Source organism: Pigmentiphaga litoralis, from assembly GCF_048632615.1.
Lineage (GTDB): Bacteria > Pseudomonadota > Gammaproteobacteria > Burkholderiales > Burkholderiaceae_B > Pigmentiphaga > Pigmentiphaga litoralis_B.
Window position 1 is genome coordinate 3791146 of sequence record NZ_CP184479.1, and the last position, 922746, is coordinate 4713891.

General features: G+C 64.9%; 792 protein-coding genes, 7 tRNA genes and 80 pseudogenes (2 of these 879 cut by a window edge). 479 read left to right on the forward strand and 400 right to left on the reverse strand.

The features are described from left to right. The 3 genes from ACNANG_RS17355 to ACNANG_RS17365 form a co-directional block, all read left to right on the forward strand. Positions 1 to 972, forward strand: the 3' portion of a protein-coding gene (locus ACNANG_RS17355) for a Bug family tripartite tricarboxylate transporter substrate binding protein (protein WP_420224031.1). 6 nt of this gene lie to the left of the window's left edge; only the last 972 of its 978 coding nucleotides appear in the window; its start codon lies off the left edge, out of view; the stop codon is at positions 970 to 972. A 128-nt stretch (positions 973 to 1100) separates the two neighbouring features. Next, positions 1101 to 1910 carry a TSUP family transporter gene (locus tag ACNANG_RS17360; protein ID WP_420224032.1) on the forward strand — a complete coding sequence of 270 codons (810 nt, stop codon included), beginning with the start codon at positions 1101 to 1103 and terminating at the stop codon, positions 1908 to 1910. A 75-nt stretch (positions 1911 to 1985) separates the two neighbouring features. After that, a complete protein-coding gene (locus ACNANG_RS17365; RefSeq protein WP_420227576.1) occupies positions 1986 to 3416 on the forward strand; it encodes an amidohydrolase family protein in 1431 nt (476 codons plus the stop codon). A 59-nt stretch (positions 3417 to 3475) separates the two neighbouring features. On the opposite strand, the gene ACNANG_RS17370 is transcribed toward ACNANG_RS17365, so the two are convergent. Then, positions 3476 to 4723 (reverse strand): multidrug effflux MFS transporter, encoded by a 1248-nt coding sequence (locus ACNANG_RS17370; protein ID WP_420224033.1) that lies wholly within the window; start codon positions 4721 to 4723, stop codon positions 3476 to 3478. 110 nt (positions 4724 to 4833) lie between these two features. Between ACNANG_RS17370 and ACNANG_RS17375 the strand changes: the two genes are divergently transcribed. After that, positions 4834 to 5277, forward strand: coding sequence for a MarR family winged helix-turn-helix transcriptional regulator (locus ACNANG_RS17375; protein WP_420224034.1), 444 nt, complete (start codon positions 4834 to 4836; stop codon positions 5275 to 5277). A gap of 14 nt (positions 5278 to 5291) precedes the next feature. Here the strand turns inward: ACNANG_RS17375 and ACNANG_RS17380 are convergent, their stop codons facing one another. Continuing rightward, the gene (locus tag ACNANG_RS17380) at positions 5292 to 6557 is read right to left on the reverse strand and encodes a lipoprotein-releasing ABC transporter permease subunit (RefSeq protein WP_420224035.1); all 1266 of its coding nucleotides are present in this window, start codon (positions 6555 to 6557) and stop codon (positions 5292 to 5294) included. A 142-nt stretch (positions 6558 to 6699) separates the two neighbouring features. Here ACNANG_RS17380 and ACNANG_RS17385 point away from each other — a divergent pair, with 142 nt between their 5' ends. The 7 genes from ACNANG_RS17385 to ACNANG_RS17415 all read left to right on the forward strand — a co-directional run bounded on the left by ACNANG_RS17385 (position 6700) and on the right by ACNANG_RS17415 (position 15997). Next, the gene (locus ACNANG_RS17385) at positions 6700 to 7809 is read left to right on the forward strand and encodes an esterase (RefSeq protein ID WP_420224036.1); all 1110 of its coding nucleotides are present in this window, start codon (positions 6700 to 6702) and stop codon (positions 7807 to 7809) included. Between the two features lie 30 nt (positions 7810 to 7839). Continuing rightward, a complete protein-coding gene (locus tag ACNANG_RS17390) occupies positions 7840 to 9027 on the forward strand; it encodes a glycine cleavage T C-terminal barrel domain-containing protein (RefSeq protein WP_420224037.1) in 1188 nt (395 codons plus the stop codon). A gap of 43 nt (positions 9028 to 9070) precedes the next feature. After that, positions 9071 to 9451: a glycine cleavage system protein GcvH gene (gene gcvH, locus ACNANG_RS17395; protein WP_420224038.1), complete on the forward strand. Its 381-nt coding sequence runs from the start codon at positions 9071 to 9073 to the stop codon at positions 9449 to 9451. A gap of 189 nt (positions 9452 to 9640) precedes the next feature. Continuing rightward, positions 9641 to 11404 (forward strand): TolC family protein, encoded by a 1764-nt coding sequence (locus ACNANG_RS17400; protein WP_420224039.1) that lies wholly within the window; start codon positions 9641 to 9643, stop codon positions 11402 to 11404. Beyond that, a complete protein-coding gene (locus ACNANG_RS17405) occupies positions 11404 to 12555 on the forward strand; it encodes an efflux RND transporter periplasmic adaptor subunit (protein WP_420227577.1) in 1152 nt (383 codons plus the stop codon). The genes ACNANG_RS17400 and ACNANG_RS17405 overlap by 1 nt, the downstream gene beginning before the upstream one ends. 4 nt (positions 12556 to 12559) lie before the next feature. After that, complete coding sequence (locus ACNANG_RS17410; RefSeq protein WP_420224040.1) at positions 12560 to 15661, forward strand: efflux RND transporter permease subunit; 3102 nt, start codon at positions 12560 to 12562, stop codon at positions 15659 to 15661. Between the two features lie 9 nt (positions 15662 to 15670). Further along, positions 15671 to 15997 (forward strand): P-II family nitrogen regulator, encoded by a 327-nt coding sequence (locus ACNANG_RS17415; protein ID WP_420224041.1) that lies wholly within the window; start codon positions 15671 to 15673, stop codon positions 15995 to 15997. 130 nt (positions 15998 to 16127) lie between these two features. Here the strand turns inward: ACNANG_RS17415 and ACNANG_RS17420 are convergent, their stop codons facing one another. Together ACNANG_RS17420 and pyk are read right to left on the reverse strand one after the other, a co-directional pair. Continuing rightward, positions 16128 to 16616 (reverse strand): dihydrofolate reductase, encoded by a 489-nt coding sequence (locus ACNANG_RS17420; protein ID WP_420224042.1) that lies wholly within the window; start codon positions 16614 to 16616, stop codon positions 16128 to 16130. Between the two features lie 114 nt (positions 16617 to 16730). Then, positions 16731 to 18161, reverse strand: a complete 1431-nt coding sequence (gene pyk / locus ACNANG_RS17425) for a pyruvate kinase (RefSeq protein ID WP_420224043.1) — start codon at positions 18159 to 18161, stop codon at positions 16731 to 16733. Positions 18162 to 18299: 138 nt separating this feature from the next. Here pyk and ACNANG_RS17430 point away from each other — a divergent pair, with 138 nt between their 5' ends. Then, positions 18300 to 18968 carry a dienelactone hydrolase family protein gene (locus tag ACNANG_RS17430; protein WP_420224044.1) on the forward strand — a complete coding sequence of 223 codons (669 nt, stop codon included), beginning with the start codon at positions 18300 to 18302 and terminating at the stop codon, positions 18966 to 18968. Between the two features lie 133 nt (positions 18969 to 19101). After that, a complete protein-coding gene (locus ACNANG_RS17435) occupies positions 19102 to 19896 on the forward strand; it encodes a thymidylate synthase (protein WP_420224045.1) in 795 nt (264 codons plus the stop codon). Here the strand turns inward: ACNANG_RS17435 and ACNANG_RS17440 are convergent. Beyond that, on the reverse strand, positions 19874 to 20602 hold the full coding sequence (locus ACNANG_RS17440) for a hypothetical protein (protein WP_420224046.1): 729 nt from the start codon (positions 20600 to 20602) through the stop codon (positions 19874 to 19876). The genes ACNANG_RS17435 and ACNANG_RS17440 overlap by 23 nt on opposite strands. A 184-nt stretch (positions 20603 to 20786) precedes the next feature. Here ACNANG_RS17440 and yccS point away from each other — a divergent pair, with 184 nt between their 5' ends. The 3 genes and pseudogenes from yccS to ettA all read left to right on the forward strand — a co-directional run bounded on the left by yccS (position 20787) and on the right by ettA (position 25854). Then, on the forward strand, positions 20787 to 23078 hold the full coding sequence (gene yccS, locus ACNANG_RS17445) for a YccS family putative transporter (RefSeq protein WP_420224047.1): 2292 nt from the start codon (positions 20787 to 20789) through the stop codon (positions 23076 to 23078). A 232-nt stretch (positions 23079 to 23310) separates the two neighbouring features. Further along, positions 23311 to 24122 (forward strand): annotated as a pseudogene (locus ACNANG_RS17450) (Bug family tripartite tricarboxylate transporter substrate binding protein). Between the two features lie 64 nt (positions 24123 to 24186). Next, positions 24187 to 25854, forward strand: a complete 1668-nt coding sequence (ettA, locus tag ACNANG_RS17455) for an energy-dependent translational throttle protein EttA (protein WP_420224048.1) — start codon at positions 24187 to 24189, stop codon at positions 25852 to 25854. A gap of 184 nt (positions 25855 to 26038) precedes the next feature. Here the strand turns inward: ettA and purB are convergent, their stop codons facing one another. The 6 genes and pseudogenes from purB to ACNANG_RS17485 form a co-directional block, all read right to left on the reverse strand. Beyond that, entirely contained in the window at positions 26039 to 27292 is a 1254-nt protein-coding gene (gene purB, locus ACNANG_RS17460) for an adenylosuccinate lyase (protein ID WP_420224049.1), read from the reverse strand. 12 nt (positions 27293 to 27304) lie between these two features. After that, positions 27305 to 27649 (reverse strand): carboxymuconolactone decarboxylase family protein, encoded by a 345-nt coding sequence (locus tag ACNANG_RS17465; RefSeq protein WP_420224050.1) that lies wholly within the window; start codon positions 27647 to 27649, stop codon positions 27305 to 27307. A 30-nt stretch (positions 27650 to 27679) separates the two neighbouring features. Beyond that, a complete protein-coding gene (locus tag ACNANG_RS17470) occupies positions 27680 to 28513 on the reverse strand; it encodes a tripartite tricarboxylate transporter substrate binding protein (RefSeq protein ID WP_420224051.1) in 834 nt (277 codons plus the stop codon). A 183-nt stretch (positions 28514 to 28696) separates the two neighbouring features. Further along, a complete protein-coding gene (locus tag ACNANG_RS17475) occupies positions 28697 to 29536 on the reverse strand; it encodes an enoyl-CoA hydratase/isomerase family protein (protein ID WP_420224052.1) in 840 nt (279 codons plus the stop codon). After that, positions 29533 to 30120: a cysteine dioxygenase gene (locus ACNANG_RS17480; RefSeq protein ID WP_420224053.1), complete on the reverse strand. Its 588-nt coding sequence runs from the start codon at positions 30118 to 30120 to the stop codon at positions 29533 to 29535. Before ACNANG_RS17480 ends, ACNANG_RS17475 begins: the two co-directional genes overlap by 4 nt. Further along, positions 30117 to 31276 (reverse strand): annotated as a pseudogene (locus ACNANG_RS17485) (CaiB/BaiF CoA transferase family protein). Before ACNANG_RS17485 ends, ACNANG_RS17480 begins: the two are co-directional and overlap by 4 nt. A 121-nt stretch (positions 31277 to 31397) precedes the next feature. Here ACNANG_RS17485 and ACNANG_RS17490 point away from each other — a divergent pair. Next, complete coding sequence (locus ACNANG_RS17490) at positions 31398 to 32180, forward strand: IclR family transcriptional regulator (RefSeq protein WP_420224054.1); 783 nt, start codon at positions 31398 to 31400, stop codon at positions 32178 to 32180. A 35-nt stretch (positions 32181 to 32215) separates the two neighbouring features. On the opposite strand, the gene ACNANG_RS17495 is transcribed toward ACNANG_RS17490, so the two are convergent. The 4 genes from ACNANG_RS17495 to ACNANG_RS17510 are packed head-to-tail and all read right to left on the reverse strand — an operon-like array spanning position 32216 to position 34653. Beyond that, positions 32216 to 32479 carry an ATP-binding protein gene (locus tag ACNANG_RS17495; protein ID WP_420224055.1) on the reverse strand — a complete coding sequence of 88 codons (264 nt, stop codon included), beginning with the start codon at positions 32477 to 32479 and terminating at the stop codon, positions 32216 to 32218. Positions 32480 to 32532: 53 nt separating this feature from the next. Then, complete coding sequence (locus tag ACNANG_RS17500) at positions 32533 to 33585, reverse strand: hypothetical protein (protein WP_420224056.1); 1053 nt, start codon at positions 33583 to 33585, stop codon at positions 32533 to 32535. Then, positions 33582 to 34247 carry a response regulator transcription factor gene (locus ACNANG_RS17505; RefSeq protein ID WP_420224057.1) on the reverse strand — a complete coding sequence of 222 codons (666 nt, stop codon included), beginning with the start codon at positions 34245 to 34247 and terminating at the stop codon, positions 33582 to 33584. The genes ACNANG_RS17500 and ACNANG_RS17505 overlap by 4 nt, the downstream gene beginning before the upstream one ends. 1 nt (position 34248) lies before the next feature. Then, positions 34249 to 34653, reverse strand: coding sequence for a PepSY domain-containing protein (locus ACNANG_RS17510; RefSeq protein ID WP_420224058.1), 405 nt, complete (start codon positions 34651 to 34653; stop codon positions 34249 to 34251). Positions 34654 to 34762: 109 nt separating this feature from the next. On the opposite strand from ACNANG_RS17510, the gene ACNANG_RS17515 reads away from it, so the two are divergent. Next, positions 34763 to 35053, forward strand: coding sequence for a PepSY domain-containing protein (locus ACNANG_RS17515; protein WP_420224059.1), 291 nt, complete (start codon positions 34763 to 34765; stop codon positions 35051 to 35053). Between the two features lie 210 nt (positions 35054 to 35263). Further along, on the forward strand, positions 35264 to 35491 hold the full coding sequence (locus ACNANG_RS17520) for a glycine zipper 2TM domain-containing protein (RefSeq protein WP_420224060.1): 228 nt from the start codon (positions 35264 to 35266) through the stop codon (positions 35489 to 35491). A gap of 107 nt (positions 35492 to 35598) precedes the next feature. Here ACNANG_RS17520 and ACNANG_RS17525 read toward each other — a convergent pair whose 3' ends face one another. From ACNANG_RS17525 to ACNANG_RS17580, 12 genes and pseudogenes are all read right to left on the reverse strand, one after another. Then, on the reverse strand, positions 35599 to 36279 hold the full coding sequence (locus tag ACNANG_RS17525) for an isochorismatase family protein (RefSeq protein ID WP_420224061.1): 681 nt from the start codon (positions 36277 to 36279) through the stop codon (positions 35599 to 35601). Positions 36280 to 36329: 50 nt separating this feature from the next. After that, entirely contained in the window at positions 36330 to 37328 is a 999-nt protein-coding gene (locus ACNANG_RS17530; RefSeq protein WP_420224062.1) for a Bug family tripartite tricarboxylate transporter substrate binding protein, read from the reverse strand. 97 nt (positions 37329 to 37425) lie between these two features. Continuing rightward, positions 37426 to 38628 carry an FAD-dependent oxidoreductase gene (locus tag ACNANG_RS17535; protein WP_420224063.1) on the reverse strand — a complete coding sequence of 401 codons (1203 nt, stop codon included), beginning with the start codon at positions 38626 to 38628 and terminating at the stop codon, positions 37426 to 37428. Between the two features lie 57 nt (positions 38629 to 38685). Beyond that, complete coding sequence (gene gtdA / locus ACNANG_RS17540; protein ID WP_420224064.1) at positions 38686 to 39771, reverse strand: gentisate 1,2-dioxygenase; 1086 nt, start codon at positions 39769 to 39771, stop codon at positions 38686 to 38688. Position 39772: 1 nt separating this feature from the next. Beyond that, positions 39773 to 40648 (reverse strand): fumarylacetoacetate hydrolase family protein, encoded by an 876-nt coding sequence (locus ACNANG_RS17545; protein ID WP_420224065.1) that lies wholly within the window; start codon positions 40646 to 40648, stop codon positions 39773 to 39775. Positions 40649 to 40926: 278 nt separating this feature from the next. Beyond that, positions 40927 to 41182, reverse strand: a pseudogene (gene minE, locus ACNANG_RS17550) (cell division topological specificity factor MinE). Beyond that, positions 41183 to 41998, reverse strand: a complete 816-nt coding sequence (minD, locus tag ACNANG_RS17555) for a septum site-determining protein MinD (RefSeq protein WP_420224066.1) — start codon at positions 41996 to 41998, stop codon at positions 41183 to 41185. 19 nt (positions 41999 to 42017) lie between these two features. Then, a complete protein-coding gene (minC, locus tag ACNANG_RS17560) occupies positions 42018 to 42887 on the reverse strand; it encodes a septum site-determining protein MinC (protein ID WP_420224067.1) in 870 nt (289 codons plus the stop codon). Between the two features lie 86 nt (positions 42888 to 42973). Continuing rightward, on the reverse strand, positions 42974 to 43390 hold the full coding sequence (locus ACNANG_RS17565; protein WP_420224068.1) for a universal stress protein: 417 nt from the start codon (positions 43388 to 43390) through the stop codon (positions 42974 to 42976). Between the two features lie 128 nt (positions 43391 to 43518). Beyond that, the gene (locus tag ACNANG_RS17570) at positions 43519 to 45285 is read right to left on the reverse strand and encodes a glutamine--tRNA ligase/YqeY domain fusion protein (protein ID WP_420224069.1); all 1767 of its coding nucleotides are present in this window, start codon (positions 45283 to 45285) and stop codon (positions 43519 to 43521) included. A 181-nt stretch (positions 45286 to 45466) separates the two neighbouring features. Further along, a complete protein-coding gene (locus tag ACNANG_RS17575) occupies positions 45467 to 47053 on the reverse strand; it encodes an ATP-binding protein (protein WP_420224070.1) in 1587 nt (528 codons plus the stop codon). Then, positions 47050 to 47805, reverse strand: coding sequence for a response regulator (locus ACNANG_RS17580; RefSeq protein ID WP_420224071.1), 756 nt, complete (start codon positions 47803 to 47805; stop codon positions 47050 to 47052). Before ACNANG_RS17580 ends, ACNANG_RS17575 begins: the two co-directional genes overlap by 4 nt. Before the next feature lie 161 nt (positions 47806 to 47966). Between ACNANG_RS17580 and ACNANG_RS17585 the strand changes: the two genes are divergently transcribed. After that, positions 47967 to 48671 (forward strand): Spy/CpxP family protein refolding chaperone, encoded by a 705-nt coding sequence (locus ACNANG_RS17585; RefSeq protein ID WP_420224072.1) that lies wholly within the window; start codon positions 47967 to 47969, stop codon positions 48669 to 48671. Positions 48672 to 48831: 160 nt separating this feature from the next. Here ACNANG_RS17585 and ACNANG_RS17590 read toward each other — a convergent pair whose 3' ends face one another. From ACNANG_RS17590 to ACNANG_RS17600, 3 genes are read right to left on the reverse strand one after another with little or no spacing between them, the layout of a single operon-like run. Beyond that, on the reverse strand, positions 48832 to 49803 hold the full coding sequence (locus ACNANG_RS17590; protein ID WP_420224073.1) for an amidohydrolase family protein: 972 nt from the start codon (positions 49801 to 49803) through the stop codon (positions 48832 to 48834). 1 nt (position 49804) lies between these two features. After that, a complete protein-coding gene (locus ACNANG_RS17595) occupies positions 49805 to 51295 on the reverse strand; it encodes a tripartite tricarboxylate transporter substrate-binding protein (RefSeq protein WP_420224074.1) in 1491 nt (496 codons plus the stop codon). Continuing rightward, a complete protein-coding gene (locus ACNANG_RS17600; protein ID WP_420224075.1) occupies positions 51220 to 51864 on the reverse strand; it encodes a hypothetical protein in 645 nt (214 codons plus the stop codon). Before ACNANG_RS17600 ends, ACNANG_RS17595 begins: the two co-directional genes overlap by 76 nt. 200 nt (positions 51865 to 52064) lie before the next feature. On the opposite strand from ACNANG_RS17600, the gene ACNANG_RS17605 reads away from it, so the two are divergent. Continuing rightward, on the forward strand, positions 52065 to 53033 hold the full coding sequence (locus ACNANG_RS17605; protein WP_420224076.1) for a Bug family tripartite tricarboxylate transporter substrate binding protein: 969 nt from the start codon (positions 52065 to 52067) through the stop codon (positions 53031 to 53033). On the opposite strand, the gene ACNANG_RS17610 is transcribed toward ACNANG_RS17605, so the two are convergent. Beyond that, positions 53030 to 53902, reverse strand: a complete 873-nt coding sequence (locus ACNANG_RS17610; RefSeq protein WP_420224077.1) for a helix-turn-helix domain-containing protein — start codon at positions 53900 to 53902, stop codon at positions 53030 to 53032. The genes ACNANG_RS17605 and ACNANG_RS17610 overlap by 4 nt on opposite strands. Before the next feature lie 2 nt (positions 53903 to 53904). Between ACNANG_RS17610 and ACNANG_RS17615 the strand changes: the two genes are divergently transcribed. The 3 genes from ACNANG_RS17615 to recQ all read left to right on the forward strand — a co-directional run bounded on the left by ACNANG_RS17615 (position 53905) and on the right by recQ (position 58118). After that, positions 53905 to 54519, forward strand: coding sequence for a carboxymuconolactone decarboxylase family protein (locus tag ACNANG_RS17615; RefSeq protein WP_420224078.1), 615 nt, complete (start codon positions 53905 to 53907; stop codon positions 54517 to 54519). 550 nt (positions 54520 to 55069) lie between these two features. Then, positions 55070 to 56272 (forward strand): cystathionine beta-lyase, encoded by a 1203-nt coding sequence (metC, locus tag ACNANG_RS17620; RefSeq protein WP_420224079.1) that lies wholly within the window; start codon positions 55070 to 55072, stop codon positions 56270 to 56272. Next, the gene (recQ, locus tag ACNANG_RS17625) at positions 56265 to 58118 is read left to right on the forward strand and encodes a DNA helicase RecQ (RefSeq protein ID WP_420224080.1); all 1854 of its coding nucleotides are present in this window, start codon (positions 56265 to 56267) and stop codon (positions 58116 to 58118) included. The genes metC (ACNANG_RS17620) and recQ overlap by 8 nt, the downstream gene beginning before the upstream one ends. 116 nt (positions 58119 to 58234) lie before the next feature. Here recQ and ACNANG_RS17630 read toward each other — a convergent pair. Continuing rightward, positions 58235 to 59155 (reverse strand): annotated as a pseudogene (locus ACNANG_RS17630) (LysR family transcriptional regulator); the annotation flags it as partial. A 222-nt stretch (positions 59156 to 59377) separates the two neighbouring features. On the opposite strand from ACNANG_RS17630, the gene ACNANG_RS17635 reads away from it, so the two are divergent. The 5 genes from ACNANG_RS17635 to ACNANG_RS17655 all read left to right on the forward strand — a co-directional run bounded on the left by ACNANG_RS17635 (position 59378) and on the right by ACNANG_RS17655 (position 63965). Continuing rightward, the gene (locus ACNANG_RS17635) at positions 59378 to 60553 is read left to right on the forward strand and encodes an ABC transporter substrate-binding protein (protein ID WP_420224081.1); all 1176 of its coding nucleotides are present in this window, start codon (positions 59378 to 59380) and stop codon (positions 60551 to 60553) included. A 2-nt stretch (positions 60554 to 60555) separates the two neighbouring features. After that, the gene (locus ACNANG_RS17640; protein WP_420224082.1) at positions 60556 to 61422 is read left to right on the forward strand and encodes a branched-chain amino acid ABC transporter permease; all 867 of its coding nucleotides are present in this window, start codon (positions 60556 to 60558) and stop codon (positions 61420 to 61422) included. Between the two features lie 98 nt (positions 61423 to 61520). Next, on the forward strand, positions 61521 to 62522 hold the full coding sequence (locus ACNANG_RS17645) for a branched-chain amino acid ABC transporter permease (protein WP_420227578.1): 1002 nt from the start codon (positions 61521 to 61523) through the stop codon (positions 62520 to 62522). Further along, the gene (locus tag ACNANG_RS17650) at positions 62519 to 63271 is read left to right on the forward strand and encodes an ABC transporter ATP-binding protein (protein ID WP_420224083.1); all 753 of its coding nucleotides are present in this window, start codon (positions 62519 to 62521) and stop codon (positions 63269 to 63271) included. The genes ACNANG_RS17645 and ACNANG_RS17650 overlap by 4 nt, the downstream gene beginning before the upstream one ends. Further along, positions 63264 to 63965, forward strand: coding sequence for an ABC transporter ATP-binding protein (locus ACNANG_RS17655; protein WP_420224084.1), 702 nt, complete (start codon positions 63264 to 63266; stop codon positions 63963 to 63965). The genes ACNANG_RS17650 and ACNANG_RS17655 overlap by 8 nt, the downstream gene beginning before the upstream one ends. Positions 63966 to 64075: 110 nt before the next feature. On the opposite strand, the gene trmB is transcribed toward ACNANG_RS17655, so the two are convergent. The 5 genes from trmB to ACNANG_RS17680 all read right to left on the reverse strand — a co-directional run bounded on the left by trmB (position 64076) and on the right by ACNANG_RS17680 (position 68048). Continuing rightward, positions 64076 to 64867: a tRNA (guanosine(46)-N7)-methyltransferase TrmB gene (trmB, locus tag ACNANG_RS17660; protein ID WP_420224085.1), complete on the reverse strand. Its 792-nt coding sequence runs from the start codon at positions 64865 to 64867 to the stop codon at positions 64076 to 64078. A gap of 1 nt (position 64868) precedes the next feature. Further along, a complete protein-coding gene (gene thiS, locus ACNANG_RS17665; RefSeq protein WP_179585089.1) occupies positions 64869 to 65069 on the reverse strand; it encodes a sulfur carrier protein ThiS in 201 nt (66 codons plus the stop codon). A gap of 141 nt (positions 65070 to 65210) precedes the next feature. Then, positions 65211 to 66347 carry an FAD-binding oxidoreductase gene (locus ACNANG_RS17670; RefSeq protein WP_420224086.1) on the reverse strand — a complete coding sequence of 379 codons (1137 nt, stop codon included), beginning with the start codon at positions 66345 to 66347 and terminating at the stop codon, positions 65211 to 65213. Then, positions 66314 to 66604, reverse strand: coding sequence for a hypothetical protein (locus tag ACNANG_RS17675; protein ID WP_420224087.1), 291 nt, complete (start codon positions 66602 to 66604; stop codon positions 66314 to 66316). Before ACNANG_RS17675 ends, ACNANG_RS17670 begins: the two co-directional genes overlap by 34 nt. 55 nt (positions 66605 to 66659) lie before the next feature. Next, a complete protein-coding gene (locus ACNANG_RS17680) occupies positions 66660 to 68048 on the reverse strand; it encodes an FAD-binding oxidoreductase (protein ID WP_420224088.1) in 1389 nt (462 codons plus the stop codon). Positions 68049 to 68258: 210 nt separating this feature from the next. Between ACNANG_RS17680 and ACNANG_RS17685 the strand changes: the two genes are divergently transcribed. The 7 genes from ACNANG_RS17685 to ACNANG_RS17715 all read left to right on the forward strand — a co-directional run bounded on the left by ACNANG_RS17685 (position 68259) and on the right by ACNANG_RS17715 (position 74739). Next, positions 68259 to 68744 carry a sigma-70 family RNA polymerase sigma factor gene (locus tag ACNANG_RS17685; RefSeq protein ID WP_420224089.1) on the forward strand — a complete coding sequence of 162 codons (486 nt, stop codon included), beginning with the start codon at positions 68259 to 68261 and terminating at the stop codon, positions 68742 to 68744. Continuing rightward, positions 68745 to 69635 carry a FecR family protein gene (locus ACNANG_RS17690; RefSeq protein WP_420224090.1) on the forward strand — a complete coding sequence of 297 codons (891 nt, stop codon included), beginning with the start codon at positions 68745 to 68747 and terminating at the stop codon, positions 69633 to 69635. Between the two features lie 2 nt (positions 69636 to 69637). Further along, on the forward strand, positions 69638 to 69769 hold the full coding sequence (locus ACNANG_RS17695) for a hypothetical protein (protein WP_420224091.1): 132 nt from the start codon (positions 69638 to 69640) through the stop codon (positions 69767 to 69769). 77 nt (positions 69770 to 69846) lie between these two features. Next, the gene (locus ACNANG_RS17700; RefSeq protein ID WP_420224092.1) at positions 69847 to 72258 is read left to right on the forward strand and encodes a TonB-dependent receptor domain-containing protein; all 2412 of its coding nucleotides are present in this window, start codon (positions 69847 to 69849) and stop codon (positions 72256 to 72258) included. A 185-nt stretch (positions 72259 to 72443) separates the two neighbouring features. Continuing rightward, positions 72444 to 72638 (forward strand): hypothetical protein, encoded by a 195-nt coding sequence (locus tag ACNANG_RS17705; RefSeq protein WP_420224093.1) that lies wholly within the window; start codon positions 72444 to 72446, stop codon positions 72636 to 72638. Beyond that, positions 72638 to 74302, forward strand: a complete 1665-nt coding sequence (locus ACNANG_RS17710; protein ID WP_420224094.1) for a PepSY-associated TM helix domain-containing protein — start codon at positions 72638 to 72640, stop codon at positions 74300 to 74302. The genes ACNANG_RS17705 and ACNANG_RS17710 overlap by 1 nt, the downstream gene beginning before the upstream one ends. Beyond that, the gene (locus ACNANG_RS17715; protein ID WP_420224095.1) at positions 74299 to 74739 is read left to right on the forward strand and encodes a DUF3325 family protein; all 441 of its coding nucleotides are present in this window, start codon (positions 74299 to 74301) and stop codon (positions 74737 to 74739) included. The genes ACNANG_RS17710 and ACNANG_RS17715 overlap by 4 nt, the downstream gene beginning before the upstream one ends. A 4-nt stretch (positions 74740 to 74743) precedes the next feature. Here ACNANG_RS17715 and ACNANG_RS17720 read toward each other — a convergent pair whose 3' ends face one another. From ACNANG_RS17720 to ACNANG_RS17740, 5 genes are all read right to left on the reverse strand, one after another. After that, entirely contained in the window at positions 74744 to 75637 is an 894-nt protein-coding gene (locus tag ACNANG_RS17720; protein WP_420224096.1) for a LysR family transcriptional regulator, read from the reverse strand. 129 nt (positions 75638 to 75766) lie between these two features. Beyond that, the gene (locus ACNANG_RS17725; protein WP_420224097.1) at positions 75767 to 75982 is read right to left on the reverse strand and encodes a cupin domain-containing protein; all 216 of its coding nucleotides are present in this window, start codon (positions 75980 to 75982) and stop codon (positions 75767 to 75769) included. Beyond that, positions 75982 to 76341 carry a hypothetical protein gene (locus ACNANG_RS17730; protein ID WP_420224098.1) on the reverse strand — a complete coding sequence of 120 codons (360 nt, stop codon included), beginning with the start codon at positions 76339 to 76341 and terminating at the stop codon, positions 75982 to 75984. Before ACNANG_RS17730 ends, ACNANG_RS17725 begins: the two co-directional genes overlap by 1 nt. A gap of 300 nt (positions 76342 to 76641) precedes the next feature. Continuing rightward, a complete protein-coding gene (locus tag ACNANG_RS17735; RefSeq protein ID WP_420224099.1) occupies positions 76642 to 77559 on the reverse strand; it encodes a tripartite tricarboxylate transporter substrate binding protein in 918 nt (305 codons plus the stop codon). A 303-nt stretch (positions 77560 to 77862) separates the two neighbouring features. Next, a complete protein-coding gene (locus ACNANG_RS17740) occupies positions 77863 to 78708 on the reverse strand; it encodes a fumarylacetoacetate hydrolase family protein (RefSeq protein WP_420224100.1) in 846 nt (281 codons plus the stop codon). Positions 78709 to 78985: 277 nt separating this feature from the next. Here ACNANG_RS17740 and ACNANG_RS17745 point away from each other — a divergent pair. After that, a tRNA-Gly gene (locus ACNANG_RS17745) sits at positions 78986 to 79059 on the forward strand. Between the two features lie 63 nt (positions 79060 to 79122). Here ACNANG_RS17745 and ACNANG_RS17750 read toward each other — a convergent pair. Next, positions 79123 to 80367, reverse strand: a complete 1245-nt coding sequence (locus ACNANG_RS17750) for a type II toxin-antitoxin system HipA family toxin (RefSeq protein ID WP_420224101.1) — start codon at positions 80365 to 80367, stop codon at positions 79123 to 79125. Next, complete coding sequence (locus tag ACNANG_RS17755) at positions 80364 to 80726, reverse strand: helix-turn-helix domain-containing protein (RefSeq protein ID WP_420224102.1); 363 nt, start codon at positions 80724 to 80726, stop codon at positions 80364 to 80366. The genes ACNANG_RS17750 and ACNANG_RS17755 overlap by 4 nt, the downstream gene beginning before the upstream one ends. A gap of 289 nt (positions 80727 to 81015) precedes the next feature. Here ACNANG_RS17755 and ACNANG_RS17760 point away from each other — a divergent pair, with 289 nt between their 5' ends. From ACNANG_RS17760 to ACNANG_RS17770, 3 genes are all read left to right on the forward strand, one after another. After that, positions 81016 to 82164 (forward strand): tannase/feruloyl esterase family alpha/beta hydrolase, encoded by a 1149-nt coding sequence (locus tag ACNANG_RS17760; protein ID WP_420224103.1) that lies wholly within the window; start codon positions 81016 to 81018, stop codon positions 82162 to 82164. After that, positions 82116 to 82739, forward strand: coding sequence for a tannase/feruloyl esterase family alpha/beta hydrolase (locus ACNANG_RS17765; RefSeq protein WP_420224104.1), 624 nt, complete (start codon positions 82116 to 82118; stop codon positions 82737 to 82739). The genes ACNANG_RS17760 and ACNANG_RS17765 overlap by 49 nt, the downstream gene beginning before the upstream one ends. A 128-nt stretch (positions 82740 to 82867) precedes the next feature. Next, positions 82868 to 83911, forward strand: a complete 1044-nt coding sequence (locus ACNANG_RS17770; RefSeq protein WP_420224105.1) for an RNA methyltransferase — start codon at positions 82868 to 82870, stop codon at positions 83909 to 83911. Between the two features lie 129 nt (positions 83912 to 84040). Here ACNANG_RS17770 and ACNANG_RS17775 read toward each other — a convergent pair whose 3' ends face one another. Then, entirely contained in the window at positions 84041 to 85039 is a 999-nt protein-coding gene (locus ACNANG_RS17775) for a tripartite tricarboxylate transporter substrate binding protein (RefSeq protein WP_420224106.1), read from the reverse strand. A gap of 230 nt (positions 85040 to 85269) precedes the next feature. On the opposite strand from ACNANG_RS17775, the gene ACNANG_RS17780 reads away from it, so the two are divergent. Beyond that, complete coding sequence (locus ACNANG_RS17780) at positions 85270 to 85518, forward strand: type II toxin-antitoxin system CcdA family antitoxin (protein ID WP_420224107.1); 249 nt, start codon at positions 85270 to 85272, stop codon at positions 85516 to 85518. Positions 85519 to 85520: 2 nt separating this feature from the next. Beyond that, positions 85521 to 85838 carry a CcdB family protein gene (locus tag ACNANG_RS17785; RefSeq protein WP_420224108.1) on the forward strand — a complete coding sequence of 106 codons (318 nt, stop codon included), beginning with the start codon at positions 85521 to 85523 and terminating at the stop codon, positions 85836 to 85838. An 84-nt stretch (positions 85839 to 85922) separates the two neighbouring features. Here the strand turns inward: ACNANG_RS17785 and ACNANG_RS17790 are convergent, their stop codons facing one another. Then, positions 85923 to 88301, reverse strand: coding sequence for a tripartite tricarboxylate transporter substrate-binding protein (locus ACNANG_RS17790; protein ID WP_420224109.1), 2379 nt, complete (start codon positions 88299 to 88301; stop codon positions 85923 to 85925). Between the two features lie 190 nt (positions 88302 to 88491). On the opposite strand from ACNANG_RS17790, the gene ACNANG_RS17795 reads away from it, so the two are divergent. Next, positions 88492 to 89472 carry a LacI family DNA-binding transcriptional regulator gene (locus ACNANG_RS17795; protein ID WP_420224110.1) on the forward strand — a complete coding sequence of 327 codons (981 nt, stop codon included), beginning with the start codon at positions 88492 to 88494 and terminating at the stop codon, positions 89470 to 89472. 52 nt (positions 89473 to 89524) lie between these two features. On the opposite strand, the gene ACNANG_RS17800 is transcribed toward ACNANG_RS17795, so the two are convergent. Further along, positions 89525 to 90736 (reverse strand): MFS transporter, encoded by a 1212-nt coding sequence (locus ACNANG_RS17800; RefSeq protein WP_420224111.1) that lies wholly within the window; start codon positions 90734 to 90736, stop codon positions 89525 to 89527. Between the two features lie 143 nt (positions 90737 to 90879). Between ACNANG_RS17800 and ACNANG_RS17805 the strand changes: the two genes are divergently transcribed. Beyond that, the gene (locus ACNANG_RS17805; RefSeq protein WP_420224112.1) at positions 90880 to 92502 is read left to right on the forward strand and encodes a PQQ-dependent sugar dehydrogenase; all 1623 of its coding nucleotides are present in this window, start codon (positions 90880 to 90882) and stop codon (positions 92500 to 92502) included. A 3-nt stretch (positions 92503 to 92505) separates the two neighbouring features. On the opposite strand, the gene ACNANG_RS17810 is transcribed toward ACNANG_RS17805, so the two are convergent. After that, on the reverse strand, positions 92506 to 93069 hold the full coding sequence (locus tag ACNANG_RS17810; protein WP_420224113.1) for a cupin domain-containing protein: 564 nt from the start codon (positions 93067 to 93069) through the stop codon (positions 92506 to 92508). 163 nt (positions 93070 to 93232) lie between these two features. Here ACNANG_RS17810 and ACNANG_RS17815 point away from each other — a divergent pair, with 163 nt between their 5' ends. From ACNANG_RS17815 to ACNANG_RS17825, 3 genes are read left to right on the forward strand one after another with little or no spacing between them, the layout of a single operon-like run. Continuing rightward, on the forward strand, positions 93233 to 94159 hold the full coding sequence (locus ACNANG_RS17815) for a Bug family tripartite tricarboxylate transporter substrate binding protein (RefSeq protein WP_420224114.1): 927 nt from the start codon (positions 93233 to 93235) through the stop codon (positions 94157 to 94159). Between the two features lie 12 nt (positions 94160 to 94171). After that, positions 94172 to 94822, forward strand: a complete 651-nt coding sequence (locus ACNANG_RS17820) for a glutathione S-transferase family protein (RefSeq protein WP_420224115.1) — start codon at positions 94172 to 94174, stop codon at positions 94820 to 94822. A gap of 7 nt (positions 94823 to 94829) precedes the next feature. After that, positions 94830 to 95624, forward strand: coding sequence for an aldolase (locus ACNANG_RS17825; protein WP_420224116.1), 795 nt, complete (start codon positions 94830 to 94832; stop codon positions 95622 to 95624). 3 nt (positions 95625 to 95627) lie between these two features. Here the strand turns inward: ACNANG_RS17825 and ACNANG_RS17830 are convergent, their stop codons facing one another. Then, entirely contained in the window at positions 95628 to 97052 is a 1425-nt protein-coding gene (locus tag ACNANG_RS17830; protein ID WP_420224117.1) for an aldehyde dehydrogenase family protein, read from the reverse strand. 49 nt (positions 97053 to 97101) lie between these two features. Beyond that, positions 97102 to 98082, reverse strand: a complete 981-nt coding sequence (locus tag ACNANG_RS17835; RefSeq protein WP_420224118.1) for a Bug family tripartite tricarboxylate transporter substrate binding protein — start codon at positions 98080 to 98082, stop codon at positions 97102 to 97104. A 435-nt stretch (positions 98083 to 98517) separates the two neighbouring features. On the opposite strand from ACNANG_RS17835, the gene ACNANG_RS17840 reads away from it, so the two are divergent. The 5 genes and pseudogenes from ACNANG_RS17840 (at position 98518) to ACNANG_RS17860 (ending at position 102676) form a co-directional block, all read left to right on the forward strand. Further along, positions 98518 to 98793, forward strand: coding sequence for an FAS1-like dehydratase domain-containing protein (locus tag ACNANG_RS17840; protein WP_420224119.1), 276 nt, complete (start codon positions 98518 to 98520; stop codon positions 98791 to 98793). Next, positions 98790 to 99248: a MaoC family dehydratase gene (locus ACNANG_RS17845; protein ID WP_420224120.1), complete on the forward strand. Its 459-nt coding sequence runs from the start codon at positions 98790 to 98792 to the stop codon at positions 99246 to 99248. Before ACNANG_RS17840 ends, ACNANG_RS17845 begins: the two co-directional genes overlap by 4 nt. Then, positions 99238 to 100818, forward strand: a complete 1581-nt coding sequence (locus ACNANG_RS17850; RefSeq protein ID WP_420224121.1) for a class I adenylate-forming enzyme family protein — start codon at positions 99238 to 99240, stop codon at positions 100816 to 100818. The genes ACNANG_RS17845 and ACNANG_RS17850 overlap by 11 nt, the downstream gene beginning before the upstream one ends. 14 nt (positions 100819 to 100832) lie before the next feature. Then, positions 100833 to 101624, forward strand: coding sequence for an SDR family oxidoreductase (locus ACNANG_RS17855; RefSeq protein ID WP_420224122.1), 792 nt, complete (start codon positions 100833 to 100835; stop codon positions 101622 to 101624). A gap of 69 nt (positions 101625 to 101693) precedes the next feature. After that, positions 101694 to 102676: pseudogene (locus ACNANG_RS17860) on the forward strand (Bug family tripartite tricarboxylate transporter substrate binding protein). Between the two features lie 51 nt (positions 102677 to 102727). On the opposite strand, the gene ACNANG_RS17865 reads toward ACNANG_RS17860, so the two are convergent. The 11 genes and pseudogenes from ACNANG_RS17865 to ACNANG_RS17915 all read right to left on the reverse strand — a co-directional run bounded on the left by ACNANG_RS17865 (position 102728) and on the right by ACNANG_RS17915 (position 116671). Further along, on the reverse strand, positions 102728 to 103759 hold the full coding sequence (locus ACNANG_RS17865) for a Rieske 2Fe-2S domain-containing protein (protein ID WP_420224123.1): 1032 nt from the start codon (positions 103757 to 103759) through the stop codon (positions 102728 to 102730). 111 nt (positions 103760 to 103870) lie between these two features. Then, complete coding sequence (locus ACNANG_RS17870; RefSeq protein WP_420224124.1) at positions 103871 to 104398, reverse strand: RES family NAD+ phosphorylase; 528 nt, start codon at positions 104396 to 104398, stop codon at positions 103871 to 103873. Beyond that, entirely contained in the window at positions 104395 to 104763 is a 369-nt protein-coding gene (locus ACNANG_RS17875) for a DNA-binding protein (protein ID WP_420224125.1), read from the reverse strand. Before ACNANG_RS17875 ends, ACNANG_RS17870 begins: the two co-directional genes overlap by 4 nt. Positions 104764 to 104990: 227 nt before the next feature. Then, positions 104991 to 110195: an autotransporter outer membrane beta-barrel domain-containing protein gene (locus ACNANG_RS17880; protein ID WP_420224126.1), complete on the reverse strand. Its 5205-nt coding sequence runs from the start codon at positions 110193 to 110195 to the stop codon at positions 104991 to 104993. A 578-nt stretch (positions 110196 to 110773) separates the two neighbouring features. After that, on the reverse strand, positions 110774 to 111499 hold the full coding sequence (locus ACNANG_RS17885) for a serine hydrolase domain-containing protein (protein ID WP_420224127.1): 726 nt from the start codon (positions 111497 to 111499) through the stop codon (positions 110774 to 110776). A gap of 18 nt (positions 111500 to 111517) precedes the next feature. Next, a complete protein-coding gene (locus ACNANG_RS17890) occupies positions 111518 to 111895 on the reverse strand; it encodes a carboxymuconolactone decarboxylase family protein (RefSeq protein WP_179585178.1) in 378 nt (125 codons plus the stop codon). 111 nt (positions 111896 to 112006) lie between these two features. Continuing rightward, complete coding sequence (locus tag ACNANG_RS17895) at positions 112007 to 113227, reverse strand: CaiB/BaiF CoA transferase family protein (RefSeq protein ID WP_420224128.1); 1221 nt, start codon at positions 113225 to 113227, stop codon at positions 112007 to 112009. Between the two features lie 157 nt (positions 113228 to 113384). After that, positions 113385 to 113630, reverse strand: a pseudogene (locus tag ACNANG_RS17900) (Zn-ribbon domain-containing OB-fold protein); the annotation flags it as partial. After that, positions 113623 to 114771, reverse strand: a complete 1149-nt coding sequence (locus tag ACNANG_RS17905) for a thiolase C-terminal domain-containing protein (RefSeq protein ID WP_420224129.1) — start codon at positions 114769 to 114771, stop codon at positions 113623 to 113625. The pseudogene ACNANG_RS17900 and the gene ACNANG_RS17905, both read right to left, overlap by 8 nt. A gap of 12 nt (positions 114772 to 114783) precedes the next feature. Next, a complete protein-coding gene (locus ACNANG_RS17910) occupies positions 114784 to 115560 on the reverse strand; it encodes an enoyl-CoA hydratase/isomerase family protein (protein ID WP_420224130.1) in 777 nt (258 codons plus the stop codon). 79 nt (positions 115561 to 115639) lie between these two features. After that, complete coding sequence (locus tag ACNANG_RS17915; RefSeq protein WP_420224131.1) at positions 115640 to 116671, reverse strand: Bug family tripartite tricarboxylate transporter substrate binding protein; 1032 nt, start codon at positions 116669 to 116671, stop codon at positions 115640 to 115642. Positions 116672 to 116883: 212 nt separating this feature from the next. On the opposite strand from ACNANG_RS17915, the gene ACNANG_RS17920 reads away from it, so the two are divergent. Next, positions 116884 to 117798, forward strand: coding sequence for a LysR family transcriptional regulator (locus ACNANG_RS17920; protein WP_420224132.1), 915 nt, complete (start codon positions 116884 to 116886; stop codon positions 117796 to 117798). Here the strand turns inward: ACNANG_RS17920 and ACNANG_RS17925 are convergent. Continuing rightward, a pseudogene (locus ACNANG_RS17925) lies at positions 117783 to 119341 on the reverse strand (sulfatase-like hydrolase/transferase). The gene ACNANG_RS17920 and the pseudogene ACNANG_RS17925 sit on opposite strands and share 16 nt — an antisense overlap. Between ACNANG_RS17925 and ACNANG_RS17930 the strand changes: the two are divergent. Next, positions 119340 to 119426 (forward strand): annotated as a pseudogene (locus ACNANG_RS17930) (hypothetical protein); the annotation flags it as partial. The pseudogenes ACNANG_RS17925 and ACNANG_RS17930 overlap by 2 nt on opposite strands. On the opposite strand, the pseudogene ACNANG_RS17935 reads toward ACNANG_RS17930, so the two are convergent. Then, positions 119418 to 120311, reverse strand: a pseudogene (locus ACNANG_RS17935) (Bug family tripartite tricarboxylate transporter substrate binding protein); the annotation flags it as partial. The pseudogenes ACNANG_RS17930 and ACNANG_RS17935 sit on opposite strands and share 9 nt — an antisense overlap. A 130-nt stretch (positions 120312 to 120441) precedes the next feature. Between ACNANG_RS17935 and pcaQ the strand changes: the two are divergent. From pcaQ to ACNANG_RS17960, 5 genes are all read left to right on the forward strand, one after another. After that, positions 120442 to 121389 (forward strand): pca operon transcription factor PcaQ, encoded by a 948-nt coding sequence (gene pcaQ / locus ACNANG_RS17940; protein WP_420224133.1) that lies wholly within the window; start codon positions 120442 to 120444, stop codon positions 121387 to 121389. Between the two features lie 127 nt (positions 121390 to 121516). Beyond that, positions 121517 to 122308 (forward strand): ABC transporter ATP-binding protein, encoded by a 792-nt coding sequence (locus ACNANG_RS17945; RefSeq protein WP_420224134.1) that lies wholly within the window; start codon positions 121517 to 121519, stop codon positions 122306 to 122308. Positions 122309 to 122364: 56 nt separating this feature from the next. Continuing rightward, positions 122365 to 123240 carry an ABC transporter permease gene (locus ACNANG_RS17950; RefSeq protein ID WP_420224135.1) on the forward strand — a complete coding sequence of 292 codons (876 nt, stop codon included), beginning with the start codon at positions 122365 to 122367 and terminating at the stop codon, positions 123238 to 123240. Positions 123241 to 123346: 106 nt separating this feature from the next. Then, positions 123347 to 124348 carry an ABC transporter substrate-binding protein gene (locus ACNANG_RS17955; RefSeq protein ID WP_420224136.1) on the forward strand — a complete coding sequence of 334 codons (1002 nt, stop codon included), beginning with the start codon at positions 123347 to 123349 and terminating at the stop codon, positions 124346 to 124348. Positions 124349 to 124428: 80 nt separating this feature from the next. Next, on the forward strand, positions 124429 to 125163 hold the full coding sequence (locus ACNANG_RS17960) for an isochorismatase family protein (RefSeq protein WP_420224137.1): 735 nt from the start codon (positions 124429 to 124431) through the stop codon (positions 125161 to 125163). An 8-nt stretch (positions 125164 to 125171) separates the two neighbouring features. Here the strand turns inward: ACNANG_RS17960 and ACNANG_RS17965 are convergent, their stop codons facing one another. Next, positions 125172 to 126164 (reverse strand): LysR substrate-binding domain-containing protein, encoded by a 993-nt coding sequence (locus tag ACNANG_RS17965; RefSeq protein ID WP_420224138.1) that lies wholly within the window; start codon positions 126162 to 126164, stop codon positions 125172 to 125174. Positions 126165 to 126416: 252 nt separating this feature from the next. Here ACNANG_RS17965 and ACNANG_RS17970 point away from each other — a divergent pair, with 252 nt between their 5' ends. Continuing rightward, a complete protein-coding gene (locus ACNANG_RS17970; protein WP_420224139.1) occupies positions 126417 to 127487 on the forward strand; it encodes a Bug family tripartite tricarboxylate transporter substrate binding protein in 1071 nt (356 codons plus the stop codon). 42 nt (positions 127488 to 127529) lie between these two features. Next, positions 127530 to 128522, forward strand: a complete 993-nt coding sequence (locus tag ACNANG_RS17975) for an ABC transporter substrate-binding protein (protein WP_420224140.1) — start codon at positions 127530 to 127532, stop codon at positions 128520 to 128522. A gap of 22 nt (positions 128523 to 128544) precedes the next feature. Here ACNANG_RS17975 and dkgB read toward each other — a convergent pair. The 4 genes and pseudogenes from dkgB to ACNANG_RS17995 all read right to left on the reverse strand — a co-directional run bounded on the left by dkgB (position 128545) and on the right by ACNANG_RS17995 (position 131137). After that, positions 128545 to 129341 (reverse strand): annotated as a pseudogene (dkgB, locus tag ACNANG_RS17980) (2,5-didehydrogluconate reductase DkgB). Between the two features lie 30 nt (positions 129342 to 129371). Continuing rightward, positions 129372 to 130274, reverse strand: a complete 903-nt coding sequence (locus ACNANG_RS17985; protein WP_420224141.1) for an NAD-dependent epimerase/dehydratase family protein — start codon at positions 130272 to 130274, stop codon at positions 129372 to 129374. 108 nt (positions 130275 to 130382) lie between these two features. Beyond that, positions 130383 to 130670 (reverse strand): enoyl-CoA hydratase/isomerase family protein, encoded by a 288-nt coding sequence (locus ACNANG_RS17990; RefSeq protein WP_420224142.1) that lies wholly within the window; start codon positions 130668 to 130670, stop codon positions 130383 to 130385. A gap of 5 nt (positions 130671 to 130675) precedes the next feature. Further along, the gene (locus tag ACNANG_RS17995; protein ID WP_420224143.1) at positions 130676 to 131137 is read right to left on the reverse strand and encodes an enoyl-CoA hydratase/isomerase family protein; all 462 of its coding nucleotides are present in this window, start codon (positions 131135 to 131137) and stop codon (positions 130676 to 130678) included. A gap of 267 nt (positions 131138 to 131404) precedes the next feature. Here ACNANG_RS17995 and ACNANG_RS18000 point away from each other — a divergent pair, with 267 nt between their 5' ends. Both ACNANG_RS18000 and ACNANG_RS18005 read left to right on the forward strand, forming a co-directional pair. After that, a complete protein-coding gene (locus ACNANG_RS18000; RefSeq protein ID WP_420224144.1) occupies positions 131405 to 132340 on the forward strand; it encodes an alcohol dehydrogenase catalytic domain-containing protein in 936 nt (311 codons plus the stop codon). After that, on the forward strand, positions 132337 to 133839 hold the full coding sequence (locus ACNANG_RS18005; protein ID WP_420224145.1) for a class I adenylate-forming enzyme family protein: 1503 nt from the start codon (positions 132337 to 132339) through the stop codon (positions 133837 to 133839). The genes ACNANG_RS18000 and ACNANG_RS18005 overlap by 4 nt, the downstream gene beginning before the upstream one ends. Before the next feature lie 99 nt (positions 133840 to 133938). Here the strand turns inward: ACNANG_RS18005 and ACNANG_RS18010 are convergent, their stop codons facing one another. Continuing rightward, positions 133939 to 134913 carry a tripartite tricarboxylate transporter substrate binding protein gene (locus ACNANG_RS18010; RefSeq protein WP_420224146.1) on the reverse strand — a complete coding sequence of 325 codons (975 nt, stop codon included), beginning with the start codon at positions 134911 to 134913 and terminating at the stop codon, positions 133939 to 133941. A 206-nt stretch (positions 134914 to 135119) separates the two neighbouring features. Between ACNANG_RS18010 and ACNANG_RS18015 the strand changes: the two genes are divergently transcribed. After that, complete coding sequence (locus ACNANG_RS18015) at positions 135120 to 135908, forward strand: IclR family transcriptional regulator (protein WP_420224147.1); 789 nt, start codon at positions 135120 to 135122, stop codon at positions 135906 to 135908. Between the two features lie 9 nt (positions 135909 to 135917). Here the strand turns inward: ACNANG_RS18015 and ACNANG_RS18020 are convergent, their stop codons facing one another. Continuing rightward, positions 135918 to 136484, reverse strand: a complete 567-nt coding sequence (locus ACNANG_RS18020; protein WP_420224148.1) for a TetR/AcrR family transcriptional regulator — start codon at positions 136482 to 136484, stop codon at positions 135918 to 135920. 122 nt (positions 136485 to 136606) lie between these two features. Here ACNANG_RS18020 and ACNANG_RS18025 point away from each other — a divergent pair, with 122 nt between their 5' ends. Then, on the forward strand, positions 136607 to 137236 hold the full coding sequence (locus tag ACNANG_RS18025; protein WP_420224149.1) for a nuclear transport factor 2 family protein: 630 nt from the start codon (positions 136607 to 136609) through the stop codon (positions 137234 to 137236). Positions 137237 to 137305: 69 nt separating this feature from the next. After that, complete coding sequence (locus ACNANG_RS18030) at positions 137306 to 138709, forward strand: MFS transporter (protein WP_420224150.1); 1404 nt, start codon at positions 137306 to 137308, stop codon at positions 138707 to 138709. Between the two features lie 31 nt (positions 138710 to 138740). Here the strand turns inward: ACNANG_RS18030 and ACNANG_RS18035 are convergent, their stop codons facing one another. Together ACNANG_RS18035 and ACNANG_RS18040 are read right to left on the reverse strand one after the other, a co-directional pair. Further along, positions 138741 to 139313 carry a DUF308 domain-containing protein gene (locus tag ACNANG_RS18035; protein ID WP_420224151.1) on the reverse strand — a complete coding sequence of 191 codons (573 nt, stop codon included), beginning with the start codon at positions 139311 to 139313 and terminating at the stop codon, positions 138741 to 138743. A 151-nt stretch (positions 139314 to 139464) separates the two neighbouring features. Next, positions 139465 to 140067: a TetR/AcrR family transcriptional regulator gene (locus ACNANG_RS18040; protein WP_420224152.1), complete on the reverse strand. Its 603-nt coding sequence runs from the start codon at positions 140065 to 140067 to the stop codon at positions 139465 to 139467. 190 nt (positions 140068 to 140257) lie between these two features. Between ACNANG_RS18040 and ACNANG_RS18045 the strand changes: the two genes are divergently transcribed. Next, positions 140258 to 141301, forward strand: a complete 1044-nt coding sequence (locus tag ACNANG_RS18045) for a tripartite tricarboxylate transporter substrate binding protein (RefSeq protein ID WP_420224153.1) — start codon at positions 140258 to 140260, stop codon at positions 141299 to 141301. A 326-nt stretch (positions 141302 to 141627) separates the two neighbouring features. After that, complete coding sequence (locus ACNANG_RS18050) at positions 141628 to 142653, forward strand: uroporphyrinogen decarboxylase family protein (RefSeq protein ID WP_420224154.1); 1026 nt, start codon at positions 141628 to 141630, stop codon at positions 142651 to 142653. 264 nt (positions 142654 to 142917) lie between these two features. Here ACNANG_RS18050 and ACNANG_RS18055 read toward each other — a convergent pair whose 3' ends face one another. The 8 genes from ACNANG_RS18055 to ACNANG_RS18090 all read right to left on the reverse strand — a co-directional run bounded on the left by ACNANG_RS18055 (position 142918) and on the right by ACNANG_RS18090 (position 154302). After that, positions 142918 to 144294 (reverse strand): heavy metal sensor histidine kinase, encoded by a 1377-nt coding sequence (locus ACNANG_RS18055; protein WP_420224155.1) that lies wholly within the window; start codon positions 144292 to 144294, stop codon positions 142918 to 142920. Then, positions 144291 to 144989, reverse strand: coding sequence for a heavy metal response regulator transcription factor (locus ACNANG_RS18060; protein WP_420224156.1), 699 nt, complete (start codon positions 144987 to 144989; stop codon positions 144291 to 144293). The genes ACNANG_RS18055 and ACNANG_RS18060 overlap by 4 nt, the downstream gene beginning before the upstream one ends. Positions 144990 to 144999: 10 nt before the next feature. Beyond that, positions 145000 to 148158: an efflux RND transporter permease subunit gene (locus ACNANG_RS18065; RefSeq protein WP_420224157.1), complete on the reverse strand. Its 3159-nt coding sequence runs from the start codon at positions 148156 to 148158 to the stop codon at positions 145000 to 145002. Then, the gene (locus ACNANG_RS18070; RefSeq protein ID WP_420224158.1) at positions 148155 to 149462 is read right to left on the reverse strand and encodes an efflux RND transporter periplasmic adaptor subunit; all 1308 of its coding nucleotides are present in this window, start codon (positions 149460 to 149462) and stop codon (positions 148155 to 148157) included. The genes ACNANG_RS18065 and ACNANG_RS18070 overlap by 4 nt, the downstream gene beginning before the upstream one ends. A 16-nt stretch (positions 149463 to 149478) precedes the next feature. Beyond that, positions 149479 to 150957, reverse strand: a complete 1479-nt coding sequence (locus ACNANG_RS18075) for an efflux transporter outer membrane subunit (RefSeq protein ID WP_420224159.1) — start codon at positions 150955 to 150957, stop codon at positions 149479 to 149481. A 114-nt stretch (positions 150958 to 151071) separates the two neighbouring features. Next, entirely contained in the window at positions 151072 to 152163 is a 1092-nt protein-coding gene (locus ACNANG_RS18080; RefSeq protein ID WP_420224160.1) for a mandelate racemase/muconate lactonizing enzyme family protein, read from the reverse strand. Between the two features lies 1 nt (position 152164). Next, the gene (locus tag ACNANG_RS18085; protein WP_420224161.1) at positions 152165 to 153151 is read right to left on the reverse strand and encodes a tripartite tricarboxylate transporter substrate binding protein; all 987 of its coding nucleotides are present in this window, start codon (positions 153149 to 153151) and stop codon (positions 152165 to 152167) included. 146 nt (positions 153152 to 153297) lie between these two features. Then, positions 153298 to 154302 (reverse strand): asparaginase, encoded by a 1005-nt coding sequence (locus ACNANG_RS18090; protein WP_420224162.1) that lies wholly within the window; start codon positions 154300 to 154302, stop codon positions 153298 to 153300. Between the two features lie 41 nt (positions 154303 to 154343). Here ACNANG_RS18090 and ACNANG_RS18095 point away from each other — a divergent pair, with 41 nt between their 5' ends. Next, positions 154344 to 155300, forward strand: a complete 957-nt coding sequence (locus ACNANG_RS18095; RefSeq protein ID WP_420224163.1) for a LysR family transcriptional regulator — start codon at positions 154344 to 154346, stop codon at positions 155298 to 155300. A gap of 51 nt (positions 155301 to 155351) precedes the next feature. Here the strand turns inward: ACNANG_RS18095 and ACNANG_RS18100 are convergent, their stop codons facing one another. The 3 genes and pseudogenes from ACNANG_RS18100 to ACNANG_RS18110 form a co-directional block, all read right to left on the reverse strand. Then, positions 155352 to 156053, reverse strand: coding sequence for an NAD/NADP octopine/nopaline dehydrogenase family protein (locus ACNANG_RS18100; protein WP_420224164.1), 702 nt, complete (start codon positions 156051 to 156053; stop codon positions 155352 to 155354). Then, positions 156038 to 156472, reverse strand: coding sequence for a 2-dehydropantoate 2-reductase N-terminal domain-containing protein (locus ACNANG_RS18105; protein ID WP_420224165.1), 435 nt, complete (start codon positions 156470 to 156472; stop codon positions 156038 to 156040). The genes ACNANG_RS18100 and ACNANG_RS18105 overlap by 16 nt, the downstream gene beginning before the upstream one ends. A 2-nt stretch (positions 156473 to 156474) precedes the next feature. Continuing rightward, positions 156475 to 157469: pseudogene (locus ACNANG_RS18110) on the reverse strand (Bug family tripartite tricarboxylate transporter substrate binding protein). 229 nt (positions 157470 to 157698) lie between these two features. On the opposite strand from ACNANG_RS18110, the gene ACNANG_RS18115 reads away from it, so the two are divergent. The 5 genes and pseudogenes from ACNANG_RS18115 to ACNANG_RS18135 all read left to right on the forward strand — a co-directional run bounded on the left by ACNANG_RS18115 (position 157699) and on the right by ACNANG_RS18135 (position 161314). Then, positions 157699 to 158472 carry an SDR family NAD(P)-dependent oxidoreductase gene (locus ACNANG_RS18115; protein WP_420224166.1) on the forward strand — a complete coding sequence of 258 codons (774 nt, stop codon included), beginning with the start codon at positions 157699 to 157701 and terminating at the stop codon, positions 158470 to 158472. A 298-nt stretch (positions 158473 to 158770) separates the two neighbouring features. Then, a complete protein-coding gene (locus ACNANG_RS18120) occupies positions 158771 to 159085 on the forward strand; it encodes a MarR family transcriptional regulator (RefSeq protein WP_420224167.1) in 315 nt (104 codons plus the stop codon). A gap of 8 nt (positions 159086 to 159093) precedes the next feature. Next, positions 159094 to 159723, forward strand: coding sequence for an MFS transporter (locus ACNANG_RS18125; protein ID WP_420224168.1), 630 nt, complete (start codon positions 159094 to 159096; stop codon positions 159721 to 159723). Further along, positions 159720 to 160523 (forward strand): MFS transporter, encoded by an 804-nt coding sequence (locus tag ACNANG_RS18130; RefSeq protein WP_420224169.1) that lies wholly within the window; start codon positions 159720 to 159722, stop codon positions 160521 to 160523. Before ACNANG_RS18125 ends, ACNANG_RS18130 begins: the two co-directional genes overlap by 4 nt. 114 nt (positions 160524 to 160637) lie before the next feature. Continuing rightward, positions 160638 to 161314: pseudogene (locus tag ACNANG_RS18135) on the forward strand (TetR/AcrR family transcriptional regulator). Between the two features lie 11 nt (positions 161315 to 161325). Here ACNANG_RS18135 and ACNANG_RS18140 read toward each other — a convergent pair. The 5 genes and pseudogenes from ACNANG_RS18140 to ACNANG_RS18160 form a co-directional block, all read right to left on the reverse strand. Then, positions 161326 to 162030: an ABC transporter ATP-binding protein gene (locus ACNANG_RS18140; RefSeq protein WP_420224170.1), complete on the reverse strand. Its 705-nt coding sequence runs from the start codon at positions 162028 to 162030 to the stop codon at positions 161326 to 161328. Between the two features lie 14 nt (positions 162031 to 162044). Further along, entirely contained in the window at positions 162045 to 162821 is a 777-nt protein-coding gene (locus tag ACNANG_RS18145; protein WP_420224171.1) for an ABC transporter ATP-binding protein, read from the reverse strand. Then, the gene (locus tag ACNANG_RS18150; protein ID WP_420224172.1) at positions 162811 to 163812 is read right to left on the reverse strand and encodes a branched-chain amino acid ABC transporter permease; all 1002 of its coding nucleotides are present in this window, start codon (positions 163810 to 163812) and stop codon (positions 162811 to 162813) included. Before ACNANG_RS18150 ends, ACNANG_RS18145 begins: the two co-directional genes overlap by 11 nt. Before the next feature lie 16 nt (positions 163813 to 163828). Then, the gene (locus ACNANG_RS18155) at positions 163829 to 164704 is read right to left on the reverse strand and encodes a branched-chain amino acid ABC transporter permease (protein ID WP_420224173.1); all 876 of its coding nucleotides are present in this window, start codon (positions 164702 to 164704) and stop codon (positions 163829 to 163831) included. Positions 164705 to 164731: 27 nt separating this feature from the next. Next, positions 164732 to 165996: pseudogene (locus ACNANG_RS18160) on the reverse strand (ABC transporter substrate-binding protein). Between the two features lie 143 nt (positions 165997 to 166139). Between ACNANG_RS18160 and ACNANG_RS18165 the strand changes: the two are divergent. Together ACNANG_RS18165 and ACNANG_RS18170 are read left to right on the forward strand one after the other, a co-directional pair. Further along, positions 166140 to 166595 (forward strand): VOC family protein, encoded by a 456-nt coding sequence (locus ACNANG_RS18165; protein WP_420224174.1) that lies wholly within the window; start codon positions 166140 to 166142, stop codon positions 166593 to 166595. Beyond that, on the forward strand, positions 166588 to 167805 hold the full coding sequence (locus tag ACNANG_RS18170) for an FAD binding domain-containing protein (protein ID WP_420224175.1): 1218 nt from the start codon (positions 166588 to 166590) through the stop codon (positions 167803 to 167805). Before ACNANG_RS18165 ends, ACNANG_RS18170 begins: the two co-directional genes overlap by 8 nt. A gap of 46 nt (positions 167806 to 167851) precedes the next feature. Here ACNANG_RS18170 and fumC read toward each other — a convergent pair whose 3' ends face one another. Beyond that, positions 167852 to 169240 (reverse strand): class II fumarate hydratase, encoded by a 1389-nt coding sequence (fumC, locus tag ACNANG_RS18175; RefSeq protein ID WP_420224176.1) that lies wholly within the window; start codon positions 169238 to 169240, stop codon positions 167852 to 167854. Between the two features lie 123 nt (positions 169241 to 169363). On the opposite strand from fumC, the gene pap reads away from it, so the two are divergent. Further along, positions 169364 to 170857 (forward strand): polyphosphate:AMP phosphotransferase, encoded by a 1494-nt coding sequence (gene pap, locus ACNANG_RS18180; RefSeq protein WP_420224177.1) that lies wholly within the window; start codon positions 169364 to 169366, stop codon positions 170855 to 170857. A gap of 219 nt (positions 170858 to 171076) precedes the next feature. Continuing rightward, positions 171077 to 172336: an MFS transporter gene (locus ACNANG_RS18185; RefSeq protein WP_420224178.1), complete on the forward strand. Its 1260-nt coding sequence runs from the start codon at positions 171077 to 171079 to the stop codon at positions 172334 to 172336. A 37-nt stretch (positions 172337 to 172373) separates the two neighbouring features. Here the strand turns inward: ACNANG_RS18185 and ACNANG_RS18190 are convergent, their stop codons facing one another. Continuing rightward, a complete protein-coding gene (locus ACNANG_RS18190) occupies positions 172374 to 173813 on the reverse strand; it encodes a M20 family metallopeptidase (RefSeq protein WP_420224179.1) in 1440 nt (479 codons plus the stop codon). Between the two features lie 155 nt (positions 173814 to 173968). On the opposite strand from ACNANG_RS18190, the gene ACNANG_RS18195 reads away from it, so the two are divergent. From ACNANG_RS18195 to ACNANG_RS18210, 4 genes are all read left to right on the forward strand, one after another. Further along, positions 173969 to 174283, forward strand: coding sequence for a hypothetical protein (locus ACNANG_RS18195; RefSeq protein ID WP_420224180.1), 315 nt, complete (start codon positions 173969 to 173971; stop codon positions 174281 to 174283). Between the two features lie 110 nt (positions 174284 to 174393). After that, on the forward strand, positions 174394 to 174612 hold the full coding sequence (locus ACNANG_RS18200) for a hypothetical protein (RefSeq protein WP_420224181.1): 219 nt from the start codon (positions 174394 to 174396) through the stop codon (positions 174610 to 174612). Between the two features lie 259 nt (positions 174613 to 174871). Continuing rightward, positions 174872 to 175066: a DUF1328 domain-containing protein gene (locus ACNANG_RS18205; protein ID WP_179585293.1), complete on the forward strand. Its 195-nt coding sequence runs from the start codon at positions 174872 to 174874 to the stop codon at positions 175064 to 175066. A 54-nt stretch (positions 175067 to 175120) separates the two neighbouring features. Further along, entirely contained in the window at positions 175121 to 177178 is a 2058-nt protein-coding gene (locus tag ACNANG_RS18210) for an ATP-binding protein (RefSeq protein WP_420224182.1), read from the forward strand. A gap of 113 nt (positions 177179 to 177291) precedes the next feature. Here ACNANG_RS18210 and ACNANG_RS18215 read toward each other — a convergent pair whose 3' ends face one another. Beyond that, positions 177292 to 177738, reverse strand: a complete 447-nt coding sequence (locus ACNANG_RS18215; protein WP_420224183.1) for a ferritin-like domain-containing protein — start codon at positions 177736 to 177738, stop codon at positions 177292 to 177294. Between the two features lie 223 nt (positions 177739 to 177961). On the opposite strand from ACNANG_RS18215, the gene ACNANG_RS18220 reads away from it, so the two are divergent. Beyond that, positions 177962 to 178309 (forward strand): hypothetical protein, encoded by a 348-nt coding sequence (locus ACNANG_RS18220; RefSeq protein WP_420224184.1) that lies wholly within the window; start codon positions 177962 to 177964, stop codon positions 178307 to 178309. Positions 178310 to 178359: 50 nt separating this feature from the next. Further along, a complete protein-coding gene (locus tag ACNANG_RS18225; RefSeq protein ID WP_420224185.1) occupies positions 178360 to 178728 on the forward strand; it encodes a hypothetical protein in 369 nt (122 codons plus the stop codon). Positions 178729 to 178813: 85 nt separating this feature from the next. Here the strand turns inward: ACNANG_RS18225 and ACNANG_RS18230 are convergent, their stop codons facing one another. Beyond that, positions 178814 to 179044 (reverse strand): hypothetical protein, encoded by a 231-nt coding sequence (locus tag ACNANG_RS18230; protein ID WP_420224186.1) that lies wholly within the window; start codon positions 179042 to 179044, stop codon positions 178814 to 178816. Between the two features lie 135 nt (positions 179045 to 179179). Here ACNANG_RS18230 and ACNANG_RS18235 point away from each other — a divergent pair. The 4 genes and pseudogenes from ACNANG_RS18235 (at position 179180) to ACNANG_RS18250 (ending at position 183177) form a co-directional block, all read left to right on the forward strand. Further along, positions 179180 to 180150, forward strand: a pseudogene (locus tag ACNANG_RS18235) (diacylglycerol/lipid kinase family protein). Beyond that, a complete protein-coding gene (locus ACNANG_RS18240; RefSeq protein WP_420224187.1) occupies positions 180147 to 180971 on the forward strand; it encodes a metallophosphoesterase family protein in 825 nt (274 codons plus the stop codon). The pseudogene ACNANG_RS18235 and the gene ACNANG_RS18240 overlap by 4 nt, the downstream one beginning before the upstream one ends. Beyond that, positions 180968 to 181822: a phosphatase PAP2 family protein gene (locus tag ACNANG_RS18245; RefSeq protein WP_420224188.1), complete on the forward strand. Its 855-nt coding sequence runs from the start codon at positions 180968 to 180970 to the stop codon at positions 181820 to 181822. The genes ACNANG_RS18240 and ACNANG_RS18245 overlap by 4 nt, the downstream gene beginning before the upstream one ends. A gap of 167 nt (positions 181823 to 181989) precedes the next feature. Then, entirely contained in the window at positions 181990 to 183177 is a 1188-nt protein-coding gene (locus ACNANG_RS18250) for a methyl-accepting chemotaxis protein (protein WP_420224189.1), read from the forward strand. Here ACNANG_RS18250 and ACNANG_RS18255 read toward each other — a convergent pair. From ACNANG_RS18255 to ACNANG_RS18280, 6 genes are all read right to left on the reverse strand, one after another. Further along, entirely contained in the window at positions 183165 to 184256 is a 1092-nt protein-coding gene (locus tag ACNANG_RS18255; protein WP_420224190.1) for a glycosyltransferase family 9 protein, read from the reverse strand. The two genes, ACNANG_RS18250 and ACNANG_RS18255, sit on opposite strands and share 13 nt — an antisense overlap. 2 nt (positions 184257 to 184258) lie before the next feature. Further along, entirely contained in the window at positions 184259 to 185302 is a 1044-nt protein-coding gene (locus ACNANG_RS18260; protein ID WP_420224191.1) for a mechanosensitive ion channel family protein, read from the reverse strand. After that, positions 185293 to 186861 (reverse strand): hypothetical protein, encoded by a 1569-nt coding sequence (locus ACNANG_RS18265; RefSeq protein WP_420224192.1) that lies wholly within the window; start codon positions 186859 to 186861, stop codon positions 185293 to 185295. Before ACNANG_RS18265 ends, ACNANG_RS18260 begins: the two co-directional genes overlap by 10 nt. Before the next feature lie 180 nt (positions 186862 to 187041). Next, positions 187042 to 190182, reverse strand: coding sequence for an efflux RND transporter permease subunit (locus ACNANG_RS18270; protein WP_420224193.1), 3141 nt, complete (start codon positions 190180 to 190182; stop codon positions 187042 to 187044). Between the two features lie 28 nt (positions 190183 to 190210). Beyond that, complete coding sequence (locus ACNANG_RS18275; protein WP_420224194.1) at positions 190211 to 191452, reverse strand: efflux RND transporter periplasmic adaptor subunit; 1242 nt, start codon at positions 191450 to 191452, stop codon at positions 190211 to 190213. After that, on the reverse strand, positions 191449 to 192933 hold the full coding sequence (locus tag ACNANG_RS18280; protein WP_420224195.1) for an efflux transporter outer membrane subunit: 1485 nt from the start codon (positions 192931 to 192933) through the stop codon (positions 191449 to 191451). The genes ACNANG_RS18275 and ACNANG_RS18280 overlap by 4 nt, the downstream gene beginning before the upstream one ends. Before the next feature lie 328 nt (positions 192934 to 193261). Between ACNANG_RS18280 and ACNANG_RS18285 the strand changes: the two genes are divergently transcribed. The 6 genes from ACNANG_RS18285 to ACNANG_RS18310 all read left to right on the forward strand — a co-directional run bounded on the left by ACNANG_RS18285 (position 193262) and on the right by ACNANG_RS18310 (position 200604). Continuing rightward, positions 193262 to 194317 carry a Bug family tripartite tricarboxylate transporter substrate binding protein gene (locus ACNANG_RS18285; protein ID WP_420224196.1) on the forward strand — a complete coding sequence of 352 codons (1056 nt, stop codon included), beginning with the start codon at positions 193262 to 193264 and terminating at the stop codon, positions 194315 to 194317. 63 nt (positions 194318 to 194380) lie between these two features. Next, positions 194381 to 196135 carry a tannase/feruloyl esterase family alpha/beta hydrolase gene (locus ACNANG_RS18290; protein ID WP_420224197.1) on the forward strand — a complete coding sequence of 585 codons (1755 nt, stop codon included), beginning with the start codon at positions 194381 to 194383 and terminating at the stop codon, positions 196133 to 196135. A gap of 335 nt (positions 196136 to 196470) precedes the next feature. Then, positions 196471 to 197448 carry a Bug family tripartite tricarboxylate transporter substrate binding protein gene (locus tag ACNANG_RS18295; RefSeq protein ID WP_420224198.1) on the forward strand — a complete coding sequence of 326 codons (978 nt, stop codon included), beginning with the start codon at positions 196471 to 196473 and terminating at the stop codon, positions 197446 to 197448. Continuing rightward, positions 197445 to 197951, forward strand: coding sequence for a tripartite tricarboxylate transporter TctB family protein (locus tag ACNANG_RS18300; RefSeq protein ID WP_420224199.1), 507 nt, complete (start codon positions 197445 to 197447; stop codon positions 197949 to 197951). Before ACNANG_RS18295 ends, ACNANG_RS18300 begins: the two co-directional genes overlap by 4 nt. A 2-nt stretch (positions 197952 to 197953) precedes the next feature. Beyond that, a complete protein-coding gene (locus tag ACNANG_RS18305) occupies positions 197954 to 199453 on the forward strand; it encodes a tripartite tricarboxylate transporter permease (RefSeq protein WP_420224200.1) in 1500 nt (499 codons plus the stop codon). 155 nt (positions 199454 to 199608) lie between these two features. Then, entirely contained in the window at positions 199609 to 200604 is a 996-nt protein-coding gene (locus ACNANG_RS18310) for a Bug family tripartite tricarboxylate transporter substrate binding protein (protein ID WP_420224201.1), read from the forward strand. A 68-nt stretch (positions 200605 to 200672) separates the two neighbouring features. Here ACNANG_RS18310 and ACNANG_RS18315 read toward each other — a convergent pair whose 3' ends face one another. Next, the gene (locus tag ACNANG_RS18315; protein ID WP_420227579.1) at positions 200673 to 201473 is read right to left on the reverse strand and encodes a LuxR C-terminal-related transcriptional regulator; all 801 of its coding nucleotides are present in this window, start codon (positions 201471 to 201473) and stop codon (positions 200673 to 200675) included. Between the two features lie 249 nt (positions 201474 to 201722). Between ACNANG_RS18315 and ACNANG_RS18320 the strand changes: the two genes are divergently transcribed. The 4 genes from ACNANG_RS18320 to ACNANG_RS18335 are packed head-to-tail and all read left to right on the forward strand — an operon-like array spanning position 201723 to position 205806. After that, the gene (locus ACNANG_RS18320; protein ID WP_420227580.1) at positions 201723 to 202238 is read left to right on the forward strand and encodes a sigma-70 family RNA polymerase sigma factor; all 516 of its coding nucleotides are present in this window, start codon (positions 201723 to 201725) and stop codon (positions 202236 to 202238) included. Beyond that, the gene (locus tag ACNANG_RS18325; protein ID WP_420224202.1) at positions 202235 to 202642 is read left to right on the forward strand and encodes a DUF4880 domain-containing protein; all 408 of its coding nucleotides are present in this window, start codon (positions 202235 to 202237) and stop codon (positions 202640 to 202642) included. Before ACNANG_RS18320 ends, ACNANG_RS18325 begins: the two co-directional genes overlap by 4 nt. After that, the gene (locus tag ACNANG_RS18330) at positions 202639 to 203208 is read left to right on the forward strand and encodes a FecR domain-containing protein (RefSeq protein WP_420224203.1); all 570 of its coding nucleotides are present in this window, start codon (positions 202639 to 202641) and stop codon (positions 203206 to 203208) included. Before ACNANG_RS18325 ends, ACNANG_RS18330 begins: the two co-directional genes overlap by 4 nt. Before the next feature lie 36 nt (positions 203209 to 203244). Beyond that, positions 203245 to 205806 (forward strand): TonB-dependent siderophore receptor, encoded by a 2562-nt coding sequence (locus tag ACNANG_RS18335; RefSeq protein WP_420227581.1) that lies wholly within the window; start codon positions 203245 to 203247, stop codon positions 205804 to 205806. Between the two features lie 77 nt (positions 205807 to 205883). On the opposite strand, the pseudogene ACNANG_RS18340 reads toward ACNANG_RS18335, so the two are convergent. Continuing rightward, positions 205884 to 206645, reverse strand: a pseudogene (locus ACNANG_RS18340) (SDR family oxidoreductase). Positions 206646 to 206756: 111 nt separating this feature from the next. Between ACNANG_RS18340 and ACNANG_RS18345 the strand changes: the two are divergent. Beyond that, the gene (locus ACNANG_RS18345) at positions 206757 to 207731 is read left to right on the forward strand and encodes a tripartite tricarboxylate transporter substrate binding protein (RefSeq protein ID WP_420224204.1); all 975 of its coding nucleotides are present in this window, start codon (positions 206757 to 206759) and stop codon (positions 207729 to 207731) included. A gap of 59 nt (positions 207732 to 207790) precedes the next feature. Here ACNANG_RS18345 and ACNANG_RS18350 read toward each other — a convergent pair whose 3' ends face one another. From ACNANG_RS18350 to ACNANG_RS18375, 6 genes are all read right to left on the reverse strand, one after another. Continuing rightward, positions 207791 to 208759 carry a Bug family tripartite tricarboxylate transporter substrate binding protein gene (locus ACNANG_RS18350; RefSeq protein ID WP_420224205.1) on the reverse strand — a complete coding sequence of 323 codons (969 nt, stop codon included), beginning with the start codon at positions 208757 to 208759 and terminating at the stop codon, positions 207791 to 207793. A 68-nt stretch (positions 208760 to 208827) separates the two neighbouring features. Further along, on the reverse strand, positions 208828 to 209766 hold the full coding sequence (locus ACNANG_RS18355) for an SMP-30/gluconolactonase/LRE family protein (protein WP_420224206.1): 939 nt from the start codon (positions 209764 to 209766) through the stop codon (positions 208828 to 208830). A 50-nt stretch (positions 209767 to 209816) separates the two neighbouring features. Next, a complete protein-coding gene (locus tag ACNANG_RS18360; protein WP_420224207.1) occupies positions 209817 to 210629 on the reverse strand; it encodes an amidohydrolase family protein in 813 nt (270 codons plus the stop codon). Positions 210630 to 210674: 45 nt separating this feature from the next. Beyond that, positions 210675 to 211724 (reverse strand): tripartite tricarboxylate transporter substrate binding protein, encoded by a 1050-nt coding sequence (locus tag ACNANG_RS18365; protein ID WP_420224208.1) that lies wholly within the window; start codon positions 211722 to 211724, stop codon positions 210675 to 210677. A 72-nt stretch (positions 211725 to 211796) separates the two neighbouring features. Further along, a complete protein-coding gene (locus tag ACNANG_RS18370) occupies positions 211797 to 212597 on the reverse strand; it encodes an SDR family NAD(P)-dependent oxidoreductase (RefSeq protein ID WP_420224209.1) in 801 nt (266 codons plus the stop codon). Between the two features lie 159 nt (positions 212598 to 212756). Continuing rightward, positions 212757 to 213380, reverse strand: a complete 624-nt coding sequence (locus ACNANG_RS18375) for a carboxymuconolactone decarboxylase family protein (RefSeq protein ID WP_420227689.1) — start codon at positions 213378 to 213380, stop codon at positions 212757 to 212759. Between ACNANG_RS18375 and ACNANG_RS18380 the strand changes: the two genes are divergently transcribed. Beyond that, positions 213300 to 214172 (forward strand): LysR substrate-binding domain-containing protein, encoded by an 873-nt coding sequence (locus ACNANG_RS18380; RefSeq protein WP_420224210.1) that lies wholly within the window; start codon positions 213300 to 213302, stop codon positions 214170 to 214172. The two genes, ACNANG_RS18375 and ACNANG_RS18380, sit on opposite strands and share 81 nt — an antisense overlap. A gap of 3 nt (positions 214173 to 214175) precedes the next feature. Here the strand turns inward: ACNANG_RS18380 and ACNANG_RS18385 are convergent, their stop codons facing one another. Beyond that, positions 214176 to 214979: an alpha/beta fold hydrolase gene (locus tag ACNANG_RS18385; protein ID WP_420224211.1), complete on the reverse strand. Its 804-nt coding sequence runs from the start codon at positions 214977 to 214979 to the stop codon at positions 214176 to 214178. A 156-nt stretch (positions 214980 to 215135) separates the two neighbouring features. Between ACNANG_RS18385 and ACNANG_RS18390 the strand changes: the two genes are divergently transcribed. Beyond that, positions 215136 to 216038, forward strand: a complete 903-nt coding sequence (locus tag ACNANG_RS18390) for a LysR family transcriptional regulator (protein ID WP_420224212.1) — start codon at positions 215136 to 215138, stop codon at positions 216036 to 216038. Between the two features lie 84 nt (positions 216039 to 216122). Here the strand turns inward: ACNANG_RS18390 and ACNANG_RS18395 are convergent, their stop codons facing one another. Both ACNANG_RS18395 and ACNANG_RS18400 read right to left on the reverse strand, forming a co-directional pair. Continuing rightward, a complete protein-coding gene (locus ACNANG_RS18395; protein WP_420224213.1) occupies positions 216123 to 217373 on the reverse strand; it encodes an MmgE/PrpD family protein in 1251 nt (416 codons plus the stop codon). Positions 217374 to 217386: 13 nt separating this feature from the next. Further along, positions 217387 to 218370 carry a Bug family tripartite tricarboxylate transporter substrate binding protein gene (locus tag ACNANG_RS18400; RefSeq protein ID WP_420224214.1) on the reverse strand — a complete coding sequence of 328 codons (984 nt, stop codon included), beginning with the start codon at positions 218368 to 218370 and terminating at the stop codon, positions 217387 to 217389. Positions 218371 to 218568: 198 nt separating this feature from the next. Between ACNANG_RS18400 and ACNANG_RS18405 the strand changes: the two genes are divergently transcribed. Further along, the gene (locus ACNANG_RS18405) at positions 218569 to 219366 is read left to right on the forward strand and encodes an IclR family transcriptional regulator (RefSeq protein WP_420224215.1); all 798 of its coding nucleotides are present in this window, start codon (positions 218569 to 218571) and stop codon (positions 219364 to 219366) included. A gap of 36 nt (positions 219367 to 219402) precedes the next feature. Here ACNANG_RS18405 and ACNANG_RS18410 read toward each other — a convergent pair whose 3' ends face one another. From ACNANG_RS18410 to ACNANG_RS18425, 4 genes and pseudogenes are all read right to left on the reverse strand, one after another. Continuing rightward, positions 219403 to 220746, reverse strand: a complete 1344-nt coding sequence (locus tag ACNANG_RS18410) for an MmgE/PrpD family protein (protein WP_420224216.1) — start codon at positions 220744 to 220746, stop codon at positions 219403 to 219405. Further along, positions 220743 to 222851: an acetate--CoA ligase family protein gene (locus ACNANG_RS18415; RefSeq protein WP_420224217.1), complete on the reverse strand. Its 2109-nt coding sequence runs from the start codon at positions 222849 to 222851 to the stop codon at positions 220743 to 220745. The genes ACNANG_RS18410 and ACNANG_RS18415 overlap by 4 nt, the downstream gene beginning before the upstream one ends. A 3-nt stretch (positions 222852 to 222854) precedes the next feature. Then, entirely contained in the window at positions 222855 to 223661 is an 807-nt protein-coding gene (locus ACNANG_RS18420; protein WP_420224218.1) for an enoyl-CoA hydratase/isomerase family protein, read from the reverse strand. Positions 223662 to 223688: 27 nt separating this feature from the next. Then, positions 223689 to 224637: pseudogene (locus tag ACNANG_RS18425) on the reverse strand (Bug family tripartite tricarboxylate transporter substrate binding protein). Between the two features lie 653 nt (positions 224638 to 225290). On the opposite strand from ACNANG_RS18425, the gene ACNANG_RS18430 reads away from it, so the two are divergent. Continuing rightward, on the forward strand, positions 225291 to 226172 hold the full coding sequence (locus tag ACNANG_RS18430) for a hypothetical protein (RefSeq protein WP_420224219.1): 882 nt from the start codon (positions 225291 to 225293) through the stop codon (positions 226170 to 226172). Further along, a complete protein-coding gene (locus tag ACNANG_RS18435; protein ID WP_420224220.1) occupies positions 226169 to 226831 on the forward strand; it encodes an N-acetyltransferase in 663 nt (220 codons plus the stop codon). The genes ACNANG_RS18430 and ACNANG_RS18435 overlap by 4 nt, the downstream gene beginning before the upstream one ends. Positions 226832 to 226925: 94 nt before the next feature. Here ACNANG_RS18435 and ACNANG_RS18440 read toward each other — a convergent pair. The 7 genes and pseudogenes from ACNANG_RS18440 to ACNANG_RS18470 form a co-directional block, all read right to left on the reverse strand. After that, positions 226926 to 227278: pseudogene (locus tag ACNANG_RS18440) on the reverse strand (VOC family protein). A gap of 106 nt (positions 227279 to 227384) precedes the next feature. Continuing rightward, positions 227385 to 227460: transfer RNA gene (locus tag ACNANG_RS18445), tRNA-Lys, on the reverse strand. A 95-nt stretch (positions 227461 to 227555) separates the two neighbouring features. Then, entirely contained in the window at positions 227556 to 228545 is a 990-nt protein-coding gene (locus ACNANG_RS18450; RefSeq protein ID WP_420224221.1) for a Bug family tripartite tricarboxylate transporter substrate binding protein, read from the reverse strand. A gap of 377 nt (positions 228546 to 228922) precedes the next feature. Next, positions 228923 to 229627, reverse strand: a complete 705-nt coding sequence (locus tag ACNANG_RS18455) for a DUF3482 domain-containing protein (protein ID WP_420224222.1) — start codon at positions 229625 to 229627, stop codon at positions 228923 to 228925. Positions 229628 to 229629: 2 nt separating this feature from the next. Beyond that, positions 229630 to 230505, reverse strand: a complete 876-nt coding sequence (locus ACNANG_RS18460) for a GTPase domain-containing protein (protein WP_420224223.1) — start codon at positions 230503 to 230505, stop codon at positions 229630 to 229632. Next, positions 230502 to 231935: a DUF2868 domain-containing protein gene (locus ACNANG_RS18465; protein ID WP_420224224.1), complete on the reverse strand. Its 1434-nt coding sequence runs from the start codon at positions 231933 to 231935 to the stop codon at positions 230502 to 230504. The genes ACNANG_RS18460 and ACNANG_RS18465 overlap by 4 nt, the downstream gene beginning before the upstream one ends. A 103-nt stretch (positions 231936 to 232038) precedes the next feature. After that, entirely contained in the window at positions 232039 to 232797 is a 759-nt protein-coding gene (locus ACNANG_RS18470; protein WP_420227582.1) for a GntR family transcriptional regulator, read from the reverse strand. 206 nt (positions 232798 to 233003) lie between these two features. Here ACNANG_RS18470 and ACNANG_RS18475 point away from each other — a divergent pair, with 206 nt between their 5' ends. The 6 genes from ACNANG_RS18475 to ACNANG_RS18500 all read left to right on the forward strand — a co-directional run bounded on the left by ACNANG_RS18475 (position 233004) and on the right by ACNANG_RS18500 (position 238837). After that, positions 233004 to 233285, forward strand: coding sequence for a UxaA family hydrolase (locus ACNANG_RS18475; RefSeq protein ID WP_420224225.1), 282 nt, complete (start codon positions 233004 to 233006; stop codon positions 233283 to 233285). Between the two features lie 69 nt (positions 233286 to 233354). Continuing rightward, the gene (locus tag ACNANG_RS18480; protein WP_420224226.1) at positions 233355 to 234530 is read left to right on the forward strand and encodes a UxaA family hydrolase; all 1176 of its coding nucleotides are present in this window, start codon (positions 233355 to 233357) and stop codon (positions 234528 to 234530) included. Between the two features lie 198 nt (positions 234531 to 234728). Further along, positions 234729 to 235742 carry a Bug family tripartite tricarboxylate transporter substrate binding protein gene (locus ACNANG_RS18485; protein ID WP_420224227.1) on the forward strand — a complete coding sequence of 338 codons (1014 nt, stop codon included), beginning with the start codon at positions 234729 to 234731 and terminating at the stop codon, positions 235740 to 235742. Positions 235743 to 235764: 22 nt separating this feature from the next. Then, positions 235765 to 236721: a hydroxyacid dehydrogenase gene (locus tag ACNANG_RS18490; RefSeq protein WP_420224228.1), complete on the forward strand. Its 957-nt coding sequence runs from the start codon at positions 235765 to 235767 to the stop codon at positions 236719 to 236721. 2 nt (positions 236722 to 236723) lie between these two features. Further along, positions 236724 to 237743 carry an Ldh family oxidoreductase gene (locus tag ACNANG_RS18495; RefSeq protein ID WP_420224229.1) on the forward strand — a complete coding sequence of 340 codons (1020 nt, stop codon included), beginning with the start codon at positions 236724 to 236726 and terminating at the stop codon, positions 237741 to 237743. A 98-nt stretch (positions 237744 to 237841) separates the two neighbouring features. Beyond that, complete coding sequence (locus tag ACNANG_RS18500) at positions 237842 to 238837, forward strand: Bug family tripartite tricarboxylate transporter substrate binding protein (RefSeq protein WP_420224230.1); 996 nt, start codon at positions 237842 to 237844, stop codon at positions 238835 to 238837. 14 nt (positions 238838 to 238851) lie between these two features. On the opposite strand, the gene ACNANG_RS18505 is transcribed toward ACNANG_RS18500, so the two are convergent. After that, on the reverse strand, positions 238852 to 239418 hold the full coding sequence (locus ACNANG_RS18505) for a TetR/AcrR family transcriptional regulator (RefSeq protein ID WP_420224231.1): 567 nt from the start codon (positions 239416 to 239418) through the stop codon (positions 238852 to 238854). 130 nt (positions 239419 to 239548) lie between these two features. On the opposite strand from ACNANG_RS18505, the gene ACNANG_RS18510 reads away from it, so the two are divergent. Continuing rightward, positions 239549 to 240796 carry an MFS transporter gene (locus tag ACNANG_RS18510; protein WP_420224232.1) on the forward strand — a complete coding sequence of 416 codons (1248 nt, stop codon included), beginning with the start codon at positions 239549 to 239551 and terminating at the stop codon, positions 240794 to 240796. A 144-nt stretch (positions 240797 to 240940) separates the two neighbouring features. Continuing rightward, complete coding sequence (locus tag ACNANG_RS18515; RefSeq protein ID WP_420224233.1) at positions 240941 to 241870, forward strand: SGNH/GDSL hydrolase family protein; 930 nt, start codon at positions 240941 to 240943, stop codon at positions 241868 to 241870. Between the two features lie 57 nt (positions 241871 to 241927). On the opposite strand, the gene ACNANG_RS18520 is transcribed toward ACNANG_RS18515, so the two are convergent. The 6 genes from ACNANG_RS18520 to ACNANG_RS18545 all read right to left on the reverse strand — a co-directional run bounded on the left by ACNANG_RS18520 (position 241928) and on the right by ACNANG_RS18545 (position 247031). Then, a complete protein-coding gene (locus ACNANG_RS18520) occupies positions 241928 to 243070 on the reverse strand; it encodes an alpha/beta hydrolase family protein (protein WP_420224234.1) in 1143 nt (380 codons plus the stop codon). A gap of 11 nt (positions 243071 to 243081) precedes the next feature. After that, the gene (locus ACNANG_RS18525; RefSeq protein WP_420224235.1) at positions 243082 to 243510 is read right to left on the reverse strand and encodes an alpha/beta hydrolase family protein; all 429 of its coding nucleotides are present in this window, start codon (positions 243508 to 243510) and stop codon (positions 243082 to 243084) included. Positions 243511 to 243574: 64 nt separating this feature from the next. Further along, positions 243575 to 244264, reverse strand: a complete 690-nt coding sequence (locus ACNANG_RS18530; RefSeq protein ID WP_420224236.1) for an alpha/beta hydrolase — start codon at positions 244262 to 244264, stop codon at positions 243575 to 243577. 10 nt (positions 244265 to 244274) lie between these two features. Continuing rightward, positions 244275 to 245249 carry a Bug family tripartite tricarboxylate transporter substrate binding protein gene (locus tag ACNANG_RS18535; RefSeq protein WP_420224237.1) on the reverse strand — a complete coding sequence of 325 codons (975 nt, stop codon included), beginning with the start codon at positions 245247 to 245249 and terminating at the stop codon, positions 244275 to 244277. 277 nt (positions 245250 to 245526) lie between these two features. Continuing rightward, positions 245527 to 246135 (reverse strand): cupin domain-containing protein, encoded by a 609-nt coding sequence (locus ACNANG_RS18540; RefSeq protein ID WP_420224238.1) that lies wholly within the window; start codon positions 246133 to 246135, stop codon positions 245527 to 245529. Positions 246136 to 246182: 47 nt separating this feature from the next. After that, positions 246183 to 247031, reverse strand: coding sequence for a LysR substrate-binding domain-containing protein (locus ACNANG_RS18545; protein ID WP_420224239.1), 849 nt, complete (start codon positions 247029 to 247031; stop codon positions 246183 to 246185). Between the two features lie 172 nt (positions 247032 to 247203). Between ACNANG_RS18545 and ACNANG_RS18550 the strand changes: the two genes are divergently transcribed. The 12 genes from ACNANG_RS18550 to ACNANG_RS18605 all read left to right on the forward strand — a co-directional run bounded on the left by ACNANG_RS18550 (position 247204) and on the right by ACNANG_RS18605 (position 258865). After that, positions 247204 to 248784 (forward strand): rhodanese-like domain-containing protein, encoded by a 1581-nt coding sequence (locus ACNANG_RS18550; RefSeq protein WP_420224240.1) that lies wholly within the window; start codon positions 247204 to 247206, stop codon positions 248782 to 248784. A 307-nt stretch (positions 248785 to 249091) separates the two neighbouring features. Continuing rightward, complete coding sequence (locus tag ACNANG_RS18555) at positions 249092 to 249874, forward strand: Bug family tripartite tricarboxylate transporter substrate binding protein (protein WP_420224241.1); 783 nt, start codon at positions 249092 to 249094, stop codon at positions 249872 to 249874. A gap of 96 nt (positions 249875 to 249970) precedes the next feature. Next, positions 249971 to 250417 carry an SRPBCC family protein gene (locus tag ACNANG_RS18560; RefSeq protein ID WP_420224242.1) on the forward strand — a complete coding sequence of 149 codons (447 nt, stop codon included), beginning with the start codon at positions 249971 to 249973 and terminating at the stop codon, positions 250415 to 250417. Between the two features lie 82 nt (positions 250418 to 250499). Then, positions 250500 to 250625 carry a hypothetical protein gene (locus ACNANG_RS18565; protein WP_420224243.1) on the forward strand — a complete coding sequence of 42 codons (126 nt, stop codon included), beginning with the start codon at positions 250500 to 250502 and terminating at the stop codon, positions 250623 to 250625. Positions 250626 to 250786: 161 nt separating this feature from the next. Beyond that, positions 250787 to 252244, forward strand: a complete 1458-nt coding sequence (locus tag ACNANG_RS18570) for a UbiD family decarboxylase (RefSeq protein ID WP_420224244.1) — start codon at positions 250787 to 250789, stop codon at positions 252242 to 252244. A 29-nt stretch (positions 252245 to 252273) separates the two neighbouring features. Beyond that, positions 252274 to 253257: a tripartite tricarboxylate transporter substrate binding protein gene (locus ACNANG_RS18575; RefSeq protein ID WP_420224245.1), complete on the forward strand. Its 984-nt coding sequence runs from the start codon at positions 252274 to 252276 to the stop codon at positions 253255 to 253257. Between the two features lie 159 nt (positions 253258 to 253416). Next, positions 253417 to 254247, forward strand: coding sequence for an alpha/beta fold hydrolase (locus tag ACNANG_RS18580; RefSeq protein ID WP_420224246.1), 831 nt, complete (start codon positions 253417 to 253419; stop codon positions 254245 to 254247). 12 nt (positions 254248 to 254259) lie between these two features. Next, a complete protein-coding gene (locus tag ACNANG_RS18585; protein ID WP_420224247.1) occupies positions 254260 to 255138 on the forward strand; it encodes an FAD binding domain-containing protein in 879 nt (292 codons plus the stop codon). Then, complete coding sequence (locus tag ACNANG_RS18590; protein ID WP_420224248.1) at positions 255135 to 257450, forward strand: xanthine dehydrogenase family protein molybdopterin-binding subunit; 2316 nt, start codon at positions 255135 to 255137, stop codon at positions 257448 to 257450. The genes ACNANG_RS18585 and ACNANG_RS18590 overlap by 4 nt, the downstream gene beginning before the upstream one ends. Position 257451: 1 nt before the next feature. After that, the gene (locus ACNANG_RS18595) at positions 257452 to 257949 is read left to right on the forward strand and encodes a (2Fe-2S)-binding protein (RefSeq protein WP_420224249.1); all 498 of its coding nucleotides are present in this window, start codon (positions 257452 to 257454) and stop codon (positions 257947 to 257949) included. Next, positions 257949 to 258488, forward strand: coding sequence for an SRPBCC family protein (locus tag ACNANG_RS18600; RefSeq protein ID WP_420224250.1), 540 nt, complete (start codon positions 257949 to 257951; stop codon positions 258486 to 258488). The genes ACNANG_RS18595 and ACNANG_RS18600 overlap by 1 nt, the downstream gene beginning before the upstream one ends. Beyond that, complete coding sequence (locus ACNANG_RS18605; RefSeq protein ID WP_420224251.1) at positions 258485 to 258865, forward strand: RidA family protein; 381 nt, start codon at positions 258485 to 258487, stop codon at positions 258863 to 258865. The genes ACNANG_RS18600 and ACNANG_RS18605 overlap by 4 nt, the downstream gene beginning before the upstream one ends. A 74-nt stretch (positions 258866 to 258939) precedes the next feature. Here ACNANG_RS18605 and ACNANG_RS18610 read toward each other — a convergent pair whose 3' ends face one another. Beyond that, positions 258940 to 260592 (reverse strand): class I adenylate-forming enzyme family protein, encoded by a 1653-nt coding sequence (locus ACNANG_RS18610; protein WP_420224252.1) that lies wholly within the window; start codon positions 260590 to 260592, stop codon positions 258940 to 258942. A 33-nt stretch (positions 260593 to 260625) separates the two neighbouring features. Beyond that, entirely contained in the window at positions 260626 to 261528 is a 903-nt protein-coding gene (gcvA, locus tag ACNANG_RS18615; protein WP_420224253.1) for a transcriptional regulator GcvA, read from the reverse strand. Between the two features lie 56 nt (positions 261529 to 261584). Between gcvA and ACNANG_RS18620 the strand changes: the two genes are divergently transcribed. The 7 genes from ACNANG_RS18620 (at position 261585) to ACNANG_RS18650 (ending at position 267959) form a co-directional block, all read left to right on the forward strand. After that, positions 261585 to 262028 (forward strand): PaaI family thioesterase, encoded by a 444-nt coding sequence (locus ACNANG_RS18620; RefSeq protein WP_420224254.1) that lies wholly within the window; start codon positions 261585 to 261587, stop codon positions 262026 to 262028. A gap of 197 nt (positions 262029 to 262225) precedes the next feature. Continuing rightward, the gene (locus tag ACNANG_RS18625; protein WP_420224255.1) at positions 262226 to 263194 is read left to right on the forward strand and encodes a Bug family tripartite tricarboxylate transporter substrate binding protein; all 969 of its coding nucleotides are present in this window, start codon (positions 262226 to 262228) and stop codon (positions 263192 to 263194) included. A gap of 163 nt (positions 263195 to 263357) precedes the next feature. Further along, the gene (locus tag ACNANG_RS18630; RefSeq protein ID WP_420224256.1) at positions 263358 to 264131 is read left to right on the forward strand and encodes an ABC transporter ATP-binding protein; all 774 of its coding nucleotides are present in this window, start codon (positions 263358 to 263360) and stop codon (positions 264129 to 264131) included. Beyond that, entirely contained in the window at positions 264128 to 264841 is a 714-nt protein-coding gene (locus ACNANG_RS18635) for an ABC transporter ATP-binding protein (RefSeq protein ID WP_420224257.1), read from the forward strand. Before ACNANG_RS18630 ends, ACNANG_RS18635 begins: the two co-directional genes overlap by 4 nt. Positions 264842 to 264871: 30 nt before the next feature. Further along, positions 264872 to 266089: an ABC transporter substrate-binding protein gene (locus ACNANG_RS18640; protein WP_420224258.1), complete on the forward strand. Its 1218-nt coding sequence runs from the start codon at positions 264872 to 264874 to the stop codon at positions 266087 to 266089. Further along, positions 266086 to 266973, forward strand: a complete 888-nt coding sequence (locus tag ACNANG_RS18645) for a branched-chain amino acid ABC transporter permease (RefSeq protein ID WP_420224259.1) — start codon at positions 266086 to 266088, stop codon at positions 266971 to 266973. The genes ACNANG_RS18640 and ACNANG_RS18645 overlap by 4 nt, the downstream gene beginning before the upstream one ends. Next, complete coding sequence (locus ACNANG_RS18650; RefSeq protein ID WP_420224260.1) at positions 266970 to 267959, forward strand: branched-chain amino acid ABC transporter permease; 990 nt, start codon at positions 266970 to 266972, stop codon at positions 267957 to 267959. The genes ACNANG_RS18645 and ACNANG_RS18650 overlap by 4 nt, the downstream gene beginning before the upstream one ends. A gap of 67 nt (positions 267960 to 268026) precedes the next feature. Here ACNANG_RS18650 and ACNANG_RS18655 read toward each other — a convergent pair whose 3' ends face one another. The 11 genes and pseudogenes from ACNANG_RS18655 to ACNANG_RS18705 form a co-directional block, all read right to left on the reverse strand. Continuing rightward, entirely contained in the window at positions 268027 to 268317 is a 291-nt protein-coding gene (locus tag ACNANG_RS18655; protein WP_420224261.1) for a hypothetical protein, read from the reverse strand. Between the two features lie 107 nt (positions 268318 to 268424). Beyond that, positions 268425 to 269342: a PA domain-containing protein gene (locus ACNANG_RS18660; protein ID WP_420224262.1), complete on the reverse strand. Its 918-nt coding sequence runs from the start codon at positions 269340 to 269342 to the stop codon at positions 268425 to 268427. A 249-nt stretch (positions 269343 to 269591) separates the two neighbouring features. Then, positions 269592 to 270572, reverse strand: a complete 981-nt coding sequence (locus ACNANG_RS18665) for a tripartite tricarboxylate transporter substrate binding protein (protein WP_420224263.1) — start codon at positions 270570 to 270572, stop codon at positions 269592 to 269594. A 122-nt stretch (positions 270573 to 270694) separates the two neighbouring features. Further along, entirely contained in the window at positions 270695 to 271657 is a 963-nt protein-coding gene (locus tag ACNANG_RS18670) for a LysR substrate-binding domain-containing protein (protein ID WP_420224264.1), read from the reverse strand. After that, positions 271654 to 273128 (reverse strand): annotated as a pseudogene (locus tag ACNANG_RS18675) (sensor histidine kinase). Before ACNANG_RS18675 ends, ACNANG_RS18670 begins: the two are co-directional and overlap by 4 nt. Further along, positions 273128 to 273859: a response regulator transcription factor gene (locus ACNANG_RS18680; protein WP_420224265.1), complete on the reverse strand. Its 732-nt coding sequence runs from the start codon at positions 273857 to 273859 to the stop codon at positions 273128 to 273130. Before ACNANG_RS18680 ends, ACNANG_RS18675 begins: the two are co-directional and overlap by 1 nt. Before the next feature lie 176 nt (positions 273860 to 274035). Further along, positions 274036 to 274593 (reverse strand): GNAT family N-acetyltransferase, encoded by a 558-nt coding sequence (locus ACNANG_RS18685; RefSeq protein ID WP_420224266.1) that lies wholly within the window; start codon positions 274591 to 274593, stop codon positions 274036 to 274038. A gap of 180 nt (positions 274594 to 274773) precedes the next feature. Beyond that, on the reverse strand, positions 274774 to 275760 hold the full coding sequence (locus tag ACNANG_RS18690) for an isopenicillin N synthase family dioxygenase (protein WP_420224267.1): 987 nt from the start codon (positions 275758 to 275760) through the stop codon (positions 274774 to 274776). Positions 275761 to 275836: 76 nt separating this feature from the next. Further along, positions 275837 to 278334, reverse strand: a pseudogene (locus ACNANG_RS18695) (ATP-binding cassette domain-containing protein). Then, a pseudogene (locus ACNANG_RS18700) lies at positions 278331 to 279205 on the reverse strand (branched-chain amino acid ABC transporter permease). Before ACNANG_RS18700 ends, ACNANG_RS18695 begins: the two co-directional pseudogenes overlap by 4 nt. 17 nt (positions 279206 to 279222) lie before the next feature. Then, positions 279223 to 280407, reverse strand: coding sequence for an ABC transporter substrate-binding protein (locus ACNANG_RS18705; RefSeq protein ID WP_420224268.1), 1185 nt, complete (start codon positions 280405 to 280407; stop codon positions 279223 to 279225). 206 nt (positions 280408 to 280613) lie between these two features. On the opposite strand from ACNANG_RS18705, the gene ACNANG_RS18710 reads away from it, so the two are divergent. The 4 genes from ACNANG_RS18710 to ACNANG_RS18725 are packed head-to-tail and all read left to right on the forward strand — an operon-like array spanning position 280614 to position 284206. Further along, positions 280614 to 281054 (forward strand): nuclear transport factor 2 family protein, encoded by a 441-nt coding sequence (locus tag ACNANG_RS18710; RefSeq protein WP_420224269.1) that lies wholly within the window; start codon positions 280614 to 280616, stop codon positions 281052 to 281054. Further along, positions 281051 to 282040, forward strand: a complete 990-nt coding sequence (locus tag ACNANG_RS18715; protein ID WP_420224270.1) for a polysaccharide deacetylase family protein — start codon at positions 281051 to 281053, stop codon at positions 282038 to 282040. Before ACNANG_RS18710 ends, ACNANG_RS18715 begins: the two co-directional genes overlap by 4 nt. Beyond that, on the forward strand, positions 282037 to 283416 hold the full coding sequence (locus tag ACNANG_RS18720; RefSeq protein WP_420224271.1) for an amidase family protein: 1380 nt from the start codon (positions 282037 to 282039) through the stop codon (positions 283414 to 283416). Before ACNANG_RS18715 ends, ACNANG_RS18720 begins: the two co-directional genes overlap by 4 nt. A gap of 4 nt (positions 283417 to 283420) precedes the next feature. Continuing rightward, a complete protein-coding gene (locus ACNANG_RS18725; protein WP_420224272.1) occupies positions 283421 to 284206 on the forward strand; it encodes a GntR family transcriptional regulator in 786 nt (261 codons plus the stop codon). 74 nt (positions 284207 to 284280) lie between these two features. Here the strand turns inward: ACNANG_RS18725 and ACNANG_RS18730 are convergent, their stop codons facing one another. Further along, positions 284281 to 284409, reverse strand: coding sequence for a hypothetical protein (locus ACNANG_RS18730; RefSeq protein ID WP_420224273.1), 129 nt, complete (start codon positions 284407 to 284409; stop codon positions 284281 to 284283). Between the two features lie 85 nt (positions 284410 to 284494). Next, a complete protein-coding gene (locus tag ACNANG_RS18735; RefSeq protein ID WP_420224274.1) occupies positions 284495 to 284911 on the reverse strand; it encodes a glutathione S-transferase N-terminal domain-containing protein in 417 nt (138 codons plus the stop codon). A gap of 159 nt (positions 284912 to 285070) precedes the next feature. On the opposite strand from ACNANG_RS18735, the gene ACNANG_RS18740 reads away from it, so the two are divergent. Continuing rightward, positions 285071 to 285775, forward strand: coding sequence for an ROK family protein (locus ACNANG_RS18740; RefSeq protein ID WP_420224275.1), 705 nt, complete (start codon positions 285071 to 285073; stop codon positions 285773 to 285775). Between the two features lie 31 nt (positions 285776 to 285806). Here the strand turns inward: ACNANG_RS18740 and ACNANG_RS18745 are convergent, their stop codons facing one another. Continuing rightward, a complete protein-coding gene (locus ACNANG_RS18745; protein WP_420224276.1) occupies positions 285807 to 286727 on the reverse strand; it encodes a LysR substrate-binding domain-containing protein in 921 nt (306 codons plus the stop codon). A 127-nt stretch (positions 286728 to 286854) separates the two neighbouring features. Between ACNANG_RS18745 and ACNANG_RS18750 the strand changes: the two genes are divergently transcribed. Together ACNANG_RS18750 and ACNANG_RS18755 are read left to right on the forward strand one after the other, a co-directional pair. Continuing rightward, positions 286855 to 287829 carry a Bug family tripartite tricarboxylate transporter substrate binding protein gene (locus tag ACNANG_RS18750; protein ID WP_420224277.1) on the forward strand — a complete coding sequence of 325 codons (975 nt, stop codon included), beginning with the start codon at positions 286855 to 286857 and terminating at the stop codon, positions 287827 to 287829. 11 nt (positions 287830 to 287840) lie between these two features. After that, positions 287841 to 289142, forward strand: a complete 1302-nt coding sequence (locus ACNANG_RS18755) for a sulfatase (RefSeq protein ID WP_420224278.1) — start codon at positions 287841 to 287843, stop codon at positions 289140 to 289142. Positions 289143 to 289159: 17 nt separating this feature from the next. On the opposite strand, the gene ACNANG_RS18760 is transcribed toward ACNANG_RS18755, so the two are convergent. The 3 genes from ACNANG_RS18760 to ACNANG_RS18770 are packed head-to-tail and all read right to left on the reverse strand — an operon-like array spanning position 289160 to position 291673. Then, on the reverse strand, positions 289160 to 289870 hold the full coding sequence (locus ACNANG_RS18760) for a glutathione S-transferase (protein WP_420224279.1): 711 nt from the start codon (positions 289868 to 289870) through the stop codon (positions 289160 to 289162). A gap of 33 nt (positions 289871 to 289903) precedes the next feature. Next, the gene (locus ACNANG_RS18765; RefSeq protein ID WP_420224280.1) at positions 289904 to 291196 is read right to left on the reverse strand and encodes a DUF445 domain-containing protein; all 1293 of its coding nucleotides are present in this window, start codon (positions 291194 to 291196) and stop codon (positions 289904 to 289906) included. 9 nt (positions 291197 to 291205) lie between these two features. Beyond that, positions 291206 to 291673 carry a CreA family protein gene (locus tag ACNANG_RS18770; protein WP_420224281.1) on the reverse strand — a complete coding sequence of 156 codons (468 nt, stop codon included), beginning with the start codon at positions 291671 to 291673 and terminating at the stop codon, positions 291206 to 291208. Between the two features lie 198 nt (positions 291674 to 291871). Between ACNANG_RS18770 and ACNANG_RS18775 the strand changes: the two genes are divergently transcribed. The 12 genes and pseudogenes from ACNANG_RS18775 to ACNANG_RS18830 all read left to right on the forward strand — a co-directional run bounded on the left by ACNANG_RS18775 (position 291872) and on the right by ACNANG_RS18830 (position 304595). Then, positions 291872 to 293413: an MFS transporter gene (locus ACNANG_RS18775; protein WP_420224282.1), complete on the forward strand. Its 1542-nt coding sequence runs from the start codon at positions 291872 to 291874 to the stop codon at positions 293411 to 293413. Continuing rightward, complete coding sequence (locus tag ACNANG_RS18780; protein ID WP_420224283.1) at positions 293401 to 293634, forward strand: hypothetical protein; 234 nt, start codon at positions 293401 to 293403, stop codon at positions 293632 to 293634. Before ACNANG_RS18775 ends, ACNANG_RS18780 begins: the two co-directional genes overlap by 13 nt. 148 nt (positions 293635 to 293782) lie before the next feature. Continuing rightward, on the forward strand, positions 293783 to 294886 hold the full coding sequence (locus ACNANG_RS18785) for an HlyD family secretion protein (protein ID WP_420224284.1): 1104 nt from the start codon (positions 293783 to 293785) through the stop codon (positions 294884 to 294886). Next, positions 294886 to 296352 carry an efflux transporter outer membrane subunit gene (locus ACNANG_RS18790; RefSeq protein ID WP_420224285.1) on the forward strand — a complete coding sequence of 489 codons (1467 nt, stop codon included), beginning with the start codon at positions 294886 to 294888 and terminating at the stop codon, positions 296350 to 296352. Before ACNANG_RS18785 ends, ACNANG_RS18790 begins: the two co-directional genes overlap by 1 nt. A gap of 95 nt (positions 296353 to 296447) precedes the next feature. Beyond that, on the forward strand, positions 296448 to 296744 hold the full coding sequence (locus ACNANG_RS18795; protein ID WP_420227583.1) for an ArsR/SmtB family transcription factor: 297 nt from the start codon (positions 296448 to 296450) through the stop codon (positions 296742 to 296744). Between the two features lie 25 nt (positions 296745 to 296769). After that, positions 296770 to 297824 (forward strand): annotated as a pseudogene (locus ACNANG_RS18800) (alkene reductase). A 148-nt stretch (positions 297825 to 297972) separates the two neighbouring features. Beyond that, entirely contained in the window at positions 297973 to 299379 is a 1407-nt protein-coding gene (guaD, locus tag ACNANG_RS18805) for a guanine deaminase (protein WP_420224286.1), read from the forward strand. After that, a complete protein-coding gene (locus ACNANG_RS18810; RefSeq protein WP_420224287.1) occupies positions 299337 to 300236 on the forward strand; it encodes an alpha/beta hydrolase in 900 nt (299 codons plus the stop codon). The genes guaD and ACNANG_RS18810 overlap by 43 nt, the downstream gene beginning before the upstream one ends. Before the next feature lie 213 nt (positions 300237 to 300449). Further along, complete coding sequence (locus ACNANG_RS18815; RefSeq protein ID WP_420224288.1) at positions 300450 to 301868, forward strand: circularly permuted type 2 ATP-grasp protein; 1419 nt, start codon at positions 300450 to 300452, stop codon at positions 301866 to 301868. Position 301869: 1 nt separating this feature from the next. Continuing rightward, the gene (locus ACNANG_RS18820; RefSeq protein ID WP_420224289.1) at positions 301870 to 302823 is read left to right on the forward strand and encodes an alpha-E domain-containing protein; all 954 of its coding nucleotides are present in this window, start codon (positions 301870 to 301872) and stop codon (positions 302821 to 302823) included. A 9-nt stretch (positions 302824 to 302832) separates the two neighbouring features. Continuing rightward, positions 302833 to 303648, forward strand: a complete 816-nt coding sequence (locus tag ACNANG_RS18825; RefSeq protein WP_420224290.1) for a transglutaminase family protein — start codon at positions 302833 to 302835, stop codon at positions 303646 to 303648. Between the two features lie 75 nt (positions 303649 to 303723). Beyond that, positions 303724 to 304595 (forward strand): annotated as a pseudogene (locus ACNANG_RS18830) (peptidase). Between the two features lie 77 nt (positions 304596 to 304672). Here the strand turns inward: ACNANG_RS18830 and ACNANG_RS18835 are convergent. The 3 genes and pseudogenes from ACNANG_RS18835 to ACNANG_RS18845 all read right to left on the reverse strand — a co-directional run bounded on the left by ACNANG_RS18835 (position 304673) and on the right by ACNANG_RS18845 (position 308401). Beyond that, complete coding sequence (locus ACNANG_RS18835) at positions 304673 to 306454, reverse strand: putative bifunctional diguanylate cyclase/phosphodiesterase (protein WP_420224291.1); 1782 nt, start codon at positions 306452 to 306454, stop codon at positions 304673 to 304675. Positions 306455 to 306634: 180 nt separating this feature from the next. Beyond that, complete coding sequence (locus ACNANG_RS18840) at positions 306635 to 307060, reverse strand: OsmC family protein (protein WP_420224292.1); 426 nt, start codon at positions 307058 to 307060, stop codon at positions 306635 to 306637. Between the two features lie 176 nt (positions 307061 to 307236). Then, a pseudogene (locus ACNANG_RS18845) lies at positions 307237 to 308401 on the reverse strand (LysR family transcriptional regulator). Between ACNANG_RS18845 and ACNANG_RS18850 the strand changes: the two are divergent. The 4 genes and pseudogenes from ACNANG_RS18850 to ACNANG_RS18865 all read left to right on the forward strand — a co-directional run bounded on the left by ACNANG_RS18850 (position 308289) and on the right by ACNANG_RS18865 (position 311691). Continuing rightward, the gene (locus ACNANG_RS18850) at positions 308289 to 309389 is read left to right on the forward strand and encodes a ring-opening amidohydrolase (RefSeq protein WP_420224293.1); all 1101 of its coding nucleotides are present in this window, start codon (positions 308289 to 308291) and stop codon (positions 309387 to 309389) included. The pseudogene ACNANG_RS18845 and the gene ACNANG_RS18850 sit on opposite strands and share 113 nt — an antisense overlap. Positions 309390 to 309601: 212 nt before the next feature. Next, positions 309602 to 309982: a porin gene (locus ACNANG_RS18855; RefSeq protein WP_420224294.1), complete on the forward strand. Its 381-nt coding sequence runs from the start codon at positions 309602 to 309604 to the stop codon at positions 309980 to 309982. After that, positions 309979 to 310698 carry a porin gene (locus ACNANG_RS18860; RefSeq protein WP_420224295.1) on the forward strand — a complete coding sequence of 240 codons (720 nt, stop codon included), beginning with the start codon at positions 309979 to 309981 and terminating at the stop codon, positions 310696 to 310698. The genes ACNANG_RS18855 and ACNANG_RS18860 overlap by 4 nt, the downstream gene beginning before the upstream one ends. Before the next feature lie 112 nt (positions 310699 to 310810). Continuing rightward, positions 310811 to 311691 (forward strand): annotated as a pseudogene (locus ACNANG_RS18865) (SMP-30/gluconolactonase/LRE family protein). 24 nt (positions 311692 to 311715) lie between these two features. Here ACNANG_RS18865 and ACNANG_RS18870 read toward each other — a convergent pair. Both ACNANG_RS18870 and ACNANG_RS18875 read right to left on the reverse strand, forming a co-directional pair. After that, positions 311716 to 312699: a Bug family tripartite tricarboxylate transporter substrate binding protein gene (locus ACNANG_RS18870; RefSeq protein ID WP_420224296.1), complete on the reverse strand. Its 984-nt coding sequence runs from the start codon at positions 312697 to 312699 to the stop codon at positions 311716 to 311718. Positions 312700 to 312775: 76 nt separating this feature from the next. Beyond that, positions 312776 to 313687 (reverse strand): LysR family transcriptional regulator, encoded by a 912-nt coding sequence (locus ACNANG_RS18875; RefSeq protein ID WP_420224297.1) that lies wholly within the window; start codon positions 313685 to 313687, stop codon positions 312776 to 312778. A gap of 131 nt (positions 313688 to 313818) precedes the next feature. Here ACNANG_RS18875 and ACNANG_RS18880 point away from each other — a divergent pair, with 131 nt between their 5' ends. After that, positions 313819 to 314790 (forward strand): amidohydrolase family protein, encoded by a 972-nt coding sequence (locus tag ACNANG_RS18880; RefSeq protein ID WP_420224298.1) that lies wholly within the window; start codon positions 313819 to 313821, stop codon positions 314788 to 314790. A gap of 69 nt (positions 314791 to 314859) precedes the next feature. Continuing rightward, positions 314860 to 315867: a tripartite tricarboxylate transporter substrate binding protein gene (locus tag ACNANG_RS18885; protein WP_420224299.1), complete on the forward strand. Its 1008-nt coding sequence runs from the start codon at positions 314860 to 314862 to the stop codon at positions 315865 to 315867. Positions 315868 to 315909: 42 nt separating this feature from the next. Here the strand turns inward: ACNANG_RS18885 and ACNANG_RS18890 are convergent, their stop codons facing one another. The 3 genes from ACNANG_RS18890 to ACNANG_RS18900 are packed head-to-tail and all read right to left on the reverse strand — an operon-like array spanning position 315910 to position 319675. Continuing rightward, positions 315910 to 317673, reverse strand: a complete 1764-nt coding sequence (locus ACNANG_RS18890) for a CocE/NonD family hydrolase (protein ID WP_420224300.1) — start codon at positions 317671 to 317673, stop codon at positions 315910 to 315912. Between the two features lie 25 nt (positions 317674 to 317698). Continuing rightward, complete coding sequence (locus tag ACNANG_RS18895; protein WP_420224301.1) at positions 317699 to 318685, reverse strand: Bug family tripartite tricarboxylate transporter substrate binding protein; 987 nt, start codon at positions 318683 to 318685, stop codon at positions 317699 to 317701. A gap of 30 nt (positions 318686 to 318715) precedes the next feature. Further along, positions 318716 to 319675, reverse strand: coding sequence for an ornithine cyclodeaminase family protein (locus ACNANG_RS18900; protein WP_420224302.1), 960 nt, complete (start codon positions 319673 to 319675; stop codon positions 318716 to 318718). A gap of 197 nt (positions 319676 to 319872) precedes the next feature. Between ACNANG_RS18900 and ACNANG_RS18905 the strand changes: the two genes are divergently transcribed. Continuing rightward, on the forward strand, positions 319873 to 320835 hold the full coding sequence (locus ACNANG_RS18905; protein ID WP_420224303.1) for a LysR family transcriptional regulator: 963 nt from the start codon (positions 319873 to 319875) through the stop codon (positions 320833 to 320835). Positions 320836 to 320863: 28 nt separating this feature from the next. Here ACNANG_RS18905 and ACNANG_RS18910 read toward each other — a convergent pair whose 3' ends face one another. Further along, positions 320864 to 321370, reverse strand: coding sequence for a RidA family protein (locus ACNANG_RS18910; protein WP_420224304.1), 507 nt, complete (start codon positions 321368 to 321370; stop codon positions 320864 to 320866). Between the two features lie 189 nt (positions 321371 to 321559). On the opposite strand from ACNANG_RS18910, the gene ACNANG_RS18915 reads away from it, so the two are divergent. After that, positions 321560 to 321877: a YciI family protein gene (locus ACNANG_RS18915; protein ID WP_420224305.1), complete on the forward strand. Its 318-nt coding sequence runs from the start codon at positions 321560 to 321562 to the stop codon at positions 321875 to 321877. On the opposite strand, the gene ACNANG_RS18920 is transcribed toward ACNANG_RS18915, so the two are convergent. Further along, the gene (locus ACNANG_RS18920; RefSeq protein ID WP_420224306.1) at positions 321878 to 322870 is read right to left on the reverse strand and encodes a LysR substrate-binding domain-containing protein; all 993 of its coding nucleotides are present in this window, start codon (positions 322868 to 322870) and stop codon (positions 321878 to 321880) included. It abuts the gene before it with no gap. A gap of 187 nt (positions 322871 to 323057) precedes the next feature. On the opposite strand from ACNANG_RS18920, the gene ACNANG_RS18925 reads away from it, so the two are divergent. Continuing rightward, positions 323058 to 324131 carry a mandelate racemase/muconate lactonizing enzyme family protein gene (locus tag ACNANG_RS18925; RefSeq protein WP_420224307.1) on the forward strand — a complete coding sequence of 358 codons (1074 nt, stop codon included), beginning with the start codon at positions 323058 to 323060 and terminating at the stop codon, positions 324129 to 324131. Positions 324132 to 324219: 88 nt separating this feature from the next. Next, the gene (locus ACNANG_RS18930; protein WP_420224308.1) at positions 324220 to 325212 is read left to right on the forward strand and encodes a Bug family tripartite tricarboxylate transporter substrate binding protein; all 993 of its coding nucleotides are present in this window, start codon (positions 324220 to 324222) and stop codon (positions 325210 to 325212) included. On the opposite strand, the gene ACNANG_RS18935 is transcribed toward ACNANG_RS18930, so the two are convergent. The 6 genes and pseudogenes from ACNANG_RS18935 to ACNANG_RS18960 all read right to left on the reverse strand — a co-directional run bounded on the left by ACNANG_RS18935 (position 325199) and on the right by ACNANG_RS18960 (position 330768). Then, on the reverse strand, positions 325199 to 326158 hold the full coding sequence (locus tag ACNANG_RS18935; RefSeq protein WP_420224309.1) for a LysR substrate-binding domain-containing protein: 960 nt from the start codon (positions 326156 to 326158) through the stop codon (positions 325199 to 325201). The two genes, ACNANG_RS18930 and ACNANG_RS18935, sit on opposite strands and share 14 nt — an antisense overlap. Before the next feature lie 60 nt (positions 326159 to 326218). Next, entirely contained in the window at positions 326219 to 327112 is an 894-nt protein-coding gene (locus tag ACNANG_RS18940; RefSeq protein WP_420224310.1) for a phosphate ABC transporter substrate-binding protein, read from the reverse strand. 19 nt (positions 327113 to 327131) lie between these two features. After that, on the reverse strand, positions 327132 to 327986 hold the full coding sequence (locus ACNANG_RS18945; protein ID WP_420224311.1) for an amidohydrolase family protein: 855 nt from the start codon (positions 327984 to 327986) through the stop codon (positions 327132 to 327134). A gap of 23 nt (positions 327987 to 328009) precedes the next feature. Beyond that, entirely contained in the window at positions 328010 to 328996 is a 987-nt protein-coding gene (locus tag ACNANG_RS18950) for a PhnD/SsuA/transferrin family substrate-binding protein (RefSeq protein WP_420224312.1), read from the reverse strand. 47 nt (positions 328997 to 329043) lie between these two features. Then, a complete protein-coding gene (locus ACNANG_RS18955) occupies positions 329044 to 329736 on the reverse strand; it encodes a 4-carboxy-4-hydroxy-2-oxoadipate aldolase/oxaloacetate decarboxylase (protein ID WP_420224313.1) in 693 nt (230 codons plus the stop codon). Positions 329737 to 329749: 13 nt separating this feature from the next. Then, positions 329750 to 330768 (reverse strand): annotated as a pseudogene (locus tag ACNANG_RS18960) (Bug family tripartite tricarboxylate transporter substrate binding protein). Between the two features lie 274 nt (positions 330769 to 331042). Here ACNANG_RS18960 and ACNANG_RS18965 point away from each other — a divergent pair. The 3 genes from ACNANG_RS18965 (at position 331043) to ACNANG_RS18975 (ending at position 334091) form a co-directional block, all read left to right on the forward strand. After that, the gene (locus ACNANG_RS18965; RefSeq protein WP_420224314.1) at positions 331043 to 332113 is read left to right on the forward strand and encodes a Bug family tripartite tricarboxylate transporter substrate binding protein; all 1071 of its coding nucleotides are present in this window, start codon (positions 331043 to 331045) and stop codon (positions 332111 to 332113) included. Between the two features lie 80 nt (positions 332114 to 332193). Further along, entirely contained in the window at positions 332194 to 333090 is an 897-nt protein-coding gene (locus ACNANG_RS18970) for an amidohydrolase family protein (protein WP_420224315.1), read from the forward strand. Continuing rightward, positions 333087 to 334091: an amidohydrolase family protein gene (locus tag ACNANG_RS18975; protein ID WP_420224316.1), complete on the forward strand. Its 1005-nt coding sequence runs from the start codon at positions 333087 to 333089 to the stop codon at positions 334089 to 334091. The genes ACNANG_RS18970 and ACNANG_RS18975 overlap by 4 nt, the downstream gene beginning before the upstream one ends. 36 nt (positions 334092 to 334127) lie before the next feature. On the opposite strand, the gene ACNANG_RS18980 is transcribed toward ACNANG_RS18975, so the two are convergent. Then, positions 334128 to 334865: an ABC transporter substrate-binding protein gene (locus tag ACNANG_RS18980; RefSeq protein ID WP_420224317.1), complete on the reverse strand. Its 738-nt coding sequence runs from the start codon at positions 334863 to 334865 to the stop codon at positions 334128 to 334130. Positions 334866 to 335317: 452 nt separating this feature from the next. Between ACNANG_RS18980 and ACNANG_RS18985 the strand changes: the two genes are divergently transcribed. The 3 genes from ACNANG_RS18985 to ACNANG_RS18995 all read left to right on the forward strand — a co-directional run bounded on the left by ACNANG_RS18985 (position 335318) and on the right by ACNANG_RS18995 (position 336337). Further along, positions 335318 to 335548 (forward strand): hypothetical protein, encoded by a 231-nt coding sequence (locus tag ACNANG_RS18985; RefSeq protein WP_420224318.1) that lies wholly within the window; start codon positions 335318 to 335320, stop codon positions 335546 to 335548. Between the two features lie 79 nt (positions 335549 to 335627). Further along, a complete protein-coding gene (locus ACNANG_RS18990; RefSeq protein WP_420224319.1) occupies positions 335628 to 336038 on the forward strand; it encodes a type II toxin-antitoxin system RelE/ParE family toxin in 411 nt (136 codons plus the stop codon). 8 nt (positions 336039 to 336046) lie between these two features. Continuing rightward, positions 336047 to 336337, forward strand: coding sequence for a HigA family addiction module antitoxin (locus ACNANG_RS18995; protein ID WP_420224320.1), 291 nt, complete (start codon positions 336047 to 336049; stop codon positions 336335 to 336337). A gap of 135 nt (positions 336338 to 336472) precedes the next feature. On the opposite strand, the gene ACNANG_RS19000 is transcribed toward ACNANG_RS18995, so the two are convergent. The 18 genes and pseudogenes from ACNANG_RS19000 to ACNANG_RS19085 all read right to left on the reverse strand — a co-directional run bounded on the left by ACNANG_RS19000 (position 336473) and on the right by ACNANG_RS19085 (position 352645). After that, a tRNA-Lys gene (locus tag ACNANG_RS19000) sits at positions 336473 to 336548 on the reverse strand. Between the two features lie 94 nt (positions 336549 to 336642). Continuing rightward, the gene (gene ybgF, locus ACNANG_RS19005) at positions 336643 to 337425 is read right to left on the reverse strand and encodes a tol-pal system protein YbgF (RefSeq protein ID WP_420224321.1); all 783 of its coding nucleotides are present in this window, start codon (positions 337423 to 337425) and stop codon (positions 336643 to 336645) included. Positions 337426 to 337437: 12 nt separating this feature from the next. Continuing rightward, complete coding sequence (gene pal / locus ACNANG_RS19010; RefSeq protein ID WP_420224322.1) at positions 337438 to 337977, reverse strand: peptidoglycan-associated lipoprotein Pal; 540 nt, start codon at positions 337975 to 337977, stop codon at positions 337438 to 337440. Between the two features lie 164 nt (positions 337978 to 338141). Next, positions 338142 to 339398 carry a Tol-Pal system beta propeller repeat protein TolB gene (gene tolB / locus ACNANG_RS19015; protein ID WP_420227584.1) on the reverse strand — a complete coding sequence of 419 codons (1257 nt, stop codon included), beginning with the start codon at positions 339396 to 339398 and terminating at the stop codon, positions 338142 to 338144. Between the two features lie 104 nt (positions 339399 to 339502). Beyond that, positions 339503 to 340201: pseudogene (tolA, locus tag ACNANG_RS19020) on the reverse strand (cell envelope integrity protein TolA); the annotation flags it as partial. Positions 340202 to 340581: 380 nt separating this feature from the next. Beyond that, the gene (locus tag ACNANG_RS19025) at positions 340582 to 341016 is read right to left on the reverse strand and encodes an ExbD/TolR family protein (RefSeq protein ID WP_420224323.1); all 435 of its coding nucleotides are present in this window, start codon (positions 341014 to 341016) and stop codon (positions 340582 to 340584) included. Next, a complete protein-coding gene (gene tolQ / locus ACNANG_RS19030; RefSeq protein WP_420224324.1) occupies positions 341016 to 341693 on the reverse strand; it encodes a protein TolQ in 678 nt (225 codons plus the stop codon). The genes ACNANG_RS19025 and tolQ overlap by 1 nt, the downstream gene beginning before the upstream one ends. A gap of 37 nt (positions 341694 to 341730) precedes the next feature. Beyond that, positions 341731 to 342192 (reverse strand): tol-pal system-associated acyl-CoA thioesterase, encoded by a 462-nt coding sequence (gene ybgC, locus ACNANG_RS19035; protein WP_420227585.1) that lies wholly within the window; start codon positions 342190 to 342192, stop codon positions 341731 to 341733. Positions 342193 to 342702: 510 nt separating this feature from the next. Next, positions 342703 to 343788 carry a Holliday junction branch migration DNA helicase RuvB gene (ruvB, locus tag ACNANG_RS19040; RefSeq protein ID WP_420224325.1) on the reverse strand — a complete coding sequence of 362 codons (1086 nt, stop codon included), beginning with the start codon at positions 343786 to 343788 and terminating at the stop codon, positions 342703 to 342705. 81 nt (positions 343789 to 343869) lie between these two features. Then, a complete protein-coding gene (ruvA, locus tag ACNANG_RS19045; RefSeq protein ID WP_420224326.1) occupies positions 343870 to 344442 on the reverse strand; it encodes a Holliday junction branch migration protein RuvA in 573 nt (190 codons plus the stop codon). Positions 344443 to 344444: 2 nt separating this feature from the next. Continuing rightward, positions 344445 to 345008 (reverse strand): crossover junction endodeoxyribonuclease RuvC, encoded by a 564-nt coding sequence (ruvC, locus tag ACNANG_RS19050; RefSeq protein WP_420224327.1) that lies wholly within the window; start codon positions 345006 to 345008, stop codon positions 344445 to 344447. Positions 345009 to 345012: 4 nt separating this feature from the next. Further along, entirely contained in the window at positions 345013 to 346602 is a 1590-nt protein-coding gene (gene purH / locus ACNANG_RS19055) for a bifunctional phosphoribosylaminoimidazolecarboxamide formyltransferase/IMP cyclohydrolase (protein ID WP_420224328.1), read from the reverse strand. Between the two features lie 101 nt (positions 346603 to 346703). Continuing rightward, positions 346704 to 346940 (reverse strand): helix-turn-helix domain-containing protein, encoded by a 237-nt coding sequence (locus tag ACNANG_RS19060; protein WP_179585725.1) that lies wholly within the window; start codon positions 346938 to 346940, stop codon positions 346704 to 346706. A gap of 21 nt (positions 346941 to 346961) precedes the next feature. Beyond that, positions 346962 to 347964, reverse strand: a pseudogene (gene dusB, locus ACNANG_RS19065) (tRNA dihydrouridine synthase DusB). Positions 347965 to 348167: 203 nt separating this feature from the next. Next, positions 348168 to 349424, reverse strand: a complete 1257-nt coding sequence (locus tag ACNANG_RS19070; RefSeq protein ID WP_420224329.1) for an FAD-dependent monooxygenase — start codon at positions 349422 to 349424, stop codon at positions 348168 to 348170. Positions 349425 to 349429: 5 nt separating this feature from the next. After that, positions 349430 to 350779 carry an aminopeptidase P N-terminal domain-containing protein gene (locus ACNANG_RS19075; protein WP_420224330.1) on the reverse strand — a complete coding sequence of 450 codons (1350 nt, stop codon included), beginning with the start codon at positions 350777 to 350779 and terminating at the stop codon, positions 349430 to 349432. A 106-nt stretch (positions 350780 to 350885) separates the two neighbouring features. Further along, complete coding sequence (murU, locus tag ACNANG_RS19080) at positions 350886 to 351566, reverse strand: N-acetylmuramate alpha-1-phosphate uridylyltransferase MurU (RefSeq protein ID WP_420224331.1); 681 nt, start codon at positions 351564 to 351566, stop codon at positions 350886 to 350888. Next, on the reverse strand, positions 351566 to 352645 hold the full coding sequence (locus tag ACNANG_RS19085) for an aminoglycoside phosphotransferase family protein (protein ID WP_420224332.1): 1080 nt from the start codon (positions 352643 to 352645) through the stop codon (positions 351566 to 351568). The genes murU and ACNANG_RS19085 overlap by 1 nt, the downstream gene beginning before the upstream one ends. Before the next feature lie 145 nt (positions 352646 to 352790). Between ACNANG_RS19085 and ACNANG_RS19090 the strand changes: the two genes are divergently transcribed. From ACNANG_RS19090 to rsmA, 4 genes are read left to right on the forward strand one after another with little or no spacing between them, the layout of a single operon-like run. Beyond that, positions 352791 to 355169 carry an LPS-assembly protein LptD gene (locus ACNANG_RS19090; RefSeq protein ID WP_420224333.1) on the forward strand — a complete coding sequence of 793 codons (2379 nt, stop codon included), beginning with the start codon at positions 352791 to 352793 and terminating at the stop codon, positions 355167 to 355169. Positions 355170 to 355220: 51 nt separating this feature from the next. Beyond that, positions 355221 to 356726, forward strand: coding sequence for a peptidylprolyl isomerase (locus tag ACNANG_RS19095; protein ID WP_420224334.1), 1506 nt, complete (start codon positions 355221 to 355223; stop codon positions 356724 to 356726). Next, entirely contained in the window at positions 356726 to 357841 is a 1116-nt protein-coding gene (gene pdxA / locus ACNANG_RS19100) for a 4-hydroxythreonine-4-phosphate dehydrogenase PdxA (RefSeq protein WP_420224335.1), read from the forward strand. The genes ACNANG_RS19095 and pdxA overlap by 1 nt, the downstream gene beginning before the upstream one ends. Beyond that, positions 357838 to 358617, forward strand: a complete 780-nt coding sequence (rsmA, locus tag ACNANG_RS19105) for a 16S rRNA (adenine(1518)-N(6)/adenine(1519)-N(6))-dimethyltransferase RsmA (protein ID WP_420224336.1) — start codon at positions 357838 to 357840, stop codon at positions 358615 to 358617. The genes pdxA and rsmA overlap by 4 nt, the downstream gene beginning before the upstream one ends. A gap of 92 nt (positions 358618 to 358709) precedes the next feature. Here the strand turns inward: rsmA and ACNANG_RS19110 are convergent, their stop codons facing one another. The 8 genes and pseudogenes from ACNANG_RS19110 to ACNANG_RS19145 all read right to left on the reverse strand — a co-directional run bounded on the left by ACNANG_RS19110 (position 358710) and on the right by ACNANG_RS19145 (position 366373). Then, on the reverse strand, positions 358710 to 359939 hold the full coding sequence (locus ACNANG_RS19110; RefSeq protein ID WP_420224337.1) for a nucleoside recognition domain-containing protein: 1230 nt from the start codon (positions 359937 to 359939) through the stop codon (positions 358710 to 358712). A gap of 180 nt (positions 359940 to 360119) precedes the next feature. Continuing rightward, positions 360120 to 360473, reverse strand: a complete 354-nt coding sequence (locus tag ACNANG_RS19115) for a RidA family protein (protein ID WP_420227586.1) — start codon at positions 360471 to 360473, stop codon at positions 360120 to 360122. 35 nt (positions 360474 to 360508) lie between these two features. Then, a pseudogene (locus ACNANG_RS19120) lies at positions 360509 to 361896 on the reverse strand (FAD-dependent oxidoreductase). Between the two features lies 1 nt (position 361897). After that, positions 361898 to 362161 (reverse strand): (2Fe-2S)-binding protein, encoded by a 264-nt coding sequence (locus ACNANG_RS19125; protein ID WP_420227587.1) that lies wholly within the window; start codon positions 362159 to 362161, stop codon positions 361898 to 361900. Between the two features lie 61 nt (positions 362162 to 362222). Beyond that, positions 362223 to 363358 (reverse strand): annotated as a pseudogene (locus ACNANG_RS19130) (NAD(P)/FAD-dependent oxidoreductase). 106 nt (positions 363359 to 363464) lie between these two features. Next, positions 363465 to 364448, reverse strand: a complete 984-nt coding sequence (locus ACNANG_RS19135; RefSeq protein WP_420224338.1) for a Bug family tripartite tricarboxylate transporter substrate binding protein — start codon at positions 364446 to 364448, stop codon at positions 363465 to 363467. Positions 364449 to 364516: 68 nt separating this feature from the next. Next, a complete protein-coding gene (locus ACNANG_RS19140; protein ID WP_420224339.1) occupies positions 364517 to 365503 on the reverse strand; it encodes a LysR family transcriptional regulator in 987 nt (328 codons plus the stop codon). Continuing rightward, positions 365478 to 366373, reverse strand: a pseudogene (locus ACNANG_RS19145) (LysR substrate-binding domain-containing protein). The gene ACNANG_RS19140 and the pseudogene ACNANG_RS19145 overlap by 26 nt, the downstream one beginning before the upstream one ends. Before the next feature lie 114 nt (positions 366374 to 366487). Between ACNANG_RS19145 and ACNANG_RS19150 the strand changes: the two are divergent. Continuing rightward, a complete protein-coding gene (locus ACNANG_RS19150) occupies positions 366488 to 367876 on the forward strand; it encodes an L-serine ammonia-lyase (RefSeq protein WP_420224340.1) in 1389 nt (462 codons plus the stop codon). Between the two features lie 39 nt (positions 367877 to 367915). Here ACNANG_RS19150 and gloA read toward each other — a convergent pair whose 3' ends face one another. The 12 genes and pseudogenes from gloA to miaB form a co-directional block, all read right to left on the reverse strand. Further along, complete coding sequence (gene gloA / locus ACNANG_RS19155; protein ID WP_420224341.1) at positions 367916 to 368320, reverse strand: lactoylglutathione lyase; 405 nt, start codon at positions 368318 to 368320, stop codon at positions 367916 to 367918. A 30-nt stretch (positions 368321 to 368350) separates the two neighbouring features. Next, the gene (locus ACNANG_RS19160; RefSeq protein WP_420224342.1) at positions 368351 to 369313 is read right to left on the reverse strand and encodes a M48 family metallopeptidase; all 963 of its coding nucleotides are present in this window, start codon (positions 369311 to 369313) and stop codon (positions 368351 to 368353) included. Positions 369314 to 369327: 14 nt separating this feature from the next. Continuing rightward, the gene (locus ACNANG_RS19165) at positions 369328 to 370083 is read right to left on the reverse strand and encodes a lysophospholipid acyltransferase family protein (protein ID WP_420224343.1); all 756 of its coding nucleotides are present in this window, start codon (positions 370081 to 370083) and stop codon (positions 369328 to 369330) included. A 1-nt stretch (position 370084) separates the two neighbouring features. Continuing rightward, positions 370085 to 370648, reverse strand: a complete 564-nt coding sequence (gmhB, locus tag ACNANG_RS19170; protein WP_420227588.1) for a D-glycero-beta-D-manno-heptose 1,7-bisphosphate 7-phosphatase — start codon at positions 370646 to 370648, stop codon at positions 370085 to 370087. Positions 370649 to 370698: 50 nt separating this feature from the next. Further along, the gene (glyS, locus tag ACNANG_RS19175) at positions 370699 to 372840 is read right to left on the reverse strand and encodes a glycine--tRNA ligase subunit beta (protein WP_420224344.1); all 2142 of its coding nucleotides are present in this window, start codon (positions 372838 to 372840) and stop codon (positions 370699 to 370701) included. After that, entirely contained in the window at positions 372841 to 373737 is an 897-nt protein-coding gene (gene glyQ, locus ACNANG_RS19180) for a glycine--tRNA ligase subunit alpha (RefSeq protein WP_179585752.1), read from the reverse strand. A 289-nt stretch (positions 373738 to 374026) separates the two neighbouring features. After that, positions 374027 to 375067: pseudogene (lnt, locus tag ACNANG_RS19185) on the reverse strand (apolipoprotein N-acyltransferase); the annotation flags it as partial. Further along, the gene (locus ACNANG_RS19190) at positions 374953 to 375642 is read right to left on the reverse strand and encodes a hypothetical protein (RefSeq protein WP_420224345.1); all 690 of its coding nucleotides are present in this window, start codon (positions 375640 to 375642) and stop codon (positions 374953 to 374955) included. The gene ACNANG_RS19190 and the pseudogene lnt, both read right to left, overlap by 115 nt. Then, positions 375563 to 376456 carry an HlyC/CorC family transporter gene (locus ACNANG_RS19195; protein ID WP_420224346.1) on the reverse strand — a complete coding sequence of 298 codons (894 nt, stop codon included), beginning with the start codon at positions 376454 to 376456 and terminating at the stop codon, positions 375563 to 375565. The genes ACNANG_RS19190 and ACNANG_RS19195 overlap by 80 nt, the downstream gene beginning before the upstream one ends. 28 nt (positions 376457 to 376484) lie before the next feature. Continuing rightward, positions 376485 to 377069: an rRNA maturation RNase YbeY gene (gene ybeY / locus ACNANG_RS19200; protein WP_420224347.1), complete on the reverse strand. Its 585-nt coding sequence runs from the start codon at positions 377067 to 377069 to the stop codon at positions 376485 to 376487. Then, positions 377044 to 378066, reverse strand: a complete 1023-nt coding sequence (locus ACNANG_RS19205) for a PhoH family protein (RefSeq protein ID WP_420224348.1) — start codon at positions 378064 to 378066, stop codon at positions 377044 to 377046. Before ACNANG_RS19205 ends, ybeY begins: the two co-directional genes overlap by 26 nt. Then, a complete protein-coding gene (miaB, locus tag ACNANG_RS19210; protein ID WP_420224349.1) occupies positions 378063 to 379460 on the reverse strand; it encodes a tRNA (N6-isopentenyl adenosine(37)-C2)-methylthiotransferase MiaB in 1398 nt (465 codons plus the stop codon). Before miaB ends, ACNANG_RS19205 begins: the two co-directional genes overlap by 4 nt. Before the next feature lie 139 nt (positions 379461 to 379599). On the opposite strand from miaB, the gene ACNANG_RS19215 reads away from it, so the two are divergent. From ACNANG_RS19215 to ACNANG_RS19235, 5 genes and pseudogenes are all read left to right on the forward strand, one after another. Continuing rightward, complete coding sequence (locus tag ACNANG_RS19215; RefSeq protein WP_420224350.1) at positions 379600 to 380178, forward strand: ANTAR domain-containing response regulator; 579 nt, start codon at positions 379600 to 379602, stop codon at positions 380176 to 380178. 413 nt (positions 380179 to 380591) lie between these two features. Beyond that, positions 380592 to 381788 (forward strand): CmpA/NrtA family ABC transporter substrate-binding protein, encoded by a 1197-nt coding sequence (locus ACNANG_RS19220; RefSeq protein ID WP_420224351.1) that lies wholly within the window; start codon positions 380592 to 380594, stop codon positions 381786 to 381788. Next, positions 381785 to 382764 (forward strand): annotated as a pseudogene (gene cobA / locus ACNANG_RS19225) (uroporphyrinogen-III C-methyltransferase). The gene ACNANG_RS19220 and the pseudogene cobA overlap by 4 nt, the downstream one beginning before the upstream one ends. A 302-nt stretch (positions 382765 to 383066) precedes the next feature. Beyond that, positions 383067 to 383143: transfer RNA gene (locus ACNANG_RS19230), tRNA-Met, on the forward strand. Positions 383144 to 383258: 115 nt separating this feature from the next. Further along, on the forward strand, positions 383259 to 383462 hold the full coding sequence (locus ACNANG_RS19235; RefSeq protein ID WP_420224352.1) for a hypothetical protein: 204 nt from the start codon (positions 383259 to 383261) through the stop codon (positions 383460 to 383462). On the opposite strand, the gene ACNANG_RS19240 is transcribed toward ACNANG_RS19235, so the two are convergent. The 3 genes from ACNANG_RS19240 to ACNANG_RS19250 all read right to left on the reverse strand — a co-directional run bounded on the left by ACNANG_RS19240 (position 383463) and on the right by ACNANG_RS19250 (position 384846). Continuing rightward, positions 383463 to 383900, reverse strand: coding sequence for a hypothetical protein (locus ACNANG_RS19240; RefSeq protein WP_420224353.1), 438 nt, complete (start codon positions 383898 to 383900; stop codon positions 383463 to 383465). A gap of 57 nt (positions 383901 to 383957) precedes the next feature. After that, entirely contained in the window at positions 383958 to 384227 is a 270-nt protein-coding gene (locus ACNANG_RS19245; RefSeq protein ID WP_420224354.1) for a KGG domain-containing protein, read from the reverse strand. A 181-nt stretch (positions 384228 to 384408) separates the two neighbouring features. Continuing rightward, positions 384409 to 384846 carry a hypothetical protein gene (locus tag ACNANG_RS19250; protein ID WP_420224355.1) on the reverse strand — a complete coding sequence of 146 codons (438 nt, stop codon included), beginning with the start codon at positions 384844 to 384846 and terminating at the stop codon, positions 384409 to 384411. 355 nt (positions 384847 to 385201) lie between these two features. Here ACNANG_RS19250 and ACNANG_RS19255 point away from each other — a divergent pair, with 355 nt between their 5' ends. The 7 genes and pseudogenes from ACNANG_RS19255 (at position 385202) to ACNANG_RS19285 (ending at position 392398) form a co-directional block, all read left to right on the forward strand. Then, complete coding sequence (locus ACNANG_RS19255) at positions 385202 to 385372, forward strand: hypothetical protein (RefSeq protein WP_420224356.1); 171 nt, start codon at positions 385202 to 385204, stop codon at positions 385370 to 385372. Between the two features lie 123 nt (positions 385373 to 385495). After that, positions 385496 to 385738, forward strand: a complete 243-nt coding sequence (locus ACNANG_RS19260) for a hypothetical protein (protein WP_420224357.1) — start codon at positions 385496 to 385498, stop codon at positions 385736 to 385738. Further along, positions 385735 to 385926 carry a hypothetical protein gene (locus tag ACNANG_RS19265; RefSeq protein WP_420224358.1) on the forward strand — a complete coding sequence of 64 codons (192 nt, stop codon included), beginning with the start codon at positions 385735 to 385737 and terminating at the stop codon, positions 385924 to 385926. Before ACNANG_RS19260 ends, ACNANG_RS19265 begins: the two co-directional genes overlap by 4 nt. Positions 385927 to 386120: 194 nt before the next feature. Further along, positions 386121 to 388243: pseudogene (locus ACNANG_RS19270) on the forward strand (alpha/beta hydrolase domain-containing protein). 115 nt (positions 388244 to 388358) lie between these two features. Then, positions 388359 to 390896, forward strand: coding sequence for a PAS domain-containing protein (locus tag ACNANG_RS19275; protein ID WP_420224359.1), 2538 nt, complete (start codon positions 388359 to 388361; stop codon positions 390894 to 390896). A gap of 139 nt (positions 390897 to 391035) precedes the next feature. Next, positions 391036 to 391482: an RcnB family protein gene (locus tag ACNANG_RS19280; protein ID WP_420224360.1), complete on the forward strand. Its 447-nt coding sequence runs from the start codon at positions 391036 to 391038 to the stop codon at positions 391480 to 391482. 40 nt (positions 391483 to 391522) lie between these two features. Then, positions 391523 to 392398 (forward strand): spermidine synthase, encoded by an 876-nt coding sequence (locus ACNANG_RS19285; RefSeq protein ID WP_420224361.1) that lies wholly within the window; start codon positions 391523 to 391525, stop codon positions 392396 to 392398. Here the strand turns inward: ACNANG_RS19285 and cphA (ACNANG_RS19290) are convergent. Together cphA (ACNANG_RS19290) and cphA (ACNANG_RS19295) are read right to left on the reverse strand one after the other, a co-directional pair. After that, positions 392373 to 394984 (reverse strand): annotated as a pseudogene (gene cphA / locus ACNANG_RS19290) (cyanophycin synthetase). The gene ACNANG_RS19285 and the pseudogene cphA (ACNANG_RS19290) overlap by 26 nt on opposite strands. Before the next feature lie 114 nt (positions 394985 to 395098). After that, positions 395099 to 397255: pseudogene (cphA, locus tag ACNANG_RS19295) on the reverse strand (cyanophycin synthetase); the annotation flags it as partial. A gap of 363 nt (positions 397256 to 397618) precedes the next feature. Here cphA (ACNANG_RS19295) and ACNANG_RS19300 point away from each other — a divergent pair. From ACNANG_RS19300 to ACNANG_RS19310, 3 genes and pseudogenes are all read left to right on the forward strand, one after another. After that, positions 397619 to 399867, forward strand: a pseudogene (locus ACNANG_RS19300) (ABC transporter ATP-binding protein). 134 nt (positions 399868 to 400001) lie between these two features. Beyond that, positions 400002 to 400481, forward strand: coding sequence for a DUF1854 domain-containing protein (locus tag ACNANG_RS19305; protein ID WP_420227589.1), 480 nt, complete (start codon positions 400002 to 400004; stop codon positions 400479 to 400481). Positions 400482 to 400576: 95 nt separating this feature from the next. Beyond that, entirely contained in the window at positions 400577 to 401557 is a 981-nt protein-coding gene (locus ACNANG_RS19310; RefSeq protein WP_420224362.1) for a Bug family tripartite tricarboxylate transporter substrate binding protein, read from the forward strand. Here the strand turns inward: ACNANG_RS19310 and ACNANG_RS19315 are convergent. The 5 genes and pseudogenes from ACNANG_RS19315 to ACNANG_RS19335 form a co-directional block, all read right to left on the reverse strand. Beyond that, positions 401544 to 402410, reverse strand: a complete 867-nt coding sequence (locus ACNANG_RS19315) for a class I SAM-dependent methyltransferase (protein WP_420224363.1) — start codon at positions 402408 to 402410, stop codon at positions 401544 to 401546. The two genes, ACNANG_RS19310 and ACNANG_RS19315, sit on opposite strands and share 14 nt — an antisense overlap. 173 nt (positions 402411 to 402583) lie before the next feature. Then, positions 402584 to 404257, reverse strand: a complete 1674-nt coding sequence (locus ACNANG_RS19320; RefSeq protein WP_420224364.1) for an MFS transporter — start codon at positions 404255 to 404257, stop codon at positions 402584 to 402586. 148 nt (positions 404258 to 404405) lie between these two features. Next, the gene (locus tag ACNANG_RS19325; protein ID WP_420227590.1) at positions 404406 to 405791 is read right to left on the reverse strand and encodes a sensor histidine kinase N-terminal domain-containing protein; all 1386 of its coding nucleotides are present in this window, start codon (positions 405789 to 405791) and stop codon (positions 404406 to 404408) included. Between the two features lie 127 nt (positions 405792 to 405918). Further along, positions 405919 to 406607 (reverse strand): annotated as a pseudogene (locus ACNANG_RS19330) (response regulator). Positions 406608 to 406667: 60 nt separating this feature from the next. Then, positions 406668 to 407675 carry a Bug family tripartite tricarboxylate transporter substrate binding protein gene (locus ACNANG_RS19335; protein WP_420224365.1) on the reverse strand — a complete coding sequence of 336 codons (1008 nt, stop codon included), beginning with the start codon at positions 407673 to 407675 and terminating at the stop codon, positions 406668 to 406670. 235 nt (positions 407676 to 407910) lie between these two features. Between ACNANG_RS19335 and ACNANG_RS19340 the strand changes: the two genes are divergently transcribed. From ACNANG_RS19340 to ACNANG_RS19365, 6 genes are all read left to right on the forward strand, one after another. Then, positions 407911 to 409110 (forward strand): CaiB/BaiF CoA transferase family protein, encoded by a 1200-nt coding sequence (locus ACNANG_RS19340; RefSeq protein ID WP_420224366.1) that lies wholly within the window; start codon positions 407911 to 407913, stop codon positions 409108 to 409110. Positions 409111 to 409121: 11 nt separating this feature from the next. Beyond that, positions 409122 to 409862, forward strand: coding sequence for a GntR family transcriptional regulator (locus tag ACNANG_RS19345; RefSeq protein WP_420224367.1), 741 nt, complete (start codon positions 409122 to 409124; stop codon positions 409860 to 409862). Between the two features lie 40 nt (positions 409863 to 409902). Continuing rightward, entirely contained in the window at positions 409903 to 410850 is a 948-nt protein-coding gene (locus ACNANG_RS19350) for an HpcH/HpaI aldolase/citrate lyase family protein (RefSeq protein ID WP_420224368.1), read from the forward strand. 38 nt (positions 410851 to 410888) lie between these two features. Continuing rightward, complete coding sequence (locus ACNANG_RS19355; protein ID WP_420224369.1) at positions 410889 to 411935, forward strand: MaoC/PaaZ C-terminal domain-containing protein; 1047 nt, start codon at positions 410889 to 410891, stop codon at positions 411933 to 411935. Between the two features lie 326 nt (positions 411936 to 412261). Further along, the gene (recA, locus tag ACNANG_RS19360; protein ID WP_420224370.1) at positions 412262 to 413353 is read left to right on the forward strand and encodes a recombinase RecA; all 1092 of its coding nucleotides are present in this window, start codon (positions 412262 to 412264) and stop codon (positions 413351 to 413353) included. Positions 413354 to 414568: 1215 nt separating this feature from the next. Next, a complete protein-coding gene (locus tag ACNANG_RS19365) occupies positions 414569 to 414856 on the forward strand; it encodes a regulatory protein RecX (RefSeq protein ID WP_420224371.1) in 288 nt (95 codons plus the stop codon). Positions 414857 to 415027: 171 nt separating this feature from the next. Here the strand turns inward: ACNANG_RS19365 and ACNANG_RS19370 are convergent, their stop codons facing one another. After that, entirely contained in the window at positions 415028 to 415948 is a 921-nt protein-coding gene (locus tag ACNANG_RS19370; protein ID WP_420224372.1) for a LysR family transcriptional regulator, read from the reverse strand. 157 nt (positions 415949 to 416105) lie between these two features. On the opposite strand from ACNANG_RS19370, the pseudogene metE reads away from it, so the two are divergent. The 5 genes and pseudogenes from metE to ACNANG_RS19395 all read left to right on the forward strand — a co-directional run bounded on the left by metE (position 416106) and on the right by ACNANG_RS19395 (position 422697). Continuing rightward, a pseudogene (gene metE, locus ACNANG_RS19375) lies at positions 416106 to 418549 on the forward strand (5-methyltetrahydropteroyltriglutamate--homocysteine S-methyltransferase). A gap of 376 nt (positions 418550 to 418925) precedes the next feature. Next, positions 418926 to 420086: an ADP-forming succinate--CoA ligase subunit beta gene (sucC, locus tag ACNANG_RS19380; RefSeq protein WP_420224373.1), complete on the forward strand. Its 1161-nt coding sequence runs from the start codon at positions 418926 to 418928 to the stop codon at positions 420084 to 420086. Positions 420087 to 420117: 31 nt separating this feature from the next. Then, on the forward strand, positions 420118 to 420999 hold the full coding sequence (sucD, locus tag ACNANG_RS19385) for a succinate--CoA ligase subunit alpha (RefSeq protein WP_420224374.1): 882 nt from the start codon (positions 420118 to 420120) through the stop codon (positions 420997 to 420999). Between the two features lie 53 nt (positions 421000 to 421052). After that, positions 421053 to 421766, forward strand: coding sequence for a TerC family protein (locus ACNANG_RS19390; RefSeq protein ID WP_420224375.1), 714 nt, complete (start codon positions 421053 to 421055; stop codon positions 421764 to 421766). A gap of 202 nt (positions 421767 to 421968) precedes the next feature. Then, a complete protein-coding gene (locus ACNANG_RS19395; RefSeq protein WP_420224376.1) occupies positions 421969 to 422697 on the forward strand; it encodes a TerC family protein in 729 nt (242 codons plus the stop codon). A gap of 257 nt (positions 422698 to 422954) precedes the next feature. Here ACNANG_RS19395 and ppc read toward each other — a convergent pair. Continuing rightward, positions 422955 to 425866 (reverse strand): annotated as a pseudogene (gene ppc, locus ACNANG_RS19400) (phosphoenolpyruvate carboxylase). A gap of 195 nt (positions 425867 to 426061) precedes the next feature. On the opposite strand from ppc, the gene hemC reads away from it, so the two are divergent. From hemC to ppa, 5 genes are all read left to right on the forward strand, one after another. Then, entirely contained in the window at positions 426062 to 427018 is a 957-nt protein-coding gene (gene hemC / locus ACNANG_RS19405) for a hydroxymethylbilane synthase (protein WP_420224377.1), read from the forward strand. 28 nt (positions 427019 to 427046) lie between these two features. Continuing rightward, positions 427047 to 427862, forward strand: coding sequence for a uroporphyrinogen-III synthase (locus ACNANG_RS19410; RefSeq protein ID WP_420224378.1), 816 nt, complete (start codon positions 427047 to 427049; stop codon positions 427860 to 427862). After that, positions 427859 to 429013 carry a uroporphyrinogen-III C-methyltransferase gene (locus ACNANG_RS19415; RefSeq protein WP_420224379.1) on the forward strand — a complete coding sequence of 385 codons (1155 nt, stop codon included), beginning with the start codon at positions 427859 to 427861 and terminating at the stop codon, positions 429011 to 429013. The genes ACNANG_RS19410 and ACNANG_RS19415 overlap by 4 nt, the downstream gene beginning before the upstream one ends. Positions 429014 to 429016: 3 nt before the next feature. After that, a complete protein-coding gene (locus tag ACNANG_RS19420; protein ID WP_420224380.1) occupies positions 429017 to 430309 on the forward strand; it encodes a heme biosynthesis HemY N-terminal domain-containing protein in 1293 nt (430 codons plus the stop codon). 80 nt (positions 430310 to 430389) lie between these two features. After that, positions 430390 to 430929, forward strand: a complete 540-nt coding sequence (ppa, locus tag ACNANG_RS19425; RefSeq protein ID WP_420224381.1) for an inorganic diphosphatase — start codon at positions 430390 to 430392, stop codon at positions 430927 to 430929. A 63-nt stretch (positions 430930 to 430992) separates the two neighbouring features. Here the strand turns inward: ppa and ACNANG_RS19430 are convergent, their stop codons facing one another. The 3 genes from ACNANG_RS19430 to ACNANG_RS19440 form a co-directional block, all read right to left on the reverse strand. Then, on the reverse strand, positions 430993 to 432369 hold the full coding sequence (locus ACNANG_RS19430) for a serine hydrolase domain-containing protein (RefSeq protein WP_420224382.1): 1377 nt from the start codon (positions 432367 to 432369) through the stop codon (positions 430993 to 430995). A gap of 211 nt (positions 432370 to 432580) precedes the next feature. Beyond that, positions 432581 to 434566 (reverse strand): sensor histidine kinase, encoded by a 1986-nt coding sequence (locus ACNANG_RS19435; RefSeq protein WP_420224383.1) that lies wholly within the window; start codon positions 434564 to 434566, stop codon positions 432581 to 432583. After that, a complete protein-coding gene (locus ACNANG_RS19440) occupies positions 434563 to 436137 on the reverse strand; it encodes a BCCT family transporter (RefSeq protein WP_420224384.1) in 1575 nt (524 codons plus the stop codon). The genes ACNANG_RS19435 and ACNANG_RS19440 overlap by 4 nt, the downstream gene beginning before the upstream one ends. Positions 436138 to 436967: 830 nt before the next feature. Between ACNANG_RS19440 and ACNANG_RS19445 the strand changes: the two genes are divergently transcribed. The 5 genes from ACNANG_RS19445 to ACNANG_RS19465 all read left to right on the forward strand — a co-directional run bounded on the left by ACNANG_RS19445 (position 436968) and on the right by ACNANG_RS19465 (position 440751). Next, positions 436968 to 437987, forward strand: a complete 1020-nt coding sequence (locus ACNANG_RS19445) for a 2-dehydropantoate 2-reductase (RefSeq protein ID WP_420224385.1) — start codon at positions 436968 to 436970, stop codon at positions 437985 to 437987. A gap of 204 nt (positions 437988 to 438191) precedes the next feature. Next, positions 438192 to 439061, forward strand: coding sequence for a fumarate hydratase (locus tag ACNANG_RS19450; RefSeq protein ID WP_420224386.1), 870 nt, complete (start codon positions 438192 to 438194; stop codon positions 439059 to 439061). Between the two features lie 10 nt (positions 439062 to 439071). After that, positions 439072 to 439707: a fumarate hydratase C-terminal domain-containing protein gene (locus ACNANG_RS19455; protein ID WP_420224387.1), complete on the forward strand. Its 636-nt coding sequence runs from the start codon at positions 439072 to 439074 to the stop codon at positions 439705 to 439707. 28 nt (positions 439708 to 439735) lie between these two features. After that, the gene (locus ACNANG_RS19460) at positions 439736 to 439930 is read left to right on the forward strand and encodes a hypothetical protein (RefSeq protein WP_420224388.1); all 195 of its coding nucleotides are present in this window, start codon (positions 439736 to 439738) and stop codon (positions 439928 to 439930) included. Positions 439931 to 439953: 23 nt separating this feature from the next. Then, positions 439954 to 440751: a Bug family tripartite tricarboxylate transporter substrate binding protein gene (locus ACNANG_RS19465; RefSeq protein ID WP_420224389.1), complete on the forward strand. Its 798-nt coding sequence runs from the start codon at positions 439954 to 439956 to the stop codon at positions 440749 to 440751. A 162-nt stretch (positions 440752 to 440913) separates the two neighbouring features. Here ACNANG_RS19465 and glgX (ACNANG_RS19470) read toward each other — a convergent pair whose 3' ends face one another. The 6 genes from glgX (ACNANG_RS19470) to metC (ACNANG_RS19495) all read right to left on the reverse strand — a co-directional run bounded on the left by glgX (ACNANG_RS19470) (position 440914) and on the right by metC (ACNANG_RS19495) (position 448704). Continuing rightward, complete coding sequence (gene glgX, locus ACNANG_RS19470; protein WP_420224390.1) at positions 440914 to 443106, reverse strand: glycogen debranching protein GlgX; 2193 nt, start codon at positions 443104 to 443106, stop codon at positions 440914 to 440916. Between the two features lie 234 nt (positions 443107 to 443340). Further along, on the reverse strand, positions 443341 to 444621 hold the full coding sequence (locus tag ACNANG_RS19475) for a D-amino acid dehydrogenase (RefSeq protein WP_420224391.1): 1281 nt from the start codon (positions 444619 to 444621) through the stop codon (positions 443341 to 443343). 10 nt (positions 444622 to 444631) lie between these two features. Continuing rightward, complete coding sequence (locus tag ACNANG_RS19480; RefSeq protein ID WP_420224392.1) at positions 444632 to 445627, reverse strand: Bug family tripartite tricarboxylate transporter substrate binding protein; 996 nt, start codon at positions 445625 to 445627, stop codon at positions 444632 to 444634. Positions 445628 to 445684: 57 nt separating this feature from the next. After that, entirely contained in the window at positions 445685 to 446464 is a 780-nt protein-coding gene (locus ACNANG_RS19485) for an SDR family oxidoreductase (protein ID WP_420224393.1), read from the reverse strand. An 18-nt stretch (positions 446465 to 446482) separates the two neighbouring features. Further along, positions 446483 to 447418, reverse strand: a complete 936-nt coding sequence (locus tag ACNANG_RS19490; RefSeq protein ID WP_420224394.1) for a 4-hydroxy-tetrahydrodipicolinate synthase family protein — start codon at positions 447416 to 447418, stop codon at positions 446483 to 446485. A gap of 98 nt (positions 447419 to 447516) precedes the next feature. After that, positions 447517 to 448704 carry a cystathionine beta-lyase gene (gene metC / locus ACNANG_RS19495; RefSeq protein WP_420224395.1) on the reverse strand — a complete coding sequence of 396 codons (1188 nt, stop codon included), beginning with the start codon at positions 448702 to 448704 and terminating at the stop codon, positions 447517 to 447519. A gap of 156 nt (positions 448705 to 448860) precedes the next feature. Here metC (ACNANG_RS19495) and ACNANG_RS19500 point away from each other — a divergent pair, with 156 nt between their 5' ends. The 4 genes from ACNANG_RS19500 to ACNANG_RS19515 all read left to right on the forward strand — a co-directional run bounded on the left by ACNANG_RS19500 (position 448861) and on the right by ACNANG_RS19515 (position 451811). Beyond that, positions 448861 to 449319: an Lrp/AsnC family transcriptional regulator gene (locus tag ACNANG_RS19500; protein ID WP_420224396.1), complete on the forward strand. Its 459-nt coding sequence runs from the start codon at positions 448861 to 448863 to the stop codon at positions 449317 to 449319. A gap of 30 nt (positions 449320 to 449349) precedes the next feature. After that, positions 449350 to 450135 (forward strand): molybdopterin-dependent oxidoreductase, encoded by a 786-nt coding sequence (locus ACNANG_RS19505; protein ID WP_420224397.1) that lies wholly within the window; start codon positions 449350 to 449352, stop codon positions 450133 to 450135. After that, on the forward strand, positions 450101 to 451774 hold the full coding sequence (locus tag ACNANG_RS19510) for a molybdopterin-dependent oxidoreductase (RefSeq protein WP_420227591.1): 1674 nt from the start codon (positions 450101 to 450103) through the stop codon (positions 451772 to 451774). Before ACNANG_RS19505 ends, ACNANG_RS19510 begins: the two co-directional genes overlap by 35 nt. Beyond that, positions 451737 to 451811, forward strand: a tRNA-Arg gene (locus ACNANG_RS19515). Before ACNANG_RS19510 ends, ACNANG_RS19515 begins: the two co-directional genes overlap by 38 nt. Positions 451812 to 451878: 67 nt before the next feature. On the opposite strand, the pseudogene ACNANG_RS19520 reads toward ACNANG_RS19515, so the two are convergent. Further along, positions 451879 to 452813 (reverse strand): annotated as a pseudogene (locus ACNANG_RS19520) (LysR substrate-binding domain-containing protein). 201 nt (positions 452814 to 453014) lie between these two features. Between ACNANG_RS19520 and ACNANG_RS19525 the strand changes: the two are divergent. The 4 genes from ACNANG_RS19525 (at position 453015) to ACNANG_RS19540 (ending at position 457100) form a co-directional block, all read left to right on the forward strand. After that, complete coding sequence (locus tag ACNANG_RS19525; RefSeq protein ID WP_420224398.1) at positions 453015 to 453848, forward strand: FAS1-like dehydratase domain-containing protein; 834 nt, start codon at positions 453015 to 453017, stop codon at positions 453846 to 453848. Next, positions 453845 to 455137, forward strand: coding sequence for a CaiB/BaiF CoA transferase family protein (locus ACNANG_RS19530; protein WP_420224399.1), 1293 nt, complete (start codon positions 453845 to 453847; stop codon positions 455135 to 455137). The genes ACNANG_RS19525 and ACNANG_RS19530 overlap by 4 nt, the downstream gene beginning before the upstream one ends. Further along, positions 455134 to 456048: an HpcH/HpaI aldolase/citrate lyase family protein gene (locus tag ACNANG_RS19535; protein ID WP_420224400.1), complete on the forward strand. Its 915-nt coding sequence runs from the start codon at positions 455134 to 455136 to the stop codon at positions 456046 to 456048. Before ACNANG_RS19530 ends, ACNANG_RS19535 begins: the two co-directional genes overlap by 4 nt. Positions 456049 to 456119: 71 nt before the next feature. Then, on the forward strand, positions 456120 to 457100 hold the full coding sequence (locus tag ACNANG_RS19540; RefSeq protein ID WP_420224401.1) for a Bug family tripartite tricarboxylate transporter substrate binding protein: 981 nt from the start codon (positions 456120 to 456122) through the stop codon (positions 457098 to 457100). Between the two features lie 25 nt (positions 457101 to 457125). Here the strand turns inward: ACNANG_RS19540 and ACNANG_RS19545 are convergent, their stop codons facing one another. From ACNANG_RS19545 to ACNANG_RS19555, 3 genes are read right to left on the reverse strand one after another with little or no spacing between them, the layout of a single operon-like run. Continuing rightward, positions 457126 to 457341, reverse strand: a complete 216-nt coding sequence (locus tag ACNANG_RS19545; RefSeq protein ID WP_420224402.1) for a hypothetical protein — start codon at positions 457339 to 457341, stop codon at positions 457126 to 457128. Then, on the reverse strand, positions 457338 to 457577 hold the full coding sequence (locus ACNANG_RS19550) for a hypothetical protein (protein WP_420224403.1): 240 nt from the start codon (positions 457575 to 457577) through the stop codon (positions 457338 to 457340). Before ACNANG_RS19550 ends, ACNANG_RS19545 begins: the two co-directional genes overlap by 4 nt. After that, positions 457574 to 458023: a MarR family winged helix-turn-helix transcriptional regulator gene (locus ACNANG_RS19555; RefSeq protein ID WP_420224404.1), complete on the reverse strand. Its 450-nt coding sequence runs from the start codon at positions 458021 to 458023 to the stop codon at positions 457574 to 457576. Before ACNANG_RS19555 ends, ACNANG_RS19550 begins: the two co-directional genes overlap by 4 nt. Positions 458024 to 458309: 286 nt before the next feature. Here ACNANG_RS19555 and ACNANG_RS19560 point away from each other — a divergent pair, with 286 nt between their 5' ends. From ACNANG_RS19560 to ACNANG_RS19600, 9 genes are all read left to right on the forward strand, one after another. Beyond that, positions 458310 to 458738 carry an AraC family ligand binding domain-containing protein gene (locus ACNANG_RS19560; RefSeq protein WP_420224405.1) on the forward strand — a complete coding sequence of 143 codons (429 nt, stop codon included), beginning with the start codon at positions 458310 to 458312 and terminating at the stop codon, positions 458736 to 458738. Next, the gene (locus ACNANG_RS19565; RefSeq protein ID WP_420224406.1) at positions 458674 to 459570 is read left to right on the forward strand and encodes an HpcH/HpaI aldolase family protein; all 897 of its coding nucleotides are present in this window, start codon (positions 458674 to 458676) and stop codon (positions 459568 to 459570) included. Before ACNANG_RS19560 ends, ACNANG_RS19565 begins: the two co-directional genes overlap by 65 nt. After that, complete coding sequence (locus ACNANG_RS19570; protein WP_420224407.1) at positions 459567 to 460514, forward strand: DUF6282 family protein; 948 nt, start codon at positions 459567 to 459569, stop codon at positions 460512 to 460514. Before ACNANG_RS19565 ends, ACNANG_RS19570 begins: the two co-directional genes overlap by 4 nt. A gap of 2 nt (positions 460515 to 460516) precedes the next feature. Further along, positions 460517 to 461383, forward strand: a complete 867-nt coding sequence (locus ACNANG_RS19575) for an IclR family transcriptional regulator (RefSeq protein ID WP_420224408.1) — start codon at positions 460517 to 460519, stop codon at positions 461381 to 461383. Between the two features lie 28 nt (positions 461384 to 461411). Further along, complete coding sequence (locus ACNANG_RS19580; RefSeq protein ID WP_420224409.1) at positions 461412 to 462488, forward strand: hypothetical protein; 1077 nt, start codon at positions 461412 to 461414, stop codon at positions 462486 to 462488. Positions 462489 to 462647: 159 nt separating this feature from the next. Beyond that, on the forward strand, positions 462648 to 463664 hold the full coding sequence (locus ACNANG_RS19585; RefSeq protein WP_420224410.1) for a Bug family tripartite tricarboxylate transporter substrate binding protein: 1017 nt from the start codon (positions 462648 to 462650) through the stop codon (positions 463662 to 463664). A gap of 135 nt (positions 463665 to 463799) precedes the next feature. Continuing rightward, on the forward strand, positions 463800 to 465170 hold the full coding sequence (locus ACNANG_RS19590; protein WP_420224411.1) for an aspartate aminotransferase family protein: 1371 nt from the start codon (positions 463800 to 463802) through the stop codon (positions 465168 to 465170). Next, on the forward strand, positions 465167 to 466303 hold the full coding sequence (locus ACNANG_RS19595) for a GNAT family N-acetyltransferase (protein ID WP_420224412.1): 1137 nt from the start codon (positions 465167 to 465169) through the stop codon (positions 466301 to 466303). The genes ACNANG_RS19590 and ACNANG_RS19595 overlap by 4 nt, the downstream gene beginning before the upstream one ends. Beyond that, positions 466300 to 467184 (forward strand): arginase family protein, encoded by an 885-nt coding sequence (locus tag ACNANG_RS19600; RefSeq protein WP_420224413.1) that lies wholly within the window; start codon positions 466300 to 466302, stop codon positions 467182 to 467184. Before ACNANG_RS19595 ends, ACNANG_RS19600 begins: the two co-directional genes overlap by 4 nt. Here the strand turns inward: ACNANG_RS19600 and ACNANG_RS19605 are convergent. From ACNANG_RS19605 to ACNANG_RS19640, 8 genes and pseudogenes are all read right to left on the reverse strand, one after another. Beyond that, positions 467174 to 467626, reverse strand: coding sequence for a DMT family transporter (locus tag ACNANG_RS19605; RefSeq protein WP_420224414.1), 453 nt, complete (start codon positions 467624 to 467626; stop codon positions 467174 to 467176). The genes ACNANG_RS19600 and ACNANG_RS19605 overlap by 11 nt on opposite strands. Next, on the reverse strand, positions 467626 to 467994 hold the full coding sequence (locus ACNANG_RS19610) for an EamA family transporter (RefSeq protein WP_420224415.1): 369 nt from the start codon (positions 467992 to 467994) through the stop codon (positions 467626 to 467628). The genes ACNANG_RS19605 and ACNANG_RS19610 overlap by 1 nt, the downstream gene beginning before the upstream one ends. Before the next feature lie 11 nt (positions 467995 to 468005). After that, complete coding sequence (locus ACNANG_RS19615) at positions 468006 to 468845, reverse strand: alpha/beta hydrolase (RefSeq protein ID WP_420224416.1); 840 nt, start codon at positions 468843 to 468845, stop codon at positions 468006 to 468008. After that, positions 468842 to 469512, reverse strand: a pseudogene (locus ACNANG_RS19620) (MtnX-like HAD-IB family phosphatase). Before ACNANG_RS19620 ends, ACNANG_RS19615 begins: the two are co-directional and overlap by 4 nt. Beyond that, positions 469505 to 470473 carry an HlyD family efflux transporter periplasmic adaptor subunit gene (locus ACNANG_RS19625; protein WP_420224417.1) on the reverse strand — a complete coding sequence of 323 codons (969 nt, stop codon included), beginning with the start codon at positions 470471 to 470473 and terminating at the stop codon, positions 469505 to 469507. The pseudogene ACNANG_RS19620 and the gene ACNANG_RS19625 overlap by 8 nt, the downstream one beginning before the upstream one ends. Continuing rightward, positions 470473 to 471246, reverse strand: a complete 774-nt coding sequence (locus ACNANG_RS19630; protein ID WP_420224418.1) for an ABC transporter ATP-binding protein — start codon at positions 471244 to 471246, stop codon at positions 470473 to 470475. The genes ACNANG_RS19625 and ACNANG_RS19630 overlap by 1 nt, the downstream gene beginning before the upstream one ends. Positions 471247 to 471251: 5 nt before the next feature. Next, complete coding sequence (locus ACNANG_RS19635; RefSeq protein ID WP_420224419.1) at positions 471252 to 472388, reverse strand: FtsX-like permease family protein; 1137 nt, start codon at positions 472386 to 472388, stop codon at positions 471252 to 471254. Then, complete coding sequence (locus ACNANG_RS19640) at positions 472385 to 473710, reverse strand: efflux transporter outer membrane subunit (RefSeq protein ID WP_420224420.1); 1326 nt, start codon at positions 473708 to 473710, stop codon at positions 472385 to 472387. The genes ACNANG_RS19635 and ACNANG_RS19640 overlap by 4 nt, the downstream gene beginning before the upstream one ends. A gap of 276 nt (positions 473711 to 473986) precedes the next feature. Here ACNANG_RS19640 and ACNANG_RS19645 point away from each other — a divergent pair, with 276 nt between their 5' ends. The 19 genes and pseudogenes from ACNANG_RS19645 (at position 473987) to ACNANG_RS19735 (ending at position 493425) form a co-directional block, all read left to right on the forward strand. Further along, complete coding sequence (locus tag ACNANG_RS19645) at positions 473987 to 474709, forward strand: response regulator (protein ID WP_420224421.1); 723 nt, start codon at positions 473987 to 473989, stop codon at positions 474707 to 474709. Then, positions 474694 to 475845 carry a sensor histidine kinase gene (locus tag ACNANG_RS19650; RefSeq protein WP_420224422.1) on the forward strand — a complete coding sequence of 384 codons (1152 nt, stop codon included), beginning with the start codon at positions 474694 to 474696 and terminating at the stop codon, positions 475843 to 475845. The genes ACNANG_RS19645 and ACNANG_RS19650 overlap by 16 nt, the downstream gene beginning before the upstream one ends. A 91-nt stretch (positions 475846 to 475936) precedes the next feature. After that, positions 475937 to 477478: an amidohydrolase gene (locus ACNANG_RS19655; RefSeq protein ID WP_420224423.1), complete on the forward strand. Its 1542-nt coding sequence runs from the start codon at positions 475937 to 475939 to the stop codon at positions 477476 to 477478. A gap of 82 nt (positions 477479 to 477560) precedes the next feature. Next, the gene (locus ACNANG_RS19660; protein WP_420224424.1) at positions 477561 to 477818 is read left to right on the forward strand and encodes a hypothetical protein; all 258 of its coding nucleotides are present in this window, start codon (positions 477561 to 477563) and stop codon (positions 477816 to 477818) included. A gap of 48 nt (positions 477819 to 477866) precedes the next feature. Beyond that, positions 477867 to 478160: a hypothetical protein gene (locus ACNANG_RS19665; RefSeq protein WP_420224425.1), complete on the forward strand. Its 294-nt coding sequence runs from the start codon at positions 477867 to 477869 to the stop codon at positions 478158 to 478160. A 39-nt stretch (positions 478161 to 478199) separates the two neighbouring features. After that, positions 478200 to 478646 carry a phage holin family protein gene (locus ACNANG_RS19670; protein WP_420224426.1) on the forward strand — a complete coding sequence of 149 codons (447 nt, stop codon included), beginning with the start codon at positions 478200 to 478202 and terminating at the stop codon, positions 478644 to 478646. A gap of 13 nt (positions 478647 to 478659) precedes the next feature. Further along, on the forward strand, positions 478660 to 479382 hold the full coding sequence (locus ACNANG_RS19675) for a hypothetical protein (RefSeq protein WP_420224427.1): 723 nt from the start codon (positions 478660 to 478662) through the stop codon (positions 479380 to 479382). A 237-nt stretch (positions 479383 to 479619) separates the two neighbouring features. Continuing rightward, positions 479620 to 480738, forward strand: a complete 1119-nt coding sequence (locus tag ACNANG_RS19680; protein WP_420227592.1) for an MFS transporter — start codon at positions 479620 to 479622, stop codon at positions 480736 to 480738. Next, entirely contained in the window at positions 480735 to 480863 is a 129-nt protein-coding gene (locus tag ACNANG_RS19685; RefSeq protein ID WP_420224428.1) for a hypothetical protein, read from the forward strand. Before ACNANG_RS19680 ends, ACNANG_RS19685 begins: the two co-directional genes overlap by 4 nt. A gap of 152 nt (positions 480864 to 481015) precedes the next feature. After that, positions 481016 to 482971, forward strand: a complete 1956-nt coding sequence (locus tag ACNANG_RS19690; RefSeq protein ID WP_420224429.1) for a DNA topoisomerase IV subunit B — start codon at positions 481016 to 481018, stop codon at positions 482969 to 482971. A 2-nt stretch (positions 482972 to 482973) separates the two neighbouring features. After that, a pseudogene (gene parC / locus ACNANG_RS19695) lies at positions 482974 to 485294 on the forward strand (DNA topoisomerase IV subunit A). Between the two features lie 3 nt (positions 485295 to 485297). Beyond that, positions 485298 to 486395, forward strand: coding sequence for an MBL fold metallo-hydrolase (locus ACNANG_RS19700; RefSeq protein WP_420224430.1), 1098 nt, complete (start codon positions 485298 to 485300; stop codon positions 486393 to 486395). Between the two features lie 231 nt (positions 486396 to 486626). Further along, positions 486627 to 486938, forward strand: a complete 312-nt coding sequence (locus ACNANG_RS19705; RefSeq protein WP_420224431.1) for an STAS domain-containing protein — start codon at positions 486627 to 486629, stop codon at positions 486936 to 486938. A gap of 231 nt (positions 486939 to 487169) precedes the next feature. Continuing rightward, a complete protein-coding gene (locus tag ACNANG_RS19710) occupies positions 487170 to 487736 on the forward strand; it encodes an HNH endonuclease (protein WP_420224432.1) in 567 nt (188 codons plus the stop codon). A 193-nt stretch (positions 487737 to 487929) separates the two neighbouring features. Next, the gene (htpG, locus tag ACNANG_RS19715; protein ID WP_420224433.1) at positions 487930 to 489834 is read left to right on the forward strand and encodes a molecular chaperone HtpG; all 1905 of its coding nucleotides are present in this window, start codon (positions 487930 to 487932) and stop codon (positions 489832 to 489834) included. Beyond that, complete coding sequence (locus ACNANG_RS19720) at positions 489831 to 490631, forward strand: spermidine synthase (RefSeq protein WP_420224434.1); 801 nt, start codon at positions 489831 to 489833, stop codon at positions 490629 to 490631. Before htpG ends, ACNANG_RS19720 begins: the two co-directional genes overlap by 4 nt. A gap of 143 nt (positions 490632 to 490774) precedes the next feature. After that, positions 490775 to 491254 (forward strand): DNA-deoxyinosine glycosylase, encoded by a 480-nt coding sequence (locus ACNANG_RS19725; RefSeq protein ID WP_420224435.1) that lies wholly within the window; start codon positions 490775 to 490777, stop codon positions 491252 to 491254. A 78-nt stretch (positions 491255 to 491332) separates the two neighbouring features. After that, positions 491333 to 492157: a GNAT family N-acetyltransferase gene (locus ACNANG_RS19730; RefSeq protein WP_420224436.1), complete on the forward strand. Its 825-nt coding sequence runs from the start codon at positions 491333 to 491335 to the stop codon at positions 492155 to 492157. Between the two features lie 98 nt (positions 492158 to 492255). Further along, positions 492256 to 493425: a diguanylate cyclase domain-containing protein gene (locus tag ACNANG_RS19735; protein WP_420224437.1), complete on the forward strand. Its 1170-nt coding sequence runs from the start codon at positions 492256 to 492258 to the stop codon at positions 493423 to 493425. Positions 493426 to 493427: 2 nt separating this feature from the next. On the opposite strand, the gene ACNANG_RS19740 is transcribed toward ACNANG_RS19735, so the two are convergent. Both ACNANG_RS19740 and ACNANG_RS19745 read right to left on the reverse strand, forming a co-directional pair. Continuing rightward, positions 493428 to 494126 (reverse strand): carboxymuconolactone decarboxylase family protein, encoded by a 699-nt coding sequence (locus ACNANG_RS19740; protein WP_420227593.1) that lies wholly within the window; start codon positions 494124 to 494126, stop codon positions 493428 to 493430. A 112-nt stretch (positions 494127 to 494238) separates the two neighbouring features. Beyond that, complete coding sequence (locus tag ACNANG_RS19745) at positions 494239 to 494877, reverse strand: (R)-mandelonitrile lyase (protein WP_420224438.1); 639 nt, start codon at positions 494875 to 494877, stop codon at positions 494239 to 494241. A gap of 21 nt (positions 494878 to 494898) precedes the next feature. Here ACNANG_RS19745 and ACNANG_RS19750 point away from each other — a divergent pair, with 21 nt between their 5' ends. Beyond that, positions 494899 to 495801 (forward strand): LysR family transcriptional regulator, encoded by a 903-nt coding sequence (locus tag ACNANG_RS19750; RefSeq protein WP_420224439.1) that lies wholly within the window; start codon positions 494899 to 494901, stop codon positions 495799 to 495801. On the opposite strand, the pseudogene folK reads toward ACNANG_RS19750, so the two are convergent. The 5 genes and pseudogenes from folK to ACNANG_RS19775 all read right to left on the reverse strand — a co-directional run bounded on the left by folK (position 495798) and on the right by ACNANG_RS19775 (position 500296). Beyond that, positions 495798 to 496285, reverse strand: a pseudogene (gene folK, locus ACNANG_RS19755) (2-amino-4-hydroxy-6-hydroxymethyldihydropteridine diphosphokinase). The gene ACNANG_RS19750 and the pseudogene folK overlap by 4 nt on opposite strands. Before the next feature lie 78 nt (positions 496286 to 496363). Continuing rightward, entirely contained in the window at positions 496364 to 497776 is a 1413-nt protein-coding gene (pcnB, locus tag ACNANG_RS19760; RefSeq protein WP_420227594.1) for a polynucleotide adenylyltransferase PcnB, read from the reverse strand. Further along, a complete protein-coding gene (locus ACNANG_RS19765) occupies positions 497763 to 498452 on the reverse strand; it encodes an HAD family hydrolase (protein WP_420224440.1) in 690 nt (229 codons plus the stop codon). The genes pcnB and ACNANG_RS19765 overlap by 14 nt, the downstream gene beginning before the upstream one ends. After that, positions 498449 to 499177, reverse strand: coding sequence for a DnaA regulatory inactivator Hda (gene hda / locus ACNANG_RS19770; protein WP_420224441.1), 729 nt, complete (start codon positions 499175 to 499177; stop codon positions 498449 to 498451). The genes ACNANG_RS19765 and hda overlap by 4 nt, the downstream gene beginning before the upstream one ends. Positions 499178 to 499225: 48 nt before the next feature. Continuing rightward, the gene (locus ACNANG_RS19775; RefSeq protein ID WP_420224442.1) at positions 499226 to 500296 is read right to left on the reverse strand and encodes an AI-2E family transporter; all 1071 of its coding nucleotides are present in this window, start codon (positions 500294 to 500296) and stop codon (positions 499226 to 499228) included. Positions 500297 to 500411: 115 nt separating this feature from the next. Between ACNANG_RS19775 and purM the strand changes: the two genes are divergently transcribed. Beyond that, on the forward strand, positions 500412 to 501461 hold the full coding sequence (purM, locus tag ACNANG_RS19780; protein WP_420224443.1) for a phosphoribosylformylglycinamidine cyclo-ligase: 1050 nt from the start codon (positions 500412 to 500414) through the stop codon (positions 501459 to 501461). Between the two features lie 3 nt (positions 501462 to 501464). Here purM and ACNANG_RS19785 read toward each other — a convergent pair whose 3' ends face one another. Then, positions 501465 to 502082 carry a TetR/AcrR family transcriptional regulator gene (locus ACNANG_RS19785; protein ID WP_420224444.1) on the reverse strand — a complete coding sequence of 206 codons (618 nt, stop codon included), beginning with the start codon at positions 502080 to 502082 and terminating at the stop codon, positions 501465 to 501467. Positions 502083 to 502191: 109 nt separating this feature from the next. On the opposite strand from ACNANG_RS19785, the gene ACNANG_RS19790 reads away from it, so the two are divergent. Beyond that, positions 502192 to 503430, forward strand: coding sequence for an MFS transporter (locus ACNANG_RS19790; protein WP_420224445.1), 1239 nt, complete (start codon positions 502192 to 502194; stop codon positions 503428 to 503430). 2 nt (positions 503431 to 503432) lie between these two features. Here ACNANG_RS19790 and hisC read toward each other — a convergent pair. The 3 genes and pseudogenes from hisC to mutL all read right to left on the reverse strand — a co-directional run bounded on the left by hisC (position 503433) and on the right by mutL (position 507921). Beyond that, positions 503433 to 504487 (reverse strand): annotated as a pseudogene (gene hisC, locus ACNANG_RS19795) (histidinol-phosphate transaminase). Positions 504488 to 504701: 214 nt separating this feature from the next. Continuing rightward, complete coding sequence (gene miaA / locus ACNANG_RS19800; protein WP_420227595.1) at positions 504702 to 505619, reverse strand: tRNA (adenosine(37)-N6)-dimethylallyltransferase MiaA; 918 nt, start codon at positions 505617 to 505619, stop codon at positions 504702 to 504704. 178 nt (positions 505620 to 505797) lie between these two features. Further along, positions 505798 to 507921, reverse strand: a complete 2124-nt coding sequence (gene mutL / locus ACNANG_RS19805; protein ID WP_420227596.1) for a DNA mismatch repair endonuclease MutL — start codon at positions 507919 to 507921, stop codon at positions 505798 to 505800. Between the two features lie 73 nt (positions 507922 to 507994). Here mutL and ACNANG_RS19810 point away from each other — a divergent pair, with 73 nt between their 5' ends. Continuing rightward, on the forward strand, positions 507995 to 508651 hold the full coding sequence (locus tag ACNANG_RS19810) for a VTT domain-containing protein (RefSeq protein WP_420224446.1): 657 nt from the start codon (positions 507995 to 507997) through the stop codon (positions 508649 to 508651). 161 nt (positions 508652 to 508812) lie between these two features. Here the strand turns inward: ACNANG_RS19810 and ACNANG_RS19815 are convergent. Further along, positions 508813 to 510290 (reverse strand): annotated as a pseudogene (locus ACNANG_RS19815) (N-acetylmuramoyl-L-alanine amidase). 80 nt (positions 510291 to 510370) lie between these two features. Then, a pseudogene (tsaE, locus tag ACNANG_RS19820) lies at positions 510371 to 510852 on the reverse strand (tRNA (adenosine(37)-N6)-threonylcarbamoyltransferase complex ATPase subunit type 1 TsaE). Positions 510853 to 510895: 43 nt separating this feature from the next. On the opposite strand from tsaE, the gene queG reads away from it, so the two are divergent. Further along, positions 510896 to 512050 (forward strand): tRNA epoxyqueuosine(34) reductase QueG, encoded by a 1155-nt coding sequence (queG, locus tag ACNANG_RS19825; RefSeq protein WP_420227597.1) that lies wholly within the window; start codon positions 510896 to 510898, stop codon positions 512048 to 512050. On the opposite strand, the gene ACNANG_RS19830 is transcribed toward queG, so the two are convergent. Continuing rightward, a complete protein-coding gene (locus tag ACNANG_RS19830) occupies positions 512019 to 512912 on the reverse strand; it encodes an AEC family transporter (RefSeq protein WP_420224447.1) in 894 nt (297 codons plus the stop codon). The genes queG and ACNANG_RS19830 overlap by 32 nt on opposite strands. Positions 512913 to 513083: 171 nt before the next feature. Here ACNANG_RS19830 and ACNANG_RS19835 point away from each other — a divergent pair, with 171 nt between their 5' ends. From ACNANG_RS19835 to plsY, 4 genes are all read left to right on the forward strand, one after another. Continuing rightward, a complete protein-coding gene (locus tag ACNANG_RS19835) occupies positions 513084 to 514076 on the forward strand; it encodes a tripartite tricarboxylate transporter substrate binding protein BugE (RefSeq protein ID WP_420224448.1) in 993 nt (330 codons plus the stop codon). A gap of 426 nt (positions 514077 to 514502) precedes the next feature. Further along, entirely contained in the window at positions 514503 to 515435 is a 933-nt protein-coding gene (xerD, locus tag ACNANG_RS19840) for a site-specific tyrosine recombinase XerD (protein ID WP_420224449.1), read from the forward strand. An 80-nt stretch (positions 515436 to 515515) separates the two neighbouring features. After that, positions 515516 to 516004 carry a Cys-tRNA(Pro) deacylase gene (gene ybaK, locus ACNANG_RS19845; RefSeq protein ID WP_420224450.1) on the forward strand — a complete coding sequence of 163 codons (489 nt, stop codon included), beginning with the start codon at positions 515516 to 515518 and terminating at the stop codon, positions 516002 to 516004. A 131-nt stretch (positions 516005 to 516135) separates the two neighbouring features. After that, complete coding sequence (gene plsY, locus ACNANG_RS19850; protein ID WP_420224451.1) at positions 516136 to 516759, forward strand: glycerol-3-phosphate 1-O-acyltransferase PlsY; 624 nt, start codon at positions 516136 to 516138, stop codon at positions 516757 to 516759. 75 nt (positions 516760 to 516834) lie between these two features. Here plsY and tsaD read toward each other — a convergent pair whose 3' ends face one another. Next, positions 516835 to 517875: a tRNA (adenosine(37)-N6)-threonylcarbamoyltransferase complex transferase subunit TsaD gene (gene tsaD, locus ACNANG_RS19855; RefSeq protein ID WP_420224452.1), complete on the reverse strand. Its 1041-nt coding sequence runs from the start codon at positions 517873 to 517875 to the stop codon at positions 516835 to 516837. Positions 517876 to 518083: 208 nt separating this feature from the next. On the opposite strand from tsaD, the gene rpsU reads away from it, so the two are divergent. The 4 genes and pseudogenes from rpsU to rpoD all read left to right on the forward strand — a co-directional run bounded on the left by rpsU (position 518084) and on the right by rpoD (position 524297). Then, positions 518084 to 518296 carry a 30S ribosomal protein S21 gene (rpsU, locus tag ACNANG_RS19860; protein ID WP_179585951.1) on the forward strand — a complete coding sequence of 71 codons (213 nt, stop codon included), beginning with the start codon at positions 518084 to 518086 and terminating at the stop codon, positions 518294 to 518296. A 334-nt stretch (positions 518297 to 518630) separates the two neighbouring features. Further along, positions 518631 to 519092: a GatB/YqeY domain-containing protein gene (locus ACNANG_RS19865; RefSeq protein WP_420224453.1), complete on the forward strand. Its 462-nt coding sequence runs from the start codon at positions 518631 to 518633 to the stop codon at positions 519090 to 519092. 46 nt (positions 519093 to 519138) lie between these two features. Continuing rightward, positions 519139 to 521249 (forward strand): annotated as a pseudogene (gene dnaG / locus ACNANG_RS19870) (DNA primase). Between the two features lie 792 nt (positions 521250 to 522041). After that, positions 522042 to 524297, forward strand: a complete 2256-nt coding sequence (gene rpoD, locus ACNANG_RS19875) for an RNA polymerase sigma factor RpoD (RefSeq protein ID WP_420227598.1) — start codon at positions 522042 to 522044, stop codon at positions 524295 to 524297. Between the two features lie 168 nt (positions 524298 to 524465). Here the strand turns inward: rpoD and ACNANG_RS19880 are convergent, their stop codons facing one another. Then, positions 524466 to 525380 (reverse strand): LysR family transcriptional regulator, encoded by a 915-nt coding sequence (locus tag ACNANG_RS19880; RefSeq protein ID WP_420224454.1) that lies wholly within the window; start codon positions 525378 to 525380, stop codon positions 524466 to 524468. A gap of 318 nt (positions 525381 to 525698) precedes the next feature. Here ACNANG_RS19880 and ACNANG_RS19885 point away from each other — a divergent pair, with 318 nt between their 5' ends. Further along, positions 525699 to 526892, forward strand: a complete 1194-nt coding sequence (locus tag ACNANG_RS19885) for an acyl-CoA dehydrogenase (RefSeq protein WP_420224455.1) — start codon at positions 525699 to 525701, stop codon at positions 526890 to 526892. Between the two features lie 74 nt (positions 526893 to 526966). Here the strand turns inward: ACNANG_RS19885 and ACNANG_RS19890 are convergent, their stop codons facing one another. Both ACNANG_RS19890 and ACNANG_RS19895 read right to left on the reverse strand, forming a co-directional pair. Next, positions 526967 to 527437 carry a GNAT family N-acetyltransferase gene (locus tag ACNANG_RS19890; RefSeq protein ID WP_420224456.1) on the reverse strand — a complete coding sequence of 157 codons (471 nt, stop codon included), beginning with the start codon at positions 527435 to 527437 and terminating at the stop codon, positions 526967 to 526969. Positions 527438 to 527644: 207 nt separating this feature from the next. Then, entirely contained in the window at positions 527645 to 529741 is a 2097-nt protein-coding gene (locus tag ACNANG_RS19895; RefSeq protein WP_420227599.1) for an ABC transporter ATP-binding protein/permease, read from the reverse strand. 170 nt (positions 529742 to 529911) lie between these two features. On the opposite strand from ACNANG_RS19895, the gene ACNANG_RS19900 reads away from it, so the two are divergent. After that, entirely contained in the window at positions 529912 to 530295 is a 384-nt protein-coding gene (locus ACNANG_RS19900; protein WP_420224457.1) for a hypothetical protein, read from the forward strand. Between the two features lie 122 nt (positions 530296 to 530417). Here ACNANG_RS19900 and ACNANG_RS19905 read toward each other — a convergent pair whose 3' ends face one another. Then, positions 530418 to 531197 (reverse strand): ion transporter, encoded by a 780-nt coding sequence (locus tag ACNANG_RS19905; RefSeq protein WP_420224458.1) that lies wholly within the window; start codon positions 531195 to 531197, stop codon positions 530418 to 530420. 171 nt (positions 531198 to 531368) lie between these two features. Between ACNANG_RS19905 and ACNANG_RS19910 the strand changes: the two genes are divergently transcribed. Beyond that, complete coding sequence (locus ACNANG_RS19910) at positions 531369 to 532061, forward strand: GDSL-type esterase/lipase family protein (protein WP_420224459.1); 693 nt, start codon at positions 531369 to 531371, stop codon at positions 532059 to 532061. A 9-nt stretch (positions 532062 to 532070) separates the two neighbouring features. On the opposite strand, the gene ACNANG_RS19915 is transcribed toward ACNANG_RS19910, so the two are convergent. Together ACNANG_RS19915 and ACNANG_RS19920 are read right to left on the reverse strand one after the other, a co-directional pair. Further along, complete coding sequence (locus tag ACNANG_RS19915; protein WP_420224460.1) at positions 532071 to 532367, reverse strand: hypothetical protein; 297 nt, start codon at positions 532365 to 532367, stop codon at positions 532071 to 532073. 65 nt (positions 532368 to 532432) lie between these two features. Further along, a complete protein-coding gene (locus tag ACNANG_RS19920) occupies positions 532433 to 533413 on the reverse strand; it encodes a diguanylate cyclase domain-containing protein (RefSeq protein ID WP_420224461.1) in 981 nt (326 codons plus the stop codon). Positions 533414 to 533616: 203 nt separating this feature from the next. Between ACNANG_RS19920 and ACNANG_RS19925 the strand changes: the two genes are divergently transcribed. From ACNANG_RS19925 to ACNANG_RS19940, 4 genes are all read left to right on the forward strand, one after another. Then, complete coding sequence (locus ACNANG_RS19925) at positions 533617 to 534054, forward strand: MarR family winged helix-turn-helix transcriptional regulator (protein ID WP_420224462.1); 438 nt, start codon at positions 533617 to 533619, stop codon at positions 534052 to 534054. A 125-nt stretch (positions 534055 to 534179) separates the two neighbouring features. Continuing rightward, positions 534180 to 534941 (forward strand): helix-turn-helix transcriptional regulator, encoded by a 762-nt coding sequence (locus ACNANG_RS19930; RefSeq protein ID WP_420224463.1) that lies wholly within the window; start codon positions 534180 to 534182, stop codon positions 534939 to 534941. Positions 534942 to 535058: 117 nt separating this feature from the next. Continuing rightward, positions 535059 to 535733 carry an alpha/beta fold hydrolase gene (locus ACNANG_RS19935; RefSeq protein ID WP_420224464.1) on the forward strand — a complete coding sequence of 225 codons (675 nt, stop codon included), beginning with the start codon at positions 535059 to 535061 and terminating at the stop codon, positions 535731 to 535733. Positions 535734 to 535827: 94 nt separating this feature from the next. Then, positions 535828 to 536082: a hypothetical protein gene (locus tag ACNANG_RS19940; protein WP_420224465.1), complete on the forward strand. Its 255-nt coding sequence runs from the start codon at positions 535828 to 535830 to the stop codon at positions 536080 to 536082. A gap of 15 nt (positions 536083 to 536097) precedes the next feature. Here ACNANG_RS19940 and ACNANG_RS19945 read toward each other — a convergent pair whose 3' ends face one another. Then, complete coding sequence (locus tag ACNANG_RS19945; protein WP_420224466.1) at positions 536098 to 536556, reverse strand: hypothetical protein; 459 nt, start codon at positions 536554 to 536556, stop codon at positions 536098 to 536100. A gap of 319 nt (positions 536557 to 536875) precedes the next feature. On the opposite strand from ACNANG_RS19945, the gene ACNANG_RS19950 reads away from it, so the two are divergent. From ACNANG_RS19950 to ACNANG_RS19995, 10 genes are all read left to right on the forward strand, one after another. Continuing rightward, a complete protein-coding gene (locus ACNANG_RS19950) occupies positions 536876 to 537265 on the forward strand; it encodes a hypothetical protein (RefSeq protein ID WP_420224467.1) in 390 nt (129 codons plus the stop codon). Positions 537266 to 537428: 163 nt separating this feature from the next. Continuing rightward, on the forward strand, positions 537429 to 538718 hold the full coding sequence (locus ACNANG_RS19955; protein WP_420224468.1) for an ABC transporter substrate-binding protein: 1290 nt from the start codon (positions 537429 to 537431) through the stop codon (positions 538716 to 538718). A 12-nt stretch (positions 538719 to 538730) separates the two neighbouring features. Further along, positions 538731 to 540473, forward strand: a complete 1743-nt coding sequence (locus tag ACNANG_RS19960) for an ABC transporter permease (protein WP_420224469.1) — start codon at positions 538731 to 538733, stop codon at positions 540471 to 540473. A 22-nt stretch (positions 540474 to 540495) separates the two neighbouring features. Beyond that, positions 540496 to 541581 carry an ABC transporter ATP-binding protein gene (locus ACNANG_RS19965; protein WP_420227600.1) on the forward strand — a complete coding sequence of 362 codons (1086 nt, stop codon included), beginning with the start codon at positions 540496 to 540498 and terminating at the stop codon, positions 541579 to 541581. Positions 541582 to 541583: 2 nt separating this feature from the next. Then, positions 541584 to 542675 carry an ABC transporter ATP-binding protein gene (locus tag ACNANG_RS19970; RefSeq protein ID WP_420224470.1) on the forward strand — a complete coding sequence of 364 codons (1092 nt, stop codon included), beginning with the start codon at positions 541584 to 541586 and terminating at the stop codon, positions 542673 to 542675. Positions 542676 to 542680: 5 nt separating this feature from the next. Next, positions 542681 to 543565 (forward strand): LysR family transcriptional regulator, encoded by an 885-nt coding sequence (locus ACNANG_RS19975; RefSeq protein ID WP_420224471.1) that lies wholly within the window; start codon positions 542681 to 542683, stop codon positions 543563 to 543565. A 209-nt stretch (positions 543566 to 543774) separates the two neighbouring features. Then, entirely contained in the window at positions 543775 to 545319 is a 1545-nt protein-coding gene (locus ACNANG_RS19980; RefSeq protein ID WP_420224472.1) for a tannase/feruloyl esterase family alpha/beta hydrolase, read from the forward strand. 327 nt (positions 545320 to 545646) lie between these two features. Beyond that, positions 545647 to 546609, forward strand: a complete 963-nt coding sequence (gene prs, locus ACNANG_RS19985) for a ribose-phosphate diphosphokinase (RefSeq protein WP_420224473.1) — start codon at positions 545647 to 545649, stop codon at positions 546607 to 546609. Between the two features lie 42 nt (positions 546610 to 546651). After that, complete coding sequence (locus ACNANG_RS19990; RefSeq protein ID WP_420224474.1) at positions 546652 to 548289, forward strand: nicotinate phosphoribosyltransferase; 1638 nt, start codon at positions 546652 to 546654, stop codon at positions 548287 to 548289. A gap of 118 nt (positions 548290 to 548407) precedes the next feature. Further along, positions 548408 to 549076, forward strand: coding sequence for an NUDIX hydrolase (locus ACNANG_RS19995; protein ID WP_420224475.1), 669 nt, complete (start codon positions 548408 to 548410; stop codon positions 549074 to 549076). Between the two features lie 66 nt (positions 549077 to 549142). Here the strand turns inward: ACNANG_RS19995 and ACNANG_RS20000 are convergent, their stop codons facing one another. After that, a complete protein-coding gene (locus ACNANG_RS20000) occupies positions 549143 to 550066 on the reverse strand; it encodes a LysR family transcriptional regulator (protein ID WP_420224476.1) in 924 nt (307 codons plus the stop codon). Positions 550067 to 550213: 147 nt separating this feature from the next. On the opposite strand from ACNANG_RS20000, the gene ACNANG_RS20005 reads away from it, so the two are divergent. Continuing rightward, positions 550214 to 552310, forward strand: a complete 2097-nt coding sequence (locus tag ACNANG_RS20005) for a 3-hydroxyacyl-CoA dehydrogenase NAD-binding domain-containing protein (RefSeq protein ID WP_420224477.1) — start codon at positions 550214 to 550216, stop codon at positions 552308 to 552310. A 15-nt stretch (positions 552311 to 552325) separates the two neighbouring features. On the opposite strand, the gene ACNANG_RS20010 is transcribed toward ACNANG_RS20005, so the two are convergent. The 4 genes from ACNANG_RS20010 to ACNANG_RS20025 form a co-directional block, all read right to left on the reverse strand. Then, positions 552326 to 553594 (reverse strand): CoA transferase, encoded by a 1269-nt coding sequence (locus ACNANG_RS20010; protein ID WP_420227601.1) that lies wholly within the window; start codon positions 553592 to 553594, stop codon positions 552326 to 552328. A 183-nt stretch (positions 553595 to 553777) separates the two neighbouring features. Next, positions 553778 to 554566 (reverse strand): enoyl-CoA hydratase, encoded by a 789-nt coding sequence (locus tag ACNANG_RS20015; RefSeq protein WP_420224478.1) that lies wholly within the window; start codon positions 554564 to 554566, stop codon positions 553778 to 553780. Next, positions 554556 to 555779 carry a CaiB/BaiF CoA transferase family protein gene (locus ACNANG_RS20020; protein WP_420224479.1) on the reverse strand — a complete coding sequence of 408 codons (1224 nt, stop codon included), beginning with the start codon at positions 555777 to 555779 and terminating at the stop codon, positions 554556 to 554558. The genes ACNANG_RS20015 and ACNANG_RS20020 overlap by 11 nt, the downstream gene beginning before the upstream one ends. Then, positions 555776 to 556780 (reverse strand): Bug family tripartite tricarboxylate transporter substrate binding protein, encoded by a 1005-nt coding sequence (locus ACNANG_RS20025; RefSeq protein WP_420224480.1) that lies wholly within the window; start codon positions 556778 to 556780, stop codon positions 555776 to 555778. The genes ACNANG_RS20020 and ACNANG_RS20025 overlap by 4 nt, the downstream gene beginning before the upstream one ends. A gap of 132 nt (positions 556781 to 556912) precedes the next feature. Between ACNANG_RS20025 and ACNANG_RS20030 the strand changes: the two genes are divergently transcribed. The 3 genes from ACNANG_RS20030 (at position 556913) to ACNANG_RS20040 (ending at position 560361) form a co-directional block, all read left to right on the forward strand. After that, positions 556913 to 557827 carry a LysR family transcriptional regulator gene (locus ACNANG_RS20030; RefSeq protein WP_420224481.1) on the forward strand — a complete coding sequence of 305 codons (915 nt, stop codon included), beginning with the start codon at positions 556913 to 556915 and terminating at the stop codon, positions 557825 to 557827. Between the two features lie 186 nt (positions 557828 to 558013). Continuing rightward, positions 558014 to 559246, forward strand: coding sequence for a hypothetical protein (locus ACNANG_RS20035; protein ID WP_420224482.1), 1233 nt, complete (start codon positions 558014 to 558016; stop codon positions 559244 to 559246). Continuing rightward, positions 559246 to 560361 carry an ATP-binding protein gene (locus ACNANG_RS20040; protein WP_420224483.1) on the forward strand — a complete coding sequence of 372 codons (1116 nt, stop codon included), beginning with the start codon at positions 559246 to 559248 and terminating at the stop codon, positions 560359 to 560361. Before ACNANG_RS20035 ends, ACNANG_RS20040 begins: the two co-directional genes overlap by 1 nt. Before the next feature lie 73 nt (positions 560362 to 560434). On the opposite strand, the gene ACNANG_RS20045 is transcribed toward ACNANG_RS20040, so the two are convergent. Together ACNANG_RS20045 and ACNANG_RS20050 are read right to left on the reverse strand one after the other, a co-directional pair. Beyond that, a tRNA-Ile gene (locus ACNANG_RS20045) sits at positions 560435 to 560513 on the reverse strand. A 42-nt stretch (positions 560514 to 560555) separates the two neighbouring features. Continuing rightward, a complete protein-coding gene (locus ACNANG_RS20050; protein ID WP_420224484.1) occupies positions 560556 to 562559 on the reverse strand; it encodes an EAL domain-containing protein in 2004 nt (667 codons plus the stop codon). Positions 562560 to 562909: 350 nt separating this feature from the next. On the opposite strand from ACNANG_RS20050, the pseudogene ACNANG_RS20055 reads away from it, so the two are divergent. Next, positions 562910 to 564039: pseudogene (locus ACNANG_RS20055) on the forward strand (AI-2E family transporter). 54 nt (positions 564040 to 564093) lie between these two features. Here the strand turns inward: ACNANG_RS20055 and ACNANG_RS20060 are convergent. The 3 genes from ACNANG_RS20060 to ACNANG_RS20070 all read right to left on the reverse strand — a co-directional run bounded on the left by ACNANG_RS20060 (position 564094) and on the right by ACNANG_RS20070 (position 567099). Further along, positions 564094 to 564594: a MarR family winged helix-turn-helix transcriptional regulator gene (locus ACNANG_RS20060; protein ID WP_420224485.1), complete on the reverse strand. Its 501-nt coding sequence runs from the start codon at positions 564592 to 564594 to the stop codon at positions 564094 to 564096. A 114-nt stretch (positions 564595 to 564708) separates the two neighbouring features. Further along, positions 564709 to 565572 (reverse strand): amidohydrolase family protein, encoded by an 864-nt coding sequence (locus ACNANG_RS20065; protein ID WP_420224486.1) that lies wholly within the window; start codon positions 565570 to 565572, stop codon positions 564709 to 564711. Between the two features lie 189 nt (positions 565573 to 565761). After that, the gene (locus ACNANG_RS20070; RefSeq protein ID WP_420224487.1) at positions 565762 to 567099 is read right to left on the reverse strand and encodes a tannase/feruloyl esterase family alpha/beta hydrolase; all 1338 of its coding nucleotides are present in this window, start codon (positions 567097 to 567099) and stop codon (positions 565762 to 565764) included. Positions 567100 to 567785: 686 nt separating this feature from the next. On the opposite strand from ACNANG_RS20070, the gene sugE reads away from it, so the two are divergent. The 8 genes from sugE (at position 567786) to ACNANG_RS20110 (ending at position 574014) form a co-directional block, all read left to right on the forward strand. Beyond that, entirely contained in the window at positions 567786 to 568100 is a 315-nt protein-coding gene (gene sugE / locus ACNANG_RS20075; RefSeq protein WP_420224488.1) for a quaternary ammonium compound efflux SMR transporter SugE, read from the forward strand. A 4-nt stretch (positions 568101 to 568104) separates the two neighbouring features. Next, a complete protein-coding gene (gene murI / locus ACNANG_RS20080) occupies positions 568105 to 569007 on the forward strand; it encodes a glutamate racemase (protein WP_420224489.1) in 903 nt (300 codons plus the stop codon). 177 nt (positions 569008 to 569184) lie between these two features. Then, entirely contained in the window at positions 569185 to 569421 is a 237-nt protein-coding gene (locus ACNANG_RS20085) for a hypothetical protein (RefSeq protein WP_420227602.1), read from the forward strand. Positions 569422 to 569469: 48 nt separating this feature from the next. Beyond that, positions 569470 to 570015 (forward strand): GTP cyclohydrolase I FolE, encoded by a 546-nt coding sequence (folE, locus tag ACNANG_RS20090; protein ID WP_420224490.1) that lies wholly within the window; start codon positions 569470 to 569472, stop codon positions 570013 to 570015. 477 nt (positions 570016 to 570492) lie between these two features. Continuing rightward, positions 570493 to 571278, forward strand: coding sequence for an ABC transporter ATP-binding protein (locus tag ACNANG_RS20095; RefSeq protein ID WP_420224491.1), 786 nt, complete (start codon positions 570493 to 570495; stop codon positions 571276 to 571278). 70 nt (positions 571279 to 571348) lie between these two features. Then, positions 571349 to 572344 (forward strand): ABC transporter substrate-binding protein, encoded by a 996-nt coding sequence (locus ACNANG_RS20100; protein WP_420224492.1) that lies wholly within the window; start codon positions 571349 to 571351, stop codon positions 572342 to 572344. After that, positions 572344 to 573204 (forward strand): ABC transporter permease, encoded by an 861-nt coding sequence (locus ACNANG_RS20105; protein WP_420224493.1) that lies wholly within the window; start codon positions 572344 to 572346, stop codon positions 573202 to 573204. Before ACNANG_RS20100 ends, ACNANG_RS20105 begins: the two co-directional genes overlap by 1 nt. A gap of 33 nt (positions 573205 to 573237) precedes the next feature. Next, a complete protein-coding gene (locus tag ACNANG_RS20110; RefSeq protein WP_420224494.1) occupies positions 573238 to 574014 on the forward strand; it encodes an SDR family oxidoreductase in 777 nt (258 codons plus the stop codon). Positions 574015 to 574162: 148 nt separating this feature from the next. Here the strand turns inward: ACNANG_RS20110 and ACNANG_RS20115 are convergent, their stop codons facing one another. Beyond that, positions 574163 to 575779 carry a sulfatase gene (locus tag ACNANG_RS20115; protein WP_420224495.1) on the reverse strand — a complete coding sequence of 539 codons (1617 nt, stop codon included), beginning with the start codon at positions 575777 to 575779 and terminating at the stop codon, positions 574163 to 574165. 5 nt (positions 575780 to 575784) lie between these two features. Further along, complete coding sequence (locus ACNANG_RS20120) at positions 575785 to 576765, reverse strand: Bug family tripartite tricarboxylate transporter substrate binding protein (protein WP_420224496.1); 981 nt, start codon at positions 576763 to 576765, stop codon at positions 575785 to 575787. 239 nt (positions 576766 to 577004) lie between these two features. Between ACNANG_RS20120 and ACNANG_RS20125 the strand changes: the two are divergent. The 6 genes and pseudogenes from ACNANG_RS20125 to ACNANG_RS20150 form a co-directional block, all read left to right on the forward strand. Beyond that, positions 577005 to 577519: pseudogene (locus ACNANG_RS20125) on the forward strand (cupin domain-containing protein); the annotation flags it as partial. 192 nt (positions 577520 to 577711) lie between these two features. Beyond that, positions 577712 to 577960, forward strand: coding sequence for a helix-turn-helix transcriptional regulator (locus ACNANG_RS20130; protein WP_420227603.1), 249 nt, complete (start codon positions 577712 to 577714; stop codon positions 577958 to 577960). An 80-nt stretch (positions 577961 to 578040) separates the two neighbouring features. Then, positions 578041 to 578883, forward strand: a complete 843-nt coding sequence (locus tag ACNANG_RS20135; protein ID WP_420224497.1) for an IclR family transcriptional regulator — start codon at positions 578041 to 578043, stop codon at positions 578881 to 578883. A gap of 2 nt (positions 578884 to 578885) precedes the next feature. Continuing rightward, positions 578886 to 579317, forward strand: a pseudogene (locus ACNANG_RS20140) (NAD(P)/FAD-dependent oxidoreductase); the annotation flags it as partial. Between the two features lie 390 nt (positions 579318 to 579707). Further along, positions 579708 to 580532 (forward strand): annotated as a pseudogene (locus ACNANG_RS20145) (TIGR03862 family flavoprotein); the annotation flags it as partial. A 213-nt stretch (positions 580533 to 580745) separates the two neighbouring features. Next, positions 580746 to 580940 (forward strand): heavy-metal-associated domain-containing protein, encoded by a 195-nt coding sequence (locus ACNANG_RS20150; protein WP_420224498.1) that lies wholly within the window; start codon positions 580746 to 580748, stop codon positions 580938 to 580940. 25 nt (positions 580941 to 580965) lie between these two features. On the opposite strand, the pseudogene dinB reads toward ACNANG_RS20150, so the two are convergent. Beyond that, a pseudogene (dinB, locus tag ACNANG_RS20155) lies at positions 580966 to 582124 on the reverse strand (DNA polymerase IV). Positions 582125 to 582542: 418 nt separating this feature from the next. On the opposite strand from dinB, the gene ACNANG_RS20160 reads away from it, so the two are divergent. Further along, positions 582543 to 583295 carry a glycosyltransferase family 2 protein gene (locus ACNANG_RS20160; RefSeq protein ID WP_420224499.1) on the forward strand — a complete coding sequence of 251 codons (753 nt, stop codon included), beginning with the start codon at positions 582543 to 582545 and terminating at the stop codon, positions 583293 to 583295. 483 nt (positions 583296 to 583778) lie between these two features. Next, positions 583779 to 585410, forward strand: a complete 1632-nt coding sequence (locus tag ACNANG_RS20165; RefSeq protein WP_420227604.1) for a DEAD/DEAH box helicase — start codon at positions 583779 to 583781, stop codon at positions 585408 to 585410. Positions 585411 to 585497: 87 nt separating this feature from the next. Here the strand turns inward: ACNANG_RS20165 and ACNANG_RS20170 are convergent, their stop codons facing one another. From ACNANG_RS20170 to ACNANG_RS20180, 3 genes are all read right to left on the reverse strand, one after another. Further along, complete coding sequence (locus ACNANG_RS20170) at positions 585498 to 586850, reverse strand: 4-hydroxyphenylpyruvate dioxygenase family protein (RefSeq protein ID WP_420224500.1); 1353 nt, start codon at positions 586848 to 586850, stop codon at positions 585498 to 585500. Further along, positions 586778 to 587461, reverse strand: a complete 684-nt coding sequence (locus ACNANG_RS20175) for a sugar phosphate isomerase/epimerase family protein (RefSeq protein WP_420224501.1) — start codon at positions 587459 to 587461, stop codon at positions 586778 to 586780. The genes ACNANG_RS20170 and ACNANG_RS20175 overlap by 73 nt, the downstream gene beginning before the upstream one ends. Positions 587462 to 587579: 118 nt before the next feature. Next, the gene (locus ACNANG_RS20180) at positions 587580 to 588521 is read right to left on the reverse strand and encodes a LysR substrate-binding domain-containing protein (RefSeq protein WP_420224502.1); all 942 of its coding nucleotides are present in this window, start codon (positions 588519 to 588521) and stop codon (positions 587580 to 587582) included. Positions 588522 to 588722: 201 nt separating this feature from the next. Here ACNANG_RS20180 and ACNANG_RS20185 point away from each other — a divergent pair, with 201 nt between their 5' ends. The 4 genes from ACNANG_RS20185 to ACNANG_RS20200 all read left to right on the forward strand — a co-directional run bounded on the left by ACNANG_RS20185 (position 588723) and on the right by ACNANG_RS20200 (position 592019). Further along, positions 588723 to 589775, forward strand: coding sequence for a Gfo/Idh/MocA family protein (locus tag ACNANG_RS20185; protein WP_420224503.1), 1053 nt, complete (start codon positions 588723 to 588725; stop codon positions 589773 to 589775). 67 nt (positions 589776 to 589842) lie between these two features. Further along, positions 589843 to 590304 carry a type II 3-dehydroquinate dehydratase gene (gene aroQ, locus ACNANG_RS20190; protein ID WP_420224504.1) on the forward strand — a complete coding sequence of 154 codons (462 nt, stop codon included), beginning with the start codon at positions 589843 to 589845 and terminating at the stop codon, positions 590302 to 590304. Between the two features lie 101 nt (positions 590305 to 590405). After that, positions 590406 to 591542, forward strand: a complete 1137-nt coding sequence (locus tag ACNANG_RS20195; RefSeq protein ID WP_420224505.1) for a porin — start codon at positions 590406 to 590408, stop codon at positions 591540 to 591542. Between the two features lie 219 nt (positions 591543 to 591761). Continuing rightward, complete coding sequence (locus tag ACNANG_RS20200; RefSeq protein ID WP_420224506.1) at positions 591762 to 592019, forward strand: RidA family protein; 258 nt, start codon at positions 591762 to 591764, stop codon at positions 592017 to 592019. Between the two features lie 28 nt (positions 592020 to 592047). Here ACNANG_RS20200 and ACNANG_RS20205 read toward each other — a convergent pair whose 3' ends face one another. The 3 genes from ACNANG_RS20205 to ACNANG_RS20215 are packed head-to-tail and all read right to left on the reverse strand — an operon-like array spanning position 592048 to position 595086. Continuing rightward, a complete protein-coding gene (locus tag ACNANG_RS20205; RefSeq protein WP_420224507.1) occupies positions 592048 to 593160 on the reverse strand; it encodes an L-dopachrome tautomerase-related protein in 1113 nt (370 codons plus the stop codon). Positions 593161 to 593209: 49 nt separating this feature from the next. Beyond that, positions 593210 to 594145: a tRNA glutamyl-Q(34) synthetase GluQRS gene (gene gluQRS, locus ACNANG_RS20210; RefSeq protein WP_420224508.1), complete on the reverse strand. Its 936-nt coding sequence runs from the start codon at positions 594143 to 594145 to the stop codon at positions 593210 to 593212. Then, positions 594142 to 595086: a LysR family transcriptional regulator gene (locus ACNANG_RS20215; protein ID WP_420224509.1), complete on the reverse strand. Its 945-nt coding sequence runs from the start codon at positions 595084 to 595086 to the stop codon at positions 594142 to 594144. The genes gluQRS and ACNANG_RS20215 overlap by 4 nt, the downstream gene beginning before the upstream one ends. A 132-nt stretch (positions 595087 to 595218) precedes the next feature. On the opposite strand from ACNANG_RS20215, the gene ACNANG_RS20220 reads away from it, so the two are divergent. From ACNANG_RS20220 to ACNANG_RS20270, 11 genes are all read left to right on the forward strand, one after another. Then, complete coding sequence (locus ACNANG_RS20220; protein ID WP_420224510.1) at positions 595219 to 595917, forward strand: pirin family protein; 699 nt, start codon at positions 595219 to 595221, stop codon at positions 595915 to 595917. Between the two features lie 321 nt (positions 595918 to 596238). Next, complete coding sequence (locus tag ACNANG_RS20225; protein ID WP_420227605.1) at positions 596239 to 597078, forward strand: IclR family transcriptional regulator; 840 nt, start codon at positions 596239 to 596241, stop codon at positions 597076 to 597078. Beyond that, entirely contained in the window at positions 597075 to 597872 is a 798-nt protein-coding gene (locus tag ACNANG_RS20230; RefSeq protein ID WP_420224511.1) for an SDR family oxidoreductase, read from the forward strand. The genes ACNANG_RS20225 and ACNANG_RS20230 overlap by 4 nt, the downstream gene beginning before the upstream one ends. Then, positions 597865 to 599556, forward strand: a complete 1692-nt coding sequence (locus tag ACNANG_RS20235) for a thiamine pyrophosphate-binding protein (RefSeq protein WP_420224512.1) — start codon at positions 597865 to 597867, stop codon at positions 599554 to 599556. Before ACNANG_RS20230 ends, ACNANG_RS20235 begins: the two co-directional genes overlap by 8 nt. 3 nt (positions 599557 to 599559) lie before the next feature. Continuing rightward, positions 599560 to 601035 carry an aldehyde dehydrogenase gene (locus tag ACNANG_RS20240; RefSeq protein ID WP_420224513.1) on the forward strand — a complete coding sequence of 492 codons (1476 nt, stop codon included), beginning with the start codon at positions 599560 to 599562 and terminating at the stop codon, positions 601033 to 601035. 22 nt (positions 601036 to 601057) lie between these two features. Further along, positions 601058 to 602020, forward strand: coding sequence for a VOC family protein (locus tag ACNANG_RS20245; RefSeq protein ID WP_420224514.1), 963 nt, complete (start codon positions 601058 to 601060; stop codon positions 602018 to 602020). Positions 602021 to 602040: 20 nt separating this feature from the next. Beyond that, positions 602041 to 602391: a hypothetical protein gene (locus ACNANG_RS20250; RefSeq protein WP_420227606.1), complete on the forward strand. Its 351-nt coding sequence runs from the start codon at positions 602041 to 602043 to the stop codon at positions 602389 to 602391. Beyond that, positions 602388 to 602609: a recombinase-like helix-turn-helix domain-containing protein gene (locus ACNANG_RS20255; RefSeq protein WP_420224515.1), complete on the forward strand. Its 222-nt coding sequence runs from the start codon at positions 602388 to 602390 to the stop codon at positions 602607 to 602609. The genes ACNANG_RS20250 and ACNANG_RS20255 overlap by 4 nt, the downstream gene beginning before the upstream one ends. A 15-nt stretch (positions 602610 to 602624) precedes the next feature. After that, positions 602625 to 603650: a Rieske 2Fe-2S domain-containing protein gene (locus ACNANG_RS20260; protein WP_420224516.1), complete on the forward strand. Its 1026-nt coding sequence runs from the start codon at positions 602625 to 602627 to the stop codon at positions 603648 to 603650. Further along, the gene (locus ACNANG_RS20265; RefSeq protein WP_420224517.1) at positions 603647 to 604066 is read left to right on the forward strand and encodes a RidA family protein; all 420 of its coding nucleotides are present in this window, start codon (positions 603647 to 603649) and stop codon (positions 604064 to 604066) included. Before ACNANG_RS20260 ends, ACNANG_RS20265 begins: the two co-directional genes overlap by 4 nt. Positions 604067 to 604085: 19 nt before the next feature. Next, positions 604086 to 605042 (forward strand): PDR/VanB family oxidoreductase, encoded by a 957-nt coding sequence (locus tag ACNANG_RS20270; protein WP_420224518.1) that lies wholly within the window; start codon positions 604086 to 604088, stop codon positions 605040 to 605042. A gap of 162 nt (positions 605043 to 605204) precedes the next feature. Here the strand turns inward: ACNANG_RS20270 and ACNANG_RS20275 are convergent, their stop codons facing one another. After that, the gene (locus ACNANG_RS20275; protein WP_420224519.1) at positions 605205 to 606029 is read right to left on the reverse strand and encodes a GntR family transcriptional regulator; all 825 of its coding nucleotides are present in this window, start codon (positions 606027 to 606029) and stop codon (positions 605205 to 605207) included. A 195-nt stretch (positions 606030 to 606224) separates the two neighbouring features. On the opposite strand from ACNANG_RS20275, the gene ACNANG_RS20280 reads away from it, so the two are divergent. From ACNANG_RS20280 to ACNANG_RS20370, 19 genes and pseudogenes are all read left to right on the forward strand, one after another. After that, positions 606225 to 607088 carry a VOC family protein gene (locus ACNANG_RS20280; protein ID WP_420224520.1) on the forward strand — a complete coding sequence of 288 codons (864 nt, stop codon included), beginning with the start codon at positions 606225 to 606227 and terminating at the stop codon, positions 607086 to 607088. Further along, positions 607085 to 607813 carry a class II aldolase/adducin family protein gene (locus tag ACNANG_RS20285; RefSeq protein ID WP_420224521.1) on the forward strand — a complete coding sequence of 243 codons (729 nt, stop codon included), beginning with the start codon at positions 607085 to 607087 and terminating at the stop codon, positions 607811 to 607813. The genes ACNANG_RS20280 and ACNANG_RS20285 overlap by 4 nt, the downstream gene beginning before the upstream one ends. A gap of 19 nt (positions 607814 to 607832) precedes the next feature. Beyond that, positions 607833 to 609287: a 2-hydroxymuconic semialdehyde dehydrogenase gene (locus ACNANG_RS20290; RefSeq protein WP_420224522.1), complete on the forward strand. Its 1455-nt coding sequence runs from the start codon at positions 607833 to 607835 to the stop codon at positions 609285 to 609287. 58 nt (positions 609288 to 609345) lie between these two features. After that, complete coding sequence (locus ACNANG_RS20295) at positions 609346 to 609537, forward strand: 2-hydroxymuconate tautomerase (RefSeq protein WP_420224523.1); 192 nt, start codon at positions 609346 to 609348, stop codon at positions 609535 to 609537. 45 nt (positions 609538 to 609582) lie between these two features. Further along, entirely contained in the window at positions 609583 to 610746 is a 1164-nt protein-coding gene (locus ACNANG_RS20300) for an ABC transporter substrate-binding protein (protein ID WP_420224524.1), read from the forward strand. A gap of 62 nt (positions 610747 to 610808) precedes the next feature. Further along, positions 610809 to 611729, forward strand: coding sequence for a branched-chain amino acid ABC transporter permease (locus ACNANG_RS20305; protein ID WP_420224525.1), 921 nt, complete (start codon positions 610809 to 610811; stop codon positions 611727 to 611729). A 21-nt stretch (positions 611730 to 611750) separates the two neighbouring features. Continuing rightward, positions 611751 to 612179 (forward strand): ABC transporter permease subunit, encoded by a 429-nt coding sequence (locus ACNANG_RS20310; RefSeq protein ID WP_420224526.1) that lies wholly within the window; start codon positions 611751 to 611753, stop codon positions 612177 to 612179. A gap of 53 nt (positions 612180 to 612232) precedes the next feature. Then, positions 612233 to 612799 carry a branched-chain amino acid ABC transporter permease gene (locus ACNANG_RS20315; RefSeq protein WP_420224527.1) on the forward strand — a complete coding sequence of 189 codons (567 nt, stop codon included), beginning with the start codon at positions 612233 to 612235 and terminating at the stop codon, positions 612797 to 612799. After that, on the forward strand, positions 612796 to 613551 hold the full coding sequence (locus ACNANG_RS20320) for an ABC transporter ATP-binding protein (RefSeq protein ID WP_420224528.1): 756 nt from the start codon (positions 612796 to 612798) through the stop codon (positions 613549 to 613551). The genes ACNANG_RS20315 and ACNANG_RS20320 overlap by 4 nt, the downstream gene beginning before the upstream one ends. A 14-nt stretch (positions 613552 to 613565) precedes the next feature. Further along, entirely contained in the window at positions 613566 to 614264 is a 699-nt protein-coding gene (locus tag ACNANG_RS20325) for an ABC transporter ATP-binding protein (protein WP_420224529.1), read from the forward strand. Positions 614265 to 614268: 4 nt separating this feature from the next. Beyond that, entirely contained in the window at positions 614269 to 615048 is a 780-nt protein-coding gene (locus ACNANG_RS20330; protein WP_420224530.1) for an SDR family NAD(P)-dependent oxidoreductase, read from the forward strand. Between the two features lie 200 nt (positions 615049 to 615248). Beyond that, positions 615249 to 615545, forward strand: a complete 297-nt coding sequence (locus ACNANG_RS20335) for a type II toxin-antitoxin system MqsR family toxin (RefSeq protein WP_420224531.1) — start codon at positions 615249 to 615251, stop codon at positions 615543 to 615545. A 2-nt stretch (positions 615546 to 615547) separates the two neighbouring features. After that, positions 615548 to 615949, forward strand: coding sequence for a type II toxin-antitoxin system MqsA family antitoxin (locus ACNANG_RS20340; protein WP_420224532.1), 402 nt, complete (start codon positions 615548 to 615550; stop codon positions 615947 to 615949). A 247-nt stretch (positions 615950 to 616196) separates the two neighbouring features. Then, positions 616197 to 616883 (forward strand): hypothetical protein, encoded by a 687-nt coding sequence (locus ACNANG_RS20345; RefSeq protein WP_420224533.1) that lies wholly within the window; start codon positions 616197 to 616199, stop codon positions 616881 to 616883. Then, entirely contained in the window at positions 616820 to 617179 is a 360-nt protein-coding gene (locus tag ACNANG_RS20350) for an amidohydrolase family protein (protein WP_420227607.1), read from the forward strand. The genes ACNANG_RS20345 and ACNANG_RS20350 overlap by 64 nt, the downstream gene beginning before the upstream one ends. Then, on the forward strand, positions 617176 to 617553 hold the full coding sequence (locus ACNANG_RS20355; RefSeq protein WP_420224534.1) for an amidohydrolase family protein: 378 nt from the start codon (positions 617176 to 617178) through the stop codon (positions 617551 to 617553). The genes ACNANG_RS20350 and ACNANG_RS20355 overlap by 4 nt, the downstream gene beginning before the upstream one ends. A gap of 85 nt (positions 617554 to 617638) precedes the next feature. After that, positions 617639 to 620793, forward strand: a pseudogene (gene dnaE, locus ACNANG_RS20360) (DNA polymerase III subunit alpha); the annotation flags it as partial. Between the two features lie 144 nt (positions 620794 to 620937). After that, positions 620938 to 621129, forward strand: a complete 192-nt coding sequence (locus ACNANG_RS20365) for a hypothetical protein (protein WP_420227608.1) — start codon at positions 620938 to 620940, stop codon at positions 621127 to 621129. 148 nt (positions 621130 to 621277) lie between these two features. Beyond that, positions 621278 to 622069, forward strand: coding sequence for a DUF429 domain-containing protein (locus ACNANG_RS20370; protein WP_420224535.1), 792 nt, complete (start codon positions 621278 to 621280; stop codon positions 622067 to 622069). 37 nt (positions 622070 to 622106) lie between these two features. Here the strand turns inward: ACNANG_RS20370 and ACNANG_RS20375 are convergent, their stop codons facing one another. From ACNANG_RS20375 to ACNANG_RS20400, 6 genes are all read right to left on the reverse strand, one after another. Next, positions 622107 to 622406 carry an addiction module antidote protein gene (locus ACNANG_RS20375; RefSeq protein WP_420224536.1) on the reverse strand — a complete coding sequence of 100 codons (300 nt, stop codon included), beginning with the start codon at positions 622404 to 622406 and terminating at the stop codon, positions 622107 to 622109. Positions 622407 to 622408: 2 nt separating this feature from the next. Continuing rightward, on the reverse strand, positions 622409 to 622708 hold the full coding sequence (locus tag ACNANG_RS20380; protein WP_420224537.1) for a type II toxin-antitoxin system RelE/ParE family toxin: 300 nt from the start codon (positions 622706 to 622708) through the stop codon (positions 622409 to 622411). A gap of 561 nt (positions 622709 to 623269) precedes the next feature. Beyond that, positions 623270 to 623749: a VOC family protein gene (locus ACNANG_RS20385; protein ID WP_420224538.1), complete on the reverse strand. Its 480-nt coding sequence runs from the start codon at positions 623747 to 623749 to the stop codon at positions 623270 to 623272. Positions 623750 to 623821: 72 nt separating this feature from the next. Then, positions 623822 to 625210 (reverse strand): ATP-binding protein, encoded by a 1389-nt coding sequence (locus ACNANG_RS20390; RefSeq protein WP_420224539.1) that lies wholly within the window; start codon positions 625208 to 625210, stop codon positions 623822 to 623824. 105 nt (positions 625211 to 625315) lie between these two features. Further along, positions 625316 to 626536, reverse strand: a complete 1221-nt coding sequence (locus ACNANG_RS20395) for an O-antigen ligase family protein (protein ID WP_420224540.1) — start codon at positions 626534 to 626536, stop codon at positions 625316 to 625318. A gap of 319 nt (positions 626537 to 626855) precedes the next feature. Beyond that, positions 626856 to 627821, reverse strand: coding sequence for a glycosyltransferase family 9 protein (locus tag ACNANG_RS20400; protein ID WP_420224541.1), 966 nt, complete (start codon positions 627819 to 627821; stop codon positions 626856 to 626858). Positions 627822 to 628053: 232 nt separating this feature from the next. Between ACNANG_RS20400 and msbA the strand changes: the two are divergent. Continuing rightward, positions 628054 to 629747: pseudogene (gene msbA / locus ACNANG_RS20405) on the forward strand (lipid A export permease/ATP-binding protein MsbA). Between the two features lie 82 nt (positions 629748 to 629829). Here msbA and ACNANG_RS20410 read toward each other — a convergent pair. The 11 genes from ACNANG_RS20410 to ACNANG_RS20460 all read right to left on the reverse strand — a co-directional run bounded on the left by ACNANG_RS20410 (position 629830) and on the right by ACNANG_RS20460 (position 640667). Next, a complete protein-coding gene (locus ACNANG_RS20410; protein ID WP_420224542.1) occupies positions 629830 to 630540 on the reverse strand; it encodes an ABC transporter ATP-binding protein in 711 nt (236 codons plus the stop codon). Position 630541: 1 nt separating this feature from the next. After that, positions 630542 to 631321 carry an ABC transporter ATP-binding protein gene (locus tag ACNANG_RS20415; protein ID WP_420224543.1) on the reverse strand — a complete coding sequence of 260 codons (780 nt, stop codon included), beginning with the start codon at positions 631319 to 631321 and terminating at the stop codon, positions 630542 to 630544. Beyond that, positions 631318 to 632247 (reverse strand): branched-chain amino acid ABC transporter permease, encoded by a 930-nt coding sequence (locus ACNANG_RS20420; RefSeq protein WP_420227609.1) that lies wholly within the window; start codon positions 632245 to 632247, stop codon positions 631318 to 631320. Before ACNANG_RS20420 ends, ACNANG_RS20415 begins: the two co-directional genes overlap by 4 nt. Positions 632248 to 632261: 14 nt before the next feature. Beyond that, positions 632262 to 633182 (reverse strand): branched-chain amino acid ABC transporter permease, encoded by a 921-nt coding sequence (locus ACNANG_RS20425; protein ID WP_420224544.1) that lies wholly within the window; start codon positions 633180 to 633182, stop codon positions 632262 to 632264. Between the two features lies 1 nt (position 633183). After that, the gene (locus tag ACNANG_RS20430; protein ID WP_420224545.1) at positions 633184 to 634083 is read right to left on the reverse strand and encodes an alpha/beta hydrolase; all 900 of its coding nucleotides are present in this window, start codon (positions 634081 to 634083) and stop codon (positions 633184 to 633186) included. Between the two features lie 3 nt (positions 634084 to 634086). After that, positions 634087 to 635256: an ABC transporter substrate-binding protein gene (locus tag ACNANG_RS20435; RefSeq protein ID WP_420224546.1), complete on the reverse strand. Its 1170-nt coding sequence runs from the start codon at positions 635254 to 635256 to the stop codon at positions 634087 to 634089. 62 nt (positions 635257 to 635318) lie between these two features. Next, positions 635319 to 636503 carry an ABC transporter substrate-binding protein gene (locus ACNANG_RS20440; protein ID WP_420224547.1) on the reverse strand — a complete coding sequence of 395 codons (1185 nt, stop codon included), beginning with the start codon at positions 636501 to 636503 and terminating at the stop codon, positions 635319 to 635321. Between the two features lie 24 nt (positions 636504 to 636527). Beyond that, on the reverse strand, positions 636528 to 637517 hold the full coding sequence (locus tag ACNANG_RS20445; RefSeq protein WP_420224548.1) for an MBL fold metallo-hydrolase: 990 nt from the start codon (positions 637515 to 637517) through the stop codon (positions 636528 to 636530). Then, a complete protein-coding gene (locus ACNANG_RS20450) occupies positions 637514 to 638029 on the reverse strand; it encodes a 3-hydroxyanthranilate 3,4-dioxygenase (RefSeq protein ID WP_420224549.1) in 516 nt (171 codons plus the stop codon). The genes ACNANG_RS20445 and ACNANG_RS20450 overlap by 4 nt, the downstream gene beginning before the upstream one ends. Positions 638030 to 638173: 144 nt before the next feature. Next, positions 638174 to 639142 (reverse strand): LysR substrate-binding domain-containing protein, encoded by a 969-nt coding sequence (locus ACNANG_RS20455; RefSeq protein ID WP_420224550.1) that lies wholly within the window; start codon positions 639140 to 639142, stop codon positions 638174 to 638176. Between the two features lie 67 nt (positions 639143 to 639209). Continuing rightward, entirely contained in the window at positions 639210 to 640667 is a 1458-nt protein-coding gene (locus ACNANG_RS20460) for a 2-hydroxymuconic semialdehyde dehydrogenase (protein ID WP_420224551.1), read from the reverse strand. A 141-nt stretch (positions 640668 to 640808) separates the two neighbouring features. On the opposite strand from ACNANG_RS20460, the gene ACNANG_RS20465 reads away from it, so the two are divergent. The 5 genes from ACNANG_RS20465 (at position 640809) to ACNANG_RS20485 (ending at position 644454) form a co-directional block, all read left to right on the forward strand. After that, complete coding sequence (locus ACNANG_RS20465) at positions 640809 to 641366, forward strand: MarR family winged helix-turn-helix transcriptional regulator (RefSeq protein ID WP_420224552.1); 558 nt, start codon at positions 640809 to 640811, stop codon at positions 641364 to 641366. A 111-nt stretch (positions 641367 to 641477) separates the two neighbouring features. Then, positions 641478 to 642296, forward strand: a complete 819-nt coding sequence (gene mhpD / locus ACNANG_RS20470) for a 2-keto-4-pentenoate hydratase (RefSeq protein ID WP_420224553.1) — start codon at positions 641478 to 641480, stop codon at positions 642294 to 642296. Beyond that, positions 642293 to 643072 (forward strand): 2-keto-4-pentenoate hydratase, encoded by a 780-nt coding sequence (locus ACNANG_RS20475; protein ID WP_420224554.1) that lies wholly within the window; start codon positions 642293 to 642295, stop codon positions 643070 to 643072. The genes mhpD and ACNANG_RS20475 overlap by 4 nt, the downstream gene beginning before the upstream one ends. A 236-nt stretch (positions 643073 to 643308) precedes the next feature. Beyond that, a complete protein-coding gene (locus ACNANG_RS20480; RefSeq protein WP_420224555.1) occupies positions 643309 to 643929 on the forward strand; it encodes a hypothetical protein in 621 nt (206 codons plus the stop codon). Between the two features lie 231 nt (positions 643930 to 644160). Further along, positions 644161 to 644454, forward strand: coding sequence for a hypothetical protein (locus ACNANG_RS20485; protein ID WP_420224556.1), 294 nt, complete (start codon positions 644161 to 644163; stop codon positions 644452 to 644454). A 127-nt stretch (positions 644455 to 644581) separates the two neighbouring features. Here ACNANG_RS20485 and ACNANG_RS20490 read toward each other — a convergent pair whose 3' ends face one another. Next, on the reverse strand, positions 644582 to 645046 hold the full coding sequence (locus ACNANG_RS20490) for a low affinity iron permease family protein (RefSeq protein ID WP_420227610.1): 465 nt from the start codon (positions 645044 to 645046) through the stop codon (positions 644582 to 644584). 284 nt (positions 645047 to 645330) lie between these two features. On the opposite strand from ACNANG_RS20490, the gene ACNANG_RS20495 reads away from it, so the two are divergent. Next, the gene (locus ACNANG_RS20495; RefSeq protein ID WP_420224557.1) at positions 645331 to 645714 is read left to right on the forward strand and encodes a hypothetical protein; all 384 of its coding nucleotides are present in this window, start codon (positions 645331 to 645333) and stop codon (positions 645712 to 645714) included. Positions 645715 to 645807: 93 nt separating this feature from the next. Here the strand turns inward: ACNANG_RS20495 and ACNANG_RS20500 are convergent, their stop codons facing one another. Together ACNANG_RS20500 and ACNANG_RS20505 are read right to left on the reverse strand one after the other, a co-directional pair. Continuing rightward, positions 645808 to 646047 carry a hypothetical protein gene (locus ACNANG_RS20500; protein WP_420224558.1) on the reverse strand — a complete coding sequence of 80 codons (240 nt, stop codon included), beginning with the start codon at positions 646045 to 646047 and terminating at the stop codon, positions 645808 to 645810. Positions 646048 to 646074: 27 nt separating this feature from the next. Further along, positions 646075 to 646254 (reverse strand): hypothetical protein, encoded by a 180-nt coding sequence (locus tag ACNANG_RS20505; protein ID WP_420224559.1) that lies wholly within the window; start codon positions 646252 to 646254, stop codon positions 646075 to 646077. A gap of 232 nt (positions 646255 to 646486) precedes the next feature. Here ACNANG_RS20505 and ACNANG_RS20510 point away from each other — a divergent pair, with 232 nt between their 5' ends. The 5 genes from ACNANG_RS20510 to ACNANG_RS20530 all read left to right on the forward strand — a co-directional run bounded on the left by ACNANG_RS20510 (position 646487) and on the right by ACNANG_RS20530 (position 648870). Further along, a complete protein-coding gene (locus ACNANG_RS20510; RefSeq protein ID WP_420224560.1) occupies positions 646487 to 646975 on the forward strand; it encodes a hypothetical protein in 489 nt (162 codons plus the stop codon). A gap of 291 nt (positions 646976 to 647266) precedes the next feature. Continuing rightward, complete coding sequence (locus ACNANG_RS20515; protein ID WP_420224561.1) at positions 647267 to 647518, forward strand: hypothetical protein; 252 nt, start codon at positions 647267 to 647269, stop codon at positions 647516 to 647518. A gap of 14 nt (positions 647519 to 647532) precedes the next feature. Then, entirely contained in the window at positions 647533 to 647778 is a 246-nt protein-coding gene (locus ACNANG_RS20520; protein WP_420224562.1) for a hypothetical protein, read from the forward strand. A gap of 178 nt (positions 647779 to 647956) precedes the next feature. Continuing rightward, complete coding sequence (locus ACNANG_RS20525) at positions 647957 to 648223, forward strand: hypothetical protein (RefSeq protein WP_420224563.1); 267 nt, start codon at positions 647957 to 647959, stop codon at positions 648221 to 648223. 101 nt (positions 648224 to 648324) lie between these two features. Next, the gene (locus ACNANG_RS20530) at positions 648325 to 648870 is read left to right on the forward strand and encodes a hypothetical protein (protein WP_420224564.1); all 546 of its coding nucleotides are present in this window, start codon (positions 648325 to 648327) and stop codon (positions 648868 to 648870) included. Between the two features lie 60 nt (positions 648871 to 648930). Here the strand turns inward: ACNANG_RS20530 and ACNANG_RS20535 are convergent, their stop codons facing one another. Further along, the gene (locus ACNANG_RS20535) at positions 648931 to 649074 is read right to left on the reverse strand and encodes a hypothetical protein (protein ID WP_420224565.1); all 144 of its coding nucleotides are present in this window, start codon (positions 649072 to 649074) and stop codon (positions 648931 to 648933) included. Positions 649075 to 649159: 85 nt separating this feature from the next. On the opposite strand from ACNANG_RS20535, the gene ACNANG_RS20540 reads away from it, so the two are divergent. Both ACNANG_RS20540 and ACNANG_RS20545 read left to right on the forward strand, forming a co-directional pair. Further along, positions 649160 to 650188: a chemotaxis protein CheB gene (locus ACNANG_RS20540; RefSeq protein ID WP_420224566.1), complete on the forward strand. Its 1029-nt coding sequence runs from the start codon at positions 649160 to 649162 to the stop codon at positions 650186 to 650188. Further along, complete coding sequence (locus ACNANG_RS20545; protein WP_420224567.1) at positions 650098 to 651780, forward strand: CheR family methyltransferase; 1683 nt, start codon at positions 650098 to 650100, stop codon at positions 651778 to 651780. Before ACNANG_RS20540 ends, ACNANG_RS20545 begins: the two co-directional genes overlap by 91 nt. A gap of 21 nt (positions 651781 to 651801) precedes the next feature. On the opposite strand, the pseudogene ACNANG_RS20550 reads toward ACNANG_RS20545, so the two are convergent. Together ACNANG_RS20550 and ACNANG_RS20555 are read right to left on the reverse strand one after the other, a co-directional pair. Then, positions 651802 to 652676, reverse strand: a pseudogene (locus ACNANG_RS20550) (MBL fold metallo-hydrolase). 63 nt (positions 652677 to 652739) lie between these two features. Continuing rightward, the gene (locus ACNANG_RS20555) at positions 652740 to 652946 is read right to left on the reverse strand and encodes a DUF2945 domain-containing protein (protein ID WP_420224568.1); all 207 of its coding nucleotides are present in this window, start codon (positions 652944 to 652946) and stop codon (positions 652740 to 652742) included. A gap of 220 nt (positions 652947 to 653166) precedes the next feature. Between ACNANG_RS20555 and ACNANG_RS20560 the strand changes: the two genes are divergently transcribed. Both ACNANG_RS20560 and ACNANG_RS20565 read left to right on the forward strand, forming a co-directional pair. After that, positions 653167 to 653550: a PAS domain-containing protein gene (locus ACNANG_RS20560; RefSeq protein ID WP_420224569.1), complete on the forward strand. Its 384-nt coding sequence runs from the start codon at positions 653167 to 653169 to the stop codon at positions 653548 to 653550. Continuing rightward, positions 653547 to 654155, forward strand: coding sequence for a GGDEF domain-containing protein (locus ACNANG_RS20565; protein WP_420224570.1), 609 nt, complete (start codon positions 653547 to 653549; stop codon positions 654153 to 654155). The genes ACNANG_RS20560 and ACNANG_RS20565 overlap by 4 nt, the downstream gene beginning before the upstream one ends. Positions 654156 to 654185: 30 nt before the next feature. Here the strand turns inward: ACNANG_RS20565 and ACNANG_RS20570 are convergent, their stop codons facing one another. From ACNANG_RS20570 to ACNANG_RS20600, 7 genes and pseudogenes are all read right to left on the reverse strand, one after another. After that, positions 654186 to 654959, reverse strand: a complete 774-nt coding sequence (locus ACNANG_RS20570; protein ID WP_420224571.1) for an ABC transporter ATP-binding protein — start codon at positions 654957 to 654959, stop codon at positions 654186 to 654188. Next, positions 654956 to 655525 carry an ABC transporter permease gene (locus ACNANG_RS20575; protein ID WP_420224572.1) on the reverse strand — a complete coding sequence of 190 codons (570 nt, stop codon included), beginning with the start codon at positions 655523 to 655525 and terminating at the stop codon, positions 654956 to 654958. Before ACNANG_RS20575 ends, ACNANG_RS20570 begins: the two co-directional genes overlap by 4 nt. Beyond that, positions 655474 to 655779, reverse strand: coding sequence for a hypothetical protein (locus tag ACNANG_RS20580; RefSeq protein WP_420224573.1), 306 nt, complete (start codon positions 655777 to 655779; stop codon positions 655474 to 655476). The genes ACNANG_RS20575 and ACNANG_RS20580 overlap by 52 nt, the downstream gene beginning before the upstream one ends. Continuing rightward, positions 655776 to 656681 (reverse strand): ABC transporter permease, encoded by a 906-nt coding sequence (locus ACNANG_RS20585; RefSeq protein ID WP_420224574.1) that lies wholly within the window; start codon positions 656679 to 656681, stop codon positions 655776 to 655778. Before ACNANG_RS20585 ends, ACNANG_RS20580 begins: the two co-directional genes overlap by 4 nt. A gap of 32 nt (positions 656682 to 656713) precedes the next feature. Continuing rightward, on the reverse strand, positions 656714 to 657781 hold the full coding sequence (locus ACNANG_RS20590; RefSeq protein WP_420224575.1) for an ABC transporter substrate-binding protein: 1068 nt from the start codon (positions 657779 to 657781) through the stop codon (positions 656714 to 656716). A 131-nt stretch (positions 657782 to 657912) separates the two neighbouring features. Then, positions 657913 to 658242, reverse strand: a complete 330-nt coding sequence (locus ACNANG_RS20595) for a 4Fe-4S binding protein (protein WP_420227611.1) — start codon at positions 658240 to 658242, stop codon at positions 657913 to 657915. A 67-nt stretch (positions 658243 to 658309) separates the two neighbouring features. Then, positions 658310 to 659890, reverse strand: a pseudogene (locus tag ACNANG_RS20600) (FAD-dependent oxidoreductase); the annotation flags it as partial. Positions 659891 to 660122: 232 nt separating this feature from the next. Here ACNANG_RS20600 and ACNANG_RS20605 point away from each other — a divergent pair. The 4 genes and pseudogenes from ACNANG_RS20605 (at position 660123) to ACNANG_RS20620 (ending at position 666517) form a co-directional block, all read left to right on the forward strand. Then, positions 660123 to 661892, forward strand: coding sequence for an FAD-binding protein (locus ACNANG_RS20605; RefSeq protein WP_420224576.1), 1770 nt, complete (start codon positions 660123 to 660125; stop codon positions 661890 to 661892). After that, positions 661889 to 662263, forward strand: coding sequence for a 2Fe-2S iron-sulfur cluster-binding protein (locus ACNANG_RS20610; RefSeq protein ID WP_420224577.1), 375 nt, complete (start codon positions 661889 to 661891; stop codon positions 662261 to 662263). The genes ACNANG_RS20605 and ACNANG_RS20610 overlap by 4 nt, the downstream gene beginning before the upstream one ends. Then, on the forward strand, positions 662263 to 662841 hold the full coding sequence (locus ACNANG_RS20615; protein ID WP_420224578.1) for a winged helix DNA-binding protein: 579 nt from the start codon (positions 662263 to 662265) through the stop codon (positions 662839 to 662841). Before ACNANG_RS20610 ends, ACNANG_RS20615 begins: the two co-directional genes overlap by 1 nt. Beyond that, positions 662838 to 666517: pseudogene (locus ACNANG_RS20620) on the forward strand (hydantoinase B/oxoprolinase family protein). The gene ACNANG_RS20615 and the pseudogene ACNANG_RS20620 overlap by 4 nt, the downstream one beginning before the upstream one ends. Positions 666518 to 666559: 42 nt before the next feature. On the opposite strand, the gene ACNANG_RS20625 reads toward ACNANG_RS20620, so the two are convergent. From ACNANG_RS20625 to ACNANG_RS20660, 8 genes and pseudogenes are all read right to left on the reverse strand, one after another. After that, positions 666560 to 668020 (reverse strand): putative bifunctional diguanylate cyclase/phosphodiesterase, encoded by a 1461-nt coding sequence (locus ACNANG_RS20625; RefSeq protein WP_420224579.1) that lies wholly within the window; start codon positions 668018 to 668020, stop codon positions 666560 to 666562. A 439-nt stretch (positions 668021 to 668459) separates the two neighbouring features. Continuing rightward, entirely contained in the window at positions 668460 to 668963 is a 504-nt protein-coding gene (locus ACNANG_RS20630) for a YfiR family protein (RefSeq protein ID WP_420224580.1), read from the reverse strand. Positions 668964 to 668965: 2 nt separating this feature from the next. Further along, positions 668966 to 671026 (reverse strand): TonB-dependent receptor plug domain-containing protein, encoded by a 2061-nt coding sequence (locus ACNANG_RS20635; RefSeq protein ID WP_420224581.1) that lies wholly within the window; start codon positions 671024 to 671026, stop codon positions 668966 to 668968. A gap of 114 nt (positions 671027 to 671140) precedes the next feature. Next, positions 671141 to 673053: pseudogene (locus ACNANG_RS20640) on the reverse strand (B12-binding domain-containing radical SAM protein). 83 nt (positions 673054 to 673136) lie between these two features. Continuing rightward, entirely contained in the window at positions 673137 to 673994 is an 858-nt protein-coding gene (locus tag ACNANG_RS20645) for a hypothetical protein (protein ID WP_420224582.1), read from the reverse strand. A gap of 86 nt (positions 673995 to 674080) precedes the next feature. After that, positions 674081 to 674839 carry an HpcH/HpaI aldolase family protein gene (locus ACNANG_RS20650; RefSeq protein ID WP_420224583.1) on the reverse strand — a complete coding sequence of 253 codons (759 nt, stop codon included), beginning with the start codon at positions 674837 to 674839 and terminating at the stop codon, positions 674081 to 674083. A gap of 27 nt (positions 674840 to 674866) precedes the next feature. Then, positions 674867 to 675490, reverse strand: a complete 624-nt coding sequence (locus ACNANG_RS20655; protein ID WP_420224584.1) for a flavin reductase family protein — start codon at positions 675488 to 675490, stop codon at positions 674867 to 674869. A gap of 10 nt (positions 675491 to 675500) precedes the next feature. Continuing rightward, complete coding sequence (locus ACNANG_RS20660; protein ID WP_420224585.1) at positions 675501 to 676478, reverse strand: Bug family tripartite tricarboxylate transporter substrate binding protein; 978 nt, start codon at positions 676476 to 676478, stop codon at positions 675501 to 675503. Between the two features lie 295 nt (positions 676479 to 676773). Here ACNANG_RS20660 and ACNANG_RS20665 point away from each other — a divergent pair, with 295 nt between their 5' ends. Both ACNANG_RS20665 and ACNANG_RS20670 read left to right on the forward strand, forming a co-directional pair. Further along, positions 676774 to 677643 carry a DNA-binding transcriptional regulator gene (locus tag ACNANG_RS20665; RefSeq protein WP_420224586.1) on the forward strand — a complete coding sequence of 290 codons (870 nt, stop codon included), beginning with the start codon at positions 676774 to 676776 and terminating at the stop codon, positions 677641 to 677643. A 113-nt stretch (positions 677644 to 677756) separates the two neighbouring features. Beyond that, entirely contained in the window at positions 677757 to 678698 is a 942-nt protein-coding gene (locus ACNANG_RS20670) for an amidohydrolase family protein (protein WP_420224587.1), read from the forward strand. Positions 678699 to 678761: 63 nt separating this feature from the next. On the opposite strand, the gene ACNANG_RS20675 is transcribed toward ACNANG_RS20670, so the two are convergent. Together ACNANG_RS20675 and ACNANG_RS20680 are read right to left on the reverse strand one after the other, a co-directional pair. Then, positions 678762 to 680942: an EAL domain-containing protein gene (locus ACNANG_RS20675; protein WP_420224588.1), complete on the reverse strand. Its 2181-nt coding sequence runs from the start codon at positions 680940 to 680942 to the stop codon at positions 678762 to 678764. A gap of 130 nt (positions 680943 to 681072) precedes the next feature. Beyond that, positions 681073 to 682704, reverse strand: a pseudogene (locus ACNANG_RS20680) (EAL domain-containing protein); the annotation flags it as partial. 305 nt (positions 682705 to 683009) lie between these two features. Here ACNANG_RS20680 and ACNANG_RS20685 point away from each other — a divergent pair. The 6 genes and pseudogenes from ACNANG_RS20685 to ACNANG_RS20710 all read left to right on the forward strand — a co-directional run bounded on the left by ACNANG_RS20685 (position 683010) and on the right by ACNANG_RS20710 (position 686863). Beyond that, entirely contained in the window at positions 683010 to 683516 is a 507-nt protein-coding gene (locus tag ACNANG_RS20685; protein WP_420224589.1) for a hypothetical protein, read from the forward strand. Positions 683517 to 683565: 49 nt separating this feature from the next. Continuing rightward, the gene (locus ACNANG_RS20690; protein ID WP_420224590.1) at positions 683566 to 684234 is read left to right on the forward strand and encodes a response regulator transcription factor; all 669 of its coding nucleotides are present in this window, start codon (positions 683566 to 683568) and stop codon (positions 684232 to 684234) included. Next, complete coding sequence (locus ACNANG_RS20695) at positions 684231 to 685592, forward strand: ATP-binding protein (protein ID WP_420224591.1); 1362 nt, start codon at positions 684231 to 684233, stop codon at positions 685590 to 685592. Before ACNANG_RS20690 ends, ACNANG_RS20695 begins: the two co-directional genes overlap by 4 nt. A gap of 57 nt (positions 685593 to 685649) precedes the next feature. Beyond that, entirely contained in the window at positions 685650 to 685883 is a 234-nt protein-coding gene (locus ACNANG_RS20700) for a hypothetical protein (protein WP_420224592.1), read from the forward strand. After that, entirely contained in the window at positions 685829 to 686086 is a 258-nt protein-coding gene (locus tag ACNANG_RS20705) for a hypothetical protein (protein ID WP_420224593.1), read from the forward strand. The genes ACNANG_RS20700 and ACNANG_RS20705 overlap by 55 nt, the downstream gene beginning before the upstream one ends. 28 nt (positions 686087 to 686114) lie before the next feature. Continuing rightward, positions 686115 to 686863 (forward strand): annotated as a pseudogene (locus ACNANG_RS20710) (MipA/OmpV family protein). A gap of 54 nt (positions 686864 to 686917) precedes the next feature. On the opposite strand, the gene ACNANG_RS20715 reads toward ACNANG_RS20710, so the two are convergent. Together ACNANG_RS20715 and ACNANG_RS20720 are read right to left on the reverse strand one after the other, a co-directional pair. Beyond that, complete coding sequence (locus tag ACNANG_RS20715; RefSeq protein WP_420224594.1) at positions 686918 to 688612, reverse strand: amidohydrolase; 1695 nt, start codon at positions 688610 to 688612, stop codon at positions 686918 to 686920. A gap of 161 nt (positions 688613 to 688773) precedes the next feature. Then, positions 688774 to 689963 (reverse strand): annotated as a pseudogene (locus ACNANG_RS20720) (LacI family DNA-binding transcriptional regulator). Between the two features lie 54 nt (positions 689964 to 690017). Here ACNANG_RS20720 and ACNANG_RS20725 point away from each other — a divergent pair. The 6 genes from ACNANG_RS20725 (at position 690018) to ACNANG_RS20750 (ending at position 695684) form a co-directional block, all read left to right on the forward strand. Further along, on the forward strand, positions 690018 to 690866 hold the full coding sequence (locus ACNANG_RS20725) for an alpha/beta fold hydrolase (protein WP_420224595.1): 849 nt from the start codon (positions 690018 to 690020) through the stop codon (positions 690864 to 690866). A gap of 44 nt (positions 690867 to 690910) precedes the next feature. Next, positions 690911 to 691930 (forward strand): tripartite tricarboxylate transporter substrate binding protein, encoded by a 1020-nt coding sequence (locus ACNANG_RS20730; protein ID WP_420224596.1) that lies wholly within the window; start codon positions 690911 to 690913, stop codon positions 691928 to 691930. A 43-nt stretch (positions 691931 to 691973) separates the two neighbouring features. Further along, positions 691974 to 692696 (forward strand): cupin domain-containing protein, encoded by a 723-nt coding sequence (locus tag ACNANG_RS20735; RefSeq protein WP_420224597.1) that lies wholly within the window; start codon positions 691974 to 691976, stop codon positions 692694 to 692696. 29 nt (positions 692697 to 692725) lie between these two features. Beyond that, positions 692726 to 693691 carry a Bug family tripartite tricarboxylate transporter substrate binding protein gene (locus ACNANG_RS20740; protein ID WP_420224598.1) on the forward strand — a complete coding sequence of 322 codons (966 nt, stop codon included), beginning with the start codon at positions 692726 to 692728 and terminating at the stop codon, positions 693689 to 693691. 9 nt (positions 693692 to 693700) lie between these two features. Further along, positions 693701 to 694246 carry a cupin domain-containing protein gene (locus tag ACNANG_RS20745; protein WP_420224599.1) on the forward strand — a complete coding sequence of 182 codons (546 nt, stop codon included), beginning with the start codon at positions 693701 to 693703 and terminating at the stop codon, positions 694244 to 694246. 151 nt (positions 694247 to 694397) lie between these two features. Beyond that, positions 694398 to 695684, forward strand: a complete 1287-nt coding sequence (locus ACNANG_RS20750) for a ketopantoate reductase family protein (RefSeq protein WP_420224600.1) — start codon at positions 694398 to 694400, stop codon at positions 695682 to 695684. Here ACNANG_RS20750 and rng read toward each other — a convergent pair. The 8 genes and pseudogenes from rng to ACNANG_RS20790 form a co-directional block, all read right to left on the reverse strand. Further along, on the reverse strand, positions 695671 to 697137 hold the full coding sequence (rng, locus tag ACNANG_RS20755) for a ribonuclease G (RefSeq protein WP_420224601.1): 1467 nt from the start codon (positions 697135 to 697137) through the stop codon (positions 695671 to 695673). The two genes, ACNANG_RS20750 and rng, sit on opposite strands and share 14 nt — an antisense overlap. Before the next feature lie 109 nt (positions 697138 to 697246). After that, positions 697247 to 697843 (reverse strand): Maf family protein, encoded by a 597-nt coding sequence (locus ACNANG_RS20760; RefSeq protein WP_420224602.1) that lies wholly within the window; start codon positions 697841 to 697843, stop codon positions 697247 to 697249. Between the two features lie 79 nt (positions 697844 to 697922). Further along, a complete protein-coding gene (gene rlmH / locus ACNANG_RS20765; protein ID WP_420224603.1) occupies positions 697923 to 698393 on the reverse strand; it encodes a 23S rRNA (pseudouridine(1915)-N(3))-methyltransferase RlmH in 471 nt (156 codons plus the stop codon). Between the two features lie 24 nt (positions 698394 to 698417). Continuing rightward, positions 698418 to 698753: pseudogene (gene rsfS / locus ACNANG_RS20770) on the reverse strand (ribosome silencing factor); the annotation flags it as partial. 3 nt (positions 698754 to 698756) lie between these two features. Beyond that, entirely contained in the window at positions 698757 to 699389 is a 633-nt protein-coding gene (gene nadD, locus ACNANG_RS20775) for a nicotinate (nicotinamide) nucleotide adenylyltransferase (protein WP_420224604.1), read from the reverse strand. After that, the gene (gene hemF / locus ACNANG_RS20780; protein ID WP_420224605.1) at positions 699386 to 700321 is read right to left on the reverse strand and encodes an oxygen-dependent coproporphyrinogen oxidase; all 936 of its coding nucleotides are present in this window, start codon (positions 700319 to 700321) and stop codon (positions 699386 to 699388) included. The genes nadD and hemF overlap by 4 nt, the downstream gene beginning before the upstream one ends. Before the next feature lie 21 nt (positions 700322 to 700342). Then, a pseudogene (gene purD / locus ACNANG_RS20785) lies at positions 700343 to 701627 on the reverse strand (phosphoribosylamine--glycine ligase). 6 nt (positions 701628 to 701633) lie between these two features. Continuing rightward, complete coding sequence (locus tag ACNANG_RS20790) at positions 701634 to 702359, reverse strand: YebC/PmpR family DNA-binding transcriptional regulator (protein ID WP_420224606.1); 726 nt, start codon at positions 702357 to 702359, stop codon at positions 701634 to 701636. Between the two features lie 297 nt (positions 702360 to 702656). On the opposite strand from ACNANG_RS20790, the gene ACNANG_RS20795 reads away from it, so the two are divergent. Continuing rightward, positions 702657 to 704264 carry a helicase HerA-like C-terminal domain-containing protein gene (locus ACNANG_RS20795; RefSeq protein WP_420224607.1) on the forward strand — a complete coding sequence of 536 codons (1608 nt, stop codon included), beginning with the start codon at positions 702657 to 702659 and terminating at the stop codon, positions 704262 to 704264. A 179-nt stretch (positions 704265 to 704443) separates the two neighbouring features. Here the strand turns inward: ACNANG_RS20795 and ACNANG_RS20800 are convergent, their stop codons facing one another. From ACNANG_RS20800 to upp, 7 genes are all read right to left on the reverse strand, one after another. After that, the gene (locus tag ACNANG_RS20800) at positions 704444 to 706075 is read right to left on the reverse strand and encodes a DHA2 family efflux MFS transporter permease subunit (protein WP_420224608.1); all 1632 of its coding nucleotides are present in this window, start codon (positions 706073 to 706075) and stop codon (positions 704444 to 704446) included. 24 nt (positions 706076 to 706099) lie between these two features. After that, positions 706100 to 707452 (reverse strand): efflux RND transporter periplasmic adaptor subunit, encoded by a 1353-nt coding sequence (locus tag ACNANG_RS20805; RefSeq protein ID WP_420224609.1) that lies wholly within the window; start codon positions 707450 to 707452, stop codon positions 706100 to 706102. Positions 707453 to 707510: 58 nt separating this feature from the next. Continuing rightward, positions 707511 to 708359 carry an efflux transporter outer membrane subunit gene (locus ACNANG_RS20810; protein ID WP_420224610.1) on the reverse strand — a complete coding sequence of 283 codons (849 nt, stop codon included), beginning with the start codon at positions 708357 to 708359 and terminating at the stop codon, positions 707511 to 707513. After that, the gene (locus ACNANG_RS20815) at positions 708347 to 708949 is read right to left on the reverse strand and encodes a TolC family protein (protein ID WP_420224611.1); all 603 of its coding nucleotides are present in this window, start codon (positions 708947 to 708949) and stop codon (positions 708347 to 708349) included. The genes ACNANG_RS20810 and ACNANG_RS20815 overlap by 13 nt, the downstream gene beginning before the upstream one ends. Positions 708950 to 709043: 94 nt before the next feature. Then, the gene (locus ACNANG_RS20820; RefSeq protein ID WP_420224612.1) at positions 709044 to 709541 is read right to left on the reverse strand and encodes a MarR family winged helix-turn-helix transcriptional regulator; all 498 of its coding nucleotides are present in this window, start codon (positions 709539 to 709541) and stop codon (positions 709044 to 709046) included. 139 nt (positions 709542 to 709680) lie between these two features. Beyond that, entirely contained in the window at positions 709681 to 710712 is a 1032-nt protein-coding gene (locus ACNANG_RS20825) for an AI-2E family transporter (RefSeq protein WP_420224613.1), read from the reverse strand. 18 nt (positions 710713 to 710730) lie between these two features. Then, positions 710731 to 711381 carry a uracil phosphoribosyltransferase gene (upp, locus tag ACNANG_RS20830; RefSeq protein WP_420224614.1) on the reverse strand — a complete coding sequence of 217 codons (651 nt, stop codon included), beginning with the start codon at positions 711379 to 711381 and terminating at the stop codon, positions 710731 to 710733. Between the two features lie 114 nt (positions 711382 to 711495). Here upp and ACNANG_RS20835 point away from each other — a divergent pair, with 114 nt between their 5' ends. The 7 genes and pseudogenes from ACNANG_RS20835 to ACNANG_RS20865 all read left to right on the forward strand — a co-directional run bounded on the left by ACNANG_RS20835 (position 711496) and on the right by ACNANG_RS20865 (position 720109). Next, complete coding sequence (locus tag ACNANG_RS20835; RefSeq protein WP_420224615.1) at positions 711496 to 712473, forward strand: quinone oxidoreductase family protein; 978 nt, start codon at positions 711496 to 711498, stop codon at positions 712471 to 712473. Between the two features lie 42 nt (positions 712474 to 712515). Then, positions 712516 to 713415, forward strand: coding sequence for a lipid A hydroxylase LpxO (gene lpxO, locus ACNANG_RS20840; protein ID WP_420224616.1), 900 nt, complete (start codon positions 712516 to 712518; stop codon positions 713413 to 713415). A gap of 470 nt (positions 713416 to 713885) precedes the next feature. Further along, a complete protein-coding gene (locus tag ACNANG_RS20845; protein WP_420224617.1) occupies positions 713886 to 715121 on the forward strand; it encodes an NAD(P)/FAD-dependent oxidoreductase in 1236 nt (411 codons plus the stop codon). Further along, positions 715122 to 716660, forward strand: a complete 1539-nt coding sequence (locus ACNANG_RS20850) for a hydantoinase/oxoprolinase family protein (protein ID WP_420224618.1) — start codon at positions 715122 to 715124, stop codon at positions 716658 to 716660. Next, positions 716555 to 717292 carry a hypothetical protein gene (locus ACNANG_RS20855; protein WP_420224619.1) on the forward strand — a complete coding sequence of 246 codons (738 nt, stop codon included), beginning with the start codon at positions 716555 to 716557 and terminating at the stop codon, positions 717290 to 717292. Before ACNANG_RS20850 ends, ACNANG_RS20855 begins: the two co-directional genes overlap by 106 nt. A 152-nt stretch (positions 717293 to 717444) precedes the next feature. Beyond that, positions 717445 to 719075, forward strand: a pseudogene (locus tag ACNANG_RS20860) (hydantoinase B/oxoprolinase family protein). Between the two features lie 35 nt (positions 719076 to 719110). Continuing rightward, positions 719111 to 720109 (forward strand): tripartite tricarboxylate transporter substrate binding protein, encoded by a 999-nt coding sequence (locus ACNANG_RS20865; protein ID WP_420224620.1) that lies wholly within the window; start codon positions 719111 to 719113, stop codon positions 720107 to 720109. Between the two features lie 100 nt (positions 720110 to 720209). Here ACNANG_RS20865 and ACNANG_RS20870 read toward each other — a convergent pair whose 3' ends face one another. Continuing rightward, on the reverse strand, positions 720210 to 720938 hold the full coding sequence (locus ACNANG_RS20870) for a GntR family transcriptional regulator (protein WP_179586371.1): 729 nt from the start codon (positions 720936 to 720938) through the stop codon (positions 720210 to 720212). A 316-nt stretch (positions 720939 to 721254) separates the two neighbouring features. Here ACNANG_RS20870 and ACNANG_RS20875 point away from each other — a divergent pair. The 7 genes and pseudogenes from ACNANG_RS20875 (at position 721255) to ACNANG_RS20905 (ending at position 728800) form a co-directional block, all read left to right on the forward strand. Beyond that, positions 721255 to 722576: pseudogene (locus tag ACNANG_RS20875) on the forward strand (Rieske 2Fe-2S domain-containing protein). Positions 722577 to 722579: 3 nt separating this feature from the next. After that, positions 722580 to 724024 (forward strand): annotated as a pseudogene (locus tag ACNANG_RS20880) (glutamine synthetase family protein). A gap of 62 nt (positions 724025 to 724086) precedes the next feature. Then, positions 724087 to 725283: an ABC transporter substrate-binding protein gene (locus tag ACNANG_RS20885; RefSeq protein WP_420224621.1), complete on the forward strand. Its 1197-nt coding sequence runs from the start codon at positions 724087 to 724089 to the stop codon at positions 725281 to 725283. 28 nt (positions 725284 to 725311) lie between these two features. Then, on the forward strand, positions 725312 to 726175 hold the full coding sequence (locus ACNANG_RS20890; RefSeq protein WP_420227612.1) for a branched-chain amino acid ABC transporter permease: 864 nt from the start codon (positions 725312 to 725314) through the stop codon (positions 726173 to 726175). After that, positions 726172 to 727350: a branched-chain amino acid ABC transporter permease gene (locus tag ACNANG_RS20895; protein WP_420224622.1), complete on the forward strand. Its 1179-nt coding sequence runs from the start codon at positions 726172 to 726174 to the stop codon at positions 727348 to 727350. The genes ACNANG_RS20890 and ACNANG_RS20895 overlap by 4 nt, the downstream gene beginning before the upstream one ends. Beyond that, complete coding sequence (locus ACNANG_RS20900; protein WP_420224623.1) at positions 727347 to 728099, forward strand: ABC transporter ATP-binding protein; 753 nt, start codon at positions 727347 to 727349, stop codon at positions 728097 to 728099. The genes ACNANG_RS20895 and ACNANG_RS20900 overlap by 4 nt, the downstream gene beginning before the upstream one ends. After that, a complete protein-coding gene (locus ACNANG_RS20905; RefSeq protein ID WP_420224624.1) occupies positions 728096 to 728800 on the forward strand; it encodes an ABC transporter ATP-binding protein in 705 nt (234 codons plus the stop codon). The genes ACNANG_RS20900 and ACNANG_RS20905 overlap by 4 nt, the downstream gene beginning before the upstream one ends. A 129-nt stretch (positions 728801 to 728929) precedes the next feature. On the opposite strand, the gene ACNANG_RS20910 is transcribed toward ACNANG_RS20905, so the two are convergent. Next, a complete protein-coding gene (locus ACNANG_RS20910) occupies positions 728930 to 729946 on the reverse strand; it encodes a class 1 fructose-bisphosphatase (protein WP_420224625.1) in 1017 nt (338 codons plus the stop codon). Continuing rightward, the gene (pepN, locus tag ACNANG_RS20915; RefSeq protein ID WP_420224626.1) at positions 729943 to 732648 is read right to left on the reverse strand and encodes an aminopeptidase N; all 2706 of its coding nucleotides are present in this window, start codon (positions 732646 to 732648) and stop codon (positions 729943 to 729945) included. Before pepN ends, ACNANG_RS20910 begins: the two co-directional genes overlap by 4 nt. 199 nt (positions 732649 to 732847) lie before the next feature. Here pepN and ACNANG_RS20920 point away from each other — a divergent pair, with 199 nt between their 5' ends. Further along, positions 732848 to 733552 (forward strand): DUF4136 domain-containing protein, encoded by a 705-nt coding sequence (locus ACNANG_RS20920; protein ID WP_420224627.1) that lies wholly within the window; start codon positions 732848 to 732850, stop codon positions 733550 to 733552. Between the two features lie 49 nt (positions 733553 to 733601). Here the strand turns inward: ACNANG_RS20920 and ACNANG_RS20925 are convergent, their stop codons facing one another. Both ACNANG_RS20925 and ACNANG_RS20930 read right to left on the reverse strand, forming a co-directional pair. Next, positions 733602 to 734228, reverse strand: a complete 627-nt coding sequence (locus tag ACNANG_RS20925; protein ID WP_420224628.1) for a TetR family transcriptional regulator — start codon at positions 734226 to 734228, stop codon at positions 733602 to 733604. 449 nt (positions 734229 to 734677) lie between these two features. After that, the gene (locus tag ACNANG_RS20930) at positions 734678 to 735040 is read right to left on the reverse strand and encodes an H-NS family nucleoid-associated regulatory protein (RefSeq protein ID WP_179586395.1); all 363 of its coding nucleotides are present in this window, start codon (positions 735038 to 735040) and stop codon (positions 734678 to 734680) included. 243 nt (positions 735041 to 735283) lie between these two features. On the opposite strand from ACNANG_RS20930, the gene ACNANG_RS20935 reads away from it, so the two are divergent. Both ACNANG_RS20935 and ACNANG_RS20940 read left to right on the forward strand, forming a co-directional pair. Continuing rightward, entirely contained in the window at positions 735284 to 735835 is a 552-nt protein-coding gene (locus tag ACNANG_RS20935; protein ID WP_420227613.1) for a YaeQ family protein, read from the forward strand. Positions 735836 to 736047: 212 nt separating this feature from the next. Next, positions 736048 to 737301: a class I SAM-dependent methyltransferase gene (locus tag ACNANG_RS20940; protein WP_420224629.1), complete on the forward strand. Its 1254-nt coding sequence runs from the start codon at positions 736048 to 736050 to the stop codon at positions 737299 to 737301. Between the two features lie 35 nt (positions 737302 to 737336). On the opposite strand, the gene ACNANG_RS20945 is transcribed toward ACNANG_RS20940, so the two are convergent. Further along, complete coding sequence (locus ACNANG_RS20945; protein WP_420224630.1) at positions 737337 to 738200, reverse strand: neutral zinc metallopeptidase; 864 nt, start codon at positions 738198 to 738200, stop codon at positions 737337 to 737339. Between the two features lie 498 nt (positions 738201 to 738698). On the opposite strand from ACNANG_RS20945, the gene ACNANG_RS20950 reads away from it, so the two are divergent. The 3 genes from ACNANG_RS20950 to ACNANG_RS20960 are packed head-to-tail and all read left to right on the forward strand — an operon-like array spanning position 738699 to position 744610. Further along, positions 738699 to 739934, forward strand: coding sequence for an efflux RND transporter periplasmic adaptor subunit (locus tag ACNANG_RS20950; protein WP_420224631.1), 1236 nt, complete (start codon positions 738699 to 738701; stop codon positions 739932 to 739934). 52 nt (positions 739935 to 739986) lie between these two features. Continuing rightward, positions 739987 to 743160, forward strand: a complete 3174-nt coding sequence (locus ACNANG_RS20955) for an efflux RND transporter permease subunit (protein WP_420224632.1) — start codon at positions 739987 to 739989, stop codon at positions 743158 to 743160. Position 743161: 1 nt separating this feature from the next. Then, positions 743162 to 744610 carry an efflux transporter outer membrane subunit gene (locus tag ACNANG_RS20960; RefSeq protein ID WP_420224633.1) on the forward strand — a complete coding sequence of 483 codons (1449 nt, stop codon included), beginning with the start codon at positions 743162 to 743164 and terminating at the stop codon, positions 744608 to 744610. A 130-nt stretch (positions 744611 to 744740) separates the two neighbouring features. Here ACNANG_RS20960 and ACNANG_RS20965 read toward each other — a convergent pair whose 3' ends face one another. Further along, positions 744741 to 745706 (reverse strand): tripartite tricarboxylate transporter substrate-binding protein, encoded by a 966-nt coding sequence (locus ACNANG_RS20965; protein ID WP_420224634.1) that lies wholly within the window; start codon positions 745704 to 745706, stop codon positions 744741 to 744743. 99 nt (positions 745707 to 745805) lie between these two features. Beyond that, on the reverse strand, positions 745806 to 746759 hold the full coding sequence (locus tag ACNANG_RS20970; protein ID WP_420224635.1) for a tripartite tricarboxylate transporter substrate-binding protein: 954 nt from the start codon (positions 746757 to 746759) through the stop codon (positions 745806 to 745808). Positions 746760 to 746975: 216 nt separating this feature from the next. Between ACNANG_RS20970 and azu the strand changes: the two genes are divergently transcribed. Then, a complete protein-coding gene (azu, locus tag ACNANG_RS20975; RefSeq protein ID WP_420227614.1) occupies positions 746976 to 747401 on the forward strand; it encodes an azurin in 426 nt (141 codons plus the stop codon). A 111-nt stretch (positions 747402 to 747512) separates the two neighbouring features. Here azu and ACNANG_RS20980 read toward each other — a convergent pair whose 3' ends face one another. The 9 genes and pseudogenes from ACNANG_RS20980 to andR form a co-directional block, all read right to left on the reverse strand. Then, positions 747513 to 747704 (reverse strand): hypothetical protein, encoded by a 192-nt coding sequence (locus ACNANG_RS20980; protein WP_179586417.1) that lies wholly within the window; start codon positions 747702 to 747704, stop codon positions 747513 to 747515. A gap of 288 nt (positions 747705 to 747992) precedes the next feature. Next, on the reverse strand, positions 747993 to 748775 hold the full coding sequence (locus ACNANG_RS20985) for a YdcF family protein (RefSeq protein WP_420224636.1): 783 nt from the start codon (positions 748773 to 748775) through the stop codon (positions 747993 to 747995). 15 nt (positions 748776 to 748790) lie between these two features. Next, on the reverse strand, positions 748791 to 750608 hold the full coding sequence (locus ACNANG_RS20990; protein WP_420224637.1) for a THUMP domain-containing class I SAM-dependent RNA methyltransferase: 1818 nt from the start codon (positions 750606 to 750608) through the stop codon (positions 748791 to 748793). An 11-nt stretch (positions 750609 to 750619) separates the two neighbouring features. After that, positions 750620 to 751042 (reverse strand): CopD family protein, encoded by a 423-nt coding sequence (locus tag ACNANG_RS20995; RefSeq protein WP_189611312.1) that lies wholly within the window; start codon positions 751040 to 751042, stop codon positions 750620 to 750622. A 9-nt stretch (positions 751043 to 751051) separates the two neighbouring features. Beyond that, complete coding sequence (locus tag ACNANG_RS21000) at positions 751052 to 752329, reverse strand: glutamate-5-semialdehyde dehydrogenase (RefSeq protein WP_420224638.1); 1278 nt, start codon at positions 752327 to 752329, stop codon at positions 751052 to 751054. 31 nt (positions 752330 to 752360) lie between these two features. Further along, positions 752361 to 753406: pseudogene (gene holA, locus ACNANG_RS21005) on the reverse strand (DNA polymerase III subunit delta). A 58-nt stretch (positions 753407 to 753464) separates the two neighbouring features. After that, positions 753465 to 754058, reverse strand: a complete 594-nt coding sequence (gene lptE / locus ACNANG_RS21010) for an LPS assembly lipoprotein LptE (RefSeq protein ID WP_420224639.1) — start codon at positions 754056 to 754058, stop codon at positions 753465 to 753467. Beyond that, positions 754055 to 756714 (reverse strand): annotated as a pseudogene (gene leuS, locus ACNANG_RS21015) (leucine--tRNA ligase). Before leuS ends, lptE begins: the two are co-directional and overlap by 4 nt. Before the next feature lie 139 nt (positions 756715 to 756853). Then, positions 756854 to 757819, reverse strand: coding sequence for an anthranilate 1,2-dioxygenase regulatory protein AndR (gene andR / locus ACNANG_RS21020; RefSeq protein ID WP_420224640.1), 966 nt, complete (start codon positions 757817 to 757819; stop codon positions 756854 to 756856). Between the two features lie 243 nt (positions 757820 to 758062). Here andR and andAc point away from each other — a divergent pair, with 243 nt between their 5' ends. The 9 genes and pseudogenes from andAc to ACNANG_RS21065 all read left to right on the forward strand — a co-directional run bounded on the left by andAc (position 758063) and on the right by ACNANG_RS21065 (position 767442). Further along, positions 758063 to 759334, forward strand: coding sequence for an anthranilate 1,2-dioxygenase large subunit AndAc (gene andAc / locus ACNANG_RS21025; protein ID WP_420227615.1), 1272 nt, complete (start codon positions 758063 to 758065; stop codon positions 759332 to 759334). Between the two features lie 18 nt (positions 759335 to 759352). Then, a complete protein-coding gene (gene andAd, locus ACNANG_RS21030; protein WP_420224641.1) occupies positions 759353 to 759826 on the forward strand; it encodes an anthranilate 1,2-dioxygenase small subunit AndAd in 474 nt (157 codons plus the stop codon). A gap of 18 nt (positions 759827 to 759844) precedes the next feature. Beyond that, a complete protein-coding gene (locus ACNANG_RS21035; protein ID WP_420224642.1) occupies positions 759845 to 760183 on the forward strand; it encodes a non-heme iron oxygenase ferredoxin subunit in 339 nt (112 codons plus the stop codon). A gap of 91 nt (positions 760184 to 760274) precedes the next feature. After that, complete coding sequence (locus ACNANG_RS21040) at positions 760275 to 761441, forward strand: ABC transporter substrate-binding protein (protein ID WP_420227616.1); 1167 nt, start codon at positions 760275 to 760277, stop codon at positions 761439 to 761441. A 98-nt stretch (positions 761442 to 761539) separates the two neighbouring features. Beyond that, positions 761540 to 762459: pseudogene (locus tag ACNANG_RS21045) on the forward strand (branched-chain amino acid ABC transporter permease). Between the two features lie 110 nt (positions 762460 to 762569). Next, positions 762570 to 763589 carry a branched-chain amino acid ABC transporter permease gene (locus tag ACNANG_RS21050; RefSeq protein ID WP_420227617.1) on the forward strand — a complete coding sequence of 340 codons (1020 nt, stop codon included), beginning with the start codon at positions 762570 to 762572 and terminating at the stop codon, positions 763587 to 763589. Then, on the forward strand, positions 763586 to 764335 hold the full coding sequence (locus ACNANG_RS21055; protein ID WP_420224643.1) for an ABC transporter ATP-binding protein: 750 nt from the start codon (positions 763586 to 763588) through the stop codon (positions 764333 to 764335). Before ACNANG_RS21050 ends, ACNANG_RS21055 begins: the two co-directional genes overlap by 4 nt. Next, positions 764332 to 765048 (forward strand): ABC transporter ATP-binding protein, encoded by a 717-nt coding sequence (locus tag ACNANG_RS21060; RefSeq protein ID WP_420224644.1) that lies wholly within the window; start codon positions 764332 to 764334, stop codon positions 765046 to 765048. The genes ACNANG_RS21055 and ACNANG_RS21060 overlap by 4 nt, the downstream gene beginning before the upstream one ends. A gap of 88 nt (positions 765049 to 765136) precedes the next feature. Next, a pseudogene (locus tag ACNANG_RS21065) lies at positions 765137 to 767442 on the forward strand (UvrD-helicase domain-containing protein). Positions 767443 to 767628: 186 nt separating this feature from the next. Here the strand turns inward: ACNANG_RS21065 and infA are convergent. The 4 genes from infA to ACNANG_RS21085 all read right to left on the reverse strand — a co-directional run bounded on the left by infA (position 767629) and on the right by ACNANG_RS21085 (position 770364). Beyond that, positions 767629 to 767892: a translation initiation factor IF-1 gene (gene infA / locus ACNANG_RS21070; RefSeq protein ID WP_420224645.1), complete on the reverse strand. Its 264-nt coding sequence runs from the start codon at positions 767890 to 767892 to the stop codon at positions 767629 to 767631. A gap of 236 nt (positions 767893 to 768128) precedes the next feature. Next, positions 768129 to 768332 carry a cold-shock protein gene (locus ACNANG_RS21075; protein ID WP_179586448.1) on the reverse strand — a complete coding sequence of 68 codons (204 nt, stop codon included), beginning with the start codon at positions 768330 to 768332 and terminating at the stop codon, positions 768129 to 768131. A 228-nt stretch (positions 768333 to 768560) separates the two neighbouring features. Further along, positions 768561 to 769346, reverse strand: a complete 786-nt coding sequence (locus tag ACNANG_RS21080; protein ID WP_420224646.1) for a BPSS1780 family membrane protein — start codon at positions 769344 to 769346, stop codon at positions 768561 to 768563. Positions 769347 to 769395: 49 nt separating this feature from the next. Next, positions 769396 to 770364 carry a homoserine kinase gene (locus ACNANG_RS21085; protein ID WP_420224647.1) on the reverse strand — a complete coding sequence of 323 codons (969 nt, stop codon included), beginning with the start codon at positions 770362 to 770364 and terminating at the stop codon, positions 769396 to 769398. Positions 770365 to 770777: 413 nt separating this feature from the next. Between ACNANG_RS21085 and ACNANG_RS21090 the strand changes: the two genes are divergently transcribed. After that, on the forward strand, positions 770778 to 772502 hold the full coding sequence (locus ACNANG_RS21090; protein WP_420224648.1) for an amidase family protein: 1725 nt from the start codon (positions 770778 to 770780) through the stop codon (positions 772500 to 772502). A 52-nt stretch (positions 772503 to 772554) separates the two neighbouring features. Here ACNANG_RS21090 and ACNANG_RS21095 read toward each other — a convergent pair. Further along, a pseudogene (locus ACNANG_RS21095) lies at positions 772555 to 773270 on the reverse strand (TIGR00730 family Rossman fold protein). Between the two features lie 82 nt (positions 773271 to 773352). On the opposite strand from ACNANG_RS21095, the gene polA reads away from it, so the two are divergent. Next, positions 773353 to 776073 (forward strand): DNA polymerase I, encoded by a 2721-nt coding sequence (polA, locus tag ACNANG_RS21100; RefSeq protein WP_420224649.1) that lies wholly within the window; start codon positions 773353 to 773355, stop codon positions 776071 to 776073. A gap of 135 nt (positions 776074 to 776208) precedes the next feature. Here the strand turns inward: polA and ACNANG_RS21105 are convergent, their stop codons facing one another. Further along, entirely contained in the window at positions 776209 to 776433 is a 225-nt protein-coding gene (locus tag ACNANG_RS21105; RefSeq protein ID WP_420224650.1) for an RNA-binding S4 domain-containing protein, read from the reverse strand. A gap of 223 nt (positions 776434 to 776656) precedes the next feature. Here ACNANG_RS21105 and ACNANG_RS21110 point away from each other — a divergent pair, with 223 nt between their 5' ends. The 7 genes and pseudogenes from ACNANG_RS21110 (at position 776657) to ACNANG_RS21140 (ending at position 784220) form a co-directional block, all read left to right on the forward strand. Further along, entirely contained in the window at positions 776657 to 778126 is a 1470-nt protein-coding gene (locus ACNANG_RS21110; RefSeq protein WP_420224651.1) for a hypothetical protein, read from the forward strand. A 180-nt stretch (positions 778127 to 778306) separates the two neighbouring features. Further along, positions 778307 to 779671, forward strand: a pseudogene (locus tag ACNANG_RS21115) (tryptophan--tRNA ligase). Positions 779672 to 779760: 89 nt separating this feature from the next. Further along, positions 779761 to 780354, forward strand: coding sequence for an L-threonylcarbamoyladenylate synthase (locus ACNANG_RS21120; protein WP_420227618.1), 594 nt, complete (start codon positions 779761 to 779763; stop codon positions 780352 to 780354). Between the two features lie 60 nt (positions 780355 to 780414). Beyond that, positions 780415 to 781062 carry a site-2 protease family protein gene (locus ACNANG_RS21125; protein ID WP_420224652.1) on the forward strand — a complete coding sequence of 216 codons (648 nt, stop codon included), beginning with the start codon at positions 780415 to 780417 and terminating at the stop codon, positions 781060 to 781062. A gap of 123 nt (positions 781063 to 781185) precedes the next feature. Further along, complete coding sequence (gene dapA / locus ACNANG_RS21130) at positions 781186 to 782127, forward strand: 4-hydroxy-tetrahydrodipicolinate synthase (protein WP_420224653.1); 942 nt, start codon at positions 781186 to 781188, stop codon at positions 782125 to 782127. A 152-nt stretch (positions 782128 to 782279) separates the two neighbouring features. Further along, positions 782280 to 783391 (forward strand): annotated as a pseudogene (gene bamC / locus ACNANG_RS21135) (outer membrane protein assembly factor BamC). Positions 783392 to 783437: 46 nt separating this feature from the next. Then, positions 783438 to 784220, forward strand: coding sequence for an MBL fold metallo-hydrolase (locus ACNANG_RS21140; RefSeq protein ID WP_420224654.1), 783 nt, complete (start codon positions 783438 to 783440; stop codon positions 784218 to 784220). A 680-nt stretch (positions 784221 to 784900) separates the two neighbouring features. Here the strand turns inward: ACNANG_RS21140 and ACNANG_RS21145 are convergent. After that, entirely contained in the window at positions 784901 to 786103 is a 1203-nt protein-coding gene (locus ACNANG_RS21145; RefSeq protein ID WP_420224655.1) for a JmjC domain-containing protein, read from the reverse strand. 129 nt (positions 786104 to 786232) lie between these two features. On the opposite strand from ACNANG_RS21145, the gene ACNANG_RS21150 reads away from it, so the two are divergent. Beyond that, positions 786233 to 786823, forward strand: coding sequence for an FKBP-type peptidyl-prolyl cis-trans isomerase (locus ACNANG_RS21150; RefSeq protein WP_420227619.1), 591 nt, complete (start codon positions 786233 to 786235; stop codon positions 786821 to 786823). A gap of 28 nt (positions 786824 to 786851) precedes the next feature. Here ACNANG_RS21150 and ACNANG_RS21155 read toward each other — a convergent pair whose 3' ends face one another. From ACNANG_RS21155 to ACNANG_RS21180, 6 genes are all read right to left on the reverse strand, one after another. Beyond that, the gene (locus tag ACNANG_RS21155) at positions 786852 to 787865 is read right to left on the reverse strand and encodes a hypothetical protein (protein WP_420224656.1); all 1014 of its coding nucleotides are present in this window, start codon (positions 787863 to 787865) and stop codon (positions 786852 to 786854) included. A gap of 56 nt (positions 787866 to 787921) precedes the next feature. Next, on the reverse strand, positions 787922 to 789364 hold the full coding sequence (mutS, locus tag ACNANG_RS21160; protein ID WP_420224657.1) for a DNA mismatch repair protein MutS: 1443 nt from the start codon (positions 789362 to 789364) through the stop codon (positions 787922 to 787924). Beyond that, the gene (locus ACNANG_RS21165; protein WP_420224658.1) at positions 789361 to 790476 is read right to left on the reverse strand and encodes a hypothetical protein; all 1116 of its coding nucleotides are present in this window, start codon (positions 790474 to 790476) and stop codon (positions 789361 to 789363) included. Before ACNANG_RS21165 ends, mutS begins: the two co-directional genes overlap by 4 nt. A gap of 260 nt (positions 790477 to 790736) precedes the next feature. Then, a complete protein-coding gene (locus ACNANG_RS21170) occupies positions 790737 to 791753 on the reverse strand; it encodes a YsnF/AvaK domain-containing protein (RefSeq protein WP_420224659.1) in 1017 nt (338 codons plus the stop codon). Positions 791754 to 791820: 67 nt separating this feature from the next. After that, complete coding sequence (locus ACNANG_RS21175) at positions 791821 to 792285, reverse strand: YsnF/AvaK domain-containing protein (RefSeq protein WP_420224660.1); 465 nt, start codon at positions 792283 to 792285, stop codon at positions 791821 to 791823. A gap of 132 nt (positions 792286 to 792417) precedes the next feature. Beyond that, positions 792418 to 793296 carry a LysR family transcriptional regulator gene (locus tag ACNANG_RS21180; RefSeq protein WP_420224661.1) on the reverse strand — a complete coding sequence of 293 codons (879 nt, stop codon included), beginning with the start codon at positions 793294 to 793296 and terminating at the stop codon, positions 792418 to 792420. 200 nt (positions 793297 to 793496) lie between these two features. Here ACNANG_RS21180 and ACNANG_RS21185 point away from each other — a divergent pair, with 200 nt between their 5' ends. Continuing rightward, positions 793497 to 794495: a Bug family tripartite tricarboxylate transporter substrate binding protein gene (locus ACNANG_RS21185; RefSeq protein ID WP_420224662.1), complete on the forward strand. Its 999-nt coding sequence runs from the start codon at positions 793497 to 793499 to the stop codon at positions 794493 to 794495. A 47-nt stretch (positions 794496 to 794542) separates the two neighbouring features. After that, positions 794543 to 796155, forward strand: a pseudogene (locus tag ACNANG_RS21190) (gamma-glutamyltransferase family protein). A gap of 16 nt (positions 796156 to 796171) precedes the next feature. Here ACNANG_RS21190 and ACNANG_RS21195 read toward each other — a convergent pair. Next, positions 796172 to 796687, reverse strand: coding sequence for a TorF family putative porin (locus ACNANG_RS21195; RefSeq protein WP_420224663.1), 516 nt, complete (start codon positions 796685 to 796687; stop codon positions 796172 to 796174). Positions 796688 to 796974: 287 nt separating this feature from the next. Between ACNANG_RS21195 and kdpF the strand changes: the two genes are divergently transcribed. The 12 genes and pseudogenes from kdpF to ACNANG_RS21255 all read left to right on the forward strand — a co-directional run bounded on the left by kdpF (position 796975) and on the right by ACNANG_RS21255 (position 810528). Continuing rightward, positions 796975 to 797064 (forward strand): K(+)-transporting ATPase subunit F, encoded by a 90-nt coding sequence (gene kdpF, locus ACNANG_RS21200; RefSeq protein ID WP_420224664.1) that lies wholly within the window; start codon positions 796975 to 796977, stop codon positions 797062 to 797064. Beyond that, entirely contained in the window at positions 797064 to 798842 is a 1779-nt protein-coding gene (gene kdpA, locus ACNANG_RS21205; protein ID WP_420224665.1) for a potassium-transporting ATPase subunit KdpA, read from the forward strand. The genes kdpF and kdpA overlap by 1 nt, the downstream gene beginning before the upstream one ends. Before the next feature lie 16 nt (positions 798843 to 798858). Then, positions 798859 to 800936 (forward strand): annotated as a pseudogene (kdpB, locus tag ACNANG_RS21210) (potassium-transporting ATPase subunit KdpB). A 9-nt stretch (positions 800937 to 800945) separates the two neighbouring features. Continuing rightward, the gene (gene kdpC / locus ACNANG_RS21215; RefSeq protein ID WP_420224666.1) at positions 800946 to 801575 is read left to right on the forward strand and encodes a potassium-transporting ATPase subunit KdpC; all 630 of its coding nucleotides are present in this window, start codon (positions 800946 to 800948) and stop codon (positions 801573 to 801575) included. A gap of 75 nt (positions 801576 to 801650) precedes the next feature. Further along, positions 801651 to 804320, forward strand: a complete 2670-nt coding sequence (locus ACNANG_RS21220; RefSeq protein WP_420224667.1) for a DUF4118 domain-containing protein — start codon at positions 801651 to 801653, stop codon at positions 804318 to 804320. Next, positions 804320 to 805024, forward strand: coding sequence for a two-component system response regulator KdpE (gene kdpE, locus ACNANG_RS21225; protein ID WP_420224668.1), 705 nt, complete (start codon positions 804320 to 804322; stop codon positions 805022 to 805024). The genes ACNANG_RS21220 and kdpE overlap by 1 nt, the downstream gene beginning before the upstream one ends. Before the next feature lie 84 nt (positions 805025 to 805108). After that, a complete protein-coding gene (locus ACNANG_RS21230) occupies positions 805109 to 805252 on the forward strand; it encodes a hypothetical protein (RefSeq protein WP_420224669.1) in 144 nt (47 codons plus the stop codon). Between the two features lie 88 nt (positions 805253 to 805340). Further along, on the forward strand, positions 805341 to 806354 hold the full coding sequence (locus ACNANG_RS21235) for a YihY/virulence factor BrkB family protein (protein ID WP_420224670.1): 1014 nt from the start codon (positions 805341 to 805343) through the stop codon (positions 806352 to 806354). Between the two features lie 66 nt (positions 806355 to 806420). Continuing rightward, positions 806421 to 807233 carry a hypothetical protein gene (locus ACNANG_RS21240; RefSeq protein WP_420224671.1) on the forward strand — a complete coding sequence of 271 codons (813 nt, stop codon included), beginning with the start codon at positions 806421 to 806423 and terminating at the stop codon, positions 807231 to 807233. Between the two features lie 333 nt (positions 807234 to 807566). After that, positions 807567 to 808337, forward strand: coding sequence for a GntR family transcriptional regulator (locus ACNANG_RS21245; RefSeq protein ID WP_420224672.1), 771 nt, complete (start codon positions 807567 to 807569; stop codon positions 808335 to 808337). 112 nt (positions 808338 to 808449) lie between these two features. Beyond that, positions 808450 to 809490 carry a Rieske 2Fe-2S domain-containing protein gene (locus ACNANG_RS21250; RefSeq protein WP_420224673.1) on the forward strand — a complete coding sequence of 347 codons (1041 nt, stop codon included), beginning with the start codon at positions 808450 to 808452 and terminating at the stop codon, positions 809488 to 809490. A 258-nt stretch (positions 809491 to 809748) separates the two neighbouring features. Beyond that, complete coding sequence (locus ACNANG_RS21255; RefSeq protein ID WP_420227620.1) at positions 809749 to 810528, forward strand: GntR family transcriptional regulator; 780 nt, start codon at positions 809749 to 809751, stop codon at positions 810526 to 810528. A 42-nt stretch (positions 810529 to 810570) separates the two neighbouring features. Here the strand turns inward: ACNANG_RS21255 and ACNANG_RS21260 are convergent. Continuing rightward, positions 810571 to 810947 (reverse strand): annotated as a pseudogene (locus tag ACNANG_RS21260) (RidA family protein). After that, complete coding sequence (locus tag ACNANG_RS21265; RefSeq protein WP_420224674.1) at positions 810944 to 811720, reverse strand: alpha/beta hydrolase; 777 nt, start codon at positions 811718 to 811720, stop codon at positions 810944 to 810946. Before ACNANG_RS21265 ends, ACNANG_RS21260 begins: the two are co-directional and overlap by 4 nt. Positions 811721 to 812013: 293 nt before the next feature. On the opposite strand from ACNANG_RS21265, the gene ACNANG_RS21270 reads away from it, so the two are divergent. The 5 genes from ACNANG_RS21270 (at position 812014) to ACNANG_RS21290 (ending at position 817032) form a co-directional block, all read left to right on the forward strand. Beyond that, positions 812014 to 812901 (forward strand): DctP family TRAP transporter solute-binding subunit, encoded by an 888-nt coding sequence (locus tag ACNANG_RS21270; RefSeq protein WP_420224675.1) that lies wholly within the window; start codon positions 812014 to 812016, stop codon positions 812899 to 812901. A 118-nt stretch (positions 812902 to 813019) separates the two neighbouring features. Then, positions 813020 to 813532 carry a TRAP transporter small permease gene (locus ACNANG_RS21275; RefSeq protein ID WP_420224676.1) on the forward strand — a complete coding sequence of 171 codons (513 nt, stop codon included), beginning with the start codon at positions 813020 to 813022 and terminating at the stop codon, positions 813530 to 813532. Between the two features lie 31 nt (positions 813533 to 813563). Next, positions 813564 to 814853: a TRAP transporter large permease gene (locus tag ACNANG_RS21280; RefSeq protein WP_420224677.1), complete on the forward strand. Its 1290-nt coding sequence runs from the start codon at positions 813564 to 813566 to the stop codon at positions 814851 to 814853. Positions 814854 to 814949: 96 nt separating this feature from the next. After that, on the forward strand, positions 814950 to 816068 hold the full coding sequence (locus tag ACNANG_RS21285) for a porin (RefSeq protein ID WP_420224678.1): 1119 nt from the start codon (positions 814950 to 814952) through the stop codon (positions 816066 to 816068). Between the two features lie 157 nt (positions 816069 to 816225). Then, entirely contained in the window at positions 816226 to 817032 is an 807-nt protein-coding gene (locus tag ACNANG_RS21290; protein WP_420224679.1) for a DUF1266 domain-containing protein, read from the forward strand. A 104-nt stretch (positions 817033 to 817136) separates the two neighbouring features. On the opposite strand, the gene ACNANG_RS21295 is transcribed toward ACNANG_RS21290, so the two are convergent. Both ACNANG_RS21295 and ACNANG_RS21300 read right to left on the reverse strand, forming a co-directional pair. Then, entirely contained in the window at positions 817137 to 818453 is a 1317-nt protein-coding gene (locus tag ACNANG_RS21295) for a methyl-accepting chemotaxis protein (protein ID WP_420224680.1), read from the reverse strand. 14 nt (positions 818454 to 818467) lie between these two features. Then, positions 818468 to 819190 carry a response regulator transcription factor gene (locus ACNANG_RS21300; protein ID WP_420224681.1) on the reverse strand — a complete coding sequence of 241 codons (723 nt, stop codon included), beginning with the start codon at positions 819188 to 819190 and terminating at the stop codon, positions 818468 to 818470. Positions 819191 to 819708: 518 nt separating this feature from the next. Here ACNANG_RS21300 and ACNANG_RS21305 point away from each other — a divergent pair. Both ACNANG_RS21305 and ACNANG_RS21310 read left to right on the forward strand, forming a co-directional pair. Further along, on the forward strand, positions 819709 to 821403 hold the full coding sequence (locus ACNANG_RS21305) for a putative bifunctional diguanylate cyclase/phosphodiesterase (RefSeq protein WP_420224682.1): 1695 nt from the start codon (positions 819709 to 819711) through the stop codon (positions 821401 to 821403). Positions 821404 to 821434: 31 nt separating this feature from the next. Continuing rightward, positions 821435 to 822910, forward strand: coding sequence for an HDOD domain-containing protein (locus ACNANG_RS21310; protein ID WP_420224683.1), 1476 nt, complete (start codon positions 821435 to 821437; stop codon positions 822908 to 822910). A 9-nt stretch (positions 822911 to 822919) separates the two neighbouring features. Here ACNANG_RS21310 and ACNANG_RS21315 read toward each other — a convergent pair whose 3' ends face one another. The 4 genes and pseudogenes from ACNANG_RS21315 to ACNANG_RS21330 form a co-directional block, all read right to left on the reverse strand. Continuing rightward, positions 822920 to 823927, reverse strand: coding sequence for a response regulator (locus ACNANG_RS21315; protein ID WP_420224684.1), 1008 nt, complete (start codon positions 823925 to 823927; stop codon positions 822920 to 822922). Continuing rightward, positions 823927 to 824928, reverse strand: a complete 1002-nt coding sequence (locus ACNANG_RS21320) for a response regulator (protein ID WP_420224685.1) — start codon at positions 824926 to 824928, stop codon at positions 823927 to 823929. The genes ACNANG_RS21315 and ACNANG_RS21320 overlap by 1 nt, the downstream gene beginning before the upstream one ends. Further along, a complete protein-coding gene (locus ACNANG_RS21325; protein ID WP_420224686.1) occupies positions 824811 to 827246 on the reverse strand; it encodes a PAS domain S-box protein in 2436 nt (811 codons plus the stop codon). Before ACNANG_RS21325 ends, ACNANG_RS21320 begins: the two co-directional genes overlap by 118 nt. An 89-nt stretch (positions 827247 to 827335) precedes the next feature. Then, positions 827336 to 827893: pseudogene (locus tag ACNANG_RS21330) on the reverse strand (MHYT domain-containing protein); the annotation flags it as partial. A 70-nt stretch (positions 827894 to 827963) separates the two neighbouring features. Here ACNANG_RS21330 and ACNANG_RS21335 point away from each other — a divergent pair. The 8 genes from ACNANG_RS21335 (at position 827964) to ACNANG_RS21370 (ending at position 834374) form a co-directional block, all read left to right on the forward strand. Further along, positions 827964 to 829115 (forward strand): ABC transporter substrate-binding protein, encoded by a 1152-nt coding sequence (locus ACNANG_RS21335; RefSeq protein WP_420224687.1) that lies wholly within the window; start codon positions 827964 to 827966, stop codon positions 829113 to 829115. A gap of 120 nt (positions 829116 to 829235) precedes the next feature. Then, positions 829236 to 830117, forward strand: a complete 882-nt coding sequence (locus tag ACNANG_RS21340; RefSeq protein ID WP_179586533.1) for a branched-chain amino acid ABC transporter permease — start codon at positions 829236 to 829238, stop codon at positions 830115 to 830117. 18 nt (positions 830118 to 830135) lie between these two features. Next, the gene (locus ACNANG_RS21345) at positions 830136 to 831005 is read left to right on the forward strand and encodes a branched-chain amino acid ABC transporter permease (protein WP_420224688.1); all 870 of its coding nucleotides are present in this window, start codon (positions 830136 to 830138) and stop codon (positions 831003 to 831005) included. Position 831006: 1 nt separating this feature from the next. After that, complete coding sequence (locus ACNANG_RS21350) at positions 831007 to 831795, forward strand: ABC transporter ATP-binding protein (RefSeq protein WP_420224689.1); 789 nt, start codon at positions 831007 to 831009, stop codon at positions 831793 to 831795. Further along, positions 831792 to 832505 (forward strand): ABC transporter ATP-binding protein, encoded by a 714-nt coding sequence (locus tag ACNANG_RS21355; protein ID WP_420224690.1) that lies wholly within the window; start codon positions 831792 to 831794, stop codon positions 832503 to 832505. Before ACNANG_RS21350 ends, ACNANG_RS21355 begins: the two co-directional genes overlap by 4 nt. Before the next feature lie 322 nt (positions 832506 to 832827). After that, positions 832828 to 833439: a hypothetical protein gene (locus ACNANG_RS21360; protein WP_420224691.1), complete on the forward strand. Its 612-nt coding sequence runs from the start codon at positions 832828 to 832830 to the stop codon at positions 833437 to 833439. 279 nt (positions 833440 to 833718) lie between these two features. After that, entirely contained in the window at positions 833719 to 834063 is a 345-nt protein-coding gene (locus ACNANG_RS21365) for a toxin (protein WP_420224692.1), read from the forward strand. Further along, positions 834054 to 834374, forward strand: coding sequence for a helix-turn-helix domain-containing protein (locus ACNANG_RS21370; RefSeq protein ID WP_420227621.1), 321 nt, complete (start codon positions 834054 to 834056; stop codon positions 834372 to 834374). The genes ACNANG_RS21365 and ACNANG_RS21370 overlap by 10 nt, the downstream gene beginning before the upstream one ends. A 41-nt stretch (positions 834375 to 834415) precedes the next feature. Here the strand turns inward: ACNANG_RS21370 and ACNANG_RS21375 are convergent, their stop codons facing one another. Then, positions 834416 to 835342 (reverse strand): LysR substrate-binding domain-containing protein, encoded by a 927-nt coding sequence (locus ACNANG_RS21375; protein ID WP_420224693.1) that lies wholly within the window; start codon positions 835340 to 835342, stop codon positions 834416 to 834418. A gap of 191 nt (positions 835343 to 835533) precedes the next feature. Here ACNANG_RS21375 and ACNANG_RS21380 point away from each other — a divergent pair, with 191 nt between their 5' ends. The 8 genes and pseudogenes from ACNANG_RS21380 to ACNANG_RS21415 all read left to right on the forward strand — a co-directional run bounded on the left by ACNANG_RS21380 (position 835534) and on the right by ACNANG_RS21415 (position 845592). After that, a complete protein-coding gene (locus ACNANG_RS21380; RefSeq protein WP_420224694.1) occupies positions 835534 to 836397 on the forward strand; it encodes an FAS1-like dehydratase domain-containing protein in 864 nt (287 codons plus the stop codon). 10 nt (positions 836398 to 836407) lie between these two features. Beyond that, positions 836408 to 837571, forward strand: a complete 1164-nt coding sequence (locus ACNANG_RS21385) for an acyl-CoA dehydrogenase family protein (RefSeq protein ID WP_420224695.1) — start codon at positions 836408 to 836410, stop codon at positions 837569 to 837571. A gap of 15 nt (positions 837572 to 837586) precedes the next feature. Beyond that, positions 837587 to 838987: an MmgE/PrpD family protein gene (locus ACNANG_RS21390; RefSeq protein ID WP_420224696.1), complete on the forward strand. Its 1401-nt coding sequence runs from the start codon at positions 837587 to 837589 to the stop codon at positions 838985 to 838987. A 106-nt stretch (positions 838988 to 839093) separates the two neighbouring features. Further along, on the forward strand, positions 839094 to 840338 hold the full coding sequence (locus ACNANG_RS21395) for a CaiB/BaiF CoA transferase family protein (RefSeq protein WP_420227622.1): 1245 nt from the start codon (positions 839094 to 839096) through the stop codon (positions 840336 to 840338). A 3-nt stretch (positions 840339 to 840341) separates the two neighbouring features. Continuing rightward, on the forward strand, positions 840342 to 841256 hold the full coding sequence (locus tag ACNANG_RS21400; protein WP_420224697.1) for an HpcH/HpaI aldolase/citrate lyase family protein: 915 nt from the start codon (positions 840342 to 840344) through the stop codon (positions 841254 to 841256). 145 nt (positions 841257 to 841401) lie between these two features. After that, positions 841402 to 842373, forward strand: coding sequence for a tripartite tricarboxylate transporter substrate-binding protein (locus ACNANG_RS21405; RefSeq protein ID WP_420224698.1), 972 nt, complete (start codon positions 841402 to 841404; stop codon positions 842371 to 842373). Positions 842374 to 842958: 585 nt separating this feature from the next. Then, positions 842959 to 843686: pseudogene (locus ACNANG_RS21410) on the forward strand (TerC family protein). Positions 843687 to 844182: 496 nt separating this feature from the next. Then, a complete protein-coding gene (locus ACNANG_RS21415; protein WP_420224699.1) occupies positions 844183 to 845592 on the forward strand; it encodes an MFS transporter in 1410 nt (469 codons plus the stop codon). 5 nt (positions 845593 to 845597) lie between these two features. Here ACNANG_RS21415 and ACNANG_RS21420 read toward each other — a convergent pair whose 3' ends face one another. From ACNANG_RS21420 to ACNANG_RS21435, 4 genes are all read right to left on the reverse strand, one after another. Further along, complete coding sequence (locus ACNANG_RS21420) at positions 845598 to 846497, reverse strand: recombination-associated protein RdgC (protein ID WP_420224700.1); 900 nt, start codon at positions 846495 to 846497, stop codon at positions 845598 to 845600. Positions 846498 to 846604: 107 nt separating this feature from the next. After that, on the reverse strand, positions 846605 to 848029 hold the full coding sequence (gene mdtD, locus ACNANG_RS21425; protein WP_420224701.1) for a multidrug transporter subunit MdtD: 1425 nt from the start codon (positions 848027 to 848029) through the stop codon (positions 846605 to 846607). 1 nt (position 848030) lies between these two features. After that, positions 848031 to 849053 (reverse strand): nickel/cobalt transporter, encoded by a 1023-nt coding sequence (locus ACNANG_RS21430; RefSeq protein ID WP_420224702.1) that lies wholly within the window; start codon positions 849051 to 849053, stop codon positions 848031 to 848033. Then, positions 849044 to 849862, reverse strand: coding sequence for a DUF1007 family protein (locus tag ACNANG_RS21435; protein WP_420224703.1), 819 nt, complete (start codon positions 849860 to 849862; stop codon positions 849044 to 849046). Before ACNANG_RS21435 ends, ACNANG_RS21430 begins: the two co-directional genes overlap by 10 nt. Positions 849863 to 850095: 233 nt before the next feature. Between ACNANG_RS21435 and ACNANG_RS21440 the strand changes: the two genes are divergently transcribed. Genes ACNANG_RS21440 through ACNANG_RS21450 form a run of 3 tightly spaced genes read left to right on the forward strand, consistent with a single transcriptional unit; the run spans position 850096 to position 852649 of the window. Continuing rightward, positions 850096 to 850752 carry a metal ABC transporter ATP-binding protein gene (locus ACNANG_RS21440; protein WP_420224704.1) on the forward strand — a complete coding sequence of 219 codons (657 nt, stop codon included), beginning with the start codon at positions 850096 to 850098 and terminating at the stop codon, positions 850750 to 850752. Further along, a complete protein-coding gene (locus ACNANG_RS21445; RefSeq protein WP_420224705.1) occupies positions 850749 to 851603 on the forward strand; it encodes a metal ABC transporter permease in 855 nt (284 codons plus the stop codon). The genes ACNANG_RS21440 and ACNANG_RS21445 overlap by 4 nt, the downstream gene beginning before the upstream one ends. A gap of 38 nt (positions 851604 to 851641) precedes the next feature. Further along, positions 851642 to 852649, forward strand: coding sequence for a metal ABC transporter solute-binding protein, Zn/Mn family (locus tag ACNANG_RS21450; RefSeq protein WP_420224706.1), 1008 nt, complete (start codon positions 851642 to 851644; stop codon positions 852647 to 852649). A gap of 14 nt (positions 852650 to 852663) precedes the next feature. Here the strand turns inward: ACNANG_RS21450 and ACNANG_RS21455 are convergent, their stop codons facing one another. Beyond that, the gene (locus tag ACNANG_RS21455) at positions 852664 to 853380 is read right to left on the reverse strand and encodes a lytic transglycosylase domain-containing protein (RefSeq protein WP_420224707.1); all 717 of its coding nucleotides are present in this window, start codon (positions 853378 to 853380) and stop codon (positions 852664 to 852666) included. A 307-nt stretch (positions 853381 to 853687) separates the two neighbouring features. After that, positions 853688 to 854731, reverse strand: coding sequence for an alpha/beta hydrolase family esterase (locus ACNANG_RS21460; RefSeq protein ID WP_420224708.1), 1044 nt, complete (start codon positions 854729 to 854731; stop codon positions 853688 to 853690). 327 nt (positions 854732 to 855058) lie between these two features. Here ACNANG_RS21460 and ACNANG_RS21465 point away from each other — a divergent pair, with 327 nt between their 5' ends. The 7 genes from ACNANG_RS21465 (at position 855059) to ACNANG_RS21495 (ending at position 860969) form a co-directional block, all read left to right on the forward strand. Continuing rightward, the gene (locus tag ACNANG_RS21465) at positions 855059 to 855274 is read left to right on the forward strand and encodes a dodecin (protein ID WP_420224709.1); all 216 of its coding nucleotides are present in this window, start codon (positions 855059 to 855061) and stop codon (positions 855272 to 855274) included. Positions 855275 to 855406: 132 nt separating this feature from the next. Then, entirely contained in the window at positions 855407 to 855826 is a 420-nt protein-coding gene (locus tag ACNANG_RS21470; protein WP_420224710.1) for a response regulator, read from the forward strand. 202 nt (positions 855827 to 856028) lie between these two features. Continuing rightward, positions 856029 to 856667, forward strand: a complete 639-nt coding sequence (locus ACNANG_RS21475) for a PepSY-associated TM helix domain-containing protein (protein WP_420224711.1) — start codon at positions 856029 to 856031, stop codon at positions 856665 to 856667. Positions 856668 to 856677: 10 nt separating this feature from the next. Beyond that, positions 856678 to 857190, forward strand: a complete 513-nt coding sequence (locus ACNANG_RS21480) for a DUF2271 domain-containing protein (RefSeq protein ID WP_420224712.1) — start codon at positions 856678 to 856680, stop codon at positions 857188 to 857190. Positions 857191 to 857263: 73 nt separating this feature from the next. Beyond that, the gene (locus tag ACNANG_RS21485) at positions 857264 to 858085 is read left to right on the forward strand and encodes a DUF4198 domain-containing protein (protein WP_420224713.1); all 822 of its coding nucleotides are present in this window, start codon (positions 857264 to 857266) and stop codon (positions 858083 to 858085) included. Between the two features lie 134 nt (positions 858086 to 858219). After that, positions 858220 to 859305: an FAD:protein FMN transferase gene (locus ACNANG_RS21490; RefSeq protein WP_420224714.1), complete on the forward strand. Its 1086-nt coding sequence runs from the start codon at positions 858220 to 858222 to the stop codon at positions 859303 to 859305. Continuing rightward, positions 859302 to 860969, forward strand: coding sequence for a sulfite reductase subunit alpha (locus ACNANG_RS21495; RefSeq protein ID WP_420224715.1), 1668 nt, complete (start codon positions 859302 to 859304; stop codon positions 860967 to 860969). Before ACNANG_RS21490 ends, ACNANG_RS21495 begins: the two co-directional genes overlap by 4 nt. 32 nt (positions 860970 to 861001) lie before the next feature. On the opposite strand, the gene ACNANG_RS21500 is transcribed toward ACNANG_RS21495, so the two are convergent. From ACNANG_RS21500 to ACNANG_RS21510, 3 genes are read right to left on the reverse strand one after another with little or no spacing between them, the layout of a single operon-like run. Then, on the reverse strand, positions 861002 to 861721 hold the full coding sequence (locus ACNANG_RS21500; protein ID WP_420224716.1) for a GntR family transcriptional regulator: 720 nt from the start codon (positions 861719 to 861721) through the stop codon (positions 861002 to 861004). 5 nt (positions 861722 to 861726) lie between these two features. Further along, a complete protein-coding gene (locus tag ACNANG_RS21505; protein WP_420224717.1) occupies positions 861727 to 863118 on the reverse strand; it encodes an AtzE family amidohydrolase in 1392 nt (463 codons plus the stop codon). Continuing rightward, on the reverse strand, positions 863115 to 863294 hold the full coding sequence (locus tag ACNANG_RS21510) for a DUF4089 domain-containing protein (protein ID WP_179586592.1): 180 nt from the start codon (positions 863292 to 863294) through the stop codon (positions 863115 to 863117). The genes ACNANG_RS21505 and ACNANG_RS21510 overlap by 4 nt, the downstream gene beginning before the upstream one ends. A gap of 348 nt (positions 863295 to 863642) precedes the next feature. Between ACNANG_RS21510 and ACNANG_RS21515 the strand changes: the two genes are divergently transcribed. Further along, complete coding sequence (locus ACNANG_RS21515; protein WP_179586594.1) at positions 863643 to 863798, forward strand: DUF3309 family protein; 156 nt, start codon at positions 863643 to 863645, stop codon at positions 863796 to 863798. Between the two features lie 134 nt (positions 863799 to 863932). On the opposite strand, the gene ACNANG_RS21520 is transcribed toward ACNANG_RS21515, so the two are convergent. Next, complete coding sequence (locus ACNANG_RS21520) at positions 863933 to 864331, reverse strand: ankyrin repeat domain-containing protein (protein WP_420224718.1); 399 nt, start codon at positions 864329 to 864331, stop codon at positions 863933 to 863935. A gap of 290 nt (positions 864332 to 864621) precedes the next feature. On the opposite strand from ACNANG_RS21520, the gene ACNANG_RS21525 reads away from it, so the two are divergent. The 12 genes and pseudogenes from ACNANG_RS21525 (at position 864622) to ACNANG_RS21580 (ending at position 887805) form a co-directional block, all read left to right on the forward strand. After that, on the forward strand, positions 864622 to 866376 hold the full coding sequence (locus tag ACNANG_RS21525) for a phospholipase D-like domain-containing protein (protein WP_420224719.1): 1755 nt from the start codon (positions 864622 to 864624) through the stop codon (positions 866374 to 866376). Positions 866377 to 866384: 8 nt separating this feature from the next. Next, a complete protein-coding gene (locus ACNANG_RS21530) occupies positions 866385 to 866792 on the forward strand; it encodes a TVP38/TMEM64 family protein (protein WP_420224720.1) in 408 nt (135 codons plus the stop codon). Positions 866793 to 867268: 476 nt separating this feature from the next. Next, the gene (gene glgA, locus ACNANG_RS21535; RefSeq protein ID WP_420224721.1) at positions 867269 to 868831 is read left to right on the forward strand and encodes a glycogen synthase GlgA; all 1563 of its coding nucleotides are present in this window, start codon (positions 867269 to 867271) and stop codon (positions 868829 to 868831) included. A gap of 38 nt (positions 868832 to 868869) precedes the next feature. After that, a complete protein-coding gene (locus tag ACNANG_RS21540) occupies positions 868870 to 872073 on the forward strand; it encodes a maltotransferase domain-containing protein (protein WP_420224722.1) in 3204 nt (1067 codons plus the stop codon). A gap of 66 nt (positions 872074 to 872139) precedes the next feature. Next, on the forward strand, positions 872140 to 875499 hold the full coding sequence (gene treS / locus ACNANG_RS21545; RefSeq protein WP_420224723.1) for a maltose alpha-D-glucosyltransferase: 3360 nt from the start codon (positions 872140 to 872142) through the stop codon (positions 875497 to 875499). Then, positions 875486 to 877690: pseudogene (gene glgB, locus ACNANG_RS21550) on the forward strand (1,4-alpha-glucan branching protein GlgB). Before treS ends, glgB begins: the two are co-directional and overlap by 14 nt. A 4-nt stretch (positions 877691 to 877694) precedes the next feature. Continuing rightward, positions 877695 to 879797, forward strand: coding sequence for a glycogen debranching protein GlgX (gene glgX, locus ACNANG_RS21555; protein ID WP_420224724.1), 2103 nt, complete (start codon positions 877695 to 877697; stop codon positions 879795 to 879797). A gap of 49 nt (positions 879798 to 879846) precedes the next feature. Then, the gene (treZ, locus tag ACNANG_RS21560; protein ID WP_420224725.1) at positions 879847 to 881643 is read left to right on the forward strand and encodes a malto-oligosyltrehalose trehalohydrolase; all 1797 of its coding nucleotides are present in this window, start codon (positions 879847 to 879849) and stop codon (positions 881641 to 881643) included. Next, positions 881636 to 883768, forward strand: a complete 2133-nt coding sequence (gene malQ / locus ACNANG_RS21565) for a 4-alpha-glucanotransferase (protein WP_420224726.1) — start codon at positions 881636 to 881638, stop codon at positions 883766 to 883768. The genes treZ and malQ overlap by 8 nt, the downstream gene beginning before the upstream one ends. Beyond that, entirely contained in the window at positions 883765 to 885234 is a 1470-nt protein-coding gene (treY, locus tag ACNANG_RS21570; RefSeq protein WP_420224727.1) for a malto-oligosyltrehalose synthase, read from the forward strand. Before malQ ends, treY begins: the two co-directional genes overlap by 4 nt. Then, entirely contained in the window at positions 885198 to 886430 is a 1233-nt protein-coding gene (locus ACNANG_RS21575) for a hypothetical protein (RefSeq protein WP_420224728.1), read from the forward strand. The genes treY and ACNANG_RS21575 overlap by 37 nt, the downstream gene beginning before the upstream one ends. A gap of 88 nt (positions 886431 to 886518) precedes the next feature. Further along, the gene (locus ACNANG_RS21580; RefSeq protein WP_420224729.1) at positions 886519 to 887805 is read left to right on the forward strand and encodes a solute carrier family 23 protein; all 1287 of its coding nucleotides are present in this window, start codon (positions 886519 to 886521) and stop codon (positions 887803 to 887805) included. A gap of 179 nt (positions 887806 to 887984) precedes the next feature. Here the strand turns inward: ACNANG_RS21580 and ACNANG_RS21585 are convergent, their stop codons facing one another. Continuing rightward, on the reverse strand, positions 887985 to 888353 hold the full coding sequence (locus ACNANG_RS21585) for a hypothetical protein (RefSeq protein WP_420224730.1): 369 nt from the start codon (positions 888351 to 888353) through the stop codon (positions 887985 to 887987). A gap of 224 nt (positions 888354 to 888577) precedes the next feature. Here ACNANG_RS21585 and ACNANG_RS21590 point away from each other — a divergent pair, with 224 nt between their 5' ends. The 3 genes from ACNANG_RS21590 (at position 888578) to ACNANG_RS21600 (ending at position 893860) form a co-directional block, all read left to right on the forward strand. Then, positions 888578 to 890305 carry an ABC transporter transmembrane domain-containing protein gene (locus tag ACNANG_RS21590; protein WP_420227623.1) on the forward strand — a complete coding sequence of 576 codons (1728 nt, stop codon included), beginning with the start codon at positions 888578 to 888580 and terminating at the stop codon, positions 890303 to 890305. 154 nt (positions 890306 to 890459) lie between these two features. After that, positions 890460 to 892043 carry a glutamate--cysteine ligase gene (gshA, locus tag ACNANG_RS21595; RefSeq protein WP_420224731.1) on the forward strand — a complete coding sequence of 528 codons (1584 nt, stop codon included), beginning with the start codon at positions 890460 to 890462 and terminating at the stop codon, positions 892041 to 892043. 152 nt (positions 892044 to 892195) lie between these two features. Continuing rightward, the gene (locus ACNANG_RS21600; protein WP_420224732.1) at positions 892196 to 893860 is read left to right on the forward strand and encodes a Na+/H+ antiporter; all 1665 of its coding nucleotides are present in this window, start codon (positions 892196 to 892198) and stop codon (positions 893858 to 893860) included. 43 nt (positions 893861 to 893903) lie between these two features. Here ACNANG_RS21600 and cls read toward each other — a convergent pair whose 3' ends face one another. From cls to ACNANG_RS21620, 4 genes are all read right to left on the reverse strand, one after another. Continuing rightward, positions 893904 to 895382, reverse strand: a complete 1479-nt coding sequence (gene cls, locus ACNANG_RS21605; protein ID WP_420224733.1) for a cardiolipin synthase — start codon at positions 895380 to 895382, stop codon at positions 893904 to 893906. Beyond that, positions 895379 to 895963: a GTP cyclohydrolase II gene (locus tag ACNANG_RS21610; RefSeq protein WP_420224734.1), complete on the reverse strand. Its 585-nt coding sequence runs from the start codon at positions 895961 to 895963 to the stop codon at positions 895379 to 895381. The genes cls and ACNANG_RS21610 overlap by 4 nt, the downstream gene beginning before the upstream one ends. A gap of 12 nt (positions 895964 to 895975) precedes the next feature. Beyond that, positions 895976 to 896788, reverse strand: a complete 813-nt coding sequence (locus tag ACNANG_RS21615) for an undecaprenyl-diphosphate phosphatase (protein WP_420224735.1) — start codon at positions 896786 to 896788, stop codon at positions 895976 to 895978. An 847-nt stretch (positions 896789 to 897635) separates the two neighbouring features. After that, positions 897636 to 898433 (reverse strand): inositol monophosphatase family protein, encoded by a 798-nt coding sequence (locus ACNANG_RS21620; RefSeq protein WP_420224736.1) that lies wholly within the window; start codon positions 898431 to 898433, stop codon positions 897636 to 897638. 78 nt (positions 898434 to 898511) lie between these two features. On the opposite strand from ACNANG_RS21620, the gene ACNANG_RS21625 reads away from it, so the two are divergent. Continuing rightward, positions 898512 to 899318: an RNA methyltransferase gene (locus tag ACNANG_RS21625; RefSeq protein WP_420227624.1), complete on the forward strand. Its 807-nt coding sequence runs from the start codon at positions 898512 to 898514 to the stop codon at positions 899316 to 899318. Continuing rightward, complete coding sequence (locus tag ACNANG_RS21630) at positions 899305 to 900444, forward strand: PrpF domain-containing protein (RefSeq protein ID WP_420224737.1); 1140 nt, start codon at positions 899305 to 899307, stop codon at positions 900442 to 900444. Before ACNANG_RS21625 ends, ACNANG_RS21630 begins: the two co-directional genes overlap by 14 nt. 24 nt (positions 900445 to 900468) lie before the next feature. On the opposite strand, the gene ACNANG_RS21635 is transcribed toward ACNANG_RS21630, so the two are convergent. From ACNANG_RS21635 to ACNANG_RS21655, 5 genes are all read right to left on the reverse strand, one after another. Next, complete coding sequence (locus tag ACNANG_RS21635; protein WP_420224738.1) at positions 900469 to 901455, reverse strand: DUF6454 family protein; 987 nt, start codon at positions 901453 to 901455, stop codon at positions 900469 to 900471. 219 nt (positions 901456 to 901674) lie between these two features. After that, positions 901675 to 902439, reverse strand: coding sequence for a UDP-2,3-diacylglucosamine diphosphatase (locus tag ACNANG_RS21640; RefSeq protein WP_420227625.1), 765 nt, complete (start codon positions 902437 to 902439; stop codon positions 901675 to 901677). Positions 902440 to 902558: 119 nt separating this feature from the next. Then, positions 902559 to 903062 carry a peptidylprolyl isomerase gene (locus tag ACNANG_RS21645; protein ID WP_420224739.1) on the reverse strand — a complete coding sequence of 168 codons (504 nt, stop codon included), beginning with the start codon at positions 903060 to 903062 and terminating at the stop codon, positions 902559 to 902561. Then, positions 903062 to 903634: a peptidylprolyl isomerase gene (locus tag ACNANG_RS21650; RefSeq protein WP_420224740.1), complete on the reverse strand. Its 573-nt coding sequence runs from the start codon at positions 903632 to 903634 to the stop codon at positions 903062 to 903064. Before ACNANG_RS21650 ends, ACNANG_RS21645 begins: the two co-directional genes overlap by 1 nt. Continuing rightward, entirely contained in the window at positions 903634 to 904299 is a 666-nt protein-coding gene (locus ACNANG_RS21655; RefSeq protein ID WP_420224741.1) for a tetratricopeptide repeat protein, read from the reverse strand. Before ACNANG_RS21655 ends, ACNANG_RS21650 begins: the two co-directional genes overlap by 1 nt. A 216-nt stretch (positions 904300 to 904515) precedes the next feature. On the opposite strand from ACNANG_RS21655, the pseudogene cysS reads away from it, so the two are divergent. The 6 genes and pseudogenes from cysS (at position 904516) to ACNANG_RS21685 (ending at position 910596) form a co-directional block, all read left to right on the forward strand. Next, positions 904516 to 905903 (forward strand): annotated as a pseudogene (cysS, locus tag ACNANG_RS21660) (cysteine--tRNA ligase). 86 nt (positions 905904 to 905989) lie between these two features. Continuing rightward, positions 905990 to 906652 (forward strand): DNA-3-methyladenine glycosylase family protein, encoded by a 663-nt coding sequence (locus ACNANG_RS21665; protein WP_420227626.1) that lies wholly within the window; start codon positions 905990 to 905992, stop codon positions 906650 to 906652. After that, complete coding sequence (locus ACNANG_RS21670) at positions 906652 to 907620, forward strand: acetyl-CoA carboxylase carboxyltransferase subunit alpha (protein ID WP_420224742.1); 969 nt, start codon at positions 906652 to 906654, stop codon at positions 907618 to 907620. The genes ACNANG_RS21665 and ACNANG_RS21670 overlap by 1 nt, the downstream gene beginning before the upstream one ends. Positions 907621 to 907758: 138 nt before the next feature. Next, positions 907759 to 909063 carry a tRNA lysidine(34) synthetase TilS gene (tilS, locus tag ACNANG_RS21675; protein ID WP_420224743.1) on the forward strand — a complete coding sequence of 435 codons (1305 nt, stop codon included), beginning with the start codon at positions 907759 to 907761 and terminating at the stop codon, positions 909061 to 909063. A gap of 75 nt (positions 909064 to 909138) precedes the next feature. Beyond that, a complete protein-coding gene (locus ACNANG_RS21680) occupies positions 909139 to 910395 on the forward strand; it encodes an aspartate kinase (RefSeq protein WP_420224744.1) in 1257 nt (418 codons plus the stop codon). A 109-nt stretch (positions 910396 to 910504) separates the two neighbouring features. Then, a tRNA-Ser gene (locus ACNANG_RS21685) sits at positions 910505 to 910596 on the forward strand. Positions 910597 to 910702: 106 nt separating this feature from the next. Here the strand turns inward: ACNANG_RS21685 and ACNANG_RS21690 are convergent. Together ACNANG_RS21690 and ACNANG_RS21695 are read right to left on the reverse strand one after the other, a co-directional pair. Then, positions 910703 to 911440, reverse strand: a complete 738-nt coding sequence (locus ACNANG_RS21690) for a hypothetical protein (RefSeq protein WP_420224745.1) — start codon at positions 911438 to 911440, stop codon at positions 910703 to 910705. A gap of 205 nt (positions 911441 to 911645) precedes the next feature. Next, the gene (locus tag ACNANG_RS21695) at positions 911646 to 911954 is read right to left on the reverse strand and encodes a DUF2442 domain-containing protein (protein WP_420224746.1); all 309 of its coding nucleotides are present in this window, start codon (positions 911952 to 911954) and stop codon (positions 911646 to 911648) included. 224 nt (positions 911955 to 912178) lie between these two features. On the opposite strand from ACNANG_RS21695, the gene ACNANG_RS21700 reads away from it, so the two are divergent. The 3 genes from ACNANG_RS21700 to ACNANG_RS21710 are packed head-to-tail and all read left to right on the forward strand — an operon-like array spanning position 912179 to position 915953. Next, complete coding sequence (locus tag ACNANG_RS21700; protein WP_420224747.1) at positions 912179 to 913618, forward strand: alkaline phosphatase; 1440 nt, start codon at positions 912179 to 912181, stop codon at positions 913616 to 913618. A 26-nt stretch (positions 913619 to 913644) separates the two neighbouring features. Then, positions 913645 to 915162 carry an alkaline phosphatase gene (locus ACNANG_RS21705; RefSeq protein ID WP_420224748.1) on the forward strand — a complete coding sequence of 506 codons (1518 nt, stop codon included), beginning with the start codon at positions 913645 to 913647 and terminating at the stop codon, positions 915160 to 915162. Beyond that, positions 915162 to 915953, forward strand: coding sequence for a hypothetical protein (locus tag ACNANG_RS21710; protein ID WP_420224749.1), 792 nt, complete (start codon positions 915162 to 915164; stop codon positions 915951 to 915953). Before ACNANG_RS21705 ends, ACNANG_RS21710 begins: the two co-directional genes overlap by 1 nt. A gap of 132 nt (positions 915954 to 916085) precedes the next feature. On the opposite strand, the gene ACNANG_RS21715 is transcribed toward ACNANG_RS21710, so the two are convergent. After that, a complete protein-coding gene (locus ACNANG_RS21715; protein WP_420224750.1) occupies positions 916086 to 917084 on the reverse strand; it encodes a LysR substrate-binding domain-containing protein in 999 nt (332 codons plus the stop codon). Positions 917085 to 917231: 147 nt separating this feature from the next. Between ACNANG_RS21715 and pcaD the strand changes: the two genes are divergently transcribed. Continuing rightward, on the forward strand, positions 917232 to 918017 hold the full coding sequence (gene pcaD / locus ACNANG_RS21720; RefSeq protein WP_420224751.1) for a 3-oxoadipate enol-lactonase: 786 nt from the start codon (positions 917232 to 917234) through the stop codon (positions 918015 to 918017). 61 nt (positions 918018 to 918078) lie between these two features. Further along, complete coding sequence (locus tag ACNANG_RS21725; protein ID WP_420224752.1) at positions 918079 to 919128, forward strand: Bug family tripartite tricarboxylate transporter substrate binding protein; 1050 nt, start codon at positions 918079 to 918081, stop codon at positions 919126 to 919128. Positions 919129 to 919179: 51 nt separating this feature from the next. Here the strand turns inward: ACNANG_RS21725 and ACNANG_RS21730 are convergent, their stop codons facing one another. The 4 genes in view from ACNANG_RS21730 to ACNANG_RS21745 are tightly spaced (at most 41 nt apart) and all read right to left on the reverse strand, a layout consistent with a single transcriptional unit that may run on beyond the window. Beyond that, entirely contained in the window at positions 919180 to 920382 is a 1203-nt protein-coding gene (locus tag ACNANG_RS21730) for a Gfo/Idh/MocA family protein (RefSeq protein WP_420224753.1), read from the reverse strand. Then, the gene (locus tag ACNANG_RS21735) at positions 920379 to 921347 is read right to left on the reverse strand and encodes a PDR/VanB family oxidoreductase (protein WP_420224754.1); all 969 of its coding nucleotides are present in this window, start codon (positions 921345 to 921347) and stop codon (positions 920379 to 920381) included. The genes ACNANG_RS21730 and ACNANG_RS21735 overlap by 4 nt, the downstream gene beginning before the upstream one ends. A gap of 8 nt (positions 921348 to 921355) precedes the next feature. Further along, positions 921356 to 922318 carry an ABC transporter substrate-binding protein gene (locus ACNANG_RS21740; RefSeq protein ID WP_420227627.1) on the reverse strand — a complete coding sequence of 321 codons (963 nt, stop codon included), beginning with the start codon at positions 922316 to 922318 and terminating at the stop codon, positions 921356 to 921358. Between the two features lie 41 nt (positions 922319 to 922359). Continuing rightward, positions 922360 to 922746 carry the final stretch of a Rieske 2Fe-2S domain-containing protein gene (locus tag ACNANG_RS21745; RefSeq protein ID WP_420224755.1) on the reverse strand. Its footprint extends 930 nt past the window's final position, so 387 of the gene's 1317 nt are visible here — the last part of the coding sequence; its start codon lies off the right edge, out of view; it ends in the stop codon at positions 922360 to 922362.

The window sequence follows — 922746 nt, forward strand, 5'->3', positions numbered from 1 at the left end:
CTGATAAAGATCCTTCTGGGCAGCCTTGTTGCTGCCGTATCGCACGCCGGCGTCGCGCAGACCACGGCCTATCCGTCGTCGCCCATCACGGTTGTGGTGCCCTTTGCACCAGGAGGCAGCGTGGACGTTGCCGCCCGGATCGTCATGCCCCGCCTGGCCGAACGCCTGAAGCAGCCCGTGGTGGTCGAAAACGTCGTGGGCGCGTCGGGCACCATCGCCACGCAGCGCGTCATTCGCGCCAAGCCGGACGGCTACACCCTGCTGTTCGCGGTGGCCAGCCCGGTCACGGTGGCGCCCCTGGTCTCGCCCAATACCTTCAAGTACGACGGTCTGAAGGAACTCCTGCCCATCGCGCCGGTGGCTTCGTCGGCCTTCGTGCTGATTGCGCGCCCCACGCTGCCGGTGGATTCGGCGGACGCCCTGGTCAAGCTGGCGCGCAGCCAGCCCGGCAAGCTCAATTACGGCACGGATGGCGTCGGCACATCGCTGCACATCACCGCCGAGATGATCAAGCAGATGGCCGCCATCGACATCATGCACGTGCCTTACAAGTCGGGTCCGCAGGTGTTGACCGAATTGGCCGGCGGGCAGATCGATCTGGCCGTGCTGCCGGTCGGCCTGGCGCAGAACTTCATTCGTGACAACAAGGTGAAGGCCCTTGGCGTGACGTCGCAGGCGCGCTGGGAAGGCCTGCCCAACGTGCCCAGCCTGTCCGAGACCGCCGAATTCAAGTCGATGAACGTGGATTCCTGGCAGGGCCTGATGGCGCCGGCGCATACCGATGCGGCGATCGTGGACCGCATTGCCAGGGAGCTGGCCGCGGTCCATGCCGACCCCGAACTGAAACGCAAACTGGCGGATGCCGGCTTTGCGCCGATGGACATGGCCCCGGCGGCGTTCGCAAGCTACCTGGCGCGAGAAAAACAGATGCTGTCGACGGTGATCAACACTGCCGGCATCCGGATGGATTGAGGGATCGCTGGCTTGGCCCCCGACCCGACCTCCGTCCGACCCTGACCCTGACCCTGGCCCTGGCCCTGACCCTGAATCGCACTGATGCCGATCTCCCGCCCTCCGCGTTGCCCACCTGAAGGTCAGTCATGAGCGCCGTCGTGCTCGCGCTGATCGTCGTGGCGGGGCTGGCGGTGGGGGCGACCAGCATCGGCGGGATCCTGGTGGTGCCGGTGTTGACGACCCTGGCGGGCATGCCGGTGGCGCAGGCCGTGCCGGCATCGACCTTCGGCTTCATGTTCACCGGCATGGCGGCCATGGCGTGGCTGCGGCGGCGCCGTAAGGCGGAAGCCGCAGCGGACGCTGTCGCAGCACGCAATGCAGGGTCGGGTGCCTTGACCCCCGCTTCGACGACGCAGCCCCTGGCTCTGTACGGGTGGGCCTTGCTGGGCGCCGCGCTGGGCGCCCTGACCCTGCAGTGGCTGCCCGCTACCGCCGCGCAACTGGGCGTCGCCGCGCTGGCCATCGTGTCGGGCTGCCAGACGCTGCTGGCTCGCAAGGCGCGCGCGGAGGGCGGCATGCCTGCGGCCCTGCATGGGCACGGTGCGGTGGCGGTGCTGGGGCTGGTGGTCGGATGCGGGTCCGCGTGGTCTGGCACCGGGGGTCCCGTCATCCTGCTTCCGCTGTTGATGTGTTGTGGCGCGCCAACGCGGCTGTCAATCGGCTGGGCGCAGGGCATCCAGCTGCCGATCGCGCTGTCGGCCACGGCGGTCAACCTTGCGACAGGGCAGCTCGACGTCCGCCTGGGGTTGTTGCTGGGCGCGCTGCTGGTGGTGGGGTGGGTGGCCGGCACGGCCATCGCCGCGCGCATGCCTACCCGGGTATTGAAGCTTGGCGTGGCCGTGGCCTTGATCGCCGTGGGGCTGGCCTATTGCCTGCGCAGCCTGCTGGCCGGCTAGCCGCGCGAACGAATGTGACGAACGAAGACGGCGAATGCGTTCGCACGGCCGTTTTCGACGAATCTGGAAAACATGATGACTGTCTACGAACCGACCGCCCGCACCTTCCCCGCCTCGTCGGCGGGACTGACCGCGTCTGCCCTGATGGCCGACGAATTGCTGTTGGCGCCCGAATGGCTGTTGCTTCCCGACGGGCCGGTCCAGGGCATGGCCGTGCGGATCGCGCAGGGCGTGTTTGCCGAGATTGGCCCGGTGGAGCGGCTACGCCAGGCGCACCCGGCGTTGACGATGCGGATGCTGCCGGGCCGTCTGCTCATGCCGGGTTTTGTCGATGCGCACCATCACCTGACGCAGTCATTCGGCAAGGCGCTGGCCTTCGGCGAACCCTCGGAGATTTTTCGCCGCATCTGGGTGCCGCTGGAAGGCAGCCTGGATGAGGAAAGCCTGTATCTGTCGGCCAAGCTGGCGTCGCTCGAAGCGTTGCGCGGTGGCTTCACCACCGTGTGCGACGCCGGGACGCGGGCGCAACTGGGGCTGGAAGCCGTGGCCCGCGCCGCCAAGGACGTAGGCGTGCGCTGCGTGCTGGGACTGATCTGCAACGACGCGGGCGCGGAAGCGCAGCGCGATGGGCTGCTGCAGGCGGCCGAGCGGCATATCGATGTGTGGGCGGACGATGCCCTGGTGCACCCGTCCCTGGCGATCTCCACACCCGAAGCGGCCAGCGATGCCCAACTGACCGATGTGGCGCGCCTGAGCGCCGAGCGCGGTGTCGTGTTCCAGACGCACGTCAATGAACACCTGGCATCCGTGGAACGGTCGCTGGTGGCGCGGGGCCTGCGGCCGCTGGAACACCTGGACAGCGTGGGCGCCTTGGGCCCGCAGACGCTGGTTGCGCATGCCACGCTGGTAACGCCGTATGAAATGCGCCTGCTCAAGGAAACCGATACGGCGGTGAGCTACAACCCGGTCGCCAGTGTCTGGAAGGGCAATGCGGTGGCGGACGCGGTCACGATGTCGGCTTTGGGCATTCGGGTTGGCCTCGGCACCGATGGCACCCGCAGTGACGGCTTTCGTCTGATGGACTCGGCAGAAACCAATCAGCGGCTGGCGTTCGGGCTGATGCGGGGCGACTCGTCGGCGGGCGGCGGCGCGCTTTGGCTGGAGCAGGCCACGGCGGGCGGGGCGGACGTTGCCGGGCTAAGGCAACGCACAGGGCGTATTGCCGAAGGACTGGCTGCGGATTTCCTGCTCGTCGACATGGATGTGCCGGAAATGCTGCCGTCGTGGGATATGAGCTGGGAACTGGTGCGGCTGGCCAACCGGGATCAGATCGATGCGGTGTTCGTCAACGGCGCGCTGCGCCTGTGGCAGGGATGGCCCGTGGACTGGGACGCCCGCGCGTTGATGGCGGAGGTGCGGCGGATCGCCGCCACGGCGGTGGCCAAGGCGCCGATCCAGAAAATCCACCCGTTGTCGGCCGCGTACCGGGCGTCGGTGCGGCGCTAGGCCCTGCGCGTCATGGGCCGGCCGGCCCGATTCGCTGTCCTTTACGCGGTGACTGCGATCTACGCCGCCGCGGCGGCCTTCGCCAGCGCCGGCTTCAGCATCCACAGGTAGACGATTGCGGCACCGGCCGCGCATAGCAACATGGTGCCGGTCATTGCGATGGCGCTTTTGCCGTCATACAGCGATGCGACCAGGCCGCTGGCGGCGGCGCCGCAGGCCATCTGAATCGCTCGCAACACCGCCGACGCCACACCGGCCGTGCGGCCCATGGGCTGCAGCGCACCGTGAGTCGAGTTGGGCATGACGATGCCCAGCGAAAACGTCGTGACGGCGATCAGGGGCACCAGCACCGGTACCGTCAAGCTGCCGGTCAAGGTCAGCACCACCAGCAGCAGGGGCGACAGCACCAGCAGGGCCATGGCGGTGCGGAACAGCATTTTGGGGTTCATCTCGCGTGTGGCGGCCCAGCCGTTGACGGACGATCCCACCACCATGGCGCCCGCCGTAATCGCAAAGATCACGCTGTAGGCCCCCGTGGACAGGCCCATGTTGGCCATCAACACCAGGGGCGACCCCGAAATGTAGGCGAACATGGCCGCGAACGTCAGCCCGTTCACCAGCGCAAAATCCAGGAAGATGCGGTGGCTGAGGACATTGCGATAGTTGCGCAGAATGTCGCGCGGACGCAGGCTGCTGCGCTGCCCGGGCTTGGCGCTTTCCCCGAATGACCAGAAGGCCACGACAAAGATGATCGCGCCGGCCACGCTCAGCGCGCCGTAGATTTCGCGCCAGCCGCTCAGCGCCATGATGCCCGCGCCCAGGGCCGGGGCGATGATCGGGCCGATACCCAGCACCAGCGTGACATACGACATGCGGGCTCGGGCCTGCGCACCGGTAAACAGGTCCCGCACGATCACCACGGGCAGCATGGCGCCGGCGCCCGCGCCGATGCCTTGCAGTACGCGAAAGCCAAGCAGCGAACCGATGGACGGCGCCATGGCGCAGCCCAGGCCCGCCACGGTAAACACGGCCACACCCCACAGCAGGATGGGACGGCGGCCGAAGCGGTCGGCCAGCGGACCCAGCACCAGCGGCGCAATGGCAAAGCCCAGCAGGAACAGGCTGAGTGTCATCGTTGCCTGGTTGGCCGTGGCGTTCAGGCTTTCCTGGACCTGGCCCAGGCCGGGCAGGCCCATGTCGATCGACAGCGGGGGCAGAGCAGCCAGCGCACCCAGGAACAGGATGAACGCGGTCGTGGCCGGATTCAAGGTAGCGCGGGAGGCGGGCAGGGGCGGCGTGTCAGGCATGATGGGATCTCGACGCAAGGGGTCGGGTTAGACCGGATGGGAGCCGGCGATAACCTTGCGGTACACTCATAGTGAGGTACCACACTATTTGTTTGCCATTATGGGGATCCATGCCAGACTCGTCAACGCCGACCGATGTGGCTGACGCGCTACTTGCCGTGTGGCGGGTGTTGCGCCCCCGTATCGATTCCGTCATGGCGGCCCATGGCCTGTCGATGTCGCGGGGAAAATTACTGACGGCGCTACAGCGCGAAGGTCCCAGCCGCCCGGGTGAACTGGCGGAGTGGTTCGGGCAATCGCCAAGGACGCTGACAGATGCCATCGATGGCCTGGAACGGGACGGGCTGGTGCAACGTCAGCCGCACCCCACCGACCGGCGCGCGCAGCTGATCGTGATCACGCCGGCCGGCGAAGCCGCGCTGGCCGCCGTGGCCGAGCCGCGGCGCGACGCCATGGATGCGCTGTTTTCCTGCATCGAGCCCAAGGACCGGGCCACGCTGGTCGACATGCTGCGCACCATCGAGCGGCACGGAAAGTCGGTCGACAAGGGCTAGGGCAGCCAAACGCCTTACGACTCGCGCAGCGCCTGGGCCGGCCGCACGCGCGCCGCGCTCCAGCTGGGATACAGCGTGGCCACGAAGGCCAGCAGCACCGCGAACCCGCCGATCAGTCCCACATCGTGCCAACGCAATTCCGACGGCAATTCGGTGATCAGGTAGATGCTCTGGTTCAGGAACTGCACGTTCAGCAGGCGTTCGATGAACGGAATGACCGTGTGGATGTTGAGGGCGAGCAGGGTGCCCAGCAGCACGCCCGAGGCCGTCCCGACCAGGCCCACCACCGCGCCCTGGATCACGAAGATCTTCATGATCGAACCCGGTGTCGCGCCCAGCGTGCGCAGGATGGCGATATCGGCCTGCTTGTCCTTCACGGTCATGACCAGCGTCGACACCAGATTGAACGCCGCCACTGCAATGATCAGGGCAAGGATCAGGAACATCATGCGTTTCTGCGTCTTGACCGCCGCGAACCACGTGGCGTTCTGCTGCGTCCAGTTGCGCAGGTAGATGCTGGGCGGCAGGTCGGCCGCCAGTTGGCGCGCCACCTCGGGCGCCTGCAGCACGTCACGGATCCGCAGCCGCACGCCGCTGGGGGCGGGCTGGTGGAACAGGGTCTGCGCGTCCTGGATATGGATGTAGGCCAGCGACGAATCGAATTCGAAATGCCCGGCGCTGAAGATGCCGGCCACCTTCAGTTGCGTCAGCTGGGGCAGGGCGCGCGACTGCAGCGCCTGGCCATCGGTCGCCATCATGGTGACCGGATCGCCCACCTTGACCGACAGGGCGGACGCCAGCTCCGCCCCCAAAATGACATTGAATTCGCCCGGCTTGAGCACGTCCAGCGTTCCCTCTTTCAGGGTGTCGACGATGTCGGTAACCTTGGGTTCTTCGGACGGCAGGATCCCGCGCATCACGACGCCGCGCAGCGTGGTGCCGCGCGTCAGCAGCACCTGGCCGTCCAGAAACGGAGCAGCGCCCCGGACTTCGGGATTGCGCTCGGCAAAGCGGGCCAGTTCCTGCCAGTTGGGCGACACGCCGGCGCGGTCGACGATTTCGATATGCGCCACGACGGCGAGCATGCGGTCGCGCACCACCGTCTGGAACCCGTTCATGACCGAAAGCACGGTGATCAGGGCGGCCACACCCAGGGCAATGCCCAGCATGGAGGTCAGCGCGATGAACGAGATGAAGGAATCCCGGCCGCTGCGCCGGCCTGCCCGTGTGTAGCGCAGCCCCACCGCCCATTCGTAGGGCACATTCTTCAACCAGCTCAACTCGGACTCCCGGAAAGAGGGTGCAGTGTGCCACAGCGCGTGGCGCGTCCGGCCGGGCAGGCTTGTCGCGGCGGCGGCGCGCCGATAGACTGGGGCCACGATCCCCGGCGCAACGACGCCGGGGCGCACCGCAGGAGACACAATGACCTTTGCCGCCCGACCCCGTCCGTCCCATACCCGCCCCGCTACCTGGTCCGATCGTTCCGCGCTGTCCATGCTGGGGCGATGGATTGCAGGCGCCGCCGTCGTCTGCGGTCTGCAGGCCTGCGCGCCCGGCATGACCTCTGGACAGAACAGCCTGTCGCCGGACACGCCCCTGACCCTGGCGCGGCAGGGGAGCTTCTTTCTGGGGGGCAAGGAAGTGACGTCCGACACGCTGTCGACCCTGCCTGCGTATGCGCCGTCCGGAACGATCACGGTCGAGCAGATGTATGTCCGCTACCAGGTGCCGGTCAATCCGCGACCTTTGTCCCTGGCCCTGGTCCATGGCTGCTGCCTGACCGGCAAGACCTGGGAGTCGACGCCAGATGGGCGCATGGGCTGGGACGAGTACTTCGTGCGCAGCGGCTTTCCGACCTACGTGGTCGACCAGGCCGCGCGGGGCCGGTCGGCGGCCACCCCGGCCGCCATCAACGCCGTGAAGATGGGCAAGGCCCCGGCGTCCACCTTGCCCACGGTCTACTCGGTGGGCCATGCCGATGCGTGGATGGTGTTCCGTTTCGGAGCGACCTACCCGCAGGTCTTTCCGGGCCTGCTGTTCCCGCTCGAAGCCCAGAACGAATTCTGGAAGCAGATGGTGCCGGACTGGATCAACACGCTGCCCACGCCCAACCCGACCGTGCCGGCGTTGTCGGAACTGGCCAAACGGGTCAAGAACACGGTGCTGGTCAGCCATTCGCAATCCGGGATCTATCCGTTCCAGACAGCGGCTCTGAACCGTGACGGCATCGCCGGCATCGTGTCGATCGAACCCGGTACCTGCCCCGCGGCCAATGGCGACCTGAAGCCCTACGCCGGCCTGCCCATCCTGGTCCTGTGGGGGGACTATGTCGACCTGTCGCCGCGTTGGGCGCCGCGCTTCAAGGCCTGCCGCGAGTTCATCGAAGCGGTGAACAAGGTGGGCGGCAAGGCCGAAATGATTTCCTTGCCCGACCTTGGCATCAAGGGGAACTCGCACATGCTGATGCAGGACCGGAACAGCCTGGAACTGGCGGGGTGGCTGGTCGCCTGGCTCGATCGCAACGTGCGGTAATGCCGCGCCTGCCCGGATAGGGATGCCGCCATGAGCCTGCTGCCGCGTCGTTCTCCCCTGGCCAGCGAACATCGCGCACTGGGCGCCCGGATGGTCGAGCATGAAGGCTGGAGCCTGCCCGGCTCGTACGGCCCCGATGATCCGGGCATCGACGAACATCAGGCCGTGCGGCATACGGCGGGCATGTTCGACATTTCGCACCTGCTGGTGGTGGACGTGCAGGGGCGAGACGCACGCGCCTACCTGCGGCACGTCCTTGCCAACGATGTCGATGGCGTGGCCGAGGCAGGCGGGGCATTGCTGTCCTGTCTGCTGTCGGACCAGGGCGGAATCATCGACCATCCCATGGTGTACCGGCTGGGCGGCGATGCCTGGCGCATCGTGCTGAACGCAGGGTGCGCCGACGCAGCCGTGGCCTGGATGGATCACGTTCACCAGACTGGCGGGTGGCGGCTCGCCATCCAGCCCCGCCGCGACCTGGCGATGCTTGCCCTGCAAGGACCCCATGCCGCCGAACGGTTCTGGGCGGCGCGCGCGGGCAGCCGGCCTCTGACGGAACCCCTGCCGCGCCGCACCTTCACGGAATGCAGTGGACTGATGGTGGCCCACACGGGCTATACCGGCGAGGGCGGCTACGAGTGTTTCGGACCGATCGACGCCATCATCGAACTGTGGCGCGACCTGGTCGCGTTGGGCGTGCGGCCCTGTGGCCTTGCGGCGCGTGACAGCCTGCGCATCGAGGCCGGCCTGGTGCGGTATGGCTGTGAAACCGGCACCGGCACATCGCCCCTCGAATCCGGCCTGGGGGATACGGTCTGCAGGCACGACGCGTCGCGCGACTTCATCGGGCGGCGGGCGCTCGAAGCCCGGCCTTCCTCCCGCCGGCTGGCGGGATTGATCGTGACGGACGCCCACGCGCATGATGAGGCGGATGACGACCTGGCTGCCGACGTCGGACTGCCTCCCTCCCGTGCGCCCGCGCGCGTGCGGCTGCCCGGTATCCTGATTGCAGGCGAACCGGCCGAAGGCGACGTGACCAGCCTGACCCGTTCGCCCACCCTGGGCGTGACGATCGCTCTGGCGCGGATTCCCGCGCGCGCGGCCGAAGGCGCGCTGGCCCAGGTCGAGATCGGCGGGGTCTGGCGCAACGCGCGCGATTGCGCGCTACCATTCGTCAGGCGCGGTCATGCGATTGCGCCTGCACCGCCCCCGCTTTGACCCTTGGAACCGAACTTTCGAATCTGCCCTGCAAGGACCGATGATGCCCACGCCCCCCGACCGCCACTATGCCGTCACGCATGAATGGATCCGCACCGAAGACGACCTGATCGTTGTCGGCATCACCGACACGGCGCAGGACCGCCTGGGCGACCTCGTGTTCGTGGGCGACGTCAAAGTGGGCGCCCGCCTATCCGCTGGCGATCCGGCCGGCGTGGTGGAATCGGTCAAGACCGCGTCCGACATCCACGCGCCTGTAACTGGAGATGTCGTGGCCTTCAACGATGCCCTGTCCGATAACCCCGGTCTGTTGAACGAGTCTCCTTACGAGACCTGGATCTTCAAGATGCGAGCGGAAAACCCTGAGGACAGATCAGGCTGGCTCGACGCGGCGGGGTACGAAGAAAGCGCCGGCGTCCGCTGAGCCAACCCTCGTTGACCCAGCAACAGCGCGGGTCACGAAGGGTTTGTAACAGCCCCGAATTGCAAAACGCCATTCAGCCGTTAAAATGCTGCAATGCGATTCGTTCTCATCATATTCACACTGGTACTCATGCCGCTGCATCTGGCGTGGGCATCTGCCGTGGATTGCCGGAACGCGCATGAGTCGGTCGTGACCTTTTCGCCCACCTCCGTGGCGTTCGCAACCGGCGGGATGGCCCAGCCTTCTTTTGGCGGGCTCAGCGACTTCGGTTTCAGCGACCTGGCCACCACTTCCGCCATCGACCTGACGGCCATGGCCTTGATGGCCGCCCAGTTCGACGACTGGGAATTCTTCGACGACGACACCCCGCATATCGTCGACCAGCTGTCGGCGCTGGACCTGCGCGACGTGAACGTCGATCGCCTGGCCTGCCGCCTGTCCACCGACACGTCATCCGCCAGCGCCGGTCCGGTCGACCCGCATGAATTCGACTTGCCCATCCTGGGCGTGATCCATACCATCGTCAGCAGCCGCGTCATCGCGCCGGCTCGCCCTCTCTCCCGTTGCCGGCCCCGGTGTTCCGCACCTATCGGCCGCCCATGGCGACGCTGTAATTCCGCTTCCTTAGTCGGGCCGGCGTGTTGCCGTCCCTGCTTTTGCGCGCGACATCTTGTCGCCGTGCCTGTTCGTCCCTTGTTGATATCAATGAAACCGATCACCCTAGCATTCGCGGTGTGGCTGGGCTTCGCCGCGCCGCAGGCGATGGCGGCCCAGGCCCCCTATACGCTCGACCAGCTCGTCAGCATTGCCCTGACGTCCAACGCAGGCGTCCGGTCCTCGGCCGCCGGCGTGGATGCCGCGCGGGCCGGCATTACCACGGCCGGCGCCTACCCCAATCCCGAAATCGACTACCAGACGGGCCGCGCATCGGCGCGCCAGACCGGTGGCGCCGCCGGTTCGCTCAACACCCTGTCGGTCACGCAGCGGATCGACCTGCCCAGCCAGCGGCTGTTGCGCACGCAGATCGCGGAACGCACCCTGGACGCGACCCTGGCCGGACGCAATGTCTTCCTGACCAACCTGATCGCGTCGGTCAAGCAGGCGTACTACGACACGCTGCGGCGCGAAGCGGAATTTCGTGCGGCGGAAGAAGACCTGGCGCTGATGCAGCAGATCTACGATCGCGTGCAAGTGCGCGTGGACGTGGGCGATGCGCCGCGGGGCGAATCGATCCGTGCCGAAACCGAATTGCTGAACGCCCAGAAGAACAGCCAGAGCGCCCTGTTGCGGGTGAATCGGGCCAAGTCCTTCCTGCGCCAGCAGGTGGGTGGCGGACTGCCGCTCAGCTTTGCGATCGAAGGTGGCCTGGCGCTGCGCACGCCGCAGATTCCGCCGCTCGATGCCCTGCGGGCGTCGATGCTGTCGATCAATCCCGAACTGCGTCAATTGCGTCTGGAACTGGAACGCGCCAACGTGGCCGTGGATTACGAACGGGCGCTGAACCGGCCCACGTTTGCCATCCGCGCCTCCACCGAGCGTGAACCCGATGTGCAGAACACCCGCGTCGGCCTGGTGGTCAGCGTGCCGCTGTGGGACCGCCGCCAGGGTCCGATCGCCGAAGCCGCCGCGCGCCTGATCCAGGTACGCACCATGGTCGAAGGGCGCGAGTTCGCCCTGAGCCAGGAGCTGGAAGCGGCCTATCAGCAGTTCCAGATCGCCGCCGCCCAGGTCGAGGCGCTGGAATCGGGCATCGTGCGCCAGGCCGAGGCCTCGTTGCGGGTGTCGGAAGCCGCCTACCGCTTTGGCGAGCGCGGCATCCTGGAATATATCGACGCCCAGCGTGTGCTGCGTGTCGCGCGTACGGATCTCATTGCCGCGCGATTCGATCTGCAACTGGCCGCCATTGACATCGAGCGTCTGCTCGCCCCCACTTCCGATTCAGGTCAACCATGATGAAGCACTCCCTTTCCTTCTCCGCGTCCCTGGTCGCCCTGGCGATCGCGTTGAGCGCGTGCGGCGACAAGGCGCCGGAAACCGCCGCGCCGGCCGCGCCGGCCGGCGATCCCGCCATCGTGACGGCCGATGAAGCCATGGCCTCGCGGATCAAGGTCGCAACGATCACGAAGCAGCCTTTCGGCGAAATGCTGCGCGTGAGCGGCCGGATCGACTTCGACATCGAACGCGTTGCGCGCATTGGCGCCACCGTCACCGGCCGGGTCACCGAAATCCGCGCCGAGCTCGGCCAGGCCGTCAAGCCCGGCGACGTGCTGGCCCGTCTGCACAGCAGCGAACTCGGCACCGCGCAGCTCGCCTACCTGAAGTCGCGCGCCTACAGCGAATTGCAGGCCAACAACCGCGAACGGGCACGTCAGCTGTTTGCCGCCGACGTGATCGGCCGCGGCGAACTGCAAAAGCGCGAAAACGAATACAACGTGGCCGAGGCGGAACGACGCGCGGCACGCGACCAGCTCAATGTCTTGGGCATGTCCGACGGCGTCATCAGCCGGCTCGGCTCCGACGGTCAGATCAGCTCGTTCTCGCCCGTGGTGTCGACCATGCGCGGTTCGGTGGTTGAACTGAATGTGTCGATCGGGCAGGTGGTGCAGCCCGCGCAGGCCCTGTTCACGGTGGCCGACCTGTCGCGGGTCTGGGCCGTGGCCGAAGTGCCCGAAGCGCAGGCCGACCTGGTGGCGCAAGGCCAGACGACCGAAATCGAAGTGCCTGCCCTGGGCAACACGAAGTTCACCGGCAAGCTGATCTACGTCGGCCAGATCGTCAATCCGACGACCCGGACGGTGCTGGTGCGCACGTCGCTCGAAAACCCTGAAGGGCGGCTGAAGCCGGCCATGCTGGCCAGCATGCTGATCGCCAGCCGCCCCAGCGACAAGGTCGTGGTGGCCAATTCGGCGGTGATCCGTTCCGAAGACAAGGACATGGTGTATGTGGAGACCAAGCCCGGCACCTACCGCGCGACCGAAGTCACCCTGGGCCAGAGCTACAACGGCACGCGCGTCGTGCAGTCGGGCGTGCGGGAAGGCGACAAGGTCGTCGTCGAAGGCGCGTTCCATCTGAACAACCAGCGCACCGGCATCGTCCAGGAGTAGTCGCATGCTAGAAAAGATAATCCGCGTTGCTCTGCAACAGCGGCTGATCGTGATCGTCCTGGCGGTCATCGCGCTGGCGGTCGGACTGGATGCGACACGCAAGCTGTCGATCGACGCCTACCCCGACGTGACCAACGTGCAGGTGCAGATCGCGACCGAAGCGCCCGGGCGATCGCCCGAAGAAGTCGAGCGTTTCGTGACCGTGCCAGTGGAAATCGCGATGACCGGCCTGCCTGGCATCGAGGAAATGCGTTCGCTGAACAAGCCCGGGCTGTCGCTGATCACCCTGGTGTTCACCGACGCCACCGACGTGTACTTCGCGCGGCAACTGGTCATGGAGCGCCTGATCGAAGTCGCTTCCACCATGCCGACCGGTGTCACGCCCGTGCTGGGTCCGGTGTCGACGGGCCTGGGCGAGGTCTTCCAGTACACGCTCGACAAGCCCGACGACGGCGACAAGGAATTGTCGGTCGAAGAGCTGACCAAGCGGCGCATCGTGCAGGACTGGGTCGTTCGTCCGCTGCTGCGCTCGATCCCGCAGGTGGCGGAAATCAACTCGCAGGGCGGTTACGTCAAGCAGTACCAGGCCTTGATGAATCCTGACCGGATGAATCACTACGGCATTTCGATTTCCCAGGTGTACGAAGCGCTGGCCCGCAACAACGCCAACTCGGGAGGCGGCATTCTGCCGCGCTTTGCCGAGCAGTACCTGATCCGCGGCGTGGGTCTGATCGAAACGCTGGAAGACATCGGCGACATCGTGCTTGTCGAATCGGGCAGCACGCCGGTCTACATGCGGGACGTCGCCGAAATCACGATCGGCCACGAAGTGCGTTACGGCGCGGTCGTCAAGAACGGGGTGACCGAATCGGTCGGCGGCATCGTGATGATGATGCGCGGCGGCAATGCCAAGGAAGTGACGTCGCGGATCAAGGCGCGCGTGGCCGAGATCAACAGCCAGGGCATGTTGCCCGATGGCCTGCAGATCGTGTCCTACTACGATCGAAGCGAACTGGTCGACGCCGCGCTGTGGACCGTGACCAAGGTGCTGCTGGAAGGCATTGCACTCGTGGTGGTCGTGCTGTTCCTGTTCCTAGGAGACCTGCGCTCGTCGATTATCGTGATCTCGACGCTGGTGCTGACGCCGCTGCTCACCTTCTTTGCCATGAACCAGTTCGGCATTTCCGCCAACCTCATGTCGCTGGGCGGTCTGGCGGTGGCGATCGGCCTGATGGTTGACGGTCCGGCCGTGGTGGTCGAGAACGCGTTCGGCCACCTTGGGCGGCCGCGCGAGCCGGGAGACAGCAAGATCCGCGTGATCCTGCGTTCCGTGACGGAAGTCGCGACGCCGGTCGTGTTCGGCATCTGCGTCATCATCCTGGTGTTCCTGCCGCTGATGACGCTGCAGGGCATGGAAGGCAAGATGTTCGCGCCACTGGCCTACACCATCGCCATCGCTCTGGGCATCTCGGTCGTGCTGGCCATGACGCTCGCGCCGGTCGTGTCGTCGTACGTGCTCAAAGGCGGCGCGGAGCACGACACCAAACTGATCGCGGTCCTCAAGAAGCCGTACCTGCGCATGCTGGCCTGGGCCGTTGCCAATGCCAAGAAAACCGTGGTGCTTGCGGTATTGCTGTTCGGCAGCTCGCTTGCGTTGCTGCCTTTCCTTGGTACGGCCTTCATTCCCGAAATGAAGGAAGGCTCGATCGTGCCATCGATCAACCGCGTGCCCAACATTTCGCTTGAAGAATCGATCAAGCTCGAAATGCAGGCGATGAAGCTGATCATGGAAGTGCCCGGCGTGAAGTCCGCGGTATCGGGCGTGGGGCGCGGCGAAAGCCCGGCCGACCCGCAATCGCAGAACGAGTCGACACCTATCGTCAGCCTCAAGCCACGCGATGAATGGCCCGACGGCTGGACCCAGGACACGATCGCCGCCGAGATCCAGAAGAAGCTGGCCGTCATCCCGAGCGCACAGGTCGTCATGGCCCAGCCGATTTCCGATCGGGTGGACGAAATGGTGACCGGCGTGCGGTCGGACGTTGCCGTAAAGGTGTTCGGCGAAGACCTGACTCGCCTGCGTCAGAAGGCCAACGAAATCGCCAAGGTGGCAAGCGGCATCACGGGTGCGCGCGACACCCGCGTCGAGCTGATCAGCGGTCAGCAGTACCTGACCGTCGATATCGACCGGCGCGCCATAGCCCGTTACGGGCTGAACGTGTCCGACGTGCACGACGTGATCGAGATTGCCATCGCAGGCAAGAACGCCACGCAGATCTTCGAAGGCGAGCGCCGCTTCAACGCCACCGTGCGTCTGCCCGAATCGTTCCGCAACAACGTGTCGGCGATTCGCGATCTGCTGGTGACGACCCCGCGGGGCGTCCGGGTGCCGCTCGACAGCCTGGCCAAGATCAACGTCCTGGACGGCCCGGCGCAGATCAGCCGGGAGGGCGGCAAGCGCCGCATCGTGGTGGCCATCAACGTGGCCGAACGGGACCTGGGCGGCTTCGTGGCCGAACTGCAGCAGGCCGTGCAGACCAAGGTGCAGTTGCCGGTGGGCTACTACCTGGAGTGGGGCGGCACCTTCCAGAACATGGAACGCGCACTGGGTCACATGATGATCATCGTGCCCATCACGGTCGCCGCCATCTTCTTCCTGCTGTTCCTGCTGTTCAAGTCCGTGCGGTACGCCTCGCTGATCATCACGGTGCTGCCGTTTGCGTCGATCGGCGGGATTTTCGGTTTGTTCGTCACGGGTGAATACCTGTCGGTGCCGGCATCGGTCGGGTTCATCGCGCTGTGGGGGATTGCCGTGTTGAACGGGGTGGTGATGGTGTCCTACATCCGCGGTCTGCGGATGGAGGGCAAGTCGCTCGATGAGTCGGTGCTGCAAGGCGCGACCATGCGATTCCGGCCGGTCATGATGACCGCCACGGTGGCCATGCTGGGCCTGATTCCGTTCCTGTTCGCCACCGGGCCGGGATCGGAAGTCCAGCGTCCGCTGGCCGTGGTGGTGATCGGCGGTCTCATCACTTCGACATTGTTGACCTTGCTCATGCTTCCGACCCTGTACAAGTGGTTCGATGAAGAAGGCAAAGAGGCTTAAGGAGCTTTCATGAAGGAAATCAAGGCAATCATTCGCCCAAACCGGCTGACGGACGTCCGCGAGGCCTTGCGTCACGTGCCAGGCTTTCCAGGCATGACCGTGTCGAAGGTGGAAGGCTGCAGTTCGCCCACCCGCAACCCGCCCCTGAACCACAAGGAAGAACTGCTGGATTACTCGCCCAAGGTGCGGGTGGAAATCGTGGCGGAGGACGAGTTCGTGGATCCGCTGCGCGCCGCCCTGGTCCGCGCCGGCACGACGCGGCATGTGGGCGACGGCATCGTGTGGGTTACGCAGGTGGAGTCGTTTGACTACCTATGGAAGCCAGCGGGGCAGTAAACACGGGGCGGCGCGGCTGCCGCCCGGAGTCGCACCCGGCTGATACGACAAGGGAGACCCGTGGGTCTCCCTTGTTTTGTCTGGCGTTGAGTGCGCGTGGGTGGGGCCGCGCGTGGGTGTGTGGCCGCAGTCAGGTGCGGCGGCGATACGTCACGAAGTCATAGCGCAGGCCGTCTTCTTCGGGTTGGGCTTCCCGGGCGACTTCGTCCCAATGACCTTCGGGCAAGGGCGGGAAGAACGCATCCCCTTCCGTGTCCACGTCGACTTCCGTGGCGATCAGTTGCGTGGCCCCCGGCAACGCCTCGCCATAGATCTGCGCGCCGCCGATCACGAACGCGTGCGGCGCATCGCCGCAGGCGGCCAGCGCCTCCGCCAGGCTCGTCACGACCACGGCGCCTTCGGCGACATACCCCGGGTTGCGGGTGATGACGATATTGGTGCGGCCGGGCAGGGGCCGACCCAGCGATTCCCAGGTCTTGCGGCCCATCAGGATGGGCTGGCCCAGGGTCGTGCGCTTGAAATGGGCAAGATCGCCGCGCAGACGCCACGGCAGTTGGTTGTCGCGCCCGATCACGCGGTTGCGTGAGTAGGCGACGATAAGCGAATAGGGCAGGGCCATGAAGCGTTCCGAACGTGACGGCAAAACGCGAATCTAGCACGCTGCCGCCGAGTTCCTGCGCCATCCTCCTGCCGCAGCATCGTCCTTCGGCCACCCCGGCGCTTAATACTCCGCTCAGCGCGCCGCTTCGCCCACCGTCGCGATGCGCAGGATATTCGTCGTCCCCGACGACGCAAACGGCAGCCCCGCCGAAATCACCACCGTCTGCCCCTGCGTCGCAAATCCTTCACGCAGCGCGATCTCGCACGCGTAATCCGTCATCTCGCCCACCGTCGCCACCTCGTGCGTCTGCACCGCGTGCACGCCCCACACCAGCGACAGCAAGCGCGCCGTGGTCAGGTTGGGCGTCATGCCGATGATCGGCGCTTCGGCCCGCTCGCGCGACATGCGCAGCGCCGAATAGCCTGACCGCGTGTAGGCGATCGTGGTGGCCACATGCAGCAGGCTGGCCACGCCGCGCACGGCCCGCCCAATCGCATTGGCGATATCGGCGGGCGGCGGCGTCTGCGATGCTTCCATGACTTCCCGGTAATGCGGGTCCGCCTCGGTCTGGACGATGATGTTGTTCATCATGGTCACGGCCTCGATCGGGAACTTGCCCGACGCCGACTCGGCGGACAGCATCACGGCATCGGCCCCGTCATAAATGGCCGTGGCCACGTCCGACGCTTCGGCCCGCGTCGGCACCGGTGCGCTCACCATCGATTCCAGCATCTGCGTGGCCACGATCACCGGCTTGCCGACCCGGCGGCAGGCCCGCACGATGCGTTTCTGGATCGCGGGCACCTGTTCCGCCGGCATTTCCACGCCCAGGTCGCCGCGCGCCACCATCACGGCATCTGTTTCGGACACGATGGAATCCAGCTCGGCAATCGCCGCCGGCTTTTCCAGCTTGGCCACGATACGGGCGCGGTCGCCCACGATCTGCTTGATCTCGCGGATATCCTCGGCGCGCTGCACGAACGACAGCGCCACCCAGTCCACACCCAGTTCCAGACCAAAGGCAAGGTCGGAACGGTCCTTGGCCGTCATGGCCGACAGCGGCAGCACCACGCCAGGTACGTTCACACCCTTGCGGTCGGACAGCGGCCCGCCATTGATGACAATGGTGTCGGCAAAGTCGGGGCCGTGCTGCTGCACGCGCAGCCGGATGCGCCCGTCGTCGACCAGCAGGTCCGTGCCCGTGGTCAGGGCCGCGAAGATTTCCGGGTGCGGCAGGGGCGCGCGCGACGCATCCCCGGGGCGGTCCGCATCCAGGTCCAGCCGAAAGTTCTGACCCTCGGCCAGCATCACGGCGCCGTCGGCAAAGCGGCCCACCCGCAACTTGGGGCCCTGCAGGTCCATGAGAATGCCGATCGGGCGGCCGACTTCGGCTTCCAGCGCGCGCAGCGTGGCGACACGCGCCTGGTGGTCTGCCTGGGTGCCGTGGCTGAAATTCAGGCGGAAGACGTCGGCGCCGGCTTGGAACAGCCGGGCCAGGGTGGCCGCATCGCTGCTGGCCGGTCCGACGGTGGCGACGATCTTGGCGTTTCTTGTTCTGCGCATAGGGTCTCCTGACGTTCGGTAAGGGCACTGCTTGGAAAAGTATAGACGCCTCAGGTTTCACAATCTGCGGTGCATCGACCCAGGGTTTGGCGGTATCGTTGCCGTCGGTAGTTTCACCTGGCAATCAAAAGGGACATCATGGGACAGATCATTTCGCTGATTTCGCAAGACGGTAACCAACTGAGCGCCTACCGCGCCGACCCCACTGGCACGCCTCGCGGCGGCCTGGTGCTGGTGCAGGAGATCTTTGGCGTGAACAGCCACATCCGCAGCGTGGCCGACAAGTTTGCGTCCGAAGGCTATCTGGTGATCGCGCCAGCCTTGTTCGACCGGATCGAAAAGGGCCTGGAACTCGGTTACACGCCCGACGACGTGAAGCGCGGCGTGGAACTAAAGGGCAAAGTGTCCCTGGACCAGGCGCTGACGGACGTGGCCGCCGCACAGAAGGTCGCCGCCGAAGCCGGCAAGGTCGGGATCGTGGGTTACTGCTGGGGCGGACTGATCTCGTGGGCCGCCGCGTCCAAGGCCGACGGTTTTGCGTGCGCGGTGCCGTACTACGGCGGCGGCATTCAGAACATGATCGGCGAACAGCCCAGGATTCCGGTAATGATGCATTTCGGCGACCAGGACCACTCCATTCCGCTGCCAGACGTGGAAAAGATCCAGGCCGGCCATCCGGAGATCCCCGTGCACGTCTATTCGGCCGGTCACGGCTTCAATTGCAGCGAGCGCGGTTCGTACGACGCCGCCGCGTCGGCCAAGGCCTATGAGCGCACCCTGGCGTTCTTCCGCAAACACATCGGCTAATGGCCGAGCCCATGGCGGCCCGTAGCGGTCTTCACGGCCTTGTCCCGGTCTTCACGGGCTCGCAGCCAGCCTTCATGTCACACCTGGCGATGCGCCTACAATGGGCGTATAAAATTCTAGACAGCTTGCTTCCATGCGCCAATACGAAGATTTCATGCGTCACGTGTACCAGCACGGGGTGCACAAGACAGACCGCACCGGCATAGGTACGCGGTCGGTTTTCGGGTACCAGATGCGGTTCAATCTGGCCGAAGGGTTCCCCCTGGTCACCACAAAAAAGCTGCACACCAAAAGCATCTTCATCGAACTGCTGTGGTTCCTGCGCGGCGATTCGAATGTGGCGTGGTTGCAGGAACGCGGCGTATCGATCTGGAATGAATGGGCGCGGGCCGACGGTGACTTGGGACCGGTCTACGGCGTGCAATGGCGCAATTGGCCCACGCCTGGCGGTGGGCACATCGACCAGATCAGCCAGGTCGTCGACCAGATCAAGAAGAATCCGGATTCGCGGCGCCTGATCGTCTCGGCCTGGAATGTGGCCGATATACCGCAAATGGCCTTGCCACCATGCCACGCCTTCTTCCAGTTCTACGTCGCCGACGGCAAGCTGTCCTGCCAGCTGTACCAACGCAGCGCCGACATTTTTCTGGGCGTGCCTTTCAATATCGCCAGCTATGCGCTGCTGACGCATATGGTGGCCCAGCAATGCGACCTGGACGTGGGCGATTTCATCTGGACAGGCGGCGATTGCCATCTGTACGCCAACCACTTCGATCAGGTCGAACTGCAACTCTCGCGCGACCCTTACCCCTATCCCAAACTGGTCATCCGGCGCAAACCTGCCACGCTCTTCGACTACGAATACGAAGATTTCGAGATACAGGACTATCAATTCCACCCGCACATCAAGGCGCCGGTGGCGGTCTGATGTCGAGCGCTTCCGCTTTGCGATCACGAACGCTGAGCGCGAAATACAGCCCCTTTTTGTTGTGCAGGCAGTCTTTGGGCGCGATGAATTCCCGGTAGTTGATATGGTGTTTGAGAAGCCAGACGTTAGGTGTGTGGAACCAGGCAACCAACGGCCATGAATCTGATACCGCGCCAAACCGTTCAAGGATATCGGCCACGATCGGCAGTGGTCGCATCGCGGCATCGAATTGATAGGCCGGGTAGAGATCCCTCCCATCCGGCCCCATCACCCCGAATATCTTTCCGCGTCGTTTCCAGTCCCCAACCGTGCGCGGATGACCATCCACGGTTTCCTGAAGCTCCAGCGCGCTGACCCACTCTGTTTCCACTGCGAGTGTGCTGACGACGCGTCGCCGCTCCATGCGTTGCCGAATCAGGGCTGACGTAGGCGTGGCCAATTCAACGAGCAGAGCCGCCAGCCGATCTGCGTCCTTCACCAGTTCCGGTCCGAGTATCCGCGCTGCCTTGTTCACGGCCAATTGCATGGTTCGCTGCGTTTCCGGCGACGTTCCGGCGGGCAGTGCGATTTGCAACGGGGCCGTGCCGGGCGCGCCGGGGGACTGTTCAAAATCAAAAATCGCCATTTTTTGCCACATTTGCCATTGGCATGCCCTCGGACGCAGATGTGGCAAATTTTCCGATTTTTTAATTTGAGTGGTGGTCACCCCAGGGTGGATCTGTCCTATCTGAACGCCACCGTGCGATGAACACCACCGTGCGATGTCGACGGGCACCTGCGCTGTCAAGCTGCGAGTCTCTGCAGCAACAACCACTAGGTGTTTTCCCTAGGTCATGCGATAGTAGGCGTTCCACCGCCGATCCCTTCGGCGCAGGCTCCTCGACGGCACTATGCGCGCACCGACACTCGTTCACTTTCTGCGTCGCCTTTGGGCGCAAGACACCTTCGTCTATAGCCTGCGGGTGTTCATCGCGCTGGCCACGGTGATGGGTGTCTGCTGGCGGATGAATGAGCAGGAAGCGCTGATTCCGGTGTTCCTGGGCATCATCGCTTGCGCCTTGTCCGAAACCGATGACAGCTGGCGTGGCCGCTTGCGGGCGCAGATTGTCACGCTCGCCTGCTTTGCCGTGGCGGCGCTGTCGGTCAAGGCCCTGTTTCCGTATCCGTGGCTGTTCGTGATCGGGCTCTCGATCTCGGCGTTCGGCCTGACCATGCTGGGCGCGATTGGCGAGCGGTATCGCGCCATCGCCTATGCCACGCTGATCCTGGCCATCTACACCACGATCGGCGTCGAACATGCCAATGGAACGTCCGACCACTTCTGGAGTGAACCTGCCCTGCTGCTGATCGGCGCGACCTGGTACGGCGCCCTGTCGGTGCTGTGGTGCGCGCTATTCGCGCACCAACCCGTGCAACAGAAGCTGGCCGTGCTGTTCCATGCGTTGGGTGATTACCTGAAGCTGAAATCGGCCATGTTCGAACCGGTTCGCGGGGTCGACATCGAAGCGCAGCGCCTGCAGCTTGCGCAGCTCAACAGCAAGGTCGTGACCGCGCTGAACGTGGCCAAGGAAAGCATCTTCAGCCGAGTCGGCCAGGCGCGGCCGGGGCAAAAAAACAGCCGCTATCTGGCGCTGTACTTCATCGCCCAGGACGTGCACGAACGCGCGTCGTCGTCCCACTATCCGTACAACGAACTGGCCGATACTTTCTTCCATAGCGACATCATGTTCCGCTGCCAGCGCCTATTGCGCTCGCAAGGACGGGTCTGCCGTCGGCTGGCGCTGGCGATCCAGATGCGCCAGCCCTTCGTGAACGACAGCGAGGCGCAGCAGGCCAAGGATGACCTTGATGCCTCCATGGCGTATCTGCGCGCGCAGAACAAGCCGGAATGGAGCCACCTGCTGCGGTCACTGTCGGCGCTGTCTGGCAATCTGGGCGCGCTGAACCGGCGGCTGTCGGGGGCAGGCAAACAGGCCACGGTCGAAGAACAGGACACCTCCCTGCTCGACCGCTCTCCCAAGTCTTTCAAGGACGCCCTGGACCGGATCAGGCTGCAGTTGACCCCGGCCGCGCCGCTGTTCCGGCACGCGCTGCGCCTGGCGATCGCACTGGCGGTGGGTTACGGCATGGTGCATCTGCTGCATCCCAGCGAAGGTTACTGGATCGTGCTGACGACATTGTTCGTTTCGGCGCCCAGCTATGGCGCGACGCGCAAGCGCACCACGCAGCGGATCGGCGGCACGTTGATCGGTCTGGTAATCGGGTGGGCGCTGTTCAAGCTGGCGCCGGGCGCGTCGTTGCAGGCGGTGATTGCGGTAGTGGCAGGCGTGGTGTTCTTTGCCACTAGGGCCAGCCGCTATATGGTGGCGACGGCGGCAATGACGCTGCTGGTGCTGATGTGCTTCAACCAGGTGGGCAATGGCTACGACCTGATCCTGCCGCGCATGGTCGACACGTTCGTGGGCGGGATGATCGCGGTGCTGGCCGTATTCGTGATCCTGCCCGATTGGCAGGGGCGGCGGCTGAACAAGCTGGCGTCGAACGCGGTCGCAAACAACGCGCGGTATCTGCGCGCGATCCTGGCGCAGTATCGCACTGGCAAGCTGGACGACCTGGCGTACCGGACGGCGCGGCGCAATGCCCATAACGCCGATGCGGCGTTTTCGGTGGCGATGTCGAACATCCTGGCCGAACCAGGCCATTTTCGCCGGGATGCCGACACGGGATTGCGTTTTCTGGTGCTGTCGCACACGTTGCTGAATTACCTGTCGGGCCTGGGTGCGCATCGGGGCGATACGGTCCTGGATGCGCCCGGCGACCTGGCCATGCTGCAGCAGGCCGAGCGCGTGGCCGCCGCGCTGGATGAAGTGGCGATCGGCCTGGCGGATCGTCGTCCCATCATGGTGCGCAACGACGAAGAAGAAAGCCTGGCCGCGCAGCTGGAAACGCTGCCCGACACCATCGATGACGCGCGCCGTCTGGTGCAGACGCAACTGGCGCTGATCACGCGGCAGCTGGCGCCGATTCGCAAAGTCGGCAGCCGCCTGCTGAACCAGGAAGAACGCATGGACGCCGCCGATCCAGCCGGCGCCGCCCCGGCTGACGGGACGCAAGCCATCGTAACCTCTGCTGGCGACGCCGCTGCCGACAAGCCGTCCCTGGAACGCGCGCATCCGGCTTGACGCCTCGGGCCGCCGGCGATCCCTTACAATGGCCGGCTTCCCTCCCGCAAGTTTTCAAGCCGTGATACTCCAGCGTTTCTGCCTGTTCCTCGCCTCTGCCGTGTGTGTCGTTGGCGCGTTGCCCGCGTCCGCCGTGACCCCGATTTCATGGCCCCTCAAACCCGTGCGCATCATCGTCGCCTATCCGCCCGCGGGCGTGAGCGACATCGTGGCGCGGGCCATGGCGGAAAAGATGGCGGTCCGGCTGGGCCAGCCCGTCATCGTCGAAAACAAGGGCGGTGCGGGCGGCACCATCGGCATGGACGCCGTCGCCAAGGCCGCGCCCGATGGCTACACCCTTGGCTTTTCCTCGATCAGTCCGCTGGCGCTGAACCCCTTGCTCAGCAAGGTCGCATACGACCCATTCAAGGACATTACGCCGGTCGCCAGTGTCATGTTCTCGCCGGTGGTGCTGCTGGGTACGCCCGGCTTTACCGGCCAGTCCATGAACGATCTCGTCGCGCAGTCCAAGGCCAAGGCAGGCGCCTTGCGCTGGGCCACGTCGGGCCTCGCCACGGTGGGGCACATCACGCTGGAGCAGTTCAAGCGGTCGGCCGGCGTCGACATCACGCACATCCCGTACAAGGGGGCGGCCAGCAGCAGAACGACGCGCTGGCCGGTCAGTTCGAAGTGCTGACGACTAATCTGGGCCCGCTGTTGAATGGCCACATCAAGGCCGGCAAGCTCCGCCCGCTCGCCGTCGGTGCGCCGCAGCGCGTCGACGTCATGCCCAACGTGCCGACGTTTGCCGAACTGGGCTATCCCAAGGCCAACCTGATGTCGGTCTTCGGCATCTTTGCGCCCGCTGGCACGCCCCCGGCCCTGGTGACGGTGCTGAATGGCGTCATCAATGACGTGTTGGCCATGCCTGATATTCGCGAGCGGCTGATCAGCAGTGACAATGTACCGACCGGTGGCACGGCGGCCGACTTCGCCAAGGCGATCCGGACCGAATACGACAACAACCGCGACATCATCAAGCAAGCCAACATCACCCTGGAATGATCGGCCAGCCGGCAGCGGACCCGCTACGCCGGCGCCTGATCCTCCTTACCTCGAGCACTCCATCATGGCCCAATACGTCTACACCATGCACCGCGTCGGCAAGACCGTGCCGCCAAAGCGGCAGATCCTGCGTGACATCTCCCTTTCGTTCTTTCCGGGTGCCAAGATCGGCGTGCTGGGCCTGAACGGGTCCGGCAAGTCCACGCTCCTCAAGATCATGGCTCAGCTCGACAAGGACATCGAAGGCGAAGCCGTGCCGATGCCGAACCTGAATATCGGCTACCTGCCGCAGGAACCACAGATCAATCCGGAATACACCGTACGCGAGGCCGTGGAAGAGGGCCTGGGCTCGGTCTTTGCGGCCAAGAAGCGCCTGGACGAGGTCTATGCCGCGTACGCCGAACCCGACGCGGACTTCGATGCGCTGGCTGCCGAGCAGGGTGAACTCGAAGCCATCATCGCGACCGGCAGCAGCGGCGGCGACGTCGAGCACCAGCTGGAAATCGCGGCCGACGCGCTGCGCCTGGCTCCCTGGGACGCCATGATCGGCAACCTGTCGGGCGGTGAAAAGCGCCGGGTGGCCCTGTGCCGCCTGCTGCTGTCCAAGCCCGACATGCTGCTGCTGGACGAGCCGACCAACCACCTGGATGCCGAAAGCGTCGACTGGTTGGAAGTATTCCTGCAAAAATTCCCGGGCACCGTGGTTGCCGTGACCCACGACCGCTACTTCCTGGACAATGCCGCCGAGTGGATTCTGGAGCTGGACCGTGGACATGGCATTCCGTGGAAGGGCAACTACAGCTCGTGGCTGGAACAGAAAGACGCGCGCTTGAAGAACGAAGAAGCCAACGAATCGGCGCGCCAGAAGACCATCAAGAAGGAACTGGAATGGGTGCGCCAGAATCCCAAGGCGCGCCAGGCCAAATCCAAGGCACGGATTGCGCGCTTCGAAGAGCTCAGCTCGCATGAATACCAGAAGCGCAACGAGACCTCTGAAATCTTCATTCCAGTGGCCGAGCGTCTGGGCAATGAAGTGGTCGAATTCACCAACGTCAGCAAGGGCTATGGTGATCGCCTGCTGATCGACAACCTCAGCTTCAAGGTGCCGCCCGGCGCGATCGTCGGCATCATCGGCCCGAACGGCGCCGGCAAGTCGACCTTGTTCCGCATGATCGCCGGTCAGGAAACCCCGGATTCGGGCGAGGTCGTGAAAGGCTCTACCGTCAAAACGGCCTACGTTGCGCAGACCCGCGACGCGCTGGAAGACGGCAAGACCGTGTTCGACGCCGTGTCCGACGGCGCCGACATCCTGACCGTCGGCCGATTCGAAATGTCGTCGCGCGCCTACCTGGGCCGCTTCAACTTCAAGGGTGGCGACCAGAACAAGATCGTCGGCAACCTGTCGGGCGGTGAACGCGGCCGCCTGCATCTGGCCAAGACGCTGCTCGCCGGCGGCAACCTGCTGCTGCTGGACGAGCCGTCCAACGACCTCGACGTCGAGACGCTGCGCGCGCTGGAAGACGCCTTGCTCGAGTTCCCGGGCAGCGTCATGGTCATCAGCCACGATCGCTGGTTCCTGGACCGGATCGCCACGCACATCCTGGCCTTCGAAGGCGACTCGCAAGTCACCTTCTTTGACGGCAACTACCAGGAATACGAAGCCGACAAGAAAAAGCGGCTGGGCGAAGAAGGGGCCAAGCCCAAGCGCCTGCGCTACAAGGCGCTGAAGTAAGCCGGAACCAAAGTAAGCACGGAAAAGCCAGCATGATGTGCTGGCTTTTTTCATGACGGTGTCGATCACCCAGTGTCTCGACCAAACTAGCCCCGCGCTGCGTGCGCCGCCACGCGGTCCACGAACACCCCGGCCATGCCAGTGTAGGCATGTGGCGCGAGCATTGCGTCGATCTGCTCGGTGGTCAGGTGTTCCGAAACCAGGGGTCGGCCAGCAAGCCCTCTTTGAAGGTTCCGCCTTCTTCGAACACTTTCATGCAGACCGCATAAACGACCTCATGCGCTTCCTGGCGTCCCAGCACGTCCCCCAATTGCATCATGACGGCTTCCGACAGCAGCAGCCCTTTCTGAATGAACAGGTTGCGTTCCATGTTGTCGCCGCGCACGGTCAGGTTCCCCGTGACGAAGGCCAGCTTGGTTGCTGCCGCGTCCGCCATACATAACATCCGGGACACGAATTCTCGCTCGACCTGCAACGCAATCTTGTCGCGTTCATGTTCAGCCATCATCGCTTCAAGACCAAGCCCGGCGGTGCTGCGAACGATCTTGGAGATGGCCACGATCGTTTCGCAGGTTGGCGGGTTGCGTTTGTGCGGCATGGTGCTGCTGCCCACCTTGCCCATGGTGAAGGGCTCCTCCAGCTCGGCCGTTTCCGTCTTTTGCAGCGCATAGACCTCGTGCGCGATCTTGCCGAGGGTCGTGGTACAGATGGCGATCACGCTGGCCAGCTCGGCGATGCCATCGCGCGAGACATGCCACGTGATCTCCGGGCAGGCCAGACCCAGCTCTTCAAATAGCGCTTTCTGCACGGCGATCCCCTGGTCGCCCAGCGCCGCCAACGTGCCGACCGCTCCGGAAAACTGCCCCACCAGCACGCGGGGTTTCAGCTGCTCAAGGCGCTGCAGGTTGCGACGAATTTCCTCCGCCCACACTGCAGCCTTGAATCCGAAGGTGATGGGCAGGGCGTGCTGACCATGGCTGCGCGCCACCATGGTCAGGTCACGATAGCGGGTCGCCAGCTTGCACACATTGCGATGCGTTTCCTGCAAGTGCCCTTCGATCTCGGCCAACGCGTCCTTGATCTGCAAGATCGTTCCCGTGTCGATGATGTCCTGGGTAGTCGCACCCCAATGGATGAATTCACCCGCCTCCCCATCGCAAACGTCTTTCATGGCCCGTAGCAAAGGCACGATAGGATGGCTCGTCCGATCCATTTCCCGCTTCAGCTTGGCAAGGTCGATGTTCTCGACCCTTGCCTTCGCGTCGATCTCGCGGGCTGCCTTTTTCGGAATGATGCCCATCCGCGCTTGCACGCGAGCGAGCGCGGCTTCTACATCAAGCCACCGCTGCACGGTTGTCTCGTCGCTGAATATCTGTCGCGTTTTTTCCGTGCTGAACTGGTCGCGGAATAACGCGCTGTCGATGACGTAAGCACCCACGTGATTCTCCGGTTAAGCGTTCTTGAATTCGCCGAAAGCTTCCATCGCATGAAGCGAATAGACGTAGGCCGCACCCGCGTTTAACGCAATGGCGGTACCGAGCGCGTCGCTCACCTCGGCTTCGGTCGCCCCGGCTTTGGCGGCTGCGGCCGCATGCGAAGAAATGCACCCGTCGCACCGGGTGGTCACCGCGACGGCCAGTGCAATGAGTTCGCGTGTCTTTGCGTCGAGGGCGCCGTTCGAGCCCTGCGCCATGCTGAGATGACGGTAGGCCTCGAGCATCTTTGGATTGGTATCGCCAAGCTTGCCGTGAGACGTGCGCAGTGTGCTGAACAATTCGGTCCATTTCTGAAACATGGTGATCTCCATTGGGAAGGGGTGAAACAGTCAGTCGATGCGGGTGCCGGAGGTCTGGATGACCTGCTTCCACCGCGCAATGTCTTGGGAAAGGAAACGGGTGAAATCCGCAGGCGTTCCGTTCAAGGGTTCCGCGCCTGCTTGCTCCAGTTGCGAGCGAAACTCCTTGGCAGTCACGGCCTCGTTGATGCTGGCATTCAGCTTGTCGATGGCGGGGCGAGGCGTGCCGGCTGGCGCCAGGATGCCGTACCACGCCGAAACTTCCATGCCTGTCACGCCTGCTTCTGCCATGGTCGGAACATCGGGCAGTACAGGCGAACGTTTGTCGCTCGTGATGGCGAGTACCTTGATCTTGCCGCCGTTCAACATGGGCGTGACCGACGGAATGTTGATGAAGGTGTAGTGGACGTCTCCGCTTTGCACGGCAAGGATGGAGGGGCCCGAACCTTTGTAGGGAACATGCGTGGCCTCGATGCCGACGGTCTGTTTGAACATTTCGGCAGAAAGGTGCTGAGTGCTCCCCGCGCCGGACGACGAAAAATTTACTTTGCCCGGATGCTTCTTTGCGTAGTCAATGAACTCCTTGACCGTGCTGACGCCCAATGATGCCGGCACGGCCAGCACGTTCGGGCTTTGCGCGAACATGGCGACCGGCTCGAAGCTCTTCACGGGGTCATAGTCAAGCTTCGGGTAAAGGCTGCCGTTGACCGCCAGCGCGGACGAACTCAGCAACAGCGTGTAGCCGTCGTTGGGAGCACGCGCCACCAGCGAGTTGGCAATGTTCTGCCCAGCACCTGGGCGGTTCTCGACCACCACGGATTCGCCGAGCGATCCGGTGATCTGTTGCCCGATCAACCGGGCCATGATGTCGGTACCGCCGCCCGGCGCATAGCCAACGATCAGCTTGACCGGTTTGTTGGGATAGGGGTGCTGTTCTGCGCGGACGCCAAAGGGGCGGACAGAACGGCCAGCGCAAGGCCGGCGTGCACAACGACTCGCATGAGTGTCTCCTTGATTAGGCGGGAGTCGTTTGCTCCCTTGCCTGGCTTACTGCGTGGGAACCTGCTGTCGGCGGAATGCCGAGATGCTGCCCATATATCCGGCAATGCGCCGGGCGAGGCCCGGCCGTGCGGCGGATGCCACCAGCAAGGCAAGGTCTTTGTCATTGGCGCGGCGACGCGTCTGCGTCAGGTCGGCCCAGGCTTCCATGCCGATGTCGTCGTGCAGCGCGTCATCAATCAGCGCAGCAGTGTACGCATCGAGTTCGCGTTGAGGGCTTGCGTCGGCAGGAGGCGGCGCGGGTGGGCCTGTCACGGTAGTGGCCAGGCCAGCAGCCAGCGCTTCGGCGGCAGTGATGCTGCGTCCGGACGTCACCCACTCGCGCGCAATGGCTGGACCGACACGGGCTGCAAGGCGGCGAGTGCCCAGCACCAGACCGAAGCCCGAAGCGCCCGGAAACGAGACGATCGCATCGCTGGTCAACTCGCGTCGGGTGCAGGCCGTCAGCAGATCGGCTCCAGCGCCGGTAGCTCGGCCGTGCACCCGGGCAATCGTCTGAAACGGCGTGTCAGCCAACGCCTGCAGCAATCGTTCGATCCGCGCGAAGCGGCCAAGAAGACAGTCGTCAGCGTGCCGTGCATCGCCGTCGTTCGGCTCAGCGTCATGTTTGCGGGTCATTGCCAAGACATCGGACAGATCGAAGCCTGTGCAGAAGTGTCGACCGGCTCCTTCAAGAGTCAGTCGCTGTGTGCCATCGCTGCAGCGAGCGTCGAGCACTTCGAGCAGTGCGCCGACCATGTCGGCGTTCAGCGCATTGCCCGCGGCCGGCCGGTTCAGCAAGACATGGCATTCGTCGCCGTTGCGCGATACGGTCAGCACGTCGGTCATGCGCCGGCTTCCAGAACAGGAGCGGCGTAGCCGGAAATAAAAGGCTTGGCAGTACCGGCGACCGGGTCATAGACATGGCGTGATTGCTTCCCGATGTCGGTGCCATATACGTGCACGCTGATCGACACCCGATCCGCATAGACGTTGCTGACCTGGTGGATATCGCCGATGGCGGGGGATACACGGCTGGTGTCGCCCGGCTTCAGGATGTCTTCGGATCCTGTTGCGATCAGCCGGCCATCCTGCAACGAAAAGCCGGCCGAGCGTTCGGCTCCACGTAACATGCCGATTACGCCCCAGACGCCGTGGTCGTGTACCGGCGTGCGTTGCCCAGGCCCCCACACGAAGCTCACAACCGAATATCGGTTCAGTGGGTCGACATGCAACGCGTATTGCTGATAGAACTGCGGGTGTGGCGCCGCGTGGGTAGCGGGCAGCCAGTCATCCACTGCGACCAGTTCTTTCAGCAACGGCTCGCATCCATTCAGCAGCTCGGCTTCGGCGCGATGGCGCTCAACCAAGGCATCCATGCCCCTCAGAAACGTTGCAAGCCTTGGTGCCTGTTCGATTGTGAGCGGCATCATGCTTTTCTCCTGATGAGGTCGCGGGCCGTTGATGTGTATTCGCCAAGCGCAGGCGGCGGTCGGGATATGGGAAGCGATTGGCCGTTCAGCCGTATGGGCGAGGCGAAAGTGCGCGTGCGTGCGCCGCCCGGCAGTTCCATGTCCTGCACCCACTCCATGTGCGTGACCTGTGGGTCGGCAAGCGCGGTTTCGTAGTCGTTGATACGCGAGTGGGGCACACCGGCCTGCTCAAACACCTTCAGCCAATGATCGACCGTGCTGTGTTGGAACTTCGCTTCCAACAAGTCCTTGAGAGCGCCCTGATGTCGCGCGCGATCGCTGACCTCCGCAAACCTGGGGTCATGTTCGAGCGTCTCCAGACCTACCGCCCGCGCGACTGCACGCCACAGCCCATTGTTTCCGGCCGCGATGGCAAAGTAGCCATCTTGTGCCGCATACGCTTGGTACGGCGCGTTGCGCGGGTGTGCCGACCCCAGCTTGCGAGGGTTCACGCCGGTTCCAAAAATTCACTGGTCTGCAGTGCGCCGATGGCCAGGGTGCATCCGAACATGGGGACATCGATATGTGTGCCGGCGTTGCCGGCGCGCACTGCTGCCAGGGCACTCGCGATCGAGAACGCGGCATAGAGTCCCGACGCAAAGTCGGCTACCGGTACCCCGCATTTGACCGGCTCTTCTGACGCGCCGGTCACGCTCATTACGCCTGCTGCCGCCTGGATGGTCAGGTCGAAGCCGCCTTCTCTTTCTCGGGGCCCGCTCTGGCCGTACGCCGAGATCGAGCAGTAGACAAGGGCAGGATGTGTTTCGGACAACGCCGCATAACCCAGCCCCAACCGGTCCATGACGCCAGGCCGGTTGTTCTCGATCAGAACGTCGGCGTCGCGGACCAGAGCGCGGGCCACATGCAGGTCCTCCGGGTCTTTGAGGTCGAGCACTGCGGAGCGTTTGCTGCGGTTGAGCGACGCGAAGTTTTCACTGAAGCCGTTTGAAATAGGAGGCCATGACCGAAGTGCATCGCCCGCGGGCGATTCGATTTTTACGACCTCGGCACCCATGTCCGCGAGCAGCATGCCGCAGAAAGGTCCGGCCGCGACCGCGCAAAATTCGATCACCTTGACGCCCGCCAGTGGCAGCTTGTTGTGTGGAAGAACCGTCATGACGCTATATGTCTCCGTGAACTGCATCGCAGCAGTGGACAAAGCTTATGAGCGTTCCCGTTTGCGGGACAACTGTTCTATAATTGAGAACTGCGTTGCATAACGTTATGACGTTGGAAGCATGAACAACACCCTCATCAAAGGCCTTGCCATCCTTGAGACCCTGGCCCGGGCCGAAGTACCCATGGGCGTGACAGAGATCGCCCTGGCGCTTGCTTTGCCAAAGAGCAACGCGCATCGGATGCTGCAGGCGCTGACAGATCAGCGCTACGTGATCCGGCACCCCGGCGGGCGCTACAGTGCATCGATCAAACTGTGGGAGTTGGGCTCAGCCGCGCTGTCCGGCTTTGACTTGCGCAGGCATGCCGAATCCGTCATGGAAGCGCTCATGGAACGCACCGGTGAATCCGTGCACTTGTCGGTTCTGGATCAGCGCGAGGTCGTGTACGTGCACAAGGTGGAAAGCCCGAACCCGGTGCGGGCCTACAGCCAGATCGGCGGGCGCGCTGCTGCACATTGCGTCGCAACGGGAAAGGCCATGGTCGCGTTTCGAGGCAGGACCGCTTTGGCGGCGATGTCTGAACACCTCGACTCGCACACCGACCGGACATTGACCAACCCCGCGCGATTCCTGGCCGAAATGGAACAAGTCCGCAAACGCGGCTACGCGGTAAACCGCGAAGAGTGGCGCATTGGCGTAAGTGGTGTGGCGGCACCCATCGGGGACGCAGCCGGGACGGTCATTGCCGCGATTGGTGTGTCTGGGCCGGCAGAACGTTTCAAGCCTGCCCGGCTCAAGCAGTTTGCCGAGGAGGTCATGCAAGCCGCGGCGGGCTTGTCAGCAGGACTTGGCGGCGGCGAATCGCATCACGTGCTGTCGCGAGTCACGAGCGCCTGGCATTAACGTGAGCCTCCGACTCGGAGCATGCTTTCGCGCCTCTACTTCTTGACCGGCATCCGAGGGCTCGGCAATTCCAGCGTCACCCGCAATCCCCCCAATTCGGATCGGTCCAGCTTCAGTCGCCCGTGATACGCGTCGACCAGGTCTCGCGTGATCGCCAGCCCGAACCCTGTTCCGGGCGTCGATTCATCCCACCGCTGACCGCGATCGATGTGAGCCGTCTCGGCTTCCGACATGCCCGGGCCGTCGTCCTCGATCACCACCACCACCTGGCCGTTGCCGGCCCGCGCCGTCAGACGCACCCTGCCGGCCGCCCACTTGCGGGCGTTGTCCAGCAGGTTGGCCAGCAGCTCGGTCAGGTCTCCTCGTCACCCGCGAAATGCAGGCCTTCCGGCACGTCGCTGTCCCAGGTCAACGCGCCCGCATCGGGCAGGGTCTTGAGCATACGCAGGGTCTTGCGGCAGACGACCGATACATCGGCGGCCTGCTGGCCCAGCGCGGCAGCCATGCCGGCGCGCGCGCGGGCCAGGGCGCGATCGACGTGGCGGCGCATGGCGTCGATCTGTTCATCGATGCCGCTGGCCAGCTTGAGTTCGCCGGCGTCGCGCGCGGTGCGTGCCATGGAGCCGAGCACGGCCAGGGGCGTCTTCAGGCCATGGGCCAGATCGGCCGACTGCGTGCGCGCGCGTTCGACGGCGGCGTCCTGAAAACCGATCAAACGGTTGAGATCGTCCACCACCGGCTGCACCTCTTCGGGCACGTCGCGGGACAGCGTGCGGCGCCGGCCGGCGTGGATGTCGCCCAGGTCGGCACGCAGGGCGCGGAAAGGGCGCAGCGCCAGGTGGATGAAGAAGGCCATGGCCAGCACCAGCAAGGTGGCAAGGGCCAGTAACGACGGTAGCAGCAGGCCCAGGAAGGACCAGCGTTCGGCTGCCAGCAGCGCTTCGTCGACCGCCACCATGATCTGCAGTCGCTGTTCGCTGGCGCCCTGCGGTACGACGATCGTGCGCTGGATCGCCAGCAACCGGGCAGTTTCCGGGCCGGAAATCTCATGCATGTCCAGATCGCGCGCGGCGGCGCTGCCTGGCGGGTCCTGCAGCACGAAGTCCCACAGAGATCGTGACCGGAGCCGTTTTCCGCCGGGTCCGTCGATCTGCCAGTACAGGCCGCCATAGGGTTGTTCGAAGCGCGGTTCCTGCGGCGGAACGTCGACCTGCAGCGCGCCGGCGGCATCCAGCCGCACCTGTGCCGCCAGGGTCTTGACGTGCAGGTCCAGTTCGGTTGCGGCGCGGCGTTCGGCCTGCTCGTCGAAAATGGCGGTCAGACCGATGCCGCCCAGCGCGAGCGCCAGCACGATCAACAGCGTCGCCGCGCCTACCAGCCGGACCCGCAACGACCGTGGGCTCATTGAAACCGGTCGGGCACGAGATAGCCGTGGCCGCGCCGTGTCTCGATCAGGTCCACGTCCAGCTTGCGGCGCAGGCGGCCCACCAGCGCTTCGATGGCATTGGTGTCGCGGTCCGAGTCGCCGGAATACAGATGATCCAGCAGCTCGCTTTGCGAGACGATGCGGCCGCGGTGATGCAGCAGGTAGGACAGCAGACGGTATTCCAGTGCGGACAGAGGCATGGCGCTGCCGTGCACGGTCACCAGCCGGGTCCGGGTATCGACTTCGACCGGGCCGGCCGTCAGCAGCGACGTCGTCTGCCCGACCACACGCCGCGTGATCGCCCGCAGCCGCGCCAGCAGTTCTTCCATCTGGAAAGGTTTGGCCAGATAGTCGTCGGCGCCCGCGTCGATGCCTTCGACCTTGTCGCGCCAGCCGTCGCGGGCCGTCAGGATCAGCACGGGCGTGGTGACGTCCGACGCCCGCAGCCGCTTGAGCACCGACAGGCCGTCCATCTTCGGCAGGCCCAGGTCGAGCACGATCGCGTCGTAATCTTCGGTGCCGGCCTGGAACCAGGCGCTCTCGCCATCGGTACAGACATCGACCGCATATTGAGCACGCTCAAGGCCGGTGCGCACATCGGCCGCAATGCGGGGTTCGTCTTCGACTACAAGGATGCGCATATCAGTCTATCTTCAGGATATCGAGCGAATGGGCGTCGACATCGACTTTCTTGCGCCGCCCGTTGGAAGTAAGCACCTTGACCTCGTACACCCACCCTTTGTCTTCCCGGTCGAGTTCGATTTCGATGATCTCGCCGGGCACCTTGTCGCGCACGGTTTTCAGCACGGCCGACAGCGGACGGATTTCGCCTTGCAGCAGCGCGTTGCGAGCCCGGTCCTGGTCCCGGTCGCGCGAGCGGTCCTTGTCCGAGCGGTCTTTGTCCCTCTCCCGGTCCCTGTCGTGGCTGTGCTCGTGGCGTCGGTCATCGTCATTGTCGCGCGCGCCAGCCGGCGGCGCGCACACGGCGAGCAGGACCACCAGCAGCAAGGCCAGCAGGGAGCTTGGAAGGGCGGGTCGGAAAGACATGCCGCCACCCTAACAAACCGAGACTGATATAACGCTGACAACGCAGGTCAGGATGGATCGCGCCGCGATTGCTACGCTGCGGTTTTGATGATCCTTTACAGGAGTTCCGATGCGTCTGCTGCCCTCCCTGTTGATTGCCGTGTCGGCCTTCGGCCTGACCCTGTCCGCCGCGCATGCCGCCGACAAATGCCCTTACCACCCGCGCGACAAGTGGATTCCGATCGACCAGGCCATCAGCAAGGCCGAGGCGCTGGGCTACGACGTACGCGACGTCGAAGCCGACGACGGCTGCTGGGAAGTCGAAGGCTATGATCGCAATGGCGCCAAGGTCAAACTCTACCTGGATCCGGTATCGGGCGAGGTGGTCAAGCCGTCCAGCTGGCTGAGCCGCCTGCGTTGATGCGGCGCGCACGCGCCACCCCAGTGTGGCTCTCGCGCCATCAGCATGAAACAGCGCGTAACCACACGTCCCGGCAGATCTGCTCATTCCGAGGGCGCGTTACGTTCTGACATGGTTATGCGATGACGCTGACACATGCCTCCATGCACATCTGTCAACCTACAGTCATGCGGTGGGTTAAACGAAAAGCATGCCTATAAGGAGTCCATCATGAACACATCCATTATTGCGAAGCTCGTCATTGGCACGACCCTGGCCATCTCGGCCGTGGGTTGCTCCACCTGGGACGGCATGTCGGGCCGTCAGAAGAGCACGGCAGTCGGCGCTGGCGTCGGCGGTCTGGTCGGCGCTGGTGTTTCCGGTGGCGGCGTGCTGGGTACGGTTGGCGGCGCTGCGATTGGCGGCGTGGTCGGCGACCAGGTCGGCAAGAACCGTTAAGCGGCTGCCCCGCAAGGGGCATGCAGGCTGCCGGGCGCTCAGGCGTCCGGAAAATAACCGCCCCGTCCATGGAAACATGGGCGGGGCGGTTTTTTGCGCGGATTTTTCTACTTGAGGCGTTCGGCCACGTCGCCCGACGTCATCACATCGCCAAATTGCTGGATGAAGGTTTCCAACGTGGCACGGTGTTCTTCATCCGACAGCGCGGCAAGGCAGTCCGATACCATGATCGGAAAGAAGTCGAGCATCATGGCGTCCCGGCCTGTCGACTCGCAGCACACATTGGTCTTGGTGCCCGCGATCAGCAGGTTGGTGATGCCCAGGCTGCGCAGGCTACGCTCCAGTCCCGACGATCCGCTGACCAGCGCGCTGTAGCGGTTCTTGACGATGTGCACGTCCGAAGGACGCACGTCCAGTTCGTGCCACAGCGCTTCCGACGTGGGCCGTGGCGCATTCATCTCTATCGTGCGTGCGCGCACGTCCTGCGCCACGAAGCGGTCATAGAAACCCGACCAGTCCGACGTGTCTCCGATCCGCGCGTTGGCATGCACCACCCAGACCACGACGCCGCCCCGTTCGCGCAACACCTGCGCCAGCGCGTTGATGTTGGGAATGATGCTGCGGGACATCGGCACCTCGCCCGCGCCGCCTTCCGCCACGAAGGTGGGCTGCATGTCGATCACAACCAGTGCCGTGGTCCTGGCATCGATGCGATCGAACAGGTGGTGGCGTCCCCGCCGCGCAACCACGCGGTCGATGATGTGGGGACGAATATCGATGTCATGCATGGCGGGTCCTTGACGATGGCTGATGAACAATCGTCAGCATACTGCGGTCTTCACTCGGGCGTGATGCCTGCCGTCTTGATGACCTGCTGCCACTTCGTGTATTCCGCCTTGGAGATGGCCTGCAGTTCGGCCGGCGAGACACGCTTCGAGATCACGCCCTGCTTGGCCAGCGTGGACTTGACCACGTCGGTGTCCGACAGGCGGTTGATCTCGGCGTTGAGCTTGGCCACGACATCCGGCTTCATGCCCTTGGGGCCCACGACCGAGTACCAGGCCTCGGCGTCGTAGCCCGTGGCGCCGACGCTCGCCAGCGGCGGGATGTTGGCGTACTGGGTGTCCTGTTCCTTGCGGGTCGACCCCAGGATCACCGTGCGCTTTTCCTGCACGAACGGCGCGGCGATGTGCACGGGCTGGAACATCGCCTTGATGTGGCCAGCCAGCAGGTCGGTCGTGGCGCCCGCCGATCCCTTGTAGGGAACGTGCACCATGTTCAGGTTCAGCGGCGCGGCCAGCATTTCCATGCACAGATGGTGGAAGGTGCCCTTGCCGGGCGAACCGTAGTTGACCTTGCCCGGATTCTTCTTCACGTACTCCACGAACTGGCCGAAGGTCGTGACTTCCAGCGACGGATGCACGCACAGCACGAAGTTCGTGTAGCCCACCATGGCGATAGGCTGGAAGCTGTCCAGCACGTCGAACGGGACCGTGTTGTAGACGAAGGGCAGGGTCAGTGCGGTGTTGGTGCTGAACGCGATGGTATGACCGTCGGCCGGGGCCTTGGCCACCGCGCCCAGGCCGATGATGCCCGATGCGCCCGGCCGGTTTTCCACCACGAATGGCTGGCCCGCGGTCTCAGCGAGGCGTTGCGAATACAGGCGCGCGGCCAGGTCGGGGGTGGTGCCGGGCGTAAAGGGCACGATCACCTGCACCATCTTGTCGCCCAGGCCGAGGGCGTCGGCGGCGGCAAAGGCGCGGCTGACGCTCAGTCCGCCAAGAACCATGGCCGCGATGAATTCGCGGCGGCCCAACCCGGTAGTCGTTTGCGACATCTCTTGTCTCCAATGCTTTTATGAATGCGGCTTTTTTATGAGCACGCCGCGACGGTCGTTGTTCCGTCGCGGCGGCAAGGCTGTCCTGCCTGCGGGCTTACGCGATTTCGTTCGCGCGGCGCACGCTTGCAATCATCGACGAATTGATGAGGAATTGTCGATGGGCATCTTTGTCTTTGGCGGTTGCGCGCATTTCGTCCAGACGCTGCTTGCGGACTTCCGGATCACGTTCTTCCAGCAGCCGCTTGTTCCGGATGGTGATGGCCTGAACGTACTCGACGTTGACCGTGCGGCGCTGGCGCTCGTAGCGGGTCAGGACATCGTCGTCGGCGCCATTCTGCATCACCTGCGCAATCTTGTCGGTCAGGTTGATGGCATCGTGAATGCCGCTATTCAGCCCCATGCCACCCAACGGGTTGTTGACGTGCGCGGCGTCGCCGGCAATGAACACCCGCTGGTCGCGGAAGTTCTTGGCCACGCGCTGGTGCACGCGGTACACGCTCTTGTAGGGAATGTCGTAATCGATGTCGGGCGACAGGAAGCCCTTGATCTTGCCTTGCACCGATTCGGGCTGCAGCACCTCGGTGTCATCGGCGTCGCCCTTGATCGGGAACGCGATCCGCCAGATGCCATTGCCGTCATGCGGCTGGATGAAGATGGCGGTCCATTCGTCCGGGTCGGCAATGTACGCGTTGCCGGTATAACCCTGCTGGCGCAGATCGTAGGGCGTCGCGAACACCAGGAAGCGTTCGGGCCAGGTAAAGCCCTCGAATTCGGTGCCCATGGTCTTGCGGACCACGCTGCGCGCGCCGTCGGCGCCGATCAGGTAGCTGCCGCGGATCTCGCCCGCGCCGTCGGGCCCGTCGAACGTGACGGTCACGCCGTCGGCATCCTGCGTATAGCCCGTGCAGCGATGGCGGTACATCACCTTGGCGTTCGAATGTTGCTGCAGTGCCTGATAGGCAATGTTCGACAGCTTGTGCTGCTCTACATGCAGGCGGAAGGGGTAGGGCGTCAGGTCGGCGATCAGGCCAAGGTCGAACTGGGCTACCAGACCGGTCTTGCGATCGCGGATCTGCCATTCGGGCACCTGCACCGCCCGGCTGCGCAGCGTTTCGCCTATGCCCAGCGTATCAAGCATCTCGACCGTGGGCGGGTGGAAGGTGCCTGCGCGCAGGTCTTCGGGAATGTGCGACTCGCCTTCGAGCAGCACCACGTCGATGCCTTTCTGTGCAAGCGAGAGGGCGGCCACGAGGCCGACCGGGCCGGCGCCTGAAATGATGACTGGGTGTTGTGCCATGTGTCTGCTTTGTTGAATGTCGTTGATGCGTGGCTGCGATGCGGGCGTGGCGCGCGCTCAGACGCGGCCGCTGCGGTTCTCGCGGTACAGCGCCAGGGCCTCTTGCACCGGCCGGTCCGAAAAGCTGAACAGCACCGCGTCTTCCCGCACTGAAAACGTATGCGCCGCCCAGCTGGGGATCACGAACACGTCGTTCGGCACGGCCGTAAACCGCGTGTCGTTCACCTGAACGTCCACCTCGCCCTCCAGCACGGCGAACACGGTGCCCGACGAACACTGGTAGGGCAGGGTGGTCATGCCGCGCGGGATCAGCTGCGCATAGGCGCCCATGGTGGGCATCGGCGCGCCGCCGGTCAGCGGATCGATGTAGCGCAGCTTGTAGCCCAGGCAGGGATCCGGCTGTCCGCCGGCCTGCATGCCGAACAACGACTCGCGGGTGCGGGCATACGGGTAGCAGAACAGCGGCGATGCCTTGTTGGGAGCAGGGGTCCAGTCGACCGGCGCCATGCCATTGCCGTAACGCAGCACGCTGTCGCCCACCGGGCGCTGCAGCTGCTGACGGTCATCGTCCGACGACTCGGCAAAGCTCGCGTCGAGCGCGGCCACCAGTTGCACGTCAAGGCCATCCAGCCACACCATCGGCTTGTCGCTGTCGTTGCCGTGATCATGGAAGGTCCATGACGGCGTGGTGACGAAGTCGCCGCGCCGCATGATGGTCTTTTCGCCATTGACGGACGTGTAGGCGCCGTCGCCTTCCAGGATCAGCCGCAGGGCCGATTGGGAATGGCGGTGCGCACGCGCGACTTCACCCGGCAAGATGCACTGCAACCCGGCATACAAGGAGGTCGTGATCGCCGCCTTGCCGCGCAGACCCGGGTTCTCCAGGATCAGTACACGGCGCTCGGCCTCTTGCGCCGTGATCAGGTCGGTCGCTTCCGTGATGTAGGCGCGGACCTGTTCGTACGACCAATGGGCCGGCACGCAGGCCGACGTCGGCGTCTTGGTCACCAGGTTGTGCAGCTGTTCCCACAGCGGCGCCAGATTGTCCTGCCCGATGCGGGCGTAGAACGCCTCGCGTTCGGCGCGGATCGCCTCGGGTGAACGCGATGGAGTCGATGCGGTTGCGGGTGGAGTCATGTCCATGTCAGCCTCGTACGGCCACGTCCATCTTGCCGATCTGGTCGATGCTGGCGTGCATGATGTCGCCCGCCTGTACCGTGCCCACGCCTTCTGGCGTGCCGGTCATGATGATGTCGCCTGGGTATAGCGTGTACACGCTCGACGCGATGGCGATCAGTTCAGGAATGCCGGTGATCAGATCGCGGGTGTTGGCGTTCTGGCGGGGTTCTTCGTTCACGTGGATCGAAAAGCCCAGCTGGCCGGATTCGGCGATTTCGTCGGCGGTGACCAGATACGGTCCGAGCACGCTGTAGGTGTCGGCCGACTTGCGATAGCTGCGGTCTTCGGTGCCGCGCACCGTCATGTCGAGGCCGATCGAATAGCCCGCCACGACCGACATCGCGTCGGCTTCCGACACGTTCTTGCACTGCTTGCCGATGATGACGGCCAGCTCGACTTCGTGGTCGTTGCGGCGGCCCGGAAAGTGGATCTGCACGCCTTCGCCCGCGCCGACGATGCCGGTCGCGTTCTTCAGGAACACGCCGAACTTGGCGACCGGGCTCTTGAAGCCTTCATAGTGCGCCACGTGCACGCCATTGTGGATGCCGGCGTCGGCCAGCGACTCATCCACGTGCGCGTGGTAGTTCAGCGGCGCGGCAATGATCTTGGCCGGCGTGGCGACCGGGCTCAGCAGCTTGACGTCGGAAATCGGGATGCCCTTGGCGCCTTCGCGCGCAGCCAGGATTGCCGGGGTCAGCCGCGACAGGTGTTCGATCAGCAGATCGCCCGGCGCCACCGGCCAGGTCAGGGTCGGCAGCTGTTCCAGTACGGACGACACGTCGTACACGGTATCGTTTTCGACCAGGCCCAGGCGGTTTTCGTTGTAACGGCAGATTCTCATGGTCCGACTTCCAGAAATTTTTGATCGTGTTCTAATTTTGAACGTGCTCAATATTAGGGTTGCGCAAGCACGGCTGTCAAGTTGGCGGGGCGTGCGGGGGCCTGCCTTGGCTTGGCATTGTTTGGAGCTGTGGAGGGGGAGAACTGCTGAAGGCGGTGGAACCGCGGAGGGGGGAACGAAAGGCCGGGGCAGTGCAGGGATGTCAGGATTACAGCGTACGGCGGTCAGGCCTGCCGCGCCACGCTCGTTGCAAGCGTTGCGCGGCGCGGAACACGTTCCTACTTCGACGGCATCTCGATCTTGACTTCGAGCACCTCGAGCGTGTCCTGCCGCTCGAGATTGACCCGGATGTCGTCGGGATTGATGTTGACGTATTTGGAGATGACCGCGATCAGCTCCTTCTGCAGCTGCGGCAGGTAATCGGCCGACGCACCGCGGTCCGAACGTTCATGCGCCAGAATGATCTGCAGCCGTTCCTTGGCGACGCCCGCCGACTGCTTTTTTCCCCTAAAAAAACGACAGGAAGGATCTCATTTATTTTCCCCCGAACAGGCGTTTGAAGAGGCCGGGCTTTTCGTAGTCGACGAAACGCAGCGGCTTGTCTTCGCCCAGGTAGCGCGCCACGACGTCGGAATACGCTTCCGACACTTCGGTGCCCTTCAGGTGGATGGCGGGCAGGCCCTGGTTCGACGCATGCAGCACGTTTTCGGATTCGGGAATGACGCCGATCAGCTTGATGCGCAGGATGTCTTCGACGTCCTTGAGCGACAGCATTTCGCCGTCGAACACGCGCTTGGCGTTGTAGCGGGTCAGCAGCAGGAATTCCTTGACCGGCGTATCCCCTTTGATCGCGCGCTGCGACTTTGCGGCCAGGATGCCCAGGATGCGGTCCGAGTCACGCACGGAAGACACTTCCGGGTTGGTCACGACCAGCGCATCGTCGGCGAAATAGGCCGCCATCAGCGCGCCGGCCTCGATCCCCGCCGGCGAGTCACAAACGATGTATTCGAAGTCCATTTCGCGCAGGCCGTCGATTACCTTCTGCACGCCTTCCTGGGTCAGCGCGTCTTTGTCGCGGGTCTGCGAGGCGGGCAGGATGTACAGGTTTTCAAGCTGCTTGTCGCGAATCAGTGCCTGGTTCAGGGTCGCTTCGCCCTGCACCACGTTGATCAGGTCGTACACCACACGGCGCTCGCAGCCCATGATGAGGTCGAGATTGCGCAGGCCCACGTCGAAGTCGATCACCACGGTCTTGTGACCGCGCAAGGCCAGACCGGAAGAGAAACTGGCGCTGGTCGTTGTTTTACCGACGCCGCCTTTGCCTGAAGTCACGACGACAATACGTGCCATGGAGAGTGGGTCCTTTGAATTAGATGTCTAGCGGATCGACCAGCAGCTTGTCGCCGGTCAGACGTACCGTAGCAGGTTTGTTTTCGATGTCGGGGGACAGCGCGGCGGTCATGCTGCGGTATACCCCGGCGACGGCGATCAGTTCGGCGTCGAACTGAGTCGTGAAGATGCGTGCGTCGGTATTCCCGCGCGCGCCGGCCATTGCCTTGCCACGGAGCGGACCATACACATGAATGTTGCCATCCGCAATCACTTCGGCGCCATGGCTGACCACGCCCAGCACGATCAGGTCGGCATGGCGGGCATAGACCTTCTGGCCCGAACGCAGCGGCTTGTCGATGATGAGCGTTGCCACGGCCATGCCGGCGGACGCGGGCGGTTCACTGACGGCGATACCGGTATCGGCCACGACATCGACCGCCTTGCGGGCGGTGGGCGCAGGAAGGGTGTCGGCCTTGGCAGCGGCATCCGGCGCGTCGGCGTTCGCGGCGTCGCCATTGGCGGCGTCGGTCCTGGCGCCGCCAACCTTCGCGGCGCTTGACGGCGTGGCGGCGCCGGCTTCGCTGGACAGCTTGGCGGCGAGCGGCGGCAGGGACACCTGAGCCAGCCCGGCGGCGCGCGCGCTGTCGGCCAGGGCATCCGGCGCCATGACACCGATCGGGGGCAGGCGATGCCGGCGCAATGCGGCCAGCAGCGGATCCCAGTCGACCGGATCGGTCAGGCGGGACGCGTCGATGACCACAGGTTCATCGTCGAAGAACCCGGCGGCGTCGGCCATGCGTTGATCGAGGGCTGCAAGAATCGCGGCGGTGTCGGCGGTGTAAAGCACCACGCGAACGGCATAGAGCGTCGTGCTCTTGAAATCGAGGACGGGACTGGAAGCTTCCATGGGGGGCGCCGGTAGGGCGCGAGCGCGCAAAGACTCGATTCTACCGGGACGCCGTCCAGTTGGGGTGAGAGTGTGTGACGCGGGGTCTATTTGACCAGCAGCACCGGCGTGCGGCCTTCGGCCAGCACCTTGGTCGAGACCGACCCTGTCAGGGCCTGGGTCAGCGTGCCACGGGCATGGCTGCCCATGACGATCAGGTCGGACTGGTCGCCATGGCGGATGATCTGTTCGACGGCATCGCCTTCGGCCACCTGCAAGGTCGCCTGGAAACCTGCCTGGTTGAGATCCGCAACGATCCGTTCCGGACCAAAATCCAGATCGTCTTCGCGCAGGACCTTGCGGGCCTGTTCGGCAACGGTCAGTTCATTGGTGGCAGGCAGATCGTAGGTGACGTGCAGGCACAGGACCTGTGGGGTACCCGCCAGCGCCGGGCGCAGGCGTTTCAGGTAGTCGACGGCATCGGCCGTGTGCTGGCTGGCGTCGATAGGCAATAGCAGCTTCATGATGGTGCTCCCTGACGTACGGCTCTTGTGAGCCTGTGTGATGTATGAACGGGGGCCGGCCGCATCCGGGCACCCCGTCATCACATGGTACGGACCCGGGCGGCCCGACAGGAAGCGAAGCTGTTTCCTTATTTAACCCAGGAGTCCTTCAGGGTGGCCGTGCGATTGAAGATCGGCGCGTCGGGCGTGGATGTCTCGCGGTCCGCAACGAAGTAGCCATACCGTTCAAACTGATACGCTTTCCCGGCCGTCGCGTCGGTGCCCGGCTCGACAAAGCCCCGGATCACTTCGACCGAATTGGGATTCAGGCAAGCAATGAAGTCCTTGCCGCCCGCATCGGGATGGGGGTCGGTGAACAGACGGTCGTACAGCCGGATTTCGGCGGCCACGGCGGCGGTGGTGCTGAGCCACGTGATGGTGCCCTTGACCTTGACGCTGTCGGCGCCCGGCGTGCCGCTGCGGGTCTCCGGCAGGTACTCGGCCTGCACTTCGATCACCTTGCCATCGGCATCCTTGGTGCAGCCCGTGCACTTGACGACGTAGCCGTATTTCAGGCGCACCATGTTGCCCGGGAACAGGCGGAAAAAGCCCTTGGGCGGGGTTTCGACGAAGTCGTCGGCCTCGATCCAGAGTTCGCGCGAGAACGGAAATTCGCGGCGGCCGGCGTCGGGGTCGTGCGGGTTGCGCGGCGCTGAACAGACTTCGGTCTGGCCTTCGGGGTAATTGGTGATCACCAGCTTGACCGGACGCAGCACGGCGACCGCACGATCCGTTTTCGGGTCGAGATCCTCGCGCAGCGCCTGGTCCAGCAGGCTGTAGTCGATCCACGAATCCGACTTGGATGCGCCCGTGCGTTCGCACAGCAGCTGGATCGATTCAGGCGTGAAACCGCGGCGGCGCAGGCCCACGATGGTCGGCAGACGGGGGTCGTCCCAGCCATCCACGTGCCCGTCGGCCACCAGCTGCCGCAACTTGCGCTTGCTGGTGACGATGTAGGTCAGCTTCAGCCGCGCGAATTCGTGCTGGCGGGGCAGGGGACGCAGCAACAGGCCCAGCTTTGCCAGGTTGTCCAGCAGCCAGTCGTAGAACGGCCGCTGGTCTTCGAATTCCAGCGTGCAGATGCTGTGCGTGATGCCTTCCAGCGCGTCTTCGATCGGGTGCGCGAAGGTATACATCGGGTAGATGCACCACTTGTCGCCGGTGCGATGGTGCGTGGCATGCCGGATCCGGTACAGCACCGGGTCGCGCATGTTCATGTTCGGCGACGCCATGTCGATCTTGGCGCGCAGGGCCATGGACCCGTCGGGGTGCTTGCCTTCCCGCATCTCGCGCAGCAGGGCGCGTGATTCATCGGCAGGACGGGCGCGCCAAATCGAGTCCACACCGGGTTCGGTCAGGGTGCCGCGCGACGCGCGCATCTCGTCGGGACTTTGCTGGTCCACATAAGCCAGGCCGGCGTCGATCAGGGCTTCCGCCGCCTGGTACATGACGTCGAAATAATCGCTGGCGTGGTAGTAGTGCTCGGTGCCAAAACCGTTCCAGTCGTAGCCCAGCCACTTGACTGCGTCGACAATGCCGTCAACGTAGCGCTGCTCTTCCTTTTCCGGATTGGTGTCGTCCAGCCGCATGTGGCAGACGCCGTCGTAATCCCGGGCCAGGCCGAAGTTCAGGGCGATGCTTTTGGCGTGGCCGATGTGCAGGTAGCCATTGGGCTCGGGCGGGAACCGCGTGCGGATGCGCGCGGGGTCGAGCGGCGCGCCTTCCTGGACCGCGGCAGGGCCGGGCTGGCCAGCCCACCGCTTGTCCGCGTAGCGACCGGCGGCCAGGTCGGCTTCGATAATGTTGCGCAGGAAATTCGTGGCGGGCGCCGGTGTGGGTTTGGCAGATGCAGTCATTGTCACTTTTGTATGGACGAGCTTGTCCCTCAGCTAATTTTGCCATGAATACGCGGGCTAACCCTCGGGTACCCATCGGTGCGTGGCAAAAATGCGGGTGGGAAGGCGAGGCGATGCGCGCTCCGGCGGCCCGGCGCCGCTTTCAAGGATGAGCATCGGCCGGCCGGTGACAGGCTCGCCGTCAGGCGATCAACGGCAGTTCCACCTCGACCTGCAGGCCGCCGCCTTCCGCCTGTTCCAGGGCGACCCGGCCACCGTGGGCGCGGGCGATGGCATCCACCAGCGCCAGGCCCAGGCCCACATTGCCGGTCCGGCTGCGGGCCGGGTCCAGCCGGGCGAAAGGTTGCAAGGCTTCGTGGCGGCGGTCCGGCGAAATGCCCGGACCGTGGTCCCTCACCCGGAGCACGGCACTGGCGCCACGCTGCGTCAGCGTCACGTCGACCGGCGGCGCCCCGTGCTGCAGCGCGTTCTGGATCAGGTTGTCCACCATGCGGGCCAGGGCCACCGCATCGCCATTCACCCGCAATTCCTGCGACGGCGCCGCCGCCAGTTCGACCGCCGTGCCTGTGCCCTTCCAGGCATGCAGGCGTTCGCTCAGCCAGTCGCCGAGGTCCATGGGATCGAAGTGATAGGCCGCCGGATCGGTGCCGCGCACGTAACCGATGAACTGATCGACGATGTGCTGCATGTCCTGCGCGTCCTTGCGCAGGCCTTCCTTCAGCGTCGAATCCTCTGCCATCTCGGTGCGCAGGCGCATCCGCGACAGCGGCCCCTTCAGGTCGTGCGGCAGTCCGGCCAGCAACGTACGCCGCACGGCATCCGACGCGTCCAGCGCATCCAGCATGGCGTTGAAGCGTTCGCCCAGCACCCGCGTTTCATGCGGCCCCGAGGGCTCGACCCGTTGCGGCTTGCCCGCCGCCAGCTGGTCGGCCGCCATCGCCAGCGACGTCATCGGCCGCGTGATATGCCACGAAAAACCGGCGGCGATCAGCAGGATCACGCCCAGGCCACCCAGCCAGATCACGAGCAGCGGCGTGGTGACTGCGGGGCTGATGCGTTCGAGCGAAATGACCAGCCACGCGCGCTGCGTAAAACCGTCTTCCTGGCCCAGGGTCGAACTCAGCGAGATATACAGCGCGGGTTCCGGACCGCGTGACAACGCAACGCGCGTGCCTTCGCCCAGTTGCTGGTTGAGCCGGCGGATCAACCCGCGCATGCCGCTGCGCGGATCGTCTTCGGCCCATCGCGGCGGATCGCGTGGCGGCGGCCGGCCATCGGGCGGCGCGCGAAATTCGAAGGGGCGGAAGTCGGGCGGCATGCGGCCCGTCGGCGCAAATCCGGGTGGACCGCCTTCACGTGGCGGACGGCGCGGTCCGGCCTCGGCGCGCCGTTCGGCCTCATTGCGCCGCGCGCGGGCGGGCAGGGCGCGCGACTCGAATCGCCATTCGCCATGCGACGCCTCGGACACGAAGTCCGCCCGATTCTCTTCGGGAATCTGCGCAATGGCCGCCCGCAAGGTGCGGATCGTCGTCGCCATCAGATCCGGCGCGACAGTGTCCAGATAGTTGCGGCGATAGTGTTCGATGGCCGCGAAAGTCGCCGCCTGCGCCACCAGCACCGCACCAAGGATCAACAGGATCAGGCGCGCCCGTAACGAGCGGGGCAGGAAGCGGGCATACGCGGCAGCGGGGCGTGCCGGAACGGAAGGGGCTGGCGGTGTGGACGCGGAGCCCGCTGCCGCCCCTGCTGACGGCGCAGGCGCGTTCATGGGAGCGCCGGCGACAGCGGCGCGGCGCCTGTATCGTCGGCCGCGCCCAGTGGCAGGAAGCGATAGCCGATGCCCCATACGGTCTGGATCCACCGCGGCTGCTTGGGATCGTCTTCGATGGCGCGGCGCAGGCGAAGGATCGCAATGTCGATCGCGCGGTCATTGCGGTCGCCGGCTTCATCGTCACGCGCCAGCGCCAGCAGGCGTTCGCGCGACAACGGTCGGCCCGCGTTGCGAAGCAAGGCCTCGAGCAGATTGAACTCGCCGCCGGTCAAGCGGACCAGTTCCTGGCCTTTGTGCAAGGTGCGCGCCTGCGTGTCGAACACGAAGGGACCGAACGTGATCGGACCGTCCTTGACCAAGGCCGACGGTCCGCGTTTGCGGCGCAGCACTGCCTCGATCCGGGCCAGCAGTTCGCGCGGATCGAACGGTTTGCCGACGTAGTCGTCCGCGCCCGACTCCAGGCCGATGATGCGGTCCACGGTTTCATCGCGCGCGGTCAGGAGGATGATAGGAAGGTCTTCGCCACGGTCACGCAAGCGGCGGCAGGCATCCGCGCCATCGCCCCCCGGCAACATGCGATCGAGCACCAGCAACGCCGGCGCATACCGCGTGATGCGTGCTTCCAGATCGGTTGCATCGGGGGCAAGCAGGGTGTCGTAACCCTGCTTGTTGAGATAGTCGGCCAGCAACTGGCGCAGGGCGGGATCGTCATCAACGACCAGCAGCTTCGGTTTCGCGGTTTTTTCCATAGGGCGAATGGTCGCGTGGCGCCAGGCAGGGCGCAAGTTGCTGAAATCGGTTGAAACAGGTGACGTGTTTTTCGGAACAGGTCCGTAACCGGTCCGCCGCAAGAATGCACTCACTGCCACAGACAGGTTGGCATTCATCCGAAACACCAGGAGTACACAGCATGACCAAGCATACCCTTCGTATCCTCGCCGCTGCCATCACCCTCGCGACTGGCGCGAGCGGTGTTGCTTACGCTGCCCCCGCCGCCGAACCGCTGGTGATCGCCCAGGCCGCACCCGCCACGACCACGACGCCGGCGGCAACGCCGGATCGCAACGCGCCTGCCGTGGGTGGCCCGCGCGCAGACGGTCCTCGTGCCGACGGTCCTCGCGGTGACGGTCCCCGCCACGGCGGTCCGCGCGGCGAACATGGCAAGGGCGGCCACCACGGCCATCATGGCCACCACGGCGGTCCGTCGATGATGATGATGCTGGGCCAGTTGAAGGCCAAGCTGAATCTGACTGACGCCCAGCAGACCCGCTGGAATGCGGCCGAATCGCAGCAGCGCGCCGTGGGTGAAGAGATGCGCGCCCGCCGCGACCTCCATCGCAAACAGATGCAGGAGCAACTGGCCAAGTCCGGCCCGGCCGACTTCCGCGCCATGACCGCTCAGCGCGAAGCCGAACACGCCGCGATCAAGCCCAAGCTCGACGCCGCGCGAGACGCCTGGCTGGTGGTGTACGACTCGCTCGACACCAACCAGAAGCAGATCGTGACGGACGCGTTCAAGCAGCGCATGCAACGCATGGGCAAGCACGACCGTCGCGGCGAGCAGCGCGGCCCTGGCATGCAACGTGGCGATCGTGCCGCGCCAGCGGTGAATTAAGCCCCCTAGGCGCTGCGCGCCTCCCCCAGGGGCGGCACTGGCGGACTGGCATAGCCAGATCCGCTGTGCCCTCGGGCTGCCACCTCCAGCTTCGGGGATCCATCGCTTATGTTTTCCGCCCCGCGCCGGGTTACCGCCGCGGGGCGGTTTTCGTTGGTGCTTAGCTGTTTGCGCTGTCCATGGGAGGGAAGTCGTAGAGGGTGGCGGGGTTGTCCACCAGGATGCGTTGACGCTCGGCGGGATGGGTCCATCGGCCGAACATGGACAGCATGGCGCCATCATCGATCGGATGGAAGGGCTCTTCGGCGTGCAGGTCGCGTGTGCGCCCCGGCCAGGGCCCGGTGTGAGGCCAATCCGTGCCCCACAGCATGCGATCCGGGTTGGCGTCGATCAGGGCGCGTGCCATGGCTTTTCCGTCTGCCCCGAATTCGTCATCGACCAGACGATATGGCGCGGACAGCTTGACGTAGGTGTGGCCTGCCTTGACTAGCGACAGCAGTTCCCGCCAGCCTGGCTGTTTTTCCAGGTTGGCCGGGTCAGCCAGGCCGAAGTGGTCAACCACAAGCGGCACTGGCAATTGCGTGATGACATCACTGAGCTGCGCGATCACTGACAGCGTGGTGTACGTCTGCACGTGCCAGTTCATGTCGGCCGCCACTCGCGCCGTCTCGGTCAGCCGCCTGGCCGCGACCTGGGGATCCGTTTCGCCAAACGATTGCAGGTTGACGCGCAGGCCTCGCACGCCCGCATCATGCAGTGCCGTCAGCGTCGGCTGATCGACGTCCGGCGCAACGACGGCGACCGCACGCACCTGCCGATCAAGGGCGCGCAGCTCGGTCATGGCGTCCAGCAGGCAGCGGTTGTCGATGCCCTGCATGCTCGCCTGGACGATGACGGTCCGGTCCACGCCAAGACGGCGATGCATGGAAATCAGGTCGTCCACTCTGGCAAGCCCGGGCACGAAGGTCCGCTCGGCGGCCAGAGGGTATTTTTCGCGTGGGCCGAAGATGTGAACGTGGCAATCACACGCGCCCTCTGGTATCGCAATATCCGGTTCGCTGTGCCAGGCGCCCAGCACGGGCTTCTGCCCATCGATCGGCGCAGCAGCCCGGTAGGTGTAGCGTTTGGTCATGTCATTGGGCCTTTATGCCGGCGTCCTGAATCAGCCTGCTCCACTTGGCATATTCGCTCTTGATATGCTGATTGAACTGCGCCACGCTCATATCTGCCAGCACGAAACCCTGAGCCGTCAGCTTTTCGCGAACTTCGGGCACGGCCAGCACGCGCGACAGTTCCGCATGCAGGCGGGCCACCACATCCTGGGGCGTGCCAGCCGGCGCAACGACGCCCAGCCAAGTGCCAATGTCGAACCCCGGCACGCCCGACTCCGACATCGTTGGCAGGCCCTCGGCAACACTGACACGCGTCGGGCTGGTCACCGCCAGACCGCGCAGGCGGCCGGACCTGACATGCGGCATGGCAGACGACGCGTTCGCAAACATCATGGGCAGCCGGCCCGCCATGATTTCGGTCATGGCGGCCTGTTCTCCGGGAAAGGGAATGCTGGTGATCTGCGTGCCGGTCATGACCGAAAACAACGCCCCGGCCATGAAGGGCGATGTGCCGATGCCGCCGTTGCCATAGTCCAGCACGCCGGGTTTGGACTTGGCCAACGCAATGATTTCGGGCACCGTCTTCGCGGGCAAGGACGGTCCTGCCACCAGCACTAACGGCGCACTGCCGATCAGGCCCACCCCTATGAAGTCCTTTTGCGGATCGAAGCTTTTGATCTTGTTGATGATCGGCGACACCGCGATGCCAGTCTGGCTGGTCAGCAGAAGGGTATAGCCGTCGGCGGGGGCCCTGGCGACAAGTTCGGTCGCAATGGCCGACGCTGCGCCATTCTTGTTCTCGACCACAACGGCCTGACCCAGTTTCATGTACTGGGCGATGATGCGCCCGACCGTGTCCGGCGCGCCGCCCGGGGGGCGCCGACCACCAGCTTGACAGGCCGATTCGGGTAGCCGGCATCCGCGGCCTGGGCAGATTGGCTGGTCATTGAGCCAGCGGCCAGCAACGACGCCAGCAACGCAGCCGGCAAGGCGTTCGATCGGGTTGTCATCATGTCTCCTCCATTGGGGTACGTCAAAGTTCAAGGCGATACGTTCGGGTTGCCGTTCCCGAAAAAGCTCGGTCTTTTGCGTTCCGTCGCAGTCAGCGGCAATGCGTTTAAAGGCGTTCCACAGCACGCCATACGCGCACATTCCCTTGTCCATGCTGAAGTTGCTTTCGAACATGCAGCGATCGTGACCAAACGCGTCCATGCAAGGCAGCAGCAGCGGGCGCAAGAGATCGGCAAGCTCTTCCGAACCCGGCGGAACGGGTCGAAGGTGCAGGTCCAGTCCACCAATGACCATACATAGGCCGCCCAGCTTGATCGACACGTTGGGCAATTGCGCCAGGGTGTCGAGGGACCGCCGCCACGCGGCCAGCACGCGCGGCCGGTCATGCCGGTACGGCCCCAGGTTCAAGGGGCCGCCGGCATGATTCAGAACGATCGTTGTTTCCGGGAATGCCTTTGCCAGTTCGATGACCTCGGGCAGTTGCGGGTGGTAGGCCCACACGTCGGCAGACAGGCCCAGGGGGCGAGCTCCGCAAAACCTTTCCAGAACGCCGGCTCACGCAGCATGCCTTCGCGGACCTTGCCGAATCCCGCGGCGATGTCGGGCGACGCATCCGCCGCCGTCATGTTTCGAACGCCTTTGAACCGGTCTGGCGCTGCACGCAGGTGCGCCTGCAGAACGGGCCGGACCGCGGCGCCGAGGGTCAGATCAGCAAACCCGACGATCCCCGCGCAGGCTTTCAGCGGGCCATAGAGTCCGCTCGCGCTCTGCGCCGCTACGCCATTGGCAAACTCGGTTTCTCCAACGGGACTCAATGCATGCTCGACGCCTGGCCGATACATACTGCGACACTGAATGAAAACGGATCCGACGATGTTGTGTCCGGTCCGCGTGTCAGCCAGAAAATCGTCGAAGAGATAGCGCTGACCCGGCCGGTCCCAAAGGTGGTGATGGGCATCCACGATGGGCAACGCCGCATCCAAGGCGCCTTCATTCACCTGGGCAAGCCATTCGGGCCGAACGGGAATCTGTGCGGGTGGAAACGTCCGGGCGATATCGGGCAGTATCACGGTAGGCAGCCAGTCGTGACGCCAGGCAATCCGGCGTCGGAGCAAAGGGAGCCCAGCGTAGGCGTGCCGGATCGCAAAGGATTGGACGTTCTTGCAGGCTGGCTTGCTGCGCAAGAACGTCCAATCCCAAAACATGCATGACCGTCACGATGCTCTCCACACCGAATCGCACATTGCAACTCGAACACGGAGACAGAGACATGCACCGTCGCACCGCACTGACCTTCATGGGGGCTTGCCTGCTGCCCGGCCTTGGCACGCCGGCATCCGCAGCCACCGGCAGGAATCCCCGCATCCTCGTCGGGTTCGCTGCAGGCGGTTCGTCAGACATCATGGCTCGTCTCATGGCTGACAAACTGTCGTCCGCCTTGGGCGGCAGCTTCATCGTGATCAACAAGCCTGGCGCGAACGGCAACATCGCCGCAGCAGAAGTGGCACGCGCCGAGCCCGACGGGGCGACCTTCTATCTCGGATCCTTCAACAACCCGGTAAATCAGGCTGCCGACCGGAAGCTTCCCTTCGATTTCATGCGCGATTTCGTGCCGGTAGGAACGATTTCCTACTTGTCGAACGTGCTTCTGGTGAGCAACCGCCTGCCCGTCGGCAACGTGCAGGAACTGCTTGACTACGCCCGCAAGAATCCCGGAAAGGTGTCTTTCGGATCGTCGGGAGCGGGCTCATCCCAGCACATGTCCGGCGAATTGTTTAAATATCTTGGCAAGGTGGATTTAAATCACATTCCATACAACGGCAGTGCCCCGGCCATGACGGACCTGATTGGCGGACAGATCGACATGCTCTTCGACAACATGCCAACCGCCCTTGCCCAGGTTAAGGCCGGCCGTGTCAAGGCGCTGGCAGTCACCAGCAAGGCGCGGGCGCCGCAGTTGCCGGACGTTCCTACCGTTGCTGAGGCTGGCCTGCCCGATTTTGAAGTGCGTTCATTTTTTGCGCTGTATGCGCCGAAGGGCACGCCTGGCGCGCAGATCGCAAGCGTCAACGCGGCCATGAATCGGGCGTTGCAGGAGCCGTCCGTGCGCCAGCGCCTGCTGGATGTCGGCGCCGAGGCGGCTGGCGGGTCGCCTGAGCAACTGCGCGCCCTGACCGAAAGTGAAGTGAAGAAGTGGCGCAATGTCATCCGTGAAGCCGGTATCCAGCTCCTGGACTAACGCGCCGCCGCATAGCGGCCCGGAGTCACCCCGACGATGCGCCGGAAATGCCGGTTGAGATGGCTCTGGTCGTAGAAGCCGGTGGCCGCGGCAGCATCGGCGGGTGCGGTCCCGCTGGCAAGCAGCACTTTGGCACGATCGACCCGCATGGCGGTCTGGTAGCTGTGCGGCGCCAGTCCGTACTCGCGGCTGAATACCCGGCAAAGCTGGAAAGGACTCAATTGAACGATATCGGCGAGCCGATCCAGACTGATGTTGTCGGCGTAGTGGTCCGAGATGAAGTCGCGTGCGCGCTCGGCCCGCTTCTTCTCCTGCGGAAGGCGTTCGGGCAGGTGCCGCGGGTCGAACGCGTGGCGCAACAACAGCGCCGAAATCGTCTGCAGGATCCAGCTGTCCTTAGCCAGTTCCGATTCACATTCGGCGCTTTTGGTGTGCGCGCGGGTCAGCTGCATGGCCAGTTGCGCATCCCGGAAGACCCGCTGGCCAAAGCCAATCGCCGACGGCGGGCGGCCTGCCAGCCCCGACGCCACCGACCGAAGCCGCGACTCGCTGATGTACAGCAACAGGGCGGGTTCGTTGCCGGGGCGTTCGCAGTCGCCCACCGTGCTGTGCACCTCGCCCGGGTGCACCGCAACGATGTCCCCTGGAAGCGCGTCCCAGCGCTTGCCATCACATACGTATCGTCCAGGCCCGCGTGTATTGACCGCGATCTGGAAGTCGTCATGCATGTGTTTGTGCAAGGTGATCGGGCGTCCGGAATGCACTTCGAAAAGTTCATTCTTGAAACGCCAGGAATTGACCTGCAATCGGTCCGCCAGCGTCTGTCGGGATGGGGTCTCGGCCCAAGGGGGCGCGGTCTTTCTGACCATTGTTGTTCTTCCGTTTATCGCCTGACTATATCCCAAGCCAAACTCAATCTGAATCCGCCTATCCGATGATTACCTCCACCGATCGATACCCCGACCTGGACGAGACCTTGCCAGCGCCTGCCAAAGCGTGTCGGGCAGGCATCCTGACGCGCAAAGGCACAGTGGCCGCGCCCTATGGCCTGCTTGTGCACAGTCCGGACGTTGCAAATGCTTTCGACGCCTTGTCGACGGCATTGTGGCAGGGCGACCTTCCACGGCGCGTAACGGAAGGGTTGTTCCTTTGGAACGCGCGGCGCCACCAATGCCGGTACCAGTGGGTGCGTCATGTCGACAAGGCCGTGGAAGCGGGCCTGGTGATCGATGTTCTCGATGCCCTAAAATCGGGCGTTGAGCCGCCGCGGGATGCCGACCTGGCGTTCCATGCGGCCTGGCAACTGGCGGAGACATTGGCGCAGTCGGGCCCGGTCGACGACACCGTGTTCGGTGGGTTGAAACAGGTCTTCAGTGACAGGGCCATCGCCGAGTTGACGGCCTTCTGCGGCTTCGCGTCTATCGTGTCCAATACGTTGCGCGTTCGCCAACCGCCGGTACCGTCCAGCGAACGGGCCCCGTTCTGATGCCGTCAGAGCCGTCGCGCAGGGACACGCGTAGCGCCTGTCATTGCCCGCCTACACCCTGTATCACCCGCCGCAGCGTTGCGGGTTTACAGTCACCGTTCAACGATGACAATTCCGGGGGAGACCCATGACTCGCACATCGCAATGGTTGGCCGTAGCCCTCATGACCGCTGGCGCCCTGGCCGGGTGCGGCCGCAAGGTCCCGGATCGCACGCCCCCCACGCCCACGATGGCGCCCACGCCATCCCCCGCACCGTCCTCCGCCCCCACCACCAAGATGCCCTCGTCCCCCGCCACATCTCCTTCGACCACCGCCCCGGGCCGCTAAGCCATTTGCATCCATTCGGAGTGATCCCCACGGCAAAACCCCCGCCGGGCACTTGACTGACGCCGCGCAAGTCCACGAAACCACACCCGCCCGAAGCGAAGCCCGTGGCCAGATGCGCTGCCTGTCTGGGGCACAGCGGATCTGGCTCCGCCAGTCCGCCAGTGCCGCCCCCTGGGGACGCGCGCAGCGCCAAGGGGGCGTCCCCGGGGCTTATAATGCCGTATGCACAAACGCGATACTTTGCTGGCGCATGCCGGCCGGTCCCCTGACGACCACGACGGCATGGTGAACACCCCGGTGTTCCGCACGTCCACCGTCGTGTTTCCCACCCTGGACGCCTACGAGACGCCCAAGGATCCCTACGGCAAGTCGGTGCGGTATGGCCGTCATGGCACGCCCACCACCTATGCGTTCGAAGAAGCCGTCGCCCGAATGGAAGGCGGGTTCCAGGCGGTCGCCACGCCCAATGGTTTTTCGGCGGTGGTCGTCGCGCTGATGACCTTCGCGCGGCCGGGCACCCACCTGCTGATGGTCGATTCGGTCTATGGGCCCACGCGCACCTTCTGCACGCGGCAACTGGAAAAGCTGGGGGTCGAGGTCGAGTATTACGACCCGCTGATCGGCGCCGGCATTGCCGATCTGCTGCGCGACAACACGTGCGCGGTGTTCTGCGAATCGCCAGGATCGCTCACCTTTGAAGTGCAGGACATCCCCGCCATCGCGGCCGCCGCGCACGCCCGCGACATTTCGGTGCTGGCGGACCAGACCTGGCCCACGCCGTACTTCCAGTCGCCCTTCGAGATCGGCATCGACGTGTCCATCCAGGCAGCGACCAAGTACATCGGCGGGCATTCCGACATCATGATGGGCGTCGTCACCACGACGGAACGGTACTGGAAACCCGTGCGGCAGACGGTGGCCGATTTTGGCTACAGCGTCAGTCCCGACGATTGTTATCTGGCCTTGCGCGGCCTGCGGACCATGGGCGTGCGGCTCAAGCAGCAGCAGGTCAATGCCTTGCGCGTGGCCGAATGGCTCGAGACACGGCCGGAGGTCAGCCGCGTGCTGTTCCCCGCGCTCCCCAGCCATCCGGGGCATGCCATCTGGAAGCGCGACTTTCGCGGCGCCGCAGCCCTGTTCTCGGTCGTGCTCAAGCCGCCGGTGGACGACGCCGCACTGAACGCCTTCGTCGATGCCCTTGCGCTGTTCGGCATCGGTTCGAGCTGGGGCGGGTTCGAAAGCCTGATCACGGTCGTGCATGCCGCATCGATCCGCACGGCAACGAACTGGAATCCGGAAGGTCCGGCGGTGCGCCTGCACATCGGGCTGGAAGATCCGGACGACCTGATTGCGGACCTGGCCCAGGCCATGTCCCGCCTGCCCAATCATCCCGCCGACTCCACCGGAGCCGCTCCGCATGTTTGATGACGATTACGCGCTGGAAGACCAGAGCCTGGAAGAACAGGCGCTGGAAGTGCTTCAGCGGGTGTTCGGATACGACGCGTTCCGGCATCCCCAGCAGGAAATCGTCAATCATGTGGTGGCCGGCAACGACGCCCTGGTGCTGATGCCGACGGGCGCCGGCAAGTCGCTGTGCTATCAGGTGCCTGCCCTGGTGCGCGCGGGCACGGGGGTGGTGGTGTCGCCGCTGATCGCGCTCATGCAGGATCAGGTCGATGCCCTGACCGAGCTGGGCGTGCGCGCGGCTTTCCTGAATTCGACGCAGGATTTCGCGCGCGTGCGCGAGGTCGAACAGGCCTTCCTGTCGGGCGAACTGGACCTGCTGTACGTGGCCCCGGAACGGTTGCTGACCGACCGCTGCCTGTCCTTGCTCGATCGTGGACGCATCGCGTTGTTCGCAATCGACGAGGCGCATTGCGTATCGCAATGGGGCCATGATTTCCGGCCCGAATACCTGGGCCTGTCGACCCTGCATGAACGCTGGCCCGACGTGCCGCGCATCGCCCTCACGGCCACGGCAACCGACGCCACGCGGGTCGAGATCGCCCAGCGGCTGGGGCTGGACAACGCCCGGGCCTTCGTGTCCAGTTTCGACCGGCCGAACATCCGCTATCGCATCGTCGAAAAGAATGATCCGCGGCGGCAACTGCTGGAATTCCTGACGACGGAACATCCGGGTGATGCCGGCATCGTGTACTGCCTGTCGCGGGCCAAGGTCGAGGAAACGGCTGAATTCCTGTCCGCGCAGGGCATTCGCGCCTTGCCTTATCACGCCGGTCTGGACCAGGCGATCCGCGCCGCCAATCAGTCGACCTTCCTGCGTGAAGACGGCGTCGTGATGGTCGCCACCATTGCATTCGGCATGGGCATCGACAAGCCCGATGTGCGTTTCGTGGCCCACCTGGATCTGCCCAAGTCGGTGGAGGGTTATTACCAGGAAACGGGTCGCGCCGGCCGGGACGGCCTGCCCGCGCAGGCGTGGATGGCCTATGGCCTGCAGGACGTCATGCAGCAGCGCCGCATGATCGACGAGTCCACTGGCGATGACGCCTACAAGCGCCGGCTGGGCGCCATGCTCGACGCCATGCTGGGCCTGTGCGAGACGGTCGAGTGCCGGCGCGTGCGGCTGCTGGCCTACTTCGGGCAGAAGGCGACGGCTTGCGGCAACTGCGACACCTGCCTGGAACCGCCGCAGACCTGGGACGGCACGCAGGCGGCGCAAAAGATCCTGTCAGCCGTGTATCGGTTGTGGAAAGAACGGGGCCAGCGGTATGGCTCGGGTCACGTCATCGACATCCTGCGCGGCAAGAAGACTGACCGTGTCACGCAATACCAGCACGACGAATTGAGCGTGTTCGGAGTCGGCGCCGACCTGTCCGAAAAGGACTGGCGCAACGTGCTGCGGCAGTTGATCACGCAGGGGCTCCTGGCCGTGGATCACGAATCCTATGGCACGCTGGCGTTGACGGAAGACAGCCGCGCGGTGCTGAAGGGCGAACGCACCTTGATGCTGCGGCGTGAACTGGCCAAGCCCGGCAAATCGCGTGAGAGCAGTGGCGGCAAGGCCAAGGTCGCGGTCAATCTGCCACCCGAGGCCGAAGCCTTGTTCACGGCGTTGCGTGCCTGGCGGGGCGAAGTGGCGCGCAATCACGGCGTGCCGGCGTATGTCATCTTTCATGACGCCACGCTGCGCGAGATCGCGCTGGCGCGGCCGTCCAGCATCGACGAGCTGGGCGGTGTCAGCGGCGTGGGCGCGCGCAAGCTCGAAGCCTATGGCGAGGAAATCCTGGAGCGCGTCTCGAAGTTCTGACGCGCCGTCGGGCCTGCGCTCGCCCCCTTGCGTGGGGCCGCTCCTTGGCGCGCCGCGCCGCCTTTGCTGCTGCCAGCCGTGGCCCGGCCATTGCCCTTCGCGGCCGGCCTGGCCGTCTCCACCCATTCGTCTTCCTTGTCGTTGAACAGCTCGGACACCAGTGACCGCAGCCATCGGCACTTTGGGTCATTGTTAAATCGTTTGTGCCAATGCTGGCGCAGGTCGAAACGCGGCAGCGCAAGTTCCGGACGCATCAACTTCAGGTTCTCGAAACTGCGCGTGTAGCCCAACGCCAACGCGTGGGGCACGGTCGCGATCAGGTCGGACCGGGCAACGATGAAGGGCAGGCTCATGAAGTGCGGCGTGTGCAGCGCAATGCGCCGCTCGATCGACTTGCGCGACAGGAAGCGTTCGAACAATTCCTGGGTGCGTGACTCGGCCTGCACGACGGCATGCTCGCAGGCCAGGAACTGCGCCATCGTCAGCGTCTCGCCCGCGATCGGATGGTCGGCCCGCGCGATGCACAGGAAGTAGTGCGTGAACAGCCGCTGCTGCAACAGCAGACGGCCCTTCAGATCCGGGAAGTACCCCACCGCCAGGTCGATCGATCCGTTCTCCAGTCCCGTTTCGGTGTCGCGCGGCGATGCCGCCACCGACCGCAATGACGCCATGGGCGCGCGCTGCCGGATCTGCTCGAGCAGGCGCGGCACGAACACCATCTCGCCGACGTCACTGAGGGTAATCGTGAAGGTACCCCGGAAGGACGACGCATCGAAGATGGCGTCATGGCGCAATCCCTGCTCGGCCAGAATCACCAGCGCCTGCGCCCGCGCGCCCAACTGGCGGCCCAGCGGCGTCGCGTCCATGCCGTGCGCCGTCCGCACGAACAGAGGGTCGTTGAACTGTTTGCGCAGCTTCGCCAGCGCCATGCTGACAGCCGGCTGGCTCATGCCCAGCATCTGCGCGGCGCGGCTGACATTGCCCGTGTCATGCACCGCCGCCAGCACGCGGAACAGGTTGTAGTCGAAGCGTTCCACGGGGTTTTCCGCCTGTCTCGTCGCATCACTGAGGCTGATACACCGTATCAGGATTAGTGGATTGAGTTATTGTTTACGCCCCTCTACTATGCAGCCCATGAGGCGCGTCATGGCAGGCGTCGGACCCTGGTGTTTTCCCGGGGCCGGCAGCGCCGCGGCAGGGCGCCTCTGATAACGATACGATGCTGGCGCCCTCCGCGCGACCAGACAGGAGAGACAGTCATGAAGCTCAGGCACACCCTTGGCGCGCTGGTCACGGCCGCCGCCTTCTCGCTTGCCGCCACGCCCGCTCTTGCACAGAACACGGTCAAACTGGGCCTGATCGCCGAGTTCTCCGGACCCTTTGCCGAGTACGGCCAGCAGATCCATGGGGGCATGAAGGCCTACATGAAGCAGCATGGCGACACCGTCGCCGGCAAGAAAATCGAGATCATCCAGAAGGACACGACCGGCCCGTCGCCCGACATTGCGAAGCGGCTCGCCGGCGACCTGATCACGCGCGACAAGGTCGACTTCCTGGTGGGCTTCGGCCTGACGCCGAACGCACTGGCCGTCGCGCCCGTGGCCACGCAAGCCAAGAAGCCGATGATCGTGATGAACGCGGCCACATCGATCATCACCACCAAGTCGCCCTACATCGCGCGCGTCTCGATGACGCTGCCGCAGGTCACCGAACCGCTCGCGCAGTGGGCGTTCAAGAACGGCATCAAGAAGGTCTATACCGTCATCTCCGACTACGGCCCAGGTCTCGATGCCGAAGCCGCGTTCACCAAGGCCTTCAAGGCAGCGGGTGGCGAGATCGTCGGCGGCGTGCGGGTGCCGCTGCAGAACCCCGAATTCGCGCCCTTCGTGCAACGCGCGAAAGATGCGAAGCCCGAAGCCGTCTTCCTGTTCCTGCCCGCCGGCGAGCAGGGCATCGCCTTCATGAAGACCTACAAGGAACGCGGCCTGGCCGAAGCCGGCATCAAGCTGATCGCCACCGGCGACATCACCGATGACGGCGTGCTCGATGCGATGGGCGACCCCACCCTGGGCCTGACCACGTCCTTCCACTACTCGGCTGCCCATGACTCGGCCGAGAACAAGGCTTTCCTGAAAGCCTATGCCGACGTGAACGGCACGCAGAAGCGCCCGAACTTCATGGCCGCCGCCGGCTATGACGGCATGGCCGCGATCTACGAGTCGCTGAAAAAGACCAAGGGTTCGGTGGATGCCGATGCGATCATGGGTGCGCTCAAGGGCATGAAGATCATTAGCCCGCGTGGCCCGATCACCATCGATGCCGACACGCGTGACGTGGTCCAGACCATCTATATCCGCAAGGTGGAGCGGGTCAACGGCGGGCTGTACAACGTCGAATTCGACAAGATTGCCGACGTCAAAGACCCCGGCAAGTAACCATGGCGGCCAACGTCATCGGAATCGTCTTCGACGGGGTGGCGTATGGCTGCCTGCTGTTCCTGATCAGCATCGGCCTGTCGGTCACGATGGGCCTCATGAACTTCATCAACCTGGCCCATGGCGCGTTCGCCATGCTGGGCGGCTATGTCTGCGTGATGGGCATGACCCGGCTGGGGATGCCTTTCCTGGCGGCGCTCGCGGTCTCGCCATTCGTCGGCGCGATCGTGGGCGTGCTGCTGGAGCGCACCTTGTATCGCCGGCTGTATGACGCGACGCACCTGGATCAGGTGCTGTTCACCATCGGCCTCGTGTTCATGTCCGTCGCCACCGCGGCCTACTTTTTCGGACCCAGCCAGCAGCCCGTGTCGCTGCCGGCCTTCATTACCGGACAGGTTTCGCTGTTCGGCGTGCAGCTGGGGTCTTACCGGCTGTTCCTGATTGCCGTCGTGCTGGTCATTACCGTGGCGCTGCATATGCTGCTCGAGCGCACGCGCTTCGGTGCGCAGGTCCGCGCGTCGGTCGATAACCCGGTCGCATCGAAGGGCCTGGGCATCAATGTCGAACGCGTCTTCAGCGTGACGTTTGCGCTGGGCTCGGCGCTGGCCGCATTGGGCGGCGGACTGGCCATCAACATGCTGGGCCTCGATCCCAATTTTCCGCTCAAGTACATGGTGTATTTCCTGCTGGTGGTCGCGGTCGGCGGCGGCGCCAGCATCCCGGGTCCGCTGGTGGCCGCCATCCTTCTGGGGCTGTTCGACGTGGCGGGCAAATATTATGTGCCGGAAGTCGGATCCTTCGTCATCTACTTCATCATGGTCGTGACCCTCGTGGTGTTTCCCAACGGCCTTTTCGGGAAACGGTCATGAACCCGGACATCCGCAAGACCGTTCCGCCTGCGGCCACCCTGACGTCATCGGATACGGCCAACGCCGTCGCCGCCGCAAACGTGGCGCCGGCCCGGTCGATGGTCTGGGCCGAGGTGCTCTTCTGGCTGGTGCCGGTCGCGGCCTTCTTCCTGTTTCCGGGCTACCGCACCCTGGGCGGCCAGATCCTGATCGCCGGCCTGTTCGCGCTGTCGCTCGACCTGATCCTGGGCTACGCGCGAATCGTTTCATTGGGTCATGCCGCGTTCTTTGGTTTGGGCGCCTACACGGCCGGCCTGCTGGCCAAGCATGGCTGGGGCGAGCCGATCAGCGGTCTGATCGCCGCCGCCGCCGTGGCCGCGGTGGCCGGGCTGATCACCAGTGCCCTGATCGTGCGTGGCAAGGATCTGACGCGGCTGATCGTCACGCTCGGCATCGGCCTCATGCTCTATGAAGCCGCCAACCGCCTGCACGATGTGACGGGTGGGGTCGATGGCCTGAGCGGCGTCGAGATGAAGCCGCTGCTGGGCCGCTTTGAATTCGGCTTCGACGGCACGACCGCCTACGTCTACATCCTGGTGGTGGTGCTGCTGATGTTCCTGCTGGCGCGCCGCATCGTCCGGTCGCCTTTCGGGCTCAGCCTGAAGGGCATCCGCGAAGGCGAAAAACGCATGCCCGCGATCGGCGTGTCGGTAGCCGGGCGGCTGGCCGCGGTGTACACCGTGTCGGCGGCGCTGGCGGGGGTGGCCGGCGGCCTGCTGGCGCAGACCACGCAATTCGTCGGCATCGACGTGCTCAGCTTTACCCGCTCGGCGGAAATCCTGATCATGCTGGTGGTGGGCGGGGCAGGGTATCTGTACGGCGGGCTGATCGGCGCGGCGATCTTCATGGTGCTGCAAGACCAGTTGTCCAATCTCAGCGCGGTGTACTGGCAGTTCTGGCTCGGCCTGCTTCTGGTCTGCCTGGTGCTGTTCGCACGCGGTGGCGTAATGGGTGCGCTGACGCGGGTACGCTCGCGCAATGACCGTAGCAAGGCCATGACCACGGCGACGCAAACTGCCAGCCCCCAAGGCCGTCGTCCGTCATCTGGAGGCCGTCCATGACCGTCGCCCTGCGTACCGAAGGGCTGGGGAAGGCCTTCGGGGATTTCCGCGCCGTCCACGACATGACCTTGTCGTTCGAGACCGGGGCGCGGCATGCGCTGATCGGTCCCAACGGGGCCGGCAAGACGACGCTGATCAACCTGCTGACCGGGGCCCTGCGTCCCACGGCAGGCAGCATCTTCCTGGAAGGCGAGGCCATTACCGGGCTGCCGCAACATGCACGCGTCAAACGCGGCATGACGCGCACGTTCCAGATCAACACCTTGTTCCCAGGATTGAGCGTGCTCGATTCTGTCGTGCTGGCGATCTGCGAACGGAAAGGCATCGGACGCACCTGGCACAAGACGGTCGCGCGCCATCATGCCGAGATCGACGAAGCCATGGCCCTGTTGACCTCATTGCGTTTGCAGGACGATGCGCACACGCTCACCCGCAACCTGGCCTACGGCCGCCAGCGGCTGGTCGAGATCGCCCTGGCCCTGGCCACCAGGCCGCGCATCCTGCTGCTGGATGAGCCGGCCGCGGGCGTGCCGACCGGCGAAAGCACCGAGCTGTTCTCGGTCATTGCCGACCTGCCGCGCGATGTGACCATTCTGTTCATCGAGCATGACATGGGGCTGGTGTTCAAGTTCGCGGACCGCATCACGGTGATGGTGGGCGGGCAGAAACTCGTGGAAGGGACGCCGGCCGAGATCGCCGCCGATCTTCGGGTAAAAGAAGTCTATCTCGGAGACGGACAGCATGGCTGAGCTGCTGCGGCTGGATCACGTCAGCGCCGGCTATGGCGATGCGGTCGTGCTCGAAGACATCTCATTGTCCTTGCGGGAAGGCGACAGCCTGGCCTTGCTCGGACGCAACGGCATGGGCAAGACCACGCTGCTGGTCACCCTGATGGGCATCACGCGCCTGCATGGCGGTTCGTTGACCTGGAAAGGCGGCGACCTGGCGGCGGTGCCCACGCATCAGCGGGCCAGCCGTGGCCTGGGGTGGGTGCCGCAGGAACGGTATATGTTCCCGTCCTTGACGGTGGAAGAACACCTGACGGCCGTCGCGCGGCCGGGGCCGTGGAATGTCGAAAAGGTCTATGCTGCGTTTCCGCGGCTCAAGGAACGGCGGCGCAACATGGGCAATCAGCTGTCGGGTGGCGAACAGCAAATGCTGGCGATTGCGCGCGCGCTGATGGTCAATCCCAGCCTGCTCCTGCTGGACGAGCCGATGGAAGGGCTGGCGCCGATCATCGTGCAGGAACTGACCAGGGTGATCCGCCGCCTGGTCGAGGACTCACAAATGGCCGTGATCGTGGTGGAACAGCATGCCAGGCTGGCGCTGGCCCTGACCCGGCAGGCCATCGTGCTGGAGCGCGGGCAGATCGTGCATGCGTCGTCCAGCCAGAGTTTGCTGGACGATCCGGGAACCCTGACGCGCTTGCTGACGGTGGCCTGAGCAGGGCGCACCTGCAGGCTGCACCTGGGGCCAACCAAACGAAAGGGGCGCTTTCTTCGCAGAATGCGCCCCTTGTCATTGCCGGCGAACCCGCCCGCCGTCAGCCCGAATTACGGCGTCACCGTCGGCAACGCCGGTGTAAACCGCGAGAACTGCGGGCGTTCAAAGATCACGTCCCACACACCGTGGCCCAGGCGCAGGCCGCGGGTTTCGAACTTGGTCTGGGGACGCCAGGCCGGACGCTCGGCAAAGCCGTCCGCCGTGTTGGCCAGCAACGGTTCGCGGGACAGCACGTCCAGCATCTGTTCGGCGTAATTTTCCCAGTCGGTGGCGCAGTGCAGGTACCCGCCCGGCGCAATGCGGCTGGCCAGCAGCGACACGAAGGCCGACTGGATCAGCCGGCGCTTGTTATGGCGCTTCTTGGGCCACGGATCGGGAAAGTACACGTGCACGCCGGCCAGCGAGTTCGGCGCGATCATGTCACGCACCACTTCGACCGCGTCGTGCTGGATGATGCGCACGTTGCTTAGATTCGATGCCTCGATACGCTTGAGCATGGCGCCCACACCGGCGTTGAACACTTCCACGCCGATGAAATTCAGTTCAGGCTTGGCCAGCGCGATCTTTTCGGTCGTCTCGCCCATGCCAAAACCGATCTCGAGCACGGTCGGCGCTTCGCGGCCGAACGTCGCCGCGACGGGCAGGTGGCGGTCGGTGTACGTGATCGACCACTTGTCGAGCAGCGTATCGAGCGCTTCTTTCTGGCCCAGCGTGATGTGGCCCCGGCGGTGCACGAAGCTGCGGATGTGAGCGGTCGCAGCCGTCGCCGCGTTGGCCGGGGCGGTCGCCAGCGTGGCGAGTCCATTGAAGGGCGCCGGGCGCAGGATATCGGAATTAGTCATGTCAGCCTCCGCCGACCGCGACGACGATCTCAAGGTGATCACCGTCGGCGAGCATGGTTTGTTGATGCACACTGCGCGGCACGATCTCGCCATTGCGCTCGACAGCTACGCGTTTACCCGCGTAGCCCAGCGTTTGGATCAGATCCGCGACAGAGGTGGGGACCTCGATCGTGCGCGATTCCCCGTTCATTACGATTTTCATGCGCCGGATTTTAGTCCGAGACAGGGCCCAGTCGGTAAACGTGGTCAAACAGACCGTAACCGAATGCGTGCGATCGATGAAAGGGGAGCTTACCCGGGGCGTGTGGCCAGGAAAACCGGGTATTCGGCCGACATTGTAGGCTCAACCGGCCTTGCGGAAGCTCCATCCTTGGGTGGGGAGGGACGACCGGCTGTCGGACGATGGAATGTCATCGAAATCCAGCTTGCCCGGATTCAGCAGCTTGTGCGGATCCATGCTGCGCTTGAAGACTGCATCGCGGTCATCGAACTGCTTGATGCCGACTTCGCGTACGCCCGTCGTGTGGGAATTGGCCACCTTGACGCCAAAGCCCTGCAGCTTCGCCACGATCGCCGCCATCTGCGCTTCGTTTTCGTACACGATGCCGGGTGAACCCATGGTCACCACCTCGCCCTGGCTCAGGAACACTTCCATTCGCAGCGGCGCCGTACCGCGCCAGGCCGCGTGCACCCGCTCGATGGTCGGCAGCAGGTCGTTGGCCGGGAACATGCCCTGAAGACCGGTGTAGGTCGGCTGGCCCTTCTGGATCTGACGCAGGCCGTGGCCGTAGGCGAATTCGTAGATCGGCGCGCCGTAGAATCCCTGGCCTTCCAGGCTTTCGTGGACGATGCTGCCGCCAAAGTCGTCGACCAGGCCCTTGAACGCGTCCAGGGTCGGCGCCGCAATCATGCAATTGACCATCGTGTGGCCATCGGGAACGATGTCGCCCAGCGCCGTCATCAGGCGCGCCACGGGCCATTCCTGCAACGAGATCAGCTTCTTCGTGATCGCCGGTTCCGACGCCAGCTGCACCCCGAAGCGGGAAGCCGCCAGGAATTCCGGAAACGCCACGATCACTTCCTTCCATGTCCAGGCAGGGGTGGTCGGCATTTCGACTTCGGTAATGATGGCGTTGGTGCCGTAGGCGTGATGCACCAGTTCGACATCGCGGCCGCGCAATTCCACGAAGCGCGGTTCGGCTTCGACGCTGACCACCTCCATGGCGGTGATGTTGCCGCGGTCACGCAGCATGCCCCACTGGCAGCTGCCCATGCCGCCGCTGCCGCCGGCCACGAAGCCGGCAATGCTCGATACCGAACGCGTCGACGGGTGGATGCGCATCTCCCAGCCTTTCTCGCGGGCGGCCCTGTCGATGTCCGCCATGCAGGTGCCGGACAGCGCCCGGACATTGCCTTCGCTGATCGATACGATGCCGCTCAGGCCGGTCATGTCCAGCAGGATGCCGCCCTGCAGCGGCACACTCTGGCCGTAGTTGGCGGTGCCGCCCCGCGCGCGGTCAGGGGAATGCGATGCCTGACCGCTGCCTTGATGATCTTCAGCACGTCGTCCTTGCTGCGCGGCGAGACCACCACGTCGGCCACCCGGCCGGCCAGCGACTGGCGCAGCAGGGGGCTGACCGCGAATTGGTCGCGGCTTTTCTTGCGGATGGTCATCGCGTCGGTGGCATGGGGCACATCGCCCACGTCGGCGCAAAACTCGGCTATCGGGTACGTCACGGCATTCCTTGAAAATCAGATGACAGATCCTGGGCGCGGCGCGCGGCCGCCCCCTTTACACGGCCTTGCGGTACATCCAGCTGTCGGTCGGCAGAGTGGCCGAAAATGCCTCGTCCTTGCCATCCGCATCGAAACGGCCCGGGTTCAGCAGGCCATATGGGTCCATGTCCCGCTTGAACGCAATGTCGCGCTCACTCACTTCCTTCTTGCCGACGGACCGCACGGACGACGTGTGGGGATTGGCGACGCTCACGCCCTCGGCCTGCATGATCTCGACCAGCCGCGCCATCTGCGCTTCGCTCTCGAAGATCACGTACGGCGATCCGCTGCCCACCAGCGCGCCACCCCAGCGCCGCAACTCCATGCGCATCGGTCCCATGCCGTCCACCTTGTCGTGCACGCGCCGCACCAGGCCAACGAGATCGTCGCTCTTGAAAAAGCCTTCGACTGACGTGCGGCGGGGGTCCGATTTCTGGACCTGCCGCAGCGCATGACCGTAGGCGAACTCGTACATGGGCACCGCATAGGGCCCTTGTTTCTCGCGGCAGACCGACGCCAGATGGCCGCCGTGTTCCGCGACCAGTTCTTCGAAATCCTGGCGGCACAACGACGAGACCATGCAAGAGATCATCGAATGGCCTTCGGGCACCAGGTCACCCAGCACGCCCACCAGGCGCGGCGTGGGCCATTCCTGCACCGATAGCAGCTTCTTGACGATCCCGTCTTCGTTGCCCAGCGCCACTCCGAACTTGACCGTGTCGATATAGTCCGGAAAGGTCACGATGGCTTCCAGCCAGTCCCAGGCCGGGGCCAGCGGCATCTCGACCTCGCTGATGATGCAATTCGCGCCATAGGCGTGATGCACCATGCGGGCGTCGCGGCCGCGCAGTTCGATCACACGCGGCGTTTCTTCCATCGAGATGACCTCGACCGCCGTAATGTTGCCGCGGTCGCGCAGCACGCCCCACGACGCACTGCCGATCCCGCCCGTGCCGCCCGCCAGAAAGCCGCCGATCGTAGCCGTGGTCTTGGTGGTCGGGAAGATGCGCAGTTCCCACCCCGTGGCCTTGGCTGCCTTGTCCATGTCGTCGACGATGGTGCCCGCCAAAGCCCGGATCTCGCCAGGGCGCGTCCATAGCACCCCTGCCACGCCGCTCATGTCCAGCAGGATGCCGCCGTGCAGCGGCACGCTCTGGCCGTAGTTGGCCGTGCCGCCGCCGCGCGTGGTGATGGGGATCCGGAATCTTGCCGCCGCTGCCACCACCTGGATCAGCTCGGCCTTGCTGGCCGGGCTCACCACCACGTCCGCGCGTTTGCCTTCGAGCATGGTCTTGAGCATGGGGCTGACCGCATACCGGTCGCGGCTCTTTGCCCGCAGGCTGATGGGGTCCGTGGTAGACGCGATCGGGCCAAGCGCGGCCACGAAGTCGGAAATGGGATACATGGGGGCCTCGTTTACCCGAAGCGGGCAACTCGTCCCATTAAAGGGGAAAAGACCCGAAGGGGTTAGTCAAGGAATTGCCATAGAGTCTATAACTGGGCGGCGAAGGGGCTGTCGAGCATGGGGATATAATGCGCCGTTAATCATTCTCATCCTCATTTGGAGGGTGCGGCGGCAATCATTTTCGCGGAGGGGACCCCATTGCAGGATCAGGTGACTACCCTCTACTGCGAGCATCGGGGCTGGCTGTTCAGCTGGCTGCGCCGCAAGCTCGGGTCCGCCGACCATGCCGCCGACCTGACGCAAGACACTTTTCTTCGGATCATCACCTCGCGCGATACCTTGCTGGGCATCCGTGAGCCCAGGGCGTTGCTGGTGACCACCGCCAGCCACTTGATGGCGGATCGCGCGCGCCGCAAGCGCATCGAAGACGCCTATCTGCACGAACTGGGGCTGGCCGCCGCGCACCTTCCGGTCTATCCGTCACCCGAACAGATCCTGGAAACCGTGCAGGCCTTGAGCCAGATCGAGGCGGTTCTGGACGGCCTCGCCGACAAGCCCCGGCAGGCCTTCCTGCTGCATTACCTGGATGGCGAAACGCAAAGCCATATCGCTGGGCACCTCGGCGTGTCCGAACGGATGGTGCGGAAATATCTGGCGCAGGCCCTGACGCACTGCCAATTCCTGATGGACGACTGAGTGCCTGCCCCACGCAAAATGCAGACGGTTGCGGAGCAGGCCGCCGAATGGATGGTGCTGCTGACCTGCGACGACCCCGGCGAACGCGCCCGGGCCGAACAGGGGTTTCGCGCGTGGCGGGCGGCGGATACCCGTCATGCCCAGGCTGCGGCGCGCATCGAAGGCTTTCTTGCACAGGTCGACACGGTGCGTCGTCGCGGTGGCGACGATGGGCGCCCGGCGCGCGCGGCGCTGGACGCGGCCCGGGCCGGAAAGCGCCGCCGCCGCACCGTGCTTCAGGCTGGCGCGGTCCTGACCGGGATCGTGGTTCTGGCGGGCGTGGCCGGCTTCAGTGGCCTACTGTCGGCGCCCGGCCTGCTGCAGGCCGACTTGCGCAGTTCCGAGCGTGAATGGCTCGAGCAGACCCTGTCCGACGGCACGCGCATCAGCCTGAGCGGGGCCAGCGCCATCAAGCTGCGGTTCGATGCATCGCGCCGGACGGTCGAGCTGCTGGGCGGCGATATCCGGGTGGACGTGGCCAAGGACACCTCGCGGCCCTTCGTCATAGAAACGCCGGATACCCGCATTCGCGCGCTGGGCACTCGCTTTCTGGTCAGTTATGCGAATGGCCGGACCGACCTCGAGATGTTCGAGTCGCAGGTGGTGGTCGAGAACACACTGTCCGAGCCGACAGGCGGGCCAGCCAGCGTCGTAGTGCAGGGCGGCCAGCGGGTGCAGGTGACGCGTCAAGGTATCGGGCAGATCGAAAGCCTGGATGCCCGGCGCGTCGAAGCCGGCTGGCAGCAGCGTCAACTGATACTGGACGAGCGGCCCTTGCCGGAAGTGCTCGCGCAGTTGGCCCGGCACCGTCCGGGGGCATCCGCTACAACAGTGAATCGCTTGCCGCGCTGAAAGTGTCCGGCGTCCTCCCGCTGGACAAGCCTGACGAAGCCCTGCGTCTGCTGCAGATCAGCTTCCCGGAATTGCGCCTGCGTTATGTCGCCTCGCGCTGGGTCTGGGTAAGCCTGGCGACTGACGCCAAATAAATCAGCACGGGCGGTTCCGGTTTTCTGGTCTGGTTCGTCATTGTCTGTGTACCCAACGAATCAGGACGCTTTTTACCGTGACATCACGCCCACCCCGGACGCCGCGCCGCCGCCTGCCTCTCTTCCAACGCGCCTTGCCGTGCACCGTTGCCCTGCTGGGCGCCGTCACATCCATCAGCGTCAGCGCACAGGGCAGGACCTTTGACATTCCCGCCGGCCCGCTCAATCCGACCCTGACGCGCTTTGCACAGGAAGCGGGCGTGTCCATCGCCCTGGACGCGCGCCAGGCCACGACGGTGCGGTCGCCCGGGCTCAAAGGCACGTATGGCATCGAAGACGGCTTTGCGGCGTTGCTGGCCGGAACGGGATTCGACATCGACCGGACGGCGGTTGGCTATCGCCTGAAGCCGGCGGCGGGCCCGGCCGCGGCTGCGGCTGCCGGACCCGGCGGCGACTCCCGCATCACCGCGATGGATGAAGTGACCATCTCGGCATCGCGGTCCAACGTGGAAGCGGCCAAGGCGCCGCAAACCGTGCAGATCATTCCCGAACGCGAGATCGCCCAGCAATTGGCGATCTCGACCAATTCGTCGGATGCCCTGAGCAACCTGATTCCGTCCTACACCCCCAGCCGCGGCAAGATGAACGGCAGCGGGGAAACGCTGCGCGGCCGCACCCCGCTGATTCTGATCGATGGCGTGCCGCAATCCAATCCGATCCGGCCGACCGGCCGCGAGGCACACACCATCGACTTTTCGATGCTGGAGCGCATCGAAGTGATCCAGGGCGCGAACGCCATCAACGGACTGGGCGCAACCGGTGGCACGATCAACCTGATCACCAAGCGGCCGGAAAACGGCAGCTTCAACCAGTATGTGGACGTGCAGACCACGTTCCCCACCTCCCATCCCGGTCGCGACGAACTCGGCTTCAAGGCCACGTACCGGGCCGACGGCCGCAAGGACAACTTCGATTATCTGTTCGCCGTCAGCGTCGAAGATCAAGGCCTGTATCGTGATGCCGAAGGCCGTTCCATTGGCGCCGACAACACCCAGGGCGACCTGATGGACTCGCGGTCACGCGACCTGCTGGGCAAGGTCGGCTACTGGATCGACGACAACCAGCGGGTGCAGTTTTCGCTGAACCATTACCGCATCAAGTCCAAGATGAACTACACGGCGGTGCCGGGCAATCGCGAGCGGGGGATCCCGACCACGTCGACCGAGGCAACGCCGCCCGGCACCGCGCCCTGGAACGATGTGTGGACCTCCAGCGCCACCTACAATCATTACGACCTGGCTGGCATGGAACTGTCGGCCATGGTCTTCCACCAGAAGTTCGAAGGCCTGTTCGGCGCCGACAATTCCTCCACCTTCCAGGACGCGCGGTATGCGCCGGTGGGTACGCTGTACGACCAGTCGCGGTCGGTGTCGTCCAAGACCGGCAGCAAGGTCAGCCTGACAAAAGACGATTTGTTCAACAAACGGCTCAAGGTCACCGCCGGCTTCGACACCCTGTTCGACGAAGGCAAGCAGGACCTGTACGGCACGGGCCGCACGTATGTGCCGCCGTCGGAATACCGCAACCTGTCGCTGTTCGCGCAGGGCGAGTTCAAACTGCTGGACACGCTGACCCTGCATGGCGGCGTGCGCCGCGAGTACGCCGATCTGTCCATCGACAGCTACCGCACCCTGGCCCGCTACAACGGCGTCGCGGTCGAAGGCGGCAAGCTCAACTTCAACAAGACTCTGTACAACGTGGGTCTGGTGTTCGAGCCGGTCAAGGACCTGAACCTGTACACCAGCTACTCCGAAGGCTTCGGCATGCCCGACGTGGGCCGCGTGTTGCGATCGATCAACCAGCCAGGGCAGGGCATCCGCAACCTCAGCACGCTGGCGCCCATCGTCACGAAAAGCATTGAATTGGGTGGCCGCTACAAGATCGGGCAGTGGGACGTCAACGCCAGCCTGTTCCGGTCCAGCTCCGACTACGGCGCGCGCGTCGTGCGCGTCGGCGATGCCTTCATGACGGCGCGCGAAGAAAACCGCATCGACGGCCTGGATGCCGGCATCGGCTACCAGATCCATCGCGCCCACAAGGTCAAGGTGTCGTACTCCAAGACCAAGGGCCGCTATGACAGCGATGGCAATGGCTCGCTGGATGCCCGCCTGGACGGACTCAACGTCGCCCCCGACCGGGTGATCGCCAGCTGGAGCGCGCAGTGGAATGACCGCATCGGCTCGTTCCTGCAGGTGCAGCACGCCATCAGCCGCGACTTCGATGATCCGCAGAAGAACTTTGGCGGTTACACCCTGGTGGATGCCGCCGCCAGCTACGCGCTGCCCAAGGGCACCGTGCGCGTCGCGGTCGGCAACCTGCTCAATCGCGACTACATCACCTACTACTCGCAAAGCGCGCTGGTCGAACCGCTGCGCTACTTTGCCGGACGGGGCCGCACCATCACGGTTGGCTACTCGCTCAAGTTCTGACGATGGCGGGAGCTGGGAAAGGGGCGCGCGCGGGTGAGAACGTTCGGGTCGGCGCTGGAGAAGGCGTTCGGGCCGGCGCTGGAGAAGTCGTTCGGGCCAGGGCTTGGGCCGGCGCCGGGGTCCGCGTTTGCGTTGCTGTCTGTGTTGCAGTGGGTGGCGGGTACGCGCTGACCGGAATGGCCGTCGTGTTGCTCGGCCAGCTCCTTGCGCGGGCGGGCATGCCTGCGTCCGAAGCGGTCGTCACGGCCGGCATGACCGGCTTTGCGATCTATCTTGGCCTGCTGCTGTGGGCGTCCGCGTGCGGCAGCCTGGCCTGCCTGTGCGGGTGGATGGGATTGGGGGTTGCGGTTGTGGGCGGTCTGGTCGGAGTGCTGCGCTGATGGCCGGTCTTCGCCAGCGTTACACCGTGGTCCACCGCTGGGCCGGCATCCTGTTTGGCGCCTTGCTCTTTGCCATTTTCTGGATGGGCACGCTAAGCGTGTTTGACCGCGAGCTGGATCGCTGGATGATGCCGGCCACGCGGCTGGCCGCGGTTCCCGGGCCGCTTCGCCTTGACCCCGTCGTTGATGCCGTCGGGCATCTGGTGCCGCCCGACGCGCGCCAGTGGCGCATTGACGTGCCCACCCCACGCACGCCGGCCTGGCGGTTCAGTGCGCTGCGCCCGGGCAGCCCACCCGTCGTCTTGATGCTGGACCCTGCCACCCTGGCGCCGCTGCCCGACCCCGGCACCTTCGGCGCCAGCGGCTTCTTCTTTCCCTTCCACTACGGGCTGCACCTGTCGTGGAACGAGATCGGCAAATGGCTGGTCGGCGCGGCATCCATGGCCATGCTGCTGCTGTTGATTGCGGGCATCGTCATCCACCGCAAGGTGTTCAAGGAATTCTTTACGTACCGCCCCGACAAACGCCTGCCGCGCAGCACGCTCGACCTGCACAACGTCACCGGTGTCCTGGGCCTGCCGTTTCACTTCCTTATCGTGCTGTCGGGCCTGGTCATCTTCTTCAACATCTACTTTCCCTTCGCCTACCAGTCCGCATATCAGGAAGGCGCCAAAGGCAAGGCGCAGTTCCAGTCGCAAAGTTATGGGCGGTACACGCGGCCACTGGCCGGTGTGGCTGCGCAAGGCCCCCTGGCATCCGTTGACGCAATGGCGGCGCAGGCTGGAGCTGTGTGGGGTGGCGGCGTGCCGTACTTCGTGCGGGTATGGAATCCGGGCGACGCGAACCGCTACGTCGAACTGCGCCGCGCGTACTTTGGCGAGGTCACCATGAACATCGACCAGCTGTATTTCGATGGCGCCACCGGGGAACTGCTGGCGCGCTTTTCCGCGGGACCCGTCATGAGCGTGCAGCGGTTCCTGTCGGGCGTGCACTTCATCCAGTTCCATCACTGGCCGCTGCGGTGGCTGTATTTCCTCCTTGGCCTGACGGGCTGCGTGATGATCGCAACCGGCATGGTGTTCTGGCTCGCGTCGCGGTCGGTGGGCGGGGCGGGCAAGCCGAACGTGGGGTTGCAAGGGGCGGGGCATCGGGATGTCGTGCAGGAAAACGTCTTGCAGCGGAAGGTCTTGCAGCAAAAGGTCGGTCTGGAAAGTGCCGGGCCGCGGGTTGCCCAGGCGACGACGATCGCCGGCGTGACCGGCATCCTGCTCGCCACGCTGGCCTACCTGGCTGCAAATCGTCTCTTGCCTGCCGGCACGAGCGCGTTCGGTGCCACGCGGGCGGAACTGGAAGTGTGGGGGTTCTTCATTGTGTGGATGATGGCCTTGGTGCATGCGCTGCGAGGGGGCCGGGCATGGGGAGAACAAGCGTGGATGATTGCCGTGCTGGCCGTGCTTTGCGTATCCTTGAATGTTGCAACGACTGACGCCTACCGGCTGAGCGGGGGTGTTGTCTCCGTGGCCGTGTGGGGAGTGGATGGCGCCCTGCTGGTGGCTGCGATCATCGCGGCGTGGGCGGCGCGGCGGCTGCGGGGGTCGGAAGTGCGGCAACGCCCGGTGCCGCATCGCTCCGCCCTCGCGGCTGCGAAAAGGGACTCGACGTGACCGCCTGGCTTTCGGCACTTGCTTTGGTCTGCTCCTTCGTCGCCTGGGGCGCGATCGCGTTGACGCAGTCCGCGCATCGAGAACTGGTTGAAGGCCTGGCACAGGGCGGCTGCCCATCACGCAGCGGGTCAGCACAAAGTGTCGTCAGGAACATGCGCCTTGGCATTCAGTTCCTGCGCTTTGGTGCCGTCCTCTCGGCCTTTGCGTCCGCAGCCATTTGCATCACCCAAAACGGCTGGAGCTTTGGCGTGCTGATGTGGATCTGCCTGACGTGCCTGGCGGCCCTTCTGGTCACGCTGACGTTGACCTGCTTGCGCGCGCGTCTGCCATCCGATAGGCGTGCACGTACGCAGGCAAGTCCGCAACCTCATTCAAAGGCTTATTCGAAGGCTCATTCGAAGGCCTATTCGCCTGCACGGCTGCGTTCGCGTGATTGACGCGTCACCCGGCCCAGTCTGCGATATAGCGCTTCAGAAAATCCGTGAATGTCGCCATGTCATCCCGCTGGCGTCCCGCACCGTTCCAGATCTGCCAGATCTCAAGCGGAACGATTGGGTCGATCAAAGCCTGCACCTGGATCTTGCGGCGCCGGAACGCAGGCAGGGCCAGAGACGGCACGACGGCCACCCCCGCGCCTGTCTCCGCCATCGCCACCTGCGTTTCGATGTGGTTGAACACCAGATCGGCATGGCCTCGCTCGATGCGGCTCAATTGTTCGTTCACGCGTTGCTGGATCGGATTGTCATCGGGCAGCAGGATCAGCGTTTCATGCGCCAGGTCGGACCAGGGGATGGCCTTGCCGCGCTTCGATGAACGGCCTGCACGCACCGCCGAGAACGACCCTTGCACCAGCGGCGCGCCCTGCACGCCGCTGCCGGGCCGCAAGAAAATTCCCACGGCCATATCCAGCTTGCCGGATTCCACTAAGGGGCAGATATTGGCGCGGTCGCTGTCGACCAGCCGCGCCTGCACGCCCCTCGACGACGCGTTGAACTCCGCAATCGCGGCCGGCATCACATAGGTCGACATGAACTGCGTCGCGCCGATGGTCAGGCAGCGTTCCTGCGTCGACGCCGACCGCGCGATCCGATGCACCGCCGATTCCAGATCCGCCAGCGTGCGTTCGACCACCGGGTGGAACTCCGCACCGAACTCCGTGAGCGACACATGCCGGGTAGTGCGGTCGAACAGCCGGAAGCCGATCTGAGTTTCCAGATCGCGAATGAGCACGCTCAAGCCTGATTGCGTGACACCGAGCAAGTCCGCCGCGCGGGAAAAATTGCGCTGCTGGGCGACCAGAAGAAACGCGCGAAGCTGTCGGGAATTGAGCTGCATGGGGGCAGCGCGGGCCGCGGGCCGGTTGATCCTGGCGGCGCGGCATGGGCGCAGTAGTGGCGATGGGGCACTATAGCCCCAGCAGCAGGCCCTACAGCAAGCCGCGACGGGTCACGCCGCAACTGCAGTTCATGGCAGCACCTCCGCCAGGTCGGGATCGAACGCCCCATCGATCAGGATGAACGCGATGCTTGCGCGTTCCGTTGACCGGTTGCTCCATGCATGATTGGTGCCCCGTTGGACGACGACATCGCCCGCGGTCAGCCGCACATCTTCGTCGTCCAACACCAGATACAGCTCGCCGCTCAACACGATCGCGTAATCAACGGACTGCGTGCGGTGCATCAGCGGATGACGCCCCCAGTGTCATAGGTGGAGGCCTGCGAATTGCCCATCGCCGAAAAGATCTTGCGGGATGTGTCGGGATCGATATTGCGCAAGGCATCGCTCTCGGGCTCGAAAAACGCGACGCGCACAATGGTGCCTTGCGGGTCGGGCATGATGCGATGGGACCCCGCGGTCGGATCCGGCTCCAGCAGCAGGCCGATACGGGCCGGCGATTCCGTCGTGCGCCAGACCTCGGTCGACTGCCAGCCCGGGCGCAGCGGGTTGGTCCGGACGGCGGTCGCGGGTCCATCCGATACGACAATGGCTTTTCCTTGCGCATCGTGGCCGGTAATCACGCGTCGTACGTCGATAGTCATGGGGTCTCCAAAGAAAGGCGTCGGCAACGTGGCCGTAGCGGTTGAGGGCAAGCCGTCTGAGTGCGAGCTTGGGTACGTGCGTGCTTGGGTGTGACCTTTGGGTCCGAACTTGGGTCTGAACTGGGGTCTTAATTTGGATCTGAACTTGGGTCTGAACTGAGGTCGTAATTTGGATCTGAACTTGGGGCTGAACTTGGGGCTGGGCTTGGGTCTGAACTTGCAGCTGGGCTTGGGTCCGTGCTCGGGCCCGTGCTCCGGGTTGCGCGTAGGGTCTCCCGTGGGCCCGCGGATGGTTCCGCCTCATTCCGGCTCGACACGGGCAATGCGGACCAGCTCGGTGTATTTGGCGATGTCGGCGTCAACGAGCTTGGTAAACGCGTCGGGGGGCAGCGTGGACGGAATCAGCCCCGTTTCCTTGATGGCCTGCGCCATTTCCGGCGTCTGCAAGGCCTTGGTCACTTCCTGCCGCAGGCGCTGAACGATGGCAGGTGGCGTATGGGCCGGCGCGAACAGGCCGTGCCATCCGGCGTCGACGTCGAAGTCCGGTACGCCCGCTTCCTTCAGCGTCGGAACGTCGGGCAGATAGCTGGCGCGCGCGTCACCCGTGAAGGCCAGCGCCCGCAACTTGCCCGCGCGGATCTGGGGCAGGGCCGTGGGAGCCGTCATCAGCATGGCCTGGATTTCGCCGCCCAGCAGCGCAGCCGCTGCCGGGCCGCCGCCTTTGTACGGCACATGCAGCATCTTCGTGCCAGCGCGCATGTTGAAACGCTCACCAGCCAGGTGCAAGGTATTGCCAATGCCAGGCGACCCGTAGGCGATCTTGCTGTTCGGGTCCCGCGCCAGCGCCAGGAACTCCGCCAATGTTCTGGCCGGCACGCCCGGGTACACCGCCAGGATAAGTCCTTCGCCCGCGGCCACCTGCGCAATGTCGACGAAGTCGCGCTTGCTGTCGTATGGCAGCTTCTTGTAGATGCTGGGGTTCACCGCGAACGAGGCAGACGTCAGCATCAGCGTGTAGCCATCCGGCGCCGCCTTGGCCACCGCGTCCGCACCAATGATGCCGTTGGCGCCCGCCCGGTTGTCCACGATGATCGGCTGGCCCAACTGCTTGCTCAGTTGTTGCCCCAGAATGCGCGCCGTGGTGTCCGGCCCGCCCGCGCCAAAGGGCACGATCAGACGTATCGGGCGATCAGGCCAGGACACCGGGGCGGCCCGCAAGGCGGCTTCCGCCTGGGCTGGTGCTTGAGCTTGGGCCGATGCTGGTGCTTGGGCTGGTGCTGGTGCTTGGGCCGATGCTGATGCTTGTGCTTGCGCTTGTGCATGTACTGGCGTTTGGACCTGTGCGCCGGCGGAGGCCGGTGCAGACATCAGCACTGCCGTCAGCACCGCCGTGAACGACGCCTGCCTGATCGCGGCGACCGCCGCTGTGCCCGCCTGCAAAAAACCCTTGGACATGCTGTCTCCTTGCTGCCGGCTCGATCGGCCAGCTGTTTGACGTTCGCAACGTTCAGTGCACTGCGTTTATTCGTCTTCGACCGTATTGGCCAGCACCCCGATGCCACTCACGGCCACCTCCAGCCGGTCGCCAGCCTTCATGAACACCGGCGGCGTCCGCCGATGGCCCACCCCAGCAGGCGTTCCCGTCGAAATCACATCGCCCGGGTGCAACTCGGTAAACGTCGATACGTAATGCACGATAGCCGCGGGCGTCCACATCAGCTGCTCGAAAGTGGTGGACTGCATCAACGATCCATTCAGCGTCGTCGTCAGCCGCATCCCGCCGGGATCGAGGATCGCCTCCGCCGTCACCATCCATGGACCGAACGCACTGCTGCGATCGAAATTCTTGCCCGCCGTCACGCTGTGCTTCTGGTAGTCGCGCACCGATCCGTCCATCAGGATCGAATACCCCGCCACGTGCGCCATGGCGTCGGCCTCCGGAATGTGCCGCCCCGCCTTGCCGACCACCAGCACGATCTCGCCTTCGAAATCGAACAGGTCCGACACGCGCGGCTTCAGGATCGGCTGCCCGTGACCGACCAGGGACTGCCGGTGCTTCATGAAGAGCGACGGCGACTCCTGGCTTGCGCGGCCCGTCTCCTCAAGATGGTCCCTGTAGGCCACGCCCAGCGCAAACACCCGGGCGCCGCTGTCAGGGATCGGCGGCAGGTAAACGATGCTATTGAGGGGAACGTCGGGCGGCGCATCGGCGCACAGGCGGCGCGCGTCGTGAACCAGATCCTGCCGCAGCAGGTCGGCCAGGCTGTGGCAACGGCCCGCGAACCGCGCCGACAGGTCAATGAATCCGCCGTCGACGACCGCGCCAAAACACGCGCGGCCGTGCACCTGCACCGAGGCCAGTTTCATAATCGTCTCCGTTGCCGTCGGCGCCGCGCCGACACCGGGCGTCTATGCGCCGTGAGCCATGACGGTAGCGCGATGCGAAGGAGGCTTCCAACGATAGTTGGTCATGAGTCCAGCAGCGTGGGTCATGAATACAGTGAGCAGATCATGAAAGCGTCCCAGCTCGCGTTGCAGGCGATTTGCCGCGCTGTCGTTTCGCGCTTAGAATGCCGTACGGCGTCGCCCAAGCGCGCACGCCGGTCTACTGCCCATCCCTAGTGCGTTTCGGATGGCGCGTCATGCGGGTGTAGTTCAATGGTAGAACGGCAGCTTCCCAAGCTGCATACGAGGGTTCGATTCCCTTCACCCGCTCCAGGCTTCCACATTTGCATACGGTAGGCAACAGATCCAAAGGTTGCCCGCACTGCTGCGCTTCCTCTACACCTTGGTCGTTAAGAACGCCCCCGCCGTCAAATCGATATCCGCACTGCTTATGCGCAACCGACGAGCAATGTCTTGCCAGCGATCGACAATCAGGGTTACCTCATTCACTACTTGCCTGGCCCGCACCTCGTCCAGTCCATAAAAAGCGGCGGTGCTCAGGACAGTATCCAGGTCAGGCCGATTGTCCACGTCGTCGATATTCAAGACGTGTTCCGCCTTGTCGATATTCGGATTGACGTCGAACGCGGGTGCAAGTCTCCAGCCTGTCTTGCCAAGCACGAATCCGTGATTGCGCAGGTGGTCGTCGCGATTGCCTACCGCGACGTTGAACGCCACGCGCCGGAATAGCTGTTCCAAATCCGCATCGGCATGCTCGGCATCGCCCTGAGCTCGGATGAACTGCGCCAGTTCCAGGTAGCTCGTGCCTTCACTTTCAGTTTTACGAAGCAATGTCATCGCTGAGGCATAAAAACGCCTTCCACCGAGTGTGCGATCGAACCTCTGCACGCAGAAGGTGTGAAAGTCGTTGTTTAGCTTGATGAGCTTTGCGGGCGGGACGTGTATTCCTGCTTCCCGCGCGAGTTGGTGAACGACAAACTCCCACGCCCCGGCGTCTCGATCGTCATCCCTGGCGGGAAACTTGCCGATCCAGAGTGAGCCATCCGTTTCGGTAAAGTTGGCTTTCGGCCTTGCTCCGCCCAAAGACGCTCCGGGCGCGACGAGCACGGCGAGCCATTTGCGCAGCGCATCGAGGTCGTCAATTCGTCGGTTGCTGAGTTGGTAGGCGACGGCTTCCAATTCTCGTAGCGTCGTTACGGGTGGCGCCGCCATTTTCTCGTCGCCCAGGAACACTTCGGTGCCTGGGCTGCGAAAGCGCAGGGCGCCTTGGCGTGTAAGGTCTTGCACGCCGACGAGAAAGTCCCAAGCGTAGAGCGTGCGGGGCGGCCGCTTGTCGTCCTTGGCCTGTAGCGCCTCGCGACGCTTCATGAGCGTTTGACCCCAACGGTCTGGCGATGAGTCCAGGAAGATCCCGAAGTTGCCCAGCTCTGGCTTTGGAAAGAAGGGGTGCTCGTCCAAGGAAAGGTCTGGATCCAGCGCAAATGCGCGAGGATCTTTTAGCCAATCTCGTTTGTACTGAAAGCGGATCTGGCCGCGGTCATGGGCGAGCGTGCCGACCTGGCATGCAGGGTATGGGGCGTCGTCAAGCCACACCTCCAATGTATTGTCCTGCGTGCTCATGTTGGCTCCTCACCATTCGAGGTCGATGCCGACTTGGTCGTGGTGCGGGCAGGAGCGCGGCGATTGGGTGCTGGCTCAAGCGCCAGATCTTGCAATTTCCGCCCGACTCTATCGTCGGCCCCAACGTGATTAAGGTCGTTCTCAAGGCCAAGCACGGCCAGTACCCGGACATAGGATCCCAGCGTGGCCCCTGCGTCTCCGGCCTCGACCTTGTACAAGGTGGTTCTTGAAATTCCTGCTCGCTGCGCGACCACAGCATTGCTCAGCTTCCGTCGCTTGCGTGCAAGACGTAGCCGCTCTCCCAGCGAGGAAAGCAGGCGTTGCTCTTGAGGGAAGACGACAGGCGGCTTGCGAGGCATGTTCGCTATTATGGGCTGTAGGAGGTTACTTTGTCCATAATAGCGAAAAAATAGCGATCCGGGGCGTTGGAACTGCGAAGAATGGCCCGGAGCGATCTGCCTTGTCCAAGTCCGTTCCCCACCCCCGCAAACCTCAGGGTTAGTCACGATTCTATGTCAAGCACGTTTATATCAAACTGCTTTACATGGGTGGCGAAGATAGGCGTGTCATCGTCGTAGCCTGCCGCTCACCTCGACAACAAACGGCAAGCCTGCGTCCAGGCGAATTGCCAGGAAGGGGGACGGGACAATGAACGAGACATCGCCGCGCCTGGGCGTGAAGGTATGGGTCGCAACCGCCTTGACCGGCTTAGGACTGTCCGCCTGTGGCGGGTCCGGACCGGATCCGGAGCCTGTGGCGGCGGTGGCCACTGAACAGGCATGCAAGGCATCGGCCACGTTGCCCGGCATCGCCAACGCGCCGGTGATCAGCGAAGCGTCGTGGGTACCCGCCAATACCGAAAAGCCGGCCAGTACGGCAACGACCTTCCTGCCTGCGCACTGCGTGGTGCGCGGCGCGATCTCGCCGCGCACTGGCGCGAACGGAATCGCCTACGCGACCAAGTTCGAGCTTCGTCTGCCAGAGAACTGGAACCGGAAGTTTCTGTTTACGGGCGGCAGCGGCCTTGAAGGTACGCTTCCGGCCGCGTACGGCGTGACAGGCGGACCCAAGACGGCGCTCGAGCAGGGCTATGCGGTGGTGTCGCAGAATGGCGGACACGACAACGCGGCCATGCCGTTGCCATGGTCGTTCGGGCTCGATCCGGACGCCCGCATCGACTTTGGCTACCGGTCGATCCAGCAGACGGCCCAGACCGCAAAGAGCTTCGTCGCCACCTACTATCAGCGGGCCGCCGACAAGTCCTATTTCGACGGCTGCTCGACGGGCGGCCGGCAGGGGATGGCGTTTGCCCAGCGTTTCCCGGACATGTTCGACGGCATTGTGGCGGGGGCGCCCGTGTTTGATTTTGGCCGCGTCGTTGCCGCGCGGCTGTGGGGCTGGCAGAAGGCCGCGGCCCTGGTGACCCAGGAGCCGGGCAGCTACCCACGCTTTCACGAAGCCATGCCCGAAGCGGATCGCCGTCTCTTCCAGCGCGGCGTGCTGGCCGCGTGCGATGCGACCGATGGCGTGGTCGATGGCATCGTAAGCCGTCCGTTGTCGTGCAATTTCCAACCCGCTTCCTTGCAATGCACCGGCGCGAAGACGGCGGAGTGCCTGTCGGCCGATCAGGTGCGTTTGTGGGAAGCCGTCATGAGCGGTCCGAAGGATTCGCAAGGCAAGCCGTTCCAGGTGCCGGGCTACCTCACGAGCCGCGAAGTGCCGGTGGCGGGATACCGGATCGATCCGGCGTGGATGACCTCGTCTGGCCAGGCCGCACGGATCACGGGGCAGGGGTGATCCTGGACATTCAGTGGAAGCTGAATGTCGACCCTACGCCGTATCTGTTCATGACGCCGCCCGACCCGGCGTTCCAGCCGCTCAGGGACATCAACTGGGATACGTGGGCGGAACGCATGACCGTCAATGCGCCGTGGCTGATGTCGAATCCCGATATCGCCGGCTACCGCGATCGGGGCGGCAAGATGATCCTGTATCACGGCAGCGGCGATTCGGGTCCCAATGCGGTTGACACCGTCAACTACTACGATGCCGTCGTGCAACGCAACGGCAGTTATGAAGCGACGGCAAAGTTCGCCCGTCTGTTTGTCGTGCCAGGCATGGGGCACTGCCAGGGCGGTCCGAGCACGGACACCTTCGATCGTCTTGCGGCGATCGAAAAATGGGTCGAGGGCGGCGTGGCGCCGGATCGTATCATCGCCACGGCGCGGGCCGGCAATGCGGACCTGACCGCCGTGACGCCAGCCATCTCGGCTAGCACCAGCCGTCCGTTGTGCCCCTATCCAAGTTACGCCCATTACAACGGGGCGGGGTCGGTGGAGGACGCAGCGAACTTCACGTGCAAGACACTTTGAAAGGCGGGCGCCAAGGTTGCCAAGGAATGATTTAAGGCAAGTACCCCTGGCGAAGCAAGCGATTGGCGGGCCTGAGTTTCGCGTTGCCGATCAGCCGCCTTTCCTAGACCGGGTAAACTTCGCGCTCCATGCGCTTCTCCGACCTCGACCAACGCCTTGCCGCACTCGGCGCCCAGCCTGCTCACCGCGGCCGGATTCTGCGCGTCTGGCTGAGCGGACAGGCACTGGACAGCGGGTCGCGCAAGGACTTCGAAAACTTCCTGCCGCTTGCCGTGCGACATGCGCTTCCAGCCTTGGCTGCGGAGCTCGACGGTCTGGCCCGTATCCACTCCGAACACCCTGGCGATGACGGCAAGCGCCTGCTGGTCGCATTGGCTGACGGCCAGATGGTGGAGAGCGTGCTGCTGCCGCGCGATGCCCTCTGCGTGTCGACCCAGGTCGGCTGCGCGGTCGGTTGCCGATTCTGCATGACCGGCAAGAGCGGGCTGATCCGCCAGGTCACCAGCATGGAAATCCTGGCCCAGGTCGTGCTGGCGCGACGGCAGCGCGCGGTCAAGAAGGTCGTGTTCATGGGCATGGGCGAGCCGGCGCACAACCTCGACAACGTGCTTGAAGCCATCGACCTGCTCGGCACGCAAGGCAACATTGGCTACAAGAATCTGGTGTTTTCCACCGTAGGAGATCGGCGCGTGTTCGACGCGCTGCCTCGGCAACGCGTCAAGCCGGCTCTGGCGCTGTCACTGCATACGACCAAGGCTGACCTGCGCGAGCATCTGTTGCCACGCGCGCCTAGGATCTCGCCCGAAGAACTGATCGAGCTGGGCGAGCGGTACGCGCGTGACACGGGCTATCCGATCCAGTATCAGTGGACCTTGCTCAAGGGGATCAACGATGGCGACGATGAACTCGACGCAATCTTGAGCTTGCTCAAAGGCAAGTATTGCGTGCTCAACGTCATCCCGTTCAACAGCCTTGAGGGCGACGATTACGAGCGGCCGGATGCCGGGCGCATTCAGGAGATCGTTCGCTATCTGCACGGAAGAGGGTTGCTGACCAAGGTGCGGAACAGCGCCGGGCAGGATGTGGAGGGCGGGTGTGGCCAGTTGCGGTCACGTGTTGTCGGGACGGAGCAGGTCATCGAGCTTCGCCGCTCGCGTGCTGCCGCACAGTAACTCGGACTCGCGTTGTGGCGGCGGCGCGCGCTGCATTGCCGACCAATAGCAAAGATGCTTCGCTGCACCGCATCCGGAAGACAGCGTGGCCAGAGTCCAGCCCGCGCCGGCGGACCTGGCAGGCCGCCATCAATCCGCCTTGATATTCCCGTCCTTGACGACCTTGCCCCACAACGCCATTTCCTTGTTCAGATACGCCGCCATGTCCTGCGGCGTCGAATCCACAATCTGCACGCCTTCCTCCGCAAAGCCTGCTTTCAGTGCCGGGTCGCGCAACGCCTTCACCAGTTCCTTGTTGAGCAGGTCCAGCGTAGCGGGTGGCGTGCCCGCGGGCGCGGCATACCCCCACCACGCCGTTGCGTCGTAGCCGGGATAGCCCGCTTCGGCGACGGTCGGCACGTCCGGCAATGCGGTCAGGCGTTGTGTACCCGTGACCGCCAGCGGGCGGGCGCGCCCGGATTTGATGTACGAAACCGCTGCGGTGTACGAGGTGAACGTGAACTGCACCTGCCCGCTGACCATGTCGGTCATGGCCTGCGCCGCGCCTTTGTAGGGCACATGCAGCACGTCGATGCCGGCCATGCTCTTGAGCAGCTCGCCCATCAGGTGCGCGCTGGCGCCGTTGCCGGTCGACGAATACGACAGCGTGGCCGGTTTGGCCTTGGCCAGCGCGACCAGCTCGGGCAGCGTCCTGGCGGGTACGGACGCATTGGCCAGAAGGATCAACGGCGCCGATGCGGCCAGGGTAATGAAGTCGAAGCTCCTGATGCTGTCGTAGGGCAGCTTGACCAGGCTGGGATTGACGGCATGGGCCGACGACACTTGCAGCAGGGTGTAGCCATCGGCCGGTGCCTTGGCAACGAAGTCCGTGCCAATGGTCGCGCCGCCTCCGGGCCGGTTCTCGACCACTACGGGCTGCTTGATGTTCTCGGACAGCTTCTGGCCGATGCGCCGCGCCAGCGTGTCGTTGATGGCGCCCGGCGTGAACGGGACGACGATCCGGATGGCTTGTGATGGGAAGGGTTTCGAGTCAGGTGCTGCCTGGGCCGCAACCGTTCCCGACCCCGCCATCAAGCTGCCGATCAGGCACGCCGCGCCCGAGAACTTCCAACGTCCGATCCTGTTCATGCCGCCTCCCGCTGTACTTATTGTTGTCACGTCTGTGCGTGTGGGGACAGTCTAGAAGCGGGAAGGGGCGCGCGATACGGCCACGCGGGCATAGCTGGTTTGCCCGGGTGGTCATCCGTTCGCCCAGGACATTCTTGGCCTAAGACTGCGCTGGCAGCCATCCAATAAGCGCTTACAATACCGTTTTATGCGCATGATCATGCGCATCGATCATGTGGATGGAGGGGCGTGTGGTCGACACCATCGCAAAGAAGCCGGGGCACAAACGCTCGGCCAATATTTCGCTGTCTCCGGATGTCTACGACGGCGCCAAGCGCCTGGGCATCAACCTGTCCCAGACGTGTGATCGTCTTCTACGTCAGGTAATACGGGATGAAGAGGCGCGGCGCTGGTCTGCCGACAATGCAGCGTTCATCGACGCCTATAACAAGGTCTTCGAGGCCGAAGGGCTGCCATTGGATCATTGGCGGAGTTTCTGACCTTGCCGCGTTTTGACATCTACCGCAATGGTGGCCCCCGGTCATCCACGACACCGTACCTCCTCGATATACAAAGTGATCACCTTTCCGCACTGAATACTCGGGTCGTGATCCCTTTGCGCCTCGTGGCCAGTTTCCCCGCCGTGAGTTTGCCGCAAGATCTTGTTCCGGTGTTTCGTATCGAAGACAAGGCGTGCTTCCTGGACACGCCAAAGCTAGCGGCCGTACCCTATCGTGAACTTGGTCAGGCGCTGGGCTCCCTAAGCGGCCAACACGACTTGATAATGTCCGCGCTCGACCGGCTCTTCGGCGCCTTCTGACACCCACTCTGCAAGTAGTTGCTGTCATCAACGATTGGCCGGCCAGGCGAGGTCCTGTACACACCCCGATCCGCCAAGACCGCATTAAGCACGGCCAGGCATCTCCAACCCATACAACTCCGCCGTGTTTTCCCAAAGAATCCGTTGCGCCAGCCATTCGGTCTGCTGCGCGCTCCACACCTTGCGTTGATACCCCTGGTCCAGCACGACGTTCAGCGAATCGCGGGCGTAGTGCGCGGCGGCCACGTGGAATTCGGGCGCGGCGGTGTCGGTGCCGAACAGCAACTTGTTGGCCGGCAGGATTTCCATCCATTCGGACAACTTCTGCCGCAGGTAGAAGTGGTGCAGATAAGGCATCCACGAAAAGTCCAGATAGACATTGCCATAGGTCTGCACCAGCGCGGCGCAGTCACTGGAAAACGGATAACCGCCATGCAGCAGGGTGATCTTGAGCCGGTTCAACGACCGGGTGTTGAGAAAGCCTTCCAGCAGAAATGGCGCGGTGTTGGCCATCAGCATGCCGGGTTCGGGATGACCCATGCCGACATGGACTTGCAGGGGCAGGCCGCGATCGCACGCATATTGCGCGGCGCGCCGTGCCAGGAAGTTTTCCAATGCCCGGCGATCGCCCGGCCGACCTGAGGCGATCGACTCGTACGCCGCTTGCGCTTGCGCATGGTCGGCCCGGCCGAAGTCGATGGGACGCACGTAGGCCGACGCCAATTTCAGCGCCACCGCACCTTCCTGCACTCGCCGGTCGAGGGACGCATCCACGAATTGCAGGTACGCATCGAAAGTGTCGGGCGGTGCGTCCATGCCGTAGTGCGTCAGCTCGCTTCGAAGCACGTTGCCGAAGGTGGTGTGAAAGCGCTGGTATTCGGTGCCGCGCAGGGTCGTCTCGGTGGTGTGAAAGGGGTACAGGTAAGCGTCGATGCGGATGACCTGCCGGTACCGCGCCGGGTTCCATCGCGTGCGATCCAGGTAAGGCACGTCGGTCAGAATGATCGGCGTGTTGGCAAGGTCAGCCGCGGCGTCGTACGAGAAGGATGGGCTGCGCGCGCCCCATTCCCGGGCGGTGCGCATCTGCGTGTCCCAGTCGGCATCGGGTCCGTACAGCTGGCGGCATCCTTCCCGCAATGCCGTCGCAAAGAAGGTCGTTGATCGAAACAACAATCCCCGGTCAAGCAGTGTCTGTGTGCCATGGTCGGCTTCCAGCTGCGCCAGGGCGGCGGCATCGCCCCGGTTGCGAGCCGCAATGAATGCGTCATAGACCTCGGCGGGCACATTGGCTTCCATGTGCGCCGTCGCAAAGTGTTCTTCGATCTGCCGCACGGTGCGAAAGCGGCTGACGGACGCATGCGAATGGTGGTCGATGGCGGGCATGCCGCCGGTGATGTCGGGTACGTGCACGGATGTCTCCTGGCCGGGGGTCACGCTATTCCGGCTTGATGTTTTTTCTTTGATGATCGCGGCCCACTGCGCGCTTTCCTTGCGGATGTGTGCATCGAACTGTTCGGGCGTGGTGGCCTGCGGACTCATGCCGAAGCCCCGCAGCCGTCCCGGCAAGTCGCCGCCAGCCAAGGCCCGGTTCGTCTCGTCATTAAGCTTCTTGACCACCGGCTGAGGCGTGCCGCCGGGCGCGCATAGCCCATACCAGGAGTTGACGTCGAAACCTTTCAGACCCAGTTCGTTGAGCGTTGGGACGTCGGGCAGATGCGGCGAGCGCTCCAGCGACGTGACGGCCAGCGCGCGCACCTTGTCCGGATGGTCCTTGATGTAGGTGCGTGCGGAGGGCAGCGGGTTGAAGTAGAAGTCGACGTGCCCGCCAAGCAGGTCGGCGATGACCGATTGCGCGCCTTTGTAGGGTGTGTGCACGGCCGACAAACCGGCTTGCCGCAGGAACAGTTCTGCGGCCAGATGCGTCACGTTGCCGACCCCGGCCGACGCAAAGAAGGCCTTGCCTGGATTGGCGTTGAGGTAGGTCGCGAATTCGGCGTAGTTCTTTGCCGGCACGCGGGCGCTGGCAACCAGCACCATCGGCGCCGTCGCGATCAGCGATACCGGCACGATGTCTTTGCCGACGGCATAGGGCAGGTTGCTCTGCAGGTTGGGATTGATGGTGATCGGGCCTGGTGAACAGATCAACAGGGTGTGACCGTCGGGCGCGGACTTGGCCACATAGCCCGTGCCGATCTGGCCGTTGGCGCCGCCCTTGTTTTCGACCACGTAATGCTGGCCCCAGGTGGCCGTGAAGTGATCGCCCAGCCCCCGTGCAACCGGGTCGAGGTCGCTGCCGGCAAAGAAGGGCACCACGATTTTCAACAGCTTGTTCGGATAGCCTTGGGCGGATCCCGCAGGGCCTCCTGCAACCGACCCGGGTTGCGGCGCCGCGCCTTGTGCGGCGGCAAGGGAGGGAAGGGCTGCAAGCGCGCACAGCGTCGCAATACGGGCAAGAGGTTTCATGAGTCGGATGCCTTCAGAACGCCGTTAATGGGGACAAACACAGTCAGCTCAGCAAAAATTGTAGCGCTACAATTTTGTCCGCACAAGCATTTGTAGTGGGGCCATCCGGCGATCGAGCGATGACCCGCGGGTTATGCTTGCGCACCTGACAGGCAGGGGCCTGGATGAGAATGAGCCTATGAAGTCCACGATGGCTGACGTCGCAGCGGCTGCCGGTGTTTCGCCGATGACCGTCTCCAACTGCTACAAGCATCCGCACAAGGTCCACGCGGAAACCCGTGAGAAGGTGCTCGCCACGGCGGCCGCGCTAGGGTATGTGCCCAATCTGATCGCCAGCAGCCTGGCCTCGGGTCGGAACCGCACGATCACGGCAGTCGTGCCATCCCTGAGCAACTCGAGTTTTGCAAGGACGCTGGAGGGCTTGAGTGATTACCTCGCGTCGCAGCGGTTCGAATTGCTGTTGGCGGTGGCCGAAGATCCCCAGCGTGAGACGCAGGCGATCCGCGGCATTCTCGGGCGGCGCCCGGCAGGCATCGTGCTGACCGGTGGCGAGCATACCGACGAAACGATCCGGCTGATTCAGCCGTCCGGCGTTCCCGTGGTCGAGACGTGGTTGTCGAGCGCGCCCAGCATCGACATGGCCGTCGGCTTTTCCCTGTCTGACGCTGCCTATGACATGGCCCGCATGGTGATCGACAAAGGGCTGCGCCACATTGGCTGGGCGGGACACAATCTGCCCAATAGCCAACGCTATCTGCAGCGGCAACACGGCTTCCAGAGGGCAATGGAAGAGGCCGGCTTGCGCGCGGATCTGATCCATCTGTCCGCCGAATCCGAGGGGTTTGCCGGCGGGCGCCTGGCGATCGACGCCTTGCTGAAGAAGGAACGACGCCTGCAGGCGCTGTGTTGCGTGACCGATGTGGTGGCCGCCGGTGCGCTGTTCGAATGCGCGCGTCGCGGGTGGAAAGTGCCTGGCCGGTTTGCCGTTGCGGGCTATGGGGACTACCAGATCGCCGCCGAAGTCCCGCCCGGACTCACGTCGGTCAAGACCAACGGCGCGGGCATTGGCCGCGCTGCCGGGGAACTGCTGGTACAGAAGATCGAGACTGGCCAGGTCGATGACCGAGTACGGCACGTGCCCTACGAGATCGTCTTGCGCGGCAGTATCTGACCGTCATGCGCCGTTGCTCGCAGGCGGCGCGTGTGCCGCCGATGGCAGCCCGTTAACGGCCGTCGCGCGGCAGGAACACCAGCACCAGCAACGAGCACACCCCCGCGCACAGGAACGCCAGGTCATATCGACCGCTGGCCGTGATCGCAATCGCAAACGCGGACGGCGCAATGATGTTGACCAGGGTTACCAGGATCGACGAGCCCGCAGCCGTTTCCGATACGAGGTCGGGCGGCGAGCGCCGCGCCACTTCCGCAATCTGCACGCCGTTCCAGCTGGCGGCGGTGCAGCCTGCCACGAAGGCCAGCAGAACGATCGTCCAGAGCGGCCAGTCAGGCTGGATGAAACCAAGAAGCGCGGTCGTCCCTGCCGAAAAGACGGCCGCCAGCGAGAGGGTGGCGGTGGCCGATTGCAGGCGATCCGAAATCCAGCCCAAGGCGATCCGCCCGAGCACTCCGCCCAACTGCATCACCGCGAAGATCGCGCCGGCCAGGCTCAGCGAAAAGTGGAGACTGTCAACGAGATAGATGACGGTGAAGGCGAACCAGCAGCTTTGCGCGACGGCAAACAGGCTGCCGACAATGGAAATGTTGAGCAGACCCCGGTTGTGGCCGAGCGATGCCAGGGGCACGGCAAGCGCGCGCAGCGATTGCAGGCTCATCGCATACCATGCGCGGCCGGGTATGCCTGGCCGCCTCTCGTCGATGGTTTCGCTTAGCCGCCACGTCAGCGCGGTGGGCAGCAGCACGATGACGGCACACGCGCACAGGGCAATGCGCCAGCCGGCGATAGCGATGATGCCAGGGATCAGGAGACCTGCCAGGATGCCGCCCAGCGGCACGCCGGCCTGTTTGATCGAAAACATCAGATTGCGCTTGCCGGGCGGCGAATACCGCTGAAGCACTTCGCTGCCGGCGGGGTTGGCGGCGCCGTTGCTCATGCCCATGGCAATGCAGGCAGCCAGCGCCACATGCACGCTGGGGTACACGAACAAGGCCATGCAGGCCGCGCCAAGGATCAAGGTCAATTGCAGCGTGCGCGTGCCGCCCAGCCGCCGCAGCAGGGCGGCGCCGGCAACGAGCATGACGAGGCCGCCCAGTGCGTTGCCGGCGGTCAGGTAGCCGATGGAACTGCCGCTCCATCCAAATTCGGCGGAGATGGCGGGGACGATGATGGGGATGAGGCGCGACAGGAAAGCCGCGATGGTCTGAAGGGCGAAGATGGCTGCCACGGGCACGAGCCAGGCAGGAGCGTTGCGTTTCATGAGGCCTGAGGATGGACGACGGGGGCGGTCTTGGGTCCGCGCAGTGTACTGAGGATCGACACTCAGTACACTGCACCCAAAGCGAAAGCGGCATGTTACCTGTCTGCCGCATCGCCCGTTCGTGCTCCGGAGACCCTCAGTCGATGAATCATGTGTTGCCGCGCGCCCTGGCGTTCATTCTGGCCGCCGTCGTCACCGGCGCCCTGGCCAGCATCGTGCAGACGCAGTTCAACCTTGCGTCCCTGCTGGCCTTCGGGGCGCCGGTCACGCCGGCGTTACGGGGCCTGACCACGGCCGAAGACCTGGCGCGATTCGGTCCGGTCATGGCGGGCATCGCCGCCGCGGCCTTGCTGCCGGCCTTCGCGGTCGCGCATGTTGTCGGCCGCGTGGTGCATGCAAGGTGGCGCCGGGGCGTGTTGATGCTGGCCGGCCTGTGCGGCATGGCCGTGGCCTTCTGGCTGATGGCGTCGGTCATCCCGATGCCGCCGCTATCCGCAACCCGCCGGCTGCCCGGCTTCGTGTCGATGTCCTTCACGGGCGTCGTCGGCGGGCTGGTGTATGCAGCCGTCCTGGCCAGACGCCAGGACCGCATCGGCAAAGGCCAAGGGCGCGCGGGCACGCTCGCCATGATGGCGGCAATCCTGCTGGTGCCGATACTGGCGTTCATCATCATGGCCCCGCCCCGAGGTGTCCCGCCCGCTCATGCCGATCCGGCAACGTATCGGGTGCAGACGGTGGCGACGGGCCTGGAACGGCCGTGGTCCGTGGCGTTCCTGCCCGATGGCCGCACGCTGGTGACCGAGATGCGGGGACGTCTTCGTGTCGTGGGCAGCCACGGCGCTTTGTCCGATATCGCGCTCGATGGCATGCCCGCGGGCTTCCACGAAGGGGGCACGGCAGGGCTGATGGAAGTCATGCCCGATCCGGATTTCGACCAGAACCGATGGCTGTACCTGACCATGAGCTATGGCGCGGCCGGGGCGAATGGCACACGATTGATCCGCGCCACCCTGGACGGCGATCGGATCCGGGACGTACGCATCCTGTTCAACGGCACGCTCAAGACTCGGGCCGGCAACAACGGCGGCCGTATGGCGTTTCTTCCCGACCGCACGCTGGCGTTGACGGTGGGCGACGGCAACCTGCAGCGCGAAGCGGCGCAGTCCACCCACGACCATCTGGGCACGGTCATCAGGATCGACAGGGAAGGGCATGCGCCTGCCGACAATCCTTTCGTGCATGTGCCGGGCGCACTGCCCGAACTCTACAGTCTGGGGCATCGCAATGCGCAGGGCATCGCGGTCGACCCCGCCACCGGCGATCTGCTCATCTCGGAACACGGTCCGCGCGGTGGTGACGAAATCAACCGGATCGTTGCGGGTGGCAACTATGGGTGGCCTGTCGTGACAGGCGGCATCGACTATCCCTTTCCCCGCGTCTCGCCGTTCCGTCGCCTTGATGGCTACCTGGATGCCCAGCTGGAATGGACGCCGTCCATCGCGCCGGCGGGGCTGGCGGTCTACAACGGCGCGCTGTTCCCGGCGTGGCGGGGCGATTTGCTGGTGCCGGCCCTGAAGGAACGTTCGGTACGCCGGGTGATTCGCCGGGAAGGCAGGATCGTCGGGCAGGAACTCCTGCTGGCGGACCTGAAGCTGCGCATGCGTGACGTCAAGGTCGCGCCCGACGGGTCGGTCTATGTGTTGACCGATGGCACCGATGCCAGGCTGCTGCGGTTGGTGCCGCCATCTGCTTCCGCGCTTCCCTGATCGTCAATCTTTTTCTTCGGCGGCTTCGGCGGCTTCGGCGATCACCAGCAGCACCGATGCCGGCACCTTGCCGACCGACGTGATCTTGTGCGGGATGCTCGAGTTGAAGTGCACGCTGTCGCCCGCCTTGAGCGTCTCGGTGCGCCGCGCCAGCTGCAAGGTGATGCTGCCCTTCAGCACGTACAGGATCTCTTCCCCCTGATGGTGGCTCATGGGATGGTTGCGGGCCGGCTCGTCGGTCGGATTCACGACGAAGGCGACCATCTTGTGGCCGGGCAAGGTGCCCGATACCAGCCGCGGCGAGCGGGCCGTGCCGGGGGGCGACGCCGCCGATGACGCAGGTGGCGCCCGGTTGATCACGACCGGATCGTCTTCGTTCGACTCGGAAAACAACGCCTCGACCTTGACGCCCAGTACCTTGGCGATCCGCAGCGCGGCGCCGATCGACGGCGTCGATACGCCGCGTTCCAGCTTCGATACATAGCTGCGTGTCAGCGCTGTCTGCTGGGCAAGCTCTTCCAGCGTCAAGCCCGCCTGCACACGCAACAACTTCAATTTCAAAGACATCTATTTCCTAAATGACACTTGTGTCCTACACTAAACACGGGTTCCGAACGTTGATCGAAGTTGGAGCTGGCTCGCGGCCGCTCCGTCACCGGGGATAGGTATGACGCTCACCAAGCGCTGTCTTGCAGCAGTTCTCATCGCCTTATGTAGCACCGCAACGGCCGTGGTGCAAACCGCGGCGGCGGCGGACGCCAATTATCCCGACAAGCCCATACGGCTGATCATTCCGTTTGGCGCCGGCGGCATTACCGACGTGGCCGGCCGCATGATCGGGCAGTACCTGGGCGAGGCCTTGTCGCAACAGGTCATCATCGACAACCGGCCCGGCGCGGGCGGGTCCATCGCCGCCCAGGCGCTGGTGGGCGCCAAGCCGGATGGCTATACGCTGTTGCTGGGTACGGTCGGCACACAGGTCGTCAACAAGATGCTCTACAGCAAGCTGAGCTACGACCCGGCTGCCATGACGCCCGTGTCGCTGGTCAGCAACTCGCCCTACGTGATCGCCATCAACGGCATCGACAAGGTCGACGATCTGCAGGGCCTGGTGCGCTACGCCAAGGCCAACCCGGGCCGCCTGAACTTTGGGTCGGCTGGCAACGGCAGCTCGCCCCACCTTGGCATCGAGCTGTTCAAGCTGGCCACGCAGACCGACATTGTGCACGTACCGTTCAAGAGCGGCGCCGAAGCGGTCAACGCGGCGGTGGGCGGGCAAGTCAACATCGTCATCGATGCGCTTCCGGTGATCGATCCCCAAGCCAAGGCTCAGCGGCTCAAGATTCTTGCCATTGCCGCCGCCGAGCGCAGCCCGGCCGCCCCCAACGTCAAGACAAGCGTCGAGCAGGGCCTGCCCCAGTTCCAGATCGGATCGTGGAATGCGCTAGTGGCGCCGAAGGGCACGCCAGACGCGGTCGTTGACGTCCTCAACAAGGCGTTGGCAACGGCGCTGCAGCGGCCGGAACTCAGGGCGAGGCTGACCGACATGGGCATCGAGACCTTGCCGACGGGCGTGGCCGCCTACCGGCAGCACGTGGCCAGCGAAACCACGAAGTGGACCAAGGTCATCCAGACCGCGGGCACGCGGCTCGACTGAGGCGCAATCGCCATGCTGCTCTATGACACCCTGCGATCGGGCAACGCGTGGAAGGTCAGGCTGATGGCCAGCCTGGCCGGCGTGCCGATCGAACGCCGCACGCTGTCCATCGATCGCGGTGACCTGGCCAAGCCGTCCTTCCTGGCGGTCGCGCCGCTGCGCCACGTGCCAGTACTGCAGTTGCCCGATGGTTCCCATCTGGCCGAATCGCTTGCGATCCTCCACTATCTGGCGCAGGGCACCCGATGGTGGCCGGATACCCTGCCCGGGCAATCATCGGTGCTGACCTGGCTCTCATTCGAGCAGGATCGCCACATGAAACCACTGGCACAATTACGCCTGATCCTGGCCTTGCACCCGGGCGGCGATCCGCAGGACGCCCTGTGCATCGCCCATGCCAGGGCAGCCCGCGCCGCGCTGTCCGTGCTTGACACCCAGCTTGCGCGGCAAGGCCAGGATGGTTGGGTGGCGACGCGGGATCATCCCAGCATTGCCGACGTGGCGCTCTATCCCTACACCTGCATGGCGCCTATGGGCGGCATCGCACTGAACGATTACCCGGCGGTCCAGGCCTGGCTGAAGCGCATCGAAAGCCTGCCTCGTTATCAGGCACTGTTTCCGGGCCAGCCCGAGCGCAATCTCTCCACACAAGAACAACCTTAGGGACATCATGAACCGAACCGATACCTTCGAGCTCGACAAGGCAACGCTGGTGGCCGAGTCCACGACTCAGCTCGACAAGCAATTCCAGGACAGCCGCTACACACTGCGGCAGAAGCTGGCGCTGACGTGCCGCATTCTGTTCGACAACGGGCATGACTCCGGCCTGGCGGGACAGATCACGGCGCGCACCGGCACGCCGGGGCAGTTCTTCACGCAGCAACTGGGCCTTGGCTTCGATGAAATTGCGGACAGCAACCTGTTGCTGGTCGACGAAGACCTGAACGTGCTCGAAGGCGACGGCATCCCGAATCCGGCCAACCGTTTCCACTCATGGGTCTACCGCGCCCGCCCCGATGTGAACTGCATCATCCACACGCACGCCGTCTACGCCGCGGCGCTGGGCATGCTGGAACAGCCGCTGATCATTTCGCACATGGACAACTGCGTGCTGTACGACGACGTCGCATTCGTCGGCAAATGGCCCGGCATTCCGGTAGGCAACGAAGAAGGCGAGTTCATTTCGGCCGCCCTGGGCGACAAGCATGCCTTGCTGCTTTCCCATCACGGGCTGTTGATCGCTGGCTCGACAGTGGAAGAAGCGTGCGTGCTGGCCATCGCGTTCGAACGCGCGGCGCGGATGCAATTGCTGGCAATGAACGTGGGCGAGATCCAGCCTATCGATCCCGCCCTGGGCCGCGAAGCGCACGACTGGGTGCTGCGCCCGAAGCGCAACACCATCGCGTTCGAATACTACGCGCGGCGGTCGCTCAAGGACGCGCGCAACGCGGACTGCCTGCGGTAAGGATCAGATCGGATATCCGACAATGGCTTTGACCTCCAGGTATTCCTCAAAGCCGAACACGCCGAATTCACGGCCATTGCCTGACTGCTTGTAGCCGCCGAAGGGCAGGCTGCGGTCGAAGGGCGCGCCATTGAGATACACCCGGCCGGCACGAATGCGGCTGGCAACCTTGCGAGCCCGCTGGAGGTCCGCGCACTGAACGAATCCGGCAAGTCCGAAAGGCGTGTCGTTGGCGATCGCAACGGCTTCGTCCTCGGTGTCGTAGCAAAGGATGGACAGGACCGGACCGAAGATTTCTTCACGCGCAATGCGCATTTGCGGCGTCACATCGCCGAACACGGTCGGGCGGACGTAGTAGCCGTGTTCCAGTCCTTCTGGCCGCCCCAGGCCTCCGACTACCAGCGTGGCCCCGTCGTCGATGCCTGCCTGGATCAAGGCCTGCACCTTGTCGTATTGCGCCTGGCTGACCAGCGGTCCCATGGTGGACGCGGGGGAGAGCGGGTCGCCCAACCGGATGGCGGCAATGGCGTCGCGCGCCGCATCGAACGCCGCGTCGCGGTGGGCGCGCGGGATCAGCATGCGCGTCGGCGACTGGCAGTTCTGGCCCGCGTTGGTGTTGCAGGCATGGACCCCGGCGATCACCGCCGCCCGGACATCCACGTCGGGCATCAGGATGTTGGCGGACTTGCCGCCCAGTTCCTGCGCCACGCGCTTGACCGTGTCCGCAGCCAGTTTCGCCACGCGAATGCCGGCGCCGGTGGATCCAGTAAAGGACACCATGTCGATGCCAGGATGCGCCGCGATGGCTTCGCCAACCGTCGGACCATCGCCGTTCACCAGGTTGAAGACGCCTGCCGGCAGGCCGGCCTCGTGCACGATCTCCGCAAAAAGCATGGCGCTGAGCGGTGCGATTTCGCTGGGCTTGAGCACGACGGTACAGCCCGTGGCGATGGCGGGCGCCACTTTGGAGGCAACCTGGTTCAGGGGCCAGTTCCACGGCGTGATCAGGCCGCAGACGCCAATGGGTTCACGCCGCAGGATGCCGCTGCCCATCTTTTCTTCAAACGGAAATTCCGCCAGCACACGCAGCGCTTCTTCGAAGTGGAAGAGGGCGACGGTCGCCTGCCGCTCGGTCGAAAACGTGATCGGAGCGCCCATCTCCAGCGTCATCATGCGGGCCAGTTCCGGCAGGCGTGCACGGAAGCCGTCGATGATGCGGCGCAGGTAGCCCAGGCGTTCCTCGACGCTGGTTTCGGCATAACTTTCGAAGGCGCGGCGGGCGGCGTCCACCGCGCGATCCACGTCCTGCTTCGATCCGACACTAATGCGCGCGAACGCGGTTTCGGTGGCGGGGTTGATGACGTCCAGGGTTGCCGGAACGGCCGGGTCGACCCAGGCGCCGTCGATGTAGAACTTCAGTTGATCCATGGTGGCGTGCTCAAGGCGGTGGTGGGGAAATGACGTGCAGTGCGGGGCGTCAGTCGACCGTGATGCGAGCTGATTCGACAACGACCTTCCACTTTGCTGCTTCGCTGCTCATCTGTTGGCTCAGTTGGGCCGGGGTGCCCGCCAGCGGCGCCATGCCCAATGACGCCAGCTTGGCCTTGCCTTCCGCCGATCGGGTGTAGGCGTTGATCTCCTTGTTCAGGGAATCGACGATGGCCTTCGGCAGGCCGGCCGGACCGACCATGGCGCTCCACACGGTGGCTTCCAGGTCGAGACCTTGTTCGGCGGCGGTCGGAACGTCGGGCATGCCCACGAAGCGGTTCTTGGACGTGACGGCAAGCGCCTTCAGTCGGTTGGCCTGGATGTTAGGGATCAGCGAGGTCACGGGCGCTGTCACGGCGTCGACCGTGCCGCCGATCGCGTCCGCCATGGCCGGCGCGTCACCCTTGTACGGCACCGACTGCAGCTTGGCGCCGGTGTGCATCCGCAGGTACTCGACAGCCAGATGACCGATGGTTCCGTTGCCGGGGTTGGACACGGTCATGGCGTTGCCGCGCGTCTTGCTCAGCGCCACCAGATCCTTCAGCGAACTGGCCTGCACCGAGGGATTGACGGCCATTACCAGCGGGATCTCGCCGATCAGCGCAATGGGTGTCAGGTCCTTTTCGGCGTCGAAGGGCATCGGCTTGTACAGCCACTTGTTGTTCGCCAGCGGGCCCGATGTCGCCAGGCCCAGGATGTAGCCGTCCGGCGCCGCCTTGGTGACGAAGTCGACGCCAATGTTGCCGCCCGCTCCGGCGCGGTTTTCCACGACGAACTGCTGGCCGTAACGGGTGCTGAGGTGCTGGGCAATCTGCCGGGCAACCAGGTCGGAACTGCCGCCCGGGGCGAACGACGCCACGATGCGGACGGTCTTGTTGGGCCAGTCGCTCTGGGCATGTGCAGCGCCGTGAAACGCAAACAGGGCGCCGAGGGCGCAGACGATGGTGCGGCGCAGAGGCAGGAAGGTCATGGTGGTCTCCGGAGGTTTTGTGTTTTTTGAGTGTGCTCAAAGTTGAAGTGCCAGCGTCTTTCTGTTTTCGCACTTTTCGCGCCGTGAAACAGACGGCGCTTGGCGCAAGGGCGGTCGGCGCGCTTTGCCTTTCACCCTGCGGAAAGCGCCGTCACCGGCGTTGTGCGGTGCCCGCCGGCGGCGCATGCTGGAAAAAACAACCTGTCAGGAGACCTTTGTGGACCCACACGCTGGCGGCGACCGCCCCGCACGCTTTCTGGAAGATTTCGAGATCGGTGAACGCTGGACGAGCGCGCCGACCGTCATCGGCGAAGCTGAAATGATTGCCTACGGGTTGGCCAACGATCCCCAGCCGATGCACACTGACCCGGTCGCCGCGGCGGCAGGGCCTTTGGCGGGCTGGTCGCCAGCGGGTGGCAGATCGCCGCATTCTCGATGCGGATGTTCGTCCAGTCCGGCGGGTACGGCAAGACGCCGGTGGTCGGCATGGGCATTGACGAACTGCGCTGGCAGAAACCCGTGCGCCCCGGCGACACCCTGACGGTCGAACGGGAAGTCGTCGAGGTCACGCGGTCGCGGACCCGGCCCGACCGGGGCATGATCCGGACGCGGGTGCAGGTGCGCAACCAGGATGGCGACGTCGTGATGACGCTCTACACGCTGGGTCGGGTGCCCGCCCGCCAGACCGGCATTGCCGGGAGCGCGGCATGATCGAGGTCGACCGCCCTGCCGACATGGCTGCCTGGGTAGGCAAGGAAATCGGGGTCAGCGACTGGTTCCAGATCACCCAGGACCACATCGACGCCTTCGCAAAGCTGACCGGTGACGATCTCTGGATCCATGTCGATCCGGAACGCGCGCGCACCGGCATGCCCGATGGCAAGACGATCGCGCACGGATTTTTCACGCTGTCGCTGATTCCCTTTCTGGTGCGCAGCGTCTATCGGATCGTGCATCGGGGCCATGGCCTGAACTATGGGTCGAACCGGATCCGCTATGTCAGCCCGGTGCAGGTCGATTCCCGCATCCGCCTGCGCCAGTCGATCACGGCAGCCGATCCGGTCGACAACGGCATGAAAATCACGTCCGAATGTGTCATTGAAATCGAAGGCAAAAGCCGGCCCGCGCTCGTCGCCGAATTCCTGATGGTGGTGTATGACAACTGATTCGTTGACTTCGGCAACGGGAAGCGGGGCCGATTTCGTGTCCTTCCCGGACCTGATCCGGCGGCATGCCGCGGCGACACCCGACCGTTCGGCATTTGTGTGCGACGGGAGGGAAACCCGCTGGGCCGAGCTAGCCGACGCCTTGCCCCGCGTGACGGCTGCCTGCCGGGCGATGGGCGTCCAAGCCGGTGACAAGGTGGCTTTCATCACCACGATATCGCTCGAGGCGCTGACGACCTTCTTTGGCGTGATCGCCGCCGGCGCCTGCACGGTGCCGCTGGCGACGTCCGCCACCCCGGCCGCGCTGCTGGGCATGTTGCGCAATGCCGATGCAGCAGTGCTGGTGGTCAGCGCCGACATGGTCCCCGTGCTGGCCGACATCATGCCCGAGATCGAGGCCATGTTCGCCGGCCGGCTCGTCGCGATCGGTTTCGGCCAGGCAGGCTGGCAGACCTGGAACGACTGGATGACGTCGGGCGACACGCGAGCCATGGCGGCCCAACTCGCGGCATTGTCCCCCGACCAGGATTTCAACCTGGTCTACAGTTCTGGCACGACCGGGGAACCGAAAGGCATCCTGCATCGGCACGGCATGCGGTCACGGCAGGCGCGCCGCCCGAGCTTCGGGTTGGGCGCGGACAGCGTCATGATCCTGGCCACGCCCATCTACTCGAACACGACTCTGCAGCCCATGCTGGCCACGCTGGCTGCAGGCGGCACGACGGTCGTCATGCCCAAGTTCAAGGCGGATGCCTACCTGGCGCTGTGCGAGCGACACCGCGCCACGCACACCATGCTCGTGCCCGTGCAATACCAGCGCATCCTGGACTGCCCCGCATTCGCCTCTACCGACCTGTCGGCATTTGTGTTGAAGCAGTGCACCGGTGCGCCGCTCGACGCGGGATTGAAGGCACGGATCCAGCAAGCCTGGCCGGGCGGCCTGCGCGAGATCTATGGGCTGACCGAAGGCGGATGTTCCTGCGTGCTGGATGCCGATGTCTATCCCGGCAAGCTGGGCACCGTGGGCAAACCCGCGGCGGATCATGACGTCCGCATCATCGATGACTCGGGCAAGGTGCTGCCGCAAGGGGAGGCCGGCGAAATCGTGGGGCACTCGCCTTACATGATGGCGGGGTACTACAAGCGTCCCGACGCCACCGAAGCCTTCTACTGGCGCGACGAAACCGGCCGGGTGTTCCACCGGACCGGCGACATCGGCCGCTTCGACGACGACGGCTTCCTGATCCTGCTCGACCGCAAGAAGGACATGATCATTTCCGGCGGCTTCAACATCTACGCCGCCGATCTGGAGTCGGTGCTGGCGGCGCACCCCGACGTGCAGGAGTCGACCGTGATCGGCATTTCCAGCGCGCAATGGGGCGAGACGCCGCTCGCGTTGGTGGTTCCGGTGGCAGGCAGCACGACGCCCGCGAGTGAACTGCTGGCGTGGGTCAACGCGCAGGTCGGCAAGACGCAGCGGTTGTCGGCGGTGGAATACCGCGACGAACTGCCTCGATCGGCCCTGGGCAAAGTGCTGAAACGCGAATTGCGTCAGGCCTATTGGAAATGACGGAGACGACAGACATGAACGCATCGACAACGGAATTGGCAGGCAAGGTCGCCTGGGTGCACGGAGCCTATGGCGCGGTTGGCCTGGCCATCGCGCAGGAACTGGTGCGCGCGGGCGCGTACGTGGTGCTGTCTGGCCGGAACGCCGATGCGTTGGCCCAGGCCACCGCGCAGACCGGCACCCCCGGACAGGCCGAAGCGCTGGCGCTGGACATCAGCCAGCCCGACAACATTTACGCCGCGGCCGACGCGCTGAATGATCGGCTCGGACACGTCGACATCCTGGTCAATTCGGCCGGGGTCAACCCCACCAGGCGGCACTTCAAGGACCTGTCCCTGGAGGAGTGGAAGAACACGGTGGACGTCAATCTGTCGGGCACCTTCTACACCTGCCAGGCCGCGTTGAAGGGCATGCGTGAACGCGGGGACGGTGTCATCGTCAACATTTCGTCGTGGACGGGCCGCTACGCCGCCTACTTTGCAGGGCCATCGTACGCGTCGACCAAACGCGCCGTGCTGGCGCTGACCGAAACCATCAATATGGAAGAGTGCGTGCATGGTATCCGGGCCACGTCGATCTCGCCTGCCGGCATCGATACGCCGCTGCTCAACAAGCGTGTGCCGCCGCCCACCGCCGAGGTGCGGGCGGCCATGCTCAAGCCACAAGACGTGGCCGACATGACGCGCTATGTCTGTGGCCTGCCGCCCCGCGTCTGCATCAACGAGATACTGATGAGCCCGACGCTCAACAGCAATTACCTGGGTGAATTCCAGACCCAGAAGCGGCCGACGCCGCGTTTGTCCTAGGTAGTCCAGGCCCGCGCACGGCGCAATGATTGGGGGTGTACTGACAAAAAAACGATATCAGGAGACCCCATGACCGTTCGCCGTGCCTTCCGGACCTGGCTGGGCGCCGCGCTATGCGCAGGCGCCCTTTCTTCCGCGGCCTTTGCCCAGACCGATTACCCGACCCGCCCGATTTCGATCGTCAGCCCGTTCGCCGCAGGCGGCACCTCCGACCTGGTTGCGCGCCTGATCGCGCCCAAGCTGTCGGCCACCTTGGGCAAGCCGGTCATTGTCGAAAACCGGGCGGGCGCTGCCGGCAATATCGGTGCGTCGTTCGTGGCGCGCGCGAAACCGGATGGACATACGCTGCTCCTTGGCAACAACGTGCTGGTGACCAACCCCGCGACGCAGCCCGTGCCCTACGACGCCGAGCGAGACTTCGCACCCATCGCGCTGCTCGGCGCCATCCCGATCGCGCTGGCCGTGCACCCATCGATCCCGGCCAATACCGTGGCTGACCTCGTCAAGATCGTCAAAGCGTCTCCGTCCAAGACCTTTGGATACTCGTCGTGCGGGGCGGGCACCGCGCAGCACCTGGCCGGCGAGATGCTGAAGAACCAGGCCGGTATTCCCTGGTGCACATCGCCTACAAGGGATGCAGCCTGGCGGTCGTCGATGGCATCAGCGGACAGGTGCCGATCATGTTCAATGCGATCAGCAACCTGATGCCGTATGCACAGTCCGGGCAGATCCGGATTCTGGCGGTGGCGTCATCGGCGCGTTTTTCTGGCGATCAACGCGTACAGACCATGGCCGAGGCCGGCTTCAAGAACTTTGATGCCGAGGTCTGGTTCGGCCTGCTGGCGCCTGCGGGTACGCCCCCTGACGTGGTGGCCCGGCTGCAGACCGCGGTGACCGATGCGATGAACGCGCCTGACGTCAAGGCCAAGCTGGACAGCCTGTACTTCGAGACCCGGGTGCGCGACGGCGCCTTCTTCAAGACCTATCTGGTTGACGACCTCAACAAGTGGAAGGCAGTCGTGAAAGAAGCGAAGATCGAGGTCACGCCCTAGGCCGGAGCGCGGAAGGCAGGCGCGGCCAGCACCTGCCTGCCGCGCCTGCCCTCAGGCAACCCTGCTTTCCTGGCGCCGCTGCTCGCTCTGGCCATGCTCTTTCAGCAGCCTGCCCAGCATGCGGCGCATCACGATGCCAGGGCGGTCGGACGGCATATGCATTTCTTCGCCGTCCTGCGTCGACAAGGGCACGTCCGCATCGCAGCTTTCCAGGATCAGCTTGTCTTCCGCCGTCACCGCGCGGTCGAAGGCGATCACCTCGGATGCGCTGACCTGTTCCTCGGTGTCGTTGCGATACACCCATTGGCAGATCATGCAGGTGTCGTCGTCCATGGGCGTCGCACAGGTGATCAGCGTCTGCTCCAGCCCATGGGGATAACGAATCGCCAGGCTGCGGGCGAAGGGCATGAACCAGGTCGCCTCGATGTGGCGCACGCTTTCGGTGTCGGTGGTGCCGACCGCCTTTTGCGCGTCTTCACTCACCACCACGGGAAGCGCGGTGGTGGTCACGAAGCCGTAGTCGTTGGTCACCACCTCGCGATTGTCCACTTCGGGGCGCGACTCGCTGCCGAAGGTGCCGCGGTGCACATAGGCCACGTGCGCCCAGTCGAACGAATTTTCCATCAGGCGCAGCGCGCCGATCTTCCAGGATTCGTAGAACTCGGGCACCAGCCGGAAGCCGGGGCGATCATGCGCCGCAATGTGCGGAATGTCGGTCAGTGGTTCGTCCAGCGCCACCCACACATAGCCGTACTTTTCAGCCACGCGATAGGATGGCACGCAGGTCTTGGCCGAGATGGGTTCGCCCGGCCGTTGCGGAATGCGCACGCAGGCGCCAGTGCCGTCAAAGGTCCAGCCGTGATAGCCGCACACGATGTTGTCATTCTCAACGAATCCCAGCGACAGCTTGGCGGTGCGATGGCAGCACCGGTCCTTCAAACAGGACAGCTCGCCGGTGCTCGATTTCCAGATGACGATGTTTTCGCCGAGCAGAGTGAACGGCTTGGGCCCGTCGTCCAGCAGGCCGATCGGCATGACGGCGTACCAGAAGCGTCGCAGGACGGGTTGTTGGGTGACGAGCATGACGGTTCCTTGGAAGACTGGCCAGATGCCGCCAGTCTATAAGGGAGCGCGCCCCAGGTATGCGGCGTGCGCCGTCATAGAGTCCATAACGGAAATGCCATGACGGGGGACCTAGCGGTCCCAGCTTGCCTGGTCTTTCGGAAGCCGGTTGTCGGGATCGTTGACCACAACAAATTGACCATCGGCAAGCCGGTCAATGTAGACCACAACGTTCGTCCCACCGGCGTTGACCTGACTGGGGAACACAATGCCACTGTGGCCGCTTGCCATCACCATGTCTGCCAACACCCAGGTGGGGGGTTCGATGTGCAGATCGAATTTCAAATGGCGCCAGTCTTCGCGCCAGTCCTGCCACAGTTCGTCCCAAGGCTCACCAGCCTTGAATTGCCGCAAATCAACCAGGCGGTGCAGCGAGACGCTGTAAGAGCACATGGTGCAGGGAGGCAAGAATGGCGAAGTCTGTTGATACTCCCGTAAAGCGGTCAGTTCCTCCAGCGACAGATAGAGCGCCGCAACGCCTTCTCGATTGAATCGGCCCCCGCGCACCGCCGCGCCTGCCCCACTGCGGGGCCGGCTTGCCCACCGGGGTGTGTGCGCCCTGAACAGAGTCGTACCTGCTGGCAGGTCGCAAAGAATCATCCCGAGAACCCTGCGCTGATCGAATCAAGATAGGCGATGGCGTCCTCAACGCGGCCTTCCTGGACCAGTTGCAACAGCGTCTTGTGACGGAAAGCCGGGATGGGTTCGTTTTTGATCAAGAAGATGGCCCGCTCCGTGTCATTCTGCAGTTCGGCAGCGGCAGACAAAAGACGCATCAGATCGCGCAGTGCCAACTGCAGCTTTGGCGATTCGGGGTGCGTGCGTAATGTGTTGCGATGGACACCTGCCAACGCGGCGAGTTCTTGATGGGGCATGTCGAGAACGTTCGCCACGCTTGTTGCTGAAAATCGCGACGTCCCTGGCTCCCGGGTCGACTCTAGGACTTCTTCAAAAACGGCGGCCATGTCAGTACCTTGCGATGAGTTAATGCACATTTTATGCACATATCCGGCACTCGACAAGTAAGGGTTGAAGCAGCCAAATGAAGGTTGATTGGGCAACATGCCGCTTCGGTACCCCATCAGTGTGACACCGAGGCGCGTCACAAATGAAAACGGGGCATCGCAAGGAACCCCTTGCAATGCCCCGTCATCACGCCGCGCCCCTCATGGCGCGCGACGCATTCTGCTGCTTACCAGCTGTAGCGGTAGCCCAACTGCCCGAACACCCCGCGGCGGTCTTCGCCACCGATGTTCTTCTGTACCTTGGCCACGGCGTACAACTGGGCGCCAGTGGTGTTGCTCGAGCTGACGCCCACACCCAGCTCGCCCCAGGTCCGGCCCAGGTCAGGGCGGATGCTGGTGGCGCCGACGTTGACGCGGCGGGCCTGCACGAAGTCGTGCAGGACGTCCACGGTCACATACGGCGTGGCGCTGCCGGTGCGTGCGGTGTCTTCCAGGGTCGGCTTGAACAGGCGCACGCCCAGACGGCCGCGGACGGCGTTGTCAGTCGTGCCCGACACGTTTGACGTGCCGTCGTTGAAGTCGCCCAGGTTCAGGTGCTGGTAGACCAACTGAGCCTGCGGCTCGATCGAGAAGGCACCATTGGCAATCGGGAAGGGCTTGCCGACTTCTTGCGACAGCGCCAGGCCCCAGCCGTTCTGGGTCGCACCCGTGCCGTAGATGTCGCCGTACTTGTTGCGGTAGTGCGTGACTTGCGCCACCGTGTCGGAGTAGCTGCGATCCTTCAGGTACTTGGTGAAGTAGCCGCCGACGCTTTGCATCTGCGTATTCACCTTGCCGGTGTCGTTGCCCAGCGTCGAGTTCAGGCTGCGGAACTCGTCGCGGAAGCGCGCATCCGCGGCCCCCAGGGTGACCGTTGCGCCAGCGTGCGTGCTGCCGCCTTCGGGGTCCTGCGACAAGGTGAAGTCCTTGCCGAATTGCGCGAAGAAGGTGTCCTGGTTGGCGCGGAAGCGGCCCGAGTCGGCGCGCAGGTTCGAGCCGACGATGCGGCCCCAGACGCCATGCTTGTTGGTTTTCTGGTTGGCTTCGGTGCTGGCGATGTCACCCACACGTTCGTGCAGACGGCCCAGGATCGCAAAGCCCTGGTCCAGGTTCAACGCCGGAGTCAGCGTGTAGCCAGGCACGGCAGGACGGTAGCTGTCCGACCCATCGCCCAGGGTCGAGCGCAGGTAGTAGTTGTCGGCGCTGGCGGCGCCGCCTCGATACAGCTGGTACTCGTACGCGCCGGCCAGCAGCGGGCCGCCGGTCAGGCGGAACGCGTTGGCGGCCGTCGTGCCTCCACCGGTCACCGCAACGACATTGATACCGTCGCCGGTCGTCTTGTCACCCAGTCCGCCAGTGTTGTTGACGCGCAGGGCGGTGGTGCCGGTGGCCGTGCCGCCCGCGATCACGACCTTGTCGGTCGGCGAATTGTCGGCGCCCAGGAAGGTGTTGATCGCCAGCGTGCCATTGGTGCCGGCGTAGCTATTGGTGGTGATGGTCTTGTAGCTGCCGGCGGCCGTGGCGGGGCCGGTGGGTGCGACGAAGGTGATCGAACCGGCATTGTTCAGAGACGTCAGCCGCGAATTGGCGGTCACGTTCCAGGCGCTGGTGCCGTCGATTGCGAGGCCCATGGTATCGACGTAACCCGTCAGGGCACTGCCATTGCGCAGGGTGACCGCGCCGGTGCTGGTCGCATCACCCAGCAGGTTGCCCACCAGGCGGGTGTTGTCCACGTTGACAGTGGCGCGGGAGGCATTGCGCAGGTTCAGCAGCGTACCGGTTGACGATGTCAACGAGGCGTTGTTGGCGATGGCAATCGCGGCGCGGGCGCCGTTGACGTCGATCGTGCTGCCGGCCGTCGCTGCCAGCGAACCGCCATTGACGTTGACCGTCGACAGGTCGCTGCTCATGGTGGTGTCGGTGATGGCGATGGCGCTGCTGCCGCCACTGACGGTCGAACCATTCAGCGTGAAGGTGCCGCCGGCATTGGACGTGGCGCCTGCGCCAAGCGTGCTGGTCAGGGCCGCGCCGGTGACGGTGGCCGAGCCCGTCGGTCCCATCACATACAGCGCGGTGGAGTTCGCGCCGCCAGCGGAAATCGTCCCACCGTTGATGATGCCGACGGCGCCGCTGTCGATCACGACGCCGCGCGAACCGGCGCCGGTGGTGGCGATGGCCGTGTTGGTGGTGTTGAGCGTGCCGCGGCCGCCAACGTAGATGCCGATCCCGTTGGTTCCGTTGGCCGTGACCGCGCCGCCCCGGACGTCGATGTCGCCATTGACGCCGAAGGAACCGATGCCAGCCGCGCCCGTGCCGTTGGCGGTGACCGTGGTGTTGGTCAGGTCGATGCTTGCGCCGGCAGCCTGGTTGTTCAGGGCCGCGCCCGAACCGTTGGTGACGATACGGCCGGCCGTGCCGGTGACCGCGCCGCCAATGGCGGTGCTGTCGATCAGGATGCCGTTGGCGGTGCCGCCTGCGGTGATCAGGCCGGTGCCGGCAAAGGCCACCGATGCGCCGGTGCCCGTCAGGTGCACGGCGGCCATGCCGTCATTGGCCTGGATCGTGCCGTCGTTGATCAGGCTGGCCGCAGCGCCCTGGACCAGCGCGCCATTGCCGTTCGCCACGGTGATGGTGCCCGAGTTGCGCACGGTGCCTTGCGGTCCGACGATCACGCCGGTCGACCGGGCGCCGTTCAGGGCCACGGTGTTGGTGTTGGACAGCACGCCGCCATTGCTGGCCACGAAGCCGGTGGTGTTGGCCGTGGACGACTGGATGGCCGCGTTGTTGGTCAGGGTGGTGGTGAGCACATTGCCGACGACGGCGCCGGTCAGGTCGCGCTGCTGGCCATTGACGACACCGGCGATCGAGCCGGGTGCGTTCAGGTTGATGGTCGTGCCGGCATCGATCGTGCCGGTCGCGCCGCCTTCGGTCGAGATCGCCACCGCGCCACCGCCCGTGCCGGTCGCACCGGTCACCGTATAGGTCGATGCGCCCGTCGACAGGGTGGTGCCCAGCCCGGTCGCCACGACGCCGCGAGCGTCCTGGCCCGACACCGTCACATTCAGTGCGCCGCCGGCCGACGAGCCGGTATAGCTGGCCCCGTCCGCCACACGGAACAGGGTGGAGCGATCCGTGTTGACGGCCATGGTGGTCGCGGCCACGTTGATCTTGGAATTCGCGCCCGACGCGAAGTAGCCGATCTGGTCCGACCCTGCCAGGAACTTGGGGTCCGCGCCCGCTGCGATATTGATGGTGCCGCCGTCTTGTGCGAAGGCGCCGATGGCGCCCTTGCCCGACAGGTTGATCGCGCCGCTGACATTCGCCACCGCGCCCGGGCCATCGACCCACACGCCGAAGTTGCGGGTGCCGCTGGCCGGATCGGCGTTGCCGTTGACGTTGATCACGCCGGTGGATTCGGCATTGGCCTGCGAACCGGGATTGGCGTTGACCTTGATGCCCACGCCGTTGATGCCATTGACGTTGATCGTGCCGGCGTTGCGGGCGATGGCGCCCGTGCCTGCCGCGCCATTGTCGTCGGCAAGAATGCCGATGTTGGCCAGGGGCGTGCCGCTGGCCGCGCCGTTGATGTCGATCGTGCCGGTATTCAGCAGCAGCGAACTTTGCGGCGCGGTCGAGTACATGGCGACGGCGTTTTGCGACTTGGACCCGATGACGATGCGGCCCGCGTTGGTGGCGGAGTCACCGAAATTGTTGATGCGCACGCCATACGACGGTGCATTGGTGCTGACGTCCACCGACGGATCGGCCAGCGAATACTGCGCGGCGCGGCCGATATAGATCGTGCCGTTGGCGGCGTTGGTGAAACTGCTGCCGCCATACACATCGACGCCGATGACGGTGGTGACGAAGTCCGGATTCACGCCAACGTTGATGTTGCCGTTGTTATTGCCGGCCGCGCCATTGCCCAGCGACATGCCGGTCGACGAGTTGTTCAGGAACGCAAAGCCGGCGGTGTTGATCACGCCGCTGTTCTGCACGGTCGAGCCCGCGTCCGTGGCGGTGATGCCCGAGCCGGTGTAATAGAAGGGGGTGGCCGTGGCCGTATTCAGTTTGTCGCCCGACAGATAGCCCGACGACACCACGCCCGTGGCGCTGTTGGTAAAGCGCGATCCGCTTTCGACGCGGACCACTTGCTGCACCACATTGCCTGACAGCGTGCCGTTGTTCGTCACAGTGGCGCCATTGGCGGCCTTGACCGCGCCCGAGGCGCGTTCGATGTCGATCTGGGCGCCCGAGGCGATGGTCGCCGATCCACGCGTGCCTTGCGCCAGGACCGCGTAGCGGTCGCCATTGGGAATACGCGTGAAGTCGCCGTCCGTGGTGTTGGTCTTGTAGACCACCGGCTCCAGACGCGTCGAGAACGCCTTGCTGAACGACTCGTTGTAGGCCTGCTGCGACGTCAGGGTGCCGTTGGCGACCGCGGCGACCAGCACGTCGTTGTAGGCCGCCAGTTGCTGCGCGTTGGTGACGTTGTAGTTCACGCCATTGAAGGACACGGTGCCTGCGTACGTCGTGACCGGGATCTCGACCAGCAGGTTGCCGTTGGCAAACGGCGTCGGCAGACCTGGATCGATGCCCAGGTTGATGGCATTGCGCGAGTTCCAGACCACGGCGCTGCTGGCCGTGCCGGTGCCGTCGGCGGAAGTCAGATAGGTCTGCTTCGACGTCATGAAAATCGGGTTGGTGGCTGGCGATGCGGCTGGCGTGGCCCCCAGGTTCACGTTCAGCGTGCCGCCGGTGGCGTCGACTTTGCCCAGCGACGCGTTGATGTACTGATCACCCTTGACGTCGGTGAATTGGTCGTAGATCTTGTCGTTGCTGTTCCGGTCGAAGAAGGACTTCGAATCAAAGGTCTGGAATACCACATTGGTGCCCGTGGCCGGGTTGCGCTGCGCCACGGCATTGGTCTGCGCGCCGGTTACCAGTTCGTTGGCCGCAAAGTTGCCGGACACAACATTCAGTGTGCTGGCAGGAACCTGCGAGTGGCCCGTCCAGCCCGAACCGTAGGTGCCCGCGCCTTGCAGGGTAACCGTGTCGCCGTTATTGACCACCGCGCTGCCGACGCCATTGTTGCTGGCGGGCGGGTTGTAGGGCGCCACCGCGCACGCGCCGGCCACCGGCGCACCCGCTGCGGTCGTGCCAGTGGCGCAGGTCGACGCAAGGACTAATCCGGGAGCGCACACGCCGGCTACCACCAGAGTTCGTGTCAGACCGGTCAGGGCTGTCCTCAGCACACGGTGCGTGGTCCCGACACTGGCGTCGGCGCTGGCTCGCGACGTAGAAGAAGACTTGCTTTGGCCACGGGTGACTTCCGAAGCGACAACGTATTGCTGTCGAGCGGTATTCCAGAGGACTCTGTGTAGCTGATTCATTTGGGGACCTGATTAGCCTGCGGGATCTGAGAGTTCCGCTTGACGTACACCATCGAGACGCAGCGGGGTTGGCTGGCATCATTGGCGTTAACCTGGTTCAGGCCAATTACCGATTCGATCTACATCCTAGAGATGACACGAAAGGGTTTTGTCATGCTGCAATGCGCGAATCGTGCGGTCGCGTGTAAAAACGCGGGTCTTTTTGCAAAGACGCGCTGGCGTTCATCGCCCTTTTTTCAAACTGGTTGAGTTGAGAACCGCGGATTCGACCAGAGGACTACAGCTTTGGTGCGACTGGGCTCATCCGCGATTCAACCTCCGACCGGTGCGGATCGATAGGGCGAAAGCTGCGATATTCGCCAATTAGCGACAGCTTTCCGTTGCGGATCCGACGACATGGCTTCGCCAGAGCTCGCGAACATGTTTGTTGGCTTTGGTGTTGTCGGACGTGAAGGCTGCAATGATTTCCCGAGCCGGATTGACCAGCAGCAACTGCTCTCCGAAGCCCGAGGCAAAAAACGTGGCGTCGTTCGGCGCCTCGTCGGTGACCCACCAAAGATAGCCATAGCCCGCATCGCCTACGGGGGGCCGCCTTCGGCGTGGGGCCGTGTGCTTGCCTGCACGTAAGGAGCCGGAAGCAGACGCCGGCCCTCCCATTCGCCCTGCTGCAACATAAGTTGCCCGACCTTCAGCAGGTCGCGTGTCGACAGCATCAGGCCGCGGCCGCCCATGGCCACGCCGGCCTCGTCCTGTTCCCAGTCGCTCTCGACGATTCCTAACGGGTCGAACAGATGATTCCGGGCATAGGCATGGGTCGGCTGCCCCGTGGCACGGGTCAGCACAATGGACAGAAGGTGCGCCGCGTGGGAGTCGTACTCGAAACGGGCGCCAGGCGGATGAGCGCGGGGACGGCCGACGATATATCCGAGCCGGCCGCCTTCGCCGAAATGGTCGCAGGCATGCAGCAGGCAGGCGTCCACGTTGCGCTCGTCCCACTCATACCCCGACGTCATGGTCAGCAGATGCCCCAGCCGGATCGGCGGCAGGGCGCGCCGTTCGCTGGCCCGGGCTTCCGGCAGCAACTCGGTCAGGGGCTGGTCGATGTCCTGGATGTCGCCCCGCTGCAGGGCGATCCCGATCAGGACGCCGAGCACGCTCTTGGTGATCGAGTTGAGCGGCTGCAGTGCATCGGGTTCGATGTCATGCCGGTAGTGCTCCAGCACGACGCTGCCTGCGTGCTGCACCACGCAGCCGCGTATGCCGGGGGTGTCCCGTAAAGCGGCAGCCAGCGCGTCTGCGTTCAAACGGTTCGCCATGACAACTTACACACCCATGTCCTTGAACACTTCCTTGGCGGTGCGGAAGCTGTCGACGCCAGCCGGCACGCCGCAGTACACCGCGGCTTGCAGGAACACCTCGGTAATCTCTTCCTTGGTCACGCCATTGGTCAGCGCGCCCCGCACGTGCACCTTCAACTCATGCGGGCGATTGAGCGCGGTCAACATCGCCAGGTTCAGCAGGCTGCGCGTGCGCCGATCGAGCCCCGGACGGTTCCAGATGTCGCCCCAGCAGTACTGGGTGACCAGCTCCTGCATCGGCATGTCGAACTCGCCGGCATTCTTGAGCGAGTTGTCGACGTACTCCGAGCCCAGCACTTCGCGGCGGGTTTTCAGGCCATCTTCGAAAAGGGGTTCGTTCATGGGGATCTCCTTGATGTCGGTGTTGGCAGGGTGGCGCGCCGCCCGGCCGGGCTGGCGCGCACGCCGTAACTTACACGGACTCGGGATCCGGAGCGAGTTGCGTGCCCGGGCTCAGGCCCGGGAAGCCAGTTCGCTCAGTACCTCGTCGGCATCGGCAGGCGACATCCCAAGCAAGCCTGTCAGGATGTCGCGTGCGTCGTGGTGCAGCGGCACGCTGGGCGCATACGGCGCCGCTGGCAGATCGGCGAATCGCAGCGGAGACTCTGGCACGACGATGGGCCCGAACGCCGGATGATCGATGTGGCGCAGGGCGCCGCGCGCATGCAGATGGGGATCGTTGACGACGTCATCGAGTTCCTGAACCGGCGCGCAGGGTGCACGATGCGCCCGGAGATGCGCCACGAGGACGTCACGGGTGTAGCCACGGGTAATCGCGCCGATGGCGTCATCCAGGGCCGTCATGTTCGCGGCGCGCTGCTCACGCGTCGCGAATTCGGGGCGTGCCGCCATTGCTTCAATGCCCAGCGCCTGCACCAGCGCGTCCCAATGCTTGTCGTTGCTGGTGATGATGGCGACATATCCGTCGGCTACCGGATAGACGTTGTAGGGCGCCAGCGCCATGCCGCCATGGTGATTGCCCGTGCGCTTGACGCCGCGATCCCGGGCCGCATGCCCGCCCAGGTTGGACGCCAGGGACGCATAGATCGCTTCCATCATCGACACCTCGACGCAGCCTCCCTGGCCGGTCCGTTCCCGATGCAGCAAGGCCGTCGCGACCGCACCATACAGATGCACGCCGGCCATGAAGTCGCAGACGGCCGGGCCGGCTTTGACCGGCGGGCCATCGGCAAAGCCCGTGATGCCGATGACCCCTGCCATTGCCTGCACCGCCAGGTCCATGGCCGGATAGTCGCTGTAGGGGCCGGTCGATCCGTATCCGGAACTGGCCGCGTAGATCAAGCGGGGATTGCGTTTACGCAATACGCTGGCGCCCAGGCCAAGCTTGTCCATGACCGCAGGCGTGTAGTTTTCGATCACGACGTCCGCCTTGTCCACCAGCGACAGGAAGACATCGCGCGCGGGCGGATGCCTCAGGTCGAGACAGATCGATTGTTTGTTGGCGTTGAGCATGGCGAACGGCACGGTCACGGCGTCGCGCAGTCCGTCGCCACGCTTGCGCAGATGCTCGCCACCGGGCGGTTCGATCTTGATGACCGTAGCGCCGGCGCGCGCCATCAGGAAGGTGGCATAGGGTCCGTTGTAGATCTGGGTCAGGTCGAGCACCACCATGCCCGTGAACGGAAGCGCCGACGTGGCAAGGGTTGCGGTCATCGTGTGGCTGCCTTGGCCGGCTGGAAACGGGCGACGCTGCATGTGTCTTCTTTCTGGATGACCAGCTCGACCGGAAGGTCTGCGGCAAGCGCTTCCGGGGGCAGAGCACATTGGTCATCATGCGTGGGCCTTCGGCCAGCTCGACCAGTGACACGTTGTAGGGCAGTCGGTCCTTGAACGCATCATTGAAGGCGGTACGGTAGACCACCCAGCTCAGCACCCGCGCTCGGCCGCTGGCCGGAACGAACTCAAACGTGGACGACAGGCAGTCGGGGCAGAAGTCGCGAGCGGGCAGCCAGCGGTGGCCCTGGTCGCATTGCTGGAAGAGCAGGTGGCCACGGTCCAGTCCTTCCCAGAAGGGACGGCTGGTGTCCGTGATGTCGGGTTGAGGAAAGTCAGCCATGCATATTCCCAAGAATGAGGGTGCCGTGCGTGTGCATCGTGCCGCCCTGGTTGCTGATCAGGCAGTTGCGCGCGTTGGCTACCTGCAGGTTGGCGCTGCCCCGCATCTGCCGCACGCCTTCGATGATGAGCTGCAGGCCCGGCATGCCGGTTTCCGACAGCAAGCCGCCGCTGGTATTCATGGGCAGGTCCCCGTCGATTTCCAGCCGGCCGCCGGCGGCCCATGCGCCGAACTGGCCCTTGGGACAGAAGCCGTAGTCTTCCAGCGTCATCAGCGCCGCGATGGTGAAGCAGTCGTAGATCTGCACCACGTCGATGTCCCTGGGCGCCAGCCCCGCCATGGCAAAGGCGCGCGATGACGCGGCCACGGCTTCGGTGGTCGTCAGGGTGCGGCGGGTCGCCAGCTCGCCCGAGGTCTGGCCCTGGCCAATGCCCAGAATGGGGACGGGATGGGGCACCCCCAGCGAACGCGCATGGTCGGCGCGCATGACCACCAGGGCGGCGCCACCGTCGGACACCAGGCAGCAATCGTCCCGGCGCAGCGGTTCGAGCTGCTGGGGTGACGCCATGTACTGATCAAGCGACAGCGGGATGCGCAACTGGGCGTTCGGGTTGGCCGCGCCATGCCGGCGGCTCGCGATCGCGATGGCCGCCAGGTCTTCCGGGCGCGTACCGTACTCGATCATGTGACGTCTCAGGATCATCGCGTACCCCGCGGCCGTCGAGAACCATCCGTACACGGCATCGTCGCCGCGTGGACGCGCATAGATCTGGCGGTTGCCCGACCGGGGCGTGTCGGCATAGCAGATCAAGGCCGCCTCGCACTGGCCGGTTTCGATGGCGCCGATGGCATGCGCGATCAGCGCGACGTTGGCGGCCCCGCCCTGGTCCCAGGCGCCGCCCAACCGGGGGCGCAGGCCCAGGGCCTCCGCCAGCTTCTGGCCGTACATGAATTCGCGGGCCGAGGTCGGCACCTTGACGAAGACGGCATCGATGGCATCCTTGGCGATTCCGGCGTCGGCCAGCGCGCCGCGGCAAGCCTCGGTGTTCAGGCTGAGGGTGCCGCGGCCGGGCAATTTGCCGAAGGCGGTGTGCCCGATGCCGGCAATGACATATCGTTCGCGCATCGTGGATAGGGGCATGGCGTGGCGTCCTCAGCGGGCGGTGAACACGGGGTCGCGCTTGTCCTTGAACGCGGCGCGCCCTTCCTTGGCGTCTTCGGTCGCAGCCAGCATGCGGTTGACCAGCTGTTCCATGCGCAGTCCTTCGGCCAACGACATGTCGCGTGACCGCAGCGCCAGTTCCTTGGCGGCCTGGACGGCCAGCGGGGCGTTGCGGGCGATACGCCCGGCAAACTCGCAGGCCGTCGGCACCAGGTCTTCGGCCGGCACGACCCGGTTCACCAGGCCCCAGCGGGCCGCGGTCTCGGCGTCGAACCGGTCGCCGGTCAGCAGCACTTCCATGGCGATCGCACGGGGCAACTGTTCCATGATGCGTTGCGTACCACCGTTGGCGGCGATCACGCCGCGCTTGACCTCGGACAGGCCAAACGTGGCGTGCGGCGCGGCAATGCGGATATCCGTGGCCAGCAGCAGGGTCATGCCGCCGCCCAGGCAATACCCGTTGACAGCCGCAACCACCGGCTTCCACATCTCCAGGCCGCGATTGAGGAGCATGCCTTTCTGCGTCTGCCAGAACTCCGACAGGGCGGGCGGATTGCCGATGAAGGTCTTCAAGTCCGCGCCAGTGCTGAAAGACTTGTTGCCCGCGCCCGTGATGACGATGGCGCGGACGGATGGGTCATCCCGCGTCTCCGCCCATGCGGCGGCCAGCTGGGCGTAATGGTCCGCGTCGAAGGCGTTCAGGGTATCCGGGCGATTGAGGGTGATGAGCGCGACGCCGTCGTCGCGTTTGTGCAGGTCAATGGACATGGAAACTCGCAAAGGAAGGTCGACTGGCCGCAAGGGCCAGGACCGGTAAGCGTTTCAGGGGGCAGCGGGTCGGACCCGTTCATTCGGGCAGAATGCCCGCCTTGGTAATGATGTCGCTCCATTTGATCGCCTCGGCCTTCATGAAACGATCGAGCTCGGCAGGCGTGCTTCCCTTGGGTTCCGAATCGTTGGCCACGAAATTCTTCAGCACACTGTCGGTATTGAGCGCGGCCAGGAAGATGCCGTTGAGTTTGGCAACCAGGGCGTCGGGCGTGCGCGCGGGGGCCAGCACGGCCAGCCAGGATCCCAGGATGACCTGCGGCAGACCCAGCTCCACCGTCGTCGGCACGTCCTTCAGCCCATTGAGCCGCGTCTGGCTGGTGACCGCCAGCGCACGCAGCCGTCCGGACTTGATGGAAGACATGACCGACGTCGTGTCCGAGAACATGACGTCGACACGGCCGCCCAGCAGGTCGGTAATGGCGGCCGGATTGCCCTTGTACGGCACATATAGCATCGGGCTGCCGATCGACTGGCTATACAGTTCCGCCGCAACCCGCGATGACGAATTGCCGCTGGCGAATGACACGCGGCCGGGCTCGGACCTGACCTTCTGCGTCAGGTCCGCCAGGGTCTTGAAGGACGAGTTCGCGCCTACGACGACCACCAGCGGGGCTTCCTTGAGCAGCGACACGCTCTTGAAATCCTGGATCGGGTCATAGGGCAACTTCTTGAACAGATACTTGTTGGCGATGTGGGTATTGCTGGTGAACAGCAGCGTATAGCCATCCGGATCGGCCTTGGCCACGGCCTCAGCGGCCAGGAAGCCGTTCGCGCCCGCCTTGTTTTCGATCACCACCGGTTGGCCGATGGCCGCGGCGATCTCATTGCCCATCACCCGCGCGGTGCCGTCCGTGCCGCTGCCCGGCGGGAAGGGCAGGACCAGTCTGATCGACTGGCGCGGAAACGCGTCATCCGCGGCGACGGCGGGCAGCGCGGCGCTGGCCAATGCGCTGGCCGCAAGCCCCGCGGTCAGCGAGCGTTTCATCAAGGACAGGAACAGCGGCACCTGCCACCCGGGGGCAAGCGCCTTGCGGACCAGCAACGTCATCGTCGTCTCCAATGTTCTGAGTGGCCTGCCGTTGGGGACCAATCCAGGGATGCTGTGATCCGCACGGGGCGCGCCTGTCATGTCGCAGGCGTGGACCGAGTATGCGAGCCGGCAAATGATTAGAGAAATACAATTGTCTGATTGCTTTGATCCGCTTTTCTGATTGCCGGCGCGGCGCCGTTTCGCCATCGCGCCCGCAGATGGAGGTCTCCATGCGCGCCCGCCTGACAGTCCATGAACTCGAAGCATTTCTTCATGTCGCCGATGCCAGGAATTTCCGTATCGCATCGGAACGGCTGCATGTGTCGCAGCCTGCCTTGACGCGCACCGTGAAGACGATGGAGGGCAAGCTGGACGTGCGGCTGTTCGACCGGAACACGCGCCGTGTCGACCTGACCAGCGCGGGGCAGGAGCTGCTGCCGATCGCGCGCCGCATCGTGTCCGAATTCGACAGTTCACTGAGCGATCTGTCGGAGTTCGTGGCGGGCCAGCGGGGCAGCGTCAGCATCGCGTCGCTGCCGTCAGTCGCGGCCGCGCTGCTGCCGCATGCGATCGCAGAATACGAACAGTCCCATCCGCACGTGGTGATCGGATTGCACTCGCTGCCGGCCGAGCGGTCGCTTGCCCTGCTGATCGACGGCACCGCGGACTTCGCCTTGTCGTCGCCGCCCTCGCACGACGCCGCGGGCATCGACTATGAGCCGTTGCTGCGCGACGAGTTCGTGCTGATCTGCGGCAAGCGCGATCCACTGGCCCGTTCGAAGAAAGCCCGCTGGTCACGGCTGACCGAACGGCCTTTTCTGGCCAGCGGAGAAGGCACCAGCGTGCGGCGCATTACCGACCGGGTGCTGGCCGAGACGGGTCAGGCCATCGTGCCCCGATACGAGTCGTCGTCGCTCGCCCTGATCGGCGCAATGGTGGCGGCGGGTCTGGGCATCACCGCCATCCCGCGCATGACCTTACGCCTGCTCGACGCATCCGAGCTTGCCGTCGTGCCGATGGAAGCGCCGCCCGTTTATCGTGAACTGGGGGTCCTGACCCGCAAGGACCGATTCCTGTCGGCGGCGGTGACGCGGTTCATCGATGTTGTGCGGCGGCAGCAGGGTGGTACCTACCACTGCCCATAGAACACGCCCGCCTTCTTGTGCGTGTTGGTCCGGCTTTCCACGAAGGCATCGCTGACCGTATCCCGGTGCCGGCGGTGCACCAGCCAATCCAAGAGTTGCGCGCGCAAGGCATCGCGCTCCGACGAAAACGCGGGATCGCGGCCCAGATCCACGAATTCATCGGGATCGGCCTGCAGGTCATACAGCTGCTCGGGCTCGCCGATCCAGTACACATAGCGCCACCTTGCGGTCCGCACCGAAAACGCGCGGCAGTCGGTGACCGACTTGCCCAGGCTCAGGCGCGCGCCGCGGAAGCTGTAGTCCAGTTCCGAAAACGCGGCATCCCGCCAGCGAGCGTCAGTGCCTCGTGTCAGTCCCAGCAGACTGCGGCCTTCGATGCGTTGCGCGGGGGCAGCAACCCCAGGGCTTCGAGCATCGTGGGCAGGATGTCGACCGCTTCGGCAAAGCGGGCGTCCGCCGTGCCACGCGTGGCGTCCGCGGCGGCGGACGGGTCGACCACGATCAGTGGCACGCGCTGCACGCAGTCGTAGAACAGTTCCTTTTCGCCCAGCCAGTGATCGCCCAGCAGGTCGCCGTGGTCGGCGGTAAAGATGACCAGGGTCTTGTCCAGGACACCCTGGCGTTCCATCGCGTCGAACAGGCGGCCCAGGTGGGTGTCCACCTGAGAGATCAGGCCCTGGTAGGCGGGCCGGACGACGCGCTGGCAGTCGTCGCGCGAAAAGCTCAGGCTTTCTTCGTGCTCGCGGTAGGCGGCGACGACAGGGTGCGCATCGACACGTTCCGCGGCGTTGCGCACGACCGGCAGGCATTGGTCCGGCGTGTACATCGCGTGATAGGGCGCGGGCGCCATGTAGGGCCAGTGCGGTTTGACGTAGCTCAGGTGCAGGACCCAGGGCTGGTCGCCCCGGCCGGCAATGTAGTCCATGGCCTGATCCGTCATGAATGCCGTTTCGGAATGTTCTTCGCGCACGCGCGCGGGCAGATGGACATTGCGCATGTGCCATCCGCTTGCGACCGCGCCATCGGGGCCGATGCCTGAGATCACGAAGTCGGTCCAGGGGTCGTCCGACACGTAACCCTGCGCACGCAGAAAGGCCGGGTAACCGCTTTCATTGCCGGGCGCGTGATGGCCGTCGTAGCGATCCACCTCGTGGAAGCCGCCGCGGGTCAGCAGCTGCGCAAGCTCGTGGCCGCCGTCGAGTTGCAGGCGGCGCATGCCTTCGTCGTCGGGCATGACATGGGTCTTGCCGGCCAGGGCGAGGTCGAGGCCACGGCCGCGCAGGTAGTCGCCCATCGTCAGTTCGCCCACCGACAGCGGCACGCGGTTCCAGGTTGCGCCATGGGTGATCGGGTAGCGACCGGTGTAGTAGCTCATGCGCGATGGGCCGCACACACCTGAATTCACGAAGGCGTTGTCGAAGCGCACGCCGCGCTTCGCCATGGCGTCGATGTTGGGGGTGCGCAGGTACGGATGCCCATAGCAGCCCAGGTGATCACGCCTGAGCTGGTCGCACATGATGAAGAGGACGTTCTGGACAGTCATGTCATTCCGGCTGGATGTTCAGGCGCTTGACGACCGCGGACCACTTGGCGGTGTCTTGCGTCAGGCGTGTGCGCGATGCGGCGGCGGTTTCTTCGACCGGGGTCAGGTCGAGCGCCTGCAGGCGTTCACGTACGGCGGGGTCGGCCAGCGCCTCGCGCACGCTGTTCTGCAGCGTACTGAGGATCGCGTCGGGCGTGCCCTTCGGCGTCATCAGGTACTGGCTGAACGAGGCATCGATATCGGGCAGGCCCACCTGGGGCAAGGTCGGCACAGTGGGCGCCATGGGGGAGGGCCTGGACGACGACACGGCCAGCGCGGTCAGGCGGCCGGCCTGGATGTTGGGTAGCACCGTCGGGGTGGTCAGGAATCCGCAGTCGACCTGCCCGCCCATGACATCGCTTAGCGCCGGGCTGGGTCCCTTGTAGGGAATGTGATCCATGGCAATGCCGGCGCCCGACAGGAACATGGCCGCGGCAAGGTGGCCCGGGGACCCGAGGCCGCCCGACGCGTAGGTCAGTGTCTTCTCACGCGACCGCGTGACCAGTTGAGCGACGGTGCCGATCTTCAACGCCGAATTGCATACCAGCATCTGGTTGAAGCTTGCCACGCGCGCGACCGGCACCAGGTCCGCGCGCGGATCGAATTCCATCTTCTTGTAAAGCAGGGGATTGACCGTCACGACCGTATCCGGCGTCACCAGCAAGGTGTAGCCGTCGGCGTCGGCGCGGGCCGCCTGCGAAGCGGCCAGGCCATTGTTGGCCCCGGGGCGGTTTTCCACCACGAACGACTGCTTGAGTTTGTCACCTAATTGCTGAGCCAGGATGCGGGCGACCAGGTCGGACGGCGCGCCAGGGGGCGACCCGGTCAGGATGCGGACCGGCTTGGTCGGATAGTGCGTCTGGGCCAGCGCGGGCGTGGCGGCCAGCGTGGCGATCAGGGCGGCGCAAGCCGCGTGCAGGGCTGGGTTCATTGTCTTCCTCCGGAGATTTTTTTCGATGGATGGCTCCGCACTGTAGGTAGTCGCTCAGGTTATGGCAAATGAATATTGTGGATGCTTGTTTTCCTTCTGGTTATGATCCGAGCACGCGGGAGGAGCGTTCATGGACCATGACCTGACCGGCTGGAATCGCACCAAACTTCGGCATCTGCATTGCGTGCTGGCCATCGCCTCGCACGGTCACATGGGGCGCGCGGCGCACGCCCTGGGTATCTCGCAGCCCGCCCTGTCCAAGACGCTGTCCGAATTCGAAGACATGCTGGGTGTCCAGCTCTTTACCCGATCGCGCAGCGGCGTGGTGGCCACCGAGGCGGGGCAGGTCCTGCTGGGCTACGCAGGCAGCAGCCTGCGGACGCTGCGCGAAGGGCTGGATCATGTGTCGTCGGCGGTGCGGCCCGAAGCGCCCACCATCGCCTTCGGCGCCTTGCCGACGGTTGCGCAAACCGTCGCGCCCGAGGCGGTGCGTCTGTTCCGGCAGAAGTGGCCCGCAACGCGCTTCAAAGTCCATATCGGCGTCAATGCCGATCTGCTTGCGTTGCTCAAGCGGGGCGAAATCGATCTGCTGCTGGGGCGACTGGCCGATCCGTCGGAGATGCTTGGCGTGTCCTATGAACATCTGTATGCCGAAGATGTGGTCATCGTCACGCGGCCCGGCCATCCGCTGGCCCGCATGCCCATCGTCGAGCCGCATGCCCTCAGTCCCTATTGCATGATGCTGCCGTTGCCCTCGACCGCGATCCGGCACAGCATCGATTCCTTCCTGATCCGGTCCAGCACATCGATCGAGGGCGGCAGCATCGAGACCATGTCGGATTCGTTTGCACGCACCTATGTGCAGTCCAGCGATGCGATCTGGTTCATTGCAGTCGGAACGGTGGAGCAGGACATTGCGCGTGGCACGCTGGTGCGACTCGCCTGCGATACGCGGCACACCACGGGATCGGTCGGCTTGACCCTGCGCAGCGATGGCGTGCGCCCGCAGGCTGTCACCGAGCTGATCGACTGCATCCGCAGCGCGGCCGCGGCGCGGCGGCACGCGCGCGAAGCATAGGCTGGCCTGACCGCGGCCACATCACCAAAACTCAATCGCCGCGCGAGGAAAAGTCGTTTGGCGCGGGCAGGGCGCATCACTACACTTTTTCTGTCAGCCCGGTTCCGGGCGCCACGCAGGAAGTCAGATGCCCGACCTTGCCCGTTTGCAGCTTGACGCGGTTTCCGTCTCCTTCCCCACGCCGAACGGCGTTTTCCAGGCCCTGGCCCCCGTCGACCTGACGGTGCCGGCAGGGCGGTTCATCAGTCTGATCGGCCCGTCGGGGTGCGGCAAGAGCACGCTGTTCAACGTGATCGCCGGTCTGCAGGCGCCGACCTCGGGTCAGGTGCGGGTCGATGGCGACGACGTGACAGGCATGATCGGTCTGGTGGGCTACATGCTGCAGAAAGACCTTCTGCTGTCGTGGCGCACCGTGCTCGACAACATCGTGCTCGGCATGGAAATCCGCGGCGTGCCGGTTGCCGAGGCGCGTGAAAGGGCCTTGCCCTATCTGCGCAAGTACGGTCTGGCCGGTTTCGAACACGTGTATCCCAGCGCGCTGTCGGGCGGCATGCGGCAACGCGCGGCCCTGTTGCGCACCTTGCTGACCGATACCGACATCATCCTGCTCGATGAGCCCTTTGGCGCGCTCGACGCTCAGACCAAGTCGCGCATGCAGGACTGGCTGCTGCAGATCTGGGCCGACTTCCAGAAGACGGTGGTTTTCGTGACGCACGACGTGGAAGAGGCCGTGTATTTATCGGATGACATCTACGTGATGGCGTCGCGGCCCGGCCGCATCGTCGAGCGCCTGGCGGTGCCGCTGACGCGCCCCCGATCACGCGCGCTGGTGTCCGACCCCCGATTCATCGACATCAAAGAGCATTGCCTGTCGCTGCTGTCGCACGACACGTCCGACGCGCCACTGACCGTGGCCTGATGTCGCGGCCGCCTGATCGCGCCGCTGTCTGATTCCGTCCTTGCAAGGAAACGTTCATGTCCACGACTACCGTCAACGACGCCGGCGTCGGCGCCGTGCTGTCCACGCCTGCGCCCGCCGCTGCCCGCCGCGCGGCCCCGACCCGCAAGGTGCGCCGCCTGCCCGTACAGAAAGCGTGGCCCATCCAGGTCATCCTTGCCGCGCAAGCGGGCCTGCTGATCGGCGGCGTGACGCTATGGGAAGCGGCCGCGGCCTATGGCTGGATCGATGCCTTCTTCTGGTCGCGGCCCAGCGCGATCTGGGCGACCTTGCTGACTTTCTTTGAAAGCGGGAATGCGTTCGTCGACATCAGCTACACCTTCCGGTCGACGCTGCTGGGGTTCTTCATCGGCACGGTGGGCGGCGCGACGCTGGGCCTGTCCTTCTGGTGGTCGCGCAACTACGCCGCGATCATGCAGCCCTACATCATCTGTTTCGAATCCCTGCCCAAGCTGGCCCTTGCGCCGCTGGTGATCCTGGTGTTCGGCATGGACCTAGCGTCCAAGGTCGCCATTGCCACCGCCCTGACGCTGGTGGTATCGACATTGACGGCGTATGCCGGCGTGCGCGCCATCGATCCGGATGGCGAGCGGCTGTTCTATTCTTTGGGCGCCTCGCGCTGGCAGGTGTTCCGCAAGCTGGTGGTGCCGGCCTGCGTGCCGTGGATCATCTCCATCCTGCGGGTCAACATCGGCCTGGCGCTGACCGGGTCCATCGTGGGCGAGTTCATTGCCTCGCAGCATGGCCTGGGCCGCACGATCATGTACGCCGGCCAGACCTATGAAATCGCCCTGGTCTGGGTGGCCGTGCTCGTGCTCGCCACCCTCTCGATCGTGATGTATGTCGGCGTGTCCTGGCTGGAACGCGTGCTGCGCAAGGGGGTGACCCATTGATGCCTGGCACGGGTGCCAAGGTCTGGCGCCAGCTGTCGCCGCCGGTTCGGGCCTTCCGGCCCGCCCCTTCTTCCTTCTTTCGTCACTCACCCCGGGATCGCACATCATGAGCTTCGGCCTTTCTTCCGTCTTTCGCGGCCTGTCCCTGGCGCTTGCATTGATCGCGACCGCCCAGGCCGCTGAACTCGAGCCGCTGGTGGTCGCCGAACCGGTGCACTCCACCGGCTACCTACCGCTATACGTGGCCATTCACAAAGGCTTCTTTGCGCAGGAAGGCCTGGCGCTCAAGGTCGTCACGATCGAAAGCGGATCGGGCCACACCAATGCCGTGCTGTCGGGCCAGGCCTTCGCGTTCATTGGCGGCCCGGAACACAACGCCTACGCCAAGCTCAAGGGCGCCGAACTGCGCACCGTCGTCAACGTGGTGGACCGGGGCAACGTGTATCTGGTCGCCAAGAAGGGGACGGTGCCCGCGGGGCAGGATATGTCCGCCTTCCTGAAAGGCAAGGCCGTTGCCACCGGCGCGGTCGGCGGAACGCCCAACTCGATCACGCGCTTCCTGCTGGACAAGTGGAAAATCGATGCCAAGAAGGACGTCGAATTGCTCGAGACGACGGCGGCGGGTGGACTAGCCGCGATGAAGGCTGGCCGCGCGCAAGTGATCGTTGCGACCGAACCGCAAATCACGCAGGGCATCCGGCAAGGGCTGTTCGAAGAGCCGTTCTACAACGTGCCGCGCGAGCTGGGCCCCTACGCGTATTCGACGTTGAACGTGCGGCTGGAATCGATCACCAAGCAGCCGGAAACCGTGGCCAAGTTCGTGCGGGCCGTGATGAAGGGGCTGCAGGCCACCTACGCCAACCCGGCGGAAGCGGCGGAGATCGCACGCAAGGAGTTTCCGACGATGCCGCCCGAAGACCTGAAAGCGACCATCGACCGCAGTTTCAAGGACGAGATCTGGAGCCGCGACGGCCTGGTCTCGCAGCAAGCCTGGACCACGTCCAAGTCCGTGGTAATGGACGCGGGCATGCTCAAGCAGGACGTGCCCTATGCGGGCGTGATCGACATGCAGTTCGTCCAGAAGCACGTCGCGGTCAAACAACCCTGATCCATCGCAACCCACCCGCAAGGAGCATTAGCCATGTCTGAACGCATCTGGGACAAATTCCTGACCCCCGCGACAAGGAGGTGTTTGCCGCCTCCGGGTATGGCGCGCGGGGCGCCTTCGGCAAACGTCCCGCGCTGCTCGTGATCGATGTGAGCTGGGCGTTTGCCGGCGATCGGCCGGACGAGCCCATCCTGGAGTCGATCAAACGCTGGCGCAATTCATGCGGAGCGGAAAGCTGGGTCGCCATCGACTCGATCAAGGAACTGATAGATACCGCGCACATGAAGGAACTGCCGGTGATCTACACCACGGGGTTTCGCCGGGAAGACAACTGGGATTCCGGATCGTGGGGCTGGAAAAACAACCGCAACGAGGAGGACGTGGCTCAGCCGGTGCCCGACCGCGATGGCAACGCCATCGTCGACGCCATCGCGCCGCAGCCGCAGGACATCGTGGTTTACAAACAAAAGCCGTCGGGCTTCTTCGGCACCAACCTGGCCAGTTATCTGACCCTGCTGGGCTGCGACAGCGTGATCGTGACCGGCACCACGACATCGGGCTGCGTGCGCGCGACGGTGCTCGATGCGTTCAGCCTGAACTATCGGGTCACGATTGCCGAAGAGGGATGCTTCGACCGCAGCGAGGCCAGCCACGCCATCAACCTGTGCGACATGAATGCGAAGTACGCTGACGTTCTGAAGACGGCCGAGATCATCGCGTACATGCGCGAGCTGCCCAATGGCATGTTCAAGCTGCCGTCGGGCGGCAGCACGGCCAACGCCAAGGTCATGCCGCCCCTGCGGGCGATCGCCTGAACGTGCCGTCAGGCATAGGCGGGCTGGCGCCGCGGCACATCGTGCCGGCTGCGCTTGACCTCGGCGCGCAGCCAGGTACGGAACAGCGCGACGTCGCTGCGTTCGTACGCGGCCGGCTTGCTGATCAGGTGGTAGGCGCAGCCCAGCGGCACCTGCAGATCGAATGGCGCGACCAGGGCGCCGGTGCGCAAGGCATCGGTCACCAGCATGGGCGTGCTCGCCACCACGCCCATGCCATCGATCGCCGCTTCCAGCGCCAGCAGCGAATGGGTGAAGCGTGGCCCGCCATCGGCATTGGGCGCGCTGACCCCCGCCGCGTCCAGCCATTGCCGCCAGAACGACCGGGTGCCATATCGCAGCCCCCGGTTGTCATGCAGCAGCAGATGCTGCAGCACATCTTCCGGATCGCTCATGCCGTGCGCGCCTTCGAGCAGCTCGGGACTGCACATCGGGGTGATGGACAGCGGCATCAGCGCTTCGACATGCAGGTCGGGCGCGGTGGCGGGCAGGTGGTCGTCACCAAACATCATCACCACATCGGCCTGGTCGGTCCACGCATGGATGTCGAGCGTGGCCTGCGGCGTGCCGCGGCGGCCCACGAAGGGACTGATGCGGGTCGAAACCTGCACGTCGATATCCGGATGGTCCAGCGCAAAACGGTGCAGGCGCGGCATCAGCCAGCGCATGGCGAACGAGGGCGCCGCATACACCGACAGGGTCTGCGACTCGGTATGTTCAAAAATCTGATCGACCGATTCGCGCAGGCAAGCCAGGCCTTCCTGCAGCTTGGGCAGGCACAGCCTGGCCGCGGCCGTCAGTTCGATGCCGTGGTTGACGCGCCGGAACAGAGGTGCTCCTATCAACGATTCGAGATGGCTCAGTTGCCGGCTGACGGCGCCGGGAGTCACGCACAGTTCTTCGGCGGCCTTCTTGAAGCTGAGGTGACGGGCAGCGGCTTCGAAGACCTTGAGGGAATTGAGGGGAGGGTGTCGGTTCGCCATGTGCTCTCGGCCAGGTTGTTGACGGAAGACCCTGTCTCCTCCTGGGAATACCTTGGTGCATGCGCTGCCGATGCGGTGCGTCGGCGGCGTGCGGTGCACGCGAGCGTGCATGACGCCACACGGTTTTTTCTACGGCGCGAAGCAGCGCCGCGGTCGGGTCCATGAACGGATTTTGAGCAAGCATAAATCGTTCCAATTCGAGGACACGCGGAAGCCATCCTGGCCTTCCCCCGCGTCCGATCAGGAGATGTCATGCACGGCAACGCATTGCTTCAACGTACGGATGAGCCGCTGGACGGCGGCCGCCGAAACCTTCCTGCTGGCTTGCGGGTTTCCCGGCAAGCCGCGCGTTTGCTTTCCATATCGGCGTCAATACTCAGTACACTGAGCTTCTCGGGTCTCGCCGCGGCCCAGGCCTTTCCGGATCACCCGGTCAAGCTGATCGTGACCTTCACACCGGGCGGGGCGGCGGATGTGACTGCGCGGATCTTTGGCGAGAAGCTGGCCGAGCTATGGAAGCAGCCGGTGGTCGTGGAGAACCGCGCGGGGGCGGGCGGGTCCATCGGCGCCGAAGCCGTGGTGCGTGCGCCGGCGGACGGCTACACCCTGCTGCTGGCCACCAACACCCACATCATCAACCAGGTCGTGTATCCGAACCTGACCTTCGACTTCACGAAGGACTTCGTGCCGCTGGGCCTGGTGACGTCGTCTCCCATGATGCTGGTGACCAATCCGTCGGCCATGCCCGCGACGACGACGCGCGAGTTCGTCGACCTGCTCCAGGCCAATCCCGGCAAGTACGCCATCGCCAGCTGCAACGTGGCCAGCCCCCACCACTTCGGGCTGGAAATGATGAAGCACGCCACGGGCGTCAAGGCGCTGCACGTGCCATACCGGGGCTGCACGCCGGCGGTCGCGGACGTACTGGCCGGGCACGTGCCCGCCGCCGCCGTGTCCGCGCCAGCCGCCATCGCCTTTACCAAGACAGGCCGGCTGCGTGCCCTGGCGCTGTTCTCGAAAGACCCCAGCGCATCGGCCGCAGGCGTACCCACCTTCCGCGAAGCAGGGGTGCCGGCGCTCAAGGATTTTTCGCTGGACAACTACTATGGCTTCATGGCGCCGCCTCGGACGCCCCCGGCCATTGCGGCCAAGCTGGAAGCCGACATCCGGCAGGTGGCGGTCATGCCTGACGTGACGAAACGGCTGAACGAGGCCGGCCTGGACATGCTGGTGATGCCCTCGGGTCCCATGATGCAGCTTATCCGCAGCGACTTCGACAAGTACCGGGTTGCCGCCAAAGAAGCCAACATCCAGGCGGAATGAGCCGCTGCCAACAAACGTCGTGACCCGACAGGAGACACATTGATGAACCGCTTGCAGCTCAGCCTTGGCTGTTGTGACTATGACCGCACCCGCGCTTTGTTCGATGGGCGCGTTACCGTGGAAGGGTGCGACCTGCTGCCGCTCGCCCTGCACCCCGAAGAGATCTTCCATCGCGCCTTCAATGGCCAGGCCTTCGACATTTCCGAACTGTCGTTGAGCAGTCATACCGTCATGACGGCGCGCGGACAGGCGGACTATGTGGCCGTGCCCGCCTTTGTCTCGCGCGTGTTCCGTCACTCGGGCATCTATATCCGGACCGATCGCGGCATCACCCGCCCGGAAGACCTGGCGGGCAAGATGATTGGCGTGCCTGAATACCAGATCACCGCCAACGTGTGGATCCGGGGCATGCTGCAGGACGAGTACGGCGTGCGTGCCAACCAGGTGCGCTGGCGGCGGGGCGGCGTGGAGCAGGCGGGCCGCCAGGAACGCGCACCGCTGCAATTGCCGGATGACATCGACCTGGCGCAGATCGCGCCGAACGCGACGCTGTCCGAGCAACTGGCCAATGGCGAACTGGATGCCGTGTTCAGCGCCAAGGCGCCGTCGTCGTTCACGCGGGGCGCGCCGAACGTAGGCCTGCTGTTCCCGGATTTCAAGCAGGTCGAACAGGACTATTACCGCCGCACCCGGCTCTTTCCGATCATGCACGTGATCGGCATCCGCCGGGCCCTGGTCGAGCAGCACCCGTGGCTGCCCGTCAGCGTGTTCAAGGCCTTCAATCAAGCCAAGGCGCTGGCCATGACCGAACTGGCGCAGATCGGCCATCTGTACACGTCGCTGCCTTGGGGCGTGTCCGAATACCACGCGTCACGCGCCTTGATGGGCGACGACTTCTGGAGCTATGGCGTCGAGGCCAACCGGCACACCCTTGAGACCTTTACGCGCTACCACCACGAGCAGGGGCTGTCGCCCCGGCAGGTGGGGATCGCGGAACTGTTCGACGCGTCCACGCTGGATCTGTCAAAGAACTGAAGGTGCGGGATGGACCCTGCGGTCAGTCCCAGTCGGGCGCGATCGACGCCGGGCTGGTCAACCGTTCGCCCTGTCCAGCGCGGCGATGCGCGCCATGTCCTCTTCCGTCAGCCGCAGGTCGATGGACCTCAGATTGCTTTCCAGGTTCTCGCGCCGCGTCGACGAGGGAATCACCGCGTGGCCTTGATGCATCGCCCAGGCCAGCGCCACTTGCGCGGGCGTAGCGCCATGATGGGCGGCAATCGCCTCCAGCAACGGATCCTTCAGCACCTTGCCATAGGCCAGGGTCATGTAGGACGTGATGTGGATGCCATGCTGTTTAGCAAAGGCTACGACTTTGTGGTTCTGCAGGTAGGGATGCAATTCCACCTGGTTCGTGGCGATCTGCGCGGCCCCCACGGCGTGGATGGCTTCCTGCATCTGGGCGGTCGTGAAGTTGGACACGCCGAACGCACGGGTCAGCCCGTCCGACTGCGCACGCGCAAGGGCCATCAGCGATTCAGCGGCCGGCACGGTGCGGGATGGCCAATGGATCAGCGTCAGGTCCACGTGGTCGGTGCGCAGGCGGTCGAGGCTGTCTTTCAGGCTGTCGGCCAGCATGTCGCGCGACAGGTTGTCGACCCAGATCTTGGTGGTGATGAACAGTTCGTCGCGCGGTATGCCGCTGTCGGAGATGGCCTTGCCGACCTCGGCTTCGTTGCCGTAGATCTGCGCCGTGTCGATGCAGCGGTAGCCCAGTTCGAGGGCAGTGCTTACCGAGTCGATGACGACCCGGTCCTTGAGGCGGAAGGTGCCCAGCCCGAATGCGGGGATATTCATGAGTGACTCCTGGTGAGGGATGACCGCGGCTCAGGCCAGCGGCATCTCGTGTTCGATCCAGTCGGTCACCGACGCATGACGCGGCGACCAGCCGAGGTCCCGACGGGCATGCACGCCGCGTACCCGGCTGTTGGAACCGAAGGAGTAACGGGCGTGACCCTGGCCCCATTCCCGGGCGGCTTCGTCTACCGTCCACGACTGGACCGGGCCCAGACCCAGGCGGCGCGCAATGGCAGCGCCGATATCGGCGAACGAGGCTTCCCCGTTTTCGACGAAGTAGAACGCGCCCGCGGGGGCGGTCTCCAATGCCAGGCGGTACAGTTCGGCCACGTCCTCGATGTGTACATTCGACCAGCGGTTCACGCCCTTGCCGACGACACGTACCACGCCACTCTTGCGCGCCTGCTCGACCAGGGGAGGGATCTGCACGCTGTCGGCATGCAAGCCGGCTCCGCGGCCGTAGATCATGGTGTTGCAGATGACGATGCCGCGCACGCCCTGGCTGGCGGCGTTCAGCACCAGCTTGTCGATGGCATAGCGCGCCTGCTTGCCGTCTTCGACAATGAAAGGCGTGTCCTCGTCGAAGATGCGGTCGGACAGGCGGTCGCCCCCCACGTCGTCGCCGATCAGGCTGGATCCGCTGGTGTGCAGCAACGGTTTGTTGCTGCCGCGCAAGCCGGCGATGAGCGCCTCGACGGCGCCGCGATGGTCGCTGTCGGCGGCATTGATGACCGCGTCGGCGCGGCGGGCCGCGTCAGCGAGCACGGCATGGTCATCCAGGGTGCCAATGACGGGCTCGATGCCCAAGGCTTGCAATTGGCGCGCCTTGTCCTCGGTGCGCGCCAGGCCGCTGATGCGATGGCCGTGTTGTTGCAGATGCCGGGCAATCGACCCGCCGATGAATCCGGTCGCGCCGGTGATGAAAACGTGCATGACACACTCCGATAGGTAGGAACAGACTGCAGTGTCCTCCTGCCGGAGTTTGCGAAAAACCCGTCATCGGTCCAATGATATTTGATCGACAGTCAAGAATGACCTTGATCAGTTGCCACGTACGCGACCGGCGCCGGGTGTATGGTTGACGACGTCACCGAATTCCTTGGAGTCCAGGATCGCAAGCCGGGCCGCGTCGATCGCTGCGGCGTGTTCACGGATGCGGCGGCGGCGGTCGAGCAGGATCAGGTGTTTGGTCTGCGCCATCGCCGCCGCCGAGTTCGCCACCAGCATGTCGGCCAATTGCAGCGCGGCCTGCCAGCTGTCGGGCACGACCTGATCGACAAGGCCGATGGCCAATGCCTGTTGCGGCGTCAGCATGCGGGCGGTCAGCATCAGATTCAGCGCCTTGGCTTCCCCACGATGCCCGGCAGGGTCAGGGCGCTGACGCCGGACAGCATGCCATGCTGTGTTTCCGGAAAGCCGATCTTGCCCGTGGCGGCGGCGATCCGGAAGTCGCAGTGGATGGCGAGCGTCAGGCCCATGCCGACCGTGAAGCCGTGCATCGCGGCAATCACGGGTTTGTTGAGTTCGACACCGACACCGGGAATGGCGCGCATCAGCGTGTCGGTATCCACCATGGTGCCCGTGGCCTGCATTTCCTTGATGTCGGAACCGGCGCAGAAGGCGCGGTCACCGGCGCCACGCACGATCAGCACCTTGACGGCGGGATCATCGTTGGCCGCCTGCCAGATGTCGCCCAGGGCCCGTTTGCTGGCCGTGTCCAGGGCGTTCATGCGTTCGGGCCGCTGCAGCAGGACTTCATGGATGCCGTTGGCAACCGGACGAAATTCGATGGTCATGGACGCTCCTTGTCTTAATGAGCGGACATTCGGCGTTGACACCATCCGGCTCGGGTCGCAAACTATATCGCAATGTGTGCAATGTAAACAGTACGTGCGTATGGCGCACATAAGCTATTGGCTGTCGCGCCGCTCAACCCGGCGCCCGCCGCTTCTTCCATCCTGGAGCCAACCCATGAAAGCCGTCATCCTTTCCGCCTTCGGCGAGCCCGCTACCCTGCAGGTCCAGGAAGTCGACACCCCCGCCCGGGGCCAGGCGACGTGCTCGTGCGGGTCCGCGCGGCGGGTATCTGCCATCACGATATCCTGCACCGCGCCGGCAAGCTGCCTGGCGCCAAGACCGGGGTGGTGCTGGGCCATGAAACCGCGGGCGAGGTGATCGAGATCGGCGCCGGTGTCATTACCCACAAGGTGGGCGACGCCGTCGTGATCTATCAGCGTCAATTCTGCGGCATGTGCCGCAACTGCCTGCGCGGCCGGCAGGACATGTGCCGCGCCCTGGGCCTGCCGGCGGTAGATACCGTGGGTGGCTATGCCGAATACGTCAGCGTGCCGGCGAGCATGGCGATCAGCGTGGCTGCCGGCCTGCCGTGGCAAGCCGCAGCGCTCGCGTGCTGCCCGATCGGGACCAGCCTGCGCGCGCTGCGCACGCTCGCCAATGTCAGCCCCGGGGACTCGGTCCTGATCACGGGGGCGAGCGGAGGGCTGGGCATCCACCAGATCCAGATCGTGAAGGCGCTGGGCGCACGGTCGATCGCGGTCACCTCCAGTCCGGCCAAGGCCGAACACCTGAAGGCATTGGGCGCCGATGAAGTGATCGTGGCCCCCGATCTGAAGTTCGGCGCGGAGGTCTGGCGCCTGACGGGCAAACAGGGCGTGGACGTGGCGATCGACAATCTGGGCATGACCTTGCCGGAGGTGCTGCGCACCATGGCGCAAGGCGGCATCGTGGTGGTGTTGGGCAATCTGGATGGCAAGCCGGTGGACGTGTCGCCGGGCTTGCTGATCGGCCGCCGCATCCGTATTGCCGGCTCGGGCAGCGCGACGCTCGAAGACATCCGCCAGGCACTGGCCATGCTGGCCAACGGACAGATCAAGCCGATCATCTCGGCAACGGTGTCCTTCGATGAGGCGTCGCACGGTCATGCCCTTGTCGATGCCAAGGCGGTGGAAGGCCGGGTCGTGATGGAAGGCTGGTCATGAACGTCGGCAGCATCCTGCGCCGGTGCGCGCAGCAATGGCCCGGCCAGATTGCGGTGATCGATGCGGACAGCGGGCGCGAACTGCCGATCGGCGCGTTCACAAGCCTGGCGTTTGGCCTGGGCGCATCGCTGTGCGAGCAGGGATATGCGTTCCAGGATCGGGTGGCGATCCTGGGGGACAACACGCCGGACTATCTGCTGTGGGATTACGGACTGATGTCCGCCGGCCTGGTACGAGTGCCCCTGGATCCAAGCCTGAGCCTGGACGAACAGGCGGCGCAGTTGCGGGATGCGGGTGCGGGTCTGCTGGCCTATGGGCAGGACCACGCCGAACGCGCAACGGGACTGCAGGCCGCCGTGCCCGAGCTGCGCATCGTTCCGTTGGAGGTGGACGTGGCTACCGCGCCGCGCCGTGTCGAGCCGTGGGCGCAACCCGCGCCCGATGCCATGGCGTCGCTCAATTACACGGGCGGCACGACGGGCGTGCCCAAGGCCGTCATCATCACGCATGGCAGCCTGACGTCCGCACTGCACAACATCGTGACAGGCCGCGGCCAGGGGCCTGGCGACGTCATGCTGAACATGCGGCCGATCTGGCCCATCGCGGCCATCGTGGTGTTCGCGCAAATTGCGGCCGGGGGCACGGTGGTGCTGGCGGGGCGCTTCCAGCCGCAGCGTTTCCTGGACCTGTTGCAGCAGTATCAGGCAGCGTCGACATCCCTGGTGCCGACCCATCTGGTGCGCCTGCTGAAAGACACCCGGCCGCAGGATGCCGACCTGTCGGCGCTGCGCACGATCGACGTAGGTGCAGCCGCGATTCCACCCGACGTCTTCCTGGCCGCCATCGAAGCATTCGGTCCGCGCATCGGCATCATCTACGGCCTGACCGAAGCGTCGTGGAGCTGTTATCAGTCGCCCGATGCGCTGCGCGATCCCGCCACGCGGGAAGCGCGCATCCGCACCGCGGGCCGGCCCCTGTTCGGCTGCGAAGTGCGCATCGATGGCAAGGACGGGTCCGCCGCGCCTGACGTGGAAGGTGAAGTCTGGATCCGGGGCGCGCACCTGGCGGCCGGCTACTGGGGCAAACCGGAACTGACGGCCCAGACCTTCCAGGATGGCTGGTTCCGCAGCGGCGACCTGGGCATGCTGGATGAAACGGGTGTGCTGCGCATCACGGGCCGCCTGAAGGAAGTGATACGCACCGGGGGCAAGTCGGTGCTGCCCGACGAGGTCGAGCGTGCGGTGTGCAGCTATCCGGGCGTGGCCGATGCGGCCGCGGCGGGGTTGCCGGATCCGGAGTGGGGCGAGCGCATCGGCGTGCTGGTCGTGCTCGAGGCGGGGGCTGACGTGGACGCCGAACGTTTGCTGGCCCACTGCGGCGCGGTGCTGTCTGGCTTCAAAAAGCCGCGCGTCGTTAGGTTCGCAGACAGCATTCCCAAATCGCACTACGGCAAGATCCAGCGCGCCAAGGTGCGGCAGATGCTGCTTGATCAGGATTGAGCGTGCTAAGTTTGATCAGGACTGGATGATCAGGGATGGACGGCAGGGCGCGCCCCGTAATAGGGGGTTTGCCCTGCCTGCATGGCTGGCCGCTACGACTTATTCCGAAATATGCGCCGCGTTCACGATCTGCTGGGACTTGACCGATTCCTGGTCGATGAATGCCCGGAAGCGCGCGCCAGAAATGCCCGACGGATCGAGCCCCTGGCTGGCGAACCAGGTCTTGACTTCGGGATTGGCCACGACCTTCTTGACCGCGCCTTCCAGGGTATCGATCACGTCTTGCGGCAGATTGGCAGGTCCCCAGAAGCCGTACCACGTCGAAAAGTTCACGTCCGGAAAACCGGCTTCGGCAAAGGTCGGCACGTCGGGGGCCAGCGGACTGCGTTTATCGCCGGTGATGGCCAGCGCCTTGAGCTTGCCACCCTTGACCGGCGGCAACGAGGTCAGCAGCGGATCGATCATGCCGCTGACCTGGCCGCCCATCAAGTCCACCAACGCGGGGGCCGTGCCCTTGTACAGAATGGTCGGCACCGGCAGGCCGGCGCGGAACTTGAATGACTCCACCGCCAGATGGCCTGCCGCGCCGAAGCCGCCGACGGCGAAATTGAAGCGCTCGGGATTGGCCTTGGCCTTGGCGACGAAGTCCTGCGCCGACACGGCATTGACGCTGGGCGCGGCAACGAACAGCAGGGGGCCTGATGCGACCAGGTTCAGCGCCGTCAGGTCCTTGATCGTGTCGAAGCGCGGCTTCTCTTTCATGATGAACGGATTGACCACCACGGTCGATGCCGTCAACAACAGGGTGTAGCCGTCGGACGGCGAACGCGCGACGGCTTCGGCGCCGATGGTGCCGGAGGCGCCCGCCCGGTTCTCGACAATCACGCGTTGGTTCAGGGTGTCGGTCAGGCGCGCCGCCACGGTGCGGGCGACGGCGTCCACCGCGCCGCCGGCCGCGAACGGCACGATGAGCCGGATGGGCTTGTCGGGGTAGGCGGCAAAGGCCGCGCCGGGTGCGGCGAACCCGAAGACGACAGCGGCGGAAATCGGCGTGAAGACGGAACGCAACGGCATGGGGCACCTTCGGAAAAAGCTGACGTGATTCGATAGCGAGGCAGTCTACGCCGCCCGACACCCGGGTGTCCCCACCGCCTCAGACGGATTTCTTATGTGTATATTGCGCACTTGCAGTGTGTAGTGTGCACACAAAGACTATCCATGCCCTGGCATTGCGTCAATTGGAAAAAGCACGGTGCGCGGCGCTGGGTTAAAACGTCGCCATGACTGCTTCCACTTCTGACGCGGCGCCTGCCGCGATGCCTTCGAACACCGCCACCGGGCGCGTCCAGGTCATCGACCGTGCGTTCATCGTGCTCAATGCGTTGCTGCCGCTGCCCGATGGCGCCTCGGCGCTGACCCTTGCCAACCTGACGCAGATCGACCGCACGACGGTGCATCGTCTGCTGCGCACACTGCTGCATTGGGGCATGGTGCAGGCGCGCGACGGCATGTACACGCTGGGGCCGCAGTGCCTGGTGCTGGGCACCGCGCAACAGGACCGGCTGGGCGTACGGCGGGCCGCGCTGCCCCACGCGATCGAGTTGCAGGAGAAGGGCGTGGGCAAGCGCCGCGCAGTGGTGTCGATCTCGGTGCCGGCGCTGGATCACGTGGTCATCATCGAACGCATCTGGACGCCGTCCACCCCGCTCAACATCATTACCGACATCGGCACGCGCTTTCCGATGGACGCGAGCGTCAGCGGTCGTGCGGTGCTGGCTGCGATGACGCCGGAGGCCGGGCGGGCACGGGTGGGCGCGCAGCGGTACGAGGCCGTCGCGGACCGTCTTGATGCGATCCGTGCCGACGGGGGCATCTCGTTCGCACTGAGCGAGATGCGGCCAGGGGTCGGCACGATGGCCTGCCCGATCCTGGGCCGCAACAACGAACCGGTGGCCGCGATCATCGTGGCGGGCCTGTCCATCGATGACGAACTGCGTGCCGATGCGCCGCTGGCGCAACATGCCCGGCGGACTGCGGCCAGCATTTCGTCGGCGTTGCGATCGGGGTGACCGTTGCGCCTAATCCTGAGCAGGTTTGACGGCGGAATCCCAGATGCCCATCGCGTGGTCGACGGCTTTCTTCATGGCGGTGTATGGGACGCCGTCGCGGGCAAGTACCGAGATACCCATGAAGAAGCTGTCGAACGCGATGGCCAGCGACTTCGTGTCGGTGGACTCGCGCAGTTCACCGCTCTTGATGCCGCGCTGCACGCAAGCGTGGAAGCCGTTGCGTGCACGCCCCCGCATACCTTGAAGCAACTGCGGGATGGCCTCGCTGCCGGATGACACTGTGCCCATGGCGCCCGACGCGACCATGCAGCCTTTTGGATGCCCCGCCTCGCAATACATCTTTGCGGCGCGGCGCAAGGTCAGCAACACCGCCTCTCGCGGTGCGATCGCATCGTCGTGGAGACTCTTGGTGAGGTCACCGTAAAGCGACATGTATCGCTCCAGCGCCTCTTTGTACAAGGCTTCCTTGGACTCAAAGGCAGCATAGAAACTGGGCGCAGAAATTCCGCCGCCCATTGCCGCTTTCAGCTGCGACAGGGACGTGGATTCGAAGCCTTGCTCCCAGAACAGATGCATCGCGGAAGTCAACGCCGCGTCACGGTCGAACGTACGGGGGCGGCCTCGTTGAGCCATCACACGCTCCGCCTATCAAAAAATTACATACTAAACGATACATAATCCATGGGCAACGAGCGTAGTTGACACAGCGCAATTCAACCCCGTATATTTGTACCGATCGGTATTTAAGTAAAACATGCGCGGCACGGTTCCAGACAGAAACGGCCGCTTTTTTTGGCACTATTTATGTACCGATTGGTATGTTTATCAATGCTATTCAACTCACCGGAATCACCATGTCAAACGACCTTGAAGCACGCCTGGACGCCATCGAAAGCCGCATTGCGATCGAAACCTTGATTGCCAATTACGCCGAAGCCTTCGATACCATGAACGAAGCGCTGCTGGCGACCCTGTGGCATCCGGACTCGCGGCTGTATCTCGGCGCGAATGGAAACTCCGAAGGGCTTGAAGCCATCCTGGCGCAGGCGCGTGTGAACATGAAGCGCATGCCACATATGCATCACTGGATGGCGAATGCGCTCATCACCGTGGAAGGAGACACGGGCCACGGAAGGGTGGCGGCGGATTGCCTTTTCTACGACGTCGATCAGGGCCCCTTGCAAGTGAGCGGCCAGTATCACGACATCTATCAGCGAAGAGACGGTCGTTGGGCGTTTCAACAACGCATCTTTGACATGCATTACGCAACGCCGCTCCAGAACTGGACGCCGGTTGCGGGAACGGAACGCTTTGGTCTTCCGGCCTGAGCGCGGCGCCCCGGCTGAACATCATGCAAACGAACACATCAGACAACGCGCCGCTGGCTGGCATTCGCGGTGTTGCTGGTCGGGGCATTTCTGCCCCCGCTGGACTTCTTCATCGTCAATGTCGCCCTGCCATCCATGCAAGCGGGCCTCGGGACGAGCGCCGCCGAACTGCAGATGGTGATTTCCGGATATGCCGGGGCCTATGCAGTCTTCCTCATCACTGGCGGGCGGCTCGGCGACATCTTCGGCAGACGAAAGATCTTCCTTTTGGGTATCGCTGGCTTTGGACTGACGTCGCTCATATGCGGGCTCGCAACCTCGCCCGACATGCTGATCGCGGGGCGCGTGCTGCAAGGGCTGAGCGCCGCCGCCATGGCGCCGCAAGGACTTGCCTCCATTCATGCCCTCTTTCCGGAACATGAGCGTTCTCGCGCCTTGGGTTTCTACGCGGCGGCGGTCGGGCTGGCGGCGGTGGTCGCGCAAGCGCTGGGTGGCGCATTGATTTCCGCAGACCTTTTCCACCTTGGGTGGCGCATCATCTTTCTCATCAACCTGCCCGTTGTTGCCGCGGTCCTGATCGGTGGGTTGCCTCTGCTGCCCGACGCCCGCGGCGACCGCCCTGCACCCGTCGACCTGGTCGGTGTGCTGCTTTGCGCTTTGACCCTGGGCCTGCTCATCGTGCCGCTGGTCGAAGGACGTGAAATGGGGTGGCCTGGGTGGGCGTGGGCGATGCTGGCCGCCTGCCCGGCCGCCGGCTTCGGCTTCTTGCGACACGAGATGGCCTATGCCCGGCGCGGCGGGGTGCCGCTGGTCAGCGTCGATCTGGTCCGCACGCCCGGCTTGATGAGCGGCCTGGGCGGCGTGCTGTTTTTCTATGTCATCTCGGCATTTTTTCTGGTCTTCTCCGTCTACCTGCAATCGGCGCTGGGCCTGGGCTCATTGGAGACGGGCCTGGTATTCCTGCCGTTCGGCATCGGCTTTTTCATCGGGCCTTTGACGACCCCGTTGGCGATCCGCGTCTTCGGTCGTTGGGTTGCCTGCATGGGTATGGTGCTGGAAGTGGTCGCTTGTGTGCTGCTGGCTGCTCTGGTCGCGGACGCCCCCGGACAGATGCCCTCGCACCTGCCACTGATCGTTGCGATAGGCCTGTTAGGCTTTGGCCAGGGTTGGGCGCTACCGACACTGGTGCGTTCTGTCATCGATCGCGCCCCGGCTAGTGGCTCGGGGATGATTGCCGGCATCACGAATTCCGCCTTGCAGATCAGTGCGGCGCTAGGGGTGGCGATCTTCGGTGGCGTGTTCTTTACGGTGGCAGGCCCGTCGCCCGATCCCCGGTCAATGGCGACAGCGTTGGTGGCCGCCATGCTGGGCCTGGCGGCCAGCCTGACGGTTGCGGCCATCCTGTCCATCGTCGCCGCAAGGGCGGCGATCCGGATGGCCGCTTATCCCGCTGCCGGCGCACCCCCGGCCTGAAGCCCGGGGCCCTGCCGACTCCGACGCACGCTCAGAGGCGCCGGAAGTCTTTCACCACCAGTGCAATGCCGGACACCAGGAAGTAGAACGCGCCGAATGCGGCGTAGGGCGCGATGTCGGCAATGCCGGGGAGGCCGGGCCCCGCAGCGCGCTGGATGAAGAGGACGCCCGCCAGCGTCGATTGCGCTCCGCTGAGGATCATGGGCCACTGCGCGCCTTGGGTCTTCCACCGCCGCACGCCTGTGGCCAGCTGCAGCATGCCGGCCAGGGCCGCCCACACGCCGAACACGCCAAGCACGGCATGCATGCTGACGGTCAGCGCAACCGCAATGGACAAGGCCACCAAGCCGCTCGCGAACACATTGAACATCTGCGTCGGGTTGCGCCGAGTGCCACCGCTCAGTCGGGCATCAAGATAGTTGGCCATGGCGTCCCATGCGGGATACGCCACGAGCAGAATCATCCCGACAACGGGCGTGTTGCGGCCGACCGTCAGCGCCGCCAGGACCCATACAAAAGAGAAAAAGGCACGCAAAAAATAATAGGTTTTCAGCCAGGTGTCGGCCGGCGCGGAGACAACAGGGGAGTTAAAGGAGGTGGTCACGAGATGCTCGACTCATTAGGGTTAAAAAGATGTTCCGACCAACTAGTTGGTCGGTTGGTTGGGTAAATAAAAGCGGCCTGGAGAGCCGCCGAGATGCCTGAACAGCCCCACATCGCTGAACAGTCCGATGTGGCTGAAGCGTCGTACCTTGTCAAGCGGGCCGGGAAAGCTGCTTCACGGCTGGACTGACTATCGCCTTGAAGATGCCTGGGTCACGGTACGCACGAGCCGACAGCATGGCTCCATGAATGGTCGCCATCAGCGTCATGGCTTCGACGTCGGGCGTTTGGCGCAACTTGAAAGCACCTGTCGTTGCGCCTGCTTGCAAGACCTTCGCCAACCATGCCGTGAGGTCGATAAAGTGCCCGCGTACCTCATCCGCCACCTGGCTGGGAATGGCCGGCAACTCCGCAGCCAGCATTGCGCACACGCACATCGATGCCGTGTCGTCGCTGATGCAGGCTTCCCAGTACCCGGTGTACGCCCCGAGCCGCCGAACCGGATCCTTGATGGTGTGGTCCATCGCCTCAATCCCTGCGCGTGCCTGTTCCCGGTAGCGCTTGAGAACTGTCTGAACCAGCTCGGCTTTGGTCGGGAAATGGTGGTGGATGGTGGCTTTGCTGATCTGAACCGACGTCGAGATGTCGGCGTAGCTGAATCCGTTGTAGCCCCCGAGACCAACAAGGTCTGGGCACAGGTGAGAATCTCGGAAGCTCTGGGCGAAAGGTCTGAATCCATGGGCGCAGTCTACCAACTAGTCGGTCAATGTCAAGTGCGCACTTGCTATCACTTAATTCGATAACAGATGTGGGTGCCGCTGCTCTTGCTGGGCGGTCACCCGGCCGGGACAATGGGTTCAAACGGCGGCGCGTCCTGCGCCGTACACATAAACATAAACGCGCGCGGATCGACGTGCGCTACCGAGAAGACCCATTGGAGACCGCATGTCCACTCGTCCCTCCCGCCTTGCCGGCGCGCCTGCCGCTGCGCGCGCCCAAGTTGCCTTGCCGCGGACCCGCCTGTTCGGCGCCACCTTGCTGGCGCTGTCGCTGACGGCGGCGGCCGCTGCCACGTCCACCGCGTATGCGCAGACCTACCCGAATCGCCCCGTGCGCGTCGTGATTCCGTTTGCGCCGGGCGGCAGCAACGACATCGTGGGCCGCTTCATTTCCGATGAGCTTGGCAAGAAGCTGGGCCAGACGTTCGTGGTGGACAACCGGGGCGGCGCAGGGGGCACCATCGGCACCGACCTGGTGGCCAAGGCGCCCGCCGATGGCTATACGCTGCTGCTGATTTCGACGCCGCACACGGCGAACTCGACGCTGTACAAGAAGTTGCCGTATCGGCCCGCGCAGGACTTCGCGCCCATCGGCCGGATCGCGACGGCATCGCAAGTCATCAGCGTCTTTCCAGGGCTGCCGGTCAAGACCCTGCCCGAGTTGATCGCGTACGCCAAGGCCAATCCGGGCAAGCTCAATTATGTGTCTTCGGGCATCGGCAGCTCGCAGCATCTGGTCAGCGAGATGTTCGCCAACCAGGCCGGCATCCAGATGACGCACGTGCCGTACAAGGGGGCGGGTGCTGCGTTGGCGGATGTGTCGGCCGGCCATGCCCAGGTGTCGGTGGGCACCGTGCTGCAGGCGTTGCCGCACATCAAGGGCGATCGCCTGCGCGCGCTGGCCGTCAGCGGGGCCAATCGGCAGGCTGTGCTGCCCGACGTGCCAACCGCCGCCGAGTCGGGAATGAAAGGCTTCGAGCCGGACAACTGGTGGGGCCTGCTCGCGCCCGCCGGCACGCCGCCCGAGGTGGTCAACACGTTGAGCAAGACGATGGGCGAGATCCTTGCCCGCCCGGACACCATCAAGAAGCTGGAAAGCGAAAGCGCCACCGTGGCCTATCAGGCGCCAGCGGACTTCAGCAAATTCATGGACAGCGAAACCAGCAAGTGGGCGGCGCTGATCCGCAAGCTGAACATCCAGGCGGATTGAGGGTTGACGGGGGCATCGGTGGGTAACGGCTCAACGCGGCGTCCGATGCAAAGCCCGATGCAAAGCTCGATGAAGGGTCCAAGCACGGACGCTCAGAGGGGCGTCAGCGGGCGCGTAAGTGGGGCGTTGACAGAGGCGTTTACAGCGATCCGCCCCACCTTTCCGACTTGAGTTTTTCTCATGTTCCATTGAAACAAGCTCAAGTTTGATTGCGCTCAATTTTGTGCAAGAATAGCCAGCCGGCCGCGGGCTCCCGCCGCCGCTCCCCACGGTCCGCGCGGGCTGTCGTCTTGCCGGGCCCCACGTCAAATCAGACAGGATTCCCGATGACGATATTGCTCCCAACTTCCCTCGTGGGTTCCTATGCCCAGCCCGATTGGCTGATCGATCGCGAAAAGCTGGCGGGCCGCTTCCCGCCTCGCGTGCGGGCGCGCGAACTGTGGCGCGTGGCGCCGGAATTCCTGGAACAGGCCCAGGACGACGCAACCATCCATGCGATCCGCGAACAGGAACGGGCCGGCCTCGACATCATTACCGACGGCGAAATGCGCCGCGAAAGCTATTCGAACCGTTTTGCTACCGCGCTGGACGGCGTGGATATCGACAATCCTGGCACGGCCCTGGATCGCAGCGGCCATCCCAATCCGGTGCCGCGCGTGGTCGGCAAGATCAGCCGCCGCCATGCGGTCCAGGTGCGTGACGTGCAATTCCTGCGCGCGCATACCGACCGCAAGATCAAGATCACCGTGCCGGGTCCGTTCACCATGGCGCAGCAGGCCCAGAACGATTTCTACGACACCGACGAAGAGATGGCGTATGACTACGCCGCTGCCGTCAACCTGGAAATCAAGGACATGTTCGCGGCCGGCGCCGACGTGGTGCAGATCGATGAGCCCTACATGCAGGCCCGTCCGGAAAAGGCGCGCGAGTACGGCGTGAAGACGCTGAACCGTGCGCTGGAAGGGGTCGAGGGCCAGACGGCCGTGCACATCTGCTTCGGCTACGCGCATGTGATCCATGAACGGCCCGCCGGCTATTCCTTCCTGCCCGAGCTGTCGGCCTGCTGCGCGAACCAGATCTCGATCGAGACCGCGCAGTCGTCGCTGGATTGTTCGGTGCTGGAAACGCTGGAAAACAAGACGATCATCCTGGGCGTGCTGGACCTGTCGACCAACGAGATCGAGACGCCCGATGTGGTTGCGGCCCGCATCCGTCGAGCCCTGCCTTACGTGTCGCCCGACCGCGTGATCATCGCTCCCGATTGCGGCCTGAAGTACCTGCCGCGTGAGGTGGCTTTCGGCAAGATGAAGGCGATGGTGGACGGCACGCGCATCGTGCGCAAAACGCTTTAGCCCCCCTTGGCGCTTCGCGCCTCCCCCAGGGGCGACACCAGCGGACTGGCAAAGCCAGATCCGCGGTGTCCTGGATCCTCCGCTTGGTACTTGTGTCTTTTTGAAGGGCAGCGCTTGCGGACCGGGGGACCCGGATCCGCTGTGCTCTGGTTGTTCAGCGTTCTTGGCGCGTTGTGTTTCTTATGCGTGCGGCACTAGCGGACTGGCGGAGCCAGATCTGCTTTGCTTTGGTGGGGCCACTTGCGCCCCGACGATAGGGATCTGTCAAGCCGCCTGCACCGTGAAGCCGATCGTGGTCAGGCCGTCTCCACTTTCCGCGAAGACCTGGCCGCCATGCATGGTGGCGACGGCTTTGACGATGGCGAGGCCCAGGCCGTGGCCGTGGCTTTGGCCGACGTCGTTGCGCGCGGCATCGACGCGGAAGAAGCGGTCGAACAGCCGGGGCAGGTGGTGCGCCGCCACGGTTTCGCCGGGATTGCGCACGGCGATGCGGACCCAGCGGTCCACCCGGCTCACCTCGATGCCGATGTGCGCGCCCCGCGCCGAATGCTGGATCGCGTTGTGCAGCAAGTTGGTCATGGCGCGCCGGAACAGGGCCGTGTCGATCGGCGCGCGCAGGTCCGCGTCGCCGTCGATCGCCGCCGTCATCTGCATGTCGTCCAGCAGGAACTCGAAGAAGTCGACCGTCTTCTGCACTTCGCACACGATCGGTTCGACCACCAGTCCGGTCGCTGCCTCGCCCTCATCGGCGCGGGCCAGGAAAAGCATGTCGTTGATGATGGCGCGCAGGCGATCCAGTTCTTCCAGATTGGATTGCAGCACCTCTTCGAACTGGGGGGCGGTGCGCGGGCGCGAGAGCGCGACCTGGGTCTCTCCGATCAGGTTGGTCAGGGGCGTGCGCAGTTCGTGGGCGACGTCGGCATTGAAGGCTTCGAGTTGTTTGTAAGCGCCTTCGAGCCGGCTGAGTGCCCCATTGAATGCCCCCGCCAGATCCGATAATTCAGCGGGTAAGGTTGCGACCTGCAACCGTTGCGACAAGGCGCTGGGCCGCAAGGCCTGCGCTTCTTGCGACAGCCGCTGCAGGGGCCGCAGTCCGACCCGCGCCACCCAATATCCAAGCAGCACCACCAGCAGCACCGCGCTCAAGCTCAATGCAACGACGGCGATCAGGAAGGTGTGCAGGGTGTTGTAGTAGGACTCGGCGTCGATCGCAATGATCATGCGGATCGGCGGGCGTTCATCGAATCCCGGGATGGTGCGGGTGATGGTGTGCAGCGGGTAGCGGCGGTTGGGGATGTGAATGGTCTCCAGCCCGTCCGCCTTGTTGCTGGGCAGTTCCAGTTCGGCAATGCCGGTGCCGTACTGGAAGCGCGGATCATCGCTCAACACCCAGAACCGCACGCTGCCATTGGCCGGTGTCTGGGCATCCAGCCGCGCCTGGAAGCGCGGCCACCGCGAGGGCGATCCCAGCCGTGCAAGCCAATAGCTCAGGTCCTGCATCATCGTGCGCAGCTCTTCCTGCTGGTGCCGCGCGAGTTCGCTTCGCAGCACGCCGTACAGGGCGGTGCCGATCAGGGTCAGGGTGACCAGAGCGGCGACCGCGAACATCACGACCAGCCGCGTGGTGATCGAACGCTTCATTCCACCGACCCGTCGGCCGTGGTGTCGTCGCGCACTTCCAGCACGTAGCCCATGCCTCGGATCGTGTGCAGCAGCTTGGGGCTGTGACCGGCATCGACCTTGGCGCGCAGGCGCTTGATGGCGACTTCGACCACGTTCACGTTGCTGTCGAAGTTCATGTCCCACACCAGTTCGGCAATCGCCGTCTTGGAAATGATTTCGCCCTTGCGCCGCGCCAGCACGGCCAGCAAGGAGAATTCCTTGGCCGTCAGGTCGATGCGGGTTGCGTCCCGATACGCCTTGCGGCTGATCAGGTCCACCCGCAGATTGCCGACGCGCAATTGCACGGGTTCCTGCGCGCGGCCGCGCCGTGTTAGCGCCTGCAGCCGCGCCAGCAATTCCAGGAACGAAAAGGGCTTGACCAGGTAGTCGTCGGCGCCGTCGTGCAGACCCTTGACCCGGTCTTCGATGCGATCGCGCGCGGTCAGCATGATGACCGGTGTCTGCTTGATGGTGCGCAAGGACCGCAGCACCGAAAAGCCGTCCAGCCCTGGCAGCATGACATCCAGCACGATGACGTCGTAGTCCTGCTGCAGCGCGAGGTGTTGCCCGTCGATGCCGTTGTGCGCCAGGTCCACCGCGCAGCCCTGCTCGGTCAGCCCCTTGCGGAGGTAATCGGCAGTCTTGATTTCGTCTTCGACGATCAGAAGTTTCATTGCAAGGCTCTTATGCCGGAGCGGGACCACCGCGGCGCGCCGCCTTGCGCGCACCGCGCGCTTCCTTGCGGCGCATGTACCAGAAGTGCGCGCGGTCCAGGTACAGATAGACAACCGGAGTGGTGAACAGAGTCAGGGCCTGCGACAGCACCAGTCCGCCCACCATCGCGTACCCCAGCGGCTGCCGCAGTTCCGAGCCGGCGCCGTGTCCCAGCATCAGTGGCAGGCCGCTGAGCAGGGCGCACATCGTCGTCATCATGATGGGCCGAAAGCGCAGCACGCAGGCCTGGTAGATCACCTGTTCGGGCGTCATGCCATGCTGGCGTTCCGCATTCAGGGCAAAGTCGATCATCATGATGCCGTTTTTCTTGACGATGCCGATCAGCAGGATAATCCCAATCAGGGCGATCACGCTCAGATCGTAGCCACCGGCCATCAGGATCAGCAAGGCGCCCACGCCCGCCGAAGGCAACGTCGAGAGGATGGTCAGCGGGTGGATGTAGCTTTCATACAGCAGCCCCAGCACGATGTAGACGGCGATCAGCGCGGCCGCGATCAGATAGGGTTGCGACGACAGCGAATCCCCGAACGCCTTGGCCGTACCCTGGAAGGCGCCCGTCAAGGTCTGCGGCGCGCCCATCTCTGCCTGCGCTTTCTGGATGGCCTGCGTGGCCTGGCCAAGCGAGACGCCCGGCGCCAGGTTGAACGAAATGGTCACTGCCGGGAACTGGCTTTGATGGCTGATCGCCAGGTAGCCGGTCCTGGTCGTATCCACCGTCACGAATGACGAGAGGGGTACCTGCTGGCCCGTGACCGGCGAATTCAGATACAGCTTGTTGAACAGGGAGGGGTCCTGCTGCAAGGCCGGCGTGACCTCCAGGATCACGCGGTAGCTGTTGATCTGCGTGAAGAACTGCGCCACCTGCCGCTGGCCGATGGCGTCATAGATCGTGGCGTCGATGACGGCTGGCGAGATGCCGAAGCTGGACGCACGCGCCCGGTCGATGGTGACGGTGGCGGTGGCCGCGGCGTTCTGCTGGTCGGACACGGTATCCGCCAATTCCGGCAACTGGCGCAGTCTTGCCAGCATGCGCGGCGCCCACTCATTCAGTTCTTCCAGATTGGAATCGGTCAGCGTGTACTGGTATTGCGTGCGCGACAGCCGGCCGCCCACGTTGATGTCCTGGCTGGCCTGCAGGAACAGGTTGACGCCTTCAACCCGCGCCAGCTGCGGCCGCAGGCGGCGGATGACCTGGTCGGCGCTGGCCGTGCGGCCTTCGCTCTTGGGGCGCAGGCCGATCTGGAAGTTGCCCGTGTTGTAGGTCGATGCGCTGCTGTTCATGCCAAAGCTCGCCACGTCGGGGTCGTCGCGGATCACCTCGGCCAGCTTGAGCATGCGGCGATTCATGGCGGCTGACGACGAATCTTGCGCTGACTCGGCAAAGCCGAAGATGAAGCCCGTGTCCTGCTGCGGAAAAAAGCCTTTCGGGATGATGATGAACAGCGCGACGGTGGCGGCCACCGTGACCAGAAAGCCCATCAGCGTCAGGAACTGATGGCGCAGCACGACATGCAGACCGCGCTTGTAGCCATTGAGCAGACGGTCGAAACCGCGTTCGAACAGGTAGTACAGCTTGCCGTGCCGGTCGCCGTGCGTGTTGCGCAGATAGCGTGAGCAAAGCATGGGTGTCAGTGTCAACGAAATCACGACGGACACGGCCACGGTGATGGTGACCGTGACGGCGAATTCGCGCAGCAGCCGGCCGACGATGCCGCCCATCAGCAGCAAGGGAATGAACACCGCAACCAGCGACACCGAGATCGACACGATGGTAAAGCCGATCTCGCCCGCGCCTTTGTAGGCGGCTTCCATCGGCGACATGCCGTCTTCGATGTGGCGGTAGATGTTTTCGAGCATGACGATGGCGTCGTCCACCACGAAGCCCACGGCAATCGTCAGCGCCATCAACGACAGATTGTCCAGGCTGTAGCCCACCACATACATGACCGCGGCCGTACCCATGATGGCAAGCGGCACGGTCAGGCACGGGATGATGGTGGCGGCCACGTTGCGCAGGAACATGAAGATGATCATGACGACCAGCGCGATGGTCAGGATCAGGGTCATCTCGACCTCGAACACCGACGCGCGAATGGTTTGCGTCCGGTCGACGATGGTGTTGACCTGGACGGTAGGCGGGATCGAGGCCTGCAGGCGGGGCAGGGCCGCCTTGATCCGGTCCACGGTGTCGATCACGTTGGCGCCGGGCTGCTTGGTAATGGTCAGCACGATGGATCGGCCATTGAGCAATGTGTTGCCTGCGGGCGCGGCCTTGCCGGCATAGGCCCAGCCGGCGATCTTGGCGTTCTCGGCCGCGTCCACGGCGACGCCGATGTCGCGCACGCGGATTGGCGCGCCGTTCCTGTACGACAGCACCATGTCGTTCCACGGTGCGGCGCTCAGCAACTGGTCATTGGTGTAGGTGGTAAACGCCTGGTTCGGCCCGTCGATGGTGCCCTTGGGCTGGTTGACCGAGGTGGTCGCGATCACGCCGCGGATGTCTTCGAGGCTGATGCCCAGGGTCGCGATCTTGGACGGATCGATCTGGATGCGCACCGCCGGCTTCTGCTGCCCGCCGATGTTGACCAGACCCACACCCGAGATCTGCGAGATCTGCTGCGCCAGGATGTTGTCGGCGTAGTCGTTGACCTGGATCATGGGCAGCACGTCGGACTGCACGGCCAGCACCAGCATCGGTGCATCCGCCGGATTGACCTTGCGGAAGGTGGGCGGGCTGGGCAGATTGGCCGGCAGCTGGCCGGTCGACGCGTTGATGGCCGCCTGCACGTCCAGCGCCGCTGCGTCGATGCTGCGATTCAGGTCGAACTGCAAGGTGATCTGCGTGTTGCCGGTCGCGCTGTTGGACGTCATCTGCGCCAGTCCGGCAATCAGCGAGAACTGCCGTTCCAGCGGCTGCGCCACGTTGGACGCCATGGTTTCCGGACTGGCGCCCGGCAGATTGGCCGTGACCTGGATGGTCGGGAAGTCGACCTGGGGCAAGGGCGCGACGGGCAGCAGGGGCCACGTCGCAATGCCGACCAGCAGGATGGCGATGGCCAGCAGCGACGTGCCGATGGGCCGCTTGATGAAGGCAGCGGAGATGCTCATTTGGCGGCTCCGCCTGTGGTGGCGCGGCCCGCGCCGGTCTCGGCGGGCCTGCCGCTGCCGCCCGCGCCACGACTGCCTGCGTTGGCCGGAGGTTCGATCACCGTCGATCCCGGACGCAGCTTGTATTGACCATCGACCACCACCCGCTGTCCGGCCAGCAGACCCTGGTCCACGACGGCCATGCCTTCCTGCATCTGCGCGACATGGACCATCTGGCGCGTGGCTTTGTTGCTGTCGTCCACGGCCCAGACGTAGGTGCCGTCCTGGCCTCGCTGCACGGCGGGCGACGGAATGGTGATCGCCTGCTGGCGCGCCCCCAGGGTCAGCCGCACGTTGACATACTGGCCGGGCCAGAGCACGTGGGACGCATTGGGAAAGCTGCCTTTAAGTTGCACGGTACCGGTGGCGGTGTCGATCTGATTGTTCACCAGGATCAACGATCCGGTGCTCAGTTCCTTGTCGCCGTTGTTGCGCGCGAAGGCATGCACGACCAGGGCCTGCTTGCTGCCCCGCTGGGCGCGCTGGATTTCCTGCACGGCTTCTTCCGGCAGGGTAAACACGACCGAGATGGGGTCGATCCGGTTGATCACGACCAGGCCCGTGGTATCGGTCGCCCGCACAATGTTGCCGACGTCAACCAATCGCGCGCCGATGCGGCCGCTGATGGGCGCGGTGATGCGCGTGAAGCTGAGCTGCACGCCAGCCAGCTGGATCGCGGCGTCGTCCGCCTGCACGGCGGCGGTCAATTGCTCGACCAGCGCGGTCGAATTGTCGACCTGTTGCTGCGTGGCGGCGTCCTGCCCCGCCAGCTGGGTGTAGCGCTGCTGGTCGCGTTTTGCGTTCGCCAGCAGCGCCTGGTCGCGGGCCTTGGCCGCCTTGACCTGGGCCAGTTGCGCCTCGAGAGTACGGGCATCCAGTTCGGCCAGCACCTGGCCTTCCTTGACTTCCTGCCCCTCCACAAAGCCGATCTTGACCAGTTGACCGTCGATCCGCGACTTGACCGCCACCGTGGCGTTCGGCGTGACGAGGCCGTTGCCAGCCAGGTAGACCGGCACGTCCTGCTGACGCGCCTGGACGGTCGTCACGCGCACGGGCGGGGTCTGCCCCTGGCCCTGCGCCGCGCCAGGGCCGGCGGCCTGGCCTTGCGATGTGGGCGCCTGGGCCTGAGCCGTTACCCCTTCGGCGGCAAGCGCCGCGGGAGCGGGCAGCGTCACCCCGGCGAGCACGGCGACCGCACCGCCGACCGACAACAGGGCGCCGGTGGCCCACCAGAGCGCGCGGCGACGGAACAAGGATTGGGACATGGGGTGGCTCACGGGGCTACCTGGCAAGGGAAGGGGAATCGGTGGAGGACACGGCAAGCGGGGCGGTGTCGGCAGTCGACCAGCCGCCGCCGGTCGCGCGGATCAGCGTGACGCTGGCCACCAGTTGCCGCGCCAGCAGTTGCGCGGCGGTACGCTGGTTGGTCAGCAGCAGGGTCTGCGCCGTGACGACCGACAGATACGTGGCGGTGCCGGCGCGGTATTGGGTCAGGGCCAGCTGTTCAGCCAATTGCGCCGCGCGCACGGCCTGATCCTGCACGGCGATCTCGCGATCCAGGACCCGCAGGGTCGACAGGTTGTCTTCCACCTCCTGGAAACCGGCCAGGGTGACCTGACGGTATTGAGCCGCCGCGGCGTCAAAGGCGGCGACCGCCTGCGCGTCGCGCGCCTTGCGCAGGCCACCGTCGAACAAGGTCTGGGCCAGGGCCGCGCCAAGCGACCAGACGCGGGTAGGGGTGGTGAGCAGGTCACCGAACACCGGACCGGCATAGCCGCCGCTGGCGCTCAGGGTCAGCCGGGGGTAATACGCCGCGCGCGCCACGCCGATGTTGGCGTTGGCCGCGGCGGCCAGGCGTTCGGCGCTTGCGATGTCCGGCCGGCGTTCCAGCAGGTCAGATGGCACACCGGTCGGAATCGTCGGCAAGGTGAAGGGCAGCGGCGCATCGGCGGGCACCGGAGGCAGGCTGAATTGCGCGGGCGCGCGGCCCATCAGCATGGCAATCGCGTGCTCATACAGGTTGCGCTGCGCTTCCAGGTCGATCGCCAGGGCTTGCGCCGTGCGCAACTGGGTTTCGGCCAGGGCGACGTCGGACCGCAGCGCGGTTCCCGCCGCATACTGCGCCTGGGCCAGCTGGGCGGAACGTTCGTAGGCGGCCAGGGTGCGCGCATACAGATCGCGCAGGCGGTCGTTCACACGCAGCAGGAAGTAGTTCTGCGCTAGGGTGGCCTGGATGCTGAGGCGCGCCGCGGCCAGGTCATCGCTGCTGCTCTGGGTGGCGGCCTGGCTGGCTTCGATGGCCCGGCGAATGCTGCCCCACAGGTCCACTTCCCAGCTGGCGGTCAGGCCGGCGCTGAAGGTGTCGGTCAGCCGGGAGCCATTGTTGTTGGTGCGGCCCCGGCCCGCGCCGGCGGTGGCGCCAACGACCGGCAACTGCGCCGCGCCGGCCGCGGCCAGGGCCGCCTGGGTCTGGCGGTAGATGGCTTCCGCGCGCTGCACCGTCTGGTTGGCCTGGTTGGCCTGGGCGATCAGCGCATCCAGCGTCGGATCGCCATAGACCTGCCACCACATGCGATTGCTGTCGATGACGCCGGGTTCGGCGAGCTTCCAGGGGCCGTCTTCACGATAGGCGGCGGGGATGTCGAGGGTGGGGCGGACATAGTCGGGCCCTGTCGTACAGCCCGCCAGGGCCGCGGCGGTCGCGAGCACGGCGGCGCAGACGATCTGCGAACGGACGGTTGGCAAACGGAAGGGGGGCATGGCCTGCGGCGGGTTCCGGAGTCGGTAGGCCACTGTAGAAGCCCCGGCTGGACGGCACGCTGTCGGCAAACTGACAGGAATGTCAGTTACGGGTGGAACGGCGACGGAAGCAGGTCAGGCGGCGCAAGCCCGGATCTGGTCCCAGTCCACGTAATCGTCGGGCGACGCGACGTCGGGCAGCACCACCCGCCCGCGCGATACTGTCAGCGGCAGCGCCGTCACCTGACGGGTCAAGGTCAGGAAGAAGGTCTGTTCGGCCGGCATCAAGCGCAGTTCGTCGGGAACGGCGGCGGCCTGCTGCAGGTTGATGAGCGTGCCCAAGGCGCTTTCCGCGTAGATGCCCACCGCGACGCGCGCGCCGCGAGCCTGCGCCAGCGCGCCGATGACACCCGCTTCCGCCATGCCGATGCGGCCCGGCTTGGTGCTGAGGGCGCGGGCCCCGCGTTCCAGGAACAGGCGGGCGTCGGTGGCCGTGGTGCACGCCCGGTCGACCAGGATAGGAATGCCGACGCTGTGTTGCAGCGTCTGGAACCGGCCGTCGGCTTCGAGCGGACAGGGGTCTTCGGCGATGGCGACGCTTTCGTCTTCCAGCATGCGCACATAGGACGCGGCCTGGTCGGGGCGATAGGCGCTATTGGCATCGACGTTCAGCACGATGGCGTCGCCCACCGCCGCGCGGATGCGGCGGATGGCCTCGCGATCCACCTCCATGCCCTGGCCGCCCTTTACCTTGAGCGCGCGCAGACCGAGCGATTGCACGCGGTCCGCGGCTTCGCGGGCCATGGCGCCGGGGGATTGGCGAGTCACGGTCCACGTGACGTCCACGCTCGGCGTGCCGCCCAGGTGCCGCCACAAGGGCTGGCCGGCCGCCGAGGCCCGCAGCATGGCGCAGGCGGTTTCCACCATGCCTTTCGCCAGCCGGTTTTCGGGAATTGGCGCCAGGGCGGCAGTGACAGCCGCAACGTCGCTCACGTCGACCTTGGCCAGTGCGGGCATGAGCAGGTCATCGAGTACGGCCGTCAGCGACCGGAACGACACCCCCGACCACGTCGCCTTGACCGTACCCTCCGCCAGTCCGACGACACCCTCGTCGGACTCGATGCGCAGCAGGCTGTAGCGGCCTTCGGACTCGATGGCGTTGGCCCAGACGATTTCCTGCTGATAGGGCAGGCGGTAGTGGAACAGCGACCACCGGGCGATCCGCATGTCAGTTGACCGTGATGCCCGCGTCTTTCACCAGCTTGCCCCACACGCCCATTTCGCGCTGGATGTGCTGCTTGAACTCTTCCGGGCTGGTGCCGAGCATTTCCACCCCTTCGGCGCTGAAGGTTTCTTTCATCTCGGCCGTCTGGAGGATCTTGACCAGCTCCTGGTTGAGTTTTGCAACGATAGCGGGTGGCGTGCCGGCAGGCGCGGCATAGCCCCACCATCCAGCGGCGTCGTAGCCGGGCAGCGTTTCGCCGATGGTCGGCAGGTCCGGCAGCGCCGACATGCGTTTGGCGCCGGTGGTTGCGATCGCGCGCACCCGATTGGCCTTGATGAAGGACTGCGCGCCCGTATAGGTGCTGAACGAGAACTGCACCTGATTGCTGACGAGGTCGGTCGTTGCCTGCGCGCCGCCCTTGTACGGCACGTGCAGCGTCTTGACGCCCCCCAGGCTGTTCAGCAGTTCGCCCATCATGTGCGCGGTGCCGCCATTACCGGTCGACGAAAAGGACAGTTGGCCGGGCTTGGCCTTGGCCAGCGCGACCAGGTCCGCGACCGTCTTGACCGGCAAGGCAGGCGCCACGATCAGCACATACGACGACGTGGCCGCCAACGTGATGAAGCTGAAGTCCTTGATCGAGTCGTAGGGAAGGTTGGGCACCAGGCTCGGGTTGACCGAATGCGACGCCGCGATCTGGAGCAGGGTGTAGCCATCGGGTGCGGCGCGCGCCACGTATTCGGTGCCGATGGCCGTGCCACCGCCCGGCCGGTTTTCGACGATCACCGGTTGCTTGAGCGCTTCAGACAGCTTGGCGCCCACGCGCCGCGCCAGCACATCGTTGATGGCGCCCGCAGTGTACGGCACGATGATGTGAATGGCTTTCTTCGGATAGCCGTCGGCGGACCCGGCGGCTTGCGCCCAGGCAAGGACGGGCAGGGTCAGGGTCGCGGCGAGCACCGCGGTCGTGAGCGTTCGGATGGCGCGCATGGATGTCTCCGTGGTCGGCTGGTCGCACCCCCGGCAGGGCGGGGATGTGCCACCGTTTTTATAGATCGTTGTCGATGTCAACTACGAGGTCGGCCAACGATACCACCAAGAAGTTGCGGAAATCAACTATTTGCCGGGCGCCGCGGCTAGGGCGTTACCCGGGGTGACGCCAGGGCGTCGAAGTGGCCCTGCAGCGCGGCCGCCGGCTCGCCGGCGCCCAGCGCGAGCATCAGCAGCACGCGGGCCTTGCCCGGATCTAGATCCCCCGAATGGAGGAAGGGCAGGTCATCGGATGACGCGCAGCGCGTGACCGCGCCACGGCCGCTGCGGCTGGCCCGCACGACCACGACGCCGGCATCGACCGCGGCCCGCAGACGGCTGGCCACGGTGGTGGGGACCGCGCCGTTGCCCGTGCCCGCCCAAACCAGTCCGGCAACGCCTTCGGCGACCAATGCGTCGATCGGCGCGGTCGAACACCCGGCATACCCAACCACGATGTCAACCGGGGCCAGCGGCGTTTGAACGGAGAACGACGGCGCGGGCAGGCGCGCCGGCAGTGGATCCCGCCAGCGGGTCGCGCCGTCGTAGACCGCGCCGACGGCATCGTCGCGCAGGCCGAAGGCGTCGACCGACGTCGTATGTTGTTTGGTCACTCGCCGCGCGGCCAGGATGCGGGCGTTCATCACCACCAGCACGCCCCGGCCCGCGGCGCGCGCGTCGGCTGCGACCCGCACGGCATCGGTCAGGTTCTGCGGGCCATCGGGCAGGGCGGCGCTGGCTGGCCGCATCGCTCCGGTCAGCACGACGGGCTTGCGGGTCCGCACAGTCAATTGCAGGTACCAGGCGGTCTCTTCGAGCGTGTCGGTGCCGTGCGTCAGCACGACCGCATCGATCTCGGGATCGTCCACGGCGGCCTGCACCCGCTGCCCGACCGCCTGCCAGAACGCGGGTGTCGCATCCTTGCTGTCAATGGCGGCGATGTCTTCGGGAACCAGGGTGGCCAGACCATCGAGCGCCGGCATGCGGGCCAGCAGGTCGGCGATTCCAAGCTGCGCGGCCCGGTAGCCGGTCAGGTCGCTGGCGTCATCGGCAAGGCCTGCGATCGTGCCGCCGGTGGCGAGCAGGGCAATCCGTGGCAAGCGGTGTGTCATGATGGTTGGACTCGTCGAGGGAACAGGAAGGGAACAGGGGTATGAATGACACGCAGCGCTTGATGGCATCGCTTCGGATGCGTCAGCTCGAACTCGTCAGTACACTGGCAGATGCCGGCACGATGCGCGCGGCCGGACTTGCACTGTGCCTGAGCACGGCCGCTGTCAGCAAGGGGTTGCGCGAAATTGAGTCGCTGTTCGGTGTCGCGCTGTTCCACCGTTTGCCGCGCGGCGTGGTGGCCACATCGGCCGGAGAGCTTGTCATTGCGCGCGCTCGCCTGTTGCTGTCCGAAGTCGGACAGCTGGCCGATGCGTTGCGTGAAAACCGCAGCGGCGCGAACCCGACCCTGAAGATCGGCGGCCCGCCCTTTCTGGCGTGGACCTGGGTCCCGGCGATCCTGCACGTGCTCCAGGCCGAGGGCAATCCTCCGCCTGTCCGCATCATCGAAGGGCGGCTCGTCGATATCTGCCGCAAGCTCGAAGCCGGCGACATCGATGTCCTCATCACCATGAACACGCCGTCGGAACTGGGGGCGCTCAAGCCCGATGGATTCGTGATCGAACGCGTTGGCAGCGAACCGTGGATTGCCGTATGCGCGCCCGGCCATCCGCTGGCGCGGCGGAGCGAGCCGATGCCGTGGGCGGACCTGCGGACGGCGGCGTGGATCCTGCCGCCCCGGCCGACCCACGCGCGCATGATGGTCGAACAGCTGTTGTTGCAGCAGGGCCTGCCACCGATCGCCCCCGCCATCGAGTCCACCAACGCCATCACCAATCTGGAACTGGCCGAACGGTCGCTCGGGCTGACCTTGCTGGCCCGCTGCGCCTGTGCCGACCGGCTGGCGCGCGGCACCCTGGTCGAGGTGCCTCTGGCGACCGCGCCGCCACCGGTGCCGATCGCACTGGTGTACCGGCTCAATGCCGCGCATCACGGCGCCGTGGCCGCGTTTCGCGCGGCGGCCCAGGCCTTGCGCGCCGCCGGGCCTGGCAGCGACTGATCCAGTACAAGGGCGGCATCCCGGCGCCGCGGGTCAACGTGCAGGCGCATCCTACCGGCACCGCGCCTGCAGGGACGCCGGCGTATCGGCCGCCAGCCCCAACGCACCCGGCAGGAAATTGCGCTGACGCCAGTCGGTCTCATAGACCGCATCGAATATCGTCAGTGCACTGCTCAAGGTCGGCGTGGGCACATTGGCCAGCCGGGCCAGGGCTTCCTGGAACGCCAGGCCAAACGGCGCATCTTCCACCACATATCGATGCGACAGGCTCGCGGGTCCATTGGGCCCCATGCCGCGTTCGTGGATCGCCTGCGCCATTTCTTCAAGCGGACCGAAAGTCACGTCATAGGACTTCTGGTAATGCTGCTGCAGCGTGGGCAAGGACAGGCCGAACGCCTGCGCCACCGCCAGGCGTTCGGCGTCGAGCCGGTCTGCCAGCCGTGCCACCGCGCGGTTGAAGCAACCGAACAGCGGCCACGTTTCGCCGCGTTCCATCCGCGACAGATTCGGGATCACTTCGGCCGCGTGCGCGATCGGGTTGATATTGGCCAGCGTCGGCGCCAGCAGGCTGTCCGATGCCACGAAACGGCTGCCGAACAGCTGCTCGCAGGTGGCAAGCGCGTCCTCCTGCCGGCCCGCGCCGGTGCACGCCAGGTCGATGCGGTCGCGCCACCGGTTCAGGTGCAGCACGCCATCGGGCCGGAAATACGCCGTGGTCAGGGTCGTGCCCCAGGCCGTCACCTGCAGTGACACCCCCGGCGCGCGGCGTCGTCGGCCATCCACAACGAGACCAGCGACAAGGCGCCGCTGACATGGATCTGCTGCCCGCTGCGCCAGTGCGGCGCCAGGGTAGCCAGCACGTCGGCGTAGGCATTGCCCGGCAGGCACACGATGACCACATCGGCGTCGGAGACCTGGCGGACGTCGGTCAGCCAGTCGACGTGAACAGGGGTCTCCAGCGCGCCGGTGCAGGTGAAGCGAGCGGTGGCGGCGCGGGACGGCCCGCTGCTGGCGGGCGACGCCGCGTCAAGGGTGAGCCGCCGGCCCGTGGGCGACCACATGGCGACGCGATGGCCGCGGGTGGCCAACGCGGCCGCGGTGGCGCAGCCGATCGGCCCGGCGCCGACGATGGTCACGCGCGGCGCACGGGCCGCCGAGGGAGAAACGATCATGGTCAATCCAGCGAGATGTGGCGGTCGCGGATGATGGCGCCCCACTTGGTGCTGTCGGTCGTCACCGACTTCGCCAGCGCATCCGGACCGGCATTGACGATCTCGACGCCCTGGCGCTGCAGCTTGTCGCGCAGATCGGCCTGGGTCATCGACGTCTGGACGGCGGCGGCAAGCCGGTCGATCACGGGCCGCGGGGTCGCGGCGGGTGCAAACAATGCAAAGGTGGTGGTCGATTCGAAGGCGGGCACGCCGGACTGGCTCACGGTAGGCACGTCCGGCAATTGCGTGGAGCGGGTGTTGCCGGTCACGCCGATCGCACGCAGCCGGCCGGACGTTGCGAACGGCACGGCAACGCCCAGGTCCAGGAACGCGGCGTCGACTTCGTTGGCCGCCACGGCCTGGGTGGCCGGGCCGCCCCCTTGTACGGCACATGCGTGAAGCTTGTGCCTGTCAACGACATGAACAGTTCGGCCGCGAGGTGGCTGGTGGACCCATTGCCACCCGACGCGATGTTGAGCTTGCCCGGCGCCTTGCGGGCCAGCGCCAGCAGATCCTGGACGCTGCGTACGTCCAGCCCCGGGCGCACGGCCAGGATCAGCGGACTGGCGGCCAGGAGGGCAATGGGCGCAAGGTCTCGTTCCTGTTGATAGGGCAGGCTCTTGTACAGGTGCTGGGCGATCGCATAGGTACTGTTGGTAGCCAGGACCAGCGTGTAGCCGTCGGCTGGGGCATTGGCCACCTGCGCGTGGCCGATGGTGCCGTTGGCGCCCGGACGGTTGTCAACGACAACTTGTTGGCCCAGCTGCTTGCTCATTTCGATCGCAACGGTGCGCGCCAGCAGATCGGTGGCGCCGCCGGGGGACCACGCCACGACGACCTTGATGGGGCGGGTGGGGTAGCCGGCGGCGGGCTGCGCGTGCGCGGTGGCAACCAGAGCGGGCGCGAGAGCGGCCAGAGACAGGGCGGCGAGCAGACGACGGCGATGCAGGGAACTCATGGCACGGATCCGGAAGGAAGTAGACCGGATCAGTGTAGGGATAGCGGCGGTTGACGCACGAACGATGAATGGTCAACGTGCGTTAACCGCGGGTTAAGGCGCCGGCAGCCCGCGTTGGCAGGCGCAGGCAGGCTCAGGCAGGACAGACCGGCTGATCATACCGTTTGACGTGTTCCCGCCAACTGGCGACCATACGCCCGTCGTTTTCTTACTTCACAGGAAGCTCAACATGGAACTCGGACTTCAAGGCAAGGTCGCCGTCGTGACCGGCGCAACGGCAGGCATCGGCTATGCGACCGCGCGCAAATTCGTGGAAGAGGGCGCCCGTGTCGCCATCTGCGCGCGCACCGCCGAATCGGTGGAACGCACCGTCAAGCAACTGCGGGATCTGGGCGGCGACGTGTTCGGCATGGCGGCCGACGTCAGCCAGCCGGCCAGCATCGAGGCATTCTTTGCCGCCGTCGACAAGGCCTTTGGCCGGATCGACATCCTGGTGAACAACGCGGGCACGTCCAAACGCGGCCCCTTCCTGCAGATGACGGACGAAGACTGGGCCGGCGACATGGAGCTCAAGGTCTATGGCGCCATTCGCTGCTCGCGCGTCGCCATCCCGCACATGAAGAAGCAGGGCGGCGGAAGGATCATCAATCTGTCGACGATCGGCGGCAAGCAGCCGGCGGCCACGTCGATGCCCACGTCCGTGTCGCGCGCGGCCGGTCTGGCCCTGACCAAGGCGCTGTCGAAAGAGCTTGCGGGCGAAAACATTCTGGTCAACGCCGTCTGCATCGGCAAGATCAAGGCCGGGCAGCACGAAAAGAATGCTGCCGCAAAAGGGGTGGCCATCGAGGACTTCTACACCGACTTTGCCAAGGACATTCCCCTCAAACGCGTGGGCGAAGCCGAAGAGGCTGCCAACGTCATCGTGTTCCTGGCGTCGTCGGCCGCCAGCTACGTGACGGGCAGCAGCATCAACCTGGACGGCGGCGCGTCGGGCGTGCTGTAACCCGATCCCCGCAAGTCTTACCGCGGACCCGCCTGGTAGCGCGCCGTCACGAGGCGTCACGCGTCGTCACCAGGCGTAATGCCCCTGGCCCCTTTCCGGCGGCGCGCAACCGGCGTATCATATAGTTAGATTAACTAACTATCCGGGGGCGGGATCCTGTTTCCGTCGCCGCCGCCATGCCCGACCTGCCTTCCCCTGAATCCGTCGAACTTGCCGCTGCGCTGCGGCCGGCCATCCTGCGCCTGAACCGCCAGCTGCGGCGCGAAACGCTGTCCTTGGGCGTCTCGCCCTGATGGTCATGGTGCTGACGACCATCGGCAAGGAACCCGGCATCGGCGTCAGCGATCTGGCCACCCGCGAGAACATGCGGACGGCCACGATGAGCACGCACATCAAGCAACTGGAAGAGCAGGGCTACGTGGTGCGTGACCAGACGCTGCACGCCGACCGCCGGCGCGTCGGGCTGGCCATCACGCCGCAGGCCGAAAAACTGGTCAGTGACGTGCGCCGGTTGCGGACCGACTGGCTGGCCAGGCAGGTTGCGGGCCTGCCGGCCGCCGAACGCGCCGCGCTCGCCAAGGCGGTCAATGCTCTGACGCTGCTCGGGAACTAGGGGACGCCATGTATCACCACACCAACGACCTGCCGCTTTTCCAACGTATCGGCGCGCGTGTGTCGCCCATGGTCGTGCCGCTGATCGTGGGCTGTGCTCTGTTCATGCAGATGCTGGACGCGACCGTGATCGCGACCGCGCTGCCCGCCATGGCGGCGTCCCTGAACGAAGATCCTGTGCGCATGAATATCGCGATCACGGCGTATCTGCTCAGCGTGGCGGTGTTCGTGCCGGTCTGCGGGTGGGCGGCCGACCGCTTCGGTGCGCGCCAGGTGTTCGCCGCCGCCATTGCCCTGTTCACGCTGGCGTCGATGGGCTGCGGGCTGGCGCAGACCTTGCCGCAGTTGCTGTGCGGGCGGGTCGTGCAAGGCTTTGCCGGCGCCATGATGGTGCCGGTGGGCCGGATCGTGCTGCTGCGATCCGTCAAGAAAAGCGAGATGGTCCGCGCCATGTCGTTCCTGAGCATGCCAGCGCTGCTGGGGCCCATCATGGGGCCGGCGCTGGGCGGCTTCCTGGTCACCTACACGTCATGGCGCTGGATCTTTTTCATCAACGTGCCGATCGGCCTGCTGGGCGTGGTGCTGGTCCTGCGGTACATCAAAAATATCGATGGCGGACAGGCGCAACCCTGGACGTGATCGGCTTCATACTGACCGGTCTGTGCCTGGCCAGCCTGGTGTTCTGTTTCGACGCCATGGCGCATGGCGTGCTGTCGCCGCTGGCCACGGGCGCGCTGGTGGCGGGCGGCCTGTTGTGCGGCTGGCTGTACATCCTGCATGCGCGCCGCACCCCACATCCCATTCTGGACTTCAGCCTGCTGAAGGTGCCGACCTTTTCCACCGCCATCGTCGGCGGCAATCTGTGCCGGCTGGCCGTCGGCGCCGTGCCCTTCCTGCTGGCCATGCAGTTGCAGGTCGGCTTTGGACTGACGCCATTTGCCGCAGGCATGCTGACCTTTTCCGGCGCGGTGGGTGCGCTGGCCATGAAGGTGACCGCGCCGCGCATCATCCAGCGCGCGGGCTTTCGCAAGGTGCTGATGGTCAATGCGATCCTGACCGGCCTGTCGATCATGGGCTGCATTCTTTTCGACGTGGACACGCCCCATATGGTGATCCTGGCTGTGCTGTTGCTCGGCGGCTTCTTCCGGTCCTTGCAGCTGACCGCAGTCAACACGCTTGCCTATGCCGATATCGCGCCGGAACAGATGGGGCGCGCCACGGGCCTGGCCAGCGTGGCGCAGCAGCTCGCGATCAGCCTGGGTGTGGCGCTGGCGGCCTTTTCGCTCAAGACCAGCATGCATGTGCGCGGGGTGACGGTGCTGGAAGCACGCGATGTCATGCCTGGGTATCTGCTGATCGGCATCGCTTTCTTTGTGTCGATCTGGTACTTCCGCGGGCTGTCGTTGACGGCGGGGGCCGAGGTGAGCGGCAAGAAGTGATGACCGTGGCTTGACGACAGACTAACCGCATGAGATCGTGCAGGTGATCGACTGATAATCAGTTGGCCGCCTGCTTTTTTCGTCAACCCGTCGCTGCATCCGATAGTCAAGGTCATGGTCAAGTCAACGAAAGCCGCCGCCCCCGTTCCCGATTTGGAGCCCGTGCCCGGCACGAAACGCCTGGCGCCCGAACAGCGTGAACAGCAGATCGTCGAAAAGGCCATCGAGCACTTCACCCGGCATGGCTTCTCGGGCAGCACGCGCGAACTGGCCCGGGAAATCGGGGTGACCCAGCCGCTGCTGTACCGCTATTTTCCAAGCAAGGAAGCGCTGATCGATCGCGTGTACAGCGAAGTGTTCAGCTGGCGCCCCACGTGGGAAACGGTGTTGACCGACCGCAGCATTCCGCTGGCCGACCGGCTCGTGTCGTTCTATAGCGATTACGCCCGCGTGATCCTGCGCGAAGAGTGGATCCGCATCTTCATCTTTGCCGGTCTGACGCGCGAAGGCATCAATACTACGTACCTGAGCAAATTGCGGTCCAAGGTGTTCCTGCCGGTGCTGGCCGAGATCCGCCACGAATACGGCATCGCGGCCCCGCGGGCGCGGCCGAACTCGAGCCCGAGATCGAACTGGTCTGGGCGCTGCACGCCAGCATCTTCTATCTGGGCGTGCGCAAGTGGATCTACGGCCTGAAGATCCCCAAGGATATCGATGGCCTGATCGAAACCAAGGTTTCCGCGTTCCTGCACGGGGCGCCCAGGGTGATGGCGGACTTGCGCAAAGGCTGAGCGGGCACGCTTCACACCGCGCAGTACCGCTCCTGGATCGACGCGTCCGCCAGCATCGCGCGCGCATCGTTGGCGTAAACCACTTCGCCCTGGTCCAGGATGTAGGCGCGGTCTGCAATCCGCAACGCCAGTTCCACGTTCTGCTCGATCAGCAGAAGGGTGACGCCGGCCCGCTTCAGGGCCGTGAAGTACTCGAACATTTCGTCGACCAGCAGCGGCATGATCCCTTCCGAGGGTTCGTCCAGCAGCACGAATTTGGGCTTGGCCGCCATGGCGCGCGCGATCGTCAGCATCTGCTGCTCGCCGCCCGACATGGTCACCGCCTGCTGGTCCAGGCGTTCCTTCAAGCGGGGAAAGGTATCGGCGATCTCGTCGATGATCGTGGCTTCCTGCCCGTGCAGCGGTGACCGCAGCAAGCCCAGGCGGATATTTTCGCGCACGGTCAGCCCGGGCACGATCCGCCTTTCTTCGGGCACGTAGGCCAGTCCGCGCGCATATCGGGCATGGGCTGGCAGTCCCAGGATTTCCTCGCCATCGAACCGGATCGACCCCTTGACCTTGGTCATCAGCCCCGCCACGCTTTTGACGGTGGTGGTCTTGCCCGCGCCGTTGCGGCCCACCAGGCAAACCAGCTCGCCCTGATCGACCTGCAGGTTCACGCCCTGCAGCACGTGGGCTTCGCCATACCAGGCATGAAGATCTTGAATGTGCAGCATGATGGTTGTCTCTTTCAATGATTGCCCTGGCCAAGGTAGACACGCTTGACCTGTTCGTCGGACCGGATGTCATCGGGCGTGCCTTCGGCCAGCAATTCGCCGTGATGCAGCACCACGATCCGGTCGCTGATGCCCATCACCATCTTCATCTTGTGTTCGACCAGCACCACGGTGCGGGCCTCGACCAGTCCGCGGATCAGATGCATCATCGTCCTGGTCTCTTCCGGACTCATGCCCGCGGTCGGCTCATCCATCAGCAGCAGCTTGGGATCGGTCGCCAGCGCCACCGCGATTTCCAGGCTGCGCTGCTGGCCGTGCGCCAGGTCATGCGCGCGGTGGCGGGCCCGGTCCTGCAAGCCGACCGTGCGCAGCAGTTCCATCGCTCGTTCTTCCAGCCCGGCCAGCGCCGCACGCCTGCGCCACAGACCGTAACGCGACACATGCGCCTGCAAGGCGATGCGCACGTTTTCCAGCGCAGTAAAACGGGGGAACAGGTTGGTGATCTGGAAAGACTTGGCAATGCCGATGTGTGCGAAGTCGTGCGGCTTCAGACCTGTGATGTCCTGGCCATCGAAGATCACCTGCCCGCCACTGGGGGCGTGCGCGCCCGACAGCAGGTTGAAGTAGGTGCTTTTGCCGGCGCCGTTCGGGCCGATGATGGATGTCAGCCTGCCGCGCGGAATGCGGACCGAGATGTCCTTGAGCGCCATGAAGCCGCCAAAGCGCTTGCTGACGCTGCGGGTTTCGATCAGCGTGTCGTGAAGGGAAGCATGAGGATGATCAGCGGTCATGGCGAAGTTTCTCCAGCAGGGTGCCCCACACGCCTTTCGGGAAGAAAAGGACGAAGAAGACGAACACGGCGCCCACATACAGTTGCCAGTTTTCGGTGTATTCCGAGATCACGTCCTGGATCACCAGGAACAGGGCGGCGCCAACAAACGGGCCGAAATAGGTGCCCATGCCGCCCAGCAGGCACAGCATCACCACCATGCCCGACGTGGTGTAGGCCAGCGTTTCGATCGCGACGCTGGACAGGTGAATCGCATACAGCGCGCCGGCCAGGCCGCAAAACGCCGCCGACAGGACAAAGGCCAGGAGCTTGCTGCGTTCGACGTTGAAGCCGCAAGCGCGCGCCCGCGACTCGTTCTCGCGTATCGCTTCGATCACGCCGCCAAAGGGCGACGCCAGGATACGCGACAGGGCGAGCAGCGCGACCGCCACGAAGGCCAGCATGAAGTAGTACTTGTGCATCGGGTCCAGCAGGTTCAGGTGCAGCCCGAACAGAGACACGTCCGACACGTTCGCCCCGCGCAGGCCGTTTTCGCCGCCCGACGCGGGCAGCTGATAGACCAGGAAGTACACGCACTGCGACAGCGCCAGCGTGACCATCGCAAAGTAGATGCCGCGGGTGCGGATGGCCAGCAGGCCCATCACCAGCGCAACCACGGCGGCCATGGCCACCGCGGCGGGGATCGCCCACCACCAGGCCGCGCCATGCTGGGCGATCAGAATGCCCGCGGTGTAACCGCCGACGCCCAGGAAAGCCGCATGCCCGAACGACAGCAGGCCGGTGTAGCCGAACAGCAGATTGAAGCCGACGGCATACAGCCCGAAGATCAGGATGTTGATGGCCACCGACTGGTAGGGCATCAGCCACGGGAAGACGGCAAAGAACGCAAGGGTGGCCAGCACGCGATGGCGCGCCACGCCGTCGAGCCAGCCGGACGCATGCAAGGGGCGGGCCGGTGCCGCCGGGATGGGAGAAGTCAGGAATTCGCTCATGGTGACTCGCTGGATATCAGGTCATGAGGCCCGCGCGGCCGAACAGCCCTTGCGGACGGAACAGCAGCACGATGGCCATGATGACGAACATCGAGACTTTGGCGGCCTCGGGAAAGAACAGCACGGACAGGCTTTCGGCAATGCCGACCAGCAGGCCGGCTACCACGGCGCCAGTCAGCGAGCCCATGCCGCCAACCACCGTCACGACAAAGGCGACGATCAGCACCGAGGTGCCCATGTCGGGTGACACGCCTTGCAGCGGCGCGGCCAGCACGCCGGCCAGGGCGGCAATGCCGGTGCCGACGCCGAACACGATCAGCCAGACCCTGGAAATGTCGACGCCCAGTACCCGTACGATGACCGGATCCCGCGCACCGGCCCGGACGATCAGCCCCAGCGAGGTCTTTTCGATGAACAGCCACAGCACCCCGAGCAGCGCGACCACTACACCGATGACGAACAGGCGATAGGTCGGAAAATCGGCAAAGCCCAGGTTGGTCGCGCCCTGCAGGATGTCGGGCGTATCGAAGGGCAGGCCCGCCCGGCCGAAGATCATGCGTACGGCTTCGACCATCATGTAAGCCAGCCCGAAAGTCAGCAGCAGGGGGTAGTCGATCCCGCGCCCGTACAGGGGCCGGATCAGCCAGCGTTCGCACACCATGCCGATGACCGCCACGATGATCGGCGCCAGCACCATGGCGAGCCAGAAGCTGCCGGTTTTCTCGGCCACGTAAAAGCCGGCGTAGGCGCCCAGCATGTAGAACGCACCGTGCGCAAAGTTGACGACCGTCAGCATGCCGAAGATCAGCGACAGCCCTACGGCCAGCAACACGTAGATGGCGCCCAGGGCCAGTCCGGTAAACAGCTGCAGGGCGATGAGATCGAATGTCATGCGGCATCCTCCTGGATCGGGCTCGTGTCAGCCCTTGAAGCCGAGCGTCGCGCACGAACGCAGCAGGGCCTCGCTGGGCGGCTCGACATGCAGCACCTTGAACACTTCATCCGGATGGCCGGCCTGGGTTGCCGCCGACTGGATCACCAGCACCGACTGCACTGATTGCTGGTCGCAGCCGCGGTAGTACTGCGGGCCTTTGTAGGTGTCGTACTTGAGCGCCCGCAGGGCCGCGGCGACCTTGTCGGGTTCGGTAGAGCCCGCCGTCTTCACTGCCATCAATAGCGACTTGACGGCGGAATAGGCCATGGCGCCGTAGTCGGACGGGTAGCGGTCCTTGTTGGCCGCGCGAAAGGCGGCGTTGAAGGTTTTGGCGGCGGGCACCGTGTCTTGCAGCTTCCAGTAATACTGCGTGCCGCCGATCACGCCGTCGTAGGTGCCGGCGCCGCCCGACACCCGCGCGGTGTAGGTCAGGATCGGCGTCACGAAGGTCATCTGCTTTTTCATGCCGAAGTCGCCGGCCTGTTTGATCGAGATGCGGTTGTCGGCGCCGAAGTTGTTGAACACCAGCACGTCGGCGTTCATGGCGCGGATGCGGGGCAGGAAGGCCGAAAAGTCGGTCGCGCCCAGCGGGTGCTTGACCTCGCCCACGACGTTGGCGCCCATCTCTTTCGCGACTGCTGTAAAGCCCCGCGTCATTTCATGGCCATAGGCATAGTCAGCCGTCAGGAAGGCGACTTTCATGCCGCGCTTGAACACATACTTGCCGACAGCCTGCGTCGTCATGTGCGGGTTCAGTGCCTCGTGAAAGGTATAGGGGCTGGCATCGGTGGCTTCGTTGATGGCATCGGACTGGCTGATCGAGACATACAGCACCTTGCGCTGCCTGGTCACGTTGTTGATCGATAGCTGCGTGGCCGCCGACAATCCCCCACGATGAAGCTGACGCCTTTCTTCTCGATCAGTTCCAGAGCCCGCGTCGCCGCCTCGCCCGGGTTGAGCCGGTCGTCGCGTACCAGCAGTTCGGCCTTGCGTCCCGCCAGGCCGCCAGCGTCATTGAACTCCTTGGCGGCCAGTTCGGCATTGCGCACCTGGTCCTGCGCTTCCGCGCCGTAGGGGCCGGTCAGCGGCACGGGCAGGCCGATCCGGATGGCCTGGGCATGCGCCACGGACCAGGCGGCCAGCAGCACGCCGGTGGCGGCCAGGCGCAGGGCAGGGCGGTAAGAGTGGGGCAGTGGCATGGGGGTCTCCTGATCGGCACGTCCCGGACGGGATGCGATATTGTTTATCATTCGATAACTTTGAGTTCCATCTGCTTATTTGTCAATTGATCAATAGAAGGGGGAAACCCTAGGCCGGTTTGAGTCGGGAAGGCTTGCAGGCGGCGGATAAAGGCGCTTAGTATTTATCCATCGATAACTTAACGGAGACGACCATGCCGATCAGCAAGCTGGCTCATTTTTCTGTCCGCACTACCGATATCGAGGCGACGCGCCGCTTCTACACCGGCATTCTGGGTTTCAAGGAAGGCTATCGGCCGGCGTTCAAGTTTCCTGGCATCTGGCTCTATCGCGGCGGCGATGAGGCCGACTACGGCGTGGTCCACATCATCGGTATTGACAAGGCGGATCCGTCGGGCCTGACCGAGTATCTGGGGGAGATGGACGAGTCCCGTTTGCAAGGCAGCGGCGCAATCGACCACGTGGCCTTCCTGGCCACCGACCTGGCGGACATGCGCCGGCGGCTGCGGGAAGCGGGCCTGGCCTTTCGCGAGCGCACCGTGCCCGATATGGGCCTGCACCAGGTGTTCGTGGAAGATCCGTCGAGCGTCACCATCGAACTGAATTTTCCAGCGGCGGAAGCCCAGGCATCGGGAGCCGGCCATGAGTGAGTCGCGCAAGGCCATCGTGGTGGGCGGATCGTTGGGCGGCCTGTTCGCCGCGAATCTGTTGCTGCGGGCGGGATGGGACGTGCAAGTGCACGAACGGGTGGCCGACGAACTAGAAGGGCGGGGCGCGGGCATCGTCACGCATCCGGAACTGATGGAGGCGCTGGCCGCCATGGGTCTGCCTGCCGATGATGCGATTGGCGTGTCGGTGCGGGAACGGGTGACCCTGGCGCGGGATGGATCGGTGCTGGGGCGGCGCGCCATGCCCCAGGTGCTGACCGCCTGGGGCCGCCTGTACAGCATCCTGAAGTCAGCGTTTCCAGCGGACAGGTATCACAATGGGCGGGAACTGACGTCCGTCGAGCAGGACGGTAGTGTCGTTCACCTGAAGTTTCGCGGCGGGTTTCGCGATCAGGCCGATCTGGTGGTAGCCGCCGACGGCCTGCGATCCACCCTTCGCAGGGCGCTGCTGCCCGACGCCCATCCGGTATACGCCGGCTATGTGGCATGGCGCGGACTGGTGGATGAATCGGCGTTGAGTGACCGGGTGCGCGAAGAACTGTTCCCGTATTTTGCGTTCGGCATTCCCCCGTGCGAGCAGATGATCGCCTACCCGGTGGCCGGCCAGCACAACGGCGTCGAACCGGGCCGGCGGCGCTTCAATTTCGTGTGGTACCGCCCGGCGGATGAAAGCACGACGTTTCGCGACATGGTGACCGATGCCACCGGCCGCGTCTGGCTGGACGGCATTCCGCCGCCGCTGATCCGGCCCGAATTCATCACGCAGGCGCGCCAGGCCGCGCGGGAAGTGCTGGCTCCGCAATTTGCCGAGGTCGTGGAGAAAACCGACAACCTGTTCTTCCAGCCTATCTTCGATCTGGAAAGTCCGCGCATGGCGATCGGGCAGGTGGCCCTGCTAGGGGATGCCGCGTTCGTGGCGCGCCCGCATTGCGGCATGGGCGTCACCAAGGCAGCAGGCGACGCGATGGCGCTGGTGGATGCGCTGACCCGCCATGCCAACGTTCCGGCGGCGCTGGCCGAGTACGAGGCGCAGCGCCGGGATGCCGGTGCGTTCATCGTGGGCCATGCCCGGGCGCTTGGTGCCTACATGCAGGCGCAGCTGCGCACGCCCGAAGAACGCGAAATGGCGGAACGCTATCGCACGCCCGAAGCCATCATGCGGGAGACGGCGGTCGCGCCGGTGAGGCACTAAGGCGGGACGAGCCGCCGAGCCATCGCGCCGGCTCGCGCCCGTCCGCTTACTTCTCGCCCGTCATCTCCGACGGCACGACCCACTTGTCGAACTGTTCTTCGGTCAGGTGGCCGAGGGCAAGCGCCGATTCCTTCAACGACAGGCCTTCCTTGTGCGCCTTCTTGGCGATCTGGGCGGCCTTGTCGTAGCCGATGTGCGGGTTGAGCGCCGTCACCAACATTAGCGACCGGTCGACCAGTTCGGCGATGCGTTCGCGGTTGGGCTCCAGGCCCACCATGCAGTTCTTGTCGAAGCTGGCCAGGCCATCGGCCAGCAGGCGCACGGACTGCAGGAAGTTGTGGATGATGACGGGCTTGAACACGTTCAGTTCGAAGTTGCCGCTGGCGCCGCCGATGTTCAATGCGACGTCGTTGCCCATCACCTGGGCGGCAATCATGGTCAGGGCTTCGGACTGGGTCGGGTTGACCTTGCCCGGCATGATGGAGCTGCCCGGCTCGTTCTCGGGAATGCTCAATTCGCCCAGGCCGGATCGCGGGCCGCTCGACAGCCAGCGAATGTCGTTGGCGATCTTCATGGCGCTGGCCGCCAGGGCCTTGAGGGCGCCGTGCGCGAACAGCAAGCCTTCGTGGGACGCCAGCGCCTGGAACTTGTTGGGCGCGGAGACGAACGGTACGCCGGTGTCCTTGGCCAGTTCGGTGGCCATGCGGGTGGCGAATTCCGGATGCGCGTTCAGGCCGGTACCCACCGCGGTGCCGCCGATCGCCAGCTGGAAGAGGCTTTTGGTTGCGGCGCGCAACTGTTCGTCGGCCAGCGCCAGCATGGCTTCATGGCCCGACAGTTCCTGGCCGAGCGTGAGCGGGGTGGCGTCCTGCAAGTGGGTGCGGCCGATCTTGACGATGTCGTCAAATGCTTTGGACTTGGCGGAAATCGTCTCGCGCAGATGGGCAATGGCCGGCAACAGATGCGATTGCACCTGCATGGCGGCGGCCACGTGCATGGCGGTCGGGAACACATCGTTGGACGACTGGCCGCGGTTCACGTGGTCGTTGGGGTGCACCTTGCGTGCCTCGCCGCGTTCGCCACCCATCAGTTCGGACGCGCGATTGGCAAGCACTTCGTTCATGTTCATGTTGCTCTGGGTGCCCGAGCCGGTCTGCCAGATGCTGAGCGGGAACTCGTTGGGCCACTTGCCGGCGATGACTTCGTCGGCGGCTTTCTGGATCGCATCGGCAATGGCGGGGTCCAGCGCCCCCAGTTCGGCGTTGACCTTGGCGGCGGCGCGCTTGACGAAGGCCAGGGCCTCGATCAGTTGCGGCGGCATCTTTTCAGTCGAGATCGCGAAGAATTGCAGGGACCGCTGGGTCTGCGCGCCCCACAGATGTTCGTTGGGGACATCGATGGGACCGAAGGTGTCTTTCTCACTGCGGGTACTCATGCTCGCGCTCCTATGCGTGGATTAGGAATCATTCCAGATTAGCAGACTCTTCCTGGCCGGCAGCTTGTGCCCCTGCTTGCGACTGTGGTAAAGCCTTCAAGAGGCCATAACCAGGAGAGCCATGTGTTCGAGTCAGCAGAACGTGATCCCGTCATGTCGAAAGACGACTTCGCGGCGCGCGAAGGCGAATTGCGTACCGCGTTGCTGCAGCGGCAGTACGCGCTGCTCGAGAAAGCCGACCGCACGGTGTTGCTGGTCGTGGCCGGCATCGATGGCGCCGGCAAGGGATCGACGGTCAACCAGCTCAATGAATGGATGGACCCGCGCAATATCCATACCCTGGCTTTTGGCGCCGAGACGCCCGAATCGGCCCAGCGCCCGCCCCTGTGGCAGTTCTGGAATGCGCTGCCGCCCAAGGGCCAACTAGGGATCGTGTTCGATTCCTGGTACGCCCCATTGATGGCGGAAGCGTCGAGCAAGCATCCCGATCCCGATGCCATCGCCTTCCTGGCCGCCGAGATCCAGCGTTTCGAGGCCCTGCTGGCGGCTGACGGCGTGCAGATCGTCAAACTCTGGTATCACCTGTCGCGTGACGCACAGGCGGGCCGCATCCGCAAGCAGTTGGCCGATCCGGCCACCGCGTGGCGCGTGTCCAAGGCCGATCGCCAGGTCCACAAACGTTTCGAGCGCCTGCGCAGGGCGGGCGAAATGGTGATTGCCGCGACCCAGTCGCCGCATGCGCCCTGGCAGGTGGTGCCGGGCGCAGACGACCGGATGCGGATGGTGACGACTGCGACCGCGCTGCTGGATGCCTTTAACCGCAAGCTGCCCAAGGTCGTGCCCTTGCCAGCGCAGATGGGTGCGCCCGCCTTCGTGCTGCGAGCGCCGCACGCAAGCATGCCGGCCGCCATGCTGCCGACGGCGCCGATGGCGCCCGAGGCCTACGACCTGCGGATGGACGCGGCGCAGGCCCGGCTGGGCCAACTGGTGCGCCACAAGGCATTCAGGGACCGGTCCCTGGTGCTGGTGTTCGAAGGCATTGACGCGGCAGGCAAGGGCGGCGCGATCCGCCGTATCACGCACGCACTGGACGCAAGGCAGTACTCGGTCATGCCCGTCAGCGCGCCCACCGACATGGAAAAGGCGCATCCCTATCTGTGGCGCTTCTGGAATCGGCTGCCGACACATGGCCGGGTCGCGATCTTTGACCGGTCCTGGTATGGCCGGGTACTGGTGGAACGGGTCGAAAAGCTGATCGGCCCCGAGGTGTGGCGCCGGGCGTATGACGAGATCAACGACTTCGAATCCCAGCTGCAGGAAAGCGGGGCTGTCGTGCTCAAGTTCTGGCTGGCCGTGTCGCAAGAGGAGCAGTTGCGGCGCTTCAATGAACGGGCCGAGACGCCCTTCAAGCGATTCAAGCTGACGCCAGACGATTGGCGCAATCGCGACAAATGGGAAGACTACCGGCGCGCGGCGGACGCCATGTTCGAACGCACCGATACCGTCGGCGCGCCGTGGCACGTGGTCGCCACCGATGACAAACGCCTGGCCCGGGTGCAGGTGATCGAGGCGGTCACGCAAGGGCTGGCGAAGGCCTTGGGCAAGCGGGGCGTGTAAGGCGGCGGCCTGGAAAGAGGCGGCTTGTGGCAATGCGGCCTTTGATCGTGCGGCTTTTCCCCGTGCCTGCGGCCTGACACGGGCGGATGGATGGCGGGGCAGGGGCGGGACCGGGTAAAGTAGAGGCTACCTTCGCATTTGATCCCGCCTCGTGATCCCGCCCAGGGAACGCACCGGCCTTCCTGCCTCGTCCTTCCAGCCCCGTCCTTCCCGTATCGCATGCCGCCCGCTTCTGCTTCACCTTCCTCCGATTCACCCTTCCAGGGCAGCCGCCCCGATCAGCCCGGCACCGTCTGGGTGCTGTTCGTCACGCTGGCGATCCAGGCGCTGGCGTCGGCCGCCACCATTGCACCGGCGGTGGTCGGCCCGGTCGTCACCCGTGAATTGGGATGGTCGCCCAGCCTGATCGGCATCTATATGGCGCTGGTGTACTTCGCGGCCATGTTCACGAGTGTGGTCGGGGGCACGCTGGTCAGCCGGTTCGGCGCCATGCGATGCAGCCAGGCGTCTTTGCTGATCAGTTCGGTCGGCATGGGGCTGTTGTGCGTGGGCAATCTGCCCTGCGCTGCGATCGGCGCGGTGCTGGTTGGCATGGGATACGGGCCCATCACGCCGGCCAGTTCCTTTCTGTTGCTGCGGACGACGCCGCCCCACCGCATGTCGCTGGTGTTCTCGATCAAGCAGACAGGCGTGCCGGTGGGCGGGGTCATTGCCGCGCTGGTGGTGCCGCAAATCGAGGCCTTGGTGGGTTGGCGGCTGGCGCTGGCGTCGACGGCGTTTGCCTGTGTGCTGTGCGCGGTGATCGGACAAACGGTGCAACGGGCACTGGACGCGGATCGCGACGCCCCCTCCGCCTTCCAGTGGCGCGACCTGATCAACCCGGTGCAACTGGTGTGGCGCACGCCCGCCCTGCGCATGATGGCCTTGTGTTCGTTGCTGTTTTCAACGATCCAGCTGGCGGTGACCTCCTACCTGGTCACCTTCCTCAACCTGTCGCTGGGCTGGACGCTGATCGCGGCGGGTGTCGCGCTGTCGATCTCCCAGGTGGCTGGTGTGGTCGGCCGGATCCTGTGGGGAATCGTGGCCGACCGGTGGGTGGCCCCGCGGACGCTGCTGGGCATACTGGCGCTGATGATGGCGGCGGCCTCGGTGGCCGTGGCGCTGCTGCGGGATTCGACGCCGTTCGGGGTCGTCGCGGTGATTGCCGCGGTGTATGGCGCGTCGGGGATAGGCTGGAACGGCGTGTTTCTGGCCGAAGTGGCGCGGCGGGCGCCGCCTGGCCTGATCGGGCAGGCGACCGGCGGCACCTTGCTGTTCACTTACCTGGGAGTGTTTGTCGGGCAACCGTTGCTCAGCACGATTGCAGTCGCCGCCGGCAGTGACGGGGTGGGCAACTACGCCGTCGCGTACGCCGTGCTGGTCGTGCCGGCCTTGACGTGCGCGTGGCTGCTGCTCAAGGGGCGCGGCAAGGAAAGCTGAGGCGATCACGGCGCGGGCCGCGCCAAGCGCCTGGCGCCTAGCGCACGCCGGCGACGACCTGCGCCACGGCCGCTGTCAGCTTCTTCACATACGCGATGTGCAGAAACTCGTTCGGCCCATGTGCGTTCGACTTCGGGCCCAGCACGCCGGTAATCAGGAACTGGGCTTTCGGAAAGAATTCGCCCAGCATGCCCATGAAGGGGATGGTGCCGCCTTCGCCCAGCCAGGCGGCAGGCTTGCCGTAGACGCTCTGCGATGCACTATCGAGCGCCTCTTTCAGCCAGGGAGCGGTCGCCGGCGCGTTCCAGCCCGTGGCGCCTTCCCCGCCCACGAAGCGGACATTGGCCTGATAGGGCGGATTGTCTTCCAGCTTGCGTTTGAGCACCTGCGCGGCAAAGTGGCCGTCGACCGTGGGCGGCAGCCGCATGCTCAGCTTGAGCGACGTTTTGGGCCGCAACACGTTGCCGGCCGCATCGATGCTGGGAAAGCCGGCCGCGCCCGTAACCGACAAGGCGGGGCGCCATGTGCGGTTCAGAATGCCTTCGACCGGGTCGGTCGTGGTGGGCATGGCGTGCGCGTGGCCATCGGCGCCGTGCGAGCAGCCCACCCATGGAAACTGCGTCCACACCTGGTCTCCCAGGATCTCGCCGGCCGTGCGGGCCTGTTCCATCCGTTCGTCGGGGATCTCAGCCTGCAGCTCGGGCAGCAGCACCGTTCCGGTGGCAGGGTCGTCGATCCGGTTCAACAACTGGCGCGCGATTCGGAAAGAGGACGGCACCAGGCCGCTGGCCATGCCCGAGTGGACGCCTTCGGTCAGCACTTCCACGGTCAGGACCCCGCCAGCCAGGCCGCGCAGGGACGTCGTGACCCACAGCTGGTCATAGTTGCCGCAGCCCGAGTCCATGCCGACCACCAGCATGACGTCGCCAAGCCGTGGGGCAAGCATCGACAGATACGGAGGCAGGTCGAAGCTGCCGCTTTCTTCGCACGTTTCGATCAGGCCGACGCATCGCGGACGGGGTGCGCCCTGGGCGTCGATTGCCGAAATCGCGGTCAGCGCGGCGTATAACGCGTACCCATCGTCGGCACTGCCGCGGCCGTACAGCTTGCCGTCTTCGATCTTGGGGGTCCAGGGGCCGAGGTCTTCGCGCCAGCCTGTCATTTCGGGCTGCTTGTCGAGGTGGCCGTAGAACAGGACGGTGCGGTCGTTGCCCAGGCCTTGCGTGGCAGGCACGTCGAAGAACAGACACGGCGTGCGGCCGTCGAGGGTGACGATCTCGACATGCAGACCGGCAACGCCTTGCGCCGCCGCCCACAGGCGGGCCGACGTGATGACCTCGGCCAGGTACCCATGCTCGGCCCAGTTCGGATCGAATGCGGGGGACTTGGCGGGAATGCGGACATAGTCCACCAGGCGGGGAATGATGTCGTCGTCGTAGCGACGGGCGATGGTGCTTCCGAGGTCGGAGAGGTTCATGGCGGGCTCTGCGTTCTGGCAAGACTTTCCAGTGTAGTCCTCCGCCGTGCGCGCCGGAAACATGGCACGAACCGTCAGCGGCACACCTTTTGCTCTGGCTATGTCCGAGATGCCCCGGCGGACGGGGCGGCCGATGACGAGACCGGGGATCGCTGATGGACAACGCAAAGCATCTTTACACAGTGCTGGCAATTATGGGTTTTGTGGCTTTGCCGGTGCTGATGAACAGTGAACGTGTCGCTGCGTTCGACGACTTCATTGCCCCTCGCGCCCAGCTCTTCGATGTGGGGCCGGCCTTTCCCGGCGGACGTGCCATGCGTCCGGTTGGCATTGCCCCCGCGGCCAACAGCACGATCGAACAACGCTGGATCGATGCTGCATCGGACAAGCGCTGCAAGACCCAGTCCGCGCCTGCCGACGGCAGCCATGCGCCTGGCCGGACGCCTGTTGCGCGCTGCCTGATCGTCTGACTCACGCACTGACTCGCACAATCGCGAGAGGCCTCCCTGGGTACGACTTTTGCGATTTGCTCGACTGTAGTTCCGCTGACTTTTTTCCCTTATTCACAGGTACTGACGCCATGGCCATGTCCAAGCACCTTTCCGCGCTCTCCCGTAAGAACGCCACCCGCCGCGACGAAACCACTCGTCGCGAAGGGGCGGAACGCCGCCGAATGAAGCCCAGGAAATTCCTGCAGAACGCCTATGAGTCGATGGAAAGCGACTTCAGCACGCTGGTTCAGACCGCCATGCGTGGCTTCTATCACGCTCAGCGGCGCCGGGACCGGGCGCAATCGTAATTTTGGGCGGCCCCTGTAATTTTTACGCCGGCCGCGGTAAGAAAGTTTTGCAGGACGGCCGGGTTGCCCTCGATGTGAACCCCTGAAAAGCCAGCAGTATCAACGTTTCAGGAACTTTGGACCGAGCTGGCACACTAGTTGCATATAGGTCTGGGCAAGCCGGTCACGGCAATGAAATTCAGACGGTTCCAAGACCGTTATTGGCAAGACACTGCAAGAAGCGCGTCAAGTTGCTTCTTGGGTAGACAAGGAGAGAAACATGTTGCGCTGGGCTACTATCTTTTTCGCGATCCCCCTGCTCGTTGCCATCGTAGGCATGGGTGGCATCGCCGCGAGTGCTGCTGAGATCGCCATGGGCCTCTTCGTCGTCTCCCTCATCGCTTTCATCATGACGTTCTTTGTGACGACGCCGGATGACGAAGAAGACCGCTACGAAGGCGAGTGGCAAAACTGAAGTTCCTGAATGTGGTTTTGAAAGTGTGGCTACCTTGTGACCGATGTCAATGCAATGAGTGATGACCATGCGCCTTCATCACACCCCAATGATTTCGGCTTCCGTGACCTGGCGGACCAAGCGCCCTGCGTCTTGTGGATGGCCGACGCGGGTGGCGACTGGCGCTTTGTCAACGCGGCGTGGACCCGGCTGTCAGGCCAGGCGACGATGCATGCAACCGGCCGCGGGTGGCTGGATGTCGTAACGGAAGAGAGCCGCGGCGCCGTCAGCGCGGCATTCGCCAAAGGCGCGGCCGACGGCGCGCCTTTCAAAGTAGAAATCTGTCTGGCCACGGCCGACGCGGCCGGCCGCAAGGTCTTGCTCCGAGCCATGCCCGTAATGCACGACCAAACGCTTACCGGGTTTTCGGGGTCGATCGCACCGGTCGACCATGCCCCCAAGGCGGTACTGTCGGACGACGAACAACGTCAACTTTTCAGGAACCGGCGAGAGCTGGAGACATTGGTCGAGAATTCTCCCGATGTCATCGCACGCCTCAGCCGGGACCAACGGCACCTGTATGTGAACCGCGCTACGCGCGATGCGTTTGGCATCGAGGCAAGCGATTTCATCGGCAAGAGCATTGCCGAAATGGGTTTTCCGGATTCGGTGGCCGCCGCCTACGACAAGGCCGCCCGCGATGTGTTCCAGTGCGGTGAGGAACGCGCGTTCAATTTCACCTTGGACGACAGCGAGTCACGCACCCGGCATTTCACTACCCGCATCCTTCCCGAATTCGAACGCGACGGCAGCATTGACTCGGTGCTGGCCGTGACCTATGACGTCACGCAGCGCACCGAAGCGCAGCTTGAACGCGACGCCTTGTTGATCCGTGAACAGGCGGCACGCTTCCAGGCCGAGGCCGCATCCCGCGCGCGCGACCAGTTCCTGGCCATCGTGTCGCATGAACTGCGGTCGCCCTTGAACGGCATCCAGAGCTGGACGCATGTACTGGAGAACCGCGTCGATACCGGCACGCCCTCCGTTGCGCGCGCGATCGCGGGCATAAAAACCGGCGTGCAGCAGCAGGTCCGCATGATCGAAGAGCTGCTTGACGCGACTCAGGTCATGACCGGACGCCTGCGGATGCCCAAGCAACCCTTTACGCTCCAGCCCGCCATCGACGCGGCGATCTCTAGCGCGGCCAAGGCGGCCGCTGAACGCAATGTGTCGGTCACGACCGCGTTTCCCGAATCGCCGATCCGTCTTGTGGGCAATGCCGAGCGGGTCGAACAGATCATCTGGAACCTGTTGACCAATGCCATCAAGTTCAGCCCGCAAGGGTCGGATGTGAAGGTCACGGTGGAAACCAGCGACATCGACGTGCGGATTTCGGTGGTGGATCAGGGCAAGGGCATCTCTTCGGAGTTCATGCCTTTCCTGTTCGACCCGTTCCGCCAGGCCGATTCATCGAACACGCGTCGCACCGAAGGTCTGGGCCTGGGACTGACACTGGTTCGCCAGCTGACCGAGTTGCATGGCGGCCGCGCGGTGGCCTACAGCGATGGCGAAAACCAGGGGTCGACCTTCTCGATTTACCTGCCGCTGCGCAATCAGGCCGATTCGGAAGACGAAGGCCCCCGCGCCGTGCAGACGATGGCCGGGGACGACAAGCCGCTGAGCTCGCTCGAAAACGTGCGGGTGTTGCTGGTGGACGATCAGAAGGAAGCGCGCGATTCCTTGTCCGAGTTGCTGACGCATATCGGTGCCCAGGTCGCGCCGACGGATTCGGGGCAGCATGCGCTCGACCACTTGCGTCAATGCGGTCCGGACGACGCGCCGCAGGTCATCATTTGCGATATCGCCATGCCCGATATGGACGGCTACGAGACCCTGAAGCAGGTGCGGCAGCTGGAGCGCCAGGTGTCGACGCGGTTTCGAGGGCCGATTCCGGCGATCGCATTGACGGCCTTCGGTCAGCGCGAAGATCGCGTACGCGCGCTGGCGAATGGATTCCAGGTCTATCTGACCAAACCCGCCAATCCCTCTGAGCTGATATCCGTCATAGCGTCGTTGACGGGTCCCGCCGCCCAGGCAACGGCTGGGCAGCGGGTGGCAAGCGGCGTGCACTGAAGGTTGTTCCTGTCAACGGTAGCCGGTGGTCATCGTTGACGGCACATAAAAAAGCGCCTCGAAATGGTCGAGGCGCTTTTTTGGCTGGTGGCCCATTGGCGGGCCACCCGAGGTCAGCTCGTTGCGCGCATGCGATCACGCAGATCGCGGATCTGGTCATGGTTGCGAACGACACCTTCATATTGCGTCTGGACGAGCGCAAGGATGTCGGCAGGCAGATCCTGTTTCAAGGCATCCTGATACCGTGCCTTGGCGACGTCTTCGCCGCGCTCGCACTCTTCCAGAATGGCCAGGTCGGTGCGGCCGGCAACAGCGGCCTTCAGGCTGACCCACCCACGGTGCACGGCGCCGCCAGCGGTGCCGCCTTCTTCAGGCTTGCCGCCCAGTGCCGTCACTTGCTGACGCAGTTGAGCAGCGCCCGATGCGCAGTCCGATGCACGGCGCAGCAGCAGGGCTTTCAGTTCAGGGTTCTTCGCGTCCTCGGCGGCCTGGCGGAAGCCTTTGTCGCCGTCGTTGCTGATTTCAATCAGTTCATTGAGCACAGAGGTAATTTTCGTCATGGCTTGTCCTTTTATCGGTACGTCGTGGGGACCGGATCGCGCTGCCAAGCAGCGCTCCGGCTTCTGCCTACCTGCTCAGCATGATTCGATCCCGGCCGACCTGCGGCAAAGGCATGTAAGCACTCGGCCTACAGGGCGTGCGGGCAGGTCCATGCGCGACGGCAATCCATAACCCCGCGTGTAAAAATGGGCATGGATATTGCATTGCGGGAGTCACCCTATTGTGATTGTGCCCGCCATGCCGATGTTGAGCGCTGTACCGCAAGCCCCCGACCATGCCGCCGTCTGCGCCGAACGCGGCCGTTGGGCCCTGGCCGGCCTGCCGTCGATCGCGCCCGGGCTGTTGGTGCCGGAAGGGCGCCGCGCCGTGGTGGTGACGCCCGATCCCGACGATGAAGTGGCCAGCCTGGGCGGCCTGATTCATGGGCTCCACTTCCTGGGTCGGCCACTTACGATCATTGCGGCAACGGGTGAAGCGGGGGCGCATCAAGCCATAACCCACCGGAATACGATGGCGAGGCGCAGGTTCAATACGCGCCTTATTCTGGGGCGCTGCATCGTCTTGGGGTGACGAGCCGTGCGGAAACGGACGCGGCGCTCTGCCGCGTGATGCACGCCGGCATGGAAAAAGGAGCGCTGCACCGGAATGAGACGGCGCTGGCGGCCTTCCTGGCGTGGCGGCTCAAGCCGGGCGACGTGTTGTTCGCAAGTTGGCGCTTCGATGGCGATCCCGACCACGAAGCCGTGGGGCGGGCCGCCCTGGCCGCGGCGGCAATTGTCGGCGCGAAGTGCATTCCCGTTCCTGTGCATGCGTGGGACTGGGCCATGCCAGGCGATACCCGTATTCCTTGGCATCGCGCTCGTCGGATCAACGTCGATCAATATGGCCTGTACGCCAAACGCAAAGCGCTGTCAGGTGACGGCGTTCCAGGCGATCCCCGCCTGGACGGCCCCAGTGCAAGGCAGCCTTACGAAATCGTGCTGCTGTAGAGGGTCATGCCGACGGCCGCCACGTAAAAAAGGCTGGCAAACGCCAGCCTTTTCTCGTCACACGGATGGGACGTTTGAACTCCCCTTATTTGTTCGGGGCCTTCTGCGGCTTGAGCTTCCAGTCCGCCTCGTCCTTTTCGGACTCGATCCGCTTTTCGGCATTCACTGCCGCACCCGGTGAAATCGGGTCGCTCGCGGGGAACGTCTGGTCCAGGGACTCGTCCAGGAGTTCCTGGTAGGTCGGGACTTTCTTGTCCTTGTCGGCCGTGCCATCCAGACGCTTGTCTTCTTCAGTCTTCTTTTTGTCGGTGGTCATCGTTCACCTCCATGTGTCAACGGCAACAGTGCTCTGCGAGTGTTACAGCAAGCGGTGTGCCCGACGGGAGTATGGGACCATCGCAGCTCATTCAATAAGACTCAACATCAAGGCATTTCTGCCAAGGCGGCATGCATGGAAACGCTGAACGTAGGCAGGACGGTCGCTGCGGACGCACCGTTCTTTATCGTTCTGAACCGTGGGTCGGGACGCAATGACGCCGACGAAACCAGCGATATCGTACGCCGGGTCATGGAAGGCGCGGGACGCCGGGTGGAATTCCTGAAGGTGGGAGACGCTTCGGAACTGGCAAATACCGCGCGCCGCGCGGTAGAACTTGCAAGGGCGCAGGGCGGGGTCGTGGTCGCCGCGGGAGGAGACGGCACCATCAATGCGGTGGCCCAGGCGGTGCTGGGGCAGGGCTGTCCCTTTGGCGTGCTGCCGCAGGGCACCTTCAACTACTTTGGCCGCACCCACGGCATTTCGCAGGACACCGAAGAGGCGGCACGCGCATTGCTCGACGCCACCATTTCTCCGGTACAGGTAGGCATGCTCAACGAACGCCTTTTTCTGGTCAACGCCAGCCTGGGTCTCTATCCCCAACTGCTGGAGGATCGCGAGACCTACAAGCGCCAGTATGGCCGCAGCCGTCTCGTGGCGTTGTGGTCGGGCATCATGACCGTCATGCGGTCGCATCGCCGTCTGCACATCGACATGGAGCAGGACGGGACCACCCGCAGCCTGCGGACCGTGACGCTGTTCGTCGGCAACAATCGTCTGCAGCTTCAGCGCGTAGGCATCGAGCAGTCCGATGACGTGCACGCCGGCCGGCTGGTCGGCATTGCGCTGCGCGACATGAGTGGCCTGGCCATGCTGGGCTTGCTGTTCCGCGGCGCGATGCGCAAGCTGGGGGCGCCGACGATGTCATCGATTTTTCATTCACGCAACTGGTGGTCAAGCCCCGCACCGGAAGCCGCTCGCGCCGCTTCAAGGTGGCCACCGACGGCGAAATTCTGTGGATGGAAGCGCCCCTGGTGTTCAAAGTGGCGGCCGAGCGGCTGCCGCTGCTGATCCCGCCACCCGATCAGCGCAAGGAGGAGGCGTGACTGTCGTCCTGCAAGTGTCGGACCCCCATTTTGGCACCGAGAAACCCGATGTCGTCGAGGCACTGCTGCGCCTGGCGCACAGCCTCGATCCGGACGTGCTGCTGCTGTCAGGCGACATCACGCAGCGCGCAAAACGATCCGAATTCGCTGCCGCCAAGGCCTTTGTCGACCGGGTCGGCGCGCGTCAGGTCATTGCCATCCCGGGCAATCACGACATTCCGCTGTTCAACCTGCTTGCCCGCGCCGTGTCGCCTTACGGGCATTACCAGGAAGCGTTTCCCGGCACGCTGGAGCCGGTGTTCTCGTCGCCCGACCTGCTGTTGATCGGCGTCAACTCGACGCGCAACTACCGTCATGAAGACGGCACCGTGTCGGCCGAGCAGATCGCGCGGGTGTCGGCCGCATTGATGAAGCGCCGCCCGGGGCAACTGGGCATCGTGGTGGCCCACCACCCGGTGCACGTCCTTTCGCCTCAGGATGGCAAGAATCTGTTGCATGGTCACCGCGCGGCCCTGGGCACCTGGGTGCTGGCCGGCGCGGATCTCGTGCTGGGCGGCCATATCCATCTGCCCTTCGTTCGCCCAGTCAATGACGCCTTGCCCGGCCTGGGCAGGGATGCCTGGGTGGTGCAGGCCGGCACCGCCGTATCGACGCGGACCCGTGCCAATGCGCCCAACTCCGTGAATGTCATTCGCTATTCGCCCACTGCCGACGCCGGCCGCTGCGCCATTGAACGCTGGGACTGTGTCGATGCGGCGCAAGGATTCACGCGGGTCGATCAGATCCTGGTCACGCCCTGCCGGGGAGTGCGTTCGTCATGACGCTGGCGTCCACCGCGCAATGGGTAGGGATGCACCCCGTGGCGTCCTACATCGCGACCACGATCGGCACCCTGCTGTTGGCGGGATGCCTGGCGTGGGTCCTGCACTGGACGGTGCGGCGGGGGCGTGACCGTTGGCGGGATCGCCTGGGGCCGCGCGTGTGGCTGGCGATTTACGCGGGCGCGGGCGCCGTGGCCCTGTTGATCGGGATGGCCGCGTTTGCCGAACTGGCCGACGCCCTGGACGCCGACGAATCGATGGGCAGGTTCGACAGCTTGCTGGCGGAGGCGCTGCGCACGGACCCGTCCACCCGCATGCTGGAAGTGCTGGCGTCGCTGACCCGCGCGGGCAACATGGTGACGCTGGTGATCGTCAGCATCGTGGTCGGGGTGGCTTTGCTGGTCGCGCGCCGGCGCCTGTTCTTTTGCGCCTGGGTGATTGCCGTCGCGGGCAACGGCGTGTTGATCCGGGTCCTGAAAGGACTGTTCCAGCGAGTGCGGCCCCTGCATGAACATGGCTTCGTGATCGAGCAGGGCTGGAGCTTTCCAAGCGGTCATGCATCGGGGTCGCTGGTGGTGTACGGGATGCTGGCGTACCTGGCGCTGCGGCTGGCGCGGCCGCCCTTGTCGCTGCTGATGGCGGGCGGTCTGGTGGCATTGTTCCTGGCCATCGGATTCAGCCGCGTGTTCCTGTATGTGCATTACTTCAGTGACGTGCTGGCGGGTTTCGTCTCGGGGGGCGCGTGGCTGGTGTTGTGCATTACCGCGTGCGAAGTGGTGATCCGGACGACCCCCGTGCGCGACGTGGATCGCGCGGCGGGCGAACCGGCGGGGCGGGCCCGGATCCCGTGAGTCTGCGTGCTGATCCGGCTGCGGTCAGGCGCCCGCCATTGCCCTGCCTGACCGCCGTGCCGACTGCTTGAATTCGCCTACGTGTCATCCCTTAATTTCCTTGGCCGGGTGCCGTTATACCGACGAAGCGCGCACCGCGTAACGTCTTGCCCCGACCAGAGGAATCCATGAAGTCTTCGCTCAAGTACGCTTTGTTCGTCACCCCGCTCGTGCAAGGCGTGCTGTTCACCACGATTGCGGTGCTGGCCTACGGGCAACTGAACCCGGGCGCAGGCGTGCCGGCCGTCCCGCCGTCGACGCTGGCCATCGTGGCTGCGCTGGGGGTGGTGGTGGCGGTGGCGTCGGCCTGCCTGGGCCGCCTGACCCTGTCGCGCCGGCAACAGGCTGTCGAACAGTTGTCGACCCACTGGTCCCGCGCCGCCACGACGGGCGCGCCCGCGCCGGCCCTGGGACATGGCGACATCGATCAGCTGGCCCTGCGCTTCGACCAGTTGATGGCGCAGTTCCGCCCGGCGCTGGTCCAGTCCTCGCACATTGCCGATGCCTTCCTTGACACCTGCGCGCAGATGTCGCAATACGGCGAGCGCGCCAACCAGTCGGTGCAGCGCCAGAGCCACGAAATCGAACAGCTGGCCACGACCATCCAGGCCCTGCAGCAGGCGGTTGCCGACGTGCTGGAACGCTCGTCGTCCGCCTATGACGCCGCCCGGAATTCCGAAACGCACATCGTGCAGGGGCGGACCATTGTCGACAGCGCGCATGCCACCGTGGCGGATCTGGCTACATCGATCGAAACGGCGGCCGGGGTGGTCGACTCGCTGGAAGAAGAGTCGGGCAATATCGGCAAGGTGCTGGTCGTGATCCAGAGCATTGCCGAACAGACCAATCTGCTGGCCCTGAACGCGGCGATCGAAGCAGCGCGCGCGGGCGAGCATGGCCGGGGCTTTGCCGTGGTGGCCAATGAAGTGCGCACACTGGCCAGCCGCACCCAGCAATCCACCGAAGAAATCAAATTGATGATCGAACGCCTGCAGGACAATTCGCAGCGCGTGGTCAATGCCATCGGCGATGGCCGCAAGAAGGCGGCGACCAGTGTCGAGCACACCCTTGCCGCCGCGGGCGTGCTGGGCAATATCTTCGACAATGTGCGGGTCATCATCGACATGAACGGCCATATTTCGACGTCGGTGGCGCAGCAGCAGAAGTTCGCGGCGGAAATCGGCAGCAATGTCAGGAATGTGCAAGACATTTCCACGCATACGTCCGAAGGCGCCAAGGAAGCGGCGCAGGCCCGCCGCGGGCTGGCTGGCCTGGCAGGCGACCTGAAGCAGCTGGTCGGGCCTTACGGCGCCTGATCTTCCAGCAGCCGCGTCACTTCCCGCGCCACATCCGTGGCGGGGATTCCTGCCATGCCGGTACCCGCCGGCGATGGCTGCAGGGGCGTGAGCAGGCGGCTGTAGGCCATGGGCGGCGATGCGCCGAACAATCCTACCGTTGGCACATTGGCCGCCACCGCCAGGTGGATGCCCATGCTGTCGTTGCCGGCAAAGGCCCGGCAGCGAGCCACCAGGGCGTGGCCCGTGGTCAGCGGTAGGGCAGACCGGGTCACGTCCAGCCAGCGCACATGCCGAGGCGCCGCCGCAAGGATGGCGTCCGCCGTGTCCGCCACATCGGCCGCGCCAAACAGCAGGAACGACAGCGTCGGATCGCGATCAGCCAACAGCGACGCGACTTCCTGCCATTGGGCCACGCCGTACCGCCTGATCACGGCTGACGTCGACAAGCCAAAGCCGACAAGATTGGGGTGATCCTGGGCCAGCACCGCCGCATGGGCCGCCGCGTCGGCCGACACGGTCAGAGACGGTTCGACCGGCCTGACGGGATAACCATACTTCTTGAACAGCCGCGGTAGCCAGGTATGGGTGTCCGGATGGGGCGTACCGGTACGCCGGACCGCGATGCGCTGGGTCATCCAGGGCGCGCGCCACAGCTTGTGCGTGCGCAGGAAACCGGCGCGCACGGGAATCCGCGCCGCGCAGGCCGCCTTCAAGACATGATCCTGGTAGCTAAACAGAAAAAGGGTATCGATGCGCAGCGGCGCCAGCAGCGCGGCCAGGCGATCCACGCGGTGTGCCTTGTCGTGATGCAGGTCGGGAATGGCAAGCACGTCACGCACGTACGGCTGCGTATGCAGCAGCGGCGTTGCGACAGGCGGGGTAGCCAGCACCAGTGTCACGGGCGCTCCGGCGTCGTCTGCCAGGGCTCTGACGAAACCCAGGTTCATCAGTGTGTCGCCGATGCCGCCCGAGATGTAGACGGCCAAATGGCGGGGCACGGTCGAGGCGCGGGTGGCGGCGCCGGCCAATACCAGATTGGGCGGCTTGCCCGGCTCGCCCGGCTTGCCTGGCTCGGTACCCGACGCGATGAACGCCACGATCAGGCGGGCTGGGCAGGAGGCGCAGCCGGCCGTGCGCCAGACGCGCCGGCATCGGCCGCGCCCGAAGCGTCACCGCCGGTCGCATCACCCGCCTTGGGCGCGGCCAGCGGACTGATGATGACGGTTTCCTGCGGGTTCGTGAGCTGGATACCCAGTTCACGGAACCGGCGCCAGATGCGTTGGTTGAAGCCGCGCTGCACGCCCCATCGGCCGCGGTCGGTGGTGCGGATCTGGCCGGCCAGGGTAATCGTGGCGCCGTCGACCTGATCCACGCCCCACAGGTCCAGGTCGGCCAGGATGGCATCCTTGAATTGCGGGTCGTCACGCATCTCGGCGCCCACCTGCTTGATCGCGGCAATGACACGATCCAGATCTTCGTCGGCGCGGACGCTGAGGCGGATCGCCGCGTTGCCGATGCCGCGATTGGTGTTGGTGACCAGGCTGACCGAGCTGAACGGAATCACGTGCAACGCCCCGTCGCCCGCCCGCAGGCGCACGGTGCGGATCGACAGGTTTTCCACGACACCGGACACGCCCGCCACGGTAACGGAGTCGCCCACCTGCATGGCGTTTTCGACCAGCAGGAAGATACCGGTGATGAAGTCCTGCACCAGCTTTTGTGAACCGAAACCCAGTGCCACGCCCACGATACTGGCCCCCGCAAGCAGCGGCGCGATGTTGATCCCCAGCTGATTGAGCGCGGTCAGCACGACCACCAGCCCGATGACAATCAGCAGCGTGGTGCGCATGATCGGGACCAGCGTGCGCAGGCGCGTGGCCCGGCCGACGTCGCCTGCCCCCGTCCAGAGCGCAATGCGGCGATTGATCCAGAAGTTGCTGCCTTCCCACGCCACGATGGCCAGCACGCACGCAACCGCGATGGTGCTGACGGCCGACAGCAGGCTACGGCCGATCGTGCCCGGCGCGAACCAGGCCAGCACGCTGAAACCCCAGACCTGCAGCAGCGTCAGGATCGCGACGATCACGACGACCGCGATCACCGCGCGTTGCGTAAACCGCTGGTAGTGCTGGATCACATGCACCGACTTGCCATCTTCGGCCGGGCTGCCAAAAAAGTCTTGTCGAGCGCGCCCAGGGCCAGGTAGCCGGTCACCACCGCCACCAGCAGCACGCCAGCGGTCAGCGCGAAGTAATGCAGCAGTTGCTGGAAGCCGTTGTCGACCCCAAGCGCCCAGACGACCCACAGCCCGACCACGAACAGGGCCAGGGCGGGCGCCCAGATGTCGGCCAACAGGGCTCGCAGGGCCACGACGCTGTCGCGTCCCTGGCCCGACCCGCGAATCCAGTGACCCACACGGTGACGGGACTGGAAAATGACGGTAATGACCATCAGATGCACCGCCAGCGCCACCAGCTTGGACATCGCATTGCGTGCGTCACCGGTCGCGCCGACCGCCAGGGCAACGTCCGTCAGGGCCGCGCCGAAAACCGCAACGACCACGATGCGCCGGAACCAGCGGCGCAGGTAGCGCGCGGTGTCGTTCGTGACCGGAGCCAGCCGCAGACCCGGGCCGGCCGGGGTGATCAGCACGCCAATGGCGCTCATGGTGACGCGGGTGGCGGCATAGGCGCCGACCAGCGGCAGGATGGCGCGATAGAACGCCGAATTGAGACCGCCCGACAGCGCGATCAGCAGGCTGGTCGTTCCCAGGAAGCCCAGCAGCGGCAGCCATTTGACGATGGCATATGCGACGGCATACGGAATGCGGCGCAGGACGCCCCAGTGCCGGTCATAGCGCTGGCGCGGCGGCGCGGCCGGAGCCGCAGCGGCGTCGGACGCGGACGCGCTGGCAGCGGCCAGGGTGATGGGCGATACGGGTACGCCGGAGGACGCCGCAGCCGGCGTGACGGCGGGTGTGGCCGCAGGCGGCGTGCTGACGGCGGTGGAGGCACCCGGTGTGGCGGAAGACGCTGCCGCCGCCGAACCGGCTGTTGCCGCCGCAGCCTGCGCCGTATCCACCGTGGGCGGTTCGACCACTACCGCCTGCGCCGCCGTGCGTTTGGCTTCTTCGGTGGCGAACCGCCGCGCGGCATGCGCCGCGACGATGTCGCGCGGACGGTGCAGCACGCGCTTGAGCAGCCATTCCACTGCCAGACCAGCGGCCAGGATCACCAGCACCGCACCGATGGCCCGCAGCGCGTTGGCGCGGGCCTCGTCGGTGCCGAAGCGGCTGTCCCACCAGACGCCGATCGTCCGGAATTCCAGGAAGGTGCGGCCCGTGACCTTCAGTTCATTGCCGACGGCGTCGAACCATTGGCCGACGCGGTCGAAGATCTGCGCGACGACGCCGGTTTCGACCAGCGCGATTGGCGCGGCCTCGGCGGGGGCTTCTTCAGCCGGTGCGTCGGCGCCCGGCGTGGCCGCCGTGGCCTGGGAGATCACGCGCAGCGTTTCTTCCAGATCGGCGCGCTTCTTTTCGTCCTGGAGCGTACCCAGCACGCGTTTGGCCTGCGACGCCGTGACCGGCGCATCGGCGGACGCCGCGGCGGGGGCCGGGTCGGCGGCCACGGCAAGGTGCATCCACAGGCTGCTGAAACACAGCAGGGCGATCAGGAACAGGCGCGATGAAGATAGCTGCATGGGACTCGTGGAACGAAAATGACTCCCAATTCTAACGACGCATCCCGACCATGGGGCAGGCCCGGGCGGACGAAAGCGTCCTACCCAGGCCTGGTTTTGTAAGAGGTTGCCACCAGATCGAGGAAAATCGCGCGCGGATCGGAAGGTGTGCGCACGCAAACCTGCCGATCCGGCTGGGGTTCAGCGAGGCGTATCGGGCGCCGGAGCGGGGGATGCGCCAGCCGCGGACGAGGCGGGCGACGAACCGGCCGCCGGCTCGCGAATGCCACGCATCCGGCGCACCGCCCGTCCGATCCAGTGCTCGACGTCGTCGACATAGGTGAAGACCGCCGGCACGACGAGCAGGCTCAGCACGGTCGACGTGATCAGTCCACCGATGACGGCAATGGCCATGGGCGACCGGAAGCTGGCATCCGCCGCGCCGAAGCCCACGGCGATCGGCAGCATCCCGGCGCCCATGGCGATGGTGGTCATGATGATGGGACGGGCGCGCTTGTGGCAGGCGTCGCGCAAGGCGTCCCACCGGCTCATGCCATGGTCGCGACGCGCGACGATGGCGTACTCCACCAGCAGGATCGAGTTCTTGGTCGCGATGCCCATCAGCATGATCAGGCCGATCAGCGACGGCATCGACAGCGCTTTCTGCCCGATGAGCAGGCCCACGAACGCGCCGCCCAGCGCGAGCGGCAGCGCGCACAGGATCGTGACGGGATGCAGGAAGTCCTTGAACAGCAGCACCAGCACCACGTAGATGCAGAGTACGCCCGTCAGCATGGCCAGCCCGAAGCTGTTGAACAGTTCGGTCATCACTTCGGCGTCACCGACTTCGGCCACCCGTACGCCCGGCGGCAGGTTGCGGATCGAGGGCAGTTCCATGACCGCCGTCTTGGCGTCCCCCAGGCCGGTACCCGACAGTTCGATCTCGAAGTTGATGTTGCGTGACCGGTCATACCGGTCGATCACGGCCGGACCGCCTTCCATGCTCAGGGTGGCGACCTGGCCCAGCATGACCGGCCCCCGCGCCCCCGGTACCGACAGCCGTTCAAGCAAGGACAGGTCCTTGCGCGCCGAGTCTTCCAGCTTGACGACGATGGGGACCTGCCGCTGCGCCAGATTCAGCTTGGGCAGCGACTGGTCGTAGTCCCCCAGGGTGGCGACCCGCAAGGTCTCGGCAATGGCAAAACTGGTCACGCCCAGGTCGGCAGCGCGCGCAAAGTCCGGCCGCACCGCGATTTCGGGCCGCACCAGGCTGGCCGTCGACGTGATGTTGCCCAGCCCGCGCACGGTGCGCAGGTCGCGTTCCACGGCCCGGGCGGCCGTCGTCAGCGCCGCCGGGTCTTCGCCACTCAACACCAGGATGTATTTCTCGCCCGATCCGCCCAGGCCCACCGTGCTGCGAATGCCGGGCAGGCTTTCCAGCGCCGCGCGGATCTGGTTTTCCACCACCTGCTTGCGCGGGCGTTCGCCGCGAGGGTCCAGCTTGACGGTCAGCGTGGCCTTGCGCGTTTCGGCCACGCCAAAGCTGGCGAACGGATCGCCGCCCGCGCTGCCGCCGCCCACGGTCGTGTAGACGCTGCGCACGTGATCGATCTTCATCAACCGCTGGCGGGTTTCTTCGGCCGTGGCCAGCGTCTGCTGCAGGGTGGCGCCAGGCGCCAGCGACAGGTAGACCTGCGTCTGGGAATTATCGTCGGGCGGAATGAAGCCGGTCTTGAGCAGCGGAATCATCGCGATCGACCCGATGAAAAACACCGTGGCCAGCAGCATCGTGGCCAGCCGATGCGTCATGCACCATTCGGCTGCCCGCATATACATCCTGAGCCAGCCAGGCTCCTTTTCCTGCGTCACGACGGGCTTGAGCATGTAGGCCGCCATCATCGGCGTCAGCACGCGGGCCACCACCAGCGACGCGAACACGGCCAGGGACGCTGTCCATCCGAATTGCTTGAAAAACTTGCCGGCCACGCCGCTCATGAAAGCCGTGGGCAGGAACACCGCGATCAGCGTGAAGGTGGTTGCGATCACCGCCAGTCCGATCTCGTCGGCCGCTTCCATGGCGGCGTCGTAGGGGCTTTTGCCCATGCGCAGGTGGCGCACGATGTTTTCGACTTCCACGATCGCATCGTCCACCAGGATGCCGACCACCAGGGACAGCGCCAGCAACGAAATCACGTTGATGGAGAAGCCGAGCAGATACATGCCGATGAAGGCAGGGATGACCGACATCGGCAGTGCGATGGCCGAGACGAAGGTGGCGCGCCAGTCGCGCAGGAACAGCCACACCACCAGCACGGCCAGCAGCGCGCCTTCATAGAGCAGGTGCAGCGATCCGTCGTACTCCTCTTGCACGGGCTGCACGAAGTTGAAGGCTTCCGTCAGCGTGATGTCGGGGTGCTGCTCCCGCAGTTCGACCAATGCCTTCTGGATCGCGGCGCCTACGGCCACCTCGCTCTGACCGCGGCTGCGGGCGACTTCGAAACCGACCACCGGCTTGCCGTCGAGCAGGGCCGCGGCGCGTGGCTGCGCAATCGTGTCGATCACATTGGCGACCTGATCCAGCCGGATGCGCCGGCCGTCGGACAGCGGAATCTGCATGTCGCGCAGCTGGTCGGCCGACTGCACGGTGGCCAGCGTGCGCACGGGTTGTTCGCTGCCGCCCAGGTCCGTGCGGCCCCCGGCGCTTTCCACCTGCACCTGCCTCAGCTGCCGCGAGATATCGGCCGCCGTGGCGCCCAGCGCCTGCAGCTTGGCGGGGTCGAGGTCGACGTGCACCTGCCGGGTCACGCCGCCCACCCGGTTGACCGCGCCGATGCCAGGCAGGGCCAGCAGTTTTTTGGTGACGTCGTTGTCGACGAACCAGGACAGGGACGGCGCATCCAGCTTGGTGGACGCAATCGTGAACGCCAGCACCGGTTGCGCGGCCAGGTCCAGCTTGGTGACGACCGGGTCGCGCACGTCGGCGGGCAGGTCGGCCCGCACCCGCTGGATGGCGGAACGCACGTCGTCGACCGCTTCCTGCACCGGCTTTTCCAGCCGGAACTCGACGATCAGTGTTGCCGTGCCGTCCTGGACCTTGGTGGTGATGTGCTTGAGGCCCTGCACCGTGGCGATCGAGTTTTCGAGCTTGCGCGCGACGTCGGTTTCCAGCTGGGACGGGGCCGCGCCCGGCAGCGATGCCGTCACGGTCACCGTGGGCAGGTCGATGTCGGGAAAGTTCTGGATCTTCATGGCTTTGAACGCCAGCAGACCGCCAAAGGTCAGCAGGACGAACAGCATGACCGCCGGAATCGGGTTCCGGATGGACCAGGCGGAAACGTTCATGGCGTCACCCGGACGAGGTCGCCGTCATTCAGGAAGCCGGCGCCTTGCACGACCACGCGGGCATCGGCGGGCAGGGGGTGATCACTTCGACGCGATCGCCGACTCGGCGGCCCGTTTCGATCTTGAGCTGGGCCACCCGGTTGTCGGGCTGGAGCAGCAGCACATGATTGAAGCCGTCGCGCGGCACGATGGACGCCTGCGGCACCGTCACGGCGCGCGCCTGGCCCAGTTCGAAATCGCCGCGCGCGAACATGCCGGCCTTCAGGCTGGTGGTCTGCGCCATGTTGACCGGGGACGCCTTGAGCTTGCCAGCCGGCAGACTGGCGGCGGCCGGTTTGGCCGACGTGGTGTTGGCCGCGCCCGGGCTGGCGGACACCGCGCCGGTCGCTGCCGCCGGTGCGACAGGGGCAGGGGCATCGGCCGGCAACACGCCCAGCACGTCCACATACACCAGCGCCGCGCGGGTCTGCGGATCGACCGTGGGTGCAATGCTGCGCACCTTGCCATGGACCCGGGCGCCGCTGGCGCCCACGATGACCGCGGGCATGCCGACGTTGATGCGGCCGAGTTCCGCCGACGTGACTTCGGCGCGCCATTCCAGGCGGCCCTGGCGGATCAGCTTGAAAAGTTCGGTGCCTGCGCCCACCACGCTGCCCACCGTGGCGGTACGGGACGAGATGACGCCGTCGTCCGGCGCCAGCACCTGCGTATTGCGCCCGCGTACCTGCTGCGCCGCCAGCACCGCTTCGGCCGCTTCGACCCGCGCGCGAGCGGTTTCGGCGTTGGTCGCGTACTGGTTGATCTGTTGCTGGCTGAGCGCACCGGTCTGTTCCAGGGTGCGCGCCCGCGAGGCGTTGTTGGCGGCGTCGGCGGCGTTGGCCTTGGCCTCGGCCAGCGACGCACGCGCCTGGGCCACATCGGCCTGGACCGTCTCGCCCGAAAACGTGGCAAGCACCTGGCCCTTCTTGACCGTATCGCCCACGTTGACCCGCACTTCCGACAGCTTCAGGCCGGCCGATTCAGAGCCCACGCTGGCTTCCTGCCAGGCGGCGATATTGCCGTTGGCCGACAGGGTGGTGGTCAGTTGGGTGGACTGCGGCGCTTCGACCGTGACGGTCAGCGAAGGCCGGGGCGCGGCGGCGGCCTGCTTGTCGGCGGGCGTTGTGCCCTCGGACGGGGCGGGGCGCCGCGCCACGAAGACGGCAACGCCGACGATGACCAGCAGGACGACGAGCGTGACGATAAGGGTGGAGCGCTTCATGGTTTTCATGGCGACGGAGCCGCAGAAGAAGAGGTCAGCGAGGCGGCGCGGGTCCAGCCGCCGCCAGTGGTGCGATAGAGGGCGACCCACGCATTGGCGCGTTCGCGTTGCAGGGCTACCCGCGCGGTTTGCGCCGCGTACAGCGTGCGTCGCACGTCTTCGAGTTCGATCAGGCTGGCCAGGCCGCTTTTATAGCGGGCCTGCATGGCGTCGAAGGCGGCCTGGTAGTTCTTGACGGCGCTGTCGGCGTCCGACGCCCGGGCATCGGTGCTCTGCAGGTTCACCAGCGCTTCCTCGACTTCGCGCACGGCCTGGCGCACGCTGCCGCGGTAGGCGGCAACGGCTTCGGCATACCGCGCCTTGGCCGACTCGACGTTCGCGCGGCGGGTGCCGCCGTCGAACAAGGGCAGCGTCAGCGTGACGGGGCCGATGCTCCAGGTGTCCAGGGACTGCTCCTGGCCGGCAAGACGGAACGTGCTGCGTCCGACCGATCCCTGCAGGGTGAGGCGAGGATAGCGGGCGGCTTCGGCCGATCCGACCTCGGCGCTGGCCGCGGCCACGCCCAGTTCATTGGAATAGACGTCGGGACGCTGCGCCAGCATGTCGGCAGGCACGCTGGCCACGGCCTGAACATTGGGCAGCGACTGCTGCACTGGCGATGCGGCCAGTTGCGCGGCCAGATCGGATTCCTCGATTCCGGTCAGCGCCACGAGGGCCTTGCGCTGCACGTCGCATTGCGCGCGTTGCTGGCTCAGACGGCCCGATGCATCGGACGCGCTGGCCCGCGCCAAGGCTGCATCGGCTGGCGCCGTGAAACCGGCCTGCGACGACAGGTCGGACAGCCGCGCGGTTTCGCTGCGCGACCGGGTATCGGATTCGGACACCGTCAGTTGCTGCACGCAGGCGCGCTCGGCAAAGTAGGCGTTGGCCGTCTCGGCCGCGACCGACACCCGCGCGTCATGCCACTTGGCGTCGGCGCTGACCAGCCGCGTCTGGGCGGCGTCGCGATCGGAACGCAGCCGGCCGAACAGGTCCGCTTCCCAGCTCGACTGCAGCGCGGCTTGCGTCGTCGTGATAGGGATGGCGATCAATCCCCCGGTGGGCGATGCGCCAAAGCGCGAACCGGAATTGCCGCGCGTGCCGGTCACCGACCCGTCCAGACTCGGCAACAAGGCTGCGCCGCTTTGCACCCGCGTGGCGCGCGCTTCGGCAATGCGCGCCGCGGCGCTGGCGATGGTCGGGCTTTCGACCTGCGCCGCGGCGATCAGGCGGTCCAGCAGCGGATCGTTCAGTTGCCGCCACCAGTCGGTCAGGGCAGGGATGGAGCCGACCGGCAAGGGCGACGCCGCCGGTCCGGGCGGCGGCAGCGGTGCGTTCCATTGCGCAGGGACGGGCGGGGGCACGGCGGCAGGCGGGCGCGTCAGGCCGCAGCCGGCCAATGCCAGGCACACGGGCAGCATGACCGCGCCGGAAAATCGGGAAAGTCTCATGGTCCTCGTCTTATTGCGGCGGGGGTGATGGCGCCTTGTGGAAGACAAAGGCGACCCCCGCTTGATCGCGGGCGAGGGTAGAGCATAGACGAGGTGACGGGTCGAAAGGTTTAAGCAGGATGAATCCAGCCGGCCATCGTGGTGAAACACAACGCGCTCGACTGCGCACGCGCCATGCCCGCCCGACCAAGGGAAAGTATGTAATAGCCGTTTATATCAGGCGGGCTTATATTTTCCGCCGGCATCCGCGCAACGCCGCTCACCTTCTGGTCCGACTTCGTTGACGCCCCTGCCGATCAAGGGACGTATCGATCCCGAAGGAGGAGGCATGAGACAGGTTCGCCCGGAAGGGACAGGCGCGGGCAGGGCAGGACGTCGGGTCAGCGGCGCGCTGGCTGGCCTTGTTGCCAGCGCCCTTGCAGCCGCCGCTGTTGCCGTGCTGCCAATGACCGCGGCTGCGCAGGGCGAGCCCGGCGCATCGCCCGGCCGCTATCCCGAACGCCTCATCAAGATCATCGTGCCCTACACGCCAGGCGGCCTGGTGGACACGTTCACGCGCACCCTGGCCGACGACATGGCGGCGCGGCTCAAGCAGCCGGTCGTGGTCGAAAACCGGTCAGGCGCGAATCAGGCGATCGGCATGGACGCCGCCGCGCGTGCCGCGCCCGATGGCTATACGCTGCTGGTCACGTCGCAGACGGGCATGATCCTGAATCCCCTGACCACCAAGGACCTGCGCACCGATCCCACGCGCGACCTGACCCCCATCGCCACCCTGTTTTCGACACCGTTTTATCTCGTCGTCAATAGCACCGTCCCGGTCAAGTCGGTCCAGGACCTGGTCGCCCTGGCCAAATCCAAGCCCGGCACCTTGACCTATGGCAGTCTGGGCCGAGGCGGCACGCACCACCTGGCTGGCGAACTGTTCAAGCAGCGCACCGGCACCGACCTGCTGCACGTTCCCTACAAGGGCAGCGCCCCCGCCATGAATGACCTGCTGGGCGGGCAGATCGACCTCATGTTCGAAGGCGGCACCTCGACCTTGCCCTATGTGCAGTCCGGACGCCTTCGCGCGCTGGCGTCGACAGGCGAGACGCGTACCGAGGTCATGCCCGACCTGCCGGCGCTGAACGAGATCGTGCCGGGCTTTTCCATGACGGTGTGGTTCGGCCTGGCCGCGCCCAAGGGCATTCCCCAGCCAGTGGCCGACACGCTCCATGCCGCCGTGCAAGCCATGCTGAAGAAACCGTCCACCCACGACAAATTCATGGCCGTGGGCATCGAAATGATGCCGGGGTCACAAGCCGATTTCGCATCGCTGATCCAGTCCGATGTTCCCAAGTGGACCCGCATCGTGCGGGATGCTGGCGTGGGCGTCGAATAAGCGCCACGGGTTCCACTGCTCCTCGCTGTTCTTCGTTCCGTCACCTTCACGCAGGAAACCGCCATGCCCAGCCATGACTTCGCAAGAAAAGGATTGAGTCTGTCCGTCGTCCTTGCCGCCACGCTGGCGGTCGCTGCCTGTGGCGGCGATGACGATCCGGCGCCGGCCCAAGGCCCCGGCCCCGGCGCCAGCGTTCCGACGGCGGCCTCGTGCGCCGCGCTGGCCACCGCAACCGGCTTTCCCAACGCGACCACGCGCATCACCGGCGCGACGTTCACGCCCGCCACCGCCACGGTCGCCGAGCACTGCCTCGTGAACGGCACGATCAACGAGCGCACCGGCGTCGACGGTCAGTCCTACGCCATCAAATTCCGCGTGCGCCTGCCCACCACCTGGAGCGGCCGCCTGTACATGGGCGGCGGCGGAGGCATCAATGGCACCGTCGTCGACCCGGTCAACACGACTGCGCAGGACGGCAAGACCTTGCTGTCGCTGGGCTACGTCACGTTGGGCACCGACAGCGGTCACGACAATGCGGTGAACACCGTGGCGGCCGCCGGCGGCACGGCCGCTTTCGGCCTGGACCCCCAGGCGCGCATCGACTTCGGCTTCAACTCGCTGGACGAAACCGCGCGGGTCGGCAAGGCGCTGGTGTCCAGGTACTTTGGCAAGGGGCCCGACAAGTCCTACTTCATGGGATGTTCCGAAGGCGGACGCGAAGCCATGATCCTGTCGCAGCGCTTCCCTACCTACTTCGACGGCATCGTCGCCGGCGATCCGGGCTATCACCTGCCGTTGGCGAGCGTGGATGGCATCAACGTCTCGCAGACCTTCGCGGCGCTGGCACGGTCGCAGAACCTGTTCGACACGACCGGAGCGCCCGCCATCAACAAGACGTTTACGGATCCCGACCTGATGCTGGTGCGCAACGGCGTCCTGGCCGCATGCGATGGGCTGGACGGACTGAAGGATGGCATCGTCGACAACATGCCGGCATGCACCAACGCCCTGGTCAAACCGGAAATGGACAAGCTGCAGTGCACGGGCGCCAAAACCGATACCTGCCTGCTGCCCGCCCAACTGACCGCGTTGAACAAGGCGCTTGCAGGCGCGCGCAATTCGCAGGGCCAGATCCTGTACAACACCTGGCCCTGGGACGCCGGCATCAGCGGACAGTCCGGCACCACCTACAACCAGGGATGGCGCTCGTGGTGGCTGGGCTCGTATGCGTCGCCCGTGAACAACTCGACCAAGCTGGTGTTTGCGGTGTCCAACCCCTTGCTGTTCACGACGCCGCCGGTGCCGGTGCCTACTTCGGGCGTCGTGAACTACGCGCTGAACTACAGCTTCGACGTCGACGCGCCCAAGGTCTATGCGCGATCCGGCATCTTCTCGCAGTCGGCGGCGCAATACATGTTTGCCGAGTCGACGGCCCTGTCGCCCTTCAGCGAACGCGGAGGCAAGCTGATCCTGTATCACGGCGGCAGCGATACGTCGTTTTCGGTGCAGGACACGATCGACTATTACAACGCCCTGGGTGCCTCGAATCAGAACGTCTCGAACTTTGCGCGGCTGTTCGTCGTGCCCGGCATGAACCATTGCTCGGGCGGCCCGGCCACCGATTCGTTCGATGCCTTGACGCCTTTGGTGAACTGGGTGGAGAAGGGCACCGCGCCTGACAGCATCGTCGCAGCCGCATCCAACCCGGGCTACTTCAACGTGGCGTCCCGTACCCGGCCGCTGTGCCCGTATCCCAAGCAGACGCGGTACAAGGGCACGGGGGATATCAACGACGCGGCGAATTTCGTGTGTCAGTAAGGTAGACAGTTCATCCGTTGCTGCCCCTTGGCAGGCGCAAGCAACTGTCCTTCGAACCCTGCATCGGCGCTCGTCGATGCAGGGTTTTTCTTGTCGACCTGAAACCGGTTGACCCTGCCTCGGCGCAATGGCATCTTGAGCGCAGCCGTGGCTTTCTGGCATTTGCCGTAAGACCGGTCCGGAACACTTTCACAAACATCTCCGGAACGGCCCGCGCGGCGGCATTTGTGCAGAGCGCGTCATGGAAAACCATAGCTCGCTCTTTGCATTTCACAAAACTAAAATGCAATCTTAAGACGCTGCGTCCGACGCATGCAACCCCTGGAGACCAAACCGTGAACTTCATCAAGAGCCCCTGCGCCGCCATCCTCACGGCGCTGGCGTGTTTCGCTGCCGCGCCTACCCACGCGGCTGACGCCACCGTACCTCGTCAAATCAAGCTGACTGCTCCGGCGGCCCCGGGCGGTGGGTGGGACGGCGCATCCCGCGCGCTCCAGCAGGTCCTCATGTCCGAAAAGATCGTGCCCTCGGTCCAGGTAGTGAACGTGCCCGGCGCGGGCGGCACTGTCGGCCTGGCTCAATTCGCCGGTGCGGCCAAGAGTGACGGCAATCAGGCGCTCATGATGGGGATCACCCTGGTCGGCGCCGTGCTGATGAACAAGGCGCCGGTAGGCCTGGACGCCGTCACCCCGATCGCGCGTATCACCGCCGATCCGTTGGTGGTGGTCGTGCCGGCGCAGTCGCCGCATCGGACCATGGCCGACCTGGCCAAGGCGATCAAGGCGGATGCCTCCAAGGTCGTCTGGGCAGGCGGCTCGGCCGGTGGCGCCGACCACATCCTGGCTGGCCTCGTGACCAAGGCAGCGGGTGGCGATACCAGCAAGCTGAACTACGTGCCGTTCTCGGGTGGCGGTGAAGCCTTGGCTGAAATGCTGGGGGGCCGCGTCACGGCGGGCGTGTCGGGCTACAACGAGTTCGAGAGCCAGATCAAGGCCGGCAAGCTGCGCGCCCTGGCCGTGTCGGGTGAACGCAAGGTCGAAGGCGAAGCGGCGGGCACGCTGAAAGAGCAGGGCTTGGATGTGGTGCTGACCAACTGGCGCGGTGTCGTGGCAGGCAGCGGCATTACCGCCGCGCAGCGCCAGGCCTTGAGCGCCGCGGTCCAGCGTGCCGTCGCCACGCCGGCATGGAAAAACGTCCTGAAGACGCGCGGCTGGGAAGATGCGTACCTGGACGGCCCGGCCTTCGACGCTTTCCTGAAAGCCGAGCGTGAACGTGTGTCGGCAGCGCTGACGTCGATCGGACTGGTGAAATGAACGACACCCGTCCCGAATCGGTATTCGGTTCATGGCGCGCGCCGTTTTTCATCGGCGTCGGCCTCTTCGCACTGGCCGCCACGCTATACATCAACGCGGGCGGTCTGCGGTCCGCCGGCACCATGGGGGTCGGTCCTTCCGCGGCCCTGCGGCTGGTCTCGGTGGCGCTGATTGCCCTGGGCCTGGCCCACTGGGTGCAGGCGTTCAAGCTGCGCCGGTTCGCGCCGCGCCCGACCGCGCCGGTCAATGTACCGGCGCTGGCGTGGTGCACCGGCGGCTGGATCGCCGCGATCGCGTGCGTCGCTTTCAACGGCGGGTTCATCCTGGCGGCGACCTTGATGTTCGTTGCCGCGGCGCGGGCGTTCGGCAAGCCAGTCGGCATCGCATCGATCGCCCTGGGGCTGGTGCTGTCCACGGTGGCCTCGCTGTTCTTCACGCAACTGCTGTCGTTGAGCCTGCCTGAAGGCGTGATCGAAGCGGTCCTGTATCGGGCGGCGGACTGACCATGGATACCTTGTCATTGTTGTTGAATGGCCTGGCCGTGGCCGCAACGCCGTCGAACCTGCTGTTCGCGGGCATTGGCGTGCTGCTCGGCACCCTGGTCGGCATTCTGCCCGGCATCAGTCCGTCCCTGACCGTTGCCTTGCTGCTCCCTGTCACCTTCCAGCTCGACCCCACCGGCTCGCTGATCATGTTTGCCGGGATCTATTTCGGCGGCATGTACGGCAGTTCCACCACGGCCATCCTGCTCAACACCCCGGGCGAAGCGGCCTCGATCGCCACTGCCATCGAAGGCCACAAAATGGCCCGCGCGGGCAGGGGCGGACCTGCGCTGGCCACGGCGGCCATCGGCTCGTTCTTTGCAGGCACGCTGGCCACGATCGGCCTGGCGCTGCTCGCCCCCTGGCTGGTCGAGCTTGCCGTGCACTTTGGGCCGTGGGACTACTTTGCGCTGATGATGCTCGCATTCGTGACCGTGGCCGCGACCTTCGGGACGTCGGTCATGCGCGGGCTCACCAGTCTGGTGCTGGGCCTGACACTCGGTCTCGTCGGCATCGACAAGCTGACCGGCCAGTCGAGGCTGGACTTTGGCGTGCCGGTGCTGCTCGATGGCATCTCGATCACGACGTTGGCGGTGGGCCTGTTTGCCGTCGGCGAAACGCTGTTCGTGCTGTCCCGCTTCAACGGCCAGGCCGAAAAGCTGATCCCGGTCAAAGGCTCGTTGTGGATGACGCGCGAAGACTGGTCGCGTTCGTGGAAGGGCTGGCTGCGTGGTTTCGGCATTGGCTTTCCCATTGGCGCCTTGCCGGCTGGTGGGGCCGAAGTGCCGACCCTCCTGTCGTACACGGTTGAACGCAAGCTGGCGCGTCATCCGGAAGAGTTCGGGCACGGCGCGATCGAAGGCGTGGCCGGACCGGAAGCGGCCAACAACGCCGCTGCCACCGGCACCCTGGTGCCGCTGCTGTCGCTCGGTCTGCCCACGTCCGCGACGGCCGCCATGTTGCTGGCAGGTTTTCAGCAGTATGGCCTTGTGCCGGGGCCGCTGCTGTTCACGTCTAATCCTGAACTGGTGTGGGGCCTGATCGCCAGCTTCTTCATCGGCAACGCCATGCTGTTGCTGTTGAACCTGCCGCTGGTGGGATTGTGGGTCAAGCTGCTCGCGATTCCGCAGCACTGGTTGTACGCCGGCATCCTGCTCTTCGCGCTGCTGGGAACGCTTGCCGCCAACCCGTCGGCGGTCGAGCTCGGCATGCTGCTGATCTTCGGCCTGGTCGGCTACGCCATGCGCTACTGGGACTACCCCGTGGCGCCCATGATCGTCGGCCTGATCCTGGGACCGATGGCCGAGATGCAGTTCCGTCGCGCGCTGCAGATCAGCCTGGGCGACCCGATGGTGTTCATCACCAATCCAGGGTCGGCCGTGCTGTTGTTGCTGGCTGTCTTTGCCTTGTTTGCGCCCTTGATTTTCAAGGGACTTCGCAAGTTCAAGGGGGCGGACGAGTAGGGGAGTGAAGGGCGCTTGCCCTTCACTTGGGTCCTTGTTTCCGTCAGGTGGAAAGCTTCGATCCCTTTCTTGCCTTCCAGGACTCGTGCCTCTACCTTGATGTCCGCCTTCGCTGCAACGACGTGGCGCCAGGCGCCGACATCACGCGAGACGACATGACCCAAACCCCATCTTCCCTTGCCCGCTGGCTGACAGCCGCTGCATTCACCAGCCTGCTTGCCAGTGCGCCGGCCACCGTCCAGGCCCAAACCCCCTTTCCTGTCCGACCAGTATCGCTGGTCATCGGCTATCCGCCTGGTGCGATCGTCGACACGGTCGCACGGCAGGTGGGGGCCGCCCTGGCCCCGATCCTGGGCCAACCGGTGGTGCCTGACAACAAGGGCGGTGCGGCAGGCGTGATCGGCGCGGGCGCCGTATCCAAGGCACGCCCCGATGGCTACACCGTGCTGTTCACCGCCTATACCTCCTTGCAGATCGCCAGCGCCATCGAACGCAACCTGGCGTTCGATCCGGTCAATGACCTGATCCCCGTCGCGTCGGTCGGGCGGCCTACCACGCTGCTGTTGGTGAATGCCGATTTCCCCGCAAAGACCTTTGACGAATTCATCGCCTATGTAAAGGGTCGGCCAAACCAGATCAACTTTGGCACCAGTGGCACCGGGTCCCCCAATCACTTCGCGCTTGAGCATCTGAATTCCGTATTCGGCACCCGCATGACGGCGGTGCCCTACAAGGGCGCTGCCCAGATGCTGACCGACATGCTGGGCGGCCGCGTGCAGGCCATCTTCAGTTCGTCATCACTCGCGGCCGGTCACTTGCAGGCGGGTGCGGTGCGCGCGCTGGCCATCGGGTCGCCCGATGCGTCGCCGCTGTTTCCTGAGTTGCCGGTCATCGCCGACAGAGGTGCACCGGAGTTCAATGCGAGCGGGGCGCTGGGGCTGTTCGCACCGCCCGGCACGCCTGCAGCCATTGTCGATCAGTGGAACGCCGCAATCGGCAAGGCCTTGCAGGACCCGACAGTCGCACAAAAGTTGGCGGGCGAAGGCATCATCGTCAAACGCCAGACGGCGTCCCAGTTTGGTGAAAGCTATCGCCGCGAGGCACGGCAGATCGCCGACTTCATCAAGCAAGGCAATCTGAAAATCAATTGATCGCTGTCCGTGCGCCCATCGTCGGGGTACCGCCAGGTATCCCGCTCCGGTGCGCACGGCGGGACGGCCTACACCAGTCCCAGCCGGGCAGCGTTGAACACCGCTTCGGCACGATTTCGCGCCCCCAGCTTGTGATACAGCTTATTGGCGTGGCTTCTGACGGTTGCAACCGTGACGCCCATTTTCTTGCCGACCGCGCGCGCATCCTTGCCGGCGGCAAGCATGCCCAGAAGCTGCGTCTGGCGCCCGGTAAGATGAGGGCGGGTAGCCGCCGTCACGACCACACCGCCACACTCCGCAAAGGACGGTGCGTCGCGCGTACCGCTTGAACGGGCACGCGCCAGCGGGGGATAACAACTGCCGCCGACGCGCAACAGGTTCAGGGACGCCTGCATGACGCTTGGTGCGGCTGCCTTCGACACATAACCCGCTACGCCCAATTGCACCGCACTGCGAGCAAAATCCAGGTCGGGATCTTCGTACAAAGCGAGGCTTCGCAACGGCGTATAACGCTGGATCGTTTCGGCCAACACTGCCTGGTCTTCGATCCGATTGGCCGAGCAACCGAAAATGAGCAGCGTGTTCTGCCGGGCGTCCACCCATTCATGCGCCATGTCGCGTCCGACCGTCGTCAGCTTCTTGAATTCGGGCATCGTTTCCACGACGCGGCGTAGCGCGTGCTGGACACTTGGCAGCTGCTCAATAATGAGTACGTTCATTAACATTGTCCTGGTAAGCGCCAAGTCGGAACTGCGCTGCGGCGACAATGATAGGAGCGTTGTGACGGGAGGTAACTCGGGATTGCGGATGAGCAAGGGATGGGGTGGGGAGAAGGAATCGGGCACTTGAACCCCTGCGCTCTTCACCACCAAGAATTAATTCCTGGATAGCACCGACAGATTATTTTTTACTGCTGGCCATTCGCTTGTGGTGAGGCTGCAAACGTAGGTATCGCGCAAGATGTCCCCTTCAACGGTCCGGTGGAAATGGCCTTCGCAACGTCAAACCGGGCATGGCATAATGAGAACCATTCTCAAACCTATGCTGTGATCCGCGTAGCCGCCTGCTATCGAGCGTCAGCAACCGTCCAGGCCTATCGGCACCGTCCGGATCCTCTCATGCACCTTGCCAGCCCCACCGAGGTCGTCACCGAACTCTACAGCGCCCACCTCGGCTGGCTGCAGGGCTGGTTGCGCAAAAAGCTGGGATGCGCGCACAAATCGGCCGATCTTGCACAGGACACCTTCATACGGATCCTGATCGCATTTGAACGGCAGCGCATTGCCGATGCCGAACTGCGCGAGCCTCGCGCTTATCTGACGACGGTCGCGACCCGTCTCGTCAGCAACCATTTCCGGCGGCAAGCGCTGGAGCGAGCGTACGCTGAAGCATTGAGCCAGATGCCTGCTGCCGCGGCGCCTCCTCCTGAACAACGTTTGATGATCCTTGAAGCGCTTGACGACATCAGCGCGATGCTGGATGCGCTGCCCGACCAGGTCCGCGCAGTGTTCTTGGCCGCGCAATTGGACGGCCTGACCTACAGCGACATCGCGCTCAAACTGGGCATCTCGCCGCGCACCGTGCGCCGCTACATGGCGGTCGCCTACGAACGATGCCTGCTCCATCAGTCATGAATGCTGGCAGCCCCGACGTCGCGCTCGACCCGCGGGTGGCGCGTGAAGCGGCGCAGTGGCTCATGCGCGTCCACCCCGCGGCCGAGCCTACCGACAAGGACCATCGCGCCTGCCAGCAGTGGCGGGCTGCGCACGCGCAACACGAACTGGCGTGGCAACGTGCGCAGCGACTCGATGCCCGGTTCGGCGTGATTCCGCCTGCGTTGAGTACGGCGGTGCTGGAACGACGGCCCGTGCAGGCCCGCCGGCGTGCCGTCACGAAGCTGGCGCTTCTGTTGACGCTGTCGCCCGCGGCGCTGATCGCCTATCGGCAGATGCCGGTCGATGCCTGGCGCGCGGATTACAAGACGGCCACGGGGAAAGGCGCCGTGTGCGCTTGGCCGATGGCAGCCAGGCGCAGATGAACGCCCGGACCGCGTTCGACACCGTGTTCGATACGGCGCAACGCCTGCTGATCCTGCACGAAGGCGAGGTGGTCATCACCACCGCGCCGGACATTTCGCAACCGGTGCGGCCGTTCCGTGTCCAGACTTCGGAAGGGCGGATCCGGGCCATTGGCACCCGCTTCCTGGTGGCGCGCGCCGACGCATGGACCGACGTAGGCGTGTTCGACGGCGCGGTCGAAGTGCAAACGAGCGCAGAAGAATTTCGCACGCGGGTCATCTCGGCCAATCAACAGCTTCGTATGTCGATGGCCGGAATGAGCGAACCCGAGCTGCTGGACGGTCACGCGGCCGACTGGCAATTCGGCATCCTTCATGCCGACAACATGGCCCTTGGCGAGTTCTGCACCCGGCTGGCGCGTTACCGGCGCGGGTGGATACGGTGTGATCCTGCCGTTGCCGACCTGCTCATTTCCGGCAGCTTTCAGGTCGACGATACCGACCGCGCGCTGCGGGCTTTGGTGGCAACGCTGCCGGTCCGCGTCACCTTCCATACGCGGTATTGGGCCACGCTTCAGCCCGCATAAAAAAATATCTGCAAAAAAACTGGCCGCTTTGTCTTGGTGACGTGTCATTGCCTAGGTGAACACGCAATGTCATTTCGTCGAATAAGGATCCACGCCATGTTTTCCCGCCATGCCGCCCCGCCATCCGGCGCGGTTCTACGCCTCAAGCCGCTGGTGCTTGCGGTCAGCTCCGCAAGCCTGACGCTCGCGTGTGTTGCTGTCCCACTGTCGGCGACGGCGGCAGCGGCGGTCGCTCCGGCATCGAATGCTACCGTCCAGGTACGGCCCTATCACATCGCGCCGGGTCCGTTGCAAAATGCGCTGGCCGACTTTGCCGCGCAGGCGCAGCTGACCGTGTCCTTCGTGCCCGACCTGATACGTGGCAAACGTTCCGCCGGTCTTCAAGGGACCTATGCGCCGGCCGATGCCCTGCACCTTTTGGTGGCCGGCACCGGGCTGGAAGCGGTGGCGCAAGGGGAGGGCATCTTCGTCTTGCGGGAACAGGTGGTTGGCGCGCCGGGTGCCGATGCAACCGCCGGCGCCGGTGCCGTCACCCTGCAGGAAGTTGCCGTGACCAGCGAGGCCGCCCGCGACAGCACGACCGAAGGTACCGACACATACAAGGCGCTCTACACCAACACGGCAACGAAGCTCGCCCTGTCGCCGCGCGAAACGCCTCAGACCATCACGACCATCACGCGCCAGCAGATGGACGATGTCGCCATGACGTCGGTCGACGATGCCCTGAAGTCCGTCAGCGGTGTGTTCGCGCAGGATCAGGGAAGTGCCGGCGCGACCTATTACAGCCGCGGGTTCACGCTGCAGACGCAGCTCGACGGCATCGTCACCCCGGCGGGCATCAACAGCGGCAATCGTTCGCCCAAGTTCGATACGGCCTTTGTGGATCGGGTGGAAGTCTTGCAGGGCGCGGCCGGATTGCTGGCCGGTGCAGGCAGCCCAGGGGGCACCGTCAACCTCGTACGAAAGCGACCCACCGAAAGCTTCCAGGCACAGGCCGAAGTCCAACTGGGGTCGTGGAATGCGCGGCGCTTCGTGGGAGACATCTCGGGACCGCTGATCGAGTCCGGCCGCATTCGCGGTCGCCTGGTCGCGCTGGATGACCGCGCGGATTCGTTCACGGACTACGTCTTCCGGGATCGGCAGGCGGTCTATGCCATTGTCGAAGCCGACCTCAGCCCGGACACCCTGCTCAGCGCCAGCGTGCAATACCAGCAGGACACCAGCCTCAACCATTTCGGTGTGCCGTATGGAAAAGACGGCCGCGACGCCAACCTGCCGCGATCGTCGTTCTGGGGTGATCCCAACTATCGCCTGGCCCGGGATTACTCGATCTACACCGTGGGCGTCTCGCAGCGGTTGCCGGGCGACTGGACGCTGAAGGGCGCGTACTCCCGTCAACGCACGGTCAATGACATCGACAACTTCAACAGCCTGACAGGCAGCCTGGACGTGACCACTGGGAATGGCCTTGCGATAGCCAGCCGGTCCAGAAACAATTCGTCCGTCTTGAGTTCCGACTCGGCAGATGTCTACGCGTCAGGGCCATTAAGCCTGCTCGGACGCAAACATGAACTGGTGGTTGGCGCGAACGGCGCCACCTATCGCGACGAAAGCACCGGCACCGGATACATCGCCGGAAGCATCCCGATCAATGTCTACGACTTCAACCCCGAATCGCTGGGCCCCGTCGCGAATGGGACCGCCAGCCGCGCCAAGTCGACCACCACCAACTACGGCATGTACGGCGTCGCGCGCTGGAACCTGACCGACGCGCTCAAGGTGATCACCGGGATGCGCATCAGCAACTACGAAGTCAAGAATGCCGTGACCGGCCGGATCGCGCCCAAGGAAAACAATCAGATCACGCCGTACGCAGGCGTGGTGTACGACCTGGACAGGCAATACTCCGCCTACGTCAGTTATTCGGATATCTTCAACCCCCAGACGAATCGCAGCATCGACGGCAGCGTGCTCAAGCCCGTCGTCGGCGCCAACTATGAAGCGGGTATCAAGGGCGAGGTCCTGGATAAACGGCTCAACGTCTCCGCCGCCGTGTTCCGGCTCGATCAATCGAACCTTGCCGTGCGCGACGATTCCATCCCGAGCGACCCCGGCAATGCCTGCGGCGGCATCTGCTACGACGCCGCCGGCAAGGTGGTCAGCCAGGGCGTGGATCTTGGGGTGAACGGCAAGATCGGCAGGAACCTGAACCTTGCCGCTGGCTACACCTTCACCGACGCCGAATACAAGGCCGGTCCCCAACAAGGACAGCGCTTCGGCCCCGAGCAGCCTCGGCACAGCCTCCGCCTTGCCGCGCACTACAGATTGCCCGACACCGACTGGTCATTCGGCGGCAACGTGGAAACGCGCAGCAAGATCTACCGCACCGGCGGCACGGGCGCCAACGCATGGACCATTCGGCAAGGCGCCTTGTTGCTGCTCGGCGTGCATGCCCGGTATCAGGTCACCCCGAAAACGCAGCTGCTGTTTGCGATCAGCAACCTGACCGATCGCAGGTATCGCGGGCTGTACTCGTTGAACTACTCCCCGTACGGCGAGCCACGCCGGGTGTCGGTGAACCTAAAACATATGTTCTAGCGCGCCGGGCACCTATCGGCGGGTACGGTTGCTCACGCGCGTGCATCAGACGAATGCGTGTCTGGTAATGCAACGGGCTATTTGCCGCCTGTCGCATCAAGGAATGTGCCGGTGACAAACGACGCATCCGCGCTTGCAAGCCAGAGGATGGCATGGGCCACTTCTTCTGGCTGACCTCCGCGCCCCATCGGAATCGTGGACTTCACCCGATCGACTCGCCCGGGCTCGCCACCGCTTGCATGCATCTCGGTGTAGATATGACCCGGCCGGACGCAGTTGACGCGGATGCCTTCCCCGGCGACTTCCTTGGCAAAGCCGATGGTGAACGTCTCGAGCGCACCTTTCGATGCGGCGTAGTCCACGTATTAATTCGGGCTGCCGAGTCGGGCCGACGCGGACGAGATGTTGATCACCACGCCGCCGCGCCCACCGTGGCGATGCGACATGCGCTTGACGGCCTGCTGCGCACAAAGGATGGGGCCGATCGTATTGACCGCAAAGATCCGCTGCATCCGCTCGAAGCCAAGATCTTCCAGGCGCGACTGCCTGGCAATGATGCCGGCGTTGTTCACCAGCACGTCAAGCCGGCCGAATGTCCGGTCAATGGTCTCGAACAACCGCACGACGTCCTCGGGCGACGCACTGTCCGCGCGGACAGCCAGGCCCCGTCGGCCCGCCTGTTCGACCTCGGCCACCACCGCCAGGGCAGCGCCTTCGTTGGACACATAGCTGATGGCCACATCGTAGCCGCGTTGGGCAGCCAGCCGGGCGGTTGCCGCACCCACACCGCGGCTTCCGCCGGTAATCAAGATCACGGGTGCATCCAGGGTCTGTTCCATGTCGTCCTCTGTCATTCTGATTGGGTATCACCGTACGCCGAATCTGGTATTGGACGCAACTGCGTGGCCTCCGCAGAATGGTTGGCAATGACAACCAGATTGGGAGACCTCATGACCCGCGCTATTTCCACGCGCACACTCATCGGCGCTGGCGCGCTGCTGTTTTCCGCATGCACTGCTTCGGTATGTGCCGCCTACCCAGACAAGCCCATCAAGCTGATCGTCACCTTCGTTCCTGGCGGCGGAGCGGACCTGCTTGCCCGTTATCTTGCCAAGGAATTGTCAGCCTCGCTCAAGCAGGTGGTGGTCGTGGAAAACAAGCCGGGTGCCGGCGGCTTGATTGGCATCGACGCCGGCCTGGCCGCCGCGCCCGATGGCTATACCCTGACGCTGATCTCGTCGAGCTACACGGTCAATCCCAGCCTCTACAAACTCAAGTTCGATCCGGTCACCGGCATCACGCCGATCGTGCAGGCGTCGTCTGGCCCGCTGTTGATCGTGACGCCACCGAATTTTCCGGCGCGCACCGTGCCGGAATTGATCGCGCTGGCCAAGGCCAAGCCAGGCGACATCAACTACGCGTCGTCGGGTCTTGGCAGCATCATTCATCTGGCGACCGAGCGCTTCAGCAGCATGGCGGGCATCCGCATGACGCACATTCCCTACAAGGGCGGCGGCAATGCGCAGACGGACCTGATGGCTGGGCAGGTGGGGGTCTACTTCGCGGCGACTGCCAGTGCGTTGCCCCACGTGGCTTCCGGAAAGATGCGCGCGATTGCAGTGACCACGCCCAACCGCATTGCCGCGCTGCCGCAGGTCCCCACCGTGGCCGAGAGCGGCTTGCCCGGTTACGACGCAACGCTCTGGTACGGACTGATCGGTCCTAAGGGCATGCCTCAGGATATCGTTGACCGCCTCAACAAAGAGGTCAATCTCATTCTGAAGACGGAAGGAGCGAAGGAAAAACTTCTGGCCGACGGCGCAGAACCCGCCGGCGGCACGCCTGCCCAATTTCGCGACACCATTCAGAAAGAAATCGGTGTGTGGGGCGCGATCGTGAAGAAGCTGGACATCAAGCCGGAGTAAACACCCCAAGGCTCGCTGGCAAGGCGGCCGCCATGACGAGCCTCGGCCGTGCGCCAGGCTCACTCCGGCTGAATGTTGCCGTCCTTGATCACCTTGGTCCACTTTGCCGTATCACTCTTGATTAGCGCATTGAATTGTTCGGGCGTGTTGGGCGAGGGCTCGATGCCCATCGAGGCCAGGCTTTCCACCACCGACGGGGCCTTCAGCGCCCGGTGAACCGCGGCGTTGACCGTGGTGACGACCGATGCAGGCGTGCCTGCCGGCGCAAACACGCCATACCAGTTGCTGGCCTCGACATTCTTGATGCCGAGCTCGGCCAGCGTCGGGACATCGGGCAAGGCGCGCAAACGTTGAGGCGCCGCGACACCGATCGCCTTCAACCGCTTTTCGTTGATAAAGCCAAGCAAGCCGGAGATATCGCCGAAGAACCCGTCGACGTGGCCGCCGATCGTGTCGGTAATGGCCGGCGCCGCGCCCTTGTACGCAACGTGCAGAACGTCGGCCTTTGTCGAGGTCTGGAACAGGGCGATGGCCATGTGCGGCATGCTGCCGATGCCCGACGACGCAAGCGTGCGCGGCTTCTTGGCCTTGCCGGCGCTGGCGACGAAATCCGCAGCGGTCTTGTCCGGGCTGGTGGGCGACACGACCAGCACTTCCGGCGTGTGCACGACCAGTGACACAGGCACGAAGTCCTTGACGGGGTCGTAGGTCAGCTTGGGGTACAGACCAGGATTGATGGCGATCGCGCCTGCGGAACTCAGGAACAGCACAGTGCCGTCTTTGGGCGAGTTCTTCACGTGTGCCGCGGCAATGGCGCCGTTGGCACCTGGCTTGTTTTCCACGATCACGTTGGTCTTGAGCTCGGAGTCGAGCTGCTTGGCCAACACGCGCGCCAGCGAATCGGCCGGGCCGCCGGGCGGGAAGGCGACGACCAGACGCACGGGGTCCGCAGCGTGGGCGGTGGCCATGACGGAGGTGACTGCCAATAAGGCGGCCGTGCGAAGTGCGGCGTTGAAAGTAAGGTGCATAAAGGTCTCCGGCTTTGAATGGGTATGCGCAGCAGGGCAAGGGGGCGGCGTCATGCGACGCGCGGCAGTCACCCCCCGATTGCCCCCTGCGTGTTGACGTAGATGGAATAGATGGACGTGCACGACGCCATGAACAACCGGTTGCGGTGCTTGCCGCCAAAGCACAGGTTGGCGCAGCGTTCAGGCAGTGCAATGTGGCCGATGGCCTGTCCGTCGGCATCGAACACCCGAACGCCATCCAGTTCTTCGGTGCCCATGCCCCATCCGCACCACAGATTCCCATCGACATCGACCTGGAAGCCATCGGGCGTCCCTTCATCCGCGTCGATGAACGGGCCGGTGTCTTCCAGCGTGCAGCCATCGGCCTTTACGGCAAATCGGCGAATCTGACGGGGACGCGCGCGCGATTCGATGACGTAGAGCAACGATTCGTCTGGAGAAAACGCCAGTCCGTTGGGACCTTGCACGTCGCCGGCGACCACCATCGCGACACCTGTCTCGGGGTCCAGCCGATAGATGTTCGACGGCAGTTCCTGTTCGGCTTTTTCGCCCTGGTAGTAGCCGACGATGCCGAAGGGCGGGTCGGTGAACCAGATCGATCCATCCGACTTCACGACCACATCGTTGGGCGAATTCAGCCGCTTGCCTTCGAAGCTGTCCATGAGCACCGTGATGCAGCCATCGTGCTCGGTACGAGTCACGCGCCGTCCCAGGTGTTCGCAGGTAATCAGACGCCCCTGACGGTCACGTGTGTTGCCGTTGGCGTGCGATGACGCCGGGCGCCACACGGATGTCTGTCCGGTGATTTCGTCCCATCGCATGATGCGGTCGTTGGGCACGTCGCTCCACAGCAGGTAGCGGCCATCTCCGAACCAGACCGGGCCTTCCGCCCAGCGGCTGCCGGTGGCCAGCCGTTCAACGAATGCTGATGCAAGGTGGTATTTTTCGAACGCCGGCGCCAGCACGCGAAAAGCCGGGTCGGGAAAGCGCTGGGTGGGTTGCCACATGGTCGTGGGCTCCTGCGGTCAGTGGCTTGCGTGCACACGGGCTGACGCCATCACGTGTACAAGCGAGCGGGATTGAGATGAAGGACAGCTTCTTCGGACGCGGTTCCGCCGCACGCCAGGGCCAGCAGGCTGCGCAGCTCGCCCATGTCGGGACGTTCCGAGGTGATGTTGACGTGAGGCCAGTCGGACCCCCAGATGGCACGTTCGGGTGCCGCGCGCAACAGGCGTTGCATGAGTGGCAAGGCATCGTCAAAGGGCCGCCGGCCGGCCGATACCCGGTCGGCGCCGGATACCTTGATCCAGACTTCCGGGCGGGACAGGTGATCGACCAGCGTATCGACCGGGGCTGATCGGTGGGCGTCCGCCGCCGGACGCCCCATGTGGTCGACGACCAGGGGCACGCCCGGATCGTTCAATGCCGCCAAGGCCTCCACCGCCTTGTCGATCGGGGCATGCAGCAGCGCATGCCAGCCGTAAGGCCGGATGCGCGCGAGCAGGTCACGATGGCGTGACGCACCTTGCGATGCGGGCAGGTGCGGCATCAGCCCCAGGCGTATTCCTCGCACGCCGCGGGCATGCATGTCGGCAAGCTTGGCTTCGTCGATATCCGGGTCGATCAAGGCAATCGCGCGATAGCGGCCGTTGCCGGCAGCCAGGGCGTCGAACAGTGCGGTATGGTCGGCACTGTAGCAGGCGGCCTGGATCAGCACGCCATGCGTGATGCCGCAGGTACGGTGCGCAGCGCGCAGCGCGTCAAAGGACGCTTCGTCCGGACGATAGGCCGGCGCGTCGGGCAGCGGAAAGCGCGACCACGGGCCGAAGACGTGGGTATGGCAATCCCAGCAAACAGGGGTATCCGTCATGCGTGTCCAGTCAGGGCGATAGAAACAGGGCCGGAATCGCCCACATCAATCCGACTTGGTGCCGGTTTCTTTGATGATGCGAGTCCATCGTTCGTACTCGGAGCCAATGAGCTTGCCGTAGTCACCAGGCGTGCCGCCGGTCGCCATGGCGCCCTGCGCAATCAGGCTGTCACGGGTGTCCGGCTGCGCCAGCACTTTGTTGACCGCCTCATTGAGCTTCGTCACGACCGGTGCGGGCAGCGCTGCGGGTCCGACAATGCCTTGCCAGGTGCCGGAATCGAATCCGGGTGCCACGGTTTCTCCGAGAGTCGGCGTATCGGGCAGGATCGAAACACGCTGCGCGGTGGTGGCTGCGATGGCACGCAGCCTGCCTTCCTTGACGAAGGGCATGAAGGCGTTAAGGCTGCCCGACATCATGAAGTCGATGCGGCCCGCCAGCAGATCGGGCAGGGCGGCAGCATTGCCCTTATAAGGCACGTGTGAAAAAGTGACGCCTGTCTGCTTGCCGAACAGTACCGCAGTAAGGTGATCAATCGTGCCATTGCCGGAGGACCCGAAATTGAGCGCGCCGGGCTTGCGCTTGAGCAGCTCAACGAATTCTTTTGGCGTCTTTGCGTCAACGGACGGGTTCACGATCAGCACCAGCGGCACTGTGGCGACGTAGGCGACCGGAGTGAAGATCTTGCGGGGATCGAGTCGCGGCGTGTTGAACAGCGCGGGCGAAATGGTGACGGACGAGCTGTTGTAGAGCAGCGTGTAGCCATCGGCTGGCGCGTTGGCAACGACGTCCGAGGCCAGATTGCCGCCGGCGCCCGGACGGTTTTCCACGACCACGGGCTGACCCAGCTGGTCGGCCAATTTTTGCGCAAACAGCCGTGCCAGTACGTCCGTCGGTCCGCCTGGAGAAAACGCCACGACCATGCGCACCGGTTTGTCGGGGTAGGCCGCTTGCGCGGCGCCTGGAAACGCGGCGGCGGAAACCGTCACGATCGCTGCGGCAGCCAGCGAAATGCTCGCCAGCACGGTCGAAAATACGGGCGTCCGAGACGTGCCGGACGCAGCCGGTCTCGCGCCCTGGGTCACGGCGATAGTCATGCGTGTCTCCTTGAATCTTGTAACGAGGGCAGGTCGATCCAGCAGCCCGCGGGCTGCCGGCGCGCACCCTTCTTAATCGCAGCGCGCGCTCATGCCGCCGTCCACCACGATTTCGGTGGCCGTAATGAACCGCGCTTCATCCGACGCCAGGAACAGCGCGGCGTTGGCCGTGTCGCGGCCATCCCCCATCCAGCCCATTGGAATCCGCGCCTGGCGTTGCTGCAGCAGCGCATCGACGTCGCCGCCCGCACGCTGGCCGGCCAGGCGCACTTCGACCATAGGCGTATGCATCTGCCCTGGCACGACCGTGTTCACGCGAATGTTCTTCTTGGCGTACTGCACGCCAACGACCTTCGAGAACTGGATGATGCCGGCCTTGGAACTGGCATAACCCACTTGCGCCGCGCCAGTCCAGCGCGTGCCGGACGTGGACGACATGTTCACGATCGATCCGCCGCCTTGCGCTTCCATGATGGGCAGCACGCTCTTGCAGGTCAGGAACACGCTCTTCAGGTTGAAGTCGATCTGGCGATCCCAGTCGGCTTCGCTCAGTTCGACCGGGCCACCCTTGGCGGAGCCGCCTACATTGTTGACGAGGATGTCGATGCGGCCGTAGGTCTCCTTGCACTTCTGGACCATGGCGGCGACATCGTCGGCCGACATCACGTCACATGTCCACGGCGTGACTTCGCCGCCGAATTCAGCAATGCGCGACAGCGTTTCTTCCATTGCAGCCAAGTCGCGATCGACGGCAAAAATCTTCGCGCCTTCCTGAGCGAACCGGACGGCCGCGGCGCGGCCATTGCCCCAGCCCGGGCCGACGCAACCCGCGCCGGTAATGATGGCAACCTTGCCTTCGAGTCTTCCTGTCATGGTGTCTCCTGAGTCGTTGAATGCGAAAACGTCATCACGCCATTTCGCGTGGCTCGCCTTCGGGCGGCTGCACGTCGAACACGTTGATGGTCATCGAAATGAGGGTGTAGTAACCGGCGATACCGACGAGGTCGATCACGCCATCCTGACCAAGCAGGGCTACTGCGCGCGCATACAGGTCGTCGGGTACGCCGCGCTGAGCGTGCAGCACCGTGACGAAGTCCACGACGACTGCTTCGCTGTCGGATGCAAACGGGGGGGCTGACGGTCACGAATGGCGTCGATGACATCGGCGGGCAGGCCTGCCTTCAGCGCGATGGCCTTGTGCGCCCACCATTCGAATTCGGAATTCCAGTGACGCGCGAGGACGAGGATGGCCAGCTCGGACAGACGAGGCGGCAGGCTGCTGTCATACCGGCAGTACTGGCCAAGCGCCTGGGCGTGTTCCGCCAATCCCGGCCGATTGAGCCAGACCGCCAGGGGACCGCGCACGCGTCCGCGAGGCCCACTGGCGATCATGTCATAGACCTTGCGCTGATGGTCTGTCATCACGGCAGGGTCAAGGTCGGGCACGCGCGGCATCGTCTCTCCAGGTTTGTCGTTGTTGTGTCGGTCCGGTATTCTGCGCAGCCTGCTTATGTCAGTCCAATTGCTTTTTAGACACTCAGTGATATTCAAACTGAATAACTGAAAGGAGACGTCATGCTCGACCTGAAGCCGCTCCGACTCTTCCTGGTCCTTGCCGAGGAACTGCACTACGGCCGTGCTGCGCAGCGTCTGCATATGTCGCAGCCTCCACTGACCAAACACATCCAGCAGCTGGAAGCGCGTCTGGGCGTTCAGCTGTTTGAGCGCAACAAGCGAAGCGTGCGCATCACGCCTGCCGGCCGCGAATTGGTGCAGGGGCTGGTCATGGCGAGCGAACAATCGCTACGCGCGGTGCAACGTGCCGAACGCGGCGAGATCGGGCGGATACGGGTGGGATTCGTTGCCGCCGTGCTGTTCATGGGGATCGAAGGGCTGGTGCAACGGATCGAGCACGACTTGCCCGGTGTGGAAAGCGCCTGGGAAGAAATGGGATCGAACGAACAGCTCGAGGCCTTGCAACAGGACCGTATCGACCTGGGTTTCGGCCAGATATCGCAGGTGGGCGACATGCGGTCGCATGTCGTGGCCCGGGTGCCGCTGGTGGTGGCGCTGCCCACCACGCACCGTCTGGCGGACGCCCCCGTGGTCGTGTTGTCGGACCTGATCAACGATGCGTTCATCGCCATCCCGAGGCAGAGCGCGCCGACTTTTCACGATCTGTCGATTTCGGTGTGCATGGCCGCCGGGTTCAGCCCGAACATCCTGCACTCGGCCAAGCATCTGGTCTCGATCGTGAGTCTTGTGGCCATGGGCCGCGGGGTATCCCTGGTGCCTGAATCGTTCGCGCGTGCGGCCGTGCCCGGCGTCTGTTTCAAGGCGATCGAAGGCTCGGACGCGCGCGCGGAATATTCGGTGGTGTGGAACCCCGCCAATACCTTGCCGGTGTTGCCGCGCGTCCTGCATGTGCTCGGGGTCCCGGATGCCTGACGATCAGGCCGCCTTGATGCCAAATCGGGTATCGAGATAGTCCAGGATGCCGTGCAGCACGGCTTCCGGTTGCTCGGGAATCAGCGCATGCGCGGCGTTGCGTATCGTCAGATTGGTCACCCGATCGCCCAGCTCGTCGCGCAACACATTGGCATAGCTCGGCGGCGCCACCACGTCATATTCCGCCTGCATATTCAGAATCGGTGCATGGCCTCCGGCAAAGAATTCGTCGACCGGCGTCCTTTTTTGCGCCAGCGTCTGCTGGGTCATCAGCCGCGTGTTGAAGCCCTTGAGCCATGCGCGGGCATCATTGCCCGGCGCGAAAAACACCCGTTGCAAATGCGCCAGCCGCTGCGCATCCGGCAAGTCCATGTTGCCGCTGCCCTCGATCGATGCACGGATGTCCGGGGGGATGGGCGCGGCCGTCATGCCCCGGGGCACCTTGCCGGCCGACCCCGCCAGCAGCATCAGTCCGCGCACCAGGTCCGGCCGGTCGGATGCCACGGTGCGGGCAATCCAGTTGCCGTGCGCATGACCGATGAGGAATGCGGGCCCGCAGTCCTCATGCTCGATGACCGCCGCAATGTCCTGGGCCCAGTCGTGTAGCGTTTTGTCTTCGAGCGGTCCCGTACTGCCGGCGTTGCCGCGTGGCTCCGGGCATACTGTGCGAAAGCCCGCTGCACTCAGTGGCGCGGCCAGTTCGTCCATGTCGCGCGCACCCCGGCCCAGGGACGGCAGCAGGACCACCAGGGGCCCGCTGCCGCGCGTCCAGCACTCGATGGCAATGCCGTTGCCACGATCAACCATGTGGCGGGCTTCGGGGGCACCGGCCTGGCGAATTGAGATGGTTGGCGAGCGGTGGGGTTCATGGGCATGCTAAGTTCCTTCAACGGAAAAAGAAGCAGACGTCGTGTCGGACACGGCATCCGTCATGATCAAAAAAATGAAGCGAGACACGACCCCATGGATCTGCGGCAACTGCGCTACTTCGTCACGGTCGCCGACGAACTGAACTTCAGCCGGGCCGCCGAAAAGCTGCATATGTCGCAGCCGCCCTTGTCGCACCAGATCAAGGCGCTGGAAGACGAGCTGGGCGTCGAACTGCTGTATCGCACGCGGCGCGAAGTCAAGCTGACCGATGCGGGCCGCGTCCTGCTCAAGCACGCGCGATCGTTGTTCGACCAGGTGGACATCGCTGTTAAAAGCACCGTCAAGGCCGCGGCAGGGGACTCGGGCGTCGTGCGGCTGGGCATGGCGACCTCGGCGGTGTTCAATGTCCTGCCGACCATTCTTGAAGCGATCCGCGAACGCTTTCCATCGGTAGAGGTGATCGTTGCCGACATGGAATCGAAAGAACAGATCCGGAATGTGGCGCTCGACAAGCTGGATATCGGCTTCATCCACGCGATGCCTCCGACCTCCGGCATGCAGCACGTCGAGTTGTTTTCCGAACCCTACGCGGCGGTATTGCCGGCTGGCCATCCCTTGGCCGACCGTGAGCCGTTGACCTTGAAGGATCTGGCGGACACGCCCATGGTCGCCTTTTCGCGCGAACATGCGCCGGCCTTGTCGGACGCGTTGATTGCCACCTGCCTGGGCGCGGGTTTTCATCCTGGCATCGCTCACACGGCCCGCCATCCACTGACCGTGCTGCAGATGGTCAGTGTCGGCCTGGGCGTCGCGCTGGTGCCGAAATCGTTCGCGCCCACCGCGTTCGGCGGGGTGCGCTTCCGGGATCTGGAAGGCGACTCGGGTCATATCCGTATCGAAGCGATCTGGCGTGACAACCACCCATCGGAGCTGGTCCAGCGCGTGATTGCCGAGGTCATCCTGCCCGCTGCTCGCCTGACGGCGCCGCAAGCCTGAGGACTTCTCGAACCGAGCTGTCCGCAAAGGCCAGGAAGCAGGCCTGCAGCCGTGTGACCGCCTCGGGTCCCAGCGCTGGCGTGGTCAGCGCCGCAAACTTCGAAAGAATGCCGTCCGCCCGACGGGGTTGTCCCCTGACCCTGACGGGTTGTCGACATCGATGCGCGAACGTCCGCCATGCCGGGTATCGACCTCGACCCAGCCACAGAATTGCGCAGGGTATCGCGCATCAAGGTCGGCATCGGCCACGATCTCGATCCGGTTGGCCAGCGCTGTCACGTCGTCGCCGGCCAGCCGCGCAGCCTCGAACTGCGCCGGAAGCACGGCTCCATCCAGCAGTGCCACAGCGATGGCGTAGCGCCCGCTCATCTGCGCATTGAGCGCCGATCCCGGTTGATAGGGGTAGCCGCATTGGATGTCGACGACACGAGGCATGCCCACCCGAACTACGCCAGATCCGGTCCAGTCTGGCCGCAATGCCAGTGCGGCATCGACATGCGCATGCACGCTGCCGCAGCAACCGTAGGGCTTGAAGTTCGTGCGGGGCGCATGCCAATGGTCGCCCAGGTCGGCCAGCAGCTTGTCGGGTTGGGGCTGGTCGACAAAGGCACGGAGCAGGCCGCCGTCGGCCGCTTCATAGATTTCTGTGGGTCCGGTCAGGCCATGCGCCGCCAGTTCGGCGGACATCACGCCCGCCTGCGCGGCACGCCCCGGATGAAAGCGTTTGGTGTCGGTGCCATCGGCCGAGAACGCATAGAGCCCGCTCGATTGCGTACCCGCCAGGCCCAAGGCCCAGGCCGTGCGTTCGGCATTGAGCCCCAGCATCACGGACGCCGCTGCTGCCGAGCCAAGCGGCCCGCACACCGCCGTCAGGTGCCAGCCGCGCAAGCGTGCCTGGGCCGGACCCAGGGCCAGCGAACTGCGGATGGCAACTTCATATCCCGCAGCCAACGCGACTTCCGCCCGGCGGCTGTCGACCTGCAAGGTTTCCGCCAACGCGAATACCGTGGGCAACATGACCGCACCCAGGTGCAGCTTGGCGTTGTGAAAGTCATCGAGCTCGAAGCCGTGTGCCGCAGCGCCATTGACCAGTGCCGCGTCGGCGGCTCGCAGGCAGGGCTGGCTGTCGCCCCACACCGTCGCCGCCTGGCTGCCAGCGGGCCTGCCGCCGGCCTTCGCCCATGCCTCGATCGCGTCGGTCCAGGGAAGGCCTCGGCCGGCGAGTGCCGAACCGAAGGTGTCGAGACTGAGCAGCCTCAGCGTTCGAACGACGTCCTCGGGGATGGCGTCGTGCGTCAAGCCTGCCACCCAAGAGGCCAAAGTGCGTGTGATCATGGTCAAGCCCCGTTCAAAAGTCGATCTTGATATTGGCGTCTTTCACCGACTTGCCGATCGTCACGATGTCCTTGCGGATCAGCGCCTTGAATTCGTCGGGGGTGCTTTGCGTCGGCACGAACGACAGTTCGTCGAATCGCGCCTTCAGCGACGGGACCTTCACTGCCTTGCCCACCTCGGCGTTCAGCTTGTTGAGAATGTCTGCCGGCAGGTTTGCCGGCGCCCAGATGCCATACCAGGACAACAATTCGAAATCCGGCATGCCGCTCTCGGCCACGGTCGGCACGTTCGGCATCTTTTCGACCCGCGTCTTGCTGGTCACCGCGATGGGCCTCAAGCGGCCGGCTTCGACAAACGAATGCACGCCTGGCATCGGCGAAATGGCGGCCGAGACGTGCCCACCGACCACGTCGGTCAATTGCGGCACGGCGCCCTTGTACGGGATGATTTCCATGTCCAGCTTGAGCGCGCGGTTGATCATCTCTTCGCTCAGGTGGCTGGTGGTGCCCAGGCCCGAGGTGGCCCAGGTGTATTTGCCAGGATTCGCCTTGGCCAGCGCCGCCAGGTCACCCAGCGTTTTTGCGGGCACGTCGTTGTTGACCGCAACGATCAGCGGCACGAAACCGATCTGCGCGATCGGCGTGAAATCGCGCTCGGCATCGTAGGTCTTCTTGCCGACCACCAGCGGCATGTAGACCTGGCTGGATGCATTGAACAGCAGCGTGTAACCGTCGGCCTTGGCGCGCTGCACGTTTGCCGAACCGATCAGGCCCGAGGCTCCGGGCTGGTTTTCGATCACGATGGTCTGGCCCAACTGCTTCTGCAGCTGTTCGGCAACGAGGCGGCCCACGGTGTCGATCGACCCGCCCGGCGTGTACGGAATGACCATCTTGATGGGCTTGTTCGGGTAGGTCTGTGCGTGGACCGCGGATGCGCCCAGCAGGCACAGCGCGACCGCGCCAAGACGGAAATAGGGGAGTGCAAACGTGCGAGTCATGTAGCGGTCTCCGGGTTTTTGTAGGAAGCATCGACTGAGTCAGCGCACTGTATGGGGCAGCCGTCCTGGCGTCTAATACCGTCTTGCTCCAACAGTTATAGGTTCCGCCGATCAACGCAGACGGCCCGTCATTCGCTGTCTAGAATGGCGACTCGTGACCGCCCATGGCCCTGGCTCACCTTGAAGCTCTCGCATCCCATGCCTCGTCTCTCCACTTCTTCCGAACCGCCTGGCCGCCTCGACATGCCGGCGCAGAATCGGTCGCTCGAACGCGGTATCGAGATCCTGCGCGCGTTCCGGCAGGGATCCGATCTTTTGGGCAACGGCGAACTGGCCGAGCGCACCGGCCTGTCGCGCGCCACGGTAAGCCGGTTGACGCAAACGCTGGTGGGCACGGGCATGCTCGATCACGACGCAAGCCAGCGTGCCTACCGCCTGGCCGCGCCGGTGCTGAGCCTGGCGCACGCCATGCGCTCGGGCTCGCCCATGCTGCACAGCGCCGCACCCCTGATGCGCAAGGTCGCCGAAAAGCTGAAGATCAATGTGGGCCTGGCGATTCGCGACCGCGAAGACATGGTCTATCTGGAGTCGGTGCGCTACAACCGGAAGGTTGCGCTGCGCAACGTCGTGGCGGGGCAGCGCGTGCCGGTCGAGCTGACTTCGTTGGGAAGAGTCTATCTTGCCGTGGCGCCGAACGACCGCAGACGTGAGTTGATGGAGCGCTTTCGCAAGCAGCGTGGGCAGGCATGGCCCGCACTGGAAACGGAGATCCGGCGGGCCATCGCCCAGGTGCACGCGCAGGGCTACTGCGTGGCGTCATGGCAGCCTGAAGTGGTTGCCTTGGCCACCCCTGTCGAGATTGAGGGCTACCCGATACACGTGTTGAATGCCAGTGTGACGACCACGCAGGCGCCGGACGATGTGGCAGCCGAACTCGCGCCCGCGTTGATGGCATTGGCGGCGCAGGTAGTGAATGCCATGCAGCGACCGGACTGACTGCATGCTCAGCAGCCGCCGGTCCCTGACGCGTGCCTACCTCTGAATCGTCAGCCCGCGCAGGTCTTTTGCGGACTCCAGCGACCAGATGCGCGCCAGCAAGGTATTTGCCTTCGACTCGCCAATGACCGGCGAAGCAAGCTCTCGCAGCTTGTCGCCCAGATCGTCGTCCGACAGGGGCAGCTCGGGATCGCCGCGGCGATCAGGCTGGAAATACTCGCCCATGCGCCCGTCCCGGGTCCGCATGACAATACGGGCGGCGCGGCGGCCCGGGAACGCGGCGTCGATGGCGGGATCGACCGACACCTTCATGCGGGCCATCAAGCCGCGTGTGACAGGATCGGCCAGCCGTTCGGGCGTATAGGCCGACAGCCGCACACTGCCATGATTGAGCGCGCAGGCCACCATGTAGCGCAGGCTAAAACGGGCTTCGTTGTCGGTGACAGGCCTGTCGTAGCAGGCAATGTCCAGCGCGGGCCGGTACGTGCCGATGTCCAGCTCGACGATATCCTCGGCCTTGACACCCAGTTGCTGCTGCAACGCCAGCGCACCGTCGACGGCGGCAAAGGTGTGTCCGCAGCCAATGTGGTTCTTGAAGGTCAGGCGACAAATGTTGAACACCTCACCCAGCGTGGCGGTGGTCGCGCTCCAGTCCGGTCCGTTGCTCATGGCTTTGCCCAGGCCTGCTTCACCTTCCAGGACATCCAACGATCCGGTCATACCCTGGCGCGCCGCCAGTGCGGCGAGCAATCCGCCCTCAGCCGCGCGGCCTGCGTGCAAGGGTTTGGACATCGAATCCATCCGAAAAGCCTGCTGAAGCGCTGCCGCGAACGTGGCTGCCGTGGCGAGCGCGTGGGCAAAGGCGTCGCCATCGAGCTTGTAAAGTGCGCCCGCCGATGCCGCCGCGCCGAAGGTGCCGACCGTGCCGGTGCTGTGCCAGTAGGTGTAATGCGGCCTGCCCAGAGTCACGCCGATGCGCGTCGACACTTCGTAGCCAAGCACGATGGCTCGAAGAAAGTCCAAGCCGTTGGCCTGTGCCGACTGTGCGGACGCCAATGCCGAGGCGATGGTTGCCGCGCCTGGGTGGTACATCGCGTCGCGGAAACTGTCATCCACTTCGGCAGCGTGCGCGGCGGCGCCATGGATCAGTGCTGCCGTTCGGGGCGGCGCCCATGGACCCGTGGCCAGTTGCGCCGAGCCATGGCCGAGGTCTTCCGCAAGGACGGCCATGAGACGTTGAACCGGCGTCGTCTCAAAGCCGGGAAACAGCGATGCATACCAGTCGACCACCGCGCGCTTGGCATGGTGCACCACGTCGTCGGACAACGCGGATTGCGCGAACGTGTCGGCGTATCGGCCAAATTCCTGGGTGATGGTCATGCCCGGGCCTCCGTAGCCGCGGGGTCAGCCAGCACCAGCACGCCGTCGGCTGCCCGCACGCCCTGTCCTTGCGGCAGCACGAACAGCGGATTGATCTCTGCTTCCACGATGCGATCGCCCAGTTGCGCCGCCATGGTCGAGAACGCCACCACGGCATCGACCAAGGCATCCACGTCGGCTTTCGGCCTGCCGCGAAAGCCATCCAGCAATGGCCAGGTCTTCAGACGTTGCACCATGGCAAGGGCTTCGGATTTGCTCAATCCTCCGTCGGCAGGCAACAGGGTCAGCGTCGTGTCGTTCAGCAATTCGGCCGTCACGCCGCCCATTCCCAACAGAATGGCAGTGCCAAGCGGGTCGCGATGCATGCCCAGGATCAATTCGGTGCCACCTGCAACCATCTCCTGAACCACGTAGCGCGTGGGCGCCGTACCCGTTTTTTCCCGCACGTCACCTTCCATACGATCCAGCCGGGCGGCAATACGGTCAGGGGAAACATTGACTGCCACGCCGCCGACATCGCTTTTGTGGGTAATCTCGCCCGACAGAATTTTGAGAACGACGTTGCTGCCGAGTTCGCGTGCCGCACGCTCGGCGCCTGCTGCATCGGTCACCACCACTTCCTTCACGCCCGGCAAGCCAAATCGTGCAAACACGTCCTTGGCCTGCGCTTCGTCCAGCGATCCCGTAGGTAGGTCATCGATGGCGATGACTTGCGCCGCGCTTGCAACTGCCTGCGGTTTGAGATTGGCCGCGTGCCACATTGCCTGCAACGCCACCGTGCAGCTTTCCGGTGCGGCAAACGCCGGCACGCCGCGCTGCGTGAGCAAGGCCGCAACGTCCGGCGCATGCGGGCTGACGTAGGCAATGACGGGCTTGTCACTTTCGGGCAGGCAGTCTGCAATGGCGCCTGCCATCAATTCCGGCATCTGCAGGCTGGACGAGCCCACGATGATCGCCAGCGCGTCGTAGCTGGGACTTGCCAGCAGCGTACGGATCGCGCCCCGCAGCAAATCGGGTTGCAGGCCCGCCAGTGTGACGTCGATCGGATTGCGGTCGAGCGCGGCGTGGTCGCCGGTCTGCAAGGCGCGCAGTGCGGCGGCGGTGGCTTCATCGGGCGGCGGGGTATCGAAGCCCGCCACCCCCAGGCTGTCGGACACTAAGGTGCCCGCACCGCCAGTCGATGTCAGGACCGCGACACGCCGACCGTTGAGCACCCGTGCCGTCGACAGCGCCGCCGGAATGTCCAGCAGATCGCTGAAGGTCTCGGCGCGAATCGCGCCCACCTGCTGGAACAAGGCGTCGTACATACGGTCCGCGCCGGCAAGCGCGCCGGTATGCGACACCGCCGCGCGCGCACCCGCTTCGGACCGGCCGATCTTGTAAACGACGAGGGGCTTGCCCGCCTGCGCAGCCTTGAGCGCCGCCGTCCGGAAGGTTGCCGTATTGCGCACAGTTTCCACGTACAGGGCAATGACCTGTGTTGCCGGATCGTCCGCCAGATAGTCGACGAAGTCGGCAAGGTCCAGGTCCACTTCGTTGCTGGTGGAAACCAGTTTGGACAGACCGATCCCCCGCGCGGCGGCTCGCGACAGCAGCGATCCCAGAATTCCGCCGCTTTGCGACACCACGCCGATATTGCCGGCCGGGAAATGGTCCATTTCCAATGCGCCGCTGGCCGACAAGGGAATGTTGTCGGTCACGTTGACCAGGCCAATTGTATTCGGACCCAGAATGCGCATGGAACCCGCGGCATCCAGCAGTTGCTGTTGCCGGCTCGCGCCGCGCTCGCCCGTTTCCGAATAGCCGCTGGCCAGCACGATGGCAGCCGCCGCGCCGCGCGTAGCAAGGTCACGCACCGCCAGGTGCGCGTGTTGCGCGCCCAGCAGCACGATGCCTACGTCCGGCACCTCGGGTAGCGACGCCACATCGGGATAGCAGCGAAGCCCGTCGATCGTGTCCGCCTTCGGGTTGACCGGGTAAATATCGCCCGTGAATCCATGCTTGCGCAGGTAGGCAACCGGCCGGCTGGCCGTCTTGGAGGGATCGCCCGACGCGCCAATGACGGCGACACGTTTGGGAGCGATCAGTCTGGAAAGAGGATTCATGTCTTATCCCTTGCTGGCACGCGCGGCATCGCGCTTGGCCAGGAATGCCGTGACCGACTCACGGTGTTCGGTGCTGGTGTAGCAGATGCCCTGGGCCTGGCTGCCCTGGGCAAACACGTCGTGGGCGGACAATTCGAAGCTCTGGTTCAGGATGCCCTTGCTCAGCGCCAAGGCCGTTGCCGAGCCTTGAGTCAACGCGGTTGCCCATGCGTGCGCATCATGCAGCAAGGTCGCCGAGGTCGAGGTTCTGTCCACGATGCCCAGCGCCACGGCCTCTTCCAGCTCGACCTTGCGGCCGGTAAAGATCAGGTCCTTGGCCTTGGCCAGCCCCACGCGGCGTGGCAGGAAATACATGCCGCCGCCATCGGGCACGATGCCGCGATGGATGTAGGACCAGGTGAAGGTAGCGGCTTCGGAGGCCAGCACGAAATCGCAGGCAAGCGCCGTATCCGCGCCCAGGCCCGATGCCGCGCCATTCACGGCGGCAATGGTCGGCTTGGGCATGTTCAGGAGCAAGCCCTGCGTGTGGTGCACACGCTGCTGGCGGGACCACCCGTTGAATGCGATTTCGCCGGTCGGCGCATTCATGCGCCGTTCCATGCCGGCAACATCACCGCCCGCGCAAAAGCCTTCGCCCTTTCCCGTCAGGATCAGCGCGCGAATGTCGGCGTTGGACGCGACGTGCTCCAGCGTTTCGATCAGCGCGGTGCGCATGTCGTCGCTGATGGCGTTGCGCTTGTCGGGCCGGTTCAGGCTAACGGTTGCGATGCCCGCGGTTACTTCAAGTTCGATCAATGGAGAGGAAGTCATGAGGTCAATCCTTGGAATTCAGTGAAATCATTCGGCGGTGATGCCCGCGGCTTTCACGACCTTGCGCCAGCGTTCCTCTTCCTGCTTGGCGTACTTGTCGAAGTCCTCGGGCGTGCCAGCACTAATGACAAGGCCTTCGTTTTCAACGCGCTTGCGAAACGATTCGGTCTGCACTGCGCTTTTCGCGGCGGCATTGAGTCTGGCAAGGACGGCGGGCGGCGTGCCGGCAGGCGCAAACAGCCCGTACCAGCTGTCGGCCACATACCCTGGCACGCCGCTTTCGGCAATGGTTGGCACCTTGGCCAGCACCGGTGCCGGGGAGCGCTGCGCCGTCGTCACGGCCAACGGACGCAGCCGGCCGCCTTCGATAGAGGTGCCCACCGACGCCGCCGTGGCAAACATGATATCTACCTGCCCGCCCATCAGATCGTTGATCGCAGGACCAGCGCCGCGATAGGGAATGTGGACGATGTCAACCTTCGCCAGGTTCTTGAACAACTCGCCCGCCAGATGCGCGGACGTGCCAGCGCCCTGCGACGCATAGGTCAGCTTGCCTGGATTGGCGCGCGCGGCCTTCAGCACGTCATCCACCGACTTGTACGGGCTTTCGGCGCGCACCACCAGCACATTCGGCGACCTGCCCACCAGCATCACGCCGGCAAAGGCATCATTGCTGTAGGGCATTTTGGGATGAATGCTGGGATTAACCACGTGAGCCAATGTCGCCATGACCATCGTGTAGCCGTCCGGCGCACTGCGCGCCACCTGGTCGGTCCCGATCAGGGTGCCGCCCCCGGCTTGTTTTCGATGATGACAGGCTGACCCAGCATCTCGGCCATCGGCTGGCCGATGCCGCGCGCCACCATGTCGGTGCCGCCCCCGGGGCGAACGGAACCACGATCTTGATGGGTTTTTCGGGGAAAGCGGCCAGGGCGCAGGGCGCCATTGCCGTGGCCCCGACGACGACGGCAGCCATGCCGGCGATGCGTTTCCAACGCGTGTTGTGAAGCGAAGTGAACATGTCTGTCTCCTGGTGACGTGGCGATATGCCCGCGAGCGGCGGTGCGGCCGCGCTCGCTTGTGTGGCGTCACTGTAGGGAGAAAGTCAGGCGGAAGCACGGGGCTATTTCCACTCTGTGGAATTGACCTGGCGCGCTCTCCGGACGGCGGCTTATTCCGAACAGGCGGCACGCAGGGGCTCTCGACGCTGGAACGAGATAACGATCCCGCCGATGTCCTTGGTCATTTGACCCCCTTCAACCCCCGCAGCTACACTCACGCCCATGATCGGTCGCCCTGTACATCCATCGCTTGCCCACGCTGCCTCGTTCCTGAGCGCAACGGGCGCGGCCGTGCGCGCCGATATCACGCCACATGCTGCATGCATCCGGGTCCGTTACGCGGGCGCAGTTTCCTAAGCCCGGCGATACCTTCCCCTTAATCTGATTTGCGCATTGTTTTCATCGCCGGGCCACACGCTCAGCGCGACTGACGCCGCTCGTTCCTTTCGAGCGGGTCGATCATGGAAACATCTATGCCGTCCTTCTTCCCGTACGGGTCCACGTTACGCGCGTTGGTTGACTTCGCCAACGATCGGCTGCGTTCGCTTTCATTGCGGAGGGCCGTGTCGTGACAGACATCGCACTTGCGGATATCACCCGCAACTTCATCAAGGCCAAGGAGCCGTGTGCTGCCGGGTACCGCTGGTTCCTGCGGCGGCAGGAGTTCGGCAGCAGCTACCAGACCCTGCTGGACGATCTGGTTGAAGAAGGACGCGTGGACGACGCGTGCTGGTTGCTCGATCAACTGGGCCCGACCAGCGACGTCCTGCGGCTGGCTGACCTCGACGCCGAAGCGATCGTGTTTGCAGGCCGCATCGAATGCTCCGGCAGCGCGACTGTCGGCACGCTGCTTCGAACCGGCCAAGGCTTGACTGCGCGCGGCGGCGTGCGTGCCGGCGATCGTCTGCACATCGGCGGCAATCTGCTGTCGGAGGGAGCCGTCCGGTGTGGTGGTCCCGTCCAGGTGGGTGGGGACATGCGTGTTGAATGGGACGTGGATGCCGCGGGCGCTGTCATGTGCGACGGCGACTTGCGCACGGGATGGAGCCTGATGTCGGGCGCCGAAGCTCGCGTGGGCGGCGCGGCCATCATCGGCCAGGATATGCATGCCGCCGGAGATGTGGTGTGCGGGCACGGCGTCAAGGTCGGCGGCGACATGACAACGCAGGGGCAGATTCAAGTCGGCCGCGGCATCCGCGCTGGCGGGTCGATTCGCGCCGGTTCGCACGTGCGAGCCGGGTGGGGGATCCGCGCGGGCGCCGACATCCTGTCAGGCGGTGCGATCCGCGTTGGCGAAAGCCTGCTGGCGGAGGGGGTGATCCAGGCCGGGGTCGGGTACGGCGTGTATGCGGGCGTGGATGTCAACATAGACAGCTGGGAGAACAGCGCCCGGGTGATGGCCAGGTACCGGCCCGAACGCCTGCTCAGTGGTTGGTGGCACGAGCCATGATCGGAGCATTGCATTGCGACGCCAATCCCTTCGACATGCCGTTCATGCGGGCAACGTCTTGCGCCCGGACACTGTTGCAGGCCTTCGCATCGGGGGTGAGTCAGTTGCGAGTCGATGTGGAGCTCCCCGAGCAGGACCTGGAGCAGGAACTCGATGCGCTGCACGCGCGTTGGATTTCGCGTGGGTCAGGCCTCACGCAGGTGGACGATCTGCACCTGCCGGGGCATGCCTTGACGTTCTGGATGCGCGAAGCGGATGGCGAGTATTTCATTTACGTCGTGGATCCGGCACGCGACCGGCTCGCGGCGTACATCGTGATGAGCCGCCTTATCGAACTGGACCGCCGGGCAGACCGGCATCTGCGTTCGCCGCATAGCAAGGTGGCCGCGGAGTACCGGCGGATGGGAATTGCGTCGACGGTTTATCGATGGTGGCTGGCATCGGGCCGAAGCCTGATTTCGGGAGCCCGTCAGTCGCCCGCCGCCGACACCTTGTGGCGATCCCTGGCGTTGGACCATCTGACGGTCTATGTCAGCATCGCTGGCAAGCGTGTGCGGACCTTGCATCCCCCGCTCTCGGCAGAGGCGCGTGACGATATCCATACCCGCCGGGTACTGCTGGCAAGTGATTCGGCGCTGGACGCGTTTGCAAGCCGATAGGAGCGTGACTGCTGGCGCGGTGTGCCGATATGTTCGGGCAACACACTGTCAAGAGTGACGTGATCGGCAGCTCCCTTCCCCGATCCAGATCGCCTCACGAGGCCGACCAGACCGCCAATTCGTAGCCGTCGGGATCGGTGAACTGGAAGCGGCGTCCCCCAGGAAAGTCGAACGCTTCGCGCGTCAGCGTCGCGCCCGCGGCGATGACGCGCGCTTGCGCAGCGGCAAGGTCATCCGCATACACGATGACAAGCGGCCCGCCCGGTCGCACCGGTTCGCCGGTCGTGAATCCCCCGTCAGCCGGCCGTCGGAAAACTCGGTGTAGGTCGGGCCGTAGTCCGTGAAGCGCCAGCCAAATGCCGCGCCATAGAAGGCCTTGCTACGTGCGATGTCACTGACGTTGAATTCGATGTTGTCGATCTGCGTGTCTGTTCCGCGTTGCGCCATCGTTGTCTCCGGTGTGGGTTCAACCGGTAGGTTAGCTGCAGACGCAAAAAAGCCGCATCAATTTGCATTGATGCGGCTTTTTTCCGGCTTCTTACACCGGCAGTTCTGGTGGGCTGTGAGTGGCTCGAACACTCGACCTACGGATTAAGAGTCCGCTGCTCTACCAACTGAGCTAACAACCCGAGAACGAAACTATAGCAAAGTTTTTAGGGGCTTGTAAAGTCGACCGGTAAAATCGTTCGCACTAGGCCCCGGTTGCCTAAAAACCAGGCAGTTGTCATTCGATCAGGACGATGTTCTGTTCCTTGGCGATACGCTTGCGCAGCTCCAGTTCCTTGGCGATCTGGGCGCCGAACTGTTCAGGCGTGTTGCCGTCGATCAGGGCGCCGCTTTCCAGAAGGCGGTCGCGCACCGACGGCATCTTCAGTGCCTTGACCGACGCTTCCTGGACGCGCTTGACCACGGCGGCAGGGGTGCCGGCCGGGGCGACGATGCCGTACCAGGCCACGTTGTTCACTTCGGGCAGGCCTTCTTCCGCGAACGTCGGGACGTCGGGCAGGGCAGGCAGGCGTCGCGGCGAGGCAATGGCCAGGGCGCGCAGCTTGCCGGCGATGACGTGCGGCATGGTCGAGGGCAGGTTGTCGAACTGGGCGTTGACCTGGCCGGCCAAGGTGTCGTTCAGCGCGGGGCCTGAACCGCGGTAGGGGACATGGACCATGTTGGTCTTGGTCACCGATTTGAAGAGTTCGCCGTCCAGGTGCGAGATCGAACCGGTGCCGGCGGACGCGTAGCTGTACTTGCCGGGCTCTTTCTTCAGGAGCGCAATGAACTCCTTCATGTTCTTGGCCGGGACTTGCAGGTTGACGGTCAGGACGTTGGGTACGTTGACCAGGTTGGTGATCGGCGTGAAGTCCTTGATCGGGTCGTAGGGCGTCTTGGCATTGGTGGCCGGATTGGTGGCCATGGTGCTGACGGTGGCGATGCCGAGGGTGTAGCCGTCGTTGGGCGAGCGCACGAGTGCATCTGCACCGATCGCGCCGCCGCCACCGCCCCGGTTTTCCACGACGACGGTCTGCCCAAGTTCCTGCGACAGGCCGTTGGCGACGATGCGCGCCACGATGTCGGTGGTGCCGCCCGCCGCGAATGGGACGATCAGGCGGATGGGCTTGTTGGGATAGGCCTGCGCCACTGCCGCGCCGCTGGCACAGATGCCGACGATGGCGGCGGTAAGAAGGGCGGTGACGCCTGGTTTGACTGTCAGCGACATGAGTTGAAGTTTCCCTGGCACAAGGTGCCGGTCAGGTAATGATGGTAATTGGATGGCAACCTGCGGGGCGGGCCGATGCGCACCACGCGTAGTTGAACCTTAAAGGATTCAACCCGATGCGGTGCGGCCGATATATCGGTGGGAACCCTAGGCCGATGGCCTATTTGGGATGAAAGCCGCGTCCCAGCCGCGTCCCAGCCTCGTCCTAGCCCCGTCCTAATCGCCTGCGTCCTAGCTGCGTCCTAGTCGTCGACGTCCTAACCGCGTCCTAGCCGCGACCGTCCTAGTCGCGTCCTAGTCGCAATCGTCCTAGCCGCGTCCCATGGTTGAGTTCGTCAACCGTCCCGGTCACGTCCCACCTGCGACCCACTCGCGTCCTACCGGCCGATCTCATCCTCGATATGCCGCAGCTTCAGCTTTTCCGCCTCCGGATACAACTGCTCCAGCAGGTGCGCCGTGGCGTCGGCCAGCAGGCGCGACAGGGCCACGACGGGGGCGTCATCCTCGGGCGCATTGCGCGCGGCGGTCCAGGCTTCCTGCAGGGGGTCGGCGCGTTCGGCCACGACGCGGGCCACGTCATCGCGCCAGAAGGCCGGCGCTTCCCCTTCCACGAAGTTGCCGCGCCCCCGGCCGAAGTGGGTGATGGCCAGATAGCGCAGCAGGCTGGCTTCGGTCAATGCCTGAAGGTAGGCGTGACTGAGCCGGGCGGTTCTTCGCTCGGCCCCACTGACCTTGTTGACGCCCCAGGCTGCGCCAGCAAACGTTGCTGCGCCAACGACAGCGCCGAGCAACATGCCGCTGCCGAGGGTGAGGCCGACGCTCAACGCATCGGCAGAGGCGCCCGTGGCGGCGCCGGACAGGATCGCCCCCACCAGGCTGGCCTGCTTGACTCCGACGGGCGCACGCACGTTGACGTGTTGACGCAGGCGTTCATTCACGCGCGCGGCCACCTTCCCATCCAGACCGTGCAGCGTCAGCACCGTCACGGTGGTTTGCGATTCGACCGCCGCGACGCGTTCCACCAAGGCGCGCATGGCATCGGTCTGCGCCGGATTGGGCCCGCGCTTGCCGGGCGTGACCACGTTCAGTGCTTTTTGAAGGGCGTCGAGGTGTCGGCGATCGGCTCCTTGTCGCGCGCCGCTACCGCCAACAGGTCCGCCAACGCACGCATGGACGTCTCGAAACGGTCGGTGTTGCGAGCTTCCCAGGTCGACACCAGTCGCCGCGCGCCCTCGCGTTTGTCGGCGGGCGCCAGGTCCACCAGGCTTTCGAACAGCACGCCTTCATGGACCCAGCACCGCGCAAAAGCGTCCATGGGCAGGACTGCGCGCACCACTGTCGACGATCGCAGGGCCCGCGACCATTTGCGGACGTCGGCCTGTTCGGCGTGGGCGGGCGCGGGCGGTCCCATCTGGTTGAGAAGTACAACGACCGGCTTGCCCAGCCATTGCAGCAACTGCATCTCCGGTACGACGTAACCGGCGTCTTGGGGGTCTTCCGAGGCATTGACGAGATACAGGACGACATCGGCATGGTCACGCGCGGCAAGCAGGGCGCGTTGGCTCAAGTAGAAGGGCCGGTCCCGCATGCGGTCCCAGACTTCGCTCAGGAACCACCCGACCGGATTGCCGGCCTGGCCCAGTCGTTTCGCCAGCCGCACCGAATCGCCGAAACCGGGGGTATCCCACAAGGTCAGCTCGTCACCGTCGGGCGAGGTAAGCAAGGTGTGGGCGTCGGCCGTCTCGGTCACGTGGGCGGCGTCCCGCACTTCACCCACGTCGCGCAGGAGCAGGGTCCGGGCCAGGGTGGTCTTGCCGGCGTTGGTATGCGAGACCAGGCACAACTGCAGGCGCACGGGCGGTCCTTGATGCGGTGACGATCCGGTAGACGACGAATCCGTGCGGGGCGGCGCAGCTTGCAATGTCGTTGCCGACGATGAACCGACAGAGGCTGAATTCATGGCCGTTCTCCTGCAAGCAGATCGATCACATGCAACTGCACCTTGTGCAGATCCGCAAAGTCTTGCCACAGTTGCCTGCGCTGCGACAGCCGCGCGCCGGCATCGCTCGCGCCGCCCATGCGCTGCGCATAGGCGGACGTATCCACGGCGATGGCGACCTTGCCGGGCAGCGACCGCGACAGGTGATCGACGAACGCCCCGTGCGTATCGATCTCGGGGGTGGCCGACAGGTTGAACAGCGCCAGCGTCATCGTTGCGGTGTCGTGCGCGACATCGGTGCCAACCAGCGCTGCATCGGGCGTATCGCCGTAGGCCGCGGCGGGCCGCAGCGTCATGTGCGCCGTATCCCCCAACACCGTCCGCGCAAAGGTCTTCAGACCGGCATCCCGGTCTTCGTCCACCGCAAAGCTGTACGGGATCACGCGCAAGACCGGGGCATGTGTGCCGAGCGCGCCCAGCACCCGGCGAAAGTACGCGTCGTCATGGCTGACCGGAAAGCGCGCCTGCAAGCGGGCCGCGCGCCAATGCGCATAACCCGCCATCACGACGCGCGGCACCACGATCCACAGCAGGAACAACAGCGCGTACCGATGGATCCAGGGCGCGCCACTGGCGGTGCCGCCACTTTCGGAAAAGCGTAGCGCCGCGATATCCGAAGGCGCCCAGTCCAGGCCTGGAAACAGCGCGGTGACCGGCCAGAACACAATCGCCAGCAGGCGATGCACGCCCGGCGCATCCATGAAGGTGCTTTCCCAGCCCACGCGATACTCCACCGTCAGTCCGCGCAGGTAAAGCGACGCCATGACGCCGGCTGCCAGTGCCGCCGCTGCAAGATGCAATGCCCTGCGCCAGCGGGCGGCCGTCAATGGCGCCGCGCGGCGTTGCCAGTCCTGTTGAAAGGCCGAAATGGCCCGGGCGAGCGCGGGGGTGGTCCGGCCATGCGCACGGCGTGTCGCGCCCGACAGCCATGCAGGCCAACCCCAATGCGGCATCCGCAGCGGCCCCGAAGGTGCGATGGCCATCACCAGCATGCCCACATAGGCCAGCAGGTTCCAGCTCACGATGCCGAGCAGGGGCAAGGACAGCAGGTCCATCCGTTGCGGATTGGCGATACGTTCGGTCAGCATGCCTGAACACAACGCCAGCGCCGGCAGCACGATCAGCAGCAGCGTGGGCCAGCGCAAGGGCTTGCGCCATGCCGCCAGGGTGGGCGTGCGCGCCGTCAGATCGGCCAGCAACAGATCGGCGCGCCGGGCAAGGAAGGCATCGGGCGTCACTGCGGCGGCATTGCCCGATGCGCCCAATTGCAACTGGCGGCGCGCGCTCAGGCTGGCTTCCCGATAGGCCGCCTCATCGAACACTGCGTGGGCCGTATCGGTGGTTTCGATCGCGCGGATCGCCAGCACGTCTCTTGCCGCTCGTTCATCCATCCGCATGCAATCCTGAAAGGTAGGGGGCGATTGACTATATATGAATCGCCTGGCCCGGGACGTAGGCGGATGCAGCAGGGTGTGTCGAGCCGTGAGCGGCGGGTCAGCTTGCTGGCGGCGTGCCGGGCGCCTGACCCAGGTACTCATACTTTTCGGTATTGACCCGCGACACCCGCCATTCCACCGGCTCGCGGTTGTAGGAGTAGGCCAGGCGGCGCACTTCCAGCAGCGGCGCACCGGGCGCCACGCCCAGCCAGTCCGCATGCGTCTCGTCGGCGCCGCAGGCGCGCAGGCGTTCGTCGGTCGCAATGACGTTGATGTTGAAGGCGTCCTGGTAGAAGTTGTAGAGCGTGCTGGGACGCTCGCGCAGCATCTGTTCGGTCAGGCCCTTGAACCGCGGTTCGGGCACCGTGATCGTGTCGACCATGACGACATCGCCATTGAGCACCAGCCGGTTCGAGAACTCGAACACCTGATCGCCGGTGCCCAATTGCAGCGCATCGCGCAGGGCGCCGGTGGCCCGCAGGCGACGGAACTTGAGCAGCGTCGTGACCGGGTAGGTCTTGACGCCATCCTGTCCCACCACACGAAAGAACTTGAAGAAGTGATGGTTGCGGTTGTGCACGGCCACGTACGTGCCGCGTCCTTGCTGTCGCACCAGAATGTTTTCCGACGACAGCTCGTCGATGGCCTTGCGCAGCGTGCCGATCGACACGCCGAAACGTTCCGCCAGCTGCTTTTCGGGCGGGATGGCCTCGCCCTGTTTCCACTCGCCATGCGACAGCGCGTCGAGCACGGCCTGCTTGACCTGGGCATAGAGTGGCGCGCCCGCGTGGGCGTCGCCCGGCAAGGCCGAGATCATGGTCGACAGATTGCTGTTCTTCATGGACGGAGGAATGAATTGCGAAGGCTGGATTGTACCGCCGACCAGAGCGCATCCTGCTAATCATTCAAATCATATAGATGATTTAGTTGACTTCGGAAAAGTCGGCCCCTAAGATGGCCGCACTGACAACCCAACAAGATGCGACGCACTTTCCGCGATCGCATCGGCAACCGGAGGAAGACATGATTCACGCCGTATTGCACGACTCGAAAGACACGGTCGCCGTGGCCGTGGTGGAAGGCATTACCGCCGGCACCGACATGAGCGCCTGGGTCATGGACGAAGACCAGCTGATCTCGGTCAAGGCGCTGCAAGACATTCCGATCGGCCACAAGGTCGCGTTGAAGGACATGGCCAACGGCGACACCATCTACAAGTACGGCGTCGACATCGGCAAGGTGGTTGCGCCCATCAAGGCAGGCGAACACGCGCACGTCCACAACATCAAGACCAAGCGCTGGTAAGCGCGTCGCTTCGTCAACGTCACAGGCGCATCGCCGCCTTCCGCGCAGTTTCCATTCAAGGATCCGATCATGGCCGTTGTTACCTCTACTTCCACCTTCCAGGGCTATCGCCGCGACAACGGTCGCGTGGGCGTCCGCAACCATGTCATCGTGCTGCCGGTCGATGACATCTCGAATGCCGCGGCCGAAGCCGTCGCCAATAACATCAAGGGCACACTCGCCCTGCCGCATCCGTATGGCCGCCTGCAGTTTGGCGAAGATCTGGAACTCCACTTCCGCACGCTGATCGGCACGGGATGCAATCCCAACGTCGCGGCCGTGGTAGTCATCGGCATCGAAGAAGGCTGGACCAAACGTGTCGTGGACGCAATTGCCACCACCGGCAAACCGGTCATGGGCTTCAGCATCGAACTGCATGGCGACCACGACACCATCATGCGGGCGTCCAAGACCGCCAAGGAATACGTGCACTATGCAACCGCCTTGACGCGGACCGAGTGCCCCATCTCGGACCTATGGGTGTCGACCAAGTGCGGCGAGTCGGACACGACCTCCGGCTGTGGCGCGAACCCGACCGTGGGCAATGCCTTCGACAAGCTCTACGGTCTTGGCAACACGCTGGTGTTCGGTGAGACCTCGGAACTGACGGGCGGTGAACACATCGTGGCGGCACGCTGCGCGAATGACGCCGTGCGTGAAAAATTCATGTTCATGTTCGATCGGTATCAGAAGATGATCGACCGCTGGAAAACGACCGACCTGTCCGAATCGCAGCCGACCAAGGGCAACATTGCGGGTGGCCTGACGACCATCGAAGAAAAGGCGATGGGCAACATCCAGAAAATCGGCAAGACGTGCAAGATCGACGGCGTGCTCGACAAGGCCGAGACACCGACATCGTCAGGCCTGTGGTTCATGGATTCGTCGTCGGCCGCGGCCGAGATGGTGACCCTGTGCGCCGCGTCGGGGTACGCGGTCCACTTCTTCCCGACGGGGCAGGGCAACGTGATCGGCAACCCCATCCTGCCCGTCATCAAGATCTGCGCGAACCCGCGCACTGTCCGCACGATGTCCGAGCACGTGGATGTCGATACGTCCGGCTTGCTGCAACGCGAGATCGACCTGGACCAGGCCGGCGACAAGCTGCTCGAGTGCATGCTGGCCACCGCCAATGGCCGGTGGACGGCTGCCGAAGCGCTGGGCCATCGCGAGTTCGTGCTGACGCGCCTGTTCGAAAGCGCGTGATCTGACGGGCGCTGGCCGGTGGGCCGGCGCCTGCTGCCGCACCCAAGCTTGGCGGCGTACCGGCGCACAGATCGCCGGACGCCGCCAAGGCGGCGACCCCGGCGATGCAGCCGGGTGGAGGAGACCTGGGCGACCCGCGTCACGCCGTTGCGGCGGGCGGCGTGCCCGCCCGCACAACCACCCACGGAGGACACCATCATGACTATCGAACGATCGGACGGAGGTTGGGACGCGTCGCGCCGGCGCGTGTTGGGTATGCTCGGGGCAGGCGGGCTCTGTGCCGTGTCGCCCTGGACGTTCGCGGCGCAGGCTGCGGGCGCATGGCCCGAGCGGCCCATCAACTATGTGGTGCCGTTTCCGCCCGGCGGGCTGACCGACGTAGCCGCGCGGCAGGTCGGCAAGGCGCTGAGTGACGCCGAGAAATGGAATGTGGTCGTCGAGAACAAGCCCGGTGGCAGCGCCAACATTGGCGCCTCCCACGTCGCGCGGGCGCCGGCGGACGGTTACACGTGGCTGGCCATCACGCTGACGCATGTGGCCAACGTGACCTTGTTCGAGAACAAGGCCGGGTACGACCTCATGAAGGATCTGATCCCGATCGCGGGCCTGGCGTCGTGCGGCATGATGGTCGTCGTCAATCCCAAGAGCGACATCAAGACGCTGGACGATCTGACCCGCGTGGCCAGGACCCGCAATCTGTCCGCGGGGTCGAGCGGCAGCGGGACGCCGCCGCACCTGGCGCTGGCCCTGTTCGAAAGCCTGACCGGCGCGTCGATGACCCACGCGCCGTACAAGGGCGGCGCCCCGTCGCTGGTGGACCTGATGGGCGGGCACCTGGACGTCATCTTTTCCAACTATCCCGAATCCCTGCCGCACGTGAAAAGCGGCGCATTGCGCGCATTGGCCGTGACCGCCAAGGCGCGCACGCCCGACCTTCCCGACGTGCCAACGGTGGCCGAAGCGGGCATGCCCGGGCTGATCGTGGACAACTTCACCGGCGTGCTGGCGCCCGCCAACACGCCGCCGCACATTGTGCAGCAGGCGGGCAAGGCGATCGTCGAACAGATGTCGCGGCCGGAAATGAAGCAGGCCATGGTCCAGCTGGGGTTTGCGCCGCAGCCTCGCGGGCCGGCCGAATTCCGGACCTATCTGGACAGCGAAGTGGTGCGCTGGCGCAAGATCATCCAGGACGCCAAAATATCGGTCGGCTGACACACATAAGGAGAACGACACCATGCGGATCATCATCACGGAGTTCATGGACGAGGCCGCGGTCGCTGCGCTGGCCCGCCGGTTCGATGTCCGGTACGACCCCGATCTGGTGGACCGGCGCGACGCATTGCTTGCCGCGCTGGCGGACGCCGAGGCGGTGATCGTGCGCAACCGCACGCAGGTGGATGCCGACATGCTGGCGGCCGCCAAGCGGCTGAAGGTGGTAGGGCGGCTCGGTGTTGGCCTGGACAACATCGACGTCGCAGCCTGCCGCGATCGTGGCATCGAGGTCATTCCAGCGACAGGCGCCAATGCCCGCGCGGTCGCGGAATACGTCATTGCGACCGCGTTGATGCTGCTGCGTGGCGCTTATACCGCCAGCGCCGAGGTGGCGGCCGGGGCCTGGCCGCGCACGGCCTATTCGAATGGACTGGAAGCCGAGCAACGCATGCTGGGCATCGTGGGATTCGGCGGCATCGGGCAATTGACCGCGAAGCTGGCGCAGGGCATCGGCATGCGGGTCGCGGCGTTCGACCCCATGCTTCCCGCGGACAGCGCCGTCTGGCAGCAGACCCGCGTGCAACGGCTGGAACTCGACGCCTTGCTGTCGGCGGCGGACGTGGTCACCCTGCATATCCCGCTCACGCCAGACACCCGCAATCTGTTCGACGGCGCGCGGATCGGCAGCATGAAATCCGGCGGCATCCTGATCAACACCGCGCGCGGCGGCATCGTCGACGAGACCGCATTGGCCGCTGCGTTGAAGAGCGGCCAGCTGCGCGGCGCCGCCATCGATGTGTTCGACCAGGAACCGGTCAAGGCGGCGGGCGCGCTCGCCGATGCGCCCAACCTGATCCTGACGCCGCATATCGCCGGCCTGACGCAGGAGGCCAATGAACGGGTGTCGAGCGTGGTCGCCGAACGGGTGGCTGCCGTGCTCGATGGCGCGGCGCACGCCTCGGCCCAGGGAGGTCGTTGATCATGGCAAACATCTCGACAAACGAACTGCTGACGCTCGCGCAGCAGGCGCTGGCGGTCAGTGGCGCCGATGCGGCCATGGCGCAGGCCACGGCGCGCGCGCTGGTCTACGCCGACACCCAGGGGCTGGCCTCGCATGGGGTGGCCCGGGTCCCGGCCTATGCGGCGCACCTGCGCAATGGGCGCGCGGTCGGCACGGCGCGGCCGCGCGTGCTGCGTGAACGGGGCGGCGCGGTCCTGATCGATGCCGGCGCGGGCCTCGCCTATCCAGCCTGCGCCGTAGCGGTCGACACGGCGGTACAACGGGCGCGCGACCACGGCGTGGCATTCGTGGGCGTGACCAACAGCCACCATTTCGGCGCGGGCGCGTATCATCTTGAAGCCGTGGCGCAGGCGGGCATGGTCGGCCTGGCGTTCAGCAATTCGCCCGCGGCCATGCCGGCCTGGGGCGGCAAACAGGCGCTGTTCGGCACCAATCCGATCGCCGCCGTGTTTCCGCGCCGCGATGGCGCGCGCATCCTGATCGACCTGTCCTTGTCCGAAGTCGCACGGGGAAAACTGATGGTTGCCGCCAAGGAGGGGCGCGAGATCCCGCTGGGCTGGGCGCTCGATGCCGATGGCCAGCCCACGACGGATCCGAAGGCCGGACTGGCGGGCAGCATGCTGCCCATGGGCGGCGTCAAAGGGGCCATGCTGGCGCTGGTCGTGGAACTGCTGGCCTGCGCATTGACCGGCGCGCACTTCGGTTTCGAAGCCGACTCCTTCCTGACCGACGAAGGCGAGCAGCCACGGGTCGGCCATGCGTTCCTGGTGATCGATCCCGGGGCGCTGGCAGGGCAGTCCGCCTATCTGGACCGAGTCGAGGCGCTGGTCGACGCCATGCAGGAAGACGAAGGCGTGCGCCTGCCGGGGGCCCGCCGCCAGGCATTGAGCGAGCAGTCCGCGGCGGCCGGCGTCGCGATTCCCGACGCATTGCTGCAACAACTGCACGAACTGGCCGGCCCAGGAAAACCCCTCAATTGACGCCACGGCGGGCCGCGCGCACTGTTCCGGCGCGGCTCCAGACAACGCATCTTCTTGTCTTTCCGCTTATGCTTATGGGTGAAAACAAGGAGACAGTTGTGATTCGCAAGGTTTTTTCGTGTCTGGGTCTGGCCGTTGTCACGTCGGCCACATTGGCGGCGTTTGGCGCGACCGCTGTGCATGCCCAGGCGCAAACGTTCCCCACCAAGCCCATCCGCATGATCGTTCCATTCCCGCCAGGGGGCGGCACGGACATCCTGGCGCGCCTGGTTGCGAACAAACTGACGGAAGTGCAGAAGTGGACCGTCGTGGCCGAAAACCGCGCCGGCGCGGGCGGCACCATTGGCATTACCGAAGCGGTTCGCGCGGCGCCCACCGGCTATGAAATGGTCATGGGCCAAAAGGACAACCTGGTCGTGGCGCCCTGGCTGTACAAGAACCTGAGCTACGACCCCACCCGCGATCTGGTGGCGGTCGCGCATGTCGGCTTCACGCCCATCATGATCGTCACCAGCGTCAATTCGCGATTCAAGACGCTGGCCGACGTGGTCACCATCGCCAAGGCCGAACCCGGCAGCGTGACCTACGGTTCACCTGGCAACGGCACCACCATCCATCTGGCCGGCGAAATCTTCAAGGGCGCCGCGCACATCGACATCCGCCACATCCCTTATAAGGGATCGAACGCGGCCATGCTCGACGTACTGTCGGGCAACGTGGATCTGATGGTGTCGTCGGTCGCATCGGCCATGGCCCAGATCAAGGCGGGCAAGTTGCGTCCGCTGGCGGTCACGTCGGCCAAGCGCAGCTCGTCGCTGCCCGATGTCGCGACCGTGGCCGAATTGGGTTATCCAAGCGTCGACGTCAGCACCTGGTATGGCCTGTTCATGCCCGCGGGTACGCCAAAGTCGGTGGTGACCACGGTCAATACCGCCGTCAATCAGCTGCTCGCCACGCCCGAAATGCAGGCCGCCGTGATTGCCCAGGGCGCCGAAGTGCAGGCCATGACGCCCGACGCGTTCTCGTCGCTGCTCAAGTCCGACTACCAGAAGTGGCGCGGCATCGTGCAGGCATCGGGCGCCACCGTCGAATAAGACGGGTAAGGGGGCTACGGCGCGACCCGCGCCAGGCACGCGGCGATCAGCCCATGCACATAGGCGGCCCGCAGTGTCTGCCCCCGGAAAATGATGCGATACATCATGGGCGAGATGATCTCGTCCATGACCGCATCGATGGACGGATGGGGATCGCCTCTGCGTTCCGCCTGATCCAGAATGATCTGAAGCTGGTCCTGCGTGTACGCGCAGCACGTGTCCGGACCATCGCCGCCACCGGCCAGCACGTCACGCACCATGATCCGGCCCGGGCCCGACGACATTTCATCCACGAACTGGTCGATCCACAGTTGCAGGTCGGTGCGCAGGTCGCCGGTCGAGATCGGCGCGCTTTCGGGCCGCAACCGTTCCACCGCAACGTCCGCCAGCAATTCGGGCAGATCACCCCAACGCCGATAGATGGTGGACGGCGTGACACCTGCATGCGCGGCAATCAACGGTACGGTCAGCGCCGCACGGCCGTGTTCGGCCGTCAGGGCGCGCACGGCGGCATGCACCGACTCCTGCACCCGCGCACTGCGGCCGCCAGGGCGAAGACGTTCTTTGGTAGCGGAAGACATGGTGGCGATCATTGACCTGCAAAGAAGCGGCGATGGAGCAGTATCCCACTAAAGCAAAATATTTGCTTTAAATCATGCTTTGATGCACCATGCATTAACGCAAAATTTTTGCTTTTACCTGATGGCCACCATGTCGCCTCGCGCTGCTGCCACTGATCCTTCCCTCTCCGGCACCGGTCCGGTTCGCGGCCTGGGGCCGACCGGCTCGGTCGTCCTGCTCGCCAGCATCCTGATCGCCTTCATGGCCGCGTCCAGCGCGCCCACGCCGCTCTATGGCCTTTACCGCGAAGCCTGGGGCTTTTCGCCCATCACCTTGACGGTGGTGTTCGGCATCTATGCCTTCAGCCTGTTGTTGTCGTTGCTGACCGTGGGGGCGCTGTCGGACTATATCGGCCGCCGGCCGGTCGTCCTGGCCTCCGTCGTGCTGCAGGCGGTGGCCATGGTGCTGTTCATCCTCGCCAATGACGTGCCCATGCTCATCGCCGCACGCGTCGTCCAGGGACTCGCCACGGGCGCGGCCATGAGCGCGCTGGGCGCCGCCTTGCTCGACGTCAACCGCACCTGGGGCGCGCTGATCAACAGTGTGATGCCTATCGTCGGCATGGCGATCGGCGCCCTGGGGTCGAGTGTGCTGGTGCAGTTCGCCCCGGCGCCTTTGCATCTGGTCTATGTGGTGCTGCTGGGGGTGCTGCTGATCCAGGGTGTCGTCACGTTTTTCCTTCGCGAAACCGTGCGCCCGCAGCCGGGCGCGCTGGCCTCGCTGCGGCCCAAGGTCCGGGTGCCGGCACAGGCACGCCGCGCATTGATGATGGTGGCCCCGGTCGATGTGGCCGTCTGGGCGCTGGGCGGATTCTTCCTGTCGCTGGGGCCGACGCTTGCGCGTGTCGTCACCGGCGAACAGGCACCCGTGGTGGGCGGGCTGCTCGTATTCACGCTGACGATCTGTGGCGCGGCATCGGTCCTTGCGTTCCGCAACACCGAAGCGCGCCGCACCATGAACATCGGCGCGGCGGCGCTGATCGTGGGCATTGCCACTGTGTTGGCGGGTGTCCATACCCATGTGTCGTTCTGGTTCTTTGCAGGCACGACGATCGCGGGCGTGGGATTCGGCGCCGCCTTCCTTGGCGCGGTGCGCACCGTCATGCCCATGGCCCTGCCTCACGAACGCGCCGGGCTGATGGCGGCGTTCTATGTGCTCAGCTACTTTGCAATGAGCCTTCCTGCAATGGTGGCCGGGGCGCTGGTCGGCCAGGTCGGACTGATTCCGACCACGGATATTTATGGCGCGGCAGTGATACTGCTTGCTACCGCCGCGCTCATCGGCAGCATGACATTGCGGCCCGTGACGCCGCATGGATCAACGCTTTCCAGCCGTTGAGCCTTGGGAAGGTGCCACCGGTCTAGGTCCGATCGGGCGTGAACCGCGGCCGAGGGCCATGTCGAGGCACTAGGCCATACGAGCGGCGCACCATTTGGCCATCGCCGGTACTGTGTACGTCGATCGCCATATGGACGGACTTGCATGACAACGCGCCCTCGTTCCCGTTTGCTTCGCTCGGTTCTGGCCGGCGGAACGCTGTTCTGCGGCTTGCTGGTCGTGGCCGAAATCGCCACCCGCCAGCTCGGCCTGCTGGACTTCCCGCTGTATGAAGCGAATGCCGACATCGGCTATGTGCCCAAGCCGAATCAACAGGGCGCTTTCCTCAACAAAAACGATTGGCAGTTCAACTCGCGCAGCATGGGTGCGCCGGAATTCGTACCCGGCCCTGGCCCTAACGTGCTGCTGGTCGGCGACAGCATTGTCGATGGCGGCAATCCGTATCGGCAGCAGGAACGGCTTGGCCCCCGGACGCAGAAGGCGCTCGAACAGTCGGGCGTGAAGGTCTGGCCCATTGCGGCGGGTAGCTGGTCGCTGCGCAATGAACTGAAGTGGCTGCAGCGCAATCCGGACGTGGTCCAGCGGGTCGATGAAGTCGTCTTCCTGCTGGGCAGCAATGACTTTGGCGATGCGTCGTCGTGGTCTTGCGAATTCAGCCATCCGCGGTCGCACCCGACCTCGTCCTTGTGGTTCCTGTTCAACAAATACGTGTACCGGCTCGAGTCCTGCGGCACGCCGCCCGCCGCGTTAAAAGTCCCGCAAGGCGATGTGCATGCCGAGCTGGAGCGCTTCATCTCGGCCTTTGGCAACAAGACGACGGTGGTGCTGTATCCGACAGTGGAAGAAAGCCGCAATCCGGCCGAACGGGCGCGCAGTTTCGAGCCCGCGCGCCAGTTGCTGCGATCCGTGGGTGTGAAGGATCCGGTGTCGATTGCGGATGACGCCCGGTGGTCCCCCGATTGCTACAAGGACTCGGTGCATCCGAAGCCGTCGGCCATGCCCGTCTTGGCCGACATCCTGGCGCCGCATATCCTGGCAAGGGTGGAAGCGGTCAGGCGGGAAGCCGAGTACTAGCCTGCGGCTCGGTGCGGCCTTGCCGACAGGATGCCAGGCAAGGCGCCGCGCCCGCGATCACAAGTGATCGGCCAGCCAGTCCGCGACGATGTTGGCGCCGACCTGCCGATTGTCTTCCTGGCAATGCTCGCTGCCGCCGTCGTACGCACGCAGTACCTTGAGCGTCTTGTCGGCCGATCCGACCGCCGCGTACAGCCGCTCGGCAAAGTCCAGCTGCACGATGTTGTCGTCTTCGCCATGGATGCAGAAGAATGGACACCGCATCTTTTCGGCAATGCCATCGAGCCGGTAGTTCTCCAGCTTGTTCATGCAGGCGTCGATGTCGGGCATGCCCAGAACCCACGGCAACTGGAAGCCCGGCGCTGAGAGCTTGGTTCCGCCCGATTCCATGATCTTGCGCCGGCGCTGCCACGACTCGTGATAGTCGAAATGGCCACCCCAGGCCACGCAAGCCGCAAAGCGCGGGTCCATTGCGGCGGCGCGCGGCGCGTAATAACCGCCCATCGAAAAGCCCATGACCGCGACGCGCGCGGGGTCGACCTCCGGCCGCTGCGTGATGTGATCGTAGGCCGCGCCCGCGGGCACCTCGTAGTCGTAGCGGCTGGGAATGCCTTGCAGCCGCAAGGCTTCGCCCTGGCCAGGACCATCGATCGCCAATACATGGATGCCGCGCCGGGCGATCTCGACGCCGCCGAACAGCACGCTCATTTCTTTCGCGTTATCCAGACCGTCGAACATGACCACGGTGGGCGCCGGGCCGCGGACATCCGCCTTCAGGAACCAGGCCGGCAAGGTCGTGTCTTCATAGGGCACGTCGACGCGTTCGATCTGCGGATAGCGCCGCTCGATCCCTTTCGTGAAGCAGCGCAGGCAGCTTCGGTAGGTGTCCCATTTGCGTTCCGACGGCGCGATGAAGCGTTCACCGCAAAAGTAATAGATGGCCGCGCGCAGGTAGTAGGCGCCCGACGTCAGCCTGTGGCCCCGGGCTTCTTCGGCATCGCCAAAGCCTTCGATGCGCCTGGCCATCGCGGTCCACTCGGTCCACCACCGTTCGTTGTCGCCTTCATGTCCACGCAATTTCTGGCCGATCTGGTCGATTTCGCCAATGGCTGCCGCGCCCCAGGCCGCCATCTCGATACCGAACATCATGCCTTGCGACCACATGTGGTTTTCGGGGAAGTACTCAAACCAATGGCTCATGCAAGCTCCTGTCAGCCGGGGGTGAAGGCCAGTGCGGCCTGGTCGATATCGAAGACGTCGGCCAGCCAGTCCAGCATCAGTTCCTGACCCAAGGTCGGGTTGTCGTGCTGGCAGTGCTCCGCACCGGTCTCTTCTTCGGTGGTCAGGCGCAGCGTGGCCTTCACGCCGTGCCTGACCGCGTAGTCGTACACCGTGCGCACCGCCTCGACACCAAGCACGTCGTGGCCGCCATGGATGATCAGGTAGGGACACTTCATGTGCTCGAGCACGCCGTCCAGCGTAAAGGGCTTGGCGATCTCGGTGGCCTCGGCCATGTTTTTCGCGCCGAACACCCAGGTCATGTGACCGGCCAGTCCATGGCTGTCGTCGCGCACTTTCCAGCGCGCGTGGATGTCCCAGATGGCGCCGTGCGAGATGCAGGCGGCCAGGCGCGGCTCCATCGCCCCCGCCCGTGCGGCGTAGTAGCCCCCAGGCTCGAACCGCTGACGGCGATGCGGGAGGTGTCTACATCGGGACGCCGTTCAAGCCAGTCGATGCAGGCGCCGATCGGCACTTCGTAGTCATAACGGGTCGGCAGCTTGTGACGCCGCAAGGCGCCCCCTGGCCCGGCCCGTCGACCAGCAGCACCGACATGCCCCGCTGCACCGCGCCGCGCCCCGTCATGAACCACAGTTCATCCTTGAAGGAGTCGAGACCGCCCACCGAGATCAGGACGGGCTGGCGGTCGCCGCCATGGGCCGAGCGGATGAAGTACGCGGGCAGGGTCGTGCCATGTTCATAAGGTATCTCCACCACTTCCGCCGCCGGCGTAAAGCGCGTGAACGCCTTGGCGGATGCCGCCTCGCACAAGGTGAAGGTGGCCAGGCGGCGCGGGTCGTGGCCGTCCAGCCAGAATTCCGCCTCGCGGTAGTAGTTGGCCGCGCGCAGCCAGCAATTCATGGCCGTGCGCACGTGGCCGTTGGCCACTGCGTCATCGCCACGCCTGTCATTGCGATCCGCGATGTGCGTCCATTCCTTGAACCAGCTTTCGCGGTCGCCCGGAATGATCTTGCTGCCCGCCTGGAACACTTCGCTGACGGCGCCGCCGCCTTCCTGGGTCTCGCCCAGCCCGCGACGGAACTGGTAGGAAAACCAGAAATCCTCGGGCCAGTGGTGCCAGCCGAAAGGCTCGTAGACCGAATGGGGTTGCTGCATGGTGTCTCCGTCAGGGCTTTGGGGTGTCGAGCTTCAGATCGCGGATGATCGATCCCCACTTGTCGTAGTCCCGCCGCCAGACCACGCCGAAGTATTGTGGGGAGCCGGGCGACGTATCCAGTTCCAGCGTCGCGGCGCGTTGCGCAACGTCCGGCATCTTGAGCGCGGCATTCACCGCGATGTTCAGCCTGCTGATGATCGCGTCGGGTGTGCCCTTGGGGGCAAAGAATCCGAACCAGCCCAGCGCATCGTAGTCGGGCACCGCTTCCTTGAAGGTGGGGACCTCCGGGGTGATACGGGAACGCTCGCGGGCAGTGATCGCGATGCCATGCAGGCGGCCCGCCTTCACATGCGGGTTCATGCTCGATGCGCCACTGATGGTCAGCGGTACCTGCCCGCCGATCACGTCGGTCACGCTCTGGTTGCTGCCCTTGTACGGAATGTGGGTGAAGGAGAAGCCGGTCTGGCGCTTGAGCAATTCGACGGCAAGGTGGGGGAAGCCGCCCTCGCCATTGGTCGCCAGGCTGACCTTGCCGGGATTGGCCTTGGAATACGCGATCAGGTCGGGAAGTGTCTTGGCGGGAAAGTCCGGATGCGACACCAGCATCAGATAGTTGGTGTAGGCCATGGCCACCGGCACGAAGGCGTCGCGCACGTCAAAGGGCTGCTTGTTGATGATGGGTGCGACGGCCATGCTGCCCATCTGGCCAAGCACAAGCGTGTAGCCGTCGGCAGCGGCCTGGGTGGCGTTCTGCAGACCGACCATGCCCGACGCGCCAGGACGGTTTTCCACGACCACCGGCTGGCCCAGCTGTTCGGTGACCTTGGGACCGATCAGCCGCGCGATGATGTCGGCCAGGTCGCCAGGTGGGTAGGGCACGATCACGCGGATCGGCTTGTCGGGATAGGCTTGCGCCGCACCGACGGAGGGAAGGGCGGCGGCGCACAGCGCGCCGGCCAGGACGGCAAGGATCAGCTTGTTCATACGGCGATTTCTCCGGACTGGGAAAACATGCTGCCGTGTCGTGGCGACGACCGGCATCCGTGAAGCAAAGACTGTCTCCGACCCGGGTTGTGACGGGCCCGGCGATGCGGGCGCCTCCCGGTCTTCAAGTCGATTGACTGAAAATCAAGTGACTTGAATTTAGCGGCGAGGCGCGCGTGGCGTCAATCGGCGTTTACATTTTTCCGGGGTGACCAGGCGTTCGCGAAGTCCGCAAGGGAACCCCCGGTGCGACGCGGCGTTCTACCCACGCGCGGCTTTAGCGCGGCTTGCGGCGCTGGCTGCGGACGTCGAAAGACGACGGATCGTTGCTGCGACGGCCGGGTGTGCTGACCCAGACCACGCGCGCGGGCTTCTTGCTGGCGTTCCGGTAATGGTGGGCGATCTCGGACCGGAAGGAAAACGAATCGCCGGCCTTGAGCAGAAAGGTTTCGTGTCCGACCGTCAATTCAAGCTGCCCTTCGACCACATAGCCGACCTCTTCGCCTTCGTGCGCAACGACGCCTTCGCTGCCGCCCCCGGGTGCGATCACATGCAGATGGCCTTCCAGCAGATGGTCGCCATCGGGCGCGACCAGCCGTTCGACATGCGATCCCTTGGCATCGATCGCAAGCGCCTGCCGTTCTCCGGCGCGCGACACGATGTGGTTGTCGTCCCGGGCCGCCAGCAGGTCGGGCACGGTGGTGCCGAAACTGCTGGCCACCTTGTGCAGCAGCCGCAGCGACGGCGTGATCTTGCCGTTCTCGACCTTGGACAGCATGCTTTCGGAACAGCCGACCCGGTCGGCCACCTCTCGCAGCTTGAGGCCTTTCAGGATCCGGGTGCTGCGGATATTGCCGCCCAGGGCGAGGGTAGTGGGATCGCTCAAGAAGACGGCTCCGCGACACGAATAGGAAAGCCATTGTAGGGGGAGTGTCAGCGCATCGATGCCTTCAGCATCTCGTACACCTGGCGTGTCAGCGGATTCAGAACGTCAGGGCGCATCCACAGGTAGTACGACACATCGGGCAAGCGGGGCAGGCCTTCCCGTTCGCCCAGCACGCGCATGTCGGGGCCGAGCAATTCGACCGAACGCGCGGTGATGCCCAGGCCGGCGCGCAAGGCAGCCTTGATGCCGATCAGGTGCGGCGCCATGTACGCCGTCCGCCAGGGCACACCCGCGGTCTCGAGCGCTTCGATCGCCAGGCGGCGGAACAGGCTGTGTTCATCGGCAATGATCAATGGCACGGGCTTGTCGGATGCATGAACGTAATCGGATGCCGCAATCCAGACGGTGGGCGACGTCCGCAACACCATGCCTTCCAGCGTGGTGTCCTTGCGCGTCGACACGGTCAGATCCAGCTCGCCACGATGGAGCGATTCCATTAGGAAAGGGCTGCGTCCGACATGGATTTCCATCGCCAGTTGCGGCGCGCTGCGGGCGATGCTGGCCAGCAGCGGAGGAAGGATGGTGTCGGCGACGTCCTGCGGCGCGCCCACACGCAGGGACCCCACCAGATCGCGATCGGTCAGCGCGCGCCAGGCTTCCTCGTTCACGGCAAGCAGGTGCCGGGCGTAAACCAGCAGGGTCTCTCCCGCTGGCGTCAGGCGCTTGTGCCGTCCGGATTTCTCGAACAGGGGCTTGCCTACCTGCGCTTCGAGCCGCTGCATCTGCTGCGTTAGCGCGGACTGCGTGCGGTGGGTTTTTTCGGCGGCTGCGACGTAGGTCTTGTGATCGACGATCGCGACAAAGGTGCGCAGCAGCCCCAGGTCAAAAAAAGCCATAGCTATTAGTAAAGACTTATAGGTTCGTTTGCCGATCTGCATTGTTCCAGCAGAATGCGCGACTCTAGAATCGGGACTGCCCCTTGGTATCCGTGAGCGCAATTCCATGCTCGGGCCTCCCCGCCTGGCAGCTTGCCTCTTTCCGATTCGACTTTCCATCAGGCATGTCCCAATGACATCAATCATCAGTGCACTGACCGTCAAGCAATGGCTGCAGGACGGCAACGAGATCGCTTTCCTGGACGTGCGTGAGCACGGTCAGTACGGCGAAGGCCATCCCTTTTTCGTGGTGTCGGCGCCGTACAGCCGGCTCGAGATCGACGTGACGCGGCTCGTGCCGAGGCGCAGCACGCGCATCGTCCTGCTCGATGACGACGATGGCGTCGCGGCGCGCGCGGCCGCCCGCCTGGCGGCGCTTGGCTATACCGACGTCCACGCCGTGGAGCATGGCGTGAACGGCTGGCGCGCCGCGGGCTTCGAACTGTTCCAGGGCGTGAACCTGCCGTCCAAGACCTTTGGTGAACTGGCCGAGCACGCGTATGACACGCCGCGCATCCAGGCGCAGGAACTGGACGCCATGTTCCAGCGCGGCGATCGGGTGGTCGTGCTGGACGGCCGGCCCTTCGAGGAATATCAGAAAATGAACATTCCGGGCGCGATCTGCTGCCCGAATGCCGAGCTGCCGTACCGCATCCATTCGCTGGTGACGGACGACACGACACCGATCGTGATCCACTGCGCGGGCCGCACCCGCAGCATTATTGGTGCGCAGACACTGATCAACGCAGGCGTGCGCAACCCGGTCTACGCCCTGGAGAACGGCACGCAGGGCTGGTACCTGAACGATCTGCAGCTGGAGCATGGCAGCTCGCGCCGCTATCCGCAGGTGGATGCGGACGACCCCCGGCTGGCCGACCGGCGCGCCGCCGCGGCCGACCAGGCTGAGCGGCATGGCGCCGTAGCTATCGATCTGGCGCAGCTGCAGGCATGGCAGAACGAATCCGGACGCAGCACCTTCCTGCTGGACGTGCGCACGCCTGAAGAGTTTGCGGCAGGCACGGTGGCTGGCGCGCAGCATGCGCCGGGCGGCCAGTTGTTGCAGGGCACGGACCAATACGTTGGCGTGCGCGGCGCGCGTCTGGTGTTGATCGACCTGGACGGTATCCGCGCGCCGTTGACGGCAGCGTGGCTGCGGCAGATCGGACACGACGCGGTGGTGCTGAAGGGCGATCTGCCGCTGGCTCCGCCGGCCGCCGCCCACGCTGGCAACGGCGGCAGCGCGGGTGTCGCCGCGCTGCCCGCGATCATCGCCGCGGAGGTCGCGGCGGGGCTTGCCGCGGGACAGCTGCGATTGGTGGACGTGCGTGCCAGCACCAAATACCGCGCCGGGCATATCGATGGCGCCGTGTGGGCGATCCGTCCGCGCGTGGCCGCGATCGTTGCGGATGACAACCGTCCGGTCGTGTGGGTGGCCGACGATGCCCGCGTGGCGGCGCTGGCCGCGGCCGACGCCGGCCTGGCGGAGGGTGGCCGCTGGCTGTCTGGCGACGCCGCTGCCTGGAGGGCCGCGGGCCTGGCCGTGGTGGCGACACCTGATGTGCCGTCCAACGCCGAGTCCATCGATTACCTGTTTTTTGTCCACGATCGCCACGACGGCAATCGCGAGGCGGCGCGCCAGTATCTGGCCTGGGAAACCGGCCTGATCGCGCGGCTGGACGCCAGCGAACTTGCGTCGTTTCGGCTTCCACACTGATTACGGAGGGGGAGGGGAGAACCATGACCATGACAACGACATTGGCCGCAAGACGGCCTGCAACCTCGCGGCCTGCAACCCTGCGGCCTGCAAGTCCAAGGCCCGCGCGAGGGGCCACGCGCCGCCGCACGCTGCTGTCGCTGGCGGCGGCATTGCTGCTACCCGGCGCGGCGCTGGCAGCGGAACCGGCGGCTGCCCCGTTCCCCGACAAGCCCGTGCGCTTCATCGTGCCGGTATCCGCGGGGGCAGCACCGACAAGATCGCGCGTGTCATTGCGGAAAAGCTGGCGGTTCAGTGGGGCCAGACCGTGCTGGTCGAGAACATCACGGGTGCGGGCGGCACGATAGGTGCGGCGCGCGTGGCGCGATCCAAGCCCGATGGCTACACCCTTTTGCTGCATAGCGATGCCGTGGTGCTGAACCTGGCCATGTATGCCAAGCCGGGCTACACGCTCGACGATCTGTCCGGCGTGATCCGGGCCATCGTCAATCCGCAGGTGCTGGTCGTCAAACCGTCGCTGGGCGTCAAGACCTTTCAAGACTATGTGGCCCTGGCCAAGAAGAAGCCGGGCGAGGTCAGCGTCGCCCTGCCCACCAGCGGCGGCATCGCTCACATCGCCCACGAAATGGTGCGGCAGCGCCTGGGCATCCAGGTCAACTACATTCCCTATGCCGGGGGCGCCCCCGCCGCGACCGACGTGATGGGGGGCCATGTGGACGCGACCATCATCACTGCCGCGGCTGTGACGGAATACATCAAGGCCGGCCGCCTGATCCCATTGGCGGTCACGACGTCCTACCGTTCGCCGGCCATGCCCGACGTCCCGACCATCGCCGAAGTGGCCGTGCCTGGCTTTGACGTCGAAAGCTGGCAAGGCATTCTCGCACCGGCGGGCACGCCTCGCCAGATCGTTGAGAAACTCAACCGCGATGTGACGGCGGTGCTGGCGCAACCCGACGTACGCAAGTCCGTCGAAAGCCAGGGCTACGGCATTTCGGGCGGCACGCCGCAGCAGTTCGATGCCGCGCTGCGCGATGACTACGCACGGTATTCCAAGGTGATCAAGTCATCGGGGATCACGCTGCAATAAGCGCCACGTTGTCAGGCGCAGGCGACATGTCGATTGTGGTGGCCGATAATCGTCGTGGGGACGGAGGGCTGTCCTCTTTCTTCAGGATGATTGATCATGACCACAACGACGGTTCGATTCCACCGTGTACTGAAGTCCACGCCCGACCGCGTGTACCGCGCCTTTCTTGATCCGGACGCCCTGGTCAAGTGGCTGCCGCCGTTCGGCTTTACCGCCAGGCTGCATGCGCAGGATGCCAAGGTTGGCGGCGCCTACCGGATGTCGTTCACCAACTTCGGCACCGGTTCCAGCCACAGTTTTGGCGGCGAATACCTCGAACTCGTGCCGAATGAGCGCCTGCGCTACACGGGCCTTTTTGATGATCCCAATCTGCCCGGCGTGATGCAGACCACGGTCACGCTGCGCCCGGTCCTGTGCGGCGTGGACGTGGAGATCGTCCAGGAAGGGATTCCGGCAATCATCCCGGCCGAGATGTGTCACCTGGGGTGGCAGGAATCGTTGGTGATGCTGGCGCAGCTGGTGGAGCCCGAGATTCCTGGCTAGAACGATGGTCGGGGCACCGGATTGCCCGGTGTGCCCAGCAATTTGCACACACCCGCCAGTTCATTCCGGTGACGTTGCCATCATGCTCAACCTTGGCACATGGCATGCCGGACCGTATTTTGACGGCGAAACGGCTTCCTTCTTCAATCTCGAACTGGCCGACATTCTGAAGCAGCGGGAAGCTCAGTTGTACGGTTCGGCGGCCTGAAGCCCGCCGGCAAGATGAGCGAATTTCATGCAGGCCATGAAAAGCTATCGTTTGCCCAAGGCCCGGCCGAGGTCCTATGGTGTGCCCTGACAGCGTTGCCGCAATGATGCAGCGCGCGTGCGGGGCAGCAGGCTCCGCCCACCATAACGATGAGACCTGTCATGACCCTTGCCGCGGATGCCCATCCCCTGGACCTGCGCGCCTGGCTCGAGCACGTGCGCGAGTTTGGCGAACTGACGGAAGTGAGTGGTGCGCACTGGAACCTCGAACTGGGTGCGATCAGTGAACTGAACGTCAAGAAGTCAGTGCCCCATGCCCTGCTGTTCGACGACATTCCCGATTACTCGCCGGGCTTCCGGGTACTGACCTGCAGCACCAGCAGTCCGGCGCGCCTGTCGTCGTTGCTGCGGCTGGATCTGCAGCGCACGCATGGCGGCCTGGTCGAAACCTTGCGTGGCCGGCCTCGGCAATGGCAGGCCGCCGCCGCCAACTTCAATCCGGTCACCGTGGAAAGCGGCCCGGTATTCGAGAACACCGACGCGGACGAAGCCGTCGATCTGTTCAAGTTCCCGTCACCCCTGTGGCACGAGAAGGACGGCGGCCGCTATATCGGTACGGGCTGCATGGTGGTGACGCGCGACCTGGATTCGGACTGGGTCAACGTCGGCACGTACCGCGTGATGGTTCACGATCGCAACCATGTGGGCCTGGACATGATCCCCGGCAAGCACGGCGCGATCCAGTACGACAAGTACATGAAGGCGGGCAAGCCGTTCCCGGTGGCGATCGTGGTGGGCTGCGATCCGCTGGGCTATCTGATTTCGGGCATCGAAGTGCCTTTCGGCATGTGCGAATACAACTATATCGGCGCCATATTGGGCAAGCCGGTCGAAGTGGTGGATGCGCCGCTGACCGGACTGCCGATCCCGTCGCATGCCGAGATCGTGATCGAAGGCTGGGCGCATCCGGGCGATGAACGGATCGAAGGCCCGTTCGGGGAGTTCCATGGCTACTACCCTGGCAAGGCCGCGACCGCGCCGGTGGTCACGATCGAGCGCATCTACTACCGCAACCGCCCCATCCTGCTGGGCAGCCCGCCGGCCAAGCCGCCCAATGACTATTCCTATTCCAAGGCGGTGATGCGGTCGGCCCTGCTGATGGATGCCTTGCAGGCGGCTGGCGTACCCGATGTGGCGGCGCTGTGGGCGCACGAGATCGGCGGCGCGCGCATGTTCAATGTAGTGGCGATTCGTCAGCGGTATGCGGGGCATGCCAGGCAGGCCGGGCACATCCTGAGTCAGTGCGGCGTCGGCGCGTATATGTCGCGCTATTCGGTGGTCGTTGATGAAGACATCGACCCGTCGAACCTGCAGGAGGTGATGTGGGCCGTGGCCACCCGCACCGATCCCGATATCGATATCGACATCATCAAGCGTGGCATGGGATCGAAGAATGATCCCATGTCGATCGCCTACACCACGTCGGCCCCGCTGACGTCCAAGGCCATCATCGACGCCTGCCGTCCCTACGACTTCCTGGCCCAGTTTCCCGCGGTGGCCGAAGCCAGCAAGGAACTGCAGCAGCAGGTTCTCGCCAAGTGGCGCCACGTGCTGGGCTGATCGCCCCGCCGCATCGTTAAGGAAGCGTTATGCACCACACATTGCACGCCGCGTGCGCGGCTCTGCTCGCCTATGGCATGTCGGCGGCGCCTGCCGCGTGGGCCCAGGCGGCGGACAGCAACTGGCCGACCCGGCCGATCACCATGGTCGTGCCATTCCCGCCGGGAGGCGTGAACGACACCGTGGCGCGCCCGGTGGCCGAGGCCATGAGCCGCGCGCTCAAGCAGCCGGTGATCGTCGAAAACCGGGGCGGAGCAGGCGGGGGCGTGGGCATTGCCCATGCCGCCAAGTCGACGCCCGATGGCTACACGATCCTGATGGCCTTGCCGTCCATTTCCATCATTCCCGAGGCCGACAAGCTGTCTGGCCGGCCGCCCATGTACCAGGTCAACCAGGTGACCCCGGTCGCGCGTTTCACGGCGGATCCGACGGTGCTGGCCGTGCGTGCCGACGCGCCGTGGAAGAACCTGGCCGACTTCGTGGCCGATGCGAAAAAGCGTGAGATCAGCTATGGGTCGTCGGGCACGTATGGCACCTTGCACATCTTCATGGAAGCGTTTCGGGCCCAGGCCGACCTGAAGATGCAACACGTGCCCTATACCGGGGCGGGGCCTGCGCTGATCGGGTTGATGGGCGGGCAGGTCGATGCCATGGCGGTATCGCCGGCCTCGGTATCGCCGCACGTCAAGTCGGGGCGAGTCAAGGTGCTGGCGCATTGGGGCGAAGGCCGTCTTCAGTCCATGCCTGACGTGCCGAGCCTGACCGAGTCAGGCTATCCCGTCGAGTTCGCGCAGTGGTCGGGACTGTTCGTGCCGACGGGCACGCCGCCCGCCGTGATCGAGAAGCTGCGCGTGGCCGCCAAGGCAGCCGCCGAAGATGACAAGGTCAACAAAGTGATCGAAGGCGCCGGCATCCCGGTCATGTACCTGGATACGGCCGAGTTCCGGAAGTATTGGGCGGCCGACGCCGAGAAGCTGACCCGCGCGGTGCAGAAGGTGGGCAAGGTCGACTGACGCCACGCCATGCCGCGGCGGCATGAAAGCCATTCATGCCGCCCATGAGAAATGATCGTTTGCCGCACTGCGCCCGGCGCTCGCATCATGGCATCACCCTGGCGGCCGGACCGTCCCGTGATCGTCCAATCCCTGCGCCATTGAACCCCCGAGACCCTGATGACTTCCCAGACTCAGCAAGACAGCCAGAGCAGTACCGTCACCACGCGCGATGGCACGGCCATCGCCTACACCCACTATCGCAACGCCAGCGCGCCGGCACGGCTGCTGCTGGTGCATTCACTGGCCATGGACCGCCACTTCTGGGACCCCGTGGTCGCCTTGCTGGCCAATGAGGCCAGCATCGTTGCGGTGGATGCCCGGGGTCACGGCCTGTCAGGCAAGCCAGGCACCCCGTTTACCGTAGAGCTGTTCGCGCAAGACATGAAAGACGTGGTGGACGCGCTGCAGTGGTCCGACGTCGTGATCGCGGGCGCGTCGATGGGCGGTTGCGTCGCGCTGCAGTTCGCGGCGGACAACCCCGATCTGACACGAGGCGCTGGCCTGATCGACACGACTGCCTGGTACGGCGAGACCGCGCCGGCCGACTGGAATGCCCGTGCAGAACGCGGGCTGAAAGAAGGTCTGGGCGCGCTGCTCGAATTTCAGAAGACGCGCTGGTTCAGCGACCGCTTTCGCGAAGAACACCCCGAGGTCGTGCAGCGCTGCATCGACACCTTTCTGCGCAATGACGTGCAGGCCTTTGCGGCCACCTGCCGCATGCTGGGCGCCTATGACGGCCGTTCGCAGCTGGGCAAGATCACCGCTGCGACGGCGGTGGTGGTGGGCGAGGAAGACTACGCCGCAACGCCCGCCATGTCTCGTGCGATGCACGAAGGCATTCCCCAATCGACCCTGACCGAGATCCCGGGCGCGCGCCACCTGACGCCGCTCGAGACCCCGGAGATCATCGCCGACCACCTGCGCCGCCTGCTTGGCGCGCGCGCCTGACAGGACGACTGTATGGCTCCCTTTGAATTCGTGGTTCCGACCACGCTGCCCGAGGCCATTGCGCTGCTGGATCCGGACGATCCAGGCGTGCGCCCGGTTGGCGGCGCCACCGCGGTCATGCTGATGATGAAAGCCGGCGTGCTCCAGCTGACGCGCATGGTCAGTCTCCGCCGCCTGGAAGCGACCCACTCCGAAGTCTCGGTGGGCGCCGACGGGCATCTTGCCATCGGCGGTTTCGCGACGCTGTCCAGCCTGGAGCATTCGCCCCTCGTCCAGCAAGGCTGGCCCGTGCTGACGCGCACCTTCAAGACGCTCTCGAACATCCGGGTGCGCAACGTGGCGACGCTGGGCGGCAACCTGGCCCATGGCGACCCGCACATGGACATGCCGCCCGTATTGAGCGCGCTCAACGCCAGTGTGGTCCTGACCGGCCCCACGGGAGAACGCACCGTCAAGGTCGAAGACCTGTACACCGGCTACTACGAAACCGTGGTGAGGCGCGACGAATTGATCACCCGGATCGTGGTGCCGCCGCAAGGCCGTCAGCATGCTGCGTACATGAAGGTGACGACGCGTGCCGCGCATGATTGGCCCGCGCTGGGGGTGGCGGTGGTGCTCGACATGGCGGGCGAGTCGATCAGGGACGCCAGCCTGATCGTTGGCGCGGCCACCGACCGGCCGACCCGGCTGACCGACGCCGAGGCCCTGCTGCGCGGCCAGTCGCTGACCGACGACCTGCTGCGTGCCGCCGGCGACAGCGCCGCGCGCCAGCTCGACATCGTCGGGGATGCGCACGGGTCGGCCGCCTACAAGAAACAGTTGCTGCGGGTGTACCTGGGCCGCGCGGTCCGCAAGGCGATCGCGGCGTCTGACAGCAAGGAACATGCATGAACGCCAATGACGCAATGACCCATGACGGGATGAAGCAGGAGACGCGCCAGGTCGGCCGGTCGCTGGGGCGCCTCGAGGCCCGCAGCAAGGTCACGGGCCGCGCCGAATACATCCATAACCTGGTGTTGCCGCGCATGCTGCACGCCAAGATCCTTCGCAGCCCGGTGGCCCATGCGCACCTGCGCGGCATCGATACGTCCGCCGCGCGCGCCATGCCGGGTGTGCACGCGGTGATCACGTCCGAAGACGTGCTGCGCATCATCCCGGAACCGTACTTCGGGCCTGCCTTTCATGACCAGCCCATCCTGGCGATCGGAAAGGTGCACTATGTGGGCGAGCCGGTGGCCGTGGTGTTGGCGGACGACCCGCACGTGGCCGAAGAAGCGCTGCACCTGATCGTTGTGGATTACGACGAGTTGCCTGCCGTGTTCGACGAAGTGCAGGCGTGGTCGCCCGACGTGGTGGTGCATGACCGGCTCAAGCCTGCCGGCACCTTTCCGGACCTGAAGCACCTGGAAGGGCGCACGCAGACCAACGTCGCGCTGGATTTCCGGGTGCGCAAGGGCGATGTGGCCAAGGCGTTTGCCGAAGCCGACCATGTGTTCGAGCACACTTTCCGGACGCAACAGGTGATGCATACGCCGCTCGAACCGATGATCAGCGTGGCCGAACCCTTTGACGACGCGATCACGCTGCACACCGCGTCGCAAAGCCCGTCGTTCGTGCGCATCGAAATCGCGCGCCTGCTGGGCTGGCCGGAGAACAAGGTGCGCGTGCGCACCGGGATCCTGGGCGGCGGCTTCGGCGCCAAGCTGTACATCAAGCTCGAGGCCCTGGCGGCCGCACTGGCCCTGCTCGTGCGCCGCCCGGTGCGCGTGGCGCTGACGATGGAAGAGCAGTTCTTCACGATCACCAAGCACGCCACCACCTTCCGCATGAAGACGGCGGTGACCAAGGAAGGCCAGATCACCGGCCGGGAATGCGAGGTATGGTGGAACGGCGGCGCGGTGGCCGACATCGGCCCGCGCGTCACGCAGAAGTCAGGCTTTACGGCCACGGGCCCTTACGAGATCGACAACGTCAGCATCGACTCGTACGCGGTCTACACCAACCTGCCGCCGGCCGGCGCGTTCCGCGGCTTCGGCATTCCGCAAATGGTATGGGCCTACGAGAGCCAGGCCGACATCATTGCGCGCGCGTTGAAGATGGACCCCGTTGCCTTCCGCCGCAAGAACCTGTTGCGCGAAGGCAGGGCGCACCCGACCGGCACCATCATGCATGACGCGGCGTTGACGTTATGCCTGGACCGGATCGCCGATCGGATGAATTGGGACGCGCCATTCGACCGCGGCACGCCCAAGCTGCGCCGGGGACGCGGTATCGGCATCGGGTTCAAGGCCTGCGTGGCGCCGACCACGTCGGTTGCGATCGTCAACCTGTCGGCCGACGGCAGTTGCGTCGTGTATTCCAGCACCGTGGACATGGGCCAGGGTTCGGACACCGCCATTGCCATGATGGCGGGCGACGTCCTGGGCATCCCAGCCGAACGCATCAAGGTGATCCATCCGGATACCGATGTGACGCCGTACGACATGGCCACCCTGGGATCGCGGTCGACCTTCCACATGGGCCATGCGGTGCGCTTGGCGGCCGAGGACGCCAAAGCCAATCTGGAAGCCCTGGCGCTGCAGGTCGGCTTGCCCGCCACTGCCACCGCCGCGCAGGTACTGCCCAGGAAGTATGGCATGCAGGCGGGCAACATCGTGGGGGTTGGCAGCTACATTCCGACCTACAAGTCTCCGGATCACGACACGGGGCAGTCCGAGAACATCACGCCGAACTGGATGGTGGGTGCCTGCGGCGTCGAGATCGAAGTCGATACCGAAACCGGCCAGCTGAAGGTGATCCGCTACGAAAACGTCGTGGACTGCGGCACGGCGATCAACCCGCTGGTCGTGGACACGCAGATTTCGGGCGCGGCCATCATGCAGCTGGGCAGCGCCCTGCTCGAAGACATGGAGTTCGATGAACAGGGGCAACTGCGCAACGCTTCGTTCTCGGAATACAAGATCCCGGGCATCCACGACATCCCGCACGTCATCGGCCGCGAAATCGCCGATGCCTATCAGACCAATGGCCCCTTCGGCGCCAAGGGCGTGGGCGAAAGCGCGACCTTTGGCGTGGCGTCGGCCATTGCCGAGGCGATCGAAGACGCCGTTGGCGTGCGCCTGACCTCACTGCCGTTGCGTCCGGAAGCGGTCTACCGCGCCATGGCCGCGGCCCGCAACGAACCCCTATCCGACGAGGAATGACATGAGTGCGACATCCACCGTGATTCACTTCGTGCTGAACGCCGAGCCGGTGTCGGTCGAAGTCGAGACCAATGAAACCCTGCTGGAAGTGGTGCGCGACCGGTATGCGCTGGTGGGCTGCCGCGAAAGCTGCGGCCAGGGATTGTGCGGGTGCTGCACCCTGATCGTGGATGGGCAGAGCGTATCGGGCTGTCTGTACCCCGCGCCGTTCGCCGATGGCACGGAGGTCATGACGGTCGAGCATCTGGATGCGTCGGGCACGCTCGACCCCGTCCAGGAGGCCTTCATCCAATGCGGCGCCTTCCAGTGCGGCTTCTGCACGTCGGGCTTCATCCTGATGAGCCGCGAGCTGCTGGATCGCAATCCGGATCCTTCGGAAGACGAGATCCGCAATGCGCTGTCGGGTAACCTGTGCCGATGCGGCGCTTATCCGGAAATCATCAAGGCCGTTCAACTGGCCGCGACCCTGCGGCGCGCCACACTCGAGGAAGTGCATTGATGGAACTCAAAGGCGAACAGATCCTGGCCCTGCCCCGCGAGCAGGTGTGGGACGCACTGAACGATCCGGCGGTGCTCAAGCAGTGCGTGCCCGGTTGCGACACCTTCGAACCGGAGGGCGACAATGCGTACAAGGTCGTGATGACGGCGTCGGTCGGCCCGGTCAAGGCGCGCTTCAACGGCGCCCTGACCCTGTCCGACATCGAACCGCCGGTGTCGTACAAGCTGGCGTTCACGGGCTCGGGCGGCGCGGCGGGCTTCGGCAAGGGCAGCGCGCAGGTGGCGCTGGCGGAGGTCGACGCGGGCACGTCGCTGACCTATTCGGTGCAGGCGCAAGTGGGCGGCAAGCTGGCCCAGGTGGGCGCGCGGCTGATCGACGGCGTAGCCAAGAAAATGGCCGACGAATTCTTCACGCGGTTTTCAAAGGTGGTCGCCGCCCCAGCCGAAGCCGAGGCGCACGCATCGGCGACGGAAGGCACGGCATCCGATGCTGCGGGCGACGCCGCGGCCAAGCCGTCGCGGTGGTGGTCGCGGTCATGACACAACGAGGAACCATGGACTTCATCAAGAGCGACAAAGTACCCGCCCCGGGCGGTCATTATTCCCAGGCCGTGCATGCCAACGGCGTGGTGTACGTGTCGGGCGTGCTGCCCGGCGACACGATCAAGGAAGACTTTGAAGCTCAGGTGCGCGAAGTACTGAACCGCTGCACTCATGTACTGGAAGCGGCTGGTTGTTCGCTGACCGATGTGGCGCAATGCACCGCCTACATCGTCGGCACCGCGCACTGGCCGCACTTCAACCGCATCTATGCCGAAGTGTTCGGTGACCATCGCCCGGCGCGTGCGGTGGTGCCGGTGCCCGAGCTGCACTACGGTGCGCTGGTCGAAGTGCAGATGGTGGCGCATCGCCCATAGTGCAGGTAAGCAGCGACTGTCGACGAAGCCAGGTGCTGGCGGATCATGATGCACCGCCAGCGGGCCGGCACCGGCTACTCCGATTCGTCGTCTGACCTGTCCCCCTGGGTGGCGGTCCACCACAAGCTCTTGAGCCGGTCGCGCAGCAGCTTGCCCCGATCGCTGCGCGGCAGGGCATCGACCACGATGATTTCCTTGGGCGTCTTTTCATTCGGCAGCCGGGCGGCGGCGTGGGCAAGCAAAACGTCCGCATCGAACGGAGCCGCCGGTGACGGCACCACGAAGCCGACCACTTCCTGCCCAAAGATGGCGTCGGGCCGGCCCATTGCGGCCGCATCGATCACGCCGGGATAGGACAGCAGCACATCTTCGATTTCCTGCGGGAGCATCTTGACCCCGCCGCGGATGATCAGGTCGTCGCTCCGGCCCACGATGCGCAGAAAGCCGGCGTCGTCTTCGACCGCGACATCGCGTGTCCGATAGGGGCCGCCGCGTATGGGGAGCAGAGTGCCTTCCATGGTCCATTGACCCAAGGCCAACTGGATGCCGCATGCAACGATCTGGCCTTCCTGGCCTGGCGCGCACCGCACGCCGTCCGTATTTACGATGCTGACATCGGCGTGCAGGGCGCGTTGCCCGACGGTGCCGAAGGCGTGGCGGTCCGGGCGGTTGCCGGCCACCCAGCCGGTTTCGGACGATCCATACAGATTCATCAGCGGCACGCCAAAACGCGCTTCGAAGCGTTCCCATTGCACGGGCGACAGGGGGCCTGTGCTGCTCGTGATGATGCGCAGGCCGCGCAGGTCGTTCACACCAGGCCCCCGGCCATCCGCCAGCAGGATATTGATGACGGCCGGAACGGCAGCGCACCCGGTAATGGCGTGCGCGGCGATCCATTGCGCAAAGCGGCTGCGAGAGAACCGCCTGGCCACATGCAGCGTCATGCCGGTCTGCAGAAAAGGCATCAGGCTGAGGATCTGTGCCGAATACCAGTTGAAGGACCGGAATTCCAGCCAACGATCGCCGGCCGACAGGTTCAGGAAGTCCACCCCCGACAGCCCGTTGTACCAATAGGCGGCATGGTCATACACGATGATCTTGGGCAACCCGGTCGTGCCGGATGTGCAGCACATGGCGGCCAGATCATCCGGTCCCGGGGCGGGCGCAAGCGGCGGGAAAGCCGCGGGAGGGTCAACCAGGATGCGGGCCAGATCGATATGAGGCGTGTCGGCAGCGGGGCTTGCCATCGGATCGGTGACGGCTCTGGATAGCGAGCCTGGCTGCCACGCCGCCGACCTGTTTTGCGGGGTCCCCCGCCCCCACAGGACCACCCGGCTGCGCCACGGCGCTGGCAGCCCCTCCACCCCGCGGTCCTCGCCGCACAGCAGCAGCAGCACCGGGTCGATGGCTTGCAGCATGGGCACCGTCGCCGCGGCGCCGATGAATGTCAGGTCAACCGGACAGACCACCGCGCCGATCCGCCATGCCCCCAGCCACATCAGCAGCTTGTCGAGGCCGTTGTCACCGACAAGCATCACCCGGCCGCCGCGCGGTACGCCCAGCGCCGCCAGCCGCGCCGCAATGGCGTCGACGGTGCCGGCCAGCGCATCGAAACCGATTTGGGCGCCGGTGTCGACGTCGACGATGGCGGGCTTGGCGCCGAAGCGCTGACGGTGCGCCTCGAGCAGGCGATCAAGAGGCGTGAAGGGCAGGGTCGAGGCGCTCATGACGGCATTGCCCGCGGCCCGGTCGCCGGCGAGTCAGGTCGCATGGCCGAAATGCGCAAGCGCCCAGTCACGAAAGGCCCGCACCTTGTCCTGCTTGCTTTTGGACGTGGGCGAGGTGACGTAGTAACTGGAACTGGAACTCACCCGCACATCGAATGGTTCCACCAACTGGCCGCGCGCCAGGTCGCGGTTGATCAGCGGCGTACGGCCGATGGCGATGCCCACGCCCTCGACGGCGGCCGAGAGCGACGTCAGTTGCAGATGGAACACCGACTCGCCATGGAATTCGGCATGCGGCAGGCCCGCGGCTTCGAGCCACTTGGGCCAGTCGTCCTGGTACATGGAATAAAAATAGGTGCGGACCTGGCGCAAGGCCTTCAGCACTTCCACCGGCTGCCGGCCCTCCAGTCCTTCAAGCAGGCGCGGTGCACAGACCGGAAAGAATTGTTCGGTATGCAGCAGGTCGGCACGCACCGACGGCCAGCGGCCCGAGCCGTAGCGGATGGCCACGTCGTAGGTGTTGCGCTCGAACTCGTCGAAGGTCGCGCTAGTGGCCAGATGCACGGTGATATCGGGATGCCGTGCCTGGAAATCGGGCAGCGCGGGAATGAGGCAGGTGGTGGCGTAGGTGGGCAGACAGGTCACCGTCAACACCGTATTGGTCTTGTTCTTGCGCGTGCGTTCGGTGGCCAGCGACAGCACCGAGATCGCATCGTTGACCGACACCAGGTATTCGCGCGCCGCGGGCGTCAGGGACAGCGCATTGCGCACCCGCACGAACAGCTTGGTGCCGAGCCGGTCTTCCAGCGTCTTGATCTGGTGGCTGATGGCCGTCTGCGTAAGCTCCAGTTCCTGCGCGGCCCGGGTAAAGCTCAGGTGGCGCGCGGCCGCTTCGAAAGCAAGCAGGCTCTGGAGGGAGGGCAGGTACGGTCTCATGGGCGATCGGTGTGCGACTCTGGACGAGGGATGCGACAGTATGCATCATCGTTGCGATGCACAACCATCCTGCGTTTATCATCCATTCCGGCCTCACCCATTCATCTTGCGAGCATGTCGTGGACAATCCTTTTCTTGAACTGCTGAACGTTGAGCATACGGTCTGGCGCGAAGGCTACTCGGAGTTCGAGATGGCGATCACGCCGGCCGTCCTGAACCGCCAGCGCGTGCTGCAGGGCGGCGTGATATCGACGCTGCTCGATGCCGCCTGCGGGTATTCCGGTCTCTACAGTCCGGACGCGGCGACACCCATCCACGGCTTTACGCTGTCGCTCACCATGAACTTCCTCGACAAAGGACTGGGCGACCGCATCACCGCCAAGGGGTATCTGGAACGCAAGGGCAAGTCGGTGTTCTTTGCGCGCGGCGAAGCCTGGGTCGACTCCCGCATCCTGATTGCGACGGCGCTGGGCACCTTCAAGTACGTGCGGAGCCGCTAGCCCGCGGCGGGCCATGAAAACCGTTCATCGCCCCCATGAGAAATGATCGTTTGCGGCGCCCGCGCGTGCGTCTGATGATGCGTCCGATATGACCGTGCCGGCCGGCGCGGGCTATCCGGGCGCAGACCCGGCCATCGACACACACAAGGGAGCACGGGATGACACGCAGCGGGCTGGGGCGCTTGGGCGCAGTGGGTATGAAGCTGGCATTGCTGGCGGGACTGGCGTCTGGATGCGCCGCGGCCCTGGCGCAGGCGCCGGCCGCCAGCTATCCGACCCGGCCGATCCGGGTGGTCGTGCCGTTCGCGCCGGGCGGGGTGGTGGACGTGACCGCTCGCCTGCTGGCGCAGAAGATGACGGAGCGGCTGGGCTGGCAGGTGGTCGTGGAAAACCGGCCGGGCGGCAACGGCTTTATCGCGGTCACGCAAGTGGCGAAGGCGCCGGCCGACGGCTACACCCTGCTGATGGCGCACACCGGCGAATTCGCGGTGAACCCCGCCATGTTCCCGAACATTCCCTATGACCTGAAGCGTGACTTCACCGCCATCACGATGGTCAACGACACGCCGATGCTCCTCGTCGCCAGCAGCTCCGCGCCATTCAACACGTTTCCGGAAATGCTGGCCGCTGCGCGCCAGGCGCCCGGAACCATCGCGTATTCGTCGCCGGGCAACGGCAGCATCAACCATCTGGCGGGTGAATGGATCGCGCTGGAAGGCGGCGTCAAGCTGCTGCACATTCCGTACAAGGGCGGATCGCCCGCCGTGGCGGCGGTGGCCGCGGGTGAGGTTCCACTGGGTGTCGTGGCGGTTCCGGCCATCCTGCCGCACCTGAAATCCGGACGCATCAAGGTGATCGGCCTGACCACCGCCAAACGCTCGCCCATCTACCCGGAATGGATCACGGCGCAGGAAGCGGGCGTGAAGAACGTGGACGCATCGAACTGGGTCGGGTTGTTCGCGCCGAAGGACGTGCCGGCCGCGGTCGTACAGACCTTGCACCGCGAGGTGGCGGCCACCCTGGCGCTCGACGAGGTGAAGAAACGGTTTGCGGAGAACGGCGCCGAAACGGGTGGCATGCCATCGGCGGAGTTCCTGGCGCGCATCGATGCCGATGCGGCACGGGTGCGCGAGGTCGTGCAAAAGGCGCAGATCAAGCCGGAATGAAGACAGGCTGAAGACAGGTCATCGATCGGCGCGCAGGGCGGGCAGGCCGCCTCCGGTCGGGACCCAGGCGGTATTCAGGGATGGGCGCTCGGGCAAACACCTATGCTCCAACGGCATGGATTTCCCCCACAATGGATCCACCCGACCCTGTGACCTGCGCCCCATGAGTGATCTGATACTGGAAACGCAGTCCCTGACCAAGGCCTTCAAGGGCTTCGTCGCTGTCAGCGACGTCAACCTGAAGGTGCGCCGCGGCAGCATCCATGCACTGATCGGGCCCAACGGGGCCGGCAAGACCACCTGCTTCAATCTGCTCACCAAATTCCTGCCGCCCACGTCCGGGCGCATCCTGTTCAACGGCGATGACATCACGCGGGAACGTCCGGCCCAGGTGGCCCGCCGCGGCATCATCCGTTCCTTCCAGATTTCGGCGGTCTTTCCGCACCTGACCGCGCTTGAAAACGTGCGTATCGGGCTGCAGCGCGCAACGGGCGAGTCTTATCGTTTCTGGCGCAGCGAACAGCGCCTGACCCGCCTCGACCCGCGCGCCCGAGAACTGCTGGCCGATGTCGATCTGGCATCGTTCGCCGACACGCTGGCGGTCAACCTGCCCTATGGCCGCAAGCGCGCCCTGGAAATCGCGACCACGCTGGCCATGGAACCTGAACTGATGCTGCTCGATGAGCCCACGCAAGGCATGGGACACGAAGACGTCGACCGTGTCACGCAGTTGATCAAGCAGGTCAGCGCCGGCCGCACGATCCTGATGGTCGAACACAATATGAAGGTGATTGCATCGATCGCCGACACGATTACCGTGCTGTCGCGCGGTGCGGTATTGGCTGAGGGCACCTATGACGTGGTGTCCCGCAATCCCGAGGTGATGCAGGCCTATATGGGCACGACCGACGCCGAACTCGAAGGGGCGCATGCATGACCGCGGCCCTCAAGCTGCAGGGACTCAACGCCTGGTATGGCGAGTCGCACATCCTGCATGGCGTCGATCTGGAAGTGCAACGGGGCGAGGTCGTCACGCTGCTGGGCCGCAATGGCGCGGGCCGCACGACCACGCTGCGTGCCGTGCTGGGCCTGACCGGATCGCGCAAGGGGTCGGTCAAGATCCATGGCGTCGAAGCCATCGACATGCCCACCCACCGCATTGCGCATCTGGGCGTGGGCTACTGCCCGGAAGAACGCGGCATCTTTTCGTCATTGACCTGCCAGGAAAACCTGCTGCTGCCGCCGCCGCTTGCGCGGGCCGAGCAGGGCAGCGCCATGTCGATCGACGACATCTACGCCATGTTCCCGAACCTGTACGAGCGGCGGGATTCGCCCGGCACGCGCCTGTCCGGAGGCGAGCAGCAGATGCTGGCCGTGGCGCGCATCCTGCGCACGGGCGCCAATCTGCTGTTGCTGGACGAGATCTCCGAAGGGCTGGCTCCCGTGATCGTGCAGACCCTGGCGCGAATGATCGTGGCGCTCAAGGCGCGGGGCTACACCATCGTCATGGTCGAACAGAATTTCCGTTTCGCGGCGCCGCTGGCCGATCGCTTCTATGTGATGGAGCACGGCGGCATCGTCGAGACGTTCGCGGCATCCGAGCTGGCCGCCCGGCAGGACACGCTGCATCAATTGTTGGGCGTCTGACCCGCTTTTCCACATGACTGGAGACACACCATGAAGACCCGCATCCTTGCCGCCCTGGCGGCGACCGGACTTGCCCTTGGCGCTCCCGCGCAGGCGCAGGCGCCCAAGATCTCCAACGACACGATCAAGATCGGCTTCATCACGGACGGGTCCAGCGTGTATGCCGACATCGACGGGCCGGCGGGCGCCGAGGCGATCCGCATGGCCATCGCGGACGCGGGCGGCCAGATCAACGGCAAGAAGATCGAATTGCTGTATGCCGACCACCAGAACAAGCCGGACGTGGCCTCGGCCCGCGCCCGCGAATGGTTCGACCAGCAGGGCGTGGACATGCTGATCGGCGGGACCAACTCGGCGGCGGCCCTGGCCATGGCCAAGATCGCAACCGAAAAGAAGAAGCCCTACATCGTGATCGGCGCCGGATCGTCGCGCCTGACCAATGAAGACTGCTCCCCGTACATCGTCCACTATGCGTATGACACGGTCGCGCTGGCGCGCGGCACCGGATCGGCCGTGGTGGCCCAGGGCGGCAAGAGCTGGTATTTCCTGACCGCCGACTACGCCTTTGGCCACTCGCTCGAAGCCGACACCAGCACGGTGGTCAAGGCCAATGGCGGGCAGGTGCTCGGCGCGATCCGCGCACCGCTCGCCTCGTCCGACTTCTCGTCTTTCCTGCTGCAGGCGCAGTCGTCCAAGGCGCAGGTGCTGGGCCTGGCGAACGCGGGCGGCGACTTCATCAACTCGGTCAAGGCAGCGAATGAATTCGGCCTGACCAAAAGCATGAAGCTGGCCGGACTGCTTGTGTTCATCAACGACATCCATACGCTGGGCCTGCAGGCGACCCAGGGCCTGTACCTGACCGATGGCTGGTACTGGGACCAGAACGCCGACTCGCGCGCCTGGGCCGCCAAGTTCGAACAGAAAGTGAAGCGCAAGCCGTCGTCGCTGCAGGCGGCCGACTACTCGGCGGCATCGCTGTTCCTGAACGCGGTCAAGGCCACCGGCACCGATGACGGCGACGAAGTCATGAAGTGGTTCAAGTCGAACAAGGTCAACGACATGTTCGCCAAGGGCGGCACCATTCGCGCCGACGGCCGCATGGTCTATGACATGTACCTGTTCCAGGTCAAGACGCCGGCTGAATCCAAGGCGCCTTGGGACTACTACAAGGTGGCGCAGACGCTGCCCGGCGACAAGGTCTACACGACGCCGGCTGAATCCAAGTGCTCGCTCATGAAGAAGTCATGACAGACATTTTCGGCATTCCGACCCAGGCCCTGCTCGGGCAACTGCTGCTTGGCCTGGTGAACGGCTCGTTCTATGCCGTGCTCTCGCTCGGCCTGGCCGTCATCTTCGGCTTGCTGAATGTGATCAACTTCGCGCACGGTGCGCTGTACATGGTCGGGGCCTTTGCCGCCTGGATGGGGCTGACCTATTTCGGGATCAACTACTGGGTCATGCTGGTGGTTGCCCCGCTGGTGGTGGGGCTGATCGGCATCGTGATCGAAAAGACGATGCTGCGCTGGCTCTACCGGCTCGATCATGTGTACGGGCTGCTGCTGACCTTCGGGTTGACGCTGCTGCTCGAAGGCCTGTTCCGCAGTTTCTTTGGCGTATCGGGCCAGTCCTATCCGGTGCCCGATCTGTTGCGGGGCGCAACCAATCTGGGCTTCATGGTGCTGCCCAACTATCGGGCCTGGGTGGTGGCCGCTTCGCTGGTGATCTGCCTGGCGACCTGGTTCGTGATCGAACGCACCAAGCTTGGCGCGTATCTGCGCGCCGGCACCGAGAACCCGCGGCTGGTCGAAGCCTTCGGGATCAACGTGCCGCTGATGGTCACCCTGACCTATGGATTTGGCGTGGCGCTGGCCGGCTTTGCCGGCGTGCTGGCCGCGCCGATCCTGCAGGTGTCGCCACTCATGGGCACCAACCTGATCATCACGGTGTTCGCGGTGGTGGTGATCGGCGGCATGGGGTCCATCCTGGGCGCGATCCTGACCGGGCTCGGGTTGGGAGTGGTGGAAGGACTGACCAAGGTGTTCTATCCGGAAGCGTCAAGCACCGTGGTCTTCGTGCTGATGGTGCTGGTGTTGCTTACCCGGCCCGCGGGCCTTTTCGGGAAAACCAAATGAACCGCCGACTTCTGGCCTGCGCCGTGCTGGTGGTCATTGCCGGCATGCTGCCGCTCATGAACGTCTACCCGATCTTCGTGATGAAGGTCATGTGTTATGCGCTGTTCGCCTGCGCCTTCAACCTGTTGATGGGGTACACGGGCCTGCTCTCGTTCGGTCACGCGGCCTTTCTGGGAAGCGCGGCCTATGCCACCGGTTATGCGCTCAAGACCTGGGGGCTGCCGACGGAACTCGGCATCTTGTTCGGCGTGGCCGTTGCCGCGGCCGTGGGCTATGTGATGGGCGCGCTGGCCATTCGCCGCAGTGGCATCTACTTTTCGATGATCACGCTGGCGCTGGCGCAGATGCTGTACTTCTTCTTCCTGCAGGCGCCATTCACGGGCGGAGAAGATGGCCTTCAGTCGATTCCCCGCGGCACGCTGCTCGGGGTCGTTGATCTGAGCAACGATCTGTCCTTGTATTACGTGGTGCTGGGCATCTTTGTGCTCGGCCTGGCGATCATCTACCGGACGGTGCACTCGCCGTTCGGCCAGGTGCTCAAGGCCATCCGCGAAAACGAGCCGCGTGCGGTCTCGCTGGGCTATGACGTAGACCGGTTCAAGCTGCTGGCTTTCGTGCTGTCCGCCGCGCTGGCGGGACTCGCCGGCTCGACCAAGGCCGTCATTTTCGTGTCGGCCACGCTCAGCGACGCGGTCTGGCAGGTGTCGGGCCTGGTGATCCTGATGACGCTCATCGGCGGCATGGGAACGCTGATCGGCCCGATCATCGGGGCCTTCATCATCGTGCTGCTGGAAAACAAGGTGGGCGAGTTCGGCACGTCGTTGGCCAGAATGACGGGCGTGGAGTGGTTTGCGGGTCTGGGCGAGTCGGTCACGATCGTGACCGGCCTCATCTTCGTGGTGTGCGTGCTGGCCTTCCGGCGCGGGATCGTCGGGGAACTGGGGGCGTTCATTGCGCGGCGCCGGGGCCAACCCGCCGCGCATTGATCGATGTGGGCCGACCATCGCGTTCAGGTCAGCCTGCCGGGGCAGCGCCTGGCGCGCGGCTTGGTGCTCAGGCGGTCCGGCGCTGCATGGCGTCCAGTTCCGGACCTGACATCGTCAGGCCGTGCCAGGCCATTGCGCACGTCACCTTCACGGCCTGCCGCAGTTCCGATTCCTTCACGACCGATGGCACGTCGCCGGGCGAGAGGATGTTGTTGACCCGTGACTCTGGCTTGTCGAAACCCGCCAGCAGGCGCATGGCCGGAATGCCGTGTGCCGCGAAGTTGGCGTGGTCCGAGTTCGGCATGAGTGGCAGGTAGGTCGCCACCGGCACGTCGGCCAGCGCCGCGCTGTTCGCCACGAATCCTTCCAGTTCCGGAAAGTCGCTGATCAGCGCGGTCAGGCTGTCATCCCCGGCGACCGTGTCGAGATTGATGTCCAGCTTGAGGTGCCCGAGTTCTTCGGCGCTCAGGCCGCCCAGGTAGCGGGCCGATCCGGCCAGCGCCCATTCTTCGGCCGAAAAAAGCAGATGCGCAGACCATGCGTACGATCGGACACGCGCGGCGCCAGGGCTCGCGCGGCAGCCAGCGCGACGACGACCCCGGTGGCGTTGTCGAGGGCGCTCTGCCCCAGGTCGTGGCCGTCCATATGCGCGCTGATGACGATGCGGTCGTCGGTCCGGCCTGGCAGGTCCAGGATGCCGACGCCAGCCAATGCGTCCGGCAGCTCTTCGCCATGGATGACCAGGCGCACGCGAGCCTGACCGGCGGCGCAGGCTGTGGCGATACGTTTGCCGGACTCGAAGTCGATATAAGCGGCGGGAATGCCCGGGCCGCCGCGCGCGCGGCCCGATGAGCCCGACAGCAAACCCTTGCCCGGCAGCGGATTGGCGATCAAGAAGCCGATCGCACCGCGCGCGACGGCCAGGTCGTACTTGCGGCGGCGATGCATGTGGGTAGGGGAGAACGGGTATTCGTGGCGGACCAGGACGATCTTGCCACGCACGGTGTCGCCCGCGCGGTCGAAGTCATCGAGGCGGCCCGGGCCGAGGTCGATAACGCTGCCGACCAGGCCGCCCTCAGGCGTGCCGAGGGAGCGAAGCAGGGGTTTGCAGGCGAGGGGGAGACCTTTGTCTTCCGAAAAAATGCCGGAAATTGCCACAGTTGCCCCAAGGTTGCCCGATGCGGCAGATGTGGCAGATTTCCCGGTTTTTTCAAATGAGGAAGACGCCGCCGACGGAGCGGACGCCGCAGGGGCTGCGGCACTTTCGTCGTCGTCCGCGACGTGACCCTCCAGCAGATGCAGGCTGGCTTCCAGGCAGCGCCAGCCGTCATACGGCACGTTCACGCGGGACACCGTGCCGCCGGTCTCGCGCAGGCGTTCCATCGCCCATTCCATCGCGGCGTCTTCCTGGCCGCTGCCGGCCAGGCGCCCGCCAAAGCCGCACAGGGTCGTGAAATCGTTCATCAAGGCCGGGTCCTGCCCGGCGCGTGCTATCCAGTCGCTCATTGTCATCCTTTGATGGTGCAGGTCGCCCGTGCTGTGCGAGGTCCATGGACGACTGGCCCGAAAGCGGGCCAGTGTGTGCTGCGTGGACCCGTGCCGGGCCCCTGCGGAGGTTGCGGTTGCTACCGCTTATTCGAGTTTGATGTCGGCGCGCTGGACGACGTCCTTCCAGCGGGCCAGGTCGACCTTGACCAGGGTTTCCAGGGCGCGCGGGCTGGTGTCGGCCGGGGCCGTGACGCCAACGGCGCTCATGCGGGCCTTGACGCGCGTGGCCTGCATGACCTTGGTCATTGCCTGGCTCAGGGTGTCGAGCACCTGCTTGTTCACGCCGGCCGGGGCGACCAGGCCCCACCAGCTTTCCACCGTCATGTTCGGAATGCCGGCTTCCTGGAAGGTCGGCACCTCGGGCGTATCCTTCTGGCGCTGCGGGCTGCTGACCGCGATCGGGCGCAGGCGCTTGGCCTGGTACAGGGCGCTGGCGCTGGCCATGGTCGTGAAGCTGGTCTGGATCTGGCCCGCGGCCAGGTCGTTGACGGCGGCGCCGGCGCCCTTGTAGGGCACATGCACCAGCTGGCTCCCGGTGTTGATCATGAACAGCTCGGCCATCAGATGGGTCAGCGCGCCATTGCCGCCTGATCCGATCGAGATCGTGCCGGGGCGTTCCTTGGCAGCCTTCACCAGTTCAGGCGCGGTCTTGACTGGGAACGACGGGTTCACGAACAGATAGGTAGGCGCGACGCCCAGCAAGGCAATCGGCGCAAAGTCCTTCTGCACGTCGTACTTCACGCGTTCGCGATAGAGCGCGGGCACGATGGTAAAGGGAACGTCGGCGATCAACAGGGTGTAGCCGTCGGCCGCTTCGTTGGCCACGTACCCGGTGCCGATCATCGACCCCGCCCCGGCGCGGTTTTCGACCACCACCGACTGGCCCAGCACGGCGCCCAGCTCATCGCTGATGGCTCGCGCGATCACGTCAGAACTGCCGCCGGCCACGTATGGCACGACGATCTTGATGGGACGGTCGGGATACGCGGCCTGTGCGGGAGCGGCGACAGCCGCGGCGGTCAGGCCGGCGGCCAGCAATGCGGCAAGGGTATTCCTGGAATTCATGACTGTGCGTGCCTGGAAGTTCATCTTGCTCGCATTGTGCGATCCACTAGGCCGACGGACCAGCGAAGAATCGGCATGCGCTATTCCTGATTGGAATGGCTGGGGGTGATGGTGGGGGCCTGCTACAAGCCGGTTTCCTGGCCGTCTTCCCGCCGACTGCCCGGGGCGCCGTCGAGATCGGTATTCCCGGCACCATCCAGCCGCTCGCCAAGCTGGGTCACCCACGTGCTGAATGCGTCCAGATAGGGCCCGCCCTGGTTCGGGCGCGGCAGCATCAGGTGGTAGCCGTAACGGCCTTCCACCGATTCACCCAGCGGTCTGACCAAGGTGCCATCGGCAAGGGCATCGCCCACCAGGCACAGCGGCACCACCGCAGCGCCCAAGCCGTGCAGCAGTGCCGGCAGCAGCAACGAAAACCCTTCGTACTCGGGCGCGCTCGGGCTGGGGCCGGCCCAGGCCGGCGCGGCTTCAGCCTTCCAGTCATCCCAGCCATAGCCACGCTGCGCCCGCTTGAGCAGCGTCACCTTGTCCAGATCGGCCACGCTGCGAAGTGATTGCCGGGCCAGCAAGGCAGGCGACGCAACCAGCGCCATTCGTTTGCCGCACAGGAGCTGCGTCGCCATGCCCGACGCATAGCCGGTGTGCAACTGGATCTCGGCATCGAATCGTTCGGCCTTGTCGCGGCCCAGCATCAGGCGCGGGCGCACGTTGATGCGGATCTCCGGATGCATCTCGAAGAATTCCTGCAGATTCGGGATCAGGCAGTACTGGGCGAAGGAGGGCGACACCGCAATGTTCAGATTGACCCGGGCATTGGGGTGCGCGACCAGCGCGTCGGCTTCGTCGATCAGGCGGACTGCGGCCGTGATCTTTTCAAGATAGAGCGCCCCGGCATAGGTCACGCGCAGGCCGGTGGGCGTGCGTTTGAACAGGGCGGTGCCCAGGCGTTCTTCCAGCGCCTGGATGTGCTTGCTGACCGCGCTCTGCGTCAGGTGCAGTTCTTCGGCGGTGCGACTGAAGTTCAGGTGGCGTCCCGCGGCCAGGAACACACGTAGCGAAGACAGGGAATTGCGTGAACCTTTCATGCGGTCGAAGGGGAAAGCGAAAAATGGAAAACCGCGCCCTTGGCGGGCACGTCGATCAATCGGATGTCGCTGTGATGCAGTTGCAGGATACGGTGGACGATCACGAGCCCCAGGCCACCCCCATCGCGCCGGGCCGATCCGCCCAGGCTGGACGGCCGCAGGAACAGGCTGTCGCGCGCGGCGGCGGGAATGCCCGGACCGGTATCGCTGACTTCCACATCCACCCCCGCCGGGCCTTTGCGCAGCACGACTTCGATCCGTCCGCCGGCCGGGCTGTGACGGATCGCATTATCCAGCAGGTTCGTCAGTACGCGTTCGATCATGCCGAGGTCCGCATGGACGGGGGCAGGTCGTGCGCAATGTCGGCCACCAGATGCTGGTCGCGGGCTTCGGCGGCCAATTCGCATTTCTGCAGCACGTCCTGGACCAGTTCGGGCAACGAGAAGGTCTCGGGTTCGGGCTGGACGGTGCCGGACTCCAGCCGCGCCAGTTCGAACAGCTCCTGCGCCAGCCGGCCCACCTTGCGGCTCTGGCCAAGCGCAATCTCCAAGTACCGGCGTCGCTCGGTTGCATCCAGGCTGTCGCCTTTCACGGCCAGTGTTTCCAGATAGCCGTGCAGTGACGTCAGCGGCGTGCGCAGGTCATGCGAAATATTGGCGACCATCTCGCGCCGCTGCTGGTCCTGGCGCGCCAGTTGCCGCCATTGCTCGGCCAGCCGCTGCGCCATTTGCGCAAAGGCCTGCCGCAAGATCACGATGTCGTCGCGTTCCTTGTCGACGTCGGGCAAGGCGCCTGGCGGAGCCAGGGCGGCCAGCGCCGCGCCGTCGGTATCGAAGTGGCGCAGGGTATCGGTCAGGCTGCGCAGTGGACGCGTGATCAGGCGGAATGCGATCAGGCCGGCGAACAGAATGCCGAATCCAGCCACGGCCAGCGACCACAAGGTCGTCCGCAGCACCGAACTGGCGGCCACGTCGGCGGCAAGCATGTCGTGCGCCTGACCTAGCAGCACCACATACACATAGCCCATGTCTTCGTCGCCCACCTTCAGCGGCGCGGCGCTGAACACCTTGCGGCCGGACGGGCTGCGCGGATCGTCGCCGAACAGGGGCAGGGCGTGGCCCGCCAGCAGTTGGCGGATCGGGGCAAGGTCGACGTGATCCCGCCGCAGCCTGCGCGGCGCGCCGCTGGCCACCACGTGGCCGTCGCGATCCAGCAGGTAGACCTCGACACTCGGATTGACCGCCATCAGCTTGTTGAACAGGTCGCGCACTGCCTGCGGCTTCCACCCGCTGCGGTCCATCAGTTCGCTGTTGCTTGCGATGTGACCGGCCAATCCGGCCGACAGGCGTTGCACGGTTTCCTGCTCGTGCTGCGTGTTGGCGCGCATCTGCAGCATGGCCGACACGCCGCAGCTGATCAGCAGCAGTACTGCGAAGGCGACAGACAGCCGCTGGGACAGGGACAGGCGCATCACGGGGTGTCCCCGTCGGCGGGTGCGGCCGCGCCCGCGAATTTGTAGCCGCGGCCCCAGACGGTCAGGATGCGGCGCGGCGCCGAGGGATCGGCCTCCACCTTCATGCGCAGCCGATTGATATGGGTGTTGACCGTGTGTTCATAGCCGTCGTGCTGATAGCCCCAGACATGATGGAGCAGGTCCATGCGCGAAAAGACGGTGCCCGGGTGCCGCGCGAAAAACACCAGCAGGTCGAACTCGCGGGGCGTCAGCTCGATGGCCACCCCGTCGACCGTGGCTTCGCGCGCCAGCGGGTTGATGGACACGCCGCCAATGTCCAGGTTGCCTGCGTCGATCTTCATGTTGCGCGCCATGGCGTCGGTGCGCCGCAGCAGCGCCTTGACCCGGGCCACCAGTTCCAGCATCGAGAACGGCTTGGCCAGGTAGTCGTCGGCGCCGATCTCCAGGCCAAGTATGCGGTGCACCTCGCTCGACCGCGCACTGATGATGATGATCGGGGTGTAGCGTGTCATGGCGCGGGCGCGGCGGCACAATTCCAGGCCGTCGATGCCGGGCAGCATCAGGTCCAGCACCAGGGCGTCCCAGCCGCTTGCCTCGAGCAGGCGCAGGCCGGCGGTGCCGTCGGCGGCGTGCTCGACCTGATAGCCCTCGTCATGCAGGTGCATGCGCAGCAGTTCGGCAATATGGGTGTCGTCTTCAACGATCAGCACCCGCTTCTGGATGTCCATGGCGCACCGGTGGGTAAAGGAGTGCCGCCCCGGTCAGCTGGCGCGGCAGTCGTCATTGTCGCCAATCACGGCGGCAGAATAGATCACAAATGATGAAATTTTCCCCCCCTAGGGGCGACACTGGCGGACCGGCAAAGCCGGATCCGCGGTGTCCCCGTTAGGACGCCGCGGTGATGTCAGGTTCGTTGCGTCTTCAGCGGCTCGGGCGGGGTGTCCGCGCCTTGGCCCAGGGGGCGTTGCATGATGACGGTGTCGACCCAGCGGCCGAGCTTGAAGCCGACGGCGGGCATGGTGCCTATCATCTGGAAGCCCAGGCTGCGGTGCAGGCCGACCGAGGCGGTGTTGGCGCTGTCGCCGATCACGGCGACCATCTGGCGCCAGCCGCCTTCCGCACATCGCTCGATAAGCGCGCTCAACAATGCCTTGCCAATGCCCTGGCCGCCCATGCCGTCGGCCAGGTAGACCGAGTCTTCAATCGTGTTCCGATAGGCCGGCCGCGCGCGGTAGGTGTTCGCATAGCAGTATCCGACGACCTGGCCGTCCCGCTCCGCCACCAGGTAGGGCAGGCCCAATGCGCGCACCGTGGATAGCCGCCGGCTCAATTCATCGATGGCCGGCGGGATTTCTTCGAAGGTGGCCAGGTTCGTCAGGACATAGGGCCGGTAGATGGCTTCGATCGCTGCAAGATCGATCTCGGTCGCGTCTCGGACGAGGAAGGATGGGGCTGAAGTCATGCGGGCGCTCTGGACGGAACTCGTGGAAACCGTCAACGATATACCAGGCGAGCGGGTGGCAGGCGAAGCGGGTCACTGTCGCCCGCTCCAGTAGTGGGCGTCACGCGGTTCGGCAGTCAAGCAGTCCGGCCGTGGCGCATTCAGGCTGTCACGCGTTCAGACTGCCACGCGTTCAGACCCTTACGCGTTCTGCGTCGCCACGAACAGAGTGCGCAGGTGTTCGCCGGACGTCGTCGCCGGATACTTGGGCGCGTCCCCGGTGCAGGTCGGAATGCAGCGGATCTCCGCGTCGTAGTTGGGATTGTGGAAGAACACCACCGACAGACGACGGCTGGCCGCACCGGCGTCGGCCGGCGGGTTGACGACGCGGTGCAGGGTGGACACCCAGGCATTGTTGGTCCAGCGGGCCATCAGATCCCCGATGTTGATGATGAAGCAGTCGGGCACGATGGGCACGTCCACCCATTCGCCCGCGGCATTGAACACCTGCAGGCCGCCGGGTTTGTCTTCGGTCGCCAGGATGGTCAGGCTGCCGTAGTCGGAATGCGCCCCTGCGCGGATCTGGCCGGGCACCGGCGTCTCTGATTGCGCCGGATAGTTGCGCACGCGCAGCCGGCTGATGTGTTTGTCCACCGACGCATCGAAGTGGTGTTCGTCCAGCCCCAGCCCCAACGCAAAGATGCGCATCAGCTGCGTCGCAAGCCGGCCCATTTCGCGGTAGTAGGTGCTGAAGGTGTCTTGCAGGTCGGCGGGCGCCTCGGGCCACAGGTTGGGCGCGAAATGCTTGCCCGCCGCGGGCGCCGACGCATAGTCCGGGTCCACCGCGTCGACCGGGCCGATCATCAGGCTTTCGTTGAGGTCACCCGCCGTCGCGGTGGCGTCGCGAGACCGGCCCACCGATTCCTGTTCGATGCCGATATAGCCTCGGGTCACATCCTTGGCAGGTTGCGCGACCTTCCGTTTTTCGGCCATGGGCAGATCGAAGAAGGCGTTGGACACGGCGCGCATCCGGGCCAGCAGGTCGGGCGCGACGCCATGGCCCGAGATGATCAGGAAGCCGATGTCACGACAGGCGCGATCCACTTCGCGGGCAACCGCGCGTTTGGCGCTGTCGTCGCCGTGCAGGAAAGGCTGGATGTCGATGATGGGAACGTGAAGCAAGGGCATGACGCCTCCGATCAGGAAAAAGGGGGAGTTGCCGCGCGGGGCGCGTCCCCGCGATCGGCACCGCAGGACAAGGGATTCAGTGGCCGCCCAGATAGGCCTTGGCCAGATCGTCGTTCGCGGCAATCTCGGCGGCGGTGCCCTGGGCAACCACCCGTCCGCCCTCGATCACGTACGCGCGGTCGGCCAGGGCCAGGGCCAGCGCCGCCATCTGGTCCACCAGCAGGATGGTCATGTTCTCTTGCCGCAACTGGTCCAGCGCGGCAAAGAGTTCGGCAATGACCTTTGGCGCCAGGCCCAGCGACGGTTCATCCAGCAGCAAGATGCGCGGCTTGGACATCAGCCCGCGCGCCACCGCCAGCATCTGCTGCTCGCCGCCCGACAGCAGGCCGGCGCGTTGATGCAGCCGTTCACGCAGGCGCGGAAAGCGCGTCAGCATCTCTTCCACGCGGTTGTCGATGTTCTCCGGATGCAGGAAGGCGCCCAGGCGGATATTGTCCAGAACCGTCAGCTCACTGAAGACCTGCCGGCCTTCGGGCACCAGCACGAGGCCCAGTCCCACCACGGCTTCGGCCGGCTTCTGTTCCAGGCTGTTCCCGTCCAGATGCAGCCCCCCGATGCCGAACGATGCAGGCCCGACAGGGTACGCATCAGCGTCGATTTGCCCGCGCCATTGGCGCCGAGCAGCGCCACCATTTCGCCGCGTTTGACCTGCAGGCTGATGCCGTGCAGCACCGGTTCGGCGCCGTAGCCCGCAACCAGATCGTCCACGCCCAGAAGGGTGGGGCCGATCAGGGTGTCGCGTGCCCTGGGGGCGGCATCGGCCGCGACCAGCGATTCGCCCAGGTAGGCCTGGCGCACGGCCGGGTCTTGCTGGATCTGCGCGGGCGTGCCGACCGCGAGCCGCTGGCCTGCGTCGAGCACCACGATCTGATCGGAAATCGCCATGACCAGCGCCATGTCGTGTTCGACCACCACCACGCCCAGGCCGGCGCCGGCGATCTGGCGGAGCAGATTCGCCAGGCGCCCCTTGTCTTCGCGCGACAGGCCCGCCGCGGGTTCGTCCAGCAACAGCACGTCCGGGTCGGTCGCCAGTGCGCGGGCGATCTCGACCAGACGGCGATCGACGTGGGCCAGGTCCGCGGCGGGTCGGTCCAGCGCCCCGCGATAGCCGCAGTAGTCCAGCAACTGCCGGCTGCGCGCCCGCACCGATGGAGATATGAATCGCCGTGCGCCGAGCAGCCCTCCCAGCACGCCCCGGTTGATGGCAAGCGCCACGTTGTCCTCGACACTCAGGCTGCCGAACAGTTGCGAGGTCTGATAGGTGCGGGCCACGCCATGCCGCGCGATGCGGAAGGCGGCGGTGGCCTGCAGGCTGCGGTCGCCCAAGGCGAAGCCGCCAGCCGTGGGGCGATAGAAGCCGCTGAGCATGTTCAAAGCCGTGGTCTTGCCCGCGCCGTTCGGGCCGATCAGGCTGGTGACCGCGCCAGCCGGCACATCGAAGCTCAGTCCACTGACGGCTCGCACACCGCCAAAGGTCATGCCGAGCTCACGGGCATGCAGGACACCGCGGGGACGGGCCGCGATCGGGGATGCGGGGGCAGGCGCCGTGCCGGAGGCCGTCCCATGTGGCATGGCCGACGGCGTGCCGCGGACCCGGGCAGCCAGCTTGCGCAGCAGACCCATCACGCCCTCGGGCGCGATCCACAACACCAGCAGCAACAGGCCGCCAAAGAACAACAGGCGATAGTCTTCCAGGCTGGACAGGACTTCGGGCAGCACGCCGACAATGGCCGCGCCGATGACAGGACCCGCGATCGATCCGGCCCCGCCGATGATGACAACCAGAACGAACAGGATCGACTGCATGAAGCTGAACGTGTCGGGCGTGACGAAGCCGGACAGGGGCGCAAAGAGCCCGCCTGCCAGACCGGCCAGCAGCGCGGATACCGCGAAGGCCACGGTCTTGACGACCAGCGGGCTGAGGCCGATCGATTCGGCCGCGATCTCGCTGTCCTTCACGGCGCGCATGGCGGCGCCCCACGTGCCGCGCGACAGGAGCGCATACCCGCCCAGCAGCGCCAGCGTCGACAGGATGGCCAGGATGGCGACGCCTTGTTCGGTGCCGATCACGCCGCCGAACGAAGGCGCGCCGATGTTCATGATGCCGTTCTGGCCGCCGGTCAGACCGCGCATTTCGACCGCGCTGTGCTGCACGATGAAGCTGAACGCAATGGTGATCATGGCCAGGTAAGGCCCTTTGACCCGCAAGGCCGGCAAGGCGAGCAGGGCGCCGAGCAGACCCGCGATCAGGGCGCCCACGGGCCAGGCCGCCCAGAAGCTCCAGCCGGCCTGGCTGGTCAGGATCGCGACCGCATATGCGCCGATCGCATAGAAGCCGATGTGGCCGAACGACACCTGACCGGTCAGGCCCAGCAACACATTGAGCCCGATGCCGACAATGGCAATCAGCGCCACATTGGCGAGCACGAACACGTAATAGCTGTTGACCGTGAGCGCCAGCGCGATCGCGCCCGCCGCGGCCAGCAGCGCAAGGAGAATGGACAGTCGGTTCATACTTTCTTCACCTCGGCGCGGCCGAAGAGGCCAGTGGGGCGGACGGCCAGCACCACGATCACCAGCGCGAAGGTGATGATCTGCGTGTAGCCGGACCCGAGCGTGACGGTGATGAGCGCTTCGGCCAGGCCGAACAGCAGCCCGGCGAACATGACTCCCCAGGCGCTGGTGATGCCCCCCAGGATGGCGACGGCAAAGGCCTTCAGGCCGAACAGCGTGCCCATGTCGGAGTTCACGTTGAACAGCGGCGCGATGAGTACGCCGGCCACACCCGCGAACAAGGTGGACAGCGCGAAGGCAATGGCGATGGCGCGGGTGATCGGGATGCCCATGAGGCGGGCGGCGTCACGGTTCTGGACCACGGCCAGCATGGCCGTGCCCCAGCGCGTACGCCGCGCGATGAAGTGCAGGGCCGCGGCCAGAGCCAGACCCAGCACCGGAATCAGCAACTGCAGGGGATAGACCCCGAAGTTGACGCCCCCAATGTCCAGCGGCGAGCCAACCAGGGGGACGGCAGGCTGCGGGGTTCCTTGCCGAAGGTGTGCATGACGATGTTGTCGAGGACGATGCCCAGGGCCACCGTCGACATGAGCCAGGCGTTGGACCCGCGCGCGGTAAAGGGCCGCACGGCAATGAACTCGACCAGCAATCCATACACCGCGCACAGCAGCAGCGCCGTCATGATGGCCATCGGCATGGGCCAGCCCAGCGTCTGGGCGAAACAGAAGCACAGCACCGCGCCGAGCATCATCGAACTGCCCTGCGCGAAATTGACCGTGCCCGAAACGGCGTAGGTGATGTAGAAGCCGAGGGCCATCAGGCCATACATGCTTCCCAGGCCCAGCCCGCTGATAAGTGCCGATAGCAGCATGACGTCTCCGCGCCGCGTCAGTTGGCCATGCCGACGGGCAGGATGCGGTTGTCGATGAACTGCGCCCACACGTAGTCGTTCTCGGTCAGCGCGTCATGCTGCGTGACGGAGAAGGGCTGCTTGTAGGACTTGATCAGGCCGTCGTAGCTCGCGATCTTGTAATAGCCCTGGCGGATGGCGTCACCGTCGGTGGAGTTGGCTTGCGCGATCGCCAGCGCGGTCAATTGCATGGCGTCGTAGGCATTGGCCACGCCCACAGCCGGGCTGATGTCGTTCGGACCCTTGATGTCGGAATACTTGGCCTTCAGTGCGCTGATGACTTTTTCACCGACCGGCGATTGCTTGCCGAAGAAGCTGTACGTCTGCACGAAGTGGACGATCTTGCCGTTGGGACCGGCCAGTTCGGTAAAGCGGCCACCGGCGGGACCCCAGTGCGAAACGACCGGCACTTTCCAGCCCATGCGGTCCAGTGACTTGACCATCTGCGCCGAAGGCCCGACGTTGCCGACCAGGAACAGGGTGTCGGCGCCCGCCGCCTTCAGGCGCGTGAGCTGGGGCACCAGGTCCACATCGCTGCCTTCGAATTTTTCGCTGCCGACCGGCTTCATGCCCTTGGCGGCCAGCGCGGCGATCAGGCCCTTTTCATTCGATTCGCCCCAGGGGTTGTTGATCATGACCAGACCGAACTTCGAAGTCTTGAAGGTTTTCTGGGCGTAGTCGACCATGCCTTTGTCCACGGTCTCGTCCACCGCCGATACGCGGAATGCGTAGTTTGGATTCGCGCCGTTCTGCGTGATGGCGGTGCCGGCCGCCCACGGTCCCATGAAGGGCACCTTGCTCTGGTTGGCGAGCGGCACGATGGCCATCGACACCGGCGTGTCCAGTCCGCCGAAAATGACCGCCACCTTTTCCTTGAAGATCAGTTCGCGCGCAGCCACCACGCCCTTCGCGGGGTTGCCTTCATCGTCGCGGCGCACCAGCGTCAGCTTGCGGCCACCCAGCAGTCCGCCCTTGGCATTGATCTCGTCGATCGCGACCTGCATGCCGCGCGTCAGCGCTTCGCCGGCCAGTGCCGATTGACCCGACAGGGCAGTGACCAGGCCGATCTTGATCGGGTCGGCGGCAAACGCGCCGGAGGAGGCGCCGATGCCGACCAGGGCGACGGCAACGGAAAGCAGGGTGCGGCGCGAAAGCTGAGTCATGGTGTGTCCTCAATGAGGTGAGTGGGTGTTCGGAAAGTGCTGGCATGCCTTATGCAAAGGCTGTGCCAAGTCCGGCGCGTGGCGGTGTGTCCGCCCCGTTGGAAAGCCATTTTTTGCCAGCAAGAAATCAAATTTTTTGCCGACAATCAAATAAACTGATCCTCACCAATAACTGCACGGTTACGGTGCGGAAAAAGGAGAAAAGCATGCATGGCGCACCATCATCGACACCCGCGAGCACAGGGTTGGCGACCGACCCGGCGGCCTTGGTCGACGCTTACCTGACCATCCTCATGAAGCCGGATCCCGAGGGCGCGCGGCGATTCGTCGCGCCCGAACTGGCGATCCGGTTCACCGGCGGCCGCGCCATGCGCGACCCCGCCGAATGCGCGGCTTTCAATGCCAGCCGCTACAAGTGGGTCAGGAAACGCTTCGAGGCGACGGAGGTCGTGGCGGGCGCCAGCGACAGCCATGCGGTGGTCTACAACCGCGGCACGCTGTATGGCGAATGGCTGGATGGCACGCCGTTCGAAGGCAACCGGTATGTGGACCGCTACGTGATCCGCGATGGCCTGATCGCGCAGATGGATGTCTGGAACGACAGCGCCGAATGGCTGCTGGTCCGCGCGGGGTTGGCGGCGCTATGACGGCATCGACCGCGTTTCCGGATACCCGCGCGACACGGGCCGCGCCCGCCCACGGCCCGCTGGCCGTGCATGACCGCTTCGACTATTCGCCCATCCATCAGCGCGCGGACTACCGGTGGCCCAATGGCGCGCGCCTGGCGGTCTACCTGGGCTTCAACATCGAACACTTCGCATTCGGTGAAGGCATGGGCGCGCGGATCGGTCCGGCCCTGGGCGAGCCCGACGTGCTCAATTACTCCTGGCGCGAGTATGGCAACCGGGTAGGCGTGTGGCGCTGCCTGGAACTGTTCGATGACCTGGGGTTGCCGTCGGGCGTGATCGCAAACACCGCGATTTTCGACCATTGCCCCGACGTGATCGCTGCCTGCGTCGCGCGGGGTGACGAACTGATCGGCCACGGCCACACCAACTCGGTTCACCAGGGTGCGATGGCCGAGGCAGACGAACGCGCGTTGCTGCGGCACTGCCGCGATCGCATCGCCGCCAGCGGCGCCGGCGCGCCGGCCGGGTGGCTGTCGCCCTGGATTGCGGAATCGGCCGTGACGCCCGACCTGCTGGCGGAGACGGGCTACCGCTATACGCTGAACTGGTGCCACGACGATCAGCCGACCCGCATGCGCACGCGGGGCGGGCAGCCGCTGTGGGCCATTCCCTACCCGCAGGAATTGAACGACATTCCGATGATCATTGCGCGCCAGATGGACGCCAAAGATTTTGCCGGCATGATCGTCGACAACTTCGACGAGATGCTGCATCAGTCGCGCCGCGAATCGCTGGTGATGGGGATCGCCCTGCATCCCTACCTGGTGGGCCAGCCCTATCGCTTGCGGCACTTGCGCCGTGCGCTGGAACACCTGGCTCGCGCCCGGGACCGCGGCGAGATCTGGTTCACGACGCCCGGCGCCATCTGCGACCACGTCGACGCAGTGATGCCCGCAGCATCGCCCCTTCTCAAAGAATCCGCATTGAATGGAGCCCGGCCATGACCGACGATTTTCCTGTTCACGACACCGTGGGCGCCTGGGTGCCGCACGGCCGCTTCGTGATCCATGGCGCGGCGCAAGGCCCGCTGGCCGGGCTGCGCTTTGCCGCGAAGGACCTGTACGACGTGGCTGGCCACGTGACCGGCGCGGGCAACCCCACCTGGCTTGCCACGCATCAGGCCGCGATGGTTACCAGCCCGGTCGTGCAGACGCTGCTGGATGCGGGCGCTACCCTGGTTGGCAAGACCTTGACCGACGAACTGGCCTACAGCATTGCCGGCGACAACGCGCATTACGGCACGCCCATCAATGCGCGGGCGCCGGATCGCGTGCCTGGCGGATCGTCGAGTGGATCGGCCGCGGCGGTGGCGGCGGGCCTGGTGGACCTGGCGCTGGGCACCGACACTGGCGGGTCGACGCGTGTACCCGCCAGTTACTGCGGACTGTGGGGCCTGCGCACGTCGCAGGGCGCCCTGCCGGCGGCCGGCCTGGTGCCGATGGCGCCTGCGTTCGACACCGCGACCTGGCTGGCGGCACGCGCCGGCGTATTCGAGCGGGTGGCCGAGGTGTTGATGCCCGCCGCGCCGCTGGCCTTTCATCGTGTGCTGCGGCTGGCCGACGCGTGCGACGAGGCGGACGCGGTATTTGCCGAGCCCCTGGCGCGCGTGACCGACGCATTGGCCGCCCTGCTCGGGCAGGCCGGGACGGCGGCCGAGGTGCAGGATGTGCGGGTCGCCGATGGGCCCCGCGGCAGCGGCGAGTCGGTTCCCGGACCGACGAGTCCCGTGACCGACGCCGTCACCGATCTGGCCGGCGGGGGCCTGGAGTCCTGGCGCATGACCTACGTAACGGCATCGGCGTTCGATGCCTGGCAGGCGCAAGGCGAGTGGATCACCTCGGCCCAGCCGGTATTCGGTGACGCGATCGCCTCGCGATGGAAGTTTGCCAGCACGGTCACGCGCGCCGCTGCCGACGCCGCGTTTGCCCGCAAGGCTGCCATCGTGGACCACATGAACGCGCTGCTCGGGCAGGATGGCATCGCGGTGCTGCCGTCTGCGTCCAGCGTGGCGCTGTTGCGCGATGCCGCGCCCGATGTCGTCGACACGGTCCGGACGCGCACCTTCCGTATCACCTGCATTGCGGGACTGTCCGGACTGCCCCAGGTCAACCTGCCGTTCATCGGAGAAGGGGGCCTGCCGGTCGGCGTGTCGTTGCTGGGACCCAAGGGCAGCGACATGGCGCTGATCCGCATCGCGGTGCGCCTGGGACGGCAGTTGGGATGCCTGGGTACCGATGGCGGCGGCGACATCGACGCGGCGGGAATGGTTGCGGATGTCAACCTTTCGTCAGGCGCCGGACCGGCCGTGGTGGCAAAATAAGAGGATGTCTTCTCTTCCCTCCGCTTCCCGGCCGCGCGGCCGCCCCAGGGTGCGCCCGACCGTCGGACCGGCCCGGCCTGCCGACAATGACGAGTCGCTGGGGATGGCCCATGCCGACACTGGCGACGCCATCGAAACCCGCATCTATCAGGCGGTGGTCGACAGTGTGATGAGCCAGCGGCTGACCCCGGGCACCAAGTTGCCCGAAGCGGCGCTGTGCGAGTTGTTCGGCGTGGGCCGCACGCTGGTGCAGAAGGTGCTGCAAAAGCTGGCGCACGACCACATCGTCGAATTGCGTCCCAATCGGGGCGCCATCGTGGCCATGCCGTCACGTGAAGAAGTGGGCAAGCTGTTTGAAGCCCGCCGCGCGCTTGAAGCGGCCATCATGCCCCTGGTGGTCGAGCACGCCACCAAGGCCGACCTGACCGCGCTGCGCCGGCAGCTGAAAGAAGAACACCATGCCATGCACCGGTACAAGCAGACCGACTGGGCGCGGTTGGCCAGCAGCTTCCATCTGCGGCTGGCGGAGCTGTCGCGCAACACGATCCTGCAGCGGTATCTGGGGGAACTGGTGTCGCGCTGTTCGTTGGTGGTGGCGCTGTTCGAGCCGCCAGGCAACGCGTCATGTGAACACGACGAGCATCAGGCGGTGGTCGACTGCATTGCCGCGCGCGATGCCGATGGTGCGGTCCGGGCAATGGAAGCCCATTTGCGGGTGCTGGAAGACCGCATCAACCTGATCGCCGAAAAGCCGGGCAAGAGCCTGGCGCATATGCTGGGCATGGAGTGACGTGGAAAGCTGACCGGCATCCATGACATGGCGGCGGAGTCGTCACGATGTCATGGATGGGGCGGTCCTGGCGATCACCCGGGAATCTTCATCCCCCGCTGCACGGCAGGGCGGTCGCCCAGGGTTTCCAGCCAGCGGTGCAACGCTTCCTTGTTGTCCAGCCGTTCTCCCAGCACCTTGCCAAGAAAGGTCGTGGCCGCCACGGTCCAGGCATAGCACGAGATGTCCGCGATCGAATATTCTTCCCCGCCAGATACGGATGGCGCTGCAACTGTTTGTCCATGACGGTCAGCAGGCGATCCGATTCTTCGGTGAAACGTTCGATGGCGGCCGGGGTCTTTTCTTCCGCGCGCACGCCGAAGTATCCGAGCTGGCCCAGCATCGGGCCAAGGCCGCCGATCTGCCAGTGCAGCCATTCGAGCACCTTGTAGCGGCCAGGGCCGGAGGCCGGCAGGAACTGGCCGCTTTTTCGGCAAGATAGGTCAGGATCGCGCCGCTTTCAAAGATCGACAACGGGCCGCCTTCGGCATCATGGTCGACGATGGCCGGGATCTTGTTGTTGGGCGCAATGGCCAGGAATTCATCGCTGAACTGCTCGTTCTTGCCGATGTTGACGGGCTTGACCTCGTACTTCCAGCCCAGCTCTTCAAGCATGATGGACGGCTTGCGGCCATTGGGGGTGGTCCAGGTGTAAAGGGTGATCACGGGCATGACTCCTGAAGAAGGTGTTGCAGCCACTGTAGCGCGTCGCGCCGCCGCGACCGATCGCCGTCGATTCCCCAGAAGGGTTTTACAGCTCGTTGCGCTCGTCAACCAGCCTGCATGTCACACTCCCTGCTCAACCACATGCAGGCAGGAGACACGATGAAGCCCGGAATTCTGGCTATCGACATTGGCGGCAGCGGCATCAAGGCCGACGTGATCGACGAAGCGGGCGTCATGCAGACCGGGCGCGTGCGCATCGATACCCCCAAGCCGGCCAAGCCCAAAGTGGTGGTCGAGGCGATCGTGGATCTGGTCAAGGACTTGCCGGCGTATGACCGCATCTCCATCGGCTTTCCGGGCGTGGTGCGCGACGGCAAGGTGCTGACCGCCGCGAATCTCGGCAAGGACATCTGGTATGGATTTCCGCTGGCCGACACCTTGTCCGAACGCCTGGGCGGCCATCCGGCCCGTTTGCTGAACGATGCCGACATGCAGGGGTTCGGGCTGATCGAAGGCAAGGGCGTCGAGCTGGTGATCACCTTGGGCACGGGGTTCGGCAGCGCGCTGTTCCGGGATGGAGAACTGATGCCGCACATGGAACTGGGCCATCATCCCGTGCACAAGGATCGCACCTACGATCAGTACGTGGGCAATGCGGCGTTCGAACGGATCGGCAAGCGTCGCTGGAACACGCGCATGGCGCGTGTGCTGCCTATTCTGCACACGCTGCTGCATGCGGATCGCATTCATATCGGCGGCGGCAATGCGCGCGAGCTGACGATCGAATTGCCCGACAACGTCAAGGTCGGGTCCAACGATGCGGGCATCCGGGGCGGGGCGGCCCTGTGGACGAAGCGGACCTGATTCGCGCCCTGGGGCCTGACCGGCTCCGCGCCTAGGACTTGCCCGCCGCGCGTTGCCGCACGATGTCCATGAAGGCCTGCACGGCCGGACCGGGCGGCGTCGCGCCCATGGTGGACAGTCCCACCGATGCCGTGGTGCCGCGGGTGTCGATGCGCAGGACCGCAGCCCGTCCGCTGGACACGTCGTGCGCGACGATACCTTCGGGGCTGAACCATACGGCATCGCTTTCGCGCATCAGCGCGCCGGCCACGCTCGATGACAGCGTCTCGGTGCAACGCGCCGATGGCGCAATGCCATTGCTGGTAAAGAAGGTGTCGGCGGCGGCGCGGATGAAGGTGCCCGGCGTCGGCAACACCATCGGGTAGGCCGCCAGGTCGGCGGGGGCGACATCCTTCAAGGCCAGCAGCGGATGGCCCGCCCGCGCCACCAGCACCATGGGTTCCGAATACAGGTGTTCAAACGCGATGCCCACCATCTGGCTGGGCTCGGCGATACGTCCCAGCACCAGATCCAGTTCACCCAGGCGCAGGCGCATCAACAGTTCCGGGTTGGCGCCGTTGTAGGCCGTGACCAGTACGTCGGGGTAGCGCGCCTGCAGGTCGATGATCGCCAGGGGCACCAGCGCGGTTTCGGCGGTGGGCAGCACGCCGATGCGCAGGTGTTCCGGCGCTTTGGCGCCGGACCCCAGTTGATCGAATCCGTCCTGCAGCATGCCCATGGCCTGGGCGGCGTGGCGCAGCAGGGTATGGCCTGCTACGGTCAATTCCAGTCCCTTGCGGTAGCGCAGGAACAGGATTTCGCCCGTGATGTCTTCCAGTTCCGACAGCGATTTGGACACGGCCGACGGCGTCAACGACAGGGCGTCGGCGGCTTTCAGCACACTGCGATGGCTGGCCAGCGCGATGAGGCATTGCAGATGGCGCAGCCGCAGGCGGGGGTCGAAGAACCTCAAAAGATTTCCTATCGCTCAATTGTCTGGCGTAACCGTCAACCTGTAGTCGGGCGCGTGCCCCTATGATCGACGCGCAGTGAGGCAGGCGTTCGCCCTGCAAGTCACGCCTATCGGAGGAGAGTTTGCCATGCTTCAACACCCGTCGCGATTTCTGGCCGCCACGTCGGTCGCCCTGGCGTGCGCCCTGGGCGCAAGCGCGCCGGCGCGGGCCGAGTATCCCGACAAGCCCGTCAAGCTCGTTGTCAACTTCACGGCGGGCGGGCCGCTGGACATCATGGCGCGCCTGATTGGCGAAAAGCTGGCGGGGCAGTTCAAGCAACCTTTCGTGGTGGAAAACAAGACGGGCAGCGGCGGCAATATCGGCGCTGCGTCGGTGGCCACCGCGGCGCCCGACGGTTACACGCTGCTGGTCGGCCTGGATTCGACCTTTACCGTGAACCCGGGGCTGTATCCCAACCTGGGCTTCAGGCTGGACCAGCTCAAGCCTGTCACCTTGTTCGGATCATCGAACATGCTGATCGCGGTCAGCCCGAAGGTGCAGGTAAGCACGCTCAAGGACCTGGTGGCCAAGGGCCGCGCCGATCCCGTCAGTTTCAGCTCGGCTGGCAATGGTTCGCCCGGGCACCTGAGCGGGGCGATGCTGGCGCAGGCAACCGGCCTGAAGATCACGCACGTGCCCTATCGCGGCAACGCGCCGGCGGTGCTGGCGCTGGTGTCGGGCGAGGTACAGGCCGCGGCGCTGGCTGCGTCGGGTCTTATCCAGCAGGTGCAGGCTGGCACAGTCACGCCGCTGGCAGTCACAGGGCGCGCGCGGTCGCCGTTATTGCCCAACGTGCCGACCACGGCCGAACTGGGCTTCCCGGACGTGCGGCAGGACGTGATCTATTCGGTCATGGCGCCAAGCGGCACTCCGCAGGCCATCATCGATAAACTCGAAGGCGCGATCACCACGGCGCTTGCCGCCCCCGACATTCAAGAGCGGCTGCGCACCATGGACATCAGCCCCATGAACCTGCGCGGCGACGCGGCCACCCGCGAGCTGGCGGCCACGCGCGACCGATACCTGAAGATCATCAAGTCCAGCGGCATGTCGGTGGACTGAAACGGAACAGCATGACCAACTTCATTTTCATCCTGGCCGACGACCTTGGCTACGCGGACCTGGGCTGTTATGGCGGCCGCAAGCCGGTGTCGCCCAACCTGGACCGGATGGCCGCGCGCGGCGTGCGCTTCACGCAGGGCTATTCCAACTCGCCGGTATGTTCGCCCACGCGCTTCGGCCTGATCACCGGGCGCTACCAGTACCGGCTGCGCGGCGCGGCCGAAGAACCCATGACGGGGCGCTTTCGCGGCAGCACCGAGATCGGCATGCCACCCGGCCATCCCACCCTGCCGTCCTTGCTGCGCGACCGGGGCTATCACACGGCGCTGATCGGCAAATGGCACCTGGGCTACCCGCCGCATTTCGGTCCGCAGAAAAGCGGTTACGACTACCACATCGGTCCGCTCTCGGGCGGGGTCAGCTATTTCAGCCACGTGGACCGGATGGGCAAGCATGACCTCGTCAAGAACGGCGAGCCGGCGCACTACGACGGTCACTACCTGACCGATCTGCTGACCGACGAAGCCGTCGACTATCTGGCCACCCGCGCCGGGGATCGCAAGCCCTTCCTGCTCAGCCTGCATTACACCGCGCCGCATTGGCCGTGGGAGCCGCGCGCACAGGGCGGACCGAACGCCCACGTCGATACCGACATTCGGCATCTGGATGGCGGATCGGTGCAGGTGTACGGCGAAATGATCAAGGCGCTGGACGAAGGTTGCGGCCGCGTGCTGCAGGCGCTGGATGATCTGGGCCTGGCCGAAGACACCGTGGTCATCTTCACCAGCGACAACGGGGGCGAGCGCTTTTCAGACACGTGGCCGCTGGTAGGCGGCAAGATGGATCTGACCGAAGGCGGGATCCGCGTGCCCTATATCGTGCAGTGGGCAGGCAAATTGCCGCAGGGCGAAGTCTGCACGCAGCATTGCATGACGATGGACTGGACGGCAACCCTCCTGGACATCGCAGGGGTGGCGCCGCATCCTGACTATCCGCTGGATGGCGTGTCCATGCTGCCCGTACTGCGGCGGCCGGACCAGGTGTTCAAGCGGCCCATGTACTGGCGCATGAACTACCGGTCGCAACAGGCCGTGCGCGATGGCGACTGGAAGTACCTGGAAGTGGACGGCAACCGCTATCTGTTCGACCTGTCGGTGGACGAACGCGAGCGGGCGAACCTGGCGCAGCGCGAGCCGGCACGGCTGGCGGCCATGCAGGCGCAGGCCGCGGCATGGGCCGGCACCTTCGGTCCGATTCCTGCGGATGCGCGCAGCGAACTGGTCTACACCGAGAAGGACATGCCGGCGCGCTAACGCCCGCGCCGCCCGGCTTACGCGTCGTCCAGTTCGGGATAGTGGCGAAAGATGCCGTCGCCGTAGGGCAGGCGGCGGTCGCTCTTGAAGTAGTCCTGCAACGCATCCAGTTCCGCCACCTTGCGGTGCAGGGCCATCACGCGGGGGTGATTCTTGGCCACCTGCGCCATGCGTTTTGGAAACGCGAACTTCAGGCCATCCACCAGAATGAACAGCGACAGGTCCGCATAGGTCCAGTCGGCGCCGCCGGCAAGCCAGTCGCCTTGCGTGTCGAGCACGCGTTCGAAGTAGTCCAGGTACTTGGGAATGCGGTTGCGGCGGAAACTATAGGCCTTGCGTTTGGCTTCGGGCTGCTGGTCTTCGTAGTACATCGACGAGTCGATGGGGTGGTGCACATCGTGGACTTCGGCAACCATATCCGCAATGGTCAGCTGCAGCTGGTTCACCCACAGCTTGCCGGCCGTATCGGTCGGCGCCAGCCCGTGTTTTTCACCCAGGAACAGCAGGATGTTGGCGGTCTGCGCGATGGTGAGCTGGCCCGCGACCAGATAGGGTGGCGCGAAGGGCGGATGCGGCCGGTCGCGCGCCATGTCATCGACCAGGGCGTTCTCGTCCACGTCGGGGCCTCTTGCCCGTTCCACGTACGGAATGCCCGCGCCTTCCAGCGCCAGCCGCACGAATTCGCCGCGGCCCGGAATGCCGTCCCAATACCAGAGTTCATAGTCCATTGCGTCCTCCTTGTCGGATGATGGCAGGGAACATCAGCGCAGCCACAGCGTGATGGCATGGATGACGAGCCCCACCAGCCCGCCCACCACGGTTCCATTGATGCGGATGTACTGCAGATCCTTGCCGATGTTCAGTTCGACCTTGTCGACCACCTCTTCGTCTTTCCATTCCTTGACCTTGTCCGAGATCAGCGCGCCGATCCGTGGCCGCAACCGGTCGAGTACGCCCGGCACCCGGGCCATCAGCTGCGTGTTGATCCAGTTGCGCATGGCCGCGTCGGCGGACAGGGTGGCGCCCGCATGGACCAGGACCGCCGTCACGCGGCCATGCAGACGCGACTGTTCAGCGGCCAGATCCCGTTCGATCCAGGCCTTGAAATCCGTCCACAGGCCTTCGACGTAGCGGCGCAGCGCCGGATTGGCAGCCATCTGCTCCTGGTACTGACGGATGGTCGCCTTCAGTTCCGGGTCGTCCTCCAGCCGCGTTGCGAAGCTGGCGATCGACGCGTCGAACCGGATGCGCAGCGGATGTTCGGGGTTCTCGTCCACCGCGGCCAGCAGTTCGCGTACCGAGTCCAGCGCGCGTTCCAGCAGATACCGCGCCGTGGAGGCCTTGATCTTGTCGAAATAGAGCGGCACCTTGGTCGCCAGCTGGTCCACCAGGCTTTCCTTGATGTCGGGCTGGCTGATGAACTGGTTCAGGCTCTTCAGCAGTTGATCGAGAATGGCCTGATGCCGGCCTTCGTGCGTCAGGGCCTGCAGCACCTTGCCGCTGAGCGCTGACAGGTCGAGTTCGCGGAACAGGTTGGACAGGTTGCGGTCCAGGAATTGCCGCACCGCGCGGTCGTCCAGGGCTTTCAGCGCCAGCAGCAACGCCTGGCGCACGGTATCGGCCAGCACGCTGGCATTGGCTGGCGCGGCCAGCCACGTGGCCAGGCGGCTGGCGGGGTCCAGCGATTGCACCATGGCCGCAATGCGCTCGTGCGCAAAGAATTCGCCTTGCACGAACGCGCCAAGGTTGTCGGCAATGCGCGCCTTGTTGCGGGGAATGATGGCGGTATGGGGAATGAAGCGCAGGCCCAGCGGATGGCGGAACAGCGCCGTCACCGCGAACCAGTCCGCGATCGCTCCAACCATGGCCGCTTCGGCAAAGGCAGCGACGTAGCTCCATGCCGGATGCATCGTGTCGAGCACCGTTGCCGCCGCATAGATGGCGGTGACCACGAAGAACATGCCGGTGGCGATCCACTGCATGCGGCGCAACTGCTGGCGCTTGAGGGTGTCGGCAGCGGATGGCGAAAGCGGTGCGGTGTCGGCGGGCTGCACGGGCAATGCTTACTTCACCGGGATGGGCGTCGCGCGGTCCACCGGCACGGCGGTCACCCCGTTCTGCGGCGACCCTTCGATAACCCGGTCGGAATACGTCAGATAGACCAGCGTGCTTCGCGGCGCGTCGACCATGCGCACCACCCGCAGCTTCTTGAACAGGATGGACAGGCGTTCGTTGAACACCTCTTCCTGTTTTGGCAATGTGCCCCGAAAGGCGATCGGGCCGACCTGACGGCAGGCGATGGACGCTTCGGCCTTGTCTTCGGCCAGGCCCAGCGCGCCCTTCACGCCGCCCGTCTTGGCGCGCGATACGTAGCAGGTCACGCCTTGCACCTTGGGATCGTCATAGGCTTCGACCACAATTTTGTGATCCGGACCGATGAACTTGAAGACGGTGTCGACCTCGCCCACCGTGTCTGCGTGGGCAGCGCCCGCCAGGGTCAGCGCAAAAAGAAGGAGCAGGTGACGTTTCATACAGGTATCCGGTAAAGCGGCCGCTGCGAATGCACGGGCCAACCTGCATCAAAGCACAGCCGGGCCAGGGACGCGACACGAACTGCTACAAAGTTATGCAAGCGGTTATGGCACGTGGCGAATGGCCGCATCGATTATCTGGCGTAATACAGGACCTGCCGCCCTGTTCTTCGGCACCGTCACCTGACCCGTCACCGCATGGCCTCGACCAACCCCTACGTCCCAAGAGACTGGCTGCCGCACGAACGGCCCATGCTGCCGGGCTCGCCATCGAGTCCGCTGCATTCTCCGCCCAAACGCGCGGCCTACGCCGTGGTGGGGTTCATCGTTGCGATGACGGGCGGCCTGGGCAACGCGCTGGTGACCGCGAACCTGCTGAATCTGCAGGGCTCGCTAGGCGCTTATGCGTCGGAGATGGCCTGGCTGCCGGCCGCGTATGTCATGACCAACGTGTCCATGAACATCCTCCTCGTGAAATTTCGCCAGCAATATGGTCTGCGGCTGTTCACCGAAGTCTTCCTGCTGTTGTACGCCCTGGTGACGTTCGCTCACCTTTTCGTTAACGACCTGGGGTCCGCCATTGCGGTGCGCGCGGCGCATGGCATGGTCGGCGCCGCCCTGACGTCGCTGGGTCTGTATTACACGCTGCAGGCCTTTCCCGCGAAACACCGGCTGAAAGGACTGGTGCTGGGCCTGGGATTTTCGCAGCTGGCGCTGCCCCTGGCGCGGATCTTTTCGTCGGAGCTGCTGGAATTTGGCGAGTGGCGAGGACTGTACCTGTTCGAGCTGGGCCTGGCCTTGCTGTCCCTGGCCTGTGTTCTGGCGCTCAAGCTGCCGCCAGGCGACCGGATCAAGACCTTCGAACCTCTGGACTTCCTGACCTTCAGCCTGTTCGCGCCGGGCGTGGCGCTGCTGTGCGCGGTGCTGTCCTTGGGCCGCTTTGGCTGGTGGACCGAGACGGCGTGGCTGGGCTGGGCGCTGGCGGGCGCCATCGTGCTGATCACGGCGGGTTTTGCCGTCGAGCATCATCGCGCGCGGCCCCTGCTCAATACCCGATGGTTGACGAGTGCAAGCATCATCCGGCTGGGGGTGGCGATCACGCTGATCCGTATCGTGCTGTCGGAACAGGCCACCGGGGCCGTCGGTTTCCTGACCGCGCTCGGCATGACCAACGACCAGATGCAGGGACTGTTCGGCGTGGTGCTGCTCGGTTCCGTCGCGGGGCTGGCTGCCAGTGCAATGACGATCCACCGCAAACGGATCGCCATGCCCATCGTCGTGTCGTTGATCCTGATGACTATCGGTGCACTGATCGATGCGCACGCCACCAATCTGACCCGGCCGGTGAACATGTACGTCAGCCAGTTCCTGCTGGGCTTTGGCGGCACCTTCTTTCTGGGCGCCGCCATGCTCAGCGGAATGAGCGGCGTGATTGCCGAGCCCCGCAACCTCATCAGCTTTTCCGTGCTGTTCGGGATGGCGCAGAATCTGGGCGGACTGCTGGGCGCGGCCCTGCTCGGCACCTTCCAGATCGTGCGCGAAAAATTCCACTCGAGCATTCTGGTGGAGTCATTGACGCTGCAAGACCCCTGGTGGCCGCGCGGATCCAGGGCAGCGCCGGCGCCACGTCCGGACTGCTGGCCGACCCGGCGCTTCGCAATGCCGAAGCGGTGGTGTCGCTGGGGACGGCGGCCACGCGCGAGGCCAATGTGCTGGCGTACAACGACGTGTTTCTGCTGATCGCGTGCATTGCGATCGGCACGCTGATCTGGGCGATGATGCGAGTGCTGATCAATCGCTACGCGCCCCCGCCACTTGCCGCGACCGTTGCGGCGGCATCGCCAGGATCCGCCGCCACGCCGCCGCCCGCGTCGGCGTCATCGCGCGCCACGCCGGGCCGGCCGCCACCGGCCGATGCCGAAGCGGGCATGGCCGTTGCCCCGATCGGCAATGCCGATTGACCGGGCCGCTGCCTGTCACGCCACGTCCCAACCTGATGCAGCCGTTGATCCTTCACATACTTTTTCACTGACGATGAGCACACCCGCCCCGCCTTCCGCACTACCGCCAGCCGCTGCCATCCCGCCTGCGCCGTCAGCGTCCGGAGGCATGGGCGGCCCGGCGGCGCCGCCGCCGTCTTCTCCGCGCCGCTTCAGCGGCCGCCGGCTGCTGTCGCTGTCCTTCTTTGCGGCCATCGCGATCATCGGTGTACTGATCGTTTTGTATGCGTGGCGCCTGCCTCCCTTCACGAGTGGCGTGCAGAGCACCGAGAATGCCTACGTGCGCGGCCAGGTCACGTTGATCGGGCCGCAACTGAGCGGCTACGTGGCCGAGGTTCGCGTGCAGGACTTCCAACGCGTCAAGGCGGGTGACCTGCTGGTGCGGATCGATGACCGCATCTACCGCCAGCGGGTGGACCAGGCGCTGGCGCAACTGTCGGCGCAGAAGGCCGCGCTGGCCAACGCACAGCAGCAGCGCCGCCGCGCCGACGCCGTCATTGCGCAGAACCGCGCGGCGATCGCCAATGCCGACGCGCAGGCGGCCCGGTCCACCGCCGATCTGCGGCGGGTCGAAGACCTGGTGAAGGACGGTTCCTTGTCATTGCGCGAACGGGACCAGACCCGCGCCGCGCACGCGCAGGCCGTCGCGGCGGCCGAGCAGGCCAGGGCCGCGCTCGAGATTTCCCGGCAGGACCGCGAGACGGTCGTCGTCAATCGCGGGTCGCTGGAGGCCGCGGTGGAAGCCGCGCAAGCCGCCGTGCAATTGGCCGAGATTGACCTGTCCAACACGCGTATCGTCGCGCCACGGGATGGCCTGCTCGGCCAGGTGCTGGTGCGGCAGGGCGCCTATGTGAACTCGGGTGCGCAACTGATGGCGCTCGTTCCCGAGCAGGTCTGGGTGATTGCCAATCTGAAGGAGACGCAGATGGCGCAGGTGCGGCTCGGGCAGGCGGCCACCCTGCAGATCGATGCGTTGAATCGCGCGAAACTGACTGGCCATGTCGAACGCATCTCGCCCGCCACGGGGTCCGAGTTCAGTGTGCTCGCGGCCGACAACGCCACCGGCAACTTCGTGAAGATTGCGCAGCGCATTCCGGTGCGGATTCGTATCGATCCCGACCAGCCGCTGGCCGATCGGCTGCGGCCCGGCATGTCGGTGGTTGCAAGCATCGACACGGCCAGCGTACCGGTCGAGATGGAGGCGCCGCGGTGATGCGGCGTTGCCTGCAACGCACCGGCCCGGCACAACGCAGCCGGGCACGGACCGGATCCGGATCCGGGTCGGCCGCGGTGTCCGCCGCCCTGACCACCACCTTCATCGCTGCCCTGGCCACGTTTCTGTCTGCCTGCACCGCGCCGCCGCAACCGCCGCCCGCACCGACCCTTGAGATACCCGCCGACTGGCGCATGCGGGTCGGACCGTCGGCGCCGATCGAAGCCGCCTGGTGGACGGCTTTTGGTGACCCGGCCTTGACTGCGCTGGTGGACCGCGCCTTGGCGGGCAATGGCGACCTGCGCGTGGCCCGCTCGCGCATGGAGGAGTTCCAGGCGCGCCTGCGGATCGCGCAGGCCGCGCGCTACCCGGCGCTGGACCTGTCGGTCTCACCGTCACGCGCCCGATCCCTCAGTGCACTGGGGATCGATCGCCAACTGACGGTGTATCAGGCAAACGTGCAGGCAGCCTATGAGGTGGACGTATGGGGCCGCATCGCCCGCCTGACCGAGGCGGCATTTGCCGACGCCGAAGCGCGTCAGGCCGCGGCCGACGCGGCGGCCTTGTCGGTGGCCGCATCGGCGGCTTCCGGCTACCTGACCCTCCGCGGCCAGGATGCCCAACTGGCGCTGGCCCAGGCCACGCTGAAGACCCGCCAACAATCGCTGGACTTCGCGCGCCGGCAGTTCGAGACCGGCTACAGCTCGCGCCTGGAATTCCTGCAGGCGCAGTCCGAGTACCGGGCCACGGCCGAGACCATTCCGCAGCTGCAACGCGCCATCCAGCAGCAGGAAAACGCGCTCAGCATTCTTGTGGGCGCCAACCCCGGGCCGATTCCGCGCGGGCCGGCACTGGGCGATATCCGGATGCCACCGCTGCCGGACAGCCTGCCGTCCGAACTGCTGCGCCGCCGTCCCGATATCTTCCAGGCCGAGCGGGCCGTGGTGGCCGCCGACGCCAGCCTGCGCGCCGCGCGCGACCAGTTGCTGCCGTCCTTGCGGCTGACCGCGACGGCGGGCGTGCAGGGCTTCACGCTGGATCAATTGCTGAATCACCCCTTCACCTTGTGGTCGATTGGCGGCAGTGTGCTGGCCCCCGTGTTCGAAGGCGGGCGGCTGCGGGCGCAGACGGAAGTGTCGGCCGCCGTACGCGACCAGGCCGTTTTTGCCTATGAATCGACCGTGCGCGGCGCCTTTTCGGAAACGAACAATGGCCTGGTTGCCGTGGAACGCCTGCGCGAGCAGGAAGTGCAGGTGGCCGAACGCCGCGCGGCGGCCGCGGAGGCCTTGCGGATTGCCGTCAACCGGCAGCGCAACGGCTATGCGTCTTACCTTGAGGCCCTGGATGCGCAGCGCACGCTCAATACCGCGGAAGTCAGCCTGCTGCAGATCCGTACCAACCTGCTGACGGCTGAAGTCGACCTGTATCGCGCCATGGGCGGAGGCTGGACCGCACCCGGCAGATAAGCTTGCTTACCAACCTCCACTGGCGCCGCGTCCGCCAATATCGTAAAGTATCGATATTAGGTTTTAGTTTTCCCGATACTGTCGTGCACACACCCATGGACATCGACGCCATCCACAAGGCGCTGGCCAACCCGGTCCGGAGACAGATCCTGGCTTGGCTCAAGACGCCCGAAGCGTACTTCGCAACGCAGGAACATCCGCTGGAATTCGGCGTATGCGCCGGCATGATCGACGAACGCACGGGCCTGTCGCAATCGACCGTCTCGGTCCACCTGGCGGCGCTGTTGCGCGCCGAACTGGTGACCTCCCGGCGCGTCGGCCAATGGGTGTTCTTCAAACGGAACGAACCTGTGATCCAGGCGTTCCTTGACCACATGAACAGCGATTTCTGATCGCCGCGTTTTTACTGGATATCTCATGCCCACTTTGTTCGACCCGATCACCGTTGGTGACCTGACCCTGCGCAACCGCATTTTCATGGCGCCGCTGACCCGCTCGCGCGCTGTCGGCGAAGGCCGCGTCCCCAATGCCTTGATGAAGCAGTATTACGAACAGCGTGCCAGCGCCGGACTGATCCTGTCCGAAGCCACCGCCGTCACCCCGCAAGGCGTGGGCTATGCCGACACCCCGGGCATCTGGTCCGACGAGCAGGTCGAAGGCTGGAAGCAGATCACCGACGCCGTGCATGCCAAGGGCGGCAGCATCTTCCTGCAGCTGTGGCACGTGGGCCGTATCTCCGACCCCATCTTCCTGAATGGCGATTTGCCGGTCGCCCCCAGCGCCATCGCGCCGGCTGGCCATGTCAGCCTGGTCCGTCCCAAAAGGAATACGTCACCCCGCGTGAACTGTCGATCGACGAAATTCCGGGCGTCGTGGCGGCATTCCGCAAGGGCGCCGAAAACGCCAAGCGCGCGGGCTTCGACGGCGTGGAGATCCACGGCGCGAACGGCTACCTGCTCGACCAGTTCCTGCAGGATGGCGTGAACAAGCGCACCGACGCCTATGGTGGTTCGGTCGAAAACAGGGCCCGCCTGATGCTGGAAATCACCGATGCATGCATCGAGGTGTGGGGCGCATCCCGTGTCGGCATGCACCTTGCCCCGCGCAGCGATTCGCATGACACCAGCGACTCGAACCTGGGCGAGACCTTTGGCTACGTGGCGCGCGAACTCGGCAAGCGCAAGATCGCCTTCATCTGCGCCCGCGAATCGCTGGACTCGCCGCGCCTTGGCCCGCAACTGAAGGAAGCGTTCGGCGGCATCTACGTGGCCAACGAAAAGTTCACGCAAGAAGATGCGCAGCGCACGCTGGACGCCGGTGAAGCCGACGCGGTGGCATTCGGCCAGCTGTTCATCGCCAACCCCGATCTGCCGAAGCGTTTCGAACTGAAGGCCGACCTGAACGCGCCCAAGCCCGAAACCTTCTACGCGCCAACCGCCGAAGGCTACGTCGATTACCCTGCACTGGGCTGATCGCGTCGATCTTCGGGGCTCCGCGCGGGGCAGCACGTTGACGGCGTGCTGCCCCGCGTTGCCGTCCGCCTGAAGCGCGCGCCGAACTCTTCTACACTTGCAGCACTTACGCCACGTCGCCAGCAGAGCGCTTCACAAGGACACCGCCATGACTGTCACGGCATTGCGCAGCTCGGTCATCACCTTCCATCAGGACCCGTTCCTGGTCGACCCGGCCAGCAGCTACCGCTTTCTGGAAGATGGCCTGGTGGTGATGGCGGATGGCAAGATCGTTGCCGTCGATCCGTATTCCGAGGCCGCCGTCGACGCGGCCAGCGGCATTGTCGGTGTGCCCCTTACGGTCACGCACTATCCGGACAGCGTGATCTGTGCCGGCTTCATCGACTGCCACGTGCACTATCCCCAGACGCAGATGATCGGCGCGTTCGGCGAGCAGTTGCTGGAATGGTTGAACAAATACACGTTCATCGCCGAACAGCAGTTCGCCGACAAGTCCCACGCCGATACCGTGTCGCGTGTATTTCTGCGCGAGTTGCTGCGCGCGGGCACCACCACGGCCGCGGTCTATTGCACCGTCCACCCCGAATCGGTGGATGCGTTGTTCGAAGAGTCCGAACGCTTCAACACCCGGATGATTGCCGGCAAGGTGCTGATGGACCGGCACGCGCCCGACGCGCTGCTGGACACAGCCGAACGCGGCTATGACGAATCCAAAGCCTTGCTGGAAAAATGGCATGGCCGCGGCCGCCAGCTGTACTGCATCACGCCGCGCTTTGCCGCGTCGTCGACCGACGATCAACTGGCCGCCGCCGCGCGCCTGTGGAAAGAACACCCCGGCACGTATATGCAGACCCATCTTGCCGAAAATACCGGCGAGATCGACTGGGTGCGCGATCTTTTCCCGCAACGTTCCAGTTACCTGGACGTATACGACCACGCCGGCCTGACCGGGCCGCGCGCCATCTTCGGGCATGCGGTACATATGGACGACGTCGACTTCGCATGCTGCCACCGCACCGGATCGGCGCTGGCCCATTGCCCCACATCCAACCTGTTCCTGGGCAGCGGCCTCTTCAAAATGTCGGAAGCCAAGCACATAGACCGGCCGGTGCGGGTGGGCATCGGTTCGGACATTGGTGCGGGCACCAGCTTCAGTACCCTGCACACCTTGAACGAAGCCTACAAGGTGTCGCAGATGGCGCAGGGCCGATTGACCGCGGCGCATGCCTTCTACCTTGCGACCCGGGGCGGAGCCGAAGCCCTGTATCTGCAGGACTCGCTGGGCTCGGTCGCGCCGGGCTACGACGCCGACCTGGTCGTGCTCGATCTGGCCGCGACGCCGCTCATCGCCTTTCGCATGGGCTTTGCACGGGACATCCTGGAAAAGCTGTTCGTGCTGATGACGCTGGGAGATGACCGTGCCGTCAGGGCCACCTATGTAGCAGGTCTGCCGGTCTACGACAGCGCGCGCGACGACCCCTTCATTTACCCAACCCAGGCGCCGGAGCCCGAATGTCCTTCTCAACGACTCGATCCTTCCGGCGTGCGTGCCTGAAGCTGGTCTGTGCCGTGTTACCCGTGCTGGCAATGGCGGGCTGTTCCTCCTTCCAGGCGATCAACGCCCTGGTGCCTGAAAGCGGTTTTACCCGCATCGACGACCAGGCCTATGGGCCGTCACCCCGGCAAGCGGTCGATGTCTATGTGCCATCGACGCCGTCGGCGGGTCTGCGGCCCGTGGTGGTGTTTTTCTATGGCGGCAACTGGGATAGCGGCCGCAGGCAGGACTACCTGTTCGTTGCCGAGGCCCTGACGTCGCTAGGCTACGTGACGGTGTTGGCGGACTACCGCATCTACCCCGAGGTCCGATACCCCGGCTTCATGGACGACGGGGCGGCCGCGGTGCGGTGGACACTGGATCACCTTGCCGATTTCGGGGGCGACCCGTCGCGGGTCCATCTCATGGGCCACTCCGCTGGCGCCTACATTGCCGTCGATCTGGTCCTTGACGAGCGCTGGCTGGGCGAACGGCGCAAGGACATCCGCAGCGTGGCGGGCCTGGCCGGCCCGTATGACTTCCTGCCTTTGACGGACCCGACGCTCAAGATCATCTTCGGCACCGCAGCGGACTTGCGCGCCACGCAACCCATCGATCACGTCGACGGCGGCTCGCCCCCGTTGCTGCTGATGTCCGGCTTGAAGGACAGTACGGTCCGTCCGGGAAACTCCGAACGGCTGGCGGCGCGCGTGCGGCAACACGGCGGCGTGGCCTTCGAGCACTATTACCCCAGTCTGAGTCACGTCACGCTGATTGGCGCGCTGGCCAGGCCCACCCGATTTCTTGGACCGGTGCTGACTGACGTGGGGCGATTCTTCAGTTCGGGTGAACCGCCCGCGGGCGGCAATATTCCGTAATCATTTCGCCCCGACTTTTGCGCGTGCCGCTGGCAATTGTGTAACCAAGGTGGTGCCGGCCAGCTTATGATGAGGACACGTGGTGCAGGGGGATCGGCACCCACGCCTCCCGATGGTGCGCGGCTGCGGCAGAACGTGCACGACGAACGGGTACGGCCTTTGCTTTAGTAGAAAAGTCACATTGCGCAGAGCGCGAAAGGCGAAAGGCATACGATGCGGTCTTACAACGAAATGCAGTTTGAAGAAGGTAAGGTCCGCCAGCATTACGAGCGTTTCGGCGCTTGGCTCTCCCGCCAGTCCCCCGAGACCATGGCACGCAAGCGGGCGGAAGCCGACCTTGTTTTCCGACGTGTTGGAATCACCTTCGCGGTCAGTGGGGACGCGGGCGGCACCGAAAGGCTGATCCCGTTCGACCTGATCCCCCGGATCATTCCGGGCGATGAATGGAGTCTGCTGCGCGAAGGCCTGGCGCAGCGGGTTCGCGCCCTCAACATGTTCATTCACGACGTCTATCACGACCGCCGCATCGTACGCGCCGGCGTGATTCCGGCCGAGCAGGTTTATACCAACGCTCAGTACCGTCCGGAAATGCAGGGCGTGTCGGTTCCGCGTGACATCTACGCGCATGTGGCGGGCGTCGACATCGTCAAGGCGGGTGGCGACAACGACGGCACCTTCTATGTGCTGGAAGACAATCTGCGCGTGCCGTCGGGCGTGTCCTACATGCTCGAAAACCGCAAGATGATGATGCGCTTGTTTCCCGAGCTGTTCGTGCAGAACAAGGTTGCGCCGGTCGCCCATTATCCCGACCTTTTGCTGGAAAGCCTGCGGTCGGTCGCGCCCAGCGGCGTCGACGATCCCACGGTCGTCGTGCTGACTCCCGGCATGTACAACTCGGCCTATTTCGAGCACGCCTTCCTGGCGCAGCAGATGGGTGTGGAACTGGTGCAGGGACAGGATCTGTTCGTCGATGACAACAGCGTCTTCATGCGGACCACGCGCGGTCCGCAGCGCGTCGACGTCATCTATCGCCGCCTGGACGACGACTTCCTGGATCCGCTTGCCTTCCGCGCCGACTCCGCGCTGGGCGTACCGGGACTGCTGTCGGTCTACCGCGCCGGCCGGGTTGCGCTGGCCAATGCCATCGGCACCGGCGTGGCCGACGACAAATCCATCTATCCCTTCGTGCCGGACATGGTGAAGTTCTATCTGTCCGAAGAACCCATCCTCAAGAACGTGCCGACCTGGCAGTGCCGCAAGCCCGACGAACTGTCGTACGTGCTGGCCAATCTGCCGGAACTGGTCGTCAAGGAAGTCCACGGCGCCGGCGGCTACGGCATGCTGGTCGGGCCGACCTCGTCCAAGGCCGAGATCGAAGCCTTCCGGGCCCGGCTCATTGCCCGGCCCAATGGCTACATCGCCCAGCCCACCCTCGCGCTCTCGTCCTGCCCCACCTTCGTCGAATCGGGCGTCGCCCCGCGGCACATCGACCTTCGTCCCTTCGTGCTGTCAGGCAAGAATGTGTCGATGGTCGCTGGCGGCCTGACCCGGGTGGCGCTGCGCGAAGGCTCGCTGGTGGTGAACTCGTCGCAGGGCGGGGGAACGAAAGACACGTGGATTACCGAGAAATAAGATGCTGAGTCGAACCGCCGATCACCTCTTCTGGATGGCCCGATACATGGAACGCGCGGAAAACACCGCGCGCATGCTCGACGTCACCCTCAAAGCCCTGCTGCTGCCGCAATCGGAAGAAAGTGCCCTGCGCAGCCAACGCGCGGTGCTGGATATTTCCGAACTCGGCCAGTCGTTTTCCGAACGGTACGATGCGCTTACGCCCGAGAACGTGTTGCGCTTCATGGTCAGCGACGCCGACAATCCATCGTCCATCCTGCGCTGCCTGCAGGCGGCGCGCGAAAACGCGCGGGCCGTGCGCGGCGCGATCACGACCGAATCGTGGGAAACCATCAACCATACCTGGCTGGAATTCGGCAACCGCCTGGCCGACAAGGGCTGGCTGCAGGATCCCAATGCGCTGTTCGAATGGGTCAAGTTCCGCTCGCATCTGTCGCGCGGCGTGACCCTGGGCACCGCGCTGCAGGACGGGGCCTTCTATTTCACGCAGCTGGGCACCTTCCTGGAACGCGCCGATAACACGGCGCGAATTCTAGACGTCCGCTTCGTGAGCGGCGGGCGCGAGACCGGCGCCGTCAGCGCCGCCCAGCTTGACGACTTCTACTACTGGACGTCCATCCTGAGCTCGGTCTCGGCCCTTGAAATCTATCGCCAGGTCTACCGCGACGTGCTCGCGCCGGAACGCGTGGTGGAACTGCTGATCCTGAATCCGTCTATGCCGCGCTCCTTGCTGGCCTCGCTCGACGGCGTCGTGACCAACCTGGCCATGCTGACCACGCAGAACTCGCTGGAATGCGAGCGCTACGCTGGAAAGCTGCGCGCCGAACTGCTGTTCTCGGACATCCGCGACGTGCTGGACCAAGGTCTGCACGAGTACCTCACCCAGTTCCTGGCCCGCATGTATGTGCTTGGCAACAAGATCAGCACGACGTTCTTGCTGCCGACGACGGTATAAGGGGCTCCCATGCGTCTGTCCATCCGCCACCAGACCCGCTACACCTATGACAGCCCCGTGCTGTATTCCATCCAGCAGATCCGGCTGACACCCAATTCGGCGCCGACCCAGTTCGTCGCCAACTGGGACCTGTCGGTGCCGGGCAAGCTCAACACATCGCTGGACGCGTACGGCAATACGCTGCAGACGCTGGTGCTGACGCGGCCGATTACCGAGATGACCTTTACCGCCACCGGCGAAGTCGAAACCACGCCCCTGCAGGACGGCCGTCTGCTCGAAGGCCCCGGCCGCATTCCGCTCGAGCACTTCACCTGCACGACGCCACTCACGGAAGTGGACGCTGCCATTCTGGACCTGGCCAATACGATCCCCGACCTGAAGTCGCCGTCGTCGCTGATCAACCTGGCGCAGAGCATCCGTGGCAAGGTGGCCTATCAGACCGGATCGACCGAGGTGACCGGTACGGCGGCTCAGGCGCTGGCGCAGGGCAAAGGCGTGTGCCAGGACCATGCGCATCTGTTCATTGCCTGCTGCCGGGCGCGCAATCTGCCGGCACGGTATGTCAGCGGCTACCTTGAAACCAGCAACGCCCCCGAGATCGGCGAGCAGGCGGCCAGCCACGCATGGGTCGATGTCTGGCTCGACGACTGCGGCTGGATTTCGGTGGACGTCACTCAGGGACGGTTCGCCAGCGAGCAGTATTGCCGGCTGGCGGTGGGGCGCGACTACGCAGCGGCGGCGCCGCTGCGCGGCATGCGGGTCGGGGGCGGGAACGAGGCGTTGTCGGTGGACGTCACAGTCCAGGTCGTGGTCAAGAGCTTCTAGCCCGTTGGGGCCAGCCTGGCGCGCGACAGACGGTAGAATGGACGGCCCATCGCGTTCCATCTGTTTTCCCACACCATGACTTACTGTGTCGCAATGAGCGTGTCCGACGGCCTCGTATTCCTGTCGGATACCCGCACCAACGCTGGCGTCGATCACGTCAGTACCTTTCGCAAAATGGCGGTGTTCGAGCAGCCGGGCGAACGCGTGCTGGTGCTGATGACGGCGGGCAACCTTGCGCTGACGCAGTCGGTGGTGCAGCTGCTGACCGAGCCGACCCACCCGGGGGCCAGACCTTGTGGACCGTGCCGTCCATGTTCGAGGCGGCGCGGCTGATCGGCGAAGCGGTGCGCGAAGTCTACAAGCAGCACGCCGCGGCGCTGCAGGAATTCAACGTCGAATTCAATTGCAGCTTCTTGCTGGGCGGCCAGATCCATGGCCAGAAGATGCGGCTGTTCCAGATCTATGCGGCCGGCAACTTCATCGAAGCGTCGACCATGAATCCGTATTTCCAGATCGGCGAAGCCAAGTACGGCAAGCCCATCATCGACCGCGTCATCACGCCCTCGACCCCGCTCGACGAACTGGCCAAGTGCGCGCTGATTTCCATGGATTCGACCCTGCGGTCCAATGTGTCGGTCGGATTGCCGCTGGACCTGCTGGTGTATGAAAAGGACAGTCTGCGCGTGACCAAGTACGCGCTGATCGACCACACCAACGAGTACTACCAGATGATCCACTCGACCTGGGGCGAACGCCTGCGCCAGGTGTTTACCGAGATCCCGGATCCGAAGTGGACGTCATCCCCGCAGTCCGTGCCGGCCGGCGAACGGTCGTTCAAGGTCGAAGCGCCGCCCCGCGCCGACATGCCGATCGCCGGGGATATCGAACTGGTGCCCACGCCAGCACAGACGCTGGCGCAAGAAGCGCCGCCGCTGCGCGACGCCTGATCGGCCAAGGGGCGTAGCGCTTGCTGCGCCCCGATCCTTCGTGTCCGCCTGCCGCCGCGCACCGCGCGGCATCCCACCTACGCCAGCGTCGACGGCCGCATCAGGGTAGCCGGCAACGGCGACAGCACGTGTTCGAAGGCCGCGGCGGTCAGCGGCCGCGAAAACCAATAGCCCTGCGCTTCGTCACAGCCCAGTTTGGTCAGGCTGTCCGCGTCGTCGGCGGTTTCGACCCCTTCGGCCGTGACGTGGATACCGAGTTCATGGGCCATCGCGATGATGGCGCTCACGATCGCGCGGCCTTGCCGGCCCGTGGACATGGCCATTACCAGGGACCGGTCGATCTTGATCCGATCCACCTGGAACCGGGTCAGGTACGACAGGCTTGAGTACCCCGTTCCAAAATCGTCGATCGCGATTTCGACGCCCATGTCCCGCAAGCCCTTCAGCGTATCCATGGCGGCCGACGTGTCGTCCAGCAGCACGCCCTCGGTGATTTCGACTTCGAGATAGGCCGGGTCCAGCGATGCCGCGTCGAGCGCGCGCTGCACCATCTTCAGCACGTCGACCTTGCGGAACTGGATGGGTGACACGTTCACGGCGATCCGGGGACAGGTGCCGAAGCGGGACAGGATCCGCGCCGCCTGGCGGCACGCCGTACGGACCACCCATTCGCCCATGGGCAGGATCAGCCCGGTGTCTTCGGCAACGGGAATGAATTCGCCCGGACCGATCGCGCCCTTGACCGGGTGGTTCCACCGCAGCAATGCCTCGGCCAGCGTGATGCGGCCGTTGGCCAGGTGGATCTGCGGCTGGAAGGCCAACGTGAACTGCTCGGTTTCCACGGCTTCCTGCAGCAGCACCTCGAGTTCCAGCCGCCGCGTCGACTGCGCCTGCATGGCGTATTCGAAGTGGCGCAGCGTGTTGCCGCCGTCGTTGCGCGCGGCGCTCAGCGCCAGCAGGGCACGCCGGATCAATGATGCCGATTCGGTGCCCGCGTCCGGAAACGCGCTGGCGCCTGCACTGACCGTCAGGCGCAGCTGGGTGCCCAGGTAGTCGACAGGCTGCGCCAGGGTGCGCAACAGGGTGGCCTCCCGTTCAGGACCAAGGGTGCGCAGGCCGGTGGTCACGATCGCAAACTGGGTCGCACTCATCAACCCGACCGACTGATTCGCCTCGCACCCGGCACGCAATCGCTCGGCCACCTGCTTGACCGCGGTTTCACGGGCGGCCGGACCCAGCGTGTCGTGCAGCTTGCGCAGGTTATCGATCTCGATGATTGTCAGCAGTACCGGTTCGCTCAGCACCTTGCGGCGCTGGATGGCCATGTCCAGGTGTTCTTCGACCCAGGTCTGGTTCGGCAGGCCGGTCAGTTCGTCGTGGTGCGACAGGTACCACAGCCGCGACTGCTGCTGCGCGCGCCGTGTGTTGTCCATCGCCATGCCCACGTACCCTTGCAGGTGGCCCGCCTTGTCGGTCAGCTGCGACATGGTCAACAACACGTGCACGCGGCTTTGGTTGCGCCGCACATAGACCCACTCGGAGTCCGGCAGGGTCACGATGTCGCGCACGGGGCCCGCCGCGTAAGCGTGTTGCACCGTAGCGGACGGCAACAGCAATTCATTGCGGCGCTGCTGCCATTCGCTGGGTTCATGCATGATGTCGAAGCCGTGTTCGCCGATCAGTTCGGCGGCGCCATAGCCGGTCAGCCGTTCATACGCCAGATTGACCAACTGGAACACGCCGTTGGCATCGCACAGGAACATGCCGCAGGGCGCGGCCTCGAGCGCAAGGCGATAGGCGGAGTCGGCCACCCATGCCGGGGTGGACCAGGTAAGGGAAGTGGCAGTGTTGCGCAGCACGCGTCGGGCTCCAGTCCGGGGTGTCGAGTGGGGGTGTCTTGCCGGATCGGCGCAAACAACAACGGGTCCACGAAGGACCCGTTCAACCCGATTATGCAGTGCTTTCCGGACGTGCGCGAGACGCGCCGCAACAACTGTTCGGGCCGTTGCGACTATCGCTGCGCTGTCATGTTTCGACCATCAATTTTCGATCTTCGAATCCATCGTGATCGTTGCGTTCAGCACCTTCGACACGGGGCAGCCCACTTTGGCGCTATCCACCGCTTTCTGAACGGCATCCTTGTCCGAACCGGGGGCCGTCACGGTCACGTCCAGATGCGCGGCGGTGATCGCGAAGCCTTCGCCGACCTTGTCGAGCGTGATCGTCGATGTCGTGGCAATGTTTTGCGCGGTAATGCCGGCGTTGCCCAATTCCAGCGACAAGGCCATCGAGAAGCAGGCGGCGTGGGCCGCGCCGATCAATTCTTCCGGGTTGGTGCCAGGGCCGGTTTCGAAGCGTGACTTGAATCCGTACGGAGCATCTTTCAGGACGCCGGTCTCGGTCGAGATCTTGCCCTGACCGTCCTTGATTCCACCTTGCCAGACTGCCGAACCTTTCTTCTTCATGAGTCGCTCCTAAAGTGAAGGGCTAGCGTAGCTCGCGTGCGCGACCGTGCGTGCGACAGGCCGTCTCGACTTGGAAAGCGCCTGTAACTCGGCCATGGGCCGACAACCTGACGTTATCGCGCCGTGCCAGGCATGGAATAGGGGCGCCTTTGGCTTGGGACCGGAACTAGCGCGTCTCAGCGGATCAACACGTCGCGCAGCGCTTCGACGAACCTTGCGGCGGGCGGGGGCAGGGGACGGCCCTTGAGCTGCGCCACCACCAGCGTGCTGCGCTCCAGCTTGCGGTCGGAGATGGGCCGCGCGACCACGCCATCCCGCGCCTCGGCCATCGGCGCCCCTAGCGGTATCTGGAAAGTGACGGCCGTAGTGCCACGGACGTAATTGCGCAGCATCTCGAAGGAATTCGATTCCATCGCCACCCTGGGCTTGAGCGAGCTGCGCGCAAAAATTGATCGAGCACGATCCTTCCCCCAGCGACCGGTCGGGCAGGGCAGCCGGATACGCCAGGCAGTCGGCCATGCTGACGCGTTGCTGCGCAGCCAGTGGATGGCCGGCGGACATGACCGCGCACAGGGCTTGGTCAACGGTGAATATGGGCAGGATGTCGGCAGCGGCGGGGGCGTGGTAGACGATGCCCACATCGGCCTGGAATTCGCGCAGCGCCTGGATGACCACGGCGTGATCCGCCACCGTGACGGTAAAGGTGATGCCGGGATGCCGTTCGTTGAACGTCTGGATCACCTGCGGCAGCACGGTGTGGACCAGGGCCTGGCTGGCGACCACCGACACGCTGCCACGTTGCAGGCCCTTGAGTTGTTCGATTTCGGCGCGCACCCGTTCGAAGTCCGCGCGCTGCGCCCGCACATGGTGCAGGAAGATCTCGCCCGCCGACGTCAGCCGCATGCCGCGCGCGTGCCGTTCGAACAACGGCGTGCCCAGTTCCGCTTCCAGGTCCTGCAGGCGGCGGTCCAGCGCGGACGGCGTCAGGAACAGGGCTTCAGCCGCCTTGCGAATGGAGCCACAGCGGGCGATCTCGTCGATGTGGCGGAAAACGCGAAGGTATTGGAGGGTCATGAGAAAGGTAAAAGCCGCTGCAGGGAGGCACCCGCGCGGCCATTCGCGAGCGTTGCCAAAAATCGAACAGGGTGCAGCGACTATAGCACTGGATATGATGCACTCCGGACGGCATGATGGGGCCATCGTTAAGGGTTTTTTCAGGAGCTTTTCCATGCAACGCGTCGGTGTCCACAAGATTCTCTGCAGCGGTCCAGGTGACCTGTCCGTCGCCCTCAAGCTGATCGACGCGGGCGAGATCGACCCGGCAGACATCGTTGCCGTCATGGGCAAGACCGAAGGCAACGGCTGCGTGAACGACTTCACGCGCGAATACGCCACGCGGGCCTGGTGCCATGCGCTTGCGCCTCGTCTGGACCTGACCGCGGACGAGGTGGAGCACCGCATTGCCTTCGTGATGTCGGGCGGCACCGAAGGCGTGCTCAGCCCGCACTTCACGGTGTTCACGCGCAAGGTGACGGAGGATGCCCATGACGGCGCGCCGCGGCTGGCCATTGGCATTGCCTTCACGCGCGCCTTCCTGCCCGAAGAGCTGGGCACGACGGTTCAGGTCACGGAAACCGCGCAAGCCGTCAAGGAAGCGATGGCGGATGCCGCCATCGCTTCTACCGACGATGTCCATTTCGTGCAGGTGAAATGCCCGCTGCTGACCTCGACCAAGATTGCCGATGCCCTGTCGCGCGGCCAGACGCCCGTTGCGCACGAAACCTACGAATCGATGGGGGCGTCGCGCGCCGCCTCGGCGCTGGGCGTGGCTGTGGCGACCGGAGAGATCGCCGAATCCGCCGTCAGCAACGACGCCATCAACGCGGACTGGTCCCTGTTTTCAGGCGTTGCGTCGGCATCGGCGGGCATCGAGATCGACTACAACGTCGTGATCGTGATGGGCATGAGCCGTGCATCGGACAGCCCTTATGTGATCGACCACGGTGTCATGGATGATGCGATCGACGCCGACAGCCTGCGCGCCTGCCTGATGCGCCTGGACATCGATCCGGGCATGGGCCGCGCGGCGCTGGCCGAGCGTATCGTCAACGTGTTCGGCAAGGCCGAGGCCTCGCCCGACGGACAGGTGCGCGGCGTGCGCCACACCATGCTCAACGATTCGGATATCAACTCGACCCGCCATGCGCGTGCCGCGGTGGGCGCGGTGGTGGCCTCGGTGGTGGGGCAGAGCGCCGTGTATGTGTCGGGCGGCGCGGAGCATCAGGGCCCGGCGGGAGGCGGTCCGTTCGCGGTGGTGGCGCGGGTGTGACGCGGGTTGTGACGCGGCTGTAAGGGCAGTGTGAGGCGAGTGTGACGCAGGTGTAGCGCGGAACACGTGCGGTGAGGCGCCTTGGGCCGCCACCGGCGGCCCAAAGTACGGTGCTTTATACTGCCGGCGCGCGGGCGTGTTGCCCGCGCGTTTTTTGCCCGTGCCGCCTGGGTGCCAGAATGCACCCAGTGCGCGCCATGTCGAGCTTTGCAATGATGTGTCTTTTCCGCCCGGCGCCAAGCGCCGTGGGCTTGTCCGCCTTGTCCGCCTTGGCCCTGTCCGCCGTCGCCCTGTGCGGCGCCCCAAGCCTGGTCCATGCCCAATCCAACGTCACCGTCTACGGCTTGATCGATTCCGCCGTGCGTTACAGCACGCACGAAGGCCCCGACGGGAGTGGCAAAGCGCAACTGTCCGACGGTGTGCTGACCGGCAGCCGGCTGGGGTTTAGGGGTGCCGAAGCACTGGGCGGCGGCTACCAGGCCGAGTTCGTGCTGGAAACCGGCTACTCGCCGGACACCGGCATCAACCAGCAGGGGGGCGCCTGTTCGGCCGGCAAGCCACGCTGGGCCTGTCGGGCGGCTTCGGCCGCGTGACGGTCGGCCGGCAGTTCACGCTCCCGCAGGACGTGATCGGCAGCTACGAAGCCACCTACCTGGGCAATCTGGTGCTGCTGGGCTACCAGGGCACGACCTACACCGGCCTGCGCCAGGACAACATGGTCAAGTACGTGGGCGCGGTAGGCAGCACGACGCTGATGGCAAGCTACACGCCCGGCGAGCGCCCGGGCCAGCCCGTCGGCACCGGCGCGACATATGCGGGCGCGGTATCGCACACGTCCGGCCGCGCCATGCTGGCCGGCGTGTATCAGGTGCAAAAGGACGTTGAAAGCTACTTCGGGTCGGTCGTGCCCGCCACCCGCCAGACCACGTGGTCGGTCGGCGGGACCTATGCGCTCGACCGCGCCAGGCTCTACCTGGGCTACACATGGAATCACCTGGCGCAGTCGGACACCGTGAACCGGGCTGTCTATACGGGGTTCAACGCCACCCTGGCGCCGGCCTGGAGCCTGATCGGCGCCATCACCTACGACCATGTGTCGCGCGGTGGCAGGTCGGGCCAACGCGTCAGCACCGGCGCCATCCTGGGCTATGCCTTGTCCAAACGCAGCGACGTGTACGTGGCGGCCGATTACACCTGGCTGCAAGGCGAGTGGATAGGCGTGGCAAGCACGCCCGGTTTCTTCACGCCGTTCTACGCGTCGAATCCGACACGGATAGGCGCGATGGCAGGTGTGCGCACGCGCTTCTAGTTGGCGCGGGATGGGTCGGGTCGATAGGTCACCTTCGCTTGCCGCGTTTCCGCCGTCTCCGATATAGTTGAGAAAATCAACGATAGGCCGTACGCAGGCCGGGAGACCTTGCATGACCCTCGACATTCACTGCGCCGTGCAGGGCGCCGACATCCTTGGCGAAGTGCCGCTGTGGTGCGATCGTACGAACCGGCTGTGGTGGGTGGACGTGCGCCGGCCGGCGCTGCAGTCCTACGACCCGGCGACCCGCGCGCATCGCGCAATCCGTCTGCCCGACGGACTGCTGACCGGCAGCATTGCCTTGCGTGAAGCCGGCGGTTTCCTGCTGGCCACGCAGCGCGGCTTTTTGTGTACGACCCCGAAACCGGCGAGCCGCCGCGCTTCATCAACCACCCCGAAACGGACCTGCCGCACAACCGGCTCAACGACGGCAAATGCGACCGGCGCGGCCGGTTCTGGGTGGGGAGCATGCGTGATGCGCAGCGCGAGCCCGAGGGCACCCTCTATCGCTTCGACCCGGACTATCAATCCACGCCGATGGCGAACGGCATCGTGGTTCCCAACTCGGTGGCATGGAGCCCCGACGACAAGACCATGTACTTTGCCGACACGCATATCCAGATCATCTGGGCGTATGACTTCGACATCGACGAAGGCCGGATCACGAACCGCCGCGTCTTCAAGGATTGGACGCATCAGATCGGCCGGCCCGATGGGTCGACGGTCGATGCTGAAGGGTATCTGTGGACGGCAATGGTGGCCTCCGGTGAACTGGTGCGTCTGGCCCCGGATGGCAGCGTGGATCGGGTAATCCGGCTGCCCGTGACGAACCCGACCTGCCCGGCGTTTGGGGGCGCGGACCTGGGCACCCTGTTCGTGACCAGCCATTCGCAACGCCTCACGCCCGAGCAACTGGCCACCGAACCCGCGGGTGCGTTGTTGATGATGGACGTGGGCGTGAAGGGGATCAAGGAGCCGCGCTTCCGCGGGTAAACCAGTGCGGGGCGCGGCAAGCGTTCAGTCGATCGGAATCTTGCGCTCCCGGATCACCGTTGCCCACTTGTCCTGTTCGTGCGCAATGAAGCTTGCGAATTCCGGCTGCGTCATGGGTGTCTCGGTCAGGCCCGATTCCTCCATGAAGGCGCGCAGCCGGGCGGACGCCAGCACGTCGGCAATATCCTTGTGCAGCTTGTCTTTGACCGGCTGGGGTGTGGCCGCGGGCGCGAAGAAACCGAACCACGAACTGGACACCACATCGGGCACGCCGGCATCGACAAAAGTGGGCAGCCCCGGCGCTTCCTTCAGCCGGTCCGTGCTGGCGACCGCGATGGCTTTCAGCTTGCCTTCCTTTGCCAGCGACAGCGATGCCGGGAAGTGGAACATGGCGTTGACATGCCCCGCCAGCAGATCGGCCAGCGCCGGACCCGCGCCTTTGTACGGCACATGGACCATCGAGATCCCGGTCTTGGACGCGAACAGTTCCGCCGTCAGATGCGGACTCGACCCATGTCCGGTCGACGCGAACTTGAGCGCGCCCGGGTTGGCCTTGGCATAGGTCAGCAGTTCGGCCAGGTTGGTGGCGGGCACCGACGGATGCACATACAGCACGTTGGGCGCGGTGGCGCCCATGGCGATTGGTGTGAAGGCATCGGCGGAATACGGCAGCGACTTCATGAGCACCTGGTTGGTCACGTAGCCCGTGCTGGTGAACAGCAGTGTCTGGCCATCGGCCGCCGCGCGCGCCACGTACGCCGTGCCGATCGTGGTGCCGCCGCCGCCCTTGTTCTCGATGAAGACGGTGGTCTTCCATTTCTCGGTCAGTCCTTGCGCCACCTGCCGCACGATGCCGTCGGTCAGCCCGCCGGGCGGGTAGGGCACGATGACCTGAACCGGCCGGACGGGATAGGTCTGGGCGGAAACGCCCAGGGGCGCGGCCAGGACAGCAAGGGCGGCCGACGCCCCCAGCGCCCAGGCAGCGCGGCGCATCACAAACACGAACATGTCATCCTCCATTGCGCGGAGCATCACCGTGCCCCGTCGTCGAATGGGAGTACGGTAGCGCAACAAGTTGTGCTTATCAACTAGATTCGGCCGCGAAGTGCGCAGCGACGTGCCGCATCAGGCGCAACGCCGTGTCAGTGGGCCGGCGGCACGGCGTGTGCGCCAGGCGCAGCTCCATCCGCATCGGCTCGCCCGTCATGCGGATCACCGTCAGCAAGCCCGATGCGACCTCGCGTTCGACCGCGCGGGCCAGTGTGCACAGCATGCCAACGCCCGCCATGGCCATCGCTCGGACCACCGTCGACTCGGTCGCGCGCGCCACCACTGGCGCGTCGGCAATGCCTGCCCTTTCCAGCATGGCGTTCATCTGCGGACCGAAGCCAAGGCGGTGCGTTGCGCGTACGAACTGGTGGCGGGCCACTTCCTGTGGGGACACGGCGGTCCGCCCGGCCAGTGGATGCGTGGGCGCGGCCACGATCACGAACGTCACGTGCGCGATGACGTCGGACGGCAGCGACGGCAAGGCGTCACGCGCGAGCAGGCAACCGACATCGGCCGTGCCGTTCATCAGATGCTGGACCACGGCGTCGGTATCGGCGGCCAGCGTTGCCAGATCGGTGTCCGGATGGTCCCGCGCGAACCCGGCCAGGCAGGGCGGCAGCAGCAGATTGGCGACGGCAGGCTGGCAGGCCAGCACGACCTGCCGGCTTGCGGACTGGCTGCGGCGCGACAGGTCATCCGACAGATCGCTGGCATGGCTGAGCAGCGCACGGGCATGCGCCAGCAGCGCAAGCCCCGCGTCCGTCAGCTGGCCGGCCCGGCCGCGCCTGCGCTGCACCAGATGGGTCTGGCTGCGTGCCTCGAGCGACCGGATGTGGTCGCTGACCGAGGGTTGGGTGATGCCCAGACGATCCGCGGCCGCGACGAAACTGCCGGATTCGGCAACGGCGACGAAGACTTCCAGGCTGCGGACGGAAACATTGAGCATGCTCGAAAACTAGCACATATAGGCTGCGGCCTATACCGGGTATAGCCCCAGCACCCGTTGCTTGCCGCCCTGCGCCACGGCCATACTTCGGCGAGAGACGACCCGGCCGCCAGGCCGTACAGGAGCCGCCAATGAGCGACCAGGCATACCCCGACCCACAGCGCATCGACGTGCATTTCCATACCATCCCGGACTTCTTCCGTGACGCGGTCATCGCCGCCGGCCGGGGCCCCACCATCAGTTCCGGCTTTCCGGCGTGGACGCCCGATACGTCCGTGCAGCTGATGGACAGGCATGGCATCGCCGCCGCGATCCTGTCGGTATCGCAGCCCGGCGTGCACTTCGGGGATGACGCGGCGGCGGCGGCGCTGGCCCGGCGGTGCAACGACTACATGGCGGGACTGATCAGCGACCGGCCCACCCGCTTCGGCGCCTTCGCCACCGTGTCGCTGCCCGATGTCGACGCGGCCTGCAAGGAAGTCGCCTATGCGCTCGACACGCTCAAGCTGGACGGCGTGTGCCTGCTGGCGAGTTACGGTGAACGCTTCCTGGGCGACCCGCATTTCGAGCCTTTGATGGCCGAGCTGTCGCGGCGGCGCGCGGTGGTCTTCATCCACCCCAACTTCCATCCGTCGAGCCGGACCATCCAGTTGCCGTACCCCGCATTCATGATGGAGTTCCTGTTCGACACGACACGCGCCGCCGCCAACCTGGTCTTCAGCGGCACGCTGGACCGCTATCCCGACATCCGCTTCATCCTGGCCCACGCGGGCGGGGCGCTGCCCTACATCTCGTGGCGCATGTCGGTATCGCCGGTGATCGATCCCCGGCTGCCGCGCCTGTCGCCCGACGACGTCATGGAACGGCTGGGCCGGTTCTGGTATGACACGGCGATCTCGGCGGGCCCGTCCACCTTCGGTTCGCTCGATGCCGTGGCGCGGCCCGACCGCATCGTGTTCGGCAGTGATTGGCCCTACGCGCCTGAGTCGGTCACGACATTGACGGTGGAGGCATTGACGCAGCCGGACCGGTTCGATGCGGACCGGCAACAGGCGATCGCGCGCGACAACGCCTTGCCGCTGTTCCCAAGATTCGCGCGCTGACAGGCGCGCTGCGTTGCCCGGCGACGCCCGCACAGACCGGGCGCGTCGTTCATGAGTGGAGGAGACCCCATGCTGACCTTGAAGCTCCCTGGCGTTGCCGCGATGGCGGTGGCCACGACACTGTCCGCGCTATGCACCGCGGCCGCCTGGCCTGGCGCCTCATTCGCCGCGACGGCCGCCGAATGGCCAACCGGCATGGTGCGCATCATCGTGCCGTTCCCGCCCGGAGGCACCACGGACGCGGTCGCGCGTTTGCTGGCTGAAGACCTGGCCAAGTCATCAGGCAAGTCGGTGATCGTGGAAAATCGTCCTGGCGCCAATACCCAGATCGGGACGGACGCGGTCGCCAAAGCCGCGCCCGACGGGTTGACGCTGCTCTTCACGACCTCGCCCTACGCCATCATCGCGGCCATGTACCCCAAGCTGCCCTACAACCCCGCCAGGGACCTCACGCCGGTCGTGCGCGTCGCCGAAAACGCGATGTTGCTCGTCGCCCATCCCGGCGCGCCCGCCAGGACCGTGCGCGACATGGTCGCCCTGGCCAAGGAAAAACCCGGCGCGCTGACCATCGCGTCGGTCGGCAACACGGGCATGAGCTATATGTCGAGCGAACTGTTTGCCGCGTCCGCCGCAATTCAAGTGACCCACGTTCCCTACAAGGGCACGGGGCAGGCCATGCCGGACCTGCTGGGCGGGCAGGTGAGCTACTTCTTCGACAACCCAAGCACGTCCTTGCCCTACGTCCGGTCGGGCAAACTGGTGGCCATCGCCAGCACCGGCAGCCGACGCGAAGCCGCCTTGCCCGATGTGCCGACCCTGGCGGAAGGCGGGCTGACGGGCTTCGAAACGGTGAACTGGTATGGCATCTTTGCGCCCGCTCGCACCCCCGCGGACGTGCTGGACCGCATCAACCGCGACGTGGTCCGGTTCGTGACGCGGCCGGACGTGAAGGAACGCCTGGCCAAGGACTCGGTGGAAGTCGTCGGCAGCACACGCGCCGACTTCGCCAGCTTTCTGCAGAAAGACATGGCGAAGTGGGCGTCGGTGGTCAAGGAACGCAATATCCGGCCGGAGTAGGACGGGGCGGGGCGGCAGTGGATCGCTTCCGACTGGCGCAGTTCAATCCGCCGGGATCACCGGCAGCGTGATCGCGTTATCCGCCGCATCGTCAAAGTGCAGCGTCGTGACGCCTCCAAAAGTGTGCATCGGACGGTCATCCGGATCGTCATGCACGAATGGCCCGCAGCCTTTCATGGGGTGCTTCATGTTCGACAGCCGGGCCGCGGGGCCGTCCCATTCGTAGTCCTTGCCGCGCACAGTAATGGCGATGCGGTAGCCGGCCGGCACCACGATGCAAGTGGGCCAGATCTCGACATCCAGGGTCACCGGCTCGCCCGGGTTCAGCGGCCACGGTTCGTCGTGCGTGTAGTAGGGCCGATAGGGCAGGGTAAGTGCCGGGTCCTGCTTGCGATGCGACGCGCGCAGCCAGCCTTGGCCAATCGGTGTATGCGGGTCGAGCGCGCCATGGAACACGACTTCGGTGTCCGACGGATCGAACACGCGCAGCACCGCAAAGATATCGGCGTCAGTCGTCGACGACGACACCTTCAGGCGAAGCACCGACGGGCCGGTGATCTCGGTCTCGGTGGTCATTGGCAACGATCGGAAGGTCAGGCCGTCGCCCATCGCGTCAAATTCGAGCGTGCTCAAGCTTGAGCGAACTGCTTCCTGGCTCAGGCTGAGATCATCGGGATGCAGGTGAAAGCGCGTCCACTGGGTGCGGGCCAGGGGCCATTCGTGTTCGCCACGCACCACGAAACGGTCGACGTGACGGATCTGCAGCTGGACCGGCGCCTGGTCTTCCCAGCCGGTGCACTCGCCCTTCAGGAAATGTCCAAAGAAGCGCTTCTGCAAGGTCACCCCGTAGTCGGTGTAGAACTCCGCCCAGTGCGCGCCGCCGTGCATTTCCAGCCACTTCTGAGTCGATGCCGACCGCATGAAGGCTTCGATATTGCCGCGCAGATGCAGCCCCTGTCCGCCCCAGTTTCCGGCCGACAGGAAGGGTACGGTGATCCGGTCGAAATCGGGCGAACGGTCGCGGTAGTAGGCATCATCCAGCGGGTGCGCGATCAGTTGCCGCCACATGTCGACCCGATTGTTGGCCAGCTCGTCTTCAGGCAATGTCTCGGGTCCGCACACCCATTCGCCATTGAAGGCACTGCGCGCGCCACGTTCGCCGCGTCCGTGCTGCACCGTCCTGACCTGCATTTCGTGCCAGTTCTTGGCGAATACACACAGTATGCCGCCGTGATGCGTGGCTTCGCGATACCGGTCGCTGTTGCCTTCCCACGCGCAGATGGCCGCCAGGTGGGGCGGTTGCCGTGCGGCCGCGCGCCAGGCGTTGATCGCGTAGTAGGAGATGCCGTTCATGCCGACCTTGCCGGTGCACCAGGTCTGCGCCGCGGCCCACTCGATGCTGTCGACGATGTCTTGCGTTTCGCGGGGCGAGTGCTGGTCGGACACGCCGGGCGAGCGGCCCGCGCCGCGCGAGTCGATCCGGATGCAGACATAGCCGTCGGGCACCCACTTTTCAGGGTCGACCACTTCCCAGTTCTGGTAGGCATTGGACGAACCGCGCGCGGTGTCCGGGTGCTGCTGGACCATGATGTCCCAGGCGGTCTTGTAGCCTTCCTGAAAGGCCAGCCCCTTGCCGTACGGGCCATAGCTCAACAAAACCGGATAGGCTTGGTCGTCGTCGGGACGGAAGACATCGCAGCGCAGGATGACGCCATCGTCCATGGGGATCGGTATGTCCCAGTCGATGCGCATGCCGTCCCGCACTTCGCTGCGCAGGGGAGTAAGAGAAGCGTTCGTGGTGCTCATGGTGCATTCCTTGGGTGGCTGCGGCTCATTGCGCCTTGATGTTCTTGTCGGCGATCACGCGGGACCAGGTGGCCTTTTCCGTCGTCATGTCCTGCACCAAGCTGGCCGGACTGCCGGCAATGACTTCCGACCCGTCCTTGTCCGCGCGCGCCTTGAATTCCGGCAGGGCCATGATGCGGGCCACTTCGGCCTGCAGCTTGTCGCGAATGGCGTCGGACATGCCTTTCGGACCAAATACGCCCGTCCAGATATACGCTTCGACCCCTGGCACGCCTTCTTCGGCAGCGGTCGGCACGTCAGGTACGGCCGGTGACCGGCGGGCGGCTGTGACGGCCAGGCCGCGCATCCTGCCTGCTTGCACCATAGGCTGGGAAAAGCCCACCGAATCGCACATGAAGTCGACCTCGCCGGCGGCCAGCGCGGCCTGTGCCGGTGCGGCGCCCTTGTAGGGCACGTGCACGGTGTCGATGCCGGCGGCGATGTTGATCAGTTCGCAGGCCAGATGGCCGCCGCTGCCGAGGCCGACGCTCGAGTAATTGAGTTTGCCGGGACGGTGTTTGGCGAGTGCCACGAACTCCCTCGGGCTCTTGGCAGGCAGGGCGCTGGCCACCAGGAAATACATGGGATAGCGGATCACCATCGTGACGGGCGTGAAGTCCGCGACCGAATCGAAGGACGCCGGCTTGTGCAGCAATGGACCAATCACTTGTGCACTGTTCGATGTGAACAGCAGGGTGTAGCCGTCGGGTGCGGCTTCCTTGACGATGTTGCTGCCGATCAAGCCGGTAGCGCCCGGCTTGTTGTCGACCACAACCGTCTGCTTCCACGTCTCGCTCAGCTTCTGTCCGATCAGCCGCGCATAGGCGTCGGTGGGGCCGCCCGCGGGAAAGGGCACCACCAGCCGGATCGGCCGGTTGGGGTAGTCCTGGGCGTGCGCAGCCAGGGGCAGCGCAAAGCCGAGGCAAGTTCCGAGAATGAGGGTAAGCGCGCCAGGCAGGCGGAGTAAGGGCATGCATGTCTCCTGATGTGTCCGCGGGAATGTCTAGATTCCCACTGGTAAATCGAACCCCAATCCCCGTGCATGGGCGAGGGGCAGCAGCCTTGCGCCCACGATGATGTCCTGGATGGCCAGGCCCAGGGATTCGAAGCAGGTAATGTCGTCGGCGCCGCGCCGCCCGGGCCGGCGGCCGGTGATCACTTCGCCAAGCTCGTGGATGTCGCTCCAGCTCAGCCGGCCTTTTTCGAGCAGGGGCAGCAGGTCGCCGCATTCCTTGTGCGCAACGGCGCGGCTGTCGACGACGATCGCGTTGCAGCGTTGCAAGGTCGTCTCGTCGATTTCGCGTTTGCTGAGCAGGTTGGCGCCGGCCGCATTGACGTGCGTGCCGGGGGCAAGCCAGTTGCCGTCAAAAACCGGCAGGTCCGAGGTCGTGATGGTGGTGACGATGTCGCTGCCGCGTACCGTGTCTTCGGCGCATTCCGCCGGCCGGACACGGATGCCGACCCGGCGCGACATGGCCTCGCAAAACACCGCCAGTTTCTGCGGATCGCGCGCATGCACCTTGACCTCGCGGATCGGCCGCACATGGCAGACCGCCTCGATCTGGCCGACTGCCTGCCGGCCGCTGCCGAACACGCCCAGTACGGCGGCATCAGGGCGGGCCAGGTGCCGGGTCGCAACGCCGCTGGCCGCGCCGGTGCGTGTCATGCCCAGGGTCTGCGCCTGCAGGATGCCGGCAAGATGGCCGTCGGTCGTGTCATAGACATACAGCAGGAAACGCGCGACGCCCTGGCTGATGGTATAGACCTTGTAGCCCACGGCCTGTTCGCTGGGCACCAAGCCCTGCAGCAGGTGCTGCGTGGTGGAGGGCGTGCGCAGCCGTTCGCGCGGAACATTCTGCGCGGCGCCATCCGCCATCTCCGCCATGACCGATTCCACGGCATCGAGCGCCATCGGCATGGTGAGCAGGTGTGCGACATCGTTTTCAGTCAGGTATCGGGCCATGGGTTTCTTGTTAGGGTAGGATGCGCGGCGTCGTTGTCTGCCGCTGTGCGACTGTAGTGTCGCGGCCCATCATTCAGGAAATACCGTGTTTTGATGGAAGCGATAACATTGTGTGATGGGGTGGCAGAGACATCCTGACGCGCCCAGTGGCATCAGCGGGGGCCATCCTGCCCCGTCGTCATGAAGGAACGGTTATCGTGGATCTCGTGCAGCTCCGCTATTTCGTGCAGGTGGTGGACCTGCGCAGCTTTACCAAGGCGGCCGCGGCGCTTCACATCGCGCAGCCCGCGATCACCCGCCAGATGCATCTGCTGGAGGACGAGCTGGGTGTGCAGTTGCTGTACCGCCACAGCCGTGGCGCCGAGCCGACCGAAGCCGGCCGCCAGTTGCGCATGGGCGCGCAGGCGATCTTCCGGTTGCTGGAACAGACGCGCGCCGATGTGATCGCGTCCAGCGCGGTCGTCTCCGGATCCCTGCGTATCGGGTTTCCGCCGTCGATGGGCGACCTGCTGCTGGGGGATGTCATCGGCACCTTTCGCGCGCGGCATCCCAACGTTGAACTGAGCCTGCAAGAGGGCTATAGCCACGCCATGCGCGATGCTCTGCTGGGCGATCGCCTTGACCTGGCCTTTATTACCGGGCACGACACCAATCCCCTGCTGATGACCACCCACCTGTACGACGAGCAGATCTGGCTGATGGAGCCTCCTGCGGCCAGTGGCAAGCCGCAACGCAAGAAGCGCTACCGGCTGACAGACGTGGCCAGCCGCGACCTGATCCAGCCCAGCCGCACCAACACGCTACGCCAGATGCTGGACGATCAGGCCGCGCGTCAAAAGTTGGCGCTCAAGGTCGTGGTGGAAGCAGAGGCGCTGCACCTGATCAAGGACCTGGTGCGGCGCGGGGTGGGCAGCCATCTTTCACCTTATTCCGCCGTGGTGCGCGGCATCGAGCGCGGCGCGTTTGTTGGCGGGCCGGTTGACGGCCTGTCGGTGTCCCGATTCCTCGTGCGGCGGGTGGACCGCCCAGTCAGCCTCGCGCTGACCCGGTTCCAGGAAATCCTGACGGCGCGTCTGGCAGAGATCCATCAGACTGCCAGGGGCGCTGTCGTATTGCCTGGCGCGGGCGATGGCAGACGCGCGCGCAGCCGCGGGGCTTAGCCGCGTGCGTGTCAGCGGGGCAGACACGTCAGCCCCGCACTTCGAACAACGCCTCGATTTCCACCGCCACGCCGTAAGGCATGCTGGCTACGCCGACCGCCGTGCGGGTATGCGCGCCGGCTTCGCCGAACACGGCCATCATCAGATCCGACGCTCCATTGACGGCATCGGCAACCTGGGTGAAATCGGGCTCCACCGCCACGAAGCCGCGCAGGTTGATCACCGACACGACGTCATCGAGCCCATTGGGCAACAATGCGCGGGCCTGCGCCAGGACATTGAGCGCGCTCAATCGGGCCGCGTCCTGCGCTTCGGACAGCGTGAAGCGGCTCCCCACGCGGCCCACGTAACGCAGCTCGCCATTCCAGCTGGGCAACTGGCCGGACACCCACAACTGGTTGCCAACACAGCGCGCCATCTGGATGCGGGCGGCGCGGGGGCGTGCCGGGGTGGGCAGGTCGATGCCCAGGCGGCGCAGGCGCGCTTCGGGCAATTCGTCGGCGTCGATGGGTGGCGGTACAGGATGGTTGGTCATGGTAAAGCTCCAGAAGATGGAATCGTGAAGCGGACGGGAAACAGGAACAGCATGCGCCCGTTTCGTGACCCGGTGCTGACGGTGTGCGGGCAAGCCATAACCGGCCGGTTGTAGCGGGCGTGCCAAGTGGAATGGGCGGGGGCCGTACCCGCTTCTATGATGGGCGCCTGCCCTGACCAGGAAGGCCCCATGCTCTACATCATCTATCAGGAAGACCGCGACGATGGCGCCGCCGAGATCCGCCAGCAGGTCAAACCCGATCATCTTGCCTACCTCGACCGCTTCGAATCCGTGCTGGTGCTGGGCGGGGCCCTGCTTGCGGAAGACGGGGTCAAGCGCACCGGCAGTGTGCTGATTCTCAACGTGCCCAGCCTGGCCGATGCCGAGGCTTTTTCAGTGAATGAGCCTTTCCGCAGGGCCGGTCTGTTCAAGCGTGTGTCCATCTCCCGCATGCGCCGTGGCCAGTGGAATCCGGACGCGGCGCCGGCGTCGGCCGAAGGCAACTGATCACGACGGCGCGGCCGGCGCCTGTACCCGCGCCGCGCCCGGCGCCGCGTGATACAGCTCGGCGGCGGCTTCGCGCAGGCAGGCGATCATCGAAATGGCCGCGTCCGACAGCTTGAAGGTGTCGTTGGTGCTGATGCCCACCGGCAAGGCGGGGTAGCCGATGTCGATCGGCAGCTGGGTCAGCAGGCCTTGCTGAATGTCCGCCTGGACCACTTGCCACGGCAGCGCCGCCACCGCCGGCCGCTGCGCCAGCAGGCTGCGGATCAGTGGCACGGACACCGTCTCGATGATCCGGTGAGGCCTGGGCAGCCCTTCGCGCATCAGGAACAGGTTGATCGGCGTGCGCACCACACTGGTTGCGTGCGGCATGATCCACTCCTGGTCCAGCAGGTCGGCGGCCGCCAGCGGCGCGCGTTTCGACAACGGATTCTGGCTGCCGGCGACCAGCACGATGGGTTCGAAGTACAGCGGTACTTGCGTGATCCATTCCATGTCGCTCAGGTCTGTCATCCGCCCGACCACGATGTCGATGTCGCCCGCCACCAGCCCGGCCATCAATTTTTCCTTGTTGCCATCCACGACCGTAATGCGCGCGGTGGTGTCGCGATCAAAGAAGATGGACAGCGCCCGGGGCAACAGCTGCGGCAGGGCAACCATATAGCTGCCTATCGTCAGCTTGCCGCCTCCGCCGTGACGCAAGGCGGTCAGCTCATCCGCCGCACGCCGCAGTTCGGCATGCACCGACCGGGCGTAGCGGATGACATGTCGGCCAAACACCGTGGGTGTGACACCCTTGGAGGTCCGTTCGAACAAAGGTTCTTCGAGCAGGGCTTCCAGCTCGTGAATCGTTTTCGAGACCGCCGGCTGCGACATGTGCAGGGCCTCTGCCGCCCGCGACACCGTGCCGCAATCGGCGACCGCTTTCAGCAGCATCAATTGGCGCAGCTTGATCTGGGTGGTCAGGATACGTTCGATCGAACGATCGGCGGACATGGGAAATCCTTGCCGGAGCATGGGCGGACGATTCCGGGATCTTAACGAAGAACGCCGGCGTTGCCATGCTTTGCCGGGAGCCATAACCGTTTGGTTGTCGCGCCGCACCAAAAGCGAATGCAGCGGGCAAAAAGGCGCTGCTAGAGTCGGCCTGACGAACTGCCAATTCTTGCGCCGGAGACTTCGCGTGCGGATCCTTGCCTACGAGATCGAACATATCAGCCTGCCCGACGAAGATCCCAACTGGAAATTCGCGGGCCAGGCCTACCCCACCAATGACGCCTGCATCCTGACGATCATTGCCGAAGACGGAACGCGCGGCATCGGATATGGCGCGGCATTTCCCCATCTGGCGGCAACGGCCCTGGGTGTCGAAGGCGCGCTGCAGCGGATTTGCGCCGGACTGGTTGGCCGGGACGTGATGGCGCTGGAAGCCAATTTGCATTACATGCAGGGCGCGCTCGTCGGCAACCATCCGGCCAAGGCCGCGATCGACTGTGCGCTGCACGACCTGAAGGCGCGGCTGCTTGAAGTGCCTTTGTATGACTTGCTGGGGGGCAAGGTGGTGGACCGCATTGCGATCTGCCGCATGCTGGGCCTGAAGGCGCCCCACGAGATGGCCGAGCGCGCGCAGCGCCTGGTCGACCAGGGGTATCGCCATCTGAAGCTAAAGGTGGGAGGCGAGGTGCGCGACGACCTTGCCCGGCTGGCAGCGGTGCGCAAGCAGGTGGGCGACGAGGTGCGATTGGTTGCGGATCCCAACCAATCGTACCGGGCCAAGGATGCCATTGCGTTTGCCCAGCGCGCGGTGGATTACGACGTGGACATCATCGAGCAGCCCGTGCGCACCGACGACCTGGAAGGGCTGCGCCATGTCACGCAGCTGTCCAGCATCGCGATCGAAGCCGACGAAAGCGCCTATTCCGCCGAGTCCACGTACCGGCTTGCCGCCACGGGCGCGATCGATGCCGTCAGCCTGAAGGTGCCCAAGATGGGCGGCCTGCGCGCCGTGCAGACCGCCGCGCGCATCTGCGAAGTGGCGCATCTGGGATGCCGCATGGGTGCCAATGTAGGCAGCCAGTTGCTGGCCGCCCATGCGCTGCATCTTGCCGTGACCTTGCCCAACCTGACCTACGCGTGCGAGCTTGCCGAATTCCAGAAACTGCTCAACGATCCTTTCGAAGGGTTGACGGTGCAGGACGGCTACCTGAGCGTGCCGGACGGACCGGGGGTGGGTGTGCATCGCCGGGCAACGCAATAAGCCTTCGCTTGTGACCCGGCTTGACCGGCTCTGGCGTGTCACGCCCCCTTGGTTTGGCCGCTTCGGTTCGCCTCTATCAGGATTGATCATGCGCCTTCGTCTTCGCAGCATCACCACCGGCATTGCATCCTGGGTCATGGCAGGCTCCTTGATTGCGAGCGTGGCCGGGACCGCGATGGCCCAACCCGCGAGCCGCACCGTGCGCCTCGTCGTTCCGTTCGCCGCAGGCGGGCCGGCCGATGTCATCGCACGCAAGATCGCGGACCGCCTGGGCCCGCAACTCAACACGGTGGTTGTGGTCGACAGCCGCCCGGGCGCGAATGGCGTGATTGGTGTGCAGGCCGTATCCAAGGCCCCGCCGGATGGCAGCGTCCTGCTGTTCGCCACCTCGGGCATGCTCACCATCAGCCCGGCGCTGTACAAGGACCTGAGCTACGACCCCTTGCGTGACCTGACCCCCATTGCACGCGTGGTGGCCAACGGCAGTGCGCTGTTGGTCAACAAACAGGTCCCGGCCAACACGATTCAAGAATTCGTTGCGTACGCCGCCAAGTCGTCCACGCCGGTGGCGATCGGGTCGGCCGGCACCGGCAATATCACGCACCTGTACCTGGAATTGCTGAAGGAATCGACCCGCGCGAATCTGGTGCACGTGCCCTACAAAGGCGTCGCCCCGGCATTGGCGGACGTCATGGGCGGCCAGATCGCCGGCGTGTTCGTGGACCTGCCTGCCGCGCTGCCGCTGTTGAAGGCCGGCAGCGTCAAGGCCCTGGGCATGGTTGGCGACACCCGCAGCCCCGCCGCGCCCGACATCCCGACCATCGCCGAACAGGGCTGCCGGGGCGTCGACGGTGTGAGCTGGTTCGGCGTTCTTGGACCGGCGGGCATGCCCGCCCCGGCGGTCGAACGCGTCCACGCCGCGCTGGCGCGGGTGCTGAGCGAACCGGATGTGGTCAAGAGCCTGCAGGACATCGGCTCGGTACCGTCACTGGATACGCCGCAGGAGATGCGGAAGCTGATCGCCGAGGAACAGGTGCGCTGGGCGGGGCTGATCAAGGCGCGGAATATTACGGTGGATTGAGGCCGAACTCCGGCCGCAGCTTCATCGCCGCGGCCGCTTCTTCCAGGCACTGCACCATCAGTTCCGCGCCGGGCGTCAGTCCTCGGTTCTTGTTCCACAACACCCCGCGGGGACGCATCACGTGCGGGAAGGTCAGCGGAAGGATCTTCAGGGGCTGCGACGTGTCATGCGCAACTGCGCCCGCCATCACGGCAATGGCGTCGGTCACCAGCAGATACGCCCGCGCCAGGCTGGTGGAAAGCGTTTCGACGTAGTTGTTCGTCAGCGCCACGCCATGCTGTTCCAGCGTGCGCTCCAGCGGCGCCCGCAGGATCGTTCCGGTGGGCGGCAAGACCCATGGATAGGGCTGCAGGTCGGACCACTTCAGCCGCTTCTTGCGTGCCAAAGGATGCTGGTTGCGGATCATCAGGCTGACGGGTTCGTCGAGCAATTCCTTTTCGTCGAAACCGTCGGTGGCGTTGCGCACGGGCAGGCGGCCCACCACGATGTCCACGCGGCCCTGCCACAATTCGGGCAGCAAAGTCTGCGCGATGCCTTCGGTTACCAGGACGTTGGTGCGGGGAGAGCGCTGCTTGAGTAGCGCGATGGCTTGCGGCAGCAGCACGGACGTGGCGGCCGGGAAGGCGCCGACGTGGACCTTGCCTTCGGCGCCCGAGCTGAGCGATTTGAGTTCGTCTCGGGCCTGGTGGATTTCGGTCATCAGGGTGCGTGCATGACGCACCAGGCATTCGCCATAGACGGTGGGCCGCAGGCCCTGCGCCGTGCGGCTGAACAGTTCCAGCCCAAGGCCTTTTTCCAGTTCCGCCAGTGCCTTGGATACCGCGGGGACGGTCACGTGCGAGATCTCGGCGACCTGCTTCAGATTGCCGTGGTCGTAGAGCGCGGTGATCAGCCGTAGATGGCGCGCTTTCAGATTGAGCTGCATGTACCAGTCGATTTGCGCCATGCAAGTTCCCCGGGGATGAGTGCAGGGCTGGAAGCCCCGGGGAATTCTACTCGACGGGGTTCAGTCCAGCGACCCGGTCACGTCGTCGAACAGTTCATCCACCGAGAACATGCGGGGAATGATCTTTTGTTCGTATGACCAGGCAATCGCCATTTCCAGGCCCTTGCGGTTGGCCTCCAGACCCAGGGGCGGCAGTGTCGCCAGGGCCGACTCCGGCGCGAGGGCGCGGCTTTCCTTGATCATGCGGTAGATCTCGCGCACGGCATCCGGATGCTTGCGCGAGACATCCTGATGCACCACGAATACATGGTTGATGGGCACAACATGTTCGCGTTCATACCAGGCCCGGGCTGCGGCGACCGGCTCGGGGATCAGGGTCTGCACGCGGGGGTCCTTGGGCATGTCGTTGCCCAGGATGGCCGCGGCCAGTTCGCCGTCCAGCATCATCTGCGGGATGGAGGATCCCTTGGGCAGGCGCTGGCAGTTGGGTGGGTCCTGGTATTCAGCCAGATGCGATTCGTCTATCGTCATCCAGGTCACCTTGTCCAGGTCGACACCGTGCTCGTGCTGAAGAATGCCGCGCACCCACAGGCCGGTGGTCTGGGCGTAGCTGCGCACGCCTACCTTTCTGCCTTCGATGTCTTTGGGATTCAGGTGGCCGAACTCCTTGTTGAAGCCGATGCAGTGGTGCTGGAAGCGGCCCACTACGGGCGCCGGCAACATGACGAACGGTTTGCCAAAGGCCTTGGCCTGCAAGTAGGTGACGATGGCCAGTTCGCCGGCGTCGAAGTCGTTGTTGCGGATCATCGGCTTGAAGCCGTCGTGCGCGGTCTTGGGACCGCGGAAATCGAGCTGCACCTGGCCGGAGCTGACGCGGCCGTCTTTCATTGCCGCGACCACGGGCGAGTCGGCAAGGTTGGTCCTGAGGGTCAGGACGCGGGTATCGGCGGACATGGTTCTTCCTTGAATGAGGTCAATCCGCCAGTTGCGGATACAGCTTTTGCGCGGTGCCGGCCATGATCCAGTGCTGGTCCGCGGCGGGCAGGAAGTCGATGCAGCGCTTCAGGTCGTTGACGATGTCCAGCAGGCTGCCTTCGCTGGCCGGGAAGTTGGATCCCCAGGCAATGCGGTCGGCGCCGAATGTGGCGACGACTTTGCCAAAGAAGGTTTCCGGGGTGGCCTTGCCGGCCTGCGCCTCTTCCGTGTTGCGGCTGCTCAGCTTCAGGTGCACGTTGTCGTAGCGCGCCAGGTCGAACACGAACTGAGCGCCGGGGTAGGGCGCGCCATCGGCGATCGGCGGCTTCATCATGTGATCGATGATCACGTTGGTCTTGGGAAAGGCTGTCAGCAGTTTTTCCAGCGCCGGGATCGCGGCTTTGGTCATCTGCACGCAGACCGACAGGCCCATGTCGCCTGCCAGGCTCCACGCGCCATGCAGGTCGGGCGATTCCAGCGTGGGCGCCTGGCCAGGCATGGTGCTGCCGGTCGTGAAGATCCGCAGGCCTGACAGGCCTCGTTCCTTCCAGTAGCGGATCCTGTCCGCCGCATCGGAAGCCAGCAGATCGATTGAATAGACGCCTGCGAAGCGGCTGGGGTCGGTGGCAACCGAGTCGGCCACGTAGGAATTGTCGAAGCCGTAGGTGGTGGAGGAATGCACGATCGCCGCCTTGTCGACGCCGGCCTTGTCCATCTCGGCAATGAACTGTTCGAAGGTGGCCGGACGCTTGGCGGACCAGCCCGAGCGTTCGCCGCCCAGGGGGTCCGGCGGATAGGTCTGTTCGTCGGGGGAGATGATGTGGGGATGGATATCGATCAGGCGGGTTGCCATGGTGTGTGTCCTCGAGTGGCCGATCAGTTGCCGACGTCAACGAACAGATCGTCGACCGTGTGTTGTTTCTTCAGAAGGCCTTGCTGGAAGCAGTACTGCATCATGGCTTCGATGGAAGCCCGGTTGGCCTTGATGCCGTAGGGCAGGGGATCGCCCACGATCTCGGCCATGGCGCGGTAATGGGTGTCCTTGTCCGACACCGATTCGCCCGCGTCCAGCTGCTTCAGATAGATCTCTTTGGATTCGAGGAAAGCGTCGTACAGGGACTTGGCCAGCCACGGGTAGGTGGCGAGCAGTTCGTCTTTGACGACGATCAGTCCGTGCACCGGATAGATGCCGGTCTTGGCGTACCACTCGGCTTCCAGCCTGGCCGCATCCGGGAACATCTCGTGGTATTCGGGCGGCTTGATGCGGCCACCGGCTTGCCAGCCGTCGGCGGGTGCGCCTGCGCGGCCGATGCCGGCGTTGTCGGTAAAGGCCGCCGACAGGTAGCCGCTGGCCATGAGGTCGACCAGGGACTGACCATCGGCCGCCTGTTCGACGTTGCCGGGCAGCACCAGGGACGACACGTGTTCTTCATCGTCGACCACCCAGGTGATCTTGTCGTTGTCGACGCCGTACTCGTTCATCAGGATGCCTCGGGTCCACAGGCCGGTCGTGACGGAATAGGCGCGGACACCCGCGCGCTTGCCTTCGAGGTCGCGTGGTTCCTTGATGCCTGCATCATCGCGATAGACCAGGCCCGCATGATGGAAGCGGCGAAAGATGAAGACAGGCAGCGCCTTGAACTTGGCGCCTGCCTCGCGGGCGATCATGTAGGTGACAGGCGCCATTTCGCATACGTCGAATTCGACGTCGCGCACCATGCGGCGAAAGGCGGCGATGATGGGTTTGATGTCGACGAAGTCGGGTTGGACGCCTTCGATCGCGACCTTGCCTTGCTTGAGCGCGGCGGTGTGACCGTAGGTGGCGATGGCGATTTTCAGTGGCAGAGCTTGAGGGGAGGTCATGGAGTCGGTGTCTTGAGCAGAAAGGAATGGGAGGCCGCAGCCAGTGATCACAGGTCGTCGGCGCTATCGACGTAGACCAGGCCCGCGGCTTCAAGGCCTGCACGCATGCCCGCCACGTCCAGCGACAGTTCGCCCGCCGCATACCGCGGGCGTGACCGGTCTTCTTTGTCGGTGCGCTGCCGAGCCAGTGCGGCGATGCGTTCGATGTCGAGCCGGGGCACCACCACGACACCATCGTCATCCGCGATCACCGCGTCGCCCGGATGGACCAGCGCACCCGCGCAGACGACCGGAAGGTTGACGTTGCCAACGACCGTCTTGACGGTGCCGCGTGCCGATATGGCGCGCGACCAGACCGGAAAGCCCATCTCGGTCAATGTCCTGACGTCGCGGCAGCCGGCGTCGATCACCACGCCCCGCACGCCACGCGCCTGCAACGCCGTGGAAATGAGGTCGCCGATCATGCCGTCGGTGTTCTCGCACATCACGCCCACCACCAGCACGTCGCCGGGCTGGCACAGCTCGATCGCCACGTGCAGCATCCAGTTGTCGCCGGGTGCGACCAGCACCGTGACCGCCGATCCGGCAATGCTGGCGCCGGCATAGATAGGCCGCAGATAGGGCGCCATGAGGCCCGACCGGCCCATGGCTTCGTGCACGGTGGCGACACCCGCCACGCCAAGCGCCTGGATGGCGTCTTGCGGACCGCGCGGGATGTTTCGTACGGCGACTGTTCTCATGAAAAGGCCTTGTTCAGTTGATCGGAAGGTTGGCGCGCTGGATGACGGTCTTCCACTTGGCGACATCGGAGACCATCAGTTCGCGGGCCTGGGCGGCCGTCAGCGCATACGGTTCGGAATTCATCTCGCGCAGCTTCTGTGCGACTTCCGGCGAATTCACCGCCGCGACGAACGCCTTGTTGAGCTTCTCAACGATCTCGGGCGGCGTGCCAGCCCGGGCGGACACGCCGTTCCAGGACGTCACGACGTAGCCATCCAGTCCGCTTTCTTTGGAGGTCGGCACATCCGCAAGGGCCGGGCTGCGCTTGTCGTCGGCAATCGCCAGGGCGCGCACGGTGCCGCCCTTGATCGAGGCCAGCATGGGCGGGACGAATTCGAATGCGGCGTCGATGTCGCCCGACCGGATGCCTGTGAGCAGGGCGGGGCTCATCTTGTAGGGAATCACTTGGGCATCGATGCCGGCCACCGACTTGAACAGCTCGGCGCCCAGGTGCTGCGACGATCCCATGTTCGCGGTGCCCAGGCTCAGCTTGCCGGGATTGGCCTTGCCATAGGCGACCAGTTCGCCCAGGGACTTGTAGGGCGAGTCGGCCCGCACCACCACAACCAAGGCGAACTTGGACATGGTGGCGACCTGCGTGAAGTCATTGATGATGCTGTAGGGCAGGTCCTTGATCAGCGTCTGCGTGATCGCCGTGCCATTGCCCCCGGTCACCAGCGTATAGCCGTCGGCCGGCGCCTGCATGCCGGCCTGGAAGGAAGGCACGCCCCCGCACCGGGGCGGTTTTCGATCACGATGGGCTGCCCCAGGATTTCGCTGACCTTTTGCGTGACGACCCGCGCGGTCAGGTCACCGATGCCGCCCGCGCCATAAGGCAGCGACATCCGGATGGGTTTGTCGGGATAGTTGCCCTGCGCCGCGACGGGCAGGGTGGGCGCCGTCGCCAGGGCGGCGGTGGCAAGGACGAGAAGGGTCCGGCGAATCCGGAAGCGCATCAGTTTCACGGCATGTCTCCTTGTGCCAGCGTTCATGGACGTCGGCGTGTTGTCGGAATGGATGTTGCCCGTGGCCTGCTGCGTCGATCAATTGAGTATTGCTTCCGCGCGGTTGAGTGAATCGTTAAGTGGGTGCCTGAAACGGCCGTGCAGCGCCGGGGGTTGAGTGTTCCTTCAACGGCTCGGAAGGAATACTCAATGGGTCCCGCCGCGGTTGCGAAGGCAGAATGCACAGGCGTCGATACGGCACCGTTCAGGGGTTGCGACGGAACGGGGGCCGGCGGTCGGCGACGACAAGAAAGGAGACACGATGGGGAAGATCAAGAAACCCGGCGCGGCGCACCGCCTGGAGCTGGGTATGGGCCTGGGGATGGGTAAAGGCCTCGGCCTGGGCCGGGCCATGCTTTGGCGCGGGGGCCTTGCCATGGCGGCGTGCGCGGTCATGGGGACTGGCGTCCTGGCTCAGCCGCAGGGTCAGGCCCAGGACTACCCGAGCAAGCCGATCACCGTGGTCGTGGCGTTCGGGCCGGGTGGGGCCGGAGACCTGGTAACCCGCCGCGTGGCCCAGGCCATGTCCGCGACCACCGGGCAATCGGTGGTCGTCGAAAACCGCCCTGGCGCAGGCGCCGCCGCCGCAGCCGTCATCGTCGCCAAGTCCAGGCCCGACGGCTACACCGTTCTGCTGACCGGCAACGGCACGGCGATCAGTTCGGTGCTGTTCCAGAACCTGCCCTACAACCTGGCGCGGGACTTTCGCCACGTGTCGTCGATCGCGTCCTTCGACCTGGGCCTGATCGTCGACGGTCAATCGCGCTTCCGGTCAGTGGCCGACGTCATTGCTTTTGCCAAGGCGAATCCCGGCAAGCTCAATATCGGCACGTCGCGCATCGGCAGCACGCAGCACCTCGCGGCCGAGATGTTCAAGTCGATGGCCGGCATCGACGCCATCAGCGTGCCGTACAAGACGACCGGCGAAATGATCAGCGCGGTGCGCGCGAACGACGTGCAGGTGGCCTTTGAAGTGCTGTCGCCAATCCTGGGTCAGTTGTCGTCGAACGCCATCCGCGCGGTGGCCGTGACCGCCATCCGGCGTTTTCCGGGCCTGCCCGATGTGCCGACCGTGGCCGAAGCCGGTGTGCCGGGCTTCGACGCGTCATCGTGGGCCGGGTTTAGCGTACCGGCCGCGACACCGACAGCCGTCGTGCAGAAATTGGCAGCCATCGTGCAGGCCGCTGTCGCATCCCCCGAGGTGCAGGCCTCTTTGCAGGGCATGGGTTATGTGGCCAGCGCCAGTACACCCGAGCAGATGACCGCCCGGATGAACGACGACGCCGCCAAGTGGAAAAAGGTGATCGTGCAGGCCGAGATCCCGCTGCAATGACATTCGCCTGACGACACCATCCTCCGGACCTTGCATGCCGCGCCTGCTCGGTCCTGTCCCACTTTTCAAGAGCCGTTTTCATGACTCGCCCCGTTATCGATATCCACCCGCACCTCATCAGCCCCGACACGGCCACGTATCCGCGCGCGCCGCTGCACGGCAAGCCGTCCGCCTGGTCGCAGGAACGTCCGACCACGATCGACCAATTGCTGGCCGCCATGGATGACGCGGGCGTGGCCAAGGCCGCGATCGTGCAATCCTCGACCTGCTATGGGTTCGACAACGCGTACGTGGCCGATGCCGTGGCGGCGCATCCGGACCGGTTCACAGGCGTGTTTTCGGTCGACGTCATGGCCGCCGATGCGCCCGATCGTATCCGCCATTGGGTAGGCCGCAAGCTGACGGGTCTGCGTCTGTTCACGGCTGGCAGCACCATCAGCGGCCAGGCGCCCGGGCTGGGCGACCCCGCCAGCTTTCCGGCGTGGGACTGCGCGGCCGCCCTGATGCTGCCGGTCTGCGTGCAGATGCGCACCGCGGGCCTGCCGCAGCTGAAGGTCCTGCTGGATCGCTATCCGGACCTGCCGATCATCATCGATCACCTGCTGAACCTTCCGCTCGACGACGGTCCGCCGTATCACGAGGCCGAGGCGCTGTATGCCCTGTCCGCTTATCCGAACATTTATCTGAAGCTGACACCCGTGATCCTGAAGCGCGCCCGCGAAGGCAAGGCCACGCCCGAGTCATTCTTCAAGCAGGTGTTCGCCGAATTTGGCGCGCCGCGCATTGCCTGGGGATCCAACTTTCCGGCCAGTCCGGGTTCGCTCAAGGATCTGCTGCGGGACACGCAAGCGGCCCTGGCCTGGGCATCGGCCAACGACCAGGACTGGGTGTTCCGCAAGACCGCAGAAACGCTGTACCCCGCACTGCAGTCCGGCCGTGAGCCGGTTGCCAGAGACGACAACAAGGAGATTGCATGATCATCGATTGCCATGGGCACTATACGACCGCGCCCGAGGAACTGAATGCGTACCGGCGCCTGCAGGTATCGGCCTGCGAATGCGGCGGCAGCGGCTGCCTGTTTCCGGCGCCCGTGATTTCGGACGACCAGATTCGTGAAAGCGTCGAAGGCAAGCAGTTGCGCATCCAGCGCGAACGCGGCACCGACCTCACCCTCTTTTCGCCGCGGGCCATCGGCATGGGTCACCACGTGGGCGATGCCAAGACCAGCGAAGCCTGGTCCACGGTGTGCAACGATCTGATCCATCGGGTGTGCCAGCTCTACCCCGAGAACTTTGCCGGCGTTTGCCAGTTGCCGCAAAGCCCGGGCGTCGCGCCGGCCAATTGCATTCCGGAACTCGAACGCTGCGTGAACGAACTCGGCTTTGTCGGCTGCAATCTGAATCCGGACCCGACGGGCGGCATGTGGACCGATCCGCCATTGTTCGACAGGTGGTGGTACCCGCTGTTCGAAAAGATGGTCGAGCTGGATGTCCCCGCCATGATCCACGTGAGCGGGTCCTGCAACCCGCACTTCCACGCGACCGGCGCCCACTACATCAACGGGGATACCACGGCGTTCATGCAGTTCCTGACGTCCGGGCTGTTCAAGGACTTTCCGACGCTGAAGTTCATCATTCCGCACGGCGGCGGCGCGGCCCCGTATCACTGGGGACGCTACCGTGGCCTGGCGCTGGACATGGGCTTGCCGCCCTTGAAGGAACTGCTGCTGAACAATGTCTACTTCGATACCTGCGTGTATCACCAGCCCGGCATCGATCTGCTGCTGGACGTGATCCCGCCCGAGAACATTCTGTTCGCGTCGGAAACCGTGGGCGCCGTGCGCAGCATCGATCCCGAGACAGGCTTTTTCTTCGATGACACCCGGCGGTACATCGATGCGTCGCGGGTCGATGAGGAGGCGAAGGCAAAGATTTTCGAAGGCAACGCCAGAAAGGTTTACAGCCGCCTGAAGGTGTGACGGCAGGTGTAATGGGGCGTTGCCGCCGAATGCCTGTTATGCCATGGCTTCGGGCGGCGCGACGGCGGCGTCGAACTGCTGACTGCGCGTCAGGCCGTCGGCAACAAAGCCCGACGCCTTCATCTCTTCAACGAAGGCATGGACATACGCAAACGCCTGCGGACGGCCCTTGGGCACGGCCATGGCCTGCTCGATGGCCGTGAAGCGACCTTCGATCACACGCCAGCCAGGATGCGCCGCCGCGTACTTGATCAGCGGCTGCTTGACCCCGGCGACGGCTTCGAGCTTGTCCGCCACGAACAGGTCGATGGCATCGGCCGAGGTGGCGGCGCGCACGATCTCAGCGTGCTTGAGCGTCCGGCTCAGGAACAGGTCATACGCCGCGCCCTTGCTGACGGCGACGCGCACGCCGCCAGCATCGACGTCGGCGATGGTCTGAAGCGGCGAGTCCGCCGGCACCAGGTAGCTGCCCTCGATGATGACGTACGGCGCCGTGAAGGAGATACCCGTGGCCCGTGCGGGATCACGCGCCATGAAGCCGATATCCCACACGCCGTCCTGCGCCTGATCGGCCACCACGCCCGCCGATTCGTACGACAGGAAATCGACTTCCAGACCCAGTCGGCGAGCCAGTTCGCGTGCCAGGTCCACCGTCACGCCGGCTGGCTGGCCTTGCGCATCGCGCTGCGCGAGGACGATATTGCCAAAGTTGAGCGCGGCGCGCAGACGGCCCGTGGGGGCCAGTTCGCGGATGAGATCAGGGGATGCGGTCATGGAGTCTCCTTGAGCGGTGGGAAGTGTTTGTCTGCGTCACTGTACCTGTGTCGGTGGAGGACGGCCACTTTGAACGATGCGGAGTGGCGTCGGGACGAAGAGCCTTGCGGGTTAACGTTGGGGGTGGCGTTGTGGGCAGCGTTGTCGGTAGCGAAAAGTTGGCGTGCGGGGTTACGGCGCAAGACGTCACCGGGAGGTGTCCGAAAGGTTCACGATTAGTCATCGCCGCCGTCCGTGATTCGCGTCTATGACGTATCGCGCACGATCGAATAGACCGTTACGCTGGGTGTCTTTGCCGCCGCCTTAACCGCTCGCGTGATCGATCGCTCCACGACGTCACTTGTTACCTTGCTCGCCCCCGTGCGTTGCGTGTTGCCCCACGTTGCGATCCCTATCTTGTGACCTGCACGTCCCGTCCGTAACTTGGTCGTCGTGCCCTTACCGGAAGTCCCATGAAACAACACCCCGTCGAACACTACGGCGGCGACTCGTACGTCTTGCTCGTCTATCGCTGCGCGGCTGGTTATGCCGTCGACTGCTGGGTCACGGAAGGTGATTCCGGTGTGTCGACCCGCAACCCCTGGTTTGGCGGGAAAGGCGTGTCCGTGTTCAGAAGGGAACCGGAAGCGGAAGAGGGCGGCCGCGCGTTGGCGAAGCGGTGGATCGATCGGCATCGGCGGTAGGACGAGTCTGTCCAGGACCTGTGGCGCCTGCGTATAGGCGTGCGTCGATAAGTCTGTGAGCATGCGTGGAAGCTTCAACATGTTCTTGACAGCGCGCTGCGCTGCTTCCCTTTTGCAGACCGGCGTCCATGGCAGCAACCTTCTTTGGTTTATTAGCTTTCAACCGACCATTCGACTGGATTGTTGTAACCCCAAGGGTTACAATGCACTCATGATCAAGAGCTTCTCTCACAAAGGATTGGAGAGGTTCTTCCATGAAGGCAGCCACGCCGGTATCAAGGCCATCCACGCTCGCAAGCTGAAACTGATCCTGGCAGCGCTGAACGAGGCGCGACGCATCGACGATGTGGACGTGCCCAGCTTTCGTCTGCACGAACTGCGCGGTCAGCTTGCCGGCTTTTGGGCGGTAACTGTCCAGGCCAACTGGCGCATTACGTTTCGAATGCTGGAAGGCGATGTCTATGTAGTCGATTATGTCGACTACCATTGAGGTGAACCATGACCATGTACGATCCGCCGCACCCTGGCGAACTGCTGAAGGAAGGGTGGCTAGACGCACTGGGGCTGTCCGTTACGGCGGCCGCCACGATGCTGAAAGTGTCGCGCAAGACCTTGTCGGAGATCGTCAATGCCCGCGCGGCGATCTCGCCTGAGATGGCCATGCGCCTGGAAGCCGCATTTGGCAAAAGCGCTGAAAGCTGGCTGAGTCATCAGGCTGCCTACGATCTATGGCAGCTCAGGCATCGTAGTGCGGATCTTGGTATCCGGCGCATGGTCTTGACGGCCTAGGGGCGGATCCGCCCGTTCCCCTCCGCGCAGGCGTGTTCATGTGGACACCGGACTGAAGGCACCAGACTGCAGGCACCAGACGCAAAGAAGCCACCATTGCTGGTGGCTTCTTTGCCTGATTTGCATCAGAAATACTGGTGGGTCGTGCGGGGATCGAACCCACGACAAACGGATTAAAAGTCCGCTGCTCTACCAGCTGAGCTAACGACCCGAAGCCATAGATTATGGCAAAGGTCGCGGCGGCTGTCAAATCCAAACCGCCGCTACTGCAATCAACCGCCAAAGCAGCCGCTTGCAGCGCCTTGTTACTTCAGGAGTTCAAGCCTGTCCTTGGCCGTCTGCGCCGCGGGCACACCGGGGTAGTCCTTGACGATGCGTTCGAGCGTGACGCGCGCGCCGCGCCGGTCGTTGAGTTCGACCTGGCTGCCGGCGATCACGAGCAGCGCATCGGGAGCCCGCACGTTGGTCGGGAAGTTCTTGACCAGCGCCTGCTGCTGCGCGATCGCGGCCTTGTAGTCCTTGAGCGCGTACTGGCTGCTGCCGATATAGAACTGGGCGGCAGGGGTGTACGGGCTTTGCGGGTACTGGCGCACGAAGGCGGACAGCGCGGGAATAGCATCGGCGTAGGCACCGCTGCGGAACATGTCGATCGCGGCGTCATACGACCGCTTTTCGCCCGGGTCGACCATCGCCTGCTGGCCGTCGATCGACGCGGCTTGCGGCTCGAGCCGCTTCAACCGGGTGTCGACGTCCAGGTAGATGTCTTTCTGGGCTTGCTGCGTGTCGGCAACCTGCTTCGTCAGGATTTCGATCTGCCCGCGCAAGCGGGCGATTTCTTGCTGCTGCGCTTCGATCTGGCCAGCGAGCTGCAGTTGCGCGCGCTGGTTGTTTTCAAGGCGCGACAGCGCGTCCTGAAGCTGCTGGGCCTGCTGGTCTGATCGGTCGCGCGCTTCCTTGCGCAGGTCGATGATGGCCTGGCGCGCGTCGTCATCGGAGAACAGCGCGGCGTGGGCCGGGACACTTGACAGCGCGGCGCTCAAACCGAGCACGGCTGCCAAGACCTGATTGCGGGAAGCGCGAAACATCATTGCGGCAGATCCTTAACGGTAAACGATATCGGCACGACGGTTTTCGGCGCGCGACGATTCATCGCTGCCGGAAGCCTTCGGCTTTTCCTTGCCGAACGACACGGCTTCGACCTGGTCGTCACGGACGCCCAACAATACCATCATGCGGCGCACGGCTTCCGAACGGCGCTGGCCCAGGGCCAGGTTGTATTCGCTGCCACCCAGATCGTCGGTGTTGCCTTCGATGACGATCTTGCGGTTGCGGTTCGAGTTCAGGAAGCGCGCGTGGTTTTCGACCAGCGGCTTGAACTTGTCGCTGACGGCGTAGCTGTCGAAGTCGAAGTACACCGAGCGCTGGGCCAGCACGCCCTTCGGGTCGTTCAGGGGATCGAGACCGCCCTGGGTGGTGTCGACGCGAGCGACGCCACGTGGATCGGCGCCGGACTGCGAGCCTGCGGTGCGGTCTTCAACCGGCACGTTCGAGCTCTCGTCGAGCTTGACCGGGCTGGAGCAAGCGGTGATGACGGCGGCGAGGCCGGCAACCATAAACATCTTCAATGCACGTGTAGACATGATCGATTCCTTGGGTTTTTTCAGAGATGAAAGCGTGGGTAGAAAACGAATTGCCGGATTAATCCAACCCGTTACGTGGCAGTGTCACATGGACTACGCGCCGCCGCTCGTTGCAAGGCGTGACAACGATGCGGCGGCGCGACATTTCGCCAGAGTGGGTCGTATCAGTTGGTGAGGAAAGGCCCCCAGGTGGGTTCGCGCACGTCTCCGCTCAGTACCGAGAGCGTCTGCGTGATGCGGCCGTCGGATGACACGGCCGCAAGCACGCCACGGCCGCCTTGGGACGTTGCATACAGAATCATTTTTCCGTTGGGAGCAAAACTTGGTGACTCGTCTTTGCCGCTGTTGGTAAGCAGCATTTCGTTGCCGGAGGCAAGGTCGAGCGAAGCGATCTGGTAACCGGCACGGCGAGTGACATACACCAAGGTTTTGCCATCGGGCGACAACTGGGGAGAGATATTGTAATTGCCTTTGAAGCTCACGCGCTCGGCAGAACCGCTGTCGATGCTCAAACGATAGATTTGTGGCGCGCCGCCGCGGTCGCTGGTAAACAGCAGCGACCTTCCGTCGGGTGTGAACACTGGCTCAGTGTCGATGCCGGGGGATTGCGTCAGGCGGCGCAGGCCCGAGCCGTCGGCGCCCAGCAGGTAGATCTGCGACAGGCCGTCACGGGTCAGCACGACCGCCAGCTGGTTGCCGTTGGGCGACCAGGCCGGCGCGCTGTTGTTGCCTTTGAAGTTGGCGACCGGCACGCGCTGGCCTGTCTGGATGCTGTGCACGTACACGACTGGCTTGCGCGACTCGAAGCTGACGTACGCAAGGCGCGAACCGTCGGGCGACCAAGCGGGCGAGATGATCGGCTCGCGCGAACGCAGGGCGGTCTGGGCGTTCTGGCCATCGGCGTCGGCGATCTGCAGTTCGAACAGCGGACCTTGCTTGAGGACGTAGGCAATACGGGTCGAGAACACGCCACGGTCGCCCGTCAGCTTCTCGTAGATACGGTCGGCGATCTGGTGGGCGGTGCGGCGGATTTCGTTGGGATTGTTGCCGGCGGCGAACGCGACGCCGTCGATCTGGGCCTGCTTGACGGTGTCGACCAGGCGGTAGCGGATGTCATACCGGCCATCGGCTCCACGCTGCACGCTGCCAACCGACAACGCGTCGGCGCCCCGGGTCTTCCACGCAGCAAAGCCGATCATGGACGAGTCCGACAGGTTGGCGCCGGTGGCGTCGATCAGCTTGAAAAGGCCGGTGCGGCCCAGGTCGGCGCGAATCACGTCGGCGATCGCCTTGCCCTGCGGGTCGGACGATTCGAAGTCGGCGATGGCGATCGGATACTGGTTGGCGCCGGCGCCCGAGATCTGCACTGTCAGTTGGGCATGGGCGGCGCTGGCCGCCAGCCCGATGGCAGCGGTCATCATCGACAGGACGGCCGTCCGCAGACGGCGTTTCAGGGACAGGCCGAGGCCGTGGCGGCGCGCCGCGCTGGGCGGCGGCGTGAGGGCGAGGGTATGTGCAGGGGTCATTAGTCGAACATCCGATATTGAACTTCTATGTTGGACTCGAACCGGCCGGAAGGCGGGCGCGGGAACGGATCGCAGCGCCGGATGCCGTTCTCGACGGCGCGGTCGAACGCGGGTACGCCTGAGCTGCGAATCAGGCGTGGGGCTCCGGCTTGGTCGCCGGAAGGTAATAACTGGACTCGAAAGACGGCGGTCGGGTTCCCGTTGGCGGAGCTGCCGGTAGCGGCGTAGATCACGCCCGGACGCACGCACGACCGGATCAGGTCGGCATACCCGGGGTTGCCACTTGCGCCAGCGGCCTGGTTGCGATCGGCGTTGCCGCCTTCGCGGCCCCCTTCACGCCCGCCTTCCAGGCCGGCTGCGCGCGCGGTGTCGCTGCGGAAGGCTTCACGCAATTTGCGGTCGCGTTCGTCGGACGCACGCTTTTCGGCCGCGGCCTTCTTGTCGGCCGCGACCTTTTCCGCCGCGGCCTTCTCGGCTGCCGCCTTGTCGGCGATGGCTTTCTGGGCCTTTTCGGCAGCCAGGCGATCGGCTTCCTTCTTGTCGGCCAGCTTCTTGTCCGCTTCCTTTTTGTCCTGGTCGCGGCGCGCCTGTTCAGCCTGAAGACGGTCGGCTTCTTTCTTGTCGGCGGCCTTCTTCTCGGCCAGCTTGCGGTCGGCTTCCTTGCGGTCGCGTTCGCGCTGTTCGGCGGCGTCCTGGTCGGCCTGGCGTTTCTTTTCGGCTTCGCGGCGCTTTTTTCCTGCTCGATGGCGATGTCGGGCTTTTCCGGCGTCACGCGCGTTTCAGGCGGTGGCGGCGGGGGAGGCGGCGGCTTGGGCGTGGGCGCCGGGCGCGGCGGAGGCGTGGGCGCCGGCGTGGGGTCCGGCGTCGGGTCGGGCTCGGGCCGGTTCGGTGGCGGCAGGGCCGTCCACAGTTCGGCTTGCACCGGCCCGGGCGCCGTCGTATTCCACGACAGGCCGAAGATGAAGGCGAGCGCCAGCATCAGGTGCATGAGCACCGCCAGGCCTACCGCGAGCCACTTGCCAGGCTCGGGCGGGACCGGAAGGGGACGGCGGGTATTGTCGTTCGGCACCATAGACGATCAGGAACCTTGCTTCACGAGCAGTCCGACGCGCGCCACGCCCTGTTTCTGGAGGTCGTCCATGACGGTCAGCACGGCTTCGTACTGCGACTTGCGGTCGGCGGAAATCACGACCGGCTGGTTGGGATGCTCGGTCTGGCGTTCGCGGGCGATACGCGCCAGATCGTTGCGCGCCACCGTTTGCGGGCGGCTGTCGCCGCGTTCGCGGTCGCGGATCTGCACGGTGCCGTCGGCATTGAGCAGCACTTCGAGCGGCTTGACCGGCATCTGCGCGGCGCGGCCCACCGTGGGCAGGTCGATGACGCCAGGAGGCGCCATCGGCGCGGTGACCATGAAGATCACCAGCAGCACCAGCATGACGTCGATGTAGGGAACGACATTGATGTCGGTCATCGCGCGACGGCCGCGACGGCTTCCGGAACGTACGGACGGCATCAGCGCACCTGTCTTTGCAGGATGTTCAGGAACTCGTCGATGAAGCTGTCGAAGCGGATCGCGATCCGGTCGATGTCATGCGAGTAGCGGTTATAGGCCACGACCGCCGGAATGGCTGCGAACAGGCCGATCGCAGTGGCGACCAGGGCTTCGGCAATACCGGGCGCCACGCTGGCGAGCGTGGCCTGCTGCACGTTGGCCAGGCCGCGGAAGGCATGCATGATGCCCCACACCGTGCCGAACAGGCCGACGTACGGGCTGACCGAGCCGGTCGAGGCCAGGAAGTTCAGGTGCGATTCAAGGGCGTCCATTTCCCGTTGATAGGCGGCACGCATGGCGCGACGCGAGCCGTCCAGGAGCGTGTTGGTGTCGACCATCTTGACCTGGCGGCCCTTGACGAATTCGGCCATGCCGGCTTCGAAGATGCGCGCCAGCGCGCCATGCTCGGTGCGGCGCGTGGCCACCGACTGATGCAGCATGTTCAGGTCGCCGCCCGACCAGAAATCGGATTCGAAGCGGTCGGTCTGTGCCTTGGCCTGCTTGAGTGCGATGGCCTTGCGGAAGATAAACGTCCAGGACATCAGAGAAACAACCGCCAGGATGCCCATCACGAGTTGCACCGTGAAGCTGGCCTGGGTAATCAGAGACAGGATCGACATGTCCTGGGTGGCGTTCATGCAAAGTCCTTGTAGATATTCGAAAGAAGATGACGGATCAAATCGGGGCAACCGGGGATTCTAGCCGGGCCAGCGCCGCAGCGATGCCAGCCGGCATGGCGGTAGGGCGCAGGCTGTGGCGATCCACGCACCCTACCTGGACCTGACCGGACGCGAGCAGTTCACCGTCACGCAGGCAGGTCTGTGAAAAATCCATGGAAGCCTTGCCGAGCCGCGACACGCGACTGGCGATGACGAGGTGATCGTCCAGCCGGGCCGGTTTTCGGTATTGCATGTCGAGACCGCGGACGATGAAGATGCAGCCCGTGCTGTCGGCCAGCGCAGTCTGACCGAAGCCCAGAGACCTCAACCATTCGGTGCGCGCGCGCTCGAAGAACTTGAGGTAGTTGGCGTAGTAGACCACTCCTCCGGCATCCGTGTCTTCGTAATAGACGCGGATGGGGAAGTGGAATTCGCCGGAAGGGGAAGCATGCGGCGCGGCGCGTTGCGCGGCGGACACGGCGGGCACTGCTGCGGACACGTTATCGAAAGCCTTGGATCAGTTCGGAGCGGCGACGGGCCGGGACGCGAAATTGTAAACAACCCGGACGGCGTCCGCATTGGCGCATGCGCTTCATGCACGAGTAAATGTGACGGCGTGTAAAGCAGCGAACTTTGGCGCCATGAGGCCGTCTGACATTCAGGAAGCGTTGATTTTGCGCCTGTACGGCTTCGGGTGCGTGGGTGGCGCCGTCCGGGTCTGTTGACGCTTCCGCCTCTTTACGAGTGCTTGCTTTCTGTCACTGCACTGTCACGCGGCGGCGATATCATTCACTTCGCAGTGTTCTTAGTCACTGCACCAGTCAACTGCGCTTGTCGCAGCGAGCACGTGACCTGGGGGATGCCCAGGCACGGCGCTCACATACACCGGCGGCCGGATCGTGATGATCCGGCCGTTTTTCTTTGGGCGGCCGTCATGTTGGATGGTCGTTCCGTGCGCAGGCCTTTTCGTGCCGTTCGAGCACGGCGCTTATAGCAACAGGTCGCCCGTGCCGCCGCTGGACGGCGCCGCCAGTCCAAGATGCCGGTAGGTGCTCAGCGTGGCCACGCGGCCGCGCGCGGTGCGCTGGATGTAGCCGTTCTGGATCAGGTAGGGCTCGATCACGTCTTCGATCGTGTCGCGTTCTTCGCCCACCGCGGCAGCCAGGCTGTCCAGGCCGACCGGCCCGCCGTCGAACTTGTGCACGATGGCTTCCAGGATCTTGCGGTCCATGATGTCCAGGCCTTCGGGGTCGACATCGAGCATGGCCAGAGCGGCTTTGGCCACGTCGCCGGTGATGACGCCTTGCGCCTTGACCTCAGCGTAGTCGCGCACGCGCCGCAGCAGGCGGTTCGCGATCCGCGGCGTGCCGCGTGAGCGACGCGCGATTTCGTGCGCGCCATCTTCCGAGATCTGCGCGTTCAGCAGCCCGGCGCTGCGCGTCACGATACGCGTCAGTTCCGCGGCCGTGTAGAACTCCAGCCGCGCGATGATGCCGAAGCGGTCGCGCAGCGGATTGGTCAGCATGCCCGCGCGGGTCGTGGCGCCCACCAAAGTGAAGGGCTGCAGGTCGAGCTTCACGCTGCGCGCCGACGGGCCTTCGCCGATCAGGATGTCGATCTGGAAATCTTCGAGCGCCGGATACAGGATTTCTTCGACGACCGGCGACAGCCGGTGGATCTCGTCGATGAACAGCACGTCATTGCGTTCCAGGTTGGTCAGCAGCGCAGCCAGGTCGCCGGCGCGCTCCAGCACCGGGCCCGACGTATGACGCAACTGCACGCCCATTTCGCGGGCCACGATATGGGCCAACGTCGTCTTGCCCAGGCCCGGCGGGCCGAACAGCAGCACGTGATCCAGCGATTCGCTGCGCTGGCGGGCGGCGGTGATGAAGATCTCGAGCTGCTCGCGGATCCGTTGCTGGCCGACGTATTCGTCGAGGGCCTTGGGGCGCAGCGCACGTTCGATCGCCTCTTCATTGGGCGAGGCCGGACGCGGCGAGATGATGCGCGCGTCGGCGACGGGATCCCGCTTCGGGTCGTCGCGAACAGAAAGTTTGTCTGACTGGATCGCCATGGAGAAAATCGCCTAGTGAAGAGAACGCCGTGTAGAGGGCACTGAAACCAGGGCGCCGGAACCGGGCGCCGGGCAGGTGGCCTAGCGCGCGAGCGCTTTCAGGGCCAGCTTGATGCCGTCTGACACACCCACGCCGGCCGGCAGGGTCTTGAGCGCCGCAACGGCCTCGCGATCAGAGTACCCCAGCGCGATCAATGCGTTCAGGATGTCGGCCTGGCTGTCCGGCACGGACGTAGGCGTGCTGCCCAGGTCGGCGCCAAGCTTGCCGCGCAATTCGAGCAGCAGGCGTTCGGCCGTTTTCTTGCCGATGCCCGGTACGCGGGTGAGGCGGCCGGCTTCCTGCAGCGTGATGGCCTGCGACAGTTCGGTCACGGTCATGCCCGACAGCACGGCCAGCGCGATACGCGCGCCCACGCCGCTGATCTTGATCAGTTCGCGAAACGCGCTGCGTTCATTGGCCGTGGCGAAGCCGTACAGGACATGCGCGTCTTCGCGGATGGCAAGGTGGGTCAGCAACGTCGTCTTCGCGCCGACATCGGGCAGCGAATAGAAAGTGCTCATGGGCACGTCGATTTCGTAGCCCACGCCCTGTACATCCAGGCACACCAGGGGCGGAAACTTTTCGACGAGCGTTCCGGTAAGACGTCCGATCATGGTCAGGGAGTTCCAATCATCCGGCCGTTGCGCATGCGGGTGCCGCGACGGCCGAAGGCGGGTTGGTCGAGCACGCCCGCGGCCCGCAGGCGATCGGCCAGCGGCGCGGCATGGGCGTGACAGATGGCGCAGGCCAGGGCATCGGCCGCATCGGACGCCGGCGCGCCATCGAGCGCGAGCAGGTGCTGCACCATGGACTGCACCTGCTCCTTGGCGGCGCGTCCGGTGCCCACCACCGATTTCTTGATCTGCAGCGCGGTGTATTCCTGCACGCCCAATCCGCAGTCCACCAGGGCGCAGAAGGCTGCGCCGCGCGCCTGTCCGAGCAGCAGGGTGGATGTGGGATTGGTGTTCACGAAGACTTTTTCGATGGCCGATGTGTGGGGCGCGTAGTCACGAATGATTTCACGCAGGCTATCGAGTATGACCTTCAGACGCGGCCCGAGTTCGTCGTTCGTGGGGACGACGATCGTGCCGCTGGTGACATACCGCATGCGTGGACCGTCGACATCGATCACACCGAAGCCGGTGCGCCGCAAGCCGGGATCCACGCCAAGGATACGCATCCGGTCAGTGGCGGAAATGACGCGTGGCGGTCAGCACCATCGCGATGCCGCGTTCGTCGGCGGCGGCAATGACTTCGGCGTCGCGCATGCTGCCGCCCGGCTGGATGACGCAGGTGGCGCCGGCGTCGGCCACGACATCCAGGCCGTCACGGAATGGGAAGAAGGCGTCGGACGCCACGGCCGAACCGGCCAGGCTCAACCCGGCATTGGCGGCCTTGATGCTGGCGATGCGGGCCGAGTCGATGCGGCTCATCTGGCCGGCGCCCACGCCCAGGGTCATGCCGTTGCCCGTGAACACGATGGCGTTGGACTTGACGTATTTAGCCACTTTCCAGGCAAACAGCAGGTCGTCCATCTGCGCGGCGGTTGGCGCGATCTTGGTGACGACCTTGATCTGGTCGCGCGGCACGTTGAAGTTGTCGGGCTGCTGCACGAGCCAGCCGCCACCAACGCGCTTCACTTCGAAATCGTTCGCGCCGTCGCCCATCGGCACTTCGAGCAGACGCACGTTCTGCTTGGCGGCGAAGATGGCGCGCGCGCCGTCGTCATACGACGGAGCCAGCATCACTTCAACGAACTGCTTGCTGACTTCCTGCGCCGTGGCGGCGTCGACCGGACGGTTGAAGGCGATGATGCCGCCAAAGGCCGAGCTGGGGTCGGTCTTGAAGGCTTTCTGATAGGCGGCGAGCGGGCCGTCGGCCACGGCCACGCCGCACGGGTTGGCGTGCTTGACGATCACGCAGGTAGGCACGTCGAACGTGCGCACGCATTCCCAGGCCGCGTCGGCATCGGCAATGTTGTTGAACGACAGTTCCTTGCCCTGCAGCTGCGTGTAGTTGGCAAGCAGGCCGGCGGCCGGTGCTGCGTCGGTGTAGAACGCCGCCGACTGGTGCGGGTTTTCGCCGTAGCGCATTTCCTGCGTCTTGCGGATCTGGAAGGTCAGCACGTTCGGATAGGCGGCGCGCTCGGGCACGGCCGTCTGTTCGGGGTCGGCCGTCATGCTGGTCAGGTAGTTGGCGATCGCGCCGTCGTAGGCCGCGGTATGGGCGTAGACCTTCTTGGCCAGGTCCAGGCGCAGTCCGAACGAGGTGACGCCGTCGCGCGTGTCCATGTCGTTCAGCACGCGGGCATAGTCGCTCGGGTCGATCACGACCGTCACGCCACCGGCTTCGGTGCCGTGGTTCTTGGCTGCCGCGCGCAGCATGGCCGGGCCGCCGATGTCGATGTTTTCCACGGCGTCTTCAAACGCGCAATCCGGCTTGGCGACCGTTTCGACGAACGGATACAGGTTCACGACCAGCAGGTCGATGCGGCCGATGCGGTGCTCGGCGATCGCCGACAGGTGCGAGTCGGCATCCCGGCGCGCCAGCAGGCCGCCATGGATCTTGGGATGCAGCGTCTTGACGCGGCCGTCCATCATTTCGGGAAAGCCGGTGTAGTCGGACACTTCCTGCACGGGCAGGCCGGCCTGGGCGAGCAGCTTTGCCGTGCCACCGGTGGACAGCAGTTGCACCCCGCGTTGGTTCAACGCCTGGGCAAATTCAACGATGCCGGATTTATCGGAGACGGAAAGCAGCGCGCGTTCGATTTTCATGGTCAGCTAAGCAAAGGGGCCGCTCGGAAAAGCGGCGGTGAACGGAATGGCGGAGACGGGCACGAGGCCGAGCAGCCGGACCGGAAGCTGGCGCTTCGGGGTCAGGCCTTGATCTGGTAGTGGTCGAGCTTCTTGCGCAGTGTATTGCGGTTGATGCCGAGGATTTCGGCCGCCCGCGACTGATTCCCCTGCGCCCGGCCGAGGACCACTTCGAGCATGGGGCGCTCGACGGCCGACAGCACCATCTCCCAGACGCCGCTGGTGGTCTCGCCTTCGAGGTCCTTGAAGTAGCGTTCCAGCGTCTGGCGCACGCATTCTTCAAGCGTATGTTCTTTCATTTTTTATCCTTGATGCGGGGTTCAGGCAGCGAGCAGCGGGTCGGACGCGTGGGCTATCGCGTGATCGAACCAGTCCGCGACGGCCTGCCACTGCTCGCGCGTGTTTTCTATCAGGTTCATGCGGGCGCAGAACGCCGGGCCGCCCTCAAGCGATCCCAGGTACCAGCCGATATGCTTGCGCGCCGTCCGGACCCCGGTGAATTCGCCGTAGAACCGGTAGTGATCGTCCAGATGCTCCAGCAGCAGGTCGCGCATCTCGGTCGGGGTGGGCGGCGCGTGGTGGCTTCCGGTGCGCAGGTAGGTATCGATTTCGCGGAACAGCCAGGGCCGTCCTTGCGCGGCCCGGCCGATCATGACGGCATCGGCGCCGGTCACGTCCAGCACATGGCGCGCGTCTTCGGGGTGCGGATATCGCCATTGGCGATGATCGGAATGTCGAGCTCGGCCTTGACCATCGCGATGGTCTCGTACTCGGCCGTGCCGGTATACAGGTCTTCGCGCGTGCGGCCGTGCAGCGCCAGCGCGGTGATGCCGATGTCCTGCGCCCGGCGCGCGACGCGCAGCACGTTGCGGTTCGCGCGGTTCCAGCCGGTGCGGGTCTTGAGCGTGACCGGCACGCCGTGGGGGCGCAGGCCGTGACGACGGCGTCAAGGATGCGGGCGACCAGGTCTTCGTCGCGCAGCAGGGCCGAGCCCGCCAGCACGTTGCAGACCTTCTTGGCCGGACAGCCCATATTGATGTCGATGATGCGCGCGCCCTTGCCGATATTGAATACGGCGGCTTCGGCCATCATGGCCGGATCGCTGCCCGCGATCTGCACGGCAATGGGTTCGCTTTCGCCGTCGTGGTCCAGCCGGCGCGCGGTCTTGACGCTGTGCCAGAGCTGGGGGTTGCTGGCGGCCATTTCCGAAACGGCATGCCCCGCGCCCAGACGTTTGCACAACTGCCGGAAAGGCCGGTCCGTCACGCCAGCCATGGGCGCGACAAACACATTGTTGGGCAGATCGTAGGGACCGATACGCATGACGTGTGGCGCCACGTTCCCGCAGAGTGGGGAAGGGCGCGCCGGAGGAAAGTTGGAAATGGGGGTGGATTGTACCGCTACGGGCCGGCAGGTGGTTGTAGCGGCGCCCCATGGGACGCGGGCGGGGGTGGATCGTGCGGCGGGGGTGCGGCAGGGACCCTGGGGGCGCCCGGGCGAGGAGGCAAGCGGGTTAGGTCCGCCGGTTACGCCCGGGATCCTTCCATCATCTGCCGGGCGAGTGGCGTGCGGACGGTGCGCGACAGGTCCAGCGTGAGCAGCGCCAGGCCGCAGGCATGCTCGATGGGCGCGAGACCGGTGGCAAAGATGCGTGGCATCAGGTCGGTCAGCCCGGCAGTCAGCCAGCGGTCGGCCCGTCGCGCCTGGGCATACTGCGCCAGCAGGGGCCGGGGATCGCCGCCGGTCTGCCGAAGCGCCGGCGCCAGCGCCTGCGCCAGCCTGGCCGCGTCGCGCAGCCCCAGGTTCAGGCCTTGACCGGCCACCGGGTGCAGGGTCTGGGCCGCGTTGCCGATCACGGCAAGGCGGCGGTCCACGATCTGCTTCCTGACGTTGATGCCCAGCGGGTAGGCATGGCGCGGCCCCGCGACGGACAACGTACCCAGCCGGGTGCCAAAGGTGAGGTTCAGTTCTGCCGCGAACGCGTCGTCGCTCATCGCTGCAAGCGCTGCCGCCCGGTCGGGCTGGCAGCACCAGACCAGCGCGTAACGGCCGGAGGCGTTCGCGCCCCCGCCCGCGCCAGGGTGACCCGGAAAAGGCAGCAGGGCCAGCGGACCTTCGCGCGTGAAGCGCTCGAAGGCCCAGCCCCGACGGGGCCGTTCCGCCGTGACCGTGGCCAGCACGGCGTGCTGGTCGTAGTTCCGGTGGACGTCCTTGGCTTCCTGCTCGTCGAAGGTGCCGCCTTCGGCTTGGACGACGGCGGCGCTGGTCCACGCGGCACTGCCTTGGGTCAGGTGGACGGCCGTGTCGTCCTGCGAAACGAGGGTGCCCGCGCCGGCGCGCACGGTGACACCCGACGCAGCCAGGGGGTCGGCCAGCGCCTGCATGATGGCGGCGTAGGATTGCACGGTGCCTAGGGCATCCACGCCAAAATCGGCATGCGAGATATGCGTGCGGCCCAGCCGGCCGCGCTGTGAGACGTGGATATCGGCAATGTCGGCGCCGCCTTCCGGCCAGGCGCCCAGGCTTTGCAGCAGGACGCGGCTGCCGTGGTTCAGCGCCATGACGCGCGGGTCGGGGGCGGCTGCTTTACCTGCGAAGGCGTCGGCAGGCGCCATTGGCGGCGCGGCGGGGGTTGCCACAGCCGGGGCCACTGAGGCGGGCGCCCGTTCCGGCCGGCACAGCACGATGCGTTCGGGCCGTGGCGTGAGCCGGGCCAGCAGCAGCGCGAGCGTCGTGCCCACAGGACCGCCGCCCAGGATGGTGATGTCGCTGTCCGGAACCATGGCCATCATCCGCGCATCAGCGCTTCGATTTCGCCGGCGTCAACGGGCACGCCGCGTGTGATCAGCTCGCAGCCGTCCGGCGTCACGACCACATCGTCTTCGGTGCGGATCCCGATGTTCCAGAAGGCCTCGGGCACGTCCTCGCCCGGCCGGACGTAGATGCCCGGCTCGATCGTCAGGACCATGCCCGCTTCCAGCTTGCGCCACGGCCGGGGATGGTCGGCGGAATGCGGCTCGCCGGGCTCGCGGTAGTCGCCCACGTCATGCACATCCATGCCCAGCCAGTGGCCGGTGCGGTGCATGTAGAACCGGGTGTACTGCTGCGATTCGATCACGCCGTCGAGCGTGCCGGTCAGCAGGCCTTCGTCGATCATGCCCTGGGCCAGCACCCGGACGGCGGCCTCGTGGCCTTCGTTCCAGTGCGCGCCCGGCCGGGTCAGGGCGGCGGCTGCGTCTTGTGCGGCCACGGTCAGGTCGTACAAGGCCCGCTGCGGACCGGTGAACCGGCCGTTGACGGGGTAGGTGCGGGTGATGTCGGACGCGTAGCTGTCGAGTTCGCACCCGGCGTCGATCAGCAGCAGATCGCCGTCTTGCAGGATGGCGTCGCCCGCGCGGTAGTGCAGCACGCAGGCATTGGCGCCGGTCGCAACGATGGAGTTGTACGCAACGGCCTGGGCCCCATGGCGGCGGAATTCGTGCAGCAGTTCGGCTTCGATTTCGTATTCGTGCATGCCCGGGCGCGTGCGCTGCATGGCCCGCACATGCGCGCCGGCGGAAATCTGCGCGGCGCGTTTCATGATGGCGATTTCGGCCGCGTCCTTGAACAGGCGCATTTCGGCCAGCAGGCTGCGCAGGTCCAGCGTGCGCAGCGGGATCAGCGTGCCCGAACGGCCCAGGCCGCGGACGGCGTCGAGCCAGGTGCGCAGCCGGCGATCGAACGCGGCGTGGCTGGCGAGCGGGGTGCACAGCAGTGGCTGGTTGGCGATCAGCTTGGGCAGCTCGGCATCCAGCTGGTCCACCGGAATGGCGGCGTCAAAGCCATACACCTCTTTGGCGGCGTCCGGCCCGACCCGATAGCCTTCCCAGATTTCGCGTTCCAGGTTCTTGCTGCGGCAAAACAGGATGCTGCGGTCGGTGTCGCCAGCAATCAGGACCAGCCAGGCCTGCGGTTCGTGAAAGCCTGTCAGGTAGTAGAAGTCGCTGTCGTGCCGGTAGTCGTATTCGGCGTCGCGGTTGCGCACCACCTCGGGCGATGTGGCCAGGATGGCGATCCCGCCTCCATGCGACCGCAAGGTGTCCAGCACGCGCGCGCGGCGTGCGGCAAAGGGCGAAAAATCTTGCGCGGGAATGCTCATGAGGCAGGTTCCGGTAATCGGGGACTGAGGTGATTGTAGGCGGGTGCGCAGAGGCATGCACCGCAGAGCCAGGACAAATCCAGCCAGGCTGCTTGACCGTCCGTCCTTAGACGCTGGCGTCCAACGCGGCCAGCCGCTCGGGCGTCCCGACGTCTACCCAGCTGCCGTCATGCCGCGCACCTCGCACACGGTTATCGTCCATCGCGGCCAGCAGCACCGGCGCCAGGCGCGCGCCATGGCCAGGTTCGACACCCTCGAACAAGGACGGCGCATAGATGCCGATGCCGGAGAAGGTCAGGGCGACATCGTTCCCGCGCGGCAGCACCGAGCCGTCACTGCGCAAGGCGAAGTCGCCATCAGGATGATGCTCGGGGTTGTCGACCAACAGCAGCCAGGCCTGATCGCCGCGAGCCGTAAGATCCGCCGCGATGCCGTCGGCTTGCGCCGGCGACCAGTCGCACCACACATCGCCGTTGATCACCAGGAAAGGCGCATCCCCCAACAGCGGCAACGCGTTCTTGATGCCCCCGGCGGTTTCGAGCGCGGTCGCCTCGGGCGAGTAGCGCAGGCGCACGTGCCACCGCCGTCCGTCACCCAGCGCCGCTTCGATCCTGTCGCCCAGCCATGCATGGTTGATGACGATGTCCTGGATCCCCGCCGCCGCCAATCGTTCGATATGCCAGACAATGAGCGGCTTGCCGCCGACGGTCAGCAGCGGCTTGGGCAGGGTGTCGGTCAGCGGCCGCATGCGTTCGCCCCGCCCCGCCGCCAGGATCATGGCGCGCATCAGAACGTGTACCCGGTGGTGACCTGCGTCTGATCCAGCTTGTCGAGCAGGCGGATCAGCGGTTTGAAAGCGAGGTAGCGCTGCGCCACCTGGCGCACGTAGCCGTTCACCCGCGGGATGTGGGCCAGATAGGCGTCCTTGCCGTCCCGATGGGCCAGGCGCGCGAAGACCCCCAGGATGCGCAGATTCCGCTGCAGGCCCATCCATTCATACGCCTGGTGGAATTCGGCGAAGTCGGTGGGCACCGGCAGTCCGGCCGCGCGCGCCATTTCCCAGTAGCGGATGCCCCAATCCAGTTGCTGGGGTTCGTCCCAGGTGGTGCGGGCGTCCGTCAGCAAAGAGGCCAGATCGTACGTGATGGGTCCGACCAGGGCGTCCTGGAAGTCGATCACGCCCGGATTGGGGCCGAAGTCGGCGCCCGCGCCCAAGGCTTCGGTGATCATCAGATTGGGCGAATGGAAGTCGCGGTGCACCAGCACGGCCGGCTGGGCCAGGTTGGCTTCGATCAGGGTGGCGAAGACGGTTTCCAGGTCGGCGCGGGTCTTCTCGTCCAGTTCGAACTTGCAGTGGGTACCCACATACCATTCGGGAAAGAGGCCGAGTTCGGCGTGGAAACGGCCGTAATCGTAATGATCGAGGCCGGTTGTCGCGCTTTGTTGTATCTTTACCAGCGCGCGCAAGGCGTCCAGATAGAGGCGGTGCGTGTCCTGTGCCGACGGCGATGCCTGCAGATAGTTGTAGTAGGTGGTGTAGCCCAGGTCGGACAGCAGCAGGAACCCCTGCGTCAGGTCCTGCGCCAGGATATCCGGCACGTTCAGCCCACCGTCTTTGAGCAGGCCGGCCACGTGCAGGAAAGGGCGGCAGTCTTCCTTGTCGGGAGGCGCATCCATGACCACCAGCGTGCGGTTGGCGGCGTCCACCCGGAAATAGCGGCGGAAGCTGGCGTCGCTGGACGCCGGCCGCAGGCTGCCGGCATCGATGCCAAGGTCGGCAGGCAGGGTGCCCAGCCACGAGATGAGTTGCCCGATACGCGGGTCTTGGCCGGGCTGACCGGCACGGGGAGAAGTAACAGGTTCCATGCCTCCTATAATACCGAGCGATACCGTATCCGAGGTATCTAGTTTGTAGCCGCGCGCGTCCTTCAGTCGCGTATTCTTCCGTTTCGATTTTTGTGTTCTCCCGATACCCGTGCGATTGATCCGGTGGTTCAGCCTATTTACCGCAGTGACTGCGACCCCTTTTGCCTATGGGCAATCGCCGACGTATGGGCAGTCGGCCACGTATGGGCAGATGCCTTCGTACGGGGGAACGCCCTTCGGGCAGGAAAGCCTGTTCGGCCAGGACGATCCGCCGGTCCGCGAAATTCCCTTCACCCCGGAGCAGCGGCGCACCAATGCGCCCGCCCCCGAAGCCGCGCAGGGGCAGGTCAGCGGACCCGGCCTGCGCCTTTCACCGGCCCTGCAGCCGCGGCCGCAGCGTGATCCTGATGACCTGCCCGTCTATCTGGAAGCCGACAGCCTGACGGGCGACGGCGAAAGCAATCTGCGGCTGGACGGCAATGCCCAGATTCGCCGGACCGACACGGTTCTGAAAGGCGACAGCATCGAATACCGCCAGGTGGAAGGCGAAGTCGAGGCGACCGGCGGCGTGCGCCTGACGCGCGACGGCAATGTGGTGAGCGGTCCGCGGCTGAAGCTGAACCTGAACACCGGCACGGGTGAACTCGATAACGCCCGCTTCTTTTTTGGTTTGAACGGTGGGCGCGGCACGGCCGATCACGTCGAATTGCTGGGTCAGGGCCGCGTGCGCGCCGACAACGTCACCTATACGGGATGTGATTGTGAAGAGCCGTCGTGGGAAATGCGCGCGCGCCGGATCGATTTCGATTACGACGCCGGCGAAGCCACCAGCTACGGCAGCACCCTGTACTTCAAGAGCCTGCCTATCCTGGGCGCGCCCAAGATGTCGTTTCCGATCAGCGACGCCCGCAAGTCCGGCTTCATTTCGCCCACGTTCGGCATCACCAGCAAAAGCGGTCCGCAATTGCTGACGCCGTATTACTTCAACATCGCGCCCAACCGTGATGCGACGATTTCGCCGCGCTACATGGAACGCCGCGGCCTGCAGCTGGGCGGCGAATTCCGCTACCTGGAACCGAATTACAGTGGCGAAGCCCGCGCCACGTACCTGAGCAACGACCGCGTGACGCAAACCGACCGCTACTTGTATTCGTTTGCGCACCGTCAGCGCCTGACCGACACGCTGGGCCTGAATTTCAACGTCAACGGCGCGTCCGATGACAACTACTTCCGCGACTTTTCCGTGGCCGGAACGGGCCTGGCGTCGACCGCCACGCTGGAACGTTCCGCCGCGCTGACCTGGAAGAGCGGGTATTGGGATGCCTTTGGCCGAGTGGTCAAGTTCCAGACCCTGCAAGACCCGCTGCTGCCCATCATTCCACCCTACGATCGCGAACCGCAACTGCGCCTGAATGGCGCGCGCTACGACTGGAACGGATTCGACGCGCGGGTTGAAGTCGATACCACACGATTCAAGAACAGCCGCCTGATTTCGGGCACGCGCAGCTACGCCTATCCGTCGGTCGCGTATCCGATCATCCGGCCGGGCGGCTTCCTGATCCCCAAGATCGGGATCAACACCACGCGATATGACGTCGATGCCTATCAAGGCGCCGATGCCTACCGGGCCAACCGCACGACGCCGATCGTGTCGCTGGACACCGGCCTGATCTTCGAGCGCGATGGCCGCATGCTGGGCCAGGACGTCACGCAAACGCTGGAGCCGCGCCTGTACTACCTGCGCGTGCCGTACCGCGACCAGTCGCGCCTGCCGGTGTTCGACACGGCGCTGGCCGACTTCAACTTCGCGCAGATCTTTTCCGAGAACATCTACGCGGGCAACGACCGGATCGCCGAAGCGAACCAGGTCACGGCCGCGCTGACGTCGCGCTGGCTGGATCCCAAGACCGGGGTGGAACGGGCGCGCGTGACCGGCGCCCAGCGCCTGTACTTCAGCGATCAGCGCGTGACGCTACCGGGCGACGCGGTGCGGTCGGACGGCCGGTCGGATTATCTGGCCTCGGTCTATGGCGCGCTGACCTCCAGCCTGAGCGGCGAGACCACGGTGCAATACAATCCGCAGATCAGCCGGGTGTCACGCTCGACGGTGGGCGCGCGTTTCAGCCCCGCCCGCCTGAGCACGCTGGCGCTGTCCTACCGCTACCAACGCGAGTCGGTCAGCGTGCTGGGCCGGGAGCAGATCGACCTGGCGTTCCAGTGGCCGCTTGCGCCGCGCTGGTTTGGCGTGGGCCGCTTCGACTACTCCCTGCTGCAGAACCGGATTGCCGAGGTGGTAGCGGGCGTCGAGTACAACTCGGCCTGCTGTTTTGCCGTCCGTGCGGTGGTCCAGCGCTACGCGGTCGCGACACGAGACGCGACCACGGCGTTTTTCCTGCAACTCGAACTAAACGGCTTCGCACGGGTCGGTACAAGTCCCATCAACACACTGCGCCGGAGTATTCCGGGGTATCAGGTGATCAACCCGCCGCCTGAGAAAGGCACGGGTTTCGAAAGGTACGAATAAATGCATTCCATGGTTACGCCTCATCCTCTTCGCCTGGCCCGTCGCGGCGTGATGTCCTCTCTGCTGGTTGCGTTGCTGGCCGGCAGCGTGGGCGCTCACGCGCAGGGACTGCGCCTTCCGGGCGGCATGCCGGGCGGCGGGGACAGTGGCATGTCGTCAGGCAGCGGATCCATGATCACGCCGCAGGTGACCGACCCCCAGCGCCAGATGCCGCAAGCACCGACGATGACGACCAACCCGCGCAACGCCCAGCAGCCGCTGCGCTCGGGCCCGGCGCCGACCGCCACGCCGCGCAAAAGCGGCACGCAGGCCGGCGATTCGATCGCCGCTGTCGTGAACAGCGAGGCGATCACCCGCCGCGAACTGGAACAGCGCGTGCAGGCCGCGATCGCGACGCTGTCGCGCCAGGGCATCGCCCAGCCCGACCCGGAATCCCTGGAACGCCAGGTGCTCGAGCGCATGATCGTGGAACGCACGCAGATGCAGGAAGCCGCGCAGACCGGCATCCGTATCGACGATTTCCAGCTGGACCGCGCGATCAGCCGCATTGCCGAACAGAACAAGGTCTCGGTCACCGAAATGCGTGACCAGATCGAGAAGGAAGGGCTGCCTTTCGCCATGTACCGCGAAGACCTGCGCCAGGAAATCACGCTGGTGCGCCTGCGTGAACGCGCGGTCGACAGCCAGGTGCAGGTGTCCGAATCCGAGATCGACAACTTCCTGGCCGACCAGAATCAGACGACGCCGTCGCAACTGACGCTGGCGCAGATCCTGGTGCGCGTGCCGGAAGGCTCGTCGTCGGAACGTGTGGCCGAACTGCGCCGCAAGGCTGAAACGCTGTTGAACCAGGCCCGTGGCCCGTCGGACTTCGCGCGGCTGGCGGTGTCGGCGTCCGATGGTGAAGAAGCGCTGCGCGGCGGCGACCTGGGCACCCGGCCCACCGACCGCTGGCCCGGCATTTTCATTGAGGCCGTCGCCAAGTTGCAGCCGGGTCAGATCAGCGGCATCGTGCAGAGCGGCAACGGTTTCCACATCGTCAAGCTGATCGACCGCAAGACCGGCACGGCGGCAGGCGAAGCATCGGCCGTGCCGATCCAGCAGACGCAGGCCCGTCACATCCTGATCCGCACGTCGGAGATCATGCCCAATGAATTGGCTCGCCAGCGCCTGAGCGACATCCGCCAGCGGGTGGTGGCCGGCAACGTCACGTTCGCCGACATGGCGCGCCAGTATTCCAACGATGCGTCGGCGCCCCAGGGCGGCGACCTGGGCTGGTTGTCGCCCAGCGAAACCGTACCGGCGTTCGAGCAGGCCATGGATGCGCTCAAGCCAGGCGAAATCAGCCAGCCGGTGCAATCGCCGTTTGGCTGGCACCTGATCCAGGTCACGGGCCGCCGCACGCAAGACGTCGGCCGCGAGCGCCAGCGCGCCGCCGCCCGCCAGGCGATCTACCAGCGCAAGGTGGATCAGCAGTACGAAGACTGGGCCCGCCAGCTGCGCGACCGCGCCTACGTCGAAGTGCGCCTGGGCCCCAACACGGACGCGCCCCTCAATTGATGACGCCGGCCGCCACGCTCGCCCTGACCACCGGTGAACCGGCGGGGGTCGGACCGGAGTTGTCGGTCGCGGCCGCGGCGTGGTTCGCGGGGCTGCGGACGGGCGCCGTGTCGACCGAGGGCTGGTCGGACGCCGATCTGGCGATGCTGCCCCGCCTGCGTGCGGCGCGGCTGGTGCTGATCGGCGACGCGGCCTTGCTGGCGTCGCGCGCGCCGCACATCGATATCGGCGCGCTGGACGGCGTCACGATCGCCCCGGTGTCCTTGCGGGCACCGTCGGAAGCGGGCGTGCTCGCAGTCGGCAACGGCCGCTATGTGCTCGACACGCTGGACACCGCCATCGCCATGATCGAAGCGGGTGACGCCGCGGCGATCGTGACGGCGCCAGTGCACAAGGGCGTGATCAACGACGCTGGCGTGGCGTTCTCGGGCCATACCGAATATTTCCAGGAGCATGCCGGCGTCGACAAGGTGGTCATGATGCTGGCCGGCGGCGGCCTGCGCGTGGCGCTGGCCACGACCCACCTGCCGCTGCGTGAGGTGCCCGATGCCGTCACGCACGACACGTTGATGCAGGTCCTGACCATCCTGGATGCCGACCTGCGGTCGCGCTGGGGCCTGGCCAGGCCGCGCATCGCCATCTGCGGGCTCAATCCGCATGCGGGCGAGGGCGGCCATCTGGGCCGTGAGGAGATCGACGTCATCATTCCGGCCGTTGCCGCGGCCCGCGCCGCCGGCATCGACGTGACCGGCCCATTTCCTGCCGACACGCTGTTCGTGCCCAGCCATGTGGCGGGCTACGACGCGACCTTGGCCATGTTCCATGACCAGGGGCTGCCGGTGCTCAAGCACGCCAGCTTCGGGCAGGGCGTCAACATTACCCTTGGCCTGCCCTATGTGCGCACGTCGGTCGACCACGGCACGGCCCTGGATCTGGCCGGTACCGGCCGCGCCGACGCCGGCAGCATGCAGCACGCCATTCTTACTGCGCTCGAGATGATTCCCGCTTACGCTTTTGATTTGCCCACTGCCGACTTGGGCCTTGCGACGTCTAGAAGTACCGCTTCCGCTTCAGCCGAAGCGCCGTCCACCGCCACCCGCGGAGCCGCGGCGTGAAGCATCAGGCGCGCAAGCGCTTCGGCCAGCACTTCCTGATTGACGACAGCATTCCCGACGCGATCGTGCGCGCCGCGTCCCTGCGCCGGTCGGACAACGTCGTGGAAATTGGCCCCGGCCTGTCGGCGCTGACCAGGCCGTTGCTGGACAAGCTGGATCGCCTGCAGGTCATCGAAATCGACCGGGACCTGGCCGCCCGGCTGCGCAAGCAGCACACCGAAGACCGGCTGCACATCACCGAGGCCGACGTGCTGACGGTGGACTTTGCGCAGTTTGGCGATCGCCTGCGCATCGTCGGCAACCTGCCGTACAACATTTCCAGCCCACTGCTGTTCCACTTGATGCCGTTTGCGGACCAGGTCTTCGATCAGCACTTCATGCTGCAACGGGAAGTGATCGATCGCATGGTCGCGCAGCCCGGCGATTCGGACTATGGCCGCTTGTCGGTCATGCTGCAGTCGCGTTACGACATGGAAAAGCTGTTCGACGTCCCGCCCGAAGCGTTCGATCCGCCGCCCCGCGTGGTGTCGGCGGTGGTGCGCATGATCCCGCTGCCGCAGGATCGCCCACGGCCCGTGAGCGACGAAGCGCTGTCACTGACGGTGCAGAAGTCGTTCGCCCAGCGCCGCAAGATGCTGCGGCGGGGGCTGGGTGAGTGGGCCGCGCTGGTGCCGTGGGACGAGCTGGGCATTGCCGACAGCTCACGCGCCGAGGAACTGTCGGTCGCGCAGTTCATCGCGTTGTCAGACGTGCTGCACAAGGCCGGCGTGGTCTGAGGCTGGGGCCGGACATTGTCAGGCCGTGATTATCCTGTGGTGATCATCGGCCCGATCAGCACACCAGGCAACCTGCACTGGCCGCCAGCACGTCATCCAAAGAACCAGTAACACACCAGCACCGATGCCACGACGCCCGCCAGGTCGGCGACCAACGCGCAGCTGACCGCGTGGCGCGTGCGCTGGATGCCGATGGCGCCGAAGTAGACGGCCAGCACGTAAAAGGTCGTCTCGGTGCTGCCTTGCACGGTGGCCGACACCAGCGCCGGAAAGCTGTCCACGCCAAAGTTCTGCATGGTCTCGATCATCATGGCGCGCGCGGCGCTGCCAGAGAAAGGCTTGACCAGCGCCGTGGGCATCGCGTCCACGAAACGCGTGTCCAGCCCCACCGCGCTCACCAGCCACCGCAGCCCGTCCAGTGCGATATCCAGCGCCCCCGACGCCCGCAGCACGCCTACCGCGCACAGCATGGCCACGAGATAGGGCAGCAGGCTCTTGGTCACATCAAAGCCTTCCTTGGCGCCGTCGATGAAGCTTTCGTACACCGGCACCTTCTTGATGGCGCCGGCGACGAGAAACAGCAGGATCAGTCCGAACAGGGTCACGTTGCCCAGCAACGACGACAGCGCGCTCAGCGCCGTGACCGACAGGGTCGCCAGCATCGCCATGAAGCCGCCCAGCAACACCACGGCCGAGCCTATCCACGCCAACACCACCGGGTCCCACAACTTGAGCCGCTGCACCAACGCGACGCTGATGAAGCCGGCCAGGGTGGACGCACTGGTGGCCAGCAGGATGGGCAGGAAGACCAGCGTGGGGTCCGACGCGCCCTGCTGCGCGCGGTACATGAAGATGGTGACCGGGATCAGGGTGAGCGACGACGCGTTCAGCACCAGAAAGAAGATCTGCGCGTTGCTGGCCGTGGTCGTGCTGGGATTCAGGGTTTGCAGCGACTTCATCGCCCGCAGCCCGATGGGCGTGGCGGCGTTGTCCAGCCCCAGCGCGTTGGCGGCAAAGTTGAGCGTGATCAGGCCGATGGCCGGATGACCGCGCGGCACGTCGGGCATCAGCCGCGCGAACAGCGGGCCGAGCACCCGCGCCAGCGCATCCACCAGTCCGGCCTGTTCGGCAATCCGCAGGAAGCCCAGCCACAGCGTGATGGTGCCGAACAGCAGCACCATGACCTCGACCGACAGCTTGGCCATCGCGAACAGACTGGTGACGATGGCGGGAAACACCGACGGGTCGCCGGCGATGGCCCAGCGGCCAAAGGCCGCCAGCGCCGCGGTCAGGAAGAATCCGAACCAGAGTTTGTTGAGCATCAAGAGCCCGTCGTGGCGTCACGCCGCGCCGCGCGGCGGGCAGGAAGATGGAAAAAGGCGCCGGGCGATGCCGCCCGGCGCCTGCGGAGCACGCAGCGATCAGTCGCTGGCGCCCTTGCGCGATCCGCGCCGGGCGCTATCAACCCTGGGATGACTGACGCTCAGCGGGAGTTTATCAACTTATGCCACTGCGGCTGTGACAATGATTTCGACCAGGATGTCGCTGGCGCCAAGGTCACATTGCGCAGTGGCGCGCGTGGGGGCTGCATTGGGGGCTGTCCAGGCGTCCCATACCTCGTTCATTCCGGCGAAATCTCGTTCGAGATTCTTGATCCAGATCTGTGCCGTCAGCAGGCGGCTTTTGTCGGTCCCTGCCTCGGCAAGAAATCTTTCGATCTTGGCAAGCGTCTGATTGGTCTGACCTTGGATGTCCTGGCTGCGGTCATCGGCGGTTTGACCGCCCACGAACACCATATTGTTGTAGACCACGGCGCGCGAACGCCGGGTGTCAGTGGCAATGCGGGTAATGTCCATCACTCTTCCTTTATGCGAATTGATTTGAGCGGCGGTCACGCGATGTTCGCAAGTTCACCAAGCGTGACGGGTTTGATAGGGGGCCGGATGCGGTAGTAGCCCACGTCGGAGGGGTGCAGCTTTCTTTCATGCGCAATGATTTCCGTCACCGTCAGACCGCACAGGCGGCCTTGGCAGGGTCCCATCCCGCAACGGCCAAAAGCCTTGGTCTGATTAGGTCCAAGGCACCCGACCTCGACGTATTTCCTGATGTCGCCAGCGGTCACTTCCTCGCACCGGCACACCGTGACCGCGGGGTCCTTCGGGATACGGTGCGTGTCCAGCGGGCGGTAAAGCTCGTCCAGGAAAGGGCGAATGTGGACGGAGTCGTTGAAGCCGCGCGTGATTTCCGCCTTCCGTGCATCGAGCGCACCAGCGGTCGTCCGGGAAAGCTTTCGTGCAATCGCAACGGCCGCCAGGCGCCCCTGGCAGGCAGACGCCTTCGCCCCCACGATGCCCCGACTGTCGCCGGCAATGTAGATCGCTGACCGTTCGATCTGGCCATCGCTATCCGTGACGGGCACCCAACAGAGTTGACTGTCGCTCCAGCGGTGTTCGGCCCGCAGGGACCAACTCAGCTGCGTATTCGGGACGACGCCCTGGTGCAAAAGCACGAGCGGTGACTCGACGCGTTTGCGTCGGCCTCGATGCATGAAGGTCATGCCCTCTGCCTGATCAGTGCCCTCGATGGCGAAGTCATGGCAGCCTCCATACGTGTCGACGCCGTGCGCCCGGATCTGCTGCAACATCCTGGCGCCCTTGGACAGGTCTTTCCACCCGCGCAGCGCGCCGGCCAAGTGGGGGCTGCGCGCAAGTAATCGCGGTTGCCGGTGGTATGTACCAGCGCCTTCAGCCTGACGCCGGCTTCAATGTATTGCTGCGCAAGCAAAAAGAGCAATGGGCCGCAGCCTGCCAACACGACGGGCTCCCGTGGAACCGCTCCGGCGGTCTTGAAAAGGATCTGGGCAGCGCCTGCGCCCATGACGCCTGGAAGCGTCCAGCCCTTGATGGGAAAGGGCCTTTCCATGGCGCCGCTCGCCAGCACGAGGCTACTGCCCTGAACTTTCTTGCTGACGCCATCATGCAGGTACGACACTGTCCGGTCCCGATCCACGTTCCATACAGCCGCGGCAGCGATGTGAACGGCGCCGCTTGCGGCGAATGCTTTCGCGAGTTCGGCTCCCGCCCGGTAATCGGGTCCGAGTACCTTGCGGCGCGCTTCGCTGGAAGCCTCGATCGCGCGGTAGATCTGCCCGCCTACGAAAGGCTGTTCGTCCAAGAGCGCCACCGTAAGCCCCAGACTGCGCGCCTCGACTGCAGCAGACAGGCCGGCCGGACCCGCGCCAACGACGATAACGTCAAACGTCTCGACAGCGTTTTGCATATCACCCCTCTGCCAGCGTGAGCGCCGATGCGCCGTGCTGGCATTCGACGACCATGCCGTCTCTGACGGCTGTCAAGCATGATTGACGGCCCGGGCGTCCATCGATCTGGACCAGGCATTCAAAGCACACACCCATCATGCAGTAGGGCGCTCGCGGAGCGGCGGAGACAGGCGTGGATCTGAACTGGCGCGCGCCAGATATCAGCAGCGCGGCAGCGACGGACACCCCTGCAGGCACGTCAACGGATTTTCCGTCAAACGTCATTTGCACGTGATGTGTGGGTTGTGGGGCGGCGAGCACGAACAGGCCCCCGTTGTGGTGGGTATCAGTGGGCATTGGTGAAGGTCCGGTTCGGGTCCAGGAAGCGTTCGCCGGCAAAGCGCTCGACATCGTCAGGCGCCCCCCGAACGCCCGCAATCCAGGGACCGATTTCATAGGCATGGGAGCCCGCGAGCGATACGCCACTATGGCTGGTGGCCGTAAACGCCCCCGGGTAGGTGCGGGATTCCTGGTAGATCGGAGCGCCGTCGGGCGTCATGACGCGAAGGGCGCCCCAGGCGCGTACCAGCTTGACCGAAGCCAGAATCGGGAACGTCATGACAGCCCGCTTCGCGATCCATTCCACCGCGGACGTTGTGGTGCCGTCATCAAGGCCCACGTCCTCGACGGAGAAGCCAAGTTGCACCGTTCCCTCGGCCGTCTGGCGCGCCTTGTTTGTCGGATAGGGCAGAAATTTCCTGAGCCGTTCGGTGATCAGCACCTGACCCCGATTCGCGACAACCGGCGCGTGCAACCCCACTTGCGGCGCGAGCGTGTCGTTGTTCAGTCCCGCCGCCAGCACGATTTTCTGACCTCGCCATTCCTGTCCGTCAGCGCTCATCACCCTGAAGCCATGCCCCGGTTCAAGCGGTACAACCTGGCGGACATCGACCCCATTGCAGATCCGGCCCCCGTGCAACTTGAATCCCGCGTGCAATGCATGCAGCAGTTTGAGCGGGTTGGCGTGTCCATCGAGCGGACACCAGCTGCCGCCGACCACGGTGGGGCCGATGCTCGGCAGGCGCGCTTTTAATTCGTCGTGACTCAACATCTCGAACGGCGAGCGGGATTCGGTCGCCTGGATGTCGGTGAGCATGGCGGCGCGCTCATTGACTTCGCGCTCGCTGAAACCGAGCCAGAAGCCGCCGTTTTGCTCGAGGTCCGGAGACACTCCGGTCAAGTCGATCAGTTCCCTGGCGAGGGTGCTCCAGTGGTCGATGGCGTCGCGACTCCAGCGCGCGTAGCGGGAAATCCAGCCCCCTTGCTTTGCAGCCAGACAAGCCCGAAATTGCCACGGGATGCGCGGTGTGCGATATCGCCCTGGTCGAGCAGCACGACGGCGGCGCCGGACTTCGCGGCACCATACGCGATGGCGGCGCCAACGAGCCCGCCACCGACGACGATGATGTCATTTGAGGCCATACATTCCTTGAGTGTCGGACGTCGACGGACGCGCCCGAGAAAGTGCTTGGGTCTAACTGCAGACGCGTGATGCGTCTGCATGGCAAGCCCTGCAAAACGGATGCGGTCAGTCGAGGGCGATGTGGTTGCGCTTGACGACTTCGCCCCAACGGGCGGTGTCCGCGTCCAGCATCTTCTTGAAATCGTCGACCGATGCCGGCGCGACTTTGGCGCCGAGCCGTTCGTGCTTGCCGATGACGTCCGGGTCGCTCAGCACCGCGTTGATCTCTTTATTGAGTTTCTCGACGATCGCGGCAGGCAGCTTTGCCGGACCGACCACGCCTCCCCACGTCTCCATCTCCAGCGCCGGGTAACCGGCCTCGCGGATCGTTGGCACACCCGGAAGAAGCGGCGAACGCGTGGGCCCCGTAATTGCAACGGCCCGGATGCGGCCTGCGCGCACCTGGGGTTCCATCGACGTGAAATTACTGAACATCATCTGGATCTGCCCCGCGGCCAGGTCGGTTTCCGCCGCAGGTGCGCTCTTATAGGGGACGTGCGTGATGTCGGCGCCGCTTTGATTGGCGAACAGGACGCCAAGCACATGCAGGGCCGTGCCATTGCCTGTGGAGCCGTAGAACACTTCGCCGGGATGGGCCTTCGCGTAGCTCACCAATTCGGCGACGGTCCTGATCGGCAAGCGGGTGCTGACGCCAAGGAGATTCGGCTGTGTCCAGTGCTTCGCGATGGGAGTGAAATCGTTTGCCGGGTGATAGGGCAAGGACTTCGCGGTCAACGCTGTGACGGTATAGGTGGCGAGATTGGCGTTCCCGATGGTGTAGCCATCGGGTGCGGCCTTTGCGACCGCATCGAGACCGATCATTCCAGACGCGCCGGGCTTGTTCTCAATGATGATCGGCTGGCCGAGACGCCGGCTCAGCGCTTCGGCCAAGACCCGCGCCGTGCCGTCGGCCGCACCGCCGGCACCTGCATTGATCACGAACCGGATGGGTTTTTCGGGCCATTCTGCGCGGGCTGGCGCAGCGGTGAAAGCGAATCCGGCGGTCATTGCCGAAACCAGCCAAGGGCGCAGTGCAGATCGGAAAATCATGAATGCTCCGTGCAACCTAACGATAGAGCCGTCAGTCTAGTAAGCCGCAGCGCCGGGAGCCATGGACCCTAGGACATCGAATCATCCGCTGGTGTTATGTGTTCCTTGTTGGCCATGCCGACCAGTCGAAGCAGTTCACGGGTAGGGGAAGACAATCGCGCGTCGCTCATCGCGGTCGCGTAGATGGTGTAGCCCATCGCCGGGGAGATGGGCAGGGTCACGCCACCCCGGGCGCGGTGCCTGGCGCCCGTCATGGGGTCGACGATGGACACGCCCAGCCCTTCCAGGCAAAGATCGCTGATGGACTGGAAGAGGGACGCTTCGATCATTGCATCGACCTGCACGCCATTGGCTTCGAACCAGGCCTCGAGTCGTGACTGAAACGTACCCGTCGGCGTGATGAATGGCATGCCCGACAGTGCTTCGACACCGATATGCGTGGCGTTGGGGTCGAGCCACTGCGCAGTCCCGATGCATACGCACGTCGAGGTGAATTCCGCAACGGTTTCGAGGTCACCCAACGACAGGGTGTCTGCCGTCAATCCAATATCGGCTTGCCTCGTTCTCACCTGCTTGGCCACGTCCACATAAGAAGTGACGCTGAGGTTGATCAGCACATCGGGAAATTGCGCCCGCAGCTGGCGCACAATTGCCGGCATGACGGAATGCCCAATGGAAGGCACGGTGCAGATAGACAATCGGCCAAGCTTCTGCTTTCGAAGCTGCGCAGAGAAATCCGTGATCTGTTCAAGGCCCAGGAATGACTGCTGCACTTTGGTCATCAACGCGTTGGCTTCATCGGTTGGCTTGACCGTTCTTCCTGCTTTTGCGAACAGCGGAAAGCCGACGGACCTCTGCAGATCGGCGATAAGCCGGCTCATGGCGGGTTGCGATATGCCCAGTGCGTCCGCTCCGGCACTGATGCCGCCGTTCAGCATCGCCGCGCGGAAAGCCTCGATCATGCGGTAGGTCACATTACGGTTCTGCATCAGTCGCCCCAGTGACAAAAGCGTGTTCAGCGCCAGAGACTTAGCGGTGGCGCGCCGCGTGTTCAAGCTCCGCCAGGAAAACCTTGATGGCGGGATGTCGCTTATCTCCGCGCCTGAAGGCAGCAAGAATTCGCCTTTTGGCGCGCGGCCGTAACGATACGGTAAGCACGTTCGCTGGCATCTGGCTGACGCGAAGCGCTGGAATGACGGAGATGGAACACCCTGATGACACCATCGCCGCAATGATCTCCGAGCCTTGGCATTCGGCGTTGATACGCGGGAAATACCCTGCCCGCTCGCAGAGGTCGATGATGAATTCCCCATAGAAGCTGTGGGCGGAGTCCAGTGCCCACTCCTCGTGCTTGAGATCGATCAAGTCGATGGCTTCTTTTTGGCAAGGCGGTGTCCTCTGGTCATTGCGACGCGCAATTCATCCTCGAGCAGGAACACCTGGCTGACCGATTTTTCCAGACTGGCCAGCTTGAGCGACAGGTCGTCCACGATCGCAATGTCGACGTCGCGAGAGCCAAGGGCCGTCAGGCCTTGGGCAGGTTCCATCTCGACAACGATGACCTGGAGGCGAGGGAAGCTCTTGCGAAGCGCATGCATCACCTGGGGCAGCAACGCTGCGGCTGCGGTGGCGAACGCGGCAATGCGCAGGGTGCCGGCTATTTCGTTCCGGATGTCAGCAAGGTCGGAACGTGCTTCATCCAGGACGCTCAGCATTCGTTCGACGTGTGCGACCAACACGTTTCCCGCGTGGGTCAGCTTCACACGCCGCCCTTGGCGCTCGGTGAGCGCCACGCCAGCCTCATCCTCCAGCTGAGCAATCTGCTGTGACACGCCAGAGGGGGTCATGTGAAGCGCTTTTGCGACCGCCGCCATGGTCTCGCGGTTGGCAAGTTCTCGGAGCGTCTTGAGCCGGGCCAGATCCATCGTGCATCAATACATTAGGAAAAATGAACGATACCTGAAAAAAGCATAAATTGAAGTGCGATGATGCCCATCCTACCATGCAGCCTTCGACATCAATGATGCAGGCAAGCGTCCATGGCAATCAGTGTTTTCGACCTCTTCAAGATCGGTATCGGGCCATCCAGTTCCCACACGGTCGGACCGATGCGAGCTGCGCGCATGTTCATCAGAACGCTTGATGAGGAAGGCCATTTGGGGGCCGTCGCCCGGGTGGTCTCCGAGATGTTCGGTTCGCTGGGAGCCACCGGCAAGGGGCATGGAACGGACACCGCGGTGTTGCTCGGGCTGTCAGGCGATGATCCGGAAACCGTTGCTGTTGATACCATTCCCGAACGCCTCTCGCGCATTCGCGAGTCGGGGACCCTGCTGCTGGGGGGTACCCACGCCATCTCCATGCAGGAAAAGCACGACCTGTTGCTCTACGGCCTGAAGTCGCTGCCGCTTCATCCGAACGGTATGCGCTTCACGGCACTCGACCGCTTGGGAAATGTCCTGCTCGAAAAGGTGTACTACTCGGTAGGCGGGGGATTCGTGGTCAGTGACACGGTTGCGGTGGACTGGACGAAGCAGAAAGTTATTGCGCCGCCGGTCGCCGTCCTCCCGTATCCCTTCCGCAGCGCTTCGGAATTGCTCGATCTCACGTCACGCTACGCGTGTTCCATTGCGCAAATCATGCGCTGGAACGAGATCGCGCTGCGTCCCCAGGAGGCGACACAGGCTGGTCTGCTGGCCATTTGGGACGCCATGAAGGCGTGCGTCGAGCGCGGCATGACCACGCACGGCGAGTTACCTGGCAAGTTCAAGGTGCGTCGCCGCGCCGCGGCGTTGGCGGAAAGATTGGGCGATCCGCGCGAACGCATGACCGATCCGCTGATGGTGATGGATTGGGTCAATGTTTATGCGCTGGCAGTCAATGAAGAGAATGCCGCTGGTGGTCGGGTGGTTACGGCACCCACCAATGGCGCTGCCGGCATTGTTCCTGCCGTGCTGCACTACTACGTCAATTTCGTCGAGGGTGCGGGCCTGCAAGGTGTTGCCGATTTCCTGCTGACTGCCGCCGCGATCGGCATGCTCTACAAGGAAAACGCATCCATTTCGGGCGCCGAGGTGGGTTGCCAGGGCGAAGTCGGTGTCGCGTGTTCGATGGCTGCGGCAGGTCTTTGCGCCGTGCTTGGCGGGACGCCTTCCCAGGTGGAAAACGCCGCCGAAATCGGCATGGAGCACCATTTGGGGCTGACCTGCGATCCTGTCGGGGGCCTGGTGCAGATCCCGTGCATCGAGCGCAATGCCGTTGCCTCGGTCAAGGCGATCAATGCGGCACGCATGGCTTTGCATGGAGACGGAGCCCACCACGTCTCGCTGGATCAGGTGATCAAGACAATGAAAGAGACCGGCGCGGACATGATGACCAAATACAAAGAGACCTCTCGGGGAGGTCTCGCCGTGCACATCATCGAGTGTTGAGAACAGGCAATCTTGCCGGCCGAGCGTGCCGTGCAGCGATCAGTCGCTGGCGCCCTTGCGCGAACCGCGCTCAATGAACTCGATCTTGTAGCCGTCCGGATCTTCGACGAATGCGATGACGGTGGTGCCGTGCTTCATGGGGCCGGCTTCGCGAACCACCTTGCCGCCCAGTTCGCGCACCTTGTCACAGGTCTCCGCCGCGTTCTCGACTTCGAGCGCGATGTGGCCGTAGGCGGTGCCCAGTTCGTACGACGAGGTGTCCCAGTTATGGGTCAATTCGAGTACGGCGCCGTCTTTTTCGTCCTGGTAGCCCACGAAGGCCAGCGTGAATTTGCCGTCGGGGTAGTCGCTCTTGCGCAGCAGGCGCATGCCCAGCACGTTCGTGTAGAAGTCGATCGAACGTTGCATGTCGCCGACGCGCAGCATGGTGTGGAGAAGTCGCATGGAAGTGTCCTTGGTTGAAAGCGCCGGCCGCTAGACGAATTGCGGCAGGCTGGTCGGGTCGTGGCGGCGCAGGGCTTCCCGCGCGCTTTCGAAGCCCGGTAGCAGGTGGCCGACCTCTGCCCAGAAGTGGGCGCTGTGGTTCATCTCGCGCAGGTGCGCCAGTTCGTGCGCGATCACGTAGTCGATCACGTTCATCGGGAAGTGGATCAGGCGCCAGTTCAGCCGGATGTTGCCGGCGCTGGTGCAGGAACCCCAGCGTGTGGCGGCGGACGACAGGCTCCACCGGTTGATGGTCAGGCCGGTGCGATCCAGGAAGTCTTTCAATCGCACGTCAAAGATCGCGCGGGCCCGCGATTGCAGCCAGGCCTGGACCGAGTCGCGCACGCGCGCCGCGCCGGCATTGGGGGGCAGGGGCAGCCACAGCACGTCGCCGTCCTGCGGCGCCAGGGCGTCGCCTTCCAGCAGCAGGCTGCGATGCGCGTCCAGCCGGATGGTGATGCGTTTGCCCAGGTAGGGCAGTTCGCCGCCGTCTTCCCACTTGGTCTGGTTCAGCGCCAGCCGTTCCTTGCGGTTCTGCCAATCATTGAGCTTGGACAGGATCCAGCGCGATTTTTCCAACACGGCCGTGTCGATGTCGGCCAGCACCACCCAGCGGGGCGCGGTGACGCGCAGGCCGTCGTCACCGATCACGAACCCGATGCTGCGGCGGCGCGAGCGCTGCAGCACGAAGCGGATCACTTGGCCGTCGGCCGTCACTTCCCGCCAGCGCGCGCCTGGGGGCAGTTGCACGGCGGGGTCGGGAGGCGCGACCGGCGGGGTCGATGCCACCGGGGTAGGGGAGGGCGGGTTCAGCAGCAGTTCGAGCTGGGGCTGCTGGGGGTCGGTTCCGCCCTGTCCGAGCCGTGGCACACGCGCGGCCGCCGCGCTCGCGGGGCGGACACGCGGGCGGGACGCATCGGGATGCACGGGATCGGGACGACGGGAACCAGCCATACTCAGCAACAAGGCTACCTGGGCGACGGGCGCTCGGACGGTCGACCATCCTTGTAGCGCTCGGGATTGAGAACACGCATTTCGCCTTCGATCCAGGCTTCGACCTGCCGGTTCAACGCGTCGGCCGTCAGGCCTTCGGAATTGATGGCAGGGCCGATGGACACCGTGACCAGGCCAGGACGTTTGACGAACGCGTTGCGCGGCCAGCATTCGCCGGCGTTGTGCGCGATCGGCACTACCCAGGCGCCCGTCCGCACGGCAACGCGCGCGCCGCCGCTTTTGTACTTGCCCGCCTTGCCTGGCGCAATGCGCGTGCCTTCCGGGAACATGATCAACCAGCGGCCCGCCGCCAGCTTTTCCCGCCCCTGCGACACGACCTGTTCGAACGAATCGCTGCCTTTCTTGCGATTGATGGCGATCATTTTCAGCAGCGCCAGGCCCCAGCCAAAGAAGGGTACCCAGTGCAGTTCGCGCTTGTAGACGAAGCACAGTTCGCGAGGCATCCACGCGATCAGGAACATGGTTTCCCATGCCGACTGATGCTTGGACAGGATGACCACGGGCTTGTCGGGCAAATTTTCCCAACCCTTGATCTGCCAGCGGATGCCGACGATGAAGCGGGCGCCCCAGATGGCCAGCCTGGGCCAGCCCACCGTCAGGCGGTAGCGCCAGGACAGCGGCAGAGGAGACCAGAGCACGCTGCCCAGGGCAAAGGGAATGACGGTGACCAACAGGAATACCGCGTACAACGCCGAGCGCAACCACGCCATGTCAGTGTTCCTCCGCCAGGTTGGCGGTTTCCAGCGCTTCGGCCACGGCCGTCAGCGATTCCCAGACGACCGTGGTGGGAGGCAGATTGCCCTGCGCCTGGGTCTTGAGTCCATTGCCCGTCAGCACCAGCCACGGGGTGCAGCCGGCGGTGTAGGCCGCCTGCAGGTCCCGCGCCGAATCGCCCACGGCGGGCAGTCCGGCCAGGTCGATGTCGAAGCGCTGCGCGATCGAATAGAACAGGCCGGGCAGGGGCTTGCGGCAGTCGCAGCCGTCATCCGGGGCGTGCGGGCAGATGAAGATCGCATCCACCGTCCCGCCCACCTTGGCAAGCTGCGTTTTCAGCTTGATGTGGATGGCGTTGAGCGTGGCGGCGTCGAACAGCCCCCGGCCCAGCCCTGACTGATTGGTGGCAATGACCACCCGGTAGCCGGCCTGGTTCATGCGCGCGATGGCTTCGAGCGCGCCTGGCAGCGGAATCCACTCATCGGGCGACTTCACGAACTCGGGGCTGTCCTGGTTGATGACCCCGTCGCGATCCAGAATGATCAGCCGGTTGCGCGGCATGCCGCTGCTGGCGCCGGTCTTGCCCGCGGGCTTGCTGGAGACGGGCTTGATCACGCTGCCGCCAGACGGGAAAGGTCGGCCACGCGGTTCATCACCCCGTGCAGATCGGCCAGCAGCGCCAGGCGGTTCGCGCGCAGCGCCGGGTCTTCCGCCATGACCATCACGTCCGCAAAGAACGCGTCCACCGGACCGCGCGCTTCGGACAGCACCGTCAGCGCACCCGAAAAATCGCCGGCGGCAAACCGCGATTCGGCTTCGGGACGCAGGCGTTCGACCGTGGCCGCCAGGGCCTGTTCGGCCGGATCCACCAGCCGGGCCGGATCGACCTTGCCGATCTTGCCTTCGCCTTCGTTCTTTTTCAGGATGTTGCCGATCCGCTTGTTGGCGGCCGCCAGGCTGGCGGCTTCGGGCAGGGCGCCGAAGGCCACGACGGCGCGCACGCGGGCCGGCACTTCTTCGAGCGGTGGCGTGACGGAAATGACGGCGTCCACCGCCGACCGGTCATACGTTGCGGCCAGCTGGTTGCGATACCGCTCGAATACGAAGGCGCGCACTTCGGTCACGATGACCGACGCCGCCGACGTGCCAAACGTGGCCGCCGCGCGTTCCAGCAGCAAGTCCAGGGTGAACGGTTGGTCACCGGCGCCAAGGCGATCACCGGCCGCCAGTTGTTCGAAGGCGCTGATGAGACCCAGCGCCGCGCGCCGCAGACCGAACGGGTCTTTGTCGCCGGTAGGCACCAGACCGATGCTCCAGATGCCCACCAGGGTTTCGGCACGGTCGGCAATGAACAGCGCCGCCGCCACCGCGGTTTCGTCTTCCACCGCGTCGTCGAAACGGATGCGGTACTGATCGCGGATCGCGGCCACCACTGCCGGATCTTCGCCGTCGGCCACGGCATAGTAGGACCCCATCAGCCCTTGCAGTTCCGGGAATTCACCCACCATGCCGGTGACCAGATCGGTCTTGGCCAGCAGGGCGGCGCGGTCGGCCAGCCTGGGGTCGGCGCCGATGCGTTCGGCCACCCAGGACGCCAGCTGGCGCACCCGCTGGACGCGGTCCAGCTGCGAGCCCAGCTTGTTGTGATAGACGATGTTGCCAAGCTGATCGACCCGCGATGCCAGCGACGTCTTCTTGTCGGTCTCGAAGAAGAAGCGCGCGTCGGCCAGGCGGGGACGCACCACCCGCTGATTGCCGTCGACGATGTTGGCGGGATCGGTCAGCGCCATGTTGCTGACGATCAGGAAACGGTTGGTCAGCTTCCGGCCGTCGGATTCGAACAGCGGAAAGTACTTCTGGTTCAGGCGCATGGTCAGAATCAGGCATTCCTGCGGCACGGCCAGGAATTCCGCCTCGAACTCGCCCACGTACACGGTGGGATATTCGACCAGGGCGGTGACCTCATCCAGCAGCGGGCCCACGTCGCTTTCGTCACCCAGCGACGCATTCAGGCGCGCGGCATGCTCGCGCAGCTGCGTGTCGATGGCCTTGCGTCGCGCATCGAAGGCGGCGATCACGCGGCCTTGGCCGGCCAGCTTGTCTTCATAGCTGTCGGCCGACGGCAGGTCGATCGGGCCGCTGGACTGGAAGCGGTGGCCGGTGGTGCCGCGGCCCGAGGTCAGGCCCAGGATCGAGATGTCGACCACGTCGTTGCCGTACAGCGCGACCAGGCCGTGCGCCGGGCGAACGAACTTGACGGTGGTTTCGCCATCGGCCAACTGGTAGCTCATGACTTTCGGGATCGGCAGCTTGGTCAGCGCTTCTTCGACGATGCCCTGCAGCACGGCCGTCAGGGCCGCGCCGGGCGCCACGCCGCGATACACCAGGTTCTCGTTCTTGCCATCGGACTCGCGCGCCAGGGTCGACACGTCCAGGTCATGCAGGCCCTTGGCCGCCAGCTTTTTCAGCAGCGCGGGCGATGCCTTGCCGTCGGCGGTCAGACCCACGCTGGCCGGCATCAGCTTTTCGGCAAAGGCCGCATCGGCGCCCTGAGCCAGCACGGCCGACAGACGCACGGCCAGGCGGCGGGGCGACGCGAACGGCGTGACGGTGTTGCCGTCAGCCAGCAGGCCACGGGCCGACAGGCCGGCCGCCACGCCATCGGCAAACGCATGGCCCAGTCGGTTCAGCGCCTTGGGGGGCAGTTCTTCGGTGAACAGTTCGATCAGCAGGGGCTGGGAAGCGTGCGCCATTTATGCAGCCTCCTTGCGCGCCAGCATCGGAAAGCCCAGGCGTTCGCGGGACTCGTAATAACTTTGCGCGACCGCGCGCGACAGATTGCGGATGCGGCCGATATAGGCGGCGCGCTCGGTAACGCTGATCGCGCCGCGCGCATCCAGCAGGTTGAACGTGTGGGCGGCTTTCAGGACCATCTCGTAGGCGGGCAATGCCAGGGGCACCTCGACAAGGTGCTTGGCCTGGGTTTCATAATCGGTGAAGTGCTGGAACAGGATATCGGGCGACGAATGCTCGAAGTTGTAGGTCGACTGTTCCACTTCATTCTGGTGATACACATCGCGGTAGGTCAGCTTGCCGTGCGGGCTGTCGGTCCAGACCAGGTCATACAGGCTTTCGACGCCCTGCAGGTACATGGCCAGGCGTTCGATACCGTAGGTGATCTCGCCGGTGGTGGGCTTGCAGTCGATGCCGCCGACCTGCTGGAAGTACGTGAACTGCGTGACTTCCATGCCGTTGAGCCAGACTTCCCAGCCCAGGCCCCAGGCGCCCAGCGTCGGGTTTTCCCAGTCATCTTCGACGAAGCGGACATCGTGCTGCTGGGGGTCGATGCCAAGCGCCTTGAGCGAGCCGATGTAGAGCTCGAGGATGTCGGTCGGCGCCGGCTTGAGGACCACCTGGAACTGGTAGTAGTGCTGCAAGCGGTTGGGATTCTCGCCATACCGGCCGTCGCTGGGACGCCGCGATGGCTGCACATACGCCGCACGCCAGGGCTCGGGGCCAAGTGCACGCAGGAAGGTCGCGGTGTGGGACGTGCCCGCGCCGACTTCCATGTCGTACGGCTGCAGCAGCGCGCAGCCTTGTTGGGCCCAGTATTCCTGGAGTCGGAGGATGATCTGTTGAAATGTCAGCATGGTGTTCGCGGTGAGGTCGGCGCTTGCTTGCCGAAGGTACGTCGAGTCCTGCCCGGCAGCGGGCGGACCACGGGACGAAAGGAAGGATTTTAACTGCGCCGGGCCGATCGCGCCGCCTTTGTCTGGGCGGGGGCCTTGCGGCGCTTGCGGCGCCACGTGAAAACGGCCAACAGAGCCAGCAGCAGGCCCAGCACCGGGGCATTGCCGGTGCGCGCATAGGGGTGAGTCCGGTCGTGCCCTGCACGGTTGCATCCAATGCGCCGACGGTCAGCGGGCGCAACTGCGATTGCACATTGCCGGTGGCGTCGATGACGGCCGTCATGCCGGTGTTGGTCGCGCGCAGCATGGGACGTTCGGTCTCGCGCACCCGCATCCGCGACATCTGCAGATGCTGCGGCAAGGCAAGCGAATCGCCAAACCACGCCAGATTGCTGACATTGGCCAGGATGGTGGCGCCGGCTTCCAGGTCGGCGTCGTCATCGGGCGCCTGGTCGGACGCATCGTCGTCGCCGCTCCATGGACGGATGGCGGGCAGCAGCTCTTCGCCAAACACGTCTTCGTAGCAGATGTTCATCGCCACGTGCTGGCCGGCGATGGCGAATGGCCGCTGGCGCTGCGCACCCCGGTCGAAATCGCCCAGCGGCATCACCATGGCATTGACGAACCACTTGAAGCCCGGTGGCACGAACTCGCCGAATGGCACCAGGTGATTTTTCATGTAGCGATGACCGGGGCGCCCGGCCACCAACGCCTCTTCGGACGTGCTGCCGTCCAGTTCCACGACGCCGTTGTAGAAGTATTCGCGGTCGGGCCGCACGTCGCGCAGCGCCACGCCCAGCACGAAGGTGCTTTTGGCCGTGGCGGCGCTGCCCACCCATTCGCCCCAGGCCGCGGGCGTCAGCTGATCCTGGAACACCGGCACGGCGGTTTCGGGCAACAGGGTCAGGTCAATGGGGCGGCCATTGGCCGTCGGCATTTCGGCCAGACGGCGGTGGGCGTCCATGCCCTGCCAGATGAAGGCCGGATCGAACTTGTCGTCGAGCGGAATGTTGGCCTGCACCAGCCGCACCGTGATCGGGTCGCCATGCGGCGTCACCCACGATATCCGGCCCGCGCCGGCGCCCAGCAGGCAGATCAGCACGGCCAAGGCCAGCGGCAGGCCCGCGCCGCGTTGCGTCCGCGCGTGCAGCCCGAACGCGGCAATGCCTGCCGCGGTCAGCGTGGCCAGGAAGGCGACGCCATACACGCCGACCACCGAAGCCCAGCCGTGCAGCGGCCCGTCAACATGCGCGTAGCCCGCGTTGAGCCAGGGAAAGCCGGTGAACAGCACCCCGCGCACCCATTCGGCAGCCGTCCAGGCCGTTGCCATGGCGACGGCGGACAGAAGGGCGGTCCAGCGCGTGGGAAGACTAGCGGGGTTCCCGCGGTCGCCCCCGCGGACGTTCCCGCAGGCACGGCATGCGCCCGCGCTATCCAGCGCGCGAACGCCGTGGCCGCTGCCGGAAAGATCGACAGGTAGGCCGACAGCAGCACCACACCCATGACCGCAAGGGGCGCGGCCATGTGCGCGTACACATGCAGGCTGGTATAGATCCAGGAAATGCCGACACCGAAATGCCCCATGCCGAATACAAAGCCCAGCACGGTGGCGCGCGGCACGCTCACGGCACGCCAGGTCAGCGCACAGAGGCCCGCAAACGCCGCGATCTGGACGAAGGGCAGGAGCCAGGCGGGGAACGGGACGGGCGCGAAGGCCAGGCCGTGAAGCGCGCCCAGCAGCAGGGCGCCCACGAGTGACGCGGAAGGACGACGCACGGCGGGCGGCCTATCGATCGGCGATCGGCGCCGGCTCGGACCCGTCGTTGGGCAGCCGCGCGACCCGCAGCCACAACGCGCGGCGCGCATCGGCACGGATCACGTCAAGCTTCAGGTTATCGCGTTCGATATGGTCGCCCCGGCGGGGAATGCGGCCCAGATTGCCGGCCATCCAGCCGCCAACGGTGTCGTACTCGTCGTCGTCGAGCGAGGACCCGAAGGTTTCGTTGAACCGGCGGATGCTGGTGGTGGCCATCACGCGCCAGCGGTTCTTGCCGTCGGGAAGGATGGACTGTTCGACGTCGATGTCGTCGTATTCGTCTTCGATCTCGCCAACGATCTGTTCCAGCACGTCTTCGATCGTGATGAGCCCGGCGGTGCCGCCATGCTCATCCACCACGATCGCGATGTGATTGCGGTTGCTGCGGAATTCGCGCAGCAGCACGTTCAGTTTCTTGGATTCAGGGATGAACACCGCCGGGCGCAAGAGCGCGCGCAGTTCGAGGTGGCGATCCACCACGCAGCGCAGCAGGTCTTTGGCCAGCAGGATGCCGATCACGTTGTCGCGGCTTTCTTCGTACACCGGGAAACGCGAATGGGCGGTTTCGATCACGCCGGGCAGCAGGGCTTCGATGGGCTCGCCGACTTCCAGCATGTCCATGCGCGAACGCGGGATCATGATGTCGCCGGCGGCCAGTTCGGACACCGCCAGCACGCCTTCGATCATCGACAGCGCTTCGGCGTCGAGGAGGTCGCGGCCGTAGGCCGCTTCCAGCACCGCCTTCAGGTCTTCGCGGTCTTCCGGCTCGCGATGGATCAGCGCCGAGAGTCGCTCGAAGAAGGTTTTGGGAGGATGTTTGGGCGCACGCGACGCGTACGCCGGACTAGGGGAGGAGTCTGACATCGTCCTGACAGGACAGTTTGTGAAGGTCTCAGGATACCCGATACGGGTCAGGTATTGCCAATTCGGCCAAAATGCGGGTTTCCAGACGCTCCATGCGTGTGGCTTCCCGCGCGTTCAAATGATCGTAACCCAATGCGTGCAGGACGCCATGAATCACCAGGTGCGCGGCGTGATTCAGGAAAGGCTTTTTCTGTTCGCGCGCCTCTTTGACCAGGACCGGCAGGCAGAGCACGATGTCGCCACTGGTGGTGCCGGAGGGGTCGTCGCCGTACTCGAAGGTCAGCACGTTGGTGGCGTAGTCCCGCTCGCGAAAGTCACGGTTCAATCGACGGCCTTCGGCCGCGCCGACGATCCGCAGGGTCAGGTGGACGGCGGTGGGGGCCGAGGGGGACGCCGACAGATGCTTGAGCGTCAGCGCGACCCAGCGGCGCACGCGCCACCGGGGCAGGCGGTCGTCGTCGACCGCGTATTGCACGGACAGGCTGAGCGGGATGGGGGCTGGCGCCTCGGCCGCGGCGATGACGGCCTTGCCTATGGCGCCCTTCGTTGCTGCCCCCGTCGGTGCTGCCCCCGTCGTTGCGGCCCCCTTACTTGCCACTGCTGCTCGCGCCATGTTTTTCGTACGCGTCGACGATCCGCGCCACCAGCGGATGGCGGACCACGTCGCTGCTGGTGAACTGCGTGAATGAAATGCCCTTGACCGACGACAGGATGTTCGCGGCGTCCACCAGACCGCTGCGGTGACCCTTGGGCAGGTCGACCTGCGATGGGTCGCCGGTAATCACGGCGCGGCTGCCAAAGCCGATCCGGGTCAGGAACATCTTCATCTGTTCCGGCGTCGTGTTCTGCGCTTCGTCCAGGATCACGAACGCGTTGTTCAGTGTCCGGCCGCGCATGTAGGCCAGCGGTGCGATTTCGATGGCCTGCTTTTCAAACAGCTTGCCCACCCGCTCGAACCCCAGCAGGTCATACAGCGCGTCGTACAGCGGGCGCAGATAGGGGTCGACCTTTTGCGACAGGTCGCCCGGCAGGAAACCCAGCCGTTCGCCCGCTTCGACCGCCGGACGCGTCAGCACGATACGTTTGACCGACTCGCGTTCCATCGCATCCACTGCGCATGCCACGGCCAGATAGGTCTTGCCGGTGCCGGCCGGGCCCATGCCGAACGAGATGTCGTGCGATAGGATATTGCGCAGATAGTCGCGCTGGCGCGGCGTGCGGCCCTTCAGATCCTGCCGGCGCGGAATGCGCAGCACGATTTCGGATTCGCTGCCCGTGCCGGGAACCAGCGCGGGCACGTCACGTGGATCGTGCTGGGTGTCCATGGCGCCCAGTTCGACCAGGGTCAATTGCAGGTCGTCGACGGAAATCGGCTGCTGCGCGCGCTGATGCAGGAACAGCACCGCCGCGGCGGCATCGTCGGCACGGTCGCCGTCGAAGGTCAGCCGCGTGCCCCGCCGTGTCAGCTCGACGCCGTAGGCGGCGGCCAGCTGGCGCAGATTTTCGTCGAGCGGACCGCACAGGTTTGCAAGACGCACATTGTCTTCATCCAGCGTCAGGACGACGGGCATGTTGCGGCGGGCGGCGGAAGTGGAACGGGGATCTGTCATGCGTGCGAGGGACTCGATTCGGTCGTGACGCCAGGATAGGCGCCGGGGCTGACGGGGTCGTGCGTCACGACCTCGCCGCGCAGGGTATGGGACATGGCCGCGGTGATGCGGATGTCGGCCAGGGTGCCGAGCAGCCGCGCGGGCGCCGGGAAGTTGACGATGCGGTTGTTCTCGGTGCGGCCCATCAGTTCGTCGGCCCGCTTGCGGGACACGCCTTCGACCACGACGCGCTGGATCGAACCGACCATGGCTGCGCTGATCGCGGCGGCCTGCGTGTTGATCAAAGCCTGCAGGCGCTGCAGACGTTCCAGCTTGACCTCTTGCGGCACTTCGTCGTGCAGGTCGGCGGCGGGGGTGCCCGGGCGGCGCGAATACACGAACGAGAACGACGCATCGAAATTCACGTCTTCGATCAGCTTCAAGGTCTTGCCGAAGTCGTCTTCGGTTTCGCCGGGAAAGCCGACGATGAAGTCGGACGACATCACGAGGTCAGGCCGCACGGCGCGCAGGCGGCGCACGATGGACTTGAATTCCAGCGCGGTGTAGCCCCGCTTCATGGCCATCAGGATGCGGTCGCTGCCGGCCTGCACGGGCAGATGCAGGAAAGACGTGAGCTTGGGCAGCTTGCCGTAGGCGTCGATCAGCCGCTGCGACATTTCCTTGGGATGGGAAGTCGTGAAGCGGATGCGTTCGATGCCCGGGATGTCATGCACGTATTCCAGCAGCAGGGCAAAGTCGGCGATCTCGGCGGTGTCGCCCATCTGGCCGCGGTACGCATTGACGTTCTGGCCCAGCAGGGTGACTTCCCTGACGCCCTGATCGGCCAGGTCGGCAATCTCGGTCAGCACGTCTTCGAAGGGGCGCGACACTTCTTCGCCGCGGGTATAGGGCACGACACAGAAGCTGCAGTACTTGCTGCAGCCTTCCATGATCGACACGAAGGCCGACGGGCCGTCAATACGCGCAGGCGGCAAGTGGTCGAACTTTTCGATTTCGGGGAAACTGATGTCCACCTGCGACTGGCCGGTCATGCGGCGCTTTTCCATGAGCTGCGGCAGGCGGTGCAGGGTTTGCGGGCCAAAGACCACGTCGACATACGGCGCGCGCGCTACGATGGCTGCGCCTTCCTGGCTGGCGACGCAGCCGCCCACGCCGATCACGAGGCCGGGCTTGTCGCGCTTGAGCTGCTTGACGCGGCCCAGGTCCGAGAAGACTTTTTCCTGCGCCTTCTCGCGCACCGAACAGGTGTTGAATAGAATCACGTCGGCGTCTTCCGGCGTGTCGGTCAGCACCAGCGGGGAGTCGGCATTGAGCACATCGACCATCTTGTCCGAGTCATACTCGTTCATCTGGCAGCCGAAAGTGCGGATATAGAGTTTGCGGGGTTCGGTCATTGAAGGTGCCGTAACGGGAATTAGCCCGGGGGCAAGCCGGCCAGTTTATCACGCGACCCCGCATGGGCATTGGGGATGGCGGCATCACGAAGCCAGCAATGGCATACAACTTGCGTCGCTGGAAGCGACGGGGAACAACATGCTCAATGTGGTACTGATTAACGACGGATCGGGCAGGGCGGTGTCGCTGCGCAAGACACTGGCCGAAGCCGGCGTCAATGTGATCGCCGAGATCGAGGCCAGCGTCGGCATGGCGGGCGTGATTGCCAAACTCAAGCCCGATGTCGTGCTGATCGACTCGGACGCGCCCTCGCGCGATACGCTGGAAGACGTCTGTGTGGCGAGCGAACACAGTGCGCGTCCGGTCGTCATGTTCACCGGGGATGGCGGGCGCAACACGATCCGCCTGGCGCTGGAAGTCGGCGTGGCCGCCTACGTGGTTGGCGAAGTGCCCGCCACGCGCATCCAGACCTTGCTGGACGTGGCGATCGAACGATTCGGCGTCGAGCGGGAACTGCGCGAAGAACTGCAGGACGCCAAGAAGAAGCTGGCCGAACGCCAATGGGTGGACAAGGCCAAAGGCCTGCTGATGCAGCTGCGCGGCGTGTCGGAAGACGAAGCCTACAAGCTGCTGCGCGAACGCGCGATGCAAAGCCAGCGGCGCATCGGCGACGTGGCGCGCGAAATGGTCGAGGTCGCGGGCTGGCTCAAGCCCTGAAACGGCGTCGGGCCGAGTCTTGTCTGTTGACGAGGCGACGGTCGCATCGGTTCCGGCGGAGGGCTGGCATGTTCAGACGTCACGGGTTCAGGCTGCACCGTGATCCCGCTGACCGCTTCTGGTGCTTGCGTGCATGCGTTTGGTGCATGGTGACCGGGTCGTGGCCAGCCGCAGTCCGCCCGCCCAGCCACAGCATGCCGCTCTGATCAGGCCAACGCCTGGCGGTGTGTTGCCGGCCAGCGCGACGGGTGCACACTGGCACGCGCTTTGCATGATGACGACCGAGCGTGGCTCGATGCACCAACGATGGCGCATCGTGACCGCCGCGCCACGGACAACGGCGTCCGTCCAAGTCAGGAAGGCTTCCTGGCGTGGACGGACGCTTTTTCATTCCGGAACCGAGCGAGCAAGGCATGACATCCTCACTTTCCCGGCGCGCCGACGGCGACGCCCCAGAACTCGATACCGTCCGGCTGGGCTTCATCCCGCTGGTGGACTGCGCGACCGTGGTCATGGCCGCCGAACTCGGGTTCGACCGGCGCTATGGCATCCGCATCGAACCGGTTCGCCAGGCCTCATGGTCCATGGTGCGCGATGGTCTGGCCAACGGTTCGCTGGACGCATCCCACGCCCTGTATGGCATGGTGTACGGCGCGCACCTGGGCATCGGGTCGGCCGCCACCCCCATGTCCATCCTGATGGGCTTGAACCACAACGGCCAGGGCATCACGATCGGCCACAGCCTGGCGGAGCAGGGCGTGCGGGACGGCTGGTCCATGGCGCGCGCGGTGCGCGATGGCGCCGGCCTCACGCTGGCGCATACCTTCGCCACCGGCACCCATGCCATGTGGCTGGCGTATTGGCTGGCGGCGCATGGCATCGATCCTGTGCGTGATGTCGATCGCGTCGTGGTGCCTCCTCCGCGTATGGTGGCCGCCGTGCAGGAAGGACTGGTGCATGCCTTTTGCGTGGGCGAGCCCTGGAATACGTTGGCCGCGCAGCAGGGCGAAGGCGTCATTGCCTGCACGTCGCAGGCAATCTGGCCCGACCACCCTGAAAAAGTGCTGGCCGCAACCGACGATTGGGTCACGCGCTATCCGAACACCGCGCGCGCCCTGGTCGCCGCGCTGCTGGATACGGCGCGATATCTGGACACGATGCGCGCACGGGATGCCGTCGCCCGCCGCCTGGCCGCGGCCGACGCCATCGACCAGCCCTACACCCTGCTGGCCGATTGCCTGCAAGGCCTGTCCGGCGATGCACAGGGCCGCCGCTGGCGCGACACCCACCCGCTCACGTTTTTCCATGACGGCGAGGTGACCTACCCCTATGTGTCGGACGGCATGTGGTTCCTGACGCAATTCGTGCGGTGGGGCCTGCTGCGCGACGTGCCGGACTACGAAGCCGTTGCCCGCGCGGTGCATCGTATCGACGTCTACCAGGATGCCGCGGCGATGGCGGGGGTGGCCATGCCCGCAAGCCCGTGGCGCAGCGCCGTGCTGCTCGATGGCGTTACCTGGGACGCCCGCCATGCCGACAGCTATCTGGGCCGGTTCAAAGCGGCGGGCGCATCCACGGCGGCAGCGGCTTCCAACGAGGTGACGTCATGACCTCCGCCGTGATCACAAGCCTGCCCGCCCCTGCCTTGTCGTCCGTTGCCCTCGCGCCAACGGCCGCGCCTTCGAACGCGCCGACGGCCGTGACGTCTCAGACGCCGTCGGGAGCGCCGCCGACGTCGGCTCCGTTCTCCTCCAAGCCCGCGCGGTCCGCGACCTGCCGTGGCAAGGTCTGGCTGATCGGCGCCGGACCCGGTGACCCTGATCTGTTGACCGTGCGCGCCGTCAAGACGCTGGCGGCCTGCACGGTCTGGCTGGTCGATGATCTGGTCGGCCCGGGCGTGCTGGACCTGGCTGCGCCCGGCACCCGCATCGTGCGCGTCGGCAAACGCGGCGGCTGCAAATCGACGCCGCAGCCCTTCATTTTGCGGCTGATGCTGCGCTACGCTCGCCAGGGGAAACCGTGGCGCGTGTCAAAGGCGGCGACGCTTTTATCTTTGGCCGGGGCGGTGAAGAATGGGCGTGGCTGGCGGAGCGGGGCGTGCAAGTCGACGCCGTCGCCGGCCTGACGGCGGGGCTTGCGATCGGCGCGCAACTGGGATTGCCGATCACCCATCGCCAGGTGGCGCGCGGCGTGGCCCTGGTTACCGCGCACACGGTGGACGAAACCGGGGCCGGGTCGCAGCCCTACTGGAAGGCGCTGGCACAGAGCGGGCTGACCGTTGTCTGCTACATGGGCATGAGCGACCCGGCGCGGCTGGCGCGCATGTTGACGGCATCGGGCTTTCGGCCGGATCTGCCGGTGGCGGTGGTGCAACGCGCGACCTGTGCGGACCAGCGCCATCTGACGACGACCGTGGCGCGCATGGCGGCGGATATCGAGATGTATGACATGGGCAGCCCGGCGGTGATCGTGCTGGGTGAAGCCGTGTCGCATGCGATGGCAATGGCCCACGACGCGGTACGGGATGGCGGACTCGGGACTGGCGATACAACGCGTGACAGCGCGCTGCAGCAATGTTCAGGTTGATGTCAGAGGGTTGGATCTAGACTGCAAGCTCTGAGACGCGCACGGCGTCAAGGGCCATGGCGGAATCCGCAGATCCCCCGATTGGCTTGCTGTGCCGCGGCTCTGACACCAGTATCGCGCTTCCCCCGCGAGCATATTGAGGCGCGATATTGTGTGCTCCCTATTGGCCCGACAGCAATGTCGGGCCATTTTTTTGCCGCGTCTTGCTCTGGCGTTCGTGCAGGCAAGCCGATTACTTTACGACGAAACCGGCGCAAATTGCGCACGGCAAAAAAATTAGGTATAGTTCGGCCTCTGCATTTGGCGCATTAGCTCAGTCGGTTAGAGCGACGGAATCATAATCCGCAGGTCCGGGGTTCGAATCCCTGATGCGCCACCAAGAATTCAGCCTTGCGGCATGCCTATAAAGCGCGCTGCAAGCACGAAGCAAAAACGCCACCCTTGCCGGTGGCGTTTTTGTTTGCATCAATGGCGTGAATGCAAAAAGAACCGACATGGATCGCCGAACCTTTCTGAACGCTGCGTCCGCCTTGCTGGCTCTGCCCACGGCGCTCGCCACGCCTGTCGCTCCTACGGCGCAGCGTGCATTGCGCACCTCGGACCAAGCCCCGGCGCCCACACACGACTACGTGGATTTCGGTTATGTCGCCGACCCCGTAACAGGGGTGGTCATCGATCTGGGCGAATTGCCCAACTGATCACTCGACGATCGTGCCATCGGCGCAATAGGCGTCGAACTCGGCCGACGTCAGCCTGACCTGGACGACATCGATGCCGCGGCGCCAGCTCAGCACCGTGTGGTCGGCTTCGGTTTCCAGCAGGCAGCAGCCTTCAGGCACGCTTGGGGTGTCACCTTCGCCTGGAATCGGGCGGGTCACCACGGCGGCGCGGGGGTTGGCCCAGGGCCGGCAGGATCGTGCCTGCCAGAATCCGGTGGCGGCCGTCCAGGTCGGCTTGGCCGTGTCGCGGGCCATATGGGCATTGAAGCGTGCGCCCGCTTCTTCCAGACGTCGGGCCATTGCCGACCATTCTTCGTCCCGTCCTTCCCGCTTGCGAGCGAACTGGCGAGTCGATCGCTGGCTCGGCTGGGATGCGAAGACGATCGCATCGGCTGGCATGGCTTTCGTGTTCATCATCTTCCCCGACCCACGGCTGCATGGCAGCTGCAGCGCGGGCACGTCATGTCGCTGGCGTCAGATCTGCAGTTCGGACTCTTCCATCGACGTTTCCTCGTCCTGCACGGAACGGGTGTCTTCCGATGCCGTGTTCATGGCGGCAATCCGCTTGGCTTGTCGTGCCGCCCGTCCTTTTGCGCCGGCCAGACGCGCTTCGTCTTCGGTGAATTGATGTGCGCGGCCGTGGCGGTGGGCAGCGCGGCCACCCGCCGAAGCGAGTGCCTTCTGTTTGTCGGGGTCCATGGCGGCGAACCCGCGCGGCCGTCGAGATTTGAGTTGCTCGGTCATGCTTGCTCCGTGCTGTGAAACTCACGATAAGTTCAGCGACAGGTCAGAAATAACGCCTTTTTCTGTGAGCTTTTGAGAGTATTGCAAACGCTTTCAACTTCGCAATCGTCTCAGCATTTTTATTGCCACCAAGGATGAATCCGCGCAGGGAAAACCTTGCTCATCCTCAGCCGCGACGCCATCATTCAGTGATGCTACCGATGTCCAACAGATGTTTGTAAGCAGTTATGCTAAACAGTGCGCTGTGCCGGTTTGAACCTTTGCGCCAAGTCAATTTCACCTGGTGTTCACCCTTGTCTTGCACCAGGCAGCAGCCTTGCGGGATGAGGCGATCGGCTGCCTCATCCCAGACCGGCGCGGTCAGAATGGCGGCACGGGGGTTGACGGCGGTTGATGGTTCGTCGGGCAGCCAAAGCCGGGTTGGGTCGTGCGCGTAGTCCGAAGCATTCCGCGCCGTCGACGTGACCTTTGCCTGTTCGGCGCAGGCCAGATCCAGCAAGCGGGAAACGTCCTGGTCAATCGCGGCGGCGCCGCGAACTTTGCCGACGCAGCGCGGCGCCATGACTTCAGATGGAGTGACCGGAACGGCGGACGCGCCAGCGGTGTCAGGTCTCAGCATGGAAGTCCTCCATGAATGAATGGGCTGGGTCATTGCACCCGGCAGGCAGATGACTCGCGGCTTGGGACCCGCACGCGACAGGCCTTCTCGTTGTATGACAAGGCTTGAATAACGGTCAACAGCGTAGGCAAGCAGCCGGACGGACTCGTGCGCCAGCAAAGCGCACCACAGTGAAAGTGCTTGTATCCGGCGGACGAGCCATGCCGCATCCCAAAACATGGCATGACGACCGGGTCCGATACGGTGCTGCGCACACACTGGCAAAGGTTCCGCGCGTACTGCCGCCAAAGTTTGCTTCGATGAACAGCATGGCTTGTCCCGATGCGTACCGTTACGAATTGAGCCGAACCCCTGAGTGCGCCAGAAAGTCGCGGTGCTAGGATGGCCGCTCAAGTTTGGGGAATCGGCGCAAGATTCGATTCGTACTTTCAACGAAGTGAGGGGAAGCAATATGAACGGCATCATCTATATCGTTGGGCTGGTCGTCATCGTCATCGCAGTGCTGTCGTTCTTCGGCCTGCGCTGAGTCGCGCGACACGGCGGCGCTTGCGCCGGCCTCCTGCAAAGCCCGTGGCGTTCCACGGGCTTTGTTCATTCTGGGCACAGCGCTTGCTCATGGGTACGCTCCAATCAGGTTGAGAGCGTCGCCATGAATGCCACCACGCCCCAGAAAAAAGATACTGAAGACACGGCAGCGGAAGCCCTGACTCGTGCCCATGACAGCCGTACCACCGCATCCACCGAGAGCAATGACCAGGGCGGCCTGGCCGAGGGTGGCGGATTGGGTGGCGAAGCCGGGGTGACCTCGGCGGGCAACGCGGCGGATGGCGGCCCGTCTGCCGACCCGGGCCATACGCATCCCGCCAAATCCAGTGGGTCGGGCAAGCCATGAGCCGCGATGTCGACACCTCGCTGACCCACCGCTACGAACAGTACGTCAGTGGCGCCTTGCCGTCCGGGCGGCAGCAGCGTTTCGAGCTCGACACCGCGCCCGACAGTGATGACGATGCCTTCACGCCGCCGGGCGGCCTGGACAGCGTGTCGATGGATAGGGCCTACCGCTGGGTTGGTCCTGCGTAAGCTTTACCTGATCGCGGCCAGTTTTGCCCGCGTCTTGATGTCCTTAAGAGCGGCCCGCCTGGCCGCTTTTTTGTGCCGCATTCATCCGTTTTCCAGATCGACCTATCTCGATTATTGATTTCAACAATAGTCACGCCCCGATTAGATTAGGGCCAGATCCGGTGGACATCCGGGCAGACAATCAGGAGACAGGCATGAAACGAACGATGTGGGCAGCCACCGCGGTGACGCTGGCAGGCACCCTGGCGGCATGTGGCGGAAGCGATGGCGATGACGCCCCTTCCGCGCCCAGCGTGACCCCGAGATTGACGATGACGGTCACGGCCACGGAGGACTTTCCGGGCACGTACGGTTCGGTCGGCGCTTACGAGCGCGTAACCGGCACCATCGCGGGCGAGGTCGATCCCAAGGACAGCCGCAATGCCGTGATCCAGGATCTGGCTCTGGCGCCGGTCAACGCGCGCGGGATGGTCGATTACTCGGCCGACTTCGTCATGCTCAAGCCCAAGGACATGAGCAAGGCCAATGGCGTGCTGCGTTATGACGCTCCCAACCGCGGCAACATCCTGACCTACCTGAATCCGACTGCAACGCCCAGCGACGCCGTCTTCCTGGAACGGGGTTATGTCGTGCTGTATTCCGCATGGCAAGGCGACGTGCCGAAAAGCTCGGCGGCGCGTCTGACGGCGACCGTGCCCGTGGCGAAGAATGCCGACGGCTCGTCCATCACGGGTACCTATCGTGCCGAACTGGTCCCGAGCCGCGACGTGCTGTCGACCGCGCTGCCGGGCGGGGTGTTCAACGGGTCGATGATCCCTTACGCTCCCGCCAGCCTGGACAACACCTTGCCAGGCTATTCGCTGACGCGTCGGCTGAACGAGACCGATCAGCGCGTCACGATCGCCCCGTCGGACTGGAAATTCGCCACCTGCGACGCCACCACGCCGTTCCCCGGCAAGCCCGACCCCGCCAGCATCTGCGTCAAGGGCGGGCTGCAGGGCAACTATCTGTATGAACTGGTCTATGTGGCCAAGGACCCCAAGGTCATGGGCGTCGGCCTGGCTGCCTTGCGTGACACCGTCAGCTTCTTCCGCAGCAAGACGGCGGATGCGGCGGGCACGGCCAATCCGCTTGCCGGCCGTATCAAGTACACGATAGGGCAGGGGACGTCGCAATCCGGCAATGCCATGAAGACCTTCCTGCACCTGGGCTTCAACCAGTCCCTGGAAGGCGGCAAGGTGTTCGACGGCATGTATGCCCATGTGGCCGCGCGCCAGACCAATATCAACACCCGGTTTGCGGTGCCGGGCGGCGGGGGCGGTCTGCGAACCGATCACACCGCCTTTGGCCAGACCGCGCCGCGTGCGCTGGACAAGGATTATGTGGACCCGATTACCGGCCAGAAGAGCGGGGTGATGACGCGCTGTTCGGCTTCGTCGACGTGTCCCAAGTTCTTCCTGGGGCTGTCGGGCACCGAGTTCTGGGTGCTGCAAGGTTCGCCGGTTCTGACCGATGCCTATGGTTTCACCGACCTCGTCCAGCCTGATAACGCGCGTATCTATTACTACGCCAGCACGCAGCACGGGGGCAATGGCGGCACGGGTAGCATCAGCTACAACCCCGCGTCGAATGTTTACCCGACCGGCACCGTGGCCCACCATACCGACACCTTCCGCGCGCTGTTCCTGGACCTGGAAGACTGGGTGGTGGCCGACAAGGCGCCGCCGCCCTCTCAAGTGCCGAAGGTGGCCGATGGCACGCTGACGCGTCCGGATCAATTGAAATTTCCGGTCATGAAAGGGGTGACGTGGGCCGTGGGGGCGTGCAGACCCCGGTGCCGACCTTCAACTACCTGGCGCGTGTGAACGGTTATTCGGTGCTGAACTACGGTCCGCAATACCGTCCGGAAGACGAGTCGGGCATTGCGACGGTGTTGCCGCCCGCCTATTCGGGCAAGGATTACGCGATCCTGGTGCCGCAGGTGGATCCGTCCACCGGGATGGCCAAGACTGGCATCCGCAGCGTCGAAGCCCTGGCGCCGCTGGGCACCAGCCTGGAATTCAACTATGTGGCGATTCCGGGGATCGTGGATCTGTCGGGGCTGTCGGGGGCTTACCTGCCTTTCCATGTGACCGAAACCGCGCGGATCGCGGCGGGCGACACACGGCCATCGCTGCAAAGCCTGTACGGCAACCAGGCGGGTTATGTCACGGCGGTGACCGCGGCGGCCAATTCTCTGGTCAGCCAGCGCTTCCTGCTGCAGCGTGACGCGGACCGGTTGATCCAGGAAGCCACGGCCCGCCAGATTTTCCCGTGACACACGGCTGACGGTTCGCTGCTCCGGCGGCGTGATGCGAAAGCGACACAGCGCGACTTTGGTCGCGCTGTGTCGTTGTTGCGCTATGCTCTGGCGACCCATCAAGATGCAAGCCATGTCCGCCGACCCGATTTTCCATCGCGTTGCCATTACCGCGTCGTTGATCGACAGCGAACGGGCGGCCTTGCGCCGTATTGCCGCCGGGGATCCCTTGCGGGACGTGCTGGAATCGGTCGTGACCACCGTGGAATCGACCGCGCGCCTTCCCGTTCGCGCATCGGTCCTGCTGATGGATGCCGATGGCGCGACCTTGCGCCACGGCGCCGCGCCCAGCCTGCCCGCCAGCTATAACGCCCTGGTGGACGGCCTGCCGATCGGGCCCTTCCAGGGGTCCTGCGGCAGCGCGGCCTATAGCGGCGAGCCAGCCTATGTGTCGGACATTGCCACCGACCCGCGCTGGGCGGCGTACGCGTCCATTGCCGCCCAGTACGACATGCGGGCGTGCTGGTCGACACCGCTGATCGGCGCCGACGGCGTGCTGCTCGGCACCTTTGCCATCTACCTGACCGCCCCCGGGGCGCCGACGCCCGAGGACCTGGACGTCATCGTCCTGGTCACGCAGACCGTGGCCCTGACCATCGAACGTTTCCGGTCTGAAACGGCGCTGCGCGAAAGCGAAGACCACTATCGGCATACGGTGGAACTGAGCCCCCAGATCACCTGGACCGCCACGGCCGATGGGGTCGTGGACCAGGTCGCGCAGCGCTGGGAAGACTGGACCGGCTCGACCGGAACGACTTCGTCCTGGCAGGGCGCCCTGCACCCGGTCGATCTGCGCCCGACTATCGACGCGTGGACGCGGTCGGTCGCCACCGGCGACCCTTACGACATCGAATACCGGCTGCGGCTGCGCAGCGGCACCTATCGCTGGGTACGGTCCCGCGCATCGGCCCGGTTCGATGCGTCGGGCCGTATCGTCAAATGGTATGGATCCACCGAAGACGTGGACGATCGCCGGCGCGCCGAAGACCGCTTGCGCGTCAACGAGGCCAAGCTGCGGCGGCTGAACCAGATCCTGGAAGGCCAGGTGGAAGACTCCAGCCGCGCCAGCGAACGCGTCTGGATGATGTCGCACGAAGTGCTGGCGTCGGCGTCGATCGACGGCTATCTGCTGCGGGTCAATCCGGCCTTTACCGCGGTGCTGGGCTGGCCCGAAGACGCCGTGATCGGCATGCCCCTGCGGGATTTCACGTCCAGCGAACAGATGGCGGGCACCGAGCCCTGGGCCCGGGTCGGGGCGGGGGATGCGCCGCTGCGCCAGGACGTCGCCTTCCGGCACAAAGACGGCGGGCATCGCTGGCTTGCCTTGACGGTCGTGTCGGAAGGCGATGCGCTATTCATGTTCGGCCGGGACATCACCGCCGAGCGGGACGCTGCCGATGCCCTGCGGATTGCCGAAGAGTCGCTGCGGCAGTCGCAGAAAATGGAAGCCGTGGGCCAGCTGACCGGCGGCATCGCCCATGACTTCAACAACCTGCTGCAGGGCATTACCGGCCCCCTGGAATTGATCGACCATGCGCTGCGGCGCAAGACTCAGGCCGACCTGTCGCGTTACGTGGCTTTAGCCCGCACGTCGGCCGCACGGGCCGCGGCGTTGACGCATCGCTTGCTGGCGTTTTCGCGGCGGCAACCGCTGGCGCCCGTGCCCTTGAATCCGAACGAACTGGTCGACAGCATGGCGGACCTGTTGCGCCGGACCGTGGGCGAGGGCATCGAGACCCGTACCGTCACCGACCCCGGCGTCTGGATGGCCCGCTGTGACGCCAATCAGCTCGAAAACGCGCTGCTGAACCTGGCGATCAACGCGCGGGACGCCATGCCCGACGGCGGCGCGCTGACGATCACCACCTCCAACACGGAACTGACGGCGGACGCCGCGCGTCGGCTGCCGGGCGTCGCGGAAGGCCAGTACGTGCTGATCCAGGTGGCGGATACGGGAACGGGCATGAGCCCGGACACCGTGCAGCGCGCGTTTGAACCGTTCTACACCACCAAGCCGATCGGGCAGGGCACCGGGCTGGGCCTGTCCATGGCCTATGGGTTCGCGCAGCAATCGGGCGGCACGGCGCGAATCGACAGCCGGCTGGGCCAGGGCACGTCGGTGAGCCTGTACTTGCCACGGCATCTGGAAACACCGGTGGCGCTGGACGATCCTCTGGCCTTGTCCCTGGTCGCCAACGCCGGCACGGGCGCAAGGGTGCTGGTGGTGGAAGACGACGACACGGTGCGCGCCGTGGTGTGCGAGGTACTGCGCAGCCTGGACTACCAGGTGAGCGAGGCGGCGGACGGTCCGTCAGGGCTCGAGATCCTGAATAGTGCGGCGCCGCTGGATGTGCTGTTAACCGATGTCGGCCTGCCGGGCTTGAACGGAAGGCAGCTTGCCGACGCCGCCTTGCAGACCCGGCCGAACCTGAAAGTGCTGTTCATGACGGGCTATGCCGAAGCGGCCACGCGGTCGGCGGGCTTTCTGACGGGCAATATGCAGATGATCACGAAGCCGTTCGAACTGAATGATCTGACGGCGCGCCTGTCGGCCATGCTGACGCTTAGGTCGGTGGCCTGTTCCGGCGTGCCGGAAGATCACCGAACCTGACGCGAAACTGACATTTGTTTACCACTCTGCTGTCCCGCCCCGGTTGCGCTCAGGGTAAATTCAGCTTGTCGACAGCCTGGCAACGCTTCCCGATCCAAGCGCTTATGCCAGGCGTCCGGTGATACTGAAAGGTGCCGTGATGAACAAACGAACGATTGTTATCCTGCTGACCAGCGCCACGATGGCCCTGTCGTCGGTGATGTCGGTAGCGCAGGCCCGCGATGGCCACGGCCATGGCCGGGGCCATGATCGGCACGGGCATTACGATCGCCATGACCGGCACGATCGCCACGACTGGCGTGAACGCCGCGACGACCGCCGGCATTACCGCAACGGATACGAGCGTGGTTATCACGACGCCCAGCGCTTCAGCCCGCAGGTGCGTTACTACAGCCCGCCGCATCGCTGGAGCCGGGGCGATCGTCTGCCTCGCGGCTATCACGAACGGTATTACGTCGTGAACGACTGGCACAGCCGCCGCCTGCACCGCCCGGGCCCCGGTTATCAGTGGGTGCAATCCGGGTCGGAATTTCTGCTGGTGGCCATTGCCACCGGCGTGATCACCAGCGTGATCCTGTCACGATGACCGCCGTGTGCCCGTTCGCGGCGCCATGCCGGACACCCTCATGACCCGCTGGCGTTCGCTGGGCCTGCATGCCAAGGCGCTGGCGCTGGTCTGCACCGTCATGGCCGTCACGGCCTGCGCCGAGTCCACGACCTCGGTCATTCACACCGAAAAGTCGGCGTTCGAAAACATTGTGGTGTACGAACAGGCAGGCGAGCGCTGCATGAAGTTCGGCAGCGTCGAAGCACCCGGCCGGCAAAGCTGCTACGCGATCGACGCGCCGCAGCGCCTGATCTTCGACTACACCCGCATGATGTTCGGCGCGCTGTATCTGAAGCCGGACCCGGCACGCATCATGATCATCGGCCTGGGCGGCGGAAGCATGCCCACCGCGCTGCACAAGGTATTGCCACGCACCGTCATCGATGCGGTCGAGATCGACCCGGCGGTGGTCTCAGTTGCCAAGACCTATTTCCACTTCAAGCCCGACGACACCTTGCGGGTGCATGTGGCCGATGGCCGCACCTTCGTGCAGCAGGCGCTGAAGGAAGGGCGGCGGTACGACATCGTCATGCTCGACGCCTTTGACGAAAACTACATTCCCCCGCATCTGCTCACGCGCGAATTCCTGCAAGAGGTGAAATCCGTGCTGGCCCCGGGTGGGGTGGTCGCCGCCAACACCTTTACGGCAAGCCGGGTGTACGACGACGAGTCGACCACCTACGCGGACGTGTTCGGGCCGTTCTACAACCTGCGGGCGAACAATCGCATCATTCTCGCGGGGCCCAGTCCCTTGCCGTCCGTGGATGCCTTGCGCGCCAATGCGGCCAGGCTGGAGCCCCGGCTGATTCCGCTGGGCGTGGACGCCAATGCCTTGCTGGCCCGGTTCTCGTCCCGCAAGGATTGGGCGGCTACCGGGAAGGTATTGACCGACTGATCGCCTCCGCTTCCCGTACCCGCTGCGCGATGTGATCCAGCGCCTCGTCGACCTGGTCGATCAGGATCAGGCACAGATCCCCCGGTTGCAGCGCGGCCAGCGCCGTATCGATCGCCACGAACTCGCCGCGGATCTCCTGGATGTTGCGGGTGCGTGACGCGTTCGACAGGCCGTCCCGCAGCAGGCCCAGCACTTCACCATCCGCGCGGCCGCGCTGGCACTGGTCTTCGTACAGCAGCACGTCGTCGAAGGCTTCGCCCAGGATCTCGGTCTGCCGGCGGATGTCGATGTCACGGCGGTCGCCCGCGCCGCTGATCACCACGGACCGGCGCGCCGCCGGCAGGTTGTCGATGGCCTTGACCAGGGCGCCGATCGCGTCGGGGTTGTGGCCGTAGTCCGCAATCACGGTGGCGCCGCGATACGCATAGCGGTTGAAGCGCCCGGGCGCGGTAGCGGCATCGTTCACGAAACTGGCCAGGCCCGCGCGGACGATGCCCGTATCAAGCCCCAGCGCCCACGCCGCCGCAATCGCCGCCATCGCATTTTCCACCTGGAAATCGAGCGCCCCGTCACACGTCAACGGAATGTCCGCCAGCGGAAAGCGCTGTCTATCCTCACCCTGGTCTGTCACCTGTTCGGTGACGATGTCGCCGCCATCGCGGTACACGATCCGCTGTTGCTTGGCGCGGTGCATGGCCAGCAGCGGCTGCTGGCGGTCACGCGCGAAATAGATGACGCCGCCAGGGCAGCTGTCGGCCATCTTTGCAACGATCGGGTCGTCGGCGTTCAGCACCGCCATGCCCTGCGGCTTGACGTTTTCGACGATCACGCGTTTGACCACCGCCAGGTCTTCCACCGTGCTGATGTAGTTCAGCCCCAGGTGATCGCCCATGCCGATATTGGTCACGACCGCCACATCGCAGCGATCGAAACCCAGGCCTTCGCGCAGCACGCCGCCGCGCGCGGTTTCGAACACCGCCGCGTCCACGTCGGGGTGCAGCAGCACATTGCGCGCGCTGCGGGGGCCGCTGCAATCGCCCGTGTCGATGCGCTGCGCGCCGATGTAGACGCCGTCGGAATTGGTCATGCCGACCGTATCGCCGCGCTGCCCGATCAGGTGCGCGATCAGCCGGACGGTAGTCGTCTTGCCGTTGGTGCCGGCCACCGCCACAAGCGGAATGCGGCCGTCGTCACCCGCGGCGAACAGCGACGCCACGATGGCTTCGCCCACCTGCCTTCCCTTGCCGTAGGACGGGCTGATATGCATGCGCAGGCCGGGCGCGGCGTTGACTTCCACGATGCCGCCACCCGTGGCTTCCAATGGCCGCTGCACGGTGTCGCACACCATGTCGACGCCTGCAATGTCCAGCCCCACCATCTGCGCGGCCGCGATCGCGCGCGCGGCCAGGTCGGGGTGCACTTCGTCCGTCACGTCGGTGGCCGTGCCGCCGGTGCTCAGGTTGGCGTTGTTGCGCAATGCGACGTGCACGCCTTGGGCCGGGACCGACTCCGCGTCCAGGCCCTGGCCCGCCAGGGTGGCCAGCGCCACGGCATCGAACCGGATTTTGGTCAGGCTGGTGCCGTGGCCTTCGCCACGCGCCGGATCCAGGTTGACCTGGTCGACCAGTTCACGCACGGTGTGGCGGCCATCGCCGATCACCCGTGGCGGATCGCGCGCGCGGCGGCGACCAGGGTGTCGTTGATCACCAGCAAGCGGAAATCGTGGCCCGGGATGTAGCGTTCGACCAGCACGGTCGAACTGATCCTGGCGGCAACCTCATAGGCGGCCAGGATTTCGTCGCGGCCGGTAATATTGACGGCCACGCCCTTGCCCTGGTTGCCATCGCGTGGCTTGATGACCACGGGGGCGGCAATCTCGGCGGCCGCCCGGCAGGCGTCTTCGGCGTCTTCTACCGGGCGTCCGGCCGGCACCGGCACGCCCGCGGCCTGCAGCAGGTTCTTGGTCAGTTCCTTGTCTTGGGCGATCGACTCGGCGATCGCGCCGCTCAGGTCGGTTTCGGCCGCCTGGATCCGCCGCTGGCGCCGTCCCCACCCGAATTGCAGCAGGCTGCCCGATGTCAGGCGCCGGTACGGTATGCCTCGGGCCACGGCGGCCTGGGCGATCGCGCCCGTGCTGGGGCCCAGGCGCACGTCTTCATCCAGTTCACGCAGGCGCGCCACGGCGGCGGCCAGATCGAACGGCGCATCGTCCACGGCGGCCTGGCACAGCTGCCGCGCCAGGTCGAACGCCAGGCGGCCCACGTCTTCTTCGGTATATTCGACCACCACCTGGAACACGCCGCGTTCCAGGGTTGGCACGCTGCGCGCGAACGTCACGGGGCAGCCTGCTTCGGATTGCAGTCCCAACGCCGCCAGGCCCACCGCGCGCGCCATGGACACCGCGCGTTCATGGCCGGCCGGCTGGAAGGCGCCGAGGGCGGGAAATCGGGCGCGCAGCCCGGCTTCGAAGCCCGGAATGCCGCCAATCGCGCATTCGGTGTCAGTACACGACACGATGGCTTCCAGCGCCGTGCGGCGGCTCCAGAGGTTGGGCCCGCGCAGCGCCCGGATACGTGAAACTTCCATGAACGAATTCCTGTAGGACATGGGCGCCGGACGGCTTGCGTCCGGCGTGGGCACTCGATGGGGGAGGGGCTAGGCGGCGGCCAACAGGGGCGCGTCGGTCGTGGTGCTGAGCGTGAAGCTTTCGATGCCGGCGCGGATGGCCGGAATCGACACGCCCAGGGCCCATGCCGCGGCCACGGCCGCCAGCACATTGGCCGTCTGCTGCGCGGCGCCGCCCGCGGACCGTTCCTGCGCGATGGCGGGAACGTCGGCCAGAGGGGCCAGCGCCAGCGACTCGGCGCCCGTGGCAAGCACCACCTGGCCGTCTTCGGCCACCACGGCGCGACGGCCTGCCGCGCGATGCGTCCGGATCACGTCCAGGTCCGCATCGGCGGCAAAGTAGATGACTTCGCCGTCACACAGCGGACCCATGTCGGCGATCAGCGGTTCGGCGGCGTTGAGCACGGCGCAGCCGCCGGGCAACACCACGTCGACCTGCGTGCGAAATACGGTGGCCAATTGCTCGGGCGTATCCATCGACAGATCCGGCAGGGTCAGCGCCGGGTCGAGATGGGTGACGATGCCGACCTGGCACCGGTCATAGGCCAGGCCTTGCGTCAGGATGACGCGCGCGCCATTTTCGATCACCGCGGCATCGATCGCGCGATTCACCAGGATGCGCCGGGCGGCTGTCCAGTTGGCGGCGTCGGTCGTCTCGACTTCGCGCCGGTCGAAGAACAGGCCCTGGCTGCAGGCCAGTCCGACGCGCGCGCCCGACAGATGCAGCAGCCGCGCCACCATGCGCGCCACGGTGGTCTTGCCGCGCGCGCCGGTCACGCCAACCAGCGGGATGCGCCCTGTGTCGCCATCGGGCAGCAGGTGATCGATGATCGCGCGGCCCACGGGACGCGGCGACCCTTCGGCGGGCTTCAGGTGCATCAGCAGACCGGGGCCTGCATTGACTTCGACCACCGCGCCGCCCTGTTCGGCCAGCGGACGTGAAATGTCGTCGGCCACCAGATCCACGCCGGCGATGTCCAGGCCCACGACACGAGCGGCCAGTTCGACATGCGCGGCCACGCTGGGGTGCACGAGGTCGGTCACGTCGAACGCCACGTTGCCATTGCGCTGGATCAGCACGTTGGTGCCGGCGGGCGGCACGGAGTCGGCATCAAAACCTTGGCGCGCGATTTCCAGGCGCGCCGCCGAGTCCAGGTGGACCAGATTCAACGGATGGTCTTCGGTGCGGCCCCGGCGGGGGTCGCTGTTCAACTGGCTCTGGATCAATTCCTTGACGGTAGACGTGCCGTCGCCAATGACCGAAGCCGCCATGCCGCGCGCGGCGGCCACCAGCTTGCCTCCCACCACCAGCAAGCGGTGTTCGTTGCCGCTGATGAAGCGTTCCACGATCACGCCGCTGCCTTCATCGGCGGCAATGCCATAGGCGGTGGCGACTTCGTCGCGGGTGCGCAGGTTGGTGAAGACGCCGCGTCCATGATTGCCGTCGCAGGGCTTGACCACCACCGGCACGCCGATGCTTTCGGCAGCGTCCCAGGCGTCGTCGGCGCTGTCCACCGCGCGGCCTTGCGGCACTGGCACGCCGCAGGCTTCCAGCAGCGTCTTGGTCAGGTCCTTGTCGCGCGAAATGCCTTCGGCAATCGCGCTGGTGCGGTCGGTTTCGGCGGTCCAGATGCGGCGCTGGCGCGACCCGTAGCCGATCTGCACGAGGTTGTCTTCACTCAGCCGGATGGTCGGAATGTCGCGGTCGTCGGCGGCGTCGACGATGCAGGCCGTGCTGGGCCCCAGGCAATGCCGGCCGATCAGGCGGCGCAGGTCGGATACCGCTTCGTCCACGTCGAAGGGTTCGTCCTGGATCGCGGCCATGACCAGGTCGCGCGCGGCGTAGAGCGCCGCATGGGTCACTTTCTCGTGCCACGCACGCACGATCACGCGATACACGCCCCGCGTGGACGTTTCGCGCGCCTTGCCGAAGCCGCCCGGCATGCCGGCCAGGTTCTGCAGCTCCAGCGTGACGTGTTCGAGGATGTGGCCGGGCCATGTGCCTTCGCGCAGGCGCTGCAGGAAGCCACCGCGCTCGCCATAGCTGCAGCGGTGTTCGATCAGGGTGGGCAGCCACGCCACCAGCCGTTCGTAGAAGCCGGGAATGAGGTTGGACGGATAGTCCTCCAACTCGCCGATATCGACCCACGCCTCGAGTACCGGACGGTAGGTCCAGATGTTCGGGCCGCGCAGGGTGAGCACATCGAGAAAATCAATGTGTTTGTCTTTCATGAAGGTCGTGGTGTCTCGAAGTGCGGAGGGAGCCGTGAGTGACGGCCTACGTCGGTTGCGCATCGATGTCGTTTGCCCGTCAGTCGCAACCGCCATGAGCAGAATACGCCAGCGGCGCGCGCCTCGATATCGGCTTTTGCGTGCAGCACCGCGAAATGTATGTGTTAAGTCTCCTGTAAGCAAGCTGTAAGTATTGGCGAAACGAAAGATAAGGGAATCCCCTAGGTGTGGCGGCGCAACGCCCGGTACGGCGGCGTAAGCTTTCTCGCGGCTCCCTCTATACTCCGAGACATGCTGTAACAGTCGCCGCCCGGGCCGCGCGTGACCCAGAACCCCGACCTGCCCAATCCTGGCCCCCATTCGATGACCCCCGCTTCCTCACCTGTTCCTGCCTTGGCGGACGCCGCGGCCTCCGTGCCTTCCGACCTGGCCGTCCTGCTTGGCGCCGACGAGCCCGTGCTCGCAAGCCTGTCGCTCGACCTGGATGATGCCTTGCGTTTCACGTTTGGCCGGCTGGTCCTGACGCCCCGCCGGCTGATGGCGCAATATCGCGGTGGCGCGTGGCAGTCCTGGCCCCTGGCCGACGGCATGCGCCTGCATCTGCATGACCACGCCGGAGTCGGCTGCCTGGCGCTCGATACGCCCGATGCCCGGCTGGCCAACTGGCGGTACACCCTGGCCCAGCACGCCGATGCTGCCCGCCTGGCCGATGCTTTCGCCCGCGAACAGGCCGTGCGTGCTGCCGGGGGCGTCCAGCAAGGGCAGCGCGCCGCCGACGACACGCCGCGTGAGTTTGGCGCGGACGTGGAAGCCGCCGAGGCCGACTCGGGCTGGGCCTTGATGCGCCTGGGCCGCTTTGCACGGCCGTACCGCAGCCAGCTGATCGTCGGCTTCATCCTGACGGTGCTCTCGACGGCGGCCACTCTGGTTCCGCCTTACCTGACCATGCCGCTGATGGATGAGGTGCTGATCCCCTTCCAGAACGGCGCCCCGATCGACATCGGCAAGGCCACCTGGTACCTGGGCGGGCTGCTGGTATCGGCGCTGCTGGCGTGGCTGCTGGGCTGGGGCCGCACGTATCTGCTGGCGTGGGTCAGCGAACGGATCGGCGCCGATCTGCGCACGACCACCTATGAACACCTGCAGCAGCTGTCGCTGGAATATTTTGGCGGCAAGCGCACAGGTGACCTGATGGCGCGGATCGGATCCGAAACCGACCGCATCTGCGTGTTCCTGTCCTTGCACCTGCTCGACTTCGCCACCGATGTGCTCATGATCATCATGACCGCGGTAATTCTGGTGTCGATCGACCCCTGGCTGGCCATGGTCACGCTGCTGCCCTTGCCCTTTATCGCATGGATGATCCATGCGGTGCGCGACCGGCTCAAGCATGGCTTCGAAAAGGTGGACCGCATCTGGTCCGAGATCACCAACGTGCTGGCCGACACCATCCCGGGCATACGGGTGGTCAAGGCGTTCGCGCAGGAAAAGCGCGAAGTCGCCCGGTTCCGGGAAGCCAACGACCACAACCTGGCCGTCAACGATCGCGTCAATACCATCTGGTCGCTGTTCTCGCCCACGGTCACCTTGCTGACCGAAATCGGCCTGCTGATCGTCTGGGGATTCGGGATCTGGCTGATCGCCAACAAGCAGATCTCGGTGGGCGTGCTGGCGGCCTTTCTGGCGTACATCAGCCGCTTCTATCTGCGGCTGGATTCCATGAGCCGCATCGTGTCCGTCACGCAAAAGGCCGCGGCGGGCGCCAAGCGCATCTTCGACATTCTGGACCGGGTGTCCAGCGTGCCCGAACCTGCGCAGCCGGTGCCGCTGGGGCGGGTGGAAGGCCGCATCGACATCCGCCAGGCCGCGTTCCGGTATGGCAGCCGCAGTGTGCTGCGGGGCGTGTCGCTTACCATTGCGCCAGGCGAAATGATTGGCCTGGTGGGCCATAGCGGGTCGGGCAAAAGTACGCTGGTCAACCTGATCTGCCGTTTCTACGATGTCACGGAAGGATCGATACGGGTCGATGGCATCGACATCCGGTCGCTGGCCATCTCGGGGTATCGGTACAACATCGGCGTGGTGCTGCAGGAACCCTTCCTGTTCTTCGGCACCATTGCCGAGAACATCGCCTATGGCAAGCCGCAGGCCACACGGGCCGAGATCATCGCGGCCGCGCGGGCTGCCCATGCGCATGAATTCATTCTGCGGCTGCCGCACGGGTATGACTCGCTGGTCGGGGAGCGCGGCCAGTCCCTGTCGGGGGAGAGCGCCAACGCATTTCGATCGCGCGCGCCTTGCTGATCGACCCGCGCATCCTGATCCTGGACGAGGCCACGTCGTCGGTCGACACCGCCACCGAAAAGGAAATCCAGAAGGCGCTGGATAACCTGGTGCGGGGGCGCACCACGATCGCCGTTGCGCACCGGCTCAGCACGCTGCGGCGCGCCGACCGGCTGGTCGTGCTGGACCGGGGGCAGGTGGTGGAAGAGGGGCCGCATGACGTGCTGATGGCGCGCCAGGGCGCCTACTTCCGGCTGTATCAGGCCCAGTCGCGGCCGGCCGATGGCGACGTGGTCGCGTGGAACAACAACGCGGACGAAACAGCATGACGCCGAGTCTGACCAACAAGCATGCCGCCACGGTGGCGGCGGGCGATCCGCCGGCTTCCGGCGCGGCGCCAGCAACGCCACTGACGGCTGCCGCACCGGTGGTCCCCGGATCCCTGGCCACCATCCGCGACGCCATGGCCCCGGCGGCCGTGGCGCCCGGCTCGCTGCAGCGCGATGCCTTCGGACACCTGGTCTACACCGGCGCCGACGGCGTGGTCCACAGCGGCGTCGTTCCGGTCCGGGCCTTTCCTATCGATGGCCGCCTGGAAGATATCGCCCTGCTAAGCCGCGAAGGGCATGAACTGGCCTGGATTCCCAGGCTCGACGCGCTTGACGAGGCCAGTCGCGCGCTGATCGCCGACGAGTTGTCACGGCGCGAATTCATGCCGTCGATTACACGGATCATCAGCGTGTCGACCTTGGCCACGCCCAGCCGCTGGGCCATCGAAACCGATCGCGGTCCGACCGAGCTGGTGCTGCGCAGTGAACAGGACATCCGCCGTGTGTCCGGCAACACCTTGCTGATCGCCGACGGGCATGGGCTGTACTTCCTGATCCGTGACCTGACGCAACTGGATCGTGGCAGCCGCCGGCTGCTGGACCGCTTCCTGTAAGGCGCGCGACAAGTGCGTGCGCTGACTGCACGCGTCGGCATACCATATCGGCAGGTGGCCACGACGCCACCACGACAACGATATTGGAGACCGATATGAAGCGTTCGATCCGCGTGCTGTTATCCACGTGTGTATTTGCCGCGACCGCCGTGGCGTCTGCCACGGCCATGGCGCAGGACTGGCCCAACCGTCCGGTCAAGCTGGTCGTGCCCTTCCCGGCGGGCGGCCCCACTGACATGATCGGCCGCGAAGTGGCGGAGGTGCTGCGCGCCGAATTCAAGCAGCCCGTGATCGTGGAAAACCGGCCGGGCGGCAACGGCACACTGGGCCTGGGTGTGCTGGCCAAATCGCCGGCCGATGGCTATACGCTGGGCCTGGTCGCCATTACCGTGGCGATCGCACCGCATCTGAGCAATGCAGGCTTCGATTCCTTCAAGGACTTCACCTACATTAGCAACGTAGCGTCGACCACGCCGGTGCTGGTGGCCGCCAAGGACGCGCCGTATTCCACCCTGTCCGAACTGGTCACCTACGCAAAGGCCAATCCCGGCAAGATCGCGTATGGCACGCCCGGAGTCGGCACCATTCCGCACCTGGCCGTGGAACTGTTCCAGACGCAGGCGGGCGTGCAGTTCAATCACATTCCGTACAAAGGGGCGCAGCAGCAAATCCAGGACCTGATCGGCGGGTCGACGCAGCTCGATTCGCAAAGCTCGCTGGTGGTGGCGGGGCCGCAGATCAAGGCCGGGCGCATCAAGGCGATCGCGGTGCTGTCCGAACAGCGCTCACCGCAATTGCCCGAAGCGCCCACGGCCAAGGAATCGGGCTATCCCGGCCTGGTGGTGGCGCCGTGGTTCGGCATCGGCGGGCCTGCCGGGCTGCCCCCTGAAGTCGTGCAGAAGGTGCATGCCGCCCTGGCCAAGGGCTTTCAGCGCAGCGACGTGCAGGAGAAGTTCACGGCCAACGGCAACGTGATCCACATCAGCAGCTCGCCAGCCGAGTTCCGTCAGTACGCGTCGACCGAATTCGCCCGCTGGGGCAAAGTGATCAAGGACGGCGGCATCAAGGGCGAATAGGCGGTTTCACGAACTTCAATGTCATGCGATCCGACTCGCCAATCGCCGCATACCTGGCGCGGTCGCGATCGCCTTCCACGAACGAGGGCGGCAGCGTCCACACGCCCTTGGGGTAGTCCTTGGTGTCGCGCGGATTGGCGTTGATCTCGCTGCGGCCGGCCAGCTTGAATCCCGCGGCCTGGGCGCGTTCGATCACATACGCTTCGGTCACATAGCCCGTCGCGATCATCTGGTCGACCGACGTACCGGGCCGCGCGCGATGTTCTTCCACGCCCAGCACGCCGCCCGGCTTCAGCACGTCGTAGAACGCCTTCAAGCTGTCGTCCAGGTGGCCATCCTTGATCCAGTTATGAATGTTCCGGAAGGTCAGCACCATGTCGGCGCCGCCGGGTGGCTGGATGTCCGTGAAGCCGCGCACCGGCAGATCGCCCACCACGACCTTGCCGTACAGCGCCGGGTTGGCCGCCAGCTTGGCCTCGTACCGCGCGCGGCCCTGTCGGCGGTAGTCATTGCTGTCGGGGCCTGACGCCGCGTAGTGCGCGGCATAGAGCTTGCCGTGGTCACGCAGGAAGGGCGCCAAAATGTCGGTGTACCAACCCGCGCCGGGCGCGATCTCGATCACCGTTTGGTCGGGGCGGATGCCAAAGAAGCGCAGCGTCTCCTTGGGATGCCGGTAGGGATCGCGGGCCTGGTCGACCGCGCTGCGGTGGGTGCCGGCGATCGCCCGGTCCAGTTGCGCGTCGGCAAAGTCGGCGGCATGAACCTGGAACGATGCAGCGGTCAGCACGCTGGCTGCCACGGAGAGAACAGCCAGAAGGACACGGTGCGCGGGGCGCGGATACGACAAGGTCATGGCGCTCTCCGAAAAGTGAATGGCCCGTTGCCCGCCCGCGTGGACGGCATTGCGCCAAGCGGTCAGGGCACGCAGACGACAGCGAACCCTGCAACGAAAAAGGCCTGGCATCCCGGCCAGGCCTTAGAGAGTAACCCCGGCATGGGCGCAGCGCCCATGCCAGCAAGCGTCCGTCAGTCCTCCAGACGGTTATTTTTGGTTTCTTTCACGAACAGCGTGCCAATGATGAGCGTCATCACGGCGATGCCGATCGGATACCACAGGCCGTAGTAGATGTTGCCCGTAGCCGCCACGATGGCGAAGGACGTCGTTGGCAGGAAGCCACCGAACCAGCCATTGCCGATATGGTAGGGCAGGCTCATCGACGTGTAGCGGATGCGGGTCGGGAACATCTCGACCAGCATGGCCGCGATCGGGCCGTAGACCATCGTCACCAGGATCACCAGGAAGGTGAGCAGCACCACCACCATGACCTTGTTGATCTGCGCCGGTTCGGCCTTGGCGGGGTAGCCGTGGCTGCGGATCTCGGACGTCAACTGGGCCTTCAGGGCGTCGCCCTTGGTCTTGAGCTCGGCGGCGGGCAGGCCGCTGCCTTCGAACGACTGCACCACCGAATTGCCGATCTTGGCCGAAGCCACCGTGCCCGCGGGTGCGGCTTCGTTGCTGTAATTGACCGAGTTGCTGGCCAGGAAGGCCTTGAGCTGGTCGCACGAACTGGTGAACTTGCTGGTGCCCACCGGATTGAACTGGAACGAGCAGGTCTTGGGGTCGGCCACGACCACCACCGGCGCATTCGCCTGTGCCGTTTCCAGCGCCGGGTTGGCATAGTGGGTCAGGGCCTTGAACACGGGGAAGTAGGTCAGTGCGGCGATCAGGCAGCCCGCCATGATGATGGGCTTGCGGCCGATCTTGTCCGACAGGATCCCGAACAGCACGAAGAACGGCGTGCCGATCAGCAGGCCCAGCGCGATCAGGATGTTGGCGGTCGTCCCGTCGACCTTCAGCGTCTGCGTCAGGAAGAACAGCGCGTAGAACTGCCCCGTGTACCACACCACCGCCTGGCCGGCGGTCAGGCCGAACAGCGCAAGCAGCACCAGTTTCAGGTTGCCCCACCGCGCGAACGATTCCGTCAGCGGCGCCTTCGACGTCTTGCCTTCTTCCTTCATGCGCTTGAAGGTGGGCGACTCATGCAGCTGCAGGCGGATCCACACCGACACGGCCAACAGCACGATCGACAGCAGGAACGGAATGCGCCATCCCCATGCGGCAAAGGCGTCTTCACCGACGACGGTCCGCACGCCCAGGATCACCAGCAGCGACAGGAACAGGCCCAGCGTGGCCGTGGTCTGGATCCAGCTGGTGTATGCGCCGCGTTTGCCATGCGGCGCGTGCTCGGCCACGTAGGTTGCGGCGCCGCCATACTCGCCGCCGAGCGCGAGGCCCTGGAGCAGCCGCAGGCAGATCAGGATGATCGGCGCGGCAATGCCGATGGACGCATACGACGGCAGGATACCGACGATAAAGGTCGACACGCCCATGATCAGGATCGTGACCAGGAAGGTGTACTTGCGTCCTACCAGGTCCCCCAGCCGGCCGAACACCAGTGCGCCGAAAGGCCGCACCGCAAAACCTGCCGCAAAGGCCATCAGCGCAAAAATGAAGGCCGCGGTTTCGTTCACTCCCGAAAAGAACTGGCGTGCAATGATCGCTGCCAGCGAACCGTACAGATAGAAGTCATACCATTCGAAAACGGTGCCGAGGGAGGAAGCGAAGATGACTTTTCGCTCTTCGCTCGTCATGGGGCGTGCCGGGGCGTGGGGCACGCTGGCGGACGTCGTGGTGTTCATGGAAGGGTGTCTCCTCGGAATGCCTGCTGTGATAGTTGATGGATGCAGACTTGCCTGATGATTTGTCAGGCTTGATTCAGAGTAGAAACACGGACTTACGCGGCGCTGACGGCTTACTTACGGAATGCTGAAAGCCTGAAGTAGTTTCTTAGTTGACCGCGGGGTCTATGGGCTGGGAACGCCCGAAGGCTGTAGCGATGCGGGTTCCAGGGCCTGCGCCACTGCCGGGTTGGGAGTTTCCCGTAACCGTGATGGTCGCGCCGTGTTGCTGGGCGATTTCACGCACGATGGCCAGGCCCAGCCCGCTGCCATCGGTTGCCGTGCCGAGCACCCGGTAGAAACGATCGAACACCATCTCGCGTTCCGCTTCCGGAATGCCGGGACCGGAATCCTCGACTTCCAGAATCGCCTGGGCGGGCGTCACGCGCACCCGGACCGTCACGGTCCCGCCCCGTGGCGTGTAGCGCAAGGCATTGTCGATCAGGTTGTTCAGCAGTTCGGCCAGCAACAAGGCGTTGCCGCGGATCATGACGGGGTCGTCTTCGCCTTCCAGTCCCAGGTCGATGTCGCGCGCCATGGCTTCGTGCACCCAGTTCTGCGTCTGCTCCTGGGCGATGGCCTGCAGGTCGATGTCGCTGTGCAGGTTCGACGGGTTGCGCGGGTCCTCGGCACGGGCCAGCGCCAGCAACTGGTTGACCAGCCGCGTGGCACGCTCGGCGCCGGAAATGAGATGCCGCAGGCTCGCTTCCATGTCTTCCGGACTGGCGTTGCGCAGCGCGAGTTCGGCCTGTGTGCGGATGCCAGCCAGCGGCGTCTTCATCTGGTGCGCCGCGTCAGCCACGAAACGCTTTTGCGCTTCCACGTTGGATGACAGGCGCTGCAGCAGATCGTTCATGGCCGCCACCAGCGGCGCGATTTCCTGCGGCGCTTCCCGCTCGTTGATGGGCGACAGGTCATCCGGCCGCCGTGCGCGCAGCCGGGCCTGCAGCTTGTTCAGCGGCGCAATGCCGCGTGACAGCCCGAACCACACCAGCAGCACCGCCAGGGGCAAAATCACGAACTGCGGAATGATCACGCCCTTGATGATCTCATTGGCCAGTTGCGAGCGTTTTTCAAGCGTCTCGGCCACCTGGACCAGCGCCGGCTGGCCGTCCGCCAGCGTCGGCAACGACACCCAGGTATAGGCCACCCGCACGCTGAAGCCGCGCACGGTGTCGTCCCGGTATTGCACGATGCCCGGCAAGGGGCGTTCGGCGCCTGGGGGCAGGGGCAGCTCGCGATCGCCACCCAGGTATTCGCCGCGCGTGCCCAATGCCTGATAGAAGACCGTGTCGGTTTCGTCGGCCCGCAGCATCTCGCGTGCGGGCACGGGCAGGGTCAGGCGCGCCCGGCCGTTCACTTCCTTGACCTGCTGGGCAAGCACCAGCACGCTGTTGGCCAGTCCGCGGTCATAGGGAACGACCGCGATCGACTGCGCCACGACGTAGGTAATGGCGACCGACATGGGCCACAGCAGGAACAGGGGCGCGAGCATCCAGTCCAGGATCTCGCCGAACAGCGACCGCGCCTGCGCCTCGGGCGGCGCGACGGCCGCCGGGTCCAATCCTTCGGAATCGTCGTTCATGCGGGCGCGGTACCGGCTGGAAGCACGCCGCGGGCCATCAAGGCGCGCCGGCGGCTGCGCCGGCTTCGCGCTCCAGGCAATACCCCAGGCCGCGCACCGTGGCGATCTTGACTTCGCCCACTTCCAGTTTCTTGCGCAGCCGGTGCACATACACTTCGATGGCGTTGGTGCTGACTTCTTCACCCCATTCGCACAGGTGGTCCACCAACTGCTTCTTGCTGACCATGCGCCCGCTGCGCGACAGAAGGACTTCGAGCAGGCTGACTTCTCGCGCCGACAGTTCGACGATCTGGTCGTCGATCGTGACCACGCGCCCCACCTGGTCGAATGACAGGCGCCCATGCTTGAGCACCGCCGGCCCCCGCCCGCGCCGCGCCGGGTCAGCGCGCGCACCCGCGCTTCGAGTTCCGACAGCGCAAACGGTTTGGCCATGTAATCGTCGGCGCCCAGGTCCAGCCCCTTGACGCGTTGTTCGACGCTGTCCGCCGCGGTCAGGATCAGCACCGGCATGTGCGAATTGCGCGCCCGCAGGCGCCGCAGCACTTCGGTGCCGTTCAGCTTGGGCAGGCCGATGTCGAGAATCAGCAGATCGAAAGGCTGCGCCGCCAGGGCGGAGTCCGCCGACAGTCCGTCATGGACCGCGTCGACGGCATAACCGCTTTGGCGGAGCGAGCGGGACAGCCCATCCGCAAGGATGCTGTCGTCTTCGGCGATGAGGATGCGCATACCCGGATTGTAATGCGGCCCGGGGTCTGCGTGAGCATGGGTGCAGCGCGATTTCGGCGTCTATTCGGTCTGGTACATGCCAATCTTTTGGGTGGCCTGATTCCAGTAGTCGGTGTGCTCTTTCAGAAAGGCGGCGAACTCGGCGGCGCTGAGTGGCGGAACGGACTCCAGCCCGAGCTCGGCCATGCGGCCGTGGATTTCCGGGGACGTCATGGCCGCCAGCAGGTCTTGCCGGACCTTGGCGACGATGTCGGGGTCCGTGGCGCGCGGGGCGAAGACGCCGTACCAGGGCCGTTCGGGCAGGCCCGATACGCCTGCCGACGACGCGGTGGGAATGTCCGGCGCGATGGTGGACGGCACGTCGGAACTGGTGATCGCGATGGCGCGCACGCGGCCGCCTTTGACCTGGGGCAGGGCGCTTGGCATGGCGTCGATCATCAGCTGGGTGCTGCCGCCGATCAGGTCCGTAAAGGCGGGCGCGCTGCCCTTGTAGGGCACGTGCGTGATCTTGACGCCGGCCGTGCGCTTGAAGACTTCCATGCTCAGGTGACTGGTCGATCCGGTGCCGGGCGACCCATAGCTGTACTTGTCGGGATGCGCGTTCAGTTCGGCAATGACCTCCTGCAGGTTCCTTGCAGGAAATTTGTCGTTCACCACCATGACCATGTCCGTGGCAGCCAGAAGCGCGACCGGCACGAAGTCGCGGCCCACGTCATAAGGCAGCTTCTTGTACAGGCTTGGGTTGATGACGATGGGGGAGTTGGACGTCAGCAGGATCGTGTAGCCGTCCGGCGCGCTGCGCGCCACATCTTGGAGGGCGATGGCGCCGTTGGCGCCCGCGCGGTTTTCGACCACGACGGGCTGGCCCCAGGCCTTGGTCAGCCGCTCGCCGATCGCGCGCGCCAGGATGTCCGACCCTTGCCCTGCTGCAAAGGGAATGACGATGCGCACGGGCTTGCCGGGAAACGGGGTGGACGCCGCATAGGCGCCGGGACTGCCCAGCGCCGCGGTCAATACGACGGGCAACGCCGTCGCCAGCGCCAGCAGCGCGCTTGGGAAGAGTTTCATGACGTCTCCTGCGGGTTGGGTGCAGCCGGCCGGCCGCCCCTTTGTTTTGCAGGCATTTTGATATATTGTTATATCAAATGCAATATCGGCACGTTCCCGGGTTCTCGCCGGGGGCGTCGATGGACCGGGCGCCGGGCGGTTCCGGCAGGCGTTCACCGCATATCGCTGATGCGATCCCGCACTTGGCTGGCCGATGCATTCCCGCAGTTGGCACTTTTCACCTGGCGTCGCTTTCATGTCCATTCTTTCCGGCTACCGCATCCTTTCGGTTGAACAGTACGGCGCCGCCCCGTTCGGCACGCAGTTGCTCGCATCGCTGGGCGCCGAAATCATCAAGATCGAACAGCCCGACATGGGCGGCGACGTATCCCGATATGTAGGCCCCCACTTTCGGGATGATCTGCCCGAGACGGCGCAAAGCCTGTTCTTTCAGAGCCTGAACGCCGGCAAGAAAAGCATCACGCTCAATCTGAATCATGACGATGGGCAGCGCATCTTTCATCGCCTGGTGGCCACGGCCGACGCCGTGATGCACAACCTGCGCGGCGACGTTCCCGCCAAACTGGGGCTGACCTACGAGCGTCTCAAGCACGTCAACCCCGCCATCGTGTGCGGCCACATTTCCGCCTATGGCCGGGACAACGAACGCACCAGTTGGCCCGGCTACGACTACCTCATGCAGGCCGAGGCCGGCTATTTCTCGGTCACGGGCGAGCCCGACTCGCTGCCTGCGCGCATGGGGCTGTCGGTGGTGGACTACATGACCGGCCTGATGATGTCGCTGGGGCTGGTCAGCGGCATGCTGGAGGCCAGCCGCAGCGGCCAGGGCTGCGACGTCGATACCTCGTTGTTCGACGTGGCGCTGTTCAACCTCAATTACGTGGCTGCCTGGTATCTGAATGCCGGCGAGCAGACCGAACGCCAGCCGCGTTCCGGCCATCCGGTGCTGACGCCCTGTCAGCTGTACCGCACGCAAGACGGCTGGATCTACCTCATGTGCAACAAGGAAAAATTCTGGCGCAACCTGTGCAGGAAGATCGATCGGGAAGCCTGGATCACCGACCCGCGTTTCCTGACCTTTGCCGAACGCGCACCCAACCGTCAGCTGCTGTCGGGCATGCTGGATGAGGCGCTAAGCACGCGCACGACCGAGCAATGGATCGCGATCTTTGGCGGGTCGGTGCCGGCGGCGCCGGTGTGGTCGGTCGGGCAGGCGCTGGACGCGCCGTTCGCCCGCAGCGGGGGGCGCATCGCCTGCGTCGATCTGCCCGGTGGCGGCGCATTGCGCACGGTCGGGTCACCCTTGCGGACATCGCGTCCGGCCGTGCCCGTGCGCGGGGCGCCCGCGCTTGGCGAACACACCGGGGACATCCTTGCAGCCCTGGGAATCGATGGCGATGAGCAAGGTAGACTGAGAACCCTTGGCGTACTCTGAAGTGCAGAACGATGGCTCAACGCAATGCGGGCACGCAGTACATGATGCTCGCCCAGACACTCCTCAAGCAGATACGCGGTGGACAGTATCCGGCAGGCGCGCTCCTGCCGACCGAAAGTGCGCTGTGCCAGCAATTCGGCGTCAGCCGCATCACCGTTCGCGGGGCGCTGCGAGAACTGGAAACGCAGGGCATCGTCAGCCGCAAGGCCGGCGTGGGCACACGCGTGGAATCCGCCACGCCCGGCAGCACGTTCGTTCACGTCGGCAATACGGTGGACGAAATCCTGCGCTTTACCAAGGGCTTTCGTTTTCAGACGCTGACGGTGACCGATGTGGTGTTCGACGCCGCCCAGGCGCGCACCCTGCAGGCCGAGCCCGGGCAGGCCTTCACGCGGGTGACCGGCGTGCGGCGCGCGCAGGACGGCGCCCCGCCCGTGGTCTACAGCGAGCATCACATTCCCACCATGTACGCTGGGCCGGCCGACCGGCTGGACGGCTACAGCGCGTCGATTGCCGAATTGCTGGCAGACGAACGCGGCGACCGGGTCACCGAGATCCGGCAGTCCATCGACGCCGTGCGCCTGACGCGCGCGCAAGCCAGGCTGCTCGAAACCCCCGCGTCATCTCCCACCTTGCGTACCCGCACCTGGTACTACGGCACGCAAAAGAACCTCATCGTCGCTTCGATCGGGCTGTTTCCCGAAGGGCGGCATCTGTTCACCACGGTGATGCGGCGCGAGCCGGCGGGCTGACCCTGCCGCGCGGGTGGCTTCCCGCTTCGGGAGCGCTTGCGTGACCCCTGCCATCGATGCTTCTGCCGTCGTTCCCGCCACCTTCCTGTTCTGCCCCGGGAACCGGCCCGACCGGTACGACAAGGCGCTGCGCAGCGGCGCGCCGGGCATCATCATCGATCTTGAAGACGCCGTGCCCGATGCGGACAAGACGTCGGCCCGGCGCGACGCGTTTGCGTGGCTGGCGGGGAGGGCGGCTCTCAGGGACTCGGGGGCCGCATCGAAGGCGTCGTCCGCAGACAATTCCACTGATGTTCCGGGATCCGACCCTGTCGGATCCAACAGGCTGACCCGTCCGGTTGTCGCGCTCCGAATCAGTTCGCCAATGACACCAGCCGGGCTCGAAGATCTCTACGCCTTCGTTCATGCCGAGCCCATGCCGGCTTTGCACGCGATCGTGTTGCCCAAGGTGGCGGATGCGACCGAGGTGCGGCTGTTGGCGTCCCAATTGCTGCGCGCCGCGCCCGCGCTACGCCTGATACCTCTGATCGAAACGCCCCAAGGCGTGCGGTCCGTGGCCGAGATCGCGCGCGCCCATCCGGCCGTGGCGGCCATCGGTTTTGGCGCGGCGGATTACTGCGTCGAGGCCGGCATTGCCTTTGCGTGGGAAGCGCTGTTGCACGTCCGGTCCCGCCTGGCCTTCGACTGCGCCGGGACCGATGTCCCCTTGCTGGACGTGCCCTTCCTGGACCTGGCCGATGACGCGGGATTGCGCGATGAATGCGCTCGCGTAAAGGCGCTGGGCTTTGCCGGCAAGCTGGCCATCCACCCATCGCAGGTCGCACCGATCCTGCAGAGCTTTGCCCCCAGCCCGGCCGAGGCGGCCTGGGCGAACAGGGTGGTCGCGGGGTTCGAGGCAGCGGGCCGCCGGGCCTGCACGGTCGACGGCAAGATGGTCGACGAACCCGTCTATCTCAATGCGCTGCGCATCACGCGGCGCGCCGTGTGACCCGCCCGTCACTTTTTCGACATCGCCTGGATTGCGCCATGCACACCTCTTACTATCGCGTCGACGATCACACCTACTTCGAACGATTCGGTCTGGGTTTCGACCATCTGAACGTGGGCCAGAAATTCATTCACCGGCCCGGCGTGACCTTTTCGCAGCAGGACAACGTCAACGAAGCGCTGGATTCGGTCAACTCGGCCATGGTGCATTTCGATCAGTGTTTTGCCGAGCACACCAGCTGGCGCAAGAACATCATGGTCAGCACGCTGACCCTGCAGCGCCTGATCGGCATGACGACCAAGACATTCGGCCGGCGCCGCCGCATCGTCGCCATGTCCAGCATCGCGCTGACCAAGGCCATATTTGCGGGCGACACGCTGTATGTCGAAAGCGAAGTCATCGGGCTCGAGGACATCGATGGGGATCTTGGCAGGGTCACCCTGCGCACCGAAGGGTTCAACCAGCATGGCGAGAAAGTCGCGACGCTGGACTACACGATCGAGCTGTGGCGTTCGGCCGCCGGTCCGGACCGTGAACAGTGCCCGGACAGTCCGGTCATGGAAGCCCGGTTTGCGTCCCATCTGCAACGGTCGGACGGCGCCTGGCTGGAGCAGGTCGGCGTCTTTTTCGAGGATCTGCGGGCAGGCGAAACGTTCATCCATTCGCCCCGCCGCACCATCCTGGCCGAAGAGGCGGTCCTGCATGCGTTGCGGGCGCTGGACTGGAACCCGCAGACGCACGACGCCGAATACGCCAGGGCGGCAGGGCTGCCAGGGCCGGTCGTGCTCCAGACCTGGGGGATCGGCATCGCGGTCGCGCTGTCGACCCGGACGTTTGGCCGGGTTACGGTCAATCTGGGGTGGAGCGACGTCAAGTTCGGTGTTGACCTGATGGCGGGCGACACGATCGAAGCCAGGTCCACCGTGCTGGACACCCGTCTGTCCAGGTCGCGGCCCGATGAAGGCGTGGTTACGGTGCTGACCACGGTGCACAATCAGCGCGGCGAATTCGTGAATTCCTACCAGCGCGTGTTGATGGTCTATCGCCGATCCGCACCCAATCCCTACGGCGCCGCGGGCTACTGAACCGCTCGCAAAAATACTGTAAATAAACCCAGTTATTTCGTCTTGCACCCCTTGCGTGGGCGCCCGTTGGCCGCACATTCCTTGTACGGCGGCACAATGGCTTCAGGCCGATGCCGCAATACGCAGTGTGGGGACGACGACCGGTGAACGCGCCATGACGCGGCAGCCGGCCGGCGCAGCAAGGGGGAGGGTCGCGCGTGCACCAGATGTTGCGCGAAATCCATGCCTTTGGACCTTTTTGTCCGAAGGACCTTGCGGTCACATACTGTTTTTTTATACAGTATCAGGCGATGCAATAATCCGCCCATTCCACAAGGGACTCAAAAATGGACGACACCAAAGTTTCCAAAGCCGCAGCAGCCGCTGCCGCCAATGCCCAGGCCGAGCGCACCAAGGCGCTGGCCGCTGCCCTGTCGCAGATCGACAAGCAGTTCGGCAAGGGCTCGGTCATGCGCTACGGCGACAACCAGGTCGAGCACGACATCCAGATCGTCTCCACCGGTTCGCTCGGATTGGATATCGCCCTTGGCGTCGGTGGGTTGCCACGGGGGCGGGTGATCGAAATCTACGGTCCGGAATCGTCGGGCAAGACCACGCTCACGTTGCAGGTCGTGGCCGAAATGCAAAAGCTGGGCGGCACGTGCGCATTCATCGACGCGGAACACGCGCTCGACGTGCAGTACGCATCCAAGCTGGGCGTCAACCTGACCGATCTGCTGATCTCGCAACCCGACACGGGCGAACAGGCGCTGGAAATCACCGACGCCCTGGTGCGCTCGGGCTCGGTCGACCTGATCGTCATCGACTCGGTCGCGGCCCTGGTGCCAAAGGCCGAAATCGAAGGTGAAATGGGCGACTCGCTGCCTGGCCTCCAGGCCCGGCTGATGAGCCAGGCGCTGCGCAAGCTGACCGCGTCGATCAAGCGGACCAACTGCATGGTCATCTTCATCAACCAGATCCGGATGAAGATCGGTGTCATGTTCGGCAACCCCGAAACCACCACCGGCGGCAACGCGCTCAAGTTCTATGCATCGGTCCGTCTCGACATCCGTCGTACCGGCTCGATCAAGAAGGGCGACGAAGTGGTCGGCAACGAAACCCGCGTCAAGGTCGTCAAGAACAAGATTGCGCCGCCGTTCAAGAGCGCCGAATTCGACATCATGTACGGTGCCGGCATCTCGCGCGAAGGCGAAATCATCGACCTGGGCGTGTCGGCCAACATCGTTGAAAAGTCGGGCTCGTGGTTCAGCTATAACGGCGAACGTATCGGCCAGGGCAAGGACAACGCCCGCGAGTTCCTGAAAGAGCGTCCCGCACTGGCACGCGAAATCGAGAACCGTGTGCGCGAAGGCCTCGGCGTTGCAGCACTCGCCGAAGGGGTAGCCGCTACCGCCGCAGCAGGCGGTGACGACGAGTAATCGTTTCGGCAACGGCCGTTCCAGCTTCGGCCGCCCTGGCGGGCGATCGAAGGGCGGCCAAGCCGACGGCGACGGGGACTCGGCGGAAGACCGCCGCCCCGTCAAGCGCGTGCCGCCTCGGCGGCAGGCGGCTGACACGTCGGCGCCTGGTACCGAACCTGTCGTTCCCGTTGCCTCGGCTTCCGAAGACGAGGTAGACGGCGAATATTCCCGCACGTCAATCGAGCGGGCCAAACGGGCGGAAGCCCAGCAAGACACCTTTTCCCGATCGTCCGATGAACGTGCGGCTCGCAAATCGCGGGGCAGCAGTTTCGGATCGGGCGCCAAGTCCAGTTCCCGATCCGGCAGCGGATCATCGCTGTCATCGGCGTCCTCCTCTTCCTCTTCTTCCTCATCTGAATACACCCGGTCGTCCGACACGCGCGCGGCGGGCAAGTCCTTCGGCAAGCCAGCCAAGTCACGTCGCGGCGGTGCGATGCCTGCGCCAGTTGTCGATGAAGACGGCTATACCCGGTCGTCCAGCCGATACGCATCCGCCGGCAGGCCTGGAGGTGTGCGGTCCGCGACGGCGCAACCCGCGCAACCCGCGCAAGCCACGGACGTCGAACAGGACGACGCCCAGGGCGTTGCTCTTGGCAGCGTGCCGGTCGTGCGTGCGTCGACCCTGCTCGCGCCCGGTCAGGCCGCGCGCGGCGCTGCGTCTGCTGCTGCATCTGCTTTTGCGTCCGCATTTACATTTACATCTGCATCCGCGCCCGCATCTGCATCCGCCTCCGCATCTACATTTACATCCGCGTCTGCATCCGCACCCTCATCCGCCTCTGCATTTGCGAAGCCCTCGGCACCGCCAGACGTCTTCAGTTCGGACGCCGCACCCGTCACGGCCTCCAGCCCGCCCATGACCGGCAAGATCGGCTTCGTCGCCGACCTGTCCGACACCTACGATACCGACGCGTTCGACCTGGAAGACGACGATGACGAACCGTTCGTCGCGCCCAGCTCGAACGTGCCCCCGCCCGGCAGTCCCCCGACCGTCCAGCCGACCAAAAGAAAGGGCCCATCCCTGAAAGCCCGCGCGGTCGACCTGTTGTCGCGCCGTGAACACAGCGAACAGGAAATGCGCCGCAAGCTGGCTCGCCACGCCGAAGACCCGGCCGAGATCGACCCGGTCATCGCCAGCTTGAAAAAGAAGGATGGTTGTCGGCCGAACGCTTCATGCAAAGCCTTGTCCATCGCCGCGCGCCGGGCCGCGGCATGTCGCGGGTGGTGCAGGAACTGCGCCAGCACGGCGTCGATCCCGACCAGATCGCCGAGGTCAAGGAATCGCTGCAGGCCACCGAACTCGACCGCGCCCGCGAGGTCTGGGAACGCCGCTACGGCACCCCTCCCGCCGATGCCAACGCCCGCGCCAAACAGACCCGCTTCCTGATGTCGCGCGGCTTTTCGTACGACGTGATCAAACGCGTGCTGGCCGGCGCCGGCGCTGCATTCGACGACGAATGACGTGGGCGACCCGATCGCCAATGCTGTTCGGCTTGGGATCGGGTCTATTCGGGATCGGGCCTAAACAGGCCCATACCCGGCGATAGGCAAAACCAAACACGCTTCCAAAGGTCAAATAACTCTCCTGTCCTCAGGCGCGTGGTCAACACTTGCCGATCTTTCGCGCCGCCATCAACTCTTCGGCGCCTTGATCCCCAGCAGGTTCTTGAAGCTCAGTTCCTTCGCGACCGCCAGGAAGTCCTGGATATAGGGTGCTTGCTCGTCTTCGATGCGCACCCCCGCATACAGCGTTCGCCACACACCGGTTTCGCCCAGCCGGCAGCTGTGCACCATCCCCAAGTCCAGATACTCCGTCAACGCCCAGTTCGGGATGGCGGTGACGCCGCGGCCGCTTGCCACCAGTTGCACGATCATGGGCGTCAGTTCGGCGGTGCGGGTCTCGGCCGGTTCGACGTCGGCGGCGTCGAGGAAGGCGGTGTAGATGTCCAGGCGGTCGCGGTCAACCGGGTAGGTAATCAGGGTCTGCTCGGCCACCTGGGCGGGCGTCACGAATTTGGCGTCGGCCAGCGGGCTTTTGCGGGATACGGCCAGGACCAGTTCGTACCGGAACAGCGGCACGTAGCTGATGGATTCGGACCGGATGGGGTCGGACGTAATGACCAGGTCAAGGTCACCGCGCGTCAACGCGGGCAAGGGCGCGAAAGAGAAGGCGGCGGACAGGTCCAGCACGACGTCGGGCCACTGTTCGCGGAACACATCCAGTGTCGGCATCAGCCACTGGAAGCACGAGTGGCATTCGATGGCCATGTGCAGGCGGCCCGTGCGCCCGGCGGCCAGGCGTTTCAATTCACGTTCGGCAGTGCGCATGCGGGGCAGTACGTCGTCGGCCAGCGCCAGCATGCGCAGCCCGGCGGTGGTGAATCGTAGCGGACGCGTGCGCCGGTTGAGCAACTGGGTGCCCAGCCGGTCTTCCAGTTCGCGCAGCTGATGCGACAGGGCCGATTGCGTGACGTGCAAGCGTTCGGACGCTTCGACCATGCTGCCGCCTTCACGGATGGCTGTCAGGGTTTCAAGGTGGCGGATATCGATCATGCGAGCATGCTACCCGAAAAGCAGCCTGACTTGAATGTTCCTCATACTGCCTATGTGAAAGTTGATTTTGATTCAAGCCACGGCGCCCTGACAATGCCGGGCAAGGAGATCGTGCCGCACCGAACCGCACGGTCTCCGCCGCCTACCCACATTCAGGATTTGCCATGCCCCACCTTCACGCCCTTGGTTTCCCCGTATCGGCGTTCGCCGCGAACTCAAGCACGTTCTGGAACGTTACTGGGCGGGTACCGCCACGCGCGATGAACTCGATGCCACCGGCCGCGCGTTGCGCGCCCGTCACTGGGCAGTGCAGGCCGACGCCGGGCTCACCCTGGTTCCGGTGGGGGACTTTGCCTGGTATGACCACGTACTGGAATGGACCTGCACCCTGGGCGCGGTGCCGGCACGCTTTGAACAGCCGGCGGACCAGCCGGTCGAACTGGACACGTTGTTCCGCATGGCGCGTGGCCGGGCACCGAGCGGCAATCCCGCCGCCGCCTGCGAAATGACCAAGTGGTTCGATACCAATTACCACTATCTTGTGCCGGAAATCTGGCCCGGCCAGACGTTCCGGATCGCCCGCGACAGTCTGTTCGAGCAGGTTGCCGAAGCGCGTGCACTGGGGGTGAACGCCAAACCGGTCATCCCGGGTCCGTTGACCTGGCTGTGGCTGGCCAAGGGCGATGCCTACGACGGTGCCGATGACAGTGCAAAGCTGGATCTGCTGACCGGGCTCTTGCCCGTTTATGTGGCGGTATTGAAGCGGCTGGCGGAGCAGGGGGCGGAGTGGGTACAGATCGACGACCCCATTCTGGTGCTGGACCTGCCGCAAGCATGGCGCGATGCGTTCGCGTCGGTGTATGCCACGCTCAAGGCTGCGCCGGTCAAGCTGCTGCTCGCCACGTATTTCGGCGGCCTGGACGACAACCTTGATACCGCCCTGGCATTGCCGGTGGCAGGCTTGCATGTCGACCTGGTGCGCGCGCCCGACCAGCTTGCTCCGGTCGCGGCCGCCTTGCGTGCCGATCAGGTGCTGTCCGCGGGGATCATTGATGGCCGCAATATCTGGCGCGCGGATCTGGACGCGGCGCGGGATCGCCTGGCTCCCGTGGCGGACGCGTTGGGCGATCGCCTGTGGCTGGCCCCGTCCTGCTCGCTGCTCCATGTGCCGGTGGATCTGGCGGCCGAACATCAACTGGACGACGAACTGCGCAGCTGGCTCAGCTTCGCCCACCAAAAGCTGGAAGAACTGGCGCTGCTGGGCCACGCGCTCGGCCATGCGCCCGACAACGCGCCCGGCCAAGCGCTCGACCACGCGCCCGGCCAAGCGCTCGACCAAGCGCCCGACCAAGCGCCCGACCAAGCGCCCGACCATGCGCCCGGCCAGCCAGCCACGCCATCCCAGCAAACATCCCGGCAACCCCCGCGGCGGCCGCCCATGCCGCCGCCTGGGCCGCCCAACGCGCCGCCTGCCAGGCCCGGGCATCCTCCCCGCGCATCCATAACCGCGCGCTGCAGGCTCGGTTAGCCGATGCGCTCGCCGTCGACCGCGCCCGTGCGCCGTTCCAGGACCGCATTGCTTCCCAACAGGCGTGGCTCAAGCTCCCCGCCTTCCCGACCACGACCATCGGTTCCTTTCCGCAAACAAAGGACATCCGTGGCCTGCGCCGCGACTGGAAGGAGGGCGCGATCGGCGACGCGGCCTATGAAGCGGCCATCCGCAAGGAAATCGCCGGCAGCATCGCTTTCCAGGAACGTGTCGGCCTGGACGTCCTGGTGCATGGCGAAGCCGAGCGCAACGACATGGTCGAGTACTTTGGCGAACTGCTGGCCGGCTTTGCCTTCACCCAGAACGGCTGGGTACAGAGCTATGGATCGCGCTGCGTCAAACCGCCAGTCATCTTCGGCGATGTGTCCCGCCCGGCGGCCATGACCGTGGGCTGGACCACCTACGCGCAGTCCCTGACAGACAAACCCGTAAAAGGCATGTTGACCGGCCCGGTCACCATCCTGCAATGGTCTTTCGTGCGAGACGACCAGCCGCGCAGGCAGACCTGCGAACAGCTGGCCCTGGCCTTGCGCGACGAAGTGCTGGACCTGGAAAAGGCCGGCATCCGGGTGATCCAGATCGACGAACCGGCCTTCCGCGAAGGCCTGCCGCTGCGCCGCTCGCAATGGGCGCAGTATCTGCACTGGGCGGTCGACTGCTTCCGCCTGAGCACGGCGGGCGTCGGTGATGCCACGCAGATCCACACGCACATGTGCTATTCCGAGTTCAACGACATCATCGAGGCGATCGCGGCCATGGATGCCGACGTGATCACGATTGAAACCTCGCGTTCGAACATGGAGCTGCTCAAGGCCTTCGAGGATTTCAGCTATCCGAACGATATCGGCCCCGGGGTGTACGACATACACTCGCCCAACGTGCCGGAGGTGGACTGGATGGTTCAGCTCATGGAAAAGGCGGCAACGCGCCTTCCGCGCGAGCGTCTATGGGTAAACCCTGACTGCGGATTGAAGACGCGCGGTTGGCCGGAAACCGAAGCTGCACTGGCGAAAATGGTCGATGCAGCGCGGTTTTTGCGGTCCGCCGCCTGACCCACTGCCCGTCCCGGGCGTGCGCTATACTTCACGGGTTTTGTTGCTCCGGCACCGCCACCAGGGTTCTCCCTGTGGTCAGCGCGTACGGTCGGCAACCAACCGGGTAGTTGTAACGCATGCCTTTATTTGCTGAATCTGCAGTCTCGAACGTCCGAACGCTCCTGCTCCATTTGCGCGCAGGAGCGTTTGCGTATGCGCCCGAAGTGTGAGCGCCGTGACCGGTATGTCGTTCCGGCCACGCCTGACCGGCGAGTCATTCCATGCTTTACCTAGTACCTGCATCGGGCATCCGCGCGTGCGCAGTCGGCACGACGCTCTGCCCGTCATCCTTTCAACCGATCATTCAACGTCTCCCTGACAGCGAAGGCTCCGCATGAAAATCCACGAGTATCAGGGCAAAGAGCTTCTGAAGAAATTTGGCGTCACCGTTCCGCGCGGCATCCCCGTGTTCACGGTCGACGAAGCCGTCACCGCGGCCGAACAACTGGGTGGCCCCGTGTGGGTCGTGAAGGCCCAGATCCACGCCGGTGGGCGTGGCAAGGGCGGCGGCGTCAAGCTCGCGCGCTCCCTTGATGAAGTGCGCAAGATCTCTGGCGAGATCATGGGCATGCAACTGGTCACGCACCAGACCGGTCCTGCAGGTCAGAAGGTCAAGCGCCTGATGATCGAAGAAGGCGCCGACATCAAGCAGGAACTGTATGTCAGCGTCGTGACCGACCGCGCTTCGCAGCGCGTCTGCGTGATGGCCTCCAGCGAAGGCGGCATGGACATCGAAGAAGTGGCCCACGCCACTCCCGAGAAGATCCTGAAAGTCTTCGTCGATCCCGCAACCGGCCTGACCGATGCCGACGCCGCCAAGCTGGCCCGCGACATCGGCGTGCCCGAAGGCTCGATCGACAAGGCGGTCACCCAGTTCAAGGGTCTGTACAAGACCTACGTCGAAACCGACGCCGACCTGGCCGAAATCAACCCGCTGATCGTGACCGGCAACGGCGACGTGATCGCGCTGGACGCCAAGTTCAACTTCGATTCGAACTCGCTGTTCCGCCACCCTGAAGTCGTGGCCTACCGCGACCTGGACGAAGAAGACCCCGCTGAAGTCGAAGCCAGCAAGTTCGACCTCGCCTACATCCAGCTCGATGGCAACATCGGCTGCCTGGTGAACGGCGCCGGACTGGCCATGGCCACGATGGACACCATCAAGCTGTTCGGCGGCGAGCCGGCCAACTTCCTCGACGTCGGCGGTGGCGCCACGGCCGAGAAGGTGACCGAAGCGTTCAAGATCATGCTCAAGAACCCGGAACTGAAGGCCATTCTGGTCAACATCTTCGGCGGCATCATGCGTTGCGACGTCATCGCCGAAGGCGTGATCGCCGCATGCAAGGCCGTGAGCCTGAGCGTGCCGCTGGTGGTTCGCATGAAGGGCACCAACGAGGAACTCGGCAAGAAGATGCTGGCCGATTCCGGCCTGCCCATCATCAGCGCCGACACGATGGCCGAAGCGGCCACCGCTGTCGTAGCCGCCGCCAAGTAACCGCCGCGCTCTTAGGACACAAGGACTTTTCATGTCGATTCTGATCAACAAAGATACCAAGGTCATCACGCAAGGGATTACCGGCAAGACCGGTCAATTCCACACGCGTATGTGCCGCGAATACGCCAACGGACGCAACGCGTTCGTGGCGGGCGTGAACCCCAAGAAAGCCGGCGAAGACTTCGAAGGCATTCCGATTTTCGCCAACGCCACCGAAGCGAAGGCCGCCACCGGCGCCAACGTGTCGGTGATCTACGTGCCGCCGGCAGGCGCAGCCGCCGCGATCTGGGAAGCCGTCGAGGCCGATCTGGATCTGGTCATCTGCATCACCGAAGGCATTCCGGTGCGTGACATGCTGGAAGTGCGCAATCGCATGCGCGCCGAAAACAAGCGCACGCTGCTGCTCGGACCCAACTGCCCGGGCCTGATCACGCCGGACGAAATCAAGATCGGCATCATGCCGGGTCACATCCACCGCAAGGGCCGCATCGGCATCGTCAGCCGCTCCGGCACGCTGACGTACGAAGCGGTTGCGCAAGTGACCGAACTGGGCCTGGGTCAATCCAGCGCGGTCGGTATCGGTGGCGACCCGATCAACGGCCTGAAGCACATCGACGTGCTGCAGATGTTCAACGACGATCCGGAAACGGACGCCGTGATCATGATCGGCGAAATCGGTGGTCCGGACGAAGTCAACGCTGCGCGCTGGGCGAAAGACAACATGAAGAAGCCGGTGGTCGGCTTCATCGCCGGCGTGACCGCGCCCGCGGGCAAGCGCATGGGCCATGCCGGTGCGCTGATCTCGGGCGGTGACGACACCGCACAAGCCAAGCTGGACATCATGGAAGCTTGCGGCATCAAGACGACGAAGAACCCGTCGGAAATGGCCAAGCTGCTGAAGTCCGTCATGTAATACCCGGGTGACGGTGCGCGGTTCGCCGCGCACCCGTCCAAGAGGAGAAAAGAGTGGAATTCGGATCTACAGCGTTTTTTCTGGCATTGCTCCAGATCGTCTGGGTGAACATCCTGTTGTCGGGGGACAACGCGGTGGTCATCGCTCTTGCAGCACGTTCGCTGCCTGAGCATCAACAGAAGAAAGCCATTGTCATTGGCTCTGCGGCTGCGATCGTCATGCGGATCGTGTTGACGCTGGTTGCTGCGCAGTTGCTGCAGCTGCCCTGGTTGAAGCTTATCGGCTCCATCCTGCTGTTGTACGTGGGTATCACTCTGCTGGTACCTGAAGGCGAAGACGACGGAGGTCACGCGGTCAAGGGCACGATGCTCGCTGCGATCCGAACCATCCTTATCGCTGACCTGGTCATGAGCCTGGACAACGTGATTGCGGTGGCTGCCGCGGCAATGGGCAACACCACGTTGCTGATCGCCGGCCTGGCCATCAGCATCCCGTTGGTGATTTTCGGCAGCACGCTGCTGCTCAAGGTGATCGAGCGTTTCCCGCTCATCGTCTGGGCAGGCGCGGCGCTGCTGGGTTTCATCGCTGGCGAACTGTTCGTCAACGACCCGGCGCTGTACCACACCTATACCGACTCGATCGAAGCGTCCATCGGCGTGAGCCATCATGGTGCGGAAATCGCGTGCGGCATCATCGGCGCGATCATCGTGCTTGCCATTGGCAAGTTCCTGAAGTCGCGCCACGAGAAGGGCGCCGCAACGGCGTAATTCTCGGCTTTTCTCTTTATGTAAAAGCCTGATGTAAGTCCTTGCCGGCCTGATGCAGAATATCGGGCCGGCATTTCTTTTCCCAGGATCATGACGCAAGCGTGCGGGCGCAAGCGGCAGGGTCGGGACGAAGAGGCATCGGGTCGCCTGTCCACACCAAAAATGGGGTCCACCCCCACTACCACCTGCTAGGGGATCGCACGTGCTTGAGTTCTTTCAGACGCTCAATTGGAGCTCCGTCTTTCAAATCATCCTCATCGACATCCTGCTCGGTGGGGACAATGCGGTCGTGATCGCGTTGGCTTGTCGCAACCTGCCCCAGAAGACCCGCATGCAGGGCATTCTCTGGGGTACCGCCGGCGCCATTATCTTGCGCGTGATCCTTATCGCGTTCGCGGTGACGATGCTGGGTATTCCGTTCCTGAAGGTCGTGGGCGGTCTGCTGCTGTTCTGGATCGGCATCAAGCTGCTGATTCCTGAAGATGATGCGCACAACGTCGAAGGCGGTTCGACCCTGATGTCGGCCATCAAGACCATCATCATCGCCGACTTCGTGATGAGCCTGGACAACGTGATCGCCATCGCCGCCGCCGCGCAGCGTGCCGACGAAGCCCATCAACTGGGCCTGGTGATCTTCGGTCTGCTGGTCAGCGTGCCGATCATCGTCTGGGGCAGCACGATCGTCCTGAAGCTGATCGACCGTTTCCCCATCGTCATCATCCTGGGCGGCGCGCTGCTCGGCTGGATCGCGGGTGGCATGCTGGTGACCGACGTCGCCACCGAGCGTTACCTGATCGCGCCGACGGCCTTGGCCAACTACCGCACCGAACTGACGTACGCCGCCGAAATCGTGGGCGCGTTGATCGTCGTGGTCGTGGGCCTGGCCATTGCCAAGCGCAAGAAGACGACGGCTACGCCGCACCCGGTCTAAGCAAGCGATGCAGCGACCCTCTCGTTCAAGAGGGTCCCGGATCGACGACAACGCCCCGCCCCGCGGGGCGTTGTCGTATCTGCTGTCGGCTATCATGCGCCTGCGGCAGACTGGTCTGCCAGATCAAGGGTGTGTCATGAAAAAGCTTCAAACGGGTATGTCTCTGATGCAGATGCTGTTGCTGATCGGCGTGATCGGCGCAGTGGTTTCCGTGGCTGCGCATTACCTGCGTTGATAGCCGACGCGCCGCCTGGGCATCACCCCGTGTTGCGCAATCCCGCCGCAATTCCGTTAATCGTCAGGTGGATCCCGCGCTGGGTCCGTTCATCGGGCGCGGCCACGTCCTTCGCCTTGCCGGCCTTGCCCGATCTGCCGCCCGCCGACTTCTTCCCGGCCTTGCCCGCAGCGTCCCGCTGCGCGCTTCGGTAGCGGCGGATCAGTTCGATCTGCAGGTGATTGAGCGGGTCGATGTACGCAATCCGGTCGCGCAGCGATCGCGCCAGCGACGGGTTGTCCGCCAGCAGCTGCCGTTGCCCGGTGATGAGCTTGAGGGCTGCGATCGTGCGTTCCAGCTCGTCCCGCATGGCGCCAAAGATGCGGTTGCGCAGGGCGCGGTCTTCGACCAGCAGCGCATACCGTGACGCGATGGCCAGGTCGGTCTTGGCCAGCACCATCTCCATGTTCGACAACAGCGTCTTGAAGAAAGGCCAGCGCTGCGCCATGTCGCGCAGGTGGCGCAGGCGATCACTGCGTTTGCCTTGGGCGCCCGAGTCCGGACCGCCCCGCAGGTAGGCCTCGATGGCCGATCCCACGCCATACCAGCCCGGCAGCAACAGCCGGCATTGGCCCCATGAAAAACCCCAGGGAATGGCGCGCAGGTCTTCGATGCGGCCGGTGGACTTGCGGGCGGCCGGGCGGGACCCGATGTTCAGCTCCGAAATTTCGGACAGCGGCGTGGCGGCAAAGAAATAGTCCGCGAAGCCCGGGGTCTCGTAGACCAGCGCGCGATAGGTGCGCATGGCGGTGTCCGACAGGAATTGCATGGTCGGACCAAATTCGGCAAACAGCTTGTCTTCGGCCTGCTTGGCCTCGGCCGGGTCGACCAGGCTGGCTTCGAGCGTGGCGGCCGTCAGCAATTCCAGGTGCCAGCGGCCGATGTCGGCATCCTTGTACTTGCTCTGGATCACCTCGCCCTGTTCGGTCAGGCGGATCTGGCCGGCCACGGTTCCTGGCGGCTGGGCCAGGATGGCGTCGAAGCTGGAACCGCCGCCCCGGCCCACGGTGCCGCCACGGCCATGGAACAGGCGCAGGCGCACCTTGCGCTGGCTGAACACCTCTACCAGCGCGCGTTCGGCTTCGTACAGCGACCAATTGGACGTCAGGAAACCGCCGTCCTTGTTGCTGTCGGAATAGCCCAGCATGACTTCCTGCACGCCGTACTGCGCATGTTTGACGCGGGCGCGTACTTCCGGAAGGTCAAGGTAACGCGACATGATGCCGGGGCCATTGACCAGGTCGGGAATGGTTTCGAACAGCGGCACCACGATCAGCCCTTCGCCCACGTCGGGCGGCCGCTTGCCGGTGGGGTCCGCGCCGGGGGCGATCAGGCCGGTTTCCTTCTGCAGCACCAGCACTTCCAGCAGGTCGCTGACGGTCTCGGTGTGCGACACGATGGCATGCTGCATGGCCTGGGGGCCGTAATCCGCGCGTGCCTTGGCGGCCGCGCGGAATATGTTCAGTTCCCGCTGGGTCTCTTCGCTGTAGGTCATCCATGGCGACACCAGCGGCCGGGCCTGGGTCAGCTCGTCGCGCAGCAGCTCGACGCGTTCGTCTTCGGTCAGCGACGCATAATCGCCTTGCACGCCAGCCCGCGCGAACAGCTCGGCAAGCGTGCGTTCATGCACGTCGGAACTCTGCCGCAGGTCGATCGTGGCCAGGTGGAAGCCGAATACCGATACCGCCTGGCGGAGCGCGGCCAGACGCAGGCGGGCGATCGGCGCAGCATGGTGTTCGACCAGCGAATCGGCGATCACGGTCAGGTCGGCCGCCAGTTCATCCGGGCTGCCGTAGGGTTCGGCAGGCGGCGCGGCGCGGCGGGCCAGGTCGCGGCCCGTGAGTTTTTGCCGGTCGCGCCTATCCGGGCATAAATGCCGACCAGGGCGCGGCGATAGGGCTCGTCGGCTCGATGGCTGGAGGTGTCGCCGCTGTGCTCCGCCAGTTCCAGCAGGGCTTCCGACGCGGGGGTCAGCAGCGTCGTCATGGACAGCTCGGCGCCCAGCGCGTGGGTCTCGTCCAGATAGAACTCGACCGCCGTGGCGGTCTGGCGCAGCAGGGCCAGTTGCAGGGTGTTGGCGTCCACATTGGGATTGCCGTCGCGATCGCCGCCAATCCAGCTGCCCATGGTCAGGAAGGGCGTCATGGGCGGGGGCAGGGGGGCGAACGGGTCGGTGGCTTCGCGGCCCAGCAGCCGCGACAGGTGCGCGTAGATCTGCGGGATCACCGTCAGGAAGGTGCTGCGGTAGTAGGACAGCGCGTTCTCGATCTCATCCGCCACGGTCAGCTTGGTATAGCGCAGCATGCGGGTCTGCCACAGCGTGTCGATCCGGCCAAGCAGTTCCAGCGACTTCTCGTAGGCCTCATCGGGCGTGTGGGGCGTGTCACGATCCTGCAGCAGCCGCGCGATTTCGCGGTGCACGTCCAGCGTGCTCTTGCGCTGCACCTCGGTCGGGTGCGCCGTCAGGACAGGCGACATGACCGCCTGGTGCAGGGCCTGCCGGATCTTGGCGGGCGTGACGCCGCGCGATTTGAGTCCCGCCACCGCATCGCGCAGCGTGCCCCGCGTAGGGGTATCGCTTTCCAGCCACTGCGCGCGCCGTTGCCGGTTCTGGTCGCGGTCTTCGGCAATATTGGCCAGATGCAGGAAGTAGCTGAAGGCGCGCACCACGGAATTGGTGTCGTCCGGCGACAGCTGCTTGAGCCGCTTTTCGAGTGCTTTCCCATCGCCCTCGTCGCCATCGCGGCGAAACTTCACGGCGTTGCGGCGGACGGTCTCGATCGTGTCGAAGACATGTTCGCCTTCGCTGGCGCGAATCACGTCGCCGAGCAGGCGGCCAAGCAGGCGAATATCGTTGCGGAAAGGAAGGTCGGGGGCGGCGCTGGCAGTCGTCATCAGGTCTTGGCTTCTGGTTATGGTTGGAAGGCGTTGACAGGAAAGCGGGTGCGGCTCGAATCGGGGAAGCGACTCCTTGGTAGTGTCACGGACTAAGCTTACCGCGCCTGGGCTACGGCGCGAGTGAACGCGGCGTGACCGCGATGTCTCTTATAATCACCGACCCCCGCCTTCACGCCTTCAAGAGAATCCACCTTGACCCATGACCGTTTGATCATCGCCACGCGCGAAAGCCGCCTGGCCCTCTGGCAGGCGGAACATGTGCAGGCAAAACTGCGGGCGCTTTATCCGCAGATGTCGGTCGAGCTGCTGGGCATGACCACGCGCGGCGACCAGATCCTGGATCGCACGCTGTCCAAGGTGGGCGGCAAGGGCCTGTTCGTGAAGGAACTGGAAAACGCCTTGATGGATGGCCGCGCCGATTTGGCCGTGCATTCGCTCAAAGACGTGCCGGTGGACATGGCCGACGGGTTCCACCTGAGCACGATCCTGTCGCGCGAAGACCCCCGCGATGCGCTGGTGTCGAACACGTACGCGAACCTGGCCGAGATGCCTCCGGGCGCGGTGGTCGGTACGTCCAGCCTGCGCCGCGAATCGCAGATCCGCGCGCGCTTTCCGCAACTGAACGTGCAGCCCTTGCGTGGCAACCTCGATACTCGACTGGCCAAGCTGGACCGTGGCAATTACGACGCGATCGTGCTGGCGGCCGCGGGCCTGAGCCGGCTCGGCCTGGGCGCGCGCATCCGCTGCCTGCTCGAACCCGAGGACAGCCTGCCGTCGGCCGGGCAGGGCGCGCTGGGCATCGAGATCCGCGCCGATCGCAGCGACCTGCAGGCCCTGTTTGCACCGTTGTCCGACACCGCCGCCACGGCGGAAGCCATTGCCGAACGCGCCGTGTCGCGTGCGCTGGGCGGATCCTGCCAGGTGCCGCTGGCCGCCTTTGCTCAGGCGGATCTGGAGGGCGGTTTGTCGTTGCGCGCTCTGGTGGCCTTGCCTGACGGATCACGGGTGATCCGCGTCGCGCGCACCGGGCGCATGGACAATGCCGAGGCCCTGGGCCAGGCGGTGGCGGACGAACTGCTGGCCGGTGGCGCCGCAGAGATCCTGGCTGTGCTCACCGCGCCGGGCGCCCCGGATCCTCATGGCGAGTGATAGGCGGGAGACCGCTGCGGCGCAAGCCGTGGTCCTGACCCGTCCGGCCGGCCAGAACGCTGCACTGGCGGCCCGGCTGCGCAACGCGGGGCACGACGTGCTTGAACTGCCCTCCTTGCAACTGACCCCGCTGCCCATCCCCGCGCCGGACGCCGCCGCGTTCGACCTGGTGGTATTTGTCAGCGGCAACGCGGTGCGCTTCTATCTGGACACGCGCCGGGAGGCTTCGGGGGCATGGCTTCCCTGGCCGTCGAACGTCACGGCGGCCACCGTGGGGCCGTCCAGCAGCGCGGCGCTGCGCGCCCATCCGGCGTTTGGCGATGCGCCTTGTGTGATCCAGCCGTCCTCCGATGCCGTCACCTACGATTCCGAATCCTTGTGGACCGAATTGGCGACGCGGGCTCCCATGCCGTCGACCGCACTGATCGTCCGGGGCGGCAGCGGTCCGGAAGGCCGGGGCCGGGACTGGCTCGCTGGCCGCCTGCGGGAAGCGGGCGTTGCCGTCACCATCCACAGCGCCTATCGGCGCGAGCCCGCGCCATGGAGCAACGACGCCGTCGCCGCCCTTCGGACCTGGGCCGCGGCAGGCCGTGCCGCGGCGGTGCTGGTCACCAGCAAAGAGGGCGCCGATGCCCTTCACGCCGCGGCGCGACAAGCTGGCCTCCTGGATTGGTTTACGGGATGTCGTCTGATAGCAACGCATCCGCGCATCGCCCGCCATGTGGCAAACGCCCTCTCCAGCACTGCCTTGGGCACCCACGGCGCTGGCGCTCGAGAACCCTTGTTACAAATCACATCGCCACGCGATGATGACATCTTTGCCGCGATAGAATCGACGCCATGACTGCACCCGAGAATGACATTCGCCCGCCGACCGCCGCCGCGCCCGACTCGCGCCCGGCGTCCGACCGACCTGCCGGCCGTCCGCCCAAGCGCCGTGGCCAGGCATTTCCGTGGGTGACCACCGGTCTGGTGCTTGCCCTGATCGTCATCCTGGTGCTTGCCGCCGCGCTCTGGCGCCAGCAGCGCCTGGTCGAAGCCATCGGCCGCGAATCCGCCACACGTTATTCGCAGATCGACGCCACCGCGCGGGATGCCCAGGCGCGTGCCCGCCAGTCGCTGTCCACCAGCCAGGGCAATGCCGACAAGCTGGCCGTCCTGGAATCCAAGATCCTGGAATCGCAAAGCCAGCAGGCCGCGCTGGAACAGCTCTACCAGGAACTGTCGCGCGGCGAGGATGAATGGACCCTGATCGAGGTCGAGCAGGCCTTGTCGATCGCGTCGCAGCAGTTGCAACTGGCCGGGAACGTGCCCAACTCCATCGCTGCCCTGCAGGTGGCCGATGCTCGTCTGGCCCGCGCCGATCGTCCTCAATTCACGCCCGTGCGCCGCGCGATTGCGCAAGACCTGGAACGCCTGCGTGCCTTGCCGTCGGTCGACGTGTCGGGTCTCGTCGTGAAGATCGACCAGCTGGTCACCCTGTTCGACAAGCTCCCGTTGCTGGCCAGCGTGGAGCCGGCTCGCCGTCGCGGCAACGTGCAAGCGCCCGTCGAGTCCACGCCGGCCGTGGCCCCGGCGGACGATGGACGCTGGTGGAATGACTGGCTGGCCTGGTGGCCGTCGCTGCGCGATGGCTTCCTGAACGACACCCGCGACCTGATCCGTATCCAGCGCGTGGACCGGCCCGATGCCTTGCTGGTGTCGCCGGAACAAGGCGCGCTGCTGCGCGAAAACCTGAAGCTGCGTCTGCTCAATGCCCGCCAGGCACTGCTGTCGCGGCAGGAACATGCGTGGGACGCCGACCTGGCCGCCATCTCGGCCGCCATTCCGGTCTACTTCGATGTCGAGGCGCCCGCCACCCGCAGCGCTCAGGCCCTCCTGACGCAGATCAAGGACACCGAGATCTCGATCCAGCTTCCCGGCATCAATGACAGCCTGGCCGCCGTGCGGTCGGTCCTGCCTCGCAGCGCGGTGCCCGCCGCGCGCCAGAGGTAAGCCATGCGTTCCTGGATCTGGACACTGCTTCTATTGGTCGCCGCGGTCGGCCTGGCGGTAGGCGTGCGCTACCACTCAGGCAACGTTGCGCTGCTGCTTCCCCCGTATCGCGTGGAACTGTCGGCCAGCCTGGCCGCCTTGCTGCTGCTGATCACCTTCATTGCCTTGCACGTTGCATTGCGCACGGTGGCCTGGACACTGGGCCTGCCGACGCGGGTGCGCGAATGGCGCGAACGCCGCGCCCTGGCGCAGCAACAGCAACTGCTGGAACGCGGCTGGATCGGCCTGCTGGAAGGCCGCTACGCCCGGGCCGAAGCGGACATGGGCAACGTGGCCGACCAGACCGACGTTGCGTCACGCAAAGTGCTGGCCTTACTGTCGGCGGCCCGCGCCGCGCATGCCATGCAGGAATACGTGCGCCGCGACGCGCTGCTGGTGCGCGCGCGCGACGCCGCCGCGGCCGACCCCGCGCTCAAGCCCGCCACCATGATCGTCGAAGCCGACATGCTGCTCGATCAGCACCGTCCGGCCGATGCGCTGGCGCTACTGTCCCAGCTTCACGAAAACGGTCCGCGCCACATGCATTCCTTGCGGCTCGAACTGCGCGCGCATCGGGACCTCGGCCATTGGGCCGACGTGCTCAAGCTGGCGCGCATGCTGTCCAAGCGCAATGCCCTGCATCCGGCCGCCAGCGCGCGCATGATCGCCACGGCCGCGGCGGGCCTGTTGACCTCGTCCGACATCGTCACGCGCCGCGCCATCTGGAAAGACCTGAAGGCCGACGAACGCACGCTGCCCGAAGTGGCCCTGGCCGCCGCGGCCGTCTTCGACGCCGATGGTGAAGAAGCCCGCACCCGCAAGGTGCTCGAAGACGCCATCGAAGCCGACTTCGCACCCGCCTTGCTGCAGGCGTATGCCCGGTGCGGCGGCGACGAGATCCGACCCCGCCTGGAAACGGCCGAACGCTGGCTGCAAAGCCGCCCGAACGATCCGGACCTGCTGCAGGCGCTGGGCGCCTTGTGCCTGTGCGGCCGCTTGTGGGGTCCGGCGCAGCGTTACCTGGAGCGCAGCCTGGCCGCGCGCAGCGACCCCCGCACCCATGCGCTGCTGGCCAGCCTGTTCGACCGCACGAATCGCGCCTCGGACGCGGTGCGCCACTGGCGCCTGGCCACCGAGGCAGTGGTAGGCTTGCCGGTGCTCAAGGCCGCTGCCGACACGGTGCTGTTCGATCCGGTGCTGGCGCCCCAGTTCGAAAGCGAAGAGACTGTCGCGCCCGATCGCGCCGCGGGGTTGTGATGGCCCGTTCCTGATTCTGGATTTCCGTTTTCCCGCTTTCCTTTCAATTTTTCCTTTACCTCTCACTCTCGCAGGCTGTTATGAACCTCGATCGCGTCGGTCCCGGCGACAATGCACCGGATGAAGTCAATGTGATTATCGAGATCCCGATGAACGCGGATCCGATCAAGTACGAAATCGACAAGGCCACCGGCGCCTTGTATGTCGACCGTTTCATGATGACGGCGATGCACTACCCCTGCAATTACGGCTACATCCCCAACACCCTGTCCGACGATGGCGATCCCGTCGATGTGCTGGTCATCACGCCGCATCCGGTAACGGTCGGCGCCGTGGTGCGCTGCCGCCTGCTCGGCGTGCTGCAGATGGACGATGAAGCCGGCGGCGACGCCAAGCTGCTGGCCGTGCCGATCGACAAGGTCCTGCCGATCTATCGTCACTGGCAGAAGCCGGAAGACCTGCAACCCGAACACCTGATGCGCATCCAGCACTTCTTCGAGCACTACAAGGATCTCGAGAAGGGCAAGTGGGTCAAGGTCAAGGGCTGGGAAGGTCCGGACGCGGCCAAGGCCGAAGTGACCAGCGGCATCGCGGCGTTCAAGAACGCCAAGGCTGGCTGATTCTTCGCACTGCCCGCAAACCAAAAAAGGCGCCTCGGCGCCTTTTTTGTTGATCCACGAACGTCAACGCACGGCCTTCACCACCGCATCAAAGAAGTCGATGTTGTTGACCACGCCCGCGCCCGTGGGCTTGGACTGCGCGCCCCAGGTGACGATGACGACTTTTTCCTTCTGGTTGATGTAGATGTTCTGCCCGAAAATGCCCGTGGCATAGAAGGCCTTGTCGATGGCCGACTGGCCCGTGGTCGGGACCCACCACATGTAGCCGTAGAAGGGCAGGGGCGTGCCGCCAACCAGGGTCTTGGGGCTGCCGGCTTCGGCGACCCAGGTCGGCGGAACCACCTGCACGCCCTGTGCGCGGCCATCGTTCATGATAAAGAGACCGAAGCGGCCGTAGTCCCGCAAGGTGGCGCTGATGCCGCTGCCGCCGATCTCGACGCCATCTGGCGAATCGAGCCACCAGTTGGCTTCGGCTTCCATGCCGACCTTGGTCCAGATCTTTTCCGACAGGTATTGCGCCAGTGGCTTCTTGACCGCGCCGCGCAACAGTTCGCCCGCGATCTGCGTTTCGCCGGTGCTGTAGTTGTTGACCGTGCCCGGCGCGGCGGCGCGGGGCAGCTTGGCCATCAGGTCCAGGGCCGATCCCGGCTTCTGGCTGATCTGCGCTTCGAGCAGCGCGCGCCGGTCGGACGCCGGGTTGGTGTAGGTCTCGTCCCACTTCACGCCCGATGCCATCATCAGCACGTCGCGCACCGTCACGCCGTCGTAGGCGCTGCCGGCCAGGCGGGGCACGTATTTGACGACCTGATCGTTCAGGCTGCCGATCAAGCCGTCCTGGATCGCCGCGCCGATCAGGGTTGAAGTGATCGACTTCGCCACCGACATCGACATCCATCGGGTCTTTTCGGTGTTGCCGTACAGATAGGCCTCGTGCGCGATCTCGCCGTTCTTCAATACCAGCAGGCCGGACACGCGATTCAAGGCCAGATAGTCGACCAGGTCATAGGCTTTGCCGCCCGATGTGAACTGGACGGCTGTCAGCTGTTTGGCTGCCTTGGGCATGGCCAGCGGCGTGGAGGATGGGGTGATGGACCGGGTCGGGAACAGCCGGTCGATGTTGCGGAAAGTATTGACTGACAGGTCGGGGGTCAACGCGCCGTCGTACACCTGCCGCACGGTGCCGATGGGTTCCTGCGCGTGCGGATACGCGGCGGGGGTGGCGGTGCCGTTGTCGTCATCGCCGCCGCCGCCACAGGCCGCGAGGGTGGTCAGCGCGGCAAGCGCCACGGCGCGTGACAGCGCCGCCCCCGAAAGCCGGCGCGGCCGGACGCGGTCGGGGATCGATCGGGTGGACCTGGCGGATGGCGTGTACGCGGCGGGCGGATGCAATGGCGTGAACGACGGCACGCAAGATGGTGCTTGAACGGGTGGGTGGGTCATGTCTGTCTCCTCGACCTGGTGTGGCAGGCCGTTGCTCCGGACGCGCGTGGCTGGCCGCGTCGAAGAACGTCCTGCATCGTCAACCCGGTGCGGAGAATTGTTATGTGTGCACCAAGGTGCGTACCGCCCGGGTAGCCGAGGTATAGCACCAACCGCCCCGACGCGCCCGTGGAGATTGCTCAACCATGGGCATGCTCGCCATGCCCACGGCTTATTGCTGAGTGCGCGCGGCAGGCGGTTCGCGGCGGATTTCGCGGGGCAGCGTGAAGCGGACGGTGGCGCCCTGGCCGGGCTCGCCATAGGCGCTGATCTTGCCACCGTGCCGCTCGATGATGCGGCGGCAATGGGCCAGGCCCACGCCGGTGCCTTCGAAGTCTCGATTCGAATGCAGGCGTGTGAACATCTGGAACAGCTTGTCGACGTTGTTCATGTCGAAGCCGGCGCCGTTGTCGCGCACGCAGACCGCCGTCATATGCTCGAATTCTTCGGACCAGATTTCGATGATGCTCATGGGCTTGTGGCGCGTGAACTTGAGCGCGTTGCCGATCAGGTTGACCATGACCATACGGATCAATTGCGGGTCGGCATACACGCGGGGCAGGGCCTCGATGCGCCACACCAGATTGCGGGAATGCAGGTCGGCCGACAGTTCGGACCGGATCTCTTCGACCATCACGCCCAGCGGCCAGACGGATTGCACGATACCGGCGCGGCCCAGGCGCGACAGCTCCAGCAGCGCGTCGATGGTGCGGTTCATGCGTTCGGCCGTGGCGTGCAGCGCGGTCAGCATCGGCTTGACGTTGCCGTCGGGCTGCTCCAGCTTGCGCAGCATGATGTCGGCCGCCGACATCACCTGCCGGGCGGGCGCGCGCAAGTCATGGCTGACGGAGGTGGTAAAGGCTTCGAGTTCGGCCGTGCGCTCGGCCACCCGCAGCTCCAGCGTTTCGTTCAATTGCCGGACCTTTTCTTCGGTCAGGCGGCGCTCGGTCACGTCGACACAGAACAGCTCGACCAGCTGCTTGCCATCCCGCGTGACGCTGATCGCCGCAAGTTCGACGTCGCGCACCTGCGAGTTCAGAGCGACCAGACGGTGGTGCCGGAATTCGGCAAAGCCTGGGGCATCGGCCAGCATGGCGATGCGATCCCGCACGGCGGCGCGGTCCGCCTCGATGATGAATTCCGAGAACGGCCGGCCCACCGCGCGTCCGGACCATTCGGCCGACAGCATCATCAAGGCCGCCGGGTTGGCGTACGAGATCAGGCCATCCACCTGCGTCAGGATCGCAATCGGCGCATGGTCCACCACCGCGCTGTACATGGTTTCGCGTTCGGCCAGCGCGCGTTCCATGCGCAAGCTGTCGGTGCGGTCCAGCATCAGCACCAGCGAGTCGAAGCGGCCATCTTCCCCTGGCGTGGTGGGCGCCACGAACACGTCGAATTCCCGCGTCGTGCCATCGGGCAACGTAAAGCTGAAGCTGTAGGTGCCGGGCTTGCCACGCGCGGCGGTGGCGAAGTGCGGCGCGGCCAGCATCGACGCGCGGCGCGGCCACAGGTCCGTCATGGAATGGGCCAGGCATTCGGGCAGCGTCTTGCCCAGCAAGGACAGATAGGGATCGTTGGCGTAGCGCAGCACGGCGTCGGCGTCGTACAAGGCGACAGCCACCGGCAGGCCGCCGAACATCAGATGCAGTTCCTGCGCCTGGTCCAGCATGATGCGACGGTCACGTTCCTTTTCCGCGTTCGACAGGGCGGCGGCAATGCGACGTTCGATGGTCTGTTGCACGCTCAGATGCAGCAGCACCACGGCCAGCAGCGCCGTAATGGAAAACGTCATGCCCAGCGGCGGCTCGCGGATCGCCCACAAGGCCGGCAGCGGGTTGACCACCGCCCGCCAGATTTCGATGAAAAAGGCGGTCAGGACGGCCACGAGGCAGACAGGGACCGACTCGCGCAGCCGGAACATCAGTCCGGCCACGATCAGCACGGCAAGCCAGGGCAGGGCCACATAGGCATGAAGGCCGCCGCTGGTCAGGGTGGCAAGTACCGCCAGCACCGTCACGCCATACACCAGCGTGCGTGCCGCCAGCCGCGCGCGCCGGCGGGCCAGCAGCACGCCCGCGACGATGGCGACCGCGATGGCCCCAATCGCCAGCATGGCCGGCGCCAGCACCCAACTGCCAGGAAGAAGTGGGCTCATCGGGGGTCGTCGGGCGCCTTGCCCGCGCGTGCGCGCAGGTGCTGTTTGACGATGTCGCGCACTTCCTGCGAATGCAGGGCGCGGTGCAAGGCTTCTTCGGTCTCGTCGATCTCGGTCTGGTCCTGCATGACGGCGCGCAGGGTCGATGTCACCACGACCACCAGAACCACCGTAAACGGTAGCGCCATCAGAATGGTCATGGCCTGCACGGCTTCCAGCCCGCCCGCCAGAAGCAATGCAATCGCGATCAGCGCGATCAGGATGCCCCAGACCAGCTTCAGCCTGGCCGATGGATCGCCTTTACCGCCATTGCTGATCACGCCCATCACGAACACGCCCGAGTCGCCCGATGTCACGAAGAACACCACGACCAGCACCGTTGCCACGCCGGACAACAGCGCCTTCATCGGCAGGTAATCGAACAGCATGAACAGGGCCGATGATGGCTCCTTGAGCGCCGCCTGGCCGATGCCTGCATTCTGGAAAATGTCGAAATGCAGCGCGCTGCCGCCAAAGACCGCGAACCAGATAAAGCAGGTCAGCGCCGGCACGAACATGGCGCCGATCAGGAATTCACGGATGGTGCGGCCGCGCGAGATGCGAGCGATGAACAGGCCCACGTAAGGAGCCCATGCGATCCACCAGGCCCAGTAAAAGATCGTCCAGTCGGCAAACCAGCCGCCGCCGGTGAACGGCGTCAGGCGCAGGCTCATACGTACGAATTCGCTGATATAGCCGCCCAAGGACGTCGTCAGGGTGTCCAGAATCGCGGCCGTGGGCCCGACGACGAATACGACCGCAGCCAGGGCAACGGCAATGAGCAGGTTGATGTTGGACAGCAATTTGACGCCGCGGTCGAGGCCGGACAGCGCCGACGTCAGGAATGCGACCGTAGCGACCACGATGATCACGATCTGAGACGGGGCGCCGACCGGCACGCCGAACAGCTGCGCCAGGCCGCTGTTGATCTGCATGGCCCCGAACCCCAGGCTGGTCGCAATGCCGAAGGCGGTCGCCACCAGAGCCAGGATGTCGACGATCACGGTCCACTTGCCGCGCCACCGCTCAGGCAGTCCGCCCAGGGTGGAACTGATCGTCATGGGCGCTTGCCGGCGGAACTGGAAGAAGGCGACGGCCAGGCCGAAGGTGCAGTAGATGGCCCAGGGGTGGAGGCCCCAATGGAAGAAGGTGTAGCGCATGGACGCGTTGGCTGCAGCCGCGGTGATCGGCTCGACGCCGGGCGGAGGCTGCAGGTAGTGCGAGACGGGTTCGGCCACGCCCCAGAACATGAGGCCGATGCCCATGCCGGCGGCAAAGAGCATCGAGAACCACGATTTCCGGTCATACGCGGGCTTTTCATCGTCGCCGCCCAGGCGGATGTTGCCGTAGCGGGAGCAGACGAGAAAGAAGCAGACGAGGACCAGCGCGAAGACGACCCATAGATAGAACCAGCCGAAGCTGCGGGTGCTGAACGCGAGCATGGCGTCCATCGCGCCGCTCATCGAGGTGGGGCTGGCGAGCGCCCAGATGACGAAGAGGCCGACCAGCGCCAGGGAACTCCATAAGGCCACAGTGACTCTCCTGCAGGGGACGGGGGGTGACCGCAGCATGCGCCGGGGACTCCGTCGGTGGACCGGCTTTCGGCGCGGGTCCAGGGTGAGGCGTCTGGCGCGAAACGATTCTTGGATCGTGGAATGCGGGGATTTTACTCGGAACTGTTGTGTTGTTTCCGGGGGTGTCAGGTGGCAGGTGTTTTGAGTTGTTTTCTTGCGTTGACGTGAGTTTTTGCTGAGGTGGGCGGTGGTGTCTTGTTCGGTGATGGGCGGTCTTTTCTGTTCGGCTGTTGGTGTTCTGGGTGGCGGTGGGGAGTTCTTGCGCGGCCGCCGCGGGAGTCGCATTGAAAGGCCGAGCTCGCTGGGTCCCGGCCTACGCCGGGCCTGGGCTTGCAAAGCCTTCCAATGCGACTCCCCGCACCGGCCTCAGGTGCGAGAGGGTCGGTGCGCAGCGTGTTGGGATAGGGCGGAGGGCGGCGTGCGCCGCGCGGGTGGAAAAACAAAGACGGCATGCCGCAGGATTTTCCTGCTGCTGGGATGGAGCGGACAGTCGCATTGGAAGGCTTTGCAACGCGAGGGCCCGGCGTAGGCCGGGACCCGCAAGCTCGGCCTTTCAATGCGACTGTCCGCTCCGTCCGGGCTCCGAGCAAGAGCCCTTCCGAGTGCACGCAACCCGAAGCCCCCAGCAAGCAACCTTCCGAGCGCACACCAACCGAAGCCCCCAGCAAACACCCCCCCGAATTACCCAAACCCGTCACCAGAATGAAACGCCGCGTCATCGTTATCATCCGCCGCTGCCCCCTGGCGTAACATCAGCCGCATTTCAATGGTTATCGAAGAGGGCTGGCATGGCGCAGGAAGGGATGGGTGCAAAGGTCGGGGCGGCAAGGGTCTGTGTGGTCGGTGCGGGAGCGATTGGCGGATTCTTTGCGGCGCGGCTGGCCGGGGCCGGGCATGACGTCAGCGTGCTCGCCCGGGGGGCGTTGACAGGGATCCTGCAAGAGCACGGCATCCGGTTGACGTCAGGCGGCGCCGAGACGGCGCACCCGGTGCGGGCGTCGGACCGCGCGGCCGAGCTGGGGGTACAGGACATCGTCATCATCACGGTCAAGGCGCCCGCACTGGCCGCCGTCGCCGCAGCCATCGGTCCGCTGATCGGGCCAGACACGATCGTCATTCCAGCGCTCAATGGCATTCCGTGGTGGTTCTTCTTGAATGAAGGGGTGGTGCTGTCCGGCACGCGATTGAAGCGCGTGGATCCGGATGGCGGGATCGAGGCGTCGATTCCCTTGGCGCATGTCATTGGAGCGGTCGTGATTGCCTCGTGCTCCACCTCCGCGCCTGGGCAGGTCGTGCACGCGTCGGGCAACAAGGTCGTGTTCGGCGAGCCGTCCGGGCAGTCCAGCGAACGGGCCGATCGGGTAGCGGCGATGTTCGCGGATGCGGGGTTCGTGGCCACCGCCAGTCCGGATATCCGTCGCGACATCTGGGCCAAGCTGCTGGGCAACGCCTGCTTCAATCCGGTCAGTCTGCTGACCCAATCGCCGACCGACCTGATGCTGGCCGACCCGGGGCTCGAACAATTGTTCGTCGGCATGATGCACGAGCTGCTGGCATTGAGCCACACCCTGGGAATCGGCCTGGACATCGCGCCGGAACAGCGCATTGGCGAAACCCGCAAGCTGGGGCACATCAAGACGTCGATGCTGCAGGACCTGGAAGCGGGCCGCAGCGTGGAACTGGACAGCATCGTCGGTGCGGCCATCGAGGCGGCGGACGCGGCCCACATCGACGTGCCGTTGTTGAAGACGGTGTTCAGCATGGCGGTGCAGCGGGCGCGCATGGCGGGCATCTACGGAGAGGCCTGACTGGAGGCCATGCCGACCGGAGACCCGTGCTCCATTCAGATCCGGACGGGCATGGGTAACGGAGGGGCGACAGGTGTGCATTTCACTGCGTGAAACTACCGTCAGTCCCTATGGCGCGGCCATCGCGCTTGGCGCATCCTTCGGCCAGCACGTTCCTTACCCCCCAAAACAGGAGACGCCGCAGTCTTCTGCGGCGGGTGGCCCATGGCAATTTCCAGTGAACTGATCCGGTCAGTCACGTCCTCTCTGTACGAGTGGTCGTTGAAGAAAGTCCCGGACGACACCCAGCTTGAACTGGCGCGCGCCAGCGAGCGGGAACGCACCGATGTCGCGAAGAACACCTTCCGCATCATGCTGCATAGCGCCGATGCCGCCGAACGCGAAGACCACCTGGTGTGTTCGGACGTTGGCGTGCCGACCTACTCGATCAAGGTCGGCACGCAGGTGTCGTTCTCGGGCAGCGTGCGTCAGGCCATCGTCGATGGCTTTGCCGACCTGGCGGCCCGGATCGACCCTCCCATCCTGCAGATGGTCACCAATCCGCTGACCCTGCAACGCAGCTACGTCGGCAAGAACATGCCTATCGTGTCGTTCGATATGGTTGACGAAGTCGACTATATCGAGATCATCTGCGCGCCCAAGGCCCTGGGCACCGGCCGATGGGAATCGATCGAGACCTTTGTCTATCCGTCGCTCGCAGTGATCGAACGCTACGTGCTGGACTCGGTGCTCAAGGCCGGCTCGCAACCCTGTCCGCCCATCGTGGTCGGGGTGGGCATCGGCGGCACGTTCGACACCGCCTCAAGGATGGCCAAGGAATGCGTGCTGCGCCCCTTCGGCCACGAGAACCCGGACCCCATCCTGGCCGACATGGAGCAGCGCCTGCTCAAGGCCATCAACGCCACCGGCTTCGGTCCCATGGGCACTGGCGGCGACACCACGGCCATGGCCGTGCACATCGATTACTCGTCGGGCCATGGCTTCACACCGGTGGCCGTCGCGTTCAATTGCTGGATCAACCGCCGCACCCGCGCGCGGATCTATAACGATGGCCGCGTGGTCAGGATCGAGTAGGAGCACTGTCATGAGCACCACCCATCGTCTGACCCTGCCCGTGACCGCCGAAGACATCGCAGCGGTTCGCGCGGGCGATCTGGTCTACCTGGATGGAGACATCGTCGTCACCATCGGGCTGCCCACCCACCAGCGCATGATCGATTGCGCGGCGCGCGGAGAGGCCTTGCCCGTGGACCTGCACGGCGGCGCCTTCCTGCATCTCAGTTCCTACAACCGGGAAGCCGATACGCCGTCGGGTCATGAAGCGCTGTACATGAACCCGACGACCAGCACCCGCTATACCGCCTTCATGCCCACGCTGATCCGTGCCTATGGTTTGCGGGTGATCGGCGGCAAGGGCGGCCTGGATGCCGAGAGCGTCAAGGCCATGCAGGAGGTCGGCTGCATCTATCTGTCGTTCCTGGGCGGTGGCGCAACCCTGCTGGCCCGCGCGATCAAGGAAGTCGTGGCCGTGGACTGGGAGGAATACATCTCGCAGTTCCGCCTGGTGACCCTGCGCGTGGAAGGACTGGGCCCGGCCACCGTCGGGATCGATGCGCATGGCAACAGCCTGTATGACAGCCTGCGGCAGACCGCCACGGACCGGCTACCCGCCATCCTTGAAGAACTGGATCGAACCCGGGTACCGCTGCCCGGGCACTGAAGACATCATCATAAAAACGGAGACAACCATGACCTACGCACATTACCGCATGCCCGCGCGCGCAGCCGCACGCGGCCTTGCCCTGACATCGGCGCTGGCCGCCTTGGCGGCGACCGGGGCGCCCGGCGCGGCGATGGCTGCCGATGCCGCCTATCCCGTCAAACCGATCCGCCTGGTCGTGCCGTTCCCGGCGGGGGTAGCACCGATGCCGTCGCGCGTCTGATCGGCGACAAGCTGAGCCAGAGCATGGGACAACAGGTGGTGGTCGACAACCGTCCTGGCGCCGCCGGCAACATCGGTACCGATCAGGTCGCTAAGGCGGCGCCGGATGGCTATACCCTGGCGCTGACGACCTCGGGCCCGCTGGCGAACAACAAGTATCTGTACAAGCAAATGCCCTTCGATGCCGACAAGGACCTGGCGCCCGTCGTGCTGGTGGGAGAGATCCCGCTGGTGATCGTGTCGAACGACAAGACCCCGGCGGCCTCGCTCAAGGAGTTCATGGCGCTGGCCAAGTCCGCGCCGGGCAAGTATTCGGTCGGCAATCCGGGCAAGGGCACCATCGGCCATCTGGCGTTCGAACTCTGGCGCCACAATACCAAGGTCGATCTGCTGGGCGTGCCCTACAAAGGCGACACGCCTGCCATGGCAGACCTGATGGGCGGGTCCATCCACGCGATCATCGCGCCGATCACCGCCTTCATTCCGCAGATCCAGGGCGGCAAGATGCGCGGCCTGGCGGTCACGTCGGCCAAACGTTTTGCCGGCCTGCCCGATATCCCGACCGCGCGCGAGCAGGGCGTGGATATCGACGCGTCGGTGTGGTTCGCGGTGGCGGGCCCGGCCGGCATGCCCAAGCCGGTCGTTGACAAGCTCAACAAGGAGATCAACGCCATCCTGAGCTCTCCCGAAGCCCGCGCCAAGCTCGAGCAGTATGGCGCGAACGTCGGCGGGGGATCGCCGGAAAAGCTGGGATCGCTGATGCGAGACGAGTCGGCAAAATGGAAGCAGGTGGTGGAAACGGCCAATATCGCGCTCGACTGATGAAGCGCCCGGCGTGGCACGCAAGGCGCACACGCACCCCATGACTTCGCCCGCTGCGACCTGCAAGGGCGCGCCATGAACAATGCCCCATGGACCTGCGCAGTCCACGGGGCATTTTTCGTCAAGGCCATCGCACCCGTCTTTCAACGGGTGGCCACACCCTTACAGCGCCGCTGGAGGCGACGTATCCGTCATGCGGGTTTCGATCTTCTCGAACACCTTGCCGGTCGCGCCCTTGGCTTCCAGCGCGAACACCAGCATCGAGTTGCCCGTGACCTGATATTCATCGCCCGAATTGAAGACCGGCAGATCCTCGCGCACCGGCATGTTGGTGTCGAGAATGCAGGTCCACTGGTCGGGGCCGGGGATGTTCGGCAGCGTGAAGTTGACCGTGTCGTGATAGGCGTTGAACACCATCAGCAGGGTCGCGTCCGACGCGGGGCGCTTGATGCCCGTTGCCTGTGCGCGGCCATCGATCACCATGCCAAAGCACCGCATTGACGCATCGGCCCATTGTTCGCTCGTCAGTTCGGTAGCGGCAGGGGACAGCCACTTCACGTCCGTGACATCCAGGTCTTCGTTGTATTCGCCCGTGAAGAAACGGCTGCGGCGCAGCACCGGCAGCTGGCGGCGCAGGAACAGCAGCTTGCGAGTGAACTCGTGCAGCGCGTGGCCCTCGTCGGTGATGCCTTCCCAATCCAGCCAGCTGATCTCATTGTCCTGACAATAGGCGTTGTTGTTGCCTTGCTGGGTGCGGCCGATTTCATCACCCGCCAGCAGCATGGGCGTACCCTGCGACAGCAGCAGCGTCGCCAGCAGGTTGCGCTTCTGGCGCTCGCGCAGGTTGATGATTTCCGGATCGTCGGTCGGGCCTTCCACGCCGCAGTTCCACGACTTGTTGTCGGAATGGCCGTCGCGATTGTCTTCGCCGTTCGCTTCGTTGTGCTTCTCGTTGTACGACACCAGGTCGTTCAGGGTGAAGCCATCGTGCGCGGTAATGAAGTTGACGCTTGCCCATGGCTTGCGGCCGCGGCGGTTGAACTTGTCGCCCGATGCCGTGATGCGCGTGGCAAAGTCGGCCGCCGTGCCTTCGTCACCCTTCCAGAAGCTGCGGACGGTGTCGCGATAGCGGTCGTTCCATTCGGCCCAGCCCGGCGGGAAGCCGCCAACCTGGTAGCCGCCGGGGCCGCAATCCCACGGCTCGGCAATCAGCTTGATGTTGGACAGGATCGGGTCCTGACGGCAGCTGTCAAGGAAGCCGCCGCCCTCGTCGAAACCGTGGTCTTCGCGGCCAAGGATCGTGGCCAGGTCGAAGCGGTAGCCGTCGACCTTCATCTCCGTCACCCAGTAACGCAGGCTGTCCGTCACCATCTGCAGTGTGCGTGGATGGCTCAGGTTCAGCGTATTGCCGGTACCCGTGTCATTGATGTAGTAGCGCTTTTCTTCCGGCATCAGGCGGTAGTACGACGCGTTGTCGATGCCTTTGAACGACAGGGTCGGCCCCATCTCGTTGCCTTCGGCGGTGTGGTTGTAGACCACGTCAAGAATCACTTCCAGCCGCGCCTCGTGCAGGCGGTCGACCATGTCCTTGAATTCCTGCACGGCCTCACCCGAGAAATAACGGGGGTCCGGCGCAAAGAAGCCCAGGGTGTTGTAGCCCCAGTAGTTCTTCATGCCTTTTTCAAGCAGGTAGCTGTCGTTCACGAAGGTGTGAATGGGCAGCAGTTCGACCGACGTCACGCCCAGCGTGCGAATGTAGTCGATCACCTCTTGCTGCTGCAGGCCGGCAAAGGTCCCTCGCAGAGCCTCGGGCACGTTCGGATGACGCTTGGTAAAGCCTGCCACATGGGTTTCATAAAACACTGTGCGATCCCACGGCACCAGCAGGCCGGTAGGCCGTTCGACCGGCGCAGTCTCATCGACCACGACGCATTTCGGCACGAAACGGGCGCTGTCCCGATCGTCGAACGACAGGTCGCCGTCTTCATGGCCCATCTGATAACCGAACACTTCCGGCGCCCAGGTCAACTCGCCGATATGCGCCTTGGCATACGGGTCGAGCAGCAGCTTGTTGGGATTGAAGCGATGGCCTTCCAGCGGAAGATAGGGTCCGTAGACCCGGTAGCCGTACACAGTGCCTGGAGGCAGGTCGTGCAGGTAACCATGGAACACCTCATCGGTGTATTCGGGCAGTTCGATGCGCTCGAGTTCGGTCTCACCTTTGGCGTCGAAGAGGCACAGCTCCACGCGCTCGGCGTGGGCCGAAAAAAGGGCGAAGTTGGTGCCCTTGCCATCCCAGGTCGCGCCTCGGCGGTTGGGTGTGCCTTCGGAAAGTCGGTATCGGCCAATTTGCATGTTCGTCTCTACGGTCAGCGTGGTATGCGGTGAACGACGAGCATGAAGCAAAGAAAATGCCGCTGCGGTTTCCGTTGGCGTAAAAGGTGTAAGTCATTGATGTGCGTCTGTCAGGTTTACCGAGACGTTGCACGCTTTACACGATCGCACCGCTGCGAAGGTCCCGCCATCGATGTGCGCTGCAACATCTCGTCAGCGCTGTGACGGGATATTGCAGAATGCTACGGGGGGCGGTCAGGCGCTGAACCGCTCGGCGGTCAGACCATCCAGCTCGATATCGGGGGTGCGCCCGTGCACGATATCGGCCACGATCTTGCCGGTGCCGCAGGACTGGGTCCAGCCATTGGACCCATGGCCGCTGTTCAGGAACAGGTTGGGATACTTCGTGCGGCCCAGGATGGGCGGGCCATCGGGTGTCATGGGACGCAGCCCCGCCCAGAATTCCACTTTGCCGAAATCCAGGCCGTTCGGGATCAGTTCCCTGACGACGCGCTCGATCAGCGCCTTGCGTTGGGCATCCAGTTCCAGGCCGTAGCCGGTCAGCTCGGCCATGCCCGCCGCGCGGATGCGATTGCCCAGCCGCGACATCATGATCTTGTTGTGCTCGTCCATGATGGCGACGCGGGGGACGGCGGACGTCACATCCGCGTTCCCATCCGCTTCCGTTACGGGCACCGTGATCGAATAGCCCTTCAGCGGGTAGACGGGCAAGCGGATGCCCAGCGGCGAGACCAGGAAAGGCGCATGGCTGCCCAGCGCCACCACGTAGCTGTCGGCCTGCAGGGCGCCGCTGTCGGTCAGCACCGACTCGACCTGGCCGCCCGCGGTGCGGATCAGCTGCACCTGCGTGTCGTACCGGAAGGTCACGCCGCGCGCCGCCAGGAACGCCGCCAGTTCATTCACGAACTTGTAGCTGTCGCCCGACGCATCGGCCGGCATGTGCAAGGCGCCAGCCACGGCCACGGTGGAATGCGCCATGGCCGGTTCGACGGCAGCCAGTTCTTGCGGACCCAGCAGTTTCCAGGGCACGCCGAATTCGTCCAGCGCCTTGGCCGACAGGCGGCCGATTTCAAGTTCGGCGTCGGTGCGGAAGATCTGCAGCGTGCCGCCGTCATGAAAGTCGAAACCGGTCAGCGGCGCTTCGGCCGCGATGCCTTTCAGGCAGCGCAGGCTGTAATGCGCCACCCGCTGCATGCGCAGCTTGTTGACGCGGAAATGGTCGGGGGTGCATTGCTGCATCCACCGGAGGATCCATTGGATCTTGCGGGGGTCGAGTCCCAATGAAAACCGGATGGGTGAATCCGGCTGCATTGACATCTTGAGCACCTTGGCCACCATGCCGGGCGCGGCCCAGGGGCCGGCAAAGCTGGGGCACAGGCCGCCCGCATTGCCGTAGCTCGTTTCCCGGCCGGGTCCGGACTGCCGATCGACCACCACGACGTCATGGCCATCACGCCACAGGAAATACGCCGTCGCGATACCGACGACACCCGCACCCAGCACGAGAACTTTCATGGATCTGGACTCAATCCACCGTGATGTTGGCTTTTTCGATCACGACCTTGTAGCGGGCGGTCTCGGCGTCGATGAACTTGGCGAAGTTGGCCGAGTTCCTGTAGGCCGATTCGAAGCCGAAGGTTTCGAGCTTGGACTTCATGTCGGGCTGGGCCATGATGCGCGACGACGCGTCGTCCAGTTGCTTGACGATGGCGGGCGGCAGGTTCGCGGGGGCCCACAGTCCATACCAGGAATACAGCTCGAAGTCCTTCATGCCCGATTCACGCAGGGTGGGCACGTCGGGCAACAAGGGGCTGCGCTTGGCGCCCGTGACGGCCAGCGCAGTCAGTTTGCCGGCCTTGACGAAGGGCAGCGACGACAGCATCGGATCCATCATGGCCTGCACCTGGCCACCGACCAGATCCTGCAAGGCCGGAGCCGCGCCCTTGTACAGCACGATCGGGATCTGGCCCAGGTCGTTTTCATACAGGAATTGCGCCGCGCCCAGGTGACCCGCCGAACCGAATCCGCTGGTGGCGAAGCTGTAGCGATTGGGGCTGGCCTTGAACTTGGCGATCAGGTCCGACACCGAGGTCGCGCCCACCGTTGGCGGCACGCTGAAGATCAGCGCGCCTTGCGTCAGCATGCTGACGGGCGTGAAATCCTTGACCGCGTCGAACTTGATGCTTTTCTTGTACAGAAGGGGATTGATCGAGTGGATCGACGCGTTCACATACAGGGTGTAGCCGTCGGCTTCCGACCGGGCGACATGCTGCGCGCCGATCATGCCGGATGCGCCGGCCCGGTTTTCGACGATGACCGACTGCTTCAACTCGTCTTTCAGCTTGTCGGCAAAGATGCGCGCGACGCTGTCCACCGCGCCGCCTGGCGCGTGCGGCACGACGATCGTGACCGGACGGGTAGGGTAGGACTGGGCCGTGGCAAGACCGGCGTGGGCGAGCGCAGCCGCGCCCGCCAGGACAACAGTGTGGCGCACGAACGTGCGGCGATTTGAGCGCGTCATTGCAAGTTTCCCCAACGAGTTGATAGTGTGATTGTTTGCGCCTCCCCTCCCTGCTTGCTAGAACGTACCGGGGTATCCTCCGCCGTCGATCAGCAGGCTCTGCCCGGTCATGTAGCCGGCGTGCGCCGAACACACGAACGCGCAGAGCGCACCCAGTTCTTCGGCGCGGCCGTAGCGGCCCGCCGGATTGTTGCTGCCTCGCTCTTCCCACAACTGGTCGAAGGTCTTGCCGGTCGTGTCGAGCATGCCGTTGATGTGCCGGCGCTGCGCGTCGGTCGCAAATACGCCAGGAAGAAGATTGTTGATGGTCACGTTGTGCCGTACCGTCTGGCGTGCCAGCCCGGCCACGAAGCCGACCAGACCCGAACGCGCGCCGTTGGACAGCCCCAGTTCGATCTGCGGCGTCTTCACGCTGCGCGACACGATGTTGACGATGCGGCCGAACTTGCGTTCGATCATGCCGTCCACCGTGCGCCGGATCATCTCGATCGGGCCCAGCATCATCGAATCCAGGGCCGCATGCCAGTCGTCGGTCGTCCAGGTGCGGAAGTCGCCCGGCTCGGGGCCATCGGCGTTGTTCACCAGGATGTCCGGCGCCGGGCAGGCCGCCAGGGCGGCGTCGCGGCCCGCTTCGGTCGTGATGTCGGCGATCACCCAGCGCACGGGCGTACCCGTGTGCGCGGTGATCTCGGACGCCGCCGCTTCCAGCGTGGCCTGCGTACGCGCCGCGATCACGACGTGCACGCCTTCACTGGACAGCTGCTGCGCAACCGCGCGGCCCATGCCCCTGCTGCCCCCGAAAACCAGGGCGGTCTTGCCGTTGATGCCGAGATCCATGAAAGGTATCCGCCGCGATCAGATCGACTTCAGCTCAGGCGAGCTCCAGCCGTATTGCTTGTCGAGTTCGAGTTCCTTGACGATGCGCAGACCCTTCTTCAGGCCTTCCGGCGCCATGGCCTTGAGCGGCTTGCGCAGTTCGCCGGCAGGCAGGCCCACGGCCTTCATCAGCGACTTGATCGCGACCGGGTTGATGGCCGAGTACGAGTAATGGAGCATCGGCAGCAGACCCAGGTACGAATCGCGGAAGCTGGTCGACACGTCGGGCGTATGCCAGGGCTTGGAGATCGTGGCGAGTTCGGCCGGCGCGATGTTGCCGGTCATGTTGGCGGTGCCGTGGCCGCCCAGGCTCATGGTCGGAACGACCAGGCCGAGGTTGGGCGAATCGCAGCACATGACCGACACGTCGGGGCGGGCGGCCAGCACCTGGGCCACCTGGCCCACGCGCGTGGTCGATTCCTTGTGCACCACATAGTTGGGGTGCTTGAAGATGCGCAGCAGGTTGTCCCAGTGCAGGTCGCTTTTCACGCGCGGCGGGTTGTTGTAGATGCCCAGCGGCAGATCGGTCGCGTCGGCCACTTCCAGGAAGTAGTCTTCGATGGCGTCTTCGGGTGCGCAGATGTACGCAGGCGCCGCCAGGATCGCACCGTCGGCGCCATTGGCGTTCGCAAAGCGCAGGTAGTCGATCGTGGTCTCGGTATTGTTGCCGGTGCAGCCGTAGAAGAACTTCATCTTGCCGGTCTTCATCTTGGCGGTTTCGGCAATGATCTTGTGACGTTCCGCTTGCGACAGCATCGAGACTTCACCGGTCGAGCCCATCATCAGCACGGCCGACGTTCCCTGCGATTCCTGCCACTGCAACAGCGTGCGGAACCCTTCGAAGTCGACGCTGCCGTCCTGGTTGAATGGCGTGATCAGCGCGACGAAAGAACCTTCGATCTTCATCTTGGACATTGCGATTCCTACTGTTCGTGTATCCCGGCATTGTAACGCCGAGAGGGTCGGTTTCAGGGCGGGCGCCACGGCGCCGTGGTTATAAGCTAATTCGGATATCAGGCTGCTTTGGCTTCGGCACGGGCCAATGCGGCAAAGCCTTTTTCCAGATCCGCGATCAGATCGTGCGGATCTTCCAGGCCGACGTGGATACGGATGCCCTGGCCGCTGAAGTTCCAGCGCTTGGTGGTGCGATCACCGGGCGTGAAGGGCAGGGCCAGGCTTTCGAAGCCGCCCCACGATACGCCCAGGCCGAACAGCGCCAGGTTGTCGATGAAGGCTTCGACGGCGGCCGGCGACACCGGCTTGAGCACCATCGCGAACAGTCCGCAGGCGCCCGTGAAGTCGCGCTTCCACAGCGCGTGGTCCGGATGGCTGGGCAAGGCCGGATGCATGACGGCTTCGACTTCGGGACGCGATTCCAGCCACTTGGCCACCAGGACGCCCGACGACCAGTGCTGGTGCAGGCGCACGGACAGGGTCCGCAGGCCGCGCAGCGCCAGGTAGACGTCGTCCGGACCGGCCGTCTGGCCCAGGTCGTAGGTGGTCTGCTTGATCTTGGGCCAGTAGGTTGCGTTGGCGGTGACCGTGCCGAGCATCGCGTCGGAATGGCCCACCAGATACTTGGTGGCCGCCTGGATCGACACGTCCACGCCGTGGGCAAACGGTTTGTAGAACAGCGGCGTGCCCCAGGTGTTGTCCATCACCACGGCGGCGCCGTGACGGTGAGCCACCTCGGCAATCGCCGGGATGTCCTGGATCTCGAACGTTTCGGATCCGGGAGATTCCACATAGACGACCTTGGTGTTCGGTCGCATCATCGACGCAATGTCGGCGCCGCAGCAGGGATCATAGGATTCGACTTCAACGCCATACCGGCCCAGCACGCGAGTGGCGAACGTGCGGGTCGGCGAATACGAACTGTCGGTGACCAGCATGTGATCGCCAGCCGACAGCAGGGCGGTCAGCGCCGACACCGCGGCAGCCAGCCCCGACGGGCACACCAGGGTGCGGTGGCCGCCTTCCAGTTCGGCGATCGCCTCTTCCAGCGCATGGTGGGTGGGGGTGCCAAAACGGCCATAGGTGCTTACGCCGGCTTCGTCGGCGGCGCGGCGCTTCTTGGTCTTTTCCCAATCGGCCAGCGTGGGGAAGAGGATGGTGGACGCACGAAACACGGGGGTGTTCACCATGCCGGCAAAACGTTCCGGGTGCCGGCCGGCCGCGATCAATTGGGTTGTCTCTTTCATTCAGAACCTGTGCTGTAAAGGATGCTCGGTGCTTGCCACCTCGTAACGAAAGTGTAATTTCCGGACGCTGGAAAATTATTTCCTTATTGATCGGCAATCTTTAGAATATTAGGAAAATTTTTATCAACGAAACTTTAAGATGGTGGAAAAATCTCCATGGATAAAAAAGACAGCAATATTCTTTCTATCCTGCAAGAAGATGCCACCTTGTCGGTCAACGAGATCGCCGAGCGGGTCAGCCTCTCGCCCACGGCCTGCTGGAAGCGCATTCAGCGGCTGACGCAAGAAGGCATCATCCGCAAGCAGGTGTGCCTGCTGGATAGCAAGAAGCTGGGAGCGGGCGTGACGGTGTTCGTGGCCATCAAGACCAACCGGCACGACATGCAGTGGCTGCAGCAATTCGCGGCCGGCGTGCGTGACATGCCCGAAGTGGTCGAGTTCTACCGCATGAGCGGCGAAACCGATTACCTGCTCAAGGTCGTTGCGCCCGATATCCAGGGCTTTGACGTCGTGTACAAGCGGCTGATCCAGATCGTCGATCTGTTCGACGTCAGTTCCAGTTTCGCCATGGAAGAGCTGAAATACACCACTGCATTGCCCCTCGATTACCTCTGATTCCTTACCCGCCTGCCGAGTCACGCCCTCATGACCACTGATATCCGACGTTTTCCTTCCCTGTCGCACTGGGGCGCCTACACCGCCGTGGTCCAGGACGGCCGCCTTGTCGATTGCGAGCCGTTTCATCGCGACAGCGCGCCGTCGGCCATCCTGTCGTCGATGCCGGGCATGGTGCATTCGCCGCTGCGCGTCCGGCGGCCGGCGGTGCGCAAGGGATGGCTGGAACAGCGGGAAGGCAGCGACCGGACGGCGCGCGGCAGCGATGCCTTCGTCGAGGTCAGCTGGGACACGGCGCTGGCGCTGGTGGCCGGCGAACTGAGCCGCGTACGCGGCACCTATGGCGATTCGGCAATCTTTGGCGGATCCTACGGCTGGTCGTCGGCGGGACGCCTGCATCATGCCCGCACCCTGACGCACCGTTTCCTGAACAGCGGCGGCGGCTGCATCAACCAGGCGGGCAACTACAGCTGGGGCGCCGCGCAGTTCCTGCTGCCGCATGTCATTGGCAGCTACATGCCCGTCACGGGGCGCGTGACCGACTGGCAAAGCGTGATCGGGCACACGCGGCTGTTCATTGCGTTCGGTGGCCTGGCGCTGCGCAACGCGCAGATCACGTCCGGCGGGGCAGGGGACCACGCCACCGCCGCCTGGGTGGCCAAGGCGCGCGACGCGGGGTGGAATTCGTTGTCATCAGCCCGACCCGGGGGATGTGCCCGACGACCTGGGCGCGAGGTGGATCCCGATCCGTCCGAACACCGACACGGCCCTGATGCTGGGCATGCTGCATACCCTGATCGACGCGGGCCTGCATGACCGCGCCTTCGTGCGCTCGCATTGCGTGGGTTTCGAACCGCTGGCCGACTACGTGATGGGCGTGACCGACGGCTTGGTCAAGGACGCTTCGTGGGCCGAAGGCATCACCGGCGTGTCGGCCGGCACGGTGCGCCAGCTGGCGCGGGACGCCGCCGCCACGCGCAGTCTGCTGACCTGCACCTGGTCCTTGCAGCGTGCCCACCATGGAGAACAGCCCTACTGGACCTGCATTGCGCTGGCCGCGGCGATCGGCCAGATCGGGCTGCCGGGCGGCGGTTTCGCATTCGGGCATGGGTCGATGAACGGCGTGGGCAATCCGCGGCCCGACGCTCCCGGTCCGGAAATGGGTTCGGGCGCCAACCCGCTGGGCAAGTCGATTCCGGTCTCGCGTCTGTCCGACATGTTGCTCTACCCAGGACAGCCGTATGAATTCAACGGCCGCCACGATACCTATCCCGATATCCAGATGGTGTATTGGGCGGGCGGCAATCCTTTCCATCATCATCAGGACTTGAACAAGCTGGTGCGCGGCTGGCAAAAGCCGCAGACCATCGTCGTACATGAAAGCTGGTGGACGCCCACCGCGCGGCGCGCCGACATCGTGCTGCCGGCCACCACTACCCTGGAACGCAATGACATTGGCGGGTCGTCCCGGGACCGGTTCGTGTTGGCGATGCACCAGGCCCTGCCGCCGCAAGCCGACAGCCGCAACGATTTCGAGATCTACCGCGAACTGGCCGCCATGGCCGGGCACGAAGCGGCATTTACCGAAGGCCGCAACGAAATGGAATGGCTGCGGCACATCTTCGATGGCATGGCCAAGGGCTGGGCGCGTGGCGGTTTCCCCATTCCGGACTTCGACACCTTCTGGGCGGAAGGCTTTGCCGAACTGCCGCCGCCCGAACGCGACTTCGTGCTGTTCGACAGCTTCCGCGCGGACCCGGTCGCGCATGCGTTGAAGACGCCGTCGGGCAAGATCGAGCTGTACTCGGAACGGATCGCCGGCTTCAGGTATGCCGATTGCCCGCCGCATCCCACCTGGATGCCCCCGGCAGAGTGGCTGGGCGCCGAAGCCGCCGATACCTGGCCGCTGCATCTGGTCACGTCGCAGCCGGCCGACAAACTGCACTCGCAAATGGACGCCGGCGCGCTGTCGGTGGCGGCCAAGGTCGCGTCGCGGGAACGCGTGCGCATCCACCCGTCGGACGCGGCAGCGCGGGGCGTTCAGCCGGGCGACGTGGTCCGGGTGTTCAACGATCGCGGATCCTGCCTGGCGGGCGCGGTGATCGACGCCGACGTCATGCCCGGGGTGGTCGTCATGTCCACGGGGGCCTGGTTCGACCCGCAAAGCAGCAGCCTGGAACGCCACGGCAATCCGAATGTGCTGACCCTGGATGTGGGCACGTCGCAACTGGCGCAGGCGCCCAGCGCGCTGTCGGCGCTGGTGGAAGTGGAGGGCTGGACCGGGGCGCCGCCGCCGGTGCAGGCGTTCGTCCTGCCCGAGGGCATCCCCCGGTCTGACGCAGGGAAGGCAGCGGTTGCCCTCGCGTGCCCATGCTGCCCGGAATCGCCGCTGGCGATACCGTATAATCCGCGCCAGTCTCCCCGTCGCACAATGGATAGTGCAATCCCCTCCTAAGGGATAGATGCAGGTTCGATTCCTGCCGGGGAGACCAGCAAGGCACGCCGCCACGGCGTACCGCGCCATTGTCTCGCCGCGCACCCCGGGGGCCGGGCGGTGCGTCATCCTTCCAACGCCATCGCTCCCGACATCGCTTCGTCGACCTTGTCCCGTGTCAGGCCTGGCGTCACCGTCTCCACAAAATCGTATTGATGCCGCGGCCAGTAGGCGCCCCGGCGCGCGACCACGTACACCGTGCTGGTGGGAAACAGGTGATCGATGGCTGCCGCCGTCAGGTTGCGGTCCAGGTCGCTGGCATACGCGATGACCGGGATCACGGCCAGGCCCAGGCCGATCGACGCGTAGTACTTCATCACTTCCACGTCCGTTCCGCGCACCGCGACCTTGGGCGCCAGGCCGGCGTCGTCGAACGCCTGGATCAGCCGGCGGCCGATGGCATGCTGTTCGCTGTAGGTGATCAGCGGGTAGGCCGCCATGGTTTCCAGCGTGATCGGACCATCGAATACCGCGTGATCGGGCGGACCGATCAGCACGTGCTTGAAGGTGTAGCAGGGTATCGCGACCACCGACGGCGGCAGCGCGGGGGCAGGGTGGAGATGCCCAGGTCGGCCTGGCCCGTCAGCACCAGATCCGAGATTTCACTGGGATTGGCCTGCACGATGTTCAGCGCGATTTCCGGATGCCGCCGAGCAAAGCTCGGAATGATGTCCTGCAACGCATAGCGCGCGTGCGTGTGCGTGGTGGCGATCACCAGCCGGCCCTGCGCGCGGTGCTGATGGTCGTTCACGATCAGGCCGATGTCCTGCGCGGCGGCCAGCATGGCGCGGGCGCTGCGCAACACGTCCTCGCCCACGTCCGTCAGTCCCAGCAGCCGGCTTTTCGACCGCACCAGCAGTGTCGCCCCCAGGCTGTCTTCCAGCTGTTTGATCTGTTTGCTGACGGCCGGTTGCGTCATGCACAGCACACGCGCAGCGCGCGAAATGCTCATGGCTTCGTCGACGACGACACAAAAAGCGCGGATCTGCTGAAGTTTCATGGCGGCAGTCTTACGGTATAGCGTTTTGGAATGGACATGTGCAATTTATCAGTTTTCGGAAATGGGTGGCCCGGCTAGGATGCATCCATACAGAAAATCTCACGGAGACACAGTGAACGCCATACCCCCGCCACGGCGACATCACCGTCCGCTGCCGCACCCGCCGACGATCTGCAAAGCTGGATCGGCCGCACCGAAACCGTGACCGATACCGTCACCCCGCAATTGGCCGAGCGCCTGGCCGCCACCGTCGAATCGAACCGGACAGGGCTGCGCCGCGGCGATGCGCTGCCACAAGGCTGGTACAGCGTGCTGTTTCCGCGCGTGGTGCCGCGCTCGCAGATCGGGCGGGATGGCCACCCGGCCCTGGGCGATTTCCTGCCGCCGGTGGCCTTGCCCAAGCGCATGTTCGCGGGCAAACGCATGCAGTTCATCGCGCCCATCCTGATCGGCGACGACGTCGAACGGGTGTCCGAGATCGCATCGATCGCCAACAAACAAGGGAGCACCGGGCCACTGGTGTTCGTGACCTTGCGCCACACCATCCGCAATGCATCTGGCGTCGCGGTGATCGAAGAGCAGGACGTGGTGTATCGCACGGCTGCGTCGGCGGTCGGCAAAGAGGGCGCACCGGCGGGCGCAGCCAAGGCGTCCGCGCCGGCCTTCAAGGCCGACAAGACCTCGCCCGTCATCACCGCCGACCCGGTCATGATCTTCCGTTACAGCGCGCTGTGCTTCAACGGACACCGCATTCATTACGACCAGCCGTATGCCACCGGCGTCGAAGGCTATCCGGGCCTGGTGGTCAATGGCGGCCTGTCGACCCTGTGCGCGATCGAACATCTGCACGACGCGTGGGGTCTGCCGTTTGCAACCCTCAGTACACGGAACACGTCGCCGCTGTTCGAAGGCCGGCCCTTCCATATCGAAAGTGCGCGGGAAGCGGACGGCGCTATCGGTTTTCGCGTGGTGAGCGAAGCAGGCAAGACCATTGTGATGGGGCAGGCCACGCTGGCTGACGGGAGCAAGACATGAGCACGGAAATGCATGCGGCCACAACGTCCGCCAACGGTCAGCGCGCGCCCCTTGACGGCCTGCGTATCGTCGACCTGACCCAGGTCGTGGTGGGCCCGCTGGCCACGCAGATCCTGGCCGACTTTGGCGCGGAAGTCATCAAGATCGAACACCCGACCGGCGATCTGTCGCGCTGGATCGGTGGCCGCTCGCCCACCACGCCGGGCATGTCGGGCAAGTATCTGCACCTGAACCGCAACAAGAAAAGCCTGGCGCTTGACCTGAAGAAGCCAGGCGCGCTGGATTCGTTGAAGAAGCTGATCGCCACCGCCGACGCCGTCGTCCACAACATGCGTCCGCAGGCCGCGGCGCGCCTGGGCCTGGCGCCCGAAGACCTGCAGAAGCTCAAGCCCGACCTGATCTATTGCAGCGTTGTCGGCTTCGGCCAGGAAGGACGCTACAAAGACAAGCCGGCGTACGACTCCATCATCCAGGGCGCTTCGGGCCTGGCTTCCATTAACGATGGCACCGACGGCGTGCCGCGCTATGTGCCCATGGTGATTGCCGACCGCACGGTGGGCGTCATGCTGGCCAACTGCCTGCTGCTGGCCGTGGTGCAACGGCTGCGCTACGGTGGCCCGCAGGTGGTCGAGTTGCCCATGTTCGAAAGCATGGCCGCCTTCGTGCTGGCCGAGCACATGTTCCTGAAGACCTTCGATCCGCCCCTGGGCGGCGCGGGCGACAGCCGTCTGCTCAATCCCAATTCGCGCCCGATCAAGACGCTGGATGGCTACATCTGCATGACGGCCAACACCGATCCGCAGGTCCATGCCATGTTCCGCGCGATCGGTCGCCCCGAACTGAGCGTCGACCCTCGCTTTGCGGACAAGAAGGACCGCTTCGAGAACATTGGCGAGATGTTCCGCATCCGCAATGAGATCTTCGCGACCAAGACGACCGCCGAATGGCTGGCCATCCTGGAAGCCGAAGACCTGCCTGCCATGCCCATGCACACACTGGACTCGGTGCTTGACGATCCGCACCTGGCGGACACCGGCCTGTTCCAGAAGGTGGAACATCCGACCGAGGGCACGTTGACCAATCTGCGCAACCCGGTGCGCTTCGCGACCTACACGCCTGCGTTGCGCAATATCGCGCCGCACATTGGCGAGAACAGCCGCGAAGTGCTGCAGGAGGTGGGTTACAGCGACGCGCAGATCGAGGAAATGATTGCCGCCGGCGCGGTGGCGCAGTACGCGCCCAAGGCCCGGAAGCCCGCGGCCGCCGAATCCGCACAGGCGCAGGCATGACCGGGTCCATTCCAAGGCGGGAATTGCCCGTGTGGCGATCGCTGCTGTATGTGCCCGCCAACGTCTCCAAGTTCGTCGACAAGGCGCACACCCGAGGCGCCGACGCCATCATTCTGGACCTGGAAGACAGCGTGCCGATGTCCGAAAAGGCAACGGCGCGTCTCGGCCTGCAGGCCGCCGCGCGCACGGTACGGCAGGGGGGCGCCGATGTCGTGGTGCGCATCAACCGTCCTTTGTCCCTGGCCGTGCGGGACATCGAAGCCTGCGTGCTGCCCGAAGTCGATGGCATTGCCATCACCAAGGTCGACGGCGCGTCGCACGTGCGCCTGATCGACGAGCTGGTCAGTGAACTGGAGGTCCGCCAAGGCCTTCCTTTGGGCCACACGCGGCTGATGGCCATGATCGAAACGCCCGATGCGTTCGAGGCCATGACCGAGATCGCACGCGCGTCGGCACGGATGGTGGCGATCAATATCGGCGGCGAGGATTTCGCGTTGAACGGCGGCTTCGAGCCGACCGATGAAGCCCTGCTGATGCCCAAACAACGCATGATCCTGGCGGCCCGCGCCGCAGGGGTCATGCCGCTGGGCTTCATTGCGTCGGTCGCGGACTTTTCCGACATGGATCGCTTTCGCGCGATGGTGCGCCGGTCGCGTCAGTTCGGTTTCGATGGCGCAAGCTGCGTGCATCCCGGACAGGTTGCTGTCGTCAACGAGGAATACGGACCCGGCGCCGAGGCCGTGGCGTACGCGCGCCGCCTGCTGGAAGCGAACGTCCAGGCCGAAGCCGAAGGCCGGGCGTCGTTCCAGATCGATGGCAAGATGATCGACGTACCCGTGGTCGAACGCGCGCGGCGGCTGCTTGCCCGGCACGCCAGCATCGAAGCCCGCCACCGCGGCCAGGTTTCTTAGATTTCTGTTTTGTTGAAAGGCGGCATTACGAACCGCCTCATTCCCGAGTATCCGAACGACGAGGAGACGTCATGTTCAAGAAGCACCCTGTTGTAGTTTCGATGTTGGCCGCCCTGTGCATCGTGGGCTCTGCCCAGGCCGCCGACAGCTATCCGACACGCCCGATCACGCTGATCGTGCCCTTCACCCCCGGCGGCAGCACCGACATCATCGCCCGCGTGATGAGCAAGCAGCTGGGCGCCGCGCTCAACCAGACGATCATCGTCGAAAACAAGCCGGGTGCCGGCGGCATCATCGGCACGCAAGCTGCCAAGGCGGCCGCTCCCGATGGCTACACCATCATCATGGGCGCCATCGGCACGTTTGGCGCCAACGCCACCATGTACCGCAAGCTGCCTTACGACCCGGTTAAGGACTTCGCGCCCCTGTCGCTGGTGGCTGCCGTCCCGAACGTCCTCGCCGTGAACGCGTCGCGCCTGGACGTCAAGAATGTGGACGAACTCATCAAAGCCGCCAAGGCCAAACCCAACGGCTACGACTACGCGTCGGGCGGCAATGGCAGCGCCGCGCACCTGGCCATGGAGTACTTCAAGCTCAAGGCCGGCATCCAGCTCCAGCACGTGCCCTACAAAGGCACCGCGCCCGCACTGAACGACCTGATCGGCGGCGTCACGTCCGTCGTGCTGACCGGCCTGCCGCCGCTCTATCCGCACATCCAGGGCGGACGCCTGCGCGCCATTGCCGTCGCCACGCCCAAGCGCTTGCCCATGTTGCCCGACGTTCCGACCATTGCCGAAACCAAGGGCATGGAAGGCTTCGAAGCCAGCCAGTGGTATGGCCTGCTGACCGTGGCCGGCACGCCCAAGCCGATCGTGGATCGCCTGAACCGCGAAATCATCAAGGTCTTGAACAGCCCCGAGACGATCGAGATCTTCAAGAAGGAAGGCCTCGAACCGATGCACAACTCGCCCGAAGAATTCGCGAAGTACATCAAGGATCAGATCGCGCTGTGGCGGCCGGTGATCCAGCAGGCGAACATCGTGATCGACTGATCGTTGTTTGAGTTGTCGTAGTCAATCAACCGCGTCCTTGGGACGCGGTTTTTTCTCCCCTAAGTCTCAACCCGTCGCGTACGTTCAAAGACATCAGCACGATGTTGGCCGCACCCGCCACCAGTTCGATTGTCTGAACGGCATAAAAATCGGTGCCGAACTGACCGCTGTTCGCCCTGGCAGCCAGGAAGAATGCCGAGGGCAACAGGATGAGAAGACCGTTCGCGGCAATGAGCTTCATGCGGCGGATCTTGATGCGCACCAGGCGGCTGCGCGCGTTGCGCGCCAACGCGAACCCGCTTCCCCCGTGGCAGCCATGGCTGGAATGAATAGCCACATGGCGGCAAGGATGCCGTTCTTGACCGCCACGACATCGTGATGCTCCAGGAAGAGTTCAGACACGAGCGTGGATGCCCAGAAGGTCCCGACACAGAGCAGCGCGAACGACCCGACAAGCGCATGTAGCTTCGATTTCATGGCCTATCCGATGAGTCAGCGGAAGCAAGAAGATGGCGCAGCATCGTGTCCAGGGTGGCCTTTGCCGACAGGGCGTCCTCTGCCCGGACGTGCCGATTCATCGCGGCGACATGCGCGTTCCACAAGGCGTCGGCGCGCGCATAGAGCTGGGAGCCGGCTGACGTCAGCACATACAGCGGAGAACGCTGGTGCGCAGGGTTAGGCCTGGCTACGACAAGCCCGAGTTCAAGCAACAGGTTCAGCTGCTTCTGCGCTCCCTGGCGTGTCACTCCCATCGCATTCCCGATCTGCGGTGCGGTAAGCGGCCCGCCCGCAAGCGCCAAGGCGCCCAACATTTGCCACCGCGCGCTGGTCAGTCCCAACGGTTCGACAAGCTTGTCTCCCCATTGAAGCAACGCGCCATGCAGCCGGAAGACCGTCAGGGTCAGGCCAGTGAGTGCCGCCATGCCATCAGCGGTATTGGATAAGGATGGCTCTCGCATGACAACCAGTTTCCATTATTGACAACAGGTTGTCAATAATGACATCAGTGTCGTGCACGTTGGAAGCCGTTCGGGCGCAGTTCGCCCCGGCACGGCGTCGATGGATCGCGACGCTGCGCTTAGGGAAAACACGCTCCCTTGCCGCGGCTCCCGCCCATTGACGCGACAGATCGCGCTCACTATCATGTTTCTATCAAAGAAAAGATGTTCTTCTAAAAGAAACGTTTTAAAGCTGACACGGAGGCAAAGCATGACGCAGGCACATCTGTACAACTGGAATTCCCTGCCCAGGGAAACCGTGCGCAAGGGGGTGGAACGGGTAGGTTTCCGGGGGGACGACACGATCTGTGTCATGAACTGGCTCACGCCAGGCATGGACACCAATCCGCATCAGCACGACTTCGAACAGCTCGTGGTCATCGTGCAGGGGCGCGTGCGGTTTCATGTGGGTGACGACGTCGTCGAAGGCGGCCCGGGCAGCATGATCCGCATACCGCCGCACGTCATGCACTATGCCGAACCGGTCGGGGACGAAGTGGTGCTGAACCTCGATATCTTTTCCCCCTGCGGCCGGACTACCAGCATCTGGTCGCGCATCAGGCGCACGAATTCGCATGACCGCCCGGCACGCCACCGCATCGGCAACGCTTGCCAAAAGCTTCCGGCAGCGCTTGCGTGATCGCGAGGTCGTCACCGCGTGCTTCATCAAGACCCCCGCGTTTCAACATGTCGAGATCGCGGGCGCCAGCGGGCTCGACGCGGTCGTGCTGGATACCGAGCATGCGTCGTTCGATCCGTCCCAGCTCGACGTGTGCCTGCTCGCCGCCCGGGCATCCGGAACCGCCGGCCTGGTGCGCCTGGCCGATCAACGCGCCGAGACGGCCTTGCACGCCCTGGATCTTGGCGCGGCCGGCGTGGTGGTGCCCCATGTCAGGGACGCCGCCACCGCACGCGCCGTGGTGGCCATGTGCCGCTACCGTGACGGCGAGCGGGGCTTCAGCAATTCGCCGCGGGCCGGCGGCTACGGTGCTGTGGGCATGGCCGACCACGTCGCGGCATCCGACGACACCGTCAGCGTGATCTGTCAGATCGAAGATGCATCGGCCATCGAGCACGTCGCCGAGATCGCGGCCGTGCCGGGCGTGGATTGCCTGTTCATCGGACGGGCCGACCTGGCCCTGTCGTATGGCGTCACGCAACTGGACCACCCGCTCGTCGACACGGCCATTACCAGGATCATCGAGGCCGGGCAGGCCGCCGGCGTCGCGACAGGCATCTTTCTGGCCGACGACACCGCGGTCGGCGCCTACGCCAGGCGTGGCGTGAGCTGCTTCGTGATCGGGTCCGATCAAAGCTGGCTGCGAAGCGCGGCCACGCAGTTGGCCGACCGGCAATCGCGCGTGGTGGCCAACGCGGCGACACGTCCGGCAAATCTTGCCACCCCTTCCGACCATCCCCTGAACACAACGATGGACATGGCTTCGTCGGTGACCCTCTGGAGACAACTATGAATGCCGTTCCCAAACCCGTGGCCGGATCGACCGACCGCGAACGTGACGCCACGATCGATCAACTTGTCAAAGGCGCGATCGATCTGCACTGCCACAGCGGCCCGTCGGTCATGGCGCGCTACCTCGATCACATCGAGGCGATGAAAGAAGCGTCGGAAGCCGGGCTGCGCGCCTTGCTGCTGAAAGACCATTACTACTCGGCCACGCCAGTCACCGCGTTGCTCAACAAACACTTCAGCGAACTGGGCGTGCTGATGCTGTCGGGCGTGCCGCTCAACAACGCGGTCGGCGGACTCAACGTGCATGCGGTGGAGCACGGCATCAAACTGGGGGCGCGGCTGGTATGGATGCCGACGTTTTCATCGAAGAACCACATCGACCATCACAAGGCCGATGCGCACTTTACCGACAAGTTTCCGCAGACCAAGCGCAAGATGATCGAGCCCGAGCCCCTGACCGTGCTGGATGCGCAAGGCCGCCTCAAGCCCGAGGTCAAGGACATCCTGGATCTGATTGCCGAGGCGGACGTCGTCCTGTCGGGCGGCCATCTGCACATCAGCGAAATGTGGCCCCTGTTCGACGAGGCGCGGGCGCGCGGGGTCAAGCGCATCCTGGTCAACCATCCGACCTATGTGGTCGATGCCACGCTGGACGACATGCGGCAGCTGGCGCGGCAAGGCGTGTACATGGAGCACTCCATGTGTATGTGGGTGCCGGGGTCCAAGTTCAAATTCTATGACCCCGAATTCCTGCAGCAGGTGATCGATGCCGGCACGGTCGACCTCACCATTCTGGGATCCGATCTGGGGCAGGCGGGCAACCCGCGCATCGTCGATGGATTCCGCAGCGTGATCGGCACCTGCCTGGACCTGGGGCACAGCAAAGAGGACATCCGTAAAATGACCTCGACCAATGCTGCCACCCTGATGGGACTCGAGGACTGACCGTGACACCACGCAATGACGATACCCCGCCGGCGGGCCACCCTGAAGAACCGGCGAAGGCCGGGCCGGCCCTGCTCGAATCCGTTGCGATCGTCTTCGCATTGCTCGATCAGTTGACGCTTGCGCGCAGGCCGATGGGCGTGACCGAACTGGCTGCCGCGATGGACGAGCCCAAGCCAAGGGTGTATCGGCATCTTGCGTCGCTGCGCCAGCTGGGCATCGTCGAACAGGACCCGGCCACCGAAAAGTACCGGCTTGGCGCCAAGCTGGTCGGCTATGGCATTGCCGCGGGCGAGCAGTTCGACCTGCGGCTGATTGCCGATCCCTACCTGACTCGCCTGCGTGACCGGACCGGCCAGACGGCGTTGCTGTCCGCAGCCACGCACGATTCCGCGCTGGTCATTTCGGCGGTCGACTCGACGCGGCAGGTCTGCATCACGGTCAAGCCCGGCAATCGGGTGCCCGCGCATTGTTCGGCGCAGGGCCGCATCGTCTTGGCGTGGTGCGACGAACTGACGCAGCGCAAATTGTTGAAGCGGCAGTTCGAAGCCTATACGCCGGCATCGATGGTTGATCCGGTGCGGCTGGCCGAACGCCTGCAGAAAATCCGGCGGGACCTGTACGAAGACGCGTGCGGCGAGGTGCTCGAAGGCGTGAACGTGCTGGCGGCGCCGATTTTCCGGGGCTCCGACAAGGGCGACGAACTGGTCGGCACCATCGGCGTGATCGGCCCATCGAAAGATGTCCCGTCGCCGCCTCCGGCGGGGCTGATCGCCCAGGTGCAAGAGGCGGCAGCCGAAGTCAGCGCGCGCCTGAACAGCGGCGCGTACGAATCCCTATTTGCGGCGCTGTCGCGCCACCGCGGCTGACGGCGTCGGCATGCGGACAAGGAATACCATGACACGATCCAGCACGGCAGTCGGCACGCTCCGGCTCAAGAACCCGGTGATCTGCGGGTCGGGCGAACACACCATGACGGCGGACGCGATCTACGCGGCGCTTGCGTCCGGCGCGGGCGCCGTCGTGGCCAAGTCCATCAACGAATCCACGGCGGCCAAACGGCAACTCGATCGCACCGATTACCAATTGCTCGACGGCAAGTGGAATCGGCTGCCCTGGAATTTTTCGCCGCCGGCCGATGCGCAGGTGTTCTGCCGCTCGGGCCTTATCCAGCAGTCGTTCGACGCCTGGATGGAAACCTTGATCCGGGCCGACCGGCATGCGGCCACGCTGGATGCCTATGTGATCCCCAGTCTCATCCTGAGCGATCTTGAGCAGTGCGCCGCATACGCAACGGCCATCCAGGACAGGGGCTTTCGTGTGCTGGAAGTCAATATCGGCGCGCCCCATGGCGACGAGGCGGCCAAGGGCGCGATCGTGCTGGAACGGGACGCGGTCAGGATCCAAACCATCGTCTCCACCTTGCGCCGCGCGACGACCTTGCCCCTGTGGATCAAGCTGACGGGGCAGAGCGAAGACGTGGCGGGTCTGGCCGATGCGGCGCGCCGCGGCGGCGCGGATGCTGTCGTCATGATGGGCCGCTTCATGGGCTTTCTGCCCGATCTGGAAACCGAGCGTCCGGTGCTCGACACGTCCGCCGCGCTGGGCGGCGGGTGGGCCCTGCCGTTGACCGCGCGGTGGATTGCATTGACCCGCCGCCGGCTGGGCGCGGACTTTCCGCTGGTCGCTACCAATGGCGCGCGGTCCGGCCTGGACGTGGCGCGCTTTCTGCTGGCCGGCGCCTGTGCAACGGAGATGACGTCCGCCGTCATGGCGGGCGGCTACCAGGTGCTGACCGACAGCGTTGCCGAACTCGATCGCTACCTGCGGCGCCGCGGCCGTACCGCCGAAGCACTGATCGGCGCGGCCGCCGATCGTCTGCAGTCGTACGCGGACCAGCCCGAGCGCCCGGGTCACTGGCAGGCATTCGTGCCGCCCGCATGCGCCACAGAGCCGCTGGCGGCCCGGACCTGACAGGACCCGTCGTAGTGCCGGCCATCGCCGTAACGGCCGGGTAGCGGCCGGGTAGCGGCCGCCGGCAGCTCCCGGCACTCACACGCTTTCGAATTACCCAAAAAATGATGCCTTGACCGGCAGGGGCGACCTTTGCCCACGATAACCACGGAGACACCCATGACCTTTGTTTCTTGCCTGAACGTGCGCGCCAAGCGCAGCACGCTGCGTGGCCTTTGCGCCGCCCTGACTCTGATCGTGACCGGCTCGCTGGCGCCCGCTGCGTACGCGGCGGACGCCTACCCGGTCAAACCGGTACGGTTGATCGTGCCCTTTGCGCCCGGTGGCGCCGTCGACATCGTCGGGCGCCTGATGGCGCAGTCGTTGACCGAAAGCCTGGGCGAGGCTTTCATCGTCGAAAACCGGCCCGGCGCGGGCGGGCTCCTTGCCATGGAAGAGGTGGCCCGCGCCGCCCCCGATGGCTACACCTTGGCTGTCGGGGGAGCGGGGCCGCTGACGGTCAGTCCGTCGCTGTACCGCGAACGCAAATTCGATCCGGTGGCGCGCTTTGACCCGGTCATCTGGTACGCCAGCACGCCCGGACTGCTCGTGACCAATCCGTCGCTCAAGGCCGACTCGGTCAAGGCACTGGTTGCGCTGTCGGCAACGGCGTCGCAGCCCCTTGCGATGGGCTCGGCCGGCAGCGGCAGCATCAACCACCTGATGGGCGAGTACTTCCAGCAAGTGGCCGGCGTGCGCTGGATGCACGTGCCCTATCGGGGCAGCGCCCCCGCACTGACCGATCTGATCGCCGGCAACGTGCAAGTCATGATGGACATCGTTCCCACGGCCGCCCCGCTGGTCAAGTCTGGCAAGCTGCGCGCCCTGGCCGTCACGACGCCCCAACGGTCCGCCACCTTGCCCGACGTCCCGACCCTGGCCGAGCTTGGCTACACGGGCTTCGATGTCAGCTCATGGCTGTCGCTCAACGCGCCCAAGGGGACCCCGCCGGCCATCATCGCCAAGCTCAATCAGGCGCTTAACGATGGACTGAAACAGCCCGATGTCCGCAAACGCATTACCGATATCGGCGCGGAACCCGAAGGCGGTTCACCCGACCGGGTCGCCGCCCGCCTCAGGCTCGACCTGCCACGATGGAGCCAGCTGATCGACAAGGCCAAGATCGCCGTGGAATGAGGGCGCGGCACGTTCGTCTCCACACAGTGCACACAAAGTCTCGACGCTAGGGCAAGGTTGGCGCAACAGAATGCGCCCAGTCGTCACCTCGGGGGCCCGGGGGGACACCCACCTTCCTGAATCGGGGTTGATTCGATGAGCGCAGCGATGCTGGCGGACGAAGCCAAATATTGTTCCTTCGGTGACACGGTCCACTATGTGAATCCACCCAAGATCTTCACCGGCTGCGACGGCAGCTATATGTTCGATGCTGCCGGCACGCCGTACCTGGATCTGCAGATGTGGTATTCGGCCGTGAATTTCGGCTACAAGAATCCGCGGCTGACCGCCGTCATGAAAAAGCAGCTGGACGAGCTGCCCCAGGTCGCCAGCCAGTACCTGCATCCCACCAAGATCGAACTGGCCAAGACCATCGCGCAAGACGCCGAACGCAAGTTCGGCCATGCCGGGCGGGTGCACTTCAATGTGGGCGGGTCGCAGTCGATCGAAGATTCGCTCAAGATCGTGCGCAACGCTTCCAATGGCAAGAGCCTGATGTTCGCGTTTGAAGGCGGCTACCACGGCCGTACCCTGGGCGCATCCAGCATCACATCGAGCTACCGCTATCGCCGCCGCTATGGCCACTTCGGCGACCGCGCGCACTTCATTCCTTTCCCTTACCCGTTCCGCCGCAAGCCCGGCATGACGGCCGAGGAATACGCCGACTTCCTGGTGAAGGATTTTGCCCGCCTGTTCGAGACCGAGTACCACGGCGTGTGGGACCCGAAGGCCGGACAGTGCGAATATGCCGCGTTCTACGCCGAGGCCATCCAGGGCACGGGCGGCTATGTCGTGCCGCCCCGCAACTACTTTCCGGGGCTGAAGAAAGTGCTGGACCAGTACGGCATCCTGCTGGTGATCGACGAAATCCAGATGGGCTTCTACCGCACCGGCAAGTTGTGGGCGATCGAACACTTTGACGTCAAGCCGGATGTGATCGTGTTTGGCAAGGCGCTGACCAATGGCATGAATCCCCTGGGCGGGCTGTGGGCGCGCGAAGCGCTGATCAATCCAACGGTGTTCCCGCCCGGGTCCACCCACTCGACCTTCGCCGCCAATCCGCTCGGGACAGCCGTGGGCCTGGAAACGCTGCGCATGACGTCCGAAGACAACTTCGGCCGCCAGGTCATGGAGCGTGGCGCCTACTTCCTGGAAGGGCTGCGCGATCTGCAGAAACGGCACAAGGAAATCGGCGACGTGGATGGACTGGGTCTGGCGCTGCGCGCCGAGATCTGCCAGGAAGACGGCTTTGCGCCGAACCGTGAACTGCTGGACAAGATGGTCGACATCGGCCTGTCGGGTGACCTCGACTATCAAGGCAAGAAGGTCGGCCTGGTGCTGGACGTAGGGGGTTACTACAAGAACGTGATCACGTTTGCCCCGTCGCTGATGATCTCGTTTGCCGAAATCGACCAGGCGATGGTGCTGCTGGATCAGTTGCTGACACGTGCAAAACGCGCGATGTGACGACACTTGAACCTGCTTCCCTGCTGTCGGCATTCCTGCGGCATCCACCCGAAGGGTTCGAGATCCTGGCGCTGCCGGCGCCGTGCCGCGAGCCGGCCTTCGCGGCGGATTTCGACCTGCTGACCACGGCCGATGCGGCGCTGCTGACCCAGGTCCGGGGCCTGCCTGGCTACCGGTGGTGGGGCCGCTGGCTGCACGTGCGCACGGCGTTCGTCGGCACCACGGTATCCGAATACCTGCCCCTGCCAGCAGCGCCTTGCGTGCTGCCGCAGGTGCGGGTGGCGGCATGGCGTGCGCTGGCGGCGCGCTTCCGGTTGCTGGTCGTCAAGGATCTGCCTCGCCATTCGCCACTGCTGGGCGCGCAAGGCAACCTGGCGGCCGATGCGCTGGCGCAGGCATGCGCCCACGCCGGCTTCGTCCTGCTGGAAGGCCAGCAACTGGCGTACGTGGATATCGACTTCGTGTCGGTCGATGTCTATCTGGCGCGCCTGTCGGCAAGCCGGCGCAAGAACATCCGCCGCAAACTGCGCAGCCGCGCCGACCTGGACATTGTGATGCTGCCTACCGGAGACGCGCAGTTCGATGACGCGGCGACGATCGACGCGTACTACGCGCTGTACCTGAACGTGTATGCGCAAAGCGAGATCCACTTCGATCTGCTGTCGCGCGCGTTTTTTGAGTGTGTGCTTCGGGATGCGGCCAGCGGCGGCATCGTATTCGCCTATCAGCATGCGGGTGAGCTGATCGGCTTCAATCTGTGCTTCGAACAGGGCGGCAAGCTGATCGACAAGTATGTGGGCTTCAAGTATCCGCAGGCGCGAACGCACAACCTGTACGCCGTGAGCTGGATCGTGAATCTGGAGCATGCCGTGGCACGCGGGCTGACTCACTACGTGGCGGGCTGGACGGACCCGCAGGTCAAGGCCGAACTGGGTGCGCGTTTTACGGCGACGCGGCATGCGGTGTATGTCCGCAACCCGCTGCTGCGCGGACTTGCGCGCAGGGTCGCCCATCGATTCGAGGCGGACCGGGCGTGGAAGGACGGCACAAGCGAGGACGGCGCAGCCAAGGACGGCGCAGGCAAGGACGGCGCGGGCAGGGTGCCGCCGCGTGGAGCAGGGGGCCGGCCATGACCCGCAGTCATGTTCCCGTCGCCCTGGACTTCGATGGGTCCATCGGCGTGCTGCCCGGCATGATCCGCATCGCGCTTGGCGACTGGCAAGAGTCGATCCGTTTCGGCTGCCAGGTGAAGGGGATGAACGCCCTGGCCCGGCGGCTCGATGCCGCCTTGCCCGACCATCATGGCACGGTGCTGATGGGCAGCGGTGACTTCCATCATGTCAGCTGGCCGCTGATCGAACGCCAGCGGCGGCGGGGCGGGGCCTTCCGGGTCGTTGTATTTGACAACCATCCGGACAACATGCGCTTTCCGTTTGGCGTGCACTGTGGGTCGTGGGTCAGGCGCGTCGCGTTGATGCCCGAGGTATCCCACGTGCACGTGGTGGGCATCACGTCGGGCGACATCGGCGCGGCCAGCAGCTGGGAAAACACTCTGGCGCCGCTGTGGCGCGGCAAGCTTACCTATTGGAGCGTGGGCGTCGATACGCGTTGGGCGCGGTGGGCCGGCGTGGCGCAGGCCTTCCGGTCGTTCGATCATGCCGACACCCTGATCGATGCCTTCGACACCCTGATGCGCCAGCAGCCAGCGCCCACGTACGTGTCGATCGACAAGGATGTCTTCAGCACGGAAGTCGTGCGGACCAACTGGGACCAGGGCCGGCTGCTGGAGCCGCATGTCGGCCGCGTGATCGACACCTTGGGGCGGCATATCGTGGCCAGCGACATTACCGGCGAAGTGTCGTCGTATGTGTATCGCAGCCGGTGGAAGCGCTGGCTGAGCGCGGCCGACGGGCAGGATATCGTGGTGCCCGCGGCGGATCTGGCGCGGTGGCAGGAACAACAGCATGCCCTGAACGCCAGGCTGGTCGCCCGGATTGCCGCCGTCAGCGGCTGACGGTCCTGGCGGGCCTGGCGCCTGCCGGTTCGGCATGGGCATCCGGCCCGGCTATCCCGGCCGCCACGCCGCCCTGTTGGCTTTCCGCTATCGCCAGGCACACGATGCCTGCCACGATCAGCACCGCGCCCACGCCCTGCAACGCCGAGATGTGTTCGCCAAACAGCCACACCGAACACAGCATCACACTCACGATTTCCAGATGCGTGGCGGCGTAGGCCGGCCCGATGGGCGCATGCCGCAGCAGCGCCATCCAGGTAAAGAACGCGCCGATATAGCCCACGAATGCGCCGTAGATCCAGGGCTCGCCGGCCACGCGCGCCAGCCATGCCGCCGACAGGTCCATGGGCAAGGCATGGTTGGCCGCCAGCTTGAAGCTGACCTGCGCCAATGTGTCGAAACCCATCAACACCAGGAAACCGACCAGATAGAAACGGCGCATCAGCTCCACCCGACGATGGTGACGCCTGCCGTGATCAGCAGGATGCCGGCCACCCGCATGCGGGACAGGTGTTCATTGAACAGATAGCGTCCGGCCAGCATGATCGCCACGATATTGATCGAGCCCAGCAGCACGCCATCCGACAGGGGCACCAGCGACAGAAAGGCCAGCCAGGCCACGAATTCCACGACGTAGCAAGACAGTCCCAGCCAGAGCCAGGGGCGTCGGGCCATGCCGCGCCAGCGCGCCACGCCATCGCCTTCCACCGCATCGGTCGCCGCGTATTTGAAGGCCAGCTGGCCGCCCGTGTCGACCACCACGCACACCATCCACACCAGCAGCGCCACCGGCGGCAACGCGCCCGCCATCGACCCGTCCGTCATGCCGCGGCGCGCAGCGCGGGTTCGCGGGCCGCGACCACACGATCGATGAAGGCGATCGACCGGCGGATGACGGTGCGGCGCTGGCGGTCGATCGTGACCATGTGGTAACTGTCGTCCAGCAGCACCGTCTCGACACTGGCCCGGTGCACGCGCCGAGCGATCAGCGCCGCATTGCGCACGCTGGCCACGTCGTCCTGGGTGGCATGCACGACCAGGCAGGGGGAACGGATGTCGCCCAACTGGCGGCGGACCGCGGCCGACAGCGCATACATTTCGGCCACCGCGTACCAGGGGTTGCCCGGCAGGCCGGCCGCGGCGCTGTCGCCGCCTTGCATCTTGGCAACGATGCGCCGGCGCAGATGTTCGTCCTTGATGCCGTAGGGCGGCCGTTCGATGAAACTGCGGCGCCGTCCGACCCCCAGTGCCTTGAACACCGGCAGCAGGAAACACAGACGCGTGAAGAGCGGCATGCTCCAGCCGTCGTGGCGGAACATCGTGGCGTAGGCGCCGACGCCGTGCACCTGCGCCGGCCGGTCGGCCGCCAGCTTGAGCGCAAGCAGGGCGCCCATCGACAGGCCGATCACAAAGAAGTGATCGACCTCGGCCGCCAGCCGGTCAGCGGCGGCGCACACGCTGGCATACCAATTGCGCCAGCCGGTGGCGATCAGATCGTCTTCGGTGCCGCAATGCCCGGCCAACTGCATGCCGTAGACCGTGTAGCCGGCCTGATGCAGGCCTTTGCCCACCAGCCGCATTTCATTGGGCGTGCCCGTCAATCCATGGATCAGCAGCACGCCCACCCGGCCGCCCTGGAACAGGAATTCGTTGTCGGTCATGCCGAGATCCGCACAGGTTCGATGACGCCGGCCAGCAAGGCCAGCGCCACGCCAAAGTCGGCGATCGGCGCGAAGGGAATCCGTTCGGCCTTGCAATAGTCGATCAGGCGGCTCTTGGCGAGCACGAAGTCGGCCTTGCCCGACACGCAGAAGTCAGATGTGCTGTCGCCCACGAACAGCACGGAGGCCTGGTCGTGATGATGCACGGCCAGGCAAGCGCATTTGCAGGTGCCGCTGGCCCGTGTGCACGAAGCCTTGGCATGGGGGATTCAAGCGCCCATCGCCGCTCGCCCACCTGCACGAGGTGGTTGGCGCTGACCGGGAGATCGCCCAGGCCGTGCCGCTGCAGGATGCGTCGGATCACCCGGTCCATGCCGTCGCTGATGACTTCCACCGGCAGGCCAAGCGACTGCGCCGTGCGCACGAAGTCCACGAAGAACGGATCGATCGTTATGGTTTCCAGGTGCGCGGCAAGGTCTTGCTCGCTCATGTCCAGCAGCGCGATCTGTCCACGCATGCACTCACGCGATCCGATATCGCCGCGCTCCCAGGCCGCTTCCAGGTCCCGCCATCCGGGCTGGCCGAAACGTTCAAGCAGCGAGTCGGTCACGTCCACCGTGCTGATGGTGCCGTCGAAGTCGCACTGCACACGCCAGGAATCATTCATGGAAGTTCACCCTTACGGTTTGGCCGATGCGCAAGGCCGGCGGCTGGTCGAATTCAAGAACGCATTCGACGACACGCACCGCGGCGCGCGGCTGGGTGTCGTCGTAAAGCTGGCTTGCGCCATAGGTTTGTGCAATCCGCGCGAGCCGAGCCGGCAAGGCCTGCTGCCGGCCGTTGGACTCCAGCGTCACATCGGCGCGCATGCCGGGTCTGACGCGCGCGGCATAACTTTCATTGAGCTCCGCGCGCACGATCAGCGGGCGGTCGGGAACGATGACCAGCAGCGGCGACGGCTGACCCACGCGCACCCATGCGCCCGCCTGCGTGTTTACTGCCGCGACACGACCGCTTTGCGGCGCGTGGATCGTGCGCTGCGCAAGGGCATAGGCGGCGTGCGCGCGTTTCTGTTTGTGGATGTCGGCATCGGCGCGCGCCAGCGTCACGGCGGTTTCGATCTGCTGCAGGGCCGTGGCGGCGTCGTCGGCGCGTTGGCGATCGGTGGCGCCCATCGCGGCGGCCGCCGCCAGGCGGCGGGCCAGGTCCCGCGCGGCCGGCACGCGCGCGGCCTCTGCCTGAGCAAGGGCCGTCGCTCGGCGCCACTCGGCGTCTGCCAGCCCCAGATCGAGCTGGGCCGGTTCCGTGGACAGTTGCACCAGTACCTGACCCCGCTTGATGGGATCGCCCGGCTTGACCGCGACCTGGACCACCTGACCCTCGGTCATGGCGGGAATGTCGAGCAGACCGCCGTCGATATCGACCTTGCCGCGGGCAATGGCCACGACCTGCGCGGACGATGCCGCGGCGCTGCTTCCGGAAGGAAGGGCAGCGCCCGAAGGCGCTGTCGCGCCCGGCGGCGTGGCCGCTGATGCCGATGCGCCATCGGAACATCCGGACAGGGCGGCCAGCAACAGCGCCCCGCAGCACACTGCCGCCACAGACCACCGCGGGTTCGAACGTGACATCAGCCGGCCTCCCTGTGCGCCGGCGCGGCTTCCACGCGCGTGTCCCCTTGCCGCCAATCTCCACGGATCATGCCGTCCTCCATCGTCAGTACCCGGTCTGCGTGCCGCACCAGCCGCGGGTCGTGGCTGACGCACAGCACGGTCGTGCCGCGGGTGCGTGCGACACGATGCAGGATGTCGACCACGTTCTGGCCATTGCTGGCGTCGAGCGCGCTGGTGGGTTCATCCGCGAACAGCAATTGCGGCGCCTTGGCCAACGCACGAGCGATGGCGACGCGTTGTTTTTCCCCGCCCGACAGTTGTGCCGGGCGCCAGTCGGCGCGGGGCGTCATGCCGACGTCATCGAGTGCTTCGCGCGCCCGGCGGCGGGCTTCGCGGGCCGGTATGCCCAGATATCCCAGCGGCAGCTCGACCTGCTCGCAGGCGGTCAGGGCCGGGAACAGATTGAAGCCCTGGAACACGAAGCCGGTGTGATGCAGGCGGAAGCGTTCGATGGCCCGCTTGCTCAGGCTGCCCAAGCGCTGTCCCAGCGCCAGGGCTTCGCCATCGTCGGGGGCCTGAAGGCCGCTCAACAAAGACAGCAGGGTGCTTTTGCCGCAGCCCGACGGACCGGAAATCAAGGTCAGCTCGGCCGGAAACACCGTGATCGACAGACGCTGCAGGACCTGGATACGGACCGCGCCCGACAGGAACGATTTGCTCACCCCCACAGCTTCCAGGCTGGGCGCCGAGGCGCGAGTCGATGTCGTCAAGGGAATGTGCATCGAAGGCATGGTCATCACCGCAACAACATCGATGGATCGGCGCGCGACAGACCGCGCACGGCGATCAGGCCCGACACCAGCGCCAAGGCAATGACCAGTGCGGCGCACGCGGCGGCTACCGTGACGTTCAGGGCGACCGGCACGTCGCGACTGGCCGCGACCGAGAGCAGGGCCGCGCTGACCACCCCGCCCACCACCAGGCCCAGGCCGCCTATCCAGCAGGCCTGTTCCACCACCACCCGGCTCAACGCCGCCAGGCTGGCGCCCAGCGCGTTGAGCGTCGCGTACTCGCGGGCCGATGCGACCACCATCGCCATGAGCGACTGGCTGGCAACGACGGCGCCGACGAGACAGACGATGCCCGCCATGAACAGCACGGCGACGCCGGCGCCCGTGTCGAAAATCCAGTAGCGTTGCGACAGCGTTGCGAAGGCGTCGGCGGTCCAGACCTCGAACGGGCCGAACGCCGGGTCGGGCACCAGCCGCTGGCGCACCGCGTCGGCCTTGGCGGGATCGCGTACCCGCGCAACGAAATAGGTTGCGCTGCCGGGCACCGCATCGGCCCCGTCCAGCATGCGGGCCGTGTCGATCGAGGCCAGCACGTTGACGCCGCCCAGCGCGCGCAGTCCCGACACCGTCGCGACCACGTGCACACGCTGCCCGTTGATCGTGGCCGTCGCGCCATCGTCGACACCCAGTGACGCCAGATCGGCGCGGTCCACGACGACGGCGCCCGGATCGGCCAGCCTGCGGCGCGTGGCCGGCTTGATCAGTCGCGCGAACATCATGGCGTCGGGCTGCGTCTCGATGCCGGAGACGAACACGGGTACGCCACCGCCCGCATTGGCCTGGTCCCGCCAGTCGCCTTCGACCCATACATACGGTTCCACCGCCGTCACGTCCGGATCCATGCGCAAGCGCACGTCGACGTCGGGGCTGATCGCACGGCCGAAATTGACGCTTTGGGTGCCCGGAAAGCCGGCCCACAGGTCGGCCGTGGACCCGGTCACATACACCGATGCGCTGCCGAATATGCCCAGCACCAGGGCGGCCTGCACGGTCAGCAACACGCCCGAAAAAGCGATCGCCAGTACGGCCGGCAAAAAGCGGCGCCATTCGTGGATCAGGGTCTTGCGAGCGAGGGCGATCATGAGGCCGCCTCGTCGTGGGGCAACGGCGCGCCGCCAAGCGCTTTGTACAGCGTGACGAAAGCCAGGTTCCGGCGCGCGCGCGCCAGCACCAGGTCCTGATCCGCCGCCAGCGCGCCCTGTTCGTCATCCAGTCCGTCGAACTCGCTGGCCAGGCCCAGCCCGACCAACGACTGGTGCGTGGCCCGCTGCTGCGCGACGGTCCGCAGGGCGGCTTCCAGCTGTGCGACCCGCTCGGTCTGCAACTGCAGGGCGGCCAGGGCGATTTCCACTTCGGCGACCCCGTCGAGCACCGCCTGCCGGTACGACGTCACGGCCGCATCGAGCGCCTCTCGTCTGGCGGCCGCGCCCGCCTGACGGCGGCCCCAGTCGAACAAGGGGATGTCGATGACCGGGCCTACCGCGATGCCGGTATTGAAGCGCGAGCGCGGCGAGCGGGTCAGGTTGTAGGACACGAGATACGACGCGCCAAGGGCCACTCGGGGATACAGCTCGGACCGGGCGATGCCCAGTTCGCCCGCTGCCTGCGCGACGTCGGCTTCGGCCCGGCGGATGTCCGGCCGCACGCGCAGCAGGTCGGCGGGCACCTGCACGATCGACCGGACAGCCAGCACAGGCGGCGGGGCGGGCGACATCCATGCCGGGTCCGGCTGGGTCTTCCCGAGCAGGGCGGCCAGGCTGTGCGCGGCCGCGGCCTGCGCCGACAAGGGGTCGGCCAGCGCCGCCCGGGTCCGCGCCTGCCGCAGCTGCACGGTCTCGCGTTCGCTGGCGCTGGCAAGACGATGTGCGATACGCGCATCGATCAGCGCCAGACTGCGTTCATCCAGCCGCAGTTGCGCCTGGGCTTGCGCCAGCTGCGCCTGCGCGGTCCGCAGATCCAGGTAGTGGCGTACGACTTCGGCCACGACGTTGACCCGCGCGGCCTGTTCCTCGGCCAGCGCCAGGTCGATGCCGCCACGGTAACGCTGGGTTGCCCCGGCTCGCGCGCCGAACAGGCCAAGGTCCCAGATGGCGTCCAGGCTGCCTTGCAGATAGGTGTCCTGAGCCGAGGGCGGCTGGACGCTGCGCGTGCCCGCGGACAGGCTGGGCAGGAAGGACGCCGTGACGCCCTGCGCCAGCTGGCGCGCCTGCCGCACCCGGCTGCCGGCTTCGGCCAGCGTCAGGTTCTGGGCCAGCGCCTGGTCCACCAGCGCATCGAGCGACGGGTCGTTGAACGCGGTCCACCAGGTCCGAAGGTCGGGGCCCGCCGGCAAGGCCAGCGCCGGGTCGGCCTCGGTCCAGGCCGCCGGCACGCTCCGGTCCAGCGGCGGCATTGGCACGGCCATGCATCCCGCCAGGGTGGCAGCGGCGGCGCATGCCGCAAGGCAGGACATCAGAGGATGGCAAGAAGACACCACGGGCAGATCCGGATCCAGGGTCGCCCCAGGGGCGAAAACCGCCGCGTCCCGGCTGAGACGGACGGCGAGTGGCCGGATTGTCGTGGGCTTGTCTTGACCGACCGTGCAGGTTTTGTGGAGACTGTGTGGAGATGCCTCAGCCTCAGAAATGTTGCCGCCGCCGCGATAACAAAGCGGATAATCGCCGGAAAAGAAGGCTCGACAATGACCCATCCCGACGCTTCCCATCTGAACCGGCTGGTCCTCGTCGTCGAAGACGAGGGTAGCCTTGCCGACATCCTGGTCGCCTATCTGCAGCGCGACGGCCTGCGCACGCAGCACGCCGACAATGGCCTGACCGCCCTGCAGAATTTCCGGCAGAACCGTCCCGACATCGTGCTGCTGGACATCCGGCTGCCCGGCATCGATGGCGTCGACGTGCTCAAGACCATCCGCGCCGAAAGCGACACGCCCGTCATCATGGTCACCGCCATGGCCGACGACGTGGACAAGCTGGTCAGCCTGCGCATGGGCGCCGACGACTACGTGGTCAAGCCTTTCAACCCGGCAGAGGTGGTGGCGCGGGTACGCGCGGTCTTGCGGCGCACGGCCGCGGCGGGCCAGCAGCGGCCCTCCATCCTGCGGGTGGGGCGCCTGCAGATCGATCGTTCGGCGCACGCGGCCTCGGTGCGGGACGACGACGGCACGACCCGCCCCTTGCCCCTGACCCTGACCGAATACAAGCTGCTCGAAACCCTGGCGAACCAGCCGCGCCGCTGCTTCACCCGGTCTGATCTGGTGGAAGCCTGCCTGCCGGAAAGCGATGCGCTGGACCGCGTGATTGACTCGCACCTGAGCAAGCTGCGCCGCAAGCTGGAAGTCGGCGGATGCGGCGACATGATCAACACCGTGCGCGGCATCGGATACCGGCTGTGGCCCGAATCCTAGATCGCATCTGGATCCGGTTCGGCCTGTACATGGCCGGCACCATCGTCGTCACGTTCGGCCTGGTGATGGGCAGCCTGCTGATCTATTCCGAACTCCAGGAAGGCTGGCTGCATCGCAGCCTGCCGCTCACCGCCTCTGCCGAACTGGCCCGGATCGAAGAGCTCGACGACCGCAACTCGGCCCGCTTCGACGAGATCCTTCGGGAACATGGCCGCAACTCCATCTGGCTGGACGAAACCTGGCTGTTGTTCATGGCCTTGCTGCTGTGCCTGCCGGCCGGTCTTGCCGCGGGGTTCTGGCTGTCGCGGGTCGTCACGCAGCCGCTCAATTCCATCGCGCAGGCCGCCAACCGCGTGGCCCTGGGCGATCTTGGCGTACGGGCCCAGCCCGTCAAGCAGCGCGGCGAACTGGCCGAGCTGGTGCGCGACTTCAATCTGATGACGGACTCGCTGGAAAACCTGGAGCGCGAGCGCCGCGCCACCGCCGCCGCCATCTCGCATGAACTGCGCACGCCGCTGGCCGTCCTGCGCGCCCGCCTGTACGCCATCTACGACAACGTCATTCCAGGCACGCCGCAGGAACTGCGGCGGCTGCTGGATCAGGTGGAGCACCTGGGCAGGCTGGTCGACGACGTGCATACGCTGTCGCTGGCCGATGCCGGCCGCTTGTCCTTGCATCGCAGCGAGATCGACCTGAGCGGCGCCTGCGCGCAGCTGCTGTCGACCTATGCCGGCCGTATCGCCGATCACAAGGTGCATGCGGAATTCCGGACGGATATCGTGCCGGTGCGCGCGAACGCCGATCCGGACCGGGTCAACCAGATCCTGTCCAACCTGATCGAAAACGCATTGCGGTACGCGGCCAGCGGCGAATGGCTGGAAATCGCCGTGCACCGGCAGGACGACAAGGCCGTGCTGACCGTGACCGATCGCGGCCCCGGCCTGCCCGACGACGTGGTGGCGCACCTGTTCGAGCGCTTCCACCGGACGGATCTGTCCCGGTCGCGTCACACCGGCGGTTCGGGATTGGGCCTGGCGATCGTCCAGACCCTGGTGACGCAGCAGGGGGGCGAGGTCACGGCGGAACGCCCGCCCGAGGGCGGCACCCGCTTCCGGGTGGCCTTGCCGGCGGTATAAGGGCAGCTGGATTCAACGCGCGGCCGGCGTTGTCAGATCTTCCCCTTCCACGATAAGCTGACCCGTGCTTCAAACCCTTGAGGCAAAACGAATGCTTTCGTCTATCGGGGAAACTATGAACTACGCCGTGGTGTTCCGCCGTGTCGCGACCCTTGCGACCACCGGCCTGCTGTTGGCCCAGCCTGCTTTTGCCGATGAACGCAAAGACGAGGCATTCAGGATCATCGATCGCAACGCCGATACCGTCGCCCAGATCGGCGATGCCATCTACTCCTATGCCGAACTTGGCATGCAGGAAGTCAAGAGCACCCAACTGCTCAAAGACACGCTGGAAGCGGCGGGCTTTTCGGTCGAGATGGGCGGCGCAGGCATGCCCACCAACCTGTGGGCCAAGTGGGGCAGCGGCAAGCCGGTGATCGCGATCAGCACCGAAATCGATGCCTTGCCGGAAGGGTCGCAAACGCCAGGGTCCATCCCGCGCAAGCCTGTCGTCCCCGGCGCTCCGGGTCATATGGAGGGTCATAACACGCACGGCGGCGTGGCCACTGCGGCAGCCTTTGCGGTAAAGAAGATCATGGAACGCGACAAGCTTCCAGGCACGCTCATCATTTCCTTCGGACCGGCCGAAGAGCAACTGATCAGCCGTCCGTTCCTCGTCCGCGCAGGCTACTTCAAGGACGTCGACGCCGCCTTCATCCTGCACATTGGCGACAATCTTTCGACGGGATATGGCCTGCAGAACTATGCCGCCATCAGCGCCAAGTTCACCTTCCACGGCAAGACGGCTCATGGCGCGAACAATCCGTGGGATGGCCGCGATGCGGTCGATGCCGTCGAACTGATGGACATCGGCTTCGACAAGCTGCGCGAACACATGCGGCCCACCTATCGCGCGCACCGCACCATCACCATGGGCGGCATCCAGCCCAACATCATTGCCGATGTCGGACAGATCTGGTGGTACGTGCGCGACGCCAACGCCCCGGCCGCCAAGGAGAACTTCGACAGGCTGGTCAACGTCGGCAAAGGCGCCGCGATGATGACCGGCACGACGATGGACCCGCCCGAATTCGTCGCATCGGCATGGCCCCAGCTTGGCAACAAGGTGCTGAGCGAACAGATACGCAAGAACATGGAGATGGTCGGTCTGCCGACCTGGACGGCCGAAGAAGTCGCGTTCGCCAAGGAACTCCAGAAGGCCAACAACAAGCCCGAGGTTGGCCTGGCAACCGCCTTGCCTACGGTCGCGGCGCGGCCGCAAGGCACGGCCTCCAACGACAACGGCGACGTGACGTGGGTGGTCCCGACGGGGATGATGAACTTCCCGGCCAGCGTGCCGGGCATCGGCTACCACGCCTGGCCTGCGGCCATCACGCCGACCAGCACGATGGCCCACAAAGGCATGGTGACCGGCGCCAAGGTGCTCGCTGCGTCCTTGCTGGACGCCATGACCTCGCCCGCGCTGCTGCAGAACGCGCGCAAGGAGTTCGCGGACGCGACCAAGGACTCGCCGTACTTTTCGCTGCTGCCCGCCGACGCGAAGCCGCCCGTGGACATGAACCGGGCCACGATGGACCAGTTCGGGCCTGCGCTGAGCAAGACCTATCTGAGCGTGTCGCCGCGGTTCAGGTAAGGCTTCCCTGGTGTTGGCACGCCCCCGGGCACGACACTTGCGCTTCCTCTCGTGATTTACCGAAGCAACTGGTTGACGATCCATGATCTTTCAACGCGCCGTCTCATTCGTGCTCGTACCTGCCGGAGTCGTCGTGGCCGCCTTTGCGCTGGCCCACTGGGATGCCGGCCGGACCCGCGACATCGCGAATGACAATGACGCACGGCGGTCGGGCGGCCCATCCGTGGTGACCCAACGGCCACCAGCGGTCATGGGTCGCGATGCGGATCACCGCGACCGGTCGCACAGCCAGTTGTCCCGGAATCGGGATCGGTCGGACCCGCCGAAGGTGGAGGACTGACCGCATCTCCTTTTACAAAACCACGAACAACCACGGGAGCTATCTACCATGCTGACCAAGAAAGATGTCGATGCCATCGACGATATCCAGGCAGGCCGTAAAGAGGTTGATGAAACCCATCTGGCCGACGCCGCAGAACCGACGCCGGAAGAGCGACGGGCTGCGCAGGACGTGGCTGCCGCCGATGACGGCAAGATGCACCTGGCGAGGGACTTCGGGGAAGCGATCGTGGATGCGGTCTTGCCGGGGGCAGGCAGTCACACCGGGGATCCTACGCGGCCGATGACGCCCGTGGCGCCGACCGTCGTGACACCCATTACCAGCGACACCGACAAGAAGTAAGGGCAGGGGCCGGCCGCAAGGCAGGCAAATTCACGTGTGATGTCTGACGGGTCGGCGTCAAGCCGGGCCGTCGCGGGGGAAATTATGGTGTTACGTCAGATTGGCCGCTTCAAGGCTATCGCCCAGTTCGTCGGAGGGCGTGTCGGTCCTTACGGCGAATTGCTCAAACTGGAACTGGCCTTGTATCGCCAGTCGTTGATCGCCACCATTCTCGGCTATGTCGGTCTGGTGCTGTGTGCGCTGTTTGCCGCCACGTTCATTTCGGTCGCCATCCTGGTCACCTATTGGGACAGCACGTCCCGCACGGCAGTGGCCTGGTACCTGGCCGGTGGCTGGGTGTTGCTGGGGCTGGTGTCCTATCTGGTGGGCCGCATGACCTCGCCCAAGGGTGAGCCTTTCAACGAACTGCTCGAGCAGGTCCGCCTCGACGTAGATGCAATCCGGAGTTCCGATGAGCAAAATCAAAACCGAATCACGAAAAAATGAGCTCCTGCGGGAGATGAACGTCGAACGCACCCGCTTTGTTCGTGCGGGCGTGGTGAGGACGGAACACAGCCAGCGGGCGCGTGGCGTCAGCTCGGCCGAAGGGGCGCTCTTGAACGCCTTGTTTTCGGTGGCGACGGGCGGCCGTTTCCCGGCTTTCCTGCGCAAGCCGCTGCAAGGCTTTGCGCTGGCCTGGCTGAAGGGCCGCTTCGACAAGATCGTGGCGGGCAGTCTGCATCCGGCGCCTCCCCGGCCCAAGGCGGCGTTGTTTGGGGAAGCCCTGCCGCCGACGGACGCGACGGGTGCGCCCGTGCCGACGCAGGTCCAGTCGGTCAATGAACTGCGCAAGGCCAGCAATGCGCTGAATCTTGCCATTCAGGAAGGCACGACCGAGGACATCCAGCGGTGCTCGGACGCTCTGAAGACGCAGATCGCCATGACACGCATCGCACTCGACAACGCGAATGCCGGCATGACGACGACGCCCGACCGGGCGGTGAACTGGATGCTGCGAACCGCCAATCAGCAGCCCTGGATGGCGATCGGCGTGGCGGTGGCGGCCGGGTTTGGCGCGGCCACCATCTGGTCGCAACTGAGCCGTTGGCAAAACGCGCAGCATTCGCGCAAGGAAGAAGTGGCCCTGCTGGAACTGGAACGCGCGCACAACAAGGTGCTCGAACATCAGCGCCGTTATGGTTCCAAGCTGCGCCGGGCGCGCCGGGAACGCGAGATCTACTGAAGCAGGCTGGTATTCCGCGGTGCCATAGCGCCACCATCAGGCGCCTGTACCGGCCCCGATCATGCCCCTCGTGGTGCGGTGATCGGGGCCGTTGCGCTATGATCGTCGGCTGCCAGTGCGATCTGGCGCCTGAATGTCGATCACCGTCCCATGCCGCACTCGTTTGCTTCCGGTCCGTCCGGCGCGTCTCCCACCACCTCCCTCGTCCTGTGTGCCTCGCTGGTGCTGCTGCTGGCGATGGGCGTACGTGCGACCTTCGGGCTGTTCATGCAGCCCATGGGGCTGGCCCATGGCTGGGGACGGGACGTGTTCTCGCTGGCCTTTGCGATCCAGAATCTGATGTGGGGCGCGGCGGCGATCGGGGTGGGCATGGCGGCGGACAAGTACGGCGCCGGGCGCACGATCGCGCTGTCGGCGGCGCTGTACTTCCTGGGTCTGCTCGGCACCCGGTATGCCGGCAGCGAGCTGGCCTTGTACGCCAGTGCCGGGGTGCTGATGGGACTGGGGCAGGCAGGCACCACCTTTGCCGTGTTGTTGCCGGTAGTGGGGCGCGCCGTGCCGGCGTCCCGGCGCAGCGCCGCGCTGGGGCTGGTCAGTGCGGGCGGGTCGATGGGGCAGTTCGTGCTGGTGCCGGCGGGTCAATGGCTGATCGATACCCTGGACTGGACCGGCGCGTTGTGGGTCATGGCCGCGTTGATGCTGCTTGCGATCCCGCTGGCGACCCGGCTGACCGGACGCCCCGAGGCCAGCGCGTCCGGCCTGTCCTTGGGCGGGGCCATCCGGCAGGCCATCCGCCACCCGTCGTTCCATCTGCTGTTCTGGAGCTACGCGGTATGCGGGTTCCATACGGCTTTCCTGACGCTGCATCTGCCTGCCTATGCGGTGGACAGTGGCCTGAAGGCCTCCGATGGCGCGATGGCCCTGGCGCTGATCGGCCTGTTCAATATCGTGGGATCCTACGCCGCGGGCCGCCTGGGCGGACATTTCAGCAAGAAAACGCTGCTGGCCGGCATGTATGGCGTCCGGGCCGCAGCGATTGCCCTGCTCCTGATTTTTCCGCTTACACCCTGGCTGCTGGGGGTATTTTCGTCGGTGATCGGGCTGGTCTGGCTCGGAACGGTGCCCTTGACGGTCGGGCTGGTCGGCCACATCTATGGCATGCGCTACGCAGCAACGTTGAGCGGCATCGTGTTCCTGGGCCACCAGATCGGCAGTTTCGTCGGGGTGTGGCTGGGCGGAAAACTGTATGTCGCCACCGGCAGTTATGATGTCGTCTGGTGGATGGCGCTCGGGCTGGGTGTCATGGCTGCCGCGCTGTCCCTGCCCATCCGCGAACGCCCTCTGGCGGCTGCATGAGCACGGGGCGCGTCCTGGCCTGGGTGCTGCTGGCGGCCGTGCTGGCCCTGGCGTTCGCGGGCTACCAGCGCGCCGGACTCGTCATGAATTGGGACACCCTGATGGCCCTGTGTGGGGTCCGGTAGTCCCCTGACGGGCTGGCCGCGCCAAGACCGATTTGTCAAGCCGAATGTGCGCCTTTTGGGCTGCCTAAAAACTGGGCGTCCCAGCAAGAGCCGCGTAAACAGGCGCTTCATCCTTAAAATAAACCGCATTTTCCACAGTAGCTGGGGATAACTTGGCGACTCGCTATAACGAAGCTTCCATCCGGGTGCTGAAGGGTCTTGAACCCGTCAAGCAGCGTCCGGGGATGTACACCCGAACTGAAAATCCCCTGCACATCGTGCAGGAGGTGATCGACAACTCCGCCGACGAAGCCCTGGGGGGCAACGGCAAACATATCCAGGTCACGCTCCATGTCGATGGCAGCGTGACCGTCGAAGACGACGGCCGCGGCATTCCGGTCGGCATGCACCCGGACGAGGGTGCGCCGGTGGTCGAGATTGTGTTCACGCGCCTGCACGCCGGCGGCAAGTTCGACAAGGCCGCGGGCGGCGCATATGCGTTCTCGGGCGGCCTGCACGGCGTCGGCGTGTCCGTCACCAACGCGTTGTCCACCCGGCTCGAAGTGCTGGTGTGGCGCGATGGTGGCGCCCATCAACTGGTCTTCAGCGGCGGCGACGTGGTCGAACCGCTGGCCAGGATTTCCGATACCCGCAAAAAGACCGGTACGCGCGTGCGCTGCTGGCCCGATCCCAAGTATTTCGACAGCGCGGCCATTCCGATGGGCGAACTGTCGCGCCTGCTGCGCAGCAAGGCGGTGCTGCTGCCCGGCGTCAAGGTCACGCTCAAGGTGGAAAAGACCGGCGAAACGCAGACCTGGCTGTACGAGCAGGGCCTGCGCGGCTACCTGACCGAGACGCTGGGCGGCGCCGAATTGCTGATCCCGCTGTTCGAAGGTCAGCAATATGCCAACCGCGATCATGAAACCTTTGCCGAAGGCGAGGGCGCCCAGTGGGTGGTGGCCTGGTCGGAAGACGGCAACGTGGTGCGCGAATCGTATGTGAACCTGATCCCGACGTCGGCAGGCGGCACGCATGAAGCCGGCTTGCGCGAAGGCCTGTTCACCGCGGTCAAGAGCTTTGTCGAACTGCACAACCTGAGCCCCAAGGGCGTCAAGCTGCTGCCCGAAGACGTCTTTGCGCGCGCCAGTTTCGTGCTGTCGGCCAAAGTGCTCGACCCGCAGTTCCAGGGTCAGATCAAGGAACGGCTGAACAGCCGGGATGCGGTCCGGCTGGTGGCGGGCTTTTGCCGTCCGGCCCTCGAGCTGTGGCTGAACTCGCACGTCGACTACGGCAAGAAGCTGGCCGAACTGGTCATCCGGCAGGCGCAGACACGCGTCAAGTCAGCGCAGAAGGTCGAAAAGCGCAAAAGCTCTGGCGTGGCCGTGTTGCCGGGCAAATTGACGGATTGTGAAAGCAGCGACGTCAGCCGCACCGAAGTCTTCCTGGTCGAGGGCGACTCGGCGGGCGGGTCGGCCAAGATGGGCCGCGACAAGGAATTCCAGGCGATCCTGCCCTTGCGCGGCAAGGTACTGAACGCATGGGAAGTGGACCGCGATCGCCTGTTCGCCAACAACGAGATCCACGATATCGCGGTGGCGATCGGCGTGGATCCGCATGGCGTGAACGACAACCCCGACATGTCCGGCCTGCGGTATGGCCGCATCTGCATTCTGTCCGATGCGGATGTGGATGGCTCGCACATCCAGGTGCTGCTGCTGACGCTGTTCTTCCGTCATTTCCCGAAACTGGTCGAACGCGGCAACGTGTACATCGCGCGGCCGCCGCTGTTCCGCGTGGACGTGCCTGCCGCCGGCAAACGCCCGGCGCGCAAGATCTATTGCCTGGACGCCGGCGAACTGACGGCGACCGAAGACAAGCTGCGCAAGGAAGGCGTTCGTGAAAACGCGTGGAGCATCAGCCGCTTCAAGGGCCTGGGCGAAATGAATCCCGAGCAGCTGTGGGAGACCACCATGAACCCCGACACGCGGCGCCTGCTGCCGGTCAGTGTCGGATCGGCGGGCCTGGTGGCGACGATCCAGATGTTCGATATGTTGATGGGCAAGACCGAAGCCGCGCAGCGCCGTTCCTGGCTGGAAGAAAAAGGCGATCTGGCCGAGGTGGATATTTAAGAATGACGGACACTCAGTTACCCCTGATCCCGACGCCGGGCGAGCCCGACGTGCCGGGCGGCGAACACATTTCTTTGGCGCTGTATGCCGAGCAGGCTTACCTGGACTATGCGGTATCGGTGGTCAAGGGACGCGCGCTGCCCGACGTCAGCGACGGGCAGAAGCCTGTCCAGCGGCGCATTCTGTACGCCATGGATGCGATGGGCCTGGGCCCGACCGCCAAACCCGTCAAATCGGCCCGCGTGGTCGGCGACGTGCTGGGCAAGTACCACCCGCATGGCGACCAGGCGGCGTATGACGCCATGGTCCGCATGGCGCAGGGTTTTTCGCTGCGCTATCCGCTGATCGACGGCCAAGGCAACTTCGGCTCGCGCGACGGCGACGGTGCGGCCGCCATGCGGTACACCGAAGCACGCCTGACGCCGATCGCGCGCCTGCTGCTCGACGAACTCGACGAAGGCACGGTCGACTTCATTCCGAATTACGACGGGTCCTACCAAGAGCCCAAGAATCTGCCGGCCCGCCTGCCAATGGTGCTGCTCAATGGCGCCTCGGGCATTGCGGTGGGCATGGCGACCGAAGTGCCGCCGCACAACCTGCGCGAAGTCGCGGCGGCCGCCGTGGCGTTGCTCAAAGACCCGAAGCTGTCCGACGAGGCGCTGTATGCGCACTTGCCAGGCCCGGACTTTCCGGGGGCGGGCAGATCATTACGCCGGCGGCCGACATTGCGCAGATTTTCCGCACGGGCCGCGGTTCGCTGAAGGTCCGCGCGCGCTGGACCTTCGAAGAAATGGCGCGCGGCCAGTGGCAATTGGTCGTGACCGAACTGCCACCGTCCACGTCGGGCCAAAAGGTATTGGAAGAGATCGAAGAACTCACCAATCCCAAGATCAAGGCCGGCAAGAAAACGCTCAGCCCTGAACAGCAGCAGACCAAGGCCACCCTGCTGGGCCTGCTCGACGCCGTGCGCGACGAGTCGGGCAAGGAAGCGTCGGTGCGGCTGGTGTTCGAGCCCAAGACCTCCAAGGTGGACCGCGACGACTTCGTGAATACGCTGCTGGCGAACACGTCGATGGAAAGCGGATCGTCGGTCAACCTGGTGATGGTCGGGTCCGACGGGCGGCCGCGTCAGAAGTCGATGCGCGAGATCCTGACCGAATGGCTGGCGTTCCGCACGCACACGGTCACGCGGCGCACGCGCCATCGCCTCGACAAGGTCAAGGACCGCATCCATGTGCTCGAAGGGCGCATGGTGGTCTACCTGAACGTGGACGAGGTGATCCGCACCATCCGCGAATCCGACGAGCCGCGTCCGGCCCTGATGGCGGCGTTCTCGCTGTCCGAGCGCCAGGCCGAAGACATCCTGGAAATGCGCTTGCGCCAGCTGGCGCGCCTGGAAGGCTTCAAGATCGAACAGGAACTGAAGACGCTCAAGACCGATCAGGTCAAGCTCGAAGACCTGCTCGAAAACGCCAGCGCCATGAAGCGCCTGATCGTCAAGGAAATCGAAGCCGATGCGAAGCAATATGGCGATGATCGCCGTACGCTGATCGAGGCCGCCGAACGCGCATCGGTCGAAGCGCGCGTGGTGGATGAACCGGTCACCGTGATCGTGTCGCAGAAGGGCTGGCTGCGGTCCCGCCAGGGCCATGGCCATGATTCCAGCCTGTACACCTTCAAGGCGGGTGATGCCTTGTATGGGGCGTTCGAATGCCGCACGACCGATGCGCTGATCGCCATTTCCAGCAGTGGCCGGGTGTACTCGGTGCCCGTCCTGGGCTTGCCGTCGGCACGCGGCGACGGGGTGCCGGTCACCACCATGATCGATCTGGAACCCGGCTCGCGCATCCTGCACATGATCGCGTCCGCGCCTTCCAGCCGCTGGCTGCTGGCGACCCGCAACGGCCTGGGCTTCATGACGCGGCTGTCCGACATGTCGACCCGTCAGCGCGGCGGCAAGCAGTTCATGTCGCTCGATGAAGGCGATGAGCCGCAGCGTCCGGTGCCGGTGTTCGACGGCGCGACCCATGTCGCGCTGTTGACGGCCAAGGAACGCTTTTTGGTCTTTGGCCTGGAAGAGGTCAAGGTGCTGTCTTCGGGCGGCCGGGGCACGACCCTGATGGACCTGGACGCCAAGGATCCGCTGGCGCAGGTGGTGCCTATCGGTCCCGCCGGCTTGCGTATCGCGGGCGTCTACCGCAACAAGCCGTTCGAAGAAGTGCTGAACGGCGCTGCCCTGGCGATCTATATCGGCAAGCGTGCCCGCAAGGGCAAGGCGCTGTCGGGCCGCGCCAAGCAACCCGTCCTGTCGCCGGTGTTCTGACCCATGGCCTGCTTCCGGCGGTGGGTGGCGGGCGCGGCGATCCTTGCGATCGCCGGATGTGCCCGGGTCAATCCGTACTACGACGCGAACCTTGCGCATCACACGCCGTCGGGCTTCAAGAACAACTACCCGCACCGCACGCCCGGCACGACCGACCTGTGGCGCTGGCGCTTCGATCAGTGGAAGGACAATCTGCCGGCCGAGCCGAACGATCCCGCGTCGCTGGCGACCGTGCCTGCGGATCCTGCCTGGATACGGCAGGCGTCCGACGCCGTGCGCGTGACGTGGGTAGGACATTCGACGCTGCTGGTGCAGATCGGGCGGTTCAACCTGCTGACCGACCCGCAGTTTTCCGAGCGCGCATCGCCGGTCTCGTTCGCGGGTCCCAAGCGGTTCCAGTTGCCCGGCGTCGCGTTGGCGGACCTGCCGCATATCGATGCGGTCGTCATCTCGCACAGTCATTACGATCACCTGGACCTGCCCACGGTGCGTGCCCTTTCCCTGCAGCCGGGCGGACCGCCGGTGTTCATGGTGCCGCTGGGCATCGACCTCTGGTTCCGCGACAACGTCCCGGCGGCAAACGACGTGCGGCCGCTGGACTGGTGGGGCAAGACCACCCTAGGTGACAAGACATTGACGTTGCTGCCGGTGCAGCACTGGGGCGCCCGGACCCTGTCCGACCGCAACCAGACCCTATGGGGCGCCTGGGCCATCGACAGCGCGGCGCCCAGGTTCCGCTTCCTGTTCGGCGGCGACTTTGGCTATTCACGCGACCTGGCCGACATTGGCCAGCGAGAAGCGCCGTTCGATCTGGCGGCGATTCCGGTCGGTGCCTACGCGCCGCGCTGGTTCATGACGCCGCAGCACGTCAATCCGGCCGAGGCGGTGCAGGCGGCGCGCGACGTGCATGCACGATCGTCGGTCGCGATCCATTGGGGCACCTTCAGCCTGACGGACGAACCGCTGGACCAGCCGCCCAAGGATCTGGCAGTGGCGCGGGATGCGGCGGGCATGCCTGGCGATGAATTCTTTGTCATGCGCCATGGCGAGTCGCGGGTGTGGACAGAGGGCAAGTGGGTGGTGCGCGCGCCGGGGTCGTGAGCCCGCCAGGGTCGCGGATCCATATGAGACGTCAGCGCGTGGAAGCCATCGGCCACCCTGTCAGCCCTGACAGGGTGGCCGGGATACGTCTCAAGTCGGGCAGGGCAGCACCGTTACGAGGGCCATCGCTTCGGATGTCCATCGAGAACCCATGCCCTTGTCGTGCGCCCGCACCGCCCCGGTTGCCCAGACGTTTCTTCACACTGACCTCGCCACCGTGCGGTGGCCGGCATGACCCGCGCTGCCGGCGTCGCCGAGCGTATTCCGATTGTCGGCAACCTGACGCTGGCCAACGCCATCGACTGGGTCGCGCGCCTGCAGCATGCCTTGCATCGTGTCGACGTGCTGACGATAGACCTGTCCGGCATCGCGTGCATCGACGCCGCGGGCGTCCAGGTCCTGGCGGTGGCGCGACGCGAGGCGATGGCGCGCGGGCGCAGCCTTATCTTCGACGCGCATAGCCCCGCCGTGCTGGAAGCCTTCCGGCTGCTTGGCGCGGATCCGCAATTGCAGGACGCCGTGGTGGCGCGGGTCCGCCGGTAAGCCGGGCATCGGTGCGCGGCTGTACGTTCTGCGCGACCCCGACCTGTCTTGTTTCCGTCACGAATGTGCTGTATAAAAATCCAGTGACGTCGCGCGTTTACGGCCGGCCCATGCGTTTTTGCGCATCTGACCCACGCCTGCCTGCCGCCCCAGCGCTGCGCCATGTGTTCCGTACGTTGCTTTGCCGTGCGCCGGATCCCCGCCACGCCAAGTTCGCTCAGGAGACATCTCGTGGCTCACCTCGTCCTCGCGCTCGATATCGCCGGTACCCCGGTGCGCTGGATAGACATCGAAAAGGCCATCTGCCTGCACGTCGCAGGCCGCGTGGCCTGGGAACTGGGCGCCACCAGCGTCACGTTCCGCGGGGGCACGAATCGCCGCACCGGTCTGCCGTCGGTCGCCAGCACCACCAGCATCATTGCGGTGCGCGGGCGCGAATTTCGAGGCGACCGCGGTGCCTCCATCAGCCTGAGCCGCGACCGCCTGTTTTCGCGTGACCACAACGTGTGCGCCTACTGCGGCGGCCACTTCGTCGACATGGACCTGACCATCGAACATGTCACGCCCGAATCGCGCGGTGGCGGCAACCAGTGGGAAAACATCGTGACCGCCTGCCGGTCGTGCAATCAGCGCAAGGCCAATCGCACGCCTGAAGAAGCCAATATGCCTTTGCTGTACCTGCCGTACCGCCCAAACCGGTGGGAAGGCATGATCCTTCGCAACCGTCGCATTCTGGCCGACCAGATGGACTTCCTGCTGACGGGCGTACCCAAAACCAGTCGGCTGGTGGGGCTCTAGGCCGCGACAGACCTCGTCTCGGCCATCGCGCCTGAACAGATCGGGCCGCGGCGCGTCCCTTTCTGCGCCCGCGACTGCAGACATCCTGCCTGCGCTTGAATTCGCGGCAGGCGTCCCCATCTCCGAGCGAACCCATTTTTTTCCACCCGTCGACACGACACCACTCCCCGTTTTACAGAAGGGAAAAGTTGCCATGAGTCAAACCGCAAACACCACCGAAACGCTGGGCTTTCAGACCGAAGTCAAACAACTGCTGCAGCTGATGATCCACTCGCTGTACAGCAACAAGGAAATCTTCCTCCGCGAATTGGTATCGAATGCGTCAGACGCCTGCGACAAATTGCGCTTCGAGGCGATCGACCGTCCGGAACTGCTGGAAGGGGCGGGTGAACTTGCCATCCGCATCGGCTTCGACAAGGAAGCCCGCACCATCACGATCGCCGACAACGGCATCGGCATGAGCCGCGACGAAGCCGTGGCCAACCTGGGCACGATCGCCCGGTCGGGCACCCGCGAGTTCTTCCAGAACCTGACCGGCGACAAACAAAAAGACGCCCAATTGATCGGCCAGTTCGGCGTGGGCTTCTATTCGTCGTTCATCGTCGCCGATCGTGTCTCGGTCGTGAGCCGCCGTGCGGGCGCCGCGGCCGACGAAGCCATCCGCTGGGAATCCGCGGGCGATGGCGAATTCACGATTTCGCCGGCCGAGAAGGCCCAGCGGGGCACCGAAATCACGCTGCATTTGCGTGACGATGCCGATGAATTCCTGTCGTCGTGGAAGCTGCGCGAAGTGCTGCGCCGCTATTCGGACCACATCTCGCTTCCTATCATCATGAAGAAGGAAGAATGGGATGCCGAGAAGTCGGAAACCGTGCAGAAAGATGAAGATGAGACGGTGAACCAGGCCAGCGCGCTGTGGACCCGCAGCAAGTCCGACATCACCGACGAGCAGTACACCGAGTTCTACAAACACGTGGCCCACGACTTCGAAGGCCCGCTGGCCTGGACCCACAACCGGGTCGAAGGCCGCAGCGAATACACGCAACTGCTGTTCGTGCCGAAGCGCGCCCCGTTCGACATGTGGGACCGCAATAAAAAGCATGGCGTGAACCTGTACGTGAAGCGCGTCTTCATCATGGAAGATGCCGAGCAGCTGCTGCCGGGCTACCTGCGTTTCGTGCGCGGGATCATCGACTCGGCCGACCTGCCGCTGAACGTGTCGCGCGAAATCCTGCAGGAAAGCCGCGATGTGAAGGCGATCCGCGAGGGCAGCACCAAGCGCGTGCTGAGCCTGCTCGAAGACCTGGCCGAAAACAAGCCCGAAGACTACGCCACGTTCTGGACCGCCTTTGGCCAGGTGCTGAAAGAAGGCGTGGGCGAAGACGCGGCGAACATCGAACGGGTCGTCAAGCTGCTGCGTTTTGCGTCGACGCACGGCGGGTCCGACGCGCAGACCGTGTCGCTGGCCGACTATGTGGGCCGCTTCAAGGAAGGCCAGGACAAGATCTACTACGTGACGGCCGAAACGTACGCCGCGGCGGCCAACAGCCCGCACCTCGAGATCTTCCGCAAGAAGGGCATCGAAGTGCTGCTGCTGACCGACCGGGTCGACGAATGGATGGTGTCCTTCGTACGCGAATTCGAAGGCAAGCAGTTGGTGTCGATCGCCAAGGGCGGCCTGGATCTGGGCGCCTTGGCCGACGAAGAGGACAAGAAGCGCCAGGACGACGTATCGGAAGAATTCAAGCCGGTGGTCGAGCGCCTGAAGACGGCGCTGGGCGAGCAGGTCAAGGACGTGCGCGTCACGTTCCGGCTTGTGGATTCGCCGGCGTGCGTGGTGGTCGATGACCAGGACATGAGCCAGCACCTGCAGCGTCTGCTGAAGGCCGCCGGCCAGCCCGCGCCCGAGTCGCGTCCCATCCTCGAAATCAATCCGGAACACGCATTGATCGCGCGGATCCAGAACGCCGCCGACGGGCAGTTCGATGAGTGGGCGCATGTGCTGCTTGATCAAGCCCTGCTGGCCGAAGGCGCATCGCTGGAAGACCCGGCGGCCTTCGTGCGGCGCCTGAACGGTCTGTTGCTGGGCCAGGCTTGAGCCGCGATCGCGCGCCCGCGTCCGGCCGGACTCCTGCCGCCAAGCCGGGGCGTCTTGACGTCCCGAACTTCTCGGAAGAAGGCGGCGTGCGCTTCCTGCACTTTGGCACGCCCTGGGTCCAGGGCGCCATGAAGGTGCAGAAGCCGGCGGACCTGGTCCTGGAATACACCCGGCAGATGATGGCCTGGCTGCTGTTCCTGGAACCGCCCGAGGGCGCCGATGCCATCGGCACACTGGGCCTGGGCGCGGGGTCCCTGGTGCGGTATTGCCTGAAGCACACGCCAAGCGCGGTGCACGCCGTTGAATGGAATCCGCAAGTGACGGCGGCGTGCCGCGCCTATTTCCGCCTGCCCGCGGAGGGTGACCGCTTCCGGATCACGCACGCCGATGCGGGCGCCTGGGTCGAAGACATCGCCAACCGGGGCACCTGCCCGGTCCTGATGGTGGACCTGTACGACGCCGAAGCGCGCGGTCCGGTCCGGGATTCGGTGGCGTTCTACCAGGCCTGCCGGCGCGTGATCAGCGGGCATAGCCACCAGGCCGGCGTAATGACCGTCAACCTGTTCGGGGCGCATGAAAGCTTCGCGCGCAACCTGGACAACCTGTACGAGGCTTTCGAAGGCCGCATCGTGGTGCTGCCCGAGATGGACGCGGGCAATCGTGTGATGGTGGCCTTTGCCGGGCCGCCCCTGGAAGTCACGGCCGACATGCTGCTGGCCCGTGCTGACGTGGTCGAAGCGCAGTACGGCTTGCCGGCCCGCAAGTGGGCGCGGTTCTTGTTGCCGGTGCTGTGCTGACCGACGACACGGCCGCACCCAAGCCGGCGCAGCCGGCCAGCATGTCATCCGCAGCCATGTCATCCGCAGCCCGGTCATCCAAAGCCCCGTCATCCACAGCTTTGTCATCCGCCACCGCTTCGTCTCGCCCCGTACCGGCGGACTTGCAGGGCGGGCTGCCACCCCGTATTCCTTCCACGACCCGGCTGCTGCTGCTTGGCAGCTTTCCCGGCGTCGTGTCTCTTGACCAGGCGCGCTATTACGCGCACCCGCGCAACCAGTTCTGGCGACTGGTCGGTGCCTGCATCGACGAACCTCTGCATGACATGGCCTACGCCGACCGCCTGGCCACGCTGGCCCGGCACGACATCGGACTGTGGGACATGATCGCGCAATGCCGCCGCGTCGGCAGCCTGGATGCGGCGGTCAAGGATGCCAGCGTGCACCCGCTGGCGAACTACCTGAAGACCGCTGCGCCCCGGTTGCGGAAGATCGGCTTCAACGGCGCGTTGTCGTGGAAGCTGGGGCATCCGCTGGCCGAGCAGGGCTATGCCGTATTCAAGTTGCCGTCGTCGTCACCGGCGGCGGCGTCGGTGCGATTCGAAGACAAGCTTGCCCTCTGGCGGCAGATGTTCGAGGGCTGATCGGCTTGCCGTCACGACCGGCTGCAAGGTAGAGTGGCCGCCGGCATCGGGGGCGATGCGCAGCGGAGAAACGGCACGATGATCGACGACAGGGTAGGACAGGAAGGGGCGGATGCATTTGCACGGGGGGCGTCCGTGTCAGGTGCCGGAGCCTCGGGTGCCCAGCCCTCAGGTGCCGAAGCAGCAGGTGCCGAAGCATCAGCTGCCGAAGCCTCAGGCACCGAAGCCTCGGGCGCCAAGGTACCGCCCTCGTCGTCACCCGGCACGGTCTCCTTGATCGGCGGCAACGTGATCCTGCGCCCCATCACGGCAAACGACGGCCCGGCGATCGTGGCGGCAACGCAGGCCCATAATCTGTCCGACAACCGCTGGACGTCCATTCCCACGGCAAACGACATCGACAGCTACCTCGCGCGCGCCCTGGAAGGCGTTGCAGCGGGCCACACCCTCGCATTCGTGACCACCCTGGCTGACACCGGGCAGGTCGTCGGCGCTTCGCGCTTCTGGCGTTATGAGCCGGCCAACCGGAAGCTCGAGATCGGCCATACCTGGGTCGCGGCCGACTGGCAGCGCAGCTTCGTGAACACCGAAGCCAAGTACCTGATGCTGCGTTACGCCTTCGAGCATCTTGCCTGCCTGCGGGTGGAATTCCAGACCGACGAGCTGAATGCGGTGTCCCGCCAGGCCATCCTGCGCCTGGGGGCCACCTTTGAAGGGATTGCCCGCAAGGAGCGCATCATGCCTGACGGACGTCAGCGCAACACGGCGCGGTTCGCTATCGTCGACGACGACTGGCCGCGCGTGCGCGACGGACTGGAAAGCCGGATCCGCCGCGCGGGCGGCGTGCCGTCCCTGGTGGTCCAGTCGCTGTCACGCAACGGGATCCGCATCGAATCCCGATAAAACACCGTCAGCACGGTGCCAAGCTCGCCTACACTTGCTCGCGGCGCAACGGCGCGCCAGTCACCGGCAGTCTGATCGCAACGACGCGAAGGAGGGCAATGGAAAGCAAATTGACATTCAGCGTCCCACGCTGGCGATTGACACGATGGCTCGTGGGCGTCGGCCATGACGTGCCGCACGACGTGCGCGTGGCGTTGATTGGCAGCCTGTTCGGCACCTTGCCCATCTTTGCTGGCGGTGTGCTCAACACACTGATCGTCGCGACGCTCGGCATGGTGCGCCATCCGTCGCCCTGGTTCGTGGGGTGGCTGGTCCTCGAGATCGTCATCTGCGGAACGCGACTGGTGGTGCTGCTGATGGCGCACCGCGCGGCGGCGCAGGGCAAGCCTACCCCTACCGACACCTATCTCGTGCTGGCGCTCGCCTGGGCGTTCAGTGTGGGATATGGCGTCTTCATCAGCATGACCAGTGGTGACTGGGTGATCGCGACAATGGCCTGCCTGTCCTCGGCGGCGATGGTCGGCGGCATCTGCTTTCGCAACTTCGCGGCGCCCCGATTGGTTGGCGTCATGATCTTCCTGAGCCTGGGACCGTGCTGCCTGGCGGCCGTGTTTGCCGGCGAGCCGCTGATGCTGGTCACGCTGTTGCAGATTCCTTTCTACCTCTTCAGCATGACCACGGCGTCGTACCGGCTCAATTCGATGCTGGTGTCGACCATGCGGGCGGAACGCGAGAACAGCTATCAGGCGCGGCATGACGAAATGACAGGCGTATCGAACCGCGCCGGGCTGCTGGCCGTCATGGCGCACCGATTGGCCAACCACGAGCACCATGCCGTCTTCTATCTGGATCTGGACGGCTTCAAACAGGTGAACGACAGCCGGGGCCACGCCGCTGGCGACCGGCTGTTGCGGATGGTGGCGGATAGGCTGAAGGCCTTGCTCAAGCCCGATGACGTGGTCGCCCGGATCGGGGGAGACGAATTTGTCGTGATGACGCGCAGCCCCGACCGCAAAAGCAGCGTGCACTTTGCCGACAGCGTCATCGCCGCCTTGTCCTTGCCCTATGACCTGGGTGATGGCGTGCCCGTCGCCATCAGCGGCAGCGTGGGGATCGCCCTGATTCCGGAACACGGCACCGCGACGGAAGACGTGCTGGCCGCCGCCGACGCCGCCCTGTATGTGGCCAAGTCACTCGGCAAGGGGCGGTGCGCCGTGGCGGGCGAGAAGGTGGATCCCGCCGCGCGGTGGGCGCTGCGCAGCGCGTGACCTTACCGGGCGGCCTGCTGGCGCGCCAATGCTTCACGCGCGCGCAAGGCGTGGTCGTTACCGACACGATTCGCAAGCACGTCGGTCAGTTGACGCAGCTGGGCGGCGGTCAGTCCGACGTTGATGCTGATCCCCATATGCGACTGCAGTTGCGATTCGGCGCCAGGTAGCGCCGACAGCATGCTGACCGTCGCCAATTCGCGGCTCTGCCAATCCAGGTTGTCCCGCGCAAAGATGTCGCCGAATAGATGGGTCTTCAGATAGCGGTCGATGGCCGGCGCGAAGTCGAACAGCGGGCCGGCGACCGGTTTGCCTGACAACTGCGTCTGATTGGCCGTACCCGCGGCCAGCAAGGCGTCGCCCGTGGGAATCGGCGCGCCTGGCGGGTTGCCGGGCGCGTCAACGATCCCGCGTTTCTGACGGGCATCCCGCACCGTCATCAGTTCGCCCAGCGCGTTCAAACTGCGCGGAAAGCCTGCATAGGCGTACACCTGCACCAGAATTTCCTTGGCGTCGCTGATCGTCAGGCCAGCGTCCAGGCCCTGGTCTAATGCGTCGCCAAGCCGGGGAATGTCACCCGCTGCGGCAAACGCGCCGATCGGGATAATGGCCTGCTGCCGGGCGGACAGAGTGTCGGAAGGCCCGGACCGGACCGTGGATAGGGAGGCATCGCCAGAAAACGATGGGGATGGCGTGGACATGCTGGAACGCTCCGGTTGGGCGGCACGGGCGACGGTGAAAGCCGTCAGGCTCACGCTCAGGCAGATGAGGCCGACGATGCCGCGCGGTGCGCGTCCATGGGCCGGGCGCGGCTCAATGGCCATGGTATTGGGCATCGCTGACCTTCTCCATCCAGTTCACGTTCTTGCCGTCGACCGTGCCGGTGACCGCAAGGTGGGTCATGGCCGTGGTCGGGCCTGCGCCGTGCCAGTGCCTGACACCAGGCGGGCACCAGACGACGTCGCCGGCGCGTATCTCCTGCACGGCCTTGCCTTCTTCCTGCGTCCGTCCCACGCCTGCCGTCACCACCAGGTACTGTCCGGCCGGATGCGTATGCCACGCCGACCGCGCGCCGGGCTCGAAGGTCACGAGCCCGCCCGACGCATTGATCTCCTTGCCTGCAGGCCATAGGGGATCGATGCGGGATCGGCCGGTAAAGAAGTCAGCGGGTCCCGCGACCGACGCCTGGGTACCGGATCGGCTGAGCGTTTGGCCTGCGGCCTCAGCCGGCTTCGCCGATCCTGTTGTGGCAGATTCTCCAGCCGTTGCCAACGCGGCAGGCAGCGCAAGTGTGCAAGCGGCCAGGCGCCAGGGTTCAAATGTCATGGTCGAAGTCTTGTCAAAAGAATAAGCCTCCACTGTAAAAGCGCGGCTATTGGTTGATAAGATGGAAAAGTCTGCATGCGCTTGTGTGCCGCATTCACCAATGGCCAACACCTGCGACGGCTCCATCAACTTCCAACCGCTTATGCCGTGATCAAAGACAACCTGAACGACCTGCAGGCCTTCGTCGCCGTGGCGCGCGAGCGCAGCTTTACACGAGCCGCCGCGCAACTGGGCATGTCGCGGTCCGCCCTGAGCCATGCCATGCTGGCGCTGGAAGCCCGCCTGGGCGTGCGTCTGTTGACGCGCACTACTCGCAGCGTGTCCACGACCGAGGCGGGCGCGCGGCTACTGGAAACGCTGGGGCCACGCCTGGCTGACATCGAGCAGGCGCTGGGATCGCTCAGTACGCTGCGGGACAAGCCGGCGGGTACCGTGCGCATCACCGCGCACGACCACGCCATTGTCAATTTCCTGTGGCCGCGCCTGCTGCCATTGCTTCGCGAGTATCCCGACATCCAGATCGAATTCAGCGTGGATTACGCAATGACCGACATTGCCGCGCAGCGCTTTGATGCAGGCGTGCGTTCGGGCGACCGGGTCGACAAGGACATGATCGCGGTCCGTATCGCACCCGCGCTGCGCATGGCCGTGGCCGGTTCACCGGACTACCTGAAAGGCCGTGCGCATCCCATGGTGCCGCAAGACTTGACTGAACACTGCTGCATCAATCTCAGGCTACCGACGCACGGCGGCCTGTACGCATGGGATTTCGAAAAAGGCGGTCAGGAACTGAACGTGCGCGTGACCGGGCAGACGGTGTTCAACAACACGTTCTTGATGCTGCAGGCCGCGCTGGACGGAATGGGGCTGGCCTATGTGCCGTACGACCTGGTGCAGCCGCATGTGGAACGGGGCCAACTGGTGTCGCTGCTCGAGGACTGGTGCCCGGTGTTTCCGGGCTATCACCTGTACTACGCGAACCGGCGGCAGATGTCGCCGGCCTTGGCGCTGGTGATCGAGGCGCTGCGATATCGGGAAGAGCAGCCCTAGATGGCCACGACATCCTGCGCCGCACAGGCGCGCAGCAGGCTGGCCACGTTGCCTTGCGGCAGGCGCAAGTTCGGATCCAGGTCGCACAAGGGCGCGAGCACGAACCTGCGTTCATGCATGCGCGGGTGCGGAATCACCAGCCGGGGGTGTCCATGACGACGTCATCGAACAGCAGCAGGTCCAGGTCCAGCGTGCGGGGCGCGTTGCGATAGGGCCGCTCGCGGCCGTGGTGGGCTTCGATGCCTTGCAGCGCATCCAGCAACGCGAGCGGTTCCAGCGTGGTGACGACACGGGCCGCGGCATTGATGTAGGGCGGCCCGCTCGAGGCGATCGGCGCGGTGCGAAAGAAGCGCGACACCGTCACCGCCGATATGCCGTCGGCCTGGGTCAGGTCTTGCGCGGCGGCCTGCAAGGTGGCGATGGCGTCGCCGAGATTCGCGCCCAGGCCGATCCAGGCGATATGGGCGCCGGCGGCAGCCCGCAGCCCGTCGGCGGGCGCGGACGGCGGGTCCACGCCGGGCCGGCCGGCTGCACTGCTCTGGCCCGGCTCGTTGCCCACCCTTTATTCCGCAGCCGGTGCGGCGCCACCCGAATTCGGGCCGGCCGACTCGGCGCGGGGCTTGTTGTTGCTGCGGCGCTTGCGGCGCGGCTTGGCCGATGCTTCGCCAGCCGGGCGGGGCTGGCGCGCGGCGTCATCCAGCATGGCGGCGCGGGTCGAATCGTCGGCGTCGGCCAGGTCCATCCACCACTGCGCCAGGTCGCTGTCGACTTCGCCAGCGGCGGCGCGCAGGTGCAGGAAGTCGCATGCCGCGCGAAAACGGGGTTGTTCGATCATGCGCCAGGCGGTTTTGCCCAGACGCCGTTCGAAGCGGGGCTGCATGAACCAGATCTCCCGCATGTCGGATACGAACCGACGCTGGATCGCCAGCTTTTCGGTCTGGTCATCCAGCACGGAATCGACAGCCAGGCCCAGCGCCTGCATTGGCACTTCGCCCTGTTCGCGGAATTGCATCCAGCGCACATGCACCTGTTGCCAGAGCAGGGCGGCAAACAGGAAGCTGGGGCTGACGGACTTGCCGGCACGCACGCGCTGGTCAGTGCGTTCCAGGGCCAGTTCGACAAAACGTTCGCCGCCGGGCTGGTCCAGCACCACGTCCAGCAGCGGCAGCATGCCCTTGTGCAGGCCCTGTTTCTGCAGCTGGCGCAGACAGTTCATGGCGTGCCCGCAGGTCAGCATCTTGAGCATCTCGTCGAACAGACGCGATGCCGGCACGTTTTCGATCAGGCCCGCCATGTCCCGGATCGGCGCCAGCGTGGCGGGGGCGATGGTGCATTCGAGCTTGGCGGCGAAGCGCATGCCGCGCAGCATGCGGACCGGGTCTTCGCGATAGCGTTTGGCCGCGTCGCCAATGATGCTGACGGTGCGGTTTTTCAGGTCGGCCACGCCGTTGTGATAGTCGATGACGATCTCGGTGGCGGGATCGTAGTACAGCGCGTTCAGCGTGAAGTCGCGCCGCGCGGCGTCTTCTTCCAGCGTGCCGAACACGTTGTCGCGCAGGATGCGGCCATGTTCGTCGGTGGTCTGTTCCACCGAACTGGCTGCGCGGAAGGTCGAGGTTTCGATGATTTCCTGGCCGAACACCACATGCACCAGCCGAAAGCGCCGGCCAATGATGCGGGCGCGGCGAAACAGCGGCTGGATCTGTTCGGGCGTCGCATTGGTGGCGATATCGAAGTCCTTGGGCTGCGCACCGGCGATCAGGTCGCGCACCGCGCCACCGACGATATAGGCTTCGAAGCCCGCTTCGTGCAGCGTGTCGCAGACCTTGATCGCGTGGCGCGACACCAGGCGACGGTCGATGCCGTGCTGGCTTTGCGGCACACGCAAGGGGCGTGCCGCTTGACACCCAGGATCGGGCGCGCGGCGCGGGGCGAAAACAGCTTGCTGATGAGTTTTCTGATCATGCGAACAAATCCGTGATGCGCCAGTTCCGTTCTTGCGCCAGCGCGCGCAGGGTAGCCGACGGGTTGGTGGCGACCGGGGTGGTCACGACCTCCAGCAGCGGGACGTCGTTCATGGAGTCGCTGTAGAAGACCGACTCGTCGAACGAGGCGAGGTCTCGGCCCATCGTCTTGAGCCAGGCGTCGACCCGGGTGACCTTGCCTTCGCGGAAGCAGGCGGTGCCGACGAAACGTCCAGTGTAGCGGCCGTTCACATATTCCGGGTCGGTGGCGAGCAGATGTGTGATGCCAAACGCACGCACGATCGGGCCGACCACGAAGGAATTGGTCGACGTGGCGACCACGCACAGGTCGCCGGCTTCCAGGTGACCGCGCACCAGGTCGATGGCCTGCGGCGTGATCGCGGGGCGAATCACCTCGGCCATGAACGTTTCATGCCATTTCGCCAGGTCGTACGGCGTGTTGCGCGCCAGCATCCCCAGCATGAACTCGGCCGACTCGGTAGCGGACAGTTTGCCTTCGTCATACCGCTGCATGATGGCGTCGTTGGTGGCGCGGGCGGTGGCGGGGTCGCCATTGTGACCATTGCGGGCCAGGAAGTCGGCCCAGTGATAGTCGCTGTCCAGCGGCAACAGGGTGTGGTCCAGATCGAACAGCGCGAGCCGGGTGGGCGCTTGGGTAGGAGTCATGACAGCGTTGGTGGAGAAGAATCGGGGTTGGAGGGTTCGGGCTGCTCGGCCAGCATGGCGCGCAGCAGCGGAACGGTGATGGGGCGCTTGGCCGCCAGGGAATAGCGATCCAGGGCGTCGACCAATGCCGACAGCCGCCGCATGTCGCGATCGACGTGGGTGATGACCCAGTTCAGCACATCGGGGGCAAGCTGCATGCCCCGGCTGGCGGCCTGCCGGCCCAGCGCCGCCATCTTGTCGGCGTCGGACAAGGCATCGAGCCGGAACACCAGGTCCCAGCCCAGGCGGGTGCGCAGGTCTTCCCGCAACTGCATCTGGTGGGGCGCCGTGTCGCCGGCCACGACCAGCGACAGCGCATGTTCGGTGGCGGCTGATTCGCGCCACCGGTTGTATAACGCAAAAACGCAGGCCTGCCGGGCGTCGTCCATCGCGTGCAGGTCGTCGATCGCCACACGCCGCAGCGGGGCGTGGCCGGCATCGCCGTCGGCCACGGCCTGGAAGGTCTTGATGGGGGCGTCGTTATCCAGATAGATGGCATCGGCCGCGTCCGCCACCATCGCCCGCAGCAGGTGCGTGCGCCCCGACGCCGCCGGTCCCCACAGGTACACCGCCCGCCCCGACGGCAGCGCGCGCAGCGCGGCCAGCGCCTCGGCATTCGGACCGGGCACGTAGTTGTCGAGCGATGGCGCCTGCGCGGGCAGGACGTCGAGTAGGAGCTGCTTCATCGGACTCGGCAAGGGGGACGTCGGGAAGAGCAAAGCGGCATCATGGCGTCAGGGCGTCTGCCGGTAGAAATCGCTGCTGAGGTAGCTGCGGCGCACGCGGCGCAGCGCCACCAGCAAGATTGCGCTGGCCGGCAGCGCAAGCAACACGCCAAAGAATCCGAAGACTTCACCGAACACCAGCAAGGCGAGCAGCACGGCCAGCGGGTGCAGGCCGATCCGCTCGCCCACCAGGCGCGGCGTCAGGTAGAAACTTTCGACCGTCTGGCCGATGCCATAGACCACCGCAACCGCCACCACGCCGTACGCGCCATCGAACTGCAGCATGGCGGACACCATGGCAAGGAACAGGCCCAGCGCGAAGCCCAGGTAGGGAATGAACACGAGCAGGCCGGTCAGCGTGCCGACGGGCAGGGCGCTATCGAAGCCCGCGATCGCAAGCCCGGCGCTGTACAACACCGCAAGGATCAGCATCACCAGCAACTGGCCGCGCAGGAATTGCGACATCAGCTCATCGATCTCGGCCACCATGACGCGGATGCGCAGGTGCCAGCGCCTTGGCACGGCGCGGTCCAGGCGGTCCAGCAATTGATGCCAGTCCAGCAGCAGATAGAACAGCACGAAAGGCGTCAGGAACATATTGGTGACGAAGTTCAGCATCGCGCCGCCGCCCAGCTTGACATAACTGAGGGCGACCGCCGCCATGTCCTGATGGCCGGCCAACAGGTCCTGCGTCAGTTTGCCCAGGCTGTTGGCCGTGACCTTCAGTTCCAGGCCAAACCAGCGCTTGAGTTGCGGCCCGTACGAGTCACGCAGGCGTTCCAGCCAGACCGGCAATTGCGCAATGACCTGGGTGACCTCGTGCTGGACGAGCGGCACCAGAATCAGCACTAGAATGATCACGGTCAGGAACAGCCCGGTCATCATGACCAGCACCGCCGCCCAGCGCGGAAAGCTGTGCTGTTCCAGCCAATCGACACCCGGCGCCAGCAGATAGCCAAGAATCCCCGCCAGCAGGAAGGGGGTGAGCACCGGCGACAGGAAGTACATCATCAGCAAAAGGGCCAGACCCAACAAAGTCCAGCCCAATGCCTGCAAACGCCGCGTCGGAGTATCGATCATCGTAAAATTATAGCTTTGGGGCGCGTAATAACCGGTATTTTTCGTTTTTCACGCCCCTGCGCTTCACTCCCGCTTAAACTCGCAGGCGTTCCTTTTCACTTCTTCTGGTTATTCCATGTCCGAACAGCAACCTAGCGCTTCTTCCTTAACCTACCGCGACGCCGGAGTCGATATCGATGCCGGCGACGCCCTGGTCGAGCGCATCAAGCCGCTGGCCAAGCGCACCATGCGCGAAGGTGTGCTGGCGGGCATTGGCGGTTTTGGGGCCCTGTTCGAAGTACCCAAGAAGTATCGCGAACCCGTGCTGGTGTCCGGCACAGACGGCGTCGGCACCAAGCTGCGCCTGGCGTTCTCGTGGAACAAGCACGACACGGTCGGCATCGACCTGGTCGCCATGAGCGTGAACGACATTCTGGTGCAGGGCGCCGAACCGTTGTTTTTCCTCGACTATTTCGCCTGCGGCCGCCTGTCGGTCGATACCGCCGCCACCGTGATCGGCGGCATTGCCCAGGGCTGCGAGCTGGCCGGCTGCGCCCTGATCGGCGGTGAAACGGCCGAAATGCCGGGCATGTACCCCGACGGCGAATACGATCTGGCCGGGTTTGCGGTCGGTGCGGTCGAAAAGTCGCTGGCCATCGACGGCAGCAAGATCCAGCCGGGTGACGTGGTGCTGGGCCTGGCCTCCAGCGGCGCGCATTCGAACGGGTATTCGCTGGTCCGCAAGATCATCGACCGTGCCGGCGCTACGCCCGACACCGATTTCCACGGCCAGGCGCTGCGCGATGTCGTGATGGCGCCGACCCGCATCTATGTCAAGCCGGTGCTGCAGGCCATCGCCAAGCACGAGATCAAGGGGCTGGCCCACATTACCGGCGGCGGGCTGCTGGACAATGTGCCGCGCATTCTGCGTCCAGGCCTGAGCGCCACGCTGCACCGCGACGCCTGGAAGATGCCCGAGCTGTTCACGTGGCTGCAAGCCCAGGGCGGCGTGGCCGACACCGAAATGCACCGCGTCTTCAACTGCGGCATTGGCATGGTGATCGTGGTGGGCGCGCAAGAAGCCGATGGCGTGATCGCCACGCTGCGCGCAGCCGGTGAAACGGTGGACCGTATCGGCGAGATCGTCGATGCCGCCGCTGATGGGGTTCAGACCACGGTGGTGTGATGGTCAGGGGCGGGCTGCGTGCAATTGCCAGATGCTCATCACCTGAGTAATGGCGGCCTTCATGGCCGGATACCCCGTACCGTCTCTGGCCAGCGTCGACAGGCCCAGCAGGAAGCTGTCGAGCATCGTGCTCAGCGCACGCGCGTCAACGTCCTTCCGTAATTCTCCCGATGCAATCGCCCGGTCCACGCAGGCCCGGATGCCGGCGCGCGTCCGTGCGCGCGATCGGGTCAGCGGCGCCGTGACGGCGGCCAGCTCGGGGGTCGGGGCGCTCATGGCGCCCAGGCCGACCATGCACCCTTTGGGGTGATCGCGCTCGCATTGCATGCGCGCGGACTGCGTGAACGCCTGTTCGATGGCGGCCCCGGGCGCCAAGGTGGTATCCCACAGACATTCGGTGACCTGCGCATAGGTGGCCAGGTAACGCGCCGTGCATTCCTGGAAGAGCGCTTCTTTCGAGCCAAAGGCCGCATAGAAACTGGGCGCCGAGATCCCTCCGCCTATCGCCGACTTCAGCTGGCTGAGCGATGTGGATTCGTATCCTTGTTCCCAGAACAGATGCAGCGCCTGGTCGATCGCGGCGTCCCGGTCGAACGTGCGGGGTCTGCCCATCTGCGCCATGCCATCCTCCTTGCGATGAGATAAATACTAGTCGATACATAAGTCGTTGACAAGGCCGGCGTGGCGCGCCTACATTCATACCGATCGATACATATGTTGATGACTCCTCATGACATCCCCGACCTACCAAACGAGCGGCGCCCCCGCCGCCCCCGCAGCGCCCCCCGTCCCTGACGACACGCTTCCCGTCGCGGCGCTGCTGGCCCTGGCCATGACAGGGTTTATCTGCATCGTCACCGAAACCCTGCCGGCCGGGCTTCTGCCCCAGATGGCCCGGGGCCTGGCCGTCAGTCCGTCCCTGGCAGGTCAGACCGTAACGGCGTACGCCTTGGGATCGGTAATCGCGGCGATTCCGCTGACCATCGCCACGCGCGGCTGGCGCCGGCGCAATGTCTTGCTGCTGACCATCATCGGGTTTCTGGTGTTCAACACCATGACGGCCCTGTCGTCCGATTATCGGGTGACGCTGCTTGCACGTTTTTTTGCCGGTGTCGCCGCGGGACTGGCCTGGAGCCTTCTGGCGGGATACGCCCGGCGCATGGTGCAGCCGCATCAGCAGGGCAGGGCAATGGCGGTCGCAATGGTGGGCACGCCCGTCGCGCTGTCCTTGGGGGTGCCGTTGGCCACGTGGCTGGGCAGCGCGGTGGGGTGGCGCAGCGCCTTCGGTGTCATGTCGGCGCTGACCTTGGTGCTGATCGTGTGGGTGCTGGCCAGGGTGCCCGACTATCCAGGGCAATCCGGCCGGGGCGGCATGCCCCTGCGCAAGGTGCTGACGACACCTGGCGTGCGGCCCGTGCTGGCGACCGTGATGGCGTGGATGCTCGCCCACAACATTCTTTACACCTACGTAGCGCCGTTCGTGACGCAGGCCGGGCTCGCCCATCGCGTCGATGTCGTATTGCTGGTGTTCGGTGTTGCCGCGCTGGCCGGTATCGGCTTGACCGGCCGGCTGGTGGAACGCCATTTGCGATCCACCGTGCTCGCCTGCCTGGCGATGTTCTTTGCCGTGGCGCTGCTGTTCTTGTGGATGCCGACCGTGCCCGCAGCGGTCTATCTGGGCGTGCTGGTATGGGGCCTCAGCTTTGGCGGCGCGGCAACCTTGCTGCAGACTGCGCTGGCCGATAGCGCGGGCGATGGCGCCGATGTGGCGCTATCGATGAACGTGGTGGCCTGGAACAGCGTGATTGCGGCCGGCGGTGTCGTGGGCGGTGTGTTGCTGGACCGCTGGGGAGCGGGCAGTTTCCCATGGGCGATGCTGGGCCTGCTTGCGCTCGGCCTGACCATCGTGTGGTCGGCCAAGGCCCATGGATTCCAGCCAGGCCCACGCATCGCGGTGGCCGGTCACTGAATTCACACGATCTGCTTCAGCGCCGCGATCAGCGCCCCGCATTCGTCGTCTGTACCGACCGTGATACGCAGATAGGCGTCGATCCGGGGATGCTTGAAGTGACGCACGATCACCTTGCGTTCCCGCAGCGCGGCCAGCAGGTCGGCGCCGGCGTGGGCCGGGTGTTTGGCAAACACAAAGTTCGCGGCTGACGGAATGACGTCGAAGCCTAGGGACTGCAGGTCTTCGGTCAGCTGATCCCGCGTCGTCATGATGGCCTGGCAGGTCTGTTCGAAGTAGTCCCTGTCGTCCATTGCGGCGCTGGCGCCGGCGATGGCCAGGCGGTCCAGGGGTAGGAATTGAAGCTGCTCTTGACGCGTTCCAGACCGGCGATGAGATGGGCCTGGCCGATCGCATACCCGACCCGCAGACCGGCCAGCGAACGCGACTTGGACAGCGTCTGCACGACCAGCAGGTTCGGAAATTCCGCAACCAGGGGAATGGCGGTGTCGCCACCGAAATCGACATAGGCTTCATCGACCACGACGACCTGGTCCGGATGGGCCGCAAGCAGCTTGCGGATGGCGTCCAGGCCCAGCGCCAGGCCGGTGGGGGCGTTCGGATTCGGGAAAATGATGGCGCCGGCGTCCTGCCCGTAGTCTTCGACACGGATGGCAAAGTCGTCGGCCAGCGGAATGGTCCGGTAGTCGATGCCATACAGGCCGCAATAGACCGGATAGAAGCTGTACGTAATGTCCGGGAAGAACAGCGGCTTGTCGTGCTTGAGGAGGCCGACGAAGGTATGCGCCAGGACTTCATCGGAACTGTTGCCCACGAACACCTGATCCATCGGGACGCCATGGAACCGGGCGACAGCGGCCTTCAGGTCGGTCGCGTCCGGGTCGGGGTAGCGGCGCAGGGCGCCATCCGCGGCGGCGCGGATGGCCTCGATCGCGCGCGGTGACGGCGGGTAGGGGTTTTCGTTGGTGTTGAGCTTGACCAGTCCGTCGATGCGCGGCTGTTCGCCCGGCACGTAGGGGGTCAGTTGACGGGTGACGTCGCTCCAGAATTTGTCCATGGTGTGTCTTGACGGTGGGTCTTTGATAACGGCAGTGGGCCTACGGGCGCGCGTGCGCAACCAGTGAGCATAGCAGGCGGACCGGCTCGCCAGCGCAAGCCGGCCGCTGCCGTTGCGTCCGTAGCGGCAGCGGTCGCATCCATCTCGGCATCAGCAGCAGCAACAGCAGCGCGGTCGCGTTCAGGCGGACGCACGCGCCGCCGCCACTGCGCCGCTAGCGTGTCGTCATATAGGGCGCGGCCAAGTCGATCACCCGATGCACCGCATCGGGCGCCAGGCAGTCCACGATGTGCCGGTCGGGCAGGGCGCGCAACCACGTGATCTGACGCTTGGCCAGCTGGCGGGTGGCGGCGATAGCCTGGCCCCGCATCTCGGCGCCGTGGATCGCGCCTTCCAGGTAGGACCATACCTGTCGGTAGCCCACGCAGCGGATAGACGGCAGATCGGGATGCAGTTCGGGCCGCGCGCGCAACGTGCGCACTTCATCGACCAGGCCGTGTTCCAGCATCGCGTCAAAGCGTTGTTCAATGCGGGCGTGCAAGCCGGCGCGGTCCGCCGGCTCCAGGCTGAGGTTCACATAACGCCATGGCGCCGGATCGGCCTGAGCTTTGCCCTGGGTCAGCAGCGCGGACATGGGCTGCCCGGTCAGGGCGTGGATTTCGAGCGCCCGCTGCACCCGCTGGCTGTCATTGGGCGACAGTCGTGCCGCGGTGACCGGGTCAACCTGGGCCAGCTCGGCATGCATGGCAGGCCAGCCGATGTCGGCGGCACGGGCGTCCAGTTGGGCGCGGACGACGGCATCGCCCTGCGGCAAGGTGTCCAGGCCGTCGCGCAGGGCCTTGAAGTACATCATGGTGCCGCCCGCCAGAAGTGGGATGCGGCCACGCGCGCGGATGGCGTCGATCAGCGCCAGGGTATCGCTGCAAAATTGGCCAGCCGAGTAACTGTCTGACGGGTCGCGAATATCCAGCAGATGCTGGGGCACCTGGGCGCGCTCTTCCGGGCTGGGCTTGGCCGTGCCGATGTCCATGCCGCGATAGATCGTGGCGGAATCGACATTGATGATCTCGATCGGCCACCGTGCCGCCAATGCCAGCGTTGCCGCGCTTTTTCCGGCCGCGGTCGGGCCCATCAGGCAGAGAATGGCGCGCGTATCCGCGGTGCGGGGGATAGTTGCCTCGGCAGCGTCGGTCAGGCGTTGCAAGGCAGCCGCCCCGGCAGCTTCAGCCGAGAGCTTCTGGGCAGACGCTGTCGAAGGCATCGCGCAAGCGGCATGGGAATCCCTGTCCGTGACGTTGTCTGCCACCCGATCACCGCCCACGCAGGAACAGCCGGTCCAGGTCCGCCACGCTCAATTGCACCCAGGTCGGCCGCCCGTGGTTGCACTGGTCGGCGCGCTCGGTGGCTTCCATCTGGCGCAGCAGGGCGTTCATTTCGTCATGGGTCAGGCGCCGGTTGGCGCGCACGGCGCCGTGGCAGGCCATGGTCGCCAGCAGTTCATTGCGTTGTTCGGTCAGCAGACGGGAAGCACCCACTTCGGCAAAATCGCGCAACACGTCGCGCGCCAGGGTTTCGATATCGGCCTGCGCCAGCACGGCAGGCACGGCGCGCACGGCGATCGATGCCGGGCCGGCAGGGCGCAGTTCAAAGCCCAGCGCGGCCAGCGGCTCGGCGTGTTCTTCCACAATGGCCACGTCTTTTTCCGACGCCCGGAACACCACCGGCACCAGCAACTGCTGCTGCGGAATCGCCTGGCCGTCCAGGGTGTTCTTGAGCTGTTCGTACACAATGCGTTCGTGCGCCGCGTGCATGTCGACCACCACCATGCCGCGATCGTTCTGCGCCAGCACGTAGATCCCGTGCAATTGCGCCACCGCCATGCCCAGCGGATGCTCGACGCCCTCGGGCAAGGTGCGCGACTGCGTGGCGATGCGGTCCAATGCTGACGCGGCCGCTGGCACGCCCAGGGGCATGACATAAGGTGTCGCTTGGCCGCCTGCCAACGCGGCGTCAGTGCCGTACGCCACCGGCCCCGCCAAGTCCTGCCCGCCGTCGAACACCTGGGCGCCACCGACTGGCTGCCCGTCGTTGCCGTAGGCCGGACCGGCCGGGGCGCCGGTCAGCGGCTCATGCAGGGCCATCAGGCGGTCGCCCAGCGCAGAAGGGTAGCCGGGCGCACGATATGCAGGACGGAAGCCCGCCGCGGCGCCGTCATGCAGGCGAAACGGCAGTTGCGACGCCGTGGCGGCAGGCGCGGGCACGGTCGTGCCCGACAACGCAACGCCCGCTGCATCGCCGTCCGCGCCAGCTCCAGCCGATACGCCGCCCGGCACACCGCCGTCCGGGCCCGCCCCGACGGCACCCTGCAGGCCACCCGTGCCGTCCGGCGAAGCCGTGACTGCCCCCACCACCGCCGACCCCGCCGCATGGGCCAGCGTCTGCCCGATCGCATGGGACACGAAGCGGTACACCGCGCCGCTCTCGCGAAACCGTACTTCGTGCTTGGCCGGATGCACGTTCACATCGACCGCCGACGGCTCGATGTCCAGGAACAGCACGTAGGCAGGCTGCCGGTCGCCGTGCAGCACGTCGGCATACGCCGTGCGCAGGGCGTGGCTGACCGTGCGGTCCCGCACGAATCGTCCGTTCACATACAGGTATTGCTTGTCGGCGCGCGCCCGCGACGCGGTGGGCCGGCAGATCACGCCATGCAGCTGGATTGCTCCCGATTCCACGCTGACCGGCAACCCGCTCTGGGCGAATTCAGGTCCCAGCACGTCGTACACCCGCGCGACCGGCCGCGCGGGCAGCCGCTGCTGGTGCGCCCGATCATGGTGGAACAGCCGGAAGGCGATACCGCTGTGCGCAAGCGCGATCCGTTCAAACGCTTCGACGCAATGACCGAACTCGGTGCCTTCGGACTTGAGGAATTTGCGGCGCGCCGGAACCGCGTCGAACAGCTGGCGCACGTCGATCGTGGTGCCCGGAGGCCCGGAGGCGGGCGTGACTTCCCCGTCTTCCCATTGCCAGGCGTGCGGGCTGTCGGGCGTGCGCGAAATCAAGGACAGGCGCGACACCGACGCGATCGATGCCAACGCCTCGCCCCGAAACCCCATCGACGCCACCGATTCCAGTTCGAGCAGGGATGCCACCTTGCTGGTGGCGTGCCTGGCCACGGCCAAAGGCAGCTCGTCGGGCGGGATGCCGCTGCCGTCATCGGTGACTGCGATCCGCCGGATGCCGCCGCCTTCCAGCCGCACGTCGATGGCCCGCGCGCCGGCATCGATGGCGTTCTCCATCAGCTCTTTCAGGACGGAGGCGGGCCGCTCGATCACCTCGCCGGCGGCGATCTGACTGACAAGGAGGTCCGGAAGGGGGCGATGGCGCGGCGGAGAGACATAAGGCGGATTATAAGTGCTCGGACTGTCGGCTATAGTCCCCTGTTCCTGCGTGGTCTCTCCGTAAGCTGCGCGCCGTCCCACCGTTGTTTCTTATCTGCCGAGACCTATGCTTGAATTTTTGAACATGCTGCTCCACATCGACAAGTCTCTGGGCATCTGGATCGCCGAATACGGCGCCTGGATCTACCTTGTGCTCTTCCTGATCATTTTCGGAGAGACAGGCTTCGTGGTGCTGCCTTTCCTGCCAGGCGACTCGCTGCTGTTCATTGCCGGCGCCTTTGCCGCCACGGGCGCGATGGACCTGTGGCTGCTGATCGCGCTGCTTCTGGTGGCCGCCATCGGGGGCAATACGCTCAACTACATGATCGGGCGGGCGATAGGGCCCAAGGTGTTCTCGCAGAACATCCGCTTCCTGGACCGCAAGGCGCTGACCAAGACCCACGCTTTCTACGAGAAGCATGGCGGCAAGACGCTGGTCCTGGCGCGATTCCTGCCGGTGGTGCGCACCTTCGCCCCCTTCGTGGCAGGCGTCGGCTACATGAACTTCGCGCGCTTCCAGTTCTTTAACGTCGTGGGCGCGCTGACCTGGGTGCTGCTGCTGGTGTTCGGCGGCTATTTCTTCGGCAACCTGCCCCTGGTTCGCGAGCATCTGAATACCATCGTGCTGATCGGCATGGCCGCCGCGATCGTCCCGGTCGTGCTGGGCGGGATCTGGAAACTGACGTCGGGCATGCGCAACAAGGGCGACGCGCCGGCGCCCTGATAGCGCGAGGGCCGCTTCCGGGCAGTCCGCGTCCACAAGCAAAAGCCCCTCGGCCTAGGCCTGAGGGGCTTTTTCAAGCGTAAGCCGGGGTGGCAGTTCGGGCCATGCGAGCGCGGCGGGGCAGTCCTGAGATCAGGCCACCCCGCGATCCGCCTGAGCGGTCAGGTCAGCTTGTTTTTTGCCAGCGGCGGGTTCTTCGCGAAATACCGCTGGATACCCTGCATGATGGCCGTGGCCATCGTGTCCTGGTAGTCGCCGTCCTTCAGCCGCTTTTCTTCTTCCGGATTGCTGATGAACGCCGTTTCGATCAGGATCGACGGGATGTCCGGCGCCTTCAGCACCGCGAACCCCGCCTGCTCGACCTTGGCCTTGTGCAGCTTGTTGATGTTGGACAGCTCGTCCAGCACCGCGCTACCCAGCTTGAGTGAATCGTTGATCTGCGCCGTGGTCGACAGGTCCAGCAGCACGCGGGCGATCTGCTTGTCTTGCGTGCCGATGTTGATGCCGCCGATCAGGTCGGCGGAGTTCTCTTTGTTGGCCAGCCACCGCGCCGCGCTGCTGCTGGCGCCGCCTTCCGACAACGCAAACACCGAGGATCCGCGGGCGTCAGGCTTGATCCAGGCGTCGGCATGCACCGACACGAACAAATCGGCCTGCACGCGGCGCGCCTTTTCGACCCGCACGTGCAGCGGCACGAAAAAGTCGCCATCACGGGTCAACATGGCGCGCATATTGGGCTGCTGGTCGATGCGAGCCTTGAGCATGCGCGCGATCTTCAGGACGACGTCTTTTTCACGCGTGCCGCCCGCACCCACGGCGCCCGGGTCTTCTCCGCCATGGCCAGGGTCCAGCGCCACGGTGATCATGCGGGACACGTTGGGCGAGTACGGCCGCGTCGTGCGTCCGCCTTGCGAGCGCGACGGCAGCGTTGCCGTGGGCATGTTGTCAGCCGCCTGCGGGGAGTGACCACGGGGCCATTGGCCATCGCGCTGCCAGAGCCGCCGTTGGCGCTGCCCATGCCGCCGGGCGCGTTCGCCATGGCGTTGCCGCTGGCGCCGCCGCCCGTGCCAGGGGCCTGGATGCCGTCGTCGCCAGGCACCTTGACGCCATCGCTGCCCGGCACCTTCATGCCGTCGCCGTCGGGGTCCTTGCCTATGTTCTTCAGGATCCGCGCCATGGGATCGTCGTTGTCCTTGTCGGCCAGGGCCAGCAAGGGGTCGCGCTCGATCTTCGGATACAGGTCCAGCACCAGCCGGTGGTGGTAGTCGCCCACGGGCTTGAGCGTGAACACCTGCGGCGCGGTTTCCTGCTTCAGGTCCATGACCAGGCGCACGACGTTCGGCCGGTTCTGCCCGGCGCGCAAAGCCGAGATGAAAGGATCATCCGGACGCACCTTGGACACGAGTTCGCGCAGGGTGGCATTCATGCCGACGCCTTCGATGTCGACCACCAGCCGGTGCGGGTTGGCAAGCACGAAGTGTTCGGTCTTGAGTTCGGTGTCGAGTTCGAGGGTGACGCGCGTGTAGTCGGGCGCGGGCCACAGCCGGACGGCAAGCAGCGTCGCGGCGCGGGCGGCCGTCGGAATCAGCGGTACGAACAAGCCGGCAGCCAGACTGGCGACCAGCCGCCGCCGCGACATGCCGCGCGTCGGAATCGCCTGCGCATCGTCGTAGCACGGCACATCGCCGCCCGAAGGCGGCACGGTGTCATCCGCGATGCTCAAAGCGCCGCGGCGTCGGGAAATAGGTGTGTCAGCCATGCCTGCCCTCGTGCGGTGTACGCCGTCAGCGTCACACCGCGTCCTGCGCCTTCATACGCCAACGCAACATTCAGGTCCGGGACCGGAAGCGCATTGCCCGCACGCTCCGCCCACTCGATGAGCACCAGGGCGTCATCGCGCAGGGCATCGCGAAATCCGGCGTCTAGCCACTCGCGTGGGTCCGTAAAGCGATAAAAATCAAAGTGATAGCAGTATAAGTTCGAAACTTTGTAAGGTTCAACTAGCGTAAAGGTCGGACTTTTGATTCGACCTGTAACGCCTGCCTTCCGCAACAACGCCCGCGCAAAGGCAGTCTTGCCCGCGCCCAGGTCGCCTTCCAGGTGGACGCGCCCCCCTCCATGACGAGCGGTGCCAGGGATTCGGCGAGTCGTTCCGTGTCGGATTCGTCAGGCAGATAGCCTGTGTGGACGAGCGGCGTCATGGTGCAGCATCCCGCCCGGACTGCGCTCGGCTACCATCGCGATATGTCATCGTTTTCTCCTTCTACACCCGCGTCCATCGGGCCGCTCGACCCGGCCGCGCTGGTCGAACAGGTCCGCGCATGGGGGCGGGAACTGGGTTTTGGCGCGGTCGGCGTCGCGGATCTGGACCTGCAGGATGCCGGCGCCCGCCTGCGCCAGTGGGTCGAAGCCGGCATGCATGGCGAGATGGATTATATGGAGCGCCACCTGCCCGTGCGGCTGGCGCCCCAGGAACTGGTGCCCGGCGCCCGGTCGGCCATCATGGTCAGGTTGGACTATGCGCCCGCGCCGGGCGCCGACCTGGCGCGCCGTCAACAGCAAGCGCTTGCCGACGGTGAAACCGCTGTCATGGCCAGTTACGCGCTGGGGCGCGATTACCACAAGGTGTTGCGCCAGAAGCTACAGAAACTGGCCGACCGGATCACCGACGCCATCGGGCCTTTCGGATATCGCGCATTTACCGACTCCGCTCCGCTCATGGAAGTGGAACTGGCCCGCAAGGCCGGCATCGGCTGGCGCGGCAAGCACACGTTGCTGTTGTCGCGTGAAGGCAGCTGGTTCTTTCTTGGGGAAATCCTGACGGACCTGCCCTTGCCGGCGGATGAAGCTCGCGAACCCCACTGCGGCAGCTGCCGGCGCTGCATCACTGCCTGTCCGACGCAGGCCATCGTCGCGCCTTACGTGCTGGACGCCCGCCGCTGCATTTCCTACCTGACCATCGAATTGAAGGGCAGCATTCCCGAAGACCTGCGCCCGCTGATCGGCACCCGGGTCTATGGCTGCGACGACTGCCAGACCGCCTGTCCGTGGAACAAGTACGCGCAGGCGTCGGCAGAACCGGATTTTGCGCCCCGGCATGGGCTCGAGGCGTCTTCATTGATCGATCTGTTCGCCTGGACCGAAGCGCAGTTCGACCAGCGCACGCAGGGCAGCGCGATCCGCCGTGTGGGTCATGAACGGTGGCTGCGCAATATCGCGGTTGGGCTGGGGAATGCTCGGCCGTCGCCCGCCGTGCGCGCGGCGTTGTCGAGCCGCGCGGATCACCCCAGCGCACTGGTGCGCGAACATGTGGCGTGGGCGCTGGCCGCGCTGGACCACCGCGAACGGGAAGCCGGGCAAGGGCTTGCTAGAGCAGCGCCTGCATCCACATCGGAATAGTCACTACCGAAAGCACCGTGCTGGCCGAGATCAACAGCGCCACGATCTCGCCCTGGCCGCCCATTCTTGCGGCCAGCACGTAGGCGCTGGACGCCGTGGGCAGGGCGCCGAACAGCAGCAGCATCTGCCGTTCCACCAGCGTCAGTGGCAGCAGCAGCCCCAACGCCAAGGCCGCCAGCGGCAGCAGCAACAGGCGCACCACCAGTATCCAGTTGATCAGCTTCAGGTTGTCACGCGCGCCGCCCAGCGCGAGCGCCGCGCCCACGCACAGGATGCCCAACGTGATGGCCGTGGACCCCAACCGGGACATCAGCGCATCCAGCGGACCCGGCAGGGTCAGACCCGCCAGGTTGTACAGCACACCGGCGACGGTCGACAGCAGCAGCGGATTGCGGATCAGTTCGCCAAACAGATTAGTCTTGGCGTGACGCGCCAATGCGTACACCGCCATTGCATTGGCCAGCGGCACCGCGAACCCGATCAGCAGCGCCATGGCGCTCAGTCCGGCCTCGCCAGCCAGCCGCGTGGCCAGCGCCAGGGCAATATAGGAATTGAACCGAAAGCCGCATTGCACGGCGGATGCAAAGGCCTGGCCATCCGGCTTGAGCACCGGCCAGGCCAGCCACGAGAGCAAGGCGCCAATCAGCATCATGGCGGCCGCGGCCCAGATCATCGTGGCCGCGGTTTCGAGCTGGATCGGCGTGCGCACAATCGATTGGAACAGCAGCGCCGGAAAGAGCACGTAGTAAACGAGCCGCTCGGTGCCGGCAAAGAATTCGGCGCTGAAGTGAAGCTTCCTTCGCAACAGCCAGCCGATCGCAATCAGGAGAAAGTCCGGGAAAACCAGAAGGGCAATGTGCACAGCGGGGGCAACCTGTTTGTTATTCTCGACCGCATCCCCCGGAGTCAAAAGCTCAGCATCATCCGGTAAAGTGATCACCGGATTTGCCGGACGGGGAAATCTCGCAGGGGACGTCCGCATGCCCTATCCGCGCATGTCGGCACCAACTATCCATAATAAACAGGAGAGTGCATGAAAACCAATGTGTTCAAGCTCGGCCTTCATACCGCCGCCGCGGCGGTCATGGCCGTGACGCTTGCGCCAGGCCTGGCCCAGGCGCAAGCCACCTTCCCGAACAAACCCGTGCGCGTGATCGTTCCGTTTGCGCCCGGCGGCACGACCGACATCGTCGCGCGCCTGGTCAGTGACAAGATGGGCCGTGAATTGGGCCAGCCCTTCGTGGTCGAAAACCGCGGCGGCGGGGGCGGCGCCATTGGCGCCAGCGAAGCCGCGCGCGCCGCGCCCGATGGCTACACGCTGAGCATCGCGACCGTGTCCACCATGGCCATCAACCCCGCGTGCAACCCCAAGCTGGGCTACGACCCGATCAAGGATTTCCAGCCCATTACCAACCTCGCGTACACCGCGAACGTCGTGGCCGTGAATCCCAAGTTCCCGGCGCAGGACTACAAGGGTTTCCTTGAAGAACTGAAGAAGAATCCGGGCAAGTATTCGTACGGCAGCTCGGGCACCTGCGGCATCCTTCACTTCCTGGGCGAGCTGTATCAGGTCGAGACAGGCGCGCAGATCGTGCACATTCCCTACCGCGGGTCGGGTCCGGCAATTGCCGACGCCATGGGTGGACAGGTGCAGATCCTGTTCGACAACCTGCCGTCGTCCATGCCCCATATCCAGAGCGGCAAGCTGCGCGCGATCGCCGTGTCGTGGAAGGAACGCGTCGAAGGCCTGCCTAACGTGCCGACCTTCAAGGAGCTGGGCCTGGCGCCCATGAACGATCCGGCCTGGTACGGTCTGCTCGCCCCGGCCGGTACGCCGGCGGACGTGGTCAAGAAGCTGCGCGACACCGCCGTCAAGGTGCTGAACGACCCGGCGGTCAAGGAAACGCTGGCCAAGCAAGGTGCGGCCCCTGCCGGCAATACGCCTGAAGAGTTCCGCGGCGAAATCCAGAAGGAATTCGACAAGGCCAAGAACATCGTGAAGGCCCGCAACATCAAGCTGGAATGATGACGCCAGGGCGGGCAGGGCTGAGGCTTTGCTTGCTCGCGGATCGCCACCCGCAGATGTTGAAGAACCCGCAGGCATGCTTGCGGGTTTTTTATTGTCTGGCAGTAGTAGCGGGGTGTGCGCGATGCCTGGACACGATCGAGATCGGTGTTCCCTGGGTCTGTTGGCATCCGTAGCCTGCAGCGGCGCCGTGGGCGGCCTTGGCGGCAGTGTGCGGCGCTTGGCGGCAGTGTGCGGCCGGTGTCTTCCCGGTTGGAAGCCATGATGTTTTCGTCCACGGGCCGCGTTGACAAGGCGCGGCCGCATCGCCACCATCGCTGAATGCCTGCTGCTCCTTCCCCGACTGACTTCCCCGCGCTCGCGTCTGCCGACGTTATTTCTGCCCACGCGGCGTGTGCCGATGCCCCGTCCTCTGATCCGACGTCCGTGGCGGCATCCGCCAACGCATCCGCCCTGGCCCCCACTGGGCGTTACGACCCCGTCATCGACGTGTTCATTGATGCCCTGTGGCTTGAAGACGGCCTGTCGGCCAATACCCTGGCCGCCTATCGCCGCGACATGCAGGCTTTCGACGGCTGGTTGCGGCAGGCGCGCAAAGGCCGCCTGGGCGAGGCCAGCGCCGGTGATATCGAATCCTGGTTTGCCGCCGTACATGCCGACACCAAGGCCACGACCGCCAATCGCCGCCTTGCCACGCTGCGGCGCTTCTATCAGTGGGCGCTGCGCACGCACCATGCGGCATCCGACCCCTGCCTGACGCTACGGTCGGCCAAGCAGGCGCCCCGCATGCCCAAGACCCTGTCCGAAGCGCAGGTCGAAGCGCTGCTGACCGCGCCGCAAACGGCTACGGCGCTGGGCCAGCGCGATCGCGCCATGCTCGAGACCTTGTATGCGACGGGCCTACGCGTGTCCGAACTGGTGGGCCTGAAGTCGCTGGACGTCGGCCTGAACGACTGCGTGGTGCGCGTGGTGCTGGGCAAGGGCGGCAAGGACCGGTTGGTCCCGCTGGGCGCTGAAGCCGCGCACTGGATTGCGCTGTACCTGACCGACGCGCGCCCGGCATTGTTGAACGGGCAGGTCAGCGACGCCCTGTTCGTGACCGCGCGTGGCGGACCCATGACACGCCAGGGTTTCTGGCTGATCGTCAAGAAGTACGCACTTGCGGCCGGCATCGCGGCGGCGTTGTCTCCCCACGTGCTGCGTCATGCCTTTGCGACCCACCTGCTGAACCACGGCGCCGATCTGCGGGTCGTGCAGATGCTGCTGGGGCATGCCGACATTTCCACGACCCAGATCTATACCCACGTTGCGCGCGAGCGGCTGAAATCGCTGCATGCCCAACATCACCCCCGGGGCTGATGCCGCCCAGCGATCCGCACCTTGCCTGCATAGTCACCCTCCTTCCTGCCGCCCGCGGCGCACGCGCCGCCTGCCACGCCATGAGCAAAGCCAGACACGTTTCCGAAACCCTTGCGACCCAGTTTCTGCGCCAGCACAAGGTCGCATTCACCGAACACCCCTACGACTACGTCGATCATGGCGGCACAGGGGAATCGTCGCGCCAGATCGGCGTGGACGAGCACATGGTCATCAAGACGCTGATCATGGAAGACGACAACGCCAAGCCCCTCATCGTGCTCCAGCATGGCGATCGCGAGGTTTCGACCAAGAACCTGGCGCGGCAAATCAACGTGAAGAAGGTCGCGCCCTGCAAGCCTGACGTCGCCCAGCGCCACTCGGGGTACCTGGTCGGCGGCACGTCGCCGTTCGGCACCCGCAAGGCCATGCCGGTGTATGTGGAAGCGTCCGTGCTGGACCTGCCCCGGATCCTGATCAACGGCGGCAAGCGGGGCTATCTGGTTGGCATCGATCCGCAGGAACTGGTGCGCCTGCTGAAGGCAACGCCGGTGTCGGCAGCGCTGGAGTAGGCGACGGGGCGTCCGCCGTATTGCGGAATGTCCCGATAAAAAAAGGCCGTGGATGGCCGGCGGGCCTGTCCAGGGATGGGTAGAATTCCCGCCTGTCGCTGCAGCCCGTCGCTGCCCAAGGATTTCTTCGCATGCTTACCGTCGCCGCCGTCGTGCTTGCCTACCTGATCGGGTCGATCTCTTTTGCGGTGGTCGTCAGCCGTGTTATGGGACTGACCGATCCCCGCACGTACGGCTCGAAAAATCCCGGCGCGACCAATGTGCTGCGCTCCGGCAACAAGGCCGCCGCCATCCTGACCCTGCTGGGCGACGGCGCTAAAGGCTACGTGGCCGTCTGGCTGGTGCAGAAGTTCGGCCCTGCCTACAACGTGGGCAATGGCGCCGTGGCCATGGCGGCCCTGGCCGTCTTCATCGGCCACCTGTACCCGGTGTTCTTCCGCTTCAAGGGTGGCAAGGGCGTGGCGACGGCGCTTGGCGTGTTGCTGGCGATCGAACCGGGATTGGGCCTGGCGGTGCTGGCCAGCTGGCTGCTGGTGGCCGTGTTCTTCCGGTATTCATCATTGGCGGCGCTGGTCGCGGCCGTGCTGGCGCCACTGTTCTATGTGTTTGGTCACGACGTCGCCTGGGACGCCGATCCGCGCATCGGCACCGCCATCGCGCTAATGAGCCTGCTGCTGATCTTCCGCCACCGCGAAAATATCGCAAAATTGATGGCCGGCAAGGAAAGCAAGATCGGGTCGAAGAAGAAGGCCTGAGGGCGAGGCGGTTCCGGCCACCTTGGCCACTTGCCGGCCTTTTCTAGCTTGTACCTCGGCCTGCAGGCGGTACGCTCAGGCCACCTCGGGCCGCTTGCCGGCGTCTTCCAGGTTCCACCGCGGCTTGACCGTGAACGCCGTGTTGCGGCTGTCCACGTCCACCATGCCAGCCTTCAGGCGCATGGCGGCCGCAAATGCAATCATGGCGCCGTTGTCCGTGCACAACTCCAGCGGCGGAAAGTAGGCCTGGCCACGCAGCTTGGCCAGGCGTTCCGCCAAGCGCTCGCGCAGCAGCCGGTTGGCGCCCACACCGCCGGCGATCACCAGACGCTTCAGCCCGGTTTGCTGCAAGGCCTTGACCGACTTGGCCACCAGCACATCCACGATCGCATTCTGGGTTGCCGCGGCAAGATTTGCCCTGGCCTGCTCGTCGCCTTCGGGCAGCGACTTCATTTTGATCAGCACCGCGGTTTTCAAGCCGCTGAAACTGAAGTCGAGATCAGGGCTGTGCAGCTTGGGGCGGGGCAGGTCGAAGCCGCTGGCATCACCCTGTTCGGCCAGGCGCGACAGCGCCGGACCCCCGGGATAGCCCAGTCCCATCAGTTTGGCCGATTTGTCGAAGGCTTCGCCCGCGGCGTCATCCAGCGTTTCGCCCAGCAGGGTGTAATCGCCCACCCCGTCGACACGCATCAGCTGGGTATGCCCGCCCGACACCAGCAGCGCCACGAACGGAAAGTCGGGGCGCGGCGTTGCCAGCAAGGGGGACAGCAGGTGGCCTTCCAGGTGATGGATGGCAATCGACGGCAAGTCGCGCGACCAGGCGATTGCCTGCGCCACACTGGCGCCCACCAGCAACGCGCCGGCCAGCCCAGGCCCGGCGGTGTAGGCCACGGCGCCCACATCGTCCAGCGTCAGTCCGGCATCGGCCAGCGCCTGCCGTGTCAGGGGCAGAACGCGGCGCACATGATCGCGGGACGCCAGCTCGGGCACGACGCCGCCATATTCCTGATGCATCTCGATCTGGGAATACAGGGCATGGGCCAGCAGGCCACGGTCGGCATCGACGACGGCAACGCCGGTTTCGTCGCAAGAGCTTTCGAATCCAAGAACAATCATGATGAGGCCACGGCTAGGCAGAGCGGGAGCAGGAACGGCGCACGTGGGATTGCTGAGCAACTCACCGCGACCCCTGCACCCGCCAGCAGGGCAGGGCTTACCCTGAACAGACAGAAAGTGTAGCACCCAGGCGAGCGTGGACTGGCGTTCCTCTTCCAGACCTGCTATATTGGCAGGCTAATTCATCCAACCCCAAGGCAATTGCTACATGCCCACGATTCGCGTTAAAGAAAATGAGCCGTTTGAGGTCGCACTGCGTCGTTTCAAGCGCACCATCGAAAAGACGGGACTGCTGACCGAACTGCGCTCGCGCGAGTTCTATGAAAAGCCCACCGCAGAGCGCAAGCGCAAGCACGCTGCTGCCGTCAAGCGTCACTACAAGCGTATCCGCAGCCAGCAGCTGCCCAAGCGCCTGTTCTGATTGGTGTGCTGCAGACGGATGCCGCTTGTGGGCATCCCTCGCGGCACCGCTTTGCAGCATCGCTTTGTAGCATCCCCTGCAGCGCCAAAGTCGTGAGGTCGGCGTGTTCCCCTCGCAAGGCGTCCCAGGAATTTGCTGTTGACATTAGCCGCTATGGTGTAAGCCTTGGCGGCTTTTGTTGTTGGCATTGAATCTGCCAGATCGCCGATCTAAGCTGCTGCCAGGCGCCTTGTCGATCGGCGGCTTGACCCCGACGCGCCAGGCCACGGCCGGTCTGCCGCCTTGGCCTCTACCTGTTTTTCCTGTCTGTACGACTTCTAGCGCTGAGTATTCCATGAGCGACGCCCTTCTCAAGACCCGCCTTTCCGATGAAATGAAAAACGCCATGCGCGCCAAGGCTGCCGAACGTCTGGGCACCTTGCGTTTTCTGCTCGCCGCCATCAAGCAAAAGGAAGTGGACGAACGTCGCGACCTGTCCGACGCCGAGATCACCGCCATCATCGAAAAGCAGGTCAAGCAGCGTCGCGAGTCCATCCTGGCGTATGACCAGGCCGGCCGGACCGACACGGCGGATGCCGAACGGGCCGAGATCGCCGTGCTGCAGGAATTCTTGCCCCAGGCAGCAAGCGAAGAGGAAGTCAGCGCCGTGGTGGCCGAAGCCGTGGCTGCCGTCGCGGCCCAGGGTGTGACGGGCGCTCCGGCCATGGGCAAGGTCATGGGGCTGGTCAAGCCCAAGCTGGCGGGCCGGGCCGACATGTCGGAAGTCTCGAAGCTGATCAAGGCGCAACTGGGCTGAGCCCACCTGTTTTCGCGAAAGGCCGACCCCTGCGGGGCCACCACGCATGATCCCGGATTCATTCATTCAGGATTTGCTTGCCCGCGTCGACATCGTCGACGTGGTGGGTCAGTACGTGCCCCTGCGCAAGGGGGCGCCAATCTGCTGGGGCTGTGCCCGTTCCATAACGAAAAGTCGCCGTCATTCACGGTCAGCCCCACCAAGCAGTTCTATCACTGCTTTGGTTGCGGCGCCCATGGCACGGCGATCCGTTTCCTGATGGAACACACGGGCGCAAGTTTTCCGGACGCCGTTCGCAGCCTGGCCGGCAATGCCGGCATGAAGGTTCCGGAAGAAGAGCGCAGCCCGCGTCAGCGCGCGGCCCGTGCCCAGCGGGAAGCGGTCGTGTCCCGGCACAGCGAGGTCCTGGAAGCCGCCAACGCCCACTATCGCCAACAACTGCGTACGGCCAGGCCGGCGATCGACTATTTGAAATCGCGAGGCCTGTCCGGCGAAATCGCCGCGCGCTTTGGCCTGGGCTGGGCCGGCAATGACCGCCAGGGCCTGAAGGCCGTTCTGCCCAATTACGACGACCCGCTGCTGGTCGAGGCGGGCCTGGTCATACTGAACGAAGAAGGCCGGCGCTACGACCGCTTCCGCGAGCGCGTGACCTTCCCGATCCGCAACGCACGTGGCCACCTGATTGGCTTTGGCGGACGGATCATCGGCAAGGGCGAGCCCAAGTATCTGAATTCGCCCGAAACGCCGATCTTTTCCAAGGGCTCCGAGCTGTACGGCATGTGGGAAGGACGGACCGCGATACGCAGCAATGGCATGGTGATCGTGGTCGAAGGCTATATGGACGTGGTTGCCTTGGCCCAACTGGGCATTGAATGTGCCGTGGCGACCCTGGGCACCGCGACCACGCCGGTGCATGTGCAGAAGCTGCTGCGCGCCAGCGATCTGGTGATCTTCAGCTTCGACGGCGACAAGGCCGGACGCAAAGCCGCCTGGCGGGCGTTGGAAGCCTGTCTGCCCTTGCTGCGCGACGATGCAAGCATTCGCTTCCTGTTTCTGCCCGAGGGCCATGATCCGGATTCGTATGTGCGCGAATTCGGCCCCGACGGCTTTCGAACGGCATTGAAAGAAGCGATGTCGCTTTCGCAATTCATGCTGGGAGAACTGGCGGGCCGCCATCCAATGGAGGAGGCCGAAGGCCGCGCGCGCTGTATTCATGACGCACGGCCGCTGCTGCAAGCGATGCCCGCCGGCGCCTTGCGGATGCAGGTCCAGCGCGAACTGGCCCAGCTGACACGCCTGACACCGGAAGAATTGACGCAGCTGATCCATCTTGAAGACGTGCCCAGCGGTCCGCTTGTGCACGCTGCGTCGGGCCAGCGGGGAACTGTCATGCCGGTTGTACGCTCTGAGTCTAATAGCGGTCAGGCAGGCGGTGCGCATGCGCCGGGCGGGCCGGCCGACGGCATGCACGATGATGGCCACTTTCCCGACTACGAGCCTGACTCGGACGGGCAGTACGAACCTTATTACGACGATGCCGCCGCGGGTTACGACCCCGGCGGTGGCCAGGGAGGCTACGGCGGTCAGGGCGGCTACGGCCAGGGCGGCGGAAGATACGGCGGGCAAGGCGGCGGTGGCGGTGGCAACTGGAAGGGCGGTTCGGGCAAGTCCTGGGGCAAATTCGACAAGAATTTTCGCGGACAGCGTGAAGTGCCTGGCGCACCCCCGCCCGCGCGACGCGTCGTGACGCCCATTGCGCAGCGCCTGCTGCAGTTGCTGCTCACGCATCCGGCGTCGGTGGACCAGCTCGATGATGCTGCCGAAACCATGTTGTCCAGCACGGCGGGGTTCGAGACCGTGCGAGAACTGGTCGCGCTGGTCCGCAGTACCGGGGCGTCCCATACCGGGGCGCTCATCCAGGCGGCCGAGGGAACGTCGCTCGCGCAACCCCTTGTAATGGCGGCCACTGCAACCATCTATGAAGACGAACTACCTGATCCCGCGGGCGAATTGTTCGATGCGCTCAGGACGATCGAATTCGACGCTGCGGCGCGGGAGCAACAGGCCTTGGTCGCTGCCGGACTGGCTGGCGATGAGGCAAAAGCGCGATATTTGGCGCTGAAAGAAAGAATGGCCGAGCTAAAAAGCCCAGAGTGATAGAATAGAGGGTTACTTCGTACACTCTGCAGCAATTTTTTACCGGCGGAATGCTGGTGGCGGCTTGAATTGCAAAGCGGAGTGAACACCAGACGGTTCAAGCCGTCAGACAAGGATGCGGATTCCATGCCGCAGCAAGACCGAATTTTTACGCACCGATCCTGAACGCCAGACCGACTCCGCATCCAGCACGCAACCGCACGGCATGCCCGCCGTTTTGCAACCGCAAGCACTCGCCGCGCTGTCAAGTCATCGTTCCGTTGGGCGCAGTACCCGGTAGTACGAGCAACAGCAGTACATCACACATCAGTACACGACGCAGTAGAGGAATCGTGACCGCATACGCAGCAGGGTGCACCGCAAGACGCGCACACCCTGATTATTGAATACGGTCCACGAAAACCGCAACATGCAGACTGAAACACATTACCCGTGCCGTTGAAACAGCGGCTACCGCAACGCCAGCCTTAAAGGGGCTGTCATTGCACGCGGCGTGCGACGCATGCACAACCGCACAGGTACACGGGTGGCGGACCTGCTCAAGGCAGGTCGAACGACAATAGGAGTGGTTGACCGACCATGGCGAAGACGACTGGCAAGACGCTGACTGTAAACAAATCCAAAGCCGAAGGGCAAGACATGGCAAAGGACACGGCGATTGCGTCGACGACGATGGCGAAGCCCGCAGTGAACGCGGTTTTGCCCAAGGACGGCCCGAAGGGCGTGACCGTGACGGTCAAGTCCGCGGGAAGGGCCACGACGAAGATCCTGACCACAACCAAAGCCGCCGCTATGGCTGGCGAACTGGTGGATATGCCTTTGGAACCTATCGATAAACCCGCCGCCGTGGCCAAGCCTGCACTCAAGGCCGCCGCCGCCACCAAGACCACCACTGCCAAGGCATCGACCAAGGCCCCCAAGGCCGATGCCAAGACGGCAACGGCCAAGGTGGCGCCTGCCAAAGCGCTGACCGCCGCGGAAAAGAAAACGGCCGAAAAGAAGCTGGCCGAACTGCTGGCCAAGCCTGCCGGCCGCCGCCCGGGCCGTCCGCCCAAGGATGCGAAGCCTGCCGAAGGAACGCCGGGCGCCGATTTCGACGACGTGGTCGATGGCGATGCCGAGCCGATCCCCGAAATCAAGATCCCCAAGGGCCGTGGCAAGCGCGGCAAGGCCGATCCCAAGGACCTGATCGCCCGTGGCCCCGTGTCGCCCGAAGAATACGAAGCGCGCCGCAACCGCCTGAAGCTGCTGATCAAGCTCGGCAAGGACCGCGGTTACCTGACGTATGGCGAAATCAACGACCACCTGCCCGATGACCTGGTCGACGCCGAAGCGATCGACGGCATCATCAGCACGTTCAACGACATGGGCATTTCGGTCTACGACCAGGCGCCGGATGCCGAAACGCTGCTGCTGAACGAAAACGCGCCGGTGGCCTCGTCCGACGACGACGCCGAAGAAGAAGCCGAGGCCGCGCTGTCCACGGTGGATTCCGACTTTGGCCGGACGACCGACCCGGTCCGTATGTACATGCGGGAAATGGGTTCGGTCGAACTGCTGACGCGCGAAGGCGAAATCGAGATCGCGAAGCGGATCGAAGACGGCCTGAAGCATATGGTCATGGCGATTTCGGCCTGCCCGTCAACCATCAATGAAATCCTGGCCCACGCCGAACGCGTGCGTTCTGCCGAAGCGCAGATCGATGAAGTGGTGGACGGCCTGATCGACCCGAATGACGGCGAAGAGTACGCCGGTTCGGGCGTGACCGCGGCCGACGACGAAGACGACGAGAGCGAAGACGCACCGGCTGGCGGCATGAGCAGCAAGCAGGTCGAAGAACTGCGCGTCAAATCGCTGGAAAAGTTCACCAGCGTCAAGACGTGGTTCGAGAAGATGCGCCACGCGTACGAGCATGACGGCTACAAGTCGGCGGCCTACACTGAAGCGCAGGAAACCATCCTGAATGAACTGATGGGCATCCGCTTCACGGCCAAGATGGTGGAACGCCTGGCCGACACGCTGCGCGCCCAGGTCGAAGAAGTGCGCAAGCTCGAACGTGCCGTCATGCAGACGTGTATCGACCGCGCCGGCATGCCGCGCACGCACTTCATCAAGACCTTCCCGGGTCATGAAACGGACCTGAATTGGGTGCTGGCCGAAGTCGACGCCAACCATTCGTACTCGGAAACGCTCAAGCGCCAGATCCCGGCCATCCAGGAACTGCAGCAAAAGCTGATCGACCTGCAAGCCCGTGTCGTGCTGCCGCTGAAGGACCTGAAGGACGTCAACAAGCAAATGGCCACCGGCGAAGCAAAAGCCCGCAAGGCCAAGCGCGAAATGACCGAGGCCAACCTGCGTCTGGTGATCTCGATCGCCAAGAAGTACACGAACCGCGGCCTGCAGTTCCTGGATCTGATCCAGGAAGGCAACATCGGTCTGATGAAGGCGGTGGACAAGTTCGAATACCGCCGCGGCTACAAGTTTTCGACGTACGCCACGTGGTGGATCCGTCAGGCCATCACGCGGTCGATCGCCGACCAGGCGCGCACCATCCGGATCCCGGTCCACATGATCGAAACGATCAACAAGATGAACCGGATCAGCCGTCAGATCCTGCAGGAAACGGGTGCCGAGCCCGATCCCGCAACGCTGGCGCAAAAGATGGACATGCCGGAAGACAAGATCCGCAAGATCCTGAAGATCGCAAAAGAACCGATCTCGATGGAAACGCCGATTGGCGACGACGACGATTCGCATCTGGGCGACTTCATCGAAGACACGACGACGCTGGCGCCGTCCGACGCCGCGCTGCATGGCTCCATGCGCAACGTGGTCAAGGAAGTGCTGGATTCGCTGACGCCGCGTGAAGCCAAGGTGCTGCGCATGCGTTTCGGTATCGAAATGAGCACTGACCAGACGCTGGAAGAAGTCGGCAAGCAATTCGACGTGACGCGGGAGCGCATTCGACAAATAGAAGCCAAGGCATTGCGCAAGCTGCGTCACCCCAGCCGCGCAGACAAGCTGAAGAGCTTCCTCGAAGGGCAGTAATCACTGGCGTTGCAGCAGCGCGTTGGCAGAAACCGGACTCTACGGAGTCCGGTTTTTTTCGTCCGTCCGGCAGGGCATCTTCGCACGTCCGGCAGGGCATCTTCACACGTCCGGCAGGGCATCTTCGCATGTCCTGCAGGGCGCCTTTACACGACCGGCTCGGCGCCTTCACAGCTCGACGAGCTGTTCGTTCCGATAGGGTTCCGCTTCTTCGCGCAGCCAATCCGCGAAGGTGCGCAGCAGCGGATTTTCGGCTTTCCATTCCGGCAGCACCAGGTAATAGCTTTTGTCGACGCCCGACGCCAGCGGCGACGCGGCGATCAGTTTGCCGGACGCCAGTTCTTCTTCCACCAGCAACGCAGGAACCAGGGCGATGCCCAGTCCGTGCACCGCTGCCTGGATGAGCATGGAAAACAGTTCGTACCGCGGACCGGCTACGTCATGGTCGTGCCGCACGCCCTGGACATCGAACCACGCGCGCCACGCATAGGGGCGGGTGGTCTGCTGCAGCAGACGGTAGCGGCGGAACTGACCGGGGGTAAGGGCGCCGTGCGGGGCGATCAGCGACGGGGCGCATACCGGAACGAGGCGCTCGGGCATGAGCCCTATCGCCTCGGTGCCCGGCCAGTGCCCGTCGCCGGCGTAGATGGCGGCATCGAAGGGTGTGCCTTCAAACAAGAAAGGGCGGCTCTGGGGCATGATGTTGACGATGACGCGGGGCGCACGGGCCTCGAATCGTTTCAGGCGGGGCAGCAGCCACCGGGTGGCGAAGGTAGGAACGGCGGCCAGTTCCAGCACGCCGCCTTCACCGCGCGTGGCCATCAGGTCGAGGGTGTCACGTTCCATTTCCTCAAGCCTGCCGGCCACGGCCACGCTGTAGCTGGCGCCCGCCTGGGTCAACGTGACGCCCCGGCGGGATCGCCGGAACAGTTTCAAACCGACAAAGGTTTCCAGGTTGGCGATCTGGCGACATACTGCGCTTTGCGTCAGCGCAAGTTCCTCGGCGGCTTTCGTGAAACTCTGGTGCCGCGCGGCCGCATCAAAAGCTGCCAGGGCGGCCGTGCTGGGAAGTTTGCGGCGCATGGAATGACGACTGTAAGAAATAAAGGGGGGGGCCACAGGCCTTGTGCGGGCCGAGCAGGGTAGCCTGGCGTCCGGGGCTTGATCGAAACGTGCCGATGCGCGCCCCAGGTCGGGCGGCCATGGTCGCCCGGCCCGTGCATCCCGCCAGCATACCTCGGTCGGAGTGCGGAAAACGCACAGATTGGTGCAAAGAACTCGTTTGGCGGATCGGCGCTCCATCCGGTATCGTGCATGTCATCCGACCCAGTGTCGCAGGCAGGCGTGGTCATTGGGCGCATCCACGACGCCCGTCACCCAGAACATCGAGACATGACAGTTATGCACAAACCCGCACAATTCCACTGGAACGACCCCCTTTTGCTGGACCAGCAATTGACCGACGACGAGCGGATGATCCGCGACGCAGCGGCGGCTTATTGCCAGGACAAGCTCATGCCACGGGTGCTGGAGTCGTTCCGCCACGAACGCACCGACGTGGAAATCTTCCGCGAGATGGGCGAACTTGGCCTGCTTGGACCGACAATTCCGGAACAGTACGGCGGTTCCGGCCTGAATTACGTCAGTTATGGCTTGATCGCCCGGGAAGTCGAACGGGTGGATTCGGGATATCGGTCGATGATGAGCGTGCAGTCGTCGCTGGTCATGGTGCCTATCAACGAATTTGGCAGCGAAGAACAGAAGCAGAAGTACCTGCCCAAGCTCGCCAGCGGGGAATGGATAGGCTGCTTCGGCCTGACCGAACCCAACCATGGCTCGGACCCTGGATCGATGGAAACACGAGCCAGGCCGGTGGACGGCGGCTATTCGCTGTCGGGCTCGAAAATGTGGATCACCAATTCGCCGATTGCCGACGTGTTCGTGGTGTGGGGCAAACTCAAGGGTGAAGACGGCAAGGACGCGATTCGCGGCTTCATCCTCGAAAAGGGCTGGAAGGGCCTGACCGCGCCAGCCGTGCATGGCAAGGTGGGTCTGCGCACCTCGGTCACTGGCGAAATCGTGATGGACGAAGTCTTTGTGCCGCACGAAAACCTGCTGCCAAACGTGTCAGGCTTGAAAGGCCCGTTCACCTGCCTGAACTCGGCCCGGTTCGGTATTGCCTGGGGCGCACTGGGCGCGGCCGAGTATTGCTGGCATACGGCTCGCCAGTACACCCTGGACCGCAAGCAGTTTGGCCGTCCGCTTGCCGCCAATCAGCTGGTGCAAAAGAAACTGGCCGACATGCAGACCGAAATCACCATGGCCCTGCAGGGCTGCCTGCAACTGGGCCGCATGAAAGACAACGGCACGGCTGCGGTCGAAATCACGTCGATGATGAAACGCAATTCCTGCGGCAAGGCGCTGGATATCGCACGCGTGGCGCGCGACATGCTGGGCGGCAACGGGATCTCGGACGAATTCGGCGTGATCCGCCACGTGGTCAACCTGGAAGTCGTGAACACCTACGAGGGCACGCACGACATCCACGCGCTGATCCTGGGTCGTGCCCAAACGGGCATCCAGGCCTTCAGCTGACCGCCTTGCGGTCCGCGTGATGAAAAAGCCCGGCATGTGCCGGGCTTTTTTTGTCGTGTGTACGGGGCAGGCAGTCAGAGCTGCTTGCGGAACAGCACGCGGTGCTGCCCCGGTCCGGCGTAGTCGAGCTTGACCGGGATGCCATCGACCGAGTCGCCCGTATCCACGATCTCGAAGCCGAGCTGCGTGTGGAAGGCAATGGACCCGGCATTGATGGGGGTCGTGATGCAATGGACTTCGGAACAGCCATGCACGGCGGCCAGGTCAAAGAACCGTTCGTACAGCAGCCCGCCATAGCCTTGCTTGCGTTTGTCGGGAGACACGCCCACCAGATGGATATAGGCGATGGTAGGCATCGACTGCGACACGAAGCCGACCAGGAAGCCCTTGATCGCGCCGTCTTCTTCCAGCACGCAACTGGTCGATCCGAAATGCTCGAAGAACAGGCGGGGCAGCAGCCCGCCGACGGGACGGCCACCCCACCATTCATCGAGGACCGGAGACAGCAAGGCGTAGTCGGAAGGGTGCAGCGCGCGAATGTGCATGGGGCGAATCTTTGCGAATACCTGAACGGGGGGCGGATGCGAACGCGGCGCCTGGCGCGGTGCGTTGCGCGACCTTGACGGGCCTGCGGCCCTGCCACTGTTTAGCATCTTTTCAAAAAGATGACGCGGATTTTAACGTGCCAGCGCGTGAGCCGCAGAAGGGCGCTGGCGGGTGCCCGAGGGCATGCCCGGACCCCGGCCCGAGTCCTAGGCCGGCGCCGGGGTGGCATCCGCCGCCAGCCGTCCCATCCGCACGGCGGCTTCCTCACCCTTCCTGGTGTCATAACGCAGATACCGATCGTGCCAGCGCGCCACCGTGCTGCGATGGGCGATGCTGATCAACGCCGCGTGGGGCAGGCGTTCGCGGACAAGGCCGTACATGGCGGCCTCGGTTTCCTCGTCCAGCGCCGAGGTCGCTTCGTCCAGGAACAGGAAGTCGGGGGCTTGCAACAGGGCGCGCGCAAACGCCATGCGCTGCTGTTCGCCGGGCGACAGGGTCGTGGACCAACTGGCGACGTCGCCCAGGCGATCGACCAGCCCATCCAGCCGACAGGCGCGCAGCACGTCCCGTAGCGCGGCGGGCTCATGGGCGTCGGACCGGGACGGATAGCACAGCGCATCCGCCAGTGTTCCGGCAGGCAGATAGCTTTTCTGCGGCAGGAACAGAATACGGGCGCGGTCGGGTCGATCGACTGTGCCGCGGCCGTAGGGCCAGATACCCGCCATCGCCCGGAAGAACACGCTCTTGCCGCTGCCCGATGGCCCGGTCACCAGCCAGCGTTGTCCTTGTTCGATCTGGAGCGAGAACGGCCGGGTCAATTCGCGGATGGGCTGGGACATGGGCGTAAGGGGACGGCCGGCCGACGCCTGCGCCACGGCGGAGGCGTCCCCGCCAGCCCCGGCCCGGCGCCCGCCCGAGCGCGCAAGGCGTGTGTCGGGCACGGCCAGAACCAGGCCGTCCGCGGCAATGTGGGACCCGCCAACTGCCCTGCCATGCAGCGCCGCGTCGGCAGCGCCTTGCGACAAGGCGACGGCACCGGGGTCGTGCTGCAGGCTGCCACCACCATCCCACGCGCCCTGAAGCCCGCCGTGAAGCCCGCCGTGAAGCCCGCCATGGCGCCCGCCCTGCGTCACGCGTATTCCATGCTCGCCATCCGCACTGGCGGCGTCGTTGTCGGTTGCGCGGATGGCCGCTTCGAAATCCAGTACCCGGTTCGATGCTGCCTGCCAGCTGACCAGCGATGCGTAACTGTCCACCAGCCAGGACAGCGCGCCCTGCACCTGACCGAATGCCGAGCTGATCTGCATCAGCCCGCCCAACGTCAGTTCCCTGGCGAAATAGCGGGGCGCCGCCACGATCAGCGGGAAAACGATGGCGATCTGCCCATAGCCTGCACTGACCAGCACCAGCCGGCGTGAATACCGCATTAGCCAGCCCCAGTTGTCGCGGATGCCGCCAAAGCGCGCCAGCAGGCTGGTACGTTCGGTGTTCTCGCCTCGATACAGCGCGACGCCCTCGGCATTTTCGCGCAGGCGCATCAGCGCGTACCGGAAGTCCGCTTCGCGCTGTTCCTGCTGGAAGTTCAAGCCGATCAAAGGCTTGCCCACCTTGTGTGTCAGCCACGAGCCTGCCACCGCATAAAGCACGGCGAACCACACCATATAGCCCGGGATCGTGATGGCCGACGTCCCAAGATGGAACGTCAGGGCGCCCGACACCGACCATAGAATCGTGACGAACGACGCGAGGGTGACGGCGGAGTTGAGCAGCCCCAAGGACAGGGTCAGACTGTCGCTTGCCAGGGTGCGCAGGTCGTCGGCAATACGTTGGTCGGGATTGTCGGTCGCGTGCGCCTGCTCGATCCGGTAATAGGCCTGGCCATCGAGCCACCGCGACAGAAAGTCGGTGGTGAGCCAGGTACGCCAGCGCATTTGCAGCATCATCGTGTAGTACTGCTTGAAGATGCTGACGACGATGAAGACCGCGGCAATGGCGCAGAAGGCCAGCAATTGCTGCCGGAAGGCCGGAAAGTCATGCGCTTCCAACGCGTTGTAGAACACCCGGTTCCAGTTGGTCAGCCACACGTTCACACCGACCAGGGCCAGGTTCAGCGCAATGACCAAGCCGAGCAAGGCCAGACCCCCACGGCCATCACGCGACACCCAGTAGGGCTTGAGCAGTCGCCAGGTGTCCGCCAGCCTCAGCCTGCTCCGTGCGTCGTCGCGCGACACCCGCGCGGCCGGGTCGGGCATCGATGCGAAAGCGGGGCGGGGGGTATCGGCAAAATCGTCACGGAAGGTCATGGCGCCTTGATCGTCGGTCGGATGCGTCAGTCGAATGCGCAAGAACCGGTTCAGGCCGATGTCAGCAAAAGCCGTGGGTCCGCCCGGATGGGACTGCGAAAGCGGCCCAGGGTTCACTACGGGCATGCGGCTTGCGACGATGTGAATGTTCACTAACGCTGGAGACATTTATGCGACGCACCGTATCCCCGGTCAAGCCCCTGTTCAGCGCTTTTCTGCTGGGCGCCGTTACCGTTGGCTTATTGAAATTGTTGGCCCGCGCGCCGGAAACCGGCTCCTCGCCCCAGGCAAATCCTGCCGGCGCCGGTGATCGCCGCTCCAGCCTGCGCTCTCGCCCCGGCGGCCGTGGCACGCCGCGTGGCGCTCGCGCACCTTACGCGCAGGCCCTGTCGGACACCGGCAATGGTCCCGAGGAGCGTCCCGCAGGCATTCCCGCGCCGCCGGAAGAAGCCAAGCGCACGTCTGCCTTGGGCGATACGTTCAGCTCAGGGACCGCGGGCGAAGTTACCCCCAGCGCCGACACCAAAGGCGGCCTGGGGCAGGGCGGCCGCTAAGGGCAGGGAGCGTGGCTGCTACGGCTCCGACTGTTCGGGCAGCCGCGCCGCGCAGTGCTTGCAGAACGCGGCGTCCGCATCATGATCCGTCGTGTTGCAGACGTCACATTTGCGCTCGGACCTCAGCTTGCGCGCATGATTGGCGTGCGCCATCGACATTTCGACCGTAAAAATGCCGGTGGGCACGGCCAGCACCCCCATCCCAGCAACATCATCAGTGAAGCGATCAGGCGGCCCAGGGGTGTCTGCGGGGTGATGTCGCCGAATCCGACGGTCGTGATCGTGCTGATCGCCCAATAAATCGCGGTCGGGATACTGGTGAAGCCATGTTTGGGGCCTTCCACCACATACATGACCGTCCCCATGCTCAATACGATGAGCGACACGACAGACAGGAACACCATGATCTTGCGAAAGCTCGCCTTCAAGGCGCGCCCGAGCATCAGGTATTCGTCCATGAAGCGCGGGAGCTTGAACACCCTGAAGATCCGCAGCAGACGCAGCACGCGCACGCCAGTCAGGAAATGCAGCCCCGGTACGAACAAGGACAGATAGCTGGGCAGGATCGCAAGCAGATCGACGATGCCGAAGAAACTGGTGGCATAGCGCAGCGGCCGCTGCACGCTTAAGAGCCGGCCCACGTATTCGACGGTGAACACCACGGTAAAGATCCATTCCAGGACCTGCAGGATGTGGCCGTACCGGTTGACGATCGCTTCGACGCTGTCGGCCATGACCACCAGCACACTCAGCAAGATCGTCCAGATCAGCGCCTGGTCGAACCGCCGTCCACCTGCCGTGTCGGCTTCGAAGATGACGGTGTACACACTGCGGCGCCAACCGCTGTCCGGCTTGCCATGCAGCGGGGCATCGGCGGAAGGTTTGGGCGACGCGGGGGCCACGGCAGATCCTTGACAGAGCGATGCGTGATGCTAACGCACCGGCGCGGTGTTGCGTCGGCATGCCTGTACCGTGGCTTCCCGGCGCCATGCCACGCGGGCACTCCGCTAAACTTGCACCTCGGTTCGTCCGTTCACTCTGATTCGTTCAATCCCTTACCTGACACCCCTGCAATGACACCTTCAGCCCTGCTGTCCGGCGCGATGGCCGCCATCGGTATCCTGGCCATGGCCGGCGCTCTGGCGCAGTCGCCGTCGCCCGCTGACGTGCAACAACGCGATCAGGCCTTGGCCAGCATGACGCAGCACTATGCCGACCGGAAGGCAGGCTTTGCGCAGGACATGGCCCGCCGTGACGTGGTCATGCTGGGGGACAGCCTGACCGAGGGGGCCGATTGGACTGCGTTGTTTCCCGGCATCACCATCGCCAACCGCGGGATTGGCGGGGACAGCACCGAGGGCATGGCGCAGCGGCTGGATTCGGTGCTGGGCGTGTCGCCCCGCAAGGTGTTCGTGATGGCCGGTATCAACGACATTGCCGTGTTCAAGAAGCCCGTGACCGAGGTGTTCGAACACTACAAGCGCATCATCGACACGCTGACGCGCGCCAAGATCCAGGTAATCGTGCAGTCCACGCTGTTCACGGGGCCGGCGTTTCCGCCCACGGTTAATGCATCGGTCAAGGACTTGAACGGCCGCCTGCATGCGCTGTGCGCGCGCGGGCCCTGCGTGTACGTGAACCTGAACCCCGTCCTGGCGCCCGCCGGCACGCTTGACGCGCGCTACACCAGCGACCACCTGCACCTGAATGCAGCGGGATACCAGGCGTGGGCCCAGGCGATCACGCCAACCATGCGGCGGCGCTAGGCCGCAAGGTCAGTGCCGGTCCAGCCGGACTTCGAAGTAGGCTTCTTGCGCTTCGCCCAGTCCGTTGAAGCCTTCCTGCTGTGCGCGTGCGGCGGCCTTCTGCCAGCGTATCGCCAACGATTTTTCCTGTTCGGACAGATCGCCCTCGGAGGAGTCTTCGGCCGTCATCCACGCCTTGAGCGCCGGGCCGATTTCCTCGGTGCCGCCCATGGCGCGTTCCAGCGTTTTGGCGTACCGCCGTTCGGCCTGCTCGCGAACGTTGGCGGGGATATCGGGAAAGTCCTGCAGGGTGACGGTGTACGACATGAGCACGGCTCCGGAAGGGATACTGGTTATTTATACAGTATCCTTCGTCTCCCGCGCAATGCAGATTACGACGCCGACGGCAACGCCGCGCGCTTGCGGCGTTTGTTTTCGTACATCTGCTGGTCGGCCACCGCCAGCATGTCCTGAATGGTGCGATGGCGGGCCGGGTCCAGTTCGACGGCCCCCACGCTGAACCCCAAGTCGTAGCCCCGCTGGGTCGACTGGTTGTAGGCATCCACGGCATCCTGCAGACGCCGCTGCGTGGCGGCAAGCATGCCGGGCTCGATCGACGTCACCATGACCACGAATTCATCGCCGCCCAGCCGGCCCACCACGTCGGATTCGTGGAAGACATCCAGCAGCAGGCGCGCAAAGCTCACGAGCGCTCGGTCGCCTTCGGCATGACCATACGTGTCATTGATCTGCTTGAAACGATCCAGGTCGAAGAACAGCAGGGTAGCGGGCAGTTCCATCCGGGTGCACAGGCCGATGGCGTGCTGCGCCAGGGCTTCAAATCCCCGACGGTTCGACACCATGGTCAGTTCGTCCATGGTCGCCAGCTGAATGGCGGCGATTTCCTGTTCGGCCATGCGCGCCAAGTCGCGCAGCAATGCCTTGTCGTCTTCGCCAAACTCGCGTTCGGTCTTGTCGATCAGGCACAACGTACCCAGCTTGCTACCGTTCGACACGCGCAGCGGACAGCCGGCGTAGAAGCGGATATGCGGTTCACCGGTCACCAGCGGATTGTCTTGAAACCGGTCGTCCAGCGCGGCATCGGGGATCAGCAAGATGTCATCTTCCAGAATGGCATGCCCGCAAAAGGACATGTCGCGCGGCGTTTCCGTGACATCCAGGCCTTGCCGCGACTTGAACCATTGCCGGTTGGCGTCGATCAGGCTGACCAGCGCGATCGGCACGCCGAACAGGCGCTTGGCAAGGCGGGTCAGGCGGTCAAACCGCTCTTCCGGAGCGGTGTCCAGAATGTTGAGGGCCCGTAGGGTGTCGACTCGGGTCGGCTCGTCTGTCGGGGGTAGTGGCGCTTTCATCGAAATCCTTGTTCTTGACATCTGGAGCGGGCCTGGCCATTGGCTGGCGGTGTCCCAGGGTCATCACTTTGCAGTATTGCCTATATCGACATTATTGACTACCTTGCGGGCGCCGCAGGATCTGCCGCGGCACCGGTCGCGGCGTTACCCGCCAGACTGGTCAACACCACGCCGGCCAATCCGCCGTCTCGACATCTTTCGCAATGACCGCCTCGTCCGGCTTTCCTGCCATGCTGTCCCTGGCTTTTCACCGCACTTACACCGCATTCAACGCAAGCCTGCAGACCGTGCTGCGGGAGCACGGTCTGACCTTGACGCACTGGCGAGTCCTGGCCTTTCTGGCCGAGCACGGTGATCACAGCGTGTCGGCATTGGCTGCCGAAACCGGCCATGACCAGACCACCCTGTCGCGCGCGCTTACCGTCATGGAAGGCGCACTGTGGGTAGAACGGCGCGCCACCGTGCGGGATCACCGCCTGGTGGCGATCCACCTGCTCAAGGATGGCCGCAAGCTGTTCCGCAAGGTCATGCCGCTCGTGGCAGATCTGGAGGCGGCCGCGTTCGAAGGCCTGACAACGCGCGACCAATCGCTGCTCGATCAGGCAATGGTCCAGGTCCAGCGCAACCTGGGCGTGCGCTGACACGTCCGCCCGTGGCTGTTATCACTCATCCGTAACGTTTGTACGCATGTTTGGTGCCCCGGGCTGCTCATCCAGCACCGTTGCTTACGCTACGATCCAAAGTCGCCCTCCAGCGGACAGAGGTCATGCGCACGGTCATTCTGATCGAAGAACATCCCATTCAATTCCACGGCCTGGAACAGCTCATCTCCGACATGGACGGTGCCTGGCAGACCACGGGCTGCACGGCGGCCGAATTGAAAGATCCTGCCAGGATCGCCGCGGCTGACTTGATCCTCTATTCCATTCCGCGCTTCGACCTTGGGCTGCAGAACGCCATGCCCATCGTTCGCGCCATGCGGACGGATAAGCCCACCCTGCTCATGTGCGAAGACCCGGCCGACGTGGCGGCGTGGGAGCCCATGCCGCCTCACGTCCGTGGATCGATTCCCACGGCGTCGAGCGTGGCGCTGATCCGGGCCGCAATGAAGCTGGTCATCTCGGGCGGACAATGCTTTCCGCAACATCGGCCCGATCTTGTCGAGCAGGTTGCTGCCGAGCAGACGCGGGAAGAACTGGGTCCGGTCGAGCATGAACGCGCCTTGCTGGGACTTACCAAACGACAGTACGACGTACTCGTCCACTTCTCGCGCGGCGCCACCATCGAAGACGTGGGCGCGGCCATGAACATCTCGCTGGCCACGGCACGATCGCACGCGCATTCGCTCTACAAGGCCATGCAGGTGTCGGGCAAGACCGAAGCGGTATTCGCAGCGGTCGCGCTGGGCGCCACGCTGTCGTGGTTCCCGACCGCCCAAAGCCTGCCGCGGGCGCCGGCCAACCGGCCGCATTATGTGGATCACGTGACGGCTACCGGACACGGCTACCAGCAGCTCTCGCTGTTCTGACCGGCCGACAGGCACGGGGTTTGCATCAAACCCCTTATTCCGATGCGCTGGCACCGGGGTTGCGCCACCCGGCGACGGTGAAGCGGCCCGATGCCTGCCGCGCTTTCAGGAGCCGACATGCTTGCCCCCGTTCGCCACGATGCCATCTGCCTTTCCGATATCAACGTCCATTGCCTGGACTACGGCGGCGACGGTCCGCCGCTGCTCCTGCTGCATTCACTGTCCGGCAACACCCGCCTGTTCGACGGGCTGATCGCGGCCGGCCTGGGCCAGGCCTGCCGAGTCCTGGTGCCCGACCTGCGCGGCCGCGGCCGGTCCGACATGCCCCTGACGGGTTACTCGCTCGATGCAGGCTGCGATGACATCCTGCGATTGCTCGACCATTTCGCGCTGGACCGCATCGCCTTGTGCGGGCATTCGTTCGGCGGCCTGCTGGCCTTGTACTTCGCGGCGCATCACCCTGACCGCGTCACGCATCTGGTGATGCTCGATGCAGCGGTGCAGATGCATCCGGCGACGCCGGTCATGACGGCCGCGGTGGCGGCGCGTCTGAGCCACATCTATCCCACGGCCGGGTTCTATCAGGCCGCGATGCGGTCGGCGCCATTCGTTACGCCCTGGGATGATGCCATGCAGGGCTTCTTTGATGAAGAGATGCAGCCCTTGGGGCTGGGCGGGCGTGGCGCGCGGGCGATCGTTGACGGTGTCATCGATCTGCTCCCATACGATGCATCCGTCAATGACGCCAATGACGCAGTTCAAGAAGAGGAGGGCGCAGCGACCTTGCGTTGAGACACAATCCGCCAAAGGGAGCGCGCATGGCGCCGCGCGTCCCGGCACGCGCCGCCTGGGCGAAGACCGAATGACAAGGCAGCAAGGAGACATCATGACAACGCGCTTTATCGGCGGACCATTGCACGGCCAATCGACCGCCGACTATTTCAAGCCGGAGCTCGACACCTTCAGCGCCACCCACGATGCCGACGCCCGCTACCGGCGCGTCATCTTCGAGACCCGTGAGGCGGGCGCCTCGGCGCCCGACTTGCATACGTTCTATGTGCATCAAGGCATGGATGCCGTCGACGCGCAGCGCCTGATGGCGGCCATGGTGGACGAGGAAAGCGCCGTCACCACCAAGTAGCAGGGCGACGGCTGGCTAGTCGAAACGTTCGATGAAGGCGACCACCAGTTGGGCAAAGCGGTCCGCGTGCAGGTCTTCATCGAACGCCGAGAAGCTGGCTTCCAATGACAGTTCGCCGCTTTCGCCCACGCCGTGGCAGATATCGAAGATCACATCGATATGGGCGGCCTGCGTGAGGTAGATCTTGAGCGTATGGCAGATCGGTGCTTCGGGAACCGGCGAATGCTGGCGTCCGACGCGCAGTTGGATCTTCTTGCGCGTGGCGCCGCGTTCGCTCGCGGCACGCAGTTCGCACGCATAGCCATCTTCGGTCAGGCTTTGCGACGCGATGGCCAGCACGCCCTTGACATAGCCGAGCGCGGGTTCAAATCGTCCCACGCTGCGAGCCAGCGGACGCTTGCCGATGTCGCTTGCGCGACTGCGGCGGCGGATGACCAAGGCGCGCATTTTTGCGGATTCGGCGTCAAGGTCCATGGCATTCAACCTTCGATGTCAGGCGTCCAGTGTATCCCTCCAGCGGCATTCCGCTGTGGTGGCACTTGCAACAAATCGACGGTGCCGCGCCGGGTGGAAGGAAATTACGCAGGCGCCTAACGTGGGATACAGGCGTCCATCTGAGGCTTTTCCATCCCTTGCACGATAACCGGATGGATCAGTCCACGGAAAATGCGAGCATTCACTGCGGAGTCACGTCATACTTGGCCGGCACAGGACGGGCCGACCCCCCGCCCGCGCGAGATGCATCCGCCGCAACGCGCGATGCCTGAAGAACCCATCTCGAGGTGGACGAGCGATGAATATGCTGGTCGACGAATTGGCGGCACTGAGTTCCGGACAACGGCCCTCGGAATTTCCACTGTGGCATCGCTCGCGCTACGCCGGTCTTGAACGCATTCGCGGCTGCCTGCGAACCCTGGCGATGGGCGGCCACCACGATGCCTTGCTTGGCTTCGTGGCCGGTCCGGATCAGGCCGAATACGCAGCGCAGTTGCTGTCCGCCGAAGGGCTGGCCTTCACGCTCATGCCCAATGGCGCCACGGGCTTGCTGCACGTGCGATGGAGCGAGCCCGCGCCCCGCGGCCGCATGCCCGTTACGCCAACGTCGCTGCTGCAACGCAAGCCCGATGTGATGGTGGATGTCTTCTGGAACCTGAAGACGTCGCGGGCCGCATCGGGCGGTTAGGCCTCGGAGATTCCCGGATCGGGGAAACCCGACCGCTCCCTGATGTAATGCGCAGGATCAAAAACCGTGATTGGCCGATGCGGCGCCAAGCCCATAACCTTGGGCCGCATGTGACCCCCACGGAGACAACCATGCGCATCCACCCCTGGCAGCGGCGTTCGCCTTGACACTTTCGGGACTGGCCCAGGCCGGCACCGTGACGATCGTGACCTCTTTCCCGAAAGAGCTGACCGACACCTATCGAAAAGCCTTCGAAGCCAAACACCCGGGCATCAAGCTCGAGGTCCTGAACAAGAACACCAAGGCTGGCATTTCGTACCTGCGCGAGACACCCGCGGGTCAGCGTCCGGATGTGTTCTGGGTGTCCGACCCCAGCGCGTTCGAAGTGCTGGGGCGCGACAAGCTGTTGCAGAAGGCGTCCGATGCGCGCAATCCGAAGGTGCCGGCCAAGGTAGGCAACTATCCGATCAACGATCCGGATGGTCTCTACTACGGCCAGGCGCTGTCCGGCTACGGCATCATGACCAACACCCGATACATGCAGGCCAACAAGCTGCCCGCGCCCAAGGAGTGGGCCGATCTGACCAAGCCGGTGTACTTCGGGCATGTGGCCATCTCGTCGCCATCCCGCTCGGGCACCACCCACCTGACGGTGGAGACCATCCTGCAAGGTGAGGGCTGGGACAAGGGATGGCGGCAACTGCTGCAGATCGGAAGCAACTGCGCCGCCGTGACTGACCGCAGTTTCAGCGTTCCGGATGGCGTCAACAACGGCCAGTACGGCATCGGCATGGTGATCGATTTCTTTGGCCTCGCCAGCCGATCGTCGGGCTTCCCGGTGGACTTCGTGTACCCGTCGGTCACGGCCGTGGTGCCGGCCAACATCGGCCTGATTGCGGGAGCCAAAAACCCTGACGAAGCGACGCGCTTCATTGCCTACACGCTGTCGCAGGAAGGGCAGCAGTTGCTGTTCGATCCCAAGGTCAGCCGCATGCCCGTCCTGCCTTACGCCGATTCCGGCCTGAAGGTGCCGCAGGGCTATCCGGACATCTTCGAGATCGCACGACAGGCCAAGGTGCAGTTCAATGCCGAATTGTCCGAAGAGCGATACGCCCTCGTTACCGGCATGTTCGATCAGATGATCACGTTCCGGCTCAAGGAACTGCAGGCCGCGTCGCGCGCGATCTACGACGCCGAGCGCAAGCTGGCGGGCAAACCGAATGCGCAGGGCGCCGACTTGCTGAAACAGGCGCGTGACTTGGCCTACACGCCGTTGGTGAGTGAATCGGATATCAAGGATCCCAAGTTCCTGGCCCTGTTCCGTGCGAACAAACAGGACGTGGCGGTGGCCAAGCAGATGGCCGGCATGGAAGAGGCCTGGAACTCCAAAGCCAAAGCCAATTACGCGCAGGCCGAAGGGCTTGCACGACAAGCCGCCGCGTTGGCACGCTGACGGGCCCATGTCATGAATGCCGTGACAACGACGCTGTCCGCGCCGCCGCGCGTCAGCCGGGGCCTGGGACGGGACGTGGGAAAGGGCGTGTGGCTGGTGGCGGGCCTGATCGCCGCCTTCCTGCTGCTGTTCCTGCTGCTGCCGGTCGGCACCGTCATCTACTCCGCCTTCGTGACCGAGCTCGGGCAACCCACGTTCGGCCACTTCCTCAACTTCTTTGGCCAGACGCTGTTTCGCGAGTCCTTCGCCAACAGCCTGCAGGTCTCGGTGCTGTCGGTCATCTTTGCGTCGATCATCGCCATTCCACTGGCCTACCTGACCGTGCGCTTCGACTTCCGGGGCGCCACGGTCATCCAGACGCTGGGCGTGCTGCCGCTGATCATGCCGCCGTTCGTGGGCGCGGTGGCATTGCAGCTGATTTTTGGACGCAGCGGGTCCTTGAATCTGATGCTGAACGACGGGTTCGGCATTACGTTGCCGATCATGGACGGACTGACCGGCGTTGTATTCGTTGAAAGTCTCCACTACTTTCCATTCATCCTGCTGAACCTGGTGGCGTCGCTGCGCAACATCGACGGGGCCATGGAAGAATCGGCCCTGAGCTTCGGCTGCACGGGCTTTCGCCTGTTTCGCCGGGTCATCTTTCCGCTTGCCATGCCGGGCTATCTTGCTGGTGCGTCGCTGGTCTTCGTCAAGGTGTTCGACGACCTTGGGACACCGCTGGTGCTCGGGGTCACGAACATGCTGGCGCCGCAGGCCTATCTGCGCATCACGTCGGTCGGCGTGGACGATCCCCTTGGATACGTCATCAGTGTGATCATGATCGGCTTTTCGGTCCTGGCGCTCTGGCTGGCGGCGCGGGTCATGAAGGGCCGCGATTACTCCACGCTGCAAAAAGGCGGCAACAGTCTGCAGCGGCGCGCACTGACGCCGGGCATGTCGGTGGTCGCCTATGGCTGGATCCTGGCCGTGCTGCTGGTCGTGCTATCTCCGCACATCGGCATTCTGCTGATGAGTTTTGCGAAGGTATGGAGTTTTTCGGTTCTTCCGGACGCCTGGACGCTGCAGCACTACAGCACTGCGTTCACCGAGGCGGGCGGCATGATAGGCAATACCTTGCTGTATTGCGGACTGGCTGCCGGGCTCGATGTGGTCCTGGGAACGGCCATCGCCTATCTGATCCTGCGCACCCGCCTGCCGGCACGCCAGTGGCTGGACTGGGCGGCGTCGGCCGGGCTGGCGATCCCGGGGCTGGTGCTGGCCATCGGCTACCTGCGTCTGTTCAAGGGGCTGGAGATGCCGTTTACCGGCACCTTGGTGACGGCGTCGTGGCTGATGTTGATGCTGGCCTATGCGGTCAGGCGCCTGCCCTATGCGCTGCGGTCCTGCTACGCGGCGCTTCAGCAGGTGCATATCTCGCTGGAAGAGTCCGCGCAAAGCCTGGGGGCGAGCCGGCTGTCGACCATCCGGCGCATCGTCGTGCCATTGATGGCGGGGGGCATCCTGGCGGGGTTCGTGACCAGCTTCATCACGGCCGCGGTCGAACTGTCGGCCACCATCTTGCTGACCAGCAGCGAGTCCAATGCGCCCATGAGCTATGGCATCTATCTCTTCATGCAAAGTCCGGCCGGCCGCGGCCCGGGCGCCGCGCTCGGGGTGATCGCCGTCGCGGTCGTTGCATTGGGTACCTATCTATCGCATTGGGTGGTCGAACGCAACGCGTCGCGGGCGTCCGCGCGCCATCCCCAACCCTGACCAAGGACATGTTGTGACTCCATTGAAGAAAGTCGGCGTCAGCTGCCGTCACCTGTCCCTGTCCTATGGTCCGGTGCAGGTCCTGAAGGACATCGATCTCGATATCCAACCCGGCGAATTCTTTGCCTTGCTGGGTCCAAGCGGGTCGGGCAAATCGACGCTGCTGCGCGCCATCGCCGGCTTCAACCGGCATCAGGGCGGGCAGCTTCTGATCGACGGGCGCGACGTTGGCGGGGTGCCGCCCCACCAGCGCAACGTGGGCATGGTGTTCCAGAACTATGCGTTATGGCCTCACATGACGGTGTGGGACAACGTGGCGTTCGGGCTGGTCGAGCGCAAGGTGCCCCGCGCGGAGATCAAGCGGCGGGTGCAGGAAGTGCTCGAAATGGTTGGCCTTGCGCAATACGCCAAGCGGCGGCCGTTCATGCTGTCGGGCGGTCAGCAGCAACGTGTCGCCCTGGCCCGCACGGTCGTGGTCGAGCCGCAGGTGCTGCTGCTGGATGAACCGCTGTCCAACCTCGACAAGAACCTGCGTGTGCAGATGCGCGAAGAACTGAAAGGCCTGCAGCGCCGTCTGGGCATCACGACCATCTTCGTGACCCATGACCAGGAAGAAGCCATGACGACGGCCGACCGCATGGCCGTCCTCGACAAAGGGGTGTTGCAACAGGTCGGCACGGCCACCACGCTGTTCGACTTTCCCGCCAACGCCTTTGTGGCTGGGTTCGTGGGCACCGCCAATCTGCTGGCGGGCCGGATCGTGTCGGTCAATGGCGACACCCTGCGGTTCGAGGCAAGCGGCTTGGGCGAACTGGCGTTTCCGGCCGGCGCCTTGACACCCCGGGTGGGCGAGGCGGCCATGGCGTTCCGGCCGCACCAGGTCGTCATCCAGCCGGGCAGCGCCAGGGTCGACGCCACCCGCGTCTGGGTGGACGGCCAGGTCGAAAGCTCGGAATTCCTGGGTGAGTTCGCCCGGTACCGGGTCCGCGTCGGGGCCGTGGCCATGCTGGCCGACCAGACGCACTTTTCAGGGCATCCGCTCTTTGCCCCCGGTGCCGTGGTCAAGCTCGGCATCGAGCCCAACCAGGTGCGCTTTCTGGCCTCGTAGCCGTGTCCGCCCGACAGGCCCTGGCGGCCCGCGACATCCACCTCCGCTACGGCGATACGACCGTCTTGCACGGCCTCAGCTTGGACATCCGGCAGGGCGAATGCTTCGCGCTGCTGGGCCCGAGCGGGTCGGGCAAGTCATCGCTGCTGCGCATCCTGGCCGGCTTCCTGCGCCCCAACAGTGGCCAGGTAATCATCGATGATGCCGACGTCACCCACCTGCCTGCCCATCGGCGCGGGGTCGGCATGGTCTTCCAGAACTACGCGTTATGGCCTCATCTCAACGTTTTCCATAATGTCGCATTCGGACTGGTCGAGAATAAGGTGCCGCGTGACGAGCGAATGCGCAGGGTGCAAGCAATCCTGGCGGTGGTGGGGCTGAGCGGGTTCGAGCAGCGGCGGCCATCGACCCTGTCGGGCGGCCAGCAACAGCGGGTGGCGCTGGCGCGTTCGCTGGTCATGCAACCGCGCGTCCTGCTGCTGGACGAGCCTTTTTCGAATCTGGACAGACAACTCAGGGTGCACATGCGTCAGGATCTGCGGGCCTTGCTCAGGTCGTTCGATGTCACGACGATCCTGGTCACGCACGACCAGGAAGAAGCGTTGACGATCGCCGATCGGGTGGCCGTCCTCGACAGCGGCGCCCTGGCGCAGGTCGGCACCCCCGCCACGCTGTTCGATTGTCCGGCCAACCGATTCGTCGCCAGTTTCGTTGGCACCATCAACCATCTGCCGGCGGCGGTTGCCACCGTCCACGACGAGACGGTCGGCTTCGACTGCCATGGCCTGGGCAGGGTCTTGGTGCCCCGCCAGCCAGGCGCGGCCTTGCCTGCCGGGCCCGCCGTCATGACCTTCCGCCCCCATCATGTCGATCTGCGCGTGGGAGACGAACATGTCGATCCCGGCCGTATCTGGATCGACGGAAGGATCGTGGCCGGCGACTTCATTGGCGAGTTCTGCCGCTACCGGGTCCAGTGCGGCGCGTTGGTACTGATCGCCGATCACCCGCATGCCAGCGGCATTCCGCTGTTCCCGGCCGGCATGCCGGTGCGGCTGGGCATCGATCCGGCGCAGGTGCGGTTGATGGACGCCTGACCCGCATGGAAATCTATCAACTGCGCTCGTTCGTGACCGTTGCCCGGCTTGGCAACCTGACCCGCGCAGCCGAAGCCCTGCACGTTACGCAGCCAGCGGTGACCGCGCAGATCAAGGCGCTGGAAGAAGAATTGGGCGTCACGCTGTTCGATCGTCGTCCGGGCCGGATCGTGTTGACCCGGACCGGCGAAATGCTCGTGCCCGACGCGGATCACATCCTGGCCGGGATAGGCGGACTGCTCTCGAAAGCCCGGGCGCTGCAAGGCAGTGTGACCGGGACCTTCCTGATCGGAACCCTGGGCGATCCCGACGCGTTGCGGCTCGGTTCATTGCTGAGTGCGATGGTGCGGGCCATGCCCGTGCTCGACATCAAAACCCGGCAAGGCCATTCGGAAGCCCTACGGGAACTGGTGGCGACCGGCGCGCTGCGTGCGGCGTTCTACATCGGGCCGAACACGCCGCGCGACGTGCTGGCCCTGCCACTGCAAACCATTCACTATCGGGTCGTCGGTCCGCCGTCATTCAAAGACCGGCTGCTGCATGCGGGGTGGCGCGAACTGGCCGACATGCCCTGGATCGGATGTTCGCCCCAGCACCATGCCCAGGTGCTGCTGCGCGACATGTTTGCCCGCCAGGGGCTGTCGCCGAACGTGGCGATCGACATGGATGAGTTCGCTTCGCCGCACAGTCTGGTCAGGGCAGGGGTCGGACTGGCTTTGCTGCGGGAAGACATTGCGGTGCCCGCCGGCGCGCGGGATGAGATGGCCATCTGGCCCCACGCGCGCGCGTCGGCGCTGCTCAGCTTCATCCATGGCACCACGACGGCAAATGACCCCGCCACCGTCGAAACGCTGGCGCTGCTGCGGTCGGTCTGGCGACTGGGTAGTTGACATCGTCAACAGATTGGCGGAATCTGCGTGTCGGGCCAGGCCCTGGCATTACCACCCCAGCACCATCACGTTCGGCATCCGCTCCACCAATGAGAGCGGGCCGGGAGGAGACCGCGTTGACCACCCCCATGCCCCCAAGCCCCTGGCACGTCACGTGTCCATGGCCATTGCGCTTGCCATCACCGTTGCAGGGTGTGGCGGCGACGACAATGACGACAGCCCCGCGCCCCCGTGCAGCCCACGGCCGCGCAAAGCTGTACCTCGTTGCAGACACTCAAGACCAGCAGCGAGTTCGACGTGACCGGCGTGACCACGACCCTGGTCAATGCCAGCGCGACCGCGCCGTTCACCGTACCGACCACGACGGGCACGGTCACCACCCCTTTTGCCGAGTCGAGGGCACGGCGAAATCCAACGCGGCGTCGAATATCAAGTTCGAACTGTGGCTGCCGGTCAAGGAACGCTGGAACGGAAAGTTTGCAGGCACGGCGTCGGGCGGATCGGCCGGCAGCATCAGCTATGGCACCCTGGCCGCGCACTACCGGCTCGACTACGCCAGCATTGCGCACGACAACGGCCATGTCAGCACCGGCTTTGACCAGACCTGGGCGTACGACCCCGCCACCAAGAGCCTGAAGATGGAACAGATCGTGGACTGGGCGTCGCGCGCGCAGCACGTGGTGACGGTGGTCGGCAAGCAGATGACGTCGGCCTTCTATGCCAGCGCGCCCAAGTACGCGTACTACAACGGCTGCTCGCAGAGCGGCCACCACGGCATGATGGAAGTGCAGCGCTACCCCGACGACTACGATGGCGTGATTGCCGGCGCGCACACCAGTGACTGGACGACCAATATGGCGTCGCAGGCCTGGGTGGCCTACAAGCAGTTCGAGAACAATGGCGCGGGTGCGATCACCAAGGCCCAGTACGCCGAGGTCAACAAAGCCGTGCTGGCCAAGTGCGATGGCAAGCCGGGCATCGATCACCTCGTCGACGGCGTGCTCGATGATCCCCGCCTGTGCACGTTCGATCCCGCCGAAGTGCAATGCACTGGCGCCGCGGGCGAAGCCGCCACCTGCCTGAAGCCGACCCAGGTGACGGCGCTGCGCGCGATGTACCAGGGCCACAAGACGCCATTGGGCGACACCGTGGCGGTGCCGTATCCGGTCGGCCTGGAAACAGGGACTTTCTGGCCGACCAACCTGACGACGCCGACCGCGCCGCAGGGGAGCTGGGCCGACTACATCCGCTATCCGCTGTTCGTGAACCCGAACTACGACTTCGCCACCTTCAATTTCGATCTGGACCCGCTGACCGCGCGCGCCAAGCTGCGCCCGATCTACGATGCGTTCGAGACGAATCTGAAACCGTTTCAGAATCGCAACGGGAAGCTGCTGATGTATCACGGCTGGGCCGATTCGCTGATCAGCCCGATCCTGAGCATCGACTACTGGAACGCCATCCGCGCCACGATGGGCGCCGGCGAGGTCGACAAGTTCGCGCGGCTGTACATGATCCCGGGCGTGGATCACTGCACGGGTGGCACGGGCACCGGCAACTTCAGCATGATGGACGCGCTGGCCAACTGGGTGGAGAAGGGCGTGGCGCCGGATGGGACGACGACGGCCAATACGGTGGTCGCCAGCGCCGCGGACGGGCGCACGCGTCCGCTGTGCCCGTACCCGCAGATCGCCAAGTACAAGGGCACGGGCGACGTGAAGGTGGCGGCGAATTTCAGCTGCCAGGCGCCGTGAGGCGGAGGTGCGGTGATGCGGTGATGCAACGCTGCAGCACCGAAGTGTTGCATCAACTCAGTGATACGATGCCGCAGCAGCGCAGTGATGCACTGATTCAGTATTGCAACGCTGCAGCAGTGTAGTGACGCATTGATTCAGTAGTGCTTTGGGACAGGACGCCGAGCGAATAGGCGTCCTGTTTTTTTGTGCGTGAACCTGCGAGCTTGTGGAGCAGCTTGACACCGCGAGGATTCAGCGTAGACTTAATCGTAACTCGCAACTAACACATAACTAGCAATGCACCTGAAGCGGGTTACCGCAGCGCATCACAACCGGATGGACAACATGACCGATTTTTCCCGTATTTCGCTCAGTTACCAGGACGCCGCCAACGCCAAGGTGGCCATACCCACCCGCTTCCTGACCTTTCCCGGTGGCGAACAGCATGTCTGGCTGGACGGCGACATCGCCGGGGAAGGGCGCACGTATTCCATCGACGCCCGCATCTATTCGTCGGCGGCGGTCATGAACCTGCTCTTGGTGAACGATGCGCTGCGCCGCGTCGTTGGCCCGCGCGCAGTCGTGGAACTGGTGTTGCCATATTTGCCCTATGCGCGGCAGGACCGCATCACCACCCAGGGCGAGCCCTTGTCCGTCAAGGTCTTCAGTGCGCTGATCAATTCCATGAGGCTGGACCGCGTGGTGATCTGCGATCCGCACAGCCTGGCCGGCCCGGCGTTGCTAGACAACGTGCAGGTCATGGAGGTTGGCAACTATGTGCAGGCCGTAATCGATCGGATGGTCGCCCGTGGGCCGATTGCATTGGTGGCCCCGGACGCCGGCGCGCACAAGCGGGTCGAAGCCTTGGGCCAGGCTTTTGGACTGCCGGTCGTGTTCTGTGGCAAAACGCGGGACGCGCGGACCGGACGGCTTTCCCATCCCTACGTGGAGGGCAACGTACCGGACCGACCCCTGCTGGTGGTCGACGACATCTGCGACGGAGGCGGGACCTTTGCCGCCCTTGCGCCGGTGCTTCGTCAGTACACGGATCAACCGGTCAGCCTGTACGTGACCCATGGCCTGCTGACCAAGGGCCTGGCGCCGCTCAAGGACTACGACCGGATTTACACGGCCTTTCCGCGCGACGAGCGGCAATGGTCGCTCGGCGGCGTGTACTGGGCGGACCCAGCGCAAGTCTTGCGTGCCGATGCCCCTGAGCCCCAGAATCAGCCCGAAACCCAGCCCCAGCCGGTCTCCACAAGCACCCCCCAACATGCCCGCCCCATTCCCCAGCCCCATTTTGTTTAACTAAATCGTAAATCGTAACTAACAACTAATTGCGAGGCTGTCATGACTCAGCTGAATCCCCTGACTCAGATCGACTTCTACAAGAGCGGGCACATCTTCCAGTACCCGGAAGGAACCGAAAGCGTCTACTCGAATTTCACCGCGCGGTCGGACCGGCTTGCCCCCGTGCTGCGGTCGGGACTCGCCCCCTTTGAAGGCAAGGTGGTGTTCGTTGGCCTGCAGGGCTTTATCAAGGAATTCCTGATCGACACGTTCAATAAAGGTTTCTTCGACATCCCGAAAGACCGGGCGGTGCGGCAATACCAGCGGCGCATGGACACCGCGCTGGGCGCGGGCGCGGTGCCTGTCGATCACATCGCGGCGCTGCATGACCTTGGCTATCTGCCTATCCGCGTCAAGGCTTTGCCGGAAGGGTCGCGCGTGGACATCAAGGTGCCGCTGTTCACGGTTCGCGAAACGCGCAAGGAATTTGCGTGGCTGACCAACTATCTGGAAACGGTGTTCTCGAGCTTCAACTGGAAGCCGATTACGGTGGCGACCATTGCCTATGAATACCGCCGCCTGCTTGAAGCCTATGCCGATGCGACGGGCGCGGATGCGTCGTTCGTCGACTGGCAGGCCCACGATTTTTCGGCGCGCGGGCTGTCCGGACCGGAAGATTCGATGCGCGCCAGCTTTGCCCACCTCGTGTCCTTCACGGGCACCGACACCGTGGCGGCGATCGACTATGCCGAGGCCTACTACGGCGCCGATGCCGACAAGGAACTGATAGGCGGCAGCGTGCCGGCCACGGAACACAGCGTGATGAGCATGGGCGGTCAGCTCGACGAACTGGCCACGTTCCGCAGGCTGGTGACCGAGGTCTATCCGTCGGGCATTGTGTCCATTGTGTCGGACACCTGGGACTTCTGGCAGGTCATTACCGAGTATGCACTGATGCTGAAGGCCGAGATCCTGGAGCGCCGCCCGAACGCGCTAGGTCAGGCGAAGGTGGTGTTCCGTCCGGACTCGGGCGACCCCGTCAAGATCCTGACCGGCTACGCGGACCACGAACTGGTGTGCGGCGTGGATGGCCAGCCCGCGCGCTCGGCGGACGGCAGGTATCAGGTGCGAAGCGACGACGGCGCTGGAACCGCCTTGGCCGCAGCCTTGCCGCAAGGTCGCGGCGCCACTTGGATTACCGAGGCCGAACGCAAGGGCGCGGTCGAATGCCTGTGGGACATCTTTGGCGGCACCCTGACCGGCAAGGGCTTTCGTGTCCTGAACGAACGGGTCGGCCTGATCTATGGCGACTCGATCACCTTGAAGCGCGCCGAGCTGATCCTGGAACGTCTGCGGAACAAAGGGTTCGCATCAACCAACTGCGTGTTTGGTGTCGGATCCTACAGCTACCAGTACCTCACCCGCGACAGCTTCGGCATGGCCATGAAGGCCACGTGGGGCAAGGTCAAGGGTAAGGCGCGCGAACTGTCGAAAGATCCCAAGACTGACAACGGCGTCAAGAAGTCGGCCGTGGGGCTGCTGCGGGTCGAACGGCAGGGCGGCGACTATGTGCTGTTCGACCGGCAGACCGAAGCGCAGGAAAACCAGGGCTTGCTGCAGGACGCGTTCGTCGATGGCAAGCTGGTGCGGGAGCATACGCTGGCGCAAATCCGGGAGCGCTTGCGCAACGGCGGGTAGGCGGGCACCGGATCACTTTGGCCGGCGGCTTCCGTGCCTCCGGCTGCGACCGTCGGGCCACCTTAATCGCGGTTTGCAACTAAGGTGGCTATACTTGCCGTTTTCCTCGGCAGCGACGATGACTTCCGCCCCGTTCGAACGCCCCATCCTGACCGTCGACGTCGTGTTGCTGGCCCTGCTCGAGCAGGGCCGCCTGCACGTGGCGCTGTCGCCGCGCCCCAGCGATCCCTTCAAGGGCAAGCTGGCGCTGCCCGGTGGCTTCGTCCATACGGACAAAGACAGAAACACGGTGGATTCGGCCCGGCGCATCCTTGCAGACAAGCTGGGTTTTGCACCGTCGCATCTTGAGCAGGCCTTTACCGAATCGGGGCCGACACGCGATTCGCGCGGCTGGTCGGCATCGGTGGTCTATCTGGCCCTGCACCCGGCGGCCGAACTGGAACCTTTGCAGGCCGACGGGCGCGTCCAGCTCGTCGATATCGACAGCCTGCCGCGCCTGGCGTTCGATCACCTGAAGCTGATCGCCCAGGCCGTCAAGCGCTTGCGCGCCAAGGCATCGTACACGTCCATCATCGCGCACCTGTTGCCCAGGGAATTCACGATTCCGCAGATGCAGGCGGCCTTCGAGCAGGTGATCGGCCAGCAGGTCAACGCGGCCAACTTCCGCCGCAAGATCCTGGAGACCGGCGCGCTGAAGGAAACCCGCATGGTGCCCGCGGCGTACCGGCCCGCACAGGCGTATAGGCTGGCCGCCCCGCTGACCGACTTCGGGCACAACCTGTTCTAGACGGGCGCCACGGCCACGCCGTCAGCGCAGGGCAGGGGAGTCGGCACGCCGGGCCGTGTCGCCCGTTCAGCTGCGCGGCTGGCCACTGGTGGGCGAGGCCCGCCACTCCGCCGCCTTGGCCACCACGAAATCAATCAGGGTTCGCGCGGCTTGCGTCTGGTAGCGGTCTGGCATCCGCAGCAGGAACATGCGCGTTCCGAACACACTGAAGCGCCAGGGGTCCAGCACGTTTACCACCCGGCCATCCAGAATGTCCTGCGCGATCGTGTAGTCGGGCAGCAAGCCCAGGCCCAGCCCGGCCAGCACGGCCTCGCGCAAAAACACGAAGTTTTCCGAAGCCAGGCTGGGTGACAGGGTCAGTTCACGCCGCTCGGCGCCCAGATACGCCGACACCTTCAGACTGCGTCCGGTGACGGCGGACGTGATGACGGGCGCGGCCTGCAGGGCCTCCAGCGTGTCGGGCAAACCCTGTTCCGCCGCGTACGCCACCGACGCGCACACCACATGGCGCATCTGCGCCAGTTCGATTGCCACCATCTGCTGGGGCGGGTCAGACATCACGCGCACCGCGATATCGACCTCGTCGCGCAGCAGGTCATCGACCTTGTTGTCGAATACCAAGTCCAGCGTGATGTTGGGATAGGTGCGTTTGAATTCGATCAGCCAGCCGGACATGACCATGTAGCCAAAGCCGGTCGGCATGCTCATCCTGACCGACCCGTGCAGCCCTTTGCCCAAGGTGGCGACCGACTCTTGGGCCGCCCGCAATTCGTCGCGAATCACCCGCCCATGCTGGTAGAGTTTCAGGCCCATCTCGGTGGGTTCGATGCGCCGGGTGGTACGGCGGATCAACTGCACCCCTGTCTGCTTTTCCAGTTGCGCCAGGTGATAGCTGACATTGGCGCGGCTGATCTTCAAGCGGCGTGCCGCCAGACTCAAGTTGCCCGCTTCGATGATGTCCACCAGCAGGGCCAGGGCATGCGCATCCATATGCCGTACCATTGTTCAAAGTCATTTGACAGTATGGTAAATGGCGTCTGGATTGTCCAGCCGGGTTGAAAAATCCATAATGAGGTTTCACAGACGCCGGACTACCCGGCAGCGTGCCGTGCGTAGCGACGACCGGCGCCCGGCAGTGTGCGCCTGACAACAACAATCCCGGAGATCCTTGCCCATGTTCACGAATCGCGGCGGCGTGGCCGTCATCACCCTCGATCACCCCCCGTCAACAGCCTGGGCGCCGACCTGCGTCGCGCCATTGTCGATGCGCTTGATGCGGCCCAACAGGATGCCGACATCGTTGGTGTCGTGCTGACCGGCAATGCCAAGGTCTTCAGCGCGGGCGCGGACGTGACGGAGTTCGGCACGCCCCGTCAGTTGCAGGAACCCATCTTGCCGACGGTGATCGCGCGCATCGAAAGCAGCAGCAAGCCGGTGGTGGCGGCGATTGGCGGCATGGCTTTGGGCGGCGGCTTCGAACTGGCCCTGGCGTGCCACGGCCGCGTGGCGCTCGCCACGGCGCGTGTCGGTCTGCCGGAAATCACCTTGGGACTGATCCCCGGCGCCGGCGGCACGCAGCGGCTGCCGCGGCTGACCGGCCTGGAACAGGCCACCGCCATGATGCTGGACGGGCGCCCGCGCACCGCCGCTGAACTGGCGCGTGGCACGCTGTTCAACGCGGTGGTCGAACACGACGAAGTGGGTGCCGCCTGCCGTATCGCGCAGGAACTGGCCGCCTCCGGAACGGCTTTGCCCAAGGCCGGCGATCGCGCGCTAGCCCCCGCCAGCGTGAACGAATTCGTCGAGGCGCAGCGCGCTGCCTTGTCATCGAAACAGAAGCTGCAGCCGGCCTACAGCGCCTTGCTCGACGCCATCGCGGCCACCTCACGCCCGCTTGAAGACGGCCTGAAGACCGAGCGCGCAAGCTTTCTGTCGCTGGTCTCCACGCCGGCCGCGCAGGCCCTGCGCTATCAGTTCAAGGTCGAACGCGAAGCATCGCGCCTGCCGGACGCCGGAACTGACGCAGCCCTGCAGACCCCCCGCGCCTTGACGACCATTGCGGTGATCGGAGCGGGCACCATGGGATCCGGCATTGCCATTGCGCTGCTGGACGCCAAGCTTCATGTGATCCTGCTCGAACAGGATCCCGATGCCCTGGCTCGCGGCCAGGGCCGCATCCTGGATCACTACACGTCGCGCGCCAAGTCCGGCAAGATGTCCGAGGCGGATGCCCGCACCCGTAGCGAGCGCCTCACGGCGACGCTGGACTGGGCCGCGCTCGGCGACGCCGACCTGATCATCGAAGCCGTCTTCGAAGAGATCGGCGTCAAGCAAGACGTGTTCAAGAAGATCGACGCCCACGCCCGCCCCGGCGCCGTGCTGGCCACCAACACGTCCTACCTCGACATCGACGTCATCGCCGCCGCGACGTCCCGCCCGCAAGATGTGCTAGGCCTGCACTTCTTCAGCCCTGCCAACGTCATGAAGCTGCTGGAAGTCGTCCGCGGCGCGCATACCGCGCCCGACGTCATGGCGGCGGGCATGGCGCTTGGCAAGAAGCTGGGCAAGGTCGCCGTGCCCACCGGCAACGCGTTTGGCTTCATCGGCAACCGCGTCTACAACGCCTACCGCCGTGAATGTGAATTCATGCTCGAAGACGGCGCCTGGCCCGAAGAGGTCGACCAGGCGCTCACCTCCATGGGCTTCGCCATGGGCCCATTCGCCGTTGCCGACCTGTCCGGCCTCGATATTGCCTGGCGCATGCGCAAAGCGCAGGCGCCCACCCGCGACCCGCGCACCCGCTACGTGGACATCCTGGACAAACTCTGCGAAGCCGGCCGCCTGGGCCGCAAGGCCAACGCCGGCTACTACACCTATACCGACGGCAAACCTTCGCGCCAGACCGACGACGTGGTGCGAGGCCTGATCGCCGACGCGCGGCAACGCCGCGGCAACCCCGTGCGCCCGCTTTCAGCCGAGAAAATCCGCCGCCGCGCACTGCTTGCCATGGTCAACGAAGCCGCGTTGCTGGTCGCCGAAGGCGTCGCCAGCCGCCCGAGCGACGTCGACGTGGTGATGGTGCAAGGGTATGGCTTCCCGCGCTGGGAGGGTGGCCCGGTGCACTGGGCCAAGCAGCAGGATCGGGCGCAGCTGCTGCGGGATCTCGAACAGCAGGTCAGCGCCGCCGGCTTCGGGAGTGTGGTGGGGGACGTGGGGCGGCTGCTGGGGGAGTGAGGGTCCGGGCGAGCGTCAATCCTGCCACGTCGCCGCATGAGCGCCCAAGGGCGCTGGTGGCTGGTCCCAACCCCCGGGCGTAACCGACAGCTGCGCGGCGGGGGCGACCTGATGCAGCAGACCGAAAGGTGACTGCCGCGCAATGCGCGGCGGTACCAGGTCGTCCAGCGTCACGACCTCGGCAGCGATCGAATGCTGCCCGATGTCCTGCACCCACATGGCCGTGCGCGCCAGCGACACTTTGACGTGGTAGCTGCCGCCATCACGCGCGCGCAGCGCCAGCGCCTGCATCACGCCTGCCGCACCCAGGTATCCGGTCAGATAATCGTTGAGCAGGCGCGTCGGCACCAGCGCCGGCTTGCCACCGCGCGCGTGCGCATCGCAAATGCCGGTGGCCGCCTGGGCCATCTGATCGAAGCCCTTGCGGTCAAGCCATGGCCCGCCGAAGCCGAATGCGTTGACCGACACATACACGATGCCCGGGCGTACCTCGGCCAGGTGCCGGGCCGACAGCCCAAGCCGTTCGAAACTTCCCTGCCGCCACGACTCGACGAAGACGTCGGCCTTGCCTGCCAGCCCTAGCAAGGTGGCGTGGTCCTGCGCGTTCCGCAGATCGAGACAGGCGTTCCGCTTGCCGATCCCGGTGTCCAGAATCTGCGGGATCGGGTCGGGCTGTCCTGGCGACGACACACGCAGCACCTGCGCGCCGTATTCACCCAGACTGCGGGCGACCACCGGGCCGGCAATGACGTGCGAGAGATCCAGCACCCGGATGTCGTCCAGCGGGCGGTGGCTTGGCCGCTCGGCCACACGCGGGCCGTTGGCGATCTTTTCGATCACGATGACCGGCGTTGCGGCAAGCACCCGTCCTTGTGTATGGGTCAACCATGCGTCCCGGCTGCGCACCATCGTGCCAGGGACCCCGCGTTCATGGCAGGCTTCTTCCAGGTCGGCCCCTCGCCACCTGCTGATGGCGGCGCCGATGGCCTGGGCCGTGTTTGGGCAATCCAGCAGTTGCAGGGTCGCGTCGCGCAGGTGCGGGTACGACCCGCTGGGAATGAACCAGTGATCGTCCTGCGTTCGGTAGAAGCCGGACTTGAGTTCCCGTGAATGGGACGACTGCGGCACGCGGTGGCCGTGCTGGGTCTGGAAGTGCGTGGGTTCAAGCGCACAGGCGGCATGCACGGCATCGATCGTGATGTGCTGGGGCACGCCGTGCGCCCGCGACCAGCGCGCGGCCGCGCTCGATGCGGCGGCGGCGATCGCGGCGGCGGACGCGGGCACCAGGCACAAGGGCGTGGCCAGAGGGGGGTGTCGCCCGTGAAACGGATCGAGGCCGCGTCCAGACCGCCTTCCGGGTCCAGGTCGGCGGTGATCCGCTGCAAGGCCCGACGGGCGTCGGCGTCGAATGCCGTGGATGCCGTCGGCGTCGGCACGTTCGTCACGTCCATGACGTCCATCACGCGCTTACCGTCCGACAAACGTGGGCGTGCGTTTCTCGGTAAACGCATTGCGGCCCTCGATGTAATCCTGGCTCTCGAAGCACTGCAGGATCGATGCCTGGCACGCGGCCCGTCCCTGTGCCGATGGGGCGATGGCCGTTTCGATCGACAGTTTGCTCGACCGTGCGGTCAGGGGCGCCAGCCGGGCCATTCCGTCGACGAGTGCGGTTACCTCGTCCTCGCCCAGCAGACGATTGACCAGCCCCATCCGCACGGCTTCTTCGGCGTCGTAGCGGCGGGCCGTGAACATGATTTCCTTGGCATTGGCCGGCCCGACCAGCCACGTCAGGCGCTGCAGCCACAGCTCGTGGTAACCGACGCCCACCTTGCCGGCCGGAATGCAAAACGTGGCATCGGGGGTCGCGTATCGAAGATCGCAATGCAGCGCCAGCCCGACGCCGCCGCCAAAACAGTACCCCTGTATCCGCGCCACGGTGGGCTTGCGCACCGCGCCCAGCGACGCCACGGCGCGGTCCACGGTTGCGTTGTAGAGCGCCACGCCTTCAGGCGTATTGCGGCGTTCGCCGAATTGCGAAATGTCGGATCCCGACGCGAATGCTCGGTCGCCCGCGCCTTGCAGGACGATCACGCGAACCTCCGGATCGTCGTCCAACGCGGCAAGGTGGCCGGGCAGGCTGTCCCACATGTCGAAGCTCATGGCGTTGTGCTTGACGAGGTTGTCGATGATCACGTGGCCCGTGGCGCCATGGCGGTGGCTGCGGATGACGCTGTCGTGGGGGCGATCAGATGACATGGCGGCTCCGCAGTGCGTTGATCGTGTCGGGGGACAGGCCTGCCGCACGAAGGATCTGGTCGTTGTGCTCACCGGGCATGGGGGCAACCGAACGCACGCCGCTTGTGTGCAGATTGCTGCGGTAGGGTTGCCCGACCAATGCGATGTCGCCCAGCGTATCGTGACGGACAGGCCAGCGGATGCCCAGATGCTGTACCTGTGGGTCGGCAAACGCCTGGTCGACGGTGTTGACCGCGCCGCAGGCCAGCCCGGCCGGATTCAGCAGGCCGATCCAGTGCGCGTTGGTCTGCGTGGCGAAAATCGCGCGCAGTTCGGCATTCAAGGCGTCGCGATGTTTCGATCGGTCCTTGTTGGTCAGGAAGCGTGGGTCGGTCAGCCACGCGGCGCGATCCAGCGTCCGGCACAGGCGTTCCCACATCACCGCACCCGACACGCAAATATTGACCTTGCCGTCCTGGGTATCGAACACACCGGTCGGAATGATGGTGGGATGGTCGTTGCCGGCCTGCTGGGGGATTTCTCCAGCGACCAGCCAGCGCGCCGACTGGAAGTCCATCATGGCCAGCAGCGCTTCGAGCAGCGACGTCTGGATCCACTGACCCTTGCCGGTGCGTTCGCGCTCCAGCAGCGCCATGAGGATGCCCATCGCGCCGTACAGCCCCGCCGCCGTGTCCGCGATGGCGATCCCGGCCCGGACGGGTCCGTGGCCGGGCAATCCGGTGACCGACATCATGCCGGTCATGCCCTGGATGATCTGGTCGTAGCCGGGCCGGCGGGCATACGGGCCGTCCTGCCCGAACCCGGAAATGCTGGCGTAGACGATGCGAGGGTTGATCCCGCGCAGGGTGTCGTAGCCGATGCCCAGCCTGTCCTTGACGTCGGGGCGGAAGTTTTCGACGATGACATCCGCTTCCCTGGCCAGCGTGAACAGCACCTCGCGCCCTTCGTCCGACTTCAGGTCCAGCGTCAGGCTGCGTTTGTTGCGATGCAGGTTCTGGTAGTCCGGGCCCAGGCGCATGCCGCCCATTTCGGTTTCGCGCGACGGCGCAACGGGCTCTTCGATCTTGATGACGTCGGCCCCCCAATCGGCCAGTTGGCGTACCGCCGTCGGGCCGGCGCGCACACGTGTCAGATCGAGCACCTTGTAGGGAGCCAAGGGAAGCGGCGTCGAAGCATCGGTCATGGTCGTCTCGGAAATGGAAGTTGCGCTCATTGCTTGATCTTCTGGAAGTTCATGCGCTCCGTGGTGTCCTTCCACAGCGCAATTTCGTCCTTGATCTGCCTGGCGAATTCATCTGGCGTGGTGGGTGAGGGTGTCACGCCCAGCCGATCGAATGCGGTGCGTACATCTGGTGAGGCCAGCGCGTAATTGAGCGCCTGGTTGAGCTTGTCAACGACCGGGCGAGGCGTGTTGGCGGGTGCCACGATCCCGTACCAGGTCGGCTTGTTCAGTTCCGGATAACCCAGTTCCTTATAGGTAGGAACGTCTGGCAGCACCGACAGGCGCTCCGGAGACTGCACGGCCAGCGCGCATACCTTGCCGCTCTTGATGTGACTGAGCGCCGAGCTGACATTGTCGAACGCCGCGTCGATCTGACCGGCGTACATGTCGTTCATGGCCGCCGACAGACCCTTGTAGGGAACGTGCAGCATGTCGGTCCTGGTTGCCGCCAGGAAGCGTGCGCCCGACATGTGCGACAGCGAGCCGGTGCCTGCGGACCCGAACTGCATCTTGCCGGGCGTGGCGCGCAACTTGTCCAGGAAGGCGGACATTTTGCAGCCGGGCGCGGCGTCGGGCGAGGTGATGAGCACACCCGGCGCGACGACGATGCCCCCGACCGGCACAAAGTCCTTGATGGGGTCGTATGCCACCTTTTCGTACACATTGACGGCGATGGCGTGCGTCGTCGCGGACGCCACGCTCAGCATGTAGCCGTCGGCGGGTGAGCGCCTGACCGCGTTGATGCCGATGTTGCCCGATGCGCCCGCGCGGTTGTCGATCACAACCGGGTGCCCCAGCTTTTCGGACATCTTGATCTGGACCATGCGCGCCACGGTGTCCGTCGGGCCACCCGCCGCCATCGGCACGACGAGCGTGACCTGCCGGTCGGGAAAGTCCGCGGCTGCCGCCTGCGCGCCAAGGGCCGCCATCGCGGCAAGCACCGCCGCCGCGCACCTGGCGGATTTCCCGACAATCGTTGAACCGTGCGTCATGTCTCACTCCTGAATGTCTTGTGCATTTGTTCTGGATGACTGGAGTGCACGATACGGAAACGCGCTGAACCCATAAAGCGAATAAATTAGAAGTCCGTTATTCGCTTTTTTGAAACAGCGTCCAGGGCTGACATGACTCTCAAACAACTCGAAGCGTTCTACTGGGCGGCGTCATGCGCCAACTTTTCGCTTGCGGCCGACAGGGTATGCGTCTCGATATCCTCGTTGTCCAAACGCATCGCAGAGCTCGAGGTATCGCTCGGCGTCACGCTGTTCGATCGATCGGGTCAGCGCGCCTTGCTGACGGACGCCGGCGCCGCATTGCTGCCGCGCGCCCAGGCCATGCTGCGGGACGCCGAAGCCATCCGGCGCGAAGTCACCCACGACAGCCGCATCCATGGCACCTGCCGGTTCGGTGTCGGCGAGCTGACCGCGCTCACGTGGTTGCCAACCCTGGTGTCGAACGCGCGCCAGCGGTACCCCGATCTGCGGCTCGAGCCGTCGGTCGACGCCGGCAGTTCGCTGGGTGCGCTGGAGCGGCGTGTGCACGACGGCGCGCTGGATTTCGCGGTGATTGCCGGCCGGTCATCGAGTCCGGAGATGACCTCGGTCGATCTGGGCGAGGCCCGATTCAAGTGGGTCGGGGCGCCTGCGCTGGTCGGCGATGCGAGGACGGTTACCGCGGCATTGCTGGCCAGCACCTCCGTCATCACCCTGCCGCCGGGTACCGGCACCCACCGTGTGCTGGACGAATGGCTGGGCGCCAACAATCATGAAACGCCGCAGCGCCTGACGTGCAACAGCTGGGGCGTGGTGGCTGGCCTGCTCGTGGAAGGATTGGGGATCGGGTTCCTGCCGGTGGCATGGGCCGATCAATTGACGGCGCGGGGTGAACTGCGGGCACTGCGAAGCCGGCATGCCCTGGGCCCGCTGCGGTATGCCTTCTACCGCCGCCGCGACGACACCCGCCCGCTGGTGGCGGCCATGATGGAAGTGGTCCGCATCTCCATCGACTTCAGCGTGCCCGGGCGCTGGATGCGGCGATAGCCGGCCCAGGATTACAGCTTGCATACTGCATAAATACGACAGTGCGCTTCGGCATTAGGGGTTGCCGCGCAAAACGACGTTGTAGAACTAGTCCTCCCCGAGTAATACTCGCCCGGGCGGGCGAGTTCGTGAGTTTCGAAGCGCAACGCTGCATTCGTGCTTTTCGCATTCTCAGGGGCGCTGCTGTTGTTCAAAGCCATTTATCAGACGCATCCACCGCGGCTGCGGTTCTTGTTGTTCATGCTGGTGGCAGCCGGCCTGTTGCCGCTGACCCTGCTGGGGGTGTGGAGCGTCAACGCGGTCTACGAACAGCAGCAAAGCGATCTGCGCCGCGCCACCCTGGATCTGTCCCGGGCGCTGTCCTCCGCTGTCAACGCCGAAATCGAAAGCAGCGTGGCGGCGCTCGAAACCCTGTCTTACCACCCTGCGCTGTCCGCGGGCAGATACGAGGAATTCCATTCCATCGTGCGCGACGCCGCGCAGGCCCGGCCCTATTGGCTGTCCGTCATTCTGTCCGACGCGTCGGGCAAGGTCCTGCTCCGGTCCACTCGGCCCTATGGCGATGTCGACTTGAACGTACGCGACCCCGACAGCCTGAGGCAGGTGCTCAACGAAAAACGCCCGGTCGTCGGCGCATCCCGCGAAGGCACGTCTTCGGTGGTTGCCGTGCCCGTTCGGGTGCCGGTCATGCAGGGCGGCGAATTGCGGTATGTCATTACCGCCGCGCTCAAGCCGGACCGTATCGACGACATCCTGGCGCGGCAGCACGTTCCCGAAGGTTGGGCCATCGCGGTCGCCGACCAGGCGTTTCAGCGCATGTCGCGATCGCACGATCGCGAACAGTTCGTGGGGAAACGGCTGTCCGAGTCGTTCCAGCGCGAACTCGACAACGTCGACACGGAAGGCATCAGCGTGGCGCCCAATGCCGCGGGCGTCGAATCGATCATCGGCTTCACCAAGTTGCCACGCTGGGGACTGTCCGTCATTGTCGGCGCGCCCGTGTCGTCATTGAATCAGGTCGTCTCCACGGCCTTGTTCATGTACGCGGCCACCCTGGCGCTTTCGCTGCTGGTGTGCCTGCTGGTGGCCAAGACGATCGCACGGCGCATCGTTGCCGGCATCGCGACCCTGCAAATGCACGCGCGCGACATGGGGCAGGGCCGCGCCGTCAAGGCGCAGGCCTGCGGCATCGCCGAATTCGACCAGCTTTCCAAATCGCTTGAAACGGCGTCGATGGAACGGATGGCGGTGGAAGGCCACCGGCGGGTCCTGGTCGACAACCTCGACCGGTCGCTGCGGTCCATACGCGCCGCCATGGAACAGGCGCGCGAAGCCTCCGCAGCCAAGGATCACTTCCTGGCCGTGCTTGGACATGAACTGCGCAACCCCTGGCGCCGATCGTTTCCACGCTGGACCTGATGGACATCCAGGGCAAGGATGTCTACCGGCGCGAACGCACGATCCTGCGCCGGCAGGCCACGCACCTGCATCACCTGGTCGACGACCTGCTCGACGTCTCGCGGATCGTCCAGGGCAAAATGACGGTTGAGAAAAAGCCCGTGTTGCTCAACGCCGTCGTGGCTCGGGCCCACGAATCCATCGCGTCGACCGTGCCGAATCGCCAGGCGCCGTTCTCGCTGCTGCTGCCCCACGACCCCGTATGGGTGCAGGGCGACGAAGAGCGCCTGACTCAGCTCGTCGTCAACCTGCTGATCAACGCCGTACGCAACTCGGCCGATGCGCCCATCTCGGTCAGCCTGTCGGCCACCGCGTCCGCCGCCATGATCACCGTGGCCGACGCGGGCGTCGGCATGGCCCCCGAGACCCTCGCCAAAATCTTCACGCTGTTCTACCAGGCGCCCCAGTCCATTGCGCGATCCGCGGGCGGGCTCGGGCTGGGACTGTCGATCGCCCGCAGCATCGTCCACCTGCACGACGGCCACATCTCTGCCAGCAGCGACGGCCTGGGCCTGGGCTCGAAATTCCGCATCGACATTCCCCTGCTGGCCAGGCCAGATGTGCCGCAGCAGCCTGAAACGACCCGGCATCTGTACTCGAATCCATATTCGACCTTCCAGCCTCACATCCAGCAGCCGCCGGACCGTTACGCGCAACCCGTCACACCCGCCCGCATCCTGGTGATCGACGACAACGTCGACGCCGCCACGACCATCGCCGAGGCGCTTACCGCGTCCGGCCACGACGTGCGCGTGCGCCACACCGCCAGCGAATGCCTGTCGATTCTGCCGGTGTACCAGCCCGACGTGGCGCTGCTGGACATCGGCCTGCCGGACATGGATGGCCTGAACCTCGCGCAGTTGATCCGCGCCAGCGGCCAATTCCCGAACCTGGTGCTGATCGCGATCACGGGCTATGGTCAGAAGGAAGACGTCGAACGCGCCATGCATGCGGGCTTCGACCAGCACATGACGAAGCCCGTGCCGATCGGGGAATTGCTGGCAAGAGTGGATGCCCTGCAGCAGTTGCGCGGGCGGTCGGAAGCGGCCGTGCCCGCGGACGATTGGCTGCCCTAAGGATGACCGCGCGCGCCGTGGGATGCGCCGGGCAATAAAGGGGCTGCGCAAGTGCGCAGCCCCTTCTGTTTTCTGGTGGGCCCTCTGTGAGTCGAACACAGCACCAACGGATTATGAGTCCGCTGCTCTAACCAGGCATGAGCTAAGGGCCCGAGGGCGAGATTCTACACTGACTCGGCAGGACGCCGGGGCGATCACCCATGCGCCACCGCATACTCCCGCGCCTTCTCCGCACTCAGCGCCGGCGCGAAGCACCACCCCTGCACCGCGTCCACGCCCAGCCGCTTGGCCAGCACGAACTGCGCTTCGGTCTCCACACCCTCGGCGATCAACTCGAACTCCAGTTCCTTGCACAGGGCGCAGATCGCGCGGTAGATCGCATAGCCGCGTTCGGTGTGCACGATGTCGATCAGGCTTTTATCGAGCTTGATAGTGTCGGCATCCAGGTGGTAGAGGCTGTGCAGGCTCGAGTACCCGGTCCCGAAATCGTCGATGGAAATCCGCAGGCCGCTGGCGCGCAGGCGGCGGATGCCTTCGGCCATGGCGGGGCTGGTGGCAAAAGCGCGTTCGATGATTTCGAATTCGACCCGGCGGCCCGACAGGGTGGCCAGGATACGGTCGATACAGTGCGGGTTGCCCAGGGTGTCGGGGTGCAGATTGATGGCGACGTGCGGGTGGAAGCCGGCAACGTCCCAGGCATTCAAGGTGCGGCGCGCTTCGTTGCAGACCCAGAGGTCGATCACCGACGCCAGGCCGGCCAGTTCCAGCGTTTCCAGAAAGTAGGGACCGACCACGCGGCCGTCGCCGCATTCAAGCCGCAGCAGCGCTTCGAAACCCAGGCAGCGCTGGTCGCTTGCCCGGATCTTGGGCTGGTAGTACAGCGTCAGCTGGTTGGCGGTAATGAGTTCAATGACGCGCTGGGTTTCGATGTTGGATCGCAGGATGAAGCTTTGCGCCTGCTGGAAGCTCGCGCCTTGCCGCACTTGCAGGTCGCCTTCGATCCCCAGGCGGCTGGCCAGGGTTTCGCGCAGCATGCGATTACTTTGGGAGGCGGAAAAGCGTCGCACGAAGGGAATGTAGACCAGCACGCTGACGATCAGCAGGACGGCCTGGAGCAGGGCGGCGCGCAGTCCGCCGGTCATCAGGTAGCTGTCGAGAAAGATGGGGGTGATCCACGACGTACTGCGGCCGTTGAAGGTGATCCAGCCCTGCGCGAGCACGACGTAGGCAATGCCCGTGTTCAGCAGCGGTACGCCAACGAACGGCACCAGCAGCCGCCGGTTGAAGACGATGGGCAGGCCGTAGATCAGGACTTCCGTCACGTTACAGACCAGGAAGGGCGCGGCGGTGCGGGCGATGATGCGCGAATGCCGGTCACGCGCGACGATCAGGATGGCGATCATGAGCGAGAGGCCGGCGCCCGCGCCGCCGAAGCCGGCGAAGAGATCCAGGAATTTGTAGTAGCTAAGGTTGGGAAAAAGGGATTGCTCGAGGCTGCGGCTGTCGACCAGCAGGTCGAACACGTTGTTGCCATGCAGGCCGACGAACCAGAGCAGGTGGCTGATGACGCTGTTGGCAATGAGCAGCGCGCCGTTGGACAAGTGCAGGTCGCCCACCATCGACGTGACGCCGGCCGCCGTTTTGCCCAAGGTGAAATGAATGACCATCATGGCCGCGGTCGCCAGCACGAAGACCAGTGTGAAGGGCAGGCCGTGGTTCAGGGCGGCGGCCACGTGGTGATTCATGCTGCGGTAACGGACCACTCGCGTGAACGGCAGCTTCATGACGGCGCGCAGCAGGCCGACCGCAACCAGCGGCGTCAGCAGCGCGCTCAACGGCAGGTGGGAAGGCGGCTGCGCCGTGATGCCCCGCAAGGCGTCCTGACCCAGGTACACAACAATGGACAGGAGCACGGTGATCGCAGCGTCCATCGCGTGCGCGCGGGCCAGGTGGTAGGCGATGGAGATGACCAGCAACAGCGGAAAAAGGCCGCGCAGCACGTACGCGGTGGACATGACGGTGTCGGCCTGCAGGGGGCCCAGCGACCACTGGTAGGTGACGAAGCCCTGCGCCAGCACGCTGGTGGCTGCCGATAGCAGCAGGTAGGGCAGCAGTGCCACGAACGCTTCCTGCAGCGTGAACAGCAGGTTGCCGATCGACGGGAAGCGCTTGGCGCTGGCGGCTGGGCTGGGGTCCATCGTCCACGGGTGCGGTAAGTGGGAAGGGGCGGAGGCGGGTCGGTCCGAGCCGGATAAGACGTCACGATGCCGCCCGAAACACTATCACACGTATGGCTTTCGCATGGATGAGTTATCGGTAATCCCTAAGATGTCGCCGAATCCGCGACATGCGGCACGGATAATCCGCGCTGTCGGCTAGGTGCCCTGCCAGGGTCCGGCAAGGGATATTCCCTAAATCGCGTGGCGCCAGGCGCGCCGTCGCCCGTGGATCGTCACCGTATAGTCCCTTCAGGGCCGTTGCCTTGCCGGGCCTTGAGTCAGTGCTGGTACAGTGAGGCTGTCCTTTAGCTCGCACCCTTCAAAGACTAATGACGTCACCTGTTTTCTCTGCCCGACTCGTTGCCCGCTGGCTGCTGGTCCTGGTGCTCGCCGCGGGCGTCTATTTCTTCAGTGGTTTCCTGGTGCCCGGCCTGGCCGCGCTGATCATCGGATTCGCCAGCTGGCCTTTGTACAGGAAACTTCTGCGCTCGCTTGGGGGCCGCAACACCCTGGCCGCCGCGATGGCACTGATCGTGATCCTGGTCGGACTGGTGGTGCCCCTGTCGATGGCGGCGTCTTATGGCATCCACGAAGCGAGCAACTTCGTAGGCTGGCTGCTGGCAGGCAATCGTTATGGCATGCCGGTGCCGAACTGGCTGGTGGGCCTGCCGCTGGTAGGCGACCGGTTGTCGGGCTACTGGCAGGAACACCTGAGCCAGCCGCAGGCGCTGGGGTCCTGGGTGCAGTTGATCAGCGGTGAGCACCTGGGCAACATCTACCGGGTCGTGCTTTCCACGACCGGCAATGCCTTTCACTTTGCGCTGACCATCGTCTTCATGCTGATCATTCTGTTCTTCGTCTACAAAGACGGCGACCGGATCGTGGCGCAGCTGGACATCGTGGGCGAACGCATCCTGCCTGCGCGGTGGGTGCAGTTTTCTCGGGTGGTGCCAGCGACGGTCAGCGCCACCGTCACGGGCATGGGGCTGATCGCCGTAGGGGAAGCGGTGGTGCTGGGCACGGCCTACTGGATCGCCGGTGTACCGTCTCCCGTCCTGTTGGGGCTGGTGACGGGTTTCATGGCACTCATTCCGGGGGTGCGCCGCTGGCGTTCTCGCTGGTGTCCTTGTATTTGGTCGGATCGGGCAACCTGGTGGCGGGCCTGTCCTTGTTCGCCTGGGGCACGATCGAACTGTTCATCGTCGACAAGACCCTGCGCCCGCGTCTGGTGGGCGGCCCGGTCAAGCTGCCCTTCCTGCCGACGTTCATGGGCCTGGTGGGAGGCGTGCAGACGATGGGCCTGGTGGGCCTGTTCGTGGGCCCGGTGCTGATGGCGTTGCTGGTGGCCGTGTGGCGCGAGTGGCTCAAGGCCGTGCAGGAAGAGCGCGAGGCAGCCAGCCGGGCGGTGATCCATGTCCTGCCGCCGGTATCACCTGCCAAACCGGTGGACAGGTTCTGAAGGCGCCATGCTTGGCGCGATCACCACGCGCCCGCTGTGTCGGCAAGGGTCCGGCTATCTTCTGGACAGCTTGCGCAGCAATCTGAGCAGTTCCGCCAGTTCCTTGTCGCTCAGCACCGCCGTGGCCTCGCGCTCCAGCGCCGCAACGGTGACGGCGGCCCGACGGTACAACAGCGCGCCGGCCTTGGTCAGCGCCAGCACCTGGGTGCGCTGATCGGCGGCATCGCGCTGCCGTTGCACCAATCCCCGTTCCACCAATCTGCCCAGCACCGCCGCCATGTTCGGCGGCGAGACGTTGATGGCGTCGGCCAGGCGGCGCTGGCTGATGCCAGGATTGGCCTGCAGCAAGGACAGCACCGCGAACTCGGCCTGCCGCAGATCGTATTGCGCCATCCGCTCGGCAAACAGGGGCCGGATGCTGGACGACGCCAGACGAGCGCTGTGGCCCACCAGTCCAAGAAGGAAGTCTTCGTTCAACGCGTCGCTGGCAGAGCCATCGCGAAGGGGATCGCGCGCAAGATCGCGCGGGGTGTCGTGGGCGGGCGCAGAAGTCAAAGGAGGGGGTACGTAGTGGATGGTGCGTATAGTTACCGGCCCGGTCATCCTACCCTATTTGCTCTGTTGATCTGCCGCGAAGCAGGTGCACTTGCGAGCGTTGCCGGCACTATCTCAGGCAAAGCCCAGCAGCGCCGAAGCGTTGTCTTTCAGGATCAGGGGATGAACCTCGGGCCGAAAACCGGCGGCTTCGAAGTCGCTCATCCAGCGCTCGGGCGTGATGAGCGGGAAGTCGGACCCGAACAGCATCCGGTGCTTGAGCTGGGTATTGGCTTGGTGGATCAGTTCTTTCGGAAAATATTTGGGCGACCAACCCGACAGATCGATCCACACGTTCGGTTTGTGAAGACAGACCGATAGCGCCTCGTCCTGCCAGGGCCACGACGGGTGCGCGATGATGATCTTCATGTCGGGAAAATCGGCCGCGACGTCATCAAGATGGATCGGGTTCGAATATTTGAGCTTGAGTCCGCCGCCGCCACGCATGCCCGTGCCAATGCCCGAATGGCCACTGTGGAAAATGGCGGGAAGGCCGGCCTCGGCAATCACCTCATACAGCGGATAGGCCATATCGTCGTTCGGGAAAAAGCCCTGCACGGTGGGGTGGAACTTGAAGCCCGCGACCTTGTAGTCATCGATCAGCCGCCGCGCTTCGCGGGCGCCCATCTTGCCCTTGTGCGGATCGATGCTGGCAAACGCCCGCATCATGTCCTGGTTCTCCAGTGCGGCCTCGGCGATTTCTTCGTTCGGAATGCGCCGCCGGCCCATATTCGATTCCGCATCGACGGTGAACATGACCAGACCGACCCGGGCTTCGCGATACCGGGCGATGGTTTCCGGAATCGTGGGCCGGTGCACGAATTTGAAGTACTTTTCGGCGGCGTCGTCGAATTCCTTTCCGAACAGGTCGGGCGCGCAGCGGCACGAGACTTCGGCATGCACGTGCATGTCGATGGCAATCAACTTGGAAATATCCATGGGGACGTCCTTGGGCCGCGTCCGGCAGCCGCTTGCCGCGTGGCCGATGACAGCCCTGCCGGATAGTTATGAAAAATAATAAATATGTTTTATAACTATACGAATCGGGAAGGGCGGTCGCATCGAGACAAACCCCAACGCGCCGCCCGGAGGACTACCTATGTCACGCCGTCACAACCGGTCGTCCCGTCAACCCGGCGCACGGCATTCGAAGCTCGCAGCGCTCTCGATACTGCCGGTGCCTTTGTAAATGGCTTCCTTTGGATAGCTGCACAGCGGACGGGTGCGGCCAGGCCACGGCGCACCTGCCGCGGCGCGGGCGGTGGCGACCATGGTGTCGGGCGCGGCCCCTTGCTCGACCCACTTCACCAGAGCGCCGAACGCGTCGAACTGGTCAGTGCCATAACTGCCGCCACTGCAATGCGCCATGCCCGGGACTGCAAACAGCCTTGCGGTTTCCGCTGCGTTGTCGCTGCCGTACCGTGCCTGGACCTTGCGGTAATAGGCTTCGATGTCCGGAAACGAAAACGCCGGGTCGGCCGTGCCGTTGAACATCAGCAGCTTGCCGCCGCGTGCCTTGAAGGCGTCGAGGTTGGGCGATTCGGCATTGGTGAACGACTCGGCCGACACGGTGTAGATGGGCGTGGTGGCGCGCGTCTTGGCGTATTCGGCGTCGACGTTGGCCGTCAATGAATAGCCGTACAGGTCCGGTGTGATGGTGGGCGGCGACGTGTAGATGTGCGACAGCTCGCCCGCAAAGATGCTGAGCAGCGCATTGTTGGGCGACCGGCTGCCCAGGAACCAGGTGCGCCAGGCGCCGGCATCGGCAATGCCCGGATCGAAAGACCACCGTTCATAGATTTGCGCGCCAGTGGACGTCCTGGCGCCAGCAAAGATCTGCTTGACGACAGCCGCCTTGGCGGGAGTCAGGCAGTCCGTGCTCTGGCCCGGCGTGCATGCCCACGCTGCCGGGTCGGGCTGGCATGCGCTCAGCTTGCTGACGATGCCGTCGCTTGCGCCGTCCAGCGCATCGCAGCTTTGCAGGATGCGGTTGCTGATGCTCTTGAGATCGGTATCGGTCAGGGACTGGCTGATGTCAGGGCGTCCATCGGCGCCGGTGGGCGCAATGGTGGCCAGCAGTTGCGTCTGGTAGACCGAGCCTTGCACGGCGGCTTGCGTCAGGCGGAAACCCGGCGCGGCCGCGACAATGCCATCGAATAGCGTGGGATAGCGTTGCGCGGCGATCATGGCCTGGCGGCCGCCGTTCGAGCAGCCCACGAAGTAGGACTTGTCGGGCGCCTTGCCATAGAAATCGTTGATCAACTGCTTGGCTGCCGCGGTCACGTGTGGCACCTGCTGGTCACCGTATTCGAGGCGCGCTTGCGGGTCCACGGCAAACAGGTAAGACCCGTTGGCGACGCCCGTTTCGGCACGATGACCCGAGTCCGTGGTGACGACGGCATAGCCGTCCAGCAGCGCGTTGCGCGTGTTGCCGCCAGCCGGGTAGGCGCCGGTTGCAACGAACAAGGTGCCATCCACGCCGCTGCCCCCTGGTAATAGAAACGGCTGTTCCAGGTCACGGGCAAGCGCAATTCAAAGCCCAGTGCATAAGGCTTGCCGTCGATGCCCGTTCGCGCATTCATGGCGCCGCGCGCCAGGCAATGATCGGGAAAGGACGACGCCGTGACCGTGCCGGCGGTGGCCGCCACGAATTCGGCGGTGCTGACCGAACCACCCGGCACGGCGCGCCCGACCAAGGCCGAGCAGGATTGAGAAAAGGTGGGTGACGGCGTGGGCGGATCATCATCGTCGCCGGAACATGCCGACAGCGTGACGACCATGCCGACACCCAGTCCGACGCCAACCGCGGACCGAACAACTTCGTGCAGAGCGTGTTTCATTTCCATCCTTGCGCAGGTTGATAGAACGAAAAAGCCATGGGAGTGCGCCATGCCAGTGCCGACCCTGCGCCAAAGCGATGCGTGTCTGGACGCGACGGGCCGTGCTGGGGCGTTAAGTGGCCTCTGAACAACTCGTGAAGTGGCCGCTACATGAACGGCAGGCTTGAAAAGCAAGGGGTATGCCATGGCCCACGTCTCAGGCGCTGCGGGCAGCCTGCGTCGTGCTTGGGTAAAATCGGCGCGGGCCGCGGCTTTTGCATGCGGTGCCCGGCCTGCCGCGCTTGCGGTGCAGGCAATGTTCAAAGGAATGGCATGGCGTGGATCATCCTCGTGCTGGCGGGACTGCTCGAGATCGTATGGGCCATCGGCCTGAAGTACACCGAAGGCTTTACGCGGCTGTGGCCAAGCGTCGGCACGCTTGCGGCCATGGCGGCAAGCGTGGGACTGCTGGGCGTGGCGATGCGGACCTTGCCGGTCGGCACGTCGTACGCCGTGTGGGTGGGGGTGGGTGCCGTGGGCACCGTCATTCTTGGCATGGTGCTGTTCGCCGAACCGGCAACCCCGGGCCGGCTGATCAGCGTCGCGCTGATCGTGGCCGGCATCATCGGCCTGAAGCTGGCGAGCTGACGGTATGGATGACGCCATCGACGCGACCCGGACGGGCGGCTTCACAATGCCGGCGCACGACGCTACCCCGGCACGCGCGCCGATCGGGGTGTATGACTCCGGGGTGGGCGGGCTCAGCGTGCTGCCCGCCATCCGCGAACTGCTGCCGGCGGATGACCTGATTTACATTGCCGACGCCGGCCACCTGCCTTACGGCGAGAAGTCGCCGTTCTACGTCGTGGAGCGGGCATGGCGGATCAGCGACTATTTTGTGTCGCGCGGGGTGAAGGCCATCGCGATCCCGTGCAATACGGCAACGGCCGCGGCGGCGGCTGTCCTGCGCGACAAGCACGCCGATCTGCCCATTATTGGCATCGAGCCCGCGGTCAAGCCTGCGGCCCGGCTGACGCGGTCCGGGGTCATCGGCGTGCTGGCGACCACGGGCACGCTGCTCAGCGCCAAGTTCCAGCAATTGGTCCGTCGTGAAGCGCCCGGCAGGCAGGTGCTGCTCAAGGCCTGTCCGGGCTGGGTCGATCTGGTCGAGCAGGGCGCGTCGCGGGAAGATGCCCGGCGCATCGTGTTCGAGCCGGTCGATGAACTGCTGGCGCAAGGCGCCGACGTGCTGGTCCTGGGCTGCACGCACTTTCCGTTTCTGGTCGATGTCGTACGCGAGCGGGTCGGGCCGGACTTCCCGGTGCTGGAAACCGGGTTGCCGTTTGCGCTGGAGCTGCGGCGGCAATTGTTGGCGCGGGAGCCGGCCGCAGGGGGCCAGGCTGCGGCAGGCGGGGCGCCCTTGCGTGACGCGGCACCCTCGCACGGCCGCGTCGAGATGTTGACCAGCGGCGATCCTGCGATCGTCCAGTTGCGGGTGGACCGCCTGATGCCCGGCCTGGCCCCGGTGGCACGCCTGCCTGACAGCTGTTGTTGATGGACACGCGCAGGCAAAAGAAGGCTGGGCGACGGAGTGTCCACGCGGACGGAAATGGCCATGAGGGCTCATCCGTGTCGCCGCGCGTGGCCATCGAATCAGAGTATCCTCACGCGCTTGACACCCGGATTCCGCGATGAAAAAACTGACCTCGAAAAGAACAAGGCTCTGAAGATCATGGGCGCCATGAAGCAGTCGAGCCTGCCTGACCGCTTCGGCACGGGCGCGTCGGCCGCCGCCACCGCGGTTGACCGCCGTACCCAGCGCAAGATCGACCAGGAACAGGGACTGATCTCGTTTCCGGTCAAGATTCCCGCCACGCTGGCACAGGAAATCCGCGACAAGTCGCAGGCCGACGGCGTATCGGTCAATGAACTGGTCGCGCAACTGCTGGAAAAGGGGCTGGGACGCTGATCGCCGTCAGGCAGGCGCCCTGGACGCACACGACACTCTGGAGGACTTATGTCATTGGAGCAGCATTACACCGCCATTCTCGAGGGCCTGGGTGAAGACCCGACCCGTGAAGGCCTGCACGGCACCCCCAAGCGGGCGGCCAAGGCCATGCAGTATCTTTGCCAGGGATACTCGCAAAACCTGGACGAGATCGTGAACGGCGCGCTGTTCACGTCCGACACCAGCGAGATGGTGCTGGTCAAGAACATCGAGCTGTACTCATTGTGCGAGCATCACCTGCTGCCATTCATCGGCAAGGCGCACGTCGCCTACCTGCCCAACGGCAAGGTGCTGGGCCTGTCCAAGGTGGCGCGCATCGTCGATATGTTCGCCCGCCGCCTGCAGATCCAGGAAAACCTGAGCCGCCAGATCGCCGAAGCGGTCCAGCAGGTCACGGGCGCGATGGGCGTAGCCGTGGTGATCGAAGCGCAGCACATGTGCATGATGATGCGCGGCGTCGAAAAGCAGAATTCGTCCATGGTCAGCTCGGTCATGCTGGGCGAGTTCCGTGACAATCCGGCCACCCGCGCCGAACTGCTGCATCTGATCCGCTGATAGCGCCGGCCTTGCCTGCGGTCGCCCGTTCCGGGGGATGCGCAGGCAGGTCCGGCAGGCGTGCCGCCGCAAGCGCCGCGGCCCCTTGCCATCGCGCGCTTCCTTCCGGCTGGCCACATCAAGGCGCCGGGTGCGCGCTTTCCTTCCGGGTGGCACATCAACGCCCCGGCCACGCGCCTCGCTCCCTTTCCCGCCCCTGCCCCTTGCCCGTTCCCGGCATGGGGTATGCACCAAATGTGTGCTATCTCCGCCTTCCAAGACGCGCCAAGCCGGTGCATCTCGCGCCCGTGCGGTAGCCCTAGCCACGTAAAGCCACGCTTGGCCCGACATTTGCTTAGATGAGCTAGTGGTTTACCCCACTCGCGCTTCCAAAATCGAGGCGCTATATTTTTACCCTTGTTCCGTATATGAGATGGGGTTTCGTATTTAAAACGCGATTCAACTGTCTTTCAGGCGTTTCACACAGGCCAGCCCCTCATGAACGAAATTGAATTCCGCAAGGTCGGCAAACGTTTCATCGACCGCCAGACCTCGGAGCCGCGTGCCGCGGTCACCAACGTCAACCTGTCCATTCGCCGCGGCGAAGTGGTCTCCATCATCGGCCCGTCGGGCTGTGGCAAAAGTACCTTGCTGAACATGGGCGCGGGTCTGTACCTGCCCAGCGAGGGCGAGGTCTACATCGGGGGCGAGCTTGTCACCCGGCCGGTCCGCAAGGTCGCCTTCATGCTGCAGAAAGACCTGCTCATGCCGTGGCGAACCATCCGGTCCAACGTGGAACTGGGCATGGAAATCGACGGCGCTCCGGCCGCCCAGCGCCATGCCGTGGCCGAAGAGCTGCTGGCCAAGTGCCATCTGAAAGGCTACGAACACCATTATCCATATCAGCTGTCGGGCGGCATGCGTCAACGCGCCGCACTCGCCCGCACCCTGGCGGTGGATCCCCAGGTGCTGTTGCTGGATGAGCCTTTCTCGGCGCTGGATGCGCAGACCAAAATGGTGTTGCAGCAGGATCTGGCCAAGATGTTGTTCGAAAAGCAGAAGACCGCGCTGTTCATTACGCATGACCTGGTCGAAGCCATTGCGCTGTCGGACCGCCTGCTGGTAATGAGCGAGCGGCCTGGCACCATCATCGAAGAGATCAAGATCGACCTGCCTTTCCGCGACAACCCGCTGGAACGCCGCAAGCTGCCCGAGATCGGGCCGCTGCAAGGCCGCTTGATGGAATTGCTGAAGGTCGGCAAGGAAAGCGCCGAACTGCACTGAACCGACCGCACCCGATCGCTCCTGAATTTCCTCGTCACGCTGCACACGCCCGTCTCAACAGGAATCCCCTATGAAAAACGCTTTCGTTTCGTTCAGCTTCAACCTTGCCGTCGTCGCCCTGGCCGCCATCGCGCCGTTGTCCGCGCACGCCGCGCCGGAAGAGGTGACCTATCTGCTGCCCGCTCCCCCGAATTCGCCTGCTTTCGCGCCCTGGATGATCGCGCAGAAGAAAGGCTATTACGCCGATGAAAACCTGAAAGTCACTTTCGTGGCCGGCAAGGGAGGCGTGGACGTGGCCAAGCAGATCGGAGCAGGCAATGCCGTGATCGGCGGCGCCATCGGCGACACGCCGATCATCGTGCGCGCCAACGGCGTACCCGTGAAAGCGGTGGCCGTGCTGGGCGCCGGTTCGCTGACGCTGCTGACGGTCAAGAAGGGCAGCCCGATCAAGTCGGCCGCCGACCTGAAAGGCAAGACCATGACGGTCATGGCCTACACCGACACCACCTACTACGCGCTGCTGGGAACGCTGCGCAAGTACAACCTGAACAAGAACGACCTGAACATCCAGGCCGCGGGTCCCGCAGGCGTGTGGCAGCTGTTCGCGGCCGGCAAGGCCGAGGCCATGGCCGGCGTGCCGGACTGGGTGGTGGACGCCAACGAAGCGTCGGGTGGCAACGTCGAATTGCTGCCCGTGGCGGACAACTTCAAGAGCATGGCGCAGGCCATCCTGGCGTCGGACGAGACCATCAAGAAGAACCCCGAGCTGATCAAGCGCCTGGTGCGCGCGACCCTGCGCGGCATGCAGGACATCATGCAGGACCCGAAGGCCGCCGCCTTGACTTACACCGAAGCCGTGCCGGCCTACAAGGGCAAGGAAGCGAACATTGAAAAGGTGTTCGCCCTGTACAACCAGTATGTGTACGCCAACCAGAAGCCGCTGGGCCAGATGGATCCGGCCCGTCTGGACACGGTGCAGAAGTTCTACGTGTCGGAAGGCGTGGTCGCCAAGGCCACGCCGATCAATGACCTGTACACCAACCAGTTCGTCGGAGTGGCGCGCTAATGTCCGTCTCAGTCGAAACCGCGGCGGTGCCCGTCGCGGGCGGCGCTGCTGTCGGTACGCCGTCCACCCGCCGTCCAGGCGCATGGCAAAAGAAACTGCCGACCGTGCTGGGCAGCCTGCTCGTTCTGGTCGTTTTCCTGGCCGCGTGGGAATGGGGTCCGGCTGCCATGGGCATGCCGGAATTCATCCTGCCCAAGTTCTCGCGCGTGGTGCAGGAATCGGTGTTGATGTGGAACAGCAGCGACCTGCTCATGCATTTCGGCATCACCGCGTTCGAGGTGTTCGTCGGCTTCCTGCTGGGCGCCCTGCTGGGCTTGGCCGTGGGCGTGGTGCTGGGCCTGTCGCCCACCACTGAATCGATCTTCTCGCCGTACATCCTCGCGCTGCAGATCGCCCCGAAAGTCGCCTTTGCACCGCTGTTCGTCATGTGGCTGGGTTACACCATCTACCCGAAGATCCTGGTGGCCGTGCTGATCGTGTTCTTCCCGGTCATGATCAATGTGCTGTCCGCGGTCCGCACGGTGGATCCCGATCTGGTGAACCTGGTCCGCACGCTCAATGCGGGACGCGTGCAGATCTTCCGTCTGGTGGAATTCCCGTCGGCCATGCCAGCGCTGTTTTCCGGCTTGCGGATCGCGTCGACGCTGGCAGTGATCGGTGTCACCGTGGGCGAACTGGTGGGCGGCAACATGGGCCTGGGCTATCTGCTGGTCGATGGCGAAGGCCAGGGCAATACGTCGGCCGTGTTCGTGGCGATCGCCGCGCTCACGCTGATCGGCATCGTGGCGTATGCTGCCGTCGTGTGGGCGGAAAAGCGCGTGCTGCACTACATGCCGCGCGCCGCCACGTCTACCGTGTGACGCCCATTCTTACCCCTCGCAGTTTTTCTGGAAGTGAACGTGAATTCGACAGTCAGCAATAACCTTCTCGCGGGTCGCCGCATCCTGGTCACGGGGGCCGCGCGCGGCCTCGGCTTCGAGTTTGCCGTGGCGTTGGCCAAGGCCGGCGCCAAGGTCGTCATGGCCGACATCCTGGCCGACCTGCTTGCAAGCTCGGTCCAGCGGCTGCAGGACGACGGCCTGGATGTGTTCGGCGTGACCGTCGACCTGGCCGACCAGGCGTCCATCAAGCAATGCGCCGAGCAATCGGTGGCCTGGCTCGGTGGCCTGGATGGTCTCGTCAACAATGCCGCCATCACCAATTCGGGTGGCAAGACGGCCTTCGAACTGGACCCGAAGGTGTGGGACCTGGTCATGAACGTGAACGTGCGTGGCACGTGGCTGATGACGACCGCCTGCCACGACGCGCTCAAGGCATCTGGCCGGGGCGCCGTGGTCAATCTGGCGTCCGACACGGCGCTGTGGGGCGCGCCCAATCTGCTGGCCTACGTGGCAAGCAAGGGCGCCGTCACCGCGATGACGAAGTCGCTGGCGCGCGAATTCGGTCCCGACAACATCACCGTGAACGCCATCGCGCCGGGGCTGACCCTGGTCGAAGCCACGGAATACGTGCCGGAACATCGCCACAAGCTCTATCACGACCAGCGCGCGCTGAGCCGTGAGCAAGTCCCCGCGGACGTGAGCGGCGCGGTAGTGTTCGCGCTGTCGGATCTGTCGCGTTTCGTGACCGGTCAGCTGCTGCCGGTCAATGGCGGCTTCGTGATGAACTGATTACGTATCGCCTGGCGATGCAGTGATCGAAGCCCTGCCGGGTCCATTCCGGCAGGGCTTTTTCATTGGACTGAATGCGCATGGCTGGGCAGGACGCCCTCCGCCTGGCATGTCTGGATCCTTGAACGGCCGGGACAGGTTCCCGCGCCTACGCCTGCGCCGTGGGCAGGGGCGACGTCTCTGTCAGCCGGATCATCTCGACCGCCAGTTGCGCGATCAGGGCATCCCGCTGCGCGCGGGCTTGCGCCACATCCCACAGATTGACCATCTCATGCGGGTCATTCGTCAGGTCGTAGCATTCGCACGCGGCCTCGTCTTCCGACAGGGTCAACCGCCATGTTCCATTGAACAGCGTCCGTACCCGGAAGCGGGCAGGGCGGTCGAACAGGAATTGCATGGGTTCGTTCTCGACCACCACGCCAGCCCGCGCGGGCGCCGAGCTGGCATCGCCGGCCAGCCAGGGCAGCAGGTTCACGCCCTGGATGCCGTTGTAGGGCGCCAGGCCCACACGGGCCAGAATGGTTTGCGCCAGGTCCAGCGTGCTGGCGACCTCGGCCATGGCTTGCCCGCGGCGCGACGCGGGCAGCACCGGATCGCGCCACAGGAAAGGCACCTGGGCCACGCTGCGGTAGTGCAGGGGTCCCTTCAGCATGATGCCGTGGTCCCCCATCATTTCGCCATGATCCGACGTGAAAATGATGACGGTGTCATCGGCAATGCCCAGCCGATCCAGCGTCTTGACGACCGAACCGATGGCATCGTCGACCAGGCTGATCATGCCGTAGGTCAGCGCGATCATTTCCTTGCATTCGCGTTCGTCCACCGAGAACGGCGCATAGGCCTCGCGATTGCCGCCCGCCTGCGTGTACCGGTGCACGGCCGCCAGCAGGGCCGGCTGGTCGGCCTGATGAAAGGACGCAGGCAGCGTCATTGCATCGGGGTCGTACATGTCCCAGTACTTGCCGGGCGGCGTCAGCGGGTGATGCGGATCCGGAAACGAACACTGGATGTAGAAGGGCGCCGCGTCAGGTCGGGATACATGGTCGTCGATCCAGGCCGACGTCTGTTCCGCCACAAACGTGGTCGGGTACAGCTCCACGGGCAGCTTGGTGCACCAGGCCTGAGGCGCGCGATAGCGGTCGTCGGGCGTGGCATTCGCGCGGCCGCGCAGGCTGTCCGGGTCCGGATGGCGCGTGGCCAGCCAGCGGGCATAGTCCCCCTGCACCTGGTCCGCATGCAATGTGCACAGGGTCACATGGTCGAAACCGTAGAAGGGCGTCTCGACATGGTGATCAGGCGACTGCTTCCACAACGGGGTCCACTCGTTTTCATAGTCGGCGCCACGACGGTGATCCTTGTGCGCGTCGCGCAGCGCATCCGGTGGCGGCGTGCCGCCGTTCAGGTTTTCCCAGCCGCGCTTGTTCGGATTGTCATACCCGAAATTCTGCAGATGCGACTTGCCGAACAGGGCGGTCGCATAGCCTGCCTCGCGCAGCAGCTCCACGAAGGTCGTGTGCTGCCGCGACAGGGGAATGCCGTTGTGCAGGACCCCGTGCAAGGATGGCATGCGCCCCGTCATCAACGTGGCGCGGTTCGACATGCAGGTCGTGCTGGCCACGTAGAACTGGTCACCGCGCACGCCGTCGGCCGCAAGCGCGTCCAGATGCGGGGTGCGCACCACCGTATTGCCGGCAAAACCGACATGATCGGCTCGCTGCTGGTCGGTAATGAACAGGATGACGTTGGGGCGCTTGCCAGCCTTCATGATGGTCAGTCCGCGGTAATGTTGAACTCTTTGACCACCTTGCCCGTGGTGTCGTATTCCTGCTTGGCGGCACGGGCCAGGTCTTGCGGCGTGCCGCCCACGGGCACTTCCCAGGTGGTCTTCAGGCGCGAGATCATGTCGGGCTGCTGGAGCACGGCGTTGATGTCCTGATTGAGCCTGTCGATCACGGCGGCAGGCGTGTCCTTGGGCGCGAACACGCCATACCAGGCGTTGACCGCCACGTTGGGAATGCCTTGCTCAGCCAGCGTCGGCAGGTTTGGCATCAGCGGGCTGCGCTGCGTTTCGGCGGTACCCAGCGCGACCAGACGGCCCGACTCGATGTGCTGTCCCAATGCGCCCAGCGCGCCATAGGTCACCTTCACATGACCGGCCAGCACGTCGGAAATCGCCGGGGCAATGCCCTTGTACGGGGCGTGCAGCATGTCCACGCCTGCCGACTTCTTGAACAGTTCGCCGGCGATATGCATGGGCGATCCGTTGCCTGCGCTGGCATAGGCCAGGCCGGGTTCCTTCTTGACCAGCGCCACCAGTTCCTTGGCGTTTTCGACGCCCAGCGACGGGTTGGCCACCATGACCATGACGCCCTTGGTCGGCTGGATCACCGGGGCAAGGTCCTTCAGCACGTCGATCTGGCTGCCGGCACCCTTGGGCAGCACGTGCGGCGCGCTGAACACCGTATTGGGCGACAGCATCAGCGTGTAGCCATCGGGGGTGGCGCGCGCGACGGCGGCAGCACCGATCATGCCGCTGGCGCCCGGACGGTTTTCGACGACCACGGGCTGGCCAAGGCGGGTCGCGAGCTTTTCACCCAGCGAACGGGCCAGCACATCCGGACCGCCGCCGGGTGGATTCGGGACGATGATGACGATGGGCTTGCTGGGAAATGCCTGGGCGGACGCCAGCGGCGCGACGGCCGCAAGGCCCAGGGCACACAGAGCGTTCAGCACGAAAAAGGTAGGGCGCATGATGGAGTTCCGGAGGCAGGCGGTTCGAAGGAAGGGCGCAAAGGCGCGCGCCCGTGACGATGTCGTGCTGCGATACGGCGGCAGGCCGTGGCGCACGTGACGATTGTTCACCGGTCGTTCCCGGGGCTCAACCGCCGCAACACCTTAATGAGGTATCGATCGTCTCGTTTCGGCTGGACGAAAGGCACTCCAACGCCCACAATCGGTCAGAATCTTTGACTTTGCGCAGGAGGCCTGCGATGGATGTCCTGAGCGATGTACTGGCCGCCTGCCGTGTGGAAGGGGCCGTGACCGGCCGCTTCACCCTGTCGGCGCCCTGGTCGCTGGCGTCCGCCGGCGTCGATGGCGCCATGTTCCGCGTCGGCCGAGGCGAACCCTGGTGGCTGGCGGTCGACGGCGACCCGCCCGTGCGCGTCGATCCCGGCGATCTGGTCCTGCTGCCTCACGGCAGCCCGCACATCCAGATGTCGTCACCCGATGTGGACGTTCCGCCTGTCAAGCTGGCACAGGTGCTGCACGACACCGGTGTGGCCGACCGCCTGCACACCCCCTGGTATTCGCGTCGGGCGGCGGTGGCGCCGTCACCGATCTGTTTTCGGGGATCGTGCTCTTTCGGGAAACGCAGCGCAACCCCGTGCTGCGCATGCTGCCGAAATTGATCCGCATCCGCGCCGCCGACATGTCCGTGGCGCCGTGCCTGGGCCCGATGACCGAAATGTTCGTGGAAGAAAGCCTGGCCTGCCGCCCCGGCTGGAAGATCACGGCCGCGCGCATGGCCGACCTGCTGTTCGTGCATATGCTGCGCGCCTATCTGCTGACGCATTCGGGTAGCGGTCACGACTGGTTCCGCGGGCTGAGCGATCCCAAGATCGCCAAGGCGCTGATGCTGATCCATAACGACCCGCGGGCGCCGTGGACCGTCGAGTCCCTGGCCGAAGCCGTGTTCATGTCGCGGTCGCGGTTCAGTGCGCGGTTTCGCGAATTGGTGGGGGAGTCGCCCATTTCTTACCTCGCCAGCCGCCGCATGGGGATCGCCGCCGAGCGCCTGGCGCTGGGCTATCTGCGCATAAGCGACGTGGCCGAAGAAGCCGGCTACGGGTCCGACAAGGTGTTTGCACGAGCCTTCCGGCGGTGGTGTGGCATGACGCCGACCGAATACCTGAAGAGCCGCGGGGTGGAGCGGTTAGGGGAGTAGCCTCCGCCGCACGAGCGAGGCGCTTGCCGGGCGGCCGAAGTATGATCCCGCTTCGATTGCTTGGAACAACGCACCTTGGTATGACCACGAAAGCAAAGATGTCGGATGACGCCCAGGAGAAATACCTGGTGCCCGCACTGGAACGCGGGCTGCTGCTGCTCAGCGAGTTCAATCACAACGACCGCCAGTTGTCGGCCCCCGAACTGGCGCGCCGCCTGAACCTGCCGCGGTCCACCGTATTCCGCCTGTTGATGACGCTGGAATCCATGGGCTTCGTGCAGCGCACCGAAGGCGGCCATGATTACCGGCTGGGGCTGTCGGTGCTGCGCCTGGGCTTCGAATACCTGGCCTCATTGGAATTGACGGAACTGGGTGCGCCGCTGCTCGAACGCCTGCGCACCGACATCGGGTTTTCGTGCAACCTCGTCGTGCGCGACGGCCGGTCCATTGTGTATGTAGCCAAGTCCAGCGCATCCACGCCTTTCACAAGCACCGTCAACGTCGGCACCCGCCTGCCCGCGCACGCCACCGTGCTCGGCCGCGTGCTGCTTGAGGACCTGACCCTGCCTGAACTGCGTGAGTTGTTCCCCGAAGAACATCTGGAAAGCTACTCGTCCAGCACGCCCACCACCGTGCTGGAATTGTTCGAGCTGGTGCAAAAAGACAAGGAACGCGGCTTCGTGCTGCAGGAAGCGTTTTTCGAAGCCCGCGTGTCGACCATCGCCGCGCCGGTGCGCGACCACACCGGCCGCATCGTGGCTGCGCTGGGCGCCACGATTCCGTCATCGCGCTTCGAGCCCGAACGCCTCGATGACATCCTGACCAGCGTACGCAGCACCGCGTACGAACTGTCCCGACTGTTGAACTACTCGCCTTCCAAGGGCGCGGCGGCCGGCAAAGTCGTCAATCTGTGGCGGGAGTAACCATGCCGGGCCGCGTCGTCGTCATCGGCGCCGGTCCCGCGGGGTTGATGGCAGCCGAAACGCTGGCGCTGGCCGGCCATGCGGTCGACGTCTACGACGCCATGCCGTCGGTAGCGCGCAAGTTTCTGCTGGCCGGCAAGGGCGGCATGAACATCACCCACTCCGAGCCGCTACCGGCATTCATCGGGCGTTACGGGTCGCGTGCGCGGGACCTGGACCCGATGATTCGTGACTTCGATCCCGACGCGCTGCGAGCGTGGATCGAAGGGCTGGGCATCGGCACCTTCGTCGGATCGTCCGGACGCGTATTTCCCGCCGACATGAAGGCGGCGCCGTTATTGCGCGCGTGGATGCAGCGGCTGCGCGATGCCGGCGTGCGTTTTCACATGCGGCACAGATGGGTCGGGTGGGATGAAGATGGCGCGCTCCGGTTCGTGGCCGGCAGAAGCGGGGCAGCGGCGCAGGGTGCTGCGGGCGGGCGCGAGGCTGTCGCAGGCGAAGCTCGGGAAGAAGCGGGCGCTGGCAGTTTCGCTACTGCGTCCGACGGGTCTGCTCCTGCATCTGATGGGTCTGCTTCTGCACCTGATAGGTCTGCTTCTGCACCTGATAGGTCTGCTTCTGTATCTGGCGTGTCCGCTACTGTATCTGGCGGGTCCGCTCCTGCATCTGACGGGTCTGCTCCTGTATCTGACGGGTCTGCTCCTGTATCTGACGGGTCTGCTTCTGCATCTGATGGGTCTGCTTCTGTATCTGGCGGGTCTGCTTCTGTATCTGGCGAGTCTGCTGTTGCGTCCGACGGCCCCGCTCCTGCATCCGGCGGTTCCCCCATCAACGGGGTTTCCGTCCACGCCGCGGCCACCGTGCTTGCGCTGGGTGGGGCAAGCTGGCCGCGGCTTGGCTCAGACGGGGCCTGGGTGCCCCTGCTGTCCACCCTTGGCGCAACGGTTGCCCCGCTAAAGCCTGCCAATTGCGGCTTCGACATTGCCTGGACGCCGTTCTTCTCCGACAAGTTTGCAGGCGCCCCGCTGCGCGCCATCACCGCTCAAGTGACAGACGCGGACGGCGTTACGCACACGCGAACCGGCGAGTGCATCGTGACCGCTACCGGCATCGAAGGTGGCCTCGTCTATGCGTTGTCGGCCGCCCTGCGTGACAAGATCGCCACTGTTGGATCAGCCACCTTGACGCTAGACCTGGCGCCCGGACTGTCGTTCGACCGCGTGCTTGAAGAGATCCAGTGGCCGCGCGGTTCGAAGTCCATGGCCAACCATCTGCGCAGCCGGATCCGCATCGAAGGCGTCAAGGCCGGCCTGTTGCGTGAAGTGCTGGATGCCAGCGGCTTTGCCGATCCGCAGCGTCTGGCCCGCACCATCAAAGCCCTGCCGCTAACGCTGATCGCACCACGACCGATCGCGGAGGCCATCAGCACGGCCGGGGGTGTCATGTTCGAATCGATGGATGCACACGGGATGCTGGTCGCACGGCCTGGCGTCTTCTGCGCAGGAGAAATGCTGGACTGGGAAGCGCCCACGGGCGGCTATCTGCTGACCGCGTGTTTCGCCAGCGGCCGCGCGGTGGGGAAGGGCGTGGCGGCCTGGCTGGACGTTGTCGCGCGCGCCCCGGATGGAATATTGCACGGGCCAAGTTGAGACGGCCGCGTTGGGATGGCTACGTCGACCAACCAGGGTGAAACCGGCACGTTGGAACAGCCGCATCGATCAAGTACGTTGAAACAGCCGCGTCGACCAGGCACGTTGAAACAGGCGCTGTAACGGGTGCAACCCGCGATCACCCTCGCGATACTTGACCTTGCCACGGTGATAAGGTGCATCCTGATGGATCACGCTATCAGGAGAACATCCATGTTGTCATTGCAAGTCGAAGGCATGTCCTGCGGACACTGCGTCAAAGCCGTCACCGAAGCCGTGCAGGAAGTCGCACCGGGCGCCAAAGTGGACATCGACCTGACCACCGGCAAGGTGCAGGTGGACGGCGCAAACGACGCCGCTGCGGTATCGCACGCGATCACAGAAGCCGGCTACACGGTCAAGGCATAGCCAGCCCGGGCGCGCGCGCAATGCGTCACTGATCCGCAAATTTGAATTCGCCCTGCACCTGCTCGGGCGCCAGATCGGCAGGATCTTCGCCCGGGCGTGACAGCGCCCCGATCCTCACTCCCAGCAGTCGCAGCCGCTGATCCAGCGGTACCCGCCGCAGGCATTCCCCGCCGCGCGGCGGATCGTAGCGGCGTCGCCAGTTGGCGCGGGCAGCGTCACATCCCGCGTCACCGTATGGAAATCCGCGTAGCGCAGCTTGATGCCGATGGTCTTGCCGACGTAGCCCTTGCGCTTCAAGTCCTCGGCTACCTTCGTACACAAGGCGGTAAAGATGCCCGACAGCGCATCACGGTCTTGCCGAGCATGCAGATTGCGCTCGAACGTGGTTTCGCGGCTGACGGACTTGGGTTCCGACCGCGTCTCGACCGGCCGGTCGTCAATGCCGTGGGCCGCTTCGTGCAGCCACGCCGAATAGCTGCGTCCAAAGTGCTCTTGCAGAAAGCCCAGGTCGGCATTGGCCAGATCCGTGACGGTGCGGATGCCCAGGCTGGCAAGCTTTTCGTTCGACTTGGGCCCGATCCCGTTGATCTTGCGCACCGGCAGCGGACCGATGCGCACTGGAACGTCGTCGTGGCTCAGAATCGTCAGCCCGTTCGGCTTTTCCAGGTCGGAACAGATCTTCGCCAGCAGTTTGTTCGGCGCCACGCCGATCGAACAGGACAGCCCGGTCGCTTCCCTTACCGCATCCTTCAGGCGGGACGCCAGGGGAGGGTGTCATCGGGCTCTTCGCTCAGGTCGATATAGATCTCATCGATCCCGCGGTCTTCGATGTGCGGCACGATGCTGGTCACCGCCGCCTTGAACAGCCTGGAATAATGCCGGTACGCATCGAAGTCCGCCGGCAGCAGCACGGCTTCGGGTGCCAGCTGCGCCGCCTTCATGATGCCCATGGCCGAGAACACGCCCAGGGCGCGGGCTTCGTAGGTCGACGTCGTGACCACGCCCCGGCCGGCATAGGTCCGCAGCGTAGTAAACCGCCGCATGCCGTCATCGCCCGTCTGGGGCTGTGCGGTCGAGCGCCCGCCAATGACCACCGGCCGGCCGCGCAATTCCGGGTAGCGCAGCAGTTCCACAGAGGCATAAAAGGCATCCATGTCCAGATGCGCGATACGACGAGCTTTCATGTGCAAGATAGTAGCCGCTCGCGCCGCAACCGCGCGGCAGGAGACAGATGTGGCGCGATGCGAGCGGGGGCAAGGCACCGCGCGTACGAGGCGCCGCGCGCACCAAGGACCGCATGTACCAAGTACCGCATTTACCAAGTACCGCACGCACCAGGCACCGCACGCACCAGGCACCGCACGCACCAGGCACCGCACGCACCAGGCACCGCACGCACCAGGTACCGCGTGGATCAGGCACCACGCGGACCAGGCAGGACGCGCACCAGGCAGCACGCGGACCAGGCACCACGCGGACCAGGCACCGCTCGCACCAGGCAAGAAGTTATCGGACAATGTCGGCATCGTTACCGCGGCGGCGCCCGGTAATGTCCACAATGGCGTTGCCGCGGTTCTGCGGCACTAGGGTCGAATGCAAGGCATGAACAACATCAGCGGTCTGGTAATCACCTTCAACGAATCCAGGAACATCGTCGACTGCATCCGCTCGCTCAAGCGGGTATGTGACGACGTCGTGGTCGTGGACTCGCTTAGCGCTGATGACACCGTGGCCCTGGCAGAAGCCGAAGGCGCGACCGTCATCCGCCAGCCCTTCCTGGGCGATGGCCCGCAGCGCACCGCGGGCCTGCCCCACTGCCGCCACGACTGGGTGCTGAACCTGGATGCCGACGAACGCCTGGAAGACGACCTGGCGGACTGGCTGGCGAGCACCGACCTGAGCACCTTGCCCGCCGACGCCGTCGAATCGCGGCGCCGCAATTTTGTCGGTGGCCGCACCACGCGCCATGCGGGCCAGTATCCGGATTACGTGCTGCGCATCTTCAACCGGCAGCGGGCGGATTTCAAGCCGGTGGTCGCGCATTCGCGGATCCAGGCCGAACGCGTCATTCGCAACGAAGGCCACATTACCCATTACTCGTACCGGGACTACGCGGACATTTTCAACCGCGCCTGCCTGTACGCCAACTGGATGGCCAAGGACCTGGCGGCGAGCGGCAAGCCGGTGCATGGCTGGCATCCCATGCTGCACGGCACGTCGGCGTTTCTCAAACATTACGTCATCAAGACCGGTTTCCTTGCCGGCCTCGACGGCTTGACCCTGTCGCTGGGGAAAGCGTTGGCCTCCTACCTCAAATATGCCAGGGCCCTGGAGATACGTCGCGCCATCAGGTAAATGCGTTAGAATCTAAGTCTTTGATTTCTCTGGACTATTGATTCGTGCGATGCATTGCAGCAGATCGGCGGACCCCCCAACCATGACCAATACGGACACGAACAAAGTGACGACAGCGACGGTGGCCACGGCGGCAGACAGCCCGGTGCCAACTTCGGGGGCGAGTCAGGCGCGGAAACACAACATCCAGCAGGAACCCCTGCACCTACCACGGCCCCGCAGATCCTCGCCGTGAACGCAGGCGCCGCAGGCGCTGCGGCCGCGCCCGCGCCCGCGGCGCCTGCGTTCGCAGCGCCCGCCGCCGCAGCCGTGCCTGTTGCCGCGTCCGCCGCTGCGGCTTCGGCCACTGCCGCTTCCGCCGCTCCTGACGCGGCAGTCGACATTCCTGCTTCGGGAGTTGCTCCAGCGCAAGGTGCGACTGCTACCGCTGCACCTGCTGTTGCCACTACAGCCGCTTCGGCCGCGCCTGACGCGGCAGTCGACATCTCCGCCGCGGCGGCTGCCCCAGCTGCCGCCGCCGGAGCCGCTGTCGAAGCTGCACCCCCGACCTTCGACACCTTCGGCCTGCACCCAAGCATCCTGCAAGCCATCGTTGCCACGGGGTACACCGTGGCGACGCCGATCCAGGCCAAGGCCATTCCGGTCGTCGTCGCCGGTGCCGACGTCATGGGCGCCGCGCAGACCGGTACGGGCAAGACGGCGGCGTTCACGCTGCCTATCCTGCACCGGCTCATGCCACTGGCCAACGCGAGTGCCTCGCCGGCGCGTCACCCCGTGCGCGCGCTGATCCTCACGCCGACGCGCGAACTGGCCGATCAGGTGGCCGAGAACGTCAAGCGCTACAGCAAGTTCACGCCCCTGCGTGCCGCTGTGGTTTTCGGAGGGGTCGATATCGCGCCCCAGAAAGCCGAACTGCGTGCCGGCTGTGAGGTCCTGATCGCTACCCCCGGGCGCTTGCTCGATCACATCGAACAAAAGACCGTGAGCCTGAGCCAGGTCGGCATGCTGGTGCTCGACGAAGCGGACCGCATGCTCGACATGGGCTTTTTGCCTGACCTCGAACGCATCATGCGTCTGCTGCCCGAAAAGCGCCAGACGCTGCTGTTCTCGGCCACGTTCAGCAACGAAATTCGTCGCTTGGGCCACACCTTCCTCAAGCAGCCGATCGAGATCGAAACGGCTGCCCGCAACGCCACGTCCGACAACGTCACCCAAATCGCCTATGCGCTCAGCAGCGACGCCAAGCGCGCCGCTGTCGTGCATCTGGTCAAGTCGCGCAACCTGAATCAGGTCATCGTGTTTTCGAACACCAAGATCGGCACCGCGCGTCTTGCGCGCCAGCTCGAACTGGATGGCGTGCGCGCTGAATCCATTCATGGCGACAAGACCCAGACCGACCGCATGAAGGCCCTCGAAGCCTTCAAGGCGGGCACGCTGGAAGTGCTGGTCGCGACCGACGTCGCCGCGCGCGGCCTGGACGTCGCCGGTGTGCCGTGCGTCATCAATTACGACCTGCCGCATAGCGCCGAAGATTACGTACATCGCATTGGCCGCACGGGCCGCGCGGGCGCACGGGGTGAAGCCATTGCCCTGTATACGCCCGAAGAAGAAAAATACCTGCTGGACATCGAAAAGCTGATCAAGCGCACGGTGCCCCGCGCCACGCTCGATCTGCCTGTCACGCCAGGTTCCTTGCGTGCCTCGCGCGACGGCCGGGAAGGGCGCGAACCCCGCCGTGGCAGCAGTCGCGGTGGCAGCGATGACGCGCGCGACGCAGGTGCAAGCCGGGAAGCCGGCCGTGAAGGCACGCGCGACAGCAGCCGCGATGCCGGCCGTGACAGCGTTCGTTCATCGTCTCGCGACAGCGCACGTTCCGCGTCGTCAGGCACGTCGTCCGCCCGCAGCTACGATCGGCCGGATCGCAGTGGCTCGCGCGATTCCCGCTCGTCTGGCCGCGGGGGTCGCTCGGCGCCGGTCGACGACTTCTTTTTCAAGCCATATGTGCCGTCGCCGTCGGCCAACCGCGAAGCGACGCCCGCAACCGATGCAGCGCCCAGCCGTCCGGGCCCCAAGCGCCAATTGGCCGCGTTGCTGGGCGGTGGCAAGAAGTCCTGAACGTTCCGCTCCGGCAAGCGCAAACAGAGTCTTCAGGTTGTCCCGACCCCCGATACCGATAGGTACTCGGGGGTTTTTGCTTCCTGCTCAACTTGCCGCCGCGTTGCGTGACGACGCATCCGCGGCCTGTGCCTCGGACGCCAATCTTGCCGCACCATTTAGCGCGCCATAGCCGTCGTAGCTGCCCACACGTTGCACCACTTCAAAAAAGAAGCGGCCGGCAAAGCGTGGGGTATAAATGTGGAAAAACGCCCCTTGCGGCGTCTGGTCGAACAGGATGCCGAGACTTTGCATCTTTCCCACCAGCGCTGGGTCCACGTCGTTGCGCGCCAGCAGGTCCTCGTAATAGTTGGGCGATATGGGAACGAACAGCGTGCCCTGCGCCCGCAGTTGCGCCACCGTGGCAAAGATGTCGTCGCACGAGAAAGCAAGGTGATGCAGGCCGCCGCCACCGCCGCTCGCGTTCACCGCGTGGGCCACGCCGGTCCGCCGGCTGGCGGATACATTCATCACCACTCGCACGCTGCGCGTCTCATTGCAGACGCTACTGCTCTGCACCAGCCCGTAAGGGTCCGCCAGTTCCTGCCGGTCGCCGGGTTCGAGACCCAGTACCGCACGGCTGAACAGCACCCAGCTGTCCAGCTGGTCTGGCGGCAGCGCCAACGCAATATGGTCCAGCGTTTTGAGAACGGGAGCCAGCCCGGTCGCTCGTTGCAATCCGGCGGAGTCGGGTGTTTCCAGTACCTTCTCGAAATCCGCGGCGTCGAATGCTGGCGTGTCGGATCCGGTCGGCACGAAATGGATAAGCATGCCGCCAGGCGACACGATGGCGGGAATAGGCAGTTCGTCGGCCTGACGCGGCGTATTGGCGGCAGCGGACAGCAATGCGGATGCGCGCGCTGCGGCCTGATCCGGCAGCGGCGTCCCAAGGCCGATCGCGCACATGCCCGGTCCACCCTGGCGCTCGAAACGCTGGCTGGCGAATGAATCGGGTTCGGCGTTCACGACCAGACGGATGTCGCCCTGTGCGTACAGTTGCACGTTCTTGGAGCGATGCTGCCCGGCATGGTGGAATCCCATCGTCATCAGCATGGCGCCCAGCGTCGCGGCGTAGGCGGTGTCCACGGCGAACTCGACAAACGCCACTCCGTTCAGCGCCGGCACGGCGGGCGGTGCGAACAGCCATGCACCTGTCGCGGTCTGCCGGGAGAGCCTGTCGTGGTCGCCGCTGGCTACGAGTCGTGATCGCACGCGGCTTTCGAGCCATAGCAAGGATCGCATGGCATCGGTCGCCGTCCTGCGATTGGGCGTCTCGCGAAACTGGTCATTGAAGATTTCGAGCGACAAGGGACCGTCGTACCCCGACTTCAACACCTGCTCGAAAAATAGTAGCAGTCCAGTTGCCCCTGCCCCGGAAAGTTGCGGTAATGGCGCGCCCATTGCAGGACATCCATCTGCAATCGCGGGGCGTCGGCCATTTGCAGAAAGAAGATCTTGTTCCCGGGTATCGTCGCGATGTCGGCAGGATCATCTTGCAGCGACAGGGTGTGGAAGCTATCCAGGATAAGGCCCAGGTGCGAGTGATTGGCCAGGGCAACCCGCTTCCATGCATCGCGATAGCGTCTGACATGGCGCCCCCATGCCAGGGCCTCGTAACCAATGCGGATGTCGTACCGCGCGGCGCGTTCGGCAAGCTCATACAGCTGCGCGGCTGCCCGTTCGGGTTCCCCGGTCGAGAGCGGCGACGTGTTCGAACACACCAGGAGCGTGGAGCAGCCCAGTTCCTTCATGAGCGCGAACTTGTGTTCGGCGCGCGCCAGGCTGCGGCGAAAGTGGGCGGTCGGCATGCCCTCGAGATCGCGAAAGGGCTGGTAAAGGTCGATGCGGAGCCCGTGATCGCTGACCATGCTCCGCAGGCCGGCGGCACTGCCGGAGAAATGGACGAAGTCGGCTTCGAACAGTTCAATACCGTCAAAACCCGTGGCAGCGATCGCTTCGATCTTCTGCCGCAGGGTGCCGCTCATTGACACGGTGGCAATGGACCGGTGCACGCTTGTTCTCCTTGAGATGCGCAGTCAGCACCAACTGGCGCAAGCAGCAAGCGTACCCAATCGCGATGACGCCATCACCGCGCGCTTCATGACTTCCGTCATGACGCCTCGTGAACAATCAGCGCTGCGGCCGGGGCACGTGCAGTGCCGTATCAAGGGCGTAGACACCCTGGGTCAGTTCCTTCTTCATGTACTCGATGCAGGCGCCCACTTTGGCCGACGTGGTGCTGCGGCTGCAGGTCATGGCCCAGACATCGGCGTATTCCGCATGGTCCGGCAGGACGCGCACCAGGCTGCCATCGCGCAGATGCGTGGCGACATCCCATACCGACAACAACAGGATGCCGTGGCCCTGCAAGCCCCAGATCCTGACGATGTCGCTGTGGTTGGAGCCAAAGCGGCCCGTCACCTTTACCGTGTGCAGGCCATCGGGTCCATGCAGGCGCCATACGCCGAACGCCTGTTCGCGATCCCGGAAAGCCAGGCATTCGTGGTGGGTCAGGTCATCCGGCGTCGACGGCACGCCGCAGCGCGCCAGGTAGACCGGTGATGCACAGAGGACGCGGCTGCTGTCAGCAATGCGGTGCGCAATCAGGTGTGGATTGAGCGGCTCGCCTACACGAATGTCGATATCGAAACCTTCCTCGATCAGGTTGACGCGGCGGTCCACCAGTTCCAGCCACACATCCAGTTTGGGATAGCGCTGCTGCAACCCGGCCAGCACGTAGGACACATGACTACGGCCCAACCGCAGGCTGGTGCTGATACGCAACAGCCCGCTGGGTTCGTTGCGCGCGTTCGCCACGGCCTCGGTCATGGCATCGACGTCTTCCAGCACCTTCAGCGCCGCGCGGTAGACCCGTTCACCTTCATTGCTGATATGCACGCGGCGGGTGGTGCGGTGGAACAGCCGCACACCGAGCTGCGTCTCGAGAATGTGAATGCGTTTGCTGACGTACGCGGGGGACACCCCGCGTTCGTTGGCGGTCGCGATGAAGCTGCCGCGGCGCGCCACTTCGCAGAAGACAGAGAGGTCATTGAGTTCGGGCTTATTGTGCACGCGGCGTTGTTTTCGTGAAGACGGACAAGCCAATGATAAGAGCAGGGGCCGTCGGTATTCTCTTCGCAAAACCACGATCAGGAGACGAAATGCCACACGCACCATCGTTCATGCAGGCGCCCTTTCTGGTGGCATTCCGCCCCGCATTGCTGGCGTTCCTTTCTGCGCTTCTGGCTGGCTAAATAGTTGTCCATAACAACCATGTCTCGTCTTCGCATCGCCATCGTTGGCGCCGGCAGCATGGGCCAGTCGCATCTGGTCGTTGTGCAACGCAGTGCCTCGTGCAAGGTGTGCGCACTGGTCGACCCTGCGCCTGCAGCGGCCAAGGTTGCGCAGGACGTCGGCGTGCCGCTGTACGCCACGCTTGATCAACTGATCGAACATGACCGCCCTGATGGCCTGATTCTGGCCTCGCCCAACACCCTGCATGCCAACCAGGCGCTGTGGTGCATTGCTCAAGGCATTCCCGCGCTGATCGAAAAGCCCCTGGCTGCCACGGTTCCCGAGGCGCTTGCCATCGTCGAAGCCGTTGAACGCACCGGCGCAAAGGTGCTGGTCGGCCATCACCGCGCGCACAGTCCCATCATGGCGCACGCACGACAACTGGTGACCGACGGCCGGCTTGGTCCCATCGTCGCCGTCACAGGCAGCGCCCTGTTCTACAAACCCGATCAATACTTCATTGACGGGCCCTGGCGCACTGGGCCAGGCGGGGGGCCGGTGCTGCTCAACATGATCCATGAGGTGCACAACCTGCGAATGCTGTGCGGCGACATCGTTGCCGTCCAGGCGCTGGGATCCCGGCACACCCGCGGCTTTCCGGTCGAAGACACCGTGGCCATCACCCTGCAATTCGCCAGTGGCGCTCTTGGCACCTTCATGTTGTCCGACACGGCAGCCAGTGCGCGCAGCTGGGAACAGACCTCACAAGAAAACCCGATCTATGCGCACTACGACGATGAAGACTGCTACCTGATTGCCGGAACGTCCGGCTCGTTGGCCATCCCAACCTTGCGGCTCAAGACATGGGGAAGGGCGGATAAACGGTCCTGGAAAACGCCATTCGACGTCGCGCAGGTCAGGACCGCACGGGGAGACCCGCTTGCTCGACAGCTTGCGCATTTCGCCAACGTGATCTGCAACGACGTCACGCCCCTGGTCAGCGCACGCGACGGCCTGTGCAACCTGCGCGTTACCCAGGCCATTCTCGACGCCATCCGCGCGGGCACCACCATCACGATATCGCCGGACTGACGTCCAGGCCTCGTACGGCACCCAAGACGCACACGTGTTTCTTTCACCCACGCACCAAGGAACCTCCATGCACAAGATCGTGATGCTGCATGGCATCAACCACAACCTTTTCGGGCAGCGCGACCGAGCCCACTACGGCAGCGTCACGCTTGCGGATATCGACCAATCCTTGCAAGACCTGGGCCGAGAACTGGGGGCGGAAGTCGCGTGCTTCCAGACCAATAGCGAAGCCGAGATCTGCGATCGCATTCATCGGGCATTCCAGGAGAACACCGACGCAGTGCTGATCAACGCAGGTGCATGGACGCATTACAGCTACGGCATCCGCGATGCGCTGGCTGTGCTGAACGTGCCGGTCGTCGAGATCCACATGTCGAACATCCACGCGCGTGAAGCGTTCCGGCATCAGTCCGTCTTTGCCAGCGTCGTCACGGGCCAGATCTGCGGTTTCGGCGCCGAAAGCTACACGCTGGGGTTGCGCGCCGCACTGTCGGCCATCGCCGCCCGGCAAGCAGGGGAAACAGCATGACCGAAACCCGTACCACCCTGGCTCGCGCCGATGGGACACGCATGACAAAGCCACCCATTAAGAGACCACCCATGGCGAGACCACCCATGACGAGAACACGCATGACCAAAACTTCCATGACCACGCCACTTATCATCAAGGCCAGCATGGCCGCAGCAGCACTGACTGCGTGCAGCACGGCGGCGCTCGCGCAATCATCGGTCACGTTGTATGGCACCGTCGACCAGTACGTCAGTTATCTGCGCAGCAGCTCAGGCGAAAAATCCCTGGCGCTGGAAGACGGCGCGCTGACGCGCACCCGCTGGGGTTTGCGGGGCAGCGAAGACCTGGGCAGTGAACGACGCGCCACCTTCCAGCTTGAATCAGGCGTGAATGCGGATGACGGCACGGCGGCAGACAAGTCGCGTTTGTTCGACCGACAGGCCTGGGTGGGCGTGGCCGGCGGTTTTGGCGAAGTGCGTCTGGGTCGCCAGAATACGGTGGTGCTGGGTCGTGGGTCGTACGTGGACCATTCCGCACGCACGCTCGGATCGGTGTTCAATGCATTCGGCATTCCGGCGCGCTATGACAACGATGTCTCATACATCTCGCCACGGGTGGCTGGCTTCCTGGTCGAAGCGCACTACGCATTGGCCGAGACGCCCAATCAAAGCAGGCGGCAGTCGGTCAAGCAGCTTGGCGTGGACTACGAGCATGGCCCCTACCGGCTGGGATACGTCGGCGTTACTGCCGGACCGCCGTCGCCCGCGACCTATACGGCCAATGTGCAATACCAGAACGTGTATGCCAATTACGACTACGGTCAGGGCAAGATCTACCTGGCCTATGCGCGGTCAAACAACAGCACGGCAACGGGAGCGGGCAACAATGCAGGAACGATCCTCAGCAACGTAGGCGGCGTGGTCGATGGCACGAACGCCGACGTGCATCGCATGTATAACCTCTGGCAGATTTCCGCAGACTACCGGGCGACGTCCCAGTTTCGCGTAGGCGCCTTGTTCGGCCTGCTGGATGATCGTTCAGGCAACCGAAGCGCATCGGGCACGTCGTTGGCGGGGTATTACGACCTGTCCAAGCGCACCACCCTTTATACCGTCGCGCAGCAGTTGCGCAATCGCGGGTCGGCGGGTTTTCGTCCCGCAGGGTCGGCCGGGTTGAAGTCCAACTTCGCCACACCGAACGACGTGAACGGCCGGACGATCACCGGACTGCATGCGGGGATTCTGCACCGGTTCTAAGCCGGTCGGGTACGCTAACGGCCATTCGTCCACTTTCTTGCCCGAGGCCACCATGACCGCAGCCCCCGCACCACTCGCCAACTATTCCGATGTTCGCCGCAGCGGACAGCAGCTCTATGTGTCGGGAACGACCGCACGTCTGGCTGAAGGCGTGGCGGGGGTAACCGTCGGCCCGGGGGCACGAAGACGTACGACGTGGGCGCGCAGACCGATGTCATTTTGCAAAAGATTGACACCGCGCTGCGGCCACATGGATCGTCGGTGGGGCGCTGCGTAGCCATGACCTGCTATCTGGTCGACATGGCGGACTTCGCTGCGTTCAACGAAGCCTATAACCGCTGGTTCCCGCCGCAGGTCGTGACGCCGACGCGCACATGCGTGGCCGTGCTGGCCCTGCCGCACCCTGACATGCGGGTCGAGATCACTGCGATCGCGGGCTTGCCCGAGCGTGACGAAGGGCCGGGCACCTCGGACTGAATGACGCGCCCAAGCTTTCCCGCGATGTTCAAGCCGGCTTGCGAAACTTCAGCAGCCGGGTCGGCAGCGCAATCGGTTGGTCCGGATCGAACCAGCTCATGTCCGGAATGCGGGAGTCGGTCACATACATCGTGCCATCCGGACCCTCGGCCAACGTGTCAGGCCACCGGAAATCGGGTGCCTGCGCCCAAGGGCGCACTTCGCCGTCTTCCAGAATGGACACGGCGTTGTCTTCCACGGCCGTGATGTAGAGCCGCCCTTGGGCATCGATATGCAGTCCGTCGGCCGGACCATGTTCCACCACCTTTTCCACCTGTTGCCCAACGGCGTCTTCGCTGGCCTGCGTGTCCAGCAAGGCCGGGGTCGGAATCCGGTAAATGGTTTTGCCCTTGACGGCTTGCCAGTACAGATGCTGGCCGTCAGGTGACAGGGCAATGCCGTCCGACGAGAAAACGACGCCTCGCCCATCGGTCATCAGCAGCGGCTTGCCGTCGGACTTGACCTGCACGGTGGTATCGATCTGGGTGCTGGGGTGACCATCGAGCACCCGCCGCGCCGTGCCGGCCTGCAGATCCACGACGACAATGGCGCCGTGGGCACCAGAGTCGGTCAGATAGGCCGTCTTCCTGTCGGGGCTCAGCCGGATGTCGTTCAAATAGCTGCCCTGCGGCGCGATGGTTTCGTCAAAGGCGATGTTCTGCACGACCCGGTCGGAAGTCAGATCGATCTTTACCAGCTTGGGCGCATCGGGCACCAGCTGTGCCTGAGCAGGCGCGCCTGGGTCGATCACCCAAAGACTGTCGCCATGCGGGTCGGCAACGACGGACTGCACGCAGACCCAATGGTCGTTGGCGGTCATGTCGTCGCGCTTGGCATTGCGCCAACTGTTCCACTCCTCGTCGGGATAGGGACGCAGCGAACCGTCTGGCAGCAATTCGGCTACCGAAATCGGGGCGTCTTCGGTCCAGCGCGGAAAGTTGACGAAGAAGCGGTTGTCGGGCGTTACGGTGATCCCGGTCACCTGATGCTCGAACGTCGCGACGACTTCCAGTTCGGCGGCGCCGGCCGACGAACCGATCGATGCAACGTCGACGTCCGGGGACCGGCAGGCCTGAGAATGGGAAAAGGGATAACGAAGCATCGGAAGCTCCTTGCTGCGGGCGCCGTGAAAGACATGCCCCATGCATGCCCTATCGGCGGCGCGTTGGTGCCTGACCCGCAGCAACATCGGTGCCCAGCCTAGGCGCCGTCCCCCACCTTGCCGACCACCGCCGAGTGGCTTCGGTCAGCCAGCTCGCAACGTCGGCGCGGACAATGTCGCCTAATCCCAGGTGCCGTCCCGCAGCCCGCAGGTCGTCCAGGGCGTGGGCAGGGTCCAGGGCGGTCGCGCCGGTCTGCTTGGACAGTTTCTGCCCATCCAGGTTGGTCACGACGGGGACGTGCATCATGCGAGGTTCGGGCATGCCCAGCAGCCGCTGCAGGACGCGCTGGCGGGGCGTTGACGCCAGCAGGTCCGCGCCGCGTACGACGTCGGTGATGTGCTGCGCCGCGTCGTCCACCACGACGGCCAACTGGTAAGCCCACAAGCCGTCGGCCCGCAACAAGACAAAATCGCCTACGTCCGCAGCCACGTCCTGGTGCTGGGAGCCGGCCCATCGGTCCTCGAATTGCACGATGCCTGATGGCACGCGCACGCGCCAGGCGCGGGCATGCCGGCCCGGCGGCAGCCCGTGGGCGCAGGTGCCCGGGTAGGGGACTTCGCCGTCGGGCAGGCGGCCATCGCGCCGCAGCACCGAATCGGCGATTTCCTTGCGCGTGCATCCGCAACCGTAGATGTGGCCTGCCCGGGTCAGGCGGTCGAAGGCGTCGCGGTACACGGCGTCGCGTTCGGACTGGACCAGGACGGGCCCGTCCCAGTGCAGCCCGAGGCCTGACAACTGCCGGCAGATGCGTTCGGCGGCGCCAGGGACGACCCGCGGCGTGTCCAGGTCTTCGATCCGCAGCAGCCATTGCCCGCCATGCGCGCGCGCGTCCAGATAGCTGGCCAGTGCAGCCACCAGTGACCCCTGGTGCAGCGGACCGCTCGGGCTGGGTGCGAAGCGCCCGATGTACGTGCTGCGGTTCATGGCAGCACCTCGCGGGCCGGCCCGTGCGCGTGCAGGGGCGTCAGCAGGGCCGCCCGCAACCGGGGCGATTCCAGCCGTTTCAAAAACCATTGCAAGGCCAGGCCTTCCGCCGGCGCGCGCCAGGCGTACAGCAGCCGTTCGTTCAGCGGCACGCCGTCGACCCTGTGCGCGACCAGCCGGCCTTGCGACAGATAGGGCGCGGCCATCGGCTCGGGCAGGTAACCGCAGCCCAGGCCGCGCAATTGCGCCTGCAGCTTGGCCTGCAGGGTGGAGACGGTCAGGGTGTGCTGGACAGACAGCAGGCCCTTCGACATGACAGGCAGCCGGCGCGATGTGTCCGCTACCGCCACGGCGGTATGCCGCTCGATCACGGCCGGGTCCAGCGGCTCGGGCACGCTGGCCAGCGGATGGTGCGGCGCCATGCAGAACACGAATGGAATCTGGCCGATCACGCGGGAATGAAAGCCTTCGGCGGGAGCGCCATCGGCATCGGTGCCGATCGCCAGGTCCGCCCGGCCGCTGAGCAGGGCGTCCCAGTTGCCTTGCAGCACTTCGGTCGTGAAGCGTAGCCGGGTGCCGGTGCCTAGCGCATGGAAATCTTCCACCAGGTCGAACAGCGGGTCTTCGCATAGGATGGCGTTGACCGCGATGCGAAGTTCCACCTCCCACCCCGTCGCAATCCGCTTGACCCGGTGGGCGAGAGCATCGAAGGCATTGAGCAGATGCCGGCCTTCACGCAGCAGTTCGGACCCGGCGCGGGTCAGTTGCGCGCGATGGCCCGACCGGTCGAACAGCAGCACATCCAGGTCGTCTTCCAGGCGGCGAACGGAATAAGTGACCGCGGACGGCACCTTGCCCAGCTCGCGCGCGGCCTTGGCAAAGCTGCCAAGGCGCGCGATCGCGTCGATCATCTGGAGGGATTCTGGCGTCAGCGACTGCATGGCTATCGTTCAAATTTATTGAATGGTTTCGTCAAATGATACGGCACCCAGCCCCGCGCCGCGCGCCCACAATGGATCCATCGTCAAACGCGCCAAGGCAGCAAGCCAGGCGCCGCAACTGGAGCATTCATCATGATTACCCTTCGTCGCAGTGAAGAGCGCGGTCAGGCCAACCACGGCTGGCTCAAGAGCGCCCATACCTTTTCGTTCGCCGGCTACTACGATCCGGCGCACATGGGCTTTGGCCCGCTGCGTGTGATCAACGACGACGTGATCGCCGCCGGACGGGGCTTTGGCACGCACGGTCACCGCAATATGGAGATCATTACTTATGTGCTGGAGGGCGCGGTCGCCCACAAGGACAGCATGGGCAATGGCTCGACCATCCGGCCAGGGGACGTGCAGCGCATGAGCGCCGGAACCGGCGTTCAGCATTCCGAGTTCAATCCGGACGCGGCCAATGCGACGCACCTGTTGCAGATCTGGATCGAGCCGAACGAAGTCGACGGCGAGCCTGCTTATGAAGAAAGGCATTTTCCGGCTGAAGACAAGCGCGGCCGTCTGCGGCTCGTCGCTTCGCCTGACGCGGCCGACGGTTCCGTCGCCATCCGGCAGGACGCCCGGTTGTTCGTCGGTCTGTTCGATGGTCAGGAAAGCGCGACCTTGCCCCTGGCGGCTGGCCGCAAGGCATGGGTCCATGTGGCGCAAGGTCAAGCCAGCGTCAACGGAAAGCTGCTGAATGCGGGCGATGCCGTGGCGCTGGAAGACGAACCGGAAGTGTCGATTGCCAAAGGGGCGGGGGCTGAAGTGCTGGTGTTCGATCTACCCTGATCGGCGACTGGACGGGCGGGCGGCGCAACACAGTCCGAACCTGCATAGCTCGGTGCATCACGGCGGCCTGCATGGCCGCCGTTTTCATTGCCAAAACGCCGCTATGCCTGGGCACCCCGCTCCAGATCGTGTTGTTGCATCAACAACAAGGCAACAACGGCCATGCATTTTGACATGCAAGGGTTTACCCTAGTCGCAGTAGGGCAGTGTGCACGCTACTATCTGTTTCGTGTTCCATATATGGGCCGATGGTTCATATACGAAACACAAAATGCTTCTCCAAAACGACTGGCCAATCGCGCCGCTGATCCTTTCATGACCATGCCCCGCTCCGACGTGCAGGACAAGTATCTGGTTCCAGGCCTGGAGCGGGGTCTGCGCGTCCTGTGCGAAGTGGGCAAGGGCGAATTCAACCTGACCGCGCCGGAATTGGCGCGCCGCCTGCAGGTTCCGCGAACTACCGTATTCCGGCTCTTGTCTACCCTTGAGCATCTGGGGTTTGTCGCACGCACCGATAGCCGGCGGGAATTTGGTCTGGGCATGTCGGTACTTCGCCTGGGATTCGAATACCTGTCTTCACTCGCCTTGACCCAACACGGCTTGCCGGTGCTTGAAGCGTTGCGCAACGAGTGCGACTATTCCTGTCATCTGGTGGTTCGCGACGGCGGGCATATCGTCTATGTCGCCAAGGTGGCGTCCGAGCGGCCTCTGGCCAGCTCCGTCAACGTCGGCACGCGCCTTCCTGCCCATGCCACGGCGCTGGGCAGGGTGTTGTTGCAGGACATGGACATCAATGCCTTGCGGCGACTGTTCCCGGTGCATCCGCTGCCGGCCCATTCCCCATCCACGCCAACGTCGGTCGACGCGCTGGCGGCCATGCTCGAACTGGATCGCGCACGCGGTCATGTGTATTCGGAAGGCTTTTTCGAACCTGGCATTTCGACGGTTGCCGCTGCCGTTCGCGATGGCAATGGCCAGATCGTCGCCGCGCTGGGTGTGACCATCCCGCAGACGCGGATCGATGCCGACGCGCTGCGGGTGCTGGTCCAGCGCGCGCACCGTGCCGCCAGCGACCTGTCGGCGCGGCTTGCCGCCGACACCGGCGCGGATGCATCTTTGTCCCGCATTCCCCCTTCTTTCAACGGAACCGCTGCTCAATGACCATGTACAACCTCAAAGGCAACGTCGCCGTCGTGACCGGTGGCACTTCCGGAATCGGCCTGGCCACCGTCGATTTGCTGCTGGAAGCCGGCGCCGCCGTTGCTTTCTGTGGTCGCGATGAAGCCAAGCTGCGCACCGCGCGCGAAGGCCTGCTGGCCAAGTACCCCGGCGCCACGATCTTTGCCGATCGCTGCGACGTGCTGGTTCCCGAACAGGTGCAGGCCTTTGCGGCTGCGGTCGAACAGAACCTGGGCAAGGCGAACATTCTGGTGAATAACGCCGGGCAGGGCCGGGTGTCGACGTTCGAAAACACCGAGAATGCCGCCTGGCTCGAAGAAATGCAGCTCAAGTTCTTCTCGGTCATCAACCCAACGCGCGCCTTCATTCCGCAGCTCGAACAGTCGAGCGATGCCGCGATCGTGTGCGTGAATTCGCTGCTGGCGATCCAGCCCGAGCCCCACATGGTCGCCACCTCGGCTGCCCGCGCCGGCATCCACAACCTGGTGCGCTCGCTGGCCTTCGAACTCAGCGCCAAACACATTCGCGTCAACGGCATCCTGCTCGGCCTGGTCGAGTCGGGCCAATGGCGCCGCCGCTACGAGAATCGCTCCGACAAGTCCTTGTCGTGGGAAGCGTGGACCGCCGGCATCGCCAATGAAAAGCAGATTCCCCTGGGCCGCCTCGGCCGCCCTGAAGAACCTGCGCGCGCCATCTTTTTCCTAGCCACGCCCTTGTCGTCCTATACGACGGGCAGCCATATCGATGTTTCCGGAGGGGTCTGCCGTCATGCCTGATACCAACAAAATTACCGTGGGCGCAGCGATTGCCGCCTTTCTCGAAAACTGTGGTGTCAAGGCGGCCTTCGGTGTCATCTCGATCCACAACATGCCGATCCTGGATGCTTTCGGCGAACGCGGCAACATCCGCTTCGTCATGGCGCGCGGGGAAGCCGGCGCCACCAACATGGCCGACGCCTATGCGCGCACGGTCGGTGGCCTGGGCGTTACGGTCACCAGCACCGGTACCGCTGCCGGCAATGCCTCGGGCGCGATGGTCGAAGCGCTGACCGCCGGCACGCCGCTGCTGCACCTGACGGGTCAGATCGACAGCCCGTACCTGGACCAGAACCTCGGCTTCATCCACGAAGCCCACAACCAGCTGGACATGCTGAACGCCGTGTCCAAGGCTGCCTTCCGCATCCGCACGCCGGAAACCGCCATTGGCGTCCTGAAGCGTGCCGTGCAGATCGCCATGACCGCGCCGACGGGTCCTGTCAGCATCGAAATCCCGATTGACGTGCAGCAAGCGCTGATCGACATGCCTGCCGACCTGAACCCGCTGCCTGTCGTCAGCGCCGTGCCGTCCGAAGCCGCGCTGGACGAGCTGGCCGACCGCCTGTCCAAAGCCACCCGTCCGCTGCTGTGGCTGGGCGGTGGCGCACGCCAGGCTGGAGAACAGGTGCGACGCCTGGCCCGTCTGGGCTTCGGTGTGGTGACCAGCACGCAGGGCCGCGGCGTCCTGCCGGAAAACGATCCGGCGATCATCGGTTCGTTTACGGCCTCCAAGCCTGTCGAAGCGCTGTACCAGACCGCCGACGCGATGCTGGTGGTGGGTTCGCGCTTGCGCAGCAACGAGACGCTCAAGTACGCCCTGAAGCTGCCCAAGACCCTGTACCGCATCGACGCCGATCCGCAGGCCGATGGCCGCGGTTATCGCAGCGACTACTTCGTGACGGGCGATTCGACGCTGGCCCTGAAGGGCCTGGCCGACCGCCTGGAAGGCAAGCTGAAGGTCGACGCCAAGCTGGCGGACGACGTGCAGCGCGCACGCCAGGACTCGCTCAAACAACTGATGGACGACGTCGGCCCCTACGCCACGCTGATCGAGAAGCTGCAGGCCCGCATCGACGCGGACTGCGAAGGCACCGATTTCAACTGGGTGCGTGACGTGACGCTGTCGAACAGCATGTGGGGCAACCGCCTGCCGAACCTGGCGGACTCCAAGTCTGGCGTGCACGCCCTGGGCGGCGGCATTGGCCAGGGCCTGGCCATGGGTATCGGCGCAGCCATCGGCTCGGCGGTCACGTCGGGCAACAAGACGGTCATGCTGGCCGGTGACGGCGGTTTCATCCTGAACCTGGGCGAACTCGCCACCGCGGTGCAGGAAGACGCCGACGTGGTCATGATCCTGATGAACGACCAGGCCTATGGCGTGATCAAGAACATCCAGGACGCCGTGTATGGTGGCCGCAAGCACTACGTGCAGCTGCACGCCCCCGACTACGCGCTGCTCTCGCAGTCGATCAACCTGCCGCACACCCGCGTCAGCGACCTGGCCGATCTGGACGCCGCACTGGAAAAGGGCTTCACCACCGAAGGCCCGTTCCTGATCGAAATCGACATGCTGTCGGTGGGTGGCTTCAAGGCCACGTTCGCCGGGCCGCCGTCCAAAGTTCCCGCCGACAAGGCAAAGGCGTAAGCCATGAGCAACGAGAAGAGTCTTCCGATTTGTATCGCCGGCGAGTGGCGGCTGGGCGGTGGTGACCGCTACGCGACCCTGTATCCGGCCACGGGCGAGCCGCATGCCTGGCTGAACGCCGCCAGCCTGGACGACGTCGAAGAAGCCATCCAGGGCGCGCACAAGGCCTTCCGCGAAAGCGGCTGGGCCCAGAAGAAGCCGCATGAACGCGCCGCCGTGCTGTATCGCGTCGCGCAGATGATCCGCGAGCGCGCCGAAGAACTGGCGCAGATGCAGCGGCTGGACAATGGCAAGCCCATCAACGAGACGCGCGGCCTGGTGGCCAGCGCCGCGGGCACCTTCCAGTTCTTTGCCGCGGCATGCGAAACCCTGGAAGAAACCATCACGCCGTCGCGCGGCGATTTCGTCACCATGAGCGTGTACGAGCCGATGGGTGTGGTGGCCGCCATCACGCCCTGGAATTCGCCGATCGCCAGCGAAGCGCAAAAGATGGCGCCCGCCCTGGCCGCCGGCAATGCCGTCGTGGTCAAACCCGCCGAGATCACCCCGCTCGCGGCCCTGGAACTGGCAAAGATCTGCGAAGCCGCCGGCGTGCCCAAGGGCATGATCAGCGTGCTGCCGGGCAAGGGCTCGGTGCTGGGCGACGCGATCACCAAGCATCCGCTGGTCAAGCGCGTATCGTTCACCGGTGGGACCACCACCGGCAAGCACATTGCCCATATTGCCGCCGACAAGATGATGCCGGTGTCGATGGAACTGGGCGGCAAGTCGCCTACCATGGTCTTTGCCGACGCCGACCTGGACCACGCCGTGAATGGCATTCTTTACGGCATCTTCAGTTCGTCGGGCGAATCATGCATTGCCGGATCGCGCCTCTTCGTCGACGCCAGCGTCTATGACGAGGTGCTGGACCGCCTGGCCGCCGGCGCCGCGCGCCTGCGCGTGGGCGACCCCGCCGACGAAAAGACCCAGATGGGTCCGCTGATCACCGCCAAGCACCGCGAATCGATCGAGCAGTACGTGGCGTTGGGCGAAAGCGAAGGCGGCCGCATCCGCACCGGCGGCGAGCGTCCAAGTGTGGCCGGGCACGAAAACGGCTACTTCTATCGTCCTACGATCATCGAAGGCCTGAACAACCAGAACCGCACGTGCCAGGAAGAAATCTTCGGCCCGGTGCTGGTCGCCATGCCTTTCAGCAACGAACGCGACCTGATCGAACAAGCCAACGACAGCGTCTACGCGCTGGCAGCCGGCATCTGGACGCGTGACTTCAAGAAGGCCTGGAAGATTGGCCGCGAAGTCCAGGCCGGAACCGTCTGGATCAACACCTACAAGCAGTTTTCCATTTCGACCCCGTTCGGCGGGTGGCGTGACAGCGGTCTGGGCCGCGAAAAAGGCCGCCTGGGCATCTTGCAATACATGGAACAGAAGGCCATGTATTGGGGCACCAACGAGCAGCCACTGGGCTGGGCAAACTGAGATGGCGCATCAGGAGAGCAACATGGATGTACTGGGCATTGACGAGATCACCTACGGCGTGGACGATCTGGCGACCTGCAAGAAGTTCTTCGCCGACTGGGGCATGACCCTGGTCGAGGAGACCGACAAGTCGCTGGTGTTCGAAACCATGAACCGTTGCCGCGTGATCGCCAAGACGACCGACTTCCCGGGCCTGCCAGCCGGCATCGAAGACGGCCCGACGCTGCGCGAAGTGGTGTGGGGCGTGTCGAGCGATGACGTCATCGCGCGCTTTACCGACATCGTGAAGAATCTGCCGGGCTACGTGAACGACAACGCCGGCCGCATCGGCTGCACCGATCCGAACGGCCTGGCGGTTCGTTTCCAGAAAACGCGCAAGATTGACGTTGCACTGGAAGTCGCTGGCATGAACACCTGGACCGACAAGTCGCGCCGCAACCAGCGCAGCCCGATCTACGAGCGCGCCACCCCGATCGAAGTGGGCCACGTCGTCTTCTTCGTGAAAGATGTGAACGCCGTCGAAAAGTTCTACACCGACAACTTCGGTTTCGTGGCTTCCGACCGTTACCCCAACAAGGGCGCCTTTCTGCGCTGCGCGCCGGAAGGCGGTCATCACGACATCTTCCTGCTGCAGCCGCCGCACGGCAAGCCGGGCCTGAACCACGTGGCGTTCGCCGTGCGCGATATCCACGAGGTGTTCGGCGGCGGCATGGCCATGTCGCGCCTTGGTTGGGAAACGCAACTGGGCCCTGGCCGCCACCCGATTTCGTCGGCCTATTTCTGGTACTTCAAGTCGCCGGCCGGCGGCCTGATCGAGTACTACGCCGATGACGACTACCTGGACGCCGAATGGGAAGCGCGTGAATTCGAACCGGGCCCGACCGTGTTTGCCGAATGGGCGATCGACGGCGGTCTGGACGGCCACACGCGCCGCCAGGTCGGCACCAAGGGTCCGGATGGCAAGTTCCTGACCGACAAGCGTTGATGTCCGACCCGAGCCCAATGATGAGCACGCCCGAATCGGCTCCAGCCGCCGCGCCGTCGCCCAATATTCTGCTGACCGTGCTGCTCAAGCACGATCAGTCGAACAACCTCGACGCCGTGCAGACCAAGCTCAAGGACGCGGACTGGTGGGAACGTTTTCCGCCCGAAGGCGTGAAGGTGGTCTCCTGGACCGTGGCCATGGGATTTGGCCAGATCGTGACGCTCGACGTGCCCGCGCACTTGCTGCCGCTGGTGAACGTCGAACTCGAACGGTCGGCCTGGGGCGTGTTCCGCACCGAATGTTTTCCAACGTATGACTTCGTCCCGGTTCGCGAACGTATCCGCGAGCGGGTGAGAAATGGAGGTAAATGATGCAAGATCGTTATCTGGAACCCCACCAGGCCCGCAAACGCGTGCCGACCGCGTACGAAAATCTGCTGGGTGATTCGCTCGAGCGCGCATTCACCAGCGGCGTTCAGGAGTTGTCGGGCCTGGTCGAATATCTGAATACCTATGGCCCGCCGGGCATGGACGCACGTCCATGGACGGAAGAGATTCTGGCCAAAGAGCTGTCGCGGCTCGCCAACTAACGCAGGAGTACGGCAATGAAGACCAAATTCCAAACGCCTGACGAGCTGTTGGCCGTCGGCCTGAAAGACCTCTGGTACCCCATCTGCCCGTCGGACTTCGTGACCGACAAGCCGATTTCGCTGCGCCGTCTTGGCCAGAAGTTCGCCATCTGGCGCGATGCCGACGGTACGGCGTACGCACTGGAAGACCACTGCCCGCACCGCGGCGCGCCGCTGTCCCAGGGCATCCCGATGGGCGACCGGATCGCCTGCGGCTACCACGGCGTTCAGATCCGCAAGGACGGCGTCGTGACCAGCGTGCCAGGCAGCCCCGGCTGCAGCCTGGAAGGCAAGCAGGCCGCGCGCTACTTTCATCTGAAGGAAGCCGCTGGCGTCATCTTCCTGTACAACAGCAGCGAACAGGTCGACACGCCGCCGCCGCTGAATCTGCCGGAACAGCTGACCGACGATTCGACTTGGTCCAACTTCCTTTGCTATGCAGAGTGGAAGGGTGACTACCGCTACGTGATCGACAACGTGATGGACCCGATGCACGGGACCTACCTGCACAAGCAGTCGCATTCCATGGCGGAAGGCTCGACGGTTGCCGAATTCGGCGTGCGCGACACGCCCACTGGCTTCATCTTCGAAAAGAAGGGCCAGCGGAACATGAATTTCGACTGGACCGAGTGGGCCGATACGGGCATCCACTACATGCTGCTCGAGATCCCCTATCCGAAGTCTGGCGGCCCCGGCGGCAGCTTCGGCATCGTCGGCATGTACACACCGATCAGCGAAAAGCTGTCCTGCGCCTTCCACTGGCGCGTTCGCCGCGTGCAAGGCTGGCAGCGGGATGCCTGGCGTTTCCTGTATCAGAACCGGCTGGAAGCCCGTCATTGGGCCGTGCTGGAACAGGACCGCGTGATGCTGGAAGAAATGGAACCCGACGCCAACGAGCGCGAGAACCTGTACCAGCATGACATCGGCATCGTGCGTCTGCGTCGCCACCTGCGCAAGCTGGCGTCGGCCCAGCTCGCGCAATTGCAAGACAAGGCGGCATGAGCACCCCCGCACCGGTCCGCCGCGTCATCGCGCCGTCGCTTCCCGAACGCGACACGATGACGTGGTCCAACTGTCTGGTGCGGGGCAACGAGATCTCGTTGTCCGGCGTCACCGCGAACCCCGAATCGACGGTCGACGCCCCGCTTGGTACGTACGAGCAGACACTGGTGATCCTGAACAAAATACGGGCCCTGGTCGAAGCCGCTGGCGGTACGGTCGAAAATATTTATAAACTGGTCATTTACGTCACCGACATCAAGGACAAGGACGAAGTCGGACGGGCCCGGAAAGAATTCTTCCAGGTGCCGTATCCTTGTTCTACCCTGGTCGGGGTGAGCGCACTTGTTTTTCCCAGCCTGACCGTGGAAATCGACGCATTTGCCAGCCTCGATTACGCCCTGCGCGCAAGCGCCTAACGCTTCCAGATATCCGTCCATGAATACCAGCTCACTCATTCCGGTCCTGATCCACACCATCCGCCACGAAGCCAAAGGCATCATCAGCATCGAGTTTCGTGCTGCCGAAGGCGGCGAACTGCCCCCGTTCGAGGCGGGTTCGCACATCGACCTGCACTTGGACAATGGTCTGGTCCGCAGCTATTCGCTCTGGAATTCGCCGAATGAGCGGAACCGTTATGTGGTGGGCGTACTGAACGACAAGAACAGCCGCGGCGGCTCGAAGTTCGTTCACGAGAACCTGCGTGTCGGCACGATCATCAAGATCTCTCCTCCGCGCAACAACTTCAAGCTGGACGAGATCGCCCCAAGGTCGGTGCTGGTGGCGGGCGGCATTGGCGTGACGCCGATCTACTGCATGTTCAACCGCCTGCGCGACCTGGGCAAGCCGGTCGAAATGCTCTACTGTGCGCGGTCCAAGGCTGAAGCGGCATTCTCGGAAGAGCTGCTGGGCCACGAAGCGCTGGTGACCACGCACTTCGACGAAGACAAGGGCGGCCCGCCTGACCTGAAAGGCTTCCTGTCGCAGCATTCGGCCGATACGCACTTCTACTGCTGCGGCCCGACGCCGATGCTGAACGCGTTCGAAGCTGCGTGCGCGGAACTGAACTTCCCCAATGTGCACGTCGAACGCTTTGCGGCGGCCGGCGAAGTGGAAGCGGCGCAGGACTCGGCCTACCGTGTCGAGCTGAAGCGCAGCAAGAAGACGCTGGACATTCCGGCCGGCAAGTCGCTGCTGGACGCGCTGCTGGACGCCGGTGTGGATTGCGACTACAGCTGCCGTGAAGGTGTGTGCGGCGCGTGCGAAACGTCGGTCATCGAAGGCGAACCCGAGCATCGCGACTCGGTCCTGACCGAACGCGAACGCGCATCGAACAAGACCATGATGGTCTGCGTGTCGGGCTGCAAGGGCAAGAGCCTGGTGCTGGATCTGTAAGGCATCTCGCGCAGGAGAAAACCGCGTTTCCTTTACAGGGACGCGGTTTTTTTCGTCCACTGATCGGGGCCGGCAGGGACAGTCAGCGGCGGACGCCGGGTCGGCGGCTCGGCAGGTCAGCAAATCAGCAAGTCAGCGGATCAGCACGCCAACATCAACATGTCAGCGGTCTTCGGCCAGGTCCGCGTCAAGAGGATGCAGCATGCCCGCAGCGTCATTGGCGTAAGGCGCCGCGCCTTCCTGCAGCGTCGTCGGCATGGCAGCTACCGGTGTCGACCCATCGAACAAGTGCGCCGGCAGGTGCTTGACCGCCTCGAAGGTCGTACCGATATGCTCGCGCAGCAAGCGCGACGCCAGTTCCGCATCGCGTGCCAGCGTGGCGTCCAGGATGCCCTGGTGTTCGTCGTGCAGATCGCGCGGGATCGGGTCACGCACGATCGTCAGCCGCCGATAGCGCTCGGCCTGCTGGTACAAAATCCCCAGGAAATGGTGCATCCACCTTGAATCGCACGCGCTGATCAGCGCCTGGTGGAATTCGCGGTTGCGCTCTTCCCATTCATTGAAGCGGCCAGGCCGGTCGACGGCCAGGCGTTCTTCCGCCCGCCGCAGGCGGTGAAAGGCGGCGATCACCCGGCTTTCCCATACATCGTCGCCCACGGCGATCGACTGCCGCAGGGCCTCGCTTTCCATCAGCATCCGGTTGCGGGTGATGTCCAGGAAGTCGTCCAGCGAAATCGGCGTGACGTGGAAGCCCCGCTGGCCATGCACGATCACCAGCGCGTCGGACACCAGCAAGGCCAGCGCCTCGCGCAGCGTACCCGCGCCCACCCCGTACGAATCCTTCAGGTGCTCCACCCGCAGGCGCGAGCCGGGCGGCAGGCGGCCTTCGATGATGTCGCGGCGCAGGCTGGCATACGCCGACCCGACCAGTGTGGTTGGGGCGGCAGCGTGCGCCAAAGGGGGCAGGGCGGCGGAGATGTCCGGCATAGTACGGAACGACGCGCAAGCATCGCAAGGCAAGGTCGATAACGCAAAGTGTAGAGGAGTTTCGGGCCGCGGGATCGAATCTAGGGAAAACCAGAAAATCTCGATAAAACGCTTTGACTTCGATATTCGCGGCGTCTATCTTATAAAAAAGCGCAGTGAACAGCGAGCGATTGTTCGCATGTCAGGAGACAGGCAGTGATTCATTTGCACGATATCCGCTACGTCCGGCTCGGCACCCCCGACCTGGATGCGTCGGTCAAATACGCCACCGACGTTCTTGGGCTGGAAGTGGCCGAGCGGTCGAACAAGACCGTCTACCTGCGGTCCGACAGCCGCGACCATACCCTTGTCTACTTCGAAGGCGACGCGCGTGACCACACCGCGGCCTTTGAAGTCGACACCGCCCGCGAACTGGACGACGCGTTGCAGACGCTGGAAAACGCGGGTGTCCGGGCCGTGCGCGGCACGGCGGAAGAAGCCGAACAGCGCCATGCGCGCGACTTCATCCGCTTCAATGACCTGTCGGGCAATCGCATCGAACTCGTGTTCGCGCCGCATCACAGCGGCCGCCGTTTCTTCGGGTCGCGCGATGCCGGCATCACCGGCTTCAGCCATATCGGCTTGCGCACGCTGGACGGCCGCCGGGACGAAGCCTTCTGGACGACATTGCTGGGCGCCAAGGTCAGCGATCGCATCGGTGACGCGGCCCTGCTGCGGATTGACGACGTCCACCACAAGATCGCGTTGTTCCCGTCCAGCTTTCCTGGCGTGCAGCACATCAATCACCAGGTCGAAAGCATCGACGACGTCATGCGCGCGTACTACATCCTGCGCGAGCGCAATATCCCGATCCGCTTCGGCCCTGGCCGTCATCCCACATCCGGCGCCATGTTCCTGTACTTCGAGGGGCCGGACAGCATGATCTATGAGTACTCCACCGGCGTGCGCATGATCACCGAAGAAGACGAAAAGACCTACCGTCCGCGCGACTTCCCCATGGTGCCGTCGTCGTTCTGCATGTGGGGATCGCGCCCCGATATCCCGGAATTCAAGACATGACCGACTTCCAAGCCGACGCAGTCAGCCCCGAAGCGGGGGCCGTGCCGACCGCCCGCCAGCAAAGCCTGGTGCGCGCTGCGGCCAGGGCTTTGTCCCGCGCGGGCCTGGTGCATGCCTACGGCCATTGCAGCCTGCGGCTGGACGCCGATTCCTTTCTGGTATGCGCGGCCCGCCCCATGGGGTTGATCGACCCGACCGAAGACGGCGTGGTCGTACCGGTCAACGGGGAATTGCCCGACGGCGTGCTGGGCGAGGTGCGCATCCACCAGCAGATCTACCAGCGCCGGCCCGACGTGCAATCCGTGATCCGCAGCATGCCGCGCGACGTCATGACCCTATCGGCGGCAGGCATCACGCCGTCGCCCCGGCATGGCATGGGTTCGTACTTTTCGCCGGTCGTGCCGCTGTGGCAAGACCCGCAGCTGATCCGCACCGAAGCCCAGGCGGCGGGCGTGGCCAGCACGCTGGGGGCGGGGCCGGCGGTAGTCATGCAAGGCAATGGCACCGTGATCGCGGCACCGTCGATCCAAGAGGCGGTGGTGCTGACCTGGTACCTGGAAGACGCCGCGCGCATCGAATTGCAACTGCGCGCCGCCGGCTTGGCGGATGCCCCTGGACTGACGCCGGACCAGTGCGCGCAGCGGGCCACGCGCGCCGGGCGGATTTTTGAACGGATGTGGGAATACCTGTGCGCCGGCGATCCGGAATTCGCAGAGGTCCTTTAATTTTGGAGTGAGCAAGGCAATGAGCGATTTCCGGAACTTCATCAACGGCGAGTGGGTGTCGACAGGCAAGACATTCGAAAACCGCAATCCTGTCGACAACAGCCTGATCGGCATGGTGCACGAAGCCGGCAAGGCCGAAGTCGGGGCGGCGGTGGATGCTGCCCGCGCCGCATTGAAAGGGCCGTGGGGCAAGCTCAAGGTCGAAGACCGGGTCGAGCTGCTGCACGCGATCGCCGACGGCATCAACGCCAACTTCGATGAATTCCTGGCGGCTGAAATGGCGGACACGGGCAAGCCGCACGGGCTGGCCAGCCACGTCGACATTCCGCGCGGCGCCGCCAACTTCAAGGTGTTTGCCGACCTGATCCGCAATGTGCCAACCGAAAGCTTCGGCATGGACACTCCGGACGGCGGCCATGCCATCAACTACGCAGTGCGCGCGCCGCGCGGCGTGATTGGCGTGGTGTGTCCCTGGAACCTGCCGCTGCTGCTGATGACCTGGAAGGTGGGTCCCGCACTGGCGACCGGCAACACGGTCGTGGTCAAGCCGTCCGAAGAAACGCCGGCCACTGCGACGCTGCTTGGCAAGGTCATGAACGACGTGGGCGTGCCGGCCGGTGTCTACAACGTCGTGCACGGCTTCGGTCCGGATTCGGCGGGTGAATTCCTGACGACGCATCCGGGTGTGGACGGCATCACCTTCACCGGCGAAACGCGCACGGGCGAAGCCATCATGCGCGCCGCGGCCACGGGTGTCCGTCCGGTGTCCTTCGAACTGGGCGGCAAGAACGCCGGCATCGTGTTCGCCGATTGCGACTTCGACAAGGCCGTGGCGGGGATTGCCCGCTCCACGTTCGAAAACAGCGGCCAGGTCTGCCTGGGCACGGAACGGGTGTACGTCCAGCGTCCGATCTTTGAAAAGTTCGTGGCGGCGCTCAAGCAGCGTGCCGAAGGCTTCAAGCTGGGAGACCCGAACGACCACAGCACGAACTTCGGTCCGCTGGTGTCGCAGGAACATCGCCGCAAGGTGCTGAGCTACTACGACAAGGCGCGTGCCGAAGGCGCAACCATCGTGACCGGCGGCGGCGTGCCGACCATGCCGGGCCGCATGTCCGAAGGCGCCTGGGTGCAGCCCACCATCTGGACCGGCCTGCCGCAGACGGCGTCGGTGATTCGCGAAGAAATCTTCGGGCCCTGCTGTCACATCAGCCCCTTCGACACCGAAGACGAAGTCGTCAACATGGCGAACGCCACGCCCTACGGCCTGGCGGCCACGGTATGGACACAGGACGTCAGCGTGGCGCATCGCATGGGCCGCGCCCTGGAAGTGGGCATCTGTTGGGTCAACTCCTGGTTCCTGCGCGATCTGCGGACGTCGTTTGGCGGTGCCAAGCAGTCCGGCATCGGCCGCGAAGGCGGCGTGCACTCGCTGGAGTTCTACACCGAATTGCGCAACGTCTGCATCAAGCTCTGATGATCGTGCGGCGGTCGGGTCGACGCCGCAGTCCCTTTTGTTTTGCTAGGAGCACCGCATGCCCCTGATCCAGGTCCAATTGATGGAAGGCCGCACCGATGAACAGTGCGCGGCATTGATCGAAGCACTGACCGAGGCCGCGCATACATCGATCGGCGCACCACGCGAGTCGGTGCGCGTCACGCTCATCGAAATACCCAAGACGCATTTCGGCATTGCCGGCAAGACGGCAAAGGCCCTGGGCCGCTGACGCGGACCCGCAAAAAAACCATAACAACACAGACGGAGACACACCATGACATCCACCACCAAGGCTTTGGTGATGGCCGGCTTGCTGCTGGCCGCAGGATCGGCGCAAGCCGACATCAAGATCGGTTTTTCGGCCGTCATGTCCGGCCCGCAGGCCGCGCAAGGGCAGGACCAGTACGACGGTTTCATGCTCGCGGTCGAACAATTGGGCGGCAAGTTCGGCGACCAGAAGGTCAGCGTCGTCAATGAAGACGACCAGCTCAAGCCAGACGTCGGCTCGCAGATCCTGCAAAAATTCCTGGAGCGCGACAAGGTCGACGCGGTCGTCGGACTCGGGTATTCCAACATCCTGATGGCGCAGACGCGCCGCATCAAGGAGTCCGGCGTGGTGGCGATCTCGACCGTGGCCGGCCCCGCCCCGATCGCAGGCAAGATGTGCATGCCCAACTTGTTTGTGATGGGCTGGCAGAACGACGGCATGTCCGAAGCCATGGGCCAGTACGTCAAGGACAAGGGCTACAAGAACGTCTATCTGATGTCGTCGAACTACCAGGCAGGCAAGGACAAGCTGGCGGGCTTCAAGCGGTACTACGGCGGCCCTGTCGCCAACGAGGTCTACACGCCACTGGGCCAGCTCGATTATTCGGCCGAGATCTCACAGCTGCAGACCGCCAAGCCCGACGCCCTGTTCGCGTTCTACACCGGCGCCATCGGCGTGAACGTGGTGCGCCAATTGAGCCAGGCCGGCCTGATGGGCAAGCTGCCGTTCTTTTCCGACAGCCTGATCGAAGCCAATACCCTGGCCGCAATGAAGAACTCGGCCATCGGCGCCATCTATGGCTCGCCTTGGGCCACCGTGCTCGACAACCCGCAGAACAAGAAATTCGTCGAAGGCTTCAAGGCCAAGTACCAGCGCACGCCGTCCGAATACGCGGTCAACGGCTATGACGCGGCCTATCTGCTCGACGCCGCCGTGCGCAAACTGAATGGCAAGGTATCCGACAAGAAGGCGTTTGCCGAGGCGGTCAAATCCGTGGGCGGCAGCTTCCCGACCGTGCGCGGCAAGTTCCGCTTCAACACGAACAACATGCCGGTGCAGAACTACTACGCCTTCGAGATCGTGCCGCAGGGCGACAGCTTCGCCGTCAAGCAACTGGCGCAGGTGTTCACGGATCACCAGGACGCCTACGTCAACGAGTGCAAGCCTTGATGGGACCGGCGCAAGGGCAACGCATTCTTGCGCCGCACGTCTAACCTTTACGGAAGCCAGCCATGATCAGTTCGCTGTTTCTGTCGCAGTTGCTCAACGGGGTGCAACTCGGCGTGCTGCTGTTCCTGCTGTCGTCAGGTCTGACCCTGATCTTCGGCATCATGAACTTCATCAACCTTGCGCATGGGTCGCTGTACATGGTGGGCGCCTTTGTCGGCGCCGCCAGCTTCAATGCCAGCGGATCCTTCACGTTCGCCATCGTGGCGGCCATCATCTCCAGCGGGCTGGTGGGGCTGCTGCTCGAACACATGGTGGCACGGCCGCTGTACCGCTATGACCACCTGTACCAGGTGCTCGCCACATTCGGCCTGATGATGTTCTTCAATGAACTGGCGATCGTCACCTTCGGCAATCGCCCGTACTACGCGGCGATTCCCGAGAGCCTGGGCGGCGCCATTTCGGTGTTCGGTGCGCCCTATCCGGTGTACCGCATCCTGATCATCGCGGTCGGCGTGCTGGTGGCGCTGGGGGCGTGGTTCCTGATCCAGAAGACCCGCTTCGGCATGCTGGTGCGGGCCGGAGCCAGCAATGCGTCCATGGTGAGCGTACTGGGCGCCAATGTGGACCTGCTCAAGAAATCGCTGTTCATGCTGGGCGCGGGCCTGGCCGGACTGGCGGGTGCGCTGGCCGGTCCCATCCTGTCCGTGCAGTCGGGCATGGGGGAGCCCGTGCTGATCCTGGCGTTGGTCGTGATCGTGGTCGGCGGCATCGGCTCGATCCGTGGCGCCCTGGTTGCCGCCATGGTGATTGCCATCATCGACACCCTGGGCCGCGCCTATCTGCCAAGCATGCTTGGCAAGCTGATGCTGCCTTCGGCTGCCAATGCAGTGGGGCCTGCCCTTGCGTCCATGCTGATCTACGTGCTGATGGCGCTGGTACTCGCCTTCCGTCCCAATGGCCTCATTTCAGCCGCCCGCCGCTGATCTCTTGCAAGGACGTTTTCGATGACTCGATCCAAGTTCGGGGCCTGGGTGATACCAGTGCTCTTCCTTCTGCTCGCCATCGTGCCCTTCGTGGCGAATGCCATTGGCGAACCCTTCTACGTCACCTTCTTTGCGCGGGTCCTGGTGTATGCCCTGGCCGCAAGTGCGCTCAACGTCGTGCTTGGCTTTGCCGGACTGGTCAGCTTCGGCCACGCGCTGTTCATCGGGCTGGGGTGCTATGCGGTCGGCATTCTGGGCTTCTATGACGTGACCAGCGGCTGGGCGCAGCTGGGCGTGTGTGTGCTGGTATGCGCCGCGGTGGCGCTGGTCATCGGCAGCGTGTGCCTGCGCACGTCGGGCATCGGCTTCATCATGATCACCCTGGCTTTCGCGCAAATGTTCTACTTCCTGATGGTCAGCATGACGACTTTCGGGGGGATGACGGCCTGAACATCAATGCACCCAGCAATTTCAGCGGCTTCGAACTCAGCGGCAGCACCGAGGTGTACTGGGCCGCGTGGGCGGTGTTGCTGGTCACCACCGTCGTCATGGCCCGGTTCAAGCGCTCGCCTTTCGGTATGGTTCTGCGCGCCACGCACATCAACCCCCGCCGCGTGAATGCCTTCGGGTATTCGGTGTTCCGCGTGCAGTTGCTGGCCTATGTGTTCTCGGGCGTCATCACCGGCATCTCGGGCTTCCTGCTTGCCAACCTGACGGCGTTTGCGTCGCCCAGCTACATGTCGTGGCAGATGTCGGGCGACCTGATCGTCATGATCGTGATCGGTGGCATCGGCCTGGTGACGGGGCCGATTCTGGGCACGGTCGTGTTCCTGGTGCTCGAAGAAATGTTCAAGGGCATCACCCAGCACTGGATGCTGCTGATGGGCCCGATCATCGTGCTGATCGCGCTGCTGGGAAAAGACGGGTTCTCATGGGTCAAGCGTTTCAAGCGGCCCGACGTTCCCGGCCGGCAGCCTGCGGCCACCGTGTCGGCCGCGTCACACGGCGCGCCGGTGAACGCGCCCCTGGGCGCACCCGGCGTTGCCCCCGTTGCAGGAGAAACGCCATGAGCGCATTGGGATTGCAGACCACGGACCTGACCAAACGCTTCGGCGGGCTCAAGGCGACCGACCGTGTGTCGCTGTCCATCGAACCGGGCGAACTGCACGCCATCATCGGCCCGAACGGTGCAGGCAAGACCACCTTGATCAACCTGCTGACAGGTGAACTGCGGTCCGACGGCGGCCAGATCCGGATCGGCAGCAACGATGTGACCGGCAAGCCCATCCAGCAGCGCGTCAGCCTGGGGCTGCTGCGGTCGTACCAGATCACGTCGATCTTCGACAGCTTCACGGTCAGCGAGAACGTCTGCATTGCCGCCATGCGCAAGCGCGGCGTGCGATTCGCGATCTGGAGGCCGATGTCGGGAGATGCCGAACTGGTGGCCAAGGCACGCGCGATCATCGAGCGTTGCCGCCTGGGCGATGTCGAGCACACCGTTGTCGCCAACCTCGCGTACGGCCAGCGGCGTCGGCTCGAAATCGCAATGGCGCTGGCGGCGGAGCCCAACATCCTGCTGCTCGACGAACCCATGGCTGGCATGAGCGCCGCCGAGGGCGCCGGCGCGATCGAATTGCTGCGGTCATTGAAGGGGCAGTACACGATCCTGCTTGTCGAACACGACATGCATGCGGTGTTCTCGCTGGCCGATCGCATCAGCGTGCTGGTGTACGGCAAGATCGTCGCCACCGGCGGTATCGATGAGATCCGCAACCATCCCGATGTGCGCCGCGCCTATCTGGGCGATGACGAAGACGCCTGACGCAAGGAGACCGCATGCTTTCCATCCAACACCTTGCCGCCAAGTACGACAGCTGCCAGGCGCTTTTCGACGTGGACCTGGAAGTCGGGCGCGGCGACGTCGTCGGGCTGATCGGCCGCAACGGCATGGGCCGCACCACTGTCATCAACTGCCTGTTCGGGCTGCTGCGGCCGTCGGCGGGCACCATCCGCTTCAACGACCAGCCCTTGAACGGCATGGCGCCGTACCGCGTGGGACGCCTGGGCATCTCGCTGGTGCCCGAAGGCCGGCAGATCTTCCCGACGCTCACCATCGAAGAAAATCTGATCGCCACCGCCAAACATGACGGCAGCGCCTCGCAATGGACGCTAGCCAAGATCTACGAACTGTTTCCGCGCCTCAAAGAGCGGCGGTCCAACCTGGGCACGCAACTGTCGGGTGGCGAACAGCAAATGCTGGCGATCGGCCGCGCGCTCATGACCAATCCCAAACTGTTGGTGCTGGATGAAGCCACGGAAGGGCTGGCCCCCATTGTGCGCGCCGAGATCTGGAGCGTCCTGGCGCGGCTGAAAAGCGAGGGCCTGACGATGATCGTGGTCGACAAGAACACCAAGGCGCTGATGCGCCTGTCGGACAGCAACTTCATTCTGGATAAAGGCACTACGGTGTGGCGAGGGACGTCGGAGGAATTGGCGGCGCGCCCGGAATTGATCGAACGCTATGTGGGAGTTTGAGTCGATGAGGCTGGAGAACAAGACCGCGCTCGTCACCGGCGCAGCGGGCGGGATCGGCCTGGCCATCGCTCGGCGGTATGCGGCCGAGGGCGCCAACGTCGTCATGGTCGATCGCAACGCCGAGCGCCTGATGGCATCGGTGGACACCACGCAAGGCGAAGTCCGCGGCCTGGCCGCCGACGTCACCCAGCCCGATGACGTGGACCGAATGGTCGCCCTGTGCGAAACGGAATTCGGCGGGCTGGACATTTGCGTCTGCAACGCCGGCGTCATCCGTGCGGCGGAATTCCTGGACCTCGAACTGGCCGACCTCGACTTCGTCCTGAACGTGAATGTGCGCGGCGCCTTCCTGACCGCCCAACGGGCCGCGCGCGCCATGGTGCGGCAAGGGCAGGGCGGCAGCCTCATCATGCTGTCCTCCATGACCGCCGAACTCGCCATGTCGAACCAGCTGGCCTACGGCGCCAGCAAGGGCGCGGTGCGCCAGATGACCAAGGCGATGGCACTGGCCATGGCGCCCCACGGCGTGCGCGTGAACGCCCTGGGTCCGGGCAGCATTGATACGGAGATCATGGCCACGATCAGCAACAACCCGGAAAACCTGCGCAAGGTCCTGTCGCGCATTCCCATGACCCGCCTGGGCCGGCCCGATGAAATCGCAGGGGTGGCGCTGTTCCTGGCCAGCGAAGATTCGAGCTACGTCACGGGCCAGACCATCTACGCCGACGGCGGCCGGCTGGCGTTGAACTACAACGTGGACGTGCCGGAGGACGCGGTGCAGTGAACGCAAGGCAGATACTTTGAAAAAAGCCGGCAAGCGCCGGCTTTTTTGCCCGACATTGTCGTCTGAGGCAATAGGACCGGTCTGTCCTGCTAGGACACGCGCAACCGTTGAAGGGCGTTTATCTTGATTGCAAGAGACCCTTCCGTTCTCATTGACTCAACAGGGCTGAGTGCTGCATTAACCTACTAGGTTATAATTTCGTGGAAAAGTCTGTCCCGCATACCAAGCTGTCTTCAGTCAAGGCACTCGTCCGAGCAGGTCAAGTGCTTGCCACAAGTTCAGCGCTCTTCGGTGCCGCCTACCTGAGCATGTCCTATTCCGACATGGTTGATGTGTTGCTCGGACTGACCCCGAAGGATTTCTACAAGAGCATGACGACCTATGGTGACCATCGGATCTGGCAAGACGTGTACCGGCCAGTCGTTGCGGTGGGACGGGTTTACGTGAAAATCACGGTATCTGCGAACGTCGTGATCGTGTCCTTTAAGGAGCTTTGATCGTGAAGTGTCCCGCTTGTGGTGTGGCAGACCTGGTCTTTGAAACCCGCGACCTTCCCTACGTGTACCGTGGGGTGGCGACGGTCATTCCGGACGTGGCCGGCCAACGTTGCCCGGCGTGTTGCGAGCAGGTGTTGGATACCGTCGAGGCCGCTCGTGTAAGTGACTCGATGCTCGCGTTCAACCGGCAGGTAAACGCATCTATCGTGGATCCGCGTTATATCGCTGATGTGCGCAAAAAACTGGCACTTGACCAACGTGAAGCCGCCGAGATTTTCGGTGGCGGTGTGAATGCATTTTCACGCTACGAGACCGGCAAGACCAAACCTCCACTGGCGCTTATCAAGCTGTTGAAAGTGCTCGATCGTCATCCGGAGTTACTGGACGAAATCCGGACCGCATGATCCAGATGCACGCTGCGCGCAGGCTGCCACGCCAGTTCCATTCAAATAAAGCTTTCGGGCGACCGTAGGGGTATCCAGCGGGCTGCGCCCGAATGCCTCCCCTGACAAACACGGCCGGCACCCTGCCGGCCTTTTTGTTCTCCGGTTACTCTTGATCCATCCATTGCTGCACCGAAGCAACGCGGCGGAAAACGAGACCCGTCCGTTTTCCGGCTGCCTAGCCGTGCGCCATCCCCAGGAGAACCGATTGCTGTCGAACCCGCCCCTGTCGCCGACTTTCTTCGCTGTGCCCGACGCCGCCCGCTATGCCTTGCGCAACGTCCGCATGCCGACCTGTCTGACCGAGCTGTCCGTACTGACTGGCGAGAAGGACCAGGCTGACCTGTCTGATGTCGACCTGCTGATCGACAGCGGCCGCATCGCCGGCGTCCAACCCGCGGGCGCGTTGCCTGCTGAGCTGGGTCCCGACCTGGATCATTCCATGGTGCTGCCGGGCATGATCGATTGCCACACGCATCTGGACAAGGGCCATATTTCGCCACGCAAGCCGAACGCAACCGGCGATTTTCCTGGCGCCTCCAAGGCCACCGGCGAAGACCGCGTCGCCAACTGGCATGCCGAAGACGTGCGCCGGCGCATGGAATTCGGTCTGATGACGGCCTATGCCAAAGGCGTTGTCGCGATCCGCACCCACCTGGATTCGCTGGAGCCCCAGGCGGCCATCTCGTTCCCGGTCTTCAAGGAGATGCGCGCGCAGTGGGCCGGCCGCATTGATCTGCAGGCTTCATCGATCGCTCCCATCGACATCTTTCTGACCGACGAAGGCTGCCGTCTTGCCGACATCGTGGCCGATGCCGGCGGCAACCTTGGCTGCGTGACCCGTTTTCGCAGCCTGCCGAATACCCTGGTCAGCCGGAGTTTGACGTCGCCATGAAGAACATCTTTGCACTGGCGACCGAGCGAGGCCTGAACCTAGACCTGCATGTCGATGAGTCGGGCGACGTAGAAGCACGCACCCTGCTGCGCGTCGCCCAGCTGGCGGTCGAGGTCGGTTTTACCGGCCGCATTCTGTGCGGCCATTGCTGCTCCCTGGCGCTGCAGGAAGACAGCGTCATCGAGCAAACCCTGGCGGCCTGCGCCGCCGCCCGCATCGACATCGTGAGTCTGCCCACGGTCAACATGTACCTGCAATCGCGTACCCACGGCGTGACCCTCGCTGGCGCGGCGTGACCCTGCTGCACGAAATGCGCGCCCGCGGCTTGCGTGTGGCGGTGGGCGGCGACAACTGCCGCGATCCGTTCCATGCTTACGGCGACCACGACATGCTCGACACCTTTACCCAGGCCGTCAAGATCGGGCAACTGGACCACCCGATCGGCGACTGGATCACCGCCGCCACCTGCAACCCCGCCGACATCATGGGCCTGACCGGCCGCGGACGCGTCCGGGCCGGCGACGCCGCCGATCTGATCGTGCTGCGCGCGCGCGATTACTCGGAAATGCTGTCACGCTTCCAGGCGGACCGGGTGGTTTTGCGGGCCGGGAAGGCGATTGACACCCGGCTGCCCGATTACCGGATGCTGGACGATCTGATGGTGGCGTGAGGGGGTGGACACCTTCGTCCCACTCAACTGTTACAGCGGCGGCCTTGCCGCTGCCTCTGTCGCCCACTGGCAGCTAAAATAGAGGATGCCTTCCGTTTCCGCCTCCCCCTTCGTCCACCTGCGCGTCCACTCCGAATTTTCGGTTGTCGACGGCGTGGTGCGTATCTCCGACCTCGTCAAGCAGGTCGCCGCCATGGACCAGCCCGCGGTAGCCCTGACCGACCTGTCCAATATGTTCGGGTTGATCAAGTTCTACCGGTCGGCCCGTTCCAAAGGCGTCAAGCCAGTGGCGGGCTGCGACGTGTGGGTCACCAACGACGCCGATCGCGACAAGCCCTTCCGCATGCTGCTGCTGGTGCGCAATCATCAGGGTTACCTGAACCTGTGCGAACTGCTGTCGCAGGCGTTCCTGACCAATCAGAACAAAGGGCGAGGCGAGCTGCGGCCGGAATGGCTGGAAACGCTCAGCGACGGCCTGATCGCGCTGTCGGGCGGCCGGTTCGGCGACATCGGCCAGGCGATCGAGCAGGGCAATCTGCCTGCGGCGGCCGAATTGGCGCACAGGTGGGCGGCGGTGTTTCCCGGTTCTTTCTACATTGAACTGCAACGCGCCGGCCGCGAGGGCGATGAAACCTATGTGCAGGCGGCCATGCGTCTGGCGGCCGAATGCGGCTTGCCGGTCGTGGCGACGCACCCGGTGCAGTTCCTGACGCGCGAGGACTTCCGGGCGCATGAGGCCCGGGTGTGTATCGCCGAGGGCGAGTTGCTGGCCAACCCGCGCCGGCAGCGCCGCTTTACCGAAGACCAGTATCTGCAGTCGACGGAAGAAATGATGGCGAAGTTCGCCGATGTCCCGTCGGCGATCGTGAATACGGCGCACATTGCGCAACGATGCAACCTGACGCTGGAACTGGGCAATCCCAAGCTGCCCAACTTCCCGACGCCCGATGGCGTGACGCTGGACGAGTACCTGGTGCAGTTGTCGAAGGAAGGCCTGGAAAAGCGGATGCTGACGCTGTTTCCCGACGACGCCGACCGCGAGGCGCATCGCGAGGAATACGAAACGCGGCTGGACCGTGAATGCAAGACCATCATCGGGATGGGCTTTCCCGGCTACTTCCTGATCGTGCAGGACTTCATCAACTGGGGCAAGAGCAACGGCGTGCCGGTCGGACCGGGCCGGGGCTCGGGCGCCGGGTCGCTGGTCGCATTCAGCCTGGGCATTACCGACATCGACCCGCTGCGCTATGACTTGCTGTTCGAACGATTCCTGAATCCCGAACGCGTTTCCATGCCTGACTTCGATATCGACTTCTGCCAGGACAATCGCGACAAGGTCATTGAATACGTGAAGGTCAAATACGGCCGCGACGCCGTGAGCCAGATCGCCACCTTCGGTACGCTGGGCGCCAAGGCCGTGATCCGCGATGCGGGCCGCGTGCTGGACCTGCCCTACATGTTCTGCGACGGTCTGTCCAAGATCATCCCGCATTCGCCCGCCGACCCCTGGGACCTGGAACGTGCCCTGAATGAAGAACCTGCCTTCAAGGAACGTTACGACAACGACGAAGAAGCGCGGGCGCTGATCGATCTGGCGCGGCCGCTGGAAGGCCTGACGCGCAACATCGGCATGCACGCCGGGGGGTGCTGATCGCCCCGGGCAAACTGACCGATTTCTGCCCGCTGTACTGCCAGCCTGGCCAGAGCCAGACGGCCATGTCGCAGTACGACAAGGACGACGTGGAATCGGTCGGCCTGGTCAAATTCGACTTTCTGGGCCTGCGCAACCTGACCATCCTGGACTGGGCCGTGCGCTACGTGCGCGAGTTCAATCCAGGCAAGCGCGACTTCGACGTCATGGCCTTGCCGCTGGACGACCTGGGTGCGTACAAGCTGCTGAGCGACGGCAACACCACGTCGGTGTTCCAGGTCGAATCCCGCGGCATGAAGGAACTGCTCAAGAAACTGCGTCCCAGCAACTTTGAAGACATTATTGCCGTGCTGGCCTTGTTCCGTCCGGGCCCGCTCGGTTCGGGCATGGTCGATGACTTCGTCAACCGCAAGCACGGCCGCGCCAAGGCCGAATATTTCCATCCGGACCTGGAAGCCACGCTGAAAAGCACGTACGGCGTGATCGTGTATCAAGAACAGGTGATGCTGATCTCGCAGCTGATCGGCGGCTATACGCTGGGCGGCGCCGACTTGCTGCGCCGCGCGATGGGCAAGAAGAAGGCCGAGGAAATGGCCAAGCATCGCGAAATCTTCCAGAAGGGCGCGGCCGAAAAGGGCTATGACACCGACCTGGCGGTCACCCTGTTCAACCTGATGGAAAAGTTCGCGGAATACGGCTTCAACAAGTCGCATACCGCCGCCTACGCGCTGATCACGTATCAGACCGCCTGGCTCAAAGCGCATCACCCGGCTGAATTCATGGCCGCGACGATGTCGTCCGATATGGACGATACCGACAAGATGCAGATCTTCTGGGCCGACACCCTCGCCAACAAGGTGGCGATCCTGCCGCCCGACGTCAATCTGTCGGGCTACCGGTTCGAGCCGGTGCAGGACGAGCATGCCGCCAAGGGCAAGCCGCCCCGCACGATCCGTTACGGACTGGGCGCCGTGAAGGGTACAGGGCAGGGCGCGGTCGAAGAGATCATCCGTGCGCGGACAGAAGGCGGTCCCTTCAAGGATTTGTTCGACTTCTGCCGCCGCGTGAACAAAAACGCCGTCAACCGCCGCACGATCGAAGCCATGATCAAGGCCGGCGCGTTCGATGCGTTTTCCGACAGCCGCGCCGCCTTGCTTGCCACGGTCGGCACCGCCATGGAAGGCGCCGAACAGGCTGCGCGTGCCGCCAGCCAGGTGTCGCTGTTCGGCGGTGACGACCATGCCGACCTGTCGGGCGAACTGGCTCGCGTTGAACCCTGGGACGAACGTGAACGCCTGGGTCACGAGAAATCGGCGCTGGGCTATTACTTCAGTGGCCACCTCTTCGATGCGTATCGCCATGAGGTCAAGCGTTTCGTGCGCGGCACGTTGGCGCAACTGCAGCCCAGCCGTGACCTGCAATGGATGGCCGGCATTCTGGTTGGTGTCCGCGTGATGATGACCCGCCGCGGCAAGATGGTGTTTGCGGTGCTCGACGACGGCAGCGCGCAGGTCGAAGTGTCGGTGTTCAACGAACTGTACGAAGCCAACCGGAGCCGTCTGCGTGAAGACCAGTTGCTGATCGTGTCTGGCAAGGTCACCAACGACGAATATTCGGGCGGCACGCGGATCGTGGCTGAAGCGGTCATGGACCTGCAGATGGCGCGCGAAGCCAAGGCCCGCGCTCTGTCGATCCGCTTGAATGGCAATGCGCAAACGCAGCTGCTGAAGGACATGCTGTCGCCGTACCGGGCCGAACCGCAAAACGGCTACCCTGGCACGCCGGTCGAGATCGTCTACAACCAGGGCGAAGCCAAGTGCGTGGTCCGGTTGAGCGAAGACTGGCGTGTGCGCGTGCCGGATGTGTTGCTGCAGCAGCTGGGCAAGGTGATTGGCAATCCGGCGGATGTCGCGCTGGAGTATTGAGGCACGTGGGCAGAAGCAGGTCGGCGTGCTTGTGATCGACGTACGTGGGCAGAAGCAGGTCGGCGTGCTGAGTATCGACGTACGTGGGCTTGCATGCCAGAAAAGTGCGGCAACAACGACCCGTTTAGCGGCGTAATCGGCGATGGGCTTGTCATTGGCGGCGACGATTGACGTGCCTGCCAAGGCATCGTCTCCCCTACGGGATTGCGTCGGCGTGGACGCGTGCCGCGCCGGCTGGTTCGCGGCCAGGCACGATGCGTCGACCGGCCGCCTGCGGCACACGGTCTTTGCCACCTTTGCCGACCTGCTGGCCTGGGCGCCCGCGCCCGCGGTCATCGCGATCGACATCCCCATTGGACTGTCCGACGCCGGACACCGCGCTTGCGACTCAGCCGCGAAGGCCTTGCTTGGCGGACGCCGTGGGCTATCGGTCTTCCACACCCCCGTGCGCCAGACCTTGGCAAGCCTGGACCTTCCCGCCGTCGACGCGTATCGCCACGCCCTTGCGACCCATCGCGCGGTTGCTGGCGTGGGGATCTCGAAGCAGGCCTTCTATCTGCTGAAGAAAATTGCCGAGGTCGATGCCGCCCTGGCCACGTCGGCGGCGGATGCGTCACGCGTGTTCGAAGTGCATCCCGAAGTGGCCTTCGCCGCGCGCCGTGCAGCGCTGCACGATCAGCCCTTGATCGGCATTGCAGAATCCAAACACACGCAGGCAGGGCATGACATGCGGCTTGGGCTGTTGCCCGAAGCGTATCGTGCGTCCGCCGAGCAGGCCATTGCCGAACGGGCGGGGCAGGCATCCGCCTATGGCCGCGACGACGTGCTCGATGCGTTCATCTGCCTGTGGTCGGCGCTGCGGATCGACAGTGGCGTGCATGTGCGTTTGCCGGCTGAGGAGGATGCGCCCGACGCGCGCCTGCCGCGCATTCATTATTGATCGGCTTCGCAGAAGGTAGATTCATCACGCTTGTCGATCACGCCTGGCTGACCTGGGCGTTCAGCTTGATCCCTAATGCGTGCATGACCTTCAGAATGGTGGCAAAACTCGGATTGCCGTCGCCTGACAGCGCCTTGTAAAGGCTTTCTCGACCCAGCCCGGTCTCCTTGGCGAGTTGAGACATGCCTTTAGCACGGGCGATATTCCCAAGCGCTTTCGCAATGAATGCCGCATCGTCACCTGCTTCATCCATGCAAGCCTGCAGGTACGCAACCATGTCGTCTTCGGTCTTCAGATATTCAGCGCTGTCCCACTTCTGTAGCTTGAGGGCACCCATGCTTATGACTCCCGCAGTTGCTGCGCCAACAACAACGCAGCGTTGATGTCTTCGGTTTGGGTGGACTTATCGCCGCCCGCCAATAGAACAATGATTTCAGATCCACGTTGAACGAAGTAGACCCGGTACCCCGGGCCATAGTGCACACGCATCTCTGAGACGCCTTGGCCGACTGGAACACAATCACTAAGGTTTCCACCTTCTGCGCGGTCGATGCGCGCTTGAATTCTTTTTGACGCCATCTTGTCGCGTAACCGCGAGAACCAAGAATCGAACACTGCAGTCGTAAATATGGTCGTCATCGTTCTGTATAAAACAGGATACACCCAGGCGGGTCACGTCGCAAGGATGCTGCCTGGTGATGGCAGACGTATATGAGTCGAGTTTGTTTACGGACGCCTTGGTCCGGCAGTTGCACAGAGCCGGTGGATGGCTAGAACGATGGAAGGTGGCGCTGATGACGGGTGCCAGCGAAGGTAGCTGAGACGAAATTGTGGGATGCTGGCAGCACAACGAAGCATCGTCAGTCTGGCGAAGGCACGGTGTGCAATGCCGCCAAGGCAGCCACCTCCAAAGACGGCGTTCATTGCGTTCACCGTGATGCTTGTGAGGCGATGGAAAGCAGAGGACCTCCAGGCCAGCTTCGTCAGCCCAAGCGACACCGCTACGCACCTGATGGCTTGAGCGGTCCACGAGCAATAGAACAGGCGGCGGTGGTCACGTGCCACCTGGCGCTGCAGCGCATCAGGCAAACAAATACTTCTCGTAGAAAAGGTGGAGCACTGCTCTGGTGATGGCGGCGGCACCCGCGATGAACGATGGCGGCTCGCGACGGCTAAGTTGGCATGATCGCCAACGCTAGCTCACCCCCGACGCGCCGCCTCGATGACCGAGATATCGATTTTGCCCATGGTCATCATTGCGTCAAACACGCGTTTTGCCGCGGCCTGATCCGGATCCGCCATCCCGTCGGTCAAGGCCCGTGGCGTGATCTGCCACGACAGTCCCCACTTATCCTTGCACCAGCCGCACGCACTTTCCTGGCCGCCATTGCCAACGATCGCATTCCATAGCCTGTCGGTTTCGGCCTGGTCATCGGTGGCAACCTGGAACGAGAACGCTTCGCTGTGATGAAAGGTCGGACCGCCGTTCAGGCCCAGGCACGGGACGCCCATGACCGTGAATTCCACGGTCAGGACGTCGCCTTGCTTGCCGGACGGGTAGTCACCCGGCGCGGTGTGCACTGCCTTGATAGCGCTATCGGGGAAGGTGTCGGCGTAGAAGCTGGCCGCTTCTAGCGCGTCGTGGTCGTACCACAGGCAGATCGTGTTCTTGCTGACCACTGCGGCTCTCCTTACCTGTCGCACGCCTGACACCAAAATGTTCTTGTACTTGTACCACGCTGCAATGGCCGATTAGGCCTTCACATACCTGAAGTTGAACGCGTTTGCGCTTTCGTCAACCGGTCTGATGTGGCCGCTAGCTCGCAACTTTTGTAAAGCCAACTTGACCTTCTGCATGTCGTCTTCGCCGCTAAGTTGTCTTACGAGCTTGTTGGTAATCTCTGCTGTAGGATTGTCGTAAAAGTAGCTTAAGACCACATCTTCAACCGATGCAATTTTCTGATGTTTTATTGTGACAACAAACGCATTTTCTTTCTCTTCGAAAATCGGCGCTATTAAACCTGCCTTCTTCAGTTCGTTCTTTGCCGTGTCCAGCCCTTCGCCGATGTCGTGATTCACTGGATTCGGCAAATTATGCAACATGCGAACGATATTGGGATTGCGCGAAAAACGTTCCTCATAGAGGTTGTCTACGCTCATATACCCGGGCAAACGTCCAGGACTTTGGACCTCAACGCGATTATCGAAGACCCTTACATGGATATCGTCGTTTAAACTATAGTCACGATGTATAACTGCATTCACAAGAATTTCTTTAAGTGCTTCTGCTGGATACTTTAGTTTGACGAGTTGATTTCCATCTTGAAATGTCACTCCGTCAATGTATCTGGCTACCTGGTCGATTGTGCCTCGAATAACTTGCTCTACTGGCCCGTTGATGGTAACAGGCATCTCCTCCAACTGCTCTCGTTTGTAGTCTTTATCAGTGGTTCTGAGCCTGTAAACCTTAACGGCGCAACGCGTATCCAGCGTTGCTTGTGGTACGTCATCAAAAAGAAGCACGCAGCCCACGTTGGGAATGCGGTCACTTCCGCTCGTGGTCAAAAGTCGTTGCTTACGAAGAAATGTGGGCCCGTCCAGTTTCGACCCAATTCGAGTCATGTAATCAAGCAGTAACCGGCTTTCCAGTAATTCCTTGATCTCAACATCCGCTACAGGCTTGCGTTCGTATAATTCTGCTCCTTTCGAATATCCGAGCTGCGTTATTCTTTCGCCTTTTATTTTCCGCTTCGCTGCATTGATTCGAATGAAGCAGTCACCACTTGCTGTATAGTGCACCTTCGGACTTTTCGGTACGGCCAAGTGCAAGATATAGCCATTTTCCTCTGTCTTTAAAAAGGTTACTCCAACATTTTCTACGGACGGAAGCGTTTCTTCGAGCAACGTCGTGATTATTGCGTTTGCTTCTTCATGTTCGGTGAATCCGATTAATCTTTCACCCTGCACTGCGCCATCCTCGACCCCAACATATAGATCACCCCCGTCCGAGTTGGCAAACGCCACAAACGTTTCTTGAAGCTTAGACGGAGCAATTCGCTTACTTTTAATATCGTTGAAATGATCCTCGCACAGCAAAAGCAGCCTTGATGTTTCGTCTTGCGACAGCTTGATCGTTTCCATGGCGCCTGTTAGTCAACGTGGGTAGATGTAAGATAGACTGCTTCGATAATAACGAGGCGTATCAAATGCCGCTACCGGGATTTCTTTAGCTTGCGCAGCTATCCATTAACGACCGACGGGTTGAGTCCGCCCCAGCAGCGGCCACGACTGCGTCGCCGGATCGGCGTCCGTTTCTTGCAGATACTGCGCCCACACCACCGACAACGCGACGATGAAGAACAGCAAGGACGGGTGATTCGTAAACGTCGTGTTGGTCAATCCATACAGACCGAACGAACCAATCATCGCCACAACCCCCGCACCGCCCAGCGACCGCAGCGCCGGGCGTGTGTGACGGCGACGCAGCAGCCCGGCCAGCGGCAACACATACACCAGCGCCAACGCCAGTCCGCCGACCGTTCCGGCGCGCGCCATCGCATCCAGCCACTCATGGTGCGCGACGTTCTGCGTGTAGATGTCGCTGGACTTGAATTGCTCGGTATTCTTGCGATGGAGCTCGTCTTTGTACCGGGTGGGGCCAATGCCGAAAGCGGGGTGTTCCTGCCAGATCTGGAAGCTGATTTTCCACATGGCCAGGCGGGCGCCCACCGAGCTTTCGGATTTCTTCTGCGGATCGGCAATGGACAGGTCGCGCGAGGCGTCGTCGATGCGGTTGGAGATCACCCGGGATGCGGTCGGGAAGGCCAGTGTGACCAGCACGATGTGGGCCACCAGCAGGATGACGGCGGTCTTGCGGGGCAGGCGGGCCAGGTGCATCAGCAGCAGGATGACGAAGGGCACGAGCAGCGGCCAGCCGCCCCGGGTCACTGACAGCAGGGAGGCCCACATGCCGCCCCAGCCGGCCAGGGCCAGCAGGATGCCGATCTTGCGCGGCTTGGCATACAGGGCGCCGACGCCGCACAGCAGGCCAAGCAGGATGCTGAGGTTGCCGTAGGGGTTGGCGGCGGTGAAGCCTTGCGAACGGCCGTAGCCCAGGCTGAAGATCTGGTAGGTGGACACGATGCCGGTCAACACCGACCCCACGGCGATGCCCAGCCAGAAGTATTTGAAGTCGATGTGGCGGCGCGCGGCGACCAGCACGAAGACGATGGGCATCAGCAGCAGCCATCGGTTCGGATAGTCCAGGCCGCGCATCGAATCGCCGGTCATGATCACGGACAGCAGGAAGGCCAGGAAGAAGCAGAGGAAGGGCACCCAGATCGGCGCGGTATCGCGGCGAACCTCCCTCCATTTCACAGCATGGCTGCGGATCAGCGGCACCAGGCAGGCCAGCGAGATCAGCAGCGGAATGACGGCGGCGATGCCGTAGCCACCCTTGACGCCCACAAGTGTCGCCGGAAGCAGGAACAGACTTACGGACAGCAGCCAGTACAGGCGGTGGGGGGCAGGGCAGGCGTCATCGGGGTAATCCTGTGTCGTAAATAACGGAGGGCGGCGCAGAGAGTAGCAGGTGATTGCCCCTGCTGCGCATGGCCTAGGCAGGCTAGGTCAAAGTACGCAGGGCCCCAGTTGCAGTCACAGATGTCGCCGCAAACAAGCGCCGCTCAAAAATGAAACTGCTCAGCGATGTGTCCGCTCGACACCAAGCGAGTACTGCTCAATGGTAGCAATGCTCAAGATCGGGCGAGATCGACATTGCACTTGCTCAGGGCAACGCCGCGATGCTGCTGCCCACCAGCGCGAACCGCGCCGACCGTTCGACTTCGTCCAGGGTCGGCCAGGCTGTGTCCGACCCCAGACACACGGCTTTCTTGGACCATGGCCCGGTGCGTTCCCGCCGCGTCACGCCAAACAGGGTGATCTGCCGTGCGCCCGCGGCCGCCGCCACATGCGACGTGCCGGAGTCATTGCAGACGACCAGGGCTGCACGTTGCGTCAGGGTAGCAAACGCACCCAGCGGCAGCGCAGGCAGGATCGTTGCCGACGGCACGGCCGCGCGGGCCTGCTCGACTTCGTGCGCAGGCGGGCAGATGACGCACGTCCAGCCGTCGCGCTGCAGCGACGTGGCCAGGGCGCCGAATTCCGGCCAGGCCTTGGGCTTGCCGTGGTGCAGTCCGGTGGCGGTGGGGGACAACAGGACAAACGGCTCGTTCACGCCCGCCTCGGCCAATGCCGCATCGGCCGCTGCATGATGCGCATCGGTCAGCGGTAGGCCCAGGGTCGCCTCGGGTTCTTCCGGCACCGAACCGTCGACTCCCCAGCGCCACAACGCCAGCCGCGCCAGGTCATGGAAAATCTCGACTTCATGGCGCCCTTCGCGCTTGTTGAACGGCCATTTGAGCAGCAGGCTGCGGCCATCGCCGCGATAGCCCGCGGCGCGGATGCCGGCCAGACGGAACGCGGCGGCGCTGGACAGCGAATTGGTGAACACGACGCCCCGCGCGCCGCGCCCGACCGGATAACGGGACCGGATGGCAGCCAGGTCGGCGCGCCAGCCGTTACCGATCGGCACGAAGCCCGCGGGTGCCAGGCCGGCAAACAGGTCTTCGGCCCAGGGCCGGCCGCACAGGATGATGGGCAGGCCAGCTGCCTGCAGCCGCTTGATCGCGGGCAGGCACATGCAGGCATCGCCTACCCAATTGGGCAGCCGTAGATACAGGTAGTCGGTCATGTCGGAAAAATGAGAGCGGGGGAAGTATCGGCAGCCGGCTCAATGGGCCCTGGCCGGCCTACCCGCGTACAATCGGTCGGACCCCGATTGTAAGCGTCAGGCGGCCGTGCCCCGGGCACGGCCACGTCAGCCACGGCGCGTTCATGAGCAAGCAGTGACTTCCCAACCTGTCAAAACCTATCTCTGGCGCCAGATCTACGGGCGCGTCCTCCGTTATTGGCCGCGTCTGGCCATGGGCCTGCTGTGCCTTGTGGGCGTCGCCGCGTCCCAGCCGCTGCTGGCCGTGCTGATGAAGCCGATGCTGGACGGCGGTTTCAGTGGCGCCAAGCCGCATTATGTATACACGGTGCCGGCCATCATCATCGGCATCTTCCTGGTGCGGGGGTGTTGTCTTTCGCCAGCGAATACCTGCTGGCCTGGGTGGCGAACAGCGTGCTGGCGGACCTGCGCAAGGAAATGTTCGACCGGCTGCTGCGGCTGCCCGATACCTACTTCAAGAGCATGGGCTCGTCGGTGCTGCTGAATCGCTTCGTGGTCGACGCCACCAATGTCATGCAACTGGCCACCGATGTCATCACGACCCTGGTGCGCGAAACCCTGATCGTGGTGTTCCTGGTCGGTGTGCTGCTGTACCTGTCCTGGCAGATGACGCTGATCGCCGTGGTGGCGTTCCCGCTGTCAGCCTTCATCATGCGGCGCATTTCGCAGCGCATTCGCCGGATCAATCGCGAAACGATCGTCATGAATGGCGAGCTGACCCGGGTGGTCAGCGAAGGTATCGACGGCCAGCGGGTCATCAAGCTGTTTGGCGGGTATGAGCAGGAAAACAGCCGCTTCTGGGAAATCAACAACCGCCTGCGCCGCTTTGCGATGCGCAACACCGTGGCGTCGGCCGCTGCGTCGCCCATCACGCAAACCATTGCCGCCGTGGCACTGGCCATCGTGGTGGCAACCGCACTGAATCAGTCCGGATCCAACCAGATCACGGTCGGGGGCTTTGCGGCGTTCGTGACGGCCATGATCCAGATGCTGGATCCCCTCAAGCGCCTGGCCAATGTCACCAGCCCCATGCAGCGCATGCTGGTGTCGGCCGAAAGCGTGTTTGCGCTGCTGGACCAGGACGTCGAAGTCGACACGGGCACCCGCACGCTGCCCGAGCCGGTGCGGGGTCATATCGTGTTCAAGGACGTCTCGCACCAATTCCCGAACACGGACCGGCTGACGCTGAACCAGGTGTCCTGCGAAATCCTGCCTGGACAGACGGTGGCGTTCATCGGCCGGTCCGGCAGCGGCAAGACCACACTGATGTCGATGCTGCCGCGCTTTACGCTGCCTTCGGGCGGCATGATCTGCGTAGATGGCGAGAATATTGAAGCGCTGACGCTGGAAAGCCTGCGCTCGCACATTTCGCTGGTGAGCCAGGACGTGGTGCTGTTCGACGACACCATTGCCGCCAACGTGGGCTATGGCGTGAACGGCAAACCTTCGGACGACGCCATCCGCAGCGCGCTGGCCGATGCCAATCTGATCGAATGGGTCGATTCCCTGCCCAACGGCATCCACAGCCGCGTGGGCGAAAATGCCGCGCATCTGTCGGGCGGGCAACGTCAGCGTCTGGCCATCGCCCGCGCGCTGATCAAGAACGCGCCGATCCTGATCCTGGACGAAGCCACGTCGGCGCTGGACAACGAGTCGGAACGGCAAGTGCAGGCGTCGCTGGAACGGCTGATGAAGGGCCGGACGACCCTGGTGATCGCGCACCGTCTGTCCACCGTCCAGAACGCTGATCGTATCGTGGTGCTGGACCAGGGTCGGATCGTGGAAGAAGGCGCGCATGCGCAGCTGATGGAAAAGAACGGCCTGTACGCGTCCTTGTACCGTATGCAGTTCCACGACTCGGCCAATAGCGAAGTGGCGACGGTTTGAGGTGAAGCGCGGCGGACGCTCAGGAGGAGCGACCGCCACGTCTTGCTAGTTAGTAGCTGCCCCAGCGCTCTCCCGACGCCCATCACGCCGCGCTCAAATACCCCCGCAACGAATCCGCATCCCGCCGGAACGCATCCGACGTGCCGTTCCACGCGATCTGGCCTTTCTCGATGATGTAGTGCCGATCCGCCGTCCGCAGCAGGGGGCCCAGGTTCTTGTCGATGCACAGAATGGCCAGGCCTTCGTTCTTGAGCGTCTGCAGGCAGGACCAGATCTCGGCACGGATCAAAGGCGCAAGCCCTTCGGTCGCCTCGTCCAGAATGATCAGCTTGGGATTGGTCAGCAGCGCGCGCGAGATCGCCAGCATCTGCTGTTCGCCGCCCGACAGGTGCGCGCCCAGGTTCCGCTGGCGTTCCTGCAGGCGGGGGAACAACTGGTACACCCGTTCCACCGTCCATGGATTGGCCTGTTTCAGGCCATTGTGGGCCGTGGCGACGAGGTTTTCGTGCACCGACAGGTTGGGAAAGATATGGCGGCCTTCGGGGACGAGCCCAACGCCGAAGCGCGCGACGCGGTACGACGGTTCCTTGTGGATGGGCTTGCCGTCGAACCGGATGGTGCCGCGCGAGGGCGGCATCAGGCCCATGATGGTCTTGACGGTGGTGGTCTTGCCCATGCCATTGCGGCCCAGCAAGGTCACGAATTCGCCTTCTTCGATCTTCAGGCCCATGTGGAACAGGACCTGGCTGTTGCCATAGCTGGCGGCAATGTCATCGACTTCGAGCAGCGCCATGTCAGGCCTCCTGGGCGGCAGGGTGAGCCGCAAGGTCGTCGTCTTCTTCGCCCAAATAGGCGGTCTTGACGTCTTCATTGCGGCGGATCTCGTCGGGGGTGCCGCTGGCGATCTTCTTGCCGTACACCAGCACGGTAATGCAATCCGACAACGCGAACACGGCTTCCATGTCGTGTTCGACCAGCAACATGGCGTATTTGCCGCGCAAGCGCAGCAGCAATTCGGTCATGGTTTCGGATTCCCGCTGGCTCATGCCGGCCATGGGTTCATCCAGCAGCAGCATGCGTGGCTCGCAGGCCAGCGCCATGGCCAGTTCCAGCTGCCGGTGTTCGCCGTGCGCCATGTCGCCGACACGTGTGTTCGCGCGGGACGCCAGGCCCACCAGTTCAAGCGCCTGGTGCGCCGGATCGTTGAGTTCGCGCGAGACGGTGGTCGGTTCCCAGAAACGGAAGCTGTGGCCACGCTGCGCCTGTACGGCCAACGCCACGTTCTGCAGCGCCGTGAAGTCGGGGAACACCGACGTAATCTGGTACGAACGCGCCAGCCCGCGGCGCACGCGTTGTTCGATCGGGAGCGAGGTGATGTCGTTGCCGTCGAAAATGATGGTGCCGGAGTTGGACTTGATTTCGCCGCTCAGCTGCCCGATCAGCGTGGTCTTGCCCGCGCCGTTGGGGCCGATGACGGCATGGATCTCGCCGGCGTTGACCGACATCGACACGTCGTCGGTCACGGTCAGGCCGCCATAACGTTTGATCAGATGATCTGCGCGCAGCAATGTCATCGCGAACCTCCTGGCAGATTGCCGATGATGCCGCGGCGCGACACCATGACGATGACGACGATGATCAGGCCAAGCACCAGCATCCAGTGCTCGGTCCAGGCCTTCAGCACTTCTTCCATGATCAGGAAGGCGACCGACCCGGCCACCGGTCCCATCAGGGTGCCCAGGCCGCCCAGCACGACCATCACCACCAGTTCGCCCGACGTGGTCCACGCCAGGTAGGACGGCGAAATGTACAGGGTCAGGTTGGCGATCAGCACGCCGGCCAGGCCGCACACGATGGCCGACAGCACATAGGCCGTCAGCTTGTAGGGCAGGGGCGCGAAGCCCATCGCCTTCATGCGGCGTTCGTTGGTCTGCGTGCCCCGGATCACCATGCCGAAGCGCGAGCCGATCAGCTTGTGCATGGCGAACAGCAGCACCAGCAGCAGCACGAAGCTGGTGTAGTACAGCGTCAGGGGTTCGTCCAGCTTCAGGATGCCGAAGTTGCTGCCCTGGAAGATGGACATGCCATCGTCACCGCCATACTCATTCAGGCTGACGGTCAGGAAGTAGAACATTTGGGCAAATGCCAGCGTGATCATGATGAAGGCGATGCCCGTCGTGCGCAGCACCACGGCGCCGCTGATCACGCCGACCACGCCGCAGACGACGATGGCGGCCAGCAGATGCAGCCAGCCGTTGTCGATGCCATGGTGGCTCAGGATGCCGACTGAGTACGCGCCCAGCCCCAGGAAGAGGGCATGGCCGAAACTGACCAGGCCGCCATACCCCAGCAGCAGGTTGAGCGACACGGCGGCAATCGCATAGACCAGCACGCGCCCGAACAGGGCAAGGTAGAACGGTTCACCGGCGATCTGCGCATACACGGGCACGCAGCCCAGGAACAGCAGGATCAGCACGGTGGCTATCGTGCGGGGAGTCATCTTCACATCGGCTCCTAGCCGTGACGTACGGGAAACAGGCCTTGCGGACGCAGGGCGAGAATGAGCGCCATCATCACGTAGATGAGCATGGAGGCGATGGCCGGACCGGCGGCGTTCGCGGCCGACGGCGACAGCACTTCGCGCAGGATCCACGGCAGCATGGAACGGCCCAGCGTGTCGACGACGCCGACGATCAGGGCGGCCAGGAACGCGCCGCGCACCGACCCGATGCCGCCAATCACGATCACCACCATGGTCAGGATAAGTACCGGTTCGCCCATGCCGGTCTGCACCGACAAGATGGGACCGGCCATCAGGCCGGCGATACCGGCCAGCGCCGCGCCCAACGCAAACAGCAGGGTGTTCAGCATGCGGATGTTCACGCCCAGGGCGCCGACCATCATCCGGTTCGATGACCCGGCGCGGATCAGCATGCCGACCCGCGTCTTGTGGATCAGCAGATAGCAGCCCGCGGCGACCACCAGTCCGACCACGATGATCATGAAGCGGTACAGCGGGTACGCAATGCCGAACAGGTCAATCGTGCCTTCCAGCATGGGCGGCACCTGCATGTTGTAGGGCGATGGGCCCCAGATGATGCGTGTCAGTTCGTTGAAGAACAGGATCATGCCGAAGGTGGCCAGCACCTGGTCCAGGTGGTCACGGTCGTACAGCCGTGACAAGGCGATGCGATCGAGCAGGAAGCCGATCGCGATCATGGCGACCACCACGCCGGCCGCCGACAGCAGGAAGGAACCGGTGTTGTTGTAGAGCGTCGCGGCGATGAAGGCGCCCATCATGTACAGCGAGCCGTGCGCCAGGTTCACGAAGTTCATGATCCCGAACACCAGCGTCAGGCCAGCGGCGAGCAGGAACAGCAGGACGCCGAGCTGGATGCCGTTCAGCGCCTGTGCGAAAAAGAGGGTCGCGGACATGTCAGGTGGATCTCTCGGCAGAAGATGCGGACGCCGGGCCGATGCCCATCGCGGCGAACACCGCCAGGGTCAGGGGCGAAGCCGGGTCGGCCAGATGCAGGATGACGTCGAAGTGGTTGGTGCCGGGCATGTCGATGTACTGGCCTGGAAAGCCGCGGTGGCGCCAGGCTTCCAGATACTGCCGGCTTTGCCGCGCGAACTCGGCGGTCTCGGTCTCGCCGTACGACACGATCAGCGGGCACCCCTGCCTGGGCAGGTGCTGCAAGGGGCTCAGCCGTGCCGCCGATTCCGCATCCAGATGCACCCACGCGTTCACGTGGGTGGCGATCAGGGGTTCTAGATCGAACAGGCCGCTGACCGGCGTGGCGCTCTTGACCGTGTCCGGCGCAATGCCGAAGTCGGCATGCCATCCGTCGGCCAGCAGCATGCCGACCAGATGGCCGCCCGCCGAACTGCCGGCAAGGTGGATGCGCGCCGGGTCGCCCTGGTAACGATGGATTTCGTGCACAACCCAGGCGAGCGCCGCGCGGCATTGCCGCACGATCTCGTCCAGCGATGCACCCGGCGCCAGCGAATAGTTGACGGCGACAACCGTTGCGCCGGCGTCGACGAAGGCGGGCGCCATGAAAGACGACTCGTCTTTCGACAGTGCGCGCCAGTAGCCGCCGTGCACGAAGATCAGGACGGGGCTTCCCGGCTGCTTTGCCGGGAAGATATCCAGCGTCTCGTCCGGATGCGGCCCGTAGGCCACGCCCGTGTGGCACGTCAGCGTGTCGCGCGCGACCCGGCTTTCCTCGGCATAACGCACGAGGATGGGCGCGAGGTCATCGACAGTGGCCCTCGCGTTGTACTGCCGGTCGAGATCTTCAGGGGAATAGTGAGCGTAAGGCGCGGTCCCCATCGTTTACTTCATCTCGCACTGGCTGGCGTACGAGTCCTTGCTGCGCTCGAAGGTCGTGCCCTTGTTCGCAAACGCCACCTTGCCGTCGGCGCCCTTGACCACGTCCACGCGGTAGAACGGCGCGATCGGGAACTGGTTGGTGTTGTACGCAAAGTAGCCCCGCACGGACTGGAAGTCGGCGGCCTTGAGCGCGGCGCGGAAAGCTTCCTTGTCGGCAACGTTGCCCTTGGTCTTCTTCAGGGCCGACGCCAGCAGGCGGGCGGCGTCATACGACTGCGCGGCATACAGGGATGGCTCGCGGTTGTACTTTTTGCGATAGGCCTCGGCAAACTGCTTGTTGGCCGGGTTGTCGAGGTCGGGCGAGTACGACGAACTGGTCACGGCGCCCAATGCGGCTTCCTGCAGCGCGGGCAGGGTCGAACCGTCGATGGTCGAGCTGGACAGCATCGGGATCTTGGTCGACAGGCCGGCCTGCTGGTATTGCTTGGTGAAGTTCACGCCCATGCCGCCGGGGTAGAACACGTAGATCGCGTCGGGCTTGGCCGCGGCCAGGTTGGCGATTTCAACCGAGTAGTCGGGCTGGTTGACCTGGGTATAGGTCTCGCCGATCACCTTGCCCTTGTAGGTGCGCTTGAAGCCTTCCAGTGCGTCCTTGCCGGCCTGGTAGTTGGCGGCCATCAGGTACACGTTCTTGAAGCCCATCTTGTTGGTCAACTCGCCACCGGCTTCATGCAACTGGTCGTTGTTCCACGAGGTCGAGAAGAAATAAGGCGAGCAACCCTTGCCGGTCACGGGCGTGGGGCCGGCGTTCGAGCCGATGAAGAACACTTCGCCGCTGGTGATCGGGCGGTGGATGGCCATCATGACGTTCGAGTAGATGACGCCGGTCACGATCGCGACCTTGTCCCGCTGCAGCATCTGACGCGCGATCTGCACGCCGACTTCCGGCTTCATCTGGTCGTCTTCCTTGACGATTTCGATATCGGTATCGCCCAGCTTGCCCTTGCCCTGTTCGACCGCAAGCATGAACCCGTCGTACTGGTCCTGGCCCAGCACCGAGCCGGGGCCCGAGAAGGTCGAGATGAAGCCGATCTTGACGGGCGCGGCCAGTGCGGCAGCGGCAAGCGAAGCCTGCATCAAGGAGGCGATGGCGATCAGTTTTACGGTTTTCATGCGTGCTCCGGGAAGTGGCGTCCGGGACGAGCCCGGACGATGGGGTGCGGCGACAATTCGGGTCAAGGAAGGCTGCAGGACGCGTGGTAGGGATCCTGGTGATCCGGGAACACGGTCGAGCGAGTGGCAAGATTAACCGTCCCGCTCGCGTCGCGCACCACCTCGAACGCGTAATAGTTGGACACGGGGAAGTGGTTGTTGTTGAAACGGAAACCCCCGCGCACCGATGGGAAGCTCGTCTTGGCCAACGCCGCCGACAGCGTCTTGCCGTCGGCCTTGCCGCCCGTGGTCTTCAAGGCGGCGTCGAGCGCCAGCGCCGCGTCATAGCCATAGGCCGCATACGCAGAAGGGATGCGGTTGTACGTCTTCTGGAAATCGGCCACGAAGGTTTTGTTGGCCGCATTTGGCAGGTCGGGCGCCCACGGTCCGGCCGACATGACGCCCAGCGCAATCTCCTTCAGCGCGGGCAACGTGGTGCCGTCCACGGTCGATCCGGACAGCAGTGGGGTTTTCCCCAGCATGCCAGCCTGCTGATATTGCTTTACGAAGTTCACGCCCATGCCGCCGGGATAGAAGATGAAGACGGCGTCGGGCTTCTGGGTCTGCAACTGCGTGATCTCGACCGAGTAGTCTGGCTGGTTCACCTGCGTGTAGGTCTCGCTCAGGATCTCGCCCTTGAAGTAACGCTTGAACCCGATCAATGCTTCCTTGCCGGCCTGGTAGTTGGGCGCCATGATCGCAATGCGGCGGTAGCCCTTGTCTTGCGCATATTTGCCCATGGCTTCGTGCTGCTGGTCGTTCTGCCACGAGGTCGAAAAATACAAGGGCGAGCACTGGTCGCCCGCCAACTGGCTGGGCCCCGCGTTGCTGCTGATCAGGACCGTGCCGCTGTTCACGACGTCGCGCACGACCGCCATCAGCACGTTGGAAAAGCTCATTCCGGTAACGACGTCGACCTTGTCGCGTTCGATCAGCTTCTTGACGGCCTGGCGTCCGACCTCGGGCTTGAGCTGGTCGTCTTCCTTGATGACCCGCACGGCTTGCCCGCCCAGCTTGCCGCCGGCCCTGGAAATGCCGAGCATGAAGCCGTCGTACTGGTCCTGGCCCAGGGTGCCACCCGGACCCGACAGCGTCCCGAGAAAACCGATCTTGACGTCGGCCCGGGCGGACGCCATGAAGCCGGCGTTCAGGCCAAGGCAGACACAGGCGCCGGCCAGGGCGCGGGAATAACGAAAGGTCGTGGACATGTCAGACTCGCTGAAAAAAGAACGTTATTCGCTTTTGTCGCTGTTGTCGAGCATTGCGCCGTCGATCCCGCCGCCGTCGAACTCGAACCGGTAGGCATGTCCGCTGCCCTCTGGCGCGGCAACCACCCGTCCTGCCGTGGGCGCGGGAAAATGTGCCGGCAGCACCAGCGTATGATCGTGCGCGCACCGCGCAAGCAAGGCTTCGCGCGAAGCACGAGCCTGAGCCGGGTCGGCGCAGAAACGGGTGCTCCACTGCGGATAGCAGCATTGCAGCGGGTGATGGAAGGCGTCGCCGCTGATCAGGCCGTGTTGCCGGGCGCCCCGGATGGCAACGCCGACATGCCCCGGCGTGTGGCCGGGCAGGGGCACCAGTTGCAGCAGGTCATCGATGCGGTAATCCATCGGCACCAGGTCGGCCAGGCCGGCGTGAAAGATCGGCCAGACCGAATCGCCAATGTAGTCTCCGGTGCGCAGCAGCCCCGGATGGCCTTCATTGGCCTTCCAGTACGCCCACTCGGGATGGGTGAACAGATAGCGCGCATTCGGGAACGTGGGCGTCCACGCGCCATCGACCAACGTCGTGTGCCAGCCGACGTGGTCCACATGCAGGTGGGTGGACAGCACGATGTCGATATCTTCGGGCCCCAGGCCCGTGGCCTTGAGCGTGTCCAGCCAGCCCCATCGCTGCCGGTCGAAATCGGCGCGCACGCGCGGCTTGCAGTCGCCCACACAGGTGTCGACCAGAATGTTCCTGCCGCCGCTGCGCAGCAGGAAGGACTGGATGCTGATCACCAGCCTGTCGGTGTGCGGGTCGTAGAAGCGCGGGACCAGCCAGTCCAGGTTGGCCTGGATATCCTGCGGTGTCGAATCCGGAAAGATTTCGGCCGGCCGCAACAGCGGTCCTTCGGTCTCGACCAGCCGGATCAGCTGCACGCCGCCGAAATCGATGACCGCGGAATCGATGACACCATCAACGATGCCATCCTTCGCGGCGTCGGGCCGAAGCGCCGTCATTGCGCGATCGGAGCGTGCTTGCCTGGATGCACGCTGCCGCACTTGCCGCAGGTGCGGTTGGATTCGCTGGCGTAGAAGGCCTCGAACAGCGGCGGAAGGTCGGTCACGATGTTCTTGAGCTGCACTTCGACGCGATGCACCAGGCTGCCGCAGTTCAGGCAATACCACTCGAAGCCATCGAGCAGGCCTTCCGGACGCTGACGTTCCATGACCAGACAGGCGCTGCCGGTTTCCGGCCGCTGCGGCGAATGGCGCACATGGGGGGGCAGCAGGAAGATGTCGCCTTCTTTCAGGTCGACGCGTTCTTCCTTGCCATCGACCCACAGCTTGAGCCAGGCGTTGCCCTTGATCTGATAGAAGAATTCTTCGAGCGGATCGTCATGGAAGTCGGTGCGATGGTTGGGTCCGCCCACCACGGTCACAATGAAATCGGTGTCCTTCCAGATCTGCTGATTGCCCACGGGCGGTTTCAGAAGGTGGTCGTGGTCGTCGATCCACCGCAGGAAATTCATGGGGGGCCGTATCCGGTCATAGGCGTGTCTCCGCTGTGAGTGCTCAGTCTAGGCGCGCGCGGGCTCTCGTCAAAATAGAACTTGGCGTCCGGGATATTCGTTTTGGCTATGGTGCCAGACGGTGCGTCAGGCACCAAGGTGACGCTAGGCGGCGCGACCAGTCCGGGCGTCGGCGATGCGATGCAGGTATTCGATCAGGTGTTGGCTGGCCGGGGTCAGTTGACGGTGGGCGCGGACCGAGTAGCCGACCTTGCCGAACTGGCCGAAAGTGTCGATGGGAAGCCGTTTGAGCATGCCTTGCTGCAGGAACTGGTCGGCCGCGTCGTGCGGCATCAGCGCGATCGCATCGGTGCGCAGCAGGATGCCGACGTTGGTCAGCAGGGACAGGGATTCGATGTGGCGGGTGGGCAGTCCCAGACCGGTTCGATAGAAGGTCTGCTCCACGGCGGTGCGCAGCGGCGAATCCGACGATGGCAGGATCCAGGGATGATCGATCAACGCCGCCAGGTCCAGGGCTGTCTCGCCGGCCAGGGGATGCTGCGCGCCCACCACGGCGCACAGTTTTTCTTCGTACAGCGCGTGGTGGACCAGCGGAAAGGAGTAGCCCAGCGCAATGTCGCGCTCAGGCAGTCGGCCCACCACGACATCCAGGTCGCCGGTCGCCAGGGCGGGGAACAGGTGGGAGGACGGGCCTTCGGTGATCGTGACCAGAATGCCCGGATGTTCCTGCATCAGCAGCGCGATCGCTTCGGGCAGCAGCTTGGCCGACGCGGCGATCAACGTGCCGACGATGACATGACCGCTTTCGCCGCTCAGCACGGCATTGAGTTCGTCGGTCATGTAGCGCAGTTCGGCCATCAGGGTCTTGACGCGGCGGCCAAGCATATGCGCCAGTTCGGTCGGCACCACGCCCCGGTTGGACCGTTCGAACAGTGTGGCTCCCACGAACTTTTCCAGCTCGAAAATCGCCTTGGTGACGCTGGGCTGGGTCAGGTTCAGTTCGTTCGCGGCCCGCGACAGCGACCGGCGCTCGAGCACCCGTTCGAAGATCTGCAGTTGATGGAGCTTGAATTTGTGCCCGAGCGCGTTCGGGGTAATGCGGAAATTCGACATGACGGACGCCGGTCGGGGTGCCCCGTCAGGGTCGACGGGGCCGGGCTGGACAGTCACCCGCGCGGCATCACAGCTTCACGCACACGTTGGTGGGTTCGGTGTAGAAGTGTAGCGAGTGTCGACCGCCTTCCCGGCCGATGCCCGACAGGCCGCTGCCGCCAAAGGGCGTGCGCAGGTCGCGCAGGAACCAGCAATTGACCCAGGCCAGGCCCACGTTCATGGCCTGCGCCACGCGATGGCCGCGTGTCAGGTTGGTGGTCCAGACGGCCGCGGCCAGGCCGTAATGGGTGTCGTTGGCCATGCGGATCGCCTCGTCTTCCGTGTCGAAGGGGGCAATGTGGCATACCGGGCCGAACACCTCTTCCTTGATGCAGCGGGCCGTTTCGGGCAGGCCGGTCCAGATGGTCGGCTGGATGTAGGCGCCTTCATCGCGCGCATCGCCAAAGGTCGGCACGCCGCCGCCAGTCACCACGGTGGCGCCTTCTTCCACGGCCAGCTTCAGGTAGGACTGGACCTTGCTGCGATGCTCGTGCGAGACCAGCGGCCCCATGGTCGTTGCCGGATCCATCGGCCAGCCCAGCACCAGCTTCTCGGCTTCCGTCTTGAGCGCGCTCACGAACTTGTCGAAGATGGACCGGTGCACGTAGACACGTTCGGTGCACAGGCAGACCTGGCCGCAATTGGCGAAGACCGATCGTGCCACGCCCGCGACGGCGGCATCGAAGTCCGCGTCGTCGAACACCAGGGCCGCGTTCTTGCCGCCCAGTTCGAACGACACGGGTTTCACCCCGGGCGCGACCGCCTTCATGATGGTGCTGCCGGTGGCGGTTTCGCCCGTGAAGGTCACGCCGTCGATGTCGGGATGGGTCGTGATGAATTCCCCAGCCGAGTTCGGACCGAAGCCGTGCACGACGTTGAAGACGCCGGGCGGCAGGCCGATTTCTTCGGCCACTTCGGCCAGAAGCGTCGCGGTAGAGGGGGTGACTTCGGACGGCTTGGCGACCACCGTGTTGCCGAACGCCAGCGCGGGCGCGACCTTCCACGTAAACAGCAGCAAGGGCAGGTTCCAGGGCGAGATCACGCCGACCACGCCCAACGGTTTCCGATAGGCGTAATTCAACGCCTGCCGGCCGTCGGGCGTGTCCGTCATGAAGCTTTCCATGTCCAGCGTGCGCGCGATTTCGGCGAAAGACCGGAAGTTCGCGGCGCCGCGCGGAATGTCGATCTGGCTGGCCCAGCCTACCGGCTTGCCGGTGTCGGCAATTTCGGCCTGCAGGAATTCATCGAAGCGGCGTTCGATGCCATCTGCCAAGGCATACAGGTAGGCAGTGCGTTCGCCGACTGGTAGCGCGGCCCAGCCGGGCAGGGCGGCCCGGGCTGCCGCCACGGCGGCGTCGACCTGGTCGCGGCTGGCTTCATGCACCTGGGCGATCAGCGCGCCATCGGCGGGATTGTGCTTGGCGAAGGTACGGATGCCGTCGTGAAAGCGGCCGCCGATGAAATTGCGCAGGTGTCTGACCGACATGATGTGTCCTCAAATGACGTATACGTACTAATCTACCGGCACTTTGCGTTTTTGGGAAGCAAAACCGTTGGCCTGGCGCCACCTCGGCACGGCCGCGCCACGGCGGGTAAGATCGAATGATGTCTTCCTGAGCGCTTTCGCATGCCATCTGATACGCCCCGCCACTCCGACCCGCGCGACATCCCGGATCCCCAGCCGACTGGCCGTCCGGACGCCGGCGCCGACGCTGCTACCGGTGCGGAACCGACCGATGCGCAGCGCGATGCGCTGATTGCCGCGTTCGAACTGACCGACGTGGCGTCGCACCTGCTGCGCCGCGCGCATTTCCGCGCTGAAGCCATGTTCATGGAGCACTTCCAGGACGAGGACATCACGCCGCGCCAGAAAGCGCTGCTTATCACGGTCTGCAAGCATCCGGGCGCCACGCAGAATCAGCTGGGCGATTACATCGCGCTCGATCGCAATTCGCTGGCCGACATGGTCAACCGCATGGTGCGCAAGGGCTACCTGAAGCGGATGCGGGCAGCGGGCGACGGCCGCGCCTACGCGGTGCACATTACCGACAGCGGGTTTGCGCTGCTGCAGCGGGTGCTGCCCCGCGACAGAGAGGTCGAGGACGCGATCATCGGCGTGCTGCCCGCCGAATACCGGGCGCTGTTCATGAAGTGCCTGAAAATCGTGGCGGGCGTCCAGGTCTGACGCAGCCGGCGGCTGGACGCGACGCTGCGGCTGTGCTGTCATGGCGCTTGCTTTTCGTCATTAAAAACTCGTATATTCGTACGTATACGTCATAAAACCACGAGGACACGCATGGGGCAGACACCAACTCCCGACGCCGCGTTGATCTCGGATCTTGCGCAGCGTCTGCGCACGGCCCTGGACACGCACGTTGCCATCGACCCGCTACGGACGGCATTGCCGGACAACGACCTTGCGGCAGCGTATGCCGTGCAGCAGGCCAATACCGATCACTGGCTGGCGCAGGGGCGCCGTCTGGTCGGCCGCAAGATCGGCCTGACGTCCAAATCGGTCCAGGCCCAACTGGGGGTGGACCAGCCCGACTACGGCATGCTGTTCGCCGACATGTCCGTGTGCGACGGCGAAGAAGTGCCTGCCGGCACGCTGCTCCAGCCCAAGGTCGAAGCTGAAATCGCGCTGGTCATGGAACGTGACCTGGATGTGACGCAGGCCACCATGGCCGAACTGATATCGGCGGTGGCCTATGCGCTGCCCGCGATCGAGATCGTCGACAGCCGGATCGCCAACTGGAAGATCGGCATCGTCGACACCATTGCCGACAACGCCTCATCCGGCCTGTTCGTGCTGGGCAATCGCCCGGTCAAGCTCGATGCCTTCGATGCGCGGCTGTGCGGCATGGTCATGGAACGCAATGGCGACCAGGTATCGATTGGCGCCGGCGCTGCATGCCTGGGCCACCCGCTGAACGCGGCGTTGTGGCTGGCGCGCAAAATGGTTGAATGTGGACAGCCGCTGAAGGCGGGCGACATTCTGATGACGGGCGCCTTGGGCCCCATGGTGGCCGTCACGGGCGCGGACCGGTTCGAGGCGCGTATCGCCGGACTGGGCAGCGTCCGGGCCGTATTTGGCGCACAGGAGCAAAAGGCATGAGCGGATCGTCAATGACCCTGGAAGAGATCGCACGCGAACTGGATGTCGCGGCATCCACCCCTCATGAGGCCGAGCAGTTCGCAGAACGCCGGCCCATGAGCCTGGCCGAGGCCTATGACGTCCAGAAAATGCTCATCCAGCGCCGCGTGGATCGCGGCGCGTACCGGATTGGCATGAAGATGGGATTTACCAGCCGCGCCAAGATGGTCCAGATGGGCGTGCACGACATGATCTGGGGGCGCCTGACCCATGACATGCGCGTGGACGAGGGCGGCGAACTCAAGCTGTCGACGCGGGTGCATCCCCGCGTCGAACCCGAAATCGCCTTCCTGCTCAACAAGCCGCTGTCCGGCACCGTATCGGCCATCGAAGCCCTTGGCGCCGTCGAAGCCATCGCGCCCGCCATGGAGATCATCGACTCCCGCTACAAGGCGTTCAAGTTCTCGCTGGAAGACGTGGTGGCCGACAATGCGTCGTCATCGGGTATCGTGCTCGGCGCGTGGCATCGTCCGGACATCGATTTTTCGAACCTGGGCCTGATCATGTCGCGCAACGGCAAGCAGACTCAGATCGGGACCACGGCAGCCATCCTCGGGCATCCCATCCGTTCGCTCGTGGCGGCCGCGCGTCTGGTGGCGGAAGCCGGTGAGACGCTGCCGGCGGGATCGATCGTGATGGCAGGTGGCGCCAGTGCGGCCGAAGCGCTGGTGGCAGGCGACTGGATCGAACTGGAAATGCAGTCGCTGGGCCGGATTGGTTTCCATGTGACGGCTTAGGCCGACAGCACGCGCGCGGCGGTTCCGGGCTCACGACGCAGCCCCGGATCCCAGGCCGCGAACATGGGCGGCGGGGCATCGCAACGGGCAAGCTTTACCGGTTTGTTCACAGCGCGATGTCGCGCCGCCCGTGGTTTTCCCGCTGGGCGGACGCTGGGCATAAGCTTATGGATGCCCGCCGCGGGCACGGCGATTGCGGGTCATGAATCTCTCAAACGCAGTATCAGGAGACAACCATGATTCGATATACACGTTCCATTCTGATCGCTTCCATCCTTGCGGCCACCAGCACGATTGCCGTGGCGCAAACTGGCGGCACGTCCGGTTCCATGTCCGGCGCCGGCACCACAATGAACCCGGGATCGGCCACGACGGCACCGGGAATGCGTTCGGGTGGCAACTCCAATGCGTCGGGCAATGCCGGCACGGGCACACGCTCGGGCACGGGCACCGGCTCGATGAACAACCGTAGCGGGTCGGGAACCACCGGCGGCACGGGCACGATGAATGGTACCGGCGGTTCGATGAGCGGCGGCGCCACGGGCAGCGGTCCGACCACCGGTGGCATGAACGGCGGCACCGGCAGCGGCGCCGGCAGCACAGGCGGTTCGATGAGCGGCAACACGGGCTCGATGGGCGGCGGTTCGATGGGCGGCACGCCTGGTAGCGGTGGCATGGGCGGCGGCTCGACGGGCGGCGGCGCCATGGGAGGTTCGACCGGCGGCGGCATGGGCGGCGCGGGCGGCGGCATGGGTGGCGCCGGCGCCGGTGGCGGTATGGGCGGTGCCGGTGGCGGTATGGGCGGTGCCGGTGGCGGAGCAGGGGGTGCCGGTGGCGCGGGTGGCGGTGGCCGCTGATCCGGAGCAGGATTCATCAGCCTGCTGATGATGCCGGCGGTCGTTCAGCGTGCTGACGAGGTCCGGCATTTCTCAGGTTGATGATGTTCCGTGGCTGCCGGCGTGATGCGCTTGGCGCGCAGCGGGAATACAGCAAGCGGCAACGGCCACCTGGGGTGGCCGTTGTTCCGTCCAGTGCCTGCGGATGCGCGTGCTAGCATGCCGCCCATCACGTCTGAGGCACTTCACGTCATGGAAACACAAAAGCAGATCGCAGTACTGGTCGAAGCCATCTCGCATCAAAGCCGGCAGATCGCGTCGTTGACCGCGTCGCTGGCCGAACAGGGCGGACAGACCGATGCGCTGACCGCCGCTTTGCTCTCGACGCTGCACGCCGCGCGCGCCACGCCCGGGCTGCCGCTGCTGATCGAAACGCGCCTGGAGCAAGGCTATTCCGGTCTGCTGGCGCGGTCGGAAAGCCCCGAGTATGTGGGCGGATTCGAACGCATGCGCGACCTGATTCTGATCGCGCTCAAGCAGGACTGAAAGCTTCGCGCGCGGTCTCGTTACGCAGGCTCGCCGCATCGGCAGGCTGCTGAAGCGGAGGACCGGTTGACCAGCCGGCGCATCGGTCAGCCAGGCCTGCCGGGCAGACCCACCGTCCAGTCTGCCATTACGCAGGATGCTCCGCCCCTTGCTTTCCGCTTGCTTCCTTGCGCAGATCCCGCTTGGTATCGGTCATGGTCTGCGCCTGGGACAGCGAGTGCGTTTCGGATACCGGCGCGTCGTTCTCCGCCAGATCGCCCAGGCGCCGGTAGAACTCCGTCAGCTTCTTCAGTTCCTTTTCGTCCAGGTCTTCGATGCAGATCAGGCGGTTGCTTGCCTTGCTGTGGCTGGCGATCAGTTCGTTCAGCTTCAAGTGCACCGCTTCGCTATCCTTGTTCTGGCTTTGCTGTATCAGGAACACCATCAAGAAAGTGACGATGGTGGTGCCAGTGTTGATGACCAGTTGCCAGACCTCCGAGAATCCGAAGAGCGGGCCGCTGATGGCCCACACCACTACGGTGATCAGCGCCATCGTGAAAGCGATCGGCGAACCTGCCGACCGGGTCACCTTGCCCGCAAACGTATCGAACATCTTGTAGAGTTTTCGGCCGAAGCCATCATCGTCGTCGTTCGGTTTGCGCGCGTCCTCGGGGGCTTGGGCGTGTTGCGTCATGGTCGGGCTCCGGGCGTAAGGGAACAGGGCACCGTCACTGGACGGTGCCGGGCCATCGTGGGTCGAAGGCAGAGGCTGCCTCGGGAGCACATATTGCTGCAAGACCCGTGCCGCAGAGCAGCCGCAAGACAGGCGCATTGCCGTGCGCCTGCCTCAGGCCATCCTGCACAACGTCCACACACGCACTTCTGGAGGCCAGCGCCATGCCCAATGACACTACCGCGAATCCGCCGCACCCTGTCCATCACTACCGGCTGTATGTAAGCCAGGGCCATGTGCTTGCAAGAAACACCAAGAGCAAGACCATCGACCTGGGCACCGTGACCGAGCATGATGGCCTCGTGGGCTACCGCCTGGACGTAGGAGATGTCGCCGGCGCGAACTTCGCCACCACCGAAAAGATGCTGAACGACGTGGCCGCGAAGCTGGCCTTTGCGTATCTGGATGACCTGTTCACCGCGCTGGCCGATTGCACGCCGCAGATCGCCCTGGATCTGGACAAGGACCCGTACCTGGATATCACGCTGGAAGACATCACGCCGCGCGAAGGCAGTTCGTTGAACGAGCCAACGCCGCATATTTTCTGACGCCGGGTCCTAGACTCTGGCCGGGCTTGGAACCGGACCCTGACTCGGTTGCCAAGCTGGGCCAAGGCGCGGCACAGCGGCCGCGCCAAGCGTTCAGCTGCGGTTTTCCACCTTAGGCCCGCTCTTGACCTCGTTACCTGGATCATGTGCCTCTTCGGCACTCACGCCCGGTGGAAAGTTGGCCTTCGCGCCCAGCGCGTTCGGGTCGGTCGGATGATTGCCAATCGTGCGGGCATCCTTGCCTTCGCCATCTTTTGGTTTACCTGGCGTGGCGCCCCGCGCCGTGCCGGCATCTGGCGTAGCGTTGCCTTCTGAAGGGCTTTTTGTAGACATTGTCTTCTCCTTGGGATGCGCGAGGCGTCAGTTCTTATTGCTGGTCTGAGGCGTGATCTGCTGCGACTCGCCGCCATCGGATTCCGATCCCACGCCCAGCCAGTTCGGGTCGTTCGGGCGCTTGTTGATGACCGGTTCCGCATGCGTTCCTTGCGTTGCCGAATCGGGATCGTTATTGGCCGAGGTGTTCTGGGTATCTGCCTGCATGGTGTGCTCCTTGGTCTGCACGTGGGGTCCCCACTTGGCAGCAAGCCACGTGCCGTCCTTTGGAGGATGCCGCAGGAGCAGTTCGCGCGGGCACGCTGCTTGCGGATGAGTCCTCGTCCCTCAGGCACCCGGCCAGCACAGGTTCAATTGCTGCAACTGGAAGACTGAGAAAACGCGGGCAGGAACAGCAATTGCTGTGGTCCTGGTACTGACAACCGAAGTAGGAGATACCATGAAACATTCGAATTTCGTCAAGAAAGCCATGTTCGCCGCCATCATCGGCGCCGCCTCGACGGTTGCATTCGCGCAAACCGATACGACCGCCGCGCCAGGCAGCGCCAACACCAAGATGACCCAGGGCGGTCCTAACGTGGGTGATGGCCAGCAAGGCGGCGCCAAGACCGGCAAGACCGGTTCGGACCGCGCCACGAAGGCTCCGGGCGCAGCTGCCGTTGGCCGTAGCGCCGACAGCACCCAGCCCAAGACCCGCTCGCCGGCCCCCGGCTCGAACGGTCCTCTGGTGAACGACAACTACGTCCAAAGCGGCGCCAACACCGGCAAGACCGGCTCGGATCGCACGATGAAGTCGGGCACGACTGCCAACGTGACCCGTCCTTCGGACAAGGTGGATCCTGACCGTCCTGGCACGCCAGGCGGCCCGTACACCAGCGACGCCAACCAGGGCGGCGCCAAGACGGGCAAGACGGCCTCGGGCAAGTAAGCTGACGCAGCGCGTCTGACCCAGCCGAGCGGTTCGCCGATCGCAGCGCTTTGAACGGCCGCCTCCTTCGGGAGGCGGCCGTTTTTGCGTCCGCGACATTCCGGTGACGGTCGGCTGTGACATGTCATCCAGGCAGGGAAATGTACGGTTTACCGGCGGAAGCCGTGCTGGGGACTGTAGAGCGCGTTTGACAATGTACGTTGGCGGCCATTGTGCGGTCGCACATCGAAGCTGCTTGCATGACGCCCGGGGGCGGGCGTATAGTGAACCGTCGCCTGGCGGAGTCCCATCATGCAGACCATTCAATACAGCCCCAATCGCAGCTCACGGATTCTCGACATCGAGATCCAGCCCATGCAGCAGCCATCCGGAACCTGGAGCGCCGACTGCAGCGTCTATGAAACGGTTGCGGGCGTGCGCGTCTGCCGCGGCACCGGCCTGACGCTACGTGACGTGCCAGCTACCTGTGAAGACGACATGCTCGACGCAGCCGCCTCGCGCATCGCCGACGACATCGAACATCAACGAGGGATCACCCTCTAGCTTCAGGAGACGACATGAGCACACCGAAACGCCTCGCATCCGCCGAAGACATTCGTATGCTGGTCCAGGATGCGGTCAACGCACGTCCGGAACTGCGCCAGCACAATGAAGCCCTGATGGTCCACGAGCCTTTTTGGCATGAGGATGACCAGACGGGCTGCAACTGGTCGATCTCGGGTTACATGGGCCTGAGCAAATATGCCGAGGACTTCCGGATTGCCCTGCAAGACGTCCGTAGCAGCTACAACCTCGGCACCTGACCAGAATCGGTGAACAATCTGCGCATTCATTGGTGAATTCCCTGGGTATCCAGGGCTGGATCACGGCTTCTCCCGCGCCTATATTCTGCTGTACTGACTGCATATGCTGGTCCGACACAGTAGTCTGTAGACGAGGGAGCAAGCTATGCCAATTGATCGCAAAAAGCTGGTGTGTTTTGTGGTGGCGCTGAAATCACCCGATGGCGCGTGGCACGGGTGTGCACTGAACGAAGACAAGGCGTGGCTGCAACGGCTCGACACCGATCTTTGGGGCGCCGGAGAAAAGGCCGGTGTGTTCTGCTCCAAACCCAGTGACGAGTTGCTGCGCGCCGCTGCCGACGGGCTCGGCCTGGCCGAACCGATCGAAGTCCGGGCGCACCGGCTGTTCCACGCGTCCGACAGCGATGAATCCGCCTCGGTGCTTTCGCGCAAAGTGCTGCGCTGAATCTGCAGGTCAACTGGCGGCCGCGTAGCGATACGCGGCCTTTTCATTCGTGACCGATGCGGCTGCCGTCCCGGCACGACTCCCACAGGAATCCGTTTTTCATGGCGGCAAGACGCCTCTTTGTACTGGCCGTGCTGATGCTTGCCGGCGCCGCGCATGCCGAGGTCGACTGGACGTCGCCACTCGGTATAGAGCTGGGCGCAACGCCCTGCAAACAGATGCAGCGGCAGAAGCGGCAGACCTGGGACTTGTGGGTGCGGACAACCAGCGATGTGACGGGCGGGTCGGCGTTCTACCCGGAAAAGCCGGTGCTGGATGACCTGCCCGACCTGAAGCAAATGGCGATCGTATGCGACGCCGCGCCGGGCCGCGTGGCCGCCGTCTTTCTGAGCGTGCCGCGCCATTATCTGCGCGCGGCGGCCGATGCCTTCACGTATCGCCACGCAACGGTCAAGGTGGACCTGGGCGACCCGCTGCATGGGACGGCGCAGTGGCGTGACGAAACCGACTATGTCGAGATCCGGTATGACGAACGTCAGCCGGACACCTTCCAGCTTACCTACATGACGCAGGCGTTCCATGAGGATTGGGCAGCCTACCAAGCCAGGTTTCCCCGGGCTCAGCCCTGGTATGTCTCGCCCAACTGATGGCGCCAGGCAGGCCAATGAGCCTGCTCAAACTTGAACGACTGTCGATACCGGCTTCGGCTACGAAATGCCGTCCAGGCTGCTGAGAACGCCATCGCAATGCAGGGCGGTGCGTGTGTCGGCGGAGACGCCCACGCTGACCGCCGACGCCAGATCGCTGCGGTCCGCCGTGGGCCGTGTGCACTGGCGGACCGGATACTCCACGAGTACCGGTCCTGCATTGCGGCCTATCGCCAGGGGGAGCTTGGACGTATGATTATTGCGTGAGATTTGACGAGTCTACCGTTCCATGAACCCCACTACGATGCCGTGTCGTCCGACGCGCCCGGCCGCCGATCTGCTGTCGTCCGGCGCGCGGCGCCCCGTCGTTGCGATTGCTGCGATGGCAGGCCGGATCGACGCCCTGTCGTCGTTTTTCCGTCAGGTAGATCCGCGCACCGATGCCATTTTTATCGTCATCCTCGACACGGGGCAGGATGGCACGCTCGAGTGCCTGCTGGCCCTGCAACAGGCGGTGGACCTTCCGGTGCAACGGCTTGCCGATCCGCTCAAGCCGCGCGGGGGACATCTTTACATTGCGCCCGCCCAGCAGCTGCTAAGGGTGAATGAGGGCTGGGTGGGCGCCGACCCTGCGGGGATGGCTACGGACTTTGCCGGCATCGTGGACGTGGGGCTGGCGGAATTGGCGCAGGCTTACGGCGAGCGTGTGTTCGCGCTGAGTTTCATGGCGGAGCCTTGCGTCGCCACGCAGGGATGGCATGCCGTGCGTCGAGGCGGTGGCATTGTGTTGGCGGCCAGCGATGTCGCCCCTTGCCCCGGGGCGGATGTCTGCATGCCGTCCGACCAGTTGCCGTCGCGCATCCGTCTGATCCGCCAGATGACGGATGCCCATGTTGCCCCGCGTTCAAGGCATGTGATGGCCGAACCGCATACCTCCGCCAGCGTCGTGGAAGCGGAAGCGGAAGAGTGGGCCTGGCGGGACGTCCTGACCTTGTTATGCCACCATGCCGGTCACGACTTTCGCCGGTATCGGCGCGATGCGCTGGTGCCCAGGGTGACGCGCCGGCTGCGCATCGCCTGTGTTGCCGGGTTGCCCGCCTACCGCGACTACCTGCAGGGCCGGCCAGCCGAGGCGTTGGGTTTGCTGGCGGAACTGACGGGGGCGGCCCGTCTTTGTTCGATGCCGGGCCTTCCGTCCTGTTGGACGCGGCCCACTGCGATGCGCTGGTGGCGCTGGCCAGACATCGGGGCGATCCCGTCCTGCGAGCCTGGAACGTCGACTGTGGGCGGGGCGAAGACAGCTATGCGATCGCGATGATGCTCATGGATGCGGCCAATCCGCCCGGCGTGGCGGGGACAGTCCAGGTTTTCGCCACCGAGTCCGATGCGTCCGCACTGGTCCATGCCCGTGCCGGGCGCTATCCCGCGTCGCGCCTCGCCCTGATCGAGCGTGCCGTGACGAACCGGCATTTTGCGATGTCCGGGAACGACGCCGTGGCCAGCCGCAAGCTGCGGGGCGCCATCGTATTCGCGGCGCACGACCTGTTGCAGGATCCGCCCCTGTCCCGGCTGCACCTGGTTGCGTGGCGCAACCGTCTGTCCCTGCTCACGCATTCGATCCAGCGGGCCATGTTGCGGATTCTGCATTACGCCCTGGTGCCCGGCGGCTATCTGCTGTTGGGCGAACACGAAGGGTCTGACGCAATGGACGAATGGTTCGTGTCGGTGGATAGCCGCCGCGGCTTGTATCGTGCCCGCCTGACGGCCGCGGCTGCGAGTGCCGAATCGCCGGCTCCGGCCACGCACGCGCCAGTGGCCATGGAGCCGGCATTCAAATCCAGCGCGAGTGGCGAGATCTATCGACGCGCTTTGCAGCACGACGCCTTGCCCAGCCTCATCGTCGGTCACGATTACGAAATCGTGCATCTGTGCGACCGGGTGGGCCGTTTCCTTGCCTTTTCGGCGGGCGAGCCGACCCGCCAGCTCATGACGGTCATCCATCCGGCCTTGCGCGGCGCGCTGCGCGTGGCGCTGCACGAAGCGACGCTGTCGCGGCAGCCGGTGCATTCGCCGCAGGTGTCCTTCCGTCGCGGAGGCCGCCACCTCCTCGTCAGCATCGCCGCCAAGCCATTTACCGATAGCGACAGCGGCGCCGATCTCATCCTGGTGCTGTTCGACGAAACCGAATCCGATCGCACGGGCGACGGCTTGCCGCCCGAAGCGCCGGTGCACCGCATCGAGTCGAATCTGCACAGCGTGCGGACCGGATTGCGCAGGCAGGGCGATGCCTTGCCGGAATCGGGGCAAGGATCGCTGCACGCGGCGAACGAAGCGCTGCAGATCATCAACGAAGAACTGCGCACCGCCACCGAGGAACTGCAGGCCAGGGAGTCCGCGCTGCAGGCGGCAAACCAGGAATTGAGCACGCTCGTTGCCGAGCTTGAACAGGAAATGGAGCGGGCCGCCACGGAACGCGACCATCTGCGCAACCTGCGGCACGCCAGCGAATCGGCGGTGATGTTCGTCGACCGCCAGCTCTCGGTGCGTTTCTACACCCCCGCCTGCCGCACCTTGTTCGATGTGGCGTTGCTCGATGCGTGCGGAGCGCTGCCGGACGTGGTCAAAGGCTTTGATCTTCCGTCCCTGGCCGAGGACGTCGCCACTGTCATGCGCACCTTGCGCAGGCAGGAGCGCCAGGTGACCGACCGGAACGGTCGGTGTTTCGGGATGCACCTTGCGCCCTATGTGACCAGCAGCGATCGGGTGACGGGCGTCGTGGTGACCCTGCGCAGCGTCACCACCCGTCCGCCGATTGCCCGCCCGGCGCCGTTGATGCCGCAGGCCCTGGACATGTCGGCATCGATCGCCAGCCTGATGGGGATGCCAACGGACGTCCCGCCGGACAGGTAAGGACAGGCGGGCGTGGGGCCATCACCGGGGCGAGCGCAAGGCCGACGCCGGAACCGCCGCGCTGCGTCCGGCAAGCCGCTCGAATTCATGCAGATCGTGGCCGCAGCAGACGTCCACCTCCGCCGCGTGGTATGCCGCCAGCTCACGCAGCCGGCGCTGATTGTCGAAGCGCGCGGCGCGGTCTTTTTCCAGCATCCACTGATAGAAGCGCAGGCCCGGCGTGCAGTGCGGATGTTCCAGCCGCATTTCTTCATGATAGAAGTAGGCGTCTCCGGCCTGCAGCAGCCACTTGCCATTGCGCTGGACCGCCACGCCGGCATGCCCCAGCGTATGGCCGATCAGGGGAATCAAGGCAATGTCGGGCGGCAAGCCGTCGAGCGGGCGCGCCCGCGCAAAGCCGAACCAGGCTTCGCCTTCAATCGGGTCATACACGCGCCATCGGGGACGGGACGACCACTGCTGCGGCCGGAACCGCTGCCGGTCCATCCAGGTAGCCTGGGCTTCGGCGGCGTCTTTTTCCCTGCGCATCAGATGGACCACCGCGCTGGGAAAGTCGTCCAGACCCCCGCATGGTCGAAATCGAGATGGGTCAGCACGATATGCCGGACGTCTTCGGCTCGAAAGCCCAGTCGTTCGATCTGCCGCCGCGCGGTCATTTCCTCGCGGAATTCAGGCTTGAGCAGGCCCAGGAAATAGGCGCTGAGCCGGCTCTTGGGATCATGCACGTCGCGCAGACCGAGGCCGGTGTCGATCAGGATCAGACCGCCATCGGGCGGCTCGACCAGAATGCAGTGGCAGGCCAGGTGGCCGCGGCATACGAAGCAGCGGCTGCGCCCATCCATGAGGTGGCCGCCGACCGGGCATGTCGAGATGCAATTGAGGTGGTGCAGCCGCATCGGGGCGCTCCTGACAAGACGAGAGCACCAGGATTCGCAAGGGCTGTTCCCACCTGTCCTCCCTTACTTTTTCTTGAGCGCGTCGGGCTTGTGAATGGCGGTCTTGCCTGTCTTGTCGCTTTTGACTTCGTATTGCGGCTCGCTGGCGCTGGCCTTGGCGGTATGGCCGCCCGCCGTGGCCTTGCCCGTGACCTTCTTGGTCACGGTGCCCGTCGTTTTGCCCTGCGACGTCTGCCATTCCACTTCGTCGCCCTTCTTGAGTGTGCTCATTGTTCTTGCTCCTGCAAGTCCACGACGGCGCGGCGCGCCATTCCCGCTTGCGACCTACGCTTGAGCAAGCCGTGTACCCGGCTATGCAACCCTTGCCGACCGGCGTCGTGCGGCCACGACACAAGGGGGTCGCGCTCCACGCCGGGGTGGCATATGATCGGCCGGACAGCTCTTCCACCTCGCCCGGCACCGCCCACGGGCGTTTCTGCGGCGCCCTTCGATGCCTTCCGAGACACTGGTATCTTCGTCCGTCAATGCCGACACCGTCCTGGTGCTCGAGGCGCTATCGGGTATCGACCAGGCCCTGTTGGTGGTCAACCGCAACCATGAAGTGGTTTTCGTCAACGATCGGTATCGCGAGCTGTTCGACGTGCCGCCAGACCTGATCCGGCCCGGCGCCGCCTTCCATGACCTGCAGGTGTATCTGGCCACCACGGGCGAATACGGCGATGGCGATCCCCGCGATCACATCGCGGTGCGGGAAGAGGCGATGCGCGAGGGCCGCAATTTCAAGCTCGACCGCAAGCAGCCCGACGGCCGCTACATCGAGGTGGCGGGCAACCAGCTTCCCAGCGGGGGTACGTCTTCACGTTCAGTGATGTGACGGGCCGGGTGCGCGCGCGTGAAAACCTGGAAGCGCTGGTGCATCGGCGGACGCAGGCGCTGCGCGACGCGAACGTGGAACTGGAACGGCTGGCCACCCTGGATCCCTTGTTGGGCATTGCGAACCGCCGGCGGTTGATGGACGTGGCGCGGGTGTTGCGGCAGCGCGCGGTGGAAGACGCTTCGCCACTAGCCGTGCTGATGATAGACGTGGACCACTTCAAGGCGATCAACGACGCCTATGGCCATGCCTACGGCGACGCCGTGCTGTGCGCCATTGCGCGGTCGCTGCAAGCCTGCGTGGAGGGCGATGCGCTCGTGGCCCGCTATGGCGGCGAAGAATTCGTCATGTTGCTGCCGGGCAAGACGGCCGCCGATGCCGCCTGCATTGCCGTCCAGCTGCAGCAGGCAATATCCACGGGAACGGCGGACTTGCCCGCGCTGGCCGGCGCGGCCGGTCAGGCTTCGGGCAATGCCTGCACGCCGACCGTGTCGGTTGGCGTGGCGGAATGGCTGACGCCCGAACCCAATCTGGAACCCGCCCTGAACCGGGCCGATGCGGGGCTCTACCGCGCCAAGAGTTCGGGACGCAACCAGGTCGGCTGAGAAAGGCAGCCGGGCCGGCGGCGCCAGCGCCTAGCGCCGCAGCTGCGTCAGGATCTGGTGCTTGAGCGCACCGAACGCCGGCAAGGATCGGTCACGGGGGCGAGGCAGATCGACGTCGATCCGCGCCTGCACCCGCCCGGGCCGGGGCGCCATCAGCAGAATGGTGTCGCTCAGGAACAGGGCTTCGTCCACGTCGTGGGTGACCACGATCACCGTGACTTGCCGCTCCGTCCAGATGCGCAGCAGTTCTTCCTGCAGGTAGATGCGGGTCAGCGAATCGAGCGCGCCGAAAGGCTCGTCCATCAACAGCATGCGGGGTTCCGATACCAACGCGCGGGCGATGGCGGCGCGTTGCGCCATGCCGCCCGACAATTGATGCGGAAGGGCATCGGCAAAACCGCTCAGACCGACCAGACGGATCATGTCGTCGATGCGCGCGCGCCGTGCGCGGGGGCTGAGCGAGGTGCTGTCCAGGCCAAGGCCGATGTTGGCCGCCACCGTCAGCCAGGGAAACAGCCGGTGGTCCTGGAACACCATGCCGCGTTCCAGTCCGGGGCCATCGACAGGACGGCCATCGATCAGGATGTCGCCTTCGAAGTCGCGGTCGAGCCCGACGATCAGGCGCAGCAGGGTGGATTTGCCGCAGCCCGACGCGCCGACCACGCTGAGGAATTCGCCGGGAGCCAGGGCGAAGTCCACGCCTTCCAGCACCGGCAACGTGCTGTCGCCCACCGGATAATGTTTGCCCACGCGGCGCAGGGCCAGGGCGGCATCGTGGCCGCCGGAAGAAATCGAAAGCGTCATGAACGGGTCTGCCAGGGAACGAAGGTGATACGAAGCCGGCGGGCAAGACGGCTGAAGCCATAACCGATAGCAGCCAGGGCAACGACGCCGACCAGCACGAGGTCCATCCGGAAACCTTCGCGCGCCGCGACCAGGAAGCTGCCGATGCCGCTGCCCACGCCGATGGCGTATTCGGCGCCGACCGTGCCTATCCATGCCGTCAGCAGCGCGATCTCGATGCCGATGAAGATGGCTGGCGCCGCGCCTGGCAACACCAGCCGGGTCACCCGCTGCCAGGCCGACAGCCGCGCCAGGTCGGCCACTTCGCGCAGGGCCGGAGCAATCGTGCGCACGCCCTGTTCGGTATTGAGGAATGCCGGAAAGCATGCCGACAGCGAAATGAAAACAATCTTGGCGGTTTCGCCGTTGCCGAACCAGCTGGTCAGGAGGGGGATCCACGCGAACAAGGCGATCTGTCGCAGGCCGTGCAGGGTGGGAGAGACCGCGACCCGGGCCGGCCGCCACAGGCTCAGCCCTATGCCCAGGGCCACGCCAATGCTCGCGCCGATCGACACGCCGACCACCACGCGCAGCAGGCTCCAGCCGATGGCGCCCCAGATCTCGCGGCCATCGGGATCGGTGAAGGGGCCGACACCACCTGGGCGAGCGGCACCAGCAGGGGATTGGTCAACCAGCCGGTGTCGACCGCCAGGATCCATCCGGCCAGCAGTGCAAGCGGCAGCGCCGCGCCGCGCCAGGCGGGGGACGGGGCGGTGGCGCGCGGTGCGGCCACGGATGCCGTTGCCGGTGCATCGGCCTTGGGGTAGCGGGCGCCGGTCATGTGCGCACGGTCCAGCGGCTCAACCGGCGCTCGGCACGTCGCAGCACCGCATCGAGCGCCATGCCCAGCACGCCGACCAGCACCATGCCGACGATGACGACATCGATCTGGAACAGCTTGCGTCCCCATACCATCAGGTAGCCGATGCCTTCGGTCGCGGCCAGCATCTCGACGACCACCAGCGCAATGAAGGCGTGACTCAGGCCCAGGCGGAAGCCGCTGAACAGCGCGGGCAGGGCAGCGGGCAGGGTCAAGCGGGTCAGTCTCGTCCAGCGCGTCAGGTGCAGCACGGCGGCGGCTTCCCGATAGGCCACTGGTATATCGCGGATGCCTTGCTGGGTGTTGATGACGAAGGGTACGAAGACTGCCTTGGCAATGATCAATATCTTCAACGCTTCGTCGACGCCAAAGATCAGGATGAGGATGGGAATCCAGCCGATCGAAGGCACGGCAAACAGCGCCTTGAGCAAAGGCTCGACATAGCCGCGAAACCTGTCGGAACTGGCCAGTGCGATGCCGACGGCCAGGCCGGCAACGGCGCCGGCACCGAAGCCGATGGCGATCCGATGCAGGCTGATCATCAGTGCACTGCCGATATCTCCGTTGCGCCAGAGTTCAAGAAAGCTGTCCCAGACGAAAGCGGGCGCGGGCAGGACCTGGGCCGACAGCCACGCCCGCGATGCGGCAAGCTGCCACAGCGCCAGCAGCAGCGCCGGCAGGAGCAGGGGCAACAACAAGGAAACGAACCCGCGCCGCTGTCCTTGCGCCGGTTGTGACTTCCGGTGGGCCGCCAGCCGGCGTGAGCCGGGTAATCGCGTCGATCCCGGAACGGACGACGACCGCGAGCGCCCCGGCGATGGCGCTGCAAGGTCGGGCAAGGCAAGAGGGGAAGCAGGAGGCATGGCGCGGTCCTTGTTTGGCAGGCCGTCAGCGTTCAGTACGACGCCGCGGACGGCGCGGCGGGGCGCACCGGGAACAGGGCCGCCACGCCCAACTGGTTGATGGCGTCATCGACATACGACGGCGCCACCCATTGCTTGAGGTCGATGTCGGCGCGGATCAGCTTCTGGGCCCTGCTGAACGCGATGGCATCGCGGTATTGCTCGATCAGGAAGGGATCGATGCGGGGGTTGAACACGTTCTTGAACGCCACGCCGTCGAACTCTGCCTTCAATGACGCAAGCGCCACACCGGATTTCGACCAGATGGCCAGCGCCTCGTCCCGGTGGCTGTCATCGGCCAGCCAGACCGCGCTGCGGACCAGTCCTCGCGCCACGCGGCGGACGGCATCGGAGTAGGCTTTTTCGAATGCTTCCGTCACCGCGATCGCACCGAAACCGGCGGCCTTCGGACCCACGTCGTTCGACGAATAGAAGATCTTGACTGCCCCCTTGTCGCGCAGCGCCAGCAGCGTGCTGGTGCCCACCGCGGCATCGATGCTGCCGGCCGCCAGCGCAGCCAATTGGTCGGCCGTCGACAGATCGAGCAGCGTCACATCTTTCAGGGTCAGGCCGTTGGCTTCCAGTCCCTTCAGGAAGGCCCAATGCAGCACCGTTCCCTTTGCCACCGCGACGCGTTTGCCGGCCAAGTCCTTGAACGAGTTGATGGGCAGATCGGCACGCGCCGCCGCAAAGACGGTGGTCGGGCCATAGGACGCAACGAGACGCGTCGGTAAGCCCGCGGCCTTGCCGACGATGTTGGGCAAGGCCCCGTACTGCGCGAAGTCGAGGCGGCGATTGGCGATCGCTTCGTTGATGGCGGGCCCGGTGCCCGTGAAGTACTCGAACGTCAGTTTGGTCGAGGTGCCTTTGAACTCATCGGCCAGGAAGCCCTTGCCTTGCGCAATGGCAAGCAGCGCCAGGCCATAGGGCTGGCCAAACCCCTGGCCAAAGCCGCCAAAACGGATGGTGTCGGGTTGCGCCGCGGGGGCTGTCTGGGCCTGGGCGCCAGACACGATCAGCGCGGACAGGGCCGCGCCCACGATAGATTTCCACAAGGTCATTCAAGGTTCCTGCAATAAGGTGGGAACGCGCGCTTCATGGCGCGCGGGTCGTGCGTCGGGTCGAATGAACGCGAAGGCTGAATGCGGGCGCTGCATGCCGGTACTACATGCGGCTGCCGCATGCGACGGCGTCAGTGCGCTCGCTCAAGCAGTTCGTAGCTGGCGTCGATGGCGGCGGTCGGCCGGCGTTTGGCGCCCCAGCCGATTGCGCTGCGATAGCTGCCCATCAGTACTTGCGTGGCCTCGGCGTGCTCGTCGACCGTCAGCGGGCTGTCGGCGATCGGGGCGACGTACAAGGCGTCCACGGGGCAATACAGCTCGCACATGAAGCAGGTCTGGCAGTCCTGCTGCCGCGCGATGCGAGGCGGGCCGCCATCGACGATCTCGAAGACGTTGGTCGGGCACGCGTGCACGCAGATATTGCAGCGGGTGCACCGTTCGCTGCTGACGATTTCGATCATGCCGGGGTGGCCTCCGTAAGTGCGGCAAGGGGGATGAAGCCGGGTTGTCCACCCGGTCCGTGGTGGTCCAGACGTCGTCCAGTCCACCACTGAGCAGGCGGTATTGCTGCAAGGGATCGACACCCGGGTGATCGCTGCGGCGGCTCATGCCGCGCGTTTCGGTGCGTTGTTGGGCGCTGCGATACATCCAGCGCGAGGTCGCCAGCATGGCGGCGGCTTCGCGCGCACGCACGGCGTCCTGCGGCGTGGCGGCCGGCCCGCTGTCGCGCACCTGTTCCCACAGGCGGTCGAGCCGTCCCAGCGAATCGTCCAGGGCGTCGGCATTGCGCGACCAGTTGCGCTGATAGGGCAGCACTTCGGCCTGCACGGCGGCGATCACGGCCTGACTGTCGTAAGGCTGCAGGCCCCGGCCGTGCAAGCCCGCGCCGCCGGCCCGCAACAGGGTACGGCGCCGCGACGACCGCGCGTCGCGGGCATGGTCCGCGGCGCCAGCGCCCGACCAGAATCCCGATGACATGGCCCATGCCGCGTTGTGGCTGCCGCCGCCCGTAAAGGCGCCGCAAATCAGTTCGCGGGTGGCGGCATCGCCCGCGGCGTACAACCCGCTGACGGTGGTGGCGCACTGGTCATTGACGACGCGCAGGCCGCCGGTGCCGCGCACCGTGCCCTCGAGCCGCAAGGACACCGGGAAGTGGTCGATGAAGGGGTTGATGCCAAGCCGGTCGAACGAGACGAAAAAGTTGGGTTGCGCGGTGCGCATCCAGGCCTGGATCTGCGTATCGGCACGGTCCAGGCAGGCAAAGACCGGTTCGGTCTGCAGGGTGCGCGCAATGACGCTGCGGCCGCGCGATGACCCGGCGCCCTCGATCGGCTGGCGGTCCTTGTCGTAGAACGTGGCCCAGTTGTAGAACAGGGATTTGGTCACCGACGAGAAGGCCGGGCCCAGCCCGTAGGCATTCGAAAATTCCATGCCCGACAGGTGCGCGCCGACTTCGGCGGCCATCAGGTAGCCATCGCCCGTCAGCACGTTGCAGCCCAGGGCACGGCTCAGGAAGGCGCAACCGCCGGACGCGATCACCACCGAGCCTGCGCGGGCGAGCCAGGTGTCCCCGGTCTGGCGGTTCACGCCCGATGCGCCGCTGATTGCGCCGTGATCGTCCACCAGCAATTCCAGCACCGGGCTGTGATCCAGGATGCGCACGCCAGCCTGTTTGACCTGCTTGCGCATCAGGCGCATGTATTCGGGCCCTTGCAAGGACGTGCGGCGCAGGCTGCCGTGTTCATCGACCGGGAAGGGATAGCCCCACTCGGTCAGTTGCTCCACATTCAGCCAGGTCTGCTCCAGCACGCGGTCCATCCAGGCGTGCTCGGCCAGGAAGCCACCCATGGTGAACCGGCTGGCCTTGGCTTTTTCGCGCGCCGCGGTATCGCGCGGCACGTGCCACAGGCCGGTGCCCGACGGGGCCGTGGCGCCCGACGTGCCGCAATAGCCTTTGTCGGCCAGCACGACGCGCGCGCCGCGGGCGGCGGCGCTGATGGCGGCCCAGGCGCCGGCGGGGCCGCCGCCGATCACCAGGACATCGGCGCTATGCTCGGTGGATGCGGTGATGCCGGCGGCGTCACCCTTCAGAAAATCGCTAGATCCCATGCTGCTCTCCGGGCCGTCCGATTTGACGGCGTACCGTGCATGGTGGGACCGCGGCCGGGCTCCGGCAACGAAGGGATTTGCAGATGCTTAATCGCTTCGCGCCATAGGTCGCGGCGTCATGACGTCATGGCGGCGTAACCATATAACCAGGAATACGTTTACATTTTATCGACGAAACGTTAACGTTTCGGCTCCTTAACCCCGACTGCTTGCAGTCATGCTGGAGTTGCCGATGGAACGACCGCCGTTGACCGTCCTCGAGACGGATGTCCTGATCGTCGGCGCCGGCGGCGCGGGCATGAGCGCCGCGATTGCCGCCGCCGACGCCGGCCAGCAGGTAATGATGACCGATCGCAGTCTGATCGGCCGGGGCGGTGCCACCATCATGGCGCAGATGACGGTGGCGGTGGCCCTGGGCGAACAGGAACCCGACGACTGGCGCTTTCATTACGCCGACACGCTGGCCGCCGGACGCGGTCTCTGTAGCGAGCCGCTCGCCCGCCTGCTGTGCGAGGAAGGCGTGGCGGCGATCCGGAAAATGGACGAGTGGGGCGTGGGCTGGGCCCGCGCCGACGGCCACCTGACCCAGGCCCAAGCGCCCGGCCACGACCGCCCGCGCTGCGTGTATGTCGACTTCCTGGATACCGGGCCGGCGGTGGCAACCACGCTGCGCACGCAGGTCGCCAAAGACAAGCGTATCCGGCGCATTGGCGACCTGCTGATCGTCGACCTGCTGGTGGACCAGGGCAGGGTCGTGGGCGCCGTGGCGCTGCACCTGGCCAGCGGCCAACCGGTACTGATCCGCGCCGCCGCCACCATCATCGCCACGGGCGGACTGACGCGGCTCTACCGCCGCAACAGTGCGTCGGTCAACATGGGCGGCGACGGCTACGCACTGGCGCTGCGCGCGGGCGCCAGGCTGATCGATATGGAGTTCGTGCAGTTCTTTCCGATCGGCCACCTGGCGCCGCGCCTGGTCGGCTTCGATCCGATCATGTGGGACCCCTTCCGCTACAAGCTGGGCGGCCGGCTGCTGAATGGACTGGGCGAAGAGTTCGTCGAATCCTACGGGCACCAGGCCGAGTCCGGCGGCTATACCGTCACGCGCGATGCGGCCACCTACGCAATCCTGAAAGAAGTCGAAGCCGGTCGCGGCACGCCGGCGGGCGGCGCCTACCTCAGCTTCCGCCATGTGCCGGAAGCCAAGCTGCGCGCGGCTTTCGGCCCGATCATCGACCGGCTTGCGGCCAACGGCATCGACCTGACGCAGACCATGATCGAGGTGGCTCCGACCGCCCACTATCACATGGGTGGCATACGGGTGAATGTGGACATGGCGACGGACGTCCCTGGCCTGTTCGCCGCGGGCGAAGCCGTCGGCGGCGCCAACGGTGCGAACCGCCTGTCAGGGAACGCGATCACGGAAGCGCTGACCTTTGGCGCGGTGGCGGGCCGGTCGGCGGCCGCGCTGGCGTCGCAGGCGGGGGCTGACGGCGAGGCGGCAGTGCAGGGCGCGGCCGTGCCTGATGTGGCGGCGCTGACCGCCCTGGCCGAGCCGATCGTGGGCTGGCTGCGCGCGTCGTCCCCGACCGGCGCGGTGCCGGTGGCCGAGATGATCGTTGCCTTGCAGGACCTGATGCAGAACGACGTCGGCCCCTTCCGCAACAAGGCGGGCCTGCACCGCGCGGCCGACGCGATCAAGGCCTTGCGCGCCCGGCTGGGCGATGCCCTGCCCGGCGGCACGGGTCCGCAAGACCCGGTGCGGGTCGATGGCCTGGACCTGCGCAATATGCTGCTGGTGGCCGAAGCGGTGGTGATTGCCGCCACCGCGCGCACGGAAAGCCGCGGCGCGCATCAGCGGGATGATCACCCGGGCATGCTGGACGAGTGGACAGTCAACCAGACCCTGGCCTGGCAGGGCGGCCAGTGGACGCTGGCGGTACAGGCGGTGGAGCGCCTGCCTGCTTCTTCTATCGACACGGCCGTGGAGGCCCACGCATGACTTCGATCACCAAGCCCGGCCAGGCAGGCCAGCCCATCGTGCTTCACATCGCTCGCGGCGTGGGGGACGGCGACACCCGCATCGACGACTACACGCTGCCGGCGGGCGCCGCGGCGTCGGTGCTCGACGGCCTGCGGTGGATCCGCGAACACCTGGACGACACACTGGCCTTTCGCTATTCCTGTATCAATGCCAACGCCTGCAAGGAATGCATGATGCATGTCGATGGCGAGGTCGTGTATGCGTGCGTTGCGCGGCTGGAAGACGGCGCGCAGTACGATGTGGCGCCGTTGCCCAATAAGGCGCGCGTTCGCGACCTCGTCTCGGAAATCGCCCCGAGCAAGGAACGGCTAGACCTGGATCCGACCTGATGACTGCTTCCCCCAGCCGGCGCAAACGCGCCACGCCCGCCACCATTCCCGGCGCCACATCCGCCGAAGCCGCCGATCGGCTGCGCATCCTGTCGTCCGCGCATCTGGCGGAAGGCTCCCACGCGGGCCTGTCGGAACTGGAGTTCGGCCTGATCGTGTCGCACAACGCGTTTACGCGCTGGGTGGCGCGCTGCATGCATGCGGCCGGCGAAGCCGACCTGGGGGTCACGGACATACTGGTGCTGCATCACGTGCATCATCGCGACCGGCGCAAGAAGCTGGCGGATATCTGCTTCACGCTCAACTATGAAGACACGCATGTCATCAACTATTCGCTAAGGAAAATGCTGGCGATGGAATTGGTCAACGGGGAAAAGATAGGCAAGGAAGTGCATTACGGCACGACCGAAGCCGGACGCGCGCTGATCGGGCGCTTTCGTGAAGTGCGCGGCCGCTGCCTGATGCCCAGTGTGTCGGGCGAACTGTCGGACGGCGACATGCTGTCCGACATCGCCGCGCAGCTGCGCACCCTGTCGGGCCTGTACGATCAGGCCGCCCGCGCGGCGTCGTCGTTATGAGCGCTCTCAATTTTGAACGATCGCCAGCGGAAGGCGTGGCCGGCGGCGATGGCAAGTGGGCTTTCTGGGTCGATCGTGGCGGCACCTTTACCGATGTGGTCGGCCGCCGGCCCGATGGCTCGCTCGCTACGGTCAAGCTGCTGTCCGAAAACCCCGAGCGCTACCCCGATGCGGCAGTGGCCGGCATCCGTCAGTTGCTTGGCGTCAAAGACAACGAGCCGACGCCGTCGCACCGTATCGACGTGGTCAAGATGGGCACCACGGTGGCGACCAACGCGCTGCTGGAACGCAAGGGCGACCGGGTGCTGCTGGCGATCACGCGCGGCTTCCATGACGCCTTGCGCATTGCCTATCAGAATCGGCCGCGCCTGTTCGACCGCGAGATCATGTTGCCCGAATTGCTGCACGAACGCGTGCTGGAAGTCGATGAGCGGCTGACGTCCGACGGCGAGGTAGTGATTCCGCTGGACGAGGCGGCCGCCGAAGCCGGCCTGCGTGCCGCATTCGCGGACGGGCTGACCTCGATCGCCATCGTCTTGATGCATGGCTATCGGCACACCACGCATGAAGCGCGGCTGGCCGACCTGGCGCGCGCCGTGGGCTTTACGCAAGTGTCGGTGTCGCATGAGGTGTCCCCGCTGATCCGGCTGGTGGCGCGCGGTGACACGACGGTGGTCGATGCCTATCTGTCGCCCGTGCTGCGCAGCTATGTCGACCGGGTCGCGTCGGCGTTGCCGGGCGTGCGGCTGCAGTTCATGCAGTCCAATGGCGGATTGACCGATGCGCGCGCCTTCCAGGGCAAGGACTCGGTGCTGTCGGGCCCGGCGGGCGGCATCGTCGGCATGGCCGGCGTGGCGCGCACGGCGGGCTTCGACCGCGTGATCGGCTTCGACATGGGCGGCACATCCACCGATGTCTCGCACTATGCCGGCGAGTTCGAACGGGTCTTCGACACGCTGGTGGCAGGCGTACGTCTGCGCGCGCCGATGATGAGCATCCACACGGTGGCCGCGGGCGGCGGGTCGATTTTGCAATTCGATGGCGCGCGACTGCGCGTCGGACCGGAATCCGCGGGCGCGAATCCGGGCCCGGCCAGCTATCGCCGCGGCGGTCCGCTGACCGTCACCGACGCGAACGTCATGCTTGGCCGCATCCAGCCCGCCAGCTTTCCAAGCGTGTTCGGGCCCGACGGGAATGAGCCGCTCGACGCCGATGTCGTTCGCACCCGCTTTGCGGAACTCGCGCAACAGGTTGCGCAGGCAACCGGTCAGGCCACGACGCCTGAACAGCTTGCGCAGGGATACCTGGATATTGCCGTCGCCAACATGGCGAACGCGATCAAGAAGATTTCCGTGCAGCGCGGTTACGACGTGACGCGCTACACGCTGGTCACTTTCGGCGGCGCGGGGGGACAGCATGCCTGCCGCGTGGCCGACGCGCTGGCCATTCCGCGCGTGCTGGTGCATCCGCTGGCGGGGGTGTTGTCCGCGTATGGCATGGGCCTGGCCGTGCCGACCGTCATTCGTGAACGGTCCGTGGAACTGCGCCTGGACGATGCAGGACTTGCGCACGCTTCGGACACGCTCGACGCATTGGTGGCTGCGGCCACGGCCGAACTGGTCGCGCAAGCCGTACACGAAGACGGCATCGTCACCGCCCGCCGGCTGTATCTGCGCTACGAAGGCACCGATACCGCACTGCCGGTCGCGTGGCAGGATGCCGCGGCCATGCAGGCGGCGTTCGAAGCTGCGTACCGTCAGCGTTTCGCCTTCTTGATGCCCGGACGGGCGTTGGTGATCGAATCGGCGGTGGCCGAAGCGACCGGGCCGGAAGAATCCGGCACCGCATCGCAGACGCTGTCCCCGCGCACGGCGGACCGTCCGCTCGCGCCGGCGAATACCGTGCGCTTCCACGCGGACGACGGCTGGACCGACGCACCCCTGTTCCGCGGCGCCGACCTGCGACCCGGCGATGTGGTGACCGGCCCGGCCGTGCTGTCGGACGCCAATGCCACGACAGTCGTCGATGCCGGCTGGCAGGCCACCGCCACGGCGCGGGGTGACATCGTGCTCGACCGGGCCGTGCCCCGGCCGCATACGCTGGCCATCGGCACGGACGCCGACCCGGTCATGCTTGAGATCTTCAACAATCTGTTCATGTCGATTGCCGAGCAGATGGGCCATCGCCTGCAGAACACGGCGCATTCCGTCAACATCAAGGAACGCCTGGACTTTTCCTGCGCGATCTTCGATCCGCAAGGGGGCCTGGTCGCCAACGCGCCGCACATTCCGGTGCATCTGGGATCGATGGGCGCGAGCATCCGGGAAGTCATGCAGGCCAACGCCGGCCGCCTGCGTCCGGGCGACGTCTACGTGCTGAACAACCCCTATGCCGGTGGCACGCACCTGCCGGATGTGACGGTGGTGACGCCGGTATTCGACGCCGCGGGCACCGAGATCCTGTTCTACGTGGGATGCCGCGGCCATCATGCCGACATCGGCGGAACCACCCCGGGGTCCATGCCGCCCGATTCGCGCACGATCGACGAAGAGGGGGTGCTGATCACCAATTTCCAGCTGGTCGAACAGGGCCGCCTGCGCGAGGCCGAGTTGCGCGCCGTGCTGGCGGGCGCCACCTACCCGGCCCGCAACATCGACCAGAACGTGGCGGACCTGCACGCGCAGGTGGCCGCCAACGAGAAGGGCCGCGAAGAACTGTTGAACATGGTTGCGACCTTTGGCCTGGACGTGGTGCATGCGTACATGAAGCACGTGCAGGACAACGCCGAAGAATCGGTGCGCCGTGCGATCGAACGCCTGACGGACGGACACTTCTCGGTGCAGCTCGACAATGGCGCAAAGATCGACGTGCGCCTGACCGTGGACCGCGCCACCCGCAGCGCCACGCTGGACTTCAGCGGCAGTTCCCGGCAATTGCCGAACAACTTCAACGCGCCTCGCGCCGTGACCACCGCCGCCGTGCTGTATGTCTTTCGCACGCTGGTCGATGACGACATCCCGATGAACGAAGGCGGCCTCAAGCCCCTGACGCTGATCGTGCCGGAGGGGTCCATGCTCAATCCCGTCTACCCGGCGGCGGTGGTGGCGGGCAATGTCGAGACGTCGACCTGCGTCACCAACGCCCTGTACGGCGCGTTGGGCGTGATGGCAGGCAGTCAGCCGACCATGAGCAACGTCACGTTCGGCAATGCCCGCCATCAGTACTACGAGACGGTATCGGGCGGCTCCGGCGCAGGGGCCGGTTCGATGCCGACGGCGCCTTGACCGGCGGCTTCAACGGGACGTCGGTGGTCCAGACCAATATGACGAACTCGCGCCTGACCGATCCGGAAGTGCTGGAACTGCGTTTTCCGGTGCGGCTTGAACGCTTCGAGATCCGTCCGGCATCCGGCGGACCTGGCGCGTGGACGGGCGGCAATGGCGGGATCCGCACCTTGCGCTTCCTGGAGCCCATGACCGTGTCCTTGCTGGCCAATGGCTGGATCCACCCCGCGCCGGGCGGTGCGGGCGGCGGGCCGGGCGCGCCGGGCGTGGCGCGCGTGCTGCGGGCCGATGGCCGGGTCGAGATGCTCAGGCACGCCGACAAGGCCGAACTGGCCGCGGGCGATGCGTTCGAGATCGAAACGCCCGGTGGAGGAGGCTACGGCGCGAACTAGATGTGCAGGGCGACGCGCGTGGTGCGCCGAGCCTGTGCAAGGTCAGGCGGCTGACTGGACCGGCGTCATGAGGGACTGGAGCGCGACGCGGTCCATCGGCCGGGCAAACAGGTAGCCCTGTACGACATCGCAGCCGGCGTGCTGCAGCCACGCCAGTTGGTCGGGAGATTCCACGCCTTCCGCGATCACCCTCAGCCCGAAGCCGTGAGCCAGCGAGATGATCGCGTTCGCGATCTCGAAGCGCTCGGACGGCAGCTGCCGGACGAAGCTCTGATCGATCTTCAATTTGTTGATCGGAAAGGTCTGCAGATAGGCCAATGAGGAATAGCCGGTGCCGAAGTCATCGATGGACAGTTTGATGCCGAGGGCGCGGATCGCGTGCATGAACGCGACCGCCGTGCCGACATCTTCCATCAGCAGGCTTTCGGTCAGTTCCAGTTCCAACTGGGACGGCGGCAGACCACTGGATTGCAGCACCTCGCTGACCCGGTCAATGAAAGCCGGATCGCGCAGCTGCCTGGCCGAGACGTTGACCGCCACCGTCAATGGCGCGGTGTCCTTGCCCGGCCACCGGGTGGCGTCCCGGCAGGCGCGGCCCAGCACCCACAGGCCGATATGGCTGATCAGCCCGCATTCTTCGGCGACCGGAATGAAGTCGGCTGGCGCGATGAACCCCTTTTCGGGATGGAGCCAACGCACCAGGGCTTCGGCGCCGACCAGCATGCCTGTCCCGCAGTCGAACTGCGGCTGGTAGTAGACGTCCAGTTCTCCGCGGTCAATGGCCTTGCGAAGATCGCGTTCCATCGCGACCCGGCACTGCGTCGCGACCGTCATTTCCCGTTTGAAGGCGACGAAGGTGTTCTTGCCCAGCGACTTGGCGTCGTACAGCGCAATGTCGGCGTTGCTGACGAGGTCCGATTGATTCTGAGCGTCGTCGGGGTACAGGCTCAGGCCCACGCTTGCCCGGGCGAACACTTCCTGCCCGTCGACGTGAAAAGGCCGCCCCAGCGCCGAAGTAATGCGTTCGGCGATCGCCAGCGCCTCGGCCGCATCGGCGATAGGCGACGCCACGACGGCGAATTCATCGCCACCAATACGTCCCACGACGTCATCGGGCCGCACCACGTGGCGCAGCACCTGTCCCACCCTGCGAAGCAGGGCGTCGCCCACGCTGTGGCCCGCCGTATCGTTGACTGCCTTGAAGTTGTCCAGGTCGATCAACAGCAATGCGAATCGCCCGCCAGACGGATTGCGTGGATCGCTGCCTAGGTCCGTGCGTGTCGCGATGCGGGCCGCGATGGTGTCATACACGACACGGCGGTTGCCCAGCTCGGTCACGGGGTCGGTGTGCGCCAGGTAGTCCATCCGGGCCTCGGCTTTTTCGACCCTCGCCCGGGTCTTGGCCATGACGAGCGCGGCGGCCGACAAGGCGCCAAGTGTCGCCATCGCAAACAGTCCCACGTAGCGCAGCAGGCCAATGCCGACTCGGGACGTGCTTGCCACGACAACCACTCGTCCGAGTGCTTCGCGGCGGTACGCCACCGGGCGGGCGACCGCGATCCGTGTGAGCGAGGTGGCGACTCCTTCGGAGCGCAGTTCCAGACGTGTGGCATCGGACGTCCCGGCGTCCGGACGGTGGAACTCGGCAAAGACGGTGTCATCCAGGTCGTAGACCGTGACGGACAGCAGGTAGGGGGCGGCTGCAGCAGGTCGAGCGTCTGCGCCGCGGCCCGCCGGTCCAGGAACATCATCGACGCCGCGACGTTGTCCGCCACCAATGAGGCCTGCACGTTCAGGTCGTCCGTCAGCGACCGCTGCAGGGACGCAAACTGAAAGCCGGTCAGGATGCAGCCCGCCACCATCAGGCTGATCGCCGTCGCCGCCAGCTGTGCGACCCTGAACGATGCCGTGATGGGCTTCTTTTCGGTGTGGACCGTGGCCGTCACAGCACGCTCCTTGCCAACGACAGCAGCTTGGAACTGAAGGTCAGGCCACTGCGCCGCGCGGCGCGGGTATCGATATCGAACCTGACGTGATTGCCTTCGGTCACCAGGGCAATGGCGGCGCTGTCGTTGGGCGACAGCTCGCCGTCGCGCACGATCAGGGTTGCCGGATACGCGGGCGTGCTGGCCGACCCGCTGACCACCAGCACGTCGCAACGTGGCGGCGTCTCGGCCAGGGAGACCGGATAGACCGCCCACTGCCGCGTGCCCACCCGCTTTCCGCGCAGGCGCTGCAGACTGTTCCACAGCTCCCCGTCGGACGTCGTGCAGACGCGGAAGTCGGGTGTGTTCGACGGTCCTTGCCACGTGGTGAACAACGCAAAGTTATAGATGAACGCCGCCTTGAGGGCGACGTCGTCGGCCTGCCCGAACGTGCTGGTGGACACGATCATCAGCACACTGCCTATCAGGACAGCGATGCGGATCGGCATGTGGCGAAACATCTTCAAAACTCGTAGGCCAGCTTGGCGCGCAGCGTGCGGCTTTGCCGTTGCAGGGCTTCCTGCACGAAGGCCGGCCCGGCGGGATCGGCGTATTTCTTGTCGAACGCGTTGTACAGGCTCAACGACACCATGGCCCGAGGGATCACGCGCGTGGAAGACAAGGTCACGTTGGCCACGCAGGCGCCGCCGGTGGCCGCATTGGCCGTCAGGCGCCCCGACGTGCACTGCATTTCGCTGCCCAGGCGGATGTCTTCGCGCAGCACCGGGGTGGTCAGGTTGACCTTGGCCAGTTGCGAGGGCGAGTTGTCCAGGCGTTCTCCGGTCGTCGCATCCTGTGCGCGGTGCCAGGCATAGCTGGCACGCAGGCGCGCTCCGCGCGCGAAGTGGTGCACTACGGACAGTTCCGCGCCGACGGTCCTGATCCGGTCCAGGTTCCTGTAAATGAAGGCACCCGATTCCGGTTCGGTCGTCAAGGAGATCAGGTCGCGCACGGCGTACTGGAACACGGACAGCGTAACGCGGCCCGCCTTGGCATAGGCATGGTCGAGCACCAGTTCGCGCGTCGAGATCCGTTCGGCGCGCAGGTCGGGATTGGGCAGCTGGCCGGCTTCGCCGGGCACCGAGTAGTACAGCTCGTATGCGTTCGGGGCGCGATAGGCCGTGCCGTAGATCAGCTTGGCGGTGCTGCGCGGTGTTAGCGCATAGTTCAGCGCAATGCGCGGATTGAAGTGCCCGCCGGTCACGTTGTCATTGTCGTAGCGGGCGCCCAGGTTCAGCAGGAAGCCTGCGGGCAGGCGTATCTCGTCTTCAAAATAGACGCCGCGGCGGTCGCCCGTGCGCTTGTCATCCATGTACTGCGTGTACGGATCGATGTCGAAGTTGTATTGATTGCGGCGCGCGTCCCGCCGCACGTCCATACCGATCACGATTTTCTGCCGCGCAAGCTGAGTGAAGGTGGCATGCAGGTCGCCGCCCCACCAGATGGCCCGGTCGCCATCGACGTTCGTCGTTGGGGGATCGCCCGGATAGGTGCCGACACCTTCATAGTCATAGCGGCCCCAGTAGGCTTGCCCGCCGAGTGCCACGCCGTCGCTCAGCCGCCGCTGATAGCTCGTGTTGACGAAGCTTTGCGCATCGCGCGTCTGGTTGGGCGCATTGAACACCGCGCCGAACGAGCCCGTCGGGACGCCCTTGGTGCGCTCGCTGTGGGCGGCCGACACGGTCAGGTCGCCGGTGCTTGCCTTGATGAACAAATTCCGCGACCGGTCGTAATCCAGTCGCCGGGCCACGCCGCCATTCTGCGCAGGGGTATCGAATTCGGGGTAATACAGGTCCTGGCCACGACGGTGGGCATCGGTCGCCGATACCAGCAGATCCCGGCCGTCGCCGTCATTCCACCCGTAACTGAAACGCGCTTTTCGCTCGCCATGGCTGCCTACTGCAACCGCCGCTTGCGGTCCGGCAAGATCACGGCCCTGCCGCGTAATGACGTTGATGACGCCAAAAAAAGCATTGGATCCGTAGACCGCGGCGCCGGGACCCGGCACGTATTCGATCCGGTCCACCAGATCCAGGTCGAGCAGGGCCTCGGTGCCGATGGCGGCCTGGTCGTAGACGGAGTCATTGGTGCGATAGCCGTCGATCAGCAGCAGGAAGCGGCTGTCGTAGTCCCCGGGGCGGGAAAAGCCCCGTGCACCCAGATAGGAATAGTTGCGGTCGCTTGTCACATACAGGCCCGGCAGCGTCGCCAGCGCGTCACCCAGCGTCCGCCAGCCGTACTCCCTGATCTCCGTCGCGGTCAGCACCACCACCGCCGAGGGGGCATCCGAAATCGGCTGCGGCAGGCGCGAGGCCGTGCGCACCACCGCCACTTCCAGCAGCTGTTCCAGCGGCAGGTCGGTCAGGGCGGCGCTGTCCGTATCCGGGGTGATGCGATCGAGCGTCAGGGCGTCGCCCGCCGCCACGGCCGCTGCCGCAGGGTTCGGGAAAAACGTGCAACTGGCCCCGGCAGTGAGTGAAGCCAGAAGCAGGGCAGGACCGAATCGGAAGGTGGCGCTGGGCATGGACACTCAAAGCAAGCCTGCGTCCGTTACGCAGGGTGTCCAGCTAACGACACAAACTGGCGATACTTGAGCGCAAGACCCGCTCAAGTCGTTGCTGTTTGTTATAGCGAGCGCTTACGCCGCTTGCGCCAGCGCCCGTTCGATCCGGTGCCGCGACACCGTCGTCTTGGGCACTTTGAAGGGGAACCAGCTGCGCACGTCTTCGTCCAGGCCGATGCCGTGCATGAAGTTGTAGATGGCCTTGCGTAGCGCGACGCCCAGTGCGTCGTGGTCCACCCCGGTCGGATCGTCAAAGCCGATGTCGTTCTTGGCGAAGCTGACCGGTGGCAGGGGCCGCAGCGTAACGCCATACGCTTCCGGGTCTTGCCCGACCGGCGAATGCACCGTACAGGTAAATCGGTGGAAAAACCCGCTCTGGATGCAGCCGTTGGCGAACAGCTGGCGCACGTATTCCAAGGCATCCACCGTATCCTGCACCGTCTGCGTTGGAAATCCGTACATCAGGTAGGCATGGACCAGAATGCCCGCGTCGGTGAACGCCCGGGTGACCCGCGCCACCTGATCCACCGATACCCCTTTTTTCATCAAGGACAGCAGGCGGTCGGAAGCAACTTCGAGTCCGCCCGAGACGGCAATGCAGCCACTGTCGGCCAGCAGCTCGCACAGGTCCGGCGTAAACGTTTTCTCAAAGCGGATGTTGCCCCACCACGAAATGCCCGTATTGCGCGCGATCAGTTCCGTGGCAAGCGCCTTGAGCGCCTTGGGGGCGCGGCTTCGTCGACGAAGTGGAAACCGGTCTGCCCGGTCTCCTTCACGATCGCATCGACCCGGTCCGCCAGCACGATGGCCGATGCGCCTTCATAGCGGCCGATGTAATCGAGGCTCACGTCACAGAAACTGCACTTTTTCCAGTAGCAGCCATGGGCCACGGTCAGCTTGTTCCAGCGGCCATCGCTCCACATGCGGTGCATGGGATTCAGCATGTCCAGCAGCGACAGGTAACGGTCCAGCGGCAGGCCGTCCCAGGTCGGCGTGCCGACTTCCGCAAAAGCGATATCGGGCTCGACCATGTTGACGTAGCGGACCTGGCCCGTCTCGGCATCGCGAAGGAACGTGCGCACCAGCCGCTGGCGCGACCGCTCTCCCTGAATATGGGCCAGCAGCGCAAGCAGCGGCCGTTCGCCCGCATCCAGCGTCACATAGTCCACATGATCGAATACGCGCGGATCGGACAGCTCGCGCAGTTCGGTATTCACGAAGCCGCCGCCCAGCACGGTCACGATGTGCGGGTGCGCGGCCTTGATGGTCTGGGCAATCCGGAACGCGGCGTATACCGACCCCGGGAAGGGCACCGACAGCAGCACCACCGTGGGCTGATGGCGATCGATCGCGGCCAGCGTCAGTTCGCGCAGCGTGTCGTCGACCAGGTTCGGCGGGGCGGCCAGGGCCTCCGCCAGGGGATCGAAGGTCGGCTGGCTGGCGGCCAGCGACTCGGCATACCGGACGAATTCGAAGCGGGGATCGACCGCATCGCGCAGCACGTCCGACAGATCGTTCAGGTACAGCGTGGCAAGATGCTTGGCGCGATCATGCAGGCCCAGCGCCCCGAACGCCCACCCCAGCGGATCCCCGCCGTCTTCGTCGATGTAGACGTCGAGCGAGGCAAAGCGCGGCCCTTCCGGCAGGTAATGGCGGCCGGCAATACGATGCGCCAGCGTCGTGTCGCGGCCCTGCAGGAAGGCAATGGTGGCCGTGATGGTGCCCAGGTATTGCTTGCGCTGCGCAACGAATGCCTGGATCGACGGCGTCTGCGACAGTACCGGCAGGGTGTCGATGTGCCGCGCCACCGCCTCGAGCCCCTCACGCGACAGCAGCTTGAGCACCAGCGCAAGGGCAAGGTCTTCCTGCACCGCGGTCATGCCGCGCGAACGCAGAAAGCCGGTCAGGTAGGCGGTGGACGGATAGGGCGTGTTCAGCTGCGTCATCGGGGGGATGACGGACAGCACACGTAAAGGCTGGGCCGACATGAAAGGGGGCGCGAAACGCCGCCTGGGGAAGGGAGACCCGTGATTATAGGCGGCACCGGACGGGTGCCGCCTTGCCCCGGCGCTTACGACGGCGCGACCACCAGCGGCATCGGATAGTCGTCCGCATTGCAGACCATGCCCGGCTTGCTCGAAAAGTCCATGCGCGGCGGGCCGAAAATGTCGACCAGCCAGCAGTCGCCTTCGCTCACATTGGCGCTGGTGTGCAGCACCTTGGCCGGGATCACCGTAACCGACGGGCTGCCCACGGTTACGTGCTCGTCGTCGCGCCACTGGTTCATGTCGGGCGTCCAGGGCCAGCGCAGGTGATGCGTGTAGGTGCCCTGAATGGCGAGGGAGGCCTGCTCGAAATCGGTGTGGCTGTGCGGGCTCAGTTTGGCGGGGTCGCGCGGCACCGTGCGTTTGTTGAGCACGTTCACCATCAGGTTGCAGCTGCGGAAGATGCGCATATTGCTGTCCGGACGGACGTGGTCGGCCAGCACATAGTGGCGCAGCCGAAAGCCATCCACCGGATCGGGCCAGGATACCAGCGGGGCGACTTCGGGGGCGCCGTCGGCGTAGGTGGCCGCGTTCGGGCAGGCGTCGAGCAGGTCGGTGTTCAGGCGCGAAAACACGCGCACGATGTGGCCGTCGCTCAGGGCTTCGATGCGGCTGTCGCCGGGCGGCACGATGGTCAGGGTTTCGGCCTGAGCGTCGATGCTGTCGGCGCCGGCGCGGATGCGTGCCGCGTTGGCGGGCAGGAAGACAAAATATTCGTCGGGATTGCCGGTGCGCTCGAGCACGGCGCCGGCACGCACTTCGGACACGGCAACGATGAAGTTCGCGCCCCGCGTCAGCCACGTGCGACAGCCCGGGGCTTCCTGTTGCGGGGCCTGTTCATAAAACGCCGCGTAGGTCGCGGAACGGGGAAGGGCAGCGGTCATCACGTGACTCCTGGATCGGGATGAGGGGAGCGCACCCGGCGCGGCAATCGAAGCCGGCGCCGGCGGGCACTCAATCTTGAGCGTGCTCAGGCGCGGCGTGGCCTGGGCGTGGTGGACGACGCAACGCCCTGCGCGGCCTGCCGCAGCAGGGACTGGTCGGACCCGACGATGAACCAGCTGGCGCCCAGCGCGGCAAATTCCTCGCGTTCGGCGTTGCTGGCTACGAACATCGCGGCGATCTTGCCCGCATCGGTCGCGGCCTTCAGGATGCGCTGCGTGGCGTCGAGTACCTTCGGGCTGCGCGAGCCGGTCTCGCCCATCGACAGGGCAAGGTCCGCGCGGCCGACGAACAGGCCATCGACCCCCGGCACGGCGGCAATCGCTTCGGCGTTGGCCAGGCCATCGACGCTTTCGATCTGGCACATGACCAGCGTGCGGTCGCCCGCCTGCTGCGCCTGCTGATAGCTCATCATCCCGTAGCCTGCCGCGCGCGGCGAACTGGAGAACCCGCGTTCCCCGCCGTGATAGCGGGCGCGCGACACGATCTGCGCGGCCTGCTCGGCCGAATCCACGTGGGGCACGACGATGCCGGCCGCGCCCAGGTCAAGCGTCGACAGGATCGTCGACGGCGCAAAGTCCGGGACGCGCACGAACAGAGGTAGGTCCGCGGCGCGGCCGGCCAGCATCATCAGGTCCATGGCCGCGCGGTCGAAGGGCGCATGCTCGGCATCGATGACGCCGAAGTCGAGCGTCGTCGTTCCCAGGATCTCGATGATGTGGGGCGACACCGTCTTGATGAAGGTGCCGGTCTGCAGCGGGTGCTTGCCAGGGGAGGGTGAAGTCATGGCCGTTCCATTAATAAGGGGCAGGGTTCAACGGGCAGGCGGCGCCTGCAGCATCGGACGATGGAAGATTTCGCCCAGGCCGGCGTAATAGGGCCCGCCCAGCCGCGAGATGGGGCGCATCGCGACCGTGTCCACATAGCGTCCGTCAAAGATCTCGTCGGACAGGTGGAAGGCGACCACCTCGCCGATATACAGCGTGTTCAGTCCGCGGCCCAGGGGCAGCACCTGTTCCAGGCGGCATTCCATCTGTACCGGGGTCGCCAGGATGCGCGGTGGCTTGACGATGGTGCTGGCAACCAGTTCGATGCCCAGCTGTTCCGGTTCGCCAAGTTCCGGCGGGTAGTCCGCGCCCGACGCGTGCACCAGTTCCAGGGTCGATTCGGTGGCGACGTTGACCACGAATTCGCCGGTCTCGCGGATGTTGCGGGCCGTGTCCTTCAACTCGCCGGCGCGCGAACCGATGTTGATCGCAACCATCGGGGGGCTGTGCGCGACGTAGTTGTACGAACTGAAGGGCGCTGCGTTGACCCGGCCGTCGGCGCTTTGCGTGGTGATCCAGGCCACCGGGCGCGGCGTGACGCAGCCGCACAGCAGGCGGTAGGCTTCCTCCGTGCTCATGTCCTGCGTGGGTAAGGTGACGAATCGGGTCATGGCAATTCCTTTAGTCGAGGCGAATGTTCGCTGCCTCGATGATACGTTTCCATTTGGCGCTTTCGTCCGTCATCAGCTTGCCGAGGTCTTCGGGCGATCCGCCCCCGACAAGGGCGCCGAACTGTTCCAGCGTCGCGCGGCCTTCGTCGGACTTCAGGATCACATTGACTTCCCGGTTGATGGTGTCAACGACCGGGCGGGGCACTCCCGCCGGGCCGGCGATCGCGAACCACACCGATGCGTCCAGGTCGATGCCCTGTTCCAGCGCGGTCGGCACGTTGGGGGTGCCCGGGTAACGCTGCTTGGAGGTGACGGCCAGGCCGGTGATCCGGCCGTCCTTGATGTACGGAATGAAGGCGGTGATCGGCGCCACCACGGCTTGCACCGAATTGCCGATCAGGTCGGTCAGCGCCGGCACGTCGCCCTTGTACGGTACGCCTTGCAGGGGCGCCTGGGTCGTCCGCTTCAGCAGTTCGAACGCCAGGTGGCCGATGGTGCCGTTGCCCGGATTGCCGATCGCGTACGTGCCCTGGCCGGACTTGGCCAGCGCGATGAAGGACTTCAGGTCCTTGGCGGGTGTCTTGTCGGTGGCGGCAATGACCAGCGGGATTTCGCCAACCAGCACGATCGGCGCCAGGTCCTTCTGCGCGTACGGCATCGTCTGGTACAGATACTGGTTGTTGGCGAGCGGACCGGACGTCGTCAGGGTCAGCGTATAGCCATCGGGGTCGGCCTTGGCCACCTGGTCCGTGCCGATGTTGCCGCCCGCGCCGGGGCGGTTGTCCACCACGAATTGCTGGCCCAGTTTTTCACTCAGGCGCTGGGCGATCAGGCGGCTGACGGCATCCGTGCTGCCGCCCGCCGGGAAGGGCACGACCAGCCGTACCGGCTTGGACGGCCATGCGGTCTCTTTCTTGTCCGAAGAACAGCCCGTCAGGGCGGCAAGGAGGGCGCTGGCTGCAAGCGCAGCCAGATACGTTCTATTCATCAGGTCTCCATCACTATCGTTACGCAAGCCGCAGCGGCGGCCCGTCCGGCCTGAGGCGCGGAATAGGGGCAAGGATGCGCATGCCGCCGCCCCGGCTCAAGCAAAACGTCGCGACTTTTCGCACAATGAAACGGCACGTACTGGGATACTCGGCCAAACGCACGAGAGAATTTCGCACAGTGAAACGTTCAAAATGAGAGTGGCGGGGGGTGACATACATTCCCTATAAACACGGTTCGCAGTCAGTGCGTGCCGCAGAAGCAGGCCGCTGCGAGATGAAGGCAAGGAGACACCTGTGCTTGACGATCCTCTGGTTGACAGCGACAACGACAGTCCGGCGATGCACGATGCCGGCGCGGGGTCGCGCCCGTCCTACCGGCCGGTGCATGCCGTGCAGCGCGCGTTGACGCTGCTCTGTGCGCTCAACACGCGGGGCGTCAGTTCCATTGACGCGCTGTATCGCAGCACGGGACTGCCCAAGCCCACCATCGTCCGCCTGATGGAAACGCTGATTGCCGAGGGGTATGTGACCAAGGACAAGAAGCAGGGCGGGTACCTGGTGACATCGCTGGTGCAGTCGCTCAGTTGCGGTTTCCATGCGGATCCGCTGGTGGTGCAGGCCGGCAGGCCGTGGGCCTCGGCCCTGACGCGGCGCTTGCAGTGGCCGATCTCCATCGCCCTGCTGGACGAGTCGGATGTCGTGATCCGCTTCAGCACGGTCAGCGACAGCCCGGTGTCACCGGCGCACGCCACGATCAACATGCGGCTGAGCCTGCTGGATCGCGCGATGGGGTTGTCCTATTTGGCTTTCTGTCCGGAGGGCGAGCGCGAGATCCTGCTGCACATCCTTGAGACGAGCCGGTCCAGGGACCTGGCCGCCGCCGGTGGCCGCCGCAGTATCGAAGACCGGCTGCAGCTGATCCGCAAGGACGGCTATTCGACCCGAGGCAAACGGGTCGAGCCGCTCAGCTCCGGCACGGTGGCCGTGCCCATCATGGATGATGGACGCGTGCTGGCGACGATGGGCATGGGCTACTTCCGGTCCGCCGTGACCGAAGAGCGGATCGCGCAGCACTATGTGCCGATCATGCAGGCGTCGGCCGCGCAGATCGTGGAGCAGGTCCGCCTGCTGCGCCGGGGTGACGGCAGCCGCCAGGTCGCCTAGCGGGTCGTCCTTGCCTGTAGGAATCATGCGTTGATGGGCCGCTTCGCCCATCAGAAGGTGCCAGCGTGCTGGCCAATGACTCACCGTCAGGTGAAAGAAGAGTAGACAAGACCATGACCCAATCCGCCCGTCCTTTGTTGTTCGATTCGCATGCCCATCTGGTCGCCGACGACCAGAAAGCCTACCCGCGCAACCCGATGATCCGTCCCGCCAGCGCGCCGCCACGTCTGCCCGGCGTCATCGGCACGCCCGGCGGCCACCACGGCCCGAATCCCATCAACGAAGTCCCCGACGCCCTGCGGATGCTGGAGTGGATGAAGGAAGAAAACGTCGATGGCGCGGTGGCCGTGCAAAAGCGCATGATCTACCGCTTCGATAACAGCTACATCCTGGATTCATCGGATAAATACCCCGACATCTTTTCGGCGGTCGTGATCCTGGACGCCGAGGACGAGGGCACGCCCGGTCTGGTGCGCCGCTACATCACCGACCACGGCCTGACCGGCGTGCGCCTGTTCGGCGGCCGCAAGGAAGACGGCAGCATGCCATGGCTGAATTCGCCGCAGGCCCTGAAGACCTGGGAAGTGGCCGAAGAGTTCGGTCTGGTCATGGACCTGGAAGTGCTGGCCCATGGCGGCGGTGGACCGTCGGCCCCTGCCATCATCGAGTTGGGCCGCCGCTTTCCGAACGTGCGTATCGTGCTGGATCACTTGCTGGAACCCGAAGCCGACCATGGCGACAACTATGGCCTGGATGCGAACTTCGAGCTGCTGGTGCCCGAAAAGAATATCTCGTTCAAGTTCACATCGATCAATCTGGACATCCTTCGCGAGACCAACATCCCGAGCGAAAAAGTGCTGCGCCTGGCGGTCGACATGTTCGGCGCGGACCGCATCATGTGGGGCTCGGACATCGGCACTTCCTCGGGCACGTACAAGGACATGGTCCAGCGCATGCTCGACGCGTCGGTGCTGCTCAACGAGGACGAAAAGCGCGCCGTGCTGCACGATACCGGCAAGGCGGTTTTTGTGAAGGGCGGGTCGCGCAAGCGCTGACCATCGACGTCAGGGGCGACCTGGAACATCGAGCCGGTGGCGGCGCGCGGCGTGTCCGGGTCGTCAGGCCGTCGTGCGTTGATGCCGCTGCGCGAACGCTTCCGCGGACAGCGGCTCGCCCACCCACGCGCCTTGCGCCTCTTCGCAGCCCTTGCGGCGCAGCCGCGCGTACTGATCTTCGGTATCGACGCCTTCGGCCGTGACGGCCAGTTCCAGGCTGCGCCCCAGGTAGAGGATGACCCGCACGATCGCCGCGTCGGCGGATGAAGACGCCATGCCTTGCACGAAGGCCGGGTCGATCTTCAGCCGGGACAGCGGCACGCGCTTCAGAAGGTCGAGCGACGTCGCGCCCGTTCCATAGTTCGAAAACACGATGGCGGCGCCCAGTGTCCGCAGATCCTGAAGCGTCGCGACGGTCTGCATGTCCCGTCGCTGCAGGATGGTTTCAGTCAGCTCCAGTTCCAGCGCATGGGCCGGTATGCCGGTCTCGGACAGGCATTGCCGCACATGCCGGCTCAGATCTCCGGTGCGAAATTGCGCGTCCAGCACATTCACGCTCATGCGCAGTTCCGGGAACAGGTCTTTGCGCCACTGCGCCAATTGCAAGCACGCCTGCTGGAGCATCCAGTGTCCGATGCGGGCAGCCGAAGGACTGGACTGCAAAGCGGGCATGAAGACTTCCGGAAGCAGCATGCCGTGACGCGGATGCTGCCATCGCAGCTGCGCTTCCGCACCGACCAGGCCGCCATCCGCGATCCTGACGATGGGCTGGTAGTGCAGCGTCCATTCGCCCTGGTCGAGCGCTCGGGGAAACTCGGTTTGGTAAGCCTGCTTGGCCAGCGCTGCGGCGCGTAGCGCGGGCCGATAGAAACGGCGGCAGTGTTTGCCCTGAGCCTTGGCCTCGTACAGCGCCAGGTCCGCGCTCGACAACAGGTCGCGCACGTTGCAACCGTGCAGCGGAAAGATCGCGATGCCGATACTTGCGCCGATCGTGACGGGTTCGCCTTCGAGCATGACCGGCTGCGCCAGCGCATCGATGATCTGATCGGCAATGTCGGCCGCGCGTCCCTGCTGGATCAGCGTAGGCAGCACGACGGCGAATTCGTCGCCGCCCATCCGCGCTGCCGTGTCGATCGGGCGCAGCACACGCTTGAGGCGCTCGGCGACGGTGACCAGCATGGTGTCTCCGGCGGCGTGGCCGAAGCTGTCGTTCACATCTTTGAAACCATCCAGGTCGACCATCATCAGGCAGCCGCCGTTGCCGGCGCTGAAGGCGGCTTCGACCCGCTCGCGAAACAGGATGCGATTGGGCAGGTCGGTCAGCGCATCGATATGGGCAAGGCGATACAGGCGGGCTTCATTGCGCCGGCGCTCGGTAATGTCCCGCAACACCGCACAAAAGCTGGCGTGGCCTTGCTCCCGCCACATGGACGACGAAATTTCGACGGGAATCACGCGGCCATCGGCGGCGCGGATATCGAGTTGCAGGCGCCGGCCCATCGTCAACGACGTATCGTCCTGGGCGAGCGCCATCAGGTTGCTGACCGCCTCGGCAGGCACCACGACACCGATGGCCTGACCCACCATCTGATCGTTGGTGTAGCCGAGCAAACGCTCGGCGGCCGGGTTGGCGTAGGTGACTCGCGCAAGGCCGTCGAGGCAGACGATGCTGTCGGGCGAGACCGCCGCCATCTGTTCGAATCGCGACTGGCTCGCCTGGCGTGCGACGTCCAGGCGGCGCAGTTCCAGCTTGTCCATCACCAACGCGGCCAGTGCGCGCAGATTGTCCTGCGCTTCGGCATCGAGCTCGGGCCGGGGCTGGGTGTCGAACAGGCACAGGGTGCCGATCACATGCCCGTCAGGCGCAACCAGCGGGCAGCCTGCGTAGAAGCGCAGGTGCGCTTCGCCGGCCACATACGGATTGTTGGCGAATCGTGGATCCTTGGACGCATCGGGCACCATCATGATTTCCGTGCCGCCCAGCGCATAGGCGCAGAACGACGCGCCTCGATCCACTTCTTCGAGCAAGGTCCCCACGGCCGCGGCGCAGAGCTGGCGATTGACGTCGACCAAGGATACGAGCGCCATCGGCACGTGAAAAATGCTCGACGCAAGCTGGATGATGCGATCGACTCCCGGGTCTCCAATGACGGAATCGACGCCGTATTGCCGCAATGCCGCCAGACGGGCGTGTTCGTTTGCCGGGATCGGCGGGCCGGCGGACGCCAGAGAGTCGAGTGTCATGAAGAGGGAGCCAGTGGCAGTGTGAAACCACGAATGAAGCCGGGCACGGCATCGGGCGCCAGCGGCCGGGAAAAGAAAAGCCTTGCACCTCGTCGCAGCCGCATTCGGTCACGAACGCCAGCGACTGCGCTGATTCGACGCCTTCCGCCACGGTCCGGTAGCCCACGTTGCGCGCGAGCCGCAGGACTTCCCGCACCAGGACAGCGTGCCGCCCATTGGTCGCGACATCGGTGACCAGCGACTGGTCGAGTTTGAGCACGGCCGCGGGGATCTTGTGGAGGTTGGCAAAGTTGCTGTAGCCCGCGCCGAAGTCGTCGACCGACAGGGTCGCCCCGGCATTGGCGAGCGCATGCAGCTGGGACTGGACACTGGCGCTGGCATGCAGCCATTCACCCTCGGTGATCTCGAATTCCAGCCTTGCCGGCGCAATGCCGATGGCCTGGCACAGGCGCAAGATACCGGGCACCAGCTCGCCATTGTCGAAGTCCCGAGGCGAAAGATTGAGCGACACCTTGAGCGTCGGAAAATCGGGCAGCCAGGTGAGCAATTGGCGCAGCGCTGCGTCGACGACCCAAAGGGTGAGCTTCTGCATGATGGCCGTGCGTTCGATGATGGGGATGAATTCGGCGGGACTGACCGCGCCGTGCACTGGATGTTGCCACCGCACCAAGGCTTCGACCGACCCGACCTTGCCGGTATGGAGATTGACGCGCGGCTGGTAGACGAGATGAAAACCGCCGTGCGCCAGCGCGTCGCTCAGGTCGACGGCGAGCTCGTACCGGCGCCTCAGCGCCGTGTCGTCGGAAAGGTCATAGATACAGGAAAACAGGTCGGCATTGATCGCGGAGTTGAGCGCCGTCATGGCTTGCCGCAGGACGTCGGGTGCGTTGACGGTGCTCAAGTCGAAATCGACCATGCCGCAGTGGGGCCGCAGTTGCAGGGGGATCCCTGCGGCGACCAATGGGCGGCGCGCGACGTCGGCGATGCCTTGCATCAGATCGGGCTCGGCCGCCGGGTCATACCAGAAGGCAAGACGTGTCACGCCGACCTGGTAGACCGCAACGTGGGGCGGCAGGCAGTGCCGGGCCTGGCCGGCCGCGTGGCGCATCAGCGACTCTGCCACCGGCACGCCAACCGCCTGCGCCATTTCGTGCACGGTCGCCAGGCTGAGCAGTTCGATCAGCGCCAGCCGCCGGCGGGCCTCGCCCCCCACGGCTTTGAGCGATTCCAGGTCGACGATCATCTGCTGGCGGTTGGGCAGGCCGCTGACTGAATCGCGCCGGCCGGCCGACTGGCGCAGCATGATCTTTTCCATGACCAGCTTGCCCATGGCCTTGAGCTGCGCGCGTGCAGCGTCATCCAGCACGCGCGGACGGCTGTCGATCAGGCACAGCGCGCCAATGGCATGACCCGACTCGGTAATGAGGGGCACCCCTGCATAGAAGCGGATGAACGGGGGACCGGTTACGAGCGGATTGTCGGCAAACCTGGGATCGCGACGCAGATCGGCCACTTCGAACAGGTCCGCCTGTTGAATGGCGACCGCGCAGATCGACGTGGCCCGCGACGTTTCGCGCAACGCAAAACCAATGCTGGACAGAAACTGCTGCCGATCGGTGTCCACCAGCGAAATGAGCGCGGTCGGTACATCGAACGTGTACGCGGCCAGCCGTGTGAATTGATCGAAATCTTCGGACGCGGCCGTGTCGAGCAGATTCAACGAGCGCAATACGCCGATACGCTCGTCTTCCCAGATTGCCATCTCCTTCTTTGCCACGTTGTCTCCGGGGCCGCCCTGTTCGCGTGCCCATCCCCATGCTCATGTAAGCAGTGAGTATCCGTGAAAGGTTTCACATAAAGTTTCCGTGATTGTTGCAAATCGTCTTTTTTTGTCGTCGCGGGCGAAACAGAACAGGTCGGCCTTCCCGGCCGATGCCAGGGCCAGGATGCGCAAAGCAAGGAAGTTGCGAACGTCTGCTTACGATATCGGGGTGGTCAGTCCGTCCTGCCGAGTGGTCGCGGCGGGTACGAAACCTGCGGTAGCCAGGTTTTCTGGAGGAGCCCGACATGCGCGGAACCAGCAAAGCATTTCCTTACCAAGCAGCAACCGGCTTCCACTATCAGGTGATGCTCAATCTTGAGCATCATCCGGAAAACGGCCAGTACAGTGGACTTGCCCAGGCCTACGAGGGCAACCCCAACAACAGCGCCTATGTGGGTAACGCGGTGCCGCTCCATCTGTTCGACGCGGCGTCGCTGGACGATGCCTTCGAGAAGGCGTTGCGCCATGTGGGCAGCCAGCTGGATGAAGGGCTGTTGACGACACCGGGCGTACTCGGACGCCGATCGCCACTGACGGATGCCCACGGCCTCGGGTCGGATGCGACGGTCGGCACGCCGCCCCATGCGCAGCCCGGTGCGGTGACCGGCGCGGCAGCCGGCGCCACCCACCAGTCCGCCTCGACGGGTGGCAGCGATCCGGCGTATGGCAGGGAACCCACCCCGACCGGCGGTCGATCGGACAATGCCCGTCCCGCCACGCAGATTTCGCCGGCCGCCGACCGACCCGCTTAACAATTTCTTAAACTGCACGGTCCAACATCGCCTGTCTTGAGGTGGACCGATGCAGATACTGCTCATAGAAGACGACGCCATGCTCGGGCAGGCGCTTGTGGGCGCGTTGTCTCAACTGCCCGATGCGGTCGTCACCTGGCAGCGCGATGCCTTCAGTGGCAAGCTCGCTTTGCTGGATCAGACCTATGGCGTCGTGTTGCTGGATCTCGGCTTGCCCGACCAGTCAGGATTGAGCGTGCTCAGTGCCTTGCGCGCGCGGCACGACACCACGCCCGTGATGATCATTACGGCACAGGCCCGCCTCAGCGACCGCATCCGGGGCCTCGATGCGGGGGCCGACGACTACATCATCAAACCGTTTGAACTGGACGAACTGCTGGCCCGCATGCGCGCGTTGATCCGCCGCAGCACGCAGGCAGTGTCGGCCGTCATGCGCCGTTTTGATGTCGAGGTCAATCCAGGCCAGCGCGCCGTGTCCAAAGCCGGCGTGCCGGTCGCGCTCAGCGTGCATGAATACCGCACGCTGACGGCCCTGATGCAGAGCCAGGGCAAACCCCTGTCGCGCGACTACCTGGAAGCCATGATCTATGGTGAGCGCAGCTCGGTCGAAAGCAATACCGTGGCCGTCTACATCCATCAGCTGCGCCGCAAGCTTGGCGAGGAATTGATCGAAACCGTCCATGGCGTGGGCTACCGCATTGGCGAGCCCGGGACATGACGATGAAGGCATTGCGCAGCCGGCAACTGGTGGTCCTGCTGATCGTCCAGGCGGGATTCTGGATCGTCTGGATGAGCCTGCTGACGTGGACCGAAACGCGGGACGTGACCGGCCGGCTTGACAGCGCGCTGAGTGAAGGCGCGCGGCAGGCCTTGATGTCGATACCCAAGCGCCTTGCCGATCTCCCGTCGACCGAGACCTTCATTGCGCCGCCAGCGTCGCCGGTGGAGCTCAAGCGCGTCAACTTCCAGATGTGGGACCTGCGCACCGGGCGTCTGTTGATGCGCACGCCCAGCGCGCCGAAGGACCCGTTCGTTCCAGGCTATGCCGAAGGGTTCAGCGACAGCGTCGCAGCGGGCGGGCCGTGGCGCGCCTATGCGGTGTCCGACGTGGAAGGCCAGGTCCAGATCCAGATGGCGCGCGCCGAAAAACAGATCCGGGCCGACATCGTGTCGTCGGTGTTCAAAGGCCTGGGCGGCGCGATGGTGATGTTCGTGTGCCTGGCGTCGATGATGTGGGTGACCGTGGTGTGCTCGTTCCGTCCCATGCAGCGGGCGGGCGAAGCGCTGCGGCATCGCGATCGTCTCGACTTCACGCCGCTGGCGCTGAAGGAATTTCCGCTGGAAGTGCACCCCTTCGTCAACGCCGTCAACGATCTGCAAGCCCGCCAGTCCGATGCCCTGACGCGGGAACGTCAGTTCCTGTCCGACGCCGCCCATGAACTGCGCACGCCCCTGGCCGCGCTGACGACGCAGGCCCAGCAGGCGTTGCGCGCGACCGACGCCACGCATCGGGACGAAGCGTTGGAACAGGTGCTGGCAGGCACCCGTCGCGCGACGCGTCTGGCCGAACAGTTGCTGGACCAGGCGCAACTGGATGCGCACGACTGCACGCTCACAGACCGTGTCGATCTGGCGTCCCTGGTGTCGCTGGAAGTGCGGGAGTTCGATGCGCGCGCGCACGCCAAGGCGCAGCACATCCGGGTCGAAATCGAACCGACGCTGGTGCTGGCCAACGTGGACGCCATGGGCGTGCTGATCCGCAATCTGATCGACAATGCGCTGCGCCACGCGCCGGCGGGCGCGCGGGTCGAGGTCGTCTGCCATCCGGGCGATGAGGGCGACGCGGTGCTGACGGTGCGTGACGACGGGCCGGGCATTCCCGAAGCGGAGTGCGAGCGGGTCTTTGAACGCTTTTACCGGGTGTCGGGATCGAAGGAAACAGGAAGCGGCATCGGCCTGTCCCTGGTGGCGCGAATTGCGCGGATGCATGGGGCGAGCCTGACTTGCGGCAAGGGCATCGGCGGGAAGGGGTGGTGCGTGTCGATTGCCTTTCCCGCGGTCGGTCCGACGTCTTAATTCATTCTTAATCGCGCGTCGCCACACTGCCGGTTCCGCTACGAACAGGCTGGTGACATGGATGCACCCTTGAATGGATTTCCTTCGGTCCGGACCGGGTTCGACCGATCGTTGTGGTTGACAACCTTACGTCCGCTGGAAGATGTCGATGCGGCGCCGCGTGACCGGCTCGAAGCCTATTTCGAACTGCTCGACTTCATTTGCGATGCACGGCCGGGGACCTCGCGGCCGCCGCATTGCCGGGCGGGTCCGATCCCGATGCCGCCCTTGCGGGCGCGCTGGACCTGCTGACCTACACGCGGGCGTTGCTGGCCCGGCTCATGCGGCAGGCCGCCGCGGGGTCGCCGACCGATCTGCCCGAGCGGGTCGATGCCGTCATGGCGTCGGGTCTTGCCGTCACGGCCAGCGTGGCGGCCCGAACGCAGCACGATCATCGTCCGCATCTCCATCTCCGTCTGAAGGCTGCGCGGCAGTTCGCCCTGCAAGCCTTGTGACGTCTTTCTGAAGCCCAAGGAAATTTCCATGACTCTGTTCCAACGCGCCTTGTGCGCAGGCGCCTTGCTGGCGGCAGCGGGTGCCGCGCATGCCCAGAACTTCATTGGCGCGGGCGCTGGCATCGTGCCGAAGTATCCGGGCGCCAACGACTATCGTGTCGCGCCCGTGCCGTTGATCAACTACCGCAACGGCATGTTCTTCGCGTCCTCCGTCGACGGCTTTCCCGGCATCGGCCTGCGCGCCAATCTGGGCAATGACCTGTCCGCCGGCGTGCGCCTGGGGCTGAACCTGGGCCGTCCGGAAGACCGCGCGCCCATCCTGCGCGGTCTTGGCGATATCGATGCACATGCCAACTATGGCGCGTTCATTGCGTGGACGCCCGGGCGCTTTCGCGCCACCCTCAGCTACACGCAGGCGACCAGGGGCTACGGCGGCTCGGCCAACGTGGGTGCGTCCTATGCGGTATGGCAGCAGGGGCCGCACCGGGTCACGGCGGGCGGGGGCTGGAGTGGGGCAACAGCGATTACATGCAGACCTGGTTCGGCATCACGCCGTCGCAGGCCGCCCGCAGCGAGGCCGGGCTACGGCCGTATCAGCCCTCGTCGGGCCTGAGCGGCGGGTCGGTCTTTGCGTCGTGGGCGTACCGGATCAACGAACGGTGGGGCGCGGTCACGACGCTGGGGGTGCGATCGCTGGTCGGCGACGCCAAGGACAGTCCGATTGCCGAGAGCGCAACCCGCGCCTTCGGCATGGTCGGCGTCACCTACGCGTTCTGAAGGCCTGCGGTAGCGGTTGCGCCGCCCCGGCCAGGCGGCGCGTTGACCCCGGACCTACGGCGCGAAGCTGGCGTCGCGGTAGACCTGTCTGCCGCCGACATACGTGGCCACGGCCTTCAGGTCCTGCACCTCTTTGGCAGGGATGGTCAGGTAGTCGGCCGACAGCACCGCAAAGTCAGCCAGCTTGCCAGTCTCGATCGACCCCTTGATGGCTGCCTCATCGGTCAACAGGGCATTGTTGATGGTCATCATGCGCAGCACCGTGTCGCGCGACGCGACGGCCTGGTTGGCGCCGTACACGCCGTCCGAAATCGTGTCGCGCGTCAGGAAGTGATACATCACCCAGAAGGGGCTGAGTGGAATCACTGGCGAGTCGGTGCCGCCCGCGACCAGGAAGCCCTCATCCACATAGGTCTTGACCGGCGTGACTTGCGAGGCGCGGTCCATGCCCCAATAGGCCTTGAGCACCGGCGCGGCCAGATACAGGTGATCCTGCACCGACAGGTTCACGCCCAGGCGCTTCATGCGCGGATACTGATCGGGGCGTGAAATGAATGCATGTTCGATCACCCAGCCCTTGCCGACGATGGGCTGGTCCGCGTTGGCGGCCTCGTAGCCTGTCAGCGCCTGGTCGATGGCCGCGTCACCCACCGCGTGGACCGCCGACCGCCAGCCCGCCCGATTGAGCGTCACGACGTACTCGTTGAAGCTGGGCTGGTCGAGCAACCGCAAGCCGTAATACGTGCCGTTCTTTCCGAGCGGATCCAGGTAGGGCTTGGTCATCAGCCCGCCTTCGAAACCACCGTCGACGGCAACCTTGATGCCCCAGATCCTGACCCAGTCGTCGCCTTCGCCAGGCTTGACGCCGGACGGCGCCACGCTGGCGCGGAAATCCGCCAGATCGCGGGGACGCAGCAGGATGCTGTAGCGCACCGTGGCCTTGCCCGCGTCGCGCAGTTGCTGGAACACGCGGTAGTTGGCCACCGAAATGCCCGGCACGCGGATGCTGGTCAACCCATAGCTGTTGAGGATTTTCTGCTGCGCTTCCAGTCCGGCGACGGACGGCGCGGGCGTGGGCGGCAAGGCTACCAGCGGCTTGGCCGTGTCGGTGATCTCGCCGGTCAGCTTGCCGTCGGAGCCCACCGGGATCGCGCCGCCGGCAGGCACGGGCGTGGCCTTTGTGATCTTGTACCTGGCCAGGGCCGTTTCGTTCAGGAAGTAGCTGTGCCCGCCCCGGACCAGCACCACCGGCACGCCAGGCGCGGCCGCTTCGAGTTCAGCGGCGGTGGGCAGGCGCTGTTCCTTGAACTGCGCTTCATGCCAGTCCGAGTTGGACACCAGCACGGCGCCCGGCGCCGCATTGCGCGCGGCGTCGCGCAGCACCGCATAGACCTCGCCCAGCGACCGCGTCTTGGACAGGTCCAGGCCCGGTCCGCCGCCCGCGGTATGCAGATGCGAATCGGCCAGACCCGGAATGGTGGTGCGGCCCTTCAAGTCGACGACCTGCGTGGACGGGCCCACATAGGCCTGCGCCTGCGCGGTGCTGCCCACGAACACATACTTGCCGTCCTTGACCGCGAAGGCCTGGACGATGGATGACTGTTTGTCGACGGTGACGACTTTGCCGTTGGTGTAAACGGCATCGGCCGCGACGACGGGGGACGTGGGAGCGACGTGGCTGCATCCCGCAGCCAGCGTGGCGATCGCTGCCGCCAGCAGACACGGTGTCGAGGGAGTACGGACGTTCATGGGGGCTTCTCCGTGAGCAGGAGTGGGTGGGTCGTACGCTGCCCTATTGACGCAGATTTGGGGGCGAATGACCAGCGTCCTGTGGGTCGGGGTGCCGGTGCCTCGTTGCGGCTAAGGGCGGCCGGTGACCCATCGCGTACGGCCGCGCCATATGGAGTTCATCAGATCCGCTGCGTCGTGCCTCGCACGATCAGCTTGAGCGGATGACTGACCTGCCGCGGCGCGTCGACTCGCACGGCATCGGTGCCGCGAGCGCCGGTGACCCGTTCCACCAGCAGCGCGCCCGACTCGGCGGCGAGGTCGCGGATGGGCAGGCCCAGCGTGGTCAGGCCGCCGCGCCACCAGGTCGACCAGGCGTGGTCGCCGAAACCGATCACCGACAAGGCGTTGGGCACGGCAATGCCTGCGTCGTCGATGGCCGCCAGCAAGGCCACCGTGATGCGTGAGCCCCCGCGATGACGGCAGTGGGGCGGCTGCGCGTCAGCATGTCCCGCAATGCGTGGCCGACGCCGTCGGCGCTGGGCGGCAAGGTCGCGATCAGTCGCGGGTCCGCGTCCAGGCCGGCCTCGCGATGGGCGCGATGAAAGCCGGCCAGCCGGCGCGCACCGGTGCTCAACGCGGCCAATGTCCCGACGTAGGCAATGCGCCGGTGGCCCAGGGCAAGCAGGTGTTCGGTGGCGGTCCGCATGCCTTCTTCATCGTCGTAGACGAAGTAGTCCGACGCCAGACTGGGCAGATGCCGGATCACCTGGATGAAGGGTAGCCGCTGAATGATGGCCAACGACTCGGGGGTAGGGGTGAGCGTCGGCACGATGATGAGGCCGGCGGCCCGGGCGCCGACCAGGGTCTGAAGGTGCGCGTGCTCGCGCCGCGGATCGTCTTCGGACATGGCGAGCATCAGTTGCAGGCCCGCGCGATTGCAGCACTGGGCGACGGCCTTGGCGATGGTGGCCGAGTCGTTGTCTTCGACATCGGGCACCAGAAATCCGACCAGCTTGCTCGACTTGCTGCGCATGGTCGCCGCGGTGGAGTTGGCGACGTAGCCAATGTCGCGCGCCGTCTGGTGCACACGATCCCGCATGTCCTGGCTGATCCGCGGATTGTTCTGCAGCGCGCGGCCCACAGTCGACACTGCAACGCCGAGCAGTCGGGCAATGTCCTTGATGGTGGGAGCGGGGTGGTCCGTCATCGGAAGGTCGGCGTCCTTGGAAGAGATGTTTGAAATGAATGTAAACCACGCGCCCAGGGGTATCGCACTTGCAGCAACGCGGAAATGCATAGTTTTAATCGATTGCGCGAACGTTCGCACAGTTTTAGTATCGGCCCATCGTTGCGACCGGCAGCCAGCCATTGAATGCCCGAAGTCGGTTGAACTTGCGTCTGAACCTTGAAGGGAATCCTTTCGATGCCTATTGCTGATGTGAATGGAATACACATCCCCTACCAGGTGATTGGCGAGACGGGCGGCTGGATCGCCTTGTCGCCGGGTGGGCGGCGCGGCATGGACGAACTTGTGCCGTTGGCCGGGCGCATTGCCGCCAAGGGCTATCGCGTGTTGATCCACGACCGCCGTAACTGCGGTGCGGGCGAGCTGGCCTTCGATGATCAAAGACCGGAATTCGAGCTCTGGGCTGACGACCTGTACGCCTTGATGCAGCACCTGAACGCAACGCCGGCCATCGTGGGCGGGTTCTCATCCGGTTGCCGGATGTCATTGCTGCTGGCGTTCAAACATCCGGAAGCGGTGCGCGCGCTGCTGCTCATGCGCATTACGGGTGGAGCGTTCGCGGCCAAGCGCCTGGCGGCCAAGTACTACACCGATTACATCGAGAGGGTCGAGAAGGGAGGCATGGAGGCACTGCTGCACGACGCTCACTTCCGCGCCTTGATTGCCGCCAACCCGTCCAACCTGGCGCGGCTGCAGCAGTTCGATGCGGCCGCCTTCCTGCGCATCATGAAGACGTGGCGCGCGGACCTGGAAGCAGGTGCGGCCCAGCCTGTGCTGGGCGCAACGGAAGCGCAGCTGAAGTCCTTGACCATGCCGACGTGCGTGATTCCGGGCACGGATCGCACGCACCCGATCGAGGTGGGCGAACAGGTGCATCGGTTGATTGCCGGAAGCACCTGGATGCCGATGCAACTGAAGCAACAGGATGCCGACTTCATTCCCATGGAAGCCTGGTGCGACGACGCAACGCTGGCGGAACAGCTAGGGGCTTTCCTTCAAACCTTGCCGACGCACGATAGACGGTAAGACCAACAACTGGCCGTCAGAAGCCAAGACATGCTGGAGACACGATGCGCGCCACCTTCTTCAAAGCGGCCGCGGCGATGGCCTGCGCGGGCTCGCTGCTGACCCACGCCCTCGATGCGCAAGCGCAAACGACGGCACAGAGCGCAGTGCAGACTGCCGCGCCTGCCGACTACCCGAGCCGATCGATCCGGCTGGTCGTTCCGTCCGCGGCGGGGGGCGGCACCGACATCGTGGCGCGGCTGATCGCGCAGAAGCTGTCGGCGTCGCTCGGGCAGCAAGTGTTCGTGGACAACCGCCCGGGAGCAGGGCAGATGATAGGCATCGACCAGGTCGCCAAGGCGGCGCCCGATGGCTACACCTTGCTGATGGCCGCCAGCACGCTGGCCCTCAATCCGGCCATGTACAAGACGGTGCCCTATGACACGTTGCGCGACCTGGCGCCGATCTCGGAAGTGGCGTCGTTGCCGAACGTGCTGGTGGTGCACCCCTCCGTGCCGGCGAACACCCTGCCTGAACTGCTGGCTCTCGCCAAGGCGCAGCCCGGCAAGCTCACGTATGCGTCGGCCGGCGTCGGCACGTCGCCGCATATGTCGATGGAATTGCTGAAGGACCTGGCCCGTGTCGACATCCTGCACGTCCCGTACAAGGGCACGGGCCCCGCGCTGGTCGATGTGGTGGCCGGCCAGGTATCCATGATGATGGGCAACACCTTGTCCGTTCTGCCGCATATCAAAGCCGGCAAGTTGCGTGCGCTGGGCGTATCGGGCACCGCGCGCAGCGCGGCACTGCCCGACGTTCCCACCATTGCAGAAAGCGGTGTCGCCCGCTACGAATCGGTGCAGTGGTATGGCCTGCTGGCGCCCGCCGGCACACCCGTTGCCATCATCAACAAGTTGCATGCAACAACCGTCAGTGCACTGGGCGATGCCGACCTGAAAAAGCACCTGGCCGCCGACGGCGCAGAGCCGGTGGGCAATTCCCCCGATGCGTTCGGCGCGTTGATCCGCGTCGAGATCGCCAAGTGGAAGGCCGTCGCCGCCGCGGCGGGCATCACTCCCGAGTGAATCCGGGTTCCGCTTCACCATTCATCGATACAGGAGACGCAGGATGACGACAGAACACGAGCCGGGACAGGCCGCCGATGCCGCTGCCAAGGACATCACCACGGTTGCCGCCATCAATGCCCGGAACACCGATGGCGCAGGTGCCACCACCGACACGACTACCGCGAACAGCAAGGACACCGCCGGCAAGATCCGCCGCGTCGTGACCGGCCACGATGCCGAGGGCAAGGCCATCGTCATGTCGGATGCCTTCGCGCCAGTGGTGTTCACTGCAGAAAAACGCCCCGGCTACGCATCCACCGAAATCTGGCGCACCCTTGCGACGCCTGCGCCGATCACTGCCGAAATGGAAGACCCGACCCCGGGTGCCCGTCGTCAACTGCCGACGCCACGGGGCAGCGTGATCCGCATCAATACCCTGGCGCCCGAGTCCGACGCCGTGCGCAGCCTGTCTCCCGACGAGGCGCAGAACGTATTCGCGTCGCTGGGTAACTCGACCGCGTCCACGTTCGCAAAGAACGGCCGGCACCCGATGATGCACCGCACGCAGACCATCGATTACGCCATCGTGCTGTCCGGCGAAATCACGATGCTGCTTGATGACTCGGAAGTCGTGCTGAAGGCCGGCGACGTGCTGGTCCAGTGCGGCACCAACCACGCCTGGAGCAATCGCGGGACGGTGCCGTGCCAGATCGCCTTCATCCTGCTCGACGGCGAATTCGATCCTGAACTGAAGTCGACATTGGATACGTTCGACGGTGCATGACGCGCGCGCAAGCGCTCCAGGAGACAGGCATGACATTCCGACTGCTTTGCGCCGCGTTGGCCATGTGGGTGGCGCCGTGGGCCCATGCGGCCGACGATTACCCCAACCGGTCCATTCGCCTGGTCGTCCCGTTCAGCGCGGGCGGGCCGGACACCACGGCGCGCATTCTTGCGCAGCGCCTGACGACGCAGCTGGGGCAATCCGTTGTCGTTGACAACCGCCCGGGCGCCAACGGACTGATCGGCAGCGAAGCGGTTGCACGTTCGGTGCCGGATGGCTACACGTTGATGCTGACGTCATCGTCTTTCGTCATCAATCCGAGCATGTACGCCAGGATGCCGTACGACAGCAACAAGGACTTCATCAAAGTGGCGCAAGTGGCGGCGGGCGAGGGCTTGCTGTTCGTCGTCAATCCGGCGCTGCCTGCAACGACCGTGAAGGAATTCATCGCCCTGGCCAAGACGCCCGGCCGGCGGGTGTCCTTCGGATCGCCCGGCATCGGCGGCAACCTGCACATTGCTGGCGAACTCTTCAATCAGCAGGCAGGGGTGTCGATGGTTCATATCCCCTATAAGGGTGCCGGGCAGGCGGTGACGGCGGTCATGTCGGGCGAACTGCAGGCCATGTTCGTGACGTCTCCACTGGCGCTGCCGCAGATCAAGGCGGGCAAGCTGCGTCCCCTGGCCTTCACCGGAGCAACGCGTGCCAGCTACCTGCCGGACGTACCCACCATCAAGGAGGCGGGACTGCCGGACTTCGAGATCGATGCCGGCTGGCACGGCGTGTTTGCACCGGCCGGCACGCCGCCTGCAGTGATCGACCGCTTGCGCGCCGAGATCACCGCGGCCTTGGCCAATCCCGACATGCGCGCCGCCATCGAGGCGACGGGACTCGCGCCGTCCAGGCTGGCGCCCGTGGACTTCCCGCGCACGGTCGATGCCGATATCACCAAGTACGCCGAGCTGCTGCGGCTCGCCGGTGTCAAACCCGAATAAGGAACGTTCATGAATCACCGCACCATCTCGCATGCGGACGCGAAACTGTCGGCCGAGTTCGTCGCGCCGACCACGTCCTATCAGGACATTCGCGCTCAGCAGATCGCCAAGGCCGAGGCCACAGGCCCCACCGCCTTCAAGGTGCGCGCGCAGTTGCTCGAGCAGGGCCGGTCCGAAACCGTGCTGGCCGCCAGTCCGCACCTGTCCGTGCGGTTGAAGGTGTATGCGTCGGGCGGCGAGAACGCCTTGCATGCGCATGCCACCGAAGATCACACTTTCGTCATCCTTCAAGGTGAAGCGGAGTTCTTCGATGACGAAGGACCGCTGGCGCTGCTGGGCAAGAATGAAGGGATCATGATCCCGCACGGCAGCTACTACCGCTTCAACGCGACGAGCGAAGAACCGCTGGTCATGCTGCGCGTCGGGTCGCCAAACGAAGCGGCGCAAGGGCGCGAAGGGCGTGTGAACGTGCACGGGTCGTTTGCCGACGCCGACTCGAAACAGAACAAGACGGTCGAGCGCATCTATCGCGACGGCGCGTTCTATGGGGATTGATGTGGGGGCGAGTGCGGCAGGGGCCGCGGTGTCCGTTGAGGCGGGGCAGGCTGCGGCGGCTGGATCGGCGGTTGAACCGGCGGCTGGATCAGCGTCTGGATCCGCGACTGGATCTGCGACTGGATCTGCGACTGGATCGGCGTCTGGCTCGGTGCCTAGCTCGGTGCCTGGCTCGGTGCCTGGCTCGGCTACTGAATCGGCGTCTGGATCGGCAGTTGAACCGGCGACGGAATGGGCGGCTGACGGCTCGGCGTCCCGACGGTTCAGGCGCGTCTGCATCTACGGAGCCGGCGCCGTCGGCGGTTACCTTGCCGGCCGCTTCAGCACCGTGCCGGGCATCGAACTGAGCCTGATTGCGCGCGGCGCGCATCTGACCGCCATCCGCGAGAACGGCCTGCACGTGCGCGACAAGGAGGCCGGCGATGTGATCGTGCGCCCAGGTGCGGCCACCGACGATCCCCGGGATTTGCCGCCGCAAGACCTGGTCATCGTGACGCTGAAAAGCACGGCGCTGGCGGCGGCTGCCGAAGGCATCGCATCGCTGCTGCGTGACGAAGGCGGCGTGGCCGTATTCGTGACCAACGGCATTCCATGGTGGTGGAATCATGGGCTGCCGCCGGCCAATCAATTGCCTGGCGCGCATCCGGTCGACCCGCATGGCGCGTTATGGCGCCACGTCACGCCAGACAAAGCCATCGGCTGCGTCGCGTTGTCGTCCAACCGTGTGGAGGCCCCCGGCAGGGTGGTGCACGCAGCGTTCAATCAGTGGAAGCTGGGCGTGCCGGCGGAACTTGAAGCGGGTGACGGAAGGGACGCGGATGACGCAGGCAGTGCAGCCGTCGCGGGCGGTGCAGCTCTCGCACGCACCAGACGCTACGCAGGCGCTGCGGCTGACGCCGGTACCGCACATGACGCCGGTACCGCACATGACGCCGGTATCGCACATGACGCGCGCACCGGCATCGACAACGCCGCGTTGTCATCGTGCCATGACGTCGCCCGACTGTGGCAATCAGCCGGACTGAACGTTGACGTCAGCAACGACCTGCGCGGCGAGATCTGGCGCAAGCTGCTCGTCAACATTCCAAATCATTCCCTGGGCAGCCTGACCCGCCTGGGCACGGACGACATCTACCGCGATCCGCAGCGCATCGCGCTGGCGCGCAAGCTACTGGAAGAGGTCGTGGCAATCGCCGCTGCCCACGGCTGGGACCTGGGCGAAGACGCCGTTGACCGCACCCTGCATCACTTCCGGCCCAAAGGCACCGGCGCCCGTCCGTCCATGCTGCAAGACGTCGAAGCGGGCCGGCCGCTGGAGGTGGCCGCGGTGTTCGACGCGGTGCGGGCACTGGGCAGGCACAAAGGCGTGACGACTCCGGTGCTGGATATCGTCACGACACTGCTGGGCGGGTTGAATGAAGGGATCACATCAGGATGATGTCGTACTGCTCTTGCGAATAGATCCCTTCCACCTGCAACGTGATCGGCTTGCCGGTAAAGTCGCCCAGCGCCGCCAGGTTCTGGCTTTCTTCTTCCAGGAACATGTCCACCACCGCCTGCGACGCCAGGATCCGGAATTCCTTGGGATTGAACTGCCGTGCCTCGCGCAGGATTTCGCGCAGGATCTCATAGCACAGCGTCTTGGGCGTCTTCACATGTCCCCGTCCGCCGCAGGTCGGGCAGGACTCGCACAGCACGTGACTCAAAGATTCGCGCGTGCGCTTGCGTGTCATCTCCACCAGACCCAATTGCGTAAAGCCATTCAGCGTGATGCGTGTGCGATCGCGCGCCAGGGCCTTGCGCAGTTCACTCAACACGGCTTCGCGGTGGTCGACATTTTCCATGTCGATGAAGTCGAGGATGACGATGCCGCCCAGGTTGCGCAGGCGCAATTGGCGGGCGATGGCCTGGGCGGCTTCGAGGTTGGTGCGGAAGATGGTGTCGTCGAAATTGCGGCCGCCGACGAAGCCTCCGGTGTTCACGTCGATGGTGGTCAGGGCCTCGGTCTGGTCGATGATCAGATAGCCGCCGGATTTGAGGTCCACGCGCCGCGAGAGCGCGCGGGCGATTTCGTCGTCGGCGTGGTAGAGGTCGAACAGCGGGCGCTCGCCGGTGTAGTGGACCAAGCGGTCGATCACCGACGGCGTGAATTCGCGCGCCCAGTTGGTGAGCCGCGCAAAGTTTTCACGCGAGTCGATCATGATGGTGGCGGTGTCCGCATTCACCACGTCGCGCAGCACGCGCTGGGCCAGATCCAGGTCCGCGTGCAGCAAGGAGGGTGCACCTTGCACGCGCGCCTGTTTCTGCATGATGCTCCAGATCTTGCGCAGGTAGTCGATGTCGGCGGCCAGTTCTTCGTCGGTGGCGTCTTCCGCCTGGGTACGGACGATGAAGCCGCCTTTGTCTTCGGGCGCGACCAGGCGCTGCACGCGTTCGCGCAGGGCCACGCGTTCGGCTTCGGATTCGATGCGTTGCGAGATGCCGATATGCGGGTCGTAGGGCAGGAAAACCAACATGCGGCCAGCGATGCTGACCTGGGTCGACAGGCGCGCGCCTTTGGTGCCGATCGGGTCCTTGATGACCTGGACCATCAGCGTCTGGCCTTCGAACAGCAGCTTTTCGATGGGTGTGGTCGGGTGCCCGCCGTGGGCGCGTTCGTGCCGGCTTTCGCGGATGTCGGCGATGTGCAGGAAGGCGGCGCGGCCAAGGCCGATGTCGATGAAGGCGCTTTGCATGCCCGGCAGCACGCGGGCGACCTTGCCCAGGTAGATGTTGCCGACGTAGCCCTTCTGGGACGTCCGCTCGATGTGAAGCTCTTGTACTGCGCCTTGCTGGATGACGGCGACGCGGGTCTCGTAGGGCGAGATGTTGATAAGGATGTCTTCGGTCATTGGGGGAAAAGCCAGAGTGGCCCCGGAAAGGGCGGTTGGCCTCAGCTTACCCCGAGATGATCCCCCGATGCGCCATGCGGAAGGCCGGTCATTGCGACCGGCGGTAAATTCAGGGCAGCGTGATACCGGCGTGCAGCAGCAGGCGCGCCGTTTCGAACAGCGGCAGTCCCATCACGCCCGTAAAGCTTCCGTCGATGCGCGCCACGAACACGCCGGCCAGGCCCTGAATGCCATAGGCGCCGGCTTTGTCGAAGGGTTCGCCCGTGTCGCAGTAGCGCGCGATGTCGCCGGCGGTCAGGTCGCGGAAGTGGACCTGGGTGACGGATACGTCTTCGAACAGCTGGCCGTTGACGATCAACGCGATCGCGGTGTGGACCTCGTGTTGGTGGCCTGACAGCAGAGACAGGATGCGGATCGCATCATCGCGATCAACTGGCTTGCCGAGTACCTGGCCATCCAGGATGACGGTGGTGTCGGCGGCCAGGATGGGCTTGATCGGCATGCCGCGGTCGTTCATCCACGCGGCGCCTTGTTGTGCCTTGTCCCGTGCCGTGCGTCGCACGTAGTCGGCGGCCGATTCGCCGTCCAGTTGCGGCTCGTCGGGGCCGTCAGTCGGTGGCGGAACCAGGACGTCGTACGCGATGCCGATCTGGGTCAGCAGTTCGCGGCGGCGGGGGCTTTTGGAGGCAAGGTAGAGGGTCGTCACGGCGGGTACACCTGAGTCATGGACGATTACGGGGTGACGCAACACAGCGGCGCTGCGCGGGCACGCAGGCGCTGCGGGCTCAGGCCCGGTGATACGGATGGTTGTTCAGGATCGACCAGGCGCGATACAACTGTTCGGCCAGCAGCACGCGCACCATGCCGTGCGGCAAGGTCAGGCTGGACAAGCGGATAAGTCCGTCGCAGCGCGCCTTCAGCGCCGCGTCCAGGCCGTCGGGCCCGCCAATGATGAGGCCCACATCGCGCCCGTCGTCACGCCATGTCTGGAATTGACGGGACAGCTCGACGGTGGTGAGGTCGCGGCCGCGTTCATCGAGCGCCAGCCAGCGGCCGCCCGGTGGCATGGCGGCTTCGATGCGCCGGGCTTCGAGCGCTTCCATCTGCGCCGGCGTCTTGCCGGTGGTGCGCGGCTCCGGTTTGACTTCGCGCAATTCGATCGCAAGGTCGGCCGGCATGCGTTTGGCGTAGTCCGAGAAGGCGTCGTCGACCCAGCCGGGCATGCGGGTGCCGACCGCCACGATGATGAGCTTCATGCCGGAAAAGCGTTACAGAAACGTCTTTTGCTGGGTCTTCTTGCCGCCCCAGATTTCCTCGAGGTTGTAGTACTCGCGGATGGCGGGCTGCATGAGGTGGACGACGATGTCGCCCAGGTCGACCAGCACCCATTCACCGGTGTCTTCACCTTCGGTGGCGATGACGTCCTTGCCGATTTCCTTGGCCTTTTCGCGAACGCTGTTGGCGAGGGCGCGCGTGTGGCGGTTGGACGTGCCGCTGGCGATGATGACGCGGTCGAACAGACCGGTCAGGCGGGTGGTGTCGTAGACCGAGACCTGCTGGGCCTTGACGTCGTCGAGGGCGTCGACGATCGCGTGTTCGAAGAGGGAAATGTCCATGCTTTAAGCCTGATACAGGTGATGAGAGTTGATGTACCGGAGCACCTCGGGGGGAACGAGGTGATCGACCGGCTCGCGCTGCGCGAGCCGCCGCCGGATTTCCGAACCCGACACCGGCATCTCCGGCATAGGCAGGTGGTGCAGGGGGCGGTTGTGCGTGTTCAGGACGCGCTGCAGGGGTTCGGGTGGCCGGGGTTCGCTGCCCGGCCGCGCCGCCACCGCCAGTTCGGCGATCGCAACGATGTCCTGCCAGCGGTGCCAGGTGCAGAAGTTGGCGAGTTGGTCGGCGCCAAGAATCCACACGTACTGGACAGCGGGCCGTTGCTGCGTAGGGTCGAGGTCGACCAGAGCCTGCAACGTATCGACAGTGTAACTGGGGCCGCCCCGGTCGATTTCAATGGTGTTGAGCGCCAGTCCCGGATGACCGTGGATGGCAAGCGACACCATGGCGGCGCGGTGCGTGCTGTCCGCCGTCAACGGCGCGCGTTGCCAGGGCGCCGCCGCCGGGATGAGGTGGACGGCGCCAGCGTCCAGGGTGCGCAGCGCGCATTCGGCAAGGGCGATGTGAGCGTGATGGATGGGGTCGAAACTGCCCCCCAGCAACCCAACCCGTGTGCCGGGGCGGGATGGCGTCAAACCCACTCCCGCGCGGGCAGGAAGTCGTAGATGCGCGCTTCGGCCGACCCGGGTTCGGGCGTCCAGTCGTAGCGCCAGTGCGCCACGGGGGGCATGGACATCAGGATCGATTCGGTGCGCCCGCCCGACTGCAGGCCGAACAGCGTGCCGCGGTCGAAGACCAGGTTGAATTCGACATAACGCCCGCGCCGATAGCACTGGAAGTCGCGTTCGCGCTCGCCATACGGCAGGCCGACACGCTTTTCGACGATGGGCAGGTAGGCCTGCAGGAAGCTGTCGCCCACCGAGCGTGTCATGGCGAATGAATGCTCGAACCCCAACTGGTTGAAATCGTCATAGAAGATGCCGCCGATACCACGCGCTTCCTTGCGATGCTTCAGGTAGAAGTAGGTGTCGCACCACTGCTTGAACTGCGGATACAGTTCAGCGCCCGAGGGGTCGAGCGCGTCCTTGCAGGTCTGGTGGAAGTGGACGGCGTCTTCTTCGAAAGGGTAGTACGGGGTCAGGTCCATGCCGCCGCCGAACCAGAACACGTCGTCGGCCAGCACGCCGTCGCTCGCGTCGGCGCCATCGGCGGGCCTGGGCGCCTTGGCGATGAAGACGCGCACGTTCATGTGTACGGTCGGCACCATGGGGTTGCGCGGGTGCAGCACCAGGGACACGCCCATGGCCTCCCAGGGCCGGCCGGCCAGTTCGGGCCGGTGCGCGCTGGCGGACGGTGGCAGCGTGGCGCCCATGACGTGGCTGAACAGCACACCGCCGCGTTCGAATACGTCGCCGCCTTCGATCAGCCTGGATATGCCGCCGCCGCCTTCCGGCCGCACCCAGGTGTCGGTGCGAAAGGGCTGGCCGCCGATGGCTTCAAGCCCTTCCACGATGCGGCCCTGCAGCCCGGTAAAAAAGTCGTAGGTACGCTGGGTGTCTATCTTCATGCGGGAATCTTCATGCCGTCGTCAGGCTTCCGGCGGCGCGTTGCGGCGCGCGATCGCCCGCCAGCCGATATCGCGGCGGCATTGCATGCCGTCGAAATGGATCGACTGCATCACGTCGTAGGCGCGTTGCTGCGCCAGCTTGACCGAGTCGCCCAGCGCGGTCACGCAGAGCACGCGGCCGCCACTGGTCTTGGCCACGCCGTTCTCGAGCCGCGTGCCGGCATGGAACACCATGGCATCCGGCTGCTCGGGCGGCAGGCCATGAATGGCGTCGCCGCTGCGTGGCGTGTCAGGGTAGTTGTGCGCGGCCATGACCACGCCCAGCGCCGTGCGGCGGTCCCAGTCGATGTTGGCCTTGTCCAGCGTGCCGGCCACGCCGTGCTCGAACACTTCCAGCAGGTCGCTCTTGACGCGCATCATGATGGGCTGCGTTTCGGGATCGCCCATGCGGCAGTTGAATTCCAGGACCTTCGGGCCCTGCGCGCTGATCATCAGGCCGGCATACAAAAAGCCGGTGAACTGGATGCCGTCTTTCGCCATGCCCTGGATGGTCGGCAGGATGACTTCGCGCATGACGCGGCCATGCAGTTCGGGCGTGACCACCGGGGCGGGCGAGTAGGCGCCCATGCCGCCGGTGTTCGGGCCTTCGTCGTTGTCCTTCAGGCGCTTGTGGTCCTGGCTGGTCGCCAGCGGCAGGACGTTGCGGCCATCACAGAGCACGATGAAGCTGGCTTCTTCGCCTTCCAGGAATTCTTCGATCACGACCCGGGCGCCGGCCGCGCCCAGCTTGCCGTCACCCAGCATGCTGTCGATGGCGTCGTGGGCTTCCTGCGCCGTGGCCGCGACGACCACGCCCTTGCCGGCCGCCAGGCCGTCGGCCTTGACCACGATCGGCGCGCCTTCGGCGTCGATGTAGGCATGGGCAAGCGCCGGATCGGTAAAGGTCTGGTACTTGGCGGTCGGGATGTGGTGCCGGACCATGAAGGCCTTGGCAAAGTCCTTGGAGCTTTCAAGCTGCGCGGCCGCTTTGGTGGGGCCGAAAATCTTGAGCCCACGCGCGCGGAACACGTCGACCACGCCGGCGGCCAGGGGGCTTCGGGGCCGACGACCGTCAGCGCGATGCCTTCCTGTTCGACGAAGTCGGCCAGCGCCGACGGGTCGGTGATGTCGACGTTGTGCAGATAGGGATTGAGCGCCGTGCCGCCGTTGCCCGGGGCGACGAACACTTTTGTGCCTTGGCGGACTTGGCCAGTTGCCAGGCGAGGGCGTGTTCACGGCCACCGGAGCCGATAACGAGAAGTTTCATCTTGGCTTACGCGTCCATCACGGCAGTGGTGTAGACCTCCTGGACATCGTCCAGGGATTCGAGGGCATCCAGCAATTTCTGCATTTTTTCGGCGTCGTCGCCGGTCAGGACGGCTTCATTCAGGGCTTTCATGACCACCCCTTCGACTTCGGCCTTGAGACCGGCCTGCTCGAATGCGGCGAGCACGGCGGGGTAGTCGGGCGGCGAGGTGATGACCTCGATCAGGCCTTCTTCATCGGTGATGACGTCTTCGGCGCCAGCTTCCAACGCGACTTCCATCACCTTGTCTTCAGACGTGCCCGGGGCGAACAGGAACTGTCCGCAATGCTTGAACATGAATCCCACGGACCCTTCGGTGCCGAGATTGCCGCCGTTCTTGGCGAACGCATGGCGCACGTCGGCCACGGTGCGGGTGCGGTTGTCGGTCATGCAGTCGACAATGACCGCCGCGCCGTTGATACCGTAGCCTTCGTAGCGGATTTCTTCGTAGTCGGCGCCATCGGCGCCGCCCGCCCCGCGCGTGACCGCCCGCAAGATCGTGTCCTTGGGCATGTTGGTCGCGGTGGCCTTGTCCCAGGCAAGACGCAGCCGGGGGTTGGCATCGGGATCGGGGCCACCGGCGCGCGCGGCGACGGTGACTTCACGGATGATTTTGGTCCACAGCTTGCCGCGTTTGGCGTCTTGGCGCCCTTTGCGGTGCTGAATATTGGCCCATTTGCTGTGTCCGGCCATGGGATTCGCTTGATGTAAGTCGGGGAATCCACCATTTTAGCTTGTACGGCCATTGCCGACGCAAAACTGCTGAATCTGGGTTCGGAAACGACACTCACGGCGTACTTGCCGTGTGCGATCCAGGGCACCGTGGATCTGGCTTCGCCAGTCCACTGGTGCCGCCCCTGGGGAGGCGCGAAGCGCCAACGGGGGCTGATCCCCTGGCTTTGCCAGTCCACTAGTGCCGCCCCTGGGGGAGGCGCGAAGCGCCAAGGGGGCTACCATATACTCGATTTTTCCTCTGCTGAGTCATCCCTCATGGCCGACCCCATCCTGATCGCGAAACACGGCAGTACCGAGGTGTTCCTTCTTCCGGGCATGGCCAATCGGCATGGCTGCATCACGGGGGCGACTGGCACGGGCAAGACCGTCACCTTGCAGGTACTGGCCGAGGCGTTTTCGGCGCAAGGCGTGCCTGTCTTTCTGGCGGACGTGAAGGGCGATCTGACCGGTCTGACCCAGAAGGGCGCGGCATCCCCCAAGCTGACCGAACGGCTTGCGTCGCTGGGCATGGAAACGCCCGTCTGGCACGCGAACCCGGCCACGCTGTGGGACGTGTTCGGTGAGCAGGGGCACCCGGTGCGCGCGACCGTGTCAGACATGGGGCCGCTGCTGCTGGGCCGCATGCTGAACCTGAATGACACCCAGGCCGGCGTGCTGTCCATGGTGTTCCGGATCGCGGACGACAGCGGCATGCTGCTGCTGGACATGAAGGACCTGCGGGCGATGCTGCAGTACGTGGCCGACAACGCGGCGCAGTTCAAGACGCAGTACGGCAACGTGTCGGCGGCGTCGGTAGGCGCGATCCAGCGCGGGCTGCTTGCCCTGGAGGATCAGGGCGGCGACCGGTTCTTTGGCGAGCCCATGCTCAATGTCGACGATCTGATGCAGACCGACGCGCAGGGCCGCGGCATCGTCAACATTCTTGCGGCCGACCGGCTGATGCAGTCGCCCACGCTGTACGCCACGTTCCTGCTGTGGCTGCTGTCGGAACTGTATGAACACCTGCCCGAGGCGGGCGACACCGACAAACCCCGTTTCGTCTTCTTCTTTGATGAAGCGCACCTGCTGTTCAAGGATGCGCCCAAGGCCCTGCTGGACAAGATCGAACAGGTGGTCAGGCTGATCCGGTCCAAGGCGGTCGGCGTGTATTTCGTGACGCAGAACCCGCTGGACATACCGGATACCGTGCTCGGGCAACTGGGCAACCGCATCCAGCACGCCTTGCGGGCGTTCACCCCACGCGATCAGAAGGCGGTGAAGTCGGCGGCGGACACCATGCGGCCGAATCCGGGGCTGGACATCGGCGCCGCGATCACGGAACTGGGCGTGGGCGAAGCGCTGGTATCCGTGCTGGACGAAAAGGGCCGGCCGTGCCCGACCCAACGTGTGTACATCGTGCCGCCCGCCAGCCGCATCGGGCAGGCCACGCCGGAAGAACGGCAGGCGGTGCGCGCCGGCTCGTTGGTCGCGGGGGTGTACGAGACGGCGGTGGACCGCGAGTCGGCGTACGAAACATTGACGCAGCGGGTCGAGGCCGCGCCTGCGGGGGCAGGCAAGGGCGCGCCGGGTTCGGGCCGGGGCAGCGCGTCAACGGGATCGGGAGGGGCGACAGCGTCTCCGATGCCCGTACCCACGGCGGGCGGAAGCGGCGTACCCGGCAGCGCCGACGAGCCCGCTTCCGGCGGCATGATGGATGGCCTGCGCGACGTGCTGTTCGGTACCACCGGGCCGCGCGGGGGACGGCATCCGGGCATGCTTGAGTCGGTCGCCAAAAGTGCCGCCCGGTCGGTGGGCTCCCAAGTGGCCAGGGAAATCACCCGGGGCCTGCTCGGGTCACTGCTGGGCGGGCGCAAAAGGCGGTAGACCGGGTCGTCAGGTCTTGGCCGGGCCACGGCCGCAAGACTGCGGCAAGACCACCGCAAGACCGCTACGAGACATCAAAAGATCACCCCGTGGCCCCTCAACTAAAACCGCCACACAAAAAAACGCCGATCCCGTTGCAGCAGGGATCGGCGTTTTTCATGCAGCAGCAGACAACGCGGTCAATGCGCGCCGCCGCCATCCGCCGGCTTGCCGCTGGGCTTGCCCGGACGTGCGAACCACACCATCGCAATCAGCACCAGGAAGATGATGCCCGACGCGTAGAAGATGTCGGTCACGGCCATCGTTGCCGATTGCGCGCTGATCAGGCTGTTCAGCGACGCCAGCGCCGACTGGGGCGACATGCCGCTGGCCTGCATGCCCTGCAGTGCGCTTTGCGCCACGGCACTGCCCGATGTGATGTTCTCGGTCAGATGCGCATGGTGCATCGACGTGCGGTTTTCCCACAGCGTGGTCGAGATCGACGTGCCGAACGCACCCGCCGTGATCCGGCAGAAGTTCGACAGGCCCGAGGCGCTGGCGATCTTGTCGGGCGGCTGCCCGGCCATCGTCAACGACACCAGTGGCACAAAGAAAGCCGCCATGCCGGCGCCCTGGATCAGGGTCGGGATCAGCAGCGAGTTCATGTCGACCTGCGGCGTGAAATGGCCTCGCATGAAGCTGACGATCGCAAACACGACGAAGGCCGCCGTGACCAGCAGGCGAGGGTCTGTCTTGGCCAGCATCTTGCCCACGATAGGCGTCAGCACGATGGCCAGCAGGCCGACCGGCGCCGTCACCATGCCGGCATCGGTTGCGGTGTAGCCCATCACCGTTTGCAGCCACAAGGGCAGCAGTACGACGTTGCCGAAAAACACGCCATAGGCCACCGACAGGGTGACCGCGCCGACGGTGAAGTTGCGGCCCTTGAACAGACGCAGGTCCACCACCGGATGCCGGTCGGTCAGTTCCCAGATGACGAAGAACACGAACGCCACGAAGGCTACCAGCGCAAGTACCACCACCGTGGTGTTCTCGAACCAGTCCAGTTCCTTGCCTTTGTCCAACATGATCTGGAAGGCGGCCACCCACACCACCAACAACGCGAGCCCGATCGTGTCGATGGGTAGCTTGCGGGTCGGGGATTCGCGCTTGCGGTAGATCATCCAGGTTACCCATGCCGACAGCAGGCCCACGGGGATATTGATGTAGAAGATCCACGGCCAGGAAAAATTGTCGGAGATCCATCCGCCCAGAAGGGGGCCGGCCACCGGCGCCACCAGGGTCGTCATGGCCCACAGGGCCAGCGCGATGCCGGATTTTTCCTTGGGATAGCTGCCCAGCATCAGCGTCTGCGACAGCGGGATCATCGGCCCTGCGACCAGGCCCTGCAGCACCCGGAACGCGATCAACGATTCCAGGTTGGGGGCGAGCCCGCACAGCCACGATGCCAGGATGAACAGCAGCACCGAGCCGACGAACAGCCTGACGGTCCCGAAGCGCTGCGTGAGCCAGCCGGTCAGCGGCAACGCGATGGCATTGGCGACGGCAAAGGACGTGATGACCCAGGTGCCCTGGCTGGTGCTGACGCCAAGGTTGCCCGAAATGGCGGGCAGCGACACGTTGGCGATCGACGTGTCGAGCACGTTCATGAACACCGCGGCCGACAGCGCCAGGGTGCCCAGCGCGCGTGGCATGCCTTCCAGTGGCGGGTAGGACGCCTGACCGGGCGGCTTGGGCGGCTGGGATGCCGCCCGGTCGCCGGGGGCGGCGCCGTCGCGCGGGAAGGAAGCGGTGGAAGAAGCCGTTGTCATGGGGAATCCGTTTGCGGCCAGGCCTTACAACGTGCCGACGGCACGGCGGTTGGCGGCGGTGGCGGTGGTGGACTGGCGCTGTGCCGTGGCGTTGCCGCGGTTGGCCGGCTTGCCGGCAGCGGACGCATGGGCCGATGCCGCGGCACTGCCCTGGCTCACGTCACCCGAACGCTTGCCCAGGTTGTCGGCAATGGTTGCGGCGACCAGCTTGTCGGCGTCTTCCGACGTGTGGTCCAGCGCCGTGGTGCGGTATGCGGTGGCGTTGCGGCTGCCTTCGGACAGTGTCTTGCCGTCGGTCGACGCGACGTCCACTTCGGCCTGCATCGACAGGCCGACGCGCAGCGGATGCGCTTCGACTTCCTTGGGGTCCAGCGCAATGCGCACGGGCAGTCGTTGCACGACCTTGATCCAGTTGCCGGTGGCGTTCTGCGCCGGCAGCAGCGCAAAGGCCGCGCCCGTGCCCGCGCCCAGGCCGGCCACGGTGCCGCGGTATTCCACCTTGGAACCGTAGACGTCTGCCGTCAGTTTGACGGGCTGGCCGATGCGCATCTTGCCCAGTTGCACTTCCTTGAAGTTGGCATCCACCCAGACCTGATCCAGCGGGACGATGGTCATGAGCGGCGTGCCCGGGGCCACGCGCTGGCCGACCTGCACGCTGCGTTTGGCGACATAACCGCTGACCGGCGCGGGCAGGGAAGACCGCGACAGGTTCAGATAGGCTTCGCGCACCTTCGCGGCGGCGCCGAGCACGTTGGGATGCTGTTCGACCGACGTGCCGTCCGTCAGGGCGGTGTTGGTGGCAAGCTGTTCACGCGACGCCACCAGGGCGGCCTTGGCCGACGCGACGGCCGACTTGGCATTGGCCACGGTGGTCTGCGCATGCAGCAGTTCTTCGCCGCTGACGGCGCCCGTGGCGGCCAGTTCTTCCCGCCGCTTCAGGTCGGCCTGGGCGCGCGCCAGGTCGGATTGCGCCTTGTCGATGTCGGCTTGCCGCACCGTGATATTGGCGCCCAGTGCGCCGTTGTTTGCGTACAGCGTACGCACCTGGCGCACGGTCTGCGCCAGGGCGGCCTGGGCCTGGTCCAGTGCGACCTGGGCATCGGCGCGGTCCAGCTGCACCAGCACCTGGCCGGCCTTGACGAAGTCGGTGTCATCGGCATTGATTGCCGACACCGTGCTTGCGATCTGCGGCGTGATCTGCACCAGATTGCCCTGCACATAGGCATCGTCGGTGTCTTCGAAATGCCGGGCCACGACGGCCCAGTAGGCGCCATAGCCAATCGCGCACAGGACAAACACGCCGGCGGCGGTCAGCAGCAGCCGCTTGCGTTTGGGGTTGGACGCCGGTGCGGCGTTGGGAGTCTGAGCGTTTTCCATGGAAAGCCTCGGTGTTCGATAAATAGATAATTGTGGTGATGAGGGCGTCGGCGCGGCATCAGCGCTGGGTAGCCGCAACAGCGGCCGGGGGCAGGGCGGTCAGGCTGTCGGGCAGCGCCACGCCGCCCCCCAGCGCGCGCGCCAGGGCCACATCCAGCGTGAAGGCGCGCGCCTGCAGGTCGGTGTCGAGCCGTTCCTGCGCCAGCACGGTGCTCTGCGCCGTCAGGACGGTCAGGTAGTTGCCCAGCCCGGCCTTGTATCGTTGCAGCGCCAGGTTGTAGGCCTCCTGCGTGGCTTGCCGTGCCTGGCGCTGTTCGTCGGCCTGGCGGCTCAGGGCGCGGATCGAATCCAGGGTATCGCTGACTTCGTGCACGGCATCGATCACCGCCTGGTTGTAGCTGGCGATGGCCAGGTCGATGTCCGCCTGCCGGCCCTGCAGGTTGGCGTTCAGGCGGCCGCCTTCAAAGATCGGAAGCGTGATGGCCGGACCGAACCCGAAAATGCTGCTGCCGCCTTCGAACAGCTTGGGAAAGCCGAGCGACGACACGCCGGCAAAGGCCGAGATATTGATGTCGGGATAGAAGGCGGCCTTGGCCACGTCAACGTTGCGCTGCGCGGCTTCGACGCGCCAGCGGGCCGCAACGATCTCCGCACGATGACCGACCAGGGACAGCGGCACATTGGCCGGCGCGGCGTACGACGGCGCGGCCAGCCGTACCGGCTGCAGACCGGCCACGCGGTCCGGACCGGCGCCCAGCAGCGCGGCCAGCTGATTGCGTTGCAAGGCGATGGCTTCATCCACCTGCGCGCTGTCGGCGCGGGCCTGGGCCAGCAGCGATTCGGCCTGTTTGACCTCGACCCGCGTGTCGATGCCATTACGGAAGCGTTGCTGGGTCAGGTCGAACACCCCCCGCGCTGCGTGATCGCGTCTTCCAGGACCGCGTGTTGCGCAAACAGGCGTTGCAGATTGAAGTACGACGCGGCCACCGAACTCATCAGCACATTGCGGGCGGCATGGGTCTCGGCTTCGGCGGCGCGCGATTCCGACAGCGCCGCCTTGAGCGCCGACCCGTTGCGATTCCAGAAGTCGAAGTCGTAGCTCAGGTTCAAGGCCAGCCGCGCATCGGTGCGGATCTCGCCACCCAGCGGCGGCGGAACAATGCCGTTTTCGGTGTAGCGCTGCCGGGTGGCGGTCGCCGTAGCATTGGCCTGGGGATACAGGGCCGCGTTGGCGGAACGGGCGTTGGCACCGGCGCGCGCCAGGCGGGCCTGCGCGGTCACCAGGCTGGGACTGCCGGTCACGGCATCGGCAATCAACGCGTTCAGCTGCGGATCGTCATACCGCTGCCACCACTGCTGATCGGGCCACTGCATGGCGGGCGCATCCTGGGCGCCCAAGGCCGCGACGTCGATAGGCCGGCTCGTGCTGCCGTTCGGGTCCATCTGGGCGCAAGCCGCCAGAGCGATCAGCAGCGGCGCGAGAAAGAATGATTTCATGGCGTAGTCTTACAGGAAGCTGAATATTGTTGTTTAGTCTGTAACTGCCTAGGCAGTAAATTAATCGCAAGACGGACCTTGCAGCCCGGCACGATCAGGTTGCGGGAGCTTCCCCGTTGGCGATCATCCGTCGCAAGAAGCCCTTGAACTGCTCGATCTCGTCCGGATCGAAACCACGGGTCAGGCGCGCCATGACAGCTTCCAGCAATTCAGGAATCTGAAGGGCCACCTGCCGGCCTTCCGGCGTCAGCTCCAGCTTGATGACTCGCCGGTCTTCCACGCTGCGCACCCGCCGCAGCAGACCCTTGCTTTCCAGCCGGTCCAGCATGCGCGTGACGGCACCCGTGTCCGCACAGGCCTGCCGTGCCAGATCGGCGGCGGTGTCGCCCATGCCCATCGCCAGCATCATCAACGGCCGCCACTGCATCGCGGTCAGATCGATGGGCGTCATTTCGGTATCGACGGCGCGCTGCAGCAGCAGGTGGGCCTGCTTGATCATGTAGCCGACACTGTCGTCGGGGTTGTAGCGGCTGAGCGACTCGCGCAGCTGGGCGTCGTCGTCGAGGGGAGTGATGAGGGATGGCTTGTCCATGGCAAGCATTATTGTTGCCTAGGCAGTGATTGTCAAGGCAGTTGCTGTCACGCCAATAATTTTCAGCTGGCCGTCAGGTGGGCGAAGCGCTGGACCGCCGTCACGGGGCGCGGTGACGGCGCGCAGTTGAAGCGGAAGGCTATACCAGGTGCCGCCGCGCCAGTTCGCTTTTCAGGTACGCGTAATAGATCGGCGCAGCCACGAGTCCGGGTACGCCAAAGGCCGCTTCCAGTATCAGCATGGCAAGCAGTATTTCCCACGAGCTTGCCTGGATGCGCGCGCCGACGATCCTGGCATTCAGGAAGTATTCGAGCTTGTGGATCAGGATCAGGAACACCAGTGCCGCAATGCCCACCGACAGCGATACCGACACGCCCACCAGCACGATCAGGGTGTTGGAGATCAGGTTGCCCACAACGGGCAGCAGCCCGACCACGAAGGTCACCAGCACCAGCGTCTTGCTCAAAGGCAGCCTGACGCCGAACAGCGGCAAGGCGACCAGCAGGAACAAGGCCGTGAATGCGGTGTTCAGCAACGAGATGCGCACTTGCGCAAACACGACGCGCTGGAACGCATTGCTCAGAAGCTCGGCGCGGCCGCCCAGCTCCAGCGCCAGAGGCTTGCGCACATGGCCGGGCTGCGTCTGCTGCAAGGCGATCATCGCGCCCAGCACCATGCCGATCAGCAGGTGGACGAAGGCGGTAATCGCCTCCTTGCCTGCCACCTGCAGCTGCTGTGTGTGCTCGGTGACCCAGTCGGTCACCGTGGCGCGAATCTCGGCCGGGTTGTCGGGCAGGTAGTCGACGACAAAGCCCGGCAACTGCAACCGGGCCTGGGCAATGATGGCGGTCAGCCTGTCGTACAGCATGGGCAGCCGCGCGGCTTCGCTGCGCATGAACGCCACGCCCGCCAGCACGGCGGCGGTCAGCAAGCCGATGATGACGGCCGCCAGGAACGCCACGGCGATCAGCCTGGCGCGTTCGTCGGAAAACCGCCGCTGCATCAGCGGCGCCAGCGTGTGCACCAGTTGGTAGACCAGCAGTCCGGCCAGCAAGGCCAGCAGCAGGTGCAGGTGCAGGATCCCGATCAGGCCGATGGCCATGATCGCCCAGCTGGCGAACAGACACAGCTGCGGGGTGTCGAAACGGCGTGCCTGCGGGCTCGGGATCATGAAGTGGGGAGTCGTGGATCAGTGCTTGGTGCCGAACAGGCGGTCGCCGGCATCACCCAGGCCCGGCACGATGTAGGCGTTTTCGTCCAGATGGTCGTCCAGCGCCGCGACGTAGATCGGCACGTCGGGGTGAAGATCGCAATAGACCTTCATGCCTTCTGGAGATGCGACGAGTGCGAGGAACAGGATGTCGGAGGCGGGCACGCCGCGCTTCTTCAATACATCCACGGCATGCGCCGCGGAATAGCCGGTGCCGATCATGGGGTCGCACAGAATGAAGGTGCGGCCTTCGACTTCGGGCAGGCGCACCAGATATTCGACCGGCCGCAGGTCGGCATCGCGGTACAGGCCGATATGGCCGATGCGGGCCGATGGCACCAGGTCCAGCAGACCGTCTGCCATGCCGATGCCCGCACGCAGCACCGGCACCACGGCCAGTTTCTTGCCGGCGATCACCGGGGCATCCATGGTCGTCATGGGCGTCTCGACCTGGCGGGTGGTGAGCGGCAGATTGCGCGTCACGTCATATCCCATCAGCAAGGTCAGCTCGCGCAGCAACTGGCGAAACGTCCGGGTCGACGTCTCTTTGTCACGCATCAACGTGAGTTTGTGCTGGATCAACGGGTGATCCAGGATGAACATATTCGGGAAGCGGGGATCTGTCTTCATGGGCTACCTGGCAAGTCGTGCTGGGCGGCCGCATCGGATGGATGAGCGGCCGGCATTCACGGGGATTGTATGCGTGCGTTTAGAATCGCAGGTATCCAAATCGAGGAGTAACCCATGCCCAAGGCAATTCGTATCGACGCGTACGGTGGCCCCGAAGTACTGAAGCTGGTCGAGGTCGATGTACCCAAGCCGGAAGCTGGCGAGGTCCGTATCCGTCAACATGCCGTGGGCCTGAACTTCATCGACATCTACTATCGCACCGGTCTGTACAAAGGTTCGCTGCCGTCCGGCCTGGGGTTCGAGGGCGCTGGCGTAGTGGATGCGGTGGGCCCGCGCGTCCGGCATCTGAAGGTGGGAGATCGGGTCGCCTACGGCCAGAGCCCGCTGGGCGCCTACGCCGAAGTGCGCAATATGCCGGCCGCGCAGGTCGTCAAGCTGCCCGACGGCATCAGCTTCGAAGAAGGCGCGGCCATCATGCTCAAGGGCCTGACCGCCCAATACCTGTTCCGCCAGACCTATCGCCTGCAGGGCAATGAAACAATCCTGTTCCATGCCGCCGCGGGTGGCGTGGGCCTGATCGCGTGCCAGTGGGCCAAGGCGCTGGGCGTCAAGATGATCGGCACGGCGTCCACCCCGGAAAAGGCGGCGCTGGCCAAGGCCAACGGCGCCTGGGCCGTGATCGACTACAGCAAGGAAAACGTGGTCGAGCGGGTGCTGGAATTGACCAAGGGCAAGAAGGTGCCGGTGGTGTATGACGGCGTGGGCAAGGACACCTGGGAAACGTCGCTGGACTGCCTGCAGCAGCGCGGCCTGATGGTGAGCTTCGGCAACGCGTCCGGCCCGGTGACCGGTGTGAACCTGGGTATCCTTGCGCAGAAGGGCTCGCTGTTCGTGACCCGGCCGATGGTGGGCCACCACGTGAACACCCAGGAAAAGATGCAGGCGGCCGCCGACGACCTGTTCGCGCTGGTGCTGGCCAGGAAGATCAAGGTCCGCATCGAACAGCGGTTCCGCCTGGAAAACATTGGCGAGGCGCACGAAGCGCTCGCCGCCAGAAAAACGACGGGTTCGACGGTGCTGACGCTGGACTGATGTGCTCAGTCCGCCGCCACCCGCCCGTAAAAGGACGTCACCATGAAATGGGTCATCATCGCGCTGTATCTCGGCTGCATTGCCTACGTGCATTTGCGCGGCCGGGTGCGGCTGCGTTTCTTTCGCCAGCTGTTCGATCATTCGTCGATCGTCGCGCCGATCAATGTATTCATGTACATGTTCTCGCGCGTGCCAGCCATTCCGTACATTCCGGCTGACCGGTTGCCGGCGCTCAAGGCGCTGGACGACAACTGGGAGATCATTCGCGACGAAGCCGTGAACCTGCGCGAGGCGCAGCGCATCCGCGCCGCCGCCAAGAACAATGACGCGGGTTTCAATTCTTTCTTCAAGTCAGGCTGGAAACGGTTCTATTTGAAGTGGTATGAGGCCGAGCACCCGTCGGCGGGCGAGTTCTGCCCCCGCACGGTGGAGATCCTGCGCGGGATCCCCGAGGTCAAGGCGGCGATGTTCGCGGAATTGCCCCCGGGCGCGACTCTGAACAAGCACCGGGATCCGTTTGCCGGGTCGCTGCGATATCACCTGGGACTCGAAACGCCCAACGATGACCGCTGCTTCATCGAGGTCGATGGCCAGCGCTACAGCTGGCGCGATGGCGAAAGCGTGGTGTTCGACGAGACCTTCATCCACTGGGCGCAGAACGGGTCCGACAAGGATCGCATCATCCTGTTCTGCGACGTGGAGCGCCCGCTCAAGACGCGCTGGGCGCAGGCCTTCAACCACTGGTTCGGCCGCAAGGTCATGACGGCGGCCAGCTCGCCCAATGAGGACGGCGACAAGACCGGGGTCATCAACAAGCTGTTTTATGTCGTGTGGGTGGGCGGGCAGTATCGGCGCAAGCTGAAGAACTGGAACCGCACGGTGTATCACCTGACGAAGGCGGCGCTGATCGTGGGCGTGGTGGCGCTGATCATCGCGATCTGATCGCACCGTCCGGACTTCGGTCGGGAATACAGCAGGGGTCGTATACAGCAAGGGTCGCCGTGTGCGGCCCTTTTTCCTGTCCGCGCGTGCACCATGGCGGCACGTCCGCGTTGCACTGCGATGGGGCAAGGCGCGCGGGGCCGCTCGACGGTCAGCGTTCGCATGAAGCCGGCTGGAACCGCGCATTGAGCAAAACTGGATCCAACGCGGACAAACCATGTCGATGTTGCAAAATTTAGTTGGTTGATGGGGCACGTCGTCCAAGCGCGAAAATCGCTGTAACATCAGGCGTTTACGGTGCCGGTCAGGCATCAGAGCGGGATCCTGAGGCCTATTGACACTCTGAAGGTTCTCCCGAATAGTGGATCGCCATATCGCGGACTGAATTCAATTTTGTCAGTTCTGGATCCACTTTGGTGCGAGTGTGCGGGCGGTCGTACACGACGCCCGCACCTGCATTGGGAATGTCCATGCACGTCGTTGTTATCGGGACTGGAATCGTTGGCGTCTGCACGGCGGCCTGGCTGCAGCGCGACGGCCATCAGGTCACCTTCGTGGATCCGCGCGCGGCGGGCGAAGCCTGCTCCTTCGGTAATGCCGGATCGCTGTCCCCCAGTGCCTGCCTGCCGGTCGGCATGCCGGGCATGTGGAAAAAGGTGCCGGGCTGGCTCCTTGACCCCCTCGGCCCGCTAACGGTTCGTGGGACTTACCTGCCCGCGGCCCTGCCTTGGCTGCTGCGTTTCCTGCGCCACTCCCGCCCGGCCGAAGTCGTGCGCATTGCGACCGCCATGCGCAATCTGCTGGCGCCCATCTTCGACAATTACGGCCCTTTGCTGACCCATGCCGATGCGCAGGGATTGGTGCGCCGGTCCGGCTGCCTGTACGTGTATTCGGGACGCGAGGTCGCGCGCCAATGGCAATGGGGCATGGACCTGCGGCGGCGGCTGGGCGTCGACATGCGGGACGTCGGGCAGGACGAACTGGAAACGCTGGAACCTGACCTGCGCGGCAAATTCCGATTTGGCATTCTGGCGCCCGAAAATGGGTCCACGCTGGACCCGTCGGAACTGGTCAAGGCGCTGTATGCGCAGTGCCTGCGGGATGGCGCGAGCAAAGTGTCCGATCAGGTCACCGGCTTCGTGCGGCGCGGTGATACGGTAAGCGGGGTCCGGCTGGCGCAAGGCGATGTGCTGGACTGTGATGGCGTGGTGATCGCGGCCGGCGCGTGGTCCGGGTCGTTGACGCGCATGCTGGGCACGCGGATCCCTTTGGAAACCCAGCGTGGCTACCACGTGACCGTCAACAGCTCGAACCTGCAACTGAAGCACACGGTGATGGCGGTCGAACACAACATGATGGTCAACCCGATGGCCAAAGGCTTGCGCCTGGCCGGGTCGGTGGAATTCGCGGGCCTGAAGGCGCCGCCCGACTACCGCCGGTCCGCCGTGCTGCTGTCGCGAGGCAAGGACATGTTCCCGCACCTGGATGCCAGCCGCAGCACCGAGTGGATGGGCCATCGGCCGTGTCTGCCGGACAGCATGCCGGTAATCGATCGGTCTCCGGGCGTGGCCAACGTGTGGCTGGGATTTGGTCATGGCCACGTGGGCATGTGCGGCGGTGCAACGACCGGGCGCGAAATCGCAAATCTGGTGGCGGGACGGCCGACCGGCGTGGACCTTGCACCGTTTTCGGCGGCGCGGTTCTAGATGGACGGCATCGCTTCGAGAGCGGATGGGGTGGACGGTGAAGCCAGGTCCGGGGCGCTGCCGGCCAACGCCCGTGGCTGGGAAGTCGCCGTCGATGTCGGCGGCACGTTCGTCGACGTGATCGCCGTATCGCCCGATGGGGTCGTACACCCGTCCAAACATGCGCGGCGCGGGGCGGCGCCCGCCGAAGCCGTGCTGGCGGCGGTGGACGCGGTCGCTTCCGTACAAGGCTTTTGTGGCGCCGACGTCACGCGGTGGTTGCACGGAACAACACTCGCCACGAACCTGCTGCTCGAACAGGATGCCGCGCCGATCGGCGTCCTGGTGCCGCGCGGGTTTGCCGACGTACTGACCCTGGGGCGGCAGAGCCGCCGCGATGTGTATGCGAGCCATGTTGGGGTGCAGACGCCGGTCGACCTGATACCCGAAGACTTGCGTATCGAGATCGACGGCCGCCTGGATGCGCGGGGCATCGAGATCGAACCCCTGACAAGGTCGTCGGTGGCACAGGCCCTGGCCGCGCTGCACGCCGCCGGCGTGCGCAGCGTGGCGATCTGCCTGCTGTTTTCGCACCGGAACCCCGCGCATGAACGTCAGGTGGCAGCCTGGTGTGCCGAGCTGTCGCCCGCCTTGCAGGTGTCCTTGTCGAGCGACGTCGACCCGCGCCCCCGAGAGTTCGAACGCTGGCTGACCACGGCCATGGACGCCTACGTCAAGCCGGGCGTGTCAGCCTATCTGCAGGCGCTGAAGGCAGGCCTTGCCGAGCGCGGCTACCCGGCGCCCTGGGTCATGCGGTCGTTCGGCGGCATCGCGCCGGTCGATGAGTGCGCGGCCCTGCCCATTGCGTTGGCCATGTCCGGGCCGGCTGCAGCGGTGAATGGCGTGGCGCGGATGATCGATCCTGCCACGTCCGCGTCGGTGGCGATCAGCATCGATATCGGTGGCACCACTTCGGACTTGAGCCTGCTCGAGCAGGGCGCCGCGCGGTATACGCAGGCCCTGGCGGTCGGCCAGCTGGACTTGCGCGTGCGGTCGCTGGATATCGTCTCCATTGCGATGGGTGGCGGGAGCATCGTGCGCGTGACTACGGCGGGGGCGTTGCGGATCGGTCCGGATTCCGCCGGTGCGCGGCCCGGTCCTGCTGCGTATGGGCAAGGCGGCCAACTGGCCACCGTGACCGACTGCCTGGTCGTGCTGGGGCGCCTGCCCGAACGGCTGGCGAGTGGTCTGATGCTCGATCGCGGCAAGGCCGAGGCTGCTGTGAACGAAAGTGTCGCCGCACCGCTGGGCCTGTCTGTCGCGGCAGCGGCCGCGGCGGCGCTGGCCGTGGCCAATGCGTCCCTTGCGGAAGCCATCAAGCGCACGGCCTTTGCCGCCGGGGTGAATCCGCGCGAGGTGACCTTGGTGGCCGCCGGTGGAGGAGGGGGCTGCACGTGGCCGAAGCCGCCGCACTGGTGGGCGCGCGGCGCGTGGTCGTGCCGCCGCTGCCCGGCGTGGCCGCCGCCTGCGGCCTGCTGCGCAGCCCGCGCATCGCGATGAAAGAAGCCGCAATGTCAGGCGTACTTGATGACGAAGACGTGCTGCCCGCGATCGAAGCGCTGCTGCGGGAACTGACGGCTGCCTTGCCCGCGGACAGCGCCGCAGGTGTTGCAGCAGGTCACCTGGCGGGCAACACAGCAGGTCATCCAGCAAGTCACTCAGCAGGTCACGCCGAACGTGTCGTCGACAGCTTTATCGACCTGGGCTATCTGGGCCAGGAGTTCGCCCTGGAAGTGGCCTACCGGCCAGGCGTGGACACGGCGGCAACGTTGGCGGCGCGGTTCGATGATTTGCACCGGCGCGTGCGGGGCCAGGCGTTCGCGGGCGGACATCGGGTGCATGCCGTGCGCGCGGTGGCACGATGGGCGCCACTGGCCAGATCGTTGACGTTGACAACGAAAGGCGACGGCGCGGACGCGCAGCGTGCGTCAATGCCTGTGCCGGAAACGACCGTGGCCTTGCAAGCGCCAGGTGGCCCATCCCGCGCGGTGTTGGCGCGCGCAGGGCTTGCCGCGCACGACACGGGCACCGGCCCCGCGCTTGTGACCGCCCCGGACACCACCATCTGGATTCCGCCGTGGTGGCACTGGGCCGTTGGTGACGACGGCGTGCTGATCCTGGAGGCGCCATGACCACGAACTTGTCCGTGCCGTCCCGCGATGCCATCACTTCGGATGATCCATCGCCTGTGGGCAGCGCCCCTTCCCTTGACAGCGTTGCCGCCGCCATTGACCCGGCGTCCCTCGAAATTCTGCGCATGCAGCTCGAGGGCATCGCGGACCGCATGCAGGACGCCCTGGTGCGATCGGCCATCTCGTCCATCGCCCGGGAAGGCATGGACTGCGCCGCCGCTATCTTCCTGCCCGACGGCCGCGTGATCGCGCAGGCGCGCTCGCTGCCGCTGTTGCTGGGCAGCATGATCCCGGCCGTCGCGGGCATTCTGAACGCCTTTCCGATCCACGACCTGCGCGACGGCGACGCCTGCCTGGTCAACGATCCGTGGTCGGGCGGCACGCATCTGCCCGACATGGTCATGGTCAAGCCCGTGATGCTCGACGGCCACGTCGTCGCGTTGACCGCAGCCATTCTGCATCACCAGGACATCGGCGGCAGCACGCCCGGTTCCTTGCCGCCCGACGCTACCGACGTGTTCGTGGAAGGGTTGCGCCTGCCACCGGTGCGATGGCGGCGAGACGGCCTGATCGATCCGGGCATGCGCACGGTGCTTGCGGCCAACAGCCGCACGCCCGGCAACCTGCTGGGCGACCTGGATGCGCAATGGGCGTCCATTTCGTTGGGGGAACGTGAGGTGCAGGAACTGGCGCGGGCGCAGGGGACGGCGTTCTTGCCGGGCTGCGATGCGCTGATCGTACAGGCCGAGCGCATGACGCGCGATGCGCTGGCGGCGCTGCCCGACGGCGTTTTTACCCACGCCGACCGGCTCGACGCACGCGGAACTTCATCCGGCACCCTGCCTGGCCGCGCTGCCGGTAACGCTTCCGGCAATGCGATTGGCAGCGCGACAGGCAACACTACCGGCAACACGACAGGCAACACTACCGGCAACGTTCCCGACAATGTTTCAGCCCACACCCCCGGCGTGACCGTGCAGGTTACGCTGACCAAGACCGGCGACCGCCTGCACATCGACTTCACAGGCTCTTCCGCGCAGGCCCCGGCGCCCGTCAACGCGCCGCCCGCCGCGGTTCTGGCCGCCCTGTTCTTTTTCTGCGCACGCTGGCGCCCGATGCCCCCAGCAATCACGGTTGCCTGCATGCGGCCGACTGGGTGCTGCCCGAAGGGTCTGTGGTCAACCCGCGCTTCCCGGCGGCGGTCAACGCGCGCACGGCCACCGTCAAGCTGGCCTGCAACACGCTGCTGGCGGCATGGGCCAAGGCCGATGCCGCCCACGCGTCCGCGCCCCATTCCGGGGTCGCGGTGGTGCTGGCGGTGGGCGGCAAGGACGCGGCGGGCCGGCCGTATTTCTTTACCGAGATCATCGCGGGCGGGGCGGGCGCCGGCCCGGCTGGCGCGGGCGCCAGTGGCATCTCCACCGATGTGGGCAATGGCAAGAACCTGCCCATCGAAATGCTGGAAAGCCAGGCACCGCTGCGTCTTGAAACCTATCGCCGCCGCCGCGGATCGGGAGGCGCGGGGCGCCACGCGGGCGGCGATGGCGTCGTGCGCACCTACCTGCTGCTGGAAGGCGAGGCCACCGTGTCGTATCGCGGCGAGCGGCACGATGCCGGGGCGCCCGGTGCGCAGGGCGGGGCCGCCGGGGCGCCGTCGCGAGCGCACCTGGTTCGCCGCGATGGCCGCATCGAGCCGCTGGCGTCGAAGACGCGATTCATTTGGCGCGCCGGCGATCGGCTCACGATCGAAACGGCGGGCGGTGGCGGCTGGGGTGCGCCATGACGGATTTCCGACGAACGCATGTCCTGGAGGGTGGTATGAAAGCCGTGTTGTCTTTGCTCTGTGGTTCGCTCGTTATCGCCGCATCTGGCGCTGCGCATGCGCAAGCTCCGGCGGCGGGTCCAGCCAGTGCCGGCGCCTTTCCCAACAAGATGGTGCGCATCGTCGTGCCGTTCCCGCCCGGCGGCAGCACGGATGTGCTGGCCCGCAAGCTGGCCGACGCCATGACGCAGGACTTCGGCCAGTCGGTCATCGTGGAAAATCGGCCCGGCGCGGGAGGCACCGTGGGTTCGGCCTTCGTGGCGCGTGCGCCAGCCGACGGCTACACCTTGTTGATGGGGGTGACGGGTTCACACGCGGTCAGCTACAGCCTGTACGCCAAGCCCAGCTATGACCCGGTGAAGGACTTTGCGGCCATCTCGATGATTGTCAACTCGCCCTTGATGCTCGTCAGGAACGCCAACGTGCCCGCGCGCACGGTTCCAGAATATGTGACCTACGCGAAGAGCCGGCTCGCGCAGGTCACCTATGGGTCACCCGGCAACGGCACGTCCATGCACCTGACCGGCGAAATGTTTGCGCTTGCCACGGGCGCGCAGTTGCTGCATGTGCCTTACAAGGGCAGCGCCCCGGCTCTGAATGATTTGCTGGGCGGCCAGCTCGATTCCATGTTTGGTGACCTGCTGGTGGTGCAGCAGTTCGTGAAGTCGGGAAAAATCCAGGCGATCGCCGTGACCTCGCAGCAGCGCCATCCCATGTTCCCGGACGTGCCCACGGTGGCCGAGTCGGGGGTGCCAGGCTTCGAAGCCTTGTCGTGGCAGGGCCTGTTCGCGCCGGCCGGCACGCCGCCCGAGGTCGTGGCCGCGCTGAACGCGGAAGTCACCAAGGTGCTGGACCGGCCCGACATGAAGGCCTTCTTTTCATCGCAGGGATTCATCGTGACGCCCAGTTCGCCCGATGCGTTCAAGACCTTCGTTGCGGCCGAGGTCAAGAAGTGGGCTGCGATCGTGAAGGCTGCGGGCGTGCCCGTGGAATAGGGCAGCGGCGGTGGCTGAAGTGCAGCCCGCCGCGGGTCAGTCGCCGCTGGCCGTGCGACCCGCCGTGTGCAACAGCCAGGGAACGACGCGCAAGCCTCGGTCAGTGATGCCCGAACATCAGGCGCATGGCTGGCAGGAATTGCGCCGCGGTTTCGGGCTGCTCCAGGGCGTGGTCCAGGTTCATCTGCGCCACGCTGACGTGCTCCTGCATCAGCGCCTGTGCCCGCGCGCCTTCGCCTTTTTCCATGACGTGTACCAGCGTGTGGTGCTGCAGGTGCGCATACACCATCCACTGCTGGCGCTCGTTGTCGGCATTCTGCATGGGCAACATGGTGCTGGGCGCGGCGAAAGGCAGCCGGTTGTTCATGTCGATCGCGCGGGCCAACGCCGAATTGCCGGCGGCATCCACGATCAATTGATGGAACCGATCGTTCATGGCGCCGTACAGCGCGTAGTCGTCGTAGTTCATGCCGGACTTGCTCAGGGCCCGGTCGCCATCACGCAGGCAACTGCGCAGGTCCAGCGACAGCTGGCGCGACACCCCATGCTCGGCCACCAGGCGCGCCGCCATGCCTTCCAGGTGGCCGCGCACCGCAATCGAATCGGCGATCTCGCGCGGCGTGAAGCGCCGCATCATGTAGCCGTTGGTCGGGGACGGCTCGATCAAGCCTTCCTGCTCCAGCGCCGCCAGCGCCAGACGGACTGGCGTGCGCGAGACGCCCAGTTTTTCCGCCAGCGGGACTTCGGCCAGCCGCTCGCCAGGCGCAAATTCGCCCTTCAGGATCAGATCGCGAAGCTGCACGAGAACACGGGTCTGTTGTGATTCCACAGGGGTCTCCAGGGGCCGGGGGCGAGGAATATCGCGATTGTAGCGCTGTGCACAAAACTGGATCCAGTTTGGTGCGATGCGCACGGAAATGGGCGGGTTGGGTCGATCACGTCGTGCTGCGGCTTGTTCCAAGAATGGCACCGAAACGGCGCTATATCAAGCGATTGGACCAATCCAGGGATTTGAACCGAAAAGCTTCCGCGCTTCATCAGAAAAACCTGTTTACTTCCTTGGATCCAGGATTTAGGATGCTGCATGCATTCACGGACCGCACCCACAGGCGCGTGCCCAGGTCCCCGGCAAGGAGCTTCCAACGATGATGACCGCAGCCCAGAACGAACGTCTTACCCGGGTCGGCCCGGGCACCCCGGTGGCGCGCTGCTGCGCCAATACTGGCAGCCCGTCGCATTGCTCGATGAACTGGAAGGCGACCGCCCCATCAAGCCGGTCAAGTTGCTCGGGCAAGACTTCATCGTGTTCCGCGACGACAGCGGCCGCTATGGCATGCTGGACCGGGACTGTCCGCACCGCAACGCCGACCTGGCCTTTGGCCGCCTGGAAGATGGTGGCGTGCGCTGCCTTTTCCATGGCTGGCTGTTCGACGTGAACGGCAATTGTCTGGAAACACCCGCCGAGCCGGAAGGCAGCAAGCTCTGTACGCGCATCAAGCAAGGCGCCTATCCGGTGGTGGAAAAGGGCGGCATGCTGTTCGCCTACATCGGCGGCGGCGAACCGCCTGCCTTTCCGGCCTTCGACTGTTTTATCGCCCCCGATGCGTACACGTTTGCCTTCAAGGGCTTTCTGGATTGCAACTGGCTGCAGGCGCTTGAAGTCGGCATCGACCCGGCCCATGCCTCCTATCTGCACCGCTTCTTTGAAGACGGCGACACCGACGCCAGTTATGGCAAGCAGTTCCGTGGCGCGTCCGCCGACTCGGCCATGCCCATCACCAAGGTGCTGCGCGAATACGACCGCCCGGAAATCAAGATCGACGCGGTCGACTATGGCCTGCGCCTGACGGCCTTGCGCAAGTTGCCCGACGACCAGACGCATGTGCGCGTGACCAATCTGGTGTTCCCGCAAGCCTTCATCATTCCAATGAGTTCGGAAATGACGATCGCGCAGTGGCACGTGCCGCTGGACGACGGCAGCTGCTATTGGTACGCCATCTTCACCAGCTTTGGCGCGCCCGTGAACAAGCAGCAGATGCGCGATCAGCGCTTGGCGCTGTACACGCTGCCCGACTACCTGCCCCGTGTGGGCCGCTTCAACAATTACGGCTACGACAGCGCCGAACAGCGCGCGCACACCTATACCGGCATGGGCCACGACATCAACGTGCATGACCAATGGGCTGTCGAATCGCAGGGCAAGATTCAGGATCGCACGCGTGAACACCTGGGGTCGACGGACAAGGGCATCGTTGCGTATCGCCGCCTGCTGGCCGATGCGATCGACGCCGCCGAAGCCGGCCGGAAACCGCTGATGGTCGTGAATGCCGAACAAGCCTCGGCCATGACGGGGCCACCGTCGATCGACGGGGTGGGGCCCGGCGACACCTGGGGCGATTACTGGAAAGACGCGGACCGCAGGCGGCGCGATGCGTCGGAGTGGGCGTCGAAAGTCTGCCTGGAGTAAGCCATGGCCTTCGTTGAACAGTTCGGACTCTGGTCGGCGGTGCAGTCGGCCGCAGGGCGCGAGGTTGCCAGCGCGCTGGAAAGCGGCAGCATCGACACGGTGCGCTTTTCCTTTCCCGACCAGCACGGCATTCTTCGCGGCAAGACCCTGGTCGCGCAGGAAGCCATCAAGGCCCTGCGCAGCGGCGTGACGATTACGACCACCATGTTCGCCAAGGATACGTCGCACCGCACCGTGTTCCCGGTGTTCTCGACCGGAGGGGCTTCAGCCGGCCGGAAATGCAGGGCGCGGCCGACGTGCTGATGGTGGCCGACCCGACCACGTTCAAGGTCTTGCCCTGGGCGCCCGGCACCGGATGGCTGCTCTGCGACACCTACTTCCAGACAGGCGAGCCCGTTCCGTTCGACACGCGCCAGCTGTTCCGGCGCACGCTCAAGGGCGTGACGGACGCTGGTTATCGACTGATCACCGGACTGGAAGTCGAATGCCATGTGTTCAAGGTCACGCAGCATCACATGCAGCCGCAAGACGCCGGGCAACCGGGGCAGCCTGGCGTGCCGCCCGACGTGGAACTGCTGTCGCATGGCTATCAATACCTGACCGAACTGCGCTACGACGGCATGGACGATGTCATGCAACTGGTGCGCACGACCGCGCAGCAACTCGGACTGCCGCTGCGGTCGCTGGAAGTCGAATTCGGCCCCAGCCAGTTCGAATTCACCTTCGCCCCCGACGACGCGCTGGCCACGGCCGACGCCATGATCCTGTTCCGCAGCGCCGTCAAGCAGGTCTGCCGCCGCCATGGCTATCACGCCACGTTCATGTGCCGCCCCAAGATCCCGAACGTGGTGTCGAGCGGCTGGCATCTGCATCAGTCGCTGGTGCGCACGTCGGATGGGGTCAACGCCTTCATGCCGACGACCGAAGGCGAACAGCTGTCGGACATCGGCAAGCACTATCTGGCGGGTCTGCTCGCCCATGCCTGTGGCGCTACCGCATTGTCGACCCCCACGCTGAACGGCTACAAACGCTATCGCCCGTATTCGCTGGCGCCGGATCGCGCGATCTGGGGCCGCGACAATCGGGGCGCGATGCTGCGGGTGCTGGGCGGCGTGGGCGACAAGGCCAGTCGTATCGAAAACCGCATCGGCGAACCCGCTGCCAATCCCTATCTGTACTTCGCATCGCAGGCCATTTCGGGCCTGGACGGTGTGCGCCGCACGCTGGATCCGGGCCCGTCGGCCGACATGCCCTACGAGACCGACGCGCCTATCCTGCCCCGGTCCCTGGCCGAAGCCCTGGATTGCCTGCGCGCCGATGACGGCCTGGTGGACGGCCTGGGCGCAGGCTTCGTCGATTACTTCTGCCACATTAAGGAAGCCGAAATCGCACGGTTCCAGCTTGAAGTCAGCGATTGGGAACAACGCGAATACTTCGATACCTTCTGAACGGTTTATCCCCGATACTCGACACCTTCGCCGCAGGGCGGAACATTTGCAACGGAGCTGATATGGTGATCAAGAGCAAGCTGGCAACGTGGCTGGCATGTGCATCCGCAGTGGGATGGGGCGCGGCCGGCGTCACGGCGCATGCCGCCGACGACACGCTGCGCATTGGCGTCATTGCCTCGTACTCCGGCCCCTATGCGGACTACGGCAAGCAGTTCGACAATGGCATTGCCATCTGGCTGAAGGAACACGGCGGCAAGCTTGCCGGCCGCAAGGTCGAGATCATCAAGAAAGACACGGCGGGCGCCGCGCCCGACCTGGCCAAGCGTTTCGCGCAAGAACTGGTGGTGCGCAACAAGGTCAACTTCCTGGCTGGCATCGACTTCAGCCCCAACGCGTACGCGGTGGGCGCCGTGGCGGCCGAAGCCAAGATCCCGACGATCGTCATGAACGCCGCGTCGTCGGCCATCACGACCCGATCGCCGTACGTCGCCCGCACGTCGTTCACGGTGCAGCAAGTGTCCGCGCCCATGGCGCAGTGGGCGCTCAAGAATGGCATCAAAGAGGTCTATACCGTCGTGGCGGATTACGCGTCGGGTGTCGATGCCGAAAGCGCGTTCAAGAAGGCATTCACCGCGGGCGGCGGCAAGATCGTGAACTCCGTCCGCACGCCCATGAACAACCCCGACTTTTCGGCCTACGTGCAGCGCATCAAGGACGACAAGCCGCAAGCCGTCTTCATCTTCTTCCCGTCGGGCGTGCAGCCGCCCGCGTTTCTGAAAGCCTTCAAGGAACGGGGCCTGGAAGAGGCCGGCATCAAGCTGATCGCCACCGGCGAGGCGACCGATGACAGCTACCTGGACGCCACGGGCGACGTGGCGCTGGGGCTCGTCACCAGCCACCATTATTCGTATGCCCATGCATCGCCCAAGAACCAGAAGTTCGTGAAGGACTTCAGCGCGCAGTTCGGCGACAAGCTGCGGCCCAGCTACTTCGCGGTGGCCGCCTACGACGGCATGGCCGCGCTCGACGCGGCCCTGGCCAAGACCAAAGGCGACGTGAATGGCGACAAGGTCATGGAAGCACTCAAGGGCGTGTCGTTCGAAAGCCCGCGCGGCCCGATCGCCATCGACCCGGCCACGCGCGACATCGTGCAGACCGTCTACATCCGCCGTGTTGAGAAGGTGAATGGCAAGCTGGTGAACGTCGAGTTCGATCAGTTCGAGAAGGTCAAAGACCCCGAAAAAGAAGCCCCTTGAACCGGTTGATGGCGGAGCGCGCGCGATGATGTCGGTCGGATTGGGCATCCTGTTCGATGGACTGGCCTATGGGATGCTGCTGTTCCTGATCAGCATCGGGCTGTCCGTCACGATGGGATTGATGGGGTTCGTGAATCTGGCCCATGGCGCCTTCGCCATGTTTGGCGGCTACCTGGCCACGGTGCTGATGCAGCAGGCGGGGTGGCCGTTCCTGGCGACCTTGCCGGCGGCCTTCGTCGTCGTCGCGCTCGCCAGTGTGCTGGTGGAACGGGTGCTGTACCGCCGCCTGTACCGGCGCGGGCCGCTGGATCAGGTGTTGTTCACCATCGGCCTGACGTTCATGGCCGTGGCGGCCATCACCTGGATCTTCGGGCCCAGCCAGCAGCCGGTCGTGCTGCCGGACTTCCTGCAAGGACAGACTCGGGTGATGGGGCTGGACTTCGGCATCTACCGCCTGTTCCTGATCGCCGTAGGCGTGGCGGTGACGGCGGCCGTGGTGCTGGGCATCGAGCGAACGCGCTTCGGGGCGATGGTGCGCGCCGCGGTCGACAACCCGGTCATGGCGACCGGTCTGGGCATCAACGTGGGCGGCGTGTTTGCGGTTGCCTTCGCGCTTGGCAGCGGCCTGGCCGGACTGGGCGGCGCGTTGGGCATCCAGATCCTGGGGCTCGATCCCTCCTTTCCGCTCAAGTACCTGGTGTTCTTCCTGATCGTGGTGTCGGTCGGCGGGCTGGGATCCGTCAGCGGCACCTTGCTGGCCGCCTGTCTGGTGGGTGTCTTTGACGTATTCGGCAAGTACTACCTGCCGCAGGTCGGCGCCTTCATCATTTACGCCGTGATGGTCGGACTGCTAATGTGGCGGCCGAACGGCTTGCTGGGGAAACGGGCATGACGACGGTGTCCACACCCGGCGCAAGTTCCGCGGCGACGTCTGCCGCGACATCCAGCGCAAGGCCTGACGCGACAAACCCTGCGACGCATGTTCCGGCGCAAGGCCCGGCACGCAGCGCTGCGCACGGATGGCTGCGCCGCCGCGGCTGGGAAATCATGCTGTGGCTGGCGTTGCCGGCTCTGGTGTTCCTGCTCTTTCCGAGCTATCTGGTGCTGGCCAGTCAGGTGTCGGCGGCGGCGTTGTTTGCGCTGTCCCTGGACCTGCTGGTCGGCTATGCCGGCCTGCTCTCATTGGGGCACGCCGCGTTCTTTGGACTGGGCGCCTACACGGCAGGCTTGCTGTCCACGCACGGCTGGACAGAACCCCTTAGCGGGCTTGCCGCCGCCGGCCTGGTGGCGGGCGTGCTGGGCTTCCTGACCGGTTTTGTCGTGGTGCGCGTGCGCCATCTTGCCCAACTGATGGTCACGTTGGGCATCGGGCTCCTGATCTTCGAAGGCGCCAGCCGCCTGCGCGACGTGACCGGCGGCGATGACGGCCTGCAGGGCATGGTCATCGCACCGCTGTTCGGGCTGTTTCCATTCGATCTGTATGGACACACCGCGTTCGCCTATGCCTTCGGCGTGCTGCTGGCCTGTTTCATCGTGTTGACGCGCATCATCGACTCGCCTTTTGGCCTGGCCTTGCAGGGCCTGCGCGACAACCCGCAACGCATGGCGGCCATCGGCACGCCGGGCAATGCCCGGCTGCGCAAGGCTTATACGATTGCCGCGATCTTCGCGGGCATCGCGGGTGGTCTGCTGGCGCAGACGACGCAGTTCGTCGCCCTGGAAACGCTGAGCTTCACCCTGTCGGCCGAAGTGCTGATCATGCTGGTGCTGGGCGGCGCCGGTCACCGGTACGGCGGGCTGGTCGGCGCAGCGGTGTTCATGATCGCACGCGACATGCTGTCCGACATCAACCCCGAATACTGGCAGCTGGGCATAGGCGGCGTGATGGTGCTGGTCGTTCTGTTCGCGCCGGGCGGCGTGCTGGGCGGATGGCGGGGATTGAAGGAGTGGGGCGCATCACGCCGTCCGGGCGGTTCCGCGGTCGGTTTCACGGACGGGCCGGGCGCAGGCGATACCACCGCGGCGCCGATGCCCGTCCCACCTTCTTCGACCAAGGCCCGGCCATGACACTCGCGCTGCAAACCTCCGGCCTGACCAAGTCCTTCGGTTCTCTGAAAGTCACTCAGTCCGTGGACTTCGCGCTGCCCGCCGGTGCACGTCACGCCCTGATCGGTCCCAATGGCGCCGGCAAGACCACCTTTATCAATCTGCTCACAGGCGCCTTGCCGCCGTCGGCTGGCCGCATCGATCTGCTCGGTGAAGACATCACGGCCTTGCGCCCCGACCAACGCGTCAAGCGTGGCTTGGTACGCACGTTCCAGATCAACTCGCTCTTTCCGCAACTGACGCCGCACCAGTCCGTCACCCTGGCGATCTGCGAACGCGACGGCGTGACCGGGCAATGGTGGCGGCGCACCGGCGCGTATACCGCCGCACTCGACGAAGCGTCCGCCATCCTGGCGCAGCTGCGGCTGGCGGCGGTGGCCCACACGCCGACCCGCATGCTGCCGTATGGTCAGCAACGCATTCTTGAAGTGGCCGTGTCGCTGGCCCTGCGGCCGCGCGTGCTGCTGCTGGACGAGCCCGCGGCCGGCATTCCGTCATCGGAAAGCGCCGAGCTGTTCGAGGTCATCGGGAACCTGCCCGCCGACATGGCGCTGCTTTTCATCGAACACGACATGCATCTGGTTTTCCGATTCGCCACGCGCATCACGGTGCTGGTTGCCGGCGCCGTCATGGCCGAAGGCACGCCCGAAGACATCGCTGCCAATCCGGACGTCAAGACGGTGTATCTGGGCAAAGGAGGGCGGCGATGAGCGCGGCGCTTCTGGAGTTCGACCGGGTCAGCGCCGGCTACGACCGCGCCACCATTCTGGAAGACCTGAGCCTGACCGTGCGCGAAGGCGAAAGCCTGGCGCTGCTGGGCCGCAACGGCGTTGGCAAGACCACGCTCATCTCCACCATCATGGGCGCCACCGTCATGCGCGGCGGAGCCGTGCGCTGGCGCGGCGCCGACCTGGCCCGCGTCGCGCCGCATCGCCGCGCCGGCATGGGCATCGGCTGGGTCGCGCAGGAACGCTGGATCTTTCCGTCATTGACCGTCAAGGAAAACCTGCTGACCACCGCGCGCGGCGGCCCATGGACATTGGACCGCATCCATCAGCTGTTTCCGCGCATCCAGGAGCGCGAGCACAACTTGGGCAACCAGCTGTCGGGCGGCGAACAACAGATGCTGGCCATCGCCCGCGCGCTGATGCTCGATCCCAAGCTGCTGCTGCTGGACGAGCCGCTGGAGGGTCTGGCCCCTGTCATCGTCGACGAACTCGTGTCCGCCATTACTGCCATGTGCGCGACGGGCGACATGACCGTCATCCTATTGGAGCAGCATGCCCATGTTGCCCTGGGCCTGACAAAAAAAGCCGTGGTGATGGACCGCGGCCGGATCGTGTTCGAAGGCGACAGCGCCAGCCTGCTGGATGACGATGCGCGGCTGGAACGGTTGATCGGGCTGGGGTAATTCCGCTTAATGGTCTGTAGGGAATGCTTATTCCGATTAAGAGTTCTGCTCCGATCGCTTACGGCACATAAGCAACGCGAAAAAACCCGGCCAGAGCCGGGTTTTTCACACCACCTTCAGACCGGACAATCAGCCCTTGGCTTCCAGGTGATACTTCGTCGCCAGATCCACTTCGGTCTTCGACCCCAGGATCACGCTGACACGTTCATGCAGGGCGCTGGGCTGGATGTCCAGGATGCGCTGCGTACCGTTCGTGGCGGCGCCGCCGGCCTGCTCCACGAGCATGCTCATCGGGTTGGCTTCGTACATCAGGCGCAGCTTGCCCGGCTTGCCGGGCTCGCGGGCGTCCCATGGATACAGGAACACGCCGCCGCGGCTCAGGATGCGATGCACGTCGGCCACCATCGAAGCCACCCAGCGCATGTTGAAATCCTTGCCGCGCGGACCGGTCTTGCCGGCCAGGCATTCGTCCACATACTGCTTCACGGGCGGCGCCCAGTGGCGCATGTTCGACATGTTGATCGCGAATTCCTTGGTGTCGGCCGGGATCCGGATGTCCGACTGCGTCAGCACCCACGAACCCAGTTCGCGGTCCAGCGTAAAGCTGTGCACGCCCGAACCCACCGTCAGCACCAGCATGGTCTGGGGACCATACACGGCGTAGCCGGCGGCGACCTGGCGGCTGCCAGCCTGCAGGAAATCCTGTTCCGTGACTTCGCGGCCAGCCGCTTCGTCGGGCGCGCGCAGCACCGAGAAGATGGTGCCGATCGATACGTTCACGTCAATATTGCTCGAGCCATCCAGGGGATCGAACAGCAACAGGTATTCGCCCTTGGGGTAGCGGTTCGGAATCAGGTGGATGGTTTCCATCTCTTCCGACGCCATGGCCGCCAGGTGGCCGCCCCATTCGTTGGCTTCCAGCAGGATTTCGTTCGACAGCACGTCGAGCTTCTTCTGCACTTCGCCTTGCACGTTCTCGCTTTCCAGGCTGCCCAGGACGCCGCCGAGCGCGCCCTTGCCAACGGCATGACCGATCGCCTTGCAGGCGCGGGCAACGATTTCGATAAGGAGGCGGACTTCTGACGGCAGCGCGGCTTTGTCGCGTTGCTGCTCGATCAGGAACTGGGTAAGCGTCTTGCGCTTCATGCGGAGATCTCCAGGGCTTTTGAAACGATTTCAGTGACGTTGCGCGACAAGCCGGGATGGTTGCGGACATCCTCGAGCGCCTGCTTCATCTGGGCGCTGAGCGCCGGGACGTACCGGATCCAGCGATCCATGGCACGGGCCAGCCGCGCGGAAATTTCGGGGTTCAGGCGGTCCAGGGCCAGCACTTGCTCTGCCCAATAGCGGTAGCCGCTGCCGTCGGGGCGGTGGAAGCCATACGGGTTGTTCAGGCAGAACTGGAACACCAGGGACCGTGCGCGGTTCGGATTGCGCAGCGTGAACGCCGGATGCACCATCAGACCGTTCACGGTATCGACATCGGTATGGCGGCTCGTGGCCTGCAGCGTGAACCACTTGTCGACCGACAGCGGGTCGCTCTGATAGCGTTCGAAGAAGTCGGCCAGCGCGCGGTTGGCAGCGTCGCGCGGGCCGAAGTTGACCAGCGCCGACAGCGCGGCCATCCGATCCGTCATGTTTTGCGATGAGGCATATTGCTCGCTGACTTGCGCCTCGGCATTCGGCGCGCCGCCCGCGAGCAGGAAGGCCAGGGCCAGGTTCTTCATGGCGCGCTTGCCGGCGGACAGCGGGTCCGGCGAATACTCGCCCGGGGTCTGGTTGGCGTCGACGGCGGCTTGCCAGTCATTCGCCAGGCGGCGGCCCAATTCGGCGCGCAGGTGGTCGCGCGCGGTGGCCAGGGCAATCGGGTCGACTTCGGTCATGCGTTCGGCCAGCGTCTTTTCGGCCGGCAGCGCCAGCGCGCGCGCGCGATAGGCGGCGTCCAGGTCGGTGGCCGTCAGCACCGAGCGCCAGGCCTCGACAAAGCTGTCCGACAGGCTGGCCGGCTGGCCGCCGCGCACGGCGTCGGTCGCGGCCAGGATCTGGCGGGTCGCCAACTGCTGGCCGGCTTCCCACCGCGCGAAGGCGTTCGTGTCGTGCGCCATCAGCAACGCCAGTTCGGCATCGCTGAAGTCGTAGTCGACGATCACGGGCGCCGAAAAGTCGCGCAGCAAGGAGGGCACCGGACGGCTCGGAATGTCTTCGAAGACCCATTCGGCGGTTTCGGTCGTCAGCTCCAGCAGGCAGCTGTCGGACGCGGCGGCGTCGCTGCCCGCGAGCTTGAGCGGCAGCGCAGCGCCATCGGCGTCCAGCAAGCCCATGGCAAACGGAATGTGCAGCGGGGGCTTGACGGCAATGCCGGCCAGACGCTCGACCCCCACCGGCGCGCACGATTGCGTCAGGCGCAAGGTGCAGCGCCGTGTGGCGCCATCGTAGGACATGTCGACCTTGACGCGCGGCGTGCCGGCCTGGCTGTACCAGCGGCGGAACACGCTCAGGTCGCGGCCTGGATGGGTCTTTTGGTAGACCGATTCCATGGCGGCCACGAAGTCGTCGCAGGTCACTGCCTGGCCATCGTGGCGGCGGAAGTACTCGGCCAGGCCTTCGTTGAAACCGTCGGGGCCCAGCAGCGTCTGCTGCATGCGGATGACTTCGGATCCCTTCTCGTACACGGTAGCGGTGTAGAAGTTGCCGATTTCCTGATAGCTTTCCGGGCGGATGGGGTGGGCCATCGGCCCCGCGTCTTCGGGGAATTGCGCGGCGCGCAGGGTCACGACGTCGTCGATGCGCTTGACGGTGCGCGCGCTGGCGGCGGCCGTTTCGTCCAGTCCGGCGGCCATCATGTCGGCCGTGAATTCCTGGTCCCGGAACACGGTCAGGCCTTCCTTCAAGCTAAGCTGGAACCAGTCGCGGCACGTCACGCGGTTGCCAGTCCAGTTATGGAAGTATTCGTGGCCGATCACGGCTTCGATGGCGCCGTAGTTGGCGTCGGTGGCGCTGTCGGGATCCGCCAGCACGTAGGCCGCGTTGAAAACGTTCAGGCCCTTGTTTTCCATCGCGCCCATGTTGAAGTCGCGCGCCGCCACGATCATGAAGCGGTCCAGGTCCAGTTCCAGCGAAAAGCGGGTTTCGTCCCAGCGCAGCGCGCGTTCCAGCGATTCCAGCGCAAACTGGGTCTTGTTTTCGTTGCCCGGATCGCTGTAGACCTGCAGCAGCACTTCACGGCCCGATTGCGTCTTGACGCGCGATTCGCGCCACGTCAGCTTTCCTGCCACCAGCGCAAACAGGTAGCACGGCTTCATGAAGGGATCTTCCCACTGCGCTTCGTGGCGGCCATCGGGCAGGTCGGTCTGGCCGATCAGGTTGCCGTTGGACAGCAGCACCGGAAATTCCGCCTTGGCTGCGCGCATGGTGACGGTGAACCGCGACATGACGTCCGGGCGGTCCGGGAAATACGTGATGCGGCGGAAGCCTTCGGCCTCGCACTGCGTGAAGAACACGCCGTTGGAGACATACAGTCCCATCAGGGTCGAGTTCGCCTGGGGCGAGCAGCGGTTGGCGATCTCGAGTTCGGCCGTCTCGCTCAGCCCGTGGATCGTCAGGCCATGCTCGCCAAGTTCATAGCGCGACGCGTCCAGCAATTGGCCGTCCACCTTGATCGACACCAGGTCCAGTTCCTCGCCGTCGAGCACCAGCGGCGCGCTGGCTTCCTTGCGATGCAAGGACAAGCGGGACGTGACGAGCGTACTGGCCGGATCCAGGTCGAAATCCAGGTGCACCGCCGTCACCTCGAACGGGTAGGGGCGGTAGCTCTGGCGGCTGATCGTGATGGGGCTATCGGTGCGCATAGGAATTCTTGACCGGAGAAAATGACGGGAGTCGGAAGGACAGGAATGCGAGTTGCGACGGTCGGATTGTACGGGCGGCGGAAAGGTAAACCCAGCCGTCTACGGTATCTGGCCGAGGCAAGTGAACCCGGAAGGATAATCCGGGTCAGAAGCCTATAGTAGTAAAAAACACGTTCCCGACTTTTCTCCGGAAGCAAATATGTCGATGTTCAAATGTAATTATTCGTCAGACACGGGCGCGGCGTTGCGGTCGTTGCGTCGGAGCGCCGGATGGGCGGTCAAGCTGAGCGCCGTGCTGGTTTTGGCGGGTTGCGCCTCGACCCTGCCGGCACGGGTGACCACCTTCCAGCAGTGGCCTGCCGACGCGCCGGGGGCAAGCTATAAATTGACGCCGACGACCGAACAGCAGGACAGCCTGGAATACCGGCAATATGCCGACATGCTGCGTACGGCAATTGGCCCGGTCGGTATTGTCGAAGCCAAGCCTGGCGCCCAGGCGCGTTTCCTGGTCACCATGCACTATGGTGTCGAGCCGGTGCAGGTACGGGTTGAACGTCAGTATGATCCCTTCTATTCGCCGTGGGGCCCATATGGTTATGGCTTTGGCGGATTCGGCGGCCGGCGCGGTGGGGGTTTCGGCTTCGGGGTGCCCTTCGGCGGCGCGCCGTACCCGGGGACCTGGTCGTCCACGACCATGGATGCGTCACGCGCGTCCCTGAAGGTGGAGATCCGGGACGCCACGCAGAACAACGCAAAGGTGTATGAGTCCACGGCGGTAAACACGGGCTCGGGCGGTTCCCTGCCCGAAATCATGCCGTATCTCGTGCGCGCGATTTTCGATCGGTTCCCTGATACGAACGGCCAGGTGCGCCAGGTGAATTACGAAATGGAAAACCGGCGTTAATGCAGGCAAGTAAGTAAAAGGCCCGACAGGTCATCCTGTCGGGCCTTTGTCATTCCGGCCGGGTGTTCTTCAAGCCGGCAATGAAGGTATCCACCATATTCGTGCCGACCTCTGTCAGGTCGAACTCTTCTGGCGCCAGCAGCCAGTCCATCAATATGCCGTACAGCATGGCATGAAAACCAATCGCCGCATGACGGGGGGCCACAGCCTCGGTCAGCTGGTTGCGCGCAATGGCGTTGCGGAAAGCCGCTTCGTAATGCGCCAGCGAATTATTGCGGTCTTCGTGATGACGCCGCTGCAGGTCGATGGTTTCAGCCACATATTCGCACTTGAAGATCAGGATTTCGCACACGCGGCGTGCGCTGGGATCCTCGCGCACCAGATTCAGCGTTTCCGTAGCGCTCTGGCGCAGCTGACCCAAGGGGTCCGACACACTGACGTCGCTGCTCCGGCGCAGCCCTTCTTCCATGGGGGTCTTGACCCGTTGCACCATCGCGTCGAGCAGGTCGATCTTGTTCTTGAAGTGCCAATAGATGGCGCCGCGCGTGACGTTGGCAGCCACCGCGATATCCTGCAGCGACGTGTGGGCCACGCCCTGTTCGCTGAAGATCTGTTCAGCCGTGGCAAGAATGCGCGCCCGGGTTTCCAGCGCCTCTTCCTTGGTCTTGCGTACCATGCGTTAAGCCTTGCCGCCCGATGCGACGGGGCGGATTCATGTCGCTTCCTGCGTAGCAGGGCAGGAAGTTAGCGATCCAGCGGTGCTTCAAACAGCGGTCGGCGCCTATCCGAAGCTCAAATATACATACGTGTATGTATGTAAATATAGCATGGAATAGCCCTGGTCCAAGCGCGGTCTTGTAAGCCCGCGTGCAGCGGCTGCCAGGAGTAGCGGTCGTCTCATCCAAATGCCGTAATCGCGCTGGCATGGCGCCACGCCTATGGCGCAGCATTATTTACGCCTGGTTCTTTACAGAACGACGGCACGCTTGGTGGCATAATCCGGCGGCACCGCGCTCGCCCGGCCTGCCATCCGCCGCTGGCGCGCGTGCATATAAAGGCGCACCGAGGTGCGCCTTGAACCGTAACCGAATCCCGGCTGCCAATGGGCGTTGGCACTGGGGGCGTTCAGTCCTTGATCAGGAAACTGTCACGCTCGGCGCCCGATGCTTCGGCGGCCACCAGCCAGCGTGGAGGTTTGCCACGGCCGGTCCAGGTGTCGCCGGTGTCGGGATGGCGATACTTTGGCGCAACCTGGCGTGCGGGTTTGGCAGCGCCCTTGGCGGCGGCAGGGCGGCCCGGGCTTTTGCGAGTGGTGGGCACGCCCTTGGCGATCGCGTTCTTGAGTTCGTCTAGGGTGATCGAATAATCATGCATCGAGCGGACAATGGAAGCGATGACCGGCTGGCGTTGCTTGACGCGGACGGACTCTGCCTTGTCCTGGAGCCTTTTGATCTGAGCCTGCAAGGCGAGGTAGGTTTCTTTGGGCATTTTTATCCGATGAATTGGGCACGCGCGTGACATGCACCGAAGATGACTGGAAAATGGCAGAAATCAATCAGTGCGCGGCGTAGTGAGTAAATGTCTGCTGAATAGATAGTATTTAAACCGCAAAGTTCAAGCATTGCAATCGATAAGAAAATATTCCGCGGCGCCCATTACTGCGTGAGTATCGGAAAGTATGTCAACCCTAAGACTTTCGTATTGCCGAAGGTCCCACTTTGTAATGGATTTATGGCGCTAGGTTCGGTGGTATATAAAGCAGCCTTGCAGGTTGCGGACATGGACAGGCACTACTATGCGGACCATGCCCTTGTGCTGGCCCAGCATCCTTCGGAAACTTCCGAACGAATGATGGTGCGGCTGCTTGCGTTCGCCCTGCACGCAAATGAATATCTGGTATTCGGACAGGGATTGAGTAATGAAGAAGAGCCCGATCTCTGGGTTAAAGATCTGACGGGCGCAATACAGCTTTGGATTGAGGTAGGTTTGCCCGATGAAAAATGGGTGCGCAAAGCCTGTTCGCGCGCTGACGAGGTCATTGTGTATGCCTACGGCCGTACGGCCGACGCATGGTGGGCCAAGCACCGCGCCAAACTCGAACGCCTGGATAATCTGACGGTGTATCGCCTGCCGGTCGAACAGTCACGCGACATCGGCCTGCTGGCCAAACGAACCATGCAGGTGCAGTGCACGGTACAGGATCAGGAAGTCTGGTTGACGGACGGGGACGCCGCGGTACGCGTGTCGCGCGACACCTTGACGCCCAAGCGCAAGGGCGGATGAGGCGTCACGCAGCGTATATCGCGCGATGTGCCGTTCCGGTTGAGTTGTGTTTGCCCCTAAGCGCGTCGCGGATTTATACGTGGTTTCCAGGATGCCGGGCTTAAGATATAAGACCGCGGCACAAGGACCTCCGGTCCGCTGTTGATCAGGTCGAGTGCCTTCCCCACTCGGCTCGCTGGAACCCGGCGGCCGAAGCTACTCGGAATCTTTGAATGAACGCGCTTTTATCCCATGCCGAGCGCCAGCTCGCCGCATTGCCTGTTCCTGTTCAAATCACCCTTCCCGATGGCGGCCGGCTCGGCCCCGACAGCGCCAAAGTCCGCTTTACCACCAAAACCCTGCGTTCGTTGTCCCACCTGGTTCGTGGCCGCATTGGCGAACTGGGTGCCGACTACGTGGAAGGCCGCATCGACATTCAAGGGACCATGCGCGACGTGATGGCAGCCGCGGCGGGCATGCTGCACGAATCGCCCATTACCAGCGGCAATCGCAACTGGTTCTCGGCTGTCGGGAAACGTGGCGTGTCGATCATCCGCCACACCCGCGAGCATGATGCCCGCCAGATCGAATTCCACTACGACCTGTCCGAGGCGTTCTATGCCCTGTGGCAAGACCCGCGCCGCGTGTATTCCTGCGCGTATTACCGCGATTCCGACATGGATCTGGCACAGGCGCAGGAAGCCAAACTGGATCACATCTGTCGCAAGCTCGATCTGAAACCCGGCGAGCGCTTTCTGGATATCGGGGCGGGGTGGGGCGGGCTGCTGCTTTGGGCGGCGGAGCATTATGGCGTGGACGCCACCGGGATTACGCTTTCGAAAAATCAGCATGCCCATGTCACCCGCCTGATCGAGCAGAAAGGCCTGTCGGGCCGCGTGCGGATGATGCTGCTTGATTATCGGGACCTGGATGAATCCCGCTCATTCGACAAGATTGCGTCCGTCGGGATGTTCGAGCACGTGGGACAGGTCTATCTGAAAAGTTATTTTTCCAAGATCCGCCGTCTGCTGCGTCCGGGCGGGCTGGTCCTGAACCACGGGATTACTGCCGGAGGTACGACCAATACCCAGCTAGGCAGCGGCATGGGCGATTTCATCGAGAAGTACATATTCCCGGGCGGCGAGCTGGTGCATGCCAGCCGGGTCCTGGAATCGCTTAGCGACGGCGGGTTGGAAGCGGTCGACCTGGAAAACCTGCGGCCGCATTATGCGCGCACCCTATGGGCCTGGAGCGACAACCTGGAAGCGCGCCTGGATGAGGCCTATCGGATACTGGAAGGCAGCCGGGGCGCAAAAGCCGTGCGGGCATACCGTCTGTATCTGGCGGGTTGCGCCATGGCCTTCGAACGGGGCTGGATCTCGCTGCAGCAGGTGCTATGCCAGGTTCAGGGCAGCGTCAATGGCGACGAACTGGATGGCCCGCCCGGGCAGGCGTATCCCTTCCGTCGCGACTACATGTACCGGTGATCCCGCGTTGACGGCCTTGTTTCGCGGGAAGCGATTCAGAGCTGGCGTGCGCTGAAGGTATCGCACGCCTGCGGTTCGCCGCTTTCCAGACCCCGCTTGAACCAGCGGACGCGCTGCGCCGAACTGCCATGCGTGAAGGCATCGGGCACGACCTGGCCTTGCGATTTCCGTTGCAGCATGTCGTCGCCAATGGCCGTGGCGGCGTTCAGCGCGGATTCGACGTCACCGGCTTCCAGTATGTGGCGGGTGCGGTTGGCGTGGTTGGCCCAGATGCCGGCATAACAGTCTGCCTGCAGCTCTACCCGCACCGACAGGCGGTTGCCTTCGACCTCGCTCAAGCGTTGACGCTCGCGGCTGACCTTGGCCGACACCCCCGTCAGGTTCTGCACGTGATGACCCACTTCATGCGCAATCACGTAGGCGCGGGCAAAGTCACCTGGCGCGTTCAGCTTGGTCTGCATGTCCTGGAAAAAGCTCATGTCCAGGTAGACCTTGCTGTCCGCCGGGCAGTAGAACGGGCCCATGGCCGACTGGCCGGTGCCGCAGGCGGTGGGTGTCGCACCGCGGAACAGCACCAGCTTGGGATCGACATAATTGGCGTTGGCCGTCTTGAAGATGTCGCGCCAGGTGTCTTCGGTATCGGCCAGCACGATCGATACGAATCGCGCCTGGGCGTCGTCGGCCGGAGGCGCCTGCGCAGGACCCTGCGGCGCCTGCATCGACGTCTGGCCGCCGCCCGCCATGTCGAGCACGACGCGCGGGTCGACGCCAAAATAGGCGGCGACCAGTGCCAGCACGATGGTGCCGATGCCAATCGAACCGCGGCCGATGAAACCGCCGCCGCCACTGCCTCGACGATCTTCAACATTATCGCTTTCGCGTCCATTATCCAGGCGCATGGTGGGTGTCCTTCGGGGCAAAGTCGCAGGGCGACGGTCAAGGTCGGCACTATAGCCGGTGCGTGCAGCGCTCAGGGTAGCGCGACGGGATTGGTTACCGTGGTCGCACTCGTTACACGATTTGCACCGCTGCGGTATGAACTTGGTACAGTGCAACGAAGCCGGCGCGCTTCCGCCCTACGAATGGCGTTTGTTCACAAACTTCGGCCGATTGCAATAATTGGATCGCACGCCGCGTGCAGAATATTTTGCTGCCCAGGCTTACAAACATTCATGTATGTTTGTATACTGCTTCACCTTCCATGCATGTCGTACGCTGCAATGCCGCAAGTATCTAGTGAGGATTTACCCTCACCGGCAGCGCGACGATCTCCGCTAGCCCGCCGCATTCATTGCGCCGGGCCATCCGTGCATGGTGCGCTGCAGCAGGCGCGCTTCATCCCCAAGAGTTCCATCCGGTCGCCGCCAGGCCCGGACCGTCAATGCCAGAGGAAGACTATGCAACGCAACGGACGCCCACCCTATCTGTTAGGCGCAGTGTCGCTCGCCGCTGTTTTGGCGCTTGCCGCCTGCGGTAAAGGTAAAGAGGCGCCCGCCGCGGCCGCGCCGCCGCCGATGGAAGTGCCGACCATTACCGTCGCGCCGTCGCGCGAAGTGCTGGCCAGCGAGCTGCCCGGCCGGATCGAAGCCACCCGCGTCGCCGAAGTGCGCGCTCGTGTGGCCGGCGTGATCCTGCAGCGCGCGTTCGTTGAAGGCAGCGACGTCAAGGCGGGTCAGTTGCTGTTCCGCATCGACCCGGCGCCGTTCCAGGCCGACTACAACAGCGCCAGGGCCAATGTGGAGCGTGACGAAGCCAATCTGTTCCAGACCAAGGCCCAGGCGGAACGTTACGAGACCCTGGTCAAGGCCAACGCGGTCAGCAAGCAGGAATACGATACCGCCGTGGCGGCCTACAAGCAGGGCCAGGCCGCGGTGTCGGCCAGCAAGGCGGCCCTTGAGCGCGCCCGTCTGAGCCTGGACTACGCCACTGTCAAGGCGCCGATTTCGGGGCGCATCGGCCGTGCGCTGGTGACCGAAGGCGCTCTGGTCGGCCAGGGTGAAGTGACGCCGCTCGCGACCATCCAGCGTCTGGACCCCGTCTACGCCAACATCACGCAGTCGGTTGCCCAACTGACCGAAATGCGCGCGGCGTTCGCCAGCGGCAAGATCAAGCGTGTGGCCGAAAACCAGGCGCGCGTGAATCTGTCGCTGGACGACGGCTCCAAGTACGCGCTGTCGGGCAAGTTGCTGTTTTCCGATGTGACCGTCGATCCGTCGACCGGCCAGGTGACGCTGCGCGCCGAATTCCCCAATCCCCAAAACGTGCTGCTGCCCGGCATGTACGTCCGCGTGCGCGTCGAGCAGGGCGTGGACGAAGCGGCGATCACGGTGCCGCAACAGGCCATCCAGCGCGGCACGGCGGGCGATGCCTCGGTATTCGTGGTGAATGCGGAAGGCAAGGTCGAGCCGCGTCCAGTCAAGACCGGCTCGGCCCTGGGCGATCGCTGGCTGATCACGTCGGGCCTGCAGACCAACGATGTGGTGATCGTCGCCGGCTTCCAGAAGCTGCGTCCGGGCGCCCAAGTCAAGCCGGTGCCGTGGAAGCCTGAAGCGGGCGCGGCGGCAGCTCCAAGCAGCGTTGCGCCTGCCAAGCCGGCCGACAGCCCAGCCGCTGCCCCCGGCGCCAAATCGTGATCGGCGCCTGGCGGTTCGCCGGTCCTGAGCTTCTCTAAGAGAGTCACCAGACATGTCGCAATTTTTTATCAACCGCCCGATTTTTGCGTGGGTGGTCGCGCTATTCATCATCCTGGGGGGCATTCTTGCCATCCCCAGCCTGCCGATTTCGCAGTACCCCGCCGTGGCGCCGCCAAGTATCACGGTGTCCGCCATCTATCCGGGCGCATCGGCCGACACGGTCGACAAGAGCATCGTTTCGCTGATCGAGGACGAACTGAACGGCGCGACCGGCATGCTGTATTTCGAGTCGACCAGTACCACGGGTCAGGCCGAAATCAACGTGACCTTCGCGCCCGGCACCAATCCGGACCTCGCGGCCGTTGACGTGCAGAACCGGATCAAGCGGGTCGAATCGCGGCTGCCCCAGTCGGCGCAGCAGCAGGGTATCCGCGTTGAAAAGGCCAGCACCAACTTCCTGATGGTGGTCACGCTGTCGTCCAAGGAAGGTGACGTCGACGTCATCGAACTGGGCGACTACCTGACGCGCAACGTGTTGAGCGAAATCCGCCGCGTGCCAGGCATCGGCCGGGCACAGCTGTTCGCATCGCAGCGCGCCATGCGGGTCTGGATCGACCCGGTCAAGCTGCGCGGCTACAACCTGAGCGCCTCCGACGTGAACGCCGCCATTGCGGCGCAGAACGTGCAGGTGACGGCGGGCGCCATCGGCGATCAGCCCAGCCTGCCCAACCAGCAGATCAGCAGCACGATCATCGTCCGGGGCCAGCTGGCCACCGCCGAGGAATTCGGCGCGGTGGTCCTGCGCGCCAATGCCGACGGGTCCACCGTGCGGGTGCGGGACGTTGCGCGGGTGGAAATCGGCGCCGAGTCCTATCAGTTCTCGTCGCGCCTCAACGGCAAGCCGACGGCCGCCATCGCCGTGCAGCTGTCGCCGGGCGCCAACGCCTTGTCGGCCGCCGAAGGCGTGCAGGCCAAGCTGAAGGAACTGTCGGCGCGCTTCCCGCAGAACTATGTGTACGCCACCCCGTACGACACCTCGCCTTTCGTGCGCGTGTCGATCGAAAAGGTGATCCACACCCTGCTGGAAGCCATGGTGCTGGTGTTCCTGGTGATGTTCCTGTTCCTGCAGAACATCCGTTACACGCTGATTCCGTCGATCGTGGTGCCGATTGCGTTGATGGGCACGTTCGCGGTGATGCTGGTGGCCGGCTTCTCGATCAACGTGTTGACGATGTTCGGGATGGTGCTGGCGATCGGTATTCTGGTGGACGATGCGATCGTGGTGGTCGAGAACGTCGAACGGATCATGGCGTCCGAAGGCCTGTCGCCCAAGGAAGCCACGAAGAAAGCCATGACCCAGATCAGTGGCGCCATCGTTGGTATCACGTTGGTGCTGACGGCCGTGTTCCTGCCGCTGGCCTTCATGGGCGGTTCCGTGGGCGTGATCTATCAGCAGTTCTCGCTGTCGATGGCGGCATCGATCCTGTTCTCGGGCTTCCTGGCGCTGTCCCTGACACCCGCCTTGTGCGCCACGCTGCTCAAGCCGGTCAAGAAAGGGCATCACGACGAAAAGAAGGGCTTTTTCGGCTGGTTCAACCGCAAGTTCGACCGCACGACCGACGGCTATCAGAACGTGATCGGCCGCATGCTGGGCCGCACGGGCATCTTCATGATCGTGTATGCCGGGATCGTTGCGATCCTGGTCTGGACCTTCATCAGTTTGCCGTCGTCCTTCCTGCCTGCCGAAGACCAGGGCTACCTGATCACCGATATCCAGACGCCGCCGGGCGCCTCGTTCAACCGGACCCGCGACGCCGTGGAACAGGTCGAACAGCACTATCTGTCGCGACCGTCGGTTGCCTCGATCATTACCATCCTGGGCTTCAGCTTCTCGGGACGCGGTCAGAACGCCGCCATCTCGTTCGCGACGTTCAAGGACTGGTCGGAACGGGGTCCGGAAGAATCGGCGGCGGCCGAAGCCGGCCGTGGCACGGGCACATTCATGGGCCGCATCAAGGACGCCATGGCGTTCTCGGTGGTGCCGCCCGCGATCACGGAACTGGGTAACGCCACGGGTTTCGCGCTGCGCCTGCAAGACCGCGGCGGCCTGGGCCATGACGGCCTGCTGGCTGCTCGCAACCAGCTGATGGCTGCCGTGCCGAAGAGCCCGGTCCTGGCGTATGCCCGGGTCGAAGGCCTGGAAGATGCGCCGCAGCTGCAACTGGTGATCGACCGTGTCAAGGCCAACGCCCTGGGCGTGACCTTCGGCGCGATCACGTCCACGTTGTCGACCACGCTGGGGTCCTCGGTGGTCAACGACTTCACCAACAATGGCCGGGTGCAGCGGGTCGTCGTCCAGGGTGAGCCGTATTCGCGCACATCCGCCGACGACATCCTAAAGCTGAACGCGCCCAATAGTTCGGGTGGTGTGGTGCCGCTGTCGGCGTTCGCCAAGGTGGAATGGCAGAGTGGTCCGGTGCAGCTGGTCCGCTACAACGGCTACGGCGCCTACAAGATTTCGGGTGACGCCAAGCCGGGCTATTCCAGCGGCGAAGCCATGGCGGAAATGGAACGCCTGATCGGCGAACTGCCGCCTGGCATCGGCTACGAATGGACGGGCCAGTCGCTGCAGGAACGCGTATCAGGCTCGCAGGTGCCTATCCTGCTGGGGCTGTCGCTGCTGGTGGTGTTCCTGGTGCTGGCCGCGCTGTATGAAAGCTGGTCGATTCCGGTGTCGGTGATGCTGGTCGTGCCGCTGGGCGTGATCGGTGCGGTGCTGGCGGTGACGTTGCGGGGCATGCCGAACGACGTGTTCTTCAAGGTCGGCCTGATCACCATCATTGGTCTGTCGGCCAAGAACGCGATCCTGATCGTGGAATTCGCAAAAGACCTGTACGCCGAAGGCAAGGGCCTGGTCGAGTCGACACTGGAAGCGTCGCGTCTGCGCTTCCGCCCGATCCTGATGACATCGCTGGCGTTCATCCTGGGCGTGCTGCCGCTGGCCATCGCCAGCGGGGCCAGCTCGGGCGCCCAGCGCGCCATTGGTACCGGCGTGATCGGCGGCATGATCTCGGCCACCATCCTCGCGGTGTTCTTCGTGCCGGTGTTCTTCGTGGTGACCCTGCGTCTGTTCAAGACGAAGCAGGGCGAAGTCCGCCACGACAACGGCACTATTGACGACACCCCGCCGGCCAACGGCGCCGTCGTCAAGCATGAAGGGAATTGATATGAGCAAGCACGTATTCGCGCTCGCGACGGCGGCGGCCCTGCTGGCAGGGTGCTCGTTCGCGCCGACCTACGAGCGCCCCGCGGCGCCCGTCGAGGCGAGTTTCGCATCGCACGGCGCCCCCGCGCCAGCGGCCGGCCAGATGTCGGCCGCCGACATCGGATGGCGCGATTTCTTTGGCGACCCGCGCCTGCAGCGGCTGGTCGAGCTGTCCTTGCAGAACAACCGTGACCTTCGCGTGGCCATCCTCAATATCGAGGCGGCCCGCGCGCAGTACGGCATCACGAACGCCGACCGGTTGCCCACGCTGAACGCACAGGCCACGGGCACCCGTGCCCGCACGCCGGCCGACCTGTCTATCCTGCGGCAAGCCACCACGGGCGGCCAGTTCACGGTCGGCCTGGGCGTCACGGCGTTCGAGCTGGACCTGTTCGGGCGGGTGCGCAACCTGAGCGAAGCGGCCCTGACGCAGTACCTGTCGACCGCCGAAGCCGCCGCGTCGACCCAGATCAGCCTGGTTGCGCAGGTGGCCAACGCCTACCTGAACGAACGTGCCGCCGATGAACAGCTGGTGATCGTCGGGCGCACGCTGGAAGCCCGGCAGCGTTCGCTGGAATTGATCAAGCTGCGCTTTGATAACGGCGCCGCGTCGGAACTGGAATTTGCGCAGTCCAACGCGCTCGTCCAAACAGCACGGGCCGATCTGGCGATTGCGCTGCGCAACCGCGCCCAATCGACCAACGCCCTGGTGTTGCTGATCGGCCAGCCCATGCCGGCGGACCTGCCGCCGCCCCAGCCGCTGTACCAGCAGAACATCCTTGCCGACGTGCCGGTGGGCCTGACGTCGGACCTGATCGAACGTCGTCCGGACATCCGGTCGGCCGAACAGACCCTGCGCGGCAACAACTACAGCATCGGCGCCGCGCGGGCGAACTTCTTCCCGCGCATTTCGTTGACCGGGTCCGCCGGGACGTCGAGCAGCCAGTTGTCGGGGCTATTTGGCAGCGGGTCGCAGGCCTGGAGCTTTGCGCCGCAGATCGTCCTCCCGATCTTCGACAACGGCCGCAATCGCGCCAACCTGACGCTGGCCGAAGTACGTCGCGACATTTCGGTGGCGAACTACGAAAAGACGATCCAGACGGCATTCCGCGAAGTGGCGGACACGCTGGACGCGAAGGCAACCTACGACGACCAGATCCGGGCCACCGAAGACCTGGTCCGCGCGTCGCAGCGCAACCTGGAACTGTCGGACCTGCGGTATCAGAACGGCATCGAAAGCCTGCTGCAACTGGTGGATGCACAGCGCACGCTGTTCACGGCGGAACAGTCGCTGTTGCAGGCGCGGCTGCAACGCCTGAACAATCTGGTCCAGCTGTACAAGTCGCTGGGTGGCGGATGGTCGGAAACGACGGCCGCCCCCGCGCCGGCACCCGTGTCGCAACTTCGCTAACGGCAGTTGGCTGGCGGGTAGTCCTGCCACCGTCAACCCGATCTGAAGGGCAACGCCCCAAGGCCAGGAATGTCATCCTGAACTTGGGGCGTTGTTGCGTCTGGCGCTGTCTGCTTATGGTGTCGACCGCTTAGGGCTTCGACCGCTTGGGGTCGTTCCAGAACAGGTACGACGCCGTCAACTCGCGCCTGGCGCCCTCCAGATCCGTTGGCGCCAAGTGCATGGGCATATCGGCGATCTTCGCTTTCACGGCGTCGTCGGCCAATACCTTGCGCAAGGCGGCATTGAACCGTTCGGCCAAGGACGGTGGCAGCCCCTTGGGGGCGAAGAACGCCGTGAAGCTGTTGACGTTGACGCCAGGAAAACCCAGTTCTTCAAACGTGGGCACGTCAGGCAACAGCGCCGACCGCGACGTGCCGGACACCGCCAGGATGCGCAGCTTGCCGCCGCGCGCCATCGCCACGCCTTCGGCTTCGCCGGTAACGCCGGCGGAAATCTGACCGCCTATCAGGTGCGGCATGACGGCGGCCGACCCGCTGTAGGGCACGGGCTGCAAGTGCACACCCGCCTTGCGATCGATGGCGGTGCCGATGATTTCGGGCACGCCGCCATGCAGCGGAACGCCGTAGTTGGCGTCAGCCGGGTGCTTACGGGCATAATCGACGAATTCGTCCAGCGTTCTGGCCGGGCTGGTGACCGGCACGGCAAAGGTCCACTGGAAGCGGGCAACCTGGCCGACCGGGGTGAAGTCCTTCATGGCGTCATAGCCCGCCGTTGGCGTAATGAGCGGGACGACAACGACCGCATGGTCGATCGACAACAGGAACGTGTTGCCGTCAGGCGGCGCCGACTTGACCGCGGCCGTGCCGATCTGGCCGCTTGCCCCGGCCCGGTTTTCCACCACCACTTGCTGGCCCAGTTCTTTGGATAGACGAGGCGCCAGCAGCCGCGCAAGCGCGTCGGTCGCGCCCCCGGCGGCGTAGGGCACAACGATCTTGAGGGTGGGCCTGGCGTCCTCCGCCTGGGCAGGGCCCGCCAGCGTGGCGGCCAGGACGGCGGCCGTCAGCATGGCCAGCAAGTGTCGTCGAGAAAGCATGGAAGATCCTTGTAGTGATGAGGGTTGAGCACCGCATACAGTGCAAGGACCGCCAGCAATCTTCAATGCGCGCTAGCCGTGACCGGACAACTACGTAGGTCACTTGCTAGGTTTCAAGGCCTTGACCCAGTAGTCCTGGGACTTGGCCAGCTCGCGTCGGGCGCCCTCCAGATCGGTCGGGTCAAGCAGCAGCGGCATTTCCCTAATCTGGCGCTTGACGTCGTCGTCTTTCAGGATCGTGCGCAGCGTGGCATTGAATTTTTCCGCCATCGGCTGGGGCAGCCCCTTGGGCGCATAAAAGGCGTGGAAGCTGTTGACGTTGATGCCCGCAAAGCCGGCTTCTTCGAAGGTGGGGACATCGGGAAGCACCGGCGACCGCGAGCCGCCCGAGACCGCCAGGATACGGATCTTGCCCTCGCGGGAAAGGGCCAGTGCTTCCGGCTCGCCGGTGACGCCAGCGCTGATCTCGCCCGCGACCAGGGGTGGCATGACGGCTGACGAACCGCTATAGGGCGTGGCTTGCAGGGGCACGCCTGCCTTGCGTTCGATAACCGCGCCGATGACTTCGGGCAACCCGCCTTTGCCGGGAATTCCGTAATTGGCGTCTTGCGGCCTGGCGCGGAGCAGATCGACATACCCCGCCAGGTTCTTGGCCGGGCTGTTAGCCGGCACGCTGAAGGCCCACTGGTAGCGCGCAACCTGGCCCAGCGGGATGAAGTCTCGCAGCGCATCGTAGTTGGCCGTTGGCGAGATGAGCGGCACAACGACCAGGGCCTGGTCCGGCGCAAGCAGCAGCGTGGACCCGTCGGCTGCTGCCGACTTGACCGCGGCGGTACCGACCTGCCCACTTGCGCCGACCCGGTTGGACACCTGGACGGCGGTGCCCAGTTCCTTTGCCAGGCGAGGGGCCAGCAGGCGGGCCAGCTGGTCGGTGGCGCCGCCGGCGGCAAAGGGCACGATGACCTTGATGGGTTGCTTGAAGTCCTGTGCCGACGCACCGGCGGCAATACAAGCGAGGGCAGCGGCGATGACCACATGGCGCAGGGGTGTCATGGAAAAATCCCTTTGGACGAATGACGATGGCAAACCGCAGCACGAACGGGCATGCGGGTGGGTTGCCACAATGCAGTCGTTGGCGCTTACGCTCAATTCGCGGTCCCGCCAAAGGGGTTCCTACGTAGCCCGGGCCGGTCAAGTATGATGGGCTTCGCTTGTCACCAGGAAAAGTGGATCACCATGAAGAAACACCTTATTGCCGGTATCGCGCTGATGGGCGCCCTCGCAGCGCCCGGTATGGCTTCGGCTGCCGCATCCTGCTCGATCGAGGTGCAGGGCAACGACGCCATGCAGTTCAACACCAAGACCATTGCGGTCGACAAGAGCTGCAAGCAGTTCACGGTCAATCTGACGCACCCGGGCAAGCTGCCCAAGGCGTCGATGGGTCATAACTGGGTGCTGACGACCCAGGCGGACATGCAGAAGGTTGCGACCGATGGCATGGCGGCAGGGCTGGACAAGGACTACGTCAAGCCGGGCGACGCGCGCGTGATTGCGCACACCAAGGTCATTGGCGGCGGCGAAAAGGACTCGGTCACGTTTGACGTGAGCAAGCTCAAGGCTGGCGAAAAGTACGCGTACTTCTGCTCGTTCCCAGGACACTGGGCGATCATGAAGGGCGAGTTGACGCTGAACTGAGCGACGCAGCCAGCGAATGGGCGATGCGCCTCGTCGCGCATTGAGCAGGCAAAACAAAGGGCGACACCTTCACAGGCTCGCCCTCTCTTTTTAACAGCTAGCGAAAAATGCTTAGCCGTTTGCGTACTGCACGTCTTGCTTGCGCGCGATCGACTTCAAATCAGCCATCGTGGAGATGAATGCCATCGCGACTTTCGTGACAAAAGCGAAAGGTTGCGGGGCGGCATGTCCGTTGGCCAGTTCGTTGCGGACCAGTTCGCGTTCGAGAGTGTCAGTCAACTTGCTTTCTTGAACGTAGTTCATGGTATTGCTCCGTCTGGGGTTTTCGCCTAGGAGTAATCACCTAGGGAATAACCCTATATTAGGGCAAACCCTAGACGAGAGCAAGCCTTGGTTCAGGAACCTGTCAAGAATGCGGGGTTTTGTGTGCATCGCACCACAAACAGGTGCACGGTGCGCCTCGGAGGTGCAGCGCTCGATGTCTGTGCGAGGCGAAGGGGATCGAGCGGCGGCGCTTTTATGGGCAGCGAATAAAGGCACGGCGCATCCAACGCGCGCCGCCTGGCGTGGTGCGGGTCCGTCCGATTCCGGCTATCGCGAACTGGCAAGCGCCGGCAGGCGGGCGTACAGCCACGCGCCAACGGTTTCGTGAACGATCAGGACGCTGTTGGAAAACGAATTGGCGTCGGGCAGCAAGCCGTGAAATGGACGGCCATGGGGTGCGCTGAGGTAGCCCATGGGGGCCGGAATGACCGTAAAGCCCTGCTGCAGGAACAGCCGGCGGGCGCGGGGCATGTGCCACGCCTGGGTCACCAGAACGATGCGGGTCTTGCCTTCGGGCTCCAGCAGGGTCCAGCTGCGTTCGGCGTTTTCCTGGGTCGTGCGGCTGTCGCCTTCGCGCCAGCGCACTGGCTGCTGGTGATCCTGCTCGAAAACCTCGGCCATCAGGTCGGCTTCGCTGGGGTGGCTGTCGTCTTCCCAGACCTTGCCGCCCGACACCAGTACGGGCAAATCGCTGGCCTTCGCAATGCGGGCGCCATAGCGCACGCGTTCTGTGCTGAAGATACCGGCAACGTCCTTGCCCCATCCCGGATCGGACTCGCGGCGGCCGGCGCCCAGCACGACAATCGCGTCTGCCCGGCCGGCCAGGGCAGGCCAGGACGCAGCGGGCAAGGGCGCATCGGTTTCCAGGCGCCGGCCGCCCCATTCGACAAACCAGGGGGTGGACAGCATCCACAAGGCGGCCACGCTGGCCAGGAACATAAGCGACGCCAGCTTCGGCAACCGGCGCCGGAACAGCCAGGCCAGCAGCAGCGCGAGCAGCAGGCAGCCTGGCGGCAGCGCCAGCATTTTCAGCAGATAGCGTAAGTCCATGACCTGTCGGGCAGCCTATCGGCGAAAGCCGCCCGCGACCAGCTCGAAGCCGAACAGGCGGCATTCGAGCGCGCCGTTGTACAGCGGCGTGCGGCGCGAGGGGTTCAGACGCAGCTTTTTCGGCAGGTCCAGGTCGTTGGTGATCATGTGCATGTGCCAGCCGCCGAATTCGCGCTTGAGCGTAGACGCCCATTCGGTCCACAGTTCCGTATCCGTCTCGACATCCAGGCGTTCGCCATAGGGCGGGTTGGTGATGATCCACCCCGCCTGCTCGTCCAGCGGGCAGGTATCGCGCGCGTCGGCCACTTCGAAGTACACCGCGTCCTCGGTCAGGCCCGCGCGTTCGGCGTTGCCGCGAGCGGCGGCGATCGCGCGTTCGTCGATGTCAGCGCCCGCCAACTGCATGGGCAGCTTGGGCAGGATGTGGGCGCGGGCGTCTTCCTTCAGGTCGCGCCACCGCCATTCCTGGTGGCCGCGCAGCCGTTCGAATGCAAAGGGGCGGCTGATCCCGGGAGGGACGTTCAGGGCCTTCAGGGCGGCTTCGATCACGATGGTGCCGCTGCCGCAGAAGGGGTCGAGCAGCGGGCGGTCGACACGCCAGCCCGACAGGGCAAGCAGGCCGGCCGCCAGGTTTTCGCGCAGGGGCGCTTCGCCCTTGTCCAGACGCCAGCCGCGCTTGAACAGGCTTTCGCCCGACGTGTCGAGGTAGAGCGTGGCGGTTGTTTCGGACAGGAAGACATGCACACGCGCGTCGGGCCGTACGGTGTCGATGCTGGGACGCTCGCCTTCGCGGTCGCGCAGGCGGTCGCAGATGCCGTCCTTGGCCCGCAGGTTGCAGAATTGCAGGCTTTTCATGGGGCTGCGGACGGCCGAGGTGTCGACCCGCAGGGTCTGCTCGGCGCCGAACCAGCGTTCCCACGGGGTAGCGCGGGCCAATTCCAGCAGGTCGTCTTCGGTGTGCACCGTGCCGTAATTGACCTGCACCAGGATGCGGGTCGCCAGGCGCGATTGCAGGTTGACCCGCATGACTTCAGTCCAGTCGGCGGTAAAGTGCGCGCCAGCGCGGCCGGCCCAGGCGTCGGCAAAGCCGAGGCTTTTCAGTTCGTCCACCAGCACGCCTTCCAGGCCCTGGGGGCAGGGGGCGAAGACCGGAAAGATCTCGACCCCGGCCTTGGCGCGGGCGGCCACGGCGTCGGCCTGGGCGGTAGACGGTGGCGGGGCGGTACGCGAAGGCGAGTTGCGCGGGCGGAAACCGCCGCGTTGCGCGCCTGGCGCGCCGCGGCCGGCGTCCAGGGTCGGGCGAGCGGCGCGCGACGTGGTATCGCCACCGGACCGGTCGCCTTCGTGGGCGGCGATGCTCAGGTCCTGGACGGGTTCGGTGTCGCGACGGACCGGCCGGCGTTCACGGACGTTCGGGTTGCCCGAAGACGCGTTGCCGGAGGGGAAACGGCCTTGGCTTGGGCGGGGTGTTGCGGACCTGCCTTCGCCAGGCCGGCCGCCAGGGCCTCCTGAACGTGCCGACGAGGACTGGTCGGAAGACCGCTCCGAGGACCGCTCCGAGGACCGCTCAGGTAAGCGATCCGACATCCGTGGCCGGTCGGCGCGGTCCGGGCGTCCGGCGTTACGGCCGGCAGCGCCTTCACCGCGCTCACCCTGGCCAGGCTCTGCCCGTTCCAGCCGGCGCGCCTTGCCGCTTTCCAGCGCCGCCTGGACCACGCGTCGCGCGCGCGGGCCGGAGCGGCTGCGGCCGTCGTCCGGACGCGGCGAGGCGTCGGCCGGCGCGCGACCGGCCGGGTTCAGGGAAATCTTCTTGCGCGGAGGGGTGTCGGACAAAATGAGACCAATCAGAAAGGTTTGACGACCACGAAGATCACGGCGGCCAGCAGCAACAGTACGGGCACTTCGTTGAACCAGCGGTAGAACACGTGCGACCGCGCATTGCGGCCGGCTTCGAATTTGCGGAGCAGGCTGCCACAGGCGTGGTGATAGCCGATGGTCAGCACGACCACCGCCAGCTTGGCGTGCATCCAGCCGTTGCCGGGCCCTTTGCCGATACCATAGCCCAGGTAGAGCCACAGCCCAAGCAGCACGGCGGGCACCGACAGGATGGACGTGAAGCGATAGAGCTTGCGCGCCATCAGCAGCAGGCGGGACACCACGGCCGGCTGCGTTTCCTGCGCCAGGTTCACAAAGATGCGGGGCAGGTAGAACAGCCCGGCGAACCAGGATGCAACGAACAAAATATGGAAGGCTTTGACCCACAACATGGCGATTTCCTAGTTGGACGACGTTCCGCGCGTTTGCGCGTCGCCGGACAGTACCCACTTGAGCGTGGTCAGGCCTTCCAGCCCGACCGGTCCGCGCGCGTGAAGCTTGTTGGTCGAAATGCCGATCTCGGCGCCCAGGCCATACTCGAACCCGTCGGCAAAGCAGGTCGGCAGGTTCACATAGACCGAACTGGAGTCGACCTCGCGCTGGAAGCGGCGAGCCGCCACGAGTTGTTCGGTCACGATCGCATCGGTATGGCCTGACCCGTGGGTCTCGATGTGCTCGATGGCGTCGTCCAGCGACGCCACCACGCGCACCGCCAGGATAGGCGCCAGGTATTCCGTGTCCCAGTCTTCGGCCGTGGCCGCCTCGATGCCCGGCAGCACGGCGCGGGTGCGTTCGCATCCCCGCAACTGCACGCCATGGGCGGCAAATGCCGCGGCGACCTCGGGCAGGAAGGCGGGCGCCACGGCTTCGTGCACCAGCAGCGTTTCCATGGCGCCGCAAATGCCGTAGCGGTAGGTCTTGGCGTTGACCGCGATCGTGTGCGCCTTGCGCAAATCGGCATCGCGGTCCACATAGACGTGGCAGATGCCGTCCAGGTGCTTGATCATCGGCACCCGCGCTTCTTGCGACAAGCGCTGAATAAGGCCCTTGCCGCCGCGCGGCACGATCACATCCACGTAGTCCGTCATGGTGACCAGGATGCCCACGGCGGCGCGATCGGTCGTCGGCACCATTTGTACGCCGTCCAGCGGCAAGCCGGCGGCGGCCAGGCCGTCCTGCACGATCTTGCCCAGGGCGGTGTTGGAATGGAAGGCTTCCGAGCCGCCGCGCAGAATGGCTGCGTTGCCCGACTTGATGCACAGCGCGGCGGCGTCGATGGTCACATTCGGCCGCGATTCGTAGATGATGCCGATGACACCGATCGGCACCCGCATGCGGGCGATCTGCATCCCATTGGGACGGATACGCGTGTCCGTCAGTTCACCGACCGGATCCGGCATGGCGGCGATCTGTTCCAGTCCGGTTGCCATCAGGTCCAGGGCGCGGTCCGACAGGGTCAGCCGGTCCAGCAGCGCCGGGTCCAGCTGGTTGATGCGCGCGGCGTCCAGGTCCTTGCGGTTTTCTTCTTGCAGCCAGGCGGCGTTGGTGCGCAGGCCTTGCGCCATCGCGCGCAGCGCGGCGGCCTTGGCGGCGCCGTCGGCACGGGCCAGGGCGCGGGCGGCACGGCGAGCCTGCTCGCCGACGCGCTGAAGGGTGTCGTTCAAATCGTTCGATTGCATGGTGAAAAAGGCCGGTATGGGTTGACGCGGTTCACGCGGTGGACGCAGCCACCCGCAGGGCCAGCCGCGTGACTTCGTGCCAGGGGTCGGACAGCCGTCCGGGAACCCGCAGGCCTTTGATGATCTTGTCGACGTCGTGGGCGTGGCGCACCGCCGCGGGCCAGGCCTGCGCCGGCACCCGGCGCAGCGCCTGGTTGGCCAGCTGTTCGTGGGTGCCGTAGAAGCGCAAGGTGCGCATCAGCGCCGGCACGCTCAGTCCTTGCTGACCCGCCTGCGCCAGGCGCGCCAGCAGGCGTATTTCTTCGCCCACGGCCCACAACACCAGCGGCAGGGCTTCGCCCTCGGCCCGCAGGCCTTCCAGCATGCGCACCACGCGCCGCGCATCGCCGGCCAGCATGGCGTCGCGCAGCTTGAACACGTCGTAGCGGGCCACGTTCATGACCGCGTCCTGCACGTCGTCCAGCGTCAGGTCGCCCTCGGGGTACAGCAGCCCCAGCTTCAGGATTTCCTGATGCGCCGCCAGCAGGTTGCCTTCGACCCGATCGGCCAGCCACTGCAGCACGTCGGGCCGGGCCCGCTGCTTCTGCCGGCCGAGCCGTTCGCCTATCCAGCCCGGCAGGGCGGGGCGTTCGATGGTCGGCACGTCGATCACGACGCCGTGGGTGGTCAACGCCGTGAACCAGGCCGAGGCTTTGGTGGTGCGGTCCAGCTTGGGCAGCATGACCACGGTGACGCAATCGCCTTTTGCGACGGCGCCTGCTTGGCCAGCCGCGCGATCACGTCGCCGCCGGTCTTGCCGGGCTTGCCGGTCGGAATCTTGAGTTCCAGCAACCGGCGGTCACCGAACAGCGAAATCGACTGGCTGGCGCTGAGCAGGCTGTTCCAGTCGCTGCGGGCATCGGCAACGACGGTGTCGCGCTCGGTGTAGCCCGCCGTGCGGGACGCCTGACGCAGCAGATCGCCCGCTTCGATCACCAGCAGGGGTTCATCGCCGGTGACGGTGTAGAGCGCTTCGAGCGACTGGCCGGCGCGTTCCAGGTGCGCGGGCAGTTGCTCGGGCCGCAAGGTCATGCCCACGGCGACGCCTCCGCCCAGGCGGACATCGGCAACGTGGGGCCCTGGCGCCGGCCCACGCTCAGACCGGCTCCACCGCGGCCATGCGGCGCAGCAGCTGCTGGATGACTTCCATCTGCATGTCGCGATACAGCAGATTGGCTTCGGACTCTTTGGCGAGCGTGGCCGCATCGTTGAAGGTCAGGTCGCGCTTGAGCATGATGGTGGTGGGCCGGATGAATTCGTAGCCCCTGCCATCGTGCAGACGGAACGTGAACAGATAACGCAGTTCGAATTCGCGGACACGGCCCGACGCGTCGAGCGACAGCACGCTGCGCTCGCGCGTATCGGACAGCACCTGCAACTGCGCTTCGGCCGCCTTGGGATCTTCGACGATCTGCGTGCTGGTTGTCGTGCGCACGTAGCGGCGCAATTGCGCGCCGAGTTCGGACGTGTCTTCCAGGTTGACGAACAGCGTCTTGAACGGCAGGTCGGCCGTGCCGCGCAGGGCAAAGCCGCAGCCGCCCAGCAGGGCCATCACGCCTGCGGCGCCAAGCGCCTGCAGCGCGCGCCGCCGGCCGGGCGCGGGCCCGTCCGGCATGCCGCCGCATGCGTCCTGGGCCATGCCTGCGGTCGAAAAGCCGGAGTCCTGCAAGGTCGAGCGACTGTCCATCATCCCACCACGTTCACGAGTTTGCCCGGCACGACGATAACCCGCTTTGGCGCGCGGCCTTCAAGGAATCGGGTCACGGCTTCATGGGTGACGGCCAGCGCTTCGATCGCGGCCTTGTCGGCGGCGCTCGGCACGCTCAATGCGCCGCGCAGCTTGCCATTGACCTGCAGCATGAGTTCGACTTCGTCGGTCACCAGCGCGGCGTCGTCCACCTGCGGCCAGGCGGCGTCGAGCAGGTCGCCGCGTGTGTCGGCAAAGCCCAGGTCGCGCCAGGCGTGCCAGGTCAGATGCGGCACGATGGGGTAGAGCACCGACAGCAGGATCCGCAGGCCTTCGGCCAGCGCCGCGTCGCCGTACTTGCCATCCACCTTCGCGTCGTCCAGCGTGTTCAGCAACTTCATGCCGGCCGACACCACGGTGTTGTACTGGATGCGCTGGTAGTCGTAATCGGCCTGCTTGAGCAGCGCATGCACGTCGCGGCGCAACGACTTGACGGCATTGTCGGCGGGGGCCCAGTCGGTAATCGCGCCGGCGGCCTGCGCGGCGGCCACTCGGCCGGCATTGGCATGGCAGAACGACCACAGGCGCTTCAGGAAGCGGTGCGAGCCATCGACGCCCGCGCCCGACCATTCCAGGGTCTGCTCGGGCGGGCTGGCGAACATGACGAACAGGCGCGCGGTGTCGGCGCCCTGGGTGTCGATCAGCGACTGGGGATCGACACCGTTGTTCTTGGACTTGGACATGGTGCCCACGCCGCCGTAGTCCACGGCCGATCCGTCCTTCTTGAGCGTCGCGCCCACGATCGCACCCTTGGCGTCGTAGACGTTGTCGACTTCTTCGGGCCAGAAGTATTCGATGCCGCCGGTCGCGCCCTTGCGGGAATAGATGTGGTTCAGCACCATGCCCTGCGTCAGCAGCTTGACGAAGGGTTCGTCGAATTTGACCAGGCCCAGGTCGCGCATGACCTTGGTCCAGAAACGCGCGTACAGCAGGTGCAGCACCGCGTGTTCGATGCCGCCGATGTACTGGTCCATCGGCATCCAGTAATCGTTGCGTTCGTCCACCATCGCGCCGTCGTTGCCGGGCGACGTGTAGCGCATGAAATACCACGACGAATCGACGAAGGTGTCCATCGTGTCGGTTTCACGCCGCGCCGGCTTGCCGCACGCGGGGCAGTCGACATTCAGGAATTCATCGCACTTGGCCAGCGGGTTGCCGCTGCCGTCGGGGATCAGGTGCTCGGGCAGGATCACCGGCAAGTCTTTTCGGGCACCGGCACGGTGCCGCAGGTCTCGCAGTGGATGATCGGAATCGGCGTGCCCCAGTAACGCTGGCGCGACACGCCCCAGTCCCGCAGGCGGAAGGTGGTGCGCTTTTCGCCCAGGCCCTTGGCCGACAGGTCGGCGGCCACGGCGTCGACCGCATGCACGTAATCCAGGCCGTTGTACTTGCCCGAGTTGATGGTGCGGACGACGGTCTTGTCGCCATACCATTCCTGCCACGCGTCGGTCGAATAGTCCTTGCCGTCGGCCGCCACCACCTGGGCGATCGGCAGCTGGTACTTCTTGGCGAACAGGAAGTCGCGTTCGTCGTGCGCGGGCACGCCCATCACGGCGCCGTCGCCATAGCTCATGAGCACGTAGTTGCCGACCCACACGTCGATCGGCTGGCCGGTCAGGGGATGGGTGACGGTCAGGCCGGTGGGCAGGCCTTCCTTTTCGCGCGTGGCCATTTCGGCTTCGGTCACGCCGCCCTGGCGGCAGGCTTCGATGAAGGCCTGCAACTCGGGGTTGTTGCGCGCGGCATGGGTCGCCAGTGGATGTTCGGGCGCCACGGCACAGAAGGTCACGCCCATGATCGTGTCGGCGCGGGTCGTGAACACGTACAGGCGGCCGTCCTGGATCAACTGCCCGGACTCGTCGTGGATGTCGTGCGTGAAGGCAAAACGGGTGCCTTCGCTCTTGCCGATCCAGTGTTCCTGCATCAGGCGGACGCGCTCGGGCCAGCCGGTCAGGTTGTCACGCACCTGCGACAGCAATTCTTCGGCGTAGTCGGTAATGCGCAGGTAGTAACCGGGGATCTCGCGCTTTTCGACCAGCGCGCCCGACCGCCAGCCGCGGCCGTCGATCACCTGTTCATTGGCCAGGACCGTCTGGTCGACCGGATCCCAGTTGACGGTTTGCGTCTTGCGATAGGCGATGCCCTTTTCCAGCATCTTCAGGAACAGCCACTGGTTCCACTTGTAGTACTTGGGATCGCAGGCCGCCATTTCGCGCGACCAGTCGATGCCCAGCCCCATCGCCTTCATCTGCTTCTTCATGTAGGCGATGTTGTCGTAGGTCCACTTGGCCGGCGGCACGCGCGACTTCATGGCGGCGTTTTCGGCCGGCATGCCAAACGCGTCCCAGCCCATGGGCATGAGGACGTTGTAGCCCTTCATGCGCAACTGGCGGTACATCGCGTCGTTGATGGTGTAGTTGCGCACATGGCCCATGTGCAGCTTGCCGCTGGGGTAGGGCAGCATGGAGCAGGAGTAGAACTTGGGCTTTTCCGTCCCGTCGGGATGCGTCGCGTGTTCGATGGCCAGGTAGGCGTTGGTGGCTTCCCAGTGGCGTTGAGCGGCGGTTTCGACTTCGGTGGGGGCGTAGCGTTCCTGCATGGTGTCCGGGGGCCTGAAAAGAGGGGCGCTGAAATAGCGGCGACCGACGCGGCGCTGGTGGCTCGCGTCTGGCTCAACCCGGCATTATAGAAGGTAGGACGCCGTCGCGGACAAATTGACGGCGCGGGGGCCCTGGCGATCAACAGGACCGGCGCAGCGTCTCGGAAGGCGACTCGCCAAAGCGTTGCTGGTAGGCCTGCGCGAAGCGGCCCAGATGCAGGAACCCGCAGTCCAGCGCGATGGCCGACACGCTGCTGCCGGCCGGGGCGCGGCGCAGCCGGTCGCGGGCCTGGCCCAGGCGCACGTCCCGCAGGTACTGCATGGGCGTGATATCGCGAAAGCGCCGGAAGCCGGCCAGCAGCGTACGCACCGGCACGTCGGCCGCCGCGGCGATGTCCTCCAGGCGGATGGCGTCGCCCGCGCGGGCTTCGATAAAGGATTCGGCCTTGCGCACGCAGCGCGGCGCAATGGTGGGGGTGGCGAGGTCGGCTTCGTCGGACCAGCGCTGGCCCGTGGTCAGCAGGCAGATCAACAGGCGTTCGAGTTCGACCGCGATCTTGGGATTCTGCATGGCGCACTGGAGCAGTTCGGGCGATGTCGCCAGGGCGCGCAACTGCGCCAGCCAGGGCTGGATCGCGGCGCTGTCCAGATCCAGTTCGCGGTCGAACACCAGACAGGAGGCGCCCGTGTGCGCGGCGACCGTGGCGCGATCGATGCGCAGCATGAATTGCTCGCAATCCGCGGACAGCATGGCCGCAAAGGGGCGTTCGGGCGAACAGATCATGCCGCGCGCCTGGTTGACCGCGACGGTTTGGCCATCCACCTGGGCGTCCGCATGACCGGTCAGGCAGAACATCAACAGGTAGTAGTCGTCCAGGTGACCCGTGTCCACCTGCATGGCAGCGCCGAAGTTCAGCGCCCCCATGCCGATGCCGCCCACGCGCGCGAAGTCCATGTGCGACCGGACGCTGCCACTGGCGCCGGGCACCAGGCGGTGGGGCTGCATGACGCGCGATACCTGGTCGCGCGTCCGGTCGAGGTCGTCGGACTCGAACAGGCGGGCCTGGCGCAAGGCAATCGGTTCGAAACGCTTGGCGGAAATCATACGGTGTCCATCGGCAGCAGGCGTTGAAGCGGAAGTGCTGAACGTCAAGCAAGAACTGCGCCATTGGCGCAGCCGTTGTTGGGATCGGGATACCAGAACGAGGACGTCGCCCCTGCGGGCCGCGGCGGTGAAACCTGCGAGAAATGGCTAGGGGTGAGGCCATACTGCCAGAATCGGCTAGAGCCGCAATAGGTAGCTGCCCACAATGACCTCAAGATGGTTTTCGATATTTGCGAGGTCGATATGGACGCGGTACAGGAAACAGGCGCAATGGCCGGCACCGAGCACCCCATGCTGCGCTTTCCGCACGCCGATGGTGCGGGCGTGCCCTATAAGGTGTTCAGTTCCCAGGAAGTCTACGACCAGGAACAGGAAAAGATTTTTCGCGGACCGACCTGGAGCTTCCTGGCGCTCGAAGCCGAAATCCCGAACCCCAACGATTTCAAGAGCACCTTCATTGGCGACACGCCGGTGGTCGTGACCCGCACCGCCGACGGTGAGCTGGCCGCCTGGGTCAACCGCTGCGCCCACCGCGGCGCGATCGTCTGCCGCAAGGCGCGGGGCAATGCGTCCAGCCATGCCTGCGTCTATCACCAGTGGAGCTACGACACCAAAGGCAACCTGGAAGGCGTGCCGTTTCGCCGCGGGCAGAAGGGCGGCAGCCCCGGCATGCCGGCCGACTTCAATCCGAAAGACCACGCCATGCGCCAGCTGCGCGTCGAAAGCTACAAAGGGCTGGTGTTCGCCACCTTCAGCCCGATCGTCGAACCGCTGGCGGACTACATCGGGCCGGAAATGCGTCCGTTCGTGGACCGCGTCTTCCACAAGCCGGTCGAATACCTGGGCTGCACGCGCCAGTATTCCCGGTCGAACTGGAAGCTGTACCTGGAAAACGTGAAGGATCCCTATCACGCCAGTCTGCTGCACCTGTTCCATACCACCTTCAACATCTTTCGCGTGGGGATGAAGGCCCGGACGATCCCCGATGCCAGGACCGGCCTGCACAGCGTCATCACCGCGACCAAGACCGAAGACGACACGTCGTCGGCCTACAAGACGCAGGCCATCCGCTCGTTCGATGAAGGCTTTGCGCTGGAAGACGATTCGGTGCTGGGCATGATCTCGGAATTCGACGAGGACATGACCAACCACATCCAGCCGATCTTTCCGCAGCTGGTGATCCAGCAGATCCACAACACCCTGGTCGCCCGGCAATTGCTGCCCAAGGGACCGGACAACTTCGAGCTGATTTTCCACTTCTTTGGCTACACCGACGACACGCCGGAGCTGCGCGCGCTGCGGATCAAGCAGGCGAATCTGGTGGGCCCGGCCGGCTACATCTCGATGGAAGACACCGAAGCGACCGAACTGGTGCAGCGCGGGACCGTCCGCGACGGCGATGCCAACTCGCTGATCGCCATGGCGCGCGACAAGCCGGAGCTGCAGGACACCATGGTGACCGAAAGCCTGATCCGCCGTTTCTGGGTGGGCTACCAGAAGCTGATGGGCTATTGATTAAGACAGGTGAGAACGATGGAAAAAATGCTGTTGTGGTTCGAGATGCACAGTCTGCAGGAACGGTACGTGAGCGTCCTGGACAACGACCGGCTTGAAGAGTGGCCTGCGTTGTTCGTGGAAGACTGCTTCTACGAAATCATCCCGAAGGAAAACGCCGACATGGGGCTCAAGATCGGCGTGATCTGTTGCGACAGCCAGCGCATGCTGCGCGACCGCGTGCTGTCGCTGCGCCACGCCAACATCTATGAAGAGCACACCTATCGCCACATGACATCGGGCATGCAGATCACGCAGATCGACGCCGATACGGTGGAAACGACATCCAACTATGTCGTGGTGCAGACCCGCGGCAATGGCGAGTCCTTCGTGTACCAGGCCGGCGTCTACAAGGACGTCGTGGTGCGCACCGGCGAAGGCTGGAAATACAAGCGCAAGAGCGCGGTCTTCGACACGTCGCGCGTGCAGACCCTGCTTGCCACACCGATCTGACCCATGACGGAATCCACCATGTCTGCCCAGCCTTCCCAAGACGCCGCCGAATGGTTCGACGTGGGCGCCCCCGCCGATTTCCAGGACGGCGACGTGGCCCCTGTCGTGGCCGACGGCATCGAGATCGCACTGTTCCGTATCGGGGATGACCTGTACGCCCTGCGTGACAAGTGCACCCACGGCCGCACCAAGCTGTCCGATGGTTTCATCGAAGACGACTGTATCGAGTGCCCGCTGCACCAGGGCAAGTTTGCGATTCGCACGGGCGAGCCCATGAGCGAGCCGGTGACCAAGGCCGTCAAGGTGTTTCCTGTCCGGGTGGTTGACGGCCGGGTCCAGGTCGGTAAGGCCGCCTGACGGCGCGACCTGAAACACGCCGCTTTCGTTCTTCCCTTTCCGCAGTCCCCATCCTTTCGGAGCACCCGCGATGTTCGAACACGCACTCGTCATGAAGCGTCTGGCCCTTGCTTGCGCGACCCTTGGCCTGGCCACGGCCACCGCTGCCGCCTCGGCCGCGCCGATCAAGGTCGGCCTTGCGCTCGACATTTCCGGCCCGTTCGCCGCCACCGGCGCCGAACAGCGCGACGGCTTCAACCTGGCGATCGACATGCTGGGCAACAAGCTTGGCGGACAGCCTGCCGAGTTCCTGCAGACCGACATGGCGGGCAACCCCGACCAGGCCCGCCAGCTGGTGGAACGCTGGATCCAGCGCGACAAGATCGACCTGTTCACCGGCCCGACCGGATCGAACGTGGCGCTGGCCGTCGGCCCCGCGCTGTTCGCCGCCAAGGTGCCGTACATTTCCAGCAATCCGGGCCCCAGCCAGTACGCCGGCGCCCAATGCAATGCCTATTTCTTTGGCACGTACCAGAACGACACCGCGCATGAATCCGCCGGCAAGTTCGCGTCCGACAAGAACTTCAAGAAGACGGTGCTGATCGCGCCGAACTACCCGGCCGGCAAGGACGGTCTGACCGGCTTCAAGCGCCGCTACACGGGCGCCGTGGCTGACGAGATCTACACCAAGCTGGGTCAGCTGGACTACTCGGCCGAGCTGGCCCAGCTGCGTTCCACCAAGCCCGACTCGCTGTACTTTTTCCTGCCGGGCGCGATGGGCATCAACTTCATCAAGCAGTTCGTGGCCGCCGGCCTGTCGAAAGACATCACGCTGATCGCGCCTGCGTTCTCGGGCGACGAAGACATCATCCAGGCCGTGGGCGAGCCGATGCTGGGCCTGTTCAATACCGCGCTGTGGGCGCACGACCTGGACATTCCGGCAAACAAGACCTTCGTGGCCAAGTTCCGCGAAAAGTACAAGCGCTATCCCTCGATCTATGCCGCACAGGCCTTCGACGTGATCATGGGCATGGACGGCGCGGTGCGCGACGTGGGCGGCAAGGTGGCCGATCGTCCGGCCCTGGTCAAGGCGATCAAGGCGGCGAACTACGCGTCGATCCGGGGCAAGTACACCTACGGCAACAACCACTATCCCATCCAGGACTATTACGTCCGCCTGATCGGCAAGGATGCGCAGGGCGTCATTACCAACAAGACGCTGGGCAAGGTGCTCGAGAAGTACCAGGACTCCTATCACGACGCCTGCAAGATGATGTAAGGGTCGACACGAGGGGGATGCTTCCCAGGGCGCCGCGGCGCCCTCGGCGGCATCCCTTTCCGTTCGCAGGGCTGCTTCAATCCGGGATACAGAACCATATGGATTCGATATTTGTCATTGAGCAATTGCTCAACGGCCTGGGCTACGGCTTCATGCTGTTCCTGCTCGCGGCCGGTCTGACGCTGGTGTTCGGCATCATGGACACCATGAACCTGGCGCACGGGTCGCTGTTCATGGCGGGCGGCTACGTGGCCGCCACGGTCCACACTCAGACCCAAAGTTTCATTGCCGCCGTGCTGGCCGCCGTGGCGGTGACCCTGCTGGTGGCGCTGCTGCTCGAATTGCTGCTGGTGCGGCGCCTGTATGGCCGCGATCACCTGGCGCAGGTGATGGCGACGTTTGGCGTGATTCTGATTGCCGATGACGTGGTCAAGGCGATCTGGGGGCCCTCTCCCTGATGGCGCCGACGCCCGCCGGGCTGACCAACCCGGTGCAGATCCTGCCCGACCTCCCGTATCCCTCATATCGCCTGGTCATTCTGGGGGCGGGGCTGGCCATCGCGCTGGGCCTGTACCTGCTGGTCAATCACACACGCGTCGGCATGCTGGTGCGCGCGGGCGCATCCAACCGCAAGATGGCGGAGCTGATGGGCGTGCGCGTACGGGGCATTTTTACCTGGGTGTTTCTGCTGGGCGCGGGGCTGGCCGCCGTGGCGGGAGCGTTGATGGGGCCGATCTCGGCGGTCGAGATCGGCATGGGGGAAGCCATCCTGATCCCCGCGCTGGTCGTGATCGTGATCGGTGGAATCGGGTCGATCCGCGGCGTCTTCATTGCCAGCATGCTGGTGGGGCTGGTCGACATTGCCGGCCGCGCCTTCCTGCCGCCCATGCTGCGCGCCACGCTGCCGCCCAGTATTGCCGCCGACCTGGCGCCGGCGCTGACCGGCATCGCGATCTACGCGCTGATGGCGGGCGTGCTCGCGTTCAAGCCCGCCGGCCTGTTTCCCGCCCGAGCCTGAGGAGCATCATGTCGACTGTCATTCCTCCCGTGGCGACCCCCGCGGCATCCGCCCCCGCCGCATCTGCGCCGCGCGCCGCCCCTGCCGCGCCGCGCGATACCCGTCCGTTCATGTCGGGCCTGCTCAGGATCGGACCCTGGCTGCTGCTGGCCGTGCTGATCGCCTTGCCCTGGATCGCGCCGGCGCTGGGCCAGGACTATTACGTGGGATTCGTGCGCCGGGCCCTGATCTTCATGCTGGCCGTGGCAGGCCTGAATTTCATTCTGGGTTATGGCGGCATGGTGGCGCTGGGCCAGGCAGGTTTCATCGGCGTTGGCGCCTACACCCTGGTCGCCATGTCCGACGCCGGCATGACCTCGGCCTGGGCCATGTGGGGCGCGGCTGCCGTGGTGGCTGGCCTGGTGTCGGCGCTGGTGGGACTGGTGTCGCTGCGTACGCGCGGCGCCTACTTCATCATGATCACGCTGGCGTTCGCGCAAATGATCTATTACGTGTCGGTCTCGGTCAACGCCTATGGCGGTGACGACGGCTACAACCTGCCCCAACGGCCGGCCCTGGGCTTCGGGCTGGACAGCGCCAACGACGCGACCCTGTACTGGGTGGTGCTGGCAATCGTCGCCATTCTGTTCGCCGGACTGAACCGTATCACCCGGTCACGCTTCGGCCATGCCCTGGTCGGCACGCGCGACAACGAAACCCGGATGCTGGCGCTGGGCTACCCGGTGTTCGCCATCCAGCTGGTGGCATTCGTGATCGCCGGGGCCTTGGCGGGTCTGGCGGGCGCCTTGCTGGTCACGCACAACAGTTTCGTGAGTCCATCGGTCATCAACTGGACCCAGTCGGCCACCATGATCGTGATGGTGCTGCTAGGGGGCGTGGGCCGCCGCTGGGGCGGTCCGATCGGCGCCGGCGTGTGGATCGCGCTGGAAGAGCTATTTCGCGGCTACACCGAATACTGGCATTGGCCGCTGGGCGCGCTGCTGATCTTCCTGGTGTTTTTCGCGCCGCGCGGCATTGCCGCCCTGGCCGACGTCCGGACCCGACGGACGTTCACGCGCGGCACGCCGGCGTCATCCGCGCCTTCCCCCGCGGCGCCTGGCTCCGCAGCTTCCTCCAAGGTGACCTCATGAGCCTGTTCCAAGCCCAAGGCCTGGTCAAACGGTTCGGTGGGCTGACCGCCACCGACCATGTCGACCTGGATGTCGGCCCCAACGAAGTGCACGCCCTGATCGGTCCGAACGGCGCGGGCAAGTCCACGCTGGTCAACCTGATCTCGGGCCTGTTGGAGGTCGACGCGGGCCGCCTGGAACTGGACGGCGTGGACCTGACGCGCCTGCGTTCCAACCAGCGGGTGCGTGCCGGGCTGTCGCGGTGTTTTCAGGTCACCAGCATTTTCCGGGATGCCTCGGTGCGCGACAATCTGCTGCTGGCCGCCCAGGCGCACAGCGGAAGCAGCTTCCGCTTCATGGGCAACCGCGAGCACGACACCCTATTGCTCGACACTGCCATGGCCCTGGCCGAACGGGTCGGTCTGCAGCACGAATTCGACCACGTGGCAGGCGCCTTGCCGCATGGCGGGCAGCGCAAGCTGGACGTGGCGCTCGCGCTGGCCGCCCGCCCCAAGCTGCTGCTGCTGGACGAGCCCATGGCCGGCATGGGACAGGACGAATCCGCCCGCATGATCGACCTGATCCGCAGCCTGCGCACCGAGATGGCGATCCTGCTGATCGAACACGACATGGATGCCGTGTTCCAGCTGGCCGACCGCGTAACGGTGCTGGTGTACGGCAAGGTGCTGACGTCCGGCACGGCCGCCGCCATCAAGTCCAACCCGGAAGTCCAACGGGTGTATCTGGGCACGGAGACACACGCATGACCGCCAACCCATTGTTGTCCTGCCGTGGCCTGGAAGCCGGCTACGGCGCCAGCCAGGTGCTGTTCGGCATTGATTTCGACATCCGCGAGGGCGAGGTCGTCACCCTGCTTGGCCGCAACGGCATGGGCAAGAGCACCACCATCAAGACCCTGGTGGGGTCCCTGGCGCCTCAGGGGGGCGACATCCATTTCACCGGCAAGCCGACCCGCGGCATGCGTCCCGACGCCATCGCGCGGCTGGGCATGGCCATCGTGCCCGAAGGCCGTCAGTGCTTTCCGAACCTGAGCGTGCGGGAGCATCTGGTGGCCTTCGCCGACAACCGCAATGGCCGCAAGGACGAATGGACGCTGGACCGCATCTATGGCCTGTTCCCGCGCTTGAAGGAACGTGCGCAGAACCTGGGCAACCAACTGTCGGGCGGTGAGCAGCAGATGCTGGCGATCGGCCGCGCCCTGTCCACCAATCCTCGGCTGCTGATCCTGGACGAGGCCACGGAAGGCCTGGCCCCGGTCATCCGCGACGAAATCTGGCGCTGCCTGACGCAACTGAAAGCAGCCGGCCAGACCACCCTGATCGTCGACAAATACGTGGAACGGCTGGTGGAATTTGCCGACCGCCACGTGATCCTGGAACGGGGCAACGTGGTGTGGACCGGATCGTCGCCCGACCTGGCAGCCGACCGCAGCCTGTGGACACGGTACATGGGGGTGTAGGCAATCACCGGCGCGCCAGGGCAGGCGGGGTGGGGCAAGGGTAAGTGCTAGACTGCCTGCCGCTATTCCGTTTTGTGAAAGACCGCCCATGTCCTTGCTCGACAACCTCAATCCCCCCAGCTTGCCGCCATCACGCTAGATCCGACCCACCACGCCCTGGTGCTGGCCGGAGCGGGCAGCGGCAAGACGCGTGTGTTGACGACGCGCATGGCCTGGCTCATCCAGACGGGACAGGTCAGCCCCCACGGCCTGATGGCGGTGACCTTCACCAACAAGGCGGCCCGCGAAATGCTGACGCGGATGACGTCCATGCTGCCGATCAATACGCGCGGCATGTGGATCGGCACCTTTCACGGGCTGTGCAATCGCATGCTGCGGGCGCATCACCGCGATGCGGGCCTGCCGCAGACCTTCCAGATCCTGGATACCGCCGATCAGCTGTCGTCGATCAAGCGGATGCTCAAGGGCGCCGGCATCGATGACGAAAAATTCCCGCCGCGCCAGGTGCAGCAATTCATCAACGGGTCCAAGGAAGAGGGCCTGCGCCACACTGACGTCGAAGCCAACGACAACTTCAACCGCCAGCTGGCCGAGCTGTACGGCATGTATGACGCGCAGTGCCAGCGCGAAGGCGTGGTCGACTTTTCGGAACTGCTGCTGCGCAGCTATGAATTGCTGTCGCGCAATGCCCCGATCCGCGAGCACTACCAGCACCGCTTCCGCCACATCCTGGTGGACGAGTTCCAGGACACGAACCGCCTGCAGTACCGCTGGCTGACCCTGCTGGCGGGTGGGGGCGCCGCCGTCTTCGCCGTTGGCGACGACGACCAATCCATCTATGCCTTTCGCGGCGCCAACGTCGGCAACATGGCCGAATTCGAGCGCGATTTCGCGGCGGAGCAGGTGATCCGCCTGGAACAGAACTACCGTTCCTACGGCCACATCCTGGACGCGGCCAACATGCTGATCCGCAACAACTCGGGCCGGCTGGGCAAGAATCTGTGGACGGACCGCGGCCACGGCGAACCGATCCGCGTGTACGAGGCCATGTCCGACCAGCAGGAGGCGCAGTGGGTGGTCGAGGAGATCCGCTCGCTTGTCAACGATGGGCGCCTGCGCAGCCAGATCGCCATCCTGTACCGCAGCAACGCCCAGTCGCGCGTGCTGGAACATGCGCTGTTCTCGGCCCACGTGCCCTACAAGGTGTATGGCGGCCTGCGCTTTTTCGAACGCCAGGAAATCAAGCACGCGCTGGCCTACCTGCGGCTGATGGAAAATCCGCACGAGGACACCGCGTGGATGCGCGTCGTGAACTTTCCGACGCGGGGCATCGGCGCGCGTACGCTGGAACAGCAGGCCGACATCGCCCGCACCCACGCCATCAGCCTGTATTCGGCGGTGGGCCATGTGGCAGGGCGGGGCGGCAACAACCTGGCGCAGTTTGCGGCGCTGGTCGATCGCATGCGCTTCGAAACCCAGAACCTGCCCTTGCATGAGATCGTCGAGCACGTGATCGAGGCTAGTGGCCTCATCGCGCACTACCAGACCGAAAAGGAAGGGACCGAGCGCATCGAGAACTTGCGCGAACTGGTCAACGCGGCAGCGGCGTTCGCGTCCGAGGACGGCTATGCCGCCGACGACGCCGGCGCGCTGTCCACGACCCTGCCCGAGACCGGCCAGGTATTGCCGTCGCCGCTGGCGGCCTTCCTGTCGCATGCCGCGCTGGAAGCCGGCGACAACCAGGCCAGCTTGGGCCAGGACGCCGTGCAGCTGATGACAGTGCATGCCGCCAAGGGCCTGGAGTTCGAAGCCGTGTTCATCTCGGGCATGGAAGAGGGCCTGTTCCCGCACGAGAACAGCATTCTCGAACCCGCCGGACTGGAAGAAGAACGCCGCCTGATGTACGTGGCCATTACGCGGGCGCGCGAGCGGCTGTACATGAGCTTTTCGCAGACCCGCATGCTGCACGGCCAGACGCGCTATCACATGCGGTCGCGCTTCCTGACCGAAGTGCCCGAAGCGTCCCTGAAATGGCTCACGCCCAAGATGGGGCTGGCCAAAGGCATGGACACGGCGCCGGCGTGGGGCAGGTCATCGGCATGGATCGACAACGACTCGGCCGATGGCGTCAGCATGGGCCGCAGCCGGGGCAAGGACGTGCACGCCTACGTCGGATCCAACGAGACGTATTCCAGCCGACGTACAGCGCAAGCCGGCGTCGAGGTCAATGGAAAGACGTTCATGGTGGGGCAAAGCGTGACGCATCCCCGGTTCGGGGAAGGGGTGATCGTTCACCTGCAGGGGACCGGGCAGGACGCCCAGGTGCAGATCAACTTTAGCGGTTCGGGCACAAAGACCCTTGCGCTGGGCGTAGCCAAGCTGGATCCGGTCTGATGGCCGGGTGAATCCAGCGCGGCGGCCGTCGCGGCGGTCGGCTTTCCGGAAACAGGATCCCGGAGTCGGCCAACGCGCGTCTGGCAGCGCACGCTAACGATTCAGCAACTTCGGTCGGGCACGTGCCGGCAACAAAACAGCACGGCGCGACAGGGGGCTAGGGCAGGCCAGGCGTGCCCGGCCCGCTTAGCGCCGCGGCGGACGTGGCGTGCTTGGGGGACCGGTACGCTCGTCCTTGTGGCGGAAGCTGATGCGTCCCTTGGTCAGGTCGTAGGGCGACAGTTCCATCGTCACCTTGTCGCCGGCCAGGATACGGATCCGGTGCTTGCGCATCTTGCCCGAGGCGTAGGCCGCGACTTCCATGCCGTTTTCCAGGGTGACCCGGAAGCTGGTGGACGGAAGCACTTCGGCAACGACGCCTTCCATTTCAATAAGGTCTTCTTTAGCCATATGTGATTCTCCGATGCATCGCCAGGATGCAAGAAATTACGCGTGAGCTCCGCGATCGGAACTCGACACGATCGACGCTATCCGACGCCATCGGCACCCAACAAGAGGCGAAGTACGGGGAGCGCGAGCGGTATGCTCTAAGAGTACTGCGGAAGCTTTGTCGCGGAAACGACAAATGGGGCAACAAAGTTGCCCCATCGCCAAAAAACCCCGGAAGGGGCTTTCTGCAATAGAAATTACAGAGGCTGGATATTGGAAGCCTGACGACCCTTCGGGCCGGTGGTCACTTGAAAGCTGACCTTCTGGTTTTCTTGGAGGGACTTGAAGCCTTCCGTGCGGATTTCCGAGAAGTGCGCAAACAGATCGTCGCCGCCTGCATCAGCCGTGATAAAACCAAAGCCCTTGGCGTCGTTAAACCATTTGACGGTACCGGTTTCCATTATTTCTAATCCTTAATACATTGTGGGGTTACTGCTCTTGAATGCAAGACCATCAAGGGTAGAGACAATGGACAACCTAAGCATTGCCTGAGCCAGCAGCGGGTGGATGACCGCAAGGGAATGACCACCAGGGTTCAATCAACCCGCCACCGCAGGCTTACCAATTTGTACAGCAACTCGTAACTTGAAAATCGTGCGCTATCTTTATACGGGTTATTTGGACTCTGGTCAAATCATTTGCTGTGCTTCGGGCGTGTCCGGCTCGCCAAAGACGCTTTCGTACGCCGGATAGAAGCTGCAGTACAGCACCGCGGCCGCGAAGAAGTTCAGCGGCATCTGCACCAGGCCCGCCACCCCTTGTGGCAAACCGATGCCTTCAAGCAGGCCGCCCAGCAGTTCCAGCCCCGCCACGGCGCCGAACCAGACCAGCCCATAGACGATGAATGCGCCCTTGTTGCGCCAGCAGGCCACGGCCGAAAAGAACAGCGCCTTGCGCAGGCTCAGGTTGTGCCACGCGACCAGCACCGGCGCGTGCCAGAACATGGCCGCCACGCTCACGTAGAAGATGGCGAACAGGATGATCGGCGTGCGCATGGCGACCAGGACAGGCGACAGGTCGTCGTCGGTCACGCCCTGCAGGGCGTCGCGCAGGGTGTCCATGAAGGGCAGGAAGGCGACCATGCCCGCCAGCAACACGATCACCACATACACGGCGCCCATGCCGAACAGGCGCTTGGCCAGGCCCGGTGTCTTCAGGATCAGGAACAGCCGCAGCGGCATGACGGCCTTGCCGGCCAGGATCTGACGGCAGGCGACCAGCGTCATCACCGTGACCACCGGCATCAGCGTGACGAAAAGCAGGGGGCCGATCGGCGGGATCATGGTGGCGACGAGCACCAGGAAACCGATGGTCAGCGCCCAGGTGAACATGGCGATCGGTTGTCGCTTGAACAGGCCGAATCCATCACGGACCCAGTGCCAGCCGGCGCTCATGGGCAAGGAGGCGGCTTGCATCACGCGTCCCCTGTTGCTCGGGAAGGCATGGCGGCAAAAACGAATGTCATCAAGGCAGGACCAGGGGAGTGTGCGCGCGGCGCAGCCGCAGGATGCGCTCGAAATGGGTGGGATCGTGCGGCGTCAGGGTCTGGGCCGGACGGGGCAGGTAGAAGTCGAACAGCCGGGACATCCAGAAGCGCAGCGCCGCGGCGCGCAGCATCAGGGGCCAGGCGGCGCGTTCCTGGTCGGTGAACGGACGCTCGGCGGCGTAGGCGGCCAGAAAGGCCTCGGCCAGGTCGGCGCGGATCTCGCCGGTGGCGTGGTCGATTGCCCAATCGTTGACGCAGACCGCCACGTCGAACAGCCACGTGTCGCAGCCGGCAAAGTAGAAATCGATGAAGCCGCCCAGTTCGGGCGCGTCGGGCGTGCCGGCGAACAGGACGTTGTCGCGGAAGAGGTCGCAGTGCGCCGGGCCGGACGGCAGGCTGCGCTGGGCGTCGGCGGCCGCCGCGGCGACCTGCGCGGCGACTTCGTCGCGCAGCATGTCGGCGACGTCTGCGGACAGATACGGCGCCACGATCGGCGCCGTTTTCGCCCACCATTCCACGCCCAGCAGGTTGGGCTGGTCTATCGTGAAATCCTGGCCGGCCAGGTGCATGCGCGCCAGGGTGCCGCCCACCAGGGCGTTATGCACCGCGCCTGGCTGCATCTGGCATTGGCCGGGCAGCCGCGTCACGATCGCGCTGGGCTTGCCGTGCAGTTCGGTGATGCGCGCGCCGTCGTGCGTGGCCTGCGGGTGCGGCACCGGCACCTGATGTTCGGCCAGGTGACTCATCAGGTCGATGTAGAAGGGCAGCTGCGCGTGCGTCAGCCGCTCGAACAGCGTCAGGACGTATTCGCCCGTGGTCGTCGACAGGAAATAGTTGGTATTTTCGATGCCGGATGAGATGCCGCGCAGCGATCGAAGCTCGCCAAGCGAAAAGCGCTGGAGCAACGAACGGGCGTCAGCTTCATCGACGGGGGTGAAGACGGCCATGGATAATCTGTGAAGAAGGTCGGAATGCGGTGCTTGGCAGCATTCTAGCCGCAACCCTTGGCGCGGCATGTGGCGGGGGCGCCGCGACGCACTAATAAAGGGAGCGGAGCACGCGGATCGTGCGGCGTCGGGCGGCGGTGGTGCGGCGGCGGAGTGCCGCGCCGCGTTCGATGCCGGACGGGCGGCCTCGCGGTGTCGGGCCCGGACGGTTCGACCGGCGGCCCGAAGCGGCCGTTCCCAGGCATGTATGCGCGTTGGCACTCTGGATGGCGGTGGGCAGCCTTGCGCGCCTGCGCGACCGCGAAATTTGGCATGGATCGTGCTCGTTGCAGGGTGCCGCGGGCAGCCCTTCATGCAGGGCTGGCGGGGATCCGGCCGTTCGGCCGACTCGCGGCGCACCTTCAAGGACTTCCATGACTGTGAGCATCAAGCTGCGGCCGCTGGGCGTGTTCGCCAGCAGCACGATCGTGTGCGCCATTCTTGCCTCGTGCGGCGGCAGTGACCAGGACACCGTGATCCGGCTCAACCCGAACCGCGCCCCGTTCCCGCTGGTCGAGGCGACCATTGCCGGCATGCATGCCGCCATGAAACAGGGGCAGCTTTCCTGCCGCGACGTCGTGCAGGGCTATATCGCCCGCATCAATGCCTATGACAAGGAGCCCAGCGTCGCCTTTCCGGCCAGTCCGGCGCTGCGCAGCGTGATCGCGATCAACCCGAACGCGCTGGCCGAGGCCGACAAGCTCGATGCCGCGTTCTTTGGCACCCAGAACTTCACCGGTCCGATGCATTGCGTCCCGGTGCTTGCCAAGGACAACTTCGACACCTTCGACATGAAGACGACGGCGGGCTCGCTGGCGTTGGCCAACAATCAGCCGCCCGACGATGCCTACACGATCCGCAAGATCCGCGCGGCGGGCGCCATCATTCTGGGCAAGGCCAACCTGGACGAATATGCCTTCGGTTTCGTCGGCCGGTCGGCCGTGGGCGGGCAGGCCAAAAATGCCTATGACCCGACCAAGGGGCCGGGCGGATCCTCGTCGGGCACCGGCACGTCGATCGCGGCCAGCTTTGCCATGGTCGGCCTGGGAACCGATACCGGCGGGTCGGTGCGGGTGCCGTCGGCACTGGAAGCCCTGATCGGCATCCGCCCCAGCCTGCGGCTGGTCAGCCAGGACGGCATCGTGCCGCTGGCCCACGCGCAGGACTCGGCCGGCCCCATGTGCCGGACCGTGGAAGACTGCGCCGTGCTGCTCGACGCCATGGTGGGCTTCGATCCCTCCGCCGGAAGCGGTCAGCGCGCGGCCAAGATCTACAACGCGCCGCTGTTCCCCAACGCCGGCGCGTATGCCGCCGCGACCAAGGTGCCGACGACCTACACCGCTTCCTTGCGGGCCGATGGCCTGCGCGGCGCGCGGATCGGGGTGGTGCGCAGCATGTTCCCGGCGGCCACGGCAGCGAATCAGCCGTTTCTGGATGCCCTGAATTCCGCGCTGACCGACATGGCCGCGGCGGGCGCGGTGCTGCAGGACATCGATCTGGACGACCGCGCCACGGTGCTGGGCTACCCCAGCCTGTCGGGCTACGAATTCAAGGACAACCTGACCGAGTACCTGCTGTCGTGGCCGTCGACAGGTGACGGGCATCCGCGTTCGTACGACGAAGTCTCCACCCTGTTATCCACGCTGGAACCCACGTTCGTGAACAGCTTCGAAGGCTATCGGGCGAACGGAACCAACAAGGAGAGCAAGCCAGCCTACCTGACCTACACCAGTGGCGAACGGGACAACGTCGTCATTACCCGGGTGACCAAGGCGCTGGGCAACAACGGCGGCACGCCATTCGATGTGCTGGTGTATCCGGTACTGCAGGGCTTGAACACGGCCGTAGGCAGTTCGCCCAATTCAGGCAGCAACAACCGCCTGAGCCCGTACAGCGGCTTTCCGGCGATGACCATCGTGGCGGGTTTCGCAACGCCGGTGGGCGCCACGACGCCGGCCCAGCCGGTTGGCCTGGAAATGCTGGCGCGGGAATTCGACGAGCCCACCCTGTTCAAGATCGGCTACGGCTGGCAGCAGACGGCCAAGAAGCGCCGCCCGCCCACGACCACGCCGGAACTGATGGCGGCGCCGCAGGGCTGACCGGAGGCCTAACCGCGGGCCGGGCCAGCAAGTGTCCCCGGCCGCGTCTCGGTCACAGGTTGAGCAGTCGTTCGCGTTCGCCGGGCGACTGCGTAAAACCTTCGGCCTGATAGAAGTCGAAAATGGCATCGACGATCTCTTGCGGATCGTCGATCACCTGCAGCAAGTCGGGATCGCCGACAGACACCAGCTTTTGCGCCAGCGGCTGCGCGCGGATCCAGTCCAGCAAGCCCGCCCAGAATTCACTGCCCACCAAGATGATGGGCATGCGGCGGCTTTGAGTGGTCTGCACCAGGGTCAGCGCCTCGAACAGCTCATCCAGCGTGCCAAACCCCCGGGCAGCACCACATAGGCCGATGCGTACTTGACGAAGGCAACCTTGCGCGGAAAGAAGTGGCGGAACGACAGGCTGATGTTCTGCCACGGATTGTGGTTCTGCTCGAAGGGCAATTCGATGTTCAGGCCGACGCTGGGGCTGGCGCCTTCGTACGCCCCCTTGTTGGCCGCTTCCATGATGCCAGGCCCGCCGCCCGAAATGACGGAAAAGCCGGCGTCGGACAACAGCCGCGCGATCTTCTCGGTCTTTTCATACAGGGGGGAATCGCTCTTGATCCGGGCACTGCCGAAGATGCTTACCGCCGGGCGGATCTGGGCCAGTCGTTCAGACGCCTCGAAGAACTCTGACATAATCCCCAGCAGATGCCACGACTCCCGCGCCTTGGTTGCCGTGGCGCGTTCAGCGTTCACGACATCGCGCAACCCCGGTATCCGCCGTGTGTTCTTTGCCTCGACCCGCGGGTCTTTGGTGTCTGGACTTTCTTCGCCTGTTTGAATTTCTGTGTGTTTGATCATGATCAAGACGTTGCTGTTGGTCGACGGTTCGAGTTACTTGTACCGCGCGTTTCATGCCCTTCCCGACTTGCGCAACGCGCAGGGCGAGCCGACCGGCGCCCTGTATGGCGTGCTCAATATGTTGCGTCGAGCGTTGAACGATCATAAGGCAGACTATATCGCCTGCATTTTCGACGCCAAGGGCAGAACCTTCCGCGACGATATGTATCCGGAGTACAAGGCGACTCGGGCGTCCATGCCGGATGACCTTGCCCGCCAGGTCGAGCCCATCCTGGCGTCGGTCCGCGCCATGGGCTGGCCGGTGATCTCGATCGAAGGCGTCGAAGCCGACGACGTGATCGGGACGTTGACGACCATGGCGGCCAGGCAGGGCGTCAAATCCATCGTCTCCACCGGCGACAAGGACATGGCCCAACTGGTCAATGATCACGTCACGCTGGTCAACACCATGAGCGCCGAGACGCTGGATATCAACGGCGTGATCGCGAAGTTCGGCGTGCCGCCCGAGCGCATCGTGGACTACCTGATGCTGATCGGCGATACGGTCGACAACGTACCCGGCGTCGAAAAAGTCGGCCCCAAGACGGCGGCCAAATGGATCACGCAGTATGGCTCGCTGGACGAGCTGATCCGCCAGGCCGATACCGTGAAAGGCGTGGCGGGCAACAATCTGCGCGCGGCCATCCCCAATTTCGAGCTGACCCGCAAGCTGATCACGATCCGCACCGACTGCGATCTGGCCAAGGAAATTCCCGATCTGGAGTCGCTGCGTCCGCGACCGGTCGAACGCGACACGCTCGAAACCCTGTACGAACGCTACGGCTTCCGTACCTGGGTGCGCGAGATCACCGGCGATGCGCAGCGGGTGCCGGAAGGCGACTCGCGGGTGCAGACGGACCTGCCGGCTGCGCCCGAGACGGTCGAGTACGACACCGTGATGGACTGGCCGACCTTCGACAAATGGCTTGCCCGCATCGAAGCCGCCGAGCTGGTCGCCCTGGATACCGAAACCAATTCGCTGGTCGAAATGCAGGCGAAGCTGGTGGGCATTTCGATCGCGACGGCGCCGGGCCTGGCCTGCTACATCCCCGTGGCGCACCGTTATGGCGGGGTGCCCGACCAGTTGCCGCTCGACGAGGTGCTGGCCCGGCTCAAGCCCTGGCTCGAAAACGCCGATGCGCCCAAGCTGCTGCACAACGCCAAGTACGACACACACGTGTTTGCCAACGCGGACGTCAGCTTGCGCGGCGTGAAGCACGACACCATGCTGCAGGCCTATGTGCTGGAATCGCACCGCGGAGTCGGCCTGGCCGATCTCGCGCAGCGCTGGCTGGGCCGCAGCGGCGTGCAATATGAAGAGCTGTGCGGCAAGGGCGCCAAGCAGATCTGCTTTGACGAAGTGGCCATCGATGCGGCCTCGCATTACGCGGCCGAAGACGCGGACTTCACGCTGCAACTGCACAACGTGCTCTTGCCGAAGATCGAGGCCGACGACAAACTCAAGACCGTCTATGCGATCGAGATGCCCGTGTCGCGGGTGCTCACCGTGATCGAGCGCAACGGCGTCAGCATCGACAGTGACGAGCTGGCGCGGCAAAGCCACGTGATCGGTCAGGAATTGATGACGCTGGAACAGCGCGCCTATGAACTGGCGGGCCAGCCCTTCAACCTGAACTCACCGAAACAATTGGGTGAGATCCTGTTCGACAAGTTGAAGCTGCCTGTCGTGAAGAAGACGGCCAGCGGCGCGCCGTCCACCGACGAGGACGTGCTGTCCAAGCTGGCCGAGGACTTTCCGCTGCCCAAGGCGTTGCTGACGTATCGCAGTCTGTCCAAGCTCAAGGGCACGTATACCGACAAGCTGCCCAAGATGGTCAACCTGGACACCCGCCGGGTGCACACGCGTTATGCGCAGGCCGCGGTGGTGACCGGACGTCTGGCGTCGAGCGATCCCAACCTGCAGAACATTCCCGTCCGCACGGTGGAAGGGCGCCGCGTGCGCGAGGCCTTCGTGGCGGACGAGGGCAACGTGATCGTATCGGCCGACTATTCGCAGATCGAGCTGCGCATCATGGCGCACATCTCGGGCGACGAAAGCCTGCTCAAGGCGTTTGCCGCGGGCGAAGACATCCACCGCGCCACCGCGTCCGAAATCTTTTCCGCGAAGCTGGACGAAGTCAGTTCCGAGCAGCGCCGTTACGCCAAGGTGATCAACTTCGGCCTGATCTACGGCATGAGCGCGTTCGGGCTGGCCGCGAATCTGGGCATCGAACGGGATGCGGCCAAGCACTATATCGACCGCTACTTCACCCGCTATCCGGGCGTGGCGCGCTATATGGATGAAACGCGCGCGCGGGCGCACGAACGCGGTTATGTCGAGACCGTATTTGGCCGGCGCCTGTGGCTGCCCGAGATCAACGGCGGCAGCGGACCGCGTCGCCAGGCCGCCGAACGCGCGGCCATCAACGCGCCGATGCAGGGCACGGCGGCCGACCTGATCAAGCTGGCGATGGTGGCCGTGCAGGACTGGCTGGACGCTTCCGGCATGCGTTCGCGCATCGTGATGCAGGTCCATGACGAACTGGTCGTCGAAGTGCCCGAGGCCGAAGTCGAGGTGATGCGTGAACGGCTGCCGGCCCTGATGTGCGGCGTCGCCGATCTGAAGGTGCCGCTGGTCGCCGAAACCGGCGTCGGAAAGAACTGGGAACAGGCGCACTGACGTCGCCTTGACGCGGCGCGGACTGCGCCTTGGCAACGCGCCGATGCTGCCCTGGTGGTTCGCTGGCGCGATGCCAGAAGCGGCGCGGCGCGGACTGCGCGTTGCGTGCCGCGGCGCGTTCAGCTGTTACGCTTCTTAAGCCTCGGCGGACAGTACATGGATGCGTACGTCGTCCAATTCGACGATCTGATCCGCCCGGATCTTGCAGGTTTTGCGCAGTTCGACCTGCCCGTCGACCTTCACCAGGCCATCGGCCACCATGGCCTTGCCCATCCCTCCGGAATCGGCCACGCCCGTGGCTTTGAGCAGATCACAGAGGGGAATGAACTCCCGGGTCAGGGTAAATTGAAGTGCTTGCATGGTCGGGATCTTCGGTTGCACGGAAGGCGTCATTATGAGGCCAGTGGCCGTCGCGCCACGGTGTCGGCGGATGCAGATGGGGCCTGGACTGCCTCGGCGCCGCGTCACCGCTTGTTGCGATCGCTCTCGCTTTGCATTGAGCGCAACCACCGCGCGCGTGCTGGCGGCTGATAGATTGAGGACGTGTCGGGAGACACCTTCATCTATCAGTTGAACAGGAGGGATGCCGGATGGCCTACCAACGCAACGATGCAAAAAATTACTGACCGCGCCCGAGCTGGCGCTGTTCGACGCCGGCCGCAGCGGCGATATCAAGAATCACAGCAAGTCCGCGCTGCGCGGTCACCTTGAGCGCGCCCGCAAGCTGCGCGACAAATACCGCGACCTGTATCGCCGTCAGCGCGTGGCGCTGCGCGGTTCGACCGGCGCGAAATCCGGTGCGCAGGGCGAAGGCAACGAGCGCACGCGAATGAAGGAAGAAATCCTTGCGGAAGCCGTGACGCGTTTCGAGGCGCGACTGACGCAGATCGAGGCCGCGGAAGATCGCGAGCACGCCGCAGCCGAAAAGGCGGCGAGCAAGTCGGCGGCCAAGTCGTCCAGCCGCACCGCGGTGGCGAAGAAGTCGGCTGGCAAGACGGCAGGTGGCAGGACGGCAGGTGGAAAGACCGCTGCAAAGAAGTCGGCCAGGAAGTCGTCCGCTGCGGATGATTCGGCGTCGGATGCCCCAGCGGGCCGCAAGGCTGGCAAGAAGAGCAGCAAGACCGCGGCGAAGACATCGTCTGCGTCCAAGTCGGCCGCATCGAAGTCTTCAGCTTCCAAGTCTTCGGCCTCCAGGTCTTCGGCCTCAAAGTCTTCTTCAGCAGCATCGGCGACCGGATCGTCGGCATCCGCTGCGAAGAAGACTTCAGCCAAGAAGTCGTCCGCGAAGAAGTCTTCGGCTAACAAGTCGGCGGCAAGGAAGTCGACGGCGGGATCGGATTCAGCTTCCGGGTCAGCCAGCAAAACGGCCGGCAAATCGGCGGGCAAGACAGCCAGCAAGTCTGCTGGCAAGCCAGCGAGCAAATCGGCAAGCAAGTCGGCCAGTAAATCCGCCAGCAAGTCGGCAGGCAAGTCGTCTTCTACCGGCGCTGCGGGCAAGACCGCTGGCGCGCGCAAGGGCGGCACGTCTTCCGCCACAGGCGCCGCGGGCAAGACCGCTGGCGCGCGCAAGGGCGGCACGTCTTCCGCCACGGGCGCCGCGGGCAAGACCGCTGGCGCGCGCAGGGGCGGCAAGTCGTCGGCCACCGGCGCTGCGGGCAAGACCGCCGCCGCGCGCAAGGGCGGCAGCCGTCCGTCCAAGACATCGCGCAGTCCCACCGATGAAGCGGCCGCCAAGCTGCCGGACCTGCCTGACATCCTGAACACCAGCCTCCGAGATGCGCGGGATTCCGCCGCCGATTCAGGTGCGGCCGCCAAGACCGCGCCAGCGAAACGCAGCAGCGCGAGAAAAGCGCCGGCCAAGAAGCGTGGGTCGGCGTCCGCGGGTGACACGTCCGGCAGTCCCGCCACCGCGTCGCCTTCAGCCAATGAAGGAAGCACGGCAAGCGACGCAGCGTCCGGCGCCGGCAGCGACAGCACGGGCGGCAACGGCGCCAGTGGCGGCACCGGTCCGGATACCCTGACGGGCGCGCCCAGTCAGAACCTGCTGGCCTGATGCCTGCGCCAGGCTGACTGACCCTTCCCGGGTCGTTCCGCCTGCCAGGTACACCTGGCGCAAATCAACGGCCGCCTCGTGCGGCCGTTTTTGCGTGACTACCTGGGCGTTGCCCGGGCGAGGCCCCCGCGGTGGCGGTAAACTCCCTGTCTGTCCTACAGCTGCCGCCTGCCCCCGATAATGAGAACCCGCATTCTGACCGGCGTGACCACGACCGGCATTCCTCACCTTGGCAATTACGTGGGCGCGATCCGCCCGGCGATCGAGGCCAGCAGGGCGCCCGATGCCGATGCCTTCCTGTTTCTTGCCGACTATCACGCGCTGATCAAGTGCGGCGAACCGGAACGACTGCAGTCCTCGCGCCTGGCCATTGCCGCCACCTGGCTGGCGGCGGGGCTGGATCCTGAACGCGTCACCTTCTATCGCCAGTCCGACATCCCTGAGATTGCGGAACTGTGCTGGCTGCTTACCTGCGTGACCGGCAAGGGCCTGATGAACCGCGCGCACGCGTACAAGGCCTCGGTGGACCAGAACGTGGCCGAGAATCTGGAGCCTGACGCGGGCATCACGATGGGCCTGTTCTCGTACCCGGTGCTGATGGCGGCGGACATCCTGATGTTCAGCGCCCACAAAGTACCGGTCGGCCGCGACCAGATCCAGCACATTGAAATGGCGCGCGACATCGCCCAGCGTTTCAGCCACCTGTATGGCAACGGCCGCGAATTGTTCACGCTGCCCGAAGCGCTGATCGAAGATTCGGTCGCGACGCTGCCCGGCCTGGACGGCCGCAAGATGTCCAAGAGCTACAACAACACCATTCCCCTGTTCGAGGGGGGCGCAAGCTGCTGAAGGACACGATCGGCAAGGTGGTGACCGATTCGCGCCTGCCCGGCGAGCCCAAGGATCCGGAGACCAGCCAGCTTTACACGATCTTCCGCGCCTTCGCGTCTGACGAGGAATCGGCGGCGTTCCGCCAGCAGCTGGAAGACGGCATGGGCTGGGGCGACGCCAAGGCCGCGTTGTTCGACCGTCTGGAACGCGACATCGCCCCCATGCGCGAGCGCTACGAAGCCCTGATCGCGCGCCCTGACGACATTGACGACATTCTGCTGGCTGGTGCGCACAAGGCGCGTGAACTGGCGCGTCCGTTCATGGCCACGCTGCGCGATGCGGTAGGACTCGGCTCGATGCGGGCCGGGGCGGCGCCGCTGCCAAGGCGGGCAAAAGAAAGCCGCCAGGCAGGCCAGGTTCATCAGCTTCCGCGAAACGGACGGCACCTTCCGGTTCCGCTTCGTGGCGGCCGATGGCGAGGCCCTGCTGCTGTCGGACACCTACGCTGACGCGCAGACGGCGGGCGCGGCGATCAAGCACCTGCAAGCCCAGCCCGACCTGGCCGAAAACTTGCTGCTGGACGAACTGGGCTACACCGTGAGCCTGGACGGCCATGTGGTCGCCCGCGGCGGTCCGTTTGTCACGCCCGAGGCCCGTGACGCATCGCGGGACAAGTTGCTGGCCGAATTGCGGGGCCTCGCTGCAGCGGGCTGATTCGCCGCCGGACCCTCTCCCTCTTCTTTGACCAGGAAAGCCGCCATGGCGCAGTTTTTTCCGTACATCCCCAGAATCCGCAGGCCCGGCTGCTCAAGCAAGCCGCCGCCCTCATCCGTAGCGGCGGCCTGGTCGCCATTCCGACCGACTCCAGCTATGCCGTGGTGGCGCACCTTGACGACAAGAACGCCGCCGACGGCCTGCGCCGCCTGCGCGGCGTCGATGACCGCCATCACCTGACGCTGCTCTGCCGCGACCTGGCCGAGATCGGCCAAATGGCGCATGTCGACAATCGCCAGTACCGTCTGTTGAAGACCGGCACGCCGGGACCGTTCACCTTCATCCTGGAAGCGACCAAGGAAGTGCCGCGGCGCCTGTCGCACCCGTCGCGCAAGACAATCGGCATCCGTATTCCCGACAATGCCATCACCCTGGCGCTGCTGGAAGAGGTAGGCGCGCCGCTCATCTCGACCACGCTGATTCCCGATGGCGAGACCGAACCGCTGAACGACGCCGAGCAGATCCGCGAACGCTACGAGCGTCAGCTGGCCGCCGTGATCGACGGGGGCGCCTGTCCCCACCAGGCCACGACCGTGATCGACTTGACCGACGACCAGCCTGTCGTGGTGCGGATCGGGCGGGGCGATCCGGCGGCACTGGGGATCCGGGTCGACGTCGCGTGACGGATCGGTACTGATCCACCCGGCGGAGGCGCGCGGCCGCGCCGCCGCATACAATGCCGCATGGAATCTGTCATTCAAACGATCGCGATCTACGCGATCCCGCTGATTTTCGCGATCACCCTGCACGAAGCGGCCCATGGTTACGTGGCCCGCATGTTCGGCGACAACACGGCCTATGCCGCCGGACGGGTCACCCTCAATCCCATCAAGCACATCGATCCGGTCGGCACGCTGCTCGTGCCGGCGGTCATCCTGCTGACCAGCAAGCTGTTCGGTTTCGGCGGCCTGCTGTTCGGCTGGGCCAAGCCCGTGCCTGTCGATTTCGGCCGGCTGCGCCGCCCGAAGCGCGACATGCTGTGGGTGGCGGCGGCCGGGCCGGGGATCAATCTGGTCATGGCCATCATCTGGGCGGTCAGCCTGAAGCTGATGATCGCCACCGGCATGACCGAAGAGTTCTTCATGGCCATGGCCGTCGCGGGTATCCAGGTCAACCTGATGCTGATGGCGCTGAACCTGCTGCCGATTCCGCCGCTGGATGGCGGGCGCATCGTGTTCAGCCTGTTGCCCGACAGGCTGGCCTATCAATATTCCCGGATCGAGCCGTACGGCATGGTGATCCTGATCGTGCTGCTGGTCACGAATCTGCTGACCTTCCTGGTGTCGCCCATCCTGGGTGTTGGCGATGCGATCATCAAACTGTTCCTGTAGACCGGGCGCCCGTGAACTTTTCCGTGCCTGGATTGCCTGATAGGCCAGCGGTCGCGCGAGCCCGCTAATCCGGTACACTTGAACGATTTTCCGTCTTCCGCCAACTGGCCGACCCCACCACGTATGTCCACCAATTCTTCGGCATCTTCCGCGCGCGCCACGGCGCCCGGCGCTCCCGTCCAAGGTCAGATCGCAGGCAGCATCGTTGCCATCGTCACGCCCATGTCGCCCGATGGCGCGCTCGACATCGCCGCGTACAAAGCCTTGATCGACTGGCACCTGGCCGAAGGCACCAATGGTTTCGTGGTCGTCGGCACCACTGGCGAATCGCCCACCATTTCGGTTGACGAGCACGCCGAAATGATCCGCCTGTCGGTCGAGCACGTGGCCGGCCGCGCGCCCGTCATTGCCGGCGCCGGCGCCAATTCCACCGCCGAAGCCATCGAATTGACCCGGTACGCCGCCGAAGTGGGCGCCGACGCCAGCCTGTCCGTCGTGCCTTATTACAACCGGCCGACGCAGGAAGGGCTGTACCAGCATTTCAAGACCATCGCCGAAGCGGTGGACCTGCCCATGATCCTGTACAACGTCCCCGGGCGCACCGGCGCGGACCTGGGTCATGACGCCACGCTGCGCCTTGCGCAGGTGCCCGGCATCATCGGCCTGAAGGACGCGACCGGCGACATCGGCCGTGGCGCGCTGCTGCTCAGCCAGCTGCCGGACTCGTTCGCCGTGTACAGCGGCGATGACCCCACCGCCGCCGCCTTGATCCTGATGGGCGCGAAGGGAAATATTTCCGTCACGGCCAACGTTGCGCCGCGGCTGATGCAGGAACTGTGTGCCGCGGCGCTGGCCGGCGATGCCGCCCGGGCGCGCGCGATCAACAAGCGCCTCGCGCTGTTGAACAAGAACCTGTTCCTGGAACCCAATCCCATCCCCGTCAAGTGGGCGCTCGCCCAGATGGGACGTTCCGCACTCGGCTACCGCCTGCCGCTGGTCGAGTTCAGTTCGCAGTACCATGCCGCTGTCCGTGAGGCGCTGTCGGCGGCGGACATCCGTATCTAAGGTGCCCGCCTCCCGCGCCAGCGCCTGTGCGCCCGGGCGCCGACCTCTTTTACCGGATGACCCGCCACGCCTCTGACAGGCCGGCGGTTTCAGGAGTTACGATCCAAATGAATGCTGTTCGACCCCATCTGCCACGCCTGGCAGTGTTGCCCATGCTGCTTACCCTGTGCGTCCTGTTCACCGGATGCAGCACGGTCAACCAGCTGCTGGGCAAAGAAGAATCGATCGACTACAAGAGCGCGTCGCAGCCGAACAAGAACGCCAAGCTCGAAGTGCCGCCCGATCTGACGCAATTGCCGCAAGACACGCGCTACCAGTTGCCGGCCGGCCCGGCCAGCACCACGTTCTCAAGCTATTCCTCGGCCAAGCCCGCCGCGACGGCGCCAGCGGCGACCGCCGTGCTGCCGGCCCGGTCGGACATGCGGGTGGAACGCGCGGGCGCGCAGCGTTGGCTGGTCGTTGAAAACCGTCCGCCTGAACAGCTTTATCCGATCGTTCGCCAGTTTTGGCAGGACAACGGCTTCCTGATCCGCGAAGACTTGCCGCAGGCCGGCGTGATGGAAACGGACTGGGCCGAAAACCGCGCCAAGATTCCGCAGGACTTCATCCGCCGCACGGTGGGCAAGGTGTTCGACGGCCTGTGGTCGACTGGCGAGCGCGACATGTACCGCACCCGCCTGGAACGTTCGGGCAGCGGCACCGAAATCTACATCAGCCATCGCGGCGCGGTGGAAGAGCTGACCGGCAGCGAAAAGACCCAGACCATCTGGACGGCGCGTCCGAATGATCCCGGCCTGGAAGCGGAATTCCTGAGCCGCCTGATGGTCCGGCTGGGCAGCGACACCGATCGCGCCAAGACTGCCGTCGCGCAAGCTGCCCCGGTCAATGATCCGGCTCAGGCCCCCGCCTGTTGACGGTCACGCCTAGCGGCGCGCTGCAGGTCAATGAATCGTTCGACCGGGCCTGGCGCCGTGTGGGCCTTGCGCTCGATCGTGGAGGCTTCACGGTGGAGGACCGCAACCGCGCCGAAGGCACGTATTTCGTCCGCTATGTGGATACCGACGCCGTCAACACGACCGAAAAGCCGGGCTTCTTCAGCCGCCTCTTCAAGCGTGACACGACCGAAACGCGTCCGCAGTTCCGCGTGAAGCTGGCTTCGGCGGGCGAGCAGACCCAGGTCACCGTGTTGAACAGCCAGGGCGCGCCGGAAAACAGCGCCACCGGCCGTCGCATCCTGACCGTGCTGGGTGATCAACTGAAGTGATGCACAGGCAGTCCGCAACGGGCCGCCAGGGGCTGGACGGGGTCTGATGCGATACACCAGTCTGGGCAGCGGCAGCGAGGGCAACGCCCTCGTTGTCGAAGCCACCGAAGGCGCGAGCACGACGCGCATCATGATCGACTGCGGCTTCGGGCTGCGCGAAATCGAACGGCGCCTGCTGGCTCGAGGCCTGGAACCCGGCAGCCTGAGCGGCATTCTGGTCACGCACGAACACGGCGACCACATCGGCGGCGTGTTCAAGCTGGCCCGCAAGCACAACGTTCCCGTCTTCCTGACCACCGGCACGCATGCCGCGGTCGCGCACAAGATCCCCGATGGCATGTGGGTGGTCCGGTGCGACAGCCACATCCCGTTCGGGATCGGCGCCCTGCAGATCCTTCCTTTTCCTGTCCCGCATGATGCCCGCGAACCGGTGCAATTCGTGATGACGGACGGCGCGCGCCGCCTGGGCGTGCTGACGGACCTGGGGGAGGGCACACCGCATGTGCACCGCATGCTGTCCGGCTGCGATGCGCTGGTGCTGGAATGCAATCATTGCCCCGACCTGCTGGCCGAAAGCGCGTACCCGTATTCCCTCAAGATGCGTATTTCCGGCCGGCTCGGGCATCTGTCCAACGCTGCCGCCGCTGCCGTGCTCAAGGCGGTCGATCGCAGCCGGCTCAAACGCGTGCACGCCGCCCACCTGAGCAAGCAGAACAATGCGCCGATCCTGGCGCAGATGGCCCTGGCGCCCATCCTGGGCTGGTTGCCGGAAGAAGTGGGCATTGCCGATCAATCCCAAGGGTTCGACTGGGAAGTGATCGGCGGATAGCACCGTAGGTGCGGACAACAAAAAGCCAGCTCGAAAGCTGGCTTTTATCATGCCGCACTTGCATGCGGCAGGTATCCCAGTGGTCTGACCCAGGCGCGGCGGGGGTTCGCCTGCGATGGGGGGATATCCGATCGGATAAACGCCCGGGTGTTCGACCCGTGCTACTTAGGAAGCGGTAGCAGGAGCAGCCGGATCAGCAGGCGTCATCGGGGCTGCGGGAGCGGCCGGGTCAACTGCTGGCGGGGTGGTGGGTTCCATAGGAGCCGGTGCCGGCGTGGTCACTGCAGGCGGGGTCGTGTCAGCAGGAACAGCGGCTTCTTCTTTCTTGCCGCAAGCCGACAGGGCGATTGCAAGCATCGATGCCAAGAGCAGAGTCTTTTTCATAGTAGATCCTTAGAATTTATAGTAGTGATCGGAGATCAAAAACGAACTAGAAATAGCGCTATTTCCGGTAGATGTCCGGGCCTTCGGCGTAGCCAGCAAATGCTTCTACTCAGATCTACAACCGCGATCTGGACAAGTGTAAATTTTAGCAGCCCGGTCAGGCTTTTGCCACGATGAGGGCAAAAAGTAAGTCTCACGTAAGCAATTTGTGTATCAGTTCGGTCAAGAATGTGCGAAAGCGTTTCGAGTCCGTCGCTTTATCACGTCTTGCTTACGCCGGGCCGACAGTTTCCGGCTTAACGCCGGGCGCGTGTCCTGCCGGGCGAGGCGGCAGCTGGGGCATCCGAAGGGTTCGCATAGTGCAGCCAGCCATCGTCCAGCCAATCCGTCAGCATGCTGCGCTCGCTATCCGTCAGCTTGCGGCACGCGGGATCGGCGCAGTCCAATACGCGGTCGTCCGCCAGCTGGCGCAGGGCGGCGCTGGCCGGATGGTCGATCATTTCTCCGTTGATGAACGCCGTGCGCTCGCGGTAGATCAGCAAGGTCCGCCGGTCCAGCTTCAGCTGGCCGGTGGCAGGCCAGTCTTCGGCCAGGTCAGGCAGGGCGTCCATGTCGACGGTGTCGAACACGACGTCGGGTTTGGGCTCCGTCAGCCAGCAACCCAGGAAGCGGCTGGCCAGGGTACGGTCCAGCGGCACGGCCGCGGCAGCGGTCAGGGCTGCGTCCACCAGGGTCTCGGGCAGGGCGGCGGGCTGGTCGACAGCGGGCTGGCCGGGGTCGCGATAGTACCCTTTGAGCGGCGTTGGCGTCCGGTCCGACAACTGGTCGGCCGCGGCCTCCAGCATGCCCCGCGCAAGTTCGACCAGCGAAGGCGACCGGAACCCGATCGAGATCGTCATGCATTCGCCTTCGGCGATCCCGTCATGTGCATAGGCGGGGGGCAGATACAGCATGTCGCCCGGGTTCAGCACGAACTCTTCGGTCGGCGTGAAGTTCGACAGGATCTTGAGCGGTGCGTCGGGGTCCAGGCTCAGATCTTTCTGCTTGCCGATACGCCAGCGGCGCTGGCCCACCGCCTGCAGCAGGAAGACGTCATAGCTGTCGAAGTGGGGGCCCACCCCGCCGCCGTCGGTGGCGATGCTGATCATCAGATCGTCCAGCCGCGCGTCTGGCACGAACCGGAAGCGGTGCATGAGCGCGGCGGCTGCGTCGTCGTGCAGGTTCACGCCCTGTACCAGCAGCGACCACTCCCGCTCCTTGGCCGGCGGCAGGCGGGCGAAGGGGCCTGATTCCATTTGCCACTGGCCTGCCTCGCGCCATACCAGGCGGGATTCGACCTCGTCCCGGCGTGACAGCCGCTTGACCTCCGCAATGGACAGCGGCGGGCGGAAGTCGGGAAGGGCGCCACGGATCAGCAGGGGCTTTTTCTGCCAGTGACGTTGCATGAATTGGGCCGGGGTCAGGCCGGCAAGCAGGGCGGTGGATTCGTTAGCATTCATGGCCGCGATCATAACAAGGTGGTAACAAGCCCGGACGGGCACCATTCCCGCGCCAGACTGTAAACTGCCGGATTACCAGTACAGATTACGGATGTCCCTAAAATGGCCGATTCCAAACTTGATTCCGCACTGACAGTCGGCGAAAACACGGTCGTCACCGTGGAATTCTGGATCACCGATACCGACGGCGAGGCCCTGGACGACAGCGGCGGCCCGGTCAGCTTCCTGCATCGCGGGCTCGACAGCCTGCTGCCGCGCCTGGATGACGCCATTGAAGGCAAGCAGGTCGGCTTTGAAGATACCTTCCATCTTGAACCCAGTGATGCGTTTGGCGACTACGACGCCGACCTGCTGCGGGTCGAACCGCGCTCGCGGTTTCCTGAACCGCTGGAAGTCGGCATGCAGTTCGAAGGCGTGCCGGGACCGGAAGGCGACGAGGGCGACGGCCCGACCGTGACGGAAGCCGATGACGATGACGAACTGTCCGAAGACTCGCTGATTTTCGTCGTGACGGACCTGTCCGAAGACAAAGTGGTGCTGGATGCGAACCATCCCTACGCCGGCATGGCGCTGCGGGTGCGTATCAAGCTGCTGGGCGTGCGCCCGGCGGATCCCGAAGAAATCGAACAGGGCCATGCCGAAGGCGCTGACGAAGACGACGACGAAGACGTGCTGGATGCGTTGATCGAATCGCGCCGCAACCCGGGCGTACTGCACTGATCCTGGCGCCGGCTCGGCTTCTACCTCTTCAGGGCCGCGGCGGTTCCGCCACCGCATTCCGGTTCTCGACCCGGATCTGGCCCTTGCGGCCCGGTTCCACCTCGACCTTGATCCAGAATGCCGCGCTTCCGGCGCCATAGGCGCGAATGCGCATGACGTTCTCCAGCGGCTTGCCGTTGACCTTGAGCGGATGGTCGGGCTTGGGTGGGGTGCCGACGCCGGGCGCCGCGCCATGCACGATCAGCACGTCGCCCGGAAACTTGGCCGCCAGGCGCGCCAGGGTCGCCTTGAATTCGGCAAAAGGATCGCGCCCGTCGCTGGCCGTCAGATTCTGCTGCCCGTCAAAATGCGGGTCGGCATCGAAGGCAATCACGATTGCCTTGCGTTTGTCGCGGGTGGCCGTCGAAAAGGCCTGCCGCAGCCAGAAGGCGTTGGCCAGAATGCGTTCTTCGTACTCGCCATTGCGGCCCGCGCCGGTGCGATAGTTGTTGTGGGTGCCAGGCATGTTCAGGGTGACGAACAGCACGTCGCCGTATTCCCAGCGCGCGTTTTCGGGGTAGCTGCGATAGCGTGCGGTGTCGCTCAGGCGTTGCACGCCCAGCGTGATCGTCCCCATCGTTTGGGATGACTCGAAATACAGTTCCCGCAGCCGGTTCAGGCGTTCCACCGGGCCGAACTGACCGGCAAGATCGCGATCGCAGGTCGCCCAGTCGTTGCTGCCAGGCGCGAGCACGAAGGGAACCGGGCTGGCGTTGAACAGATCGTGCCGGCGCTGGTAGGTGGCGTCATCGCATCGTTCCGATTCGCGCTTCACATTGCCCACATGCACGATCAGATCGGCTTCCCGGCCAATCTGCGTCAGCACATTGACCACGGTGCCCTCGTCGCGCGACCCCGCGGGGGTATTGCCTATCACCGCGAAATTGAAGCCGCGGCGGGCGGCGTACGAGGATTCGGTCACGGCGCCGGACGGCGCGGCCCAGCCGCCGCAGGCCATTGCGCAGATGGCGGCCAGCAGTCCACGCCGGACGCGCCCCGCCATGACAAGGGGAACGACGGGAGGACAAGGCAGGCGGCGGCAAGCGCGAAGCGGACGGATCATGACGCCGATTGTAGAAGGCTCTTCAGCCGGTACAGGGCGTCCAGGGCTTCGCGTGGGCTCAAAACATCAGGATCGATGGCCGTCAATGCGTCCTTGACGGCGTCGGCCGCCACAGCATCGGCCGCCGCCTCGTCATTGGCCGCTGTCTCGGGCGGCGGACTGAACAGGGGCAGTTGCGGCACCTGGGCGCCCTGCGTTTCGAGCTTTTCCAGTTCGCGGCGCGCCATGCGCACCACGGCCGACGGAATGCCGGCGCGCTGCGCCACCTGGATCCCGTAGCTGCGGCTGGCCGGACCATCGCGGACCTCGTGCAGGAACACAATGCCCTTGTGTGACTCCGCCGCGGCCAGGTGTACGTTGGCCGCTTCGGGCTGCACGGACGGCAGGCGGGTCAACTCGAAGTAGTGGGTCGCGAACAGGGTCAGCGCACGGTTGTGGGTGACCAGCTGATGCGCGATCGCCCAGGCCAGTGACAGGCCGTCATAGGTCGATGTGCCGCGGCCGATCTCGTCCATCAGCACCAGGCTGTCGGCCGTGCTGGCGGACAGGATGGCAGCGGCTTCGATCATCTCCATCATGAAGGTGGACCGGCCACCGGCCAGGTCGTCGGCCGCCCCGATCCGCGTGAAGATCCGGTCGATGCGGCCAATGCTGGCGGACCGCGCCGGCACGAAGCTGCCGATGCGGGCCAGCAGCACGATCAGCGCCGTCTGCCGCATGTAGGTCGATTTGCCGCCCATGTTCGGGCCGGTGATCAGCAGCATGCGGCGCGTGCGGCCCAGCCGGCAGTCGTTCGGCGTGAAGCGTTCGATCACGCGTTCCACGACAGGATGGCGGCCCTGTTCGATCACGACGTCGGCCGTGTCCAGCAACTGCGGCGGCACCCAGTCGTGGTCGCGTGCGTGGACCGCAAGCGAGGCCAGCACATCGATTTCCGCCAGTGCCGCGGCCACCTGCGTCAACGACCGTACGTGGGGCGCCATCTGGTCCAGCAGCTGTTCGAACAGCCATTTTTCGCGGGCCAGCGCCCGGTCCTGGGCGGACAGGATCTTGTCTTCCCAGGTCTTCAGTTCCGGGGTGATATAGCGTTCGGCGTTCTTGAGGGTCTGCCGGCGGCGATAGTCGTCAGGCACCTTGTCGGTCTGCCCGCGGGTGACTTCAATGAAGAAGCCGTGCACGCGGTTGAATTCCACTCGCAGATTGGCAATGCCGGTGCGCTCGCGTTCGCGCGCCTCGAGCTGCACCAGGAAGTCACCGGTATGCGATTCGAGGGTCCGCAACTCGTCCAGATCGGTGTCGAAGCCCGTGGCAATGACGCCGCCGTCGCGCACATTGACGCTGGGCTCGGGCGCGATCGCACGCGACAGCAGGGCGCCGATCTCGGGGTCGATCACGATCTGCGCGGCCAGTTCGGCCAGCTTCGACACGCCGTCGGTCAATTGTCCCCCGCCGACACGAATTCGGTCAGCGTTGTGTGCAGGGCCGGGGTCAGCGCGACGGCGTCGCGCAGGCTGGCCAGTTCGCGCGGGCGCACCGACCGCAGCGCGACGCGCGCGGCAATGCGTTCCACGTCGGGCAGCGGCGCCAGGGCGGTCTGCAGGGTGCGCGGATCGCCGCCGGCCAGCAGCATCGCAATCGCTTCCTGCCGCGCGGCCACGGTGGCGTTGTCACGCAGCGGATGATGCAGCCAGCGGCGCAGCAGCCGGCTGCCCATCGGCGTCTTGTTGTGGTCCAGCGCCGAAAACAGCGTGGGCGATTCTTCGCCCCGCAAGGTTTCGGTCAGCTCCAGATTGCGGCGCGTGACCGGGTCGAGCAGGACATACTGGCTGGCGCGGTCGGCGCTGAGCTGCTGCACGTGGGCCAGCGCCTGCGACTGCGTGTGCGACACATAACGAAGCAGGGCGCCCGCGGCGCACACGGCTTCGGGCATGTCGTCCACGTCGAAGCCGGCCAGCGAATCGACCCTGAAATGGTTGAGGAGCTGCTGGCGCGCGCCGCTGCTTTCGAAGTGCCAGTCCGGCACCGGGCTGATCGACGCGACATAGTCCACCGCCAGCGGCTGGCCTTCGATCAGCACGACTTCGGCCGGCGCAATGCGATGCAGTTCGCTCGCCAGCTGACCCAGCACGCACTCGGTCAGCCGGAACTCGCCGCTGGCCAGATTCAGCCATGCCACGCCGCAGCGGCCGGTGGCGCCCTTGCCTTTGCTGGTCCCGACACACACGGCTGCAATGGCGCGGTCGGCCTTGGCCGGCAGCAGCGCGTCGTCGGTCAGCGTGCCGGGGGTCACGATGCGCACGATGCGGCGTTCGACCGGACCTTTCGAGGTGGCCGGATCGCCGATCTGCTCGCAAATCGCCACCGACTCGCCCAGCTTCACCAGCCGCGCCAGGTATTGCTCGACCGAGTGGTGCGGCATGCCGCACATCTTGATCGGCACGCCATTCGATGCGCCGCGCGTCGTCAGCGTCAGATTCAGCATGCGCGATGCCTTGACGGCATCGTCATAGAACAGTTCGTAGAAGTCACCCATGCGGTAGAGCAGCAGCATCGACCCGGCCTCGGCTTTAAGCCGAAGATATTGGGCCATCATGGGCGTGTGCCCAGCAGTGTCGGGAAGTGTCATTCAGGAGATAGCGGTCGCGGGTCGGGCCAAAGGGGTATTTGACCATGAGAGTGCGAACGACGACCTAAACGAGCCGGAAGGGGCGCATGACCTGGAACACTTGGGCAGCGATGGACGTGCAGGAAGCGTATTCGGCGATCAAGGCGAAGCGGGACGCCACGCCTTGATCAGGTAACACCGACGCCTCAGGGACGTGGCGTCTTCAGTGTGCCGTCATTCTTGCCGTCACCGTCCACCCGCTCGACTTCCACTTCCGTTCCGCGCAAGGTGTCGTGAATGGTCTCGGTGCGTTGCGACGATTCCTTGCCCACCACGACTTCTTCGACCACCCGCGCGGTTTTCTGGATTACCGGCGTTTCGTCGGTTTCCTTGACCTCGACATAGGCGGATGTCCGATCCGCCTCGGTGGCTGGCCGATCGACCGGACGACGTTCGATGGACGCGTGTTCCTCGCGCAGGGTGACGTTCTCGGTCACTGGCGTCTCGGTCTGCCGGCTGTACACGCGGTAGGCGCCGGTCTGGACCTTGCGTTTGCCGACGGCAAGCTCTTCTTCGACGACCGGAATCGCCTGTTCACCGGTCACGGCGCCAGACCCGAGACCGGCGGTGGTGGAGCCAAGACCGGGGGTTGCTTCACGCGCGTGCAAGTCCTGCGAGGTATCGGCCGAACTGAGCGTCTGACCCGCAGCCATCGTGCGTCCAGGCGCCATGTCCTGGCTCGCCCCCGGGACACTTCCGCCGGCCTGGCCGCCTGTATACCCGGCGGCCGATGACGTGCTGCCGCCAACACTGTAGGGCGTGTAGCCGGTGCTCTGCCATTGCGCCGCACGCTCATCAATATCCACCGCGCCCGCGTCATCGAGCACCCGCCTGACCCGGTCGAAGTCATCGGCGTCTTGCACCTCCACCGATACTAGTGCGCCTCCGCGGCGGATGGCCTCGTGATAGTGGCTGAATTCAGCAGGCCGGTCGCTGTCGCCCACCAGGTTGGAGAAGAAGTGTTCGATGCGTTCGAAGAATCCGTGTTGCGCGTGCTCGTGGTCACCCGACACGTGCGTCGTGCCTTCGTCAGGCGGCGTCGTGCCGGTTTCCTGCGAATGGATCTGGATGGCCGAGCGGGATACGCCAGCGTCGACGAGATCGCGCACGGCGTCGTCGGCGTCGGTGGTGTTGTCGAATGTGCCAATAATGGTCTGGTTCATGGGGTTACCTTTTTATGTGGGGTGGCCGCGGCGCTGCCGCTGCCTGTGCGATGGCGCGGTGGCGCAGTCAGGGTGGAGTGGCGGGCGGATCGTCGGGGATCCATTCGCCGGCCAGTCCCTGCCGGCGTTCCACGATCAGGGTGTCCTTGCGGACCGGTACGGTGTGGATGACCTCCTGTTCGACAGTGCGGCGCGTGATGTGGATCTCCTCCTTCAACATCAGGCGCAGTTCGGTAACGGGGACGTATTCGAAGACCGGCACGATCCAGGTGTCGCCGACCTGGCGGGGACCGTATTCGCTGTCCACCGGGCGGTTTTCCGGTACATGGCGGATATCGACCTGTTCGCTGCGCAGGGTGACGGGCACATCCACGATGTCATCGTGGATGACCTTGCGCACGCGGACAGCGCCGGTCTCGTGCCGCTCCACGCCGACCGTGATCTGTTCTTCGACCACGGCCAGCCGCACCGGCGCATCGTCGGCCACGATGTGGGTCGGTGCAGCAGGCGCCGTCGGCTGGCGGTCAGGCATGCGGAACTCCGGGTAGTTGGCGTGACACGCGGCTTACCGCAACGGTCGTGCCCGAATGCTGAACCGCTGCACCCCAGCTGCACCCTTATGGCAGCCCAGCCTTGGGACGGCCTGCCGCTGGCACCGGGATCGTCATGGCGTATCCTGCGCCATCAGTTCCTGCCCGACCGCCTGGATCACGGCGGACTTTGACGCGTCGCGCCAGCGAACCAGTGCGATCTGCCGCGCTTCGGTGGTGGCCACGATCGGCAGCACGCGCAGCCGGGGATCCTGGTGCCAGGCGCTGGCGCGCGGCAGGGGCAGGATCGAGACGCCCAGCGACGATCGGACCAGGTCGGCGATCGCCTCCAGCGAATTCAATTCCAGGAATTCACTTGGCCGGACGCGGAGGCGGCGCAGCGTGCGTTCGACCAACTGTCCGGTCTGTTCCTGCCGGTCGAACCGGATGAAGGGATAGTGCTCCAACAACACCTTGATATCGGTTTCGCGTGAGTCGGGCGGGGCGACCAGCGCCATCGGTTCGGCGTACAAGGATTGCCACACCAGCGTCGGCCGGCTTTCGCCGGGGTCGCGCACCAGGACGGCGCAGTCGAGCTTGCCGGCATCGACCTGCGCGACCAGTTCCACTGACTTTGCGGCCGATACATGCAGGTCCAGACCTGGATGCCGCTGCTTCAAGGACAAGGTGGCGCGCAGCAGCCGCGGAAGCGCCGACACGATGGCGCCTAGATGGACGGTGCCGCTCATGGGTTCCGGCGCGTCCGGATGTTCCAGCATCTGGCCGTACACGCTCATCATCTGGCGCGCCAAGGGAAGCAGCGCCCGGCCGTGATCGTTGAGAACGACAACTTTCCCGTGGCGGGTGAAAAGCTTGCGCTTCAGGTCGTCTTCCAGCGTGCGCATCTGCAGTCCGACGGCGGCCTGGGTCAGGGCGACCCGATGGGCGGCGCCAGTGAAGGAGCCTTCGGCGGCAACGGCCAGGAAGGTTCTGAAAAGACGGATGCTGGACATGAGGACTTCCTTGCTGAAGATGCACCAAAACGGAAAGTTCTCGAAAGTTTTCCTTTCGTGACTCTAAAGCAATATTCGCTTTTCTTTGGTGAAGACGGCTCGCACAATCCTCTTCATGACGTCGGAAGGCCCTGGGACTGCGGTCCCGCCGTCCGCCAGCCCCTCCGCCATCGAGCGACAAATCGCCAAGGAACATCATCATGTCGACCCTGTCACCCCTGTCCGTTACCCGCCGTTCGCTGCTGGGCCTGGCGGTCCTTGCCTCCACTCAGTGGGGCGCCCAGGCCGTTGCGGCCGATACCTACCCGTCGCAGCCCCTGAAGATGGTGGTCGGCTTCGCGGCAGGCGGCGGCAATGACGTGATCGCCCGCATCATCGCGAAAGAAATGCAGCAGAGCATGGGGCAGACCATCGTGGTGGAAAACCGCGCGGGTGCGGGTGGCCTGATCGCCGCCGACGTGGTGGCCAAGGCCCAGCCCAACGGCTACACGCTGCTGCTGGGTTCGACCGGCAGCAACACCGTGGCGCCCCTGCTGGCCAGCAAGCTGAGTTTCGATCCCCGCAAGGACCTGGCGCCGGTGTCGCTGGTGGCCGAGTCGGGCAACGTGCTGCTGGTCAACGCCGCCGTGCCGGCGAACAGCGTGAAGGAACTGGTCGCGCTGGCGCGCAAGGATCCGGGTACGCTGAACTACGCGTCATCGGGCAATGGTTCGACGCTGCACCTGGCCGGCGCGCTGTTCGCCAAGCAGGCCAACGTCAACATCGTGCACGTGCCCTATCGCGGCAATTCGCAGGCCCTGACCGACGTCAGCGGCGGTCAGGTGCAGATGACATTTTCGGGCATTCCACCGGCGTTGCAGTCGGCCAAAACCGGCCAGACCAAGATCCTGGCCGTGACCACCAAGGAACGTGTCAAGTCGCTGCCGAACATTCCGACCATCGCCGAAGCCGGCGTGCCAGGCTACGAATTTTCGACCTGGTACGCCGTCTTCACGACCGGTGGCACCGACCCCGCGATCGTCGAGCGCCTGGCCACCGAAGTGAAGAAGGCGGTGGCCAAGCCCGAAGTGCAGGCCATGCTGGCCGCGCAGGGCGTCGAACCGTCGACCAACACGCCCGCACAGATGCGCCAGAAGATCGATGCTGAATTGACCCAATGGGGTCGTGACCTGAAGGCGTTCGGCATTACCGCGCAATAACTCGGAGACATGCCCTCGGGCATCTATACAGGACACAGCGGCTTACCATGCAATTCAATTTTTCCAATCCCTATCCTTCGGCGCGCATTCCAGTGTTCGCCCGTAACGTGGTTTCGACGTCGCACCCGATGGCGTCGCAAGCCGGCCTGCGGATGCTGGCGGCCGGCGGCAACGCGGTCGACGCCGCCATCGCCACCGCGGCATGCATGACCTTGCTCGAGCCGGTCAGCAACGGCCTGGGGTCGGATGCGTTCTGCATCCTGTGGGACGGAAGGGAGCTGCATGGCCTGAACGCATCGGGCCGTTCGCCCCAGGCGTGGACGCCGGACTATTTTTCGAACAAGTATGGCCATGGCCAGGTCACGCCCCCCAGGCGCGGCATTGATTCGGTGACGGTGCCAGGCGCCGTCAGCGCATGGACGGCGCTGAGCGAACGGTTCGGCAAGCTGCCGTTCGCGGACCTGATGGCGCCTGCGATCGAGATCGCGGAACGGGGCTACCTGGTGCCGCCGGTGGTGCGCCAGAAATGGGCGGCCGGCGCTGCCGAGCTTAAAGGCCAGCCAGGTTTTGCCCAGGCTTTCATGCCCTGGGGCCGCGCGCCCGATATTGGCGAACTGTTCCAGTTCAAGGCAGCGGCGCGCGCGTTGCGCTCGATCGCGGCAAGCAAGGGCAAGTCCTTCTATGAAGGCGACATTGCCGATGCGCTGGTGGCGTTTTCCAAAGAGCTGGGCGGATCGTTGACGAAGCAGGACCTGGCCAACCATCGTGCCGACTGGGTCACGCCGATTTCGCGGGATTACCGTGGCTATACGCTGCACGAAATCCCGCCGAGCGGGCAGGGCATTGCCGCGCTGATCGCACTGGGCATTCTTGACCAGTTCGACGTGGCCGAACACGGCGTGGACTCGGCCGAGACGCAGCACCTGATGATCGAGGCCATGAAGCTGGCCTTTGCCGACGTCTATGAATTCGTTGCCGATCCCGAACACATGCGGGTCACCGCCGCGCACCTGCTGGACGACGCCTATCTGGCCTCGCGAGCCAAGCTGATCGACCGCAACAAGGCGCAGGACTTCGGCTTCGGCAACCCCGTCAAGGGCGGCACCATCTACCTGACCGCGGCCGATGAAAACGGCATGATGGTCAGTTTCATCCAGAGCAATTTCCAGGGCTTCGGATCGGGCGTGGTGGAACCGGAATTCGGCATCAGCCTGCAGAACCGCGGCTTCGGTTTCACGCTGGATCCGGTCAGCGCCAATGTCGTGGCGCCGGGCAAGCGCCCCTTCCACACCATCATTCCGGCCTTCCTGACGCAAGACGGGCAGCCGGTCATGAGCTTTGGTGTCATGGGGGGAATATGCAACCGCAGGGGCACATGCAGACCCTGGTCCGCATGCTCGACTACCAGCAGAATCCGCAGGCCGCGTGCGATGCACCGCGCTGGCGCTACAACGCCGGCTTGGAGATCAATCTGGAAAGCGCGATGCCGGCCGACGTGGTGGCCGGACTGGCGGCGCGTGGCCATCGCCCGGCCATCATCAACGACTCGTACCAGGACTTCGGGGCAGGGCAGTTCATCTGGAAGATGGGCGATCCGGCCACGCAGGGCTACGTGGCCGCCAGCGATCCGCGCCGCGATGGCGCGGCTGCTGGCTTCTGAATCCGGCGTCCGGCCTTCAGAAGGTCCGGACCAGACTGATCAGGACCATCCCCTTGCCAAGATAGCGGCCGCGCGTGTTCGTGTACACGCCGCGGTCCGCGTTGGTGTCGAGCCATGCTGCCGACAGTTCCGGCCGGCTGCCGGGGTAGGCGTAGCGCAGCACCCCCATATCCCAGGCGACCGGTCCGGTCGTGCCCTTGTAGCCGCCATACACATCCATTTCCAGTGACGACGACACCTGGGCGTTTGAGTCCGACAGCCAGCTGATGTTGCTATTCCAGTTGCCCACATAGAAGCCGCTCGCATGGGCCAGGTCGAAGCCGCCTTGCAGCGCCGGGCGGCCGTTGGTCTGGCCGATACCACGATAGCGATATTCATTGGCAATTGCCACATTCGCCGTCACGGTCACGTCGTTGGCAAATGTGGCAAACAAGGGCGAAATACCCGGGGAAGAGGTCTGCGCAGCGGCGGTGGCGCCCAGGCTGCCCAGCAGACATGCAAGCAGTGCGGGTCGGATCATCATCGAATTCATCCTTGTGGTCAGGGTGCCGGGAACGCATGCCCGGCGTGCCGACACAGTAGGGACTCGCCTGCAAAAAAGCTGTCAAGACCGGGCGTCTTTACGCTTTCTTGATACCGCGCACCCGCCTTTCTATACCGAATTGACAGGCATCTGCCTACGCTGGAAGCCTCGTCAAGACATCGGTATGAGGCATGTATGGATCTGATTTTTCTGGCCCTGACGGCAGGGTTGTTCGGCCTCACCGTGGGCCTGGTCGCGCTGTGCGACCGGCTGGGCGCCTCGGTGGGAGCCCGCCCGTGAACGCGATCATGATCGTAAGCGGCGTGCTGGCCGCCGGGCTGTTCGTCTATCTGCTGGTGGCCCTGTTCCGCGCGGAGGACTTCTGATGACTTCCGCAACCAACCCGTTGACCGATGCAACGACCGATGCACTGATCACCGGCCAGTCCTGGATGCTGCTGGTCGTGTTCCTGGTCGTTCTATTTGCGGCGGCATGGCCCTTGGGAATGTGGCTCACACGTGTCGCCGACGGCCGCTTTCCCGCAGCGCTGTCACGCGGTGCGCGATTCGAACGCGGCATGTTCCGGCTGGCAGGCGTGGACCCCGCGCAGGGCATGGGATGGAAGCCGTATGCCTTGTCACTGCTGATCTTCAATCTGATCGGTGTGCTGGCGGTGTACGGCTTGCAGCGGTTTCAGCTGTCCCTGCCACTGAATCCGCAGGGCCTGTCGGCCGTCAGTGCCGATTCGGCCTTCAACACCGCGATCAGCTTTGCCAGCAACACGAACTGGCAAGGGTACTCAGGCGAAACCACGATGAGCTACCTGACGCAGATGCTGGGGCTGACCGTGCAGAACTTCCTCTCGGCCGCGACCGGCATTGCTGTCGTGTTCGCACTGATTCGCGGCTTGGCCGCGCGATCCAGTGCGTCGCTGGGCAATGCGTGGGTGGACCTGACCCGCGTCACCTTGTATGTGCTGCTGCCGTTGTCGGTGCTCTTTGCGCTCTTCCTGATCAGCCAGGGCGTGGTGCAGACCCTGGATACCTACCTGTCGGTCACGACGCTGCAGGGTGGGGCGGATGCCACGCAGTCCATCGCCATGGGCCCCGTGGCGTCGCAAGAAGCCATCAAGATGCTGGGCACCAACGGCGGCGGGTTCTTCAATGCCAATTCGGCGCACCCGTTCGAAAATCCCACGGCGCTGACGAACCTGCTGCAGATGCTGTCCATCTTCCTGATCCCGACGGCCTTGTGCTTCATGTTCGGCAAGCTGGTGGGGGACCTGCGCCAGGCCTGGGCCGTGCTGGCCGCCATGACGCTGATCTTCGTGGTCGTGGCCGCCGGCACCATCGCCGCGGAACAGCAGGGCAACCCGTTGATCGCGGCCTTGGGCGTGGACCAGTCCTACGGCATGAGCCAGGCCGGCGGCAACATGGAAGGCAAGGAAACGCGCTTTGGTATCGGTGCATCGGCGCTGTTTGCAACCGTGACCACGGCCGCATCGTGCGGCGCGGTGAACGCGATGCACGACTCCTTCACGCCGCTGGGCGGCATGGGTCCCATGGTGCTGATGCAATTGGGTGAAGTGGTGTTTGGCGGCGTTGGCACGGGCCTGTACGGCATGTTGGTGGTGGCGCTGGTGGCCGTGTTCCTGGCAGGCCTGATGATAGGCCGCACCCCCGAATACCTGGGCAAGAAGATCGAACCGTTCGACATGAAGATGGCTGCGATCGCGCTCCTTGCCGCACCGATTCTGACCCTGGTCGGCACCGCGCTGGCCGGCGTGCATCCGGATGGCCTGGCGGGTCTGGCCAATCCCGGCCCGCATGGCTTTTCCGAGATGCTGTACGCACTGACTTCGGGCGCGAACAACAACGGCAGCGCCTTTGCCGGACTGTCGGCCAACACGCCGTTCTACAACACGTTGCAGGGCGTGGCCATGTGGGTGGGGCGCTTTGCCGTGATCGTGGCCGTGCTTGCGCTGGCGGGCTCGCTGGCGGCCAAGAAACGCGTTCCCGTCACCGCAGGCACGTTGCCGACGCATGGGCCCCTGTTCGTGACCTTGCTGGTGGGCACCGTGGTGCTGATCGGTCTGCTCAATTTCGTTCCGGCGCTCGCCCTCGGGCCGATCGTCGAACACCTCGTGCTGCATCCCGGCCACTGAGGAACCCGAGACTTCCATGACACGACATTCTTTTTCCCTGTGGGATCCGGCGCTGGCCGCTGGCGCGGCCAAGGCCGCATTCATCAAGCTCGACCCCCGCGTGCAATGGCGCAACCCGGTCATGTTCGTGGTGTATGTCGGCAGCATGCTGACGACCGCCTTGTGGCTGCAGGCGCTATGGGGTGAAGGCGAGGCCCCGGCCGGTTTCATTCTCGCCATTACCGCCTGGCTGTGGTTCACGGTCCTGTTCGCCAACTTTGCCGAGGCCATGGCCGAGGGCCGCAGCAAGGCGCAGGCAGCTTCGTTGCGCGGGCTCAAGCAAAGCACCACCGCCAAGAAACTGGCGCGGCCAGACCGGGCCGGGGGCTGGCGCGACGTGCCGTCCACCGACCTGCGCAAAGGCGATCTGGTGCTGGTCCAGGCCGGCGACCTGGTGCCGGTTGACGGAGAAGTGCTCGACGGCGTGGCGTCGGTCGATGAAAGCGCGATCACCGGCGAATCGGCGCCAGTGATCCGCGAATCGGGCGGCGATTTTTCGGCGGTCACAGGCGGCACCCGCGTGCTGTCCGACTGGCTGATCGTGCGGGTCGCGGTCAATCCGGGTGAAGCCTTCCTGGACCGCATGATCGCGATGGTGGAGAACGCAAAGCGCCAGAAGACACCGAACGAGGTCGCGCTGACCATCCTGCTGGTGGCGCTGACGCTGGTATTCCTTGTCGTCACCGTGACCTTGCTGCCGTTCTCGTATTACGCGGTGACGTCATCCGGCGCGGGCTCGGTCGTCACGATCACCGCGTTGGTGTCGCTGCTCGTATGTCTGATACCGACCACCATCGGCGGGCTGCTGTCCGCCATTGGCGTGGCCGGCATGAGCCGCATGATGCAGGCCAACGTCATCGCGACCTCGGGCCGCGCGGTGGAAGCCGCGGGGGACGTCGACGTGCTGATGCTCGACAAGACCGGCACCATCACCCTTGGCAATCGGCAGGCGTCCGCCTTCGTGCCCGCCTCGGGGGTGTCGGAACAGGCGCTTGCGGACCTGGCGCAGCTGGCGTCGCTGGCCGACGAAACACCCGAAGGCCGCAGCATTGCCGTGCTGGCCAAGCAGCGCTTCAATGTCCGGGAACGCGACATGGCCAGCCTGTCAGCGACCTTCGTCCCCTTCACGGCGCAGACCCGCATGAGCGGGATCGACCTGCCGGGCGAGGGCGGTCCGCGCCAGATCCGCAAGGGCTCGTCGCAGGCCGTGCGGCAGCATATCGAAGCCCTGGGCGGCGCCTTCCCGGCCGACGTGCAGGCCGCGGTGGACGCCGCCGCTCGCAACGGCAGCACGCCGCTGGTGGTGGCCGACGGCCGCGAGGTCAAGGGCATGGTCGAGCTCAAGGACATCGTGAAGGGGGCATCAAGGAGCGCTTCGCCGAGCTGCGCCGCATGGGCATCAAGACCATCATGATCACCGGCGACAACCGGTTGACTGCCGCGGCCATCGCCGCCGAGGCCGGGGTCGATGACTTCCTGGCCGAAGCCACGCCCGAAGCCAAACTGAAACTGATCCGCGATTACCAGTCCGAAGGCCGCCTGGTGGCGATGACAGGCGATGGCACCAACGATGCGCCGGCACTTGCCCAGGCCGACGTGGCCGTCGCCATGAACACGGGCACGCAGGCCGCGAAAGAGGCGGGCAATATGGTCGACCTGGATTCGAATCCGACCAAGCTGCTGGAAATCGTTGAAACCGGCAAGCAGTTGCTGATGACCCGGGGCGCACTGACGACCTTCTCGACCGCCAATGACGTCGCCAAGTTCTTTGCCATCATCCCGGCCGCTTTCGTGGCGACCTATCCGCAATTGAGCGCGCTCAATGTCATGGGGCTGGCGAGTCCATCATCCGCCATCCTGTCCGCCGTCATCTTCAATGCCGTCATCATCGTCGCGCTGATTCCGCTTGCCCTGCGTGGCGTCGCGTATCGCGCCGTGGGCGCCAACGCGCTGCTGCGCCGCAATCTGCTGGTGTACGGCCTGGGTGGCCTGATCGCTCCGTTCGTCGGCATCAAGCTGATCGACATGGCGCTCGCCGCTCTTGATCTTGTCTAAGGAATCCTCATGCGCCAACTGTTCCGTCCTGCCCTGACGCTGTTCGTCTTGCTGTCGGTGGTGACCGGCCTGGTCTATCCGTGGCTTCTTGCGCGCGCCGGGGGCGCGCTGTTTCCGGACCAGGCGCAGGGCAGCCTGGTCCGGCACCACGGCACGGTGGTCGGCTCGTTGCTGATCGGCCAGGCCTTCAGCGACCCGGGCCTGTTCTGGGGCCGTCCGTCGGCCACCGCGCCCGCGCCCTACAACGCGGCGGCTTCGTCGGGGTCCAACCTGGGTCCGACCAACCCGGCACTGATCCAGGCCATCCAGGGCCGGATCGATACCCTGAAAGCCGCCGATCCGTCCAACACCCTGCCGGTGCCGGTCGATCTGGTCACCGCGTCGGCCAGCGGTCTGGATCCGCACATCAGTCTGGCCGGCGCGTATTACCAGGTCGGCCGGGTGGCGGCGGCGCGCGGACTGACGGCCGACACGGTGCGTGCGCTGGTGGAAACGCACAAGGAAGCGCGACAATGGGGCTTCCTGGGTGAGCCGCGCGTCAACGTGCTGGCCTTGAACCTGGCCTTGCTGGACTCCCTGCCCAAGGCCTCGGCCCCGAATGTTCCGACACCCCTGGCTTCGACCGACAAGGCGAAATGACGACGACGCGTCCCGATCCCGACCAGTTGCTTGACCGCTTGCGCAGCGACGAGATTGCGCGCCGGAAGGGGGCGTTTGCGGATCTACATCGGCGCGTCGGCCGGCGCCGGCAAGACCTACGCCATGTTAACCGCGGCGCATGAGGCCTTGGCCAAGGGCGTGGACGTCGTGGTCGGCGTGGTCGAGACCCACGGCCGCGCCGATACCGCGGCGCGGGCCGAGGGCCTGGCGCAGTTGCCGCTGCGCGCGGTACCGCATCGCGGCCGCGATCTGGCCGAGTTCGATCTGGACGCGGCGCTGGCCCGCCGGCCGGGGCTGCTGCTGGTGGACGAACTGGCGCACTCGAACGCGCCAGGGTCCCGGCACCCCAAGCGGTGGCAGGACGTCGAAGACCTGCTGGCCGCGGGTATCGACGTGCTGAGCACGCTCAATATTCAACACCTGGAAAGTCTTAACGACGTCGTTGCGGGCATTGTCGGCATCCGGGTGCAGGAGACCTTGCCCGATTCGGTGTTCGACGATGCCGACGAAGTCGTGATGGTGGACGTGCCAGCCGATGAATTGCTGTCGCGGCTCAGGGCGGGCAAGGTGTACGTGGCTCCGCAGGCGGAACGGGCGGCGCAGCACTTCTTCCGCAAGGGGAACCTGATCGCGCTGCGCGAACTGGCGCTGCGCCGCATGGCCGACCGCATGCAGGGCGACGTGCAGGACTACCGTGATGCCCAATCGATCCGCGATGTGTGGCGTACGCAGGAAGCCTTGCTGGCCTGCGTCGGACCCGGGCCGGAAGGCGAGCAGGTGGTGCGCAGCACCGCACGGCTGGCGGGCCGGCTCAACATTGCCTGGCATGCCGTCTATGTGGAAACCCCCGCCCTGCAACGTACCCCGCGCAACGAACGCATGCGGGTGCTGGCCACCTTGCACCTGGCCGAGACCCTGTCGGCCACCACCGCCGTGCTGACCGGCGCCAACGTGGCGCAAGCGCTGGTCGACCATGCCCGCGAACACAATCTGTCGACCCTGGTCATGGGGCCGGCGCGTTCACACGCGGTGGGGGCCTGGCTGCGCCCCTGGCCGTGGCGGTCGATAGGTGGCGAGATTGCACGATGCGGCGCCGATCTGGACGTGGTGCGGATCGGCGCGCCACGCAGCGATACGCCGTTGCCGTCGGGTCTGGCCACCCGCGGCGCCCGTGCCATGGCGGCCGGCGCTCCCCGTCCGGCAGCGGGCCGAAGCCGTTGGACCGCCTACCTGTGGCCCGTGCTGGGCGCGGTGATCGCGACCGTCTGCCTGCAACCGTTGGCAGACCTGCTCGAACCCACCAATATCGCCATGCTGTTCCTGCTGGGCGTGGTGGGGATCGCGGTGCGCCAGGGGCGGGGACCGGCGGCGTTGGCGGCGTTGCTGAACGTCGCGGCCTTCGACCTGTTCTTCATTCCGCCTATCCTGTCGTTCACGGTGAATGACGCCCAGTATGTGCTGACCTTTGGCGTGATGCTCGCCGTTGGCCTGATCGTCGGGCAACTGACGGCCGGCCTGCGCTTCCAGGCGCGCATTTCCGCCCACCGCGAAACGCGCGCCCGCAAGCTGTTTGAATTCGCGCGGGATCTGTCGGGCGCCTTGCAGCGCGAACAGGTGGTCGAGTCGACCGGCAGCACGCTGTCGTCCGCCTTTGGCAGCCAGGTGGTACTGCTGCTGCCCGGTGATGACGATGCCCTGGTGATGCCCGACCCGGCCCCCGACGGCCTGGACCTGGGCATTGCGCAGTGGGCGTGCGACCAGGACAGGCAGGCCGGTCTGAGCACCGACACCTTGCCCGCAAGTCTTTTTCGCTATGTGCCGCTGCGCGCGCCCATGCGCATTCGCGGTGTGCTTGCCATCCGCCCGCAAGACCCGCGCTGGCTGTTGATCCCCGAGCAGCAACGCCAGCTCGACACCTTTGCAAGCCTGATCGCCATCGCCCTGGAGCGGGTGCACTACGCCGACGTGGCGCGTCAGACCCTGGTCGGCATGGAAGCCGAACGCCTGCGTAATTCCTTGCTGTCGGCCATGTCGCATGACATTCGCACGCCGCTGACGGTGCTGGCCGGGCTGGCCGAATCGCTGGCCACCGTGCCGCCAGCGTTATCGTCCGATCAATTGGAACGTGTGCATGCCATCCGCGACGAAGTCATGCACATGAGCACGCTGGTCGCCAACCTGCTGGACATGGCGCGGATACAAAGTGGCGCGATCAGCTTGCGGCGCGAATGGCAGTCGCTGGAAGAGATCGTCGGGACGGCGATCCAGTCCGTGCGCCGTCAGTTGGGTCTGCGCACGGTCACGGTCGCATTGCCACCCGATCTGCCGCTGGTTGAATTCGATGCCGTCCTGATTGAACGGGTGCTGGCCAACCTGCTGGAGAACGCCGCAAAGTACACGCCGCCCACCGCGCGCATCACTGTGTCGGCCGCTTGCGTGGGCAAGGACCTGCACGTGACCGTGGCCGATGACGGTCCCGGTCTGCCGCCAGGCCGGTCGGACCGGCTGTTCGACAAGTTCACGCGCGGGGATGCCGAATCGGCCACGCCCGGCGTGGGACTGGGCCTGGCCATCTGCCGCGCGATCATCGATGCCCATGGCGGCCATATTTCGGCCGGCGCGGCGCCGCAGGGCGGCGCAGCCCTGACGTTTACTTTGCCCTTGGGCACGCCACCGGTCATCGATGCCGATGCCGAACTGCCCGCTTTACCGGAAACCGCCTGATGTCCGACCCCTTGCCTACCGCGATAGTGATCGAAGACGAACCGCAGATCCGCCGCTTCGTGCGCGCCGCGCTGGAAGGCGAAGGCTGGAGCGTGGTCGAAGCCGATACCGTCAGGCGCGGCCTGATCGACATCGGCACGCGCCGGCCCGACCTGGTGATCGTGGACCTGGGGCTGCCCGACGGCGACGGCGCCGAACTGATCCGCGATGTGCGCAACTGGTCGTCGGTGCCGGTGATTGTGCTGTCGGCCCGGGCCGACGAAACCGACAAGGTCAAGGCGCTCGACGCCGGCGCCGACGACTACCTGGTCAAACCGTTTGGCGTGGCCGAGCTGATGGCGCGGGTGCGGGCCAACCTGCGGCGATCGCGCAACGACCGGACCGGGTCGCCCGTGTTCACGTTCGGCAATGTGCAAGTCGACCAAGGCGCGCGCATCGTGCGCAAGGCCGGCGCCGAAGTGCACCTGACGCCGATCGAATACCGGCTGCTGGGCGTGCTGATCGCCAACGTCGGCAGGGTGATGACGCATCAACAACTGCTGCGCGCCGTGTGGGGACCCGGCCGGTCCGACAGCAGCCACTATCTGCGGGTGTACATGGGCCACCTCCGCCAGAAACTGGAAGACGATGCCGCGCAGCCGCGTCACATCCTGACCGAAACGGCGGTCGGCTACCGCCTGGTGGAAGACGCGGCCGGTCACTGACAGTTGCATGACGGGCGGGCCGGCCCGGCGGACACGTGGCACTCTGTGGGATTCCCCATACCGGTAACTTGGCCGGAGGCCTGCATGAAACCTGTTCTGATGTCCCTTTTCATTCTGACCCTGTGCGCCGCTTGCCAGTCGTACCCGCGCACGCCCAACGAGACGACCAGCCGCAGTGGCGTGGAAGTGTATGGCCTGGTCGACGTCGGTGTGTCGTCGACACGATAGGTCTGGCGTATAGGAACGGTTTTTGCTGATGCGCTGGTGAAATCTCTCCTTTCACTCACTACCGGCCTTGCCGGCAAATGGGCAGCGCATGATCAAACGTTTTTTCGTCCTCGCCAAGAAGTCGGTCAACGCATGGGTGGACGATTACGCACCCAGCATGGGCGCCGCCATTTCCTACTACACCGTGTTCTCGATGGCGCCGTTGCTCATCATTGTGCTGTCGGTCGCCGGTTTCATCTGGGGCCGTGAGGCCGTCGAAGGCCAGCTGTACGGCCAGCTCACGTCCATGATCGGGCAGGAAGGCGCTTCCGGCGTGCAAAGCCTGATCGCCAGCGCCGACAAGCCTGCGGCGGGCATCGTGGCCACCATCGTCAGCGTGGCGGTGTTGATCTTCGGTGCAACCACCGTGTTTGCCGAACTGCAAAGCGCGCTGGATCGTATCTGGCAGGTGCCCGAAGAACAAAAGCAAAGCGGCATCCTGTCGACGATCCGCGCTCGCCTGCTGTCGTTTGGCCTGGTGCTGTGTCTGGCTTTCCTGCTGATGGTGTCTCTGGTGATCAGCGCCGGACTGGCCGCGGTGGGCAGTTATGCCACGGATCTGTTTCCCGGCTGGGAAGTGCTGATGCGCATGCTGAACATTGCCGTATCGCTGGCCATCACCACCGTGCTGTTCGCGTTGATTTTCAAGATGATGCCCCAGGCCAAGATCGCCTGGCGCGACGTGTGGGTGGGCGCCTTCGTGACCGCCTTGCTGTTCGAGGTGGGCAAGCTGCTGATCGGCTTGTACATCGGCAAGAGTTCGGTCACGTCGTCATTTGCGGCGGCCGGCTCGCTGGTGGTGGTGCTGTTGTGGGTGTACTACGCGGCGCAGGTGTTCTTGCTCGGCGCGGAATTTACCTGGGTCTATGCCAACGAACACGGCTCGCGCGCTAACGAAGGCGTGGACACCGATACCGGCAAGCAATCCAGCCTGCCGCCCAGCAAGTCCGATGACGGCGCCGGCTCGGGGAACGCCCAGCCTGCCGCCATCCCGGCGGTACAACCGCTGATGCCGCGCCTGGCGTCCCGCAAGCCCATGCCTTACCGCCGCAGCCCGACCTGATTGGTATCATGGCCTCCCGCCCGCACGGCGATCGCCGCGCGGGCGGGATTGCCATTTCAGGACACCATGACGATCAAGATCAACGACGAACTGCGCGCCTACATCGACCCGCTGACCCCCGACGAATACGACGCGCTCGAGCGCAGCCTGCTGGCCGAAGGCTGCCGCGACGCGCTGGTGCTGTGGGGCGACTTGCTGGTGGACGGCCACAACCGGTACGCCATCTGCACCAAACACGACCTGCCGTACAAGACGATCCAGAACGAACGCTTCACCAGCATTGACGACGTCCACCTCTGGATGATCGACAATCACCTGGGCCGGCGCAGCGTATCGGATTTCCAGCGGGGCATTCTTGCCTTGCGCAAGAAAGACATCGTACTGGCGCGCGCTCGCGCTTTGGAGGACGCCGCGGCCGCCGCTCAGGCGAACACCGACGCTGCGGCCGCAGCCGATGCCGACAGGTCCGCGCCGCCTCCCGTACTTGCCACCCGCGAATCGATCGCCAAGGCCGCGCGAGTCAGCAGCGCCACCATCGGGCAGATCGAAAAGATCCAGCGGGAAGCCGCGCCGGAACTGGTGCAGGCCGTTAAGGCGGGCGAGATTTCGATCAATGCCGCGGCCGCCGTGGCCACCTTGCCGGTGGACGCCCAGCAGGCCGCCGTGGCAGGCGGGCGCAAGGAGTTGCGCGAGGCGGCCCGCCTGGTGCGCGAGCAGAAAGCGGCCGCCCGGCCGCCGAAAGCGCCCAAGGAAGAGGGGGTGAGGGCGACGGCAAGACGACCGGCCCGGCAAGCGATAGCGAGCACGCACGCCTGCTGGAAAAGATCGCAACGCTCGAAGACGAAAACGCCAAGCTGCGCCGACAGGTGGTCGGCCTGACGAGCGCGCTGGAGGCCGCGCGCCGCGAGGCCAGCGAAGGGTAAGGCGCGGCGCCGTTGTAGCTCCGCGCTTTGCCAGCGCACATGCGGCCGTCAGCACGCTGTATACAAGCGCACTGTCGGCGGCCAGGTGCGGCAGTAAACTCAATTCGTTAGCCCCCGCTTAAGCCACTTTCGGTCGATTGATGGGCCCCAAACTAGGGGCTTTCCCTTGATTCGGGTGCGCCGTATTGCTTGGTCCAGACACGCTGTATACACTGTGTATTCATCATTCACGTCCGCCACATCGGCGGCGTTGGCGGTTCATACAGCGGGTCTATCCATGCAAGACGACATGATCAGCTCCATCGACAGCAAGGCCCCTGCTGCCACGCAGGCAGCCGCCTCGCAGACCGTGCGCGCGCTCCTGGGCCTGCGTGAACTGATACTGGGTGGCGAACTTGCGGCTGGGGCACGCATATCGGAATTGTGGGTCGTCGAACGCCTGGGCGTTTCTCGAACGCCGGTCCGCGCCGCGCTGATCCGCCTGCAGGAAGAAGGCCTGCTGGATGTCATCCCTTCCGGCGGCTACGCGGTGCGCCTGTTTTCAGAGAGCGAGATCCGCGACGCCATCGAACTGCGCGGCACGCTGGAAGGCCTGGCCGCGCGGTTGGCCGCCGAACGCGGCGTGTCCGAAAGCTGGCTGCGCCACATGCAGGATTGTGTCGATCAGATCGACGACATCCTGGCCGGCGAACTGACCGAAGCCAAGTTCTCGACCTACGTCGAAGTCAACGAGCGCTTCCATCGCCTGCTGGCCGCGGCCTCCAGTAGCAGCGTGATTGAACGCCAACTGGAAAAAGTGATGTCGCTGCCGTTCGCGTCGGCCAGTGCGTTCGTCATGGTCCAGTCCATCGACCCGGGCGGCCGTGACGTGCTGGTCCTGGCCCAGGCGCAGCACCGCTCGCTGCTGCAGGCGATCCGCCAGCGCGAAGGCGCCCGGGCCGAAGCCTTGATGCGTGAACACGCCCGCATCGCGCATCACAATTTGCAAAGCGCCTTCGATAATCAGAAGGCGATGACCCGTTTGCTTGGCGGTAATCTGATCCGCCGCCCGGCGGCGTAGCCTGCGCTGCGCCGCCCAGTCATAACCAGAAGTCGTGGCCGCGCCCTGGCGCGCGGACTGCACCGGTAACCCCTGCCGACCGGCCGCCGCCGGAGGCGCTATGGAGATAGACATGTTCCTGAAAAATACCTGGTACGTTGCCTGCACCCCCGACGAGATCGACGGCAAGCCGCTCGGCCGGCAGGTGTGCGGCGAAAAGATCGTGTTCTTTCGCGGACCCGACGGCAAGGTCGCGGCCACCGAAGACTTCTGTCCGCACCGCGGCGCGCCTCTGTCGCTCGGCTTCATGCGCGAAGGCCGGCTGGTCTGCGGATACCACGGCCTGGAGATGGGCACCGACGGCAAGTGTGCCGGCATGCCCGGCCAGCGCGTCGGCGGCTTTCCCGGACTGCGCACCTTTCCGGTCATCGAACGTTATGGCTTCATCTGGGTGTGGACGGGCGAGGCCGAACTGGCGGACCCGGCCAAGCTGCACCACCTGGAATGGGCCGAAAGTCCCGATTGGGCGTATGGCGGCGGCCTGTACCACATCAACTGCGACTACCGCCTGATGATCGACAACCTCATGGACCTGACCCATGAGACCTACGTGCACGCAAGCAGCATCGGCCAGACCGAGATCGAAGAGTCCGCCCCGTCCACCAAGATCGAAGGCGAGTCCGTCGTGACCAGCCGCTTCATGGAAAATGTCATGCCGCCGCCCTTCTGGGCATCGGCCTTGCGGGGCAATGGCCTGGATGGCGACGTGCTTTGCGACCGTTGGCAGATCTGCCGCTTCACCCCGCCCAGCCACGTGCTGATCGAGGTGGGCGTGGCGCATGCCGGCAAGGGCGGCTACCACGCCGACCCCGCGCACAAGGTGTCGAGCATCGTGGTCGACTTCATCACGCCCGAAACCGAAACGTCGATCTGGTACTTCTGGGGCATGGCGCGCAATTTCCGTCCGCAAGACGAAGCGCTGACCGCGATGATCCGCGAAGGGCAGGGCAAGATCTTCGGTGAAGACCTGGAGATGCTGGAAGCGCAGCAGCGCAACCTGCTGGCCAATCCAACGCGCCGCATCCTCAAGCTCAACATCGATGCGGGCGGCGTCAAATCGCGCGAGATGATCGACCGCCTGCTGGAACAGGAAAAGCGGCCACTCGCGGCGTAATCACCCGCCGTCGTTCAAAAAATCCATGCCGATGCATGGATTTTTTGGTCGAGGCGGGAGGTGGCCATCGATACCGCAACGACATCCCGGCGCGACGCCTTGCCCCGGCATGGTGCGGGTAAGACCCGGCGATTGCGCCCGCCTGTGCTGTCTCCAGGCAATGCACTATATAAATTATGCGCGATCGCATAAAATCATGGGTCTGCGCGGCAAGACCTTCCTGGTCAGGCGCGGTTTTTCTGGCCCACGCACCATGTCATCGCATTTGCGGACTCAAGACCTTCCCCCACACGCACGCTTTCGGAGCGCGCGTACCGGCTGCTGCGCGACGACATCCTGGCGGGCCGTCTGGAACCGGGTTCCAAGCTCAAGTTGCAGACGCTGCAGAAGCGCTACGGCCTGGGCATCAGTCCCATCCGCGAAGCCCTGATGATGCTGTCCAACGAACGCCTGGCGGCCAACGAAGGCCAGCGCGGTTTCAGCGTGGCCGACGTATCGGCAGAAGACCTGGCCGACATCGTCAAGGCGCGCCGCCACATCGAAGGCATCCTGCTCAAGGAAGCCATCGAACATGGCGACGACGAGTGGGGCGCCGCGATCGCTGCGGCGTACTACAAGCTGGCGCGCACGCCATTGCCTACCGATACCAGCGACGACGAAGCGATCGAACGCTTCGAGCGTGCCCATCGCAACTTCCACCTGGCCATGTTGAGCGGCGCGCGTTCACCCTGGCTGCTGCGCATCGATGAACAGTTGGTCGCGCATTCGGAGCGGTACCGCCGTATCCGTCTGCTGCACGTCGAAGGCGTGCAGTCGGCGTCGGCCTATGAAACGCGCGAAGAAGACAACGTCGTGGCCGAACACGAACGTCTCATGCAGGCGGTATTGGACAAGGACCTGCCCGCGGCATTGGCGCTGCTGGACCAGCACATCGGCGACACCGGCCGGCTGGTGGCGGACTACCTGGGCTATGACGGCAAGGGTGGACCTGGCGCTGGCCAGTCCGTGCGTCACCTGCCGTCCCTAGCAGACAGGTGACGCACGCAGCCGTGGCGCGCACTTAACGTTGCGCGCTCACGCTCATCGCGCGGCCGGTGCGCCGAACGCCACGAGTTCGATTTTCATGCCGGGCACCACGAGTTGCACCGCGGCGCTCGACCGGCTGGGATAGGGCGCGGTAAAGAACTCGCGGTAGATCGCGTCAATGGTCTTCATGTCCTTGACGTCGGTCATGTAGATCAGCACCTGGGCCACATCGGCCAGCGTGCCGCCGCCGGCCTCCATCGCTTTCTGCAGATTGCGGAAGGTCAGCCTTGCCTGGTCTTCGATCGGACCGGTGTCGATGGTGCCGTCATCCCGCACCGGTCCGGCCGACGTGAAGATCACGCCATTGGCGCGCACCGCCCACGAAAAGGTTGGCCGACATCCGGCAGGTTGACGTCGAGGACTTCTTTCATGGGGCGGTATTCCGTACGAGTTGATCGAGGTCAGCGTACCACTGGTCCGCGGGGTCGCGCAGGGTCAGGTGCGTGTCGAAATGGGTCATGCCCGCACGCATCGTCAGGGTCGACGACGCAGGCTGCGCAGCCAGCAGGCGCGCCATGCGGCGGTTCGACAGGATCACGCGCGCACTGTCGTTCTCGCCATACGTCAGGCGCATGGGCACCCGGTTGCCGCGCGTCCAGCTGATGGGGCTCATCAGCGCGTCGTCATCCCGATCGGCCAGGACGGCCGTATACACGCGATCATCAAGGCTGTCGGGCACGGGCGACGTGTGATGCAGGTCCAAAATGCCGCTGATCGGCAGGCAGCCGCGGATGGAAGCCGAGGGGACGCCCACCTGTTCCAGCGCGTCGGTCTGCAGCGCCGTCATCATTGCAAGATGCCCACCGGCCGAATGGCCGCTCAGATACATGCGGGTGGCGTCGATGCCGTGCGATGCGCCGTGTGCCGTCAGGTGCGCCAGCATCGCGCGGCAGTCGTCGATCGGCGCCGGCATGCGGTGTTCGGGCGCCAGACGGTAGGTCGGCGCGACCAGCACCATGTTCAGCCTGGCAACCCGCGAGGCCATGAAGCCTGTGAATTCCTTGTAACCATTAGTCCATCCGCCGCCGTGCCAGAACACCAGCACAGGCAGTCCGCTGGCGCCCGCAGGCGCAAAGACATCGTAGCGGTGGGCGGTGTCTGGACCGTAAGCCACGTCACGCGCAATGACGAGGCCATCAGGCACCTCGGCGGACCACGCAAGTGCTTGATCCGCATAATCTTCCGCGGCTTTGAACGGAAGGGGAGGCTGGGGTGCCAGGTTGAAAGCAATGCGCCGGGTCAAGGAAGTCATCCAGTCAAAAAGTCGCCCTATGGTCACCGAAAAAAATCCCAAACGCAATAATTTATATTTTCGTGGAAACTTATATTGACACCGTAGTTACATAAAAACGAGAATAAAGATCAGCAAGCGGGCTCATGCGGGCCGCGCCGGCAACCTCTCTTGTCTCGTGCATTGTTCCTGTCTGGAGTCTGTCAATGAGCCGCCCCACGTTGTCCCTGCTGTACAAGCGCACGCTTGTCATGGGTCTTGTCGCTGCCGCTGCCCTGGCTGCCCCCGCCGCCCACGCGCAACAGCTCGTCCGCATTTCCGCGGCGTCGATCGATACAGACGCGCTCAGCAAGTCGCTTGTGACATTCAAGGACACGCTGGAAAAGTCGGCGCCCGGCCGTTTCGACATCAAGGTCTACCCGGCCAGCACGCTGTTCAAGCAGGGCACCGAAGTGCCGGCCATGCAGCGCGGCAATCTCGAAATGAGCACGATGACCACGTTCGAGGTGGAACAGCAGATCCCGGAATTTGCTGTGTTCAGCACCGGCTACCTGTTCCGTGACTATGGCCACATGAAGGCCGTGTTCGCCAGCCCGATCGGGGCCGAGTACGCCAAGAAAGTGGAAGACGTCATGGGGATCAAGATCCTCCAGCCGTTCTACCTGGGCACGCGTCAGGTCAATCTGCGCAAGGCGCGTGACGTGAAGGGCCCGGACGATCTGAAAGGCGTGAAGCTGCGGGTGCCCGGCGGCCCGGGCTGGCTCGCGCTGGCGCGTGGCCTGGGCGTCAGCCCGACGCCCATGGCCATGCCCGAGGTCTATTTGGCCCTGAGCACCGGCACCATCGACGGCCAGGAAAATCCCTTATCCATCATGCGCGCCAACAAGCTGGAAGAGGTCACTCAGCAGATTGTGCTGACGTCGCATCTGGTGCAGCCCGTGTTCCTGGCCATGGCTCTGCCGATCTGGAACAAGCTGTCGGCCGACGACCAGGCCAAGGCCATGTCCGCCGCCAAGGTCGCGGCCGAGGCCAACGACAAGGCCCGCATCGCCGAAGAAAAAGCATCGTCGACGAACTGCAGGCCAAGGGCCTGAAGATCGCGCGGCCCGATACCGCCCTGTTCCGCAAGGCCGTGATGGCGCAATACGAGTCGTCGGGCCTGAAAGCGAAGTGGCCCGCCGGCATGTATGAACGCATCGAGCAGGTCAAGTGATGGAAGAGGTCGAACGCACGCCGCCGGGTGCGATCGAACGCGCCGGGCAGGGCGTGCGCCGGGTGTTCGAGGTGATTGGTGTCGCGCTGCTTGCTCTGGTCCAGCTGACGTTCATGTATGGCGTCATCAGCCGCTATGTCTTCCACCGGCCGGTGGAATGGGCGGACGAGATCGTGATCGTGACCTATCTGTGGTCGATGTTCCTGGCGGCCGCGTTCACTGTCACGCTCAAGGAAAACGTCGCGTTCGACATGATCTACACGGCGCTGCCCGCCAACGGCCGGCGCGTCATGTTGCTGGCCGGCTCGGCGCTGATCGCCGGGCTGCTGGCCTGCGCGACGCCGGCCGTCCATGCCTATGTGGCCTTCTTGACTCGTGAACGGACGCCCGTCCTCGAATGGCCGCTGAATATCGTTTACAGCTGCGTGGTCGTGTTCTTCGTCGTCACGGTGATCCGCGAGCTCTGGCGCTGCGCGGTGCTGTTGTCACCCAAGTGGCAGGAGCATCTGTGACCGCCCTGCCTTCCTACGCCGAGAGCCGTGAATGAGCCATTCCTTCCTGTTGATGATCGTGGTGTTCTTCGTGCTCGCGCTGGTGCGCGTGCCGTTGTCGCTGGCGATGATAGGCAGCAGCGTCGTGTACTTTGTCGTGACGGGCCAGGATCTGGGGCTGATCGCTGACCAGATGATGAATTCCCTCATGAGCAGCTATGTCATGCTGGCCGTGCCGATGTTCATCCTGGCCGCCAACATCATGAACGCGGCCACCATCAGCGATCGCCTGTGGGCCGCGGCCAATGCCATCGTCGGCCGCGCGCAGGGCGGGCTGGCATATGTGTCGGTGCTGCTGCTGATCGTGTCCTCCAGCATGACGGGCAGCGCCATCGCCGATGCATCGGGCGCCGGCATGATGTCCGTGCGCATGATGAAAAAAGTGGGCGGCTACCCGCGGGGCTTTGCGGCCGCGGTGGTGGCCGCGGGATCGACGGCCGCATCCGCGATCCCACCCGCGATTCCGCTGGTCATCTATGCGCTGATTTCGGGCGCGTCGGTGGGTGCGCTGTTCCTGGGCGGACTGCTGCCCGGCATCCTGATGGGCGCGGCGCTGATGGCCGTGATCTATTTCCTTGCCCCGCGCATGAACCTGCCGCGTGGCGAAGCGGTGCCCCGGCGGGATCTGCCCAAGGTGTTCGGCCAGGCCATCATCCCGATGACCTTGCCGGTGGTGTTGCTGGGCGGGATCTGGGCCGGCATCTTCACGCCGACCGAAGCGGCCGCCGTGGCTGGCGGTTATGCGCTGCTGCTTGGCCTGTTCGTGTATCGCGCGCTCAATCCCAAAGTGCTGTTCGCGGTGTTTGCGGAATCGTCGCGCGCGTCTGCCGTGGTCATGCTGCTGATCGCCGGCGCCTACGTGACGAACTATGTGGTGACGGCGGAAGGCCTGGATCGCATGTTCCTGACGTGGATCCAGAGCCTGGGCCTGGGTCCGGTCGGATTCTTCCTAACGGTGAATGTGCTGCTGCTGGCCATGGGCATGTTGTTCGATACCGGCGTGTTGCTGTTGGTGGTGATCCCCATCCTGATGCCGACGGTCAAGGCGCTGGGCATCGATCTCGTGCACTTTGGCGTCGTGATCGTCATCAACCTGATGATCGGCCTGTCGATGCCGCCGCACGGGATGTTGCTGTTCGTCCTTAGCGCGCATTCAAAAACGCCCGTAGGTGAAATTTTCAAGGCAATCCTGCCTTTCATTGCCGCATTGCTGGCTGTGTTGCTGCTGATGACTTTGGTGCCGGAGACGGTGCTGTGGTTGCCTCGGCTGTTTGGTTATTGAGCTTGTCTTGATCTTTGAAGTTTCTGGCACGGTTGGCGGGCATCCGGTCCGCCCATCGTCGACTTGTCCTTATCCGTTCACGATCGGAGAAATCGAGTGAAAAAGCTCACGCTTCCCCTGGCCATCCTGGCCGCCCTGTCCGGCAACGCCGCGCTCGCGCAAAGCAACGTCACCTTGTATGGCCTGATTTCGGAAGGCTATGTCTACACCAACAATGTCGGCGGCAAGAGCATGTCCGAGATGAAGGGCAATCTGCAGCAGGGCTCGCGCTGGGGTATCCGCGGCACCGAAGACCTCGGCAACGGCAACAGCGCCGTCTTTACGCTGGAAAGCGGCTTCTCTCCGGACACGGGACAGTCGGCGCAAGGCAACCGCCTGTTCGGCCGCGCCGCGGTCGTCGGCCTGTCGAACAAGACCTGGGGTACCGTGACCGTCGGCCGCCAGGCCGATGCCATGTCGCAGACCCTGCAGGGCTATGAGTCGGCCATCCAGATCGCCGCCACCGGCACCCACATCGGTGACAACGACAACTTGTTCCCGACCGCCCGTATCAACAACTCGGTGCAGTACTCGGGCCAGTTCGGCGGCCTGGGCGTCAAGACCGTGTACGGTTCGTCGGACCGTGCCGGCGCGCCCAGCGACAACCGGAGCTTCAGTATTGGCGCGACGTGGGCGCAAGGCCCCTGGGCCCTGAGCGCCGCCATGCACGACTTGCGTCGTCCGGGCAGCGGCACCAACGCCGGCGGCGCGGTGTCGGGCGACTACGGTGCGTTCTCGCCGTTCATTACCAGCCCGACGTCGGGCGCGGGCGTGGCGCGCCAGACCACCAGCGGCGCGGGCGGCTCGTACGCGCTGACCGCGGGCACCAAGCTGTCGCTGCTGTACACGCACACCGAGTTCAAGTACATCGACAACACCGGTCTAAAGCTGTCCAACTACGAAGCTGCCATCACCAGTTTCGTGACGACCAACACCCAGCTGGGCGCCGGCTACGTGTTTACCGATGGCAAGTACGACAGCAACGGCAACAAGCCGAAGTGGCACCAGTTGAACCTGGCGGCCGACTACTTCTTCTCGAAGCGCACCGACGTGTACCTGGTCGGTCTGTATCAGAAGGCTGCCGGCGACGCGCGGTTCGCGCAGCTGTTCACGACGGGCCCGTCGGACTCCAAGACGCAGGCACAGCTGATCGCGGGCATCCGCCACAAGTTCTGACGGCTCCTTTCGGGCTTGCATGACGCTTGAACAAATGCCGGCTATGCCGGCATTTGTATTGGTAAATCGGTAACAAAACAGCTTACGGACTCACCGTAGCTCCGGGAAGGCCGTCATACACTACGCGGCAAGCTTTTTTCTCTTCTCGGATGCACGAATGCCTCAGTTGCCCTGGTACGTCTACGTACTCTTGGCCATCATTGCCATGTTGGGATGCTGGCTGCTGCTGCCGGCACGCAAACCGAAACCCCGCGATCGCGACACCTTCCGCCGTAGTTCTCCTGCCACGGCGGTCACAGGTGAACGCGCGCGTCAACTGCTTCCGGGGCTGATCCACGCCGTCGACTTCGGCGCCACCGTCGACAGCCTGACCACGGGCGTCAAGCGCGCCCGCGTGGCCAGTGCCTTGAACGACTGGTGGAACATCGGCAGCACCGAGCAGGCGCAATCCACGCTGGGCTGGCTCCTGCAGGAAGGGCATCGCGCGGTCTGGCCGCATGTATGGCGGATTGCCACCTTAGAGCCGGTCGAGAACTGGACGGCGTCCGTGTACGCCATTCGCCAGAAAGTGGATCGCGACCAGATCCAGGAATACCTGAACCATCTGGCCGAAACCCTGCCGGCATTGCAGGAGCAGGGCATCGTGCAATCCAGCGACGACCTGGCGCGCGGCATCGTGGCCTGGGACATGAGCCGCGCGATCATGGTGGCGCGCATGTGCTATGACTGCAAGCTGATCACCGAGCCGCAAGCCTGGGAAGTGATCGCCTATGCGTCGGCAGCGGTGTCGCACGGTCTGTCGTCATGGGAAGACGTGGCCAAGAGCACGGTGATCGGCCGGGCGATGTGGACCGGGCAGGGCGCACCGCTGACAGAGCTGACGGCCATTGCGGCGCAGTGCCGGAACGATCCGACCAGCCCGTGGACCACGACGCCTTTCAAGGCGACCCCAACGGAAGTGTGAGACAGGGCCCAGGCGTTCAACCGAACGCTGGATGCATCCAACAAAAAAAGGCCGTTTCACTGAAACGGCCTTTTTTGTTTGCAGCGCGGGTGTTGCCGAGGGCGTTATTCCCCGACCGTGCTCGAGAAATCCCGCACCACGTGAACGACGCGTTGCGCGCCCAGGCGCATCTGCTCGATCGCGGCGCCGGCTTCGTGCGCCAGCACCACGCCCTGTTCGACTTCGTCGAGGCTGCTGTTCATGCTGGTGACCGCGGCGCGCGTATCCACCTGGACCCGGTCGACCGTACCAGCGATTTCTGTCGTGGAGTTGCGGGTGCGTTCGGCCAGCTTGCGCACTTCGTCGGCCACTACCGCAAAGCCGCGGCCGGCTTCCCCGGCGCGGGCCGCTTCGATCGCGGCGTTCAGTGCAAGCAGATTGGTGCGATCGGCGATCTCCTTGATCGTGGCGACGATCGCGCCGATCCGCTCCGAATGCGCGCCCAGGTTCGAGACCTGGCCGGAAGCGTCTTTCACCATGGACGAGATGGCGCGCATCTTGTCGACCGTTTGCTGGATGACCTGTTCGCCATTGTTGGACAGCGCTTCCGTTTCCAGCGAAATGCGGTAGGCGCTGGCGGCGCTGTCCTTTTCGGCCTGCAGACGCTTGATGCGTTCGGTGACGTCGGTCGCGAACTTGACGACCTTGATCGGGCGGCCGTCGGGATCGAGCACCGGGTTGTAGGTCGCTTCGAGCCACACGATGTCGCCACGCTGGTTGACGCGTTCGCACTGGCCGGAGAAAAAAGCGCCGGAATTGAGGCGTTCCCACAGTTCGGCGTAGTCGCGGCTTGCGGCGTATTCCGGCGTGCACAGGATGTTGTGGTGCTTGCCCCGAACGCCGTCCAGCGTGTAGCCCATGGCTGACAGGAAATTGTCATTTGCCGTCAGGATGGTGCCGTCCATGGCGAATTCGATCACTGCCATTGACCGGCTCAAGGCTTCGGTCACGCTGCGCAGCATGCCGGATTCGCGCACGCGTTCGGTAATGTCGGACGCCACCTTGACGATCTTGACGATACGGCCCGCATCGTCGAGCACAGGCGAATAGGTCGCTTCAAGCCAGATCGGCGCACCCGACTTGTTGACGCGCGAGAAGCGGCCTTGCATCGGTTCGCCCTTGCGCAGGCGATTCCAGAAGTCGGCGTATTCGGCGCTGGAAGCATACCCGGGTTGGCACAGGGTGCGGTGATGGCGGCCCTGCAGTTCTTCCATGCGGTAGCCCACGCTGGAGGCGAACCGGGCGTTGCACCGGAGGATCACCCCGTCGGTGCTGAATTCGACCATCGCCATCGACGCGTCCAGTGCGTCGTGCAAGGCAGTGAAATGCTGTAGTTCGTTCCGTGTCTGCGCAAGTTGCGCTTTGGTCTTGTTATTGAACATGGTGCGTGGCTTTTCTATAGTTCTGATTCGGTGGGAGCGCTTCGGCTCAGGATCTTGACCTGGGTAATGCACATGTATCCGACGCCATACACGTTGCGCAGCTGTAGTTCAGGGGTGCCATGGCCTTTCAGTTTCAGGCGCAGGCGGTGGATCATGGTGTCGAGCCGGTGCGGATCGTAGGCGTCGGGCGACTCGCCCAGGGCGATGATCAAGGCATTGCGGCTGACCGGCATGTGACTGCTGTTCACGAGCGCCGACAGCAGGCGGCTTTCGCCTTCGGTGACGTCGATCATGCGGCCTGCCGGCGAACAGAGCCGGCGCGCGGGCGGGTCGTAAGTCCAGCCTGCGATGTCTTCGGGCGGGGCGGCTTCGACCAGGCGCAGGCGGCGCGACAGCGCCGACAGCGTGGCCACCAGTTCGGCCAGCTTGACCGGTTTCGTCAGATAGTGGTCGGCGCCCGCGCTGAGACCGTGCACCCGGTCCTGGCTGCGCAACCGGCCGGTCAGCATCACGATCCCCATGTGCGGCGCTGCGGCCCGCAGGCGCGCGACATGATTCAGCCCGTTCCCGTCGGGAAGGTTGGCGTCGAGGATCAGGATGTCGGGCGCGCCGGCCTGCATTGCCGTGTCGAGTTCGGCAAGCGTGCTCATGTCCTTGACCTCGTAACCCAGCTGGGAAAGATGATCGGCAACCGTGTTGCGCCAGTCATCCTGGTCTTCGACGATTACCACGCGCATGATGAGGACTCCGACGTGCGTGGCGCGGAAAGCGTAAGCGGTGAAATGTGCACGGCCAAAACGACTCCATTAGGGGCGATCGAATCTCGGTGGAAGGGCCTGAAAAGACCATGCTGCCAGAGACGTGGAAACTATATAGCTCATCCATTTTGGTGAATGTTCACGAATATTCACCCAGCATGAAGGCCCCGAAAATGCTGCTGCAGCAGGCGGATGGCGTCATCCACCGCCTGGCGGGATGTGCTTTCGAGGTTTAACGTCCGTGCTTCGCGCGCGCATAGTTGTAAGAATACTTACCCATTTACGCATCTCCCGTTGTTGCCGCGCTGCACTCCCGGCGGCGCCCGACTCCGATCGCGCGCATAACGTGGCGGCCTGACGGCCAGACGGTAACCGTGCGCGGGAATCGCTAAATATCGTCGGCGCCTTGCCGTTATACGTGTGACTGGCGATCTTGCTTCGCTGCGCCTCACGACGGCAGGCAGGTCGTCGTGAGCCTTCCTGCCGCCCTGTAGCTTATGCAATCTCATCTGCAAGACGTCCTTTCCCCGCCGCTCGCCGCCCTGGAGCAGGCGATCGATTTCCTCGCGCGCATCGACGCGCGCGGTCGCTTCACCTATGTGTCCGAGCCGGGCCTGGCGTTCATCGGGTACCACCGTGAATACCTCAAGATCGTCACGCTGTCCGACCTCGTGCCGGCCAACGAACTGGCAATCCTGAACGCCACGCTGGAACGGGTGCGGCTGACCGGGGACATGCAGCGCTGCACCCTGCATCTGGTCAAGACATTGACCTATCCGCAGCTGGTCGAACTGCGTATCTTGCCCGACGTGTCGCAGCCGGGGGAATGGCTGGTGGTGGCGCAGGACATGTCGGCGTGGGCGGCCAAGGAAGAACGCCTGACCTATGAAATGCACCACGATGCGCTGACGGGGCTCGACAACCTGGCGTCGGCGCGCCGCGAAATCGAACGCGCCAAGCACGAAGCCAACGTAACCGAATCGCAGTTCGCGCTGCTGTTGATAGACATCGACGAGTACTGCCGCGTCAACCAGGCATTCGGATACGAAGCGGGCGACCTCGTGCTGGCCGAGATCGCCACGCGCCTGAAGTCCGCGGTGCATGCGCGCGAGTTCGTCGCGCGTTGCGATAGCGATTCCTTCCTGGTGCTTCTGCGCAACATTCCGGGTCGGGCCTATGTGCAGGAAGTCGCGCGCCGCATTTCCGACGCGATCCTGCAGCCCTACACCCACCACGGGCAGAACCTGCAGCTGTCGATCAAGATCGGCGCGGTGGTGTTTCCCGATGCCGCGAACGACAACGGGCAATTGCTGCGGCTGGCCGACGAGGCCATCGTCCAGGCGCGCAAGGAAGGCGCCAGCTCGTTTGCCTTCTACGCGCCTTACAGCCTGCCCGCGCGCACCGACACGCTCAAGCTCGAATCCGACATGCACAACGGCATCCGGAACGGCGAATTCTCTTTGCACTACCAGCCGATCTACGACCCGTTCCACGACAGCGTGGTCGGCATCGAAGCGCTGATGCGCTGGCAGCATCCCGTGCACGGCGCCGTCCCGCCCGGCGTGTTCATTCCGCTGGCCGAATCGGCCGGGCTGATCGGCTTTCTGGGCGACTGGGCGCTGCGCAACGCCTGCATGCAGCTGATGCAGTGGGATCGCCTCGGCATCCATCTGCAGTACGCCAGCGTGAACGTGTCGGCGCAGCAGTTCCGCGATACGCGGTTTCCGTCGGTGGTGCGCGATGCGGTCACGCTGACCGGCATTTCGCCGCGCCGCATCGTGCTTGAAATCACCGAAAGCGTGCTGATGCACGATCCCCTGCATGCCAAGCGTCTGCTCGAAGACCTGACCGCGCTTGGCATCCGCTTCGCGGTGGACGATTTCGGCACCGGCTATTCCAGCCTGGCCTATCTGCAGAGTTTTCCGCTGGCCACCCTCAAGATCGACCGCCGTTTCATCACCGACCTGCCCACCTCGCGCAACGACCAGGCGATCGTCGACGCGGTGGTGGGCCTGGCCAGGACGCTGGAATTGCAACTGGTCGCCGAAGGCGTCGAAACCCAGGAGCAACTTGGTATGCTCACGGCCCGCGGTTGTCATCTCATACAGGGGTGGCTTATTTGCAAAGCGCTGCCCAGTGCCGAGTTGACGGAAAAATTCCAGCAAGGCATGCTGCGTACGCAGAAACAATGACATGCAGATGTCCACCTGATTGCAGTCCCTTATGCCGGATCCCCAAGACAAGAACGCAGTGATAAGGAAGTTGTGGTTGCGCATCAATGAGCGCGGCGACTTCCCGCTGTTGTCGAATTCCCTGCGGACGACCATCTCCGCCATGCAGGGGAATGACTACGATTTCACTGCCCTTGTCCAGGTCGTGCTTTCCGACTTCACCCTGACGCAGCGCGTCATCCGCCTGGCCAATTCGGCCATGTACATGGCGTTTGGCGGCAACATCACGACGGTGTCGCGCGCGCTGATGGTGCTGGGCATGGAAGCGGTGGGGCACGTGGTGCTGGGCCTCAAGCTGGTCGACCACTTCCAGCAGACCGGCACCCGCCGTATCGAAGCCAAGATGGAACTGAACCGCACCATGCTGGCGAGTCACGTCGCCCGCAAGGTAAGCGAGTCGCGCGACGTGCTGGCCAGCGAAGAAGCGGTGGTCTGCACGCTGATGCGCCAGCTGGGCAAGCTGCTGTGCCTGTTCTATCTCGAAAACGAGTGGAACCAGATCCGCGATCATGCGACGCGCGAAAACTGCGACGAAGAACTGGCCTGCGTGGCCGTGCTGGGTATCTGCTTCGAAGAACTGGGCGAAGAAGTGGCCGAGCGATGGGGCTTGCCGCCCATCATCCGCGAAGGCATGAAGATGTTCGAAGCCGACCCGGATGCCGATCCCGACGTGCCGATATCGGGCGCGACGTGGCTGCAGGCGATCGCCAGCTTTTCGACCCGGGCGTCGCACGACATGACCCTGCCCAGCGCCGATTCGATGGCGCGGGCGCAAAGCCTGAAGCGCACGGCCCTGGAATACGGCAAGCTGCTGTCGGTGCCGCCTTCGGTACTGATGGACATCGTCACGGGCATGGAGCGCGAACAGGAAAGCCAGCAGTTCATCAAGGAAATCGACGACCTGCGCATGCAGTCGGCGCTGGCCGAAGGCGACGCCGAACAGAATATCCGCTACGGCCTGGGCGACCTGCGATCGCTGCCGTCGGAAAACGCGCTGGCGCCCGTGCTGAGCATGGCGTCCGAAACCGTCCTGGCCAGCTTGCGTCTGTCCCGGACCATCGTGTTCGTGCGCGATCCGCGCGGCACTATGTTCGAAGCCAAGATGGGTCTGGGCCCCCATACGGACGACCTGCTGCCCGATCTGCGTTTCGACGAATCGTTTTCGGTGGACGTATTCCACCTGGCCATTACCAATTCGATCGGCATCTTTATCGAGAACGCGCGCGACCCCAAGTTCAGCGCGCACATCCCGGCATGGTTCAAGCGCCTGCTGCCCGACGCGGAAGCCTTCGTGCTGCTGCCGGTGGTGTCCGACAACCACCCGGTGGCGCTGATCTATGGCGACTGGAACAAGGCGGACCTGGTCCGCAAGATCCTGCCGCACGAAATGAAGGCGCTGAACGAACTGGCCAATGAACTGGGCCGGTTCTTTCGGCACGCCGCGACGGGTGTGGCTGCGCCGTCGTAATGCCGTTCATCACTCGGCCGGCTCGGGCTCCGGCCACTGGCGCATCACTTCCCGCACTTCATCCAGTCGGCCAATGAACAGATCGACCAGCGCCGGGTCGAAATGCCTGCCGCGCTGGTCCACCAGATACGCCACCGCGTCGGCTTCGCTCCAGGCGGGCTTGTAGGGGCGTACGGTGGTCAGCGCATCGAACACATCCGCGATGGCCGCGATGCGTCCTTCCAAGGGAATGGCGTCTCCCTGCAGGCCGGCCGGATAGCCGCTGCCATCCCACTTTTCATGGTGCGTCAGCGCGATGCGCGCCGCCGTGGCCAGCAGGCCATCGGCATGTTCGCCAATAATCTCGCCGCCGATGCGCACGTGGTCGCGCATGACTTTCAGTTCGTCCGGACCCAGCGGGCCAGGCTTTTGCAGGATCGCATCCGGAATGCCGATCTTGCCGACGTCATGCATCGGCGCGGCATGCAGGATGTCGTCGGCCTGCTGGGCGGTCAGTCCGGCGGCCAGCGCCAGCAGACGTGAATAGTGGCTCATGCGGATCACGTGCATGCCGGTTTCATTGTCTTTGTATTCAGCGGCCAGGCCCAGGCGCTGCACGATCTGCAGCCGCGTGTCCTTCAATTGCTGGACGTGCACCAGGGACAGGTGCGTGCGCACGCGGGCCTTGAGGATCGGTGCGCTGACCGGTTTCGTGATGTAGTCGACCGCGCCCGCGTCGAAGCCTTCCAGTTCATCGTCGGCGTCAGCCAGGGCGGTCACGAAAATGACCGGCACATCTTTCAGCGCGGGCAGGGCCTTGAGCCGGCGGCAGACGACATAGCCGGTCATGCCGGGCATCATCACATCGAGCAGGATCAGATCGGGCCGCTGCTGCTGCGCCAGCTCCAGCGCGCGGACGCCATCTTTTGCGAACACCAGCCGATAGTCGGCCTGCAGGATCTGCCGCAGCAGGTGCAGATTGGTGGCCTCGTCGTCGACCGCCAGGATCAGCGGAGCATGGCTTGCGGGGGCAGGCATCAGGAAGCGTCCTCGTGCGGAGCGGAAAGGCGTTCAAGCAGCGCGTCCAGTTCCGCAGCCGCCGACGCAAAGTCGAAGTTGTCGGTCAGGTACTGCAGCCGGGCGAGCGCCGGATGGTCCACATGACCGGCCATCAAGGCCATCAATGCATCCAGGTGCGCGGCGTCGAGCTGGCCGCGTCGCATGCCGGCCGACAAGATCTTGACCAGCCCCGTCACGCGCGGCAGGTCGAGCGGCGTGACGGGACGGGCGGGCGTGGCAGGCGGCGCGCGATCGGCATCGCCCAGCGTGCCCTGGATGGCCGTCAAGGCAGCGTCCAGTTGTGCGGGCAAGCCGCGGAGCAGGGCACTGGCGCGCGCTTCGTCGCTGTCGGCAATCGCCTCGTCGATGCCCTGCAGCGTCGCAGCCAGTTGATCCAGCCCCAGGTTGCCCGCCAGACCCCGTACGCGGTGGGCCAGCGCGCGCAGACCGGGACGGTCGTGCCGCTGATGGAGCTCGGCCAGGGTGGTGGCGAGGCTGCGCTGTTCAGCGGCGAACCGGCGCAGCGTGCGGCGATAGAACGCTTCCTGGCCGGTCCAGCGGGCGACGCCGGCGGCAGTGTCGAGCACGACCGGTTCGGGCAGACGCGCGGGCAAGGCAGCGGCACGCGCGGGATACAGGCGCAGCAGGCGGGCGATTTCCATCGACAAGGCATGGAAATCGACGGGCTTGGACGCAAAACCGTCCATGCCCGCCTTGCGCGCGGCGTCGCGATCCGCGTCCATCACGCTGGCCGTCAGGGCGATCACGGGGGTGGCCGCGTCGCCGGCCAGGGCCTGTTCGATGCGCAGGCGGCGGGTGGCTTCCAGTCCATCCATGCCGGGCATCTGTACGTCCATCAGGATCACGTCATACCGATCGCGGGTGGCGAGCCGGACGGCTTCCAGGCCGTCGCTGGCCGTGGCGACGGTGTGGCCCTGGTCTTCCAGCAGCAAGGCCAGCAGCTCAAGATTCTGAGGCACGTCGTCGGCCAGCAGAATGCGCAGGCGCGGAAGCGGCACCGCGCGACGGGGCGCGTCACAGGCCGCCGGTTCGTCGTCCACCGCCGCCAGCGGAAGCCAGACGTGGAAGGTGCTGCCGACATCCACGGTGCTGTCGACCGAAATGCGGCCCCCATCAGCTCGACCAGCTGCTTGCTGATCGTCGTGCCCAGTCCCGTGCCGCCAAAGCGCCGGCTCATGGACGCATCGGCCTGCGTGAAGGGATCGAAAATGGCTTCCAGGCGGTGCTCGGGAATGCCGATGCCCGTATCCGCGACCTGAAAGTGCAGCAGGTCGCCTTCGGCTTCGACCGACAGGGTCACGCTGCCCTTGGCCGTGAACTTGATCGCATTGCCCAGCAGATTGGTCAGCACCTGCCGCACGCGCAGTTCATCGCCCAGAAACACGCCAGGCAGGCCGTCGTCATACCGGATGTGCAGCGACAGGCCCTTGTCGCGCGCGGATGCGCCCATGGTCGACGACAGTTCGTCGATCAGACTCAGCAGATTGAATTCGTTGGATTCCAGATCGACCAGGCCGCGATCGAGCTTGGCGGTGTCCAGGATTTCATTCAGCAGCCGCAGCAGGGACCGCGCCGAATTGCGCACCGTGTCCAGGTGGCGCCGCTGTTCTTCGTCGAGCCGGCCCTGCAGCAGCACGTCGGTAAAACCCAGCACCGCGTTCATGGGCGTGCGGATTTCGTGGCTCATGTTGGCCAGGAAGGCGGTGCGCGCCGCGGCCGCCAGTTCGGCGTGTTCCTTGGCGTCGCGCAGGGCGGCTTCCATGCGTTTGCGCTCGCTGATGTCACGCGAAATCTTGGAAGCGCCAATGACACGCTTGCGGTCATCCAGGATGGGGGAGATCGTGGCCGACACATCGATCAGATGGCCGTCCTTGTGGCGCCGCAACGTCTCGAAGTGGTCCACCCGTTCGCCCCGCGCGATGCGGGCCAGGATCAGCGGTTCTTCGTCCAGCCGATCGGGCGGAAACAGGATCTGCATGGGCTGACCGATCGCTTCGTCGGCCGTGAATCCGAACAGGGATTGCGCGCCGCGGTTCCAGGTGGTGATGATGCCGCTCAGGTCCTTGCTGATGATGGCGTCTTCGGACGACGCCACGATCGCGCGGAAGCGTTGCACGTCGACATCGGCCGCCTTGCGGGCGGTAATGTCGAGGATGACGCCATCCAGCCGCCGCGGCGCACCGGGGCCTTCGTCGGGAAGCGCGCTGCCGTTCTCCCACATCCAGCGCCACTCGCCATTGCGATGCCGCAAGCGGTACTCGAACTGGAAGGGCTGTGCGTCCGCCAGGGCCCGCGTGACTTCGGCATCGACGTGCGCCAGGTCGTCGGGGTGGATCAGGTCGCCGAACAGCACGCGCGGCGGGCTCGCCAGGAAATCCGCGGCCGCGTAGCCGGTCAGGCGTTCCACGCTTTCGCTGATGAACACCATGGGGTAGCCGGGGATGGCCAGACTGCGATAGGCGATGCCGGGCAGATTGCCGATCAGGGATCTCAATTGCTGCTCACTGGACCGCAGCGCCCGTTCGATGTCCTTGCGCGCCGAATTGTCCGTCACGAAGGCCACGAACATATCCCGGCCCCCCACATAGGTGTGGCCGATGGCAAGACGGATCGGCACACGCGTTCCGTCCTTGCGCTCGGCCATTACTTCGCGGCTGTTGACGCCATCGGTCGTGCCTGCCCGCAAGGCATGCGCAAGGCAGTCGGCGAGTTCGGCGCGGTAGGGCCCGGCGATCAGGCGTTCGGCGGGCTGGCCCAGGATCTCGTCGCGCGTCCACAGGAACAGCCGTTCGGCCGACGGGTTGAACGCATCGATCGTACCGTCGGCCGCGATCGTAATGACGCCGTCCATCGCGGTGTCGAGCAGGGCCCGTTGGCGCGCTTCGTTGTCGCGCAGCTCGTTGAACAGTTCGCGGTATCGCAGGAAGCCGTTGATGGCGATCACCAGCGACGTGAACGCCAGGGTCGCAAGCGCGACCGCCACGGCCAGGAAGGCGGCATTGGACGGACCCTCGGCCACCCCGGCATGCGCAGGCATATCCATCCGCGCCGCGGCCATGCCCAGGTAATGCGTGGTGGACACGGCAAGTCCCATGGCGACGGCGCTGGCCAGGCGGGGCAGGCCGGTCGGCAGTTGCCCCGCCCGACGCAGCCGGCAGGGGATCGCCAGGGCAAGGGTGGCGACAAGGGCCGCCGCCACGACCGACAGCGCGACCATGCCCGCGTGAAAGTGCATCTTGCCCGCGACCTGCATGGCGGCCATCCCGGTGTAGTGCATGCCCGCGATGCCCAGGCCAAACAGGGCTCCCCCAGCAGCAGGCGAAGCGGCCCGGGCGCGGGCGTATGGACGATCGCCATGGCGGCGCTGGCCGCCAGCAGGCCGGGCAGCAGGGAGGCCGCCGTCATCGATGCGGAATAGGTGGCGGCGCTGCCGGCGTGCGAGGCGAGCATGCCGACGAAATGCATGGCCCAGATGCCGCCGCCCAGCGCAATGCTGGCGCCGGCAAACCCCAGCGCTCGGGTGCCCGGCTCGCGCGAGCGTTCGATGGACCGGGCATTGAGCAGCGCGGTCCACGCCGCAAAGATGGCGAGCAGCACCGACAGCACGACCAGGGCAGGGTCGTAGTGGCCGAGGGGAACGGACAGGGGAGCGGAAGCAGGCATGGCAGTGTGCACAGGCGACGCGGCGCGCGCCGCCGGAAATGGGTGAGTGAGCACACAGTGCCGTGTTCGCGCCGATTCTATCAGCGTCGGCTTGGCGAAAGCCTGCATTTTCCCCGGGACGGCGGCAGGCGCTGCGATGGCGTGGCACGAGCGCCACGCCGGGGGTCCGCCCAGGCGCTTCGGTGCCCCGATCCGGCCGTGTTGGTGGTGGCGCGTCCGGACAGCCGCTAGAATATGCGGCCAGGCTGACGCCCCACGCATGGGCGGATTGCGCAGGTGACATCAAGACACCTGGCAACGACGAAGCCGATGCCTACAAGGACAACAGAGCATGAATCCAATTTTCAACAAGTCGCTCGTGGCGATTGCCGCCCTGGGTGTGGTGTCGTTTGCCCACGCGGCCGAAGTCAAGATCGGTGTCGCGGCGGCCCTGTCGGGCGGCGCCGGTCAATACGGCAACGCCATCCGCAACGGCTTCCAGCTTGCTGCCGACGAAGTCAACGCCAAGGGCGGCGTGAACGGCAACACCATCAAGCTGGTGATCGAAGACGAGCAGGGCAAGAAAGAAGAAGCCATCAACGTCTTCAAGAAACTGATCTTCCAGGACAAGGTCCTGATGGTGTTCGGTCCGACCCTGTCGAATTCGGCCCAGGCCGCCGACCCGATCGCCCAGGGCGCCAAGACGCCGGTGTTCGGTACGTCCAACACAGCCGATGGCATCACCTCCATCGGTGACTACGTGTTCCGCAATTCCGTGACCGAAGCCGACGTGCTGCCGGAAACCATCAAGGTTGCCGCGCGCCACGCCAACATCAAGAAAGTCGCCGTGCTGTACGGCAACGACGATGTCTTCACCAAGAGCGGTTACGACAACTTCAAGAAGGCCCTGGAAGACCTGAAGATCCCGGTCACCACGACCGAAACGTTCGCCAAGGGCGACGTGGATTTCAAGGCCCAGCTGACCAAGATCAAGGCGTCCAACCCCGACGCGATCGTGTTGTCCGCGCTGATCGCCGAAGGCGGCCCGATCATGGTCGCCGCGCGTCGGCTGGGCATCAACGTGCCCTTCATTGGCGGCAACGGCATGAACTCCGTCCGCATCTTCGATCTGGCCAAGGAAAAGTCGGATGGCCTGTGGGTGGGCAGCCCGTGGTCGATCGAAAACCAGACCGCCGAAAACACCCGCTTCATCTCGGCCTACAAGGCCAAGTACAATGCGGCGCCCGACCAGTTCGCCGCCCAGGCCTACGACGCGTTCTATATCGTGACGCAGGCCCTCGGCAAGGTGTCATTGACCGGCAAGCTCGAAGCCGACCGCAAGGCGCTGCATGATGCGCTGCCGGCCGTGAAGTGGAACGGTGCCACCGGTTCCTTCAGCTTCCGCCAGGCGGCAGGCAAGGGCGGCAAGCCCGCTGGCTACGACGCCGTGCAGACTCCCATCGTGATGAGCACGAAGGGCGGCAAGTACGTGATCGAGAAGTAAGCACTACACGCTGTCGCGGCGCCGCCGCGGTGTTCCCAGGGGCGTGGAGCCTGGCTCCGCGCCCCTGACGTTTTCTGACGGCTCGTTGTGTGGCCGTCTCTTTCAGGCTGGAAATTTGTCATGCTGGAACAGCAACTCGTCAACGCGCTTTCGCTTGGCTGCGTTTACGCCCTGTTCGCGCTCGGCTTCACCCTGGTGTTCGGGGTGCTGGGCGTCATCAACCTGTCGCACGGCGCGGTCTTCATGGCCGGCGCCTACATCGCGCTGCAACTGGTGCTCAAGTTCGACGCACCCTTGTGGCTCGCGGTCGTGGCATCCGCCGTGGGCAGCGGGATCCTGGGCATGCTGATCGACGTGCTGGTGCTCAAGCGCCTGCGCAAGCGCAACGCGCCTCACCTTATTCCCATGATCGCCACCATTGGCGTGGCGATCGTGCTGAACAACGGCATGCAGGGCGTGTTCGGCGCCGAAACGATCCGCTTTCCGGCGGGCATCACGCCCGACGACGCGTTGGAGATCGGGGGCATGCACGTCACCGTCATGGAACTGACCATCATCTTCGTGTCCTTCGCGCTCATGGCGGCGCTGATGTACACGATGAAAAAGACGCAACTGGGCCGTGCGCTGCGCGCGATCGCCGAGTCGCCCAAGGCGGCTTCGCTGCTGGGCATCAACGTCGAAGGCCTGTTCCTGCTGACGTCCTTCGTGGCGGCGGCGCTGGGCGGCATCGCCGGTGTGCTGATCGGCCTGTATTCCAATGCGGTGTTCCCGCTGATGGGGCAGCCCATGCTGCACAAGGGCATTGCAGTCATCATCCTGGGCGGCATGGGCGACATTCGCGGTGCGATGATCGGCGGCCTGTTCCTGGGTTTTGCCGAAGTGCTGTCGGTGGCGTACGTGGGATCCACGATGCGCGACGCCGTGGCGTTCGGTCTGTTGTTCCTGATCCTGCTCGTCCGTCCGCAAGGCCTGTTCGGCAAAGTGCTGGAACGCAAGGCGTAAAAGGGTAGGGAAGACATCATGGAATGGTTTGACAATTTCTGGTCGGTGTACAGCAACCTGGTGCTCAGCCTGGGCACCAATGCGTTGCTGGCGCTGTCCATCTGGCTCACGTTGGCCTGCGGCATGCTGGCCATGGCCAACGCGGCCTTCATGGGGATCGGCGCCTACACGGCCGCGATCCTGACGATGAACTACGAAGTGTCCTTTCCAGTCGCGCTGCTGGGCGGCATGGCGGCGCCGATGCTGGTGGCCTTCATCATCGGCAAGCCCACGCTGCGCTTGTCGGGCGTCTACCTGGCCATGGCCACGCTGGGCTTCGGCGAAGTCGTTCGCGTGTTCATCCTGAATACCGAATCGTGGACCGGCGGCGCGCTGGGCCTGAACGGCATCCCGCAGCAGACGCAGTGGTGGCATGTCGGCCTGGCCGTGCTGCTGACCCTGGTGCTGCTGTATCGCCTGCGCCGATCGAAGATCGGCCGCGCGTTCGAAGCCATCAAGGAAGACGAGACAGCGGCGGGCCTGATGGGTGTCGACGTCAACAACACCAAGCTGCTGGCCTTCGTGCTGGGCGCCTTGCTGGCCGGTCTGGCGGGCGCGCTGAACGCGCATCTGACTTTCTTCATCGGTCCCAACGAATACGGCTTTGACCGCGGCGTGGAAATCCTGACGATGACCATCCTGGGTGGGATCGGCAGCATTGCCGGCCCGGTCGTCGGCAGCGTGATCCTGACCGTGCTGCCGGAAATGCTTCGCGCCTTCAACGACTTCCGCCTGGTCATCAATGGCCTGATCCTGATCCTGATCGTGCTGTTCCTGCCCAAGGGCATCTGGGACCCGTCGCGCATGCGCCGCTGGTTCGGACGCAACCGGCAGACGGGGGCACACTGACATGCTGCAACTTTCTTCCATCTCGAAAAGTTTTGGCGGACTGCACGTGCTGCAGGACGTCAACATCACCGTTCCGCAAGGCACCATCTTCGGCCTGATCGGCCCCAACGGCGCCGGCAAGACGACCGTATTCAACCTGATCACCGGCCTGTTGCCGCCCACCGGCGGCAGCCTGACGTTCAACGGCGAAAGCCTGGTCGGCATCAAGCCGCACCAGATCACCCGCCGCGGCATTGCGCGCACGTTCCAGAACATCCGCATCTTCAAGGAGATGACGCTGCTGGAAAACGTGGTGGTCGGCATGCACCGTCACCTGGACTACGGTCCGGCCGGATTGATCCTGAGCCTGCCCGGATACCGTGCCCAGGAAAAGCGCGCGCGGGAACGGGCGCATGAACTGCTGTCGTGGGTCAAGCTGGACCACAAGGCCAACGACATTGCCGACAACCTGTCGTACGGCGATCAGCGCAAGCTGGAACTGGCGCGCGCGCTGGCGACCGAGCCCAAGCTGCTGCTGCTCGACGAACCGGTCGCCGGCATGAACACCGGCGAAAAGGTCGATCTCATGAGCGAGATCGAAAACATCAAGGCGCGCGGCTACACCATCTTCATGATCGAGCACGACATGCGCTTCGTCATGGGCCTGTGCGACCGTATCGCGGTGCTCAACTTCGGCCGCATCATTGCCGAAGGCGAACCGGACGCCATCCGCCGCAACCCCATGGTGATCGAAGCCTATCTCGGCACCGACGATGACGAGACCCCCGCGAACGAGGAGGTGCTTCCATGAGTACGCTGTTGAAGGTGTCGGGCCTGAAGGTCGCCTACGGACACATCGAGGCGGTCAAGGGCATCGACTTCGAGCTGCGCGAAGGCGAGATCACGACGCTGGTCGGTTCCAATGGCGCGGGCAAGTCGACGACGCTGCTGGCGCTGTCGGGCCTCGTCAAGAAAAGCGGCGGCAGCGTCGTGTTCGACGGGGAAGACCTGAGCACCTTGTCGCCCCACAAGATCGTGCAGCGCGGCGTCGTGCAGGTTGCCGAAGGCCGGGCCATTCTCACCACCATGACCGTGCGCGAGAACCTGGAACTGGGCGCCTACACCCGCAAGGATCGCAGCACGGTGGGGGCCGATCTCGAGCACGTCTTTCACCTGTTCCCGCGACTGAAGGAACGGCTGGATGGTATGGCCGGCAACCTGTCCGGTGGTGAACAGCAGATGCTTGCGATCGGCCGTGCATTGATGGCCAAGCCGCGTCTCTTGCTGCTCGATGAACCGTCGATGGGTCTGGCGCCAATCATCGTGCAAGAAATCTTTCGCATCCTTCGCGAGATCAATCGTGAAGGTCTCACCATATTCCTCGTCGAGCAGAACGTGCGTCAGGCACTGAAGATCGCGCAGCGCGCGTACGTGCTCGAAAACGGCAGCATCGCCCTCAGCGGCAGCGGCCAGGAATTGCTCAAGGACGATCGTCTCGTCGAGGCCTACCTCGGCGGTTGAGCCGGCACGGACTGCCCTGCACGGGCTGTCCGCTGTCGAAGCGATCGCATCAAGGCGACACGCATCCACATCGCCAGATTCGTCTCAGCAATGTGCTGTTGCGATGTCGCTTCTTTTTTATTGACATAAGGGTTGACAGAGTAGCGTGTCGCATTAACACTGCGCGCTCGACTCTCTAGAGAAAGACATGGTCAAAAAATCGCAAACCGGTAAAGCATCCGCCAAACCAGCGGCAAAGAAAGTGACGACTGCAAAGGTCGCCCCGACAAAATCGGTAGCCAAGAAATCGGCGCCTGCGAAGTCCGCCGGCTCGAACGTTCTGATGAAGCTCGAAGCCACGGCAACCCGTCTGGGTGACGCCGCCAAGAAAGCCATCGCTCGCGCCGATGCGGCTCGCAAGGATGCATCGCAGCGTCTGAGCCTGGCCGAAAAAGCCATGAAGGCCGCGATGAAGGAAGCGAAGGCCGTCGTCGCCGCCGACAAGAAGTCGGCGTCGACGAAGCCCGCCGCTGCGGCCCAACCTGCTGCCGCCAAGCCGGCTGCAAAGAAGGCCGTTGCCAAGAAGGCGCCTGCCAAGTCCGTCAAGACGGCTGCTGACAAGCCGGCCGATGCCGCCAAGCCTGCCACCAAGGCCGTGCGCGCATCGAAGGCGTCGAAGAAGTCGGCTGCCAAGCCTGCCGCGGATGCCGCCAAGCCTGCCGCGCCCGCCAAGGCTGCGAAGCCGGCCAAGTCGGCCAAGACCGCTGCTGCCAAGCCGGCCGACAAGCCGGCCGACGCCGCGCCTGCCAAGAAGGCTGCTGCCAAGAAGCCCGCCGCCAAGCGCGCGCCCGCCAAGAAGGCCGCGGCGCCTGCAGCCGCATCGGCACCTGCCGCTGATGCGCCGGCATCGACCGACGCACCCGCCGCCGACGCAACGCCAGGCAGCGCTGCCTAATCGTTTGCCGTGATCGTCTCGCCGGCTTGCCGGCGGGATAAAAGCCCCGCGCTCTGCAAAGAGGCGGGGCTTTTTGTTTGTACGACCTGCGTGGATGTCCGCATGGGCGTCAGTCGGCCTGACGCTGTGACGGCTGCAAATGCCGCACTACGCTACTGCATCAGGCAGTGTCGTGCACAAGAGGGCCGCGAGGCCCCGCCGCATGCGCAGGCAGCCTCGGCGATGTGCAAGGTCTCGAGCAATTCGCGTTGATCAAAGATACGCAGGTAACGTACACTTATGCAGGCGCTGTTTATTGAGCTTCCCAGTTTCGAAAGGCACCGGCGTAATTATCTGGACGACGAAGCGTTCAGCGCTTTGCAGCAATGGTTGATGCAATGCCCGGACGCGGGCGATGTCATTCAGGGCTGCGGGGGTCTGCGAAAACTTCGGTACGCGGACTGCCGCCGTCAGAAGGGCAAGCGTGGCGGAATACGCGTTATCTATTACTGGTGGTTTGGCGGCGCGCAGTGCTGGTTGTTTACGCTGTACGGCAAAGATGAACAAGACGATTTGAATCCTGCGCAAAGAAAAGCATTGGCCCGGCTGCTCGACGCCGAAATATCGAAAAGGACATCGGAGTGACGCGCGACATTTTTTCGGAGCTGGTCGAAGGTTTTGATGCACTGGCAGGCCAGCGTGAAGGCAAGACGACCTTACGCACGCATACCGTCCAGCTTCAGGACCTGAAGCCGGTGTCTGCACAAGAGTTGATCGACATCCGCGAGCGACTCAACATGTCGCGCCCCGTATTTGCCATGTACCTGCGCACGAATACGCGCACCCTCGAGAATTGGGAGCAGGGCCGCGCGAAGCCCAACGCGCAGGCGACGACATTGATCCGTCTGGTGCAGAACTATCCTGAGACCTTGCAGCAGCTAGCAACGCTGACGTAAATTCGCGCGCGACGGTGCATTGCTTTTGTCGAAGTCGCCGCTCAGTCCCGCGCAGTCAGCGCGTGCGGGTTACGCGCCGCCCCCTGATGCGCTTTGATCGCCGCCACCAGCGCGTGCACGCATCCTGGCAGACCTTCCAGATCGCGGATCAAAATGCTGCGTTCCCGCACGGCCCATGGTTCGTCCAAGGCGATGATCTTGATGCCCATGGTCTGCCGATGCCGCAGGGCGGATGATTCAGGAATGACACCGATCCCGACGTCGGCTTCGACCATGCGGCACACGGCTTCGAAGCTGGAGACCTGGATGCGCAGAAGCAGCGACACGCCGTGCTGCTCCACCTGTTCGCGCAGAAACGCGAGCATGGTGCTGCCTTCGTGCAGCGCGATGTGCTGGTACTCAAGGATCTCTTCCAGACGGATCGAATCGCGCGCGGCCAGCGCATGATCGCTGGCCACGACCAGCACCAGGCGATCGGTGCTGAAGTGGATCATTTGCAGTTCGGGCGCAACGATGGGTCCGGCGGTGATGCCCAGGTCGGTCGACCCATCGACCACGCCGCGCACGATGTCGCGGGTCAGGCGTTCCTGCAGATCAATCGTGACCCCCGGCCGCGTGGACAGAAAACGCGCCAGGATTTCCGGAAGGAATTCGGTCGTTGCCGTGGTGTTTGCAAAGATGCGGATGTGGCCGGCGCCGTCGCCCCCGTAGTCCGTGAATTCATTCTTCAGATAATCGACCTGACGCATCACCAGGCGCGCGTGCTGCAGCAGCCGCTGACCCGCGGGTGTGAGCTCCACCCCGCGGCTGTCGCGGTACAGCAGACGCGTATTGAGCTGACCTTCAAGCGCCTTGATGCGCGCGCTGGCCGCGGCAAGCGACAGGCTGGCCCGCCGGGCCCCTTGCGTCAGGCTGGGGCCCTGGGCCACCTGGATGAAAAGCCGAAGATCGGCCAGATCGAAATGCATGGAGTTGTGGAATGGCGTCGTGGTGGGTTACGCAGGTTGGCGTGTGCACACTCAGGTATGGCCCGGGCTGGCACGCCATGCCGCCACGGCGTTCGCGGCAAACGAACGCCGGGTAAGAAAAATGTGAATTTACAGAAGGGTACCCCTTTCCGCATCCTAGCGCTCCGGATAGACGACAGGAATGCAGCGACATGGGTGCAGTGACCACAAACGATCCCGCCAATGCGGCCAAGGGCCTGGATACGACCCCGTGGCTTGGGCGCACCGAAACCTGCACCGACCAGATCAGCCACAACCTTGCCGTCCGCATTGCCGCCACGCTGGGCGAGCCGACGCCCGCTCCGGGCGGCGCGCTGCCGCTGCTCTGGCACTGGGCGTATTTCCAGCAACCCGTGCAGCCCGACGGCATCGGCCAGGACGGCCATCCGGCGCGTGGGGGCTTCCTGCCACCGGCCGAAGGCCGCAACCGCATGTGGGCGGGCAGCCGGCTCGAATTCCATGCGCCACTGCGGGTTGGGGTGGATGCGCATCGTGTGTCGACGATCACCCGCATTGAAGAAAAACACGGCCGCACCGGTTCGCTGCTGTTCGTGACCGTGCGCCACGAGATTTCCCAGCAGGGCCAGCTGGCGCTGCGCGACGACCACGACATCGTGTACCGCGAAGCCACGCCGCCCAAGCTCAAGGACGACACGCCGGTCGATGCGCCGCAATGGCGCGAAGACGTGACGCCAACGCCTACGCTGCTGTTCCGGTATTCCGCTGTGACCTTCAACGGGCACCGCATCCATTACGACGTCCCGTACGTGACCGAGGTCGAGGGGTATGCCGGACTGGTCGTGCATGGCCCGCTGATCGCGACGCTGGCGCTGCGATCCTTCGTGCGCGCCCACCCGGAAGCCCGGGTCAAGACATTTGCTTTTCGCGGCGTCCGTCCGCTGACCGTACCCGACGCGTTCTACGTCGGCGGTCGTATCACCGAACCCGGCCATGCACAGGTGTGGGCCGCCAACCAACAGGGCGCGGCTCAGCGCGCCGACATCGAATTCGACTGACGAGGACTGTATGCCGTTGCAAACCACCGAAGATTTCCAGGACATCCGTGAAGGCGTGCGCGCCTTGTGTGCGTCCTACGACGCTGCCTACTGGCGCGAAGTGGATGAGCGCCGCGGATTTCCCGAGACCTTCGTCAACGCACTGACCGAAGCCGGCTGGCTGGCCGCCATGATTCCGTCCGAATACGGCGGATCGGGCCTGGGCCTGTCCGAAGCATCGGTGATCCTGGAAGAGATCAACCGCTGCGGCGGCAATTCCGGCAGTGTCCATGGCCAGATGTACAACATGTTTACGCTGGTGCGTCACGGTTCGGAAGCGCAGAAGCGGGACCTGCTGCCGCGCCTGGCGTCGGGCCAGACCCGGCTGCAGGCCATGGGCGTGACCGAGCCGACCACCGGCACCGACACGACCAAGCTCAAGACCACGGCCGTCAAGAAGGGCGACAAGTACGTCATCAACGGCCAGAAGGTGTGGATCTCGCGTGTCCAGCATTCGGATTACATGATCCTACTGGCCCGCACCACGCCGCTGTCCGAGGTCAAGAAAAAGTCCGAAGGCCTGTCGATCTTCCTGGTCGATCTGGAAAAGGCGATCGGCAACGGCATGAGCGTCCGGCCCATCCTGAACATGGTCAATCACGAGACCAATGAACTGTTCTTCGACAACCTGGAATTGCCGCTGGACAGCCTGATCGGTGAAGAAGGCAAGGGCTTCAAGTACATCCTGGACGGGCTGAACGCCGAACGCACACTGATCGCCGCCGAATGTATCGGCGACGGCCGCTGGTTCGTCGAAAAGGCCCGCAACTATGCCAACGAACGGATCGTGTTCGATCGCCCGATCGGCAAGAATCAGGGCGTGCAGTTTCCGATTGCCGAAGCGCACATCGAAGTGGAAGCGGCGGACCTGATGCGGTGGCGCGCCTGCCAGCAGTATGACGCGGGCCAGCCTGCCGGCGCCAGCGCCAACATGGCCAAGTACCTGGCCGCCAAGGCGTCGTGGGAAGCCGCGAACGCCTGCCTGCAGACGCATGGCGGCTTCGGCTTTGCGTGCGAATACGACGTCGAACGCAAGTTCCGTGAAACCCGCCTGTATCAGGTGGCGCCGATCTCGACCAACCTGATCCTGGCTTACGTGGCCGAGCACCTGCTGGATCTTCCGCGTTCTTACTGAGTAGCGAGGCAGCCCATGACCGTTCCCCGTTCCGAACCGAGCCCACGCGGCAGCCATCCGACCGCCGAGCTGTGTGCATTTCTGAGCACGCTCGAATTTTCCGACCTGCCCGATGAAGTGGTCGCGCGGACCGAGGAACTTTTCCTTGACTGGGCCGCCTCGGCGCTGGCCGCGAAGGGCGCGCATCCGATTCCGGTTTTCGAACGGTATGCCCGGAAGATGGGTCCGTCCGACGGCCCGTGCACCGTGCTGGTCAACCGCACGCGTACGTCGCCTTACTTTGCCGCTTTCGTGAACGGCGCGTCCTCGCACCTGGTGGAACAGGACGATCTGCACAACAGCTCGGTGCTGCATCCGGCCACGGTCGTGTTCCCGGCGGTGTTCGCCGCGGCGCAGGACCTGGGCAAGTCCGGCGCCGATCTGTTGCTGGCGTCAGCGGCAGGGTACGAGGCAGGCGTACGGATCGGCGAATTCATGGGCCGCTCGCACTACAAGGTCTTCCATACCACCGGTACCGTCGGCACCCTGGCCGCCGCCGTGGGCGTCGCCCGCCTGCTGGGCCTGGATGCCGACACCATGCTGCATGCGGTCGGGTCGGCGGGCACACAGGCATCGGGCCTATGGGAATTCCTGAGGGACGCCGCCGATTCCAAGCAATTGCACACGGCCAAGGCGGCCGCCGACGGCTTGCTGGCGGCCTACATGGCGGCAGACGGTCTGACGGGCGCACGCCGCATCCTGGATGGCGAGAAGGGCATGGCGGCCGGCATGTCTACCGACGCCGATCCTGCTTTCCTGACCGACCGGCTGGGGACGCGCTGGGCGCTGCTTGAAACGTCCTTCAAATTCCATGCGTCGTGCCGCCACACCCACCCGGCGGCTGATGCCCTGCATGTGCTGATGCAGCGTGAAGGGCTGCGCCACGAGGACATCGGCGCAATTACCGCACGCGTGCATCAGGCGGCGATCGACGTGCTGGGCGGGGTCACGACGCCGACCACCGTGCACCAGGCCAAATTTTCGATGGGCACGGTGCTGGGCCTGATCGCGGTGCACGGCGACGCCAGCATTGCGGGGGTGGAAGCGCACGCCCTGACGGATCCCCGGGTGTCCGCGCTGCGCGACAAGGTGCAAATGGTGCTGGATCCCGAAGTCGACGCCGCCTATCCCAAACGCTGGCTGGGCCGCATCGAACTGGATACGCAGGACGGCCGCCATTTCAGCTGCGCCGTCGATGCGCCCAAGGGCGATCCCGACAACACATTGAGCCGTCCGGAACTGGAAGACAAGTTCCGCCGGCTGACGCAGTTTTCCAAGGCGACCGACGACGCGGAGGCGACCGAATGGATTTCGCAGGTGTGGTCGCTGCGCGATCGGGCGTCGGTGACCGGTCTGTTCGACAAGGGGGCCCGATGAGCGCCGTGCATCAACCTGGCGGCGCTGCCGCAGGGACTGCGTCAAAGGCCGCCAGCGCAGCGCAGGTAGCGGCCACGGGCCGCCACGCCACCGGTGCGCCGCGCCCCTGGATGGCATCACCGTCGTCAGTCTTGAACATGCGATCGCCGCGCCGTTCTGCACCCGCCAGCTGGCGGATCAGGGCGCCCGCGTGATCAAGATCGAACGGCCCGGCTCGGGCGATTTCGCGCGCGGCTATGACAGCCGGGTCAAGGGCATGTCGTCGCACTTCGTGTGGACCAACCGTTCCAAGGAAAGCCTGGCGCTTGACGTCAAAGCGCCCGAGTCGGCCGAGGTCATGGACCGCCTGCTGTCCCGCACCGACGTGCTGGTGCAGAACCTGGCGCCTGGCGCCGCGGCGCGCCTGGGCCTGTCCTTCGAAGCCCTGCATGCGAAGTATCCCCGCCTGATCGTCTGCGACATTTCCGGCTATGGCATGGGCGGTCCCTTCCAGGACAAGAAGGCCTATGACCTGCTGATCCAGAGCGAAAGCGGCTTCCTGTCGGTGACGGGCACGCCCGATGAACCGTCCAAGGCTGGCGCATCCATTGCCGACATCTCGGCGGGCATGTATGCGTACTCAAGCATCCTGTCGGCACTGCTGTTGCGCGCCACGACAGGCAAAGGCAGCCGCATCGACGTGTCCATGCTGGAAAGCATGGTGGAGTGGATGGGCTACCCGATGTACTACGCCTTCAACGGCGCCACGCCGCCGGCGCGTTCAGGCGCCGCGCACGCCACGATCTATCCGTATGGCCCTTTCCCGTCAGGCGATGGCGGCACGATCATGCTGGGCCTGCAGAACGAACGCGAATGGACGGTGTTCTGCGACAAGGTCCTGGGCCGGCCGGAATTGGCCCAGGACGAACGCTTTGCAAGCAATGGCGCACGCACCGCGCATCGCACGGAATTGCGCGCCTTGATCGTCGAGATCTTTGGCGGCCTGACGCGCGATCGCATCATCGACCTGTTAGAAGGCGCGCAGATCGCCAATGCCAGCGTGAACGACATGCAGGGTGTGTGGGACCACGCGCAACTGCGGGCCCGCGCCCGCTGGACCGAGGTCGACAGCCCCGTGGGACGCCTGCCGGCGCTGTGGCCGCCGGGGTCGAACGAGGCCTACACGGCGCGTATGGACGCGATCCCGGCGGTCGGCCAGCATACCGAGGCCATCCTGGCCGAACTGGGATTGGCGGCGGCTAAGACTGGCACCGGCCTGGCTGCCGATCGCCTGGCGGGCACTCGCCTGGCTGATACTGGCCTGGCTGATACTGGCGTGAACCACCCGGCCCCGCGCCGTGGCGAGGATTGAGCCATGAGCGAACCCTCCCTTGGCGCTTCCGACCCGCTGCATTCCACGTACGCATCCGGCGGCGTCTCCCCCGCTGGCAACTCCGCCGCGTCGCTGGACCTGGCGCGCTCGGCGCTGTTCGTCCCGGCCTCGCGGCCCGACCGCTTCGACAAGGCGCTGGCGACCGGCGCCGACGCCGTCATCATCGATCTGGAAGACGCGGTGTTGCCGGGCGACAAAGCCACCGCGCGCGACCAGTTGGCCGCCTGGCTGGCCGCATCCCCCGGACGGCAGGTGGTCGTTCGCGTGAATGCGGTCGATACCGACTGGGCCGAGGCGGACTTGGCCATGTGCCGGCGCCATGCCAACGTGTCGGCCGTGCTGTTGCCCAAGGCGGACAGCGCCGAGATCGTGGCGCACGCGGCAGGCTTCGGCAAACCGCTGTGGCCGATCATCGAGAGCGCGGCGGCCCTGGTCAACCTGGCAGCCGTCGCGGCGTCGCCCGGTGTGCGACGCCTGGCGTTTGGCAGCCTGGACCTGGGGCTGGACCTGGATCTGGATCCCGATAGCGCCGCGGCGGCCATGATTCTGGATCAGGGCCGGTATGCGGTCCTGCTGCATGGACGCGTTGCGGGCCTGGCCGCGCCGCTGGATGGCGTACATGCGGCGATCCGCGATCTGGACGGTCTGGCGGTGTCGGCCGGCCGGGCCCGCGACATGGGATTCGGCGGCGCGTTGTGCATCCATCCCACCCACGTGCCGGTGTTGAACGACAGTTTCCTGCCCACACCCGCGCAGCAGGAGTGGGCCCGCCGGGTGCTGGATCACGCCGGGTCGGAAAGCGGCGCGTTCCAGCTGGATGGCAAGATGGTCGATGCGCCGGTCATCAAGCGCGCGCAGCGGCTGGCGCAGCGGGGCGCGCGAGCCGGTACGACCTGAAGTTTCGCGGTACCGATCTATCAGTGCGTTGCCTAGTGGCGGAACCGCGCCAGGCCGCACACCCTGTTCTGTTCTACCGTCCCGGCAACAACAAAAAGGCCAGAGCCTGACCGGTGCGTTTCTGTCCACCTCGAGGAGACTACTCATGCTGCATCGCCTGATCCTGGCTACCGTTCTAAGCGCCGCATCGCTGAGCGCATTCGCCCAGAACTTTCCCAGCCGCCCCATTCAGCTGATCATCCCGTTTGCCGCCGGCGGCCCGACCGACGTGGTCGCGCGGCGTCTGGCCGAAGCCATGGGGCAGAACCTGGGCGTCACCGTCGTGGCCGAGAACAAGACGGGCGCGGGCGGCACCATTGCGTCCGACACGGTGGCTCGCGCCGCGCCCGACGGCTACACCGCACTGATCCACCACACCGGCATGTCGACCGCGCCGGCCCTGTACAAGAAGCTGCGCTTCAATCCGTTGACCGACTTCGAATACGTCGGCCAGGTCGTTGACGTGCCCATGACGCTGGTGGGCCGCAAGGACCTGCCGCCCAACAACTACAAAGAGCTGTACGCCTATCTGCAGGCCAATCGCGGCAAGGTCAATCTGGCCAACGCGGGCATGGGCGCGGTATCGCAGTTGTGCGGGGTGTTGTTCCTGAGCCGCATCAATATGATGGACGTGACGACGATTCCGTACAGCGGCACGGGGCCGGCCATGACGGATCTGCAGGGCGGCCAGGTGGACCTGCTGTGCGATCAGACAACGCAAACGACGCAGCTGATCCAGTCGGGCCGCGTGAAGGCCTATGGCGCGACCACGAAGCAGCGCCTGGCCGTGTTGCCGGACCTGCCGACCCTGGCCGAGCAAGGCCTGGACAACTTCGAGATGGTGGTGTGGCACGGCATCTACCTGCCCAAGGGCACGCCCAAGCCGGTGGTGGATCGGCTGAACGCCGCGCTGCTGGCCGGCCTGGCGGACCCGAAGTTCAAGGACGCGATGGCCAAGCTGGGCGCCATCATCGCCACGCCTGAGAAGGCATCGACGGAAGGGCTGCGTACGCACCTGAAGGCAGAAGTCGAAAAGTGGGGCCCGGTCATGAAGGCCGCCGGCGTCAACCCAGAGTAAGCGACGGCGGCACGGTGTCGGCCTGCGGCGCCAGCACACGTAGGCCGTGCCGGCATTGCGTACGCCGTGCCGGCGCTGCGTACGCAATGCCGGGGCTGCGTACGCCGTGCCGGCGTTTGGCGTTAAGCGTTCGGCGTTGGACGTTCGGCGTTAAGCGTTCGGCGTTGGGCGTTAAGCGTTAAGCGTTAAGCGTTCAGCGTTCATCGTTCAGCGTTCAGCGTTCAGCGCCGACATGCCGCAACCCACGCGCCGCGATGCCTGCCGGGCAAGGCCGGATCAGGGTATCTCCCGGTATGTCGCAACCGTAACAATCCGCCCTTTATGGTTGACATTGTCCGGCGGATCCGGAAAATGCAGTCCAGCAGCGTCATACGCTGCCCCTCCAAAGGGGAGTAGTTCGAGAGCGCAAGCTCTTTTGTACGATCGTCAATACGTAGGGGCTCGCCTCCTTCCGGTCGTACAGGTCACTCACAGTGACTGGACAAGACCTTTGCAGCCTGGTGTCAGGATATGCAATGGGCTCCCAACCCCCACGTCATTCCTGCGCCAGCTGAGGTCACTCAACCTTTGTCTGGAGATCCGTTCATGGAATGGCTCAGCGCGCTTGCCGCCGAAACTTTCACCATGCAGTTCCTTATGGCCCTCGGCGCGATCATCGTGATCGACATCGTGCTGGCCGGCGACAACGCGATCGTCATCGCGCTTGCAGCACGCAATCTACCGAAACACCTGCAGAAAAAAGCCGTCGTCTGGGGCACGGTGGGCGCCATCGTCGTCCGTACCCTCATGACCCTGGTCGTGGTCTGGCTGCTCAAGATCCCGGGCCTGCTGCTCGTGGGCGGACTGGCGCTGCTGTGGATCGCCTACCGCCTGTTGACGGCGGGCGAGGGCGGTCACGAAGAGCATGGCGGCACGGTGACGTTCGCCGCCGCGCTCAAGACCATCATCATCGCCGACGCCGTCATGGGCGTGGACAACGTGCTGGCCGTGGCAGGCGCCGCGCACGGCAACTTCCTGCTCGTCATTCTGGGTCTGTTGATCAGCGTGCCGATCATGGTCTGGGGTAGCCGCCTGATCCTGGCGCTGCTCGGCAAGTATCCGCAAATCATGTACATCGGCGCCGGCGTGCTGGTCATCACCTCGGTCAAGATGGTGGCGGGCGAGCCCCTGGTGGCCCCGTATGTGGCGGCCAACCCCTGGATCGTCTGGGCCGCCTACCCCTGGCGCTGATCGGCGTGCTGGGCGGCGCCCGCATGGTGAATCAGGCGCGTACCGCCAAACCGCTTTCGCATTCGCCTTCCGAGGCGGTCTGAACGGCCGGCGCCGCGCCCGGACGGGCGGCGCCGGCTGGTAGGGCCAGGTCATCTCCTCCTGCGGGAGCGACGCAGCGGCAAGTCTGCGCGATGATCCGGCCCCCGAATGTGCCTTCTGGTGGCGCGGCGGATTCCCCGTCCGACCACCTCCCCGCAGCTGGCACCGTCGGGATCGTCTGGCGAACCTGCATCGGGTCCGCTGTCCTGTTCGACTCCCCTCCGGCTTGCGCCGGCTGTCGAACCGGGCATCGGACCCGATTTTTATTGGGGGTCCGGGCCGGTGTCCGATGCCCGGTTGCTCCCTTCCCTTGAATTCCCTTTGAAGCCCCTACGAATGGGTGCACCTTCCAGGTGCGTGAAAACCCTTTCAGGTATCGTGGCGCCTCACCAACAAAGATACGCGGTGCCGACGCGCCGGTTTTGTCCTTCCCGAGGCCCAGTCTGCGCGCCCGGGACGAAGCCGGTCCTGCCGATCGGACGCCGCCCGCTTCACGCAATGGCCACTGAACACGAATCTTCTTCGCTGCTGGAACTGATGACCGGCCGCAACGGACTGCGCTCGCTCGCGCTGGCGGGTGGAGTGGCGCTGCACGCCATCAACGTCTATGTGGTGACGACGGTCATGCCGTCGATCGTCAAGGACATTGGCGGGCTGGAAGTGTATGCGTGGAGCACGACGCTGTTCGTGATCGCGTCCATCCTGGGCTCGGCGCTGTCGTCGCGGCTGATCGGCCGGCTCGGGCCGCGCAAGGCTTACCTCTCGGCGCTGGTGGTGTTCTGCCTGGGCACCGTGGTGTGCGCGATCGCGCCGGCCATGGCGGTCTTGCTGGCGGGCCGCACCCTGCAAGGTCTTGCGGGCGGGTTGCTGCTGGCCCTGTCGTACGCGTTGATCCGGCTGGTTTATGAATCGCGACTGTGGGCGCGCGCGCTGGCCTTCGTGTCGGCCATGTGGGGCGTCGCAACGCTGTCCGGGCCGGCGATCGGCGGCATGTTCGCGCAGTCCGGGCACTGGCGGCTGGCGTTCTGGGCGCTGCTGCCCGTGGCCGCCTTGCTGGCGGTGATCGTCAGTTCCCTGGTGCCGGCGCAAGACGCGCGCGGGCCGACCAAGGTCACGGTGGCGTGGGGCCGGCTGGGCCTGCTGGCCGGATCGGTCCTGGCGTTTTCGGTAGGCAGCCTGTTCGACGACAACGTTGCACGTATCGCCTGCGTGGCCTTGGGCGTGGTCATGGGCGGCACGATTGCCTGGCTTGATGGCCGCAGCGCAGTGCGTCTGCTGCCCAGCGGCGCGTATTCGGTCCGCACGGTGCTGGGCGCCTGTTACGCCACCATGGCCTTGCTGATGCTGGGCGTGACGACCGAGATCTTCGCGCCGTATTTCTTGCAGGTGATCCATGGCCGCAGCCCGCTCGAAGCGGGCTACCTGACTGCCGTGATGGCGGGCGGCTGGACGGTCGCGGCGCTGCTGTTTTCCGGTCGCACCGGCCCGTCAGCCGTGCGGTTGGTAGGGCTGGGGCCAATCGTAATGATGGCGGCCTTGCTGGCGCTGGCCGTGCTGCTGCCGCAGCCGGCCTGGGTCGAGGGCCTGGCCGGCTTCGTCGTGCTGTGCATCGCCTTGGGCGGCGTCGGCTTTGGTGTCGGCCTGTGCTGGCCGCACCTGGTGACGCGGGTGTTCCGCTCGGCGCGGCCGGAAGAGGCCAACCTGGCGTCGTCCGCCGTCACGACCGTGCAGCTGTACGCAATGGCCATCGGCGCGGCGCTAGCAGGCTGGGTGGCGAATGCAGCCGGGCTGACCACCCCGGGCGGTGTCGAGGGAGCGAAACACGCCGCGGTGGCGGTGTTCGCGCTCTTTGCCCTGTTTCCGGCGCTGGGGATCATGACGGCGCGGGCCGCAATGCGGCCGCGCTGATCAGATCAGTCCTTCTTTTCGCCGCCCAGCGCGTCCACCACGTCGGCCAGCAACTTGCCGATTTCGCCGGTCATCATGGTGAAGTCGCTGTCGAAACGTTCGTCGTCATTGACGCCGGTCGAATCGGTGTTCTCTTTGATGACGTCCAGCGGGGCAACGCGCTTGATCGCCAGGGATTCGGTCAGGACGAACGAGATCCGGTCGGTCCAGGTCATGGCCAGACGGGTAACCTGCTTGCCGGCTTCGATGTGGCGGCGGACGTCGTCGGCTTCGATCGATTGGCGCACGTAACGCACGGTGGCGCGGCCTTCGCCCGACGAACGCAGTTCGGTGTCCTGGTCGATCGTGAAGTTGGCGGGCGCTTCGTCCCTGGACAGCCATTCGGTCATGGCGGTGGCTGGCGAAATCTCGACGTGCAGATTGGCCATCGGCATGCGTTCAACCGACTTGTTCAGCAACTGCAGGAATTCGTCGGCCTTGGTGGGCGACGACGCGTCCAGCACCAGCCAGCCGTTCTTGGTGTCGATCCACGCGCGCGTGTCGCGCTGGATGCTGAATGCGCGAGGCATCAAGGTTTCCGTCACGTTTTCCTTGATTTCCTTCATCTGCTTGCGGCCGGGCTTGAAGCCCTGCTGCTCTTCGATTTCCTGCGCCTTGGCCTTGGCGACCTGGTTCACGACGCTGGCCGGCAGCAGTTTCTTTTCGGTGCGCAGGTTTAGCAGCAGGTGGCCGCCCAGGCCGTACACCAGGCCGCCGTTTTCACGGGGCGGCGCCCAGCCCTGCGTCTGCATTTCCTGGCTCGAGCCCGACGTGAAGGCTTGTTCGGCCAGCAATTCCTCGAGTTGTTCGGACGTCATGGCCCAGGGGGCGGGAAGGCGGTAAATCAGCAGGTTCTTGAACCACATGGCGTCTTGATCGCAGGCAAAGGATCGATTTTACCCGACCATGCCGCCTGACGCGCCGGGCGGGGTGGACGCCTTTGCCCACGCGGCCTGGCGCGGCCGGCCGGCCGTCACGCAACGTCGATCTCGACTTCCTTGCGCTTGGTGGACGTCACGTCGGGCGACAACTGCCAGAAGATCCACGCCGATGCCGCCGTGATCAGGCCCACGCACAGGAAGGTGGCGTGAAAGGCCGCCAGGGTGTCGCCGGGGTTGCCATGGTCGGTCACGCGCGTGAAGGCGCTGAGCACGGCGCCCGCCGTGGTGACCGCCAGGCTCATCGACAACATCTGGATCATGGAAAACAGGCTGTTGCCCGAACTGGCGTTATGCGGCTGCAAGTCTTTGATGCACAAGGTGTTCATCGCGGTGAACTGCAGCGAATTGACCGCGCCGAAGACGGCCAGCAGCAACAGGTGGACGCCAACCGGCTGCGTCGGCCCGATCAACGCGAACACCGCCATCAGCGATCCGACCAGCAGGGTGTTCCAGACCAGCACGCTGCGGTAGCCCAGCCGGGTGATCAAGGGAGTGGCGATGCGTTTGCTGAGCATGCCTGCCGCGGCCACCGGCAGCATCATCATGCCCGCATGGGAGGGTGAATAGCCCAGGCTGACCTGCAGCAGGAGCGGCAGCAGAAAGGGCATGGCGCCAGCGCCAATCCGGGCGAACAGGCTGCCCAGCATGCCCACGGTAAAGGTGTGGATGGCGAACAGGTCTGGCGGAAAAATGGGATCGGGCTTGCGGTGGGCGTGCAGCCAGTAGGCCACCACCGCCACGATGCCGAAGATCAGCAACACGAAGGCCGGCGCGTGCCGCATCCCGGCGCCGGACAGGCCGTCGAGCGCGAGAGAAATTGCTGCCATGCCGAAGGCCAGCATCAGGTAGCCGCCCAGGTCGAAGCGGTGGGGGTGGGTTTCGCGGCTGTCGGCCAGGTGCAGCCAGGTGGCGATGCCGCCTGCGATGCCTACGGGAATGTTGATCAGGAACACCCAGTGCCACGACGCCCATTCCGACAGCCAGCCGCCCACGGTAGGGCCGACCAGTGGGCCGACCAGGCCGGGAATCGCGACGAAACTCATGGCGGGCAGCAGCCGTTCGCGGGGAAAGGTCCGCAGGATCGCCAGCCGGCCCACCGGCAGCAACATGGCGCCGCCGGCTCCCTGCAGCACCCGCCACGCCACCAGCTGGTTGAGCGACTGGGCGCTGGCGCACAACGCCGATCCGGCCGTGAACAGCACGATGGCCGAAAAGAAGACGATGCGGGTGCCGAAGCGATCGGCCATCCAGCCCGACGCCGGAATCAGCACGGCCATGGTCAGCGTGTAGGCAATCACGACGGACTGCATGCGCAGCGGACTTTCGCCCAGGCTGGCGGCCATGGCGGGCAGGGCGGTATTGACGACCGTCGTGTCCAGCGTCTGCATGAAAAACCCGATGGCCACCAGCCACAGGGTCAGCTTCAGGGATCGTTCAGACGTTGGAGTCGCGGCCATGTCAGAAAAGGGGGTGGGCAGGCGTGGCAAGGGTGGCGCCCAGCAGGGCGAGGCCCATCATACAAATGGCCGCACCGCCAAGCACCCCGACGCCCGACAGCGCCATATTCGCCCACGCCGCCCGGGCATTGCCGCCGATCATCCGCAGCGCGACCCGCCGCGCCAGCACCGACACGGCCGCGAGGACCGACACGGTCAGGGCGGTGCCCATCGACATGGCGACGACCGCCGCGATGCCCGCCCACCGCAGGTCCAGCGCGTGTGCGACCAGCAGAACCAGCACCGCGCCCGAGCAGGGCCGCAGGCCGATGGCCAGCACCACGCCAATCAGGTGCCGGGCGGTCAAGGGCTGCCGCAGGTGGTCGGCATTGGGCGCGTGAAAGGATCCACAATCGTCGCACACCGCCTTCCACTGTCCGCCCGATGCGAACAGGGAAGGGGAGGTCGGGGAGGGTGCCTTCATCGCGCGGCGCTGGCGCAGCAGGCGGCGGCCGTGCGTCACCATCAGCATCAGTCCCAGCAACACCAGAAGGCCGAAGCTGACGGCTTCGAACTGCACGCTGGTCGCCTGCGCGCGGCGCATCGACATGCCGACGACGCCCAGCACGGTTTCGATCAGCACGATCGCCACCACGCCCTGGAACAATGACGAAACCACCGACAGCACGATGCCCCGGCCCAGGTGGGCATCCTGGGTGGTCAGGTAGGTGGCCATGACGGCCTTGCCATGACCCGGCCCGGCGGCATGGAACACGCCGTACAGGGCGCTCAAGACCACCAGGGGCCATGCCGCCGTGAAACCCGCGCGGGACACGTCGCGCAGGGCCGATGCCAGGTCGCGATGCAGGTCGCGCTGCACGCCCTGGATGCCGATCAGCCAGTCTTGCAGGCGGGTGCCGGTCGTCACGGTGGTCATGCCGGCCGGATCCGACAGCAGGATAGACGCCGCGCACGCCAGCATCAGCAGGCCCACCGCCGCCAGGCCGATGCCAGGACGGGTCCATCGCGCCAGGGCTACCGGCATGTCAGCACCACCTTCTGGGCAAACTGCCGGCCCAGCGTGTCGTCGGCCGGCGCGCCGGCGTCCATGGAAAAGGCGCGCGCCAGCACGCTGGGGGACGGCGTCGAACGTTCCAGGGCAGGCTGGCAGGCGGCGGAGGGGGCGCCTGTCAGGCTGACGGCGCGCAGGTCGGCATGTTCCATGGCGATATAGTAGGTTGGATCGTAGACGCTGAAGGCAGTGGCTTGCCGCCGTGGGTCGATCGGGCTGGCGAGCGGCACGACGAAGCGCAGCCACAGCCGCTGACCGCGCATCTCGCTGGCGTATTGCGTGACCCGCGCTGGTTTCACGGGCTTGCCGTCGGCAGTGATGTCGACAAAATAACGGAAAGGCTCGAGATTGGCGATGACCTTGGGCGCAAATTGGCTCACGACCTTGGCCGACGGCTTCTTGCCGCCGCCCATTTCTTCGACGACGTAGCTGGTGTAGAGCTCATCGAAGGTCCATTGCTGTTCGAGCCCGGTAATGCGGCCGTCATCGGCAAACAGGACGGCGCTGCGCACGTCGATCCAGGAGTGCGGATGTGCGTGGACGGAAATCGCTGGAAGCAGGAAAGCGAGCAAGCACAGGGTGAGCGCGCGACACACGCCGGCAACGGAGCCGAGGCGGCCGGATCGGCGGCAGGTCCCGCTGATGCGCCCGTGGACAGGCGCGCGCCATCCGGCCAGCCAGCCGGCAAGGCAACGCGCGAGCCGCCTTGCCAGCTGGCCATGGCGTCGGGCAAACAGCCTGCAAGGTGCGGTGTGGGTGTCCTGCGTACCAAGCGGGGTCATCGATTCTCCTGACATTGGATTAATGATACTCTGTTGCATTAGCGATTCAAAAGCCGGCCATGGCGTTTTTTATTTTCGATGCAAAGCGGCCTTGCGGCCAGTCCGACACCGCCTCCCGTTTACCACGCCCCAGCATGCTTGCGTTGTCCGCCACGTCCCGTCTGCTTGCCATTCTGCCTGCCCTGATGCTGTTGTGGGCCGCGGTGGGCTGGGCGATGGCGGACTGATCGCCGATGCTGCAACTGCATGACGTTTCGGTCGGCTACGGCTCGCACCTGGCGCTCGCGCCTGTGTCCGGCGCCTTCCAGGCCGGCGCGCTGACCGCGATCGTTGGCGCCAATGGGGCGGGCAAAAGTTCGCTGCTCAAGGCCATGGCCGGCCTGGTGGCGTGCGCAACGGGCCACGTGGATCGTGGCGGCCTTGGCCCGGCACAGGTGGCCTATCTGCCGCAACACGCCGCCCTGGACCGCACCTTTCCCATGTCGGTGGGCGACCTGGTCGGCATGGGCGACTGGGCCCACAGCGGCTGGGCAGGCGCGTTCTTTCCGCGCCTGCGGGGGCGGATTGACGCGGCGCTGGGGGCGGTCGGCATGGCCGGGATGGCGGGGCGGTCGATCGCCGCCTTGTCGGTCGGCCAGTTCCAGCGCGTCTTGTTCGCGCGCCTGTGTCTGCAGGACGCGCCGGTGCTGCTGCTGGACGAGCCGTTCGCCGCAGTGGACGAAGCAACGACACGCATTCTGCTGGACCTGATGCTGGCGTGGGGACGAGAGGGCCGAACCGTGATCGCCGTGTTGCATGACCTTGCGATGGTAAGGGCACACTTTTCGCACACCCTGGTCCTGGCAGGCGGGCCGGTCGCCTGGGGCGCGACGCAGGAGGTCCTGCCATGACCGCTGCCGAGCTGCTGTGGCAGCCCTTCACGGAATTTTCCTTCATGCGGCACGCGCTGGCGGCGTGCCTGGCGCTGGCGATCGGCTGCGCGCCGGTCGGCGTCTTTCTGGTGCTGCGGCGCATGAGCCTGGTCGGCGATGCGCTGAGCCACGCGATCCTGCCCGGCGCGGCGCTGGGCTTCATCCTGTTCGGCCTGTCGCTGACGGCCATGAGCCTGGGCGGGCTCGCTGTCGGGCTGGCTGTGATGATCGGCGCGGGCGCCGTGACCCGTGCGGGCGCCTTGCGAGAAGACGCCAGTTTTGCCGCCTTCTATCTGATCTCGTTGTCGCTGGGCGTGCTGCTGGTGTCCAGGTGGGGCAGCAATCTGGATCTGATGCACATCCTGTTCGGATCGGTGCTCGCCGTCGATGATGGGGCGTTGCTGTTTCTGGCGGGGGTGACGAGCCTGACGCTGGTCATGCTGGCCCTGTTCTACCGGATGTGGGTGGTGGATAGTTTCGATCCTGAGTATCTGCGCAGCCTTGGCAAAAGCGGCGCGGTGGGGCACGGCGTCTTCCTGGGCCTGGTGGTGCTGAACCTGGTGGCCGGCTTTCAGGCGCTGGGCACCTTGATGGCCGTGGGACTGATGATGCTGCCTGCGGTCAGCGCCCGCTTGTGGGCGCGAAGCCTGCCGGGCCAGATCGGCGTGGCCATGGCGATCGCCGCGGCCTCGGCCTATGTGGGCCTGCTGCTGTCGTACCACGGCAATCTGCCCTCGGGCCCGGCCATCGTACTGACAGCGGGGGCCATCTATCTGCTGGCGCTGTTCGCTGCCATGGCCTTCCGGCGCGGCCTGTCCTATCGATCCTGAGCAGGTCGCGGTCTTTACCCTATCTACAAGGAAATCCCATGTTCAAGAAATGGATGGCGCTGGCCGTCGTGGCGATGCTGCCGGTGATGGCATTGCCGAATCGGGCGGCCGCGCAGGCTTCCTCCCCGGGCACGGCGTCGTTGCCCATTCCGGTCGTGACCAGCTTCAGCATCCTGGGGGACCTCGTCAGCGAAGTGGGCGGGGACCGCGTCGCCGTGACGACGCTGGTGGGCCGCGACAGCGATGCCCACGTGTTCCAGCCGGCGCCCAAGGATGTGAAGACGGTGGCGGCGGCCAGGGTACTGGTCATCAACGGCCTGGGATTCGATGGCTGGATGGACCGGCTGGCCAGCACCGGCGGGGCCGGCGCCGGGCGGATCGTGGTCGAGGCGTCAAAAGGGCTGCCGACGATGCCGGAGCGGGGTGGCGCACCGGACCGGCGTGCTCAGGGAGCCGCGACCGGGCTCGCGCCGGGGCATGATCATGCGCGCCCGGGCCACGGTCACGATCACGGGTCCATCGATCCCCACGCCTGGCAGGATCCCCGCAATGTGGTGATCTACGTGCGTAATATTGCCGCCGGCCTGACACGCGCCGACCCGGCGGGCGCTGATGGGTACGCGCAGCGGGCCACGGCCTACACCGCGCGATTGATGGAACTGGATGGCTGGATCACGCAGCGCATCGGCCAGGTGCCGGCCGGCAAGCGCAAGGTCATTACGTCGCACGATGCGTTCGGCTATTTCGCGGCCCGGTATGGCGTGACGATGGTGGCGGTAGCGGGTGTGAGCACCAACGCCGACGCAGGCGCGCGCGGCATGGCCGAGATCATCCGGCTGATGCGGCGCGAGAAGGTCAAGGCGTTATTTCTGGAGAACATTGCCAACCCGCTTCTGGTGGAACAGATCGCGCGCGAGACCGGTGCGCAGCCAGGCGGCCGGTTGTACTCGGATGCCTTGTCGGCCTCCGACGGCCCCGCGCCCACCTACCTGGCGATGATGCGACATAACGTCGATATGCTGGTGGCAGGCATGCAGCGCAATTGAGTGGCGGGTCCGCGCTAGCGCACTTCCGCTGCCGTCACCACCTGCATCGACCGCGCCCAGGCCGACGCCGGGGTCGCCGAGGCGCGCAAGGTGGCCGCGCGGCCGGGTTTCTGCGCGGGTGGATGCGTAGCCGCATACGCTGCTTCGTACAACTGGTACAGCGCCATCACGTTGCGCACGTACGCCTGGGTTTCGGCGAACGGCGGGATGCCTGCGTACTTGGCAACTGATCCTTCACCGGCGTTGTATGCGGCCAGAGCCAGGTCGAGCCGGCCCGGATACATGTCAATCAGGCGTTTCAGGTGGCGCGCGCCGGCGCCGACGTTGGTTGCGGGATCCACCAACGCGGTTTCAATGTTCTTGACGCTGACCAGCGAAATCGCGGTCTGCGGCATCAACTGCATCAAGCCCAGTGCGCCCTTGGGGGAACGCGCGTCTTTCTGGAAGCCCGATTCGATGGCGATCACGGCGCTGATCAGAAAGCGGTCGACGCCCGTCACACTTGCGGCCTGACCAATCACGTCTTTCAGGCTGTGCAGGCCTGGATGATCCTGCAGGCGCGCCACTTTTGGCGCATCGGACGTCTTTGCATCCGCCTTGACGGGCGTGCTGCTGCATGGCGGGCAAGCTGTGGCCGGCGCGGCCACAGCCACCTTGGGCTTGGCTTCTTCCGGTGGCTTCCGGCCCTGGGCCGAGTAGTAGTACTTGGCCATGCCGGCGGGGACCGTCATGGTCCGCCAGTTGCCGTAAGGATCTTGGTACTTATAGATTTCGGTCGCGGCCGAAGGGCCGGTGGCCATGACGGCCGGAGACCAGAGTGCGAGTGTTACGACAGTAAGAGCAAATCCGGCAACGAGCCGGACTGGCGCAGGTCGCCGCGAAGAGGGTCGCGTAGTCATTGATACGGGCCGCCTTTGAAGGACTGTGACGCTGAGGCCGTATCGTGCGGGGATTTGGATGGTCTGGCGATCCGCCGCGAGGACTACATCGTTTTCGTGAGACTGCTGGCAACATCCACCTATGTTGCACCAACTTCCGTCAAGCCGCCGCTTTTTCCAGTTTCTTTGGGTGCGCCAGGAAGAACCGGATCATCTCGCGCGTGGCATCCGGGCCAAGATCATCGGTATAGGTGCCTGACGGATCGCCGCCGAACCAGGCATGTCCACCGCCGTGCACGACCCAGCGCTCGGCCAGTACGCCGCGGCGTCCGTCGCGGTACACCGTTCGCGTGTAAGCGTGTCCGCCTGTCACCTGTCCGGTTTCGCTCACGATGTGATCGGCCTTCCCGACCGCGGCCGTCACGTCAGACAGCAGCCACTCGACATTTTGCGGATGCACTGTTTCGTCGGCGTCGCCCTGGAAAGCAATGAGAGGCAGGCGGGGCGCCGGAGGCACGGTCGCCACCGGCCGTTGCGCCTCGCTGTGGCCACGCATGACCGACAAAGCCGACGACACACTGTTGGCCGACCCATAGGCCAGCCCGGAATGCACACCCACCGCGGCATACAGGTCGGGATACGCGTGACCCATGATCGCCGCCATGGCGCCTCCGGCAGACAAGCCGGCAATAAAGACCCGGGACGGATCGATCGCGTGCGATGCCATCACCTCGCGCGTGATACCCGCGATCAGCGAGGGTTCGCCTGACTCGCGTTGCTGGTCTTCAGGATTGAACCAGTTCCAGCACTTGGACATGTTGGCCACGCGAGGCTGCTCGGGATAGGCCACGATGAACCCTTCGCGTTCGGCGGCTGCGTTCATGCGGGTGCCCATGCCGAAGTCGGAAGACAGCTGGGTACAGCCATGCAGCATGACGATCAGCGGCACGGACTGTCCGTGGTAGCTGGCAGGCACGTACAGCAGATACCGGCGGCGGCCCGATGCATTGGCGAATACATGGTCTTCGGGCGCGTGAACCGGTCTCGGGACAGCGGAGGCGGGCACGGCGTGATGCGTGATCCTGGAAGCCGACTTCACGTCGGGCTTGCCATGATCGCTCGGGGTCCGGACCGGTTTCGCCGGCGACGCGCGGGTGATCTTGCGGACGCCGGGTAGCGCCACATCCTGGACGGCGGCTTTCACGCGTTTTCCGGCGTGATCAAAAGTGGTGCGCAGTGCAGCAAAAAGACCTCTGGGCATGATGAACGGCTCCTGCGGCGTGATGGTGCGCCGCAACATGGGTTCACCTTAACCAAGTCTGGGGAGCCACGTCAACTCGCCTGGCAATGTGGGGAATTGGTTCAGGCCGTTGTCAGACTATCGGTAATTCTTGCGTGAGATAACCGCAAAATGCCGACGCTGACGTAGCCGTATCGTGCGTTTTCGACGCCGCGCCTTGTCTTGCTCAACCAGCCTCGTCTGGGCACGACGCTTGCTGTTCTGGCCGTACATACAACAATGGAGGTGGTTATGTCAGAGCACGTCTACAAGCAGATCGAACTCGTCGGGTCGTCCACCGAATCCATCGAAGACGCCATCAAGAACGCCATCAATCGCGCTTCGCAGACACTGCGCCACCTGGCCTGGTTTGAAGTGACGGAGACACGTGGCCACATCGAGAACGGCCAGGTTGCGCATTACCAGGTGAGTCTCAAGGTCGGAATTCGCCTGGAAGGCGATGAATAAACCGATTCCTTCGCGCCGGCAGGCTCGGCGCATCGGAATGCATCGGACGTCGCACCCGTGGTCGCGCGTCCGATGAACTGGCCCCGAGACGCACTCCGTGCTTATGCACGGCACGATTTTCCAGGATTTGTCATGACAACAAGCTCGGGCCCCGGCGTTGGCACGCCAGAGGCACTGTCCGGCCTGCGTGTCCTGCTCGTGGATGATTCCGTCGACGCACTCGACGCTTTTTCGGAACTCCTCGAACTCGAAGGCGCCGATGTCGTCACCGCATCCAGCGGCGATCAGGCACTGGCGGAGGTCGAACGCCAGCACTTTGACCTGCTGATCTCAGACATCGCCATGCCGGGCATGGATGGCTATGAGTTGCTGACCCATTTGCGCGACGATCCGCGCACCGCCGACATTCCGGCCATTGCCTTGTCGGGTTATGGCTGGGGCAAGGAAGAAAACCTGCGCGCAGGCGCCAAAGGTTTCGACGCCCATCTCGCCAAGCCCGTGCTGTTCGACCACTTGCTCGACGTCATCGGAAAACTTCGTCCGGCAACGTAAGCACGGTCCTGAAGCGGACGTCGGCCGCGACCGCATCGGCCAGCACCTTTCTCATTCGCAAGCACCGAGTGCGCCCGTGGCGTCCCGCAAGGACGCACGCGAAGGCGCCCTGAGTTGCGCGCCGGGTCCGCCAGGCATGGCAAAGGTGATTGAGAATTGTTATCATGACCGCCTTTCGATACTTACGTATTTTCCGGCGTTCATGGACACACCGTCTGACCGATTCGCGGGACAACAACGCCGGTCCTTCTGGCTCAAGCACCTTCATCAGTGGCACTGGATCAGCTCGGCCGTTTGCCTGGTCGCGATGATCGCGTTTTCGGTGACGGGCATCACCCTGAATCATGCCGCGCAGATCGAAGCACGGCCCAAGGTCACGACGAAGGAAGGCCAGTTGCCTGGTTCCATGCTCGCCTTGCTGCCCGCTGCGCCGTCACCTGCCAAGGCGCCGCTGCCGGGCGCGGTGGCTGACTGGCTCAGCAGCCAGCTGCCCGCGTCGGTCGATGCCCAGGTGGGCGAATGGACCGATGACGAGGTGTACGTGGCCTTGCCCCGGCCGGGCGGCGATGCGTGGGTCAGCATAGACCGGGCCGACGGCGCGTACAGCTTCGAGCTGACTGACCGCGGGTGGGTGTCGTACTTCAATGACCTGCACAAGGGACGCAGCACGGGCGAGGCCTGGAAATGGTTCATCGACGTGTTTGCGGTGGCCTGTCTGGTCTTTTGCGTGACCGGACTCTTCCTGCTCCAGCTCCACGCGCGCAACCGCCCCGTCACCTGGCCCATGGTGGCGCTGGGGGTGGCGATACCGGTGGTGCTGGCGATCGTTTTCATTCATTGACGAGGTTTGCATGCGTATTCTGATCCCCGCCGCCGTGACCACGCTGCTTGTCGGCCATGCGCAGGCGGCCGATCTGACTGTAAAGGTCGAGATCCCTCGGCTCAATGTGGCCGAATACCACCGCCCGTATGTGGCCGTGTGGATCGAAGGTCCCGACCAGACCGTCGCAAGCAATCTGGCGGTGTGGTACGACATGAAGTTGAAGGATAACGAAGGCACCAAGTGGCTCAAGGACATGCGCCAGTGGTGGCGCCGGACCGGCCGCGAGCTGACGATGCCGGTCGACGGTGTGAGCGGAGCCACCCGGGCCGCGGGCGAACACCGCCTGGCGTTTACCGAAGGCAAGGCGCCGTTGGCCAGGCTGCCGGCGGGGCAATATCAATTGGTCGTGGAAGCCGCGCGCGAGGTCGGCGGGCGGGAATTGCTGCGGCTGCCTTTCCAGTGGCCGCCCAAGTCGGCCCAGACGCTTGCCGTCAAGGGCGAGCATGAACTGGGCGCGATCGCGCTCGATCTGAAACCCTGACCCCGGCACGTTCACGCCTTGGCGTGGACATGCCACGACGTTTGCAGCGTGTTTTCTTCAAGGACTCCCGATCATGAAACCCTCCATCAAGACGTCAATGAAATGGGCCGCGCTCGCGCTGGCCGTCTGCCTGCCGCTCTCGGCTGCCCAGGCCCACCGCGCGTGGATGCTGCCGTCGGCGACCGTGCTGTCGGGCCAGGACCCCTGGGTGACGGTCGACGCCGCCATCTCCAACGACCTGTTCTACTTCGAACACTTTCCAATGCAGCTGACCAACCTGTCGGTCATCGGTCCGGACGGCTCGCCCGTCAAGGCCGAAAACCCGTCGACTGGCCGGTACCGCAGCACCTTCGACGTGCACCTGACGCAGCCCGGCACCTACAAGCTGGCCGTGGCCAACAACGGCATGTTCGCCAGCTACAAGGAAGACGGCAAGCAAAAGCGCTGGCGCGGCACGCCCGAAGCCTTCGCCAGGGAAGTGCCGGCCAACGCCGAAGGCCTGGTCGTGACGCAGACGTCGGGCCGCACGGAAGTCTTCGTGACGGCAGGCAAGCCGTCCGACAAGGCGCTGGCCATCACCGGCAAGGGCCTGGAACTGGCGCCGATCACGCACCCGAATGACCTCGTGTCGGGCGACACCGCCAACTTCCGTTTCATGCTGGACGGCAAGCCCGCGCCGAATCTGGAGGTCGAGATCGTTCCGGGCGGTGTGCGTTATCGCGATCAGCTGAAGGACACTAAGACGACGACCGATGCCGAAGGCAAGTTTTCGATCAAGTGGCCGGGCCCGGGCATGTACTGGATCGAGGCGTCGGTCAAGGACGGCAAGGCCACCGCACCGGCCAAGGAACGCCGCGCGACGTATGCCGCGACGTTCGAAGTGCTGCCTGAATAATCCCCGCGGCGTGGCTGCGCCCGCTGGCTTTACACGTATTGCTTCAGGCGTCTGCCTTGAAGCCTGACTAATCTGCTGGTAGGAAGACCTGCGCCCGAGGCCCCGTTTGTGCGGCAGCGGGCGTTGTCGTATCGATGACGCGCATTCTGATTCCTCTGGCGATCTCACCCGCCGATTTGCCCCCGCCAGCGGCTGACGCCGCGCCGGTCGTGCTGTCGGGCGACACGATGGGCACCACCTGGTCCGTCACTGTCGTCCTGTCGCTGGCCGACGCACTGCCCGACGCCCGCGCCGTTCTGTGGGGCGCCATCCAGGCCACTTTGGACGAAGTGGTCCTGCAGATGAGCACCTGGGACCCGGAGTCCGACCTGAGCCGCTTCAATGCGGCGCCGGCCGGAACCTGGCACGCCTTGCCCGAACCGTTCTACACGGTGCTCGACTACGCCTTGACCGTGTCGCGCAACAGCGGCGGCGCGTTCGATCCCACCGTTGGACCGCTGGTGGACCTGTGGGGCTTCGGGCCGATGGGGGCGATGTCGGTGCCGCCGCCCCGGCCAGCCGTCGAGGCCGCGCGACGCCGGCAGGGCTGGGCCGCGATCCGGCTGGACCCGGCCACCCGGCGCGCCTGGCAGCCCGGCGGCATCAGCGTGGACCTGTCGGGCGTGGCGAAAGGCTATGGCGTGGATCATGTCATCAAGCTGTTGCGGCGGCTGGGGCATCGGCACGCATTGGTCGAAGTCGGCGGCGAATTGCGCGGCGTGGGCGCCAAGCCCAATGGCGAACCCTGGTGGGTCGAGCTGGAAGCGCCGGTGGACGCAGGGGGCGCGGATGCGGAGCGCACGGAAGATGCCAACGGCCTCGTGCTCGATTCGGGAAGCCCGGCATCCGCCCACCTGCCCCGCACGTTGGTGGCATTGCACGGCCTGGCCGTGGCCACGTCTGGCGACTACCTTCGCTACGTCGACGTGGATGGCGAACGCTTCAGCCACACCATCGACCCGCGCACCGGCCATCCGGTGCCGTCGCGCCTTGCCTCGGTCACGGTCTTGCATCCGGAATGCATGGTGGCCGACGCGCTGGCCACGGCGCTGACCGTAATGGGCGAGACGGACGGTCCCGCCTGGGCCGGCCGCAACGGGCTGGCGGCGCGCTTCGTGGTGCGCGAGGGCAGGGGGTGGCGCGAAGTGCTGACGCCGGCCTTTCTGGCGATGGCGTCATGATGGGCGTTGCGTATGGCGGGCTTGCGGCATTGGTCGCGGGCGCGTGGACCGTGGCGGCGGGCATGGCGCCGCTGTCCGAGCCGGCGCGGCGCATGGTGGCGGCAGTCCTGGTCGTGCTGGCTTACGTTGCATTCTGTGGCGTGGTGGCGCTGCGCCGCCGTACGGCCGGGCAGATGCTGGGACTCGCCGGGCAAGGACTGCCTACGGCGGGCGATGGCGGCCTGGGCCAACCCGTGCCGCACGCACCCGACCCGACAGCCGCGGCTCCCTTGCTTATTGCCTACGCCAGCCAGACGGGTTTTGCGGAACAGCTTGCCTGGCAGACCGCCGAGAGCCTGCATGCGGCCGGCATGGCGGTGCGGGTCGTGCCGCTGTCCGCGCTCGACGCGGCGCGGCTGGCGGCGACGCCGCGCGCCCTGTTCGTCGTCAGCACGACCGGCGAGGGCGATGCGCCCGATACCGCCGTCGGCTTTGCGCGCCGCGTGATGCGGGGCGCGGTGGACCTGCATGGCCTGTCGTATGGCGTGCTGTCCTTGGGCGACCGCAGCTACGCGCACTACTGTGCCTTCGGCAGCGCGCTGGATGGCTGGCTGCATCGGCACGGTGCGAAGCCCCTGTTCGACACCGTCCAGGTGGACAACGGCAGCGCCGAAGACCTGCGCCACTGGCAGCACTATCTGGGCGTGCTGAGCGGCAGTGCCGAAATGGCCGACTGGACGCCGCCCGCGTATGCGCCCTGGCGGCTGTCCGCACGCACGCATCTGAATCCGGGCAGTCCGGGCGGGCCCGCTTTTCTGGTCAGCCTGGTGGCCGTCGACGCCATGCCGTCCTGGCGGGCGGGAGATATCGCGGAAATCGGGCCCAGGCAGCCGGACGCCGAAGTGCGCCGGGTGATGGCGGCGTTGGGGCGGGATACCCAGGCCCCGGGCGGGCAGGTCGCCGGCATTCTTGCCGGGCGCCTGCTGCCGCACGACGCCCAGGCGCTTGCCGCACTGGCTGCCCGGATAGGCAACGACGCCACCAATCCGCAGGGCGTGCTGGAGGCGTTGCCTTCGCTGCCGCACCGCGAATATTCGATTGCGTCCCTGCCGGAAGACGGCACCTTGCAATTGCTGGTGCGCCAGACACGGTATCCCGACGGCCGCCTGGGGCTGGGATCGGGGTGGCTGACCGCGCATGCGCCGGTTGGCGCCACGATCGAACTGCGCATCCGCGAGAACCGAAGCTTCCACCCGCCCGCCGACGACCGCCCGATGATCCTGATCGGCAACGGCACCGGCCTGGCCGGGCTGCGCGCGCATCTGAAGGCCAGGGCGCGCGCCGGGCGGCACCGCAACTGGCTGCTGTTCGGCGAACGCACGCTTGCCCACGATCAGTTCTTTGCCGACGAACTGGCTGCGTGGCAGCAGTCCGGCGTGCTGGCGCGCCTGGACCGGGTGTTTTCCAGGGACGGCAATGCCGATGGCGCGCGGTATGTGCAGGAACGTCTGGCGCAGGTCGCGCAAGACATCCGGCAATGGGTGGACGACGGCGCCGCGATCTACGTATGCGGCAGCCTGCAGGGGATGGCCAGCGGTGTGGCCGAGGTCCTCACCCAGACCCTGGGCGATGAGCGAATCGAGAGACTGGCGGAGGCGGGCCGTTACCGTCGGGACGTGTATTAGGGGGCGACCTGGCATGCAGGTCGGGCGGCGGTTCAGGCCGGGTGTTCCCGCCGCGCCGCATACAGGCGGTGCAAGGTGATCTTGCGGACCTCGGCCGCGCTCGCGGCAATGTGGGTCCCCATCAACGCCCGGGCTTCTTCCGGCTTGCGTTTCAGGATCGCCCGCAGCACCTGCGCATGCTCGTCATAGGTCTTCTCGACCCGCAATGGCTGCGTGAAATCCAGCTGGCGCACGATGCGGATGCGTTCGGTCACCTCCAGGTGGACACGCGCCATTTCCGGGTTGCCGGCGGCAAGCAGCAGTTCCCGATGGAAGGCTTCATCCAGTTCGGCCAGCCGCTTGCTGTCGGTCAACCGCGCGGATTTGTTCACCAGCCAGACGTCCTTGAGCGCGAGCAGGGCAGGGCTGTCCAGACGGCCTTGCGGCAAATCCTTGTTGCACAGCCGGTCAATGGCCGCGCCTTCCAGTACGGTCCGCAGGTCATACAGATAATCGAACAATTCGAAGTCGAATGGCCGCACCGACCACCCGCTGCGAAAGTGGACGTCCAGGTAGCCCTCATGCTGCAGCCGGAACAGCGCCTCGCGCACCGGGGTACGGCTGACCCCCAGGCGCTCGGCCACTTCGGTTTCCGAAAACCGGTCCCCTGGAATCAGCCGGAAGTCGAACAACTCTTCTTTCAAGCGGGCATACACGCCGTCCGCCAGCGTGGCGGGCGGCGCCTTGCGGCGGCCGGCGGCAACCGAGCGCACCGGAATCACACGTCCCGCACGGCAGAGATACCCGCGAGTTCCAGCGTCCGCGCGGCAGCCAGGGCATCGGCTTCACGCCAGGCGCCCGAAATCAGTTGCACGCCCAGCGGCAGGTGCGGGTCGTCTCCCACGCCGGGCCACAGCGGCGCCGTGCAGACGGGGAGGCCGATGCACGAAATCGGCTGGGTCAGCAAACCCATGCTGGCGCGGCACGGCAGCTTCTGCCCGTTGATCGTGACCCACTCGGCGCCGATGGTCGTTGCCGCCACGGGTGTTGCCGGCGCAATCAGGACATCGTAGTCCTGCAGCAGACGGCTGGCTTCTTCATAGAACTTCTGCCGGATGCGCTGGGCCTGTACCACCCAGTTGGCTGGAATCAGCGTGCCGGCCACCAGCCGGTCGCGCGACGCGGGTTCATAGTCGGCGTAGTGGGTCAGCAGTCGCTGGCGATGCAGCGCGCCGCCTTCGGCGCCGGTAATGATGAATGCCGCGGCGCGGGCCTGTTCCGCGCCGGGCAGGTCTACCACGGTCGTGGCGCCCAGGGCTTCGGCGGCCAGGCGCACGGCTTCGCGCGCGGGGGCGTTGGCCCAGTCATGGAAGTATCCCCCCAGTACGGCCACCCGGGCGCCAGCCTTCAAGCCGTTCGCCACCGTGGCCGACACGGGGTCGGCCGGGCGTTGCGCGCAGGCATGGTCGGCAGGATCGGGACCCTGCATGGCGTCGTAGGCAGCGGCCAGGTCGGCCACGTTGCCCGCGAAGCAACCCAGGTGATCCAGGCTGCCAACGAAAGGAAAGCTGCCCCGGCGCGACAGCCGCCCAAAGGTCGGCTTGAGTCCGAATACGCCGCACAACGACGCCGGCACGCGGATCGACCCATTGGTATCGGACCCCAAGGTGATCGGAACCAGGCCGCCTGCAACGGCCGCGCCGCTGCCGCCCGACGATCCGCCTGCGATGCGGGTCAGGTCGTGCGGGTTGTGCGCCGCCCCGTAATGCGTGTTTTCCGTCGTGAAACCGTAGGCGTGTTCGTCCATGTTCAACGCGCCCAGCAACACGGCGCCGGCTTCTTTCAGGCGCGCGACCAGCACCGCGTCCGCGTCGGCTGGCGCGTTGCCCTGGTTGACCTTGGCGCCGGCCGTGGTGACGACCTGGTCGATGTCGAACAGATTCTTCACGGCGAATGGCACGCCGGCCAAGGCGGGCAGGGTCTCGCCACGCGCGCGGCGGGCGTCGATGTCGGCGGCTTCGCGGCGGGCGCGGTCCAGCGTCAATTCGGTAAAGGCGTTGAAGTCGCCGTCGCGGGCTTCGATACGGGCGATGGTTTCTTCAAGGAAGGAGGCGGCCGTGCGGGATCCGTCACGAACTTGGGCGGCAATGGCAAGCGCGGAGATCGTCATGGACGGAACACCGCCGCGGATTCGAGCGACACAGGCAGTTCCTTGTCGATGAAAGTGGAAGCGATCGCCTGGATACGCGAAAACTGCAGCGCGATTTCGTCGGTGGTCGCGGCGTCGAGTCGGAAGCCCTGAAGGGCCAGACCCGCGTCGACATACGCCTTGAGGGCATCATCCATGCACGTACTCCGTAAGGTATTGAGGAACTGACTTGTATACCGCCGCGTTCAAGCAGTAAGCGTGCCAAAACACCCAGGTTCAGGCAAGCGCATCGTGGACGGCGATGCGGCAAGGTTCAGCGGCCAGGACGAGCCCGGTTTGCCGAGCGGGCAGGTTGCCGCAGGGGCCGTATTGGTGCGGCATGCACCGGCCGGGACGCTGCGCGCCCTGACAACGGGCAGCCCTGGGGGACTGACATTCGCGCTCCCTATCCGCCCGGGAACGCTTCCTGCTCAGCCAGGATCAGCTGTACCCACACGCCACAGCCGTTCACGTCCCACACGTGGCGGCGCCCAAGGAGAACAAAAATGCTCGGCACCATCCTTCTGGTCATTCTCGTACTGTTGTTGATCGGCGCCATTCCCAGCTGGGGCCATAGCCGTAGCTGGGGTTACGGCCCAAGCGGTGGTATTGGCCTTGTCCTGGTGATCGTTCTGATCCTGGTGCTCATGGGTCGCATATGACCCCGGACCGCTGACGGAACACCCGCCGTCGGCGGTCGCTGCACCGCCTTCTGACAATGCCCGGTTTCTGACCGGGCATTGTCATTTTGTAGTTCTTGCAGGCCTGATCCCGCCTCAGCAGTTTTTACCGGTTTTCAATGCGAGGTCGGGTTCAACAGATCCGTGCGCGCAAACATCCTGGCCGTTTCAAGTGCCGAGGGGTGACCAAACGATGGGTCCGCGCCTGCCTCAAGCAACACGCGCACGACGTCGGCGGCATTCTTGAATACGGCGCCCGCCAACGGGCTTTGCCCCCGGTCATTGATGCGGTTGGGGTCGCCGCCGTGATCCAGCAGCGCTTTTACCGTGCTGGCATGGCCGTGATAGGCCGCCAGCATGACGAGGCTGTCTCCCTTGTCATTGGTCAGGTCGGCGGGCGCGCCGGCGTCCAGATAAGCGGTGAGCGTGGCGGTATCACCCTGGCGGGCCAGGTCGAACAGTTTCGAGGCAAGCGCCAGAAGCGCTTCGCTGGGCTGGTGGCTGGAGGACGTCATGGAACACTCATATAAGCAATGCGCAACGGGCCGGCGCAATGTCGATGGGGACCGCGCCGGGTGGACGCGGCGTCTTTGCGCCAATGTACCCGAAGCCCGGGGGAAGCCCTGGACCCCTTGTCGGTGCGGCGTCGCACAAATGCCTCGGAATGGGGGCGGGATGTGTCGCAAGGCCCAATTCTGTTAGGGCTGTGACATAAGGTGAGCGTTCCGGGGTGCTGGACGGTTGCAGCGCGTAAAGTAGGTGGTCAGAAGGCCCCTGGCCCTCGCCGCCATCCCATCGAGCCCGTATGTCTGCTACTCCTCCCCATTCCGACAGCGCACCTCGGATGCTGATTCCCGACCGCAACTGCTGGCGCGTGGAAGAGGCCGACCGCTTTCGCCTGCTCGTTGACGGCGACGCCTTTTTTCATGCGGTGCGGGAAGCGGTCATCAATGCGCGCCACTCGTTATTCATTGTCGGCTGGGACGTCGACAGCGAACTGCGGCTGCGGCCGGGCGGGGCGGGCGATGGTTACCCGGAATCGCTCAACGCGCTGCTGCACGCGGCTGCGGACCAGAATCCCCAGCTTCACATCTATGTGTTGAGCTGGGACTTTTCCATGCTCTACGCCATGGAGCGCGAATGGCGGCCGGTGTTCAAGCTGGGCTGGAAGGCGCATCGCCGCATCATCTTCGGCATGGACGGGCGCCATCCACTGGGCGGCGCGCATCATCAGAAAATCATTGTGGTCGACGACGCCCTGGCGTTTGTCGGAGGCATGGATCTGACACGCGGGCGATGGGACACCTCCGACCATGTTCCCGAGTCCCCGCTGCGCCAGGATTCGCACGGCACACAGTACGCGCCGCTGCACGACGTGCAGGCGATGTTCGACGGCAAGGCCGCGCGGGCGATGGGCGAACTGGTGCGCGAGCGGTGGCGGCGCGCGACCGGCCGCACCATCAGCCGCCGCCGCGCATCGCCGCGCCAACCCCTGGACCCGTGGCCCGACTCTTACCCGCCGGACATCGAAAAGGTGCATCTGGGTATCGCCAGGACGGAACCGGCGCATGCCGGACGGCCGGGCGTGCAGGAATTGCTGCAGTTCCATCTGGATGCCATTGCCGCGGCGCGGCGGTCGATCTACATCGAAAGCCAGTACTTCACGTCCAATATGGTGGGCCAGGCCTTGATCGATCGGCTGAGCGCAGGCGATGCGCCGCAGACCGTGGTCGTATCGCGCAAGGCCGGCAGCGGATGGCTGGAAGAAGCAAACGTATCGGTTCTGCGAGCGCGGCTGCATCACCGCCTGACGGCGGCCGACCGCGACGGACACTACCGCCTGTTCAGCGCCGAGCTGCCCGACGCCAATGGTCAGAGCCTGAACATCCACAGCAAGCTGACGATCTTTGATGACGACTTGCTCTGCGTAGGCTCGGCCAATCTCAGCAACCGGTCCATGTCGCTGGACAGCGAGTGCAGCATCATTCTGGAATCGCGGGGAGAGCCGCGCGTGCGCCAGGCGATCGCGCGCATGCGCAATTGTCTGCTGGCTGAACACCTGGGGTGCCCGGAAGCGCGCCTGGCCGAAGCGCCGCCCGAACGGCTGCTGGAAACCATCGACAGCTTGCGGGGAGAAGGCCGGACGCTGGCCGTGCTGGATCCCGCCGTGGACGCCACCCTTGACGCCAGCATTCCGCCGTCCGCGCAGCTCGAGCCGGAACAGCCGCTGGAACCCGACGCGCTGGTCCGCCAGTTCGTGCCGGTGGAACCCGCTGCATCCAAACGCAAGCGCTATCTGGCCGTGGGAGGCCTGGCGCTGTTCTTCATTGCATTGACGGTGATCTGGAAGTGGACGCCGCTGGCCGATTACCTGGAAGTCAATGCACTGACACGATTGGCGCGCGGGTTCAGCAATCTGCCCAGTGCGCCGCTAGTAGTGATGGGCGGCTATGTGCTGGCGGGTCTCTTCTCGATACCGATCACGATACTGATCGTGGTGACCGGGGTGGTATTCGGCGCCACCATGGGCGGACTGTATGCCTTGGGGGGACATTGCTGAGCGCCATCGTGACCTATTGGATAGGCCGCTGGCTGGGCCGGGACACCGTCCGCAAGCTGGCCGGAACGCGCATCAACAATATGAGCAAGCAGATCGCCAAGCGCGGACTGGTTGCGATGATCATCCTGCGTCTGCTGCCGGTGGCGCCGTTCACCTTGGTCAACGTGATTGCGGGCGCGTCGCAGATCAAGGTGAAGGATTACATGCTGGGCACGCTGATTGGCATGGGGCCAGGCATCGTGATCACGGTGATCTTTGCGCACAACGTGGCGTCAGCCATGCGTGATCCGAGTCCGGAGTCGTTTGCCATGGTCGCAGGGGTGGCAGTGGCGTTGGTCGTCGTATCGATCGTGCTCCAACGGCTGTTCATGGCCCGGGACAACAAGGGAACTGGCAAGTTGCGGGCCGCATCCTGAAGGGCGCGACGGATGAGCGGACATCTGCTCATCCGTCGTTTTGCTGCGATGCACCATGGCGTGACATTTTTACTGTCGCGTGCGTTTTTCGCGAAAGGTGAGCGTGAGATTTTGGAAGCATCCGGTTGCATTCGCCGATGAGCATCAAACCCTTGCAGGTCAACGGATGGAGAGGTAGAAGCACCTTTTGCAGCGCAGCAATCCCTGAAAATTCAAAGGTTTATCAAATAGCCTAAACCGGAAGCATGATATCGACTGAAATACCTGGCACGTATATTGCAATTGAGGTTGGAAAGCTGGACGTTCACGCATAAAGCCCGTTTGGGCTGTGTAAGTCTTACCTTGCTGGGTAGTTTTGACCGGAAGGACGACGCAATTGGTGCAGGTGCACCATGAGCTATGCAGGAACGCACGGCCTCGAAGACCGTATGCAGTCCCTACGCTGCCATCGTCAGGCGATTTTCCGGAGAAACACCTTGTTGCCAAGAGTCCTGCTAGTAACTTCCGAGGCGCTGCCTCTCGCCAAGACCGGTGGTCTGGGCGATGCCGTGAGTGGCCTGGCCCGTGCGCTGCGCGAAGCGCAGGTCGATGCGACGATCCTGATGCCTGCTTATCAAAGCGCGCTCGATCACGCCAGCGATCTCAAGGAAGTGGCCAGCCTGCCGGGACTGATTGGCGGCGATGCAACGGTCATGTCCGGGTGGATCACCGAATTCGAAGTGCCCGTGCTGCTGCTGCGCAATGACGCGCTGTATGTGCGCGACGGCAGCCCTTACCTGGATGCCGATGGCCGGGAGTGGGGCGACAATGCCCTGCGGTTCGCCGCGCTGGCGCAAGCCGCGACGCGTATTTCGACGGGCGAGACGCCGATCCGCGTTCCTCACATCGTGCACGCGCATGACTGGCACGCCGGCATGACGCCCCTGTTTCTCCATGCCGCCGGCATCAAGCGTCCCAAAAGCATCATCACCATCCATAACCTGGCGTTCCAGGGCGTGTTTCCCATGGAAACCGCCGACGCCCTGGGCGTTCCGCATTCCTATCGTGGCAGCGATGGCGCGGAATTTTGGGGTCAGCTGAGCTTCCTGAAGGCCGGATTGCGTTACGCCGATCGCATCACCACGGTCAGCGACACCTATGCCAAGGAAATCCTGACGCCGGAATTCGGCAACGGTCTCGATGGCCTGCTGAATTACCGCAAGGACGACCTGTCGGCCATCCCTAACGGTATCGATTCGGACATCTGGGACCCGGCCACCGATCCGTTCCTGACGTCGCACTTTTCAGCCATGGATATGCGCGGCAAGATCCGCAACAAGCTCGAACTGCAGCAGATGTTCGGCCTGACGACCGATCCCGAAGCGCCGCTGATGGTCATGGGCAGCCGTCTGACGTCGCAAAAGATGGCGGACCTGACCGTAGACGCGTTCCCGCGGCTGCTGGATGCTCACCCCCGCATGCAGATCGCTGTGCTGGGCGTAGGCGAGAAACATATCGAAGACGCGTTGCGCGCCCTGCAGGATCGCTATCCGTTCCGCTTTGCGATCAATGTGGGTTACGACGAACGCAGCGCCCACCTGTTGCATGCCGGCGCAGACATCCTGCTGCACGGCAGCCGCTTCGAGCCGTTCGGCCTGACGCCGATCTATTCGATCCTGTACGGCACGATTCCGGTCGCATCGCGCATTGGCGGCCTGGCCGACACCATCAAGGACGCACCGCTGACCGAGGGCGCGCCGATTGGCGACGCCACGGGCGTGCTGTTCGATGGCGACACTGTCGACGCCATGGTGGCGGCGGTGGAACGCGCGGTATCGCTGTACCGCAATCCGCAGGTCTGGACTGCGATGCAGAAGAACGGCATGACGACCAACTTCGGTTGGGAGTCGTCGGCCGCCAAATACATCGAACTCTATCGCTCGCTGGCCCCGGTCGCCCCGGTGACCGCGCCTATCGTGACGCGCCGCACGTACGAAGCCGCGATCGGCGAAGCGCCTGTGATCGCACCCGCCCTGGTCTCTGAAAGGAAACGCGCCTGATGATGGAACAACGGATGGATCCGCCGAGGATTTTTTATGTGCACTCTCGGCGGATTGGTCCGCTGTCCCAATCGGACGGGTCGCTGACAGCGGCCTGGAAGAGCGCACTGGATCGCGCTTCGCGTCTCGGCTTTTCGCAGGTCCTGCTGGGTCTGCCTGACGACACCTCGTCTCCCCAGCCCTACCCGCCACAGGCCATCGAGCAACTGGTGACTGCCGCCAAGCGGCTGCGGCTCCAGGTGTGGCTCGATGTCTCCATTGGCGAACTTCCCGCCACTTCCCCATTAGCGGTTGCCCATCCCGAGTGGTATCGGTCGGCCCTGGCCGATCGTCCGCTCGACCCCCGTCTCGCCCCTGCGCTGCGCAACCTGGTTGACGTACAGATCGTGAACGGCCGAGTGCCGGCGGCGTGCCTGGAATGCTGGGCCGACATGTTGGGAGCCTGGACCTCGGCTGGCGTCACCGGGCTGCGCTTCCATCTTCCGCATCGTATCCCGGCCGACGACTGGCGCACCCTGTTCGCCCGTCTGTCGCAAGGCGCGCCGGGACTGCGCCTGGCCGCCTGGACGCCGGGCGTGCCGGCCGATCGGGTCGGCGGCCTGCGCGACGCCGGGTTCAATGCCGCCTTCACGTCGCTGGCCTGGTGGGATTTTCGCGCGGGCTGGTTCGCCGCCGAGCGCGATCGCCTGGCCGGCCTGGGACAACTGGTCGCGTTCCCCCGCAGTCCGTTCGACGAAGCCGTCAGCCCCGGCGCCGATCCGGCGTTGTACCGCCGTGCCTTGTGGGCCGCCGCGATGGCGGGCGAGGGCTGGATGGTCGCGATGGAAGACACCCAACTCGACACCTCGGACGACGTGTCCACCGACATCAAGGCCGCGAATGCGTTCATCGCGAAGCAGGGCAGCGCGTTGGCGCCCGACCTGCGGGTGCTGACTGGCGCCGATGCAGCGGTGACGGTGCTGTGGCGCCCGGGTCCGCCCGAAGACCCCAGACGCAAGGATGCGGGTGGCCTGGCCATCCTGGTCAATCCTGACACGGCCTACCCATCGACATTGACGTGGTCGACCCTGCGTTCGCGCTTGCCGGGTGGATACAGCGAACTGGTAGCCGTCGACGGCCTGCCGATCTCCGCGCCGCTGGCCGGCGCGGACATCACCCTGCCGCCCGCCGGTGTCGCCGTGTTCCGTGCGCGCCGCACCGCGCCCGTCGTCACCCTGAACCGGCCGACGCGGTTTTCACAAAAGAAAGTGTTGGGAGCCGCCATGGAAGCGCCGCGTGTTGCAATCGAAGGCGTCACCCCCGTCATCGACGGGGGCCGATTCGCGTTGAAGCGTGCGCTGGGCGAGCCCATCCACGTCGAAGCCGACATCTTCATGGACGGCCACGACAAAATGGCCGCCGCATTGCTGTGGCGCGCGGTGGATACCGAGGTCTGGCAGCGCGTGCCCATGACGTTCATCGTGAACGATCGCTGGCAGGCCGACTTCACCCCTGAACGGGTAGGCCGCCATGTGTTCGTGGTCGAAGCCTGGTACGACACCTACGCGACCTACTACAACGAGCTGTCCAAGAAGCACGCCGCCGGCATTGACGTGTCGCTGGAGTTGCGCGAAGGCCGGCAACTGCTGGCCGCCATGCTGGCCGAAGCCGAAGCGGAACGCACGGCGGATCCCGAGGTGCTGATCCAGGCGCGGCAACTGGTCGACACCATCACGCACGACGCCGATACCGAAGCGCTGCAGCACCTGCTTGCGGCCAGCACCGGTGAACTGGTGGGCAAGCTGGGCATCCGCCACTTTGCGTCGCGTGGCGAGTTCGAAGTGCCCGTGAATGTGGAGCGTCCGGCCGCGGCCTTTGCCAGCTGGTACGAACTGTTCCCGCGCTCGCAAAGCGGCGACGTGACTCGCCACGGCACGTTCGACGACGTGATCGAGCGCCTGCCCGCGATCCGCGACATGGGCTTTGACGTGCTGTACTTCCCGCCTATCCATCCAATCGGCAAGAAGAACCGCAAGGGCCGCAACAACAGCCTGGTTGCCACCGACAACGATCCGGGCAGCCCCTATGCGATCGGGTCGGACGCGGGCGGCCATGACGCCATCCATCCGGAACTGGGGTCGCTGGACGACTTTCGCAAGCTGGTGTCGGCCGCGAAAGACCACGGCCTGGAATTGGCGCTCGACTTCGCGATCCAGTGTTCGCCCGATCATCCCTGGCTGCGCGAGCATCCGGAGTGGTTCGCCTATCGCGCTGACGGGTCGATCCGGTATGCCGAGAATCCTCCCAAGAAATACGAAGACATCGTCAACGTCGACTTCTACGCGCCAGGTCCTCGCGGCTCGCGCGAGTCGGCATCGACCGGCCTGTGGATGGCGCTGCGTGACGCGGTGCTGTTCTGGTGCAAGGAAGGCGTTCGCACTTTCCGTGTCGACAACCCGCACACCAAGCCGCTGCCCTTCTGGGAATGGATGATTGCCGAAGTGCAGGGCCGCTATCCCGACGCCTTGTTCCTGTCGGAAGCGTTCACGCGTCCCAAGGTCATGTACCGGCTTGCCAAGCTGGGCTTCTCGCAGTCCTACACCTACTTCACGTGGCGCAATGAAAAGCAGGAACTGACCGACTACCTGCTGGAGATTTCCCGTCCGCCAGTGTCGGACCTGTTCCGCCCGAATTTCTTCGTGAACACGCCCGACATCAATCCGCGCTTCTTGCAGACCGGCGGCCGCCCGGCGCACCTGATCCGCGCCGCCCTGGCCACGACGATGTCCGGCCTGTGGGGCATGTACAGCGGGTTCGAATTGTGCGAGGCCACCCCGGTCCCGGGCAAGGAAGACTACCTGGATTCGGAAAAGTACGAGCTTCGTGCGTGGGACTGGAATCGTCCGGGCAACATCATCGGCGAGATCACCAAGCTGAACCAGATCCGCCGCGGCAACCCGGCATTGCAGACCCAGAAGGGCATTTCCTTTCAGTCCGCCAGCAACGACAGGGTGATCGCCTACACCAAGGCCACGCCCGAGCGCGACAACGTCGTGCTGGTGGTGATCAACCTCGATCCGTACGCCAGTCAGGGTGCATGGATCGAACTGCCGCTGTGGGAATTCGGCCAACCCGATGACGGCGCCCTGCAGGCGGAAGACCTGTTCCACGGGCACCGATTCACCTGGTATGGCAAGCGGCAATATGTGCAACTGGAACCGGGCCAGCCGTTTGCGATGTGGCGCATTTCGGTCAGGAGCTGACGCCGCCGTACAGCCCCACCGAGCGACCCCACCGCGACGCCCCGGACAACCGACGAGAAAACAACTATGAACAAGCGCTCAAGTTTCATCCACGCGGCCAACCAGGGCGATCCGTCCTGGTACAAGGACGCCGTGATCTATCAGCTTCACATCAAGTCGTTCTTTGACGCGAACAACGACGGGGTGGGGGACTTTGCCGGCGTGATGGCCAAGCTCGACTACATCGTCGAGCTGGGCGTCGACACCATCTGGCTGCTGCCGTTCTATCCGTCGCCACGGCGCGATGACGGCTATGACATTGCCGAATACCGCGATGTCCACGAAGACTATGGCACCCTGGCCGACGTTCGGCGTTTCATTGCGGCAGCCCATGAGCGCGGGCTGCGCATCATTACCGAACTGGTGGTGAACCATACGTCCGATCAGCATCCGTGGTTCCAGCGCGCCCGCGCCGCCAAGCCCGGCTCGGCCGCCCGCAACTTCTATGTGTGGTCGGATACCGATCAGGCCTATTCGGGCACCCGCATCATTTTCCTGGACACCGAAAAGTCGAACTGGACGTGGGACCCGGTGGCCGGGGCCTACTTCTGGCACCGCTTCTATTCGCATCAGCCCGACCTGAACTACGACAATCCGCAGGTCATCAAGGCCGTGCTGTCGGTCATGCATTTCTGGCTGGACCTGGGCGTTGATGGCCTGCGTCTGGATGCCGTGCCCTACCTGGTCGAGCGCGAAGGCACGAACAACGAGAACCTGCCCGAGACGCACGACATCCTGCGCAAGATCCGCGAAGACCTGGACGAGCACTACGAAGGCAAGCTGCTGCTGGCCGAGGCCAATCAGTGGCCGGAAGACGCCCAGGAATACTTCGGCACGGGCGACGAGTGCCACATGTCCTTCCACTTCCCGCTGATGCCCCGGATGTACATGGCCATTGCGCGGGAAGACCGGTTCCCGATCACCGACATCATGCGGCAGACCCCGGAAATCCCGGAAGGGTGCCAGTGGGCGATCTTCCTGCGCAACCACGACGAGCTGACACTTGAGATGGTGACCAGCAGCGAACGCGATTACCTGTGGAATGTGTATGCGGCCGACCGCCGCGCGCGTATCAACCTGGGGATCCGCCGCCGCCTGGCCCCGCTGCTCGAACGTGACCGCCGGCGCATCGAACTGATGAACAGCCTGCTGCTGACCATGCCGGGCACGCCCGTGATCTATTACGGCGACGAAATCGGCATGGGCGACAACATCCACCTGGGCGACCGGGACGGGGTGCGCACGCCCATGCAATGGTCGCCCGACCGCAACGGCGGCTTTTCGCGCGCCGATCCGGAACGGATGGTGCTGCCGCCGCTGCGGGGCACGCTGTATGGCTATGAAGCCGTCAACGTCGAATCGCAGGCGCGGGATCCGCATTCGCTGTTGAACTGGATGCGCCGCATGCTGGCCAAGCGCCGCGAATACAACGCCTTCGGCCGGGGCAAGCTGCGTTTCATCTACCCGGGCAACCGTCAGATCCTGGCCTACCTGCGCGAGCACGACAACGACGTGATCCTGTGCGTGGCCAACCTGTCGCACGCCCCGCAGGCCGTCGAACTTGACCTGGCCGAATTCGAAGGCCGCGTGCCGGTCGAACTGACGGGCGGCAATTCCTTCCCGGCCATCGGCAAGCTGACCTACCTGCTGACCCTGCCACCTTATGGTTTCTACTGGTTCTCGCTCAGCGCCGATGCATCGCCGCCGTCGTGGCACGCCCAGGCCGCCGAGCAGCAGATGGAATTCCACACGCTGGTGATTCGCGGCAAGACGGGCTACCAGTTGATGGAAAGCTCGCGCCGCACGCTGGATCACGAAGCGCTGCCCACCTATCTGCAACGCCGCCGCTGGTTCGCCTCGAAAGACGAAAAGGTGCAATCCGCAACCATCGTGTACGGCGCGCGCCTGCCCAACCGCGAGCAGGAACTGTACATGGCCGAGATCGAAGTCGATCTGGGGTCGCGCAAGGAACGCTATGCCTTGCCGCTGGCGCTGCTGTGGGTCGAGAACCTGGAAGGCCTGCCGCTGCAACTGGCCCTGGCGCGCGTGCGCCGCACCTCGCTGGTGGGCATGGTCACCGATGCGTTCAGCCAGCGTGAATTCGCGTTGGCCATGGTCGAGGGCATCCTGGGCAGCGCCGAACTGGCCAGCCCGGTCGGCGCCGACAACGGCGGCAAGACCACGATCAAGTTCATCCGCCAGGCCGGCCTGGAAGACCTGACGGTCAATGCCGACACGCAAGTGCGCTGGCTGTCGGCCGAACAGTCGAACAGCTCGCTGATCATTGATTCAACGGCGGTGTTCAAGCTGGTGCGCCGTGTCACGCCAGGCATCCACCCCGAAGCAGAGATCACGCGCTACCTGACGTCGCTGGGCTTCGAGAACATTGCGTCGCTGATGGGCGAAGTGGTGCGCGTGGATGAAGACGGCACGCCGCACACCCTGGGCCTGCTGCAGAAGTACGTGACCAATCAGGGCGATGCCTGGGCGTGGACCATGGCGTATCTGTCGAAGGCGCTGGACAACGCGGTTCTGACCGACGAAAGCCTGGACGACTACGACCAGGAGCTGCTGGGCTACGCGGCCTTTGCCGGCATCATGGGCAAGCGCCTGGCCGAACTGCATGCCGCGTTCTCGCGCCCCACCGACGACGAAGCGTTCTCGCCCGAGCCCGCCTCCGAAGCGGACGTGGCGCAGTGGACCGACGAGGTCACCGCGATGCTGAACCGCGCCTTCGATCAGTTGGCGGCCAACACGCAGTGGACCGATGGCGCCACCGAAGCAACCGCCAAGAGCCTGGTGTCGCGCCGCGCCGACGTGCTGGCCGGTGTGGCCGGTCTGGCCCGGCGTGGCCTGGGCGCGCTGCGCACGCGTACCCATGGTGACTTCCATCTGGGTCAGGTGCTGGTGGCCCAGAGCGATGCCTACCTGATCGATTTCGAAGGCGAACCGGCCCGGTCGCTGGAAGAACGCCGCCGCAAGACCAGTCCGCTGCGCGACGTCGCCGGCCTGCTGCGCTCGTTCGACTACGCCGCGGCAGCCATGAGCACCGCGCCCGAGGCGCAGGTGCTGGGCACGTCGCCGTCGGTGCAGGCCACCAGCGGCAAGCAGAAGAAAGACCTTCTGCTGGCGCGCTTCCGCGAGCAAGCCTCCGCGGCCTTCCTGGACGGTTATCGCCAGGTGGCGGTGCTGGCCGAGAACAAGTGGTACGAGGGCAGCGCCGAATCCGCACTGCTCGATCTGTTCCTGATCGAGAAGGCGGCCTACGAGATCTGCTACGAGGCGGCCAACCGCCCGACGTGGATCTGCATCCCGCTGCGCGGTCTTGACCAATTGGCGCAACGCCTCACCCCGACTTCCTCCGAGGCCAGCCATGACGCCCTATGAGTTCGCAAGCGACACCGACCATCTTGCCGGTGATATCGATGCGCTGAAGGTGGCGCGGCATCGCGACCCGTTCGCGGTGCTGGGCCCGCATCAGGTGGATGGCGAGCCGGTCGTGCGCGCCTTCTATCCGGGCGCCGAAGGCGTCGACGTGGTGTCCACGCAAAGCGGTGAAGCCATTCCGCTGCTGCACGTTCGCGATGGCTTCTTCGCGGGCCGCGTGTCGGCGGTATTGCCGCAGGGTGGCCCTGGCTACCATCTGCGCATCCAGTGGCCGCACGCGGTGCAGGTCACCGAGGATCCGTATGCGTTCGGCGTGCTGCTGGGTGACCTCGACCTGCATCTGATCGCCGAAGGCCGTCACAGCGAGATCAGCGATTGCCTGGGCGCCCACGTGGTCACCCATGGCGGCGTGCAAGGCGTGCGCTTTGCCGTCTGGGCGCCGAACGCGCAGCGCGTGTCGGTGATCGGCGACTTCAATTCCTGGGATGGCCGGCGCCACCCCATGCGCCTGCGCTTTTCGGCCGGCGTGTGGGAGATCTTCGTGCCGCGCGTGACCGCGGGCGCTCGCTACAAGTTCGAAATCGTGGGAGTGGACGGCAACCTGGTTCCGCACAAGGCCGACCCGTATGCGCGGCAAGCCGAACTGGCGCCAGGCACCGCGTCCATTGTGACCGACCCCACGCCGTTCACCTGGACCGACGATGCCTGGATGGCGGAACGCGGTGCACGCCAGACTGCGCAATCCCCGATGTCGGTGTATGAAGTGCACGTCGGATCATGGCTGCGCGACGAGTTTGGCGAGTCCTACAGCTGGTCGGGTCTGGCCGACCGGCTGGTGCCTTACGCCAAGGACATGGGCTTCACGCATCTTGAACTGCTGCCCATCATGGAGCATCCGTTCGGTGGGTCGTGGGGGTATCAGCCCTTGGGCCTGTTCGCGCCCACCGCGCGATTTGGCGAGCCGCATGAATTCGCGCGTTTCGTGGATCGTTGCCACGAAGCCGGCATTGGCGTCATCCTGGATTGGGTGCCCGCCCACTTCCCGACCGATGCGCATGGCATGCAGCGCTTCGACGGCACCGCGCTGTACGAATACCAGGACCCGCGCGAAGGCTTCCACCAGGATTGGAACACCCTGATCTACAACCTGGGCCGCAACGAAGTGCGCAACTTCGTGATCGCCAGCGGGATCGAGTGGCTGCATCGCTTTCACGTGGACGGCCTGCGGGTGGACGCGGTCGCCTCCATGCTGTATCGCGACTACAGCCGCAAGCACGGTGAGTGGATACCGAATCACCTGGGCGGCCGGGAAAACCTGGAAGCCATCGCTTTTCTGCGGGATCTGAACAAGGAAGTCGCGAACCGCTGCCCCGGGGCCATCACCATTGCCGAGGAATCCACGGCATGGCCAGGGGTGACGGCGCCGCTGGACCAGGGGGCCTGGGCTTCGACTTCAAGTGGAACATGGGGTGGATGCATGACACCCTCCACTATGTCGAGACCGATCCGCTGTACCGCCAGTACCACCATCACATGATGACCTTCGGGATGGTCTATGCCTTCTCCGAAAAGTTCGTGCTGCCGCTGTCGCACGACGAAGTGGTGCACGGCAAGGGATCGCTGATCGGCAAGATGCCGGGCGATCGCTGGCAGAAATTCGCCAACCTGCGGGCCTACTTCGGCTTCATGTGGTCGCATCCCGGCAAGAAGCTGCTGTTCATGGGGGGCGAGCTGGGTCAGCAGAAAGAATGGAACCATGACGCGCAAGTGGACTGGGATTCCTTGAGCGATCCGCTGCCTGCGGGCCTGCAGAAGCTGGTGCGCGACCTGAACCATGCGCATTCGGCGCTGCCCGCGCTGCACGAGCGCGATGCGGACCCCGAAGGCTTCCGCTGGGTGATCGGCGACGACAACGGCAATGCGGTGTTTGCGTTTCTGCGCAGCAGCGGCGATGCGCATGTCCTGGCCGTCAGCAACATGACGCCGGTGCCGCGTGGGGGTATCGCATCGGTGTCCCGCACGGCGGCCGCTGGCTCGAAGTCGTCAATACCGACGCGTCGGTATACGGGGGTCCGGGGTGGGCAACAGCGGGGTGGTCCATGCCGAAGATATCCCGGCGCACGGCATGCCGTGCTCGGTCGTGCTGACGTTGCCACCGCTGTCGACGCTGTTGCTCAAGCCTGAAGGATAAGCGGATGGCCGGGACGCTTTCGGACAAATTGTTGCCGGGGCGTGCCTATCCGCTCGGCGCCACGTGGGACGGACTGGGCGTCAACTTCGCCGTCTTTTCCGCCCACGCCACCCGGATCGAACTGTGCGTGTTCGATCCCACCGGCCGCAAGGAACTGTCGCGTTTCGCGCTGCCGGAATGCACCGACGAAGTCTGGCATGGGTATCTCCCCCATGCCGGCGCCGGCCTGGTGTATGGCTATCGGGCCTACGGGCCCTATGAGCCGCAGCACGGTCATCGTTTCAATCCCCACAAACTCCTGCTCGACCCTTATGCCCGCAAGCTGGTGCGGCCGCTGCATTGGACGGATGCGCTGGCGGGATATCGGGTCGGGCATGGCAAGGCGGACCTGAGCTTCGACCGCCGTGACAGCGCGGCGGCGATGCCCAAGGCGGTCGTCATCGATGATGCCTTCAACTGGGGCGACGATGCCCGCCCGGACCGGCCCTGGTCAGACACGGTCATCTACGAAGCCCATCTGAAGGGCGTGTCCGCTTGCCGGCAGGACCTGCGCCCGAACGAGCGCGGCAGCTTCTTTGCGCTGGCCGATCCCGCCTTCATCGAGCACCTGTTGCGCCTGGGCGTGACGGCCATCGAACTGTTGCCGGTCCACGCCTTCGCGCAAGATCGTTTCCTGGTTCAGCGCGGTTTGCGCAACTATTGGGGCTACAGCACGATGGCGTTCTTTGCGCCCGAGCCAAGCTACCTGTCGAAGGGCATGTTGAATGAAATGCGGGTGGCGATCCGGCGCCTGCATGCCGCGGGCATCGAAGTCTTCCTGGATGTGGTCTACAACCACACGGCCGAGGGCAACGAAATGGGGCCGACCCTGTCCTGGCGCGGCCTGGACAACAAAAGCTACTACTGCCTGGTGCCTGGCGACGAACGCTATTACGTCAATCACACGGGCACGGGAAATACGCTGAACCTCGCGCATCCGCGCGTGCTGCAGATGGTCATGGATTCGCTGCGTTATTGGGCCACGCACTTCCGGATCGATGGCTACCGTTTCGATCTGGGCGTGACGCTGGGTCGTGAGGCGCACGGCTTCGATCCGGGCGCCGGGTTTTTCGACGCCGTCCGGCAGGACCCCGTGCTGTCGCGGCTCAAGCTGATTTCCGAGCCCTGGGACATCGGCCCGGGCGGCTATCAGGTCGGCAATCATCCTCCGGGCTGGGCGGAATGGAACGACAAGTTCCGCGACGGCGCCCGCCGTTTCTGGCGCGGGGACCCTGGACAGCGGCCCGACCTGGCGACCCGCCTGGCCGGATCGGGCGACCTGTTCAACCGCCGCGCGCGGCGCCCGTGGGCATCGATCAACTTCGTCACGGCGCATGATGGCTTCACGCTGCGCGACGTGGTCAGCTACAACGCCAAGCACAACGACGCCAACAAGGAGGACGGGCGCGACGGCACCAACGATAACCACAGCTGCAATTGGGGCGTCGAAGGACCGAGCGACGATCCCGCCATCGAGGCCGTCCGGCAACGCGTGGCACGCGCCTTGCTGGCTACCCTCATGTGTTCACACGGAACGCCCATGCTGTTGGGCGGCGACGAGTTCGGACGCACGCAAAACGGGAACAACAATGCCTACTGCCAGGACAACAAGACGTCCTGGTTCGATTGGGGCCAGGCGCATTCGGAAGACGGGGAAGCCATGACGGCCTTCCTGGCGCGGCTGGCAGCGATCCGGCATGCCCATCCGTCTTTGCGCAGCGACCGATTCATGGTCAACGACCAGATGATCCTGCCCGATATGGCGGAGATCGCCTGGTTCGATATTCAAGGTGGATACGTGTGGGACGAAGCCTGGAACGATCCCGAGTGCCGGACGCTTGCGCTGAGACGCGCGACGCGCGGCGCGGAAGGGATCGAAGCGACGCTGGTACTCATCAACGGAAGCGCGGAGCGCGCGCGTTTCGTGATGCCGGCGCCGCATTTCAGCTGGCGGGTATTGGTGGACACGGCTGATCCCGCGAAGGACGAGTGGCCCCTCGAAACGAACGAGGTGGACGTGTCGGACCGGAGCGTGGTGGTGCTGGGTTGTCGATTGGTGTCGAATTAACGAGAGCAGCATGACGAAAGGGCTATTACCGACAGGATACGGCGCGACCTTGACGCGCCCCGGTCAAACACGATTTGCCGTCTGGGCGCCGAATGCGGCAGCCGCGGTCAAGGTGCATGTGACGCCGCCGCAAGGCGAGCCGATGACCCTCGACATGCAGCCCGACGGGCAGGGGAGTTACGTGGTCGAAGCGCCGGTGGGCGCGGGCACGCGCTACCGCTATCAGATCGGCGACGACCTGAAGTTTCCCGATCCGCATTCGCGGCTGCAGGCCGGCGACGTGCATGACGACAGCGTCGTGGTGGACCCGCAGGCCTATGCATGGCGTACCACCGACTGGAAAGGCCGCCCCTGGTCCGAAGTGGTGCTGTACGAGCTGCATCCCAAGGCGTTCGGTGGGTTCAAGGGGATTCAGGCGGCGCTTCCCAAACTGGCCGAGCTGGGCGTGACTGCTGTCGAGCTGATGCCTATCGCTGACTTTCCCGGCGAGCGCAATTGGGGCTATGACGGCGTATTGCCCTATGCCCCCGACACCGCCTACGGCACGCCCGAGGACCTGAAGGCGCTTGTCGATGCGGCCCACGAACAGGGGCTGATGATTTTCCTGGATGTCGTCTACAACCACTTCGGTCCCGACGGCAACTACCTGCACGCGTATGCCTCGGACTTTTTCCGCGAAGACCTGCATACGCCGTGGGGTCCGGCCATCGATTTCCGCCGCCCGCAGGTGCGCGACTTCTTTACGCGCAACGCCATGTATTGGGTCAATGAGTTTCGCTTTGACGGACTGCGTTTCGATGCGGTGCACGCGATCTCGGAGCCGGACTGGCTGGACGAAATGGCGGCGGCGGTGCGCGCGTCCGTGCCATCGAATCGGCATGTGCATCTGGTGCTTGAGCATGACGGCAACATCGCCAGCCATCTGGCCAAGGACTTCGACGCGCAATGGAACGATGACGGGCATCACATCCTGCATCGCATCCTTGCCGGCGAGACCGACGGCTATTACACGGACTACGCCGACAAGCCCGCGGAACTGCTGGCCCGGTGCCTGGCCGAGGGCTTCATCTATCAAGGTCAGCCGTCGCCCCATCGCGATGGCGAGCGGCGCGGCGAACCGTCGGGGGACCTGCCACCTACCGCATTCGTGCTGTTCCTGCAGAACCATGATCAGATCGGCAACCGGGCCCTGGGTGATCGGCTGATCACGTTGGCCGAGAAGGGCGCCGGCATGGATGCGCTGCGCGCGGGCGTCGCCCTGTGCATGCTGTCGCCGCAGATTCCCATGATCTTCATGGGTGAAGAGTGGGGCACCCGCACGCCCTTCCTGTACTTCACCAGTCACAACGATGAACTGGCCGAAGCCGTGCGCGAAGGGCGCCGCAAGGAGTTTGCCAAGTTCCCGGCATTCGCGGACCCGGCCGTACGCGACAACATTCCGGATCCCAACGCCGTCGATACCTTCGAGGCCTCGGTACCCCCGCTGACCGAGTCCCCAGGACGTGAAGGCATGCTGTGGTGGGACTATTACCGTGCCCTGCTGCGGCTGCGGCGTGAAGTGCTGGTGCCGCACCTGGATGGCGCGGTGTCCATTGGCGCCCAGGCCATCGGCGACATGGCCGTTGCCGCGCGCTGGCGCCTGGGCAACAGCCAGGTCTACGCCATGTACGTGAATTTCGGCGCGGACGCCGTCGATGTCACACCGGTGGCGGGGGGCAGCTTGTGTTCGAAAGCGCGAGCGACACAGGCCGTCTGGCCGGGACCGGCAAGCTCAAGGCCGGCGCGACGCTGGTCATGCTCGAGGACGTGTTGGAGGTCGTTGCACAGGACAGCGCAGCATGAGTGACGACTTGACTTCCCTTCATGCGCTGGCCGACGCGGCCGGCGTATCGGTCGACTGGCAGGACGCCGCGGGCAAAGCGCAACACGTCTCGCCAGACGTGCTCAGGAATGTACTGAACGCATTGGGCATCGATGCCGGCAGCCCCGAGGCGATCGAGGCCAGCCTGGAAACGCTGCGGAACGCCAGCGACGATACGGCCAGCCACTTTGCGATCGGCGTGGTCCGCCAGGCGATCGAAGTGCCGCTGCCGGATACGGTCGGTACCCTGCGTTTCAGGCTTGAGTTCGATGACGACGGCGGCGTGGTCGATGGCGAGGCGCGCCGCAAGGATGCGCATACGGTCATCATCCCGGGCATGAATCTGCCGGGGTATCACACGCTGCACATTGGCGATCAGGTCTACACCCTGGCGATCGCGCCTGCGCGGTGCTTCGGGGTCAATGACGCCATCGGCAAGGCGCAGCCGCGCGAGTGGGCGCTGGCGGTGCAGCTGTATGGCCTGCGCCGGCGCGGCGCGTCGCTTGGCGCACCGGGCGCATCGGGCGGCGCAGGCGACTTTACCGCATTGGCGACTTTGGCTGGCGTGGCCGCCAAGGCAGGCGCCGTCGGTCTGGCGATCAGCCCGGTGCACGCCATGTTCACGGCCGACCCGCAACGGATCAGCCCCTATGCGCCATCGAGCCGGCTGTTCCTGAACGTGCTGTATATCGACCCGGCGGAAGTGTTCGGTCAGCCGGCCGTGGCACGCGCCGCGTCGGCGCTGGGTCTCAACCTGGATCTGGCGCGTCTGGACCAGCTCGACATGGTGGACTGGCCCGGCGTGGCACGGACGAAGCTGGCCATTCTGCGCCGGCTGTTCGAAGGCTTTCCCGCGAACGTTGGCAGCGCGGTGTCCCAGGCATTCACGCGTTTCCGGGAAGAGGGCGGGAGCCTGCTGGAAAATCATGCGCGATTCGAAGCGCTGCATGCCTGGCGGCTGGCCGAAGGATTCCAGACCGGCGGCTGGCGCGACTGGCCCGAGGCCTATCAGAACCCCGACAGCCCCGACGTCGCCGCGTTTGCGCAGGAGCACGCGACCGACGTCACCTTCCACGCCTTCCTGCAATGGCTGGCCGACCGGGGCCTGGCGCGTGCGCAAGCCGCCGCGCGCGAGGCCGGGATGGGCATCGGCCTGATTGCGGACCTGGCTGTGGGCACCGATCCCGGCGGCAGTCACGCCTGGAGCCGCCAGGGCGAGATCCTGGCCAAGCTGTCGCCCGGCGCGCCGCCCGACCTGTACAACGCACAAGGCCAGGCCTGGGGCCTCACCGCGTTCTCGCCTTCGGCGCTGCGCCGCACGGGCTATCGGGCGTACATCGAGATGCTGCGCGCCTGCCTGCGTCATGCCGGCGGGATCCGCATCGACCATGCGCTCGGCCTGAAGCGGATGTGGCTGGTGCCCGAAGGCGCTGCGCCGACCGATGGCGCCTACGTCAATTATCCGTTCGATGACATCATGCGGTTGATCGCACTGGAGTCGTGGCGGCACCGCGCCATCGTGGTCGGCGAAAACCTGGGCACCGTGCCGGAAGGCTTCAACGAGCAGATCAGCCGTGCCGGCATGCTGGGCATGAATGTGTTGTGGTTCGAGCGCCAGCACCATGGGGACAACGCGCCGATTAAAGCGCCCCGCGACTGGCCCGCCGAGGCCATGGCCATGACGACCACGCATGACCTGCCCACCATTGCAGGATGGTGGACAGGCACCGATCTGCAATGGCGGGACCGCCTGGGTCTGTTCGGCGACGGCGACTCGCTCGGCGCGCAGATGGAAACCCGCGCGCGCGACCGCGAACAACTGGTGCGTTCGCTGGCAGCGGCGGGGATCGACGTATCACAGGACACCGATCCCGATGCGCCGCCGCCCATTGCCGAGACCTTCCGTTTTGTCGGAGCCACCCCGTGCCCGCTGGCGGTTGTTCCCCTGGAAGACGTGCTGGGTGATCCCGAAGCGCCGAATCTGCCGGGCACCACCGATACGCATCCCAACTGGCGTCGCCGCATGGCGACAACCATCGATACCTTGCTGGACGACCAGGACGTCAGCCGACGCCTGGACGCCCTTTCACAGAGCAGACAACCATCATGAGTGCACCGCGAGCCACGGTCAGGCTGCAATTCCACGAAGGCTTCCCGATTACGGACGCCATCGATCTGGTCGAATACTTCCACAAGCTCGGTATCAGCGATATCTATGCCTCGCCGCTGACGCGCGCGCGGGCGGGATCGACGCACGGGTATGACACCATCGACTATCACGTCATCAGTCCGGAACTCGGCGGCGAAGCGGCCCTGCGCAAGCTGGTCGCACGCCTGCGTGAATTCGGGATGGGCCTGATCCTCGACATCGTGCCCAATCACATGGGCGTCAGTCCCGACAACGCATGGTGGTGGAGCGTGCTGCGCGAAGGCCCCAACAGCCGCTATGCCGAATACTTCGACATCGACTGGAACTCGCCCGACCCGTCGTTGAAGGGCAAGCTGCTGGCGCCGTACCTGGGCGATCCGTACGGCAAGGTGCTATCCGAGGGGCAGCTCAAGATTGAGCGTGATCAGAAAACCCACGAACCTATCGTCACCTACTACGACGCGCGTTTTCCCATCTCGCCGGAACATCACGAAGACGTCCTGCGCCTGATGGACGAAACGCCGCACGCGTTCGATGCATCGCGCACCGATGGACGCCAGCGTCTGCATGACCTTCTGGAACGCCAGCACTACCGTCTGGCCTGGTGGCGCACGGCGGCGGAAGAGATCAACTGGCGCCGCTTCTTTGAGATCAGCGACCTGGCCGGCATGCGCGCCGAGCGCGACGCGGTTCGCGACGACATCCATTCCCTGTTCTTCCGGTTGTACGAAGAAGGGCTGGTGGACGGCTTGCGTGTCGACCACGTGGATGGCCTGGCCGACCCGAAAGCCTATTGCCGCTACCTGCGCGCCGAACTGGAAAAGCGCGCCGACCGCCGTCCGGCTGATGCCCCGAAACGCAAGCCTTACGTCGTGGTCGAGAAGATCCTGGCCGCGGGCGAACCGCTGGCCACCTCGTGGCAGACCGATGGCACGACGGGCTACGACTTCATGAGCGAAGTGGGACAGTGGCTGCATGATCCGCAAGGCGAAGCCACCCTGACCACGATGTGGCAGTCCATTTCCGGCAGCACCAAGACCTTTACCGAACTCTCGCGCACCGCGCGCCGTCAGCTGATCCAGCAGAACTTTGCGGGCGAGTTCGATGCCCTGGTGCGCCTGCTGCACCGGATCGCGCACTTCGATCTGATGACGCGCGACTGGAGCCCGTCGGCGATCCGACGTGTACTGACGGAATTGCTGGTGTACTTCCCGGTGTATCGCACCTATGCCGACGTACAGGGCCACACCGAGCTGGACCAGGTGCCCTTCACCAAGGCGCGGGAAGGCGCGCACGCCAGCCTGCGTCCGGCTGACTACGACCTGCTCGACACCATGGCGGGCTGGCTGGGCGGCGAAGCCCCCAGGACTATCCGGAGGATCAGCGCGCCGTGCGGCTGCAGGCCATTCGCCGCTTCCAGCAGCTGACCTCGCCATTGGCCGCCAAGTCCGTCGAAGACACCGGTTTCTATCGGTATGGCCGGCTGCTCTCCCGCAATGAAGTCGGCGCCGACCCCGCGATCTTTTCCATGGAAAGCGATGAGTTCCATCAGCGCGTCCAGGGCCGCGCCGAATCGTTTCCGCTGGCGCTGCTTGCCACGGCCACCCACGATCACAAACGGGGTGAAGACGGCCGCGCCCGCCTGGCGGTGCTGAGCGAACGCGCGGCCGAATGGGAAGCGCTCGTGACGCGCTGGTCCGAACGCCATGCCGCGTTCAAGCGGAAAGCGGGCGAAGAGCCCGCGCCGTCGCCCCTGCCAGCGGACGAATACATGCTGTACCAGTCGCTGATCGGCGCCTGGCCGCTGGACCTGTCGGTGAACGACGAGGAAGGTATCCGCGAACTGGCAGGCCGCTTGTCGGACTGGCAGACCAAGTCGCTGCGCGAGGCCAAGCAGCAATCGAGCTGGGTCACGCCCGACGATAGCTATGAAAAAGCCTGCAACGGCTTCCTGTTCCAGATCCTGGACCCGCAGGCCAACGCCGACACGTTGCTGGAACTGATTGAGTTCATCAACCGTATCGGCCCGGCCGGCGCCGTCAACAGCCTGGCGCAGACCCTGCTGCGCATGACGATCCCTGGCGTGCCCGATCTGTATCAAGGCACGGAAATGTGGGACTTCAGCCTGGTGGATCCGGACAATCGCCGCCCGGTCGACTTCGCGCTGCGCAAGCAGGCGGTGGGCGAATCATTGGCTGCAAAAGGCCTGGTGGATCATTGGCGCGATGGCCGCATCAAGTTCGAGGTGGTGCGGCGCACGCTCAACTTCCGGAAGCAGCACGAAGCGCTGTTCCTGGAAGGCGACTATATGCCGCTGACGGTCGAAGGATCCGAAAGCCAGCACGTATTTGCGTTCGCCCGCAAGCACGGCGACAGCCTGGCAATCGTCATCGTGCCGCATCGGGTGGCCACGATGGTGCTCGGCACCAATGAAGACCCCACGCCTCGCATCGCCGCCGAAAAGTGGGGCGACACGGTGGTCTGCCTGCCGGAGAGCCTGACCGCCGGCAGCGCGGCGCAGGCCTTCCGAAGTGTGCTGACGGATGGCGCCTGCCCGGTTGCAGAGGGCCGGATCCGGGTGGCTGATGCGCTGGCCGATCTGCCGGTAGCGTTGCTCGCCTGACATTGTCCTGACGCGGCGCTGGTCTTGCCGCGCCGCTCTCCTTACACTTGCGCCTGATTTGTCAAAGGCACAAGACCAGGAGAGGGCAATGGCGGGTTCGTATTTTCCCCGGTGGCGCGAGCGCACCGACGGTGTGGCGGCGGGCGTCATCGCGCCTGACGAGCGGCTGCCCTGGCCGCAGATGGGGGCAATGGGGCTTCAGCACGTGGTCGCGATGTTCGGGTCCACCGTGCTGGCGCCCTTGTTGATGGGCTTCGATCCCAACCTTGCCATCTTCATGTCGGGCATCGGCACGCTGCTGTTCTTCGTGATCGTGGGCGGCCGGGTGCCGAGTTATCTGGGCTCCAGCTTTGCCTTCATCGGTCTGGTCATCGCCGTCAGCGGGTATGCCGGACCGGGCCTGAACACCAACATCGGCGTGGCGCTGGGCGGCATCATCGCCTGCGGGGTCGTCTATACCCTGATCGGGTTCTTAGTCATGGCCATCGGCACGGGCTGGATCGAACGCTACATGCCGCCCGTCGTAACGGGCGCCGTGGTGGCGGTCATCGGCCTCAACCTGGCACCCATCGCGGTCAAGAGCGTGACCGCCAACCCCTTCGATGCCTGGATGGCCCTGGCCACCGTGCTGTGCGTCGGGGCCGTGGCGGTGTTCACGCGCGGCATGGTGCAGCGCCTGCTGATCCTGATCGGCCTGCTGCTGGCCTACGTGCTGTATGCGGTGCTGACCAATGGCGCCGGGCTGGGCAAGCCTATCGATTTTTCCACCGTGGCCAATGCCGCATGGCTGGGCATGCCATCTTTCACGTCGCCTGTGTTCCGCCTGGAGGCCATGGCGCTGATCGCGCCCGTGGCCGTCATCCTGGTGGCGGAAAACCTGGGGCACATCAAGGCCGTCAGCGCCATGACCGGCCAGAACCTGGACCGCTACATGGGCCGCGCTTTCGTGGGCGACGGGATTGCCACCGTGGTCTCGGGCAGCGTGGGGGGCACGGGTCTGACCACGTATGCCGAGAACATCGGCGTGATGGCCGTAACCCGGATCTATTCGACCCTGGTCTTCGCCATCGCCGCCTGCTTTGCCATCCTCCTCGGCTTCTCGCCCAAATTCGGCGCCATCATCCTGACCATCCCCACCGCCGTGCTGGGCGGCGTCTCCATCGTGGTATTCGGGCTGATCGCCGTGTCCGGCGCCAGGATCTGGGTCGAAAACCGCGTCGACTTCTCGGACAACCGCAACCTGATCGTGGCGGCCGTCACGTTGGTGCTGGGCGCAGGCGACTTCACCCTGAACATCGGCGGCTTCGCCCTAGGCGGAATAGGTACCGCCACCTTCGGAGCGATCATCCTCAACGCCCTGCTGACACGCAAGTAAAGCACTCGGCCCCCTCGGGGCCACCCCAGCGCTGGCCCCGTCAGCCCGCCGGTGCCGCCCGTAAAGCGAGGCATAAACGCATCTAGTCAAGAACCTCAGCGACCCAGGGCACCGCGGATCCGGCTCCGCCGGTCCGCCAGTGCCGCCCCTGGGGGAGGCGCGCAGCGCCTTGGGGGGGCTTAGCCTCCAGACGGTAATCTTGCCTCCCAGCGGCCGCCTTGCTGCCAGAAATGGTACGTGTTGGTTTCTTCCGTCCGCGAGCCTTTCAGCTCCGCGACCGTGCGAACCTGGCACGCCACGCCTTGACCCGCCGGCGGGGTGCGGCAGTTGTCGATGGCTTTCACTTCCAGGGTCTTGACCACGCCGGTCGCGGCGTTGGAATCAAAGCCGGGGCCCTGTTCCGCGTTCATGGCCTGGATCTCGCGTTGCATGGCGTTCTGCAGGGCCTGGGTGGCCTGTTCGATATTGGGGGCGGCGACAGCGGCGGGCTGGGCGAGGGCGGCCGTGCAGGCACCGGCCAGGCCTAGGGCCAATAGAAATCGCTTCATGGCGGTTTGCTCCTGAAAAAAGGGGTGCGGGGGGCAACGCAGGTCAGGGTATCCCGCGGGCATGCATGCCGCTGTAACGCTTTACATCGCCACCATGCGGCAGTCAGCTTGCCGGTGGCACAATCGCAAGGTCAGCGTTCATTGGCAGGCCCATGCCCGACCCCGTCCGTTCCTCATCCCTGCCACCGCTTCCGCATGGCGCGTCGCCTCAATCCCTGTTCGCCATGTTGCCGTTCCTGCGGCCCTATGCGGGGCGATGGGCCATCGCGTTCCTTGCGCTGCTGGTCGCGGCCGGCGCCACGCTGGCCCTGCCGGTCGCCTTCCGGTACCTGATCGACCTGGGCTTTTCCGCCGGCAATCGCGCGCACATCGATCGTTACTTTATCGCGCTGTTCGCCCTGTCGCTGGTGCTGGCCGGCGCAACCGCGCTGCGCTTCTACATGGTGTCGTGGCTGGGCGAACGGGTCACGGCCGATCTGCGCCGCGCCGTCTACGATCGCGTGCTGCGCATGAGTCCCCAGTTCTTCGAAACCGCCCAGACCGGCGAAGTGCTGTCGCGCCTGACCACCGACACCACACTGATCCAGACCGTCGTCGGCACCAGCCTGTCGCAAGGGCTGCGCAACCTGTTCCTGCTGGCGGGCGGCCTCATCATGCTGGCCGTGACCAGCGCGACGCTGTCGGCCTATATCCTGGTGACCCTGGTCGTGGTGGTGGCGCCCATCATCTATTTCGGCCGGCGTGTCCGCAAGCTGTCGGGCCTGAGCCAGGATCGCGTCGCGGGCGCCAGCGCGCTGGCGGGCGAGGTGCTCAACGCCATGCCCACCGTGCAGTCCTACAACCAGCAGCCGTACGAATCGTCGCGGTTCGGCGCGGCGGTGGAACACGCCTTCGACGCGGCCTTGTCGCGTATCCGCGCCCGCGCGGCGCTGACCGCCATGGTGATCGTCCTTATCTTTGGCGCGATCGTATTCGTCCTGTGGCTGGGCGCCCGCGCCGTGCTGGCCGGCGACATGACGGCAGGCCTGCTGTCCCAGTTCATCCTGTATGCGGTCGTCACGGCAGGGGCCGTGGGCGCGGTCTCTGAAGTCTGGGGAGACCTGCAACGCGCTGCGGGCGCCACCGACCGGCTGCTGCAATTGCGCGGCGCGCAATCGCCCGTTACCGAGGCGGCCACCACGGTGCCGCTGCCCGAGCGGGGCGAAGGCCTGCGTTTCGACCGCGTGGCGTTCCACTATCCCTCACGGCCGGGCGTCCCGGCACTCGATGACCTGTCGCTGCATGTGCGGCCTGGCGAGCATGTCGCCCTCGTTGGGCCGTCCGGGGCCGGCAAGACCACGCTGTTCCAGGTGCTGCTGCGTTTCTACGATCCGCAATCCGGCACCGTCTCGATCAACGGGGTCGACACGCGTGATCTGGCGCTGGACGACCTGCGCGGGCATATTGGCGTGGTGCTGCAGGAAACCGTGATCTTCTCGGGCTCGGTCCTGGACAACATCCGCTACGGGCGGGCCAATGCAAGCATCGATGACGTCAAGGCCGCCGCCCGCATGGCTGCGGCCGACGGCTTCATTGCCGCCCTGCCCGAGGGGTACGACACCTTCCTGGGTGAGCGGGGCGTGCGCCTGTCCGGCGGCCAGCGACAGCGCATTGCCATTGCGCGGGCCATCCTGAAGAACCCGCCGGTGCTGCTGCTGGACGAAGCCACCAGCGCGCTGGACGCGGAAAGCGAGCAACTGGTGCAGCAGGCCCTGGACAATGCCACCCAGTCGCGGACCACGCTGGTGATCGCGCACCGCCTGGCCACCGTCAAGCGGGCCGATCGGATTCTGGTGCTGGAAGCCGGCCGCATCGTGGCCGAAGGCACCCATGGCGAACTGATGGCAAGGTCGCCGCTGTATGCCCGTCTGGCCGCGCTGCAGTTCGGGGAAGCGTCGGGTACGATGCCGTAATTGTCTGCAGCGGACTAGGGCTTTGCCCCGGCCCGCCCAGGCGCGCACCTATAATGAGCCGCCACCGCGCACGGCCCCGCCCGCGTCGCACGATCCCGTGCGTGCCGCCGCGGCCTTGCCCCGCCGCTGCGCCATTGCACTTTCAAGGATTTACGTGAGCGATCTGCTAGAAAGCCGCCTTGCTCTGCTCGACCAGCCCGCGCATCGCGCCTTGCTGGCGCAGAGTCTGCATGGCATTGAACGGGAAAGCCTTCGGGTCGATCCCCATGGCGACCTCGCCCTGACTCCCCACCCGCGTGCGCTTGGCGCAACCCTGACGCACCCGACGATCACCACGGATTACTCCGAGTCGCTGATCGAGCTCATTACCGGCACCCATGCCGACCACGGCGCCTTGCTGGGTGAACTGACCGACATCCATCGCTTCGTGTACTCCGAACTGGGCGACGAGATCCTGTGGAATCAGTCAATGCCGGCCCATCTTCCGGCCGAAGCCGACATTCCGATCGCATGGTTCGGTTCGTCCAACACCGGCATGCTCAAGTACGTATACCGCCGCGGCCTGGCGTACCGTTATGGCAAGGCCATGCAGTGCATTGCCGGGATCCACTACAACTTTTCGTTCTCCGAAGCGCTGTGGCCGGTGCTGGCCACGCCCGACGAAGCCGCCACCCTGTCGCCGCAAGACCTGCAATCGGCCAAGTATGTCGCGCTGATCCGCAATTTCAACCGGTTCAGCTGGCTGCTGATGTATCTGTTCGGCGCATCGCCCGCGCTGTCGGCCAACTTTCTGCAGGGCAAGCCGCACCAGTTGCGGCAGCTGGATGACGACACGCTCTACCTTCCGTATGCGACCAGCCTGCGCATGAGCGATCTGGGGTACCAGAACAAGGCGCAAGCGGGCCTGAAACCCTGCTACAACGACCTGGCCACCTATGTGGACAAGCTGTACGACGCCGTCAGCCAGCCGTGGCCCGAGTACGAAAAGTACGGCACGATCCGCGATGGCGAATGGATCCAGCTCAACACCAACATTCTGCAGATCGAAAACGAGTACTACTCCAGCATCCGCCCAAAGCGCGTGGCGCGGCGCGGTGAACGTCCCTTGCGCGCCCTGGCGACGCGGGGCGTCCAGTACATCGAGGTGCGCTGCATGGACATCGACCCGTTTTCGCCGGTGGGGGTGTCCGAATCCACCGCGCGTTTCCTTGATGCCTTCCTGCTGTTCTGCGCTTTGGAAGACAGCCCGCCGTTCGGCGAATCCGGCCATTGCCAGGCCAGCACCAACAATTTCCTGACCGTGGTCAAGGAAGGCCGCAAGCCGGGGCTTATGCTCAATCAGGAAGGCTCGCCCACTCCGCTGGACACCTGGGGCCGCGACTTGCTGGATCGCATCGGCGCCTGTGCCGCGCTGCTCGATCGCGTGCACGGGGGCACCGCGCATCAGGACATCGTTGCGGCGCAGACCATCAAGCTGGACGACCCGGCGCACACGCCGTCGGCCAAGGTGCTCGCCGCCCTGCACGACGAGGGCCTGTCTTTCCATGCCTTCACCTTGAAGATGAGCCAGCAGCACGCGCAAGCCCTGCGTGCCCAGCCTCCGTCGGCAGAGCAGGCCGCGCAGTTCCGCGAGCAGGCCGCGGCCTCGTTGGCGGAACAGTACGCGCTGGAACAAAAGGAAATGGGCAACTTCGACGACTTCGTGGCCGCCTATCAGGCGGGCTTGCTGGGGAACTGATCATCCCGGGTCACAGGCGCACAACTTGCTTGGCGCCATCCCATCCCCAACAGGTCGCTGAGCAATCGTTCCGGTAGACCCGACCCCGGCGACCATGGCGCCGCCGGGGAACCCGATCCCGTCCCGGTGCGGGTCAGCCCACTCTGATCGCCATGCAAATCGTCTTTACCGTTCTCGTCCTCATTCTTGCCGTCGCGCTGTCTGGCGTGGTCACGCGCGTGTCTCCCATCAAGCTGCCGCTGCCGATCTTCCAGATCGCGCTGGGCGCCGTGCTGGCGCTGCCGCTGTTCGGACTGCACGTGCGGTTCGACCCCGATGTATTCCTGCTGCTGTTCATCCCGCCGCTGCTGTTTGCCGACGGCTGGCGCATTCCCAAACGGGAATTCTTCCGGCTGGGCCGGCCCATCCTGGCGCTTGCACTGGGACTGGTCCTGTTCACGGTGGTGGGGGTGGGCTATTTCATCCATTGGCTGATTCCGCCTATCTCGCTGCCGCTGGCCTTCGCGCTGGGCGCCGTGCTGTCGCCTACCGACGCGCTGGCTGTGTCGGCCATCGCCGGAAAGGGCAAGCTGCCGCCCAAGCTGCAGCACTTGCTGGAAGGCGAAGCGCTGATGAACGACGCTTCGGGCCTGGTCGCGTTCAAGTTTGCGATCGCCGCGGCGCTGACCGGGGTGTTCTCGATCTGGGACGCCAGCTTCAGCTTCTTTGTGATTGCGGTAGGCGGCCTGATGGTGGGTGCGGCGACCGCCTGGGGTTTCAGCTTTGCACGCCGCCAGGTGCTGCGCTGGAGCGGCGACGAACCGGCGATCCAGGTCGCTTTGCTGCTGCTGACGCCGTTTGCGGCCTACCTGTTCGCCGAGCATTTCGAACTGTCGGGCATCCTGTCGGCGGTGGCCGCCGGCATTACCATGACCTACACCGACTCGGCCGATAACAGCAGTTCGGCCACGCGCCTGCAGACCAATAGCGTGTGGTCCATGCTGGAATTCATCTTCAATGGCATGACGTTCATCCTGCTGGGCCTGCAATTGCCCAGCGTGATCGACCTGGCCCATGCCGACGCCGTGGCCGCCGGCAACGTGCCGGTCAGTTACCTTTTCGGCTACGTGGTCGCCATCACGCTGACCTTGATCGCCCTGCGCTTCTTCTGGGTATGGGTCACGCAGCACCTGCGCTTCTTCCGCCGCATCGTGCTGGGCAGCGCCTATCGGCCCATCAATCTTTGGCTGGTGCTGGCAACCGCGCTGGCCGGGGTGCGCGGCTCCATCACCATGGCCGGTGTCATGGCGGTGCCGCTCGTCATGAACGACGGGACCCCGTTTCCGGCGCGCGACCTGATGATCTTCCTGGCGACCGGCGTGATCCTGACGTCGCTGATCGTCGCCAGTATTTTCCTGCCCATGGTGCTGCCCAAATTGCCGCAGCCCGCCGAAAACCTGCAGGAAAAAGAAGAGCGCCGTGCCCGCCTGCTGCTGGCCAAGTCAGCCGTCGCGGCCGTGGAGCAGGCGCACGATCAGATGCTGCATGGCCTGAGCGAGGCCGACGCCGAATTGCTCGAAGAAGTCTCGGGCAGCCTGCTATCGGTGTACCGGGCGCGCGTGGATGCCGAAAGCGATCTGGCCGACACCAACCAGCGCGCCAACCGCCATCGGCAATTCGAACGCGAGCTTCGGCTGGCCGCGGTGACGGCCGAGCGCAACGAGATCTATCGCTTGCGGGAAACCTTCCAGATCAACGACGAGACTTTCCGGACGCTGCTGCGCGATCTGGACCTGGCGGAAAACTGGGTGATGAGCCCGCTGGTCAGCAAGCACTGAAGCAGGGCGGAACCGGCGCCTTGGGCGTGCTGGCCCCGCGCCGTCAGAGCACCGGTGAAAACAACCTTGCCGTGGCATCCCCCAGCCGGCGCAGCGGCGACACCTTGCGCCGCGCCTGCACGCGCATGGACTTGCGCAGGTCGATCTCGAACTGACGGTTCAGGCTGGAGGCCATCACCGGCCCGTAGATCAGCGCCGTCACCTCGAAATTCAGCACGAAGCTGCGCTGATCGAAGTTCGCGGTGCCGATGAAGGAATACGTGTCGTCGACCACCAGCGTTTTCGAATGCAGCATACGGTCCTGGTATTCCCAGACCTTCACGCCTGCATCGATCAGTTCATCGAAGTAGGACCGTGCCGCCGCCGTCACCACCCGGGAATCACTGACGCAGGGCACCAGCACCCGCACGTCCACCCCGCGCAGCGCCGCCAGTGTCAGGCTCATTAGCGCGGCCGACGTCGGCACGAAATAGGCCGTGGTCAGCCACACGCGTTCAGTCGCGGCGTTGATGGCCGCCACCTGCATGCGGTGAATCGATTCGCGCGGATCGTCGGGTCCGGAACACAGGATCTGCAGGTAATGCCCGCCTGCGGGCGTATCCGGAAGCAGGGCAGGGACCTCGTCCGGGTCCATCCGTTCGCTGGTGGAATAGGCCCAGTCTTCCAGAAAGACCATCTGCAGCCACCGCACCGCGCCGCCTTCGATCCGCAGGTGGATGTCGTGATAGGCGTCGTCGCGCACACGTTCGTCTTCGTCATCGGTCACATTGATGCCCCCTGTGAACCCGATCACGCCGTCCACCACCAGGATCTTGCGGTGGTTGCGGAAATTCGTGACCGGGCGCAGGCGGCGGCCGATCTTCACGTCGTGGAAGAACGCGACGTGCACACCGGCCTCGCGCAGTGGACGCAAGAAATGCCGGCCCAGCGACGACGAGCCCAGCGCATCGACCAGGAACCGCACCGTCACGCCTTCGCGTGCCTTGGCGACCAGACGGTCGCGGATGACGGTGCCGATGCGGTCCGGGTTGTAGATGTAGAACTCGATGTGGATGTGGTTCTTTGCGCCGTCGATCGCTTTAAGGAACGCGTCGTAGGTCTGCCCGCCACCTACCAGCATGCGCATGTCGGTCGCGGTGGACACCGGCACGTCGCTGGTGCTGGTGCCCAGGCGGATCATCTGGCCGACCGGCAAGGGCACGTCGTGCGGGGACTCCTTCAGCCGCGCGACCTCGGTCTGGCCAGCGATGGCAATGCGGCTGCGCAGCCGCTTCAGCCGGCGGCGCCGCAGCCGCTGCGGACCAAAGAAGTAATAGACGCCAAAGCCGGCGTAGGGCAGCAGCGCCAGCGTCAGGATCCACAGCAAGGTGGACACGGGAGACCGCTTCTGCAGAATGATCCAGATGGCCACCGCGCCCAGATAAATGGCCCACAGCAGCGACAGCGTGGTCACCACCTGGTGCTGCGTGACCGTCACACCCCAGACGGTCACATCCGGGAGGACGAGCGGCTCGGGAATCAAAACGGAATCGTGTGGTGTTTGTGGCGAACCTTCGCTTCGAGATAGCGGCGGTTGTTCGGATTCAGATAGACCCCGGTAGGAATCGTGCTTTCGATCTCGATGCCGTGCTCGCCCAGTTGCGACGCCTTGTCGGGATTATTGGTCAGCAGCCGGATGCGGCTGATGTCCATGGCCTTGAGCATCTGCGCCGCGGGCTCGAAGCTGCGCGCGTCTTCAGGCAGGTTCAGATGACGATTGGCCTCGAACGTATCCAGGCCTTCTTTCTGCAGCGCGTACGCCGACAGCTTGGCGTACAGGCCAATGCCACGGCCTTCCTGCCGCAGGTACAGCAGCACGCCGCCTTCCTGTGAAAACACGTCGATGGCTTCCTGCAGCTGCGGCCCGCAGTCGCACAATTGCGACCCGAACACGTCGCCCGTCAGGCATTCGGAATGCACCCGGACCAGGGGTGTCACCCCGGGCGTGACGCTCGGGAACACAATGGCAATGTGCTCTTTGGTGAAACCGCTGAACGACAGGAATTCCGGCGCCGCCTGTGATCCCTCAAGCGGGATGACAACGCGGCTTTTGATCGTGACCATGTATTGCTCGAGTTAAACCAGCATCCACACCACGATGGCCAGTCCAAGCGCGATCCGATACCAGGCAAACACCCGGTAGGTATGGGTCGCGACGAACCGCATCAGCGCGCGGACCACCAGCAACGCGGCAAAGAAGGCAGCCATGAAGCCGACGGCAATCGCAGCCAGGTCGCTGTCAGTGAGCAACGCATGGTTCTTGTACGCGTCGTAGACCGAAGCGCCCAGCATCGTGGGCATCGCAAGGAAAAAGGAAAATTCGGTAGCGGTGGTCCGTTTCAGGCCCACAGCCATACCACCAATAATCGTGGAACCAGAGCGCGAGGTTCCCGGAATCATCGCCAGACACTGTGCACATCCCACCAGCAACGCCTGTTTCCAGGTGATTTCGGAGATGTTCTGCGTCTTGATCGAGGCCTGAGGCCGCCGCTCCACCCATAGGATGATAAACCCACCGACGACCAGCGCCACCGCAACCACCGCCGGCTGGAACAGCACCTGCTTGATGACCTTCAGGAAAAGCACCCCGATAACCGCCGAGGGCAGGAAGGCAATGATGATGTTGCGGGCAAATTTCAACGAAAACTTGTCGCCCGTCGCAATCCCTACAAGGATATGTGCGACCTTTTCCCGAAAAATCCAGATGACGGCCAGAATGGCGCCGAACTGGATGACCACTTCGAAGACCTTGCCTTCACCCGAATTGAAGTTGAGCCAATTGCCGAAGAGGATCAGGTGACCCGTGCTCGACACGGGCAGAAATTCCGTCAGGCCCTCGATACAGCCGAGGAAAAATGCCTTGAGCATGTACAGCGTGTTTTCAGTCATCTGTGCTGAGCCCCCTTGGCGCGTCGCGCCTCCCCCAGGGGCGGCACTGGCGGACTGGCAAAGCCAGATCCGCGGTGCCCTGGAGCGAGACGGCTCGGCGCTATGCGCCTTGCCTATCGGTGGGGCAAATTCCTTTGTCGGTGGTTATGGTGTGAGCCCCCTTGGCGCTTCGCGCCTCCCCCAGGGGCGGCACTGGCGGACTGGCGAAGCCAGATCCACGGTGCCCTGGAGCGAGGCGCTCGGCGCTTTGCGCCTTGCCTTGGGTGGGACAAATTCCTTCCTAGCAATTCACGCAAGAGTGCCTGCGCGGCGTCATCATAGAGCGATTGATGCACTGCGCAAAACCAATCGAATGGAGCCCCCCGTTGGCGCTACGCGCCTCCCCCAGGGGCGGCACTGGCGGACTGGCAAAGCCAGATCCGCTGTGCCCTGGAGGGCCGGCTTGGCGCTTTGCGCCGTTCCAGGCCCCCTTGGCGCTGCGCGCCTCCCCCAGGGGCGGCACTGGCGGACTGGCAAAGCCAGATCCGCTGTGCCCTGGAGGGCCGGCTTTGGCGCTTTGCGCCTTGCCGGGTGCCGCAGTATGCGTCTCGTGCAACTGCCCTAGGGCACGCGCATGATAACGGAAGTGCCTGTCATTCTGCTGAGCATGTCCTACGAAGCCACAATCTACGACTCGGGCACCGCCGCCGGGTTAACCACCGTCGCCACGAAAGGCACCGGCCCCAGCAAGCCTGGGCGCCCGACCCAGGGCACCGCGGATCTGGCTTCGCCAGTCCGCTGGTGCCGCCCCTGGGGGAGGCGCGCAGCGCCGCGGGGGATCTCCCGGGAAAATCTTCCCTGAGTGTTGTCACTCCTTCAGGAGTGACAACAAGGAAGGGAAGATTTTCGGGGTAGCAGCGACCACGTTGCCGGTCGCCATCCAGTTCTGCTCGCCCTCGAAGTCGCTGACCAGGCCACCGGCTTCCAGTACCAGCAGGCTGGCCGCGGCCATGTCCCACTGTTTCAGGCCGATGCCGTAGTAGGCATCCAGGCGGCCGGCGGCGACGTTGGCGAGGTCCAGCACCGACGAACCCAGGCGGCGTACGCCCGACGTGCTGGCGGACACCAGGCCGAAGGTCTTGATGGCCTGGGCCAGTTCCTTGCCGCTGGACGACGGCGCGAAGCTGGTGCCCATCAGGGCTTCGTGCATGCGCAGCCGGCGCGACACCCGCAGGCGGCGGTCGTTCAGGAACGCACCGGCGCCGCGCGTGGCGGTAAAGAGTTCATTGCGCGACGGGTCGAACACCACGGCCTGGGTGACCTGGCCGCGTTGCATCAGGGCGATCGACACGGCGTAGATAGGCAGGCCGTGGATGAAATTGGTGGTGCCGTCGATGGGATCGATGATCCACAGGTTTTCCTGCTGGCCTTTCGCATCCGTCGGGCCAAGGGATTCGCCGGACTCTTCGGCTAGAATTCCGTGGTCAGGATATGCCGTCTTCAGAATATCGACGATGGCAGCTTCCGCGGCCTTGTCGACTTCGGTGACGAAATCGCCGGGTCCCTTCTGGGACACCTTGACCAGATCGATGTCGAGGCTGGCGCGGTTGATGATGGCGCCTGCGCGGCGAGCCGCCTTGACGGCGGTGTTGAGCATGGGGTGCATAAGAGGCCGATTGGCTAGAAACGCGAAATAAAACCCCTCTAGTGTAAAGGACGCATGCTTTCCCGAGTCATTTTCATCATGGTCGAGCCCAGTCACCCCGGAAATGTGGGCTCGGCGGCACGCGCCCTGAAAACCATGGGGTTCGCCGACCTGGTCCTGGTCAACCCCAAAATTCCCGACGTGATCACGCATCCCGACGCGGTCTCGCTCGCCAGCGGCGCGGGGGACGTGCTGGCGGCGGCCCGCATCTGCGACACGTTGCAGGACGCCCTGGCGCCCGTCACGCTGGCGTTCGCCATGACGGCGCGCCACCGGGATCTGGGGCCGCCGGTGTGCGACATGCGCCAGGCGGCGGAACAGACGCAGGCCCACCTGGGTGCTTTCCTGGCTCGGTCAGCCGGCAGCCCCGACGCGCCCCCGGCGGCTTCCTCGTCAGCGGCGGACCCGTCCGCGTCCGACGGTCCCCGGGTGGCCATCGTAGTGGGCACCGAACGTTCGGGCCTGACCAACGACCACGTCGCCCTGTGCCACCGCATCTGCCACATTCCCGCCAATCCGGAATACACGTCGCTCAATGTCTCGCAGGCCATGCAACTGGCCGCGTACGAACTGCGCTACGCGCTGCTGGGTCCGGAAAAGCTGGCCGGCCCGGTCGAAAGGGCCGAGAAGGCGTCGGGCGAAGCCGTGGCGGCGCTGCTGACCCATTGGGAAGAAGCGTTGATCGCGGTCCGCTATCTGGACCCCAAGCATCCGAAGAAGCTCATGCCCCGCATGCGCCACCTGTTCGCGCGCGCCGGCCTGACCAAGGAAGAAACCGACCTGTTCCGCGGCGTCTGCACCGCCATGATCGCGCAGTCCAGAAAAATTCCTGATGGCCATCGTTAAGATTCCCGCCGTCGTCATGCGCGGCGGCACGAACAACGGGGTGTTCTTCAATCAGCGCGACCTGCCGGCCGATCCTGCGGCGCGCGACCGTCTGCTGGTGCGCCTGGCCGGGCATCCCGACGCCTGTCCCATGATGGGCGCCGGCACTGACGCCGCCGAACCCCTCAAGGTCGTGGTCGTGGGCAAGTCAATGCGGCTCGATGCCGACGTGGACGTGCTGTTTGGCGACATCGACGCCACCGCCGAACGCATTGTGTGGTCATCACGCTGCGGCACCCTGGCGGGCGGCGTCGGGCCGTTTGCGGTCCAGCAGGGCCTGGTGCCGGTCCACGAGGGCAGCAATGTCGTTCAGGTCTGGCAGCCGGACCCCGGCCGGCGCCTGCGCTCGCATGTCGTCGTTCGGGACGGCGACGTGATCGAGGAAGGCATGTTCCTGGAGGACGGGTCCACGTTCCCCTCGGCCGACGTGCGTCTGGACTATCTGGACGAAGGCCTGGGCGGCATCCTGCCGACTGGCCAGCCTCAAGACATGCTGGACGTGCCCGACCTGGGCGCCGTGCCCGTCACCCTGCTCAACGCGGGGGTGCCCACCGCCTTCGTGCGCGCCACCGACCTGGGCCTGACGGGCCGCGAACTGCCTGACGGCCTGCGCCGCCAGGCCAAGGCGCTGGCCGCGCTCGACACGGTCCGGGTCGAGGCCGCAGCGCGCATGAACGCGTCAGCGGGCGTACGCGCCGCGGCACGCCTGCTGGCCGACCTGCGCATCGTCTGGATCGCTGCCCCGTCCGCCTACCGGACCGGGCAGGGCCTGGAAGTGCCCCACGCCAATGTCGACGTCCTGGCGCGGGTCTACGCTTACGGCCAGGCGCAGCGCTCGCTGGATGGCCCGGCGGCCATCGCCACCGCCGCTGCCGCAGCCTTGCCCGGCTCCCTGGTGTCCCAGGTCGCGCGCACGCTGCCTGGCGTCGCCACCCGTATCGGGCATGCGTCAGGCGTGCTGACGGTCGATGCCAGCGTGGTTCGGCGCGCGTCAGGCTGGGTCCTGGAACGGGCGTCCATGCCGCGCAGCGCGCGGTGCCTGATGAGCGGCTGGCTGCACGTGCCCGCGTCGGGCAGGGCGGCGTAGGCGCCGTCCCGCTGTCGCCCGGTCTTACACCACCACGTCGTACACATACATCGATGCCGTATCGTCGTCCGGCACGAAATACGCGCGAATGCCCGTGGCCGTTGCTTCGAACCAGGTGGCGTTGGTCGTCATCGGCCGGCGGCTGGGGGCGTACAGCTTGATCGGCACCTGGTGGGTGGGCAGGCCGGTCTCCAGATTGACGATTTCGAAGCCCCCCAGCGCGAATGCGTTGCTGTTCGGCGTGGCCGCAAAGCTTGTCAGGCCGGTGTAGAGCATCTCGTCATCGCCCAGATACTGGTTGTCCTGGTAGTCGATGTAGAAAGCGTGATTCAGCTTGCGCAGGTCGGCGGGCGGCACGGCGGCATCGGAACTGGCAGCCTGCGCGGTGTCCAGCGCAAAGCGGTAGAAGCGGCGCGAACCCCAGCTCACGGCATGCAGGGTGTTGCGGTCGGTGTTGCGCGACAGGCCGCCGATATGGTCGCGATAGGTAAAGAGCTTGGTCGCCTTGAGTTGCGCGGGGTCGACCTTATACAGGATCGCCTGGCTATTGGGCCGGTATTCGGCGGCGGGCACCCACAGGTTGGCGCCGTCGAAATCCATGCCGCCCGGGTGGTAGACGGTGCCTTCGCCAACGATCAGATCGCCCTGTTGATTGCCGTTCATGTCGAACTTGAGCACGTGGCCCCGGCCGGCGCCGGTGGTGCGGTCATACTCAGTGGGCGGATCCAGGCGGGTCGGCGCGGTGGTGATTTCCACGGTGGACAGATAGAACGCGTCGCCCACGCGGCACAGGCCCTGCGGGTGGTAGGCCATGAAATTCAGTTTGGTCTCGCGCGACAGCGTCCATACGCTGTCGCTGGTCAGGCGCTTGAGCTTGGCGGTCAGCGGGTTCGGCGCGGTGGCCGCGTTGGCTTCCGACATGCCGTCGCCGCAGGCGGACAACACCTGCGACAGTCCGACAGCGGCCGTGGTGGCAAGGGAAACGCGAAAGAAGTCTCTACGGTGTGCCATGGGCGGGATTCCAGGTGCATGAGGCGTCCGCGGCGCGGGCTGGCCAAGTGCAGCGATCATAGGAATCCCGCGTGACAGTCAGGTTGCAGGTGGCGCTATTGTTGATGCAGCAACGGAAACAGTTTGTGCGACGCGGGAGTCGAAACGTCGCGGCGTGCCGCGTTCAAGTTCAGTCAGGAAGGCAATGCTGAGTGCTCGAACGCCGAACCGCGAGCTCCCTCAGTCGTCCAGTCCGATGTCGTTGAACGCGAACCCGTCGCGGTCCGCCACCAGCCAGCCGCCACGTGGCGCATCGGCGTCGTCCAGGTCCCAGTCGGGCAGCACCCAACGCTCGGCGCGCTGATCGTCCAGCAGAAAAACGTGCCGGTCGGGCCGGTGGGTGTGGCCATGCACCAGCCGCGTCACGCCGGCATCCCGCAGCGCCTGCGCCACGGCGTCGGGGTTTACATCCATGATGTCCGCCGCCTTTCGGCTTTTTTCGGTCACGCTCTTGGCGCGCAGGTCACGGGCAATGGCCTGGCGCTCGGGCAGGGAGCGCGACAGGAACTGCGCCTGCCACGCCGGGTTGCGCACCATGGTCCGGAATTGCTGGTAGGCAACGTCGTCCGTGCACAGCCCATCGCCGTGGCACAGCAGGAAGCGACCAGCGGCGCTGTGCACCACCGAAGGTTCCTGAAGCCGGTGCGTGCCCGTGGCCTGCGCCAGGTGGTCGCCCATCAGGAAATCGCGGTTGCCCGGACCCAGGTAGACCGGTATGCGCGCTGCCGCGGCGCGCAGGCCGGCAACGATCTCGGCCAGCCAGGCCGGTGCCGCGTCGATCACGTCGTCGCCCACCCACGCATCGAACACGTCGCCCACCAGCAGCAGGCTGTCGGCATCGCTCGCGGCCACATCCAGGAAAGCCAGGAAGGCTTCGCGCGTGGCGGGCAGCTCTTCGCACAGGTGCAGATCGGACGCGATCCAGACGGTGCCTGGAAGCTCCAGGACGGGAAGGGAAGAAGAGGGGGTGAGGGGAGCGGAAGGTGTGCCGGGCACTGAATCTCCTTGCGTTGAAACGCATCGAGGCGCCAGTGCGCCTCGATGGTACGACTCAGCCGTGCGGATTACGCAGCGACTTCGGCCTTCGTGATGACCACGTCTTCGGCAGGCACGTCCTGGTGACCGGACTTGCTGCCGGTCTTGACGCCCTTGATCTTGTCGACGACTTCCTTGCCTTCGACGACTTCACCGAACACCGCGTAGCCCCAGCCCTGGGGCGTGGGAGCGCTGAAGTTCAGGAAGTCATTGTTGGCGACGTTGATGAAGAATTGCGAGCTGGCCGAGTGCGGGGCGTTGGTGCGCGCCATGGCCACGGTGTAGGCATTGTTCTTCAGGCCGTTGTTGGCCTCGTTCTCGATGGATGCCTTAGTCGGCTTTTGCGACATGCCGGGTTCGAAGCCGCCGCCCTGGATCATGAAGCCGGGGATCACGCGGTGGAACACCGTGTTGTCGTAATGGCCGTCCTTGACGTACGACAGGAAGTTCTCGACCGTCTTGGGCGCCTTGTCGGCATTCAGTTCGATGACGATGACGCCGTGATTCGTAGTGAGATTGACGCGTGTGCTCATTATTTCAGGACCTCTGCTTTTTGGATCGTGATGGGTTGAACCGGGTTGTCCGCGAACGGACCCCGGGTGGTGGTCGGGGTTGCGCTGATCTTGTCGACCACTTCCTTGCCCTGGACCACCTTGCCGAATACCGCATACCCGTAGCCACTGGCTGTCGCGGCGCGGTAGTTCAGAAACGCGTTGTCGGCGGTGTTGATGAAAAACTGCGCGGTGGCGGACTGCGGATCGGATGTCCGGGCCATGCTCACCGTGTACTTATCGTTTTTCAAGCCATTTGAGGCTTCGTTACGTATCGGCTCGCGCGTCTTCTTCTCGCCCATGTCGGCCGTGAAACCCCCGCCCTGGACCATGAAATTCGGGATGACGCGATGGAAGATCGTGCCGTTGTAGTGCCCGGCATTCACGTATTGCAGGAAGTTCGCGGTGGTCGCCGGGGCCTTCTGGTCATCCAGTTCCAGGATCACGACGCCGGCGCTGGTGGTCAGCGCGACTTGCGGGCCGGCCAGGGCGGCGCCGGTGGGCGCGGCCAGCGAAGCCAGGGCGACAGCTGCAGCAGTAAGGAAGGTCTTCATTAACGGTTCCGGGGTTGCGGCGCCGGCGTCTTTGCCTCGAGCAACGACTTGATGCCGGCTTCCTTGTTGCGCGCCCCGGCGTTCTGGGGCGCAAGGCGCAGCGAGTCGTTGTACGACCGCGCGGCCATCATCATAAACAAGTCGCCCATGTTCTCGTGCGCGACCGGGTAGTTCGGATCGTTGCGCAGCGCGGCGTCCAGCGCCATCTTGGCCTGCTCCAGCCGGCCATCGGCCACTTCCAGCGCCGCCAGGTTGTTCCAGGGCTCGGGCAGTTCCGGGAAGCGCTGCGTCATGTCCAGGTAGACCGCCTTGGCTTCCTGCGGACGGCCCAGGATGTTCAGCGCGCGCCCCTTCAAAAACAGCATCTGGACGTCTTCACCCTGACTGTCGCCGGCCTTGCTCTTGGCCAGGCGGGCGTCGATCTCGGGCAGCGCCTCGGCTGCCTTGCCGGACGCCAGCAGGCCTTCGAGCCTGACGGTTGCCGCGCGTGATGACTCGGGCAAACGGGTGTCCACCCGCGGCTTGAGCGCTTCCAGCAGGTTGGTCAGCCAGGGCGACACGTCGGCGTCGGAAGGCGCGGTGGGGGGCGGCGTGGCGGCCCGCGTCTGCGCCAGGGCGGCGGGGCTGCCCAGGCACGACAGCGCCAGGATGGCGGCGGCCAGCATGCCGGAAAGCGGAGTGCCGACACCCGGCAAAGGACGGGTCGGCGCGGCGGGACTAACGAGGTCTGTCGGTGCCAAAAGTGGTTCTGCCCAAGAGTGAACGCGTGGCCCGAATGGGGCAGGCGCGCTCGATTGATATAATTTGCTGCAATTCTAGCCCCGGCCGAGGTTTCGATGCGCCGGGGCTTCCCGTTTTTCAGCCTAGCGCACCGCCCAGACATGCTCCAAATCTACAATACGCTTGCTCGTGCCAAACAACCGTTCCAGCCTCGCCAGGCCGGGTGCGTGAGCATGTACGTGTGCGGCATGACGGTCTACGACTACTGCCATCTGGGCCACGCGCGAATGCTGGTCAGCTTCGACATCGTGCAGCGCTGGCTGCGTGCCAGCGGCTACCAGGTCAACTATGTCCGCAACATCACCGACATCGATGACAAGATCATCCGCCGCGCGGTCGAGTCGGGCAAAACGATAACCCAGGTCACCGAGTTCTTCATCGACGCGATGCATGAGGACGAAGCGGCGCTGGGCGTCCAGCCCCCGACCATGAGCCGCGCGCCACCCAGCACGTCGGCAAGATGCTCGACATCGTCCGCCTGCTCGAAGACAAGGGCCTGGCCTACCGGTCCAGCGACGGCGACGTCAACTACGCGGTTCGCCAGTTCCCGGGTTACGGCAAGCTGTCGGGCAAGTCGCTGGACGATCTTCGTGCGGGCGAACGCGTCAAGGTCGACACCGCCAAGCGTGATCCGCTGGATTTCGTTTTGTGGAAAGCCGCCAAGCCCACCGAGCCTCCCGAATCCAAGTGGGAATCGCCGTATGGCGTGGGCCGTCCGGGCTGGCACATCGAATGCTCGGCCATGAGCATGGAATTGCTGGGCATGCCGCTGGACATCCACGGCGGGGGTCCCGACCTCAAGTTTCCACACCACGAAAATGAAATCGCCCAGAGCGAAGGCGCATATGGCGGCACCTTCGCCAACACCTGGATGCACTGCGGTCCGCTGATGGTGGACGCCGAAAAGATGTCCAAGTCGCTGGGCAACTTCTTCACCATCCGCGACACGCTGGAGCACTACGACGCCGAGGTCATCCGTTATTTCATCGTGCGCAGCCACTACCGCAGCCCGCAGAACTACGCCGGCGACAACCTGGCTGACGCACGCTCGGCCCTGACGCGGCTGTACACTACGCTCGCCAACGTCGCCCCCGACGAGGCGGGTGTCGATTGGGATCATCCGACAGGACAGGCCTTCAAGGCCGCGATGGACGATGACTTCAACACGCCCGAAGCCATTGCCGCCATGTTCGAGCTGGCTGCCGAAGCCAACAAGTCCGGATCGGCCCGCGCCGCCGGACAGCTGAAGGCACTGGGCGGCATGCTGGGCCTGCTCGGCCAGTCGCCACGCGAATTCCTGCAGGGCAAGGCAGGGGGCGACGACGCCGATACCGGCGCGGCGGCCATCGAGGCGCGCATCGACGCGCGCGCCCAGGCGAAAAAAGACAAGAATTTTGCCGAGGCCGACCGCCTGCGCGCCGAGCTGCTGGCCGAGGGCATCGTCCTGGAAGACAAGCCGGGCGGGGTCACCGTGTGGCGCCGCGCCTGATGTCCATCGGTCTAGAACAGAGAACCGAATTCCCTATGAAGTCGCACGTTGCAGATGAGTCCGGCCCGATGCTGGACGCTGGATTGATGGACGGCCGGCCAACGCACGACGGGGCCGCCAACGACCCTGGCAAGCCCGACTACTGGGATGCGGCGGTCGCGCACCTGATGAAGCGCGACCGTATCCTGCGCAAGATCATTCCGCAGCACCCAGAAGTGCATCTGCTGACGCGCGACGAGCCTTTCGTCACGCTGGCGCGCGCCATCGTCGCCCAGCAGATCTCGGCCAAATCGGCCGAAGTCGCCTGGGAAAAATGCGTGACCGCCTGCCATCGGCGCGTCACGCCGTCGGCCGTGGTGCGCGCGGGTCTGCAAGGGCTGCGCGAGGCCGGCCTGTCACAGCGCAAGTCCGAATACGTGCTCGATCTGGCGACCCATTTCCATGAGGGCCGCGTCCATCCCCAGCAGTGGGCCGAGATGGACGACGAAGCCGTCATCACCGAGCTGACTGCGATCCGGGGTATCGGACGCTGGACAGCCGAGATGTTCCTGATTTTTAATCTGCGGCGGCCGGACGTCCTGCCATTGGACGACCCCGGCCTGCTGAGAGCTATTTCGCTGCATTATTTCAGCGGCGAACCGGTGTCACGCTTCGAGGCGCGGGAAGTTGCGCAAGCCTGGAAGCCCTGGTGCACCGTAGCAACCTGGTATCTCTGGCGTAGCCTGGATCCCGTACCCGTGGAGTACTGATGCGCAACGCATTTCTAGAATTCGAGCAGCCGCTCGCCGAACTCGAAGGCAAGATCGAGGAACTGCGCTTCGTGCAGGCCGATTCCGCCGTCGACATTTCCGAAGAGATCAGCCGGCTCCAGACCAAGAGCCAGACGCTGGCCAAGGAAATCTATTCCAAGCTGACGCCCTGGCAGACGGCGCTTGTCGCGCGTCACCCGCAGCGTCCGTACACGCTGGATTATGTCCGCGAGCTGTTCACCGACTTCCATGAGCTGCACGGTGACCGTCAGTTCGGCGACGACAAGTCCATCGTGGGCGGCATGGCCCGCTTCAACGGCGCGCCCTGCATGGTCATCGGCCACCAGAAAGGCCGTGACACGAAAGAACGGGCGATGCGCAACTTCGGCATGCCCAAGCCGGAAGGCTATCGCAAGGCCCTGCGCCTGATGCGCCTGGCCGAGAAATTCAACATGCCGGTGTTCACTTTCGTCGACACGCCCGGCGCCTATCCCGGCATCGACGCCGAAGCGCGCGGCCAGTCCGAAGCCATCGGCCACAACATCTATGCGATGTCGGAACTGAAGGTGCCGATCATCAGCACCATCATCGGCGAAGGCGGCTCCGGCGGCGCACTGGCGATCGCGGTGGCCGACGTCGTGCTGATGCTGCAGTACTCGACCTACTCGGTCATCTCGCCCGAAGGCTGCGCGTCGATTCTCTGGCGCAGCCAGGACAAGGCGCCCGATGCCGCCGAAGTGCTCGGCATCACCGCGCACCGGATCAAGGCCCTGGGCCTGATCGACAAGATCATCAGCGAGCCCGTCGGCGGCGCGCATCGCGACCCCAAGCAAATGGCACAGCTGCTGCGCCGCGGCCTGGTCGACAGCCTGCGCCAGTGCCAGGGGGTCAAACCGGCCGATCTGGTCCGCACCCGGTTCGAACGTGTGATGTCCTATGGCCGATTCAAGGAGACCGTCCAGCCCTGAACCGGGGCAGGGCGGTAGTGCATCCCCCTTCCGATTCCGCTGGTCACGGCGCTGAACGGCGCGTTCGACGCCCTGCCGACGGGACTGGCTCGCCTGGCGGTCGCCGTCAGCGGCGGGCCGGATTCGTCGGCCCTGGCCATGCTGGCGGCGTCGGTGGCGCGGGAACGCGGCCTGGCGCTCCATGTCTTCCATGTCCATCACGGCCTGCATGCGCAAGCCGATGAGTGGGCCCACATCGCTTCCTGTCTGGCCGAGCGCCTGGGGCTGCCGTTCGTGCAGACCCGGGTCACCGTCGACACGTCCGACGGGCGCGGCATCGAAGCGGCTGCCCGCGTCGCGCGGTACGCCGCGCTGGCCGACATGGCCCGGGCGGCGGGCGTGCGTCACATTCTGCTCGGGCATCACCAGGACGATCAGGTCGAAACCGTCCTGCTGCGGCTATTGCGCGGCGCCGGCCTGGACGGGGTGGGCGGCATGGCGGCGCAGAGCCGGCTCGATGGCATCGACTACCTGCGGCCCTGGCTGACGGTGCCACGCAGCCGCATCCAGGAATATCTGCGCGAATATGGTCCTGCCCTGGCGCCCGGCTACGTGGCGGTCAGCGATCCGTCCAACCTCGATACCCGCTACGCCCGCGGCGCGCTGCGCGGCGACGTCCTGCCGGCCATCGAGCGCACCTGGCCCGGCTACCGCAGCACACTGGAACGCTTCGCGCGGCTGGCGACCGAGTCGGCCGAGGTGCTGCGTGAGGTCGCGGCGGCCGACCTGCAAGCAGTGCGGGAACGCGTGCCGCCATACGACGACTGTCTGCGGGTATCCGCGCTGCTGGGCTTGAGCGAAGCCCGGCAAATCCTGGTGCTACGGCTCTGGCTGGCCGAGCACGGACTGACCATGCCGTCCGAAGCACGGCTGCTGGAACTGCAGCGGCAACTGCAGCGGGCGGCGCGCGACCGGCAGATCGTGCTGCAGCACGAAGCCGTGCACGTGCGCCGGTTTCGCGACTGGCTGGTGATCGACCGGGCAGGCGACAGGCCAGGCGACCGTTCGGGGGAAGACGGCGGGGCGGCGGCCGACGCCGCCGGCATCGTCTGGACGGGGGGCACGGATATCCGCATCGACAGCCACGGCGGCACCCTGCAATTCCTGTCGGCCGCGCAAGGGATCGATCCTGAGTGGTTGCGCGGCGGCCCGCTCAGCATCGCCTGGCGGCGAGGGCGCGAACGCCTCAAGGTCGGTCCCGCCACGCCCAGCCGCAGCCTCAAGAACCTGTACCAGGAACGCGGTATCCCGAGCTGGGAGCGCGAACGCCTGCCGCTGGTCTATCGCGGCGACATCCTGATCTACGCGGCCGGCCTGGGCATCGACGCCCGCGTGCCCCAGACCGAGCCCGGCATCCGCCTGAACTGGGTCGCCGATCGTCCGGGCGCAACGGTCGTGTCCTAAGCTTTTTGCGAAGTGGCGCTGGCTGGGCTACCATTTATGGTTAGCCTGCCCCTTAATGATCCCGCACACGAGAAAATGGCACTGATCGTTCACAAATATGGCGGCACGTCGATGGGCTCAGTCGAGCGCATCAAGAATGTTGCACGCCGCGTCGCCAAATGGCACGCCGCCGGCCACCAGATCGTGGTCGTTCCTTCGGCCATGTCCGGGGAAACCAATCGCCTTATCGGACTGGCCAAGGAAATCCAGGAACAGCCCGATCCGCGCGAACTCGACATGATTGCCTCGACCGGCGAACAGGTCAGCGTCGGCCTGCTGGCCATGGCGCTGAAGTCGCTTGGCCTGGACGCCCGCAGCTACACCGGCTGGCAGGTCCCGGTGCGCACCGACGCCTCGTACACCAAGGCCCGCATCGCGTCGATCGACGATGCGCGCATCCGCGGCGACCTGGACCAGGGCCGTGTCGTGATCGTGGCAGGCTTCCAGGGCATCGACGACGACAACAACATCACCACGCTCGGCCGCGGCGGCTCGGACACCTCGGCGGTCGCCGTGGCGGCCGCCCTCAAGGCCAGCGAATGCCTGATCTACACCGATGTGGACGGCGTGTACACCACCGACCCCCGCGTCGTGCCCGAAGCGCGGCGCCTGCGCGTGGTGTCGTTCGAGGAAATGCTCGAAATGGCATCCCTCGGCTCCAAGATCCTGCAGATCCGGTCGGTCGAATTCGCCGGCAAGTACCGCGTGCCCACCCGGGTGCTGTCGTCCCTGACCGATCCTTTGATGCCGCTCGACGAAGAAATGCAGTCGGGCACCCTGATTACCTTTGAGGAAGACGAAAAGATGGAATCCGCTGTTGTTTCGGGCATCGCGTTCAGCCGCGACGAAGCCAAGGTCACGGTCCTGGCCGTGCCCGACAAGCCAGGGATCGCCTACTCCATCCTGGGTCCCATCGCCGCCGCCAACATCGACGTCGACGTGATCGTGCAGAACCAGTCCGTCGCCGGCACGACCGACTTCTCGTTCACCGTGCATCGCAACGAGTTCCAGAAAACCATCGACGTCCTGAACCGCGACGTGGTCACGCAAGTGGGCGCCCGCGAAGTCGTTGCCGACCCCAAGGTCGCCAAGGTGTCGATCGTCGGCATCGGCATGCGCTCGCACGTCGGCGTCGCCAGCCTGATGTTCAAGACGCTGTCGGAAGAGGGCATCAACATCCAGATGATCAGCACGAGCGAAATCAAGACCTCGGTGATCATGGACGACAAGTACATGGAACTGGCCGTACGCGCGCTGCACAAGGCGTTCGGGCTGGACCAGACGCAGGGTTGATCGCGGCGGCCGCCGCGTGCGGCCGGCGCGAACCCTCTCTTGGGGTAGAAAGCAGGCGTTTTCGCCGCGACGACCCCGAATGACGTGATATACTCTGCGTCGTTGTTTCGGAGGCGTGCCCGAGTGGCCGAAGGGGCTCCCCTGCTAAGGGAGTATGCGGCTAAAACTGCATCGTGGGTTCGAATCCCACCGCCTCCGCCAAGATGTCGAAAACCCGCTGGTTCGTAAAGAGCCAGCGGGTTTTTTCATCTGTGAGCCGACTTCAAAGACGTTGGATCGCAGGGAACGACCCAACCTACCATTGAATTCAGTTCTTGTTGCCTAGAAAGATAAGCCCACCGTTTCGGTCGGCAGTGGTCACCATCACCACAAGCTGGTTGTTACGGACAACTGCTACGCCCCTGACCTGTTGAGACGGGTAAACGCAAGCAGTAGCGCCGAAGTTCAGCAACACGTCGTATGCATTACCAGACGCTTTTGGGCTTGCAGTTCCCGTGAACGTGCATCCGCTGGGGCCTTGCCCGCTGAATGCACCGGTCGCCAAAATGTTGACCGATATTTGCTCTGCAGCAATCGGCGAGGCGGCTGGACCGGTAAACCGACCTGCCAAATTGGCAAGGTTGGGTGCTGCTTCGTAAAATGCGTCGTAGTTGCCTGTGAACGGCACAGACCGGGCTGGCGCCGTGTAGGTTACCGATCCGCTAATCGAACGCTTTGCCAGATACGACGCCGAAATCGTAGCGTTTACCACTGCGCCGGCTGAAAAATCTTTGGCGTTGGTGGAGGTAAATGTCCCGTTCGATGCTGTGCCTGTGCCGGTAATAAAGCCATTGGTCTGGGTCGGGGTGCCGTAAATTGAATAGTACGAACCATCGTTGAAAATGATGGTGCTACCCACCAGGCCCGTTGCTGTCGTGCCATAAAGGCCCGCCGCGTCTTGATTGCTTGGAGTGGGAGTGACTGAATTGGACTCGCCGTCACCGCCACCGCCACCGCATGCGGCAAGGGCGAGAGTCGATACTAACGCTATTGCGATACGCTTCATTTTTTTCCTGTTCTTGAATGTTTTGAATGCCGACCTGCTTGATCTTATGACTTGATCGCGGCGTGAGGATTATAAGAACGGAGTGAGATTTGTAGAGCCGGGGGATTACCCGTCTAGCAAAATTTCATCTTCAACCTCGAAAGCAGGACCGCATTTATTAACTCCCCTGGTTGGACGACTGCCATATTGGAATGTCGATGGTGCTTCATACAGATCGCTGCCCATTATTAGTCGCCAGCAGGCTAGCGATCGCAATGTCGGCATCAAGCGCTTCCCAGTGCAGCCCATAGCCATTCCCAATCACCTGCACTTGGGCGAGCTGGGCCGGCGTTGCCGTGACAAGGTCCTGCACCAGGCCAGGCGGGAAGGCGAAGACGCAGCCATTTTCCAATTCAATCGTAATGCGGCCTGATTGCGCGTCGAAGCAAGCCGACGCCGCACGAGGTTCGTTTGCCCGGGCGATCCTGCCGCGCGCGATAGCGGCCCTGATATCGACAGTATTGCTTGGAGTCATCTCGATTCCCTGAACGGCGCTGGGTGCCTCGAACCAAGGTGCAAGGATCCACGTCTGCCACCAGCTCGTCGAGTCAGGTGCTCTGCTGATAGCGGTGTGATCGTCCCGCCCGTTCCTCCGTCACAACCCTGTCACGCGCCCCCGTACGCTTGCCGGATATCTGCTCACCCCACCGCTCGACAGGCTGCGTTCCGCCGGCCTGGCCCAGATCCCGAGGATATCCAATGAAACGCATCGCGCTGCCTCTCGCCGTCGCGGGGGCTTCCCTGCTGATGGCCGCCTGCAACGGCGACAACGACAACGACACGCCCACGACGCCGGTCGCCACAGGCCCGACCAAGAACGTCGTGTTCTTCCTGGGCGACGGCATGGGCATCACGACCATGACCGCGGCGCGCATCTATAGCGTGGGCGAAGACGGCGAGCTGACCATGGACAAGCTGCCCGAAACAGCGTTCGTGCACACGTACTCGGCCGACGGCCAGGTCACCGACAGCGCGCCGTCGATGGCGGCCTACATGACCGGCGTCAAGATGAACAACGAAGTCATCTCGATGTCGCCGGAAACCAAGGCGACCAACGCGGCTGGCGCGCCGTACCACACGCTGTTCGACAGTACCTGCCCGACTACCGGCAACGGCACGCCGGTCGACACGCTGCTTGAAATCATGAAGACGGCCGGGTACGGCACGGGCGTGGTCAGCACGGCCCGTATCACCCACGCCACCCCGGCTGCGACTTACGCGCATGTGTGCCATCGCGACGCCGAGAACACGATCGCTGCCGCGCTGGTGCCGGGCGGCGCCGGCTACAACGCCAAGCTGGGCGACGGCATCGACGTCATTCTGGGCGGCGGCAGCAGCTACTTCATTCCCAAGACCACCACCGGTGGGCTGCGCAACGATGGCCGCAACCTGGTCAACGAATTGAAGACGGCCAAGTACGGCTATGCCGCCAACAAAACGGAACTGGCCGCGCTGCCCGCCGACGGTACGACCAAGATTGCCGGCCTGTTCAACGCCAGCCACATGGCCTATGACCTGGATCGCGCGGCCACGCAGGAACCCAGCCTGGCCGAAATGACCAGCAAGGCGATCGACGTGCTGGCGGCCAAGAAGAAGGGCTTCTTCCTGATGGTGGAAGGCGGGCGCATCGACCACGCCCTGCACGCGACCAATGCTCGCCGCGCCTTGCAGGACACGGTGGCGTTCGACGACGCAATCAAGCTGACGCTGACCAAGATGGCGGCGCTGGACCCGGGCCTGAAGAACACGCTGATCGTCGTCACCGCCGACCACGACCACACCTTGCAGATGAACGGCTACGCGCAGCGCACGGGCAAGACCGAAGCGGGCAAGCCGGGCGTGCTGGGACTGGTCAAGAACTATGTGGATGGCGCGGTCTCGACCGACGTCGACAAGAACCCGTACACGATCCTGGGCTTTGGCAATGGGCCGAAGCGGCTGGCCACGCGCGGCCCGATCGATGCCACCGCGCTGGAAAGCGCCGACTTCCTGCAGGAAGCCGTGGTGCCGCTTGCGACTGAAACCCACGGCGGCGGCGACGTGTTCCTCGGTGCGCAAGGACTGGGCGCCGACAACTTTGCCGGGTCGCTGACCAACAACGACGTATTCGGTCTGATCAAGAAGTCCATCGGCCTGTGATGCCGCGAGAAACCAAGGAAACCGACATGACATCCATGATCCGCAAACAGGCCCTGGTGCTCGCGCTGGCCGGCCTTTCCGGCACGGCCTACGCGGCCGGCGAAGCCAAGAACGTCATCTTCTTTCTGGGAGATGGCATGGGCCCGGTCACGGTGACCGCCGCCCGCATCTACAAGGGCGAGAAGCAGCTGGCCGCCGCGCCGGGATCGCTGCCGTCCAGCGAACGCGCCACGCTCACGATGCAGACGCTGGGCAATGCCGCCCGCATCAAGACCTTTTCGCGCGACGGGCAGACCACCGATAGCGCACCCTCAATGGCCGCCTACATGACGGGCGTCAAGATGAACAACGAAGTCATTTCGATGTCGGCTGACACGCTTGCCTACAAGCCGGATGGCACGCAGTTCATCAACGGTGAGGACACCACCTGCGCCGCCACTGGCAACGGCACCGCAGCCACGACGCTGCTCGAATTGGCCAAGGCCAAGGGCCGCGCGGTGGGCGCCGTGTCGACGACGCGCGTTGGCCACGCCACGCCCGCCGCGACCTACGCGCACATCTGCAATCGCAATGCCTACAACACCATTGCCGAGCAATCGGTGCCCGGTCACCCGCGCTACAACGCGGCGCTGGGTGACGGCATCGATGTGCTGATGGGCGGCGGACAGCGCAACTACCTGCCGCTGTCGACCTATCCGGCCAGCAAGCGCACCGACAACGTCGATCTGGTCGCCGCCATGAAGGCCAAGGGCTACGCCTACGCCGACACGGCAACCAGCTTGAGCGCGCTCAATACCGCGGACGCCGGCCGCGTACCCAAGCTGCTGGGCTTGTTCTCGCCAAGCGAAATGGCCTACGAACTGGATCGCGTGAACCAGAAGCTGGATCAGCCCAGCCTGTCGCTGATGACCGAAAAGGCACTGGACGTGCTGACCCGCAATACCAATGGCTTTTTCCTGATGGTTGAAGGCGGCCGCATCGATCATGCCCTGCACGGCAGCAATGCCAAGCGCGCGCTCGAGGACACGCTGGCCATGGACAAGGCGATCGATTCCGCGCTGGCCTACATGGAAAAGAAGGACCCGGGCCTGAAGAACACGCTGGTGGTCGTGACCGCCGACCACGATCACGCGATCGCGTTCAACGGCTATACCAAAATCAACTCGCCCATTCTGGGCAAGGCAGTGGACTACCAGACGGGTCAGCTGGCCAAGGCGTCCGACGGCAAGCCATACACCACCCTGGTCTTCGGCAACGGCGGCCGACCCAACACCAGCGCAAGCAGCCTGGTCAATTCGGAAGACGGCAACAAGCCATGGATCGCACCGGTGCGTGGCGCAACCCGTGACGACCTGACCAATGTCGATACGACCAACGACAACTTCCTGCAGGAAGTCGGCATCAACCTGGGCACGCCCGGTTCCGAGACACACGGCGGCGGCGACGTGATGCTGTTCGCCGGTGGCGCAGGCGCAAAGATCTTCCGCGGCACCATGGACAACACCAAGGTGTTTTCCAAGGTCCGCGAAGCGGCGGGGCTGTGATGCGGCCGTCGCTCGGCTGCCTTGGCGCCGTGGCGGCGCTGGCGTGCGCAGCCGCCGCGTCGGGGGTTGCGCAGCCGCGGCCCGCGAACGACGTCGCCGCGCCCGCTGCCGCCAGCGCGGCACATGCCAGCCCCGCGACCGCACAGGTGACGTCCGAGGTCGACCGGACGCCGCCGGTCGCGCTGCGACTGGCTTATGACAGCCGGTCCATCGGCACCGATGGCGTGACGCGCGACAGCCGTCACGCCGACCTGATGTTCCGCGACAAGGCTACGGTGTGGATCGAACGTGAACTGCCTGCCGCCCTGCGCGACAGCGAGCACGACGGGCACCAGGCCTCGCACGGTCCGCATGCCGGCCATGCGCACGACGATGCGCAAGGCGCGCCCCTGCTGATCCAGCGGGACCCGGATGGCAAGGTGCGGGTCACGTCCATCCTGCACAAGCAGAAGCGCGTGATCGACGTCGAACTTGCCCATCAGGCCAATGTGGGCTACGGCGGTTCGTGGGCAGCCGCCTACTGGCTGCTCGACCCGGTCGCGTTGACCCGCATGGAAAAGCTGGGCGCGGGCGCGAAAGGCGTCGAGCGATACCGGCTGGTGCAGGGCGAACGCACCACGCTGGTCGACTGGGACGTGGCCGGGAAATACGCGCGGCGCATCGAACAGAAAGACGCGCATGGGCTGATGCGGCAGGTCATGACAGCGTCGGTCATTCCCACGCCCAAAGTCATGCCCTGGCAGAAGCTGGGTGAGTACAGCCGTGGGGATTATTCGGATCTGCTGGATTGAAGTCCGGCGGGACCGCAAGGCGGTCCAACGGATGACACGTGAAGCGCGCACCGTCGACAAGCGGGTGCGCGCTTTTTTCCAGCAGCTTGGCTGGCCCATCGCCAGCGCTTGGCCAGGCCGGGCCACGCGCCGCTAGCCCTCCATCGCGCCGAACAAGCCCGCCGCCACCGACTGCGCGCAGGCTTTCAACACCTCCACTTCGGGTATCGGTGGCGCGTAGTGGCGGCTGAGCAGCACGTACGGCGGCACGCGCAGGGTCATGCCGCAGTCCAGTCGCGTCAGGTCGCGCGACCACATCGGCTTGGCGATTTCGGTGGCCGGGGCGATGGTCAGCATGCTGGAGGCCTGCGCAATGGCCAACAGGTTCAGCAGACCGCGGCATTCCACCTGCGGGACCACGGGTGGGGCGCCTGCATCGAATACGGCGCTGTCGAACAGGTTGCGGATGTGCGATGCCGCGTGGGGCAGGACCCAGGGGCCGGCCAGGGCGTCGCGCAGGCTGGCGGTGGCCCGGCCGTGAAGTGGATTGCCAGGCCCCGCGACCACATACAGCGGTTCGGAGCCCAGCAGGGTCTGATCCAGCGACAGGCCATGCGAGGCCAGGGTCGCGCGCTCGACGTTGCCAAGCACGGCGTCCAGCTCGCCTTGTGCAAGACGCGCGACCAGCACGTCCAGCGCGCCTTCCTGGATGTCGATGCGCGCGTCGGGCAGATGCTCGCGCACGCGCGCCAGCATGGCGGGGATGGCCACGCCGATCAGGTAGGGCGATGCGCCCAACCGCAAGCGCGCCGTCGCGCCGCCATGCTGCAGCGCAATCTGGCGCCCCATGGCGATCTCTTGCAGGGCGACCCGGGTGCGTGCCAGGACCGCCTGGGCCGCTGGCGTCAGACGGGTGCCGCTGTGATCGCGCACCACCAGCGGAGTGCCGAACGCAAATTCCAGGTCGTCGATCAACGACAGCGCCGAGGGCTGCGTGATGCCGAGTTCGATGGCGACCTGGCGCACGGATCCCACCCGCTGCAGGATGTCCAGCGCCTGCAGGTGGCGGATGCGCAGGCGCGCCAGCGCACTTGGCAGCGCGGCCGGCGTCCCGAGGGAGAAGGGTGCGGTGTTGTCGTTCGTAGCAGTCATGTCGAAGGGAACCCGTAAAGCGCGATCCGCGCGCAATGGCAACAGCTGACAGCGTCAGGCTATCACCTGACACAAATTCCGGGCATTCCTCAGTTCACCGAGCCTTTCTACACTGGGGCCGTCATCCACCCTTGCCCGGGAAACACCTTGACTTTCGCAACTATCAACGGGGCCCGCCTGGCGTATCGCCTGGAGGGGCCGGCCGACGCGCCGACCGTCATGCTGTCCAACAGCCTCATGTCGACGATGGCGATGTGGGACCCGCAGATGCCGGCGCTGACCGAGCGCTACCAGGTGCTGCGCTACGACACGCGCGGCCATGGCGCGTCCGAGGTGACGCCCGGCCCCTACAGCATCGAACAGCTTGCCGATGACGCTGCCGCATTGATCGCCCATGCAGGCGTCGGCCCGGTGCACTTCGTTGGCCTGTCGATGGGCGGCATGATCGCCCAGCAGCTGGGGATCCGTCATCCCCAGTCCGTGCGGTCGCTGTCGCTGTGCGACACCGCGAGCGAGATGCCGCCTCGCGCGATGTGGGAAGCGCGCTTTGCCACGGCGCGCGCCGAGGGCATGGCGGGCATGGTCGACGGCACGATCCAGCGGTGGTTCGTGCCGGCGTTCCTTGCCCGCGCGCCGGACGTGATCGCCCAGGTGCGCGCCATGATTCTGTCGATCGACGTCGAAGGCTATATCGCCTGCGGCTCTGCGGTACGAGACATGTCGCAGACGCATCTGCTCAAGCAGATCACCACACCGACCCTGATTTTGCTGGGCCGTGATGACCCTGCATGCACGCTGGCCGCATCGGAGGTCCTGCACCGCGAAATCGCGGGCGCGGAGTTCCATGTCATCGACGACGCCGCGCATCTGTCCAATCTGGAACATCCCGACCAATTCAACCGTGTACTGAGGGATTTCATCGATCGCCACTGAGTGCGCAAGACCTGGCCGCAGTTCCCATAACAGCCGCTGGCCCCGGCGCCGGAGACCACCCATGAACCCGCATCCCTTTGCTTACGCGTCGCTGCCCCACCTGCCGTCCGCCAGCCTGTCGTTCCGCCGTTTGTGGTTCAGCCGTTTGTCACAGCGCCTTGCGCTGGCCGCGGTCGCGCTGTGTGTCGCCGCGACGCCGGCCTTGGCGCAGGACTACCCCGCGCATCCCGTCAAACTCGTCGTCCCGCTGACGCCGGGCTCGGGCGCCGACATCGTGGCCCGTATCCTTGGCCGCAAGCTGCAGCAGATGTGGAACCAGACCGTGCTGGTGGAGAACCTGCCGGGCGCCGGCGGGCAGATCGGCACGCGGCGGGTGGTGCAGGCCCCGGCCGATGGCCTGACGCTGCTGGTGCAAAGCGCGTCGCACGCCGCCAATCCGGCCATCTACAAGAAGCTGCCGTACGATCCGCAGACGGACCTGGTCGACGTGGCGCTGCTGTCGACCACCCCTTACGTCATGGTGGCGGCGTCGGCCAGTCCGTACAAGTCGGTCAAGGACATTGCCGACGCCGCCAAGGCCAAACCGGGTGCGCTTGCGTTCGCATCGGCGGGTGTCGGATCCTCCACGCACCTGACCGCGGAACTGTTCGCACAACGCGCGGGCATCTCGATGATGCACGTGCCGTTCAAGGGGTCGCCCGATGCGATCACCGATGTGGCGGCCAACCGGTCCGTGTTCTACATGGCGCCACTGTCCACCTTGGGCGGCATGCTGACCGACGACGGCCGCCTGTCCGCGATCGCGGTCACGTCGGCGCAGCGCGTCTCCACGCTCCCGAATGTGCCGACGGTGGCCGAGTCGGGCTATCCGGATGTCAACATCGAGTTGTGGATCGGCCTGTGGGCGCCCGCGGGGACCAAGCCCGCCATCATCGAAAAGCTGTCTTCAGACCTGACCACCGCGTTGCAGTCACCAGACGTGCAGGCCCAGTTCGCCAAAAGCGGCAACAGCACGCGCATCCTCAAGCCCGAGCAGTTCAAGGCCTTCGTCGACAGTGAGATCAAGACCAACAAGCAGTTGGCGCAGAAGGCGGGCATTCAGGTGGATTGAGGGTGGGACAGGCGTCCGGAGCAGGGAACGATCCGGCCGAGCACCGCCTGCTTAGTCGCCCTGATGCAACAGCACCACATCCTGCCCCTGGGTATCGGACTGCAGCATGGCAAGGCAGATTTCCAGGGTCGCCTTCGCCCACACGCCGTCGTGCAGCGGTGCGACACCTTCCCGCACCGCGGCGACCAGTTCGTCGATCACTTCGGCGCGGGGAACCGACGGCTGGGGCAGGGGCACCCATTCCTTCGCGTATCGCCCATAGACCTGGATGCCGTTCGGCATGGGCCGCAGGTCGCCTTGATCGCACGAGACGATCATCGGACCAAAATGTTGGTGCCATGGCCGCGCATCATCGATCGAAGGCGGCTTTGGGGGAACGTAGGCGGGGCCACCGTACGTGCCTCTGGCTTTCAATTCGGCTTCCTCTTGCGGGGAAGCCACGGTATCGAGCTTGCGCCGCGCCGAGCCATAGGCGGCCGGATCCTTGGCATGTCCCATCTCACCGGTCCAGTCCGTCCATTCGTCCGTATCGAAGTGGCCGTAGCCGTTGTAGCTGAGCGACGCGTACGCGCCATTGTCGAACCACAACAGCGCCGAGTAGGCCCCTTCGGTCGGCCGAGCCGGATCCCAGTGGCCGACGGCCGCGCGCAGGCGGGTAGGGCGGCTGCCTGCCAGCAGCCGCACGATATCGACCTGGTGCGCCGCCTGGCTGAATACCGCGCCGCCGCCTTCCGACGTCATCAGTTCTTCAGGCCGTCGCGGGCGAAGCAGATAGTCCGTGTAGTTCATTGCCTGGATCATGCGGACCGCGCCCAGCCGGCCGCTGCGGATGAGATTCCGGCAGGCCAGATAGGGCGTGTCGAAACTGTGGCAATGCCCGACCAACAGATGCACCTGGGCCTGCCTGCAGGCGTCGATCATCGTGTCGCACGCCGCAAGGGACAGCGCCATCGGTTTTTCGACCAGCACGTGCTTGCCGTGCGCGGCGGCAAGCCGGGTGTGTTCGGCATGGTACTGATGCGGGCTGGCAACGTAGATCACTTCGACCTGGCTATCGGCGACCAGCGCGTCGAACGAATCGTACGCGGGCGCATCGAAGTCGCGCGCGAACTGGGCGCGTGCGGTCTCGCGGGTGTCGCATGCGGCAACGAGCCGCACGCGCGCGTCCGCCAGGAAGGTGGGCAACATCAACGAAAAGGCGCGGCCAAGTCCGGCCACGCCGATACGCAGGGCGGAGGAGGGTGTCGCGTTCATAGGTCCAGCACCAGCGGACCCGACACCGCGCGCGACACGCACACCATGATCTGATTGTCCTGTTGTTCGGGCATCAGGACCATGTCGCGATGGTCGGCCACGCCTTCGAGCAGACCCGTGCGGCAGGATCCGCAGGTACCGCTCTCACAGGAAAACGGCACCTTGACCTCGGCCGCGCGCAGTACGGACAGAATCGACTGCCCCACCGGAACCTCGAATTCCAGCCCCGACCGCGCCAGCTTGACGGTGAAGGGCGTATCGTCGGCGCGCTTCTCGCCGCCTTCCTGGAAACTTTCGAAGTGGATGTTCCCCGGCGACCAATGGCCCGTCATGTCGCGGACCGCTTCCATCAGGCCCCGCGGGCCGCAGCAGTACACATGGCCACGATTGGGTTTTTCCAGCACCGGCCACAGATCGAAGGCCGCGTCCGGATCGCCGCCGTCATGATGCACCTTGACGTTTTTGCGAAAGGAAGGCGCGTCCAGGACATCCAGGAATGCGGTCGTTTCAGCCGACTGGCTCAGGTAGTACAGCTTCCAGGGCGCGGGCGGCAAGTCGCCGAAAGACCGGATCATCGACAGGATAGGCGTGATGCCGATACCCCCTGCGATGAAGACGTACGCCGACGCCTTGTCGACCAGGGGGAACGCATTGTCGGGCATCGAGGTCGGCAGCGTGTCGCCTTCCTTGGCGTCGTCGACCAGACTCATCGAACCGCCGCGCCCGTTCGCATCCCGCTTGACCGTGATCACATACTTGCCCAGGTCTTCCGGATCACCGCACAGGGAATACTTCCGGAACTCGTTGTTGGGCACCTGCACCTTGACGTGCGAGCCCGGGGTGAACGGCGGCAGTTCGTCGCCGTCGGGATGCACCAGTTCAAAGCTGCGAATGCCGATCGCCACATCCGTTGCTTTCGCAATCCGCAGCGGCATCATGCGTTGGGTGTCGTTGGCGTCTTCCATCGCGCGGCCTAGATTTTGTAGGATTCGTAGGTGGCGGGGTGGAACAGCTCTTCCACCGGGACCTGACGCGACGACAAACCCTGCGCATGGTGATGCCGCACAAAGGTCTCCAGCGTCCGCCTGTTCGCCTGCACGCCATACGACCAGTAGTCCTCGCCCATGGTCTCTTTCGCAGCCTTCAGCTGCTCTTCCACGAACGGCAGGGTGACCTTGGTGGCCGACGTATCCGCCAGCTTGTCCAGCGCGGCAGCCTTGGACTGTTCGAACGCTTTTACGAGAGCGGCCGGCAGCCACGGGTGCTGCGCCGCCAGTTCCTTGCGCAGTCCCACCACGTGCATGATCGGGAACACGCCCGTGCGCTTGAAGTAATCCTTGGCGACGGCAGTGGGATCATCGAACAGCCAGCCGACATCCGGGTTGTGGCGGGCGGCGCCGCCGGGCGGACGCGGCGCCATGAAGCCATCGATATCGCCGCGGTCCAGCAGGTCCGAAATCGTGCTGCCTTCTGGCGCATCCACCATCGTCACGTCGCCCGGCAACTGCAGCTTGATCTTCTCCGGGCGGCCCGGCTCATCGATCCCGCCCCGCACCCAGGTCACGTCCGACGGTTTCACACCATAGTCGTCTTGAAGAATCGAACGCGCCCATACGTTCGCCGTCAGCTGGTATTCCGGCACGCCGATCTTCTTGCCTTTCAGATCGCCCGCCGTCTTGATCCGGTCCTTGCGCACATAGATCGACGTGTGCCGGAACGCCCGCGACAGGAAGATCGGCAGCGCGATATAGGGGCATTCGCCCTTGGCATGCTTGACCAGATAGCTCGAGAACGACAGCTCGCTGACATCGAAGTCGATGCTGCGGAACGCGCGAAAGAACATCTCTTCCGGATTGAGCAGCATGAAAACCGGATCGACGCCGTCGATCTGCACGCCACCGTCGAACAGCGCGCGGTTGCGGTCGTAGTCGCCCATGGCGATGGAAAGGCGAAGGTTCAAGGTTGTCTCCGGGACGATCAAGTCGTCTGATAGTTGCTGTCGAGTTGCGGCGCGTTGGCGTCCGTGGTCCATACCGGGCGGGCGCCAAAGTCGCGCCAGTCGGTGGTCTTGGGAATGATGGCCTGGAACGAGCAGATCTCGGACGGGATCCGCAACTCGCCGGTGCCGATGGCCGGCTTGCCTTCCTGGAAGGCCTTGACCGCTTCCAGCATCTGGCGACGGAACTCGACGATCGCAAAATCGCTGGCACCCAGCCTGTCGTCCGACCGGTTGGCGATGGGCCCCATCGTCACCCACATCGCGATGTCCTGGTTGGGAAAGCCCGTGATGCCGGTAAAGTTGCCCGCCTTCATGGCCTGGCGGTCCTGCTTGAAGCGGTTGCCCATGTGCCGGAACGGATGGTA

Bases quoted from the DNA above. Each gene is read 5' to 3' on its own strand.
- ACNANG_RS21175 (WP_420224660.1), bottom strand. From the start codon at position 792,285: ATGCCTGACCGCCAGCCGACGGCGCCTGCTGCACCGACCCACATCGTG.
- ACNANG_RS19320 (WP_420224364.1), bottom strand. From the start codon at position 404,257: ATGAACACCACGACGTCCGCCAGCGTGCCCCACGCCCCGGCACGCCCC.
- ACNANG_RS19215 (WP_420224350.1), top strand. From the start codon at position 379,600: ATGCTCAATGTGGTACTGATTAACGACGGATCGGGCAGGGCGGTGTCG.
- ACNANG_RS21610 (WP_420224734.1), bottom strand. From the start codon at position 895,963: ATGGTCACGATCAAAAGCCGCGTTGTCATCCCGCTTGAGGGATCACAG.
- ACNANG_RS21125 (WP_420224652.1), top strand. From the start codon at position 780,415: ATGGAATCTGTCATTCAAACGATCGCGATCTACGCGATCCCGCTGATT.
- hda (WP_420224441.1), bottom strand. From the start codon at position 499,177: ATGAAGCAGCTCCTACTCGACGTCCTGCCCGCGCAGGCGCCATCGCTC.
- ACNANG_RS20450 (WP_420224549.1), bottom strand. From the start codon at position 638,029: ATGAATTTCCTGCGGTGGATCGACGACCACGACCACCTTCTGAAACCG.
- ACNANG_RS19925 (WP_420224462.1), top strand. From the start codon at position 533,617: ATGACCGCCTCGTCCGGCTTTCCTGCCATGCTGTCCCTGGCTTTTCAC.
- ACNANG_RS17830 (WP_420224117.1), bottom strand. From the start codon at position 97,052: ATGGATCAACTGAAGTTCTACATCGACGGCGCCTGGGTCGACCCGGCC.
- ACNANG_RS19775 (WP_420224442.1), bottom strand. From the start codon at position 500,296: ATGATCGATACTCCGACGCGGCGTTTGCAGGCATTGGGCTGGACTTTG.
- ACNANG_RS18015 (WP_420224147.1), top strand. From the start codon at position 135,120: ATGACTGCTTCCACTTCTGACGCGGCGCCTGCCGCGATGCCTTCGAAC.
- ACNANG_RS20735 (WP_420224597.1), top strand. From the start codon at position 691,974: ATGACGACAGAACACGAGCCGGGACAGGCCGCCGATGCCGCTGCCAAG.
- ACNANG_RS19265 (WP_420224358.1), top strand. From the start codon at position 385,735: ATGAGCCGCGATGTCGACACCTCGCTGACCCACCGCTACGAACAGTAC.
- ACNANG_RS20610 (WP_420224577.1), top strand. From the start codon at position 661,889: ATGACTTCGATCACCAAGCCCGGCCAGGCAGGCCAGCCCATCGTGCTT.
- ACNANG_RS19910 (WP_420224459.1), top strand. From the start codon at position 531,369: ATGACACCTTCAGCCCTGCTGTCCGGCGCGATGGCCGCCATCGGTATC.
- ACNANG_RS18935 (WP_420224309.1), bottom strand. From the start codon at position 326,158: ATGGCGCAAATCGACTGGTACATGCAGCTCAATCTGAAAGCGCGCCAT.
- ACNANG_RS20015 (WP_420224478.1), bottom strand. From the start codon at position 554,566: ATGTCATCTGATCGCCCCCACGACAGCGTCATCCGCAGCCACCGCCAT.
- ACNANG_RS18090 (WP_420224162.1), bottom strand. From the start codon at position 154,302: ATGACACACCGCTTGCCACGGATTGCCCTGCTCGCCACCGGCGGCACG.
- ACNANG_RS21345 (WP_420224688.1), top strand. From the start codon at position 830,136: ATGGAATGGTTTGACAATTTCTGGTCGGTGTACAGCAACCTGGTGCTC.
- ACNANG_RS17970 (WP_420224139.1), top strand. From the start codon at position 126,417: ATGCACGGCAACGCATTGCTTCAACGTACGGATGAGCCGCTGGACGGC.
- ACNANG_RS19550 (WP_420224403.1), bottom strand. From the start codon at position 457,577: ATGAAATCGAAGCTACATGCGCTTGTCGGGTCGTTCGCGCTGCTCTGT.
- tilS (WP_420224743.1), top strand. From the start codon at position 907,759: ATGCTGGCGGCGTCGGTGGCGCGGGAACGCGGCCTGGCGCTCCATGTC.
- ACNANG_RS18875 (WP_420224297.1), bottom strand. From the start codon at position 313,687: ATGCTCAATGTTTCCGTCCGCAGCCTGGAAGTCTTCGTCGCCGTTGCC.
- ACNANG_RS20205 (WP_420224507.1), bottom strand. From the start codon at position 593,160: ATGCTTCGTTATCCCTTTTCCCATTCTCAGGCCTGCCGGTCCCCGGAC.
- ACNANG_RS21180 (WP_420224661.1), bottom strand. From the start codon at position 793,296: ATGTCCAGCATCCGTCTTTTCAGAACCTTCCTGGCCGTTGCCGCCGAA.
- ACNANG_RS18360 (WP_420224207.1), bottom strand. From the start codon at position 210,629: ATGACGGATACCCCTGTTTGCTGGGATTGCCATACCCACGTCTTCGGC.
- ACNANG_RS20980 (WP_179586417.1), bottom strand. From the start codon at position 747,704: ATGAACTACGTTCAAGAAAGCAAGTTGACTGACACTCTCGAACGCGAA.
- thiS (WP_179585089.1), bottom strand. From the start codon at position 65,069: ATGAAAATCGTAATGAACGGGGAATCGCGCACGATCGAGGTCCCCACC.
- ACNANG_RS20630 (WP_420224580.1), bottom strand. From the start codon at position 668,963: ATGTTTCGCCACATGCCGATCCGCATCGCTGTCCTGATAGGCAGTGTG.
- ACNANG_RS20085 (WP_420227602.1), top strand. From the start codon at position 569,185: ATGGGCGCCATGAAGCAGTCGAGCCTGCCTGACCGCTTCGGCACGGGC.
- ACNANG_RS20795 (WP_420224607.1), top strand. From the start codon at position 702,657: ATGGCCGACCCCATCCTGATCGCGAAACACGGCAGTACCGAGGTGTTC.
- ACNANG_RS19070 (WP_420224329.1), bottom strand. From the start codon at position 349,424: ATGGTTCCGGACAGCGACATCACCATCCTGGGCGGCGGTCCTGTGGGC.
- rng (WP_420224601.1), bottom strand. From the start codon at position 697,137: ATGACCGAAGACATCCTTATCAACATCTCGCCCTACGAGACCCGCGTC.
- upp (WP_420224614.1), bottom strand. From the start codon at position 711,381: ATGAAGACAGATCCCCGCTTCCCGAATATGTTCATCCTGGATCACCCG.
- ACNANG_RS21475 (WP_420224711.1), top strand. From the start codon at position 856,029: ATGGACACACCGTCTGACCGATTCGCGGGACAACAACGCCGGTCCTTC.
- ACNANG_RS18325 (WP_420224202.1), top strand. From the start codon at position 202,235: ATGAATGCTGGCAGCCCCGACGTCGCGCTCGACCCGCGGGTGGCGCGT.
- ACNANG_RS20845 (WP_420224617.1), top strand. From the start codon at position 713,886: ATGCACGTCGTTGTTATCGGGACTGGAATCGTTGGCGTCTGCACGGCG.
- ACNANG_RS18810 (WP_420224287.1), top strand. From the start codon at position 299,337: ATGTCCTTCTCAACGACTCGATCCTTCCGGCGTGCGTGCCTGAAGCTG.
- ACNANG_RS17410 (WP_420224040.1), top strand. From the start codon at position 12,560: ATGCTAGAAAAGATAATCCGCGTTGCTCTGCAACAGCGGCTGATCGTG.
- ACNANG_RS19465 (WP_420224389.1), top strand. From the start codon at position 439,954: ATGGGACAACAGGTGGTGGTCGACAACCGTCCTGGCGCCGCCGGCAAC.
- ACNANG_RS20725 (WP_420224595.1), top strand. From the start codon at position 690,018: ATGCCTATTGCTGATGTGAATGGAATACACATCCCCTACCAGGTGATT.
- gcvH (WP_420224038.1), top strand. From the start codon at position 9,071: ATGCCCACGCCCCCCGACCGCCACTATGCCGTCACGCATGAATGGATC.
- ACNANG_RS18365 (WP_420224208.1), bottom strand. From the start codon at position 211,724: ATGACTATCGCCGTGACCCAGGGCGCGAGACCGGCTGCGTCCGGCACG.
- ACNANG_RS20520 (WP_420224562.1), top strand. From the start codon at position 647,533: ATGAGCACACCGAAACGCCTCGCATCCGCCGAAGACATTCGTATGCTG.
- ACNANG_RS20240 (WP_420224513.1), top strand. From the start codon at position 599,560: ATGAGCAACGAGAAGAGTCTTCCGATTTGTATCGCCGGCGAGTGGCGG.
- ACNANG_RS17505 (WP_420224057.1), bottom strand. From the start codon at position 34,247: ATGCGCATCCTTGTAGTCGAAGACGAACCCCGCATTGCGGCCGATGTG.
- ACNANG_RS17520 (WP_420224060.1), top strand. From the start codon at position 35,264: ATGAACACATCCATTATTGCGAAGCTCGTCATTGGCACGACCCTGGCC.
- ACNANG_RS19605 (WP_420224414.1), bottom strand. From the start codon at position 467,626: ATGCGCCGTTTCTATCTGGTCGGTTTCCTGGTGTTGATGGGTTTCGAC.
- metC (WP_420224079.1), top strand. From the start codon at position 55,070: ATGCACAAACGCGATACTTTGCTGGCGCATGCCGGCCGGTCCCCTGAC.
- ACNANG_RS17390 (WP_420224037.1), top strand. From the start codon at position 7,840: ATGAGCCTGCTGCCGCGTCGTTCTCCCCTGGCCAGCGAACATCGCGCA.
- minD (WP_420224066.1), bottom strand. From the start codon at position 41,998: ATGGCACGTATTGTCGTCGTGACTTCAGGCAAAGGCGGCGTCGGTAAA.
- ACNANG_RS21405 (WP_420224698.1), top strand. From the start codon at position 841,402: ATGCTGCATCGCCTGATCCTGGCTACCGTTCTAAGCGCCGCATCGCTG.
- ACNANG_RS19810 (WP_420224446.1), top strand. From the start codon at position 507,995: ATGCTTGAATTTTTGAACATGCTGCTCCACATCGACAAGTCTCTGGGC.
- ACNANG_RS20300 (WP_420224524.1), top strand. From the start codon at position 609,583: ATGACATCCACCACCAAGGCTTTGGTGATGGCCGGCTTGCTGCTGGCC.
- ACNANG_RS21040 (WP_420227616.1), top strand. From the start codon at position 760,275: ATGAAGCGTCTGGCCCTTGCTTGCGCGACCCTTGGCCTGGCCACGGCC.
- ybeY (WP_420224347.1), bottom strand. From the start codon at position 377,069: ATGGCGCGAGCAGCAGTGGCAAGTAAGGGGGCCGCAACGACGGGGGCA.
- ACNANG_RS19345 (WP_420224367.1), top strand. From the start codon at position 409,122: ATGGCTCAACGCAATGCGGGCACGCAGTACATGATGCTCGCCCAGACA.
- ACNANG_RS20185 (WP_420224503.1), top strand. From the start codon at position 588,723: ATGTCTCGTCTTCGCATCGCCATCGTTGGCGCCGGCAGCATGGGCCAG.
- ACNANG_RS20440 (WP_420224547.1), bottom strand. From the start codon at position 636,503: ATGTCCACGACCTTTCGTTATTCCCGCGCCCTGGCCGGCGCCTGTGTC.
- ACNANG_RS19475 (WP_420224391.1), bottom strand. From the start codon at position 444,621: ATGAAAGTTCTCGTGCTGGGTGCGGGTGTCGTCGGTATCGCGACGGCG.
- ACNANG_RS20960 (WP_420224633.1), top strand. From the start codon at position 743,162: ATGAGCAAGCACGTATTCGCGCTCGCGACGGCGGCGGCCCTGCTGGCA.
- ACNANG_RS18380 (WP_420224210.1), top strand. From the start codon at position 213,300: ATGCTCGACCTGAAGCCGCTCCGACTCTTCCTGGTCCTTGCCGAGGAA.
- ACNANG_RS20955 (WP_420224632.1), top strand. From the start codon at position 739,987: ATGTCGCAATTTTTTATCAACCGCCCGATTTTTGCGTGGGTGGTCGCG.
- ACNANG_RS20690 (WP_420224590.1), top strand. From the start codon at position 683,566: ATGCAGATACTGCTCATAGAAGACGACGCCATGCTCGGGCAGGCGCTT.
- ACNANG_RS18850 (WP_420224293.1), top strand. From the start codon at position 308,289: ATGCAACGCGTCGGTGTCCACAAGATTCTCTGCAGCGGTCCAGGTGAC.
- ACNANG_RS17775 (WP_420224106.1), bottom strand. From the start codon at position 85,039: ATGAACAGGATCGGACGTTGGAAGTTCTCGGGCGCGGCGTGCCTGATC.
- ACNANG_RS18620 (WP_420224254.1), top strand. From the start codon at position 261,585: ATGCACAACCATCCTGCGTTTATCATCCATTCCGGCCTCACCCATTCA.
- ACNANG_RS18435 (WP_420224220.1), top strand. From the start codon at position 226,169: ATGATCGGAGCATTGCATTGCGACGCCAATCCCTTCGACATGCCGTTC.
- ACNANG_RS20570 (WP_420224571.1), bottom strand. From the start codon at position 654,959: ATGACGCTTTCGATTTCTTCCGGCGGCCACGATGCCGCCCTGGCCCTG.
- ACNANG_RS18490 (WP_420224228.1), top strand. From the start codon at position 235,765: ATGCGGATCATCATCACGGAGTTCATGGACGAGGCCGCGGTCGCTGCG.
- ACNANG_RS17575 (WP_420224070.1), bottom strand. From the start codon at position 47,053: ATGAACGCGCCTGCGCCGTCAGCAGGGGCGGCAGCGGGCTCCGCGTCC.
- ACNANG_RS20645 (WP_420224582.1), bottom strand. From the start codon at position 673,994: ATGACCGCTGCCCTTCCCCGTTCCGCGACCTACGCGGCGTTTTATGAA.
- ACNANG_RS20655 (WP_420224584.1), bottom strand. From the start codon at position 675,490: ATGACCCGATTCGTCACCTTACCCACGCAGGACATGAGCACGGAGGAA.
- ACNANG_RS18050 (WP_420224154.1), top strand. From the start codon at position 141,628: ATGACGATATTGCTCCCAACTTCCCTCGTGGGTTCCTATGCCCAGCCC.
- ACNANG_RS19500 (WP_420224396.1), top strand. From the start codon at position 448,861: ATGGATAAAAAAGACAGCAATATTCTTTCTATCCTGCAAGAAGATGCC.
- ACNANG_RS18930 (WP_420224308.1), top strand. From the start codon at position 324,220: ATGCGCCTTCGTCTTCGCAGCATCACCACCGGCATTGCATCCTGGGTC.
- ACNANG_RS18355 (WP_420224206.1), bottom strand. From the start codon at position 209,766: ATGTGGCAACCCACCCAGCGCTTTCCCGACCCGGCTTTTCGCGTGCTG.
- ACNANG_RS20415 (WP_420224543.1), bottom strand. From the start codon at position 631,321: ATGACATTGCTGCGCGCAGATCATCTGATCAAACGTTATGGCGGCCTG.
- ACNANG_RS21590 (WP_420227623.1), top strand. From the start codon at position 888,578: ATGTTGCCGTTCCTGCGGCCCTATGCGGGGCGATGGGCCATCGCGTTC.
- ACNANG_RS18880 (WP_420224298.1), top strand. From the start codon at position 313,819: ATGAGCGACCAGGCATACCCCGACCCACAGCGCATCGACGTGCATTTC.
- ACNANG_RS17875 (WP_420224125.1), bottom strand. From the start codon at position 104,763: ATGGCCGCCGTTTTTGAAGAAGTCCTAGAGTCGACCCGGGAGCCAGGG.
- ACNANG_RS19835 (WP_420224448.1), top strand. From the start codon at position 513,084: ATGAAAACCAATGTGTTCAAGCTCGGCCTTCATACCGCCGCCGCGGCG.
- ACNANG_RS17955 (WP_420224136.1), top strand. From the start codon at position 123,347: ATGAGCTTCGGCCTTTCTTCCGTCTTTCGCGGCCTGTCCCTGGCGCTT.
- ACNANG_RS18825 (WP_420224290.1), top strand. From the start codon at position 302,833: ATGCGTCTGTCCATCCGCCACCAGACCCGCTACACCTATGACAGCCCC.
- ACNANG_RS21635 (WP_420224738.1), bottom strand. From the start codon at position 901,455: ATGGCACACCGTAGAGACTTCTTTCGCGTTTCCCTTGCCACCACGGCC.
- pdxA (WP_420224335.1), top strand. From the start codon at position 356,726: ATGACGCCGGCCGCCACGCTCGCCCTGACCACCGGTGAACCGGCGGGG.
- ACNANG_RS21440 (WP_420224704.1), top strand. From the start codon at position 850,096: ATGCTGCAACTGCATGACGTTTCGGTCGGCTACGGCTCGCACCTGGCG.
- ACNANG_RS17910 (WP_420224130.1), bottom strand. From the start codon at position 115,560: ATGTCCATTGACCTGCACAAACGCGACGACGGCGTCGCGCTCATCACC.
- kdpA (WP_420224665.1), top strand. From the start codon at position 797,064: ATGACTTCCGCAACCAACCCGTTGACCGATGCAACGACCGATGCACTG.
- ACNANG_RS17635 (WP_420224081.1), top strand. From the start codon at position 59,378: ATGAAGCTCAGGCACACCCTTGGCGCGCTGGTCACGGCCGCCGCCTTC.
- ACNANG_RS21090 (WP_420224648.1), top strand. From the start codon at position 770,778: ATGACTGTGAGCATCAAGCTGCGGCCGCTGGGCGTGTTCGCCAGCAGC.
- ACNANG_RS20460 (WP_420224551.1), bottom strand. From the start codon at position 640,667: ATGTCGGTCAGACACCTGCGCAATTTCATCGGCGGCCGCTTTCACGAC.
- ACNANG_RS17420 (WP_420224042.1), bottom strand. From the start codon at position 16,616: ATGGCCCTGCCCTATTCGCTTATCGTCGCCTACTCACGCAACCGCGTG.
- ACNANG_RS17570 (WP_420224069.1), bottom strand. From the start codon at position 45,285: ATGACTGCATCTGCCAAACCCACACCGGCGCCCGCCACGAATTTCCTG.
- ACNANG_RS21145 (WP_420224655.1), bottom strand. From the start codon at position 786,103: ATGAATGCTAACGAATCCACCGCCCTGCTTGCCGGCCTGACCCCGGCC.
- ACNANG_RS18265 (WP_420224192.1), bottom strand. From the start codon at position 186,861: ATGCAGCTATCTTCATCGCGCCTGTTCCTGATCGCCCTGCTGTGTTTC.
- sucC (WP_420224373.1), top strand. From the start codon at position 418,926: ATGAAAATCCACGAGTATCAGGGCAAAGAGCTTCTGAAGAAATTTGGC.
- ACNANG_RS21715 (WP_420224750.1), bottom strand. From the start codon at position 917,084: ATGACTGCTACGAACGACAACACCGCACCCTTCTCCCTCGGGACGCCG.
- ACNANG_RS20900 (WP_420224623.1), top strand. From the start codon at position 727,347: ATGACACTCGCGCTGCAAACCTCCGGCCTGACCAAGTCCTTCGGTTCT.
- ACNANG_RS17580 (WP_420224071.1), bottom strand. From the start codon at position 47,805: ATGGAAAAAACCGCGAAACCGAAGCTGCTGGTCGTTGATGACGATCCC.
- ACNANG_RS17790 (WP_420224109.1), bottom strand. From the start codon at position 88,301: ATGAAACCTCTTGCCCGTATTGCGACGCTGTGCGCGCTTGCAGCCCTT.
- ACNANG_RS19675 (WP_420224427.1), top strand. From the start codon at position 478,660: ATGAACGTCGAACGCACCCGCTTTGTTCGTGCGGGCGTGGTGAGGACG.
- htpG (WP_420224433.1), top strand. From the start codon at position 487,930: ATGAGTCAAACCGCAAACACCACCGAAACGCTGGGCTTTCAGACCGAA.
- ACNANG_RS20820 (WP_420224612.1), bottom strand. From the start codon at position 709,541: ATGGACAAGCCATCCCTCATCACTCCCCTCGACGACGACGCCCAGCTG.
- ACNANG_RS18185 (WP_420224178.1), top strand. From the start codon at position 171,077: ATGCCGCCCGCTTCTGCTTCACCTTCCTCCGATTCACCCTTCCAGGGC.
- ACNANG_RS18395 (WP_420224213.1), bottom strand. From the start codon at position 217,373: ATGATCACACGCACTTTGGCCTCTTGGGTGGCAGGCTTGACGCACGAC.
- ACNANG_RS20595 (WP_420227611.1), bottom strand. From the start codon at position 658,242: ATGATCGAAATCGTCAGCAGCGAACGGTGCACCCGCTGCAATATCTGC.
- andAc (WP_420227615.1), top strand. From the start codon at position 758,063: ATGGACGCGGTACAGGAAACAGGCGCAATGGCCGGCACCGAGCACCCC.
- ACNANG_RS21390 (WP_420224696.1), top strand. From the start codon at position 837,587: ATGACCGTTCCCCGTTCCGAACCGAGCCCACGCGGCAGCCATCCGACC.
- ACNANG_RS18410 (WP_420224216.1), bottom strand. From the start codon at position 220,746: ATGACCATCACCCAGGAATTTGGCCGATACGCCGACACGTTCGCGCAA.
- ACNANG_RS19865 (WP_420224453.1), top strand. From the start codon at position 518,631: ATGAGCGACGCCCTTCTCAAGACCCGCCTTTCCGATGAAATGAAAAAC.
- ACNANG_RS19900 (WP_420224457.1), top strand. From the start codon at position 529,912: ATGCGACGCACCGTATCCCCGGTCAAGCCCCTGTTCAGCGCTTTTCTG.
- ACNANG_RS17515 (WP_420224059.1), top strand. From the start codon at position 34,763: ATGCGTCTGCTGCCCTCCCTGTTGATTGCCGTGTCGGCCTTCGGCCTG.
- ACNANG_RS20850 (WP_420224618.1), top strand. From the start codon at position 715,122: ATGGACGGCATCGCTTCGAGAGCGGATGGGGTGGACGGTGAAGCCAGG.
- ACNANG_RS18625 (WP_420224255.1), top strand. From the start codon at position 262,226: ATGAAGCTGGCATTGCTGGCGGGACTGGCGTCTGGATGCGCCGCGGCC.
- ACNANG_RS17365 (WP_420227576.1), top strand. From the start codon at position 1,986: ATGACTGTCTACGAACCGACCGCCCGCACCTTCCCCGCCTCGTCGGCG.
- ACNANG_RS20430 (WP_420224545.1), bottom strand. From the start codon at position 634,083: ATGGGGACCGCGCCTTACGCTCACTATTCCCCTGAAGATCTCGACCGG.
- ACNANG_RS18390 (WP_420224212.1), top strand. From the start codon at position 215,136: ATGGATCTGCGGCAACTGCGCTACTTCGTCACGGTCGCCGACGAACTG.
- ACNANG_RS18750 (WP_420224277.1), top strand. From the start codon at position 286,855: ATGCTTCAACACCCGTCGCGATTTCTGGCCGCCACGTCGGTCGCCCTG.
- murU (WP_420224331.1), bottom strand. From the start codon at position 351,566: ATGCGCGCCATGATCCTGGCGGCGGGGCGGGGCGAACGCATGCGGCCG.
- trmB (WP_420224085.1), bottom strand. From the start codon at position 64,867: ATGACTAATTCCGATATCCTGCGCCCGGCGCCCTTCAATGGACTCGCC.
- ACNANG_RS18590 (WP_420224248.1), top strand. From the start codon at position 255,135: ATGAACGCCAATGACGCAATGACCCATGACGGGATGAAGCAGGAGACG.
- ACNANG_RS19665 (WP_420224425.1), top strand. From the start codon at position 477,867: ATGCTGACCAAGAAAGATGTCGATGCCATCGACGATATCCAGGCAGGC.
- tolB (WP_420227584.1), bottom strand. From the start codon at position 339,398: ATGATGACCGCTGCCATCGGGCTGGCGGCCAGCGCCGCCCATGCCCAA.
- ACNANG_RS20905 (WP_420224624.1), top strand. From the start codon at position 728,096: ATGAGCGCGGCGCTTCTGGAGTTCGACCGGGTCAGCGCCGGCTACGAC.
- ACNANG_RS18420 (WP_420224218.1), bottom strand. From the start codon at position 223,661: ATGACTTCCTCTCCATTGATCGAACTTGAAGTAACCGCGGGCATCGCA.
- ACNANG_RS20320 (WP_420224528.1), top strand. From the start codon at position 612,796: ATGAGCGCATTGGGATTGCAGACCACGGACCTGACCAAACGCTTCGGC.
- ACNANG_RS21445 (WP_420224705.1), top strand. From the start codon at position 850,749: ATGACCGCTGCCGAGCTGCTGTGGCAGCCCTTCACGGAATTTTCCTTC.
- ACNANG_RS17435 (WP_420224045.1), top strand. From the start codon at position 19,102: ATGCGCCAATACGAAGATTTCATGCGTCACGTGTACCAGCACGGGGTG.
- ACNANG_RS18565 (WP_420224243.1), top strand. From the start codon at position 250,500: ATGCTCAACCTTGGCACATGGCATGCCGGACCGTATTTTGACGGCGAA.
- ACNANG_RS17500 (WP_420224056.1), bottom strand. From the start codon at position 33,585: ATGAGCCCACGGTCGTTGCGGGTCCGGCTGGTAGGCGCGGCGACGCTG.
- gtdA (WP_420224064.1), bottom strand. From the start codon at position 39,771: ATGGACATGACTCCACCCGCAACCGCATCGACTCCATCGCGTTCACCC.
- ACNANG_RS20115 (WP_420224495.1), bottom strand. From the start codon at position 575,779: ATGAAGGCTGGCAAGCGCCCCAACGTCATCCTGTTCATTACCGACCAG.
- ACNANG_RS19590 (WP_420224411.1), top strand. From the start codon at position 463,800: ATGAGCGCAGCGATGCTGGCGGACGAAGCCAAATATTGTTCCTTCGGT.
- ACNANG_RS17755 (WP_420224102.1), bottom strand. From the start codon at position 80,726: ATGCCTCGCAAGCCGCCTGTCGTCTTCCCTCAAGAGCAACGCCTGCTT.
- ACNANG_RS18310 (WP_420224201.1), top strand. From the start codon at position 199,609: ATGACCCAAACCCCATCTTCCCTTGCCCGCTGGCTGACAGCCGCTGCA.
- ACNANG_RS20375 (WP_420224536.1), bottom strand. From the start codon at position 622,406: ATGGGTGCCCTCAAGCTACAGAAGTGGGACAGCGCTGAATATCTGAAG.
- ACNANG_RS20435 (WP_420224546.1), bottom strand. From the start codon at position 635,256: ATGAAAACCGTAAAACTGATCGCCATCGCCTCCTTGATGCAGGCTTCG.
- ACNANG_RS21625 (WP_420227624.1), top strand. From the start codon at position 898,512: ATGGTCGAGCCCAGTCACCCCGGAAATGTGGGCTCGGCGGCACGCGCC.
- ACNANG_RS18005 (WP_420224145.1), top strand. From the start codon at position 132,337: ATGAACGTCGGCAGCATCCTGCGCCGGTGCGCGCAGCAATGGCCCGGC.
- ACNANG_RS19705 (WP_420224431.1), top strand. From the start codon at position 486,627: ATGACCCGCGCTGCCGGCGTCGCCGAGCGTATTCCGATTGTCGGCAAC.
- ACNANG_RS18350 (WP_420224205.1), bottom strand. From the start codon at position 208,759: ATGCACCTTACTTTCAACGCCGCACTTCGCACGGCCGCCTTATTGGCA.
- ACNANG_RS18450 (WP_420224221.1), bottom strand. From the start codon at position 228,545: ATGTCGCTGACAGTCAAACCAGGCGTCACCGCCCTTCTTACCGCCGCC.
- ACNANG_RS20275 (WP_420224519.1), bottom strand. From the start codon at position 606,029: ATGCCGGACATCTCCGCCGCCCTGCCCCCTTTGGCGCACGCTGCCGCC.
- ACNANG_RS19570 (WP_420224407.1), top strand. From the start codon at position 459,567: ATGAATGCCGTTCCCAAACCCGTGGCCGGATCGACCGACCGCGAACGT.
- ACNANG_RS18820 (WP_420224289.1), top strand. From the start codon at position 301,870: ATGCTGAGTCGAACCGCCGATCACCTCTTCTGGATGGCCCGATACATG.
- ACNANG_RS18970 (WP_420224315.1), top strand. From the start codon at position 332,194: ATGACTCGCCCCGTTATCGATATCCACCCGCACCTCATCAGCCCCGAC.
- ACNANG_RS20225 (WP_420227605.1), top strand. From the start codon at position 596,239: ATGCCCCGCTCCGACGTGCAGGACAAGTATCTGGTTCCAGGCCTGGAG.
- ACNANG_RS17470 (WP_420224051.1), bottom strand. From the start codon at position 28,513: ATGGCCCGGTTGATCGGGCAACAGATCACCGGATCGCTCGGCGAATCC.
- ACNANG_RS17740 (WP_420224100.1), bottom strand. From the start codon at position 78,708: ATGAAACTGGCCTCGGTGCAGGTGCACGGCCGCGCGTGTTTTGGCGCG.
- ACNANG_RS18510 (WP_420224232.1), top strand. From the start codon at position 239,549: ATGTCGCCTCGCGCTGCTGCCACTGATCCTTCCCTCTCCGGCACCGGT.
- ACNANG_RS18955 (WP_420224313.1), bottom strand. From the start codon at position 329,736: ATGAGAACAGTCGCCGTACGAAACATCCCGCGCGGTCCGCAAGACGCC.
- ACNANG_RS20230 (WP_420224511.1), top strand. From the start codon at position 597,075: ATGACCATGTACAACCTCAAAGGCAACGTCGCCGTCGTGACCGGTGGC.
- ACNANG_RS18270 (WP_420224193.1), bottom strand. From the start codon at position 190,182: ATGAACGTTTCCGCCTGGTCCATCCGGAACCCGATTCCGGCGGTCATG.
- ACNANG_RS20490 (WP_420227610.1), bottom strand. From the start codon at position 645,046: ATGTTCGATACGTTTGCGGGCAAGGTGACCCGGTCGGCAGGTTCGCCG.
- aroQ (WP_420224504.1), top strand. From the start codon at position 589,843: ATGCACAAGATCGTGATGCTGCATGGCATCAACCACAACCTTTTCGGG.
- ACNANG_RS19135 (WP_420224338.1), bottom strand. From the start codon at position 364,448: ATGATTTTCCGATCTGCACTGCGCCCTTGGCTGGTTTCGGCAATGACC.
- ACNANG_RS17870 (WP_420224124.1), bottom strand. From the start codon at position 104,398: ATGATTCTTTGCGACCTGCCAGCAGGTACGACTCTGTTCAGGGCGCAC.
- ACNANG_RS21035 (WP_420224642.1), top strand. From the start codon at position 759,845: ATGTCTGCCCAGCCTTCCCAAGACGCCGCCGAATGGTTCGACGTGGGC.
- ACNANG_RS18475 (WP_420224225.1), top strand. From the start codon at position 233,004: ATGATTCACGCCGTATTGCACGACTCGAAAGACACGGTCGCCGTGGCC.
- ACNANG_RS19165 (WP_420224343.1), bottom strand. From the start codon at position 370,083: ATGGCGTGGTTGCGCTCGGCGTTGTACGCGGTATTCCTGTTGGTCACC.
- ACNANG_RS20420 (WP_420227609.1), bottom strand. From the start codon at position 632,247: ATGACTCCCCGCACGATAGCCACCGTGCTGATCCTGCTGTTCCTGGGC.
- ACNANG_RS18300 (WP_420224199.1), top strand. From the start codon at position 197,445: ATGAACGACACCCGTCCCGAATCGGTATTCGGTTCATGGCGCGCGCCG.
- ACNANG_RS17805 (WP_420224112.1), top strand. From the start codon at position 90,880: ATGAATCATGTGTTGCCGCGCGCCCTGGCGTTCATTCTGGCCGCCGTC.
- ACNANG_RS21385 (WP_420224695.1), top strand. From the start codon at position 836,408: ATGCCGTTGCAAACCACCGAAGATTTCCAGGACATCCGTGAAGGCGTG.
- ACNANG_RS19430 (WP_420224382.1), bottom strand. From the start codon at position 432,369: ATGACCCACCCACCCGTTCAAGCACCATCTTGCGTGCCGTCGTTCACG.
- ACNANG_RS19950 (WP_420224467.1), top strand. From the start codon at position 536,876: ATGAATATGCTGGTCGACGAATTGGCGGCACTGAGTTCCGGACAACGG.
- ACNANG_RS19530 (WP_420224399.1), top strand. From the start codon at position 453,845: ATGAGCACGGAAATGCATGCGGCCACAACGTCCGCCAACGGTCAGCGC.
- ACNANG_RS20790 (WP_420224606.1), bottom strand. From the start codon at position 702,359: ATGGCCGGACACAGCAAATGGGCCAATATTCAGCACCGCAAAGGGCGC.
- ACNANG_RS21050 (WP_420227617.1), top strand. From the start codon at position 762,570: ATGTCGGGCCTGCTCAGGATCGGACCCTGGCTGCTGCTGGCCGTGCTG.
- ACNANG_RS18920 (WP_420224306.1), bottom strand. From the start codon at position 322,870: ATGTCCGCCGATCGTTCGATCGAACGTATCCTGACCACCCAGATCAAG.
- ACNANG_RS19060 (WP_179585725.1), bottom strand. From the start codon at position 346,940: ATGAAAGAACATACGCTTGAAGAATGCGTGCGCCAGACGCTGGAACGC.
- ACNANG_RS21415 (WP_420224699.1), top strand. From the start codon at position 844,183: ATGGCCACTGAACACGAATCTTCTTCGCTGCTGGAACTGATGACCGGC.
- ACNANG_RS18755 (WP_420224278.1), top strand. From the start codon at position 287,841: ATGACCAACTTCATTTTCATCCTGGCCGACGACCTTGGCTACGCGGAC.
- ACNANG_RS20920 (WP_420224627.1), top strand. From the start codon at position 732,848: ATGTCGATGTTCAAATGTAATTATTCGTCAGACACGGGCGCGGCGTTG.
- ACNANG_RS18155 (WP_420224173.1), bottom strand. From the start codon at position 164,704: ATGACATTCGATCTCATCGCCCTGCAGCTGTTTACCGGACTGGCCCTG.
- pyk (WP_420224043.1), bottom strand. From the start codon at position 18,161: ATGCGCAGAACAAGAAACGCCAAGATCGTCGCCACCGTCGGACCGGCC.
- ACNANG_RS19995 (WP_420224475.1), top strand. From the start codon at position 548,408: ATGACTTCCGCCCCGTTCGAACGCCCCATCCTGACCGTCGACGTCGTG.
- ettA (WP_420224048.1), top strand. From the start codon at position 24,187: ATGGCCCAATACGTCTACACCATGCACCGCGTCGGCAAGACCGTGCCG.
- ACNANG_RS18345 (WP_420224204.1), top strand. From the start codon at position 206,757: ATGACCCGCGCTATTTCCACGCGCACACTCATCGGCGCTGGCGCGCTG.
- ACNANG_RS18460 (WP_420224223.1), bottom strand. From the start codon at position 230,505: ATGAATTCAGCCTCTGTCGGTTCATCGTCGGCAACGACATTGCAAGCT.
- ACNANG_RS19370 (WP_420224372.1), bottom strand. From the start codon at position 415,948: ATGATCGATATCCGCCACCTTGAAACCCTGACAGCCATCCGTGAAGGC.
- gcvA (WP_420224253.1), bottom strand. From the start codon at position 261,528: ATGAGACCGTACCTGCCCTCCCTCCAGAGCCTGCTTGCTTTCGAAGCG.
- ACNANG_RS18720 (WP_420224271.1), top strand. From the start codon at position 282,037: ATGACCGACGATTTTCCTGTTCACGACACCGTGGGCGCCTGGGTGCCG.
- mhpD (WP_420224553.1), top strand. From the start codon at position 641,478: ATGGGGCAGACACCAACTCCCGACGCCGCGTTGATCTCGGATCTTGCG.
- ACNANG_RS17760 (WP_420224103.1), top strand. From the start codon at position 81,016: ATGAACGAGACATCGCCGCGCCTGGGCGTGAAGGTATGGGTCGCAACC.
- ACNANG_RS19935 (WP_420224464.1), top strand. From the start codon at position 535,059: ATGCTTGCCCCCGTTCGCCACGATGCCATCTGCCTTTCCGATATCAAC.
- ACNANG_RS20160 (WP_420224499.1), top strand. From the start codon at position 582,543: ATGAACAACATCAGCGGTCTGGTAATCACCTTCAACGAATCCAGGAAC.
- ACNANG_RS17835 (WP_420224118.1), bottom strand. From the start codon at position 98,082: ATGACCTTCCTGCCTCTGCGCCGCACCATCGTCTGCGCCCTCGGCGCC.
- ACNANG_RS20950 (WP_420224631.1), top strand. From the start codon at position 738,699: ATGCAACGCAACGGACGCCCACCCTATCTGTTAGGCGCAGTGTCGCTC.
- ACNANG_RS21620 (WP_420224736.1), bottom strand. From the start codon at position 898,433: ATGCACCCCATGCTCAACACCGCCGTCAAGGCGGCTCGCCGCGCAGGC.
- ACNANG_RS21480 (WP_420224712.1), top strand. From the start codon at position 856,678: ATGCGTATTCTGATCCCCGCCGCCGTGACCACGCTGCTTGTCGGCCAT.
- ACNANG_RS21300 (WP_420224681.1), bottom strand. From the start codon at position 819,190: ATGCGCGTGGTAATCGTCGAAGACCAGGATGACTGGCGCAACACGGTT.
- ACNANG_RS21310 (WP_420224683.1), top strand. From the start codon at position 821,435: ATGCCGGATCCCCAAGACAAGAACGCAGTGATAAGGAAGTTGTGGTTG.
- ACNANG_RS18055 (WP_420224155.1), bottom strand. From the start codon at position 144,294: ATGAAGCGTTCGATCACCACGCGGCTGGTCGTGATGTTCGCGGTCGCC.
- ACNANG_RS21525 (WP_420224719.1), top strand. From the start codon at position 864,622: ATGTCTGCTACTCCTCCCCATTCCGACAGCGCACCTCGGATGCTGATT.
- ACNANG_RS17535 (WP_420224063.1), bottom strand. From the start codon at position 38,628: ATGGCACAACACCCAGTCATCATTTCAGGCGCCGGCCCGGTCGGCCTC.
- ACNANG_RS19630 (WP_420224418.1), bottom strand. From the start codon at position 471,246: ATGCCTTCGATGCACATTCCCTTGACGACATCGACTCGCGCCTCGGCG.
- ACNANG_RS17965 (WP_420224138.1), bottom strand. From the start codon at position 126,164: ATGGCGAACCGACACCCTCCCCTCAATTCCCTCAAGGTCTTCGAAGCC.
- ACNANG_RS20130 (WP_420227603.1), top strand. From the start codon at position 577,712: ATGTCGCGGTCGCGGTTCAGTGCGCGGTTTCGCGAATTGGTGGGGGAG.
- ybgF (WP_420224321.1), bottom strand. From the start codon at position 337,425: ATGATGTTTCGCGCTTCCCGCAATCAGGTCTTGGCAGCCGTGCTCGGT.
- ACNANG_RS21680 (WP_420224744.1), top strand. From the start codon at position 909,139: ATGGCACTGATCGTTCACAAATATGGCGGCACGTCGATGGGCTCAGTC.
- ACNANG_RS20585 (WP_420224574.1), bottom strand. From the start codon at position 656,681: ATGCCTCCTGCTTCCCCTCTTGCCTTGCCCGACCTTGCAGCGCCATCG.
- ACNANG_RS18680 (WP_420224265.1), bottom strand. From the start codon at position 273,859: ATGGACATCCAGAAGCGGGTGCTGATCGTTGAAGACGACACCCATATT.
- ACNANG_RS18200 (WP_420224181.1), top strand. From the start codon at position 174,394: ATGGCCATGTCCAAGCACCTTTCCGCGCTCTCCCGTAAGAACGCCACC.
- ACNANG_RS20500 (WP_420224558.1), bottom strand. From the start codon at position 646,047: ATGTCTACAAAAAGCCCTTCAGAAGGCAACGCTACGCCAGATGCCGGC.
- ACNANG_RS18785 (WP_420224284.1), top strand. From the start codon at position 293,783: ATGGGCGGCCCGGCGGCGCCGCCGCCGTCTTCTCCGCGCCGCTTCAGC.
- lptE (WP_420224639.1), bottom strand. From the start codon at position 754,058: ATGATGGACAGTCGCTCGACCTTGCAGGACTCCGGCTTTTCGACCGCA.
- gluQRS (WP_420224508.1), bottom strand. From the start codon at position 594,145: ATGAACCGCAGCACGTACATCGGGCGCTTCGCACCCAGCCCGAGCGGT.
- ACNANG_RS21505 (WP_420224717.1), bottom strand. From the start codon at position 863,118: ATGACGATCTCCGCGCTTGCCATTGCCGCCCAAGTTCGTGACGGATCC.
- ACNANG_RS21730 (WP_420224753.1), bottom strand. From the start codon at position 920,382: ATGAACGCGACACCCTCCTCCGCCCTGCGTATCGGCGTGGCCGGACTT.
- ACNANG_RS18120 (WP_420224167.1), top strand. From the start codon at position 158,771: ATGGTGCTGACGACCATCGGCAAGGAACCCGGCATCGGCGTCAGCGAT.
- andAd (WP_420224641.1), top strand. From the start codon at position 759,353: ATGGAAAAAATGCTGTTGTGGTTCGAGATGCACAGTCTGCAGGAACGG.
- ACNANG_RS17750 (WP_420224101.1), bottom strand. From the start codon at position 80,367: ATGAGCACGCAGGACAATACATTGGAGGTGTGGCTTGACGACGCCCCA.
- ACNANG_RS19635 (WP_420224419.1), bottom strand. From the start codon at position 472,388: ATGATCGCCCTCGCTCGCAAGACCCTGATCCACGAATGGCGCCGCTTT.
- tolQ (WP_420224324.1), bottom strand. From the start codon at position 341,693: ATGAACGCCACCCAGGACATGTCGATCCTGTCTCTGATTACCCAGGCC.
- pal (WP_420224322.1), bottom strand. From the start codon at position 337,977: ATGTCTACACGTGCATTGAAGATGTTTATGGTTGCCGGCCTCGCCGCC.
- ACNANG_RS18405 (WP_420224215.1), top strand. From the start codon at position 218,569: ATGCCTCGTCTCTCCACTTCTTCCGAACCGCCTGGCCGCCTCGACATG.
- ACNANG_RS18710 (WP_420224269.1), top strand. From the start codon at position 280,614: ATGCATGGCGCACCATCATCGACACCCGCGAGCACAGGGTTGGCGACC.
- ACNANG_RS21435 (WP_420224703.1), bottom strand. From the start codon at position 849,862: ATGACCCCGCTTGGTACGCAGGACACCCACACCGCACCTTGCAGGCTG.
- ACNANG_RS17725 (WP_420224097.1), bottom strand. From the start codon at position 75,982: ATGCACCGCACGCAGTCCGTTGATTACGCGATCGTGTTGAGCGGCGAG.
- ACNANG_RS21580 (WP_420224729.1), top strand. From the start codon at position 886,519: ATGGCGGGTTCGTATTTTCCCCGGTGGCGCGAGCGCACCGACGGTGTG.
- ACNANG_RS20295 (WP_420224523.1), top strand. From the start codon at position 609,346: ATGCCCCTGATCCAGGTCCAATTGATGGAAGGCCGCACCGATGAACAG.
- ACNANG_RS19940 (WP_420224465.1), top strand. From the start codon at position 535,828: ATGACAACGCGCTTTATCGGCGGACCATTGCACGGCCAATCGACCGCC.
- ACNANG_RS18535 (WP_420224237.1), bottom strand. From the start codon at position 245,249: ATGAACAAGCTGATCCTTGCCGTCCTGGCCGGCGCGCTGTGCGCCGCC.
- ACNANG_RS19560 (WP_420224405.1), top strand. From the start codon at position 458,310: ATGACGCAGGCACATCTGTACAACTGGAATTCCCTGCCCAGGGAAACC.
- ACNANG_RS19645 (WP_420224421.1), top strand. From the start codon at position 473,987: ATGACCCATCCCGACGCTTCCCATCTGAACCGGCTGGTCCTCGTCGTC.
- ACNANG_RS18790 (WP_420224285.1), top strand. From the start codon at position 294,886: ATGCGGCGTTGCCTGCAACGCACCGGCCCGGCACAACGCAGCCGGGCA.
- ACNANG_RS18635 (WP_420224257.1), top strand. From the start codon at position 264,128: ATGACCGCGGCCCTCAAGCTGCAGGGACTCAACGCCTGGTATGGCGAG.
- ACNANG_RS20925 (WP_420224628.1), bottom strand. From the start codon at position 734,228: ATGGTACGCAAGACCAAGGAAGAGGCGCTGGAAACCCGGGCGCGCATT.
- ACNANG_RS21110 (WP_420224651.1), top strand. From the start codon at position 776,657: ATGCCGGATGGCCTACCAACGCAACGATGCAAAAAATTACTGACCGCG.
- ACNANG_RS18225 (WP_420224185.1), top strand. From the start codon at position 178,360: ATGGAAAAAGGAGCGCTGCACCGGAATGAGACGGCGCTGGCGGCCTTC.
- ACNANG_RS18570 (WP_420224244.1), top strand. From the start codon at position 250,787: ATGACCCTTGCCGCGGATGCCCATCCCCTGGACCTGCGCGCCTGGCTC.
- ACNANG_RS18465 (WP_420224224.1), bottom strand. From the start codon at position 231,935: ATGGATGAACGAGCGGCAAGAGACGTGCTGGCGATCCGCGCGATCGAA.
- ACNANG_RS20025 (WP_420224480.1), bottom strand. From the start codon at position 556,780: ATGACGCACGGTTCAACGATTGTCGGGAAATCCGCCAGGTGCGCGGCG.
- ACNANG_RS17890 (WP_179585178.1), bottom strand. From the start codon at position 111,895: ATGAACGAACCCCTTTTCGAAGATGGCCTGAAAACCCGCCGCGAAGTG.
- plsY (WP_420224451.1), top strand. From the start codon at position 516,136: ATGCTTACCGTCGCCGCCGTCGTGCTTGCCTACCTGATCGGGTCGATC.
- andR (WP_420224640.1), bottom strand. From the start codon at position 757,819: ATGATTTCCGCCAAGCGTTTCGAACCGATTGCCTTGCGCCAGGCCCGC.
- ACNANG_RS18065 (WP_420224157.1), bottom strand. From the start codon at position 148,158: ATGAGCATCTCCGCTGCCTTCATCAAGCGGCCCATCGGCACGTCGCTG.
- ACNANG_RS20290 (WP_420224522.1), top strand. From the start codon at position 607,833: ATGAGCGATTTCCGGAACTTCATCAACGGCGAGTGGGTGTCGACAGGC.
- ACNANG_RS19205 (WP_420224348.1), bottom strand. From the start codon at position 378,066: ATGACAGATCCCCGTTCCACTTCCGCCGCCCGCCGCAACATGCCCGTC.
- ACNANG_RS19660 (WP_420224424.1), top strand. From the start codon at position 477,561: ATGATCTTTCAACGCGCCGTCTCATTCGTGCTCGTACCTGCCGGAGTC.
- ACNANG_RS19280 (WP_420224360.1), top strand. From the start codon at position 391,036: ATGAACAAACGAACGATTGTTATCCTGCTGACCAGCGCCACGATGGCC.
- ACNANG_RS19880 (WP_420224454.1), bottom strand. From the start codon at position 525,380: ATGCGCCGCAAACTTCCCAGCACGGCCGCCCTGGCAGCTTTTGATGCG.
- ACNANG_RS18705 (WP_420224268.1), bottom strand. From the start codon at position 280,407: ATGACTCAGCTTTCGCGCCGCACCCTGCTTTCCGTTGCCGTCGCCCTG.
- ACNANG_RS21665 (WP_420227626.1), top strand. From the start codon at position 905,990: ATGGACGGCCGGCCAACGCACGACGGGGCCGCCAACGACCCTGGCAAG.
- ACNANG_RS18580 (WP_420224246.1), top strand. From the start codon at position 253,417: ATGACTTCCCAGACTCAGCAAGACAGCCAGAGCAGTACCGTCACCACG.
- ACNANG_RS20555 (WP_420224568.1), bottom strand. From the start codon at position 652,946: ATGAGCACACTCAAGAAGGGCGACGAAGTGGAATGGCAGACGTCGCAG.
- ACNANG_RS18550 (WP_420224240.1), top strand. From the start codon at position 247,204: ATGACATCAATCATCAGTGCACTGACCGTCAAGCAATGGCTGCAGGAC.
- ACNANG_RS20040 (WP_420224483.1), top strand. From the start codon at position 559,246: ATGGACATCCAGGGCAAGGATGTCTACCGGCGCGAACGCACGATCCTG.
- ACNANG_RS19510 (WP_420227591.1), top strand. From the start codon at position 450,101: ATGCTGCATACCCTGATCGACGCGGGCCTGCATGACCGCGCCTTCGTG.
- ACNANG_RS17795 (WP_420224110.1), top strand. From the start codon at position 88,492: ATGGCTGACGTCGCAGCGGCTGCCGGTGTTTCGCCGATGACCGTCTCC.
- ACNANG_RS19895 (WP_420227599.1), bottom strand. From the start codon at position 529,741: ATGACCTTCCGTGACGATTTTGCCGATACCCCCCGCCCCGCTTTCGCA.
- ACNANG_RS21470 (WP_420224710.1), top strand. From the start codon at position 855,407: ATGACAACAAGCTCGGGCCCCGGCGTTGGCACGCCAGAGGCACTGTCC.
- ACNANG_RS20485 (WP_420224556.1), top strand. From the start codon at position 644,161: ATGGAAACACAAAAGCAGATCGCAGTACTGGTCGAAGCCATCTCGCAT.
- ACNANG_RS17810 (WP_420224113.1), bottom strand. From the start codon at position 93,069: ATGTCTTTGAAATTGAAGTTGTTGCGTGTGCAGGCGGGCTTGACGCTG.
- ACNANG_RS18150 (WP_420224172.1), bottom strand. From the start codon at position 163,812: ATGAGCGAATTCCTGACTTCTCCCATCCCGGCGGCACCGGCCCGCCCC.
- ACNANG_RS20825 (WP_420224613.1), bottom strand. From the start codon at position 710,712: ATGATCCCGAGCCCGCAGGCACGCCGTTTCGACACCCCGCAGCTGTGT.
- ACNANG_RS18660 (WP_420224262.1), bottom strand. From the start codon at position 269,342: ATGGAACGCCTGCGCGAGACCGGCGGCACGGTGTCCCGCGTGAACGTG.
- ACNANG_RS19930 (WP_420224463.1), top strand. From the start codon at position 534,180: ATGCGCACGGTCATTCTGATCGAAGAACATCCCATTCAATTCCACGGC.
- ACNANG_RS20940 (WP_420224629.1), top strand. From the start codon at position 736,048: ATGAACGCGCTTTTATCCCATGCCGAGCGCCAGCTCGCCGCATTGCCT.
- ACNANG_RS18640 (WP_420224258.1), top strand. From the start codon at position 264,872: ATGAAGACCCGCATCCTTGCCGCCCTGGCGGCGACCGGACTTGCCCTT.
- ACNANG_RS18795 (WP_420227583.1), top strand. From the start codon at position 296,448: ATGGACATCGACGCCATCCACAAGGCGCTGGCCAACCCGGTCCGGAGA.
- ACNANG_RS18320 (WP_420227580.1), top strand. From the start codon at position 201,723: ATGCACCTTGCCAGCCCCACCGAGGTCGTCACCGAACTCTACAGCGCC.
- ACNANG_RS20835 (WP_420224615.1), top strand. From the start codon at position 711,496: ATGCCCAAGGCAATTCGTATCGACGCGTACGGTGGCCCCGAAGTACTG.
- ACNANG_RS21140 (WP_420224654.1), top strand. From the start codon at position 783,438: ATGCGATACACCAGTCTGGGCAGCGGCAGCGAGGGCAACGCCCTCGTT.
- ACNANG_RS21325 (WP_420224686.1), bottom strand. From the start codon at position 827,246: ATGCACTACACCGGGATGGCCGCCATGCAGGTCGCGGGCAAGATGCAC.
- ACNANG_RS18915 (WP_420224305.1), top strand. From the start codon at position 321,560: ATGCTCTACATCATCTATCAGGAAGACCGCGACGATGGCGCCGCCGAG.
- ACNANG_RS21290 (WP_420224679.1), top strand. From the start codon at position 816,226: ATGCCTCAGTTGCCCTGGTACGTCTACGTACTCTTGGCCATCATTGCC.
- ACNANG_RS21315 (WP_420224684.1), bottom strand. From the start codon at position 823,927: ATGCCTGCCCCCGCAAGCCATGCTCCGCTGATCCTGGCGGTCGACGAC.
- tsaD (WP_420224452.1), bottom strand. From the start codon at position 517,875: ATGATTGTTCTTGGATTCGAAAGCTCTTGCGACGAAACCGGCGTTGCC.
- ACNANG_RS18665 (WP_420224263.1), bottom strand. From the start codon at position 270,572: ATGAATTCCAGGAATACCCTTGCCGCATTGCTGGCCGCCGGCCTGACC.
- ACNANG_RS20170 (WP_420224500.1), bottom strand. From the start codon at position 586,850: ATGGGCGCGCCATTACCGCAACTTTCCGGGGCAGGGGCAACTGGACTG.
- rpoD (WP_420227598.1), top strand. From the start codon at position 522,042: ATGGCTGGCGAACTGGTGGATATGCCTTTGGAACCTATCGATAAACCC.
- ACNANG_RS19490 (WP_420224394.1), bottom strand. From the start codon at position 447,418: ATGTCCAAGATGAAGATCGAAGGTTCTTTCGTCGCGCTGATCACGCCA.
- ACNANG_RS20215 (WP_420224509.1), bottom strand. From the start codon at position 595,086: ATGCAGTCGCTGACGCCAGAATCCCTCCAGATGATCGACGCGATCGCG.
- ACNANG_RS18595 (WP_420224249.1), top strand. From the start codon at position 257,452: ATGAGTGCGACATCCACCGTGATTCACTTCGTGCTGAACGCCGAGCCG.
- ACNANG_RS17680 (WP_420224088.1), bottom strand. From the start codon at position 68,048: ATGTATCCCATTTCCGACTTCGTGGCCGCGCTTGGCCCGATCGCGTCT.
- ACNANG_RS20670 (WP_420224587.1), top strand. From the start codon at position 677,757: ATGACCCAATCCGCCCGTCCTTTGTTGTTCGATTCGCATGCCCATCTG.
- ACNANG_RS19765 (WP_420224440.1), bottom strand. From the start codon at position 498,452: ATGACTCCTACCCAAGCGCCCACCCGGCTCGCGCTGTTCGATCTGGAC.
- ACNANG_RS18245 (WP_420224188.1), top strand. From the start codon at position 180,968: ATGACGCTGGCGTCCACCGCGCAATGGGTAGGGATGCACCCCGTGGCG.
- ACNANG_RS18375 (WP_420227689.1), bottom strand. From the start codon at position 213,380: ATGCAGACGCTGCGCAGCACGGCCGTAGTGCAGTTCCTCGGCAAGGAC.
- ACNANG_RS17590 (WP_420224073.1), bottom strand. From the start codon at position 49,803: ATGACCAAACGCTACACCTACCGGGCTGCTGCGCCGATCGATGGGCAG.
- ACNANG_RS18370 (WP_420224209.1), bottom strand. From the start codon at position 212,597: ATGACAGGAAGACTCGAAGGCAAGGTTGCCATCATTACCGGCGCGGGT.
- ACNANG_RS17385 (WP_420224036.1), top strand. From the start codon at position 6,700: ATGACCTTTGCCGCCCGACCCCGTCCGTCCCATACCCGCCCCGCTACC.
- ACNANG_RS19125 (WP_420227587.1), bottom strand. From the start codon at position 362,161: ATGACGTTTGACGGAAAATCCGTTGACGTGCCTGCAGGGGTGTCCGTC.
- ACNANG_RS17565 (WP_420224068.1), bottom strand. From the start codon at position 43,390: ATGAAGCTGCTATTGCCTATCGACGCCAGCCAGCACACGGCCGATGCC.
- murI (WP_420224489.1), top strand. From the start codon at position 568,105: ATGGATGACGCCATCGACGCGACCCGGACGGGCGGCTTCACAATGCCG.
- ACNANG_RS21490 (WP_420224714.1), top strand. From the start codon at position 858,220: ATGACGCGCATTCTGATTCCTCTGGCGATCTCACCCGCCGATTTGCCC.
- ACNANG_RS19420 (WP_420224380.1), top strand. From the start codon at position 429,017: ATGCGTTCCTGGATCTGGACACTGCTTCTATTGGTCGCCGCGGTCGGC.
- ACNANG_RS18575 (WP_420224245.1), top strand. From the start codon at position 252,274: ATGCACCACACATTGCACGCCGCGTGCGCGGCTCTGCTCGCCTATGGC.
- ACNANG_RS18840 (WP_420224292.1), bottom strand. From the start codon at position 307,060: ATGAAGAAGAAAGGTTCGGCAGTCTGGCAAGGTGGAATCAAGGACGGT.
- rlmH (WP_420224603.1), bottom strand. From the start codon at position 698,393: ATGAAGCTCATCATCGTGGCGGTCGGCACCCGCATGCCCGGCTGGGTC.
- ACNANG_RS18890 (WP_420224300.1), bottom strand. From the start codon at position 317,673: ATGAGCACCACGAACGCTTCTCTTACTCCCCTGCGCAGCGAAGTGCGG.
- ACNANG_RS21195 (WP_420224663.1), bottom strand. From the start codon at position 796,687: ATGAATTCGATGATGATCCGACCCGCACTGCTTGCATGTCTGCTGGGC.
- ACNANG_RS18950 (WP_420224312.1), bottom strand. From the start codon at position 328,996: ATGACCTCCCCTCAAGCTCTGCCACTGAAAATCGCCATCGCCACCTAC.
- ACNANG_RS20390 (WP_420224539.1), bottom strand. From the start codon at position 625,210: ATGGAAACGATCAAGCTGTCGCAAGACGAAACATCAAGGCTGCTTTTG.
- ACNANG_RS19790 (WP_420224445.1), top strand. From the start codon at position 502,192: ATGACATCCCCGACCTACCAAACGAGCGGCGCCCCCGCCGCCCCCGCA.
- ACNANG_RS19460 (WP_420224388.1), top strand. From the start codon at position 439,736: ATGACCTACGCACATTACCGCATGCCCGCGCGCGCAGCCGCACGCGGC.
- ACNANG_RS20890 (WP_420227612.1), top strand. From the start codon at position 725,312: ATGTCGGTCGGATTGGGCATCCTGTTCGATGGACTGGCCTATGGGATG.
- ACNANG_RS21420 (WP_420224700.1), bottom strand. From the start codon at position 846,497: ATGTGGTTCAAGAACCTGCTGATTTACCGCCTTCCCGCCCCCTGGGCC.
- ACNANG_RS17490 (WP_420224054.1), top strand. From the start codon at position 31,398: ATGAACAACACCCTCATCAAAGGCCTTGCCATCCTTGAGACCCTGGCC.
- ACNANG_RS17525 (WP_420224061.1), bottom strand. From the start codon at position 36,279: ATGCATGACATCGATATTCGTCCCCACATCATCGACCGCGTGGTTGCG.
- ACNANG_RS21455 (WP_420224707.1), bottom strand. From the start codon at position 853,380: ATGACGGTCCCCGCCGGCATGGCCAAGTACTACTACTCGGCCCAGGGC.
- ACNANG_RS20730 (WP_420224596.1), top strand. From the start codon at position 690,911: ATGCGCGCCACCTTCTTCAAAGCGGCCGCGGCGATGGCCTGCGCGGGC.
- prs (WP_420224473.1), top strand. From the start codon at position 545,647: ATGACCGATTTTTCCCGTATTTCGCTCAGTTACCAGGACGCCGCCAAC.
- ACNANG_RS19920 (WP_420224461.1), bottom strand. From the start codon at position 533,413: ATGAAAGCGCCACTACCCCCGACAGACGAGCCGACCCGAGTCGACACC.
- ACNANG_RS19990 (WP_420224474.1), top strand. From the start codon at position 546,652: ATGACTCAGCTGAATCCCCTGACTCAGATCGACTTCTACAAGAGCGGG.
- ACNANG_RS19075 (WP_420224330.1), bottom strand. From the start codon at position 350,779: ATGAGCATTCCCGCGCAAGATTTTTCGCCCTTTGCCGCACGCCGCGCG.
- ACNANG_RS18165 (WP_420224174.1), top strand. From the start codon at position 166,140: ATGCCGATCAGCAAGCTGGCTCATTTTTCTGTCCGCACTACCGATATC.
- ACNANG_RS19260 (WP_420224357.1), top strand. From the start codon at position 385,496: ATGAATGCCACCACGCCCCAGAAAAAAGATACTGAAGACACGGCAGCG.
- ACNANG_RS21080 (WP_420224646.1), bottom strand. From the start codon at position 769,346: ATGCAAGCCGCCTCCTTGCCCATGAGCGCCGGCTGGCACTGGGTCCGT.
- ACNANG_RS20195 (WP_420224505.1), top strand. From the start codon at position 590,406: ATGACCAAAACTTCCATGACCACGCCACTTATCATCAAGGCCAGCATG.
- ACNANG_RS20365 (WP_420227608.1), top strand. From the start codon at position 620,938: ATGCTGTCGCCGTACCGGGCCGAACCGCAAAACGGCTACCCTGGCACG.
- ACNANG_RS18470 (WP_420227582.1), bottom strand. From the start codon at position 232,797: ATGATCTCGGCCTTGCCGGGCGACGCCCACGCGGGCGCGCCACTCTAT.
- ACNANG_RS18515 (WP_420224233.1), top strand. From the start codon at position 240,941: ATGACAACGCGCCCTCGTTCCCGTTTGCTTCGCTCGGTTCTGGCCGGC.
- ACNANG_RS20260 (WP_420224516.1), top strand. From the start codon at position 602,625: ATGAAGACCAAATTCCAAACGCCTGACGAGCTGTTGGCCGTCGGCCTG.
- lpxO (WP_420224616.1), top strand. From the start codon at position 712,516: ATGAAATGGGTCATCATCGCGCTGTATCTCGGCTGCATTGCCTACGTG.
- ACNANG_RS20930 (WP_179586395.1), bottom strand. From the start codon at position 735,040: ATGCCCAAAGAAACCTACCTCGCCTTGCAGGCTCAGATCAAAAGGCTC.
- folE (WP_420224490.1), top strand. From the start codon at position 569,470: ATGTCATTGGAGCAGCATTACACCGCCATTCTCGAGGGCCTGGGTGAA.
- ACNANG_RS20935 (WP_420227613.1), top strand. From the start codon at position 735,284: ATGGCGCTAGGTTCGGTGGTATATAAAGCAGCCTTGCAGGTTGCGGAC.
- ACNANG_RS19960 (WP_420224469.1), top strand. From the start codon at position 538,731: ATGAATGCCGTGACAACGACGCTGTCCGCGCCGCCGCGCGTCAGCCGG.
- ACNANG_RS18670 (WP_420224264.1), bottom strand. From the start codon at position 271,657: ATGAAAGGTTCACGCAATTCCCTGTCTTCGCTACGTGTGTTCCTGGCC.
- ACNANG_RS18770 (WP_420224281.1), bottom strand. From the start codon at position 291,673: ATGAAACGTCACCTGCTCCTTCTTTTTGCGCTGACCCTGGCGGGCGCT.
- yccS (WP_420224047.1), top strand. From the start codon at position 20,787: ATGCGCGCACCGACACTCGTTCACTTTCTGCGTCGCCTTTGGGCGCAA.
- ACNANG_RS20425 (WP_420224544.1), bottom strand. From the start codon at position 633,182: ATGTCCGCGACCCTCTTTTTCGCACAGGCGCTGAACGGCATCCAGCTC.
- ACNANG_RS21360 (WP_420224691.1), top strand. From the start codon at position 832,828: ATGAAGCTCGAAGCCACGGCAACCCGTCTGGGTGACGCCGCCAAGAAA.
- ACNANG_RS21185 (WP_420224662.1), top strand. From the start codon at position 793,497: ATGTCGACCCTGTCACCCCTGTCCGTTACCCGCCGTTCGCTGCTGGGC.
- sugE (WP_420224488.1), top strand. From the start codon at position 567,786: ATGGCGTGGATCATCCTCGTGCTGGCGGGACTGCTCGAGATCGTATGG.
- glgX (WP_420224724.1), top strand. From the start codon at position 877,695: ATGGCCGGGACGCTTTCGGACAAATTGTTGCCGGGGCGTGCCTATCCG.
- ACNANG_RS20235 (WP_420224512.1), top strand. From the start codon at position 597,865: ATGCCTGATACCAACAAAATTACCGTGGGCGCAGCGATTGCCGCCTTT.
- ACNANG_RS19355 (WP_420224369.1), top strand. From the start codon at position 410,889: ATGCACACCTCTTACTATCGCGTCGACGATCACACCTACTTCGAACGA.
- ACNANG_RS18080 (WP_420224160.1), bottom strand. From the start codon at position 152,163: ATGCGGATCGCCCGGTGGTCGCTGTTCCACTACCGCCTGCCCTATCAG.
- ACNANG_RS20325 (WP_420224529.1), top strand. From the start codon at position 613,566: ATGCTTTCCATCCAACACCTTGCCGCCAAGTACGACAGCTGCCAGGCG.
- ACNANG_RS20310 (WP_420224526.1), top strand. From the start codon at position 611,751: ATGACTCGATCCAAGTTCGGGGCCTGGGTGATACCAGTGCTCTTCCTT.
- treY (WP_420224727.1), top strand. From the start codon at position 883,765: ATGAGTGCACCGCGAGCCACGGTCAGGCTGCAATTCCACGAAGGCTTC.
- ACNANG_RS20995 (WP_189611312.1), bottom strand. From the start codon at position 751,042: ATGTTGTGGGTCAAAGCCTTCCATATTTTGTTCGTTGCATCCTGGTTC.
- ACNANG_RS17820 (WP_420224115.1), top strand. From the start codon at position 94,172: ATGCTGCTCTATGACACCCTGCGATCGGGCAACGCGTGGAAGGTCAGG.
- pcaQ (WP_420224133.1), top strand. From the start codon at position 120,442: ATGGACCATGACCTGACCGGCTGGAATCGCACCAAACTTCGGCATCTG.
- ACNANG_RS19415 (WP_420224379.1), top strand. From the start codon at position 427,859: ATGACTGCACCCGAGAATGACATTCGCCCGCCGACCGCCGCCGCGCCC.
- ACNANG_RS20885 (WP_420224621.1), top strand. From the start codon at position 724,087: ATGGTGATCAAGAGCAAGCTGGCAACGTGGCTGGCATGTGCATCCGCA.
- ACNANG_RS17915 (WP_420224131.1), bottom strand. From the start codon at position 116,671: ATGACGTTGCTGGTCCGCAAGGCGCTTGCCCCCGGGTGGCAGGTGCCG.
- ACNANG_RS17800 (WP_420224111.1), bottom strand. From the start codon at position 90,736: ATGAAACGCAACGCTCCTGCCTGGCTCGTGCCCGTGGCAGCCATCTTC.
- ACNANG_RS20255 (WP_420224515.1), top strand. From the start codon at position 602,388: ATGATGCAAGATCGTTATCTGGAACCCCACCAGGCCCGCAAACGCGTG.
- ACNANG_RS19455 (WP_420224387.1), top strand. From the start codon at position 439,072: ATGAGCACCACCCATCGTCTGACCCTGCCCGTGACCGCCGAAGACATC.
- ACNANG_RS21710 (WP_420224749.1), top strand. From the start codon at position 915,162: ATGCGGCCGTCGCTCGGCTGCCTTGGCGCCGTGGCGGCGCTGGCGTGC.
- ACNANG_RS21485 (WP_420224713.1), top strand. From the start codon at position 857,264: ATGAAACCCTCCATCAAGACGTCAATGAAATGGGCCGCGCTCGCGCTG.
- ACNANG_RS21380 (WP_420224694.1), top strand. From the start codon at position 835,534: ATGGGTGCAGTGACCACAAACGATCCCGCCAATGCGGCCAAGGGCCTG.
- ACNANG_RS19445 (WP_420224385.1), top strand. From the start codon at position 436,968: ATGGCGCAGGAAGGGATGGGTGCAAAGGTCGGGGCGGCAAGGGTCTGT.
- ACNANG_RS20050 (WP_420224484.1), bottom strand. From the start codon at position 562,559: ATGGACCCCAGCCCAGCCGCCAGCGCCAAGCGCTTCCCGTCGATCGGC.
- ACNANG_RS19625 (WP_420224417.1), bottom strand. From the start codon at position 470,473: ATGTCACGTTCGAACCCGCGGTGGTCTGTGGCGGCAGTGTGCTGCGGG.
- ACNANG_RS18010 (WP_420224146.1), bottom strand. From the start codon at position 134,913: ATGCCGTTGCGTTCCGTCTTCACGCCGATTTCCGCCGCTGTCGTCTTC.
- ACNANG_RS20675 (WP_420224588.1), bottom strand. From the start codon at position 680,942: ATGACACTCGACTCTCTGGCGTCCGCCGGCCCGCCGATCCCGGCAAAC.
- ACNANG_RS18855 (WP_420224294.1), top strand. From the start codon at position 309,602: ATGATGTGTCTTTTCCGCCCGGCGCCAAGCGCCGTGGGCTTGTCCGCC.
- ACNANG_RS18530 (WP_420224236.1), bottom strand. From the start codon at position 244,264: ATGCAGCAACCCCATTCGGTCTACGAGCCTTTCGGCTGGCACCACTGG.
- ACNANG_RS17840 (WP_420224119.1), top strand. From the start codon at position 98,518: ATGCGGATGTTCGTCCAGTCCGGCGGGTACGGCAAGACGCCGGTGGTC.
- ACNANG_RS18995 (WP_420224320.1), top strand. From the start codon at position 336,047: ATGACCATGTACGATCCGCCGCACCCTGGCGAACTGCTGAAGGAAGGG.
- ACNANG_RS18290 (WP_420224197.1), top strand. From the start codon at position 194,381: ATGCCCAGCCATGACTTCGCAAGAAAAGGATTGAGTCTGTCCGTCGTC.
- ACNANG_RS18115 (WP_420224166.1), top strand. From the start codon at position 157,699: ATGGAACTCGGACTTCAAGGCAAGGTCGCCGTCGTGACCGGCGCAACG.
- ACNANG_RS21695 (WP_420224746.1), bottom strand. From the start codon at position 911,954: ATGACTCCAAGCAATACTGTCGATATCAGGGCCGCTATCGCGCGCGGC.
- polA (WP_420224649.1), top strand. From the start codon at position 773,353: ATGATCAAGACGTTGCTGTTGGTCGACGGTTCGAGTTACTTGTACCGC.
- ACNANG_RS21250 (WP_420224673.1), top strand. From the start codon at position 808,450: ATGTTCCTGAAAAATACCTGGTACGTTGCCTGCACCCCCGACGAGATC.
- gmhB (WP_420227588.1), bottom strand. From the start codon at position 370,648: ATGCCGCGCAACCGGCTGATCATTCTGGATCGCGACGGGGTCATCAAC.
- ACNANG_RS20560 (WP_420224569.1), top strand. From the start codon at position 653,167: ATGCCTTCCGAGACACTGGTATCTTCGTCCGTCAATGCCGACACCGTC.
- ACNANG_RS18975 (WP_420224316.1), top strand. From the start codon at position 333,087: ATGATCATCGATTGCCATGGGCACTATACGACCGCGCCCGAGGAACTG.
- ACNANG_RS20985 (WP_420224636.1), bottom strand. From the start codon at position 748,775: ATGGACTTACGCTATCTGCTGAAAATGCTGGCGCTGCCGCCAGGCTGC.
- ACNANG_RS18075 (WP_420224159.1), bottom strand. From the start codon at position 150,957: ATGCCCCCCTTCCGTTTGCCAACCGTCCGTTCGCAGATCGTCTGCGCC.
- ACNANG_RS17920 (WP_420224132.1), top strand. From the start codon at position 116,884: ATGCGCGCCCGCCTGACAGTCCATGAACTCGAAGCATTTCTTCATGTC.
- treS (WP_420224723.1), top strand. From the start codon at position 872,140: ATGAACAAGCGCTCAAGTTTCATCCACGCGGCCAACCAGGGCGATCCG.
- ACNANG_RS17880 (WP_420224126.1), bottom strand. From the start codon at position 110,195: ATGAATCAGCTACACAGAGTCCTCTGGAATACCGCTCGACAGCAATAC.
- ACNANG_RS17720 (WP_420224096.1), bottom strand. From the start codon at position 75,637: ATGCAGCTCAATTCCCGACAGCTTCGCGCGTTTCTTCTGGTCGCCCAG.
- ACNANG_RS18205 (WP_179585293.1), top strand. From the start codon at position 174,872: ATGTTGCGCTGGGCTACTATCTTTTTCGCGATCCCCCTGCTCGTTGCC.
- metC (WP_420224395.1), bottom strand. From the start codon at position 448,704: ATGAAAGAGACAACCCAATTGATCGCGGCCGGCCGGCACCCGGAACGT.
- ACNANG_RS18215 (WP_420224183.1), bottom strand. From the start codon at position 177,738: ATGACGAAAATTACCTCTGTGCTCAATGAACTGATTGAAATCAGCAAC.
- ACNANG_RS20495 (WP_420224557.1), top strand. From the start codon at position 645,331: ATGCCCAATGACACTACCGCGAATCCGCCGCACCCTGTCCATCACTAC.
- ACNANG_RS19980 (WP_420224472.1), top strand. From the start codon at position 543,775: ATGACGACAGCCCCGCGCCCCCGTGCAGCCCACGGCCGCGCAAAGCTG.
- ACNANG_RS17825 (WP_420224116.1), top strand. From the start codon at position 94,830: ATGAACCGAACCGATACCTTCGAGCTCGACAAGGCAACGCTGGTGGCC.
- ACNANG_RS19885 (WP_420224455.1), top strand. From the start codon at position 525,699: ATGCACAAACCCGCACAATTCCACTGGAACGACCCCCTTTTGCTGGAC.
- ACNANG_RS19540 (WP_420224401.1), top strand. From the start codon at position 456,120: ATGTTCAAGAAGCACCCTGTTGTAGTTTCGATGTTGGCCGCCCTGTGC.
- ACNANG_RS18645 (WP_420224259.1), top strand. From the start codon at position 266,086: ATGACAGACATTTTCGGCATTCCGACCCAGGCCCTGCTCGGGCAACTG.
- ACNANG_RS19505 (WP_420224397.1), top strand. From the start codon at position 449,350: ATGACCACTGATATCCGACGTTTTCCTTCCCTGTCGCACTGGGGCGCC.
- ACNANG_RS19190 (WP_420224345.1), bottom strand. From the start codon at position 375,642: ATGCGCGCCGCGCGTTGTGGCTGCGGGTCGCGCGGCTGCCCAACGACG.
- ACNANG_RS19235 (WP_420224352.1), top strand. From the start codon at position 383,259: ATGGATCGCCGAACCTTTCTGAACGCTGCGTCCGCCTTGCTGGCTCTG.
- ACNANG_RS18060 (WP_420224156.1), bottom strand. From the start codon at position 144,989: ATGAAACTTCTGATCGTCGAAGACGAAATCAAGACTGCCGATTACCTC.
- ACNANG_RS20285 (WP_420224521.1), top strand. From the start codon at position 607,085: ATGACCGACTTCCAAGCCGACGCAGTCAGCCCCGAAGCGGGGGCCGTG.
- glgX (WP_420224390.1), bottom strand. From the start codon at position 443,106: ATGCAAATTGGCCGATACCGACTTTCCGAAGGCACACCCAACCGCCGA.
- ACNANG_RS19945 (WP_420224466.1), bottom strand. From the start codon at position 536,556: ATGGACCTTGACGCCGAATCCGCAAAAATGCGCGCCTTGGTCATCCGC.
- ACNANG_RS18760 (WP_420224279.1), bottom strand. From the start codon at position 289,870: ATGGACTATGAACTCTGGTATTGGGACGGCATTCCGGGCCGCGGCGAA.
- minC (WP_420224067.1), bottom strand. From the start codon at position 42,887: ATGGAAGCTTCCAGTCCCGTCCTCGATTTCAAGAGCACGACGCTCTAT.
- ACNANG_RS21350 (WP_420224689.1), top strand. From the start codon at position 831,007: ATGCTGCAACTTTCTTCCATCTCGAAAAGTTTTGGCGGACTGCACGTG.
- ACNANG_RS18230 (WP_420224186.1), bottom strand. From the start codon at position 179,044: ATGACCACCGACAAAAAGAAGACTGAAGAAGACAAGCGTCTGGATGGC.
- ACNANG_RS20105 (WP_420224493.1), top strand. From the start codon at position 572,344: ATGTCCGTCTCAGTCGAAACCGCGGCGGTGCCCGTCGCGGGCGGCGCT.
- ACNANG_RS17950 (WP_420224135.1), top strand. From the start codon at position 122,365: ATGTCCACGACTACCGTCAACGACGCCGGCGTCGGCGCCGTGCTGTCC.
- ACNANG_RS17975 (WP_420224140.1), top strand. From the start codon at position 127,530: ATGAACCGCTTGCAGCTCAGCCTTGGCTGTTGTGACTATGACCGCACC.
- ACNANG_RS20100 (WP_420224492.1), top strand. From the start codon at position 571,349: ATGAAAAACGCTTTCGTTTCGTTCAGCTTCAACCTTGCCGTCGTCGCC.
- ACNANG_RS19685 (WP_420224428.1), top strand. From the start codon at position 480,735: ATGAGCACGGGGCGCGTCCTGGCCTGGGTGCTGCTGGCGGCCGTGCTG.
- ACNANG_RS18125 (WP_420224168.1), top strand. From the start codon at position 159,094: ATGTATCACCACACCAACGACCTGCCGCTTTTCCAACGTATCGGCGCG.
- ACNANG_RS21235 (WP_420224670.1), top strand. From the start codon at position 805,341: ATGATCAAACGTTTTTTCGTCCTCGCCAAGAAGTCGGTCAACGCATGG.
- ACNANG_RS20865 (WP_420224620.1), top strand. From the start codon at position 719,111: ATGAAAGCCGTGTTGTCTTTGCTCTGTGGTTCGCTCGTTATCGCCGCA.
- ACNANG_RS19480 (WP_420224392.1), bottom strand. From the start codon at position 445,627: ATGACGCGCTCAAATCGCCGCACGTTCGTGCGCCACACTGTTGTCCTG.
- miaB (WP_420224349.1), bottom strand. From the start codon at position 379,460: ATGACCGAACCCCGCAAACTCTATATCCGCACTTTCGGCTGCCAGATG.
- ACNANG_RS21060 (WP_420224644.1), top strand. From the start codon at position 764,332: ATGACCGCCAACCCATTGTTGTCCTGCCGTGGCCTGGAAGCCGGCTAC.
- ACNANG_RS18045 (WP_420224153.1), top strand. From the start codon at position 140,258: ATGTCCACTCGTCCCTCCCGCCTTGCCGGCGCGCCTGCCGCTGCGCGC.
- ACNANG_RS20020 (WP_420224479.1), bottom strand. From the start codon at position 555,779: ATGAGCGCAACTTCCATTTCCGAGACGACCATGACCGATGCTTCGACG.
- ACNANG_RS18990 (WP_420224319.1), top strand. From the start codon at position 335,628: ATGTTCTTGACAGCGCGCTGCGCTGCTTCCCTTTTGCAGACCGGCGTC.
- ACNANG_RS17465 (WP_420224050.1), bottom strand. From the start codon at position 27,649: ATGTTTCAGAAATGGACCGAATTGTTCAGCACACTGCGCACGTCTCAC.
- ACNANG_RS19240 (WP_420224353.1), bottom strand. From the start codon at position 383,900: ATGATGAACACGAAAGCCATGCCAGCCGATGCGATCGTCTTCGCATCC.
- ACNANG_RS18940 (WP_420224310.1), bottom strand. From the start codon at position 327,112: ATGTCCGCCGATACCCGCGTCCTGACCCTCAGGACCAACCTTGCCGAC.
- ACNANG_RS21365 (WP_420224692.1), top strand. From the start codon at position 833,719: ATGCAGGCGCTGTTTATTGAGCTTCCCAGTTTCGAAAGGCACCGGCGT.
- ACNANG_RS19085 (WP_420224332.1), bottom strand. From the start codon at position 352,645: ATGGAACCTGTTACTTCTCCCCGTGCCGGTCAGCCCGGCCAAGACCCG.
- ACNANG_RS17995 (WP_420224143.1), bottom strand. From the start codon at position 131,137: ATGACCATCGAATTTCGTCCGGTTGCCAACGGCATCCATGAAGTCCTG.
- ACNANG_RS20305 (WP_420224525.1), top strand. From the start codon at position 610,809: ATGATCAGTTCGCTGTTTCTGTCGCAGTTGCTCAACGGGGTGCAACTC.
- ACNANG_RS21240 (WP_420224671.1), top strand. From the start codon at position 806,421: ATGACGATCAAGATCAACGACGAACTGCGCGCCTACATCGACCCGCTG.
- ACNANG_RS19680 (WP_420227592.1), top strand. From the start codon at position 479,620: ATGGGCGTACGTGCGACCTTCGGGCTGTTCATGCAGCCCATGGGGCTG.
- ACNANG_RS18600 (WP_420224250.1), top strand. From the start codon at position 257,949: ATGGAACTCAAAGGCGAACAGATCCTGGCCCTGCCCCGCGAGCAGGTG.
- ACNANG_RS18330 (WP_420224203.1), top strand. From the start codon at position 202,639: ATGAACGCCCGGACCGCGTTCGACACCGTGTTCGATACGGCGCAACGC.
- ACNANG_RS17430 (WP_420224044.1), top strand. From the start codon at position 18,300: ATGGGACAGATCATTTCGCTGATTTCGCAAGACGGTAACCAACTGAGC.
- ACNANG_RS20455 (WP_420224550.1), bottom strand. From the start codon at position 639,142: ATGTCGAATTTCCGCATTACCCCGAACGCGCTCGGGCACAAATTCAAG.
- ACNANG_RS19340 (WP_420224366.1), top strand. From the start codon at position 407,911: ATGTCCATTCTTTCCGGCTACCGCATCCTTTCGGTTGAACAGTACGGC.
- ACNANG_RS21735 (WP_420224754.1), bottom strand. From the start codon at position 921,347: ATGGAAGACGCCAACGACACCCAACGCATGATGCCGCTGCGGATTGCG.
- ACNANG_RS20815 (WP_420224611.1), bottom strand. From the start codon at position 708,949: ATGAAATCATTCTTTCTCGCGCCGCTGCTGATCGCTCTGGCGGCTTGC.
- ACNANG_RS17990 (WP_420224142.1), bottom strand. From the start codon at position 130,670: ATGCTGACCGCCCGCATGCTGACGCCGCAACAGGCATTGGCCATCGGC.
- ACNANG_RS18585 (WP_420224247.1), top strand. From the start codon at position 254,260: ATGGCTCCCTTTGAATTCGTGGTTCCGACCACGCTGCCCGAGGCCATT.
- ACNANG_RS21155 (WP_420224656.1), bottom strand. From the start codon at position 787,865: ATGGCGGGGCGCGTCCGGCGTGGACTGCTGGCCGCCATCTGCGCAATG.
- ACNANG_RS18885 (WP_420224299.1), top strand. From the start codon at position 314,860: ATGCTGACCTTGAAGCTCCCTGGCGTTGCCGCGATGGCGGTGGCCACG.
- ACNANG_RS20030 (WP_420224481.1), top strand. From the start codon at position 556,913: ATGACTCTCAAACAACTCGAAGCGTTCTACTGGGCGGCGTCATGCGCC.
- ACNANG_RS18095 (WP_420224163.1), top strand. From the start codon at position 154,344: ATGAATGACACGCAGCGCTTGATGGCATCGCTTCGGATGCGTCAGCTC.
- ACNANG_RS19110 (WP_420224337.1), bottom strand. From the start codon at position 359,939: ATGCTCAACAAACTCTGGTTCGGATTCTTCCTGACCGCGGCGCTGGCG.
- ACNANG_RS19600 (WP_420224413.1), top strand. From the start codon at position 466,300: ATGACCCGCAGTCATGTTCCCGTCGCCCTGGACTTCGATGGGTCCATC.
- ACNANG_RS17605 (WP_420224076.1), top strand. From the start codon at position 52,065: ATGCACCGTCGCACCGCACTGACCTTCATGGGGGCTTGCCTGCTGCCC.
- glyQ (WP_179585752.1), bottom strand. From the start codon at position 373,737: ATGCTGACATTTCAACAGATCATCCTCCGACTCCAGGAATACTGGGCC.
- ACNANG_RS21655 (WP_420224741.1), bottom strand. From the start codon at position 904,299: ATGCTGGCCGCCGCCATCCTGGCGCTGTCGTGCCTGGGCAGCCCCGCC.
- kdpE (WP_420224668.1), top strand. From the start codon at position 804,320: ATGTCCGACCCCTTGCCTACCGCGATAGTGATCGAAGACGAACCGCAG.
- purH (WP_420224328.1), bottom strand. From the start codon at position 346,602: ATGAAAATCGAACGCGCGCTGCTTTCCGTCTCCGATAAATCCGGCATC.
- ACNANG_RS20910 (WP_420224625.1), bottom strand. From the start codon at position 729,946: ATGAAGCGCAAGACGCTTACCCAGTTCCTGATCGAGCAGCAACGCGAC.
- ACNANG_RS21335 (WP_420224687.1), top strand. From the start codon at position 827,964: ATGAATCCAATTTTCAACAAGTCGCTCGTGGCGATTGCCGCCCTGGGT.
- ACNANG_RS19730 (WP_420224436.1), top strand. From the start codon at position 491,333: ATGATCGACGACAGGGTAGGACAGGAAGGGGCGGATGCATTTGCACGG.
- ACNANG_RS18985 (WP_420224318.1), top strand. From the start codon at position 335,318: ATGAAACAACACCCCGTCGAACACTACGGCGGCGACTCGTACGTCTTG.
- ACNANG_RS18140 (WP_420224170.1), bottom strand. From the start codon at position 162,030: ATGCTGCACATTCAAGATCTTCATGCCTGGTATGGCGAAGCCCACGTG.
- ACNANG_RS20000 (WP_420224476.1), bottom strand. From the start codon at position 550,066: ATGGATGCGCATGCCCTGGCCCTGCTGGTGGACATCATCGAAGCGGGC.
- ACNANG_RS17480 (WP_420224053.1), bottom strand. From the start codon at position 30,120: ATGATGCCGCTCACAATCGAACAGGCACCAAGGCTTGCAACGTTTCTG.
- ACNANG_RS17945 (WP_420224134.1), top strand. From the start codon at position 121,517: ATGCCCGACCTTGCCCGTTTGCAGCTTGACGCGGTTTCCGTCTCCTTC.
- ACNANG_RS18725 (WP_420224272.1), top strand. From the start codon at position 283,421: ATGTCTTCTCTTCCCTCCGCTTCCCGGCCGCGCGGCCGCCCCAGGGTG.
- hemF (WP_420224605.1), bottom strand. From the start codon at position 700,321: ATGAAGATAGACACCCAGCGTACCTACGACTTTTTTACCGGGCTGCAG.
- ruvA (WP_420224326.1), bottom strand. From the start codon at position 344,442: ATGATCGGACGTCTTACCGGAACGCTCGTCGAAAAGTTTCCGCCCCTG.
- ACNANG_RS18525 (WP_420224235.1), bottom strand. From the start codon at position 243,510: ATGGAGCCGCGCCTGGCCGCCTGCATCTCGCACGGCGCCATCTGGGAC.
- ACNANG_RS18910 (WP_420224304.1), bottom strand. From the start codon at position 321,370: ATGACCAACCATCCTGTACCGCCACCCATCGACGCCGACGAATTGCCC.
- ACNANG_RS20650 (WP_420224583.1), bottom strand. From the start codon at position 674,839: ATGACTTCACCCTCCCCTGGCAAGCACCCGCTGCAGACCGGCACCTTC.
- ACNANG_RS21055 (WP_420224643.1), top strand. From the start codon at position 763,586: ATGAGCCTGTTCCAAGCCCAAGGCCTGGTCAAACGGTTCGGTGGGCTG.
- ACNANG_RS18900 (WP_420224302.1), bottom strand. From the start codon at position 319,675: ATGGCCCGATACCTGACTGAAAACGATGTCGCACACCTGCTCACCATG.
- ACNANG_RS21305 (WP_420224682.1), top strand. From the start codon at position 819,709: ATGCAATCTCATCTGCAAGACGTCCTTTCCCCGCCGCTCGCCGCCCTG.
- ACNANG_RS17985 (WP_420224141.1), bottom strand. From the start codon at position 130,274: ATGCACGTTTTCATCACCGGCGCGACCGGATTCATCGGCGGGTCGATT.
- ACNANG_RS20590 (WP_420224575.1), bottom strand. From the start codon at position 657,781: ATGACCTTGTGGAAATCTATCGTGGGCGCGGCCCTGTCCGCGCTGATC.
- ACNANG_RS21515 (WP_179586594.1), top strand. From the start codon at position 863,643: ATGCTCGGCACCATCCTTCTGGTCATTCTCGTACTGTTGTTGATCGGC.
- ACNANG_RS18605 (WP_420224251.1), top strand. From the start codon at position 258,485: ATGACACAACGAGGAACCATGGACTTCATCAAGAGCGACAAAGTACCC.
- ACNANG_RS19785 (WP_420224444.1), bottom strand. From the start codon at position 502,082: ATGGCGCAGATGGGCAGACCCCGCACGTTCGACCGGGACGCCGCGATC.
- ACNANG_RS18085 (WP_420224161.1), bottom strand. From the start codon at position 153,151: ATGCGCGCCATCCGAACGCTCACGACCGCGGTGCTCGCCGCGACCCTG.
- ACNANG_RS19310 (WP_420224362.1), top strand. From the start codon at position 400,577: ATGAAGCGTTCGATCCGCGTGCTGTTATCCACGTGTGTATTTGCCGCG.
- ACNANG_RS18480 (WP_420224226.1), top strand. From the start codon at position 233,355: ATGGCCGTTGTTACCTCTACTTCCACCTTCCAGGGCTATCGCCGCGAC.
- gloA (WP_420224341.1), bottom strand. From the start codon at position 368,320: ATGCGACTTCTCCACACCATGCTGCGCGTCGGCGACATGCAACGTTCG.
- ACNANG_RS18650 (WP_420224260.1), top strand. From the start codon at position 266,970: ATGAACCGCCGACTTCTGGCCTGCGCCGTGCTGGTGGTCATTGCCGGC.
- ACNANG_RS19245 (WP_420224354.1), bottom strand. From the start codon at position 384,227: ATGACCGAGCAACTCAAATCTCGACGGCCGCGCGGGTTCGCCGCCATG.
- ACNANG_RS19485 (WP_420224393.1), bottom strand. From the start codon at position 446,464: ATGGATCTCGGCATCAACGGCAAGACCGCCCTGGTTTTCGGGGGCAGC.
- ACNANG_RS18495 (WP_420224229.1), top strand. From the start codon at position 236,724: ATGGCAAACATCTCGACAAACGAACTGCTGACGCTCGCGCAGCAGGCG.
- sucD (WP_420224374.1), top strand. From the start codon at position 420,118: ATGTCGATTCTGATCAACAAAGATACCAAGGTCATCACGCAAGGGATT.
- ACNANG_RS19615 (WP_420224416.1), bottom strand. From the start codon at position 468,845: ATGACCGACAACGAATTCCTGTTCCAGGGCGGCCGGGTGGGCGTGCTG.
- ACNANG_RS20380 (WP_420224537.1), bottom strand. From the start codon at position 622,708: ATGACGACCATATTTACGACTGCAGTGTTCGATTCTTGGTTCTCGCGG.
- ACNANG_RS19275 (WP_420224359.1), top strand. From the start codon at position 388,359: ATGTCCGCCGACCCGATTTTCCATCGCGTTGCCATTACCGCGTCGTTG.
- ACNANG_RS20515 (WP_420224561.1), top strand. From the start codon at position 647,267: ATGCAGACCATTCAATACAGCCCCAATCGCAGCTCACGGATTCTCGAC.
- ACNANG_RS19195 (WP_420224346.1), bottom strand. From the start codon at position 376,456: ATGTCAGACTCCTCCCCTAGTCCGGCGTACGCGTCGCGTGCGCCCAAA.
- ACNANG_RS20510 (WP_420224560.1), top strand. From the start codon at position 646,487: ATGAAACATTCGAATTTCGTCAAGAAAGCCATGTTCGCCGCCATCATC.
- ACNANG_RS21105 (WP_420224650.1), bottom strand. From the start codon at position 776,433: ATGCAAGCACTTCAATTTACCCTGACCCGGGAGTTCATTCCCCTCTGT.
- ACNANG_RS19740 (WP_420227593.1), bottom strand. From the start codon at position 494,126: ATGTCCACGCCATCCCCATCGTTTTCTGGCGATGCCTCCCTATCCACG.
- ACNANG_RS21275 (WP_420224676.1), top strand. From the start codon at position 813,020: ATGGAAGAGGTCGAACGCACGCCGCCGGGTGCGATCGAACGCGCCGGG.
- ACNANG_RS18305 (WP_420224200.1), top strand. From the start codon at position 197,954: ATGGATACCTTGTCATTGTTGTTGAATGGCCTGGCCGTGGCCGCAACG.
- ACNANG_RS21355 (WP_420224690.1), top strand. From the start codon at position 831,792: ATGAGTACGCTGTTGAAGGTGTCGGGCCTGAAGGTCGCCTACGGACAC.
- ACNANG_RS19565 (WP_420224406.1), top strand. From the start codon at position 458,674: ATGACCGCCCGGCACGCCACCGCATCGGCAACGCTTGCCAAAAGCTTC.
- ACNANG_RS20700 (WP_420224592.1), top strand. From the start codon at position 685,650: ATGGATGCACCCTTGAATGGATTTCCTTCGGTCCGGACCGGGTTCGAC.
- ACNANG_RS20150 (WP_420224498.1), top strand. From the start codon at position 580,746: ATGTTGTCATTGCAAGTCGAAGGCATGTCCTGCGGACACTGCGTCAAA.
- ACNANG_RS19735 (WP_420224437.1), top strand. From the start codon at position 492,256: ATGGAAAGCAAATTGACATTCAGCGTCCCACGCTGGCGATTGACACGA.
- recQ (WP_420224080.1), top strand. From the start codon at position 56,265: ATGTTTGATGACGATTACGCGCTGGAAGACCAGAGCCTGGAAGAACAG.
- ACNANG_RS18105 (WP_420224165.1), bottom strand. From the start codon at position 156,472: ATGATCGTTTCTCCCTCGGCGGCCCGTGCGCCGCGCGTGACCATCGTC.
- ACNANG_RS18020 (WP_420224148.1), bottom strand. From the start codon at position 136,484: ATGCATCTGTTCTGGGAGCAAGGCTTCGAATCCACGTCCCTGTCGCAG.
- ACNANG_RS18400 (WP_420224214.1), bottom strand. From the start codon at position 218,370: ATGACTCGCACGTTTGCACTCCCCTATTTCCGTCTTGGCGCGGTCGCG.
- ACNANG_RS20805 (WP_420224609.1), bottom strand. From the start codon at position 707,452: ATGGAAAACGCTCAGACTCCCAACGCCGCACCGGCGTCCAACCCCAAA.
- pepN (WP_420224626.1), bottom strand. From the start codon at position 732,648: ATGCGCACCGATAGCCCCATCACGATCAGCCGCCAGAGCTACCGCCCC.
- ACNANG_RS21075 (WP_179586448.1), bottom strand. From the start codon at position 768,332: ATGGAAACCGGTACCGTCAAATGGTTTAACGACGCCAAGGGCTTTGGT.
- ACNANG_RS20480 (WP_420224555.1), top strand. From the start codon at position 643,309: ATGATTCGATATACACGTTCCATTCTGATCGCTTCCATCCTTGCGGCC.
- ACNANG_RS19250 (WP_420224355.1), bottom strand. From the start codon at position 384,846: ATGCTGAGACCTGACACCGCTGGCGCGTCCGCCGTTCCGGTCACTCCA.
- ACNANG_RS21295 (WP_420224680.1), bottom strand. From the start codon at position 818,453: ATGTTCAATAACAAGACCAAAGCGCAACTTGCGCAGACACGGAACGAA.
- ACNANG_RS19745 (WP_420224438.1), bottom strand. From the start codon at position 494,877: ATGGAGCCGTCGCAGGTGTTGGCCATTGGTGAATGCGGCACACAAGCG.
- ACNANG_RS18485 (WP_420224227.1), top strand. From the start codon at position 234,729: ATGACTATCGAACGATCGGACGGAGGTTGGGACGCGTCGCGCCGGCGC.
- ACNANG_RS21270 (WP_420224675.1), top strand. From the start codon at position 812,014: ATGAGCCGCCCCACGTTGTCCCTGCTGTACAAGCGCACGCTTGTCATG.
- ACNANG_RS21430 (WP_420224702.1), bottom strand. From the start codon at position 849,053: ATGCCGGTAGCCCTGGCGCGATGGACCCGTCCTGGCATCGGCCTGGCG.
- ACNANG_RS20685 (WP_420224589.1), top strand. From the start codon at position 683,010: ATGCGCGGAACCAGCAAAGCATTTCCTTACCAAGCAGCAACCGGCTTC.
- miaA (WP_420227595.1), bottom strand. From the start codon at position 505,619: ATGGGCCCGACCGCGGCCGGAAAAAGCGCGGCAACGCTGGCATTGGCG.
- ACNANG_RS20245 (WP_420224514.1), top strand. From the start codon at position 601,058: ATGGATGTACTGGGCATTGACGAGATCACCTACGGCGTGGACGATCTG.
- ACNANG_RS18870 (WP_420224296.1), bottom strand. From the start codon at position 312,699: ATGTTCGTGTTTGTGATGCGCCGCGCTGCCTGGGCGCTGGGGGCGTCG.
- ACNANG_RS19095 (WP_420224334.1), top strand. From the start codon at position 355,221: ATGTCCTCTCTGCTGGTTGCGTTGCTGGCCGGCAGCGTGGGCGCTCAC.
- ACNANG_RS21465 (WP_420224709.1), top strand. From the start codon at position 855,059: ATGTCAGAGCACGTCTACAAGCAGATCGAACTCGTCGGGTCGTCCACC.
- ACNANG_RS21375 (WP_420224693.1), bottom strand. From the start codon at position 835,342: ATGCATTTCGATCTGGCCGATCTTCGGCTTTTCATCCAGGTGGCCCAG.
- ACNANG_RS21230 (WP_420224669.1), top strand. From the start codon at position 805,109: ATGAAACCTGTTCTGATGTCCCTTTTCATTCTGACCCTGTGCGCCGCT.
- ACNANG_RS18545 (WP_420224239.1), bottom strand. From the start codon at position 247,031: ATGGCTTTTTTTGACCTGGGGCTGCTGCGCACCTTTGTCGCGATCGTC.
- ACNANG_RS19890 (WP_420224456.1), bottom strand. From the start codon at position 527,437: ATGCACATTCGCGCGCTGCACCCTTCCGACTACGCCTTGCTGTCTCCG.
- ACNANG_RS17530 (WP_420224062.1), bottom strand. From the start codon at position 37,328: ATGTCGCAAACGACTACCGGGTTGGGCCGCCGCGAATTCATCGCGGCC.
- ACNANG_RS21725 (WP_420224752.1), top strand. From the start codon at position 918,079: ATGAACCCGCATCCCTTTGCTTACGCGTCGCTGCCCCACCTGCCGTCC.
- ACNANG_RS19670 (WP_420224426.1), top strand. From the start codon at position 478,200: ATGTCTGACGGGTCGGCGTCAAGCCGGGCCGTCGCGGGGGAAATTATG.
- ACNANG_RS18560 (WP_420224242.1), top strand. From the start codon at position 249,971: ATGACCACAACGACGGTTCGATTCCACCGTGTACTGAAGTCCACGCCC.
- ACNANG_RS20635 (WP_420224581.1), bottom strand. From the start codon at position 671,026: ATGCCCAGCGCCACCTTCCGATTCGGTCCTGCCCTGCTTCTGGCTTCA.
- ACNANG_RS18415 (WP_420224217.1), bottom strand. From the start codon at position 222,851: ATGAATCCTCTTTCCAGACTGATCGCTCCCAAACGTGTCGCCGTCATT.
- ACNANG_RS21705 (WP_420224748.1), top strand. From the start codon at position 913,645: ATGACATCCATGATCCGCAAACAGGCCCTGGTGCTCGCGCTGGCCGGC.
- guaD (WP_420224286.1), top strand. From the start codon at position 297,973: ATGACTGTCACGGCATTGCGCAGCTCGGTCATCACCTTCCATCAGGAC.
- ACNANG_RS17845 (WP_420224120.1), top strand. From the start codon at position 98,790: ATGATCGAGGTCGACCGCCCTGCCGACATGGCTGCCTGGGTAGGCAAG.
- ACNANG_RS17650 (WP_420224083.1), top strand. From the start codon at position 62,519: ATGACCGTCGCCCTGCGTACCGAAGGGCTGGGGAAGGCCTTCGGGGAT.
- ACNANG_RS17640 (WP_420224082.1), top strand. From the start codon at position 60,556: ATGGCGGCCAACGTCATCGGAATCGTCTTCGACGGGGTGGCGTATGGC.
- ACNANG_RS20265 (WP_420224517.1), top strand. From the start codon at position 603,647: ATGAGCACCCCCGCACCGGTCCGCCGCGTCATCGCGCCGTCGCTTCCC.
- ACNANG_RS18170 (WP_420224175.1), top strand. From the start codon at position 166,588: ATGAGTGAGTCGCGCAAGGCCATCGTGGTGGGCGGATCGTTGGGCGGC.
- ACNANG_RS17895 (WP_420224128.1), bottom strand. From the start codon at position 113,227: ATGACCGCAACCCTTGCCACGTCGGCGCTTCCGTTCACGGGCATGGTG.
- ACNANG_RS17770 (WP_420224105.1), top strand. From the start codon at position 82,868: ATGCGCTTCTCCGACCTCGACCAACGCCTTGCCGCACTCGGCGCCCAG.
- ACNANG_RS20220 (WP_420224510.1), top strand. From the start codon at position 595,219: ATGATTACCCTTCGTCGCAGTGAAGAGCGCGGTCAGGCCAACCACGGC.
- ACNANG_RS19150 (WP_420224340.1), top strand. From the start codon at position 366,488: ATGGCAATCAGTGTTTTCGACCTCTTCAAGATCGGTATCGGGCCATCC.
- ACNANG_RS21280 (WP_420224677.1), top strand. From the start codon at position 813,564: ATGAGCCATTCCTTCCTGTTGATGATCGTGGTGTTCTTCGTGCTCGCG.
- ACNANG_RS19305 (WP_420227589.1), top strand. From the start codon at position 400,002: ATGGCCCCGGCGGCCGTGGCGCCCGGCTCGCTGCAGCGCGATGCCTTC.
- ACNANG_RS21630 (WP_420224737.1), top strand. From the start codon at position 899,305: ATGGCCATCGTTAAGATTCCCGCCGTCGTCATGCGCGGCGGCACGAAC.
- ACNANG_RS19915 (WP_420224460.1), bottom strand. From the start codon at position 532,367: ATGTCGTACACCGTCACCCTGCAGGACTTTCCCGATATCCCCGCCAAC.
- ACNANG_RS19640 (WP_420224420.1), bottom strand. From the start codon at position 473,710: ATGGCCGTGCCAATGCCGCCGCTGGACCGGAGCGTGCCGGCGGCCTGG.
- ACNANG_RS18690 (WP_420224267.1), bottom strand. From the start codon at position 275,760: ATGCCCTTGCTTCACGTTCCCATCATCGACATCCAGCCTTTCCTGCAC.
- ACNANG_RS17610 (WP_420224077.1), bottom strand. From the start codon at position 53,902: ATGGTCAGAAAGACCGCGCCCCCTTGGGCCGAGACCCCATCCCGACAG.
- kdpC (WP_420224666.1), top strand. From the start codon at position 800,946: ATGCGCCAACTGTTCCGTCCTGCCCTGACGCTGTTCGTCTTGCTGTCG.
- ybaK (WP_420224450.1), top strand. From the start codon at position 515,516: ATGAGCAAAGCCAGACACGTTTCCGAAACCCTTGCGACCCAGTTTCTG.
- ACNANG_RS18280 (WP_420224195.1), bottom strand. From the start codon at position 192,933: ATGAGACTTTCCCGATTTTCCGGCGCGGTCATGCTGCCCGTGTGCCTG.
- ACNANG_RS21615 (WP_420224735.1), bottom strand. From the start codon at position 896,788: ATGACTGAAAACACGCTGTACATGCTCAAGGCATTTTTCCTCGGCTGT.
- ACNANG_RS20895 (WP_420224622.1), top strand. From the start codon at position 726,172: ATGACGACGGTGTCCACACCCGGCGCAAGTTCCGCGGCGACGTCTGCC.
- glyS (WP_420224344.1), bottom strand. From the start codon at position 372,840: ATGGCGCACGCTTCCCAGCCCCTGCTGATCGAACTGTTCACCGAAGAA.
- ACNANG_RS21690 (WP_420224745.1), bottom strand. From the start codon at position 911,440: ATGAAGCGTATCGCAATAGCGTTAGTATCGACTCTCGCCCTTGCCGCA.
- ACNANG_RS19535 (WP_420224400.1), top strand. From the start codon at position 455,134: ATGACCGGGTCCATTCCAAGGCGGGAATTGCCCGTGTGGCGATCGCTG.
- ACNANG_RS21670 (WP_420224742.1), top strand. From the start codon at position 906,652: ATGCGCAACGCATTTCTAGAATTCGAGCAGCCGCTCGCCGAACTCGAA.
- ACNANG_RS21340 (WP_179586533.1), top strand. From the start codon at position 829,236: ATGCTGGAACAGCAACTCGTCAACGCGCTTTCGCTTGGCTGCGTTTAC.
- ACNANG_RS21450 (WP_420224706.1), top strand. From the start codon at position 851,642: ATGTTCAAGAAATGGATGGCGCTGGCCGTCGTGGCGATGCTGCCGGTG.
- mdtD (WP_420224701.1), bottom strand. From the start codon at position 848,029: ATGGCCGCGACTCCAACGTCTGAACGATCCCTGAAGCTGACCCTGTGG.
- ACNANG_RS19545 (WP_420224402.1), bottom strand. From the start codon at position 457,341: ATGAAGCTCATTGCCGCGAACGGTCTTCTCATCCTGTTGCCCTCGGCA.
- ACNANG_RS19335 (WP_420224365.1), bottom strand. From the start codon at position 407,675: ATGAAACTCTTCCCAAGCGCGCTGCTGGCGCTGGCGACGGCGTTGCCC.
- ACNANG_RS21000 (WP_420224638.1), bottom strand. From the start codon at position 752,329: ATGCAATCGAACGATTTGAACGACACCCTTCAGCGCGTCGGCGAGCAG.
- ACNANG_RS20330 (WP_420224530.1), top strand. From the start codon at position 614,269: ATGAGGCTGGAGAACAAGACCGCGCTCGTCACCGGCGCAGCGGGCGGG.
- ACNANG_RS18250 (WP_420224189.1), top strand. From the start codon at position 181,990: ATGAAGTCTTCGCTCAAGTACGCTTTGTTCGTCACCCCGCTCGTGCAA.
- ACNANG_RS18145 (WP_420224171.1), bottom strand. From the start codon at position 162,821: ATGACCGCTGATCATCCTCATGCTTCCCTTCACGACACGCTGATCGAA.
- ACNANG_RS19975 (WP_420224471.1), top strand. From the start codon at position 542,681: ATGGAAATCTATCAACTGCGCTCGTTCGTGACCGTTGCCCGGCTTGGC.
- ACNANG_RS20270 (WP_420224518.1), top strand. From the start codon at position 604,086: ATGAATACCAGCTCACTCATTCCGGTCCTGATCCACACCATCCGCCAC.
- ACNANG_RS17850 (WP_420224121.1), top strand. From the start codon at position 99,238: ATGACAACTGATTCGTTGACTTCGGCAACGGGAAGCGGGGCCGATTTC.
- ACNANG_RS21085 (WP_420224647.1), bottom strand. From the start codon at position 770,364: ATGGCCGTCTTCACCCCCGTCGATGAAGCTGACGCCCGTTCGTTGCTC.
- ACNANG_RS17655 (WP_420224084.1), top strand. From the start codon at position 63,264: ATGGCTGAGCTGCTGCGGCTGGATCACGTCAGCGCCGGCTATGGCGAT.
- ACNANG_RS20660 (WP_420224585.1), bottom strand. From the start codon at position 676,478: ATGAATAGAACGTATCTGGCTGCGCTTGCAGCCAGCGCCCTCCTTGCC.
- ACNANG_RS19585 (WP_420224410.1), top strand. From the start codon at position 462,648: ATGACCTTTGTTTCTTGCCTGAACGTGCGCGCCAAGCGCAGCACGCTG.
- ACNANG_RS17405 (WP_420227577.1), top strand. From the start codon at position 11,404: ATGAAGCACTCCCTTTCCTTCTCCGCGTCCCTGGTCGCCCTGGCGATC.
- ACNANG_RS20250 (WP_420227606.1), top strand. From the start codon at position 602,041: ATGAGCACGCCCGAATCGGCTCCAGCCGCCGCGCCGTCGCCCAATATT.
- ACNANG_RS21645 (WP_420224739.1), bottom strand. From the start codon at position 903,062: ATGAGCACACGCGTCAATCTCACTACGAATCACGGCGTCATCGTCATC.
- ACNANG_RS20135 (WP_420224497.1), top strand. From the start codon at position 578,041: ATGACCACGAAAGCAAAGATGTCGGATGACGCCCAGGAGAAATACCTG.
- ACNANG_RS19220 (WP_420224351.1), top strand. From the start codon at position 380,592: ATGACATCCTCACTTTCCCGGCGCGCCGACGGCGACGCCCCAGAACTC.
- ACNANG_RS21170 (WP_420224659.1), bottom strand. From the start codon at position 791,753: ATGAACCAGACCATTATTGGCACATTCGACAACACCACCGACGCCGAC.
- ruvC (WP_420224327.1), bottom strand. From the start codon at position 345,008: ATGCGTATCCTTGGCGTGGATCCCGGCTTGCGGCGCACCGGCTTCGGT.
- ACNANG_RS20715 (WP_420224594.1), bottom strand. From the start codon at position 688,612: ATGAACGTCCGTACTCCCTCGACACCGTGTCTGCTGGCGGCAGCGATC.
- ACNANG_RS20410 (WP_420224542.1), bottom strand. From the start codon at position 630,540: ATGGCGCTGCTCGAAGTCGATGACATTGCCGCCAGCTATGGCAACAGC.
- ACNANG_RS17710 (WP_420224094.1), top strand. From the start codon at position 72,638: ATGGCCGGTCTTCGCCAGCGTTACACCGTGGTCCACCGCTGGGCCGGC.
- ruvB (WP_420224325.1), bottom strand. From the start codon at position 343,788: ATGGCGATCCAGTCAGACAAACTTTCTGTTCGCGACGACCCGAAGCGG.
- ACNANG_RS20745 (WP_420224599.1), top strand. From the start codon at position 693,701: ATGAATCACCGCACCATCTCGCATGCGGACGCGAAACTGTCGGCCGAG.
- ACNANG_RS18715 (WP_420224270.1), top strand. From the start codon at position 281,051: ATGACGGCATCGACCGCGTTTCCGGATACCCGCGCGACACGGGCCGCG.
- ACNANG_RS20095 (WP_420224491.1), top strand. From the start codon at position 570,493: ATGAACGAAATTGAATTCCGCAAGGTCGGCAAACGTTTCATCGACCGC.
- ACNANG_RS21400 (WP_420224697.1), top strand. From the start codon at position 840,342: ATGAGCGAACCCTCCCTTGGCGCTTCCGACCCGCTGCATTCCACGTAC.
- ACNANG_RS21700 (WP_420224747.1), top strand. From the start codon at position 912,179: ATGAAACGCATCGCGCTGCCTCTCGCCGTCGCGGGGGCTTCCCTGCTG.
- ACNANG_RS18520 (WP_420224234.1), bottom strand. From the start codon at position 243,070: ATGAGCCATTGGTTTGAGTACTTCCCCGAAAACCACATGTGGTCGCAA.
- ACNANG_RS17415 (WP_420224041.1), top strand. From the start codon at position 15,671: ATGAAGGAAATCAAGGCAATCATTCGCCCAAACCGGCTGACGGACGTC.
- ACNANG_RS18385 (WP_420224211.1), bottom strand. From the start codon at position 214,979: ATGGTTGATCGTGGCAACGGCATTGCCATCGAGTGCTGGACGCGCGGC.
- ppa (WP_420224381.1), top strand. From the start codon at position 430,390: ATGAACCTCGATCGCGTCGGTCCCGGCGACAATGCACCGGATGAAGTC.
- ACNANG_RS17360 (WP_420224032.1), top strand. From the start codon at position 1,101: ATGAGCGCCGTCGTGCTCGCGCTGATCGTCGTGGCGGGGCTGGCGGTG.
- ACNANG_RS18685 (WP_420224266.1), bottom strand. From the start codon at position 274,593: ATGACTTCAGCCCCATCCTTCCTCGTCCGAGACGCGACCGAGATCGAT.
- ACNANG_RS21740 (WP_420227627.1), bottom strand. From the start codon at position 922,318: ATGGGCGACTACGACCGCAACCGCGCGCTGTTCGACGGTGGCGTGCAG.
- ACNANG_RS18945 (WP_420224311.1), bottom strand. From the start codon at position 327,986: ATGGCAACCCGCCTGATCGATATCCATCCCCACATCATCTCCCCCGAC.
- ACNANG_RS20695 (WP_420224591.1), top strand. From the start codon at position 684,231: ATGACGATGAAGGCATTGCGCAGCCGGCAACTGGTGGTCCTGCTGATC.
- ACNANG_RS19555 (WP_420224404.1), bottom strand. From the start codon at position 458,023: ATGGCGGCACTCACTGGCCTGACCCTGACGGTCTTCCGGCTGCATGGC.
- ACNANG_RS21510 (WP_179586592.1), bottom strand. From the start codon at position 863,294: ATGGATGATGCCCTCAAGGCGTATGTCGACGCGGGTCTGGCCCTTCAG.
- ACNANG_RS20065 (WP_420224486.1), bottom strand. From the start codon at position 565,572: ATGGATATTTCCAAGTTGATTGCCATCGACATGCACGTGCATGCCGAA.
- azu (WP_420227614.1), top strand. From the start codon at position 746,976: ATGGGCGCCCTCGCAGCGCCCGGTATGGCTTCGGCTGCCGCATCCTGC.
- ACNANG_RS17645 (WP_420227578.1), top strand. From the start codon at position 61,521: ATGGTCTGGGCCGAGGTGCTCTTCTGGCTGGTGCCGGTCGCGGCCTTC.
- ACNANG_RS17370 (WP_420224033.1), bottom strand. From the start codon at position 4,723: ATGCCTGACACGCCGCCCCTGCCCGCCTCCCGCGCTACCTTGAATCCG.
- ACNANG_RS18980 (WP_420224317.1), bottom strand. From the start codon at position 334,865: ATGACCGCATCCCCTGATCTCATCCGCGAACTGGCCCCCACGGGCCGT.
- ACNANG_RS21165 (WP_420224658.1), bottom strand. From the start codon at position 790,476: ATGCTGCTGCTCTACCGCATGGGTGACTTCTACGAACTGTTCTATGAC.
- dapA (WP_420224653.1), top strand. From the start codon at position 781,186: ATGTCCACCAATTCTTCGGCATCTTCCGCGCGCGCCACGGCGCCCGGC.
- ACNANG_RS18610 (WP_420224252.1), bottom strand. From the start codon at position 260,592: ATGAGCGCCTCGACCCTGCCCTTCACGCCTCTTGATCGCCTGCTCGAG.
- ACNANG_RS19450 (WP_420224386.1), top strand. From the start codon at position 438,192: ATGGCAATTTCCAGTGAACTGATCCGGTCAGTCACGTCCTCTCTGTAC.
- ACNANG_RS19325 (WP_420227590.1), bottom strand. From the start codon at position 405,791: ATGCTCGCGCCCCTGTTCCTGCTGTGGCCCATGTCGGTCGCCATTACC.
- ACNANG_RS17545 (WP_420224065.1), bottom strand. From the start codon at position 40,648: ATGAGAATCTGCCGTTACAACGAAAACCGCCTGGGCCTGGTCGAAAAC.
- ACNANG_RS18505 (WP_420224231.1), bottom strand. From the start codon at position 239,418: ATGTCTTCCGCTACCAAAGAACGTCTTCGCCCTGGCGGCCGCAGTGCG.
- infA (WP_420224645.1), bottom strand. From the start codon at position 767,892: ATGGCTAAAGAAGACCTTATTGAAATGGAAGGCGTCGTTGCCGAAGTG.
- ACNANG_RS17475 (WP_420224052.1), bottom strand. From the start codon at position 29,536: ATGACCGACGTGCTGACCGTATCGCGCAACGGCGACGAATGCCATGTC.
- ACNANG_RS20120 (WP_420224496.1), bottom strand. From the start codon at position 576,765: ATGCGCCCTACCTTTTTCGTGCTGAACGCTCTGTGTGCCCTGGGCCTT.
- ACNANG_RS20615 (WP_420224578.1), top strand. From the start codon at position 662,263: ATGACTGCTTCCCCCAGCCGGCGCAAACGCGCCACGCCCGCCACCATT.
- ACNANG_RS18965 (WP_420224314.1), top strand. From the start codon at position 331,043: ATGGGGAAGATCAAGAAACCCGGCGCGGCGCACCGCCTGGAGCTGGGT.
- ACNANG_RS17375 (WP_420224034.1), top strand. From the start codon at position 4,834: ATGCCAGACTCGTCAACGCCGACCGATGTGGCTGACGCGCTACTTGCC.
- ACNANG_RS17585 (WP_420224072.1), top strand. From the start codon at position 47,967: ATGACCAAGCATACCCTTCGTATCCTCGCCGCTGCCATCACCCTCGCG.
- ACNANG_RS19435 (WP_420224383.1), bottom strand. From the start codon at position 434,566: ATGAGCCCACTTCTTCCTGGCAGTTGGGTGCTGGCGCCGGCCATGCTG.
- ACNANG_RS18275 (WP_420224194.1), bottom strand. From the start codon at position 191,452: ATGAAAACCATGAAGCGCTCCACCCTTATCGTCACGCTCGTCGTCCTG.
- ACNANG_RS21520 (WP_420224718.1), bottom strand. From the start codon at position 864,331: ATGACGTCCTCCAGCCACCAGCCCAGCGAAGCGCTTCTGGCGCTTGCC.
- ACNANG_RS19610 (WP_420224415.1), bottom strand. From the start codon at position 467,994: ATGGCGGGCGCGTTGCCGCCGGTGGCGCTGCTGGTGTGGATGGTGTGC.
- ACNANG_RS17865 (WP_420224123.1), bottom strand. From the start codon at position 103,759: ATGCTCGTCACCCAACAACCCGTCCTGCGACGCTTCTGGTACGCCGTC.
- ACNANG_RS20970 (WP_420224635.1), bottom strand. From the start codon at position 746,759: ATGACACCCCTGCGCCATGTGGTCATCGCCGCTGCCCTCGCTTGTATT.
- ACNANG_RS21245 (WP_420224672.1), top strand. From the start codon at position 807,567: ATGATCAGCTCCATCGACAGCAAGGCCCCTGCTGCCACGCAGGCAGCC.
- ACNANG_RS20965 (WP_420224634.1), bottom strand. From the start codon at position 745,706: ATGCTTTCTCGACGACACTTGCTGGCCATGCTGACGGCCGCCGTCCTG.
- recA (WP_420224370.1), top strand. From the start codon at position 412,262: ATGGACGACACCAAAGTTTCCAAAGCCGCAGCAGCCGCTGCCGCCAAT.
- ACNANG_RS20740 (WP_420224598.1), top strand. From the start codon at position 692,726: ATGACATTCCGACTGCTTTGCGCCGCGTTGGCCATGTGGGTGGCGCCG.
- ACNANG_RS21650 (WP_420224740.1), bottom strand. From the start codon at position 903,634: ATGAAGACCTTCCTTACTGCTGCAGCTGTCGCCCTGGCTTCGCTGGCC.
- ACNANG_RS18070 (WP_420224158.1), bottom strand. From the start codon at position 149,462: ATGTCCCAATCCTTGTTCCGTCGCCGCGCGCTCTGGTGGGCCACCGGC.
- fumC (WP_420224176.1), bottom strand. From the start codon at position 169,240: ATGAGTACCCGCAGTGAGAAAGACACCTTCGGTCCCATCGATGTCCCC.
- ACNANG_RS20540 (WP_420224566.1), top strand. From the start codon at position 649,160: ATGAACCCCACTACGATGCCGTGTCGTCCGACGCGCCCGGCCGCCGAT.
- ACNANG_RS20445 (WP_420224548.1), bottom strand. From the start codon at position 637,517: ATGACGGCGCTTCGGCCCGACGCCGCGAAGGATGGCATCGTTGATGGT.
- malQ (WP_420224726.1), top strand. From the start codon at position 881,636: ATGAGTGACGACTTGACTTCCCTTCATGCGCTGGCCGACGCGGCCGGC.
- ACNANG_RS18815 (WP_420224288.1), top strand. From the start codon at position 300,450: ATGCGGTCTTACAACGAAATGCAGTTTGAAGAAGGTAAGGTCCGCCAG.
- ACNANG_RS17730 (WP_420224098.1), bottom strand. From the start codon at position 76,341: ATGACTATCGACGTACGACGCGTGATTACCGGCCACGATGCGCAAGGA.
- ACNANG_RS18895 (WP_420224301.1), bottom strand. From the start codon at position 318,685: ATGCCCTTACTCCGCCTGCCTGGCGCGCTTACCCTCATTCTCGGAACT.
- ACNANG_RS19025 (WP_420224323.1), bottom strand. From the start codon at position 341,016: ATGCCGTCCGTACGTTCCGGAAGCCGTCGCGGCCGTCGCGCGATGACC.
- ACNANG_RS20800 (WP_420224608.1), bottom strand. From the start codon at position 706,075: ATGACAACGGCTTCTTCCACCGCTTCCTTCCCGCGCGACGGCGCCGCC.
- ACNANG_RS20505 (WP_420224559.1), bottom strand. From the start codon at position 646,254: ATGCAGGCAGATACCCAGAACACCTCGGCCAATAACGATCCCGATTCG.
- ACNANG_RS18285 (WP_420224196.1), top strand. From the start codon at position 193,262: ATGAGACAGGTTCGCCCGGAAGGGACAGGCGCGGGCAGGGCAGGACGT.
- ACNANG_RS18775 (WP_420224282.1), top strand. From the start codon at position 291,872: ATGGCCTCGACCAACCCCTACGTCCCAAGAGACTGGCTGCCGCACGAA.
- ACNANG_RS19700 (WP_420224430.1), top strand. From the start codon at position 485,298: ATGGCCTGCTTCCGGCGGTGGGTGGCGGGCGCGGCGATCCTTGCGATC.
- ACNANG_RS19655 (WP_420224423.1), top strand. From the start codon at position 475,937: ATGCTTTCGTCTATCGGGGAAACTATGAACTACGCCGTGGTGTTCCGC.
- ACNANG_RS19580 (WP_420224409.1), top strand. From the start codon at position 461,412: ATGACACGATCCAGCACGGCAGTCGGCACGCTCCGGCTCAAGAACCCG.
- ACNANG_RS21495 (WP_420224715.1), top strand. From the start codon at position 859,302: ATGATGGGCGTTGCGTATGGCGGGCTTGCGGCATTGGTCGCGGGCGCG.
- ACNANG_RS20945 (WP_420224630.1), bottom strand. From the start codon at position 738,200: ATGCGCCTGGATAATGGACGCGAAAGCGATAATGTTGAAGATCGTCGA.
- ACNANG_RS21600 (WP_420224732.1), top strand. From the start codon at position 892,196: ATGCAAATCGTCTTTACCGTTCTCGTCCTCATTCTTGCCGTCGCGCTG.
- ACNANG_RS19160 (WP_420224342.1), bottom strand. From the start codon at position 369,313: ATGGCTGGTTCCCGTCGTCCCGATCCCGTGCATCCCGATGCGTCCCGC.
- ACNANG_RS19285 (WP_420224361.1), top strand. From the start codon at position 391,523: ATGACCCGCTGGCGTTCGCTGGGCCTGCATGCCAAGGCGCTGGCGCTG.
- ACNANG_RS17855 (WP_420224122.1), top strand. From the start codon at position 100,833: ATGAACGCATCGACAACGGAATTGGCAGGCAAGGTCGCCTGGGTGCAC.
- ACNANG_RS20605 (WP_420224576.1), top strand. From the start codon at position 660,123: ATGGAACGACCGCCGTTGACCGTCCTCGAGACGGATGTCCTGATCGTC.
- ACNANG_RS21585 (WP_420224730.1), bottom strand. From the start codon at position 888,353: ATGAAGCGATTTCTATTGGCCCTAGGCCTGGCCGGTGCCTGCACGGCC.
- ACNANG_RS18190 (WP_420224179.1), bottom strand. From the start codon at position 173,813: ATGAACCTCTCCGACCTCGGAAGCACCATCGCCCGTCGCTACGACGAC.
- ACNANG_RS19115 (WP_420227586.1), bottom strand. From the start codon at position 360,473: ATGGACATTACCCGCATTGCCACTGACACCCGGCGTTCGCGCGCCGTG.
- ACNANG_RS17905 (WP_420224129.1), bottom strand. From the start codon at position 114,771: ATGCCCCTATCCACGATGCGCGAACGATATGTCATTGCCGGCATCGGG.
- ACNANG_RS19315 (WP_420224363.1), bottom strand. From the start codon at position 402,410: ATGACCTTGTCGTATCCGCGCCCCGCGCACCGTGTCCTTCTGGCTGTT.
- ACNANG_RS18740 (WP_420224275.1), top strand. From the start codon at position 285,071: ATGAAGCCCGGAATTCTGGCTATCGACATTGGCGGCAGCGGCATCAAG.
- ACNANG_RS18195 (WP_420224180.1), top strand. From the start codon at position 173,969: ATGGACAACGCAAAGCATCTTTACACAGTGCTGGCAATTATGGGTTTT.
- ACNANG_RS18630 (WP_420224256.1), top strand. From the start codon at position 263,358: ATGAGTGATCTGATACTGGAAACGCAGTCCCTGACCAAGGCCTTCAAG.
- purM (WP_420224443.1), top strand. From the start codon at position 500,412: ATGTCCGAACAGCAACCTAGCGCTTCTTCCTTAACCTACCGCGACGCC.
- ACNANG_RS20475 (WP_420224554.1), top strand. From the start codon at position 642,293: ATGAGCGGATCGTCAATGACCCTGGAAGAGATCGCACGCGAACTGGAT.
- queG (WP_420227597.1), top strand. From the start codon at position 510,896: ATGTCATCGTTTTCTCCTTCTACACCCGCGTCCATCGGGCCGCTCGAC.
- ACNANG_RS17510 (WP_420224058.1), bottom strand. From the start codon at position 34,653: ATGTCTTTCCGACCCGCCCTTCCAAGCTCCCTGCTGGCCTTGCTGCTG.
- ACNANG_RS20530 (WP_420224564.1), top strand. From the start codon at position 648,325: ATGGCGGCAAGACGCCTCTTTGTACTGGCCGTGCTGATGCTTGCCGGC.
- ACNANG_RS20400 (WP_420224541.1), bottom strand. From the start codon at position 627,821: ATGACCGACTACCTGTATCTACGGCTGCCCAATTGGGTAGGCGATGCC.
- ACNANG_RS19365 (WP_420224371.1), top strand. From the start codon at position 414,569: ATGCAAAGCCTTGTCCATCGCCGCGCGCCGGGCCGCGGCATGTCGCGG.
- ACNANG_RS18210 (WP_420224182.1), top strand. From the start codon at position 175,121: ATGAGTGATGACCATGCGCCTTCATCACACCCCAATGATTTCGGCTTC.
- ACNANG_RS20580 (WP_420224573.1), bottom strand. From the start codon at position 655,779: ATGACCGGCGCCCGCTACCCCAAGGCCGATGCACCGGCAACGGCATCC.
- rpsU (WP_179585951.1), top strand. From the start codon at position 518,084: ATGCCCACGATTCGCGTTAAAGAAAATGAGCCGTTTGAGGTCGCACTG.
- ACNANG_RS20465 (WP_420224552.1), top strand. From the start codon at position 640,809: ATGCCATCTGATACGCCCCGCCACTCCGACCCGCGCGACATCCCGGAT.